The 770,094-nt window shown below is 51.3% G+C and carries 623 protein-coding genes, 17 tRNA genes, 6 rRNA genes, 1 other RNA gene, 1 pseudogene, 1 CRISPR repeat array and 1 riboswitch (1 of these 650 cut by a window edge); of the genes and pseudogenes, 390 read left to right on the top strand and 258 right to left on the bottom strand.

Going from position 1 to position 770,094, the window contains the following annotated elements:
• On the bottom strand, nt 1-283 hold a 283-nt coding region (locus JOD55_RS08960), incomplete at its 3' end, for an inorganic diphosphatase (RefSeq protein ID WP_204399641.1).
• A gap of 205 nt (nt 284-488) precedes the next feature.
• Here JOD55_RS08960 and dacB point away from each other — a divergent pair.
• The 14 genes from dacB to lysS all read left to right on the top strand — a co-directional run bounded on the left by dacB (nt 489) and on the right by lysS (nt 14,748).
• A complete protein-coding gene (gene dacB / locus JOD55_RS08955; protein WP_204399640.1) occupies nt 489-1,847 on the top strand; it encodes a D-alanyl-D-alanine carboxypeptidase/D-alanyl-D-alanine endopeptidase in 1,359 nt (452 codons plus the stop codon).
• A gap of 30 nt (nt 1,848-1,877) precedes the next feature.
• Nucleotides 1,878-2,954, top strand: a complete 1,077-nt coding sequence (tilS, locus tag JOD55_RS08950) for a tRNA lysidine(34) synthetase TilS (RefSeq protein ID WP_204399639.1) — start codon at nt 1,878-1,880, stop codon at nt 2,952-2,954.
• A gap of 23 nt (nt 2,955-2,977) precedes the next feature.
• Entirely contained in the window at nt 2,978-3,532 is a 555-nt protein-coding gene (hpt, locus tag JOD55_RS08945) for a hypoxanthine phosphoribosyltransferase (RefSeq protein ID WP_204399638.1), read from the top strand.
• Entirely contained in the window at nt 3,533-5,749 is a 2,217-nt protein-coding gene (gene ftsH / locus JOD55_RS08940) for an ATP-dependent zinc metalloprotease FtsH (protein ID WP_204399637.1), read from the top strand. It abuts the gene before it with no gap.
• Nucleotides 5,750-6,316, top strand: coding sequence for a GTP cyclohydrolase I FolE (folE, locus tag JOD55_RS08935; protein WP_204399636.1), 567 nt, complete (start codon nt 5,750-5,752; stop codon nt 6,314-6,316).
• 25 nt (nt 6,317-6,341) lie between these two features.
• On the top strand, nt 6,342-7,139 hold the full coding sequence (folP, locus tag JOD55_RS08930) for a dihydropteroate synthase (protein ID WP_239539000.1): 798 nt from the start codon (nt 6,342-6,344) through the stop codon (nt 7,137-7,139).
• A 3-nt stretch (nt 7,140-7,142) separates the two neighbouring features.
• Nucleotides 7,143-7,973, top strand: a complete 831-nt coding sequence (folK, locus tag JOD55_RS08925) for a 2-amino-4-hydroxy-6-hydroxymethyldihydropteridine diphosphokinase (protein ID WP_204399635.1) — start codon at nt 7,143-7,145, stop codon at nt 7,971-7,973.
• The gene (locus tag JOD55_RS08920; RefSeq protein WP_204399634.1) at nt 7,970-8,482 is read left to right on the top strand and encodes a DUF3180 domain-containing protein; all 513 of its coding nucleotides are present in this window, start codon (nt 7,970-7,972) and stop codon (nt 8,480-8,482) included. The genes folK and JOD55_RS08920 overlap by 4 nt, the downstream gene beginning before the upstream one ends.
• A gap of 170 nt (nt 8,483-8,652) precedes the next feature.
• Entirely contained in the window at nt 8,653-9,150 is a 498-nt protein-coding gene (locus JOD55_RS08915; RefSeq protein ID WP_204399633.1) for a PH domain-containing protein, read from the top strand.
• Nucleotides 9,147-10,877: a PH domain-containing protein gene (locus JOD55_RS08910; protein ID WP_204399632.1), complete on the top strand. Its 1,731-nt coding sequence runs from the start codon at nt 9,147-9,149 to the stop codon at nt 10,875-10,877. Before JOD55_RS08915 ends, JOD55_RS08910 begins: the two co-directional genes overlap by 4 nt.
• 27 nt (nt 10,878-10,904) lie before the next feature.
• Nucleotides 10,905-11,804 (top strand): Rossmann-like and DUF2520 domain-containing protein, encoded by a 900-nt coding sequence (locus JOD55_RS08905; RefSeq protein WP_338022246.1) that lies wholly within the window; start codon nt 10,905-10,907, stop codon nt 11,802-11,804.
• A 31-nt stretch (nt 11,805-11,835) separates the two neighbouring features.
• A complete protein-coding gene (panC, locus tag JOD55_RS08900) occupies nt 11,836-12,675 on the top strand; it encodes a pantoate--beta-alanine ligase (RefSeq protein WP_204399631.1) in 840 nt (279 codons plus the stop codon).
• Nucleotides 12,668-13,093 carry an aspartate 1-decarboxylase gene (gene panD / locus JOD55_RS08895; protein WP_275587032.1) on the top strand — a complete coding sequence of 142 codons (426 nt, stop codon included), beginning with the start codon at nt 12,668-12,670 and terminating at the stop codon, nt 13,091-13,093. The genes panC and panD overlap by 8 nt, the downstream gene beginning before the upstream one ends.
• Before the next feature lie 131 nt (nt 13,094-13,224).
• Nucleotides 13,225-14,748, top strand: a complete 1,524-nt coding sequence (gene lysS, locus JOD55_RS08890; protein WP_204399630.1) for a lysine--tRNA ligase — start codon at nt 13,225-13,227, stop codon at nt 14,746-14,748.
• A 199-nt stretch (nt 14,749-14,947) separates the two neighbouring features.
• Here lysS and glpK read toward each other — a convergent pair whose 3' ends face one another.
• The 5 genes from glpK to glpA form a co-directional block, all read right to left on the bottom strand.
• Nucleotides 14,948-16,468, bottom strand: coding sequence for a glycerol kinase GlpK (gene glpK / locus JOD55_RS08885; RefSeq protein WP_204399629.1), 1,521 nt, complete (start codon nt 16,466-16,468; stop codon nt 14,948-14,950).
• 40 nt (nt 16,469-16,508) lie between these two features.
• The gene (locus JOD55_RS08880) at nt 16,509-17,258 is read right to left on the bottom strand and encodes an MIP/aquaporin family protein (protein ID WP_204399628.1); all 750 of its coding nucleotides are present in this window, start codon (nt 17,256-17,258) and stop codon (nt 16,509-16,511) included.
• Between the two features lie 388 nt (nt 17,259-17,646).
• Nucleotides 17,647-18,942 carry an anaerobic glycerol-3-phosphate dehydrogenase subunit C gene (locus JOD55_RS08875; RefSeq protein WP_204399627.1) on the bottom strand — a complete coding sequence of 432 codons (1,296 nt, stop codon included), beginning with the start codon at nt 18,940-18,942 and terminating at the stop codon, nt 17,647-17,649.
• Nucleotides 18,942-20,216: a glycerol-3-phosphate dehydrogenase subunit GlpB gene (gene glpB / locus JOD55_RS08870; protein ID WP_204399626.1), complete on the bottom strand. Its 1,275-nt coding sequence runs from the start codon at nt 20,214-20,216 to the stop codon at nt 18,942-18,944. Before glpB ends, JOD55_RS08875 begins: the two co-directional genes overlap by 1 nt.
• Nucleotide 20,217: 1 nt before the next feature.
• Nucleotides 20,218-21,999 carry an anaerobic glycerol-3-phosphate dehydrogenase subunit GlpA gene (glpA, locus tag JOD55_RS08865; protein WP_204399625.1) on the bottom strand — a complete coding sequence of 594 codons (1,782 nt, stop codon included), beginning with the start codon at nt 21,997-21,999 and terminating at the stop codon, nt 20,218-20,220.
• 222 nt (nt 22,000-22,221) lie between these two features.
• Between glpA and JOD55_RS08860 the strand changes: the two genes are divergently transcribed.
• The gene (locus JOD55_RS08860; protein WP_204399624.1) at nt 22,222-23,205 is read left to right on the top strand and encodes a sugar-binding domain-containing protein; all 984 of its coding nucleotides are present in this window, start codon (nt 22,222-22,224) and stop codon (nt 23,203-23,205) included.
• On the opposite strand, the gene JOD55_RS08855 is transcribed toward JOD55_RS08860, so the two are convergent.
• Nucleotides 23,181-24,353, bottom strand: a complete 1,173-nt coding sequence (locus JOD55_RS08855; protein WP_275587031.1) for an HhH-GPD family protein — start codon at nt 24,351-24,353, stop codon at nt 23,181-23,183. The two genes, JOD55_RS08860 and JOD55_RS08855, sit on opposite strands and share 25 nt — an antisense overlap.
• Before the next feature lie 30 nt (nt 24,354-24,383).
• Between JOD55_RS08855 and JOD55_RS08850 the strand changes: the two genes are divergently transcribed.
• Nucleotides 24,384-25,691 (top strand): hypothetical protein, encoded by a 1,308-nt coding sequence (locus JOD55_RS08850; RefSeq protein ID WP_204399623.1) that lies wholly within the window; start codon nt 24,384-24,386, stop codon nt 25,689-25,691.
• 36 nt (nt 25,692-25,727) lie between these two features.
• Here the strand turns inward: JOD55_RS08850 and radA are convergent, their stop codons facing one another.
• From radA to JOD55_RS08835, 3 genes are all read right to left on the bottom strand, one after another.
• Entirely contained in the window at nt 25,728-27,116 is a 1,389-nt protein-coding gene (gene radA / locus JOD55_RS08845; RefSeq protein ID WP_204399622.1) for a DNA repair protein RadA, read from the bottom strand.
• Nucleotides 27,117-27,124: 8 nt separating this feature from the next.
• Nucleotides 27,125-27,787 carry a potassium channel family protein gene (locus JOD55_RS08840; protein WP_204399621.1) on the bottom strand — a complete coding sequence of 221 codons (663 nt, stop codon included), beginning with the start codon at nt 27,785-27,787 and terminating at the stop codon, nt 27,125-27,127.
• Between the two features lie 82 nt (nt 27,788-27,869).
• On the bottom strand, nt 27,870-29,237 hold the full coding sequence (locus JOD55_RS08835; RefSeq protein ID WP_338022245.1) for a TrkH family potassium uptake protein: 1,368 nt from the start codon (nt 29,235-29,237) through the stop codon (nt 27,870-27,872).
• A gap of 348 nt (nt 29,238-29,585) precedes the next feature.
• On the opposite strand from JOD55_RS08835, the gene JOD55_RS08830 reads away from it, so the two are divergent.
• The 9 genes from JOD55_RS08830 (at nt 29,586) to JOD55_RS08790 (ending at nt 42,665) form a co-directional block, all read left to right on the top strand.
• Nucleotides 29,586-29,801: a helix-turn-helix domain-containing protein gene (locus JOD55_RS08830; RefSeq protein ID WP_204399619.1), complete on the top strand. Its 216-nt coding sequence runs from the start codon at nt 29,586-29,588 to the stop codon at nt 29,799-29,801.
• A 71-nt stretch (nt 29,802-29,872) separates the two neighbouring features.
• Nucleotides 29,873-29,971, top strand: a complete 99-nt coding sequence (locus JOD55_RS08825; RefSeq protein ID WP_005504750.1) for a 30S ribosomal protein bS22 — start codon at nt 29,873-29,875, stop codon at nt 29,969-29,971.
• A gap of 706 nt (nt 29,972-30,677) precedes the next feature.
• Nucleotides 30,678-32,189, top strand: a complete 1,512-nt coding sequence (locus JOD55_RS08820; RefSeq protein WP_338022244.1) for a SpaH/EbpB family LPXTG-anchored major pilin — start codon at nt 30,678-30,680, stop codon at nt 32,187-32,189.
• Nucleotides 32,190-32,277: 88 nt separating this feature from the next.
• Nucleotides 32,278-33,213: a class C sortase gene (locus tag JOD55_RS08815; RefSeq protein WP_204399617.1), complete on the top strand. Its 936-nt coding sequence runs from the start codon at nt 32,278-32,280 to the stop codon at nt 33,211-33,213.
• Nucleotides 33,203-34,468: an isopeptide-forming domain-containing fimbrial protein gene (locus JOD55_RS08810; RefSeq protein ID WP_204399616.1), complete on the top strand. Its 1,266-nt coding sequence runs from the start codon at nt 33,203-33,205 to the stop codon at nt 34,466-34,468. The genes JOD55_RS08815 and JOD55_RS08810 overlap by 11 nt, the downstream gene beginning before the upstream one ends.
• Nucleotides 34,469-34,520: 52 nt before the next feature.
• Nucleotides 34,521-40,319, top strand: coding sequence for a DUF5979 domain-containing protein (locus tag JOD55_RS08805; protein ID WP_204399615.1), 5,799 nt, complete (start codon nt 34,521-34,523; stop codon nt 40,317-40,319).
• A gap of 82 nt (nt 40,320-40,401) precedes the next feature.
• On the top strand, nt 40,402-41,361 hold the full coding sequence (locus JOD55_RS08800) for a class C sortase (RefSeq protein WP_338022243.1): 960 nt from the start codon (nt 40,402-40,404) through the stop codon (nt 41,359-41,361).
• 20 nt (nt 41,362-41,381) lie between these two features.
• Nucleotides 41,382-41,855 (top strand): MarR family winged helix-turn-helix transcriptional regulator, encoded by a 474-nt coding sequence (locus JOD55_RS08795; RefSeq protein WP_204399613.1) that lies wholly within the window; start codon nt 41,382-41,384, stop codon nt 41,853-41,855.
• 135 nt (nt 41,856-41,990) lie between these two features.
• Entirely contained in the window at nt 41,991-42,665 is a 675-nt protein-coding gene (locus JOD55_RS08790; protein WP_204399612.1) for a histidine phosphatase family protein, read from the top strand.
• Here JOD55_RS08790 and JOD55_RS08785 read toward each other — a convergent pair.
• The 4 genes from JOD55_RS08785 to JOD55_RS08770 all read right to left on the bottom strand — a co-directional run bounded on the left by JOD55_RS08785 (nt 42,662) and on the right by JOD55_RS08770 (nt 46,838).
• Nucleotides 42,662-43,087: a PLDc N-terminal domain-containing protein gene (locus tag JOD55_RS08785; RefSeq protein WP_204399611.1), complete on the bottom strand. Its 426-nt coding sequence runs from the start codon at nt 43,085-43,087 to the stop codon at nt 42,662-42,664. The genes JOD55_RS08790 and JOD55_RS08785 overlap by 4 nt on opposite strands.
• Before the next feature lie 237 nt (nt 43,088-43,324).
• The gene (locus JOD55_RS08780) at nt 43,325-44,203 is read right to left on the bottom strand and encodes a 1,4-dihydroxy-2-naphthoate polyprenyltransferase (RefSeq protein ID WP_204399610.1); all 879 of its coding nucleotides are present in this window, start codon (nt 44,201-44,203) and stop codon (nt 43,325-43,327) included.
• A 212-nt stretch (nt 44,204-44,415) separates the two neighbouring features.
• The gene (locus JOD55_RS08775) at nt 44,416-45,858 is read right to left on the bottom strand and encodes an AMP-binding protein (protein ID WP_204399609.1); all 1,443 of its coding nucleotides are present in this window, start codon (nt 45,856-45,858) and stop codon (nt 44,416-44,418) included.
• Entirely contained in the window at nt 45,855-46,838 is a 984-nt protein-coding gene (locus JOD55_RS08770) for a 1,4-dihydroxy-2-naphthoyl-CoA synthase (protein WP_204399608.1), read from the bottom strand. The genes JOD55_RS08775 and JOD55_RS08770 overlap by 4 nt, the downstream gene beginning before the upstream one ends.
• Nucleotides 46,839-47,077: 239 nt before the next feature.
• On the opposite strand from JOD55_RS08770, the gene JOD55_RS08765 reads away from it, so the two are divergent.
• From JOD55_RS08765 to JOD55_RS09370, 3 genes are all read left to right on the top strand, one after another.
• The gene (locus tag JOD55_RS08765) at nt 47,078-48,292 is read left to right on the top strand and encodes an o-succinylbenzoate synthase (protein ID WP_204399607.1); all 1,215 of its coding nucleotides are present in this window, start codon (nt 47,078-47,080) and stop codon (nt 48,290-48,292) included.
• Between the two features lie 137 nt (nt 48,293-48,429).
• Entirely contained in the window at nt 48,430-50,097 is a 1,668-nt protein-coding gene (menD, locus tag JOD55_RS08760; RefSeq protein WP_204399606.1) for a 2-succinyl-5-enolpyruvyl-6-hydroxy-3-cyclohexene-1-carboxylic-acid synthase, read from the top strand.
• 190 nt (nt 50,098-50,287) lie between these two features.
• Nucleotides 50,288-52,075: a S1C family serine protease gene (locus JOD55_RS09370; protein WP_338022242.1), complete on the top strand. Its 1,788-nt coding sequence runs from the start codon at nt 50,288-50,290 to the stop codon at nt 52,073-52,075.
• A 102-nt stretch (nt 52,076-52,177) separates the two neighbouring features.
• Here JOD55_RS09370 and JOD55_RS08750 read toward each other — a convergent pair whose 3' ends face one another.
• Nucleotides 52,178-53,590: a chorismate-binding protein gene (locus JOD55_RS08750; protein WP_204399605.1), complete on the bottom strand. Its 1,413-nt coding sequence runs from the start codon at nt 53,588-53,590 to the stop codon at nt 52,178-52,180.
• 31 nt (nt 53,591-53,621) lie between these two features.
• Between JOD55_RS08750 and JOD55_RS08745 the strand changes: the two genes are divergently transcribed.
• The 18 genes from JOD55_RS08745 (at nt 53,622) to secA (ending at nt 75,844) form a co-directional block, all read left to right on the top strand.
• Nucleotides 53,622-54,326, top strand: coding sequence for a demethylmenaquinone methyltransferase (locus JOD55_RS08745; RefSeq protein ID WP_338022241.1), 705 nt, complete (start codon nt 53,622-53,624; stop codon nt 54,324-54,326).
• 158 nt (nt 54,327-54,484) lie between these two features.
• On the top strand, nt 54,485-55,771 hold the full coding sequence (locus tag JOD55_RS08740; protein ID WP_204399604.1) for an NAD(P)/FAD-dependent oxidoreductase: 1,287 nt from the start codon (nt 54,485-54,487) through the stop codon (nt 55,769-55,771).
• A gap of 103 nt (nt 55,772-55,874) precedes the next feature.
• On the top strand, nt 55,875-56,237 hold the full coding sequence (locus JOD55_RS08735) for an NADH-quinone oxidoreductase subunit A (protein ID WP_131281366.1): 363 nt from the start codon (nt 55,875-55,877) through the stop codon (nt 56,235-56,237).
• A gap of 2 nt (nt 56,238-56,239) precedes the next feature.
• Nucleotides 56,240-56,797, top strand: coding sequence for an NADH-quinone oxidoreductase subunit B (locus JOD55_RS08730; protein WP_204399603.1), 558 nt, complete (start codon nt 56,240-56,242; stop codon nt 56,795-56,797).
• Nucleotides 56,794-57,510 carry an NADH-quinone oxidoreductase subunit C gene (locus tag JOD55_RS08725; RefSeq protein ID WP_204399602.1) on the top strand — a complete coding sequence of 239 codons (717 nt, stop codon included), beginning with the start codon at nt 56,794-56,796 and terminating at the stop codon, nt 57,508-57,510. The genes JOD55_RS08730 and JOD55_RS08725 overlap by 4 nt, the downstream gene beginning before the upstream one ends.
• Nucleotides 57,510-58,856 carry an NADH-quinone oxidoreductase subunit D gene (locus tag JOD55_RS08720; RefSeq protein WP_204399601.1) on the top strand — a complete coding sequence of 449 codons (1,347 nt, stop codon included), beginning with the start codon at nt 57,510-57,512 and terminating at the stop codon, nt 58,854-58,856. The genes JOD55_RS08725 and JOD55_RS08720 overlap by 1 nt, the downstream gene beginning before the upstream one ends.
• Complete coding sequence (gene nuoE / locus JOD55_RS08715) at nt 58,856-59,536, top strand: NADH-quinone oxidoreductase subunit NuoE (RefSeq protein ID WP_204399600.1); 681 nt, start codon at nt 58,856-58,858, stop codon at nt 59,534-59,536. Before JOD55_RS08720 ends, nuoE begins: the two co-directional genes overlap by 1 nt.
• 20 nt (nt 59,537-59,556) lie before the next feature.
• Nucleotides 59,557-60,876 carry an NADH-quinone oxidoreductase subunit NuoF gene (nuoF, locus tag JOD55_RS08710; protein WP_204399778.1) on the top strand — a complete coding sequence of 440 codons (1,320 nt, stop codon included), beginning with the start codon at nt 59,557-59,559 and terminating at the stop codon, nt 60,874-60,876.
• Entirely contained in the window at nt 60,873-63,434 is a 2,562-nt protein-coding gene (locus JOD55_RS08705; protein ID WP_204399599.1) for an NADH-quinone oxidoreductase subunit G, read from the top strand. The genes nuoF and JOD55_RS08705 overlap by 4 nt, the downstream gene beginning before the upstream one ends.
• An 8-nt stretch (nt 63,435-63,442) precedes the next feature.
• Complete coding sequence (nuoH, locus tag JOD55_RS08700; RefSeq protein ID WP_204399598.1) at nt 63,443-64,768, top strand: NADH-quinone oxidoreductase subunit NuoH; 1,326 nt, start codon at nt 63,443-63,445, stop codon at nt 64,766-64,768.
• Between the two features lie 4 nt (nt 64,769-64,772).
• A complete protein-coding gene (gene nuoI / locus JOD55_RS08695; RefSeq protein WP_338022254.1) occupies nt 64,773-65,465 on the top strand; it encodes an NADH-quinone oxidoreductase subunit NuoI in 693 nt (230 codons plus the stop codon).
• Nucleotides 65,462-66,442 carry an NADH-quinone oxidoreductase subunit J gene (locus JOD55_RS08690; protein ID WP_239538998.1) on the top strand — a complete coding sequence of 327 codons (981 nt, stop codon included), beginning with the start codon at nt 65,462-65,464 and terminating at the stop codon, nt 66,440-66,442. The genes nuoI and JOD55_RS08690 overlap by 4 nt, the downstream gene beginning before the upstream one ends.
• The gene (nuoK, locus tag JOD55_RS08685) at nt 66,442-66,741 is read left to right on the top strand and encodes an NADH-quinone oxidoreductase subunit NuoK (RefSeq protein WP_131281382.1); all 300 of its coding nucleotides are present in this window, start codon (nt 66,442-66,444) and stop codon (nt 66,739-66,741) included. Before JOD55_RS08690 ends, nuoK begins: the two co-directional genes overlap by 1 nt.
• A gap of 41 nt (nt 66,742-66,782) precedes the next feature.
• Nucleotides 66,783-68,705: an NADH-quinone oxidoreductase subunit L gene (gene nuoL, locus JOD55_RS08680; protein WP_239538997.1), complete on the top strand. Its 1,923-nt coding sequence runs from the start codon at nt 66,783-66,785 to the stop codon at nt 68,703-68,705.
• A 20-nt stretch (nt 68,706-68,725) separates the two neighbouring features.
• Nucleotides 68,726-70,279 carry an NADH-quinone oxidoreductase subunit M gene (locus JOD55_RS08675; RefSeq protein WP_204399595.1) on the top strand — a complete coding sequence of 518 codons (1,554 nt, stop codon included), beginning with the start codon at nt 68,726-68,728 and terminating at the stop codon, nt 70,277-70,279.
• Entirely contained in the window at nt 70,276-71,886 is a 1,611-nt protein-coding gene (nuoN, locus tag JOD55_RS08670) for an NADH-quinone oxidoreductase subunit NuoN (RefSeq protein WP_204399594.1), read from the top strand. The genes JOD55_RS08675 and nuoN overlap by 4 nt, the downstream gene beginning before the upstream one ends.
• Complete coding sequence (locus tag JOD55_RS08665) at nt 71,883-72,893, top strand: polyprenyl synthetase family protein (protein ID WP_204399593.1); 1,011 nt, start codon at nt 71,883-71,885, stop codon at nt 72,891-72,893. Before nuoN ends, JOD55_RS08665 begins: the two co-directional genes overlap by 4 nt.
• 110 nt (nt 72,894-73,003) lie before the next feature.
• Complete coding sequence (secA, locus tag JOD55_RS08660) at nt 73,004-75,844, top strand: preprotein translocase subunit SecA (RefSeq protein WP_204399592.1); 2,841 nt, start codon at nt 73,004-73,006, stop codon at nt 75,842-75,844.
• Nucleotides 75,845-75,867: 23 nt separating this feature from the next.
• On the opposite strand, the gene JOD55_RS08655 is transcribed toward secA, so the two are convergent.
• Nucleotides 75,868-76,614: an Rv3235 family protein gene (locus JOD55_RS08655; RefSeq protein ID WP_204399591.1), complete on the bottom strand. Its 747-nt coding sequence runs from the start codon at nt 76,612-76,614 to the stop codon at nt 75,868-75,870.
• Between the two features lie 314 nt (nt 76,615-76,928).
• On the opposite strand from JOD55_RS08655, the gene JOD55_RS08650 reads away from it, so the two are divergent.
• Entirely contained in the window at nt 76,929-77,402 is a 474-nt protein-coding gene (locus tag JOD55_RS08650) for a DUF6912 family protein (protein WP_204399590.1), read from the top strand.
• A gap of 62 nt (nt 77,403-77,464) precedes the next feature.
• On the opposite strand, the gene JOD55_RS08645 is transcribed toward JOD55_RS08650, so the two are convergent.
• From JOD55_RS08645 to JOD55_RS08610, 8 genes are all read right to left on the bottom strand, one after another.
• On the bottom strand, nt 77,465-80,584 hold the full coding sequence (locus JOD55_RS08645; protein WP_204399589.1) for an AAA family ATPase: 3,120 nt from the start codon (nt 80,582-80,584) through the stop codon (nt 77,465-77,467).
• Nucleotides 80,581-81,798 carry an exonuclease SbcCD subunit D gene (locus JOD55_RS08640; RefSeq protein WP_204399588.1) on the bottom strand — a complete coding sequence of 406 codons (1,218 nt, stop codon included), beginning with the start codon at nt 81,796-81,798 and terminating at the stop codon, nt 80,581-80,583. The genes JOD55_RS08645 and JOD55_RS08640 overlap by 4 nt, the downstream gene beginning before the upstream one ends.
• Before the next feature lie 22 nt (nt 81,799-81,820).
• On the bottom strand, nt 81,821-82,321 hold the full coding sequence (locus JOD55_RS08635; protein ID WP_204399587.1) for a phosphoribosyltransferase: 501 nt from the start codon (nt 82,319-82,321) through the stop codon (nt 81,821-81,823).
• Nucleotides 82,322-82,331: 10 nt separating this feature from the next.
• On the bottom strand, nt 82,332-83,138 hold the full coding sequence (gene hisN / locus JOD55_RS08630; RefSeq protein WP_204399586.1) for a histidinol-phosphatase: 807 nt from the start codon (nt 83,136-83,138) through the stop codon (nt 82,332-82,334).
• A 9-nt stretch (nt 83,139-83,147) separates the two neighbouring features.
• Nucleotides 83,148-84,185, bottom strand: coding sequence for a ribosome small subunit-dependent GTPase A (gene rsgA, locus JOD55_RS08625; RefSeq protein WP_204399776.1), 1,038 nt, complete (start codon nt 84,183-84,185; stop codon nt 83,148-83,150).
• Nucleotides 84,182-85,486 carry a 3-phosphoshikimate 1-carboxyvinyltransferase gene (gene aroA / locus JOD55_RS08620; RefSeq protein WP_204399585.1) on the bottom strand — a complete coding sequence of 435 codons (1,305 nt, stop codon included), beginning with the start codon at nt 85,484-85,486 and terminating at the stop codon, nt 84,182-84,184. Before aroA ends, rsgA begins: the two co-directional genes overlap by 4 nt.
• The gene (locus JOD55_RS08615) at nt 85,483-85,995 is read right to left on the bottom strand and encodes a DoxX family protein (RefSeq protein ID WP_204399584.1); all 513 of its coding nucleotides are present in this window, start codon (nt 85,993-85,995) and stop codon (nt 85,483-85,485) included. Before JOD55_RS08615 ends, aroA begins: the two co-directional genes overlap by 4 nt.
• A gap of 133 nt (nt 85,996-86,128) precedes the next feature.
• Nucleotides 86,129-86,917 (bottom strand): FadR/GntR family transcriptional regulator, encoded by a 789-nt coding sequence (locus JOD55_RS08610; RefSeq protein ID WP_239538995.1) that lies wholly within the window; start codon nt 86,915-86,917, stop codon nt 86,129-86,131.
• Between the two features lie 54 nt (nt 86,918-86,971).
• On the opposite strand from JOD55_RS08610, the gene JOD55_RS08605 reads away from it, so the two are divergent.
• The 12 genes from JOD55_RS08605 to JOD55_RS09405 all read left to right on the top strand — a co-directional run bounded on the left by JOD55_RS08605 (nt 86,972) and on the right by JOD55_RS09405 (nt 98,388).
• Nucleotides 86,972-88,540, top strand: coding sequence for an ABC transporter substrate-binding protein (locus tag JOD55_RS08605; RefSeq protein ID WP_204399583.1), 1,569 nt, complete (start codon nt 86,972-86,974; stop codon nt 88,538-88,540).
• Nucleotides 88,541-88,657: 117 nt separating this feature from the next.
• Nucleotides 88,658-89,608 (top strand): ABC transporter permease, encoded by a 951-nt coding sequence (locus JOD55_RS08600; protein WP_204399582.1) that lies wholly within the window; start codon nt 88,658-88,660, stop codon nt 89,606-89,608.
• 2 nt (nt 89,609-89,610) lie between these two features.
• On the top strand, nt 89,611-91,662 hold the full coding sequence (locus JOD55_RS08595; RefSeq protein WP_204399774.1) for a dipeptide/oligopeptide/nickel ABC transporter permease/ATP-binding protein: 2,052 nt from the start codon (nt 89,611-89,613) through the stop codon (nt 91,660-91,662).
• Complete coding sequence (locus JOD55_RS08590) at nt 91,659-92,465, top strand: ABC transporter ATP-binding protein (RefSeq protein WP_204399581.1); 807 nt, start codon at nt 91,659-91,661, stop codon at nt 92,463-92,465. The genes JOD55_RS08595 and JOD55_RS08590 overlap by 4 nt, the downstream gene beginning before the upstream one ends.
• Nucleotides 92,466-92,474: 9 nt before the next feature.
• Nucleotides 92,475-93,389, top strand: coding sequence for a dihydrodipicolinate synthase family protein (locus tag JOD55_RS08585; protein ID WP_204399580.1), 915 nt, complete (start codon nt 92,475-92,477; stop codon nt 93,387-93,389).
• Between the two features lie 123 nt (nt 93,390-93,512).
• Nucleotides 93,513-94,496 (top strand): ROK family protein, encoded by a 984-nt coding sequence (locus tag JOD55_RS08580; RefSeq protein ID WP_204399773.1) that lies wholly within the window; start codon nt 93,513-93,515, stop codon nt 94,494-94,496.
• A gap of 36 nt (nt 94,497-94,532) precedes the next feature.
• On the top strand, nt 94,533-95,216 hold the full coding sequence (locus JOD55_RS08575; protein WP_204399579.1) for an N-acetylmannosamine-6-phosphate 2-epimerase: 684 nt from the start codon (nt 94,533-94,535) through the stop codon (nt 95,214-95,216).
• A 65-nt stretch (nt 95,217-95,281) separates the two neighbouring features.
• On the top strand, nt 95,282-96,055 hold the full coding sequence (locus tag JOD55_RS08570) for a glucosamine-6-phosphate deaminase (RefSeq protein ID WP_204399578.1): 774 nt from the start codon (nt 95,282-95,284) through the stop codon (nt 96,053-96,055).
• Nucleotides 96,052-97,245 carry an N-acetylglucosamine-6-phosphate deacetylase gene (locus tag JOD55_RS08565; RefSeq protein ID WP_239538994.1) on the top strand — a complete coding sequence of 398 codons (1,194 nt, stop codon included), beginning with the start codon at nt 96,052-96,054 and terminating at the stop codon, nt 97,243-97,245. The genes JOD55_RS08570 and JOD55_RS08565 overlap by 4 nt, the downstream gene beginning before the upstream one ends.
• A gap of 20 nt (nt 97,246-97,265) precedes the next feature.
• Complete coding sequence (locus JOD55_RS08560) at nt 97,266-97,877, top strand: sigma-70 family RNA polymerase sigma factor (RefSeq protein WP_204399577.1); 612 nt, start codon at nt 97,266-97,268, stop codon at nt 97,875-97,877.
• Complete coding sequence (gene rsrA / locus JOD55_RS08555; RefSeq protein ID WP_204399576.1) at nt 97,877-98,191, top strand: mycothiol system anti-sigma-R factor; 315 nt, start codon at nt 97,877-97,879, stop codon at nt 98,189-98,191. Before JOD55_RS08560 ends, rsrA begins: the two co-directional genes overlap by 1 nt.
• 122 nt (nt 98,192-98,313) lie before the next feature.
• A complete protein-coding gene (locus JOD55_RS09405) occupies nt 98,314-98,388 on the top strand; it encodes a 50S ribosomal protein bL37 (RefSeq protein WP_376988485.1) in 75 nt (24 codons plus the stop codon).
• Nucleotides 98,389-98,466: 78 nt separating this feature from the next.
• Here the strand turns inward: JOD55_RS09405 and JOD55_RS08550 are convergent, their stop codons facing one another.
• Nucleotides 98,467-99,066 (bottom strand): GDSL-type esterase/lipase family protein, encoded by a 600-nt coding sequence (locus JOD55_RS08550; protein ID WP_204399575.1) that lies wholly within the window; start codon nt 99,064-99,066, stop codon nt 98,467-98,469.
• Between the two features lie 129 nt (nt 99,067-99,195).
• The gene (locus JOD55_RS08545) at nt 99,196-102,918 is read right to left on the bottom strand and encodes a multifunctional oxoglutarate decarboxylase/oxoglutarate dehydrogenase thiamine pyrophosphate-binding subunit/dihydrolipoyllysine-residue succinyltransferase subunit (RefSeq protein WP_204399574.1); all 3,723 of its coding nucleotides are present in this window, start codon (nt 102,916-102,918) and stop codon (nt 99,196-99,198) included.
• Between the two features lie 360 nt (nt 102,919-103,278).
• On the opposite strand from JOD55_RS08545, the gene JOD55_RS09255 reads away from it, so the two are divergent.
• From JOD55_RS09255 to JOD55_RS08530, 3 genes are all read left to right on the top strand, one after another.
• Nucleotides 103,279-104,610 (top strand): M23 family metallopeptidase, encoded by a 1,332-nt coding sequence (locus tag JOD55_RS09255; RefSeq protein WP_204399573.1) that lies wholly within the window; start codon nt 103,279-103,281, stop codon nt 104,608-104,610.
• A gap of 166 nt (nt 104,611-104,776) precedes the next feature.
• Nucleotides 104,777-105,589, top strand: coding sequence for a glycerophosphodiester phosphodiesterase family protein (locus tag JOD55_RS08535; protein ID WP_204399572.1), 813 nt, complete (start codon nt 104,777-104,779; stop codon nt 105,587-105,589).
• Nucleotides 105,590-105,804: 215 nt separating this feature from the next.
• A complete protein-coding gene (locus JOD55_RS08530) occupies nt 105,805-106,743 on the top strand; it encodes a D-2-hydroxyacid dehydrogenase (RefSeq protein WP_204399571.1) in 939 nt (312 codons plus the stop codon).
• Nucleotides 106,744-106,765: 22 nt separating this feature from the next.
• Here JOD55_RS08530 and JOD55_RS08525 read toward each other — a convergent pair whose 3' ends face one another.
• Nucleotides 106,766-107,254: a hypothetical protein gene (locus JOD55_RS08525; protein WP_204399570.1), complete on the bottom strand. Its 489-nt coding sequence runs from the start codon at nt 107,252-107,254 to the stop codon at nt 106,766-106,768.
• A gap of 103 nt (nt 107,255-107,357) precedes the next feature.
• A tRNA-Arg gene (locus tag JOD55_RS08520) sits at nt 107,358-107,430 on the bottom strand.
• Between the two features lie 136 nt (nt 107,431-107,566).
• Here JOD55_RS08520 and argS point away from each other — a divergent pair.
• The 23 genes from argS (at nt 107,567) to JOD55_RS08405 (ending at nt 130,025) form a co-directional block, all read left to right on the top strand.
• The gene (gene argS, locus JOD55_RS08515) at nt 107,567-109,240 is read left to right on the top strand and encodes an arginine--tRNA ligase (RefSeq protein ID WP_204399569.1); all 1,674 of its coding nucleotides are present in this window, start codon (nt 107,567-107,569) and stop codon (nt 109,238-109,240) included.
• A gap of 41 nt (nt 109,241-109,281) precedes the next feature.
• Complete coding sequence (gene lysA / locus JOD55_RS08510; RefSeq protein WP_204399568.1) at nt 109,282-110,652, top strand: diaminopimelate decarboxylase; 1,371 nt, start codon at nt 109,282-109,284, stop codon at nt 110,650-110,652.
• A 14-nt stretch (nt 110,653-110,666) separates the two neighbouring features.
• On the top strand, nt 110,667-112,019 hold the full coding sequence (locus JOD55_RS08505) for a homoserine dehydrogenase (RefSeq protein ID WP_204399567.1): 1,353 nt from the start codon (nt 110,667-110,669) through the stop codon (nt 112,017-112,019).
• The gene (gene thrC, locus JOD55_RS08500; RefSeq protein WP_204399566.1) at nt 112,019-113,119 is read left to right on the top strand and encodes a threonine synthase; all 1,101 of its coding nucleotides are present in this window, start codon (nt 112,019-112,021) and stop codon (nt 113,117-113,119) included. Before JOD55_RS08505 ends, thrC begins: the two co-directional genes overlap by 1 nt.
• 30 nt (nt 113,120-113,149) lie before the next feature.
• Nucleotides 113,150-114,055, top strand: coding sequence for a homoserine kinase (thrB, locus tag JOD55_RS08495; protein ID WP_204399565.1), 906 nt, complete (start codon nt 113,150-113,152; stop codon nt 114,053-114,055).
• Nucleotides 114,056-114,379: 324 nt separating this feature from the next.
• The gene (gene rho / locus JOD55_RS08490) at nt 114,380-116,125 is read left to right on the top strand and encodes a transcription termination factor Rho (protein WP_338022240.1); all 1,746 of its coding nucleotides are present in this window, start codon (nt 114,380-114,382) and stop codon (nt 116,123-116,125) included.
• Nucleotides 116,126-116,315: 190 nt separating this feature from the next.
• Nucleotides 116,316-116,528 carry a 50S ribosomal protein L31 gene (rpmE, locus tag JOD55_RS08485; protein WP_204399563.1) on the top strand — a complete coding sequence of 71 codons (213 nt, stop codon included), beginning with the start codon at nt 116,316-116,318 and terminating at the stop codon, nt 116,526-116,528.
• A gap of 113 nt (nt 116,529-116,641) precedes the next feature.
• The gene (gene prfA, locus JOD55_RS08480) at nt 116,642-117,742 is read left to right on the top strand and encodes a peptide chain release factor 1 (protein ID WP_204399562.1); all 1,101 of its coding nucleotides are present in this window, start codon (nt 116,642-116,644) and stop codon (nt 117,740-117,742) included.
• Nucleotides 117,743-117,746: 4 nt separating this feature from the next.
• Nucleotides 117,747-118,682: a N5-glutamine methyltransferase family protein gene (locus JOD55_RS08475; RefSeq protein ID WP_204399561.1), complete on the top strand. Its 936-nt coding sequence runs from the start codon at nt 117,747-117,749 to the stop codon at nt 118,680-118,682.
• A gap of 115 nt (nt 118,683-118,797) precedes the next feature.
• Nucleotides 118,798-119,448 carry an L-threonylcarbamoyladenylate synthase gene (locus JOD55_RS08470; protein WP_204399560.1) on the top strand — a complete coding sequence of 217 codons (651 nt, stop codon included), beginning with the start codon at nt 118,798-118,800 and terminating at the stop codon, nt 119,446-119,448.
• Nucleotides 119,445-120,665, top strand: coding sequence for an MraY family glycosyltransferase (locus JOD55_RS08465; RefSeq protein ID WP_204399559.1), 1,221 nt, complete (start codon nt 119,445-119,447; stop codon nt 120,663-120,665). The genes JOD55_RS08470 and JOD55_RS08465 overlap by 4 nt, the downstream gene beginning before the upstream one ends.
• 9 nt (nt 120,666-120,674) lie before the next feature.
• Nucleotides 120,675-121,172 carry a hypothetical protein gene (locus tag JOD55_RS08460; protein ID WP_204399558.1) on the top strand — a complete coding sequence of 166 codons (498 nt, stop codon included), beginning with the start codon at nt 120,675-120,677 and terminating at the stop codon, nt 121,170-121,172.
• A gap of 139 nt (nt 121,173-121,311) precedes the next feature.
• Nucleotides 121,312-122,133: a F0F1 ATP synthase subunit A gene (gene atpB / locus JOD55_RS08455; RefSeq protein ID WP_204399557.1), complete on the top strand. Its 822-nt coding sequence runs from the start codon at nt 121,312-121,314 to the stop codon at nt 122,131-122,133.
• A 26-nt stretch (nt 122,134-122,159) separates the two neighbouring features.
• The gene (gene atpE / locus JOD55_RS08450) at nt 122,160-122,369 is read left to right on the top strand and encodes an ATP synthase F0 subunit C (RefSeq protein WP_131281461.1); all 210 of its coding nucleotides are present in this window, start codon (nt 122,160-122,162) and stop codon (nt 122,367-122,369) included.
• Nucleotides 122,370-122,374: 5 nt separating this feature from the next.
• Nucleotides 122,375-122,938 (top strand): F0F1 ATP synthase subunit B, encoded by a 564-nt coding sequence (locus JOD55_RS08445; RefSeq protein WP_204399556.1) that lies wholly within the window; start codon nt 122,375-122,377, stop codon nt 122,936-122,938.
• Nucleotides 122,938-123,750: a F0F1 ATP synthase subunit delta gene (locus JOD55_RS08440; protein ID WP_204399555.1), complete on the top strand. Its 813-nt coding sequence runs from the start codon at nt 122,938-122,940 to the stop codon at nt 123,748-123,750. Before JOD55_RS08445 ends, JOD55_RS08440 begins: the two co-directional genes overlap by 1 nt.
• 48 nt (nt 123,751-123,798) lie before the next feature.
• Entirely contained in the window at nt 123,799-125,424 is a 1,626-nt protein-coding gene (atpA, locus tag JOD55_RS08435) for a F0F1 ATP synthase subunit alpha (protein WP_204399554.1), read from the top strand.
• A gap of 2 nt (nt 125,425-125,426) precedes the next feature.
• Nucleotides 125,427-126,320 carry a F0F1 ATP synthase subunit gamma gene (locus tag JOD55_RS08430; RefSeq protein WP_204399553.1) on the top strand — a complete coding sequence of 298 codons (894 nt, stop codon included), beginning with the start codon at nt 125,427-125,429 and terminating at the stop codon, nt 126,318-126,320.
• A gap of 46 nt (nt 126,321-126,366) precedes the next feature.
• Entirely contained in the window at nt 126,367-127,827 is a 1,461-nt protein-coding gene (atpD, locus tag JOD55_RS08425; RefSeq protein WP_204399552.1) for a F0F1 ATP synthase subunit beta, read from the top strand.
• A complete protein-coding gene (atpC, locus tag JOD55_RS08420; protein WP_204399551.1) occupies nt 127,827-128,084 on the top strand; it encodes an ATP synthase F1 subunit epsilon in 258 nt (85 codons plus the stop codon). The genes atpD and atpC overlap by 1 nt, the downstream gene beginning before the upstream one ends.
• A 59-nt stretch (nt 128,085-128,143) precedes the next feature.
• Nucleotides 128,144-128,839, top strand: a complete 696-nt coding sequence (gene nucS / locus JOD55_RS08415; protein ID WP_204399550.1) for an endonuclease NucS — start codon at nt 128,144-128,146, stop codon at nt 128,837-128,839.
• Nucleotides 128,839-129,126, top strand: a complete 288-nt coding sequence (locus tag JOD55_RS08410; protein ID WP_204399549.1) for an ATP/GTP-binding protein — start codon at nt 128,839-128,841, stop codon at nt 129,124-129,126. The genes nucS and JOD55_RS08410 overlap by 1 nt, the downstream gene beginning before the upstream one ends.
• Nucleotides 129,127-129,245: 119 nt before the next feature.
• Nucleotides 129,246-130,025, top strand: a complete 780-nt coding sequence (locus JOD55_RS08405; RefSeq protein WP_204399548.1) for an alpha/beta fold hydrolase — start codon at nt 129,246-129,248, stop codon at nt 130,023-130,025.
• 85 nt (nt 130,026-130,110) lie between these two features.
• Here the strand turns inward: JOD55_RS08405 and JOD55_RS08400 are convergent, their stop codons facing one another.
• Nucleotides 130,111-131,388: a DivIVA domain-containing protein gene (locus JOD55_RS08400; protein ID WP_204399547.1), complete on the bottom strand. Its 1,278-nt coding sequence runs from the start codon at nt 131,386-131,388 to the stop codon at nt 130,111-130,113.
• A 198-nt stretch (nt 131,389-131,586) separates the two neighbouring features.
• On the opposite strand from JOD55_RS08400, the gene JOD55_RS08395 reads away from it, so the two are divergent.
• Genes JOD55_RS08395 through JOD55_RS09365 form a run of 3 tightly spaced genes read left to right on the top strand, consistent with a single transcriptional unit; the run spans nt 131,587 to nt 134,772 of the window.
• The gene (locus tag JOD55_RS08395) at nt 131,587-132,714 is read left to right on the top strand and encodes a hypothetical protein (RefSeq protein WP_204399546.1); all 1,128 of its coding nucleotides are present in this window, start codon (nt 131,587-131,589) and stop codon (nt 132,712-132,714) included.
• Nucleotides 132,707-133,720, top strand: coding sequence for a hypothetical protein (locus JOD55_RS08390; protein ID WP_204399545.1), 1,014 nt, complete (start codon nt 132,707-132,709; stop codon nt 133,718-133,720). The genes JOD55_RS08395 and JOD55_RS08390 overlap by 8 nt, the downstream gene beginning before the upstream one ends.
• 5 nt (nt 133,721-133,725) lie before the next feature.
• Nucleotides 133,726-134,772 (top strand): tetratricopeptide repeat protein, encoded by a 1,047-nt coding sequence (locus JOD55_RS09365; RefSeq protein ID WP_204399544.1) that lies wholly within the window; start codon nt 133,726-133,728, stop codon nt 134,770-134,772.
• A gap of 122 nt (nt 134,773-134,894) precedes the next feature.
• Here JOD55_RS09365 and JOD55_RS08380 read toward each other — a convergent pair whose 3' ends face one another.
• The 9 genes from JOD55_RS08380 to JOD55_RS08340 form a co-directional block, all read right to left on the bottom strand.
• On the bottom strand, nt 134,895-135,905 hold the full coding sequence (locus tag JOD55_RS08380; RefSeq protein ID WP_338022239.1) for a LacI family DNA-binding transcriptional regulator: 1,011 nt from the start codon (nt 135,903-135,905) through the stop codon (nt 134,895-134,897).
• Nucleotides 135,906-138,089 (bottom strand): 1,4-alpha-glucan branching protein GlgB, encoded by a 2,184-nt coding sequence (gene glgB / locus JOD55_RS08375; protein WP_204399543.1) that lies wholly within the window; start codon nt 138,087-138,089, stop codon nt 135,906-135,908. It lies immediately after the preceding gene.
• 26 nt (nt 138,090-138,115) lie between these two features.
• The gene (locus tag JOD55_RS08370) at nt 138,116-139,678 is read right to left on the bottom strand and encodes a phosphotransferase (RefSeq protein WP_204399542.1); all 1,563 of its coding nucleotides are present in this window, start codon (nt 139,676-139,678) and stop codon (nt 138,116-138,118) included.
• A gap of 3 nt (nt 139,679-139,681) precedes the next feature.
• Nucleotides 139,682-141,421 (bottom strand): maltose alpha-D-glucosyltransferase, encoded by a 1,740-nt coding sequence (gene treS, locus JOD55_RS08365; RefSeq protein ID WP_204399541.1) that lies wholly within the window; start codon nt 141,419-141,421, stop codon nt 139,682-139,684.
• 3 nt (nt 141,422-141,424) lie between these two features.
• Nucleotides 141,425-143,476, bottom strand: coding sequence for an alpha-1,4-glucan--maltose-1-phosphate maltosyltransferase (locus JOD55_RS08360; protein ID WP_338022238.1), 2,052 nt, complete (start codon nt 143,474-143,476; stop codon nt 141,425-141,427).
• Nucleotides 143,477-143,555: 79 nt separating this feature from the next.
• Entirely contained in the window at nt 143,556-145,928 is a 2,373-nt protein-coding gene (locus JOD55_RS08355; protein ID WP_204399540.1) for a glycogen/starch/alpha-glucan phosphorylase, read from the bottom strand.
• Between the two features lie 193 nt (nt 145,929-146,121).
• Nucleotides 146,122-147,630: a PTS ascorbate transporter subunit IIC gene (locus tag JOD55_RS08350; protein WP_204399539.1), complete on the bottom strand. Its 1,509-nt coding sequence runs from the start codon at nt 147,628-147,630 to the stop codon at nt 146,122-146,124.
• A 30-nt stretch (nt 147,631-147,660) separates the two neighbouring features.
• Nucleotides 147,661-147,930, bottom strand: a complete 270-nt coding sequence (locus JOD55_RS08345; protein WP_204399538.1) for a PTS sugar transporter subunit IIB — start codon at nt 147,928-147,930, stop codon at nt 147,661-147,663.
• Nucleotides 147,927-148,400, bottom strand: a complete 474-nt coding sequence (locus JOD55_RS08340) for a PTS sugar transporter subunit IIA (protein WP_204399537.1) — start codon at nt 148,398-148,400, stop codon at nt 147,927-147,929. The genes JOD55_RS08345 and JOD55_RS08340 overlap by 4 nt, the downstream gene beginning before the upstream one ends.
• A gap of 194 nt (nt 148,401-148,594) precedes the next feature.
• Here JOD55_RS08340 and JOD55_RS08335 point away from each other — a divergent pair, with 194 nt between their 5' ends.
• A complete protein-coding gene (locus JOD55_RS08335) occupies nt 148,595-149,830 on the top strand; it encodes an ROK family transcriptional regulator (protein ID WP_204399536.1) in 1,236 nt (411 codons plus the stop codon).
• Between the two features lie 92 nt (nt 149,831-149,922).
• Here the strand turns inward: JOD55_RS08335 and trpS are convergent, their stop codons facing one another.
• Nucleotides 149,923-151,029 (bottom strand): tryptophan--tRNA ligase, encoded by a 1,107-nt coding sequence (gene trpS / locus JOD55_RS08330; protein ID WP_204399535.1) that lies wholly within the window; start codon nt 151,027-151,029, stop codon nt 149,923-149,925.
• A 101-nt stretch (nt 151,030-151,130) separates the two neighbouring features.
• A complete protein-coding gene (gene glgX, locus JOD55_RS08325; RefSeq protein ID WP_338022237.1) occupies nt 151,131-153,350 on the bottom strand; it encodes a glycogen debranching protein GlgX in 2,220 nt (739 codons plus the stop codon).
• 89 nt (nt 153,351-153,439) lie between these two features.
• On the opposite strand from glgX (JOD55_RS08325), the gene mnmA reads away from it, so the two are divergent.
• Entirely contained in the window at nt 153,440-154,615 is a 1,176-nt protein-coding gene (gene mnmA, locus JOD55_RS08320; RefSeq protein ID WP_239538993.1) for a tRNA 2-thiouridine(34) synthase MnmA, read from the top strand.
• 189 nt (nt 154,616-154,804) lie between these two features.
• Here mnmA and JOD55_RS08315 read toward each other — a convergent pair whose 3' ends face one another.
• Nucleotides 154,805-155,062 (bottom strand): mycoredoxin, encoded by a 258-nt coding sequence (locus tag JOD55_RS08315; protein ID WP_204399533.1) that lies wholly within the window; start codon nt 155,060-155,062, stop codon nt 154,805-154,807.
• A 265-nt stretch (nt 155,063-155,327) separates the two neighbouring features.
• On the opposite strand from JOD55_RS08315, the gene JOD55_RS08310 reads away from it, so the two are divergent.
• Complete coding sequence (locus JOD55_RS08310; RefSeq protein WP_204399768.1) at nt 155,328-157,340, top strand: UvrD-helicase domain-containing protein; 2,013 nt, start codon at nt 155,328-155,330, stop codon at nt 157,338-157,340.
• On the opposite strand, the gene JOD55_RS08305 is transcribed toward JOD55_RS08310, so the two are convergent.
• Nucleotides 157,264-158,280 carry a hypothetical protein gene (locus JOD55_RS08305; RefSeq protein ID WP_204399532.1) on the bottom strand — a complete coding sequence of 339 codons (1,017 nt, stop codon included), beginning with the start codon at nt 158,278-158,280 and terminating at the stop codon, nt 157,264-157,266. The genes JOD55_RS08310 and JOD55_RS08305 overlap by 77 nt on opposite strands.
• Before the next feature lie 220 nt (nt 158,281-158,500).
• On the bottom strand, nt 158,501-159,922 hold the full coding sequence (locus JOD55_RS08300) for a zinc-dependent metalloprotease (protein WP_204399531.1): 1,422 nt from the start codon (nt 159,920-159,922) through the stop codon (nt 158,501-158,503).
• Nucleotides 159,923-160,066: 144 nt separating this feature from the next.
• Here JOD55_RS08300 and JOD55_RS08295 point away from each other — a divergent pair, with 144 nt between their 5' ends.
• Nucleotides 160,067-161,194, top strand: a complete 1,128-nt coding sequence (locus tag JOD55_RS08295; RefSeq protein WP_204399530.1) for a S16 family serine protease — start codon at nt 160,067-160,069, stop codon at nt 161,192-161,194.
• Nucleotides 161,195-161,328: 134 nt separating this feature from the next.
• Here JOD55_RS08295 and JOD55_RS08290 read toward each other — a convergent pair whose 3' ends face one another.
• Nucleotides 161,329-161,862, bottom strand: a complete 534-nt coding sequence (locus JOD55_RS08290; RefSeq protein ID WP_239538991.1) for a PPA1309 family protein — start codon at nt 161,860-161,862, stop codon at nt 161,329-161,331.
• A 363-nt stretch (nt 161,863-162,225) separates the two neighbouring features.
• Here JOD55_RS08290 and JOD55_RS08285 point away from each other — a divergent pair, with 363 nt between their 5' ends.
• The 6 genes from JOD55_RS08285 (at nt 162,226) to JOD55_RS08260 (ending at nt 172,518) form a co-directional block, all read left to right on the top strand.
• Nucleotides 162,226-165,336, top strand: coding sequence for a UPF0182 family membrane protein (locus tag JOD55_RS08285; protein WP_204399528.1), 3,111 nt, complete (start codon nt 162,226-162,228; stop codon nt 165,334-165,336).
• A gap of 309 nt (nt 165,337-165,645) precedes the next feature.
• Nucleotides 165,646-165,719: transfer RNA gene (locus JOD55_RS08280), tRNA-Met, on the top strand.
• 223 nt (nt 165,720-165,942) lie between these two features.
• Complete coding sequence (locus JOD55_RS08275; protein ID WP_204399527.1) at nt 165,943-168,015, top strand: Dam family site-specific DNA-(adenine-N6)-methyltransferase; 2,073 nt, start codon at nt 165,943-165,945, stop codon at nt 168,013-168,015.
• Between the two features lie 12 nt (nt 168,016-168,027).
• On the top strand, nt 168,028-170,016 hold the full coding sequence (locus tag JOD55_RS08270) for an AlwI family type II restriction endonuclease (RefSeq protein ID WP_204399526.1): 1,989 nt from the start codon (nt 168,028-168,030) through the stop codon (nt 170,014-170,016).
• Nucleotides 170,017-170,815: 799 nt separating this feature from the next.
• Nucleotides 170,816-171,733 carry a DUF4192 family protein gene (locus JOD55_RS08265; RefSeq protein ID WP_204399525.1) on the top strand — a complete coding sequence of 306 codons (918 nt, stop codon included), beginning with the start codon at nt 170,816-170,818 and terminating at the stop codon, nt 171,731-171,733.
• 323 nt (nt 171,734-172,056) lie between these two features.
• Nucleotides 172,057-172,518: a single-stranded DNA-binding protein gene (locus tag JOD55_RS08260; RefSeq protein WP_204399524.1), complete on the top strand. Its 462-nt coding sequence runs from the start codon at nt 172,057-172,059 to the stop codon at nt 172,516-172,518.
• Nucleotides 172,519-173,011: 493 nt separating this feature from the next.
• Here JOD55_RS08260 and JOD55_RS08255 read toward each other — a convergent pair whose 3' ends face one another.
• Nucleotides 173,012-173,311, bottom strand: a complete 300-nt coding sequence (locus JOD55_RS08255) for a hypothetical protein (RefSeq protein WP_204399523.1) — start codon at nt 173,309-173,311, stop codon at nt 173,012-173,014.
• Nucleotides 173,308-174,117 (bottom strand): hypothetical protein, encoded by an 810-nt coding sequence (locus tag JOD55_RS08250; protein WP_204399522.1) that lies wholly within the window; start codon nt 174,115-174,117, stop codon nt 173,308-173,310. Before JOD55_RS08250 ends, JOD55_RS08255 begins: the two co-directional genes overlap by 4 nt.
• A gap of 165 nt (nt 174,118-174,282) precedes the next feature.
• On the opposite strand from JOD55_RS08250, the gene JOD55_RS09360 reads away from it, so the two are divergent.
• The 4 genes and pseudogenes from JOD55_RS09360 to JOD55_RS08225 all read left to right on the top strand — a co-directional run bounded on the left by JOD55_RS09360 (nt 174,283) and on the right by JOD55_RS08225 (nt 179,288).
• A complete protein-coding gene (locus tag JOD55_RS09360; protein WP_204398809.1) occupies nt 174,283-174,675 on the top strand; it encodes a helix-turn-helix domain-containing protein in 393 nt (130 codons plus the stop codon).
• A 74-nt stretch (nt 174,676-174,749) separates the two neighbouring features.
• Nucleotides 174,750-175,490 (top strand): annotated as a pseudogene (locus tag JOD55_RS09175) (IS30 family transposase).
• Nucleotides 175,491-175,796: 306 nt separating this feature from the next.
• Nucleotides 175,797-176,915, top strand: a complete 1,119-nt coding sequence (locus JOD55_RS08230) for a hypothetical protein (RefSeq protein ID WP_204399521.1) — start codon at nt 175,797-175,799, stop codon at nt 176,913-176,915.
• Nucleotides 176,916-177,071: 156 nt separating this feature from the next.
• Nucleotides 177,072-179,288, top strand: coding sequence for a VaFE repeat-containing surface-anchored protein (locus tag JOD55_RS08225; protein WP_204399520.1), 2,217 nt, complete (start codon nt 177,072-177,074; stop codon nt 179,286-179,288).
• A 380-nt stretch (nt 179,289-179,668) separates the two neighbouring features.
• Here the strand turns inward: JOD55_RS08225 and JOD55_RS08220 are convergent, their stop codons facing one another.
• The 4 genes from JOD55_RS08220 to JOD55_RS08205 form a co-directional block, all read right to left on the bottom strand.
• Nucleotides 179,669-179,905, bottom strand: a complete 237-nt coding sequence (locus JOD55_RS08220) for a hypothetical protein (protein ID WP_204399519.1) — start codon at nt 179,903-179,905, stop codon at nt 179,669-179,671.
• A 92-nt stretch (nt 179,906-179,997) separates the two neighbouring features.
• Nucleotides 179,998-181,860 carry an ABC transporter ATP-binding protein gene (locus JOD55_RS09170; protein WP_420827028.1) on the bottom strand — a complete coding sequence of 621 codons (1,863 nt, stop codon included), beginning with the start codon at nt 181,858-181,860 and terminating at the stop codon, nt 179,998-180,000.
• A gap of 1 nt (nt 181,861) precedes the next feature.
• The gene (locus tag JOD55_RS08210) at nt 181,862-183,745 is read right to left on the bottom strand and encodes an ABC transporter ATP-binding protein/permease (protein WP_204399518.1); all 1,884 of its coding nucleotides are present in this window, start codon (nt 183,743-183,745) and stop codon (nt 181,862-181,864) included.
• A 33-nt stretch (nt 183,746-183,778) separates the two neighbouring features.
• The gene (locus JOD55_RS08205; protein WP_204399517.1) at nt 183,779-186,055 is read right to left on the bottom strand and encodes a YcaO-like family protein; all 2,277 of its coding nucleotides are present in this window, start codon (nt 186,053-186,055) and stop codon (nt 183,779-183,781) included.
• Nucleotides 186,056-186,751: 696 nt separating this feature from the next.
• On the opposite strand from JOD55_RS08205, the gene JOD55_RS08200 reads away from it, so the two are divergent.
• From JOD55_RS08200 to JOD55_RS08190, 3 genes are read left to right on the top strand one after another with little or no spacing between them, the layout of a single operon-like run.
• Nucleotides 186,752-187,837 carry a FecCD family ABC transporter permease gene (locus tag JOD55_RS08200; RefSeq protein WP_204399516.1) on the top strand — a complete coding sequence of 362 codons (1,086 nt, stop codon included), beginning with the start codon at nt 186,752-186,754 and terminating at the stop codon, nt 187,835-187,837.
• Between the two features lie 10 nt (nt 187,838-187,847).
• Nucleotides 187,848-188,840: an ABC transporter substrate-binding protein gene (locus JOD55_RS08195; protein WP_338022236.1), complete on the top strand. Its 993-nt coding sequence runs from the start codon at nt 187,848-187,850 to the stop codon at nt 188,838-188,840.
• A 9-nt stretch (nt 188,841-188,849) separates the two neighbouring features.
• Nucleotides 188,850-189,611, top strand: coding sequence for an ABC transporter ATP-binding protein (locus JOD55_RS08190; protein ID WP_204399515.1), 762 nt, complete (start codon nt 188,850-188,852; stop codon nt 189,609-189,611).
• 33 nt (nt 189,612-189,644) lie between these two features.
• On the opposite strand, the gene JOD55_RS08185 is transcribed toward JOD55_RS08190, so the two are convergent.
• Complete coding sequence (locus tag JOD55_RS08185; protein WP_204399514.1) at nt 189,645-190,946, bottom strand: AlbA family DNA-binding domain-containing protein; 1,302 nt, start codon at nt 190,944-190,946, stop codon at nt 189,645-189,647.
• Between the two features lie 335 nt (nt 190,947-191,281).
• On the opposite strand from JOD55_RS08185, the gene JOD55_RS08180 reads away from it, so the two are divergent.
• The 6 genes from JOD55_RS08180 to aspA all read left to right on the top strand — a co-directional run bounded on the left by JOD55_RS08180 (nt 191,282) and on the right by aspA (nt 199,013).
• Nucleotides 191,282-191,929, top strand: coding sequence for a trypsin-like peptidase domain-containing protein (locus JOD55_RS08180; protein ID WP_204399513.1), 648 nt, complete (start codon nt 191,282-191,284; stop codon nt 191,927-191,929).
• A gap of 359 nt (nt 191,930-192,288) precedes the next feature.
• Complete coding sequence (locus JOD55_RS08175) at nt 192,289-193,140, top strand: HNH endonuclease family protein (RefSeq protein WP_204399512.1); 852 nt, start codon at nt 192,289-192,291, stop codon at nt 193,138-193,140.
• Between the two features lie 358 nt (nt 193,141-193,498).
• Nucleotides 193,499-194,866 carry an anaerobic C4-dicarboxylate transporter family protein gene (locus JOD55_RS08170; protein ID WP_338022235.1) on the top strand — a complete coding sequence of 456 codons (1,368 nt, stop codon included), beginning with the start codon at nt 193,499-193,501 and terminating at the stop codon, nt 194,864-194,866.
• A 128-nt stretch (nt 194,867-194,994) separates the two neighbouring features.
• A complete protein-coding gene (locus JOD55_RS08165) occupies nt 194,995-196,482 on the top strand; it encodes an amino acid permease (protein ID WP_204399511.1) in 1,488 nt (495 codons plus the stop codon).
• Between the two features lie 5 nt (nt 196,483-196,487).
• Nucleotides 196,488-197,498: an asparaginase domain-containing protein gene (locus JOD55_RS08160; protein WP_204399510.1), complete on the top strand. Its 1,011-nt coding sequence runs from the start codon at nt 196,488-196,490 to the stop codon at nt 197,496-197,498.
• A 69-nt stretch (nt 197,499-197,567) separates the two neighbouring features.
• Nucleotides 197,568-199,013 carry an aspartate ammonia-lyase gene (gene aspA / locus JOD55_RS08155; protein WP_204399509.1) on the top strand — a complete coding sequence of 482 codons (1,446 nt, stop codon included), beginning with the start codon at nt 197,568-197,570 and terminating at the stop codon, nt 199,011-199,013.
• A gap of 243 nt (nt 199,014-199,256) precedes the next feature.
• On the opposite strand, the gene JOD55_RS08150 is transcribed toward aspA, so the two are convergent.
• From JOD55_RS08150 to JOD55_RS08140, 3 genes are read right to left on the bottom strand one after another with little or no spacing between them, the layout of a single operon-like run.
• A complete protein-coding gene (locus tag JOD55_RS08150; RefSeq protein ID WP_204399508.1) occupies nt 199,257-199,865 on the bottom strand; it encodes a dihydrofolate reductase in 609 nt (202 codons plus the stop codon).
• Nucleotides 199,866-199,873: 8 nt separating this feature from the next.
• On the bottom strand, nt 199,874-200,683 hold the full coding sequence (locus JOD55_RS08145) for a thymidylate synthase (RefSeq protein WP_204399507.1): 810 nt from the start codon (nt 200,681-200,683) through the stop codon (nt 199,874-199,876).
• Between the two features lie 14 nt (nt 200,684-200,697).
• Entirely contained in the window at nt 200,698-201,213 is a 516-nt protein-coding gene (locus tag JOD55_RS08140; protein ID WP_204399506.1) for a DUF2505 domain-containing protein, read from the bottom strand.
• Nucleotides 201,214-201,250: 37 nt separating this feature from the next.
• On the opposite strand from JOD55_RS08140, the gene JOD55_RS08135 reads away from it, so the two are divergent.
• Nucleotides 201,251-202,675, top strand: coding sequence for a histidine kinase N-terminal domain-containing protein (locus tag JOD55_RS08135; RefSeq protein WP_204399505.1), 1,425 nt, complete (start codon nt 201,251-201,253; stop codon nt 202,673-202,675).
• A 97-nt stretch (nt 202,676-202,772) separates the two neighbouring features.
• Here the strand turns inward: JOD55_RS08135 and JOD55_RS08130 are convergent, their stop codons facing one another.
• The 5 genes from JOD55_RS08130 to JOD55_RS08110 form a co-directional block, all read right to left on the bottom strand.
• A complete protein-coding gene (locus tag JOD55_RS08130; RefSeq protein ID WP_204399504.1) occupies nt 202,773-203,021 on the bottom strand; it encodes a WhiB family transcriptional regulator in 249 nt (82 codons plus the stop codon).
• A gap of 154 nt (nt 203,022-203,175) precedes the next feature.
• Nucleotides 203,176-205,605 (bottom strand): ABC transporter permease, encoded by a 2,430-nt coding sequence (locus JOD55_RS08125; RefSeq protein WP_204399503.1) that lies wholly within the window; start codon nt 205,603-205,605, stop codon nt 203,176-203,178.
• A 116-nt stretch (nt 205,606-205,721) separates the two neighbouring features.
• A complete protein-coding gene (locus tag JOD55_RS08120) occupies nt 205,722-206,465 on the bottom strand; it encodes an ABC transporter ATP-binding protein (RefSeq protein WP_204399502.1) in 744 nt (247 codons plus the stop codon).
• Between the two features lie 11 nt (nt 206,466-206,476).
• Nucleotides 206,477-207,181 carry a response regulator transcription factor gene (locus JOD55_RS08115; RefSeq protein WP_239538990.1) on the bottom strand — a complete coding sequence of 235 codons (705 nt, stop codon included), beginning with the start codon at nt 207,179-207,181 and terminating at the stop codon, nt 206,477-206,479.
• Nucleotides 207,174-208,379, bottom strand: coding sequence for a sensor histidine kinase (locus tag JOD55_RS08110; protein WP_204399501.1), 1,206 nt, complete (start codon nt 208,377-208,379; stop codon nt 207,174-207,176). Before JOD55_RS08110 ends, JOD55_RS08115 begins: the two co-directional genes overlap by 8 nt.
• Before the next feature lie 125 nt (nt 208,380-208,504).
• On the opposite strand from JOD55_RS08110, the gene JOD55_RS08105 reads away from it, so the two are divergent.
• Complete coding sequence (locus tag JOD55_RS08105; protein WP_239539198.1) at nt 208,505-211,060, top strand: NAD-dependent DNA ligase LigA; 2,556 nt, start codon at nt 208,505-208,507, stop codon at nt 211,058-211,060.
• 110 nt (nt 211,061-211,170) lie between these two features.
• On the opposite strand, the gene JOD55_RS08100 is transcribed toward JOD55_RS08105, so the two are convergent.
• Complete coding sequence (locus JOD55_RS08100) at nt 211,171-212,433, bottom strand: phospholipase D-like domain-containing protein (RefSeq protein WP_204399499.1); 1,263 nt, start codon at nt 212,431-212,433, stop codon at nt 211,171-211,173.
• A 274-nt stretch (nt 212,434-212,707) separates the two neighbouring features.
• Here JOD55_RS08100 and gatC point away from each other — a divergent pair, with 274 nt between their 5' ends.
• The 4 genes from gatC (at nt 212,708) to JOD55_RS08080 (ending at nt 217,626) form a co-directional block, all read left to right on the top strand.
• Nucleotides 212,708-213,007 carry an Asp-tRNA(Asn)/Glu-tRNA(Gln) amidotransferase subunit GatC gene (gatC, locus tag JOD55_RS08095; RefSeq protein ID WP_204399498.1) on the top strand — a complete coding sequence of 100 codons (300 nt, stop codon included), beginning with the start codon at nt 212,708-212,710 and terminating at the stop codon, nt 213,005-213,007.
• Entirely contained in the window at nt 213,007-214,512 is a 1,506-nt protein-coding gene (gene gatA, locus JOD55_RS08090; RefSeq protein ID WP_204399497.1) for an Asp-tRNA(Asn)/Glu-tRNA(Gln) amidotransferase subunit GatA, read from the top strand. The genes gatC and gatA overlap by 1 nt, the downstream gene beginning before the upstream one ends.
• A complete protein-coding gene (gene gatB / locus JOD55_RS08085) occupies nt 214,512-216,008 on the top strand; it encodes an Asp-tRNA(Asn)/Glu-tRNA(Gln) amidotransferase subunit GatB (RefSeq protein WP_204399496.1) in 1,497 nt (498 codons plus the stop codon). Before gatA ends, gatB begins: the two co-directional genes overlap by 1 nt.
• Nucleotides 216,009-216,222: 214 nt before the next feature.
• Entirely contained in the window at nt 216,223-217,626 is a 1,404-nt protein-coding gene (locus JOD55_RS08080; protein ID WP_204399495.1) for an NAD-dependent malic enzyme, read from the top strand.
• A gap of 328 nt (nt 217,627-217,954) precedes the next feature.
• Here JOD55_RS08080 and JOD55_RS08075 read toward each other — a convergent pair whose 3' ends face one another.
• Nucleotides 217,955-218,122, bottom strand: coding sequence for a hypothetical protein (locus tag JOD55_RS08075; protein ID WP_204399494.1), 168 nt, complete (start codon nt 218,120-218,122; stop codon nt 217,955-217,957).
• Nucleotides 218,123-218,173: 51 nt separating this feature from the next.
• On the opposite strand from JOD55_RS08075, the gene JOD55_RS08070 reads away from it, so the two are divergent.
• The 3 genes from JOD55_RS08070 (at nt 218,174) to rrf (JOD55_RS08060) (ending at nt 223,222) form a co-directional block, all read left to right on the top strand.
• Nucleotides 218,174-219,707 (top strand): 16S ribosomal RNA (locus tag JOD55_RS08070).
• A gap of 219 nt (nt 219,708-219,926) precedes the next feature.
• Nucleotides 219,927-223,018, top strand: a 23S ribosomal RNA gene (locus JOD55_RS08065).
• Nucleotides 223,019-223,105: 87 nt separating this feature from the next.
• Nucleotides 223,106-223,222: ribosomal RNA gene (gene rrf, locus JOD55_RS08060) — 5S ribosomal RNA — on the top strand.
• Nucleotides 223,223-223,512: 290 nt separating this feature from the next.
• Here the strand turns inward: rrf (JOD55_RS08060) and nhaA are convergent.
• Complete coding sequence (gene nhaA, locus JOD55_RS08055) at nt 223,513-224,898, bottom strand: Na+/H+ antiporter NhaA (protein ID WP_204399493.1); 1,386 nt, start codon at nt 224,896-224,898, stop codon at nt 223,513-223,515.
• A 163-nt stretch (nt 224,899-225,061) separates the two neighbouring features.
• On the opposite strand from nhaA, the gene JOD55_RS08050 reads away from it, so the two are divergent.
• From JOD55_RS08050 to JOD55_RS08040, 3 genes are all read left to right on the top strand, one after another.
• Nucleotides 225,062-225,793 (top strand): class I SAM-dependent methyltransferase, encoded by a 732-nt coding sequence (locus JOD55_RS08050; protein ID WP_204399492.1) that lies wholly within the window; start codon nt 225,062-225,064, stop codon nt 225,791-225,793.
• A 243-nt stretch (nt 225,794-226,036) separates the two neighbouring features.
• Nucleotides 226,037-227,827 (top strand): dihydroxy-acid dehydratase, encoded by a 1,791-nt coding sequence (gene ilvD, locus JOD55_RS08045; protein ID WP_239539197.1) that lies wholly within the window; start codon nt 226,037-226,039, stop codon nt 227,825-227,827.
• 158 nt (nt 227,828-227,985) lie between these two features.
• A complete protein-coding gene (locus tag JOD55_RS08040; RefSeq protein ID WP_338022234.1) occupies nt 227,986-229,614 on the top strand; it encodes an aspartate:alanine exchanger family transporter in 1,629 nt (542 codons plus the stop codon).
• Between the two features lie 288 nt (nt 229,615-229,902).
• On the opposite strand, the gene JOD55_RS08035 is transcribed toward JOD55_RS08040, so the two are convergent.
• Nucleotides 229,903-231,249 (bottom strand): threonine/serine exporter family protein, encoded by a 1,347-nt coding sequence (locus tag JOD55_RS08035; RefSeq protein ID WP_338022233.1) that lies wholly within the window; start codon nt 231,247-231,249, stop codon nt 229,903-229,905.
• A gap of 462 nt (nt 231,250-231,711) precedes the next feature.
• On the opposite strand from JOD55_RS08035, the gene JOD55_RS08030 reads away from it, so the two are divergent.
• The 8 genes from JOD55_RS08030 (at nt 231,712) to JOD55_RS08000 (ending at nt 240,191) form a co-directional block, all read left to right on the top strand.
• Nucleotides 231,712-233,511, top strand: a complete 1,800-nt coding sequence (locus JOD55_RS08030; protein WP_420827033.1) for an acetolactate synthase large subunit — start codon at nt 231,712-231,714, stop codon at nt 233,509-233,511.
• 9 nt (nt 233,512-233,520) lie between these two features.
• The gene (gene ilvN / locus JOD55_RS08025; RefSeq protein WP_204399489.1) at nt 233,521-234,054 is read left to right on the top strand and encodes an acetolactate synthase small subunit; all 534 of its coding nucleotides are present in this window, start codon (nt 233,521-233,523) and stop codon (nt 234,052-234,054) included.
• Nucleotides 234,055-234,167: 113 nt separating this feature from the next.
• Nucleotides 234,168-235,196 (top strand): ketol-acid reductoisomerase, encoded by a 1,029-nt coding sequence (gene ilvC / locus JOD55_RS08020; RefSeq protein ID WP_204399488.1) that lies wholly within the window; start codon nt 234,168-234,170, stop codon nt 235,194-235,196.
• Between the two features lie 197 nt (nt 235,197-235,393).
• Entirely contained in the window at nt 235,394-235,522 is a 129-nt protein-coding gene (locus JOD55_RS09245) for a hypothetical protein (RefSeq protein ID WP_275587028.1), read from the top strand.
• Nucleotides 235,523-235,682: 160 nt separating this feature from the next.
• Nucleotides 235,683-237,812: a beta-glucosidase gene (locus JOD55_RS08015; protein ID WP_204399487.1), complete on the top strand. Its 2,130-nt coding sequence runs from the start codon at nt 235,683-235,685 to the stop codon at nt 237,810-237,812.
• 266 nt (nt 237,813-238,078) lie between these two features.
• Complete coding sequence (locus tag JOD55_RS08010) at nt 238,079-239,101, top strand: lipase family alpha/beta hydrolase (protein ID WP_204399486.1); 1,023 nt, start codon at nt 238,079-238,081, stop codon at nt 239,099-239,101.
• Between the two features lie 212 nt (nt 239,102-239,313).
• Nucleotides 239,314-239,871: a type 1 glutamine amidotransferase domain-containing protein gene (locus JOD55_RS08005; RefSeq protein WP_204399485.1), complete on the top strand. Its 558-nt coding sequence runs from the start codon at nt 239,314-239,316 to the stop codon at nt 239,869-239,871.
• 5 nt (nt 239,872-239,876) lie between these two features.
• Nucleotides 239,877-240,191: a hypothetical protein gene (locus JOD55_RS08000; RefSeq protein ID WP_204399484.1), complete on the top strand. Its 315-nt coding sequence runs from the start codon at nt 239,877-239,879 to the stop codon at nt 240,189-240,191.
• 140 nt (nt 240,192-240,331) lie between these two features.
• A CRISPR array of direct repeats spans nt 240,332-245,620; the repeat unit is 36 nt; unit sequence GCTGGGAATCAGTTACCTAACTCCCTGATAGACTTG.
• A gap of 50 nt (nt 245,621-245,670) precedes the next feature.
• On the opposite strand, the gene cas2 is transcribed toward JOD55_RS08000, so the two are convergent.
• The 5 genes from cas2 to JOD55_RS07975 all read right to left on the bottom strand — a co-directional run bounded on the left by cas2 (nt 245,671) and on the right by JOD55_RS07975 (nt 252,246).
• Nucleotides 245,671-245,994, bottom strand: a complete 324-nt coding sequence (gene cas2 / locus JOD55_RS07995; RefSeq protein WP_338022232.1) for a CRISPR-associated endonuclease Cas2 — start codon at nt 245,992-245,994, stop codon at nt 245,671-245,673.
• The gene (gene cas1, locus JOD55_RS07990) at nt 245,981-246,922 is read right to left on the bottom strand and encodes a type II CRISPR-associated endonuclease Cas1 (protein WP_204399483.1); all 942 of its coding nucleotides are present in this window, start codon (nt 246,920-246,922) and stop codon (nt 245,981-245,983) included. Before cas1 ends, cas2 begins: the two co-directional genes overlap by 14 nt.
• The gene (cas9, locus tag JOD55_RS07985) at nt 246,910-250,182 is read right to left on the bottom strand and encodes a type II CRISPR RNA-guided endonuclease Cas9 (protein ID WP_204399482.1); all 3,273 of its coding nucleotides are present in this window, start codon (nt 250,180-250,182) and stop codon (nt 246,910-246,912) included. The genes cas1 and cas9 overlap by 13 nt, the downstream gene beginning before the upstream one ends.
• A gap of 82 nt (nt 250,183-250,264) precedes the next feature.
• Nucleotides 250,265-251,380 carry an IS1249 family transposase gene (locus tag JOD55_RS07980; protein ID WP_204399481.1) on the bottom strand — a complete coding sequence of 372 codons (1,116 nt, stop codon included), beginning with the start codon at nt 251,378-251,380 and terminating at the stop codon, nt 250,265-250,267.
• A gap of 470 nt (nt 251,381-251,850) precedes the next feature.
• Nucleotides 251,851-252,246, bottom strand: a complete 396-nt coding sequence (locus JOD55_RS07975) for a hypothetical protein (RefSeq protein ID WP_204399480.1) — start codon at nt 252,244-252,246, stop codon at nt 251,851-251,853.
• A gap of 286 nt (nt 252,247-252,532) precedes the next feature.
• Here JOD55_RS07975 and JOD55_RS07970 point away from each other — a divergent pair, with 286 nt between their 5' ends.
• From JOD55_RS07970 to pflA, 6 genes are all read left to right on the top strand, one after another.
• Nucleotides 252,533-253,588, top strand: coding sequence for a 3-isopropylmalate dehydrogenase (locus JOD55_RS07970; protein ID WP_204399479.1), 1,056 nt, complete (start codon nt 252,533-252,535; stop codon nt 253,586-253,588).
• 134 nt (nt 253,589-253,722) lie between these two features.
• Entirely contained in the window at nt 253,723-254,862 is a 1,140-nt protein-coding gene (locus JOD55_RS07965; RefSeq protein WP_204399478.1) for a branched-chain amino acid aminotransferase, read from the top strand.
• Nucleotides 254,863-254,977: 115 nt separating this feature from the next.
• The gene (gene cimA, locus JOD55_RS07960; protein WP_204399477.1) at nt 254,978-256,588 is read left to right on the top strand and encodes a citramalate synthase; all 1,611 of its coding nucleotides are present in this window, start codon (nt 254,978-254,980) and stop codon (nt 256,586-256,588) included.
• A 368-nt stretch (nt 256,589-256,956) separates the two neighbouring features.
• Nucleotides 256,957-259,023 carry a formate C-acetyltransferase gene (gene pflB / locus JOD55_RS07955; protein ID WP_204399760.1) on the top strand — a complete coding sequence of 689 codons (2,067 nt, stop codon included), beginning with the start codon at nt 256,957-256,959 and terminating at the stop codon, nt 259,021-259,023.
• A gap of 96 nt (nt 259,024-259,119) precedes the next feature.
• Nucleotides 259,120-259,371 carry an autonomous glycyl radical cofactor GrcA2 gene (gene grcA2, locus JOD55_RS07950; RefSeq protein WP_204399476.1) on the top strand — a complete coding sequence of 84 codons (252 nt, stop codon included), beginning with the start codon at nt 259,120-259,122 and terminating at the stop codon, nt 259,369-259,371.
• A 68-nt stretch (nt 259,372-259,439) separates the two neighbouring features.
• Complete coding sequence (pflA, locus tag JOD55_RS07945; protein WP_204399475.1) at nt 259,440-260,327, top strand: pyruvate formate-lyase-activating protein; 888 nt, start codon at nt 259,440-259,442, stop codon at nt 260,325-260,327.
• 295 nt (nt 260,328-260,622) lie between these two features.
• Here the strand turns inward: pflA and JOD55_RS07940 are convergent, their stop codons facing one another.
• The 5 genes from JOD55_RS07940 to JOD55_RS07920 all read right to left on the bottom strand — a co-directional run bounded on the left by JOD55_RS07940 (nt 260,623) and on the right by JOD55_RS07920 (nt 266,988).
• A complete protein-coding gene (locus tag JOD55_RS07940) occupies nt 260,623-261,348 on the bottom strand; it encodes a YggS family pyridoxal phosphate-dependent enzyme (RefSeq protein ID WP_204399474.1) in 726 nt (241 codons plus the stop codon).
• A gap of 43 nt (nt 261,349-261,391) precedes the next feature.
• On the bottom strand, nt 261,392-264,106 hold the full coding sequence (locus JOD55_RS07935) for a DUF3516 domain-containing protein (RefSeq protein WP_204399473.1): 2,715 nt from the start codon (nt 264,104-264,106) through the stop codon (nt 261,392-261,394).
• 332 nt (nt 264,107-264,438) lie between these two features.
• Nucleotides 264,439-265,554, bottom strand: a complete 1,116-nt coding sequence (locus tag JOD55_RS07930; RefSeq protein WP_204397472.1) for an IS1249 family transposase — start codon at nt 265,552-265,554, stop codon at nt 264,439-264,441.
• Nucleotides 265,555-265,804: 250 nt separating this feature from the next.
• Nucleotides 265,805-265,879, bottom strand: a tRNA-His gene (locus JOD55_RS07925).
• 179 nt (nt 265,880-266,058) lie between these two features.
• Nucleotides 266,059-266,988, bottom strand: coding sequence for an ATP-grasp domain-containing protein (locus JOD55_RS07920; RefSeq protein ID WP_204399472.1), 930 nt, complete (start codon nt 266,986-266,988; stop codon nt 266,059-266,061).
• A gap of 202 nt (nt 266,989-267,190) precedes the next feature.
• Between JOD55_RS07920 and JOD55_RS07915 the strand changes: the two genes are divergently transcribed.
• A tRNA-Lys gene (locus JOD55_RS07915) sits at nt 267,191-267,263 on the top strand.
• Nucleotides 267,264-267,432: 169 nt separating this feature from the next.
• On the opposite strand, the gene JOD55_RS07910 is transcribed toward JOD55_RS07915, so the two are convergent.
• The 3 genes from JOD55_RS07910 to JOD55_RS07900 form a co-directional block, all read right to left on the bottom strand.
• Nucleotides 267,433-268,599: an IS1249 family transposase gene (locus tag JOD55_RS07910; protein ID WP_338022164.1), complete on the bottom strand. Its 1,167-nt coding sequence runs from the start codon at nt 268,597-268,599 to the stop codon at nt 267,433-267,435.
• Nucleotides 268,600-268,888: 289 nt separating this feature from the next.
• Nucleotides 268,889-269,548 (bottom strand): oligoribonuclease, encoded by a 660-nt coding sequence (gene orn / locus JOD55_RS07905; RefSeq protein WP_338022231.1) that lies wholly within the window; start codon nt 269,546-269,548, stop codon nt 268,889-268,891.
• Between the two features lie 86 nt (nt 269,549-269,634).
• Nucleotides 269,635-269,707: transfer RNA gene (locus JOD55_RS07900), tRNA-Arg, on the bottom strand.
• 162 nt (nt 269,708-269,869) lie between these two features.
• Here JOD55_RS07900 and JOD55_RS07895 point away from each other — a divergent pair.
• The 5 genes from JOD55_RS07895 (at nt 269,870) to JOD55_RS07875 (ending at nt 275,837) form a co-directional block, all read left to right on the top strand.
• Nucleotides 269,870-271,426: a GTPase gene (locus JOD55_RS07895; protein WP_204399471.1), complete on the top strand. Its 1,557-nt coding sequence runs from the start codon at nt 269,870-269,872 to the stop codon at nt 271,424-271,426.
• Nucleotides 271,427-271,432: 6 nt separating this feature from the next.
• Nucleotides 271,433-272,953 (top strand): GTP-binding protein, encoded by a 1,521-nt coding sequence (locus JOD55_RS07890; protein WP_204399470.1) that lies wholly within the window; start codon nt 271,433-271,435, stop codon nt 272,951-272,953.
• Between the two features lie 206 nt (nt 272,954-273,159).
• On the top strand, nt 273,160-273,735 hold the full coding sequence (locus JOD55_RS07885) for a single-stranded DNA-binding protein (RefSeq protein WP_204399469.1): 576 nt from the start codon (nt 273,160-273,162) through the stop codon (nt 273,733-273,735).
• A 158-nt stretch (nt 273,736-273,893) separates the two neighbouring features.
• Entirely contained in the window at nt 273,894-275,576 is a 1,683-nt protein-coding gene (ettA, locus tag JOD55_RS07880) for an energy-dependent translational throttle protein EttA (protein ID WP_204399468.1), read from the top strand.
• A gap of 60 nt (nt 275,577-275,636) precedes the next feature.
• Nucleotides 275,637-275,837 carry a hypothetical protein gene (locus JOD55_RS07875; protein ID WP_204399467.1) on the top strand — a complete coding sequence of 67 codons (201 nt, stop codon included), beginning with the start codon at nt 275,637-275,639 and terminating at the stop codon, nt 275,835-275,837.
• Between the two features lie 94 nt (nt 275,838-275,931).
• Here the strand turns inward: JOD55_RS07875 and JOD55_RS07870 are convergent, their stop codons facing one another.
• On the bottom strand, nt 275,932-276,840 hold the full coding sequence (locus JOD55_RS07870) for an acyl-CoA thioesterase (RefSeq protein ID WP_204399466.1): 909 nt from the start codon (nt 276,838-276,840) through the stop codon (nt 275,932-275,934).
• Nucleotides 276,841-277,092: 252 nt separating this feature from the next.
• On the opposite strand from JOD55_RS07870, the gene malQ reads away from it, so the two are divergent.
• Nucleotides 277,093-279,228: a 4-alpha-glucanotransferase gene (malQ, locus tag JOD55_RS07865; RefSeq protein ID WP_204399465.1), complete on the top strand. Its 2,136-nt coding sequence runs from the start codon at nt 277,093-277,095 to the stop codon at nt 279,226-279,228.
• Between the two features lie 26 nt (nt 279,229-279,254).
• Complete coding sequence (locus JOD55_RS07860; RefSeq protein WP_204399464.1) at nt 279,255-279,518, top strand: hypothetical protein; 264 nt, start codon at nt 279,255-279,257, stop codon at nt 279,516-279,518.
• A 200-nt stretch (nt 279,519-279,718) separates the two neighbouring features.
• On the opposite strand, the gene pepN (JOD55_RS07855) is transcribed toward JOD55_RS07860, so the two are convergent.
• Nucleotides 279,719-282,268, bottom strand: a complete 2,550-nt coding sequence (gene pepN, locus JOD55_RS07855) for an aminopeptidase N (protein ID WP_204399463.1) — start codon at nt 282,266-282,268, stop codon at nt 279,719-279,721.
• A gap of 189 nt (nt 282,269-282,457) precedes the next feature.
• Between pepN (JOD55_RS07855) and JOD55_RS07850 the strand changes: the two genes are divergently transcribed.
• A complete protein-coding gene (locus tag JOD55_RS07850; protein ID WP_204399462.1) occupies nt 282,458-283,057 on the top strand; it encodes a mycothiol-dependent nitroreductase Rv2466c family protein in 600 nt (199 codons plus the stop codon).
• Nucleotides 283,058-283,272: 215 nt separating this feature from the next.
• Here the strand turns inward: JOD55_RS07850 and JOD55_RS07845 are convergent, their stop codons facing one another.
• On the bottom strand, nt 283,273-285,273 hold the full coding sequence (locus tag JOD55_RS07845) for a M13 family metallopeptidase (protein WP_204399461.1): 2,001 nt from the start codon (nt 285,271-285,273) through the stop codon (nt 283,273-283,275).
• Between the two features lie 62 nt (nt 285,274-285,335).
• On the opposite strand from JOD55_RS07845, the gene JOD55_RS07840 reads away from it, so the two are divergent.
• Nucleotides 285,336-285,785 (top strand): ribose-5-phosphate isomerase, encoded by a 450-nt coding sequence (locus tag JOD55_RS07840; RefSeq protein WP_204399460.1) that lies wholly within the window; start codon nt 285,336-285,338, stop codon nt 285,783-285,785.
• Nucleotides 285,786-285,933: 148 nt separating this feature from the next.
• On the opposite strand, the gene epsC is transcribed toward JOD55_RS07840, so the two are convergent.
• From epsC to JOD55_RS07825, 3 genes are all read right to left on the bottom strand, one after another.
• Nucleotides 285,934-286,503, bottom strand: coding sequence for a serine O-acetyltransferase EpsC (epsC, locus tag JOD55_RS07835; protein ID WP_204399459.1), 570 nt, complete (start codon nt 286,501-286,503; stop codon nt 285,934-285,936).
• A 9-nt stretch (nt 286,504-286,512) separates the two neighbouring features.
• Nucleotides 286,513-287,445 carry a cysteine synthase A gene (gene cysK / locus JOD55_RS07830; RefSeq protein ID WP_204399458.1) on the bottom strand — a complete coding sequence of 311 codons (933 nt, stop codon included), beginning with the start codon at nt 287,443-287,445 and terminating at the stop codon, nt 286,513-286,515.
• 436 nt (nt 287,446-287,881) lie between these two features.
• Complete coding sequence (locus tag JOD55_RS07825) at nt 287,882-288,526, bottom strand: YigZ family protein (protein WP_204399457.1); 645 nt, start codon at nt 288,524-288,526, stop codon at nt 287,882-287,884.
• A gap of 217 nt (nt 288,527-288,743) precedes the next feature.
• On the opposite strand from JOD55_RS07825, the gene rpmF reads away from it, so the two are divergent.
• The 7 genes from rpmF (at nt 288,744) to JOD55_RS07790 (ending at nt 298,217) form a co-directional block, all read left to right on the top strand.
• On the top strand, nt 288,744-288,905 hold the full coding sequence (rpmF, locus tag JOD55_RS07820; RefSeq protein WP_124055100.1) for a 50S ribosomal protein L32: 162 nt from the start codon (nt 288,744-288,746) through the stop codon (nt 288,903-288,905).
• Nucleotides 288,906-289,151: 246 nt separating this feature from the next.
• On the top strand, nt 289,152-290,711 hold the full coding sequence (putP, locus tag JOD55_RS07815; protein WP_204399456.1) for a sodium/proline symporter PutP: 1,560 nt from the start codon (nt 289,152-289,154) through the stop codon (nt 290,709-290,711).
• A 139-nt stretch (nt 290,712-290,850) separates the two neighbouring features.
• Nucleotides 290,851-294,315: a proline dehydrogenase family protein gene (locus JOD55_RS07810; RefSeq protein ID WP_204399455.1), complete on the top strand. Its 3,465-nt coding sequence runs from the start codon at nt 290,851-290,853 to the stop codon at nt 294,313-294,315.
• A 252-nt stretch (nt 294,316-294,567) separates the two neighbouring features.
• A complete protein-coding gene (locus JOD55_RS07805; protein WP_131281983.1) occupies nt 294,568-295,533 on the top strand; it encodes a metal ABC transporter substrate-binding protein in 966 nt (321 codons plus the stop codon).
• 72 nt (nt 295,534-295,605) lie between these two features.
• On the top strand, nt 295,606-296,364 hold the full coding sequence (locus tag JOD55_RS07800; protein ID WP_204399454.1) for a metal ABC transporter ATP-binding protein: 759 nt from the start codon (nt 295,606-295,608) through the stop codon (nt 296,362-296,364).
• Nucleotides 296,365-296,370: 6 nt separating this feature from the next.
• Nucleotides 296,371-297,306 carry a metal ABC transporter permease gene (locus tag JOD55_RS07795; protein WP_338022230.1) on the top strand — a complete coding sequence of 312 codons (936 nt, stop codon included), beginning with the start codon at nt 296,371-296,373 and terminating at the stop codon, nt 297,304-297,306.
• Nucleotides 297,306-298,217, top strand: coding sequence for a metal ABC transporter permease (locus JOD55_RS07790; RefSeq protein WP_204399453.1), 912 nt, complete (start codon nt 297,306-297,308; stop codon nt 298,215-298,217). Before JOD55_RS07795 ends, JOD55_RS07790 begins: the two co-directional genes overlap by 1 nt.
• A 366-nt stretch (nt 298,218-298,583) precedes the next feature.
• Here the strand turns inward: JOD55_RS07790 and JOD55_RS07785 are convergent.
• Nucleotides 298,584-298,654: transfer RNA gene (locus JOD55_RS07785), tRNA-Gly, on the bottom strand.
• A 215-nt stretch (nt 298,655-298,869) separates the two neighbouring features.
• Here JOD55_RS07785 and JOD55_RS07780 point away from each other — a divergent pair.
• From JOD55_RS07780 to JOD55_RS07755, 6 genes are all read left to right on the top strand, one after another.
• Nucleotides 298,870-298,943 (top strand) — tRNA-Pro (locus tag JOD55_RS07780).
• Between the two features lie 365 nt (nt 298,944-299,308).
• A complete protein-coding gene (gene tig / locus JOD55_RS07775; protein ID WP_204399452.1) occupies nt 299,309-300,853 on the top strand; it encodes a trigger factor in 1,545 nt (514 codons plus the stop codon).
• A gap of 246 nt (nt 300,854-301,099) precedes the next feature.
• Nucleotides 301,100-301,744 (top strand): ATP-dependent Clp protease proteolytic subunit, encoded by a 645-nt coding sequence (locus JOD55_RS07770; protein ID WP_338022229.1) that lies wholly within the window; start codon nt 301,100-301,102, stop codon nt 301,742-301,744.
• A gap of 71 nt (nt 301,745-301,815) precedes the next feature.
• Nucleotides 301,816-302,469 carry an ATP-dependent Clp protease proteolytic subunit gene (locus JOD55_RS07765; protein ID WP_204399757.1) on the top strand — a complete coding sequence of 218 codons (654 nt, stop codon included), beginning with the start codon at nt 301,816-301,818 and terminating at the stop codon, nt 302,467-302,469.
• A 307-nt stretch (nt 302,470-302,776) separates the two neighbouring features.
• On the top strand, nt 302,777-304,084 hold the full coding sequence (gene clpX, locus JOD55_RS07760) for an ATP-dependent Clp protease ATP-binding subunit ClpX (RefSeq protein ID WP_204399450.1): 1,308 nt from the start codon (nt 302,777-302,779) through the stop codon (nt 304,082-304,084).
• Between the two features lie 7 nt (nt 304,085-304,091).
• On the top strand, nt 304,092-304,385 hold the full coding sequence (locus JOD55_RS07755) for a chorismate mutase (RefSeq protein WP_204399449.1): 294 nt from the start codon (nt 304,092-304,094) through the stop codon (nt 304,383-304,385).
• Between the two features lie 69 nt (nt 304,386-304,454).
• Here JOD55_RS07755 and JOD55_RS07750 read toward each other — a convergent pair whose 3' ends face one another.
• Both JOD55_RS07750 and valS read right to left on the bottom strand, forming a co-directional pair.
• Entirely contained in the window at nt 304,455-306,290 is a 1,836-nt protein-coding gene (locus tag JOD55_RS07750; protein ID WP_204399448.1) for an AMP-dependent synthetase/ligase, read from the bottom strand.
• A 74-nt stretch (nt 306,291-306,364) separates the two neighbouring features.
• Nucleotides 306,365-309,025, bottom strand: coding sequence for a valine--tRNA ligase (valS, locus tag JOD55_RS07745; RefSeq protein WP_204399447.1), 2,661 nt, complete (start codon nt 309,023-309,025; stop codon nt 306,365-306,367).
• A gap of 88 nt (nt 309,026-309,113) precedes the next feature.
• Here valS and JOD55_RS07740 point away from each other — a divergent pair, with 88 nt between their 5' ends.
• Together JOD55_RS07740 and JOD55_RS07735 are read left to right on the top strand one after the other, a co-directional pair.
• Nucleotides 309,114-309,644, top strand: coding sequence for a hypothetical protein (locus JOD55_RS07740; protein ID WP_204399446.1), 531 nt, complete (start codon nt 309,114-309,116; stop codon nt 309,642-309,644).
• Nucleotides 309,645-309,737: 93 nt separating this feature from the next.
• Nucleotides 309,738-311,798 (top strand): potassium transporter Kup, encoded by a 2,061-nt coding sequence (locus tag JOD55_RS07735; protein WP_204399445.1) that lies wholly within the window; start codon nt 309,738-309,740, stop codon nt 311,796-311,798.
• Nucleotides 311,799-312,077: 279 nt separating this feature from the next.
• Here the strand turns inward: JOD55_RS07735 and JOD55_RS07730 are convergent, their stop codons facing one another.
• Nucleotides 312,078-312,506, bottom strand: coding sequence for an iron chaperone (locus tag JOD55_RS07730; protein ID WP_204399444.1), 429 nt, complete (start codon nt 312,504-312,506; stop codon nt 312,078-312,080).
• A 345-nt stretch (nt 312,507-312,851) separates the two neighbouring features.
• On the opposite strand from JOD55_RS07730, the gene JOD55_RS07725 reads away from it, so the two are divergent.
• The 6 genes from JOD55_RS07725 to JOD55_RS07700 are packed head-to-tail and all read left to right on the top strand — an operon-like array spanning nt 312,852 to nt 318,141.
• Nucleotides 312,852-313,601, top strand: coding sequence for a hypothetical protein (locus JOD55_RS07725; protein WP_204399443.1), 750 nt, complete (start codon nt 312,852-312,854; stop codon nt 313,599-313,601).
• Between the two features lie 9 nt (nt 313,602-313,610).
• On the top strand, nt 313,611-314,894 hold the full coding sequence (locus tag JOD55_RS07720; RefSeq protein ID WP_204399442.1) for an aminotransferase class III-fold pyridoxal phosphate-dependent enzyme: 1,284 nt from the start codon (nt 313,611-313,613) through the stop codon (nt 314,892-314,894).
• A complete protein-coding gene (locus tag JOD55_RS07715) occupies nt 314,894-315,757 on the top strand; it encodes a transketolase (protein WP_204399441.1) in 864 nt (287 codons plus the stop codon). Before JOD55_RS07720 ends, JOD55_RS07715 begins: the two co-directional genes overlap by 1 nt.
• Nucleotide 315,758: 1 nt before the next feature.
• Entirely contained in the window at nt 315,759-316,769 is a 1,011-nt protein-coding gene (locus tag JOD55_RS07710) for a transketolase family protein (RefSeq protein ID WP_204399440.1), read from the top strand.
• Nucleotides 316,770-316,771: 2 nt separating this feature from the next.
• Nucleotides 316,772-317,590 carry a hypothetical protein gene (locus JOD55_RS07705; RefSeq protein ID WP_204399439.1) on the top strand — a complete coding sequence of 273 codons (819 nt, stop codon included), beginning with the start codon at nt 316,772-316,774 and terminating at the stop codon, nt 317,588-317,590.
• The gene (locus JOD55_RS07700; RefSeq protein WP_204399438.1) at nt 317,587-318,141 is read left to right on the top strand and encodes a VOC family protein; all 555 of its coding nucleotides are present in this window, start codon (nt 317,587-317,589) and stop codon (nt 318,139-318,141) included. Before JOD55_RS07705 ends, JOD55_RS07700 begins: the two co-directional genes overlap by 4 nt.
• Before the next feature lie 237 nt (nt 318,142-318,378).
• On the opposite strand, the gene JOD55_RS07695 is transcribed toward JOD55_RS07700, so the two are convergent.
• From JOD55_RS07695 to proC, 5 genes are all read right to left on the bottom strand, one after another.
• The gene (locus JOD55_RS07695) at nt 318,379-319,494 is read right to left on the bottom strand and encodes a substrate-binding domain-containing protein (protein WP_204399437.1); all 1,116 of its coding nucleotides are present in this window, start codon (nt 319,492-319,494) and stop codon (nt 318,379-318,381) included.
• A gap of 93 nt (nt 319,495-319,587) precedes the next feature.
• Nucleotides 319,588-320,850: a sugar ABC transporter permease gene (locus JOD55_RS07690; RefSeq protein ID WP_204399436.1), complete on the bottom strand. Its 1,263-nt coding sequence runs from the start codon at nt 320,848-320,850 to the stop codon at nt 319,588-319,590.
• Nucleotides 320,851-320,859: 9 nt separating this feature from the next.
• Nucleotides 320,860-322,425, bottom strand: coding sequence for an ATP-binding cassette domain-containing protein (locus JOD55_RS07685; protein ID WP_476693088.1), 1,566 nt, complete (start codon nt 322,423-322,425; stop codon nt 320,860-320,862).
• Between the two features lie 491 nt (nt 322,426-322,916).
• On the bottom strand, nt 322,917-324,032 hold the full coding sequence (ald, locus tag JOD55_RS07680) for an alanine dehydrogenase (protein WP_204399435.1): 1,116 nt from the start codon (nt 324,030-324,032) through the stop codon (nt 322,917-322,919).
• Nucleotides 324,033-324,201: 169 nt separating this feature from the next.
• On the bottom strand, nt 324,202-325,023 hold the full coding sequence (gene proC, locus JOD55_RS07675) for a pyrroline-5-carboxylate reductase (RefSeq protein WP_204399434.1): 822 nt from the start codon (nt 325,021-325,023) through the stop codon (nt 324,202-324,204).
• A 401-nt stretch (nt 325,024-325,424) separates the two neighbouring features.
• Here proC and JOD55_RS07670 point away from each other — a divergent pair, with 401 nt between their 5' ends.
• From JOD55_RS07670 to JOD55_RS07630, 9 genes are all read left to right on the top strand, one after another.
• Nucleotides 325,425-326,165: an SDR family NAD(P)-dependent oxidoreductase gene (locus tag JOD55_RS07670; protein ID WP_204399433.1), complete on the top strand. Its 741-nt coding sequence runs from the start codon at nt 325,425-325,427 to the stop codon at nt 326,163-326,165.
• A 427-nt stretch (nt 326,166-326,592) separates the two neighbouring features.
• Nucleotides 326,593-329,814, top strand: coding sequence for an isoleucine--tRNA ligase (ileS, locus tag JOD55_RS07665; protein WP_204399432.1), 3,222 nt, complete (start codon nt 326,593-326,595; stop codon nt 329,812-329,814).
• Nucleotides 329,815-329,822: 8 nt separating this feature from the next.
• On the top strand, nt 329,823-331,340 hold the full coding sequence (locus tag JOD55_RS07660; RefSeq protein ID WP_204399431.1) for a bifunctional folylpolyglutamate synthase/dihydrofolate synthase: 1,518 nt from the start codon (nt 329,823-329,825) through the stop codon (nt 331,338-331,340).
• A 113-nt stretch (nt 331,341-331,453) separates the two neighbouring features.
• Nucleotides 331,454-331,864 (top strand): nucleoside-diphosphate kinase, encoded by a 411-nt coding sequence (gene ndk / locus JOD55_RS07655; RefSeq protein ID WP_204399430.1) that lies wholly within the window; start codon nt 331,454-331,456, stop codon nt 331,862-331,864.
• Between the two features lie 98 nt (nt 331,865-331,962).
• Nucleotides 331,963-335,526: a chromosome segregation protein SMC gene (gene smc / locus JOD55_RS07650; protein WP_338022228.1), complete on the top strand. Its 3,564-nt coding sequence runs from the start codon at nt 331,963-331,965 to the stop codon at nt 335,524-335,526.
• Between the two features lie 101 nt (nt 335,527-335,627).
• Entirely contained in the window at nt 335,628-336,005 is a 378-nt protein-coding gene (locus JOD55_RS07645; RefSeq protein ID WP_204399429.1) for a hypothetical protein, read from the top strand.
• Between the two features lie 60 nt (nt 336,006-336,065).
• Nucleotides 336,066-337,208, top strand: a complete 1,143-nt coding sequence (gene ftsY / locus JOD55_RS07640) for a signal recognition particle-docking protein FtsY (RefSeq protein WP_204399428.1) — start codon at nt 336,066-336,068, stop codon at nt 337,206-337,208.
• Nucleotides 337,209-337,330: 122 nt separating this feature from the next.
• On the top strand, nt 337,331-338,887 hold the full coding sequence (gene ffh, locus JOD55_RS07635; RefSeq protein WP_204399427.1) for a signal recognition particle protein: 1,557 nt from the start codon (nt 337,331-337,333) through the stop codon (nt 338,885-338,887).
• Nucleotides 338,884-340,011 carry an amidohydrolase family protein gene (locus JOD55_RS07630; RefSeq protein WP_204399426.1) on the top strand — a complete coding sequence of 376 codons (1,128 nt, stop codon included), beginning with the start codon at nt 338,884-338,886 and terminating at the stop codon, nt 340,009-340,011. Before ffh ends, JOD55_RS07630 begins: the two co-directional genes overlap by 4 nt.
• 8 nt (nt 340,012-340,019) lie before the next feature.
• On the opposite strand, the gene JOD55_RS07625 is transcribed toward JOD55_RS07630, so the two are convergent.
• Nucleotides 340,020-340,997, bottom strand: a complete 978-nt coding sequence (locus JOD55_RS07625) for a cation diffusion facilitator family transporter (RefSeq protein WP_204399425.1) — start codon at nt 340,995-340,997, stop codon at nt 340,020-340,022.
• Nucleotides 340,998-341,417: 420 nt separating this feature from the next.
• On the opposite strand from JOD55_RS07625, the gene rpsP reads away from it, so the two are divergent.
• The 12 genes from rpsP (at nt 341,418) to JOD55_RS07565 (ending at nt 351,429) form a co-directional block, all read left to right on the top strand.
• Nucleotides 341,418-341,885 carry a 30S ribosomal protein S16 gene (gene rpsP / locus JOD55_RS07620; RefSeq protein WP_204399424.1) on the top strand — a complete coding sequence of 156 codons (468 nt, stop codon included), beginning with the start codon at nt 341,418-341,420 and terminating at the stop codon, nt 341,883-341,885.
• Nucleotides 341,885-342,121: an RNA-binding protein gene (locus JOD55_RS07615; protein WP_204399423.1), complete on the top strand. Its 237-nt coding sequence runs from the start codon at nt 341,885-341,887 to the stop codon at nt 342,119-342,121. The genes rpsP and JOD55_RS07615 overlap by 1 nt, the downstream gene beginning before the upstream one ends.
• Before the next feature lie 105 nt (nt 342,122-342,226).
• Nucleotides 342,227-342,814, top strand: coding sequence for a ribosome maturation factor RimM (rimM, locus tag JOD55_RS07610; RefSeq protein WP_204399422.1), 588 nt, complete (start codon nt 342,227-342,229; stop codon nt 342,812-342,814).
• A 17-nt stretch (nt 342,815-342,831) separates the two neighbouring features.
• Complete coding sequence (trmD, locus tag JOD55_RS07605) at nt 342,832-344,199, top strand: tRNA (guanosine(37)-N1)-methyltransferase TrmD (RefSeq protein ID WP_204399421.1); 1,368 nt, start codon at nt 342,832-342,834, stop codon at nt 344,197-344,199.
• Nucleotides 344,200-344,360: 161 nt separating this feature from the next.
• On the top strand, nt 344,361-344,714 hold the full coding sequence (rplS, locus tag JOD55_RS07600) for a 50S ribosomal protein L19 (RefSeq protein WP_204399420.1): 354 nt from the start codon (nt 344,361-344,363) through the stop codon (nt 344,712-344,714).
• Between the two features lie 291 nt (nt 344,715-345,005).
• On the top strand, nt 345,006-345,860 hold the full coding sequence (gene lepB, locus JOD55_RS07595) for a signal peptidase I (RefSeq protein ID WP_204399419.1): 855 nt from the start codon (nt 345,006-345,008) through the stop codon (nt 345,858-345,860).
• Nucleotides 345,861-345,901: 41 nt separating this feature from the next.
• On the top strand, nt 345,902-346,639 hold the full coding sequence (locus JOD55_RS07590) for a ribonuclease HII (protein ID WP_204399418.1): 738 nt from the start codon (nt 345,902-345,904) through the stop codon (nt 346,637-346,639).
• On the top strand, nt 346,639-346,956 hold the full coding sequence (locus JOD55_RS07585) for a DUF2469 domain-containing protein (protein ID WP_204399417.1): 318 nt from the start codon (nt 346,639-346,641) through the stop codon (nt 346,954-346,956). The genes JOD55_RS07590 and JOD55_RS07585 overlap by 1 nt, the downstream gene beginning before the upstream one ends.
• Nucleotides 346,957-347,189: 233 nt before the next feature.
• Complete coding sequence (locus JOD55_RS07580; RefSeq protein ID WP_204399416.1) at nt 347,190-347,600, top strand: YraN family protein; 411 nt, start codon at nt 347,190-347,192, stop codon at nt 347,598-347,600.
• Nucleotides 347,597-349,195 carry a YifB family Mg chelatase-like AAA ATPase gene (locus JOD55_RS07575; protein WP_204399415.1) on the top strand — a complete coding sequence of 533 codons (1,599 nt, stop codon included), beginning with the start codon at nt 347,597-347,599 and terminating at the stop codon, nt 349,193-349,195. The genes JOD55_RS07580 and JOD55_RS07575 overlap by 4 nt, the downstream gene beginning before the upstream one ends.
• 1 nt (nt 349,196) lies before the next feature.
• On the top strand, nt 349,197-350,384 hold the full coding sequence (dprA, locus tag JOD55_RS07570; protein ID WP_204399414.1) for a DNA-processing protein DprA: 1,188 nt from the start codon (nt 349,197-349,199) through the stop codon (nt 350,382-350,384).
• Complete coding sequence (locus JOD55_RS07565; RefSeq protein WP_338022227.1) at nt 350,368-351,429, top strand: tyrosine recombinase XerC; 1,062 nt, start codon at nt 350,368-350,370, stop codon at nt 351,427-351,429. Before dprA ends, JOD55_RS07565 begins: the two co-directional genes overlap by 17 nt.
• A 61-nt stretch (nt 351,430-351,490) precedes the next feature.
• Here the strand turns inward: JOD55_RS07565 and JOD55_RS07560 are convergent, their stop codons facing one another.
• Nucleotides 351,491-352,120 carry a M23 family metallopeptidase gene (locus JOD55_RS07560; protein WP_239538988.1) on the bottom strand — a complete coding sequence of 210 codons (630 nt, stop codon included), beginning with the start codon at nt 352,118-352,120 and terminating at the stop codon, nt 351,491-351,493.
• A gap of 396 nt (nt 352,121-352,516) precedes the next feature.
• Between JOD55_RS07560 and rpsB the strand changes: the two genes are divergently transcribed.
• Nucleotides 352,517-353,359, top strand: a complete 843-nt coding sequence (rpsB, locus tag JOD55_RS07555) for a 30S ribosomal protein S2 (protein WP_204399413.1) — start codon at nt 352,517-352,519, stop codon at nt 353,357-353,359.
• 26 nt (nt 353,360-353,385) lie between these two features.
• Nucleotides 353,386-354,237, top strand: coding sequence for a translation elongation factor Ts (gene tsf, locus JOD55_RS07550; protein ID WP_204399412.1), 852 nt, complete (start codon nt 353,386-353,388; stop codon nt 354,235-354,237).
• 582 nt (nt 354,238-354,819) lie between these two features.
• Here the strand turns inward: tsf and JOD55_RS07545 are convergent.
• The 4 genes from JOD55_RS07545 to JOD55_RS07530 form a co-directional block, all read right to left on the bottom strand.
• Complete coding sequence (locus JOD55_RS07545) at nt 354,820-356,454, bottom strand: ATP-binding cassette domain-containing protein (protein ID WP_204399411.1); 1,635 nt, start codon at nt 356,452-356,454, stop codon at nt 354,820-354,822.
• Nucleotide 356,455: 1 nt separating this feature from the next.
• On the bottom strand, nt 356,456-357,181 hold the full coding sequence (locus JOD55_RS07540; protein WP_204399410.1) for an energy-coupling factor transporter transmembrane component T: 726 nt from the start codon (nt 357,179-357,181) through the stop codon (nt 356,456-356,458).
• 4 nt (nt 357,182-357,185) lie between these two features.
• Nucleotides 357,186-357,782, bottom strand: coding sequence for an MptD family putative ECF transporter S component (locus tag JOD55_RS07535; RefSeq protein WP_204399409.1), 597 nt, complete (start codon nt 357,780-357,782; stop codon nt 357,186-357,188).
• Between the two features lie 110 nt (nt 357,783-357,892).
• The gene (locus JOD55_RS07530; protein WP_204399408.1) at nt 357,893-359,536 is read right to left on the bottom strand and encodes an MFS transporter; all 1,644 of its coding nucleotides are present in this window, start codon (nt 359,534-359,536) and stop codon (nt 357,893-357,895) included.
• Nucleotides 359,537-359,775: 239 nt separating this feature from the next.
• Here JOD55_RS07530 and pyrH point away from each other — a divergent pair, with 239 nt between their 5' ends.
• The 10 genes from pyrH to JOD55_RS07480 all read left to right on the top strand — a co-directional run bounded on the left by pyrH (nt 359,776) and on the right by JOD55_RS07480 (nt 370,505).
• Nucleotides 359,776-360,534 carry a UMP kinase gene (gene pyrH / locus JOD55_RS07525; protein WP_204399407.1) on the top strand — a complete coding sequence of 253 codons (759 nt, stop codon included), beginning with the start codon at nt 359,776-359,778 and terminating at the stop codon, nt 360,532-360,534.
• A gap of 9 nt (nt 360,535-360,543) precedes the next feature.
• Nucleotides 360,544-361,101, top strand: a complete 558-nt coding sequence (gene frr / locus JOD55_RS07520; protein ID WP_204399406.1) for a ribosome recycling factor — start codon at nt 360,544-360,546, stop codon at nt 361,099-361,101.
• Nucleotides 361,102-361,126: 25 nt separating this feature from the next.
• Nucleotides 361,127-362,029, top strand: a complete 903-nt coding sequence (locus tag JOD55_RS07515; RefSeq protein WP_204399405.1) for a phosphatidate cytidylyltransferase — start codon at nt 361,127-361,129, stop codon at nt 362,027-362,029.
• A gap of 33 nt (nt 362,030-362,062) precedes the next feature.
• Nucleotides 362,063-363,340, top strand: coding sequence for a dual-specificity RNA methyltransferase RlmN (gene rlmN, locus JOD55_RS07510; protein ID WP_204399404.1), 1,278 nt, complete (start codon nt 362,063-362,065; stop codon nt 363,338-363,340).
• Nucleotides 363,337-363,909, top strand: a complete 573-nt coding sequence (locus JOD55_RS07505) for a DivIVA domain-containing protein (protein WP_204399403.1) — start codon at nt 363,337-363,339, stop codon at nt 363,907-363,909. The genes rlmN and JOD55_RS07505 overlap by 4 nt, the downstream gene beginning before the upstream one ends.
• Before the next feature lie 6 nt (nt 363,910-363,915).
• Nucleotides 363,916-365,130: a 1-deoxy-D-xylulose-5-phosphate reductoisomerase gene (gene dxr, locus JOD55_RS07500; RefSeq protein ID WP_204399402.1), complete on the top strand. Its 1,215-nt coding sequence runs from the start codon at nt 363,916-363,918 to the stop codon at nt 365,128-365,130.
• A gap of 1 nt (nt 365,131) precedes the next feature.
• Entirely contained in the window at nt 365,132-366,403 is a 1,272-nt protein-coding gene (locus JOD55_RS07495) for a site-2 protease family protein (RefSeq protein WP_204399401.1), read from the top strand.
• 42 nt (nt 366,404-366,445) lie between these two features.
• Nucleotides 366,446-367,615, top strand: a complete 1,170-nt coding sequence (ispG, locus tag JOD55_RS07490; protein WP_204399400.1) for a flavodoxin-dependent (E)-4-hydroxy-3-methylbut-2-enyl-diphosphate synthase — start codon at nt 366,446-366,448, stop codon at nt 367,613-367,615.
• A gap of 10 nt (nt 367,616-367,625) precedes the next feature.
• Nucleotides 367,626-368,522 (top strand): GNAT family N-acetyltransferase, encoded by an 897-nt coding sequence (locus tag JOD55_RS07485; RefSeq protein WP_204399399.1) that lies wholly within the window; start codon nt 367,626-367,628, stop codon nt 368,520-368,522.
• A 186-nt stretch (nt 368,523-368,708) separates the two neighbouring features.
• Nucleotides 368,709-370,505: a proline--tRNA ligase gene (locus JOD55_RS07480; protein WP_239538987.1), complete on the top strand. Its 1,797-nt coding sequence runs from the start codon at nt 368,709-368,711 to the stop codon at nt 370,503-370,505.
• Between the two features lie 115 nt (nt 370,506-370,620).
• Here JOD55_RS07480 and JOD55_RS07475 read toward each other — a convergent pair whose 3' ends face one another.
• Complete coding sequence (locus JOD55_RS07475; RefSeq protein WP_204399398.1) at nt 370,621-371,445, bottom strand: hypothetical protein; 825 nt, start codon at nt 371,443-371,445, stop codon at nt 370,621-370,623.
• A 177-nt stretch (nt 371,446-371,622) separates the two neighbouring features.
• Between JOD55_RS07475 and JOD55_RS07470 the strand changes: the two genes are divergently transcribed.
• The 6 genes from JOD55_RS07470 to JOD55_RS07445 all read left to right on the top strand — a co-directional run bounded on the left by JOD55_RS07470 (nt 371,623) and on the right by JOD55_RS07445 (nt 378,281).
• Entirely contained in the window at nt 371,623-372,144 is a 522-nt protein-coding gene (locus JOD55_RS07470) for a ribosome maturation factor RimP (RefSeq protein WP_204399397.1), read from the top strand.
• Nucleotides 372,145-373,131: a transcription termination factor NusA gene (gene nusA / locus JOD55_RS07465; protein ID WP_204399396.1), complete on the top strand. Its 987-nt coding sequence runs from the start codon at nt 372,145-372,147 to the stop codon at nt 373,129-373,131.
• Nucleotides 373,132-373,211: 80 nt separating this feature from the next.
• Nucleotides 373,212-373,550 (top strand): YlxR family protein, encoded by a 339-nt coding sequence (locus tag JOD55_RS09400; protein ID WP_204399395.1) that lies wholly within the window; start codon nt 373,212-373,214, stop codon nt 373,548-373,550.
• A gap of 92 nt (nt 373,551-373,642) precedes the next feature.
• The gene (gene infB / locus JOD55_RS07455; RefSeq protein ID WP_204399394.1) at nt 373,643-376,588 is read left to right on the top strand and encodes a translation initiation factor IF-2; all 2,946 of its coding nucleotides are present in this window, start codon (nt 373,643-373,645) and stop codon (nt 376,586-376,588) included.
• An 84-nt stretch (nt 376,589-376,672) separates the two neighbouring features.
• On the top strand, nt 376,673-377,149 hold the full coding sequence (rbfA, locus tag JOD55_RS07450) for a 30S ribosome-binding factor RbfA (protein ID WP_204399393.1): 477 nt from the start codon (nt 376,673-376,675) through the stop codon (nt 377,147-377,149).
• Between the two features lie 67 nt (nt 377,150-377,216).
• Nucleotides 377,217-378,281: a tRNA pseudouridine synthase B gene (locus JOD55_RS07445; protein WP_204399751.1), complete on the top strand. Its 1,065-nt coding sequence runs from the start codon at nt 377,217-377,219 to the stop codon at nt 378,279-378,281.
• A 61-nt stretch (nt 378,282-378,342) separates the two neighbouring features.
• Here JOD55_RS07445 and JOD55_RS07440 read toward each other — a convergent pair whose 3' ends face one another.
• Nucleotides 378,343-378,936 carry a DUF421 domain-containing protein gene (locus tag JOD55_RS07440; protein WP_204399392.1) on the bottom strand — a complete coding sequence of 198 codons (594 nt, stop codon included), beginning with the start codon at nt 378,934-378,936 and terminating at the stop codon, nt 378,343-378,345.
• Between the two features lie 298 nt (nt 378,937-379,234).
• Here JOD55_RS07440 and JOD55_RS07435 point away from each other — a divergent pair, with 298 nt between their 5' ends.
• From JOD55_RS07435 to dapB, 6 genes are all read left to right on the top strand, one after another.
• Nucleotides 379,235-379,510: a hypothetical protein gene (locus JOD55_RS07435; protein WP_204399391.1), complete on the top strand. Its 276-nt coding sequence runs from the start codon at nt 379,235-379,237 to the stop codon at nt 379,508-379,510.
• Nucleotides 379,511-380,521 carry a bifunctional riboflavin kinase/FAD synthetase gene (locus tag JOD55_RS07430; RefSeq protein WP_204399390.1) on the top strand — a complete coding sequence of 337 codons (1,011 nt, stop codon included), beginning with the start codon at nt 379,511-379,513 and terminating at the stop codon, nt 380,519-380,521.
• 161 nt (nt 380,522-380,682) lie between these two features.
• The gene (gene rpsO / locus JOD55_RS07425) at nt 380,683-380,952 is read left to right on the top strand and encodes a 30S ribosomal protein S15 (RefSeq protein WP_124055031.1); all 270 of its coding nucleotides are present in this window, start codon (nt 380,683-380,685) and stop codon (nt 380,950-380,952) included.
• A gap of 172 nt (nt 380,953-381,124) precedes the next feature.
• Nucleotides 381,125-383,530, top strand: a complete 2,406-nt coding sequence (locus JOD55_RS07420; RefSeq protein ID WP_204399389.1) for a polyribonucleotide nucleotidyltransferase — start codon at nt 381,125-381,127, stop codon at nt 383,528-383,530.
• Nucleotides 383,531-383,706: 176 nt separating this feature from the next.
• Nucleotides 383,707-385,020 (top strand): M16 family metallopeptidase, encoded by a 1,314-nt coding sequence (locus JOD55_RS07415; protein ID WP_204399388.1) that lies wholly within the window; start codon nt 383,707-383,709, stop codon nt 385,018-385,020.
• A gap of 16 nt (nt 385,021-385,036) precedes the next feature.
• Nucleotides 385,037-385,777 (top strand): 4-hydroxy-tetrahydrodipicolinate reductase, encoded by a 741-nt coding sequence (gene dapB, locus JOD55_RS07410; protein ID WP_204399387.1) that lies wholly within the window; start codon nt 385,037-385,039, stop codon nt 385,775-385,777.
• Nucleotides 385,778-385,941: 164 nt separating this feature from the next.
• On the opposite strand, the gene JOD55_RS07405 is transcribed toward dapB, so the two are convergent.
• On the bottom strand, nt 385,942-386,526 hold the full coding sequence (locus tag JOD55_RS07405; protein ID WP_204399386.1) for a GNAT family N-acetyltransferase: 585 nt from the start codon (nt 386,524-386,526) through the stop codon (nt 385,942-385,944).
• Nucleotides 386,527-386,603: 77 nt separating this feature from the next.
• Between JOD55_RS07405 and dapA the strand changes: the two genes are divergently transcribed.
• From dapA to miaA, 12 genes are all read left to right on the top strand, one after another.
• The gene (dapA, locus tag JOD55_RS07400; RefSeq protein ID WP_204399385.1) at nt 386,604-387,512 is read left to right on the top strand and encodes a 4-hydroxy-tetrahydrodipicolinate synthase; all 909 of its coding nucleotides are present in this window, start codon (nt 386,604-386,606) and stop codon (nt 387,510-387,512) included.
• A gap of 150 nt (nt 387,513-387,662) precedes the next feature.
• Entirely contained in the window at nt 387,663-389,339 is a 1,677-nt protein-coding gene (locus JOD55_RS07395) for an RNase J family beta-CASP ribonuclease (protein WP_204399384.1), read from the top strand.
• Nucleotides 389,340-389,365: 26 nt separating this feature from the next.
• Nucleotides 389,366-389,524 carry a hypothetical protein gene (locus tag JOD55_RS07390; protein WP_204399383.1) on the top strand — a complete coding sequence of 53 codons (159 nt, stop codon included), beginning with the start codon at nt 389,366-389,368 and terminating at the stop codon, nt 389,522-389,524.
• 100 nt (nt 389,525-389,624) lie between these two features.
• Complete coding sequence (locus JOD55_RS07385; protein WP_204399382.1) at nt 389,625-392,336, top strand: DNA translocase FtsK 4TM domain-containing protein; 2,712 nt, start codon at nt 389,625-389,627, stop codon at nt 392,334-392,336.
• A gap of 88 nt (nt 392,337-392,424) precedes the next feature.
• Nucleotides 392,425-393,018, top strand: a complete 594-nt coding sequence (pgsA, locus tag JOD55_RS07380) for a CDP-diacylglycerol--glycerol-3-phosphate 3-phosphatidyltransferase (protein ID WP_204399381.1) — start codon at nt 392,425-392,427, stop codon at nt 393,016-393,018.
• 22 nt (nt 393,019-393,040) lie between these two features.
• Complete coding sequence (locus tag JOD55_RS07375) at nt 393,041-393,622, top strand: CinA family protein (RefSeq protein ID WP_204399380.1); 582 nt, start codon at nt 393,041-393,043, stop codon at nt 393,620-393,622.
• Nucleotides 393,623-393,741: 119 nt separating this feature from the next.
• On the top strand, nt 393,742-394,110 hold the full coding sequence (locus tag JOD55_RS07370; RefSeq protein WP_275587026.1) for a helix-turn-helix domain-containing protein: 369 nt from the start codon (nt 393,742-393,744) through the stop codon (nt 394,108-394,110).
• A complete protein-coding gene (locus tag JOD55_RS07365; protein ID WP_204399379.1) occupies nt 394,110-394,352 on the top strand; it encodes a DUF3046 domain-containing protein in 243 nt (80 codons plus the stop codon). The genes JOD55_RS07370 and JOD55_RS07365 overlap by 1 nt, the downstream gene beginning before the upstream one ends.
• Before the next feature lie 374 nt (nt 394,353-394,726).
• On the top strand, nt 394,727-395,761 hold the full coding sequence (gene recA, locus JOD55_RS07360; RefSeq protein WP_204399378.1) for a recombinase RecA: 1,035 nt from the start codon (nt 394,727-394,729) through the stop codon (nt 395,759-395,761).
• Between the two features lie 5 nt (nt 395,762-395,766).
• Nucleotides 395,767-396,363, top strand: a complete 597-nt coding sequence (locus JOD55_RS07355; protein WP_204399377.1) for a regulatory protein RecX — start codon at nt 395,767-395,769, stop codon at nt 396,361-396,363.
• Nucleotides 396,364-396,463: 100 nt separating this feature from the next.
• Nucleotides 396,464-398,014 carry a tRNA (N6-isopentenyl adenosine(37)-C2)-methylthiotransferase MiaB gene (miaB, locus tag JOD55_RS07350; protein ID WP_204399376.1) on the top strand — a complete coding sequence of 517 codons (1,551 nt, stop codon included), beginning with the start codon at nt 396,464-396,466 and terminating at the stop codon, nt 398,012-398,014.
• Nucleotides 398,015-398,029: 15 nt separating this feature from the next.
• Nucleotides 398,030-399,022 (top strand): tRNA (adenosine(37)-N6)-dimethylallyltransferase MiaA, encoded by a 993-nt coding sequence (gene miaA, locus JOD55_RS07345; protein ID WP_204399375.1) that lies wholly within the window; start codon nt 398,030-398,032, stop codon nt 399,020-399,022.
• 112 nt (nt 399,023-399,134) lie between these two features.
• Here miaA and JOD55_RS07340 read toward each other — a convergent pair whose 3' ends face one another.
• Nucleotides 399,135-399,863: a class I SAM-dependent methyltransferase gene (locus tag JOD55_RS07340; RefSeq protein ID WP_338022226.1), complete on the bottom strand. Its 729-nt coding sequence runs from the start codon at nt 399,861-399,863 to the stop codon at nt 399,135-399,137.
• A 194-nt stretch (nt 399,864-400,057) separates the two neighbouring features.
• On the opposite strand from JOD55_RS07340, the gene hflX reads away from it, so the two are divergent.
• Nucleotides 400,058-401,542, top strand: a complete 1,485-nt coding sequence (gene hflX, locus JOD55_RS07335) for a GTPase HflX (protein ID WP_420827032.1) — start codon at nt 400,058-400,060, stop codon at nt 401,540-401,542.
• Between the two features lie 8 nt (nt 401,543-401,550).
• Nucleotides 401,551-403,530, top strand: coding sequence for an ATP-dependent DNA helicase (locus tag JOD55_RS07330; protein ID WP_338022225.1), 1,980 nt, complete (start codon nt 401,551-401,553; stop codon nt 403,528-403,530).
• Between the two features lie 57 nt (nt 403,531-403,587).
• Here the strand turns inward: JOD55_RS07330 and lexA are convergent, their stop codons facing one another.
• Nucleotides 403,588-404,328 carry a transcriptional repressor LexA gene (gene lexA, locus JOD55_RS07325; protein ID WP_204399374.1) on the bottom strand — a complete coding sequence of 247 codons (741 nt, stop codon included), beginning with the start codon at nt 404,326-404,328 and terminating at the stop codon, nt 403,588-403,590.
• A 309-nt stretch (nt 404,329-404,637) separates the two neighbouring features.
• Here lexA and JOD55_RS07320 point away from each other — a divergent pair, with 309 nt between their 5' ends.
• Both JOD55_RS07320 and nrdR read left to right on the top strand, forming a co-directional pair.
• Nucleotides 404,638-405,447 (top strand): hypothetical protein, encoded by an 810-nt coding sequence (locus tag JOD55_RS07320; RefSeq protein ID WP_204399373.1) that lies wholly within the window; start codon nt 404,638-404,640, stop codon nt 405,445-405,447.
• Nucleotides 405,448-405,503: 56 nt separating this feature from the next.
• A complete protein-coding gene (gene nrdR / locus JOD55_RS07315; protein ID WP_204399372.1) occupies nt 405,504-405,959 on the top strand; it encodes a transcriptional regulator NrdR in 456 nt (151 codons plus the stop codon).
• A gap of 44 nt (nt 405,960-406,003) precedes the next feature.
• Here nrdR and JOD55_RS09355 read toward each other — a convergent pair whose 3' ends face one another.
• The 3 genes from JOD55_RS09355 to JOD55_RS07300 form a co-directional block, all read right to left on the bottom strand.
• Complete coding sequence (locus JOD55_RS09355; protein ID WP_204399371.1) at nt 406,004-408,082, bottom strand: AMP-binding protein; 2,079 nt, start codon at nt 408,080-408,082, stop codon at nt 406,004-406,006.
• A gap of 120 nt (nt 408,083-408,202) precedes the next feature.
• Nucleotides 408,203-409,411 (bottom strand): phosphoglycerate dehydrogenase, encoded by a 1,209-nt coding sequence (gene serA, locus JOD55_RS07305; protein ID WP_204399370.1) that lies wholly within the window; start codon nt 409,409-409,411, stop codon nt 408,203-408,205.
• Between the two features lie 119 nt (nt 409,412-409,530).
• Nucleotides 409,531-411,795: a HelD family protein gene (locus JOD55_RS07300; RefSeq protein WP_204399369.1), complete on the bottom strand. Its 2,265-nt coding sequence runs from the start codon at nt 411,793-411,795 to the stop codon at nt 409,531-409,533.
• 204 nt (nt 411,796-411,999) lie between these two features.
• On the opposite strand from JOD55_RS07300, the gene JOD55_RS07295 reads away from it, so the two are divergent.
• Complete coding sequence (locus JOD55_RS07295; protein ID WP_204399368.1) at nt 412,000-413,022, top strand: PAC2 family protein; 1,023 nt, start codon at nt 412,000-412,002, stop codon at nt 413,020-413,022.
• Nucleotides 413,023-413,202: 180 nt separating this feature from the next.
• Here JOD55_RS07295 and JOD55_RS07290 read toward each other — a convergent pair whose 3' ends face one another.
• A complete protein-coding gene (locus JOD55_RS07290; RefSeq protein WP_239538984.1) occupies nt 413,203-414,081 on the bottom strand; it encodes a spermidine synthase in 879 nt (292 codons plus the stop codon).
• 101 nt (nt 414,082-414,182) lie between these two features.
• On the opposite strand from JOD55_RS07290, the gene dinB reads away from it, so the two are divergent.
• Together dinB and JOD55_RS07280 are read left to right on the top strand one after the other, a co-directional pair.
• A complete protein-coding gene (dinB, locus tag JOD55_RS07285; protein WP_204399367.1) occupies nt 414,183-415,430 on the top strand; it encodes a DNA polymerase IV in 1,248 nt (415 codons plus the stop codon).
• Between the two features lie 90 nt (nt 415,431-415,520).
• The gene (locus JOD55_RS07280) at nt 415,521-415,919 is read left to right on the top strand and encodes a DUF3040 domain-containing protein (protein ID WP_204399366.1); all 399 of its coding nucleotides are present in this window, start codon (nt 415,521-415,523) and stop codon (nt 415,917-415,919) included.
• A gap of 3 nt (nt 415,920-415,922) precedes the next feature.
• Here JOD55_RS07280 and JOD55_RS07275 read toward each other — a convergent pair whose 3' ends face one another.
• Nucleotides 415,923-416,165 (bottom strand): hypothetical protein, encoded by a 243-nt coding sequence (locus JOD55_RS07275; protein WP_204399365.1) that lies wholly within the window; start codon nt 416,163-416,165, stop codon nt 415,923-415,925.
• A 67-nt stretch (nt 416,166-416,232) separates the two neighbouring features.
• Between JOD55_RS07275 and mraZ the strand changes: the two genes are divergently transcribed.
• The 21 genes from mraZ to dnaE all read left to right on the top strand — a co-directional run bounded on the left by mraZ (nt 416,233) and on the right by dnaE (nt 440,581).
• A complete protein-coding gene (mraZ, locus tag JOD55_RS07270; RefSeq protein WP_204399745.1) occupies nt 416,233-416,664 on the top strand; it encodes a division/cell wall cluster transcriptional repressor MraZ in 432 nt (143 codons plus the stop codon).
• A gap of 144 nt (nt 416,665-416,808) precedes the next feature.
• On the top strand, nt 416,809-417,846 hold the full coding sequence (gene rsmH / locus JOD55_RS07265) for a 16S rRNA (cytosine(1402)-N(4))-methyltransferase RsmH (protein ID WP_204399364.1): 1,038 nt from the start codon (nt 416,809-416,811) through the stop codon (nt 417,844-417,846).
• The gene (ftsL, locus tag JOD55_RS07260) at nt 417,843-418,238 is read left to right on the top strand and encodes a cell division protein FtsL (RefSeq protein ID WP_204399363.1); all 396 of its coding nucleotides are present in this window, start codon (nt 417,843-417,845) and stop codon (nt 418,236-418,238) included. The genes rsmH and ftsL overlap by 4 nt, the downstream gene beginning before the upstream one ends.
• An 8-nt stretch (nt 418,239-418,246) precedes the next feature.
• Nucleotides 418,247-420,139, top strand: coding sequence for a peptidoglycan D,D-transpeptidase FtsI family protein (locus JOD55_RS07255; RefSeq protein WP_239538982.1), 1,893 nt, complete (start codon nt 418,247-418,249; stop codon nt 420,137-420,139).
• Nucleotides 420,139-421,872: a UDP-N-acetylmuramoyl-L-alanyl-D-glutamate--2,6-diaminopimelate ligase gene (locus JOD55_RS07250; protein WP_239539180.1), complete on the top strand. Its 1,734-nt coding sequence runs from the start codon at nt 420,139-420,141 to the stop codon at nt 421,870-421,872. The genes JOD55_RS07255 and JOD55_RS07250 overlap by 1 nt, the downstream gene beginning before the upstream one ends.
• A gap of 7 nt (nt 421,873-421,879) precedes the next feature.
• A complete protein-coding gene (locus tag JOD55_RS07245) occupies nt 421,880-423,331 on the top strand; it encodes a UDP-N-acetylmuramoyl-tripeptide--D-alanyl-D-alanine ligase (protein WP_204399361.1) in 1,452 nt (483 codons plus the stop codon).
• Nucleotides 423,332-424,417, top strand: a complete 1,086-nt coding sequence (gene mraY, locus JOD55_RS07240) for a phospho-N-acetylmuramoyl-pentapeptide-transferase (RefSeq protein WP_204399360.1) — start codon at nt 423,332-423,334, stop codon at nt 424,415-424,417.
• Entirely contained in the window at nt 424,399-425,904 is a 1,506-nt protein-coding gene (murD, locus tag JOD55_RS07235; protein WP_239538981.1) for a UDP-N-acetylmuramoyl-L-alanine--D-glutamate ligase, read from the top strand. Before mraY ends, murD begins: the two co-directional genes overlap by 19 nt.
• Before the next feature lie 2 nt (nt 425,905-425,906).
• Nucleotides 425,907-427,262, top strand: a complete 1,356-nt coding sequence (locus JOD55_RS07230; RefSeq protein WP_204399359.1) for an FtsW/RodA/SpoVE family cell cycle protein — start codon at nt 425,907-425,909, stop codon at nt 427,260-427,262.
• Entirely contained in the window at nt 427,255-428,379 is a 1,125-nt protein-coding gene (gene murG / locus JOD55_RS07225; RefSeq protein WP_204399358.1) for an undecaprenyldiphospho-muramoylpentapeptide beta-N-acetylglucosaminyltransferase, read from the top strand. Before JOD55_RS07230 ends, murG begins: the two co-directional genes overlap by 8 nt.
• Complete coding sequence (murC, locus tag JOD55_RS07220) at nt 428,376-429,752, top strand: UDP-N-acetylmuramate--L-alanine ligase (RefSeq protein WP_204399357.1); 1,377 nt, start codon at nt 428,376-428,378, stop codon at nt 429,750-429,752. Before murG ends, murC begins: the two co-directional genes overlap by 4 nt.
• Nucleotides 429,749-430,924 (top strand): cell division protein FtsQ/DivIB, encoded by a 1,176-nt coding sequence (locus JOD55_RS07215; protein WP_204399356.1) that lies wholly within the window; start codon nt 429,749-429,751, stop codon nt 430,922-430,924. Before murC ends, JOD55_RS07215 begins: the two co-directional genes overlap by 4 nt.
• A gap of 140 nt (nt 430,925-431,064) precedes the next feature.
• Nucleotides 431,065-432,312: a cell division protein FtsZ gene (gene ftsZ / locus JOD55_RS07210; RefSeq protein ID WP_204399355.1), complete on the top strand. Its 1,248-nt coding sequence runs from the start codon at nt 431,065-431,067 to the stop codon at nt 432,310-432,312.
• A gap of 145 nt (nt 432,313-432,457) precedes the next feature.
• On the top strand, nt 432,458-433,252 hold the full coding sequence (locus tag JOD55_RS07205) for a purine nucleoside phosphorylase YfiH/LACC1 family protein (protein ID WP_204399354.1): 795 nt from the start codon (nt 432,458-432,460) through the stop codon (nt 433,250-433,252).
• Between the two features lie 135 nt (nt 433,253-433,387).
• Complete coding sequence (locus JOD55_RS07200) at nt 433,388-433,807, top strand: cell division protein SepF (RefSeq protein WP_204399353.1); 420 nt, start codon at nt 433,388-433,390, stop codon at nt 433,805-433,807.
• Nucleotides 433,808-433,819: 12 nt separating this feature from the next.
• On the top strand, nt 433,820-434,125 hold the full coding sequence (locus tag JOD55_RS07195; protein WP_338022224.1) for a YggT family protein: 306 nt from the start codon (nt 433,820-433,822) through the stop codon (nt 434,123-434,125).
• 211 nt (nt 434,126-434,336) lie between these two features.
• Nucleotides 434,337-434,933: a DivIVA domain-containing protein gene (locus JOD55_RS07190; RefSeq protein ID WP_204399352.1), complete on the top strand. Its 597-nt coding sequence runs from the start codon at nt 434,337-434,339 to the stop codon at nt 434,931-434,933.
• Between the two features lie 62 nt (nt 434,934-434,995).
• Nucleotides 434,996-435,505, top strand: coding sequence for a signal peptidase II (locus JOD55_RS07185; protein WP_338022223.1), 510 nt, complete (start codon nt 434,996-434,998; stop codon nt 435,503-435,505).
• A 50-nt stretch (nt 435,506-435,555) separates the two neighbouring features.
• A complete protein-coding gene (locus tag JOD55_RS07180) occupies nt 435,556-436,485 on the top strand; it encodes an RluA family pseudouridine synthase (protein WP_204399350.1) in 930 nt (309 codons plus the stop codon).
• Nucleotides 436,485-436,964: a GNAT family N-acetyltransferase gene (locus JOD55_RS07175; protein ID WP_204399349.1), complete on the top strand. Its 480-nt coding sequence runs from the start codon at nt 436,485-436,487 to the stop codon at nt 436,962-436,964. Before JOD55_RS07180 ends, JOD55_RS07175 begins: the two co-directional genes overlap by 1 nt.
• Before the next feature lie 77 nt (nt 436,965-437,041).
• Complete coding sequence (gene dnaE, locus JOD55_RS07170; RefSeq protein ID WP_204399348.1) at nt 437,042-440,581, top strand: DNA polymerase III subunit alpha; 3,540 nt, start codon at nt 437,042-437,044, stop codon at nt 440,579-440,581.
• Between the two features lie 196 nt (nt 440,582-440,777).
• Here dnaE and JOD55_RS07165 read toward each other — a convergent pair whose 3' ends face one another.
• The 5 genes from JOD55_RS07165 to JOD55_RS07145 all read right to left on the bottom strand — a co-directional run bounded on the left by JOD55_RS07165 (nt 440,778) and on the right by JOD55_RS07145 (nt 444,520).
• The gene (locus JOD55_RS07165; RefSeq protein ID WP_204399347.1) at nt 440,778-441,002 is read right to left on the bottom strand and encodes an RNA-binding S4 domain-containing protein; all 225 of its coding nucleotides are present in this window, start codon (nt 441,000-441,002) and stop codon (nt 440,778-440,780) included.
• Between the two features lie 24 nt (nt 441,003-441,026).
• Entirely contained in the window at nt 441,027-441,425 is a 399-nt protein-coding gene (locus JOD55_RS07160) for a Fur family transcriptional regulator (RefSeq protein WP_204399346.1), read from the bottom strand.
• 64 nt (nt 441,426-441,489) lie between these two features.
• The gene (locus JOD55_RS07155; protein ID WP_204399345.1) at nt 441,490-442,452 is read right to left on the bottom strand and encodes a metal ABC transporter permease; all 963 of its coding nucleotides are present in this window, start codon (nt 442,450-442,452) and stop codon (nt 441,490-441,492) included.
• Nucleotides 442,449-443,234 carry a metal ABC transporter ATP-binding protein gene (locus tag JOD55_RS07150; RefSeq protein WP_204399344.1) on the bottom strand — a complete coding sequence of 262 codons (786 nt, stop codon included), beginning with the start codon at nt 443,232-443,234 and terminating at the stop codon, nt 442,449-442,451. The genes JOD55_RS07155 and JOD55_RS07150 overlap by 4 nt, the downstream gene beginning before the upstream one ends.
• Nucleotides 443,235-443,404: 170 nt before the next feature.
• On the bottom strand, nt 443,405-444,520 hold the full coding sequence (locus tag JOD55_RS07145) for a metal ABC transporter substrate-binding protein (protein ID WP_204399343.1): 1,116 nt from the start codon (nt 444,518-444,520) through the stop codon (nt 443,405-443,407).
• A gap of 287 nt (nt 444,521-444,807) precedes the next feature.
• On the opposite strand from JOD55_RS07145, the gene JOD55_RS07140 reads away from it, so the two are divergent.
• From JOD55_RS07140 to dnaG, 5 genes are read left to right on the top strand one after another with little or no spacing between them, the layout of a single operon-like run.
• Nucleotides 444,808-446,202, top strand: a complete 1,395-nt coding sequence (locus tag JOD55_RS07140) for a glycine--tRNA ligase (RefSeq protein WP_204399342.1) — start codon at nt 444,808-444,810, stop codon at nt 446,200-446,202.
• A gap of 14 nt (nt 446,203-446,216) precedes the next feature.
• A complete protein-coding gene (locus JOD55_RS07135; RefSeq protein WP_338022222.1) occupies nt 446,217-447,479 on the top strand; it encodes a YibE/F family protein in 1,263 nt (420 codons plus the stop codon).
• Nucleotides 447,480-447,484: 5 nt separating this feature from the next.
• Entirely contained in the window at nt 447,485-448,687 is a 1,203-nt protein-coding gene (dusB, locus tag JOD55_RS07130; RefSeq protein WP_204399740.1) for a tRNA dihydrouridine synthase DusB, read from the top strand.
• 5 nt (nt 448,688-448,692) lie between these two features.
• Nucleotides 448,693-449,961, top strand: a complete 1,269-nt coding sequence (locus tag JOD55_RS07125; RefSeq protein WP_204399341.1) for a deoxyguanosinetriphosphate triphosphohydrolase — start codon at nt 448,693-448,695, stop codon at nt 449,959-449,961.
• Between the two features lie 51 nt (nt 449,962-450,012).
• Complete coding sequence (dnaG, locus tag JOD55_RS07120) at nt 450,013-452,001, top strand: DNA primase (RefSeq protein ID WP_204399340.1); 1,989 nt, start codon at nt 450,013-450,015, stop codon at nt 451,999-452,001.
• 12 nt (nt 452,002-452,013) lie between these two features.
• Here the strand turns inward: dnaG and JOD55_RS07115 are convergent, their stop codons facing one another.
• From JOD55_RS07115 to JOD55_RS07100, 4 genes are read right to left on the bottom strand one after another with little or no spacing between them, the layout of a single operon-like run.
• The gene (locus JOD55_RS07115) at nt 452,014-452,280 is read right to left on the bottom strand and encodes a DUF6457 domain-containing protein (protein ID WP_204399339.1); all 267 of its coding nucleotides are present in this window, start codon (nt 452,278-452,280) and stop codon (nt 452,014-452,016) included.
• Nucleotides 452,267-453,028, bottom strand: a complete 762-nt coding sequence (gene tatC, locus JOD55_RS07110) for a twin-arginine translocase subunit TatC (RefSeq protein ID WP_204399338.1) — start codon at nt 453,026-453,028, stop codon at nt 452,267-452,269. Before tatC ends, JOD55_RS07115 begins: the two co-directional genes overlap by 14 nt.
• Before the next feature lie 59 nt (nt 453,029-453,087).
• Nucleotides 453,088-453,273: a Sec-independent protein translocase subunit TatA gene (gene tatA / locus JOD55_RS07105; RefSeq protein ID WP_204399337.1), complete on the bottom strand. Its 186-nt coding sequence runs from the start codon at nt 453,271-453,273 to the stop codon at nt 453,088-453,090.
• A 45-nt stretch (nt 453,274-453,318) separates the two neighbouring features.
• On the bottom strand, nt 453,319-453,693 hold the full coding sequence (locus JOD55_RS07100; protein ID WP_204399336.1) for a twin-arginine translocase TatA/TatE family subunit: 375 nt from the start codon (nt 453,691-453,693) through the stop codon (nt 453,319-453,321).
• A 307-nt stretch (nt 453,694-454,000) separates the two neighbouring features.
• Here JOD55_RS07100 and JOD55_RS07095 point away from each other — a divergent pair, with 307 nt between their 5' ends.
• The 8 genes from JOD55_RS07095 (at nt 454,001) to JOD55_RS07060 (ending at nt 458,609) form a co-directional block, all read left to right on the top strand.
• Nucleotides 454,001-454,861, top strand: a complete 861-nt coding sequence (locus JOD55_RS07095) for a 4Fe-4S dicluster domain-containing protein (RefSeq protein ID WP_204399335.1) — start codon at nt 454,001-454,003, stop codon at nt 454,859-454,861.
• A 49-nt stretch (nt 454,862-454,910) separates the two neighbouring features.
• A tRNA-Ile gene (locus JOD55_RS07090) sits at nt 454,911-454,984 on the top strand.
• Nucleotides 454,985-455,442: 458 nt separating this feature from the next.
• The gene (locus JOD55_RS07085; RefSeq protein ID WP_204399334.1) at nt 455,443-455,745 is read left to right on the top strand and encodes a hypothetical protein; all 303 of its coding nucleotides are present in this window, start codon (nt 455,443-455,445) and stop codon (nt 455,743-455,745) included.
• On the top strand, nt 455,708-456,241 hold the full coding sequence (locus JOD55_RS07080; protein ID WP_204399333.1) for a hypothetical protein: 534 nt from the start codon (nt 455,708-455,710) through the stop codon (nt 456,239-456,241). Before JOD55_RS07085 ends, JOD55_RS07080 begins: the two co-directional genes overlap by 38 nt.
• 143 nt (nt 456,242-456,384) lie before the next feature.
• Nucleotides 456,385-456,456: transfer RNA gene (locus tag JOD55_RS07075), tRNA-Asn, on the top strand.
• A 121-nt stretch (nt 456,457-456,577) separates the two neighbouring features.
• A complete protein-coding gene (locus JOD55_RS07070) occupies nt 456,578-457,069 on the top strand; it encodes a peptide deformylase (protein WP_204399332.1) in 492 nt (163 codons plus the stop codon).
• Nucleotides 457,069-458,010: a TIGR01777 family oxidoreductase gene (locus JOD55_RS07065; RefSeq protein ID WP_204399331.1), complete on the top strand. Its 942-nt coding sequence runs from the start codon at nt 457,069-457,071 to the stop codon at nt 458,008-458,010. The genes JOD55_RS07070 and JOD55_RS07065 overlap by 1 nt, the downstream gene beginning before the upstream one ends.
• Nucleotides 458,011-458,102: 92 nt before the next feature.
• A complete protein-coding gene (locus tag JOD55_RS07060) occupies nt 458,103-458,609 on the top strand; it encodes a DUF3145 family protein (RefSeq protein WP_204399330.1) in 507 nt (168 codons plus the stop codon).
• A gap of 28 nt (nt 458,610-458,637) precedes the next feature.
• Here JOD55_RS07060 and JOD55_RS07055 read toward each other — a convergent pair whose 3' ends face one another.
• A complete protein-coding gene (locus tag JOD55_RS07055; protein ID WP_204399329.1) occupies nt 458,638-459,045 on the bottom strand; it encodes a hypothetical protein in 408 nt (135 codons plus the stop codon).
• 214 nt (nt 459,046-459,259) lie between these two features.
• Here JOD55_RS07055 and JOD55_RS07050 point away from each other — a divergent pair, with 214 nt between their 5' ends.
• Complete coding sequence (locus tag JOD55_RS07050) at nt 459,260-459,880, top strand: L-threonylcarbamoyladenylate synthase (protein ID WP_204399328.1); 621 nt, start codon at nt 459,260-459,262, stop codon at nt 459,878-459,880.
• Between the two features lie 123 nt (nt 459,881-460,003).
• Complete coding sequence (locus tag JOD55_RS07045) at nt 460,004-460,720, top strand: HAD hydrolase-like protein (RefSeq protein ID WP_204399327.1); 717 nt, start codon at nt 460,004-460,006, stop codon at nt 460,718-460,720.
• Between the two features lie 62 nt (nt 460,721-460,782).
• On the opposite strand, the gene JOD55_RS07040 is transcribed toward JOD55_RS07045, so the two are convergent.
• The 3 genes from JOD55_RS07040 to aceE all read right to left on the bottom strand — a co-directional run bounded on the left by JOD55_RS07040 (nt 460,783) and on the right by aceE (nt 467,449).
• Nucleotides 460,783-462,576 (bottom strand): ABC transporter ATP-binding protein, encoded by a 1,794-nt coding sequence (locus tag JOD55_RS07040; RefSeq protein ID WP_204399326.1) that lies wholly within the window; start codon nt 462,574-462,576, stop codon nt 460,783-460,785.
• Nucleotides 462,573-464,345, bottom strand: coding sequence for an ABC transporter ATP-binding protein (locus JOD55_RS07035; protein ID WP_204399325.1), 1,773 nt, complete (start codon nt 464,343-464,345; stop codon nt 462,573-462,575). The genes JOD55_RS07040 and JOD55_RS07035 overlap by 4 nt, the downstream gene beginning before the upstream one ends.
• Nucleotides 464,346-464,695: 350 nt before the next feature.
• Nucleotides 464,696-467,449 (bottom strand): pyruvate dehydrogenase (acetyl-transferring), homodimeric type, encoded by a 2,754-nt coding sequence (aceE, locus tag JOD55_RS07030; RefSeq protein ID WP_204399324.1) that lies wholly within the window; start codon nt 467,447-467,449, stop codon nt 464,696-464,698.
• 268 nt (nt 467,450-467,717) lie between these two features.
• On the opposite strand from aceE, the gene JOD55_RS07025 reads away from it, so the two are divergent.
• The 3 genes from JOD55_RS07025 (at nt 467,718) to JOD55_RS07015 (ending at nt 470,451) form a co-directional block, all read left to right on the top strand.
• A complete protein-coding gene (locus tag JOD55_RS07025) occupies nt 467,718-468,128 on the top strand; it encodes a DUF3052 family protein (RefSeq protein ID WP_338022221.1) in 411 nt (136 codons plus the stop codon).
• A 225-nt stretch (nt 468,129-468,353) separates the two neighbouring features.
• Nucleotides 468,354-468,429: transfer RNA gene (locus JOD55_RS07020), tRNA-Val, on the top strand.
• Between the two features lie 543 nt (nt 468,430-468,972).
• Nucleotides 468,973-470,451 carry an alanine/glycine:cation symporter family protein gene (locus JOD55_RS07015; RefSeq protein ID WP_239538980.1) on the top strand — a complete coding sequence of 493 codons (1,479 nt, stop codon included), beginning with the start codon at nt 468,973-468,975 and terminating at the stop codon, nt 470,449-470,451.
• Nucleotides 470,452-470,469: 18 nt separating this feature from the next.
• On the opposite strand, the gene crcB (JOD55_RS07010) is transcribed toward JOD55_RS07015, so the two are convergent.
• Both crcB (JOD55_RS07010) and crcB (JOD55_RS07005) read right to left on the bottom strand, forming a co-directional pair.
• Nucleotides 470,470-470,835, bottom strand: a complete 366-nt coding sequence (gene crcB / locus JOD55_RS07010) for a fluoride efflux transporter CrcB (protein ID WP_204399322.1) — start codon at nt 470,833-470,835, stop codon at nt 470,470-470,472.
• Nucleotides 470,832-471,242 (bottom strand): fluoride efflux transporter CrcB, encoded by a 411-nt coding sequence (gene crcB, locus JOD55_RS07005; RefSeq protein ID WP_204399321.1) that lies wholly within the window; start codon nt 471,240-471,242, stop codon nt 470,832-470,834. Before crcB (JOD55_RS07005) ends, crcB (JOD55_RS07010) begins: the two co-directional genes overlap by 4 nt.
• Nucleotides 471,243-471,291: 49 nt before the next feature.
• Between crcB (JOD55_RS07005) and JOD55_RS07000 the strand changes: the two genes are divergently transcribed.
• The 10 genes from JOD55_RS07000 (at nt 471,292) to JOD55_RS06955 (ending at nt 482,773) form a co-directional block, all read left to right on the top strand.
• Nucleotides 471,292-472,092: a Nif3-like dinuclear metal center hexameric protein gene (locus tag JOD55_RS07000; protein WP_204399320.1), complete on the top strand. Its 801-nt coding sequence runs from the start codon at nt 471,292-471,294 to the stop codon at nt 472,090-472,092.
• A gap of 309 nt (nt 472,093-472,401) precedes the next feature.
• Nucleotides 472,402-473,460 (top strand): LacI family DNA-binding transcriptional regulator, encoded by a 1,059-nt coding sequence (locus JOD55_RS06995; protein ID WP_204399319.1) that lies wholly within the window; start codon nt 472,402-472,404, stop codon nt 473,458-473,460.
• Entirely contained in the window at nt 473,457-474,218 is a 762-nt protein-coding gene (locus JOD55_RS06990; RefSeq protein WP_204399318.1) for a glucose 1-dehydrogenase, read from the top strand. The genes JOD55_RS06995 and JOD55_RS06990 overlap by 4 nt, the downstream gene beginning before the upstream one ends.
• Nucleotides 474,215-475,675 carry a CoA-transferase gene (locus JOD55_RS06985; protein ID WP_204399317.1) on the top strand — a complete coding sequence of 487 codons (1,461 nt, stop codon included), beginning with the start codon at nt 474,215-474,217 and terminating at the stop codon, nt 475,673-475,675. The genes JOD55_RS06990 and JOD55_RS06985 overlap by 4 nt, the downstream gene beginning before the upstream one ends.
• Nucleotides 475,676-475,691: 16 nt before the next feature.
• Nucleotides 475,692-476,867 carry a thiolase family protein gene (locus JOD55_RS06980; protein ID WP_204399316.1) on the top strand — a complete coding sequence of 392 codons (1,176 nt, stop codon included), beginning with the start codon at nt 475,692-475,694 and terminating at the stop codon, nt 476,865-476,867.
• A gap of 15 nt (nt 476,868-476,882) precedes the next feature.
• Nucleotides 476,883-477,767 (top strand): SMP-30/gluconolactonase/LRE family protein, encoded by an 885-nt coding sequence (locus JOD55_RS06975; protein WP_204399315.1) that lies wholly within the window; start codon nt 476,883-476,885, stop codon nt 477,765-477,767.
• Between the two features lie 2 nt (nt 477,768-477,769).
• Nucleotides 477,770-479,095, top strand: a complete 1,326-nt coding sequence (locus tag JOD55_RS06970) for an MFS transporter (protein ID WP_204399314.1) — start codon at nt 477,770-477,772, stop codon at nt 479,093-479,095.
• Between the two features lie 107 nt (nt 479,096-479,202).
• The gene (locus tag JOD55_RS06965) at nt 479,203-480,354 is read left to right on the top strand and encodes a glycerate kinase (protein ID WP_204399313.1); all 1,152 of its coding nucleotides are present in this window, start codon (nt 479,203-479,205) and stop codon (nt 480,352-480,354) included.
• Nucleotides 480,354-481,985 carry a class I adenylate-forming enzyme family protein gene (locus JOD55_RS06960; RefSeq protein WP_204399312.1) on the top strand — a complete coding sequence of 544 codons (1,632 nt, stop codon included), beginning with the start codon at nt 480,354-480,356 and terminating at the stop codon, nt 481,983-481,985. The genes JOD55_RS06965 and JOD55_RS06960 overlap by 1 nt, the downstream gene beginning before the upstream one ends.
• 53 nt (nt 481,986-482,038) lie before the next feature.
• The gene (locus JOD55_RS06955; RefSeq protein WP_204399311.1) at nt 482,039-482,773 is read left to right on the top strand and encodes a zinc ribbon domain-containing protein; all 735 of its coding nucleotides are present in this window, start codon (nt 482,039-482,041) and stop codon (nt 482,771-482,773) included.
• Nucleotides 482,774-482,882: 109 nt separating this feature from the next.
• Here JOD55_RS06955 and JOD55_RS06950 read toward each other — a convergent pair whose 3' ends face one another.
• Nucleotides 482,883-483,662 carry a peroxide stress protein YaaA gene (locus tag JOD55_RS06950; RefSeq protein ID WP_204399310.1) on the bottom strand — a complete coding sequence of 260 codons (780 nt, stop codon included), beginning with the start codon at nt 483,660-483,662 and terminating at the stop codon, nt 482,883-482,885.
• A gap of 99 nt (nt 483,663-483,761) precedes the next feature.
• On the opposite strand from JOD55_RS06950, the gene rnpB reads away from it, so the two are divergent.
• An RNA gene (gene rnpB / locus JOD55_RS06945) (RNase P RNA component class A) lies at nt 483,762-484,110 on the top strand.
• A gap of 79 nt (nt 484,111-484,189) precedes the next feature.
• On the opposite strand, the gene ppgK is transcribed toward rnpB, so the two are convergent.
• The 3 genes from ppgK to panB all read right to left on the bottom strand — a co-directional run bounded on the left by ppgK (nt 484,190) and on the right by panB (nt 486,845).
• Nucleotides 484,190-484,975, bottom strand: coding sequence for a polyphosphate--glucose phosphotransferase (gene ppgK / locus JOD55_RS06940; protein ID WP_204399309.1), 786 nt, complete (start codon nt 484,973-484,975; stop codon nt 484,190-484,192).
• Nucleotides 484,976-485,041: 66 nt separating this feature from the next.
• On the bottom strand, nt 485,042-485,950 hold the full coding sequence (gene map / locus JOD55_RS06935) for a type I methionyl aminopeptidase (RefSeq protein ID WP_204399308.1): 909 nt from the start codon (nt 485,948-485,950) through the stop codon (nt 485,042-485,044).
• A 97-nt stretch (nt 485,951-486,047) separates the two neighbouring features.
• Complete coding sequence (gene panB / locus JOD55_RS06930) at nt 486,048-486,845, bottom strand: 3-methyl-2-oxobutanoate hydroxymethyltransferase (protein WP_204399307.1); 798 nt, start codon at nt 486,843-486,845, stop codon at nt 486,048-486,050.
• A gap of 107 nt (nt 486,846-486,952) precedes the next feature.
• Between panB and glnA (JOD55_RS06925) the strand changes: the two genes are divergently transcribed.
• Together glnA (JOD55_RS06925) and JOD55_RS06920 are read left to right on the top strand one after the other, a co-directional pair.
• Nucleotides 486,953-488,290, top strand: a complete 1,338-nt coding sequence (glnA, locus tag JOD55_RS06925) for a type I glutamate--ammonia ligase (RefSeq protein WP_204399306.1) — start codon at nt 486,953-486,955, stop codon at nt 488,288-488,290.
• Between the two features lie 24 nt (nt 488,291-488,314).
• Nucleotides 488,315-491,353, top strand: coding sequence for a bifunctional [glutamine synthetase] adenylyltransferase/[glutamine synthetase]-adenylyl-L-tyrosine phosphorylase (locus tag JOD55_RS06920; RefSeq protein ID WP_204399305.1), 3,039 nt, complete (start codon nt 488,315-488,317; stop codon nt 491,351-491,353).
• A gap of 101 nt (nt 491,354-491,454) precedes the next feature.
• Here the strand turns inward: JOD55_RS06920 and JOD55_RS06915 are convergent, their stop codons facing one another.
• From JOD55_RS06915 to lpdA, 8 genes are all read right to left on the bottom strand, one after another.
• Nucleotides 491,455-492,237, bottom strand: coding sequence for an amino acid ABC transporter ATP-binding protein (locus JOD55_RS06915; protein WP_275587025.1), 783 nt, complete (start codon nt 492,235-492,237; stop codon nt 491,455-491,457).
• A gap of 9 nt (nt 492,238-492,246) precedes the next feature.
• Nucleotides 492,247-493,230 (bottom strand): amino acid ABC transporter permease, encoded by a 984-nt coding sequence (locus tag JOD55_RS06910; RefSeq protein WP_204399304.1) that lies wholly within the window; start codon nt 493,228-493,230, stop codon nt 492,247-492,249.
• A gap of 19 nt (nt 493,231-493,249) precedes the next feature.
• Nucleotides 493,250-494,152 carry an ABC transporter substrate-binding protein gene (locus JOD55_RS06905; RefSeq protein ID WP_204399303.1) on the bottom strand — a complete coding sequence of 301 codons (903 nt, stop codon included), beginning with the start codon at nt 494,150-494,152 and terminating at the stop codon, nt 493,250-493,252.
• Nucleotides 494,153-494,336: 184 nt separating this feature from the next.
• The gene (gene glnA / locus JOD55_RS06900) at nt 494,337-495,761 is read right to left on the bottom strand and encodes a type I glutamate--ammonia ligase (protein ID WP_204399302.1); all 1,425 of its coding nucleotides are present in this window, start codon (nt 495,759-495,761) and stop codon (nt 494,337-494,339) included.
• A 224-nt stretch (nt 495,762-495,985) separates the two neighbouring features.
• Entirely contained in the window at nt 495,986-496,696 is a 711-nt protein-coding gene (locus JOD55_RS06895) for a DUF4191 domain-containing protein (RefSeq protein WP_204399301.1), read from the bottom strand.
• A 79-nt stretch (nt 496,697-496,775) separates the two neighbouring features.
• Nucleotides 496,776-497,981, bottom strand: a complete 1,206-nt coding sequence (locus tag JOD55_RS06890; RefSeq protein WP_204399300.1) for an MFS transporter — start codon at nt 497,979-497,981, stop codon at nt 496,776-496,778.
• Nucleotides 497,982-498,089: 108 nt separating this feature from the next.
• Nucleotides 498,090-499,838 carry a 2-oxoglutarate dehydrogenase, E2 component, dihydrolipoamide succinyltransferase gene (gene sucB, locus JOD55_RS06885; RefSeq protein ID WP_204399299.1) on the bottom strand — a complete coding sequence of 583 codons (1,749 nt, stop codon included), beginning with the start codon at nt 499,836-499,838 and terminating at the stop codon, nt 498,090-498,092.
• A gap of 28 nt (nt 499,839-499,866) precedes the next feature.
• Complete coding sequence (gene lpdA, locus JOD55_RS06880) at nt 499,867-501,243, bottom strand: dihydrolipoyl dehydrogenase (RefSeq protein ID WP_204399298.1); 1,377 nt, start codon at nt 501,241-501,243, stop codon at nt 499,867-499,869.
• A 245-nt stretch (nt 501,244-501,488) separates the two neighbouring features.
• Between lpdA and JOD55_RS06875 the strand changes: the two genes are divergently transcribed.
• The gene (locus tag JOD55_RS06875; RefSeq protein ID WP_204399297.1) at nt 501,489-501,833 is read left to right on the top strand and encodes an oxidoreductase; all 345 of its coding nucleotides are present in this window, start codon (nt 501,489-501,491) and stop codon (nt 501,831-501,833) included.
• Nucleotides 501,834-502,005: 172 nt separating this feature from the next.
• On the opposite strand, the gene JOD55_RS06870 is transcribed toward JOD55_RS06875, so the two are convergent.
• Together JOD55_RS06870 and JOD55_RS06865 are read right to left on the bottom strand one after the other, a co-directional pair.
• The gene (locus JOD55_RS06870; protein ID WP_204399296.1) at nt 502,006-503,469 is read right to left on the bottom strand and encodes a leucyl aminopeptidase; all 1,464 of its coding nucleotides are present in this window, start codon (nt 503,467-503,469) and stop codon (nt 502,006-502,008) included.
• A gap of 92 nt (nt 503,470-503,561) precedes the next feature.
• The gene (locus JOD55_RS06865; protein ID WP_204399295.1) at nt 503,562-504,245 is read right to left on the bottom strand and encodes a DUF3043 domain-containing protein; all 684 of its coding nucleotides are present in this window, start codon (nt 504,243-504,245) and stop codon (nt 503,562-503,564) included.
• A gap of 126 nt (nt 504,246-504,371) precedes the next feature.
• Here JOD55_RS06865 and JOD55_RS06860 point away from each other — a divergent pair, with 126 nt between their 5' ends.
• The 4 genes from JOD55_RS06860 (at nt 504,372) to JOD55_RS06845 (ending at nt 508,469) form a co-directional block, all read left to right on the top strand.
• Nucleotides 504,372-505,715 (top strand): dipeptidase, encoded by a 1,344-nt coding sequence (locus JOD55_RS06860; protein ID WP_204399294.1) that lies wholly within the window; start codon nt 504,372-504,374, stop codon nt 505,713-505,715.
• A gap of 30 nt (nt 505,716-505,745) precedes the next feature.
• Complete coding sequence (locus tag JOD55_RS06855) at nt 505,746-506,921, top strand: hypothetical protein (protein ID WP_204399293.1); 1,176 nt, start codon at nt 505,746-505,748, stop codon at nt 506,919-506,921.
• A gap of 148 nt (nt 506,922-507,069) precedes the next feature.
• A complete protein-coding gene (erpA, locus tag JOD55_RS06850) occupies nt 507,070-507,420 on the top strand; it encodes an iron-sulfur cluster insertion protein ErpA (protein ID WP_204399292.1) in 351 nt (116 codons plus the stop codon).
• A gap of 101 nt (nt 507,421-507,521) precedes the next feature.
• Complete coding sequence (locus tag JOD55_RS06845; RefSeq protein ID WP_204399291.1) at nt 507,522-508,469, top strand: FKBP-type peptidyl-prolyl cis-trans isomerase; 948 nt, start codon at nt 507,522-507,524, stop codon at nt 508,467-508,469.
• Nucleotides 508,470-508,571: 102 nt separating this feature from the next.
• On the opposite strand, the gene JOD55_RS06840 is transcribed toward JOD55_RS06845, so the two are convergent.
• The 5 genes from JOD55_RS06840 to JOD55_RS06820 form a co-directional block, all read right to left on the bottom strand.
• Nucleotides 508,572-509,219 (bottom strand): LutC/YkgG family protein, encoded by a 648-nt coding sequence (locus tag JOD55_RS06840; RefSeq protein WP_204399290.1) that lies wholly within the window; start codon nt 509,217-509,219, stop codon nt 508,572-508,574.
• Nucleotides 509,216-510,748: a LutB/LldF family L-lactate oxidation iron-sulfur protein gene (locus JOD55_RS06835; RefSeq protein ID WP_204399289.1), complete on the bottom strand. Its 1,533-nt coding sequence runs from the start codon at nt 510,746-510,748 to the stop codon at nt 509,216-509,218. The genes JOD55_RS06840 and JOD55_RS06835 overlap by 4 nt, the downstream gene beginning before the upstream one ends.
• 3 nt (nt 510,749-510,751) lie before the next feature.
• Complete coding sequence (locus JOD55_RS06830) at nt 510,752-511,540, bottom strand: (Fe-S)-binding protein (protein ID WP_204399288.1); 789 nt, start codon at nt 511,538-511,540, stop codon at nt 510,752-510,754.
• 51 nt (nt 511,541-511,591) lie between these two features.
• On the bottom strand, nt 511,592-513,256 hold the full coding sequence (locus tag JOD55_RS06825; protein WP_204399287.1) for an L-lactate permease: 1,665 nt from the start codon (nt 513,254-513,256) through the stop codon (nt 511,592-511,594).
• Nucleotides 513,257-513,654: 398 nt separating this feature from the next.
• Entirely contained in the window at nt 513,655-514,278 is a 624-nt protein-coding gene (locus JOD55_RS06820; protein ID WP_204399286.1) for a superoxide dismutase, read from the bottom strand.
• A 247-nt stretch (nt 514,279-514,525) separates the two neighbouring features.
• Between JOD55_RS06820 and JOD55_RS06815 the strand changes: the two genes are divergently transcribed.
• The 3 genes from JOD55_RS06815 to JOD55_RS06805 all read left to right on the top strand — a co-directional run bounded on the left by JOD55_RS06815 (nt 514,526) and on the right by JOD55_RS06805 (nt 517,876).
• On the top strand, nt 514,526-514,954 hold the full coding sequence (locus tag JOD55_RS06815; protein WP_204399285.1) for a response regulator: 429 nt from the start codon (nt 514,526-514,528) through the stop codon (nt 514,952-514,954).
• Nucleotides 514,955-515,179: 225 nt separating this feature from the next.
• The gene (locus tag JOD55_RS06810; RefSeq protein ID WP_204399284.1) at nt 515,180-516,394 is read left to right on the top strand and encodes a pyrophosphate--fructose-6-phosphate 1-phosphotransferase; all 1,215 of its coding nucleotides are present in this window, start codon (nt 515,180-515,182) and stop codon (nt 516,392-516,394) included.
• A 132-nt stretch (nt 516,395-516,526) separates the two neighbouring features.
• Nucleotides 516,527-517,876 (top strand): class II 3-deoxy-7-phosphoheptulonate synthase, encoded by a 1,350-nt coding sequence (locus tag JOD55_RS06805; protein ID WP_204399283.1) that lies wholly within the window; start codon nt 516,527-516,529, stop codon nt 517,874-517,876.
• Nucleotides 517,877-518,030: 154 nt separating this feature from the next.
• Here JOD55_RS06805 and pknB read toward each other — a convergent pair whose 3' ends face one another.
• A complete protein-coding gene (gene pknB / locus JOD55_RS06800) occupies nt 518,031-520,118 on the bottom strand; it encodes a Stk1 family PASTA domain-containing Ser/Thr kinase (protein ID WP_204399282.1) in 2,088 nt (695 codons plus the stop codon).
• 120 nt (nt 520,119-520,238) lie between these two features.
• Nucleotides 520,239-521,348, bottom strand: coding sequence for a LysM peptidoglycan-binding domain-containing protein (locus tag JOD55_RS06795; RefSeq protein WP_204399281.1), 1,110 nt, complete (start codon nt 521,346-521,348; stop codon nt 520,239-520,241).
• A gap of 151 nt (nt 521,349-521,499) precedes the next feature.
• On the opposite strand from JOD55_RS06795, the gene JOD55_RS06790 reads away from it, so the two are divergent.
• Nucleotides 521,500-521,859, top strand: coding sequence for an Rv2175c family DNA-binding protein (locus JOD55_RS06790; protein WP_204399280.1), 360 nt, complete (start codon nt 521,500-521,502; stop codon nt 521,857-521,859).
• Nucleotides 521,860-521,947: 88 nt separating this feature from the next.
• Here JOD55_RS06790 and JOD55_RS06785 read toward each other — a convergent pair whose 3' ends face one another.
• On the bottom strand, nt 521,948-523,021 hold the full coding sequence (locus JOD55_RS06785; protein WP_204399279.1) for a polyprenyl synthetase family protein: 1,074 nt from the start codon (nt 523,019-523,021) through the stop codon (nt 521,948-521,950).
• Nucleotides 523,022-523,135: 114 nt separating this feature from the next.
• Between JOD55_RS06785 and JOD55_RS06780 the strand changes: the two genes are divergently transcribed.
• The 3 genes from JOD55_RS06780 (at nt 523,136) to JOD55_RS06770 (ending at nt 526,579) form a co-directional block, all read left to right on the top strand.
• Nucleotides 523,136-524,425 (top strand): DUF4192 family protein, encoded by a 1,290-nt coding sequence (locus JOD55_RS06780; RefSeq protein ID WP_204399278.1) that lies wholly within the window; start codon nt 523,136-523,138, stop codon nt 524,423-524,425.
• A 92-nt stretch (nt 524,426-524,517) separates the two neighbouring features.
• Entirely contained in the window at nt 524,518-524,922 is a 405-nt protein-coding gene (locus JOD55_RS06775) for a hypothetical protein (protein WP_204399277.1), read from the top strand.
• Nucleotides 524,923-525,055: 133 nt separating this feature from the next.
• On the top strand, nt 525,056-526,579 hold the full coding sequence (locus tag JOD55_RS06770; RefSeq protein WP_338022220.1) for an RNA polymerase sigma factor: 1,524 nt from the start codon (nt 525,056-525,058) through the stop codon (nt 526,577-526,579).
• An 89-nt stretch (nt 526,580-526,668) separates the two neighbouring features.
• Here JOD55_RS06770 and JOD55_RS06765 read toward each other — a convergent pair whose 3' ends face one another.
• Nucleotides 526,669-527,490 (bottom strand): 3'-5' exonuclease, encoded by an 822-nt coding sequence (locus JOD55_RS06765; RefSeq protein WP_204399276.1) that lies wholly within the window; start codon nt 527,488-527,490, stop codon nt 526,669-526,671.
• A gap of 173 nt (nt 527,491-527,663) precedes the next feature.
• Between JOD55_RS06765 and JOD55_RS06760 the strand changes: the two genes are divergently transcribed.
• From JOD55_RS06760 to JOD55_RS06745, 4 genes are all read left to right on the top strand, one after another.
• On the top strand, nt 527,664-527,873 hold the full coding sequence (locus JOD55_RS06760; protein WP_204399275.1) for a DUF7455 domain-containing protein: 210 nt from the start codon (nt 527,664-527,666) through the stop codon (nt 527,871-527,873).
• Nucleotides 527,874-528,050: 177 nt separating this feature from the next.
• Nucleotides 528,051-530,180, top strand: a complete 2,130-nt coding sequence (locus JOD55_RS06755; RefSeq protein ID WP_204399274.1) for a DNA gyrase subunit B — start codon at nt 528,051-528,053, stop codon at nt 530,178-530,180.
• A 98-nt stretch (nt 530,181-530,278) separates the two neighbouring features.
• On the top strand, nt 530,279-531,334 hold the full coding sequence (locus JOD55_RS06750) for a GNAT family N-acetyltransferase (RefSeq protein ID WP_204399273.1): 1,056 nt from the start codon (nt 530,279-530,281) through the stop codon (nt 531,332-531,334).
• On the top strand, nt 531,331-532,308 hold the full coding sequence (locus JOD55_RS06745) for a GNAT family N-acetyltransferase (protein ID WP_204399272.1): 978 nt from the start codon (nt 531,331-531,333) through the stop codon (nt 532,306-532,308). Before JOD55_RS06750 ends, JOD55_RS06745 begins: the two co-directional genes overlap by 4 nt.
• A 126-nt stretch (nt 532,309-532,434) precedes the next feature.
• On the opposite strand, the gene JOD55_RS06740 is transcribed toward JOD55_RS06745, so the two are convergent.
• Nucleotides 532,435-534,867, bottom strand: coding sequence for a DNA gyrase/topoisomerase IV subunit A (locus tag JOD55_RS06740; RefSeq protein WP_204399271.1), 2,433 nt, complete (start codon nt 534,865-534,867; stop codon nt 532,435-532,437).
• 166 nt (nt 534,868-535,033) lie between these two features.
• On the opposite strand from JOD55_RS06740, the gene JOD55_RS06735 reads away from it, so the two are divergent.
• Both JOD55_RS06735 and JOD55_RS06730 read left to right on the top strand, forming a co-directional pair.
• A complete protein-coding gene (locus tag JOD55_RS06735) occupies nt 535,034-536,176 on the top strand; it encodes an alkaline phosphatase family protein (RefSeq protein ID WP_338022219.1) in 1,143 nt (380 codons plus the stop codon).
• On the top strand, nt 536,176-536,820 hold the full coding sequence (locus JOD55_RS06730) for a thymidine kinase (protein WP_204399270.1): 645 nt from the start codon (nt 536,176-536,178) through the stop codon (nt 536,818-536,820). Before JOD55_RS06735 ends, JOD55_RS06730 begins: the two co-directional genes overlap by 1 nt.
• A gap of 36 nt (nt 536,821-536,856) precedes the next feature.
• On the opposite strand, the gene sepH is transcribed toward JOD55_RS06730, so the two are convergent.
• Nucleotides 536,857-538,020 (bottom strand): septation protein SepH, encoded by a 1,164-nt coding sequence (sepH, locus tag JOD55_RS06725; RefSeq protein ID WP_204399269.1) that lies wholly within the window; start codon nt 538,018-538,020, stop codon nt 536,857-536,859.
• Nucleotides 538,021-538,262: 242 nt separating this feature from the next.
• On the opposite strand from sepH, the gene JOD55_RS06720 reads away from it, so the two are divergent.
• From JOD55_RS06720 to dxs, 6 genes are all read left to right on the top strand, one after another.
• Nucleotides 538,263-538,562, top strand: coding sequence for a DUF4193 domain-containing protein (locus JOD55_RS06720; RefSeq protein ID WP_204399268.1), 300 nt, complete (start codon nt 538,263-538,265; stop codon nt 538,560-538,562).
• Nucleotides 538,563-538,616: 54 nt separating this feature from the next.
• Nucleotides 538,617-539,264, top strand: coding sequence for a DUF3710 domain-containing protein (locus tag JOD55_RS06715; RefSeq protein ID WP_204399267.1), 648 nt, complete (start codon nt 538,617-538,619; stop codon nt 539,262-539,264).
• Between the two features lie 4 nt (nt 539,265-539,268).
• Complete coding sequence (locus tag JOD55_RS06710) at nt 539,269-539,967, top strand: DUF3159 domain-containing protein (protein WP_204399266.1); 699 nt, start codon at nt 539,269-539,271, stop codon at nt 539,965-539,967.
• On the top strand, nt 539,957-541,186 hold the full coding sequence (locus JOD55_RS06705; protein ID WP_204399265.1) for a class I SAM-dependent RNA methyltransferase: 1,230 nt from the start codon (nt 539,957-539,959) through the stop codon (nt 541,184-541,186). The genes JOD55_RS06710 and JOD55_RS06705 overlap by 11 nt, the downstream gene beginning before the upstream one ends.
• A 95-nt stretch (nt 541,187-541,281) precedes the next feature.
• The gene (acnA, locus tag JOD55_RS06700; protein ID WP_204399264.1) at nt 541,282-543,954 is read left to right on the top strand and encodes an aconitate hydratase AcnA; all 2,673 of its coding nucleotides are present in this window, start codon (nt 541,282-541,284) and stop codon (nt 543,952-543,954) included.
• Between the two features lie 201 nt (nt 543,955-544,155).
• Complete coding sequence (dxs, locus tag JOD55_RS06695) at nt 544,156-546,027, top strand: 1-deoxy-D-xylulose-5-phosphate synthase (RefSeq protein ID WP_204399263.1); 1,872 nt, start codon at nt 544,156-544,158, stop codon at nt 546,025-546,027.
• Between the two features lie 107 nt (nt 546,028-546,134).
• On the opposite strand, the gene JOD55_RS06690 is transcribed toward dxs, so the two are convergent.
• The 3 genes from JOD55_RS06690 to mprF all read right to left on the bottom strand — a co-directional run bounded on the left by JOD55_RS06690 (nt 546,135) and on the right by mprF (nt 550,781).
• Nucleotides 546,135-547,337: an HRDC domain-containing protein gene (locus JOD55_RS06690; RefSeq protein ID WP_204399262.1), complete on the bottom strand. Its 1,203-nt coding sequence runs from the start codon at nt 547,335-547,337 to the stop codon at nt 546,135-546,137.
• Nucleotides 547,334-547,921 (bottom strand): DUF3000 domain-containing protein, encoded by a 588-nt coding sequence (locus tag JOD55_RS06685; protein WP_338022218.1) that lies wholly within the window; start codon nt 547,919-547,921, stop codon nt 547,334-547,336. Before JOD55_RS06685 ends, JOD55_RS06690 begins: the two co-directional genes overlap by 4 nt.
• Nucleotides 547,922-548,057: 136 nt before the next feature.
• Entirely contained in the window at nt 548,058-550,781 is a 2,724-nt protein-coding gene (gene mprF, locus JOD55_RS06680) for a bifunctional lysylphosphatidylglycerol flippase/synthetase MprF (protein WP_204399261.1), read from the bottom strand.
• Nucleotides 550,782-550,992: 211 nt separating this feature from the next.
• Here mprF and JOD55_RS06675 point away from each other — a divergent pair, with 211 nt between their 5' ends.
• Nucleotides 550,993-552,444: an alpha/beta hydrolase gene (locus tag JOD55_RS06675; protein WP_204399260.1), complete on the top strand. Its 1,452-nt coding sequence runs from the start codon at nt 550,993-550,995 to the stop codon at nt 552,442-552,444.
• Between the two features lie 12 nt (nt 552,445-552,456).
• On the opposite strand, the gene treZ is transcribed toward JOD55_RS06675, so the two are convergent.
• The 4 genes from treZ to JOD55_RS06655 all read right to left on the bottom strand — a co-directional run bounded on the left by treZ (nt 552,457) and on the right by JOD55_RS06655 (nt 559,212).
• Entirely contained in the window at nt 552,457-554,208 is a 1,752-nt protein-coding gene (treZ, locus tag JOD55_RS06670) for a malto-oligosyltrehalose trehalohydrolase (RefSeq protein WP_204399259.1), read from the bottom strand.
• Nucleotides 554,205-556,766, bottom strand: a complete 2,562-nt coding sequence (gene treY / locus JOD55_RS06665) for a malto-oligosyltrehalose synthase (protein ID WP_204399258.1) — start codon at nt 556,764-556,766, stop codon at nt 554,205-554,207. The genes treZ and treY overlap by 4 nt, the downstream gene beginning before the upstream one ends.
• An 85-nt stretch (nt 556,767-556,851) precedes the next feature.
• Nucleotides 556,852-559,026: a glycogen debranching protein GlgX gene (glgX, locus tag JOD55_RS06660; RefSeq protein WP_204399257.1), complete on the bottom strand. Its 2,175-nt coding sequence runs from the start codon at nt 559,024-559,026 to the stop codon at nt 556,852-556,854.
• Nucleotides 559,027-559,140: 114 nt separating this feature from the next.
• A tRNA-Val gene (locus tag JOD55_RS06655) sits at nt 559,141-559,212 on the bottom strand.
• A gap of 207 nt (nt 559,213-559,419) precedes the next feature.
• On the opposite strand from JOD55_RS06655, the gene JOD55_RS06650 reads away from it, so the two are divergent.
• From JOD55_RS06650 to JOD55_RS06630, 5 genes are all read left to right on the top strand, one after another.
• Nucleotides 559,420-559,492 (top strand) — tRNA-Gly (locus tag JOD55_RS06650).
• A 32-nt stretch (nt 559,493-559,524) separates the two neighbouring features.
• Nucleotides 559,525-559,595: transfer RNA gene (locus JOD55_RS06645), tRNA-Cys, on the top strand.
• A 47-nt stretch (nt 559,596-559,642) separates the two neighbouring features.
• Nucleotides 559,643-559,714, top strand: a tRNA-Val gene (locus tag JOD55_RS06640).
• A gap of 370 nt (nt 559,715-560,084) precedes the next feature.
• Nucleotides 560,085-561,254, top strand: coding sequence for a hypothetical protein (locus JOD55_RS06635; protein ID WP_204399256.1), 1,170 nt, complete (start codon nt 560,085-560,087; stop codon nt 561,252-561,254).
• 16 nt (nt 561,255-561,270) lie between these two features.
• Nucleotides 561,271-562,449 (top strand): hypothetical protein, encoded by a 1,179-nt coding sequence (locus tag JOD55_RS06630; protein ID WP_204399255.1) that lies wholly within the window; start codon nt 561,271-561,273, stop codon nt 562,447-562,449.
• Between the two features lie 119 nt (nt 562,450-562,568).
• Here the strand turns inward: JOD55_RS06630 and carB are convergent, their stop codons facing one another.
• The 3 genes from carB to JOD55_RS06615 all read right to left on the bottom strand — a co-directional run bounded on the left by carB (nt 562,569) and on the right by JOD55_RS06615 (nt 568,516).
• Nucleotides 562,569-565,784 carry a carbamoyl-phosphate synthase large subunit gene (carB, locus tag JOD55_RS06625; RefSeq protein WP_204399254.1) on the bottom strand — a complete coding sequence of 1,072 codons (3,216 nt, stop codon included), beginning with the start codon at nt 565,782-565,784 and terminating at the stop codon, nt 562,569-562,571.
• Between the two features lie 113 nt (nt 565,785-565,897).
• Nucleotides 565,898-567,061, bottom strand: coding sequence for a glutamine-hydrolyzing carbamoyl-phosphate synthase small subunit (gene carA / locus JOD55_RS06620; RefSeq protein WP_204399253.1), 1,164 nt, complete (start codon nt 567,059-567,061; stop codon nt 565,898-565,900).
• Between the two features lie 87 nt (nt 567,062-567,148).
• Complete coding sequence (locus tag JOD55_RS06615; protein ID WP_204399252.1) at nt 567,149-568,516, bottom strand: L-serine ammonia-lyase; 1,368 nt, start codon at nt 568,514-568,516, stop codon at nt 567,149-567,151.
• A 262-nt stretch (nt 568,517-568,778) separates the two neighbouring features.
• Between JOD55_RS06615 and thrS the strand changes: the two genes are divergently transcribed.
• From thrS to JOD55_RS06535, 16 genes are all read left to right on the top strand, one after another.
• Nucleotides 568,779-570,782 carry a threonine--tRNA ligase gene (gene thrS / locus JOD55_RS06610; protein WP_204399251.1) on the top strand — a complete coding sequence of 668 codons (2,004 nt, stop codon included), beginning with the start codon at nt 568,779-568,781 and terminating at the stop codon, nt 570,780-570,782.
• Between the two features lie 78 nt (nt 570,783-570,860).
• Nucleotides 570,861-571,490 (top strand): phosphatidylinositol phosphate synthase, encoded by a 630-nt coding sequence (gene pgsA, locus JOD55_RS06605; RefSeq protein ID WP_204399250.1) that lies wholly within the window; start codon nt 570,861-570,863, stop codon nt 571,488-571,490.
• Nucleotides 571,491-571,503: 13 nt separating this feature from the next.
• Complete coding sequence (locus JOD55_RS06600) at nt 571,504-572,478, top strand: phosphatidylinositol mannoside acyltransferase (RefSeq protein ID WP_204399249.1); 975 nt, start codon at nt 571,504-571,506, stop codon at nt 572,476-572,478.
• 4 nt (nt 572,479-572,482) lie between these two features.
• On the top strand, nt 572,483-573,607 hold the full coding sequence (locus JOD55_RS06595; RefSeq protein WP_204399248.1) for a glycosyltransferase family 4 protein: 1,125 nt from the start codon (nt 572,483-572,485) through the stop codon (nt 573,605-573,607).
• A gap of 12 nt (nt 573,608-573,619) precedes the next feature.
• A complete protein-coding gene (locus JOD55_RS06590; RefSeq protein WP_204399247.1) occupies nt 573,620-574,249 on the top strand; it encodes a hypothetical protein in 630 nt (209 codons plus the stop codon).
• Nucleotides 574,250-574,265: 16 nt separating this feature from the next.
• Nucleotides 574,266-575,417 carry a PrsW family intramembrane metalloprotease gene (locus JOD55_RS06585; RefSeq protein WP_204399246.1) on the top strand — a complete coding sequence of 384 codons (1,152 nt, stop codon included), beginning with the start codon at nt 574,266-574,268 and terminating at the stop codon, nt 575,415-575,417.
• A complete protein-coding gene (locus tag JOD55_RS06580) occupies nt 575,398-576,018 on the top strand; it encodes an NUDIX hydrolase (RefSeq protein WP_338022217.1) in 621 nt (206 codons plus the stop codon). Before JOD55_RS06585 ends, JOD55_RS06580 begins: the two co-directional genes overlap by 20 nt.
• Nucleotides 576,019-576,236: 218 nt before the next feature.
• Nucleotides 576,237-576,998, top strand: a complete 762-nt coding sequence (locus JOD55_RS06575; RefSeq protein WP_204399245.1) for a YebC/PmpR family DNA-binding transcriptional regulator — start codon at nt 576,237-576,239, stop codon at nt 576,996-576,998.
• The gene (ruvC, locus tag JOD55_RS06570; protein WP_204399244.1) at nt 576,999-577,628 is read left to right on the top strand and encodes a crossover junction endodeoxyribonuclease RuvC; all 630 of its coding nucleotides are present in this window, start codon (nt 576,999-577,001) and stop codon (nt 577,626-577,628) included.
• Nucleotides 577,629-577,705: 77 nt separating this feature from the next.
• On the top strand, nt 577,706-578,296 hold the full coding sequence (ruvA, locus tag JOD55_RS06565; protein WP_204399243.1) for a Holliday junction branch migration protein RuvA: 591 nt from the start codon (nt 577,706-577,708) through the stop codon (nt 578,294-578,296).
• 2 nt (nt 578,297-578,298) lie between these two features.
• Nucleotides 578,299-579,315 carry a Holliday junction branch migration DNA helicase RuvB gene (ruvB, locus tag JOD55_RS06560; RefSeq protein ID WP_338022216.1) on the top strand — a complete coding sequence of 339 codons (1,017 nt, stop codon included), beginning with the start codon at nt 578,299-578,301 and terminating at the stop codon, nt 579,313-579,315.
• Between the two features lie 57 nt (nt 579,316-579,372).
• Nucleotides 579,373-579,777 (top strand): preprotein translocase subunit YajC, encoded by a 405-nt coding sequence (yajC, locus tag JOD55_RS06555; protein ID WP_204399242.1) that lies wholly within the window; start codon nt 579,373-579,375, stop codon nt 579,775-579,777.
• Between the two features lie 62 nt (nt 579,778-579,839).
• Complete coding sequence (secD, locus tag JOD55_RS06550) at nt 579,840-581,786, top strand: protein translocase subunit SecD (protein WP_204399241.1); 1,947 nt, start codon at nt 579,840-579,842, stop codon at nt 581,784-581,786.
• Nucleotides 581,786-582,907 carry a protein translocase subunit SecF gene (gene secF, locus JOD55_RS06545; RefSeq protein ID WP_204399240.1) on the top strand — a complete coding sequence of 374 codons (1,122 nt, stop codon included), beginning with the start codon at nt 581,786-581,788 and terminating at the stop codon, nt 582,905-582,907. Before secD ends, secF begins: the two co-directional genes overlap by 1 nt.
• Nucleotides 582,907-583,455 carry an adenine phosphoribosyltransferase gene (locus tag JOD55_RS06540; protein WP_204399732.1) on the top strand — a complete coding sequence of 183 codons (549 nt, stop codon included), beginning with the start codon at nt 582,907-582,909 and terminating at the stop codon, nt 583,453-583,455. Before secF ends, JOD55_RS06540 begins: the two co-directional genes overlap by 1 nt.
• 208 nt (nt 583,456-583,663) lie before the next feature.
• A complete protein-coding gene (locus JOD55_RS06535) occupies nt 583,664-585,955 on the top strand; it encodes a RelA/SpoT family protein (RefSeq protein WP_204399239.1) in 2,292 nt (763 codons plus the stop codon).
• Here the strand turns inward: JOD55_RS06535 and JOD55_RS06530 are convergent.
• On the bottom strand, nt 585,937-586,509 hold the full coding sequence (locus JOD55_RS06530) for a hypothetical protein (protein WP_204399238.1): 573 nt from the start codon (nt 586,507-586,509) through the stop codon (nt 585,937-585,939). The two genes, JOD55_RS06535 and JOD55_RS06530, sit on opposite strands and share 19 nt — an antisense overlap.
• A gap of 92 nt (nt 586,510-586,601) precedes the next feature.
• A complete protein-coding gene (locus JOD55_RS06525; RefSeq protein WP_204399237.1) occupies nt 586,602-587,945 on the bottom strand; it encodes a DUF349 domain-containing protein in 1,344 nt (447 codons plus the stop codon).
• A gap of 124 nt (nt 587,946-588,069) precedes the next feature.
• On the opposite strand from JOD55_RS06525, the gene JOD55_RS06520 reads away from it, so the two are divergent.
• The 4 genes from JOD55_RS06520 to JOD55_RS06505 all read left to right on the top strand — a co-directional run bounded on the left by JOD55_RS06520 (nt 588,070) and on the right by JOD55_RS06505 (nt 593,872).
• Nucleotides 588,070-588,792, top strand: a complete 723-nt coding sequence (locus JOD55_RS06520; RefSeq protein WP_204399236.1) for an MBL fold metallo-hydrolase — start codon at nt 588,070-588,072, stop codon at nt 588,790-588,792.
• 255 nt (nt 588,793-589,047) lie between these two features.
• Nucleotides 589,048-590,385: a histidine--tRNA ligase gene (gene hisS / locus JOD55_RS06515; protein ID WP_204399235.1), complete on the top strand. Its 1,338-nt coding sequence runs from the start codon at nt 589,048-589,050 to the stop codon at nt 590,383-590,385.
• Nucleotides 590,385-592,214: a dynamin family protein gene (locus tag JOD55_RS06510; protein ID WP_204399234.1), complete on the top strand. Its 1,830-nt coding sequence runs from the start codon at nt 590,385-590,387 to the stop codon at nt 592,212-592,214. The genes hisS and JOD55_RS06510 overlap by 1 nt, the downstream gene beginning before the upstream one ends.
• On the top strand, nt 592,211-593,872 hold the full coding sequence (locus JOD55_RS06505) for a GTPase (RefSeq protein WP_204399233.1): 1,662 nt from the start codon (nt 592,211-592,213) through the stop codon (nt 593,870-593,872). The genes JOD55_RS06510 and JOD55_RS06505 overlap by 4 nt, the downstream gene beginning before the upstream one ends.
• Nucleotides 593,873-594,191: 319 nt before the next feature.
• Here the strand turns inward: JOD55_RS06505 and JOD55_RS06500 are convergent, their stop codons facing one another.
• Both JOD55_RS06500 and JOD55_RS06495 read right to left on the bottom strand, forming a co-directional pair.
• Nucleotides 594,192-596,135 carry a DEAD/DEAH box helicase gene (locus JOD55_RS06500; RefSeq protein WP_204399232.1) on the bottom strand — a complete coding sequence of 648 codons (1,944 nt, stop codon included), beginning with the start codon at nt 596,133-596,135 and terminating at the stop codon, nt 594,192-594,194.
• 253 nt (nt 596,136-596,388) lie between these two features.
• Nucleotides 596,389-597,870 carry an MFS transporter gene (locus JOD55_RS06495; RefSeq protein ID WP_338022215.1) on the bottom strand — a complete coding sequence of 494 codons (1,482 nt, stop codon included), beginning with the start codon at nt 597,868-597,870 and terminating at the stop codon, nt 596,389-596,391.
• A gap of 195 nt (nt 597,871-598,065) precedes the next feature.
• On the opposite strand from JOD55_RS06495, the gene aspS reads away from it, so the two are divergent.
• Both aspS and JOD55_RS06485 read left to right on the top strand, forming a co-directional pair.
• Complete coding sequence (gene aspS / locus JOD55_RS06490; protein WP_204399231.1) at nt 598,066-599,859, top strand: aspartate--tRNA ligase; 1,794 nt, start codon at nt 598,066-598,068, stop codon at nt 599,857-599,859.
• Between the two features lie 186 nt (nt 599,860-600,045).
• The gene (locus JOD55_RS06485; RefSeq protein ID WP_204399230.1) at nt 600,046-600,840 is read left to right on the top strand and encodes a GNAT family N-acetyltransferase; all 795 of its coding nucleotides are present in this window, start codon (nt 600,046-600,048) and stop codon (nt 600,838-600,840) included.
• Between the two features lie 61 nt (nt 600,841-600,901).
• Here the strand turns inward: JOD55_RS06485 and JOD55_RS06480 are convergent, their stop codons facing one another.
• On the bottom strand, nt 600,902-603,334 hold the full coding sequence (locus JOD55_RS06480; protein ID WP_204399229.1) for an MMPL family transporter: 2,433 nt from the start codon (nt 603,332-603,334) through the stop codon (nt 600,902-600,904).
• A gap of 150 nt (nt 603,335-603,484) precedes the next feature.
• Here JOD55_RS06480 and JOD55_RS06475 point away from each other — a divergent pair, with 150 nt between their 5' ends.
• The 27 genes from JOD55_RS06475 to hisG all read left to right on the top strand — a co-directional run bounded on the left by JOD55_RS06475 (nt 603,485) and on the right by hisG (nt 629,757).
• Nucleotides 603,485-603,808 carry a PIN domain-containing protein gene (locus JOD55_RS06475; protein ID WP_204399228.1) on the top strand — a complete coding sequence of 108 codons (324 nt, stop codon included), beginning with the start codon at nt 603,485-603,487 and terminating at the stop codon, nt 603,806-603,808.
• A gap of 102 nt (nt 603,809-603,910) precedes the next feature.
• Entirely contained in the window at nt 603,911-605,251 is a 1,341-nt protein-coding gene (locus JOD55_RS06470) for a replication-associated recombination protein A (protein ID WP_338022214.1), read from the top strand.
• 111 nt (nt 605,252-605,362) lie between these two features.
• On the top strand, nt 605,363-605,983 hold the full coding sequence (gene rpsD / locus JOD55_RS06465) for a 30S ribosomal protein S4 (RefSeq protein WP_204399227.1): 621 nt from the start codon (nt 605,363-605,365) through the stop codon (nt 605,981-605,983).
• A gap of 84 nt (nt 605,984-606,067) precedes the next feature.
• The gene (locus tag JOD55_RS06460; protein WP_204399226.1) at nt 606,068-606,514 is read left to right on the top strand and encodes a DUF948 domain-containing protein; all 447 of its coding nucleotides are present in this window, start codon (nt 606,068-606,070) and stop codon (nt 606,512-606,514) included.
• Between the two features lie 53 nt (nt 606,515-606,567).
• On the top strand, nt 606,568-609,240 hold the full coding sequence (gene alaS / locus JOD55_RS06455) for an alanine--tRNA ligase (protein ID WP_204399225.1): 2,673 nt from the start codon (nt 606,568-606,570) through the stop codon (nt 609,238-609,240).
• Nucleotides 609,237-609,728, top strand: a complete 492-nt coding sequence (gene ruvX, locus JOD55_RS06450; protein ID WP_204399224.1) for a Holliday junction resolvase RuvX — start codon at nt 609,237-609,239, stop codon at nt 609,726-609,728. Before alaS ends, ruvX begins: the two co-directional genes overlap by 4 nt.
• 1 nt (nt 609,729) lies before the next feature.
• Complete coding sequence (gene mltG, locus JOD55_RS06445; protein ID WP_204399223.1) at nt 609,730-610,857, top strand: endolytic transglycosylase MltG; 1,128 nt, start codon at nt 609,730-609,732, stop codon at nt 610,855-610,857.
• Between the two features lie 17 nt (nt 610,858-610,874).
• Nucleotides 610,875-611,723, top strand: coding sequence for a shikimate dehydrogenase family protein (locus JOD55_RS06440; protein WP_204399222.1), 849 nt, complete (start codon nt 610,875-610,877; stop codon nt 611,721-611,723).
• Between the two features lie 113 nt (nt 611,724-611,836).
• Nucleotides 611,837-612,466, top strand: a complete 630-nt coding sequence (locus tag JOD55_RS06435) for a hypothetical protein (RefSeq protein WP_204399221.1) — start codon at nt 611,837-611,839, stop codon at nt 612,464-612,466.
• 45 nt (nt 612,467-612,511) lie between these two features.
• Complete coding sequence (gene aroC / locus JOD55_RS06430) at nt 612,512-613,726, top strand: chorismate synthase (RefSeq protein ID WP_204399220.1); 1,215 nt, start codon at nt 612,512-612,514, stop codon at nt 613,724-613,726.
• The gene (aroB, locus tag JOD55_RS06425) at nt 613,726-615,306 is read left to right on the top strand and encodes a 3-dehydroquinate synthase (protein ID WP_204399219.1); all 1,581 of its coding nucleotides are present in this window, start codon (nt 613,726-613,728) and stop codon (nt 615,304-615,306) included. The genes aroC and aroB overlap by 1 nt, the downstream gene beginning before the upstream one ends.
• Entirely contained in the window at nt 615,303-615,866 is a 564-nt protein-coding gene (locus tag JOD55_RS06420; protein WP_204399218.1) for a nucleoside/nucleotide kinase family protein, read from the top strand. The genes aroB and JOD55_RS06420 overlap by 4 nt, the downstream gene beginning before the upstream one ends.
• A gap of 137 nt (nt 615,867-616,003) precedes the next feature.
• On the top strand, nt 616,004-616,561 hold the full coding sequence (efp, locus tag JOD55_RS06415) for an elongation factor P (protein WP_204399217.1): 558 nt from the start codon (nt 616,004-616,006) through the stop codon (nt 616,559-616,561).
• 20 nt (nt 616,562-616,581) lie between these two features.
• A complete protein-coding gene (gene nusB / locus JOD55_RS06410) occupies nt 616,582-617,103 on the top strand; it encodes a transcription antitermination factor NusB (RefSeq protein ID WP_204399216.1) in 522 nt (173 codons plus the stop codon).
• Between the two features lie 198 nt (nt 617,104-617,301).
• Entirely contained in the window at nt 617,302-617,613 is a 312-nt protein-coding gene (gene mihF / locus JOD55_RS06405; RefSeq protein WP_204399215.1) for an integration host factor, actinobacterial type, read from the top strand.
• Between the two features lie 80 nt (nt 617,614-617,693).
• A complete protein-coding gene (gene gmk, locus JOD55_RS06400) occupies nt 617,694-618,260 on the top strand; it encodes a guanylate kinase (RefSeq protein WP_204399214.1) in 567 nt (188 codons plus the stop codon).
• 52 nt (nt 618,261-618,312) lie between these two features.
• Entirely contained in the window at nt 618,313-618,579 is a 267-nt protein-coding gene (gene rpoZ, locus JOD55_RS06395) for a DNA-directed RNA polymerase subunit omega (protein ID WP_204399213.1), read from the top strand.
• A complete protein-coding gene (gene coaBC, locus JOD55_RS06390) occupies nt 618,576-619,913 on the top strand; it encodes a bifunctional phosphopantothenoylcysteine decarboxylase/phosphopantothenate--cysteine ligase CoaBC (protein ID WP_338022213.1) in 1,338 nt (445 codons plus the stop codon). Before rpoZ ends, coaBC begins: the two co-directional genes overlap by 4 nt.
• A 60-nt stretch (nt 619,914-619,973) precedes the next feature.
• Nucleotides 619,974-621,167 carry a methionine adenosyltransferase gene (gene metK / locus JOD55_RS06385; protein WP_204399211.1) on the top strand — a complete coding sequence of 398 codons (1,194 nt, stop codon included), beginning with the start codon at nt 619,974-619,976 and terminating at the stop codon, nt 621,165-621,167.
• A 59-nt stretch (nt 621,168-621,226) separates the two neighbouring features.
• On the top strand, nt 621,227-623,326 hold the full coding sequence (locus JOD55_RS06380; RefSeq protein ID WP_204399210.1) for a primosomal protein N' family DNA-binding protein: 2,100 nt from the start codon (nt 621,227-621,229) through the stop codon (nt 623,324-623,326).
• A 98-nt stretch (nt 623,327-623,424) separates the two neighbouring features.
• A complete protein-coding gene (gene fmt / locus JOD55_RS06375) occupies nt 623,425-624,363 on the top strand; it encodes a methionyl-tRNA formyltransferase (RefSeq protein WP_204399209.1) in 939 nt (312 codons plus the stop codon).
• Entirely contained in the window at nt 624,360-625,802 is a 1,443-nt protein-coding gene (locus JOD55_RS06370) for a transcription antitermination factor NusB (protein ID WP_204399208.1), read from the top strand. Before fmt ends, JOD55_RS06370 begins: the two co-directional genes overlap by 4 nt.
• A gap of 57 nt (nt 625,803-625,859) precedes the next feature.
• On the top strand, nt 625,860-626,525 hold the full coding sequence (gene rpe, locus JOD55_RS06365; protein ID WP_204399207.1) for a ribulose-phosphate 3-epimerase: 666 nt from the start codon (nt 625,860-625,862) through the stop codon (nt 626,523-626,525).
• Nucleotides 626,526-626,618: 93 nt separating this feature from the next.
• Nucleotides 626,619-626,748: riboswitch (FMN riboswitch) on the top strand.
• A gap of 72 nt (nt 626,749-626,820) precedes the next feature.
• Entirely contained in the window at nt 626,821-627,579 is a 759-nt protein-coding gene (locus tag JOD55_RS06360) for an ABC transporter permease (RefSeq protein ID WP_204399206.1), read from the top strand.
• An 8-nt stretch (nt 627,580-627,587) separates the two neighbouring features.
• Entirely contained in the window at nt 627,588-628,595 is a 1,008-nt protein-coding gene (locus JOD55_RS06355; RefSeq protein WP_204399205.1) for an ABC transporter substrate-binding protein, read from the top strand.
• A 34-nt stretch (nt 628,596-628,629) separates the two neighbouring features.
• Nucleotides 628,630-628,893: a phosphoribosyl-ATP diphosphatase gene (locus JOD55_RS06350; protein WP_420827027.1), complete on the top strand. Its 264-nt coding sequence runs from the start codon at nt 628,630-628,632 to the stop codon at nt 628,891-628,893.
• Between the two features lie 18 nt (nt 628,894-628,911).
• Entirely contained in the window at nt 628,912-629,757 is an 846-nt protein-coding gene (gene hisG, locus JOD55_RS06345; protein WP_204399204.1) for an ATP phosphoribosyltransferase, read from the top strand.
• 96 nt (nt 629,758-629,853) lie between these two features.
• Here hisG and JOD55_RS06340 read toward each other — a convergent pair whose 3' ends face one another.
• A complete protein-coding gene (locus JOD55_RS06340; protein WP_338022212.1) occupies nt 629,854-630,951 on the bottom strand; it encodes a DUF3866 family protein in 1,098 nt (365 codons plus the stop codon).
• A gap of 31 nt (nt 630,952-630,982) precedes the next feature.
• Here JOD55_RS06340 and JOD55_RS06335 point away from each other — a divergent pair, with 31 nt between their 5' ends.
• The 6 genes from JOD55_RS06335 to lnt all read left to right on the top strand — a co-directional run bounded on the left by JOD55_RS06335 (nt 630,983) and on the right by lnt (nt 638,891).
• Nucleotides 630,983-632,077: a WYL domain-containing protein gene (locus JOD55_RS06335; protein ID WP_204399203.1), complete on the top strand. Its 1,095-nt coding sequence runs from the start codon at nt 630,983-630,985 to the stop codon at nt 632,075-632,077.
• The gene (locus JOD55_RS06330) at nt 632,077-633,051 is read left to right on the top strand and encodes a helix-turn-helix transcriptional regulator (protein WP_204399202.1); all 975 of its coding nucleotides are present in this window, start codon (nt 632,077-632,079) and stop codon (nt 633,049-633,051) included. The genes JOD55_RS06335 and JOD55_RS06330 overlap by 1 nt, the downstream gene beginning before the upstream one ends.
• Nucleotides 633,048-633,419, top strand: a complete 372-nt coding sequence (locus JOD55_RS06325; RefSeq protein ID WP_204399201.1) for a hypothetical protein — start codon at nt 633,048-633,050, stop codon at nt 633,417-633,419. Before JOD55_RS06330 ends, JOD55_RS06325 begins: the two co-directional genes overlap by 4 nt.
• Nucleotides 633,416-634,327 (top strand): diacylglycerol kinase family protein, encoded by a 912-nt coding sequence (locus JOD55_RS06320; RefSeq protein ID WP_204399200.1) that lies wholly within the window; start codon nt 633,416-633,418, stop codon nt 634,325-634,327. Before JOD55_RS06325 ends, JOD55_RS06320 begins: the two co-directional genes overlap by 4 nt.
• A 7-nt stretch (nt 634,328-634,334) precedes the next feature.
• The gene (locus JOD55_RS06315; RefSeq protein ID WP_204399199.1) at nt 634,335-636,947 is read left to right on the top strand and encodes a DEAD/DEAH box helicase; all 2,613 of its coding nucleotides are present in this window, start codon (nt 634,335-634,337) and stop codon (nt 636,945-636,947) included.
• Nucleotides 636,948-637,352: 405 nt separating this feature from the next.
• Nucleotides 637,353-638,891 (top strand): apolipoprotein N-acyltransferase, encoded by a 1,539-nt coding sequence (gene lnt / locus JOD55_RS06310; protein WP_204399198.1) that lies wholly within the window; start codon nt 637,353-637,355, stop codon nt 638,889-638,891.
• A 185-nt stretch (nt 638,892-639,076) separates the two neighbouring features.
• On the opposite strand, the gene JOD55_RS06305 is transcribed toward lnt, so the two are convergent.
• The 5 genes from JOD55_RS06305 to pepN (JOD55_RS06285) all read right to left on the bottom strand — a co-directional run bounded on the left by JOD55_RS06305 (nt 639,077) and on the right by pepN (JOD55_RS06285) (nt 644,495).
• The gene (locus JOD55_RS06305; RefSeq protein ID WP_204399197.1) at nt 639,077-639,430 is read right to left on the bottom strand and encodes an RNA polymerase-binding protein RbpA; all 354 of its coding nucleotides are present in this window, start codon (nt 639,428-639,430) and stop codon (nt 639,077-639,079) included.
• Nucleotides 639,431-639,886: 456 nt separating this feature from the next.
• Nucleotides 639,887-640,408 (bottom strand): MerR family transcriptional regulator, encoded by a 522-nt coding sequence (locus tag JOD55_RS06300; RefSeq protein WP_204399727.1) that lies wholly within the window; start codon nt 640,406-640,408, stop codon nt 639,887-639,889.
• 240 nt (nt 640,409-640,648) lie between these two features.
• The gene (ftsR, locus tag JOD55_RS06295; protein WP_204399196.1) at nt 640,649-641,398 is read right to left on the bottom strand and encodes a transcriptional regulator FtsR; all 750 of its coding nucleotides are present in this window, start codon (nt 641,396-641,398) and stop codon (nt 640,649-640,651) included.
• Nucleotides 641,395-641,856, bottom strand: a complete 462-nt coding sequence (locus JOD55_RS06290; protein WP_275587023.1) for an FHA domain-containing protein — start codon at nt 641,854-641,856, stop codon at nt 641,395-641,397. The genes ftsR and JOD55_RS06290 overlap by 4 nt, the downstream gene beginning before the upstream one ends.
• Before the next feature lie 107 nt (nt 641,857-641,963).
• Nucleotides 641,964-644,495, bottom strand: a complete 2,532-nt coding sequence (gene pepN, locus JOD55_RS06285) for an aminopeptidase N (RefSeq protein WP_204399195.1) — start codon at nt 644,493-644,495, stop codon at nt 641,964-641,966.
• Nucleotides 644,496-644,616: 121 nt separating this feature from the next.
• On the opposite strand from pepN (JOD55_RS06285), the gene JOD55_RS06280 reads away from it, so the two are divergent.
• Nucleotides 644,617-644,690, top strand: a tRNA-Pro gene (locus JOD55_RS06280).
• Nucleotides 644,691-644,837: 147 nt separating this feature from the next.
• On the opposite strand, the gene JOD55_RS06275 is transcribed toward JOD55_RS06280, so the two are convergent.
• The 9 genes from JOD55_RS06275 to xerD all read right to left on the bottom strand — a co-directional run bounded on the left by JOD55_RS06275 (nt 644,838) and on the right by xerD (nt 652,790).
• A complete protein-coding gene (locus JOD55_RS06275) occupies nt 644,838-645,176 on the bottom strand; it encodes a DMT family transporter (protein WP_204399194.1) in 339 nt (112 codons plus the stop codon).
• Nucleotides 645,176-645,493, bottom strand: a complete 318-nt coding sequence (locus JOD55_RS06270) for a DMT family transporter (protein WP_204399193.1) — start codon at nt 645,491-645,493, stop codon at nt 645,176-645,178. The genes JOD55_RS06275 and JOD55_RS06270 overlap by 1 nt, the downstream gene beginning before the upstream one ends.
• Entirely contained in the window at nt 645,493-646,908 is a 1,416-nt protein-coding gene (gene der, locus JOD55_RS06265) for a ribosome biogenesis GTPase Der (RefSeq protein WP_204399725.1), read from the bottom strand. The genes JOD55_RS06270 and der overlap by 1 nt, the downstream gene beginning before the upstream one ends.
• A 94-nt stretch (nt 646,909-647,002) precedes the next feature.
• On the bottom strand, nt 647,003-648,796 hold the full coding sequence (locus JOD55_RS09350; protein WP_204399192.1) for a prephenate dehydrogenase: 1,794 nt from the start codon (nt 648,794-648,796) through the stop codon (nt 647,003-647,005).
• A complete protein-coding gene (locus JOD55_RS06255) occupies nt 648,796-649,551 on the bottom strand; it encodes a pseudouridine synthase (protein WP_204399191.1) in 756 nt (251 codons plus the stop codon). Before JOD55_RS06255 ends, JOD55_RS09350 begins: the two co-directional genes overlap by 1 nt.
• Nucleotides 649,548-650,114 carry an SMC-Scp complex subunit ScpB gene (gene scpB / locus JOD55_RS06250; protein ID WP_204399190.1) on the bottom strand — a complete coding sequence of 189 codons (567 nt, stop codon included), beginning with the start codon at nt 650,112-650,114 and terminating at the stop codon, nt 649,548-649,550. The genes JOD55_RS06255 and scpB overlap by 4 nt, the downstream gene beginning before the upstream one ends.
• Nucleotides 650,107-650,958 (bottom strand): segregation/condensation protein A, encoded by an 852-nt coding sequence (locus JOD55_RS06245; protein WP_204399189.1) that lies wholly within the window; start codon nt 650,956-650,958, stop codon nt 650,107-650,109. Before JOD55_RS06245 ends, scpB begins: the two co-directional genes overlap by 8 nt.
• On the bottom strand, nt 650,945-651,802 hold the full coding sequence (locus tag JOD55_RS06240; RefSeq protein ID WP_204399188.1) for an AAA family ATPase: 858 nt from the start codon (nt 651,800-651,802) through the stop codon (nt 650,945-650,947). Before JOD55_RS06240 ends, JOD55_RS06245 begins: the two co-directional genes overlap by 14 nt.
• Nucleotides 651,803-651,833: 31 nt before the next feature.
• On the bottom strand, nt 651,834-652,790 hold the full coding sequence (xerD, locus tag JOD55_RS06235) for a site-specific tyrosine recombinase XerD (protein WP_204399187.1): 957 nt from the start codon (nt 652,788-652,790) through the stop codon (nt 651,834-651,836).
• Between the two features lie 131 nt (nt 652,791-652,921).
• On the opposite strand from xerD, the gene tkt reads away from it, so the two are divergent.
• Entirely contained in the window at nt 652,922-654,997 is a 2,076-nt protein-coding gene (gene tkt / locus JOD55_RS06230) for a transketolase (protein WP_204399186.1), read from the top strand.
• A 15-nt stretch (nt 654,998-655,012) separates the two neighbouring features.
• Nucleotides 655,013-656,110: a transaldolase gene (gene tal / locus JOD55_RS06225; RefSeq protein ID WP_204399185.1), complete on the top strand. Its 1,098-nt coding sequence runs from the start codon at nt 655,013-655,015 to the stop codon at nt 656,108-656,110.
• Between the two features lie 117 nt (nt 656,111-656,227).
• On the opposite strand, the gene secG is transcribed toward tal, so the two are convergent.
• The 9 genes from secG to uvrA form a co-directional block, all read right to left on the bottom strand.
• Nucleotides 656,228-656,473 (bottom strand): preprotein translocase subunit SecG, encoded by a 246-nt coding sequence (gene secG, locus JOD55_RS06220; RefSeq protein ID WP_204399184.1) that lies wholly within the window; start codon nt 656,471-656,473, stop codon nt 656,228-656,230.
• Nucleotides 656,474-656,584: 111 nt separating this feature from the next.
• Complete coding sequence (gene tpiA / locus JOD55_RS06215) at nt 656,585-657,361, bottom strand: triose-phosphate isomerase (RefSeq protein WP_204399183.1); 777 nt, start codon at nt 657,359-657,361, stop codon at nt 656,585-656,587.
• Between the two features lies 1 nt (nt 657,362).
• Entirely contained in the window at nt 657,363-658,556 is a 1,194-nt protein-coding gene (locus JOD55_RS06210) for a phosphoglycerate kinase (RefSeq protein ID WP_204399182.1), read from the bottom strand.
• A gap of 88 nt (nt 658,557-658,644) precedes the next feature.
• Nucleotides 658,645-659,649, bottom strand: a complete 1,005-nt coding sequence (gene gap / locus JOD55_RS06205; RefSeq protein ID WP_204399181.1) for a type I glyceraldehyde-3-phosphate dehydrogenase — start codon at nt 659,647-659,649, stop codon at nt 658,645-658,647.
• Nucleotides 659,650-659,994: 345 nt separating this feature from the next.
• Nucleotides 659,995-660,984, bottom strand: coding sequence for a DNA-binding protein WhiA (gene whiA / locus JOD55_RS06200; RefSeq protein WP_204399180.1), 990 nt, complete (start codon nt 660,982-660,984; stop codon nt 659,995-659,997).
• A gap of 95 nt (nt 660,985-661,079) precedes the next feature.
• Nucleotides 661,080-662,039 carry a gluconeogenesis factor YvcK family protein gene (locus JOD55_RS06195; protein WP_204399179.1) on the bottom strand — a complete coding sequence of 320 codons (960 nt, stop codon included), beginning with the start codon at nt 662,037-662,039 and terminating at the stop codon, nt 661,080-661,082.
• Between the two features lie 4 nt (nt 662,040-662,043).
• Entirely contained in the window at nt 662,044-662,988 is a 945-nt protein-coding gene (gene rapZ, locus JOD55_RS06190) for an RNase adapter RapZ (protein WP_204399178.1), read from the bottom strand.
• Nucleotides 662,989-663,042: 54 nt separating this feature from the next.
• Nucleotides 663,043-665,049: an excinuclease ABC subunit UvrC gene (uvrC, locus tag JOD55_RS06185; protein ID WP_204399177.1), complete on the bottom strand. Its 2,007-nt coding sequence runs from the start codon at nt 665,047-665,049 to the stop codon at nt 663,043-663,045.
• 2 nt (nt 665,050-665,051) lie between these two features.
• Nucleotides 665,052-667,931, bottom strand: coding sequence for an excinuclease ABC subunit UvrA (gene uvrA / locus JOD55_RS06180; protein ID WP_204399176.1), 2,880 nt, complete (start codon nt 667,929-667,931; stop codon nt 665,052-665,054).
• Between the two features lie 108 nt (nt 667,932-668,039).
• Between uvrA and JOD55_RS06175 the strand changes: the two genes are divergently transcribed.
• Both JOD55_RS06175 and JOD55_RS06170 read left to right on the top strand, forming a co-directional pair.
• Nucleotides 668,040-668,324 carry a YciI family protein gene (locus JOD55_RS06175; protein WP_204399175.1) on the top strand — a complete coding sequence of 95 codons (285 nt, stop codon included), beginning with the start codon at nt 668,040-668,042 and terminating at the stop codon, nt 668,322-668,324.
• Between the two features lie 76 nt (nt 668,325-668,400).
• Nucleotides 668,401-669,378: a bile acid:sodium symporter family protein gene (locus JOD55_RS06170; RefSeq protein WP_338022211.1), complete on the top strand. Its 978-nt coding sequence runs from the start codon at nt 668,401-668,403 to the stop codon at nt 669,376-669,378.
• On the opposite strand, the gene JOD55_RS06165 is transcribed toward JOD55_RS06170, so the two are convergent.
• From JOD55_RS06165 to rpsA, 6 genes are all read right to left on the bottom strand, one after another.
• A complete protein-coding gene (locus JOD55_RS06165) occupies nt 669,375-670,397 on the bottom strand; it encodes a TerC/Alx family metal homeostasis membrane protein (protein ID WP_204399174.1) in 1,023 nt (340 codons plus the stop codon). The two genes, JOD55_RS06170 and JOD55_RS06165, sit on opposite strands and share 4 nt — an antisense overlap.
• 279 nt (nt 670,398-670,676) lie before the next feature.
• Nucleotides 670,677-672,725, bottom strand: coding sequence for an excinuclease ABC subunit UvrB (gene uvrB / locus JOD55_RS06160; protein WP_204399173.1), 2,049 nt, complete (start codon nt 672,723-672,725; stop codon nt 670,677-670,679).
• Between the two features lie 103 nt (nt 672,726-672,828).
• Nucleotides 672,829-673,707 carry a dephospho-CoA kinase gene (gene coaE / locus JOD55_RS06155; protein WP_204399172.1) on the bottom strand — a complete coding sequence of 293 codons (879 nt, stop codon included), beginning with the start codon at nt 673,705-673,707 and terminating at the stop codon, nt 672,829-672,831.
• A gap of 87 nt (nt 673,708-673,794) precedes the next feature.
• A complete protein-coding gene (locus JOD55_RS06150) occupies nt 673,795-674,388 on the bottom strand; it encodes a pyroglutamyl-peptidase I (protein ID WP_204399171.1) in 594 nt (197 codons plus the stop codon).
• A gap of 29 nt (nt 674,389-674,417) precedes the next feature.
• On the bottom strand, nt 674,418-675,248 hold the full coding sequence (locus tag JOD55_RS06145; protein ID WP_204399170.1) for a siderophore-interacting protein: 831 nt from the start codon (nt 675,246-675,248) through the stop codon (nt 674,418-674,420).
• 145 nt (nt 675,249-675,393) lie between these two features.
• Entirely contained in the window at nt 675,394-676,869 is a 1,476-nt protein-coding gene (gene rpsA, locus JOD55_RS06140) for a 30S ribosomal protein S1 (protein WP_131280125.1), read from the bottom strand.
• A 242-nt stretch (nt 676,870-677,111) separates the two neighbouring features.
• Here rpsA and JOD55_RS06135 point away from each other — a divergent pair, with 242 nt between their 5' ends.
• A complete protein-coding gene (locus JOD55_RS06135; protein WP_204399169.1) occupies nt 677,112-677,921 on the top strand; it encodes a class I SAM-dependent methyltransferase in 810 nt (269 codons plus the stop codon).
• Here the strand turns inward: JOD55_RS06135 and polA are convergent.
• The 14 genes from polA to JOD55_RS06065 all read right to left on the bottom strand — a co-directional run bounded on the left by polA (nt 677,915) and on the right by JOD55_RS06065 (nt 693,210).
• Nucleotides 677,915-680,620, bottom strand: a complete 2,706-nt coding sequence (polA, locus tag JOD55_RS06130) for a DNA polymerase I (protein ID WP_204399168.1) — start codon at nt 680,618-680,620, stop codon at nt 677,915-677,917. The genes JOD55_RS06135 and polA overlap by 7 nt on opposite strands.
• Before the next feature lie 62 nt (nt 680,621-680,682).
• Entirely contained in the window at nt 680,683-681,333 is a 651-nt protein-coding gene (locus JOD55_RS06125) for an ANTAR domain-containing response regulator (protein WP_204399167.1), read from the bottom strand.
• A gap of 88 nt (nt 681,334-681,421) precedes the next feature.
• Nucleotides 681,422-681,504 (bottom strand) — tRNA-Leu (locus JOD55_RS06120).
• An 84-nt stretch (nt 681,505-681,588) separates the two neighbouring features.
• On the bottom strand, nt 681,589-683,016 hold the full coding sequence (pyk, locus tag JOD55_RS06115) for a pyruvate kinase (RefSeq protein WP_204399166.1): 1,428 nt from the start codon (nt 683,014-683,016) through the stop codon (nt 681,589-681,591).
• Nucleotides 683,017-683,080: 64 nt separating this feature from the next.
• Nucleotides 683,081-683,926: a prolipoprotein diacylglyceryl transferase gene (gene lgt / locus JOD55_RS06110; RefSeq protein ID WP_204399165.1), complete on the bottom strand. Its 846-nt coding sequence runs from the start codon at nt 683,924-683,926 to the stop codon at nt 683,081-683,083.
• 98 nt (nt 683,927-684,024) lie between these two features.
• Nucleotides 684,025-684,843, bottom strand: coding sequence for an indole-3-glycerol phosphate synthase TrpC (gene trpC, locus JOD55_RS06105; protein ID WP_204399164.1), 819 nt, complete (start codon nt 684,841-684,843; stop codon nt 684,025-684,027).
• A 144-nt stretch (nt 684,844-684,987) separates the two neighbouring features.
• On the bottom strand, nt 684,988-685,386 hold the full coding sequence (hisI, locus tag JOD55_RS06100; RefSeq protein WP_420827026.1) for a phosphoribosyl-AMP cyclohydrolase: 399 nt from the start codon (nt 685,384-685,386) through the stop codon (nt 684,988-684,990).
• Nucleotides 685,386-686,156, bottom strand: a complete 771-nt coding sequence (gene hisF / locus JOD55_RS06095; RefSeq protein ID WP_204399163.1) for an imidazole glycerol phosphate synthase subunit HisF — start codon at nt 686,154-686,156, stop codon at nt 685,386-685,388. The genes hisI and hisF overlap by 1 nt, the downstream gene beginning before the upstream one ends.
• A 15-nt stretch (nt 686,157-686,171) precedes the next feature.
• Nucleotides 686,172-687,029: an FKBP-type peptidyl-prolyl cis-trans isomerase gene (locus tag JOD55_RS06090; protein WP_204399162.1), complete on the bottom strand. Its 858-nt coding sequence runs from the start codon at nt 687,027-687,029 to the stop codon at nt 686,172-686,174.
• A complete protein-coding gene (gene pafA, locus JOD55_RS06085) occupies nt 687,029-688,411 on the bottom strand; it encodes a Pup--protein ligase (protein WP_204399161.1) in 1,383 nt (460 codons plus the stop codon). Before pafA ends, JOD55_RS06090 begins: the two co-directional genes overlap by 1 nt.
• Entirely contained in the window at nt 688,408-688,590 is a 183-nt protein-coding gene (locus JOD55_RS06080; protein ID WP_204399160.1) for a ubiquitin-like protein Pup, read from the bottom strand. Before JOD55_RS06080 ends, pafA begins: the two co-directional genes overlap by 4 nt.
• 93 nt (nt 688,591-688,683) lie before the next feature.
• Nucleotides 688,684-690,276, bottom strand: coding sequence for a depupylase/deamidase Dop (gene dop, locus JOD55_RS06075; protein WP_204399159.1), 1,593 nt, complete (start codon nt 690,274-690,276; stop codon nt 688,684-688,686).
• Complete coding sequence (gene arc, locus JOD55_RS06070; RefSeq protein ID WP_204399158.1) at nt 690,276-692,066, bottom strand: proteasome ATPase; 1,791 nt, start codon at nt 692,064-692,066, stop codon at nt 690,276-690,278. Before arc ends, dop begins: the two co-directional genes overlap by 1 nt.
• On the bottom strand, nt 692,053-693,210 hold the full coding sequence (locus tag JOD55_RS06065) for a tRNA (adenine-N1)-methyltransferase (RefSeq protein WP_338022210.1): 1,158 nt from the start codon (nt 693,208-693,210) through the stop codon (nt 692,053-692,055). The genes arc and JOD55_RS06065 overlap by 14 nt, the downstream gene beginning before the upstream one ends.
• Nucleotides 693,211-693,269: 59 nt before the next feature.
• Between JOD55_RS06065 and JOD55_RS06060 the strand changes: the two genes are divergently transcribed.
• A complete protein-coding gene (locus tag JOD55_RS06060; RefSeq protein ID WP_204399156.1) occupies nt 693,270-694,097 on the top strand; it encodes a RecB family exonuclease in 828 nt (275 codons plus the stop codon).
• Nucleotides 694,098-694,156: 59 nt separating this feature from the next.
• Here JOD55_RS06060 and JOD55_RS06055 read toward each other — a convergent pair whose 3' ends face one another.
• From JOD55_RS06055 to JOD55_RS06045, 3 genes are read right to left on the bottom strand one after another with little or no spacing between them, the layout of a single operon-like run.
• Complete coding sequence (locus tag JOD55_RS06055; protein WP_204399155.1) at nt 694,157-694,825, bottom strand: HAD-IA family hydrolase; 669 nt, start codon at nt 694,823-694,825, stop codon at nt 694,157-694,159.
• Nucleotides 694,822-696,081 carry a hypothetical protein gene (locus tag JOD55_RS06050; protein ID WP_204399154.1) on the bottom strand — a complete coding sequence of 420 codons (1,260 nt, stop codon included), beginning with the start codon at nt 696,079-696,081 and terminating at the stop codon, nt 694,822-694,824. Before JOD55_RS06050 ends, JOD55_RS06055 begins: the two co-directional genes overlap by 4 nt.
• Nucleotides 696,082-696,924 (bottom strand): undecaprenyl-diphosphate phosphatase, encoded by an 843-nt coding sequence (locus tag JOD55_RS06045; protein ID WP_204399153.1) that lies wholly within the window; start codon nt 696,922-696,924, stop codon nt 696,082-696,084.
• A 51-nt stretch (nt 696,925-696,975) separates the two neighbouring features.
• On the opposite strand from JOD55_RS06045, the gene JOD55_RS06040 reads away from it, so the two are divergent.
• Complete coding sequence (locus tag JOD55_RS06040; protein ID WP_204399152.1) at nt 696,976-697,938, top strand: aldo/keto reductase; 963 nt, start codon at nt 696,976-696,978, stop codon at nt 697,936-697,938.
• Nucleotides 697,939-698,048: 110 nt separating this feature from the next.
• Here JOD55_RS06040 and JOD55_RS06035 read toward each other — a convergent pair whose 3' ends face one another.
• From JOD55_RS06035 to JOD55_RS06020, 4 genes are all read right to left on the bottom strand, one after another.
• Nucleotides 698,049-698,396, bottom strand: a complete 348-nt coding sequence (locus tag JOD55_RS06035) for a hypothetical protein (protein WP_204399151.1) — start codon at nt 698,394-698,396, stop codon at nt 698,049-698,051.
• A 64-nt stretch (nt 698,397-698,460) separates the two neighbouring features.
• Nucleotides 698,461-699,783: a M20/M25/M40 family metallo-hydrolase gene (locus JOD55_RS06030; protein ID WP_204399150.1), complete on the bottom strand. Its 1,323-nt coding sequence runs from the start codon at nt 699,781-699,783 to the stop codon at nt 698,461-698,463.
• Between the two features lie 104 nt (nt 699,784-699,887).
• The gene (locus tag JOD55_RS06025) at nt 699,888-701,081 is read right to left on the bottom strand and encodes a glutamate--cysteine ligase (protein WP_204399149.1); all 1,194 of its coding nucleotides are present in this window, start codon (nt 701,079-701,081) and stop codon (nt 699,888-699,890) included.
• Between the two features lie 242 nt (nt 701,082-701,323).
• Nucleotides 701,324-702,064, bottom strand: a complete 741-nt coding sequence (locus tag JOD55_RS06020; RefSeq protein WP_204399148.1) for a glutamine amidotransferase-related protein — start codon at nt 702,062-702,064, stop codon at nt 701,324-701,326.
• A gap of 29 nt (nt 702,065-702,093) precedes the next feature.
• On the opposite strand from JOD55_RS06020, the gene JOD55_RS06015 reads away from it, so the two are divergent.
• The gene (locus tag JOD55_RS06015) at nt 702,094-702,285 is read left to right on the top strand and encodes a hypothetical protein (protein ID WP_204399147.1); all 192 of its coding nucleotides are present in this window, start codon (nt 702,094-702,096) and stop codon (nt 702,283-702,285) included.
• A gap of 122 nt (nt 702,286-702,407) precedes the next feature.
• Entirely contained in the window at nt 702,408-702,845 is a 438-nt protein-coding gene (locus tag JOD55_RS06010; RefSeq protein WP_204399146.1) for a DUF2871 family protein, read from the top strand.
• 96 nt (nt 702,846-702,941) lie between these two features.
• Here JOD55_RS06010 and JOD55_RS06005 read toward each other — a convergent pair whose 3' ends face one another.
• The 3 genes from JOD55_RS06005 to JOD55_RS05995 all read right to left on the bottom strand — a co-directional run bounded on the left by JOD55_RS06005 (nt 702,942) and on the right by JOD55_RS05995 (nt 706,139).
• Complete coding sequence (locus JOD55_RS06005) at nt 702,942-704,309, bottom strand: LssY C-terminal domain-containing protein (RefSeq protein WP_204399145.1); 1,368 nt, start codon at nt 704,307-704,309, stop codon at nt 702,942-702,944.
• A gap of 265 nt (nt 704,310-704,574) precedes the next feature.
• The gene (locus JOD55_RS06000) at nt 704,575-705,690 is read right to left on the bottom strand and encodes an IS1249 family transposase (RefSeq protein WP_204397647.1); all 1,116 of its coding nucleotides are present in this window, start codon (nt 705,688-705,690) and stop codon (nt 704,575-704,577) included.
• Between the two features lie 364 nt (nt 705,691-706,054).
• Nucleotides 706,055-706,139, bottom strand: a tRNA-Leu gene (locus JOD55_RS05995).
• 192 nt (nt 706,140-706,331) lie between these two features.
• Here JOD55_RS05995 and JOD55_RS05990 point away from each other — a divergent pair.
• Complete coding sequence (locus JOD55_RS05990; protein WP_204399144.1) at nt 706,332-706,820, top strand: pyrophosphohydrolase domain-containing protein; 489 nt, start codon at nt 706,332-706,334, stop codon at nt 706,818-706,820.
• Between the two features lie 51 nt (nt 706,821-706,871).
• Here JOD55_RS05990 and JOD55_RS05985 read toward each other — a convergent pair whose 3' ends face one another.
• From JOD55_RS05985 to JOD55_RS05970, 4 genes are read right to left on the bottom strand one after another with little or no spacing between them, the layout of a single operon-like run.
• Nucleotides 706,872-707,402 (bottom strand): hypothetical protein, encoded by a 531-nt coding sequence (locus JOD55_RS05985; RefSeq protein WP_204399143.1) that lies wholly within the window; start codon nt 707,400-707,402, stop codon nt 706,872-706,874.
• A gap of 23 nt (nt 707,403-707,425) precedes the next feature.
• Nucleotides 707,426-710,701: an error-prone DNA polymerase gene (locus tag JOD55_RS05980; RefSeq protein ID WP_204399142.1), complete on the bottom strand. Its 3,276-nt coding sequence runs from the start codon at nt 710,699-710,701 to the stop codon at nt 707,426-707,428.
• A complete protein-coding gene (locus JOD55_RS05975; RefSeq protein ID WP_204399141.1) occupies nt 710,698-712,284 on the bottom strand; it encodes a Y-family DNA polymerase in 1,587 nt (528 codons plus the stop codon). The genes JOD55_RS05980 and JOD55_RS05975 overlap by 4 nt, the downstream gene beginning before the upstream one ends.
• Nucleotide 712,285: 1 nt before the next feature.
• The gene (locus JOD55_RS05970) at nt 712,286-713,026 is read right to left on the bottom strand and encodes a hypothetical protein (RefSeq protein ID WP_204399140.1); all 741 of its coding nucleotides are present in this window, start codon (nt 713,024-713,026) and stop codon (nt 712,286-712,288) included.
• Between the two features lie 149 nt (nt 713,027-713,175).
• Here JOD55_RS05970 and JOD55_RS05965 point away from each other — a divergent pair, with 149 nt between their 5' ends.
• Entirely contained in the window at nt 713,176-713,652 is a 477-nt protein-coding gene (locus JOD55_RS05965; RefSeq protein ID WP_204399139.1) for a TrmH family RNA methyltransferase, read from the top strand.
• Nucleotides 713,653-713,767: 115 nt separating this feature from the next.
• Nucleotides 713,768-714,091 (top strand): helix-turn-helix domain-containing protein, encoded by a 324-nt coding sequence (locus JOD55_RS05960; protein ID WP_204399138.1) that lies wholly within the window; start codon nt 713,768-713,770, stop codon nt 714,089-714,091.
• 75 nt (nt 714,092-714,166) lie between these two features.
• Here JOD55_RS05960 and JOD55_RS05955 read toward each other — a convergent pair whose 3' ends face one another.
• From JOD55_RS05955 to glgA, 5 genes are all read right to left on the bottom strand, one after another.
• On the bottom strand, nt 714,167-715,012 hold the full coding sequence (locus JOD55_RS05955; protein WP_204399137.1) for a TrmH family RNA methyltransferase: 846 nt from the start codon (nt 715,010-715,012) through the stop codon (nt 714,167-714,169).
• 235 nt (nt 715,013-715,247) lie between these two features.
• The gene (locus tag JOD55_RS05950; RefSeq protein ID WP_204399136.1) at nt 715,248-716,378 is read right to left on the bottom strand and encodes an SPFH domain-containing protein; all 1,131 of its coding nucleotides are present in this window, start codon (nt 716,376-716,378) and stop codon (nt 715,248-715,250) included.
• 33 nt (nt 716,379-716,411) lie between these two features.
• Nucleotides 716,412-716,831, bottom strand: coding sequence for an NfeD family protein (locus JOD55_RS05945; protein WP_204399135.1), 420 nt, complete (start codon nt 716,829-716,831; stop codon nt 716,412-716,414).
• Nucleotides 716,832-716,968: 137 nt separating this feature from the next.
• Nucleotides 716,969-717,748: an ABC transporter ATP-binding protein gene (locus JOD55_RS05940; RefSeq protein ID WP_204399134.1), complete on the bottom strand. Its 780-nt coding sequence runs from the start codon at nt 717,746-717,748 to the stop codon at nt 716,969-716,971.
• 114 nt (nt 717,749-717,862) lie between these two features.
• Nucleotides 717,863-719,092, bottom strand: coding sequence for a glycogen synthase (gene glgA, locus JOD55_RS05935; protein ID WP_204399133.1), 1,230 nt, complete (start codon nt 719,090-719,092; stop codon nt 717,863-717,865).
• Between the two features lie 186 nt (nt 719,093-719,278).
• Between glgA and glgC the strand changes: the two genes are divergently transcribed.
• Both glgC and serB read left to right on the top strand, forming a co-directional pair.
• Nucleotides 719,279-720,523 carry a glucose-1-phosphate adenylyltransferase gene (gene glgC / locus JOD55_RS05930; RefSeq protein ID WP_204399132.1) on the top strand — a complete coding sequence of 415 codons (1,245 nt, stop codon included), beginning with the start codon at nt 719,279-719,281 and terminating at the stop codon, nt 720,521-720,523.
• A 35-nt stretch (nt 720,524-720,558) separates the two neighbouring features.
• Complete coding sequence (gene serB, locus JOD55_RS05925) at nt 720,559-721,485, top strand: phosphoserine phosphatase SerB (RefSeq protein WP_204399131.1); 927 nt, start codon at nt 720,559-720,561, stop codon at nt 721,483-721,485.
• Nucleotides 721,486-721,542: 57 nt separating this feature from the next.
• On the opposite strand, the gene JOD55_RS05920 is transcribed toward serB, so the two are convergent.
• A complete protein-coding gene (locus tag JOD55_RS05920; protein ID WP_204399130.1) occupies nt 721,543-723,156 on the bottom strand; it encodes an ATP-binding cassette domain-containing protein in 1,614 nt (537 codons plus the stop codon).
• Between the two features lie 125 nt (nt 723,157-723,281).
• Here JOD55_RS05920 and ypfJ point away from each other — a divergent pair, with 125 nt between their 5' ends.
• Complete coding sequence (ypfJ, locus tag JOD55_RS05915) at nt 723,282-724,169, top strand: KPN_02809 family neutral zinc metallopeptidase (protein ID WP_204399129.1); 888 nt, start codon at nt 723,282-723,284, stop codon at nt 724,167-724,169.
• Nucleotides 724,170-724,315: 146 nt separating this feature from the next.
• Here the strand turns inward: ypfJ and JOD55_RS05910 are convergent, their stop codons facing one another.
• The 20 genes from JOD55_RS05910 to JOD55_RS05815 all read right to left on the bottom strand — a co-directional run bounded on the left by JOD55_RS05910 (nt 724,316) and on the right by JOD55_RS05815 (nt 744,719).
• A complete protein-coding gene (locus tag JOD55_RS05910) occupies nt 724,316-724,654 on the bottom strand; it encodes a metal-sulfur cluster assembly factor (protein WP_204399128.1) in 339 nt (112 codons plus the stop codon).
• 1 nt (nt 724,655) lies between these two features.
• Nucleotides 724,656-725,117, bottom strand: coding sequence for a Fe-S cluster assembly sulfur transfer protein SufU (sufU, locus tag JOD55_RS05905; RefSeq protein ID WP_204399127.1), 462 nt, complete (start codon nt 725,115-725,117; stop codon nt 724,656-724,658).
• The gene (locus JOD55_RS05900; protein ID WP_239538973.1) at nt 725,114-726,409 is read right to left on the bottom strand and encodes a SufS family cysteine desulfurase; all 1,296 of its coding nucleotides are present in this window, start codon (nt 726,407-726,409) and stop codon (nt 725,114-725,116) included. The genes sufU and JOD55_RS05900 overlap by 4 nt, the downstream gene beginning before the upstream one ends.
• 20 nt (nt 726,410-726,429) lie before the next feature.
• Entirely contained in the window at nt 726,430-727,179 is a 750-nt protein-coding gene (gene sufC / locus JOD55_RS05895; RefSeq protein WP_204399126.1) for a Fe-S cluster assembly ATPase SufC, read from the bottom strand.
• Nucleotides 727,180-727,203: 24 nt separating this feature from the next.
• A complete protein-coding gene (locus JOD55_RS05890; protein WP_204399125.1) occupies nt 727,204-727,536 on the bottom strand; it encodes a Rieske (2Fe-2S) protein in 333 nt (110 codons plus the stop codon).
• Nucleotides 727,529-728,674, bottom strand: coding sequence for a Fe-S cluster assembly protein SufD (gene sufD / locus JOD55_RS05885; RefSeq protein WP_204399124.1), 1,146 nt, complete (start codon nt 728,672-728,674; stop codon nt 727,529-727,531). Before sufD ends, JOD55_RS05890 begins: the two co-directional genes overlap by 8 nt.
• A gap of 1 nt (nt 728,675) precedes the next feature.
• Nucleotides 728,676-730,115 carry a Fe-S cluster assembly protein SufB gene (gene sufB, locus JOD55_RS05880; RefSeq protein ID WP_204399123.1) on the bottom strand — a complete coding sequence of 480 codons (1,440 nt, stop codon included), beginning with the start codon at nt 730,113-730,115 and terminating at the stop codon, nt 728,676-728,678.
• A 33-nt stretch (nt 730,116-730,148) separates the two neighbouring features.
• On the bottom strand, nt 730,149-730,838 hold the full coding sequence (locus JOD55_RS05875) for a winged helix-turn-helix transcriptional regulator (protein WP_204399122.1): 690 nt from the start codon (nt 730,836-730,838) through the stop codon (nt 730,149-730,151).
• Nucleotides 730,839-730,964: 126 nt separating this feature from the next.
• The gene (locus tag JOD55_RS05870) at nt 730,965-731,591 is read right to left on the bottom strand and encodes an NUDIX domain-containing protein (RefSeq protein WP_204399121.1); all 627 of its coding nucleotides are present in this window, start codon (nt 731,589-731,591) and stop codon (nt 730,965-730,967) included.
• A gap of 12 nt (nt 731,592-731,603) precedes the next feature.
• The gene (locus tag JOD55_RS05865; protein ID WP_204399120.1) at nt 731,604-733,295 is read right to left on the bottom strand and encodes a CTP synthase; all 1,692 of its coding nucleotides are present in this window, start codon (nt 733,293-733,295) and stop codon (nt 731,604-731,606) included.
• 97 nt (nt 733,296-733,392) lie between these two features.
• On the bottom strand, nt 733,393-735,039 hold the full coding sequence (gene murJ, locus JOD55_RS05860; RefSeq protein ID WP_204399119.1) for a murein biosynthesis integral membrane protein MurJ: 1,647 nt from the start codon (nt 735,037-735,039) through the stop codon (nt 733,393-733,395).
• On the bottom strand, nt 735,020-735,835 hold the full coding sequence (locus tag JOD55_RS05855) for a hypothetical protein (protein ID WP_204399118.1): 816 nt from the start codon (nt 735,833-735,835) through the stop codon (nt 735,020-735,022). Before JOD55_RS05855 ends, murJ begins: the two co-directional genes overlap by 20 nt.
• 97 nt (nt 735,836-735,932) lie before the next feature.
• Nucleotides 735,933-736,913 carry a copper transporter gene (locus tag JOD55_RS05850; RefSeq protein ID WP_204399117.1) on the bottom strand — a complete coding sequence of 327 codons (981 nt, stop codon included), beginning with the start codon at nt 736,911-736,913 and terminating at the stop codon, nt 735,933-735,935.
• A gap of 9 nt (nt 736,914-736,922) precedes the next feature.
• Entirely contained in the window at nt 736,923-738,104 is a 1,182-nt protein-coding gene (gene steA / locus JOD55_RS05845; RefSeq protein WP_338022209.1) for a putative cytokinetic ring protein SteA, read from the bottom strand.
• A 4-nt stretch (nt 738,105-738,108) separates the two neighbouring features.
• Complete coding sequence (gene recN / locus JOD55_RS05840) at nt 738,109-739,806, bottom strand: DNA repair protein RecN (RefSeq protein WP_204399115.1); 1,698 nt, start codon at nt 739,804-739,806, stop codon at nt 738,109-738,111.
• Nucleotides 739,803-740,645, bottom strand: coding sequence for an NAD kinase (locus tag JOD55_RS05835; protein WP_338022208.1), 843 nt, complete (start codon nt 740,643-740,645; stop codon nt 739,803-739,805). The genes recN and JOD55_RS05835 overlap by 4 nt, the downstream gene beginning before the upstream one ends.
• Nucleotides 740,642-741,481 (bottom strand): TlyA family RNA methyltransferase, encoded by an 840-nt coding sequence (locus JOD55_RS05830; protein ID WP_204399114.1) that lies wholly within the window; start codon nt 741,479-741,481, stop codon nt 740,642-740,644. The genes JOD55_RS05835 and JOD55_RS05830 overlap by 4 nt, the downstream gene beginning before the upstream one ends.
• A complete protein-coding gene (locus JOD55_RS05825; RefSeq protein WP_204399113.1) occupies nt 741,481-741,636 on the bottom strand; it encodes a hypothetical protein in 156 nt (51 codons plus the stop codon). Before JOD55_RS05825 ends, JOD55_RS05830 begins: the two co-directional genes overlap by 1 nt.
• Before the next feature lie 149 nt (nt 741,637-741,785).
• On the bottom strand, nt 741,786-742,796 hold the full coding sequence (locus JOD55_RS05820) for an HAD-IIA family hydrolase (protein ID WP_204399112.1): 1,011 nt from the start codon (nt 742,794-742,796) through the stop codon (nt 741,786-741,788).
• Between the two features lie 57 nt (nt 742,797-742,853).
• On the bottom strand, nt 742,854-744,719 hold the full coding sequence (locus tag JOD55_RS05815) for a tetratricopeptide repeat protein (RefSeq protein ID WP_204399111.1): 1,866 nt from the start codon (nt 744,717-744,719) through the stop codon (nt 742,854-742,856).
• Between the two features lie 332 nt (nt 744,720-745,051).
• On the opposite strand from JOD55_RS05815, the gene JOD55_RS05810 reads away from it, so the two are divergent.
• The 4 genes from JOD55_RS05810 to JOD55_RS05795 are packed head-to-tail and all read left to right on the top strand — an operon-like array spanning nt 745,052 to nt 749,437.
• Nucleotides 745,052-746,098, top strand: coding sequence for a carbohydrate ABC transporter permease (locus JOD55_RS05810; protein WP_239538972.1), 1,047 nt, complete (start codon nt 745,052-745,054; stop codon nt 746,096-746,098).
• Nucleotides 746,099-746,100: 2 nt separating this feature from the next.
• The gene (locus JOD55_RS05805) at nt 746,101-746,994 is read left to right on the top strand and encodes a carbohydrate ABC transporter permease (RefSeq protein WP_204399110.1); all 894 of its coding nucleotides are present in this window, start codon (nt 746,101-746,103) and stop codon (nt 746,992-746,994) included.
• 24 nt (nt 746,995-747,018) lie between these two features.
• Entirely contained in the window at nt 747,019-748,314 is a 1,296-nt protein-coding gene (locus JOD55_RS05800) for an ABC transporter substrate-binding protein (RefSeq protein ID WP_204399109.1), read from the top strand.
• A 28-nt stretch (nt 748,315-748,342) separates the two neighbouring features.
• On the top strand, nt 748,343-749,437 hold the full coding sequence (locus JOD55_RS05795) for an ATP-binding cassette domain-containing protein (RefSeq protein ID WP_204399108.1): 1,095 nt from the start codon (nt 748,343-748,345) through the stop codon (nt 749,435-749,437).
• A gap of 211 nt (nt 749,438-749,648) precedes the next feature.
• On the opposite strand, the gene rrf (JOD55_RS05790) is transcribed toward JOD55_RS05795, so the two are convergent.
• The 3 genes from rrf (JOD55_RS05790) to JOD55_RS05780 all read right to left on the bottom strand — a co-directional run bounded on the left by rrf (JOD55_RS05790) (nt 749,649) and on the right by JOD55_RS05780 (nt 754,695).
• Nucleotides 749,649-749,765: ribosomal RNA gene (gene rrf / locus JOD55_RS05790) — 5S ribosomal RNA — on the bottom strand.
• 87 nt (nt 749,766-749,852) lie between these two features.
• Nucleotides 749,853-752,942 (bottom strand): 23S ribosomal RNA (locus tag JOD55_RS05785).
• A 219-nt stretch (nt 752,943-753,161) separates the two neighbouring features.
• Nucleotides 753,162-754,695: ribosomal RNA gene (locus JOD55_RS05780) — 16S ribosomal RNA — on the bottom strand.
• A 51-nt stretch (nt 754,696-754,746) separates the two neighbouring features.
• Between JOD55_RS05780 and JOD55_RS05775 the strand changes: the two genes are divergently transcribed.
• On the top strand, nt 754,747-754,920 hold the full coding sequence (locus tag JOD55_RS05775) for a hypothetical protein (RefSeq protein WP_204399107.1): 174 nt from the start codon (nt 754,747-754,749) through the stop codon (nt 754,918-754,920).
• Nucleotides 754,921-755,339: 419 nt separating this feature from the next.
• On the opposite strand, the gene tyrS is transcribed toward JOD55_RS05775, so the two are convergent.
• From tyrS to pheT, 9 genes are all read right to left on the bottom strand, one after another.
• Nucleotides 755,340-756,602 carry a tyrosine--tRNA ligase gene (gene tyrS, locus JOD55_RS05770; protein ID WP_204399106.1) on the bottom strand — a complete coding sequence of 421 codons (1,263 nt, stop codon included), beginning with the start codon at nt 756,600-756,602 and terminating at the stop codon, nt 755,340-755,342.
• A gap of 162 nt (nt 756,603-756,764) precedes the next feature.
• Nucleotides 756,765-758,189, bottom strand: coding sequence for an argininosuccinate lyase (argH, locus tag JOD55_RS05765; RefSeq protein WP_204399105.1), 1,425 nt, complete (start codon nt 758,187-758,189; stop codon nt 756,765-756,767).
• A gap of 5 nt (nt 758,190-758,194) precedes the next feature.
• Nucleotides 758,195-758,965 carry a nitroreductase family protein gene (locus JOD55_RS05760; RefSeq protein ID WP_204399104.1) on the bottom strand — a complete coding sequence of 257 codons (771 nt, stop codon included), beginning with the start codon at nt 758,963-758,965 and terminating at the stop codon, nt 758,195-758,197.
• 97 nt (nt 758,966-759,062) lie between these two features.
• Nucleotides 759,063-760,310: an argininosuccinate synthase gene (locus JOD55_RS05755; protein WP_204399103.1), complete on the bottom strand. Its 1,248-nt coding sequence runs from the start codon at nt 760,308-760,310 to the stop codon at nt 759,063-759,065.
• A 122-nt stretch (nt 760,311-760,432) separates the two neighbouring features.
• Nucleotides 760,433-760,936 (bottom strand): arginine repressor, encoded by a 504-nt coding sequence (locus JOD55_RS05750; protein WP_204399102.1) that lies wholly within the window; start codon nt 760,934-760,936, stop codon nt 760,433-760,435.
• Nucleotide 760,937: 1 nt separating this feature from the next.
• Nucleotides 760,938-762,047 (bottom strand): aminotransferase class III-fold pyridoxal phosphate-dependent enzyme, encoded by a 1,110-nt coding sequence (locus JOD55_RS05745; RefSeq protein WP_204399101.1) that lies wholly within the window; start codon nt 762,045-762,047, stop codon nt 760,938-760,940.
• Between the two features lie 292 nt (nt 762,048-762,339).
• Nucleotides 762,340-763,806: a glutamate synthase small subunit gene (locus tag JOD55_RS05740; protein WP_204399100.1), complete on the bottom strand. Its 1,467-nt coding sequence runs from the start codon at nt 763,804-763,806 to the stop codon at nt 762,340-762,342.
• Entirely contained in the window at nt 763,799-768,319 is a 4,521-nt protein-coding gene (gltB, locus tag JOD55_RS05735) for a glutamate synthase large subunit (RefSeq protein WP_204399099.1), read from the bottom strand. The genes JOD55_RS05740 and gltB overlap by 8 nt, the downstream gene beginning before the upstream one ends.
• Before the next feature lie 235 nt (nt 768,320-768,554).
• Nucleotides 768,555-770,094: the 3' portion of a phenylalanine--tRNA ligase subunit beta gene (gene pheT / locus JOD55_RS05730; protein WP_204399098.1), read on the bottom strand. 1,073 nt of this gene lie beyond the right edge of the window; 1,540 of the gene's 2,613 nt are visible here — the last part of the coding sequence; its start codon lies off the right edge, out of view — the gene reads right to left on this strand; its stop codon occupies nt 768,555-768,557.

The following is a 770,094-nucleotide window of genomic DNA, read 5'->3' as shown; positions in this document are numbered from 1 at the left end:
CGCAGAGAACCTTATCGTCTCCGCCGGCTTCATCTGACATGCGGAACATGCCAAGTGCACGGCACCGAATCACACAACCAGGAAAAGTGGCTTCGTCCAAGATTACGAGCGCATCAAGTGGATCGCCGTCTTCACCTAAAGTTCCGTCAATAAAGCCGTAGTCATCTGGATAGCGCGTTGATGTAAACAACATGCGATCCAAACGGATACGGCCCGTTTTATGATCTAATTCGTACTTATTTCGATTGCCCTTGGGGATCTCGATGGTTACATCGAATTCCATGAGTCTCTCCTTCGACGCCGACAGTGCTGCAACGATTCTAACTGTGATTCGCTCCTAATACCCGTTCGTAAGGTGCGATGTTATTCATTTAGCATTGTGATTTCCTCCAAGTTTACTGTGTGGGAAGCCGAAATTGTGGCTAATTAGCCACAATATGTGTGCACGTAAGAACTGATTTCGTCTCGATTTGTGGGAAAATTTGCACGTGAGTAAAAAACGGATTGTGATTTGCAGCGTCGTCGCGTGTTTGTGCACGTATATTTTCGCCGATGCGTGGGATTTAGTCCCTGGTGTATTGACGACGAAACCGCTCGATAACCCACCCGCGCCGTTCCCGCAGGTCGCGGCAACTGAGCAACATCCTGTAGACACCCCAGTACCACAACCAAGTGGCGATTTGCCCACCGCCGCTGCCATTTCCAACATCTTCACCAAACTGCAATCTGATCCACGAATTGGCGGAAACGTATCAGGTATCGTCTCTGATCCGACCACTGGCCAAGTGCTAGGTGAGTATTACGCAGATCGTCCAAGCACCCCAGCTTCCACCACGAAATTACTCACCGCTACTGCTGCTTTGCATGAACTTGGCCCCGAAACTACCCTCGCCACAACCGTCAAACTTGATGGCAGCCACCTGTATCTCATCGGCGGAGGCGATATTCTCCTTGGCGCCGGGTCGGGTAATCCGGCAGCGGACGTCGGTCGCGCCGGTCTAGCAGATCTAGCAGACAAGACGGCACAGGTGCTGAAATCCAAGAACCTCAATTCTGTTCAGCTCATGCTCGACACAAGCCTGTTTTCTGGGCCAACGTATAACGAAACCTGGGATGCCTCCCTCAAGCGCTACGTTATGGAAATATCGCCAATTGCGGTGAACCGAAATTTCGATGCGAACAATAAGGTATCTCCTAATCCGTCCAACGCCGTTACCCAAGCATTTACGCAGGCCTTGAACGCACAGGGGATCGCGGTGACCGGCGTCGTGAATCAAAAAGCTCCAGGCGGCGCCCAAGAAATCGCAGCAGTGAAGTCGGCGCCCGTGCGCGAAATCGTGGCGAGAATGTTGCTCGAATCTGATAATTCTCTCGCCGAAACGCTCGGGCACCTTATTGCCATCCATGCAGGTGAACCGGCTAATTTTGTGGGAGCATCTCGAGCGATTCGCAAGAGTTTGGAAGCCCAAGGCATCGCAATCGCGGGCGTATCTTTGGCCGATTCGAGCGGTTTGTCGGAGCAAAATCGGATTCCGCCGCGCACTTTGGTTGATATTCTCAACCACGTGTGGAGCTGTAATAACTGCAAGCTCAGTGCTATTGGCCCAGGTCTGCCGGTTGCGGGTCTCGATGGCACGCTGCACGATCGTTTTGGGACGACGACGGCCGCGGGTTTCGTGCGCGCCAAAACGGGGTCGCTGTCCGACGTTTCCTCATTAGCAGGATACACTTTTACAGCAGGTGGTAGGCCTTTGAGCTTCGCGGTCATTGTGGACGGCGCTGTGCGAGTGCCGGGAGTGTACGCTAAACCAGCCATCGACGAAGCTATTGCCCAATTGCGGAAGTAGGAATCGAGTAGGAATCGAGTAGGAACCGAAATGGCCGGACCACATCGTCTCGTCTCTTTGACCCGTCAAAAGATCTCTACTGCTTTAGCAGGCCTCCCAGTTGAAGAGCCAATTCTGCTCGCCGTTTCAGGCGGGGCAGATTCTATGACTCTCGCAGCAGCCACCGCTTTCGAGTGCCTAAATAAGAAGCACGCGCGCGGGCGCCGCGTAATTTCGTTGACGGTGGATCACGCAATCCGCCCCGAATCGGCGCAGGAGGCGAGCGTCGTCGTTGAGCGGCTTTGCCGCCTCGGAATTGAGGCGTATTCGCAGCGTGTGGAGTTAGGCAGTGGCTCTGGTCCCGAAGGTGATGCACGCGAGGCCCGTTATCGCGCAATTGCCGATTTTGCCCGAAAGATCACCCCGAGGAAACCGGCGACGGTGCTGCTTGGGCACAACGCCAACGATCAGGCAGAAACGGTGCTCTTGGGGTTGAGTCGCGGGGCAGGGGCGCGGTCGATGGCCGGCATGCCACAGAGCGGCGTGCTTCCTACCTCGGATGACGTTCCTTTTATTCGCCCATTTCTGACCATTAGCGCCGAGGATTTGCGCACTACGTGCCGCGAACTGGGAATTGAGTACGTCAACGATCCGTCTAATGCCTTGGATGGTCCGTGGACGGCAGCTGATGGCACGCCCTTGCGTCGTAGCGCAGTGCGTCACCAGGTTATTCCCGCTTTAGAACAAGCTTTTGGGCGCGACGTCGTTGGGGCACTCGAGCGCACTGGCCGCATGTTGCGCGACGACGACGAAGCTCTAACAGCGATTGCCGCCGCAGTATTTTCCGAGTTGCGTTCTCAAGATTTTTCTCACATCGCAAGACCGGACGCCATGCTCATACTGTCTTGTGAGCAGCTAAAACACCATCCGCGCGCGGTGCGGACCAGGGTGTTAAGGCTCGCATATTCGGCTTGTGGCGGACCTGGTGGTGATCTCGTTTACTGGCATCTTGACGCACTTGATAAGCTGATTGTTGGTCGAGACAATAAAGTTGGCATTGACTTACCCGGGATGAAAGCGTGGCGCGAATACGATACGCTCGCCTTTCTTTCTGCTTTGCACTACTAATTGCACCACAAATGGAGGATCACATGGATTTGAAAGACACCGGCAACGATATTGAAAAGGTGCTTTTTACTGAAGAACAGATAAATCAGCGACTCGTCGAACTCGGTGATGAGATTTCACGTGATTACGAGGGTGAAGATCTTCTTCTTGTTGGTGTGCTCAAAGGTGCCATCATGGTGATGGCTGATCTTTCGCGCAAAATCCACATCCAGACGTCGATGGACTGGATGGCGGTTTCTTCTTATGGTGCCGGTACAAAATCCTCGGGTGTGGTGCGGATTCTCAAAGATCTCAATGAAGATCTCCAAGGGCGAAATGTGCTTATCGTGGAAGATATTCTCGATTCGGGGCTAACTCTGGCATGGTTAAAAGCGAATCTCGAGTCGCGCGGAACGAAGTCGATCAAGATCGCCACGATGTTCCGCAAGCCTGAGGCAGCTAAAGTGCATGTAGATGTTGATTATGTAGGTTTTGATATTCCAAATGAATTTGTGGTGGGGTATGGGCTTGACTACGCGGAGAAATACCGCCATTTGCCATTTGTTGGCACCCTTGCTCCACACGTATACGGAGGTTAAATGACTGTGAACCCACCTTCGACTGAGGGGCAGCGCAATAATACTTTTGCTTCAAACGACGACGAATCCCGGCGTCGTCGTTCAAAGCGCGCCAAGCAACTCGAAGAGTTCAATCGACGCGGGCGTAACCAGAACAAACAGTCGAAAGATCCGCGCAAGTCCGCGCAGCGGCGTCCGGCTCGGCACGGCGAGAACGACAAGCGTGTTCCGCTTCGACGCCGGATCCTCACCGGATTTGCGCTGGTGCTGCTCGGCGGGTTGGCAGTGTTTTGGTACCTCGATTTAGGTGGGTTTACCTCGGTAAAGACTTCTGAAGGAAAAGAAGTCCTCAAAGAACAAAAAGTGGAGCTGGCACAGATCACCGAGGGTGTGCAGCAGGTTCAGGTGTGGCTGAAAGATGACTTCACGCCAACCGATACTGAGGGTGAGAAGCTCACTCCTACCAAGAAGATCCAATTCCAATATGCGAATGCCGAAGCTGGTGAAGTAGCTAAGCTCGTGCAGGATGCGAAACCGGAAAATGGCTACAATTCGCTCGTTCCACAGCAGTCATTCTTGAGCTCGATGGTCACGCTTTTGCTGCCGGCCTTGCTCATTATTGGCGTGTTCATATGGTTGTTGCCGAAGATGCAGTCGGGAATGACGGCGTTTGGCAAGGTCAAGCGCGATGGTATGGATTCTGATCTACCAGATGTAACTTTTGCTGATGTTGCGGGCGTAGACGAAGCTGTCGAAGAGCTACGCGAAATTAAAGAGTTCATTGAAACTCCCGATAAGTTCCACAAGATGGGCGCGAAGATTCCCAAAGGCGTATTGCTCTATGGTCCGCCTGGAACTGGAAAAACTCTCCTTGCAAAGGCTGTAGCTGGCGAAGCGGGCGTGCCGTTCTTCCACATTTCTGCATCGGAATTTGTGGAGATGTTTGTGGGCGTGGGTGCTTCGCGCGTGCGAGACCTCTTTAATAAAGCCAAAAAGACGGCGCCTGCCATTATTTTTGTTGACGAAATCGATGCGGTGGGTCGTAACCGTGGCTCGGGAATCGGCGGCGGAAATGACGAACGTGAACAGACTCTCAACCAGTTACTGGTTGAAATGGACGGATTCGATGAGCACACGAATGTGATCGTGATTGCCGCAACGAACCGCCCGGACGTGCTCGACTCCGCACTGCTTCGCCCTGGCCGCTTTGACCGCCAGATTGCAGTTGATGCTCCTGACCTGCCAGGACGCCGCCAGATTCTCGATGTGCACGCGAAAGGAAAGCCTTTTGCCCAAGACGTCGAGCTGGAAGCGGTGGCGCGTCGTACCCCTGGTTTCTCGGGTGCGGACCTCGCTAACCTGCTCAACGAAGCAGCATTGCTCGCCGCGCGTCGTGAACACGAAGTTATTACGGAAGACGACGTTGACGAGGCAATCGATCGTGTGCTTGCCGGACCACAACGTCGCACTCGTGTGATGAATGCGGAAGAGAAGCGCATGACCGCCTACCATGAGGGCGGTCACGCAGTGGCAGCTGCGGCTTTGAACTACACGGATCCAGTCACCAAGGTGACGATCCTTCCACGCGGGCGCGCGTTGGGTTACACCATGGTGATGCCCACCGAGGACAAGTACTCCACTTCGCGCAATGAGCTTCTTGACCAGCTCGTTTATGCGATGGGTGGGCGTATCGCCGAAGAGATCGTATTCCACGATCCATCCACTGGAGCCTCAAACGATATTCAAAAGGCGACCAATATTGCGCGCAAGATGGTCACTGAATATGGTATGTCGTCCAAGGTTGGCGCAGTGCGTCTGGTGGCCGATGACTCGGATCCAATGACGCGAATGGGCGGCGGAAACTCCCGTGAGTATTCCGAAGAAATGGCGCGAATTGTGGACGACGAAGTGCAAAAGCTTCTCGATACCGCCAACCAAGAAGCCTGGCAGGTGCTCAATGAAAACCGGCACGTGCTAGACAAGCTAGCTGCTCGTTTGCTTGAGAAAGAAACGATTCTTGAAAATGAATTGAAAGAAATTTTCAAGGATATCCGTAAGGCGCCCAAGCGCGTGCAGTGGCTGTCTTCGCCTGACCGCCCGATATCGGACATTCCTCCCGTGCCACTTCCGCAAGAATTGGCTGGCGATGCGCAAAAAGATGAGCATTCACACTCGGAGGGCATTGAAATTGGGCCAGACGCGACGGACGTTCCGCCGGTGACTGAGCAGGAGAGCTAAGTGGCTTACGATGAAGAAGGTGTGCGCAAGGCGATTTACGATCTCCTTGTTGCAGTTGGGGAGGATCCACAGCGAGACGGTTTGCTCGACACGCCGATGCGAATGGCGCGTGCGTATCGAGAGATATTTGCCGGTCTTGAATCGGATCCGAGCGATGTGCTTGAGACTACCTTCGATATTGATCACCAAGAGATGATTTTGGTGCGAGATATCCCGATGTATTCGGTCTGTGAGCACCATCTTCTTCCTTTTCATGGAGTTGCGCATGTGGGATATATTCCCAGCGACGACGGAAAAGTCACGGGGTTGTCCAAACTTGCGCGTCTTGTTGAGGGGTATGCTCGCCGACCCCAAGTCCAAGAGCGAATTACAACCAACGTCGCTGATGCTTTGATGGATCGTTTGCAGGCGCGAGGCGTGATTGTCGTGATCGAAGCTGAGCATATGTGTATGTCTATGCGTGGTGTGCGCAAACCTGGTTCTCGCACGGTGACCTCAACGGTTCGTGGCTGTCTGCGCGAGAGCGCTACTCGTGCGGAAGCAATGAGCCTCATTATGGCCAAGTGAATATGTAAATAAGGAGTGGTTGTTCATGGAAATCATGGGAATTCTCAACGTAACGCCCGATTCTTTTTCCGACGGCGGTAACTGGGTTACTACTGATGCGGCAATTGCCCACGGGCGCGAGATGATTTCGCAGGGAGCAACTGTGCTCGATATTGGTGGTGAATCCACTCGCCCAGGAGCTCAACAGCTCAGCTGGGAAGAAGAGTGGGCTCGTATCGCCGATGTGGTGAGCATTCTTTCGCAAGAGGTGACTGTTTCGGTCGATACGTATCACGCTAAAACGGCACAAAAGGCGGTGGCTGCTGGTGCTCATATCGTCAATGACGTCACTGGTGGCGCTGGCGATCCTGACATGTTTGCGACTGTTGCTGATCTGGACTGTGCCTACATCCTCCAGCATGGTCGGGGCAATAGCCAAACGATGAACGACCTGGTTCATTATGACGGACCGGTGGCGAACGTCGTCGCAAACGAATTAATCGCGAGCCGTGATGCGGCTGTGCGCAGCGGAATCGATTCAGAGCGTATCATTCTTGATCCTGGACTTGGATTTGCCAAAATGGGCGATCAAAACTGGGAACTGCTTGCCGATCTTGGCATATTTTTGGAGCTAGGTCATCCGGTGCTTATCGGGCAATCGCGCAAACGGTTCCTTTCCACCGTCGCCCCTGAAACGGATGCGGCTGGCCGTGATGTGGCTACTGCTACGATTTCAGGCCTGCTCAGCGAAACGGGTGTGTGGGCGGTACGCGTACACAATGTAGCTGCAAGTGCGCAGGCCATCGGCGTGCACTTGAAACTATCGAGTTTAGGCGCATGGTGAATTATGCGCGTCGACACGATTCATCTGCGCGGATTGAGTGCCTATGGCACGCATGGCGTACTGGACTTTGAACACCGTGAGCCGCAAGAGTTCTCGGTTGATATATCGTATTCGGTGGTGACTGAACGCGCTGTTCTAACTGACAACATCGCAGATACGATCTCTTACGCGGATATCGCAGATGCGGTAGTGAAAAGGATTACGGGCGAGCATGTTGATTTGATTGAGGTGCTCGCAGATCGTATCGCGCACGATGTGCTCTTATTCGGGGCGCGCGAGGTGGACGTGACGGTTCACAAACCGAATGCGCCTATTGAGCAAACTTTCGCTGATGTGTGTGTGCAGGCACATCGTAAATCGCCGATTCTCACACCAGCTCGCAGAAAATACGTGATTGCTTTGGGGGCGAATCTCGACAATCCACGCCAGCATGTGTCTGAGGCAATTGAGCAGCTTGCTGAGGTATTTTCGGTGGTCGCCACCTCGGATCTGTACACTACTGCGCCGGTGTTACATCCGGGTCAAGCTGCGCAACCAGATTATGTGAATGCCGTGCTCATCGGATACGCTGCCGCTGCGCCGCTCGATGTGCTGCGCTCCTTACAAGAGATCGAGTGGAAGCATGGGCGAGAGCGGAAAGAGCACTGGGGTGCGCGCACATTGGACCTCGATATTATTGCTGTTGATGGCGTGGCCAGCTCTGATCCTGAACTCATGCTACCGCATCCGCGGGCGGCACTGCGCCGTTTTGTGCTCGAACCATGGCTGAGCATTGAGCCAGATGCGGAGCTCAACGGCGTGGCTTTAACGCAGCTCATCGGAAGTGCACAATGAGTGGCCGCCAGGATTCTCCGGGTTCTTTGCAACCTACGCAGGTGTGGTGGGTGTTGTGCCTGAGCGCAATTTCGCTGGTGCTTTCTTTTTTCGGATTTGATTTGTGGCTCAGGCGCGGATATTCGCCGATTTTGCTACCTCTTTGGGGCTTTGTGCTGCCGTTGCTCATGAGCGTATTCGTGTTGTGGCAGGGGTGGCGAGTGCGCGCATATAAACGCGGGAAAGGCGCTTTAGAAGCGCTCACCGCGGCACGCATTTGGGTGTTGACGCAGGCTACATCGCGTGCTGGGGCAGTGTTAGCCGGTTTTAGTTTCGGTGTTGTTTTCGCATATGCGCATTTGAACTCCACTGCTTTCACGAGCGATCAGATTCGCAATTTTTCGGTGGCAGGTTTAGCTTGGGTTGTGTTGACGGTTGCGGCGTTTTTAGCTGAACGTTGGTGTGTGGTTGATGACGACGCCGACGACGATCGTTCGAGCGGCGGTTCGTTAAACACTGCCACAAGTTGAGGTACTTGTTGAGCTTATTAGTTGAGTTACTAATTGAATCGCAGACTCGGAGAGTGACAATTAGTTAGATACGTTGGTTCGTATTATCACTATGTGGAAGAATGGACGGGCACGTAGTTACACGCCGTCGTACGCAAATGCATTGTGTATGAATCACGAAAAGGGACACTATGAAGAAGCCGTTTGGCGCTGATCTTGATTTCATTCCAGTAGATCCGCAGTATTTCAAAGTTATGCGAATATATGCTCTACTCATTGCATTGGTGACGGTAGTGCCAGCACTCATCTTTGCGATTTCCTTCGGGCGCGAGGGGATCTCAAGCATCGTGTGGTGGAGCATCGTCGGTGTGCTCGCCGTCGTCAGCCTAACCGTTTTGCTCTTTGCACGCAGGCGCGCAAAGGCGATTGGCTATCTCCAGCGCGAGGATGAGCTGATCATCCGGTGTGGAATCATGTTCCACAAAATGACAGTGATTCCTTATGGAAGAATGCAGCAGGTGAACGTTGAAACTGGGCCGATTTTGAGCCGTTTCGGGTTAGCAAAAATCACGCTTGTTACAGCTTCTGCCGAATCTTCGGGTTCTATTCCTGGTATTTCACGTAGTGAAGCCGAGCGTTTGCGTGAAGATCTCACCGCTCTTGGCAATGCGCGGATGGAGGGACTGTGAGCAACGAAGATTACGTCGAAATGCACGGTGAAGCAGGTGGTGCAGCGAATACCGCAGACGCCGCCCAATTGCGTGGCGCGCGCGATGCGCAGCCCGTTTCAGACGCGCAGCCGGATTCTGATGCGCAGCCCGTCACGAACGTGCAGCCAGTTTCAGAAAATTCCATACCAGACGAGACCTGGCGCAAATTCCATAAAATCACGCCTATTTCTCGGCTCGGCGCATTCTGGTTTGTGATCTTCTTTGGAATGTTTTCTATTGCCAAACAGCTGGTTGAAGATCGAAATTTCGAGTCTGCGATCAGCGGTGTTCGCGATCATGCAACGGTTGAGGCCTTGCTGATTCTCCTCGGCGCATTGCTCCTCATCAGCATTGTTGTGATTGGGGTAGGCACTGTGATCTGGAAGAAGATGTCGTATGCGATTGTTCCAAGCGGAATCCACTATCGCAAAGGGATTTTCATCAAGCAGCACAAGCATATTCCGTGGAATCGAATTCAAAGTGTTGAAGTGGAACAGCGCCTTTTCGGGCGTATCTTTGGCTTTGGTTCGGTGAAAGTCGATTCCGCCGGTATGCAAAGCGAAAATATGGATCTTGGCCTGTTGCGACTAGCTGAGTGCTCCTCACTTCGCAAAGAGATTTTGTTCTCGCTCAATTCGGCACGTACAGGAACGCCAGTTGCTACACAAACAGCTCCGCTAGCTACACCAGATTCGCCTGCCATGACAGCGCCGCAAGGCACAATACCTGCTCAGGGGAGTGTAGACGCTGCCGGCACTGCTCTGGCAAATGATTTTAACGCCGTCCCGATTCTCGATGCGGACGACGACGAGCGCGATATTTTGGTCTATAGGCTCGGCACAGCACAGATGCTGATGGCCAATATTTTCGATACTCAGCTACTGATGCTGGTGTTCTTCACGCTTCTTCCGCTCGTCATTACTATTATTGCTGGTGACGTGCAGATTATTGCCATCCTATTCCCAATCTTGGCCGTGGGGTGGACGATTCTCAAGTCGCTGTTTGACGATTATGGCACCAAAATTTACCTTTCGGAAAATGGTTTACGACGCCGAGCCGGGCTTACGAAAGTCATCACGCGTACGATTCCACCGCAGCGTGTGCATGCAATCGGAATCTCACAACCGCTGTTGTGGCGCCGTTTTGACTGGTGGAAGTTGGATTTGACCACGGCGGATAAAGATCTCAAAGAACTCAAGCAACTCTCGCAATCTTTTATCTTGGCTGGTACTCGTGATGAGATTCTCCGTATTCTGTGGACGCTCACGCCATCCTTAGGCTCAGACGATGACCGCGCCTTGCTCGCTGAGGCTCTCGACGGGCAAGGCAGCGGGAAGTATTTCGTGGGCGCACCCCGATCTGCGCGACTGCTTGATCCTATCTCCCTGCCAGGACGTGGTGTCTTTGCTTCTACGCGCACGCTTATTATTCGAAGCGGCAGATGGGCGCGCAAGATTTCGGTAGTATTGCAAGATCACACTCAGTCGACGATGGCCACGGTGGGTCCGATTCAACGCCGGAAGAATCTTGCGTCGCTCAATGTTCACACTGTGTTAGGGAACGTCAACACCAAACTTAAGAACTTCGACCAAGACTATGTGGAGCATCTTTTGATCGCCGAAACGGAACTTGCGCGCCAAGCCCGTAGTATCGGCGTCTCTGAATCTCTACAAGAGTGGAAGACTCGTATAGGTCTTGATCGCTAGCTCAATTTCCTCAGGAAAGGATCCTCGGTGAACAACCACGGCCGGATGAAAATCGGCATCATTTCAGCAGGCAAAGTAGGAGCGGTACTAGGTAGTGCGCTGCGCTCACAAGGGCACACTATTATCGGGGCTTATGCGAGTTCAGAAGCGTCGATTGACCGACTCGAAACCATGCTTGTGGGCGTGCCAGCTCTTGATATCCCGAGCATTGTTGAGGAATCTGAGCTGGTGTTGCTCGCACTTCCTGACGACGAGTTAGAACCTCTCGTGGCAGGCCTAGCTAAGCTAGGACTGTGGAAACCTGGTCAAATCGTGGTTCACACTGCTGGTAGATATGGCGTTTCGGCACTCCAACCGGCTGTAGACGCGGGCGCGCTTGGTCTTGCAATCCACCCGGCTATGACGTTCACCGGCACGTCCTTGGATATTGCGCGTTTGCACGGCTGCCCATTTGCAGTAACTGCACCTGCGGCTATTCAAGCGATTGGGCATGCACTGGTTGCGGAGATGGGTGGGGAATCTTTCGTGATTCCTGAAGAACATCGTGGTACGTACCACGCCGCTTTGAGTCACGGAGCAAACCATATCGTAACGGTAATTGCCCAGTCTATGCAGTTGCTCGCGAGTATTGGCGTTGACGAACCAGGCAATTATTTGCGAGCCTTGGTGCACGCTTCGGTGGAGGGTGCGCTCAGTTCAGGCGATACTTTGCTTACTGGGCCGATTGTGCGTGGCGATGTTAAGACGCTAGCTTCACACTTGGTGACCGTTGATGAGAGTGCGGCTTGTGATCCAGACCTTGCCGATATTCCCCCTGTTTATCGGGCAATAGCCGAGGCGACGACGCTACGGGCGCTTCGTCGTCGGGTGCTATCTGAGGATACGGCGCAACGTATGCGTGACCAGATTCGCGCGAACGAGTTATAGCCTTACCGGCACTGACGGTTAGGATGTGAATGTGCACATTTCACATACAAAATCCGATCTATCCGCTTATCTCAAGGAATCTTCTGGTTCGCGCGCACTCGTTATGACGATGGGTGCTCTTCATGACGGGCATCTTGCTTTGGTGCGCGAAGCTCGTAAAACTGCTGATAACGTAATCGTTTCGATATACGTCAATCCGCTCCAGTTTGGGCCAAATGAGGATTTTGAAGCCTATCCGCGCGATCTTGAAGCCGATCTTGCGCTATTGGAGCCAGCTGGAGTCGACGCTGTTTTTGCTCCCACTGACGATGAGATGTACCCCCGTGACCCGCTAGTACGCATTGAACCGGGCCCGGTGGCTACGATGCTTGAGGGTAAAACGCGACCCGGTCATTTTGCTGGTGTGCTGCAGGTTGTGCATAAGGTTTTCAATCTCGTGCAACCAGATATTGCATATTTTGGGCAAAAAGATGCTCAGCAGCTTGCCTTGATTCGCACGATGGTTGCAGATTTGGATATGTCGGTAGAAATTCGGGCAGTTCCGATTCAGCGTGAAGCTTCGGGCTTGGCGCTTAGCTCACGCAATGCTTATTTGACTGCGGAGGAGCGGGCGAATGCCCTCGCGCTCTCCCAAGCGCTTAAAGACGGCGTTCGGGCAGGTGACGAGCACGGCACGATTCCTGAGGTGATCCGAGCTGCGGTGGCAGATATTTCGGAGAATCCAAAAGTGAAGCTCGATTATTTGACTTTGGTTGATCCGCAGACGTTCATGCCACTCCAGCCTGATTTCACGGGCACTGGTTTGCTGGTTGTAGCGGCGTGGGTTGGATCGACTCGACTGATTGACAATATGGAGGTTTTCATTGGCTGAGCGTATGCGCACAATGATCACTGGAAAGATTCATCGGGCGACTGTGACCGGTGCCGCTTTGAATTATGTTGGCTCGATTACGATCGATTCGGATTTGCTGGCGGCCGCCGACATTTTGCCTGGTGAAAAAGTTGACGTGGTCAATGTAAACAATGGCGCGCGTTTGAGTACCTACACTATTCCCGGAGAGCCGGGAAAGGGTGAAATCATCCTCAACGGCGCTGCTGCTCATCATGTTTCGCCAGGTGATCTTGTTATTATCATGTGTTACTCGGCGATGCCGGACGCGGTAGCGCAGTCATGGCGACCGCGCGTCGTCTTTGTTGATGAACACAATAAGATCGTTGATACCTCCGATCAGCCTGGTCAAGTGCCAGATGGGACGGAAGGGCTGCAGTCATCGGGAATCCCGATGTGAGTAATGGCTCGTCTGGCTTCAAAGGCGGCTTGCCGGCTGAATAACAGCTGATTTTCAGTCCGTTGAGAGCCAAGAAGCCCAAATACCTATAAAATAATATTGTTGTTTTGTAACCTCTAAAGGTGAGTACTATGAATGAAAATCCAGTTCCAGTTGCTGATGACACTCCTGAGCAGATCAAGGTCCGCAAGGAGAAGCGCGCACGACTGATGGAGCAGGGGCGCGATCCGTACCCGGCTGAGCTTCCAATCACTTCGACTATTGGGCTCGTGCGTAAGAAGTACGTTGAGATCGAACCTGGAGAAGAACTTGCTGATGAGGTAGGTATTGCAGGTCGCGTCATGCTGATGCGCCCGTCGGGCAAGATTGCTTTCGTTGCGCTACAGGCGGGCGACGGCGAGCGCTTGCAGGTGATTTTTTCGCTCGCGAACGTTGGAAAAGAAGCACTCGACCAGCTCAAGGCTGATGTAGATCTTGGTGATCACATTTTCGTGCAAGGTCATATTGGTGCATCTAAGCGCGGTGAGCTTTCGGTGTTCGCACACTCCTGGGCAATGGCTTCTAAGGCGATTCGTCCGCTTCCTAAGACCTTTACGAATGCTGAGGGTGAAGAGATGACCCTCAGCGAGGAAATGCGCGTGCGCAAGCGCCATTTGGACCTTATTACTCGCCAGAGCGCACGCGATATGATTCGCATCCGCGCTGCAGTGATGCGTTCGATCCGTAAGACGTTCGAAGAGCGCGAGTACATCGAGATTGAGACCCCTACTTTGCAGAATCTGCACGGTGGTGCGGCGGCTCGCCCATTTACCACGCATATTAATGCTTATGATCAGGATCTTTACTTGCGTATTGCCACTGAGCTTTATCTCAAGAAGGCCGTTGTAGGTGGCGTGGAGCGAATCTACGAGATTGGTAAGAACTTCCGCAATGAGGGTGCCGATTCTTCGCATTCGCCTGAGTTTACAGCTATGGAAGCCTATGAGGCTTACGGCACGTACGATACGATGGCGAAGCTAACGAAAGATCTCATCCAGAACGCCGCGCGCGACGTCTTCGGATCGCTAGTGGTAACGCTTGCTGACGGCACTGAATACGACCTCGGCGGAGAGTGGGACGAAATCTGCCTCTACGACTCGCTGTCGGAGAAATTGGGCGAGGAGATTACGGTAGATACCCCGCGTGAGCGCCTGCTGGAAATCGCTGCTGAGCACGATATTAAGGTCAAGGAATACGCCGTTAATGGCAAGATCGTTGAAGATATCTGGGAAGAACTCGTCGGTAATTTCTTATACAAGCCGACGTTCGTGCGAGATTTCCCAGAGGATACTTCGCCACTCACTCGTTACCACCGCACCAAGCCTGGTTTGACGGAGAAATGGGATCTATACATTCGCGGTATGGAAACTGCCACGGCATACTCTGAACTTGCAGATCCGGTTGTGCAGCGTGACCGCTTGACGCAGCAGTCTTTGGAGGCAGCTAATGGCGATCCAGAGGCGATGCAGCTTGATGAGGACTTCATCGAAGCTATGGAACAAGGCTTCCCTCCTGCCGGCGGTATGGGCATGGGTGTTGATCGCCTGCTTATGGTGCTCACCGGACTCGGAATCCGTGAGACTATCGCATTCCCATTTGTGAAGCTTTCAAACTGATAAGGTAGGGTCTATCAAGCCTGTCTCAACTGATAGAGGAGAGTGGGCTTGAGGGGCTGTGCAGGCATTGGCAAAGCCGACTTGTAGTTTGTGAGTGTGTAACTGAGATCGGGGTGGGTTGAGCAAGGAATTCCTTGCTCAACCCACCCCGATCAGTGTTATCAACGACGAAAAACTCAATCCTCAGTAGGAGTTACGGTCAGCGAACGTCGTCGTCAACCCAGTCGAAGGTGCGGGTAACAGCCTTCTTCCAGAGACGCATCTGGCGATCGCGCTCGGAAGCTTCCATCTTTGGCTCCCAACGCTGGTCTTCTTGCCAGTTGTTGATAACGTCCTGCTCGCCATCCCAGAAGCCAACAGCAATACCGGCAGCGTATGCTGCACCGAGAGCAGTGGTTTCGGCAACCTTTGGCTTCACAACTGGAACGCCGAGGATATCAGCCTGGAACTGCATAAGAGCGCTGTTAGCGGTCATGCCGCCGTCGACGCGAAGCTCAGCGAGATCAACGCCAGAGTCTGCGTTCATAGCTTCGAGCACTTCAGCGGTCTGGAATGCGGTAGCTTCGAGCACAGCGCGAGCGATGTGACCGCGGTTGTTGTAGCGGGTAAGACCCACGATGGCGCCGCGAGCGTCGTCTTTCCAGTATGGAGCAAAGAGACCGGAGAAAGCTGGGACGAAGTAGACGCCGCCGTTGTCCTCGACCGAAGAAGCGAGTGCTTCGATGTCTGGCGCGGTGGAGATCAAGCCGATCTGATCGCGCAGCCACTGGACAAGCGAACCGGTAACAGCGATGGAACCTTCGAGAGCGTATACCGCTTTCTGCTCGCCAATCTTGTAGCACAAGGTGGTGAGGAGGCCGTTCTCGGAAGTCACTGCTTCGTGGCCGGTGTTAATAAGCATGAAGCAACCGGTGCCATAGGTGTTCTTGGCCATGCCCTTTTCGAAACATGCCTGACCGAAGGTTGCAGCTTGCTGATCACCAAGATCGCCCGAAATCGGGGTGTCGATAATGAGCGAGTTCTTTGCGCCGTAGCCGTAAATCTCGGAGGAGGACTTGATCTCAGGCAGCATCGACATTGGAATGCCCATATCGGCACAGATATTTGCGTCCCATTCGAGCTTGCGAACGTCCATGAGCATAGTGCGCGATGCGTTGGTCACGTCAGTGACGTGTACACCGCCGTCGGGACCACCAGTGAGGTTCCAGATTACCCAGGTATCGGTGTTACCAAAGATGAGATCGCCAGCTTCTGCCTTTTCGCGTGCGCCCTCGACGTTGTCAAGGATCCACTTGATCTTTGGTCCAGAGAAGTAGGTTGCGAGTGGAAGACCGCAGACTTCCTTGTACTTGTCTGGGCCTTCGCTACCAGCAAGCTCGCGGACGATCTTATCGGTACGAGTGTCTTGCCAGACGATTGCGTTGTAGATTGGCTCGCCGGTGTTCTTATCCCAGACGACGGCGGTCTCACGCTGGTTGGTGACGCCCACAGCTGCGATTTCGTGGCGGTTAACGTCTGCCTTGGAGAGGGCTTGTCCGATGACCTCGCGAACGTTGTCGCGAATCTCAATCGGATTGTGCTCTACCCAGCCTGCTTTCGGGAAGATCTGCTCGTGCTCAAGCTGACCCACCGAGACGATTTCACCGGAGTGGTTGAAGAGAATGGCGCGGGAGGAGGTTGTGCCCTGGTCGATGGAAAGAATGTACTTCTTCTCGGTCATCTTTGATTTTTCCTTTCAGAAGTTAATTGTTATGGATGGATTACATCATCTGGAAGATGTTGAATGCGCCGGAACCGAATATGAGACCAGCGAGAACACCACCGATGATCGGGCCAACTACTGGAACCCAAGCGTAGCCCCAGTCAGAGCCGCCCTTGCCCTTGATTGGCAGGATTGCGTGAGCGATACGTGGGGAGAGGTCACGAGCTGGGTTGATAGCGTATCCGGTTGGTCCACCGAGGGAGGCACCGATAGAAACGATAACTATTGCAACTGCGAGTGGGCCGAGTGCGGACTTGGTCTGACCATTGACCATAACCCACGAAACGAGTACGAATGTGCCGATGATTTCTGTAAGGACATTCCACAGGCCATTGCGGATAGCTGGGCCGGTTGCGAACGTTCCGAGGATCTCGCCCTGATCCTCATGTGCGTCGTAGTGCTGCTTGAACGTAACCCAAGCGAGTACTGCACCAACAAATGCGCCGAGGAATTGTGCAGCAATGTAGGTGAGAGTTGAGGCTGCAGTGATTGCCACGCCTGGTACGAATTCAGATGCGCCAGAAGCGATAACACCAAGGGTAACTGCTGGGTTCAGATGTCCGCCGGTCTTGTATGCTATGTACACACCAACGAAGACAGCGAAACCCCATCCGAAGTTGATGAGTAGCCAGCCGCCGCCTTGTCCCTTCGAGTGCTTGAGAAGATTTGTGGCTACAACGCCAACACCAAGTAGGAGGAGGAACATTGTTCCAATGAATTCAGATAAAAAGACTTGTGCAAGAGACATCTTGAACCTGTGCTTTCCGAATAATAACTGTGAAAGTTAATGGATGGATATTGTGCTCTGAAATCGATGGCTATTTTCTAGACAATGTGCTTCATTGCATTAATTTCAGGCTAGTAAAACTATGACACAAATTACTCTCTGAGAATACTTGGAATGGCGGTATGCACGAACGTGCAAAATTATTTTTCTTCAAAGGGAGCATGTGCATTATTTAACATCATAAAACTGCAGGATATCGCCAAAAAGTACACAAAATACACTGCGGGGGATGGTTCACTTCAACCGATTGAAGTGAACCATCCCCCGCAGGTGAGAGTCAGTATTGCTAAATCTGAAAACAGGCCGAGTGAGCGAGTTAGTGGCTCAACGTGATCTAGCACTGGCTCAATCAGGACTTTGACTTCTTCTTCATGTCCTCCCACGGCATGCCGCGCAGCTCGCTCGTTCCGGCCAGACCAAGTGCATGGTGGATGAGCTGAACTGGGTGAATTACTTCAGCGCCAGAGCCTTTGCGAATCTGCCAGCGGCAGGTTTCCGTCTCGCACGCAGCAAGTTCAGGGTTCGTGCGCTTAACCATATCGAAAAGCGGTTTGCCGACTTTCTGAGCCACCTCATACTTTTCTTTCTTCAAGCCATAGGTTCCGGCAATACCGCAGCATTGCTCGCCTGATTCAATGACCGTCACGCCAGGAATAGTCTCCATCATGCGAATTGCTGGCTTTCCGATACCCTGCGACTTCACCTGGCATGGCTGGTGGTAAGGAATCGTGAGATCTCTACGGCCAAGCTCCTCAATTGGGAACTCGCCCGCGTCCATCAATTCGAGGAGGAACTCGGAGGTTTCCACCATTCGCGAGCCGACGTCGATCAGTTCCGGATCGTCGATGCCCATGATCTCGTGTGCCTCGTGGCGCAACATGCCAGCGCATGATCCCGACGACGATACAATAGTCAGTTCTTTACCTGCACTACGCAGCTGCGCACAGAGTTTACGCACAGCTTTAGCTGCTTCGTTGAACAAACCATTGGACTGCTGTGCCAATCCACAGCACCCTTGCTTGGGCACTATAACCTCGTACCCAATATGCTCAAGCACTTCAACAGTAGCGATCGACGTCGCAACTTCAAAGTAACCGCCAGCACAACCGTGGAAGAACACGATCGGTCCCTTAGGGAATGGGCCAGTGCGAGTCTTTTCGTGCTTGCGGAACCAGCCCATGAATGTGCGTGACTTCGCCTTAGGCACCGGAGCTTCATGGTGAACGCCCACAACTTTTTCAACGATCTTACGGATTGGCTTGTTAGCCAGCGCTGCATTCGCAATTGGGGCGAACGGCGTCATCAATTTGCCTTCGAGCTCGGTCTGCGTGATCAGACGGTCACGCAATGGCATATGGTCGGCCTTCATCACAGCACGTGCCTGGCCATTCATTTCGGCGATCTTCACTCCCTGCGGGCAAACCGTTGTGCAGATGCCGCAGCCTGAGCAGTAATCGAGAGAGTAATCAACTGAAGTGCCGTGGCGATACCGTTCTGCTTGTGGACCAACGAACTTCGGGCCCGAGAAAAGTGGCGTGGCTTTAGCAACCGGGCACTGAGTTTCGCAGATTGTGCATTTGACGCACGAATCAAGCGAAACACGCGCCATCGAAATTTTGGCATTTTCCATTGGATTTGCGCCCATTAGAGTTCCTCATTTCCCTTCTGGATAGCAGTTGCTGCTGCCCAAGCCGAGCCCAGCGTGATTCCTTCGCCGGATTTTTCTTCCCATGCAAGTGCGCCACCAAGGCAATCGCCGAGGCAGAAAAGATTGGAGTACAGGACTTCTCCGTCAGTGTTGAGTGGATTCATTGACCCATTGACGCGCACGCCGCTGCGGTAAATCGCTTCGGCATGGAAGTCTTTGTCGGTTACTTCAGGAGTGTAAATCGGCAGGTCAAAAACGGACTCTCGGATCACTCCGTAGGAATCGCGCGCAAGATTTCCTGATTCGTAACCGCCGCCAGCATGAATGATGTAGTCAGCCTTAACTTCTGAAACTCGCCCTGCACGCTGGACTTTTACTGCGGAAATAGAATCTCCGGCCGCAATAAAACCAGTGGCTACGGCATTGAGCTGGATATCAATTCGCGCCTGTCGGCAGGCCACGGTGAGAATATCGTTGATACGTCGGCCTGGCACTGACGGCGGCGGAAGTGGAATTTCACCGACTGGTGTCCCAAGCTCTGTTTCAATCTCAGCAAATGTGTGCGGATCAAGTCCAAGTACAGCAGGGACGAGCACGGTTTCCCCTGGTTGGATTTCGTGCTTGATCGCTTCAATCAGAGCTTGGCGCTCGGCTGAGCTCAGGCCTTCGTCCAAAGAGCGGGCATGGGTGGTTCCTGAAGCGTCGTGCTCTTTACCGCCACGCAGCGGCAAATCAATCGTCACGCATCGCGCGGTTACGTTCACATACGGTGAGCGATTGAGATTATCTACGATCAATTGAACTGGGAAATCCTTAAGGCGCGACAGCCCGACGACGAGCAGTTTCTTTCCGTCGTTAAGGACGGTCGCCTGCATGGAATCTGGAACCGCAGCGCTTGGACGTACCGCACCGACCGCCGTCGGCATTAAAACGTTCTTGCTCAAGAAATCAGCCCTGCCCTGAGCCGCGCTGAACAAGTCGATCCTGCTGGTAAGCCACTTGACTCCTGAGAATACGTTCGTGGTGCCGATCGCGGCATAAGGATGTGCTGGATTGTTGGCAATGAATGATTCCAGCGCGTTGGGGAGGTCAATCACTGGCTCAGTGCTTAGCGGGCCATGTTCCCAGCCCAACACGTCAATCGTGCCATTTGATAGCAGCAGGCCGCCGATTCCGCGGCTCACCACAGTGACGGTATGCCCTTGTTCACGCAGCATAAGAGCGCTGGAAAGACCAGCGAGACCAGCGCCAATCACCAAAATCTTGCTCATGTCAGGACTCCTTCGTCGTCGTTGTGTTTGCGGCAGCGCTCATCGCGTCAACAGGCGCTTGATCGAGCACCGCTTCACCGTTTGGCGCGGAAAAAGCAGGTTCTAAGCGAGTTGGGCTCACGCCGTCATGCCTGCCATGCAGCAGCGCCAAATCGCCAGTTGCGCGGCGCGAATCTTCGTTTGGAGCAGGTAGGTGGTCAATATCCAGTGCGCCACTGAGAATCCACTTATCGAGCGCCGCCTCACGCAGCTGCTGGCCATAGAGCAGATTACGAATTCCTTGCGAGCGGTTACCTACGAACAGGCGAAGCATCGTCGACGTGCGATCTGCGAGCTGTTCAGGAGTCATACCGTGGAATACTTCAGAAGTTTCGCTGTTTTGACGTGCGAAATCATGCATGATTCCCGCAGCTCGCAGTGAACAGAACCCACCTTGGCATGGTCCCATGCCCACGCGCAACTTGCGGCGAATATCGTCGAGGTTGGCATCGGGCTGGTTTGCCAATTCTTTTTCAATCATTGAGCGGGTAACCAGCTCACATTCACACACAATCGGATCGTTGAGGCGGTCAGCTTCGCGCTCTTTGAGACGGTCGGTGACTTTGTGGGTCGGGTGGCCTTGCGCACTCGGTACCGCTTCTTGATCCGTGGTGCATTCGCGATGCTCACCGAGTTTCTCACACATAGCATCGACGACGTTCTTCGCCATGAGTCGATAGGTGGTGAGTTTTCCGCCAGCGATGGTGAGCATTCCAGAAATTCCATCGCGCGATTCGTGGTCAATGATCGACATTCCGCGCGACATATGACGAGTATCAGAAGCGCTCACGCGGCGGTCTTTAATAAGTGGGCGTGCACCTGCCCAAACATGCACTGCTCGCGCTTGGCGGAAACCGGGGATAAGCGCCTCACCGGCATCGAGCATCTGCTGTACTTCCGAGTCCTTGATTTCGAGGAAATCGGGGTCTTTTGCGGCTTCATCGGTGGTGCCAATGATACAGACGGTGTGAGCAGGAACGATGATATCGCCGTCTGCGGGGTAAATGCATCGGTTGACGACTGAATTGACGAGTCGGTGGTTCATCGCCACCATAATGCCGCGACCAGGCACAACATCAACTTCTGGAGCGCCGGCCATCTCAGCAATTTGGCCTGCCCAAGGACCGGCGGCGTTGATCACAAAGTGGCAATCAATTCGCACATCTTCGCCTGTTTTCTCGGCGCGGCACAGAACTGCCTGCACGGCGCCGTCTTCTACGACGATTTTGGTGACGCGATGGTAGCTGAGAATCTTAGCTCCGTAAGCCTTTGCCGACTCGGCAGCACCCCAGGTCATTCGCCAGCCGTCTACAGCGCCGTCTTCAACCTCGAAAGCGCGCTTGATGCCCGGGTTGAGACGTGGCTCGCGACGCAGCGCTTCGGCGATTGAGATTTCTGCGGCTGGAACTCGGGTATCGCGAGCAGCTTTGAGGAATTTGTCTGCGTGTTCCTCAGTGTCTTGTGGAGTGACGACGAAGAGTCCGCCCGTTTCCTCCACGGCATCCGAGTGGATGCGCCGGATGATGGCGTTCTCCTCTGCGCACTCAGTGGCTGAGCCGGGATCGGAGACCACGTAGCGTCCTCCGGAATGGAGAAGGCCATGGAAACGACCTGTGGTGCCTTGGGCGAGATCAGCCCGTTCAACTAGCACTGCACGGAATCCGCGCATTGCAAGATCACGTACTGTTCCTGCTCCTGTGGCTCCGCCGCCAATAACAACTACATCAGTTTCGATTCTTCGCATAACCGTCTTCCACTCTGAAGTTGGTTGATAATTACACACTCCCCAAAGTGGTTTGGGAAGTTCTAGATAACTAGATTAAGCGTTTTCGATCCTCACTATTGCCGAATAAGCGGAATCTGGGCAAGATTGGGCAGATGTGCACGGACGGTCAGTAGTGATGGTCGAATGTTCAAGTGTGGTATTTTAGAGGTAGGCAACGAATAATTTAGGGGGACGCTGGGCGTGGATGAACGCTTTAATCTCGCGTATGAAGCTGCAGTAATGCATTTCGTGCAAGGTGAAACGATGGAATCAATCGCACGCCGGCTCGGCGTTTCGCGTTCAACAGTCTCACGGCTGGTTAAAACTGCACGTGAACTCGGTTACGTACAGATCTCGTTACACCCACCTCAAGAGCTGGTTGACACCTTAGGTTCGCGCATTTCCCAAAAATTTGGCGTGCGCACACACGTCGTACCTGTACCTTTCGGCGCAAATGACACCCGTCGTCTCACAGCTGTTGCCACTATGGCAGGAATCCTGATCTCGGAGACGGTGCAACCCAATAATATTGTGGGTGTAGCATGGGGAAATACTCTTTCGGCTGTCACTGATCATCTAGTTCCAAAGCCTGCGTCAGGCTCGATCGTGGTTCAGCTCAATGGCGCGGCCAATCAAATTAGCACTGGAATCCCTTACGCCGGCGAGATTATGGAAGCCTTTGGTCAGGCCTACGGAGCTGCAGTAACGCATTTCCCAGTGCCAGCATTTTTTGACTATCCCGAAACTCGCAATCTCCTGTGGCGCGAGCGCTCTATTGCCTCGGTTCGTAAACTCCAATCACGCGCAGATATCGCGATCTTTGGAATTGGAGCAATGGTGGGCGCTGTGCCTTCCCAAGTCTATTCAGGAGGCTACCTCACACCTGACGAACTCGGTTCTCTCTCTGCCGAGGGAGTCGTTGGAGACGTATGCACTGTGCTTTTACGTGCGGATGGATCATGGGAAGATCTCGAATTGAATCGCCGTGCATCTGGGCCAACGCCCAACGACCTACGAGCGATTCCACGCAGAATCTGTATCGTTTCCGGTGTGGAGAAAGTTGTGCCTTTGCTCGCTGCTTTACGGGCTGGAGTGATCACCGATCTCGTGATCGACGAAGACTCAGCTGCACGATTGCAAGAACTCAGTAAAGTTGCAGATCACGGCAAGGCCGGTAACGAATAGACCTCATCTGTGGCAGTGAGCAGACCGTCGTCTTTAAGCGAAGCGAGCGCTGATTCGAAACGCTCCTGCGAAAGGCCGCTGTGCTCGAATAACTGAGTTTTGCTCACGTGTGAACGACTGCGCAACACAGCCATAATTTTTCCGCGCGCTTCGCGGTGAGTGCCAGTAAATTTCTGAGTGGTGCGCTGATGGGCATAAGAGTCTGCAGGCTTGCCTTCTTGAAACCATAAACACCCATTTTGAACCGGGCAGTTTTTACATCTTGGATCGCGGGCCGTGCACACCAGAGCCCCAAATTCCATAATTGCTGCGTTCCAATGTGCGGCATGGGTTGCGTCCTGAGGAACGAAAACGCAAGCGCGCTCGCGCTCAAATACAGTTTGAGATGGCGGTGGCAAAGCAGCGCCATGCCATCTGGCCAAAACGCGCCTTATATTGGTGTCAAGCACGACCGAGTACTGCTGATATGCGAATGCGAGAACGGCGTCGGCTGTGTATGCGCCGATACCAGGCAGCGCCAAAAGCTCTTGACGAGTGTGCGGGAGTGCGCCGTCGTAATCGCGCACCAGAACCTGTGCACATTCGTGCAGACGTAGGGCGCGACGCGGGTAACCGAGCCGATCCCAAGCGATGAGAACCTCAGCGGGGGAGGCGGCTGCCAGATCGGCAGGAGTTGGCCAGCGTTCCATCCATTGAGCCCATGCAGGTAGCACGCGATTGACCGGCGTTTGTTGACTCATTACTTCGCACACCACAATTGCCCACGGAGTTATCTGTGGGTGACGCCAGGGCAGGTCACGGCCATTTTGCTCATACCAGGGCAGAAGTATCTGTTGGTATTGTTCAGCCGCCCACAGCGCAGGCCGGGAGGTGGCAGATGGTTGATCTGCGCTATTGGAGGAAGATGCCGGTGCCCTACGTGAGGGTGCCCTACGTGCGGAGTTAGACGAGTGTGCCCAAGCAGGATTATTTGTTGCCATCAGGTTAAGTGTGCCAGAAAATCGGCCAAGTTTGCCGCCTGCACGGCTGGGTTTGCCCCGTGTATGGCCAAGTTTGCCGCCTGCACGGCTGGGTTTTGCCTCGTGCAGATCCCATTCTTGATCGTATTTCACACGCAGGCTCGTGCCTATCGGCGTGGAATATGGCATTCTGCCTCCTGTTCACGTTACCTTTAATACGTGGTAGATGATGAAAGAAGGCGTTCGGGCAAGGACTCTTCCAAGGATTCTTCGCGAATCCGCGGCATGTTGCGTTCAGCGCGATCTAAAAAAGCTAGCGATTCTTCTGATGCGCCAGCTGTGCGTGAAATAGGAAGTCAAGGCAAAGCCATGCGGTCAGGAAAGTCATCGCGCAGCTCAGGGACGTCATCGCGCAATGGAAATTCATTGCCATCACGATTGCGCAGCGTCATCGATTCAGAACCGAAAGCAAAAACCACCGGGCGTTCGGCCACAGTAAAACATTCGCGAAGCTCAGAAGCGCAAAATTCTCACCGTACAAGCAGCACTGAAGTGCCACGAGGTGCAGCTGTGCCGAAGAAAATGCGTGCGATGGGTCCAGCTCGTTCAGGCAATCACGGCAACGCATCGCGAGAAAAACAAGCTCAAGCTATTCGGCACGGGCGCTCTTCAGCTGTGAACTCAACTCGTGGCACAACGAATGCCGAACGTGCACGCCGGTTGCCACCGACGTCGTCGCAAGCATCGCGCGGAGGCCCATTGCCACGGTCAATTCGAAACAACCAAGACGCGCACCGCACCGGGATTGCCCGCTATATGCGCAATAAGAAACTGGTGGTAACGGTATCCGTCGTGCTTGTGCTGCTTATTGCTTTACTGGGCACATATATCGTGCTGAAAAACGCGCTCACTAAAATGGACGCACAAAACAGTGCGCCGTCTGAGAGCGCAAATTTTGAACCGGTCAAGTGCACTCCACAGATGTTGGAAGTATCTCTTGCTCGGCAAGGTTCGCGCCCAGGTCAAGCAGTGAATTTCAATATCAGCATCAAAAACGATAAAGGTGAACGCCCATGTTTTGTAGATATTGGGTACAAGCATGCCGGAATTAAAGTATGGAGTGGTGAGCAGCCGGTTTGGGATTCTAAAGCGTGCAGCGTTGGCGACGCGAGCAAGGTCTTGTTACTCGATAAAAATCTGACGAGCACGCAAACTATCACCTGGGACGGAAACGTTTACGGAGCTAATTGCGCCAAGCAGTACCCCTCCAAAGCCGGAACTTATCAGGCGCAATTCGTTATCGACGACGTTGATTTTGGCGCAAAAATTGCGCTGTCTTTAGACCCCAATGGTAAAAATGCGCAGGCAGTCACGCCTGCACCTGCACCTGTGCAAAATCAGCCCACCGTGCAGCCATCGCCTGATCCCAATGTGAAATCTGATGTGGATGGCAACGGATCAGCCGTTGATAAGGCAGACCCCGAGAGCTACAAGAAAGACGCGCCGAGCGACGTCACATCGCGGTGAGTGGCAGCTTCACGAACGTAGGCGAGCACGCCAGTTTCAGGCCCGGCCGAGCGGAAGCACCGAATTCGCTGCGAGTCGAACGTCTGCAACTTCTCGCACATCTAGACCAGACGGAATCTTAACGTCATCGCTCAGTGGCGGCACAATAGCGATCGTGAAACCGAGCCGAGCAGCTTCGTTGAGGCGTTGTTGAATCCCCACAATTGGGCGCAGCTCGCCAGTGAGGGAAACTTCGCCAAGTGCAATAACTCCAGGTGCGAGAGGCATATCGGTTGCGGTTGAGATCAGCGCAAGCGCCATGGCCAGATCAACCGACGGCTCTTGGGCGCGCGCTCCTCCCACAGTGGAGACGAACACATCATTTCGCTCAAAGGCAATTCCAAGGCGGGATTGGATCACAGCGAGCATCATGGCAACGCGTGAATTGTCTACACCGGCAGTGGTGCGACGCGGCGGACCTGAAGCATTCACCGATAGCGCCTGAATTTCCACTGGCATTGGCCGGCGTCCCTCCAAAGTTACCGTCACACACGTGCCGGGAACAGTGAGATTGCGCGCTGAAAGGAAAAGTCCTGAGGGATCGGCAAGACCGCGAATTCCACTATCAATGAGTTCGAAGCAACCTACTTCATCTGTAGCACCATAGCGGTTTTTTACTGCGCGAACCATGCGCAAACGCGAATGGCGATCACCTTCAAACTGGCAGACGACGTCTACCAAATGCTCAAGCACGCGCGGACCGGCGATTGAACCGTCTTTCGTCACGTGCCCTACCACTATCACAGGCAGGCCGGAGGCCTTGGCAATATTGACCAATCCCGCCGTCACTGCCCTCACTTGTGCCACGCCACCAGCTGCGCCGTCCACGGTTGGGTCAACAACGGTTTGCACGGAATCGACAATCAGTAACGATGGCTTACTGCTTTCAATATGACCCAGTATTCGCGAAAGATCGGCTTCGGCAGTGAGATACAGGTGCTTTTGTAAAGCTCCAATTCGCGCAGCCCGGGCACGCACTTGAGCTGCCGATTCTTCACCGGTTACGTACAGGACGGGGTTTCGACCGTTCGTCTCGGATTCTGCCGCAGCTTTTGCGGCGACGTCGAGCAGTAGCGTCGATTTGCCAACGCCAGGTTCACCTGCGAGGAGCACGACGACGCCAGGCACGAGTCCGCCTCCTAGCACGCGATCCAGCTCAGGCACTCCCGTTGGAGTTTTCACGGAAGCTTGAGCTGATACATCCGTAATGGGCTGAGCAGGAGCATGAGGAATCAACACAGGTACATTATTTGATGCAGTTCCTGAGGTGGTGGCTTCAATAACTGTTCCCCAAGCTTGGCATTCGCCACAACGACCTACCCATTTGGCGGCCGTCCATCCGCACTCAGTACAGCGATATCCAGGAGCTTTAGTTTTTGCAGCCACAATGCCTCCTAAAACTTGTTGACGAAAGTTTCAACGGCGTCTGCGGCGCCGGAAATAATGATCACGTCACCTGCGCCAAACTTGAGCTGCGGCGTCGCATACTCGAAAGGCATATCGGGAGGTTTTATGCCGATAACGGTTATGCCATATTTTTGCGGCAGATTGAGCTCTTCGAGCGATTGATTTTGCAGTTGCGCAGGGGCGAACATTTTCACTACAGCGAAGTGGTCTTCGATTTCGATGTAGTCAAGCATTTTTCCTGAAACCATGTGCGCTACTCGTTCACCGGCGTCGTGCTCAGGGTAGACCACGTGATGCGCACCGATTCTGTTGAGAATCGTGCCGTGCGCTACCGACATCGCTTTAGCCCAAACCTGTTCGAGCCCAAGATCAACAAGATTTGCGGTGATCAGGACCGAAGCTTCAACGGACGTTCCCACAGCTACGACGGCGAAAGGAAAGTCTCGTGCGCCGAGTTGTTCGAGAGCCTCAGGCGAGGTTGCATCGGCTTCTATCACGCGGAACCGATGTGACCATTTTTGAACGAGTACGGGATCGGATTCGACTGCAAGGACTTCACGGCCAAGCGCATCGAGCGTAGTGGCGATGGATGAGCCGAATCTACCCAGGCCAATGACGAGTACTGCTTCAGACAGCGCGCGCTTTGCCATATGTTTCGCCTTTCGTATTGCTTGTCTCACTAGTGTAGCGATCTCATTTACGTTCATTCCACTGGTGTGAAGTGCGCGCAGATTAACCCACTAGCGGTTGCTCCTCAGGCATTCGGATCACACGACGCCGGTAGCGTAAAGCGAGTGCGGCCGCCGTCGTCACCGTTCCCACGCGTCCCAGATACATTAAGGCGATAAGTATCGTTTGTGCAGCTGGCGGAAGAATAGGGGTGATACCTGTGCTCAGGCCGGTTGTGGCGAATGCAGAAATCGTTTCAAACAGCACGCGAGATAGGGGAAGATCAGTGATGTGCAAAATTGCCAGCGTGGAAGTTCCAACGAGGACGGCGCCAAGGAATGTGATTGATATGGCGAGTCGGGTGACGGTTGCTGGGATACGGCGTCCATATACCTCGACGTCTTGATCTCCACGAGCTTCGGCAATGATTGCAAGCAAAAGAATCGCGAAAGTGGTGACTTTAATTCCGCCGCCAGTGCCTCCGGAACCTCCGCCGATAAACATGAGGATATCGGTGAAAAACCACGTGGATTCGTGCATTTTGCTGATGTCGAGCGTGCTCAGCCCCGACGAGCGAGGAGTGATGGAATGGAACATCGCTGCCAAAATTCTTTCGTGCAGTTGCAGATTTCCGTAAGTGTGTGCGTTATTCCATTCAAGGGTGAAGATGCCGATAGCGCCGAGAATGAAAAGAGAGATGGAGGTGGTGAGCGTGATTTTTGAGGTGAGCGACCAGCGTTGCGGCTTGCGCCAATTGCGGGAGATGTTGAGAATCACAGGGAAGCCGAGTGCGCCGATAAAAGTTCCGACGATAACTGGGACTGCGAAAATCCAGCTTCCAACGAAACCGGTGATACCGGCGTCGTAAATAACGAAACCTCCGTTGTTGAACACCGAAATGGCCATAAAAATCGACTGCCCTACCGCGGTGCCAAAATTGGATGCAACCGTCAAACTCGATGGTAGGAGAGCCAAGGTAAGTATCGATTCGGCGATAAGAGAGGTGGCGACGACGGTGCGGAGCAGGCCTCCTACTTCGCCCAGGCGGCTTTTGGTCTCGTCAGCTGTAAGAATGCGTTGCGTCAGGCCGATTCGGCGCGAGACGGCCAAACCGAGTAGGGAAGCGAGTGTCATGACTCCGAGAGCGCCGATTTGCATGGAAAATGCGATGACGACGTGCCCGAACGTGGACCAGTAGGTCGCGGTATCGACGACGGTGAGTCCAGTTACGCAGGTGGCCGATGTCGCAGTGAAAAGCGCCGTGAGGAAAGGCGCGCTGGTGTGAGCGCTACGCGCTTGGGGAAGTAGCAGCAGCGATGTGAAAAAGAGAATGATGAGGGCAAATATTCCCAATGCGAGCCGAGCTGGTGAGCGGCGGGCGACGGTGTCGATATGATCTCGCAGGCGAATCAAGAGCCGCAGTTTCGTCACGAAAAACACCTCGCTCTTATTGCTGGTCTGCATGCAGTGGCTTTGCTTGGGGAAAGGGCTTATCCTGCTTTGTTCGTATACACGATATTACGTGTGAACTGGCCGTTTTTGCTATTTATGAGTTGGCGTAGGTGTGGTTGTGAATCTTGTGACGATTGAAGTTTTTGGGAATTGTGTGCATTTTGAAAAAATGCGATAGACTGAGGCAAGAATTTCCGTGCCTGAAATTTAATCTGAGATTCTTTTGAGATTTGTGTGGATTACACCACGCTGTTGACGGTCGGAACTTTCATTCACGCATCGGATTTCCAGGGGTTTGCTCTGGTTTACTTGGTAGGACGGAATAGGATGTCTCAGCTCCCATCTTCTGGTCCGCAGTTTTTCACTGTGGCTGAAGTTGCCGAGATTACGCGCGTATCTCGGATGACTGTGTATCGCATGGTTCATGCTGGCGAACTGCCTGCCGTGCGTGTGGGTAGTTCCTATCGGGTGCCTCGTTCAGCTCTGGATCAGTTGCTTGCTGGAAGTGCTGAGGGTGAGCGTCGCGAAGTTTCGGGAGCCTAGGTTTTAAGGTACTATTCATTTGTTAAACGTAGCGGTTTTGCCGTTCCAACTATTACTTCCGGAGGTAGCCAGTGGGTTCCGTTATTAAGAAGCGTCGTAAGCGCATGTCGAAGAAGAAGCATCGTAAGTTGCTTCGCAAGACGCGCCACCAGCGTCGCAATAAGAAGTGACGTTTTCTATTAGCGTTGAGAAGCCCCCTTTTCTGAGGAAAAGGGGGCTTCTTTTTGTGCGGGGCTTTTGTTTTGGTGGGGCTTTGCGAGTTAAAGGCCAGAATGTGTGTCTGGGTGGGGCGTCTCGTTTTCTTGGTGTTGCTTGATGGGTGGAGTTGATAGTTGGTGGTGTCTCGTTTCCTGAGATGCGATGTGAGGATTGGCATATTGGGAATTCGGGAATGGGTGGCTGTGGATGTTTTCACAAAGTAAATGGCTGCTCATGAATGATTGTGTAGTGAGTTTTGGTTTGTGCCATTTCTGAGAAGACACGTTCTCCTGGGGGAGTTGGTTGAAAGTTGTAAGATATAAGTGCTTTACCTGCAGTTGATTTATTAAAGCATAGTTATGGTTGAGTGGAATGGTGATTTGTGGCGGTTTGGCTGATATTTTGGGTTATCGGGTGAAATATTCAAATTGGTGACGCAACTAACTGCGGTGGTGTTATATCGTGCCGATCAGCACAAGCGTATTTATTGGAACTAACCCTGAAAAATGGCCTTGATTATGTTAGAGTGAACATGAAGTTTTAGAAACTCATATTTCGTGCTAACACCGGGTTAGGGCTTATGTTCGCGGGTTAGCAACGGTCCGAATAAGGCGGGCATTAGGCTGCCTTACCGGCGAATGCGATTGATGAGCTTGACTCATCTGGGCGTTAATCCACATGAAGGAAAATAAAATGAAATCCATGAGAATGAAAGTTGCAGCTGCTATTGCGCTAGTTGCTACTTTTGCAGTAGGAGGAATTCACTCCGCACAGGCTGCAGATGTTGTAGACGTGAATGCTCCCGTCATATTAAATATCCACAAGCTTCTTGGCGATCCAGAACCAGGCAACACTGGTGCACCAACCAAGGGGCAAACTCCACTGAGCGGGATCAGCTTCAAAGTTGAGAAAATTGAAGGCGTTGATCTTACAACTCAAGCTGGTTGGACTGAACTTTCGACGATGACCGCAAGCAACCTCGGTGATAATTCCGTTGGCGCTTCGTGGACCAAGGTTACTGACGGATCTGGATTAGCTTCGTTCACGACCACAGCTGATTCTGGATTTACTGTAGGTGTATATCGTGTAACGGAAATACAAAAAGGCGGCTACACGGTAGCAGCTCCATTCCTTATTACACTTCCTTATTCGGGAGCTAATGGAACGTGGACGTACACACGCGACGTGTATCCGAAGAACCAGACGTTCCAGCCAGATAAGCAGGTTGATGATACCAACGCTACGCTTGGAACAAACCTTTCTTACACTATTAACACGCCAGTGCCAGCAGGGGACCTCTCATTGTTTAAGATTGTTGATCCTCTCGCAACTAACTTGACACTGCAGCAGCCAGCAACCGTCACGTTCACTGGAGTATCAGCACCGACTCTTGCAGCTGGCATTGATTACACCCTTGATTATACGAGCAATACCTTAACTGTTAATTTCACTCAGACAGGTTTGGATGCCCTTAAAGCAGCGCGTCTCACTGATCCAACTCTTGCAGTTCATGTTGCGTTCAAAGCGACTGTGAATTCAATTCCAGCCAATGGTCAGATTACAAACACTGCAACGGTTACATTCCCGACTGGGTCTATGACGACGAACGCGGACATCAATGGAACTTCCACACCGACCTCAACGACTTTCGCGAATTTGACTATTACCAAAACTGGTACTGGTGTAACAGATAATGCGCAGATGAACGGTGCAAAGTTTGAACTCTACCTCTGCGCTGATTCGAATGCAGACGGTAAGTATGAGCTCAATGGTTCTGCACTCAGTGTTGCAACTGCTAATGATGCAACTTCTGTTGGTACCGTAATTACTACGGCTAACGGATCGGGTTCGACTGCCTCAACTGGTCTCGGATACGCAATTCCTGTGAGCTCATTTGCTGGTGGCACTGCGGGTACGCAAGTCAATACATACTGCGTGCTTGAAACACAGGCTCCTGCTGGCTTTGTGCGCAACCCAGAGCCACAGCTTGTAACTTTCACTCCAGATGGAACTGGTGCTACAGCCGGTGCATTCAGCGTTACGGTTAATAATGAGAAGGATTCCTTGCTCGGTCAGCTTCCGGCAACCGGTGCTTTTGGAATCGTCATCATTTTCTTGATCGGCTTGGCACTGCTCGCACGTGGCTTCTACACCAGCCGTCGTGACAGCAAAGTGAACACAGCTGCTTGATAAATAGTGGTGGGTGAGCCACGGTTCACCCACCACACCAAGATTTCATAGTGTCATGGGTTTAACGCGGAAAAGCAAGAGGCAGTCGGTGAGTAGCGCTCCCGCTACTCACCGACGCCGAAACCCGCGTTCCATAATTTACCTGGTACTCGGAATTTTGGTTCTGCTCTCGCCGGTGGTTATCACACATATCAAGAACATTGAACAACACGAGATAGCGCAGCTCTATTCGGAGAACGTCAAAAAAATGGCTCCTGAACAGCGCAAGCAACTCTTCGAAGAAGCCAAAGCTTACAACGCTCAACTTCCGGCCGTGGGTTCTCCAGATCCATGGGTCAATGGGATTGATATCAATTCACCTGCATACCAGAAATATCTAGCTCAACTAAATATAGATTCGGTGATGGGTCGCCTAAAGGTTCCTGCGGTGGGAATCGATTTGCCTATCTACCACGGCACCTCCCAGGCAACCCTGGCGCATGGAATCGGCCACCTGTACGGGACAGCACTCCCAACCGGCGGAATTGGTTTCCATTCAGTGTTGACCGGGCATTCAGGTCTCGCAACTTTGACGATGTTTGACAACCTCTCTCATATCAAAGTTGGTGAAATTTTCATTGTAGAAGTGCTTGGCGAACAGCATGCTTACAAAGTAGATCAAATTAAAAAAGTGCTACCTGAGGAAATTGAAAATATTCGCCCAGAAAGCGGACGCGATCTGATCACCCTCGTCACCTGCACACCTTATGGAATTAACAGCCATCGGTTATTGGTTCGTGGTGAACGAGTCGATATGCCAGCTGAGCCAATTGAACAAGTCTATACAAGCCCTTGGCAACCGTGGATGATCGCGGCAATAGTCATTTCGATTCTGACTTTGCTCTACATCCTATGGTGGCTATTTAGGAAGAAAAATCGCCGCGAAAGCGATGATGAACAACCAAAGTCGCCAGCAACTACTCAACAACACGCGATCCATAATCAACATCAAGAAAGCGCAAAGGAGGAAAGTAATGCACAGTAGCAACAGCACACAGCGTCACGCTATTTTGCCAATCCTAGTCTTTCTTGCGCTCATTTCTTCCCTGCTCCTCGTGCCAGTTGCAGCACAAGCGCAAAGCGACACCGACGTCGTCATCCATAAAACCCAAGGTGAAGGTGACACGCCTGGAATGCCGCTCTCCGGTATCACTTTTGAGGTGCTGCCAGTTATTGGTGCTACCAGCGCAGATACTGAGTCGCTCGTAGCGGAAATGAAAACGAATCCGATGCTAGATGGCCATCAGCTCGGCGCTCCAATCAAGGCCGTGAGCAACTCACAAGGTGATGCACTGTTCCCTGCATTGCCCGATGCTATCTACTTGGTTCGAGAAATCCCTTCGCGAGTTGGCAATGTTGCCTATTCGGTGATCAGCCCATTCTTGATTGGTCTACCACAAATGGCCACAACCCAAGCAAATGGTGCGCAGACCCTCACCGTTTATGCGAAGAACCAGCCCTTAGCAATAAGCATTACCTCAACGCCACAAGATAGTGTTCGTCCTGGCAGCAGCGTTATGTGGCATATTCAGTCGAACGTTCCTGCGCCCGATAGAAACGGCCTTTTACACAATTACGTGCTCGTGAGCCGACTTGACTCCGCCCTGCAATATGAGGGCGTAAACGGGTTGGTCATTACCGATGGAAGCTCAACTCTCACACTCGATCCGAATGCGGACTACACCGTCGCGTTCGATCCGGCCACAAACTCGGTAGTAGTGAAGCTGACCCCCTCGGGGCTGGCGAAGCTAGCCGCGATGCGTTTTAAGGCGCCGCAAACGAACGTTATGCTCGATATTAAGACGACGGTGCGCCCAGATACGCCACAAGGTGCCGTCGTCAAGAACGAAGTTCAACTCTTCCCAGATGGTTGGCCTGTGAATGGAAGCGCTGGAGTCGCAATCGGTGCAGTATCTGACGTTTCGAACGTGACGGTCGTGGCACCGTCGCCGACGCCGTCGCCAGCTACACCACAGTGTCCACCACAGGGCTGTGAGGCTTCGGTCATTTCGGTAATTTTGGCCAAAACGGGCGCGTACTTGAAAGAGATCATTATCGGGGCGGTTGGCTTCCTTGTGGTAGGTTTCGTCCTCTTCTTTATTGCGCGAAAGCGGCGTAAAGACGACGCCGAGCCAGCGGTCGATTCACCGAATACCACAGCAGAAAATGCATTACAGAAATCAAGCGATGAAGTTATTAAAGAACAGAAGATTAATGAAGGAGGCGGGGATGTTCAGTAAAGATTCAATACAGTCACCCGCAAGGAAGCTCTGGGCATCATTCCTGAGCTTTGTGTTTATTGTTGTTCTGTTGCTTCCAGTTTCGCCGTGGAGTCCCGATCGAGACAAAGCCGAAGCGGCTGCTATCACCTATGACCTCGGCGATTGCGCAATGCGTATGGGAACGGGTGCCGCCGCAACGCTTGCTAATAGCTTCTGTTTTATTGATTTTGCTGGCATGATTGGTGCTGCAAATCAAAACGTTCACATCACGCGTCAGATCGGTGATATGACGTTGTCATTCGATCTTATGTGGTTCAATAGCGGTATCGTTGCTCCGCAGGTTAAGGCAGAATCTGCTCAATGGGATTCGGCTGCATCGTATGGTCAGACGATTAATGGTTACCAAACTTTCGTGCCATATTCAGGTGATTTGCAAAGCCCGATAGTCAGGGTCAAACACCTGCCGCCAACGTATTACTTTAACTTCTCTAATATCGTGTTGAAAGACGCAAAAGGCGCTGTAATTCCTAACTTCAAACTCAATGTATTGGATGCCGAGGAATCACCTGGTGGAGAATCTTGGGCGATCAAAGACAACGACACAGCCACCAATAAGACCACATTCAATAAAGTGGTGCAGTCCGGGTTTGCTGATCCTTGCAACGTCAAGACTCAGACGGGTATGGATTTCTACTGCCAGGGCTATGCAACCAGTGAAGCATATAAGGGTATCGCTGTAGCGACCATTGATTCACCTAGTGATTTTCAGATACAGAAGTTTGGAGGCTCTGTAGGCAATGGTGCATTCGCTATTGCCATTTCAATTGGACGGGTAGCGGGCACATATACAGCCAATACCACTTACGAAATGGCAGAAACCGGCCAAGCAACGACTTTTGATCATCGCGTATATACAAAGACCAGCACCACGGAAACGCTGATTCCGGGTACGAACGGTAGTACGTTTACGGTGTACAACCGGCCGTTCTCAAATACGCTTTCGCCAACAGATAAGCAAGTATTTAAGTCAACAGGAAGCGGCACGCAAAGCCAATATGTTTTCGATCGTTATACTCCAGTGTGGACGTGTACGGCGGGAACATCGGCTCCAGTCACCATCAAGGAAGGTCAAGTTCCCACGGGTTATTCGCTTGTGAATGATCGCGCTTCTGCCACATCAACCTTGACCGCAGACAACACTTCGGACGCACCGCTTGAATGTAATGTGGATTGGCAAAGCAAGTTCCAGTCCGCAACGTTTGATTTATCAAAGTTGGTGACCGGAAATGCCGCTAACTTTACTGATATTTCCACGCGTTCATTCGAGCTGAACTACACCTGCACTAATAATGCTTTTGCTACGGCGTATCCAACGATCCCACTCAGCGGAAAAGTTACCCTGCGAGCTGGAGAATCGACGCAGATAAAGAACTTGCCAGCGGGCACATCCTGCACGATTACAGAGTCTTTCCCTGGCGGTGCTCAACCAGCTCCTCCGGGTGTTAATCTCAACCTGACGTGGACAGGTGGAACTTCTGGAAGCGGCACTCTTCCAAACCTCACCACGACGCTCGCACCGACTACGAGCGTTTCCGCAACAAACAACTACACATATCGCTCTGGAAGCATCACTCTGAGCAAAAACTTGCTTGGTGATCCTACGTCAGAATTCATCTATCCGCGTCACTACGACTTCTCATTGACGTGTGTTGGAACAACGGTTCAAAATCGTACCGTGGGATTCGATATCAATCCATCGGGTTCTACCTATTCAGGATCAGTAAATATTACAAATATTCCGGTCGGCCAAGAGTGTCGTTTAACGCCATTAACAGGTTTGTCATCCACCGAAGTCAAGAAATACGATTTTGTTGGGCGTGCTGTAACATTCGACGGTAATCCTGTCACCAAAAACTCTGATGGATCGTACTCGTTTACCCTTGCCGATTACGCGCAAGGAGGCACGCCTACCACCGGCACAATGCATATCGATGCAACGTATGCCTACCAGCTACGCGACGTGAAAGTTATTAAGCAACTGGCTGGACCGGCGTCGAACTCTAAAGACTTGGACGGAAAGACGTTCCCAGTCCAGTACAAGTGCAGCTGGGGATCAAGCGGCCAATTCTCGAAAGTTGGCAGCCTGAATATCACTACAGATACGGCAAATCCAGCTACGATTCCCGGCGTCGCCGTCGATGCGAACTGTATCGTTTATGAAGATACAGTGGCGCAGACACCTAATGTGGTGCTGAGCTCAACGAAAGTTTCCGCAGCTGATGCCAGTGATGTAACCGTCACCAAAACGAACGACGAAGCTAAAACTCAGCCGATTCTGAAAGTCTCCTACGCTACCGATTCCACCCAAAACCGTGTGATCATCACCAATACTTATGATTACAAACTTGGCACGGTAGACATCGCAAAAGTGGTGCAGAAGAACGGATTGACCATTTCCTTGCCGTCTACCTTCTCAATCAACTTCGACTGCGGTACGCGCTCTGTGATTGCAGCAGATGGCAGTACTGTGTCAGTTCCATTAGTAGGAACCGTCTCAATCGGAGATGCTCAGACGAAACGTCTCAAAGCGCAGGTTTCTGATGCGGCTCTCGATCCGAAGATCAACGATCAATCGGGATATATGGGCGTGCCCTACGCAAATACGTGCACTTTCAGCGAAGATGCTCCGCAAATCTCCACCTCGGGCGTGTTGTGGCAGAGTGATGTCGACGCCCAGCGCTTCGTGGTTTCTGCTGATGCGACCACAAAGACGATCACCAACAACTTCACCGCAGCTGGAAATGGACTCACAATTCAGGGACGCGTCGTGGCTGGTCGCGAGATGGCTGCGCCAATCACCTTGAATATTTCTTGTAAAGACTCCGGCGGGACAGCGCTTGTGCTCTCTCCTCAGTACGCGCAAGTAACTTTGAGTAAAACCACGCCATCGGTCACAATTCCGGCATCTCAGGTGCCAGAGGGAAGCTCATGTAGCATCGTCGAACCGACCCCTGATTCGGGTACGCGAACGACGGCCGTGGGAGTGAACTATCCGATTACTCGAAATGCGGGCTTGCACGTTGCTGCAACCGGGACTGATCCTGAGGTCAACCAAAACTATGGTAACCTCGCTCCGATCAACTTGCCCTCGCTCAAGATCGGTTCTTCCACAGTGGCGGAAATAAATCTCTACTACGCCTACGTGACCGCTCCAATCACAGCATCTAAGATTGTGGCTTTCGATCCGGCTACTCAGCAGTACATCTCTGACGCTCGAAAAGACATCAAACGCAACCGCCAGTTTACGGTCACTTTGCAGTGTACGTATCCCGACGGCGTCACCACAGCAAACGCCTCAGGAACTGTTGTGTCAACACAGCCTGAGATAACACTGACCGAAGAAGTGCCCGTGGGATCTAGTTGTACGATTGCAGAAGGTGCTACTACCACTGCGGCTGGTGTTGATGTGAAGCAGGAAGTTGCGGTAAACGGTGGTGCAAACGCAAATGTTTCCACGACTTTCACTGTTAAAGACACATCGAACTCGGCAGTGTTTACTAATACCTACTCACGCCGGCTAGCTCCGGTAGTACTCAATAAACGTGCAGTTCTTCCTGGCTCAATCCGTGATCAGTATGCAGCTGCTGGCCAGAGCATTCCGTTCCATACCCACCAGTTCACGATGGACTGCCACGATCCAGAAACCGGTACTGGGAGCACAGGTGTACTACTTGGAACTTTCAACGGCACGATTACCGGAGAAGGTAGCTACCAGTTCGATAATGTGCCTGTTGGTGTTGATTGCCATATTAAGGGTGACCAATTCGGGCAACTTGATTTGAGTCTTCCAGGTGCGAATGGCGTACAGCTTAAAGCGTATGTGAAGCCTAAACAGGTTAAATGGGTTGTTGATGAAAACGACGGTACCGCCGTCATCGACACTGACTTTCCAGGCGACGTGACCGAATCTGCGTACTTCTCGACGCTAGATGCAGCTGCGGACGGAACCGTCACGAACGTCGTCGACATTGAAAATACCTACGAGTATATTCAAACGAAGATTCAGATGACGAAGAAGGTGGTGGGCGCAGCTGGCGATCTGGCCCTACTTTCGCCTGATCAAACCTATAATTTCAACTTCCAGTGCGAAGGAGTTGGATTCAACACCTCCACAATTGGAACGGGTACCGAAACTTTGAGTAATTCGTTGGTGCTCAATACTTTTGGCACAGCTACCGACAATGGTGATGGCACGGTAACTCGCCTCTATACCTCGCCGCAGGTGACTGTTCCAGCAGGTGCTTGGTGTGACTTCGATGAGAAAGATCCGGTTGGAACGCCCGCTCAACTCGTTCATTCGATGGATCAACAAGTTATCAAGAAGTACGCCGCTCTCAACTCAGATCCGAATCACGTGGAATCTTGGGATTTTGTTAATAGATATACCCATAGAACCGTGCCAGTGCGAGTGTCAACGCTTCACAATGGCTACTTAGAAGGCGCCGTTAAGGATGATTCTGGCAATGGATACACCTATAAGGTGACGTGTAATGATCCGGCAAAGACGAGCTTCTCGCAGACGGTTGCTTTTGCAGATGCGCAAGTGGGATTAGCGGCTTCCGATGCGGCTGCTCCAGATACCGGGCAGATTCTACAGCTCCCAGCTGGTGCTGATTGCACGATTGACTACGCAGGAAGTCCGTCACTTGTAGCGAATTCGCCTATTGAAGTCACTGCCGGAGATCGCGCTCCATTCATGCGCTTTGGTACATGGACGGACGCTGGAGCTGCTGCAACTAACCCGACACAGCAATGGCGAGACATCAAACCAACAGACGTAACGCCTGATATGAAGAAGTACTCGTTTGCCTTCACGCTTGCTCCAACTCTCACCGCGACGACTGACGTTGTCATGACTGTTGGTGCACAGACGATCTACATTCAAGACACGATGGACGTAACTGTAACTAAGCAAGCTTTTGGAACTGCAGGAGCGGGAGCTTCGTTCAGTTTCACGTCGGACTGTTTACCATCTGGCCAGACGGCAACTGTAAAATCTGGTGAATCGTTCACGCTGAAGAATGTAGCTGTAGGCCGCACCTGTTTCATCACAGAAGCAAATAATCCAGACACGCTTCCAGAACTGGGAATTGAATCGCAAGGCGACGGCATCGTTGATGCGTGGGCAACTAACGTTGCGGCCACGGAAACTGAGCCGGCAAGCCGATATATGCAATTCACGACCGCTCCGGTAACCACGCCAACTGATCTGTCGCAATCTGGCGCTTATTGGAACCTCGTGCTGTCGAACCGCTATCCGGCGATTGATATTGAGAAGACTATCGACGGACCGTTAGTGTCGTCTAACGACGGCGTCGTGCTCGCTCCTACAGCAACGTCAATGACAGTCCACTATGTGCTGACGAACAACGGCGGCTTGCCGGCAGACACCTTTGAGCTATCTGATCCATCGCTTGCTGGACGCACAATCACAAACGGCACGCAAACGATTACAGTAGGTGCCGATGGCTCGATTGATCCGTTGTTCTGCGGAATCGACAACAACGCAATGTACACGATGCAACCAGGCGATTCTCTAACCTGTACTTTCACAGTTCAGCTCACTGAGACAGCGCAAACTCCGCTCAATATTAGTGGAGCAGTGACTGTGAAAGCTTTGGCAAACGGCAGGCCGGTGACGGATTCAGATGGATTCAGTGCACAGCGAGTGTGGATGACTCTCCCGCAGGCTGGTGCGATTTCACTTGTTGCCGTGATCGTGACTGGTGTGGGCATCGTCGTCTATGGAATATGGAAAAACCGCAAGGATGAAGACGACCACGAAACGACGCTCCCGCTCGATTCCTAAGTTGCGCACGCTGCGTAAGTCGCGTGAGCTGCGTGAGTCGCGTGAGCTGCGTAGTCCTCGTAACCCGATCCGTGATGTGTGAGTGAGAAATTTGGAGAACAACAGGCCTAGCAAGCAGCGTAAGTCTAGGCGAAAAAGCGGCCTAATATGGATATTGATTGGCTTGCTTATTCTGTTGTATCCAGTATTCGCCACTCTTTACAACGACTACCAGCTGGTCGAGCAAGCGCGCACCTACTCGAACGCGGCCCACAGTATTAAGCCGAAATCGCAAGTGCAAAAGTACATTGATGAAGCACATGCGTATAACGCGAAGCTTGCCGCACAGGGGCATCACGCGCACCCACCAGTGGCGAGCGATTCTGGTTTTGCCGAGTATATGAATACGCTGAAAGTGCCGGAAACAGCCGATGTGATGGCTCGAATTCGTATTCCAGGCAGCCATATCGATCTGCCGGTATTCCACACCACCGCCTCTGACGTGCTCTACCGGGGAGCGGGTCATATGTACGGCTCTGATCTTCCAGTTGGTGGCCCTGGCACTACCTCAGTTATTTCTGCACACACTGGCATGGTGAATGCTTCGATGTTCGATAACTTAGTGTTTATCGATACGGGAGCAGATGTTTTCATCGAAGTGCTCGATCAAACGCTCCATTATAAAGTGCGTTCGCGTAAGGTGGTCGGCCCATCTGATTATCAAGCAGTGACGTACGAACAGGGTGTGGACAAAGTGGTTTTAATCACCTGTACTCCCTACGGTATCAACACAGATCGGCTGTTAGTTGAAGCAATTCGAGTGCCAGACTCTGCCTCCGTTAATGAGAATGTGTGGGTTCCGAGTTTGAGTTGGTGGATGATCCTAGATATCACAGTTGTCTGTCTTGTACTATTGTTTTTGTTGATCCGCGCATTGCGTCGGAAAAAGCGAAAAGACGACGAAAACGAACCCGTCGCTGATCGTTCCGATGAAGGAAAGCATGCCGTTAGCATCAACCACAAAACAGCAGAAGATGCGGCTGGGCAACCGAATCTTCAATGAAATAGTGGAGTTGATTAACCATGAGTGCACCTGAATCTACGAACGTTCGCTGGCTAGACGACGAAGAGCAGATCGCTTGGCGATCCTATCTGCGTGGCACTGCGACCTTGCTTGATCTGATTAATCGCGATATGGAAGAAGACAACGGGTTAGCACTCAGTGAATACGAAGTGCTCGTTCACTTGAGTGAAGCTGAGAATCACGCCCTGCGTATGTCGCAGCTTGCCGATCATCTTGTACATTCGCGCTCGCGACTAACGCACACGGTACGCCGTCTGGAAGACATCGGATATGTGGAACGTTTCCGCTGCGTCGACGACGGCCGGGGCATTAACTGTAGGCTCACCGAAGCTGGTTTCAGCAAATTAAAGGACGCTGCGCCGTCGCACGTCGAATCGGTACGTAGGCATTTAGTAGATTTGCTCAGCCGGGAAGAGATGCTCGAACTCGGCCGGGTTAGCGCCAAAATATTTACAGATTCTGGCGCTAAGTAGCCTCTCGACGCTCGGGTATTCTTGCAGTACAGGCTCGGGTGATTTTCCTGCGTCTGCTTCGAGTGGCTGAGGGAGGATTCCCAGCACTTGGCTCATAATCTGCGCAGCTGGCGATAAGTATGGCAAGCTGGATGTATGGATCTTACAACTGTTCATCTAGTGCGGCATGGGGAAGTTGATAACCCGCAAGGAATTCTCTATGGAAGAAAACCTGGGTTTCACCTCACCGAACTGGGCAGACGCATGGCGCAAGGACTTGGCGAGACGTTTTCCAACGGACACGATGTGCGTCTTGTCGTGACGTCACCTCTCGAGCGCGCCATTGAAACGGGAACGCCGACGGCGGTGGCGTGCGGTTTGCCCGTGGTGCACGATGCGCGCCTCATCGAAGCTGATAATTACTTCGAGGGTCTGGCTGTTAACGACAATCGTTGGATGCTCGCACACCCGCAGTACTGGTCGTGGTACAAAAACCCCTTTGAACCCTCATGGGGAGAGCCGTATACCGAAATCGTGGCACGTATGTCTGCGGTGATCTCGGAAAGTATCGATTTGGCACGTGGCGGGGAAGCAGTGCTGGTTTCGCACCAGCTCCCGATTTGGACTATGCGCCGTTTTGTTGAGCAAAAGTCACTGGCTCATGATCCGCGTAAACGTGAGTGTTCTCTAGCCTCAGTTACCTCATTGACCTTTGCAGATAAGCAGCTCATCTCGTGGAAATATTGGGAACCGGTAGCTGAGTTGATGCGCCGCGCACAAGATATGGTTCCGGGAACTTCTGAGGCGGAAGCGAAGAAACCGCAGAGCTAATTGCCGTAAAGTCCGCGCGACTCGTCGTCGTCTTTCTTTTTTGGGCGCTCGGGGTTCTTTCCCTTTTCGGCGCGCTTTTGTTCGAAAGCACGACGACGGTTTTGCGCTTCCAAGCGGGCGAGAAAGTCTGGATCGTCGTCGGGAGCTACTGGACCAGTGTGCTGACCTGGCCTCGAGTTGCGCGCTTTACCTGGAAAATCGTTGAAATTCTGCCGTGGATGTGACCCGTCCTGTTTGAAAATATACTGGTATTTGAAAAATATCCACAGTACTGGACCCAAAATAGGGACGATTGCAATGAGTATGAGCCACACAGCCTTAGAGATGCGTGCGGGCATACGGTCGCTGTCAGTTCGCGCGCAATCGACGAATGAATAAATCGTGAGCGCTACAAGAAAAAGAACAATAAAGATTCGAGCCACGTCTACAGTCTAATCTATCCGAGTGGGAGGGTATATTTTCTTCGCTTTGAGCTTGTAAAATATGCAAATGATCTTCGATATTGCACGCTTCTTCAAGCGTTTCAATACCTCGCGCTCCGTCAAGGTCTTGTGCCGGTACTTGGAAGGGGATATGGAGGTTGCTTAGAGGGTGCGTGGAGGCTGCTCGGAAGCTACTTGGAGAGGCTTTTGCTATATTTCGCCATTTAGCAGGCGCAACTATGCGGCAAGCAGCAAAGCACCCACTAAAAGCGCATAAGCGAGTTCGAAAAAGCCAGTATTGCGCAGCACGATAATCAAATCGCGACCAGTTTTCCCAGTTCGTACTGGACGGCTCAAGTTAGGCACTACAAACAGTAACAGGCCAGTGACGGCCAAGATCGGGAATGTAAAGAAGCTGGTGAGTGCGGTGAGCAAGGGTGCAAAAGCCACCATCCCCACAAATGTTTTTCTGGCTCGTGTATCTCCGAGCCGTACTGCCAGCGTGCGTTTATTTGCTTTGATATCGGTTGGAATATCGCGAATATTGTTGACCATAAGCAAAGCGCAGGCAATGACGCCAATGCCAGTTGCGACTATCCATGCTACAAGAGGTGCCGTGTTGGATTGGGTATATACGGTGCCTACCGTTGCAACATATCCGAAGAAAACGAGCACGAAAATCTCACCCAAACCAATGTAACCGTATGGGTGTGATCCACCAGTGTAAAACCAGGCAGCGAGGATAGCTAATGCGCCAACAGTCAAAAGCCACCATTGCCCCGAGAGAGCCACCAAAGCTAATCCCATCAGGCCAGCGGCACCAAAGAATGCAAACGCCACGATAAGCACAATTTTCGGTTTGACTTTTCCGCCGCCGGTGAGTCGTGGCGGACCGGAACGAAACTCGTCGGTGCCGCGCACGCCGTCGGAATAATCGTTAGAAAAATTAACTCCCACCTGCAAGAATAATGCCACAGCAGCAGCGAGGAGCGTACGTAACCACGAGAAAGAATCTTCAGTAAAAGCAATGGCTGCACCAGCAATAACTGGTGCCACAGCTGCCGGAAGAGTGCGAATACGCGCTCCCTCGAGCCAGTCAGAGACGGAAGTTGTCAATGTAATAGTTCTCCTCAGATAAAACGCCCACCCAATTGTACTGCCAAGTCAGAAATGGCGCTAGAGAGCAGACTATAGAAAATGAGCCGATAGTGCACGTTTGCAGAGTGCTTGGCGCCCTGCAGAGCATCTGCGATGCCTGATGGAATTTATTGCGTACTCTGTGGCAAAAGCTGGTAGTTAGCTCTGTGTTTCTGGTGTGGGTGCTGATTTCAGCGTTTTTGTTGTGATCCCTGATCAGAGAGGTACCGGATGGCGGCATGACGTATCAGACGCCGATCAATCTTGCCTGATCCTGTGAGTGGCCAGGTAGATGCCGATGCGAGTGATTGAGGCTGCCGTGACGGAGAGGTGTTGCGTAGAGCAGGGGAATTGTGAAGCGGGCTTGGGGATGGGCTGAGCGGGTTGGGGGATGGGTGCTGTGAGCTTTGAGATGAATCACTGTGTGCTGCTGAAAGCACATCTGCTAAGTCAACCATGTGCTTGGGAACCCAGCCACGCTCGAGTCGTTCGCTCAACGCGCGGCGAAGATCATCGTGTGGAAAGTGCGTTTTCAGCACAGCGACCGAGCATTCGCCCCACGTTACGTCAGGAATGCCGAATACCACGGCTTCAACACCAGCAGTATCATAAATGGCGTCTTCGATAACCTGTGGAATCACGGTAAGACCACCGGTGGTGATGGCATCGTCAATACGTCCAAGTACTTGGAGTTTTCCCTCTTTCCAGCAGCCAAAATCGGCGGTTTCGTGGGTGCGAACTGAATTACTCTCAGCAAGCGCCCCATGTTCGGACAAATACCCCAAACCAACTACCGAGCCGGTGAGACTGATGCGTCCGTCGTCGTCAATCGATACGGAGGTATCTCCAATGGCGACGCCGTTATAAACGCAACCTCCGCAGGTTTCAGTCATACCGTAGCTGGTCACGACGTTGAGACCGGCGCTGTGGGCGCGCTTCAAAAGGCTATGCGAACTAGCAGCTCCTCCCACAACTATTGCATCAACGACGCGCAAAAGCGCGGCAAGCATTTGCGCATCATCGAGCACACGAAGCAATTGCGTTGGCACAAGTGAAAGATAGAAACGCTGGCCAGAGCGCTTAAGGTCGTGTAGCTGCGTCCAAATTGGGGGAATTGCGTCGTCTGACCGAGAGCGGATCGGAGCGTACACAGGGGTAAAACCGGCCGCGAGCGAGCGAACAACCGTTTGGAAACCAGCGATATGGTGGAGCGGAAGAGTGTTGATCCAGGTTCCCGCACCGCCTAGAAAATCGTGAGTTGCCTGGCCAGAGCAAAGAAGGCTCTCCCAAGGAAGTGCCACAATTTTCCCCTGGCCAGTGGTCGATCCAGACGTGCGCATTAGAATTCCAGTGTTGGGCGCGATATTCAGGTGCGAGAGCTCGGCATACGCAGCTTGGATATCGGTGTGCTCAGGCACCACAAATAGTGGTTGTGGATTATGAGAACGCTCGCGTTGCTCAAGCGCGGCAGCCACTGCACGCGTTACGCGTTCAAGAGCTGCAGCTCCGTTTCCACCCTCCAAAATCTGGACCGCTGGCCGAGTGGCGCGTGCGCTATTTTCGGCTTGCTCACCGGTGCGATCACGCTCTGGCGCAGGCGTTGCAGAGCGTGTATTTTCAAAAGCCGTACTCATGCGTAGTAGGGGTAACCTGACCAGTCGGGAAGGCGTTTCTCGAGGAAAGCATCGCGGCCCTCTTGGGCTTCCTCCGTCATATACGCCAAGCGGGTCGCCTCACCGGCGAATACTTGCTGACCGGCCAGACCGTCGTCGGCCAAATTAAAAGCAAACTTGAGCATGCGGATTGCCTGTGGGGACTTCGTGGACACAATCCGCGCATACTCTAATGCACGTTCTTCGAGCTCAGCGTGGGGAACTGCCTCATTGACCACGCCCCAACGCTCGGCATCAAGAGCCGAGTATTCGCGCGCGAGGAAGAAAATTTCGCGGGCGCGCTTATCGCCAATCTGGCGAGCGAGAAGAGCCGAACCGTAACCCGCATCGAAGGATCCGACGTTGGCGTCGGTCTGCTTGAATCGGGCGTGTTCGATGGAAGCTAGCGAGAGGTCACAAACCACGTTGAGAGAGTGTCCGCCACCAGCAGCCCAACCGGATATTGCGCCAATGATCACCATTCCCGACGTGCGCATCAACCGCTGAACTTCCAAGATGTGGAGTCGGCCGGCCTGAGCAGGGTCAACCGACTCGCGCGTTTGACGGTTGAGTGAGGGATCGTCGCCCCCGCCGTCGTACATATAGCCATCGCGACCACGGATTCGCTGATCGCCTCCGGAACAAAATCCCCACCCGCCGTCGCGCTCTGATGGTCCGTTACCAGTGAGAATCACACTTCCGACGCTGCCGGTGAGTCGGGCGTGGTCGAGAGCGCGATAGAGCTGGTCAACAGTTTCTGGGCGGAAAGCATTGCGCACATGCGGTCGGTTGAAGGCGATACGCACCACCGGCAGGTCAATTTCGCTGGTGATGGAGCCGTCAGCAGCGAATGTACGTTCAACGCCGCGGTGATAGGTGATGTCAGAATCCGGGAATCCGTCGATTGAACGCCAGCGGCGCGGGTCAAAGATTTCGGAGACTTTAGCAGGCAGAGAGTTCATAGTCTCTATTGTGCCATTGGGTTGGTAGGAAGTTCGATTTGGTTTCGAGTGAATTTTGGTGTGGATTTTGCAAGATCTCGATATATATCGAGATCTTGCAAAATCCACACCAGAACGTTGGGTGGGGCGTGGATGCGGGGTCGTATGTGTGGTGGTTGATGAGTGTGGGCTGCTCGGAGCGCTGGCCGGCGCCGGCATGTGATGTGTGGTGCAGGTCGAGAGCGTAGACGTGGTGGCGGATGGTGGAGGTGGGCGCTGGCTGGTCTGGTGTCGCAGATGGCGCGTGGTGGTTGACGAGGGTATGCGGTTGGTGGGCGTTGGGTGTGGTGGCGGGCGGCCGAGCAGGGCACTATTCTGAATATGTGAATAAGACGTGGCATGCCGCAAACGGCACACCGGCCTTGAACCGGTATTTTTCATCTCTATCGGGGTTGGCGTTAGCCAAAGGCGATATTGAACTGCACGCATATGTGTACAACGTGCCCATCACCAAATTTCGTGGCATCACGCAACGCTCTGGCGTGCTACTTCGTGGAGAGAGCGGCTGGGCAGAGGTCTCGCCCTTTTGGGATTATGACGATAGTTACTCGGCGCGATGGCTGCTTGGCGCCATTGACCATGCGGTGCACGGCTTTCCTGCCGGAATCCGCAAAGAAATCCTGGTAAATGCCACAATTCCGGCAGTCGATCCAGAACAGGCTTATTCGATCGCGCAAACTTCCGGCGCACGCACGGCCAAAGTCAAAGTTGCTGATAAAAAGCCATATACCTCGGCTTCGTACATCGAGAATGACCTTGACCGCTTAGCAGCCGTCAGGCAAGCCATAGGATCCGAGGCGAAAATCAGAATTGATGTGAATGCTCGATGGAGCCGCGAGGAAGCCATTGAGCTCATCCCTCGCTACGATATGGCCGCAGGTGGGCTTGAATATGTCGAGCAGCCAGTTCAAACAGTGGAAGATCTGGCCTATGTGCGTAAAAAGGTCGACGTTCCGATTGCTGCAGATGAATCAATTCGCCGAGCCAGCGATCCATTTCTTGTGAAGAAAATGGGTGCGGCAGACGTCGTCGTGCTAAAGAATCAACCACTTGGGGGAGTGCGTCCTACTCTCGAGCTGGCTGCCGAACTGGACATGCCGGTGGTGGTTTCTTCTGCATTAGAGTCCTCGGTGGGACTTTGTGCTGGTCTTGCCCTCGCTGCTGCTTTGCCACAGCTGCCGTTTGCCTGCGGACTGGCCACGAGTTCCTTGTTGCATGAGGACGTCACATCCGAGCCGTTAGTTGCGCACAACGGGATGATGAGCTTGCGTGACGTCGAGCCTGATCTGATCGAAGAGAATTCCGCGCGCGTTCCTCACGATTTGCGCCAGGACTGGATAGCGCGAGTCAATCGAATGTGGGAAATTCTGCGCTTGCAAGGTTTGGTCAATCAAGGCTCGATCATATGGGCTTAGAATAAGTAAAGTTTGATAAATTTTGCTGCACGCTAGGCATGAATTTGGTAGCTGCGCGTAAAGGATCTGGCATCCGCGCGTTGTCGAATTCGAGCCACTAGTTAGTATTTACTGGCACTGATCGGAAAATCTTGCATATGCTCTCTTCAACTATTGCCGCGCGAGAAACTATTGCGACGCTAGTACGCGCCGGTATTCGCACCTTCGTGTTGTGCCCTGGATCGCGCTCGGCACCGTTGGCCATTGCACTGGCTGAAGCCGAGTCAGCCGGAGCTATCCACTTGCACGTTGAGACTGACGAGCGTGTGGCAGGTTTTGTTGCGTTAGGTTTGGGTACGCAAAATATGCCGACGGCGGTGGTCACTACTTCTGGTTCTGCTGTTGCGAATTTGCACCCTGCTGCTGAAGAAGCTCTCCACAGTGGCGTGCCTATTCTTTTTCTCACGGCGGATCGGCCACACGATATGCGCGGAGTGAGAGCATCACAAACTACGGATCACATCGCGGTGCTCGGTGGCTCTGTGCTTTATAGCGTCGATATTCCTACTGATAATCCCAATCGGAAAGCGCTGCGCAATCAACTACAACGCGCGATTCGAGTGGCGCTGGGTATCGGTTACGCGGGCGGGCGTGGTACTGGCCCAGTTCACATCAATATGGCTTTTCGAGAACCGTTGATGGAAGATTCTCGGTGGGAAAACCTCGAATCCGATTGTGGAGTAGCACCCGAATCTGGAGATTCCCGCCAATTGAGCCACAGTTGCGGAACCAACTACACCCAGGAAAAACGCACGGTTATTATCGCTGGTCCGTCGCGCATTCTCGACTCTGAATCTGCTGCGCAAGATTTTGCCGATCTGTTGGGTCAAATTCCGGTGCTGGCCGAGCCGTCGAGCCAGCTGCGGGCAATCGCACAGGCCGTTACTGCCCACCCCTTACTTTTAGCCTCGAAATTGGGCGACCAGATCGAAAGAGCGGTGGTCATTGGCCACCCAACTTTAACTCGTGAGGTATCGCAGCTGCTCTCACGAGAGACGGTGGAAGTTATTGTGGTTGATGAACCTCCCACCTACACCGACGTGTCTGGCAATAGTGCCCAAGTGATTGATTTTGCCGATCTGCCTGCCTGGTTAGACGTCGATGTGCACTGGTACCAGCAGTGGCAGCGCGCTAGTGTGGCGGCGCGGCGTTTCTTATATTCCGCTCCTCTTGAGCTGGATTTTCCTGCCGTTGCGCGCGCGATCTCGAGTTCTGCTTTCCCAACGGTGTTGGGAGCTTCGTCGATCGTACGCGAGGTGAATCTTTATGCGGATTGCCCTGGCAAGGTTTTCGCTGCTAATCGCGGACTCGCTGGGATCGACGGCACTGTTTCTACTGCGTTGGGGATTGCTTTGGCGCGCCGTGAGCCAGTGCGCGTGGTCGTCGGCGATCTGACTTTCATTCACGATTTGGGTGCTTTAGTGCGCACGTGTGGGCAGCGTCAGTGCGCTGATCTTCAGGTTGTGGTGGTAGACGACGCCGGTGGGTCACTTTTCGCCACCCTCGAATACGGTCAGGGCAACGTAGAAATTTTTGACCGCGTATTTCGCACGGCAAAAGAGCTGGATTTTGCCGCTTTTGCGCGCGCATTGGGACAGGGCGTGAGCTTCCGGCGTGCAAGCGGCGATCCGGCGTCGTTGACCGTCGAAATGGATGCTTTCGCAGGCGGGCTGGAGATTTTCTTGATCGAGCTGGGTCGCGATGAGATGTCCGATATGCGCGAGCAGCGGCTGCTTTGGCGCCAACAGATTTTGGATTTGCTCTGAGCGTAACGTTCCCAGCTAACGTACAGGTACTATCCAAGTAGTCCAAAGCTCAACGTGTTTTGCTTAGAGCATGAGTTCGAACAGAGCTGTGCACGACGCAGCTCACAACAACTCTTTGCCAAGCGCATAGCAACTATTAGTGAAACTTTGTGCTCAGAGGCATTGAGGGAACAAACGGAAAGGATTTACGGTGAACGAGGAGAAAACTCATAGCGACGAGCCTATCGAGGTGAATCCACAGAGCCAGCCGGAAAACGTGCCGGAAGAATCGGCTGTGAGCGCGCAACCAGAATCGTTTGTGAAGCAAGATACAGCGCAAACGCACGAGTCCGCTCCAGTATCTTCCTCAATGCCGACGACGCCGCGTCGCGAGGTCGCACAACGTCCCGTTATTGCCAACTACGGTTCGCACGGTGATACCGAGGGTGCGCACAATTCTGAAACTGCTGGCGATACTTCCAGCGCTCGCGATACTGAGATGACTTCCGCACAAGCGCCGCAAGCTACGTCGGCATCTAGCGCATCGGTGCAGGATAATTCGGTAGCGGAATCTGCTCCAGCTCCTGGAGCGATACCAACGATGCCAACCGAGCCGGTGCCAGCCGTGCCAGCGTCGACTGAGTCTATACCAGTTGTATCCGAGTCATCTGCGCCGACATCTGCTATGGCTGGAACGTCTGCTATATCTGGCGCACCTGCACCGATACCTACGAATCCAACACCTGCATGGCAACCCTCAAATGGGGCAACTGCTGCCGCGCCTCAGTCTTCAAATGAGGCAGCTACTGCGGCTCCTCCACTTGGAACAGCATGGATGCAGGCTCCAGCAACAGATACAACTAAGCCCAACGAAAAGAAGAAGAAAAAATCGCATCCCGGTTGGGCCGCACTTGTTGCAGTAGGTGTTGTGGCTGCTCTCGCAGGCGGTGGGATCGGCGTCGGCGCTATGACCTGGCGATACGATGGATCGCGACCGGTGAGTGTGGCGGAGGGTAAGCCCAACGTTAAACCTGTCGTTGATGCAAAAGGTGATACGCCTGATTGGGGAGCGGTCTCCGAGGCTGTAGGCCCATCGGTGGTAGCGATTAATGCAGACTCTCGACGCGGCGAAGCCGCTGGTTCTGGAGTGATTTTTGACAAGTCGGGTCATATTCTCACCAATAATCACGTGATTGCTGGTGCCGAAAAAATAACGGTAACGCTCACCGATGGCCGAGTTATCGAAGCTAAAGTGGCTGGTACGGATCCTGCTACGGATCTGGCGGTGATCACGCTTGCCTCAATTCCTCAAGACTTGACGGTGGCAGCTTTGGGCGATTCTACGCGCGTGAAAGTGGGCGATCCGGTTGCGGCAATTGGAAATCCGCTCGGTCTTTCTTCCACGATGACGACGGGTATCGTGTCGGCATTAAATCGCCCGGTTCAAACCTCCGGCGCTAATGAACAGACAGGTGAACGCACGCGAGTAGTGACTAATGCAATCCAGATTGATGCGGCGGTGAATCCAGGCAACTCGGGTGGTCCGATTTTTGACGCCCAGGGTCGTGTGATTGGCATTGCGTCGTCAATTGCAACGCTTTCAGGAGGAAGCGGGCAGGCTGGCTCGATTGGTCTTGGGTTTGCGATACCGATTAACCTGGCCGAAGATATTGCGAAACAGCTGGTTGAAAAGGGAGTTGCTGAGCATGCGTTCTTAGGCGTGTCGATTGCCGATGGTGTTGCCCAATACAAGGGCACTTCTAAACTGGGTGCCGAAGTGAAGTCAGTGGAAAACGGCACACCGGCAGCTGCAGCTAAATTGCAGGTCGGCGATGTTATTACTGCTATGAACGGGCATCCGGTAACGTCAGCTGCATCCTTGACTGGCTATACCCGCCAGCATCGCTCGGGGGAGAAAGTGACCTTGACTTTCGAACGTAACGGCGATTTGCAAGAAGTGGACGTCACCTTAGCAACTCGCCAGGACGCACAGAAGTAAGCCATACAGAAGTCGGTTATACAGAAATAAGCCGCACAGGAATTAGGCCGCGTAGAAATGCGCGGGACTAGGCATGGGAGCGTGTTGTGATCACAGGGGTGATCACAACACGCTTTCGCGCAAGGTGGGGCTTTCGTGCAGTGACGGTATATCAAATGCGCCCATAATAGGCTCGAACTTGGCTTCGGTTTCAGCTAGTTCTGACGATGGAATCGAATCTGCCATAATTCCACCACCTGCCCATGCCCGGGCTTGGCGATCCGCATCAATTTTGGTGCAGCGCAAAGCCACACACCATTGTCCGAAATTGCCCGACGATACCCAGCCCACCGGCGCACCGTAGCGGTCGCGATCGGTAGCTTCAATATCTTCGATGAGCTTCAGAGCGGTGTTATTTGGGCAGCCTCCGAGCGCTGCTGTGGGATGAAGCAATCCAGCAACGTCGATGATTGAACGAGAATTATGCAGGTCAGCCACCACATCTGTGGCTAGGTGTAGCACATTAGGCAAAGCCAAGACGAATGTTCCGCTAGTAGTGACGGTACCTACCTCGCTAAGTGTATTGACCACAGATTCGACCGCTACTTGGTGCTCGATCTGGTCTTTTTCCGAAGCCACAAGTATTTTTGACTGCTCATCGTGTTCGCTCGTGGAATTTGCATGCTGAGATACCGAGGTGCCGATACCAGCAATGTTTTCGGTGCGATTCGGCAGCGTTCCTGCTAGAACGCGCGCAAAGACGCGTGGATCTTGGGGTGAGGTGATCTCAGAGTCCTCAATAATCGCAGCAGAAGCAGCAAGCATTTCGGGGCTAGCTCCAATCAGCCCGTCAACTGCAAACACCCAGGTGGAGGGGTAGGCTGCGCAGAGCCGATCGACGAGTAGCCGCTCGTCAATATCTGAGTCGGTACGGATATTGAGGGTGCGAGAAAGCACCACTTTTTCGGCTTCGCCAGCGCGAATTTTATTAGTCACCAGCTCGACTTGTGCTTGCCATTCGAGCGGATCGGGAATTTCGGTTACGGCTTCGACTGCAAATGGAGCGAATGTGCTCGCGCTACCTTTGAGAACTGCGTCAAGTAGGGCTCGAGCTTCGGGGGTAAGGGTTTCAAACACATCGCGGTCGTCGGGTCCAATGATGGTCAGCCATGCTTTTCCGCCGCGGCGTCCCACGAGTACCTGCGGAATGATCAAAGTTGAGGCTGCCGGAGAGTGCGTTGAAAAGCTGAATGAGCCAAATGCAAAGAGTCCAGTGCCGGGAGCGCGTACTTCGTCGCGGATTTCCGCCTGCAGTTCAGTCGCGTTCCACCAGGTGGTGAGGTGGTTGAAGCGGCTCGATGCGCCATCATCTTGTTGGGGAACGTGCGTTTCTTGGGCAGCACTTCCCGCGGCGACGACGCCGTCGTCGCCCCGTATCCAGGCCAGCTGCTTGCGTGGCGAAGTTAGTAGCGATCTGAGATTGGGCAGATCGGGTAATGCAGTCGTTTGCGAACGTAGATGTGGGATCGTCAACACAAATAACGATGTTACGTCGAATGGTGATTAAATGCTTAATATGAAGCGAGCGACACTAGCAAAAAATCCACGCGATATTTCAGAAATGTTCGATGAAGTTGCGCGGAAATATGACATCACTAACACTGTTCTCACCGGTGGTTTGATTCATGTCTGGCGCAAGACCACTACGGAAGCGCTGGATATTTACTCAGGAATGAAGATTTTGGATCTCGCTGCGGGCACGGGAACGTCGTCTGCACACTACGCCGATCGTGGTGCAGACGTGGTCGCATGTGATTTTTCGCGCGGAATGATCGAAGAGGGGCGACGCCGCTATCCACATTTGACGTTCGTCGAAGGCGATGCGATGGACTTGCCTTTTGACGACAACTCTTTCGATGCCACCACGATCTCTTATGGACTACGCAATGTGTCCAAGCCGCAGGTGGCTTTGGAGGAAATGCTCCGGGTGACGAAACCGGGTGGAACTTTGCTGGTATGTGAATTTTCACGTCCGTGCAATCCGATATTTAACTCACTCTACAAGTTCTTTTTGGGCACAGCGATGCCGGTAATTTCGGAGGTCTTTTCCTCTGACGCAGCCGCCTACGATTACCTCGCTGAGTCGATTTTAAGCTGGCCATCCCAGGATGAGCTGGCAAAAGACATATCGGATGCTGGTTGGGAGAAAGTCGAGTTTAAGAATCTCACCAATGGAATTGTGGCGCTCCATCGGGCACGCAAAGCGGTGTAATTCTTAACTAAGGACCAAGTGCCTAATTACGTTACATTTTTCTTTCGTAATTCTGCGATTTCTAGGTGTATTCCCTTTTGAAAACAACGTAGACTTCCTCAGGAAGTATGTTCAAAATGGCGTGCAGAATTTTGCTATCAATTTGGAAGCGGTGAACGATGAGTTTCGCTGAGGAAGCGGACGTTGTGATTGTGGGTGCAGGCCCGGCCGGCTCGGCAGCAGCACACTATCTTGGACAGTATGGACTTCACGTGCTCGTACTAGAAAAATCAACTTTTCCGCGCGATAAAATTTGCGGAGATGGATTGACGCCACGAGCCGTTTCAGAACTTATTCGCATGGGATTTGCCATTCCTGAAAATGAAGGCTGGGTGCGAAATTACGGTGTTCGAGCTTACGGCGGTGGCCACACAATCGAAGTGCCTTGGCCAGATCTAGCCTCGCAACCGAACTACGGTACTGCTCGTGCTCGGAAAGATTTCGATCACAAACTCATCACTTTTGCAACGAAGAACTCAGGCGTTGAATTGCGCCAGGGCGTCACTGTTACAGCGCCCGTCATCGATGAGCGTTCCGGCCGCGTAATCGGGGTGAAAGCGCGGCACACTACCGAAGGTGGGCGAGCCGAGGAGTTTAGCATCGGAGCTCGCTTTGTGATCGACGCCGGTGGTGTTTCTGCACGTATTGCAACCGCCGTCGGCAGAGAAAAAATTATGAACCGCCCAATGGGAGTTGCTGTTCGCACTTATTTTGAATCCCCGCTTGCAAGTACCACCATGATGGAATCCCACCTCGAACTGTGGTCAGGAAAGGCGGGCGAATCTGATCTTCTACCTGGTTATGGTTGGGTATTCGCTGTCGGTGACGGGCTCGTCAACGTGGGATTAGGATCGCTTTCTTCCACTGCAAAACCGACGGGCGTTGACTATAAAAAAGTTTTCCAAATGTGGATGAAGAACGTTCCGCAAGAGTGGGGTTTCACCGAAGAAAATCAGCGCGGACCACTGCGTTCGGCTGCATTGCCGATGGCGTTCAATCGTAAGCCTCACTACGCCAATGGCCTCGCTTTAATTGGCGACGCCGGGGGAATGGTTTCTCCTTTCAATGGTGAAGGTATCGCCTACGCACTCGCATCGGGTCGTATCTTGGCTGAGCATATTGCTCAAGCGCTGGGCCGGGGCAGCTTGCGTCAGCAGGATCGCGTGATGTTGGAATATCCGAAAGAAATTCGTGACGAACTTGGCGGATATTACACCTTGGGTCGCGTTTTCGCGGCGCTTATTGAACGTCCAGAGGTTATGCACATCTGCGTAAAATACGGTCTACCTCGGCCAACGCTCATGAAACTGGTTATGAAGCTGCTGTCTGACACCTACGATCGTCGAGACGGTGATTGGATGGATAAGCTCATCACCGCTTTAACCAAGGTGGTGCCGAAGGCGTGATTTGTGTAGTTATTCAGAATTTTTCCACCCAAAGCGATACGCTTAGAGGTGGTCTAATGCGCACGGATGTGCGTTGTTTGAACAATAGGCAAGTGGAGGCTAAATGAACCCCTATGTTCCACTTTTAGTGATGATTATTGCGTCGGCAGTGATCGCTTTTGGCGGTCTCGCAGCTAGCGCAATTTTAGGTCCAAAGAAGTATAACCGCGTCAAGGTCCTCAACTACGAATGTGGCGTTGAAGCTACGCCAAATGCAGGATCGGCAGGACGTTTCCCCATCAAATACTTCCTCACGGCGATGACCTTTATCATCTTCGATATTGAGGTGGTATTCCTCTATCCATGGGCGGTCAGCCACGAGGAACTTGGGCTCTTTGGTCTCATTGCTATGGCATCATTTGTATTCCTGATCACGGTTCCTTTCATCTATGAATGGCGCCGTGGCGGTTTGGAATGGAGTGAATAAGTATGGGTTTGGAAGAAAAGATTCCACAAGGGATCGGCCTGACCACTATGGAAGCCGTGCTCGGTTGGGCGCGTGCTCGCTCACCGTGGCCGGTTACAATGGGTCTTGCTTGCTGCGCAATTGAGATGATGGCATTCGGTGCCGTTCGCTATGACGCATCGCGAATCGGTATGGAAGTTTTCCGTGCTTCTCCGCGCCACGCGGACGTCATGATCGTCTCAGGGCGTGTGAGCCACAAGATGGCACCAGTCGTGCGCAATATTTACGACGAGCTCATGGAACCTAAGTGGGTCATTTCTATGGGTGCATGTGCATCGTCTGGCGGTATGTTCAACAACTACGCTCTCGTGCAGGGAATCGATCACATCGTTCCAGTAGATATTTATCTGCCTGGTTGCCCGCCGCGCCCAGACATGCTCATTAATGCTGTGTTTGAACTGCGTAATCAGCTGATGGAAAAGGCTCCGATTGGCCAAGACCGTATCGACATGTGCAGGGCTGCTGAGGAAGCTGCTTTGAAAGCAGAGCCAGTCGAATTGAAGAAGGGACTCTTGGCATGACCGAAAATATGGACAGCGCTGTAGTACCTTCGGCTGATGCTCAATCAGTCGGGGCTGAGTTCCTCACTGAACGAAGTGGAATGTGGGGCGTCAAGGGTTCAGGCGACACCACTGGATTCTCCGGTCAGCGCGAAGTTATCGCAATTTCACAGCCAGCAACGCGACCTTACGGCGGTTGGTTTGACGCCGTCGTCGACATCATCATTGAGCTTGCGAAAGCTGATGGCTACGACGAAACCGATGTGATCGAAAAGGTCGTTGTTGAACACGGGCAGCTCGTTATCTTCATCAAGCGTGAGCGTCTCCTCGACGTAGCACGCTACCTGCGTGACGATCAAGATTTGCGCTTTGAAATGACGCTCGGCGTATCTGCTGTGCACTACCCCCAGGACAAAGGGCGTGAACTGCACGGTTATTTCCCATTCTTCTCGATCACGCACAATCGCATGATCGCTTTGGAAGTGACGGCTCCTGAGGCAGATCCGCACATGCCATCAATCGTTCCGGTTTACCCAGGTGACGATTGGCCGGAGCGAGAGGCATTCGACCTTATGGGAATCATCTTCGACGGGCATCCCGGTCTGGCGCGTTCGGCAATGCCAGATGATTGGGTAGGCCACCCACAACGCAAGGACTATCCATTGGGCGGAATTCCTGTTGAATACAAGGGCGCCGTCATTCCACCACCGGACACTCGGAGGGAGTACAACTGATGACTCAATCACCTCGTGCAACCAAGCCGCTTAACGAAGAAGAAGCGGCCAAGTACACCTCATTTGACGCCGTCGGTGGAGACTGGGCTTCAATTGCTCGGCAAGCTGAAGAGCTGGGCGAAGAGCACATCGTAATCAACCTCGGTCCGGTTCATCCAGCTACTCATGGCGTGTTGCGCTGCCAATTTGAAATGGACGGCGAGAACGTTAAGGAAATCCGTGCTGCTACTGGATTCTTGCACACCGGTATCGAGAAGAATATGGAATACCGCACCTGGACTCAGGGCGTGGCATTTTGTACTCGTATGGATTATGTGGCTCCAATTTTCCAAGAAGTCGCCTACTGCTTGGCAGTGGAGAAGCTCTTGGGTGTAACTGATCAGATTCCGGAGCGTGCTAGCGCAATTCGCGTGCTGCTCATGGAATTGGGTCGCATTAACTCCCACCTCGTTGCTATAGGCTCAGGTGGTAACGAACTCGGTGCAACCACCATGCTTACGCTGGGCTTCCGCGGGCGTGAGGACATCTTGCGCATTATGGAAGACATCACCGGTTTGCGTATGAATCACGAGTTCATTCGCCCAGGTGGTGTGCTTGAGGATCTCCCAGAGGGCGGCATTGATTACATCCGCGAATTGCTTCCAAAGATTCGCCTGACGATCTCTGAAATGCAAGATCTCACGATGGCAAATCCGATTTTCAAGATGCGTCACGTGGACGTGGCAGTTTCGCCGCTGTCCTCGCTGATGGCGCTATCAATGACTGGTCCATCCGTTCGCGCTGCTGGCGTGCCTTGGGATTTGCGTAAAACGCAGCCATACTGCGGATACGAAAAGTACGAGTTCGATGTGCCAGTTGCTGATAAGGCCGACGCATACAACCGTGTTCAGGTTCGTTTTGAAGAGTGCTACCAGTCGCTGCGGATCATCTACCAGGTTCTGGATCAGCTCGAAAAAACTGCTGGTCAGCCTGTGATGATTGAGGATAAGAAGATCGCATGGCCGGCTCGACTCTCGATTCAATCTGATGGTCAGGGCCAAACTCCGCAGCACGTGCAGGAGATCATGACCGAATCAATGGAATCCCTCATTCACCACTTCAAGCTGGTAACTGAAGGCTTCCGCGTGCCAGCAGGGCAAGTATTCCAGCTCATCGAGCATCCAAAGGGCGTTATGGGTGTGCATTTGGTTTCCGACGGCGGAACTCGCCCATACCGTGCGCATTTCCGCGATGCCGGATTCAATAACTTGCAATCGCTTGGCGTGATGGCCGAAGGTGGCATGCTTGCTGATACGATCGTCGCCCTCGCAATGATCGATCCTGTTATGGGAGGAGTGGACCGCTAATGACCGAGAAATATACCCCCGAAGTTGAGGCTCGTTTGCGCGACGACGCCGCGAAAATCGTTGCGCGTTATCCGCAGTCTCGTTCGGCTATTATGCCGTTGCTCCACCTTATCCAGTCAGAGGACGGCTTTTGCTCGCCGCGCGGAATCGTATTAGTCGCAGATATTCTCGGACTTTCCCGTGCCCAGGTTTCGGCTGTTGCAACGTTCTACTCCCAGTACCGTCGTCATCCAAACGGTGAGTACAACGTTGGTGTTTGTACGAACGCCCTGTGTGCGGTTATGGGTGGTGACATCATCTGGGAAGAGCTCAGTGATTACCTTGGCGTTGGACACGATGAAACCACGCAAGATGGAAAAATCACTCTTGAGCAGCTCGAATGTAATGCTGGATGCGACTATGCGCCCGTCGTCATGGTTAACTGGGAGTTTTTTGATAACCAGACGCCACAGTCAGCCAAAGAAATTGTTGATGATATTCGCGCCGGCAAGGATATTCACCCGACGCGCGGTGCCGATAAGGTCGCCACGTTTAAGGAAATTTCGCGCGTACTCGCTGGTTTTGAAGACGGCCGAGTCGATGAAGGTCCTGCCGCTGGCAAGGCTTCGTTGCGCGGATTGAAGATCGCTCGTGAAAATAATTGGACTGTTCCGCAGCCTAGTGGAGAGGAAAGCAAGTGACCGCATACTCTGCACCAAGCATGCTCACGCCAGTGCTCACTGATGCATGGGATAAGCAGCGCTCATGGACTTTAGAAACGTACCGAGCAAATGGTGGCTACCAGGCCATTAATAAAGCTTGGCAGATGAAAGCCCAGGATGAATCAGCAATCACCAATCTGATCAAGGAATCGGGTTTGCGTGGACGCGGTGGTGCTGGCTTCCCAACCGGTTTGAAGTGGTCGTTCCTTCCAGCACCTGACGGTGGCCCACGCTACCTCGTGGTCAATGCCGATGAGTCTGAGCCTGGTACCTGTAAGGACATCCCGTTCCTGATGGCTAACCCGCATCTGCTCATTGAGGGTATGGCAATTTGTATGATGGCTATTGGTGGTCATCACGGATTCATCTACCTTCGTGGTGAAGTAGTGCACGTGTATCGTCGTCTGCTCGCTGCGGTGCGCGAGGCGCGGGAAGCTGGAATTCTTGGTAAGGGACTTGGTCCCAATGGCGATTACGATCTCGATATCACCGTTCACGCTGGAGCCGGAGCTTATATCTGTGGTGAAGAAACAGCTTTGCTCGATTCCTTGGAGGGCTTCCGCGGTCAGCCGCGACTCAAGCCGCCATTCCCAGCAGTGGCTGGTCTTTACGCTCGCCCAACAGTGGTCAACAACGTTGAATCGATTGCATCGGTGCCAGGAATCATCAACCACGGTGTTGAGTGGTTTACTGCGATGGGTGCTGACACCAAGAATTCGCGAGGTCACGGCATTTTCTCCATCTCTGGGCATGTGAAGAATCCAGGGCAGTTTGAAGCGCCATTCGGAATTACCATGCGTGAGTTGCTTGAGCTCGCAGGCGGGATTCGCGAGGGGCACGAACTGAAATTCTTCGCTGTGGGAGGATCGTCGGCTCCACTCTTCACCGCCGATCACCTCGATGTGCCGCTTGGATATGAGGAAGTCGTTGAAGCGGGTTCGATGCTCGCAACTCGTGCGATTCAGATTTTCGACGAAACGGTATCCGTGGTACGCGTCGTCTCCCGTTGGACGGACTTCTACCAGCACGAATCGTGTGGAAAGTGCACTCCGTGCCGCGAGGGTACGTTCTGGATGCGCCAGATTATGCACCGACTTGAAGCTGGTCAGGGCAAAGAGGGTGACGTCGATCTGCTCTACGAAATTGCCAATAATATCCAGGGGCGTTCGTTCTGTGCACTCGGTGACGCAGCTGCAACCCCGATCAAGTCTGCAATTGACCTTTTCCGGGACGAATTCGAGCAGGGATACCATACGCCGTGCTCAGAGCTTTACCCAATTGCTAAGTCTGCTCTGTTCAGTGAAGTAGGTGCTAAATGACAACGACTGAAACTCAGGTAGATATGGTTTCGCTGAAGATCGACGGCAAGGATGTTTCGGTTCCACAAGGAACTTTGATCATACGCGCCGCTGAGCAAGTAGGCGTGCATATTCCGCGTTTCTGTGACCATCCGCTGCTTGCACCTGCTGCAGCTTGCCGGCAATGCTTGGTGGAGGTGGCAACGCCGGATCGTGAAGGCGTGGTTCGCAAGATGCCAAAACCTCAGCCTGCCTGCGCAGTTACTGTTTCTCCAAATATGGAGGTCTACAGCGCCAAGAGCTCGGAGGTTGCCGATAAGGCACAGCGTGGCGTGATGGAATTCTTGCTCATCAACCACCCGATGGACTGCCCTGTTTGTGATAAGGGCGGTGAGTGTCCGCTACAGAATCAAGCCATGACCGATGGCCGCACAAAGTCGCGTTTCATCGATGTGAAGCGCACGTATCCGAAGCCGATTTCGGTGTCCTCGCAGATCCTTCTCGATCGCGACCGCTGCATTCTGTGCCAGCGTTGCACCCGCTTCTCAACGCAGATCGCTGGAGATGCATTTATCCAGCTGCAAGGCCGCGGTGGCGGAACTCCTGGTTATGGCATGCATGGTATGCATGGCTCGCAGGTTGGAAATTTTGATGGCAATGTACTCGATTTCGCTGGCGACGACGGTCACCACGATTTCGGAACTGCCAATGAGTACGCAGGACCACAAGGATCTGCAGGAATTGCGGCAGGTTTTGCTGCTGGCCCAGTCGGTGTGGCAGAAGCTGATGTCAATGGACGTCCTTTTGCTTCCTACTTCTCGGGAAATGTGATTCAGATTTGCCCAGTGGGTGCGCTAACCTCAGCTTCTTACCGCTTCCGGGCACGTCCGTTCGATCTCGTTTCGGTGCCGTCGGTAACTGAGCACGATGCTTCTGGATCTGCTATCCGCGTGGACTACCGCCGTGGCACGGTTGTACGCCGACTGGCAGGCGAGGATATGGACGTTAACGAAGAGTGGATCACTGATAAAGATCGTTTTGCTTTCCGTTGGCAAAATGGTGCAGATCGGCTCAAGTTCCCGCGCGTGGCAGGGGTTGGCAATGTTTCCTGGTTTGATGCCATCGAAACAGCTGCTCAAGGTCTTCAGGGTAAGAAAGTTGGCGTGCTGATTGGCGGCCGCTTGCCCATCGAAGACGCTTATGCCTATTCGAAATTTGCACGAGTAGTGCTCAATACGAACGACATTGATTTCCGCACACGTGTGGTCAGTGAGGAAGAAAACGACTTCCTTGCCGCCGTCGTCGCCGGTCGCGGACTTGGCGTGACCTATGAAGCAGTCGAAAAGGCTGCTCACGTACTCACGGTTGGCCTCGAAGCTGAAGATGAATGTGGCACGCTTTTCTTGCGCTTGCGCAAGGGCGCTTTGGCTAAGACGACGTCTGTGTCCGTTATTTCGTCCTACGAAACCCGTGGAACTGCCAAGATGCTGGCTCGGTTCATTCCGGCAGCTGCGGGAAGCGAAGCACAGACTCTCGATGCGATTGTGGCAGGAGCTGGCGATTCACTTGGCGCATTGCACGAGGATTTGTCGAAGCCAGGTGCCGTGATTCTTGTTGGCGAGCGTGCAGCTCTCGTACCAGGAGCATTGAGTGCAGCTGTGCGATTGGCGCAGCGTACGGGTGCAAAGCTTGCGTGGATTCCACGTCGCGCAGGTGATCGCGGTGCGGTAGACGCCGGTGCCATGCCTAATCTTCTTCCAGGTGGGCGCCTCGTGAGCGATTCTGCTGCCCGTATTGACGTCGCGGCAGCATGGGGTGTTGAGAGTATTCCTGGAACGCCTGGCCGCGGAACGGATGCCATTCTTGAGGCAGCTCGCAACGGAGAGCTTGATGCGCTGCTCATTGCTGGTGTAGAACTCAATGATTTGCCTGCACATGCAGCTTCTGCACTCGATAAAGCTTTCGTGGTGCAGCTTGAGGTGCGCGATACCGAAATCGGTGAGTTTGCAGATGTACTCTTGCCGGTAGCTCCACCAGTAGAAAAGGGTGGCAGCTTCGTGAACTGGGAGGGGCGCATGCGACCATTTGGTCAGGTGCTCACCTCAAATCAGTTGCCAGATCGTCGCGTACTGAACGATCTCGCTGCAGAAATGGGTGTTGAACTCGGTCTTGACTCGCTTGAAGCGGTCGTCAATGAATACGCTCAGTTGCGTCTGTGGGATGGAACGCGCGCCAACGTTCCGAACGTTCCGGCCGCTACTGGTGGCTCCGGCGTCGTCCTTTCCACATGGAAGCAGCTGCTCGACGGCGGTGCCCTCCAGTCCTTCGAACCACACCTTGCCAATACCGCTCGCAAGCCTGTTGCTGTAATGTCGCAATCCACAGCACAGCGCGCTGGAATTGCTAAGAAAGTAAACGTAACTGGAGCTAGCGGCACATTGACCTTCGATGTTGCCATTGCGCCAATGCCTGAAAATACCGTATGGCTTCCTCAAAATGCGAAGGGACTTTCCCTTTCTCACTTAGGTAGTGGATACGGCGACGTAGTAACTATCGCTAATTCGGAGGTGGCCGAGTGAATATCCTCATGGCAAGCCCAGCCGTAGCCGATTTTTCACAAGATACTTGGTGGATTTGGGTCATTAAGGCCGTCTTCATCGTGGTTTTCTTGATCTTCTCGGTTATTTTCGCTCTGTGGTTTGAGCGCAGGCTCATTGCTCGCATGCAGAACCGTCTTGGTCCAAACACTGTGGGACCATTCGGATTACTGCAGTCGTTCCCAGACGCAATTAAGCTCCTTTTCAAGGAAGATTTCTTCCTCAAGGGCGCTGATAAAGTTGTGTATTTCATTGCTCCTGCAGTTTCTGCGCTCTGCGCATTTACGCTCATGGCAGTGATTCCAATGGGGCCGGCAGTTTCGATGTTTGGGCACGTAACTCCGTTGCAGTTGGCTGATTCGCCAGTAGCGATGCTCTTCGTGCTCGCGGTTGCCGCGCTTGGAGAATACGGTCTGGTGCTCGGTGGATGGTCTGCGAAATCGACGCTGCCGCTGTACGGCTCCGTTCGTTCCGCGACTCAGATGATCTCCTACGAATTGGCTCAAGGTCTTTCTCTGGTAACCATTTTCGTGGTCAATCAAACGATGGCCACATCAGGAATCATTTCGAGCCAGCAGTCGCTGTGGAATATTTTCATCTTGGCGCCTGCTTTCTTGGTCTACTTTGTGACGATGTTTGGTGAGGCCAACCGACTTCCTTTCGATCTTCCGGAAGCAGAAGGCGAAATCGTGGCCGGCCCACACGTTGAGTATTCTTCGATGAAATTCGGCTGGTACTACCTCTCCGAATACATCAATATGCTCAATCTTTCCATGCTTGCAACCACGCTCTTCTTTGGTGGTTGGCGCGCTGGTCCAATCGTGACCTGGATTTACAGCCTGTGGGGCGGCGATCCAAACGTCGGCTGGATTCCGATGCTTTGGTTCATCTTCAAAGTCTGGATATTCATGGGTGTGTTCGTTTGGGTGCGCGGTACTGCGCTGCGTTTCCGCTACGACCAATTCATGAAGCTCGGTTGGAAAGGTCTCATTCCAAGTGCGCTCATCTGGTTGAGCATCGTCATGATCGTGATCGGCGTCAATATGGTCTATCCGATCAACGTAACGAATGTGTTGATCATCCTCTCCACTGGTTTTGCGCTGATCATGCTGATCTGGGCATTGGGAGACGATTCGGTCAAGCCAACTCAAGCTGAGCTGATTGCTGCGCGCGAACGCGAGGACTTCGACGGCTTCGAAAATGGTTATCCAGTTCCACCGCTGCCAGGGCAGCATTTGCCGCCGTCGCCCCGAGCACAGCGGAAAGTAGCTTACGTTCCTTCACCATCCCAAACTGAGGAGACTGAGAATGTCTGAGCAGATGAATAGTAATACGCCAGCAAAACAGCCGGAGTTCGCTCAGCCGGACAAAGCTCTCTACAGTCCCAATAAGAAGGGGCCATTGGGCAAACTACTCGCTCCGATTGCCGGATTTGGCGTCACTTTCACGACGATTTTCCGGCCAACGGTTACTGAGCAGTACCCATACATCAAAGTGCCGGTGCGTCCGCGCTATCACGGCCTGCATCGCCTGAACCGCTATGCAGACGGTCTCGAAAAGTGCATTGGCTGTGAATTGTGTGCATGGGCTTGCCCGGCAGATGCAATTTATGTTGAAGCGGCAGCCAATACGCCACAAGAGCAGTATTCACCTGGCGAGCGGTATGGTCGGGTCTACCAGATCAACTACTTGCGTTGTATTTTCTGCGGATACTGCATTCAAGCCTGCCCGACTCGCGCATTGACGATGTCGACTGAGTTTGAAATTGCTGGTCAGCACCGCGAAGACATGATCTACGAAAAGCAAGATCTGCTGGTTCCGCTCGCGCAAGGCATGCTCAATACTCCACATCCGATGGTTCAGGGCACCTCTGATGCCGATTATTACAAAGGGCGCATTACTGGCCCAACCGAAACACAAGTGGAATGGGTGCGTTCCGTGCGTCCTGACGACGAATCGCTCGCGAGCGTCGTCGTGACTGGAACTGAACTTGAGGGGGCAGATATTCAATGATGCCGTCAGTTGAAACGCTCGAAATTTCAATGGGAGAGACGATTCTTTTCGCTCTGCTTGCGGTTTCGATGGTCATTGTGGCAATCTTCGGATTGCTCATTACACGCAGGGCGGTCTACACCGTCATCTCCGTGATCTTTGTGATGGTCGGATTCGCATTCCTTTACACGATGCTTGAAGCGCCGTTTATGGGTGTTGCTCAGGTGGTTGTGTACACCGGAGCGATCTTGATGATGTTCCTATTCGTGCTCATGCTCATCGGTGTTGATTCGGCTGATTCGGGGCATGAGACGCTCAAAGCACAGCGTCCAGTTGCATTTTTAGGCAGCTTGGGCATGCTGGCCATTATGATCGCCCTCGTTTTCAAGACCACGTGGCCAGACGCGTTCGGTCTCGAAGCTGCGAATGCGCAAGGTAATCCAGTTGGCGTGGCACGATTGATCTTCTCAAACCACGTGCTCACCCTTCAGCTCACCGGCACGTTGCTTATTGTCGCTGCTCTGGGCGCTATGACGCTGACCCATCGTGATCGAGTTACTGAGCGCCAAACTCAAGAAGCACTTGCTCATCAGAAGATGCGCGACTTCGTTGAAGCGGGCGTTCATCCAGGCCAGCTGCCGAACCCAGGTGTTTATGCTGAGTCGAACTCCTCTACGAACCCATCGCTGACTGCTTATGGCCAGCCTTTGGAGAATTCGGTGAACCGCGTGCTCAAGATTCGCGGCCAGGAACGTCGTGTTGCAGAGATTTCGCCGCAAACTGTTGCTCGTATCACGCAAGGCAATTTGCCATCGGGTCCGAGCACCTACGGCGCGGTTGGCCGGGCGCATACGCCTGGAATGCCAGGAGAAGCTGCTCCTGATCACGACGCCGTATTGAAGCGTTATGAAGGAATCGAAGCAGGTTCTTCGGCTGAATCGCTCGAAACGAAACCGGCTGAGGAACAGCACAACGCGTCGTCAGGGGAGGAGAACTGATGAACCTGATGTTCTATATCGTCTTGGCACTGGTTCTGTTTGTGATCGGTGGAGCGACGGTTCTAACTCGTCGTAATGGCGTGATTGCGCTTTTAGGCGTTGAAATTATGCTCAACTCTTGCAACTTGGCATTCATTACGTTCTCCCGCATGTGGGGCAACTTAGAGGGTCAAGTATTTGCATTCTTCGTGATGGTTGTGGCGGCCGCGGAAGTCGTGGTGGGTCTTGCCATTATCGTGTCCGTATTCCGTACCCGCAGGTCTGCATCGCTTGACGGTGCAAACCTCATGAAAAACTGATGGAAGCAGGTGTGATCCTTTTGACTAGTGGATTCCTTTCCATGTCTGATGTTGCTGTTGTACCAGCAACGGGTGCGGCCGGAATGATCTGGCTCACGGTAGCAATTCCGCTGTTGTCTTGTGCTTTCTTGCTTGTGGCTGGCAAGGCCGCCGATAAGTGGGGGCATTGGTTAGCGGTTCTTGCATCGACGGCGTCTTTTGCGCTCGGTTTGGCAACGTTCCTCCAGCTGTTGTCTTTAGACGCAACGCAACGGGTTGTAGAATCTAAGCTCTACGATTGGGTTGCCGCTCCGGGACTCAGTGTCAGTTTTGGTACACGCGTCGATCCGTTGTCGATTACTTTCGTTCTGTTGGTAACGTTCGTTGGCACACTGATTCACATTTACTCTGTCTCGTATATGGAGCACGACGTCGCTCGTCGTCGTTTCTTTGCCTACCTCAATTTGTTTGTGGCCGCGATGCTTTTGCTCGTGCTCGGCAACTCCTACCTCACCTTGTTCTTTGGTTGGGAAGGCGTTGGTCTGGCCTCCTACCTGCTCATTTCGTTCTGGAACAACGTTCCTGAGTACGCTACCGCAGGTAAGAAAGCATTCGTGATGAACCGCGTGGGTGATCTTGGATTGCTCATTGCGATGATGGCGATGGTTGCGAATTTTGGCGGAGTCGATTTTGTAACGGTCAATAAGGGCGTGGCTTCAGCAAACCAAGCAACGCTCACGTTTATTGGCATTTTCTTGCTGGTCGCCGCATGTGGTAAATCAGCACAGTTCCCACTGCAAGCGTGGCTTGGGGATGCTATGGCTGGTCCAACTCCAGTTTCGGCGCTCATTCACGCAGCAACGATGGTTACGGCTGGCGTCTACCTGATGGTTCGCTCGGGCGCAATCTACGTGGCCGCACCTACTGCAGCCCTGGCCGTCGCAATTATTGGTCTGATCACTTTGGTGTTCGGAGCTATCGTTGGCGCTGCTAAAGACGATATGAAGAAAGTCTTGGCAGCTTCGACGATGTCGCAGATCGGCTATATGATGCTCTCGGCAGGACTCGGCCCAGTTGGAGCAGGGTTCGCGATTTTCCACCTGGTGACGCACGGCTTCTTCAAGGCAAATATGTTCTTGGGTGCGGGAGCTGTGATGCACGGTATGAACGACGAAGTCAATATGCGTGGTTTCGGTGGTCTTGGTAAGCACATGAAGATCACGTTCTACACATTCATGGCAGGTTATCTTGCCATCATCGGTTTCCCATTCCTCTCGGGATTCTATTCAAAAGACAAAATCATTGAAGCTGCATTCACTGGTGAGGGAGCCTTGCCGTGGGTATTTGGAACGATCACGGTGCTTGTAGCTGGACTGACTGCGTTCTACATGTCGCGTATGGTCTTCATGATCTTCTTGGGTGAAGAACGTTGGGATCATGACGGTCCCGATGCGAAGCACCCACACGATCCATCTGCGCTCATGTGGATTCCGATGGCGATTTTGGCACTCGGTTCGCTTGGACTCGGTGCGGCTTTGAATTACCTCGGATTCCTCACCTGGCTTGAACCAGTGATTGGGCATGCAGAGCACGGCGAGCCGGTACTTCCGATTCTCGTGATTTCGGTGGTGACGCTGGTAGTTGTGGCAGTCGGCGTGGCTGTGGCGTGGAAGATGTACGTTGCGGCGGCTACACCAAAGGCTGCTCCGATTGGCTCTGCCCTCACTCGTGCCGCTCGCCAAGATCTTTACCAGGATCTGTTCAATGAATCGGTATTCATGAAGCCTGGTATCGCGCTTATGGATGGAACCTCCGTGGTGGATCGCGTATTGGTTGACGGCGTGGCAGAGGGAACCGGCAAGGCCCTGCCGTGGTTTGGACGCTTCATTGGCAAGCTCCAAAACGGTTATGCTCGCAGTTATGCAAGCTACTTCGTCGTTGGTGTGGTTATCGCACTGACGGTGGCATTGGTATCGGCATTGTGAGTTTGGAAGGAATAAAGGTAATGCAACCAGTTATTGAGGCTACGTTCCCGTGGCTCACCACTCTCGTGCTGCTACCGCTTGTTGGCGCAATTTTGCTCGCGGCCATCAAGCCTTTACGAAAAGCTGGGAAAGGCTTTGCACTTGCGGTATCAGTCCTGGTCCTTGGGCTGTTCCTGGCAGTGCTCATGACGCAGTTCTCCATTCCCAACGCTGAAACGAACCAATTGGTCGAAACGTACCGTTGGATTCCACAAATTGGCGTATCGCTATCGTGGGCACTCAACGGAATTAGCGCCGTGATGATCGCGCTCGCCACTTTCTTGGTGCCAGTAGTTATTCTCGCAGCGTGGAATGATTTCGACGACGATCGCTCCGGTAGCTACATGGCGTGGATTTTGTTCCTCGAAGCGATCATGATTGCGCTCTTTGTCGTGCGCGATGTGTTCGTTTTCTACGTGCTGTTCGAATTGATGATCGTACCGATGTACTTCCTCATTGGAAATTACGGGGGAGCGAATCGTCGTCGGGCTGCAATGAAATTCTTGCTCTATTCCATTTTGGGCGGATTGATCATGCTGGTCGGTGTGATCGCGGTTTACGTCTATGGACCAGGCGGAAAATCAGGCTACATGATCGATACGCTGGCGCAAGGATTCAACGCTTCGCAGTCGACGCAGATGTGGATCTTCCTCTCGTTCTTCATCGCTTTCGCGATCAAGGCGCCAATGTGGCCAGTTCATACTTGGCTGCCTGATACCACTGCAGAAGCACCTGCTGGTACGTCGACGCTCTTGGTCGGCGTGCTGGATAAGCTCGGCACCTACGGTATGATTGCCATCTGTTTACCGCTGTTCCCATCAGCAGCTAATCTGGCAGCTCCAATTATTATCGCGCTGGCAATTATTTCGATCATTTGGGGCGCACTCATGGCGATCAGCTCCGATGATCTCATGCGCCTCATTGCCTACACCTCGGTATCTCACTTTGGTTTTATGGTGATTGGTATTTTCAGCGGATCGCAATTGGCAATGACTGGTGCGATTCTCTACATGGTGGCGCACGGTGTCGGAACTGCTGGTCTGTTCCTCGTGGTGGGATTCCTTGGCAAGCGTGGTGGAAGCTATTCGATTGCCAAATATGGCGGTTGGCAGCGCGTCACTCCAGTGCTTGCGGGAACTTTCCTCATCTCTGGTCTGGCAACTATCGCTCTGCCTGGACTTTCAGGTTTCGTTCCAGAATATATGGTTCTGGTTGGCACGTTCCGCGTTAATCCAGTAGTTGCAGTATTTGCGGTATCTGGAGTCGTGCTCGCAGCGCTGTACATTTTGCTTCCATACCAACGAGTGTTTACTGGACCGCGTCCGGAATTGCTCGCTGAGGATCTTAATGCTCGTGAAAAATTGGTGATGGGATTGCTCATCTGCGCTATGTTAGTGCTGGGCTTCTATCCCAATGCGGTCACTAACTTCGTCAATCCATACTTCAAGAACACGGTGGAGCAGACGATTTCAGCTCCGCAGTTCTTAGATAAGGATGCCAATATTTCTGTTGTTTCCGAAGGAGAAATCAAGTGACTACTACTGTCATTCAATGGGTAGCAGTTCTTCCACTGCTTATCGTTTTGGGAACAGCTGTTTTCTCGACGCTGTTGGAAGCTTTCTTGCCGCGCAACATTCGCCGTGGCACACAAGTTGTGCTCACATTAGTTGCTCTAGCTGCGGCGCTCGTTTCTGTGGTATGGCGTTGGACTGAGATTCACACCGATAATGGTTTGGCCACTAATCCGCTTTCGGCAGTGCAAACTCAGCGTGGGTTCGTGGGAATTTCGCTGGTTGAAGATGGTTTCTCTTTAATCGGCCAAGGAATCATTCTCATCGCCTCGATTCTTGCTTTCTTAGTGATTGCCGATCGCACGCAGACTCGTGAGGGAGCATTTGCTGCTTCGGCGGCTACCCGTCCGGGATCTGCCCAGGAGCGGGAGTCAGCTGCAGCTGGGCGTGAACAGTCGGAAATCTTCCCATTGGCTCTCTTTGCCGTGGGCGGAATGATGGCATTTACGTCGGCATTTGATTTGCTTACGCTGTTCATTGCGCTCGAAGTGCTTTCGCTACCGCTGTACGTGTTGTGCGCAACCGCGCGTCGTCGTCGTTTGCTCTCGCAGGAAGCTGCAATGAAATACTTCCTGCTCGGTGCTTTCTCATCGGCGATCTTCCTCATGGGCGCAGCTTTCATTTACGGCTCAACCGGCACGCTCGTCTTTAATGAAATTTTGCAACTGGCGATTCAAGGTCAGCGTGTGCAGGGCGCTATTTTGGTGATGGGCGTGGCGATGGTCGTGATCGGCCTGCTGTTCAAGGTGGGTGCCGCACCGTTCCACTCCTGGACGCCGGACGTTTACCAGGGTGCGCCTACTCCGATCACCGGTTTCATGGCTGCTGGTACTAAGGCTGCAGCATTTATCGCACTTTTGCGAGTGATGCTCTACGTCGCTGCTACCGCCTCTGCTTCGCTGAATGTGTTTATGTGGATCGTCATTATTGCCACAATTATCGTGGGTACGGTCTTGGGCTTGATCCAATCGGATATTAAGCGCTTGTTGGCGTATTCATCAATTGCGCACGCTGGCTTTATCCTGATTGCCGTCAATGCGATCCGAACCGTGAATATGACTCCGCAGACGTACTCGCAGACGATGTCTTCAGTGCTGTTCTACCTGCTTGCTTATGGCATTGCCACGGTAGGTGCTTTTGCTATCGTCACTCTAGTGCGTGAGCGCGACACCGAGGGCAAGATTCTCGGCGAAGCTACCAAGCTGGAAAAGTGGGCAGGTTTAGGCAAGCGATCGCCGTTCTTAGCAGCTTCCATGCTCATTTTCTTGCTGTCGTTTGCCGGTATTCCACTCACGGGTGGCTTCATTGGAAAATTTGAAGTTTTCCGCGCCGGTATTGCTAGTGGCGAAGTGATTTTGGTGGTTATCGCAGTGCTGGCTTCGGCTGCTACCGCGTTCTTCTACTTCCGACTCGTGCAGTTGATGTTCTTCACTGAACCAGCTGACGACGTGGAGGTTGTACAATCAGAGGGTATGGCGATTATTGCAATCGCTATTGCTGTTGTTTTGACCATCGCACTGGGTCTGCTTCCAGGCTCAGTACTTGATCTTATGCAAGGATCCTTCGCGTGAGTGCATTTTCCGATTTACTCGCCGGCCACGGCGATTTAGGTTCGCGCCTATCGAAACGACTCGATGGGGTTGAAACTGAACTGCAAGATGTGGTGCGCATTGATGACCTCGTTGTTGATGCTGCCACCTCGCATCTTGCCGTGGCCGGCGGTAAACGCTTGCGCCCGCTGCTGTGCCTGTTAACGTCGGAGCTTGGGCCTGATCCGCTCAACCATGAAGTTGTGGACTCTGCGCTTGTTGTAGAGTTGACGCACCTTGCTTCGCTCTATCACGACGACGTTATGGACGAGGCGCCATTGCGGCGCGGAGTTCCATCGGCTCAGTACGTATTTGGCAATTCCTCGGCCATTATGGCTGGTGATGTGCTTTTTGCTCGGGCTTCGGCGATTGTGGCAAAGCTGGGCCCGCAGGCGGTGCTTTTGCACGCTACCACCTTTGAGCGGCTTTGCGTGGGGCAGTTGCATGAGACGGTAGGTCCGCGTGAGGGCGAAGATCCTATCGAGCATTATATTCAAGTCTTGGCCGACAAAACTGGTTCACTGATCGCCGCGTCTGCGCGTTATGGTGTGCTTTCGGCCGGTGGTTCAGCTGAGCTTGCCGAGGCTGTGGCGCGTTTTGGGGAGAAAGTTGGAGTTGCGTTCCAGCTTGCCGACGACGTCATTGATTTAGTTTCGACGCAGGAGGTCACTGGGAAGACGCCGGGTACGGACTTGCTTGAGAACGTTTCTACTATGCCGACGTTGCTGTTGCGCAAATATGCACAAGAAGGCACTCTTGATTCGGAGGGTGTCGAGATTTTGCGTCGTCTGGATTCGGAGTCTCTCAATGAAGATAACCTCGCTGAGGTAGTCGATCGTCTGCGCGATCACGCTGTAGTGGAGCAGACTCGCCAACTGGCGCATGAATGGGTGCAGGGTGCGATAGCTGAACTGGAATCGCTGCCGCATGGCGAGGTGCGCGAGGCTCTGTCTGCTTTCGCTTTTGCGATGGTTGACCGAATGGCCTGATTTTGCCTTTGCCTAGAGTGAAGCGCCCCATACTGAAGTTCTGAAATTACTGTTTACAGCGTAGAATATATTCGGTCGTGCCTAATGGCAGAAGAACGTCAGGAGTAGTTGTGGGCAAGTTTCTCAATAAGATTTTGCGAGCCGGGGAGGGTCGCACTCTCAAGCGGCTTAACAGCATCACCCAACAAGTGAATCTTTTGGAAGATGATTTTAAAGAACTCACCGATGAGGAATTGCGCGCTTTAACTGATGAGTTCCGCAAGCGTTACGTTGATGGGGAAACCCTCGATGATCTGCTTCCGGAAGCTTTTGCTGCTGTGCGTGAAGCATCTGTGCGTACGCTGGGTCAGCGTCATTATGACGTGCAGATTATGGGCGGAGCGGCTCTTCATTTGGGCAATATTGCTGAAATGAAAACTGGTGAAGGTAAAACGCTCGTCGCCACACTCGCCGCTTACCTCAACGCGATTCCTGGTCGCGGCGTCCATATCGTGACGGTGAACGATTACTTGGCGAGCTACCAGTCCGAGCTGATGGGACGCGTATTCCGTTTCTTAGGGATGACGACGGGCTGTATCGTTTCTTCGCTGACGCCGGAACAGCGTCGTCGGGAATACGCTGCTGACATCACCTACGGCACCAATAATGAGTTCGGTTTCGACTATTTGCGCGACAATATGGCGCGCGAAGTTGATGGTCTTGTGCAGCGCGATCATTTCTTCGCTATCGTCGACGAAGTCGATTCTATTTTGATCGACGAGGCGCGTACCCCGTTGATTATTTCGGGTCCTGCTGAGGGCGATGCGAATAAGTGGTATACCGCATTTGCCCAGGCTGTGTTGTCGATGCGGAAAGACGTTGACTATGAAGTTGACGAAAAGAAGCGCACGGTTGGTATTTTGGAGCCGGGCATTGACGCAGTCGAGGATTTGCTAGGTATCGACAACCTCTACGAGTCGGTAAATACGCCGCTGATTGGTTATTTGAATAATGCGATCAAAGCAAAAGAGCTTTTCACGCGCGATAAGGATTATATCGTCGCCGATGGCGAAGTGCTGATCGTTGACGAGCATACTGGCCGTGTACTGCCTGGGCGCCGTTATAACGAGGGTATGCATCAGGCGATTGAAGCTAAGGAAAATGTAGAGATCAAAGAGGAAAACCAAACTCTTGCCACGATCACCTTACAAAACTATTTCCGTTTGTACGACAAACTCTCTGGTATGACCGGTACGGCAGAAACCGAAGCTGAAGAGTTTGCCTCAACCTACAATATCGGCGTGGTGCCGATTCCAACGAACCGGCCGATGATTCGCATCGATCAAACGGATTTGGTATTCCCAACAGCGCGCGGTAAGTTCCACGCAATTGTGGAAGATATCAAACAGCGTTATGAAAAAGGCCAGCCAGTGCTGGTTGGTACTGCTTCAGTTGAAAATTCTGAGATGCTTTCTGAGCTTTTGAAAAAGGCTCATATTCCGCACGAAGTGCTCAACGCTAAGCAGCATGAACGTGAAGCCGCTGTGGTGGCTATGGCTGGTCGTAAGGGAGCCATTACGGTGGCAACCAATATGGCTGGCCGTGGAACGGACATCATGCTCGGTGGTAACGCTGAGCATATCGCAGTGTCTTTGATGGAGAAGCGAGGTCTTGATCCGCAGGAGAACGCTGAAGAGTACGAAAAAGTGTGGCCTGAGGTGCTCGCTCAAGCCAAAGATACCGTGGCCGCAGAGCACGATGAAGTTGTTGAATTGGGCGGTTTGTACGTGCTCGGTTCAGAGCGGCACGAGTCACGCCGTATCGATAACCAGCTGCGTGGACGCTCGGGACGTCAAGGCGATCCGGGCGAGTCGCGTTTCTATCTTTCGCTCGACGACGATCTCATGCGTTTGTTTGCGAACTCGCGGGCAACTGCGCCATTCAAGAACGGGCCAGAAGATGAAGCACTAGACTTCAAGCTGCTGTCTAAGGCTATTGAGCGAGCCCAAACGGCGATCGAAGCGCGCAATGCCGAGATTCGCAAGAACGTGTTGAAGTACGACGACGTTATGTCTGAGCAGCGTACGGTTGTATACGATGAGCGGCGTCGCATTTTGAATGGCGAAGATCTCGAAGCTCAAATTGAATCTTTTGTGGATTTTGCAATTGATGATGTGGTGCGTTCTGAGACTGTTGGTGCTCCTGAGGACTGGGACTTGGACGCGCTATGGACGGCGATGAAGAGTTACTACACGCCATCATTTACAGCCGCCGAGTTTGAAGAGAACTACGGCGATATGAAGAACCTTTCGCGTGAGGATCTCATTGGAGAATTCCACACTGATGCACATGCTATTTACGAAGAGCGTGCCGAAGAATTGGGCGATGAGACGATGCGTCAAATCGAGCGGCAAGTGCTGTTGAATGTGCTTGATCGCAAGTGGCGTGAGCACCTGTATGAGATGGACTATCTCAAAGAGGGCATCGGTTTGCGCGCGATGGCTCAGCGCGATCCGCTCGTTGAATATAAGCAAGAGGGCTACCAGATGTTCCAGTTGATGAACGATTCAATTCGTTCTGAGACTGTGCAGTATCTGTTCAATTTTGAGCTTCCAAGTGAGCGCGATGAGCGCCTTGCTGCTGAGTTGAACCAGGCTCAATCAGTCGATATTGCAGCTGGCGTAGAAACACCGGCAGCATTGGACGCTCAAGGCTCACAGGCAGCCGTTCGGCTTGCGGGATCCTCCCAGCAGACTCAGGCAATGGCTGAGAAGCTGCTGGGCATTAAGAAAGATACTCAAGCACCGAAGATGATGTACACCTCGGCTGCTAAAGATGGTTCTCAAACCTCAGAAACTCGCAATGATCGTGGCGGGCGAATTCAGCAGGGTGCTGCTGATACGCCGGGTCAGCCAACGATGAATCGTGAACAGCGCCGAGCAGCTAAGAAAGCAGCTAAGAAGAATCGCTAAATCTGGCAGTGAGCGATGTTTATTTAGATAATTTCTAGAGCTGTGACATGCCATTTTTGCCGCCGCACTTCGAGCCGAAGTGCGGCGGCTCTGGTTTTTCTGCCGTCATGTATGACGGCAGAAACCTCTGCAATATGAGCATTGATTTGGCAAGTGTGAGTTTTCAAGATGCGAGGAGATAGGGTTTTGGTGGGTTTTCCTTGTATTTTGTTGCCAAGTTCTGCTCTGCGCGCCAGAGAGTCGAATATTGCTGGCGTGAGCCATGTTTGGAGCTGGCGGGCGGGTCTGTGCCCAAGTAGTATCTCAATGACCTGCAATAATATCGAAGCGGCGAAATTTCCTGCCGAGGGGAGATTGTCTGGGATCGGTTCAACGACACTGAGCTGTTGGCGCGGTGTGAAGTATGTGCGCGTATACGGATCGTTGATATGTGAGTGAAAAGCAGTGCGATCGTAGAGGTATTTATCGCTCAGTTCTGACGTATCAGTGGTGAGTTCTTCCGGTTTTAGATCAGAAACTGCCCGTAGCGTGGTCTCTTTATCCTCAGTGTGCGTGGGAAGAATATGCCGTTTTGATCGGGGGAGTTTGGATGTTATTGCTGTTTCTTGATAGACCGGATGGTTGATGGATACCTCAGGAGCGTCGTTGCTCGAAACTAGGGTGAGTTGAGTCGGTGTAGGTGAGAGCCGTGCCGGTGCAGGTGAGAGCTGGATTGGAGCGGTCGGTTCGTCGATCTGAGGTGGTGAGACAAGCGCCAGTTGTGCAGCCATTGCTTCACTTCCTTGTGAGATTATGACCGATATGGAGGATTTGCTACCATGGCCAGATTGAGTAGGGAATCCGCGGACTATTTGGGAAGTACTCCCAAAAATTGTGTTTGTATTGTTACAGTTATAAATAAAAGCGAGAAAGTTGCGTATGAACGGTGTGGAAAACTTGCCACAAGAGTTCATTTGCACTGCTCAAAGCCATTTTTAGCGAATTTTTCCAACGCGCAACCACACCTGATCAACGATTGCCACACCGACGTGGCACACAAACCAGTGGGGCTCAAAGGCGCCGCAAGTAGATGTAAGATTGAGCTATGCGCATCTACATTCCACTCACGCTTGCTGATCTGAGCTCAGAGCCGATCTCAGCTCGACCGATTCACGCAGTAACTGCTGGGCTCGCTCAACACTTCCCCAACGAGGATCAAGAGGGCTTAGAGATGGTCGCCACTTTGGCCGCCGCCGATGACTCACTGCGTTTCATGGATACTCAGACGCGAAACTTCCAAAGAATTGTGGCAGTTGCCGAAGTTGCAGACACCTGCTTGGTTACTCCGCCGTCGGAAGACGACGTACTCGTGACGCAACGCAACCTCATCGACGTCGTCGTCTGGGATCGAGTGGAAGCCATATTGGTTGATGAACCCGGTAGCGAAGCGATAATTCAGCAGGCAATCGCCGGAGATGAGGAAGCTTTCATGGCGTGCGGCGATATTGAACTGATGTGGTACGACGTGATCGAACGCGACGCGGTTCGGGCTATGCTCGAGGCCGGAAGCAGCAATTAGACAGCAAGCAGAAACCGATAATTAGACTCCAGCAATTAAGCCTAACGATCAGGCAGCGGCAATTAGGCGATCACAGTCAATGACGAACCGCCCTGCGGCGCCGGCGTAATACTGATTCGGTTGGGAATCATCTGTTTAAGCTCTTCAACGTGGGAAACGATGCCGACTCTGCGTCCGTGGGATGTTAGCGTGCCCAGCGTCTTCATGACGGTATCGCGAACGTCGTCGGAAAGAGTGCCAAAGCCTTCATCGATAATGAGAGTGTCGATGCGAATCCCGCCGTTTTCTTCCTGCACGACTTCGGCGAGCGCCAAAGCGAGCGAAAGCGAGGTGTAGAACGTCTCGCCACCGGAGAGCGAAGCCGTGGATCGTTCAACATCGCCGTGCGGCGAACCATCGCGATCGATAATGCTCAAACCGAGTCCCGTCTTTTGAATCCGATTACCCTCATTGCTTCTGCGCAGCTCATAGCGCCCGCCCGAAATCCGCGCAAGATGCTCGTTGGCTCGATCAACGACCATCTCAAAACGATTGAGCAATACCCACATGCTCAGCGGGACTCGAGTTTTCGATGAGCGACCTGCTTGCGCAATATCCGCTAAGCGCAGCAGGGGTCCGGCCTGGATGGCTAATGTGTGCCAAGTTTCCGACGCCGTTCGCAGCGGTCGTGCAAGTCGTTGCGTATCACTTGCAAAACGTTGCGTGTGAGCAGAGCGTATATCTGCCTGGGCGCGATCCTCTTTAGCCTTGAGTAATTGGCTTTCATGTGCAGCGAGATCGATGCTCGATTCATCCGGCAGATTGGCAAAGCGTGGCTCTGCGAGCTTGGCTTTGACGGCGCTGAGAGAATCATCGAATTCTTTGATGTTTTTGCGCAGCTCACTTGCGAAATCTTCGGCAAGTACTGCCTGCGTGACCGCCTCAGCTGTGGCAAAAGACGACGCCGCTATGCTCGCGTTTGCCTTGAGCAAATTCGCCCGCAAGGTAGCGGCTGCATTGATGAGAGATTCGAGACAGCCAAGCTGTTTGTGAGTTTGTGTATATTTGGCGTCAAGATCATTGACGCGTTCGTGCACCGATGAAAAGCCGGAGCGAGCGGCGTGTACTCGCGCCCTTTCTTCCGTCAAAGCGGCGTCTTCTAGCTCGCACAAGGTTTGTAATTCGGCGCGTTTTAACTGGGCAGTTGCTAAGTCTTGTGCGAGTTGGGCAGATTTTTGCTGCTGAGCTTCAATCGCAGTGGCTAAACTGCGTGCATCTTTAACAGCTTGCTCGGCGCGGGCGTATTCCTCGTCAATTTCGTGCTGGTTTTGAGTCAATTCAGCGAGTGGAATATTCAGCTCTGCATCGAGAGCTGCCAGCTGAGTTTGTAGTTGCGTGAGCTCAGTATTCGCTGCATCTAAGGAAGCTGTGGCTTGTTCAAGCGCCTCGTGGGCTAAATCGACCTGTTCGCGGGTGGTGTGTTGAGCATTTGGAGTGGCTATATTGGGATGCTCGCACGATCCACACACTGGGCACGGCGCCCCATCGTCGAGTTGCTCAGCCAGATTTGCGGCAGTTGAAGCGATCCACTGTTCGGTGAGCACATCAAAACGCTTTTTCGCCTCGCGATGGATATTGAGTCGATCGCGCACCTTGCTCTGCGCAGATTCTCTGTGCTGAGCAAGTTTGGTTTTGCGCTCAAATAGTTCGAGCTGGTGAGCAATAGCATCGCGCTGGGATTCGAGCGTATCTAACGTGGCTTGAAGTTTTTGAGCTTGGGCGAGTTTGGCAGTGAGTTCGTCGATTACTGCCGGTTGCTGTTGGCAAACTTGAGTCAGTTCTTCGATGCTTGCCGTGGATTCATCCAGCTCAGCCCGTTTGTTTTGGAGGTCAATCTCGCGCTGCTCAATGCGTGATTCGGCTTCGGCAAAGCTTTGTAGTGAACCGATTGTCTCGCTCAAGTGCGTGCGCTGATCTTCCAGTAGGGAAGTTAGCTCTTGGCAGTCAAAATCGGGGATATTTACGCCTGATTCTAGTGTGCCGAGTGCCGAAGTGAACGCAGTATGCGGTGTTTCTAATAAAGCCAGGTGTTCTGGATTGAGAATAGAACAGGCCTGCTCATAGCAAGATTCGAAATTTTGGCGGGCAGCTGCCGCGTGATCGAGCTGCACCGCGAGCAGCTGAGCTTCGTGATGGGCGTCGAGCGCCGACTGTTTAGCATCGCGTTCATTGCGGTGTATTTTGAGTTCTTCGTACTGCTCACAGGCGATTTTGTGCTCGGCTATTGCATCGAGTATTTTTGCTGAATTCTCATATACTGTGCGAGCTTCTTCTTCGGCCTGTTGAGCGATCTGAGCTGCTTTAGCCTGCTGAGCTGCCTGATCAACAAAATCGGCCACCGTGTCTGAAACGAATCCGAGTAAATCGGCGTCGCACTGTGGATCACTAGGGACGTCAAATTCTAGCGCCGCTTCCTGATGTACCTGCAATTGTTGGCGAACCTGCTCAGGAAGATCAGATATTTCGAGCCAGGTATTGAGCGCATTGCGGTAAGATTGCACAGCTTCGCGTAGCTGTTTTTCGTAGTTACTTGCCTCTTTAGCGAGGGTTTCGGCGAAAAGTCGATAGCTGCCAGTATCAAAAATAGTTTCGAGGAGCGGAGCGCGTTCACTCGATTTCAGCCGCAAAAAATCTGCGAACTGCCCTTGTGGCAGTACGACCGTTTGAGCGAATTGTTTTTTGTCCAAGCCAAGGATGGCTCTGAGCTCGATTCCCACTTCACGAGCTTGAGTGCTGATCGGCTCGCCCGCATCCCAAGCCTGCTCGTCAACAGCGCTTTCTGAGAGTTTCCACAGCGTGGCTGATTGATTCACTTTGGTGGTGCCTGCACCGCTCTTCTTTGGGCGCTCCCATTGTGGAGTGCGCCGCACTCGGTACGTTCCAGATGCCACGCTGAACACGAGATCTACCCAGGATTCTTCATGTGGCGGCGTGTGCGTGGAGCGAATACGCTCCTCAGAGCTCTCTTTTCCCGCAACACTTCCGTAGAGAGCAAACACAATCGCATCGATAATAGAGGATTTTCCCGAGCCAGTTGGTCCGTCAAGCAGGAAAATTCCCGATTCGGTGAGCTGGTCAAAATCAATGACGTGCTCGCCGCCAAATGGCCCGATCCCGCAAAATTCAAGACGCCGGATAATCACTTGTCTTCTCCTTTGCCCTGTTCTTCCCAGGTTTTCTGCACGTACGCCAACTCTGGAGGAGTGAGTTTGCGCCCACCCGAACTTTCAAAAAACTCAGTGATTACGCCGATCGGACTTTTTTGAGCCACACGGTCTTGCCGAGAATCGACTTCCACAGCAGTCGTTTCATGGCGCACTTCAACAAGGTGTGGAAAATGCTTACGTAAGCGGGCAATGAGATTCTGGGGGCGTTCGTCGTCGGTAACAAAAATGCGTAAAAAGTGATCCGCGTAGGAACTGTAACGCACACTCGTGAGGTTTTCAAAGGAATCAGTAAGCGTCGCCAGCTTTCGAAACACCGGATTTGGTACCAGTTCGACGCCGGGAACTCCCGTTGCACTATCGGCTTGCGTTGGCGAGGGGGTGGCAGAGAAGTCAAGCAGCACGGAACTCTTATGATGATGCTGTTCAGAGAAAGAAAAAGCGATAGGCGAGCCGGAATAGCGTATAAGAGGCCGCGTATCCGAACCGATTTTCTGCGGGCCGTGCAAATGGCCAAGGGCAATATAATCGAGCGGCTGCACTTGTGCAGGTGGAGCAAAAACTGCTGATGGGACTGAATTAACGCCACCGATATGGAGATCTTGTTCAGAGTCGCTGGGCTCACCACCCGTCACGAATGCATGAGCCATCGCCAGGCGGGGAATCTTCGCACTGTCTGGATGCTGAGCGATATGACTGTAAATGCGGGTCAGTGCGGCTTTCATGACCGCTTCGTGGGAACGCGGAAGCAGCTGTTGTGGATCGTCGCTGAGCCGTCGTCGTTCTACATCCGGATCGAGATAGGGAATCGCATAGACGAAAGCACCAATTTCACCAGCTGAATCATGTAATGCTACGGGCCGTGCGCTCAATTGCGGATCCGTGCAGATCGTCAATCCACGGCACAATAGGGCAGAAGCGAAGCCAAGACGGCGTGGAGAATCGTGATTGCCCGAGGTGATCACTACTTGGGTATGATCGAGCAAGCGCGCCAACGTATCTGAAAGAAGATCGACCATTGCCACTGGAGGAATTCCACGATCGTAGATATCTCCAGATACGAGCAATGCGTCGATCTTCTCAGATTTGGTATAGTCCACCACGTAATCACACCACTGTTCAAAAGCTGGCGTGAGGTCTGCGCCGTGAAAAGTGCGGCCTAAATGCCAGTCAGAGGTGTGAAGAATACGCATAGATTAAGGATACGAAAAAACCTCAGTCTTTGGCGGTGTAATTGGCATCGGCGTTGACCGGATCTTTATCCGACCAAGGGAACGCAATCCACTTATCGGTGGTACGCCAAACGTATTCACACTTGAGAGTTGAGCGTGACTTTTCGTACAGCACTGCCACTCGGGTGTCTAGTGCGCCTGCGCGTTTACAGACGTCAAGTACAAATTCAAGCGTTCGGCCAGAATCTGCCACATCGTCAACGATAAGAACGCGCTTTCCATCCATTGCCCGCACATCGGGAGCTGGTTCGAGCAGACGAGGATCGGGAAGGGTCTGGCCAATTCCAGTGTAGAATTCGACGTTCAGCACCAGCAAGGACTTCAAATCGAGAGCGTATCCAATAGCTCCTGCTGGCAGCAGGCCGCCACGAGCCACACACACCACAATATCGGGGTGGAAACCCGAATCCCATACGTCCTTTGCCAGTTCGCGGGAAGCCGTTCCAAATTCTTCCCAGCCTAGTACTTCGCGTTCCTCAGTCATGTTCACCTTTTCAATTGTTGTCGGATACTGATTGTAGGATGTCAAGTGCTTCTTGATGAAGTAAGCCGTTAGTGGCTAGTGCCGATTTTCCCCACGGGCCGGCATTGCCATCGAGATCGGTAAATGTGCCGCCAGCTTCGGTGAGAATCGGCACGAGTGCTGCCATATCGTAGAGTTCGAGGCTCGGCTCGGTGGCAATATCAACGGCGCCCTCTGCAACAAGCATATAAGACCAAAAATCGCCGTAGGCGCGGGTGCGCCATGAGGCCTGAGCTAACCGCAAAAAGCCGCGCAGTTGGCCGCGGTCTTGCCAGCCGTCAAGCGAAGAATAAGACAGCGAAGCGTCGTCAATGCGATTCACTTGTGAAACGTGAATCTGTTTGGCAGAGGTCCACGATTTTCCGGTGTATGCACCTAAACCTTTTGCTGCCCACCAGCGTCGATTCAATGCCGGTGCTGAGACCATACCGAGCACGATTTCGCCGTCTTCTTCGAGCGCAACGAGAGTTGCCCACACTGGCACTCCACGCACGAAGTTTTTGGTGCCATCGATAGGATCGATGATCCAGCGCCGGTTTGAAAATCCCTTTTGCCCCTGTTCTTCGCCAAACACGGCGTCACGCGAGCGAAACTGCGCCAGCAAATCGCGAATAATTTGTTCGGCTCCACGATCAGCGTCAGTTACCGGTGTGAAATCTGGTTTTGTATCTACACGCAAATCTGTAGCGCGAAAACGCTTAAGCGTGAATTGATCCACTCGATCAATAATGCCTGCGATCACTTGTAGATCATCGGAATGGCGAGAACGTGTATTCATAGTTCTATCTTAAGCCCACTGTGGTTGCGGAATTGAATCCAGTAGCCGCCGAAAGGATTGCACACGCAGTTTAACGCGCTCATCTGCACTAACGTCAAGGGCACAATCTAAGGATCCTGCCGCGTGGCTGCAACCGCGCGGGCAGTCCAATGCGATTTCTTGCAGATCGGGAAAACCGCGCAGGAGCGCATCGGCATCCACATGAGCAAGCCCGAATGTGCGCACCCCGGGGGTATCGATGACGGTGCCGCCGCCGTCGAGATGAAAAGCCATAGCCGACGTCGATGTGTGGCGTCCTCGCCCAGTCACGGCATTCACGTGCCCAGTTTCTCGTGCAGCTTGCGGTACGAGCGCATTGATGAGTGTCGATTTCCCGACGCCGGAATGCCCGATAAGCACCGAAACATGATTAGTCAAGAGCGCACGGATTCTTTGAAGCTGGTGTTGATCGAGCGTCTCTACTTCAGTGAGTGGATCAATCTGCACCAAGCTCGATACGACGATATCGAGATCCACACCGGAATAGTGCTCGATGATGGATCGTGGATCGGCCAGATCTGCCTTTGTGAGCAGCAAGATTGGTTTCATTCCTGCTTCAAATGCCGCCACGAGGCAACGGTCAATCATTCCCGTGCGAGGTTCGGGCTGCGCGAGTGCCGTGACGATCACGAGTTGATCGGCATTAGCCACAATAACGCGTTCATTACCAGCGGCTTCGCCTTCTTCGGCAGTGCGGCGCAAGGCGGTGATGCGTTCATCGACTTGCGCAATTCGAGCAAGTGAATCCTTGCGCCCAGACAGGTCGCCCACCATCGCGCAAATATCACCAACTGCCACCGAGCCGCGGGGGAGCTCGCGCGCTTTTACGGCGACGACGTCCACGCTGTCGTCGAGCATTGACACGTGGTAGCGCCCGCGGTCGATACGAAAAACGCGCCCGCGTCGAGCCTCGGAATAATCGGGGCGCACTTTGGTGCGTGGACGCGATCTTTTGCCGGGTCGAACCTTGACGCGGTAGTCGTCTGTGCCGATGTCACGCCTGCTCAACGCAACATTCCTTCCCATAATTGAACGAAATTTGGCAGAGTTTTGGAAGTTGTTTCAATATTATTGACGCTCACGCCAGGCACTCGCAGGCCAATAATGGCACCAAAGGTCGCCATGCGATGGTCGGCGTAAGATTCGAGGTGAGCAGCATACATAGCTTTATTGTGGCAGCTGGCCGGTTCGATTACTAAATCCTCGCCCGCAATATGAGCATGCGCGCCAAGCTTTGAGATTTCGGTGCTCAGAGCTGCGAGTCGATCTGTTTCGTGCCCGCGTAGCTGTCCAATATCGCGCAATGCCGAGGGCGAATCGGCAAAACAGGCAACCGCGGCAACAGTTGGAACTAGCTCACCGACGTCGTGAAAATTCATGTCGATCCCGCGAATTTTTTCTGGACCTTTTAGCTCAAGCACCCCAAAATCATCCGAATTTTGCTGGTGAAAGCTGCACTGGCCGCCCATCATGTCGAATATGCGCACATACTCACGACCCGGCTGCGTGGTGGACGTTGGCCAAAAGGGGATACGAACGCTACCTTGCGTAATCATGGCCGCCGCAAGGAATGGCCCAGCATTGGACAGGTCTGCTTCAACGGCGACGTCGGCTTGCTGAATCTTTCCTGGTTCTACCCGCCAGTGATTCTGGCTTTCGCTGACGTCAACCCCGGCTTTGCGCAGCAGATCGACGGTCATAGCTATATGCGGTGCCGAGGGGAGTGCTCCGCCGTCGTGATAAATATCGATGCCGCCCTCGAAACGCGCGCCGGCGAGCAATAGCGCCGAAACGAATTGGGACGACGTCGAAGCGTCGATCCGTACGCTACCTCCGTTGCAAATGTGCTCGCCTTGAATACGAAGCGGCAAGGTGTGGTTCTCGCTCGCGACAGGTATATTGAGCTGCCGCAAGGCCTGCACAATCGGAGTCATTGGGCGCAGACGCGCTTGTGGATCGCCGTCGATAACGCTCTCGCCCTCGGCAAGAGCTGCGATAGGTGGAATAAAACGCATCACAGTGCCAGCAAGTCCACATTCGATGCGAGCGCCGTGCAAGGGTCGGGGCGTAACCGTCCACGCTACATGGGTATCGGTAACGTGCTCGGCCACCGAAACTCCAAGATTTTCAAGAGCTTGGCGCATGAGCTGAGTGTCGCGGGCTTGGAGCGGATTCGTGATCGTGACTGGTTTTTCACTCAGCGCGGCGAGCACCAAATAGCGATTTGTGAGTGATTTTGATCCAGGCAGTATCACCTGCGCATCGACAGGTTGTGATTGAGAAAGATGCGGCGCTTGCCAAGCAGTCAAGACTGAGCTCCCAGCTCTTTGACTTTTGTTTCAGCGGCGGAAAAAGTGCTATCAACTGAGGCGACGACGTCGTCTTTCCAGTTGTTCAGACGCCACGCGAGCGAGGGTTTGCCCTCACGGTCTGAGGAAGCGATCAGTGCGCCGCCAATTAGTCCGGCAGCGCTGGCGAGATTGAGCAGGTCTTGACGCTGCTCTTCGCCGTGGTGTTCCCAGAAAGGGTTGTTGGCAAGGGCGAGGGGAACGTGCATTATTCCAAGAAGAGCTGCGCATATGCGCGGTGCGCGAGAGCGCGCCAAGGCGAGGCCACAGGTGGTCATCGCAATTCCGGTTCCACGAGTGAGCGCGTCCGTGAGCTCAGCCGAGGGCGCCTTGAAGCCGAGTTGCTTAGCGAGACTGTAGAGTTTTTCGGCGCGCTCGCGGTGAGGTTCGGGGCGGATAGCTGCGTCAAGTCCGGCAAGAACGAATGGGGCGGCGAGCATTGGGCGGGCTATTTTACGTAAGGCGCTCATGGTGCTTTCTCCTAGTTTTTGGGTGGCCGCTAAACGTGGCATTTACAGCTGAGAAGTGTTCACTCAGTTGTGCCTATTCTACGTTGACGCAAGCTATAAATGTATACATTTCGCAGCGACTTGCGCATTGGAATCAAGCTTGGCGAGCTGCTTCTTCGTTATCTTTAATGATTTGGTCAAGCGGTTGATAGTGCTCGTCAATCGCTTCAAGATAAGACTCGAGATCGCCATTTTCGGCTGCGTCAAGCATTTTTTGATGGGATTTGGCGGTGTGAAGCAGGCTCTGTGCGTCATTTCCCATCAGCTCGGGAATGATTGCTTGGTGCACTAGCCACATTGCTTGCATGAGCTGTTCGATTAAGTTGTTATTGAGGGAACGTAGGAGAGCTGTGTGGAATGCGATGTCCTCATTAGGGAATAGCTCGTTGTGCTGAGCTTTGCGTGTCATTTCTGATACGAGCTCGGCGAGGTGAGGATTGGAAGTGCCTTTCATATTGGTGACGATTTCTTCGGCAACCCCCAAATCGAGGAAGCGGCGAGTGGCTACGATACTGCGTAGTGAACGTGTGCCTTGAGTGTGGTCAAGTGCATTTTTTAGCACGAGAGTTTCAACGAGCGGTTGCATGGACATTTCGCCGACCACCGATCCGCGTCCTTGGCGTACGGAGATGATGTCAAGAGCTTCGAGTTTCCTTAAGGCTTCACGCACGGAGGAGCGGGAGACTCCTAGATCGGCGCAGAGTTTAGCTTCAGTGGGAAGAGGATCGCCTGTGGTGAGTTGGTGTTTCAAAATATATGCTTTGATTGCATCCATCGTTGCGTCGAGCCTGTTCACGACCAACATATTAGGATTTTCATCAGCAGTGAAATTTTGTCGCAAGTAATCTGCTGTCACCACTTGCTTAAATTTGTCAGACATCATACGATAAGTATACCGACCGGACCTACCGGTGTCACTCAAAGGAGAGGACAAATTATGCGTCTTTCAAAACGTTTGGTGAAAGCTTCGGCAATCGTAGGTGCCGCTGCGCTCGCGCTCTCAGCGTGTGGCGGTGGTTCAAGCGACGCCAAGAAAGCTCCAGCAGACTCTGGAAAGCCAAGTGGTCAGATCAACCTCGGTGTTGCATACGAAACCACGAACTACCACCCCTCAACAACGTCGTCAGCTCTTGCCATGGGCACAAACTGGCACGTAGTTGAAGGACTGTACGAATTCGATATGGCCGACTATAAGGTGTACCCAGCTCTTGCAAAGGGTGACCCGAAGAAGGTCTCCGATACCGAATACGAAATCACTCTTCGTGACGGTGCAAAGTTCTCCGATGGTACGCCAGTAAAGGCTGAGGACTTCGTATCCTCCTACGGTCGCACCACCGCTGAAAAGTCGATTTACAAGCAGTTCTTCACTTTCGTGGACTCGGTGAAAGCCAAGGACGAAAAGACTGTTGTTATCAAGCTCAAGTTCCCATTTGGAACGCTTAAAGAGCGTCTCGTCGATGTCAAGGTTGTTCCTACCAAGATGAGCGATGCTGATCTGACGGCAAAGCCAGTTGGATCTGGTCCATTCAAGTACGAGTCCATTTCCAACACTCAGATCGTTGCTGTGCCAAACGAGCACTACAACGGTTCGATGCCAGCTCGTGTTGAGAAGATGCAGTGGAGCGTCCTCAAGGATGATTCTGCACGTCTCGCTGCAGCTGTAGGCGGAACGATCGATATTATGGAGGCAGTTCCAGCTCCATCGGCAGACAAGCTCAAGGCTGCTGGCTGGAAAGTTGAAGAAGTTCAGGGTTACAACAACCCATTCCTCATGTTCAACACCAAGAAGGCTCCTTTCAACGATCCAAAGGTTCGCCAAGCTTTCCACTACGCAATCAACACCGAGAAGCTCATTGATTCAGCTATGAGTGGCAAGGCAAGTCCTGCTCAGTCTTTCTTGCCTGAAACCAATGCGGCATTCAAGAAAGCTAAGGTGCAGTACAAGTACGATCAGGCCAAAGCAAAAGAACTGCTCGCAGCAGCAGGCGTTAACCACCTTGATATGACGCTCGTAACTACCGATCACCCATGGATTGCAAACCTCGCTCCACAGATCAAGTCCGATCTTGAAGCAGTTGGCATCAAGGTGAACATCAAGTCGCAGGCATCGGCTGACGTTTACGCAAACTACGCCGACAATCCAAACTCGAACTACGACGCGATCGTAGCTCCTGGTGATCCATCCGTATTCGGTGTTGACCCTGGCATCATCATCAACTGGTGGTACGGAGACAACGTATGGACCAAGCAGCGTGGCGCATGGCAGACCTCTGCTCCTGAGAAGTTCGCAGCTCTTCAGAAGCTCGCTGCTGAAGCAAGCCAGCTCTCCGGCGATGCTGCTAAAGAGAAGTGGGGCGAAGTTCAGGACATGATTTCTGAAGAAGTACCGCTCTACCCACTCTTCCACCGCGTGATGATCACCGCTTACAACCCGAAGAAGCTCGTGGATGTTAAGCCAATTGGTACCACCGGACTCGAGGTTGTTGGCGTTTCGGCTGCCAAGTAAGCAATCGAGTAAAATCTCCTGCCAGTATTGGCGATTGTGTAATCGTTGAGGAGGGACAGCACGTCCTGTCCCTCCTCAACTGCGCTAAGAAACAGAAAATAGGAAGAATGAGGATCCATGAATAATCTTCTTCGACTCTTAGGACGAAGGCTCATTGCTCTGCCGATTATGGTATTCGGTGTGACCATCCTCGTCTTTTTCATCATGGCACTTTCGCCAATTGACCCTGCGTACACCGCGCTTGGTGAAAATGCTACTCCTGATGCTCTTGAAGCATTCAGGCAAAGCCAAGGTCTTAATGACCCAATCCTAGTTCAGTATTGGCATTACATCGTCAATATGTTCCACGGTGACCTTGGAATCTACGGTGTTGGCGAAACCAACCGGGTGACCGACCTCGTTGGGGCAGCTCTTCCCGTCACACTACAATTGACTTTCTTCGGTCTCTTTTTGGCAGTCATCGTGGCATTCCCACTCGGTATCCTCGCTGCTATTTACCGTGATCGTTGGCCTGATCAGGTAATCCGTGTGCTGTCTGTGATCTGCATTGGAACGCCGTCTTTCTGGCTCGCCGTTCTTCTCGTTTTGGCCTTTGTTGGTACAATCCCTGTATCTGGTGATCTACCTGCAATTTCAGAAGATTTTGCCGGATGGTTTATGAGAATGCTGTTGCCCGCCGTCGCCCTAGCGATCCCGGTCATCGGGCAAATGACGCGCGTCGTACGAACCTCGATGGTTGAAGAACTGGATCGCGATTACGTACGTACCGCACTCGGCGCTGGAATCCCTAAACACGTTGTTATCGGACGTAACGTGCTGCGAAACGCGCTAATCACCCCGGTGACCGTGCTCGGCCTGCGCGTCGGATACCTCATGGGCGGCGCCGTCGTCATTGAAATTATTTTCTCCATCAACGGAATGGGTCAAGTTCTTATTAAAGGCATCCAAAACAACTGGGTGAACTTGGTTCAAGGAGGAGCCCTCGTGGTGGCTATCGCGTTCATTATTGTGAACATTATCGTCGATATGCTCTACCTCCTCATCAATCCACGAATTAGGTCGGTGTAATGATGAGCAAGCACGCGAAGTTAAATAAACTTACCCAACAAGGAGTGCGGTTTAGCCGCATCCGCAATATGAGCCTTGGCGCGAAGATCGCGATGGTTGTGCTCGCACTCGTAGCAGTAATCTCGATCATCGCTCCACTCATTGCGCCGTACAACCCTGAAGAGATTTTTGACCGCTGGGTAGCTCCAAACGGTGAACACATCTTCGGAACTGACCACGTGGGACGCGATATCCTCAGTCGTATTCTCTACGGTGGGCGCTTCTCGCTCATCATCGGCTTGTGCGCCACGTTGATCGCGCTGTTTGTAGGCTCGGTCATTGGTTCAGTAGCTGCGGTTGTGCGCAAATCGCTCTCAGAAGTGATCATGCGAATCCTCGATATTATTATGGCCGTGCCGGGAATCGCGCTCGCTGCGGTAACGGTATTGGTCTTTTCTAAGCGGCTTGAGGCAGACGACACCATTGGTATTCTCACGGTGATCGTATTTTCCATTGCTTTCGTTTATATTCCTCAGCTGGCTCGAATCGTGCGCGCAAATGTTATGAGTGCCTACGGCGAGGATTACGTGCGAGCTGTCATTGTATCGGGTGCACGTGCTCCATGGATTCTCGTTAAGCACGTGATTCGCAACTGTGCAGCGCCAGTGCTGGTGTTTGCTACCGTGCTGGTCGCCGATGCGATTATTCTCGAAGCGTCCTTAACGTTTATCGGTTCTGGATTGCAGTCTTCAATGGTTCCAACCTGGGGCAATGTGCTCTCCGATGCTTCGTCAAATATGTCGGTGATGCTCGGTAACTGGTGGACGGCTCTCTTCCCTGGTATTTTCATCATGGTTACTGTTTTGTGCCTCAATATCCTCTCCGAGGGTATTACCGACGCAATGGTGGCGGCACCGAGCGGTGGAAAGCTTAAGGACGCGCCGTCGTCTGAATCGAAACGCGAAGCGGATAAACTGCTGCTTGACCCACGTCGTGCATACGCTGAGCAGGCCGAATCCTTGCAGGCGCGCATTGATGCACTCAAAGCAGTTGAACTGCAGCGCAACGATCGTTTCGTTGCCGACGACGCTCGCGAGCCTCTCTTAGAAGTGCGTCACCTTTCGATCAAATTCCCACGTCATGGCGACGTTAACGTCGTCGACGACGTCTCCTTCTCGGTGCGTCCGAGCGAGACAATGGGACTTGTGGGCGAGTCTGGTTGTGGAAAATCGATCACCGCGCTGTCGATTATGGGTTTGATTGATCCGCGCGCACAGATCAGTGGTGAAGTTTTCTACGAGGGTAAAGATTTGTTGAAGATGTCCGCCGCGGAGCGTCAAGCTCTGCTCGGGCACGAGATGGCAATGATCTACCAGGATGCGCTGTCGTCCCTCAACCCGGCGATGTTGATTAAGTCTCAGCTCAAGCAGCTTACTTCGCGCGGTGGTACCCGCACGGCAGAAGAACTGCTCGAGCTGGTGGGACTTGATCCGAAGCGCACGCTCGAATCCTACCCGCATGAGCTTTCTGGTGGTCAGCGCCAGCGCGTTCTTATCGCAATGGCTTTGACGCGTGATCCGAAGCTGATTATTGCTGATGAACCTACCACTGCTTTGGACGTGACGGTTCAGAAACAGGTTATTGCGCTGCTCAATGAGCTACGCGAGAAGCTTGGTTTCGCAATGATCTTCGTATCTCACGATTTGGCTTTGGTGGCTGAGGTGGCACACCACATCACGGTGATGTACGCAGGTCAGGTTGTTGAGCATGCGCCGACTTCAGAGCTGCTCACCAATCCGGTTCACGAATACACGCGTGGTCTGCTCGGTGCGGTGCTCTCTATCGAATCTGGTTCAGGGCGTTTGCATCAGGTACCAGGCACAGTGCCGTCTCCAAAGGACTTCCCTCCGGGAGACCGTTTCTCGCCTCGATCCTCGCATCCTGACTACGGTTATGATATCCGGCCGGTGCTCAAGGAAGTATCGCCAGATCACTTCTACGCAGCGCTTCCTCCTCGTGGAGCTCATGCGATTGTTACGCCGGAGCGCTTAGAAACTGCGGAGGAGCAGAAATGACAAGCACACAACCAATCATTGATCTTCAAAATGTTGAAGTGAGCTTCAAAACCCGCACGGGTACGATCTTCAAGCCCAACACTATTAAGGCTGTTCGTGGCGTCAACATGCAGTTATTCCCAGGCGAAACTCTCGGTATCGTGGGTGAATCTGGCTGTGGAAAGTCCACTACTGCAAATGTGATGTGTGGTTTACAAGCCCCTACAGCTGGAAAAGTGTTCTTCAAGGGCATGGAAGTGACCAAGCGCAGCGCTGAGAATCGGCGTCAAATTGGCCGGGTTGTATCGGTAGTATTCCAAGATCCGGCCACTGCGCTCAATCCGCGCATGCTCGTACAAGATCAGCTAGCTGACCCCTTGCGTGTGCATAAGATCGGCACAGAAGCAGATCGTATGAAGCGTGTTGAAGAGCTGATTTCGATGGTGGGCTTGCCTACGTCGGCTCTCGATGCATTGCCTGGGCAACTTTCCGGTGGCCAACGTCAGCGCGTGGCGATTGCTCGCGCGTTAGCGATTCGCCCTGATGCGATTATTGCTGATGAGCCTACCTCGGCTCTTGACGTTTCGGTTCGTGCCCAGATTCTCAATCTTTTGACGGATCTCAAACGCGATTTGGGACTCGCCATGGTGTTCATTTCGCATGACATCCAAACGGTTCGTTACGTTTCGGATCGGATTGCCGTCATGAATGCTGGAAAAGTTGTGGAGGAGGGCCCAGCAGCGCAGCTCCTCAACAATCCTCAAGACCCATACACTCAAAAACTCTTGGGTGCAGCGCCATCATTGCTGCATCCGGTACTCTAAGGAGAAATCATGAACGCACCGTTGCGTGGCGTTGTACCACCGCTTGCGGTTCCTCTGAAAAATCAAGAAATCGACGTTCCTTCGCTTGAGCGCAATCTCAATCGAATGATCGATGCAGGTATTCACGGCATTTTCGTGCTTGGCTCTACAGGCGAAGTTGCATTTTCCACGGCGAAGCGCCGCGGCGAAGTGCTTGAGCACACGATGCGGATCGTCAATGGTCGCATCCCAGTGATCGCTGGTGTGATCGATACTGAGACGAGCCGTGTGATTGAACATATTCGTCAGGCGGAGAGCTATGGAGTAGACGGCGTCGTTGCCACCGCTCCTTTCTATGCGCTACAGGGAATGGCGGAAGTAGAGCGTCATTTCCGGCTTTTGCACGAGGCTACTGACCTGCCAATCTGGGCTTATGACATTCCAGTTTGCGTACACACCAAGCTCCCGCCACAGCTGTTGGTACAGCTTGGCAAGGAGGGTGTGCTGGCAGGTGTGAAGGATTCTTCGGGCGACGACGTTTCCTTCCGTTTCCTTGTGCGCATGAACGAAGAAGCTGGACATCCATTGCAGCTGCTCACTGGGCATGAAGTAGTGGTTGATGGCGCATATCTTTCGGGCGCGGATGGCTCGGTGCCAGGACTGGGCAACGTTGATCCACACGGATACGTGCGCCAATGGGATGCATATCAGCGTGGTGATTGGGAAGCTGTGCGTTCTGAGCAGGATCGTTTGGCTGATCTGATGACTATCGTTATGGTGCAGGGTGTGCAGGGATTTGGCGCTGGCGTTGGAGCTTTCAAGACCGCTCTTATGCTCATGGGGCAGTTTGACAGCAACGAGATGCCAGAGCCAGTGCAGGCATTGACCGGCGAAAATGTTGAGTGGGTGCGGCAAGTGCTCACAAAAACGGGCATGCTGAACTGAGCGAAGATTGTGGTTTTACGTTAGTGGATTGTGGTGGCAGCTAACCGTTTGGCTGGCTGCCACCACAATCCACAACTAGCCGTAACGAATATGCGCGTTGAGTTCATTGGGGCAGGAGAGAATATGGATTCAGTTATCGCCTTGGATATCGGCGGAACGAAAATTGGTTGGGGAATCGTAGAGTTTTCGCGCGATTCGAATGTGCCGGTTTGTGCTGAGCAAACTTTTCTTCCACAGCTCCATATTGTGGAGCGCGGCTCGATTCCAACTGAGGCACATACCGGCGGGCAGGTTGTAGCTGGGCGGATTGTGGAGCTGGTAGCTGAACTTTTCACCTCTCATCCGCAGGTGAGCGGTGTTGCTATTGCGAGTGCGGGTGTGGTTGATCCGCACAGTGGCTCAATTCTTTCTGCAACTAATACGATGCCGGGCTGGGGTGGTACACCACTTGCGGAGTTGATCTCCCAAGCTGTACACCTGCCAGTTCGAGTGCTGAATGATGTGCACGCGCACGGTTTGGGCGAGGCACGTCTTGGCGCAGGTCGCGGCTATAATTCCACACTCTCCGTTGCAGTGGGCACTGGCATTGGCGGTGCTCAGGTGGTCGCTGGGGAAGTGCAGTATGGTGCACACTTCCTCGCCGGGCACGTTGGGCATATTCATCATCATTATGCTGCGGGAATGCAATGCTCGTGTGGGCGGATTGGGCATATTGAGGCAATTTGCTCGGGAAGTGGCATTACCGCCTGGTACAACCAGCGTATATCCACTGTTGAACAAACTGACACAGCGCAGCGTATTCCGGTGGCGAATGGGCGGGAGCTTCAAGATCGCTCTGATCAGGGCGATGAGTTGGCGCAGGCCTGCTTTAGTGAATCCGCTTTTGCTTTGGGAGAAGCGATTGCATCGTTGGCTAATTCGATTGATCCAGCGGTGATTGTGCTCAGTGGTTCGATGACTCGCTCTGGTGACCAATGGTGGGTAGCAGTGCGTGAGGGATTTGCGAACTGCGCAATGGATGCCGTGCAAGGCACTCCAATTCTCTTAGGCGAACTAGGTGCCGACGCTCCACTTCTCGGAGCAGTGATTAATTTTCTCGATCTCTAATTTCTTTGCACACGATACCACGATAGGATTCTTACGATGAATGAAATGATTGAAAGTTTACGCGGCACACTGATTGTCTCTTGCCAGGCTTATCCAGGTGAGCCTATGCGAAATCCGGAAACGATGGCACAGATTGCAGCAGCTGCCGAAATTGGCGGAGCGAGTGCAATTCGCTGCCAGGGTCTTGCTGATATTTCAGCCATTAAGGGTCGTGTAAAAATCCCTATCATCGGTCTGTGGAAAGAAGGCGATCACGGCGTCTACATCACACCCACGTTGCGTCATGCTCGGGCATGTTCGATAGCTGGCGCAGACATCGTGGCGATTGATGCTACGAGCCGTCCTCGTCCCGACGGGCGCACCTACGCCGAAACAGTCGCGGCTTTGAAAGAAGAAGATATTTTAGTGATGGCTGACTGTGGATCATTCGACGATGCTCAGGCTGCGGTCGATGCCGGCTCCGATATTATTTCAACTACTCTGGCTGGATACACTCCAGATCGCCCTAAGACTCATGGCCCAGATTTAGAGCTACTTTCCCAAATTGCCCAGGCTTTTCCGGATGTTCCCCTCATCTGCGAGGGGCGTATCCACACACCTGAGCACGCAGCGCAGGCGATGGAGGCGGGTGCGTTCGCTGTCGTCGTCGGAACTGCGATTACCCATCCCACATCAATCACTGGCTGGTTCAAAGACGCCGTGACTTCAGCAAATAAGTGAATTAAACGCAGGCTGTTTTGCCAAAAGAGTGATCTCAACATATAGACGAGAAGTGAGAAAAGAACATGAAGGTTGGAATTTTTAGCGATCCACAAGCTGTTGGCGTGGAGGCGGCGCGAGTCGTTATCGATGCGATGAATAATGCGCAGGTGCGCAATCTCGGGGTGGCAACTGGATCGACGCCGCTCAATCTCTATGCGCAGCTACGTGAGGCTTTCCAGGCTGGAACGTTCACTCTTGAAGGTGCACGGGCTTTTGCACTCGATGAGTACGTCAATGTGCCGGCCGATCATCCGGAGCGTTACCGCAATGTTTTGCGCACTGAGCTCGTAGGCAGCGATAAGACGGGTCTGGCTGAGGAAAATCTTTTCACTCCAGATGGAAATGACGCCGATCCTGTGGCTGCCGCTGCTCGTTACGATGCCGCAATCAGTGGTCATGGCGGGGTAGAGCTGCAGATTCTCGGCATTGGTTCCAATGGGCATATCGGTTTTAACGAGCCAGGCACTGCGCTCACCTCGCGCACCCACGTTGATGTACTCACGCGTCAAACTCGCGACGATAATGCTCGTTTCTTCGATGGCGATATTGCCAAAGTTCCCACCCATTGCATTACCCAAGGCTTGGGCACGATCATGGAAGCACGTTCAATCCTGCTGATTGCAACGGGTAGTGCTAAGAAAGAAGCGGTGAAAGAGCTGGTTGAGGGAGCTGTATCTAGTTTCTGGCCGGCGACGATCTTGCAGATGCACCAAAATGTGACGGTGCTGGTAGATGAAGCAGCAGCGGAACTTTTGACCCGCAAAGACTTCTATCGCGACCGTTGGGAGACGCTATGATGCGCCTCGAGGGAAAGCTTCTCGATGGCTATGGCCGCCTGGTGGGTTCCGGTATTGTTCTCGACGACGACGGCGTGCTCACCGAGGTATTGCCTGCGCGTGAGGGCGTGAGCGGCTGGATTACACCAGGTTTCCTAGACATTCACAATCACGGTGGGGGCGGTGCATCGTTCCCAGATGATACCGACGACGAGGGGATTGCGGCTGCTATAGCAGCTCACCGCGAGCTGGGTACGTCTGGTTTGCTCGCTTCGCTCGTATCGATGATTGATCCGCTTCCTGCTATTAATGCTTTGGTGCCGTGGTGCGAGCGTGGGGAATTGCTGGGTATTCATCTTGAGGGCCCATATATTTCTCCTCATAAATGCGGTGCGCAGAATCCGGCTGCGGTGCGCGAACCTGATCTCGATGAGCTGCGCAGTTGGCTTGAGGCCGGCAGGGGCTGGATTCGCACAATGACTATTGCGCCGGAAGTAGCTCGAGCTCAGGAAGCTGCTGAGCTGCTGCTCGATTATGGAGCAGTGCCGTCGTGGGGTCATACCTCGGCACTGGGTGCGCAGGCGCTTGAGCGTTTGCGTGATACGGCTGAGTCAGGGCGTGCGCGCGGTTTTGGTCGGCCGCCGCAGACGGCGACGCATTTATTTAATGCTATGCCGCCGTTGGCTCATCGTGAACCTGGTCCGGTGCGCGAGTTCATTCAGGCGGCTCGCCGTGGCGAGTGCGTCGTTGAGCTGGTGGCTGACGGTATTCATCTGCATCCGGATTTGGTTTCGGATGTAACATCCTACGTTGGCGATAGCGACGACGGTGCGCTCGGCGTCGTCTTCGTTACGGACGCTATGGCTGGAGCGGGTATGCCTGATGGTGCTTATGAGCTGGGTGGTTTACCTGTAACGATTGCCGACGGCGTCGCTCGACTTACGCACGGAGGTGCGATTGCGGGTGGTACGGCGCGTATGGCGGAAGAAATCAAACGGATGGTTTCAGGCGATTCAGTGAGCATTGAGCAGGCGGTACGCGCTTGTGTGGCAGCTCCAGCAGCGGCGCTTGGTCTTGATGACTCCTATGCTGGTGTGACGCTCGAGTGGAGAGTCGGGACTAAACCATCGGTGGTTTGTTTCGAGGAAAATTTTGATGTGGTTGATGTTTGGCGTGAAGGCGCTAGGATTGTGTCACATACCCGCAACTAGGATTAGTCGAGGGAGAATACTTGGCCACGAATGATCTCTCACGTGTAGATGCTGATGAGGAGATAGGTGAGCGCGCTGCTCGGTTTGAGCGAGATGCGCTTCCTTATCTCGATCAGCTCTATGGTGCTGCCTTGCGACTTACGCGGAAACCGCAAGATGCAGAAGATTTGGTGCAAGAGACTTTTGCCAAGGCTTTTGCTGCGTTTCATCAATATCAGCCAGGCACAAATCTGAAGGCTTGGCTGTATCGGATTTTAAACAATACGTTCATTTCCAATTATCGCAAGCAACAGCGGCGTCCGACCGAGATTGACGGGGCGGAGGTTGAGGATTGGCACGAATATGAGGCTTCAACGCACGACTCTGTGGGGTTAATGTCTGCTGAAGCAGAGGTTTTGGAGCGTTTGCCCAATACTGATATCCGGGAAGCGCTCGAGCAACTTTCGCCAGAACGGCGTACCGTGGTTTATTTGGCAGATGTTGAAGGTTTCTCTTATCAAGAAATTGCTGATATTACTGGCGTTCCGATCGGTACAGTTATGTCTCGGTTGAATCGTGGGCGTAAACAGCTGCGCGAAATCTTACATGATTATGCAGTTGAACTCGGATATAAGGTAGGAGGGTCGAAGTGATGGATAATCAACACGAGCAAACACAAAAGATTGATGAGCTTGTAGATCAGCTTGCGCAGTGCCAATCGGACCCGAACTGCAGTTGTGGCGATGTAGTAGATAGTTTGTTCGAGCTGCTCGATCACGAAATTCCGGTTGAACGTGCCGAGATTTTATATACGCATGGTCAAGAGTGTGTGAATTGCTCAGAGCAGATTGCTGCCGAAATGCGTATACGGGAGATTGTGCGGCGTTCATGTACGGAGGAGGCGCCGTCTGAACTGCGCATGAAGATTTCGCAGTTTATTGTGCAATATCGGCGTGATCTGGGGTGAGTGAGATGGCCACGTGCGTGTGAGTTGAGTTTCACCTGATATGAAAGTGACGTGCGGGGGCTATATTCGCTAGACTTAGTTGGCGTCTGGCATCTAAAAGATGCGTTACAAAGGAGAATGATATGTCGAAGCGCGGAAACAAGCGTCGCTCCCGTAAGAAGAGCGGTGCAAACCACGGCAAGCGTCCAAACGCTTGAGAATGACTTAATGAGGGGCTCGTTTGAGCCCCTCATTTCATTGCGTTGCGCGAAGATCAGTTTGTAACGCTAAAGGTGCTAGTCGTTAAAGTTGGCAGGATTCACTCCGAGCCACTGATGCCAGCCACGATGAAGCACCAGCCAAGCCATTAAGCCGTAACCAGCCTGGTGTGGTGTATAACCACCGGATACCGACATATCAGTATTCCACTGTTCGTGATTGACCAGCGGCGCAAAGGTCTCTACATAGGGCACGGAACGCCGCGCACACACATCGGCGTAGGCGTGCGATAGTTCTTCTACTCGGCGCACTGGCATATCAGCGCGTGGAGGCGGTCCAACAACAAAAGGTGAGAGTTGCCGGCGTTCTGCATTGTCGAGCAAATTAGCTAAATGAAGCCGTGAGCGTGCGGAGCTGAGTCCTGCATCGAGATCGCGCGAACCTAAACCAATCACGAGGCGGTTGTCTGCTTCACGATCAAGGCGCGGCAGCACTTCGCTTTCCCAACGCTCCGTGAGTTGGCCAGTATTCTCGCCAGGAAATGCAAGGCTAAGAGCAGTCATTGGGGGATCGAGGGGTGTGCGCGCAATAATGCGCCCCACCCAGCCTAAGGCACGAGCATCGCCTTTGCCGGCAACAAGTTCATCGCCAACGAAAAAGACTCGTAATTCTTGCACCCTAGCTCCTTATAACTTCCACTCACAGCAATTTCTACTACGTTTGCATTCCCACTGTGGTTGTTGGCGGCAAACTTTTCGTTTGCCGCCAACAACCAGTTTACATTTTTATCGCTTAGCCTGTTATTTCTATCGATCGAATGCCTGAGCTAAAATCTGGGCATGCTGGGCTTTGTGAATTGCGGTCAGACCGGTAGACGGCGCAGCAGCATGAGGTCGAGATACTCGACGCACAGCCACGTCCATCTGGGAGAACATTTCAAGCGCCAAATGTGGCCACGGGCCTTGGTTCGCTGGCTCATCTTGAACCCACACAATTTCCGCTCCAGGATACTTCTCAAGCTCCCGAGCAAGTTCGGCAACCGGGTTAGGATAGAGCTGCTCTAGGCGAACGATCGCAGTGCGATAATCACCGCGTGCAGCTCGCTCGTCGAGCAAATCATAGTAAATGCGGCCAGAGCACAGCAGTACTCGATCAACATCTTTGATCGCCGTATCCTGTTCACCAATGACCGGCAAGAAACTTCCTCGAGTGAAATCTTCGACTGATGAAGTCACCCCTTTTCGGCGCAAGAGCTGCTTTGGCGAGAACACAATAAGCGGTTTACGAGGGCGAGCAAAAGCTTGCCGGCGCAAAAGATGGAAGTGGTTGGCCGGCGTCGAGGGCTGAACCACGAGCATATTGTCTTCCGCGCAAAGCTGTAAGTAGCGCTCAATTCGCGCCGACGAGTGATCAGGGCCTTGCCCCTCGTAACCATGCGGAAGCAACATCACCAGCGAACTCTTCTGATTCCACTTCTGCTCTGCGGAGGAGATGAATTCATCTATCACCGTCTGCGCGCCATTGGCAAAATCGCCGAACTGTGCTTCCCACAGCACAAGCGCATCAGGGCGTTCCACTGAGTATCCGTACTCAAATGCGAGCACCGAATACTCCGACAGCGAAGAATCGTAAATTGCAAACTCTGCTTGGTCGTTAGTTAGTCCCTCGAGTGGTGTCCACTCTGCACCAGACTTGTAACAGTGAGCCACCGCATGGCGTTGTACGAACGTACCGCGGCGAGAATCTTGCCCGGAAATGCGCACCGGAACGCCGTCGATAAGAAGCGAACCGAAAGCGATGAGCTCGCCAAATCCCCAATCGATTCCGCCTTCGCGAGCCATCTTATTGCGACGCTCGAACAGCTGTTCAATCTTGCGGTGCAATGTGAAACCCTCAGGTGGTGCAGTATGCGCATCTCCAATACGAGCAAGCACAGCAGGGGAGATTGCCGTTTCCCATCCTACTAATGTGGAGTCCTCTTCGGCGCCAGGATTTGGTAGACCAAGAATTTCAGACGCCGATTTTCCAGCTTCTTTTGCAGCGTTTTCTGCTTCGCGCACCTCGGCAAAAGCGCGGTCGAGTTTCTCTTGGAAGTCACGTTCTACTGCTTCAAGCTGCTCAGTAGACAAATCGCCGCGTCCAAGCAGCGCTTCGGTGTACAGCTGGCGTGTGCTGCGCTTGGAGTCAACCAGCGAGTACATGATGGGCTGGGTCATGGACGGATCGTCGCCCTCGTTGTGCCCGCGTTTGCGGTAGCAGGTTATATCGAGCAGCACGTCTTTCTTGAATTCTTCGCGGTATTCATAGGCCATGCGTGCCATACGCACCACGGCTTCTGGATCGTCGCCGTTCACGTGGAAGATCGGCAGCTGCAGGCCTTTCGTGATATCGGTTGCGTAGCGCGAAGAGCGTGCCGACGACGGCGCCGTCGTGAATCCGATCTGGTTGTTTACGATCACGTGGATCGTTCCGCCTGTGCGGTACGCTGGCAGCTGTGAATAGTTCAAAACTTCCGTCACAACGCCTTGACCAGCAAATGCTGAGTCGCCGTGGATAAGAATCGGGAGCACGGCGTAGGCGTCGTCGCCCGTATTCATACGGTCGAGTTTGGCTCGCACTACCCCCTCAAGCACGCCATCTGCTGCTTCCAAATGGGATGGATTTGCAGCGAGGTAGACGCCGACGGTGTCGCCCTCCGGGGAAGTGTACATACCCTCGGTGCCCAAGTGGTATTTCACATCGCCTGAGCCTTGCACGCTTTGTGGATCAATGATGCCATCGAACTCGGTAAAAATCTGTTTGTAGGATTTACCTGCAATATTGGTCAGCACGTTGAGACGCCCGCGATGTGCCATAGCGATAGCTACTTCCGAGAGCCCATCTTCGGCCGCGCCGTGCAAAATAGCGTCAAGAGCAGGGATAAGGGACTCTCCGCCCTCAAGTGAGAACCGTTTTTGCCCCACGTATTTGGTCTGCAAAAATGTTTCGAAAGCTTCGGCTTCGTTGAGCTTTTTTAGGATTTGCAGTCGGGTGGCGCCTGAGGTTGGATCGGCCGGCCGTTCGAGTCGCTTTTGGAACCATTTGCGCTGGGCAGGGTCTTGGATATGCATATATTCGATACCAACTGTGCGGCAGTATGCCTCACGCAGCTGGTCAATAATTTCGCGCAAGGTCAAATGGGAAGTTCCAGCAAATCCGCCGGTTGGGAAGGAGCGATCCAAATCCCACAGCGTCAACCCGTAGGACTGTAATTCGAGGTCGGGGTGACGCCGAATGTGGAACGAGAGCGGGTCGGTGTCCGCGATGAGGTGTCCACGCGAACGATAAGCGTGGATAAGCTCAGCGATACGCGCCGGTTTTCCAAGTTCGCGCTCGGCGTCGTACTCAACATCTTTCTCCCAAATAAAAGGACGATATGGGATGCGCAACGACATATAGACGCGGTCGTAGAAACCGTCTAAACCGAGCAGCTTTTGTTCCATAAGCCGCAAGAATCGGCCGGAGGTGGCACCTTGAATCACCCGGTGATCGTAGGTGGAGGTCAGATGGACTACCTTTGATACACCTAGTCGAGCGAGAGCTTCATCGGCCGTGCCCTGGAATTCTGGCGGGTAGGTCATTGAGCCAACGCCCACGATCAGTCCCTGCCCATTCATAAGGCGAGGAATTGAGTGGACTGTGCCGAGCCCACCAGGATTGGTGAGCGATACGGTGGTGCCTTGGTAATCTTCGAGAGTTAGCTTATTGCCGCGTCCGCGCTCCACAAGGTCTTCATAGGCATTGAAGAATTGGGAGAAAGTCAGTGTTTCTGCGGCTTTGATATTCGGTACGACGAGCGTGCGCGAACCATCAGGTTTCACTACGTCGATAGCGATTCCCAGATTGACGTGAGCGGGCTTGACTAACGTGGGTTTACCGCCGTCGTCCACCTTGTACGAGTAGTTCATCTCAGGCATCTCAGCCAAAGCTTCCACCATTGCATAGGCGATGAGATGTGTGAATGAAACTTTTCCGCCGCGGGTCGTTGCCAGGTATTTGTTGATGACTGCGCGGTTGTCGAACATGATTCGAGCGGGCAGGCCACGCACCGACGTTGCGGTAGGGATACTCAGCGATGAGTCCATGTTTTTGGCCAGGCCGCGATCTGCACTCTTGAGCAGCACGAACTCATCTTCAGCTGCTGTGGAGGGCGACGTTGGGCGCACGTCGTAAGACTTCACGTACGGAGTTAGGGCAGGTTGAGCGGCCGAGCGAGGCTGTGGAGGTAAATCGGATCGGGTGACGTTCGTCGATGGTGTGGTTTCGCGGTCAGCTTCTTGGAGGCCGTGGTGATGATCCTTGCTGCGATCTGCATCGTTTGCACTGTTATCGCTGGTGGTGCCACTTTGTGCGGGACGTCCTGCCGATTCCCAGCGCCGGAACATGTCCAGCCACTGCGGGCCAACGTTTGATCGGTCTTTGAGATAGGCCGCGTAGAGATCTTCGATAAATCCTTGATTTGGTCCGAATTCTTCACTACTTTGTGACATCTGTTTCCGCCCTCAATCTTTTTGGGATGATCCTTTTATTCTATCTTAGTGACTTTAGTCCCGATGCGGTGAATCTTCCGTGAAAATTCATCGAAATCGCCGAGAAGTTCGCGCGAAAATGACTGATTCGTCAAGAAAGCGTATAGACACGTCAAAAGCTTAGTGATGATCGCGTGAAGAATGAGTAGCGACTGCGTGAAACTTGATATGCAGCTCACGTCTGTGTTTTGATTCACTGGTCCAAATGTTATTTTCTGTAGCACTGTTGTTACCAAACCGTTATGATCAGATGTGGATCTACAACGCTGCGTTTTGCCGTGTTTATTTTCGTCCCAACCTCACCGTTATAAGGAGTACGCCTTGACGCTAAACGTCAACGAACAGCGCACGCTTCCTTCGCGCCGAGAGCTACGTTTAGCCGCTCAGCGTGCAGAGCAAGCGGCTGCTTCGCGTGCACTTGGTAACGAAGCTTCTAAGAGCGAAATTGCACGTTCGGCTGGCCAAATGCCACGTACGGTTGATGGTGAAACAGAAAACGCGCTAACGCAACCGGATCGTGTACGCCGCAGCCGGCGTCGTGCCACGATTAACGACGACGATCGCGCGCGTCGTCTTGAAGAAATGCTGCAACGCTCGCAAGAGCTGCAAAAAGCATCAGGCGCTAAGCACCATCTGGCAGCGGGTGAAAAACCACCAGTGCTGGCTTTGGAAGAATCGCAGGCTTTTGTTGAAGCTGCTCAATGCGAAATCGCTCAGGAAGTAGCGCAATTAGAAGCAGAATCGGTTGTGGAGGACGCTTCGCTCGATCAACACACGCAAGCGCTGCCAGTTCTCAAAACGAGTCCATTGAGCAGGCTGCGCGAGCGAATTGCCTTTAACAATAAGTTTGACCGCTCAGATATGACGGTGGCATGGGATCGAATTCGTGCTGCGAGCAAGTCGCCGGTCGTTGCCGGAACGGGGATTCTTTCTGCGGTAGCGCTGATATCGACTGGTGTGCTGCAGATTCAAGACGCGGTGGGTGCGCAGTCCTCTACGGAACAAAAATCAATTCTTACCACGGTAAAAGCTTCTACCGTCCTCGCAACTCCAGATACGCTTCTTGCTAATGATGGTGCAGCTGATGGTGCCAGGCTGAAAGCTGCCGAAGAAGTAGCTCACTCCGCTCAGGCACAGTGCATTCCCCAAACTGGGGCGAACTCCCTCGTGGGATCTTTCGTTTCGGAGGAAAGCGAAGTTTTTATGCCGATGACGTCGGGCACCTACCGAGTGTCCTCAACGTTCGGCTATCGCACGGATCCTTTTGGTCTCGGTGCGAAACTGCACGAGGGGCAAGACTTCTCGGCTCCTGATGGAACGCCTTTTTATGCGGTTGCTGATGGCACCGTACTCCATGCAGGAGAGGGACTTGATGGCGCGGCCTCAAATATGATCGTTGTGCAGCATGAAGTGAATGGTAAGAAGTTCACCTCGTGGTATTTGCATATGTGGTCGGACGGTATCCTCGTCAAAACCGGCGATAAGGTGAAAGCTGGGGAGAAAATCGGTTTGGTAGGTTCGCAAGGCCGATCCACTGGCCCGCATCTTCACTTGGAGATTCACCCTGGTGAAGGTCTGCGTACGGCAGCTGTTGAGCCGATGGGCTTCTTGAAAGAGCTAGGCGCGCGCGATTTAGGCGAGAGCTGTAAGTAAACACCAGCAAAATCTTGGCCGCGTGTATGTAATTTCTGCGGCTTTATGAGGTCTTTGCTGTTGACGATATTTTATAGATGTTGTTGACGATAATTTGTAGGTTTGTTGCGCTGTAATTTTATTGAGATTCCGATAATCTAAGTGAGTTATCGAAAGGAATCCGCTCATGGCAGCTCACCGACCACAGCGTTTGTGGCAATATTGCAAAAAACCTATCGTTATCGCCCATCGTGGCGGCGGCAATGAAGCACCAGAGAATTCGCTGTCTGCATTTGCCAATATGGATTCGAAAAATTTTCGCTATATCGAAACGGATTCGCACGCGACGGCGGACGGCGTCGTCATCCTCATGCATGACGCGAGCCTTGCCCGCACCACGAACGCTACTGGAAAAATATCGTCGTACACCTGGGCACAGATGCTAGAGGTAGCAGATGAATCAGGCAATCATCCAGTGCGGCTGGACGACGCATTGCGCAAATTCCCCAAGCTGGTCTTTAATATTGACGCGAAAGACCAGCATGTGGTGCGTCCACTGATCAAAACGCTACGGCGCTGCGATGCGCTTGAACAGGTATCGTTATCTTCCTTTAACGAAACGCGCTTGAAGTACCTGCGCCGCAAACTTCCAGGTGTGCGTACTTCGCTCGGGCGTGGGGCAATCGCTTGGCTCGTTATCTCAGCCCTGTTACCGCAGCGTATTGGATGGAAAATGGCCAAAGCAGTGCCGGGGGCCAAACATGGGGTGGAGGCGATTCAAGTTCCGATCATTCATCGAGGGATTCCTGTGCTCACCCCGCGTTTTATTGAGTTGTGTCACGCGCGCCAACAAGCTGTGCACGCCTGGACTATCAATGATCCGCAGGATATGAGAGCTTTAGTCCGGCTTGGTGTCGACGCAATTATCACTGATGAGCCAACCTTGGCTCAAGAAGTCATCGATGAGGAATGGGCTGCGCTTGAGAGTCTTCATCATTAGACTCTTCATTACCAGGTGCTTAGTTGCTGGTCGCTTAGTTGCTGGTCGCTTAGTTGCTGGTCGATTAGCGGCTCGAAACTTGGCCGCTGGGCGCTGGGCGCTGAAGTTTTTGCCACCACGCGTCCAACGTGCTTGCCTGTAAATCAGGTCTCGCCCGTAAAACAGATCTTGTTTGCAAATAAAATTCTTGCCCGTAAATCAGGAAAGGAAATTCAATGTATCCAACGAAACTGCTGGTCACAGAGGAATATTTTGCGGATTATTTCGCTGCAGAGGTTGCACACATTCCTGATCTTGACGTGCGTTATGTGGCATCTAGTGATTTGCGTGACGAGGACCTGCATTGGGCCGATTCCTGGCTCGGATTCCGCTTTCCGGTGCGCCCGGAGGAGACGGCGATCCATTGGTTCCACTCAGCTACTGATGGAATTGAACATATGCACGATTACTACCCACAGCTGCGGGCAACTGGTTCGATACTGACTAATACGGTGGCCACTATGCCGCATCGAATGGCTGAATACGTGGTGGCTGGCGTGCTCGGATATGTGCGAGAATTTCCGCAGTATCAGAATCTGCAAAGCGCTGGTAAATGGGAGCGTTTGGGTAACGGCACTGCTCAACACATGAACGTTGTGGTCGTGGGAACTGGGCATATTGGAAGCGTGATTGCAAAGCTCATGCGCCCATTTGTGGCACGGGTGGACGGGTTGTCGCGCTCTGGGCGAGCACGGGCCGAATTCGATTCTGTGCGTGCGTTGAGCGATCCGGGCGACTTGCTGCGGCAGGCCGACGTCGTCGTGACGGTTTTGCCCCACACCGACGAATCAATCAATATCGTTGGGGAAAATGCTTTCGCGCAGATGCGTGACGTTATTTTCGTCAACGTTGGACGCGGTTCAACTGTGGACGACCACGCCCTGCGTAGCGCTCTCGACGACGGTCGGGTACGTCACGCGATTCTCGACGTCTTCCCAAATGAACCGCTAGAGGCGAACGACTGGCATTGGACGCATCCGCAAGTGACCGTAACGCCGCATATTTCTGGGCTCACGCGTCGCGACGATATCGTGGCTGATTTTGTAGCGAATTTGGAAGCTTTGCGCGCTGGCACGGAGCCGCCAAATCTGATCGACCTAGATGGTTGGTACTAAAACAATCCCTTGTTTGGAACGATCATCTGCCGGTTTCGAGCAGTATTTCTTGAGCATATGCTGAGAGCTTGACTGATAATGGCTTTTTGCTCGCAAGTTCCACCAGTTTCATATTTTCAAGGTCAGTAATGCGTGTGCGGATGGTTGCTTTGCTTTTACCGGTTGAGGTATGCAGGGTGTCTAGCATGATTCCCAACTGGGGAGTGAGAATATGCGCTTGAACTAAAATAAAGAGAATATCCTTTGCGAGTTCATCGAGAGCTACCTTTGCCTCGATCTGCGTCAAGGCGTTTTCTAGCACAGTGCGTTTAGGAGCGATATTTGCGATTGTACATTCTTGACCTTCTATGATGCAGTCGAGAAAGACGAGGATAAAATGCGTTGCTTCGGCATGGTTTTTGGGATCCTCAACAATTTTGAACTGCTTATAGTACTGTGACTTGTGGTCGAGAATTACACTTGAAATTGATAAAGCGGCTGGAAGCGAAAGTGCTTCAGATAGGTGGCGCACCAAAAGGTAGCGCCCAGTGCGCCCGCTGCCAACGCAAGTTAAAGGCCGGCTCCGCGTTGTGAATTCACAATCGTAAATCCACAGCTTTGAAACCGGCCTGCTGTGCCCCGAACAGGATTCGAACCTGCGACCTTTCGCTCCGGAGGCGAACGCTCTATCCCCTGAGCTATCGGGGCAACGAATAATGAGTATAGCAGCTCACTATTTCAATCCACGAATTATTGCCGCCCAACTGTTGGCACAAGCACATAATGGCTAAGTTCACCGCTTGCCGAATAGGGTAACAGTCTTTGAACTAGCTACAATTGACTCATGACACCAGAGGAACTTTCTGCATTTATTCGCACATCACTCGTTGAAGCTATTGCCGAGAAGCTCGTTGATCTCCGTGAAGAAGATCTGCCGGCTGAGATTAAAGTTGAGCGCCCTCGCTCTCGTGAGCATGGCGATTGGGCAACTAATATTGCAATGCAGTTAGCAAAGAAAGCGGGCACGAATCCACGCGCCCTTGCTGGTATTTTGACTGAAAAGCTAAATGCGAATCCAGATATCACCAAAACGGATATTGCAGGTCCTGGTTTCATTAATATTACGTTGAATGCTGCCGCTGCCGGTGAACTTGCGCGCACGATCCTCAACGCCGGGGAGGCTTACGGACGCAATAATGCAGGTGAGGGCACGAATGTGAACCTTGAATTCGTCTCGGCGAATCCAACTGGGCCTATCCATGTGGGTGGGGCGCGTTGGGCGGCCGTAGGCGATTCGCTGGCGCGAATCCTCGAGGCAACAGGCGTAAATGTTACGCGCGAATATTACTTCAACGATCATGGTGCACAGATTGATCGCTTCTCTAAGTCACTTTTGGCTCGCGCTCGCGGTCAGGAAGCGCCAGAGGACGGCTACGGCGGTCAGTACATCGAAGATATTGCCAATGAAGTGCTCAGTGCTCACCCTGAGGTTTCACTGTCTGATCTGGACGATGCCTCGGCTCAAGAATTCTTCCGTGAATACGGCGTCAACCTCATGTTCGCCGAGATCAAGAAAGAGCTTGAAGCTTTCCGCGTTAATTTTGACGTGTTCTTCCACGAAGATACGCTGCACAAATCTGGCGCAGTGGATCAGGCGATTGAAACTTTGCGAAGCAAAGGCGTCATTTTTGAGCAAGACGGTGCCACGTGGGTGCGCACCACCGATTTTGGCGATGACAAAGACCGCGTGATTATTAAGTCCGACGGCGATGCGGCTTACTTCGCGGGCGACATTGCCTACTACCTGGACAAACGTAACCGCGGAGCCGATCAGGTCATTTTGATGCTCGGCGCTGACCACCACGGCTACATTGGTCGAATCTATGCAATGACCCGCGCTTTCGGCGATACTGCTGGAAAGGGTGAGAACCACGAAATCCTCATTGGCCAGCTCGTCAATTTGGTGCGCGACGGCGAACCAGTGCGTATGTCGAAACGTGCGGGCACGATCGTCGTCTTGGCAGATTTGGTGGAAGCTGCGGGGGTAGACGCTGCGCGTTACTCGCTCGTGCGCGCCGCTATGGACACAACCTTAGAAATCGACCTCGCTCTGATCTCCTCGCACACCAATGAAAATCCGGTGTACTACGTGCAGTATGCCCATGCGCGCACGAAGTCGGTTGATCGTAACGCTGCTGAACACGGCGTCACTCGCGAGAATTTTGATCCGAGCTTGCTCGATTCCGAAGCGGACAACGAGCTTTTGGCAACGCTTGCGAAGTACCCAGAGATCGTGGCACAAGCAGCTCAGCTGCGTGAACCGCACCGAATTGCTCGGTATGTGGAAGACTTAGCCGGCGCATACCACGCTTGGTATGGTAAATCGAGAGTTACACCACGTGCTGATGAAGCCGTCACTGCGGTTCACCAGGCCCGATTGTGGCTCAACGACGCCACTGGTCAAGTTTTGGCCAATGGCCTTGGTCTATTAGGAGTTAGCGCTCCAGATAAAATGTAGTTCTGCAACCGAGCTCCGTAAGAAATTCCTGGAGGATAAACATGAACATGGAAAAGCTAGAAGCGCCTGTCCCAGATGGAGCACCTCACGGAGTTTGGTCAATGAATACAGAGCGCCAACCCAACGGTGAACTCTGTGTTGCCGGTGTACCAGTTGGGCAGATTGCGCAAGAGTTTTCGACGCCGCGCTACGTTTTAGATGCCGACGACGCTCGCTTCCGGGCACGCGCCTGGAAAGAAGCGATGGATCATGCCTTTGCGGGTTTAGCTGGTGCGCACGTTTATTATGCGGGAAAAGCTTTTCTTTCAAAAGCTTTTGCACGGTGGATGTATGAAGAGGGACTTCATATTGACACAGCGTCTGAAGGAGAGCTGCGCACTGCTCTAGCTGGGGGAGTGCCTGGCAGTGCGTGTGGCTTGCATGGAAACAACAAATCTCGAGCTGAAATTGAACTGGCTCTGCGCGAGCACGTGGCACATATCGTGGTTGATTCGCTGGCTGAGCTGGACTTTGTTAATACTATTGCGCAGGAAAACGGACTCATTGCGCCAATATATTTGCGACTTACTACTGGAGTACATGCTGGGGGTCACGAGTTCATTTCCACGGCTCATGAAGATCAGAAATTCGGGTTATCAGTCTCTACTGGGGTGGCGCGGGAAGCCATGATTCGAGCTGGGGAACTCGAGCACGTCGAACTTATTGGTCTCCACTCGCATATTGGCTCGCAGATTTCGGCAACTGAGGGCTTTGCTCAGGCGGCACAGGTCATTTTTGATGAGCGGGTGTGGGCCTACGAACAGGGTCTTACAATCAAAGAGATAGATTTAGGCGGCGGCTACGGAATTAGGTATACCGCTGCCGATGATATTGCTCCGAGTCCGCGGGAATTTGCGCGGATTCTCGCTCACGTGGTGCGCGAACACGTAGAAAAGACGGGTCTACCGGCACCACTCGTATCAATTGAGCCTGGTCGTTCGATCGTCGCACCCTCAATGCTCACGCTGTATACGGTGGGTACAGTCAAGGACGTTGCGATTGACTCGGGCGTGCGCACATACGTCTCGGTAGACGGGGGAATGTCCGATAACATTCGTCCTGCGCTGTATGAGGCAGATTATACAGCTGCTCTCGCTAATCGAAGTTCCGCTGCACCCGTGCAACGCGCTCGTGTAGTGGGAAAACACTGTGAATCAGGAGATATCGTAGTGCGAAATGTGGCACTACCCTCGGATATTACGGCAGGAGATTTGCTTGCCGTGCCAGCAACGGGTGCGTATGGGCGAGCGATGGCGTCGAACTACAATATGCTCCCGCGTCCGGGCGTGGTAGCTGTGACGGACGGCGTGCTCACAGAGCTCATTCGCAGTGAAAGCATCGAAGATCTTCTCGCCCTCGATCAAGATCAGTAACAAACGGAGTTGTAGTGGAACACGCAGGAAAAACCATCAAAATTGCACTTTTAGGTTGTGGCACGGTTGGCACACAAGTTGCGCGATTACTCGATGAGCAATCTGAATTGTTGGCGGCGCGCGCAGGTGCGCGACTTGAGCTGATCGGAATTGCAGTCAATAATCTCGCAGCTCAGCGCGATCCAGCTATCGATCGTTCCTTACTTACTGACGATCCATCTTCGCTTATTTCACGAGCTGATGTGGTAATTGAGCTGATCGGCGGCATTGAACCTACTCGAACCTTCGTGTGCGAGGCCCTCAACGCCGGCGCGAGCGTCGTCACGGGAAATAAGGCGCTCCTTGCCACTCACGGCCCGGAACTTTATGAACTAGCTGCGCAAAACGACGTCGACCTCTACTATGAAGCAGCCGTCGCAGGAGCTGTCCCGGTGGTTTATGGCCTGCGCGAATCTTTAGCAGGCGATCAGGTCAATACGGTCATGGGCATCATGAACGGCACCACGAACTTCATCCTCGATTCTATGAAGACGCAGGGGATGGACTTCGATTCGGCGCTTAAACTTGCACAGGATCTCGGTTTCGCTGAAGCCGATCCGTCCGCCGATGTGGATGGGTACGACGCCGGGGCGAAGATTGCAATTTTGGCTTCGCTCGCGTTCCACACCCGTGTGAGCTTGGGTGATGTGCATGTTGAGGGCATTCGCAGCGTGAGTGCAGATGATATTGCTTCTGCAGATGCCGCAGGCTACGTGATCAAGCTGATTGCGCGCGCACATCGACACAGCGCTGAGAGTGGTGAAGCGGGAATAGAGATCTCAGTGAGCCCGACTTTGGTGGCAAAAAATCATCCGCTGGCATCGGTTCACGGCTCATTCAACGCGGTTTTAATTGAGGCACAATCGGCTGATCAGCTCATGTTTTACGGGCGCGGCGCGGGAGGTGCGCCCACGGCGTCGGCAGTACTCTCGGATGTTGTGGCAGCTGCTGCTAAGCGAGTGATTGGTGGGCATGCTCCACGCGAGGTGCTTTATGGAAATCTTCCAGTTTTATCTGCGGCAGAGAGCAGCTCACGTTATTATATGAAGCTGGAAGTGACCGACGCAGTTGGCGTTTTAGCTGCTCTTACCCAGCGTTTTGCCGCTGCGGGAATTTCGATTTCTTCGGTGATCCAAAATCGATCTCATACTGGCCTGAGCCAAGTAAAAGGTTCTACACCTGGGGAAATGGAGTCAGTGCAAAACGCTCACATCACCATAATTACGCATTTGGCACGGCAAGCAGCTATTGATGCTGTGATTGAAGAACTGAAAAATTCGACCGATGTGATCGACGTCGTGAGCATCTTGAAGGTGGAGGAAAACTGATGGCACATCAATGGCGAGGACTCATTGAGGAATACCGCGAGCGCCTACCGTTCGAACCGAGCGATCCCGTCGTCACCCTCCTTGAGGGCGGAACGCCGCTCGTGTATGCGCAAGCTTTGAGCGATATGGTATCTGCTGAGGTATTTGTTAAGGTCGAGGGAGCCAATCCAACTGGATCGTTCAAAGATCGCGGGATGACGACGGCGATCTCGCACGTCAAGCAAAGCGATACGCAAATCGTGGCATGCGCTTCCACCGGGAATACCTCGGCGTCTGCCGCGGCCTATGCAGTTGCGGCTGGCTTAGAGTGTGCGGTTATTCTTCCAGCGGGAAAGATTGCGGCAGGAAAGCTCGCGCAAGCAATTGTGCACGGGGCAAAACTGGTAGCGGTTGATGGAAACTTCGACGATTGCCTCAATATCGTTCGAGAATTGACTCAGAATTATCCAGTTGCCCTCGTTAATTCGGTGAATCCGTACCGTTTGCAGGGGCAAAAGACAGCCGCTTTTGAGATCGTGGATGCCTTAGGTGATGCTCCCGATATTCATGTATTACCGGTTGGAAATGCAGGCAATATTTCGGCGTATTGGATGGGATATAACGAATATGCTGGGAAATTGACAGCAGCATCGATTGAGAAATCTGCGCTTGCCCTTGAGCCGATTGCCACTAAAGTTCCACAAATGTGGGGTATTCAGGCCTGGGGAGCTGCGCCTTTTGTGCTTGGACATCCAGTGGCTGAACCAGAAACGATCGCAACTGCAATCCGAATTGGCAACCCGGCGTCGTGGGACTATGCTCAAGCGGCCAAAGAGGACTCTCATGGTTGGATTGATCGAGTTACTGACGAAGAAATCCTCGATGCTCAGGCGATTTTGGCATCACAAGTGGGCGTTTTTGTGGAACCTGCGTCAGCTGCCTCCATCGCCGGACTCATTAAAGCAGGTCAAGCTGGTAAAGTGCCGCAGGGTGCGAGAATCGTGTGTACGGTGACGGGCAATGGATTGAAAGATACAGCGACTGCGCTAGGAAACCGCGAACTTGCATTCGAACCGATTGAGCCTCACGTGCAAGCTGCGGTGAATGCCCTAGGATTGTGAAGACGTTGTTACTGCGAAAGGTTCAGCTCTATGCGTTTGATCAATAGCCATGCACGAGTGCGTGTGCCTGCTACCTCAGGAAATCTTGGTCCAGGTTTTGATTCGATGGGAATGGCTCATGACCTGTGGGATGAGGTAGCGGTAACGCTAACGACTGGGGCTTCGCGGGTGGTGATCCTCGGTGAGGGATCGCAAACGCTTCCGCGCGACGAAAACCACCTCATCGTGCGTGCTATGAAGACGACGTTGGAACGGCTCGGAGCGCCGAGTCCAGGTATCGATCTGGTGTGTAGAAATAAGATCCCGCATGGGCGCGGCTTAGGTTCATCGGCTGCGGCAGTGGTAGCAGCAATAATGCTGGTCAAGGGATTGATTGATCGGCCTGATATGCTTGACGAAGCCACTATGCTCAAGCTTGCTACCGAATTTGAAGGTCATCCAGATAATGCTGCTCCGGCAATATATGGTGGAGCGACGCTCTCTTGGGGTGAGGGCGATGCTTTGGCGACCGCTCAGCTCAATATTGCGCCGAGTGTTAAAACGTCCTTGCTCGTTCCCAACGATGTGCTTCCCACTTCTCAAGCGCGTTCGGTGCTTCCGAGTGCTGTTCCCCATCGGGATGCCGTTTTTAACTCAGCGCGAGCTGGCCTGTTAGTCCACGCTTTGGAACATCGTCCAGAGTTGTTGTTTGCGGCCACAGCCGATAGGCTCCACCAGCATTATCGGGCAGATTCGATGCCTAAGAGCGCTGCTCTGCTAGACGCTTTGAGAGCGGCCAACTGGCCGGCAGTAATATCGGGTGCAGGTCCTACTATTCTCGTCTTTGCGCACATTGATGCTGCAATGGCGAAAATCTTAGGAGAGCAGGGATTTAGAGTTATTAACTCTCGGCAAGTTGCTGGCGCACATTTCGTCGAGGAACCTGGCCAGGCATAAATCTAATAAAATACGCATATAAGACGCCTAAAATCAAGATTCATAGAGCTATCACACAATCTAGAGTCTAAGATTTCGAAAGTGTTTTACTTGCGTGTAGTATGACTATCAGACAGCAGTTGTTTGGTTCAACCAATCGATCATGTGCTGTGTCGCTCGATAAACTCCTCGATAAGCTCGATGGGTCAGCGACTCGGTTTCAAGCATTGCATCTGTGTTATGCATGAACTATTTTTACTGTCTAGTTTTATTATCCTCGTGATTTTCCGAGGACGAATCATCATAAGAACAACGTACCGAAGTGGTACCCGGGGAAGGAACCTCGTGAGCGAAACCTCCACTAAGACCAGCGGTTCACTGGCAAGCAAACTTTTGCCGGAGCTCAAGCAAATTGCAGCTTCAATGGGTATTAAAATGCCTCCTAAATCGCGTAAAGCTGACTATGTAGCGGCAATTTCTCAAGCAGGCGCTGCACCCTCGCAAGAGCGCAAGTCTAAGGCTCAGGCTCCTTCCAAGAAGAGCGAAACGTCTGCTAAACAGAGTGACGAGACGGCAAAGCTAGCTGCCGAAGGCACAGAAAATATCGTAGCGGACCTTCCAAAACGCACTAGGAATCGAAGCCGTCACACTGATCGTGATGGGGTAGAACGGCGTGCGCGGATCAACCGAGAATCAGAAGATCTTTCGGTGGAAGAAAAGCAAGCAGCATTGGAAGCGCTCGGCGAGGCAGCTGAACGTCGGGCTGCGCAACAGCAGCGTGATACTGAGGGCGACGACGATAACCCACGTCGCAACCGCAACCGTCGCGAGCGCACTCGCAACAGTCGCCGTGAAAATCCTCGTAATCGCAATCGTCGTGATGCTCTCGCCACCAATTCTCGCGGTGACGTAGACCAAGTTGAAGAAGAAGTAAGCGACGAAGAAGTGCTGATTCCAGTGGCCGGAATTCTCGATATTTCTGGCACTAATTCCTATCTGCGCACTGGTGGTTACTTGCCTGGTAAGAACGATGCATACGTCTCGCAACAGATCATTAAGAAGTACGGTCTGCGCCGAGGTGATGCAGTTGCTGGTGCTGTACGTTCGGTGACTGAGGGTAATGTGCGCCGTGGTCAGCGCCAACACAAGTACAACCCACTGGTTGAGGTGACGGCGATTAACGGACTTTCACCGGAAGAAAGTGCGAAGCGCCCAGAGTTTAACAAGCTCACGCCGCTATATCCACAAGATATGTTGCGGATGGAAACCACTCAAAATGCGCTTACTACGCGTATCGTTGATTTGGTTGCGCCTATCGGTAAAGGTCAGCGTGGCTTGATCGTATCTCCGCCTAAGGCTGGCAAGACTGTTGTGATGCAGCAGCTAGCTATGGCAATTGCCAAGAATGATCCAAATGTCCATCTTATGGTTGTGCTCGTTGATGAACGCCCAGAAGAAGTGACGGATATGCAGCGTCTGGTCAAGGGCGAAGTGATTGCATCAACCTTTGACCGCCCAGCAACTGACCACACGATTGTGGCTGAACTTGCAGTTGAGCGTGCTAAGCGTCTCGTCGAACTCGGGCAAGACGTCGTCATCCTCCTCGACTCCCTCACTCGCCTTTCGCGTGCCTACAACTTGGCTGCTCCGGCGTCTGGACGCATTCTCTCTGGTGGTGTGGACGCTGCGGCTCTCTATCCACCAAAGAAGTTCTTCGGTGCTGCGCGCAATATCGAAAATGGTGGATCGCTGACGATCATTGCATCGGCTCTGGTAGAAACCGGATCGAAGATGGATGAAGTGATCTTCGAAGAATTCAAAGGCACTGGAAATATGGAGCTGCGTCTGTCTCGTCAATTGGCAGATCGCCGTATTTTCCCTGCTGTTGATGTTAATGCTTCTGGTACCCGCCGTGAAGAACAGCTGTTTAGCAATGAAGAATTGCAGATCGTATGGCATCTTCGCCGCGCATTGGGCACGCTTGACGTGCAGGAAGCTTCGGACTACTTGCTTAACCGTTTGCGCAAGACGGAATCCAACAAGGAATTCTTGGTTTCTATCGTGCGTGGAATGCAGAACAACGCAGAGTGATGCTGAGCGAGGTGCGGATGTGCCCTACAAATGAGCACTTGCTCACGTCGGTGGCGCAACTGCGCTGAAAAGTGTTTTAATATAGCGTCGGCTTCTGGTTCACCACTTCGCAGCTTCGGCAAGCTTGTGCCTGTTCATATTGGCAAAGCGCGCTGTGGACCCAGGGCGTTAAACGATCCAAGGAGTAAAAATGAAGCAGGGAATCCACCCTACATACGAAACCATTCGTGTTAGCTGCACCTGCGGCAACGAATTCGAAACCCGTTCCACCGTTGAGGGCGGGGAGCTGCGCGTTGACGTATGCTCAGCATGCCATCCGTTCTACACCGGTAAGCAGAAGATTCTGGACACCGGCGGACGCGTTGCACGCTTCGAAGCACGTTTCGGCAAGCGCGCCAAGTAGCTAGTCTTTCGAACGCCGGTACTCGTGGGTACCGGCGTTCGCGCTATTTTGGCACAGTAAAATCTGGTATGTGCCCAGCTAAGCACAGTAAATATTGAGGGATGAGAACTATTATGGAGAGATTTCCGGCAGCGGTCGCAATGGTCGCCGAACACAAAGACATCGAAGCGCAGATGTCCTCACCGGAGGTTTTGGCAAACCCAGATAAACTGCGTTCCCTCGGTCGGCGCTATGCGGAGCTTGGGCGAGTAGTAACCCGCTTCAAGAAGTGGGAGCAGGCTGAGCAAGATCTCGAAGAGACTCGTGAGATTGTTGAAATGGGCGGGGAAGACGGCGAATTATTCGCCGCAGAGCTGCCACGCCTCGAAGAAGCAGCTCAGCTGGCCGCCGATGAACTACGCGATGCCCTCATTCCTCGTGATCCAGACGATTTGCGTGATGCAATTTTGGAAGTAAAGGCTGGTGAAGGCGGCGAAGAATCCGCGCTTTTTGCTGGCGATTTATTGAGAATGTATCTTCGCTATGCTGAATCCAAAGGTTGGGCTACTCAAATCCTCTCGGCAACCACCACTGACCTCGGTGGATATAAAGACGTGCAAGTAGCTGTAAAAGCAAAGACCGTTCCAGAAGATCCAGCCGACGGCGTGTGGTCGCATCTCAAATTTGAAGCCGGCGTACATCGAGTACAGCGAGTACCAGTTACAGAAACTCAAGGACGAATTCACACTTCCGCTGCGGGCGTGCTTGTATTTGCCGAGGTGGACGATCCAGGCGAAATCGAAATTAACGATAACGACCTGCGTATTGACGTATTCCGCTCGTCCGGTCCAGGTGGGCAGTCCGTGAACACCACCGACTCTGCGGTGCGCATCACCCATCTTCCCACTGGAATCACCGTTTCGATGCAAGATGAAAAATCGCAGATCAAAAACCGTGAATCTGCCATGCGCGTGCTGCGTGCACGACTACGTCAAAAGCAGCTCGACGAGCAAGCTGCCGCAGAAGCAGATGCGCGACGTTCCCAAGTGCGTACGGTAGACCGTTCCGAGCGCGTACGCACATACAATTTCCCAGAAAACCGCATATCTGATCACCGCACTGGCTATAAAGCGCACAATTTGGACGCTGTGCTCAACGGCGATCTCCAAGCAGTGATCAATTCTTTGCGTGATATGGACGAAGCCGACCGACTTCAAAACGCCACTGAGCAGTGATTTTATGGCCACAACGAGCTGGCACGAAGCACTATCTCGGGCTATCAAACACTTGCGCGACGCCGGCGTGCCAAGTCCCGAATATGACGCGCGCTCTCTAGCCGAGCACTGTTTAGGCCGCGTGCCTCTGGCATCGGAGCCGATACCTGCGCGCATGGAGGTTTTATTCGAAGCCGGGGTTCGACGTCGGGCTAAACGCGAGCCTTTGCAGCATATCCTTGGCAAAATGTGGTTCCGGTACCTCGAACTCGAATCTCGCCCCGGCGTCTTTATCACTCGCCCCGAAACCGAACTCGTGGCACAGGCCGCGATAGACGAAGCAAATCGACTCATTAAAAACGGCGTGGCGAATCCAAGAATTGTGGATTTGTGTACCGGATCGGGCGCGATTGCCATTTCGATTGCGACCGAAGTTCCGCGCAGTCGGGTCACAGCTGTGGAGTTGAGCCCAGAAGCTTTTGAATCTGTGCAGCGCAATAATGCCGCCTATGGCAACAAAGTTGAGCTGATCAATGCCGACGCGCTCAATTTCGGAATCGAAACGAGCCCGGCTGCGTTGCCTGCGTGCGAAAATACTCAAGAATCGCAGTTAGATCTGGGTGAAACTCCGGTTGCTTGCACAGAACATGAGTTCGTCGCAGAATATTTCGACGTCGTGGTGTCTAATCCGCCTTATGTGCCGCGCTATCACAAGCTCGCCCCCGAAGTGCTCGCCGATCCACATATGGCACTGTTTGGGGGTGGCGACGACGGCCTGGAGTTTCCCACAGCTTTGATTGCCCACGCAGCGAAAATTCTCAAGCCGGGGGGCTTGTTGGTCATGGAACACGCTGATGAACAGGGTGCGGCATTGCGGGAAGTGGCTGGGCAGTATTTTGCGCAGGCGCACACGGGCGCTGATTACACTGGGGCGGATCGGTGGTTATGGGCGCGAAAATGAGGGAATATGAACGCGTCACATCTGAGGCAATTTAGCGAAACTGTAGCGGAACGTCGATAAGCAGCTCGACTTTCTGGCTAGAATGTTCATGGGAAAACGCGGAGGCAAAAGCAACATGGAAATCTTTGACTGTACAGACCAGACGGCTTACCAAGAGGGCATTGAAGCGGCATTGCGTATTGTACGTGCTGGTCAAGTAGTGTGTTTGCCTACCGACACGGTTTATGGCATCGGTGCGGATCCTTTTAATGCCGACGCCGTTACAGCACTTCTCGCGGCGAAGTCACGTACGCGTCAGATGCCGCCGCCAGTACTAGTTCATGATGCGCAACAAGCTCAGACGTTAACTGCGTGGGTGAGCGATGAAGCGCTGCGGCTGATGGATGAACTCTGGCCAGGCGCATTGACCATTATTCTGCCTGCGCGGGCAGACATCGGTTGGGATTTGGGAGAAACTAATGGCACGGTAGCTTTGCGAATGCCAGATAACCCCATCGCGCTGGATCTTCTCGATCGCGCTGGACCTTTGGCTGTAACCAGCGCGAATAAAACTGGTCAACCACCTGCCGTCAATATCACGCAAGCCTGCGAACAGCTAGGGGACGCCGTTGGCGTCTATCTCGATGCCGGCGAAGCGGGCGGTGGCGTACCATCTACTATCGTCAAGTTCTCGCCTGATAATCCGCGAGAGGTACAGTTGATACGCGCTGGTGCCATTGACCCAAGCCTTATTGAGTCCATTGCGAATGTGCAGGTGCTGCAGTGAGAGTTTACCTCCTCATTATGGTGATGGCGGCAGTCGTCACCTATTTGCTGGTGCCATTAGTGCTCCACACGGCTCTCGCGACTGGCGCCATCACGAAAATTCGTGGCAGAGACGTACATGAAGTGCCGATCGCTCGCTTGGGCGGTGTGGCAATGTACGTGGGCTTAGTGGTTTCATTCGTACTAGCAGCGCAGATTCCCTATTTGAAAGATGTGTTTAGTGCCAATTCTGGCGCCTGGGGTATCTTGCTCGGTGCGGGTACGATGTGCGTTATTGGCGTGATTGACGATATTTGGGAATTGCGCTGGTATGCGAAACTGGCTGGGGAAATTCTCGCTGCAGGCACGATGGCGTGGTATGGCGTACAACTTATTTCGGTGCCGTTTTTTGGGCTGACGATTGGCTCTCAAAAACTGACGCTCTTTGTGACCATTATCGTGGTGGTGATGGTATCAAATGCGGTGAACTTCATCGATGGTCTTGATGGTTTGGCCGCCGGAGTGGTTGGCATTGCCGCTTTGGCCTTTTTTGGGTACGCCTACTACTTGACTCGCGCCTCGTCTCCCGGTGATTACACCTCCGTTGCTACAGCTGTTGTGGCTGGTCTGGTAGGTATTTGCATCGGCTTTTTGCCTCATAATTTTCATCAGGCACGCATTTTCATGGGAGATTCGGGCGCGCTGACGCTCGGTGCGGTAATCGCTGGTGCAAGTATCTTGGTTACGGGTCAGATTGATCCCTCGTACGTCAATAGCCGCACTGCTATTCCAGCCTATATGCCAATTTTGGTGCCAGCGCTCATTTTGGTTATTCCTCTGGTGGACATGGTCTGGGCGGTATTTAGACGACTCCGCCAAGGAAAATCGCCCTTCGAGGCTGACGCCGGGCACTTGCATCACCGTCTCTTGCGTCGCGGACATTCGCATCGAGCAGCTGTGTTGGTGCTTTATATGTGGACGGCGGTGGCTTCATTTTCCGCCGTCACTTACGTGATATACCCGCACCCAGGTATTCTTCCAGCAGTCTTTTTGGCGATCTGCGTTTGCGTCGTCATCACTGCTCGTCAGCTCACGACGCCGCGCCGTCCCCGACGCGTGCTGTCAAAGAGGTTGCGCAGTCGCCGGTCGAAATCCGTATCTGAGCCGGTCATAGGTCAGCAGCCAGATGCAGAACCTGTAGATGTTGCGCATGTGGACGCGACCCCATCGCGGCAGTGAGGTGAGTGAATGGGACTGCGGATGCGACGTCGTCGGCGTGTTTTTATCGCAGGGGAGCGAAAGAGTGCAGATCAGATTATTGCTGCGGCGATGAAATGGAACTGTGTGGTTCTCGGCGGACTCGTGGTACTTGCGGCGCTTGCGGGACTTTTGCCCTTATTTGGGGTAGCAAAAACTGCGGCTTTCAGCTTTGCGATCTCAATAATCGCGGTAGCTGCGTCGAATCTTTTGTCGTGGGCGTTTTACGTGCATATCGCGCGCCAAGAAATGAAATTTCAAGGAGTGGCCACCACATTCCTATTTCTCATGAAACTACTGGTACTACTTTTGCTAGTATTTGCGGCGAAAAACCTTGAAATCATACAGTTTGGGCATATGCTCACAGGTTTTGCGTGTGGGATTGTGATCTCATTGATAGTGAGTGCAGCGGTGGTTATGGGGCAACCCGGTCCGCCGCTGGAAATGGGGTCGAACGCAGCGAAAGATAGCTTGATCACGAATCGCTAAAACATAGGACTAATTTCCGTACTGCCTTGGAACAATAGTGAAAACTACGGTAAAGTGTTATCGCGAGTTGTTTCGTGTGAAATGCCAATTTCTTGCAGCTTGTGTGCACTAACTTTGTCAAGATAGGAATACCTGGATAGTGAATTTGCTATTAAGTCTTGCCACATTACCGGTATTTGTTGCTTCCAATGATGGTGGCTTTGAACCTCCAACGCTCGACCATGAATTCAATCCGGCGCCATTCCTATTCGTGGGTACACCTTTTGAAATAAACCGTATTCTCATGGTGCGACTTATCGCGGTAGCGTTACTCGCACTGCTGCTCATTCTCTACTCGCGGCGCGCCAAACTAGTGCCAGGGCGTGCACAAGGTGCAATGGAATCTCTGCTCGATTTTTCCCGCGTGCAGATTGGGCATGAGATTTTGGGAGAAGCAGACGCAAAACGTTTCCAGCCGCTCTTGGCTACGCTGTTCTTGGGTATCCTCTTTATGAACCTTACCGGCGTGATTCCAGGGCTGCAGATCGCTGGTACCTCACTCGTAGGTATGCCATTAATTTTTGCTTTAGTGGCTTATATCGGATTTATCGTAGCCGGTGTGCGTGTACAAGGAGCTAAATTCTTTAAGAATCAGCTCATTCCGCCAGGTGTGCCTAAGCCGCTTTACGTCCTGATGGTTCCGCTCGAATTCCTCTCCACTTTTATTCTGCGTCCAGTTACGCTAACTGTTCGTTTGCTTGCGAATATGATCGCAGGCCACTTCATTTTGGTGTTGTGTTTCTTGGGAACGCACTACCTCTACTTCACACTGTCGGGTTCAATGGGAATCGGACTCGGCACTCTCACGCTTCTCGGTGGCGTCATTTTCGTCGTCTTCGAGCTATTCGTCGGCGCGCTACAGGCATATATCTTTGCCATGCTAGCTGCCGTCTACATTTCACTATCGATCTCAGAACACTGAGATTCTGAACAAAAGGAAAGAACCACATGATTGGTAACATCGCCACCATCGGTTATGGTCTTGCAGCGCTAGGCCCAGGAATTGGTATTGGACTCATTGGTGCAAAGAACCAGGAAGCAACGGCACGTCAGCCAGAGCTCAAGGGATACTTGCGCGTTAACATGTTCCTTTCGATCGCATTTGCCGAAGCACTTGGTCTGCTTGGCTTCGTTGCTGGATTCGTTTTTGCTGCGTGATATTTATGCTTGAATCGACGATTATCGCATCAGGGGCAAGCAATCCGCTTGTGCCCGCATTGCCAGACTTGATCTGGGGAACGTTAGCTTTCGTCGTCGTTGCTCTTGCCGTTTACAAATTCGCGTGGCCTTCATTCACCGCTACGCTCGATGAGCGTACTGAAAAGATTGAAAAAGGTCTTCAAGCTGCTGAAATTGCACGTGAAGAAATCGCTGCGGAACGTGTCGGACTTCAGAATGAGGTTGCACAGGCGCATCGTGAAGCTGCCGAAATTCGGGAGCGGGCGCAAGACAACGCCAAATCGATCGTCACAGAAGCACAGGCGAAAGCCAAGCATGAAGCAGCGACGCTGGTGGACTCTGCTCATCAGCGTATTGACGCAGATACTCAGGCAGCATCGCGTGAACTGCAGGCACATGTGGGTGCGCTTGCTACTGAACTCGCAGGTCGAATCATTGGTGAAGCAGTGACGGATTCAGCGTTGGCATCGCGAGTAGTGGATCGTTTTCTCGATGAACTCGAGACCTCACTCCTCGCCCCAGAGCCTACACATCACAAGGAGGCCTAATGCGGTCGAAAAGTGAAGCAGCTCTTGCACGGATTACAGAAGCTTGGGACGCCCTGCTACGAGAGCAACAAACAAGCACTGTGGATTTCGGTGAGGAGATTTTTAACCTAGCCGACGTCATGCAAGAAAATCCTTCGGTGCTGGCTGCACTTGAGGATGCTTCGCGTGATATTGAGGATAGGATCGGGCTTGCTGAGAGACTTTTTCACGGAAAAGTCTCTTCACAAGTACTAGACCTCCTCAAAGGCTTGGTGCGTGAGCGTTGGGCGCAAGACGGCGACCTCCTCCTTGCTTTGGAAAGTATCGGTATTCAAACGCTGCTGGCCAGCGCCGAAAAAGAAGATCTCTTAAGCAAGACGGAAGAAGAGCTCTACCAGTGCCTGCGGACCTTGAAGCAAGAGCGCGAATTGCGACTTACGCTCAATTCAACTCAACATTCGGTTGCGGCGCGTGCGCAGCTGATTCGCAAGGTCTTTGCCCGAGTTAATCCCTATACATTGGCACTGCTCGTCCGTGCGGTGGCTCATACGAAGCAGTTCTCGTTGACCGCAGTGATTGCTCGGTACATTGACCAAGCTTCTGAACGTGGCAAGCACTTGGTAGCGTCGGTGACGGCGGCAATTCCGCTCAGCACTGAACAGGAAGAGCGATTGCGCTCGATCTTGTGCCGCTACTACAACCAAGACGTCAAGTTGCATATCGCACTTGATCCAACGATTGTTGGTGGGTTACGAATCCATATCGGAGACGACCTCATTGACGGTACTTTGGCAAGCCGCATTGCGGATGTCAAAGAAGTTTTCAGTAAATGACGTTTAATAATTCTTGCGGTGAAAACCGCTTCGAGCGAAGGAAGATGAATGGCTGAACTTACCATCCAGCCGGAGGAAATCCGGGCTGCGCTGGATTCCTTTGTGAGCTCATACGAGCCCGCTAAGGCTGCCAGCGAAGAGGTTGGTCATGTAACTCTCACGGCCGATGGCATTGCCCGTGTTGAGGGACTGCCAGGTGCAATGGCAAATGAGCTGTTGAAATTTGAAGATGGAACGCTAGGTTTGGCGATGAACCTAGAAGAGCGCGAAATCGGTGTGGTTGTGCTCGGCGATTTCTCTCAGATTGAAGAGGGAATGGAAGTGCGCCGCACAGGTGAGGTGCTCTCAGTTCCAGTCGGCGAAGGCTACTTGGGTCGCGTGGTTGATCCGCTCGGCGAGCCTATCGACGGACTTGGCGAGATCACTGGTATTGAAGAACGCCGCGCGCTCGAACTGCAGGCACCCGGCGTCATGATGCGTAAATCAGTGCACGAGCCACTCCAAACTGGTATTAAAGCAATCGACGCTATGATTCCAGTTGGTCGTGGCCAGCGCCAGCTCATCATTGGCGATCGTAAGACGGGCAAGACGGCGCTCGCTATCGACACGATCCTCAACCAGAAAGCAAACTGGGATTCTGGCGATCCGAATAAGCAGGTTCGCTGCATTTACGTTGCTATCGGTCAAAAGGGTTCAACAATTGCTTCCGTGCGCGCAACGCTCGAGCGTGCCGGTGCATTGGAGTACACCACCATCGTGGCATCCCCAGCTTCCGATTCAGCTGGTTATAAGTACCTCGCGCCGTACACTGGTTCTGCTATTGGTCAGCATTGGATGTACCAGGGCAAACACGTGCTCATCATCTTTGACGATCTGTCCAAGCAGGCAGAAGCATATCGTGCGGTCTCACTCCTGCTTCGTCGTCCGCCAGGGCGTGAAGCTTATCCAGGCGACGTGTTCTACTTACACTCCCGCTTGCTAGAGCGTTGTGCGAAGCTTTCCGACGAATACGGCGCTGGCTCGATGACCGGCCTACCTATCATCGAAACCAAAGCGAACGACGTTTCGGCCTATATTCCGACCAACGTCATTTCGATCACCGACGGCCAGATCTTCTTGCAGTCTGATCTGTTCAACTCCAATCAGCGTCCAGCGGTGGACGTGGGCATCTCGGTGTCCCGCGTGGGTGGCGACGCGCAGATCAAGGCGATGAAGAAAGTTGCCGGTACGCTCAAGATCACTTTGGCGCAGTACCGTGCTCAGGCCGCATTCGCGATGTTCGCCTCCGATCTGGATGCTGCCACGCAGCGCCAGCTCGCACGTGGTGTGCGTCTGATGGAGCTGCTCAAGCAGCCACAGTACACTCCATATGCAGTGGAAGATCAGGTGGCTTCGGTTTGGGCTGGTACCAACGGTTATCTCGATGAGATTCCGGTGGAGAAAGTTCACGACTTCGAAGCTGGCATGCTGGACTATCTGCGCCGTAACACCACGGTTCTCAATACGATTGCGGAGACTGGCAAGCTCGAAGCGGACACTGAGGACGCGCTGCGTACCGCAGTGGCTGATTTCCAAAAGTCATTCCTGACCACGGTTGACGTTGAGATGCCGGCCGATCTCGATGTGGACGTAGAGAAGTCCCAAGAGCAGATTGTTCGCGCAAAGCGAGGGTAATTGTGGCAGGTACACAGCGTATTTATAAGCAGAAGATCAAGGCTACGGCCACTCTTGAGAAGGTCTTCCGCGCAATGGAGCTTATTGCTGCGTCTCGAATCGGTAAGGCTCGTGATCGCGCATTAGGTCTGGATCCATATACGCGTGCGCTCACGAAGTCTATTGCTACTGTTGCGGCTCACGCTCATGCAGATCATCCACTCGTTTCACAGCGCACCGACACTAATCGGGTGATGGTGTTCGTTGTGACTTCGGATCGCGGTATGGCCGGTGCGTATTCGTCGTCGGTGCTGCGTGAGGCGGACAACCTCATGGCTGAGCTGCGCGCTGAAGGTAAAGAACCTGTGCTTTTTGTGTCTGGAAGGCGTGGCGAGTCCTACTACCGGTTCCGCGATGTGCCTGTGGTACGTGCCTGGACTGGAGAGTCTGATAAGCCGAGCGACGAGCTTTCTGCGGAAATCGCGCAGACGTTCCTCGATCTGTTCTTGGCACCTGCTGACGAGGGCGGTGTGAGCGAGTTGCACCTCGTTTCGACTCAGTTCGTGTCAATGGTTTCTCAAGTGGTTCAGATTCGCCGCATGCTTCCGTTGGAGGTTGTTGATGCCGACGACGACGCGGTGGTTGAGGATCAAGCGCCACTGTACGAGTTCGAACCGTCCGCGCAAGAAGTTTTTGATGGCTTGCTTCCGATGTATGTGACGCAGCGGATCCACTCGGTGATGCTGATGTCCGCTGCGGCGGAACTTGCCGCTCGTCAGCAGGCTATGCACTCTGCAACAGACAACGCTAAAGAACTCATCGAAAAGTACACCCGACTTGCAAATAATGCTCGTCAGGCAGAAATTACAACAGAAATTACTGAGATTATTTCGGGCGCTGACGCGCTGGGTAAGTAGTCCCGTCAATCTAGCCCGGTTGCCGGGAAACAAAAAGGAAGAAACAATGACCGCTGTAGAAGAAACACAGAAAGTCTCCACCGGGCGCGTGGTACAGGTTGTTGGCGCCGTTGTGGACATCGAGTTTCCACCGGATGCATTACCTGAGATCAACAATGCTCTCACCACTGAAATTGACCTAACTGGCCAGGGGGAGTCCGAGTCGAAATACTCGATGACCTTGGAAGTTGCTCAGCATCTTGGCAACAATATCATCCGCGCTATCGCGATGAAGCCAACTGATGGTTTGGTGCGCGGTGCAACAGTGGTAGACACTGGCGCTCCAATCACGGTGCCAGTGGGAGACGTAACCAAAGGTCATGTGTTCAACGTTATTGGTGAGTGTTTGAACCTCGAAGAGGGTGAGAAGCTCGAAGTCACCGAGCGCTGGCCTATTCACCGCAAGGCTCCTCATTTTGATGAACTTGAGCCGGAAACCAAGATGTTCGAGACTGGCATCAAGGTGATCGACCTGCTCACCCCATATGTGCAGGGTGGAAAGATCGGTCTGTTCGGCGGTGCAGGCGTTGGAAAAACGGTGCTGATCCAAGAGATGATTCAGCGAGTTGCTCAAGATCACGGCGGTGTGTCGGTATTTGCTGGCGTGGGTGAGCGCACCCGTGAAGGCAACGATCTTATTCGCGAGATGGAAGATGCAGGCGTGCTCGAGAAAACTGCGCTTGTGTTCGGCCAGATGGACGAACCGCCAGGGGTGCGTTTGCGTATTGCCCTTTCGGGTCTGACGATGGCTGAGTACTTCCGCGACGTGCAGAATCAGGACGTATTGTTGTTCATCGACAATATCTTCCGATTCACGCAGGCTGGTTCTGAAGTATCGACGCTGCTTGGACGTATGCCATCTGCGGTGGGCTACCAGCCGACGCTTGCCGACGAGATGGGCGCCCTCCAAGAGCGCATTACATCCACGCGCGGTCACTCCATTACCTCGCTGCAGGCTATTTACGTTCCGGCGGACGATTACACCGATCCGGCACCAGCGACGACGTTCGCACACTTGGACGCAACCACCGAACTTTCGCGTGATATCGCCTCGCGTGGTCTGTACCCAGCTGTGGATCCGCTCGCGTCGTCTTCACGTATTCTTGATCCACAGTACGTTGGTAAAGACCATTACGAGACGGCAACGCGCGTGAAGCAGATTCTGCAGAAGAACAAGGAACTTCAAGACATCATCTCGATTCTGGGCGTGGACGAACTTTCCGAAGAGGACAAGGTTACCGTGGCGCGCGCTCGTCGTATCGAGCAGTATCTCTCGCAGAACACCTACACAGCAGTGAAGTTTACTGGCGTGGAGGGCTCGACTGTGCCGATCGCCGAAACAGTGGAAGCGTTCCGTCGTATTTGTGACGGCGAGTACGATCACGTTCCTGAGCAGGCATTCTTCAATATCGGCGGCATTGATGATATTGAGAAGGCTTGGCACAAGATTCAGCAGGAAACTCGCTGATGAAACTGCAAGTTGTGGCAAAGTCCGGCGTTCTCTTTGAGGGCGAAGTAACGGACGTTGTGGTTCCGGCAGCGGACGGTGAGTTGGGAATTCTTCCCGGCCACACGCCGTTGCTGGCAGTACTTGAGCCAGGAAGCGTTCGGTTTACTCTCGTTTCGGGTGAGAAGCGCGAACTCTTGACGAGCCGCGGATTCGTGACCGTTGATTCTGACGAGGTCATGGTTGTGGTAGAGTTTCAGCGCAATGCTGACAGCTAGTGTGAACTTAACCTGATCTAGCTGTACTTACTCGAGAGTATTTTCTGAGGTGACGTTGAGTGCGAGTTGTTATCGCCGACTGTTCTGTTGACTACTCTGGGCGCTTGGACGCGCATCTGGAGCCTGCGACGCGCTTGCTTATGATCAAGGCTGATGGCTCGGTACTGATTCACTCCGACGGTGGCTCATATAAACCGCTGAACTGGATGAGTGCGCCGTGTGATCTGACTGTTCGTGAGCCGGATGTGGAGGAATCTGAGCTGGGCGTGGTGGAAGTTTGGGATGTTGAACATCGCAAAACAAGCGACCGCCTGGTGGTGCGATTGTTTGGCATTCACTCTGATCACGAGCAGAATTTTGGCCAAGAACCAGGCTTAGTCAAAGACGGTGTGGAAGCGCATCTGCAGAAGTTATTAGCTGAGCAGGTGACGCTGATTGGTGCGGGTACGCGGCTGGTGCGTCGCGAGTATCCGACGCCGATTGGTCCGGTTGACTTGATGGTGGTTGATTCGCAAGGTACCTACGTTGCGGTTGAAGTGAAGCGTCGCGGCGAGATCGACGGCGTTGAACAGCTCACCCGTTATCTTGAGTATTTGGGGCGCGATTCTACTTTGCAACCGCTGCGCGGCATTTTTGCAGCGCAAGAGATCAAACCACAGGCGCGAGTTTTGGCCGAGGATCGCGGCATCGAATGTTTGGTGCTCGATTATGATGCCATGCGTGGTTTGGACAATCCTGAAGACCGGCTGTTCTGATGCGCCGATCCCGGAAGTACCAGCGTGAAGTAGCGCCTCTCGACACCTATCGTCTGATGGGTTATACGCGCTATGAAACTGGTGCGGACGGCTTGGAGTACAAAGTTCATTCGATTCCGAGCGCTAAGAAACAGTACATTTGCCCTGGATGTAACGGCATTATATCGGTGGGTGTGGCACATGTGGTGGCCTGGACGGAGGAAAGTCTATTTGGGCCGCTTGCGGGGGCGCGCGAGCGTCGTCATTGGCATACTGGGTGCTGGAATGCGCGAGGGCGCCGACGATAACGCAGGTGACGTCGTCGTCGCTCGTTGTCGTTCGTTGTCTTTGTTCGTTCGCAAGGTTGGCGAGGTTCGCTGTCGGGGGAAAAGTCCCGTTTTCGCAAGGGCAGTGGTAGCGTCAAAGTATGACTACTCTTGCATATCGACGTACTGGACAAGCTTCTGACGTACCTTTGTTATTGCTCCATGCTCTGCCACTTGATTCCTCAATGTGGGATGGCGTGCGCGGATATTTGGGTGATCTTGATGTGCTCACGGTCGACGCTCCTGGCTTTGGCAAATCCGTGCAGGGAGAGGAATTGGGAGATGATGAGCCGTCGATTAGGGCGTATTCGCAGGCAATTGCCGATACTCTCGAGGAATTAGGCATCGAGAAGGTAGCACTTGGCGGACTTTCAATGGGAGGCTCAGTAGCAGCAGATTTTGTGGCAGCTTTTCCACACTGTATTGCGGGTTTGGCATTGATGGACACCAATATCACCGCTGATGACGCGCAAAGAAAAGAGTTTCGTGAGCAGGTAGCTCAACGTGCAGAAGCTGGTCACGGCTATGAAACGGTGGAGGAGTGGACTACCACCATGCTCGCTAAAGAAACGCCGCAGGCAGTGCGTGATGATCTCGATGCTCGCTTCCGCGCTTTGCCCGATAAGGCCTTGGCCTGGATTCAGCGGGCGATGGCTAATCGCGAGGATCAGCTGGATGCGGTTTCGCTGGTGGATGGCCCGGTGTATCTAATCCGCGGTTCCCAAGATGCGACGTGTTCCTTGGAATCGCTCATGAATATTGCTTTACGAGCAAAGCAGCCCCGCATTGTGGAAATTGAAGAAGCTGGCCATTTCACGGCTGATGAGAAGCCTGAAGAGCTGGCTCAAGTACTTGCAGAATTCTATAGTTCGCTGGGGTAGAGACTGACGAGATCAAATTTTGGGGCGTTTTTGGCAACATCTGGATATATCCTCCACTAGTTGCCAAAAACGCCCCAAAATTAGCTCAGTTTGCGCTTTCGTCGGTTTGATTTTCCGTATCGGCGGCGTCTGCTTCACCCTCAGCATCGTGGGTATTGCTGTGAGCACTGTTGACGATTTCACCCAAGGCCAGCGAGGAAGTGGATCCTGTGAGCAGGGCACGAATATCGTCAAGGTAGGAAGTGAGGCTATTGCGCTGATCTTCTAGCGACTGCACGTGGTCATCTGCAGATTTGCGCATCTGCTGAGTCTCTTCTTCCACTGCTCGATGAATACGATCTGCTTCTTCTTTGGCCGCTGCAAGAATTGAGCGAGCCTCTTCTTCGGCCTGCGAAACGATCGTCGTGGCTTTTTGTGACGAGGTTTCATTGAGCTGATTGGCGCGCTGCGTAGCTTCAGCAACTCGCTGCTCTGCTTCCCGTGCGGAGAACTCAGCCGATTCCATCATGGTCTGAGCCGATTCGCGCAGACGTGCCTCTTTTTCTGCCAATTTGGCAGCAGATTCTTTGGCGTGCTGGGCGATAGCTTCTTCGGCTTCGGTGCGCATTTGGGAAACCTCGTTTTGCACTTGTGTGCGAAGTTCAGAGATTTCGAGGTCGACGGCGGAGCGTAGCGATGCTGCTTCCGATTCGGCATTTGCTTTTACCTGCGCTGCATAAGTTTGCGCTTCGGTGCGCATCTGCGTGGTTTCACGCTCAGCTTCGGCTCGCAAACGAGCGACTTCGTCTTGAACTTCTGAACGCAATACGGTGGTTTCGTGTTCAGCAGCGGAGCGCGTGTGTGCAGCAGACGCTTCTGATTGCTCACGCATGCGCTCGGATTCGCGGTGTGCTGATGCGAGCATTTCTTCACTTGCCTGCTCGGCATTTTCGGTGCGGGTGCGTGCTTCACTAGCAGCGAGATTGCGAATATCCATAGCTTCTTTCTGAGCGGCAGCGAGCAAAGCTTGGCTTTCTTCTTCCGCAGCCAGACGCAAAGATTCAGCCTTTTTATGTGCAGAATCGATGATGAATTTGGCATCGCGGCGAGCTTGCGTCATGACATCGAGTGCCTGTTCTTCAGTGGAACGCAGTAGGCGTTCGACTCGGCTTCCCAAACCTGCGTAAGAAGGACGATCGTTTTCTTTGAGACTCGCCTGTGCTTGGGAGAGTTCGCCGGAAAGTCGAAGGATTTGCGCATCTAAATTTGCAACGTGTGAGCGAGAATGAGCCAATTTTTCGGTGAGCTGATTGACTTTCTCATCCACTTGTGCGCGGTCATAGCCACGCATCACAATCGGGAACGAGGGTGTTTCTTCGTTCAACGGAACCTCCATAAGTATTGAGTTATGCCTCTAGCGTACCCCGAATTTCTCACTCAAGCTAAGGAAAATTCCTCATATTTCTTCGCTAAAATTGTGAGTAGTATTAAACGCTCGGCTACTTTGTTGCCAAATTGTTATAATTAGATGGAGTAACTACAACTACTGTGCCATCTTGTTTCCTTGCGAATTGAGAATACATTGAACGATATTTCTAAAAGACAACTCGCCGGCTTTTTGCTTGCCGTTATTGGCGTGCTGATCGCCATTGTGGGAGGTAGCGTGAATCTACTTCGGAATTCAGAAAAGAGTGTTTCTCTGAATTCTGAACCGACGCAAGACTCTGCTTTTGTATTCACTTCTTCGGGCGTGTTGAATTTAGTGAATGAAAAGGTCACGATCGACATCAAGGCTGACGCAGACACCGTCGTCTGGGGGATCGGAAATAGCGACGAAGTCAAAGCCTACGTTGGAGATTCTGCCGCGGTAGAAATAGCCGGTTTCGAAAGCTGGGATGAGACGAAGCTCAAGAAGCACGACGGGAAACAAGAAACAATTGCTGGCGATAAAGAACGCGGAGCGAAAGGCGAATTTGATATTTCGCAGTCAGATTTGTGGGTAAAATCCGGCAAAGCTGAAAATAAAGCACAGATCGAATTTAATGCTCCACAGGGTTTGAACCGCTCACTGATAGTGAGCACTCTGAGTGGAAAAGCTCCAGAAGTAACGCTGACTTGGACGCAAACCCAATCAAACAACGCAATTCCGTGGCTGATTATTGGCATTCTAGTTGCTCTCATCGGTGGTTTCCTCCTTTTGGGAGACAACCAAGATCGAGCTCGTCTCAAAGCTATACGAGAGCGGCAAATGCTGCGTCGCGAACAAAAACTCCAGTTTGCACAGGCACAGACATCTGTGATTCCGGCTTTCAAGGGGGATCTGGCAAGCCCAGAAACTGATCGCGAGATTCAGATTAAACACACTGATCACGCCTTGGGTGCAACCATCGTGCCAGGAACTTCTCGTGCGCAGACTTGGCGTTCGCGCGAGCTTCACCCTGATGATCGGATCGTGCTACCAGTTCAAACGCCAGAGTCACACGAAACTGAGCTCGCACTTGATGCGAATGATCAGCACAATAATGCAGATAGCGATGCGCCACCGCTAGAGGATGATGTCACGAAAGCTCACGAATCTGAAAACCGCGAACAAGAAAAAGCGCAAAATAGCGCAGAAGACGACATAGCGAAAAAGAGCGAGTATTGGAAGTCTTTGTGGACCTTTGCCAATGGCTCAGAAAACGAGAAGGGTGGTGCGAATAATGGCTAAGAAACGTTCAATCGCTTTAGTCTTTACAGGTGCACTTTTGCTGTCTGCCTGCACTTCCCAAGCGCAGCCGCCCGCGCCGTCGTCGGTTAAAGTAGCTGAAACGGTGGTTGCAAACGAAACTTTTAACAAGATTGCAGCCGAAGTCAAAAAGAATATTGCCGAAGCCGATGCCGCTACCGATGCCAATAAGCTCGGCGGGCGCGTTAGCGATCCGATCCGCCAGTATCGCGATGCGCACTACCGTCTTAAGCGAGTTCTCGGTGACGCCTACAAGATTCCGCCTATCGTCATTGATGATAAGGCAGTGCCGGTAGCTTCTGGAGCGGCTTTTCCGCGGACGGTTATGACTGTCGCTCCAGCGAATAACGTGCAGAATCTTCCGTCACTCACTATTTGGACGCAGGTCAATGCGCGTGCGCAATACCAGCTCTGGGGTCAAGTGCAGATCTTCCCTGATATCCAAGCTCCGAAGTTGAAAGCGAGCCTGACTAATCAGACCGGAAAACTCACAGACGATCCAAAGAAATACGCCGCAGATCCCAATACGCTCATCAATGCATACGTGGAATACAACAAATCTCGGCAGCTCACGTCGGTTCCATTCTCTGCTGGCGATCCATTATTCTCACAGATCTCCAAGCAACAAGATAAGCTAGCGCAAACTATTGCCGATAATGGCATGGTGCAGACGAATTTTGCTGCCGGTTCGCATGGAATCCAAGCTGTTGCCACGGAAGACGGCGGTCTCCTCGTCGTCAATGAGCTTGCGTACAGCGTGTACGTGAGTAAAACCAAAGCTGGAGCTACTCTCAAGTTGCATAGAGAAATTGGCGCGATGTTCAGTCAGGACGCCAATAATGCAGTCGTTGATGTAGATAAACCGGTAACTGCGCAGTACTCTGTTCTGGTGGCGTTCTACGTTCCACCTCAGAATGCAGAAGATAAAACGGTAAAAGTTCTTGGTGCATCAGTGCCTACACTGCTGGCCGTTTCGAAAGAAGGCTGATTGACGTGCAAGAGGGAATCTCAGCTAGCGCTCTACGTGGAGCTATTGACTTGTCGGCTCTGCGCCCAAATCCTGGGCAAACTAGCGCCAATGGCATTGGTGTGGTGAATCCGGCGCAAGCGAGCGGATCGCATGCAGGAGGGACGCATGCAGGCGGATCAAATACTGCGAACATGAGCGCGGGCGGTGAAGCTGCCATGGCCGGCTCCACTATAGCCGGTCCATTCGTTTTGGATGTGACGGCTGCAAATCTCGAGCAGGTGCTCAAGAACTCGATGAGTTTGCCAGTAGTGCTGGTATTCCATTCTGAGCGTTCGGAGAACTCAAAAACGCTCGTTGATGTGATGACCGAGATTGCTCACAAGAAGCAAGGTACAATCCAGGTTGGCTTGATTTCCACCGATTCGGAACGTGACATAACGGCAATGTTCGGAATCACTGGGGTGCCCGCAGTAGCAGCAGTTTTGCAAGGGCAGCCAATTCCGCTTTTCCAAGGTCTACCGCAACGTTCTGATATCGAAGGAACCATGAGCAAACTTCTCGAAGCTGCGGCGAGCTATGGCCTTACAGGCATCTTGGATGGCGATGCCGAAGCAACTCCAGCTGAGCCTGAGCTGCCACCGTTGCATAAAGAGGGGCAAGAGGCTCTGCAAAATGGCGATCTCGAGGCGGCGCACCTTGCCTTTACAAAGGCATTGAAAGAAAATCCGGGAGACGCCGAAGCACTCACTTCTTTGCGACACGTCGAGTTATTGCAACGTGTAGCGGTGCTCAATCCGCACGGCACCTCTGAGGGTGCACAAGAGGTTCTTGTACAAGCGCAAAATGCTTCGCTAACGCAGATAGCACCCCATCTGGCCGCAGCAGATATAGAAACTGCATATGGGAGGCCGGATGCGGCGTTCGGACGCCTTATCGATGTAATTCGTGAAGTGACTGGAGAAGAACGCGAAGAAGTGCGCAAACGCTTGATCGAATTATTTGATGTGGTTGGCAACAGCACAGAGCTGGTGAAAACTGCGCGCAAAGCCCTGACGAATGCGCTTTTTTAAAGAAATTCTTGGCTGCGTCGTTAATACATGGTAGCTGCCGCGGAAAACGGTAGCTGTGGCGGTAGCAGCGTTGTTAAGGCGGCGGCACCTTTCATGATAGCTGCCACGTCTAGCACTGCTTACTATTTGGCTGGTCCAGTTGAATTACGAACGATCAGTTCTGGAGCGAAACGCACTGATCTGATAGAGCCAGAGCCGTTGTTGATCCGGGTAATTAGCGTGGATACAGCAGCCTCACACATATCTTTTGCTGGTTGGCGGAGGGTGGTCAAAGGCGGATTAGTGAAAGCGACGAATGGTGAATCGTCATATCCGATCACCGACACGTCGCCGGGCACATCGAGACCCCTTGCCTGGCAGTAACGAATCGCGCCGAGTGCCATCACATCCGAAGCACAAATAATTGCGCTGCAGCCTTGGGCTAAGAGCTGCTCAGCTGCCGCATAGCCGCCCTCAAGTGTGAATAAGGTATTGGCTTCACAAATGGGACTATCTGGTAGTAACGCACTCATAGTTGCCGCGAAAGCTTGAGATTTTTCGTAAGCCGGTAAGAAACGTAACTGACCGGTTGCAAGCCCGATGCGCTGATGACCCTGGGAAATGAGATGCCGTATCGCCTGTTTTACTGCGGAGGCGTCGTCGGCAGAAATATCTGGTGCATGTAGCTGCGGATTGAGACCATTGATCGTCACATAAGGAATATTGTGCGAGCTTAACCGGTGATAATGTTCCAAATCTGCATCTCGATCCGCATGCAGAGCCGATACGAAAATAATTCCTGCTACATGCTGATCGAGCATCGCATTAACGTAGCGCTCTTCCAGAGGATCGCTTGCTGCGTATGCCCCTAGCAGTGTGGTGAATCCATGCAAAGACATCGCCGTCTGAAGATGCTGAGCAAATATCGGAAATATCGGATTCGTCAGTTCCGGCAAGATCAGACCAATCGAGCCACCTTTTCGCTCTTGCAAGAAAGGAGGGGCTTCGTAGCCGAGCTCATCAAGCGCAGTTAACACCGATAAACGAGTACTAGAAGCAACCGTATTCTTTCCATTGAGAACTCGAGAAACAGTAGCTGGCGAAACTCCGGCTCGCTCAGCGATATCTGAAAGGCGAATCCGACTTCCCATCATTTAGTTGAGATCCTCAGGTTCGAGATATACCACGCCATAGGGTGGAAGCTGCACTATCGCAGAATATGGGCGTCCATTCCAACCGATTTCTTCCGCTTCGACGCGTCCCATATTGCCGACGCCGGAGCCTCCGAATTCTTGGGCATCGGAGTTAAAGATCTCTTTCCAGCCACCGACTTGTGGAAGCCCAACCCGGTAGTCATTGTGTGGTACACCAGCAAAATTACAGATCACAGCCACGACTTGCGAACCGTCAGCAGACTTGCGCAGATACGACAAAACGTTGTGATCGCCGTCGGAAACGTCGATCCATTCAAAACCGGAGTTCTTGAAATCGTCTGACCACAGCGCCGGATGCGAAACATAAACATCGTTGAGTGCCTTGACACAGCGCATGACTCCATCGTGAGCGGGGTTATCGGTGAGCCACCAATCGAGACCGTGTCCGTCACTCCACTCATCGATTTGGGCAAATTCTTGACCCATAAATAGCAGCTGCTTACCCGGGTGTGACCACTGGTAACCGAAGAGCAGACGCACTCCGGCTAGCTTTTGCCAATGGTCACCAGGCATCTTCGTATAGAGCGAACCTTTGCCATGCACGACTTCATCGTGCGAAATTGGTAAAAGGAACTGCTCAGAGAATGCGTAAACGAGCGAGAACGTCAATTCACCGTGGTGCCAACGCCGGTTAATCGGATTTTCTTGCAAATAGCGCAAAGTGTCGTTCATCCAGCCCATATTCCACTTGAGGCCATAGCCAAGCCCACCATTTTCCGTCAGGCCGGTAACTCCGCCCCAGGAGGTAGATTCTTCGGCGATCATCATAATGCCAGGGTGCGTGCGGTAAGCGGTGGCATTTGCTTCTTGAATGAACGAAATGGCTTCGAGATTCTCACGCCCACCGTAAATATTGGGCTGCCACTTGCCAGCTTCTCGGGAATAATCGAGGTAGAGCATTGAGGCAACGGCGTCAACGCGAATGCCGTCAATATGGAATTCTTCCAGCCAGTATAGAGCGTTTGCTACAAGGAAGTTGCGCACCTCATTACGGCCAAAATTGAATACGTATGTGCCCCAATCTGGGTGTTCGCCACGTAGCGGATTCGGATCTTCGTACAGTGGTGTGCCATCGAAACGCGCCAAAGCCCACGCGTCTTTCGGGAAATGGGCAGGAACCCAATCCATAATCACGCCAATTCCCGCTTTATGCAGTTCGTTGACGAGATAGCGGAAGTCATCAGGGGAGCCGAAACGCGAGGTTGGTGCGTAATAGGACGTCACTTGATAACCCCATGATGGGCCAAAAGGATGCTCGGCAACTGGCATAAATTCCACATGGGTGAAGCCCAAGTATTTCACGTGTCCGATGAGCTGGTCAGCGAGCTCACGGTAGCTGAGTCCGGCACGCCATGAGCCGAGATGAACTTCGTAGATCGAAACTGGTCCGCTGTGGGGATCTGTGGAGCTGCGCTGGGTGATCCAAGCGGAATCTTCCCAGTTAAAAGTGCTTTCAGTAATGATTGAAGCAGTGGAAGGTGGAATCTCGGTTTGGCGAGCCATTGGATCGGCCTTTTGATGCCAGGATCCATCCTGATACTGAATTTCGAACTTGTAATGTGCACCGGCGCTCGCTCCAGGAATAAAGATTTCCCAGACGCCGGTAGAGCCCAAGGCACGCATGGCCGCGCCTACGCCGTTCCATCCGTTGAAATCGCCTACGACTCGCACCGCGCGAGCATTGGGTGCCCAAACGCTGAAACTGGTGCCATGAACCACGCCCATATCTGTGGTGTATGTGCGCACGTGTGAGCCGAGCATTTCCCAAAGTCGTTCGTGACGTCCCTCCATAAAGAGGTATTCGTCCACATCACCGATAGTGGGCAAGAAGCGATAGGCATCATCTGATAACTGTGGTTCTTCACCGTATGTTGCCTGCACACGGTAGTCGGGAATGTCAGAGCTAGGAATCACGCTCACCCACACGCCATTGTGTTCGTGGGTAGCTTCGAATTCTCCCGTCTTGGTGACGATGCTTACTGCATCGGCAAGCGGGCGAATTACTCGGATGGTTACGTTTTCACCGTCGGAATGTGGCCCGAGCACATCGTGCGGAGCGTGGTAGCTACCGCGTGAAACGGCGTGAAGGATGTCAGGTGCGACGATGATTGCATTCGAATTCATATGTCAAGTCTCCCACTTTTTGGTCGCTAACGTGGTGAATTTACGCTGCTGGATATATACGAGTTTAAAATCTCGTGCACTGCGGCGATAGGAATTTGTAGCCAGCGAGGCCGATAACTGGCTTCGTAGGCCACTTCGTAAAGGGATTTTTCCAGTGTCAACGCAGCTAAAAGCCCCTCTTCTTCAGGAGAAATCGCCCCATAACCGGCCAAGAAAAGAGACTTTGCCTCCTGTGCCCAGGCGCGCGTGAACGACGCCGGTTTCCCATTGAGCTCGGCAGCACCGGCCACATAGTCGAAAGAGCGCAACATTCCGGCAACGTCGCGCAGCGCCAGATCAGGTTGCACCCGCTCTGGTAATGGGCGGATTGGCTCACCCTCAAAATCCACAGCTTTCCAGCCTTGATTGGGAACCCGCAAGACTTGACCGAGATGATAGTCGCCATGGATACGCTGCAAGTCTGGCCATTGTGCGTCTGTGGCAGCAGCAAATATTGCCCGCATGTCGTTTATGCGTGCGCCCAGTTCTGGAGCACATTCGATCGCTCGTTGTGCGCGTTCTTCCCATCTTCGCACGATCGATGCCTTTGTGTTTTCGCTTGCAATTTCTAGCGGAAAGAGCTCTCGTAACTGTGCATGGAAGTCGGCCGTGAGCTGGCCTAACGTGCGTAAATCTTGTGGGTTTTGAGGTTTTTGCGTCACTTGTTCGACTTCCTGCACAAAAACCTGCCACGCATCTACAGAACCACTCAAAAACTCCTGCGCTACGAGCATATCTGCGTACCCGGCGTCGGCACTACGCACGAAAGCGGTGACGGAATTCGCCATGCCTTCCGGCGCAATGCCTTCCGGCCTCGCCTCGCCCAGCGCAACCTCGTCTGGCACAACCCTTTCCGTTGCGGTCTTGCCCAGCGCAACCTTGCCCAGCGCAACCCGCGCCGAAGCGTACTGGCGCGCCACCGTGCGCGGCTCGCGAGTGTCGAGCGCTGTTTGCAATTCAACGTCAGGATTATTGCCAATTTGCACAATACGCAGCAACTTCATAATTAATCCGGCCGTTCCAAAAGAGTCGGCCTGTGCGAAATGGTAGACGAGCGATGTATTGGACTGTTCAGCTCGCATTTTTTCGATCGAACTGATCTGAGGGAGCTGATCTAGGCGCGCGTGCAACACTGAAGATCTGATAATTTCCCCAGTGCGAGCGTCGGTGCTTTCCGCTCCAAAACAGCAGCGCAAGAGCGTCAGCTGCCCAAATCTATCATCGGTAGCGTCGATGATTTCCACCAGTTCGTCTGTGGATACATTATTTCCGACGACGCCGATCACCGAGCTTGCAGCCTCGCCTTGCCTCTCGTCTCGCCTCCGCGCCCTCAGCACAACTGGCACGAAATAGCGATTGGTCAAGCTGTCCACAATAAGCAGCTTTACAGCTGCGCGATCCTCAGCAGCTAATAAGAACTCGGCTTGGATTTGTGCCGGTGAGCGATCAGTTTTATTGGCATACCACCGCGTGCCCACCAGCCAAGTATTGAGTTGTGATTGAAAGGATTCACTGGCGCTGAGCTCGAAATTTGCAATACTGTGAAGCATTGTTCAATTCAACTCCTCACGGCCATTGCGATCGATCGTAAGCCAGTAGAACGAGCGCCCTGCCATCGTGAGCGGGTATGCGCCGTCGTCGTTAATCGGAGGAAAACTGTTGCCACCGAAAACATCGCGGACGGAGCAACCAGCGTATTGCGCCAGATTGAGCGTGCACGAAACCGGCGACTGCGCTAAGTTCATCACGCACAAAACGGTTTGTTGCTCATCGGAACGCACGAAACTCAGCACTGACTCGGTATCACAATCGCACAGCTCAAAGTCGCCTTGACCCAAGACCGGATAGGACTTGCGCACTTCGAGCAGGTTCTTAATCCAGTGGAGAAGCGAAGCTGGCTGAGCCAACTGCGATTCGACGTTCACCGCCTGCGGGTTGAACACCAGCGACTGCACCACCGGCAAAGTCAGACGCCCCGGATCCGCAATGGAAAAACCACCATTGCGATCGGGAGTCCACTGCATCGGCGTGCGCACCGAATCGCGGTCGTTGAGCCAGATGTTGTCGCCCATGCCTATTTCGTCGCCGTAGTACAGGCACGGCGATCCAGGTAGTGAGAGTAAGAGCGCGTGGGCGAGTTCGATTTCGGCTCGAGAATTTCCCAGCAGAGGTGCCAGACGACGCCGGATGCCTACGTTGGCGCGCATGCGTGGATCCTCGGCATACCAGCTGTACATGCGCTCACGCTCTTCGGTGGACACCATTTCGAGCGTCAATTCGTCGTGATTGCGCAAGAAAGTTCCCCACTGGGTGCCCGCCGGAATAGCAGGTGTTTCGGTGAGAATATCGCGAATAGCTGTAGCTTTCTGATCGCGCAGCGCGTAGAAAATCCTCGGCATCACTGGGAAGTGGAAACACATATGACATTCAGGCTGCTCGGTTGTGCCATAGTATTGCACCACGTCCTGCGGCCATTGATTCGCTTCGGCGAGCAGGATTCGCCCAGGGAATTCGGTATCAATCATCGCGCGCAATTCGGCTAAGAAAGCGTGGGTTTGCTCCAAATTTTCGCAGTTCGTGCCCTCTTCTTCAAAGAGATACGGCACGGCGTCGAGACGGAATCCGTCGATGCCGAACTTGCACCAGAAGCGCACGACTTCTTTGATCGCTTCGCGCACGGCTGGATTCTCGTAATTGAGATCAGGTTGGTGCGAGAAAAAGCGGTGCCAGAAGTATTGCCGGCGTTGCGCGTCCAAAGTCCAGTTCGATTCTTCAGTATCCACAAAAATCACGCGCGCATCAGGATACCCATCATTGGTGTCACGCCACACGTAGAAGTCGCCATACGGACCGTCTGGATTTTCGCGGGACTCTTTGAACCACGGGTGTTGATCCGAGGTGTGGTTCACGACGAGGTCAATAATAATGCGGATGCCGCGCTGATGAGCCTTGGTTACCAGCTCCGAGAAGTCTGCGAGTGAACCGTATTTGGGGTCGACGTCGGTGTAATCGGAAATATCATAGCCGCCGTCGCGCATAGGAGAGGGGTAGAAGGGCGGAATCCACAAGCAGTCCACTCCGAGCCATTGCAGGTAATCGAGGCGTTCTATCAAACCGCGCATATCGCCAGTTCCCGAACCTGTGGAATCGTTGAAAGACCTCAGGAGGACTTCGTAAAACACAGCAGTGCGGAACCAATCGGGATCGTTACTTAAACCTCCGCCGTCGTTGCCCAGGCGTAAAAAGAGGTTATTTGGAGGAAAACTGGTCGAATTAGCTGCAGAAATAGTCATATATTACAAAACCTTTACGTTGAGAATATGTGCTACACGTCCATGCGGATCAAGTCGAACATAGGGGCGATGATTCCATTCGTAGATCTCACCGCTGAGTTCGTCTGTCACTTCGAGAATTGCACCGGCGTCCCAGCGCGCTTGCGCGCCGAATGCTTCCACATCCAAGTCAATTACTGCTTCGCGAGAGGCATAAGGATCGAGATTGAGCACCACGATCACAGTATCGTTCTTGCCGTTATTTTCTTCCGGACGCACCGCTTTACTAAAGCATAGAATCTTATCGTTCGAGGTGGGATGGATAGTGATGTTGCGCAGGCGTTGTAGCGCAGGATGCTTAGTTCTAATGGCATTCAGTTCACGGAGCAACGTGGCGATGCCATTGTGTTCAGCTGCAGCGAAGTTTCGCTCTTTGAACTCGTATTTCTCGTTGTCGATCTGCTCTTCGGCGCCTGGGCGTGCGATATTCTCCGCGAGCTCATAGCCGGAGTAAATTCCCCAGGTAGGAGAACTTGTTGCGGCTAATATTGCGCGGATATGGAAAGCGGGAATACCTCCACGCTGCATATATGGGGTCAGAATATCGTGTGTGGTGGGCCAGAAAGCCGGGCGAATACGTGCATCAGACTCGCGCGAAACTTCGTGGAGATATTCCTCAATCTCTTCTTTCTCATTTCGCCAGGTGAAGTACGTATAAGACTGATGGAAACCGATCATTCCTAGCGTTTGCATCATTGGAGGTTGCGTGAATGCCTCCGCAAGGAAAATGACCTGTGGATGCTCAATCCTAAATTCATGCAATAAACGCTGCCAGAAATTCAGCGGTTTGGTGTGGGGATTATCCACGCGGAAAATTGTGACGCCATGAGAAACCCACAGTTCAAGGATCCGCTTAATCTCTTGGTAGATACCCTCAGGATCGTTGTCGAAATTGAGTGGATAGATGTCTTGATATTTTTTAGGAGGATTTTCCGCATAAGCAATCGTTCCATCAGCGCGGGTGGTGAACCATTCGGGGTGTTCTTTGACCCACGGGTGATCGGGTGAGCATTGCAGAGCAACGTCCAAAGCGACTTCCATATTAAGTTCACGGGCGCGGGCAACGAATGCGTCAAAGTCCGCAAAAGTTCCCAGTTCTGGATTGATTGCGTCGTGGCCGCCTAACTCGGAGCCGATCGCATAAGGCGAGCCGGGATCGTCAATTTCGGCGGTAAGAGTATTGTTTCGTCCCTTGCGGTTCGTCTTTCCAATAGGATGAATAGGGGTGAGGTAGACGACGTCGAAGCCCATGTCCGCAATTCGGTCCAGTTCCTTTGCGGCAGTTTTCAGCGTACCCGATACCCACTTCTTCGTACGACGATCAAAGAAACAGCCAGTGGTGCGTACAAAGATTTCATACCAAGATCCGATGAGTGCACGTTGCCGATCAACATAAACGGGGTAATGTGCGGATTCGGTGACGAAGTCCCGCACAGGATACTTACCCAGAGCATCGTTAACTTCAGCCGATGTGGCTGCTGCGAATCGCTCTGCTGGGGTGAGTTTGGCATTTTTTATCTTGACCTGCGCATTTGAAAAAATTTGTTGAATCTTTGAATCGCCTTGTGCGCCCGCAATAGCGCGATTCAACCACTGCTGGGCTTCAAGGAATACGAGGTCAATATCAACGCCAGCGTCGATCTTGATCTGTGCAGTGTGTGCCCAAGTGGCAACAGGATCAGACCAGGCTCGAACGAAGAACGAGTGCGCGCCACCTGCGCGGGCGGTCAGCCACCCCTCATAGCGACGCAAGCCAGGAGCGACGTCGCACATCGGGGCGACCTGGACCACGGCGTCGTCGGCATCGAGAAGCACACATTCGGCACCAAAAAGATCGTGCCCCTCCCTGAAAATGGTGGCTTGCACTGGAAAAGCTTCGTCGATACACGCTTTAGCAGCCCAAAGGCCATTTTCAAGAGAGGGGGACACGTTAACAACCGGGATACGTCCGATTTGTGCTTTGTTCGAAATCTTCGTGGATTTGCTTGCAGGTGCTTTGCTCTTCGTACTCTTCACAATATCTAGCTTAATTGAATTGTGTTGAATGCGTCGCAGTTACTCCACGAGCAAACGAATTTGAAGTTCGTCCAATCAATCAGATTGCAACGGGATCAATCTTCCACACTTCCTCAGCGTAGTCATTGATTGTGCGATCTGAAGAGAACCGGCCAGATTCCACAATATTTCTCCAGCACTTAGCGGCCCAACGGCGCCGATCAGCGTAGTAATCGGCTGCCATTGCATCGCGAGTTTCTCGATAGGTGGCAAAGTCACCGAGCACATAGTAGACGTCGGCTGGTTCCCACCCATTGGAATTGAGCAAGGAACCGAGCAGATCGTGGAAAGCTCCCGAGGCGTCGTCGTTGAGCGTGCCGTCGACGAAAGCGTCGAGGACGCGTTTCAAACCAGGCGTATTCTCTGCCACTGCACGCGGATCATACGAAGCGCGCAATTGCGGGAGTTCCTCTTCCAGGGCGCCGAAAATATAGGCGTTTTCGTTGCCAACTGCGTCCACGATTTCAACGTTTGCGCCGTCCATCGTGCCGAGCGTGAGCGCGCCGTTCATCATGAACTTCATATTTGAAGTGCCCGAGGCTTCTTTACCTGCCGTCGAGATCTGCTCGGAGACGTCTGCAGCAGGAATAATGTGCTCAGCAGGTGAAACGTTGTAGTTTTCAACGAAAACTACCTTAATCGTCTTTGAAACCTCTGGATCGTTGTTCACGAGTTTAGCGATTTCATTGATGAGTTTGATGATCGCTTTAGCGCGCACGTATCCAGGGGCTGCCTTGGCGCCAAAGATAAAGACGCGCGGTGGCACGGCCAGCTCAGGATTTTCTTTAATGCGGAAGTACAAATCCAGAATATAGAGCGCGTTCATCAATTGGCGCTTGTACTCGTGCAGACGCTTGATTTGCACGTCGAAAATCGCTTCAGGATTGATCTCGATGCCTTGGCGTTCCTTAATCCAGTGGGCGAAATCTACCTTATTTTGGTATTTGATTTCGTTGAGCTCGTCAAGCACCTCAGGGATATCGGCCAAGGAGCTAAGCTTTTTGAGCTCGTCGAGATTGCGCACCCAAACATCGCTGCCCAAAGCTCGGGTCAAGAGCGCGGCCAGGCGAGGATTGCACTGTTTGAGCCAGCGGCGTGGGGTTACCCCGTTCGTCTTGTTGTTGAACTTGTGCGGCCACACGTCGTACCAATCGTGCAGGGTATCTTTCTTGATGATTTCCGTGTGGATAGCTGCTACGCCATTGATTGAATATGCTGCGTAGCAGGCGATCCATGCCATTCGCACGCGGTTGCCGTCAATCGGTGCCATGTAATCGATTTTTCCAGGGTGGAAGCCCGCTTCGCTCAGCTCGAGACGGAAGCGGCGGTCGATTTCGCGGATAATCTCAAGAATTCGCGGGAAGAGACGCTCGAAGATAGCGATTTCCCAAGTTTCCAGCGCTTCGGCGAGAACTGTGTGGTTCGTGTAAGCGAAAGTCTGCGAAACAATTGCCCAAGCTGCCTCCCAATCCAGGCCATGCTCGTCAAGTAAAATGCGCATAAGCTCAGGAATTGCCAGAACCGGGTGGGTGTCGTTGAGCTGGATTGAATTGAACTTGCCGAAGTCGTTGATGCCACCGCGCTCAGCCAGCTCATTTTCCACAATGGCCTGCAAAGATGCAGAACAGAAGAAGTACTGTTGGCGGACGCGAAGAACCTTGCCCTCGAAAGTGGTGTCGTTCGGATAGAGTACTCGGCAAATATCATTGACGCGCTCGCGTTCAACGATGGCGTCGGTGAACCGCTGGGAATTAAAGGCGTTGTAGTCAAAATCCTCCATCGGTTCGGATTTCCACAAGCGCAGCGTGTTCACGTTGTTAGTGCCATATCCGGTAATTGGCATATCGTAGGGGATTGCTCGCACGGTCAGATCGTTGTAGTGAACGAGCTTTTGTTCTTCTTCACGGCGGATGACGAACGGGTAGCCCTCTTCCATCCAAGCGTCAGGCTTCTCGCCTTGATAGCCGTTTTCGAAGAATTGTTTGAAAAGTCCGTAACGGTAGAGAATTCCATAACCGCGAACTGGTAAATTCAAAGTGGCACAAGAATCGAGGAAACACGCTGCAAGGCGCCCCAATCCTCCGTTGCCGAGCGCTGCGTCGTTTTCCGCCTCGAGCACATCGGTGAGGTTTTGCCCAAAGGAATCAAGCGCTGTTTTGGCCTGCTGCTCTAATCCGAGGTTGTTGAGATTGTTCAACAACGCCCGTCCCATGAGGAATTCTGCAGAAAAATAGTGCTGCATACGCCGTGCGTTGTACGTTTTTTCGCTGCTTTCCCAATGATCGGCGAGCATAGACATCACCGTATTCGAAAGCGCCGTCCAATACTCCATTGATGTTGCTGTGCTGGGGGTTCGCCCTGAAACGGTGCGAACTTGCTGTCCAAGGGACGTAGTGAAATCGACGTCTGTCATGAATCTCCCTATATGTGGTAAAGCGACTAATTCGCTATCGGACACACAACAAGCGTATAACACAATGGCGAAGTCCAAAATTTTAACAGTTGTGGGGCGAGGAATTCTGTTGCGAATCCCCGCCCCACAACCGTTTATTGTTAGAGCTATATGCGCTCGTAAAGCTTAACTCTGCCTACGATAGGCTGCGCATTTACTGCTGAGCTTTAGCTTCACGGGCTGCTTGTGCTGCTACCTTTTCCTGCTCTTTCAGCTCATTGATGAAAGCGGTGTGTGCCGTGGCTGGCTCCCAGCCAGTATCAACGCACTTCGTCTGCCATACGGCAGCCAGCGCAACAAGGGCGATTGCGATAACAAGCACGATCACAATGCCGATCACGCCACCTGCTTTCACGCCGTTGCCGATCAAAATTCCGTACCAGCCGAAGTCAGCATCGCCGAATGTGGTATTGGCGAAACCGAGAGAACCGAGCACCTTGAGCAGCAGAGCTGGCAAGAAAGTGATGAGGACGCCGTTAGCGAACGAACCGAGGATAGCGCCGCGTCGTCCACCTGTTGCGTTTCCGAAGACGCCAGCTGCACCACCAGTGAAGAAGTGTGGAACCATGCCAGGGAGAATCAATGCGAGTCCGAATGCCGGCCCGAAAACCGTGGCTAAGAGCAGCAAGGATGTGATTCCACCGATGAAGGAGAAGACGAATCCAACGAGAACTGCATTAGGTGCGTAAGGGAATACGATCGGGCAGTCGAGAGCTGGAACAGCGCCAGGAACGAACTTCTTCGCAATACCCTGGAACGCTGGAACGATCTCGCCCAAGATGATGCGAACGCCGTAGAGAATGATCGCTACGCCAATGCCGAACTGCAGGCCGTTGGTGAGCGCTTTCATAATGTAGGCACCGGTATCTGCTGCCGGGCTCTTCGGATCAAAAACTGCGAAAGCGGTTTCGTTACCTACCTTGAGCAGGTACCACACTGAGAACACGGCGTAGAACAGCACCATCGACAGCGCCGTTGCAACCATCGAATCGCGCAGGAAGTTGAGTCCCTGTGGAAGCTTGAGATCTTCGGTGGACTTGGACTTCTTGCCAACGGCAGAACCCACAGCTCCTGCCGTGATGTAACCGAGCGTGCCGAAGTGACCGATTGCGACGTTGTTGTTGCCCGTTACTTTCTTCATGTAGGGGTGTGCGAATGCCGGCATGATCACCATGATGACGCCCAGGAGCACTGCACCAACGATCACGACGATCGCTTCGTTCACCTTCGCCGTCGTGAGGACGACGGTGAGCATCGTCGCCATGAAGAATACGTGGTGACCGGTGAGGAAAACGTACTTCAACGGCGTCAGACGCGCCAAAATCAGGGAAATGACGAATCCGAGAATCATCACGTAAGCGGTGGTGCCGCCGAACTGCTCTTGAGCTATCGAAACGATAGCTTCGTTCGTTGGCACTACGCCTTGTGCGTTAGTAGCGCCGAGAATCATCGTGCCCAGTGGCGTCAGGGCAGTGACGACGACGCCCGCACCTGCGGAGAGGATCAAGAAGCCCATAATAGCTTTGAGTGCTCCGCCAAGTACTTGGCCGGAGTTCTTCTTCAGCGCTGCCAGGCCAATTGCAACAATGATACCTACGAGGAACGCAGGAACCGAAAGAATTTGGTTCACCAGAAAGTTTGATATTCCGAGGAGAACGTTCATATTGATCTTTCCTTTTTCTTAAGGCGCGTGCTAAAAGTGCCGTGAAATTGCTGATTTGATCTCGTCGATATCGGTGAAATCGTTGATTATTTCGATGGGAGTTCCGACTTCTCCGAGTTGTTCTACGAGTTCCTCTGAGGTGAGCACGAGGTCTGCTGTGGCAGCTGCGCCACGAGCCGACGAGATGTCGGAGGCTTCGGTATCGGCGTCGATATTGAGTTCAGTAAGTGCTGAGTCGATGTTCATTTTTAGAATGATGGATGTACCAATTCCCATTCCGCATACGGCGAGGATTTTCACTGGGCATTCCTTTCATAGGATTCGATAGCTTCTCGAACAGCGTCTACGCTGGTCAGAGAGCTGAGTTGTGCGAAGCGTGACTTATCCGCGATTAAGCGTGCTAGCTGTGACATCGCAACGATATGTGCGTCGTGATCGAGTGCGGCGAGTCCTACAACAACGTTCACTGGATCGTTGCGCTTTGAGCCGAATTCCACTGGTTGGGCGAGGGTGACCCACGATAGTCCCGTCGTTTTTACTGAGGGGGATGGGCGTGAGTGTGCCAGTGCAAAACCAGGAGCAATGACTATGTAAGGGCCGAGAGTATTGACTGTTTGGATCATTTCGTCGATGTAATCACTAGTGGTGATTCCACCGGCAATTAGACCCTTGCCAGCCGCTTCGATAGCTTCTTGCCACGTGTTGACGTGCACACCGACGCTCATCGCTTGGGCTGGCATCAGTTCTAGCAGGGACGTTGAATCAGGCATTGTTACCTCGAATCTCGACGTTGAGATGGAATGTGATATGAGCAAAAATACGTTTTTCCTCTCACATGCCATACTTTTGTACAGTCCTTTACAAAAGTCAAGTTGATTCACTACTAATTTGTGACGGTAGAATGGGCAAAAGTGAACGCTGTGGTTCGATATTCTTACCCACCCTCTCGGAGAGCAGGTCAAACATGGTCGTTGGTGCAAAAACATCGCCAGTAAGTGCTATTGTTTCTCTTTTGCGGCAGGGTGCGGCAACTCAGGCTGAATTGACCGAAAATACCGGTATGTCGCGAGTGACCGTTCATGAGTGGCTCGGAAGTCTTGAAGACGCCGGTTTGGTGACAGTGGCGCACGAACAACGAGAAACAGGTGGACGCCCGGCGCGTCGATACTGCCTGAATAATTCTTTTGGTCGGATTCTGGTGGCAGATGTAGGCACATCTTTTGTGCGTGCTGGAATCATGAATATGCGCGGTGAGCTGGAGGATAGTTCCGGAACGGAACTCCCAGCTTTTGAATCGCCCACGGAGGCCTGTAGAGAAATCTTCGATATATTTTCACGCTTTCGCTCCAGCTCCAAGACGCCGATTAGAGCCATGGCCGTAGGGCTTCCAGTCCCATTTAATCCCAAAACGGACGAACCATATGTGTCTAATAGGCATAAGCAGTGGGATCACTTCGATGTGCGCAAAGAACTCGGCGGATTTACTAAGGGACCATTCGTCGTCGGACACGACGTGGACTTCATGGGCTTGGCCGAACAGCGCCTCAAGCATCCAGATACTCGTATGCTTATGTTCGTCAAGGTAGGCATGGGTATTGGCTGCTCGGTCGTTTACGACGGCGATCCTTTGCGAGGTGAAGACGGCGGCGCATTCGAAATAGGACATGTGCGGCAAATTGGGGCGCGTGCTCGCGGAGCCGAGCGGCACCCGTGTGTGCGTGGGCACGACGACTGCTTAGAAGCTGTTGCCGGCGGTAGGGCAATCGCGTCCTCGCTTGTCTGGCAAGGAGTCGATGCTCGTTCTTCGGTGGAAATCATGGATCTCGCCGTCGCCGGAAATTCACTTGTGCGCGACGAACTCTACGCTTCAGGTGTGAAAATAGGTTCGGCTATCGCACCCATGATCGCGATGCTCAACCCAGGGGTAGTAGTGGTTGGTGGCAACCTCACTGCGTATTCTGATCTTATTTATCAAGGAATTCGAGATAGCGCGGGAGACGGCGTGCCACGGATGATTCGAAAATCCGTCACTATCACCCCTGCACAGCTCACTAATGAAGGCGGTCTCATTGGCGCCGGAATGAGCGCGCTGGATGCACTTTTTTCCGCAGAAAACTTGGAAAAAATCCTCAGCGATGCCGATGCTGGTGGAGAAAAGCCGCAATCGCGACTAAACGCCACAGCGATCACGCGCAGATAGACACAATGAATCAAGTTTTGGGGCGTTTTTGGCAACATCTCTACGTATATCGAGATGTTGCCAAAAACGCCCCAAAAGTTTAGCTTGCTCGCTCAGTAAACCATATTGATCGCTTCGTGCACTTCACGCAACGTGGCCTGCGCCTGCTCACGAGCACGCGCGATGCCAGCGTGAAGAACCTCAGCCAAATAAGCAGGGTCTTGCGCCAATTCAAGACGTTTTGCGCGGATTGGAGCCAGGTGCTCATTCAATGCTTCAGTGACCACATTCTTCAAAGTGCCGCCGCCGCCATCGCCGATCTCAGCCGCAATCTCATGCGGATCACCATTTGTGGCAAGCGCGGCGAGAAGCAATAGATTCGACACTTCTGGGCGATTGACAGGATCAAAAGTGATGTGGCGGTCCGAATCAGTCACAGCTTTCTTGATGCGCTTGGCAGTTTCATCGGCCGTCATTCCCAATTCAATGGTATTACCACGCGATTTACTCATCTTCGTGCCGTCTAAACCAAGCACACTCTCTGCCTCAGATAGCAGAGCCTGCGGGCGCGGGAACACAGACTTTCCAGAAGACGCCAAGCCGTAGCGCGCCTCGAATCTATCGGCGATAACCCGAGCCTGCTCTAGATGAGGGAGCTGATCTTTACCGACCGGCACAATATTGGCCTTGCAGAACAGAATATCTGCGGCCTGATGCACCGGATAAGTGAGTAACAAACCGGACATGGGCCGGCCGTTGGTGGCATCTAACTCCGCTTTAACCGTTGGATTGCGTCGCAGTTCAGCATCGGTTACCAAAGAGAGGAAAGGCAACATGAGCTCGTTGAGTTCAGGGATCTGAGAATGCGCAAAGAAAGTCGTGCGCTGCGGATCCATACCGATTGCCAAATAATCCGTAAGCAAAGAATACACGCGGTCTTTGATTGGTCCGACGCCGTCGCGGTCAGTGATCACCTGATAGTCGGCTATCAGTAGCCAGGTGTCAACACCTTTTTTCTGCAGCTCAACCCGGTTGCGAAGCGATCCGAAGTAGTGTCCAATATGCAGATTGCCGGTGGGGCGATCTCCAGTGAGTACCCGAAACTCGCTGGGATCCTTGGCAATTGCTTCTTTAATTTTTGCGCTTACTTCCCGTGCGCGTGCTAATGAAGCATCGGAGGTGGCATTTTCTAGGGCATCTTGAACGTTATGTGAAGTCATTTCCTCTTCCTTTTACTCTGAAAATATCCTACCGGGATAAAGCACTAGTGTGAAAATCTGCACCGATAGCGCAAGCCCTGTTGGGGAAGCGGTTCAGTTGTTCAGTTATGTGGCAGTGTGAAATAGAGCCGCATGGAGAGCGAAAGCATCTGCGTTGCCGATTGCGCAGGCATTATGCTGTGGGTCTGTGTTGGATATTCCCAGGTAGAATCCCAGACCAATTCGTAGTCGTGCCCGCGCCGACGTGGTAGAGTAACGCAAACGTCATCGGTGGACCCGTTAATAACGATCAGTGCGTCGACGTCGTCTCCCGCGCCGGAACGCAACATTTGCAGAGTGCGAATGTTTGCGTCAAACCACTTGTAGTCGGCCATCGGCATACCGGTTGCGTCAAACCACTCCAGATCCCGAATCGAATCATTTTCGCTGATCTCACCCGTGTAGAAACTGGTTGGACGCAGCACTTGATGGTCGCGCCGCAAAGAATTGAGATAAGAAACCGTATCGTAGAGATTGCGTGAATCTTGCGTAGATTCCCAGCTCATCCAGGATATGTCTGAGTTTTGGCAGTAAGCATTATTGTTGCCGTATTGGGTGTGCAATACTTCATCGCCTGCGTTGAGCATCGGAGTGCCCGCGCTGAGCAGGAGACTTCCGAGCAGGTTACGGATGGAACGACGTCGGGCGACGGCGATCGGTGACGTTTCCGCAACGCCGTCGTCACCTTCGAAACCGTGATTCCACGAGAGATTATTCGTGGTGCCGTCGCGATTTTCTTCAAGGTTCGCTTCGTTGTGTTTGTCGTTGTAAGACACGAGGTCGCGCGCTGTGAAACCGTCGTGTGCAGTGATGAAATTGATCGAGGAGTGGATACCGCGCCCGCCCGGAATTCTGCCGTGGCCGAAGAGATCAGCTGATCCAGAGAGTCGAGTAGCGATATCGCGCAGGTCGCAGCCGCTGCCGCCAGCTTGGATCGCAGCTGGCTCGCGTAGCCAAAATGACCGTAGCGTATCGCGGAAGCGGTCATTCCAGTCGGCGGTAGGGGAGGGAAAATTCCCCGTCTGCCAGCCGTTGATCCCCAAATCCCAAGGCTCGTTGATCAGTTTGACTGAGCGTAAAACCGGATCAGTTGCCATCGCGACGTACAGGGGGTGGTTGCGGTTGAACGTATCGCCTTCGCGGCTCAGCGTCGCAGCAAGATCGAAACGGAAACCGTCTACGCCGATGCACTCCACCCAATAGCGCAGGGAATCGAGCGTAAGCTGCACAACCGCCTGCCGTCGGAAATCAAATGAATTCCCGCAACCGGTGGTGTCTTTAAACTGGCCAGGTTGACGTGAATCATGGCGATAATAGGCGGTAGAGTCGATGCCTCGCCAGCTCAACGTGGGGCCGGTGATGCCTGCTTCGCAGGTGTGATTGTAGACGACGTCGAGCACGACTTCGATGCCGGCGTCGTGCAGAAGCGAAACCATGCCTTTGACCTCGTTAATCACGCCAGATGGTCCTGCTTGGCGATTCGCTTCGGTCGCGTAGCTTGGTTCAGGTGCAAAATAGGAGAGTGTATTGTAACCCCAATAGTTTTCAAGGCCTTTGAGCGTGAGGAAAGGTTCTGAAAACTTTGCGTGGATGGGTAGTAGCTCGATGGTAGTCACGCCCAGGTTTTTCAGATATGCGATCGTTTCGGGGTGAGCGACGCCGGCATAAGTTCCGCGCAGATGCTCGGGAATATTCGGCAAACGGCGGGTGAGCCCAACTACATGAGCTTCGTAGATGACTGTTTGATCCCAAGGTACGTGCGGGTGGCGAATGGGATGGTACTCGTCTTGCGTGACCATTCCCAAGGCCGCGTAAGGTGCAGAATCTAAGGTATTCGCAGCCTGATTTGGCAATGCTGCCAAGTTTTCATCGACGTCGTGTGCAAAGAGTGCTTCATGGAGTTGTGGATTTTGCGCAAGTGCGCGCGCATAAGGATCAAGCAGGACTTTTGCCGGATTGTGGCGCATTCCAGCTTCGGGGTCCCAGCGGCCATACACTCGAAAACCGTAGGCTTGACCAGCTTCGATACCCGGTACATAGCCTTGCCAATTTCCGTGCAACGTGCGGTGAAGCGTGAAGCGTCTTTCATGTAGATCGTCGCCAACGCGGTTGAAAAAACAGACATCGACCCGATTCGCATGCCCAGCGTGTACGCAAATATCCGCTCCGCCGTCCACAAGCTGCACTCCGAAGTGAGAAACTTGCGCGCGCGGCTTTTCGCTCAGCGGCGCTTCGTAATCGACGAAGTGCGACGCGGACTGGGGAGGAATCGGTGAAGTCACGCATAACATTGTGGCAGTTTTAGGAAATTTTCCGAAATTTTGAGCTCATGGGGAGTGTCACGTTGCAGTTTGTGGAGGCTCGGGACGGCATGAGCAATACGAGTGTGAGCCGATCTGCACCATCATGGACTGTATTGATTGCCTTGAGCCTTTACACTGTGAGGGTGAAGATTCTTGCAGCAATGTCTGGTGGTGTTGATTCGTCCGTGGCGACGGCGCGAATGGTCGAACAAGGGCACGACGTGACGGGCGTGTACCTCGCTTTACACGCAAATCTGGCCTCCGACGTCGTACCAGATGGTCCAATTGCAGGTTGCGGGAATCCGCGCGACCGGCTCGATGCTGCGCGGGTGGCCGATAAGTTAGGCATCGACTTCCAGACGTGGGACTATGCCGAGGTTTTTTCCAAGCTGGTAGTGGACTATTTTCTCGATGCGTACCAGCAGGGACACACTCCGAACCCTTGTGTGCATTGCAATGAGCATGTGAAATTTGTGGTTTTGCATCAGTTCGCTGCTGAGCATGGTTTTGATGGCGTTATTAGTGGCCATTATGCGAGCGTGACGCATGCTGAACAGTCTTCTAGCGGTTTTGCCCAGCTGCATCGAGCACGTTACCGGGCGAAAGATCAGTCGTATGTGCTGTCGGCGGTGGGGCTTGATATGCTGGCGCGGTCATTTTTTCCGCTTGGTGATGCGCTCTCGAAAGAAGCAGTTCGTGAAGAGGCAATTCGCCGCAATTTGGGCACAGGGGAGAAACCGGACTCTTACGATATTTGTTTTATTCCTGATGGCGACACTCGCGGCTTCATCGAAGCTCGCCTCGGGAAGCAAGCTGGGGAAATACGCGATGAACACGGCAATGTGGTCGGGGAGCATTCAGGTATTTATGGCTACACGATTGGCCAGCGTAAAGGCCTGGGGTTAGATCGCTCAATGCAGGGTAAAGAGCCCAAATTTGTGATCGACGTCGACGCGCGCACCAATACCGTGACGATCGGACCGAAAGAGCTCCTTGCGGTGCGTAAAATTACAGGTACGCAGGCGAATTGGCTCGCGCCTGATATTTCCGACGACGCTGTGGAGGCTTTCGTTCAAGTGCGTGCGCACGGTCGCGAGATTCCGGCTCTGATTCGCAGAGACGACGACGTCATGCACATTGACTTGCACGAAGAGGTTCGTGGCTTGCCGCGTGGTCAATCAGTTGTGGTATATCACAATGACCGAGTCTTAGGCAGAGCTTTGGTAGCTCAAACCCACCAGTAGGTGCTAGGCCTGTTAGTAGGTGCTAGACCTGCTAACAGGTGTCGGCGTGGTGCAAGCGCGGTGTTAGTGTGGTGCAAGCGGATTGCCGACCAGCTGGCGTTACTTCCCGTTACCGGCCAGCTGGTGTTACTTCCAGCAAGCGGTGCTCGGCGGGTAAATTGGCACCGCAATAGCGATTCATTCTAGGGCTTAGTTGGCAGAATACTCGCTCAGTTTGGATTCAACCTCTGCGGCACGAGGATTCGTGAGCGTGGTTGAATCCCAAAACTCCACTGTAGGAACGATGCGATCGCCACCATTAACCTCGGCTACGCGATCTGCTGCCTGGGCATCTTCTTCGATATTGACCTCGCGATAGGTGATACCTTTGGCATCGAGCTGCTTTTTGAGGTTTTTGCAGTAACCGCACCACGTGGTGGAATATATTGTAACGAGTTCTTCAGCCATATTGATATGCTAACTGCGATGTGCGTATCTGGCCTTGTTCCAAAGCTGGGAGCGAAATTTTTTCACCTGTTCGATACGCCAAAGATGCTCAATAAGCTCACTGCGCACTAGACTGTGATAGAACTTTGAGAAAAGTGACGCAATGGCATTGTGATTCGACGCAATAGCATTGTGATTACTTGAGTTTGACTTTGAATTCTCGGTCTGTGATACCGATTTCGATGCGATATAGATAAAGAACTGCGAAAATGAGGTGCCTTGATTGGTGGACTATAACGGTGAATTACTGCGCGATCTCGATCCCGAGCAGCGCGCCGTTGCAACCTCACTTCATGGGCCGCTATGCGTGCTGGCTGGCGCTGGAACTGGTAAAACGCGGGCGATTACTTATCGGATCGCGCACGGAGTTCACTCAGGAGTCTACGATCCGCGCAACGTCTTGGCTGTAACATTTACCAGTCGGGCAGCAGGAGAGATGCGGGGGCGTTTGCGAGATTTAGGTGTTCCCCGTGTGGAAGCCCAGACTTTTCATGCAGCTGCACTTTTTCAACTGCGCTTTTTTTGGCCAAATGCAATTGGTGGGCGCTTGCCAGAAATTAGAGAGCAAAAATTGCCCTTTGTTTCGCAAGCTGCCGCCCAGTTGGGCATGCCAACTGATCGAGTGAGCCTAAAAGACCTCACCGAAGAAATTGAGTGGTCGAAGGTTTCTTTGATTGCACCTGAGGATTACGCCGCGCAGGCGATTGCGCAGGGGCGTCTCAATATTGCGGATCAGTCGCCCGAAGATATTGCCCGGCTCATCAGTGTCTATGAAGAGGTCAAGCAGGAACGAAATATCATCGACTTTGAAGATGCAATTTTGATTCTTATCGGTATTATGCGCGACCGTGGCGATATCACGAGTCGGATTCGAAACCGGTTCCGGCATTTTGTGGTGGACGAATATCAGGACGTCTCTCCAATGCAGCATCGGCTTCTCCAATTATGGCTAGGGGATCGTAAAGATTTATGCGTAGTTGGCGATGTTTCACAGACGATCTACTCCTTCACAGGCGCGCGATCGACGTACCTTTCGGAGTTTTCGAAAGAGTTCCCGCAGGCGCAAGTCGTCAAGCTCAATCGCAATTACCGGTCTACTCCGCAGATTGTGGAGTTAGCTAATTCAACTATCTCGAGCGATCAACTTAATGGAGCCGTCTATCTCAACTCCATGCTTCCATCAGGTAGGCCGGTTGATTTCGCAAAATATGACGACGATGCCGACGAAGCTGCTCACGTAGCAGGCAAAATATTGAGTTTGTGCCATGAGGGCCGCGAGCTGAGCGATATTGCTGTGCTTTATCGGACGAATGCTCAATCTGCTGCAATCGAAAATGCGTTGTCGCAAGCAGGAATTTCCTATGCACTAAAAGGCTCGGAACGGTTTTTTAATCGACGTGAAGTTCGAGAGGCAATGGTTGCATTGCGTGCAGCTGCCCGCGTTGAAGAACAATTGCCACTGCCAGAAGTCGTTGGAAGCACCCTCAAGGCTATGGGCTGGCGACCAACAGCACCTGAACAGATGGGAGCTGCACGAGAGCGGTGGGAATCACTCAGAGCATTACTTAATCTAGCTGAAGAAATGTGGAATGCCCGCCAAGCGAAGATTCAAGATTTTGTGCTGGAACTCGAAGAACGATCGCAGTTACAGAACGTTCCTACCGTTAATTCAGTAACTCTATCTTCGCTTCATGCTGCAAAAGGATTAGAGTGGCCAATAGTTTTTCTCATCGGTATGAGCGAAGGATTGATGCCGATCTCTTTAGCGAATTCACCTGAAAAAGTGAGTGAAGAGCGCCGATTACTCTACGTTGGTCTTACTCGCGCCCAAGAAGAATTAAATATTTCTTATGCTCAGGGAAATGGCAACCGCAGTAATCGGAAGATTTCGCGTTTTTTGGAAGACGAATGGCCACAACTTGCCTCTCCGTCAACGACCAAGCGTAAACGGGCAAAAGCTATTCAAGAAAGTTTCGTTCAAGAGCATCCGCAAGATCTTGCGCTCTTTGAAGAACTCAAGCAATGGCGGCAGAAAGTGAGCGAAGCAGCAGGAAAACCGGCCTTTGTGATTTTCCACGATTCAACGCTCATGCACATTGCGGTTCAAAAACCGCGCAACCTTGAAGAGCTTGGCAAAATCAAAGGTATCGGAAATACCAAACTCACGAAGTACGGTTTGGATCTCTTGGCGGTTGTGAATCCTGAGGTGATCGGGCATCGTCGTTCTTTTGAGGGGTGACGCAATCGCAGCTCGGGTGCACTTCTAAGGCTGTGAGCATCGGAGCAGCGGGAGAAGGGCGTACCAGCCAGCGGGCATGGGTGATTGAACAGCCAAATCCGTCGGCGAGATTCAAGATCTCACGCACAGCCAGACTCTGGGCGAGCAGAAAAGAGCTCCATTCTGGGATGACCGGGCGTCCAGCACAGGCCTGGGCAGCGAAGTACGCCCAGTGGGCATCGGCGTCGAGACGTTCAAGATAAACGCAGGTACCACAGGGGCTTTGATGGGGAACCGACACCGGACCAACGAATATATCTACCTCTTCGGTAACTGCTTGAAAGACGGGGATGCCTTGCGCTAAATATTTGCCCACATGCAAAGGATCGACGCAGTGCGAACCAGTCATCACCACCAAATGTGGAGGTTGATCAGTCTGGAGAGTGATGTGGGGATTGATCTCTCTGGCAATTGAGGTAAGGGCCTGAACGCGAGGTAAACCGAAGTATTCGCCGCGAACCTGTGGATAGTCGAATTCGCCCACAGTTTGAGTGTCCGCAGTGGTCAAGGTGCCTATGCCGGCTCGTATTAATTCGATGGCAATTCCGAATCCCAAGGCGTCAAGATTAGGAACGCAAATACGCAAAATCTTTCGGTGTTGGGGAAGTCTGTGATGCAACCTCCACCATGCGTCACCATCAGGGGTAAAAGGACGATCGCTGTCCATTACTCCAGCTCGATCCAAATTAGCCAAAATTTCTTGGGTTCGCTGCGGTGAAATTCCTTTACTCGCAGCAAGTTCCTTGATGTCAGAATCAGTGTGTGGCACAGTGAGTGAATCGACGAACGACAATTCTTTAGGTGTGAGGTTCTTCAATTCGACTCCAATGCGTGGATCCAATCCGATTTGCGCCGATTTTGGCGACCACCAATACACGCCTAATCCATTCGTAATATGCATTGTTTCCATCCTTATGTGGTGAAGAGCGCAGAAGAGGCTATTCACAGATTGAGGAGTTGTTATTTGCCATGATTGCCGCCAACTGTGTGTTGAAAAGGCAGCCATGGCAAATAACAACGTTTGTTAATAAAAGATTAAGCTGAATTGAAAAATGGTGGGGGCGGGTTTCCACAGCTGTGGAAACCCGCCCCCACCAGATTAAGTTTTGCGGTAGTGTAAATTATTTATCCGTTTCGGATTCTCCAAATTTTGGTTCATGAGGAATGTCGGATCCGCCTTGAGCAGAGCCATTGGATTCGCTAAACAAATCAGCTAAGAAAGAATCGAGCTCAGCTTCAATATCAGATGACGTTTGTTCGGTGAAAAACTCCTCCGGATTACTGAGAACCTGCGAAGTGGGAAGCAGATCAGGATGAGACCATAAAGCGTCTCGTTCTTCAGCTCCTAGCTTGGTAAATGCAAGCTGCCAGAACTTTGCAGCGTCGCGAATTTGCCGCGGCACGAGTTGCATACCGAGCTGTGTTTCCCACACGTGTTTCGCAGGATTATTCGTCGCAGAGCGTCGCGTGAACATCTCGCGCAACGGCACTGCGTGAGGCAGATGAGGAGCCACCGCTCGTGCGGAAATTTCCGATACCCAGCCTTCGACTAGCGAAATGAGATGCTCAAGTCGGGAAAGAGCGTCGGCTTGAGAATCAGTAAGATCAAGCGAGAATACTCCGCTGAGGTCAATCTCGTGCATAGCCGAGGGATCTTCCATCGAAATATCGCGCAACTGCTCTTCAATGGCCTCCGTATTGATGGTGATTCCTTGGGCAAATTCAGCAACGGTATCGAGCACTCGCGAACGTAACCATGGAACTCGCGTGTAAAGACGCGCGGCTGCCGCTTCTCGCACCGCCACATAAGCGAGTACTTCTGAATATTCGATATCGAGTTCCTGCGCAAAGCTGAGAATATTGGATGGAACTAGAGCTGCCGAAGAGCCTTCCATCAGCGGTAAGCCGGTGTCGGTCGTGCCAAATGATGCTGTGGCTAATTCGGCAAGAGCTGCACCGTACTGCACTCCGAGCATCGAGGCTAGTACCTTGCCCATAATCTGAGTAGGATCGCCAAACATGCCTTGCATTTCAGGTGGCATATGCTCTACCTGCACCTCAAATGACTCCGAGACTGCACGAACGATATTTTCACCAACTGGATCAAAAAGACGTTTGAATGTTGGCAGCGAATGTGCCACCCAGTCAAGACGCATCCATGCCATATTTGGCCCCACGGTAGGGTCAAGCTCGCAAGCGGCATCCAGCCACAGCGAAGCTGTACGCAAGGCATTGCGCGCGGCGTCGCCCTCAGCGCTCGTCAGTTGATCAAGATGTTTGGCCGCAATCGTTTCGCGGGCAACTTGCTCTGCGATCTTCCAGTTCACAGCGCCGTCGCCGGACGAACCAAGCAAATCTTGAATCTGTTGGCTGATGACCGTGAAATCTTGCCCGTTGAACATCTGTGACATCTGGGCATTGGGGTCGACGCCCTCCTGCTCAAAAGCCCGCACAACCTCTTGAGCTGCTTCATCACCTAAAATGGCGCGCAACATCTGCTCGAAATTGTTTGGATCTTGGGCCTCATTTGGGTCTTGACTCATGAATCCTCCTACATTTACCCCAAGCGTAATCGCTCGGCAGTGTTAGTACCAAGAAATATGGCTCCGCACATGGCGAACGTGACAGTGCCCATTTTGATAGGTATTCCCCAGCAATTTCACAGAAAAGCATGCGATTATATTGGAGTGCCACTGAATAGAATCAACACCCAAAATCCGAAGAAACACGTTCATCTATCCGGAATTGTGTTCACGTTCTTGCTGCTCATTGCAATTACAATGCCCTCTGGATACGTGGTGCAAGGAACGGGCCCTGCACTGGATGTTAATTCTAAAGTTGATGGCAAACCTCTCGTGTCGCTCAGCGGAGTACAAACATTTCCCAGTGATACCAAATTATTCATGACCACTGTGAGCGCGTACGGAAATGCCGACGCCGGAGCGCCGGTCGGGCAAGCAATCACCGCGCTCTTTCGCAAAGACTTACAGCTCCTGCCGCTGCGGGTGATGTTCCCCGAAAACCTCAGCTCCGACGAGGTACAGGAACAAAACAAAATGGCCATGACGTCGTCTCAAGACACTGCGGCACTTGTGGCCTTTGAAATGGCCGGTTATCCAGTGTCAATGACGCTGAAAGTAGCTGGCGTGAATCCTGACTATCCCTCAGGAAAGAAACTGCAGGCAGACGACGTCATCAAAGAAATCAAAGTCGGCGGAGAAAACGAGTTTCACGGCGTCACCAGCTTCAAACAGCTCGCGGCAGTTCTAGAGAAAACTCCTCCTAAAACTGCAGTTACCTTAAGAATTGAGCGCGCTGGGCAACTCCAGGAGGAAACTTTCGAGACGATTCCTTATGAGAAAGACTCCAACGGTTGGCTACATCCAGGCTCACTACTGGGGGTTATTCTCGATGTGAGCGACGTAAAAATGCCTGGGCAGGCAAAGTATCTTGTTGAAGGAATTGGTGGTCCCAGCGCTGGCACGATGTTCACACTAGGGATCTACGACCAACTCACGAAAGATTCGCTCGGCGGCAAAGCTGCAATTGCCGGAACTGGCACCATTGCTTGGAACGGTAGTGTTGGACCGATTGGTGGGATCGTGCACAAACTCCAAGGTGCAAGTGAGCACGGAGCTACGGACTTTATCGCACCTGCGGAAAACTGCCAAGAAACTCTTGGGTATGAGCCACAAAAAATGAACATATGGGCGGTTCGCACCATTGAAGAGGCGCGCGCCGTGGTTGAGGGCGTCAAATCAGGCGATACAAGCAAACTAACCTCGTGCCGTGATTTGGTTGAGAACCACAAATAGCCGCATCGCCAAAGTTAGGCAGTACTAGAGCGAGTAAAACTCCTCAGCAGTTAGAGAAAATACCACAACAGTGACGGAACGCTAGAAAATCCACGCTGCGTGAACGACGTCGCTCTGGTTTCGTCGCTCGAATGTTACTCGAACGTCGTCTTCAGTGCTGCAGTGAGGCCTTCGACGAGGTCACTTCCAGAGAGAACCATGTCGTCGGCGTCGTGCTCTTTCATACGAATCGCGCTCCACGTTTCGCCCGTGCGTAAGACGGCGGCGACCATCCGCACGTCTTGACGATCCGGGTGGTTTTCGAGGATCTTTTGTGCCTCTAAATCGTCGCTTGGGAGATTAGTTTCTGCCGACGGCGGCAATACGATTCGTTCAACAGAGATCGCAGCGCCGTCAACTTCCTCTGGCCACATGATCTGCCCCAGCAGTTCATTCAACGAATCTGCCTGCGGTAACTCCTCTTGTTCTACTGAAAACAGCACGTTGGGATCAGAAATTGAATCGGCTTTGACGTCCGCCGGCAGCTCATCGGCCAAGGCCGGATTCAAATCGAGAGCCGCGCGCGCCTTAACAAGGGCAAAAAGTCGGATTGGGCCATCCCAACCGCCGCGCGCAACGTGTTTTTCAATCTCTAATGTGGCATTTCGAAGAGCGTGAGAAGCAGTCATAGGAATCATTGTTCCATAAGATTCTGAAGAGTGCTTTGAGATTTCCATGAGTATTTGGTTTTTGAGCCGTGCTTGGTGTTGTGTGCTTTGGGTGCTGTGTGCTTTGGGTGCTGTGCGCCGTTGTTATGCTCTTAGAGATTTGAGCTGTGGACGCTGCGCTTGGGTGTTGTGCTCTTAGGCGCCACGCATCTGTTTGAGATTCGCCAAAAGCTTGATCTGCTTGGAAACATCATCCGAAGGGTGAATTACTCCAGTGAATTCTGATACGGTTTTAAGTGATTATATATGCCCAGCATCGTGCAGAAACACAGGTGGGCAGCGCAATAACAACATGATGAGGTCTTTGGATTGTCTACTTCACACATGCCGCCGAATAAGCCTGAGGCGGGAAAGCCGACGACGGCGAAGAAGAAAAGCGGTGCAGGAGGAGCGTTCCTGCCCACGTTAGCCATCTTAGGCGTGCTCGTGGCAGTAACCGTGGTTTTTGCATCATTTTGGACGGAACTGAAATGGTTTGAACAGATTGAAGCTGCGCGGGTGTTTTGGACCCAATACGGCGCATGGCTAGTGTTGGCGGCCGTTGGTGCAGTTGTATTTACGCTGTTCATTGCTTTGAACCTGCGGATTGCTATGGGAGGAAAATTCGGCAAGAAGGCTCTTCCAGCTACGGAACCGCTGCTAGCGCCGGTGTCTGCACAGATGAAACTCAACCGACTTGCAAGAGGTAAGCCGTGGCTATCGCTGGGCGTTGCGCCACTTGTAGTTGGTATTCTCGCAGGTACGACGCTTGGGGCTGATTGGCGCTCGTTCTTGCTCTGGCTCAACTCGACACCGTTCAATCAAAAAGATCCAGAATTCGGGCTCGATATTTCGTTCTACGTGTTCAGCCTGCCAGTATTGCATTTACTTTTGAGCTACTTCTTCATGTTGATCGCAATATCGCTGCTCGCAGCGATGGTTGGATATTGGATCAACTCCGATATTGCCACGATCAAAGGAAAGCTGCGTTTTTCAAAGAAAGCCCAGTTACACGTAGGTATTTTAGCTACTTTAGCAACGCTCGGCGTGGCCGCCGTATTCTGGCTTTCTCGATACGACCTGCTCCTCGGCAATAATGACCGCTTCTCAGGAGCGAGCTTCACAGACATCAATGCTTCGAAACCAGGCCTGACTATCTTGGCGATTTCCGTGTTGCTGGTAGCTGTGCTATTCGCTGTGGCCGCGATGCGACGTACGTGGAAGCTGGCGATCGTTGGAATCGCGTCCACCGTTGCAGCTGGGCTTGTGCTCACTGGCTTGTATCCAGTGCTACTTCAGAACTTCAAGGTTGATCCGAATGCTGCTGAGCTGGAATCGGAATTCATTCAACGCAATATTGATGCAACACTCAAAGCCTATGGACTTGATCAAGTAGAATCGCGCCAATACGCTGCTCGAACAGACGCAACGCCAGGGCAGTTGCGCCAAGATTCGCAGACGGCTGCGCAGATCCGACTTCTCGATCCAAATATTGTTTCGCCATCGTTTAACCAGCTGCAACAGAACCGCCAGTACTACGAGTTCTTGCCACAGCTCTCGGTTGATCGATACCGGATCAATGGAGAAATGCGCGATACCGTGATCTCGGTTCGCGAACTCAACCTTGATGGTCTGGATAACTCGCGGCGTTCGTGGGTTAACGATCACACCGTTTTCACGCACGGTTTCGGCGTCGCTGCTGCCTATGGAAACACGGCGACGACGAAAGGCGACCCTGCGTTCTGGGAAGCGGGCATTCCGTCGTCGGGAGAAATTGGCGACTACGAATCGCGCGTGTACTTTGGCCAGCAATCACCAGAATACTCAATCGTGGGTGCGCCAAAAGGGACGGACCCTTGGGAGCTCGATTATCCAGACGACTCCGCACCGAACGGGCAGGTGAATACCACCTATAAGGGCGACGGTGGGCCGAAGATTTCCAACGCTTTTGAAAAGCTCATGTTCGCTATCCGTTTCCGCTCCACGGAAATGTTTTTCTCGGATCGTGTGACCTCGCAGTCGCAGATCCTCTTTGATCGTGATCCGCGCAAACGAGTAGCGAAAGTAGCGCCATACTTGACGCTTGATTCGAAAGTGATTCCCGCCGTCGTCGACATGGATAATGACCCCAAGACACCGAAAGAGCTTGTGTGGATCATCGACGGTTACACGACTTCGAATAACTATCCTTATTCGGCGCGTGAAACACTCAATGAGCTCACCGCTGATGCGCGAACCAAGCAGAATCAAATTGGTCAAATCCCAGATCAGATCAACTATATTCGCAACTCGGTGAAGGCCGTTGTGAATGCTTATGACGGAAAAGTGACGCTCTACCAGTGGGATCAGAAGGATCCGATTATTAATGCGTGGAAGAATATTTTCCCTGGGCAAGTGACACCGCTTGAGCAGATGCCGGGCGATTTGATCGCGCATGTGCGTTACCCTGAGGATCTGTTCAAAGTGCAGCGCGGTTTGCTGGCGCGTTACCACGTTAAGGACGCGAAGTCGTTCTACTCCGGTGGTGACTTCTGGCAGGTGCCGCGTGAACCAACTGTGGACAACGAGAATAAAACCGCTCCAAACCAGCCACCTTATTACTTGACGCTGCAAATGCCGGGCCAGGAGCAGGCGTCATTCTCGCTGACGACTTCCTACATCCCAGGTGGAAATACGAACCGAAATGTGATGACCGGCTTCTTAGCTGTGGATTCGAATGCTGGGCATGAGACTGGCAAGATTGCTGATTCATATGGCAAATTGCGGCTGCTTGAGGCGCCACGCGATCTGACTGTGTCCGGTCCGGGACAGGCCGAAAATGCGATGTTGACCAGCCCAGATGTGTCGACGGCGCTCAACCTTTTGCGTCGTGGTGGTACCGAGGTGATGGAAGGTAACTTACTATCGCTGCCTATTGGAGGAGGCTTGCTATACGTGCAGCCGATTTACGTACAGGCGGCGACTGGTACGAAGTATCCGACCTTGCAGTATGTGTTGGCGATGTTCGGCGACAAAGTGGGCTTTGCCCCGACGCTTGATGCTGCTCTCGATAAAGTATTCGGTGGAGATTCGGGTGTGAGTGCCGGTGATGCCGCGATTAAGGCAGACAAGACGGCGCCGATGCCAACTCCGGACGGTAAACACGACGCTGGTGCTGGTAGTGCTGGTAGTGCTGGTAGCGAGAAGGCGGATTCTGGAAGTAGCAAGGCTGGAGATAAGGCCGGAGATAAGGGCGCAGCGACGTCACCTGGTGCGGGTGGCGCGGGTGGTGCGGGTGATAGCGCCGGCACGCCGCAGCAGCAGCTGGACGCAGCTTTGAAGAAAGCCGAACAGGCAATTTCGGAAAGTGACACGGCTCGCCGAAATGGTGATTGGGGTGCTTATGGCGCTGCCCAGAACAAGCTCGCTGATGCAATTAAAGAAGCCATGAATGCGCAGAAAGCGATGGGGAAGTAGCTGAGAAGTAGCTGAAGAGAGAGGGGGCTTCTCATAGCCGGCTGGCTAGGTTCGGCTATGGGATTGCTCAGTTTTGGCGGCATTGAGCTTGATGCGCTAGTGCGTGGGAATCTATGCGTTAGCGCAACGGATCGTGAGACGCCTGAGCCTATGAGATTGCAGCGAATATGCCTGCAATTATCTGTAGTCGCCAGCAGCACACCTACCGACGTGAGCCGTTGTGAGCAGCACACCTACACCGACGTGAGCAAAGGCACCCTCTCTCACCTTGATAGTTACAGGGGTGAAAGCCTAAGGTAGAACTACCGACGCGGGGTGGAGCAGTTCGGTAGCTCGCCGGGCTCATAACCCGGAGGTCGCAGGTTCAAATCCTGTCCCCGCAACTAGATAAGCTCCCTACCAGCAGAAATGTTGGTAGGGAGCTTTGTTTTTCACGCCCGAATCTCGAAATGTCGCTTTAGATGTCGCTTTAGCGAGTCGAATTTGTCGTGCAAGGGTGACTGCTTGGCACCCGGAGGCCCTGACTGTTCCATGAACGGGTTGCTCGTTGTGATACTTAGCATCTAGGATGCTAAGTATCACAACGAGCAACGGAGAACCTTTAGTATGACAACCACCACAGCTACCCGGAAGCGCTCCATCGAGTCAGTATTTATGGAGATCGTACAGCGCACCGCTGGCCAATTAGCCAGTGAGCTTGGTGAACAGGCATTAAAGGATATTGAGACGGAACTCATCGCTAATAACGTTCGGGTCTCGCAGATCAATAACCGTCGCTACTTGGGTAACAAACACGGCCTGACCGGATTTATACGAGAGACCGTCGACCAACATTGCCCAGGAGTCGAGTCAGTTATCGACATCTTCTCTGGCACTGGCGCTGTGGCCAACGCCTTCAAGGACAAGGCGCTCATCACAAACGACATTCTCTACTCCAACTATGTCACAAGCTGCTGTTGGTTTTCGCCCACAGACTACCGGCCTCACGTCGTTATCGATGCTATTGCGTGTCTCAACGCCATTGAGACAAGCGAAGACAACTACGTTCGACAAAACTTCGCTGACACTTTCTTCAGCGCCGATGACTGCTCCAAGATCGGCGCCGCCCGTGAACTACTAGAGCAGGTGCGATCTCAAAACCTCATCAATGAACGTGAGTTTGCCATTCTGCTCACGTCAATTCTTTACGGTATGGACCGCATTGCCAACACAGTGGGGCACTACGACGCGTACCGTAAAGGTGCAGAATTCGACAAATCATTAATCTTTCCAGTGGTCTTGCCGTCAGTGGACCTCTCGCCCAACAACACGAGCTACAACGCCGATGCCAACGCATTAATTGAGGACATCTCTGGCGACTTGCTGTACTGCGACCCCCCATACAACTCGCGTCAATATTGTGATGCCTACCATCTGTTAGAGAACATCGCACGGTGGGAAAAACCAGAAGTTCACGGCGTTGCCCGCAAAATGGACCGTAAGGCGTTGAAGAGTGACTACAACACTGTTCGCGCAGCTGAAGCATTTAGGGATCTCGTCGCTAAAGCGAATGTCAAGTACATTGTGTTCTCGTATAACAACATGGCCACGAAGGGGAATGGACGCTCAAACGCGAAAATTACCGACGACGACATCATGGAGATTCTCTCTGAAAAAGGTGACGTCCAAGTTTTTGAGCGGCCCTACAAGGCATTTAGTACCGGCAAGTCTGCCATCGCAGACAACAGTGAGCGACTATTTGTCTGCACGGTCAAACAGTCTGCCAAACCTGCGAGTGCCGTAGTCCTCAGCCCTATCAATTACATCGGTGGCAAGGGCAAGCTCGTGCCGCAGCTACGCCCCCATCTTCCTCGAACAAGCCTCTTTGTTGACCTCTTCGCCGGCGGATGCACGGTCGGTGCCAATGTGGACGCGGACCGGGTGGTCTTTAATGACAACAACCCCAAGCTCATTGAACTAATTCAGTTCCTCGCACATAGTGACCCTGCAGAAACCATCGCTGCCGTGGACGAGATTACAGACCGCTACGGATTCAGTAACACCCATCGGTACTCATACACGCACTACGGTGTGGACAGCTCTTCAGGTTTAGCCTATGTAAACCGTGAACCATTCTTGAGGCTCAGAGAAGCGTACAACGCTGAAGATGTTTCTCGTCGTGACCCGCTACTGCTATATGTCCTGGTGATTCATGGTTTCAACAACCAGCTGAGGTTTAATGCGAAGGGGGAGTTCAACCTTCCTGTCGGGAAGCGTGACTTCAACGCTAAAATGCGCACCAAACTTGTGGATTTCCACAAGCATATTTCGGAGATGGACAGCTCCTTCCGTATCGGAGATTTCCGTGATTTTGAGATCGATGACACGCCTTTAGACACTGTGTTTTATTGCGATCCCCCGTATCTGATTACGCAGGCCACCTATAACGAGAGAGGCGGATGGTCAGAGACCCATGAGCGTGACCTTCTCGCCTTCCTCGAAGACGTCCACAACTCAGGTCGTAGGTTTGCTCTATCAAACGTGATCGAGGCGAAAGGCGCCGTCAATCAGATACTTAGCGACTGGATCAAGAACTCGGATTTCACTCAACACGACCTCACAATGAGTTACCGGAACTCGAACTATCGCAGAATCAACCGTTCTTCAACTACACTTGAGGTGTTGATAACGAACTACTAACAAAGGCGTGCTGTGATCTACGAGAACATAAATTTCCAGAGCTACTGCTGGGTGTTGGGTACAACGAGTTTTCGAGTTGCCCAGATGAACCTACGTATCGAAGAACAACTCATGCACCTTCGCAACTTCTCGCAAACGGTCACAGAAATGGGTGAAGAGTGGAAATGGATCAGCAACAATGATTTGCAGAGCCGCTTCTACTATTACCTACAAAAACACGATGCACTAGCAGGTGATGCTCCCCGGCCCGACAAAGATGCTCGCCAGAAGACATCAGGGCTTCCTACGTTGGGGTTTACCGACAACAACCGAGTAATCACAACCGCTGGCGAAGAACTGCTCAACCATGTGGAAGCAGGCTCCTTTGGTACCGACAACTACTTCATGATCCCCGCTGACAGCTACATTTACTTCAAGCAGATGCTGAAGACATCGCTACAGATTCGAGACGGTGTGCACGTGCGGCCGTACTTCGTACTGGCGCATTTCTTGAACGAGTTCGGATCTTTATCCTTTGACGAACTTACTTACCTTATCCCGCTGGTCGTCGATGAACAGTCATTAAGCATCGTGAAAACAAAGCTCAGTGATGTACGAAACGGAGATGTCTCTTTTGATGAAGTCATCGTTGAGAACTTGATGGCCAAAGAAAACTACAAGCGTGCATACGCACTGTGGATGGAGCATACCGTCGACGAAGAATTGGTCACGACTGTCGGGATGAACCGCAAGAGTCGAAAATACGACAGCCTGTATTTTCCCTTCTACCAATCGCTCAAACGTGTCTTTGTGGACAACCGTCAGTCCGCAGGCGAGGTGTCCGAGCTATACAAGCGCATTAAGAAACTCAAGACCGCCTCATACTGGAAGCAAGCAATCTTCGGGGACAGCCATCCATCGAAGATCAACAAAGAAAGTGCCGCGTCTTTTGCGCCTGATAACCCCTTTGCCTCGGTGTCAGACGAGAATCAGCTCAAGAAGGTCTTCTTCACACTTCTGCATCTGTACAAGGCCCGAGCCAATCTGTCAGATTACTTCGACCTCAACCGCAGATATTTCAAGCTCACTGATACGGTGCTGTTTCGTGAGCGAACGGTGACGTTTGACTCCATCCCGGCAGCGTTTTTCTCGCTCGTGGGTGACCAACTGTTGGTGGACATGTTCACACAGTCAGGAAAACTCGACGAGTCCCTGGCGTTGTCAGACATCTCACCTATGTTTGATATATCAGAAGCCCGGCTGCTCACTGCGCTGTCATCCGAATTTGGTGTGGAGCTAGTCTCGCTGACACAGGCCAAGAGCGTTGTTCAGGATGAGCGCTATGAACGTCTCCACGACCTTCTGGACAATCGCTTTACCAAAGACGTCTTTCTTGAGCTTCTTGACTGCTTCATTACTCGTGATGATGAGCGTGTAAAGGAACTTGTTACCGAGGATGCCACGCCATCTACCATTTTTGAGTACGTGCTCGGACTCATCTGGTATGAGTTCTCCGGTCGGCAAGGCGACGTCCTGCATTTCATGAAACTGTCCTTTGAGGCAGACCTCATGCCGCGAGCGCATGCCCAAGGTGGAGGTGCGGACATCATTTTTGAGTTCGAGAAGTCTGATACCTACCCCGAACATGACATGCTTATCGAGGCCACTCTGGCTGATGGAACGAACGCCCGGCGTATGGAAATGGAACCTGTTTCTCGTCACTTGGGCACCCATGTTCTTGAAACTGGTAATCACAGTGACTACTGCGTTTTTGTCGCACCAGAAATCGATGTCAACGTCGCGAATGACTTTCGCTTCCGCAAACAGTCTGGTTACTGGGGCAAGAATGAAGAATACGCACCACTGAAAATCATCCCTATCGACATTGACCAGGTAAAACAGCTGGTGGAGAAGAACAGTACTTACCCAGACCTCTATGAGCTGTTCGAGATAGCCCACAACTCCGATGAACGTATGCCACTGAAGTGGCGTGAGGAAATCGCAAACTTAATCACCACGTAAGCATCGGCTGGCGCCGAACCTAGTGCTAAAAACACTTGCCGCGCCAAGCTGGGGGAGTGTCGTTAACCTCTTGGCCGTACACCCTGGTCACTCAGTGCGCTGTACCCCGAATAGCGGCTACTGGCGTTGTGGTGTCTGGTCTCCCCGACATACAGAAAGCCGCGTACGGGGTGTACTTCTACTTTCCCGAGAAGATGATCTCTATACCGTCGATGTACCCCAGATGGATTTCGCTGTTATCAACGTCCTCGTGCCGCGCCTCTCACTGCCGGGTACCACAGTCAGCTGACCCGACCGAGGCCAGCAGCCTGTCCAGAGAAGCGGGGGAAATGCCTCCAAGGCGCTCCTGTACTTCCTGTCGGCTCAATGCCCGCAACAGCATGTCGCCGGTGATGTCTACCGTGATGGTCTTCGGCCCGTTGTTAGTCACCTTTTCCACCCTGCCTTCCTGGCGTCGACGCCGACCCCAACGACAGCTCTACCGCTGTCCGAGCGGCGGGGCTGTTCCCAAGTATGAATTGCCCCCATCCAGAACGTTCATGCAAGGAGTTACCGCCATGTCCGCATCCCGTACCGCTACCATTCTTCCTGATAACACCACGCCCGTAGCCAAGGTCTTTGGTGTCTCACGGGCAACCATCTCACGTGCGTTCAAGAAACATCGGTCAGGAGCCTGACCTTAATGACACCGGGCCGGCAGTGACGACCCGGATAGCAGGGGACAGCGGGTACCTAACGACGCAGAGCGTCGTTTTGGACTGATGACTGAACATCCGTCACAGTACGAAAGGTCCTGGTCATGTCTGTACCCGCTCCGCTCCCATCCCCAGCCGCCCTTATCGCCGAAATTCCAGGCATCCTGGGGTTTCACCCCGCCTACTCCGTCGTGTTCATGCTGCTCAAGCGCGTCGATAACAGCACCTGTAGCCTCGGGCCTGTCTTGCGCATGGATGTCGGTGACTCCAATTCCCTGCCTGACATCACAGCTTGCATCAACAGCTTTGGGGCCGACACCGTCTTCGCCGTGGTTGTTGCTGAGTCGTCGAACTACCCGTTCATCAGCGAGGTCGTCACGGCTAGCATCGACAACCTCGACGTTGTGTGGCACTGTCGCGGCATCTCTGAAGACGAGTGCTACACCGCCTTGTGGACTGATCGGCCTGCATCCACCTACCATCCGAGCTTCTTAGCTGGTCTGATCGCCCCCGTTCACGCGGCCGTCAGTACCAAGGAGTTGCTCTCCAAGGGCGATCTCATCGCTCCTGACCGTGACGAGGCTCTGGACCCGCTGCAGTTCGATCCGGCTCGTTCAGAAGAGGGCGAGGCTCTCATGCGTCACGCCGCTGAGCTGCTGGACGAGGTTGGTGCTGTCCATGACTTGATCTTGCCGCTTCGACAGGACCTGACAGCCGGGCGCCGTATTGAAGCACAAGCTCGCCTTGTGGCCGTCATGATGGCTAGTGCTGATGTGCGTGATTTGGCTCTTGGCGAACTGCTCAGCTGGCCTGAGCTGGCTGAAGAGTTGCTCACTGACCTGGCGCAGCAGCTGCTCAACAGCGACCTCGGGCAGGCACACTCAGTATGCTGGACTGCCTGTTACTGGCCGGTGGACACAACACCCGCGCCAGCTTGGTTATCAAGGCTGCTGGCGCCGCGTCTCGCGACCATAGGCTCACGCAGCTGCTTGTGGAGGCATCTATGGTTGGTGTGCGCTTGAGGTGCTGATGCCTGCTTTGAAAGAAGGCGTCAGTATTGGCCGCGTGAAGGTCGATATCCCCGAGCCTGTCTAACCGATTCAAATGGCCCTGATCTGCTCATGTATGCAGGTCAGAGCTGTTTTTTCATATGGCCGGCACTCGCTGTAGCTGAACAGGGCGGCGCTGGCGGCGCTCACGCTGGGCGCAAGCTTCTTGGCGGCGCCGCCAGCACTCCGGGACGAGGGGCCGAGGGATGTGGGGGGGCTCTTCTTTGAGCCAGCAGAGCTGTCTCTCGATTCGGAGACTGAAAGAAAATTCACGTCCTACCTGGAGGTTTCCAACAATGTCTAACCCATGCAACTTTGGCACCATCGTTGGCCATGCTGCATCCGAGCCGCGCTTCTTCGAGAATCGCGCGGGCGGTGCGACGGTCAAGCTGGCTGTCTTTGCTCGCAACAGCTTTGTGAACAAATCGACCGGCGAGGTCGAGTCTGAGATCGTCGAGTTGACGTCCTACTTGCCTGACGCCAACGTTCCGGGTGTGTTCGGTTTCATCGGAACCGGCGACCGCGTTGCGGTGAGCTACTCGCTGCGTACGGATTGCTTCACTGACAAGTCAGGCGTCGAGCGGTTCGAGCTTGTAGCACGGATTGACTCCGTACAGCTCATCGACTCCAAGAGTGAATCCGCTGCTCGTGCGGCCAAGCGCGGCGCCAAGGCTGGAGCCAAGGTACAAGCCAAGACCCAGGCTAAGCAACCAGCTATGGCCGGTGCAAATGCCGTAACGGATAGCCCTCCATTTTAACCTAACTTTTAACGATTCTGCAAGCCCTAGGGGTGAGCAGGGCCGTTGTTTTTTCCGTCGAGCTTGCTCTGTGCTGGCAGGTGGAAAAGACAGGTGATGTCGGGACGAACGCTGGAGAGGACTGTGGAGCGTACGGTGCAGCGAACGCTGTAAGTGACTGTCAGGGGTGCTTTAGGTGCTACTGCCCAACGACTGCTCCACAACACCGTCACGGCGACGTTCCAGCGTACAAATGCCATCTGTACGCTCCAGTGAACGCCTGAGCGTACATTCCAGCCGCGTGCTCCCGTAGGAACGCTGGGGCGTACGCTACAACGAACGTTTGCGACAGGAACGCTGGAGCGTCCTCTGGAGCGTCGATCTGAAACGACGCTGGAGTATAAGCCCGGAAGAACCCTCAGTGGTAGGGCAGGGTGTACAGCCCCGGCGGCTCTCCACAGTGCAACCGGAGGTACGCCTCACAGTACAGCTGATCGTGCTCTCCAGAAGACGATCAGCTGTGCCCTCGCTGCCACAACTGATGATCACCGTCGCCTCTCTGGCGTGCTCGGTGCTCGAGCGACTCCTGGCTACGCTGGCGCTGTCGGTCCAGGAACGCCTTTTCCTCGGCGACCGTGCGGCCATTAGCCACAGGGTTGCCACCAAGGATCGGGCTACTGAACGCGCGTGCCACGTGCAGGTCGTACTCCTGCCGTATCTCTGGCCGCTGGAGCAGCTTGTCCAAGAAATCTGAATCGACAACCAACATATGTTCGCGTGCACGCTTGCCCAGCGTCTTGGCCTGTTCGATCACCTTGTCCAGTTCAGCCTTGGCAACAGTCTTAGCGGAGTCGATGATCTGGCTGCCCGCTCGTGCACCCCTGCTAGCTCTTGCGCTGCCTTGGCACGGTCGGCGGCTGCCGCGTCGCGGATAGCCTTGACTTCGTCTTCTGCGCGTGCATGTGCCTCGCTTAGCTCCTGTGCCGCTTGTACACGGTCGGTGGCCGCAGCCGCGCGATCCTGGGCAGCGTCTTGACGGTCGGCACCTGCCGCCGACTGGTCGCGCTCAGCCTGCTCGCGGGCATCCTTGGCCTGTCGCAGCTCCGATGCGGCGGCGACACGGTCAGAAGCTGCGGCTGACTTCTCTAGCTCGGCCTCTTCAAGCTCCTGTGCAGCCTCGGCCAACGTGTTGTTCGCCTCAGTGAGCTTCTGTGAGGCTTCAACCTCAGCGGCAGCCTTGATCTTCTTGGCCTCATCCTCGGCTTCCTTGCGTGCCTTGCGGCGCGCCTGCTCGACCTGACGTTGGACACTCTCACGTGCTTGCTGTAGCTCCTGCGCGGCGGCTTGACGGTCGGCAGCGGCGGCGTCGCGGTCGGTTTTGGTTTCGTCCATTGCACGGTCAAAACCTTCTTTCCGACCCATGTGGACACCGTCGTCGAAACCTTGACGCGTGGCAAACTCGCGGTCCTCTTGCAGAATTTCCTCGGCCTTAGAGACTGTCTGTTCGCGCTGCTCCAGAAGACGTTTCTGGTCTTCGATCTGTTGAAAACGATCAAGGTTCAACGACTCATCATGCCTCTCACTCACATCCAGCTCCACCGGATAGCCAAGACTACGCATATGTTCGCGCAGACCTTGATGCGCTAACGACATCTTGATTTGATCGGCGATCTGTTGGCCCTTCTTCGGCTCGTCTTGGTAACGAACTTCTGGGTGCGTGTTGTAGGGGTGGTGTCAGATGGTGAGTGCAATGTTTCTTTGTTGGTGAGAAGGGGTGTTGTGTTCATGGTTCGTTCGCATTCGGGTGTGGGTGAGCGGTTGTATGCGTTGGAGTTACTCGAGCGTGGGTATGGGGTTAAAGGAACTGCTCGGATGATGGCTAGGGCTGCTTCGAGTGTTCGTGTATGGGCGAGAATGTCTGGCATGGTTATTGATGTTGATCGCCGCACTCGTAAGAAGCGTGTTGTTGGTTATGTTGATAGTGCTCACCGGTTAAGGCATGGTCATGGTACTCGTCTTGATCTTGGAAATCGTCGTGTGATTAGTGTTTTACGTGCTCAGGGATGGTCTCAGGCTCGTATGGCGTCTTGTCTTGGTGTTCATCCGTTAACGATCTCGCCTGAGTTACGTCGTAATAGTGATCAGGCGGGGTATTTTCCTGCTTATGCCAGCGTTTAACTCATGAGCGTCGAGCGCGTCCGAAACGTTCTAAGCTTGGTCCGGGTATGCCATTGCGTGCTGTGGTTGTGTAGATGTTGAATATGCGTTACTCCCCACGTCAGATACAAAACCGGTTGCGGTTTCTTTATCCGTTAGATGAAGATAAGCACGTGAGTGGTGAAACTATTTATCAGGCTATCTATATTCAAGGTCGGGGAAGTTTGCGTCAGGAGTTAAGGGTTGATAAAGCTTTACGTTCAGGGAGAACGAAAAGGATAGCGGTCTCGAAATTACCTGCTCGTAAGGATCGTCCTTGTCTTGATGGTCACCATATCTCGTCTCGTCCTGCCCAGGCTGGTGATCGGGCTGTTCCTGGTCATTGGGAAGGAGATCTCGTGATCGGTAAGAATCATAAAAGTGCTCTGATCACGCTTGTTGAGCGAACGACTCGGTTCACGATGGTGCAGAAAGTCAAAGGATTTCATGACACGACAACGATTTGAGACCAGCTCATCGATATGATGCGTTCTGTTCCTGAGCAGTTGTGTAAGAGTCTGACCTGGGATCAAGGAGCTGAGATGGCTCAACATGCCCGTTTCACTCTCGCGAGTGGGTGTGAAGTATATTTTTGTGATCCTCATTCTCCCTGGCAGCGTGATAGTAACGAGAACACCAACGGTCTGATACGCGATTTCTATCCTAAAGAAACAGACTTCCGTACCATCTCCGACGAAGACATCGCACACATGCAACACCTACTCAATATCAGACCACGACAAACCCTGAACTGGTACACACCAGCAGAAGCCCTCAACATTACACTCACCACTTGACACCACCATATGTGCAGATGTTGCCAAATCCGCCCCATTTTTTGGACTATTTATCTTTCATTTACCGCTCATCCAAATCGTTTGGGGCGATCTTTTCCTAAGTGCATCGAGTGTGCCATGCGGCCTTACATTTCGAGATTTTGTGGACAACTATTTTCAAACAAGCGCGTGAAGAGCGGCTTTGCAATGCGTTTTTCCAACACGTATTTATTGCTATCGCTTAATTGCACATTTTTCTCCAAAGCTGTGGAAAACTTCTTCACGCGGTTGCGATTTCTGCTAATAATTAGGGAAATATATTGGTTTATGCTCTGGCGGCACGCTAAGGGCATTCGCCAAGACCTGCCCGCTAAATATACAGCTCATACACCTAAGTTAAGAGAAAGCCGACTCACGATGAATAACTTGCGCAAAACGATCACGCAGCGGATCGCCAATAGTTCGAGACCGTTGAAAATACTCATCGCGACCATCACCGCCGTTATTTTGCTCGTTGTGACCGTCACTTACTGGCAAGTGTCCAAGTCACGCGCACGCTCGGCCTATCACGTCTCATATGACGCTTATGAACAGGCAATAACCAACTTAGAGCACAAGCAGGACAAGGCTCGCGCGCAGCAAAAAGAATGTGAAGCCAATTCGGTGTCTGGGCAAAATGAATGTGCCGATCTATTCAGCGTTTTGGAACGCGCCCAGAAAATAGAACGCATAAATGAAATAGACGATGACGATCCGACCAAAAACGAGCTGTATCACCTAGCCGATCACCTTGATGCGTCTGCTGAGCGCGCAAACGATGTGAGTTCGCAGCTTGCACGAGCCTGCGAGGATGCACACCAAAAGCTACTTGCCTCATCGAAGCTGTGGCGTGACGCCAACCTTAAACCGTGGATCGACTGGTCGAAAAATCTGCTCGGGTCTTCGCAGCAATTACTGGGCAGCTCCGATGGCAAAGTGACCGATCCGCAAACGCGAAACACCCTAGCTGACCAGGTGAAAAACCTTGAAGAGCTTGTGAAGAACGCCGAGGACAAATATGAAAGCTCGCTGTATGGCGAGGCGCGCAAGCACCAAGAGGCTTTGGCTCAAGCTCACGCGGCAACTCAAGCTGCGCTCACAGCATTGCAAGCCTCAATGGCAAGTTTCGACGCCGCGCAAGGGCGCAGTGCCCAGGTTTCTTCCCAAAGGCAGACGACGACGAAACCACCAGTTTCGTCCTCACGTGCGGGAGGTGCCAGTGGCGGTGCATCCAAGGGGTCTGGTGGTTCAGTTCCTGGGGTAGCCGGTAATGGTACGACGCCCGGTCCGGCCGGCGGCTCGAGTGGCGGTTCGACTGGTGGGCAGAACGGCTGGGTAGAAACGGGTAGCGAGGATCAATGCTTGAAGTTTGATACACAGGGAAATTCGTGGTCGGTTCCGTGCTGATATTTTTCCGCTTGTGAAAGCGGATGACGTCAAGAAATACGAGAGGTTCTTGGCGCTACTTTCCAAATAAACAATCAATTGGAGATTATGGTGAACTCTCATATAAAAAGAAAGAGGATAGGTCGCACGTTCGCGGTTTTCGCGATGTGCCTAACCATGCTTGGTAGTTATGGGGCTATTTGTGCTCCTGCTGCTCATGCCGCGGTGTCTGCTACTGATCCAAAAGGGTTAGGCCGTATCGGTTATGAGGTTGGTAGCGGTTCACAGATTGTGTGGCTTGGTACCCAAGTATCAGGCACACAGACCGGTGGTCTGGTTGCTTACTGTATTCAGGGTGGTAAGTCTGCTCCGGCGTCTGTTGATCAGGTTATTAGCGTTGCAACGCTCGATACATCAACGCCGCGTGTGACTGGTTTGGAACTCACTACCCCGCAGATGGCTTATTTGTTGGATAAGTATAAGGATTCGAAAGATCCCGCGGTGCAGTCAGCGCTCTCGCTGCTCGTACATGCGAACTTTGAAGAAGACTCTGCCGGTTCAACGGTTTATTCTGATCCATCGGCGCAAAACGTGGTCAATGATATTTTGTCTATTGTGCGGGCTAATGCTCCACAAATCGAGACCCAGGCACAAGCCTATGTAGCGGAAGCTAAAGCCAGTGCAGCAGTAGGTTACCAACCAGGCGGCGTAGTGGGCGATACCTCGCGTAAAGGAAACATCCACTCCATCGGAGTGACTAACCAAGCAGGTACGTATATTGCTGGCATCCCAATGACAGTTACACTCACCGGACCGGCAGTATTTAATACGACAGGTACAGCCACGTGGAGCGGCACCAGCCAATCAACACCCATAACCTTAGACTGGAGCGCCACCGGAAACGGCACAGTCGATGGAATCATTAAATATAGAGGTTCGCGCAAGACATTAACGAAACTGGTAAATGGTACGGTCCAAGATACTGTGACGTACGGCAATCCGGGTGTAGGTGATCCCGAAGAAACTACCATGGCGTTACCGTCGTGGTCGGTGACGTATGATTTCCAGCCGATGGGTGCGTCCCAGCTTGCGAAGATCAGTGACACTGGCTCGTTTACCGATACGTTTGATGCGGTTTCTGACCCATCCTATGGTGGGGGTAAATGGCTCAACCTGGATGGTACTCAAACTCTGGTACCGGTAACCTATAAGGCTACCGCCTATTATATTGGTGATATGCCGCCAGCACAGTCCGGTGCTGTGCCTGCGAGTGCTATCAAGATTGGCAGCGTTGATGTGGTTGCGAAGGGTCCTGGGAAACTGAGCGCTGATTTCAAAGCTACTAAGCCTGGGTTCGCAACCGTGGTGTGGAGCGTTACTAAATCAGCACAGCCAGCAGATGTGCAGCCATATATTCACGCTGATTGGGCAGACGCTTACGGTATACACGCTGAAACAACCTCATATCGCCGTTCCGTTGAAGTTGACTCGACAATGACGATTCGCGAAACCAAGTCCGGAACCTATCTCGTCGATGACCTATTCGTCACCGGCTTCCCAGCTGATCACCCAGATTTCACGGGTGATGGCTACTTCGTAGCAGATCAAAAGGTTATGAAACAGTCACTACTGTTTTTCCCTGAAGGCCAGCCCGCTACCGAAGCTAACAAGGCTAATGCGGAAGTGATTGTGACTGTTGATGTGCCAGCTAAGAATGGCTTCCATGCCAGTATTGGCGCAACAGATTTCAAGGTCAAACAAGACGCGGCAGGAAACATTCCTGGCACGTATGTGTTTGTTACCTCGTTTGCTGGTGACGATCGTGTAAAGCCGTTCACCTCTAGCGTTGAGGATAAGCATGAACAGTTCGCGATTACACGGACAATGCCGAAGCTGCAAACCACAGCCACCGACACGGCAGATGGTGATCAGCAGATTAAGGCTGAACCTAACCAGTCGATTACCGATCGTGTGTGTGATGTAAACAAGACGCTTATTCCTGGCAAAGAATACGAGATCACCACGACCTTGCATCTGCAAGATGGTACGCCATTGCTTGATGAGAATGGTAAGCCTGTGACTGTCACAAGCAAGTTCACCCCGAAAACGGCTGATGAGTGTGCAACCGTGATGATCAGTTTTAACGCGAGCAAGCTTGCTGGTAAGAGCGTCGTCGTCTTTGAAGACGTCAAACGTGACGGTCAAACGATCGCTACCCATCACGACCTTAACGACGTGGCACAAACGGTAAAAGTAGTCGAGAGTCCCAAACCCGTAGCCGCTACGGCACTGGCGATCACCGGCTCATCAATGCCTTTTGTTGGTGCAGCATCCGGTGGTCTTCTCGCCCTAGGCCTTGGCCTACTCAAACTACGCCGCAAACAACTGGCGTAAAGGTGAGCACCGACCAAAAACAATAAATCGGGAAATTTGATTGTTTAAGGCCGGCGCCCGACGGTGGGGGACACAGATAAAGTGTTCAATCTCGAACTGTGTTCCCTACCTCTCTACTACGAAATGATTCTTAGAAAGCATCGTTACGTAATAGAAAATCCTCTATTTTTTGAAGACTACTTGATGATACTTAAAGCTTTCAAGCGGCTAATCTTGCGAGATACTCGACGCGATTTCTTGTTCAGCACGAAGTCGCAGCACATACGAAAAAGCTTCGCGTCGAGGTGAACCGATGGTCAAAAATATCATGAGCACGGCTAACACCCCGAGAATCCCGAGGAGACCGAGGTAAACTTACCAAAGCAGTGGCGACATTTTAGTCAAGAGCAGAGCATTGATTGTGGCAATAAGAGAGACCAAAAAGCTGCTGTTGTGGCATGATTGCCCTGCCTGCGATATGCAAATGAAAACGAATAGACGTAGACACGCTCTTGGGGCGTCAACGTAAAATCTGGAAAGAGATGTTCGCGCCCGTAGGCTTCAACCCGATTGGCAAATGTTCGAATACGTTCTGGCTCGTCTTCAGGACGTGCACTGGCTAGTTTCTCGTTCGTCATTGTGCCTTCATTCACTGTGGTGCCTAAACACTACACTCATAAAAAGTAGAAAATCTTTAGACACTCTGGCACGTCGCACTTGCACGTCTCACCTACGATTCACCCACGATCTGCTCGCTCAAGAGCTGATCTCCCAGCAACGTCCGATAGTGGGCATTTTCAACTAATTCACGATGCGTACCTTGAGCAATAATCTTTCCTTGATCAATAACCACAATATGATCGGCTATTTTGATTGAAGCGAGTCGATGCGCAATAACGATCGTGCTGCGATTTGAGCGAGTTTCTCTCAGTCGCGCTGCAATATTTGCCTCCAAAAATGGGTCAATATTGGCTAATGGTTCATCGAGCAGCAAAAGTTGAGGTTCACGCAAAATTGCTCGCGCAATTCCGATTCGCTGACGTTCTCCGCCGGATAGGGTAGTGCCTCGATCACCGATAGCTGCATCAAGTCCGCCGAGGGATTGCACGAGGGTAGAAATCTGCGCAGATTCTAATGCTTCCCACATCTGAGAATCGGTAGCCTCTGGCTTCGCCAAAGCCAAATTGGTGCGAATCGTTCCAGCAAATATGTGGCAGTCTTGTGGAATAAGTGCCAAATGCTGACGATACTCATCTGGCACGTATTGGCGAAGATCTTTTCCGTCAAAGCTCAACGATCCTGCGTTGGGATCAAGGAATCGCATTACTAGATTCGCGAACGTTGTTTTTCCGGCTCCGGATGCGCCAACGATGGCGACCGACCGGCTTGGTTCGACCTTAAGCGAGAGCTCGTGAAGTACGGGCTGTTCGCCGTAGCTAAACGACACAGTGTCTGCGACCAAAACTCCTCTTTCACGTTCACCCTGTTCGCGTTCGCGCTGTTCACGTTCACCCTGTTCACGTCCACTCCGCTCGTCACGCACCCGTTTCCCAAGCTCATCGCGCCCAAGCTCGTCACGCACCCGTTTCCCAAGCTCATCGCGCGCACAGTCTTGCGGCTCATGAGGTATTGGGTCTTCAGCATCAAGAATCTGGTTAATCCGCTTCGCACAGGCTCCAATTTCACCAATTCGCCCCAACATTCCTACCAGGGAGATCGTAGGATTCATGCTCATTCCAGCTAGCACAACAGCAATAGGCAGCACGCTGCTAGATAGTTTCCCGTCGAGAACCCAACCGGTGAGCACGATGAGCAGCGCAACCGTGCAGATCGAGGTAGAAATTGCCGTATACGCCGTCTCCCATGCCTTTCGCATCGACTGCTTGTTGATAATACGCTGTACGTCGCGCGTGAGCTGGTCAATTATGTCTTGCTGTTGAACCACCATGCCTAGCGATATGAGCTCGCGTTGCCCCTGCACAGCGTTCAACACCGCAATGCGCAATTCAACGAGTGCCTCGCGCAGCGCATATCCTTGCCGCTGTTGAATAGGCAGGAGTAGCAACGGTAAAGCAACCATCGTTATTGCTGGTAAGAACATTATTAGACCGAGCGGGCCGATGAGATAACACAGTCCAGCGATAAATATCGATGGGTTCACTACCGCACAGATTGCCGTTGACGCGGTGTGAGCATAAAACCACTCGAGCTTTTCGGCGTCGTCCATGGCGGCGGACGCAACGTCACCAGTGCGCCGTCCTTGCAAACCGAGCGGAGCGATTCTCCTGATCGCCGCATAAATGTGGCGGCGAAAAGTGTGTAATATCCGGTATGCGACTTCGTGCGACCACCACACTTCGAGCAGCGTCGCCACCCCGTGACTCGCCACGAATCCGAATAACAAAGCGATAATTCCTGAGGTCAGCGCATCTGAATTGGTCAGAAAGCGCGTCGTTATCCACACGGACGTGATGGTCACCGCCACGAGAGCGATCTGCGCCAGCGCGGTCACAACTGTTGCCGCTGCAAATAATGGGAGGCATTCCCTGAGACGACGCATGAGCCGCAGCATATTAACAAGAGTTTCGTTCACGTCAGTTTTCTCCTATCTGTGCCTTGAGCAGCTGTGACCACGTCGATTGCGGGTTGTTGGCGAGTTCTTCCGGGGGGCCGTAACAGCTCTTGCCACCTTGTGAAAGTACGACGACGCCGTCTGCTTTCGCTGCAGTATCGGTACGATGCGTTACCACAAGTAGCGTCAGATCGGGGCGAGCTTGGCGTAAATCCGCAAGTAAACGATGCTCTGTGTACGTGTCGAGCGCTGATGTTGATTCGTCTAAAACGAGTACGGACGTATTGCGAATGAGAGCGCGAGCGATTGCGAGGCGCTGCTTTTGACCGCCGGAAAGATTTTTCGCATGTTCGAGTATGGGCAGGTCGAGCACGCTTTTAGACATTGCCGAATCTGCGGGTGAATTCTGTGTTTGTGCTGGTTCTTGAGCTTCAAATTCGGTGTGCAAAGTGTTGGCATGAGCTATCTTGAGCGCATTGAGCATGTCGGTATCGTTGGCCTGTGGATTCGCAGCAGCGAGAATATCTCGAACGGTCCCAGGGAAAATAATTGGTTCTTGCGGAACGAGCGTGACCGTCTGAGTTATATCTGTTTGTGCAGGTGAGTGGCCAAAGACCGAGATCGTTCCGGCGGTAGGTTGATCGTATCCAATGAGTAAGCCCAAGGCGGTGGACTTTCCCGCGCCGGAAAGTCCGACGAGCGCCGTCGTCTTCCCTTTTTCGATACGGAAGTTGAGATGCTCAAGGGCGGGTTTCTCGCTTCCGATGTAGGTGTAGCTGACGTCGTCGAAAACAATTCCGCTGCGCATGTCCGTGTTGCCGGTGTCTGCGCTGCTCATACCCGCGCCGTTCACGCCTGTATGCTCGCACACCACAGCGCCCTGCTCACGTGCCACGTTACCGCGCTCGCACACCACAGCGCCCTGCTCGCGTGCCACATTACGGCGCTCGCATGCGATGTCAGTAAGAATATGATTCATCGAAGCCAGAGCCGAAATCCCGAAGAAGGCTTCGTGCCAATACGTCGAGAGCAAGGTAAACGGGCGGAACATTTCAACCGAGAGCAACGTGATGAAAAACAAGTGGCCGACGTCTACATTTCCTGCCCGCACCTGCGCAATTGCAATAATGAGCGCCAAAGCCGGGCCAAGCACTTTCATCGTCGTGCTAATACCGGTTTCTCCCAGCGATAACCGCAGTTGGCTGAGAGTGGACGTGAGTAAATCCTGTGATTGTTTATGCAGCTTATCGCCATAAGCTTGGGCAGCTCCGAAAGATTTCAAGGTCGACATTCCCATCATCGCATCGATAAAATCTGCATTGAGAGTTTCGTATGCCTCCCAATGGCTGCGTCCACGTGTGGCGAGCGCTGCGTCCCACAGTCGCGGAGTCGCGACGACGGCAATCCCGCAGGCCAAGAGTACAAAAGCAATCGGAATGCTAATAGTCGCTAAACCGATAGTCAGCGCCAGAGCCGTCACGGCAGTGACCGTCAGTTGGGTAAAATATTTCACGAAGTACGGCTCAATCGCTTCGACGCCGTCGGTGATAACGGATTGCACATTCCCCGAGCGTCCGAGCCCAATTCGCATTGGCCCTTTGCGATCAATTTCTTTGAGCAACGTCCGCCGCAGATTGCTCTTGATCACCAACCCTGCCCGGTTTTGCAGCAGCTGCCCACACACATCTAATAATGGACGCACGAATAGCAGCACTGCGATGATCGCTATTAAAGTGACGATCTTGTGGATATTTCTGCTGCTCAGTAGCTCGGTAAATAGCATCGCATTGAGCATGGCTATCAGCACATAGAGCGCAGACACTGCAATTCCCACTAAAATCGGCGGTATCAGCAGCCAAAATGTTAGACCGCCTGCTTCCATTATTCTGCGCTGTTGTGTGAACATTGTCCTCCTTGAGGGATTAGATGGGAATGGTTTTTAGGCGTGTGGCATTGGGAAATGGTTGATGTTTTCTTCTGGTAGCGGCTTGTCGCGCCAGCCCAGTTTTACTGCTTCAGTGACGACGACGTCGTTACCCAGGTAGGGGAAAGCTGCGGGTGTATTGCCCACGGTTCCTGGAATAATGCTGCGAATGACGCGCATCGCGCAGGCGCTCACGTCCGGAGAGGTGATATCGACCGTGATGAGCCGGTTTCCTCGAGCTTCGATTTTGGCACGATAGGAGCTGAGCGAATTATCGGCCAGCGGTGTTACTGTGCTAGCTAGCCGTGTTGCTTCGCGATCGAGGAGAGGGGCTACATAGTCCACGGCTCGCGGGTCGAGAAATACTTCTTGCTGGACGAGAAGATCGTCTACGTCTTTGAGGTCATCTCGGAAATCGTCAAGATATTTTCGGTCTGCGCGCCAGGCTTTATATGATCGCCCAGGTAGTAGCCCTGATCTGATGGCTGCCCAGTGTGTACCGTGAGGATTCTTGAGGTCATGGGCGCCTTCTTGCAAAGTGAGAGCTTCACTCCAGGCTTTCAAAGCTGCTTCTTCGATACTGGCTCGGCAAGAGAAACCTACATGAACCAATTTCGACGTGTCGTTATGTATCACGCCGGCTGCCACCGGAATGTCGAAAGTGTTGTCAAGATTAATCAATCCGGCGCGCAGAGTTTCTTGGGCGCCGTCAAATAATCTTCGTTGTGCGTCGCTGAGCACAATATGTGGCAGCGCAAAACTATTGAGCCACCAGACCATCGTGGCATGCCGTTCGATCACTTCACTGACGCCAGATAATATTGCCTGCTCAGCAGTGGCACCGGCAGCCACCCCAGCAAAAGCGGGGAAGTTGATCCGTGGTTCATGGCTGTTTTGCCGCGTGTGCCAATTGACGTACACAAGGGAGGCTGGAACGAAAACGGGTGCTTCGTCGTCGGCATACATTCCCTCTACCCAACCGATCTCTAAATCGCGGGAAAAAGGAACAAAAGGGAAACCGGGATGCGCATACTGCCGTTGAGAAAAGAGCACAATTTCGGCAGGGTCAAGAGCCGGGTATCCGCGTTTGCGCAGCTGGTTGTAGCTGGCATAAGTCACGGGCTTGATATCGATCAAATTTGAACAGTAGCGCTCGACGGATTCTCCAATTGCGGCATAAAAATTATTCTCTATGGCTTGAGCCTTTTGCACTGGTGACGCATCAGGTGGAATGATGCTTGAGCCCTGGCAAAAGACCGTGTTTACGTAACCTGAGATTTTAGTGAGGTCGGTAGTGCGAGCCTGAGTGGTGTGGAGAGTCGGCGGCATATACGCGCTGTGTTTGACCTCAGTCAGTTCCCGCACCAGCCCGAAGCGCGTATCGACGACGAAAGTTTGGGGATGCTTGACGCTCTGGTGCGCCGGGGGATTGACGAAGTGACGCGGTAGTACGGGGTGAACGTTGAGCGCGCCGCCGGGATGCAGTTCCCATACCGTATTCACGACGCCGTTGCGCTGAGTATCGACGCTGCGTTCCGTATGTATTTGGGAGATGAGCTGTGCACATTCGTCGAGAAATTGCGGGCAGTTGAGGATGTGTTCGAGGAAATTGCCTCTCATTGCAGGCTGGAGGCTGGCGAGGTAGACCTCGTGATCGATAGCATTTCCTCTTTCGCGCGCCACGCAATCGTGGTAGCTCGCTCCATCGCCGTCGATCACCGCTGGACCAACGAGGAGTGATATTCCTGAATAATCAATGGGAATCCACGAAACGTTGAGCTCATTGAGTGTGGATAGTTCTTCGCAAAAGACTGCCTTGGACTGGTTCGATCTGCACACGATGAGTGTGCCACCGTGAAATGCTTCGTAGGCGCATTCGCGGGGAGTTAGGTCAGAGTATGTGCATTGAACGTCAAGCTTGGCTAGTTTTGTGAGTTTTTGCAGTCGTGCTGCTAATTCTGTGCCAAGGGCGGCATCGCCACAGATCAAAATATTTCCGCAGGTCTGGGACGTTTGGGAGGTTTGTGCAGTGGGAGGACGCTCTACCAGTGGTTGTGCGTGTGGCCTTTGCGCATGCTTATGCGGATCGAGTTTGCGTATTGAATGGTGTTGGGTGAGTTTTTCGAATAGTGGTGCGCCCAAAATTTCTGGTGAGCAGTTGTTTTGTGCCTGGTCGATTACCTGGGCAATATCAGTTGCTTGAGCGTTGAGTATTAGATTTGTGCCGTCGGCGCATGTGAGCAGGGATTTTTCGGATGTGAGTGGTCGAAGCTCAGTGCAGATTGTGAGCATTACATCTCCGCAGGTAGTGGTCGGATGGTTGACAGTTATGTTTGGTTGTGTGATTGGTTGTTTGGCTGGTGGCTCCGCCCATGGAGGCGAGCGGTATCGCGGGTGGTATACGCGACGGGGCGGTGCCTAGATGTGTGGGCAGTGCCTAGATGTGTGGGCAGTGCCGAGGGGAGTCGTTCTCGGCACCGCCGTCACACTTCGTTTTGGACTTTATGCCCAAGCAAAAGTGCTGGTTGTGCGTGCATGATGGCAGTGTGGCACTGTCATCCGATCAGTGCTGGTCTTCTTTACTTCAACAATTTCAAGGTTTTCCATCGTGATCTCCTAGTCACTGAGGTAGTGAGCGCCCAAACTCACCTTTGATATGTTACTTAGGGTAGGCTACCCTAAGTAACATATTTGCAGATAATTTCTGATCTGACAAGAGAGTGAAATTTTGCTTTGACTAGGGGATTTTATGAATTTTTTGGATTCATCTAGCACGATTCATCATAACTATCTAAACATGCGCATGAGAATGTTGGCAGGGCGAAAGTGCTTAGACGAAATATGCACTTATGTTCATCCGCAAGTGCCATTTACCTGTTTTGGTGAAGCTTCAGCCACCCCTCCATGCCTAGCGTGTCTGTACATAGGATTTGGGTTATCTAACTTGGGGAATTATTCCTCACAAGCAGCGCAGGAGTGTGCCGAGTAATGCTCCAAAATCGCTGTGCTCGTGTGTGGTTTATGGTCTGCCTTGGCGCATTACTCCTCGTGGTTAGTATCTTAGGAATCGCTATTGGTGCAAGTAATATCCCTCTCTCAACTGTTGTTTCAGGAACGTGGCAGGCGATAAGCGAAACTTGGCAGGCGATAAGCGGTGCGAATCTGAGTCAAACTGCAACCGGTGTACTTGATGCATCTGGTACGCAAGACGTCGACCTACAGATCATTTCCGAGATTCGCCTACCACGCGTCGTCCTCGGGCTTTTGGTCGGGGCAGGATTGGCAATGTGTGGGCTCATCACTCAATCGCTGCTGAGAAACCCACTCGGCGACCCTTATATTCTGGGTATTTCTTCGGGGGCTTCAACAGGCGCAGCTCTCGTGATCGTTTTGGGAAGCTCGCATGCCTTATTGAGCACGATAGGGGTAACTGCTGGCGCTTTTATCGGCGCATTAACGGCGATTATCTGCGTCGGGTTACTGGCGAACGTCGGTGGGAGAGTCACGCCGGCTCGAATCGTTTTTGCGGGGATGGCTGTAAGTTATATGTTTTCTGCGCTCACCAGTCTAATTACCATTCTTGCCAAGAATGCGGCCGGCACTAAATCAGTTTTGTTCTGGACTTTGGGATCGCTATCTGCGGCGTCGTGGTCTGATGTTCTGATGGCGGCATGTGCCACATGCTTAGCATTTGCGCTTTTCTTTTTGCTAGGGCGGCGAGTCGACGTATTGAATCTTGGCGACGACGCCGCTCGCTCACTTGGTACAAACCCCAAAACTTATCGCAACGTATTGATCGTCATTGTGGCGTTCACCGTCGCGACTTTGGTGTCTTTGAGCGGTTCAATCGGTTTTATAGGGCTGGTTGTGCCGCATCTTGCCAAAGTATTTGTTGGATCGACGATGCGCGCTGCCTTGCCGGTAGCTTTTGTGCTCGGCGGAATTTTGGTAGTCGCTGCTGATATTTGTGCGCGCGTGATTGTTCGCCCTGCTGAATTGCCTATCGGGATCTTGACGGCTCTCGTTGGGACTCCGATGCTCATGATTTTGATTAAGAAACACGCACAAAAATAAGGAGAATACTGTGCCATTAACGAAAAAATTAACGTCAACGATTGCGGTGATTGCTATGGGAGTAACTGCGCTGAGTGCTTGCTCCACGGGCAAAGAAAATACCACAACTGCGCGTGGTGAACGTGCTCATTCATTTACTGTCAAGAACTGTGGCAAGGATCAGGTGTTTGAAAAGACGCCGCAAAAAGTTTTGTCTATGGGCGTCACGGGTCTGGCATTTTTAGTTGCTGCGGGCGCTGAGGAAAAAATTGCTGGTCGTGCTAATGAACTTGGCGAAAAACCGGCGAAGTGGATTGGCGATAAAGCGAAGGACGTCAAGATCCTCGCTGATCAGAATCTTTCTATTGAGAGTCTGGTGTCGTTTAAGCCAGATTTGGTTTATGGGGGTGGATTTGATTCCAATGGTGCCTCGCCCGACGCTGTGCTAGCTAAGAAGATTCCAGCGGTAGTGGATTCACCAGAGTGCCATTATTATTATCCAGATCAGCGCGAAGATGAGTCCTTTCAGGCGATTTTGAAAGAAATTTCTATGTTGGGTCAGCTTCTTGGCACAGCTGAGAAAGCTGAAAAGACTGTTGAGCAATTGCGCGCCAAGATTAAAGAAGTTGAGTCCGAAAAGCCTGGTCGTGGGCGAAAAGTTGCGTATGCATACTATTTTGGTGACGACGACGGTCTCTTTAGTTACGGGACGAAAGGCGTGATGGGCGAGATTTCTAAGACTCTGAATCTCACATCGGCTATCGATCCTAATTACCACCCACATCAAGGCCCGATTGCCCCTGAAGCGTTCGTGAAATCAGATCCGGATCTGATCGTCGTCCTTGTGGGGATGGGCGGCGCTACCAAGGAGAATTCGCTGGCTCGCTTAGAGAAGATTCCGGGTTATCAAAATATGCGAGCTGTAAAGAATAAGCAAATCTTTTTTGCTGACTCAGCAATGGCGTATGCCTCTCCATCTGCGTTGTATGGAGCTTTTGATCTCGCTAAACAAATTCAGAAATAAGGATGCAATATGAGCGATTTTCCCCTCAGTGTCTTTGACGCAACAGTGAGATTTGGTCGATTTACGGCGCTTAACGCTGTGTCTTTCCATGTGAAGCCAGGTCGGATATTGGGTATCGCTGGGCCCAATGGCTCTGGAAAGACCACTTTGCTTCGTTCGCTTTTTGGGGCGCAAAAACTCACTGAGGGGAAAATTGAAATTGGGGGCAAAGCTCTCGATGAATTGCCAGCTGCTGAAGTAGGCAGGCGACTTTCTGTAGTTTCGCAGTTTGAAAGCGATTCGGATCATCTGCGGGTCGGCGAGTTCGTGTTGCTGGGCAGGGTGCCACAACGCCGAGATTTTCAAGGTTACTGTGTGGACGACAAGCTCATCTGCCAGCAAGCTTTAGAAAAAGTGGATATGGGAGGATCGCAGCAGCGATATTTCCAATCGCTTTCTGGTGGTGAAAGGCAGCGAGTGATGATCGCTCGAGCTTTGAGTCAGCAGTGCCCTTGCATGCTCTTTGACGAGCCGACGAATCATCTGGACGTGAAATTTCAGCATCAAATCCTGCAGCTGATTCGGTCGGTGGCAACCACAGCGGTGATTATTTTACACGATCTGAATCTGGTGGCTCGATATTGTGACGACGTGATTATTATGCGTGACGGTGCAATTATCCAGCAAGGAACTCCACAGGATGTGCTCAATGCGCAGCTCATTCGCAGTGTGTACGGAATGGACGCCAAGGTGATTAACGACGCCGGTACGAAACAGTTTATCTTCCGCTAAGAGCTGCGTGATTGCGTAATTCGATAGCAGCGCTCAATGGCATACCTGTGTGAGAATCGAGCAAGTCTCTTCGATTCCTCCTTGGTTGAGAAGGTCGTGGGCAAGGCAGGTAAGGGTATCTAGTTCGTTATCCGCAGTTCCTAAAGGGTTGAGTATGGCATGTGCCGCTCGGGACTGGTGAATGAGGCGATTTGATTTCGTGCCAGACATCGACAGCTCAACGCCTTTGACGGCGCGATGAATCATATATGGTCCCGCTTCAGGAGTCGAGATTCCGGCGCGAATGGAATACTCGCAAGGGAAAAGGTTCTGTTGCAGGTTAACCACTAAAGAATATCCAACGGTCAGAGCCGTTTCGAGCAGATACTGGGAGACGTGGGCAGGTTGGCCGACGGCATAGTATTTTGCAAAATCTGGAGAAACTGGCCATCCTCCGAGCCGCAGCGTGACTTCTACTGTACCGTCGTCGTCGATTTGATAACGAAAGAAGCGTCCGTCAATCGAATGTTCGCTTTGCGCAACCCAGGAATGATAGTTTCGCTCCAGCGGGACGCAAGTGGGACTGCGCAACCCACAAAAGCGCGGTTGTATAAGAAATTTTTTCGCCGTCTGTTGAATATCGACGATTTGTTTTTCAGCGTCTTCTCTGCTCAAGGTGATAGGAAGACGCCGGGATGGGTGCGCTACGAGGACGAGCGAGAGTCCTTCGTAGGCCTGAGCGCATTTTGTCGCTGTTTCATAGCGGGAGCGTTCGGCCGATTCTCGTTCGTGACGAGTTTGGAATGCTTGTTTATACAGAGCGCGTATTTCATGTTCGGTGAGCCCAACATTCTTTCCGTCTCGTCGGATTGGCGCCAAAAATCCTGCTAGACCCGATGCGTTTTTGCAGGCTACGAGGTGTGGAGTTGAATCGGAGGCGAACACTTCGATGATGTAAACCAGCTGTTCTTCGTCGTTTTCGGCCGTGTGAATATCAATGTGGGTAACGGGAGGGTGGATGAGTGAGTATGCGGCTTTGCGGATGTGGTACTCAATCTGATCACTGTGGCTGTAGGGAAGAATCGACGTTGCCGCGTTGTCATTTCCCTGTGTGGTGATGCCGCAAACGATCCATCCTCCGCCAGAGTTTGTCATGGCACATAGTTCGTGAGCGAGGGCAAGATGTGCTTCGTGATCGCAGGATTCTTCGCGGAAGAATCCAAGGTCTTGTTTGCTGGGGAGCTTTTCTTCCACGATTTTTTCGATTGCATCGTAGGTTAGTGGTTTGTTGAGAGGAATGCCAAGCTCACGATGGATTGGAGTTAGCTTTTGCGGAAGAAGATGTGAATTTTTCATAGTGCACGTTTTTCAGTAAGTGGTGTTAACAGGGTTTGTTTCACAGCAAAACATGTATAAATATGCAAAGCAATTGACTCATTGTCTTGATGTTAAACATCCTACACCTGTGTGTTTATTGGTGGTAGGAAAATTTGAGTGAATATTATTTCTGTCTTACTGGATATTTATTGCGTGGGATGCTTGGCGTATTTTAGCAGACTCGCCAGTTTCTCAACTGTGGTGTGGGTTACAAATTTTTGAGCCGATTCGGGACTCAGAATGGAAGTGCCTCAGGGCGGGGCAAGATTCTCGATTCGTGATGAGAGTCTGTTATTTCCTATAAGGAGAGAGACATGAAAACGGGAATTCGTAGGTTAGCACTAGGAATGATTGCCGCTTTTGCGGTTGCAACACCAACAACTGCTATGGCAGCGACGTCGATGCCAGAATTTAGTTCCGCGCCACCTGCAGTTGTTCGCACAGAGGCGAGCGTTCAAGTAGAGCAGGGGCAAAAGATCTTCAGTGCTTCTGGGGGTACTTGTAGTATTACGGTTATTGACTCGAGCACGGCTTACACTGCTCAGCACTGTGGAGACGGGAAGTGGACGGTTGGATCGAACGTCATGGATCTCGGGCGCCATGTGATCGGCACGGTGGCATATATTCCGCCACAAAAGGGCATGGACTATATCAAGATTAAGCTTTCGGACGGCGTTCGCATCGATAAAACCTGGACTAAGCGAGCCACCTCAACCCTCGTTCCTGGCGAGCCGTTGTATGTGCGAGGCCTGGGAGAGCGCACCCAAGTTGGACACCTGGTGGATCTGACGCATCAGTGGTGGATTGGTACGAACGATCAGACTCTCTACATTACTCCGCACATCACCCGTGCTGGAATGTCTGGCGGTGCCGTCCTTGATATGCAAGGCAATGTTGTGGGCATCAATGTTGGCTACTCAGGTGGAAACACTGTATTTATGCCGTGGGATCGTATGCAGTGAGTGGTGAGAATGGAAGAGCTTTTGCTCGTGAACTGAAACTGGGCAATGGCACTTCCTAAGGGTCGCTTGGGATGCGGAGCTGTGCCCGCACCCCAAGCGATTTGCTCCAGTGTTGGGATGAGTCCCATTTATGAAGAATTAGCGCTATTTCATGGGCGAATGTGCGCTTTGAGATAGTGTGTTGATGTGATGAGAGCTTTCAGCGTTGAGGCGGTGGCAAGGGTGCCGCCCGGGCTCCATCATGAGCACAACAAGGAGGTTGATTATTTCATTAGTGAACGCGGGGTGCCGTAATTGCTGTAATTGCTGCAATTACGGCATTTAACTAAACAAACATGTATTAAGTAAAGGGGATAAAAATGACTATTTTGCGAGGTAAATCTCGTGGAACTAAATACACGGTTCGCAGCCTTGGTGGTTTGGCAGCTGTGTGTGCACTGCTGAGTTTCTCATCAGTTGACCCAGTGTCAGCTGCCGAAACTCGTGCTACAGACTTGGGCTCGCAAAGCGTCGTCGGGACTGTTGAAAAATCTGCAGAACTCGATGCGGCAGCCGCACTCGATCAATTGCCAGTTAAAGGGCGCGCTCCAAAAACCGGATATAAGCGCACCGAATTTGGACGGGCTTGGACCGACGTCGATCATAACGGTTGCGATACTCGCAACGACATCTTGAAGCGCGATTTGACGCAGGTTGCATTCAAGAGTGGGCGCGGTGGCGAATGTATCGTTCAGTCTGGAACGCTCATTAGCCCATATAGCGGCGAGGTTATTAATTTCGCAAGGGGAGCTGGTACGTCAGAGCTTGTCCCGATTGATCATGTGGTCGCGCTGTCTGACGCTTGGCAAACTGGTGCACAACAGATTTCAGTTGAATCTCGCACTGCTTTGGCAAATGACCCGTTGAACCTTATTGCAGTAGATCGGGCTTCGAACACAAAGAAGAGCGATTCCAATGCTGCAAGTTGGCTGCCCTCGTATAAGCCATTCCGGTGCGAATATGTTGCACGTCAAATCGCAGTGAAAACAAAGTACAAGCTGTGGGTAACGGATGGTGAGAAGAAAGCGATGAAGCAAGTGCTATCAAGTTGCCCAGGGCAGAAATTGCCCTCGCAACCTCCATATCGAATCGAAACAGTGATAAAAGAGCACGCTGCGCAGGTGCGTGATCATGTGGTATCAGATGGAACTGAATATGCGAAAGCCGCATAAGTCTGAGGCGATCGAGATAATTGCACAGTGATGTAATTGTGCATTGACTAATCATATTGGGGGCTAAGCGTGCTCGCGCTTAGCCCCCAGCCAAGCTCTATTAACCCCTATTTTGCTTGTCCGGAAAATACATGGGGTCTCAGCGGGCTAGAGCGCGAGGGGTGTCGCAATGCTTGAGAATTTAAAAATTGCTATTTCAACTACCGATTCGTTAAATTCATTAAACATTTTAGTCGTAAATACTGCGAATTCATGACTGTTCCGTGGCGAGTGTCCGAAATGTCGATATGTTGAACATGTGCTCATTGATTCGTCAATATTTTGACGTGTCGCAAAAATGCCACAGCTGAATCTCTTTGTGAGCTACGTTTTTGTGCAGGCAAACGTCACAGCAAAGGAGCGATTTATGCTTTGGTTCCATTTAATTTTGTTGATCATCTTTGTGGTGATTGGTTCAAAGATTGGAGGAATTGGCATTGGTCTGACAGGTGGAGCCGGTGTGCTCGCTCTTGCCGCCACTGGATTGCACACGGATGTAACTAAAGATGTGCCGTGGGGTGTGATTGGAATTATCATGCCCGTGATCTGCGCAATTGCTGCATTGCAAGTTGCTGGAGGCATGGATTATCTTGTGCATTTAACTGAGATCCTCTTGCGTAAACACCCGCGGCAGATTAACTACCTCGCTCCTTTCGTTACTTTCATGCTCACGGTCTTGTGTGGCACCGGGCATACGGCATATTCTGTACTGCCAGTTATCGTCGATGTCTCGAAAGAAAATGGAATTCGCCCTTCGCGCCCGCTGTCGATTGCGGTGGTTGCTTCGCAATTGGCGATTGTGGCATCGCCAATTTCGGCTGCCACTGTGGCGATGGTGGCGATTTTATCGCCGTTAAATGTTGGGTATCTGCAAATTCTGGCCGTCACCATTCCAACAGTGTTTATTGGATGTATGGTTGGAGCTTTAGTGGCCGCTCGTCAGGGTAAAGAGCTCGCAGACGACCCTGTCTATCAAGATCGTTTAGCGCGTGGACTCGTGGCGAAAAGCGCTGCTACCCACAGTGGATATAAGCCAAAGGCCAGTGCGATTCCAAGCTTGATCGTATTTATGATCGCTCTGCTCTTGGCGGTTGTATATGCCACCGCGGCGTCGAAACAGATTGGGCTTATTAGCAATCCGCCAATGGAAGCATCGGCGGCAATTATGGTTATTATGCTCAGCTGCGCAGCGATTATTTGCTTCGTTGCAAAGATTCCGGCGCAGTCGATTCCAGATCAATCGACGTTTAAGGCAGGAATGACGGCTTCTATCTGTATTCTTGGTGTTGCGTGGCTTGGAAACATGTTTGTGAACAATTATATGGACGCCATTAAGGGGGCAGGAGCAGATGTTTTGCAACAATCCCCGTGGTTGCTCGCCGTTATTCTCTATTTTGCTTCGCCACTTCTGTTCTCTCACGCGGCGACGACGGTGGCCTTTATGCCGGTAGCGGTCAAGTTGGGACTGTCCGCAGTCACGCTTTTGGCTTGTTACCCTGCAGTTTCAAACTACTATTTATTGCCTAATTATCCAACCACGGTTGCTGCAATGGAGATGGACGATACGGGATCGACGCGATTGGGGAGAACTGTGTTCAGTCATTCGTTCGTTCTTCCTGGTACGGTTGCGATTGTCGTCGCCGTATTGCTGAATTTTGTGTGGGCGCCAATCGTTGTGGGAGTATAACTAATCGTTTTTGGTGCGCAAAAGCTATTTTGAGACCTAATGGTTGGCGAGCAAAGAACAATATCGGTGTAAGATTCTCGCGTTTGGTAAAAACTACTCAATTCGGATAAGTGAGATGAAATTCGTAAATGAACCTCAAACAACACTCTGATTCACCAAATGCCGGAAATCCTGCGCATGTACACGATAAAGCCGATGAGGGCTACTCGAAAGGGCTGAAAAATCGCCATATCCAAATGATTGCCATTGGAGGGTCAATTGGAACTGGCCTGTTCTTGGGTGCAGGTGGGCGACTTTCTCAAGGCGGACCAGCTTTGGCAATCTCCTACGCGTTGTGCGGATTAATTGCATTCATCATGGTTCGTGCTCTCGGCGAGTTGTCGATACGCCGTCCATCCTCAGGTGCATTCGTATCCTATGCTCGCGAGTTCATGGGGGAGAAAGGTGCATACGTCACTGGATGGTTATTCTTCCTCGACTGGTCTACCACAGTTATGGCAGATATTACAGCGGTGGCTCTGTACCTGCACTACTGGCCCAGTTTTCAAGTAATTCCGCAGTGGGTATTGGCCACTCTCGCCCTCTTGCTGGTACTCGTTTTGAATATTCTTTCCGTCAAAGCGTTCGGCGAATTCGAATTTTGGTTGGCTCTCATCAAAGTTAGCGCCATTTTGATTTTCATGGCGATTGCAATCTGGGCTATCGTCACAGGTCAAAGTGTCGGAACGCACACGGCAGGATTCCATAACCTCACCAATGCAGGCGGCTTCTTCCCCTTGGGTGTGCTTCCGCTCTTCACGCTCTCGCTCGGCGTCGTCTTTGCTTTTGGCGGCACCGAAATGGTAGGCGTGGCTGCAGGAGAAGCAGAAAATGCGAAAACCATTTTGCCTAAAGCTATCAACTCGATGATTTGGCGTATTGCATTTTTCTATGTGGGCGCCGTCGTACTCATGACGCTCGTATTGCCCTGGACTGCCTACAGCGATCAAGAATCGCCTTTCGTCACATTCTTCACCGGAATCGGAATTCCGCACGCGGGCACAATCATGCAAATCGTGGTACTCACTGCGGCGCTGTCCTCACTCAACGCCGGATTGTACGCCACGGGTCGTACCCTGCGTTCCCTCGCAGTTGCTGGCGAAGCTCCAAAAATGGCGGCGAAGCTGAACAAAAACTACGTTCCGATGAACGCCATCATCATTACGGCAATCTTAGGTCTAGTAGGCGTGCTCATCAATTATGCATATCCGAGCAAAGCCTTTGAAATCGTGATGAATCTAGCGGCCATCGGCATTGCCGGAACGTGGATTTCCATTCTCCTGACTCACTGGATCTACGTCAGAAAAACGCAGCGTAGTGGTCAGGCTCGCCCCGAATACCGGCTACGTTTTTATCCGTACAGTAATGCGATCGCCATTGCATTCCTCGTGATTGTTATCGTGTCGATGTGGTTTGATGTTGAAGTAGGGCGCCCTACGATCTACATGTTCATGGGTATCATCGCTATGCTCATTATTGGTTGGTATGCTGTGCGCAATCGGATACGTGGAGACCTGATGGATCATGTGCTCGATGAACAGCCAGCGCAAACGGCGCTAGACATTCAAGGTGAGTGATAGACGTGCGAATTAACGTAATCTATTCGGGCGGGACGATCGGGATGATCGAAACTGATACTGGCTTGGCGCCCGGTGCCGATTTGCGAGGTTGGTTGAATGATCTCGTTTCCAGGCGCCCAGAAATCGGTGATGTCACACTCACCGAGTTTCCTACGCTTATCGACTCCTCAAATGCCACGCCAGCCGATTGGCAAGCCTTGATTGACGCGCTGTGGGCAGCCCGAGCGGAAGCCGATGGATTCGTTATTTTGCATGGAACAGACACGTTGGCATACGCTGCGGCGGCATTATCCTTCGCTCTTGCGGATTTTGGTAAGCCGGTGGTGCTCACTGGCTCGCAACTGCCTATCGGGGCGCTCGATACTGATGCGCATGCCAATGTGGTGGACTCGCTCAAGGCGGTGGCGAGCGGGCGTATCGATTCGGTTGCGCTCGTCTTTGGCCGTTCGGTCTTTGCGGGGAGCTGTGCATCGAAATGGTCATCATGGAGTTTTGAGGGATTTTCGTCGCCCAATGCGCCACTCTTGGCCACCACCGGCGCTCCGTGGCAATGGAACGACGTCGAGCGTCGTCGTAACAATGCGTTTGCACAGGCAAAGCCGTATGTAGCGCACGACGTCGTGGTATTGGATCTCGTGCCCGGAATCAGTGCGCAACGTGTTGATTCCGTATTGCATCCGCGACCAGCCGCCGTCATCCTTCGCGCCTACGGCACCGGAAATATTCCTGCGCGAGAGCAAGGATTGGTCGAGGCTTTGGCACATGCGGTCGACGACGGTGTGGAGGTCATCGTCTCCTCACAATGTACGCAAGCGCAAGTGAGTCTGGGGTATTACGAGGCAGGCTTTGCGCTTGCGCAGCTAGGCGCGGTCAGTGCCCAGAATATGACGTTCGAGGCATGCTATGCCAAAACGGTCTTTTTATTGTCACAAGGGATGCGAGGTGAAAAATTTAAGTACTGGATGGAAGAATCGCTCAGCGGAGAAATTACCAATACGCTGCGTAGCAGATAAATTCGTGGAAGAATAAAAACACAGCAAGTGCGTTAATGATGACGCATGATTTATTACGGAGGAAAGCACATGCCTACCACACGAATTGAAGAAGATCTTCTGGGAGCTCGTGAGATTCCGAATGACGCCTACTACGGTGTTCACACCCTCAGAGCAATAGAAAACTTCAAGATTTCAGGTGTCACAGTAAATCACGTTCCCGAGTTCATTCGCGGAATGGTTCAAGTCAAAAAAGCAGAGGCACTGGCAAACCGAGATGCGCGGGTGCTATCTGCTGATGTTTCGCGCGCTATCGTCAAAGCCTGTGACCTGGTTCTTGACGAAGGACGCTGCATGGATCAATTCCCGGTAGACGTGTTCCAAGGTGGCGCGGGAACCTCGGTAAATATGAATACCAATGAGGTTATCGCGAATCTAGCTCTGGAAACGATGGGACTCGAAAAAGGCACCTATTCGGTAGTCAACCCAAATGACCACGTAAACAAATCGCAGTCAACCAACGACGCATACCCAACCGGCTTCCGCATCGCCGTCTACCGCATGGTGATTGGCCTGGTTAACGAAGTGCAGAATCTCGGTGATTCCTTTGGCGTGCTGGCGAAGAAAAATGAGCGCGTGCTCAAAATGGGGCGTACCCAGCTGCAAGATGCCGTACCTATGACCGTTGGCCAGGAGTTTGATGCGTTCCGGGTCCTGATGGAAGAGGAAGTAAAACACCTCATTCGTGAGGTCGAGTTGTTGCTTGAGGTCAACTTAGGGGCGACGGCGATCGGTACAGGCCTCAATACGCCAGACGGATTCCAGGAGATAGTCGTCAAACGACTTGCCGAAGTTACTGGTCTGGACGTTAAACCTGCACCTAATCTGATCGAAGCAACATCAGATACGGGAGCGTACGTATCGCTCTCGGGTGCTTTGAAGCGTTTTGCTTCGAAGCTGTCGATGATTTGTAACGATCTTCGCTTGCTTTCCTCTGGTCCGCGCGCTGGTCTCAATGAGATCAACCTGCCTGAAATGCAGGCAGGATCGTCGATTATGCCAGCGAAAGTCAATCCAGTAATTCCAGAAGTCGTCAACCAAGTCTGTTTCAAGGTGATTGGAAATGATATGACCGTCACGATGGCTTCAGAAGCAGGGCAGTTACAGCTCAATGTGATGGAACCAGTGATCGGGCAAGCTCTCTTTGAGTCGATTTCACTGCTCCAAAATGCCTGCATCACTTTGCGCGAGCGCTGTGTAGCGGGCATAACGGTGAACGAAGATATTTGCGCACAATTCGTGATGAATTCAATCGGTATCGTCACCTATCTCAACGATATTATTGGGCATCATGAAGGAGATCTGATTGGTAAAGAGTGCGCTCTCACAGGGAAATCTGTGCGTGAAGTGGTCCTTGAACGTGGTCTCATGACGCAAGCTGAGCTCGATCGGGCTCTCTCAGTAGAGAACCTCATGCATCCGAAGTACATGGGCGAAGTATTTCCTGATGATCCAGAGCGCGAGATTGTGCAATAAGCACGACGCGCAATATGCACGAAAATGCTTCGATAGGAGCTGTTTAATGCTGTTAGGGGTGTGGGTGTGCCAAATGCGCACCCACACCCCTAAGCACATCTTCGCATCAGGAACTGTACATCGGCTGATGAGCAACGCACCGCCTTATTAACTGCGCAGCGCTTTATCTGTAGTTACGGCGCCTTATGAGCCGTACATCGCTTTATCAGCAGTACATCGCTGTATGTGCCGCGCGTTGCCTCATCAAGAAAATATACGAAGTGGATCAGCGTTGCCGTAAAAAGCCCTTTGCTCTACCGGAATAACTCGTTGCTGAAAAGAATCAGCGTGTGACTTCGAATCCTGCGCGGCACAAATCTTGCGTTGAAGAGCTGAAAAACGGTAGTCAATGCCAGACTTTGAGTGCAACCAGCCCCGATTCGGCTCAGCCTGCACCAATTCCCAATCGTCACCGATTTCCGGCGCGAAAGCATCAGCTTCTGAAACGCGCAGATCGACGTCTGTAATAACTAATGCATCTGCCTGTGCGAGCATCGCTGCATAAATCTGTGCTCCGCCAATCACCCATACAAACTTCGTAGGGTTCAATGCATCTGTGCGGCCAAGAGCTTCCTCAATGCTCGTGCACACGAGTGCGCCCGCGGTGTCAAAATTTGGATCCGATGTGAGCACAACGTTGAGGCGATTGGGCAGTGGCCTGAATCGCTCGGGGAGCGAATCCCAGGTGCGTCGCCCCATAATCACTGGATTTCCAGAAGTCACGCGCTTAAACATCGCCAAATCTTCAGGAATATGCCAAGCTAGCGTGCCCTGTGCGCCGATTGCGCGATCATGCCCTTGTGCCCAGATCATTCCCAGCATTATACGGCCACCGGAGCTTTGATCACGGGGTGGTGCTGGTATCCGTTTGAGGCAGCAATATCGTCCATTTCGTAGTCAAAAATTGACGGTGCTTTTTTGAGCTCGAGCGTCGGGAACGGATATGGCTCGCGTGAAATCTGCTCTTTGACCTGCTCAATGTGGTTGGAGTAGATGTGGCAATCGCCGCCCGTCCACACGAAATCGCCCACTTCCAGATCGCATTGCTGCGCGATCATATGAGTTAGCAAGGAATAGGAGGCAATATTGAAAGGTACTCCCAAAAAGAGATCAGCAGAGCGCTGGTAAAGCTGGCACGAGAGCTTCCCATCTGCCACGTAGAATTGGAAGAACGCATGGCAAGGCATCAGCGCCATATCGTCAAGATCGGCCACGTTCCACGCCGAAACAATCATTCGGCGCGAATCTGGATTGTGCTTAATCGTCTCCACAACCTGCTGAATTTGGTCAATATGACGACCATCTGGAGCTGGCCACGAACGCCACTGATAGCCGTAAACAGGGCCGAGCTCGCCGTCGTCGTTAGCCCATTCATCCCAAATGGTGATTCCGCGCTCTTGCAGCCATTTTACGTTTGTATCGCCGCGCAAGAACCACAGCAGCTCACCTTTTACGGCCTTCATTGCCACAAATTTCGTGGTTATGCGCGGAAAACCCTCGTTGGCAAGATCGTAGCGAAGCTGGCGTCCGAACACCGAAAGTGTGCCGGTGCCCGTACGGTCACTTTTATGGGCGCCATTTTCGAGAACGTCGGCCAAAAGATCTTCATATTGTCTGTTCACAGCAACCATAATTTCAGTCTAATTCAGTTGGCCTTGAATGTCTTTACCGTGTCTTCGATGATCCGCGCGTCGCGTTCAAAGATTTTTGGCAGTTGGGCGAGCACTTTCTTTTCAATTCCGGCGCCTAAAAATGGCACGTTGACCTTGACATCACCCACGTGAGTAACGGAGGTGCCGGCGTCGTCGTTGAGAATTTTTGCAACGATTTCAACCTGTACGGGCGCGCCTTTGATCACGACGTCGTAGTGCACAGTAGCGCTTGTACCTGCAGGAACTTGGTGCGCAGCGATCGTAACGTCGAGGCCACTCGGAAGGAGCGTGCGCATTTGGGGCGCGAACTTTGCCGGCGAGATAGTGGCATGCAGATTGCTCGATACCTCATCACAGTGCGGCCTCGCAGAAGCCTCGAGCGAATTTGTAAAAGTGAACTGCTCGAGGCCGAGCTGCTGAGCGCGCGCATTCGCAAGCTCAACAGAGGGCAAAACGTCGAGTACGCGAGAAATATCTGCATCAATATGTGTAACAACCGAGAATTTCATATAACCATTCAACACGAAAAACGCATATTGTGGAACTGTGCCAACATTGACAAAAATTTTAGAGCGCACTGAGCGCTTCACTGAAGATGAGAGAAAATGGTTTCACCAGCTCGCCGGAGACTGGCAAACCATTGCCGATATTTCCTTTGCAGATTTGCTGTTGTACGTCCCAACCGACGATGGCTTCATCACTGCAGCTCATGCGCGACCCGCCACTGCAGCTACGCTGATCGAAACCGATATCGTTGGCGAAAAAGTTGATGGCGATAGCGTTGAGCACGTCTATGCGGTGTTCAATTTAGGCGAAATGATTGTGTCTGAGGACTCAAGTGTTTCAAATACTTTCATTCCCGTTCGCCACTGCGGCAAGATCATTGGCGTGGTGCGAGTCATATCTGCACTGCTCCAAGACAGAGTCCCTTCGCAGGCTCAACAAAATTACGAAGAAATTGCCCAGGATCTCTTTGAGATGATCGCTTCAGGAGACTTTCCGCTCGAGGGAATGCCGGCCGGTTTCCGGCACGGAACTCCGCGTGTTTCTGATGGCGTGATTCAGCTCGACGACGACGGTGAAGTCCTGTACGCGAGTCCCAATTCGGTGTCGCATTTCCGCAGACTCGGTGTGGACGAACCGTTGATCGGCAATATTCTTGCTGAAACAGTCACCGATATTTTCGATGATTTTTCGATCCCGGAGGAGTCGCTTCCCTTAGTGCTGCTTGGTAAAGCGGCGTGGGTGGCAGAAATTGATGCGCACGGCGTGATCGTTTCGCTGCGGGCGCTGCCATTGATACGCAAAGGAGAGCGCGTTGGTGCCTTGCTGATGACTCGAGAAATTACGGAATTGCGCCGGCAAGAACGGGAGTTGCTCACGAAAGATGCCACTATTCGCGAGATTAACCATCGGGTGAAGAACAATTTGCAAACTGTTTCTGCGCTACTGCGACTGCAGGCACGCCGAGCGGTCAATGACGAGACTAGAGTGGCACTTGGTCAAGCGCAGCGACGCGTGGGCATGATTGCGCTAGTCCACGAGGGGCTTTCCCAAACGATTGATGAAGTTGTTGAATTTGACTCAGTCTTTGGATCATTGCTGAAAATGGTTCGAGATATTGCCGTCACAGAGTCAGCTGTTGATATTTCGCTCAACGGCTCATTTGGGAAAGTACGTGCTGAGCAGGCGACTTCGCTCGCTGTGGTGCTTAATGAGGTCATTTCGAATGCTATCGAGCACGGCTTGGTTAAAGGCGGCAAAGTTGAAGTCAATGCTGAGCGACTCGGTGAACGACTGTTTGTGCAGGTGCGTGATAATGGCTCGGGTATTTCCGAGCAAGGACCTGGTGGAGGTTTAGGCACCCAGATCGTGAAAACACTGGTCAATGGAGAGCTTAACGGCACTATTGAATGGTCGAATAATCCCGACGGCGGTACGTTAGTGAGCTTGGAACTCAAGTTGCGATAAACGATATTTTCGTTGGGTGTGCAGGCGAATAATAAGGCAGAGGAATGAAAATGTGGTGGTTGAAATTTTCAACCACCACATTTTCATTAAGAAACTCTCAGATTGGACGGCGGGTACGTGCAGTACGACGACGAAGGGTGCGGCGCTCGTCTTCTGACATTCCGCCCCATACTCCCGCATCTTGATTGGTTTCAATAGCCCACTTTAGGCACACTTCAAGCACCGAACAGGTGCGGCAAACCCGCTTTGCCTGCTCCGTCTGAGCCATAGCTGGACCTGAGCTTCCAATAGGGAAGAAGAGCTCGGGATCTTCATTAAGACAAGCAGCCTCGTGACGCCAATCCATGTGTTGTCTCCTTGGAACGTGCTTGCAGTGCCGAGTAATTCTCGAAAAGTGCACGTTACTTAGTCGTGTATTTGTTGTAATACTTAACTTTTGCAGTTTTCGCCCGCAGAGTAAAGAGTAAAAACTGTGATCCTTAGCGTGTTTATTTTATGGATCAACCATAATGACCGCTCAATGAGGGAATCATAGTTTGAATTCGAGTCCAAATTCCGGCTAATAACGCACTAATCAGCGTCAATACAAGCACGGAGGACCACGGTATAGAAAAGAATTGCCGCCACGTGAGTGTGCCTACATACACCGTTGCCAGGTATGTGCCGCTCGTCACTCCTGCTAATCCGCCAACGAATACGGATAATGTAGTGCGCCCGATCGCTGATACAACCAAGCTGGTGGAATTGATATGTTGCGAAACACCTAAGCCTGATAACACCCGAGTCTCAGATAGTTGCGCTTGTTGAGAAAGATACAACGAGTTACACACTGCGAGCACACACAGGATCAAAGTAAGGGTCAGTAACCCTAAGGTTATGAACGACGCCGGGGCGTTTTTGCTTTGGTCACCGGGTGGATCAGTGGCCAAAACGACGTCAGGGCAAACGATCGCATTACTTTGTATTGCAGCTATCGTAGCTTGGTAGCTAGCGGCTTTGTCCGCAAGTCCGTCTGTGGAAAACCTGATCCAGGTTTCGGTGGTTTGCCTAGAAGAAAAGAAGTGCTTGAGGTCTGTCGAGGTGATAATGCTCCACGGTACGTTTTCATATCGAGCCTGGAGAGTCAATGGCTCTGCACTGCTGTTTTGCACGCTCAATGTGACGCTCTTGGGCGATTCTTCGCGTGGTATGCCGAGTAAATCTCTAGGGATAATGATCGTACCTGGTTTCAGACTACGCAAAAACTTCGTATCCGAGGTGAAATATTCACGCGCAGCGTCCGGATCCATGCTGTAGACGTAAAAATTCTCAAGAGGTGATGCGTCTGCGTAACGCAAAGTCCCAGTTACAGTACGCACTGGCAAAATACGATCGATCAATGGATCTTGTGAGAGATTCGCCATTGTGTGTTGACTGATGCCCTCAGCATCTGTGCCAAGACTCGCAGTGTCGACGACTTTGGCAGCTGCATCAAAGGGAAGCAATTTCGCATCGGACTCTTGGTGCGCCGTCGTCTTAATAGAGCTCATCGTGGTTAAACCTAGGATACAAGCCGCAGTGCAAATGATAAACAGCGTTCCGATTCGCGACAGCGTATCTGCATAGTGTTGCGTGGCGGCCAGACGGAAGCTGTTGACAGATCGGCTCAGCCGCACTTTTCGTATGAGTGTAGAGACGACGAAACGCAAGAGGAAGAATGCCGCAAACGCCGCAAAGAGCAGCAATGCAATCATTGCCATCAAGCGAAGTGACTGGTAGTTGTTGCCGGTTTGAACGATAAAAAGAAGATCTTCGGGAACCACGATAGAGAAGAACAAGGCCACAGTTCCCAAGCCAAGGATAATTAAACTGAAGATAACCGTGAGAAGAAAGTTGTTTTTTCGCGGTTTATCCTGAGCGTAAATATGTGAAGCAGGGACAAAGCTATACGTCATAATGCTCGGTATTGAGGCGAGGAATGCCACCCCCATGGAGCCGAGTGTGGCCAAGAGGTAGTCGCTGGGTTCCACACTGAAATTTTGTGGAATGAATGCTCCGCCGCTGCCAGATTTCATGGTTTCAATGAGCACTTGAACGAGCGCTCGGCCAATGGCATGACCGATAGCTGTGCTCAGGAGAGCGATTATGAGAATTTCGCTAATGTTTAACCCAAAGATATACCAGCGGGTTGCTCCAAGTACGCGCAGTTGAGCGATGGCACGGCTACGATTCTTCACCAGCGAGCGAGTCGAAGCTGCAATCACGAAACCAGAGATGAGCATTGGTAATGCCAAGAGCCACCCCAGAATACTTTGGAAATATCCAATGCTTCGCGCCTGCTCATCGGCAATTGAATCGCGGAGTTCTTCTGCAGAGGTAATAGTTCCATGCGTGATGTTCTCGATTTTTTCCCGCAGAAGCGATCGAGAAGCATGTGGCTTTGCGGTGACGAGCACGCTGTCGCTATTGCTCATTTTTTGTTTGCTGATCGCAATGCCAGTTGCCTCATCGGGGGAATTCACAAGTAGCTCGTTGTGGAGTGCAGCATTAGAAAATGGGCTGCGTGAAAAAATACCGCTAACTGTGAGTTTGTGTGGAGAAAGCGCGAAAGAACTCTCACTGTAGATAGTTATTTCTTCTCCGATTTGTATATCCAGAGCTTGAGCGGTTGTCTCAGAAATGAGCGTTTGCTTGTTATTGGCAGGATATGCGCCGGAAGTTACTTCAATGCTGGTCCATCTGTCTGGGGGAGTGTTGTTGATGTTCGCATCGATGGCATGGGATTCGAACATGACTATCGCAGGCAGGTTAATGGACTTATAGACGCTCTCTACTTCGGGCAGGGCTTTGACGTCATTAGCGAGCTTTTCCGCTGAATATTCTGGGTCAGTTACTGAAAAAGCTACTTGCCCGGCGGTTTTCGTCACTGAATGCTCGAGTGCTTCACTCAAAAAAGGATTGAGCAAAATCTCGAGAAAAATAAAGATTGACGCTACAACCAGCGCTAATGATGGGAGTAAATGCGATCTCCAGTTGAGCGAGAGTGTCCTGAATACGTGGGTTAACATCACTCTTCGCCGTATCCAAACGAATTCATAGCCAATAAAATCGATTGCAGCGAGGGCGAATCTATTCGTCCAATAACTTCGCCATCAGAGAGCAAGTAAACGCGATCGGCAAAGGCTGCAGCGGCTGGATCTTCAGTCGTGATCAGCACAGAAACTCCGTATTCTCGCACGCACACTCGCAATAGCGACAGGATCTCCCGAGCCGCTTTGCGTGCCATGCCATGCACTGGATCGTCACAAATGAGCATTCCGGCTTGCGAGAGCAGAGCGCGAGCAATCGCCGTGCGCTGCTGAACTGCAAGGGTTGTGTTGTGCGGACTGAGGTGGAGATATTGATGCAATCCAAAATCGTGAACTATCTGTTCAAATTCATTTTCATCAATATCGCGCTTGGAAAAACTGCTTGGTAGACGCAGATTTTGCTCAATTGTTAACGAAGGAAGCAAATTATCGGATTCAAAAATGACGCCTAACTTGTTCTTACGCAGGTCAACGATTTCTTCGTCGCTCAATTGCACGATATTAGTATCGCCCAATTCAATAAGCCCGGAGTCGGCTTTTTCAATTCCGGCGATCAAGGAAATGAGGGTGGACTTTCCAGCACCCGATGGCCCGAGAAGCGCAGTGAACTGCCCTGCGGGGATATCAAACGTCACTTTGTCCAGCACGGGAAGTGGCCTGCCGGCATCGAGAATGTATTTGCTGACGTCTGCAATGGTCGCCGAGAGCGGGATTCGATCCATTCTCCGCCCTTTCAGTCAATTTCTCCGGGTTTGACCAACCCGGCCTGGTATGCCATCACTACTGCTTGCACTCGATCACGAGCGCCAAGCTTTGCAAAAATTCGTCCAACATGCGTTTTGATTGTGGCTTCGGCCAGGAACAATATCTCGGCGATTTCGCCATTGCTCAGGCCGCGTGCTGCATGATAAAGCACTTCGCGTTCACGATCAGACAGAACGTCAAGCAACTCTGGGACGATCGCTTTCGTGTAGGAAGCTTCCGTTGCCAGATGCGCAACGAGACGTTTTGTAGACGACGGCGCGATAACGGCGTCTCCCCGATACACAGTACGAATCGCCGATAGCATTTCATTTGGTGGTGCATCTTTAAGGAGAAAACCAGAAGCTCCTACCTCTATGGCGCGCATGACGTATTCATCAACGTCGAAGGTGGTGAGAATGATGATCTTTGGTTCGACTCCGTGTGCGAAGTGTGACTTGACTATTTGTTCGGTAGCGTCGAGTCCGTTCATTGTGGGCATGCGCACGTCCATGAGGATGACGTCGGCGGGAACCAAAGCTATCCGATCAACGATTTGATCGCCGTCGTTCGCTTCCAATACCACCGACATGTCTGGTTGTGAATCGATGACCATCGCAAAACCAGAACGAACGAGGTTCTGGTCGTCAACAAGTGCCACTCGTATCATCTGTTCGGATGTATCTTGTTCAGTCATTTGTTATTCCTCTCGAGGTGGTCACAGGGATGAGCGCGCGAACTTTGAATCCACCTTCGGGTCGTGGACCTGCATCAACAGTACCGCCGAATACGGCTGCGCGTTCGCGCATACCAATAACGCCGTGTCCTTTGCCGTCATCGGGTGCAGCAGCTCCGCGCCCGTCGTCTAAAATTTCAAGTGTAATTGCCACGCGAGTCCATTTGAGAACTACAGTTATTTTGGCGTGTGGACCTGCGTGTTTAAGGGAATTCGTGAGCGCTTCTTGGCAGATTCGATACAGGGCATTTCCTAAACCAACTGGCAATGGGAATGCTTTTCCTAGGCGAAGATAAGAAATATCGGCACCGGACTCTCGCACATTTTGAACGAGCTGTTCGAGGTCGTCACCCACTGGTTGCGGCTTGAGTGGCGAGTGACTTTCGTTCGGATCACGAAGCACGCCAATAATGGAGCGAATATCTCCCAAAGCGGCGCGTGACATTTCGGCGATTGTTTCCAGTGCACGTTGCGCTGCCTGCGGATTGGCTTCGGCAGCATAACGACCGCCATCGGCTTGAGCGATCACTACCGAAAGAGTATGCGCAACAATATCGTGCATTTCGCGTGCAATTCGCGTGCGTTCTTCAATGACTGCCATTTCTGACTCTCGCTCGCTCTCACGCAAAATCTCGGCATTGCGATTGAGCATTTCTTGGTAACGCTGTAGCTGCAGGTATCGCAGGAGAGCAAGTGAGAAAGTGGCAATCACAACGGATTCTACGAGCAGAAAATACAGCATCGATTCGAGTGATGGCGTTGCAGCAACCACTGGAAACGTCAGGAGGAAGCCATAAAAAAGTGCTCCTAACAGAGCGGCAATTCGTGCTTTTCGTTCGCCGTAGACGGTGATAGCGAAGAGCGAAAAGAGGATCACGACGTCGAACGGAATGACGAGCGTGGGCAGCAACAAGAAGCGAGCCAAAAAAGAAAAATAGACTAAAGAGGCACTGAGAAGTGGCTTTGTGCGCCGAAAACCCGTGGCTATACACGCGATCGTCACCACCGTGTAGAGGCTTACGATTTCATTTCCCGCCAGATCAGCTTTGGAATCCACAAAGAGCGCAGAATAGGCGAATAGAGCAGCAGCAATGAGCGCAAGAGCTATATCAACTGGTGAAATCTTGCGAGAAGCGATGAAAATCTGCTGGACTGCCATAAGTTAAGAATACTTCGCGAGCGCTGAGGATTCCGAATAAAAACTCATACCCAGGGTGGAAAATTTGCCAGTATTGGTGCAGAAGTAAAATTAACTAGCCAGACGCGGGAAAAATGCGAAAGAATATGAAGGTGTCTCAAGAATTATCTTTTGAATCTGCCCAAACTCGCTGGAATGAACTCGCTGCACTGTTGAGCGCCGCGCAAGTGGCATATCATTCTACGTCCGAGCCGATCATGGTTGATGCGCAATACGATGCGCTCATTCACGAACTGCGTACTATCGAAGATCGCTTCCCGCAGTTGTGGAGTCCAGATTCGCCCACAATGAAGGTGGGATCGAAAGTAACGGGAGCCACGACGCCGTCGTTAAAACACCGTGAACGGATGTACTCTTTGCAAGATGTCTTTTCTAAAGACGAATTGAAAGCGTGGTACACCTCGCTGATGGACGACGTTCCCGCAGGGTCGCGGGTTACGGCTGAGGTGAAAATTGACGGACTTGCACTGAATCTCACGTATCGCAACGGCACCTTGGAGAGCGCTGCAACGCGAGGAGACGGCGTCGAAGGCGAAGACGTTACGCGCAATGCTTTCGCAATTTCGGCGATTCCAGTGCAGCTGGTTGGCGATAATATTCCTGAACTTGTTGAGGTTCGTGGTGAGGTTTATTTCCCGGTTCAGGCATTTGAAGAGTTCAACAGCCTAGTTGAGCAGCGCAATGCGCTTATAGAGGAGCGCAACGCCCAGATTTCCAAAAAGAACGCCGAGATACGCAAGGAAAATGCGCGGATTAAGCAAGAGAATCTCAATCGTATGCCCGCTGAGCAACAGCCGTTGATCCCGCTCAAACGCCGCGAAAACAAACTCAAAACATTCGTCAATCCACGCAATGCTGCCGCAGGATCGTTGCGCCAAGACGATAATTCGGGATTCGCAATCCGATCCCTAGCTTTTATCGCGCATGGAATAGGCGCTCTTGAGGGAGAGAATGTTGACTTAGCAACCGCGGTGCAGACGCAAGAAGGCGTCTATGACGTGTTCAAATCCTGGGGATTGCCGATTTCGCAGCAGACGGAAATTTTGAGTTCATTTGCAGAGATTGAGCGTTTTCTCGATAAATATGAGGGGAAGCGAAATTCTCTCGAACACGAATTTGACGGCGTTGTGATCAAGCTGGAAGACCGTCGTCTGCAGCAAGAACTCGGTTTCACAACGCGCGTGCCCAAGTGGGCAGTTGCTTTCAAGTACCCGCCGATGGAAGTGCAAACGCGCCTGCTCGATATTCGTGTGCAGGTGGGGAGGACTGGTCGAGTAACTCCGTTCGCAGTGATGGAACCAGTAGAAGTGGCTGGCTCAACGGTTTCCCAAGCCACTTTGCACAATCCCACCGAGGTGAAGCGCAAAGGCGTGCTGATCGGCGATATGGTGGTGATTCGCAAGGCAGGCGATATTATCCCTGAGGTGCTTGGTCCGATCCTTAGCGCTCGCGATGGCTCGGAGCGAGAATTTGTGATGCCAACTACCTGCCCAGATTGCGGCGGTCCGGTGCGGGCAAGTAAAGAAGACGACGTTGATCTGCGCTGTCAAAATACCCGCTCGTGTCCTGCACAATTGACGCAGCGGATCGTGCATATCGCTTCGCGTGGCGCTCTCGATATCGAAGCATTGGGCGAGGAGACTGCCCGCTGGCTCGCTTATCCAGACAGTGCGCGCGAGGACGCCCTATTGGCACTTGCTACTGGGCATACTGTGGATTTCCGTGATTTTAACGGCGGTGCCAAGGCGCTTTGTTTGAGTTTTGCACAGCGAAAAGAATTAGGAATTATCGACGACGACGGCGCGGTGCTTGACCCCGAGTACACGGTTGCGCAGCAGGTACTGCAGGAGCTTAACTTTCCACCTGCGCAAATACCGGTGGTGGATTCAGAGGCGGGTTTGTTTGACTTAACTGCTGAAGATCTCCGCGATGTTTGGCAGTGGCAAGAAGTTCGCCGCGGTGGGAAAGCAACGGGTGATTTCAAGTATGTTCGGGCGGCGTGGACTAAACCCCGGGTGAAGAAACACTCACCATCTGAGGATTTTCCTCTTGGTCAGAGCGTGTTAGTTTCTGAGCCATCTAAGACTATCGTTAAGGCACTTGCAGAAATTGAGGTGGCAAAATCGAAAGAGCTGTGGCGCAAGCTAGTGGCACTCAATATTCGGCACGTTGGCCCAGTAGCATCGAAAGCTCTAGCACAGCATTTTGGTTCTTTGGATGCGATACTGGACGCCGGTTTGGAACAGATTTCGCAGATTGAGGGAGTGGGCGAGGTAATCGGCCAGTCTTTGCTGCAGTGGTTCGAAGTTGACTGGCATCGTGAGATTATCGATCGGTGGACGAGTGCCGGAGTGAGTTTTGCTGATGAAACTGCGGCTAATGAGACAGAAGCTGCGCAGACTTTGGCGGGACTGACGATCGTCGCCACGGGATCTTTGCAGAATTTCACCCGCGATTCGATCAATGAAGCTATCGAACGGCATGGAGGGAAAGCGGCTGGTTCGGTGTCGAAACGTACCTCGCTCGTCGTCGTCGGTGAAAATGCCGGATCGAAAGCGACGAAAGCGCAGGCCTTGGGAATTCCTATCTACACTGAGGAACAGTTTGAAGAGCTTATTCGCAGTGGAGAGCTGCGGCAGTAGCGGCCAAGCGTGAGAAGAGCCGTCGGTGTGATTGGCGATCGATACAGCGAAGTCGCGTTATAGTGACGTCGTCTCGCATTATAGCGACACCGTTTTACAGCGATTTGGCGTTACAACAGCGGGCCGAGTGGGCCAAGAATGCGCTCGCCGAGTTTTGAGAGCTTCCCGCGGCTTTCCCACTGCTCGAGCAACAGTTCAGACGTGTTCGTCAGATCGAGTCGGAAAATCTGTTCCATGGAAGCTGCGATTTCTTGAGAATAAATTTCCACGTTTACTTCGAAGTTTCCTGCCATTGAGAGCCGGTCGATATTGGTGGTTCCCACAGTGGACCAGATTCCGTCGACGGTCATTGTTTTTGCATGCACCATTGCCTGTTTGTAACGGAAAATCCGCACGCCACCTTTGAGTAGTTCGGTATAGTGCGGGCGTCCCACCCAGTCTGCCACGATGTGGTTGGAGTATTCGGGGAGGAGAATCCGCACGTCAACGCCGCGTTTTGCAGCTTGCAGTAGGGCAAATTTGAGGCCTTGGTCGGGGATAAAATATCCCATCGTGATCCAGATATTTTTCGAAGCACGGTCGATTGCTTCGAGGTATAGGGCGCGTACTGGAAAAGAATTGAAAGCGGGCGTATTGGTTACGGCTCGCAGGTGAGGAGCCCAGACTCCTGCGCCCATATCTGGCAGTTCGGGTTGGGTCTTGTGGTAGCGGTAAAGATTCCACATATCGACGAAAGCATTTTCGAGTTCCCAAACTTGTGGACCACACACGCGAATGTGTGTATCGCGCCAATGGTGGGCGTAGAGGTCGCCAATATTGTATCCGCCGACGAATCCCACATGAGAATCGACGCAGATAATCTTGCGGTGATCACGCCCTTTTTTGCGTGCTTGACCAGTGATAATGCCTGGTCTTACGAGAGGGAAGAGAATCACGTGAATATTGGGATGCTTCGGGTATCTGCGAAAACTGCGTGGTTGATTGAGGTTTCCCCAAGTGTCGAGAATGATATATACGGACACGCCGCGATGAGCTGCCTCAATAAGCTCATTTTTGAAGATATTTCCGATGCGATCATCTTTCATTATGAAGTTCTCGAAATAGATATGATGCTTTGCTTGCCGAATAGCGTGCAATTGGGCATCGTAGAGGTCTTCACCGTAGGTGTAGATCGTTACATCGTGATCTGAAAGTTTGTTGGTGATCGGGTCAAGGTGAGGAAAATTGCCGTGCTGAGGGTTGCGCCGCTTGCGGTGTGCGTCGATAGCGCTAACGGTTGCGATGGCAGCTGCTTGGGCTGTAAACAGGCCGCCGACGCCCCATTTGACAATCTTTTTGAGCGTCTCTTTTTGCTGCTTCCTCGTCCTAAACATAGGATCATCTTAGCTTATTGCAGTTAAACGAATAGGATTTGGTGGGGAAATACTCTTTTGTGATTTCATGGCTGCGTTTATAAAGGTATTTGTGCAGGCGGACGCGCAGACGAACGTTCAGCCGTTGGTACAGCCGTATACACAGCCGTTTGCACGGCCGTTTGCGCGGCCGTATACACAGCCGTTTGCGCAGGAGGACGTGAATGCCGATAAGAGTTAACACAAAACTGATACGAGTTCGCACAAAGCGGGGCAAAAAACATAGAATGACAGTATGTCGTCATTTTCGAAAGAAGAGGTTGCTCGCGTAGCAGACCTCGCACGTATTGCCCTAACAGATGAGGAAATCGCACAGTTTGCCAATGAGCTTGCTGTTATTTCCGATGCTGTTGCGAAAGTATCAGAGGTTGCATCGGCTGATGTGCCGGCAACTTCGCATCCTATTCCGCTCTCGAACGTGTGGCGTGAGGACGTCGTCGGTAGCGCGGGTGTGGACATCGACGAAGTGCTTGCGATGGCACCAGCGCACGAGGATGGGAAATTCGCCGTTCCACAGATTTTGGGGGAGGAATAATGAACGAAATTCTCAAGAAATCTGCGCTTGAGTTGGCTCAGATGCTGCGCAATCGCGAAATCACTTCGGTTGAGCTAACGCAGCTATGTTTGGATGCGATTGAGCGTTTGGATTCGCGTCTGCACGCTTTCCTTTATGTTGACCGCGAGGGTGCATTGCAGCAGGCACAGGAGGTCGACGACGATCGTGCGGCCGGTCGCGAGCTGCCACAGTTCGCGGGTGTCCCAGTCGCTGTGAAAGACAATATGTGCCAGCGGGGCATTCCAACGACGTGTGGTTCATTGATGCTTGAGGGCTGGAAGCCGCCTTATGACGCTACTGTGATCACTAAGCTGAAGCAGGCCCGTTTGCCGATTATTGGGCACACGAATATGGACGAATTCGCTATGGGTTCTTCCACTGAACATTCGGCTTTTGGATCAACGCGCAACCCTTGGGATATTGAGCGTATTCCTGGTGGTTCTGGCGGCGGTTCTGCCGCAGCTGTTGCTGCCTATTTGGTGCCGTGGGCTTTGGGATCTGATACTGGTGGCTCGATTCGTCAGCCTGGTGCAGTGACTGGAACTGTGGGCGCGAAGCCTACTTATGGTGCCGTTTCACGTTATGGTCTGGTAGCGATGGCCTCGTCTTTGGATCAAATCGGTCCGGTGACTCGCACGGTTGAAGATGCTGCCGCATTACAAGACATCATCGACGGCTACGATCCGCATGATTCGACGTCATTGCCGGATTCTTCGGTCGATTTATTGGAAGCTGCTCGCGAGTTGAACGATGCGCAGGATTTGAGCGGTTTGCGAATTGGCTTGGTTGAGCAGATGCAAGGCGAGGGTTACTCGCAGGGTGTGCTTGACGTCTTTAATGCCACTGTGGAGCATTTGCGCGAACACGGTGCACAGATCGTCACAGTTTCGTGCCCGTCTTTTGAGTATTCGCTTGGTGCATACTACCTGATCATGCCAGCGGAAGTTTCTTCGAATCTGGCGCGCTTCGACGGCGTGCGCTACGGCAATCGCGTTGAGCCGAAAGAAGGGCCTGTGACTGCCGAGACGATGATGAGCGCTACTCGTGGCGCAAAATTCGGCACGGAAGTGAAGCGGCGTGTCATTTTGGGAACGCACGCTCTTTCTGCAGGCTATTTTGATGCCTACTATGGCTCGGCGCAAAGAGTGCGCACTTTGGTGCAACGCGATCTTGATGCAGCGTTTGCACAGTGTGACGTGTTGATTTCTCCTACTTCGCCTACTGTTGCTTTCCGCTTTGGTGAGAAGTCCAATGATCCTATGGCGATGTACATGAACGATATTGCTACTATCCCGGCAAATTTGGCCGGTGTGCCGGCGATGTCGGTTCCAGCAGGTCTTTCGGAAGGGCTCCCCGTGGGAGTGCAGGTCATCGCGCCTGCTCATGAGGACGCTCGGATGTACAAATTCGCAGCTGTTATTGAATCGCTTGCGACTGACGACGCTACACAATGCCCAGTTGAGGCACTGGAGGAGGCTCTGTAATGGATGAATTGATGGATTTCGACAGCGTTGTGGCGAATTTTGATCCAGTTTTGGGTATCGAAGTTCACGTGGAATTAGGTACCACCACCAAGATGTTCGATGCTGCTCCTAACGCATTCGGCGGGGAACCGAACACTTTCACCACTCCGGTTTCGCTCGGAATGCCTGGTGCATTGCCGGTTGTGAACAAGAAAGCTATCGAGTACGCGATTCGTCTTGGTCTGGCATTGAACTGCAAGATCGCCGAATCATGCCGATTTGCACGCAAGAATTACTTCTATCCTGATTTGTGTAAGAATTTCCAGACGTCCCAATCTGATGAGCCTCTGGCTTTTGATGGATATTTGGACGTTGAGCTGGACGACGGCGCAGTGTTCCGCGTCAATATTGAGCGCGCTCATGTTGAGGAAGACGCCGGAAAGAACACTCACGTTGGAGGCGAGGGTCGTATTCAGGGCGCTAGCTATTCGTTGGTTGACTACAACCGTGCAGGTGTGCCGCTTGTCGAGATTGTGACTCGGCCGATTGAAGGTTGTGGAGCGCGCGCCCCGGAAGTTGCTGCGAAGTATGTGCAGACGATTCGTGATATTGCTCGGGCAATCGGCGTTTCGGAAGCGCGAATGGAGCGCGGAAATGTGCGAGCAGATATTAACGTCTCCTTGCGTAAGACGCCGCAGTCTCCACTTGGTACGCGTACTGAGACGAAGAATGTGAACTCTTTCCGAGCCATTGAACGCGCTGTGCAGTACGAAATGTGCCGTCAGGCGGCGGTCTTGGATTCCGGGGCAGAGGTGTTACAAGAGACTCGCCACTGGCAAGAAGCCGATTCGTCTACGTTGTCTGGTCGTGTGAAGTCGGATGCGGATGATTATCGCTATTTCCCAGAACCGGATTTGGTGCCTTTGCAGCCGAGCCGAGAGTGGGTTGAGGAGATTCGAGCCTCGCTTCCTGAGCTACCGGCAGCAAAACGTCGTCGTCTCATTGAAGAATGGTCAGTTTCCGATCTGGAAATGCGCGATATGGTGAATTTGGGCGTTCTGGATCTGATTTCTGATTCTGTCGAAGCCGGCGCAACACCTGCAGGTGCACGCAAGTGGTGGATGGGCGAGTTGGCTCGCTATGCCAAAGAAAATGAGATTGAAATCGACGACGTTCCAGTCACCGCTGCTCAGGTGGCTGAACTTGACCAGCTCGTAGAATCTGGCAAACTCACCGATAAGCTTGCACGTCAGGCTCTTGAGGGCGTGTTGGCCGGCGAAGGCGATCCGGCTGAGGTTGTTAAAGCTCGTGGGCTTGAGGTGGTCTCTGACGATGGCGCACTCAATACCGCAGTTGACGAAGCTTTAGCTGCAAATCCAGATGTGGTTGAGAAGATTCGCAGCGGAAAAGTTCAAGCTGCAGGAGCAATCGTCGGTGCCGTCATGAAAGCTACTGGCGGTAAGGCAGACGCTGCTCGCGTACGAGAAATCATCATGGAGCGTGTACAAGCTCAGTGATTTTGCTTGCGCCAAGTGGTCATAACAATCCACTTGCGTGATCCCACACTGTGTTAGCGGGGGGGGGGCGGGAGATTTTATCAAATCTCCCGCCCCCCCCACGAAACAAGTGCATCCATATATGGGATGGTCTGCCCAATGTGCGAAAAATGTGCAATCCTTAATCTCGGTGACTATTTTGGTCAGTCACAGATTCTTCGAGGAGTAGATTGACATGAGTTTAACAATTCCTACATATACAGCAACGATGCGCTGTGAGATTGCCACGGATCCTCATTCGATCCCGCGTCTCGTACAAACCGTGGCCGATTGTGGAGCGATGGTTTACGGTATCGACGTTGTGAAATCTGATGACGACAAAATCCTTGTAGACATCACGATGAACTGTACTGACTATGAGCATGCCATCGAAATCCGCGAAGCATTTGAAGATATCGACGACGTCGTCGTACATGGCATCCACGACGCCACTATCCAAGCTCATCTTGGTGGCAAAGTGGAAGTGGCATTGAAGCGTCCATTGAAAACGCGACAGGACCTATCGCGAATCTACACCCCCGGCGTCGCACGCGTATGCGAACTGATCGCCGAAAATAAATCGGAAGCTCGTCGTCTTACTATCAAACGAAATACGGTTGCCGTTATCTCGGACGGAACTGCTGTGCTTGGTTTAGGGGATATCGGTCCTGAAGCTGCGATGCCTGTCATGGAGGGTAAAGCGGCTCTGTTTAAGAATTTTGCGAGTGTTGATGCCTGGCCGATTTGTTTGGACACGAAAGACAGCGAAGAGATCATTGCAATCGTCAAAGCGATAGCGCCCGGATTTGGAGGGATTAACCTCGAAGATATCTCTGCTCCGCGCTGTTTTGAAATTGAGCGCAGACTGCGTCAAGAGCTCGATATTCCCGTATTCCATGACGATCAGCATGGCACGGCAGCGGTGACGTTGGCTGCGTTGATTAACGCATTGAAAGTAGTGCACAAAAAGATTGAAGATGTGCGTATCGTCGTCTCAGGCGTAGGTGCAGCTGGTAATGCGATTATTCGGCTTTTGCTTCGCGAAGGTGCAAAGGATGTGATTGGCTGTGGTCGCGCAGGGTCTTTGGGAAGATTCCGAGAGGAAGCAGATCCTGATCGGCAGTGGCTCGCTCAACACACTAATCCGCGCAATGTTGATGGTTCTTTGAAAGAAGTTCTGAAGGGCGCAGACGTGTTCATTGGCGTATCGTCGGGAAATATTTTGGAAGGTAGCGATATTGCCACAATGGCTGATGATGCAATCGTATTTGCGATGGCGAACCCAACTCCTGAGGTAGACCCGATTGCGGCTGGGGAATACGCCAAAATTGTGGCAACTGGCAGATCCGATTTTCCGAATCAGATTAATAACGTGCTGGTATTTCCTGGGTTGTTCCGCGGACTGCTCGATATTCGCGCACGAGAGATTACCGACGAGATGCTTTCGGTGACTGCTCGAGCATTGGCAGAGGTTGTTGAACCAAAAGAATTGAATCCAAGCTTTATTATTCCTGGTGTGTTCCACCCCGATATTGCTGAGCGAGTGGCGAATGCGATCAGATTAGAGTTTGAAAAGAGTGGGGCAGGGATTAAGAAATAAGCAGTGCAAATACCGTGCGTATTGCGCGTGAGGTATGTGCGTATCGCATGTGAGGCACGAATGCGGTTGGAAGCTCGAAAACGTTGATAATTCGCCAAAAAAGCGTTATGTGATCAGCGACACCGCTCGTGGAATTGACGTGGAGAGTGAAACTTCTATAAAGTAAATATCCGTTGCGGCGGCGCGGAAAACGATGAAAATCGAAAGCGTCGGGCAACGAATCTTCAAGTTAATTGAAGTTGCTTCCCTGGTGGATGGCTCCTCTTTTTGTGGGGTTGTTTGTTGGGTGTGGGTTTGTTGTTTGGGATCTCAATAGTGTGTCAGCTTTTTATGATATGTTTTGTTGTCTGGCTGGTTGGGGCTGCTGTTTGGTGGTTTTGGCTGGTTGGGTGATGTTTTTTGGCTGGCTGGGTGCTTTTGCTGCTGCTTGTTTGTGGTGGTGGGGGTGTTTGGTTGGCTTTTTTGTTTTTTGTTGAGTCTGTTTTGGGCTTTTCATGTATGGATTGGATGCTTCTGCTGCTGTTGTGGTGGTGGGGGTGTTTGGTTTTTTGTGGAGAGTTTGATCCTGGCTCAGGACGAACGCTGGCGGCGTGCTTAACACATGCAAGTCGAACGATGAAGCTTCTCGCTTGCGGGGGGTGGATTAGTGGCGAACGGGTGAGTAATACGTGAGTAACCTGCCCCTGTCTTTGGGATAAGCCTTGGAAACGGGGTCTAATACTGGATATTCTGCTGTTCTCGCATGGGGATGGTTGGAAAGATTTTTTGGATGGGGATGGGCTCACGGCCTATCAGCTTGTTGGTGGGGTGATGGCCTACCAAGGCTTCGACGGGTAGCCGGCCTGAGAGGGTGACCGGCCACATTGGGACTGAGATACGGCCCAGACTCCTACGGGAGGCAGCAGTGGGGAATATTGCACAATGGACGCAAGTCTGATGCAGCGACGCCGCGTGGGGGATGAAGGCTTTCGGGTTGTAAACTCCTTTTAGCACTGAACAAGGCTTTTTTGGGTTGAGGGTAGGTGTTGAATAAGCGCCGGCTAACTACGTGCCAGCAGCCGCGGTAATACGTAGGGCGCGAGCGTTGTCCGGAATTATTGGGCGTAAAGAGCTCGTAGGCGGTTTGTTGCGTCTGCTGTGAAAGACCGGGGCTTAACTCCGGGGCTGCAGTGGGTACGGGCAGACTAGAGTGCGGTAGGGGTAACTGGAATTCCTGGTGTAGCGGTGGAATGCGCAGATATCAGGAGGAACACCGATGGCGAAGGCAGGTTACTGGGCTGTTACTGACGCTGAGGAGCGAAAGCATGGGGAGCGAACAGGATTAGATACCCTGGTAGTCCATGCCGTAAACGTTGGGCACTAGGTGTGGGGCCTTATCCACAGGTTCTGTGCCGTAGCTAACGCATTAAGTGCCCCGCCTGGGGAGTACGGCCGCAAGGTTAAAACTCAAAGGAATTGACGGGGGCCCGCACAAGCGGCGGAGCATGCGGATTAATTCGATGCAACGCGAAGAACCTTACCAAGGCTTGACATGCACTGCGATGTTCTAGAGATAGGGCAGCCTTCGGGGTGGTGTACAGGTGGTGCATGGTTGTCGTCAGCTCGTGTCGTGAGATGTTGGGTTAAGTCCCGCAACGAGCGCAACCCTTGTCTTGTGTTGCCAGCACGTTATGGTGGGGACTCACGAGAGACTGCCGGGGTTAACTCGGAGGAAGGTGGGGATGACGTCAAATCATCATGCCCCTTATGTCTTGGGCTTCACGCATGCTACAATGGCTGGTACAGAGGGTTGCGATACTGTGAGGTGGAGCGAATCCCTTAAAGCCAGTCTCAGTTCGGATTGGGGTCTGCAACTCGACCCCATGAAGTCGGAGTCGCTAGTAATCGCAGATCAGCAACGCTGCGGTGAATACGTTCTCGGGCCTTGTACACACCGCCCGTCACGTCACGAAAGTTGGTAACACCCGAAGCTCATGGCCTAACCGCGTTTGTGGGGGGAGTGGTCGAAGGTGGGATTAGCGATTGGGACGAAGTCGTAACAAGGTAGCCGTACCGGAAGGTGCGGCTGGATCACCTCCTTTCTAGGGAGCCCTGTTTTTGTGGTGGCCACTGTTGTTGTGGTGGTTGCTTTTTGTTTTGGGGTTTTCTGTGGGTTGTTGTGGGAAGTTGGCATGCTGTTGGGGTTCGGGATAATTGGTTCCGTGCTGCCTGTGTCTGGATATCGCTGTTGTGTGGTGTTTGGGTGTGGTGTTGGTGTGGTGGTTGAGAATTGTATAGTGGACGCGAGCATCTTTGGTTTTTTGTAAGTGTTTAAGAGCGTTCGGTGGATGCCTTGGCATGTAGAGCCGATGAAGGACGTTGTAGCCTGCGATAAGCCTCGGGGAGTTGGCAAACGAGCTGTGATCCGAGGGTGTCCGAATGGGGAAACCTGGCCAGAGTTATGTCTGGTTACCTGCGTCTGAATGTATAGGGCGTGTGGGGGGTAACGTCGGGAAGTGAAACATCTTAGTACCGGCAGGAAAAGATATTCTGTGAGTAGTGGCGAGCGAAAGCGGATGAGGCTAAACCGGGTGTGTGTGATAGGTATCAGCTGTTGCATGTCCGGGGTTGTGGGATGCGTTTGTGGGTCTTCTGATAGGGGCCCGGGGAGTGAGAAAGTTGTGGTGTAGGTGAATAGGTTGGGAAGCCTGACCGTAGAGGGTGATAGTCCCGTAGGTGAAACATTGCAGCCTCCCTAGAGTGTGTTCCCGAGTAGCACGGGACTCGTGAAATTTCGTGTGAATCTGCACAGACCACTGTGTAAGCCTAAATACTCTGCGTGACCGATAGTGGATAGTACCGTGAGGGAATGGTGAAAAGTACCCCGGGAGGGGAGTGAAATAGTTCCTGAAACCGGACGCTTACAATCCGTCAGAGCCTTCTTGGTGGGGGGTGATGGCGTGCCTTTTGAAGAATGAGCCTGCGAGTTAGTGGCATGTAGCGAGGTTAACCTGTGTGGGGTAGCCGTAGCGAAAGCGAGTTTTAAAATGCGTTGTAGTTGCATGTTCTAGACCCGAAGCGGGGTGATCTACCCATGGGCAGTGTGAAGCACGTGTAAGAGCGTGTGGAGGCGCGAACCCACTTCAGTTGAAAATGGAGGGGATGACCTGTGGGTAGGGGTGAAAGGCCAATCAAACTCCGTGATAGCTGGTTCTCCCCGAAATGCATTTAGGTGCAGCGTTGCGTGTGCTTTGTGGAGGTAGAGCGACTGGATGGCCGATGGCCCTGACCGGGGTACTGACGTCAGCCAAACTCCGAATGCCATAAAGTTGAGCGTGGCAGTGAGACTGCGGGGGATAAGCTCCGTAGTCGAGAGGGAAACAGCCCAGACCATCGGTTAAGGCCCCTAAGCGTGTGCTAAGTGGGAAAGGATGTGGAGTTGCTGTGACAACCAGGAGGTTGGCTTAGAAGCAGCCATCCTTGAAAGAGTGCGTAATAGCTCACTGGTCAAGTGATTCTGCGCCGACAATGTAGCGGGGCTAAGTACACCGCCGAAACCGTGGCAGCAAGAATATTTTTTGTTGGGTAGGGGAGCGTCGTGCGTGAGGTGAAGCAGCCGTGTGAATTGCTGTGGATTTCGTACGAGTGAGAATGCAGGCATGAGTAACGAATGATGGGTGAGAATCCCGTCCGCCGAATGACTAAGGGTTCCAGGGCCAGGTTCTTCCGCCCTGGGTTAGTCGGGTCCTAAGGCGAGGCCGACAGGCGTAGTCGATGGGCAACCAGTTGTTATTCTGGTACCGGTGAAAGACCGATCAATGTTGAAGCTTGTGATACTAACCATCCTTGATGCTGTGTGATCCTTTCGGGGGTTGTGTGGTTGATGGCGTGGGATCTGAACTTGTGTGTAGGCAAGCGTGTTAACAGGGGTGACGCACAGTGGTAGCTTCCGCGTGGCTAATGGCTTGCCACGTTTAACAGCGCAGCCCGTTCCTTAGGTAAATCCGGGGGACATGGAGGGTGAGGCTGGATGATGACCCAATTTTTTGGGGAAGTAGGGTGATCCTGTGGTGCCTAGAAAAACCTCGACGCGAGGTCTGAGCCGCCCGTACCCTAAACCGACACAGGTGGTCGAGTAGAGTATACTAAGGCGTTCGAGTGAATCGTGGTTAAGGAACTCGGCAAAATGCCCCCGTAACTTTGGAAGAAGGGGGGCCTGATCCTTGAAGATCTTTACGGTCTAGGGGTGATGGCCGCAGAAACCAGGGAGAAGCGACTGTTTATCAAAAACATAGGTCCGTGCGAACACGTAAGTGGATGTATACGGACTGACGCCTGCCCGGTGCTGGAAGGTTAAGAGGAACGGTTAAAACCCTTTGTGGGTTTGAAGCTGTGAATTTAAGCCCCAGTAAACGGCGGTGGTAACTATAACCATCCTAAGGTAGCGAAATTCCTTGTCGGGTAAGTTCCGACCTGCACGAATGGCGTAACGACTTCTCCACTGTCTCAACCGCGAACTCGGTGAAATTGCATTACGAGTAAAGATGCTCGTTACGCGCAGAAGGACGGAAAGACCCCGGGACCTTTACTATAGCTTGGTATTGGTGTTTGGTACGGTTTGTGTAGGATAGGTGGGAGACTGTGAAGCATGCACGCCAGTGTGTGTGGAGTCATTGTTGAAATACCACTCTGATCGTGCTGGATGTCTAACCTTGGACCATGATCTGGTTCAGGGACAGTGCCTGGTGGGTAGTTTAACTGGGGCGGTTGCCTCCTAAAAAGTAACGGAGGCGCTCAAAGGTTCCCTCAGCCTGGTTGGTAATCAGGTGGCGAGTGCAAGTGTACAAGGGAGCTTGACTGTGAGACTGACAGGTCGAGCAGGTGCGAAAGCAGGAACTAGTGATCCGGCGGTGGCTTGTGGAAGCGCCGTCGCTCAACGGATAAAAGGTACCCCGGGGATAACAGGCTGATCCTGCCCAAGAGTTCATATCGACGGCATGGTTTGGCACCTCGATGTCGGCTCGTCGCATCCTGGGGCTGGAGTAGGTCCCAAGGGTTGGGCTGTTCGCCCATTAAAGCGGCACGCGAGCTGGGTTCAGAACGTCGTGAGACAGTTCGGTCCCTATCCTCTGCGCGCGTTGGAAACTTGAAAAGGGCTGTCCCTAGTACGAGAGGACCGGGACGGACGAACCTCTGGTGTGCCAGTTGTACCGCCAGGTGCATGGCTGGTTAGCTACGTTCGGAAAGGATAACCGCTGAAAGCATCTAAGTGGGAAGCCTGCTTTAAGATAAGGTTTCCATACAACCTTTGGGTTGTGTGAGGCCCCCTATAGACCATGGGGTTGATAGGCCAGACGTGGAAGCCCGGTAACGGGTGAAGCTGACTGGTACTAATGGCCGATCACTTACAACAAAACAAGTTTCAAAGACTGTTTCGCGTCCTCTATACAATTCCCGACCACCAAACCATGAAGCATGGTGTTGATTGTCCAACCGTTTTGACGGTGGTCATAGCGGCAGGGAAACGCCCGGTCCCATTCCGAACCCGGAAGCTAAGCCTGCCAGCGCCGATGGTACTGCACCCGCGAGGGCGTGGGAGAGTAGGACACCGCCGTCACCCAAACCACTGGCCCTGGAAACACAATGTTTCCAGGGCCAAAAAACACCCAAAACAAAAACACACACAAACAACACCCAAAACAAAAACACACACTCGTGTACTGAAACCACACACACCAGCCCGGCCATAATTCAGCAAATCAACGAACACCCAACCCAAACCTGATCATAAAAAACAAGTGGTGCCCCACAACCCACAAGCCACAGGACACCACACATCAAACCCTGGCCATCAAGCTATTTTCTGAATGTTTGGGTATGGCTCAAGATCAAGATCTCGCAGCATTATTACGATACGTCCGGATTATAAGGCTGAGCGTCGAAGTTATCGGGTACGGAGTCGTGATCCGAATCGCGAGTATCTCCTGCTGAAATAGCGCGGTAGCGCACATTGCGGGGAATTAATATGATCGATGCGAGCAATGCTGCCGTCAGTGATGCGAGCAGTACTCCAACTTTGGCAGCGTCGTTGTGCGCAGTACCGAGGGTAAAGCTGAGTTCGCCCACGAGTAACGACACAGTAAAACCGATCCCTGCCAATGCACCTACGCCCACCAAGTCAACCCAACGAATTTGTGTGTCGAGGGAGGCTTTCGTCAATTTCGTTACGATATACGTGGAGACGACGATTCCCAAAGGCTTACCAATGCAAAGACCTGCCAAAATGCCGAGCGTTAAAGGCGAAACCAGCGCATCGCTGAGGCCGGTCCATCCGCCGAAATTCACTCCTGCCGAGAAAAAGGCGAAAACCGGTACTGCGATACCACTAGACAGTGGACGAAAACGGTGCTCGAGCGTCGTCGACAAACTCTTAGTACTGGGGGACTGTTGCACCGGCGTCGTGGCAGTTCTCTCAGGAATACGCGCATTAGCTATACGCGCAGGAACTGCGAGTCCGAGAATAACTCCGCTGATCGTGGCATGAACTCCCGATTCGTGCAACAAGATCCAGGCCAAAACTGCGAGCGGCAAGAGAATCAACCAATTTGCCCACACATGGTGTGCGAAGAACTGTGGAAATTTTTGCACGGCAAAAGCGAACAACAGCACTGGAATAGCGAACAGCGCTAATGCGAGGTAGTTGATGCTCTGCGTGAAGAAAAGGGCGATAATTGTGATGGCGATGAGGTCGTCGACAACAGCGAGTGTGAGTAGAAAAATGCGCAAAGGCGAGGGTAAATGCGATCCGATAATCGCTAGCACGGCGACGGCGAATGCGATGTCAGTGGCGGTAGGAATCGCCCAACCCGAGATTGTTGCAGGATTGGATATGTTCACCAGTAAAAAGATTCCTGCGGGTATCAAGACGCCGCCAAAAGCTGCCACAACTGGCACAAGTGCTTTGCGAGGACTGCGCAGGTCTCCTGCCACGAGCTCGTGTTTCAACTCGAGGCCGACGAGAAAGAAAAACACAGCTAACAGACCGTCTGCTGCCCATTTGCCCACTGATAAGTCAAGATGGAACCATCCTGTTGAAAAACCGAGTTTCGTATCGCGCAGTGCAAAATACGCATCAGAATATGGAGAATTCGCCCAAATAATTGCGATTATTGATGCGATAATAAGGGCGATTCCGCCGGTAGTTTCTTTGCGTAAAATCTGGCCGATTCGTTGAAATTCCGAATACGATCCAGGGGAGAATACGGTACTTGCACGTTTTGCGAGCTGCGTCATGGTTTCCTTCGACAGTTAGGTACATGTAGTGTCGACCAGACTTCCCGACGCGCCCTCTCAATACCCTATCGAAGCAGATTTTATCGAAGCAAGTTATTAGGATAGAACACACTTTTCGTACCGTGAATTGGATTTTGTAGCGCATTTGTGGCATGAATAGCGTATGCTCAACCCTTACGCTCAGCTCAATGGGCCAGCACATACCTATGTAGATGTGCGGCCATCATACCCGCAGCAGATTCTTGATGTGCTGGCGCTGGATTCCACCATGAAAGTAGCTGACATCGGCGCCGGGACGGGAAAACTGACGCAGACATTATGTAGTAGTGGTGCGCAGGTCTGGGCGATTGAACCAGCACCTGATATGCGTGCGGCATTCACAACTGCGCTCGGTGATTTCCCAACAGAACGACTACGCGAGGCGAGCGCTGAGGATACCGGCCTGCCGGCGTCGTCGTTTGATCTGCTCACCTATGGACAATGCTGGCACTGGCTCGATGCTGGCCTCGCCCAGCGTGAAGCCTTGCGAATCCTCACTCCAACTGGGAGGATCGCGATTATCAATAATCAACTTGACGTGTCGATCCCGTGGGTACATCGGCTGACTCGGATTATGCGCTCAGGAGACGTGCATCGTTTTGATCGTCCGCCTGAGCTGAGCGCGGCTTTTACAACGCCACAGTTTTTCTCGTGTGCTTGGGAAGATCATTTGACGGTCGAACAGGTTTTTGAACTTGGCACCACGCGCGCATCGTGGATTCGGTCGACGGAGGAAAATCGTCGCAAGATGCGTTCGAACCTCGCCTGGTATTTGCGTGAGCATTTAGGGTACGACGACGATACACCAGTTGTCTTGCCGTATCACACCTATGTATGGACGGCGCAACGTCGCTGAGGTTCATGGCGGTGAATTATTGGGCGGGTGGTGCATCGGTAAACGCGGCGAGAACTGTGCACGGGCTGTTCAGGGCGTAGGGGCTGCTCGGAGCGAGAGAGTCTGCTTAAAGCAAAGGGACTGCTCAAAGAATGAACGTCGCCCGAACTTTTCTTCGCAGGTGCTTTAGGATAGTGGAAACAGTTGAGCGAAGGAGAGAAAATGCCGCAATTGCGTTCAAAAACGTCCACTTCGGGGCGAAATATGGCGGGTGCGCGAGCACTGTGGCGCGCAACAGGCATGCGAACCGAAGATTTTGGCAAGCCAATCATTGCGGTAGCAAACTCTTTCACTCAATTCGTGCCTGGTCATGTGCATTTGAAAGACATGGGTCAGCTGGTTATCAAGGCTATTGAAGAAGCTGGCGGAATCGGCAAAGAATTCAATACGATCGCGGTCGACGATGGCATTGCCATGGGCCACGGCGGTATGCTCTACTCTTTGCCATCGCGCGAGTTGATAGCTGATTCAGTGGAGTATATGGTCAATGCGCACTGTGCAGATGCGTTAGTGTGTATTTCGAACTGCGATAAGATCACGCCCGGAATGCTTATGGCTGCGCTGCGGCTCAACATTCCCGTTATTTTCGTGTCCGGTGGGCCAATGGAGGCAGGAAAATCGGTGGCAGGGGTGGTCGAGCATAAGCTCGACTTAGTTGATGCCATTGCGAAATCCGCCGATGACTCCATATCTGACGATGAGCTCGCTCAAATTGAGCACAATGCTTGCCCGACCTGCGGTTCTTGCTCTGGAATGTTCACAGCTAATTCGATGAACTGTTTAACTGAAGCATTGGGGCTTTCGCTGCCTGGTAATGGATCAACGTTAGCCACTGCACGCAGGCGTAAGGAGCTGTTTATAGAGGCTGGGCACCGCATCGTTGAGCTGTGCGAACGTTATTATACGAATGACGACGACTCCGTGCTCCCACGCAATATTGCCACTCGAGCTGCATTTTTGAACGCGATGGCAATGGATATTGCGATGGGAGGATCAACGAACACGATTTTGCACACCCTGGCTGCGGCTCAAGAAGGGCAGATCGATTTTACGCTCGCTGATATTGACGGTCTTTCACGGAAAGTGCCGTGTTTGGCGAAAGTAGCGCCTAATTCGACGCGCTACCATATGGAAGATTTTCACCGTGCTGGTGGTATTCCAGCTCTGCTAGGGGAATTGAGGCGAGCAGATCTTCTCAACACTGAGGTGCATTCGGTTCATTCTCCTGATTTAGATTCGTGGCTCACCCAGTGGGATATTCGATCTGCTGATCCGCGCCCTGAGGCTTTAGAACTTTTCTCAGTCGCGCCGGGCGGTGTGCGCACAACCCAACCTTTTTCGCAAGATAATCGATGGGCATCGCTCGATAATGATGCGGAAAAAGGGTGTATTCGCAGTGTAGAGAATGCATACACTGCTGATGGTGGCCTGTGTGTGCTGTATGGAAATTTGGCGCAAGACGGCGCAGTTATCAAAACTGCGGGAATTGATGAAGAACTGTTTAATTTTACTGGCCCGGCGCGGGTGGTCGATTCTCAAGAGCAGGCCATTGATCTGATTCTGAGCAAGAAAGTTCAGCCAGGTGACGTGGTAGTGATTCGGTATGAAGGACCGCGAGGCGGGCCAGGAATGCAAGAGATGCTCTATCCGACGTCGTTCTTGAAAGGCTTGGGACTCGGCAAGAGCTGTGCGCTGATCACTGATGGGCGATTCTCGGGCGGAACATCAGGTTTGAGCATCGGACATATTTCTCCCGAGGCTGCAGCAGGAGGTTTGATTGGTTTGGTTCACGACGGCGACGCCATCGTGATCGATATTCCCCGGCGTCGTTTGGTACTTGACGTGGACGACGACGAGCTGGAACGTCGTCGTATTGCACAAGGGGCGACTCCTTGGAAAGGGAAGCGGGATCGAGTAGTATCAAAGGCACTCGAAGCCTACGCAGCTATGGCTACCAGCGCAGATAAAGGGGCAGTGAGAGTTATTCAAGGTTGATTAAAATGATAATTGGGCAGCTAGGACTAGAAATTTATGCGCGATAGATTTCTAGTTCCTTGTGTTACTCAGGGACTGTTGCCCTATAAAATACAAAATTGGCCGTAGATAATTGAATCGTCCACAAAATGTTGGGTCGAAGTAGCGAAGGGGCTATTGTGACAATACTTTTGCAGTATCTTGCCGATCATCATGTGCTTTTTACTTTCCTCCTTGTTGGGGTTGGCATGTTCCTCGGTGAGATTAAGGTCAAAGGCGTCAGTTTGGGAGCTGCCGCAGTACTATTTCTTGCGATTGCTATTTCCGCATGGGGCGTTTCTGCTGGTGTTGCAGCTAAATCCTCGCCTGGTCATGGCGGAATGATTATCGGAGCGGATGTGGGAGTTATTGGGCTCGCACTCTTCGCTTTCGCAATTGGAAATAGCTCAGGAAAGAACTTTTTTGCGGCATTAAAGCGCGCAACAGGACCAATCCTTGGCATGGTTGCGGTGTTGTCTTTTGCGGCAACAACCGCGTATTTTGTTGGACGTTTCGTCTTTGATATGGATGCAGCTCTGATCGCTGGTACATTCGCCGGTGGTATCACCAATACACCTGCGCTCGCGGCTGCTGGTGAAGCTTCTGGTAATGAAGCGTTGGCAACTGTTGGATACGCTGTAGCATACCTATTTGGCGTGCTTGGCATGATTCTTGCAGCTGGTTTAGCTTTGCGTTCTGGAAAATATGACACTGACGCACCTGCAAAAGTAACGCATATGAACGTGCGCGTCGAGCGTGAAGATCTTCCGACGATCAAGACTGTGATTGCCCATATGAATGGGACTATTGAGATTTCGCGTATGCGCCAAGGCGAGACCGGAAAAATTTGGATTCCTGCTGAAGACGACGTTATCCATAAAGACGACCTGCTCACGGTAGTTGGAAGCCTCGATGCGGTGAATGTGGCAGTGGAGTATTTGGGTCACGAGTCGAGTCACTCACTGCGTTCTGATCGGCGAATGCTCGATTTCCGGCGTATTATCGTCTCCAATCATTCCTTGGCTGGGCGCACTGTGGCTGAACTGGACGCAATGCTGGAAGAAAAATGGGGCGCGAAGATTTCGCGTGTGCGCCGTGGAGATACGGATTTCTTAGCAATCCCAAATCTGCAAGTAGAACTGGGTGACCGCATTCGCGTGGTTGGTCCAACCTACAAACTCAAAGAAATTTCTAAGTGGTTTGGCGACTCTGCACGCGGCCTTTCTGATATCAACCCAGTTGCGCTGGGATTGGGATTGGCGTTGGGCTATTTCATTGGCGAAATCGAGATTCCTATCCCAGGTGGTGGACACTTTGCCATTGGATACGCTGCCGGCATTTTGATCATCGCACTTTTGATGGGTTACTTTGGCAGAATTGGCAAGCTTGTGACGGCACTACCTTTCTCAACGAACCAGGTTATCGCTGAAATTGGCTTGCTGATGTTCCTCGCCAGAGCAGGTACAAATGCCGGACCGCAGATTGGAAACGCTTTTACCGGTGGCGATTGGTGGAAGATCCTCATTCTTGGCGTTGTTATTACGACGACGGTTGGTATCGGTTTGCATCTCGTGCAGCGAGGTATTTTTAAGATGGGCGGAACCCAACTCTCTGGATTCATGGGTGGTACGCAAACTCAACCTGCAGTATTGGGTTTTGCAAATGCCAGAACTGCAGCCGATCCGCGCGTGGCAGTTGGGTACGCTCTTGCATACCCCGTTGCCATGATCGTCAAGATCTTGCTGGCGCATATTTTGGGCGCACTATAGTCTTGCAGAGCTGGTATAACGGTAAACGCAGTGGCAAGTTTACCGCAAAGCTCAAGATATGCTCAGTGGAAAACTGGGGCATAGGCCAAATGTAAGACCGAAATTGGAAAAGGTCAGAAACTGGTAAAAATCAGAAACTGGTAAGTCCAACTGAATAGGGAAGAGGAGGTAGCCGCGGCTACCTCCTCTTCTGTCAACTGCTCAATCTCTCAGCTGCTGAGCTTCTTAATGTTTCAGCTTTTCAGCAATGACAGTTTCGAGATCTGTTAATTAAGATCTTGAGCTAGCTTAGGCAGTGAAGTTGTTTATGTTTGTGCTGTCCAGATACCCGAGCGTTGGAACTGTAGGGATCTTTTCGATACGCCAATTCCGGTCGGTGAGGATGCGCGCTGTGGCAAGACCGAATCCGATACTTGTGATGATAAACAGCAGCGTGAGCATTGAATCAAGCGCATTTGAAATATCTTGACCGTTCGTCATTGCCGACATCGCTCGATAGAGAGGAACACCTGGAATCATCACAACTACGGCTGGTACCGAGAGCGTTACTCGGGAGTAGTGCGACTTGCGTGATATCACATGCGCAATCAATCCGGCAATGAGCGCAGCAAGACCCACAGCAGCGATAGGGTTCATCCCAAGGTCTTTAACGGTGAGTCGAGCAACGTTGATGAAAGCGCCATTGCACGCAGCTAATAGGCAAGCCAACGGTGGCGCGTTAAACAACATTGCAAAGCCATAGGCAGCAATAAAGGTTGCAATTGCGCGGCCAACCAGCAACCAAGCGAACGAGAGCGAATATCCGGCGTGAACGTCCATAATTCCCCAGTCGGCGATTTCAGAAAAGGCCCACACCGCCGTCGCCGTCGAAATCAAGAGCATGACGACGTAAGCGCCGCGGGAAATACCTGCGCTAAAATCTTGGCGAATCAAGTCGAGGATCGAGGTTACGAGTGGGAATCCTGGAACGAGGAAGAGTACGGCACATACCATGCCCGCCTGATGAGAATCAATAAGATTAGCGGCGTGAAGTAGTACGACGATCCCGGTGTAGACGCCTGATGCCACGAACCCACAAACCATCCAGACGAAGAAATGGTTGTAGTGCTTAGCGAGGAGCTTCTTTCTTGAGTACTGGCCGATCATAGCGGCGAAGAATACACTCAGACATTCTACAATTCCACCAAGGTTCAAGAATGTGAACCCTGCACAAGCAAAGCCGGAGGCGAGAGCCGAGATCACATTCGTGTAGAGCAATTTGCTTGAATGGATCTTTTCGATCTCCGCTTCTGCATCTTCAACCATGAGACCCGATGGTGGAAGACCTTGAATGTAGGCGTTGAAACGATCAATTTTATCTGCGTTCACGCCATGATTACGCTGTTCAACAACCTCTGAACGGAAAGTTCCGTTCGCCCAGGCTGTGGCAGTGATAGAGGTGTAATTTACTTGAACGTGGAGTTTTTCAATGCCCACAGCGCGCGCGAGTCTTTGCATTCCGTCTTGCACGCGGTAAGCAGAAGCTCCCACGGCGAGCATATATTGCCCAAGTCGCAAAACCACATGGGTTTGGTGAGCAAGGCGGCTGTGTGCCGCTACTGATGCTGTGTATTCATTCTGATCGTCTTTATTCACGGTTGGAACTCTAGTTCCTCAGTTATGAGATCAAAAGGATTAATGACCTAAAGGAGGTCAGTTTAACTGTGTTGTTCGAAACACAGCCGTTTTACCTTGGAAAATATTTCCGTTTTGTGGCGAATGTGAAGCTTAACAGTGCTGTGTTATTGCCAACGCTTTGGTCGTCTCGGCGTAACGCGCGGCTGCTTCAGCGTAATTTGAGATAATTTACCACATAATGAGATAAGTCGGAATGGATTTTGTGCCACTTGCTCAGTTGCATAGTATGAAAACATGAACAAACAACAGTCGCTTATTATTCAGCGCACCAGCAGGTGAGCTGAATGCGGCTGGTGCGCTCCCCTCGAAACTCTCGAGGGGTTTTTCTTACCCACGCAAGGCCGAGCGGCCAAAAAATCTACATCTAGCAAAGGTTAGGGATGCGAAATGACGCAGACGCCCGATCAGCCACAGGCGCTGATGGAATTTCCTGAGTCAATGCGCGATGCTATGGCACGAACGCCGATTCGCGAAGAGTCGACCGGAGCGCGCTCCATTGTGCGCTCGCTTGAAGAGTTGGGCGTCCAAGACGTATTCGGGCTGCCAGGTGGCTCAATTTTACCCACTTATGACCCACTATTTGATTCGCGCAAGTTGCGTCACATCTTGGTGCGGCATGAACAAGGTGCTGGTCACGCCGCTGAAGGCTACGCCGTCGCTACAGGAAAAGTTGGAGTGTGTTTCGCGACGTCGGGACCAGGCGCCACGAACGTCGTCACCGCATTGCTAGATGCCAACTTGGATTCAGTTCCGATCGTTGTGATCACCGGGCAAGTGGGAGCTAGCGCGATCGGTACGGACGCTTTCCAAGAAGCGGATATTGTTGGAGCTTCGCTTCCGATCACGAAACATTCCTTCCTTATTACTGATGCGAAAGAAATTCCTCAGCGGATTGCTGAAGCTTTCTATTTGGCACAGTCGGGGCGTCCAGGTCCAGTGCTGGTGGATATTACGAAGTCAGCTCAAAACCAGGTGTGCGATTTCGTGTGGCCACCTCCCGTTAGCTTGCCCGGTTACCATCCGGTGTCCGTTCCGAAACAGCAGGCGATAGACGACGCCGCGGAGGCTATGTGCGCAGCACGTCGCCCAGTGTTTTACGTCGGTGGGGGAATGGTGCGCTCGGGTGGGGCTGCACTGCTCAAAGAGCTTGTTGCCAAAACTGATTTTCCAGTTGTGACGACGCTCAACGCGCGTGGTGCATTTCCTGATAGCGATCCGCACTGCTTGGGAATGCCTGGTATGCACGGAACTGTGCCCGCCGTCGTCGCCATGCAAAAAGCTGATTTGTTGATCGTGCTCGGCGCCCGATTCGACGACCGTGTTACCGGGCACCTCGAATCCTTTGCCCCACACGCGAAAGTGATTCACGCAGACATCGACCCAGCGGAAATTTCGAAAAACAGAGTGGCTGATATTGCGCTTTTAGGTGATTTGAGCTGCACTCTTGAGAAGTTGAATACCGCTGTATTGGCGGCGCGCGAACAGTTCGGGCAACCCGATGTTCGATCCTGGTGGACGTTCCTCAACTCGTTGAAAGAGACTTATCCGGTGGGCTATCAAGAGACGTCGGATGGTTTGATGAGTCCGCAATATGTGATTGAACGCTTGGGCAAGCTCGCTCCGCAGGCGATATTCACAACAGGGGTTGGGCAGCACCAGATGTGGGCACAACAGTACATAGATTTTGAATTCCCTCGGCAGCTCATTACTTCGTGCGGAGCCGGCACAATGGGCTTTGGCGTGCCTGCGGCGATGGGCGCGCAAGTTGGCATGCCTGATACAACCGTGTGGTGCATCGATGGTGACGGCTCGTTCCAAATGACGAATCAAGAGCTGGCAACATGCCGGATTAACGATATTCCGATCAAAATTGCTCTGATCAACAATTCATCTTTGGGGATGGTACGACAGTGGCAAAACTTGTTTTACCAGCAAAGATATTCGCATACCGAATTGAATACTGGCCACGGTTCGCGGCGAATTCCTGATTTTAGCAAGCTGGCTGATGCCTATGATTGTGCGGCAATTCGTGTGGAGCGCGCTGAGGATGTTGATGATGCAATCAAGGCAGCCATGGCGATCAATGATCGCCCAGTTGTGGTGGAATTCGTAGTCTCGCCTGATGCCATGATATGGCCGATGGTGCCTGCGGGACTGTCAAACGACGAGATTCAATACGCGCGTGACGTGCGTCCGGACTTTAGCGGACTGGATGAGTGAGGCAAGACAATGAGTAACCATACGCTATCAGTGTTAGTTGAGAATAAGCCAGGTGTGCTTGCTCGCGTAGCTGGGCTATTTGCCCGGCGGGCGTTCAATATTCATTCGCTGGCAGTAGGCCCAACCGAAGATCCCTCGCTATCGCGAATTACTTTGGTGGTGGTAGCCGATGAGCATCCTTTGGAACAGATTCAAAAGCAGCTCAACAAGCTCGTTAACGTAATTCATATTGAAGAATTGCACAACGAAACCGCAGTTGAACGGCGTCTTATCTTGGTGAAAGTAGGTGCTGATGACTCGAACCGAACGAATGTGTTGCAAATCGTGGAGATGTTCCGTGGTCGGGTTGTGGACGTGGTGCCACAAGCACTCACTGTGGAAGCAACTGGTTCTGAAGCCAAGGTTAATGCACTGCTCACAGCGCTTAGTCCTTATGGTGTGAAAGAAATTGTGCAAACTGGTACGGTGGCGATTGGGCGTGGTGCTCGCTCCATTTCTGAGCAGGTGATTAGCGAACTACAGATCTCGCGATCAATCGAATAAGCAGCTGAAATTCTATTTCAAACACATCAATTTCTTAAGCACGTATTAACTCATTACGAACATATCAACGAAACGACCCAATTTATCAAAAACAAACCCACAAGGGAGAAAAAATGGCAGAAATATTCTACGATGCAGACGCAGATCTTTCGTTAATTCAATCAAAAAAAGTTGCAGTCATTGGCTACGGTTCACAAGGACACGCTCACGCGTTAAACCTGCGTGATTCAGGCGTAAGTGTGGTTGTGGGACTGCGTGAGGGATCGGCGTCGATCGCTAAAGCGCAAGAACAAGGTTTGGAAGTTGCAACGGTAGCCGACGCCGTTTCCCAGGCTGACGTCGTCATGGTGCTTGCGCCTGACCAGCATCAGCGCCGTCTCTATCGCGAAGACATCGAACCGAACCTCAAATCTGATGCGGCACTTTTCTTCGCTCATGGATTTAATATTCGCTTTGGTTACATCAAACCGGACGCGAGCCATGACGTGTGCATGGTTGCACCTAAAGGGCCGGGTCACACCGTGCGTCGCCAATTTGAAGAAGGACGTGGCGTTCCGGATATCGTGGCAGTTGAGCAAGATGCTTCTGGTCAGGCGTGGGAATTGGCGCTTTCGTACGCCAAAGCGATCGGTGGCACACGGGCAGGTGCGATTAAGACGACGTTCACCGAGGAAACGGAGACGGATCTTTTTGGTGAGCAGGCAGTTTTGTGTGGTGGCGTTTCGCAGCTCATTCAATATGGCTTTGAGACGCTGACCGAGGCAGGCTACCAGCCCGAGATTGCGTATTTTGAAGTTCTGCACGAGCTGAAACTCATTGTTGACCTCATCAATGAGGGCGGATTGGCAAAGCAGCGGTGGTCGATTTCTGATACAGCCGAGTTCGGTGATTACGTTTCCGGGCCGCGGGTTATCACGCCTGAGGTGAAGGAGAATATGAAGCAGGTGCTGGCCGATATTCAGTCGGGTGCATTTGCGCAGCGTTTCATTGATGATCAAGACGCCGGTGCGCCTGAGTTTAACGAGCTGCGTACGCGCGGGCAGGAGCACCCGATTGAAAAAGTTGGTGTTGAGCTTCGCAAAATGTTTGCTTGGGAGTCCAAGGACGCCGATTATACAGATGGATCAGCAGCGCGGAACTAGCTCGAGATTCTCGCGCTTCACGCGCGAGTGTTGAGGGTTTGACGATGGGTGAGAAATTGCAGTGTTTTTCTAGATAGACGCTGTGGTTTCTCACCCATGCTCCGTGTTAGAGTCAAGACCGTTGCGCATGGAAGTCCAAGCGTTTGAGCCTTGGCGAGAACGTGAACGCTTTACAGATTAGTGAGAAAGAGTGAGAGATGACGTCGCCTAAAGATGAATGGAAGCCAAGAAAGCCAAGTGCCGCCCGCAAGGTTGTTGCGCTTGTGGTGATTTTTGCGATGCTGAGTTCAGGTGCGGCGGCAGCTATCGCTTTGGTTTTGCAATAAGCTGATTTGATATTTTCTGTTTTCCTCTAGCCTGCGAAAACGTTTCAATTTGGGCAAAATGCCCACGATTCGACTTTGACTTGAGTCACATATCCGATATATATGTACCGTACGGTTTTAGGTATCAACGATGATCCTGATTCAAGTGAGGAGCGAATCTATGAAGAATCGACTACTTGTGAAAATTTCGGCGGCTGTGGGAGCTGTATCGGTTCTCGCGGTTCCTGCCGTTGCCTCGGCTCAGCAGGATATGCCGTGGCTAGACGCCACAAAGACGCCCGAGAGTCGAGCCGAGTTGCTTGTTGATACGATGAATGAGGATCAGCTCATTCATATGTTGCATGGGCAAGGCATGCTCACCGGCGGGCAGGCGCCGCAAGGTGGGCCGCGTTTTATCGGCTATATTCCGCCAATTCCTGAACTGAAAGTTCCGGCTTTTGTGATGTCTGATGGACCATCTGGTTTGCGCAATGGTGAACCTGCTACGCAAATGCCTGCGCCGATTGCCCAAGCCTCTACGTGGGATGTGAATGCTGCACATGACTATGGGCAGGCAATTGGTGCTGATGCAAAAGATCGTGGGCAAGATCTTTTGTTTGGACCGGGATTTAATTTGGCGCGCAACCCATTGGGTGGGCGCGTATTCGAATATTTTGGCGAGGATCCATTGCTCGCGGGACGTATAGCGAGTGCAAATGTGCAGGGCATGCAGGGTGTAGGGGTTATGTCTACGCTCAAGCATTACGTGGCCAATAACCAGGATTTGAACCGCACATTGGCCAGTATGGATATTGACGAGCGCACGCTGCATGAAATTTACGAAAAGCCTTTCCGAATCGCTATTCACAATGCGCAGCCAGCAGCTGTGATGTGTGCATATAACAAGGTTAATGGGGATACCGCGTGTGGTTCTGAATCCACTTTGAAGAAAGATCTGCGTGGTGTGCATGGGTTTGGCGGGCTAGTGCTCACCGATTACCCTGCGGCGTGGTCGCCAACAGATATCCGGGATGGGCTCAATATTGAGCTTCCATGGTCGTTTTGGACGAGTCCATCCCAAATTCGCAACGCAATCAATAATGGTGAAATGAGCTGGGACGACGTCCGCTTACGAGTGAAAGAAACGCTTGTGCAGATGTTCCGTTTCGGCCTTTTTGACCACGAGTGGGATGCGACGCGTGGTGACCGCGCTCGCGAGATGAAGGAGATTCCCGCGAACCGGGGAGACGCCGTCGCCCTGAAAGTTGCGCAAGAGGGTTCCATTCTTATGAAGAACGACGGCGTGTTGCCACTTAAGCAGGACGTAAAGCGTGTTCTTGTTGTGGGTGAGTCGGCCAAAACGCAGATGAGTGGAGGTGGCTCGTCTAATACGGAAGCCTTGCAGTCGGTATCTACACTTGACGCGATTAAGAAGCGCTTGCCGGGAAGCGACGTCTCTTGGGTTTCTGAGTGGAATCCGGTTGGGATCGCGGTCGGGGCAAAGAATGCTGATGTGGTGATTGTGGTTCCCTCGCAGCAGTCCTCTGAGCTGCTTGATCGCTTGAATTTGGACTTCATGCCGCATGAGAACAATGCGGTGAAGCTTGCGGCTGCGAATAATAAGAACACCGTGGTAGTAATGCAGGTAGGTGGCCCAGTCCTGATGCCGTGGGTTGATGATGTGCGGGCAGTGCTCAACGTTTGGTACCCAGGGCAAGCCGGTGGTGAAGCGACGGCGAGCTTGCTGTTTGGTGAAGTGAATCCGTCGGGGCGTTTGCCATTGACGTTCCCTGCTGCTGGGCAGAAAGCGCTCGAAACGTCGGAACAATATCCAGGGGCGAATGCTGGGTTCAATATGAAGTACACCGAGGGCGTGTTCATGGGCTATCGCTGGTTTGATCAGCGCAATGTGAAGCCGGCGTTCAGTTTTGGCTCGGGGCTTTCCTACACGAATTTCGCCTATAGTGATGCGGTACTTTCCAAGGTTGAAGGCACACAATCTGATTCCTTTGACGTGAGTGTAAAAGTCACTAACACCGGTTCGCGGGCTGGGGCAGTGACTCCACAGTTCTACGTTGGTAAGCCGGGGACGGCGAGTGTGCCAACTCCGCCTAAAGAACTTGTTGGGTTCGACAAGGTCATGCTCGCACCTGGTGAAAGTAAGACTGTGACCGTGAAGGTAGGGGCAGAAGAATTGAGCGTGTGGGATGTGGATACACATTCGTATGGCGTGCTCAAAGGAACCTACAAGGTTTATGTTGCCGATTCGGTTGACGATGTCAAGGCGCAGCTGGACTACCTAGTTAAGTAGGAAGTTTGAGAAGGTGATCTTAGTTGACTGTTGGGGTGTTGGTAGGAGTAGCTGTGTGCTGTGCTCTGCTAACACCCCGACGTCTTGACTGAAAAGCCATTCAAAATCCGCTCGCATCTCGCATGTCGGACATATGGCAATGTGAATAAGTGCAGTATGTGGGCGATGTTCGATATTTACCAAACTGTGACTATGCGACCTAGGTAATCTCAATTAGACTGAAAGTGCTCGAAGCCACAGCAATTTCGAGTGACAAGGAGAAAACGATGAAGTTTCATGCAAAAATTTGCGCCGCCGTTTCAGCTCTAGCCTTGAGCTTCACTGTTGGAACTGCTGCTTATGCCGCAGAACCAACGCCAGCGAATCCAGGGGGAGTTGAGGCACTCACCAGCCCAGGTGGCGTACCAGCTAATGGTTATGGTCCTGACCGTCACACCTTTGTTGGTGCACAAATGATTTCGAAGCAGACGCCGGGTCTCAATCCGCTGGGTGCCAACGATTTCACGTGTAAGCCAACTCCAGGTACCAACCCGGTTTTGTTGATCCCAGGAACGGGAAATGACGCATACACGGCTTGGGCATTTTTCTCACCGCGTCTGAAGCAGGCAGGATATTGCGTCTACACTTTCAACTACAATCCTTCAACGAACCCGCAAAATGACGTGGCCTCGTTTATGGGCGATATTAAACAAAGTGCTGCTTTCATGGCGGGATTCATTGATCGTGTATTAGCTTCTACTGGATCTGAGAAGATCGATATTATCGGACATTCTCAAGGTGGTGGCGCACTTCCACGCGCTTACATCAAGTGGTATGGAGGCGATAAGAAGGTGGACAAGCTCATCGGGCTTGTACCGTCTAATACCGGCACAACCATGATGGGTATGGATGCACTTATTTTGCAGCTGTTGGAGTGGTTCCCGAATATTGAAACCAAGATGCTCAACGAACACAATTCGCAGGCATTGCTACAGCAGCTGATTGGGTCAAAGTTTATGACTGAACTCAACGCTGGTCAGATGACTTATCCGGACGTGAAATACACGGTGATTTCAACAGTGTTTGACACGATGATTACACCGCATACACGCTCTTATCTGCCGGCAGCACCAAACGTCACCAATATGAATGTTCAAGATGTGTGCCCACTCGATCTGCACGGTCATCCGAATATGCCATATGACGAGGTCGCTCTACAGTTGAGTCTCAATGCACTCAACCCAGCGGCAGCTAAACCGATCAACTGCGCATGGATTCCCAACTATCTCACCGCAGATGATCTCAAATAGTGCACAATAACCGATTTAGGTTTGGGTTAATTTGAACCGGTGGGGGCGGCATCAACATGCCGCCCCCACCGGCGTCGTCGGGCTGTGTTCGCAGCGAGAAAAAATGACTTCGCCGTGGCGTGGCAATCACTAGAGTGACAAGAAAGAACGTGTATTCGTTAACGGCGTCGTCGATGCGGCGTTTGTGCCGTTAGCTGGAGGAAGGGGAGAAAATGCCCGGATTGAAAGGTCGCAAGATCGCGTTTTTAGCTAAGCGTGGCTTTGAGCAGGACGAGCTCACCGAGCCTTGGAAAGCCGTTGAAGAAGCGGGCGGCGTTCCAGTTTTGGTCTCTGAAGAAGCAGGCACGATTATCGGCTTGGTTGGCGACTGGGATCGTGGCATCGAATTTCCGGTAGATCTCACGCTTGACGAGGCTGATCCGCGCGACTATTTGGGGCTTGTGTTGCCAGGTGGAACGCTGAATTCTGACAAAATTCGCACCAACGAAAAAGCGCAGGCATTTGTGAAAGCGTTTATGGACGAGGGCAAGCCAGTGGCGCCTATCTGCCATGGAGCTTGGATTCTTATCGAGACGGGGACTCTAGCTGGGCGCACGCTCACGTCCACTACACGTATTCGCACCGATTTAATTAACGCTGGTGCGTATTGGGTGGACTCGGAGTTTCATCGCGACGGAAATCTGTTGAGTTCACGCAGCCCGCGCGATATCGAAGCTTTCAATCGTGGCATTATTGCTGTGTTTGAGGAAGCTGCAGCTCAAGAGGAGTGAGTGACGTGAACGAAAAGGAATTTCCGAGAGAGCCAGACGGCGAAAAGGCGGCTTGGAGCTGGGAAGGTGAGAGATTTACGGCCAGTTACGAGCGACGTCTGGAGACCATTTTTGAGGCGGTGCGCGCTTGCGGGTGGGAGCCGGTGATCGGGCATCAAGGCACGGAAGACGGCGAAGCAGTGCTCGCGTCTCGCGGTGGCGAAGAATCTGACTTGACGTACTTATTCCAGATTGAGAATCCGGCTGTGCAAGATGAGGTTGATGCAGCAATTGCCGATGGTTCTTTGGAGACGTATATTCGGTATTTGCTCAGTGAATGAGTGAGATGGGGTAGAAGTAAGGGGCTGAACGAACGGGGAATTCTGGCTGTTTTGGTGGTGTCGAGTGGTTGGGTAGCCGGGTAATTGGTTGCTTGACTTCCTGATAGGCTTTAATGGTGAAAAATCCCGGGTTTGAGAAAGCTGGGAATCAGTTACCTAACTCCCTGATAGACTTGCGGTTTTTTAAGACCGATGTTTTGCCATTGCTGGGAATCAGTTACCTAACTCCCTGATAGACTTGTAAAGACTCGACAAAATCAGCTTTAGTGGCTGGGAATCAGTTACCTAACTCCCTGATAGACTTGATGTTTCTTGACTGTTCTAAGTCTGATGGCTGGGAATCAGTTACCTAACTCCCTGATAGACTTGCCCCTCGCAGGTTCCTGGCCCAGATCTGGCTGGGAATCAGTTACCTAACTCCCTGATAGACTTGAAACGGCAAAAGGGTAATCGGAGCGGATGCTGGGAATCAGTTACCTAACTCCCTGATAGACTTGAAACGGCAAAAGGGTAATCGGAGCGGATGCTGGGAATCAGTTACCTAACTCCCTGATAGACTTGTGCTGCAAAAGTTGCAGAATCCGTCGAAGCTGGGAATCAGTTACCTAACTCCCTGATAGACTTGCACGAACAACCTCAATAACTTTCGAAGCGCTGGGAATCAGTTACCTAACTCCCTGATAGACTTGGCAAGATTAACTACCTCACGCAGCCGCGCGCTGGGAATCAGTTACCTAACTCCCTGATAGACTTGACGAGCTTGCCGATCTCGAGCTGCTGCAGCTGGGAATCAGTTACCTAACTCCCTGATAGACTTGCATGTGACGTACACTGCTGAGATTGCTTGCTGGGAATCAGTTACCTAACTCCCTGATAGACTTGGCCAATTATTTGCGGTGACGATTTAGATGCTGGGAATCAGTTACCTAACTCCCTGATAGACTTGGTACACGGCCGAGCGCCCGGAGAGCAGGGCTGGGAATCAGTTACCTAACTCCCTGATAGACTTGGAATGCCCTGCAGAGCTTTCTGCTGTGAGCTGGGAATCAGTTACCTAACTCCCTGATAGACTTGAAGGTACTGATGCTCAGCGCAAGAATGCGCTGGGAATCAGTTACCTAACTCCCTGATAGACTTGAATCCAGCTGATTCGACATGGAGAATACGCTGGGAATCAGTTACCTAACTCCCTGATAGACTTGGGCATATTCAGCAGTATCAAGCGCGCCAGCTGGGAATCAGTTACCTAACTCCCTGATAGACTTGTGTCTTAGAAGCACGATTAAGCTTATCTGCTGGGAATCAGTTACCTAACTCCCTGATAGACTTGTCTTAGCTGTGTGCGCGTACAAACGTAGGCTGGGAATCAGTTACCTAACTCCCTGATAGACTTGTCTTAGCTGTGTGCGCGTACAAACGTAGGCTGGGAATCAGTTACCTAACTCCCTGATAGACTTGTGAGTGTCCGGTCTTGGTCTCGATCTTGGCTGGGAATCAGTTACCTAACTCCCTGATAGACTTGAACCAGCTTTAATTTACGGCCAACATACGCTGGGAATCAGTTACCTAACTCCCTGATAGACTTGGCTTCTTTTTCCTAGCGTTGAAAAACAGGCTGGGAATCAGTTACCTAACTCCCTGATAGACTTGAGAGCAATTTTCTGAACATTTAGGTAAGGCTGGGAATCAGTTACCTAACTCCCTGATAGACTTGGATCAAGCCGATACACGAAAATCGGATAGCTGGGAATCAGTTACCTAACTCCCTGATAGACTTGTTGCACGTATGCCAACCAATTTGTAACCGCTGGGAATCAGTTACCTAACTCCCTGATAGACTTGCCGCGTCACCGCCTCCGCGAACACGCTGGCTGGGAATCAGTTACCTAACTCCCTGATAGACTTGGTGTGATTCGACCTCCGAGCCGTACTGGGCTGGGAATCAGTTACCTAACTCCCTGATAGACTTGCGGATACGGCACCGATGGCAAACGGCGTGCTGGGAATCAGTTACCTAACTCCCTGATAGACTTGTGGCGAGTTCATGCGATGCCTCCAATCCTGCTGGGAATCAGTTACCTAACTCCCTGATAGACTTGGAATCTTGGCAAAAGCCCCTTTCACTCCGCTGGGAATCAGTTACCTAACTCCCTGATAGACTTGCTCCAGCCTGCATGGCCGCATCGCGCAGGCTGGGAATCAGTTACCTAACTCCCTGATAGACTTGAGGAACGCTTGATACCTATAAACGGCTTTGCTGGGAATCAGTTACCTAACTCCCTGATAGACTTGCTGACTTCCGATAGGAGACAAAATGGAAGCTGGGAATCAGTTACCTAACTCCCTGATAGACTTGCCATTCAGCGGCAGCCTCAGCGGTTATGGCTGGGAATCAGTTACCTAACTCCCTGATAGACTTGCTCGCCGGCCACCACGCAACGCTACGTAGCTGGGAATCAGTTACCTAACTCCCTGATAGACTTGCGGTGTGCTTGCTGCCGCTCTTCGAGCGGCTGGGAATCAGTTACCTAACTCCCTGATAGACTTGGGAATCCACGCGCGAGTGAGTCCATGAGGCTGGGAATCAGTTACCTAACTCCCTGATAGACTTGAACCGGTGTGAGGATCGCAGCAGATCATGCTGGGAATCAGTTACCTAACTCCCTGATAGACTTGCAAATAGTGAGCTTAAGTTATCGAAACTGCTGGGAATCAGTTACCTAACTCCCTGATAGACTTGACGTTTCCCTTCCAAGGTCTCGAATAACGCTGGGAATCAGTTACCTAACTCCCTGATAGACTTGAGAACAGCGGCGCGAAAGTCACCGCGAAGGCTGGGAATCAGTTACCTAACTCCCTGATAGACTTGATCGAGTACTTCACCAATCCGACACAACGCTGGGAATCAGTTACCTAACTCCCTGATAGACTTGAACGTTTTAGACCCCCATCTTTTCGGCAGCTGGGAATCAGTTACCTAACTCCCTGATAGACTTGGATGAGCTCGACGAGTTCTTGATGATGTGCTGGGAATCAGTTACCTAACTCCCTGATAGACTTGGCCGCCGAAAAACATTGCTAGCGCGAGCGCTGGGAATCAGTTACCTAACTCCCTGATAGACTTGTGGGGCGGACGCACGGTCTTTAAAATTGGCTGGGAATCAGTTACCTAACTCCCTGATAGACTTGTACACCACATAGATATGGATAGACTTTAGCTGGGAATCAGTTACCTAACTCCCTGATAGACTTGGGCGGCGAGTGTGAGAGAGCCGTTTGCGGCTGGGAATCAGTTACCTAACTCCCTGATAGACTTGGCCTTTCAAAGCTTTAGCAGTGAGGTCAGCTGGGAATCAGTTACCTAACTCCCTGATAGACTTGATCTGCCGCTTCTGGCAGCTTCCAGACCGCTGGGAATCAGTTACCTAACTCCCTGATAGACTTGCGTTCATGGCATACCCGTATTTAAGCCAGCTGGGAATCAGTTACCTAACTCCCTGATAGACTTGAATTGCCGCATGCACTTTCTTACCAGTAGCTGGGAATCAGTTACCTAACTCCCTGATAGACTTGGTCACTTTGGTGTGTACGAGTGTTGATTGCTGGGAATCAGTTACCTAACTCCCTGATAGACTTGAAAACCCACCAGCATTCATGTTGGTGGGGCTGGGAATCAGTTACCTAACTCCCTGATAGACTTGCGAATCTACCGGTAGAGCAGGATTACGTGCTGGGAATCAGTTACCTAACTCCCTGATAGACTTGTGCTGTTTCGTCACCTACGCGTGATACTGCTGGGAATCAGTTACCTAACTCCCTGATAGACTTGAGCACATTGGAGCGTCGTCGTCAATCAGGCTGGGAATCAGTTACCTAACTCCCTGATAGACTTGTAGCCGGATACGCCAATCAGTCGCTGCGGCTGGGAATCAGTTACCTAACTCCCTGATAGACTTGTACCAAGGATATCAGAGCGGTTCAGGAGGCTGGGAATCAGTTACCTAACTCCCTGATAGACTTGCCAGGCCGCGGCCACCGCGACAAACAGCGCTGGGAATCAGTTACCTAACTCCCTGATAGACTTGGGCGGGAACAGCAGCCGTCGCCTTTGGTGCTGGGAATCAGTTACCTAACTCCCTGATAGACTTGTATGGCGTGCTCGCACCGTCGTGGCGGGGCTGGGAATCAGTTACCTAACTCCCTGATAGACTTGAGCTCCACCAGCCATGCAGGAAGATAATGCTGGGAATCAGTTACCTAACTCCCTGATAGACTTGTTTTTGGCGCTTTGTGCTTAAAAGTCCAGCTGGGAATCAGTTACCTAACTCCCTGATAGACTTGATCATCGAGAGCTTTAGAATGCTCAGCGGCTGGGAATCAGTTACCTAACTCCCTGATAGACTTGAGCAATGGCAGAGGTCGGCAGACTATTAGCTGGGAATCAGTTACCTAACTCCCTGATAGACTTGTACCAGAATTTGGCGTAAACCACGGCCGGCTGGGAATCAGTTACCTAACTCCCTGATAGACTTGGAAGACACGTGACAGCTAGCTCGACCATGCTGGGAATCAGTTACCTAACTCCCTGATAGACTTGCGTCCTTATCGATAAGAATCACACGAGGGCTGGGAATCAGTTACCTAACTCCCTGATAGACTTGTGTTTAGTGTACGCGATATCTGTGGTGAGCTGGGAATCAGTTACCTAACTCCCTGATAGACTTGCGATTCCAAGACAAACATTGACAATGAAGCTGGGAATCAGTTACCTAACTCCCTGATAGACTTGACCTACATATCCTATGCTTAGGTAAGGGGCTGGGAATCAGTTACCTAACTCCCTGATAGACTTGAGAAATCAATAGCGTCGCGGAGAACGTGGCTGGGAATCAGTTACCTAACTCCCTGATAGACTTGTCGAAGCCGCTGTAGGCTTCAAAGAAACGCTGGGAATCAGTTACCTAACTCCCTGATAGACTTGGGAGTTCCTGCAGGGTGTTCCGGATCTAGCTGGGAATCAGTTACCTAACTCCCTGATAGACTTGCAAGCCTTTTTCGCCAAGCTGCAAGTTTGCTGGGAATCAGTTACCTAACTCCCTGATAGACTTGCCGCTGCAAGTCTGACTCCTACTCTTATGCTGGGAATCAGTTACCTAACTCCCTGATAGACTTGGGTTGAGGATACTCAAAAAGATAGTGATGCTGGGAATCAGTTACCTAACTCCCTGATAGACTTGTCTGTTCTTGATTCCCCGCGCGAGCTAGGCTGGGAATCAGTTACCTAACTCCCTGATAGACTTGACGCTAACCAAAATATCAATGAAGCTCGGCTGGGAATCAGTTACCTAACTCCCTGATAGACTTGGCTTATCCAGCTCACCAATAGCAGCAGTGCTGGGAATCAGTTACCTAACTCCCTGATAGACTTGAGGAGAGTTAGAAAACGGCGTCAGAAAGCCACTTTCTGACGCCGTTTTGATTAAAAAATCATCAATTGTTCGGGCTCTGGATCGGGTAGTTCTTCATGATGATTGGAAAAACGAATAGCTTTTGCCCACTGTTTATCCGTCAAGTGATAGATACGCACTTCGCCACCAATGGGTAGGTTTGCTTTGATTGCTTTTACAAGTCGAGTGCCAATGAGTCCGGTGGGGGAATAGTGAGCATACACGCTGTATTGAATCCTGGAGAAACCTATGTCTAGCAGGGAATTTCTAAAACGTGAGTACTCGCGTTTGTCTTGCGCTGTTTTGGTCGGAAGGTCAAACATGACAACGCACCACATTGGTTCACTCGCCATCATAAATTCCTAGTGCAAGTGTGGGATTCCACACGTTAACTATAAGTTTATTAATATCGCCTTCCAAGTATTGCCCGTAATGTTGGGCAAGATTCACTAATTCGGACGGGATTGAATTGCCGGTTTCACCGAAGCAATCACCTGCAACTTGGACCAGTTCTTTGCGTGCGTCATGAGAATCAATTGACTCATTACATAACGTGGACGCTACGCATGCGTCGATTGCCGGGCGGAATGGCTCTATCAGATCATCGGCAAGGTTAAAATTATTCGATCTTCCACGATGAAACATTCCTAGTGCTGGCGTGAGTCCGGCCGAAAGCACGGCTCTCATTGCATGACCGCGCAAAACTGTGTATCCATAATCCAGCAATGCATTAGGCGTATACACTTCATCTCTAATGCCAGGCTGCCGGCGGAATCCTTCGTCACCCCACAGTGAGTTCCAATAGATCCGTGCTGCTTGGCCTTCGTTATTCGATGTATCACCTGATCGCAGATCCTTTGCAAGTTTACGAAGTAAACCGGCGTTTGGTCTCCTGCAGTACTCCAAAACATTAGCTTGCCCAAGAATCTTAGCTTTGACTACGCTCGTCCAAGCAGATTTGCGGCGTGGGAGTGAACTTTCCATCTGCGCAATTTGCCTAGCGCCAACCCTGCTGTGCTCGCTCCACGCATATGCGCCGCCAATCGGTACGCCTTTCCAGTCACAGAAAATGACCGAAACATCGTCTCCAAATAACCGATGAAGTGAGCCAGCAGAAAACCTAGTATTAACACCGATAAAGACAATCCCGACATCCGCAGTGGGGACTTTCACGGACTCGCCGCCGTCAGGCGTCACACGGAGGGCGCCTCGATCCGCTGAAACTTTCCCTTGAAAGCCAGAGAAATCGAGGACCCTCCATTGCTCAGCATTTAGGCGTGCCATGATTCTGGTAGACCATGTTTCGAATGCGTTCGTGGAACACCAAGCGCACTTCTCCTAATGATCTTAGGATTCCCGTATTGGAAAATGACATTGACAGATGGTAACCATCCTCCCGCATGTATGATCTTATGCGAACTATCCGAATGTTCATCTTTCAGCCCTTCAGACGAGAGAATCGATGGGCGTAATCTGATGCGCTTCGGGTCCATAAACCCAGCCACCCTAAACCTGTTCTGACCTGGGAAATCATCCAGCATTTCCTTTATCTGTCCTGAAATAAGTTTCGGATTGCTAATATCAATAACCATCTCATCGCCAGCCACAAGCCAACCGAGATATTCAGCTGTGCCGTCCACGAGTGCTTTTCGAATCTTCGGTTCAGCCGCACGCATTGAGATACTTTGTGGCTTGAGCTCCACATTGAAGAGATCTTCACCGCGATGCGAAATCAAATCGCACATGAACACACGAACCATGGCAAAAACTGGCTTCTTTCCATTGATGCGATAAATACGCGCATGATGAATAGTGTTGCCAATTTCTGCATAGCCACCACGAACAGCAATTGCCGCTGCACTGGTTCCGAAAATGCCCACTTTATCTTTCGCTGTAAAGAATTCGTTCTTTACCCGAATTTGCCGGGTGTCGTCTTCCGGTAAACCAGTCTTCTCATCAAAATCGTCGCAGCGAGTTAGCGCACACCACAGCGCCTCACTAGATGCACGGTCGATCTCAGTGATACTCCAGGCAGATCCGACTTCCTTGTACGTGAGCTCTCGGATTCTGTCGTCATGTGCTTTGCCATTTCCAAGACCGAGCCGTAGATTCTCCATCACTGGAATAGAATCCGTCGCCAGCGCATCATTAAACAAGAACGACAGCCGATCCATCTTATTGAGCCAGTCACCGAAACTAATCTGAGCGCCTTGCGAACGCCCGCGATATTCTTTCCATGTTTCAGCCTTGCGAAGCATGCGCTCAGTATCTCGAAGGTTAATGCGCTCAGCAAGTGTTTTCGATATACCAGGAGACATCAACGCGATGGTAGCCGCATCCATTGCATGATGACGGCGATCCAAGCGGGTCTTTCCACCGCCACCGATCATCTCAACACGATCTTCAAAACCTGAGGCCTTACGAGCTTGGGCAGTAATCTTTCCTTGATATACTCCTACTTTTGAATCAGGATTCTCTTGCTTGAGGAAATACTCAATACGGTGCCGAAGTTCATTCGCCATCCACGCAACCGACTCCATCGACCGATTATCCAATTCAGGATCTTCGGTGGTGCGAGTGAGTCGATCAATAACGTCTTTCTTGAAGTTATTCCACTGCTTAGTACTTAATCCTTCTTCATAATCCCAATGCATAACTCGATCAATTGCTTTATCGAGCGAAATTTCCGGATTAGGATTTTGTTGCGCCCATACACGGAATGGAATGTTTCCCTTTGATCGGTTGCAGGAAATGCAGACTGCCACAAGATTGTTGCGCGTATTGGTCGACCCCACGCCTTTGCGTGGAACAATATGATCCATTTCGCAGTCGCTCATAGAAATTTGGGTGCCACAGTATGCACATTGGCAATGTTGGCGTTTTACCGCAAGGTATCGGGTAATGTCAGAATTTCGCACGCGCCCTGAACCTTGATCAGCATGAATCTGTTCAACGATGCTACGGTTTCGTTCAGCTCTCTTACCGTTTTCACGTTCATATTCGCGTGCCATTTTTTCCGATACAAAGCCGTCACGCATGTGCTCAATATTGACGACACTTGGGTAGCCGAATTCTTTGATAGCACTTGTCAGCCATCGGTTGACAATCTTCAATACACGATCAACACCAGGGTTGCCCACTGGCAAACCGATCGGATCGGCGGATGGCTTCCACGAATCATCAACGCCGAATTCAGCCTTGCGTGCCTCATGAAGATCTATACCGTCATCAAGCATACGATTCGTCAAGCGTGTCAACGAGTCTACGGAGTATGCCGCACGACCTGCAGGTAAATCTACCCCGCTGAGCTCTTCTAATTCTTTATCGGATAACCCTGCTAGGAAATCCTGCGCGGCTTGAGCTCCGTCTGCGTCGTCTTCAAGAATTTCTGCGTTGGACATCAACGCAATTAATGCTGCACGCTCGTCTTCTGAAGCTTCTTTCCACCACATCGAGAGAGCTTTAGGCTTTGCTTTAATAATCCTCTGGTTTGTGACGTTGACTGGAGGTTTCGCGTAAGGGCGTTCGCCGTCGGGTCCTTCTTTCGCGGTACCTTCCAAATGATCGCGGACGACGCCGAGCAGGCCCGCTACGTCTGTCCAGGTCACAGCGTCGTCAGTTGAGGCTTCCATAAGGAAATCCACTACTTTAAGACGTTCATCTTTGGTGAGTGCGCGTGAAGTGCCGTCGTCATCACGAATACGCAAGTTCGCGACGACGGAAACAATGCGATACTTTTGGAAAGCTGGGTGCGCTTTTTCTGCGCGGGGGAGATGATGTTGGCCTGGTAGTTCATCTTTTCCTGTGCGAGACGCTGCACTACCCACTGGTGATTTTGCATCGAATACTACATCGATGATGTCATTGATGTCTTCTGTTGATATGCCCTGTTTTGCGGCAATCTTCCGTAGTTCATTTGCGTTGTCAGATTGACGGAGTTTGCCTCCGAGAATGCCGCCCTCGCCACGTACTTTCGTATAGTCCGCAATCATATCGGCGATGATTTCGGCTGGAGTGGCATCTTCGTCAGGCATAACGCCGTTGTATTCAGTAAGTCGTTCCTTTAATTTCTTGAACTCTTCAGAATCCGCAGCGGGCAAATGCAGTGACTTCACACTTGCGTACGGGCTGCGCCATCCACGGTGCCTTGCCATATGGCGAAGTGCGATAGAAAGCGCTGAAGGGAATTCATCAGCAGGCAGCTCTTCACGAGCAAGTTTGGCGCGAATATGCCAAGGAGCGTGAGGGTCAGCGATTTCTTCGAGATTTATGATTGGGTATCCCTTTGCTGTAAGGAAATCGTCCAATGCGCGAAGTCTCTGCTTACGACGCCGATACAGACGTCGCGTACGTCGCGCAACACCGCTTGTTGCGAGCCTTGTGATTGCTTTCTTGCGTTGCTCTGGATCTACACCTGAGTCATGTACGTAAACAACAGAGTTAAGGATTCGTGAGGGAAGACCATCCTCCCCGATTTCAAGTGCGCAAAGGCCGACCGAGTTAGTGCCAACGTCTACACCGACGTTATAGTTTATCTTTTTCATACAACTATTATTCACAATATCTTATGCAAATGTGTGAATTTCGAAGAAAAAAATGGGTTATAGGACAAATCGTGTTGGTTTTTTATACCGGTCCTTGCCATTGGCCGTTGTGGTGGAAATCGGTCCAGTTCGCTGCTGTTCCCCATCGCTGGATTTCTTCTTGGGCATGGTGGTGACTGGCTCGGGTGAACATGGCTTCGATTTGGCTATCCGTGTAGGTAGTTTCCAGTAACTGCGCTGGCGTGTTAGGAAACTCCGTGTGTTGATAACACCACCATAAAATCGTCTTGACCTGGTGATCGATCGGCATTCCACGATGCGATCTCAACACATGTCGTAAACGCGAGTTCAGGGATTCAATCAGGTTAGACGTTGCAGGAATCGGGTCATCATCAATACTCAGACTCGGATCAAGATAGGTAAATAACGTTCCATGACGTACCAGAGTATTAAGCGAATTTTTAGCACGAATAAGCCGTGCATGAGTGGGAACAATCTGACCGTTCGCAAGGCGAGTTTTCTCAGCAAGGAACGCCTTCCATGCCGTATTCCACACCGCTAACTGACCCATCCATGCAAGCGCTTCCTCACGCGTGTGGATGTGTAATAAGTCTTTCGCAAGACCATAAAGCTCAACACCAGCACGAGTACGTGGCCGGCTCGTGGTATAGCGCTTGACAGTGCTAAAAGCGTGAAAGACACAGCGTTGAATACGGGTAGTGGGCCATGAAATTTTCACAGCCGAAGCAATTCCTGGACCACCATCACATACAACAACATCTGGTGGTGCAATACGTGAAAACAATGCTTGCCACGCAGCCGTTGTCTCACGACGTGCTACATACCAGCCAAGAACATGTGTTTTCGTACAAGCGATCAGCACAACAAGTTTGCGTGACAGATATATCCCATCCACAAAAACCACGTGATGAACCTCCTCAACAACTGGACTCACTGGCCATAACTGCCAAAACTGGTGGAATCGACGCCGAGCATTTCGCCCCTGACCAGGCAGATCCCGATAACGCAGATCCGAGGTCACGAAATTGAGAAAAGCTGCGAAATAACGAGCAGTGACATCATTAGAACGACTTTGACTCGCCCGGCACGACGGACAACGGAATCGGGGCCGACCAGAACCACTCTTGCCCCACTTTTGGGTAACTGAACCACACAATGAACAACGAGGATTTCCCATACCCTCAAGTCAACCGAGTTCAAACCCTACTTTCACCCGCAATACCAACAAAAAACCAGGCCAAAACCAACACGAAATGTCCAACCAAAAACTCGAGCCAAACCGACTTCAAACCCGACTATTGCTTACCACACCAACAAAAACACACCCAAAAACCAACACGATTTGTCCTATAGCCCAAAAAAATTGACGAATTTTAAAATCAAAAAAGTCGGGCGCCAGAAGCGCCCGACTAAGCAATAAATGCCTTTAGCATTCGACTACACAAACTTGGTGTAGCTTACTGAGAATCAGTTATGGATCAATCATAAGTTCGAATACTTTGAATTGTCAACTGTTTTCTGTATTGATTTGTGAAATATTAAATCGCGAGGCCAGCATGGTTAAACCGCCAACGCCCGGCGTCTGGCCGCGCCTCCGATTACGACCACAACCCCGCCACCAAAGACCGACATAAGACCAAGTACTGCCTACGCATTGATATTCGCCCCTCCAGTGCTTGCCAACTTCGAAGCTGGCGCGCTCGCACTGGAGTCATCATCGAGAACGGGTGTTGGCGGCGTCGGCCCCGCAGTTGTCGACCCAGCAGTTGTCGGCTCCGCAGGCGCAGGTACTACAACAGTGCTCGGATCTAAACAAGCTGAACTGGACGAGCTCACCGTCGGCGTGCCGTTTGCCGTCCAGGTAACCTTTGCAGTATTGAACAGTCCCTGCCCAGCAGTGGGCGTTGTTGCGCACTTGCTAAGCTCGTCAATAGACCCAGTGAGCTGGTATTTAACAAAGATAGTGTAGCGATCTGTGCCTCCTGCCGCGATCGTACGCGTAGTTGCACCCAGCTTAAACGCAGTGGCAGCACCCAGATCCACGTGCGCAGTCGTTCCATCGGCAGCCCGGAGTTTGCGCGGCAAATGCGGTGCTATTTGTAGATAGGCCGACTATTAAACTGGGCACCGTCAGAAGGACTGTAAGAATTGCGCGGGATTTTTCCTATTGTGACGAGTGCTCATTCAAATGCCTATTCTTATCGTATTTGTATTATTAACATAATCAAACCATAGATTGTGATGAAAACAAAAAATGAATAAATTCCCCCTGCTTCTCGTATTTTGAAATGTCAGTATCAAATTGTGGTCGGTGTTTTAGGCTTTCGTTATGGAGCAAAGTATTGATTTAGCAGTAATTCCCGGTGATGGGATCGGTCCGGAAGTTGTGAATGAGGGCCTGCGGGTGCTTCGTTTCGTAACTGATCGCGCCGGCGTCGTGCTCAACGAAACGACTTACGATCTAGGCGCAAAGCGTTGGCAGCGCACGGGTGATGTACTTCCCGACGACGAACTAGCGAGTATCAAGCGCAAAGATGCGATTTTGCTTGGTGCGGTGGGCGACCCATCCACGCCGTCGGGACTCCTCGAGCGTGGATTACTGCTCAAACTCCGCTTTGAGCTGGATCATTACGTCAATCTTCGTCCCTCGCGTTATTACGACGGCGTGGCGAGCCCGTTGGCGAACCCGCAAGGTGTGGATTTCGTCGTCGTGCGTGAAGGAACCGAGGGCTTGTACTGCGGAAACGGCGGAGCGATTCGCGTCGGAACTGCTCAGGAAATCGCCACTGAGGTATCGGTCAATACGGCGTTTGGTGTTGAACGCTTGGTTCGTTTTGCCTTTGAACAGGCTGTAAAAAGGAGAAACAAACTCACACTCGTGCATAAACACAATGTGCTGGTGCATGCTGGGCATCTGTGGCGCCGCACGGTGGAGCGAATTGGGCGTGAGTACCCGAACGTCGTCACTGATTATATTCACGTCGACGCGGCAACAATTTACCTGGTCACAGAACCGCAACGTTTCGATGTGATCGTGACCGACAATCTCTTTGGCGATATTCTCACTGACGAAGCTGGGGCAATAACCGGAGGAATTGGTCTTGCTGCCTCGGGAAACATTAATCCTAGCCGAGAGTATCCGTCGATGTTTGAACCTGTTCACGGCTCTGCTCCAGACATCGCTGGCACCGGAAAAGCCGATCCGACTGCGACGATACTCTCTGTGGCAATGATGCTCGATTTTTTGGGATACCCAGAGCTTGCAGGCGCGGTTAATGTTGCTGTTGAAAATGATATGAGACGACGAGCACAAGCTGGCGCAGCAGGAAAAAGGCTTGTACGCAGCACCAGCCAGATCGGGCGCGATATTTTGAATCTGCTCTAAAGCAAATGGTCACGATTTTTGGCCCGAGCGTCGCAGTAGAATAAATAACGTATCGAAAAAGTGCGCATGATCGCGACTACTAGTGGGCGGATTCCTAATATATGGACTCCCTAAATGTGGAGAGGTGAAACAATATGGCACATAAAGAGACCGAGCTTGAGGTTCAGGCGGCTCGTAAGTTGCCTGCGGCAGATCAGCTAGCGGGTCGGTTTGTGCTACAAAAACACGACCATCTCAAATCTGATGACGAGTATGCGCAGGTCATGAACCATTTAGGTTTTGGAGTCGATTTTTCAGATTATATGGCGCGTGCTACGTGGACTGCTGAATCCGGTTGGCACAACAAGGTGATCGAACCGTATGGGGCAATTTCGCTCGATCCCGGTGCGTCGGTTCTGCATTATGGCCAGGAAATTTTTGAAGGCCTCAAAGTGTATAGGCACGACGACGGAACTATCTGGACTTTCCGCCCGAGCTATAACGGTGCACGGCTCAATTATTCTGGTGCGCGCTTGGCTATTCCGGAGCTACCAATTGAGGATTTTATTGCTTCGATAGTCGATCTGGTGCGCGCTGATCAACGATGGGTGCCTAATGGTGAGGGCGCATCGTTATATTTGCGTCCATTTATTTTCGCTTCGGAATCTTTCCTTGGGGTACGGGCCGCGACTCGCTACGAATACGTGGTCATTGCGTCGCCGTCGGGGCCATATTTCCCTAACGGATTTAAGCCGATCGCCGTCTGGGTTGATCAAAAGTATCATCGTGCTGGTCCGGGAGGAATGGGAGATGCAAAGACCGGCGGTAACTATGCGGCTTCCTTGCTTCCTAAGATTGATGCTCATCATCGCGGTTTTGACGAGGTACTCTTCCTTGATGGAGCCACAAACTCGAATCTCGATGAACTCGGTGGAATGAATGTTTTTGTGGTGTTAAAAGACGGAAGCGTCAAAACTCCACAACTGACCGGCAATATCTTGCCTGGCGCCACACGCTCGTCGATTATACGCTTCTTGGAAGAAGAGGGGACTGCCGTTGAGGAATGTACGATCAGCTTATCGTCGCTCCTTGAGGGGATTGAATCGGGCGATGTACAAGAAATGTTCGCATGTGGAACGGCTGCGGTAGTTACGTCAATTGGCAGAATTGCGGGTGAAAATTTTGATCTCACTCTTCCCAGCAGCGTGATAACCCGGCGTATATACGATGAACTGACGTCGATTCAGCTTGGTACCAGAGAAGATTCATATGGGTGGCTGTATCAGATCGCTTGATGCGGGCACGCAGGTAGGGTAGCTGATCGCAGATCAGGTTCAGGCGCATCGCGCTGTGCGTCCGCAACCGTGCGGGTAAACGGCGCAGGTAAATAGGGTGTAATTGGGGTAGAACATGGCAGAAAAAGTATTCGTTTACGATACGACTTTGCGTGACGGCGCGCAGCAAGAGGGCATGAATCTGTCGGTTGCTGATAAAGTGGCGCTGCTTCCAATTATTGAGGCAATGGGAGCGGACTATATCGAAGGTGGCTGGCCGGGTGCGATTCCGCGAGATACGGCGTTTTTCGAGCAGCTAAAAGAGAAAAATCCACTGAGTCAGGCACGGTTAGTTGCTTTTGGGGCTACGTGCAAGGTCGGTTTAACTCCCCAGGAGGATCCGCAGATCGCAGCGCTGGTTGATTCGCAAGCTCCAATCCTGTGTCTGGTGGCAAAGTCTGATATACGTCACGTTGATCAGGCGCTGCGTACCACAGGTGAAGAAAACTTGCGCATGATTTCTGATTCCGTGCGGTATCTGCGTCAGATGAATCGTGAAGTGATGATCGATCTTGAACATTTCTTTGATGGATTCTCCTTTGATCCGCAGTACGCCACTTTGGCAGCGGCTACGGCCTTTGCTGCTGGTGCTAGCTGGGTGATCTTGTGTGATACCAACGGCGGTACGCTGCCCTCTTCGATCAGTGCTACCATTTACGATCTTCGACTAAGATTGCTTGAACATGGTATGCAAGCTCCGCAACTGGGCATTCATGCTCATGATGATGGCGGCTGTGCAGTGGCAAATACGATTACCGCTGTAGATGCAGGGTGTCGGCAAATTCAGGGCACGATAAATGGGTATGGCGAACGCACTGGAAACGCTAATCTCATTACTTGTGTTGCGGATCTTCAGATCAAAACACCTTATGAGTTGGTCACCGAGCACCAGCTGAGCAACTTATCGAAAGTTGCCTACGCCGTCTCCGAGATTACTAATATTTCTCCTGCTCGGCGCCAGCCGTATATCGGTGTTTGCGCTTTTGCGCATAAAGCAGGACTCCATGCTTCAGCAATACGTGTCAATCCTGATCTTTATCAGCATATCGATCCGATGATCGTCGGTAACGATATGCGTATGCTCGTTTCTGATATGGCTGGTCGCGCCTCGGTGGAACTCAAGGCTCGGGAATTTGGAATTGACTTGAGCCAGAATAAAAATGCCTTGGCGCAAATTACGGATCGTGTGAAAACCGCAGAAGCCCAAGGATATACCTACGATGCGGCTGATGCCTCTTTCGAGTTGCTTATTAGAGAAATCGTATTCGGGGAACGTCCACGCTATTTTGAGATCGAATCATGGTCTACTCATGTGGCAACTCAAGCGCACAATGTATCGCAGACCTATTCTGAGGCGAATGTGAAGATTCATGCGGGCGGTCGGCGGATTATGCGCATTGGTGAAGGAGTTGGGCCGGTAGATGCCCTCGATTCTGCGCTTCGAACGGCTTTGAAGAATGTGTACCCGCTGCTATCGACGTTCGAATTGATAGATTTTAAGGTTCGTATTCTCGATTCTGCACGAGGGACGGGTGCTATTACGCGCGTTTTAATTACATTGAAAGATAATGCCGGACACTGGACCACAGTTGGGGTAGGGGTCGACGTCATCGAAGCTTCATGGGAGGCCTTGATCGATGGCTATGTTTGTGGCTTGATGCGCAATGGAATTGCACCTGATTGCTGAGCTTAACAAGTCAGATACCGCGCAGTTATTTGGATTGAGGGTGTTAAGTTTTTATGTTGACCCATATCACAATAAGTCCTAGATGGCGTTCTTTGCTAGTAAATCACTAGAAAGCGTCGATTTTATGCGGAAAAATCGCCTTGGTTGTGACGAGCCTCAAGCAACCAAAGGGTCATAAGTCCTGTTGAGAGTAAATGTAAAATTTCTACATGTCGGAAATGTCGCAAATGTACCAAAATGAGAATGTGATTTGCGTCTGAGCTTTAGTAACTTCACTGACCGCTTCTTAGTATGGAAGTACAGATAAAACTTTATCTAAGGAGAGAAGCGCTGTGAGCGTGAACGCAGGTCAAACATCGGTAGATGAAATGCAATTTGCTGGTTGGGAAGGTTTCGCTGGAGAAACTTGGAAATCAGAAATTAACGTCCGTGATTTTATTCAAGAAAACTACACTCCATATGAGGGTGACGATTCTTTCTTGGCTGGTCCAACTGAGAAAACCCTCAACCTTTGGAAGACTCTTGATGAGAAGTACCTTTCGGTTGAGCGCGAAAAGCGTATTTACGACGTCGACGTAGACACCCCAGCAGATGTTGACGCATTTGGTCCGGGATATATTTCGGAAGACGACGACGTTATCGTCGGCTTGCAAACGGACGTCCCGCTCAAGCGCGCGATGATGCCAAATGGTGGCTGGCGCATGGTTGAAGCCGCTATTAACGAAGCTGGCAAGGAAATCAATCCACGCGTCAAAGAGATCTTCACCAAGTACCGCAAGACTCATAACGAGGGCGTATTCGATATCTACACCCCGCGTATCCGCGCTGCCCGTTCATCGCATATTATTACCGGTTTGCCTGACGCATACGGCCGTGGCCGCATCATTGGTGACTACCGTCGCGTAGCTCTCTACGGTGTGGATTACCTTATCAATGAGAAGATTGAAGCTCGTGATTCAGTGGCAGACCAGCCATTCTCTGAGCACTGGGCACGCTACCGTGAAGAGCACTCGGAGCAGATCAAGGCTCTCAAGAAGCTCAAGCACATGGCTGAGGGCTATGGCTTTGATATTTCTAAGCCTGCAACCACCGCCAAGGAAGCTGTGCAGTGGACCTACTTTGGCTATTTGGCTTCGGTGAAGTCCCAAGACGGCGCTGCTATGAGCTTTGGTCGTCTGTCTGGATTCTTCGATATCTACTTTGAGCGTGATTTCCAGCGTGGAATTCTCACCGAATCCGAAGCTCAGGAAATCATTGATGCCCTGGTCATCAAGCTGCGCATCGTTCGTTTCTTGCGCACTGAAGCTTATGATCAGATCTTCTCCGGCGATCCGTACTGGGCTACCTGGTCAGACGGCGGTTTCTCGGATGATGGCCGTACGCTCGTAACCAAGACTTCGTTCCGTTTGCTGCAAACACTAATGAACCTTGGCCCAGCTCCTGAACCAAATATCACGATTTTCTGGTCCGAGAAGCTTCCGGTTGGCTACAAAAACTTCTGTGCGCGCGTTTCCATTGAGACGTCGTCGATCCAGTATGAAGCTGACGAGCAGATTCGTTGCCACTGGGGCGACGACGCTGCTATCGCATGCTGTGTATCGCCAATGCGTGTGGGTAAGCAAATGCAATTCTTCGGCGCTCGTGTTAACGCCGCGAAGGCTCTCTTGTACGCAATGAACGGCGGACGTGATGAGATGTCTGGCAAGAAGATCGTTGAGGGTTACTCGCCAATCGAAGGTGACGAAGCGCTCGATTTCGATGAAGTGTGGGCAAAGTACGAAGATATGCTCGATTGGGTAGTGGGCACCTATGTTGAGGCGCTCAATATCATCCACTACAGCCACGATAAGTATGCCTATGAAGCTATGGAAATGGCTCTGCACGATTCTGATATCGTTCGCACTATGGGCTGCGGTATTGCTGGTCTTTCCATCGTGGCAGATTCGCTCTCGGCTATTAAGTACGCCAAGGTCACCCCGATTCGTGATGAGACAGGTCTGATCGTTGATTACAAGACGGAAGGCGACTTCCCACGCTATGGCAACGACGATGATCGTGCAGACGACATCGCTGCGACCATCGTTCACACTGTCATGAGCAAGATCAAGGCAATTCCGATGTATCGCGATGCAATTCCAACGCAGTCGGTACTGACGATCACTTCTAACGTGGTTTACGGCAAGGCAACTGGTAACTTCCCATCGGGTCACCGTGCGGGAACTCCGTTTGCTCCTGGTGCAAACCCTGAGAATGGCGCTGATACCCACGGCATGCTCGCGTCAATGCTTTCAGTCGGAAAGCTCGATTACGACGACGCTCTGGACGGTATCTCGTTGACCAACACTATCGTTCCATCTTCGCTGGGTCGCACTCAGCAAGAGCAGATCGAAAACCTAGTTGGCATCATGGATGCTGGCTTCATCAAGCAAGACTGAGTCCGAAAACACGTTGTTTGGCAGCAAAAATATGCTGCCAAACAACTAAAATCGGTTATGGGAAAACATATTAAATAAACCGTTTAGGAGAATCTCATGGCAACAAAAACATACGCAGAGCGTGAAGCCTCAATGAAGGCAAGCCGTGAAGCCAAAGGTGGCATTCAGGGGCTTTACCATGCAAATATCAACGTGCTCAACCGCGATACCCTTGAGGACGCAATGGAGCACCCAGAGAAGTACCCACAGCTTACTGTGCGTGTTTCTGGCTACGCAGTGAACTTTGTTCGCCTTACCCGCGAGCAGCAGTTGGACGTTATCTCACGTACTTTCCACCAGGGAATGTGAGAATCTGATACGCCATTAACTCGATGGCGTATTGAAAATTGATAAATAACTTCAAGGATCGGGGCGGTATGACCACGTTAAAAACTCGGGCAACTGAGGGCTCAACAGGGGAGTACCGCCCCGAGCCACTTGAGATTGAAGTTCCGCGCCTCGGTGGTGCTGGGCTTTCTGGAGTTACTTTTGCTGGGCATATGAGCCACACGGAGCAGATGATGGCAGTCCGTGCTGGTGAAGTAGGATCTGTTCACTCTTGGGAACTAGTTACTGCGGTTGATGGTCCAGGTACACGCATGACGACGTTCTTCGCTGGATGTCCGCTGCGCTGCTTATACTGCCATAACCCCGATACGATGAAGATGCGAGATGGTACCGCAGTGCGTACCGAGGACTTACTAGCACGTATTTCTCGCTATCGTTCCGTATTTAGAGCAACAGGTGGTGGCGTCACTTTCTCTGGTGGCGAGCCGCTGTTCCAGCCAGCGTTTTTGGCTAAATTATTACGTGGATGCAAAGAAATGGGCATCCATACCGCAATCGATACCTCTGGTTTCCTCGGTACTGCATTGACGAATGAGATGATGAACGACGTTGACCTCGTACTTCTCGATGTCAAGAGCGGTATTCCTGAGGTGTACAAGAAGACGACGGGTCGTAATCTTGAACCTACTCTTCGTTTTGGGCAACGGCTTTCGGAAGCCGGAAAGCCGATTTGGATTCGTTTTGTGCTCGTCCCAACTTTGACGGATTCTCCAGAGAATATTAACGCCGTGGCAGATATTGTGAGCCAGTGGAATTCAGTCGAGCGCGTTGAAGTGCTTCCATTCCACCAGATGGGACGCGACAAATGGGAGACGCTCGGTATGGAGTACGAGCTTGACGACGTCGTCCCTCCTTCAAACGAGGAAACTGAAGCTGTACGTGACGTTTTCCGTGCGCGCGGACTCACTGTACACTGATCTTCAAACGCTTAACTGTATCTCAGCATATGATGCCTGCTCAATGATTGAGCATTGAAATACAGTCAATTGAAAATCGCACCATTTCTCAAAACTGGTTTTGGATTTGTGATCCAGGTAATGTCTGGCTACTCTGAATTGTGTAGAGACACTGCCCGGACAACGGAGTCCGGGCCCTCTTAAATGGCGATTTAAATGCAGATTGTTTACGCGTTGGCTTGTCTGTGTATTGCGGCTCGTTTACATATTGCGTATGTAGTGGCTCATTCACATGTTGCGGCTTGCCGATAAGTTCTTATACGTTGCGCGCTCCAAAGATAGCAGTTCCAACGCGCACTAAAGTAGAACCATGTGCTATCGCAAGCTCGAGATCGCTGGTCATTCCCATCGAAAGTTCCCGCGCATTTTCGAGTCCCTCTATCTCGTTCATCGCGATCAAAAGGCTGCGCGTCGTAGCGAAACTCGTGGCTACGGCGTCGGGATCCGTGGAATTGGCACCGATAGTCATCAGCCCCTGCACCGTTACGTAGGGGAGAGCGGCCACGCTTCGTGCCAGATCAAGCAGCGCATTTGGCTCACAACCGAACTGGGTAGGAGCTGCGGAAGAATTAACTTGGAGGAGCACTGGGTAAGGCTGCGTTGCTTCTCCAGCTGCGCAGCGTGCTTCTTGACGTCGATTGATGCGCTGCGCATATTTTAGCGAGTCTACGGTGTCTATACGCTGCGCATAGGTCATCGCTAAGCTGAGCTTGTTGGATTGGACGTGACCGATCACGGTAGTGGTATGCGACGGCGCTTCGAGAGTCTGTAACTCACGTTCAGAGTCTTGAAGTTGATGTACTAGATTGTGCCCGAGCAGGGTTTCTCCACAATGCATCGCCCGTATCAGGTTCTCAACGGGTTGATACTTAGCAGCGAGCATGAGTTTGATTTCGCCAGGCTCACGTCCAGCGGCGAGTGCGGCCTCGCGAATGCGGTCGCGAACTGCGCGAATATTTCCTTCTATATCGATTTTGCTCATCAGCTTTGCTCTCCTTCAATGCATTGGCTTGGTGACCAGGAGCTTAGCGTGGTCCTACGTTGATGATTTTCAGCGCAAGAGAATCGTGTGCATCAGATTCATCGAGGTCAATAATCGCCCAGATTGCCCAAGCGCGATCGTCGTTACCGTCGTCTATAATTTGAATCGCTAGCCAAAGGCGCCCAGGTTGGTGAGTTTCGAGAATATCGCTTGCAAAGTCCGCATCTGCGCCAGCTTGCAATAAATCAGCCAGAGACGGATCTTCAAGTATTTGGAAGAACTGCTCAGAGCGGGCATTCGTATCTGTGCCTACGTAATCATATTCGTCGAAATATGCGTCGGCAGCGTCGGCCCATCTCTCATAATTCCAGCCTGATGCGGCATCGAGATGGTCAAGCAATTCAAAATCTTCGCGGTCTAGAGCATCGATGCGTGCGAACATGGCATTGCGAACGGCAGTACGAAGTGCATGCTTATTGCGACTAAATAATACGTGACCATTTTCGTCTGCGCCGAACGCTCCCTCTTCGCCGTCGCTCGAATCGTTAGCCTCAAGCATCGCCAACTCTTGGGTAGTGATGCGGCCATCGGCGAGGGCTTCCCACTCGTCGAGCAAAGAAGAATCGATGGAACGCACCAAACGCCCGAGCCAGGAGATGATTTCTGCAAGCTCATCGGTGCGAGCGTCGAGAGGGATGATCTGACGCATAGCGCGGTAGGTATCGGTGAGATACCGGAGTAATACCCCCTCTGATCTGGATAAATCATAGCGGGAGACGAATTCTGAGAACGTCATCGCGTCCTCAATCATCGCTCGCACAATAGACTTCGGACTCAGATCATGACTCTTTACCCAAGGATTGGTCTGTGCGTAAATCTCCAGCGCCGGTTGTAGTAAATCCGCTAACGGCATCGGCCACGTGACTTCATCGGCGAGCTGCATACGCTCGTTATACTCCACTCCTTGTGCTTTGAGCTTGCCAATTAATTCGCCTTTCAATACCTTTTTCTGGGCAATGAGCACGGCTGTAGGTTCTTCTTGGACGGCCTCAATCACCGAGACGACGTCGAGTGCGTAAGTTGGCGAAAGAGGGTCAAGGAGATCTAAGGCGCTCAGCGCAAAAGGAGATAAAGGTGCATTGAGTGCGAAATCGGAAGGAACTTCTTTCGCAAAGCGCAGTGCTGGTTCGTCTGGATGAGCGGCCCGCCACTGCCGATTTTCGTGCACGATTACGCCTGCGAGCCGCAAGGAGCTGTAAATCTCTATTGCCTGACGAATGAGCTGGTTATGCGCGGTTTTCGGCTCGTGATTGGCGGTGAGCAGGTGAGTTGCTGCGGCCACTGGATCAGGGCGTTGCATGAGGTTGAGGATTGTTGCATGGTTGATGCGTAGTTGTGAACGCAGTGTTTCAGGTTTTTTCTCACGCAACTGTTCGAATGTTTTCTCTGACCACTGGAGCTTACCTTCTTCGGGTTTAACTCTCTGTACGCGTTTTTGCTTGAGTGGATCGTCTCCGGCTTTGCGCAGCCTGCGGGCATTTTCGATCTCGTGTTCTGGTGCTTGCACCACCACGTAACCGACGGTGTCGAAACCTGCGCGGCCAGCACGACCAGCAATTTGATGGAATTCGCGGGCAGTGAGGTGTCGCATTTTATTGCCGTCAAATTTTGCCAGCGAGGTGATGAGTACCGTGCGAATAGGCACGTTGATACCGACGCCGAGAGTATCAGTTCCACACACTACGCTCAGTAAACCTTGCTGCGTGAGTTTTTCAACAAGGCGGCGGTATCGTGGCAAAAGCCCTGCATGGTGAACTCCTATGCCGGAGCGGAGAAGTTTAGAAAGTACCTGGCCAAAGCCTGCACCAAATTTGAAATTTCCTAAGGCTTGGGCAATATTGGCTTTTTGCTCCTTGGAGATGAGCGACATCGGTAGCAAAGATTGAGCTTGCGCGACTGCCTCTCGTTGCGAAAAATGCACAACGTACACTGGTGCCATATGTGTAGCCACCAGATCTTGAATAACTTCGTGGATCGGATCTACAGACCACGTGAAATGCAATGGAACTGGGCGTACGGCGTCGTCGATGATGCTGACGGAGCGTTTTGTGCGCTTCTCGAGATCTTCGACGAGAAAACTGGTATCGCCGAGCGTTGCAGAGAGTAAAACGTGTTGCGCCTGGGGTAGCTCCAAGAGAGGTACCTGCCATGCCCACCCGCGCTGGGGATCGGCGTAGAAGTGGAATTCGTCCATGACGACGATACCTACATCTGCTCTTTCTCCCTCACGGAGCGCGATATTTGCCAGGATTTCAGCAGTAGCGCAGATAATCGGCGCATCGGGGTTGATAGCGGAGTCTCCGGTGACCATTCCAACATTCTGAGCACCGAAAAGATGGATGAGATCGAAAAACTTTTCTGAAACAAGGGCTTTCAGTGGCGCTGTGTAGTAGGCAGTGCGCCCTGTGGCGAGAGCGGTGAATAGAGCCTGCATCGCGATCAGGGATTTTCCTGAACCGGTAGGCGTTGCAACGATCACATGATCTGAGCTGACGATCGCAAGGAGTGCTTCGTCTTGATGGGGGTACATCGTTTTTCCAGTCGAATTTACCCATGAAGTAAAAGCCTCATGGATAGCTTCAGGGTGTGGACTAGTGCCGTATTTGTCTTCGAGCACGTCGAGAATCACGTTGAGTGCTGCGTCCGAGGATACGGCATGATTTGTGAGAGGATCTGGGTCTTTGGAATAACTAGCCACAGAGCAAGTTTACCTGTTTTCCGCGATGTTTTCGGAGGGAATGTTTGAGGGAGGTGACGATTTTTGGGGCGTTTTGGCAACATCTCGATATATATCGAGATGTTGCCAGGAAAGCACCAAAATCCGTAGCGTGCGTGTTGTGCAGGGGTGTGCTGTAGGGGTTTGCGGAGGTTTTAGGGGTTTGTGGGTTCTAGGTGCGCGGTTGTGTGTTGCAGGTGCCTGTAGGTTCGAGGTGCGCGGTTGTGTGTCACGTATGCTTGCCTGTTAGGCGTACTCGCGGTTCAGCGTACGCCTGTGCTTAACAGGGTTATAGGACAAATCGTGTTGGTTTTTTATACCGGTCCTTGCCATTGGCCGTTGTGGTGGAAATCGGTCCAGTTCGCTGCTGTTCCCCATCGCTGGATTTCTTCTTGGGCATGGTGGTGACTGGCTCGGGTGAACATGGCTTCGATTTGGCTATCCGTGTAGGTAGTTTCCAGTAACTGCGCTGGCGTGTTAGGAAACTCCGTGTGTTGATAACACCACCATAAAATCGTCTTGACCTGGTGATCGATCGGCATTCCACGATGCGATCTCAACACATGTCGTAAACGCGAGTTCAGGGATTCAATCAGGTTAGACGTTGCAGGAATCGGGTCATCATCAATACTCAGACTCGGATCAAGATAGGTAAATAACGTTCCATGACGTACCAGAGTATTAAGCGAATTTTTAGCACGAATAAGCCGTGCATGAGTGGGAACAATCTGACCGTTCGCAAGGCGAGTTTTCTCAGCAAGGAACGCCTTCCATGCCGTATTCCACACCGCTAACTGACCCATCCATGCAAGCGCTTCCTCACGCGTGTGGATGTGTAATAAGTCTTTCGCAAGACCATAAAGCTCAACACCAGCACGAGTACGTGGCCGGCTCGTGGTATAGCGCTTGACAGTGCTAAAAGCGTGAAAGACACAGCGTTGAATACGGGTAGTGGGCCATGAAATTTTCACAGCCGAAGCAATTCCTGGACCACCATCACATACAACAACATCTGGTGGTGCAATACGTGAAAACAATGCTTGCCACGCAGCCGTTGTCTCACGACGTGCTACATACCAGCCAAGAACATGTGTTTTCGTACAAGCGATCAGCACAACAAGTTTGCGTGACAGATATATCCCATCCACAAAAACCACGTGATGAACCTCCTCAACAACTGGACTCACTGGCCATAACTGCCAAAACTGGTGGAATCGACGCCGAGCATTTCGCCCCTGACCAGGCAGATCCCGATAACGCAGATCCGAGGTCACGAAATTGAGAAAAGCTGCGAAATAACGAGCAGTGACATCATTAGAACGACTTTGACTCGCCCGGCACGACAGACAACGGAATCGGGGCCGACCAGAACCACTCTTGCCCCACTTTTGGGTAACTGAACCACACAATGAACAACGAGGATTTCCCATACCCTCAAGTCAACCGAGTTCAAACCCTACTTTCACCCGCAATACCAACAAAAAACCAGGCCAAAACCAACACGAAATGTCCAACCAAAAACTCGAGCCAAACCGACTTCAAACCCGACTATTGCTTACCACACCAACAAAAACACACCCAAAAACCAACACGATTTGTCCTATAGCCCGCTTAACACGCCCGTTGTGTTATGCACACAATCAAAAACACCAGCATTTCTAAGAAATGCTGGTGTTTTATTGGGGTGGCTAACGGGGATTGAACCCGCGACCCCCTGGACCACAACCAGGTGCTCTACCGCTGAGCTATAGCCACCATGTATTGCTTTCGCAACGAATAAAAACTATATCAAGTATTTGCGTGCAGGGAATAATTTCAGCTCCGTGATCAGTGTCACCACTGTATGTTGGTGCTGAATTTTTTTGTGGGGTGGCTGCGCACATCTGCTCAATCGTGCGCAGCCACCCCACACGGGTTTTAGTCGGTTGTGCGCCTCACCATGAGATGCGGGTTTGAATTGCATCAGCAAAACGGCCCACAAGATCGTCGTCGGAACCTAAGTAAAGCGAGCCGTCGATCAGCGAAACTTCCATCACGTAGAACTCAGAATCGGATTGTTCGTCGCCACGCACGATGTCAACGCGATTGAAAAGTAGCAGCTCATCGCGTCCAGTTACGTCTTTGATGTATCCGTGCAAAGCCTTGCGAATCTCTTCGCCCCAACGCCAGGTTTCTTCAGAAGCGTCAGCGAGATGAGCAACTTCATCAACCACATGTGAGTCCTTGGCGGAGCGGAAGCGAGGGTGAAGCATCGGCTCTTTTTCTACCTGGTACGATGCCAAGCCGTTGAGGTAAATAAGCGAAGTCTCGCCCTGGCGGTCGATGACGTCCAAGTAGCGCTGCACCATAACCGAGCGCCCCTCAGATAGCTCATACATTGCATGTTCAATGGCTTCTGAGCGGGAAGCTGCGTCCGTAGAGGTGTACCGGCCAGTTCCGCGGCCACCAGAAGAAACGGTTGGTTTCACAACAAAATCACCTGACGCGGGGAAGCGAGAGTGAATCTGCTGCTTGCTTAGGTTTTGTTCAGGCTCGAGCCAGATGGTTGGGATAGTGGGTAAGCCGCGTTTTGCAAGGCTCTGCAGGTAGTGCTTATCTGTATTCCAGGCCATGGTCTCGGCGGAGTTGAGGATGCGTGGTACCGATCGTGCCCAATCTATGAATTTCTGCCGGTTGAGGGCATAGTCGCGCACTGAACGCACGACAACGACGCCGGCGTCGTTCCAGTCGACGCTTGGGTCGTCCCAGACAGCGATGCGTGGTTCGATTCCACGCTCGCGTAGAGCGTCGGGCAAACCTTGCTCGTCAGGGTCAAGATTAGGGAACTGTGAGCTCGTAGCGAGCGTAACGATAGGTGTAGACACGCTTTTCCTCTTCAAGATAGCTTTTGAATGTGGAATTCGACTTTAGTTTATCGGTCTGAGATATAAAATGCGATGTGACGCTGAGAATTGGGAAAATGGTAATTCGCCTTGCACGAGAGTTGCTGTGCGTGAGGTCACAGGCGAAGTTTGTGCAGTCAGCTTGCATAATTTCGATTCGGTTCGCTAAGCTATAACTCGTTGCGCACCGCTAGCTCAACTGGCAGAGCATCTGACTCTTAATCAGAGGGTTCTGGGTTCGAGTCCCAGGCGGTGTACGAAAGAAGAGGCTCGCTCCACGGCGAGCCTCTTCGCTATGTCAAGACCTTTGTGCCGGTGCTGCTATTATCGCTGTCGCGACATAGCTAAAGAATGGTTGCACAGCAGCTAAATGTGGCGACATATGGGGGTTAAGCGCCAAAATGCGTTGCTTTTGACGGCGTGTTGTTAGCGTCCGGCCCAGCTTTTTCGGATGTGGAGGCTGTCTTCCCATGGTTGTTCGTGGTTGATGGTGGTGTCGATTTCGACGGGTCCGGGTTGTTCTTCTTGGACTGGTTGCTTTGGGGGTTGCGTGATGTTGTCGATGAAGCTTTCTAAGGGTTTGGGGTCGATACTGTTGGTGTATAGCCAGTAATTGATTGCGGTGAGCATGTGTTCTTCTGACCAGCCTCGGTGAGCGTGAAGGAAAGCTTTCAGGGGCGAGTTGATCCCACCTTCAAGCTTATTAGTCGTCGAGGCAAGGACAGTGGTTGTGTCTAGGTCGTCTCTGAGGTAGGTAAACAAGACCTGGTCTTTGACGTATCGGTCGAGAGATTTTATGATGCGTCTGGTCTGGTAGTGTGTGTACCACCATTTCTTATTATTTCTTGCGAAAGTGGGAATATCACTGATGGACACATCGGTGCGGTATGTTTTCTCTTCCAACCAGTCATCGTAGAGCTGGTGGAACGCTGCTAACGCTTTGACCCAAGTGATAGCGTGCTCTGCTGTGTTTATGCGGGTCAGGTCGCGTCCGAGTTGGTGTAGAGCCTTGTGTTGATCGGTTTTCGGGTTGATGGTTGTCACGCGTCGAATATTGCGTTGGATATGGACAAGGCAGCGTTGAATACGTGCTTCTGGCCAGCATTGTCTAATCGCCCCTAGTGCTCCTTTATCCCCATCAGTGACTACCACGATTGGAGCGGGGATACGTGAAAGTAGAGCCGTATAGGAGGCTTTGTTTTCACGTTGGCATACCTGATAAGTGATCACGCCCTTAGTGGTGGATGCGATCAAGATGCACCAACCATAGGGAATATAGGTCCCGTCAATAAAGACCTGGTCATATACCTCGCCTGTCACCTGCCATGCGGGTCTGGTGTGCCAGCACCAGGCATGCGTACGGTCCCAGGTGCGTAACGAGGATCCTTGGACGCGCCTGGGCGCGGTGTCCGTGACATAGGCAAGGAACTGGCGAAACTGACGCTGACGTTGTTGACGGTAATCGCGCGATGTTGAACTGTAGCGACAATCAGGGCAATACCAGCGTTGAGTACCGGACTTGTTCTTCCCGTTTTTCTTCATCATGCTTTGACATAAAGGACACCGTCGGGCTCGAATACTACGTTTTCTCACCCAAAGTACATAACCCAAGCCATGTCAAGGAACCTACCGTATAGAGCTCCTATACCTCAATAACACCGACTTTCCATTACCATGCCAGTGAAAAGTCGGATCTTAAGCAACGCTTTTTGGCGCTTAGCCCACATATGGCGATATCGCTGCCATGATACCGCGTCGCCGCCACATTGCCCGCCGCTATGTCACCACGCCATCCAAAACTATGAAGCCGCCGAATTCAACGCTACCGAGGGCGGTAGACAGTCGGTAGGCAAGCTAGACAGTCAGTAGGCGAGTAGCAGTCTCAGCGATTCAGTGCTTCATGTGCCCGTTTAGCGCGGTCAACGGTGAGATCGTCGGTGATCGAAGCTGCTAGTTCACGTGCTTCATCTGAAGTTGGACCTTCGCCTGCAGGGAATAAAACGGACCGGTAGTAGCGCATCTCATCGATCGAATCGTAGATATCGCCCAAAGCTCGATGATTACCCGTCTTTTCTGGTGCAGCAAAGTATGTGCGTGGGAACCAGCGTTTTGCCAGTTCTTTGACCGAGGAGACGTCAATAACTCGATAATGCAAGTGCTCTACTAGCTCAGGCATATCGCGCACCAAGAACGTGCGGTCGGTTCCTACTGAGTTTCCACCTAGTGGTGCTTTTCCAGCATCTGGCACAAAACGCTTAATATAGGCAAGGGTCTGTGCCTGGGCTTCTTCCATACTCAAGCCGGCGTCCCACTCATCAATCAAACCAGTAGTTGTGTGCATATTGCGAACAAAAGGATTCATTTGTTCAACTGCCGCTTTAGATGGCTTGATTACAAGGTCAAGCCCCGTATCAAGAGGATTTAGTTCAGCATCCGTCACAACGACGGCGATTTCAACTAGAGCATCAACGTCAAGGTTGAGCCCCGTCATTTCACAGTCAATCCAAACAATAGGTGTATTTTGCGCAGAAAAATTACTCACTGAATAAGCCTACCAAATGAACAAGCCGACCAAATCGGCAAATGAAAATCTCCCACCGAAAAGCGACGTTTCGGTGGGAGAATAAGCGCCCCCAGCGGGACTCGAACCCACAACCTACAGATTAGAAGTCTGGTGCTCTATCCATTGAGCTATGGAGGCCAGCACGAAATCAACAACCAATTTACCTTTTTTGTAGCGAAACTGCTAACCAGGTTCTAAGTTGTGCACCGTGAACTAATTCATCGCTCTGTCTGACGATGCACAATCTGGAGATACACAATGAGAAACATATTTTGCCGAAAATGCGGTACAAATAGAAGAGTGAGTAACGTTCCTTTCAATCGTGTTGAATTAGCAAATCTTGTGCGCCGAACTCTGCAGATCTTGCGCGCTACGGATTTGCCACTTGATTTGCCTGGAACTGACGAGATTAAGGCTGCGCAGCTGAAGCTAATGACGCAGCTCGAGGCCCGTATTTTACCTCATCTTGAGTCGTCCGATTTGCCGGCGATTATTGTGTTGGGTGGCTCCTCAGGCGCTGGAAAATCAACGATTGTAAATTCTTTGGTGGGTGCTGAGGTCACGGAAGCGTCAGTGTTGCGGCCGACGACGCGAGTGCCGGTGGCACTAATTCACCCTGCTGATGCAGCTGCTATGGATAGACACGTGCTAAAAACGATTAGCACTTATAAGGTGAGCGAACACGCATTGCCTGGGATCGTCGTCATCGATGCACCAGACCTAGATTCTATCGAAGACGCCAACCGGGAACTGTCGAACCGGCTGCTCGATTCTGCGGATTTATGGTTATTTGTGACGACGGCTGCCCGCTATGGCGATGCGCTCGCCTGGGCGATTCTCGATATGGCACACAGTCGAGGCCTCACGTGCGCAGTTGCTCTTAACCGTGTGTCAGAACGCGCTCTGAAGCCGGTGCGGGCCGATCTCACGCGACGCATGACGGAATTGGGACTTGAAGATAGTCCACTTTTCGTAATTCCAGATCAAGGCCCTATGACGGGCACATTGCCTCCATCTACTGTGGCAGAACTCCGATCATGGCTGGTAGCCATCGCCAAATCGCGCATGGGAAATACGCTCGTCGATCGCACAACGGCCGCCACATTGCCTACGCTGCGTGCCGATTTGCTCAATCTCGCGGACGTGGTGGAGATGCAAGAAAACGCCATCGTCGATTTGAAAGATAAGGCAGTTGAAGGTGCGCAAGCGCCGATTGAGAAACTGGCAACCAATATCTCGGCAGGTCGGTTCGGCCAAGGCGCGCCGACTACTGCGTGGTTGTCGTTGGCTTCCACAGGAGGGCCGTTATCGCCTCTTGTGCTGGGCAAAAAACCTGGACTTTTCCACAAACGCACGGATTCACGCGATAACGCAGCTACAACGCTCTTCGATTCGGTGTTAACCTCTGCACAGGTCGCTTTGACTCAAGGGCTTGTGGCCTCAGAAAATGCCATCAACGATGCGTGGCGTAACGACGTCGTTGACACGCGTCGCTTTCTGGAAAAGGCGCAAGAAAACCTCGATCGAGACGCGATCGTGCGTCGTGCCCTGACCGAGTGGAAAGCACAACTAGCTGCGCTGGGCAAAACTGCACCACAAAATGCCTGGTTTGGGCCTGCTGGCAATGCGGCAATTATCGGTTCGGCCGCAGGTGGTATTGTGGGTGCGATGAAGGTCGCGGCCTCGCTCGGATTAGAAAAGAGTGCTTGGGAAGCTCGTGCAGCGTTGGCGAAAGTGGTGCGCGAAGCGATGGAAGCACTTGTGGCGGTTTATGTTTCTCCGCTCAATGAGCTCAATTCTGGAAATAGTGCTGTGTTGCGCCTGCGTGCCAGCGAGTTAGTGAATTACGTGAAGTGAGGGCAAATGCGTGAGGCAAATATTCCAACGAAAGACGTGCAAACGGCGTCTATCCCCACGCAAGGCGTGAAACCGGCGTCGGCTGATGCGCTGCCCGACGACGCAACTGTGGCGCGTCGCGTTGTAGCACTCACGAAGGCACTGGATGCCTGTGCGCAGTACCTTAACCCGGCGGTTATTGGCCGGGCGCGTCAAGACCTCGAGCAGGTGCGTGAGCGCACCGAATTTGGCTCTGGCACGACGGTTGCTGCCTTGGTTGGAGGAACCGGATCTGGAAAGTCGACGCTTTTTAATGCGATCACGGGTTTCGAATTTGCTGATGCGGGGGAATTGCGTCCCACCACAGAACGCGCAACAGCGTGTACCTGGGGAATCGATGCCACAAAGTTGCTCGATTACCTCGATGTGGAAGAGAGTCGACGAATCAATCACAGTTCGGTGCTTGTTGACGATTCGGAGTTGAATGGCCTCGTGCTCCTGGATTTGCCTGATCACGATTCGATTCGGGTGGCTCATTCGATGTTGGTGGGGAAGTTGATCCCCATGATTGATCTGCTGGTGTGGGTACTTGATCCGCAAAAATATGCAGATCAGATCTTGCATCAGCAATACCTGGAGAATTTGCGCCAACGCAGTGGGTCGATGATCGTGGTGCTCAACCATATTGACACTGTGCCAAGTGAACATATTGAGCGATTATTGCAGGATTTGCGCGGTTTATTAGAGCGTGATGGTCTTGGGAATGTGCCAGTTTATCCAGTTTCGGCCTTGAAACGTTTGGGTCTTGATCCGGTGCGGCAGGAACTGGAAAAGGCAGTGCAGGCAAGTTCTCTCGCTGCTCAGACGGCTCTTGCTGAGTTGGAGGCGATAAGCACCCGGGTGAAAAGGCATCTAGCTGAGCGGGAGCCTGATCTTGAGGGTGAGGACTTCGATGAGATGGTTGATCGCGTTGTGCGCGCCTCGGGCGTGCCGGCCGTCGTTGCGTCGATTGCCGACGCCGGTGGGAAATTTGCGAATACAGCTCACGTTTACCCAGATCAGCCGTCGCATACGATGATGGTTGCGATTCGAGATGCGTGGACGAACCACGTTAGTGAGAATATGCCCCAGGACTGGCGGGCGGCGCTAGTTGCTGGTGTTTCTGGACCTGATAGGTTGCGTCGTGCGGTGGGTAATGCGCTGAAAAGTGTGGCTCTGCCGCGGCTTTCTAAGTTTTCGCTGTGGATGACGCTGTTGCTTGCTTTACTGATTGTTACCGGTGGTGGCGTAGCAGCGGTGTTGAGTTTTCCCAGCGATGCAGTGGGAGTGAGAGTGGCGACGGCGCTCGGTAGCGTGGTACTTGCACTGTGCGTTTTGTGGTTGGCGCGAGTGTGGCATCGGCGTTCAGCGCGGCGTCTTTCCCAGCAATACGCACGAGCAGTATCGTTGGCAGTTTCTCAAGTTCTTGAAGAACACCTGGTAGCTGGACCAAAAGTGGTTGTTACTGACCATCAGTGCGCTCGCGAGGTGCTGATGGAGCTGGCATAGTATCGTTGCTTTTGAGACATCTGCTTTGATGTAGCGGTCTTTGATGTAGCTGCCGTGATGTAGTCGCCTTTGATGTAGCTAACATAACGTAGTTGTCCACAAGTGCTTGTTTTGACTACCTTATCCACAGATTTTTTGAGCTAGCTGAATCGAAACTCTATTTCGTTGAGACTTGACGTGTCAGTTCCATTTTCTAAGGAGACGATATGTCGAACGAAACAACAATAACAGTGCGTGGATGGGCCGGAAACGATCCGATCATCTATTCGAATTCAGATTCAGCCGATGGAAACCAAACTAGGATTTCTACGGTCGTGGTCAACGTTGGGGTCACGGCGCGCATCTTCAGCCGCAAATCGGGTCAGTTTGAAGACGGCAATACCACATGGTACTCAGTGCGGTGTTACGGTTCATTGGCGCGGAATGTATCAATGTGCGTGCACCGAGGAACTCCACTGCTCGTGCGCGGGCGGTTAGTGACGCGATCATACGTAGATAAAGAGGGCGTAACGCGAACTTCGAATATCATCATGGCAGATTCAGTGGGCATCGATCTGAATAATGGTATTGCTTCGTTCGTGAAGTCCTCACAAGCGGCATTGCCTCAAATTGATGGTGAAGCCAATAAATGGGAAGTTGGTCGAGAGCAAAACGAGGCAGATGCGCGTTCAATATTGCAGCCTGTAGCCGATTCTGAAGAATCGCATGATCCACTTTCCGACGGCGATAAGCAAGACGACGGCGGTTTGGATCCAGCAGGTTTACTCGTTGGAGTGAGCTAACTATCGGCTTGCTATAGAACATTGGATCTGAGCCCATAAGCGAAAAGCAGCGGTGTTGCCTTTCGTATTATGGGCTTTGATTCAAGACTCGTTTTCGCTAGGCTTGACTATGGAAAACTCTGCAATATGCATGACACGTCAAGAGATGATGAGGAAACGTGGCTGAATATATTTACTCCATGGTTCGGGCTCGTAAGACCGTTGGTGACAAGGTAATCCTGAACGATGTAACGATGGCCTTTTTGCCTGGTGCCAAGATCGGTATGGTTGGTCCAAACGGCGCAGGAAAGTCGACCATTCTAAAGATCATGGCGGGTCTCGATGAGCCGTCAAATGGTGAAGCGCGACTTTCGCCTGGTTATTCGGTAGGTATCTTGATGCAAGAGCCGCCGCTCAACGAATCCAAAACGGTGCTTGAGAACGTTCAAGAAGCTGCTGGCGAAATGTTTGCCAAGGTTGAGCGTTTTAACCAAATCGGTTTAGAAATGGCGGAGCCTGATGCCGATTTTGATGCGTTGATGGAAGAGATGGGCAAACTCCAGACCGAGATCGATGCAGCAAATGCATGGGATCTTGACGCTCAACTTGCCCAAGCTATGGATGCACTTCGCTGTCCGGCACCAGATACTCCTGTTAACGTGCTTTCTGGTGGTGAACGCCGTCGTGTGGCTCTGTGTAAGCTTCTCTTGGAAGCTCCTGATCTGTTGCTGCTCGACGAGCCCACTAACCATCTCGATGCAGAATCGGTGGAGTGGCTCGAACAGCATTTGGCAAAATATCCAGGTGCAGTTATTGCAGTGACGCACGATCGTTACTTCCTTGATCATGTGGCACAGTGGATTGCTGAAGTTGATCGTGGTCAGCTTTACCCGTATGAGGGCAATTACTCAACGTACCTGGAAAAGAAGCAAGATCGACTGCAAGTCCAGGGCAAGAAAGATGCCAAGCTGCAAAAACGTCTCAAAGAAGAACTAGAGTGGGTGCGTTCATCTGCCAAAGGACGCCAAGCGAAGTCGAAAGCCCGTTTGGCACGCTACGAAGAAATGGCTGCTGAAGCTGAGCGCACACGCAAACTTGACTTCGAAGAGATTCAGATTCCGCCAGGCCCACGCCTTGGAAATGTGGTGATTGAAGCCAAAGACTTGCTTAAAGGTTTCGGCGATCGCACCCTCATTAAGGATCTTTCTTTCTCTTTGCCGCGTAACGGTATCGTGGGAATCATCGGACCAAATGGCGTTGGCAAGACTACGCTGTTCAAGACGATTGTTGGTCTCGAACCACTCGATGGTGGCGACCTCAAGATCGGTGAAACTGTGAAGATTTCTTATGTTGATCAGAACCGTGCAGGTATTGATCCAAATAAGAATCTTTGGGAAGTGGTTTCTGACGGCCTTGATTTCATCAAGGTTGGAAACGTTGAGATGCCTTCGCGTGCATATGTGTCCGCTTTTGGTTTCAAGGGTGCAGACCAGCAGAAACTCGCAGGAGTTCTCTCTGGTGGTGAGCGCAACCGACTCAATTTGGCGCTCACTCTCAAGCAGGGCGGAAACCTGATCTTGCTCGACGAACCTACTAACGATCTCGACGTCGAAACGCTGGGATCTTTGGAAAATGCGCTTCTTGAATTCCCAGGTTGCGCGGTCGTTATTACCCACGATCGCTGGTTCCTTGATCGCGTTGCTACCCATATTCTCGCTTGGGAAGGCACTGAGGAAGAGCCACACAACTGGTATTGGTTTGAAGGAAACTTTGAATCGTATGAGAAGAACAAGATCGAGCGCCTCGGTCCTGACGCTGCCCGCCCAAGTTCAATGGCTTACCGAAAGCTCACACGTGACTGAGTAATGCTGAGCTTGTAGGCTATAACCGAAGCTTGAAAGTGAGAATAGGCAAGTAAAATCATGGTACTTCTCTACAATGTGACGTCTTCGATATTCATCGCCGGCGCAGTGATATTCGCGCTGGCTATGATCGTGGCGATTGTATATATGATCAGGAACTGGAATTCTGATCAGGTGCAAGACCTCGATGCGCCAGTTCGCACTTACCTCGAAGAATCGCCCGAAGATTCAGCCGAACGCTTTGCGCTGGGAAATCAGTAAGAGCGCTATATTGCACTAATCAATGCGATACGGTGTGGGGACAGTTCAGAATGATGAACTGTCCCCACACCACTATCACGGCAAGCTGTCATTGTTACTGTGGCAAATTGGGAAGATTCCGCGTACGAACCATGCCCTCTTGCGCCATGGTGGCAACATGCTGGCCATTTTGGAAGAATTTTGCAATCGATAACCCGCGTCCTCCTTGAGCAGAGGGAGAACTGAGTTCGGCAAGTACCCAGGCGGACATGTCGATGTCGCGATGCCACCAAATCGCATGGTCAAGGGTGGCGAGAGAAAGATCTGGGTGCAGCCACGACATCCCGTGCATGCGCAAGATCGGTTCGAGCATGAATTGATCTGTTGCATAAGCCAATATCGCACGATGTAGCAGCTGATTTGATTCGCTGGGCATCGGATTTCGAAGCTTGAACCACAAAAGGGTAGTATCCGATGGATTCTTTTGTGGTCGAGTCCAGATCGCGCCGTCGACATGGCGCATATCGATAGCGTTCGTCGAACTCATAAAACGGGCAATAGGCAGGTCAAGCGAAGCGAAATATGCAACTGAAGATTCTAGTTCTTCTGGTGGAGGGGCGCTCGGCATAACGGATTGATGTTCAACACCGGGCTGCTGTTCTTGAAAAGAGGCGCGGGCACTAAAGATTGTTTGGCCGAATTGAGATGCGTAAATACGCCGCGTTGAGAATGACCGCCCATCAAGCACATCTTCGACGTCAAAGGTGATGGGTTCATCAATCTGACCTGGGCGTAAGAATGCCGCCGTAATGGAGTGAATATTACGAGAGGGCATGCCTGCTTCACTTAGGCTGGATGCGGCGGCAATGACCGCCTGCGCAAAGACTTGGCCACCATATACTCGACCCGAAAATTGCGGCAGGTTACTCCCCTCAAAGCAGTTGCTCTCTTTAATTCTCATACGAAGAGTGTTGAGCACAGATGCTAAAGGCTCATCATTTGAGGTTGGAATGGAAATCCTCATTATCTTCTCCTCCTGCTGGTATACCTATACTTTATCCACTTCTTGGCGCAGGTTAAAACACCTGAAGAGCCGATAACGTGTAGACAATCTAACGAAAACTACTACCGCTTATGTGCACAGCAGAAAATGTGTTTCTAACTAGGTTTAAACAAATGGATTGAGTAAAGTTATTGACAGTTGTAGTTAGGCCGTTATGGCGTACCTGCGTGTTATTTGATCCGGAGATTTCGCCAGTGCAGCGAGGGAGCTTTGATGGTTTCATTCATTCATAACCGTGAATTATTGGTTCAGCTGGCACATGCCTACGGCGTTGCTACCGAGTTTTGGGGATACGACGGTAACTTGCGCCACGTTGCGGACCACACCCTCATTGCAGTGTTGGAATCTATGGGAGTTCACAATCTTGGCGATACCACTATCGAAACGGAACTCGAGCGGCGTCGGAACCGAGAGTGGTACACCGTTTTGCCTGCATGTAGCGTAGTGAGGAATGATCGAAGCACACCGATTCACGTCCATATTCCGCACGGTTCTCAGGTGCGCTTAGAGTTGGCGCTGGAAGACGGCGGTCGTCTCGCTCTCAATCAAGGGGAGGACTTCACGCCACCACGGGAAATCAACGGCGTCCTCACTGGTCAAGCCACATTTTATGTGCCAGAGGGAACTCAACTTGGCTACCACAGACTATTGGCTTTCGTGGAGTCTGGCGGCGGGGAAGCATCAGAATATGAAGCGAGTTTGATAGTTACGCCTAATCGTTTGCCGGACGGCAAGCGAGCGTGGGGGCGTTCCTGGGGCATGATGGCGCAGCTCTATTCCGTGCGTTCACGGCGTTCATGGGGTATTGGTGACCTTGATGATCTTGCTGAAATGAGCTCCACTTTCGGTGATCTGGGTGCGGATTTTTTGCTGATTAACCCGTTGCATGCCGCTGAAGTCGTCGGAGATATGTCTCCTTCGCCTTATCTGCCAGCTACAAGGCGTTTTTTCAATCCGATCTACATTCGACCCGAAAATATTGCGGAAGTCGCTTATATGAGCGCGCCGCAGCGATCACTCATCACCTGGGCTGGGGAAGAGATCAAAAAATCTTCGCTTGAAAATGAGCTTATCGATCGAAATAAGGTGTGGGAGGCCAAGCGCGAAGCTTTAGAAGTGATTTTCCAGGTAGAACGTTCTGAAGCTCGCCAGCGTTCCTTTGAACGTTTTCGCCAGCTCGAGGGTGAAGGGCTTGAGAATTTTGCGCTCTGGTGTGCCATTAACGAAGCCTACGACGGAGTGATTCCCGAGCGGCTGCGCGATATTTCTTCACCTTTTGTGGCGCAGGAGCGCTTGCGATTGAGTGAACGCGTAGACTTTTGGGCTTGGCTGCAGTGGATCATGGATGAGCAGCTTCGCGCTGCCCAATTCACAGCGAAGTCCGCTGGCATGGAATATGGCATCTGTCATGATTTAGCAGTGGGCGTACACCCCATGGGTGCAGATACTTGGACCATCCCGCACGCATTTGCAAAAAATGTGGGTGTTGGCGCCCCGCCTGATATGTACAATCAGCAGGGGCAAAACTGGCATCAGCCACCGTGGCAACCTACCGAGCTCGAAGCGATGGAATATGCCCCGCTGCGAGACATGATCCGAACGGTGCTGCGTCATGCTGGGGCTTTGCGTATCGACCACATAATGGGTCTTTTCCGTCTGTGGTGGATACCTGCGGGAAACTCGCCAGTAGATGGCACCTATGTGCAGTTCGATCATGAAGCAATGGTGGGCATTTTGCTGCTTGAAGCATATCGCAGCGGGGCCATTATTATTGGCGAAGACCTTGGCACAGTCGAGCCGTGGGTGCGCGATTACCTCACAGAACGCGGTATTTTGGGCACGTCTGTTTTCTGGTTTGAAAAGCAAGACGACGGTTATCCAAAGCAGGCTAGTGACTACCGTCGCGATGTGCTTGTGACCGTCAATACTCATGATTTACCTCCAGCAGCGGGCTATTTGGCAGAAGAACATGTAGATTTGCGTGCGCGTTTGGGGCTTTTGGAAGAATCTGAGGAGCTAACGCGTCAAGAAGCGCGCCGCGAACGCGCCCAAGTGCTCAATCTGCTCCAGGACTACCAACTGCTTAATGTCGATGGATCTGAGCGTGAAATAGTCGAAGCCTTGCACGGTTATATTGCGCAAACTCCTGCCGTTTTGCTAGGTATTTCTTTGACCGACGCCGTAGGGGAGCGTCGCGCTCAGAACCAACCTGGCACGGATCGCGAGTATCCAAACTGGAAAATTCCACTCGCTGATGGAACTGAAAAAGTCGTGCTTGTGGAGGAGCTATCGACCAATCCACGCTTGATTTCCTTAGTGCAGAGCTTTAAGAATAATCTTGGGCACTAAAATGAGGCGACGTATAGGTGACGGTGATGGCACAAACGCATGAGGAAGTGACTGCTCGCGGCATTATTGGCGCGTGCGGAGGGATAGATAACCTCGTGAAAGTTGATGGCGCAATCAGCCGGATCGAAGTTTGGGTTCACGATACTACAGTGCTCGACACTGTGCGCTTGCGGGCCATGACACTCAGCCTTGTGGTGCAGAAAAACAAAGTTCAACTCATTGTTGGTGCGCAAGCACAAGTATTGCTGCAAGAATTGGCGCTGATCGTCAACACTGAGCCTGACGATTAATTCTTTCCTCGTTTAACACAAGCCTGTTTATGTGACGTTCCCTCGAGTTTTGCCTGTTGGGAGCGCTCAGATGTGCAAGTATGGAGAATTATTGATAGCGACATAAGCTCGTGGGGTCGATTCTCGTAGCAGAATCGACCCCACACTATTTCAGGCCAGCGTATTGAAAACGAAGCTCAAATATTTCGAGCAAAGCGGTCTTAACGCTGAGCATCACATTCTTGGGCATTGCGTGCACGCCGAGCACCATCGAGTGCTTCGGATACGAGTCGCAGCATTGCCGGAGCCGAGCTCTTGTGCTCCTCAAGCCAAATGGTGCCGTACTCGATGATGTCGATGCCGAGATCGGTGCGTCCAGCGAGCTTGGTCGGGAACGAATAAGAGATCATATTTGATGCGATCTCCTTAGTGCGCTCTGCCCACTGCTGCTCAACACTAGCGAAGTATTTCTCTACGAAAGGAACGAGGAGCGCCCCATCTCCACCTGAGAAGCCCAATGCCAATCCGCGTTGGACGGAATTAGGCACCTCACCACCAGTGAGATCGTTCCATGCGCGCAGCTTAGCTGCTGGATCAGCGATAGCTGCGCGAGCTCGAGCTGCAGCAACTGCTCCCGACGCCGTGTTGTCACGTTCGGTACGCTCGCGTTCGACGTCGTCTTCCGACACGCGACCCGCAGCGGCGAGACGCTGGATGACAGCCCAACGCATGGCGTTGTCCATCACCAGACCTGATGGAACATCTACGCCGTCTAGCCAGCCAGCGATAGCGTCAAGCTGAGCATCTGTGTGTGCCAAGGCCACTGCAGACGTTGTGATCTGCAGCTGTCGATCTGAACCAGGCTCAGTGGCGGCGGCGATCTCCGCCAAATGCGTTGCCACCTCAAGCTGGAGTTCAGTACGAGAATCAGGAGCAGAATACAGATTTGTGGCGGTGGCGAGCTGATTGAGAATAGTGCGCAGCACAGTGCCGTGATCTTCGGTTTCCAAAGCCGTCAAGATCAGGCGAGCGAAGTCAGTGGCGGGCATTTCGCCGTCGCGGCACATATCCCACGCTGAGAAAAGCACGAGCGTGCGGGTGAGGCGGTCGGTGAACAAATCGATGTTCTGCACAGCATTTCGTAGCGATACTTCATCAAGCCGAACCTTGGCATACGCGAAATCGCCGTCGTTGATAAGGATTAGTTCAGGGCGCTCAATGCCTGCAAATTCCTTAACCTCAGTGAGTTCACCAGCGATGTCTAGTTCAGCGTGCGCAACCTTCTGGTAACGTCCGTCAACAATGTTGTATCCTCCCACGCAAATTCGGTGGGGACGTAGCGAGGACCTGCCATCGGATTCTTGTCGGATTGAGAACGAAACGAGCTTACCGCCGTCGTCCACAATTTCTGGTTTGAGAATATTGATACCTGATTCTTCGAGCCAGAGTCGGGACCATTCGTGTAGATCGCGGCCGGACGCAGCCTCAAGTTCTACGAGCAAATCGTTGAGCGTGGCATTTCCCCACGCCTTCTTGGCGAGGTATTTCTGAACACCGGTGATAAAACCATCCCAGCCAACGTATGCGACGAGCTGCTGGAATACCGATGCGCCCTTGCCGTAAGTGATTCCGTCAAAGTTGACCATCACATCTTCAAGATCGCGAATATCGGCGGCGATAGGATGCGTCGAGGGGAGCTGGTCTTGAGCCTGCGCCCAGGATTTTTCAGAGGAATTGAAGGTGACCCAAGCGTCTGTCCAGCGGGTGGTCTGCGCCGTCGCCACATGACTCATGTACTCAGCAAAAGATTCATTGAGCCACAGATCATCCCACCACTTCATGGTGACGAGATCGCCGAACCACATGTGTGCCAGCTCGTGCAATACCGTGATCGCGCGGCGCTCCACAATCGCTTCCGAGGGGCGGGAACGAAATACATAATCGTCCAAGATAGTGACGCAGCCTGGGTGTTCCATGGCACCTGCATTGTATTCAGGCACGAAGATTTGATCGTATTTACGGAACGGGTACGGCTGTGCGAATGCTTCTTCGAAGAATGGCATACCCGCTTTGGTGATGTCGATAATTTCTTCACCATCGAGGTATTCAAACAAGGATTCGCGCACGTAAACGCCCATAGGGATTGTGCGTCCATCGACTGACGTGTATTGACCCTCCACGCCCTTGTATGGGCCAGCAACGATACAGGTCAGGTAGGACGAAATTGTCTCGGTTGGGGTAAATTCCCACGTAGCTGTGCCATCACCGTTCGATTGAGGTGCCGGCGTTGGAGATACTGAGAACACGTTCCACTGCTCAGGTGCAGTGACGACGAACGTGAAATTAGCTTTCAAATCCGGCTGCTCAAAAACTGCGAACATGCGGCGTGAATCAGGCACCTCGAACTGGGAATAGAGATATGCCTGGCCATCAGCAGGGTCAATTGCACGATGCAAGCCCTCACCAGTATGAGAGTATTTGCAGGTAGCAGCGATGACGAGTTCATTTTCTTCGGCGAGATCAGCCAGCGCAATGCGTGAATCTGCATAATATTCCACAGGCACATCCACGCCGTTCAATGTGATACTCTCAACCGATTCAGCGATGAGATCAACAAAGGTTGAGCATCCAGCGGTGGCGCTAAAGTTGATCGTGGATCGGGAGGTGAAAGTATCACTTTCGGTTAGATTGAGCTCAACTCGATAGGAATGAGTCTGAATTAGTTCGGCACGCTCAGCTGCTTCGACGCGGGTTAGATTCTCTCCGGGCACGGGGTTCCTCTCGTTACTGGATCACATTTCACTCTTAAGATTAGCTCACTGGCGTTATTCGACGAAGTTAAAGCGAGTATTGCTGGGTGCTTGTGCGATACTAAAGTCAACATCGGCGATCGTTTCTCGGCAGTCGCTCAGCGTCCCACCCGAGCTGCTCGCCAACACAGACACAAGAATCGAGGAAATATGGCTGAACGCGTAGAATTCTGGTTTGATCCTGCCTGCCCATGGACGTGGATTACATCGCGATGGCTCGTGGAGGTTTCACAACTGCGCAATCTGGACGTCGTTTGGAACCCATTCCGGCTCTGGCACCTCAACGAGGGCAAAGATATTTCGGCCGAATACCGGCAACATCTAGCAGAAGTGAAACTTGCTGCACAGGTTAGCGCAGGAGTTCATCACCTATTCCCGCATCAGCTCGGTGAATTCTATACAGCTCTTGGCCAGAAGTTTTTCAATTCTGGCGCACCGAAAAATGAGGCGACTATTCTCGAAGCCCTCGCCGAGTGCGGTTTGGAATCGGGCATCGTTGAACGTGCTAAGCAAGGCGAATTCGATACGCACGGAGACGAATCAACAGATCGGGCAATTGCCCTGGTGGGACAAGACGTCGGCGTGCCGATTATCGCGGTAGGAGACGTCGCGTTCTTTGGCCCAGTTCTTTCTCCTGCACCTCATGGCGACGACGCCGTCCAGCTCTGGGACGGAACACTCGCCTTAGCTCGAATCCCAGGTTTCTTCGAGTTGAAGCGCACGAGAACCTCGGGCCCTGATTTTAGCTAGTTTACGCGTTGAAGCATGTGCGCTTGAGCTGGCATATGGGCATGCATCGTTCGCATATTTGCGCATAAGTTTGCATTTTGGCAGCTCAAGAGTGGCTAATATTGAGAACTTAAGCGTAGCTAATAACGAGAATCTCCGTGATTGCGTGGTGGGGTGGTGCTGTACACTTGCGACAGCACCACCCCACCACGCTTAAAAGCACAGAATCGAAAGAATTACCAGATTCGAACTCGATCCTCAGGTGCAAGATAGAGAGCATCACCTTCGCGAACATCGAACTGTTCAGCGAAAGCGTCCACATTCTTAATCACTCCATTGCAGCGGAACTCTGCAGGGGAGTGAGGATCAGTGGCCACACTCTGAACCATCGCTTCATCGCGGCGCTTATCTTGCCAGATTCGCGCAAACGCCAGCAATACGCGTTGGATGCCGTTGTAGCCCTCGATTTGTGGCGCCTGAGCTGAGGAAGCGTATCCTGCGCGTTTCATTGCAATATTGTAGGCCTTGAGTGCAATACTCAGTCCGCCAAGATCGCCAATATTCTCACCGAGCGTCAATTCACCTTGCACATGGAATGGCGAATCTGGCGCGAACTGAGCTGGAACATAGGCTTCGTATTGATCAACCAGCGCCTTCGTACGCTTTTCAAACTCTTCGCGATCGCGTTCAGTCCACCAATTGTTAAGTTTGCCTTCGCCGTCGTACTTCGAACCCTGATCGTCAAAACCGTGCCCGATTTCGTGACCGATCACGGCGCCAATTCCACCGTAGTTCCAAGCTGAGTCAGCTTCTGGATTGAAGAACGGTGGTTGCAAAATAGCAGCTGGGAACACGATTTCGTTCGCCACCGGATTGTAATAGGCATTGACGGTCTGCGGATTCATATGCCATTCTTCGCGGTCAACTGGAGTGCCAAGTTTGCCAAGTTCATGCCAGTGCAAGAACTGTGCAGCATTGCGCATATTGCCCACAAGATCATCAGCAGTGATAACGAGTTTTGAATAATCGCGCCACTTATTCGGGTAGCCAATCTTGGTTACGAATGTGGAAAGCTTAGCCAAGGCTTTTTCTTTCGTTTCCTCGGTCATCCAGTCCAAATCCGTAATGGATTCGCGATATGCGGCGAGGAGATCGTCAACTAGCTGCTCCATCTGTGCCTTGTACTCCGGCGGGAAATGACGAGCCACGAATTCTTTACCAACGGCCTCACCAAGCACGGAGTCCACAACTCGCACACCGCGCTTCCAGCGCTCGCGGATTTCTTCTTGGCCACTGAGAATAAGGCCATAGAAGCTAAAATTGGCCTGCACGATCGCGTCCGATAGGTATGGAGCGCGCGCACGGATCACAAGCCAACGTAAGTACTCGCGCAAGTCCTCCAGATCGGCGTCGTTCCACATCTGTGCGAAACCAGTTAACGCGCGCGGAGTGTATATCAGCAGCTTGGGTGCTTGCTGCTCAGTTAAACCAAGCACGTCAAATACCGCGCTCCAATCAAAACCAGGAGCCGAAGCAATAAACTCCTCGCGGCTCATGATGTTATTGGTTTTTTCTGCGTCACGAGCTTCAACAGCGGTGAAATGAGATGACGCTATTTTCGTTTCAATCTCCACAATGTGCTCGGCTGCCTGTTTTGCCTGCTCAGCGTCTTGTTCTAAAGCAAGAGAGTAGAGGGTTGGCACAAATTCCTTATACGCGTTGAGTAGCTCAGCGTATTCGGGTGAGCGATAGAAAGATTCGTCTGGAAGCCCGATTCCAGATTGGAAAATCCACGCGATATATTCTGAAGGGTTATTTCGATCAGCGTCGACGGTGATTCCAAATGGCATATCGACGCCGCTCACGCCCAGTTGCGCAGCAGCAACCGCAAGCTCGGCCTTATTTTCGGCACTCGAAATAAGCTCAAGATCTTCGAGTAACGGGCCTGCGCCGAGGCCTTCGATGCGGGCTTCATCCATAAACGAGTTGTATAGGTCGGCGATTTTCCGCGCGTCGTCATCTTTTGCATTTTGTGCAAAATCTTCAATGATGGCTTTCACTCGTGCCTCAGAAATATTTTGCAGGTTAATGAATGTGCCAGTTGATGGCTGATCGGCAGGGATCTCGGTAGAGTCCAGCCAAGCGCCGTTGACGTGGCGGTATAGATCGTCTTGCGGGCGAATATTTTTCTGCAGCGAAGCTATAACTTCGCTGGTTACGGTATCAATTTGAGTCATATTTAGATTGTAGCGGGTAGATTCATTCGAATCTTCCCCCTTTTCTTAGTTATGCTGAGAGCATGCGAGTACATATAGCAACCGACCATGCAGGTTTTGAACTGAAAAATCATTTAGTTGAGCATCTTGGCGCCCTCGGGCATGAGGTGATCGACCACGGATACCATGTCTATGACAAGCTTGATGCCTATCCACCAGTTTGTTTTGAGTGCGCTCAAGCTGTTGTAGACGACGCCGGTTCCCTCGGTATCGTCATCGGCGGATCTGGTAATGGCGAACAGATTGCAGCTAACAAAGTTCCAGGAGTGCGTGCCGCGCTTGCGTGGAATGAATCCACAGCTCAGTTAGCTCGTGAGCACAATAACGCAAATGTGATTTCTCTGGGTGCGCGTCAGCACACGATTGAAGAAGCAACTCGGCTCGTCGAGATTTTCCTCAATACTGGCTACGACGTCGAATCGCGCCATCAATCCCGGATAGACATGATTGCCGACTTTGAAAATCAGCGTTGATCAGCAACTTATGCAAGTGGTTGGCGCGAAGCCGAACATCAGGTGAGCGATCACGTAATCGAAGTAAACCGATAATAAATATGCGTCTGGGCTAGTACATTGCAACTGGCCCAGACGTATATTCGTTTATTCTTTTCACATCAGCTTCTCAGATATAAATTGCTGGATCGATATTGAGTTCGTGCTTCGAAGCAGTTCGGTTTTGAGCTGGTATGCCCACAGCTACCATGCCAGCAGGAACATCCTTAACCACTACGGCATTCGCACCGATCTGAACGTCGTCTCCCACTGTGATCGGGCCAAGAACTTTCGCTCCCGATCCGATAGTGACGCGATTGCCAACTGTGGGGTGTCGTTTGCCTTTTTTCATGGATGTGCCACCCAGTGTGGTGCCATGAAAAATCGTGACGTCCTCACCAACTTCAGCAGTCTCGCCGATCACCACACCCATCCCGTGGTCGATAAACAGGCGTCTGCCAAGTTTAGCCGCAGGATGAATCTCAATTCCGGTTACTGCCCGTGCAATCTGCGAAAGCAAACGAGCAGGTAATCGAAGCAACAGGCTCTTTTTCCACATGAGATGGGCTAGGCGGTGCACCCACAGTGCATGCACGCCGGGGTAGACGAGCGCCACCTCAAGGGTGCTTCGAGCTGCAGGATCGTGATTCACTGCCGCTTGGAGATCTTCAATTAATTGATCTTTGAAACTGATATGCATCACATTTGCCTATTCTGCAAGACCTGCGAAAAGAGCTGTAGACACATAGCGCTCTCCAAAATCTGGAATGACCGTCACGATAGTTTTGTTTGCGTTCTCTGGGAGCTGGGCTAACTGGATAGCTGCCCACAGCGCGGCGCCGCCAGAGAAACCGGCTAGAATTCCTTCTTCGTGTGCTGCCCGGCGAGCAGTGTTGAGCGCGTCGTCGAAACTGACTGCTATGACGTCGTCGTACACAGACCGATCCAGCACCTCAGGCACGAAATTGGCCCCAATTCCCTGAATCTTGTGAGGTCCTGCGTGACCTTCGGAAAGCAGGGGAGAATCGCTTGGCTCAACGGCAATTATCTTCACGTTTGGATTTTGCTCACGTAAGTAATGCCCGGTTCCGGTGAGCGTGCCACCAGTTCCTACACCAGCCACGAAGATATCAACGTCTCCGTCCGTGTCACTCCAAATCTCCGGGCCAGTTGTGCGCTCATGAATGAGCGGATTGGCACTATTGGCGAACTGAGAGGCAAGGATAGCTTGCGGATTTTCAGCCACAATTTCCTGGGCGCGCTCAACTGCGCCCTGCATACCTTTGGCGGGTTCGGTAAGCACGAGTTCGGCGCCATAACCGCGCAGCAATGCTCTGCGCTCTTGCGACATCGACGCCGGCATCGTGAGGATCACCTTGTATCCGCGCGCAGCTCCCACCCAGGCCAGGGCAATTCCCGTATTGCCTGAGGTGGCTTCAACTATCGTTCCGCCTGGTTTGAGCGCACCGGATTTCTCGGCGGCCTCAACGATTGCTACTCCAATCCGGTCTTTGACGGAGTTGGCGGGATTGTAGAATTCGAGCTTGGCAAGCACGCGCGCCTGTGTGTGCGACGCTAGGCGGTTGATTCGCACGAGTGGGGTTTTGCCGGTCAGTTCGGTCATTGAATTAAAAATAGTCATTGAAAAGAGCTTTCTACTGTTACATATATTTCGAAAAAGAGCTAAGGCACAAGCGTGCCAGTACAAAGAGCGAGCGACAGGCATGCAAATGAGGTGCACAACTAAAGCCTGGCGCTCTAGCGACAGGTACAAAAACAGGCGTGGCACGGCAAAGGCAGGATACGAGGGATAGTCTGCATCGTTCGCCCCTTTCGCCTTGTGAGGTAATCAGCCAATGCTGGGCTACCAACCCAGCGGCCACGACGCATTTTGCGCGTGACCAAATACATTCCAAATGCGTTGCCGCTCGGGAAAACCGTTTTAGGGCAAGCCCGTTCACAATTGAAAATCCGACAACTACTTTTTCAATATACTCCCAAACTTCCAATAGAGCGTAGCAGTGTCTGCCGAGGGCTAAATATTGTTGAATATTTAATATTCTGGGGAGGTGAAACTTTCACAAGCGCCGCGAAAACTGCTCGCATATCACGACTCCAGCGCCTTGTGCGGTTGCGCTTCCGGAGCTGATCTCGGCAAGGTCTCGGAAGAAATCGTCTACGGTTGTGGTGGCGATACGCAATGTCACATTTGCGTTGTGGTAGTCGATTCCGACGACGTCGTAGCCGCGAGCGCGCAGCTCAGCTTCTGTTTTCCCGGCGGTAGCATGGGAGAGTGTGACGTCGAAACACTCCATTTGCATTTGCGTCACGACTTCTGCGCCGCTTAAGCACTCGCGCACTGAATCTGAGTAAGCGCGAACCAGGCCGCCAGTGCCTAGGAGTATTCCGCCAAAATAACGAACGACCACTACCGCGGTATCGGTGAGGCCAAATCCGGTGAGCACATCGAGCATTGGGCGTCCAGCGGTACCGGAAGGTTCGCCGTCGTCGGAAGAATTTAAGACGTCGTGTGCGCCGTGAACAGAGACGGCAAAGGCGCTGCAGTGGTGACGTGCATCGGGAAAGCGGTCTTTGATGTGCGTAACAAAGGCTCTGGCATCGTCAACGCAATCGACTCGTTGGGCAAAAGTGTAAAACCGCGATTTCTTAATTTCGATTTCGTTGGTCAGTGGTGTGTAAGAGGCCAGACGCAGTGCGGACATAGCACTATTATGACAGTTATTGTGAGTTGCGGGAGAGTGATGGTGGTTCACTTGAGAAAATGTGTGGTGTTCCTCAGCACAAAGTCAGGCTGCGAACTAGATTATTGTATGCAAACTGAGCTAAAGTAGACGTTTGTCTGCTCAAGTAAATTTTATTGAGCCTCAAGTCTGTACCGGGTTTGATATGAACCCGCTAAGTTAGGAAGGAGCGGTTGGAATGGCAGTTCCAAAGCGCAAGATGTCTCGCAGCAACACCCGCTCTCGCCGCTCCCAGTGGAAAGCTGAGCTTACTGAGCTTCAGACTGTTCGCTTTGGTGGTCGCGAGGTGCGAATCCCACGCCGTTTGGCTAAGGCTGCACAGAAGGGTCTGCTCGACTGAGCGAACTTTTTCGTAAACTTTTCTGGCTCCGCATTGTGCGGAGCCAGATTTTTATCTAACGCATAAGGGGATTCCCGTTTTTGGCTACTTTGAGCCAATAAATAGATGTTTAGCATATAAGCTGAAGCTCATTAGATCTATCTCAATATGAGATATTTTTCCAAATCGCTTGTGACTAAGGGCCTATACGTACTATTGTTCCGAGAAATGGCATTTGTTTGTGCCGCACTCGGAGAGGAGTTTGCTTTGGATCAAGTAACTGGTCAAGCAATAGCGATGATTATCTACTTCGTAGCGATGGTCATCATTGGAATTTGGGCATATACCCGCACAAAAAATGTGGACGATTATATGCTCGGTGGGCGTGATCTTAACCCAACGGTTGCAGCTCTATCCGCAGGAGCTTCGGATATGTCTGGATGGCTGCTGATGGGTCTACCAGGCGCGCTGTATATCAGTGGTCTTGTTGAAGCATGGATTGCCGTCGGTCTTACTGTGGGAGCTTGGGTAAACTGGAAAGTCGTAGCACCGCGGCTACGTTCCTACACTCAAGTGGCAGGCAATTCGATTACGGTTCCCTCATTCCTTGGTAATCGTTTGCGCGATTCAAGCCGTTCTGTCCGGATTGTGGCAGGACTTATTATCTTCGTGTTCTTTACGTTCTACGTCTCGTCTGGCATGGTTGCTGGCGGCGTATTCTTTGAGTCTGCCTTTGGTATGGATTACCACCTTGGCATGACTTTGGTGGCTGGAGTGGTAGTTCTCTACACACTCGTTGGCGGCTTCTTGGCTGTTTCGTGGACCGATATGGTGCAGGGTCTGATGATGCTGGCCGCTCTCGTTGCTGTTCCGATTGCAGGTGTTATTGCGCTTGGTGGCTTCGGAAATCTCGCTGATGGGATCATGGCCGAAAATCCGCATTTCGTATCGCCTTTTGGAGGCGCGACTGTAATCGGCGTAATCTCGGCTCTGGCCTGGGGCTTGGGATACTTTGGGCAGCCGCATATCATCGTTCGCTTCATGGCTCTACGCAGTCCATCTGAAGCGAAGCAAGCTCGCCGAATTGGAATCGGCTGGATGTTGCTCTCAGTTATCGGTGCTGGTGGCACGGCCATGGTTGGAATCGCCGCACATAATGTTGGCCTTTTTAAAGTTGGGAAAGAAAAGGCAGAATCTGTCTTTATTATTGCTGGTCAGAGCATGTTCCCGTCGATTATTGCTGGATTTATGCTCGCAGCTATTCTCGCCGCAATCATGTCGACCATTTCCTCACAGCTTTTGGTGACGTCTTCGGCGGTTGTGGAGGACATCTTCAATGCCAAGGGCAATCGTAAGGCTGATGCTTCTTATGGCTTGACTATCAGCCGACTGACTGTTTTGGCTGTATCGGTTCTAGCTGCTGTTTTTGCCTGGTATAAGACGGATTCGATTCTTAACTTGGTCGCTTTTGCTTGGGCTGGGTTCGGCGCGGCGTTTGGCCCGATCGTCGTCTTGGCTCTGTACTGGCGTAAGCTCACATGGCAAGGTGCTTTAGCTGGAATGGTAACCGGAGCTGTGACTGTAGGTATCTGGGGTGCATTCAAGATTTTCGGTCTGTATGAGATTCTGCCCGGATTCCTATTTGCAACACTTGTGGCGTATGCGGTGTCTTTGCTTACGTACAAATTCAATCCTGAGATTGATGCTGAGTTCACCGCCGCAGTTAGGCTTTCGCGTGCTACTGGTGCTGAGATAGACGCCGAATACGGCGCCGGTTCAGCCTATGAAGCGCTGAAGTTCAATCCAGATGGACAGGTTATTCGTTAACTTGTCTTTTGCGTCGATCGCAAATGCCCCGTTTTGTCCGAAAGGGTAGGACGGGGTATTTGGCGCGTAAAGCAATATTTTCATTAAATCACAACAAAAGCGCACTGTTGCTAGTGCATTCTCAGTGAAAAGGTATTTCATGATGAACTTTGAAGAAATTGGTCGCCGCGCTGAAACGCGTGCTCAGCATTGGCTGGCAGATTCCAAAAATTACCCCAACGATCGCGCTGCACTACTCCTTGCAAAGACGCTCCAAGACCCCAAGGGACTAGACTTCACAGTCGAGTTCGTCGACGGTGTTATTCGCCCTGAAGATAAGAAAGTTGCAGCTCAAACGATTGCGAAATTAGCTTCACAGGGGCCTAGCTTCTTGCCAAGCTACCTGCGCGCCCCGTTGAAACTCGGTGGCGTGGTGGCGCCAATGTTCCCCGGCGTCGTCGTACCTGCTGCAACGAAAGTATTTCAGCAGCTCGTGGGCGACCTCGTACTTGACGCCAAAGGAAAAGGGCTCACGGATTCTATCGCGCGACTCAAAGCAAAAGGTGCGCGTCTGAACATGAACCTCTTGGGTGAAGCTGTGCTTGGCAATAAAGAAGCAGCTAAACGCATGGAAGACACGATCAAGCTTCTCGAGCGCGACGACGTTGATTACGTCTCGATGAAGGTTTCGGCGGTCATTGGCCCTCATAATCCGTGGGCATATGAGGAAGCAGTTGAGAACGCCGTCGATGCGCTACTTCCTCTCTATACGCGGGCAAATTCGTACTCGCCAAAGAAATTCGTGAATTTGGATATGGAAGAATACCACGACCTTCATATGACGATCGATGTGTTCAAACGAATTCTTGAGCGTCCGGAATTCCACGAACTGCGCGCCGGAATCGTGCTTCAAGCCTATTTGCCCGATGCCCTACCAGCAATGGAAGACCTGCAAAAATGGGCAGCGGCTCGCGTTGCCAATGGCGGCGCTCCGATCAAGGTGCGTGTGGTCAAGGGTGCTAACCTCTCGATGGAACGTGTGGCTGCGGCGGTGCACGGCTGGGAGCTGGTGACACAGCCGAGCAAAGAGCACACAGATGCGAACTATATCCGTGTTCTCGAGTATGCGCTGCGTCCAGAGCATATTAAGAACGTCAATATTGGCGTGGCAGGAATGAACCTTTTCACTGCTGCTTTCGCGTTTGAACTCGCCAAAGACCGCGGTATTTTGAATGGTAACGATGTGGAGTTTGAGATGCTTTCGGGTATGGCGGCTCCGCAAGCTGCGGCGATGACGAAAGATGTGGGGCATTTGCTCTACTACGTTCCGGTCGTGAACCCTGAAGAGTACGACGTTGCAATTGCCTACCTGGTGCGACGTCTCGAAGAGAACGCTTTGCCTGCGAACTTTATGTCGTCTATCTTCGAGATTGCCGACGACGAAAGTTTGCTTGCGCGCGAGCGGGGACGTTTCAATGCGGCGCTTTCGCACGCATTTTCCGACGCCGTTGGGCCGCGTCGTCTACAGGATCGCACTGCTGAGAGCGAAGACGTGCTGCGTTCTTACCTCGTTGATGAAAACGGGGAGTGGACGTTCCAAAACACCCCAGACTCGGATCCGTCCTTGCCTGCCAACCAGAAGTGGGCACGCGAAATTGCTGGTCGTATGAAGGATTCCACGCTCGGTGCCAAAGTACTGAAGGATGCGCGTGTTGACGACGTTGAGGCTCTCAACAAAATTGTGGGCGAAGCGGCGGAAGCAGGCGCTGCATGGGCAGCTAAATCTGGGGCTGAACGCGCTGAAGTCATTCATCGAGTGGGTATCGAGCTGGCTAAGCGCCGTGCTGAGCTCATCGAAGTTGCTGGATCAGAAGCTGGAAAAGCGCTCGATCAAGGTGACGTAGAAGTTTCTGAGGCAGTGGATTTCGCCCATTACTATGCTGAGCAGGCTAAACTGTTGGATAACCTACCTGGAGCGATTTACGAGCCGTCACGCGTCGTCGTCGTAACTCCGCCGTGGAACTTCCCGATGGCGATCCCGGCAGGCGGAGTGCTAGCTGCACTTGCGGCAGGATCTGGCGTGGTATTTAAGCCGTCTTCGGAAGCAGCGCGTACGGGCGCAGTATTGGCTCAGATTATGTGGGACGCAGGCGTGCCGCGCGAACTGCTCAAGTTTGTGGATCTTTCTGAGCGTGAGCTGGGCAAGGAGCTTATTACTCATCCGCTGGTTGATCGGGTGATCTTGACAGGCTCCATCGACACGGCAAAGTTGTTCAAGTCTTGGCGTCCTGACCTGGGTCTACTTGCCGAAACTTCGGGTAAAGATTCGATTATCGTCACTCCACATGCTGATCTTGATCTTGCGGTCAAGGACGTGATTACCTCGGCATTCGGACACGCGGGGCAGAAGTGTTCAGCTTGTTCGACGGTTATTTTGGTTGGGTCTGTGGCTCGATCCGAGCGTTTCCGCAGGCAGTTGCTTGATGGCGTGAAGTCTTTGCGCGTGGGCTGGCCGTGGGATCTTGAAACGCAGATGGGTCCACTTGTTATGCCAGCTGCAGGTAAATTGCTGCGTGGATTGACTACGCTTGGTGAGGGGGAGAGCTGGGCAATCAAACCTCAGCAGCTTGACGATTCGGGCAAGTTGTGGAGTCCGGGTGTGCGGGCTGGGGTTAAGCCTGGTTCTGAGTACCATCTCACGGAGTACTTCGGTCCGATTTTGGGCATTATGACTGCCCAGACGCTTGAGGAAGCAATCGAACTTCAAAATGCCACCGATTTTGGCCTCACCGCTGGTATCCATTCGCTCGATCCTGATGAGATTAATTACTGGTTGGAGAACGTTAAAGCAGGTAATGCTTATGTGAACCGCGGTATTACAGGTGCGATTGTGCGCCGTCAGCCGTTCGGAGGATGGAAGCGTTCCGCGGTTGGTGCTGGTACTAAAGCTGGTGGGCCGTCCTATCTCTTTGGGCTTGGTAGCTTCAAGCGCGATGAAAGTGTGGCGAATGTGCCCGAGGGAACCTTGAGTATGCCGGTGCTTGTCAAAGCCAACGAACTAGGGAATGGCGAAGATCAAGTTTTCTTGAGCACCTTACTGCACTCTGCCGATGTGGAAATTGGCCGTGAGTTCGGGGTTGGTCATGATCCATCTGATCTGGGAGTGGAGCGCAATGTGCTCCGTTATCGCCCTGCGGCGGTGACTATCCGGTTGAGCGAGGGAGAGGCGCACTGGCAACTCGCGGCGCTTGCGGGTGCCGCATTGGCCGTAGGAGCTAAGCTTGACGTTTCGGCGCCTACTGATCTACCTGAGCAGGTTCAGTCTTTCCTCACGGCTCACGGTGTGTCGTTGCGCTTGGAGAGCGACGCCGATTTCCGGGCTTCGGTAGCGGCCTGGGCGAAACACGCTGGTTTTGATGCGCGAATTCGTCTGATTGGCGGCGATGCCTCGGCATTGATGGCGGAGCTTCCGGCAGAGTCGGTTGCTGATGTGGCCGTGTGGAGTGGTCCGGTAACGCTCAATGCGCGAGTGGAACTCATTCCATTTGTGCAAGAGCAGGCGGTTTCCTTTACGAATCACCGCTTTGGCAATCCAACGCGATTGAGCGATGAGGTTATTATCTGAGCAAGTGCTGAGAAGATGAGTTGATCGAATGCGAGTGTGGGTGGGAATACTTTTCCCACCCACACTCGCATTGATGCACCAACTGGCCACAGTACCTCTTCGTAGCGATAGTTATTTCCAAAAGTGATAGTGTGCAATAGGGCACTAAGTGGACGAATAGGATAAAAGTCATTCTCTAAAGCCGTCAGTAAGGATAGGCTAACCTAAGTAGTTTTTCTTGACTACTGTTCTCATACTATCGGAAGGATATCTATGCGCCGCAAATTTAAGCGTTCCCTCGCATTGATTACAGCATCGCTTATGGCACTTGCAGTGAGTGCGTGTTCAACAGGTGAAAAATCTAAAGATTCCATGAATTCCGGTGCTAAAGAAAGCTCCTTGCGGGTATTTGCCACCACCGGATATTTGGCAGACGCCGTTAGTAATATCGCACCGGGAGCCAAGGTGTACACCATGGTCAAGCCAGGAGGTGACCCTCATACCTACCAGCCCAGCACCAAAGACATTGAAGAGCTCAACGCGGCCGACGCCGTCGTCTGGAATGGACTCCACCTGGAAGCGCTGATGACGAAACAGCTACAAGGAATGGGAAAGAAGCAGATCGCCGTCGGTGATCAATTGCCCAAAGACAAACTGCTTCCATGGCCCGAAAAAGACGACGCGGGTCATGAGCTGCACGATCCACACATCTGGAACTCACCAGAAAACTGGCAGCTCGTAGTAGAAGAAGTCGCCAAGCATCTAGGTAAACTCGATCCAAAGAATGCCGATCAATACCTACAAAATGCCAAGTCCTACAATAAGAAGATCGATGAAGCTGACGCTCAAGCGAAAAAAGTTCTATCGAGTATTCCGGCCGATCAGCGAAATCTCGTGACGGGTCACGATGCCTTCAACTACCTTGGCAAACGTTATAACCTCCAGATTTTCGCAACAGATTTCGTGACGTCCGAAGCTGAAAAATCTGCAAGTGAACTCAACGATCTCGCCCAAATGATCGCCACCAAGAAAATCAAGACGATCTTTGTAGATAATCTCCAAAATCCACAGGCAGTTAAATCACTTCAAGAAAATGTGAAGTCAAAAGGATGGGACGTCAAGATATCTGACGAAGAACTCTTCGCTGATTCCTTGGGAGACAAAGAACCAGTAAACACCTACCTTGGCGTGCTAAAACACAACACTGAGGCGATTGCCAAGGGACTAGGAAACAAGTAAGAGCAGTGCATAGAAGAGATACGTCTGCATGACGTTCCGTAGCATATGCCGTTTTATTTGGAGGAAAGTGTGATGACACCGGTATTGAGCGTGACTGATATGTGTGTTGCTTACCGAGAAGAGTTAGTGCTTGATCGGGTGAGCTTTGAGCTTCCTGCAGGAGAAATTATGGGGATAGTTGGCCCTAATGGAGCAGGAAAATCGACACTCATGCGAGCTATGCTCGATTTGGTTCCCACACTTGCGGGCGAAGCAGCGTTTTTCGGGAAACAACTTCGCCACGTGCGTAAACGCATAGGATATATGCCGCAGCAGTCCGACGTGGACTGGGATTTTCCTGCTACCGTTTACGACGTCGTGATGATGGGAACCTATGGCTCCCTCGGATGGCTGCGACGCCCGCGCTCCGAACAAAAAGATGCCGTATGGCGAACGCTTGAACAAGTAGGTATATCTCATCTAGCTGAACGGCAAATCGGACAATTATCTGGCGGGCAAAAACAGCGCACATTTTTAGCGCGCACGCTTGTGGCAGATCCTGATTTGATCTTGATGGACGAACCGTTTGCCGGAGTGGATGCTGCCTCGGAAAAGGCAATAGTCAAGGCGCTCATTGATTTGCGCGCGAAAGGAAAAACCATCGTGCTTGTGCACCACGATCTGTCCACGTTAGCGAATTTTTGCTCCTGGGTGCTGTTACTCAATAAATGTGTAACTGCTGCTGGTCCGATCCACGATGTGTTCCACCCACATATGGTCGAAAAAACTTACGGCGTTGCTCACCACATCGAAGTGCCGCTGTTGATGCAGCCGAAGACGCCGGTGAGGTAACTGCTCGTGGATTTGATCGCTTTTCTTTCTACTCACTCTTATCGAATCATCTCGATCGGCACATTCATGATTGGGCTGGTATGCGGGGTGCTCGGTTGTTTTCTGTACGTAAGACGCCAGTCTTTGCTATCAGACGTGATTGGTCATGCCTCCACCCTCGGTGTGATGGGCGCGTTCATCGTGGCATCGGCGGTATTTGGCGTTGATGGACGCTCTTTGATTGTGCTCGTGATTGGATCCGTTTTAGCTGCTCTTGTGGCAGTGTTGCTCTCTGATTGGATTGCGCGCACGACGCCTCTTGGCGACGACACCACGATGGCTGTTATGCTCGCCCTCTTCTACGGAGGAGGCCTCGTGCTGCTACGAGTTATCATTCACGGGAGCTTCCCTGGTAAAGGAGGGATTTCCTCGGCTTTGCTTGGATCGGCGACGTCGTTGACGATTTCTGATGTATTAACGATTGCCGTTTTGGGTGCGATGTGTTTGGTGATCGTCGTCCTGTTCAGAAAAGAATTCTCCGCATTTTGTTTCGATCCGCAATTCGTGAGTGTGCAAGGATTTTCGCCCAAATTTCTCACGCCATTATTGCTTGGTCCTACAGTAGTAGCTGTTGTGCTTGGAGTGAAAGCAGTGGGTCTAATCCTGATGGTGGCCTTTGCGATTATTCCGCCCGCTGCAGCTCGTCAATGGGCTAATCGGCTCTTGCCAATGGCGATTATTGCAGGACTAGTAGGAGGTCTATCCTCGGTGCTCGGCACCTGGCTATCAGTCTCGCTTGGTTCAGTGCCCACCGGGCCTGTGATCGTGCTGATACTTACATTTACACTGCTATTTTCACTCGTATGCTCGCCACGACGATCCTTGGTGATGCAAAAAATACGGCGGGTGCGGCGTCGTCGTGAACTACAGCGGCGAATCGCGCAAGAGATCGGAGCGCACTGATGAGTGTGGCAATTTCGGTACTGATGCTGGCGATAATTACCTCGATTACGTGCGCCGTTGCTGGGGTGTTTTTGGTGGTGCGCAAACAGTCGATGTTTGCAGACGCTATGAGCCACGGCATGCTGCCAGGGATCGTCTTGGCAGCGTGGATCATTGGCTCAATCGATTCGCCGGGACTCATTATAGGCGCAGCGTTCATGGGAATGATCATCGTATTTGCTTCTGAAGCCTTGCGTCTCACTGGCCTCGTCAATGCTGACGCGACGATCGGCGTGTTCTTCCCGGCGCTGTTCTCGCTGGGCGTGGTGATGCTTTCGACTGTATTTTCGAAGATTCACCTGCATGAAGATGCGGTTTTGGAAGGCGATTTAAATATTGCATCGATAACGCATCTTGTGATTGGCGACGTCGATTTTGGGCCGGTGCACTTTTGGGTCATGCTGGGAGTGTTGATATTTGACGCATTGTGTTTTGTGATATTGTGGCGCGCTTTGATCGTCACGACCTTTGATCCGCAGCTGGCCAAGCTGCACGGTTATCCGGTGCGGGCGGTTAATTATGCACTGATGTTCGTTGTGTCTATTACTATCACTGCTGCGTTTAAGGTGGCAGGGGCGGTTTTGGTTGTGGCGTTGCTGATCGTTCCAGCTGCTACAGCGCGGCTTTTAACTCGCAAAATGACTTCGATGATGGCAATGACTGTGCTGATTTCCATCATTGTGGCTGTGGTGGGATTTGGGATTTCATATCAGTTTGATCTAGCGACATCAGCGATGATGGCAACTGTTGAAGGTGTTACGTTTTTGCTGGTCTTTTTCGCGATGCGTATTGTGTGGCGTCAGCGCCGGCGCAGCGAATACCGGCGACGCCGCCGCGAATCACTGACGGACGGTGCGTATGTAGCCGTTTAATGCTTGTGTAATCGCTGAGGTCAGCAAGGATTTGTGTAGAGAATTCGTATAGAGAAAAGGGAAGGGCTCTATGCGAGAGAATCGCGCCGCGCATTGAGGATTGGGATGTGTGGCGCGATTCGTTTTTTGGGGAGTGATCATAAACGGCAAAATATGCGAGTTTTGGTGCGCTTTTGGCAACATCTCGATATATATCGACTAGTTGCAAAAAGCGCACCAAAAAGGACTCGCGGGGCGCCCGCTCTGATAAAAACTCAGGACGCCCGCTCTGATAAAACGCGGGGGCCCCGCTTTCATGCGGGTTCGATTCCCACCCCATGGCAGCACAAAAAATGCAGCCAAGAAAACTTGGCTGCATAAAATTCGAGCGAGTGACGGGAATCGAACCCGCGTCATCTGCTTGGAAGGCAGAGGCTTTACCATTAAGCTACACTCGCGTTGCCAGCTGAGCCGACTGTAAGAGTTTAGCAAGAAAATGCACGTAACGAAAATTGCTGGCAGTGACGGGTGGGTCACACTCTGTCCTCGCTTGATTGCCGTGTTCACGTGGCTCTCACATTCGCTGGTGAGGTGGTGGTCGAGGTGATGTTTATGTCACACAATTGCATGTGATTGGTCAAAACAAAATTCATTGTCTAATATTTATTGAGCACGGGGTATGGCGCAGTTTGGTAGCGCGTCCGCTTTGGGAGCGGAAGGCCGTGGGTTCAAATCCCGCTACCCCGACGGTGCGAAAGCCCGAGAAATCAAAGAAAAAGATTTCTCGGGTTTTTCTTTTCCCCGCTCGCATCATGCGATCGTAGATTGTCGAAACTTGTGTTTACTCTCATGGAGGATAATTAGGTCTAAACCGCCGATTCTGTTTTATTATGGAACAGTATGCGTGTACTCCTCGATACAGCTAATCTTCGTCTCAGTTTTGACTTCGTCATATGAGCTGGTGCGGCGATTCGTTTGTTTCGAGCCGAACAGCGCCTTGGAAACGTCACCGCCCTAGGCTCGCTTCGTATGTATCTCATATGAATCCGCAGGTAGGTGAGAAAAACTGGGTGGGGAACCGCCCTCTAGATCTTATGAGTGGAGTAATCTCTGTGAAGAATTCCGTCGAGTACCTCAGCGAGACCCGCGTTCAGTTGGACGTCGCAGTTTCAGCTGAAGAGTTCAAGCCAGCCTATGAGAAGGCGGCGAAGTCCCTCGCTAAGCAGGTAAATATTCCTGGTTTCCGCCCAGGTAAGGCGCCACGCCGCGTTCTCGAAGCTAATATTGGCAAGGGCTACATTATCGAGCAGGCCATCAACGACAACCTCGACGCTTACTACCAGCAGGCAGTCGTGGAAGCTGATGTGCGTCCGATGTCACGTCCAGAAGTTGCTATCAATGAAGTTCCGGAAATGTCTGGAAATGGCGATAAGACCGAACTTAAGTTTACGGTTGAAGTTGATATTCGTCCTGAGATTTCGCTTCCAAATCCAGCGGACATCACCGTTGAAGTTCCGTCCACTGAAGTTAGCGACGACGACGTAGCTGCAGCTCTCGTAGATCTGCAGGAGCGTTTTGCCACCCTCACTGATGTGAACCGCAAGGCCAAGAAAGGCGATTACGTCAATATCGATCTAGTTGCCAAGATTGGTGACGAAGAGGTGGACGACGTCGCTGGCGTTTCTTACCGCATTGGTGACGGCAACATGCTCGAGGGACAAGATAAGGCTCTGACGGGTGCTAAGGCGGGCGACGTCGTCGAATTTACCGCTAAGCTCGCTGGTGGTGACCACGAGGGCGAAGAGGCGAACGTTTCCGTGACCGTTCACTCCGTGAAAGAGTCGGTTCTTCCAGAAGCCGACGACGAGTTCGCTCAGATGGCTTCGGAATTCGACACGATTGATGAGCTTAAGGCTGATCTTCGTGAGACCGCTGCAAAATCGAAGGCAGATGCTCAGCTCATGGGTGCAGAGCAGAAGCTCATCGAAGAACTCGAGAAGCTTGCACAGTTCCCACTTCCACAGTCTGTGATTGAAGAAGAAGTAGCAAATCACCTGCACAATGAGGGCAAGGATGCAGATGATGAGCACGGCAAAGAAATTCGTGCTGAAATCGAGAAGCAGCTCAAGTTGCAGCTGCTGCTTGATGAGTACGCCGAAGGCTTTGGCGTAGACGTCGCTCAAGATGAACTGCTCAACTTCCTACTGCAGCAAGCTCAGATGTACGGAATGGATCCGAACCAGTTCATTCAGGCAGCTGCTCAGGCTAACCAGCTCAACGCTTTTGCTGGCGAGCTTGCCCGCAATAAGGCAGTCATTGCGGCTATGCGGTTGGCTAAGGTCGTGGACGACAAGGGCAAGACCGTCGACGTCACTGCTGTTTTGGGTGAAGCTCCTGAAAATGAGAAGACTCCTGAGTTTAACAAGAAGCCGACCCGTAAGGTGACCAAGAAGGCGTCTGCAAAGAAGGCTGAAAAAGCTGAAGAAGCTGCTGAGCCAGCCAAGGAAGCAAGCGATTCTGTAGAAGCAACTGGCGAAGCTCCTGCGAAGTCCGCATTGAAAGCCGACTGGATTGCATACCGCGTATCTACTGGTGAACTCAGCGAAGCTGAAGCCAAGAAGCTTACCAAAGATGAACTGATCAATTTTGGAGCCTGAAAATCGTTCATTGAGGATCAACGATAATCCTTAATTAACGACTTCGACTGTGCGGAGGGAAGAGAAATCCATTTCTCTTCCCTCCGCTTCGTCTCTGCGCGCCCCCGCTCGTTTTCCTGCGCCATCAGCGAAAGCTGCCTATGAAACTAAGAATTCAGCCGAAAAAGGGCTAACCTGTATATGGAAATACGTTCTTCGCCGTTTATTCGTACCGCGAAGAGTGCTTTGAATTTAGAAGGAGTTTACGTGACCAACGTGCCACAGCTTGCTGGAGAGGGTCAACAAGGTTTTGGCCTTGGAGACTCAATATATAATCGCTTGCTCAAGGAACGAATCATTTGGCTCGGCGATCAGGTTCGCGATGAGAATGCCAATATGATTTGTGCTCAGCTGCTATTACTCGCTGCGGAAGATCCAGATAAAGATATTTATCTTTACATTAACTCGCCAGGTGGTTCGGTGACTGCTGGCATGGCCATTTTTGACACTATGGAATACATCAAGCCGGATGTGGCAACTGTTGGCATGGGACTTGCTGCTTCGATGGGTCAGTTCTTGCTCTCAGCTGGCGCTAAGGGTAAGCGCTACATTACTCCGCACACGCGCGTGCTGATGCATCAGCCTTTAGGTGGAGCTGGCGGTACCGCAACGGAGATTCGCATTAATGCAGATCTTATTCTGCAGATGAAACAAGAACTCTCTGAACTCAATGCCAAGCATACGGGCAAGACTGTGGAGCAGATTCTCGAAGATTCAGATCGTGACCACTGGTTTACCGCAACCGAAGCGGTCGAATACGGCTTCGCAGATCACATCATCACGAATTCGTCCTCGGTAATTGGCGGAGGCGGCGTCGATCGCACAATTCCAGTTAATGAAGAAGCAAACTAAAGGAGGCTACAACCATGAATAACTTCTTTCCTCATGCCTCCGTGCAGGCGCAAAATATGCCAAATGCTGGTATGAATCCTGTGCCATTTGGTACGGCACCTGCAATGCCTACTAATCGTTATATTCTTCCAAATTTCGAAGAGCGCACACCTTATGGTTACAAGCGTCAAGATCCGTATGCGAAGCTCTTTGAAGATCGTATTGTGTTCTTAGGCGTGCAAGTTGATGATGCTTCGGCAGACGATATTATGGCGCAATTGTTGGTCTTGGAATCGATTGATCCAGAATCGCCGATTACCATGTACATCAACTCTCCGGGTGGATCGTTCACTGCACTTACAGCGATTTACGACACTATGCAGTACGTCAAGCCACAGATTCAAACCGTATGCCTTGGGCAGGCTGCTTCTGCTGCCGCAATTTTGTTGGCCGCTGGTTCGCCAGGACGCCGACTCGCATTGCCCAATGCGCGCATCTTGATTCACCAGCCGGCTATGGAGGGTGTACAAGGTCAAGCATCGGATATCGCAATCGTCGCCGATGAGATCGATCGTATGAACCGTTGGTTGATCGATACCCTCGCCAAGCATTCTGGTACTTCTGCTGAGCAGATTGAAAAGGACATCGCTCGCGATAAAATCCTCACTGCTGAGCAGGCAAAGGAATACGGTTTGGTCGATCAAGTGCTCACATCACGTAAAGCTGATCCAAAAACACAAGCTTAATCGCGCGTCTATTCTCACGTAGGTGAACTTCTCGGCGCTGAGGTGACCTCTTTTGGCATCGGGAGAATTATTTTGACTCTGCGGTCAAGTGCTCCCCAGAAGTTAGGCTCGTTCATTCGGTTCTTTCTTCTGGGGAGTGCTTCTACGTTGAGTAGCTTCTACGCTGAGCAATGTGCAGATTTTGAGCGAATCGCATATCAATTCACACAGTGGTGTTCCCGATATTCAGGTGTGGCGAAGTGGAAGATATGCTGTTAATAGTGTGGAATAAGATTGAAGAAGCTCGTTTTGAGAGGTGTGATGAGGAATGAAACCAACTGCTGACGCTGCAGATATTTTGAAGTGCTCTTTTTGCCAGAAGAGCCAGCGTCAGGTGCGCAAACTCATCACAGGTTCTGGTGTTTATATTTGTAATGAGTGCATAGAGCTTTGTAACGAGATCATCGAAGAGGAGTTCGGCCAAGAAGCTGCGTCTACACACATTGATTCCGCTTTGCCAAAACCGCAAGAAATATATGATTTCCTCGATGAATATGTGGTGGGTCAGTCTGATGCAAAGCGCACTCTTGCAGTGGCGGTTTACAATCATTACAAGCGGATTCGGGCTCAAGAAACTCTGTCAGATTCAGCGAAGAAATCTGCAAAAGACGAAGCTGATACGGTTGAAATTGGCAAATCGAATATCTTGCTTATGGGACCGACTGGAACTGGCAAAACTTATCTTGCACAGTCTTTAGCAAGAATGCTCAATGTGCCTTTTGCCATCGCCGATGCTACTGCTCTCACCGAAGCTGGTTATGTGGGCGAGGACGTCGAAAATATCTTGCTCAAGCTCATTCAGGCAGCTGATGATGATATTCCGCGCGCACAAAAAGGCATTATCTACATTGATGAGATCGACAAGATCTCGCGTAAATCTGAAAATCCGTCAATCACGAGAGATGTTTCGGGCGAGGGCGTGCAGCAGGCGCTCTTGAAGATTATCGAGGGTACTGTAGCATCTGTTCCTCCGACGGGCGGTCGCAAGCACCCTCAGCAAGAGTTCTTGCAGATTGATACCTCGAATGTGCTCTTCATTTTGGCTGGTGCTTTCGCGGGCATGGAAGATATTGTCTCCACGCGCGCTGGTCGCCGCGGTATCGGTTTTGGTGCTAAGTTGCATGATTCCGACGCCGGTGCCGACGTTTTCAAAGAGGTCACGCCTGACGATTTGCACAAGTTTGGTCTGATTCCTGAACTGGTAGGACGCTTGCCAATTATCGCATCAGTGGAGGCACTTACTGAGGACGATCTGGTACGTATTTTGACTGAACCAAAAAACGCCTTGCTGAAGCAGTATCAAAAGATGTTTGAATTAGATGGCGTTAAGCTCGAGATGACCGATGAAGCGCTGCGTAAAATCGCACAAGAGGCTATTTCTCGTGGCACTGGTGCACGCGGCCTGCGGTCAATTTTGGAAAACATTTTGCGTGAACTGATGTTTGAAATTCCGTCTCGAACTGATGTGGATAAAATTGTGATCACCGGTGACGTAGTTGACGGTAGTGCAGCTCCTACGTTGGTATTATCGGGGAAAATCGCGCAAGCAGTAGGTCAAAATCCTGGTAAAAAGTGAGGCTAAGATGGTAAAAGTCCCACCTGAGCTGGAAGCTTATCGAAAGACGATCGACAACTTAGACGCTGCCCTTGTGCATATTCTGGCCGAGCGGTTTCGTTGCACGAAACAAGTCGGCTTACTGAAAGCGCAGTATTCTTTACCTGCATCTGATACAGATCGTGAAGCCGAGCAAATAGCACAATTGCGGAATTTAGCACAAGAGGCGGGACTTGATCCGGTATTTGCCGAAAAATTCCTCAAGTTCGTTGTGGCTGAAGTGATTCAGCACCACGAGGACATTGCCGGAAACTTTTCTTAAATGGCGTTGTAATGTGTGGGGAGGCATGGTGCACGCCTTGCCTCCCCACACATTACAGCCGACTAACTGCTAATTCTTCGAACCGTATAGCTCTTCGATAGTGTCGGCAAAATCTTCGAGAACTTGATTGCGACGCACTTTCAACGATGGAGTAAGATATCCATTTTCAACGGTGAAGTCGCTTGGAAGTATCACAAATTTTCGAATCGATTCAGCTCGCGAGACGTGGTTATTAGCGCGTTTAACAGCACGGTCAATGGACGCCAGGATCTGTGGGTCATTGATCGCCTGTGAGAGCGGAATTGGCTCAAGGTTGTGATTGCTCAACCATTGGGGGAGCGCGTCTGCGTCGAGAGTAATGAGAGCGCCAATAAATGGTCTCTTGTCACCTACCACGACCACTTGAGAGATGAGTGGGTGTCCGCGTAGCCGATCCTCAAGCTCGGCAGGGGCAACGTTCTTTCCACCGGCGGTCACAATCAGCTCTTTCTTGCGTCCCGTGATCCACACGTACTCTTCGTCGTCGATACGTCCAATATCTCCGGTGCGGAACCAGCCGTCGTCTGTAAATGCTTCGGCAGTGGCCTTGGGGTTGTTGTAGTACCGCTTAAAGACGTGGTCACCTTTGACGAGGATTTCGCCGTCGTCGGCAACTTTGACGTAGCACCCAGGATATGCTGCTCCAACAGAACCGATCTTGATCTTGTCTAAACGGTTTACTGTGGTAGGAGCACTGGTTTCGGTCAAACCATAGCCCTCAAACACCGTGATACCCATACCACGGAAGAAGTGGCCGAGTCGCTCACCGAGTGGAGCGCCACCGGAGATGGCGTATTTCAGGCGACCACCCATGAGCTCGCGAATGGTTGAATAAACGAGCTTATCGCCCAACTGGCGTTGGAGCGAAAGCGCTTTTGAAGGACCTTCGGGAGTGTCGAGAGCTCGCGAATAATTGATGGCAACCTTTGCAAAACTGCGGAATGTGCGGAGCTTGAGTCCGCTACCTGCTTTAGCATCGGCAGCATTGTAAATCTTTTCAAAGACTCGTGGAACGGCCAGCACGAACGTAGGCTTGAACGTCTGCATATCCGACACCAGGTTGCGCGTATCAGGAATATACCCGATCACGCTACCGCCAAAGAACACAACCAGATTAATGAATCTAGCGAATACATGCGCCATTGGTAAGAAGAGAACAGTGCGTGATCCCTTACTCGACAGTATCTTAATGAGTCCGCTGTGGGTAGGGCCGTTCATGACGACGTGGAGCACGTTGCGTTGGGTGAGCTCTACTCCCTTGGGGCGTCCAGTTGTGCCCGACGTGTAGATGATCGTCCATAAATCGTCAGCGCGCACGGCATCGATGCGTTTGTCGATTTCGGCGTCGTCGATATTAGCGCCAAGCTGCGTGAGCTTGCCTTGGGCATCATCTGAAAGCATCCAGATGGTGTCAAAGCCCTTAATTTTGCCAAGAAGTGGTTCGAGCACGTTTTTGAGATTGGCGTTTTCTACCACAGCGGCGCGAATACCAGCATCGGAGATAATCCACTTGGCCTGATCCGTCGACGATGTTTCGTAGATTGGGATGGCATGTGCGCCAGCAAACTGAATAGCAAAATCAAATAGCGACCATTCATAGGACGTATGCGCCATGATCGCGATTTTATCGCCCGGCTTGATACCAGAAGCGATTAGTCCTCGAGCTACTTCCCGGATTTCGTTGATGAATTGCCCGAAAGTAACTGAAACCCACTGGTTGGAGAACGTCGATTTGCGTTCGATCACTGTGCGCTTGGGGGCTTCTTCACCGAGACGCCGTAGCAATGCAGGTACAGACATCGATTCTGTGACTTGGATTTTTCCAGGCGTAAAAGAGATGCCTTCTTCTTCCAAAAATTCACTCATATTAGTCCTCTCCGTTTTACGAGCGTCCCGATGAAGCCCTCTATTTATTCATAATTAAATAACAGCACGGCTGTTTATTCCAGTTCAAACGCCGAAACGAGAACTGCATCTCCGTCTGTATTTTCGCATGTTATAGTGAATTTCCCGTGGATATGAGCTGAATTTGTCAGATCTTCACGGGCAGCTTCAACTGAATGAATCAGCTGCTCGGGCACCTGCAAGGTGACGGCGGCATAAGGTGTGCGCTGGCTGACCTTTTGTTCTGTTTTCACCTTGCGTAGCGCAGATAGAGCTGCACCAGCAGCATGCAAAACCGCTGCTTGGGCGTCGTTATTCTCCACTACCGCAAGTTCTGAAACCTCTGGCCATGCAGCTCGATGCACAGAACCGGTGCGATACCATGACCACACCTCTTCAGTTGCGTAGGGGAGGAACGGCGCGAGGAGACGAACGAAAGTATCCACCGCAATATTGAGCGTCACGCGAGCCGAACGTACCTCAGCTTCGCGCCCCGCAGCTGCATAAACGCCGTCGCGGTCATTAGCTCGCTCTTTGACTAATTCAATATAGTCATCGCAGAACGTCCAGAAGCACGTTTCCGTCACTTCAAGCGCCTTGGTATGATCGAAGTTCTCCATTGCCGCAGTGGCCTGCTCAACCACAGTGGCGAGCTCGGCAAGTAGGGACTTATCAAGTTCGCACACCACGGCATTCAGATCGAGATCAACGGCCGTGCCAACACCAGAGGCTTGCATTGCAAACTTCGAAGCATTGAGCACTTTCATCGCCAGACGACGGCCGATCTTCATCTGCTGTTCGTCGAATGCCGCATCGGTGCCGAGGCGAGCCGATGCTGCCCAGTACCGAACGGCGTCGGAACCGTGCTTTTCGAGCAAGCCCATCGGCGTGACCACATTGCCCTTGGACTTAGACATCTTCTTGCGATCCGGATCGAGAATCCATCCCGAGATCGCTGCATGCTTCCACGGAACCTCGCCAAATTCAAGATGAGCACGCACAATGGTCGAGAAGAGCCAGGTGCGAATAATATCTTGACCCTGTGGACGCACGTCCATCGGGTAAACCTTGCTGAACAAATCCTCATCCGTCAACCAGCCACCAGCAATCTGCGGGGTGAGCGACGAAGTTGCCCATGTGTCCATAATGTCAATTTCAGCAGCAAATCCACCGGGAGCATTGCGCTGCGCCTCGTCAAAACCAGGAGGGCAATCTGAGGATGGGTCAACAGGCAGCTGTTCAAAAGATGGAACGAGCACGTCGTCGTAATTGACGTCACCTGATTCGGTGATGCGATACCACAGTGGAATAGGCACACCGAAGAAACGCTGGCGAGAAATTAGCCAGTCAGTGTTCAAGCCCTGCACCCAGTTCTCATAGCGAACCCTCATGAAATCAGGATGGAAATCAACTTCTTTCCCGCGGAACAGGAGGTTTTCGCGCAGCTCATTACCGTTTGCCTCGGTGTGTGACTGGCCACCATTGCGAATGTACCACTGACGCGAGGTCACAATCTCGAGCGGCTTATCGCCCTTTTCAAAGAAGTTAGTCTTGCGAGTGGTCGGCTTTTCATCGCCGATCATTTCGCCTGTTTCCTTGAGCTTTTCAACGAGTGCTTTGCGGGCAGAGAAAGTCGTTTTCCCTGCCATTTCTTCATACATCGTCACGCCAGCAGGATCGGTGATCCACTCGGGGGTTTCCCGAATGAGGCGTCCATCTTTGCCGAGCACAGAACGCATTGGCAAAGAAAGCTCGCGCCACCATTGCACGTCGGTGAGATCACCAAAGGTACAGCACATAGCAATGCCTGCACCCTTGTCCATCTCGGCGGCTGGGTGGGCGAGCACAGGAAGCTCCACATTAAACACTGGCGAGGTCACTGTGGTGCCAAAAAGATGCTGGTAGCGTTCGTCGTCGGGATGAGCGATGAGCGCAACGCACGCAGGGAGTAACTCTGGTCGCGTCGTTTCAATGACGACGTCGTCTCCCGACGCAGCGTGGAAAGCAAGGGCGTGGTAAGCGCCGGGGTAGTCGCGCGCTTCAAGTTCTGCTTGGGCGACGGCGGTCTGGAACGTCACGTCCCACAGGCCAGGAGCCTGAGCTTGATAAGCTTCGCCACGTTCAAGGTTCTTCAAGAAAGCAGCCTGGGCAACTTTCTGTGCTTTGGCGCCAATCGTCTGGTAATTTTGCTCCCAGTCAACGGAGAGTCCGAGGTGACGCCAGAGATTTTCGAATTGTTTTTCATCTTCGGCGGTGAGCTTCCAACATAATTCGATGAAATTGCGGCGGGAAATCGGTACTTGATCAGCGTATTTGATGGACTTGCCATCACCGCCGTCGTGTGGAGGAACGAAATTCTCCTCGTAAGGCAGCGACGGATCGCAGCGCACGCCGTAGTAGTTTTGTACGCGGCGCTCGGTGGGCAGACCGTTGTCGTCCCAGCCCATCGGGTAGAAAACGTTCATGCCCTGCATACGCTTATACCGTGCGATAACGTCGGTATGGGTATAGCTAAAAACGTGGCCAACGTGGAGTGAACCAGAAACTGTTGGAGGTGGGGTGTCCACCGAAAAAACCTGATCACGACTGGTGTCGCGATTGAATGAATAGGTGCCAGTTTCGGCCCATGTTTTGCCCCAGCGGTCTTCAAGACCTTCAAGAGCGGCCCTTTCCGGAACCTCGGTGTGATCGAGCAATGCGGAGTTGTTTTCAGTCATGCCTCTATTCTCCCACGAATGCCAAGAATTCCGAATTTGCTCATCGCTGAGGTGGTGTGCTTCACCCTCTCTCGTTATGATCGTGATGATGAATAAGGTTATAGATGGTCAAGACTTTATATGCGTGCCGGTGCCGGGACTTGCGCAGATAACGAGTTCAGATGATCTGGGAGCAGTCCTTTCGCGCGCGCTGGCGCAGGTGCGGTGGGCAGATGGCAGCCGCGGTTTGCGCGGGACGGATATCGTCGTCGTCGCCGGAAAAATTGTGGCGAAAGCGCAAGGGAAGTGGTTTCGCCTGGGCGACCACCAAGGAGGTTTCCAGAGTAGAGCTGGTATTCCAGCAGGTCTTGATCTTGATCCAGTTGAGGATGGCGACGCCGCAGCGGCCGGGTTGCGGCGTGGGCTCGCGGCGCGTTTTGGTGGGCGGCCTGGTGTTGTGATCACTTCTCATGGCGAGGTGACGGGCATCGCCGGCTTTGAAAGCGGTACGGATACTGCTCAGCGGCTTTTAACGCACCTCATTGCAGCTCATGAGCAAGCGATTGCTGAGGATGCCACCTATGCCGTTTCGATAATTCGAGGATTAAACGGCGTGCTCATGTGGGAAGATATGCCGTAAAAACTTCGTTAAGCCACAATTCGTAACGAAGATAATACTGTACAATTCGCGATCGATATAGGGATTTAGGATTTCCAGTGTTAGGCTGTCCGCATGCAGTATGCATTCGATGAATTAGATGATCAGCCAGAATCGGACGAGAAATCTGAAGATCGTGCACAAGACGTTGAAGCGAATGATGTTGCGCAGGACGCAACCCAAACTCCGGCGTCGGAAGCAACTGTAACTGATCCCACGCAAACTGGAGAGATTAATACCCACGGCATACCTCACACGAAATCGAGTCAAGCAGCGTTGATGCTTGCTGCCCTTGGAGTGATTTTCGGTGACATCGGTACTTCCCCTCTCTACGCGATGCACGCGGTTTTCAATCTTGATCACGGACTCATCCCGGTGAACCAAGAGAGTATTTACGGAATTATTTCTCTGGTATTTTGGTCAATCACACTGGTTGTGACGTACAAATACCTATTCTTGGTCATGCGAGCTGGCAACGACGGCGAAGGCGGAATCCTCGCGTTAACAGCGCTTTTACGCAAGGCGACCAAAGGACGGCGACTATTTGGGATCTTCACATTTTTAGGGATCCTTGGAGCATCGCTCTTTTATGGTGATTCCATTATCACTCCGGCAATTTCTGTGATGTCGGCTGTGGAAGGTCTGGAGCTCATCTCGCCTGCGGCGACTAAGGCCGTAGTGCCAATTTCGCTGATCATCCTGATTGCTTTGTTCTCAATCCAAAAATTTGGAACGGGTAAGGTGGGCAGGCTTTTTGGTCCAGTGATGGTGGGCTGGTTCATCACGCTGGCACTGCTAGGCGTGCCACATATTATTGCGCATCCGGGAATTATTGGTGCGATGTCGCCGCATCACGCGTTGGCGTTTGCTATTGCTCATCCGTTCATGGGCTTTGTGGCGCTTGGTGCATCAGTGCTGGCCATTACCGGTGCCGAGACGCTATATGCCGATATGGGGCATTTTGGCCGCAAGCCGATCGTCACTGCGTGGCTGCTGCTCGTATTCCCATGCTTGACCATCAATTATTTAGGTCAAGGTGCACTACTGATTAACGAACCCTCGGCCGTATCGAATCCATTCTTCAATTTGGTGCCTGAATCCTTGTTGTGGCCGGTCGTTATTCTGGCGACGACGGCTACCGTTATCGCTTCGCAAGCAGTGATTTCTGGTGCTTTCTCGGTGACCCAACAGGCATTGAACCTCGGCTTGGTGCCGCGAATGCGCATTATGCACACTTCGAAGTCGGAAGGTGGCCAGATTTATATTCCTGGAATCAACAGCATGCTCATGGTTGGTGTTGCTGCCTTGATTCTTGGCTTTAGATCCTCTGGGGCGCTTTCGAACGCTTATGGCTTGGCAGTTACTGGCACGGAGATGCTCACACTGGCACTGTTCTGCGCCTACGCCCATATCGTGTGGAAGTGGTCGATTATTCGGCTTCTTCCAGTGCTCACGATTGTTGGAATTCTCGAGACGTTCTACTTCGCGGCCAACGTGATGAAGATTCCAACCGGTGGTTGGTTGCCGATTGCAATTGCTTTCAGCGTGATCATTATTATGACGACGTGGATGTGGGGATCGTATACCGTTCACAAGGTGCGTGGCGAGATTGAAATGCCGCTCGATGAGTGGCTCACGAAGATTAGAGCACTCAATCTGCCGCGAATTCCTGGCCAAGCTATTTACCTGCATCAAAGCACTGGCACTGTGCCGCTTGCGCTCAAGGAAAATGTGCGTTTTAACCATACGCTTCATGAGCAGATCGTATTTGTGCGCGTATTGGTGAGAAATATTCCGCATGTGCGACACGTGGATCGTGTCAGTATTGAACGCCTTGGTGAGCCAGAAGATGGCATTATGAGTATGACCATCCAGCTGGGCTTTAACGACAATCAAAATATTCCACACAATTTGAAGTGGAGCTCAGGTAAAGATCCTGATTTTGTTTACGCTAATGACGAGGCTCGATACTTCCTATCTGTGATGGATTTCCGCCCGAGTGACGAAATTCCTTGGTATTTGCGCTGGCGGCGTTCGCTCTACATGTTCCTCAGCCGCAATGCTGGATCGCGAATGGAAGCATTCCGCCTGCCGCGCCATCGCACTGTAATTATCGGTGGGTCGATTTACCTATAAGGTTTCCTACTTGGCCAACAAAAACTGATGTTTGCGTTGGTAACTCAATGGGCAGTACCAGAAATCTGGTACTGCCCATTGTTGTATTGCTGGCTCTATGCCGGCTTAGCTTGTGATCGGCTCAGTGTTCGGCTGATCCATGCGCTTGTTTGCATTCGGTTTGGCCGTAGCAAGCGTTTGATCTGAGCACTTGGGGGATTGGTGGGACGTGCACTCGTGCGTTCCTTTGCACTCGTTGGCGCTCCTTTGGCCGTAGCAAGCGTGCGCTAATGACGGCCTTTAGCAATCGTCGTCGCGCTTATCATGCCGCCAGAATGTGGTGACTTCTGCTTTATCTTTCATATTGAATTCAATGATCTCTTGGATGAGAGCGAAAGGAACCTCGCCTGCCCACGGAATTCTGATCAGCATCTTGGAGTAGTCCATGCCGAGTTTATCGAGCTTAGGCGCAAATTCGACCATGCCCTTGTACTCGGGGCTGATCGAGAAATGAGCTTTTGCAAACGACATCCCCAAGATGAACGTGCCGTGATCAGTAAACATTGGCTGATTCCATGCAATACGCAGTTTTAGCTGCGGATACGTTTTGAGAATTCGTGCAATTAGCTCGAGAGTAGCTTTCTTATTATCTGGGTTAGGAATTTTATTCAGGATTGGACTGAGGAATTCTTCTAGATTTTCCCCGCTTTTCATTTCAACTGTTGCCATGAAAATATACTTTCATTTTCTGACCCGGTGGCAGAACTCGTGAGGCATAAGTGGTCGCTTGTTTTGCTCAGGGCGCATTTTCCCCGCGAAATTGGGGTTTAGAGCAGTTGCTTTATCGATAAGAGTGTGATTCATGTGGTGTGGTCTGCTCAAGCTGCCTATTTGAATCGAGATTGAACTTATCGATGACGGAACTACCAGCTTCGGTTCGGACGAAAGTCCCGAAATGGATCCGCATCTCAGGTGGCAAATGTTTTCGCTCTGTTGAAAACTTTTATAAAACGCACGAAATTTATCCGAACTGACGGTACTATTATCTTAAAGCTCAACGAGGAGGCGACCTATATGGATAATGCAACATTAAGTCGAGTCAATCTTTTTGGTGTGCTGCGCACACTTGAGACTTTGGTTCAGCTCGACGATAAAGCTGCGCAAGTCATCGCTCATGCCGATGAAACAATCCAATTCACCAGCCCAAAGGGCACCATGAGGTTGGTAATCAAAAACGGTACTATCAAGCATCTGTCTGGCGCAGGGCCCAACACCATGAACCTGGCATTTCCTGCTCCGGTGATGGTCAACAAGATGTTTGCGGGAACGGGTGCACCTATTCCAGTGCGAGGCATTCGGAGAATCAAATTCTTGACCGGACCTTTCACTAACCTCACAAATATTTTGACTGAATATCTCATGCCTACGCCTGAGAAACTCCAAGACGCCGAATTCCGGCGTCGCAATACGATCCTCACATTGCATATTGCGGCGTATGCTCTGGCGGAAATCGCAAATCATGATGTTGCAGGCAAGGAAGCCGCTAGCAGAATGAGAGACGGCGATCTACAACTTGCAGTCGTTGGAGGTCCGGCACTGATTATTCGCATCAAAGATCACAAGCTCCGCGTAGTCGAAGGGCTATCTGATAAGCCGAGTGCAAAGATGGTTTTCGCGGATCTGGATGTAGCTGGCGGCGTGCTACGTGGTGAAATACCTAGCTTCGAAGCAGTCGGTAAAGATCAGATCCAGCTCGGAGGGTTCGTACCAATCCTTGACAACTTCAACAAGCTACTCGGCCTCGTGCCCCACTACCTTGGATAGGAAGAAACAATGGAAACTTACACATACCCAAAGAGTTCAGAACTTTTCTTACGCGCAACAAAAGTTATCCCAGGCGGTGTATATGGGCATTTAGGACCAGCTGAAGGTTGCTTTATGCCGGTGAGTAACTATCCGCTCTATCTCGAACGCGCCAAAGGCTCGTACTTCTGGGATCTGGATGGAAACCGATTCATCGACTACATGTGCGCTTATGGCCCCAATATCCTCGGATACAACGATCCGGAGGTCAATGCGGCTGCCGCCGAGCAATATAAAAAAGGTGACTGCACGATTTTGCCAACGGAACGTATGGTAGAACTAGCAGAACTTCTCACCGACACAATCTCGAGTGCAGACTGGGCATTTTTCGCAAAGAACGGTGGCGACGTCACCAGTTTGGCGGTGATGACGGCGAAAGCTGCAACGAATCGCGACAAAATCTTGATGCATTACGGCGGTTATCACGGTGTTGCGCCGTGGACGCAGCATGCGGATCACCCTGGTATCACCCAGGCAGACGTGTCGAATAATATCTATACGCCATTTGGTGACTTCTCTGCATTGAAGAAGGCAGTCTTTGCAAATCGTGGTCAGATTGCTGCGATCATCGCGACTCCGTACCACCATCCAATTGTTGAAGACAACCGTCTCGCTCCAGATGGATATTGGACCAAAGTTCGCGATCTGTGCACCAAGGAAGGAATCCTTCTGATTATCGACGACGTTCGGTGTGGTTTCCGTCTTGACGTGCGCGGATCAGATGTTCATTACGGATTCGAAGCAGATCTGGCCTGCTACTGTAAGGCTCTTGCAAACGGTTACAACATCTCGGCACTGGTTGGAAAGAAAGAGTACATGGACGCGGTTTCTTCCGTGTTCTATACCGGATCATACTGGCTTTCCGCTGCGCCAATGGCAGCCGCAATCGCATGTATTAACAAGATGCGTGAGATAGACGTTGCAAAGGTCTGCACCGAGAAAGGCAAGAAACTCACTGCTGGTTTGAGCGATGTGGCATCAGCAAACGGATTTGATTTAGTCATCTCTGGGGAACCGTCCATGTGGTTTATGCGTACCGCCGGTTACCGGGGTGAAGCTGATCCTAATAACTTTATTCACCAAGCGTTTGTGGGCGAGTGCGTGCGGCGTGGAGTATTCTTCTCCAGTCATCACAACTTGTTCATTAACGCTTCGCTAACAGATGAGGACATTCAGCATACTCTCGACGTCGCAGACGAAGCCTACCGCGTCGTCAGTAAGAATGTGAAGCAACTTCTTGGAAAGGTTATGTAATGGCAATCGATGCAAAAACATGGCGACGCCTTGAAGACAAGGCTCATGACTTACGCTCATTGACACTTGATACAGTCGTTTGGGCAGGAGGAGGGCATATTGGTGGTTCGCTATCTGCCGTCGATATTCTCACCGTTTTGTACCACGAAGTGATGAACTTCGATCCCTCGAAACTCGACGATCCAGATCGTGACCGTTTCGTCCTTTCAAAAGGGCATATCGGTGTTGGATACGCGCCAGTTTTGGCTGATTTGGGCTGCTTTCCAAAAGAATGGCTTAAAAATTTCAATCACACTGGATCACCGCTTGGTATGCACCCCGACGGATCGAAAGTGCCTGGTGTCGAAATTGCAACTGGCTCCTTAGGACACGGTTTGTCGATCGCCGTCGGAATGGCGGCTGCATCGCGGCTATCTGGTCGAAACTTTAATACCTACTGTCTTTTAGGTGACGGCGAGTGTAACGAGGGCTCCGTATGGGAGGCGGCGATGTCGGCGTCGCACTTCAAACTCGGTGGACTTATCGGCATCGTCGATCGAAACAAAGCGATGATTGACGGCATGACTGAAGACGTTATGGCTCTCGAACCGTTCGCGGATAAATGGAGAGCATTTGGCTGGGAAGTATTCGATATCGATGGCCACAATATTCCTGAATTGGTCGAAACATTCCGAGCCGCGCATGAGATCAAAGATAAGCCAGTGATGGTTATTGCCAACACTATTAAGGGTGAAGGCATTGACTCTATTGCTGGTGACTACAAGTGGCATTATGGCTCGTTTGGTGGCGATCAGGCTGTTGAAGGGCATAAGGCACTCGAAGAATACCATGCAAAGCGCGTAGCAAAGATTAAGGAGAAGTGAGATGGCTGGAGGACTTACCTACACAATGCTCGACGGTGCCGAGATGGCTACTGCCGAAGTTTATGGGCGCACCCTCGTTGAACTCGCAAAAGAGCATCCAGAGATCGTTGGCTTTTCAGGTGATCTTGCGAAGTCCACAAAGATCGGGTTGCTGGCAGACGCTTTTCCTGAGCGATTCTTCAACGTAGGAATTGCGGAGCAGAACATGTTCGGCATGGCAGCAGGTATGGCGAAATGCGGATACGTGCCATTCGTATCGACTTTCGCTTCCTTTGCAACGCTCCGAGCTCTCGAACAGTTGCGCACGGATATTTGCTACGGCAACGCGAACGTCAAAGTGATTGCTACGCACTCTGGACTGTCCTTTGGGCAGGCAGGGTCGACGCATCAGAGCCCGGAAGACTTCGGCATTTTGCGTTCAATTTCGAATCTTGTGACGCTGTGCCCGGCCGACGGTATGGCTACTGCACAGGCGGTAGAAGCGGTATTTGAGCATGTTGGCCCAGCTTATGTGCGTGTGAACCGAGGCTTTGATCAGAAAGTTTACAATGAGCCAATTCCGGATTTCCGAATTGGTGGATCGCATACGCTCATGGATGGTTCGGATATCACCATTATGGCTTCGGGTGCGCCGGTCTGGCGCGCACTTCAAGCTGCGGAGCGGCTGCGCTCTGAGGACGGACTTTCGGTACGAGTTATTGACCTGTACTCGATTAAGCCGCTCGACGAGGAAACGATCAAGGCTGCAGTGGCAGAAACCCGCCGCGTCATCACCGTTGAAGATGCCAATATCGCACACGGATTGGGTTCAGCGGTGGCCGATATCGCTGCTCGTACTGGAAAGGGCTTCGCTTTCCGCAAGCTCGGTATCCCAGACAAGTGGTCAATGATCGGCCAGCCAGAAGATCTCTTTGCACACTATGGCTACGACGAAAACGGCATTCTCGAAACCGCTCGCGAGCTGATGCGCATTGAAATCGAGGAAGACGACGATTGGGATGATGAGGTCTGATCATGGCTGAGGAAAAGACTGCGGACGACGTCCGGTATCAGAGCATCGTATTCCTTAATGCAGTCGTTCCCGTACTTAAGCCGATTATTGCCCAGACGCCGGCGCTGCAGAAAGCATTTCGTGGAAAGAATGGCGTAGTGCAAATTTCGGCGCTGACGGGGGAGAATGCCGACGACGGTAAACCGGGAAAGATTGCAACGCACCTTATTGTGGAAGACGGCGAGGTCACTGTTCAGCTCGGTGAGCACGTGGCTCCGAATGTCGAACTTGAGTTTGCCTCTCGAGAAGATCTCAATACGTTCTTCACTGGTGGGACGAAGCTTCCAAAGATGAAAGGGGCATTGTCAAATCTCGGCTTGCTCGTTGCGACTATCCGTTCACTGTTGAGAATGTCGAAGTTGCTTGGAGCAACTGAGCCACCTGAGGATCCTGATGAGCAGGCACTCCTAGTCAAGTGCATGTTCTACCTCCTCACGAGTGGTATTTCTCAATTGAATAAGGCTAAGCATCCCTTGTTCAGAGATTGGGCAAATCGCCAGCCAGACCGCGTATATCAACTCACGGTGATGGGACGCGAGGATCTTGATGCGTATGTGCGTGTGAAAGGTGGCCGTTCAAAGGCGGTGCGTGGATCGTATACTCGCTCCAAGCCGTTCTTCGCAATGGCATTTGATTCCACACGTAGCGCGCTGGGAATTCTCCTTGATGTTGACGATATGATCGAGGCAACTGTGTCACAGAAGATCGTTATGCAAGGAGCGCCTGAGTATGGTGCTGAGCTCGGTGAACTAATGCAAACTGTTGGAGGTTACGCCAAATGAATAACGTATTAAAGTCAGTCAAGTTATTCTTGACGCGCGGTCGCAATCATGGGCTGAACCACGTAGGCGTCACCGTTTCTGATTTTGAGGCGGCTGTTAAGTGGTACAACGAAATGTTTGGTTTCCACTTAGTCAATGAGCTTCATATTGAGGGTGAAACTGCTGATAAATTAGCAAGTTTGTACGGTGAAACTGGGCTTTCGATTCGACTTGGATTCCTGGGTACGAAGAGTAATGCGATGCTTGAAATCTTCGAGTTTACGCCTAAGATTCCAGGCCAGGCGACTAACTGGCAGAAGAATGGTTACTCCCACGCGGCTATTTCGGTGTCGAATGTGCCGGCATGGAAGCGCAAACTAGAAGCTAGGGGAGTCGAATTCGTTACCGGTGTGCAGTACAACAACGGTACTCATTGGGCTTTTATGAAAGATCCTGATGGAAACCTAATCGAATTGATCGATTATCATGCAAATCGACTAATTCTTGGTTGTGCATCGAATATCGTCGGTAGAGTCATGAAGAAAGCTCAGTTTGGCTCCTACTATATGTAATCTTCTCTTTTATCTCCTATGAAAGATGACTGGGGTGGCAAGAATCGTTCTTGCCACCCCAGTGCTTTGTCCTATAACCCACATCATGTATTGCGTAAGTTCTTGAATGGTACGTTGCACTGTTTACCTAGCGCCGTAGTGCCGCACAGTTTGCCCAGCGCGGTTCGCACACTCCAGAAGCATAAAAAGCGGGTCGCAGCGGTAGCTGCGACCCACGATTAAGTACTCTCTACGAGATTACTTTGTTACGCTCTTGACGGCCTCTAGCTTCTTCGGCTCGTCCTTGTAAATCTCAGCAGCGTTATCCTTGGTTGCAACCTTTGGCTCAAGGAGGAATGCCGGAACATCCTTTACCTTGTTGTTGTACTGCTTGGCGTCAACCTTGATTCCGTTGAGTTCCTTGAGATCCTTCTTGCCTGAGATGAGTTCCTTAGCAAGGGATATGACGTTCTCAACGAGTGGCTTGGTCGGCTTCGAGATCGTGGAGTACTGCTTGCCTTCCATGATCCACTTCAGCGACTCAAGCTCGGAATCCTGGCCAGTCACAACTGGAAGTGGCGACTTGCCTGCCTGCTGTACCGAAGTAAGAGCAGCGCGTGCGAGGGTATCGTTCGGGGAGAGGATACCATCTGGAACTGCTGAACCTGGGTAGTGCTGGGTGAGGATTGCGTCCATACGGCTCTGTGCATTCTCTGGCTTCCAACCTTGGGTTGCAGCCTTATCCTGCGTGTTCTGACCCGATACAACTTTTACCTTGCCAGCTTCGATCTGTGGCTTGAGAACGGACATTGCGCCATCGAAGAACTTTGCGGAGTTCGAATCATCGTTCGAACCTGCGATAAGCTCGATGTTCCATGGGCCGCCAGCCTTCTTAGCCTCAAGACCCTTGAGCAGTGCCTCGCCCTGCTTCACACCAACACCGAAGTTGTCGTATGCAACGTAGTAGTCGATGTTCTTGGTCTCAAGAAGAAGACGATCGTATGCGATCACTGGAATCTTGGCATCTGCAGCTTTCTGGAGCTGAGTACCGAGGGAAGTTCCGTCAACTGCGCCGATGATGAGAACCTTAACGCCGTTGGTGATCATTGCATCGAGCTGCTGCTGCTGCTGTGGAACGCCGTCGTTGGCGAACTGTACATCACACTTGAGATTCGATGCTTCACACAGTTCCTTGAAGTAGTTTTCTGCTTCAACCCAGTTCTCTGAGGTCTTCTGTGGAAGGGAAACGCCGATATCTGCTGCGCCAGACTTCTCTGCCGTGCTATCGGACTTGTCACCAGCGTTGCCGGAGCAAGCTGATAATGATAGGGCTGCAACTGCACCAATTGCAGCGATCTTTTTGATCATTCGCATTTTTTACCTCACTTGTTGTTTAGTCCTGGTGCCCCAGGTTAGAGCGACATCGCTCTACGGCCGAAGCCGCAGTCTGTGGTTTGCGCTTTTGCGCTAGGCCTGAGCTGGATTTGGCGGCTCAAGTGTGCCTTTTTCTTTCTTAAATGACTTGGTCAATGCGCCGATGATTGATGGCCGGCCTTGCATCTTTGAGATGACGTCGAATGCAACGGCTGCCAGTAGCACGAGTCCCTTAACCATCGAGGTGACGTGTGCTCCCGCGCCGAGCAGCTGGAGACCGTTGTTCAAGAATGCCATCACCATAGCGCCAACCATCGTGCCACCAAGTGTACCGATACCACCCCAAACTGAGGCTCCGCCAATGAACACGGAAGCAATGGCATCGAGTTCCCAGTTCTGCCCGTCGAATGGGGTAGAAGCGTTGGAGCGTCCGACGAAGACGACTGCTGCAATTGCTGCTAGAACTGCAGAGTTGAACATAACGAAGAAGTTGATCCGACGCACGGAAATTCCGGTCAGTGCTGCTGCCGTACGGTTTCCACCGACGGCGTAGACGCCGCGTCCGAGCGGAGTATTGCGAGCCAGGAAGTTGTAGATCAAGAAGAGAGCTACCACAATCAGGCCGGAAACAGGGAAAGATGTTCCTGGACGTCCGGTTGCAAATACCCAACCGAGGCTGAGGATAGCCACTGCGATGAATACTAGCTGTGCAATAAACACCCACGACGGATTAACTTCGGCGCCAGCCTTAGTTAGGCGCACGCGACGGCGAAGTTTGAGCAGTGTGGTTACCACCGTTGCAACAATTGCGAGAATGATTGTTTCCGTATTGACGATCCAGTTGCCAAAGCTCAGAGGCGGAAGCCAGTTCATGTAGCCAGAACCGAGGAACTTGATTTGTTCTGGTACTGGAATTGAGGTGGATTTTCCAATCCACTGGTTCAAACCGCGGAAGAAGAGCATGCCGGCAAGCGTTACCACGAAGGCTGGCACGCCGATCATCGACACCCAGAAACCATTCCAGATACCAGCGAGAACACCGCAACCGATGGCAATAAGCAAGCCGACGTACCACGGCATGCCATTGACCGTCGTCGTGATTGCAAGCACGATGCCCACGACGGCGGCGACGGAACCGACCGAAAGATCGATGTGTCCAGCGATAATAACGAGTACCATGCCCATAGCCAAGATCAGCACGTAAGCGTTTCCGGAGATAACGTTCTGCAAGTTCTGAGCAGAGATTACAGTGCCGCCCGTTTGCCAATTGAAGAAAAGAATTTCCAGAACAAGAACCATAACCATGGTTAGCTGGCGTAGATTACCACCCAGCAATTGTTTAATTGAACTCATCATCTTTGGTAACTACTTTCTTGGATTGGATTTAGACGACGTGGGGTTCATGAGGCGCATCAAGGTTTCTTGATCGGCCTCGCTGGTTGGAACCGAGCCGGTGATGGAGCCTTCAAATATGGTGTAGACGCGGTCGGTGATACCGAGAAGTTCAGGGAGCTCAGAGGAAATCACGATCACGGCCATACCTGCTTGCGCGAGTTTGGCGATGAGCGTGTAGATTTCGAATTTTGCCCCGACGTCGATACCACGAGTTGGTTCGTCCAAGATCAGGACGCGTGGGTCGGTGTACATCCATTTTCCGAGCACCACTTTTTGCATATTTCCACCCGAAAGTGTGGAAACTCCGGTATCGATTGACGGCGTCTTGATGCGCAGATCGCGGCGATATTCTTCGGTGATTTGGCGAACGTGCTGCCAGTCAATCGACATCCCGCCATGGGTGGCTTTCTTGTACTTGGCAGATACCGTTTGGCCTTTAATATCGTCTAGCAAGTTAAGACCTTGTACTTTACGGTCTTCGGGCAAATACGCCAGACCAGCCGCGATTGCCTGCGGCACCGATTTGATTGTCACTTCCTTGCCATCGATAAATACTTGGCCACTTTCGAAAATTCCGTAGGAACGTCCGAAGATGGAGCGTGCCAATTCGGTACGGCCAGCTCCCATGAGACCTGCGAGTCCCACAACTTCACCAGCGCGAACGTGGAAGGACTCGTTCTTGCAGATGTAGCGTTCGGTGTTGACAGGGTGGCGTACGTTCCAATTGCGCACTTCAAAGACGACGTCGCCAATCTTTGGTTCGCGGTCAGGGAAGCGGTTGTCTAGCGGACGTCCAACCATCGAGCGGATAATGCGGTCTTCGTCTACGTCGCCGTCTTCGATGGACATCGTCTCAATAGTTTTGCCGTCACGGATGACTGTGATGTGGTCCGAAACAGCGGCAATCTCATTGAGTTTGTGGGAAATCATGATCTGGGAGACGCCGCGCTCGCGCTGCTTAATCATAAGATCAAGGAGGTGGGCGGATTCTTCTTCATTGAGCGCTGAGGTGGGCTCATCGAGAATGAGAAGTTTGACGTTCTTCGATAGCGCTTTCGCGATTTCTACAAGCTGTTGCTTGCCAACGCCAAGCTCTTTAACTGGCGTATCGGGATCGTCGTCGAGACCAACTTCGGCTAAAAGCAGACGAGCGCGACGACGGGTTTCCACCCAGTCGATGCTCATTCCGTTTTTGATTTCCGAGCCGAGGAAAATATTTTCGGCAATGGAAAGCTCGGGGATGAGAGCGAGCTCTTGATGGATGATGACGATTCCGCGTGATTCTGAGTCGCGGATGTTCTTAAACTGGCACACTTCGCCTTCGTAGACGATATCTCCGGAGTACGTGCCGTAGGGCCATACACCAGAGAGCACTTTCATCAACGTTGACTTTCCCGCACCGTTTTCGCCGCACAGGGAGTGGATACTTCCCTTTGTGACTTGGAACGTTACGTGGTCAAGTGCACGAACCCCCGGAAACTCTTTTGAGATGCCGCGCATCTCTAGAATGATGGGATTCTCGGCAGTCGAATTCACTGTGTCCTCCAATGACATCTTTGTCGTTATCTGCCCAGATAACGGCTTTATCTTTACACACGCTCGGCATGCCGTCAATTTGATTTAGGGGTAGAAAACAGGCAATTGTCTGAGCAGGATTTTTGTTGATATTGCAAGATATGTACGTCTTTGAAAATTGTTGCAGGTATATTTCCTTGAAAATAACCGAAAATAAATATGTGGTTGAAACATTGTGCAACAAGATTTCGTGGAATGTGTATGAAAAAGTGTGCTAATTCTGTCAAATTTGAAAACTAATAAATTATTCAAAAGGATCCGTGTTTGGGTACTTGGGACTAGAAAGTGCAAAAAGACGGGTGGCGTATTGAGAACGGAAGAAGTCTCGTTCTCAATACGCCACCCGTCATCTGGCTTCTACTGTGAAGCTAGCCGAACGCGAATAGATTCAACTGATGTTCAGTTAATCAGCCGCGGCTAAAAGCTGTGAAGAGCTTGCAATGCCCGACACGTTATTTAATAGCTTCAACTGGGTCTTTGGAGCCCATATCGAAAGCCAAAGCGACGCTCTCACAATACAATTCACCGTTGTGGGTGGTCAGGCCGCGCAGCAGATCAGTGTGATCATTGAGTGCCTTCTTCCAGCCTTTATCGGCAAGAAGGAGAGCATATCTCATCGTCGCATTGGTCAGGGCGTACGTGGAAGTGCGTGGCATTACTCCAGGCATATTTGCCACGCAGTAGAACGTCGAATTGTGCACGGTGAACGTCGGATCGGCGTGCGTGGTGGGGTGTGAATCTTCAAAGCATCCACCTTGGTCAATGGCAATATCGACGAGTACTGAACCGGGTTTCATCGTGGCAACCATTTCGTTGGTGACGAGGCGTGGCGTGCGTGCTCCTGGGATGAGCACAGAACCAATGACTACGTCTGCATCTTTAATTGCTTCGGCCACGGCGAGGGGAGTGGAGTAGGCGGTGTCGATCTCATCGCGATTGACGTCTTCTAGATACATTAGGCGTTCAATATTGACGTCGAATACGGTCACTCGAGAACCCATTCCTGCCGCCACTTTTGCTGCTTCGTAACCGGCGGTTCCTCCACCGAGCACAATCGTCTTGGCTCGGGCAGTTCCTGCCGTTCCGCCCATCAAGATTCCGCGTCCACCTGCGGATTTCATGAGAAGATTTGCAGCTACCTGAGCCGAGAGTCTGCCAGCAACTTCCGACATCGGTGACAGTAGAGGTAGGCCTCCCTTGTCGGTTTGAACCGTCTCATAGGCAATTGAGGTAACTTTCTTTTCAAGTAGTTTTTCAGTGAGCGGGCGGTCTGCTGCGAGGTGGAGGTATGTGAAAAGTATTTGCCCTTCGCGCATCAGCTCATATTCAGGTTCGATCGGCTCTTTGACTTTCATAATCATATCCGCGTCAGCCCAGACTGCTTCGGCGCTTGGAAGGAGCTGCGCGCCTGCGGCGATGTATTCGTCGTCGGAAATAGACGAGCCTATTCCAGCACCTGCCTGAATATAGACGGTATGGCCATGTTTAACCAGAGCGTCGACTCCCTGTGGGGTGAGTGCTACGCGGAATTCGTTGTTTTTGATTTCTTTGGGTACACCAATGATCATGTTTTCAACTCCTTTGTAGAATTCTTTGGTGACTTACATTCCCAATATAGAACGTTTGAGTCCACTTTCGAAGCAATTTTGAAAAACTGATACTAGAAGTTTTAGCAATTCGCATATTGTGCGAATTTTGCCGGGCAGAAATCCTCGTTCAACAACGAATTATTGCTCGCTATTTCTCCTGTGAAATCTGTATATCGCGCTCGATTGCGGCTTCGACTCCACTTATCACGGACTGGCTAAAACCAGCTTTTTCCATCGCAATGAGTCCAGCGATTGTGGTGCCCCCAGGTGAGGTGACCGTGTCGACTAAAGCTTGCGGACGCACGTCGTCGAGATTCTTGAGCACCAGCTGCGCAGCCCCGACGACGGCTTGGGCAGCGATCCGCAGCGACTCATCTTTTCGCAGTCCAGCGGCTAGTCCAGCGCGTGAAAGCGCGTCGATATAGGTGAACGTCCAGGCAGGGGAGCAGCCTGCGAGGGCGGAGAAAGCCGAGAAATCTTTTTCGTCAATGGTGACGATATCTCCAACTGATTCAAAAATCTGTAGCACCTGATCCAGTTCTGCCAGTGAAACGTGCGAATTGGGGCAAATCGCCGTCATTCCTGCGGCAATGGAGGAGGCGACGTTAGGCATGGTGCGCACGATCTTTTGATCTGTACCAGCGGCTTGTGCGAGAGCTGCAAGAGTAGTTCCGGCGGCTACAGATACGAGTATATTGCCGTTATTGCGAGTGGCTGGGGCGATTTCTTCGAGAACTTCGGCGATCTGATAAGGCTTCACTGCCAAGATGATGACGCCGTTCTTGCCAACTTTTTCGACGAGTTCCCGGTTTGATGCGGCGTAAGTGACCCCGAGTTCATCGCATAGCTGCTGAGCTTTATTTTCGTCTTTTCGAGTGATGACGACGTCCGGTGCGTTAACGATTCCAGCTGCAAGAATGCCACGTAAAATAGCACCGCCCATCGAGCCGACTCCAATAAAACCGAGCATTTTTCCTCCTGATTGTTCTGTTGGGAACCCTGATTGTTCTGTGTGGAACAACGGCGATTAATACGGTCGAAGCTTCACCTCACTTTACTCATTTTCAGCGGCTAGGTGAAAGCCTTGAGCTAAGGGAAGAACTGGACGCACTATAATGGCATGTAGATGAGGAGTTGCCTCTCCAACGCGGTGGGAATCGTGACGGAAGCGCGATGCTTGAAGGAATGTTGCAAGTTTGTTGAGCAATTTTGCTGAACAAGTTTGTTAAGCGATGTACAGGTAAGTGTTAAGCGGTGTGCATGTAGGGCAAGCTGAGCGGGCGTGGCAAAACCGTATACCGCGATAATCGAGGCGGCAGCTAGAGTTAAGAGGCGGAAAGAATCGCATTTGCGCTGATAGAAAGGAAGCATATGGCTAAGCGGGCATTGGTTACGGGAGCGTCAACAGGGATCGGGGCTGCTATCGTTCGGTCGTTGTGTGCTGCGGGGTACGACGTCGTTGCCACGGCGCGTCGAGAGGATCGTTTGCGTGAGCTTACTGATCGTTGCGGAGCAAGCTATGTTAGTGCTGATTTCACCACCGATGAGGGTATCGCGAAAATATCTGATTTCATCGATGAAAATGGCGCCATTGATGTGCTGGTTAACTGTGCGGGTGGAGCAATTGGCATGGATCCAGTTTCAGCTGGAAGCGTGGCTGATTGGCAGCGCATGTATGAAATTAACGTGCTCGGCACGTTGAGGATCACGCAGCTGGTGCTACCGCATATGCGAGAAAATGGTGGGGATATCGTCTTTATCTCCTCGACTGCTGGTCATGGCACGTATCCTGGCGGTGCTGGTTATGTGGCAGCCAAGCATGCCGAGCGCCAAATTCCGGCCACGCTGCGACTTGAGCTCGTCGGAGAACCAGTTCGAATTATTGATATTGCGCCGGGGATGGTGAAAACAGAAGAATTTTCACTCAACCGTTTGCGTGGCGATGCCCAAGCAGCCGAGAAAGTATACGAGGGGGTTGAGAACCCGCTCGTAGCTCAAGATGTGGCCGAGGCCGTGCGCTGGACACTTTCCTTGCCCGCTCACGTCAATATTGATTCGATGATCGTGCGTCCAGTTGCGCAGGCTTCTAATACGCTCGTGGCGAGGAAGTAGAATTGGCAATCACAGCATACAGAACGATCCATTGGAGTGTTTATGCCGGCTTTAAGCTGTTCGATGGCCGAAATTTCTATGAAATATAAAGAGTGCTAATATAATATCGAGATGCTTGCGTGTCCATCGCAAGCTAAACTACATGATAGATACAGCGTTGATCCGGCAATCACCGGGGAGCTTCCGGAAGAACAGTATTCTCAGTAATGTGGCGCCTGGCTGGCCTAAGTTTGATTGGGTTAAACCCGCGAACCGTCTGCCACCGCACGCACGATGAGAAAACCTATTAGAACCGGACGGTTGGACTCGTCATAGTCTCCAAAGAGCGGCACCGCAGTTCATCTGTGGTGCAAGCGAGGTGGTACCGCGGCAACGAGCATAGCTCGGAGTCGTCCTCGCCGTAGACGAACACTTAGGAGACACAAGTATGAGCGAGCGTAAGCATTACCCGCTGCACCGAGATGGCGACGTCGTAGCCTCTCCAAATCTTCCCCAGCTTGAGCAGGACGTTCTCGCTTATTGGGAGCAGGACAAAACTTTCCAGGCTTCGATCGACAATCGCGATTCGGGTAGTGAGGGTTCGAATGAATTCGTGTTTTACGATGGCCCTCCATTCGCCAACGGTCTGCCTCACTACGGGCACCTGCTCACCGGATACGTCAAAGATCTCGTGGCGCGCTTCCAAACTCAACTTGGACACAAAGTTGATCGAGATTTCGGTTGGGACACTCACGGTCTGCCTGCTGAGCTAGAAGCAGAGAAGATCCTGGGTATTGACGATAAATCGGAAATCGAAAAAATTGGCATCGAAAAATTCAACGATGCCTGCCGCTCCTCGGTGATGACTTATGCCAATGAGTGGAAAGAATACGTTACGCGCCAAGCTCGTTGGGTGAATTTCGACGGCGGCTACAAGACTCTCGATCCTACATTTATGGAGTCCGTGATTTGGGCGTTTAAGCAGCTGTGGGATAAGGGTCTCGTCTACGAGGGATACCGCGTACTCCCGTACTGCTGGAATGACGAAACACCTTTGTCTAACCACGAGTTGAAGATGGACGACGACGTCTACCAGGATCGTCAGGATCAGACCGTCACCGTGGGCTTGCGGCTTGAATCGGGCGAATTGGCGCTAATCTGGACCACGACACCTTGGACCTTACCGTCGAACTTGGCGATCGCCGTCGGCCCGGACATCGACTACGTGACTGTGGAACCACTGGAAGGTCCGCTGGCCGGTGAGAAAGTCATCGTTGCGCAGGCGCGCCTTGGCGCATACGCGAAAGAGCTAGGGGAGGAACCAAAGGTTCTCGCTACTGTAAAAGGCAGCGATCTAGCTGGTAAACGTTACTATCCGATCTTTGACTACTACAGCCGAGATTCCGAAGAGCCAGGTGCGAACGCTTGGCAGATTTGCGTTGCCGACTACGTATCTACCGAGGATGGCACCGGCTTAGTCCATATTGCTCCTTATGGTGAAGACGATATGTTTGTGCTGGCTGGCGCAGGCATCAAGGTGATTGAAACCGTTGATGAGGGCGCCAAGTTCTACAATGTGGTCTCAGATTACGCGCAAATGCACGTTTTTGATGCAAACCGCCCAATTATTAACGATCTGCGCGACGGCACTGGCGCATTGGCTCGACGCCCTGATGCCGAGCGTGCCGTACTTGTGCGTGAGCAGTCCTACGTTCACTCCTACCCGCACTGCTGGCGTTGCCGCAAACCCCTCATTTATAAGCCAGTGACGTCGTGGTTTGTTGCCGTTACGCAGTTCCGTGACCGTATGGTTGAACTGAATCAAGAGATCACCTGGCAGCCTGAACACATCAAAGACGGAATTTTCGGCAATTGGCTTGCCGGCGCTCGCGATTGGTCGATTTCGCGAAATCGCTACTGGGGCACTCCGATCCCGGTGTGGAAATCAGATAATCCTGAATATCCGCGTATTGATGTATACGGCTCTTTTGCCGAACTTGAGCGCGATTTTGGACGTTTGCCGCTCGATAAGGAGGGGCAACCCAACCTGCACAGGCCATATATTGATGAATTGACCCGCCCGAATCCCGATGATCCGACTGGTCAATCCACGATGCGCCGCATTCCAGATATTCTCGATGTGTGGTTTGATTCTGGCTCGATGCCTTACGCACAGAAGCACTATCCGTTTGAGAACGAAGAGTGGTTCGACAGCCACTTCCCAGGCGATTTCATTGTGGAATACATTGGCCAAACCCGTGGCTGGTTCTATACTATGCACGTGCTGTCCACGGCGCTCTTTGACCGGCCGGCGTTTACGTCCTGTATTTCGCATGGAATTATCCTCGGCAATGACGGCCGTAAAGCCTCGAAGTCGCTGCGCAACTATCCAGATCCGATGGAGATGTTTAACCAATACGGTTCGGACGCTGTGCGTTGGATGCTCATGAGCTCACCAGTGCTGCGTGGCGGTAACCTTGTGGTTGCAGAAGAAGGCATTCGAGAGGCAGTAAGACACGTTATTTTGCCAGTATGGAATAGCTATTACTTCTTCACGCTCTATGCGGGAGCTTGTAACAATGGTGAGGGATACGTCGCTTCGGCGATTGACTTTGACGATCCTGGAGCGGTGAACGCACTTGACGTCATGGATCGCTACCTGCTGGCGCGCACTGGAAAACTGGCTGATACAGTACGTGATTACTTCGTCAATCTCGATATTCCGTCGGCTACCGGCGTCGTGCGAGACTACTTGGATCTGCTCACGAACTGGTACGTGCGTACGCAGCGTGACCGATTCTGGAGCGAAGACAAGCGAGCCTTTGACACCCTCTACACGGCTTTGGAAACCCTCATGCGAGTTATCGCGCCGCTTGCGCCAATGGTTGCCGAGGAAGTTTGGCGTGGCCTGACTGGAAAACGGTCTGTCCATATCGAAGACTGGCCGAAGTTGCCAAGCGATATTGCTGGTGACGAGCTTGTTTCGGTCATGGACGAAGTTCGCGATGTGGTGTCCAACGCACATGCTCTGCGCAAAGCAAATAGACTGCGCGTTCGCCAGCCGCTACGTTCGCTCTCGGTAGTTACAGATCAAAAATTGGCACCATTCGCAGAGCTCATCGGCTCTGAGGTGAACGTCAAAGAGGTCAAGATTATGACGGCGCGCGAGTCCGGTTTGGCGGTATCGCAAGAGCTTGCCGTATTGCCACGCGAACTGGCTCCACAGATGCGCAAGCAGACTTCAGCGCTGTTCAAGGCAGCCAAGGCGGGGCAATGGACGCTCGTCGACGGCGGTGTGCAGATGCACGTAGAACCTCCAGTTGTCTTGGAGCCGCATCAGTTTGAATTGACGACGATCGTTTCAGCAGAAGAGGGGTCCGTTGCTGCAGTGCTCAATTCTGGTGCATTCGTGGTGCTCGATACGGTTTTGACGGCTGAACTTGAGGCTGAGGGCTACGCTCGTGATGTTATTCGCGCCGTTCAAGATAAGCGTAAGGCCGAAGATCTGCACGTAGCTGACCGCATTCGACTCACGCTTGCGGTGCCACAAGAGCATGTTGCAGCTGTGGAAACGCACTTAGAGATGATCAAGTCTGAAACTCTTTCGCTCGAAGCTACGATCAATGGTGGCGCACATGAGCTTGAGATTACTGTGGAGAAGATTGCCTAGGCAAGCATATGAGTGAAAACGAAGAAAACTTTGCAAAGGATGGCAATGATCTGGACGGTGCGGCTTTAGAAGCGCTGCTCAGTTCCGGGTTGATTGTGGGGCCTGACCCCTCGATTATCGAGGAGATTAAAGCTCAACCAGATCCGACGTACCAACTTGCGCATGATTATGCCTTGGAAAACCGGGTTAGCGAGATTTATGAAGAGATCATCTCGCGCGCCCCTGAGCATAAGATACAGCCCTCGCTAGATCGGGTGCGAGACTGCTTGGATTTGCTTGGTAACCCGCAAAATTCCTATCGTTGTATTCACATCACCGGCACGAACGGGAAAACCTCTACTGCGCGTATGATCGAGGCGCTATTGCGCGAACGAGGATTGCGGACGGGGCGCTTTACTTCGCCTCATCTATCGTCGGTGCGCGAGCGCATAACGATTGATGGGTGCGCAATTTCTGCTGCTGATTTCATCGATACCTGGGAAGATGTAAAACCTTTCATTGAACTCATCGATGAGCGTTCGGTGGCACAAGGCGGACCGCGGATGTCCTTCTTCGAGGTGTTCACAGTGATGGCGTACTCGGCTTTCGCAATGGCGCCTGTGGACGTCGCCGTGATTGAAGTCGGCATGGGAGGCCGTTGGGATGCCACTAACGTGATCGATGCCGACGTCGCAGTGCTGATGCCGGTTGCCGCCGACCACGAGAAGTGGCTGGGTTCGACCCTCACGCAGATCGCGACTGAGAAATTAGGTATCCTCAAGCCGGGAAAGACGCTCGTTTGCGCAGCTCAAGTACCTCAAGTGCTCGACGTCGTGGCTCAGAGCTTGCGTGAGAACTCCGCTACTGTGCTGTTGGCCGATAAAGATTTTGGCGTAATCGAACGCGAGCGTGCTGTTGGCGGGCAAATGATGACGATCAAGACGCCGGCCGCCACCTATGTGGACATTCCGCTCGCTATGCTTGGTGCTTATCAAGCGGATAACGCTGCAGTAGCCTTGACTGCGGTGGAGGCGTTTTTTGGCGGTGGCGCGTTGAATGGTGAAGTCGTTGAGCATGCTTTGATGGCGACGACGTCTCCAGGGCGTCTCGAAGTCGTTAAGGGTTCACCAGCGATTATCGTCGATGCAGCGCATAATCCTGCGGGTGCGATTGCGACTGTTGAGGCTTTGGAAGAGTATTTCCCAGGCCCGCGAGTTGCCGTGTTTGCCGCGATGGCTGATAAAGACGTCGAGGGCATCTTGGGCAATATTGAGCCGGCCTTTTCCTCGATCGTGATCACCGATTTGGGTGGAGCACGTGCGATGGATATCGACGAACTGGCTGGTATCGCTGTCGATATCTTCGGAGATGATCGGGTGGTGGTTGAGCCTGATCTGGGCAACGCCATCACGTCCGCTGCTGATATTGCTGAAACGGTGGATCCGGATGCCACATCTCCTGCCTGCGTGGTGGTTATGGGGTCGATTATGCTGGCGGCTCAGGCGCGTGAGCTGCTCGGTGCGCGAAAGCCAGACAGCTTGGCCTAACTCGTCTAACTCGTCTAGCTGGCCTAGTTTGGCTTCAACCCACGTTGCAGTCCAGACGCAGTCAGTATGGATCGGTTATCCAGCAATTACTTGAAAAGGAGTAGAATATCGGCATGACTGAACAAACTCTCATTCTTGTTAAGCCTGATGGTGTGCAGCGTGGACTCATAGGTGAAATCTTGCGCCGCATCGAGGCAAAAGGTTATTCAATCAAGGCGATGCGCATGCTAGAAGCCACTGAGGAGCTGCTTGCTAAGCACTATCACGAGCATGTTGATAAGCCTTTCTATCCAAGCATGGTGGAATATATGACGTCCGCACCGGTCGTTGCCGCCGTTGTGGAGGGGGAGCGCGTGGTGGAAGGAGTGCGTGCACTGGCTGGGGCAACGGACCCAACCAAAGCTGCTCCGGGCACAATTCGCGGTGATTTGGGTCGTTCGTGGCCAGGAGATTCAATTCTTAACCTCATTCACTCCTCTGATGGAGTGGAATCGGCGCAGTACGAAATATCGGTGTGGTTCTGATTTTCTACACCCCTTGCTTAAAATCAACGACGTGGCTTGTTGTGCTAAATTTCGGCAGAACAAGCCACGTTTCCACAATCTTGTAATACACTAAGACGGTGCACTTAAAGACTTTGACTCTGCGTGGATTTAAGTCCTTTGCTTCATCCACGACAATGCGATTTGAACCAGGGATCAATTGCGTGGTCGGACCAAATGGTTCGGGAAAATCCAATGTGGTTGATGCCTTGGCTTGGGTCATGGGTGAGCAGGGTGCAAAGAATCTGCGCGGTGGCAATATGGCGGACGTTATCTTCGCCGGAACTTCCAAACGTCTAGCTCTTGGGCGCGCTGAAGTCTCGCTCACCATCGATAATACCGACGGTGCGCTTCCCATTGAATTTTCCGAGGTCACTATCACCCGCACACTGTTCCGATCGGGTGGATCAGAGTATGCAATTAACGGCACTGCCTGCCGTTTGCTTGATATCCAAGAACTGCTCTCTGATACGGGCATGGGTAAAGAAATGCACGTGATCATTGGCCAGGGAAGACTCGATCAGGTATTAACAGCTACCCCAGAAGAACGCAGAAATTTCGTTGAAGAAGCTGCGGGGGTACTCAAGCACCGGCGTCGTAAAGAAAAAGCTTTGCGAAAACTTGAATCTATGCACGCGAACCTGGTGCGAATTGAGGATCTTGCATCGGAACTGCGCCGGCAACTTGGACCATTGGCGCGCCAAGCTGAGACCGCGCGTCGTGCTCAGGTAATTCAGCGTGACGTTTTCGATGCGCGAGCACGGCTTCTCGCCGACGACGCAGCCCAAGCACAAGCCCGTTTAACTGCGCAAACTTCCGACGACGGTATCCTTGAACAGCAAAAACAAGAACTCGCCGAGAAACTGCTCGCGTGCAAAAAAGATATTTCCCGACTCCAGCAGGCAGCAGATGAAGCCAATCCTCATATTGCTGGATTGACTGAGCAATGGCAACGGCTCAATTCTCTTGTGGAGCGTTTTCGATCGTTGTCGCAGCTAGCGAATGAACGTCATCGTTCGCTCAGCACCCCATCGGCTCAGATTAACCGGGGAGAATCTCCCGAGCATATCCGCGAACGAGCTGCTCAAGCCCGTGAGCAGGAAGAAGAATTCACGAAGGAAGTTAGTAAGGCCGAAGAGTCCTTGCGGGAAGCCATTTCACAGCGGGAAAAAGCAGAGCATTTTGAACGGGGCATCGATGCTGAGCTGCTCCACATAAATCGCACTTTAGCAGATCGCCGAGAGAACGCGGCGCGGCTCAGCGGGCAGCTATCTACTGCGCAGTCGCGGGTCGAGGCTCTAACTAATGAACGTCAGCGAGTTCAGGCTGCGATTCAAGCTGCTCAGAAGCGTTCCGACGACGCGCTGGCGCAAGTTTCCTTATTGGAACAAGATATTGTTGCGCATACCGATGGCGACGATACTCTCTCGATTGCGCACGAGGAAGTCGCTCGTGAGCTGCAAGAAGCCGATGATGCAGTCGAGGCAGCCCGCCTGGCTCTCAACGAGGCAAAATCTTTGGCTGTGGAGTGGAAAACTAAAGCGGCCACGCTCGCACTTTCATTGGCGCCCGAAGACGCGACTGCGTGGGCGCACGATACCTACCGAAACGGCATACGCGGCTTAGTGCGCGATAAGGTGCGCATATTGGCAGGTTGGGAAGCCGCAGTGGAGGCAGCGTTGGCGGGAGTGGCCGGAGGCGCGGTAGTCGATTCCATTGCAGACGCCGTTGACGCTCTGCGTGCGGCACGCGAAGCCCAGGCTGGTCACTTAGAACTGCTCATCACCCACACTGCGCCCTTGACCACAGACGCCGAACATATTGCTGAACGAGCTTTGAAAGACTCTGGATTTGCCCAGGATACGGCGTGTTTGGCCACATCTGTGATCGACCCGAATTCTCCCGTGGCCGACGTCGTGACCGGCATACTCGCTGGTACCGTACTGTGCGTCGATTTGGTGACGGCGAAAGCTTTGCTTGAACTAGGTGCGCCGCGTGTGGCCACTCTGCTCGGTGATGTATTGACTGCTCAGCATGCTTGGGGAGGGGAAGTAAACCAAGGTGCGATTCTCGCTCGGCAAGCTACGTACGACGACGCCGTCGCCCAAGCAGCGAAAGCGAACGAAGAGTTGCAGCGTGCGCAAGAGCGTCTCGATAAGAGTCTGACCGCTCATGTGCGTGCAAAAGAGGAATTCGATTCGGTGAGTTCGCAGCTCAATGCGCGAGATTCTCAGCTCGCCGCTGTTACTGCGCAATTGGGTGTATTGCGCCAATCGTTGAAAGCCGCGCAAGACGAAGTTGAGCGCAACGTGGCGCGAGACACCAAAATTGGTGTTGAGCTCGAAGCGCGCAACGAGGAGTGTGAGCGGATCCGCAAACAACAAGAATTAGTTGGCGCCGAACCAACTGATATTGAAGCGCGAGTTCAGGAGCTAAATTCTCAACGTACTGAAGCGCATACTCAAACAGTGAGCGCGCGTGCTACCGAGACCGAAGCGCGATTGATGTTGCGCACACGCGAGGAACGGCTACGCGCAATTGCCGGTAAATCCGAGGCTTTAGAAAATTCTGCGCAAGCTGTAGAAGCGAGGATCGCGCAAGAAGAACGTGCTGCCGTGCGCCGTCAACAGCTGGCTAAGATTGCACAGAAGGTGGGCGACCATTCACTTTCTGCTCTGCAGCGCAGCCAAGAGCTCCTAGAAAAAGTTACGGCACAGCGTCAAGAAGCGGAAGCTTCCCGTTCGGAGCGGGACTCGGAGCTGAGCGCCGCGCGCCGTCGTCTGGACGATCTTCAAGCTCAAGAGCGCCAACTCAACGATCTACAGCACCGTCAAGATATGGTAATTGCTGAGCTCACCTTGAAATTTGAACAGTTGGCTGCCAAGGCGATTGACGATTTAGGAATGGAAGTTCGCGTCCTCATTGAGGAATTTGGCCCGCACCTAATGTGGAAAGATTCCGACGGCGTAGACCAACCTTTTGTGCGTGAGCAGCAAGAAAAACGTTTGGCGCGCGCCGAGCGGGATCTGGCTCGTTTGGGCAAGATCAACCCTTTGGCTTTAGAAGAACATGCGGCTCTCGAAGAGCGGCAAAAATATCTCACTGAGCAGCTCCAAGATCTGCGCAAATCTCGCGATGATCTCTTGAAGATCGTGCGCGATATTGATGCTCGCGTTGATGAGGTTATGACCGCCGCTTTTGCCGATGTAGAACGCGAGTTTTCCTCCACATTTGCGCGGCTTTTTCCAGGTGGCGAGGGCAGGCTTGTGCTCACTGATCCACAATCGGTTTTGACGACGGGCATCGAAATTGAAGCGCGCCCGCCTGGTAAGCGAGTTAAGCGGCTGTCGCTTCTTTCCGGAGGAGAGCGTTCGCTCACCGCTGTTGCTTTCTTGGTGGCAATTTTTAAGGCTCGTCCATCGCCGTTTTATGTGATGGATGAAGTCGAGGCTGCACTGGACGATGTAAATCTCTCGCGGTTGCTCGATATATTCAAAGAGCTGCAAGAAAGTTCTCAGCTTTTGGTGATCACTCATCAAAAACGGACGATGGAAATTGCTGATGCTTTATACGGCGTCGCTATGAAAGAGCAGGGTGTTACTACAGTGATTTCACAGCGCCTGAAGGATGTTGTGCCACAATAGCGGCTTTCACTTATTGGAAGTGAGACGAGAACGCCTATATTGTGACCAACACTGTGCTGCTCATAGTGGATTTTTGAAACTGTAATCGATAGAAATATAGTGTGTTGATTACTGCTTTGCTCTTCGCTGTTGCTGCATGCATTTCTGTGCTGTTCGTCATGTACCTGCTTGGATTTGGCCGCAAAAATCTCAATGCGCGCAAAATTCTTGAGGACTCTGTGACGGATTGGCGAAATGACGAGCTTGATCTCGATGCTTTTGACGTAAAGACGCAAGAGACGTCGATTAGCGAAGTATTTTCAACATTTAAAGAAGCTGAGGGAGATGGCTACGTCAGCTTCGATCAGCTCAACGAACGAGTTCTAGGTATCGCTGAATCGGAAACCGTTCAGTCGATAATCTCGGGATCAGAAAAAGCGCTTGATAAAGGACGCAAAGTGTTTTCAAGTGTTTCCTCCTCTGATGCTCCCTCAAAGTAATTAGTTCTTTTCATTAGTTCTTTTCTTGCCTTTTCAAGAGCAAAGCGACACACTAGAAGTGTGACTTTAGAACTGATCATTTATATTCTTATTGGCCTTGTAGCAGTTGGCGGTGCCAGCGCTGTACTCATCAAGAAATCTCGTTCATCGCAAATAAGTGGCGAGAAAACGGAACTTCCTTGGGAGAAAGCTAAGACCCTCGAAGACTCGGCGATTGAAGACGCCGAGGTTATTGAAGATATTCCTCCGCTTTCGGTGGAAAAACCTGAGTCAGTACCTTCGCGAATGGAGCGTTTGCGCTCCCGGCTTGCACGCTCAGGTGGGCTTGGCCAAGCTTTGCTGGCTGTGTTGTCGCGTTCAGATCTGTCTGCTTCTGACTGGGAAGAAATCGAAGAAACACTGCTCATGGCTGATGTTGGTCTCGAATCAACAACGTATTTGATCGAGAAACTCAAGCAAGAAGCTAAGATTCGTAACACTTCAGATCCGGTCGTTATTAAAGACGTACTGCGAGCTGAGTTAATTAATCTCGTATCGATAGAGAAATCTCGCGAGCTCGACATCACCCCACAAACGGATGCTGATGGGAAGAAGATTCCAGCGTCCATCCTCATGGTGGGCGTGAATGGAACTGGAAAGACCACAACCACTGGAAAGCTCGCTCGACTGCTCGTAGCTCAAGATTATTCCGTCGTGCTCGGTGCAGCAGATACATTCCGCGCTGCCGCTGCCGATCAGTTACAAACGTGGGGTGATCGGATTGGTGTGGACGTTGTGCGTTCAGAACAAGTTGGTGCTGACCCGGCGTCTGTGGCATTCGAAGCGGTACGCGAGGGCGTAAACTGCGGCAGCGACGTCGTCATTGTAGATACCGCTGGACGTTTGCAAAACAAAGCTGGTCTGATGGACGAGCTGGGCAAAATCAAGCGCGTGATGGAAAAGAACGCTCCGGTTCGCGAAGTACTGCTGGTTCTTGACGCGACCACCGGGCAGAACGGACTGCGTCAAGCACAGGTATTTGCTGAAGTGACAGGCATTACTGGAATTGTGCTGTCGAAACTTGATGGCACGGCCAAAGGTGGAATCGTCATTTCGGTGCAACGAGAACTGGGAGTGCCGGTGAAGTTTATTGGCCTTGGCGAGGGTGCGGACGATCTTGCACCTTTCGATGCCCAAGCCTTTGTGGATTCTTTGCTTTCGTGACGTATAGTGCAGATTTGCTTGATCACTACGAGATCAATTTTGCGCTATCAGATTCGTTTCTGACCCAGCGGTGACATAGAATGACAGACAGTTCATTGCAGATTTCAGACCAAGGTATGTGAATGCTTAATTCTCTTTCAGATCGTATAACTGGCTCACTTCGTAACCTGCGAAAGCACGGCAAGCTTACTGAGCAAGACGTCGAGAACGTCATTGGCGATATTCGGCGTGCCTTGCTTGATGCGGACGTCGCATTGCCAGTGGTTCGCTCTTTTACTGCTGCGGTGCGCGAAAAAGCAACAGGAGCAGCGGTTTCACAGGCTCTGAATCCGGCTCAGCAGGTAGTCAAGATCGTCAATGACGAGCTCATTGAAGTCTTGGGCGGGGAGAGCCGCGATCTTAACTGGGCAAGCGCAGGGCCGACGATCATTATGCTGGCAGGTCTGCAGGGTGCTGGAAAGACCACCTTGGCTGGAAAGCTTGGACGTTGGTTGCGTGAAAACGGTAAGAAACCACTTCTCGTAGCTTCGGATCTACAGCGTCCAAATGCAGTTAATCAGCTGCAAGTAGTAGGTGAACGCGCAGGTGTGAGCGTCTATGCTCCTGAACCAGGAAACGGCGTTGGCGATCCAGTCAAAGTTGCGCGCGATTCGCTGCGGTATGCTCAAGAGAATAACTTCAACGTGATCGTGGTTGATACCGCTGGTCGTCTCGGTATCGACGAAGAGATGATGCAGCAAGCTCGCGATATTCGCGATGCCGTCAATCCGCATGAAATCCTCTTCGTGCTTGATGCAATGATTGGTCAAGACGCCGTCAATACCTCTATTGCTTTCCGCGACGGCGTGGGCTTCACAGGCGTGGTATTGTCCAAGCTCGACGGCGATGCCCGCGGTGGTGCGGCGCTCTCGGTGCGTGGCGTGACCGGTATGCCAGTGCTTTTTGCTTCAACGGGTGAAAAGCTCGATGCCTTTGAACGCTTCCACGCAGATCGAATGGCTTCGCGCATCCTCGATATGGGTGATTTGCTCACGCTCATTGAGCAGGCTGAGCGTACGTGGTCAGAGCGCCAAGCTGAAGATTTGGCAGCGAAAATGGCTCAAGGATCTTTCACTCTTGACGATTTCATCGAGCAGCTTGAGCAGATGCGCAAACTAGGCTCAATGAAGAAGATCATGGGCATGTTACCAGGCATGAATCAGTATCGTGATGCGCTCGATAACCTCGATGAACGCGATATTGATCGGCAGGTTGCAATCGTTCGTTCCATGACTAAAGCCGAGCGTAACGATCCAAAGATTCTCAATGGTTCGCGGCGTCAGCGTATCGCAAAAGGCTCAGGCACAAGCGTGCAAGAAGTCAATTCGCTGATGGATCGCTTCGAGCAGGCGAAGAAGATGATGCAGGCGATGTCGCGCGGTGGTGGTATGCCTGGGATGCCAAGTATTCCTGGTATGCCCGGTTTCGGTGGTGGTTACACCAAGAAGCAGCGTAAGAAGAATACCGGTAAGTCCTCTGGCAATAAGAAGGGTCGTTCGGGAAATCCAGCAAAACGGCGTCAGCAGGAGCTTGAAGCACAAAAACAGGTTGCCAGCCCGGCAAAAGGTAGCGCATTTGGTGCTGCCGCTGGCTCAGCACAAGATGTGGATATGGAAGCTTTGTCGAAGTTCTTGCGATGACTAATTACCAGCTCACTACCCCTGATCGTGAAACCCGTGACTGTGGCGTCATACGCCTGAGCGGGCAACTGCGCGGCTTCACGACGGACCAAATTTGGGTGGTGGATGGAAAAATCTCTCATACTCCGCCGGCCGCGGGTTCTAGCAAAGAGATCACCGGGTTCATTTATCCAGGTCTCGTTGATGCCCACACGCATCCGGGGCTTTCGTACACTCCTGAGCTTCTTGACGACGCCGAAGTGCACCGTCGTCTTCGAGCTTGCGTAGCGTTAGGTGTAACGGCGATACGCGACTGTGGGGGTCAGTGCGACGCCGGACAGATTCGCACCGAGGCCGAGCCGCGAGTTATCTACTGTGGCCAGCACATTGCGCGATTTAAGCGCTATATTCGCAATGCCGGGATTGATACTGAACCGCACGATCTTGTGCGCCAAGTTCGTCAGCAGTGCGAAAAAGCCAATGGCTGGATAAAAATTGTGGGCGATTGGATCAACCGAGACAAAGGCGAGTTTTCAGATCTTGAACCGCTGTGGCCGCGCGAGACGATAATTGCTGCTGTGCGCGCAGCTCATGACCTCAATACTAAAGTCACCGTGCACACTTTCGCACATGAGACGATTGATGATTTACTCGATGCTGGTGTTGATGGTATTGAGCACGGCACTGGCATGGATTGGGATCAATTAGTGCGAGCACGTGAGCAGGGTGTGCTTATCACGCCAACCGTAAATCAAATCAGCAGATTCCCTGAGTTTGCGGCAGATGCTGGAAAATATCCTGTGTATGCTCGGCGTATGTTGGATATGGACGCGCGGCGTCGTGAGCACTTGGCGATGATGGTTCAGGCGCAAACGCATTTCCTCATGGGTTCGGATACATCCGCTGACGTTGATCGACGTGGACTCCCTACTGAGCTGTGCGACGCCGTTCGCAACGGAATTCCAGCACATGTAGTTATGGACGCAGCGAGTTACGGTGGGCGTCGTCGTCTGGGATTAACTTCGTGGGAGGACGGCGCTGTGGCCGATTTTGTGGTCTATGACCGAGACCCAGAGCAGGATATCAGTGCCGTTTTATCACCGAGCTACGTGCTCATCGGCGGGCGCATCGTGGCCCATCGCTAAGTAGCGTCTCACTGCTGAAACGTGATCGGCTTACCTGTTTCAAGATTGACGGGCACGAAGCCGTCCTCGCCATCAAGTGGAACGAAGCCTTGCGGAATATCATTGTACGAAGCCGGATCTTCAATCGGCTCCACGTGTATCGTCACTGATGCATCGGAGAGTTTTTCTTCGATCTTTGCTTCGATTTGATGAGCGAAGTCGTGCCCCTCGCGCACCGTCCAGATACCGGGCACTTGCACATCAACTCGGATAAAACGCAGTCTTCCGGCTTGACGAGTTTGTAACCCGTGGAAACTTACGGTGTCGGATTGAAAAGATTTCAAGATTTCTACGATTGCGTGATTTTCTTCCGCCGGGAGAGTGGCATCGAGGAGGCCAGCCAAAGAGGTGCGAATCAATCCGATACCGATCCAGATGATGTTGAAGCCAACGACGATTGCCACGATTGGATCGAGGATTTCTAGACCAGTAATTTTGACGAGGAACACGCCAAAAATCACGCCAATGGTGGTGATGACGTCGGTGAGGAGGTGCTTTCCATCTGCGATAAGGGTAGGTGAGGAGTATTTTTTCCCTGACTGTAAGATGTAGTAGCCAACAAATCCGTTGATGGCAGTCGTCAATACCGAAACTACAAGGCCGATTCCGAGGTTCTCGAGAGGTACTGGGGTGAGAATTCGCTGTACTGAAACGAAAAGTATCAGCGCCGCTGCTCCAAAAATCATGGCACCTTCGATGGCTGCAGAAAAGTATTCCGCTTTTGATCTACCGAATGTATAGCGGGAATCTGCTGGTTTTGCAGCCAGTTTTAAGGCGTAGAGAGCCACGATTGCGGCCACGAGGTTGACCACCGATTCCATTGCGTCCGAGAGCAGCGATACCGATTCGGTAAGCATATATGCTGCAACTTTCATTGCGATGGTCACTATTGCAGCGGCAATTGAGAGCCATGCAAATTTAGCTAGATTAATGGTTTCAGTGTTCATAACTTTTATTGTGCGCTAGTGCAAAGTGAAATAACTATGTGGGAAGCCAATTAGTTTTGACTGTTTACCCACAGTTCAGATGGCCGAAAACACGATATTCGCCAGCGTGAACACGGGTTTGGGTAAAAAATTTGGGTAAAAGTAAAAATTTGGATGAAAGTGAACGCGGGTTTGGATGAATAAATGCGGTTTGGGGTATTGGATCTGAACGGATAATTCCGCGTGAGCGGTACCACCGAGAAGAATGAGATTCTAACTGTTATCTTCGCGCAATTTCTGGCAGAATATAACGTTGTACTCAGAGGACGTTAAGCCCCTCTCATCTTAACGGAATCTCAGTTCGGAGAGTTACGAAATGCGTGTTCCCACCGCTGAGTAGTGATAATCCAATGAAACAAAGAAACAGGAGTGACCGCACAAGTGGCAGTCAAAATTCGTTTAAAGCGCATGGGCAAGATCCGTGAAGCTATGTACCGTGTTGTTGTTGTTGATTCTCGCAAGAAGCGCGATGGTCGCGTTATTGAAGAGATCGGCTTCTACAATCCGAATACACAGCCATCTACCATTGACATCAACTCTGAGCGTGCTCAGTACTGGATTTCGGTTGGCGCACAGCCTTCAGAGCCAGTTCTTGCTCAGCTGAAGATCACTGGTGACTGGCAGGCCGCCAAGGGTCTCGAGGGTAAGTCAACCTTGAAGACTGTTGAAAAGGTCGACGCTGAAAAGGCTCGTGAAGAAGCTGTTAAGGCAGTTCAGAACGATGCTGAGAAGATTCGTGCAGCTAAGGCAGAAGCTCGTGCTAAGGCAGAAGCTGAAGCAAAAGCAGCTGCAGAAGCCGAAGAAGCACCAGCTGAAGAAGCTGGCGCTGAAGAGTCTGAGGAAGCCTGATGCTCGCACAAGCCTTGGAACATTTGGTCCGTGGAATCGTGGATAATCCCGATGACGTTGAAGTTACAACTCGTAATAACCGTCGTGGTGAATTGCTTGAAGTCCGTGTGAATCCTGAGGATCTGGGACGCGTTATTGGACGCAACGGTCGTACTGCAAAGGCTCTACGTTCCGTCGTTAACGCGCTTTCTACCAATGGCGCTGTTCGAGTAGATGTGATCGAAACTGATCGCTGAAATACTTTCTTAAGGGAAAACCCGCGCATCAAGCGCGGGTTTTCCCTTATCAGGTATATTTTATACAGCACAAAGATATCTCATTAACTATTGCTAGGGGTCGTAGTGAAGCTCATTGTAGCTATTATTGGAGCCGCTCATGGGCTCAAAGGCGAAGTCAAACTGGACGTGCGCACCGATAGCCCGCAACGTCGTCTTCATACTGGTGCTGCCCTCGAAACGGAACCTGCCGACGTCGGCCCACTCACTGTGTTAAAAACTCGCGAATACAAGGGAATGACTTTTGCGCGTTTTGAAGGGATCAACGATCGCACTACGGCTGAATCTCTGCGAGGAGTTCAACTAGTTATCGAAACAGATGAAGATGACGTTGAAGAAGATGCGTGGTACTCCCACGAACTCGTTGGCTTAGAAGCGCTTGATCCAGATGGCTACGAGCTGGGAATTGTAGTGGGATTGCAGCCGATGCCGGCTCAAGATTTGCTCCTTGTGCGCGAACCTGACGGACGCATTGCGCAAGTTCCATTTGTGCATGAGATCGTCACGGAAGTTGATATCGACGACCATTGCGTGATTATTGACGCGCCTGCGGGCCTGTTTTCTGACGATGAGCTTGCGGACGACGCATGGCACCTAGACGAAGCCGGGCACCTCAATGACGCCGACGAGACTCGCAACCTCGAGGGCGAGTGACAGCCGGAGCGTTCTTCATGCATTTTGACATCATCTCAGCATTTCCAGAATTTTTTGACGTGCTGCAAATTTCTTTGGTTGGCAAAGCTCAACAGCGCGGAATCATTTCGGTATCGATTCATGACATCAGGAACTGGACGCACGATATTCATCGCACGGTAGACGACACCCCCTTTGGCGGCGGTGCGGGTATGGTGATGAAACCCGATGTGTGGGCACAAGCAATTGACGCGACAGTTGCGAAAACTACCGCGCCTACCGTGCTCGCGATCCCGACGCCGTCGGGCATTCCACTTACCCAACGCAAGTGCGAAGAGCTGGCGAAAAAGCAGCATATTATTTTGGCGTGTGGGCGTTATGAGGGAATCGACTCGCGTATCGCGCAGTATTACTCTGATCAAGCCGGTGTAGAAGTATTCGAGTTTTCCCTTGGCGATTACGTGCTCAACGGGGGAGAAGTTGCGAGCGTCGCCTTAGTTGAGGCGGTATCGCGGCTGGTGCCAGGCATGGTGGGAAATCCGCAGTCGCTCGCCGAAGAATCCCATTCCGAAGCTGGACTGCTGGAATATCCGGTGTATACGCGACCTGCTGATTTTCGCGGAATTGCGGTGCCTGAGGTTTTGACGTCGGGCAACCACCAGGCGGTGCATCGTTGGCGTCGTAACCGTTCGCTTGAACGAACCGCGCAGCGTCGCCCCGATATGATTGCGCAGCTCAAAGCAACTCAGCTCGATAAGGGTGACCTTGAGGAATTGGCCCGGTTCGGGTGGTTTTGTGCCCAGGATGGCGAGCGTCTCGAGCGGTTGAGTTTTCGCCAAGCGATAGCAGACGACGCCGTAGCGCTGGCACAGTTTGCGCAGCTCACCTTTGTGGATGCGTGCCCAGCGGGAATGTCGGAAGCGGATATGACGGCTTTTATCGAGGAGAATCTGAGCGCGGAAAAATTTTCTCATTTCATTCACGATTCAGAGTTGTACTCGGTGTTCGTAGCGTGTGATTGCGCTGGTCACATTGTTGGGTACGCGCTCTATGAACACGGAAATGACCAAGCCCAAATCGCTGCCGGTGCCCCAAAGAGCTGTGCAAATAGCTTGACGGAGGAAGCGGTGAAGCTGGTCTATATGTCTAAGGCTTATGTTGGCCAGCGGTGGCGAGGCAGATACGTTTTCTCCGCATTATTTGATTACTCGGTTCAGGTTCTGCAAGACAAGCTCGGTACGCAGTCGAATTGGACTATTTGGCTCGGTACGCATGAAAGTAATCGGCGTGCGCAAAAGGCGTATAAGAACTTGGGCTTCTCTCGGGCGGGAAAGCGACAATTCCGCGTAGGTGATACGATCAACAGTGATGTGACTATGGTTCGCCCATTAAATGTGGCAAAATAGTTGAGTTGCTTATCGAAATGAGCGCAGTGCCTGCCGCAGGGGGTTTGCGTTCTGATAAGAAAATATCCGCTCGGCTTTGGGACTCCAATTGGTGTTTCATTTGGTGTTTCAAAGCCCTGAACCCACTCTGACCTGCGCGCAGGGTGAGAAATGATCGAATCATGGAGATTCCACAGTCAATTGCACAGTCCCAGATGGTTGAGCGTCCAGACTTCCGTCCAGGCGATACCGTTAAGGTGAACGTGAAGGTTGTTGAAGGTAACCGTCACCGTATCCAGGTATTCCAAGGCGTCGTTATCGCTCGCAAGGGTGGCAAGGGTGTAGGTGCAACCTTCACCGTTCGTAAGGTGTCTTTCGGCGTCGGAGTTGAGCGTAAGTTCCCACTTCACTCTCCGAATGTTGAATCCATCGAAGTTGTTACTCGTGGTGATGTGCGTCGTGCAAAGCTTTACTACCTGCGTGACCTTCACGGCAAGGCTGCAAAGATCAAGGAAAAGCGTACCGATAACAAGTGACTTTCTTAAAAATGGGCTCTATCTACGGATAGGGCTCATTTTTCATGTGATTTTGATTGTGGTGTGTATTGCGCGGTGGTTCGTGGTATCGCACAGCTAATATGCACTGCTCCATGTAGAATTCTGTTCGGAACAATTGATGCTCACACACGATTGGCAAATGAAGCGTGCGCCGCAGGAAAAACAGCTTGCTTTGTGGCGGCGGAGTTTCGCTCAAATTTTACCAATCGTGACGATGTTAGAATTGCCAAATAAATAGACAGAATATGATTCAAACAGCTGGGAGAACGCATGGATCAAGAGTCGGATGTCAGGCGTTTGACGCAAGACGACGAGACGATGCCGCCGTCGTTTCCCCCTGATCCTGGGGCGAAACGCGCAGTTTCGCATCCGGCGCAACCTGACCAGGCATCGACTGACGCTGAGCCACATAGTGATGAAGTGCCAGCGAAATCTCTTGGCCAGCGGATAATATCTTCTGTTGTCGAATTTGGTGTGGTGGTAGTTGTTGCTCTGCTTTGCGCAGTTTTGCTGAAAACTTTTCTGGTGCAGCCCTTTGAGATCCCCTCAGAGTCGATGATGAACACATTGGTTCCTGGTGATCGAATCATGGTGAATAAGCTGGCAGATTCGGAACAGGATTTGCAGCGTGGCGACGTCGTCGTCTTTGTTGATCCTGGCGACTGGCTCAGCGACGCACCAGTTCCACAGGCGGATGGAATCCGAGGTACGCTGCGGGATTTTGGCCAGCTTATCGGTTTGCTGCCGCAAAATGCTGGTACACATTTGGTGAAGAGAATTATTGGTATGCCTGGCGATCACATTAGTTGTGCTGGTCAAGGTGCTAAAATCCTCGTTAATGGCAAAGCTATTGACGAATCTTATGTGCGTGAAGGCGCCCAGCCGTCTATGGATGCGTTCGACGTCGTGGTTCCACAAGGGCATATCTGGGTTATGGGTGATAACCGTTCAAATTCGAAAGATTCGCGGTTCCATCAGCGCGCTCGCGGCTTTGGCTTTGTGCCCATTGCTAATATTGAGGGGCGTGCATGGTTAAAGATTTATCCGTTGAGTCGTTTCGGTAAGATTCCAGATGCTTCTCACGTTTTCGACGGCGTTCCGGCACCGAGCGCGCCTGCAAAATAGTGGATTCTTTCCTGCTTTAGATCAAGATTGAATCGTGCGATATGGCTTCAGAGGTAAAAACTAAGCGCAGCGTGAGTCGAATATTTCCTGATCGGCTCATTGAAAAAGAGTTGCTTGATCAGTTGCGTATTCGACACGAAAACCCTGTTCTTGCTGGTGTGGATGAAGTTGGGCGCGGCTCGTTAGCAGGCCCGGCATCGGTTGGAATTGCGCTGATTGATTCGAATACTTCTGACGCCTTTCCACAAAAATTGCGAGATTCGAAGCTGTTGTCTGCGCAAGTTCGGCAGGATTTGGTGGCACCCACTGAACAGTGGGTGTTAGCTGCTGCAGTGGGTCATTCGACGGTTGAAGAAATTAACACCTGGGGTATCGTTGCTGGCTTACGAGCCGCAGCGCGACGCGCCGTAGATGAGCTGTATCAGCGTGGGTTTCATTTTGATGCTGTGTTACTCGACGGCTCACATGACTGGTGGAGTGCCGATCAAACGGGAGTTCTATTCGATGAAAGACCTCAGTTACCGGATGTGCCTGTGCATACAGTTGTTAAAGGCGATGCGCGATGCGCAGTCGTTGCCGGTGCTTCTGTTTTAGCTAAGGTTTCGCGAGACTCGCTGATGGAATCTTTAGCGCAGGAGTTTCCGCATTACGATTGGGATAACAATAAAGGGTATTCTTCTGCGAAACACGTGGCCGCATTGAAAGAATTTGGCGCTAGCATTTATCACCGAACGGCATGGAAATTGCCAGGTATTTCTAGCTCAGGGAAAGGACGATAATGAGCGAACTCGAGAATTATGAGGCAGAGCGCGAATTGGCGTTATATCGCGAATATCGCGATGTAATTAATCTTTTCCGATACGTGGTAGAAACCGAGCGCCGTTTTTATCTTGCAAATGATGTGAATGTGAATGTGCGTGGTTCTAGTTCCGGCGATATTTTCTTTGAGGTAATACTGACTGATGCCTGGGTTTGGGATATTTATCGTTCTTCTCGTTTTATTCGTAGCGCGCGGGTAGTGACGTTCAAAGACGTAAATGTCGAGGAACTTAATAAACCAGATATATCGCGCGAATTGGATTTTGAGCGAGAGTAGAAGAAAAGAACCTCTGCGCGAGAGCGATTTGGCATATCCTAAGCTCCTGACTACTCGTAGCTCCTGACTACGGATCAGGAGGTTGGGGCGAGTGCGAGAGTTAAGGTACTTGTGATGATGAGAAGGAAACGCTTGATTCGAAATAGTTTCCCACAGCACCTCTAAACGTTTATACAGTCCACAACAAAAGTTCGTCAGCAAATATCAGTCGATATTTCTGGTGAAATCAGAGCATGCTGAATGAAACTTTTTATGTTGAAACTCCACTCGTTGCAGAGTTGCTTCATTGCTCGCGTCAGGATCTCGGGAGATGGGGCGAATCCTGCGCTCGTCGTTATCTTGAAGAATGTGACTTCGTGGTGCACGAGACGAACTGGCGCACTCGTGGCGGCGAGCTTGATATTATCGCCTTCGACCCAGCGCGTGGGGCAATCGTTGCTATAGAAGTAAAAACTCGACGGCAAACTGCTACCGGGCAACCAGAAGAAGCAATTACTCCAACGAAGTTGCGCCGCATACGTGCACTCCTCGTGGAATGGGTAGTTAAAACGGCGATACATCCAAACCGATTAGCTATCGATAGTATTGGTGTGCGTGTTCAGATGCAAGGCTACACCTTGAGCCACGTCAAGGATATAGCATGAATACGGCACAAGTAGGAAGATCGCATACCATCAGTTTGCTTGGCTTGAATGGAACTAGCGTGCTGATTGAAGCTGCGTTATTGAGTGGACTGCCTAATTTTATGATCGTCGGCCTGCCGGATGCGGCCGTTAATGAAGCTAAAGAAAGGTTGCGAGCTGCTTTTCAAAATGTCGGTCTGCAATGGCCGAATATGCGTATCGTGGTCAATCTTTCGCCAGCAGATCGCGCGAAATCTGGTACAAGCTTCGATTTGGGGATTGCTGCGGCGATATTAAGTGCCCAAGGTTTTCGAGAGCTGCCCAAGAAAACAATGATATTTGGTGAGCTAGGCCTTGATGGAACAATCAGGGCTGTGCGCGGGATTTTGCCGGCCGTACTGGCAGCTCAGCAGGAAGGCTTCGACTGTGTGATTGTGCCGCATGAAAACTGTGCTGAAGCACAGTTAGTTTCTGGCATAGAAGTTACCGGAGTGTCGCACATTGCTGATTTCGCCGCAATGCTAGGGGCAAAAACTGGGGATAAAATAGCTAAATCACCTGTTAGTGGAGCTGTCAACCAAGCTAAACAATCCTTTGATGAAACAGGCGGATCTGGGAATATCGATCCAGAAAACAATAAAACTTTGCTTGATGTTGCCGATGTCTGCGGGCAAGATGAAGCAATCCATGGACTTGAAGTGGCAGCATGTGGTGGGCATCATGTGCTTTTGATAGGCCCACCCGGCGTCGGGAAAAGCATGCTCTCTGAACGTTTCGTTGGATTTTTGCCTGATCTTAGCCCTGAACATGCCGTTGAAGTGGCCGCAATTCAATCCGTTTTTGGGAAGTCCGTGCGAGCTTTGCCTTCGCGACCGCCGTATGCAGCTCCTCACCACACTGCGAGTACTGCTGCGCTCATCGGTGGGGGCAATGGAATACCGCGACCAGGGGCAATAACCCGAGCCCACCACGGTGTGTTATTTTGCGATGAATTTCCAGAATTTTCTACGTCGGCGATTCAAGCGCTTCGCCAACCTTTGGAATCGGGGCATATTGAGCTGTATCGTGCACGTGCTCGCGTAAGCTATCCAGCTCGATTCCAATTAATAGCTGCAGCGAATCCGTGCCGTTGTGGATACTTACTCGACGCAAACGGACGGTGTACATGCACGCCGCGCGAGCGATCGTCGTACCGAATAAATTTAGGTGGGCCAGTTCGTGACCGTATCGATATGCGATTACTTTTGCGGCGCCCCACAAAAGCACAGCTCAAGATCGGCGGACAGCACTCAACTGCGGCGATCTTAGACAGGGTGAGTACCGCGCGTGAGCGTCAACAACGACGAAATTCTGAGATCCAATTGGAGGGAAGAGCAGCAGTCATTCCCAACAATGCGCAGTTGCCAGGGAATTGGCTTCGTAAGAACACACTCAGTGATTCGCAAGTCTCGCGCATGCTCGAGAATCAGATTTATGAGGGAAAACTCTCGATGCGAGCTTTTGATCGCATACTGCGCATTTCTTGGAGTCTTGCTGATTTGAATGGGCATGACAAACCGAGCGATGAGGATCTGAGTCAGGCTTTCATTCTCCGTGGTGAAGAAATTGAGGTGTGAAATGATGGTTAATAGCGTTAATGGTGGGCAACGTCGTCTTGATGAGGAGCATGCGGCTGCCATCGTATGGACGCAGATCACCGAAGGTGGTGATAAACAAGCCAATAATTGGATAGAAAAATTTGGTTATGCCCAGGGGCTGAGTCGCATACGGAACAGTCACAATAGCCAAAATATGACTGGATATGGTTCAGCTGAGGTCGTGTCCAGTGTGAAGCGATGGAAAATGAGACTCGAGAGTCTTGCGCCATTTGATACGTCAGTGTTAGCTAAACTAGGAATCTCAATAGTTATTCCGGGTGATGAATACTGGCCTGAGCAGCTCGAGGATTTAGGTTCAAGTAAGCCAATTGCCCTGTGGGTGCGTGGAAATCCGGGTATTTTGCGAGCGCCGATGGTATCGATTGTGGGATCGCGAGATGCGAGCAGCTTAGGTATGCGAACCACCTTAGAATTCGCACATGATCTAGCCAAAGACTTTGTTGTGGTTTCTGGGGGCGCATTTGGAATCGATGCCTGGGCGCATAAAGGTGCGCTCTCGGGTGGAGGAAAAACGATTGTCGTTTCCGCCGGCGGGGTTGATCGTTCCTACCCGAAAGCAAATCACGAACTTTTTACGCAGGTTTTGAAAGAAGACGGAGCTATCATTTCGGAGTCGCCGCTGGCAGCAGCTCCGCAACGATATCGCTTTTTAGCTCGTAATAGGATCATCGCTGCGTTAGGCAGTGGCACTATCGTTGTAGAGGCATCGTTTCGATCTGGTGCGCTCAACACTGCTCGGCATGCGTTAGCAATTGGCAGGGAAGTTGGAGCTATTCCTGGATCGGTTGAATCTCATTTTTCGGCTGGCTGCAATGAACTTATTCGCAATGGTGGTACCTTGCTCATGAATCCAAGTCATGCACGAGAAATGCTCGGAAGTATCGGACAACTGAATATTTTCAGTGAAGCTGGGAATATTGATTGTTTTGCTGGAGCGGGAGCCGATGATGGCTACGACGCAGATACTGAGCGCGTCTTTGATGCGGTTCCTCTTCGTAAAGGTGCTTCAACGGAAAGCATCGCACGTTTGGCTGGAGTGAATGTTGAAGCAGTTCGTTCAATCTTGGGTAAACTGTTACTTGCGAGAAGAGTTGAACACAATCTTGGTCTATGGGTAAAGCGAGGTGCTGGTGGCAAAAACGAATGATCACAACAGTTTTGTGGCGCTGCCAGCGTCTATTAGCAAGATTGTTGACGAATATGCCACTTTTTTGAGTGTAGGCCGGGGATATTCGCCGCACACGGTGCGTGCATACGTCAACGAAGCGGAATCTTTTTTGGAGTTTTTGTTCAAACAAACTGATTTTGCTGTTGCTGCAGAACTCGATAGTGCAGGATCAGGCAGTGCAAAGCCAGGCAAAATAGAACTAGATGGTGCAGAACCAAGTAGTGAAGAACTACCAGGTAGTGAAGAAGTAGACGACGCCGTCGCCCTACTCAAACATATCGATGTGACCGATATGCGCAGCTGGCTTGCTGAAAAATCAGCTGCGGGACACGCTCGTGCTTCTTTGGCTAGGCATTGTGCATCCCTAAAAACTTTTTCACATTGGCTCTTTAAATCAGGAATTGCTGATGCTGATGCCGGATTGCGGATACAAGCGCCACGAGCAGCAAATGAACTTCCGACTGTGCTCTCGCGTACTCAAATGGATACATTTCTCGATTATCTTAAGCAGCGTGCAGAATCTGGTGAGCCATTTTGCGTCCGTGACTGGGCGATATTTGAACTTATTTATGCAACAGGTATTCGCGTTAGTGAATGTGTAGGCCTTGATCTGGGAGATTTGCTTGATGATGGCACACTTCGCGTAGTAGGTAAAGGTAATAAAGAGCGTATCGTGCCAGTTGGGGCGCCCGCTTGGAATGCTTTGGAGATTTGGCTTGCGAGCCGCCAGGAGGTGCTAAAAGGGAATACGAATGCCGTCTTTTTGGGGCAACGCGGTGGTCGCATCGATCAGCGCGCAGTGCGTGAACAGTTACATAGGCTCACTGCACAAGCCAATGTTCCAGATATAAGTCCACACGACTTGCGTCACTGTGCGGCCACCCATCTGCTCGACGGCGGTTCAGATTTGCGCATTGTGCAAGAGATTCTCGGCCATTCATCTCTTGGTACAACACAAAGGTATACGCACGTCTCTACAGATCGTTTGCGGAAAGCCTTTGGATTAGCTCATCCGCGTGCCTGAGTAAACGCGCTCGATAACGGCGCCGTGTAGATCATATTGGAGTCTGCCGTTGGTCGCGTGCCTATTTGATCAGCCTTACAACATAAGGTTCTAGGAGATTCAGTGGATTAATATACGTATTGGCATCTGTTTTTGCTCCCCAATGCAGGCAAATGCCATGTGAGCAGTGGCCGGGAATTACTAGGCCGATCAGATCAGAACGCCGCACATGTGTTCCAACACTAAGCTCACTGGTAACAGGCTCGTAGGTGGTGCGGATCCCTGATTCGTGGGTAATGGATATTACCGGACGAGAATCGATCACTCCTACAAAGCTCACCACGCCGTCTGCAGGAGCGAATACTCTCGGATCCGCATCGGCTTTAAGATCAACTCCGCGGTGCCCGGGCTCCCAATTGTGCTCGCCGATTTCGAAAGCACGAATTACCGTACAATCCTGGGAAAGTGGACAACGATAGGGAGTAGTTGGCATCGGATTGAGAACTGAATCGATGTAGTCATTCCATTGCACAGCCGGATCTTTGATTCGGTCTGGAGGAGTATTGCGTATCTTCTCCGGCGCGTATGAAGAATGTTGGAACTGAGCCAAATCTTGAGCGAAGCGAGAGGCGAGGTTACTGCCATAGTTGCAGCTCAGGGTATTAAAACTGAGCATCAATACGAGGATATGTGGTGTTAGAAAAGTAATCATGCGCCTATCATCTCGCTTTGCAATGCGCGATTGAGAGCAAGCGGAACGGGCTGTGGAAGAGCTGCGCAGAAAACGAGAATGTGGACAAGTGAAAGGCTTGCATGTGCGAAAGTTCTGCCGGGTGTATTCGAATATGTCCGCCAACACACCTATTTGCGTCGATCTAACTAGCATTTTCGCGTTGCTCTTGAGTAAAATGAAAAGGCTGTAGAGTGGCAATATTGTGAACAATGTATTGCTCTCCAGACTTCGCGTATGCCTTGCCTGCGGGGTTACTTATCTTCGGTGCGAAACTCGTTTCGCGTAGGTAGGTAAATGCATACCAGGGTCTGAAAACAATCCCGTTTTCAGATATCAACCGATAATCGCGGTTCGCCGCACTAAGAAAGGACGACCATGGCAGTCGTTACAATGCGCCAGCTGCTTGAAGCTGGTGTCCACTTCGGTCATCAGACCCGTCGCTGGAACCCAAAGATGAAGCGCTTCATTCTCAATGATCGCAATGGCATCTACATTATTGATCTTCAAAAGACGGTTGACGATATCAACCGCACCTATGACTTCGTTAAGGAAACCGTGGCACACGGTGGAAATATCCTTTTCGTCGGCACCAAGCGTCAGGCTCAGCAGCCGATTCGCGAGCAGGCCGAGCGCGTTGGTATGCCATACATTAACGAGCGCTGGCTCGGTGGTATGCTCACCAACTTCCAAACCGTTCACGCACGTATTCAGCGTCTGAAGGAACTCGAACTCATCGATTTCGATGACGTCGCAGGCTCAGGTCGCACCAAGAAAGAACTTCTCATGATGCGTCGTGAGAAGGAGAAGCTTGACCGCACTCTCGGTGGTATCCGCGATATGGCCAAGACGCCTTCGGCTATCTGGATTGTTGACACCAACAAAGAGCATTTGGCAGTTGCCGAAGCTAAGAAGCTCAACATCCCAGTTGTTGCTGTGCTCGATACCAACTGTGATCCAGACGAAGTTGATTACGCTATTCCAGGTAACGACGACGCCATCCGCTCGATCGAAATTCTCACCCGCGTCGTCGCTGACGCTGTAGCCGAGGGTCTTCTTGCCCGCGGTGGCGCAAAGGGCAACGTGGAGCAGGTTGAAGAAGAGCCTATGCCAGAGTGGGAGCGTGAAGTTCTTGCTGGTGAGGGTGAGGCTGCTCCTGCTGCTGAAGAAGCCGCTACTGAAGAAGTAGCCGCAGAGAAGACCGAAGAACCACAGGCCTGAAAACCTAAATTTCCGGAGGGAAAATAATGGCAAATTACACTGCCGCAGACATCAAGGCGCTTCGCGATAAGACCGGCGCTGGCATGCTCGACGTAAAGAACGCTCTTCAGGAAGCTGAGGGAGACGTTGCTAAGGCTGAAGAAATTCTTCGCCTCAAGGGACTCAAGACTGCTGCAAAGCGCGAAGGTCGTACCGCATCGGACGGTCTCGTTCTTTCCAAGATTGTTGACGCAGAAGACGGCCAGATTGGTTACATCGTTGAAGTTAACTCTGAAACGGACTTCGTGGCTAAGAACGAGAAGTTCATTGCTTTTGCTGAGGAAATTCTCGAAGCAGCCGTTTCTGTTGGTGCAACATCCGTTGAAGAAGTTCTCGCAGCTCCTCACGCTGATGGCACCATCGCAGACCGCGTAAACAACTTCATCGGCGTTATTGGCGAGAAACTCGCAGTTGGTCGCGTTGAGGTTATCAAGGGTGCACACCTTGAGTCTTATATGCACCGTACCGCTACCGATCTTCCACCACAGGTGGCAGTTATCGTAGCAACAGACGACGCCGCAGCATCAGTTGCACACGACGTCGCTGTACACATTGCTGCGCTCAGTCCAGAGTACTTGACCAGCGAAGACGTTCCAGCAGAAGTTGTTGAGAACGAGCGTCGTATCGCAACCGAGCTCACTCTTGCTGAAGGAAAGCCAGAAAAGGCTGTGCCAATGATCGTTGAAGGTCGTCTCAAGGGCTTCTTCAAGCAGATCGTGCTGGTAGAGCAGGCATTTGCTCGCGATCCAAAGCTCACGGTTGGCCAAGTTATCGCCTCCTCTGGTGGTAACGTCACTGGCTTCGTGCGCGTTCGCGTTGGAGAATCTGCTGCTGAATAATCAGCATAATTAGCGTATATTCTTTCATATTTTGTGGGTGGCAAACAGTATTCACTGTTTGCCACCCACACCACATTCTCAGTTGAGATATATCGCGCCAGATCACTGTCTTCTTGCATCAAAGTTAGATAACTCTTAGATTCACAGTGCTATAAAGTGAGACTTGTTGAGAATTAACTTAAGCTGAGCTTGGTGAAGTCTCCTATATGTGAAGTCTCCTGTATAAGAAGTCTCCTGTGTAAATTGTGCTGTTGAGAAAGGTATTATTATGTGCAGTAAAGTGACGTGTTCAGCGTGTGGAAAGGCAACCTGGACTGGCTGCGGTCAACACATTGAAACGGCTTTGGCAGGTGTGCCACAGTCAGAGCGTTGCACGTGCGAAAAGGCTAATAACGCCGGGATTTTTGGTCGGATTTTTGGCCGCTAAACGTTAAAACGCTAAAAGTTAATTACTTTGCGCAATAGCAGCCACCAACTGCGGGTAACCGTTTCACGTTTTTGCTATGTTTCGCTGAGTCGTTGCTGATGTCTCGCTGCATGTCACCGTTTTGGCCGTCTCACCCCGTGTAAACCAGTGTTTAATTACACTAGCTCGTAGTAGAGGTCAGCGCAGGCATTCATGAGCTCGGTGTCATGCGTGACGAGAATGACTACCTTGCCTCGTTGGGCAAGCTTTTTCAAAGCAGTTGCAACGGACTGGAGATGCTTCCAATCGAGACCCGAAGTTGGTTCGTCAAAAACGTAAATATCTCTGTCCATCATCGTGGCAGTGGCAACGACGAGCCGCTGTTTTTGCCCACCAGAAAGCGCCAGTGGGTGGTAGTGGCGCACAGCGTCGAGATTAAACAAATCAAGCGCATCGTCGAGTTGCGAATTATCGCCACAGTGCGTTGTGGAACGCTGGCCGATAGTGAGTTCAGCCTCCACGGAATCAGAAAATAATTGACGGTTGACGTCTTGCATCACGAAATACGAGCGCGCGAGCCGGGAGCGCTGAGTTAGCTCTTCGCCATCGAGCAGTATCTTTCCACTGCGTAATTTATGAAGTCCGACGAGCGTCCTGTTGAGAGTGGTTTTTCCAATGCCGTTCTTGCCCCCAACAGCACTCACTTTTCCGCGCGGGAAATGCAGATTCGGCAATTTCATAATTTTTCTGCGATTGTGGAGCGCGATTCTCACTTCGTGCAGGCGCAAGCCGGTTGTGTTGTTGCCGTCAGCGGAGTCCGACGACGAAACTCCGCTTCGCGCACCAACTCCGCTTCGCGCACCTACCTCACGTTGTGTTTCAACCGCGTTCTGGGTACCGGTATCGCTTGGCATACGAGCGTCGCTAAGTGCGTAAACATCCGCATTAGCGATATTTTCGGGGCATGAGTCAGATGCTGTATCGCTAACTTTCAGGGGGAAAGTTGGAAAATGTGTCGAAACTGTTGGTCTACGCAACTGCCGCAAACCGAAACGAATGCGGGCGTCGTCGTCCATAGAAAAGAACTCGCTAGCAGGCATATCGGCCCTAAGGCTGCCGTCGATAACGATTGCGCGGTCAATAATTCCTTCTAAGAAGTAAAAACGATGCTCAGCAATCACGATGGTGGCACCACTTTGTTTGATTTTTTCCAATGACGAGCGGAATGTTTCAATACTTGCCGCATCGAGACTCGACGTGGGCTCATCGAAAACGAAGATCTCAGGACGTTGAATAAATGCAGCTGTGGTGGCTATGGCCTGCCTCTCGCCGCCAGAGAGAGCAAATAGCGAGCGATCGAGCAGATGAGTCGCATGTAAATCAGCTGCACCTTGCTCAATTTCTCGTCTGATCTGCGCCGGATGCACAGCGCGATTTTCCAAGGAAAAAGCTAATTCAGAATACACATTCGTGGTAAAGAACTGCGTATTGGGATTTTGAAATACGTTTGCTACGTGCCCTCCGGTGTGCCACAGCGGCTGTATGCTAGGGCAGAACGTGCCTTGCCGGCTATGGATATTTACCGTGCCGTGTAAATCGCCGCCATTGTAGTGGGGAATTAGTCCGTTGATAAGTTTGAGCAAAGTGGATTTTCCGCCGCCGGATGGGCCAGTCACGAGTACGCATTGGCCGCGAGGAATTCGCAGGTCTAAGGCAATAATTGGCTCGTTGGGTTCAGTCGCACTTGACTCCTCATTGCCATAGGAAAAGCGAAGCGCATCGAATTCAATGTGAAATGCATTCGTCGTCATCTCAGAGCGCTCCTTTTACCGCAGCCACAAAAACACCCAAAAAGCACAATAATGCAGCATGAGCGCATACATCACGCCATGTTATGCCGATTGCTACTACCGAAGTTGCTCGATTGGGCGCGCCAAGACCTCGCGTCATTGCTGATGCGGAAATATCGTCAGCGATTTGTAACGTGCTGCCAAGGAGTGGAACTACCAGGTATTCGGCGGTGCGAATCGGATGAATGAGAAAATGCCACGACGAAGAGAATAGACCGCGCAGGCGCATCGCATCCCAAATTGCGCTCGCTTCGTTCAACACCGCTGGAAAGAAGCGAAACATGATCGCAATAGGAATTGTAAAAGAGCGTGGCAGGCGCCACCGTTCAAGAGCCGCGAGCAAGGCAGCCGGTTGTGTGCTGGCCAGCAGCCAGGCGTTGACTGTGAAAATGATGCTTAAGCGAGTTCCGTATTCGCCGATAACCAAGCAGATGTCTGAGAAAAACGACTCGGTGTACAGGCCGCAGGCAAGCACAACAGCAAATATCGCCAGTATTGAAGCACAGAGGAGCAAAAGCTTCCACAGCTGATCCATAAGAATCACGGCTGTGGTGAGCGCCAGAGCAAAGAGCGTTACTGGAAGTTTGACGACGCTGATTGTGCACAGGCTGATGACGACGGCGAACACAATTTTCGTGCGTGGGTCAAGGTGCGTTGTGGTTGCGTTCGGAAAGTATGAGCTAGGCATGTGTCTAAGCAATTCCGGCTTTCTTAAAATGCTTTGTGAGCATCTTTTGCCCAATGGCCGAACCGACGATGGAAAATATGAAGATTCCTAAAGCGATCAACGCGATGAACATTGGGTTGAGTGAAAGATCTATGACGTCCTGGGCGTACTGCAGTGATTTTTCACGCGAGTTGACGAGCATATTTCGATATTCTTCCGCGTTGAGCCAGATAGGGATAATCGGCCCGAGCGCCCAGAGCTGAAATACGGGATATGCCCAGAAATTTACGTGTTTTGATCGGTATTTTCCTAAGCCAATAATGACTTCGGTAATGACTGCGCAGATCACCACAAGTGCCAGTGATGGCCAGCCGTGAATCATCGATATGAACACGCCGAAAATAATACCGAAAAGAAAAATCATTCCGCCGTGTTTTACCCGCGACAAGAAGAGCTGAAAAACTATGCCGCCCAAGGGTGCTGAAATGACGAGCGCTAGATAGATCCACACTGGTCCGGCAGCTGCCAGGGCATTGAGAGACATCGCGATGAAATAAAGAACCAAAAATACGCCGATATTGATCAGATCTTTTGGCGACATCGAAAAAGTCATTTCTGGCATTTTTCCATTCTTCGGTTCGAAATTTTAGTGACATCATATAAAGCTAATGCGTAAATTATATGAGAAAAACTCTAAGCTTGCTCAAGAAGCTCCAACTATTTCGAGACTTGCTACTTTGATCGCCTTTTGCGCAAAACACGAGTGCGGGAAAATGTTGGTGCGTGCGCTAAACGCTTGTGTTCAATAGCATGGCGATCATGATAGCCATCGCGCCAGAATATAAACGACAGAACCAAGGCTGCGATAAATATCATGGCGATAACTACATAAGCTGTAGCAATGCCGAAGTACCAATTGATATTGGCCGGCGTGCCGCGAGTTGCAAAGAATATCGCAGTGACGAGTGCGGTTCCGATTGCCGTTGCCATGCGCTGAGCTGTTTGGATTACTCCGCCGGCGGTACCGCCATAGCTCGCTGGCACGTCGATCATAGCTTGTGTTTGGTTTGCCGAGCCCATGGCGCCTCCGCCAAATCCAGTAAAGACAAGGGGGAGTGCAAACCACCAAAACGATGCGCCGTGGTGTACGCTCCACACCACAATGACCATCCCGAGAGCTCCAAATAAAATCAAAGCAATGGCAATAGCTTGAATTCCGCGCCCGTGATCATAAGAGCGTTTCCCAGCCCACATGGCTGCGTACGCTGAAATCAATGCGTTGGGAAGCGTCACCAGCCCCGAGGCGAGGGCAGATACGCCGAGTCCGTCTTGTAAAAAGATTGCCAAAACCACGAACATTGATGGAGCGCCAAGAAATTGCAAGGCAGAAATGCCGGTCGAATAGGAAAAAGACTTAATCCGGAAGAGATCAAGATCCACCATCGGCAAATTTCCGCGTTTCTTGTAATAGTGCTCCCAAGCTGACCACAATCCAAGAAGAGCGAATCCAGCGACGATAATGAACCATTTCCAGCCGGGTGCTTTGACCATAAATGGCAACATGATGGCGAGCACGGCGATTCCCAGTAAGCACATTCCCACCGGGTCAAGATCGATTTTGTTGCGATGCTTTGTGCTTTCATGTGTAGATTTTGCTGGTTGTTCAGGAATGGCTTTCTCATTGCCCTTAGGCGAGCGCTGCGGGGTTTTCGACTTGCGGCTAAAGAGCTTTCTTTCGGTCTTAAAAGGAAGCCAATAAAGAGCTAAGAGTAGCCCAATAATCCCGAGCGGGGCATTGAATGCGAATGAGAGCCGCCAGCCCATATCGGCGCCGAAAAATGCGATAAAAAGGCCAGAAAGCACTGGTCCAGCAGCTACAGACATCGAGACGACGAGTCCGAAGTACGCAAAGGCTTTGGCTCTGCTCCGACCATTAAAATACTGGATGATCAAACCGGTGATTTGAGGTGAAAAAATACCTGAAGCGAGTCCTTGTACAAAGCGCAAAAGATTGAGTTCTACAGCTGAGTTGGCAAAACCTAATGCCAAAGACGAAACCGTAAAGATTGCCAAACCCAGCGAAAACATGAAGGAGCGGCCGAGCATGTCACCGAGCCGGCCGGCTGGCACGAGGGTAATTCCTATCGCCAAGGTGTAGCCAGATAGCACCCACTGCAACTGTGAGTCAGTAGCTTTGAGAGACTCTTGCATTGCTGCGAGAGCTGTATTTACCGACGAAACTTGGAGCAGCGACATCATGAGCGAGACCAGCAGCACGATCAGGATTCTATTGCGGTCGTATACGCGCTTTGAACCGTCGACTTTTATGTATCGAGAGTTTTTAAGGCGATCGTTGGGTGTACTCGCATCAGGCATAAAACAGTTTCGCAATCCTTCTATTAATCTCGGAACACAATTGGTACGCAATCGGAACGCAATCGGAACATAAAAAAGAAACGCCGGAAAACGGCGTCGTAGGAAAATACTATCGAATTAAAGCGAGTTAATGAATGTTGAATAGTGTGACGTTGGGAGTGAAACTAGTTGGAGATCGCGGTGATTTGGTCCTTGCTAGGGTAGACTTTTCATGAGTGATTTTGCTGAAAGGAATGCTAATGCAATCGGAGCATTGTGCTGGAGATTGGAATAAAGACCACCAGCGTCGAGTATTGTTGAAACTTTCTGGAGAACTATTTGGCGGTGGAGCTGTTGGCCTCGATACGGCCGTACTCACCCGAATAAGTCAAGAGATTGCGGCTGCTGTCAACGATGGCGTGCAGGTTGGAGTCGTAGTTGGTGGAGGTAATTTCTTCCGCGGGGTGGAACTGCAAGAGAACGGAATGGACCGTGCACGTGCAGACTACATGGGCATGCTCGGCACAGTGATCAACGCCGTAGCATTGCAAGATTTCCTCGAGAAAGCGGGGGTGCCGACGCGCGTGCAAACAGCTATCACAATGGCGCAGGTAGCAGAGGCATATATTCCGCTTCGTGCGATTCGACATCTGGAAAAAGGTCGCGTCGTTATTTTTGGTGCGGGTGCGGGAATGCCATTCTTCTCCACCGATACCGTCTCGGCGCAGCGTGCCCTTGAACTGCGTTGCGATGAACTATTAGTTGGGAAAAACGGTGTGGACGGCGTTTACACAGCTGATCCTCGCACTAATCCCGAAGCTGTTAAACTTGACACAGTAACGTACGACGAAGCACTGCGGGAAGGACTGCGAGTGGTTGACGCTGCAGCATTCTCGCTGTGCCAAGATAATGGTTTGACGATGCGGGTATTTGGTATGGGCACGCCCGGTAACGTGACGCGTGCGCTCCGCGGAGAAAAAATCGGTACTCTTGTAACTAATCAGGACTTGCAGGATTAAGGAATTGCCATGATTGATGAAGTAATGCTCGAAGCAGAAGAAAAGATGGATAAGGTCATTGAAGTTGCTCAAAATGACTTTTCGAAGATCCGTTCCGGACGTGCAAACCCGGAGCTGTTCACATCGCTCATGGTGGAGTACTACGGTGCGCCGACGCCGCTCCAGCAGCTTGCAACAGTGTCGATTCCTGAAGCACGCACAGTGATTATCTCGCCTTATGACCGTTCGGCGATGCGCGATATTGAGCGGGCGATCAGCGAGTCTGATCTCGGTCTTAATCCTACCGACGACGGTCAAGTGCTCCGTATTAATATGCCAGTACTGACCGAAGAACGACGCCGCGATTACGTCAAGTTAGCAAAGGCAAAGGCTGAAGAAGCTCGCGTCTCGGCTCGTTCAGTGCGACGCAAGGCCAAGGACGCTTTAGACCGTATTAAGAAAGACGGCGAAGCTGGCGAAGATGAAGTCGATCGCGCTGAAAAAGAACTTGAAGCGCTCACGAAGAAATACGTCGATCGTATTGACTCAATGCTCGAAGGTAAAGAAAAAGAACTCATGGAGATGTGATTCTTTTTTGCATTGAGGATAAAGAATGAGTCAGTTTTATGATGCGGGGCAAACCTCGACCATATGGTCGAGGTTTGCCCCGCATCCACCGAAGCCACCAGTTGAGTCACATTCGCGTGCTGGGAGAAATTTGCCGGCTGCGATAGCAACAGCTGTTATACTGTTGAGTCTTGTTGCGCTGTCGTTAGTATTTCGGCTTGAGCTATTCCTTGTGCTGGTGATCGTGTTCCTCACGATAGGAATGTGGGAAATCACTGGAGCTTTTATGGCGCGCAATATTCGTATTCCGCTTATTGCGCTCTCGATTGGCCAGTTAGTGACGCTGCTAGGAACGTGGTTCTTCGGAATTGGCGTCGGTCTGTTGCTGTTCTTGTTTGCCACAGGTATAGCGATGCTTTGGGGACTAGGCCAGGCCAACGGCGTCGACCGCAATTTTAAAGATGCTATTGCCGGATCCTTTGCGCTCGCTTGGATTGGATTGTCGGGGTGCTTTGCAGTTGGGCTGGCAGATTTTCCCCATGCGCGTGCGCTGCTCATTTCCTTAATCTTGCTCCCGGTGGCCAATGATACTGGAGGTTGGCTTGCGGGAATTCTCTTTGGCAAGCACCCAATCGCTCCTAAGATTTCACCCAAAAAATCTTGGGAGGGATTTATTGGGTCGCTGCTCCTGAGCTTATTGGTAGCGTGGCTAACAGTGGGAATTGGGGCAGGTCTATCAGCTGGTTGGGTCGTTGCTTTCGGCGTGATTACCCCGATCATTGCAACCGCGGGTGACTTCTCCGAATCGATGTTGAAACGCGATTTAGGCATCAAAGATATGGGTTCTATTTTCCCTGGTCATGGGGGAATGTTGGATCGCCTTGATTCCTTGTTATTTTGTGCACCAACCTTTTATTTTCTCTTCTCGATTGGTTTAGGGACGCTGTAGGCTTGATGAGCATTTATTACGGATTGGTGTGAGATGAAAAAACAGGTTCTTCCAAAAGTGGAGCAAGGTCCACGCCCCTCGTTGAGTTTTACCGAGAAGCGCTTCGGTAAAGCTCCACAGCATCTCGCTGATCTAGATCGAGCCACTCGCCGCGCCGTGGTGGAGGATTTCGGTTACCGTGGGTTTAGAGCAGATCAACTTTCGAACCACTATTTTGAGCATTTGACTGTTGATGCAGCTGATATGACTGATTTACCAGCCGATCAACGTGCTGATTTATGCGAGAAAATGTTCCCACAGCTCGTGACGAAGATTCACGATCAAATTGCCGATCAAGGCAAAACCATCAAAACTTTGTGGAGGTTATTTGACGGTGCTGTAGTTGAATCTGTTTTGATGAAATACGCTGATCGCGCTACGTTGTGCATATCCTCGCAGGCTGGTTGTGGAATGGCATGTCCTTTCTGCGCTACCGGGCAAGCGGGTTTGCAGCGAAATCTCAGCACAGCGGAGATTATCGAACAGCTTCGTATGAATATGGTAACTGCGCACTCGGGAGTATTTGGCGAACCAGTGCGTATATCCAATATCGTATTTATGGGTATGGGGGAGCCATTAGCTAACTACAAGTCTGTGATCGGCGCATTGCATCGGATGATCGAACCCTCTCCACACGGATTTGGCATTTCTGCGCGCAATATTACCGTTTCGACGGTCGGGATGGTTCCTGCGATTGACCGGCTTGCAGACGAAGGATTCCCCGTTACATTAGCAGTGTCTTTGCATGCGCCAGATGATTCGCTGCGAGACGATCTCATTCCAATCAATTCCCGTTTCAAAGTGAAAGAATTATTGGATGCGGCGCGGCGATATTTCCTCAAAACTGGTCGGCGTGTGTCGATTGAGTACGCGCTCATTAAAGATATGAATGACCATCAGTGGCGCGCTGAGCTTCTCGCACACGAGCTCAACGCACGTGGCAAGGGCTGGGTGCACGTCAATCCCATCCCATTGAATCCCACTCCGGGAAGTATTTGGACTGCCGCCACAAAATCTGCTGAAAAGAAATTCGTTGATACACTATTGAAGGCAGGTATTGCCACAACTGTTCGCGATACTCGCGGTTCAGATATTGACGGTGCCTGCGGGCAACTAGCTGCTGAAGTCGTGGATCCTGATCATGTGGCCAAGCGAGCTGCTAAAGCACAACAAGCGGTAGAAGCTCGGATTGCTGAACACAGAAAAGCTCCCGATAATTTACAACAGATTCTCAGCGAGCCAATAATAAACGAAGAAGAGGATGAATCATGAGCAGTACTTTTGAACGTGTGGGTCGGCTTCACTCTGGATACGACTGCGAAGAAGTAGATAGCTTTTTGCGTGAGGCAAAAGCGGCTTATGCCAATTTCTCTCATGAAGGCGCTGAACAGAGCGCGGATACTCCTGCCATTGATGAGACGACGGTTCGCAATGCTTCGTTCTCGTGGAGCCGAAATGGCTATAATCCAGTGCAGGTAGATGCGGCTCTTGACCGTTTAGAAGCAGCGTTCATTCAACGGCGCCGAGCTGGCGTTATGTATACCGCTGGAGAGCAAGCATGGCTCGAACAGACTTATAATTCAGCAACTACGTTGTATCCGCGCATGCTGCGCCCAGAGGGGGAACGCTTTGCTGATGCTGATGGGCGTGGATATGCCAAATCGGAAGTTGATGAATTCTTGGACCGAATTGCAGCCTATTTTGATGGAAAAGCTAACCTGGCTTCGAAAGAAGTTCGCCGCACTCATTTTCATTCGGCTTCTGGTGCCGATGCTTATGACGAATCGGTAGTAGATGTTTATCTTGATCGTGTTGTATCAGTTCTCATGGCAGTTGAATAATCGCAGATGAAACACGTCATTATTCTGGGATCCACAGGTTCAATCGGAACGCAGGCGCTCGACGTCGTACGCGAACATCCACACACCTACCAGATAGATGGACTCGGTGCTGGTGGGCAGAACCTCACATTGCTCGCGCAGCAGGCTTATGAATTCGATGTTCCGTACGTCGCGATCGCACAGCTTGGGAAAATACCGGCATTTCTTGAGGTTTTTGCGCAAATCACGCCTAAAAAGCAACAGCCGGAAGTTTTTGAGGGCGACGACGCGATGGCTCAGCTCGCGCGAAGTGCAAGGTGTGAGGGCGTCGTCCTCAATGGAATAACTGGATCGGTGGGTTTGAAGCCGACTCTCGCCGCCTTGGAAAGCGGTGCTACACTTGCGTTGGCAAATAAGGAATCCCTGGTTGCTGGTGGCGGCCTCATCAGCGGGGCAATGCGTCGTCCAGGGCAAATTGTGCCGGTAGATTCCGAGCACTCAGCCCTAGCTCAAGCACTCAGCTCTGGAGTTCATAACCGCGGGCTCACGAGCCTGAACCTCGACGGCGAATCGAATGTGCGTCGTCTGATTTTGACCGCTTCCGGCGGGCCTTTCCGCGGGAAGAAACGTGCCGATCTAGCTGCTGTTTCTCCAGAACAAGCCTTAAATCATCCCACTTGGGCGATGGGGCCAGTAGTGACGATAAATTCCTCGACGCTGATGAACAAAGCGCTCGAACTCATTGAAGCCGCATATTTATTTGATATCGCGCCACAAGATATTGTGCCCGTTGTGCACCCGCAGTCGATAGTGCATTCAATGGTGGAATTCCACGATGGGTCGACTATCGCGCAGGCTTCACCTCCGGATATGAAACTTCCAATTGCGCTAGGACTCTCATGGCCACAGCGTTTAGAGGCGGTGGCTCAACCGTGTGCATGGGATGGAGCACAAACGTGGACTTTTGAGCCATTGGATCACGAGACTTTCCCTGCAATTGAGATAGCGCGCATGGCGGTGGCGCAGTCCTCGCTGCACCCTGCAGTGATGAATGCCGCTAATGAAGAGTGCGTGGCGGCATTTTTAGCAGGCGCTTTGCCATATTTGGACATCGTCGATGTGGTGCGCGAAGTGCTCGACTCTTTTGAAGCACAGGAGCATGTGAGCTTGGAGATTGTAGGGCAAACAGAGCGATGGGCGCGCACACAAGCCCGTGAACTGATTGCACGTCGAGGTAAATAGCGTGGTTCTTGGAATTCTGATTTTTATTTTTGGCTTGCTGGTAACAGTTGGTTTGCATGAATTGGGTCATCTTTGGCCAGCGAAAAAATTTGGTGTAAAAGTACCGCAATATTTTATTGGTTTTGGGCCGACTTTGTGGTCACGGCGGGTCAATGGAACCGAATACGGAATAAAAGCAATCTTGCTTGGCGGTTACGTCTCGTTAGCTGGAATGCTCGCACCGGCCAAGGCTGGCACGAAAATTCATAATAAGGACGGAAGCTTAACTCTAGCGGAGGAGGCTCGGCGAGAATCGGCTGCTGAGCTCGAACCTGGTGAAGAACACCGAGCGTTTTGGAAATTGCCTGCTCGCAAAAAACTTGTGGTGATGTTTGGTGGGCCATTCGTCAACCTCGTTTTGGCTGTTATCTGCCTTGGCACCGTGTTTTCGGTTATTGGAACGCCGGTTCCGTCCACGACGATTTCCCAGGTGGCCAAGTGCGTCACTGGGGAGAGCAGTTGTGAAACCTCTGAGCAAAGTCCAGCTTTCCGCGCCGGACTACAATCAGGGGATACGGTGTTGACCTGGGGAGACACTCCGGTTGAGAATTGGGCGGAACTCTATGAGGCGATTGGGCAAAGCGATTTACGTCCGTACGACGTCGGCGTCGTGCGTGACGGACGTAAGCTCACGTTGAGCGTTACTCCAGTTGAAAAGCCTCAAACCTCTGGAAAACAGACGAAAGCAGGTAGGCAGGAGAAAAATTCGCGACCGTACGTCGGAATTTCTCCGCTGATCGTCAAAGAGCGTCGATCTTTGACGGAGCTGCCAGGACGCACAGTTGATTTGGCCTGGCAAACCACCAAAATAGTGGTGGCATTGCCAGTTAAGCTTTGGGAAACTGGGCAAAGTCTGTTCACCGGGCAAGCGCGTGATCCACAAGGCGTGGTCGGGATCGTTGGAATCGCTGATCTGGCTGGTTCTATTACCGCAACCAAGGCAGAAAGTTACAGTTTCGTCGATCGACTTGGCGATATGCTGCTGCTCATGGGCTCATTGAATATGTCGTTGTTCATTTTCAATATGCTTCCGCTGTTACCACTTGATGGAGGGCACATTCTTGGCGCCATAATCGAGGGAATTCGCCGCCACAGTGCTCGCTTGCGTGGCAAACCCGATCAGGGTGCTTTCGATACTGCACGTTTGCTGCCACTGAGTAATGTGGTGATCGCATTTTTCTTGGGAATGACGCTGCTTCTTGTAGTGGCAGATATCGTAAATCCGATCCGATAAGTGGCATGCCTTAAGCTGTAGTAGAGAAGAAGAGGTGTAATAATGGTGGATGTGAATAATGTTGTTTCTTTGGGGATGCCGTCTGTGGCGGACGAGCCGATGCTCATTGCCCCACGTAAAAAGACTCGCCAGATTAAGGTCGGTGATGTGCTCGTTGGCGGTGGTGCGCCGGTGAGCGTGCAGTCGATGACCACCACCAAAACTCACGATATCGGTGCCACACTGCAGCAGATAGCTGAATTGACTGCCGCAGGGTGCGATATTGTGCGCGTTGCGTGCCCAACAGATAAAGACGCCGATGCGCTGCCAATTATTACCCAACAGTCGAATATTCCTGTGGTAGCCGATATTCATTTCCAGCCGCGCTATGTTTTTGCAGCGATTGAAGCTGGGTGTGGCGTGCGCGTGAATCCAGGAAACATCAAGAAATTCGACGATAAAATCCCAGAAATCGCAGCTGCAGCGCGCGCTAATGGCACTGCGATGCGCATTGGCATCAATGCAGGATCTCTAGATCCTCGGCTCTTGAAAAAGTATGGCAAAGCGACGCCGGAAGCACTCGTAGAATCTGCTATTTCCGAGGCGCGCCTTTTCGAAGAAGCCGGTTTTTATGACTTCGCAATTTCCGTTAAGCATCACGATCCTGTGGTGATGGTGCGTGCCTATCAATTGCTGTCCGAAGCCGGGGATTGGCCACTTCATTTGGGTGTTACTGAGGCCGGTCCAGCGTTCCAGGGCACGATTAAATCCTCTGTGGCTTTTGGCGCGCTGCTTTCTCAAGGAATTGGCGATACTATCAGGGTTTCGCTTTCGGCTCCGCCGGTTGAGGAAGTCAAGGTTGGCGAGCAGATTTTGCGTTCGCTGAACTTGCGCCCCAAGCAGCTTGAGATCGTCTCGTGCCCGTCGTGTGGGCGTGCGCAGGTGAACGTCTATGAGCTGGCTAATAAGGTGACCGAGGGCTTGAAAGATGTGAAGTTCCCACTGCGTGTTGCCGTGATGGGCTGCGTCGTGAATGGACCAGGTGAGGCTCGTGAAGCTGATCTGGGTGTAGCCTCGGGGAACGGCAAAGGGCAGATTTTTGTGCGTGGCCAGGTAGTCGATACTGTGCCAGAGGAAGATATCGTCGATACGCTCATTGCTCGCGCTCGCGTCGTCGCTGAAGAAATGGGATTGGAATCTACTCCGGATTCTTCACCCGAAGTGATCGTGTAACGTTGCGCTAATGCGTCTATGGCATCGTGCGCGCAACGGGCAGATTGCCCGCCTTTCTCGGCATTTTTATAGTCAAGCTGCTGCGATATTGGAGCGCGATCCGGTGTCGAGTATTTTTCTTCGGTCGGCTTGGGAGGAGCGCTCTTTTCGAAACGGTCACTTTTTGGCATATCGCGACGACGCCGGAGCCCTGAGCTCCCTGTGTTGGCAGGGAGCTAATCTTGCTCCGTGGGGCTTTGATAGCAACGGCCTTGATCAGCTGGCGAAATATTTGAGCAAGGAGACGATTTTTGCTAATTCGATCGTTGGTCCAGCAGATCAAGTGATGGGGTTATGGGAGAAGATTAAGTGGCGATTTCCTACTCCACGCGATGTGCGACCACACCAGTTGTCGATGGTTTTTCAAGGCGTTGACTCGCGTTTTGCGATTGGAGCAGGATCGTCATGGTCTGTGAAGAATTCTTCCAAAGCAACAGTACGACGAGCACAGATCACGGACTTCGACATTGTGTATCCTGCTTCGGTTGCGATGTTTATCGAAGAGGTTGGCTATGATCCATCTACTGCAGGCGATGTTTATCCTCAGCGTGTGAAGCAGTTGCTGCGGCAAGGGCGAACTTTCGTGCAGATCGGGCGAGATCCTTTTGGCTTGCCACGCGTTGAATTCAAAGCTGACATCGGTATTTTGGCTGGTGGGGTAGCGCAATTACAGGGGGTCTGGACGGCGCCAGACCTGCGAGGTTGTGGTATTGCAACTTCAGCATTGACACAGGTGCTTGGCATGATCGGCCAGGATATGGCCTCGACTATCTCTCTTTACGTCAACGACTACAATCTCGGAGCAATTCGCGTTTACGAAAAAATTGGTTTTGCTACCGTGGGCGAATTTGCCACTGTGTTGTTGTGAATTCACAGTATTATCACCTAGCTGTGCCGTGCGCGTAGCAGCAAATTATATAGGTTTTCGAGCTATACATTGGTATGTGTTCCTATTGCCGCGAGCGAGGAAAAATTCGCTGGTAGCACCTGAGCGTCTCATTTTTTGTGCACTCTGGGCTTGAACTTCACTTGTTTTGCTTGAGGAATGTAAGCTATGACTGTGTTAAAAATGTCTGAACTGTTTGTCCGCACTCTGCGCGAAGATCCCGCAGATGCGGAAGTTGATTCCCATAAGTTGCTCGTTCGCGCTGGTTATGTGCGCCGCGTTTCGCCAGGTATCTACACCTGGCTTCCGCTCGGTTTGAAGGTTTTGCGCAAGGTAGAGCGCATTGTTCGTGAAGAAATGGACGCTGCAGGTGCTCAAGAAGTGCTTCTTCCTGCCCTTTTGCCGCGTGAGCCGTATGAGGCTACAAATCGTTGGGAAGAATACGGCGCTAACCTTTTCCGGTTACGCGATCGCCGCGATAACGACTACTTGCTCGCGCCAACCCATGAGGAAATGTTCACCTTGGCTGTCAAGGACATGTATTCCTCATACAAAGATTTGCCAGTGACGCTGTATCAAATTCAGACGAAGTATCGCGACGAAGCTCGTCCGCGTGCAGGTATTATCCGCACTCGCGAGTTCCTCATGAAAGATGCTTATTCTTTCGATATCGACGACGCCGGTTTGAATCGCTCCTATGAAATCATGCGTAGCGCCTACCAAAAGATTTTCACGCGGTTAGGGCTGCCATTTGTGATCTGTTCGGCGACGTCGGGTGCGATGGGTGGTTCACGCTCAGAGGAGTTCCTCTTCCCATGCGCCATTGGTGAGGACACTTTCGTTTCCTCACCAGGTGGATATGCCGCAAATACCGAAGCAGTGACGACGCCGCCGCTACAGGACGTCGATTTCTCTACTACTCCGGAATCGGTTGTTCATGCTACCCCTGCTGCGACCACGATTGAGGCCTTAGTGGCGGTTGCCAATGATCTCGTCAAACGCGCAGATCGCCCTTGGGAAGCTGCTGATACCTTGAAGAACGTGGTTTTGGCTGCAACGCATCCTGATGGAACTCGCGAGGTATTCGTCGTCGGCGTTCCTGGAGATCGCGAGGTTGACCTCAAGCGTGTGGAGGCTAATATGGCTCCTGCTGAGATTGAAATGGCAACCCCAGAGGATCTCAAGGCGCATCCGGAGCTGGTTCCTGGATATATTGGCCCGGACGTCTTGGGGCCAAATTCTCCTGCTCGCAAGGTGAACGACGACGGTTCGCTCACTGGTTCGGTGCGCTATTTGCTCGATCCGCATGTAGCGCGTGGTTCTGCTTGGATTACCGGTGCTAATGCTGTAGAGAAGCACGTGTTCTACAGCGTGTACGGCCGTGATTTTGAAGCTGATGGTTTTATTGAGGCGGTTGAAGTTCGAGCTGGCGATCTCGCTCCTGATGGCAGTGGTGAGCTGTCGATCGAACGTGGCATCGAAATTGGGCATATCTTCCAGCTGGGACGCAAATATGCCAAGGCTTTGGATCTGAAAGTTCTCGATCAGAACGGAAAGACTGAAGTCGTGACGATGGGCTCGTATGGTATTGGAGTCTCGCGTGTGCTCGCTTCGCTCGTTGAGCTGTACCACGACGAGCGTGGCATGATGTGGCCCGCGGCTCTTGCCCCTGCTCAGGTGCAGGTAATCGCGACTGGAAAGGGAGACGATCTCTTTGCGGCAGCCGCCGATATAGCGCAGAATTTGGCTGATCAAGGCCACGATGTGCTGTATGACGATCGGCAGAAAGTCTCGGCCGGTGTGAAGTTTGCCGATTATGAGTTGATCGGTGTGCCTTACGCGGTCGTCATAGGACGCGGCTTTAAGGATGGCAAGGCGGAGATTCGCAATCGCAGAACCGGTGATGCCATTGAGGTTGAGCTGGGCGATGTCTATTCCGAGCTCGCCAAAGTGATGCAAAGCTAAATAAGTCAGCGTGCTATAAGACTCGCGCTTCATTTCGCAGTGCTCCCAAGATCATGGGGCTGTACAACAGCCCTGCACATCTCGGGAGCACTGCGTTAAAGTGGTACTAATGAGTTCAACGAGTGGCGATATAGCCAGGCGTACTCGGAGTTTCAGCGCTGGTTATTGCGTAAATATACGCGATCGTTAAACTGAGCGCCTGACGCTGTTCCAGGTTCGCATTTGCGCTCATCGAGATGAATTCCTTGGCAAGGAGTTCTGCTGCTTCGGTATTGGCGGCAGGCAAGGTCAAAGCCGGGCGTGAATCGGGAACTCCGCGGTCAATCGCGAGCGAAATTACTTGATCGAGAAATGCGATAACTTCTGGCAAGCTACCGCGGGCAGGCGCCGGGGTTTGCGCCGTCTTTAATTCGATCCATTGCCGCGCCATTTCGATCCTCTTCAAACTTTCCGCATCGGGAACTAGCTGGGAGATCGTCGTCGGGATCGGGGTAGAGATACTCAATGGAACGCCTGTATTGGCAGCTAGGCGCGCTGCTAGGATCTGTGTGCTGGCGCTTATTGACGTGGTGAGCTGTGCTTGTGCGCCGTCGTCGCCTATTTTATGAACATCGAGTGAAAACTTGTTTAGCTCGTTCACGAGCGATTGGGCATCGTGAGCGGTAGCGGCGGTGTCAATAACGGGATTTTCTTGACCCTGCGGAACTTCTTCTTTCCAAGGAATCCAAATTCCTCCGAGCAGCTCTTGCCACGTTGAGGCAAGGGGAGTAAGGCTCTGGAACTGCGGGTTTGCTTGAGCAGCACTCATTAAACGCCCAGTCTCTATGGCCAATTCCTGGCGAGAAACTTCTGCAGCATCTGGTGTAGGAGCTGTGGGTGAAGCGTTTTCCCACCGAGTTTCCATGACAAAAAGACCCAAGGCAAACAGGGCAATTGCCACAACGAGACTCAACACAAATTTGAGTCGAGAGACAAAGGATGAGGTTGATTTTGAGCCAGTCTCGTTCATCTACTTCTTTCGTTGTTCAAAATCGCTATATGTGAATATCTTAATCATATTTGCCAAAGTTACTGATCCGGCTGTGACACTAGGGCAAGACAAAGGTAATCTAGATATATGGCAGAAATGAATCAATCAAACGCTGATACTATCGCAGATATGCTCCGGCCGGTGGTATCTAGCTTTGACCTCTATCTTGAAGATGTGAAAGTGATCCGCGCTGGAAAACACACGGTTGTGCGTGTGATCGTTGACCTCGAGACTGGTACTGGCGGCGTCGACTCTGCACTGCTAGCTGATGTATCGCGTGAAGTTTCTGCTGTTCTCGATGAGGCAGATCCTATTGCTGGAGCTTATAGCCTTGAAGTTTCCACTCCGGGCACTGATCGTCCGCTGGTAGAATTGCGCCATTACGAGCGTGTGATCGGACGCTTAATCAACTTCCGTCTCGAGGACGGAACCGAGATCACTGCTCGACTTAAAGAAATTGATGGTGCACAACTTAGAGTGATTCCACAGGTAAAGAAGAACAAACAAGTTGTGGACGGAGTCGAATGCGAAATAGCGTTCGATCACATTCAGCGAGCTCAGGTTGTTGTTGAGCTTAAGAAAATTGAAGCTGGGGAAGAGGAGCTGTAAATGGATATCTCGATGAGTGAGCTTCGGATTGTTGAATCTGAACTCGGTATTGATTTGGGCGTGCTGATCGAAGCGATTGAGGACGCACTTCTTCATGCATACCAGCGTGTGCCAGGAGCTATTCGCGGATCGCGAGTGGAATTGAACCGTACCACTGGTCAAGTTACTGTTTTTGCTCCGGAGCTTGACGAAAATAACAACGTAGTTGGCGAATTCGACGATACCCCAAACGATTTTGGGCGCATTGCCACTGCTACCGCACGTTCGATCATCGCTCAGCGTTTGCGTGACGCAGAAAGCGCCCGTATTTTGGGCAGCTTCCAGGGCAAACAAGGGCAGATCGTGTCGGGTGTCGTCGAGGGAAGCGTCGGCGGTGAAGAATCGCGTGATATTTTCGTTGAGCTTGGTGAAAATCGTGGAATCTTGCGTGCTGAGGAGCAAGTGCCATCGGAACGCTACCGGCATGGTGATTTGATACGCGCGCTCGTGCTTGATATTTCCGTTGGCCCGCGTGGAGCTTCGATTCGTCTTTCGCGTTCGCATCCTGATTTTGTGCGTCAGCTTTTCGAGACAGAAGTTCCAGAAATCGCAAAAGGCACGGTTGAAATCGTGGCATTGGCTCGTGAGGCCGGGCATCGTTCGAAAGTGGCGGTGTGGTCTGCGGATCCGAACGTTGCCGCAAAAGGTGCTGCGATTGGGCACAATGCGCAGCGCGTGCGCGCCGTGACCCAGGAATTGAATGGCGAGAAGATCGACGTCGTGGAGTACGACGACGATCCGGCAGCTTTCATTGCAGCGGCACTTTCTCCTGCGAAAGTGATTCGCGTTGATATTCTGAACAAGGATATGCGACAGGCGTTGGCGATTGTTCCAGATGATCAGGCGTCCTTGGCGATTGGCAAGGAAGCACAGAATGTACGTCTGGCTGCGAAGCTCACTTCTTGGTCTATTGATATCCGGAAAGAATCAGAAGATCCACGTCGATAAGAGGTAGTGAGCGTATTCACCCTCTGTTTTTGGGCATTGTGTGAAGGAATTATCCCAAATATCGGGTAGTCTAATACTGTATGTCTAAATTTCTGAGCGCTACGCGAGCGGTTGAGGTGGGGAACTCGAGAGTTTCCCAAGCAGTGCGCACGTGTATCGGGTGCAGGAAGAAAGACGTATCGTCACAAATGCTTCGTTTGAAAGCGGTTCAATCTGGTGCGCAGTTGTGCATACGGATTGATCATCATTCGCAAATTGCCGGGCGTGGCGCGTGGATCCACAATAATTTGGAGTGTTTCACGCAGGCTTCGAAACGCCGAGCATTCTCGGCTGCTTTTCGTGCGTCGTCGGGAATAGATATTTGCGAGCTTACGAACGTATTTAACTGTCAGATTTCAACGAACAATGAAAGCGGGTAGAAAGCCGATGGGCACCCGATGAGTACCCAGCGATGAGCTGCCAACTAACAATGGTCTGACGCTTGCAGCGCGGACCAAACCGAAGGAGAACTGTGGCCAAGGTCCGCGTCCATGAACTCGCTAAAGAACTGGGAATTACCAGCAAGAAGTTGCTTGAAACTCTCAAAGAAAATGGCGAATTCGTCAAATCGGCGTCTTCAACAATTGAAGCGCCAGTCGTGCGTCGTGCACGTGAATATTTTGAAAAACACCCTGAAGAATTGCCCGCAACTGCTAAGGGCTCAACTTCCGGGGCAACTGATACTGCAAAGAGCGATTCTGCAAAGAAACCAGCTGCTAAGCCCGGTGCAGCTAAGAAAGCTGTAGCTGCTGAACAGCCAGATGCTCGTGCACAGAGTGCTGCGCCAAAACCGGCAGCAAAGAAACCATCTGCAGCAAAACCAGGGGCGGATATCGCCAAGCCTGGTACAAAGCCCGGTGAAGTAAAAGCTGAGACAAAAGCTGTTGAAAAAGAAGTAAAACCGAAGCCCGCCTCAACTGATTCAGGTGAGAAAACTGCTAAAGCTGCTTCGGATGCTGAGCAAAAAGCTGCAACGCCTGCAGCTCCGAAGCCACCGCGCCCACAGCGTACTATGGCCACTCCTGGTGAGGCCAAGCGCAGCGCAGACGTGGCACGCGAATCGGCTCCACCACGCCCACAAGCGCGTGGTGGAAAGAAAGGCATGCCTCGTCCAGGCAATTCGCCATTCTCTTCGCGTCAAGGAATGGGGCGCAATGGTGGGCAGCAGGGCGGCGGTCAAGGACGTGGCCCACGTCCAGGCAATTCGCCTTTCGCTAACCAGCAAGGTATGAATCGTCGCGCTGAAAACGCAGAATCGCGTCCAAATAACCGCGGTGGAGCTGGTGGCTCGCGCAAGAATGATTCGGCGCGTCCAACTCGTTCTGCAGCGCGTCCATCACCAAATATGATGCCAGACCAGATCCAGCCACCTACTGAAAGCCGCGGTGGCCGCGGCGGTCGTGGTGGTCAGGGCGGTTTCCGTGGCGGGCAGAATGGTCCAGCTCGCGGAGGCGGTTTCACCCGTTCGGGTGGTAAAGCTCGTGGTGGATCGACTGCAGGTGCGTTCGGACGTCAAGGTGGCGGCAATCGCAAATCGCGTCGCTCCAAGCGCAATGAGTTCGAAGAGCAGCAGTCTCCAATGCTCGCTGGCGTACAGGTACCACGCGGTGACGGTTCTACCGTTGTGCGCGTGCGTGCAGGTGCATCCTTGGCTGATTTTGCTGAGAAGATTGGTGCTGATCCAGCAGCTCTCGTTACCGTTTTGTTCCGAATGGGCGAAATGGCGACGGCGAACCAGTCACTTGACGAAGACACGTTCCAGCTGCTCGGTTCTGAACTCGGCTATGACATCAAGATCATGAGTGCTGAGGACGAAGATCGCGAGATCCTCGAAGCATTCGACATCGATATCGCTGCTGAGCGTGCCGGTGAGTCCGATGAGGATCGCACCCCGCGCCCACCCGTCGTCACCGTTATGGGACACGTTGACCACGGTAAGACGAAACTTCTTGACGCGATTCGCAACGCGGACGTCGTCGAAGGAGAAGCTGGTGGCATCACGCAGAATATCGGCGCCTACCAGACTCGTTTAACTATTGATGGCGACGAGCGCCGTATCACCTTTATTGATACCCCTGGTCACGAGGCCTTCACACAGATGCGTGCTCGTGGTGCGGACGTTACCGACGTCGCTGTGCTGGTTGTTGCTGCAAATGACGGCGTTATGCCTCAGACTGTAGAAGCAATCAACCACGTCAAAGCCGCTGGCGTTCCAATCGTTGTGGCAGTCAATAAGATTGACGTCGAGGGTGCTAACCCTGGTAAAGTGCGTGCTCAGCTCACTGAATACGGTCTTGTTGCTGAAGAGTACGGCGGCGACGTTGCCTTTGTTGATATTTCGGCAAAACAGCGTATCAATATCGCCGAATTGCTCGAAACAATCGTGGCGACGTCCGATATCTTGGTTGCTCCATCCGCTAATGCTGATAAAGCTGCACGTGGTGTGGCGATTGAAGCGAAGCTCGATCAAGGGCGCGGTTCCGTTATTACCGCATTGATCCAAGATGGCACCCTGCGCATCGGTGACTCAATCGTGGTAGGAACGGCTTATGGTCGCGTCCGCGCTATGGTTGATGAACACGGTGAGCGTGTGGAATCAGCTGGTCCATCGCGGCCTGTACAGGTACTGGGTCTGACCTCAGTTCCAGGTGCAGGTGACCAGCTCATCGTAGCTGAAGATGATCGTACGGCTCGTCAGATTGCAGAGCGTCGTGAAGCTGCCAAGCGCGCCGCTACGCTCGCTAAACGCCGCAAGCGTATCTCGCTCGAAGATCTCACTGCCGCAATTGAAGAGGGTAAGGTTGAAAATCTTAACCTCATCATCAAGGGTGACTCTTCAGGTTCAGTTGAAGCACTCGAATCGTCGTTGCTCGAGATCGAGGTTGGCGGCGATGAGGTACAGCTCAACGTTATTCATCGTGGCGTTGGTGCTATTACGCAATCCGATGTTGACCTCGCAACCGTGGATAACGCCGTCATTATCGGCTACAACGTGCGACCAGCAGAACGAGTCTCCGAACTCGCTGATCGTGAAGGCGTAGAGATGAAGTTCTACTCAGTGATCTACGACGCGATCAACGATGTTGAAGATGCTCTCAAGGGCAAGCTCAAGCCGATTTACGAAGAGGTGGAGCTTGGAACTGCAGAGATTCGCCAGGTATTCAAGTCTGGAAAGTTTGGCAATATCGCTGGTTCGATTGTTCGCTCTGGCACGATCAAGCGTCACACGAAGGCACGCCTCGTGCGTGACGGCTCGGTGGTCGCTCCTGATCTGGAGATTATCTCCTTGCGACGTGAAAAGGACGATGTGACCGAGGTTCGTGAAGGCTACGAATGTGGTATCACGCTCGGCCACAAGGACATTCGCGAGGGCGATATTATTGAAACATGGGAGATGCGCGAAAAACCTCGCGACTAATCATCTTCTAGCTGCAGCGGGGTGTCCAATATTGCGGGCACCCCGCCGCCATAAAAGAACTAATTTTTAAGGGGAGTTAGCGAAATGGCTAATCCACGAGCAGCTCGGGTAGCTGACCAAATTAAACAAATCGTGGCGCGCATGATCGATGGGAAACTCAAAGATCCGCGCCTGGGCATGGTCACGATTACTGACGTGCGTGTTAGCGGAGATTTGCAGCATGCAACGGTTTTCTATACGGTTTATGGTTCGGATACGGATCGCCGTAAATCTGCTTCTGCTTTGGAGTCCGCGAAAGGAATGATTCGTTCTACAGTCGGTGGGCAGCTTGGACTTCGTTTGACGCCGAGCATCGAATTCGTACTTGACGCTTTGCCTGAGACTGCACGCTCAATTGAAGACGCGCTTGTGGCGGCAAAATTCCACGATGAGCAGGTTCGTAAGCTTGCCGAGGGAGCTACGCCAGTTGCCGGTGAGGATCCGTATCGCAAGCCGAAAGAGATAGATGAAGACGACGCCGCTGTAGTTGCGTCCGATTCTGAAGACGACGATGAGCTCTAGTTCGCACAGCCGCTCACGCAACTCAAAAAAAACAAATGAGGGGCGTGAACAACGCGAAAAGCGGCAAATGCCCTGGGGAGATCTGCCCCAGGGAATTTCGCCTGCGCCGGATGGAATTGTGCTCATCGACAAAGACCAGAATGTTACATCACACGATGTAGTTGGAGCGATGCGCCGGCTTGCTAAAACTCGCAAGGTGGGTCATGCTGGAACTCTCGATCCAATGGCAACTGGACTGCTGACCATTGGAATTGGTAAAGCTACGCGTTTTCTGAACTATTTGTCGGGCTGCGATAAGACGTACCGCACCACGATTTGCCTCGGAGTATCCACGTCAACGGAAGATGCACAAGGTGTGCCACGAACAGATCGTGGGCCAGAATTTGTGCAAAAATTTGGCAAAACTATTGAGACGCTCCAAACGCACACGCGCATGGCAGGCAGCGATGGATGCGCGGGCGCCGTCGTCGAATCTGATGAAAAAAATGGTGTGTTAGATGCAACTGTGCAGGTCGAACTTGATCGAGCACGAATAGCGCTCACCGGTAAGATCAAACAGGTTCCATCCGCTGTTTCGGCAATAAAAATCAATGGAAAGCGCGCACATGAGTTGGTGCGTGCAGGAGTCGACGTTGAAATTCCTGCTCGAGATGTTACCGTTTACAACTTTGATTTTACTTCGCCGCTCCGATTAGGAAAAAGGCTGCGCGTAGAGGGTGTCGAAGTGCAAACACTCGAAATTGATGCGGTGGTGAAGTGTTCGGCTGGAACCTATATTCGGGCATTAGCTCGTGATTTTGGTGTTCAGCTGGGAGTCGATGCTCATATCACCATGTTGCGCCGCACTCGGGTGGGCGATTTTGAGGTGTCGGAGGCCAATCCGGTGCGGCAGATAGCTGCTGGAATTGATACTGGACGAAACGTGCCAGTCATTCCGTTGGCGCAAGCGGCGAAGAATATGCCGTGGATAGAGATTACGCCGCAGCAGCGTTCGGCGCTGACCTACGGGCAATTTATTGAAACGCCTGCAACCGAATATCCTGTGGCTCTGATCTGCGGCGATGAATTGGTAGCTATTGGCGTTAAACACGGGAAAAAGACGCGACCTGCAGTGGTATTTGCCGAACAGTAAGCTGTGCCTGTGCCTGTGCCTGTGCCTGTGCCTGTGCCTGTGCCTGTGCCTGTGCTAATGCTCAGCTAACTTGCGGCGATGATATTTCTGAGCTGAGATCAAGAAATTCGCGCGGAATGAGATGCGCATCGCGCACTCCCTCGAGCAAACTCGATGTGATCAAGTGCGAGCGAGTTAAAATCGACAGTCGCCCGGACGGTTCGAGTATGACGGCAGCGACGAGTGCAGGGGAGTGGATTCCGTGTTCACGTAGTTGTGAGAAGAGTTCTGATCGAGTGGTGTGGGTGCTCTTAAGATTTGATTCAAGAATGTTTTCACCGGCCATAAGTACGATTGCTGGCCGGTTAATCATGCGATCTCCATACTGGTAGTTGGCGAGTCGGCCCACCGAATAGTGGAGAAGTAAAAGCGTGGAAAAAGTGATCATGCCTGTGGTGAGCGTAGGCACGGGTCCTAGCGCAGTACGCGCCACTATGGATCCGAAAAGCAGAACCATCAGAGTGTCGAATGTGGTCAATCCAGCAAGTAGTCGCTGGCCGAGAATGCGGATCACAATGAGGAAGACGGCGTATATCACCACCGTAGATACGATTGCGGCAAAGGCTCCTTCCCAAGTGATTCCAAGCCAAGCGTCTAATCCGTGTGGATATGACATTCTTCTCCTCTCCTCTGCGGATCTCTTTGTGGCAATGCAGCGTTAGTGCGGTGTTAATGCATCGAATGTTGCTTTGTGCCAAAGTATTCATTCGCTCCAAAGTATCTCTTTGTGCCAGTCGATTATAACAATGACATGTGCGAGCAGTGCCTATGGTTTTGTGACGCGAAACAGATTGAGAGCAGGCGTGCAATCGAAGCCGGCCGGCTGGCGATCTTTGAGCGATTTTGATAGAACTCTCAACTTTTGCGGGACTTTCAGCAAGAATTAGGCCGCCTAGCGGCTTAAACTAGTAGCTATGGACAATACACAAGAAGTTAAGCATGGCTGTGGCTGTGGTGGACACGGACATGCACAGAATGCAGTGCAAAAAGAACAATCTGCTCAGGAAGCGCACGGCGGTGCTCACGGGCACGGTGGTCATGGACACGGCGGTCACGGTGGCTGTGGCGGCGGCCGATGTGGTTGCGGTGGCAAAGGCAAACGCGCTGGTATGCATACTGAAGCTACACCGGCAAATGCGCCTGCAGATATTTCCGGTGGACGTACGCAGCTAGGGCTGCGTGGCAAGTAGATGGAAGTTTGGAAAAGCCCTGCTGACGTACCTCAAGAGCTGAACAATACCGTAGTTACGATCGGGATTTTCGACGGCGTGCACCGCGGGCATCATGCGGTACTTGCTAAGACTGTGGAAGTGGCACAGAAAAATGGGGCGATTTCTATCGCTTTGACTTTTGATCCGCATCCGCGGCTGGTACACAATCCGCAGTCAGATCTCAATTTGGTGACGTCCCTTGAAGATCGGCTACAGCGTTTAGAATCAGCCGGCATTGATGCAGTGTATGTGCAGCATTATGATCTCGACTATGCGGCGCTCACACCACGTGATTTTATCGAAAAGCAGCTGGTTGGGCAGTTACATGCAGGTAGCGTTGTGGTAGGGGAAGACGTGCGGTTCGGTCTGCACAACAGCGGCGACGGCGCGTTCTTGCGGGAGGTCGGTGAGGAGTTAGGTTTCGCCGTATATCTTCTCGACGATTTGTGTGACGACGACGGGCGGCGTTGGTCCTCGACGTGGGTGCGTGAGCTGCTGAGCAAAGGTGATGTGGCTGGTGCAGCGAAAGTTTTGGGGCGTCCTCATCGTATTCGGGGAGTCGTTCAGCACGGTTTTAAGCGCGGGCGTGAACTTGGTTTTCCAACGGCTAATTTAACTGGAAATCAGTTAGGTGAAGTGCCTGCTGAGGGTGTTTATGCCGGTTGGCTCGTGCGCACTGTTCCTGGTACTGCTGCAACGGTGCATTTACCTGCTGCTATATCGATTGGAAACAATCCGCAGTTCAATGGACAGCAGCGCACTGTTGAAGCTCATGTGCTCGGGCGTAGCGACCTTGATCTCTACGGTGAAGAAATTGCGATTGATTTTATTCAGTGGCTGCGGCCTATGGTGCGTTGTGAGTCAGTTGATGAGCTTCTTGAGCAGATGGATGAAGATCTGCGGCGCAGTGCAGAAGTTTTAGGAGTGCCGGTGGCACGCCGGGTGGATCCGTCGTCGGTGAAAGCTGGTATTGAAGCTGAGCGATTCTAGCGGGAGATGAGTTTGTAGATGAGTTTGAGGTCACCGATTTTAAACTCGAAGCTCATTTGCTTCGCATGGTAGAGTAGTGAAGCCGTTAGATCGGCCACGGAACGTCATCGCTCAGGAGAATATGCCCTGAGCTCTGTGCAACGAGAAAGAAGGAGAATCGTATGGCTCTCTCTAAAGAGATCAAAGATGAAATCATCAAGGAATACGCAACACACGAGGGCGACACTGGTTCCCCTGAAGTTCAAGTTGCACTGCTTTCAGCTCGTATCAAGGAGCTGACTGAGCACTTCCGCACTCACAAGCATGATCATCACTCCCGTCGCGGTTTGATGCTTCTCATTGGTAAGCGCAAGCGTCTGCTCGCTTACCTCGCTGCTGAGGATATTGAGCGTTACCGCTCCCTGATTTCACGTCTCGGCCTTCGCCGCTGACGTCAGATCGGCCCGGGCTTTGGTCCGGGCCGATTGTCATAACATCAAAAGTAAATAGAAGAAGACCTTCGCCTTTGGATTCGGTCTTCGGTTGTGGTGAGCGGTTTCTCGATGTTACCGAGCATGATAATCGACGGCCGTATCGGGCGGGGCAAATGAAAGAGGAGGTCCCATGGAGGGTCCTGATGTTAAATTTGCCGAAGCAACCATTGACAATGGTAAGTTCGGTACCCGTACTATTCGTTTTGAAACTGGGTTGCTTGCACGTCAAGCTTCCGGTTGTGCACTTGCATACCTTGACGGCGAAACCGTGGTGCTTTCGGCAACTGCTGTTTCAGCTCAGCCAAAAGAACACTTCGATTTCTTCCCATTGACGGTGGACGTTGAAGAGCGTTCGTATGCAGCTGGCCGCATTCCAGGATCGTTCTTCCGCCGTGAAGGTCGTCCAGGTACGGAAGCTATTCTTGCTGCACGTTTGATTGATCGTCCTTTGCGTCCAGCATTTGTTAAAGGTCTGCGTAACGAAGTACAAGTTGTGGCAACTGTACTTGCGATTCATCCAGACGACGCCTACGACGTCGTGGCAATCAACGCTGCGTCGATGTCTACACAGCTGTCTGGCTTGCCATTCTCTGGCCCAATCGGTGGCGTGCGCATCTCGCTCATTGACGGCCAATGGGTTGCTTTCCCACGTTATTCTGAGGAGCCTAAGGCTACATTCACTATGGTAGTGGCTGGTCGTATCGTTGAAGACGACATCGCGATTATGATGGTGGAAGCAGAAGGTGGCGAGAACGTCGTTGCGAATATCGCTAAGGGCGGCACTGTGCCAACCGAAGAAGTAGTAGCGGAAGGCCTCGAGGCTGCGAAGAAATTCATCCGCGTGCTGTGTGAAGCACAGGCTGATTTGGCACGTCAAGCAGCCAAGGAGACTCAAGAGTACCCACTGTTCCCATCCTATGAAGATGAGGAATACGAGGCTGTTGGGGCACAGATCGGCGATCGTTTTGCGCCATTGCACGGCATTATTGACAAGCACGAGCGTGACGATAAGCTCAACGAAGTTACTGAAGCTATCGTTGCTGAGCTAGCAGAGCAATTCCCAGAGCGTGAGCAGCCACTTGCTTTGGCTGTTAATGCGCATTGGAAGAAAGAGATGCGCAATCGGGTTCTCACTGAGGGAATTCGTATGGATGGCCGTACTCCAGTGGAAATCCGTACAATCACGGCAGAAGCAGGAATTCTTCCACGTGTGCACGGTTCGGCTTTGTTCCAGCGCGGTGAAACCCAGATTATGGGTGTGACTACGCTGAACATGCTCAAGATGGAGCAGCAGCTCGACAACCTCTCCCCAGTGACGGCTAAGCGTTACATCCACCATTACAACTTCCCGCCATACTCGACTGGCGAAGTTGGTCGCGTGGGTTCGCCAAAGCGCCGCGAAATTGGCCACGGTATGCTCGCTGAGCGTGCACTCGTGCCAGTGCTCCCAGCTCGCGAAGATTTTCCATACGCAATCCGTCAAGTTTCAGAAGCGCTCGGATCAAATGGTTCGACGTCGATGGGTTCGGTATGTGCATCAACGCTCTCGCTTCTCAATGCTGGTGTGCCATTGATTGCTCCAGTGGCAGGAATCGCGATGGGTCTGATCTCAGGTGAGATCGACGGCGAACAGCGTTTCGTTGCCTTGACCGATATCCTCGGTGCTGAAGACGCACTCGGAGATATGGACTTCAAGGTTGCAGGAACGCGCGAATTTGTGACGGCACTTCAGCTTGATACCAAGCTCGATGGAATCCCAGCTCAGGTACTTGCTGCGGCGCTTTCCCAAGCGCGTGACGCTCGTTTCGCAATTCTCGATCTCATTGAGGAAGCAGTTCCTGAGGTTGAAGAAATGGCAGAGACCGCGCCACGTATCATCACTGTGAAGATCCCGGTAGACAAGATTGGTGAAGTCATTGGGCCAAAAGGCAAGATGATCAACCAGATCCAAGAAGATACGGGTGCCGATATCTCCATTGAGGATGACGGCACAGTATTTATTGGTGCAACGAATGGTAGTGCTGCTGAAGCTGCACGCCAGACGATTAACTCGATTGCCAATCCACAGATGCCAGAAGTGGGCGAGCGCTTCGTAGGAACCGTTGTTAAGACGGCGACTTTCGGTGCTTTCATTTCGCTTTCGCCAGGTAAGGACGGCTTGCTGCACATTTCGCAGATTCGCCGTCTCATCGGTGGAAAACGCGTCGAAAACGTTGAGGACGTTCTCAATGTGGGCGATAAGGTGGAAGTCGAACTCGCTGAAATCGATCCACGTGGAAAGCTCTCCTTGCACGCTGTTCTTACTGAAGAGCAGCTTGAGGCCGAGAAAGCTGCTGAGGAAGAGAACAAAGAGCGCCGTGGCAACCGTGAGCGTTCTGACCGTGGTGAGCGCGGCGAGCGCAGTGAACGTGGTGAGCGTGGTGAGCGTCGGGAACGCCGCCCACGCGAACGTCGTCGTACTCGCTCTTCTGAGCAGGGCGAAAGCGCACAATCCAATGACGATTCAGCGCAGGAAACCACTTCTGAAGATGAGTGAGTGCTAATCTTGCATTAATTGTGCAGGTTATAAGCCTAAATTTCGCTCCCTATGGTTCTACTGAAGAGTAGAACCATAGGGAGCGATTTTGCTTGATATAGTTATGATTTGTTGCTTGGGTGAAGTCCCTCAACCGTATTACGAAAAGTTCTGTTTTCCACGAAAAGGATGTGGTGATGGCGTACGCGCGAATAGATTTGCCGCTCGATAAGTGTGCTTCGGTCGTCTTTGAAGAGGATGGAATTTTGGGGCAACGGTCGATTTTGCCGGGAGGAATCCGAGTATTAACCGAAAAGATTCCTGGTCAGCGGTCAGTTTCGCTATCTTTTTGGATCGGTGCAGGATCGCGCGATGAACTGAGCGGCCGCGAGGGGTCGACTCATTTTCTTGAACACATGCTTTTTAAGGGCACCTCAACGCGCAGTTCCCTGGAAATCTCGCAAATGTCTGATTTTCTTGGTGGAGCTATTAATGCGGCAACATCGCGTCAATACACCTGTTATTATGGGCGCGTTTTTGCAGCTGATATGCCACAATTGCTCGAGTTGCTGGTGGATATGGTTACGGATTCAGTGCTCGATCCTGAACAGATGGAGACTGAACGAGGAGTTATTCTCGAAGAGCTCGCTGCTGCGGAAGACGACGTTAGCGACGTTGCGCAGACGGCGCTACTTCCAATGGTGTTTGGTGAGCATCCACTTGCCCGACCGGTTGGAGGAACGCGCGAGACTGTCTTGGCATTAGATCACTCTCATATGCTTGAGCATTATCGGGAGTACTACAATTCTCGCGAGCTTGTGGTGACGGCTGCTGGGGACGTCAATCACGAAGAACTGTGTGCGATGGTCTTGGCCTTGCTCGACTCACGCGGTTGGAATCTCGATGCGGATGTTCTTCCTAGCGGGCGCAGGCGTGCGGGAGACGTCGTGTATGGCTCCTCGGGCACTTCATTTATCGCTCACCCAAGTCACCAAAGTGCTGTTGTGGTGGGTATGCCTGGTCTCTACGCTGGCCATGACGAAGAAATTACGCTTATGGCACTTGATTCGATTTTGGGTGGAGGCACGTCCTCGCGTTTGTTCCAAGAAGTACGTGAGCAGCGCGGGCTGGCATATTCGACTTATTCGTGGTGTTTGAATTGGCAAGAAGGGGGAGTATTTGCGCTTGAAGCAGCTTGTTCACCGGAACACACCAGCACTGTGGCCAGCATTATGCAAAATTGCCTCGAGCAGATAGCCAATGATGGGGTATCTCAACAAGAAGTAGATACTGCCTATAACCAACGCCGCGCCCAACTGGTATTTTCTGCCGAAACCAACGGTTTTCGTAAGAATAGACTCGGTCAGGCAGAGCTTGTGCGAGGTGAGATTTGGTCGATTGAAGAATCCTTGCGCCGCTCACGTGAGGTGACTGCTGACGATATCCAAGCATTGGCGCAAAAATTATGTGGCGGTCCACGATCTGTCGTAATCTGCGGATCAGATTCCTAAGAGTTAGGCTCGTGTCATGAAAGTTGCAGTAGTTGGAGCACGCGGACGGATGGGCGCCACCGTGGTGCAGGCAGTTGAAAATGCCCCTGATCTTGAACTTGTGGCACAGCTCGATGCCGCAGACACAATAAGCGCGCAGACTCTCAATGGAGCGGAGGTAGCAGTAGAATTTACTGTTCCATCCCAAACAGACGATAACGTCCATGCGCTTCTAGACGCTGGCGTACACGTAGTGGTAGGAACCACTGGCTGGACTCCGGAACGCCTGGCGCACGTTGATGAACACGCTCAGCGCCTTGGAAAAGGCGTATTGATAGCGCCCAATTTTTCGATCTCGGCTGTTTTGGTGATGCATTTTTCGAAGCAGGCGGCAGCGCTTTTCGAATCGGTAGAGATTATCGAACTACATCATCCAAACAAGGTGGATGCACCCTCTGGTACGGCTATGTCTACCGCTGCTGGTATTGCTCAGGCGAGAGCAGCAGCGCAACTTCCGCCTTGCCCGGATGCAACAGAAGATGATGCGCTCGGTGCGCGGGGCGCCGTCGTCGATGGAATAAACGTTCATGCAGTTCGCTTACGTGGCCTGAACGCACATGAAGAAGTCATTTTTGGTAATCCAGGTGAGCAACTTGTCTTGCGGCAAGACTCTTTTGATCGTGAGTCATTTATGCCGGGCGTACTGTTAGCAGTGCGCAAGGTTGGCAATGAGGCGGGTCTGACCTTTGGACTTGAATCTTATCTCAATTTGAAATGAGTGCAGATGTGCGAAGCTCCAAGGCTCGTCGTGCGGCGTTAATATTGTGAGACTGATACTGTAGCGCCGACTCTGCAACACTGATAGGTCGCATCGTTGATACGTCGCAGCATCGACGGATTGAGAGCGATCATTGCGAATGTATCGAGAGTGAATACTGCTAGTTAGAGCGTAGTCCACCACAAATGTTGTGTTACCTCTTTGGCATCCACCTCGAAATTGCGGCGCAAACCGCGCGGTGCGAAACCTGCGCCATCAAGCATTCGGGTGAGGGTGTCGTCGGTAGGAAATACCCATAAATAGATCTCATTACCCTGCGAGTTTGCCACAATATCGGTGACGGCGGCGAGGAGGCGAGCACCATGATCGGGGTCATTTGCACCTGAGTCGACATCGAAGTTGAGAATTTCATAGGCGCTGCGTTCGCGATCAAAAAACTCTGCATCGGGAGCGAAACGCTGGTCATCGGGCAAATCGATGGGCTCGGTGGGAGCGAATGCGGCAAATCCGCACACGTCCTCGCCATCTGTTGCGACGACCACATGATGCTGTGGTGAAGGCAGATTTTGGATGCTGTTCAACCATGCTTGCGCGAAAGCCTGCGAATCGAACTGCGCGGTGGTAGCCACAGTGAGCGGACCTTCGAGTGCGCGCACCAGCGACTCGTGCATGGACTGTGCTTGGATACGTCCAATTTCGGCCACATCGCTTTCGTGCGCTGGACGAACAGATTTTAAGGTGTCATTCACATATCCATTCTCGCAGAAGGCGTCCCACATATCGAAAGATCATCGCAATTGTGGTTTACGCCCGTTAAAGTGATGATATGGAACACAATTCTTTGCCTCAGCGGCCTTTCGGTTCAGTTTCCGTTGCGATGGTTACGCCGTTTCACGACGACGGTTCGATCGATGTAGTTTCTGCGCAAAAACTTGCGGTGAAGTTGGTCGACGACGGTTGTGATGCGCTCGTTCTCTCCGGAACTACTGGTGAATCACCAACTACTCATCAGCCAGAAAAGGACGTCCTGGTACGGGAAGTCAAAGACGCCGTTGGGGATCGTGCCATGATCATATGCGGGGCAGGCTCTAACGACACTGCTCATGCGGTACGTATTGCCCAAGGTGCGGCAAAATCGGGGGCAGATGGCTTACTCGTTGTGGCGCCATACTACAATCGTCCCTCACAAGAGGGTGTTTACCAGCACATCCTGAGCGTTACACAAGCTACACAATTGCCGGTGATGCTCTACGACATACCGGGGCGAACTGGGGTGAAGATCGACAACGACACCCTTCTGCGCTTGGCTCAGCACGAACAGGTGCTGGCAGTGAAAGATGCGACGGGCGATGTAGCTGCCGGATTTAAGAAAATGGCCGAAACTGGTTTGGCCTACTATTCAGGAGACGATTCGCTCAATTTTGCTTGGCTTGCGCACGGAGCTTCTGGTGTGGTTTCGGTTGCTGGGCATATCATTGCACGTAGTTTGCGAGCGCTGGTGAGTGAAGTAGATTCTGGTGATCTTCCAGCAGCTCGGGCGGAATTCACAAAGCATATGCCGCTTGTCGATGCCATCATGGGAGCCGGGCAAGGAGCCGTGATGGCTAAAGAGGCAATGGCAATGCTCGGCGTTATTGAGAGTCCAAGCTTGCGATTGCCTTTGGTGCGGGCTTCAGAGCAGCAACGCCAGGAACTTCGCCGGGCTCTGGTGACTGCCGGTCTGCTCAGTGACTAGATATCTCAGCTGCTCTTGACGCCTCGGCTGCTCTTGGGTAGAGGTATTTCTTAGATAGAGATATTTCTTCGGTAGAGGATCGGTTAGTGTGTTGCCGATTTTCTTCTGCCTGAGCTATGTGTGCAATCGGCATTGTGAGATAATAAAAAGGTGAGTAAACAAAATACGCCTCCAGAAATTAAGCCGGATACAGTACGAATCGTCCCTTTAGGTGGGCTGGGAGATATCGGTCGCAACATGACCGTATTCGAATGTAACGGACGCCTACTCATTGTTGATTGTGGAGTGCTTTTTCCTGAGGAGAACCAGCCAGGAGTGGATCTGATTCTTCCAGATTTTGAGTACATCGAAGATCGATTAGACGACGTCGATGGTATTATTTTGACTCACGGTCATGAGGATCATATCGGTGCAGTGCCGTATTTACTGCGTTTGCGCAAAGATATTCCGATTATTGGCTCGCAGCTGACGATTGCTTTAGTCGAAGCAAAATTAGCTGAGCATCGCATTACGCCTTTTTCGATGGTGGTTAAAGAAGGCGATATTGAGCAAATTGGCGCATTTGAATGTGAGTTCATTGCGGTGAATCACTCGATTCCGGACGCCTTAGCAGTGTTTATGCGTTCTGCAGGTGGCAATATTTTGATTACGGGCGATTTCAAAATGGATCAATTGCCGCTTGATGGGCGTATCACCGATTTGCGAGCTTTTGCGCGTGCAGGTGAAGAGGGCGTGGATCTTTTCATGGTGGACTCTACGAATGCGGAAGTCCCAGGGTTTGTGCGCTCTGAAGGAGAAATTGGACCAGTTCTGGAGTCGGTGTTTGCGCAGGCTACTGGGCAGATTGTGGTTGCATCTTTCGCTTCGCATGTGCACCGGGTTCAGCAGGTGCTTGACGCGGCTGCGAAGTATCATCGCAAAGTCTGCTTTGTGGGTCGTTCCATGGTTCGAAATATGGGTATTGCAGCTGAGCTTGGCTACCTCACCGTGCCGCCGCAAACCTTGATCGATATGAAAGATATCGAATCTGTTCCTGATCATCAGCGAGTTTTTATGTCCACTGGATCGCAAGGCGAACCGATGGCTGTTTTGGCGCGTATTGCCTCTGGAACGCACAAGCGTATCGGCGTCGGCCCAGGCGATACGGTGATTTTCGCGTCGTCGCTCATTCCAGGAAACGAAAACTCTGTGTTCCGGCTGATTAATGGCTTGACGAAACTCGGTGCGCGAGTGGTTCATCAAGGTAATGCTGCTGTGCATGTATCGGGTCACTCGGCGCAGGGGGAGTTGCTTTACGCCTATAATATCGTCGAACCGGTTAACGTCATGCCGATTCATGGTGAGGCGCGCCATCTGGTAGCAAACGGGTCTTTGGCGGTGAAGACCGGAGTTCCGGCTGAGAACGTACTATTGTGTGAGGACGGTAGCGTCATTGATCTTCACGACGGCGTAGCGCACGTTGTGGGCAAAGTTCCGTGTGGTTATGTGTTTGTGGACGGTTCTTCGGTGGGCGAAATTGGCGAAGCCGAGCTCACTGATCGTCGCACGCTCGGCCAGGAGGGTTTTATTGCGATTTTCGCTGTCGTTGACGCGCAAGAGCGAACGGTGATTACCGGTCCGCATATTCAGGCGCGCGGTATGGCTGAGGACGACTCGGTATTTGATGAGATCTTACCTGATGTTAAAGATGCGCTTGAGAAGGCCGTTCAAAACGAGAGTGCAGATGCTTATCAGATGCAGCAGGCGATGCGCCGAGTAATTGGCCGGTGGGCTGCGCGGAAACTGCGGCGCTCTCCAATGATTATTCCAACTGTCATTGAAGCCTGAACGCTTTGAATTTGGGGTGATTTGGTGTGCCTGCTGCAATGCTTGTGCAGGCGGCTATTGACGACCCATCTGAGCAGGCTAAATCTGCTCCGTACACTCATGGTTGGGCAGATTGGCTCGCGATGAGACGAACTCTCAATCGGCTGCGGACTCATTTAACTAAATGTGAAATCGTCCGATCTTGAGCGTTTCGGCGTGGTGATCCGGCAAGGATTTTTGGCAGGACTTAGGCTGTAGAGTAGTTATGCCCATACCGGATAGCAGCATTTACACAAGGAGTTAAACTTGGCTCGGCAACGCAATAAGGGGCAATCCCACGAGAACGACGGCGGACGCAAGCGTAACAACGCAGCGTCTGCAGCGGCGTCGTCCAGCGCATCAAAGCAAACGGAGCTGGATTTTGACTCGCCGCGTTCTCACGATGGACTGGCAATAGTTCTTATTGGTCTGGCTATTGTTATTGCCTTGCGCGAATGGTTTGCGCTTGACGGTCTACTGCTCGATGTATTGCATCATGTGGTGGCTGGTTTACTGGGAGTTTTAGCCGTCTTTATTCCGATTATTTTGGTAGGCATGGCCGTCAAGCTTTTTAGACGCGCTACATCGCGAAATAATCGGCGGTTCTCCTTGGCCTTGACGCTTATCGTGGTGGCGATTTCAGGTATTTTGCATATCGCATTTGACTGCCCTGATCCTACAGCGTCCTTTGCAGCTATCGAGGGTGGCGGTGGTCTCCTCGGATGGGTTGTGGGCGGTGGCCTGGCCGTTCTGGTCTCGATTTGGGGCGCAGTGCCGATTCTCGTTCTTCTGGCTTTGTACTCGATGCTTTATGCCACTGAAACCTCGGTGCGAGACTTGATTGATTGGGCAAAAGCTAAGAAGCCAGAATCACAATCTTCAGCTAGTGAAGCGGAAGAGCCTGCAGATCAACCTGCTGATGAGGCTGTCTCTGAGCAGCCACGACGCCCGCGGCGCGGTCGGCGGGCGCAGGTTGAACTTGAGAATCAAGACGCACCTGCGGACGACGACGCTGCAGCTACTGTCGTTCAAACTCCAGAGCCGACCGTAGTCGCTACATCTATTCCGCAAGCGAGCGCTCCGGTGCCAACGCGGGTAGCGGCGTCGCCAGTAAAGAAAGAATTGCGCGCACCGAAACCTGAACCAGTTCCAGCTCCAGCTGAGCAAATGGAACTGTCTTCAAATATCACTTACACTCTTCCATCATTAGACATGCTGGTTGAAGGACCGCCACATCTTGAGCGGTCGAAAGTGAATGACGATGTGGTTGACGCCTTGACGCGCGTTTTTTCGGAATTCAACGTTGATGCGCAAGTGGTTGGATTCTCGCGTGGACCAACGGTGACTCAATATGAAGTTGAGCTTGGGCCAGGCGTGAAAGTTGATCGTATTACACAGCTGTCGAAGAATATTGCTTATTCGGTAGCTTCTGCTGACGTGCGAATACTTTCGCCTATTCCAGGAAAATCAGCTATCGGTATTGAGATTCCAAACGCTGACCGAGAAACTGTGATGATTGGCGACGTACTGCGTTCGCCGGCGGCTAGAAAACAGACGCACCCGCTCGTCGTCGGAATTGGAAAGAACGTCGGCGGCCAATACGTGGTGGCGAATCTTGCCAAGATGCCACATTTGCTGGTTGCCGGCGCTACAGGTGCAGGTAAATCCTCATTCATCAACTCGATGATCACGTCGATTATGATGCGATCTACACCGGATCAAGTTCGAATGATCTTAGTTGATCCAAAACGCGTTGAATTGACCATATATGCTGGAATTCCGCATCTCATTACGCCTATTATCACGAACCCAAAGAAGGCCGCTGAAGCGCTCGAATGGGTTGTGCGTGAGATGGATGCGCGTTATGACGACTTAGCCTCGTATGGGTACAAGAATATTAGTGACTTTAACCAGGCGATTCGCGATGGAAAAGTGACGTCTAAAGAGGGATCTGAACGCAAACTTACGCCATATCCGTACCTCCTTGTGGTGATTGACGAGTTGGCGGATATGATGATGGTTGCTCCGCGCGATGTGGAGTCCTCAATTCAACGATTGACGCAGCTGGCGCGTGCTGCTGGAATCCATCTCGTTATTGCTACCCAGCGGCCGTCGGTGGACGTCGTCACAGGATTGATCAAAGCCAATATTCCGTCTCGTCTTGCCTTTATGACTTCGTCGTTGGCCGATTCACGAGTTATTTTGGACGCTTCGGGAGCTGAAAAGCTCATTGGCATGGGTGATGCATTGTTCATGCCAATGGGCACTTCGAAGCCGATTCGTGTGCAGGGTGCTTGGGTGAATGAAGATGAGATCGAAGCGGTGGTAACTCACGTTAAAGCACAGATGCAGCCGGTATATCGAGATGACGTCATTCCGAAAGCGGAAAAGAAGAAGATTGATGAAGAGATCGGCGACGATCTCGAAACGCTGCTGCAAGCTGCGGAAATTGTTGTTAACACCCAGTTTGGATCAACTTCGATGCTTCAGCGCAAATTGCGCATCGGCTTTGCGAAAGCTGGCCGTATGATGGATCTGCTCGAATCACGTGAGATTGTTGGCCCTTCTGAAGGGTCTAAGGCGCGTGATGTGCTGGTGACTCCGGAGCAATTACCAGATGTATTGGCGCTGATTAAAGGCGAAGATGTTCAACTGCACGGTGAAGCGACCGCTGCAGACTCCGAAGACCGGTACGCAGATGCCGACTTTGGAGATGTTGATGTGGCGCGCGAAGCCGATGCGGAGGTCAAACCATTCAGTGCTGGCCATGCAGGCATTGACGTGGCGCAAGACCTTGCCTCGGGGGAAGAGGACTGGGATTCAGAAGAATCGCGCACGGTGGTTTATCAAACTGATGATCGCTACGCTCACGATCCATTGGCTGAGAATGAAAAGACAATCGTTGCAAATTATTATGACGACGACGATCCTGAAGGCGAATCTGGGGAAGATGCTTGGCAACTTACTGGCCGTAGCTAGACTCCTTGATAGCTGTGATCTTGGAAGTTATAAAATTTTTGCCTGTGCCTATGTGACGTTACGCAATAATTAGACTAACCTTATAGATGTGGTAAAGAAGCAAAACAATAATGTTCCGGTGGTGAATCTTGCAAATGCACTGACTGTGATCAGGTTGGTGTTAGTGCCGGTGTTCATTTTTGTGTTTTGGCAAGATTCCACGTCTGATAGGTGGATCGCATATGTAGTTTTTGCTATTGCGGCGATTACCGACAAACTTGATGGTTACTATGCGCGCTCGCGTAATCTCATTACTGATTTTGGGAAGCTCGCTGATTCTATCGCGGATAAAGCGCTGATTATTTCGGCGTTGATCCTGCTGTCTTGGCACGGTTATTTGTGGTGGTGGGTCACGATTGTTTTCATCGTGCGTGAGCTAGGCATTACTTTGATGCGCATGATGATGCGCAAGATTAAAGTGATGGCTGCAGGGCAGGGCGGAAAAATTAAGATGGTCGCGCAGTCGTTTGGGATTGCAGGTCTACTGATTCCGTGGCAAAGTATCGGGCCGATTGAGGGGCCGATTGCCCAGACTCTCATTTATGTGAGCTATGGACTGCTAGCTATCGCTATGGTCTTTGCGATTACGTCGGCAGTTGAATATATTCGAGAAGCAATGCGGCTTTCGCGGCTGAGCAAGTGACTTTGTGGCTTAGTAAGTGATGATGAGCGACGATCGTATTTTTCTCCCCGAAATAGATGCTTTGCTCTGTGCGGAGAAAGGCGTATGCGAAGCGGGCTTTGACGTGCGCGAACAGTCTCGGAGTCTTGCGCAGCAGGTACTTGTGCAAGCGCAGCGTTTCGGCGTCTCGATTGCTTGCGCAGAATCGCTGACGGGCGGGCGTCTTGCCGATGCTTTTGTGAGTGTGCCGGGAGCATCGGCAGTTTTTCGCGGATCTGCTGTGACCTATGCGAGTGAGGCAAAAGCACAGATTTTAGGTGTAGATTCGGATCTTTTGAAAAGTCGTGGCGCTGTTGACGCAGTGGTTGCGATGCAAATGGCCGCAGGTGCGAGTCGGATTTATTGCGCTGATTTTTCGATTGCGACGACGGGTGTTGCGGGACCGGGACCAGCAGAAGGGAAACCTGCTGGAACGGTTTTTATCGGCATTAAAACACCTGATCGGAGGGCATACTGGCAAGGAAGCATTTCAGGAAATCGAAAATATGTGAGAGATGTCACAGTTTGGGTGGGACTTAAGGCTTTATCGGCTGAATTTCAAGGAAATGGTAAATTTTTCTCTTGAAATTTTTCTCATTCACAGACAATTTACAGCTTAGAGTGGGAATATAACTCATGTCAGAACGTTATAGAAAGTGTGAAGCGAGATCTTCTCGCGTAGCGGATCTAGGAAGAGTGAACGAAATGACAATGAATTCGGAAATGCGTAACGAGTCAGCACTGCTTCGTCGTGAGCTGGGTGATGTATTGCGCGAGTATCGTCAGCGTCAAGGTCGCACCCTTCGTGAGGTATCTTCCGATGCACGTGTATCGCTCGGATATCTTTCTGAGGTTGAGCGTGGGCAAAAAGAGGCTTCGTCGGAATTGTTGGATTCGATCTGCCATGCGCTTAACGTTCCTCTGAGCCATGTGCTTCGACTGGTTGCTGACCGAGTAGATCGGGTAGAGGGTCGCATTCCTCCAATTATGCGTCGCCCGCAACCAGCTGTTCAGATTCCAGACTCGGTTCCAGAATCGTTGGTTGCAGCTGAACTCGCTGCTATGCGGGGCTAATGAAACATACTGAATTTTGGGCAGTTCTGGATCGTGCCTTTCCGGATGGGCGTGGACGTTCCCTCGTTCAAGACTTGGTTTTGGTCGATCTTGGTAATGTGACTGCCCAAGAAGCGCTAGCTGCTGGTGTTAGTCCATTGAAGATTTGGAAAGCAATAGTTCTTGCGATGGATCTGCCAGAATCGTTCGTTTATCTGCATAGGATCGATCCTAAAGATGAACGTAATGTCAGAGCTAAGTAGCTCTATTCCTTGATAGAACGAAAAGGTGTGGAGAGTGTTGAAATGCTCTCCATACCTTTTTCGCATGAACATACGGGAGTTCTTTGTGGCAGAAAATGTGGGCGTGCTTTGCGTAAGAAAATGGGGGTCTTTGTGAAATTGTGGGAGTGTTTGGTGGCTAGTTGATATTTTGAGCGTGTCGAATTTTATTCGAACGAATGTTCGGATACGCTTTTCCTGTACTTCGGAAATCGTCAACGTTTTCCACAAATGGAATCGGCAACGATTTTTGGCAGGAGGTCGGGCTTAACGTAGTACATGGAAAGTCGTTCGGAGAGAGCGAGCTCCATCAAGACCTGTTCTATCCGCTCAGTATGCCTAGTAAAAGGAAAATCATGGTTGCAAAGAAAACTGAAGATCGCTCTAAAGCTCTAGAAGTCGCTTTAGGGCAAATTGACCGTCAATTCGGCAAAGGTTCAGCGATGCGGTTAGGTGACACGCCGCCACAGCAAGTAAAAGTTATTCCTACCGGTTCTCTTGCACTTGATATAGCTTTAGGCATTGGCGGATTGCCGCGTGGTCGCATTATTGAGATTTACGGTCCTGAATCCTCTGGAAAAACTACTGTTGCACTTCATGCCGTGGCAAGTGCACAACGCGAGGGCGGAATTGCTGCTTTTATCGACGCAGAGCATGCGCTTGATCCAGAATATGCCAAGAAACTTGGAGTAGATACTGATGCCCTAGTTGTGGCGCAGCCTGATACTGGCGAGCAGGCTCTCGAAATTGCCGATATGCTGATCCGCTCAGGTGCGCTCGATATTATTGTGATCGACTCAGTGGCAGCCTTGGTTCCCAAAGCAGAAATTGAGGGTGAAATGGGAGATTCGCACGTTGGCTTGCAAGCTCGTTTGATGTCGCAGGCGCTTCGTAAGATCACCGGAGCACTCTCAGCCTCAGGAACTACGGCGATCTTTATTAATCAGCTGCGAGAGAAGATTGGCGTTTTTTATGGCAATCCTGAAACAACCACTGGTGGTAAAGCGCTGAAGTTCTATTCCTCTGTTCGTCTAGACGTGCGCCGAGTGGAGACACTCAAAGAGGGTTCTAATCCCGTGGGTAACCGCACTCGAGTTAAGGTCGTCAAAAATAAGATGGCTCCGCCTTTTAAGCAGGCAGAATTTGATATTCTCTACGGCCAAGGTATCTCTATCGAAGGTGGAATCATCGATATGGCTGTAGATACCGGCGTCGTTAACCGTTCTGGAGCTTGGTATACCTATGAGGGAGACCAACTTGGGCAGGGTAAAGAAAAAGCCCGCCAGTTCCTCAGAGACAATCCAGAAATCGCTGAAGAAATTGAAGCTAAGGTCAAAACTAAGCTCGGTTTGGGAGCGGAAGCTGATTCGGCATCAGAAGCTGCTGAATAAACACTATGGTTAATTATGCTGAAGAAGCAGATTTCCTGCGGGGAAAGCGCCGTAAAAAGCGGCTTTCCCCGCAGGAAGCCCAGGAGCGGCGTCGTGCGAGAAATGAAGCTCGCACAGAAGAAGAGTGGCATTCTTTGGCCAGAGATATCGTGTATCGGCAACTTGGAATGGCAGACCGCTCAGAAAAGCAGCTTCGAGACGCCTTAGCGAGGCGAGATGTGCCAGCTGAAGTTATCGATACTACGATTGCCCGATTTTTGGAAGCTGATCTGATCAACGATTCGAAATATGCACAGTCATTTGTGCGTTTACGTTTTGCTGAGAAGAGTACGTCGCGGCGGAAGCTTCGTGAAGAGTTAAGAAATCGTGGAATAACTGGCGATTTAGCTGAACAAGCACTGACCCAAGTGTCGGATTCGGATGAATACCACAGCGCTGTGCAATTTGTGCGCAAAAAAATGCGTGCAAATGCGCGACTTGATCAAGAAGTAGCACGGCGGCGTATTTATGGTGCGCTTGCGCGGCGCGGATTTTCTCCTGACGTCATTGGAAAAGCGATGGATTCTGTCAACCATACGGATGAAGATGGTGCTTCCTGGTAGACGAATATATCGATAACTCGATAAGCGGCGTGAGTAATGCGCTGTATATCTCGTGCTAAGAATCGCTATCTTTGTTAAGTCTGCATTAGAATTTACCGCGATGAGTGAACAGATGATCGAACAACAACTTCCTAAAACTTATGCACTTCGTACGCTGGGTTGCCAGATGAACGTGCATGATTCAGAGCGCCTAGCTGGACTTTTGGATCAAGCTGGATATGTGCCGGTGGAGCTAGTGCCGCAAAAGGCCGAACGCGCTACCGAAGCGGGCGATCAGGGTGCTGACGTATTGGTGATCAACACCTGTTCAGTACGTGAAAATGCTGCTACAAAGCTATTTGGTAATCTCGGGCAACTTGCAGAGGTGAAACGTGAGCGGCCAGATATGCAGATTGCAGTGGCGGGGTGTTTGGCACAACAGTTGCGCGACGGCATCGTTGAAAAAGCTCCTTGGGTTGATGTTGTGCTGGGAACTCATAACCTTGACGTGCTTCCGGTGCTCTTAGAACGTGCGCGTCATAACAAAGAGGCTGCCGTCGAAATTGAAGAGTCGTTGAAAGTATTTCCCTCCACTCTTCCTACTCGTCGTGAGTCTACTTCGGCTGCTTGGGTCTCGATCTCTGTTGGCTGTAATAACACCTGCACTTTCTGCATCGTTCCGCACCTGCGTGGAAAAGAAAACGATCGACGTCCGGGTGAGGTTTTGGCCGAAATTGAGGCAGTGGTGGCCGAAGGAGCCATCGAAGTCACCCTTTTAGGTCAAAACGTAAACTCATACGGAGTGAGCTTTGGCGATCGTGGCGCATTTGCCAAATTATTGCGCGCAACAGGTGATATTGAGGGCTTACAACGAGTGCGTTTTACCTCGCCACATCCTGCCGCCTTCACTGATGACGTTATTGACGCTATGGCTCAGACTCACAATGTAATGCCATCTTTACATATGCCGTTACAATCAGGTTCAGATCGTATTCTTCGACTTATGAGAAGATCTTACAGATCTACAAAATTCCTTGGCATTCTAGAACGAGTCCGCGAGCAGATTCCGCACGCTGCGATCACTACGGATATTATCGTGGGATTCCCTGGAGAGACTGAAGAAGATTTTCAAGCAACTCTCGATGTGGTTGAAGCATCACGATTCAGTTCGGCTTTTACTTTCTTGTATTCGCCAAGACCAGGAACTCCTGCAGCAGATATGGATGATCAAGTTCCAGCTGAGGTTGCTAATGAGCGATTCCAGCGTCTCCTTGACCTTCAAAAGCGTATTTCTACCGAGGAAAATCAGAAACTGGAAGGCAGCACTGTAAAAGTGCTCGTATCAAGCGGTGAGGGACGTAAAGACGAAGAAACCGCGCGAATTACGGGTCGAGCAGAAGACAATCGCTTAGTGCATGTGGCTTTGCCATCACATCTTTCGTTACAACCGCGCCCTGGTGACATCGTGACTGCAACGGTTACCCACGGTGCGCCATTCCACCTTGTTGCCGACTCTGCCTTGAATGGTGGTCTATTTGAGGTCACAAGAACTCGTGCGGGAGATGCGTGGGAGCGTTCTGAGCAGCGAAAAGAAGAGTTACTTCGCGAAGCGGCAGGCCAAGCACCAGTCAAGCTTGGTATTCCTACTATCGGATTACGTCCGCTCAGCTGAGAGCTCGAGGCGAACGTGGGCTTCGACGTCGTAGCACAAGAAATCCCAATCATTGCGGTGGTTGGTGCCACAGCCAGTGGAAAAACATTTCTTTCGCTTGAAATCGCGGCTAACCTCGGCGGTAGCGAATATGCTGAAATTATCTCGGCAGATGCTATGCAATTGTATCGAGGAATGGATATTGGCACAGCGAAAATTTCTCCCGAAGAACGACGCGGTATTGCGCATCATCAGCTGGATGTGCTGGATATTAGCGAAGAAGCTTCGGTAGCCGCGTACCAACGATACGCTCGTCGTGATTTGGACGGTATACGACGGCGGGGAAAGATCCCGATCGTCGTCGGCGGATCAGGACTATATGTGTCTGGGTTGTTAGATGAACTCAATTTTCCAGGCACGAATCCTGAAATTCGACGTGAGCTCGAACAGAGGGCTCAGAATGAGGGACTTGGATCGCTGATTGCTGAACTCTCGCAGCGTGATCCAAAAACTGCCCAGATCATTGACTTGGCCAATCCCCGCAGGGTAATTCGGGCGCTCGAAGTAGTACTAATCACTGGCAAATCCTACACTCCTGAATTTCCTCGCCACACTCGACACTTTCCGCAAACGCATTTTTTCGGAATCGACGTTCCAAAAGCGATTCTCGATCAGCGCATCGAAGATCGCGTTCAAGATATGTTTGCAAATGGATTAGTTGCCGAAACAGAAAAATTGATGGAGTGCGGACTCGAGGAATCACCAACCGCAGGTAAAGCTACCGGCTATGCGCAGACCATTGATTTTCTGCGCGGACGAGTGAGCAAAGAAGAAGCAATATCCAATATTGCATTTGGCACGCGTCGTCTTGCCAAAAAACAGCGCACCTGGTTCGGAGCGGATGCGCGTATTACGTGGCAAAGTGTTGACGCGCAGAATGCAGTTGAAGCAAAAAAGCAGCTCAGCGAGCTTGGAAAGAATATTGCTCATCAAACGATTGAAAGATCGTCAAGGGCTCGAGGTTTATAGCCTCAAACTTGAGAGCTTAACTTTTAGCGTTTCTCAACCGCGAATTTCATATCGACATGTTTACATGTGGCAATGCTCGAATATCGATCGGCATGTTTACATGTCGGCGTGCTTACAAATCAGCATGCGCGATCTTGAATACGCGAAATCCCTTGGATGATCCGACTTTTTGAACGGAAAAGCCTTGCCCTGAGATCCAACTTGCCAGCGAATCAGCACCAAGATTTTTTTGAACCACAATAAAAGCTGCTCCTTGCGGGCTGAGCAGGGAAAACCAGTCCATCAATAGGTTGTGCAATTCTGCTTTTCCGATCCGTATTGGGGGATTAGACCATAATAGATCAATGGTTTTTCCCTCAGCGCGCAGCCTTGCCAGTGCGGCCGTGGACTCTTCAATGGTTACGTTGTTGAGTTGGGCTGAAGCTGCATTTTCACGGGCGAGTTCGAGGGAGCGTTCATTTATGTCGACTCCCAGCACACAAGATGCCGGCGCCTCTGCCGCCAACGCGAGGGTGATTGGCCCCCAGCCACAGCCGAAGTCAACAGCCAAGGAATTGGGTGGCAAATCGGGCTGAGGAACTTTTGAAAGAAAAACAGCACTGCCTTTATCTAACCCGTGCGTTGAGAACACACCATCTTGAGTATGAACTTGAAATACTTGCCCGCGGATATTGACCTCGAATCGGTGATCCGTAGCGATCTTTTGCGGCTGCGCAGAAAAATAATGGTCGTTCACTCCATCAGGATACCGTGCGCCTTGACCGCGCGGCACAAAAGAGGGCATTAGAGACGTCACAGTCCATTGCGAGACGTCTGTTGTCCACGAGCTAAAGTTGCCCACAAGTTCTCGCAACCCACAAGCTGTCGCTACTCACAAACGAAACCAGCCTACGAACGAAACCAACCCGCAAGCTAAAGCAACCGCTCGGCGTCGTGCCATAAAGACGTCGGAATTCACGCCACTAAAACCGGACGTTGCGGTGCCAAAACAGAGCCGAGCATGAGAGAATAAAGGAAAGAGAATGGAGCTTCATCATTAACACGAATCCTAGCGAAAACACTGGTCGTTCCCTAGAACTAGACACTCATAAAGGCACTGCTTTGCAAGCTGATCCGGCGTATGACGGTTCGTGGGCAGGAGACGATTTTGAGCGTGGTGTAAGGAGTTCTCTTAAGCGAGTAGTCGATGTTGCCTCAGAGCGTGAAGAACTCGTTGATATCGAATATCGGCAGCTTCGTCTGGAAAAGGTTGTGTTAGCTGGACTGTGGTTAGATGGAACTCTCGAAGCAGCGGAGGATTCGCTGCGAGAACTTGCAGCTTTAGCTGAAACTGCTGGCTCGCAAGTTATGGATGGTCTCATCCAGCACCGGCAGCTGCCAGACCCTGCAACGTTCCTTGGTTCAGGTAAAGCAAAAGAGCTGGGAGAAATCGTGGCCAATACTGGCGCCGATACTGTAATCGTCGATTCTGAGCTGGCTCCCTCTCAACGACGCGCCCTCGAAGACATCGTGAAAGTTAAGGTCATTGATCGTACCGCTTTGATTCTTGATATCTTCGCTCAACATGCCAAATCCCGCGAAGGAAAGGCGCAAGTCGAATTAGCTCAGCTCGAATACTTGTTGCCGCGCTTGCGTGGTTGGGGTGAGTCGATGTCCCGTCAGGCAGGTGGACGAGTTGCAGGCGGTGCAGGTATCGGTTCGAGAGGTCCAGGAGAAACCAAAATCGAACTTGATCGTCGCCGAATTCGCACCCGCATGGCGAAACTGCGCAAAGATATTGCAAATATGCGTCCGGGGCGAGAAACACGCCGAAGCACCCGGCGTCGTAATAAAGTTCCAGCAGTTGTGGTTGTGGGATACACCAATGCGGGAAAATCTTCGCTGATGAACGTTTTGACCGATGCAAGGGTGCTCGTCGAAAATGCGCTGTTTGCGACTTTGGATCCCACTGTTCGACGCACCCAAACGAGCGACGGCCGCGAATATACGTTGACTGATACGGTCGGCTTCGTGCGTTCGTTGCCAACCCAGCTCGTTGAAGCATTCCGCTCCACCTTGGAAGAGGTCGCGCAAGCCGACCTCATTCTTCACGTCGTTGATGCTTCGCATGCGGATCCGCGTGGTCAAGTCCAGGCGGTTCATGACGTCTTGCGCGACGTCGAGGGGGCGCTTGATTTGCCGGAGTTGATCGTTTTGTCTAAATGCGATCTAGCCGACGACGTCGCTATCGCCGCGTTGCGTTCACAGTTCCCGCAGTCGGTGGCAATTAGCTCGGTGACGGGTGAAGGAATTGAAGCGCTCAAAACTCGAATCGAGGAGATGCTGCCACGGCCAGCAATTCACATTGACGCAGTCATTCCATATACCCGCGGAGATTTGGTATCCCAGATTCACGCCGATGGTGAGATTCTCGATGAAGAATTCACCGCCGAGGGAACTCGGATTGTGGCTCGAATTACCAATGAAATTGCTGCTCACATGCAAGAGGCTGGCATCGAGTTGAAGCGAGCGTCGAACTAGTGACCCCAGTGAAGAGTTTTTCTCCTATAGACGACGGTAATGAAGTTGACGCTGAAACGGTACTGCACGCCGTCGTCAAGAAAATTGGTGGGCATCCACGCGCCGGACAGATCAATATGGTTGAAGAAGTTTCGCATGCGCTGGAGCAAAGTGAGCATCTTATGGTGCAGGCAGGAACGGGCACTGGGAAGTCATTCGGTTACCTCATCCCGGCATTCATGCAGGCAGTTAATGCGCAAGAGAAGACGATTATCTCCACCGCGACTCTTGCACTGCAACGTCAGATTATCCGCCATGATGCGCCGCTTATCTCTGATGTTGTACATGAACTCACAGGTGTGCGCCCTAAGGTGGCGCTCCTGAAAGGGTGGAACAACTATGTGTGTTTGAGAAAAGCTGCTGGCGGATACCCGGAGGAGGGCGCATTACTTTCGCGTGCGGAGGGAGAGTATGGTGCTAGTGCTACCGGTGAAGAAGTTGTGCGCGCTCGAGAATGGGCGATGGTCACGGAATCCGGCGATCGCGATGACTTAGTGCCAGGTGTGAGTGACCGGGCATGGGCACAGGTGTCGTTGCCCAAGCGGGAGTGCATTGGGGAATCTTGTCCGGTGCGTGGCTCATGTTTTGCAAATATTGCCCGCAACGAAGCCGAAGATGCAGACATCGTGGTGACGAATCATGCGATGCTCGGAGTGCAGGCGAGCCAAACGCCTGTATTGCCACCTGCAGATGCCTATATTATCGACGAGGCTCACGACCTGGTAGAGCGGGTAACCTCACAGCTTACAAGTACTCTGTCGAGATTTGATATGAGTTCTTTGGCACGACTGATGCGGCAAAATGGCCTTGACGACGCCGACCTTGACGCCAGTGCAGAAGAATTTGATGAAGCGCTATCGGACATACCACAAGGGCGGATTCTTGAACTGCCGCAGGATTTTTCAGATGCCGTTGCTCGCTTGCTTGGAAAAATCCAGGTTGCTGGCGAGAATGTTTCGGAGCTGAGCTCCAAAAATGAGGAACAAGCTACTGCAAAGCAGATATTGAGGGCGCGTTTGCAGGAGCTTTCGGATATTGCGCAAAGTATTCTTGGTGATGCCATCTCGGTTGGAACGCTTGTGGCCTGGAAGTCTGAATTTGGTGAAGGGCGAAGTGCTTTTCATTTAGCGCCGCTCGACGTGTCGCGTTCGATTGCTAGCTCTCTATTTGATGAAAATCCAGTGGTGCTGACGTCTGCTACATTGAAATTGGGTACCTCTTTTGATGCGATGGCCAATCGGGTTGGGTTTTCTTTAGGTGGAAGCGAATCGTGGCGCGGAGTCGACGTCGGAAGCCCATTTTCGCCGCAAACACAGGGTGTATTGTACGTCGCTTCGCATTTGCCTATCCCAGGAAAACAAGGTTACGGCGAGGAACATCTCGCAGAAATCTTGGAGCTGATTGAGGCTTCACATGGGGGAGCGCTGGGGCTATTTACGTCGCGTGCGGCGGCTGAACGCGCAGCTCAATATGTTCGTGAGCGCACTGATCTTCCAATTCTTTGCCAAGGCGACGATCAGCTATCAACATTGGTGGAAATATTTGCAGCTGACGACTCAGCTTCGTTATTCGGCACGATGTCGCTTTGGCAGGGCGTTGATATTCCGGGGCATACGAGTCGCCTTGTGATCATTGATCGAATTCCATTTCCGCGCCCTGATGATCCACTCGCGCAGGCGCGATCTGAAGCCATTTCGAGCAGTGGCAGAAATGGTTTTATGGCAGTTGCTGCTACGCAGGCCGCTTTGCTCCTGGCGCAAGGCGCAGGCAGATTGTTGCGCAGAATAGATGATCGCGGTGTGGTGGCTGTGTTAGATCCGCGATTAAAAACTGCGCGCTACGCTGGATTCTTACTTGAATCTATGCCGCAGATGTGGCGTACTTTGGATAGGGAAGTCGTGCGTGGCGTCTTACAGCGCAATGCCTACGAGTCTAGCGACGATAACTGATCAACGAAGTTTTCGGAATTTGCACAATTGTGGCATGCTCGCCAGCTGGTGTTGTACTCACAAAGCGCGCAGAACGCTGACGACTTTTCCAACGATTTGAGCATCATCACCTGGAATTGGGGCATAATCGGCATTCCGTGGCAAGAGCCATATGTGGCCGTCACGCTTTTGGAATACTTTCACCGTGGCTTCGCCGTCTATGACAGCTGCGACGATTTCGCCGTTTTCGGCAACTGGCTGACGACGCACCACAACCCAATCGCCGTCGCAAATTGCTGCATCGATCATCGAATCTCCGCTGACGAGGAGCATGAAGAGATCTCCTGTGCCGGTGAGCTGCCGGGGGAGCGGAAATACTTCTTCAACATGTTGCTCAGCCAAAATTGGCGCGCCCGCCGCGATCCTGCCAACAAGTGGGACCTGAACGGCGGAATCGACGTCGTAGCTCGAGTCGGTATCTGAGCTGGGCTTGAGGACGGTTACCTTAGCTGCATCGTCGTTGGCGAGATTGGGATCCGCCGGTTCGTCGCTACCTTCATCAAGGCTGCGAATTTGCCGAATGTAGGAGTCGCCGAGCTCGGTGATCTCGATTGTTCTGGAACGACGCGGGTCGCGTGCGATGAGGCCTTGTTTTTCGATGAGGTCGAGTTGATATTTTACTGACGACGTCGATGCCAGACCCACCGCGTCGCACAGCTCACGCACCGTGGGCGGGTAGCCGTGAGAGTTGATCCCGTCCCAGATATTTTCAAAAATGTCACGTTGACGCTCGGTTAGATAGACATGTGAGTTGCTCATTATCTCTCCTCTTCGTAACTAGCCCTATTGATTAGTAGTTCTATTTACTACTAGCTCTCGGATTAGCATCGCGACATTCGTATTGGACGCCCGCAAGCGGCGGGTAGTAGTTCGTTTTAGCTGGTGACACAACCGGCAACGATTTTTGGCAGGAGGTGTTTGTTAGCTTCTAGATACAAGGGTAATTGAAAGAGAACTATATATCAAACATTTGTTCGGAAAATTCGAACGCGTGTTCTGGACATCTTGATATGAATGTATTATTGTTTAGAACAGATGTTCGACGAACGTTTGTTCGAGGAGGAAAATATGTCTACAGTGAAAGCATTTTCGATGGTTGGCGATCAAGCGCACGCATCTCAAGGAAAGCGTCTTGTACGTGCTGTTTCCGCGGATCGTGGTGCTGGGTCTACAGGTGCGGTGCGCGAAATGCGCAGCAGTTCACTGGGCATAAACCCTCGTGCAAAATCCCGACCAAAACTTTCAGTTGTGCCGACTTCTGATATTGAGGGTAATCCTGATGTGCAGTCCACAAAGTCTCGGACAGCGGCGGCACGGGGTGTGGGATATGCCCAAAATCCTGCGGTAAGCAGTTCGATTGTTCGCCCTGATCGTCCGCGTTCTTCAGGTGGCGTTCACGTATATGCTGTTCCGACTCCTTACTCAGCTGCAGAATTGGGCGAAGAGTCGGAAACTTGGGTAGAAGTGCAGCCGAAGAAAAAGCAGGCGTTTCCACAGCGGAGAAATGGACAAGCCCGAGCTCGCAAGATGGCTTCTCATCGTTTGTCAGTGGCAATAGGGCAACACGAGGGTGCGGCGCAACAAAGTGCGCAGTTCAGAAGTACGCGGATTGCACGAACAGGTGCGTATGCGGCTGCTTCAAGCGCGTCAGAGCGGTTAATCAGCGGCTCTGCCGTTTATGGTGAGAATCTTTTGAAGATCTTCGCATTCTTCGTACTATTTTTCGGTGTATTCACTGCAACGATCCTTGGAATAGGAGTGGCAAACGGAAGTCTATTTGCTCAAACTGGGGAAAATGTGACTTCCTATGCGGCTGGCTATTCAGCTGATTATGCGCCGGGAAGCCTATCTGCGGGAATCGGAAATTCACTGAACTAGGCTTATTGAGTTTCATCTAACTTGCCTTTACAGCTGAATGGCACTATTTTGGGCGTATGCATTGCCCATTTTGTCGCCACCCCGACTCTCGCGTTATTGATACTCGTACCAGCGATGATGGATTTACCATTCGCCGTAGGCGGGAGTGTCTCGAATGTAAACGCCGGTTTTCTACAACTGAGACTGCATCACTGACGGTCATTAAGCGTTCTGGTGCGAGCGAGCCGTTTAGTCGAGAAAAAATTATGTCGGGAGTTGGAAAGGCTTGCCAAGGGCGACCAGTTACTGAAGATCAACTTGCTGTGCTCGCACAGCAAGTTGAAGAGACGGTTCGCTTGAATGGCGTTTCACAGATAGAAGCGCACGATATCGGACTCGCAATTTTGGAACCATTGCGCGAACTTGATCAAATCGCCTACTTGCGATTTGCTTCGGTGTATTCGAGTTTTGACACACTTGAAGATTTCGAGCATGCCATCAGCGAATTGCGTCAAGAATCAGCCGCGCAATAGTTTCACTAGTTCCACTAAGTCAATTCGATAATTGAGCAGCTCGACTACTTGGTCTCGCCGTCTTTTTCGTCGCTTTCGATCTTTTCAGTCTTTTCGGCTGTTTGATCAGCTTCGGCTTTTTCGTCGCTTTCGTCCGCGGGTGAATCGACATCGTCTGCAGACTTAGCCGCAGTGAACTGAGCGATCCAAGTCTTGAAATTGTCGACTGTGATGCCATTGCTCTCTGCAAAAGAACGTATTTCTTCCGTCGTCGGCGTATGGTCATTCACCCATGTTTTAATTCGATCAAGCTGGGCACTATTGGCTTCACTCCAAGCCTTAAGCTGGTCTTGGGTGGCGCCACTTAAGGAATGAATCGACTGCAAATAGGTTTCAAAGCGTGCACTGGCTGCTGACGAAGCATCAGAGAGTTTCTGACGCCATTGCCCGGAGGAAAGTTCGAATTGCTGAAGTTGTTCTTTGACGCTCTTACGCATGACCTTACCAAGCTGTGAACGTGGCAAATCATCGAGAATCGCGATGGATTTTGGCATGGCGTAATGGGAAAGTTTCCCTTCGGTCCAACGCCGTACTGATTCTAAATCCACCTTCGCGCCAGGTTCGAGCACTAATGCAGCAACAACTGATTCGCCGAAAGAATCAGCAGGCATGCCAATAACAGCTACATCTACGACGCCGGGCATGTCGCGTACTGCTGACTCAACCTCGGAGGGGTAGACGTTAAAGCCACCATTGATGATTAATTCTTTCTTACGATCAGCCATGACGAGGAAGCCGTCGTCCCAACGAGCCAGATCTCCGGTACGAAGCCAGCCATTCCACAGCACATTGGCTGTTTCTTCAGGATTGTTGTGGTAGCCAACAAACACCTGTGGTCCACGTACGAGAATTTCGCCCACCTCACCAACTGGCATCTCAGAATCCGGGTCATCTGGATTGACGATGATGACTTCGGTGGACGGGAAAGGCAGCCCTAAGGTTGACGGGCGGCGCTGATTCGAATATGGCGATCCGGCAATCACTGGGCTGGCTTCGCTCATGCCATAGCCCTCAATCATGAATCCGCCGGTAGCTTCTTCCCAGCGAGTGGCAAGCTCAGGAGCTAGCGGCATGGCGCCACTAACCGAGAACCGAATCGACTTAAGATCTGCTTCCGGTCTGTTTTCAATCGCTTTGAGGATTTTGTCGAACATTGGTGGTACGCCACCAAAGAATGTGATCGGATGGCGAGAATGTGCAGCCAACAAGATATCCACATCAAAACTTGGCGTCATTACTTGGGTGGCAGCCATACTTACGCACACAGACAACGAAAGCTGGAGACCGAAAGCGTGGAAGAAAGGCAATACAGCAGCTACGGTTTCCGCGCCGCGCTCGAAATCCGTGATCCAATACTCTACTTGTCGAGCATTGGAAACGATATTGCGGTGAGTTAGCTGTACAGCTTTTGGACTGCCGGTGGTTCCGCCCGTTTGAATAAGGACGGCGACGTCGTCTAAGGCTGGACCATTGAGCGAGGCGAGGTTCATCGGCGCTGCATGAGCTACCTGGTTGTCCCAAGAGTGCACTCCTGGAGGTACTTTGCCTCGCAGTTTCGCCCTCTGCGTACGAGCTGCTTTGAGCGGGAGTTTGAGTAGAATTTGCGATTTGTGAGGAAGAGCCCGCGTAATATCTACTGCTAGATACGTAAAACCGTGCAGGGAAGAATCAGCGGTGATCTTTTCAACTGTCTGTTCCCAGGCGATGACGATTCGCGCGCCGTTGGATTTTAACTGCTCAAGAAGCTGAGCTGGGGGAGCCAAAGGATTGTGCTCAGAAACGGTAGCTCCCAGGTAGGTTGCTGCATAGAATGCGACGTAGTGCTGAGGGCAGTTTGGCAAAATAAGTGAGACGACGTCGCCTCGCCGAACCCCGCACATCGTGAGTACAGTTGCGGCGCGTTTTACTTGGTCGAGAATATCTGAATAGGTGTATTCACGGCCGAGAAAATCAACGGCTACGCGGTCAGGAAAATCTGCTACCGCTGCATCGAGCGCTTTCTCGAGAGTGTCTGTGACAGGTTCAATATTTCGTTGAACACCGTCACTGTAGTGCGAAAAAGCTTGTTCTTGAGCTGAGTTCACGATGGCATCTCCATCCTGGTATTACGGACATTGCCGTAATTGTAATCAAATATCATTAAATCGTCCACTGCATGAATGCCGTGAAGTACGCGATGTTTATTCTATTCGCTATGGAATAGGCTATCCTTTTCGCAAGACTCGGAGACGAACATGCATCGGCGATTGCTGAAGCTCTTCTAAGACTAGTTCAGGAATGTCGGTAGTTGAGTCAGTGACCATGTAACCATACTCACCTTCAGTAGCGAGGGACTGATAAGTGATATTTGCACCTGCGTTTGCGAACAGCTGATTTACCCGTGCCAATGCGCCCGGTGTATTGCGATGTACCCAAGCTACCCTGTAAAGAGCATCCTCAGCAGGCGAAGAAGCCAGATTAGGTAGATTCACAGACATGTCTGTTTCGCCTTTATGCAGGTAATTCACAAGTTTCGTCGATACGAACTGTCCGATCGATTCCTGCGCTTCAAGCGTCGATCCGCCAATATGCGGAGTGAGAATCACATTGGGGAACTCTGCCAAGCAGGACTCAAAATGGTCACCATTGGCATTTGGTTCTTCTGGGAAGACGTCGATACCAGCGCCTGCGATCGTGCCGTCGATAAGCTTTTCACGTAGAGCTTCAAGATCGACGATATGACCGCGGGAAAGATTGATGAATACGGAACCTCGCTTCATTTTGTCGAACATTGCGCGCGAGAAGAAATTCGTATTTGATGCGCGCCCGTCGATATGCAGGCTCACCACGTCCGACTGAGCTAAGAGGGCATCGAGCGTGGGAGTGCGCTGTGCATTTCCGAGCGCAAGTTTTTCAGCAATATCGTAAAAGACGACGTTCATTCCTATTGCTTCGGCAACCACAGAAAGCTGAGATCCAATTGACCCATAGCCAATAATTCCGAGTGTTTTACCGCGAACTTCGTGAGAGCCATCGGCAGATTTTTCCCATATTCCTCGATGAAGTGCGTCATTGCGCTGCGGAATCTGCCGAGTTAAGGCAATGAGTTCGCCGATAACCATCTCGACTACTGATCGAGTATTCGAATATGGAGCGTTGAATACGGCAATGCCATGTTCACTTGCTGCATGAAGATCTATTTGGTTGGTGCCGATGCAAAATGCTCCGATTGCAGTCAGCGATGGCGCAGACTCGATTACTCGTTGAGTAACGAAAGTTTTTGAACGCAGTCCGAGCACGTCAACGCAGTCTAGAGCAGCAATAAGTTCATCTTCGTCGAGCGCGCCGGAAATTCTACGAATTTCGTAACCGCGTTTATGAAAAATCTCGTCGGCAGAAGTGTGAGGGTTCTCAAGCAGCAGTATCTTAGTCACATCTCTACTGTGTGGCGAATCTACTTATTTTTCAAGCAAGTACCATGATGCGAAATGATTTTGAGCCAAACGTTCCGTCAAAAATTAAATGGAGAACGAACTAGTCAATAACAATCCAATTACGAACGCTGCGGTTGAATTGAGACCAGTGCGGCTGTTGCACGCGTCATGGCAACGTATAAATCGCCTGGTCCATCGGCCAAAATTTCGTCTGGCGCAACGAGAATAACGACGTCGTACTCAAGACCTTTCGCCATTCTCGCGTCCACAATCTGCACGCGACGCGCCAATCCAGTGCCTTCGGTATCGATTGTATTGGCTGGAATTTCCTCTGAGTTAAGTAAAATCTCGGCAATCGATTGGCGTTGGGAAAGTGAGGTGATCACAGCGATAGTTCCCAGGCCATTGCCATACTTATCGTCAAGTATTTTCGACTGCTCCATGACTGTGTCTACAAGGAAACCCGGCAGATCGTCGTCGGGAAGGGAAAACGACGTATAAGCATTGGGAAGATCGCGAGCAGCGCGAATCGTCCGTACTGGATAACCGGCTTCATCCATGGCGCGCGTGGCGTGGCCGAGAATAGTTGCCGGCGTTCGATAACTGATAGTGAGCATCGCGACGCGGTGATTCTCGGCGAGTTTCCCTAAAGCGGCAGGCCATCCGCCTTCTGGCGCACCTGATGGACGTTGATCAAGATCGCCAACAATAGTCATCGACCGGCTCGGGTTGCGCCGCGCCAGCATTCGCCACTGCATCGGCGATAACTCCTGAGCTTCATCGACGACGATATGGCCGTACGTCCACGAACGATCATGAGCTGCCCGATCTGCTAGCGTATCTGCCGAATCTGAGTGACTCCATCGCTCAGTCATGTGCCCGGCATTGACGATTCCTGAACCGAGATTGAGGGTGGACATCGTTTGTTCTACATACTGGGAGAGCATCTGATTTTGCGCTGCAACATCCGCTTGTTGCTTGCGTTGTTCGTCAGTTAAGAATTCGCCAAGATGCTCGGCAAATTCGTCCAATATTGCAATATCGGCTCTAGTGAATCCCGATCCTGGCGCACGGTGCAAAAGTGCGCGTTCGGAAGGCGTGAGCTCAGGTGCGATTTCTTCAAGCAGCTGTGGCCACTTCAATATATGCTCAAAAATCCACTGCGGGGAAGCTGGTAGCCAGTGCAAGTTGATTTCGCGGCGCACATCAGGATCCGAAGCCACATCAGCGATGAGCCAATCGCTGTCCGTCAAAGTGGTGTGCTGCGCCGCAGCTAGTTGCTCAGCAAGCACATTGACGAGGTATTTTGCGTAAGTCTCTCGGGCCTCGTTATGCGGTTTGCCACTGCGGTGAGCTTTTTGTTGAGCATTGTGCACGTCTTTTGGAGTGAGATGAAGCTTTTTGCCCGAGACGACGAACACTTTCGGTTGCGAAAGCGGCCGTTGTAAAATCTGGCGCACTGCCCGTTTGACGATCTCGGACCAGATGAGTCTTCCTTTTAGGTGGGCAGCTTCTTCACTTTCTTCAATCGTGGCATGAACAAAGGGGAGGAGATCATCGAGAGTTGTTGACACGACGTCGGATTCTCCCAGCGAGGGAAGAACTTGATCGATGTATCTCAAAAAAGAGTGAGAAGGTCCAACGATCAGCACGCCCGAATGGCTGAACTGCTCGCGGTGGGTGTACAGCAGATATGCGGCGCGATGCAGAGCCACCGCCGTCTTTCCCGTGCCGGGGCCACCTTGTACGACGAGCACGCCTTTTGCGGGGGATCGAATGATTTCGTCCTGCTCAGCTTGAATCGTCGCTACAATATCGCCCATTTTTCCATCGCGTGCCTTGCTCATTGCTGCGAAAAGGGCGCCTTCGCCGGTGAGGTTGAGCTCCGAGTCTTGCTGTGAATCGGCAATGAGGAGCTCATCTTCAACATTCGTCACTTCTCGTAAACGCAATTGAATATGACGACGGCGCACGACGTCGCCCGGTTCTGCTGCGGTTGCCTGGTAAAACGGTTCAGATTGAGGGGCGCGCCAATCGGTGAGCAAGATGTGTTGATTTTCGTCGCGCAAAGTGAGCCGGCCAATATGGGTCACTTTTTGAGATTTAGAATCGAGCCTGCCTAGAACTAGTCTGTTTTCAACATTGCGCAACCTGGTGAGGTTTTCTTCGTAATGAGCTGCGAAAGAGTCGCGTTCACTGCGTGCGCTGGGAGTGCCAGTTCCACCTTGAGAGCGAACTTTTTTTAATTGCTGCGTGTAATAATCGCGCTGCTCGTCGAGGGCGGCGTATGCGAGGTTAGCGAATCGCTGTTCTTGCGCAATCGCGCGTGCGAGTGCGTTATCTTCTGAACTCTTTGAGTTCGCAGAGTTCGATTCGGCTGCCATGAATACTCCTTGCACGAAAAATGTAGCCAAACAATTATCCACTATTTAGATATGCAGCGCCATCTGGAGGTGATCAATCCTACGCAACCAGACGATGATAGTGTGCGTTGAATATGGCAAAGTTGAATTAACTACTAGCTGTTGAGAGTGTTGCTCAAACACAATTGTTCACCAGTGCCATCCATCAACTAAGTGAGGAAGTAGATGTCGGAACTCATTGAGTACAAGCTAACTCGCCCCGATCTTCGCGTGCCTTATTTGGTTATGAACCTTATCGATCCACTCGTGGATGCAGGCGATATTTCGCAAGCTATTGATGCAACGATTTCGGATTTAGACGCAGTTAATATTGCAACTTTTGATTCAGATTTGCTCTATGACTATCGCGCACAGCGGCCAATCGTGAGCTACCTTGACGGAAAACTCAATGAGCTCGCTTTTCCGCAAATGCAGCTCAATTTGGTCACTGATATTGCGGGTAAGAATTTTCTTTATCTGTGTGGGCAAGAACCAGATTTTCGTTGGAATACGATCACTCAAGACATTATCGATATCGTAAAGAAATTTGGCGTTGAACAGGTTCTTACTTACGCCGCAATGCCGGCTACAGTTCCGCATACTCGGCCAGCTGACATGCTCATTCGCACCACTCAGCCTGCGCAAGATGGTCAATATGTGCAAGGACGAGCCGAACACTTCAGTGCGCTTGCCGATTTTTTCGAGTATTTTGCTGGTAAAGCGGATATTTGCGTGACGAATTTACGAGTGCGAGTACCTTTTTATATGGCTCGAGGTCCGCATCCTTTCGTGCAAGGTGCGCTCGCGGCGGTTAAGATGACTGCCACAATCGGCGGACCAAAGCTTCCACTTGGCGATCTTGAGCAGCTCGAAGACCGCCAGAAAGAAGAAATCGCCAGTTTCCAGGTTGAAGGTGCTGAGTTCGAAGAACTTTTGCAAAAGCTTGAATTTGAATATGATGCGACTTCCGTAGAAGCTGGCTTCGCAAAGACGGATGAAGCCCTGCCAGAAATCCCCAGTTCAGAGGAAATCGGGAAAGCTGCTGAAGAGTTTCTTGCGATGCAAGATGAGGATTTGCGAGGTAAAGTGCGGCCTACTCACGATCGTGAACGGGCGCCGTCTAAGTCAAAGTCTGGCGATCATTCCGATGCGGACAACGAAGGAAGCGGAAAATCCTGGTGGGCGTGGCGTCGTCGGGGTCGGCAGTAAAAGCGAAATGTTTGCTCATGCGCGCTTGCTGATGCACTCTTGTGTACTGCGCGTTGACGCGGTGGTCGCTCGCGTATCGTGCGTTGACTCGCCGGTCGCCTATGTATTGCGCGCGTGCTTATCGACTGCTCCCGTATAGCATGCTCACTCATGGCTCGCTAGGCTTCATAGACCGCGCAGTTATTCTCCGCTTAAGTCTGATGAGCTGGTGTTATTTGCCGTGCCGCTGCGTGGTGACGGTAGCCAACCAATATCCGCGTCCGTGAGTGCTTTTGCGCTTTGTGCGCCGCGATCCAAAACTGCTTCGGTGATGACCGAGGTAGGAAGCGGGAGTTTACGCACTTGCCGGGAAATTTCGTCTGTGTCTATCTCCCGGTTGCTGGCTAAAAGCACGATATTGCCAAATCTCCGATTTTTAAAGATCGCTGGATCAGAAATTGCGGCGAGGTGTTTGAAACTTTGCGCAACAGCTTGAACCTCTTCGAAAAACTGGGCAAGACCCTTGCTTCCCGCAATATTTAAGCAGTACAGACCGTCGTCTCCGAGCATGGATTGCGCTCGTTGATGCGCTTCTACAGTCCGCAGCGGATCGGGAACTTGGCCTTGGGAAAACGCATCGCGAATGATCACATCCCAGCGTCCTTGGTTCGTGTCGAGTGTGATTCTTGCGTCTTGGCTGCGGATTCGCAAGGACGGGGAGCGTGGGAGATCGAACCAAAGCCGTGCGAATTCAGCTAGTTGTGGATCGATCTCGATCGCTAGCTGGCGAGACTTGGGTCGGTCAGCGTGGAGTGCGCGAGCTAATGCGCATCCGCCGCCTCCAAGGTGGAGAACTTTTAGAGGTGCACACTGGGCATACATCGAATCTATGGCGATTCGGATGTGTTCCATGTATTCAAATTCTAAGAAATGCGCATCAGATAATTTGATCGCCGAAGATTCAACGCCATCGACCCACAAAGTGAGCAAATCTGGATTGCCGGGCTGAGATCGAACTTCCAAATTCGACATCTCGGTTTGTATCGACTGCGGAAATATTTGCTGGTTGCGCTGTGCCATGGAGAAATTCTAGCTGAAGTTCTGGATAGACTGAGCGTGAGAAGAAATATAAACCCGTTCAAGCAAGCTCTTGCGGATGAGCAAATAACAGTGAGGTGACTATGTCTCGCGCACCAAGAAATGCGTCTTTGCGGCGTGACTGGGGTGATGACGACTCATGCACGCCGATTCTGCATGTCGATATGGACGCATTTTTCGTCTCGGTCGAGCTGTTTGATAAGCCGCATCTGCGCGGTAAGCCGATTGCTGTGGGCGGACTTGAGCGCGGCGTTATTTCTGCTGCTTCTTACGAGGCTCGACGCTTTGGAGTTAATTCTGCAATGCCCGTGGCAATGGCAAAACGCAAATGCCCTGAGTTGATTATTCTTCCGGTAAATATGGAGCGTTATCGCGCTGTTTCTGCTGAAATCATGCAGATTTTGCGCGATATTACCCCGCAAGTGGAGCAAGTTTCAGTCGATGAAGCTTTTCTTGATGTGCGTGGGGCGCGTCGACTTTTTGGCTCGCCGAAGCAGATTGGGCAGCTCATCAGGGAGAGAATCCATGCACAGGTCGGAGTGGGGGCTTCAGTTGGGATTGCTTCGACTAAACATTTGGCGAAGATAGCTTCTGCGCATGCGAAACCCGATGGTCTGTTATTGATTCCCGACGAGCATTCACTAGAGTTTCTTCATTCCTTGCCGGTCGGAGCGCTCTGGGGCGTTGGCGAGAAAACGCGCGAAAAATTGGCGAGCCGGGGCGTGGAGGACGTCATCGACGTCGTACGCCTCGGAGAAGAACGCATGGTCAAGATGCTGGGGCAGGCGGCAGGACAACGGCTATATGCTTTGGCGATGAATGAGGATGCTCGGCCGGTTTCCATCGAGTCTGTTGATAAGTCAATTAGTAAGGAGCAGACGTTTTTTGATGTTTTGCATGATCCGCAAGAGATTTTGCAGGTGATGCTCGGGCAGTCGTATGCGGTTGCGCGCAGGTTGCGGCGTCATCGGTATCTCGCAAGTACCGTATCTATCAAAGTGCGTTCTGGTGACTTTGTGACTCTCAATCGTTCGCATAAATTGGGCTCTGCTACGGACGTGGGTGCGGAGATTTTTGATACAGTGAAGATGCTGATGAGCAAACTTGAGCTTCCGACGTCGGGAGTTCGGCTCGTTGGGGTGCGCGCTGAGCAGTTTGTGCAGGCGAGTGAGGGGATACAGATCGCTTTGGACGACGACGGTAGGCGCGCGCAAGCTGAAAATGCGATGGACGCTGTGCAAGAGAAATATGGAGATTCGGCGCTTTTACCTGCGTCTTTGATGCGGAGTGTGCAACGAAAAACTGCCAACAACACGCAATCTCAGCCCTGACATATAGGTAGTGAAGTTTAGGTGTTGACTACCTTTCGAGCGTTCATTCCGATAGGCTGGAATATTGAGAGTACGAACTGCTAGGAGAGTATGATGGCGCTTTCTGATTATGAACGGCGAATGCTAGAGGAGCTGGAAAACCAACTCAGTGGGGATGATCCAAAATTCGCGCAGACTTTGGCATCAGATGAAGGTACCGTGAAGCGGCTGTCGATTTCTCCAAAAAACTTGGTTGGGGGCCTGATTATTGCAGTTCTCGGTTTAGGCGTTGTACTGCTCGGTGTTTCAATGGAGATCGTAGCTCTGGGCGTGCTTGGGGTAGTGATTGTATTTGGTGGGTTGTGGTACCTCACAAATGGGACCACCCAACGGCAGGTAAAAATTTCCTCCACTTCGCTCCACGGTTCATCGTCAACGCGCAATTCTATGAATTTTATGGAGAAGCAGGCGCAGGAATGGTTGCGCCGGCGCAATGGTGATCAACAGTAGACATTAAATAGTCTTATTTTGAATAGAGGCGATGCTTAGCGTCGCCTCTATATTTTTTGGGGTGATTTTTTGGGGTGATTGGCGCAACTTCTCGATATATATGCAGAAGTTGCGCCAATCGCCCCAAAATTTTTCCGCCACCGCCGAGCCACTCGGATTTTGTTCTCCATCGCAGGCCAATACCTCAAAAATCCCTCCACCGAATTTTCGTTGATATATCTTGAAAAGATTTCCGTAAAATACCAAAATGAACTTGAATGTGGTTGGAAATGGAGTAAAGTGGAGTCGTGAACCTATAGAAGGGAGGCTGATGGTGTTTCTCGGAACGTACGAACCGCGTTTGGACGACAAGGGACGCCTGATTCTCCCTGCTAAATTTCGTGATCAACTTGCTGGAGGGCTAGTCATTACCCGCGGTCAAGAGCACTGTTTGTATGTGTTCCCGATGGCGAATTTTGAACAGCACCTGGAAAAACTCCAGCAAGCGCCAATCACGTCGAAAGAAGCACGCACATACACGCGCGTTTTTCTTTCAGGTGCAAACGATCAAATTCCAGATAAGCAGGGGCGTATCAACATTCCTGTGAATCTGCGTGAATACGCCAGTCTAAATCGCGAACTAGCTGTGATCGGATCGGGCAGTCACGTCGAAATCTGGGATCTGGAGTCGTGGAACTCCTATTTGGAGGGAAGCGAGTCTGAATTTGCTGATCGTGAAGATGAACTAATCCCAGGAGTCTTCTGAGTTTAGGTGGCTTCCTACCGCAGTCTTGAGGTAATTCCCCAACTTCAAGCCGGCGGTGGGGAACCAAATGAACTCAGTTGTGTCACGTATCGCTAAACAGTGTCACGTATCTCTCAAGAAACGCAGTAGCAGAAAGGAGCCGGTGTGAATACGCACACAGCAGATGCCCACGCATTGAATGCTGAAAATAATGCGCTTCACCTCCCGGTTCTTTTGCGCACCTGCATAGATCTCATGGCTCCTGCTCTTCACAGCGAGCAGAGCGTCGTCATCGATTGCACTCTTGGCATGGGCGGTCACACCGAAGCGATCCTCACTGAGTTTCCGTCCGTGACGGTAGTGGGAATAGATCGCGACCCTCAAGCGATTGAACTTGCCTCCCAGCGCCTACAACGCTTTGGTGAGCGATTCCAAGCAGTTCATACAACGTACGACGACGTCGACCGCGTTGCTGCGAAGTACGGCCATGATGGCAAAGTCGATGCGATTTTGATGGATCTTGGAGTTTCCTCACTTCAACTTGATGCGGTTGAACGTGGTTTTTCTTATGCGCATGAAGCGCCCCTTGATATGCGGATGAACCCAACGCAAGGAACTTCGGCGAAAGACCTGCTCAACACTGCCGATACAGCCGAATTGACCCGCATTTTGCGCGTCTATGGCGAAGAAAAATTTGCGCCAAAGATCGCGAAGGAAATCGTTCGTCGTCGGGAAATTAAAGCTTTAGAGACCACGACGGAACTGGTTGATATCGTGCGTGACTCGCTACCAGCGGCAGCAAAGCGAACGGGCGGAAATCCGGCGAAGCGTACTTTCCAGGCAATTCGTATCGCTGTAAATGCGGAACTCTCAGTGCTTGAACAGGCAGTGCCACGTGCCATTGAGTCGCTTCGAATCGGTGGTCGGCTCGTGGTTGAATCCTATCAATCGCTCGAAGATCGCATCGTCAAAGATGCCTTCAAACAAGGTCTACAAGCCACAACTCCCGCTGGGTTGCCGATGGAACTCGAAGACCACAAGCCATTTCTCAAAGCGATTGTGCGTGGGGCGATGAAAGCCGACGACGACGAACTGGCACGCAACTCGCGAGCCGCTTCTGTCCGATTGCGTGCAGTGGAACGCTTGCGATCTACACCAGACCACCTTTTTAATTCCGAACACTATCGAGGGGACACCTTATGAGCGCTGCTAACTACGCGGTATCACGCCGGGCTGTATCACCACACTCACGTCCAGTAATTGCTGCTCCTGGGCTTAAAGTCGTCCCCAGTCCAGCCCCAGCGCGCGGATTGTTCACCACAGTAATCACCTGCTTACTAATCTTTGTTGCTTCAATCACGCTCGCTTTTTACCTCAACACGCGCATGGTTCAAGGTGCATACGAACTAAAGACGATTAAAGTTGAACTAAGTAAAGTAGAAGCGCGTATGGACACCCTGCAAGGGGACGTTGTTGGGCTTTCCACTCCTGACCGATTGCGTGAGAACGCGACGAAGTTAGGAATGGTGCCGGCCACGGAATGGCGCCATATAGACGTAGCTTCGGGAGCGATCGCAGGCAACAATAAAAAGTAGGGATTGGTATGACGGAACGTGAGAATCTTCGTTCACGCCTCTCACACTCCGGCGTAAAATCTCAGCGGGAAAACCACGGTACTGTGCCTGAGATCGATTCGGTGCGCTATGCCCGCGTCACCACGAATCGACGCTTGCGTGCCATTATGGCCATCATTTTGGCGATGGCAGTTTTACTTTCTGGGCGTTTGGTGTTTTTGCAGGTAATTCAGGCAGATAAGCTTTCTTCGTTGGCTCGCGAATTCCGTACCCGGTCGTACACCCAGGAAGCGCTGCGTGGAGATATCCTCGACTCCAATGGCGACGTGCTCGCCACGTCGGTTCCTCGCTACAACGTGCGAGTCGATCAAGTCGCGATTGCTAATTACAAGCGTTATAACGACGACGGTGACCTCATTGGCACTGGAGCCACAGCTGCGGCAGCTGAGCTGGCACCTGTGATTAACGAAGATCAAGCTTCGCTGGGTGGGCGATTGCTAGGTGGCGAGAAAAAATCCCATTGGGGACTCGTCAAATCTGGACTCACGCCTGATCAGTGGCGCAAGATCAGCGAACTGAATATTCACGGAATATTTCCAGAGCGGTATATGCAGCGAGTTTATCCAAATGGAACGGTCGCGGGCTCAATACTCGGGTACGTGGGGCAAACTGAACAAGATCCGCATCCGCAAGGCCGGGCGGGAGTTGAACAGTCGCTCAATGACGTTCTTAAAGGTACCGATGGACAGCTCACAGTGGAAGTTGGGCCCGATGGCACGATCTTCCCGCAAGGAGAGATCGTCGATACACCGGCCAAAGATGGGCGCGACGTTAAGCTGACGATCAACAGAGACCTGCAAAAAGTTGCCCAAGACGCGGTAGACAAGTCGGTATCGCGCTTTGGAGCAAAGTGGGGTAGCGCCGTCGTCGTGGAAATCGGTACGGGACGCGTGCTCGCCTTGGCAGACAGTGCCAGCCCAAACCCAGGTAAGCTCAACGAAACCGATCCGAAAAACTGGGGATCACGCGCAGTGAGCAGTATTGTTGAGCCTGGTTCAACGGGAAAAATCATCACGTATTCAGCGGCGATCAACGAAGGAAAGATTTCTCCACTCAGCGTGTTCTCCGTTCCCTCGCAGTACAAGACATCGACAGGCGAGGTTATTAACGACGTCGAAAATCACGCCACCGCACGCATGACGGCCGCGGGAATCATCGCGCTGTCTTATAACACTGGTTTGGTGCAAATCGGCCAGCTCCTTGATGATAAAAAGCGTTTTGATTATATGAAGGCATTTGGCATTGGTGCCAAAACTGGCATCGAATTGCCCGCTGAAGAGCCTGGTTTGCTCGATGACTACACCAAATGGGATCGTCGATCGCGTTTTACTACGATGTTTGGCCAGGCTTATGCGGTGACTCCTGTGCAGTTGGTGCAGATTGCGTCGATTGTGGGAAGTAAAGGTGTGAAGAATCCGATCCATATTGTGGATGGAACATTCGACGAGAACGGAAAATACCAGCCAACGGTAGTTAAAGAACCGCAGCGAGTGATCTCAGAGCAGACGTCGGACACCATCTTGAAAATGATGCAGGGCGTGACTCAAAAGGGTTCAACGGGTCAGCTTGCAGCGGTTGCTGGCTACAATGTTGCTGGTAAGACCGGTACCGCGCAAGTTATCAACTCAGCTGGCAAGACTACAGCTCTCGTGGGCACATTTACCGGTCTAATTCCGGCTGAAAACCCGAAGATTGCGGTGGCTGTGGTGATTTACACTGGGCATGAGCCGGGATTTGGTGGTGTTATCGCTGCTCCTGTGTTTGCCGATATTGGAGAATTTGCGATGCGACAGATGAAAGTTCCACCTTCAAGCGTGCCTTTGTACAAGTATCCGTGGTACGAATCCGAAATGGGGAAGTGATGATACGACCCGTAGAAAGTCCACAAGAAACTCTTGCTGGCATCGTTGATTTTCTTCTCGAACAGCAGATGCTTGAAGAAATTTATGTTCAAGCTCGCCCGCTCGGAATAGAGCGTGTGATAAGTGAGGCGCATGCGCCACAAACGCAGCAATCGCCACATGCACAGCGCACGCAGCAAGCAGCGCGTGCGCCACAATCGCAGCAAGCAGCAAATGCCCAGCGCGTCACCCACAAACAAGAACTACTGGCAGACTCGGAATTTGCCCAGATTGATGTGCACGGCCTAGCTATAGGCAGTAAAGACATTATCTGTGGCGACGTCTTTCTCGCTGTGCCAGGAGAGCGCGTACATGGAGCAAAATTTGCTACTGATGCCCAGGCGGTAGGGGCTGTAGCCGTAATTACCGATCGCGCAGGTTGGGAGCTCATCAACAGTCATGGCACAGTGACGATCCCGGTGCTGGTGGTGGCGAATATCGTTGATATACAAGGTCTTTTGGCTGCCCACGTGTTTGGAAACCCCAGTAGTGCCACTGTTTCTTATGGAATTACGGGCACGAATGGCAAGACGACCACCAGTTATATTCTCGACTCTCTGCTCTCGGCACTTGGGCATACGGTGGGACTGGTAGGCACCGTCGTCGTGAAAGTAGGCGACCAAGAGATTCCCGCTTCGATGACGACTCCGCAGGCAGTCGAATTACAATCGATGCTTGCGAATATGCGCGAACGCGGTATGGACTCTTTGGTTATGGAAGTGTCGTCTCACGCGCTCGCCCAAAAACGCACAAAGCCAATTTGTTTTGACGTCGCTGGATTTACAAACCTCACCCAAGACCATCTTGATTTTCACAAGACGTTCGAGGATTATTACGCAGCGAAAAAAGAACTGTTTGAACCTCAGAACTCGCGTTTTTGCGTGATCTCGACAGACGATGAATTTGGCCGCAGGCTCTATGAAGAAACTCAAAGTCAGCGAGCCGAGTCCTGCGTTGCGCTGGCTGTGAAGTCAGATCTTGATGGCAGAATTGGCTGGCACGTGGAGGATATCTCCTTGAACGCGGACGGTTCATATTTCGATCTGTACTCACCGCAAGGGGAGAAAATCTCTGTTCATTTGGGTATGCCCGGAGAGTTCAATGTGTATAACGCCGCCTTGGCAATCGCGATGCTCGTCCACTCGGGAATTAGTTGTGCGCAGATTTCGCAGGTCCTGTATGAACAAGGTGGGCTGTTCCCGAGAGTTCCAGGACGGATGGAACTTATTTCGAGCCAGCCGCGCGTCATCGTAGATTTTGCACATAATCCAGATGCATTAGCCAAAGCGATCAGCACTCTTCGCCCTACTACTGCGGGAAAGTTGGTGGTTCTCACGGGTTCTGCGGGAGACCGCGACAGAGCGAAGCGCCCGCTTATGGGTGAGATCGTCTCTGCGCTGGCAGATTTTACGGTGATCACCGATGACGATCCACATTCAGAGGATCCAGCTCAGATTCGTGAGGAAATTATCGCTGGGATTAAACCAGGCGCTGATTTCGAAGAAATCGCTGACCGCTCACAGGCAATTGCTAGCGTGATCGCCCGGGCGCAAAGCGCTGATACCATTTTCATCGCTGGTCGTGGGCACGAATTGTGGCAAGATTGCGACGGTGTGATGATCGAGCTTGACGATCGGGTAGTTGCCCGGCAGGCGCTCGAAGCTCGGGAGAAGAATTCAGTTAAGGAACGCTGATAGACAGATGTTTGATGCCACGTTTGAGAAAGTCTTGCACGCATGCGAAGGGACACTGCTTGATTCGCTCGCGCCCAATATATCCGATATTAAGGACGCCGCTATTACAGCTGTAGTTACTGATAATCGGGCAGTTGTAGGTGGCGAATTATTCGTTGCTATCAAAGGTGAGCGTTCGAATGGCAACAGTTTTGGTGCAGATGCGTTAAATCGTGGGGCAGTGGCGGTGCTTTCGGATGATCCGGATACGGCGCTTGCCGCAGGAGTAGCTCCTGAGCGGTTAATATGCGTCAACGATGTAGTGAAAGCCTTGGGAATGTTGGCGCGCGAATCGCTGCGGCAGTTGCGCCACAACGGAAACCCGGACTTGAAAGTGGTTGGTATTACTGGCTCAGTGGGAAAGACAACCACTAAAGACCTGCTTGCCCAGATGCTGGCATATCGCGGTGCAATTGTGGCACCACCCAATTCTTTCAATAACGAGATTGGCGTGCCACTGACAGTACTTCGTGCTGATAAACAAACTGCGACTCTCGTTTTGGAAATGGGCGCAGATCATATTGGCAACATCGAGTATTTAACATCAATTGCTTCTCCTGATATTTCGGCTGTATTGGCCGTGGCACGGGCGCATTTGGGCGAGTTTGGTGGAATTGAGAATGTGGCGCGGGCAAAGTCAGAGCTAGTGACTGGTACGCAGGCAGATGGCCAAGTCGTTTTGAATGCCGACGACGGTCGCGTCGTCGCGATGGAAGAATTGAGTTCGGTGCCCGTTACGTTCTTTTCTGCCACCGGGGCAAAGACCATCACGAATTCCAAGGCTGACGTGCTGGTCTACGCTTCGGATATTACTAATTGCGAGGGCCACGCCCAGTTCGTGCTTCATATTGGTGAGCAGCAGGAGCGCGTACGGATGGCACTTGCTGGCTTGCATCATGTTAATAATGCGTTAGCTGCCGGAGCAGTTGCCCACCTGCTCAACGTGCCGATCGAGCATATTGCTCAAGTGCTACAGCAGGCTAATGCGGCGAGCCCACACCGTATGGATGTGCGCCGCATTGGCGAAATCACGGTGATTGACGATTCTTATAATGCCAATCCGGATTCGATGCGTGCGGGTTTGCGTGCATTAGCGGATTTGGGTGCGAATAGGCGAAAAATTGCGGTGCTTGGCACAATGCTAGAGTTGGGTGCTGAATCTGACACCGAACACCGCCACATTGGCGAATATCTTGCTCAATTAGGGGTTGACGTGGCATTTTGCATTGGAGAAGGCACATCCAAGCTGGCGCAAGCAGCCGAATTGGGTGGAGTGAACGTGCGCCAATTCAGTACTGTTGACTCTGCGCAAGAGTTTCTTCGCTCAGAATTGCGCGCTGGTGACGTAGTCTTATTAAAGGGCTCGAACGGTTCGGGGGTTTGGAAGATCGCCGATGAACTCTTGACAGAAGGGGAGTAAATGCTTTCGATTTTGGTCGCAGGTGCGATAGCGCTTGCTATTTCCCTGTTTTGCACTCCTCTTCTTATTAAGCTGCTTGAGCGGCGTTCGTATGGGCAGTTCATTCGTGAGGACGGCCCGACGACGCACCTAACGAAGCGCGGTACTCCAACTATGGGTGGCATCATCATTATTTTGGCTACTGTGCTTGGATACTTGGCAAGTAATATTGCGACGTCGCGAACCCCTAACGCCTCAGGCATCTTACTGCTCTTCCTCATGATCGGACTGGGCTTCATCGGCTTCCTTGACGACTTCATCAAAGTGCGCAAAGAGCGCTCGCTGGGCTTGACTCCGATGGCAAAAATGATCGGGCAGGGCGCCATTGGAATCACTTTCTCCATACTCGCGCTTCAATTTCGCAATGAACTCAATCGTTCGCCTGCGTCGACGCATATTTCTATTGTGCGTGATACCAGGCTTGACCTGGCCTTTGGTATAACTGTACTGGGCATTATTTTGTTCGTGCTGTGGGCAAATTTCCTTATTACAGCTTGGTCGAATGCCGTAAATCTCACTGATGGACTCGATGGCTTAGCAGCGGGCGCTTCAGCTATTGCTTTCGGCGCCTACGTAGTGGTCACGCTGTGGCAGTCGTACCAGCCGTGTTTATCGGTGGTCAATCCAGAAAATGGTTGTTATGACGTGCGCGATCCTCGTGATTTGGCCATGATCGCGGCAGCTATCGTGGGAGCTTGTTTAGGATTTTTGTGGCATAACACTTCGCCGGCTCGCATTTTTATGGGAGATACCGGCTCGCTCGCACTCGGTGGAGCTTTTGCTGGTATCTCGATTCTTACGCAGACCCAAGTGCTGGCAGTTTTTTTGGGCGGACTGTTCGTTATCATCGTTATTTCAGATGTTATCCAGATCGGATTCTTCAAAACGACTGGTAAACGTGTGTTCAGAATGGCACCGCTTCATCATCACTTTGAGCTTAAAGGCTGGAAAGAAGTCACTATCGTAGTGAGATTCTGGCTCATCCAATTCCTACTGGCTGCTTTAGGTATCGGACTATTCTATGCGGAATGGCTTTCACAACAATGAGTTATTCGATCCCTACTGTCAAGGATTTTGATGCTCGGAGAATCGCCGTATTGGGATTAGGAGTGTCTGGCCGTGCATGTGTGGACGCACTGGTCACAAAGACGCGGGCCGTCGTAGGCGTTTGGGATTCTCAGCCTGAAGCGGTAGCAACATATAGTGCTGATTCGCGCATATCCTATGCTTTTAGCGACTCAGCCGCGCAAAAAATGCTCGACTCGCTCGTAACTTGGCAGCCCGACGTCGTCGTTATTTCACCGGGCTTTCCTGAAACTGGAATCGAATGGACAACGCTACGCGAACGCAATATTGAGATTTGGTCCGAGATCGAGCTCGCATGGCGACTGCGTGCGTGCGACGAAGCCGGTGTATTCGCACCGTGGCTGTGCGTGACGGGAACGAATGGAAAGACGACGACGGTCTCCATGCTCGCCTCCATTTTGCAACATTCGCACTTCAAAGGTGTGGCGGTGGGGAATATTGGCACACCGGCCGTGCAGGAGGTTAGTCGCACCGATGCCAATGCTCCGCGGGCATTTGCCGTTGAGCTTTCTTCGTTTCAACTCAAAGCCACACATTCCATGGCGCCAGCAGCGGCCTTATGCCTCAATATTGACGATGACCATTTGGAATGGCATGGCACTCGGCAAGCCTATTGGCAAGCAAAAGCTTCGATATATGAACGCACTCAGCTGGCCTGTGTGTATCCAGTTGGCGATTCGCAAGTGCAGAGTATGGTTGACGAAGCTGATGTGCAAGAAGGAGCGCGTGCTATTGGGGTATCACTGGGAATTCCTGCGCTTGGGCAAATCGGCTTGGTCGAGGACGTGGCCGTTGATCGAGCATTTGGTGCACATTACCGCCGCGAAGCCACTGAACTATTTGAATTAGGAGATCTGAAGGGTCTCGGGCTGGAACAGCTCCCGGCGCACTTGGTGAAAGATGCTTTGGCTGCCGCTGCGCTCGCCCGATCGATCGGTGTGGATGCTGAGCAAGTTCGGGCAGGTCTTGCTGCCTATCGGCTCGGAGCGCATCGCATTGAGACTGTGGCGTGTGTGGACGGCGTAGAATGGATCGACGATTCGAAAGCGACGAATGCGCATGCTGCAAAAGCTTCGCTGTGCGGACGCCCTGAAAAATCTGTGGTTTGGATCGTTGGCGGCCTTGCAAAGGGGGCACGATTCGAACAGCTAGTGAGTGAAGTTGAAAGTGTGCTCGGTGCGGTTATCGTTATTGGGCGTGATCAAGAGCCATGGCGCAGCGCGTTGAGTTCGCTTAACGTGCCAGTGCACTACGTCGATACGGACGCCACAAATCCGATGGAATTGGCGGTGGAAGCTGCGCAGCGCCATATTACTTCACAGACTCGATCTGTGTTGCTCGCTCCAGCAAGCGCGTCGATGGATCAGTTCACCTCTTATGCACATCGTGGTCAAGCTTTTTCACAAGCAGTATCGCACAAGATTGCGCAAGTTCAGGAGGGCAGTTAAAAATGGGGCAGTCAATGCATTCCGGCGCTGTCAACTACAGCAGCGCAGTGAATCGCGGTGGCGCTATGAATCGCAGCAGCGCCATGAATCCTACGCCAGTGCTCTTTGCTGAACCTATTGATCCACCGGTAGGCCAAACGCGAGAATTGACGCAAAATCAACGTGAACGGCGTGACGCCGTGCAAAGATCGGTTATCACGCTGCTGGTTGCGTCCACCATTTTGCTGATCATTGGAATTTTTATGGTGTTTTCGGCAACGTCTGCATCGTCAATTCGCGCAGTTGATCGCTACGGCGAGGGCGTTGGCTTGTTTTCCGTTGCGATCAGGCAGGTGTTTTGGGCAGTACTTGGCGTCATCGGCGCAGTGGTGCTGGCGATCCTTCCCTATCGCTTGATTGAGCGAATGTGCTATGTGATTTTCGCTGGCGCTTGCATTATGCAGCTTGCAGTGGTCTTTTTTGGAAAAGAAGTGGCCGGTAATACGAACTGGTTAAAAATTGGCGGTTTACAGCTTCAACCATCGGAGTTCTTAAAACTAGCAGTAATCGTGTGGCTGGCTCATGTGATTGGCAGGTTGCGGGTGCCGCAAATGGCAGATCTCCACGCTCTTGCCCTGCCTGTGGGCGGACTCACTATTGCCACCGGACTGGTTTTGCTGCCAGGAGACATGGGCACATCAATCGTGTATGTGCTCATTGGTTTAGGAATGCTGTGGCTGGCCGGTTTGCCTTTGAAATATCTCGGTATTGTTTTTGGCGCGGGAATAGTTGGCGCAGGTGCACTGATCGCCATTCAACCGTCGCGTCTAAGCCGAGTAACTAGTTATTTCAATAATCTCTTCTCCACGCCTGGCCTTAAAGAACCTAGCCAAGCGGATTTTGCCCAATTCGCTTTTGGCACCGGAGGCTGGTCTGGACTGGGAATTGGCGCTGGCAAGGAAAAATGGCGAGATCTGAAGGAAGCCCATACTGACTTCATTTTCGCTGTTATTGGCGAAGAGCTAGGTTTGTTCGGCTCAATCATCATCGTAGTGCTGTTTTTGGTGCTTGCGTGGGCATTTTTGCGCTTGATTGTGAATCATCCTTTCAGATACGGTCAGCTTTTATCTGCCGGTGCTGGATTGTGGATTTGCGGGCAGGCATTCCTCAATATGTGCGTCGTTACTGGCCTGCTTCCTGTTTTTGGCGTGCCACTGCCATTTCTCTCACAAGGCGGCTCAGCTTTGATGGCTACACTGTTTATGATTGGGATAGTGATTTCATGCGCGATGAGCGTGCCAGGTGTAAAAGAGAGCCTGCGGATTCGCTCAACGTTGGTGCACCGTGCACGCGCAGTATTGAGGAGGAAAGATGCCTGATCGGCACATTTCGGTGGTTCTCGCTGGCGGAGGAACTGCCGGCCACGTAAATCCGTTGTTATCAACTGCGGATGCCTTAAAGAAGCTGGATTCAAACGTGGAGATTACGGTGGTGGGTACCGATCAGGGACTCGAAACGGAGCTGGTACCAGCCGCAGGCTATCACCTCGTCACGATTGATCGTGTGCCATTCCCGCGCCGCATCAACAAAGATGCGATTACATTCCTGCCGCGTTTTGGTAAATCTATCAAAGCTGCCAAAGAGGTACTTCGCCAGGCAAAGGCTGATGTAGTCGTTGGATTTGGTGGCTACGTCTCTACTCCGGTGTACATGGCAGCAAAGTCATTGAATATTCCGGTGATCGTGCATGAAGGCAATGCTCGTCCTGGTTTGGCCAATAAACTTGGAGCGCGTTTTGCTCATTTTGTGGCGCTCACTTTTGCCTCTACTGCATTGAAAGCGCGTCATGGAAGCACACAAGTTATAGGTTTGCCGATGCGTGCAAGTATTTCGGATTTAGCAGATCACGAGCGGTTACGCCAAGATTTGCGCGCCCAGATGCTCGCTGCGTACAACTTCGATGCTAATAAGCCAGTAGTTGTAGTTACGGGAGGTTCGCTAGGTGCGCTGCACCTGAACGAGGTTCTTGTGCAGTGCGCCCAAGAAATGATCGACGCCGGAATCCAGGTTCTCCACATTACTGGCAAGGGAAAAGATACCCAGGTGCGAGAACAGACTGCTCATTTGCACAGCTGCGGTTATCAAGTCATTGACTATCTCATGGGCATGGAGAAAGCCTACGCTCTGGCAGATTTGGTGATCACTCGTGCAGGCGCAGGGATGGTAGCTGAAGTTTCAGGCTTGGGTATTCCAGCGGTTTTCGTGCCGTTGCCTATCGGCAATGGCGAACAAGCTCTCAATGCCCAAGACGTCGTAGAGGCTGGTGGCGCCCTCATGGTTGCCGATAGTGAATTCACGCCGCAGTGGCTGCGAGCCAATGTATTGCCTTTATTTGAAAACAACGTATTGAGCGAAATGTCTACAAAAGCCCGTGCGGTATCTGCTCTCGATGGGGCACAGGTGCTAGCTCAGAAAACCTTGGAGATTGCCTCGTGAAGTTTCATCTCATTGGTATTGGCGGAGCTGGAATGTCTGTGGTGGCAGACTTACTCTTAGCCCAAGGCCATAGCGTGCATGGATCGGATCGTGCGGATTCGCAAAACGTGCGGCGGCTGCGTGACGCTGGTGCCGTCGTCGCTGTGGGACATGCGCAAGAGAATATGGATGACGACGCGATCGTCGTCGTTTCGTCAGCTATAAAGCCCGAGAACCCGGAGCTGCACATCGCCCGTGCGCGAGGTCAAAAAATAATGCACCGCTCGCAAGCACTAGCTTTTGCGGCGCAGAATAAAGATTTCGTGGCGGTGGCGGGTGCGCACGGTAAAACCTCGACCACAGGAATGCTGGCTGTGGCTTTAGCAGAGCTTGGGCTCGATCCTTCGCGAGCTATCGGCGGTTCACTGGCCGGTGGACTCTCGGGCGGATATTTGGGTAGCGGCCAAATTCTTGTTGCTGAAGCCGATGAATCAGATCAATCTTTTTTGAACTATGCCCCGCGCGTTGCGTTGGTACTCAATATTGAAGCCGACCATCTTGACCACTACGGAACGCTGGAAAAGTTTGAGCAGGCCTTTGTTGATTTTTCACAGCGTATTGTGCCTGGCGGTCTTTTGGTCTGCTGTGCGGATAATGATGGCTCGCGCGCACTTGCTGAGCAAGCTGTGCAAGCTGGAGCGCGGGTGTGGACCTATGGACGTACCGAATGTAGTATCGGTCAAGCTCATGCGCTGCTGCGTGATCCAGATGCAGACGCAGATCCAGATGCAGATGCGCAATGCGCCCGTATCGTGTTTGGCGCTCAAAATTATGAACTGAAGATGGCAGTTCCAGGTGAGCATATGCTACTCAACGCGGTAGGCGCCTGGTTAGTTGGCGTTGAGCTTGGCATCTCTGGCCAAGATATGGCTCGTGCGCTGCAGGCATTCCGCGGGACAGGACGGCGATTTGAACTGCGCGGGGAGCAGCGCGGTATCAAAGTTATCGACGATTATGCCCATCATCCAACTGAGGTTGAAGCTACCCTGCGAACTGCGAAGTCGCTATTTTCTGGCAAAGTTCGAGTGCTGTTTCAACCGCACTTATATTCCCGCACCAAAAATTTTGCCCAGCGTTTCGCCCAGGCGCTGTCGCTTGCCGACGACGTCGTCGTGACCAGTGTTTATGCTGCTCGCGAGGTTCCGAGCGACGGCGTTGAAGGCGATGCAATCACTGCGTTTTTACCTACTGCCGATTACATTCCCGATCGGATTCAAGCTGCCCATGAGATTGCCCGCCGTGCCGAACCAGGGGATGCGATTCTCACCGTTGGCGCTGGTGACGTGACTGAACTCGGAGCTGTAATTTTGGAGGAACTGGAGAAGAACTCATGAGAGCACCTCGCCAACCTCGTAAACTGCGAAGTATTTCGCCGGCCGATCACACTCAGCAGCAAGCCAGTGATTCCCGTAGTCGAGATCTCCCAGCAGGGCAAGGGGCAACTACAGCGGATTCTGTAGAGACTGCAGCCTATGCTCACAGCGCTCCTGCTGCTGAAACTGCTCCAGTCGCGACATACGACAGCGCCGAGTTGGACTTCGATAAGGATGAGATCGCGCATGCTGAAGCTGAGCAGCGCTCGCGTTTTCGAGGTTTGACTGCGCCTTTTGCGCGCGTCAAAGAGCGCCTTGAGCAAAGGGCGAGCCTTGTGGATGCCGATTCGGAATCTGAGCAACATTCTGAATATCACGAGTGGCGTCAGAAGCTGGCAGCGGCTATGCCTGCTAAACGCGAAGTGGGAAAGAGCGGCGGCGCAAAAAAGAAGAGCTCTAATGTGCTGTCGTTGAACGATCGCTTGACCGAGCAACGGCATGAGGTGCGCAAAGTGCGCATCAAAAAGCTCGCTATTGCGCTGGCATTGGCAGGTTTTTTGGCCTTTACTACGTGGCTGCTGCTGTTTTCTCCGCTTTTGCGCATTAGCGCTTCGAATATCTCAGTCAATTATGATGGGCCAACCAATACTGCCGGTGAAACGCAGGTCAATTCGGTATTGAGCCAATACGAGGGCGAGCAGTTGCTGCGTATTAATCGCGGTGAGCTTGAAGAAGCTTTGGAAGCAATTCCTGAAGTCGCACAGGCCGATGTGAGCGCATCGCCATTTTCAGGGCTGGTAGTGGAAATTAAGCCACAGTACCCGGTGGTGTGCGTGAACAAGAACAATGCCTGCGTGCCTCTATCGGCCAAAGGTGAGGAACTGCACCTGCCTGCTGAGATGACGCAGAATTTGCCGGTGCTCGAAAATATTCCTGATGGCATGGATGCTCAGCGTGCATTGAAAGATATCAACCAGTTATTTGGGTATCTCAACACGGATCTAGCTGCGCAGGTGGCGCGAGTCAAGGTTTCTTCTGGGTATCAGATGACTTTTGTGTTCAAAGATGGGCGTGAGGTTTTTTGGGGGATTTCGAAAGACGGCGATGCGAAGGCTCGCGTTTTGCGTTCAATTTTGGCTGAACCAAAGTCGAAGATCGACGTTTCTGTTCCAGGTGCGCCGGTTGCAAAGTGATGAAGGTGTGCGTTAACGGAAGCTAATTGTGCAACACACCGGTTATATCGTTGCTTAATTGATTCATTGACATTATTTTTTCCGCGAGGTTGAAGTCGTAAAACTTCAAGTAATACTTGAGGTTTCGGAAGGAATAGGCAATGTTGTCAATGAATAATGCAGCCGACATCAAAGTTGTTGGTGTAGGCGGCGGTGGCGTAAACGCTATTGACCGAATGATTCAAGACGGACTAGCTGGTGTTGACTTTATTGCTGTCAATACCGATGCACAGTCGCTGGCAAAATCAGAAGCGGAAACTAAGCTAGATATCGGCATGAACGTCTCACAAGGACTCGGCGCTGGCGCTGATCCGACTGTGGGTAAGCGCGCTGCTGAAGAGAACATTGAGACAGTGCGTAACGCTCTTGATGGAGCCGATATGGTCTTTGTTACCGCTGGTGAAGGCGGCGGAACCGGAACGGGAGCTGCTCCGATCGTCGCTTCGGTGGCTCGTGAGCTCGGCGCTTTGACGGTTGGAGTTGTGACTCGGCCATTTGGTTTTGAAGGGCAACAGCGCACTCGTAACGCAAATGCAGGTATTGCTGCACTGCGCGAAGCGGTAGACACACTTATCGTCATTCCAAACGATCGACTTCTCGAGATTTCAGAGAAGAACATCGGCATTATTGAAGCTTTCCGTATGGCAGACGAAGTGCTCAACTCAGGCGTGAAAGGCATTTCTGACCTCATCACTAAAGCTGGTGAGATCAACCTCGACTTTGCTGATGTGAAAGCAATTATGAAAGACGCCGGAACCGCACTGATGGGTATCGGCAGTGCTTCTGGTGCCGATCGTGCCTTGCGTGCAACAGAAAATGCTATCTCTTCTCCGCTTCTTGAAGCACGTATTGACGGCGCGCATGGCGTGCTCTTGGCTTTCACCGCCTCAACCGATTTGGGCTTGACCGAATACTCTGAGGCTTCGAACCTGGTCAAGGAAGCTGTTGATCCAAATGCGAACATCATTATTGGTTTGATGATCGACGAGTCACTTGGCGATGAACTGCGCGTTACCGTCATCGCTGCGGGATTCGATGAGACTGAGGACTACCTTGCTCCAGTAGAGAAGACTATGGCTCAGCCAACTATTCCTGCTGCGCCAGAGCAAGGTGCTGCTAAGCATCGCGAAATTCCAAGCGCAGACGAGCGGGTAGCGCAGCGTCCAGCGGTGAGCGGCAATGTTGCTTCACCTGCGATGCCACATGCCAATCACGACAACGATCTGCCGCCGCTCACGACGCAAAGTGCCGCACCGACGTCGCTCGATGTGCCACCGATTTTGGAGGACGAATCGACCCGGCGTCGTCCTGATCTTGATATTCCGCCGTTCCTTTTCGGCGAGGAATAATATCTGGATCAGATAGGATAACTTCAACCTGTGGCCTTTGATAATTGCCTATCAAAGGCCACATTTTTATCGCTGTTGCGCATCAAATGACTATCAGTCGGATCATTAATCGATAAGGTTCTATGAGGAAAACGTGGAGGTATCTATGCGCTCGGAATTGCCACCTTATGAGGCCATTGATCTGCCATGGTTGGCTAAGGCAGGTGTGCGCTGTGGTTTCACAACTCGTTACGGTGGCGTATCGCCTGAGCCGTACGCTTCGTTGAATCTCGCTTTTCACGTTGGCGACGACGCTCAGCTCGTGCGTCAAAATCGCGCGATTCTCGAACACGGCCTTGATGCTCATTTGGTGTGGATGGATCAAGTGCATGGCAGTGAGGTCAAAGATGCGCAATCGGCGCAATTAGTGGGTGATTCTTGGAGTGTTGGAGACGCCGATGCGATCATTGTGGAGCGAAGTTCAATACGCCCGGGCAGTTCTCAAGGCGCAGCGGTGATGGTTGCAGACTGCGTTCCGTTGATCTTGGTGGATCAGACTGGAGCGCGAACGGCTGTGGTTCATGTGGGTAGAGCTGGTTTTGAGCAAGGGATCGCCGGAAAAGTTGTGGGTGAGATGTGCAAGCGAGGGACGCAGCGCGCGCAGTTACACGCTTTTATTGGGCCGAGTATTTGTGGTAACTGCTATGAATTACCGGCGCAGATGGTAGAAGTTTTTGAGCGCACAGCGCCCTGGGCAGTAAGCATAACGAGCTGGGGTACTCCTGCACTGGATATTCCGGCAGGCCTTGAGCACCAGCTTCGAGCTTTGGAATTAGCGCAGGTGGTTCGTCATGGGGCGTGCACATTGGAATCGCACAAATATTTCTCGCATCGCCGAGCTGGCAAAGCGGGCACGTCTACTGGGCGCTTTGCTGGATATGCAGTTTTGAGCCGAGAGTGATGGTTGCGAGACGATTGAAAGACGGTTGCGAGAAGAGACTAAAATAGGGGAGTTTGCAGACACACCGGCTGAGATCTTCCCTTTCAGATTCATCTTTTATAGTTTTGTATCAGCATGCTTTATTAAGGAGAGAACATGGGTTTTCTAGATCGGATCAACCAAAAGGCCGCAGTGGGCGATGAAGATTTTGGCTACGAAGACGGCGATTTTGTTGACTACGCAGATGAGGAATACTTCGAGTCTGACGACGCGCAGGTTACGCCTATCCGTTCGGTTGCCAATGTTGATATTGCAAGGATCGTTACGGTGTGGGTGTCGTCCTACAAAGACATCAAAGATTTCGCTGTAGAGTTCCGCAACGGCTTGCCTGTGATTTTGAACCTCAGTGAAGCTGCAGATGGCGAGCGTGCCCGTATCGTCGATTTTGCGCTCGGCCTTTGCTTTGGCTTGGAGGGTGTGTTCTCTCGTATTTCAGACGACGTATTCCTACTTACCCCACATTCGGTAAGTATCGATTCGCGCGGATCTGAAACAGAACATGACTTTGCCCGCTGAGGATTTTAACAAGTGATCACAACAATTTTGAATTTTCTTTATTGGGCTTGTGAAGCTTATATTCTCATCTTGATTGGGCGAGTTATTTTGGATTTTGCCCAAATCTTTGCGCGAGATTGGCAGCCGCAAGGCGTTTTGCTCGTGGTGGCGAATTGGATTTACCGACTAACTGATCCGCCACTGCGATACATTGGTCGCTATGTTCCGCCGCTACGGTTTGGTGGCATTGCGATAGACATTGGATTCTTAGTCCTGTATTTTTCGATTAAACTTCTTATGTTCCTCATCACCAGAATTGCAGTTTTGCTTTTACTGTAATTGGCGTGAATTCAACAGTTTTACCAATATCTGATAATAGAGAATTAAATTATTTTGCGATTTAATGGCAGCGTTCTGTTGGAATGTGATAAGAAATACCTGTAACTTTGAAAAAGAGCAAATAGGCATTTCGAGTAAATTTTCACATTCGTGGAAACAAATGGAATACAATATTTGCTGATAAACAAATACTTAGACACGAGGTACAAACATGGCAATGCTGACGGAAAACGATGTCGTCAACATGCGCTTCAAAGAACCCAAGCGCGTTGAAGATGGCTACGATCAGGATGAAGTCGATTTTTTCCTAGACGAAGTTGCTGAGACTATCGCTCAACTGACCAAGGAAAAGGCAGAACTTGAGGCACAACTGAAGTCGGCACAGGCTCGTGTTACCGAGCTCGAAACCGCTGCTGGTATGGCAACGCCTCAGCAGGCGGAGCCACAGCCTACCCAGGCAGACTCTACTGCGTCCTTCGCGCAGCCTGTAACTGATGAAGCGGCAACCGCAACCGGCGTGCTTTCACTTGCTCAGCGTCTCCACGATGAGTATGTAGCCAACGGTAAGGCAGAGTCCGAGCGTATTATTTCTGAGGCAGAGGCTGAGCGTACTCGCATCATCACCGATGCCGAGGACAACTACAACCGCACGCTTACGAAGCTCGAAGAAGAGCGCTCATTGCTTGAACGCAAGATTTCAGAGTTGCGTGAATTTGAGCGTGACTACCGCACTCGTTTAAAGAGCTACCTTGAGTCGCTCCTCAGTAATGTTGAGAACAACGGTTCTGGCCAAAGTGGTCAAATCTGATAACAACACGTGAAGGGGAGGGCATCGTGAGATGCCCTCCTTTTTGTTGGTAGGCTATGAGGGTGAAGAAACGCATTAGCTTTTGGGTATTACCGCTGCTCGTATTTGCAGTGATCGTGGTGCTAGATCAGATATCGAAGATTTGGGCTGTTGATCAACTCGCCGATGGGCGTGAGATCAAGATTCTTGGATCGTGGCTCTCGTTGAAACTCACGTACAATTCTGGAGCTGCTTTTTCTTTAGGTAATGGTGCTACCTGGGTGTTCACCCTCTTTGCGGCGCTTGTTGCGCTGGCGATGCCTTTCATTTTGCGAAAGTTTCCCCGTCGCAGCCAAGTGATTATTTTGAGTTCGATCTGGGCTGGTGCAGTTGGCAACCTTATCGATCGATTAATTCGCGAACCCGCATTTGGGCGGGGACACGTTGTGGACTTCATCAACTACAACAACTGGTTTATCGGAAATATCGCTGATATTGCGCTCGTGTGTGGCGTCATTGCCTTTATCGCGATTGAGGCTATTGATCCAATCCAAAGCATTCCCGATCGCGATCAAAGCCGTGAGCGAAACTGATTCGCCGTCGTCGTTAACTATTTCGCCGTCGTCAATACTGAGGAAAAACTGTGAGTCTTAAAACCTATCCTGTGTTCCCAGAATTTAGTGGAGAACGCCTCGACGCTGCGCTTTCGCGCTTTACAGGTATTTCGCGGGCAAAATGTCTCGATCTTATTTTGGATGGGAAAGTTTGGGTAGACGGCATTACCACAGCTAAAGGCTCTTTTAAGATTCTTGAGGGCATGGTGATTGAGGTTGATATTCCTGCGCCACCCTCCTTGGAGCCTGTGCCCACCCCGGTGCCAGGGATGAATACTTTGTTTGAAGACGACGATATCATCGTGGTCGATAAACCCGTTGGGGTAGCGGCACACGCATCTTTGAATTTCGAAGGTCCGGATGTGCTTGGTGCGCTTTTGGCTATGGGAGTGCGTTTGACCACGTCTGGTCCACCAGAGCGCAAGGGAATCGTGCATCGGCTCGACGTCGGTACCACTGGCGCCATGGTCGTTGCGAAGTCGGAACTCGCTTATACACTGTTGAAACGAGCTTTTCGTGACCGCACTGTAACGAAGATCTATCACGCTTTGGTGCAAGGTCATCCAGAACCGACGGTCGGTACGATCGAGGCACCAATTGGCCGCGATTATCGCCACCAATGGAAAATGGGTGTGCGCCAGGACGGTAAATTTGCTGTGACGCACTATGACACTCTCGAAGCGATGTCTGGCGGCACTTTGCTCGAAGTCCACCTCGAAACGGGACGTACCCATCAAATCCGCGTGCATATGGCAGCAACTCGCCATCCGTGCGTCGGCGACGATATGTACGGCGCAGATCCGGTGCTCTCGGCAAAACTTGGACTAGAACGCCAATGGCTACATGCTGTTAAGCTCGGTTTTGATCATCCGCGCACGAACGAATATGTGGAATTCCATTCGCCATATCCTGCCGATTTGCACCATGCTCTCGAGCTTATGCGTCAGGGCGTGATGTGATGATTTCCGTGCGTGAGGTGCAAACTGAAGAAGAATTGCAGCGTTGTTTTGCGATTCGCAAGGAAGTGTTTGTTCAAGAGCAAAAGGTGCCTTTGGCTGAGGAGCTTGACGCTTTAGATCGCGATCCTACGACTGTGCATATCCTCATGTGCGATGGCGATATCGATCTGGGAACTGCGCGGATTTTGCCTGATGGTGCAGGTCTTGTGCATATTGGACGGGTTGCGGTTCGCGCTATTGGCCGTGGGCGCGGGTGGGGCAGAATCCTTATGGAGGCTGCGCATCGAGTGGCAGCGCAGCGATTTTCTGTAGACGGCGCTCGCGTGCGTTGCGTGCTCTCGGCACAGTTGCAGGCGGTTCCTTTTTATGAAGCGCTTGGATACGCCAATGTCGATGATCGTATTTATCTCGATGCCCAAATTGAGCATAGAGATATGGCCTGTGAAATCGATGTGCGCGATCGTGACGCAATTCATTGAGGTAGTTTTTAGCGTGAAATAGAGCTTGAGCTGATTTGAATGTCCACTGCCGGACGCAAGCTCTGTAAACTGTGACTATGGCTCAACAAGATTTTGCTCATCTTCACGTTCACACCGATTATTCAATGCTTGACGGCGCGGCCAAAATCAGCAAGCTAGTTAATGAGGTCGTGGCGCAGGAGCAGTCTGCGGTGGCGATCACCGATCATGGCTATCTTTTTGGAGCTTTTGAATTTTGGAAAGCCGCGAAACAAGCTGGTGTGAAGCCGATTATTGGCATCGAAGCATATATGACGCCAGGCACTTCTAGGTTTGATACCACCCGAGTGAAATGGGGTACGCCTGCGCAATCTGCAGACGACGTTTCAGCGCGTGGTGCGTATACGCACATGACTTTGCTCAGTGAAAACAACACTGGTATGCACAATCTGTTTAGGATGGGGTCTTTAGCCTCCTTAGAAGGGCAGATGGGCAAATGGCCGCGCATGGATCGGGATCTTTTAGAGACTTATCATGAGGGGTTGATCGGTACCGCAGGGTGTCCGTCGGGTGAAGTGCAAACGCGCCTGCGGTTGGGGCAATACGATGAGGCGCTTCGGGCTGCAGGCGAGCTTCAAGATATTTTTGGGAAAGAGAATTTTTTCGTTGAAGTGATGGATCACGGCATCGAAATTGAGCGAAAAGTACAAAAGGAGCTCATTGCACTTGCTCATCAAATTGGCGCACCAATTATTGCGACGAATGATTCACACTATGTGAAGAAATCCGATGCCAAGATTCAAGATGCGATGTTGTGTATCAACTCTGGTTCAACTTTGATGGATCCGGATCGTTTTCGTTTCGACGGCGAAGGCTACTATCTGCGTTCTACCCAAGAGATGCAGCAATTATTTGCTGATATTCCGCAGGCTTGCTCCAATACTTTGCTCATCGCCGAGCGGTGCAACGTCAATTTTGAAACTACTGCGGACGGTGCGAACTATATGCCGAAGTTCCCTGTGCCACCTGGTGAAGACGAAACATCGTGGTTTATACGAGAAGTTGAAAATGGCCTGCATGAACGCTTTGGCGAGACGATACCGGATCACGTGCGCCAACGTGCAAATTATGAGGTAGAAGTTATCGTCAATATGGGATTCCCAGGCTACTTCTTAGTGGTTTCGGACTATATTAAGTGGGCGCGGAATGAAGGAATTCGCGTAGGCCCTGGCCGTGGTTCTGGTGCAGGCTCTATGGTTGCTTATGCACTTGGTATTACCCAACTTGATCCGATTCGCCACGATCTGCTCTTCGAGAGATTCTTGAACCCAGAACGCGTTTCAATGCCTGATCTTGATATCGACTTTGACGACCGTCGTCGTGGGGAAGTGATTGAATACGTCGAGAAGAAATATGGCAAAGACAAAGTCTCCCAGGTAGTTACGTTCGGTACTATCAAGTCGAAACAAGCGCTTAAAGATTCAGCGCGCGTACTCGGCTATCCTTTTGAGATGGGCGATCGACTCACTAAAGCCATGCCGCCCTCGGTGATGGGTAAGGATATTCCAGTCAATCAGATCTACAACAAGGAACATCCACGCTTTGCCGAAGCTAGTGAGTTTCGCGCTGTGGTGGATAACGATCCTGATGCGAAAAAAGTCTTTGATTTGGCATTGGGATTGGAAGGCTTGGTGCGGCAAACAGGCATGCACGCCTGTGCGGTGATTATGTCCTCGGCTCCGCTCACGGATGTCATCCCAATTATGAAGAACGCCAAGGATGGTGCCATTCTTACTCAGTTCGAATATCCGCAATGCGAAGAGCTGGGTTTGATCAAGATGGATTTCTTGGGGCTTTCTAACCTCACGATGATCAACGACGCTTTGCGTAACGCTGCAGAAAACGATAAGAATCCACCTAATATCGACGAAATTGAGCTCGACGATAAAAAGACCTATGAGTTGCTAGCACGAGCTGAAACGCTCGGAATTTTCCAGCTTGATGGTGGCGGCATGCGCAGCCTGCTCAAGCAGATGAAAATGGACAATTTTGCCGATATTTCTGCTGTTTCTGCACTTTATCGACCTGGACCAATGGGAGCGAACTCCCATATTAACTACGCCTTGCGCAAGAACGGATTGCAGAATAAAACTCCGATTCATCCCGAACTTGAAGAATCACTTGAGGAGATTCTTGGACAGACTCATGGATTGATCGTTTACCAAGAGCAAGTTATGCGTATTGCTCAAAAACTTGCTGGCTTTACGCTCGGACAAGCAGATATTTTGCGTAAAGCTATGGGTAAGAAGAAAGCAGAAGTTCTGCAGCAACAGTTCGAGGGATTTTCGGCGGGTATGCGTGCCAACGGTTATTCGCAACAGTCTATCGATACTCTGTGGGAAATCCTCGTTCCATTCTCGTCCTATGCCTTTAATAAATCGCATTCTGAAGCCTACGCTTTGGTCTCGTATCAAACGGCATTTTTGAAGGCGCATTTCCCGGCAGAATTTATGGCTGCTCTGCTCACTTCCAATACTGGTAAGAAAGATAAAGTGGCCACTTATTTGGCTGAATGTCGTCGAATGGGGATCGCAGTTCTCGTTCCAGACGTCAACGAATCGCGGGCAGATTACTGGGCTGTTGGTGAGGAAATCCGCGTGGGACTGTCTGCGGTGCGAAACGTGGGTTCGAACGTCGTCGATGGAATCATTTCGGCGCGCGAAGAAAAGGGCGCATTCACATCTTTCCAAGATTTCTTGGATAAAGTTCCACTTCAGGTATGTAATAAGCGGGCTTTGGAATGTCTGATTAAAGCGGGTGCTTTTGACAGCATGGGCTACACGCGGCGTTCACTACTGGGAATTATTGAAGAAGCAGTTGACTCGGTCGTTTCCGTCAAACGCAATGAGGCCGCAGGACAGTTTGACCTCTTTGGCGACTTAGGCGCAGATAATTCTTCTGGCTTCGAGGTGTCGGTACCAGATATTCCAGAATGGGATAAGAAACAAAAACTCAATTTTGAACGCGATATGCTCGGACTTTATGTTTCAGATCACCCATTGTCTGGTTTGGAACCATTCTTGAATCGCAACTCTGATACCACAGTTGTTGAGCTGTTGGATAATGAGTCTTTAAGTGATGGCGCATCCGTGGTGGTAGCGGGCATTATCAGCTCGGTACAGACGCGCATTTCGAAGAAGAATGGCAAAGCGTGGGCAACGGCAATCGTGGAAGACCTTACCGGATCAGTGGAAGTGAATTTCTTCCCCGCGACGTACCAAACTGTTTCATCAATGCTTTTGCAAGACTCGGTGGTGTCGGTGACGGCGCGCGTCTCGATTCGTGATGGTGCAATTTCGCTTAACGCTCGTGAAATGAGTATGCCTCCAACTGATATCGATGCCGATTTGCCGATCGATATTCATATTGCCGAACGGATGTGCACATCCGAGTTGATGGAGCGTTTCAAACAATTACTTGCGCAGTATCCGGGTACTGCACCGGTGAGAATGCATATCAAACAGGCCAAAAAGACGACGATTGTGCAGCTTGATGCGCGGTATAGTGTGTCTGCGAGCCCAAGTTTGTATGGTGACTTGAAAGTATTGCTGGGGCGTGACTGTATCATGGGACACTAAATTCGCGCACAGGGCACTAAAATCGCGCTTCGGGCAGTGCCCTGAACTGGTTCAGTTTACCCTGGTGGCACGGCTAAAAAGCGGGCACGAGTTAGGCGTGTTCCGGTAGCAAAGCCGTACTGATCATAATTGCACATAGTGGGGGGGAAGCATATTTTATGCTTCCCCCCACTAGCTAAGGATCTTTCAATGAAGATTATTCACTGACTACTCGAATAGCTGTGCCATTGCCGAATCTATCTTCAACTCGCACTTCATCGCCATCTGAGAGTTGATGGGTACGGCGCATTTCCAGCTCACCATTGACGTATACGTACCCCTCAGTAATCAAACTGCGAGCTTCAGCGCCGTGTTCAGCGAGCGACGCCAGCTTGAGAAATTGCCCGAGTTTGATGGGGAGACGTACCGGAAATTCTTCCATACCACATTCACCTTATGAGTTCGTTTAGTTTTTTGCTTTTTCGCCGCATGCAGCGCATTCTCCGTAGAGTTCTACGGAATGAGTGACGCTTGTGAAGTTGTGATCATCGGCGATAGCAGCTGCCCATTTTTCAACTGCATCACCTTGAATATCTATTGTTTTACCGCAGGTTCGGCACACAAGGTGATGGTGGTGCTTTTCTTCTGAACAGTAGCGGAAGAGCTGTACATCCGAGCCTTCTTGGCGCACTACGTCAACAGAACGAATTTGAGCAAGGGCTTGCAAATTGCGGTATACAGTGGCCAAACCGATATTGTGTCCACTTTGCCGGAGTAGATCGTGAAGATCTTGTGCCGACAAAAAGTTGCTTTGAGAGCGTAGCAGCTGCATGATTGCGGCGCGCTGCTTGGTCATTCTCTGCATGTTTCCTCCTATGAAGAACTGATAACGCCTAATGTTCTTCGTTAAGAAGGATATTAGCGCAAATTCACTCACCAGTGGTCAGTAGTTCTGTATTTTGGCACGCTGAGGGCGAATTCGTCGCCTCTTTGTGCGCCACAACAACATCAGAATCGAGCAGTTGGTGAGGTTCTGCTACGCGGTTCTGATGGAGCACAGAAACGATTGTAGGCCTGATAATAGCTACTATCAAGTAAAGTCCGACGGCGATGAGGATGATCGTCGCGCCCGGGGACCACGGTTTGACGTAAGTGATTGTGAGTCCAATCACGCTGACTGTAACTCCAATAGCCATAGCAATAGTCATGGTGGCTCGGAAAGACCGGGTGATCATCTGGGAAATTGCTACTGGAACGATCATTAGAGCTGAAACCAACAGAGCGCCAACCACCCGCATCGCAACCGAAACGGTGAGTGCAGCCGTCACTGAAATCAAAACCGACAGCAAGGCAACCGGAAGTCCTGAGGCACGTGCGAATTCGGCGTCGTGACACAGAGTAAAAAGCGCTGGTTTCAAGCCAATTCCCACCGCAATAATAAAAAGCGTCAAGCCTACCGTGAGCCACATATCCAGTTGCGTAACTGTAGAGATTGACCCGAAAAGATACCCGTTGAGATTTGTTGTGGTACCGCCGGCAATACCAATGAGCAATACGCCTCCGGCAATGCCTCCGTAGAAAAGCAAAGCGAGAGCCACATCGCCTGAGGAGTTGGCTCTGCTGCGCATCCATTCGATGAGCAGTGCGCCGATCACCGAAGCCATAATCGCGCCAGGTACAGCCCAAGCGTCGCGGTTTGCTGCTTGAGCTGCGCCAGCACCGATCCATCCCAGGGCGACGCCGGTCAGTGCGACGTGTCCGATGCCGTCGCCAAGCAGTGTGAGCTTGCGTTGCACGAGATAGGTTCCGACGATTGGGGCAGCCAGACCCACAAGTACAGCAACAATCAGTGCTCGCTGCATCAAAGTAGAGGAAAGCATATCGATAATCATGGCAGTTGCCCTCCTAACTCGGGAGCGCGAAAGGATGGCTTATTATTCTCGTGAGGATGCTGGTGGTCGTGTGCTGGGTGGCCGTGTTCTGCGCGTCCTACAAACGTTTCAGGTACGCCTTGAGCAACGATGCGACCGTGTTCAAGCATAATTGACTCATCGATGAGGTCTTCTAGCCCATAGAGCTCATGCAGCACCAGAACGAGCGTGACGCCGTCGTCTTTGAGCTGGTAAAGCGTAGAAATAATACTTTCGCGGGACTCTTTGTCGATTCCAGCAAAAGGCTCATCAAGAAAAAGTATCTTCGGGTTTTTCACGAGAGCCCGGGCGATGAGAACTCGTTGTTGCTGCCCACCGGAAAAAGTTTGTACCGATTCTTTGGCGCGTTGTGCCAGTCCGACTAGCTCGAGCGCCGCCAGAGCGCGCGCTTTGGAATCTTTGGGTAACCGCAGCGAACCGCCATAAACGAGACCACTTTCCACGGTTTCTAAAGCAGTAGCTGGTACGCCTGCAGCTGCGGTGATTCTTTGCGGTGCGTAACCAATATCTTTCCACGACACCTTGCGGCTGCGGCCAAGATCTGCGCCGATAAGCCTGATGTTGCCTTGTGAATGTGGAATTGCGTTAACAAGCGCTCTAACGAGGGTTGATTTGCCTGATCCGTTTGGTCCGAGGATGGCAAGTGTTGTTCCGTTGTCAACATCAAAATTTATCCCGCGCAGGATGTGTGCGGCGCCCAAGGTGACGTGGAGGTCACGCACTTCAATAATCGAGTTGGTCATGGGTCTCCTTCGTGTGTTATCCCACGAGTCGTTGCTGCTTGGCAGGTGTTGCAGCTGAAAATCGGCATACCGCATATTTCGCACTAGCTGCGAAATATTGAGATACCAATGATGCGCTGGTTACTGATAAATCGTATCAGTAACCAGCGCATCATCGACGGTTATGATTTTTACTTGCAGCTCATGGAATCAGAAAGCAGCTTGAAGTTCTGCTTCATAACATCCATGTAGTCCTTGTTCTTGTCACGCTTCGTGGCAGCTGGATCGAGAACCTGAACCTTGGCCCCAGTTTCATTTGCAACTGAATTTGCCGTCTTCATCTCCTGATCCGAGGTGGTGAAGATCGTGTTGACGTGATCGCGGGCAACGATTTCTTTAATTTGCGCGATACGTGCCGGTGATGGTTCGAGGTCAGGATCGAAGGAGGCAATGCCGATTTGCTTGAGATTGTTCTCTTTTGCCAAGTATCCGAATGCGAGGTGTGTGACGACGAATGAGCGAGTTCGACACTGTTCTTTAGCTAGCGTTGCTTTGAAATCTGCTGCGAGTTTGTTGAGCTCATCAGCGATCTTCTTAGCATTGTCTTTGAACTTATTGGCATTCTTTGAATCGAGCTTTGCAAGTTCGTCTGCAATCACTGGCGCTGCCTTAGCAAGGCGGCTTGGGTCAGTCCAGAAGTGCGGATCGTTCACGCCGTGATCGTGACCATGTTCGTCGTGACCATGTTCGTCGTGGCCTTCGCCGTCGTGGTCATCGTGACCAGCTTCATGATCGTTGTCGTCGTGACCCTTGGCGTCGTCTTTGTGCTCGTCTTTGTGGTCGGCGTCGTGGTCATCGTGACCAGCTTCATGATCGTGATTGTCGACTTTCGCCTTTGGATCGACGTTTGGCAACTGCTCAGAAACAGCAGCAATTTCGGTACGTGGCAGGAGCGAGACGGATTGTCCAATCTCTACCGACTTTTTGATCTTTGCGGTCTTGATCGCTTCGTCAATTGACGGAGACATCGTTGCAAGGTAGATCACTAGATCGGATTTTTCCATGGCTGAGATCTCTGCTGGAGAAAGTTCGGCACCGTGGGCATCAGATCCAGGAGGTGTGAGGTCGTTGACCTTTACGGCATCGCCGCCGATTTTTTCAACAAGGTAGGTGATTGGGTAGAATGACGTGCTCACATTGAGCTTTGTGGAATCTTTGGAAGTTTCGCTAGATCCGGAACATCCGGCGAGAGCGAGGGCTGCAGCGCCAAAGATCGCTGCAAATTTTAATGATAATTTTTCCTTCATGCAAACTATTCTCATTAATTATATGGGGAGAGTCAAGCGGAAAGTGTGTGAGATTGCACCATTCTTTGGAAATATCATGTGCTAGTTTCGCAGCCCAATCAGCAGTTCCGTACAATCGAAAGCAGTAGCGCATAGTTCGCTCGCGTAAGTTTCTCATGTGTAACAGCATTGGCTAAGATACTGCGCAAATACGTTCGGCAACCGGATTCGGTGCTTGGACACTGCCACAGCCAGTGGTAGAAAATCACCGCATCATCCAGATGTGGACTCAACAAGGAGTGTATTTCATGGCAAAACCAGCGCCATCACGGTTGGATAACGTAATTTCTCTAGCAAAGCGCCGCGGATTCGTCTTTCCTGCGGGCGAAATTTACGGCGGAACTCGCTCCGCGTGGGACTACGGCCCACTCGGCGTCGAACTGAAAGAAAACATCAAGCGCCAGTGGTGGAAAGCTAATGTCACTGCGCGTGAGGACGTCGTCGGCCTTGATTCGTCCATCATCTTGCCACGTGAGGTGTGGGTCGCATCTGGGCATGTTGCAACTTTCTCGGATCCGCTCGTTGAGTGTACGAGCTGCCACAAGCGCCTGCGTGAAGATCAATTGATCGAAGAGTACGCAGCTAAGAAAGGTATTTCGGAAGACGAAGTGTCGATGGCTGATGTTCCATGCCCCAATTGTGGCAACCGAGGGACGTGGACCGAATCGAAGCCTTTCTCGGGCTTGCTCAAGACCTTCCTCGGGCCGGTTGACGATGAGTCTGGTCTGCATTATCTTCGCCCAGAAACAGCACAGGGCATTTTCGTCAATTTCAACAACGTGCTCACAACTGCCCGTCGCAAGCCACCATTCGGTATCGGCCAAGTTGGAAAGTCTTTCCGCAACGAGATCACGCCAGGAAACTTCATTTTCCGCACCCGTGAATTTGAGCAGATGGAGCTGGAGTTCTTCGTCAAGCCAGGGGAGGACGAGGAGTGGCACCAGTCCTGGATCGACGCTCGTCTCGAATGGTACAAGGACCTAGGCGTGAATCCAGAAAATCTGCGTCTCTACGAGCACCCGCAGGCTAAGCTCTCTCATTACTCGAAGCGCACGGTAGACATTGAGTACCGCTTTGGCTTCCAAGGTAGTGAGTGGGGCGAACTCGAGGGTATCGCCAACCGTACAGATTTTGATCTCTCGTCCCATTCTGAAGCTTCGGGCAAGAAACTCGAATACTTTGATCAAGCGACGGGTGAACGCTACACGCCGTATGTGATTGAGCCTTCAGCTGGTTTGACCCGCTCGATGATGGCGTTCTTGGTGGAGGCCTACACCGAAGATGAGGCACCAAATACCAAGGGTGGTGTGGACAAGCGCATCGTTTTGAAGCTCGATCCGCGCCTGGCGCCAGTCAAGGCTGCGGTTTTGCCGCTCTCGCGTTCCGAGCAGCTTTCGCCGTTAGCGCGTGAGATTGCTGCGAAGTTGCGTCGTCACTGGAATATTGATTTCGACGACGCCGGTGCGGTTGGTCGTCGTTACCGTCGCCAAGACGAAATCGGAACTCCGTACTGCATCACGGTTGATTTCGACTCGCTAGAAGACGACGCCGTCACCGTGCGTGATCGCGATACGATGGCACAAATTCGTATTCCGATCGCCGAAGTTGAGCAGTTCCTTGCCGGAAAGCTCATCGGCGCCTGAGGCAAGGACAATTTGTGAAGTTCTTCAAGAATGCGGAGGGCGCGGACGGTAACGAGCGCGCCCTCTCGCGTCCTGCTGTGCAAGCTGGAGATGTTCATGCTGCTCGTAGCCATTCACATTCGCACTCCCACTCGGCGCCACTCGATCTCGATCCGAAAGCGCGGAAGAAGATTGTGCGGCTACTCAGTGCAATCATTATCCCCATGGCGATTATCACTGTTATCGCCATGGTTGCATTATGGCCCTCAGCTGGTGAATCACGAGTCGGTACGCATCCGCTAAACGCTCCAGGCACATCGAAAGTAGTGGGAGAGATTTCGGCTATTGGCGCAACGGACCAAAACGGCCAAACGCCAGTAAAAATGAAAGTGGAAGGGGTAGAGGTACCCGTTAGCGTCCCACTTGAAATTGTTAACAACGGTTTGCGAGTTGGCGATGAGGTGCAAGCCCTTTTCACGCCAGACTCTATTAGTACTGGCACTGCCTACGTTTTTGTTGATTTTCACCGCAGCACGCCGCTCATTTTGATCGTTGTTATCTACGTATTAGTGGTGGCGCTGGTAGCACGTGGTAAAGGTCTAGCTGCTTTGGTGGGTCTTGCGGCTTCGCTCGCCGTCGTCGTTTTGTTCCTCCTGCCAGCACTGATGGCTGGTAAGCCAGCATTTTTAGTGGTTGCAGTGGGATCTGCCGCCATGATGTTCGCATCGATCTATTTCGCACACGGTATTTCGATTCGCACGACGACGGCGGTGCTCGGCACTTTCGCGGGCCTCATGATCACTGCTGTGGCAGCGGTTATCTCGATTGGAACTACCAAACTCACCGGTACATATAGTGATGCCGCAATATCACTCACTGGTTATTTGCCTGATGTGTCGATGCAGCAGATTTTGTTGGCAGGAATGGTGCTTGCGGGTTTGGGTGCGCTGAACGACGTTACCATCACGCAAGTTTCTACAGTATGGGAACTGCACGCTGCCAATCCGGCTGCAAGCCGTCAACAGCTTGTGCGGCAAGGCATGATCGTTGGCCGTGACCATATCGCATCCACTGTGTACACTCTAGCATTCGCCTATGTAGGAACAGCACTTCCGCTGCTCATGGCCGCAGCATTGATCGATCGCGGCTTCCTCGATTTCTTTGTAATTGGCGAGGTTGCAGAAGAAATTGTTCGCACGCTTGTCGCTTCAATTGGACTCGTGCTCGCCATTCCGATGACCACAGCTATTGCAGCCATTCTTGCTCCTGTTTCCCCAAGTAAAGTGGCAAAATCGTGATCAATATCGGGGAAGTAACATTAGGAACGCCGATGATGCTCTCGCCGATGGCGGGAGTGACGAATCCACCTTTTCGGCAAATCTGCCGAGAATTTGGGCAGAGAGGTGCCCAAAGTGCGGGTTATCAGGCAAGCGGTGGCAGAACCACTGGAGATATGGCTCCCGCAGGCTTGTATATCTGCGAAATGATCACCACAAGGGCACTGGTCGAGCGGATTCCAGAAACGCTCAATATGGTCAAACCTGATCAGGAAGACCCCGTCCGTTCAGTGCAACTCTACGGAGTACAACCGGCTACTACTGCTGCAGCTGTAAAAATACTCGTTGAAGAAGATCTAGCAGATCATATTGATCTCAATTTTGGTTGCCCAGTGCCTAAAGTGACTCGTAAGGGCGGTGGGTCAGCGCTGCCGTGGAAGCACGACCTTTATGAAGACGTCGTTAAATCGGCTGTGCGAGCTGCACAAACGGCCTCGCGTGGACGAGCACACGAAGTTCCAGTAACTGCAAAATTCCGCGTTGGTATCGACGCTGATCACGAAACCTTTCGCGATGTGGCGCGCATTTCTCGCAGTGCTGGTATTAGTGCACTGACCTTGCATGCCCGAACAACCGAACAGCACTATTCCGGCCAGGCCGATTGGGAGAAGATCGCCATCCTTAAGGAGATTTCCGATTTGCCAGTTTTCGGTAATGGTGATGTCTTTGAAGCACCCGATGCGCAACGCATGATGAACGAAACTGGCTGTGACGGCGTCGTTGTCGGTCGTGGGTGTCAAGGTAGACCGTGGATCTTCTTCGATCTTGCAGCGCATTTGCACGGTGCTAATCAGCAGTATCGCCCCGATTTGCGCGAAGTTGCCCAAGTGATCTTGCGGCATGCCCAGCTGTCGGTCGAGCATTTTCATGACGAACACCGAGCGCTGCGCGAAATGAGAAAGCATATGAGCTGGTATATGCGCGGTTTTTCGGTTGGCGGCGAAATTCGCCATCAACTTGGCTTAGTTTCTACACTGGTTGAACTCGAAGAACGACTCAATTCCTTAGACCTGGATCAGGAGTATCCGCAGGCCGCCAGTGGGCAGCGTGGCCGAGCAGGGAATCCAAAACGGCCACACTTGCCTGAATTTTGGCTTGAAAGTCACACGCTCAACAGTGCACAACAAGCTAAAATTCATGAAGCAGAGATTGGAATTTCTGGAGGCTGAGGGACTTGCAAACGCAGTACGAATCTTTTGACGTGGAACGGTGGGTGCCTGAGCCGCCTAAAAGCAATACTCGCACCGATTTTGAACGCGATCGTGCCCGAGTTTTACACTCTTCGGCATTGCGGAGATTAGGTGCGAAAACCCAGGTGCTCGGGCCGGAATCTGACGATTTTATCCGCACGCGACTCACGCATTCCCTCGAAGTTGCTCAAGTGGGCAGATCACTAGCGAAAATTCTCGGTTGCGATCCCGATATCGTGGAAACCGCTTGTTTATGCCACGATATCGGGCATCCTCCATTTGGACACAATGGCGAGCGTGCCCTCGATGAGATGCTCGCCGATATTGGTGGATTTGAGGGCAACGCGCAGACGCTGCGAGTGTTGAGCCGCCTCGAACCGAAACGTTTTCACCGCGATGGACGATCTGCTGGCTTGAACCTCACGCGCGCAACTATCGACGCCACGATCAAATACCCGTGGGCGCAAGGTGAGGGACCGGCGTCGAAATCCAATAAATTCGGCGCATACACCGACGACCTCAACGTCTTTCATTGGGCGCATGGGCAGCACGGACACCAAAGGTGTGTGGAAGCGCAGGTGATGGATCTTTCTGATGATATCGCCTACTCAGTGCACGATTTGGAAGACGCCGTAGTCCACAGTGCCATCACTAACTCGCGGTTTGCTAGGCCGCCGCTGGTCTTGGCTAATATGATGGCTGAACGTGAAGAGATCTTTGATTCAACAGTGAATTGGTATGGTCACAGTTCCTCAGTTGAAGAGCTCACGCAGGCCTTTGAACGGTTGTCACAGATGGATTCATGGCCGCGCGAATTTAATGGGACTTTGCGTGATCTAGCCATGCTCAAAGATCTCACCTCGGACCTCATCGGGCGTTTCGTGCGCGAGGTAGCCCGGGCCACGCTCGCCGAATATGGGACTGATCCGCTTATTCGCTACAATGCAAATATTGTGGTGCCTGAAGCAACGAAAGCTGAGATATTGCTGCTCAAAGGAATGGCGGTTCATTACGTCATGCAGCCGCGTGAACAAGAACCGGTATATTACACCCAGCGCACAATCCTCTTTGACCTCATGGACGCCATCAGTGAAAATCCCCGCGAACGCTTGGAGCCGATGTTTTTAGGGTTTTGGGATGAAGCTGGCAATGATGCTGAGCGCAGGCGCGTTATTGCAGATCAAATCGCCTCGTTGACGGATCAATCAGCGCGCCAGTGGCACGCGCACCTATGTGGGATGCTGCGCAATTAAGCCCGTGATTATGGCGCAACTAAGGCCGGCAATTATGGATAGAATACGATCATGGCAGGATTGATCAAGCGCGATATTATCGACGAAGTGCGTGAGCGCACGCGTATCGAGGATGTTATCTCAGAATATATCACGCTCAAATCTGCTGGAACTGGTTCTCTCAAAGGGCTATGCCCATTTCATGACGAAAAGACGCCGTCGTTCAACGTGCGCCCACACGTGGGGCGTTGGCATTGTTTCGGTTGCGGCGAAGGCGGAGACGCGATCTCTTTCGTGGAGCGGATTGAGCATATTTCTTTTGTCGAAGCGGTTGAAATGTTGGCTCGCAAGGCTGGTATTCATATCGAGTACGAAGAAGACTCGGCTCAAAATAACCGCAGTCGCCGCGGGGAACCGACGCGCTCGCGACTCGTTGATGCTCACCGTATTGCGCAAGAGTTTTATATGCGTCAGTTGCTAACTCCTGAGGGAAAAGCCGCGAAAGAAATGCTTTATGAGCGCGGTTTCGACGACGCTGTGATCGCTTCGTATCAGATCGGCTATTCTCCCAATACGTGGGATTCGCTTTTGAAAGAACTGCGCAAACGTGGTTTTACTGAGAAAGAAATTCTCGCTTCGGGGTTAGCGACGCAAGGCACGCGCGGTATCTATGATCGCTTTCGTGGCCGGGTAATGTGGCCGATTCATTCGATCACCGGTGATCCGATTGGTTTTGGCGCCCGCAAAATGAATAACGACGACGAAGGCCCGAAATACCTCAATACGCCAGAGACGAGCATCTACAAGAAATCGCAGGTGCTTTACGGTCTTGATCGGGCGAAAAAGGCGATTTCTAGCGATCGAAAAATTGTGGTGGTTGAGGGCTATACGGATGTGATGGCCGCACATCTGGCCGGAATCCCGCATGCTGTTGCCACTTGTGGTACCGCTTTTGGACACGAACATGTGAAAATTGCGCGGCGTTTATTGCGTGATACGCAAGGTCCGAGTTCCGGAGTTATTCTCCACACCGGTCAGAGCATGGGCGGGGAAGTTATCTTCACTTTCGACGGCGATGCTGCTGGGCAAAAGGCTGCGATTCGCGCTTTCCAAGAGGATCAGAATTTTGGGGCGCAAACATTTGTGGCGATTTCACCCGGTGGGCTTGATCCCTGCGATGTGCGGATGAAGTATGGCGACGCCGCAGTGCGCGAGATTATCGCATCGCGTGAGCCTCTTTTTGCTTTCGTTATTCGCTCTTTACTCAAAGACGTTTCCTTGCACACTGCAGAGGGTAGAGCTGCGGGTTTGCGCGCAGCAGCTCCGATAGTTGCATCGATTAAGGATCGGGTACTGCGCAGTGAGTACACTCGCGAACTCTCGGGTTGGCTGGGCATGGATGAAAATTCAGTGCGCATGTCGGTGGACGAAGCTCATAAATTATTGCGTGGCGCAACTGCTGCGATCAGTCAGTTTGCTTCCAATGATTCGCACGACGACGCCGTCGTAACACAAAGCCCCGCGCTCAAAGAAAAATCGCAGATCGTTGATCCTGTTGAGAAAGTAGAACGCGCTGCGCTTGAAATCGCAGTGCAACTGCCACGGATGGCGATGGAAGCGAATATTCAAAGTTTGCCGAGTCAGTCATTTATCGTTCCTGTGCATCGCGCTATTTTTGACAGAATAAGTGCCGTTGGCTCGGTGGGCAGGTATCAAGAGTATTTAGAACAGCTCATTGCACAGGGAATTGATCCTAATGTGGCAGAGAGTCGCGCCTGCTCATGGTATGTGAATCTGCTTATGGAAGATGCCAGTTCTGAGGTGCGACGTGCCATTGCGCAGCTGTCAGTTGAGCCGATCGCCGAAGATAGACCCTCCGATATGTGGCGTTATGTGCGCGGGGTGATGATGTCGCTGGTACGGCATGGCTTTATGCGGCAAATTGCTGAGGTGCGCGGTGAAATGCAGCGATGTGACGATCCAGCCCAGCAGGCAGCATTATTTGAGCGCCTCATCGAACTTGAAAAGCAGCGCCGACTCTTTGACGAAACGGATACGTAAAATCTTGCGTTATTAGCTTTCGTATTTCTCGGCAAGTTTGCGAATTGAATCGATGATCTCGAGCGGATTTTTATCTGGCTGTGAACCAGCGAGATAGCCGATTAAATAGGCCGTGAGCGGGGCACCTGGACGCGAGGGACCGTGCGCAACTGTGGAGATGAGCTTGAGCAGATCTTTTTGAACTGGAGCAAGAGTACCCACGCAACCGAGTTCGTTTTCAACTTCAGCGATCCAAAGGCGGAGGTTTTCCATCTTTTGTGGATCATCATGATGTGCCATTTGAGTTTGTCCTTTCAACAGTTTGGTTAGTTGTCTTGCGTTTAGCAATGCTGCGTTCATGCAGAGCTGAGATACCGATGGCCAGAAGATAAAGCACAATAAGTACTGCAGCTTGAATAGTCATCGGCCACGGAGAGGGGAGCGGATTTGCGATTGCGGCGAAGGTAAAAGCTATCACCACTGCCCAACGCCAGGCTTTGAGCATATTTCGGGAACTGAGCAGCCCGAGGAAGTTGAGCACCACCAGGATTTCTGGAATGAGGAATGAGAATCCAAAAGCGAGCACTAATCGGGTGTAGAACGATATATACGAATCTGCCCGCAGCAAGGTTAGAGCTTCAGGAGGGGTAAAAGACGCGAGAATTTCCACTGCGCGTGGGATCATTATGATCGCACTTGCAGCACCAGCAGCAAATAGAATCACCCCAACGAAACCGAACGCAACAAGATTTCGGCGTTCTTTTTTGCGTAATCCCGGTGAAATGAATGCAAAGATCTGGTAGACCCACCACGGGCTTGCCAAAATTGTGCCAATCCAAAACGACATCCGCAGTTTGAGGTCAAAAGCGGCACCGATCGTCTGGAAGTTGAGGCGAGCGCTATCGGCGTCAATCTCCTTGAGCGGAGCTTGAATCCACACTAAAACTGGATCGTACAAATACCAGCCTGCGATTGATGCCAGAGAAATACCAGCAATAGAGAGCAAGAGGCGTTTGCGTAACTCCTGAAAATGTTCGCGAATTGGCATAACACCTTCAGGATTTGAACGTTTTCGCACGGTCACCATACGAGATGAGCTGAACGAGTTCAGTTGTTGTTCTCGGTGGTGTTTTGGCTAGGTGGGTTTGGCTTGTCGTCCTCGGTGAGTTCTTTCATCTCTTTTTTGAGGATCTTGGCTGACTGACCGATTGAGCGAGCAATATCTGGCAACTTGGCAGCGCCAAAAACGATGATAATGACGAGAAGCAAAATGACGATGTGTAGTGGCTTCATTTTCTTTTCCTTCGATATTAGGGGATGGACTGAGTTCGAAAATCTTTATTCGGAGGTATTTTCAGTTTTCCAAGGTGGAGTTATCTTCCGATCGCTTTCACTGGTAGGCGTTGTAATGCTCGGACCTGGCTGATTCATCGGATTTGCTTGTTTCATCCATGCCTGCATTTCTTCTTGAACAGCGTCGCGGATGATTTGGCGTGGATCGAGTCCGCGCACGTCAAACTCCGAGAGATCAATTGATGGAACATAATTTTCTGCCCGCGATTCTTCGCGTAGACGAGCAGAAAACTGTTTCGCTTTCGTAACTCCATTTTTGAATACATGGAGGAATTGAGCGATAGACTTCGGCCCAAGTACGAGCAGTGCCACAAGTAGGATCACCACAAATTCTGTGCCTGAAATGCCGAAAAACTCCATAGCGTGAGTCTACCGCACGCTAATGTTGTTAAGTAAAACGAAAGTGAATATGTGACGTTCGTGTTCGCATTTTGTGATGTTTGTGTTCGCGTTTGCTGTCTGCGCGCCATAGGATACATACTCAGAGCGCAGGGCAGGTGGTAGCAGGATTCAGAGGCGACTTTAAAGTGCTTGTGTAGGTAATAGTGGAGTTGCCCACGATGCAGACGGAATCAGGGCACCCACGATGCAGATGGAATAACGCGGCGCTGTACAGGTGATAAATCGAGAATGGAACATAGCTAGGCAGTTGGAGGAGGGAGTAACCTTGAGCGATTCAGATCTGGTTCGACCGTTATTGCGATGGTTGTTCGCGCATGATTTACCGCAGACGGTAATTTTGACCTGCGCGCACTCCCATCTCGCGCGCAGTCCGAGAACAGTGCAAATCGTGCAGTGGAACGAGTGCATAGCCAGTGCGCCACTTGGTTTACCGGCTCAACTTCTTGCATTAGGTATTCAACACGTAAGCGTAGAGCAGTGCGAGCATGCAACTGCTGGTTCTGCCGAAAAAATTCAGCAGTGGATGGGACTCACTCCGGGGATGGTATCGCCGTTTCAGGGTTTTGGACGTTTCATGCGTCGCGGTGAGCAGGTACTTCGCTGCGGGAAGATTCCGCTTCCACGCCGAGTTCTATTGGGGCTTTCTGTTGCGGAAAAAACTCCATATTCTTTTGTTGGCGACGACGTAGATCGCACTGTGCGTTCGATTGAGTTACTCCGCGAGCAGGGGCGTCTGTCATCTCAGTCCACCCTCAGTGCTTCGCTAGGAGGGCATCGTCTCGGTATCACCACTTGTACTGGATGTGGAGTTTGCGCTCGTGCTTGCCCTAACGGTGCATTAGAAATCGTCCAACTGGACACTGCTAGTACAGTGATTCAACATCGAGATTTGTGCCGAGGTGATGAGCGGTGCGTGAGTTTATGCCCGGAGCAAGGAATATGGGTTGAGGGCGAGGTGGATTTGCGCGACCTTCTCGAAGACAACAGTGTTGAGCTATTTCAGGTCGCAACGTCTGCTTGTGAAAAATGTGGAGCTAGGCATCCACTTCATGAGGGTAATCTGTGTAAAATTTGCCAGTTTAAAGCGCGTTCACCTTTTGGATCTGTCACACTTGGGCACAATTGAGATAGTCAGTTGGCAATCGGGTTTAATTTCGATATAACCTAGGGGAGATGCCCCTGTAGCTCAGACGGTTAGAGCAGGGAACTCATAATTCCAGGGTCGCGGGTTCAAGTCCTGCCGGGGGCACGCTCGTCGGGTATGCATGCGCATACCCGACTTTTTATTTTCGGTTGGTGCCCGGGGGGGGGGGAGAGAGACCATGCCGATTTTGGTGCTCTTTTTGCAACATCTCGATATATATCGACTAGTTGCCAAAACAGCACCAAAAATTCATGTGTATATATTCAATCAAAACTGAGAAATTTCACAATCACAGTGATAGTCTTAATTGTGACGGAATGCATTGGAGATGAGACCGTGAAATGGTGTACGACCGAACGCTGTTTCTAGTTCTTTGAGGCATGGCGAAGGAACTCAAGATTTGTCTCATTCTCTTAATGTGTTCCGTCCTTTTATTTTGCGCCGATGCGAGTTTGTGGGATTGGTGGCGAATGTGGATCCGGTGCTGCGCACTTTGGCTGTGGCATAGTTGCTTTGAGGTCGATAGGCTTGGCCTAGCGTCTAACATCTTTTGAATGGAATGAGTGAAATTTATGACTGAAGCGGATAACGCTGAAAATAACGCCAATTCTCGAGCTGAAAATAGTGGCGTAACTGCCGAATCTCCATCTTCGGTTGGAAAGCTTTCTGCTCAAGATATGCAGAAGTTGAAAAAAGCTCAACGGAGGAATTTCATTTTCGCTCTAGTGCTTGGGCTGATATTGCTCGTTTGTGGATACTTTGCCGGCCAAAAATTCAGAGAAAGTAGCTCACATTCATCTAGCCCTGCCATAAGTGTAACCTTTGAGAATGACCAAAACGAGGTGGGTAACGGTGCTGGGATTTAATAAAGGTATGGATCGTGAAGCAACAGAATTGTGCAAAGCGGCTGGAATCCGGCCGTCTGCCGCATGTGAGGTTGTGCGTGACGGCGGACGGCGATGGCTAGCGATTTCGCCTGCAGCCTTAGCCATTCTCGGTCCTGGAGAACAGGCGCAGCTTATTGAATGGTCAGATTTTGCGCATGCTGCCTGGGAGGATTCGCAGCGTCTTTTGACGTTGACGTTTATTGATCCAGCTTTGCCGCAGATGCGTTTTGAGTTGGTGGAAAACTATAGCGAGAATTTTGTTACCGCAGTTCGTGAACGGATTGATCGCTCAGTTGTGTATCAGCAGTTCGTTGAACTCACCTCGGGCGTGATCGCACGCGGTCAGGTGCGGAGAAACTCTGATGAAACTCTCTTTACTCAGATTCTTGTTGACGGTGAAATTCACGATAAAGATCGAGATGAAGAACTTTTGCGCGAATTGGAGACTGAGCTCCGGGAAGCTGTAGGTCTCTGACCTCGCAGATATAGGAGCAGATATTAGCTAGAACACAGGGTATTTGCAGGTGATGACCGTCACACTGGCGAAAATAAGCCGAAAAATGGTGGTCGTGGAATTCGCTTTCGCTCAAAAATTTGCTAAAGTAATTCAAGTCGCGATCCCGCGTAGCTCAATGGCAGAGCATTCGACTGTTAATCGAACGGTTGTTGGTTCGAGTCCAACCGCGGGAGCTTGAGAGGCCTCTGATAGTAATATTGGAGGCCTTTAATTATTAGTTGTGGAATGTCCAACCTGCCTGTGACAATAGTAGGTGGAAAACAACTTATCAATCTCATGTGAGGATAATGAGCAATGACTTACCGTGACATTCGAATCGTTGGCGATCCTGTTTTGCGTACAGTTTGCGCCCCGATCACTGAAATAACTCCAGGTATTCGTCAGCTCGTTGATGATTTGATGGAAAACGTGAATGAGCCTGGGCGAGCAGGCCTGGCGGCAAATCAGATCGGTCAATCGTTCCGGGCGTTCTCGTGGAATATCGATGGGAAACGTGGCTATATCCTCAACCCGGTGATTGTTGAGCTCTCTGAGGACGAGTATCAAGACGGCGACGAGGGTTGCTTATCCGTTCCTGAGCTTTGGTATCCATGCAAGCGTGCATGGTATGCAAAAGCCGAAGGTGTCGATCTTGATGGCAATAAGGTTGTTGTTGAGGGTGAAGAGATTTGGGGTCGACTCATTCAACACGAGGTTGATCATCTCGATGGGCACTTGTACATCGACCGTCTTGAGCGAGCCGAACGTAAAAAGGCACTGAGAGAAATCCGCGAAAAAGGTTTCTGATGTCGGATAAGAGCGTTCTTCTCGTTGCGGGATCATCTGGTTTTATCGGTTCCGCTTTCGTCAAGAGCGCTCTTTGCCGTTATTCGCAGGTCAGATGCCTTACTCGAAACAGTCAAGGCCACGTCCCACAGGAAGGTTCTCGGCTTCCTGTTCGGTGGGATCCTGGGCAGGGAATGATCGACCCGCAGGCGATAGCAGGTGCCAATGTGGCTGTGTGCCTCAATGGTGCGCACATTAACCGGATGTGGACCAAAAAATATCGTGAAACGCTGTGGCAATCGCGTATATCATCGGTTCGGACTCTCGTTGATGGGATTGCAAAAGTCCCGGAGCAACAGCGTCCGCGAGTGCTGTTGTCTGGATCTGCCGTCGGATATTACGGTTACGACGCCGATCAGCCCGTTTCCGAAGACACTCCAGTAGGTAATGGCTTCCTGTCCGAGTTATGCCAAGCGTGGGAATACGAAGCGAATCGTGCACGAGAATACGGAGTGCGTGTGGTTAATATTCGCACTGGTCTTGTGATGCATCCTAGTGGTGGGCTTTTAAAGGCAATGACGGCGCTATTTAAGCTCGGCTTGGGAGCAAAAATAGGTTCAGGTGCTGCTTGGATGCCCGTTATTTCGCTTCAAGACTACATTAGGGCGATACATTTTTGCATTGAGCATAGCCAGATCTTCGGACCGGTAAACTTTTGCGCACCTCATCCGGTGCGCAACGCACAGTGGACTGAGCATATGGCTGATTTTGTGCGCCGACCAGCAATCTTAACAGTTCCAAAGTCGATAATTCGCTGTGGTCTTGGCCAGATGGGACGAGAGACGATTTTGGCATCGCAGCAAGTTGTGCCAGATGTTTTGCTGAAGAATGGGTTTGTGTTTGAGTCTACGAATTCAATGGAAATATTTTCCTCCTTTCAGGAGAAACACTCCGAAAAGTGACAGTGCGTTAAACAAATAGCTAGAATGAAGTCATCACAGGATCCTCAAGGTGGGTGTTACGGGGAATTTCACCCAAGATGAGGAGGATCGCGGTGAGTTCAAAATACACCACACGAGGTGTCATATTTATTCATTCGGTAACTCCGGCTGTTCAACCACACGTTGAATGGGCGGTTACAAGTGTGCTCGGATACCCTGTGCATATTGAATGGACGAAACAGCCGGCACAGCCACAAATGAACCGAGGAGAAGTCGCCTGGACTGGCGAAATCGGAACTGGTGCGATGCTCGCCTCGGCGCTGGGCGGCTGGGAGCATCTGCGCTTTGAAATTACTGAAGAAAATACACCAGTTTCAGAGGGTGGTCGTTGGTCGTGCACCCCTGGTCTTGGCATTTTCTACGCTCAAACAGATCTGGTAGGGAACGTCGTCATTCCTGAAAACCGAATCCGTGCAGCTCTTGAACAGTCTGCTGGCGACGCCGATGAGTTGCGCCGCTTGATGGACGTTGCGCTCGGTCAGGCGTGGGACGATGAGCTTGAAGTGTTCCGTTATGCAGGAGCAGGAGCACCGGTACGTTGGCTACATCGCGTCGGATAACGCAACCGGGTAGATTTGGGCGAATGCTCTAATCGTTACCAAATAACGCACGTAGATCAGCGGCACTAGCGAGTTGGCTTTCCTCCTCAAGCTGGCTCAGCTGTGCAGCGTCGCGCGTCTTAGAATCTTGAAAATCAGCCTCGGAGCGGATTTGCGATTTGGGATCGAGATCTGCTGGTACCGGCGTCTTAATCGCTTCACAAAGCTGTGCAACTGTTGTCGCTGCGCAGACGTCGTCGTCGAGGATATTAATTTTTGCCAAGCGCTCGAGCTGCGTGGCAATTGCCCAGATTGAAACGGTGTCTAAGCCGAGCTCATCGCGCAAATTAGAGGTATAGTCGGCCTCAGTCGCGGGAATTTCTGGAGCCACATCAGCCAGGGCAACTCTAAAGCGTGCGAGGGCAAGCTGTTGTTCGTCGTCTAAAGAAATACTCATTTTCGCCACTCCTGCATACTCGCAACTCTTACCCCGGCGTCGTACATGAATGTACTCGGTATTTGCCGATTCGCCGGCGCTAGTTCACGGTTTGATTCCACTGTCTATCCTAAGCAATTTGGGCAAACATGTAATAATATTCAGCAACTGTGCCTGCCTGATGAGCTTCTCGCGGCTCCGATTGACTATAATAAGCATAGAACGAGGAGAGCTCATGGCACACTATGTTGATTTACATCCAGATAACCCACAGCAACGCATCGTTGATCGAGTCGTGGAACGTTTGCGTCAAGGAGACATCGCGGCAATTCCCACGGATTCGGGCTATGCGATAGCGTGCCGGTTAGGCAACAAAGATGGATTGGAACGCATCCGCGCAATTCGTCGCGTGGATTCCAAGCATCACTTTACGTTGTTGTGTCACGATTTTGGGCAGCTCGGCAAGCTCGTGATCATCGATAACGCCAATTTTCGATTGATAAAGAGCAAGACGCCCGGTCCATTCACATTCATTTTAAAGGCCACTAAAGAGGTGCCACGAATGATGCTCAACCCGAAAAAGTCCACCGTGGGCGTGCGCATTCCCGATCACAAGATCACACAGGCGATCCTAGAGACTATGGACGAGCCTTTGCTGTGCTCAACGCTGATTTTACCAGGGGAAACTGAACCACAGCGGGAGGGATGGCAGATTAACGATGAGCTTGGGCATGTGCTCGATATCGTCGTTGAGGGGCCAATCGGGGCAGAGGGGCCGACGACCGTCGTCGATCTTTCCTCGGGCAGCATAGAAATTCTTCGTGAGGGCGCAGGACGCCTCGATACTCTGGCTTAATGGACGTCTCACAACAGAGCAAACCAGAAATACCAACCGGGACGAGCAATTTCTCCAAAACGAGCAATTTCTCTAATCGGAAATATCAACGTTCAACGCAAAATAAGGTGAACTGGCAACCCAATGAATGAACTAAAAGCAGTACTTTTCGATCTTGACGGCACGCTCACGGATTCTGCACCGCTTATCTGCAATGCTTTGCATGAGACGATGCTTGAGAAAGCGGGGGTGGATATGCCGCCGGCATCGTTCATGCCCTGTGTTGGGCCGCCCTTACATCAGTCGTTTGCGCGTATGGGTGTGGCGCAAGATCAGATTGAGGACTACATCGCCGACTACCGGCATCGATACCTGCAAGTGATGGATCAAACTCCACTGTTTCCCGGCATGGGTCGTACGCTGCGAGTAATAAAAGAAGAGCTTGGCGTACCGCTTTTGGTTGCCACGTCAAAATTGACTCATTTAGCGCAAGAAGTGTGTGACAACCTCGATATCTCTTCCGTATTTTCGCGCATATGTGGAGCTCACACGGATACGATGCACAGTTCGAAAACTCTCGTTGTGGCCGATGCTCTGCAGTATTTGTACGACGCCGGTGTGCTTGCGCAGGCACCTGACGTTGCGGCGCGTCCACACGTACCTGACAACGGCGAAGCCATGCGCACTGACGTCGTGATGGTTGGTGACCGCATTTTCGATATCGAAGGCGCGGGCGCACACAATATTCGCACTGTGTTAGTGCAATGGGGAGGCGCACCACAAAGTGAGCATGACTTAGCCTGGGCGAGTGTGAAATCACAAGAAGAGCTGATAAGGGTGCTTTGTTCTCTCAAAGGCTGAGAGAACAAAACCAGAGCACAAAGCACCCGGCTTAGTCAGTACCGCCGATGCGGCAGTACTGACTAATTGTTGGCATTGAACTGCGATTGGTAAAGATCGTAGTAGTAACCGCGTTTATCCATCAGCGACTGATGCGTGCCTTGCTCAACAACATCACCGGCAACCATCACAATGATTACGTCCGCTTCTCTAATGGTAGAGAGTCGATGAGCAATCACAAATGATGTTCGTCCTGTTCGCAAATGGTTCATCGCTCTTTGCACGAGCATTTCTGTGCGAGTGTCAACCGAGGAGGTTGCCTCATCGAGAATCAGAATCTCAGGATCGGCGATATACGCGCGTGCAATAGTGAGGAGCTGCTTTTCGCCAACCGAAAGACCGCCGTCTTCGTCGTCAACCACCGTATCGTAGCCCTCGGGGAGCTGGCGGATTAACCGATCCACACCAATCGCTTTAGCTGCAGCGATAATCTCATCGCGGGTTGCACCGACTCGGCCGTAACCAATGTTTTCTGCAATCGTGCCCTCAAATAGCCAGGTATCTTGCAAAACCATTCCGATTTTTGAACGCAAAGAGTCCTTGGAGAAATCAGTGATTGAAGCTCCGTCGATTTTGATACTTCCTGAGCTCACGTCATAGAAGCGCATCAGCAAATTGACGAGCGTCGTCTTGCCTGCGCCGGTTGGTCCTACAATGGCCACTTGTTGTCCGCGTTCAACCGTGAGGTTGAGGTGAGAAATCACGGTCGTATCAGGCGTGTAACCGAATGACACGTTCTCAAAACTCAATGTGCCTGAGCTATGAGCAGCACTAGGAGGCAAATCAGCAGTTGCATCGGGAGTCATCTGCTCAGAATCAAGGAAATCAAAAACTCGTTCCGCAGAAGCTGCCCCAGACTGAATCAGATTGGCTGTGGAAGCCAGCGTACCGACCGGATGATTAAGTTGGCGCGAATACTGGATAAATGCTTGAATTGCACCGATTGTCAAAGCCCCGCTGAGCACCTGTAATGCGCCAGCAACCGCAACGACTACGAAGGAAATATTAGCCACAAAAGCCATGATTGGCTGCATCATCTGCGAATAGAATTGCCCTTTGAAACCCGCAGTGAAGAGTTCGTCATTGGCACGATCAAAGGAATTCGTACGCATATCTTGCATATTGTACAAAGCCACGATCTCGTGACCTGTAAAGGATTCTTCAACAATAGACGACACTTCGCCCGTCTTTTGCCACTGCGCTTTAAATTGTGGCTTGGACAGTTTCAGAATCTTGACCATGGCCAGCATGCCGAGTGGAAATGCCAACACCGAGAGCAGCGCGAGCCACCACGAAATCCAGATCATCATGGCAATAATCCCAATAACCATGTACAGAGAGGAAATAACCTGGTTAAACGTCTGCATCAACGTCTGATTGAGATTGTCGATGTCGTTCGTGACGCGTGAGAGCAAATCGCCACGTTGATGTTGGTCAACATACGACAACGGCAGCTTATCGATCTTCTCCTGTGCAGTTTTGCGCAGGTTGAAGCCAAGATCTTGCACCACGACTCGGATAATGAAACCAGCGATGAACGAAGCTACGGCGTAAATGAGGTATAGGGCGACGACGAATAACAACACACGTGATAGACGTCCAAAGTCAACGCCGCTACCTGCCATACCCGCAACGATGACGTTCGTTGCATCACCGAGGAATTTCGGCGCTGCTACCGAAGCTGCGGTAGCGAGCAAGGTCAAGAGCATAATAAAGACGATCTGCCAACGGGCAGGTTTCAAGAGACGAGCGAGCCGTTTCAATGACCCTTTCGTATCGCGAGAGGTGGCAGTTGGATCTACACCGGGACCGTTCATTTTGCCTCCTCCGCAGTGAGCTGTGATTGGACGATTTCTTGGTAGGTAGTGCAGGACTCGAAGAGTTCAGCATGCGTGCCACGACCGACGATCAAGCCATTATCCAGCACACAAATCTCATCCGCATTGCGAATAGTAGCTACACGCTGGGCAACAATTAATACCGCAACATTAGTTAACGTTGATTTCAAGGCAGCTCTCAGGCGTGCATCGGTAGCATAATCTAAGGCTGAAAACGAGTCGTCGAAAATCAGCAGATCGGCGTCGTGATGCCCTAAAGTATCAGGTAAACAGCGGTAAAGTGCTCGAGCTATAGTGAGGCGTTGGCGTTGGCCACCAGAAAAATTCTTTCCACCCGATTCAACTTTCGCTTCGATCTGGCCGTCGAGAGTTGAAACGAATTCCCAAGCTTGGGCGAGCTCTAAAGCTTGCTTGACGCGGGCGACGTCGTAAGAAACATCTGAACCCACCGTGCCGGCGACGTTTTCGCCGATAGTGCCCGAAAAGAGAAAGGCACGCTGGGCGACGATTGCAATTTTCGAGCGAAGCTCATGCAGATCAAGCTCATTAACAGGCACTCCACCAGCGGTGATGCTGCCACTGCTCACATCAATTAAACGAGGAAATAGCCGGATTAGGGAGGTTTTTCCCGAGCCGGTCGAACCGATGAGGGCGACGGTCCTGCCCTGCTCCAACGTCATATTGATACCGCTGAGTACTGGCTCTTCGGCGCCAGGGAAGCGCAAGGAAGCGTCCTTTAGCTCGAATAGTAGGGGAGATGCAGGAAGCTCGCGAGGATTAGCCGGGTTGACGATCGTCGATTCCTGATTGCGCACTTGCGCGATACGCTTTGCAGAGATCTCGCCACGTGGGTAGAACATCGCCATCATGCCAGACATCATCACCGACATCAGAATCATCATCAGATAGTTGATATAGGCGGTAAGTGCACCGATATTGAGATCGCCAATGCTCACCCGTTGCCCGCCAAACCAGATCACTGCGCACGAGGAAAGCCCTACGATCAAGAATGCTGTAGGGAGCATAAAGGCCCAGAGCCAGCCGATTTGAAGCCACACAGAGCGCAATTCTTCGTTGGCAACATCGAACTTCTCAGCCTCTGTCTTTTGACGCACGAAAGCTCGGATGACTCGCACGCCGGCGAGTTGTTCGCACAAAAGCGTATTGATTCGATCCACTCGCGCCTGTTGTATCTGATAACGCGGAGTGAGCAGAGCCATCGTTACCCCGATCAGCAGGGCTAGTGCAGGAACAATAATAAGAAGCAGCTTGGATAAGCCCGCATCCTGCTCAAGCGCCATGATGATTCCACCGATACCCATAATTGGCGCCGTGATCATGATCGTGAAAGTCAAAAGCACCACCATTTGCATTTGGGTGATGTCGTTTGTGACGCGGGTGATGAGTGTGGGCGCGCCGAATTTATGCTGATCTACGGCCGAAAAGTTTTGGACGTGTCGGAAAGTGGTTGCGCGCAGGTCCCGCCCAAATTCCATAGCCAGCTTTGAACCGAAGTAGATTGCCAGAACCATAAAAGATATTTGCACCAGAGAAATGCCGAGCATCAGCATTCCGCGCGTATAGATAATGTGGCGATCGTTTGCCAAAATACCATGATCGATGATCTGCGCATTGAGAGAGGGAAGCCAGAGCGAGAGGATCACTTGGCCCAGTTGAAAGACGATCAACGCCACAAGATAGCGCTTTTTGGAGCGCAGAAATTCCCACGCAGTTCGAAATAGTTCCATATTGCCTCAAATATTCTCACGTAAGTTCATAACTTATTTAACTAATAACTATTGACACAGCCTACGCTTGTTCCAAAATCGACATTGGCAAACTAGCTTGCTTTGTAAGAAAGGCAATATAAAGGTGTGGGTTGGGATAATTAGGATTATCCCAACCCACACCGCTTTAGTCGCTATCGTGCACGGAGTTGAACCGAGCAAACCAAAGTTGAATCGAGTTAAACGCAGTTCGTATCAGTTGAACCAAGTTCGCTGGAGTTGAACCAAGCTAACCGCAATCGAACCAAGCTAACCGCAATCGAACGGAGTTTTCAGCAGCTAGACTCTGCGCACAGACCTCATCTGAGAACTTAGGCAACTTCGTTTGGATCAGATATACCTGATTCTCCAGCGTTTGGATTGAACAGATCGTACTTATCGATTGCTTGTTTCACAAGTGAACGATCAATCTTACCTTGATCCGCAAGAGCTTGCAGTGCACGAACTACCATCGACGCTGCGTCGATCTTGAAGTGACGACGTGCAGCTGCACGAGTATCCGAAACACCGAAGCCGTTAGCACCGAGCACGTAGTAGTCACCTGGAATCCACGGACGGATTGCATCTTGGTTCTGCTTTTCAAAATCGGAGGTTGCAATGAATGGTCCCTCTTCATTCTTCAAACGGCTCGTGAGCCAAGCTTCGCGCGGTTCTTCTTCAGGATGCAAGAAGTTGTATTCATCGGTCGCAAGACCGTCTTTACGCAGCTCATACCATGAGGTGACCGACCAAACAGCCGCAGAAATGCCCCAGTCATTGCGCAACATTTCACGAGCTTCGCGAGCCCAAGGAACTCCCACACCCGAAGCGAGCAGTTGAACCTTGTGTCCGTCACCTTCGGCTGCATCCACTTGGTAAATACCCTTGATAATGCCGTCCACGTCCACGTTCTCAGGCTCTGCTGGCTGCAAGATTGGCTCATTGTAAACGGTCAGATAGTACATAACGTCCTGATCGCGGCCGTCTGAACCATCGCCGTACATGCGTACGATACCGTCGCGTACGATATGGCGAATTTCGTATGCATACGCTGGATCGTATTGAACGATGGCCGGATTCGTTGAAGCGAGCACATGGGAGTGACCATCGAGGTGCTGCAAGCCTTCGCCCGTGAGGGTAGTGCGGCCAGCAGTTGCACCCATGATGAATCCGCGTGCCATTTGATCAGCGGCATGCCAGAACTGATCGCCAGTGCGCTGGAATCCAAACATCGAGTAGAAGATGTAGATTGGCACCATCGGTACGCCGTGCGTAGCGTATGAAGTTCCCACAGCAGTAAATGCCGCGTTTGAACCTGCTTCGGTAATGCCAGTGTGGAGGATCTGACCCTTTTCTGATTCCTTATAAGAAAGCAGAAGATCTGAGTCCACCGCAGTGTAATGCTGGCCGTGAACGTTAAAGATCTTTGCAGTGGGGAAGAGGGCATCCAAACCGAATGTGCGCGCTTCGTCTGGAATGATCGGCACAATGCGATGACCAAATTCTTTGTCGCGGATGAGATCCTTCATCAAGCGTACAAAGCCCATGGTGGTGGCCACTTTTTGCTTACCAGAACCGCCCTTGAGGACGTCGTATACCTTGTCGTTTGGCAGGCTAATGCCTTGCTCAACGACGCGGCGTTCGGGCAAGTATCCTCCGAGCTCACGACGACGGTCGAGCATGTACTCAAGCGCAGGAGCGTTTGGCTCTGGCTTGAAGTACGGAGCGTTGTAAGGATCTTCGAGCTGCTCATCAGTGAAATCAAGATGTAAGGTATCGCGGAGCAACTTCAGATCGTCCGAATTGAGTTTCTTCATCTGATGGGTGGAGTTGCGGCCTGCGAAATTCGAGCCGAGCGAGTATCCCTTGACCGTGTGTGCCAAGATGACGGTTGGTTGGTCTTTGTGATCAACTGCAGCTTTGTAAGCCGCGTAAACCTTGCGGTAATCGTGACCGCCGCGCTTCATGGCGAAGATCTTTTCATCGGACCAATCAGCCACCATAGCTTTGGTGCGTGGATCGCGACCGAAGAAGTGCTCGCGGATGTAACCGCCGTCGTTAGCCTTGAACGTCTGGTAATCGCCGTCCAAAGTGTTGTTCATAATATTGACGAGCGCACGGTCTTTATCAGCGTGGAGGAGTTCGTCCCATTCGCGTCCCCAGATAACCTTAATGACGTTCCAGCCAGCGCCACGGAACGAGGCTTCAAGCTCCTGAATGATCTGGCCGTTACCACGGACAGGGCCGTCGAGACGCTGCAGGTTACAGTTGATCACAAAGGTGAGGTTGTCAAGGTTCTGACCTGCGGCGAGGTGGAGAAGACCGCGGGACTCGACTTCGTCCATCTCGCCGTCGCCCATGAAAGCCCACACGTGCTGCTGAGAGGTATCTTTCAGACCGCGGTCGTGCAGATAACGGTTATACCACGCCTGGTAGATCGCCGAAATTGGGCCAAGTCCGAGCGAAACGGTTGGGAATTCCCAAAAATCTGGGAGTTGGCGAGGGTGCGGATACGAAGGCAATCCCTTGCCACCAGATTTGCGTGATACCTGCTGGCGGAAAGAATCGAGATCGGCTTCCGTCAGACGTCCTTCGAGATATGCTCGGGCGTAGTTTCCTGGTGAGGAGTGGCCTTGGAAGAATACCTGATCTCCGCCACCGGGGGAGTTCTTGCCACGGAAGAACCAGTTGTGTCCCACTTCGTAGAGAGTTGCTTGGGCAGCAAAAGAGGAAATATGCCCACCTACCGCGATGCCAGAACGCTGTGCGCGGGTTACTTGAACTGCTGCATTCCAACGAACCCAACGACGGAATTCACGCTCGAGTTTCTCGTCGCCTGGATAGAACGGCTCGTCGTCGATACCGATCGTATTAACGTAAGGTGTTACGAGGTTGCCTGGTAAACGAACCCCACGCTCACGGGCGCGTCGTTCCATTGCCATCAATAGATAACGAGCGCGGGCATCGCCTTGAGCGTCAATGAGACCGTCAATGGACTCTAGCCACTCTTGGGTTTCTTCTCGATCAACATCCGGAACCTGGCTGAGCAAACCATTGATCAGCGGACGAATAGGAACTTGACTCACGTTGTCTCCCTTAAATTTGCTAATTCTTGGGAGGTTTAAGGAAGCCTAGGTGTCTTAAGGCGTTCTTTAACCTCTCCTTAGACATAAATGTACCGGATTTGGGTCAAAAGCCCTACATTCTTGGCGGAATTTTCAATGGGAGACGACTCACTTTTTTGAAATTGAAGAAATCTTCCTTTTAAGGTGCTGAGAAAACAACGAGACTTTACAATATTTCGTGATGTACCTTATAAGGGTTACACATAGCGTCTTGAAAGGACGGTTACGAGTGTCCGGCACAACTACCGGTGAAAAATTAGGCTTTAAGCTAGGCGATGTCGTCCAAGAGTTCGGATATGACGACGACGTTGACTTTGACTTGCGCGATTCCATTGAGAATATCACCGGGCAACAACTTGAAGATGAGGACTATCGCGGCGCTGCCGATTCAGTATTGGCATGGTGGCGTTCGGACGACGGAAACGTCGATGATCTTACGGATTACCTCGTAGATTGTGCCGCATCTCTCGATTCGGGAGCGGGTGCCATTTGGTGTCTTGTTCCGGTTGTTTCATCAGAATTCCATGTGGCGACGGCGGATGTGGCAGAGGCGGCGAAGACTGCGGGGTTGTCGGTACCCAGTTCTGTTGCTTTAGGTGGAGACTGGACGGCATATCGGATCGTCTCGCGCGGGCACTGAGCTTAGGCTCCGATGCTAATTTAGGTGTGCGTGTGGGTGCGTTGAGTGCTTACTTGCTGTGCGCAGAGTTGACACGCGTTTAACACGTGCGGATATGAGTATCTGAGGGTTTGTAGCGTAAATTTCGTGAGAGCGGCGCATTTCGGCTGGTTGTCGAAATGCGCCGCTCGTCACGTTTTGGGAATGAATTTGGAATTTAGCAGGATTTGTGGATATGCTTCTAACGGACTCTTAGCTCAGTTGGTAGAGCACCTGGTTTACACCCAGGTTGTCATCGGTTCGAGTCCGGTAGGGTCCACCAACAAAACTCCCTCTCGAAATCTTCGAGAGGGAGTTTTGTTTTTGATGCCATTCTGGGCACGTAAGGGAGGCTTATGGGCGGGTCGTGTTGGGTTTTGGTGTGTTTTTGTAAACATCTCGATATATATCAAGATGTTTACAAAAACACACCAAAAAAGAGGTGATAAGGCGACATACATGCCCCAAATGCTTGTCTGAGGCGTGTGCGTGGAGGAGGCTAGGGGTCGTGTCCGGTGTGGAATGTGCATCAGCGAGGCATGTGTGACTGGAACCAACGTGTGTCGCGGAGCGTTTGAAGTTTTGCGCGTTTGAAGTTTTGCGCGGTTGGAGCTGTGTGCGGGGCAGGGCGTGTAGCAGGACGGGCCGTATGTCGTCAGGCTAGTGTGTGTAGCAGGCCCTGTACCAGGACATGCTGTATACCAGGGTAGGGCGTGTGGCCGGAGCGAAGAAACAGGGACGGCCAGCGCTCCCACCATGGCAAGATTGCCAAAGTTTACTTTTTCTTTGTAATATCTTTGAGTCATCAAAAGATATCTCGGTGTAAATGTTGAATATTTCTGAGATTGGTCGATGGGAAGATTTTATGGCTGACGCGATTGCAGCGTATTTTGGTTCAATTTCGGACTTCATATACACGTACATCCTCATTGCTCTGCTGATTAGCGCTGGAATTTACTTCACGGTACGCACCCGAGCTGTGCAATTTAGCAATTTTGGGAAAATGGTCAAGATCGTCTTTTCATCACGTGAATCCCGTGATGGCGGTATTTCCTCATTCCAAGCATTTGCGATTGGACTAGCTTCACGAGTAGGTACGGGCAATATCGCTGGCGTGGCAATCGCACTCGTCTTGGGTGGGCCAGGAGCGGTTTTCTGGATGTGGGTAGTGGCTGTGCTCGGCATGGCTACAGCTTTTGTTGAAGCTACGATGGCACAGCTGTTCAAAGTGCGTTGGCATGATGGAACATTCCGTGGCGGTCCTGCTTTCTATATTCAACGCGGCCTAGGATCGCGCAAATGGGGTTTTGTTTTTGCAATATTCTTGGTGTTCTCCTTTGGCATTTCCTATGAAATGGTGCAGGCCAATACGATTGCCGCTACCTTAAAAGATCATTACAGCGTGAGTCCTTGGGTTACTGCCAGTGTGTTATTCGTGCTCACTGGAATGGTTGTGTTTGGAGGTCTCAAGCGAGTTGCAAAAGTCACTGAGTGGATGGCTCCTCTCATGGCAATTGCGTATATTCTCATCGCTGCTGCAGTGATCGTGATGAACCTTGAAAATATCATTCCGATTGTGAAGCTGATTTTTGCTTCGGCTTTTGGTCTCGAGCAAGGACTGGCTGGAACAACAGGTAGCGTGGTAGCGGCAATGCTCAATGGTACGCGCCGCGGCCTGTTCTCTAATGAAGCGGGCGAGGGTTCGGCTCCCAACGCGGCTTCCACCGCCCAGGTCTCACATCCTGTTAAACAAGGCTTCATTCAGGCGATGGGCGTTTTCGTCGACACTATTTTGGTGTGTTCTGCCACCGCGTTCATCATTCTCAATTCGCTTGGCCACGTGTACAAACCGGGCGAAGCAACTGATCTAGACGGCGCATCGCTCACGATTGCCGCTGCTACTTACGAGCTGGGCGAGTGGATTGTTCCCGTCATGGTCGTGCTCATCCTTGTGTTCTGCTATTCGTCAATTATCGGCAATTTCGCCTATGCAGAAATCAATATTGACTTCATGACCAGAGGAAAAGCCTGGGGATCGAAGGTGCTTGGCGTCGTCGTCGTAATCTCTGTGGCAATCGGCTCGTTGTCTTCACTCAATGCCGTATGGAATTTCGCCGACATCACGATGGCGGGAATGGCCTTGATTAACCTGGTAGCGATTGTGTTACTTGGTAAGTGGGTATTTGGCGCCTTGCGTGATTTCCAGGCTGATCCCAATAAGCCGTTTGTGGCAACGAATAATCCACACATGCCAGGAGAGCTGCCCTCTGATATTTGGGTAGAGCGTGAAAACGCCCAAGCTTAGGATTGGCAATGGCGCAGGTCATTTCGTGAGGGTAAAACCTAATAAGATCGAAATATAAGCGGTAATCAGGCAAAGGATTAGCATACTCCAAGCGTAAAGGTGTGCTTTCTTTGCCTGGTTATCTTTTAGCATGGTGTAGGTTTCTAACGACGCCGTACTGAACGTTGTGAAGCCGCCTGCGAATCCGGTGCCCAGGATCGCGAGCGTGGATTGTGAAATACCAGATCCGAGGTACATTCCGGTGAAAAATCCTAAAATGGCAGATCCAATGAGGTTAATGGTAAATGTGCCAGTGGGAAACTTATCCTTGGACATCACGGAATCGATTAAGAAACGCATAACTACCCCAAATCCGCCGGCGCAGGCGATCAATAGAGTGGTCATGCCTGCGCCTCTTTGTCTGCTTGGGGAGCGCGCGGCAAAACCAAACGGGCGCCAAGGGCAACGGATGCCACGCCGAGCACAATCGAGAATATGGGATAGATAAGTGCCAATGTGGTTTGCCCCTTTGCTAGAAGCAGATTTGAATCAACGACGATAGCGCTGTATGTGGTAAAACCGCCGAGAAATCCGGTACAGGCAAGGAGCCTGATGTGCTTTTTTATGTGGTTCTTCAAAGAACTATGCGCGATTTTCTGTGAGATATAACCGAGCAGGAAACATCCCAACATATTGATCGTCAGAATACCCAGGGGTAACGAGGCGTTGGTCGGGAATGTGCTAGCGAGGATATAGCGCGCACTTACGCCTAAAAATCCGCCGCAGAATACCGAAATTATTGATAGAACCACGTCGATATTCTAGGTCTAAGTAGTTCTGTATGCTTGCTAGAATTGCGGTATGTCTGTAACTGTTGAGAATGTTGTGGCTGCGATGAACCGGCATTACCCAGCTTCCTTGGCTGAGGATTGGGATCGTGTTGGTTTGGTAGTTGGGGATGTGAATGCTCCAGTAAAACTGGTGGGCTTTGCGGTTGATCCGTGTGAATCCACCATAAATGAAGCTATTGAACGCGGCGCCGATATGTTGATTACGCACCACCCGCTGTATTTGCGTGGTACGTCGAGCGTTGCAACGGACAGTGCAAAAGGTTCTTGGGTGCATAAATTGATCAAGCATGACTGCGCTTTGCTCGCTGCGCATACGAATGCAGATTCAGCCGCAGATGGCACTGCGGCCGCTTTTGCTGATCTGCTTGGTCTAGAGCAGCAACGTCCGCTTCAGCCGCATAGTGAGAATAAAGAGCTGGGCATTGGAAGAATTGGCACGTTGCCGATGACGATGAGCGTGCTCGAATTGGCTCATCGTATTAAGGCGATCATTCCTCAGGTTCCGGCTGGTATCACCATTGGAGGCGACCCGCAGCGAATCGTTAAAACGGTTGCAGTTTCGCCTGGTTCAGGAGATTCATTTTTGAAAGCAGTAGACGACGCCGGGGCAGACGTCTATATCACAGCTGATTTGCGTCATCATCCGGCTACCGATCATTTATGGGCGGGAGGGTGTGCGCTTATTGGAACTACTCATTTCGCTTCTGAATGGCCCGTTTTGCCAAATTTGCAGCGCAGGATAGCAAGTGAATGTGGTGTGGCAACCTATATTTCAACTATTGTGACTGACCCGTGGAGTATGCGGATCTGAGCAAATTAATCCGAGCTACTCACAGGGAGTTAACCTAAGGACTTAATTCTCTCCTTGGTTAATTTCTTTGGCGAGAAACTTAGTTAAATAATCCCGTCTGTTAAGTGAAAACTTAACAGACGGGATTATTTTGTATCTGCTGGTAAACGCATTATGGCGGGGTCTTTGTCGGATTCGTCGCTAAAGTTGGTCAGCGATAGTTGATAACTTAACGTTGCTTAACTCACAACTGGGTTGAGAGTCTAGTCACAAGTCGATGTGGACGCATGCAAATGCGAACGCTATCGGTACACAAGGGAGTGAATCGTTTTGGATCGCGAAAATCGGATTATTAAACCTTCACAAGAAGGAAGTGCAGCAGATATTGCTCGGATACTCGGTGTATCTCGAGCAGCGGTGTCGTATGCGCTTAATGGTAAACCTGGTGTTTCAGCGCGCACCCGTCAAATGATCCTCTCATTGGCTGAAAAGAAGGGAATGGAAATCCCACAAAAAGCCCTGAACTGGAAAACTACAAAACCACTCGTTGGGCTTATCTTGGCTGACCTGAGCAATCCGTTCTATCAAGAGCTGGGAGTCGCGGTTTCAAATCACGCACGCTGGCACGGATACGACGCCTACCTCTCTCATACTGGTGACGATCCACTTGAACTGCTCACAACAGTTCGAGCCATGGCAAGTCATCGCGTGGACGGGATCATTCTCACCGCAACTCAGGACGGTGACGCCGCCGTCGTCCAAGAATTGCGCAAATGGAATATCCCATATGTTCAGGTTTCGCGAAAAATCCCAACTGTGAATGGCGCTTTTGTGGGCATAGATAACAAAGCTGCCTCGAAAGATATTGCTTTGCACATGGCCTCCCATGGCTTCGAAAAAATCGCACTCGTTGTAGGGCCACGGCGCTCTTCTGCTTCCAATGATCGCTATGCCGGATATTTGGACGGCCTTGTAGAAAGCGGAATTTTCGTTCCGCAACAGTGGATTGTTCGCACATCCCTCGGCGTCGATGGCGGTATGAAAGCAGCTCAATATCTACGCAGTTTAGATCGTGGACTTCCAGAAGCGATTATCTGCGGTTCAGATGCCATCGCCCTTGGCATTATGCAAGATTTCACAGCGCAAGGCATCAATATTCCAGCAGATATAGCTATCTGTGGTTTCGACGGTGTGATAAGTCATCGGTCGCCCGATTTCTCACTCACAACCGTTGTACAACCTGTTGATGACATGGCAGAAAACGCAGTTATCTACCTCGATGACCTCATCAGAAATAAGTCAATCACTCCTCATGAAGTGATTTGTCAATACTCACTACGCATTGGTAATTCGTGCCGGTGCCAACTAGGAAAGGAGCACGTCTCATGACATGCACCCCATTGGAGAACAAAGTCGCAATCGTAACAGGAGCCTCCCAAGGAATTGGGCGTGGGATCGCGCTCAAACTTGCACAGCGTGGTGCCACCGTCGTCGTCATCGACATTAACGGCGACGCTGCCCGCGCAACGGCGGAACTGTGCGGCGGTAAATCAGTTGGTATCGCGCTTGACGTGTCTAATCGTGAGGCAGTCGACGCCACTGTGGATCAGGTGATTGCCGACTTTGGCAAAATTGACATCCTCGTCAACAACGCCGGAATCAACCGCGACGGCATGCTGCACAAAATGACCGACGAAATGTGGGACACAGTAATTGCTGTTGACCTCTCGGCCGTCTTCTACTTCTGCCGCAAAGTTGGAACTCATATGCGCGAAAACGGCTATGGTCGCATCTGCAACGTGGCATCAGCATCGTGGATGGGCAATATCGGACAGACAAACTACGCTGCAGCCAAGGGCGGCGTCGTATCGCTGACCCGATCGATTTCGAAAGAACTCGCATTCAAAGGTATTACCGCCAACGCCATCTGCCCAGGCTTTATCGAGACATCGATGACGACGGCGCTGCGCGAGGTTCCATCTCGCGCAGGGTTCGACAACCTCTACGATGAGCAAGTTGCGAAAGTGCCACTCAAGCGCGCTGGCCAGCCTGAAGACGTGGCAAATCTCGTAGCTTTTCTCGTTTCGGACGACGCCTCTTACCTCACCGGTGAAGTAATCAATATCGGCGGAGGTTACAAGCTATGAGCTTCAAGCAGGTAGAACCACACGAAGTGGCGGGCTTGATCCCCAACGGCGCGACCGTCGTCGGAAACGGCTTCACGATGATGGGCGTGGCAGACGAAATTTACTTTGAAATTGAGAAATCATTTTTGAGTAAAGGTGTGCCTAACCAGCTCACATTCGTGCATGCTGCAGGTCAATCCAACCGTATTGACGGCCTGGCACGCCTGGCACATCCAGGATTGCTCAAACGCGTTATCGGCCCACATTGGGGACTCAACCCACCGATGGCCAACGTGCTTGGCGCCGACGAAGTAGAAGCAATCTGCTTGCCGCAGGGCCAGATTTCGACGTTGTACCGCACCATTGCGGCACACCGACCAGGGCAACTATCCACCGTCGGTTTGGGCACGTTCATTGATCCGCGCCACGACGGCGGCCGTATCAACGACTCGGCCAAGGCTGCAACTGCTCCGGACGAATACGTCTCGCTTATGGAACTTGACGGGAAAGAGTACTTATTCTACAAGTCCTTCCCGCTAGATGTAGCTATCATTCGTGGCTCACGAATCGATCCTGACGGGAATATGTCGCAAGAAGACGATGTGACGATTCTTGATAACTTGGCAATCGCCCAAGCGGTACACAACAACGGTGGAATCGTGATTGCACAGGTCAAGGAAATTGTTGAGCGCGGCGATATTCCAGCTCGCGAAGTTGAAGTGCCAGGTGTCTTGGTGGACTACGTGATGGTCACCTCCGATCCAGCCAAATACCATCGGCAGACGAATGCTTCGATCGAAGTGAACTGGGATCTTCTGACCGGTTACGCATCGCCTGAAGAACTTGGAGAAGCTTTACTCTCACACGAACTCGAGCCAACCCGTATTGCGATCGGTGAACGTGGAGCGAAGCTTGTGCGTGATGGCGACATTATCAACCTCGGCACCGGCTTGCCTGGCGACTCAATTGGTCGCGCCCTGGCTGTGAGCGGGCAAATTGCCAATATTACGCTCACTGTTGAGTCCGGAACTTACGGCGGTGTGCCACTCGGCGTCGTCGACTTTGGTTGCGCTTTGCATCCAGCAGCCATTATTGGCCACCCACAACAGTTTGACTTCTACAACGGTGGTGGCGTGGACATCACGTTCATGGGTGTCGGGCAAGTTGACGGCGAGGGCAATATCAACGTCTCCGCATTTGCCGGCAAAGCAATTGGCTGTGGCGGGTTCATGGACATCGTTGATGGTGCCAAGAGAATTTGCTTCCTCATGGTCGCTGATTCGAGACACCCCAAGTGGGTGCCTGAGGTTGATCAGCTCACTTTCTATGGAAAAGCTGCGTTGGACAAGGGCCAAGAAGTCTATTTGGCAACAGAACACTATCTCGTTCAGCTCACCGAAGACGGATGGAAAGTGCTCGAAGTAGATGACAACGATGCTGCGCGAGCTGCGGCGTCTCAAGTAATTACGAAGAAGTAAAAGAAAGAGGAGAACAATGGAAAAGATCGTAGTAGTTGAAGGCGCTCGTACAGCTGTAGGTGGATACGCCGGATCGCTTTCGGGAACGCCAAATCACGTGATGGGTGCAACTGCGATGAAAGCTGCTGTTGAGCGGGCTGGAGTTTCGGTCGAGGCCATCGACGAAGTCGTGGTCGGCTGCGTTGGGCAAGTTGGCGGCGACGCTTTCTTGGCACGCCGAATCGCGCTGGCTGCGGGCGTGCGTGAAGATTCGAACGCATTTACGGTCAACCGCCTTTGCGGATCGGGATTGCAGGCAGTGCAATCGGCGGCTTTTGAACTGCAATCTGGCGATTCGAAGTTCGTGGTAGCCGGCGGCTCTGAGAATATGTCGCGCCAGCCATTCATGGATTTTGATGCGCGCAATGGCTGGAAGATGGGTCACCACACTCTCATCGATGGAACGCTTTCTTTGGTGACTGATCCTTTCGGCAACTACCCGATGGGCGTGACGGCTGAGAACGTTGCAGAAAAGCACGCAATTTCTCGCGAAGACCAAGACGAGTTCGCCGCGCTGTCCCAAGAGCGTGCAGCTGCTGCTCAGGAAGCTGGACTGTTTGCTCCTGAAATCGTGGGCGTCACCGTTAAGGAGAAGAAGTCTGAGCGAGTTTTCGACGTCGATGAGCATTTGCGTCCTGGCACCACCGTTGAGAAATTGGCAAAGTTGCGTCCTGCTTTCCGCGACGGCGGTTCAGTGACGGCAGGTAATTCCTCAGGAATTAACGATGCAGCGGCGATGTTGGTACTCACGACTGAGTCGGTGGCAAAGGCTGAGGGCTTGAAGCCAATTGGAGAGTTCGTGAGCTTCGCAAAAGCTGGCGTCTCGCCTGAGGTGATGGGCTTCGCTCCAGCTCTTGCTATTCCACGCGCATTGGAGAAGGCAGGATTGACGCTCGCAGATATCGATTGGATCGAGCTCAATGAAGCATTTGCGGCTCAAGCTCTTTCGGTTATCCGCGATCAGAATCTTGATATGGAAAAGACCAACCCACTTGGTGGAGCAATCGCATTGGGCCACCCAGTTGGAGCTACTGGCACAATTCTTTCGTTGCGCACCCTATACAACCTGCGCCGAACAGGTAAAGAATTCGGTTTGGTATCCATGTGCATCGGCGGCGGCCAAGGCGTTGCTGCTGTGTACAAGGCATTGTGAGTGAGGAGGCTGACAATGAAAATTAGTAAGATCATTGACCTGAAACCTAATTTGGGTGAAGGGCCAATATGGGATAGCGCATCAAACACACTGTGGTGGATTGATTCTCAAGACGGACGCGTTTTCAATCATGAGCAAGATGGCTCAAACCTCAAAGTGTGGGATGTGCGTGAGAAGATTGGCTCGATGGCACTCTATGCCGACGGCAAATCTGCACTTTTGGCGCTACAAACTGGTTTGTACAAGTACGATCTTGAAACCGATCAGGCCACTTTGCTGGTCGATCCAGAGCCGGAGTTTGAGTACAATCGCCTCAACGACGGCAAGGTTGATCAGCGCGGACGCTTCGTCTTTGGTTCGATGGACACACAGGAAGAAAATGCTTCCGGGCGACTCTACTCCTATGAAGAGGGCAAAGGCCTGACCGTCTTGGACGAAGGCATTATTTGCTCCAATGGACCGTGCTGGAGCCCAGATGGTTCTATCTTCTACTTCGCCGATACCTGGACTGGCGATATCTGGGCATACGACTACGATCTAGAAACTGGGCAAGTTTCAAACCGTCGCGTTTTCGCAACAGTAGATCAGTCTGATGGTGGTGCTTGCGACGGTATGACCGTCGATGCTGAAGGTTTCGTCTGGCAGGCCCATGTTTATGGTGGAAAGATGAACCGTTACGATCCAGATGGCAAGCTTGAACGCCAAATTGAGATGCCGGTTTTGAAAGTGACGTGCCCTGTTTTTGGCGGTCCAGATTTGGATCGTATGTTCGTCACAACCATGGCTCGCCCGCCATTGCCACGTTTCCCTGAGGATGGACGTGAGCGCGGTTCTCTCTATGTAATTGATGACTTGGACGTATGCGGCTATGAAACCCCACGTTTTGGTAAGGAGATCTAATCATGGCACATGAGAAACTTCAGCGCGGCGCTGCGCCATTGTCGAAAGTTCCTCGCGCTTCCTGGATAGCTTTGGCAGTTACCTGGGGAATTTGGGCGATTAACGCTTTTGACCGAGAGGTGATTTTGCGCCTCGGCCCAGCGATTACTGATCATTTTGATCTTTCCCCTGAAGCTTGGGGTGGCATTATCTCTATAGTGATGCTCTCCCTGGCAGTTCTGCCGATTTACGTCTCACGCATGAGTGATAATCACGGAACTGGTTGGAAGCGTGCAATCTTCCAGGTGCCATTGGTCATTGGGTATAACTTGATCTCCGCTATCACAGGTATCAAGGCTGTTGCCCATAACTTGGTTCTCTTCATCGCATTGCGCATTGGTGTGAACCTCGGTGCTGGTGCTGGAGAACCAATTGGTATTTCCAATACCACCGAGTGGTGGCCAAAGGAGCGTCGCGGTTTTGCACTTGGTGTCCATCACACGGGTTACCCAGTAGGTGCTCTGCTCTCGGGCCTCGTTGTAGCAGCGATCTTGAGCATCTTCGGTGACGAAAACTGGATGCTTGTATTCGTCGTCGGACTCATCGTGGCAATCCCGCTCATGCTTTTCTGGTGGAAGTACTCCACGAAAGAGCGTCAAGAGCGCACTTACGCACAGATCGCGGCAGCCGGAATGACCGTTCCACTCGACGAGAGTGCGGATGGTCAGGCCGATACCGCTGGCGCTGTTGGAAAGTGCTTGCGCAATAAGGTCGTTATGATCACCTCGGGCACGACTTTGCTCACGCAGATTGTGTACATGGGTATTAACTACGTGCTGCCGCTCTACCTCGCAAATATCGTGGGCTTGGATTACTCCGAAGCCGCTGCGTACTCCGTGGTATTCACCATCACGGGTATCATCGGACAGATTTTCTGGCCAACGCTTTCTGATTACCTCGGACGCCGTACTACCATCGTCGTCTGTGGCGTTTGGATGGCAGTTGGAGTCGCCGCGTTCTATTTCGCGACGTCGGTGCCAATTTACATTGCACTGCAGCTCTTCTTTGGTCTCGTTGCCAACGCAGTGTGGCCGGTGTACTACGCTGCCGCAACCGATAACGCACCTGATGGCGCACACGGCACGGCAAATGGCTTCGTGACTACCGCAATGTTCATTGGTGGCGGTCTTGCTCCAGTTCTCATGGGCTGGCTCATCGGACTCGGTGGCGGTTGGAAGTCCGGTGCAGGATATGTCTACACATTCTTCTTCATGGCACTGTGTGCACTCCTTGGAGTTGCCATCCAGTTCTTCGTCAAAAAGAGCGAGATTGAGGCACATCACGAGTGAACTGTGAGATGAGTGTTTCACTGTACAACTAACAGATAGTCTTGTGAGGTGACGGTCAAAGGTCACCTCACAAGACGGATCTGTTCGTTAATCTATGCGGAGTCAAGATGAAAATAGTTATTGCACCAGATTCTTTCAAAGAGACGATGACGGCAAAGACAGTCGCAAAAACGATGGCGAGTGCTGTTAAAGAGGTGTGGCCAGACGCGCAGTGCGTTGAAGTCCCAATGGCAGATGGTGGCGAAGGCACTACCGAATCACTGGTAGACGCTCTCGATGGTGAGCTTCGTGAAGTAGCCGTCGTTGATGCGCTCGGCCGGGCACGAACTGCTCATTTTGGATGGATTGCCCAGCAGCGTCTCGCAGTATTAGAAGTGGCACAAGCTATTGGTATCGAACATATCCGCCCCGAAGAGCGTGATCCAAAGTGCTCGGGAACTGCTGGCGTGGGTATGATACTCAATCACATTCTTGACTTGGCTCCGCGCAAGATCATCGTTGGACTTGGCGGCTCTGCAACCAACGATGGCGGCTGGGGAATGTGCTATGAGCTTGGTATTCGTGCAACTTCCAGCGACGGAAACTCAGTTGGCCCATTTGAGCCTTTGAATCTGAGCGATGCCGCTCATATCGATGTTTCGAATCTTGATTCTCGTTGGAAAGACGTCGAAGTGATCTTAGCTTGCGACGTCACTAATCCGCTGCTTGGTGAGTCTGGTGCAACAGCGGTATTTGGCCCGCAAAAAGGGGTCAAACCTGAGGAAATCGCCCTGTTTGACGGTGCGCTCGCGGTATGGGGTCATTTGATGGACGATCACTGTGCTTCACCGGTTGCTCATCGCGCTGGTGCAGGCGCTGCAGGTGGCTTGGGTGCTGCCTTTATGGCGTTCCTTGGAGCCGAAAATAAATCGGGGGTCGACGTCGTCATCGACACCGTAGGTTTGGAAAATATTGTTCAAGATGCTGATCTGGTGCTCACTGGTGAGGGAGGCATCGATTTCCAAACCAAATTTGGGAAAACTCCGTGGGGTGTTATGCGCACAGCCAGAAAATACGGAGTGCCCACGGTAGCATTCGCAGGAAAACTTGGCGAGGGGATCGACAGTCTTTACGACGACGGTTTTGCGGCAATCGTCCCAACCGTCCGCGAAGTTTCCGATCTTGCAACCGCTCTGGCAAAGGCACAGCCGAGCCTATTCGAATCCGTGAAAATGATGTGCCGCATTCTCAACGTTACATGCAATATGTGGAGCAAATAATGCTAATTGGTGAAGAGTTATGGGACGACGCCGTCGTTGAGGGACTTGTTAATTTTCACGTTTATGGGCGTGAAGTGCGCAGCTACTGCAACGCGGCGTCGTCGCTATATGAAACGTTGTGCGATACTGCCCAAAGGTTGCCCGATAAAGTGGCGATTTACACCGAGGACGGAAAGACTTTCACGTTTGCCCAGGTGAAAAAGTACGTCGATGATTTTGCGTTCTATCTTTCCCATGAACAGGCTATCGGGCATCATGATCGCGTGGGAGTTTTGCTCGATAACGGCATCGATTTCATTACTACGTTCTATGCGCTGAACAGGCTCGGAGCGATTATCGTGCCTTTGCCTGGAAAGTTTAGGCGCGCCGAAATTATGGCTTTGGTTGAGCGTGCAGATTTGAAAATTGTGGTGTGCCAAGATGAGCAAGCTCCGTGGTTCACCGACACTCCAACCGTGGTTACTAGCTCGCAAACCTGCGCTTTTGGGCTTCCGCTTGCCGCAACCGAGGATGAAGAAATTGCGCGCGCCCGCGCAGAATTTTGCACTCAAAAGCCACAGCTCTCTGTGGAAGACGACGCGATTTTGCTCTACACCTCGGGCACCACATCCCAGAGTAAGGGAGTGCTGCTCACAAATATGAACGCAGTCCATGCGGTGTGTTCATACCAGCGAGTTCTTGATTTGCATGAGGATGATTCAACGATCATTGCCGTGCCGATTTATCACGTGACCGGCATGATTGCGATCATTGCGCTGTTTATCTATTTGGGCGGTTCGATCCACGTGCAAAAGCGCATGTCTGGACGGCCATTCGTGCGCGAGATTTTCGCATCGAACATCACTTTTATTCATGCTTCACCCACGGTGTTCGCGCTGATGCTCGAAGAGCAGGAGCGATTCCCGCAGTTGCCTAGCGTGCAAAAAATTGGTTGTGGAGCTGCGCATATGCCAATTTCTCGCATCCAGGCACTTCACGCGTGGATGCCGCAGATGGAGTTTCGCACGATCTACGGTTTGACCGAGTCGTGTTCACCGGGTTTCGTTTTTCCCGACGACGCCGCTACCTCACCTCATCTTGGCAGCTCGGGCAAGCCTATTCCCGGTTTGGACGTCAAGATTTGTAATGAAAATGGCCAAGAGCTCGGTTTTGATGAGATTGGTGAAATCGTGATCCGCGGCGCTAATATTGCACGTCGCTACGACAAAATCGCCAGTGAGAGTTTTTCCCCCGATGGCTGGTTAGCTACTGGTGACGTTGGACGAATGACGTCAGACGGATACGTATACGTTCTTGATCGCAAAAAAGATTTGATCAATCGTGGTGGCGAAAAAATCTGGTGCATCGATATTGAAGAAGAACTACGCCTACTTCCGCAGATCGCTGACGCTGCGCTAGTAGGGGTGCCAGATTCGATTTATGGCGAAGTGCCGGCGGCAGCGGTTGTATTGGCTGAAGGTGCGGTATTCGACGAAGAGGCAATTCGGCAAACTCTCAATAAGAGAGTGGCCAGATACCGGGTACCTGTCTATTTTGCTGTGGTCGATGCGCTTCCATTAACTGCAGGATCGAAGATTGATAAGAAAGCAATCAGAGAGCTATTTACTGGATCAGATACTGAGGCATCTTAATCAGGTTTTCCCGTATAGTAAGAGCAAGAACGTCAATGATAAGCGAGGCAATCATGACTCAAGCTCCTAGGGAAGACCAACTCCAGCTACTCGAAGTGGCGCGTCTCGACGCCCAATTGGCAAAGACTCGCTCGCAAATGCGCAACCATCATTTGCGGGGCGAGATTGCCACTGCGGTAGAAGAATTAGCGCATTTCAATGAAGAAGTTGAGCGCAAACACGCTGAGCTTTCACAGTTGAACGAAGCCGTTGATTCGGCACAAGAGCAGCTCACGGAGTTAGAAGCTAAATTGAAGCTAAAAGATAAGCGGCTCAATGCCGGAATCGGTATGGACTCGCGCGAACTCTTGACCTTACAATCCGAAATCGAAACTGGACGTGAGCAGGTTTCTCAGCTCGAAGATTCTCAATTCGATCTTTTAGAATCGTGTGAATTGCTTGAAAAACAGCTTGCTCACCTCGAGAAAGAGATTGTTCAAAAAGTTGAGCACAGGACTGCTTTGGAGAAGCAGCTGGAACAGGATTTGGCTGAGCTGGAATCTGAGCATGCGCGTATCAATGAGCAGCGGACACAGCTTTTTGCTCCGTTGGCGCCGGCATTACAGCAAGCCTATGAGCGTGCGCGGGTCAGTGGTGGACTTGCCGTTATAGGTCTGCATCGCAATGGAGAATCAACTGGGGGAGTCGCACTCTCGCCGATTGAAGTAGCTGCGGTCAACGCCCATGATCCCAACGATATCTACATCTCAGAAGACTACGATTGCGTGGTCGTTTTGCTCGATGCCTAGTTCGCGTTGCTCGATGCCTAAGCTGCATTGCGCTTGGCACACCGAATGTCTTGCGTTTTGTATGACTAAACGTGCCTTGCACGTCTAAGTGCATTGTGCCTAGCGTCTGTTAGCTTTCGCCACCGTATTGCACCAGCGTTAATTTGTACTTGTTGTGTGAATCGACGGTGAGTTCGACGTCGTCGACGATGCCGTCAGTGACCATAACGCGCGCGTATTCTTCGAGCTCGCGTGCGGTGCGTAACGTCGTCTGGGAAGAGAGTAAGTACTTGCCGAGCATTCCACGAAAACGCTTGGCGTCATGGGAGATCACCTGCCGGTGTTCTCCACTTTGCCGAACAGCTTGAATGGTGACGTAATCGGCGTCGTGCTTAGGATTCCACACCTGATAGTTCGCCGAACGGCAGTCAATCACTAGCTCGTGGGCACCCGGCTTAAAATCGTGTAGCGCTTTGCGCCATACAGTTTTTGTATTGCCAATGCCAGGCAGCGCGGTGCCCATAGAAAGCCGATAATGAGGAATCAGATCTTCTGGGCGGAGAACGCCAAAAAGGCCAGAGAAAATGAGCACGTGTTCTTGTGCGAAAAGACGACGTTCGCTTGGCATATCGAGCCAGTCAAGTGCGCTATACAAAACTCCGGTATACACAGATCTCGCGGGTGCACAGGGCAATTGCCCAAGCTGTTTTTGATTTGAAACCACGTCTGCTACCGAAGCGCCAACTTTCAAAATCTCAAGTGCATCAGCCTGGCGGCTAACTTTGGTCAGCGCCGTTGCTATTTTCCTGCGTAGCAGATTGAGCTGTGGGTAACTGAGGCGTGCAAAATCGAGCGGTTTGCCAGAAGTCGGGGCTGTTTTGCCCTCAGAAGGAGGTAGTAGTATGAGCACAAAACAATTTTAGCAAAGTCGCATTTGAGCGAAGTGTGTGCAGGGCAGTTTGCGATCTTGGTGTTCATTGAAGATCATAGGTAGACTAAAGCACGCGAATGAGTCAGCCAGGCAGTCGCGAGCGCTCAGGCGCCCGAGGAACGTCCGGGCTCCGCAGGGAACAGTGGTGGGTAACACCCACTCGGGGCGACCCGCAGGAAAGTGCCACAGAAAAGAAACCGCCAGCAATGGTAAGGGTGAAAAGGCGAGGTAAGAGCTCACCGCGTACTTGGTGACAGGTACGGCACGGTAAACCCCACTGGGAGCAAGACCAAGCAGTGCACGTTGAGGCGTCCCGTTGAGTGCACGGGTAGGTTGCTTGAGCTCAACGGTAACGTTGAGTCTAGATGGATGGCTGCCGCTGGCCACTTGGCCAGCACAGAACCCGGCGTATCGGCTGACTCATTCGCCCAGTTGAGGCGGGCACATTTGATCGAGTACGAACAGTGATGCCTATCTAACTGGGCGAACTGAGCAAGCCTGATTGCTTACTTCTTTTTACCAGCCTTTTTATCGTCTTGGTAGGCCATGAGTGCAGCTCCCACGATCCCTGCTCCGTTTCGTAGCTCTGCTGGAATTATTGGAGCGTTGGTATCGATCATCGGCACATATTTTTTGTACTTTTTCGAGATTCCGCCACCGATAATAAATAAATCAGGAGAGAAGAGCTTTTCAAGATAGGTAAAGACTTCCTGAAGGCGTTGTGCCCATTCTTCAAAACTGAGGTCTTCACGTTCAAAAACGCCCGATGACGCGTATTTCTCTGCTTCAATTCCCCGTGGCAGGATAATATGGCCGAGCTCGGTATTGGGCACGAGCACACCAGCGGAGACGAGCGCCGAGCCGATTCCCGTTCCAAGCGTGAGTACCAAAATGGTTCCTGGATTTGCGTGCGCAGCACCGTAATGGACTTCGGCATAACCTGCGGCATCGGCGTCGTTCAAAACGGTAACCGGGCGCTTGAGCTTCTTGAAGAAAAGCTCATTAGCGTGAACTCCAGCCCACTGCTGAGACAGGTTCGCAATTGTTGGGACGGTTCCACACAAGATCGGTGCGGGGAAAGAGATCCCCACTGGAACGTCGTCGGGAAGATCAAAAGAATCGACGATTTCTTTGACGATATCAGCGATAGCATCCGGGGAGGCATCTGGTGGTGTGGCAATTCGAATGCGATCTTCAATAAACATTCCTGATTTCAGGTCTACCGGTGCTCCCTTAATACCTGAACCGCCAATATCGATACCTATAGCAATTCGGCGGAACTTCTTTTTCATCGTGTCCCTCTTCTCAGAGTTCTTAGACTTCTCAAACTTCTCTAACGTGCCAGATTTTCTGACGCGTCAAACCTGTGGCATAGCTTCAGATTTTTGCCCTTGCGACGGCAATGTGAGAATTTCGAAGCCGTCCTCAGTCACCACAATTGTATGCTCCCATTGGGCGCTTCGCCCGCGATCTTTGGTGAGGACGGTCCAATCGTCGTCCCACTGCTCCCACGCAATCTCACCCATTGTGAGCATTGGTTCGATTGTGAAGACCATGCCTGGCACAATGAGCTCGTTGTGCAGGGGAGCGGTGTCGTAATGGGGAACGATCAATCCCGAATGAAAGGCTTCGCCGACGCCGTGACCAGTGAAATCTTCCACAACTCCGTAATCGAAGCGCTTGGCATAGGACTCGATGACGCGCCCAATGATATTGATTTCGCGCCCAGGCTTGGCAGCTTTGATTCCGCGCATCATCGCTGTATACGTGCGCTCACACAGCAAGCGCGATTCTTCGTCAACCTCGCCCACATAAAACATCGCATTCGTGTCTCCATGCACGCCGTCAATATAAGCGGTGACGTCGAGATTCACGATATCGCCCTCTTCAAGTGGACGGTCATCGGGGATACCGTGGCAAATGACTTCATTGACTGATGTGCAGATCGACTTTTTGAATCCCATATATCCCAAACATGATGGATAAGCTCCATGATCACACATATATTCATGCGCGATCCGATCTAATTCATCAGTTGTGACTCCTGGTGCGATTGCTTCAGCTGCGGTGTAGAGTGCATCAGCTGCGATTGTTCCCGCTACCCGGATCTTGTCGATTATTTCCGGCGTTTTCACATCGGAGGCGGTGACGACTTCTGGTCCGTCGTGGAACATATACTCGGGACGCTCAATATGCTGAGGTACAGCACGAAGTGGGCCGATTTTCCCTGGTTTGAGAGTTCCAAGTGGTGCGCGCTTAGGATCCATTATTGTGAAACTTCTTTTCTGTGTTGTGCCACTGTAGTGATCAGGTGGGCACTGCTTTGATAACGGGTTCTGAGAATGGCTTTGACTGCAATCGGCGCTATTCGAGGAATGTGTGCTTTTCTTCAGGGAACGTACGCGAACGCACAGCTTCGTTATAAGTGAGCACCGCATCGGTGAGCGCACTTCCAATCTCGCCAAAAACTTTGACGAACTTTGGTTGCCAATCGCTCATACCGGCCATATCAGTCCACACAAGCACTTGACCATCACAATCAACACCGGCGCCAATTCCGATCGTTGGAATCTCCAGTTCGGCAGTGATGTCTTTGGCAACTGGTGCGGGCACCATTTCGAGCACTACCGCAATCGCACCGGCGTCTTGGACAGCGAGCGCATCTGCCTTGACCTGCTCAGCAGCACTGCCACGACCCTGAACACGCGGCCCACCCAGACTGTTTTCAGCTTGCGGCGTGAAGCCCACGTGCCCAACTACTGGAATACCGGCATCAGTGATAGCGCGAATCGCGTCAGCTCGCCGTTCGCCGCCCTCAAGTTTTACCGCAGCAGCTCCTGCCTTAATCAACTTAATCGCAGACTGAACTGCTTGGGAAGTGCTCTCCTCGTAGGAACCAAAAGGCAGATCGGCAACTACAAACGTACGTGATACTGCCCGAGCAACGGCGCGAGTGGCAACCAGCATTTCATCGAGGCTCACCGGAATAGTCGAATCGTAGCCCAGCATAGTATTGCCGTAACTATCTCCCACAAGAAGCATATCGGTACCTGCGGCGTCGAAAATACGTGCGGTAACGGCGTCGTAGGCTGTGAGCATCGTGATGGGTGTACGCTCCTTCTTGAACTGTTGCAGATGGTGAGCGCGCACTCGCTTAATCATTATTTCCTCCAAGGTGTACGAATACAGTTTGTATATATTCTACTCGTTAGTTCCCCAAAGTTCGCCTTGCTCAGGCACAATAGATATAAGAAACACGAGGAGGGCACATGGATCGCCAACAAGAACACGTTTTGCGCGTTATCGAGGAACGAGAAGTTCGGTTTATCCGACTGTGGTTTACCGACGTCTCAGGCACCTTGAAATCGGTAGCGATTGCGCCAGCGGAGCTAGAAAACGCTTTCGTTGAGGGAATTGGTTTTGACGGCTCGGCTGTGCAGGGTTTAACGCGCGTGCACGAGGCCGATATGGTGATGCGTCCCGATGCGTCCACGTTCCAAATTTTGCCGTGGTACGACGACGGCGAAGTAGTCGGGCGTATGTTCTGCGATATCTATACTCCCGACGGCGAACCTGCACGTTCTGACCCGCGTGCAGTTCTCAAACGCGCCCTCGCTCGAGCCGCTGAGCTCGGTTTCACGTTCCACGTGCATCCGGAAATTGAGTTTTATCTCATGCACCCGGAAACTGATCCTAATGTTGAGCCCAAACCTATCGACAACGGCTCATATTTTGACAACGTCTCGCGTTCTCTGGCTCGCCACTTCCGTTCCGATGCGGTAAAAACGCTTGAAGACCTCGGCATCTCAGTGGAGTTTTCTCATCACGAAGCAGGCCCTGGGCAAAACGAAATCGATCTGCGCGTGGCAGATGCTCTCACAATGGCCGATGACATCATGACGTTCCGTGTGGTCATCGATCAGATTGCCTTGCAACAGCATGTACAAGCCTCGTTCATGCCAAAGCCGCTGATTGAGCAACCTGGAAATGGCATGCACACGCATTTTTCACTTTTTGAAGGGGAACGAAACGCCTTCTTTGATCCAACAGGTGAATTCCAACTCTCCAAGACGGCTCGGAAGTTCATTGCAGGGCTCTTGCATCACGCTCGCGAGATCACAGCGATTACCAACCAGCACGTGAACTCTTATAAGCGACTCTGGGAAGGTTTCGAAGCCCCGGCGCATATTGCGTGGGGAAAGAATAACCAATCGGCACTGATTCGAATCCCGACGCTGCGTGTCGATAAACCCAAATCTGCTCGCATCGAATATCGCGCCTTGGATTCGGCAGTCAATCCGTACCTCGCATTCGCAGTGATCCTCAATGCAGGACTGGCTGGAATCGAAAACGACTACGAAATACCAGAAGCAGTAGACACCGACGTCTCGGTGCTTTCCGCACGCGAGCGGCGAGCCTTGGGGATTGAGGAATTGCCGACGTCGCTCTCCGACGCTTTGCGCGAAATGGAACTTTCCGAACTTGTGGCCTGGACGCTCGGGGAGGACGCTTTCGACTATTTCTTGCGAAACAAGCGCAAGGAATGGGAAAAGTATCGGCGGCAAGTCACTCCTTTTGAGCGAGCGAGTTTTCTTCCAGGACTCTAAGCATAGTAGTGATGGAGATCGGTGATGAACCGTATTGAATCTCAGCATGCTCAGCTTATTCGCGCTGGCTTTATGGATACCGATAAAGCTCAGCGCCTTTTGGCCGATCCCATTTTGAGCGATGTGGATCAGTCGTGGTTGATTCAGCGTGCAGGCGAAACCGCTGATCCAGACCTTGCTCTGTTGGCATATCTGCGTCTGCTTGAGTCGGCGCGGATTCATGGCAAAGAAGCTATGGATGCCTTGTACGTAACGTGCGAAGAAGAAGCTGCGTGCCGCCGTCTTTTTGCAGTCTTGGGGATGTCGAGTGCTTTGGGTGACTACCTTATTGCACACCCAGTGAACGTCCACATCGTGCAAGATTATAAGATCGGTTCGCACCCTTTAGAAACGTCTCTGGAAGCAGAGCAAGAAGCGGCACTTGCAGCTGTGCATGGGGTAGCCAATCACAGGGGCGATGCCGTATCCACGCTTTCGTGCGAGGAGGCCATATCCGCTGTGCGTGCGCACTACTGGTATCGAATGATTCAGTTGGCGGCAGTTGATCTCACTGAACCACATGCTGGCACGACGATGCCGCAGGTAGCGAAGTGTATCTCCGATGTGATCGGTGGAGTGTTCGAGGCTGGTCTCGCAGTAGCGCGAGCGCATATTTCACGCGCGCAAGACATCGGTTTCACCGTGATTGCTATGGGGAAAACCGGCGCTCGCGAAGTGAACTATATTTCTGATGTGGACGTCATCTACGTGGCGCGGGCAATCGTTGCGGAATTGGACGATGCCAGCATGCTCGATATTGCCACACAGATTGCAAATTTCTTGCAAAAACTCGTATCGAAGCCAACTCGTGAGCCTGCGCTATGGGAGATTGATCCAAATCTTCGACCCGAAGGTAAAGACGGGCCGCTGGTACGCACTCTCGATTCTCATATTGCTTACTACAAACGTTGGGCTCAAGATTGGGAATTTCAGGCATTGCTCAAAGCCCGGCCAATCGCAGGGGATAGGGAACTGGGCGAGAGCTATATCGCTGCCTTAGAACCAATGGTGTGGCAGGCATCTGAGCGCCCAAATTTTGTGGAAGACTCACGGGCGATGCGCCGACGTGTTGAGGATTTAGTGCCTAAAAAAGATGCCGAGAACGAACTGAAGTTAGGTCGGGGTGGATTGCGTGATGTGGAATTCACTGTGCAATTACTACAGCTCGTGCACGGCAGACCCGATGAAACTTTGCGAGTTCGCCCAACTCTTGATGCGTTATGTGCCTTGAGCGAGGGCGGCTATGTTTCGCGCAAATCTGCACAGGAACTGTCTAATTCCTATAAGTTCTTGCGCGCTCTTGAGCACCGGATTCAGTTGCAAAGATTCAAGCGCAGCCACGTGGTGCCAAGTTCTGAAAGTGAGTTGCGCCGGATCGCTCGGTCTTTGCATGGCTATGAGCTTGCCACTGCCGAAGATCTCAAGCACTATTTTCACAAAGTCCAGCGCCGCGTGCGGGAATTGCATTTAGAAATTTACTATCGGCCGCTTCTGCCGCAAGTGGCGAAGCTTTCGGCGGAGGATATTTCTCTCGATTCTCAAGCTGCTCAGGCGCGACTTGCTGCTATTGGCTACCGCGATCCAGTTGGGGCGCTCAATCATATTCGGGCACTAACGAGCGGAATTTCGCGTACGGTGATGATCCAGCGCCAATTGTTACCTGTGATGATCGGCTGGTTTGCTGAGGGAGCCGAACCTGACCAAGGTCTGCGCTCATTTCGGATAATTTCTGAACAAATGGGTTCTACCTCGTGGTATATGCGTACTTTGCGTGACTCAGCGCTGTGTGCAGAACGTCTAGCGCGTCTCTTGGCTTCTTCGCGTTATATCACCCAAGCTTTGCCTTCGCTTCCGGAGTCAATCACTTGGTTGGATGGCGAGTCCCAACTGGTAGCGCGAAGTTTTTCGGAGCTTGAACGAGAGCTAGAATCTTTGCTCTCGCGCAGAGAGAGTCCACAAGATGTGACGCTTGCTGGTCGCTACCTGCGTCGAAAAGAGTTGTTGAGAATCGCGATGGCACAGGCATTGGGTCTTGCGGATGGAGATACGACTCGGCGAGCCATTTCCTGCACGGCAGATATTGCTATTGATGCCGCATTGCGAGGAGCAATCATCAAGACGACGGACGAGCTAGGTACCGATGTGCCAATTGTTTTTACCGTGATAGCGATGGGGCGTTTTGGCGGCCAGGAACTAAGCTACGCTTCAGACGCCGATGTGATATTTATTCACGAAGCCTTGCCTGGCGTGGAACAAGAAACTGCTGATGTCTTTGCCAATTCTTTGGCGCGAAACCTCATTGCACTTCTCAATTTCACGGCTCAAGAACCAGTACTTCCAGTCGATGCTGATCTGCGGCCGGAGGGGAAAAATGGGCCGCTCTCGCGCAGCATTTCTAGTTGCCAAGCCTATTATGACCGCTGGGTCGATACCTGGGAGAAGCAGGCGCTTTTGCGGGCACGCTACTGCGTGGGATCTCATGAGTTGGCGCAAAAGTTCTTCGCCATGATTGATCCTTTGCGGTATCCAGAAGATGGTCTCGACGCCGCACAATTGCGAGAAATTCGCATGCTCAAGGCGCGTATGGAACGCGAACGTATGCCGCGCGGCGTCGATCCTACTCGCCAGGTGAAACTCGGCCGTGGGGGACTTTCTGATGTGGAGTGGTGTGCCCAGCTGCTACAACTCAACCATGCACACCAATTCCCGCAGTTGCACAGCACAGACACGATCAGCGTCTTGAAAGAGGCTGCGTCGCAGCAGCTTTTGGAGCACGACGACGCTCGAAAGCTCATCTGCGCATGGGAACTTGCTTCGCAGTTGCGTGACCTCAACGTGCTCGGAACTGGCCGTACGCAAGGTGCCAAAATCGACGTCGTCCCTCATGAAAGCACCGAACTTGGCATCATAGCCGCGCTTTTGGGCTATCCGCTCGACAAACGCCACGATGTGGCAGAGGACTATTTGCGTGCGGCGCGGCAGGCGCGAAAAGTGTGTGAGCGGGTCTTCTACGGGGAGGATTGAGCTCGCACTCCGGCGTCGTGCTAAAACGTGAGATAGGCGAGGTCGGAAGCATACCGACGTCGCCCATCCTCAACGCAAATTGTGGTCATTGTGACTAAACTTCACAGAACCTTGGACAGGAAGTCCTTGGTACGTGGGTTTTGGGGATTATCGAAAAGCTGGGTTGGTGTACCGGCCTCTACGATATAGCCCTCGTCCATCAGAATTACCTGGTCAGAGACTTCTTTGGCGAAGCCAATTTCGTGAGTCACCACGATCATCGTCATGCCGCGCTGTGCCAAATCTTTCATGACGCTCAGAACTTCGCCTACAAGTTCTGGATCGAGCGCCGAGGTTGGCTCATCAAAGAGCATCAAATCGGGTTTCATCGCCAGTGCGCGGGCGATGGCGACGCGCTGTTGCTGACCGCCAGAGAGCTCAGAGGGGTAGTAGTTGACGCGATCGCTCAAACCCACCTGATCTAGCAGTTCGAGGGCGGTGGCTCTAGCCTTGTCTTTGCTCTCCTTGAGCACGTGTACCGGTGCTTCCATCACATTTTCCAAAGCCGTCATGTGTGGGAAGAGATTGAAGCGCTGGAATACCATTCCGATGCTCGCCCGTTGCTTGGCAATCTGTTTGTGGTCGAGCTCGTGGAGCACTCCATTTTTCTCGGCGTAGCCCATGAGCTCTCCGTCTACAAAAATACGTCCAGCTTGAATCGATTCAAGCTGATTGATGCAGCGCAAAATGGTGGATTTTCCAGAGCCGGAAGGGCCGAGAATCGTGCATACGCTACCAGCGGGAACTTCAAAGGATACACCCTTGAGAACGTGCAAATCTGAAAAGAACTTGTGCACATTTTGCACTGAAACCATATTCTGTGTGGCGCTAAATTGATTTGCCATGATTTCTTCCTAAGGGGTGTACTCGATAAAAGGATCGTCGGTGGTGGTGGCAGCGGCGTTTATTGCCTGCTGCCGCGATGAGCGTTGCTTTTTCTTCGCCCGGCGCGATTGCGTGGAAGCTGAGGTACTTTGGCTACCGCGCCCGAAGTATTGCTCGAGATAATGCTGGCCTACCATCAATATTGACGTGATAACTAGGTACCAGATTGCCGAGACAAGGAGGTAGGGGATCGGCTTGAAGCTCGATTGCCCGATGGCGTTCGTCACGTAGGTGAGTTCGAGTGTGAACGGGACGGCGGTGACGAGAGACGTCGTCTTGAGCATGGAAATCGTCTCGTTTCCGGTGGGAGGGACGATCACACGCATAGCTTGGGGAAGCACAATGCGCCGAAGGATTTGGGAATTAGACATGCCCAGTGCCTTGGCAGCTTCTTCTTGGCCGCGATCAACGGAGTTGAGTCCAGAGCGCACGATCTCAGACAAGTAAGCACCTTCGTTGAGGCCGAGTCCGAGCAATGCGCAGACGAACATTGTGGTGTCCATCGAGCTAAACACTTCGTAGGGCTTGAAACTGAAGAAGGTTATATCGGTGAACGGGATACCAATAGATATCTGTTCGTAGAGCACACCGATAAGACCCCAGAAAATGAGCTGTGTGTAGATCGGAGTGCCGCGGAAAAACCAAATGTAGACGGTGGCGACCCAGCGCAGCACGGGATTTTCGGAGCGGCGCATGATCGCCATGGTCACTGCCATGATGATTCCCAATGCCATTGAGCCTACCGTGAGGAGCAAAGTCCAGCCAATGGCTCTGAATATTTCAGGTTTGAATAGGGCAGCGAAAACTACGTTCCATTCGTATTTGGGGTTAGTGATCAGTGTGTTGAGGATAAGAGCAGCAATAACGGCAACTATGACCGCTGAGATCCAGCGGCCATAGTGTCGCACCGGTATTGCGCTGATAACTTCAGGCTTATCGGTGACTTTATTCATTTGAAATTCCTGAATCTACTCAGTTTGCAGGGTTTAGCTCAGCTTTTTGTACTACGCCCTCAGAGATGCCCCAGGTCTTGAAAATTGACTTGAGGTGTCCTTTGTCAATGAGATATTGTAGCGCCGCTTGGAGAGCTTTGGTCAGTTCTGCATCTTGTTTGCCGACGACGATGCCCACGCCAGCTACGTTCTCCGGCTCGCCTGCGACTGCGGTTGCGCCGTCGGTGATCTTGGCTGCGTACTCAGCAACTGAGGAATCGGTGTACATTGCCACGAGCTTTCCGCCAGCGAGGGCTGTTGTTACAGCGGATTGTTCGTTGTAACGCTGGATTTGGATCTTCTTATCGGCTGGGCAGGTTGCGTTGAGCTTGTCGATATCCTCGTCTTGCACAGTGCCGGTTTGTACGCCAACAATCGCTCCACAAGGGCTCTTGGGGTCAAATTTCTTCGGATTTCCCTTGGCGGTGGACCACGAAGAACCGACCTTGAAGTATTCGATCATATTTACTGTGGCGATACGCTCTGGGTTGATTGAGAAATTCGCGATTCCCGCTTCATATTTAGATCCAATTGCTGGAATGATAGCGGCGAATTCGGCTTGCTGAATATCTGCTTTGAGTCCGAGCACTTTGGCCAGGGCATTGGTGAGGTCAATATCGTAGCCCTGGGCTGTTTTGCCATCAGCTGCATAGAATTCCGCAGGTGCGTAGTAGATGTTGTTGCCAACGGTGAGAGTGCCATCTTTCTTGACTGCCTCAGGTACCATTGCGGCAATTTCGTCTACTTTTTCGATTTTGCTTAAATCTGTAGCGGTAACGTCACTTCGGGATTCGCCGGAACCGGCTTTGGAATCCGCTGATCCGCAAGCGGACAATGCGAGTGCAATGGATACACACAGGACTGCAAATGGTTTCCGACGCATGATAACTCCTAAGTTGTTTGTGATCGTACTAAATAATATACGCACCTATGCATAGATATGTAAAGTTGAATTGCTGTGTGTTGAATCTCGTCTCAAAATATAGAATGCAGATATAGCGAGGTGGGGCGCTTGCGCGGCTTTTGCGCAAACGCCCCACCCCAATGAGCAATTGTATAAAGTTGTTTTACAGATCGTAGTAGAGCGCGAACTCATATGGGTGAGGGCGCTGGCGAAGTGGATCAATCTCTTTTTCGCGCTTGTAAGCGATCCAGGTCTCGATCAAATCTTCGGTGAACACGTCTCCCTCAGTGAGGTAATCGTGATCTGCCTCAAGTGCACGCAGGGCATCCTCAAGTGACTCAGGAAGCTGAGCGATCTGTGCATGCTCCTCAGGTGGCAACTCGTAAAGATCCTTGTCGATTGGATCGGCTGGTTCAATGCGGTTCTTAATTCCGTCAAGACCAGCCATGATCTGTGCGGCAAATGCCAAGTATGGGTTGGCCGATGGATCGGGCACGCGGTATTCAACGCGCTTTGCCTTAGGGGAGCTACCAGTCACTGGAATTCGGATACATGCCGAACGGTTACGAGCGGAGTAAACCAGGTTTACTGGAGCTTCGAAACCAGGAACGAGACGGTGGAACGAGTTGATCGATGGGTTGGTGAACGCCAAGAGCGACGGTGCGTGGTGAAGCAAACCGCCCACAAACCAGCGCGCCATATCGGATAGCCCGCCGTAGCCTTTCTCGTCGTAGAAGAGTGGTTCGCCGTCTTTCCATAGAGAAAGGTGGCAGTGCATGCCAGAGCCGTTATCTCCAAAGAGTGGCTTAGGCATGAACGTTGCCGTCTTGCCGTTTTGGAAAGCAACGTTCTTGATAACGTACTTGAATTTCATCATGTCGTCTGCTGCTGCGAGCAAGGTGTCAAAAGTGTAGTTGATTTCTTGCTGGCCGCCGGTGCCGACTTCGTGATGTGCGCGTTCAATGCGCAAACCAACCTGCTGGCACACCGCCGTCATTTCATCGCGCAGATCGGCCATCTGATCATTTGGAGAAACTGGGAAATAGCCTCCCTTGATGCGGGTCTTGTAACCCAAGTTTCCGCCGTCTTCCTCACGACCGGTATTCCACCATGCCTCTTTTGAATCGAGGCGGTAGAAGGATCCGCGTGGCTCGTCCCCGAAACGAATATCATCGAAAATATAGAACTCAGCTTCGGCACCTATGTATGCGGTGTCGGCAATTCCTGTCGAGCGCAAATATTCCTCAGCGCGACGTGCGATATTTCGAGGATCGCGGCGGTATGTTTCGCCAGTAAAAGGATCAATGACGGAGAAATTCATAACCAGCGTTTTGTGCTCGCGGAATGGATCAATAAAAGCTGTGCCCAGATCCGGGATGAGCTTCATATCAGACTCGTGAATTTGGGTAAATCCGCGGATCGACGAACCGTCGAACATGAGTCCGTCGGTGAGATTATCCTCGCTGAATGCATCAATTGGGACAGTGAAATGCTGCATGACGCCAGGAAGGTCGCAGAACCGAATATCAACAAATTCAATCTTCTCATCCGAAATGAATTTGATTGCTTCTTCAACGCTAGAAAACACGTTTACTCCTCACTGAAAGGGATCGAGAGATCCACATAAAAACCACAATAAGTGGCCATGCGAATAAGTCTAGGAAACAACGGGCAGAAAATGCTAATGTGGCGGGTCAATTTTGAATATCGACCCGCCACATCTCATTATGTAAGAAAGAAGCCTGTAAAAGTGGGTAAAAGTATGATTCGCATCATAGATAGCGTGCGCGTGACTTTTAAACCCCTTTGCGCTTAACCGCGCATGGCGCGGCGGTTAGCGCGAACTTTCGTAGGATCAATGCCTTTCGGAATTGGCAAAGCGGAAGGCTTTACTGCATCGAGACGTACAGCTAGCGCAGAAATCTCTTGGTTACTAATTGCTTTAGGAAGACGACGCATCGCACCTTGCAATTTCTCTAAGGAAACCTGACCTTCCTCATTGCCAGCCTTAATAACGTGGACAGGAGCGCCAGGAGCTACTCGCTTGATCCACTGGCGTTCTTCGGAAAGTAGTTTCTGCACGCGGTGGCTTGGGCCTTCTGAAATAAGGACGACGCCGGGACGGCCGATTGCGCGAAAGACCATATCTTGAGTGCGAGGATTGAATCGCACTGGTTCACTCGACACAGTCCAACCACGCTTGACCTGATCAAGCACAGCAGCAACGGCACCTGGAACGCCGTCGATCTGCATATAGGAAGCTTTCTTAACGAGTTGTGTGAGCACGAGAAGTGCCACAGTAGCGCCTAGGAGGATTCCGATAATCGACCACATAATTAAGCGATCAGTCAAAACTCCCACAAACACTGAAATTGCAATAATGCCGATCAATGATCCAAATACGGCATAAGGAGTCCATGAAAAAGTCTTGGCCGAAACTTTATAAGCGTCTGCTAGGTATGAATACCAGCGCTTTTTCTTGACTTTTTTAGGCTTTGCTGTGTTGTCTTCGCGTTTGGTCATGGATCTTCCTTCACTAAAGTTCTTGTGTTCAAATTCTAATTGATTTGAATAATGCCGCCAAATAGAGGGTCCATGCAGATCAGCTGCGGATTTCCGCTCGTGCCATCAACAGGGTCACGAAGGTCATCAGAAGTGCCGAACCTGTAGCGACATAGAACCCATACGGCAGATAAATCTCGAGCAAGGTACCAGCCAAAGTTGAAGAGAGCGATACTCCAATCACATTCATCGATCCTAATGCAGTTACTGCAACAGCGCCGCCACCCGGGGGAGCAAGTCTGCCAGCGAGGGTGAAAATTGCCACCGAAGCTGGACCAATAGCGAGTCCGTTGATAAACATCAGCGTGGCGAGACTCCAGTCAGACGTTGCGAAGGAACAGAGGAATGCGCCTAGCGCAATGGCAATTCCAGCAATAATAATGCGCTTTGCTTGGGAAATTCTTTCTGGAATGACGACGGCGCCGAGCGCAGTGATCGCCGAACCAAGGCCGAGAGCGGCGTAAATAATGCCGCCCTTTCCGGGTTGCCCTACAGCATTTGCGTATCCGGTCACCGAGGTTTGCATGGCTCCAAAGAACATGCCTAGTGTCGCCATCGCGCCGAGTGATACGGCCACGCGCCGCATCACGAAAGCCATTTTGGGCGAGTTAGCTATCTCATCAGTGCTCGATGCGCCCACGCTGTACTTCGATAGCGCGAATGGCACAACGCAGGTGACGACGATGCACGCGGTAACGATGAGTGGTATAGCAGGATGAATGAGTGCAGCTAGTAGGCCTACTGCTGCGGGCCCTAGTACGAATGACATCTCGTCTATCGTGGATTCCCATGATAAAGCAGCTGCTAACTGAGGAGGGGTCTTTGATAACTCATACCAGCGAATACGGGCAAGCGCGCCGATTGGAGAAGTGGTTAAGCCGATAAGCGCACAGAGCAGGGCGAGAGTCCATAGGGGAGCTCCATAAATAGCCGCCGTCACAAATGAAAGCAGTGAGATAACACTTACAGGTGCAATGTAGAGCAAAGGACGGCGTTGACCGTATTTATCGGTCAGGCGGCCGATGATTGGATTTCCAATTCCAGTCGCGATGGCTTGTGCGGCGGATACAACCGCTCCGCTGGCTACTGAACCGGTAGTCACTGTGACAAGAGTTAGCACGCCTATCACATTCATGGACGTTGGAAGGCGTCCAATGAAAGAAATAAGCAAATACAACGCGCTCGTTAGGCGGGGAAGATCGCGATAACCACCCAGCTTAGAACCAAGGTCTATTTTTCGTTTCACAATGTCCTTACTCTGTTATTCGTCAAACTATCTCACTATAGCGAATAAAACGGGCTTGGTGTTGAAAGGAGAACCTTGCAACACCAAGCCCGCGAGAGATTAGCTAGATCAGAGTCCGATCTCTGCTCCGAAATCGCCCTCTTCGAGGCGATCCTTCACGTCACGCAAGAAGCGCGATGCATCTGCACCGTCCACAATACGGTGATCGTACGAGATGGAGAGGTAGCACTTAGAACGGATTGCAATGACTTCATTGCCGTCCTGATCCTTGACAACGCCAGGTGCCTTGAAGATCGCGCCTGTACCCATAATAGCAACGTTAGGCTGGTTGATAATCGGAGTGTCGAAGATAGCTCCAATTGAGCCGGTGTTGGTGATGGTGAAGGTCGAGCCTGCCATCTCATCGGCGCCAATCTTTCCATCACGAGTACGTGCAGCGAGATCGCCCACGGCCTTCGAAATACCAGCAATGTTGAGATCGCCTGCATTCTTAATAACCGGTACGAAGAGTCCCTTTTCGGTATCAACCGCAATACCAACGTGCTCAACATTGTGGTAGACGATTTCGCTACCTTCTACTGAGCTATTGATGATTGGGTGAGCCTTGAGAGCTTCTGTTGCTGCCTTAATGAAGAACGGCAGGTAAGTGAGCTTGACGCCTTCACGAGCAGTGAAAGCATCCTTTGCCTTTGCACGCAGTGCCACGATGCGAGTCACATCAACTTCCATCACCGTGGTGAGCTGCGCTGATGTTTCGAGCGATTCAATCATGCGCTTGGCAATCGTCTTGCGCAAACCGCTCATCTTCTGGCGCGTGCCACGCTTGCTCGATGCTTGAGCGGCCTTCTGTGCAACCTGAGCCTTGACAGATCCAGTAGCTGCAGTTGCAGGAGCGCTGGCTGCTGCAGGAGCTGAAGCAACTGGAGCAGCTGCATTTGCAGCAGCCTTCGCAGTTTCAGCAGCAGCTTCAATATCCTGACGACGCACGCGTCCGCCCACGCCGGTACCCTTGACCGAGTTCAGGTCGACGTCGAGTTCTTTCGCGAGCTTGCGAACGATTGGCGTGACGTATGCCGATTCGGACGAAACGGTGTCGGCTGGAGCTTCTTGAGCAGCGCTGACTGCTGGAGCGCTTGCAGGCGATGCCTGAGCTGCTGGTTCAGCCTTTGGCTCGGAATTCTCTTCTGAGCTGGATTCGGCTGGGGCCTCAGCAGCTTTTGGAGCTTCTTCAGCTGGAGCGGAATCCTCAGATTCTCCGCCGATGATCGCCAATACCGTGCCAACTTCAACCGTCTCATCTTCATTAACGATGATCTTGGTAATCACGCCGGCAGCAGGAGCTGGAACTTCGGTGTCTACCTTATCGGTGGAAACTTCGAGGATCGGCTCGTCTTCTTCAACGGTATCGCCAACTTCTTTGAGCCAGGTAGTAACGGTTCCTTCAGTGACGGACTCGCCAAGTGCTGGCATCTTAACTTCAACGGCATCTGCAGAATTGCCCGAATTGCTCTCTGGCTTCGCAGCAGGCTCGTCATTGCCCTTATCCGAGTCTTGTGCGGACTCTTCGCTTGGCTTCGCTTCTTCATTAGCGCCAGAATCGTTCGAATCGGCTGTGCCAGAGCCATCGCCGATGTAGCCAAGAACGGTGCCTACGTCGACCGTCTCATCTTCATTGACGATGATTTTCTCAAGTACGCCAGCAGCTGGGGCTGGGACTTCGGTGTCTACCTTGTCGGTAGAAACTTCGAGAATAGGTTCGTCAGCTTCAACGGTGTCGCCAACTTCTTTGAGCCACGTAGTGACGGTTCCTTCGGTTACGGATTCGCCCAAAGCGGGCATTTTAATGGGTTCAGACATGATACTGATTTCTCCCTAATTTCTATTCTCAGTTGTGGGTGTGAAGTGGCTTGCCGGCAAGAGCCAGAATTGCTTCTCCAACGGATTCGTTCTGAGTTGGGTGAGCATGGATCATGCCTTCGAAGTCCTCTGGGAACGCTTCCCACGTTACCATGAGCTGGCCTTCTCCGACCTGTTCACCCATGCGGGCGCCGATAGCGCTGAAACCAACGATTGGGCCGTTCTTCTCGCGGATAAGCTTGACGAAACCGGAGGTCTTGAGCATTTGCGACTTTCCGTTGCCAGCCAAGTTGAATTCAACGGTCTCGACGTTCTCTTTACCGTATTTTTCTTCGGCTTTCTTCTGTGACAGACCAACGGAAGCAATTTCCGGATTGCAGAACGTGACCTTAGGAATATTGTTCTCGTCGATGACCTTTGGATTGAGTCCAGCAATCTCTTCAGCTACGAAGATTCCTTGCAAGAATCCACGATGTGCGAGCTGTACGCCCGGTACGATGTCGCCAACTGCGTAGATATTTCCGACGCCGGTGTGCAGGCGCTCGTTTGTGATAACGAAACCGCGATCGAGGGTAATACCTTGTTCTTCGTATCCAAGGTTTGCCGTGGATGGACCGCGGCCAATAGCGATAAGCAAGTATTCGGCGTCGTACTGCTTTCCATCTTGGGTAAAGACGTGTACGCCGTTCTCATCTTCTTCAACGCGGTCAAACATCGTCTTGGTCTTAAAGGCGATCTTGCGCTTGCGGAATGCGCGCTCAAGGTGCTTGGAGATAGCTTCGTCTTCATTTGGGACGAGGTGATCAAGACCTTCAATAATGGTCACTTCAGCGCCATAAGATGCCCAAACGGAAGCGAACTCCACGCCAATCACGCCTCCACCGAGCACGATGACCGAATTTGGCACGGTCTTCATCTCAAGAGCTTGTTCAGAGGTGATGACCCGATTCGTGATCTTTTGGCCGATGGTCTTGGAGTACGATCCTGAGGCTAAAATGATGTTCTTGCCTTTGAGGAGCTGGCCGTTTACTTCAACAGTATCTTGAGCAACGAGGCGACCCCAACCTTGGATGGTCTCGATGCCACGTGAGCCTATGAGACCGGTGAGTCCTTTATAAAGACCTTCAATAACTCCTGCTTTGTAGCTATTGAGGGCTTCCATGTCGATGCCGTCGAATGTGCCTTTCACGCCAATGCTTGCACCCTCGCGCATTTCATCGGCAACCTCAGCTGCGTGTAGCAGTGCTTTAGTTGGAATACATCCACGATGGAGACAGGTTCCTCCTACCTTGTCTCCTTCGACCAGAGCAACACTCAAACCGAGCTGACCTGCGCGCATTGCTGCTGCATAGCCACCCGACCCAGCGCCGAGGATCACTACATCGTATTCTTTCGTGTCTGCCACGTACCTCTCCCTCGAGTATCGGATCCGTGATTGGATCAACAAGTACCTTCGTCCTAATTCAACCACTTTTAGAAGGATTTTGCGCCCTAAATCGCCTATCAGAAAGGTAAGAAAGCTAACTACTTTTCGGTTTTTCGCCTATTTAGAAGAAAAGCTAAATGTGATTTATCGCATTTGTGTGTCTAAAATGAACAAAAATACAATCGAAGCGCACTGAATCTGAGCACACTGAAAAGGATTTTTATATGGGACTGTTTTCTCGCTGGACTCGATCAAAATCGGCTGCAGTAGATCTTGGTGCAGCACCAACGCGTTCCCAGATTCACAGTGCTCAAGAGTACTTTGCTGATTTTGTGGCCACTAGAAAGTCCGTAGAAGCTTATTTCGAGCAAGCGACGCCGCGCGAAAGTGCTGCGCTCGTACTGGTGGCAGCTGACGGAGAGTGGACCAGGCGAAAAGTGACCGATGCGTCGTCGGCCAGAAAAATCACGCAAAAACTGGACATTGCGCTGTACGACGTTGCCGAACGCGGTTATCCGCCTCAGATGCGCGAATGGAATAAGAAAAATCCGGGTTCGACCCGTCGTTAGTGCGAACAGATCGTCCCGGACTTTTCTGCGAAACTTAACTACTTAATTCCAGTTAATTTGCGCTGTCGATTTCCTTTTGCCGTGATGTTCTTAGCGCCGTTGTGCGCGCATGTTTCATCCATGGCTTAAGCAGCACTGCTGCGCTTTGTGGCTCAACGTCAGTTTCCAAGTGTCAGTTCTCAAGCGCCTTTTCTTCGAGGTAGTTCACCAGTGTGCGCATCATCGTGCCAGTTGCACCTTTTGGCGTGTATCCGTACGCACCCTCGCGGTTGAACGATGGACCAGCGATATCGATATGTGCCCACGGCGTGTCGGCAACGAATCGCTGCAAGAAAAGCCCTGCTGTGAGCATGCCGCCGTAACGTGAGCCAGTGTTCTTCATATCGGCGATATCGGATTTCAGGCTCGACTTCAGATGCTCGGGAAGTGGCATTCCCCATGCCAACTCACCAGCGTTTTGTGCAGCGGCGAGGACTTCTTCGCGAGTCGCATCGGTACCCATGATTCCGGTGTAGCGTTCGCCCAGTGCAACCATTTGCGCACCGGTCAAAGTAGCAACATCAATAACCGCATCTGGTTGCTCATCAGTGGCCATGATCAGTCCATCAGCGAGCACAAGACGGCCTTCAGCGTCCGTATTGTTGATCTCAACTGAAATTCCATTGCGGTAGGTGATGACGTCGTCTGGTCGCGTTGCAGTTCCAGAAATCATATTCTCTGCCAAACACATCCAGCCCACGACTTTAGTGGGAAGCTCAAGGCGAGCGGCAGTGATGACGGCGTGCAAAATAGTTGCGGCGCCGCCCATATCTGTTTTCATTTCTGTGATAGCAGTCGATGGCTTCAAAGAGTATCCGCCGGTGTCAAACATGATTCCCTTGCCAACTAGAGCGGTAAATCCATGTGCGTTGCCAGGATTCCATTCGATTCGCACGAGTTTAGGCTCGTTAGCAGAACCTTTTCCAACGGCAATAAGACCAGCGAGATTTTCCTTGTAAAGCTGTGCCAAATCGTACACATGCACGCTGCAGCCAGCAGCTTGAGCTTCAGTGAGAGCGTACTGTGCGAAGGATTCGGTATTGAGGTCATTAGCTGGGGTATTGACCAAATCACGCACTGCGTTAACGTTTTGCGCGATGATGGAAGAGCGCTCAATGATGCTTTCCACATCCGAAAGTGTGGAATGGATGTTGATCATTTTTACCGGCTGATCGGCATCTTTGCGATAACGAGTGAAATCGTAGGCACCGAGGAGGGCGCCTTCTGCGATTGCTTCAAGTTCGGCGTTAGTCGAATGGGGAAGAGCCACTGTGACGCCGTCAAGTCCAGCGCCAGCGCGAACGCCTGCACCGGCGATCTGGCGAAGATCATCGAGGTCTGGATCGGTACCGAGTCCCACAGCAAACACCAAGAGGTCACGCTGCGAGGGGACGGTTAATGTGGTTACTGATGCTGTCGTATCGCTGGCACGTAGTGTTTTTAGCGCGTTTTCGCACTCAGTAACAAACTCCGGTGAGGTCAGCGACGACGCGAGTTTAACGGCGTCGTCGTTCTTAGAAAAACCGACGATAACACCTGCAGTGGTGATTTCGGCGGTATCAATTCCTGCGGCTTTATGTAGCTTAATTTCAGTCATCTGTATTCCTTTAATATTGCGTGATTCAAATCCTGAGGTATTTTGAGGAGGCATCGCCAGTGATTCTTATGCCTCCTAGAGCTTCCCAATTGTTATGCAGCCTTAGCAGCTTGCTTTGCCGCCTTGAGATCTTCTTTGCTCGATCCCGGTGGGAATTCGCCGCGCTTAACTTGAGCAGCAGGTAGACGCCAGCGGCGGACGTAAAACGCACGACCGAGCATTTGCATCGTAAAACCACGAGGAACTTGGTCAAATCCATAGCGATAACCAGCAAGAACCTTGGCGCGGCGCACAATAATCACCGCGTGGACAAGCATGGCGAAGAACACCACATACAATGCGATCGCCACAAAATTAACTATTTGCGGAAAACGAAGCTGCACAATCATCAGTGGGATCAAAGCAATTGCGATAGGCATGAACCAACCAGAAATCGGACCAGAAGCATCGACGTAATTTCGGGCCCATTTGCGCAGCTTGCCGCGGTGCTGCACTGGCATGTTGTTTTCGTCGCCAGTGCGCATTGCTTGCTGTTGCTTGTAGTAAAGCTCGTTCGAACGACGGCGATTTTCTGCACGCTGTGCTTTCTTAGCTTCCTTTGACAGCTTTGTGCGGTCAGCTACGATAGGGCGGCGGTTAGCCGCTTCAACTGCCTTGCGCTTAGGCGTCGGTACGCCTTTCTTGGGAGTGTAGCCCTTTGGAGTGCTCTCGTGGCCGTCTTGTAGCTGGGTAGCTGTTGCATCGTGAGCCGAAGTATCTTTTTTCGAACCAAACACGTGTACTCGTCCTTGTCATGCAGAGATATTTTTAACCTGTACAAGTCTATCTGAAAAATGCATTATCTTACGCACGCAATCGCACACGCACATTGCTTTCACAGCAATGGGCGATAGGATTGGGTTATGAATATTGAATCGATCGTTTCGCGTGTGAATAGTATTTTTGACCAAACCAAGGCAGATTTGGTTGATCTGGTGGCGATTCCGTCGGTCTCGGCGTCGTCTTTTGATCAAACTGAACTAGATCGCTCTGCTGAGTGGATTGCCGATAAAGCACGAGCTCTAGGGCTTGAAACTCAAGTCATCAAAATCGAGACCGAGAGTGGTTTAGTAGGCCGGCCTGCGATTTTAGCAACGCGTCCGGCGCAGCCGGGCAAGCCGACTGTCTTGCTTTATGCACACCACGATGTACAGCCACCAGGAAAGAGCGAATTGTGGGATTCTGAGCCTTTTGTGGCACAAGAACGCGATGGCCGTCTTTACGGGCGCGGTGCAGCAGACGATAAAGCCGGTGTGCTGCTCCATTTGGCGGCTATTGAAGCTGCTGATCCTGGTGTTGGAATCACGTTGTTCATTGAAGGCGAAGAAGAAGTAGGTTCACCAACGTTCGTCGATTTCCTCAATACCTATAAAGAGACTCTGAAATCAGACGTGATCGTGGTAGCCGATTCCAACAACTGGAAGGTTGGTGTGCCGTCGTTGACCACTTCCTTGCGTGGAGTGTGCCAGCTCGATGTGAATATTTCAGTGTTGGATCACGCCCTGCATTCGGGAATGTACTCAGGTCCAACGCTCGATGCAGTGACGATCGCTGCGCGTTTGATTTCAACGTTGCATAACGACGCCGGAGAGGTCGTGGTAGAGGGGCTTGAACAGCGCGACGATACCTCAGTTGATTACCCCGAGGCTGATTTGCGCAAGGATATGGGTCTGCTTGACGGTATTGAGCTAGCTGGCACAGGTTCGCTCACCTCACGCTTGTGGACTAAACCGACCATCACTGTGATTGGTATGGATGTGACCCCAACGGACGTGGCTTCCAATACGCTGATCCCATCGGTAAAAATGACGCTATCGATGCGCGTTGCCCCTGGGCAAGATTCGCGCGAAGCAGCTGAGGCTCTTGAAAAGCACCTGTTAAGTCACGTGCCATTTAATGCGCATATCGACGTGCATTTGAACGAAGCAGGCCCTTCGTTCCAAGCTAAAACTGCTTCTGCCGCTACTGATTTGGCGAAGTGGGCACTGCGCACCGCATGGGACGTGGAACCGGTGGATATCGGCGTCGGCGGATCAATTCCGTTTATCTCGGATTTGGCTGAAGTTTTCCCAGAAGCGGAAATTTTGGTTACCGGCGTGGAAGATCCTGATACGCGGGCACATTCGGAGAATGAGTCACTCCATCTGGGAGATTGGAAGAAAGCGATTATTGCCGAGTCGCTTATGCTTTCGCGTCTTGGTGAGTAATTTGTGCGTGTATTAAGTGTTAGCTCAGGTATGAGCGGTCTTGAGCCCAGTCGTGTTTCGGATGTTTTTCTGCGCGGCTGGGCTCAGGTACGCCCAGATGACGAGCACGTATGCCTAAAATCCTGCGAAGGGGAGGTCATCGGATACCGCTCCACGGGACTCATTGATTTTTATGAAGATACGTGGAACGTCGTGCCACACAGTCTTTCTGACCAGGTTGATGTGTATATTGCGCAACGTGAGTTGAGAGATACAAAACGTCTGGTGCGACGCGGGCTTATCGATATCGCGGCCACGTGTTCGTGGTCTGACTGCTCGAAATTACCTACTGGATCCTCTCGTTTTGTAGCAGACGCCGTGTGCGAAGCGCTCAGAGCAGGTATCGATGAATTGCATATTCATCTGCCGCGTTTTTCTGTTGCGAGCGACCTCGGGCTTGGTTTTTTGGGTGCCTTTTCGCATCGTGAATTGAGATTTGACGACGACGTTGACGCCCCGCAGCTGGCAGCGGCCATAGACGACGCGCGGGCAGCTCTCGCTAATGTGCGCCTGATTGTGACCTATAGTGCTGAGCAGGGTTTATTGGGCATTTCGGGGATGGCTAAAGCCTGGGCGGATCGTGCAGTTGCAGGTGCGCAGAGTCAAGACTTTGAACGTCATGCGGGGGCTTGGATACACGGATTGAAAAGCTCTTACCGCGCTGAAACTGCTCAAGCTAGTGCAGCGCCGCTGTCAAATTCCGGGCTAAATATCGGGCAATTTGATGTGAAATCTATTGCTAATAATAAACCATTCGCAGGAGTTGGCGGGGGATTGGGGTTGATATTTGACCTGCTTGGCGCGCAAATATGGCCCATTTCCGAATTTGCACTGCGTTCGGGATCAGGCGGAGAGTTTGATCTTTTCACTGAACTTGGCAGATGTGACATTGCGTTATATCTCACTGGCGTTATCGGCGAATCGATTCCGCGTGGGCTAACTCTCGTATCTGAACAAGCTCAAGAACACGGTGTTCCCTTGGTATTGATTGCGCAATCTGCCGGACTGCGGCGAGGAGATTTGCCACGTTTTGGACTTGCAGGAGCTTATGAGGTAGTAGCAGGTGAGGATTGGATCAAATCTGGTAGTTTCGATGCTGTTGCCAAGGTTGAGCCTAACGACGTCGAGATGCTTGTTGGACGAATTGCTCACACGTGGGGTTGGTGAAAATTCACCGCGACATGAGGATAAATCACGAGCATAAGAACAACTGTGATTCGCTCGTTGAAAAATTGGTAGCTGTGCGTTGGAGAGCTGCGCGAATTCGGATTAGGCTGTATACACGACAGATAATGACTGCGATGGAGGTCAAATAATGAGCGAAAAGCTCGAGGCTGCAACACACGGTGTTATGCTCACCGAGGTTGCTGCACAAAAAGTGAAGTCACTGCTTGAGCAGGAAGGTCGCGATGATCTTCGGCTGCGTGTAGCGGTGCAGCCAGGCGGTTGCTCTGGTTTGATGTACCAGTTGTACTTTGACGAGCGTTTCCTAGACGGTGATGCCATTGCAGAGTTTGATGGTGTTGAAGTGATTGTTGATCGTATGTCAGTTCCATACTTGGACGGTGCAACTATCGATTTCGCTGACTCCATTGAGCGTCAGGGATTCACAATTGATAATCCATCAGCTAAGGGCACCTGTGCTTGTGGAGAGTCGTTCCACTGAGTTGTAAAATTCCCCGGTGAGGCATCGGGGAATTTTACTTATGGCATCGGCATTGCTTGGCATTGCCTTATGCCTTGTCTCAGTATCGAGTAGGAGTGTACGTGAAACGTCAACTAATCGCGGGTATTGCGGCTGCAGCTGTGATGTTTGGTCTTGCAGCCTGTGGAAATAGCGACTCTGCGTCTGGTGGTTCTTCGGCGTCGTCGTCCCAAAAGGAATGGGATGGAACGATGCCGACGGTTGAACAAAAAGGTGAGCAAACCAAGCTGGTCTTTCCAAAGACCGGGGCTCCAAAGGAGCTCAAGATCCAAGTGGTCGAAGAAGGTAAAGGTGCGACAGTTGAAAAAACTGACACCGTGATTGCCAATTATGTAGGGCAAGTGTGGGGCAAAGAAGAAGCCTTTGACTCTTCATTCAAACGTGGTGCTCCCACCGGTTTCTTGCTCGAAAAGGTGATCGCAGGCTGGACTGAGGGTCTCGCTGGCCAAAAAGTTGGGTCAAAAGTAATTTTGGTGGTTCCACCAGACAAGGGCTATGGAGCCTCAGGTGGGAATGCGGCAGCTGGAATTGGTGCGGACGATGTGATTGCGTTCTACGTCGAGATTAAAGATGCTTTGGGCAAAGACAAGGGAGGCGATCCGCAAGCCAAACCTGAGACTGCATTAGATCAGCTCCCGGTCAACATCCAAGGTAATCTAGGTGGGCCAGTGTCTGTTAAGGTCAAGGACGGCGCACCGCAACCGACCGAGCGAAAGATGACTGTGATCGCGCGTGGTTCAGGAGAACCTGTTAAGGAATCTGGAACCACTGTGTATTTGCAGTATGCGATGTCGTTATGGGATAACTCGACAGGTGAGACCACTTATGGAGTCACGGGTCCGCAGGCTATTCCGGTGACGGCGGGTTCGCCATTTGCGCTGCTCAAGGATATTCCAGTGGGCTCGCGCGTGCTTATTACTCAACCGGGATCTGAGGGAACTTCCTCGCCAAAGAGTCCAGCATTTGCTGTGGTAGTTGATATTGTTGGGCAGCTCCCAACAGGTAAATAACTGCTCAGATAAATAACTACTGATAGATTTGTGGGGAGATCTCCGAAGTTGGAGATCTCCCCACAAATCTGTGCTGGAGATATATCCAGCGAGACTCTTTCGTTAAGATTCGACGATCACAACGCGCAGGTTGCGTGGCCCGTGCACTCCATCAACTCGAACGAGTTCGATATCGGATGTGGCCGATGGGCCGGCAATCCAGGTAAACGGACGCGTTGGATTTTTGCCGAGTATTTCAACAGCTTGTGCCACTGTTGGGTACACATCTTTGGCATTGAGCACGATAACGTGAGTATCCGGGATGAGCGTGATCGCGCGTCGTCCTTGGTTTGGCTCGCCATCGAGGATGATCGTACCCGACATCGAAATCGCCACAGCGGAAGCTGTTACGACGGCATCGATTTGATTTAGCTCGTCGTTGCTCAACGGCTGCGCCAATGAGTCTTCGTGAAGCTGGCGCGAATTGCGTTGCGCAGCATCTTTCCACTCTGGAGCGAGATTCTTTGGCACTACGACGCTGGACGTATCTGCGAGGAATGAGTCGATTGCATCGGCAATTCCATCGGCTTTACACCTCACTACCTGAGCTGTGTAGTCTTCCAGTTTCTCGATGAGATCGGCAATAACGGGTTCGCTACCAGGAGCTTCATCGGATGACCTGCGATAATTGCGTACAGGCTCAGGCGCAGGTACTTCCTGGGTCGACAGTGCCTGACGGACTGCTTGAAGAATGTCTTCACGTGCGCTCATCGTGCTTCGCCTTTCTGCTGTGCTTCGTTGTACCAGTCACGGAAAGATTGTGCTGGCGGCGCAGGAATGTCCTTATTGCGCGTCCATGCGCTTACTGGCCATGGGAGGGACGAAATCTTTTCGTCCTTTCCAGCGATTGGCCGCCCAAGTTTAGCCATGCGAGCAGCCCTGCCAAAACGTTTGCCGTCGGACATAACTCGAGACGATGCCTTCATCGCCACGTCCCAACCATTGGGGATACCGCCACGGTTTGCTTCGGTATACCGGTGGCGCAGATGTACGAGTGCTCCAGGAATATCAATCTTTACCGGGCAAACATCGCCACATGCTCCACAGAGGGTTGATGCGAAAGGCAAGCTCGCTGCAGGATCGTGATGATCCGTTGCTTCAAGCAACTGTGGAGTGAGGATTGCTCCAATCGGACCTGGATAGATCGAATTGTAGGCGTGCCCGCCAACATGTTCGTAAACTGGGCAAACATTGAGGCATGCAGCACAGCGAATGCAATGCAAGGCTTGCCGTCCGACTTCATCCGCCAAGGCCTTGGAGCGTCCGTTGTCCAATAAAATGAGATGGAACTCTTGCGGTCCGTCACCTGGGGTTACGCCGGTCCAGAAAGAGGTGTAGGGGTTCATCCGCTCACCTGTGGCAGAACGTGGCAAGAGCTGCGAGAACACTTCGGCGTCTTGGAATCGTGGCACCATTTTTTCGATGCCGACGACGGAGATCAGCGTTTCAGGCAGCGTCAGGCACATACGCCCGTTTCCCTCTGATTCGTAGACAGAAAGTGTTCCAGTTTCGGCGATCATCATATTGGAACCGGAGATAGCTACTTTGGATTTAAGGAATAAGGTGCGCAAATGGGCGCGTGCAGCCATTGCCAGCTCTCGGGGATCTGCGGTGAGTCCCTCAGGGGCATCATCCATTTCGCGCTGGAAAATTTCACGAATTTCAGAGCGATTGCGATGGATTGCAGGAACGACGAGGTGCGATGGCATATCCTTGCCGAGCTGCACGATCATCTCTGCAAGGTCGGTTTCCCAGGCTTTGATGCCGTGTGAATCGAGGAATTCGTTGAGATTGATCTCTTGAGTTACCATCGATTTTACTTTGACGACTTCTTCCACCTGCTTTTCCCGCAAGATGGAGAGGATGATGTCGTTGGCTTCGGCAGCGTCGCGTGCCCAATGTACGATTCCGCCACGTTTGGTGACGTTTTCTTCCATCTGAATGAGCAGCTCAGGGAGATTAGACATCGTCTGGTGCTTGATCGCGGCAGCGGATTCGCGCAAATCCTCCCAATCGGGCATTTCAGCTACGCGCAGATTACGCTTGTTCCGGATAGTGCGAGTGGCGTGCCCAAGATTTTTCCGCATTTGGCTATTGCGTAGCGTTGTTGCTGCACCTTTGGGAAATGCTGATCCCCAACGGAGGGTATCTTCAGGTAGCGGCTGACCAACTTCCCACTGCCCGGAGTGTTCAGGCTTGCGTCCAGCGATGAATTTTGGAATTCCTAAGAAAGTAGCCATGTCTTATACGCCTGCCTTTACGGTGTTCGATGGAGCAACCCACGGCTGGTCTTGCGTGCCAGCCAGTACTTCTGCAAGATGCATTGCACGCACGCCTGCACGGTTGCGGGCAAGTCCGCCAGCGATGTGCATGAGGCACGAGTAATCGCCAGCTACAAGCACCTCTGCTCCAGTGGACTTAATATTCGTCATTTTGTCGGCCAACATGGACGCAGATGTCTCTGCATTCTTCAACGAGAATGTGCCACCGAATCCACAGCATGATTCAGCTTCGGGAAGATCAACGAGATCAATACCTTGAACTTCGCGCAGTAACTGGTATGGGCGGTCGCCAACGCGAGCTACTCGCAAGGAATGGCACGTTGGGTGATAAGTTACGCGATGGGGGAAATAAGCTCCCACATCGGTTTTACCGAGCACGTCCACAAGGAATTCGGAGAGTTCATAGGTTTTGGCAGCGATATCCGCCGCTGTGCGAGCTAGACCATCGAAACCTTCTGCTTTCGCAACCATCTCTTGCTGGTGACGGATCGATCCCGTGCATGAACCTGAGGGGACGACGATCGCGTCCCATTCGCCGTCGAGAACGGGGGAGAAGGTATCAACATGGTTTTTGATAAGCGGCATTGCTTCTGGATAGTAACCGGTGTTGATATGCATCTGACCGCAACAAGCCTGAGACTGGGGGAAGTCGACTGTGATGCCGAGACGCTCAAGCAGACGCATAGTTGCTTGAGGTGCCTGTGGGAACATCGAGTCGGCTATGCATGTTGCAAAAAGTGCGACTTTCATGAAACCTCTTTCTGATAGTGGATTGGTTTAACGACTTGGAGTTGGTGTTCTTTATAACGTAGGGATAATTCCTTGGGTGGCAAGGAATACGACCGTGCACAGGTAAATGAGCAGGCCGATAGACCACGGTGCCACTTTGCGGAGAATTTCTGGTTCGGATCCGACTTTTCCAACTGCGGTGGAAGCGATAGCCAAGTTTTGTGGCGAGACGATCTTGCCGATGCCGCCGCCTATCGAGTTGGCCGAAAGGAGAATTCCTGGATCCAACGAAGCGCCATGAGCCGCGGTTGCTTGCAGGTTGGCGAAGAGGGCATTGGAGGAGGTAGCTGAGCCGGTCACGGCGGTGCCGATCCATCCAAGAATAGGTGAAAGGAACGCGAAGGCAGAACCGGTTGCGGCCAAAGCAGCACCGATGGCCACTGTCTGCCCGGAGAAGTTCATCACGTATGCCAAGGACATCACTAGCGCGATCGTCAAAAGTGAGAGTTTGAGGGTCACGACGGTGTCTACTAGCGTGCGAATTCCGCGGCCAAAGGAGTATTCGAAGAGCTTATTTGAGGAGTTCTTTCCGTAGACGAAAGATACGATCAAAGCAGTGAGAACGATCATCGTGCCTGGCGAGGATAGCGTTTGAAGATTGTAGATCGGCGAGCTGGAGACTTCGCCGGCGGGCGTGAGGAGTTGACCGTATAGACCAGGCCATTCGATCTTTTTGTCGGTTGATGCCAAGAGCTGTGGAATGTCGATTCCAAAGCGCCATAGTTTAGCGATCGCGAAAATGATGACGACGAGCCAGTACGGCATGAGCGCGAGGGTGATGCGTCCGGCGTCGAGCTTGCCAGTGTTCGATGTCTCATTGAGACCGTGTGAGCGGAATTCCGCTGGAGTCTGGGGCGTAATCTTGGTGAGAATTGCTGCAGTGACGCCAAATCCGAGTAGTGAAGCGAATACTGCAGTGAGCTCATAGGAAATGTAATTTGCAGCGACGATGTGTCCGATCGACGTCACTACTCCTTGTACAAGTGCTACCAGCCAAAGTTCTTTGAGTCCTCGTTTGCCGTCGAGAATTGCGAGTAAGAGAAGCGGTACGAAAGTTGCGATCCAGGGGGTGATGGACGACGCCGTTGCGCCAACTTCCGTACCAGCCACGCCTCCCAGACGTCCTGCGGTCGTCATAGGAATTGCCATTGCTCCAAATCCAACGTTGATGGCGTTTCCAACCATTGTGGTGACGGCTGCTTTGAGAGGCGAGAGCCCAAGTGTTACGAGCATAGCTGCCACAATTGCTACTGGTGCTCCAAAACCAGCAAGGCCTTCGAGTAGGCCGCAGAACGAAAACGCTACGAGGAGTGCCTGAATACGGATATCTCCCTTTCCTACAGCAGAAAATACTAGGCGCACATCTTCGGCTCGACCGGAGGTGACTGTGAGGTTATAGAGCCAGACTGCCGCGATCACGATATAAATGATTGGGGCAATGCCGAATGCTGCTCCTTGTAAAATGGACAATCCAGCTAGGGATACTGGCATTGAGAATCCTACGACTGCTGAAATGAATGCAACGATGAGTGATCCGAGTGCGCACCAGTGAGTGGCCAGCTTGAATACGCCGAGCATCACGAAGAATACGATGAGTGGAAAAATTCCTAAGAGAGCGGAGAGCGCAACGGAGTCGCCGATTGCACTTGTAGACGGAGTGAATGTTGTTAGGAGCATCTGAACTAATTGACCTCGTTGAAAATTGTTAAATGAAATGCACTCTTAAACATATTCCAAGGTAAAGCGCTGTGTAGGTATCAGATTGGGGAATAGTTTCAAAATTAAGACACACTTAATTTTCGTAATTTAGAAAACAGGACTAAAGACCTATTTTGGGAAATTTTTAGGCTCGTTCTTTTTCCCAGTCAGGCGAACATAAAATTCAAAAATTGGCAAAATTGATGGTGGGGGCGCGGACGAAAGTCCGCGCCCCCACCAGGCCGAGTAGCCGCTGCTTGTTAAGCGCTTATCAGTAGAAGCGTCTAAGCTGTTTCAGCTCAATAAGCATGAGCATTTATTGGCTAGCTATTTATTCACACGCAGGCATGACCGTTGCGTGAATACTCGCCTTTAAGTCAGCGCACGATCAGGGAGTTTGCCTTTGCTGCAGCGTTAACGAGGCGCTCGTTCACATCTACCCAGTTGACGATATTCCAAATTGCTTTCACGTAATCAGCCTTGACGTTGAGGTAGTCCAGGTAGAAAGCGTGCTCCCACATATCGAGCATAAAAAGAGGAATAGTTCCTACTGGCACGTTTGCTTGCTGATCAAAGAGCTGGAAAATATTGAGCTTTCCAGAAATTGAATCGTATGCCAGTACCGCCCAGCCAGAGCCCTGGATGCCTGTAGCAGCTGCTGTGAAGTGCTTTTGGAAGTTCTCAAAGCTACCGAAAGAATCCTTGATTGCCTCTGCAATCTCGCCTTCTGGTTCGCCGCCGCCTTGCGGAGAAAGGTTCTTCCAGAAGATTGAATGGTTGGTATGCCCACCTAGATTGAATGCGAGATCCTTGGAAAACTGGTTGATCTTCGATAGATCGCCAGCTTCCCGTGCCTGAGCAAGATTCTCAAGTGCCGCATTGGCACCAGTTACGTAAGCAGCGTGGTGCTTCGAGTGGTGGAGCTCCATGATCTTGGCCGAGATATGTGGCTCAAGAGCTGCGTAATCATAGTCAAGTTCGGGAAGGGTGTATACAGTCATTTTTCCTCCAATGAAATAGAACGCCGCAATTGCGAGCAAAAGTGAACAAACTCAATTGCGATCTATATTCAATGATAGGGGCTAAAGACCCACGATCCTTTAAATTTCACTATGTGCGCAATAATGGCACTACACGATGTACGATTATTTTGTATTCGTACATCGATTGAGAAAATCGGTACACTATGTTGTGGTTGTGCCTTGATTATGGTTTCGTGCCATAGAATAGTATTGGGAGGAATTTCCTATGTCCGTTAATGAATCTGCAATTGCACCTGCTGAAAACGATGCAATTAATATTCTCGTTTACTCAGACAACAGGGATATTCGTGCAGATGTTATGAACGCGGTAGGGAATCGGCTTGGAAAAGACCTCCCTACAATTAACTGGACTGAATCGGCTACTTGGCAGGCTGCCGAAATGAAAATCCAAGAGGGTAATTTCTCACTTCTCATTCTCGATGCAGAAACTCCGAAGCTTGGCGGCATTGGACTGGGCAAGAAAGTGCGGGATGAAATCGATCCCGATATGGACTACATCGTGCTCATCGCGCGCCCGCAAGACGAATGGTTGGCTCGTGTTTCGAAGCCAAATGCCATTGTGCAGTATCCAATTGATCCACGTGAGCTCTCTACGGTAGTTGCGCGCGTGCTAAAGGAGAAAAACGCTCGTTAGTTGAGCGTGTTGCCACGAGCTAGTTGGCGTGTTGTTACGGTCTAATCGGCGTCTCATTGGCTTCTTACCAAGCACTAATTGAGCCTTTATGCCCGAGACGATCAAACGAGACATCCAGACGTGGGATTTTTGGACTAGGAAATATTCTCAGAGCCGGTAGAATCATAGTAGTGCCACAACGGCCGGTGAATATCACGTTCATTGAAATTCTAAGGAAGGAAACGGATGACTATCCGTCGCGTCGCCCTGCTCACCGCAGGTGGTTTTGCACCTTGTTTGTCCACTGCGGTTGGTGAACTAATCGAGCGTTATAATGCTGTAGATCCAAACATCGAAATTATTGGCTATCAGTATGGCTATCACGGCCTCCTGACGGGCAACTACGTAGTATTTGACGAAGCTGCTCGCGAGAATGCGGCAATTTTGAAAAAGTTCGGTGGCTCACCAATCGGAAACTCGCGTGTGAAGCTTACCAACAACCAAAATCTTGTCGACCGTGGCCTGATCAAACCTGGTCAAAATGCCCTGGAAGTCGCTGCTGAGAATTTGCGTCGCGACGGCGTAGACGTTCTCCACACCATCGGTGGCGACGACACCAACACTACCGCTGCTGACCTCGCTGCATACTTGCACGAAAACAACTACGAGCTGATCGTCGTCGGCCTTCCAAAAACGATCGACAACGATATCGTTCCCATCCGGCAGTCGCTGGGAGCTTGGACGGCTGCTGAGCAAGCGTCGATTTTTGCGCAAAATATTATCGGTGAGCACCGTTCTAATCCGCGAATGTTGATCATCCACGAAGTCATGGGACGCAACTGTGGATACCTCACTGCGCAAGCTGCTCACGATTACCACCAGTGGGTTAAGGAACAAGAATACGTTCCATCAGCTGGCCTTTCACAGGAGCGTTGGGATATTCACGCTGTGTACGTTCCAGAGATTTCTTTTGATCTCGACGTCGAAGCCTCGCGTTTGCGCAAGATCATGGACGAACATGGCAATGTGAACATCTTCTTGTCCGAAGGCGCAGGCGTACAGGAAATTATTGCAGAACTGCTTGAAGACGGCATTGAAGTTGAGCGCGATCCTTTCGGTCACGTAAAACTTGACACGATCAATCCTGGTCAGTGGTTTGCTAAGCAATTTGCTCAGGCTATTGGCGCTGAGAAAGTCATGGTTCAAAAGTCGGGATACTTCTCCCGTTCTGCGCGATCCAACGAACGCGATCTTGAGCTGATCGCAACCATGGCAGCATTTGCTGTCGAGTGCGCGCTCCAAGGCGATCCTGGCGTTGTAGGACACGACGAAGAGCACAACGATGAATTGCGCTCGATCGAATTCTCCCGCATTGCTGGCGCAAAGCCATTCGATGTACACCAGGATTGGTTCGCTCAGCTCATGGCAGAGATCGGCCAAGAATGGGAAGCAAAAGCCTGATAATTCGGCTTCATTGAGCGCGGTGCTGTGCAGCTGTGCTCAATGATAATAGCGCCTTGCAAGTGCCTCGCTCACAAAGTGGTATAACTACGCACAAAGTGAGCGAGGCACTTTAGGATATATTGTGTGAACATGGAAGCAAATAATCAATTAGAAGAACTCTACGCAGCATGGTCGGCCAAACGAGCTTTACATCAGCCACAATATCCTGATGCACAAGCTCTTAACGATGCTGTTGATTATTTGCGTTCAATGCCGCCCTTAGTTTTTGCTGGTGAAGCAGACAAACTCACGGAATTAATGGCTCGCGCATCCACCGGTAAGGCATTCGTCTTGCAAGGAGGGGACTGCGCCGAGACTTTCGAAAGCTCAAGCGCTGAACGGATTCGTGCCAAGATTCGTACGATCTTGCAGATGGCAGTGGTGCTCACCTATAGTGCTTCAGTTCCGGTGATCAAACTTGGACGGATGGCTGGTCAGTACGCAAAACCGCGGTCGAATGCAACGGAAGTGCGTGGGGGAGTTGAACTCCCCTCGTACATGGGCGACGCCGTCAATGATTTTGAATTCACGGTTGAGTCTCGCACGCCAGATCCACGTCGTCTTATTGAAACATATCAGCGTTCGGCCACAACGTTGAATTTGATCCGCGCATTTACTGCGGGAGGATTTGCCGATCTTTCTAAAGTGCATGAGTGGAACAGGGGATTTGCCTCCAACCCGGCTTATAAACGTTACAACCAGCTAGCTGGCGAAATCGATAAAGCGATGAAGTTCATGGCAGCTGCAGGTGCCAATTCCGAATCACTTCGCACAGTCGATTTTTACTCCTCACACGAAGCGCTCTTACTCAATTACGAGCACGCGATGACTCGTGTAGATTCGCGAACAGGAAAGCTGTACAACACCGGTGCGCATTTCCTGTGGATCGGTGAGCGCACGCGCGGGATTAATGACGCACATGTTGAACTGCTCTCACGTATTGAAAACCCAATTGGCGTGAAGCTGGGGCCAAATGTTGAACCTCAAGAAGTTGTGGCGCTTATCGATAAGTTAAATCCAGCTGGTGTACCGGGGCGCTTGACCTTAATCACCCGTATGGGCGCAGATATTATCACTGAAAAGCTACCTCCGATTGTTGAAGCTGTTCAGCGCGATGGACGTGCCGTTACGTGGATTTCGGATCCGATGCATGGCAATACTATTGCTGCGTCAAATGGCTATAAGACGCGCCGTATGAGCGACGTCGTCAAAGAAATCAGCGGCTTCTTTTCTGTGCATTCGGCTATGGGAAGTTGCCCAGGAGGAGTCCATATTGAATTGACGGGCGACGACGTCACCGAAGTTCTCGGGGGCGCGGAAGAGATATTTGAAGATACGCTAGCGACCCGTTATGAAACGCTCGTCGATCCGCGACTCAATCATCAGCAGTCCCTAGAAACGGCTTTTTTGGTGTCCGAGATTTTGCGTGAAAATGCCTAAATTTTGAGTAGTTGCGCAGAAAGTTCCTCATTCTCGCATACCTCGCGTAGTCACCTGAAAATTCTGGCGTGTACGCAGCTACGGGGAATGTGGAAAACAGACGACGTTCACGGCAGCGCAAGCAGTGGGCACGGCACATAACGCTACGGCTGTGTTAGACCACCTTAAGTTTGATCGTTGAGCCGGGAAGTACCATTTCACCTGCGCCTGGATTTTGGGCACGGACGGTGCCAAAGACGCCGAAAAGAATCCGTTCAACTTCAACCTGGAAGCCAGCATTTTTCAATATTGTGATGGCTTCTTTTTCTTGCTTTCCAAACACATCTGGCACTTGAACAAGCTGCGGACCTTTTGAGATCACGAGCTTAACCGTATCGTTTCGATATAAACTTGTGCCCTCGTTCGGGTCTTGGCTGATCACTTGCCCTTTTGGAACGGTGTTGGAGTATTCTTCGGAGGCACTTGCTTTCAAGCCAGCTTTTGCCAGTAGATCTTGAGCTTGTGCAGAGTCTTTACCAACCACATTAGGAACTTTCACAGGTTCACGTCCCTGTGAAATTGCAATTTTCACTTCCGAGTCGTGTGGAACTGAATCTCCCGCTGCCGGTTCCTGGGAGACGACCTTTCCTTTTTCGACCGTGTCTGACCAAGCGTGGGTCACTTTTGGTGCAAAACGAGCGTTTCTCAGTGCTTCTTCTGCCTGTGCTTGAGGTTGAGCGACGACGTTTGGCACGGTGAGCATTTCGATGCCATCGGAAATAAGCAAAGTTACTGCAGTAGACGGATGGATCTTCGCTCCGGCCTTTGGATCGGTGGCAATGGTCGTTCCTTTCGGAACTGTATCTGAGAAAGCATGAGTTGTTTTAACTGAAAACCCTGCTTTTTTGAGATTATCAATAGCCGTTTGTTCAGGTTGCCCGGTCACATTGATGACTTCAACGCGAAGTCCTGGGCCTGAGCTGAACCACCAATGTACGCCGAATCCTAAACAGCTGGCGAGGAGAACGAAAAGTCCAAGAAAAATTGGCCACCGGCGTCGGCGCTTCTTAGGCGAAGATGGCGGAGCGGCGGCTACCTCGACCGAATTAGCGACCGAATGGGCACTTGCGCCAGCATCAACGCTCACATCAGCACCAAGGCTTGCGCTAGCGCCGACGCTTGGCGCGAACTCGGCAGGGAGCAGCCCGGTAGCTGCGAGAGGCTCGTGTTGTGCTAAACTCTTGGCACCGGCGTCTGGAGATACAACTTGAGTTGCATCAAAAAGGGCCGTGCGTGCTGAGGTTGGCGCCTGTGGTTCGTCATTAGCTGCGTCTTTTGGTACCGGAAAAATGGGAATTCGCCGGATAAGCAGCTCTTGTGGGATAGATTCGTAGACGTCCGTTAGCGCGTCAAGCGCAGCCTGCCCGGTTTGGGGGCGTTTGTGTGGATCTTTAGCTGTAAATAAAGAGATGAGTGAATCAACTGTGATGGGAATCCACTCCGCATGCTCATTCAAGCGCGGTACTGGATCGTTAACGTGCGAGTACGCAATTGACAGTGGGGAAGTTCCCGTAAAAGGCAAATGCCCAGCTATCAGCTCGTAGAGCATGATACCAACGGAATAAATATCCGAGGCCGGGCCAATTTTTCCGTGTGAGACGATCTCAGGAGCGACATAACCCACCGTTCCCAGCATTGACGTAGTGTGTGCGCTGCTAGAATCAGTAACGGCTTTCGCTAAGCCAAAATCTCCAACTTTTGCTGTGACTGTGTTTGTACCGAGTGACTGGGCGTGGTCAAAGGAATCACTGAGCAAGATATTTTCTGGCTTCACATCGCGGTGGATAATCCCTTTTCCATGAGCGACGCTGAGTGCTACCAGGATCTGCTTGGCGATATCGAAAGCTTGACCGAGGGTAAAAGATCCCAATTCATTAAATTGCCTGCGCAGGTTCGGGCCAGGTACGAGTTCCATCACCAGATATGCGCGCGCACCATCGGGAAGATTAGCTACACCTTGGTCGTAGACCGCAACGATGTGCGGCGAATACAGGCTTGCTGCTGAGCGCGCTTCTTTGATGAAACGCTGGGTCAGCGCATCTTGTTCAGCAAGGTGGGGATGAATGAATTTGATGGCAACATCTCGGCCAAGTCGTGAATCGGTGGCGCGATAGACGCTCGCCATGCCGCCGCGGGCGAGGCGTGCTTGAATCACGTAGCGGTCTTCTATGACCATACCGAGTATTGGATCAGGAACATTCACAAGATTAAGCCTATCTAACGAAGCCGGTCGCATAATCGCGACCGGCTCGTGTGTCGAAATTGCTAGTGTAAGTGTAGCAATGATTCGCAGAGTAACTTAGCAGCCCGCAATGTAATGCTATTAGAAGCGCCCCATCGCGGACTTGATTTTAGCTACGTAGCGCACGGTATCTGGGCGCATGCCGTATTTGCGCACGCCACCGAGTCCTTGGTAGTAGCCTGCAACTCCTTGTTCGAAAGAGCTCGCGTTGCGCTGTAGCCAGCGAATGATGGCGACGCCGGCAACGATGTTATCTTGTGGATCAAGGAGGTTGAGTGGTCGGCCAACGAGCTGAGATGCCCATTGCCCGGCGCTGGGGATCACCTGCATAGTACCAACTGCATTAGCAGGGGATACTGCGCGGGCATCAAATCCAGACTCAACATATGCGTGTGCTAATGCCAGACGTGGATCGACGCCCATTTCGCGCGCCGTCTGGATTACCATCTGCTGGATTTGTGCTTTGCTCGGCACGTTTGAGTTGACAAGCAGATTCTTGTTCGCATTTGCCGCAGCTACGGTAGCGTTGGAATAGGTGTAGCCTGGGAAGTTGTTGGTGACCAGCTGTTTCTGCGCAGGAGCTGGAGTAGCAGGTGCGACGGCGCGCAGTGCTGGTACCGATGATGGCGCAGGGGCTGCTTGTGCTTGCGTAGCTCCTGGAATGCGAAGCTGCTGACCAACATAAATTCTAGATGGATTCGAGATCCGGTTCAGCGAGGCCAATGCACTGACGGAGCTGCCATGACGCTTTGCGATAGCCGAAAGGGTATCGCCGCGCTGGACTGTGTAGCTACCTGCAGCAGCCTGAACTTGTGTGCTCTGATTTGCTGCAGGCGCCACTGACTGGGTTGGTGCCTGGGCAGAGGGCACCATCAAACGCTGACCTGGATAAATTGCTCCATTTGCGCTGAGTCCATTTGCGCTAATAATGGCTTGCATGGATGTGTTGAATTTTTTCGCTATTCGCCACACGGAATCTCCGCGTTGCACTTGGTAAGTGGCGGTTTGCGGAGTGGATTGTGGTTGTACTGATGGTTTTGCAGGGCGCAAAGCTACATTGCCATAAACAAGTGAGGAATTCTCAAATGTTGCTGCTTGAGCAGGGCTGGTTGTAGCAGTTGGCAGCACGAGTCCCATGACTGTTGCGGCTGCAAGCGCTGTTCCCGTTGCCTTTGTAGGTTTTTTCGTCACCGGTTTACCTCCGAGAAAATTACTCAAGAGCATTGATATGGTACTGATGTTACAAATGAGCAATTTGTAGATTGATGTTACAGATGTGATGATAGTTGAACATGTGCGTGTCTTCAACTTATTGTGTTTTGTTGGAGGTAAAATAGAAGCGATGAATAATACTCACGATCCACAATGGCTCTCAATTCCTGAGGTTGCTGACCTCCTATCTGTTCGCCAGCGAGATGTTCGTTCACTGCTGGCAGAGAAAAAGCTTTTAGCTGTGCGGCGCGGATCAAACAATGCGCTAGCGATCCACCCAGATCAGATTGTTATTAACGAAGGCATTGCTCAGCCGCTGAAATCCTTGCGCGGAACGTTAATTTCCTTAGCTGATGCTGGTTTTTCTGACGATGAAGCGATGGATTGGTTACTGAGAGTCGAACCGGAACTGGAAAAGACGCCTCTTGAATGTTTACGCAGCGGTAATGTGCATGCAGTTCGCCGCGTGATTACTGGTCTCGTCTTTTAACTTTTCCGAGAATACTGACAACTCGTCCAAAAGTACTGACGCGTTAGCGGCGTCTTAAGCATGCGGCGTCTTAAATCAAGACTGCGGCTTAGGCGATCCGATTCGCGAGTTCTTCGAGAAGAGCAACAAGCAGGTGGCTGTGTAAACCTGTACGTTCCAGCTCTTCATATGCCAAGTTTTCACGCTCACGGATAAGCTCATCGTGCTGGGCAAACGCGCCGGATTCAGTGATAATTTGACGCACAGTATCCACCTGCTCTGAATCCATATCCTGCCCAATCAAGGATTGTAAGGTCTGTAATTGAATCGGGTTGGCGCGTTGTAGCGTTAAACCGAGCAAAACTGTGCGCTTTCCTTCAATCAAATCTCCACCTGATGGCTTTCCAGTCACACGCGAGTCACCAAAAACACCGAGTACGTCGTCGCGAAGCTGGAAAGCCTGCCCCAATGGTCGCCCAATCGCCGATAAAACAGAGCGGTGTGCGTCGTCGCCACCTGCTAAAGTAGCTCCAATCAACAGGGGGACCTCAACTGAATAGCGTGCAGATTTGTGAAGCAATACGGCGAAAGCCTCGTTGACATGCGCTTGCGGATCAGAAGAAAGAGGAGTGTACTGGGCACGGTTGTCAAGGAATTGCCCAAAGGCGACTTCGGCCGTCATCGCGTGGAACAGTGCACGAGCTTGAGCATGGGCTTCAGGGGAAACTGCTTCAGCTTTCTCGAAGGTGTGCGAACTGATCGATGCGAGAAAATCGCCGAGCAAAATGCCTGAGCTGATCCCATAATGGGTGGAATTACCAGTGAAAGATTCGGTTTGGTGGCGTTTGGCGAAACTAATATGAATAGCGTCAAAGCCGCGCCTCGATACCGCGTTATCGATAATATCGTCGTGAACCAAGGCTGCTGCTTGGAAAAACTCTACGGCACTACCTGCGAGAATGGGTAGAGATTCGCCTTGACATGAGGGGTGTAGCGTTTCCCATCCCGCAGCGAGAAAAGCGGCGCGGGTGCGCTTACCCGAGGAAATAAAATCTCGTAATGGGGCAGTGAACTGGGCGTATTGCTCGGAAGAACCATCCGTCGTCGGCCATAATACTGTGTTGAGTTCGTTTTCCATACACAGCGTCACATCATGACGCAAACCCTTGAGATCAAACTGCATAGTACTAGCCTAACTGATGGAAGCAGATGTCCACACTCTCACGAAACGTCAGTGCTTTCCACAGAGTCGCATCATGTGCACGACAGCGTCGAGAATTCTCGGCAGTCTTTAGATATGGAAACTACACTTCATCTTGATACATTAGCGCAATCGCTACTTTTCATTCCCTACGCGCTCGGACGCCGTCCGCGCAATTGTCTTGTGATCTGCTGTTTAACCTCGCATACGGACGTTGTTGAAACGAACCGTGGAGGAGAACAAGCACGTATCGACTCGTTTGGAGACGCTAACCATCTGAGTGATAGCGGCAGTCCGTTAGGGCCAATGCTTGTTCTAAAAATAGTTGAAGAGACTCTCAACGATTCCGTGCGCGCTGAAGCACTTGAATTAATAACTGAATACCGATCCGATGCTGTGGCCGTGTGTTGGTTTGGTGAAGATCTGGAAACGATGGTCAAAGATACGCGTGCAACAGCGTATATGATGGCACTGGCGTGCAGTATTCGTGAGCAGTTCGAATACGACGGCGTGGACGGTAGCGTTGGAACATTCCTCACCGACTATCAGAATTGGGTTGACTGCGAAGAAATAGCAGTCTCCAATTTTGATCCTTGCTGTGATGAGCTAAATGAGCTCAATGCCACCAACTCTTTACACTCATATGAGGATTTCAATGATTCGCAATTGAGTGCTGAATTGATTTATTACGGTTGCATGCTTGGCACTGAGCTGGGAGAGATGAGCGACTGTTGCGGTGACGCGGGCGAGATTGCCGATTCTACTGGGTGCGGTGGGTTGGGTGTGACGCATCAGCACATTAGTCGTGCAGTAAAAGAGCAACTAGATTCCAGGCATCACGGCAGTAAATTAGATAAAGATGGCTACGATGAAGAATGCGAAGAGGATTGCGACGAAGCAAACGATAGCAGCTGTAGTATCGACGAGCTCTGGTCACAGGTGTTGTCTGAGGTATTGAATAGCGATCGCCAAATAGCACAGCTCCCACAATTTCTAAAACCGCATATTCTTGCGCAATTAATAGCTTCGCTGCGTCATATTCCAATCAGGGATCGCCTTATTATCTTTGCGGTAGACGCACAGCACCGCTCATTTTCGCAGGTTAATGGTGAGCAGCTGCCAGATTTGCTCAGTAGCGCAGTGCAATCGAGGCCAGTTCCTGCTCGCGTGTATAGAATCATCGATTTGCTCAAATTCCTTGATTCAATTTCTCCTGCCGACGACGTGGCAGCGCTCGCAGTGATGTCTTATTTACACTGGTGGATGGGAAATGGCTCTTCGGCCTATATCACTTCATATACGGCATTATTGCGCGACCCTTCGTATTCCCTCGCGCAGCTTGTGGACTATGCGATGAAAGTGAGGCTTCCTCCGCCCTGGGTCTGAGCATATTAGGTATTTGACCTGTATGAAATGGTAGCCTTTTGTTAAACGGCGATATTGATGTGTATTACGTACTCACAAAGAGAGGCTGGAAAATGACTGTATTGGTACCTGTCCGTGCTTCACATATCGAGTGTGAAGCGGTCAATTCTGGAATCGAGTACTCCTGTACACATGAGCAGCAGTTACATGTTTTCTTAGATTTTTCGGCTTTAAGTTGCGACGAGGAATACATCGGAGCCAAGACTGAAGAATTGACGCAAAAATTACGCGCGTCGGGCGTCGATTTTTATATAGAATCGGTGCTCAACGATTCTGACGTTGTAGAAAAAATGGCGAGTGTCGTTGAAAACTCGGGCACCGACGTCGTCATCGTGAATCTAAAGTCGAAAGCATCACAAGAGAAAGTACAGCTCGGATCGCAGATTCAGCGCATCCTCTTGGAAGTTCCATGTTCTATACTGGTACTTCGCCCATCAGATAACAATCGGCGCGAATGATAGTAACGATATCGGAATAAAAATAGCAATGTGATTGTTATACAGGTGTGGCTCAGTTAGGACGCCGCACAATTTGCACGTTATAATAGTGCAGCTGGATTCTCAGCAATAGATCAAGTTCGAAAGGTCACACGTGGCTGCTTCCACTTCAAAGTCCAAGGCGAAAACTACGGCAAAATCAGTAAAATCTGAGCACATTGAGATGCCACCTGAGTCGGCTCTCAAAGCTGCATGGGTGGAGTACCGGGTAAACCGAGGTGACCTCTCGGAAAAAGAAGCTAAGGCACTGACCAAAAAAGAGCTAATCGCTTTTTCTGGGAGCGAAACGGCTACGCCTGCTGCGCCAACGACTAAAAAGTCCGCTAAAAAGACGGCCAAAAAGTCTGCTCAAGCGGAACAAGAAACAACTGTTGAAGAAGCTGACGCAAACGCCGAGCTTGATAGTGATTTAGACGATCCCGATCTCGATTCAGCTGCGACTCCAGAAGAGCCAGACACTTTAGAAGACGCCGAGATCGTTGACGACGAAGACATTGACGTTGAGGATCTTGAAGATGACGACGACGAGGACCTTGACGAAGACATTGACGATGAGGATCTTGACGCAGACGCAAGTGCAAGCTCTGCCGATGATATCGACGACGACGGTGAAGTAGAGAAAAAGGCCAAGGCAAGTACTTCTGGCGCTTTCGTTATGAAAGATTCAGATGATACAGACGAGCCGCAGCAACGCGTCCATGTAGCTGGTGCTACCGCCGATTCAGTCAAAGATTACCTCAAGCAAATCGGTAAAGTAGCGCTCCTCAATGCTGAACAAGAAGTTGAACTTGCGAAGCGCATCGAAGCTGGTCTTTATGCGCGCCATATCCTTGATAGCACGGAAATCGAGGACGCTCGTCATCGGCGTGAGCTGGTGTTGATCGCTCGCGATGGGCAAAACGCCAAGAACCACCTTTTGGAAGCGAACTTGCGTCTCGTCGTCTCCCTTGCTAAACGCTATACAGGCCGTGGCATGCTGTTTTTGGATCTGATCCAAGAGGGAAACCTTGGCCTAGTGCGCGCAGTGGAAAAATTTGATTATGCCAAGGGCTACAAGTTCTCCACCTACGCCACCTGGTGGATTCGTCAAGCGATTACGCGCGCGATGGCTGATCAGGCGCGCACGATTCGTATTCCTGTTCACATGGTTGAGGTTATTAATAAACTCGCTCGTGTGCAGCGCCAGATGCTGCAAGATTTGGGGCGCGAACCCACGGTTGAAGAGCTCGCCAAAGAGCTCGATATGAGTGAAGATAAAGTCATTGAAGTGCAAAAGTATGGACGTGAGCCAATTTCTTTGCACACGCCACTTGGTGAAGACGGCGACTCAGAGTTTGGCGATCTCATTGAAGATTCCGAGGCTGTTGTGCCTGCTGACGCAGTAGGTTTCACCCTTTTGCAAGAGCAACTTCACCAAGTTTTGGATACACTTTCAGAACGTGAAGCTGGAGTTGTTGCAATGCGCTTTGGTCTCACTGACGGTCAGCCAAAGACTCTCGATGAGATTGGAAAAGTCTATGGCGTTACGCGCGAGCGTATCCGACAGATCGAATCGAAGACTATGTCTAAGCTGCGCCATCCATCGCGCTCACAGGTACTTCGCGACTACTTAGACTAAATACTCAGACTAAGATCGTCAGTAAAACGGAGTTTCGCTCAGAGTTTTGTACAGCGATTTTCATGCGCGATTTTACTGAGCACTCTTACTCAGGATTTTGCCCACGCCGTGGCGTGAAGCCACTGCGCGGGCAAGATTGTATTTCCATTGCGATCTTTTGCTTGATTATTGCAACGTAGACTCTGCGCTTCATGGGTTACAAAAATTTTGAATAATTCCAGGCAGGCCTGAGCATCTGGCATCGCACGGTGCTGATTGGTATAGCCGGTAATCCCGTGAAAGGCCACCAATTTGACCAAGGAATGGTGCTCACTTTGAGAATAAATTCGTGATTGATTCATGGTGCACACCGTCATATCAGGCGTGATGGTGGGGATTGATGTTGCTATGCTTTTGACTTGGTCCGTGTATTGAACCGCATCATTATTGTTGGTTACTTGGCTTGGGTCGCTCGTGGGGCACGAATCTGCCAATTGGACTGGGTCGCTCGGGCGGCACGAATTTGTCGATCGGCTTGAGCACCTCGACTGGCACGAGCGGATTAACTGAGCCCTATTAAACTCGGCATTGAGAAAAGCGCAATCAAAGGTTGCATTGTGTGAAACTAATACTCGGTTGTACAAAAGCGAGAAAATCTTGCCGGAGAGATCATGAAAATACGGCTCAAAACGAACGTCTTGATCGTCAAGACCATGGATTTCGGTACCGGTAACTGGTTGTTGCGGATTGATCAGTGAACTCCAACGGCACTCTTCCTTCAAAGATTCATCCACCTGAATAATTGCAATTTCTATAATTCGATCAGTGAGCGGATCGAGTCCGGTTGTTTCGAGATCAATAATTGCAAATTTTTTAGAACTATCACATGTGACCACTAGAACCACGAATCTTTCAGGCTGCTTTTCACACATTTAGCTTAATGCGGCGAGCATGGTAAAGCGAGCTGCATCATGAGAACGCCCACAGCAACGCATGCTGGGCGAAAGGAAACTATGAACAATCGCATTGAACATGTGTTTTCGTCAAACGTGAAATCGCGGCAACCTACCTTGAGTTCGCCGTCGTGACGTGCAATTATCAAAATGTGAATACAGTACTAGAACCAGTAGTAGAAGACGAAAAGCAACTAACAGCGCTAGACCGTTGCGACGCTTGCGGCGCACAGGCTTATGTGGTGGTTACTATGCCTTTTGGTGAGCTTATGTTTTGCGCGCACCATGCACGCAAGCACCGCGCCAAGATTGATGAAGTCGCTACTCGGGTGCTTGACCAAACTGATCAGATCAAGAAGTAATTTCAAACGTTCGCACCTAGCTGTGACTACTACGCCCCTAACTGCTCCTTATATGCAGCTCTAAGTCGTACGCTCAAACTGCGATCCGTAGCTGCTAATAGCATGATTTTAGCTACTTTCTAGCACTTTACGTGTGGTGATAAGCGTTCGCTCTCAAAATCTCGATAATATTTGCATGTGCCAAATACTGTGAAATCACAAGAATACACTGCGCGTCACCTCTCCGTCCTGGAGGGCCTGGAGGCCGTGCGCAAGCGTCCCGGTATGTACATCGGTTCCACGGATTCGCGTGGCCTTATGCATTGCGCCTGGGAGATCATTGACAACGCTGTAGACGAGGCCTTGGAAGGTCACGCGAAGAACATCAGCGTAGTTATTTACGACGACGGTTCTATTGAAGTTAGCGACGACGGTCGCGGAATTCCCGTCGACGAGGTTCCAGGTACCGGCGCTTCGGGTGTGGAAGTTGTTTATACAAAACTTCATGCCGGTGGAAAATTTGGCGGGGGATCGTATTCCTCCTCTGGCGGTCTGCATGGCGTTGGAGCTTCGGTAGTTAATGCACTGTCAGAACGACTTGACGTCCACGTAAATCGTGACGGGAAAACTTGGGCTATGTCATTTCGGCGTGGCGAACCAGGTGTGTTCAAAGATCGCGCTGGTGTTGCGCGTCCCGATGCGCAATTTGAGCCTTTTGTAGACGCTTCTGAACTGCGCGTCGTCGGGAAAGTTGCCAAAAAGGTGACCGGTACGAAAGTGCGCTATTGGGCGGATCCGGAAATTTTTCCAAAATCAGCACAGTTCAAATTTGATGAACTCATTGAGCGAGTGCGTGAAAAGGCATTTCTAGTGCCCGGTTTGCGCATCACCGTTCGTGATGAACGCATTCTCAACGATCAGCAAAGTACTCCGCGCACCGAGGAGTTTTGCTTCGAAGGTGGAGTTATTGATTTCGTCGATTACTTGGCGATTGATCCGCCTGTGACCGATATTTTCCATATTCAAGGTTCTGGGCACTTTAAAGAGAGCGTGCAGATGCTCGATAAAGCCTCGGGTCATTTGCGGGCACAAGATGTAGAACGTGAGTGCAAGGTCGATATCGCGATGCGGTGGGGAACTGGTTATGACACCACCGAAGAGTCTTTCGTCAATATCATTGCCACTCCTAAAGGTGGAACTCATATTCAAGGGTATGAGGCAGGATTGCTCAAAGCTGTGCGTGCACAGATTGAAGCTAAAGCTCGTCAGCTCAAGGTCACTGCACGCGATCCGAAAATTGAGAAAGACGACGTCTTAGCTGGCCTTACGGCTGTGGTTACGGTGAGCTTTCCTGAACCTCAGTTTGAAGGCCAAACGAAAGAAATTCTTGGTACTGGTCCAATTCGGGCGATCGTTTCGAAGATCGTGGAAAAAGAAATGTCGAAGATTTTGAATTCCACGAAGCGTGATCAAAAGACCGAAAATCAGCGTTTATTGGAAAAGATTATTGCGGAAATGCGCGCTCGAGTGGCTGCACGTACGCAAAAGGAAATTTCTCGGCGTAAAAATGCGCTTGAAACCTCCACATTGCCTGCTAAATTGGCTGATTGCCGAACGGAAGATGTCGCTCGCACGGAGCTATTCATCGTTGAGGGCGATTCTGCACTTGGCACTGCAAAGCTTGCTCGTTCTTCAGATTTTCAAGCTCTGCTGCCGATCCGAGGAAAGATTCTCAATGTGCAAAAGGCTTCGCCGGCCGATATTTTGAAGAATCAAGAGGTTTCTTCAATTATCCAGGTAGTTGGTGCAGGGTCGGGTCGTACTTTCGACGTTGACGCAGCTCGCTATGGAAAAGTCATTTTTATGACCGATGCTGATGTTGATGGTGCACATATCCGCACATTGCTTTTGACCTTGTTTTTCAGATATATGCGTCCGCTTGTGGAAGCAGGCCGAGTGTTTGCTGCAGTTCCGCCTTTGCACCGGGTTGAAGTTATCCATGCCGGGGCGAAGAAAAATGAGTTTATCTATACCTACTCTGATGCTGAATTGCGTGCTGTATTGCAAAAACTTGAGCGAGATGGGAAACGCTATAAAGAGCCCATTCAACGCTACAAAGGACTTGGTGAAATGGACGCAGATCAGCTGGCAGAGACGACGATGGATCCCGCTCGTCGTACGTTGAGGCGTATCTCGATGGAAGATGAAGCCGCTTTGAAAGATGCCGAGAGCACTTTTGAACTGCTCATGGGAAGCGAAGTGGCACCTCGTAAAGATTTTATCGTCGATGGTGCTCATGCCATTTCTCGAGATCAAATAGATGCCTGAGAAACTCGGATTTTTGCTCTTAAAATGTACTTTTGGGCATTTAATCGAGACTCGGGCTGTGTTGGCGACGTTACGTTGATATTCGGTAAGATAGGACTATGACCATCACTTCACAAACAACGATTGAGGATACTTCTGGAGCGCAATCGCTTTTTAGACGACTCAATCCTCCGCAGAATGCAGCCCATCCCGGTGCTCATTTGGGTTTGTCTTGGCGAGCAATTTCTGCAGCGGATATTGCCGATGTTGTGGAGCTAATGAAAGAGTCGGCGGGCGAATCGCTCACCGGAGATCGCGTGAGTTCACGAACGGCGCACAGTGAATTGGATTTTGTTATTAAGCATCCTAACAGCGCCGATACCTTAGGTGGCTGGAATTCCAAGGGCGAATTGAAAGCCTTTGCGATGGTCGAAGTTAATCCAGATGCTTTGACGGAAATTCAGGCTGATGCATTCGCCGTCGTCAGTGGAGAGTGGCGAGGTCGTGGCATTGGACGTCAATTGCTGGAATGGCAAGATGCCAGGGCGCGTCAGTTGATTGCGCTGGATGGGCGTGATTTGCCGGTCTCGATTCGCTCAATGGTGAATTCGGGAAATCTCGATCGCCGGCGGCTTCTTGCTGCGGGTGGTTTTTCGCCTTATATCAAGAAGAATCTATTGTGCAAAGAGATCCTTGCCTCGGATTTAGCTCGCGGAGACGACGCTTTGGCGCGACTCACTTCCCAAGGCTTTGATCTTGTACCTTTTACTCCTCAATACTGTGAAGAGTTGCGCAGGCTCCACAATCGCTTGAGCTTGTCAAAAGAGCGTCTGCAGCCATATTCGCCAGAGAATTGGTTGAAACTATCGCAGAGCTTTGATTATGACAACTCTTACCTGCTACTTGATCATTCGAATATCATTGGATACACGGTGGCAGTGGTCACCGACGATCCATCAGAACGACTAATTCGCCATTATGGGGTTGAGCGCGGACTTCGGAATCGTGGAATCGGTACCGATATTATCGTCGCATATATGAGCTCGAAATTAGGCGCCGTCGGAAATGTTATTGTGGTGCCTGTTATTGCCGATGCTGATCCACACAAGAGATTCCTTGCCGACTATGGATTCTCAGAGCGGGCAGCCCAGATTCTTTACACGATCGACCTATGACCACTACACATGATTCCTGGGCATGGAAAGATCTGACGGTATCGGACGTCACCGCCGTCGGAAATCTGATCAGTCTTATCGAAGAGGCTGATCATGCCTCTATTCGTACAACTCGCCAAGAAGTCGAATCCTACTTCAGTGAAAACCAAGTGTGGCGTGCCGAAGGTGCATGGGTTGGGGATAAACTCGTAGCCTTTAGTTTCATTCGCGCTTCGCGTATCGACGACGGTTTGTCGCTCACCGTTTCAGGTGGAGTGCATACGCAGTGGCGGGCGCGTGGTTTAGGTGCGGAACTCCTTGAACGCCAACAGGATGCTGCTCGCGAACTGATGGCGAATCTGGGTTATACTCGAGCACGTTTGAGTATGTATATGGACTCAGATCAAGCCGACTTGGCAAACTTGGCGAATTTGTACGATTTCACTGAAACAGAACGCTATTTTCAGTTTCGCCGTTCGCTGGTTCCTCTCCCTGAAGTGCCACAATTGGGGCGTTATCTGGAGATTGTGCCGCTTACGAAAGAATTTGAGCCTTTGGTGTGGAATGCGCACCAAGAGTTTATGAGTGAACACGTTTTTGGCACAGTAGAGAATTTCGAACAGTGGCAAGAACTGCGTGGCTCAATGGTTGACCAGTGGTGCTTCGTGGCGCTGGATACTTTTGGTGATCGACCAGATCTTGCAGGTTACGTGCTGTGTTCAAAATTTAGGTCTTTCACCACCGATGATCGTGAAGACGAAGGCTACATTGAGGAAATTGCGGTATTGCCCAAGTGGAAAGACCGAAATCTCGTTGAAAACTTGGTGTCCACCTGTATGCAGGCATTCTATAAAGACCAGATGGATTACATCGGCATCGATTTGGAAAGCGAAATCGACGATGCGGTGAATCCAACTGCTCGAATGCTGCGGAACTACGACTTCGAGCTTGTGGCTAAGATGATCGTCGTTGAACGCGAACTAAATCTCAATTAGCAGGCCAATGCTGAGCCAGTGAGCTAATTAAACTCAGTGAGCTAAGCTAGGCAAACTTAGCCCAGCGTGCTGAGCTAGGCGAACTGATTATACCCAGTTAGCTAAGCCCAGTGCTGGTGGCAGCGCTTATCCAATAGCGGCAATAATTCCTTGGGCAGGCGTGCCAGAGCCATCACGACGTTCGTCTACTTCAGGCAGTCCCACTGGCTGACCCGTCTTAGTATTGGCTCGCGCTGGCAGTTCGCCTACCCAAGCAAAGGAAAGTCGATCCTCGCCACGCAAGAAGCGGTGTGTGCGCACTCCGCCAGTGGCACGTCCTTTGGCTGGATAACGATCTAATGGCGTGACTTTGATGCTGCCTGGTTCTGTACCGGGCAGAGCCGTCGACGACGAAGCAATGGTGATAACTCCTTGTATACCAAGATCATGAGCTGGTGCAACGCCCATCGTCAATACTTGAGCGCCGTCGTTCAAACGAATTCCAGCCACTCCTTGTCCGCTGCGTCCTTGCGGACGTACCACTTGCGCTTCGAAACGCAATAGCTGAGCGTCGTCGGTGACCAAAACGATCACATCACCATCTTCGGCTGGCTTGGCCGCAATGACCTCATCACCATCGGCCAAACCGATAGCTTCAAATGGTGTTTTGTTAGGGAAATTGGGATTGAGACGCTTGATTTTGCCCTGTGCAGTAGCAATGGCAAGTGGGGTGGAATCTTCAGCCAAGGAGAACATCGCGATTGGTCGCTCATCTTTGCCGAGCATCGCGAGTTCAGCGAGTGGAGAGCCAGCTCCCAAACCAGGTGCCGCATCTGTTACTGGAATAGCTGGAACGTCGAGCACAGAGAGTTTATGTACCATACCAGCGCTTGTAAGCACTCCGATATGGGAATGGTTTGATGTTTTGACCAGTGACGTTATTGCGTCATGGGAGGCTCTGGCTCCAGATCGCGACGGCGGTTCCTCATCAACGATACGAGCTGCAAGTCCCGTACCGCTTAAGGCTACCCAGCAGGGATCGTCTTCAATCTTGAGGTTCATTTTCTTGACGGCTGACGCGCTCGTCGTAGTATCACTTTCGAGCAAAACAGTGCGCCGTTCAGTGCCGTACTGCCGAGCAACTTCTTCCATCTCAGCTGCGACGAGATCTTTGAGGGCTTCGTCAGATGCCAAAATTGCTTCCAACTGAGCTATCTGTTTGAGCAGCTCATCGCGTTCTGCTTCCAATTCGATCTGCGAGAACTTCGTCAAACGGCGCAGGCGCAGCTCGAGAATGTACTCAGCCTGCTGTTCGGACAGATCAAACACTGCCATAAGCCTGCTCAATGCGGCCTGTGAATCGTCCGATGAGCGAATCACGGCGATCACTTCGTCGATATCGAGTATTGCGATGAGCAAGCCTTCAACCAGATGTAGGCGATTTTGTGCTTTAGTAAGCCGGAATTGTGAACGTCGTCGCGTCACTGACAGTCGATGATCAATATAGACCTTGAGCAGGTCAATGAGACCTAAAGTGCGCGGCTGGCCGTCAACGAGTGCCACGTTATTGATTCCAAAAGATTCTTCCAGCGGTGTGTTCTGATACAGCGACGCCAACACTGCTTCGGGGTTGAAAGAGTTCTTGACCTCAACAACGAGTCTCATACCGTGGTGGCGATCAGTGAGGTTTTGAACTCCTGAAATGCCTTGTAGCTTTTTGGATTGCACTCCGTCTTTGATCTTCTCGATCACTTTTTCAGCGCCCGTGAGATATGGAAGCTCAGTAAAGACGATCCCTTTCTTACGCGCTGAAATGCTCTCAATATGGGCGGTGGCACGAGTTTTGAAAATGCCACGGCCAGTTTCATAAGCTTGGCGAATACCGTCAAGACCAACTATTTTTCCGCCTTCAGGCAAGTCGGGGCCAGGGATAAAACGCATGATTTCGTCTAAGCTCGCGTCAGGATGGCGCAATAGATGCGTCGCGCCCGCAATCACTTCCACGAGGTTGTGTGGAGCCATATTCGTAGCCATTCCGACGGCGATTCCAGACGATCCATTGACCAGCAAGTTTGGGATTGCTGCCGGCAAAACTTCTGGTTGCATGAGCGTGTTGTCGTAATTTGGAACCATGTCCACGACGTCTTCATGTAAGGAAGCCGTCATTGCCAGAGCAGCATCGGCCATGCGTACCTCGGTATATCGAGGAGCTGCTGGACCGTCGTCGAGAGAGCCAAAGTTTCCGTGACCATCAACCATCGGCAAGCGCAAAGTGAATGGCTGGGCTAGGCGCACCATAGCGTCATAGATAGCGGTGTCGCCGTGCGGATGGAGACGTCCCATCACATCGCCAACAACGCGCGAAGATTTCACATGACCTTTGTCGGGGCGAAGTCCCATTTGGTCCATCTGGAAAAGAATACGTCGCTGTACCGGTTTCAAGCCATCGCGCGCATCGGGAAGTGCGCGCGCGTAAATCACCGAATAGGAATACTCTAAAAATGAGTTCCGCATTTCTTCCGACACGTCAATATCGACGATATGTTCGGTTGCATTTGCTTGAGTTGGTACTTTTGCCATTCTTCAATTATCCGTGAAATCCCGCATCTGGCGCAGATTGGCGCGCGAGAATCTGCGTGATTTTAACGACGTGAATGCCGTGGTGTACGTGTGAGTGAGGGTATCATGGAAGAATAAGAATGCCCGAGGGCGTAGGTCAAGTCACGAGTTCTAGAATGAGAAAATAGTGTTGGATTATCTTCATGGCGCAGTGTTGCCCGCTGACCAGGGTCTTCCTGCGGTGCTTTCTGGTGCAATGGACGCTGTGGGTTTAGGAATTCACAAGCACGGCGTTGATAGTTCTCGAGATCGTGCGGCGTTAGGGCTGCCATCGGTACAGCGAGTGTGCGTGATTTTGGTCGATGGTTTAGGCTCACAACAGCTCGTTGCACGCCGTGGTCACGCCAAAAATCTTCGATCTTTAGATATTGAACGGCATATTACCTCGGTAGTTCCGGCCACTACAGCTGCAGGTATTACGAGCCTGGGTACGGCCAAACTTCCTGGTAGAACTGGTATGGCAGGATATTCGCTAAAATCTCCTGTTGATGACCGCGTATTTAGCCTCATCAGCTGGAACGACACTGTACACGAGCCACAAGACTGGCAACGTGAGCCGACTCTATTTGAATTATTGGAAGAGCGCGCAGACCAAACGGTATTAGTACAACCGGCTAAATTCATTGGATCAGGTCTGACTTTGGCCGCTTTACGTGGAGCGCAGGCACTGAGTGCTGAAACTCTTCCACAACGAGTTGATGCCGCTGCCCAGGCCTTGCGTGGTGGTAAAAAGCTGTGTTACCTCTATTGGGGAGACTTAGATTCCGTGGGGCATAAATACGGCTGGCAATCGGAGCTATGGATTCATGAACTAGAACTCTTCGACGCTGAGTTCGGGCGTCTGCTGCGCTTGCTTCCAGCCGATACGATGGTGATCTTAACAGCTGATCACGGCATGGTTGACGCGAGCGATAAAATCGATATCTGCACGCATCCGGTACTAAACCAGGGGATCGACGTCGTCGCTGGCGAGGAACGAGCCTTTCAGATTTACACAGCTGAACCGCACGAGGTCGCTGCCCGATGGCGAGACGAAGTGGGCGAACATGCGTGGATTTTGTGTAAAGACGAACTGATTGAGGCCGGGCTTATTGGCTCTGTTTGTGATTTGACCAAACGAGCCATTGGTGATGTGATTGCCTTTTCGAAAGACGGAACTGGTTTCGTTGATTCGCGGGTGCACTCTGCTAGCGCTATTAGTATGGTGGGAGTTCACGGTTCGCTCACTGAAGCGGAGATGTATGTGCCCTTAGTTGTGGAGGTTGTTTAGTGGCTGAGCTGGTCTTTTTCTCGGGAACGATGGATTGCGGCAAATCGACATTAGCACTTCAAACTGCCTACAACTACCGGCAGCGCGGATTGAACGGAATAATTTTTTCGATGAATGATCGCGCCGGTGATGGAAAACTCTCTTCGCGGCTCGGCTTGATCACTGACGCGCTTGAGGTGCATCCAGACACCAATTTTTGGGTGGAGGTAAACTCCCAAAGAATGCGTGGTCGAGTTGATTATATTATCTGCGATGAGGTGCAGTTTTATTCTCGAGAGCAAGTAGATCAATTGGCTCGGATTGTCGATGAGATCGAGATCAACGTCTACGGCTTTGGGATCACGTCCGATTTTTTGACTAATCTATTTCCCGGTTCGGCTCGAATGCTCGAATTGGCCGATAGAGTTGAGCGATTGCAGGTTGAAGCACTGTGCTGGTGTGGTTCACGCGCCACGCACAATGCGCGTACCGTCAACGGAGTGATGGTACGTGAGGGCGAACAGGTTGTGGTTGGCGATACTGATGGGAACGCCGTCGTCGCATATGAAGTCTTGTGTAGAAAACATCATATGCAAGGAATGACTGCCCAATATGCGCATGCAGCAGAACTTTCGCCACACACTTTGCTTGAGAGCGAAGAGTAAGAAGCAAAAATCAGAAGAAATAGGTTCGCTTTAGAATTAGTCGTCTTTTGAATATCCGAACACGATTTCATCCCAAGACGGCATAGCCGGACGATCGCGTCGAGTCTTTTTCTTGGCAGTGGCGTTGCTCTTTTGAGCGTCGGAAAGCTCAGATTCACTAGTGCTCAGACCAGGCAATGAATCTGAATCTGCCGAATCAATGGGGAAGTCGTCCACATCGACCGGCAAGACGAGCTCATCATCGGAATCAGATGCCTCGGTATTGCGAGTAGGCAACTGCAGCACAGTGGCATCTTGTGCAAGATACGGCTCAGAATCGGCAGGATGAGCGCCGGTGAACTCTTCCTCGTCAAAATCCACAGGCATCGGGCGTGAAACTCCGCGTTGCGAATCAAGCGAAGCGAGAACGTCGTCGATATTTATCGAAGAAGAAGCGGGTGATTCATCTGTTTCTTCGTGTGCGTTATCGAATGGGAGCGTGGAAACGTTCTTGAGATCAACAGCAGCCGCTGGGTCAGAATGCGGCGCTTGTGCAGCCGTATCGGAAGAAATAGGAGCGGCGGAGTTGCCCTGTTGCTGGGTGAACGTGCCCTCAGCAGGAATCCTAGGCGTATTTAGCGGACGCCACGGTGCGTGCGGAGCGGGAATTTGTGTTTCAGTGAGCCACGAAGCTTCATCGTTGAGCGCAACTACCGTTTGGGACTTCATATTGAGCGTCCAGCGTGCTTCGTAATTATTTGAAGCAATGGTGTAGCGAGCAATCAGCGCCCACGGCTCGCCTGATTCGCGCACGGCATCCCATTCAATGGCAGCGCCATTCAGACCGCGATCAACAAGGCGAGAAACGACCAATTCTTCGAGAGTCATTCCGCCATTGTCTTGGCTGAGTCGGAACGCCCGTGCAAGGCTGGCATTGTATTGACGCTCAACTTTTATTGGATGCTCGAGACTTGAAAGCTGCGATGGAGGAACTGAAGTGAGTTCTGAAACCTCTGAAATGGTTTTACCAGCACGGAAATACGCTTGAATTTCGCGCGGGGAAAGTGGCTTGAGCTCAGCTTGCGCAGGAGCGGGAAGATCGCGTCTGAGCGCAGCGCGCAACTCGTCTGAAATGGGTAGAGAGTACCGGTTGCCTTCGACGTCGTTCAACGATAGATGTGCGCCGTCGGCATCTAGTCCCAAGAGTTCAAGCTCAATCATTCTTCCTCCTAAAGTAATAGACTGCCATTTCCAAGCCGTAAATTGTGATTATGCGGCAGGTGTGTTCAAAAATTTCACGATCTTCGGCTAGAAACCTGCAGTTAGATGGGAATTTATTTTTCTTCTTGCTTATTTCGTCAACCTTTGATACAAAGACTGGGACAAGTGCACAGAATCAATCGAGATTCTTCGTCTCATTTTGAGGCGGCGAACCTGCGATGAATTATTGAAATGGAACAGTAATGGCAACAGATTACGATGCCCCACGCAAGCAAGATGAGGAGCTGAAAGCTGATTCTTTAGATGAGCTCAAAGCTCGACGCTCGGATCACCAGTCCAATTCCGTTGATATTGACGAGGCAGAAGCTGCCGATGGTTTTGAACTTCCCGGTGCTGATCTGTCTAATGTTGAACTGTCGGTAGCCGTTATCCCTGCGCAAGACGACGAATTTACCTGTTCATCATGTTTCCTCGTGCACCATCGTTCACAGCTCGCTTATGAAGAAAATGGTCAGCCAGTGTGTGCGGAGTGCGCATCCTGAGGTGAATTCTCTATAATCGCAGGTAGAGTTGGTTATACGGACTGAGGAGTGAAGATGGGACTGTTTTCGCGTGCGAAGAATACAGAAGATGTTGAAGTGAATGCGCAAGTTGAGGAGGTTACCTCAACAGATGCGCCCGAATCAACACATGCGCCCGAATCGCACCGAAATTCTGGTCCTTTTGATATCAGCGAGTACGGCGGCGTTGATGATTTGATCGACGCAGGTGCGCTGAAAATTCCAGCGGTATCTGGTGCTACGCTCCAGTTCACAACCGACCCGACCCAGGAACATGTGCTGGGTGTGGTGTATATGAAAGACGATTCTGTGCTCCAGCTACAAGTCTTTGCTGCACCGAAAACACGGGGTTTATGGGATGAAATTCGGCTCGATATGCGCACGTCAATTGCTGCGCAGGGCGGATCGTCGCAGGAGATAGATTCGCCGCTTGGAAAGGGCTTGCTGGCGCAAATGCCGGTGGCAAATTCCAAAGAGTTTGCGCCGCACCTGTTTTTAGGAGTGGACGGGCCGCGTTGGTTTATGCGAGTGACTTTGTACGGACGAGCCGGTTTTGATTCCAATGCCGCCGTTCAGATGTTAAGTATTTTGGAAGACGTCGTCGTTGAACGTGGCGCTGAACCGCATCCGCCGCGTGAGTTGCTCACCTTGAAGATTCCGCATCTTGACCGTCATGGGGAATGACGCTGTGACGCTCCAACACAATGATGATCACACGGCAGGTGCGTCAGTAGCAGGTGGTATTGGCGCTATTGCTGGCGAAAAATTCGATGTGATGACGGCGGTCGGTGGTGTACGCGGTATCGTCGAGTCGGTAGCGCCAACATTTGCTTTTCTCGTGCTTTTTATTATTTTGGGTGATTTTGGAACCCCTGCCCTTATAGCGCTTTTGATTTGTGTGCTGTTTGTAGGGGGAAGGCTAATTCAGAAGATTCCTGTTACTCCTGCGCTCAGCGGTCTGGCGGCCATGCTGATTTCGGTAGTTCTCGCCTGGAAGACTGGCCAGGCCTCTCATATTTTTGTGTGGGGCATTTTGACCAATGCGGCATATTTTTTTGTGTTGCTCGTATCGCTCGTGGTTCGTTGGCCACTGTTCGGTGTGGTTATTTCGTTGATTATGGGGCATGACCAGGAATGGCGTAACGATCGGGCGCGGTGTGGGCTACGGCGTGCTTATACGACTGTGACGTGGCTGTGGCTGGGGCTTTTCGCTATCCGGCTCGCTGTGACCATTCCGCTGTTCTATTTGGATCAAACTGAAGCTCTCGGGATTGCGAAAATTGTGCTGGGTTTGCCGCTTTTTGCGCTTTTCGCCTGGTATTCGTGGGCATATCTCAAGCCTTTTTTGGATAGTGAAAAGGCACGGAGGGCAAGTCTTGGGAAATAAATACGATGAACGCTTCACGTTACGAATCACAGACGTCGCTCATGGTGGTTTGAGCGTCGGACGCTTTGAAGATCGCGTGGTTTTTGTGCGTGGGGCGATTCCCGGCGAGCTTGTGAGCGTCGAATTGACGCAGGCGCGGGCAAAGTTTTTGCGTGGCGTGGTAGTTGATGTGATTGAACCATCTGAGAAACGCGTTGAGCATCCGTGGCCAGCGGGTGCAGCGGGAATTAGCGGTGCAGCCGATTTTGGTCATATTGATTTGGCCTGGCAAAGAGAGCTAAAAACGCAGGTTTTGCGCGGCCAGATTCGCCGTATCGGGGGAGAGCCTTTAGCTGAGCATCTCGCCAATTGTGATGTGCGAGTTCGCCCGATTGACGACGGCGATGGGTGGCATTGGCGCACACGTCTGGACCTTGTAAAAATGTCGACAGGTTTTGGCATGTATCACGAGCGCAGCCACGATCTCGTGCCAATTGATGCTATGCCATTAGGGGTTTGGGATTTTGATGATCTGGATCTTTTCGGGGCGCGTTGGGATAGCGCAATAAAAACTGGCGATAAGGTGCGCGTGGTGTCACCAAGTACTGGTGAGAATGTGTTGTGTAATGGCAATGCCGTTTTTTGTGCCCCAGGTGTGCGTACTGCAGCCACGGTTGAACAAATCGTTGGCGACGATGCAACTATGCATCATTATGATGTACATGCGAATGGATTTTGGCAGATGCATTTGCGTGCACCCAAGGTGTTATTGAGTTCCGTTCTTGAGGCATTAGATGTCCAAGAAAGCATGAAAATTGTCGATCTTTTTGCAGGTGCGGGTCTATTTTCCGTTCCTATTGCCAAGCGTGTTGGTGAAAGTGGTCGAGTTCTTGCAGTTGAAGGGTCAAAGACGGCGTGTGTAGATGCTGCCGGGAATCTCGAGGGGATGGACTGGGCGCAGGTAAGCAATCGGCGAATTGATTCGGCTTTTATTTCAAGGTGTGTAGCTGATGCTGATTGTGTGATTGCTGATCCACCGCGTGCAGGTTTGGGCGTAGAAAGTGCGCGAGTTCTTGCGAATTCTCCAGCGCAACGCATCGCTTTAATCTCTTGCGATCCAGCGTCGATGGCACGGGACGCCGCTGCGATGGTCGCAGCTGGACGGCACGTGAAGTCGATTGAGGGCTTTGATATCTTCCCCAACACTCATCATTTTGAGGTAGTGACCATCTTTGAATAATCACCTTTAGATAATAACGTGCGCTAAATTGTATCTTGACATCGAGATAAGTGGTATTGTGGACACTGGTACGAATACAAAGTTGAAGGAGTGCCATGAGCGTCAACACTTTTCAAGCGAAATCAAATCTCACAGTAGGTAACAAGGAATACCAAATCTATCGATTGAACGCTGTTCCTGGGCTGGAAAAACTTCCATACAGCTTGAAGATACTTGCAGAAAATCTCCTGCGCACCGAAGATGGTGCGAACGTAACTGCTAAGCATATCGAAGCTCTCGCTCACTGGGATGCCAGCGCGGTGCCGAGCGAAGAGATTCAATTTACTCCTGCTCGCGTGGTTATGCAGGACTTTACCGGTGTGCCGTGTGTGGTAGATCTGGCCACGATGCGCGAGGCGGTAGCAGATTTAGGTGGAAATCCAGATAAGATCAATCCTCTAAATCCAGCTGAAATGGTGATTGACCATTCGGTGCAAATCGACGTTTTCGGTACCAACGATGCCTTAGAGCGCAATATGGACATCGAATACGAGCGCAATGGCGAGCGCTACCAATTCCTTCGTTGGGGGCAAACTGCCTTTGATAATTTCAAAGTTGTTCCACCAGGTACTGGAATCGTTCACCAAGTCAATATCGAATACCTCGCTCGCGTTACGATGACGCGGGAGTGCGACGGCGTCGTCGAAGCATACCCCGACACGTGCGTAGGTACGGATTCACACACCACAATGGTCAATGGCCTTGGCGTGCTCGGTTGGGGAGTAGGTGGCATCGAAGCTGAAGCGGCGATGCTCGGGCAGCCAGTTTCGATGCTCATTCCGCGGGTTGTAGGTTTCAAACTCACTGGCGAGATTCCAACTGGTGCCACGGCGACCGACGTCGTACTGACGATCACTCAAAAACTGCGCGAGCACGGCGTCGTCGGGAAATTTGTGGAGTTCTACGGCGAGGGTGTGGCGCAAGTGCCGCTCGCAAATCGCGCAACAATTGGCAATATGAGCCCAGAATTTGGTTCCACTGCTGCTATCTTCCCGATCGACGATGTGACGCTCGATTACCTGCGTTTGACGGGTCGTAATGAGGAGCAGATCGCGCTAGTGGAAGCGTATGCCAAAGAGCAGGGGCTGTGGCTCGATCCGAATGCGCAGATTCAGTACTCTGAGTATCTTGAGCTTGATCTTTCTACCGTCGTGCCGTCGATTGCCGGCCCGAAGCGTCCACAAGATCGCATTGAACTCAGCTCAGCCAAAGAATCTTTCGAACAAGCCTTGCCTTCGTACCTGGGAGAAAGTGCGGCGAACCAGGCAGTGGATATTACTCTCGACGACGGCGTGCAGACGAGTGTCACGCACGGGGACGTCGTCATCGCATCCATTACGTCCTGTACTAACACCTCGAACCCATCCGTGATGCTCGCAGCTGCGCTTTTAGCAAAGAAAGCTGTTGCGAAAGGCTTGAAATCCAAGCCTTGGGTGAAAACTTCGATGGCTCCTGGCTCGAAAGTTGTGACTGACTACTACGAAAAAGCTGGTCTTTGGCCAAGTCTTGAAGCGCTAGGTTTCAACCTCGTGGGCTATGGCTGCGCCACGTGCATTGGAAACTCTGGCCCACTGCCAGCCCAAGTATCGCAGGCGGTGAACGATAACGATCTGACCGTCGTCTCGGTGCTTTCAGGAAATCGCAACTTTGAGGGGCGAATCAATCCAGATGTGAAGATGAATTATCTCGCTTCACCTCCGCTGGTGATTGCATATGCGCTGGCAGGAACGATGGATTTTGATTTCGACAAGGAGCCGCTCGGCACCGATCACGAGGGAAATGACGTATTCCTAGCCGATATTTGGCCAACTCCTCAAGAAGTACAAGAGACGATCGAGCAAACCATCGATTCAAATATGTTTGCACGCAATTACGCCTCTGTATTCGATGGCGACGCGCGGTGGAAGTCGATTAGCACTCCAGAAGGCGAGACGTTCGCCTGGGATCCACAATCGACGTATGTGCGCAAAGCTCCTTATTTTGAGGGCTTGACGATGGAGCTCAGCCCTGTTGAAGATATTGTGGGTGCGCGTGTGCTTGCCAAGCTAGGTGATTCGGTGACCACCGATCACATCTCGCCGGCAGGTGCCATCAAAGCCGACTCTCCGGCAGGGCGTTATCTTGCAGAGCACGGCGTCGAACGGCGCGATTTCAACTCTTATGGCTCGCGGCGCGGCAACCACGAAGTGATGATTCGTGGTACTTTCGCCAATATTCGCTTGCGCAATCAGCTTCTGGATGGAGTTGAGGGAGGATACACCAAGAATTTCCTCTCTGGTGCCCAAGAGGCTATTTTCGATGCAGCGCAAGACTACGCGAAACACAATATTCCACTGGTGGTATTGGGTGGGAAAGAATACGGCTCAGGTTCGTCGCGAGATTGGGCCGCTAAGGGCACGTCCTTGCTCGGTGTTAAAGCAGTCATTGCGCAGTCTTTTGAGCGCATTCACCGCTCTAATTTGATTGGAATGGGCGTGCTTCCTTTGCAATTCCCAGCTGGGGAGAGCGCCGATTCCTTGGGTCTGAGCGGAGAAGAAGTATTCGATATTATTGGTATCGAAGAGCTCAATTCGGGTACGACGCCGCAAACCGTGCGTGTTCGAGCTGCCGCCGATAATGGCCAGACCATCGAATTCGATGCAGTTGTGCGGATTGACACACCCGGAGAAGCGGACTATTTCCGCCACGGTGGAATCTTGCAATACGTGCTCAGGCAGCTTGCTGCCTAAAGTGCTCACGAAATCCACCCTTTGCGAACTGCGGAAATAACAGAAATTGCGGGGGTGTTCGAGAGATTGTGAACGCGGGCGCTGTGCGATGAGGACGACGAATTTCGTCCTCATCGCACAGCGCTTTTCCGAGTAGAATGTCTGTTGCGCAAGTGGCTGCTAACATAGATTCTTGTTGCAAATAAGTTGAAAGGAGATGCGATGAGCTTACTGGATAACATCCATGAACCGAGTGATCTTCGTAGGCTCAACGGTGTTCAACTCAATACCTTAGCTGCTGAAATTCGGCAATTCTTGGTCGAAAATGTGGCGCGCACAGGCGGGCATCTTGGCCCGAATCTCGGTGTGGTGGAATTGACCATCGCGATTCACCGAGTTTTTTCCTCACCAGCAGATGCAATTGTGTTTGATACTGGTCATCAAGCCTATGTGCATAAAATCCTTACCGGGCGCAAAGATTTTAGCCTATTGCGTCAGGAAGGCGGAATCTCTGGCTATCCATCGCGCGCAGAATCGGATCATGATGTGGTGGAAAACTCCCATGCCACCACCGCGCTTTCGTGGGCAGACGGTATCGCACGTGGATTTCAACTTTCAGGCAGAAAAAACCACGCTGTCGCAGTGATTGGCGACGGCGCAATGACTGGCGGTATGGCTTGGGAAGCTTTGAATAATATCGCTGAAGATCCACAGCGTCCAGTGGTGATTGTGCTTAACGATAACGGCCGGTCTTATGCGCCAACAGTAGGCGGTATCGTGCGCCGACTCGAACCAGTGCGGCGCCTCGATGCGATGCGAGTGCATCGAAATTATGAGAAGTTCTTGGGTTGGGGAAAGCGCACACTACAACGCGCTGGAACGCCAGGTCAGCTCGCCTACGAGACGCTGCATGGCATCAAGCGGGGAATGAAAGACGTTCTTTTTGATTCGGGAATCTTCGACTCGCTCGGATTGAAATACATTGGCCCGGTCAACGGACACGACATCCAAGAACTGGATGAGGCGATGCGGATGGCGAAAAACTTCGGTGGCCCCGTCGTCGTCCATGTGATTACCGAAAAAGGGCGCGGTTATCGGCCTGCTGAACAGAACAAAGATGATCACTTCCACGCGGTGGGAAAGATTCATCCAGAAACGGGACTCCCGATTGAGCCATCTCGATTCGGTTGGACTTCAGTGTTTGCTGAAGAAATAACTGAATTAGCGCGTCAAGACGAACGGATTGTCGGGGTTACGGCCGCCATGCTTCTCCCAGTTGGTCTAGGACCTTTGCGAGAAGAATTCCCTGAGCGCGTGATTGACGTAGGTATTGCTGAACAGCATGCTATGACGATGTGCGCGGGGCTAGCACACGCCGGTTTTCATCCAGTGCTGGCGCTCTATGCCACGTTTATGAACCGCGCCTTCGATCAATTGATTATGGACGTCGCTCTACACGGTGAGCCGGTGACGATCTGCCTCGATCGCGCTGGTATCACGGGCGACGACGGCGCTTCGCACAACGGTATGTGGGATCTGGCGATCAGTGCAATGGTTCCCGGTCTCACGGTTGGTATTCCGCGCGACGGCGATCGCTTGCGTGAGCTTTTGCGCCAATCGGTGCAGTTAGATGGGCCAAGTTTGATTCGCTACCCGAAAGGTTCGCTGCCTCCAGCTTTGCCTGCGGTGCGCCAAGAGGGTGACGTTGATGTCCTTTTCGAGCGCAAAGAACAAGGCCAGCAGCCTATTGTGGCGATTGGTTTTGGTCCTTTCGCACACGAGGTTGTGGAAGCTGCGCGAGAATTTTCTGGCGACGTCGTTGTGGTTGACCCGCGTTGGGCGTTGCCCGTGTCGCCAGCGCTCGTCGATATGGCGCGTGAGGCAAGGGCAGTATTTGTGGTGGAAGATGGACTGGTGAATGGTGGCATTGGTGCAGAAATTCGAACGGTACTGGAGCGAGAGGGTATAGACACGCCGGTAGTCTCGCACGGGATTGGTAAGAATTTCATTTCTCATGCCGCGCGCAAAAAAATTGTGCAATCACAGCATCTAGATGCACAAAGCTTATTGGAAAGCCTGAAAGCAATCAGCTGAAAACGGTGCTTGCTGCGCGGTGGTTACTGCCTAAGGGGAACGCTCGGTTACTGCAGAGCATTGTGTGGCAGTTACTGTGTGTTTGTTGCTGCCAAGGTAATGCGTGGTTACTGCACAGCGGTGAAAATAACCGGTGCAGCTTGCGCGATTTGCCAAGGGCGCGCGCCTTGTGCGGCGAGCAGATCGTGTAATTCGCTTGCACTAGCCCAGCCTTGCCATGCAACGAACTTTTGAATTGCAGGTTTGAGAAGCATATCTTGGCGAATGCCGAGCTCATCGGCGTGCGTGAGGATCGCCGAGCGTAAGCGGTTCCAACGCTGAGCTGCTTGCGGATCCAAATTCTCCCAACGTTTCACCGGAGGAAATGGGTCTTTATTTTCCTGAAAATGGCGCTCGGGCAATTGCGAATCTTTCAAATGCCATGCGCGATCAATCGCTTCCCACCAATGCACGGCATCTTTGCTGCGGATACGTGAACGCAACAAGGTGGAGTTGAGCACATCAGCGCGCGAACGCGGTTTTCGTGAAGCGAGCTCGGCGAGTATTTTAGATGGCAACACTTTGCTTGGAGAAACGTCTCGGTGGCGTCCAAGTTCATCGCGAGTATTCCAGAGCTGCTCTACCATTGCGAGTGCACGCCGATCGCGAATTCCTGCTTGACGAGCAGCTTTGCGCCAAGGCTGTTGCTTGGGAGCAGCCGGCGGACGAGTTCGAACAGCTTCACATTCTTGTTCGTGCCATTCAAGGCGTCCGGAATTTTCTAAGAGCGGGATCAAGTGATCTTTGAGCTCGTGCAGCACATCGACGTCTAGCGCTGCATATGCGCGCATTTCTGCTGATAGCGGGCGCTGTGACCAATCGGCGCTGGAATGTTCTTTCGCAAGAGCCACATTGAGCAGTTCGGCTACCATCGCCTGGAGCGATACTCGCTCGAATCCGAGTAATAATCCCGCAATTTCCGTGTCGAATACTTTTGCAGGGCGCAAATTTAGTTCAGCAAGGCACGGAAGATCTTGGTCGGCGGCGTGTAAAATCCATTCGTCGTTGAGTAACTCAGTGAGCTTGATAAGTTGATCTTCAACACCGATTGGGTCGATGAGGAATATAGGTGTGTTTTCGCGCTTTATCTGCACCAAATAAGCACGGTTGGAATATCTAATTCCCATCGCCCGTTCGGTATCGATAGCGAATGCGCCGCGGCCTTGTGAGAGCGATCGGAGCGCATCGTCAATCGAATTATGTGTGATTTCAGGTGTGCCACCGCGTGGCTCTAAGAGTGGGATTGCTTCTCGGTTATCAGAGGGGGTCAAATTCGATCAACTTTTCTTGGAAGAGCTTGCACATTTTCATATTCAGGGGGCAGACCAGACAGCTGAGCGCCGAAATGAGCCCAAGCCAATAGGTGTTCGGTCAAGTATGGAGTCTCGGGCGTCCAGGAGGCGCGTACTTCGAGTTCAATACGGGAGCTGTTGAGATACAAGCCGCCAAAAGTTTCATTGAATACGCGCGTTACTGTGCCGTTGAGGTTGTGGAATGAGGCACGGGCATCATTAATCGAATCGTGCAGCCATGACCACGCTACTTCACCTAGTAGCGGGTCGTCGCCAATTTCGGAATCCATAGGCGCTTGCGCATGTACAACGATTCGGAATTGTCCATCCCAAGCTGCCTGACCAGCAGGATCGTAGAGAACCACGAATTTGGTTGATCCGCGGTAGAATTCTGGATCCTGATCGGGTGAATCGTTCATTTCAGCCTGTAAAGCCACTGCCCACGGCGCAATTTTTGTGGGAGCAGGAATTTGTGTGACGTGAAATTCGGGTCGAAAATGCTGACCCTTGAGGCTCTCAAGTGCCGTAACAAAATCATTCGGGGGCATAGCTGAACCGGTCACGGTAAAACTGTAACTATGTACTGACTTTAAATGAGTAAAGGCGCGCCGGTAGAGGATAAGTTTTTGGCTCTGAATCACATTCAGAGCCAAAAACTGAGCAATAGTTAGCCACTGTAAAAGTTACATTCGGCAATCCTTAGGAGCTTGTAACGTCCGAATTTTCGCGTTTCTTAGGAGCGTTCTTCGGACGAGTTGATCCTTTTGGGGCCTTTGCTGCATCTCCTTGCTGAGCAACATGAGAAGCTGTTTCGTCTTCGCGGAAAGATTCAGCTTGGGGCGCACGCAGTTCCGCTACATATTCACGGCAGGATTGCGTCTCGTGGCTCTCCACGTATTTAGCAGGCCGGTTGATCACTTCGAGGAGCGCCAGCAAAGCAGAAGGCAAAGAGCGGTTCGAGGAGTACACCAAGTAGCGAGAATCCCAGCGCGGTTTAAACTTCTCTTTATAAGCGCGTAAGCCGTGGAAGTTATAGACGCGTGAGCCGAAATCATGCACGTAACGCATGAGCTTTTCAGCACCGTGAGAATGAATCTTCCGTCCCACATTCGACAGCGGTGCCATACCAAGATTGATCTCTTTGAATCCTGCCTCTTTCGCCCATTCGATCAGCGAGACCATAATTCCATCCATCGTTCCACCGGGGGAATCGGGACGGAAGCGCATGAGGTCAAAGGTCACGGCGTCGTCGTTCAAAAAGACGACGTTGGCGAAACCTTCGATACGATCCGCACTGCGTACGACGGCGATCGGTCCGCTCGAGAGGTAAGCCTCGTCGAAGAATCCAAGCGAAAATGCCATTTCTTCGCGGTTGCCTAGCCAGGAATCAGAAACTCGGCGTAGCTCAGCAAATGTCTCTTCATCGTAAGGTGGATAGAGCATTTGGAACTCGGTACCGTTTTGAGACATACGGTTGCGCATGCGGCGGAAAATCTTTCCAGAGTTGCCGATATTTGAATAAGTATCGAGCTCAAGAGATGCGTCTTCGCCGATCTTAACGAAACGAAGTCCCTGCTCGACCAAGTTTTCCAAGAACTTTCCAGAGATTTCGTAGAAAGCGACGTTCATATCGTGGGAGTGTGCGAACTCCAAGAACTCATCGAGAGCTTCGTCAAAACGATCTGTTTCTCCAATCGGATCGCCCAGCACGAGAAGATTTCCTTTATGAGGGCGGTAGAGCAGAGCAACTGATTCATCTTCAGTATAAAACACCTGCTTATCGCCCAAAGCGAAGAGATAGGAATAAGAGTTTCCGCTGTGCTTGAGCAAGAAATCGTGGAATCGATTTACGTCCTGTTCGTTAGGCGCTTGGAAAGTGAGCTTCTTCGAACGGGAGAACATCAAGATAAAGACGATTGCGAGCACGAAAGCGGTATAGAAAGCGAACTGTAACAATGGGTGGCTTGGGTTGATAATGCGCAAATACAAAGACTTTGAGTGGAATACGTGATGGCGCATTTCAATGACCAAGAACGGAATGCCAATGATCGCGATTGCCGACAAAATCAACTTGAGCGGCGTCGGCTGCATCGGCTCGGCGTCGTAGTTATTGCGGTCAAGGTAAAGCATGACGGCGAATGTGAGCAGCAGCGCAGCTTCTTCGTAGTCAAGACCTTTCACAATCGAACCGATAGCGCCTGCAACCAGCAAGATGAGAGCTGCCCAGTAGATGCGGCGAATGCGTGCGCGCAGGCCAATTGAGAGCACGATCAAGGCGATGCCGATGAGGAGAGTCGTTAAAGACGAGGCGCCACGAATGCTGTATGGGATGATCTGCGCGATTTTCCAAGCTCGCAGCAGGTTGTCGGGCGTCAGCGTTGAAATAACGAGAACCACACCGCACAGCGCAGTGCCAATCCAGATCACCGAATTGATAAATCCACCCTTGCGATACTCAGCGCGCAAGCTGCGACGCGTATCGGCAAATTCATTCACGGAGAGCAACAGCGCGAGGATCCAAGGCACCACGTAATAAGCAATGCGGAAGAGCACAACGCCAAGAAGCAGTTTGGTGGTATCGATATTTGCCGCTGTGAAGAGCGTGATGACCGTCAGATCGAAAGTGCCAATTCCAGCTGGAAGCATCGATGCAAGACCAATGATTGTTGCAGTGGAATAAACAAATAGTGTGAAGCCCAGACCCGCATGTGGAGCAAAAAGGCGAATACACAACCAGAAAAATACTGCAGCGGCGAGCCAATCAGCAACCGATGCGATGAGCATTTCGAATTTTTGCTTGTAGTTTTGGCGAGCTAGGAATGTATTTCCTAGACGCAGCTTCCCGATGTTGATGTGCTGGCCAAAGAAATAAAATGGAAGGTAAAGGCAGCCGAGCAGCGGGACGAGCATGAATGTGCCCTCCCATTGATAAGCAATGGGAGCAGTAGCCAAGATAATCGCAAAGAGTCCAAGCAGATTCGCAGCCCACACAGCAAAAGTGATGTTGAGTGCGGTGCGGCTCTCAATACCATTGGTGGTGTAGTGCTTCGTTCGAAGGGTGCCACCAGTGAGTCCGCCTAGACCTGCAAAATTGTTGAATGCTTGCGCAATCCAACCGATTCGTAGCGCACGACGCCGGGGAACGTCAATACCAAAGTGCTTTACTCCGTAGAAGTCGTAGATTCCCGTTGCGGTGAAAGCCAAAACGCCGAGCAGAATAATGCCAATGATGACGCTTGGCCGCTGCTGCGCAAAGAGCTCACGCATTTCTTCACCCGAGATTGACGAGAGCTCACGCTTAGCGACAATCACAACAGCAATGGTCATCACGACGTAGAATATACGCGTGAGTGCGACCTTATGCGCGCGGGCAAAATCTTTGATCTTCCCGAAAGTGGACACAGTGTTCCTAGAATCTTCCATACTTCTAATCTAAGGGCTAAAGTTAAAAATCTTGTACATCTTAGGTGTTGTTTTCGTTATATCAGCGTCATACTATGGTATGACACCCCAATGAAATCGCGATTTTTCCGCTAATGCGCGGCGAATGAGGTATTTGTCTAATGCCCAATTACCGTTTATAAATTTCTTAGATAGATTATTCTAATAGAGGCTCTCAAACACGGAGAGTTTAATGAGCTCGATATTTAATCTTTGGCTCACTGGAAGATACGGCTGGTATATGAGACCAAATTCTCTAATTGTTGTACTTTGTGCGTGGATTATTTTTCTTGCGCTCGTAATATTTGCCACTCGGATGCTTAAACAGCAAAAGATTATTAAGTTTTCGCTGTTGAGCGCAAGCGGATCGTTGATGCTGTGCCTGGCATTATTGGCGCAGATCAACTTCCACGGCGGCTATATGAAATCCTGGAGCGAAGTAAAAGAATTTGTCAGTGGCTCGGGCACTGTTCAAGCTAAGCCAGTAGCATTACCACCATTACCAGGAAACTTTGAGTCAGACGTTTACAAGGCGAATTTCACTGAAATTACCGATCCCACACTAAAAGGAAATAATTTTTCGGGATCCTTCATGGAAACCACTTGGCGCGGTCCACAGTCTAAGGTAGAACAAAAAATCAGAGTTTGGGCTCCCGAAGGCTGGCAGAAAATGCGGGACATGAATGTGATCGTGATGCTGCATGGATTCCCTTCAAATCCGCATTTGATGTCAGCAAACCTGCAGATTCCAAGTACATTGCCAGCCTTAATGAAAAACTCAGTCACCGGCCCCACGATTGTCGTTATGCCTGAGCTTCGTCCGGATTCACGTGAACCTGACTGTGTTGATCTGGAAGGACGACCAGCTGTCGGAACGTGGGTTACGCGCGACATCGTCGGTATGATAAATCGCAATTTCCCTGTGAGCCATGATCGCACAAAGTGGTCATTGGGTGGTATCTCTGCTGGTGGTTACTGTGCAGGTGTGCTGGGAGCACACTCTCCAGAAGTATTTGGCAATCTGCTGTTGCTCTCGGGATACGACGACCCAATGTTTGGCGGCTTGAAGAAACTGCCACCTAACAAGCGCTCGGATTTTGTGATTTCGAAAATTCTTCCCAAAGTTGAGCTTCCGATGCGAGTCTTGGCATCGTCGTCGGGAAACGATGTTGACGCGATAAAACTGCTCGGGCGGCTAGCAAAAATCAAAGCGCCGCAGGTTCAATTCGAACTTGACTACGGCTCGCACGGCGGACATAACTGGGCAGCATGGTCGGAGAATTTCAAAGATTCGATCTACTGGTTAGAGCACAAAAAGGCACCAAACGCTAGTTTGAAGACTGCCGCTGCCGAACCTAAGTCCAAGTACGGAATTGTGCCGGTTTACCTTACCTTTGCTGCATATTCATTGCTTATTGTTCTTGCCGTGGTGCTATTCCAACGCCGACAACGAAAACAGAATGGCGAAGGCCTCGCTCCAAGTAAAGCTCGCAATCTAGGCGTATGGGTACTGTGTCTTGCTTTGGCGCTCGGAGCTGCGGTTATGGGAACTCTGTGGCTGGGGTCTGCAATAAACCTCAAGATGGAAACAGTGCAGTCCTTCGATGATTTCGCACCTTTGGGCAGGCTAATCGGCATCTTGTGAGCACTGCTCACTTCATGCCGACGCCTCGGTGGTAAACACAGCCACGCCCGCCACATCGAACGTCACGACGTTGCTATCAGTGGTAACGCTGTCCCATGTAGCGAGGGTTTCGTGTACGTCAGCCGGAAGTACGACGTCGGTGGCACCGTCACGACTGAACGCAAGGATTACGTCGTTCCTACGCATCCAACCGCTGCGCGCACCGATGTCGAGCGTCGTCTTGCTCCTATCGCCGCTGGCGATGCTGGCGTTGCTCTTGCGAAGTTGTATCAAGCGCTGTACAAATTCGAAGAAACGGGCGTGTTCTGGAAGTTCAAGATCGCTCCAATTGAGCTTGGCTGATCGGAACGTCAGTTCCTCTTGTGGTGGCGGCATGAGCGGGGGATTCTCACCATAAACAGAGTTTAGATCCCAGGTAGAAAACTCATTCATGCGACCCTCAAGAATGTGCGGGCCAATCTCATCGCCGTGATCAGTGAAGAAAGGAAAAGGCGTTTTTGCTGCCCATTCCTCGCCCATAAATAGCAATGGAGTGAAGTGTGAAAGCAAGATGAGAGCACGCGATATTGCCAAATCAGCGTAGTTCAATGAATAACTTGGACGATCACCAATGAGACGATTTCCTACTTGGTCATGATTTTCGTCAAATACGATTAATGCGTGCCCGTTGAGATCTTCGGGTACTGCACAGCCGCGAATCTTCTTGTCAAAATTCGTCCAGATACCATCGTGGTAGAAGCCTTGGCGAAGAACTTTAGGTAACGTACCCGTAGCCGTGTATTCACTGTAATAAGCATTACTTTCGCCCGTGAGCCACACGTGCAAGGCGTGGTGAACGTCGTCTGCCCATTGCATATCAGCGCCGCGGCCTCCGTTTTGCGTGGGAGTGACGGTACGGGCATTATTCGCATCAGATTCGAACGTAACGGTAAGGTGCTTGCCCATAGATTCACCCAGCTCATGCACTGTATCGCTGAGTTCGGCCAAGAAATGATAGGAAGAGTCGTCGATCAAAAAATCTGTGGCATCTACTCGAAAAACATCAATATGGAAATCGCGTGCCCATTGGCAAATGTTGTCCAGGAAGTATTTGCGCACGTGCGAGCAGTGATCGCCGTCGAGATTGACGGCGTTACCCCACGGCGTATGGTGTTTATCGGTTAGATAAGGGCCAGCGAAGCCGAGGTAGTTTCCATCGGGCCCGAAGTGATTGTAAACAACATCTAGGCAGGCATGAATCCCGCGAGCGTGGAGTTCATCAATCAGATGGGCAAAGTCCTGCGGAGAACCATATTCTTCGTACGTTGCCATGATTGACACGCCGTCGTAACCCCAGCCGCGCCTACCAGGAATAGGATTGACGGGCATGATCTCAACAACGTCTATACCCAGTTCAACAAGATGATCGAGCTTTGAAATAGCCGCTTCGAACGTGCCTTCTGGCGTGAAAGTGCCTATGTGGAGTTCGTAGAACACCCCGCCACGCACATCGCGTGAAACCCAGTTTTGATCGGTCCACGTAAACTGACCAGGGTCAATGATCTCAGTAGGGCCGTGAACCCCGAGCGGTTGGCGGCGAGAGCGCGGATCGGGAACAGGTAAACCGCCGTCGAAAACCACGAAATAGCGTGTGCCAGCTGGAAAATCGTGCTCGCTGCGCCACACGTCGTCTTCGCCGCGCACGAGTGCAATCAGTTCTTCATTCGGGTGCAGCTTGATCTGTACTTCAGAGGCATGAGGTGCCCAGATTTCGATATTACTCATGGCATCCTTTCGAGTACTGCGGCGGGAAAAGCTTTGAGCAGATCAGCAAGCAAAATGGCGCCACCCTCGATTTTCTGACCAGTGAAAACATTGCGCCACACGCCGTCGGGAATAACTACGGTGTGCTGGGCAAATCCGCCGGAGCGCTCCAATGTGCTCACGTGGCGGGCAAAAACGCCGAGCACGGCGTCGTCGTCCTTGATACGCGCAAAAGCAAAAGCATGCGCAGTGGTCACGGGGAGCGGTTGATACTCGTAATCGGCGCTGGCAAGGCGTGGCTTGCTCTGGCGCAATCGCGCCATGCGCGAGGTGATCCACATTTTTTCGGTGTCGAGATCGGGATTTGAACCAAGACCATGGGCGTCGAGCTCATCGAGCAAATCGGCCAGACGTGGGTAGTCAACATTGCGGCGATTATCAGGGTCAACCAAAGAATTTTGGGTGATCTCTTGGCCTTGATACAGATCGGCAACGCCTACGATAAGCATTTGCAGAGCTTTCTGTGTCAAAATATTTGCCCGAGTTGAGGCGCCTAAAGCGTGGTGCACACTTTCGAGGATATTCACAACTGTTTCGTCGCTGATCACTGCATGTGCAAACTCGAGCAAGTTTTGTTCTGCGGCCGTATTTTGTTCAGTCCAGGTGGTCCATTTCTTTTGTTCGCGGGCAGCTTTGAGTAGATACTGATCAAGACGTTCAGTTTCAATTGGCCCCTTGGGCGTCCACGTGCCAATCAGCGTTTGCCACAGCAAATTTTCAATCTGGACATCGAGATCTAAGGGGCGAATTTCTTCCGTATGAGAACGCAGCAGCGTGAGGTTATCGCGCCACAAATCGGCATGTTCAGATAGTGCCGCGATCTGTGCGCGAGTGTCCTCACCTCGCTTAGTATCGTGCGTGGTAAGGGTGGTGAGGGAGGTTGGCCATTGCCGCTGGGTTTGGCTTTGCCAGGCGTGGAATTCATCGGCTGAGCAGGTGGGATAATGCGGTCCGCCGCCCACTTCATTCATCGACAACAGTGCTGTGTAGCGATAGAAAGTAGTATCTTCAACGCCCTTGGCCATAACCGGACCACACAGTTGCTGGAAGCGAATAATAGCTTCGTGGCGAGCGTCGTCGTGCGTTCTTCCTGCTGAACCGATTTCGTTGCCGAGCAAGAGTTCGACGACGGCGTCAAGGGTGTCGTAGTCTTCTTCGTCAAGATTTCGGTGCGCTTGCGAATGAGCTGCGCGAAGCACGGATTCGTCCTCCGCAGAGGGCTTTTCACCAGGGACGACGTAGGCGCGATAGCGATCCATGTGCACGACTAATTCCACAAGCGTACGACGGATCGCGCGGAAAGTATGGTCGCGTAGTCGCACATCTGCGTGGAAAACAGATGCCACAAGCTGGGCTAGACGATCGACTTCTGCGAAAAGAGATTGATCCACAATCTGCCGTTTAGCTGCAATTTCAGTTACTTGCACGCCGTCGAAAGAGCCCGAAATTTCAGTGTACAGACTGGTGAGGTCAGGTATACCTTGGGGGTCGGTGAAAAGGCCTTGGATTCGGCGCAGTGCGTCATATCCTGTGGTACCAGCGCACGGCCAATCGCCAGGTAGTGATTCCTCACCCTCGAGAATCTTTTCTACAACAACCCAGGCGCCATCAGTTTCAGCTTTGAGCTGGCGCAGATACTGGCGCGGATCAGCCAACCCGTCAGGGTGATCGATTCGGAATCCGTCGATATCGCCCGCATGATAAAGCTCAATGAGCAGGCGATGCGATTCTTTGAATACGTCTTCGTCCTCGACGCGAATTGCTGCCAGTGTATCGACGTCGAAAAAGCGGCGGTAGTTCAGTTCTTCATTGGCAACTCGCCAGTAGGAGAGCCGATAAAACTGGCTGTCTACTAGCTCAGCAATCGGGAGGTATTCTGTGCCACGTCTGACTGGGAAAATGTGATCGTAATAGCGCAAAACGAAAGTTTCGCCGTCGTCTTCATACCCTGGCACAACCATCTGTTCAACAGTGAGTTCACCTGCGGCGAGCACTGTGCCGATACGCTTGCCAAGGATCGGCATCAAAATGCCATCGCCAGATTCTTGGAGATCAATGTCGAACCAGTGGGCATAGGGAGAATCTTTGCCATCGCGCAGCACAGACCACAGCGCACGGTTGTGGAAGAGCGGTGTGGGCACAGCCATATGATTGGGCACCACATCCACCACAACTCTCATTCCCGCCTCGTGAATAGTTGCAGAGAGTTTCTTAAATCCTGCTAGGCCGCCCATTTCCGCAGAGACGGCGTGGTGATTCACGACGTCGTAGCCATGCGTTGATTGGGGAGCGGCTTGCAAAATAGGGGAGAGGTAGACGTCCGTGATACCGAGTTTGCACAGGTAAGGGACTATTTTTTCGGCGTCGTTGAAGGTGAATTGTGGTCCCATTTGCAGGCGGTAGGTGGTAACCGGCGTGGGAGTGGTCCCTCGCTTTTCTCGCACAGATGAGGCGTCGTTTGTGGCAAGCGTGTGCGCACGATCTGCGTGAATTTGAGTAAAGCTTTGGGGAGGGATCATTATTCTTCCTGTTCGGTGGGATCGTTTCTTCAGGTTTGCCGCTGTTTGGATCGGGTTGCGCTGCCGGTTTGATCGGGTTTTGCCGTTACAGCGCTTGAGAATTGCTTCCTGATACGAGCGAACCTAAGGCGCGAGTTTCCTTTTGCGCGCTCATCTGCGCGCGTTGGAATACCCACGAGGATCGTGCAGTGGCGGTGAATGACTCTCCTGGTGACAGCGTGAGATTAGGGTTTGCTTGGGAGTCAGAAGAGAGGATGAGCTGCCAAGAATTTGGGTTGTCGGATTGCGGCAACGTGAATTCGATGTCCGTATCTGAAGCATTAAAGACGATGGTGAAATCGTCGTCAATGATTGGCATGCCACGCATATCTGGCTCGCCGATCTTTTCTCCGTTGAGGAACACCATCACTGACCGTGCATAAGACGTAGACCAGTCAGAATCTTCCATGTAGGAAGCATCGTTTCTGAACCACTCGATATCGCCGTTGGACGAACTTCCTCCGCGAGAGGATTCGCCTTTGAAAAAGCGACGCCGCTTAAACACAGGGTGTTCTTTGCGAAGTTTGATGAGAGCCTGAGTGAAGCGGAAAATATCGGTTTCTTCATCGCCAAGTTGCCAGTTCACCCACGAAATTTCGTTATCTTGGCAGTAGCTGTTGTTATTTCCTTGCTGAGTTCTGCCAATCTCATCGCCGTGCGACAGCATCGGTACACCTTGCGAGACTAGGAGAGTGGTGAGGAAATTCTTAATTTGCCTCACTCGCAGGGCGTTGATGGCTGCGTCGTCGGTTGGGCCCTCGGCGCCGCAATTCCATGACCTGTTGTGCGATTCGCCGTCTTGGGAGTTCTCCCCGTTAGCTTCGTTGTGTTTTTCGTTGTAAGACACGAGGTCACGCATCGTAAAGCCATCGTGTGCGGTCACAAAATTGATCGATGCCATCGGGCGGCGGCCAGAGTGCTCATACAAATCAGAAGAACCGGATATGCGCGAAGCAAATTCGTCGAGGGTAGAAGGCTCGCCGCGCCAAAAATCGCGAATGGTATCGCGGTACTTTCCGTTCCATTCCGTCCACAATGGAGGGAATTCGCCAACGTTATAACCACCCTCACCGATATCCCAGGGTTCAGCAATAAGTTTGACCTGGGAAATTATTGGGTCTTGCTGAATGATATCGAAGAACGACGAAAGCTTGTCGACGGCGTATAGCTCACGTGCGAGCGTGGAAGCGAGATCAAAGCGGAAGCCATCCACGTGCATTTCTGTGATCCAAAACCGCAGCGAGTCCATAATTAGCTGCAAGGTGTGTGGCGACCGCATATTGAGCGAGTTTCCAGTGCCAGTGGTGTCGAAATAATGGGCACGATCATCAGGAACCAAGCGGTAGTAGGCTTCGTTGTCGAGGCCACGGAAAGAAAGTGTTGGACCAAGATGGTTTCCCTCTGCCGTGTGGTTGTAAACGACGTCGAGAATCACTTCGATTCCAGCTTCGTGAAAAGCTTTCACCATTGACTTGAATTCATCAACTTGCTCACCCAATTCGCCGGTGGCCGCGTAAGTATTTTGAGGTGCGAAAAAGCCGATGGTGTTGTAGCCCCAATAATTTGACAGCCCTTTTTCAATGAGCGATGGATCGTTGACGAACTGGTGGACTGGCATAAGCTCAACTGCTGTAACTCCCAGCTCTTGGAGGTATTTGATCATCGTTGGGTGCGACATCCCCATGTATGTGCCCCGCAACTCTTCAGGGATTTCAACGCTTTGTTGAGTCATACCTTTGACGTGTGCTTCGTAAATGATCGTATCGTGGTATTCGTGTTGAGGCGGACGATCGTGCCCCCAGTCGAAGTATGGATTGATGACGACGGAGAGCATCGTGTGGTGGAGCGAATCAAGTTCTGAGCGTTCTTCGCGGTTGGAGAAGCTGTAGGAAAAATTTGCTTGATGATTCTCTACTTGCCCGGTAATCGCTTTAGCGTAAGGGTCCAAAAGAATTTTCGAGGGGTCAAAACGTTGGCCGTTTTCTGGGTCAAAATCGCCGTGCGCACGAAATCCGTAACGCTGGCCAGGGCGAACGCCTGGAATGTAGCAGTGCCACACGTGTGCATCAACTTCGCGTAACTCAATGAGAGTCTCATTGAGTTCTTCATCAAGGAGAGCGAGTTCAAGTTTTGTGGCGCTTGACGAGAATACGGCGAAATTGGTGCCGACGCCGTCATAAGTAGCGCCAAGTGGGTACGGGTTTCCTGGCCAAATTTCCATACTCTAAGAATCTCATGAAAATGCTACTAACATGCACACATATCGCGATTGGAGGAAAGATTTGAAGAAGGATTAGTCAAAGATAGGAGAGGATTGGGAGAAAGGTATAAAAAGTGGGCGATACTGGGTTCGAACCAGTGACCTCTTCCGTGTGAAGGAAGCGCGCTACCACTGCGCTAATCGCCCTTGCATCACAAACTTGCGTGTTTGATGATTGCGTAACAAATGGTATCGAGAAGGTGTCAAATAAGCAAACACGAACATGGTGGTGCAGGTCATGTTTTTGTGATTGGACATGTGGGGTGAAAGTTCGTTATATTTATCTGCGTCGCCAAAACGACGAAAACCGATTCGGTGAGTATTTGCTGATAAGGGATTCGCTGAGGCGAGAATGCGGATGTAGCTCAGTTGGTAGAGCACAACCTTGCCAAGGTTGGGGTCGCGGGTCCGAGTCCCGTCATCCGCTCGATGGCCAAGCAGATAACTGCTCAACCACCTGGTGGGTTGGCCGAGAGGCGAGGCAGCGGCCTGCAAAGCCGTATACACGGGTTCGAATCCCGTACCCACCTCATTTTTAAGACACTCAGTCTTTGGCTGGGTGGCTTATTCGTTCTTAGGGCGATTGGCGCAGTGGTAGCGCGCTTCCTTGACACGGAAGAGGTCACTGGTTCGAACCCAGTATCGCCCACTCATTTGTTTCGGCAAAGTTAATTTCTTCTGCGACAAAGCCATTTTTCGTGGTGTTGATTCCTCGTGGCTAATGCTATCCGTTACTCATGTTTAGTGGATTATTCGCGCTGATCGGCTCTGAGGTTTACTATTGGTCTGCAAGGCGCGTTTTCTTCATCTTTCTTCATCAAGACGACGCCAGTGTGCACGTGTTTCGTTGTAATAATTCTTTCTTCATCCAAATAATTAAAAAGTAAATTATCAAATTATTTTCTTTTGTTGTTGGAGTTGTGCTAATACTGATCTTGATATTTTGTTGTCGATGTTGATGACTCGCAAGCCGAATTGTTGGCAACTGGGTCGCGGAGATGATCTGAATTATGGGTGTGGTGTTGTCGTTTGATGCTGGGGTGCGTTTGGCTCGGGTGTGTATCCGGTTGGTGCTGCGCCACTCTTTCCAGCTACAGAGAGGGGCAAGATATGCCCCGTCGTTAGTCCATAGTGGTTATGATGCCGACTCGTTTGAACATTTGCTGCGTTTAGCGAGTGACGCTATTGAGGATCGTGATTTTCTTGGTGCTCGGGATTATATTGCTGCTGGTTTAGATGTGTTGTTGGAAGAAGAGAAGCAGCCGCAGCATCTTGTGGCATCCCTTGAGGATTTAATGGTGTTTCTTGAGGGTTTGGCTCAAGGACATGTTGATGCTGATCGTGGGTTGGCGGCGTGGTTCAGGGAAACACATTGGTGGAGGTCTAAGAATTCTTTGGGCGTGCCCTATGGCTCTGGTGTGGAGAAGTTTATCTGGGTTCATTGGATCGGATCAGTCATTATGTTTGGGATCGGGGTTATTGTTCCGGTGGCTATGATGGGCTGGAATGCTTTCTTCCCTGCATTAGGATTATTTCTGTTGTATGCTGCGGTATTTGCATCAGTTGGTTTTGCGAGAGTTACGTTTATTCGTGTGTGTGTGTTGCTGTGCGAGTTGGGAATGCTGTGGTGGATGTGGGGCATGTTTTCTGGTGAGGGTCAGTATTACCGGTTGAGTATGTGCTTCGGTATGGGTGTTGGCGGTTTAGCGTGTGCAGGTATCTTGTATGCGAAGGTGTTTCGTAATTCGAATAGTTTTGGCACGATGGGGCGGATTTGGGTTCGTCAAATTGAACGTAAGAAGCTTTTTGAGGTGGTTGTGGAAAATGAGTTTTTTGAGGTTGTTGATCGGTTTACGATAACGAAATTTAAAGCATTTTTCGAACCGATAATTTCTTTTACTTTGACTTCTGATCTAACCATTGAGACGGTGATGAATGGTGATTTGTGTGATGATTCGTGGTTTCAGGTGTATCCGGCGTTGATTGCTAATCGTGTGAGGAGTTGGGGGAGGAATCTTGTTCCCAAGGATTGGAAAGATTCTTATGAGACGTCCCAAGGTATCGATAAAGTTGATTTTGAGAAGTATTTTTCGACCTTGGATGTGTCGTTGATTCCACCGGGTGTGGAGTCAAGCCCACGTCAGGCTTACTCTGCTTATGTGGAAGATCCTAAGCCTAAGCGCAAGTAGTAGATGGTAGTAAATCATGGGTGTGGTGTTGTCGTTTGATGCTGGGGTGCGTTTGGCTCGGGTGTGTATGCGGTTGGTGTTGCGGCAGTCGTTTCAGGTGCAGCGTTCGGGGCGGTATGCGCCGTATATCATGCATAGTGGTTATGATGTGGAGCGGTTTGAGTCGTTGTTGCGGTTAGCGTCTGATGCTGTTGAGGTTCAGGATTTTCTTGGTGCTCGGGGTTATGTTGGTGCTGGTTTAGATGTGTTGTTGGAAGAAGAGAAGCAGCCGAGGCATCTTGTGGCTTCTCTTGAGGATTTGGTGGTGTTTCTTGAGGGTTTGGCTCAAGGGCATGTTGATGCTGATCGTGGGTTGGCGGCGTGGTTTAAGTTAACTCATTGGTGGCGGGCTAAGAATTCTTTGGGTGCTCCGATGGGATCGGGTGTTGAGAAGTTTACGTGGGGACATGCTGCTTTCTGTATGTTGTTTATCGGTATCAATGTGGTTGGTGCGATAATCGCGTACGGCACCAGATCTGTTTTTCCAGTGTTGGGGCTGTTTAGTCTGTATTTTGTTATTTTTGCGAGTGCCGCTTATTTGTCGACGTATGTTAAGCGTTATCTTTTATGGGGGGCATCAGGTATTCTGGGGTATTTTATTTGGTCGGCTATTCCGCAAGAGATGTCTGGGATTCGGTACACGATGTGCGCCGGCGCGTTTGTTGGTGGCCTAGCTTGTTTCGGTATTGTTTATGAGCGAGTGTTTCGTAATTCGAATAGTTTTGGTGCGATGGGGCGGATTTGGGTTCGTCAGGTGAGTAAGAAGCGTTTTGATGTGGTTGTGGAGAATGAGTTTTTTGAGGTTACTGGTCGGTTTACGATAACGAAGTTTAAAGCTTTTTTTGAACCGATCATGGCTTTCAGTTTAACCGCCGACTTGGACACTGTTACTTGTATGAATGGTGATTTGTGTGATGATTCGTGGTTTCAGGTGTATCCGGCGTTGATTGCTAATCGTGTGAGGGGTTGGGGGAGGAATCTTGTTCCCAAGGATTGGAAGGATTCTTATGAGACGTCCCAGGGTATTGGGGAGGTTGATTTTGAGAAGTATTTTTCTTCGTTGGATGTGTCGTTGATTCCACCGGGTGTGGAGTCAAACCCACGCCAGGCTTACTCTGCTTATGTGGAAGACCCTAAGCCTAAGCGCAAGCACTGAATCGCTGGAAGCGAAACATTTGCTACAGGGGAACAGCTGGCCGCGAGACCACAACTCTGAGACCACAAGCCCACCTTTCTTCGCGGCAAATCATGTTGTGAGCCGAGCACGAGCACTCGTTAGTTGATCTCGTGTAACTCCACCACGGCGTCGTCTTCACTATGAGCAATCGCTGAAGTGATTGCTTTGCCTCCAGCGATCGTGGTGTAGATCGGGATTCGCATAGCTAATGCTTTCTGGCGGATTTTCGCGCCGTCTGCCACCACTTGCCCTTCAGAGTTTCCAGTATTAACCACCAAGGAGATCTCTCCGTTGGTCATGGCATCAATGATATGTGGACGCGCCTCGGTGCGGCGGTTCATGATTTGAACATGCACGCCGTGTTTGGCAAGATATTGCGCAGTTCCTTGCGTGGCACATAGCCCAAAACCTAATACCTGCAATCTGCGCGCAATATCCACGATTCCAGGTTTGTCCTTATCTTGAACGGACAAGAAGGCCTTACCAACCCTTGGCACACTCCCACCAGTTCCGATTTGAGCTTTGTAATATGCCTGCGCAAACGACGCGCCACTGGCCATCACCTCACCAGTAGAGCGCATTTCTGGACCAAGAATAGTATCCACACCAGGAAATTTAGTAAAAGGAAATACTGGCGCTTTCACCGACCACACCTTCGGCGTGGCTTCTCCGGTGTTATTGAGCTCGGAGAGTGTTTTGCCTACCATCACCAGCGCCGCAATCTTTGCTATTTGCCTGCCGGTAGCTTTGGAAACGAAAGGTACAGTGCGCGAAGCACGCGGATTAACTTCCAGCACGTAAATCTCGCCATCTTGCACAGCGAACTGCACGTTCATCAGGCCAATAACGCCAAGTTCCTGAGCGAGCTTTGCAGTTTGAAGCCGGATTTCTTCCTGTATCGCCTGTGAAAGTGAGTGTGGGGGCAGCGAGCAGGTGGAGTCCCCGGAATGGACGCCGGCTTGCTCCACGTGCTCCATAATCCCCGCAATCATCACATCGCTACCGTCGCTTATACAATCAACGTCCACCTCAATCGCGTGCGACAAAAACGAATCGAGGAGCACCGGATTTTGAGGTGAGACGTCCACAGCTTTGCCCATATAGCGCCGGAGCTGATCGTCGTCGTAAACCACCTGCATAGCGCGTCCGCCCAACACGTAGGAGGGACGCACCATAAGCGGGTAGCCGACGTCGTGTGCCATCGTTATCGCTTCGCCTACCGAGCGAGCGATGCGATTTTCTGGTTGGAGAAGCCCGCATTTCGCCACAATTTTTTGGAAACGTTCGCGATCCTCGGCAATATCGATGGCTTCGGCGGAGGTTCCCACGATCCTTACGCCGTGTTCTTCCAGCGCACGAGCCAATTTGAGCGGAGTTTGCCCGCCATAGTGAACTATCACGCCATCGGGTTGCTCAACGTCCACAATATCGAGCACTTTTTCCAGCGTAAGTGGCTCGAAATAGAGCTTATCGGAGGTGTCGTAATCGGTTGAGACGGTTTCAGGATTGCAATTGACCATGATCGTCTCATAACCCGCTTGGCGCAAAGCAAGAGAGGCGTGCACGCAGCAATAATCGAATTCGATGCCCTGGCCGATCCGGTTTGGTCCGCCACCCAAAATCATTATTTTGCGCTGCTGCGTGGGATCAGCTTCGCATTCTTCCTCGTAGGTGGAGTAAAGATAGGCGGTTTCGCTCGCAAATTCGCCCGCGCAGGTATCGACGCGTTTGAATACAGGCGTTACGTTCAATTCCTGACGACGCCGGCGCACGTCGTCGGGAGAAACCGCAAGTAGCGCCGCGAGCCGAGTATCCGAAAAGCCTTTCTGCTTGGCAGTAAATAGGGTATCGGGCGTTAATTGCTCCAAACTGAGTGTGCTGAGCTGGTTTTCTATTGCGACGATTTCCGCGATCTGGGCGAGGAACCACGGATCAATGGATGTGAGAGCATGGATTTCTTCAATGCTCATTCCGGCTCGGTAGGCGTCTGCGATAAAAAGTATGCGCTCAGCTTTTGGAACAGAGAGTTCTTGTTTGATCAGGTTCACCTGCGTGCTCGTCGACGAGCCATGTGTGGTTTGGGGATCGAATCCGCTCAATCCCACTTCCAAACCGCATAGCGCCTTTTGAAGCGACTCTTGGAAAGTTCTGCCGATTGCCATCACTTCACCTACTGATTTCATCTGCGTGGTGAGATGAGGATCCGCGGCGGGGAATTTTTCAAAGGCGAATCGCGGTACTTTTGTAACCACGTAATCGAGGGCCGGCTCGAATGAGATTGGCGTGCTGCCTCCGGTGATATCGTTTTGCAGCTCATCGAGCGTATATCCCACGGCGAGTTTGGCAGCGACTTTAGCGATCGGAAAACCGGTGGCCTTTGAAGCTAAAGCAGATGAGCGGCTCACCCGCGGATTCATCTCGATCACAATGATTTCACCAGTGCTAGGGTGAACGGCGAACTGAACATTCGAGCCGCCGGTATCTACACCAATTTCTTGAAGTACGGCAATCGAAGCATTGCGTAAGAGCTGGTACTCCTTATCGGTGAGCGTTTGAGCTGGAGCTACAGTGATTGAATCGCCGGTGTGAATGCCGCAAGGATCGAAATTCTCGATTGAGCACACGATAATGCAGTTATCCATGCGATCTCGCACCACCTCCATCTCAAACTCTTTCCAACCCAAAATGGATTGTTCAATGAGCAGTTCGTGAGTGGGGGACTCTTCGAATCCGCGCAGACAAATATCGGTGAATTCATCTCGGTTATAGGCAATGCCACCTCCTGATCCGCCCATCGTGAACGATGGGCGGATCAGGGTGGGGAAACCAACAGCTTGCTGTGCTTGCATGGCTTCATCAAGGGTGTGGCAAACAAAAGATTTCGGCGTATTTAAGCCGATATTTCGCATTGCCTCCTTGAATTTGCCGCGATCCTCTGCTTTGGCAATAGCTTCTTCACTCGCACCAATTAATTCCACGTTATACCTGGCTAAGATTCCGCGTTGTGCCAGTTCAAGAGCGCAATTAAGTGCGGTTTGACCGCCCATGGTGGGCAAAATTGCATCCGGGCGTTCACGAGCTATCACTTTTTCAAGCGTGCGCCACTCGATCGGCTCAATATAGGTGGCATCGGCTACGTCGGGGTCGGTCATGATCGTTGCCGGATTGGAATTGACGAGCACAATCCGGTACCCCTCCTCGCGCAGGGCTTTGCAGGCCTGTGCGCCAGAATAGTCAAATTCGCAGGCTTGGCCGATCACAATTGGACCTGCACCAATAAGCAATATAGTTTTAAGATCTGCTCGCCGTGGCATGTGCAGTTATTTCCTTTCGATAGCAGTGGGAGGTACACGTAGTGTCATAAATTTGTCGGTGAGCATCCTTTGCTCAGCATCTACTTGTGCTCAGTACCTACTGGGGTTCAGTTTCAACTATTGCTCTGCTCATATACTTCGCGTGTACGCCTGATATCGTCGTGAATAAGCTCAATGAAGTGGTCAAAAAGAAAGCCCAAGTCGTGTGGACCTGGGCTAGCTTCGGGATGACCTTGAAACGAAAAAGCTGGTTGATCGTCCATTTCGAGACCTTGAAGAGAATCATCAAACAGCGATATGTGCGTTACTTCCGCATTACTAGGCAACGAGGCCGGGTCAACACAGAATCCGTGGTTTTGACTCGTAATAAACACCCGATCGGATCGCAAGTCTTTGACCGGATGATTCGCACCGTGGTGTCCAAATACCATTTTTTGAGTGGCGGCGCCAAGTGCCAAAGCTAGTAATTGATGCCCTAAACAGATTCCAAAAATCGGAATACGTTCTTTCAGGATCTCTCGAATAGCCTCCACCGCATAAGTGCACGGTTCGGGATCACCAGGCCCGTTGGAGAGAAATACGCCGTGCGGTTTGAGCGCCAGTACTTCGCTTGCTGGCGTGGTAGCGGGAACGATATACACTTCGCAGCCACGATCGGCGAGCATACGGGCGATATTCGTTTTCATGCCAAAGTCATAAGCTACAACACGCCACGGCAGGGCATTGGGTTCGTCGAACTTACCATTAGGATTCCACGTACCTTCGCGATGTATGCGCAGGTGACCGCACGTTACTTCGCGTGCCAAATCTTTCCCCGTCATCGTGCCAAAAGCTTGGGCGAGCTTTTGGCCGTACTCAACCGCGGCGTCGTCTCCGGTAAGAATCGCACCAGCTTGGCTACCTTTTTCGCGCAGTACGCGAGTAAGACGCCGCGTGTCGATTCCTGCAATTGCTACCGTTCCGTGTTCGCTGAGATAGCTCGGAAGATCGTTTTCCGCGCGGTAATTGGATACAAAAAACGGGACATCTCTTACGATCAGTCCCGAAGCAAATATTTGTGAACTTTCTATGTCTTGCGAATTGGTTCCCGTATTTCCTATATGAGGATAAGTGAGGGTGACGAGCTGTTGATAATATGATGGATCGGTAAGAATCTCTTGGTATCCAGTCATTGATGTATTAAAAACAACTTCGCCAACGGCTGTTCCTGCCGCTCCTACGCTGTAACCCTGAAAAGAGGTTCCATCAGCTAAGACTAACAGTGCTCTAGTTGTCATGGTTTCCATAGTAGGGCGAAAGTCCATGATCGCCAAGCGGATTTATATGTGAGTCCAGATACTAAAACGAATTTTTGCGACAGTGGTTCAACATTCGATCACATTGACGGCAAGGCCGCCGAGCGACGTCTCCTTGTATTTCGACTGCATATCCAAGCCAGTATCGCGCATCGTCTTGATCACTGAATCGAGCGAAACGATATGCTTACCATTGCCACGCAAGGCAGTGCGAGCAGCGGCAATAGCTTTTACAGAAGCAATAGCATTGCGTTCGATACATGGAACTTGCACCAAACCGCCCACTGGATCGCAGGTGAGCCCAAGATTGTGTTCCATACCAATCTCAGCAGCATTTTCAACTTGCTCTGGCGAACCGCCGAGCACCGCTGCCATACCACCTGCGGCCATCGAACACGCAGATCCCACTTCGCCTTGACAGCCAACTTCAGCACCGGAGATAGAGGCCGTCGTTTTGAAAATAATGCCAATCGCACCTGCAGTGAGCAGGAAACGCACCACGGCGTCGTCGCACGCTCCTGGAACAAAATCCAAGTAGTAGCGCAAAACTGCCGGAATAATGCCCGCTGCGCCGTTGGTAGGAGCGGTGACTACGCGCCCGCCAGCAGCATTTTCTTCATTGACCGCGAGCGCATAGAACGTAATCCAATCCATGCCACGCAAAGGATCATTCGTGGCGCCCTCGGAGGTGAGTTTTTGGTACAAACCCGGCGCGCGTCGCAATACCCGCAGAGAGCCAGGGAGCACGCCCTCAGTTTCGCTACCGTTGCGGATACACTCGTTCATCACGTCCCAGATATGAAGCAGGCCTTCGCGCACTTCGCTTTCTGAGCGCCAAACTTTTTCATTTTCCATCGCCACTTTTGCGATAGAAAAACCTGTACGCTGGCAAATTTCAAGGAGATCAGCTGCGGTTTTATACGGGTAGGGGATCGCCGTCTCGTCAGGAACAATCGGTTCAGATGGCGAGACCTCGCCACTGACCACGAAACCGCCGCCCACCGAATAATAAGTGCTGTGCTGCAGGCTCTGCCCCTTGGCATCGAAAGCTTCGAGAACCATACCGTTCGGATGGGCAGGAAGTTCGGTACCGCCGTCGAAAATAATATCGGATGCAGGAGAAAAACTGATGGAATGTGTGCCACCGAGCGCAAGTTGGTGCGTTTTTTCGACATCGTGAACAGTAGGCATTACGCTGCGCGGGTCGACCGTTTCAGGGACTTCACCAAGTAAGCCCAGCATAACTGCTACGTCGGTAGCGTGCCCTTTGCCAGTGGAGCCTAGTGAACCATAGAGCGTGCAGCGGATACGGTGAACCTCGCCGAGTTGCGTTCCAAGTTCCGCCAAAAACATATGTGCGGCTCGCATTGGGCCAACGGTGTGGGACGACGACGGGCCAATACCAACTGAGAACAGGTCAAAAACGCTTAATGCCATGGCGTAACGGTATCTTAAATTTTAATTTTGTGCACTTTCTTTGTGGGGATTTTTGTTTTTTCTTTTAGAGCGACGGTTTGCGATGAGAGGTTTCGGTTGTTTTGCGCCGTTTGCTAGTTTTGTGGGAAAGCGATTTTCTAGTTAGTTTCCGCACGTCGTCGCCACACTTAGGGATTCTTCGGCAACTGCGCGTAAACTACATAGTGATCAAAGAAATAGCTGGGTGCCCTTGTAACGCAGCCAGCCAAGCCAGGAGGCAAATGTGAAACTGAGCATTGACGGAGAAAATGTAGTAATTGACGAGCCGATTAATGGAATCGATTATTTTGCTGCCAACCGTTCGATTGTTGCATTAAAAGTAAACGGCGAGCTAAAGGATCTTTCCACTGAGCTCACATCTCTTCCCGAAGATGCCCAGATTGAAACAGTGACGATTGATTCCCCAGATGGACTCAATATTTTGCGTCACTCCACCACGCATGTGCTGGCTCAGGCAGTACAGAACAAATTCCCAGACGTGAATCTCGGCATCGGTCCATTCATCACCGATGGTTTTTACTACGACTTCGGCAATATCGATTCTGTTACGCCTGAGCTGCTCAAAGAACTCGAAAAAGATATGAAGCGGATCGTCAAAGAGGGGCAGCGCTTTGTGCGCCGCGAACTCACTGAGGAACAGGCACGCGAACTTCTTGCCGATCAGCCTTATAAATTGGAACTTGTGGACGCTAAGAGCGCTCAGGGAGAAGACATCGCTGACGGTGCCTCCATTGAGGTGGGCGGCGAAACGCTTACATACTATGAGAATGTGCGCCGCAATGGGGAAGTGGCTTGGGGCGATCTTTGCCGCGGCCCGCACCTTCCCAATACCAAGTTGATTGGTAACGGTTTTTCCCTCACTCGTGCATCGGCAGCATACTGGCGTGGAGATCAGAGCAAGGATTCGCTACAGCGAATTTACGGCACAGCCTGGGCTTCTAAAGAGGATCTGCTTGCTTACCAGGAGCGTATCGCTGAGGCTGAACGCCGCGATCACCGCAAGCTTGGCAGCGAACTCGACCTCTTCTCATTCCCAGACGAAATTGGTTCTGGACTTGCTGTATTCCACCCTAAGGGCGGAATTATCCGTATGGAGATGGAAAATTATTCACGCGAAAAGCACCTCAAAGGTGGTTACGAGTTCGTCAACACTCCGCATATTACGAAGTCGAACCTGTATGAGCTTTCTGGACATCTCGATTTCTACGCTGAGGGAATGTATCCACCCATGCAGATGGACGAGGAACGCGACGCCGATGGGAACATCACCAAACAGGGCGCCGACTACTACCTCAAGCCAATGAACTGCCCGATGCACAATCTTATTTATCGTGCCCGTGGGCGTTCTTACCGTGAGTTGCCACTGCGTCTCTTTGAGTTTGGCACGGTATATCGAAACGAGAAATCTGGTGTTATTCACGGCTTGACGCGCGCTCGAGGCTTCACGCAAGACGACGCGCATATCTACTGCACCCGCGAGCAGATGAAAGATGAGCTTTCCGAGCTGCTCACATTCGTGCTCGACCTGCTCAAAGATTATGGTCTTGACGATTTCTACCTCGAACTTTCCACCAAAGATCCAAAGAAGTTCGTTGGTGACGACGATATCTGGGATGAAGCTACGCGCACCCTTGAAGAAGTGGCACATGAATCGGGCTTGGAACTCGTGCCAGATCCAGAGGGAGCGGCATTCTACGGGCCAAAGATTTCTGTGCAGGCGAAAGACGCACTTGGACGCACCTGGCAGATGTCTACTATCCAGCTCGACTTTAACCTCCCACAGCGTTTCAACCTCGAATACACTGCGTCTGATGGCTCGCGTCAGCAGCCAGTGATGATTCATCGTGCACTCTTTGGCTCGATCGAGCGTTTCTTTGGTGTGCTAACAGAGCACTATGCGGGTTCATTCCCTGCTTGGTTGGCTCCTGTTCAGGTGCGGTGTGTTCCAGTGGCGGATGCCTTTGATTCATATCTAGACGACGTCGCTGCCAAGCTTCGCGAGCACGGCGTGCGTGTCGAAGTGGACAAATCGGATGACCGATTCCCGAAGAAGATTCGCAACGCATCTAAAGACAAGATTCCATTCACGTTGATCGCTGGTGGAGAGGACGTGGAAGCAGGAGCTGTGTCGTTCCGCATGCGTGACGGTTCCCAAGATAACGGCGTTCCGGTAGAGGAAGCCATCACACGCATTGTTGAACAGATCAAAAATCACGTAAACCAGTAAAGTATTTTGTGCTGGCACGCGTCGAACGTGCCAGCACAAAAACACAATTAAGTGAATTGATTCTTGCAGGGAGGATAGATGCTCAGTCGATCAGGTCGCCCATTGGCTCACATCTTTTTTGGGCCAATCGCACGAGCATGCGTCAAACTCGGGATCGGTGCCAATACGATCACCGTGGTAGGAACGGTGCTGACTATTGCGTCGTCGCTGTATTTTTTCCCAAGAAATCAATTACTCATTGGCACTCTGGTAGTTACAATTCTCGTTATTTTCGACAATCTGGACGGGCAAGTAGCTCGCCTGACGAACACCGCGAGCACCTGGGGTGCTTTTCTTGATTCAACGATGGATAGATTCGCCGATGCTGCGATATTTGCCAGCTTCGTTGCATGGGGATACACCTCTGCCAGCGAGCCTACGCGGAATTGGGTGATGACCGGAGCTTTGGCTGCTCTCATTTTTGGTTCTATCGTTCCCTATGCGCGCGCCCGCGCTGAAGGTGTGGGAATGAGCGCCAGCGTAGGGATAGCTGAACGGGCAGATCGTTTAGTTTTCGCCGGAGTTTGTGTGCTCTTGGTAGGTTTTGGTTTGAGCCATTGGATTATGGCGGTAGGAATGTGGATACTTGCCTTGCTCTCATTTATTACCGTGATTCAACGTATGCACGTGGTGTATCAGCAGTGCAAACTTGCGCCAAATAACCAGTAATTGGGCAGGTCATATGGATATTCTCAGGCTCTTTTCCTTATGCGATCGTTTCGTTGCGAAGGTTCCCGACGGCGTTTCGCGACGTGTGTTTGAAACGGTGGGCTTCGTCGTCGGCCTGAGTAATATACGCGGCGTGCGCCAACTTCGCAAGAATCAGCAAAGAATAGCGCCCCTCGATTCCACGATCGCCCAGCGTTGGCGAAGTGCGCAGGCAATGCGTTCCTATATGCGTTACTATCAGGAAGTTTTTCGACTCAAATACCTCTCACCGGCGCAAATTCGCGCGCGTGTGAGCGGCGAAAACCTCGATGTGCTGTGCAACCACTTGGCTCATAATTCTTGCTCAGGAGCCCTCCTGCATATGGGAAACTGGGATTTGGCAGGCGCATGGGCAACGCTTGATCTAGCGCCAGTTCACACGATTGCTGAAAAACTCGAACCGCCTGAGCTGGCACAACAATTCCTGGATTTTCGTCAGTCGCTTGGAATGACGATTTATCAAGCGGTGCGTGGCAGTAATTCGATAGGCAAGTTAGCTGCGGATATGGATACTGCTCTTTGTTTTACGCCGCTCTTGTGCGACCGTGATTTGAGTGCTCGCGGTGTTGAGGTGGAGTTAGGTGGTCACCGTGCGCGAGTGGCGCCAGGGGCAGCGATTCTTTCGGTTCGAACCAATCGTCCGATGATTCCGGTGATGGTGGTGTGCGATTACTTTGGCAAGGATCGTGCGCGAGTACGGCGAGCAGGATCGTCGTGGGGTATCAAACTGATTATCGGCCAACCAATATTGCCACCTCGCCATATACCGGTGGGGGAATCTATTCCTGCCGAGGTTCTTATTGAGATGAACCAACAGTGGATGGATCAGATTCTGCCTGTTTTGCGAGCACATTTGACTGATTGGCATATGCTGCAGAAGTTATTCGTTGAGGATTTAGATTTGGCTCGATTGCAACGCGCGCTCGATGCTGAACCACGAGGTAGGTGAGGCCATGAAAATTGGAATTGCGTGCGGATATTCTTGGGACGTTGCCGGCGGGGTGCAGGTGCATATACGCGATCTTGCGGAAGAATTTATTGCCCGCGGGCACGAGGTGACGGTCATTGCGCCGTCGGAAAAAACTGACGGACTCGAACCTTACGTGGTGCCGGTTGGGGCAGCTGTGCCAATTCGTTACAACGGTTCAGTGGCGCGTTTAGCTTTTGGCCCGAAAGTTAACCGTCAGGTTCGCGCCTGGTTGCGTGAGGAAAATCTGGACGTTTTGCACGTTCATGAACCTTTTACGCCGTCGGTATCGATGTTGGCGCTGATGAGCGCGCATTGCCCGATTGTTTCTACATTTCATACCGCTATGGATCGATCGCGTGCGATGACGCTCTCAGCTCCGATCTTGGTGCCGATGCTCGATAAGATTCAGGCGCGAATTGCCGTATCAGAAGAGGCGAGAAGGACGGCGGTACAGCACCTGGGCGGGGACGCGTGGGTGATCCCCAACGGTGTTAAAGTCTCACAGATGCAGATTAAGGAGCGTGATGAGCGATTTACCGGCACGCCGCAGCGGCCGACGCTGGCGTTTTTGGGTCGGCTCGACGAACCGCGTAAAGGCCTTCACCTGGTAGCTGAGGCAATGCCGCAGATTTTACGAGAGTATCCCCAGGCGCGCCTATTCGTGGCAGGGCGTGGAGACATTGACAAAGCTCGAGCGATGTTTGGCGACACCGCATCTAACGTTGAGTTTTTAGGGGGAGTTTCGGATGCCGACAAGGCTGCCTTGCTCGGCTCGGCTGACGTTTACATCGCGCCCAATACCGGCGGAGAGTCATTCGGCATTATTTTGGTTGAAGCAATGAGCGCACAGGCGTGTATTGTGGCTTCCGATATTCCCGCTTTCCGGGCAGTATTGGAAAACGGCGGTTGTGGATTCCATTTTGAGAACGAAAACTCTCAAGATTTAGCGCGCGTTGTGCTCGCAGCGCTAGGCGATCCTCAATTGCGTGCGCAAAAGGCACAGGCAGGAGCGGTTTCTGCGTGGAAATATGACTGGGGAACTGTAGCGTCGCAAATCTTTGCTGTGTATGAAACGGCGATTAAAATGCAAAATGCCAGAATCGAATGACGGGAACCGTATATGCCATCACTGTTCATTTGGCTCGCACTCGCACTAGCGGTCGTAGTCGCACTCGTTGTTATTGCTGGAGTGATCACAGCTCGTAAACTCAATGCGTTACACGTTAACGCTGTTAAATCACGCCGACTTCTAGAAAATGCGCTGTACTCACGCGCGCAACACGCTCAGGAATTTGCAGATCGGGGCGTACTTGATATTGCCTCTGCAGTCTTGCTTAAATCTGCTGCTCAAGAAGCTGCTCATGCGGTGGACAGCCCACTGGTGAACGATGGCTTAGATCTCTTGGCGTCTGCTGGCCATGTATCAATCGACGCCGCAGAATGTGAAGACATCGTAGACTATGCCAATGAGCGCTCAGCTAAGAATGCCGCTGATCGTTTGAGCGTTGAATCCGAATTAAGCAGGGTATTGCAGCTCACGGTTGATGAACTTGATCGCGATGAGCTCGATCAAGACACACAAATTTTGTTGAATAAGCTCGAACGCGATCGTCGAGATGTGCGCATGACGCGGCGTTTTCACAATATTCACGTCTCACAGGCGCGGCGAGTGCGGCGCAGCCGCTTTACGCGTTCACTTCGTTTGGCTGGTCGCGCACCGATGCCACAGACAGTTGATTTAGTGGACTGATCTAGGAATGATCAATATGAAAAGACGGCGGGCATCAGCTTTTATTGTTGCAATCATCATGACGATGATTGGTGTATTTGGTTTTTGGGCAATTCTGCCTGAGCTTTCCCGGCCGCAAGGAATATCAGGCTTATTTGGAGCTGCGCTCTATGCGATCATTCCAGTCGTCGCAATTGGTTTCTTCGTGTGGCTTATCGACAGTTGGGAACCAGAGCCACTGTGGATGTATGCGGCCGCATTCGCATGGGGAGCTGGTTCTTCTATCGTATTGGCGGTAGTTCTCAACGATTATGCAGGGCAGTATATTGCCCATAGCTCTATTATTGGTTCTGGTTCACAGCCGGAAGTGAAATATTATCTGAGTGCCTATGTAGCGCCTTTGACGGAAGAATTCAGCAAGGGATTGGGCGTAATCCTCATTTATAAGCTGTTACGCTCGTATTTTAACGGTCCAGTCGATGGAATCGTCTACGGCGCTTTGGTGGGATCAGGCTTTGCTTTCACGGAAAATATTTTGTATTTTGTGCGCAATTATGATGTGATCGAGCAGGTCTTTAAAGTGCGTTTCTTAGATGGCCCGCTCAATCATGAAGCCTGGACTGCCGCTTTCGGATTTTTTCTCGGATTCGCCGTATTTACCAAAGGTCGATTCACTCGCTCACTGTGGTTGATACCTGCCACAATCAGCGCTGTTGCTGGTCATTGGTTTAATAATGCCGCACTGAGTTTTCCGGGAATGACGTACGAAAGTTACGTGATATGGAGTAACGTGCCAATCGCCATTATTATGACCGGCTTCGCGATTTATGCGCGGTGGCAACAAAAGCGATTTGTTGTACAAGGCCTGCAAGACTATGTGGATGCCGGCTGGCTATTGCCATCGGATATTGACATGATTTTGTCGCTCGCACGGCGAATGTCTGCGCAGAATTGGTCCGAAACGCGCATGCTTCGGCGTGGTCTGCCCAAAGGTCGGGGTGCTGAAACAATGAAAGATTATCAAAACGCACTCATTGAGCTGGGATATTTTCGAACTACTGCACTGCGAATAGGGCAGGTACAGACGGCGGAAAACCGAGAGCGAGAACGCAATCTGCTCAACGAGATCGTCCGGTTGCGCACGTTATTTGCAGGAAATGAGGTGACAAGTGACGCAATTTCACGCTGAGTCTCGCAGTCAAGGCGAGGCTGAGAACAAAAATAACACTGCTCAAGAAATCTCTGATCAGATCGAGCAAGAGTGGCCACTTGATGCACAGGGTTTCCCGCATCGTTGTGCTGCTCGGGTAGTGATTTTCGATGCACAAGGTGAGGTTTACCTGATCAAAGGCCACGATTTTGCCGATATTCACCATGCTTGGTGGTTCACGGTAGGCGGCGGCAAAATGGATGGTGAAACTGATAGGGAAGCAGCAGCCCGGGAACTGACCGAAGAAACTGGGCTCAGAGTCGATCAAAATCGCCTGGTAGGCCCAGTACTTTACCGCGAATCGATATTTCGTTTTGTGGATCGTACCTCAAAGCAAGATGAGCATTTCTTCTTACTGCATATTTCGGACGAAGAAAAAGCGCTGATCGATGCCGGAGAGCATCGCTCGCTCACCGAGCTTGAAAAAGAAGTCCTTGACGAGCATCGGTGGTGGAACTTAGCGCAATTGGCTCAGGCGGTCGCTGACGGCGAAACCGTATATCCGCTCGGTTTTGTGCCGATGGCGCAGGATTGGGCGCGCGGCTGGAACGGCGTAATGCTGACGGCGATTGAGGACTGAACGCCGGCGTCATCGGCCTCTCGTTTTGCAAGAATGACGACGCCGTTCGCGTTCCGTTTCGCGGCGAACGCACTTCCTGGCGACGTACGCTGATGGCGTACAGCCGCATGTGTGCTCGTTGTGGCAGCGTGAGCGCACTCGCAATAGAAAATGTGAGTGTTTTTTGCTTCGCAATGTAGAATTGCTTCGTTAAAGGTTTCAAAGAATAAGGAGATCTAGTGTCCGGACACTCTAAGTGGGCAACCACAAAGCATAAGAAAGCTGCGATTGATGCTAAGCGCGGCAAGCTTTTTGCGCGTCTGATCAAGAATATTGAAGTAGCTGCGCGTACTGGTGGACCTGATCCCGATGGAAATCCAACCCTTTTTGATGCGATTCAGAAAGCAAAGAAGAATTCGGTTCCTTCCGATAATATCGATCGCGCTCTCAAGCGAGCTTCTGGTGAGGGTCAAGACGGCGTCACCTACGAGTCGATTATGTACGAGGGTTATGCCTCGGGCGGCGTGGCAGTTTTGATCGAATGTTTGACCGACAACCGCAATCGCGCTGCGTCTGAAGTTCGTGTTGCACTTACCCGTAACGGCGGAACACTGGCAGATCCAGGTTCGGTTGCGTACATGTTCGCACGTAAAGGTGTTATCGAGGTGCCAAAGGCCGACGGCGTAGACGAAGACTCGCTGCTCATGGCAGTGCTGGATGCTGGCGCTGAAGAAGTTTCCGATGAAGGCGACGTTTTCGAAGTGCTTTCGGAGCCGAACGACGTCGTCGCGGTACGTACTGCACTGCAGGAAAACGGAATCGACTATAACTCCGCTGAAGTGCAGTTTGTGCCATCGATGAAAGTAGCCGTCGATAAAGAAGGTGCTTTGAAAGTTCTCAAAGTGCTCGATGCGCTTGACGATCTCGACGATATCCAAAATGTTTACTCCAATGTGGATATCCCAGATGAAGTTATGGCTGAAATTGAGGCAGAAGGCTAATTGCGTATTTTAGGTGTGGATCCGGGCCTGACTCGATGTGGCTTAGGCGTTATTGATAGTCGCGGCGGTCGGCAAGTCAAACTTGTTGACGTTGATGTGGCCCGATCCGCACCTGAATTACCTCCTCACCAGCGTTTACTCATTATTTCGAACAAGCTCGAAGAAACGCTGGCGATCTTTCGCCCCAACGTCGTCGCTATTGAACGCGTTTTCGCACAAGAAAACGTGAGGTCAGTGACGAGTACGGCGCAGGTAGCGGGCATCGTTATGCTCGCAGCGGCGCGCAGAGGGCTACCGATAGCATTTCACACACCGTCTGAGGTGAAAGCCGCTGTTACCGGCAGCGGTCGGGCTGAAAAAGCGCAGGTGCAGATGATGGTGCAAAGAATATTGCGGCTCGATGAGCTTCCACGGCCAAAAGATGCTGCCGATGCCTTAGCGATTGCAATTTGTCACGCATGGCGTGGCGGAGCAATGGATTTTCAAGATACAGATCGCGCTCAACACGGCGGTGCTGGAATGTTGCCGCGTGCCGAGGGTGCTGATCTCACACCTGCTCAAAAAATGTGGGCACAAGCAGAGCGTTTACGAGCGCGACATGGTGCGGTTGCTCCAAAAGATTCGCAATAACTTGGGCGGTTTGGGCCGCCTATTTTCGCAACGATACGGTACTCTGTTTATGAAACGTTTGTTCGAAAGGTGAAAAAGTGATTGCTTCTTTGCGTGGCACTGTGCTCTCCATGACCATCTCCAGCGCAGTTATTGACGTTGGTGGGGTAGGAATGCTTGTTCATGCCACGCCACGTACGCTTTCTACGTTGCGTATTGGCTCGGAAACGACTCTTTTTACGACGCTTATCGTCAAGGAAGATTCCTTAACTTTGTTCGGTTTTTTGGACGACGACGAGCGCGCGGTTTTCGAAGTGCTCAACGGCGTTTCGGGGATAGGGCCGCGGACGGCGCTCGCTGTGTTGAGCGTGCACAGTCCAGATGATTTGCGTCGAGCGGTACAGAACAAAGATGAAGCTGCACTAACCAAGGTTTCTGGCATTGGTAAAAAAGGTGCCCAACGGATGATCCTTGAAATTGGCAATAAGCTCGGGCCGAGCACTGGTGCCACACCTAGCTCGGGAGGGGCGACGGATTCCTCACCAGACGTGCTACAAGCCTTGGTCAATTTGGGTTGGCAAGAAAAGGATGCTGGCAGTGCAATTGAGGAAGCGAAAGCACTCAATCCTGATGCAACGGTGGCTCAGTTACTGCGCAGTGCATTACAAATTTTGGGAAGTCGGCGATAACAGTGAGTCAGTGGGATATTACCAATTCGGATGCATCCGATACTGAGCGCGCACAAGAAGCGGCGCTGCGCCCAAAACGGCTGGTGGAATTCGTCGGGCAAGAAGTTGTGCGCAATCAGCTTTCGCTCGTTTTAGATGCAGCTATTGCGCGCGGAAATGCCCCTGATCACGTGCTATTGTCTGGTCCTCCTGGGTTAGGAAAGACCACGTTAGCAATGATTATTGCGGCGGAAGTGAATGGCTCATTGCGTTTGACGTCTGGTCCAGCGATCCAGCATCCAGGGGATTTAGCTGCAGTGCTCTCCTCGCTGCAAGAGGGTGATGTGCTCTTTATTGATGAGATTCATCGTTTGGCACGCACTGCCGAAGAAATGCTCTATTTGGCGATGGAAGATTTTCGGGTAGACGTGATGGTAGGTAAGGGGCCGGGTGCGACGTCGATTCCGCTGCCGTTGCCATCGTTTACCGTTGTGGGCGCGACGACGCGTGCTGGCTTGCTGCCTGCTCCTTTACGTGATCGCTTCGGTTTTACCGCTCATCTCGACTATTACGAAAATTCTGAATTAGCGCAGATCGTCTCAGCTAATGCGATTAAACTTGATGCGGTATTAAACGACGACGCAGCTCAAGAGATTGCTTCACGCTCGCGTGGCACTCCGCGTATTGCGAATCGACTCTTGCGACGCGTCCAAGATTGGGCGCAAGTGCGTGGCAGTGGGATTCTTGATTTGGATGCGGCGCGTGCTGCGCTTGAGGTATTTGAGGTTGATAGCTGCGGGCTTGATCGTTTGGATCGATCTGTATTGGAGGCCGTGTGCTTGCGCTTTAATGGCGGACCAGTGGGTTTGACTACTCTCGCAGTATCAGTTGGAGAAGAGCCAGAAACGGTGGAAACTGTGGCTGAACCTTATCTCGTGCGAGAGGGCTTTTTGGTGCGCACACCTCGTGGCCGAATGGCCACATCGTTGGCTTGGAAACATTTAGGGCTTAATCCGCCAGAAGAAACACTTTTTAGTTGATGGAAAAAACTAGTAAAGTGGGCACTGGTAATTTTTAACATTCTACGGAGAATATCTATGCCAGGAATTGAAATCTTAGTGTTGCTAGTGGTCATGGTCGGATTCATCTGGTTCATGAACGCTGGAGCCAAGAAAGCACAACGCGCACAGTTAGAACAGCGTGAAAAAGCTATCGCGGTAGGCAACAATGTTGTGACCACATCGGGATTCTTTGGGCGCATCGTCGATATCGATGGCGACGCCGTTACGCTTGAGTCGCCCAGCGGAGACGAAACTGTGTGGCTCAAGACGTCAATTATGGCTGAAATGAATATTCCGGTAGCTGAGATAAGCGAAGAAGAAGCGGCGCTTATTGATGGTTCAACGCAGGATCTATCTGGTGACGAATCGCCGGTTGCTCAGGAGCCTGAGGATGAGCCGTTTGCGAATCCAGCTGACAACAAACCAACTGAGAATCGCTAATTGATTTCCATCAGAAAAATCTGAAGAAGAGAAAAGACAATTTCGTGTCGAAAAAAAGAGTAATGGAGAGGCAATCGTCGCGTAATAAGCGACTAGTTGTGCTTTTCGTGTTGATGATAGCCCTAGTTGGCTCACTTTTTGCTGGTACCCTAAAAGGTTCGCAGTCGCGGTTCGCGCCGTCATTAGCGCTTGACCTTGAAGGTGGAACGCAGATCATTCTGACCCCAGTAGCAACTGACGGATCTGAGATTACCGAATCTGACGTCTCGCAAGCTATTGAGATTATTAGGCAGCGTGTTGATGCTTCGGGTGTGGCAGAAGCTGAGATCAGCGCACAGGGTGGAAAGAATATCGTTGTTGCCCTGCCGGGAAACCCGAGTAAGGAAACTCTGGATCTCGTTCGTACCTCTGCTGTTTTGCGTTTGCGACCAGTGCTTTCGGTAATGGCACCTAAGGCATTGACGGCCGATGATATCGCCAAGATGAAGAACGCTCAGGCTAATAAAGGTACAGATCCCAATGCTCAGCCGGCACCTGTCCAAGAAGCTCCTGCGCCTAATCTGACTCCAGAGCAGCTTGAAAAAGAGATCGTAGCTTTGGCGGATTCGGATAAAGACGGAAAGATTTCTGATACTCCACATGGCACACCAAAAGATTATTCCGATGACCTTTGGGTGACTGAAAAAGCCCTCTATGATGCTTTTAAGCTTGAATGTGGCTCGGAAGATGCGCGTTTGCGGGCAACTGCTGACGATCCTAAGAAAGCTTCGGTTGCCTGTTCGTCTACCGGTGAGCAAAAGTACATTCTTGGCCCGGCAGAAATTGAAGGTACCAACTTGACGAAGGCATCGTCGTCGTTGGCTACGGATCAAAAGGGCACTCCTACTGGTGGATGGGCTGTGAATATGCAGTTTGACTCGGCAGGAGCTAAGGCTTTCGCCGATGTGACTGGCCGTATCTATCAGATGCAGTCGCCAAAGAATCAATTTGCGATTGTGCTTGACGGGCAAGTGCTCTCCGCTCCAGTTCCAAATGGCCCTATCGCAGGTGGACAGGCTCAAATTACGGGGCATTTCAAAGCTGAAGAAGCAGCAGCATTGGCCAATCAGCTCAACTTCGGTTCGCTCCCACTCAATTTTGAGGTTCAATCCGAAGAGCAAATTTCTGCAACGCTCGGCTCAGAGCAACTCCAAGCAGGCTTGATTGCTGGATTTATCGGATTAGTGCTCATCGTGTTGTACATGCTGTGGCAGTACCACGGTCTTGGCATCATTGCGATTGCATCGATTGTACTGTCTACCGGACTTTCGTACTTGGTCATTTGCGGATTGTCGTGGGTGATGGGATACCGGCTCTCGATGGCTGGCGTGCTGGGTATGATTATTTCGATCGGCGTTACTGCCGACTCGTTTATCGTCTACTTCGAGCGTATTCGTGATGAGATTCGTGATGGTCGCAATGTGCATTCTGCAATCGAATACGGCTGGGATCGAGCAAAACGCACGATTATCATTTCGGACTGCGTAAACCTGCTCGCCTCGATAGTTCTGTACGTCCTCACTGTTGGATCGGTACGCGGCTTCGCTTTCACGCTCGGAATTACGACGCTCCTCGATTTGATCGTCGTCATGATGTTCACTTATCCGCTCATGTTGATCGTGATTCGTACCGCGTTCTTCGGAAAGGGCAAGCGATTCTCTGGTCTCGATGTGGAAAGCCTGCGCCGCACGCCGCTGTATCGAGGACGCGGCAATATCGGTGGATCAGCTAAAACTGGCGTGGATGCCGGCAATGCTGTCGCTGCACAAGAAGCTGAAGAGCGAACCGCTGACGATACTGAGGAGGCGTCGTCTGTGGCTGAAACCAAAGCAACATCTGGCGTCAAGGCGAGTGGCAAGCCTGGCGAATCCTTGGCCGAGCGTCGGGCGCGAGAACGCCGCGAAAAGAAGAAAGCGCAGGCTCAAGAAATGAGCGTTGCCGAAAACGTAATTGAAGGGGAGGAGAACTGATGTCTGTTTACTCCATTGGTAATGACCTTTACTCCGGTCGCAAGTCCTTCAACGTTATTGGTTTGCGCAAAGTTTGGTTCGGTATTGCGCTGTTTGCGATTATCGCTTCAGTTCTATCGGTGTTCGTCAAAGATCCAAACCTCGGGATCGAATTCCGCGGTGGATCCCAGTTCACGGTGTCGAATACGAAAATTGACTCACACGACGGCGCTTACAAGGTAATCGCCGAAGTTGGGAAAGATGACGCGCCGCGCGTTTCTTCGGTGGGCGCTCACGCGATTCGTGTACAGACAACTTCTTTGGACGATCAGTCCACTCAGAAAGTTAAAGAAGCTCTAGCTAAGACCTATGAGGTTCCTGAGAAAGACGTAACCTCGACCTTCATCGGCCCGTCGTGGGGTAAAGACATCATGGCCAAGGCTATTCGAGCCATGATTGTATTCCTGGTTGCGGTATCTATTGTGCTCATTGCATACTTCCGGTCCTGGACTATCGCGGTTGGTGCAATTGGTGCTCTGCTCCATGACTTTGTGGTCACTTTGGGAATCTATTGGATACTTGGGCTGGAAATCACTCCGGCCACGATCATCGGTATTCTGACCATTTTGGGTTACTCTCTGTACGATACCGTGGTGGTGTTTGACAAGGTTCGAGAAAATACGCTTGAGCTGCGCAAACAGCGAAAAGTTACCTACGAGGAATCGGCTAACCTGGCAATCAACCAGACGCTGATCCGTTCACTCAACACTTCTATTACTGGTCTGTTGCCGGTTATGGCCGTGTTGTTTATCGGTGTTGGGATTTTCGGCGCAGATACACTGCGTGATCTGGCACTTGTGATGTTCGTTGGAATGTTGCTCTCCACTCTATCCTCGATTTTCATTGCTGCTCCATTAGCTGTGGCTTTGGCTTTGCGCAATGATGATATTGCCTCACATACCCGCAGCGTTTTGGCTTCGCGAGGTGAGCTTGGACATGAATCTGCTAAGGATATGGAATTAGTAGACGCAGTATCGCATGAATCGGATATGATTACTGGTGCACATTTGGACGACCGCATCGCCGGGCGGCACCAAGGCAATTCTGCTCAGCCAAAAAAGCGAAAGAAGAGGAATAAATGATGGGTCAAAACCCGATTTTTCCGAAGGATACCGTTGAACTCGTTGAATCTCATGTTCGTGAGGTCAGTGATTTCCCAGCTCCTGGTGTTCTTTTCCGAGATATTACTCCTCTGATTGCCGATGCTCACGCATTCGGGCAGCTTATCGAGATTCTTGCCGATCGTTACCGTGGCAAAGTTGACGCAGTTGCAGGTCTGGAATCGCGTGGCTTCATCCTCGGCGCGCCGTTGGCGGTGGCTATGGGCGTTGGCATGTTGACTATTCGCAAGGCAGGGCGTCTTCCTGGTCCAGTCGTTGGCGTGGACTACGATCTCGAGTACGGTTCAGCACGGATGGAACTTCAGCCTTTCACAGTTGAAGACGGAATGCGCGTGCTCGTTATCGACGACGTTCTAGCGACTGGCGGTACAGCCGGCGCTGCTTTTGATCTCATTGAGCAAGCAGGTGGTGTGCCAGCAGCGTTGTGTGTATTGCTCGAGTTGAAAGACTTGGGTGGCCGCGAGCGTCTGGGAGAGCATATCCCAATCGAATCAGTACTTAGCTATTAAAAAAGTGGAGAGCACGGGCAGTAGTTGCCCGTGCTCTCCACTTTAGTGGGTAGGCTGGAGTCTCAATGGGCAAGCATCGACTAGATCGTCTTATAATCCTCAGCTTATGGATTTCAGATTTCGTGGTGATCCAGATGAGCGATTTGTTGAGTCTGAGATTTCATTCGGGGAAAATTTGCCGTAAAATCACAGCATGGTAGGTGGAAATATGTCGGAAAGTCACAGTGGTTCGAGATTTCGATCCAAGTATTCGTGGTTGAGTAAACGCGAATCGATCGTTATTCCTGATGCGCTTTCAGACATTTTTGAATCTATCGCAGATCGTTCATTGAACTCTGAACGAATTATTCACGCCTACGAAGTTGCGAAGCGATGCCATGAAGGGCAGAAGCGCAAATCGGGCGAGCCATATATCACTCATCCGATTGCGGTTTGCGAGATCCTGGCCGAGTTAGGCATGGATGAAGACACTCTCGTCGCCGCGCTGCTTCACGACACAGTCGAAGATACGGGCTATACGCTCAAAGAAGTAACGAAAGAATTTGGCGAAACCGTAGCACTGCTCGTTGATGGAGTCACTAAACTCGACAAGGTTGAATTCGGTGAAGCAGCCCAAGCTGAAACTGTGCGCAAAATGGTCGTTGCCATGGCCAAAGATATTCGAGTTCTGCTCATTAAGCTCGGAGATCGTCTCCATAATGCCCGCACGTGGGGTTATGTTGAGTCTGCTTCTGCGGCAAAGAAAGCGCGTGAAACTCTCGAGATTTATGCCCCACTTGCGCATCGACTCGGAATGAACTCGATTAAGTGGGAACTTGAGGATCTTTCTTTTAAGACGCTTTATCCAGCCGTATATTCGGAAATTGAGCGAATGGTGGTTGATCGAAGCCCAGAGCGAGTTGCGTATATTGAAAGCATTAAAAAAGCGCTTGAGCGAGAATTAGTCCGTGCAAAAGTAGATTGTACGATTTCGGGCAGGCCGAAGCATTACTATTCGATTTACCAGAAAATGATTTTGCGTGGGCGCGATTTTGAGGATATTTATGACCTCATTGGTGTGCGTGTGCTGGTTAATGAAGTGCAGGATTGTTATACAGCTTTGGGTGTTGCCAATTCTATTTTCACTCCGATCCAAGGCCGTATCAAAGACTATATTGCTAGCCCTAAATTCAATTTCTACCAGTCAATCCACACCTCAGTAATTGGTCCAGATGGAAAGACGGTAGAAATCCAAATCCGCACATACGAGATGCACCGGCGGGCCGAATTCGGAGTTGCAGCTCATTGGCGCTACAAAGAGAACCCTAATAAGAAAAACGGCACTGTTGAGACGAGCGCTGAAGATACTCAACTAGAATGGCTGCGCCAATTAGTGGACTGGCAGCGCGACACTGCAGATCCAGCGGAATTCCTCGACTCGCTCCGCTATGAGATGTCTGGGCACCAAGTCTACGTCTTCACGCCTAAGGGTGAAGTGATGGAGTTAGCGGCGGGTGCGACGCCGGTTGACTTTGCTTATGCTGTTCACACTGAGGTAGGGCATAAAACAGTTGGTGCGAAAGTCAACGACCGTCTAGTAACTCTCGATCATCGCCTCGAATCGGGGGATACCGTAGAGATTATTACGGCAAAGTCCGATGATGCTGGTCCATCGCAAGGCTGGATGGATTTTGTGGCCACCCCGCGAGCACGAGCCAAGATTAAATCCTGGTTCACGCGAAATCGACGCGATGAAGCAATTGAAATTGGTAAGGAAAAGCTCGCCAAGACGATTCGGCGCAAGAATGAGCCAGTTCAGCGGTTGATGTCGCATGAGACGCTGAAAGCTGTGGCACAAGACTTTTCTCGAACTGATGTTTCGGATTTGTATTCGGCGATTGGTGAGGGCTCAATTTCGGCCGAAACCGTGGTGCGTCGAATCATTTCTTCGCAAGGCGGGCAGGCCGGCGTCGAAGAGACGATGTCTGAGGCAGTAACCCCAACTCGTATCCAGCATCGGCGAGAGGGGAATGCGTCGTCTGCCGTCGTCGTCTCTAATTTGGACGACGTCGATGTGCTTGTGAAACTCGCAAAGTGCTGTACGCCTGTGCCACCGGATAAAATTGTGGGGTTTGTGACGCGCGGAAAAGGGATTTCTGTACACCGTGCGGACTGCCCGAATGTAGAGTCGCTGCGCAGAGAACCGGATCGCTTCATCGATATTGCTTGGGATGGAACTCCCGAGGGTATTTTCCTGGTTCAAGTGCAGATTGAGGCACTGGATCGCAAGGGGCTGTTGGCAGATATTACGCGCGCCCTCAGTGAGCATGATATTAATATGATTTCGGGTTCTATTAACACGTCGAGTGAGAGGCTTGCTCGTTCTAATTTCATTTTTGAAATTTCTGATCCGCGTCATCTCGATCAGGTCTTGAAAGAACTGCGCAAGATCGAAGGCGTGTACGACGCCTACCGGGTTACGGCCTCGAAGAAAGAAGCTCATCAACGCGTTTTCCCGTGAGCATTTCTCATACTAGCGAGTTGGTTAAATCGAAAAATGTCGCGGGGGAGTTGGGCAAGAACTTCTTGCACACGCTTCTTTCCAGCAACTGCATGAATATGGTTTAAGCACTCCATGATCGCCTCATAACGCGCACCGGAACGCAGCAAGATAGGCAGGAAGCTGATTCCGGCTTCCAAGTCTTCGAGGAGTAGATCTACAGCCGTTCGAGCACAGTTTGTAACGAGAACATTGCCATATTTGTGGATATCTTCGGAGCGAATCGTGCGCCTTTTACTCGTGGAACGATACTTTGAGTCCCTGCGCACGGTATATGGTCCACGGATCAGCTGGATTGGCGCATACCCAGTGTGAATCCATAAGGCAGACCATGAGCACAAAATATCACCATCGTGCGTGATCGACTGGTAAGCATAAGCACGAAGCAGTGGGTTTATACAGTAATTTGTGTCTGCAAATATCCCCGGCAGTAGCTCTAGATACCGATCGTCTAAAAATCGATACTGATTGAGATCGGCTAAACTTTTGGCTTCGATAAGCGGAAAATTGATCATGTTCTACATGTATCAAAATCCGCAACTGTTTTGGGGGTTGTTTCCACAGCTGTGGAAACAACCCCCAAAACCGGCCATCGCATTAGTTGCGATTAGTCATCAAGCACTGCTTTGAGCCAGGCCTTGCGAGCGGCCAATGCTTCTTCGTACTCTTTGATTTTCTTGGCATTGCTGTCAGCTTGAGCTTGAGCCAACTGGGCTTCCAGCTCTGTAATAAGCTGCTGGAGCTGCTGTGCCATTCCTGAGGTGCGCTCTTCTTTATCAGGATCGGTCTTGGCCCACTGCTCATTTTCGGCATCGCGAATGATCCGCTCAATTTCGCGAAGTCGCCCTTCAGTGCGGGCAACATCGGCACGCGGCACGCGGCCAATAGCATCCCACTGCTCACCGATTGCTCGCAGCTGCTCTTTCGCAGCAGCAATATCTTCGATCGGCAAGATGCGCTCTGCTTGTTCGAGCAAAGCCAGTTTCTTTTCAAGATTGGAACCGAATTCCTCATCAAGAGCTGCGTTAAAGGAGCTTCGCGCATCAAAGAATACCTGTTGAGCGGAACGGAACTGCTCCCACAACCGGTCGTCATCCTTGCGGGTAGAACGCCCTGCTCGCTTCCACTGATCCATGAGATTGCGGTACTGCGCTGCGGTATCGTTCCAATCGGTGGACGTTTGAAGCGCTTGAGCCTGCGCAATGAGCGCCTCTTTCGTGCGGATAGTCTCCTTATGCTGAGCTTCTAAATCGGAGAAATATTGACGACGGTGGCGGTCAAACTGGGTACGAGCTGCGGAAAAACGCTTCCACAGTCCATCTTCAGTCGTGCGATCGAGGCGTGCACCGTGCCTTTGTGCGTTCTTCCACTGATCAAGAAGCTTGGTCAACTCATCACGAGAATTGCGCCAATGCGTTTTCCCTGGATCTTGAGCCGCAATTTCCTCAACGCGTTCCACAATCGCAGTGCGATCAGCTAAAGCCTTAGCCTTAGCTTCTTCGCGCTCAATTGCCACTTGCGCAGCGCGCTCTTCAATCTTTGCCTCCAGTGCCTGCACGCGGTTGCGCAGCTCTTCTACATCGCCAACCACTGCAGGTTCAACGAGTTGTTCCTTAAGCGACTTGAGCGATTTGCGAGCTTCTTCAGGAGAGATTTTGGCAACTCGTGATTCGAGCAGAACAACCTGAGCCTTAATATCAAGGTATCGACGCACGTAGAGACCGAGTGCATCAGTTTCGGTACCGCCCGCAGCGTACTGTCCGACGACGCGCTCTGGTTCCGAACCTGCCGAACGTAACCAAACGTTCCCGTCGTCGTCGACGCGTCCCCACTTGGCAGCTGCGGCAGCATCGGCGTCGTCAATATGAGGCACCGGAACTGCGATTTTAGCTTCAGCGCGCGGAAGCGGAACTGGGATCTTTGGACGGGCATTTTCTGTGGAATCGGTCATCTTTGATGCTCCTTTGAAGACGGGGTAGGCGGGTGCCACACCGTGCGCGTAATATTCATATAATATTGTACGCAGATTTTCGTGTAAATGCAGTCAACCACGCATTTCAGGTACGGTTATATTTATGATTATCTTGCGTTATAGCCAAACTTTCCTCGAAGCCAATACCTACATTGTGGCCGACGAGCACCAAAAAGTTGCATTAGTGGTGGATACAGGGGCAGGCTCGTGCCAATGGATCAAAGAAACACTCGCTGAGCACGGCCTGAGCTTAGGCGCCGTTTTACTCACGCACGGGCATGCAGATCACGTGTGGGACGTGAGCGGTGTGGTTGACGATGAGCCAGTATATATTCCTGAACCAGACTTATATCGCCTGGACAATCCGCTAGAGCATCTCGGCATGCCGCAATTTGCTATCGCCTTTGGCCGCATGGGCATTGACACGTGGAGTGTGCCGAGCAACCTTCAAACTCTGCCCGCGCAATTCTATGAAGAATCAGTTGAGATCGTGCCAGGCGTCGTCTTGCGTGCGATTGCGACGCCGGGGCACACGGAAGGCTCCTCAGTCTTTCTTTTCGCAGGGCGCGCCATTGCTGCCGGGCCGCATAGCATTGGTGACACTGGCAGAAATGAGCAGTTTATGCTTTCGGGTGACGTAATTTTCAACAATGGGATTGGTCGCACCGATTTGCCTGGTGGCGATGATCAAAAGATGGCTGCATCGTTGCGATTCCTGGTGCAGGTTATTAAGCCAGAGACTGTTATTTTCCCTGGTCATGGTCCGCAGACGACGATGTTTCACGAGACTCGACACTCGCAGTACCTCCATGCCGCGATGAGTTAAGTAAATGCGCTAGGTAAATGCGCTAAGTAGACGATCTAATCGATGAGCTGGGCAAAAGGTGAGGTCGAAAAACTCGGCCGTGACCAATGCCAGCTCAGCTGGGCAATGACCATCGGTTTTGCTTCGTTGAGTTGATCATCGAGGCTGCACGCCGACCGTAAAAATAGGCTCTTAGGTGTGCGGATACGTATAATACATAAGCACAACAAAAGGGCAAATTCTACGAATCGTATTGAGAAGTGAAATAATAGAATCATGGCTAAGATTGCACCGTTATCAGGTTTCCCAGAATGGCTCCCGGCAGGACGTATCGTTGAGCAGGAAGTTCTCGACACACTGCGTTCAACATTTGAATTGCACGGTTTTTCAGGGATTGAAACTCGCGCTGTTGAACCCGTTTCGCAGCTATTGAGCAAAGGCGAAACCTCGAAAGAGATCTATCTTCTCAATCGTTTACAGGCTGCTGGCGACGAGAAGAACGATCGCGACGCACAGTTGGGCTTGCACTTTGATCTGACAGTGCCGCTATCACGTTACGTACTCGAGCACGCCGGACACCTCGATTTCCCATTTCGCCGCTACCAGATTCAAAAAGTGTGGCGAGGGGAGCGGCCACAAGACGGGCGCTTTCGCGAATTCGTGCAAGCTGATGTCGATGTAGTTGGTCAAGATACGCTCGCTTTCCACCATGAAGTTGAACTTCCATTGGTGATGGTGGACGCTTTGAGCAAATTACCGATTCCGCGCGTGATTATCAAAGCTTCGAACCGCAAACTCGCGCAAGGATTTTATGAGGCTATTGGGATCGCAGATGTGGAAGAGACTCTGCGCATTCTCGACAAACTCGATAAAGTTGGCCCGGACGTTGTGATTGAACTGCTCGCTGCACGCGTTGGTGCTTCAGAGCAACAGGCGAAACTCGCACTCAAATTGGCAGATATTCGCGGCGCGGACGGCCGGTTTGCTGATGAGGTTCTGGCGCTCGGACACACGAGTGCCCTGTTAGAGCAGGGACTTGAAGAGCTTGTGAACTTGGTTGACGGGGCTAATGAGCTGATGCCAGGAGCAATCGAAGCTGATTTGAAGATCGCACGCGGCCTTGACTATTACACAGGTTCGGTCTACGAATCAGTGCTGGTGGGTCACGAAGACTTGGGCTCTGTGTGTTCCGGTGGACGCTATGACTCCTTGGCCAGCGACGGAAAGCGTGTTTTCCCCGGTGTGGGACTTTCTATTGGTGTTTCGCGCATTTTGGCGCGCGTCATTGGACGTGACGTTGTGGTTCCTACTCGCAAGGTTCCTACCGCGGTACTGATCGCAGTCAACGACGAGACCGAACGGCGTCATGCTGAAAAGACGGCGATGATGTTGCGTTCTCGCGGAATTTCCACTGAAGTTTCGCCAAATTCAGCGAAGTTCGGAAAGCAGATTAAATACGCCGACAAGCGTGGCATTCCTTTTGTTTGGTTCACTACCGACGACGGTGAGCAAGTTAAGGACATTCGCTCCGGCGAGCAAGTTGGTGCGGATCCACAGGTATGGATGCCATCTGCTGAGGATCTTCGCCCGAGATTGGTCAATCCGGAGAACTGATGGTGAGTTTAGCTGTGCCAGATAATACCGATCAATCGGTTCCGAGTGTGTTGCACAAAATGCGCAATACACTCGGTCTGGTGCATTTTCCGATTCGACTTCCACATAGCGACTCAGCGCACGAGGCGCTAGGGGATCTTTGCAATCAGCTCGACGATTACGTTTTGCCGCGCTTTGCGGCTCTCGATGCGCCGCTACTTGCAGTGGTGGGCGGTTCAACGGGCGCTGGGAAATCAACTTTTGTGAATTCGTTGGTGGGTGAGAACCTCACCTATGCATCTGCTTTGCGTCCAACGACGCGCATCCCGACTCTGATCTGTCACCCACAAGACCTCGATTGGTTTGAAAGTAGCAATATTCTTCCGAGTTTGGCGCGTGTTACCTCGGATAATAGGGCAGATGATGGCATCACTTTGGCGAAAGAGGCAAAAGAAAATGGTGTGGCTCGGACCGCGACCGCTCACGACGCAAAGCTACAAGGCAGTGCACAACTTGCACAATCTCAAATTGCGCTCAAAACATCTGCACATATGCCGCCCGGATTAGCGTTGATCGATTCACCAGATATCGATTCTTTGGTGAAAGAAAATCGAGTGTTGGCAGCGCAACTCATGGCAGCAGCGGATTTGTGGATTTTCGTTACTACTGCGCATCGGTACGCTGATGCGATTCCTTGGGCGATGCTTGATGATGCAGCGCGTCGCAATCTTGTGATTGGTGTTTTGCTTAATCGCGTGCCGGTGGGAGTCGGTGTGGAAGTGCGCCGCGATCTTGTGCAGAAGCTCGAAGAACACGGTTTAGAGCACGCCCCTTTGTTTGTGGTTTCGGAGACGGATTTAGGCGAAGATGCCCGTTTACCGAACGCAGATGTGGACGCTATCCGCGGCTGGATGCGCGGAATTGCTCGCGATGCCACGAGCCGCGCTCTCGTGGTCAAACAAACGCTGCTAGGTGTAGTTAGCGCGATGCCTGAACGACTGGCGGAGATTGAAGCGGGCTATGACGAGCAAGTTCTTTACTGTAATGAGCGCAGAGTCGAGGCGATAGAGCTATTCGATGCGGCTCACCATACGATTTCAGCTCAGCTTTCCGATGGCAGCTTGCTCAAAGGCGAGGTCTTGCGCAGCTGGCAAGACCTTATCGGCACTAGTCAGTGGGCACGCAAACTCGAATCTCAAGTTTCCATGCTTCGTGATCGCATTACCAGCTTTTTCGCCGCCAAAAAGCCGTCTGTGAAGAATGTTGAAGAAGTAGTTAGTGAAATTACCTTGAAAATGATCGTGGCTCATTCTCAACTGGTGATTGCCAAAATGCTCCAGTCTTGGCAGCAACGCGAAGAGTTAACTGATGCGCTGAAGCTGGTCAAATCCGAATTGCGTAGCGATAAGCAGCGTGAACAAGCTGCTCAAGAGCTAGTTCGGCAGTGGCACCAGGCTTTGATAGCGATGATTCGCAAGCAAAGTGATTCCAAGAAAGCAATGGCACGGATCGCTGCATTGGGAATTAACGCGGTGGGCGTATCGCTTATCATTTTGGTCTTTGCTTCTACAGGAGGCCTGGTTGGAGGCGAAATTGCCGTTGCAGGGGGAACTGCCCTTGTTGCGCAGCGCGTTTTAGAAGCAATTTTTGGCGACGACGCCGTGCGCCGCATGGCTAAAGAAGCTCGCCTTGATTTTGACGAGCGTTTGGAGAGATTCCTCGGTGTTGACCGTGATGTTTTTCTTCGAAATCTTGATTCACTGCAGGTCAATGAGCAAATTTTGGATGAGTTGCAGATAAGGGTGCAAGAGTTACAGGCAGTTGCGGGAGCTGGGTGCACACAGCGATGAGCATTTCATTTGCAGAGGCAGTTACGAATCTCGAACAGATTCTTCGGTTGGCACGAGGAAAAATAGATCCGGCATCGCTCCACGAGGCCGAAGACTTTTTAGCATATAGCTCACAGCGTCGGCAGCGAGGAATTGAACATAGCGTGATCGCATTTGCTGGTGGCACTGGAGCAGGAAAATCTTCGCTCTTAAATTCGGTGCTTGGTTTCGACGTCGCCCCGGTTGCCCCAACGCGTCCTACGACTTCTGAGCCTCAAGCGGTGTGCAGTTCGCCTGCACCAGAGTTACTCGACTGGTTGGATGTGCGGCGTCGGCATATTGAACCTACCTTGGCGAAAACCTTGGGTGTTGACTCGAATGCGAGCGCGTCGTCGGTGATTATGCTCGATCTTCCTGATATTGATTCGACTAATAACCACAATAGGGAGATTGCGCGGCGTCTTTCGCAGAAAGTTGATGTGCTTATCTGGGTGCTTGACCCGCAAAAATATGCCGATGCGATTATTCATGATGACTATCTCGCGCATATGCGTCACCATGCTGAGGTGACTATCGTCGTGCTCAACCAGGCCGATACATTGGCGGAGCGTATTCAAGCAGACGTGGTGGCAGATGCGCAACGAATTTTGCATTCACACGGCATTGATGTGCCAGTATTGGCAACCTCAACTCGCATTGGACTTGGTATTGTTGAACTGCGTGAACGCATCGCGCAGATCGTACAAGAACGAAATGTGGCATATGCGCATTTGTGTGCGCAGTTGAAGAATATTTCTGATGTATTGGAAGCATCCGCTGCTGATGGAATTTGGCAGTTTTTAGATCAATTACCGGATCGCCAAAGTGTCTTAGTAGATCCTTTACTGGGGGCAATTGGTGGAAAGCAGCTGGAGAAGATTCTCTACGAATCGTGTGTATATCGCGGCAACAGTTCCACGACCAGCATATTTACAAGATGGCTGTGGCGTGCCAAAGTGGATCCGCTCAAAAGATTTCGGCTGGTTAAAGATAACGTTGATGGCGCCGACGTTTGGCCAGATGAATCCGTCACTGTAGAAGCGATAACTGAATTGATTGGTGTTGATCGCTCGTATCAAGCGCGTTATGAAATGAGCGTGGATGAGTTTATCACACAAGTTGTTGAGAAAATGCCACGGTTATGGGCACATAGCATTATGCAAAGTCATCATCGGCGCGCAATGGCTGTGCTTGAAACTGCCGGAGATGTGCTGCAACGAGTGTCGTTTCCACTGCGTAAAGTACCGCTTTGGTGGCGGTTAGGAAATATCGCTCAGTGGTTTTTGGGCGTGGGAGCAGTCGTTGGTGCTTTGTGGTTGATTTTACTGAATTTTGGCCATCTGATTCAGATTCAGTTGATTGATCCACCAGCTGTGGATTTTGGGGGAGTAGTAAGGATTGGACTTCCGCTGCTTGTGATGGTTGGTGCAGCGCTGGCTTCGATTTTGGTTTCCTTGCTCAGTGGAGTTGCTCATCGTTGGCGTGCACGGCGCATGCAAAAACGGATAATGCGAGACGTAAAACAACGCATGAACGAAAAACTTAGCGTTGAACTTATGGAACCATTGAAAGCTGATTTACAACGCTACCTCGATTACGTTGAGCTCGTAGAATCACTGCGCAGCGTGAAAGTTAAATGATTTGTGCTAGCCGCTGCGCCCACTCTCCGACGTACTTTTGGGGCGTTTTTGGCAACATCTCCACATATATCGAGATCATGCAAAATCCACACCAAATCTCGACGGCCACGCCGCGATATGACCCTGACACGCGTCCCCAGACACGCCTAATCCCTCACACGCGCCCCCGGACACGCCTAATCCCTGACATGCCCACCCCTGACACGCGTCCCCAGACACGATCTGGCCTTTAAACCGACCTTTAACCCGCATATAAGCAAGAGCGCAGTACTAGTGAAAGTACTGCGCTCGAGCGAAGAATTGCCTGCTAGCTTAAGATTTACCAGCGGTCGCTGTCTCGGGAGGGACGGCGCGCGCCGCGATCTGCGAAGCGATCATTGAAGCGTCCGCCGCGTCGTTCGGAGCGCCCACCAAAGCCGCGATCATCGTGGCGGAAGCCGCGGCTGGCGCGGCGATCAGAGCTGTGATCTCCACGCGCGGAGGACTTAAACTTGCGGCGATCATCGCCGAATTTGCGATCAGCGCGGTACTTGCGGAACTCTGGATCGTCGTCATTAAATCCGCCGGCAGGGCGATGGCCTGGGCCACGATCTTCGGAAATATTGAGCGTTCGACCAGCAACTCGTGCTCGGCCGATCCGTCGGCGAGTACTCTCGTCTAGCTCATGCTGCAACTCGACCAGCGAGAAAGATGGGAAGATATCAATTTTGCCCAATTGGGAGCCGGCAATTCCGCCCTCGCCCGTGATTGCACCCACGATATGACCAGGCGAAACGCCGTCACGACGGCCAACTTCGATGCGATAGGTTGTGCCACTTCCTTCAAAGGTGGGTTTGCGTGATTCACGACGTCGTTCGCCACGCTCACGACCGGTACGAGACGAACGCTCGCGTCCGCTGTCGTCGAACTTCGCGGTGAGGAACTCGGGCTCGTCATTGGCTTGTGGACCTGGATCGCGCACAGCCAGGGCAAGGAGTGCCAAAATCAAGTCCTCGGTGGAAAGCGGTGATTCGGACTCGCTTTGTGCTTCTTTAAAAGCTGCGAGAACTTCATCGTAAACATGCAGACGCCCAACGCCGAAACGTTCAATAGCCTGATCAATCACTCGCTGTGCACGCAGTGATGAAACTTGTGCTGGGGTAGGAAGTTCAACTTCACTCATCCGTGCGCCGGTAACTTTTTCGATGCGGCGCAAACGGGTGCGCTCTTTTGGAGTGACGAAAGTTAGCGCAGTACCTTCGCGGCCAGCGCGACCAGTGCGTCCGATGCGGTGAACGTAGGTGTCAATTTCACGTGGTACGTCAAAATTGACCACGAGTCCGATGCGTTCAACATCCAAGCCGCGCGCTGCGACGTCGGTAGCTACGAGCACGTCGATTGTGCCAGAGCGCAAACGCTCAACGAGTTTTTCGCGGTCTTTTTGTTGCACGTCGCCCGAAAGCGCAGCAGTCATGACACCGCGCGCAGTGAGCTCGAGAGAAAGCTCTTCAGCAGTAGCGCGGGTGCGCACAAAGACGAGCGCTGCATCGGCGTCGGTGGTTGCCAAAACGCGTGCTAGAGCTCCGATCTTGTGTCGCATTGGTACGACCGCGAAAGTTTGAGTGATGGTGTCCACTGTTGATGCTTGGCGTGAAACAGTCACTTCAACAGGATCTTTGAGATGTGTTTGAGCAACGTTGCGAATCGATGCCGGCATGGTTGCGGAGAACAACGCAGAAATGCGCTCGTCTGGCAGGCCAGCGGCGATAGTCTCCACATCTTCGGCAAAGCCCATACGCAGCATTTCGTCTGCTTCATCCAGCACGAAGTAACGCACCGTTTCGAGTTTGAGTGCGCCACGTTCGATGAGATCCATGACGCGACCTGGCGTACCGACGACGACCTGCGCGCCGTTTTTTAGAGCGCCGAGCTGCGGCCCATAAGAAGTGCCACCGTAAACGGCCACGATATCTAGACCGCCTGTTTTGGAAGCAAAAGTTTCAATTGCCTCTGCGCCCTGCATTGCCAATTCACGAGTTGGTGCAAGCACAAGAGCTTGTACTTCGCGCACCTCGGGATCGACGTGGCCGAGCATTGGAAGGGCGAATGCAGCAGTCTTTCCGGTACCGGTTTGCGCCACGCCGACGACGTCGCGCCCTTGTACGAGGTGCGGAATGGCTTGCTGCTGGATCGCTGTTGGGACTTCATATCCCATTTCGGTGATGGCCTGCAAGATAGTTTCAGGCAAATTGAGGTCAGCAAAAGTTACGGAGTTATCCGACATTAAACTACGTCCAAACGTTGTTGATTCTTCGAGCCTTGGCGGAATTGAGGTCCAAACTCTCCGCCTTGCCGAAAAATACACACATATACACACGCAGTCGGCAAAAGGCCAAGCGTCACTTCTTGACGCCCTACAAGCATATAGGGTTCAGATCTCGATTCGCGATAAACGCCGCGGTGAGATGGGGCACGTTGTTTTATAACTATGAGTTATTGCTTCCTATCTCAATGCCGATGATCTGCGATAACGCGTATTAATACGTCGAATCGGCACGCAAATTCTCTCCAGCAGTGATGCGCCTTACCAACCACAACGCCACTATGAGAATTGCACACGAGAAGCAAATAACCCAGGTGAATGAATGATGCTCAAAACTTCGCGTCAGTGAGAACAAAATGCCAGCATAAGCAATGAGAATTGCCGATCCGAGCGTATCGGAAATCTGCAGTGCGGACGAGGTTTTGCCGTGCAGTTTTTGTTCGGTGAGCGCGAGGGCATGCACGGTCATGGCAGGATAAGAAATTCCCAATCCGGTGCTTGCGATCAGCCAGCCGATGAACACGATTTCGCCAGGAAGATTGGGGAAGACGCCGAGCACCGTCAGTAGCATTCCGCCTAACTGCATCAGAGTTCCAACTAGTGGGAAAAGTGTGCGCGTTTTAGGATTGGTGACGCGCCCTTGCCACCACGATCCGGCAGCCCAGGTTATTGAGCCAACCGTCATCACAAAGCCAGCAGACGTAGGGGAGAAAGCGTGAACTTCTTTGAGGAGTAATGGTAGAAATAGCTCCACAGTGATATATGTGCCGTTAATGAGGCCGCGGAAAAATATCGACGCTGGTAAGCCACGTTTTCCACTCAGTGTGCCGGCTGGGAGCAAAGGACGGATGAATGCGAAACACGCAATAGAGCTGAGCACGATAAATACGTACGTCCACGGTGAAAACTGGCCTTTTTGAGTGCCGGAGAGGATTTGCAAACAAGCTACGGACACGCCGGATGCCAACGCGAAAAACACGATTCGATGAATGCGGCCAACTTTCACTGGCTCGGCCAACATTGGGAACTGCTTTATCTTCGAATAGCCGAATGGAGCTGCCAGGATAATGAGCACTGGAGTGATGCCAAATACCCACCGCCAGTGAATGTAATCAACGAAAATACCTGCGATAACGGGCCCAATAAGCGATGGGAGCACCCAAGCTGCTGCGAAAGAAGCGAAAACAGCAGGTTGCTTTTGTTTCGGTATATATCCGCCTACCATCACATATAGGGGAACGATCAGCAAACCAGAACCGAAACCTTGGATAGCACGGCCAATGACGAGCACTACCGTGTTTGTAGCGATGGTTGCAACGATCAAGCCTGTTACAAAAAGTACGACGCCGGTGTAAAGCACTTTCTTAGGACCGCGTGCGTCACACCAGACTCCCGCCACCGCCGTCGTCACAACTTGTGAAGCCAAAGCGATGCCAGAGGCGAGTGCGTAGTAACGAATTCCGCCAAGATCTGCTACAACGTAAGGCATCGCCGTCGCAACAGCAATGACCTCAAAAGCGACGAGTGAGATCAAAGCAACCGAAATAAAACGCAACCAGAATTCGAGATTTTCAGTCAACGGTGTTGTGTTTCGCCGGCGCCGGTTCATACGACGACGCCGTGGACGCGTTACGAAGTGCTCGCTGTGCAGGTTCTGTGCTTGCGATTCGCGCTCAGAGGATTGAAAATTCGTCACACTACCATTGTCTTTGGACTGAGGAACGAATCGCAAAAGTAGAAGCTGTGACTTATGGCTCGGCTTATTCGAGGCATTGAATTTTTGCCCATTGTGGGTGCGCGGTAGAATCGAGAGCGTGCACGTTTCCCGTCTCGTTACGTGCTGTAACCCGCTCGTCTCGCGGGTGATTCCAACAACTGAAAAGAGGTCGCTGTGCTACGCACACGAATGGCAGGTTCTCTGCGCAAAGAAGATATTGGCTCCACCGTTACGCTCACAGGTTGGGTAGATCGTCGTCGTGATCACGGCGGAATTGCTTTCATTGATCTACGCGACGCTTCGGGAATTGCACAAATTACGATTCGTGCTGACGTTGCACACGAACTGCGTTCTGAATACGTTATTAAAGTTGTTGGCGTTGTGAATGAGCGACCTGAAGGAAATTCCAACGCTGCGCTTCCAACTGGTGACGTTGAAGTGGAAGCAACAGAGATTGAAGTTTTGAACACTGCTGCTCCGTTGCCATTCCAAATCTCCGATCATGCTGAAGATGCAGGCTCGGTAAACGAAGAAACGCGTCTGAAGTACCGCTATCTCGATTTGCGTCGTTCGTACGAACAAAACGCCATTCGTCTGCGCGCCAAGGTTTCCCAAGCTGCGCGTCGTGTACTCGATGGTCACGATTTTGTGGAAATTGAAACTCCAACTCTCATCCGCTCCACGCCAGAGGGCGCGCGTGATTTTATTGTGCCGGCACGTCTTGCTCCTGGCTCGTGGTACGCTTTGCCGCAGTCACCACAGCTATTCAAGCAGCTCTTGATGGTTGCAGGAATGGAACGCTACTACCAGATCGCTCGCTGCTATCGTGACGAGGATTTCCGTGCTGATCGTCAGCCGGAATTCACGCAGCTCGATGTGGAAATGTCATTTGTGGATCAAGACGACGTCATGGCAATCGCCGAGGACGTTTTGAAAAATATTTGGTCGCTAATTGGTGTTGAGCTCACAACTCCTATTCCGCGGATGCCGTTCCGTGAAGCGATGGAGCGATTCGGTTCAGACAAGCCGGATCTACGTTTTGGTTATGAGCTGGTCGATCTTACCGAGTATTTTGCAAACACTCCTTTTAGAGTGTTCCAAAATCCTTACGTGGGTGCTGTGGTCATGCCTGGTGGCGGTTCGCAACCGCGCCGCACATTCGATAAGTGGCAAGAATGGGCAAAGGCTCGCGGAGCCAAGGGCTTGGCTTATGTGACCATTGCTGAAGATGGTACTTTGGGTGGTCCAGTCTCGAAGAATATTTCCGAAGAAGAACGCGCTGGCTTGGCCGAAGCAACTGGTGCCAAGCCTGGTGACTGCATTTTCTTTGCAGCCGGTGAACCAACTGCGTCCCGCGAACTGCTCGGTGCTGCACGACTTGAAATCGGAAAGCGATGCAACCTCATCGATCCAGATGCATGGGCATTTGTGTGGGTTGTCGATGCTCCGCTGTTCAAGCCTACGAAAGACGCAGAAGCTGAAGGCGACGTTGCAGTTGCCGGTGGCGCATGGACGGCCGTACACCATGCATTCACCTCTCCGAAGCCTGAATGGCTTGATAACTTTGATACTGATCCAGGAAATGCACTTGCCTATGCCTACGATATCGTGTGCAACGGCAATGAAATCGGAGGTGGATCGATCCGTATCCACCGCCGCGACGTGCAAGAACGCGTCTTCAAGGTGATGGGCTTGGATCAGGAAGCTGCACAAGAGAAATTCGGCTTCTTGCTTGATGCATTCAAGTACGGTGCTCCACCACACGGCGGAATCGCTTTTGGGTGGGATCGTATCGTTGCTCTGCTCACCAAGGCTCCGTCGATTCGTGACGTTATCGCTTTCCCGAAGATTGGAAACGGTTGGGATCCGATGACCGATGCGCCTGCACCTATTACTGCTCTGCAGCGCAAAGAAGCAGGAATTGACGCAAAGCCCAAGCAAAAAGCTGCTGAGCCAACGGCGAACTAGATTCACCATCTGATGAACTGATTTTGTAGGGCTTTCTGGTTTTCGTGTGCACATTGCACGTGTTTGCTAAGCCAGAAAGCCCTACAGATTAGTGTGACGTGCATGCTGCATAAGAAATAAAAGCTGCGCGAGAAACAAAAGTTGCACGAGAAAGACGTGCAAGCTGCGTGAGAAAATCGAGGAATAATGGACGTACTAGGTGGCATTTCGAGCTTCTTTTGGCAACATGAGATCGCGCCGTGGCTCGAGACGCAAAAAGAACAGATCATCTTTTATGAGGGTGATAATCAAGGCGTAGTTGCTATCGTCCGTTCGTCCGATCCACAAAATTCAGGCATCGTCTTTGAAGGTAAAGCATTTGGGCATCCCAAGCGTGTGATAGAGCTGCTGGAGAGTCTTGACGATGAAGTTCTTGGTAAATCTGAGATTATGATGAATCGTGAGGTCTACGAAAATATGCCCCATGATCTGTGTGAACGCTGTGGAGCGCATTGGGGTCACGAGTGGGAGTTTTTCTTTGCCACGCAAGCGGTTCCGTCCGTTGCGGGCGACGACGCCGTCGTCGTTATTCCAACCGGTTCCGAAGAATTTCTCAAGCGTCGCGCTGAAATATTAGCGGTGCTGCAAAAAGCTAATCCAATATCGGAAGCTGTAGACGATATCGATCGCCTTGATTGGTTCGTGATTCCGGGCGACGACGGAAAACTGGCTTGCGTTATGGGGGCCAGCGAACACGGCGGAAAGATCCATTTTGCAGGTCTGGCCACGGATCCTCACTATCGCGGTCGCGGTTTTGCCAGTGCCGTGATGGTTGCAACTGTGAATTATTGGCTGTTACAGGGCAAGACGATCTACTTCGGTATGTGGGCATGGAACCACAAAGCGCGAAAGCTCTATCTGCGACTTGGTCTCACACCCGGTCCGCGACTCATTTTCTGTGGGCCGCAGCCCTTTGAAGACTTCTCACAGTACGCGCTCTAATTACTTGAGGTATAGCTGCTCAGGGAGCTAATAACGCGCTCGTGAGTGAGAGATCATGAGCTTAATGAGTGATCTTGAATTTCTCGTAGAAAGAGCGCAAGAAGCGTGGTGCCCACCAATTCCACCGGCCCATGAGCGTCATGAACGCAGGCACGAGTAGCATACGAACTAATGTGGCATCTACAAGCACGATAATTGCCAGCGCAACGCCGATTTGGCGAATCGGAAGCAACTCGCCAAAAATGAAGCCAACAAAAACAGCAATAATGATGACGGCTGCGGCTGTAATGATGCGGCCAGACCGCTGCAAACCGCGCTCAACTGCGAGGTCGTTATCATGTATAGAATCCCAGTATTCTTTTATTCGGGCGAGCAGGAATACTTCGTAATCCATTGCGAGTCCGAAGCCGAAAGCTACCGCACACGCCACCACGAAAGTCTCTAGTCCTGCCGTTTTTGGTAATCCGAAGAGTCCATAGTGGAACACCAGCACTGTGAGTCCGAGCCCGGCAATGAGCGACAATGAGTTGATGATTAATGCTTTGAGTGCCGCCACAACGGATCCTGTCATGAGGAATAGCAACAACAGCACTGCCACAACAATAACGAGTGCGGCGTAGGGTGCTCCAGCCATTATCGAACGGTTGAAATCGTATTGGAGAGCGGCGCTACCACCAACTTTGAAATCAAAATCCGTATTAAGCTCACGAACTGTTTTAACTACTTGAGTTGCTTCGTGTCCAACTTGATCCCCGGTATCGACGTGGAAAGTGATCAGAGTTTGGTGATCATTGAGTTTTTGAGCAGGGGAGACGTTATCGACTCCAGCAATCGCCGCAATATCGGAGCGCAGCTGCTTCACGCCAGCTTCATCAGTATCGGCAAGAACCGTTCCAGTGGGAGCTCGTAATGCAGGATAAGTACTATTGATTTCGTCTAATGCATATTTCGCGCTGGTGTGTGCCGGTACGTAATCAGTGAAATTTGAGCGCATTTCGAAATCTTGCAAAGGTAAAGTTGAAACCACCAAGAGCGAGGCAACACTGACTAATACTGGCCATGGATGGCGGTGTACCCACTCGGCGAGTCGTGAGAATATGCCACTTTCCGTGGTTGCGTCACCAAAGCGTTTGACCAATCTGTCGAAGAATGTGAAACGGGTGAGAACAGAGGGCTTGAGCATCCGCACACCGAGTACTTTGATCAGTGCAGGTACGAACGTTACAGCAGTAAGAACGGCGAGTAAGGTGACGATCATGCCACCCATTGCAATCATTTTGAGCATCGGTGCTTTCATCACGAGCAAACCTGCAATCGACACAGCGATAGTGAGAGCTGAGAAGAAAACGGTTCGCCCCGCCGTCTTAACAATGAGTGTGACTGATGAGTTGATCAGCTCGCGGATATCATCGGGTAAACGCGATCCATCGGCAGGGTATCCGAGTTCCTGTAGCCGCCGGCCAATTTCTTCGCGATAGCGAGATACCACGAGCAAGCCGTAATCAATCGAGAGTGCAAGCCCAATGATGGTCAAAATATTTAATATGAACGAATCAACATTGGTGAAGAAAGTGACGAACCACGTCAAACCAGAGGCAATACCAATTGATACGAGGGCTGCCGAGAGCGGTAAACCAGCTGCAATAACTCCACCAAAAACAATCACGAGAAACAACAGTGCCATTGGCAAACCAATAGTTTCTCCGCGCACCAAATCTTTGGCAACTTGATTGAGAATGAGATCTTTGGCGATATTGTGAGAAATGGAATCGACTCTCACATTAGGATGCGAAGAGGTGATTGCCGTTTCAAATTCCGTTATGGCTGAGTCGATACGGGAGTGAACGTCGTCGCTCACATCCTCTTCAACTTCTGTGACAACCGCGAAACCGCTAGCAGAAGTCAATGCTGTCTCGGGGGCGGGAAGTTGTGCGAATCGGGCGTCGATCTCTTGGGAGACCTTATTTCGAATTTGGGTTTCAATTTCTTTGCGGATTTCCGCTGCTATTTGCTGTTCGGCTTGGGAACGCCGTGTAGGTGGTAGTGTCGCCAACTGCTCATTTTGAGCCGCCAATGCAGCTGCCGTGGACTGGCTAATCTGGGACTGTGCATGTGAAATCGCATCTTGAACAGCAGATTCTTTTTGCTGGGCTAGTTCTTTTTGACTCTTTTCGCGAACTGAGAGCGGATCGTTGACGATGCGCACACTCTCGATCGCGTTGAGCTTATCGTGTAAAACACCCAACTCACTTGAAATATCTTCGGCTTTGACTCCAGTGACTATCGATGTGATAGCTTCACCTTCGCCAGCAGCATTTACCGCTTCCATGACGAGGTCTGACTCAGAACCAGGCACCATTGACCTGCTAGATTCCATTCGAGAAAACAGAGTTCCCTGGCCAAACCCTGTTATGGCAGCGCTAAAGCCGAGTCCAAACAGAATGAGCCATACGATGATGACCAGCCGTGGACGCTCGGAAATTGATTTACCCAAAGCCGTGAACATATTTTATTGTCTCAAATTATGGAGGTCGTTGCGTAGCAATAAGCTAAAAGCTCACCTACTAATTCAGTATTTGCGTAAGAATTTACTAGCAGCGAGACGGATTTCGAAATTTCGCCTACGTTAACCCCTTGTTTTGAAGTGAGATACACCTTAACTATCTATGAAATTGAAGTAGGAATAGTGCAGGTAGGCCGGAAAGATCATCCTCAGGCAGAAATCTTGCGAGACTGGTTGGAAAACCATCTCCTTACAGCTTTTGAAAATCGCATATTGCCAATGGATATTGCAGTGGCACGTGCTGCGGCCAATCTCCAAAAAAGCAGAACTTTGCCATACCGTGACTGTATTATCGGAGCGACCGCATTAGTTAAAGGCTTAACCATGGTTACGCGTAATACGGCAGACTTTGAAACGATGCCGATTCCGCTGGTAAATCCATGGAATACCAGATCAGCTGAGTAAGATAGATTTTCAGGTAGCAATGCCGATTTGGTGAACCGACGCCATCTACGAAACAGCCATTTCCAAAGTACCTAAACATCTCATGCCCGCTACTATGGAAGAGTGGATCTATTTTCGCAGATTTCAAAAGAGGCCAATGGTACGCCGGTTGACGTTCATGCTCCGCTTGCTGTGCGGATGCGTCCGCGTGCGATAGACGAAGTCTTAGGGCAAGACCATCTACTCAAACCAGGCCAGCCACTGCGGCGACTCATCGAAGCAAACTCAAAGGGTGCGCCGTCGTCGATATTCTTGTGGGGGCCACCGGGAATCGGGAAGACGACGTTAGCTTACTTGTGTGCGGGGGCTTCAGGACGCGCGTTTACTGAGGTCTCGGCGGTGTCGGCGGGAGTCAAGGAGTTGCGTGGCGTCATCGACGAGGCCAAACATCGCCTTTTTATGGACGGACAAGAAACGATTCTTTTTGTTGACGAGGTTCATCGATTCTCCAAGACCCAACAGGACGCCTTGCTGCCCGCCGTCGAAAATCGATGGGTGATTTTGGTAGCTGCTACCACTGAAAATCCGTCATTTTCGGTGATTTCTCCACTGTTATCGAGATCATTGCTGCTTACGTTGCGTCCGCTCTCGCCGCAGAATATCGAAACCTTAATTAAACGGGCGTTACAAGATGAACGTGGATTGAAAGGCGCCTTGACGATTTCAGATGATGCGCTCGATGCAATCGTTCGATTTGCAGGACAAGATGCGCGCAGGTCATTGACGATTCTTGAAGCTGCGGCTGCTCGTGCAGATCAAGAGATTAGTTTGGCAGACGTCGAAGCCTCAGTTGACTCCTACGCTGTACGTTACGATCGTGACGGAGACCAGCATTACGACGTGATCTCCGCGTTTATTAAATCTATTCGTGGCTCGGACGTGGACGCGGCAATTCATTATTTGGCTCGTATGCTCGAAGCTGGGGAAGACCCTCGTTTTGTTGCGCGCCGGCTGATGATTTCCGCTGCGGAAGACGTCGGAATGGCCGATCCTTCTGCCTTGCAGACGGCGACGGCGGCCGCGCAATCGGTTGCGCTCGTGGGAATGCCCGAGGCTCGAATCATTCTTGCCGAAGCGGTGGTTCACCTTGCCACTGCGCCTAAATCAAACCGTGCTTATAACGCGATAAACAGCGCAATTGCAGATGTTCGCGAAGGTAAGATCGGCCCAGTTCCGATGCATTTGCGTGATAAGTCGGTCAAAGCCTCGCGTATTGCTGCTCAGCAGAGCGGTAAAGATCGCGATTATATTTACGCACATGACGAACCTGGAGCAATTGCGCGCCAGACCTATCTTCCCGAAGAGTTATTGGGCACTGTCTATTACGAACCCAGCGATCGAGGATATGAGGCAAACGTCACCGCCCGACTTGAGCGAATCAATAGAGCTCTAGGTAAAGAATAGTGCTAAACTATCTGAGTTGCTCTTTGTTAAGAGGAGTAACGGACCTGGGATCTTAGCCACAAGGTTGATCCCGCAGCTCAATGCTGCGCCACATGTCGACAGGAGATAAAAATGGCTGGAAATCGTTCCCGCAAGGCTGTTCGTCAGTCACGTGCGCTGGGCATTGCTCTCACCCCTAAGGCTGAGAAGTACATGCAGCGTCGCCCATACCGTCCAGGTGAGCATGGCCGTGGCCGTGTTAAGGAATCCGATTACTCGGTACGTTTGAAGGAAAAGCAGCGTCTTCGCGCTCAGTACGGTATTCGTGAAGCTCAGATGCGTAAGGTCTGGGAAGAAGCTCGTCGCGCTGAAGGTATGTCCGGTGAGAACCTCATCGAGCTGCTTGAAATGCGTCTTGATGCGCTCGTTCTTCGTGCAGGTTTTGCTCGTACGATCGCGCAGGCTCGTCAGGTTGTAGTACACCGCCACATTCTGGTGGATGGACAGCTTGTTGACCGTCCATCGTTCCGTGTAAAGCCTGGTCAGATCGTTCAGATTAAGCCTCGTTCGCAGGCTTCACCGCAGTTCATGGTTGCTGCTCAAGGTCAGCATGCTGATGTTCTGCCAATCGTTCCTGACTACCTCAAGGTTGAGCTTGAGAAGCTTCGCTTCGAGCTCGTGCGTCGCCCGAAGCGTGCTGAAGTGCCAGTAACGTGTGACGTTCAGATGGTCGTCGAGCACTACTCGCGATAATATCTTCTTTGCAGCGCGCTACGGAGTCGCCGTAGCGCGCTGTTTCATATCTGGAAGAGAGATAAGAAGAGATAAGATAGGTTTATGGAACCGATTACGCTTGGTCAGATTGCAGGAACTGTTGCGGCACTAGCTTTTCTCGTGCTGGTATATTTTTCGATTCGCCCACTAATGAAACTTGGGCGAGTGCTTGATCGCATGGCCGAATCCTTGCGTGAACTGACTGAGCATACCTTGCCGGCCATTGACGAGGCAGCAAAAACGGTTGCAGAAGCCAATTATCAGGTGAAAAAACTTGATGCGATCACCGATGCCGCGGCGCGCACTTCCGAAGATATTTCGGCAATGACCACTCTTGTGACCTCGACTGTTGGAGCGCCATTTCTCGCCGTGCGTCGAGGAGCTGAGAAAGTTAAAGGCGCTTTCGGCAAGACGTCTCCCACTTCCACTTCGGCAGATAAGCCCTATCAGGGAGAAAAACCACATAACGCGCCTGATACTAACGAAACGTCTGGATCGTCGTCGTACTAGTATTAATTTGGATTTTGGCAAACTTGTAGACTTTAGGAAATTTGAGGATAGATATGCGCAGTGCAGAAATTCGTGATCGCTGGTTGGAGTACTTCCGCAAACACGACCATGAGATAGTCGATAGCGTTCCTTTGGTATCGCCAGATCCATCGATTTTGTTTACGATTGCCGGAATGGTGCCGTTTATCCCTTACATTATCGGCACCGAGCCAGCACCATTTCCACGTGCAGCCTCAGTTCAGAAGTGTATTCGTACGAATGATATCGACAACGTCGGCCGCACAACTCGCCACGGCACATTCTTCCAAATGTGTGGAAATTTCTCTTTCGGTGATTACTTCAAAGAGGGCGCTATTGACCTCGCATTCGGTCTGCTTACCACACCCGTTTCTGAAGGTGGCTACGGTCTTGACGGCGATCGGCTCTGGGTCACGATTTGGGAAGAGGACAAAGTCTCCTACGATGCATTGACGAAGACGATTGGCATGGATCCTAAGCACATCGTCAAGCTCAAGCGCGAAGAGATTTTCTGGTCCACCGGGCAACCTGGCCCAGCAGGCCCATGCGCAGAGATTCATTATGATCGCGGTCCAGAATTTGGTCCAGAAGCAGTGGGAGGAACGGTTGACCCAGGTGGCGACCGCTACCTTGAGATTTGGAACCTAGTTTTCGACGAATTCCTGCGTGGCGAGGGAGAGGGCAAGAACTTCCCATTGCTTGGAAACCTCGATCAAACAGCTATCGATACTGGAGCTGGTCTTGAGCGAATCGCATATTTGCTGCAAGGTAAGCGAAATATGTACGAGACGGATCAGGTCTATCCAGTCATCGCTGCTACAGAAGAGATGACCGGTAAGAAGTATGGCGCAAATGAGGAAGACGACGTGCGGATGCGTATTATCGCTGATCACGTGCGTTCTTCGCTCATGCTGATTGGCGACGGCGTTCGCCCAGGCAACGATGGACGCGGTTACGTTTTGCGTCGTCTTATTCGCCGCGCGGTACGCTCGGTGCGCCTCTTAGGTGTGGATGAGGTTGCTCTGCCGTCGTTGCTTCCTGCGTCAATGAACGCAATGAAAGAAAGCTATCCTGAAGTTGGAACTGATTTTGATCGGATCTCGCAGATCGCCTATGCCGAAGAGGAAGCTTTCCGCCGTACGCTCAGCTCAGGCACTCAGATTTTTGATGTAGCAGTAGACAAAGCCAAGAGCGCAGGCATTAGCTTGCCAGGCTCGGATGCTTTCACACTCCACGATACTTATGGCTTCCCAATTGATCTGACCCTAGAAATGGCTGCTGAAAAAGGCATTAAAGTCGATGAACAGGGATTCCGGGCGCTTATGCAGGAGCAGAAAGATCGCGCTCGTGCCGACGCCCAGGCCAAGAAGAGCGGGCATGTTGATGCCACGGTCTATCATGAGATTCAAGAAAAATCCGGCGGCGATACAGAGTTCCTTGGATATAGCGAATCCGCAGCTGAAGCTCGTGTATTGGGCATTTTGCAGGATGGAAAACCAGTGCCTGCAGTCGAAGCACCCGCTGAAATTGATATCGTGCTCGATCGTACTCCATTTTGGGCAGAACAGGGCGGGCAGCTTGCTGATCGTGGAGAAATCTCGATCTCTGGTGGCGGTTTGATGAGTGTTGACGATGTACAAATGCCTGTGAAAGGTTTGCATGTACATCGCGGCACCCTTACCGAAGGCAAAATTGCCTTGGACGATACCGTCTATGCACAGATCGACACTGATCGACGCGGGCAAATTGCTCGTGCCCATACGGCAACGCATATGATCCACAAAGCGCTTCATGAACACCTCGGTGAGCAGGCCACACAGGCAGGTTCTGAGAATGCGCCATCTCGTTTGCGCTTTGATTTCCGTCATGGTTCGCAGATCCCAGCTGATGTGATGGGTTCAATCGAAGCGCGTGTTAATTCGCAGCTGCAAAACAATCTCGAAGTGACCGATGAAGAGATGGAAATTGAAAAGGCTCGCGAACTGGGTGCTATGGCACTATTTGGCGAGAAATACGGAAAAGTGGTGCGTGTCGTTTCGATCGGCGGAGACTGGTCGCGCGAACTTTGTGCTGGTACGCATGTTAAGAGCAGCGGCGAAATTGGATTAGTCACCGTATTGGGCGAGTCGTCAATCGGTTCAGGAGTTCGACGAATCGAAGCCCTAGTCGGACGCGAAGCTTATGCTAGTGGTGCCAAGGAACGTGCGTTGTTATCGCAGCTCAGCTCGCTTTCGCATGTGCGTTCGGAAGAATTGCCGGAACATCTCGATTCGCTGTTGAATAAATTAAAGGCTGCTGAAAAGCAGATTGCCAGCTTACGTAAGGCGCAGATCACGAGCACTTACCAGAGCATTCTCAACAATCTTGCAACATTTGCAGACATCAAACTGGCCAGCTACAACTTTGGTGAGCTGTCTTCGGTTGATGAAATCCGAGGTGCTGCTACGGATTTGCGCAATCAATTGAACTCGCAAAAAGCAGTAGTCGCACTTTTCGGCGTTGTGAAAGATCGGCCTCTTGTGGTGGTAGCAGCCACCCCGAGTGCTATTGCTTCCGGAGTGAAAGCAGGTGCGCTTGTTTCACTCGTCGCTAAGATTCTTGGCGGCGGAGGCGGCGGAAAGGACGATCTCGCTCAAGGAGGCGGTGCTGATTCTTCTATGATCGCCCAAGCAATGGCTGCGATTGAGGAAAGATTGGCACATTCGTGATCGAGGACTTTCACGAGGTTCCACGCGTCGCACTCCGTCAAGGAGTGCGGATTGCAGTTGACGTTGGAGGAGCGCGCGTTGGCGTAGCTAAGACAGATTCTGCCGGGATTTTGGCGACGCCGGTGGGAACGTTTCAGCGTGGACGCAACGATCTGAACGCCGTCGTCGATCTCGTGAAAACTCATCAGGTGCTAGAAGTTTACGTTGGACTGCCAAAAAATATGGACGGTACCGAGGGGAAGACTGCTCTCGATGCGCGCAAATGGGCGCAGCGGATTTCGCGCCGGATTGCGCCGGTTGACGTACGTCTTGTTGACGAACGGCTCACTACCGTGAGTGCGCATCGACAGCTTCATGAGGCAGGCAAACGTGAAAAAAGCCATCGTGCTGTTGTAGATCAAGTTTCAGCGGTTATTATTTTGGAAAATGCAATGGATTTTGAGCGCAATACCGGCAAAACTCCCGGAATAGCTCTGAACGGAGAGTGACATGACTGATTTCTTTGCTGGTCACGATAACGAAATGGAAGATAAGAGTCGCATTGCGAATAAGAAAAAGCGCACTAGACGGCGTCGAGTGTGTTCCGCTGCTTTTCTTGCATTAACGACAGGTCTTGTTGTTTTCGCAGGAGTTGTCTCGTGGCCGTATGTCAGTGCGATGTTCTCCAGTTCATCTGAAGAAGATTTTACTGGTTCTGGCACGGAGTCAGTGGTAATCACCATTCCAAAGGGAGCCTCTGGTACGGCAATCGGCAAGATTCTCAAGGATAAAGGCGTTGTTGCTTCTGAAACGGCTTTTGTGGAGGCATTTAATGCGAATCCACGCTCGGGTTCAATTCAGCCAGGAAGCTATGCGCTCAAAAAGAAGATGTCTGGCGCGGATGCAGTTGCTGCATTACTCGATCCGGCTAGTAAAGCCGAAATTAAAGTGACTATTCCAGAGGGTTTCACTGTCAAACAGATGAAAGACCGCCTGGTCAATGTGCTTGGAGTTGAGAAAGCAGACGTCGATAAAGCGGTTGCGGATGCAGCAGGAATAGGCCTGCCTGCCGAAGCACAGGGCAACCTTGAAGGCTGGATCTCTCCATTAACCTACACTTTCGCTCCAGGTACGAGCGCACATGATGCTATTAAACAGATGGTTGCCAAGCGCGTGAAAGAACTTGAGGACTTAGGAATTCCTCGGCAGCAATGGCAGCGCCAAATTATCATTGCGTCAATTATTGAACGTGAAGTGAACTGGTCGGATCATTACGCACAAGTTGCTCGAGTGGTAGAGAACCGTCTTAACGACAAGTCCCAAGTACATGGGTATCTGCAGATGGATTCTACTGTGATGTATGGCGTTGGTAAGACTTCGGGTATCCCAACGAACGCGGATATTCAAAACGATAATCCGTATAACACATACAAGCATCCTGGTCTGCCAGCTGGACCAATCTCTATTCCTTCTATTGATGCCATTAAGGCTACGGTGAATCCACCGGCAGGAAATTGGTTGTACTTCGTGACCGTCAATCTTGATACAGGTGAGACGAAATTTTCTTCTACGCTTGAAGAACACAACAAAAACGTTCAAGAATTCCGGCAGTGGTATGCCGAGCATAAGAAGAAGTAAAAGAATCGATTGGTGCCATGGCAAGCGAACTTAAACACGCAGGTGTAGTTGGCGATCCTATCAATCATTCGATGTCTCCAATCTTGCATAATGCCGGTGGAGAATATGCAAGTTTTGAACGGTATCGCGTCCAAAAAGGGCAATTGCGGAGCTTTTTGGAGAATTTGGATACTTCATGGGCTGGATTGGCCGTGACTATGCCCCTCAAACAGGAGGCTCTTGCTGTTTGCGACGTCGTAGACGGTTTGGCCAAAGGCGTAGGATCAGTTAATACGCTGGTGATTCAACCTACTGGTAGCAGTTCGCTGTGCGTTGGCTTTAATACTGATGTGGCTGGGATCGTGCGAGCCGTTCGCGAATGTGCAGCTGAGCGCGGCGTTTTTTCTAAGGTGCTCATTTTAGGTTCGGGAGCGACGGCGAGTTCGGCGCTAGCAGCCGCAATCGAACTAGGTGCGCAGCGCGTGCGAGTATGCGCGCGACGCCAGGCTGGCTCCGGCGTCTTTATGGCTGCTCACAGGCTCAATATTGACTTGGAAACAGGATCAATCGCGCAAGCTGCACAGGAAATACAGCAAGCAGATTTAGTGATTTCTACGTTACCTGCTCATGTGGCTGATCCGATCGCTGATGAGCTAACGCAGTGTGCCGCTGTGATCAATGCGGCCGTCTTAGACGTTGCTTATGATCCGTATCCGAGCAGGTTATCGAGTGCTGTGGAAAAACTTGGTGGAACCGTGGTGCCAGGTTGGCTCATGCTTTTACACCAGGCTATTGATCAAATTCGGCTATTTAATGGGGATTTGGCCAAGGAAGAAGCGATGCGTGAGGCACTTGCCGAACAGTTGCGGTGGCGCGCAATTGGATAACGTTATTAGTACGATCTTTTGGAGCTTGTCCACACTTAGGTGAAACGTAAGGCTTTTCCCCAGGCGCTGCGCTGATGAGAACTCTGCACCCGGTATTTGCATAGCGTTAAAGTATGAAAAATCATACTGTATCTAGCGCGACGCTGGGAGTTTTTAGACCCGAAATATTGGCACTCTTTTGCGCTGCGTCCTATTTGCTGTGTCTTGGTATTGGCATGTACGGGGGATGGACGTTCCTTGAAGCCAGTATTCTTGGAGCTGTATTTGTGCCACTATTTGTTAATGCTGTTGTGGATTTTTGTACTTTTCGCCTCGTAGTGGCGTGGTCGCAGCTTGCTCTAGCTATCACATGTATCTGGATTTCATATCAGGTATATGTCGGCCTACAGGTAAAGAACCTGGCTGTGTCGATGTTTTTAGGTTTTGCGTCCGTGATCTTGGTGTGCTTGCCAGCCTTGCTTCAAAGGAACGGATTGCACCGTGGATCGGAATTTTTCTTAGGCAGTGGAGATATACGATTACTGCTCTTACTGGCTGTGCTCATGGCATCTGAGCAGCAATTGTGGATACTCCCAGTGATTTTCTTTTCGTCGCTATGTGCGCTAGTAGTGTTTGGAGTAAATCGATTTTGCGAAGCTCGAATCCCAGGAGTGAATGGATTTCGCCTTGCTTTTGGTCCGATCATCATTCTTTGTGCGTGGATCGTTATGTACATCGCGGTACCGATAACGCGTCTCACGTAACGATTGAAAACGAATTGTGTCGGTGAGCATGGCACAATATTTACTATGATGCGTTGGAGTACTGCAGGTGAATCACATGGGCCGGCTTTAATTGCCCTTTTCGAAGGCATGCCAGCGGGTGTGCACGTTTCGTCGAGCGACGTCGAAAGCGCACTGGCTCGTCGTCGTCATGGCTATGGGCGAGGAACGAGACAGAAATTTGAACAGGACTCGCTGCAGATTCTCTCCGGTGTGCGCCATGGAGTTACGCTCGGCTCTCCAATTGCTCTTCAAATCGGAAATTCTGAGTGGCCTAAATGGCAAACTGTAATGAGCGCAGACCCGGTAGATCCAAGCGATCTTCTCATTGACGCTGGGACGGGCGATGAACGAGAAGTTGCTCGGAATAAAAAACTCACCAAGCCACGCCCTGGGCATGCAGACCTTATTGGTATGAACAAGTATGGTTTCGACGACGCTCGAAACGTACTCGAACGCGCTTCAGCACGCGAAACAGCGGCACGAGTGGCTTTGGGCTGCCTGGCATCGCGTTACCTAGCACAAGTTGCAGATATTGGGATCGTCTCACATGTGGTGCAAATCGGGTCACAAAAAGCTGAACGTGGTGAGTATGTACCGCAATTGGGCGATCGAGAAGCGCTTGATCAATCAGATGTGCGCACATTAAATCCTGATCTTGCCACAAAATTCCGACGTGAGATCGATGAAGCTCAAGCTGCAGGAGATACGCTCGGAGGAGTGGTTGAAGTCATCGCCTATGGCGTGCCGCAAGCTTTGGGTACTTACTGTGTTGATGAACAGCGGTTGGACGCACAAATTGCTGCCGCAATGATGTCGATTCAATCTGTGAAAGGTGTTGAAATCGGCGATGGCTTCGAGTCTGCTGGCAGGCGCGGTAGTTGCGCTCATGATGAGATAACTCGCGGTGAGACACGGCTTTTGCGGCTTTCAAACAGGGCCGGGGGTATTGAGGGCGGAATGTCTAATGGTGAGCCAATCGTGGTGCGTGTGGCATTAAAGCCTATTTCGACTGTGCCGCACGCCTTGCGCACAATCGACACTTGCACCGGAGAAGCGACGCGCGCGCTACATCAGCGATCGGATACAACTGCGGTAGTCCCAGCGGCAACTATCGCTGAAGCAATGCTGGCATTAGTGCTCGCTCAGGCACTCAACGACAAGTTTGGTGGCGATAGTGTTACAGAGACGCAGCGCAACCTTTCAGCATGGCAAGCAGCAATTCCGGAGGTGCGGAGATAGTGACACCTCGTGCAGTGCTTATTGGAATGCCTGGAGCCGGAAAGTCTACGGTAGGGCGGCTACTTGCAGAACGCTTGCGAGTTCCTTTCGTCGATTCAGATGCACTCATACGCCAGAAAACTAAGCGTAATATCAGTGATATCTTTCTTGAAGATGGCGAGGTAGTTTTTCGGCGCATTGAGGCAGATATTATTCAACGTGCATTACGAGAGTTCACTGGTGTGCTTTCGCTTGGTGGTGGTGCGGTTTTGGACGAAAGCACTCGTTTAGCTCTCAAAGCTTCACCAGTGTTTTTTATCGATGCCTCTGACGAAATTCTGATCCAGCGAATCACTCATTCACGCACCGTGCGCCCACTCCTGCAGAGCGATCCTGCAACAGGCATAAAACGCCTGCGTGCCGAGCGCTTGGATATCTACCAGAATCTGGCAACTCACACATTTTTTTCTGATACTAAGCCTGTTTCGCACGTCGTCAACGATGTTTACCAAGCCCTCACAAGTGCAGAACGCACAGTTGAGGTGCAGGGGAGCGAGCCATATTCGGTCTACATTGGCTCGCATCTCTTGCCGCGTCTAATTAGCCAGGTAAATCGTTTTAAGTCGGCGATGATCGTATGTGCACCAGATGTCATTGAGCTTGGGGCGCGAGTCCATACAATGCTTCGTGATATGGGGATGCCTGCGTATTTATACGAAGTTCCACGCGCTGAAGAAGCCAAAGATGTAGGAGTGGTGGCGCGAGCGTGGGAGATCGCAGGCGAAAATCGTATCGGGCGTGACGGCGTCGTGATCGGAATTGGCGGTGGTGCAACCACTGATTTGGCTGGTTTTATTGCCGCGACGTGGTTGCGAGGTATCGCAGTTATTCAGATGCCGACGACCCTGCTCGGAATGGTGGACGCGGCAGTTGGTGGTAAAACTGGAATCAATACGCGCCACGGGAAGAATCTGGTGGGTGCCTTTTATCCACCTCATTCGGTTTTATGCGACGTCGAGAGTTTAAAAACGCTTCCTTATGAGGATTTATTGGCTGGATTTGGCGAAATTATCAAATGCGGATTTATCGCTGATATCGACATCCTCAATACGATCGCCCAGTATGGAAAGACGGCGGTGGACGCTCGGCATCCGGCTTTGATTGAGCTTATCGAGATGGCAGTGGCGGTCAAAGCGCGAGTTGTTGGTCAAGATTTGAAAGAGTCTGGTCTGCGCGAAATTCTCAATTATGGGCATACTCTCGCGCACGCGATTGAACTCGCGCAAGATTATAACTATCGGCACGGTTATGCGGTGGCGATTGGATGCGTTTTTGCTGCGGCTTTGGCTGAGGCAGAGGGGATTGCCACGCCAGGATTTGCTGACTTCCATCGAAATGCTTTCGCGAGTGTGGGCTTGCCGGTGGAATATTGTGATGCTGATGCCAAAGCTTTGGTTGCATCGATGTACTCGGATAAGAAAGTGCGTGCTCACCAGCTGCGCTTTGTAGTGCTTGCCGATATTGCACAGCCGCAGATCCTCACGGAACCCGCGCAAGAGTCCTTAGAATTTGCATTTTCCATGATTGGGATTGACGCATGAGTGTGGTGTTTCTTGTTGGCTCTCCAGGAACTGGGAAAAGCGTTGTTGCAGCTGAATTAGGTGAACGCGGTTGGCTCATTGCAGATATTGACGCAATTTTAGAGAGCGCACAGCGTCCATCGCAGGAATTCATTTTGAGCGGTGAGCTTTCTGAGTTGCGTAGTTATTATCGAAATATTTTTGACACTCTTGTGCGCGATATCAGGAATTTCCCGCGAGACGATTACGTCGTCGTTTTGCCTGCACAACTGCTCTATGACGACGACGGCGTGGCGGCCGATTCGCATGTGAGGCAAACGCTAGCCGATTTGCGAAAGGAATCGAGGCTGGAACTGGGCGTTTACGTAGTTGGTCTCACTGCAAGTATTTCAAAACTCATGCTCAGAAATGGGATGCTTGGAAATCGGGGGATAAATCCGGTGCTACCTCGCAAAAATTTGCGCGAGCTCAATGGCAGGTTTGAAGCTGTTGTGAAAGAACTAGCCACGCTGATTATTGATACATCGAGTGTATCTGTTGTTGATGTGGCGGACGAGATTGAAAAGTTTTGCCGCAATTGAGTGCGCTAGTTTTCTCTCGATCTAGACGTTATTCGGCACTCATTTTCAGGTCTTTATGCCACATTTGGCAGGGAAACAGGTATTCTAGAAAAGGAATTTTTCAGCTTGCGCTCATGCGCATAATAGTTAGGAATCACATGGCTACAACCAATGATCTCAAGAATGGCATGGTGCTCAAGATCGACAATCAGCTCTGGCAGGTCGTCGAATTCCAGCATGTGAAGCCAGGAAAAGGTCCGGCATTTGTGCGCACAAAGCTCAAGAATGTGCTTTCGGGAAAGAATGTCGATAAGACTTTCAACGCTGGCGTAAAAGTGGAAACTGCAACTGTTGATCGTCGCGATATGCAGTACCTCTACAATGACGGTTCAGACTACATTTTTATGGATCTTGAATCCTACGAGCAGCTTCCGATCTCAGCTGAGATCGTTGGCGATGCTAAGAACTTCATGCTGGAAAATCAGAGTGTTGTTGTGGCAACTAACGAGGGCGTTGTGCTGTTCATTGAATTGCCGTCGTCGGTGATCTTGGAAGTGGCACACACCGAGCCTGGCTTGCAAGGAGATCGTTCGAACGCTGGCACCAAGCCTGCAACTTTGGAAACGGGTTACGAGATTCAGGTTCCGCTCTTCGTCGAAGAGGGCGTGAAGATTAAAGTTGACACCCGCAGCGGTGAATACATCAACCGCGCCTGAGCTCGGGAAGTTGACTTCAAGTGAGTAAAAAACATGTGAATCCAAAGCGCAAAGGGCGATCTTTGCAGCGGCAACGAGCACTTGACGTCCTCTTTGAGGCTGATACGCGTTCGGTCGCGGTTTCGGATTTGGCACAGTTGCTTGCTGAGCGCAAAGTCGTTTCGACAGCTCAACAACCGATCGGCGACTATGGCGTGACGCTTGTAGAGACGTATATCGAGTGGTCGGAAGAAATCGATTCAATTATCGATGCCGCTTCGCCGGCGTGGGCATTGGATCGAATGAGTGGCGTTGATCGAAACCTTTTGCGTCTTGGCGCTGCTGAAATTATGTATCTGGATGTTGATGTTCCAGTTGTGGTACATGAGATGACGGCTCTGGCGCGAGATTTCTCAACCGATAAAGCAGTTGGTTTTATTATGGGCGTGCTCAACCGAGTGGCTGAGATTTATCAGCTTGAGCGTTCGGGCTTAGCCTCCAATAAAGCTGACATTTCGGACGAAAGTGTTGAAAACTCGGCTCAGAATCCGGAATTTGCCTAGAAATCATGAAAAAACACTGAAAATAACGCACCTCTGAGCAGGGCTTGTGCAATAATAAAGTTGCACAAGCCCTGTTAGTACTTACAGTGTTAGAAACTGGTAGGTATTGATAGGGCGACCGCAAGTACGATTTCTATTCGAATGTAATGGTTAGAAATCGGACCGATAATTAGTTAATGCACTATCAAGGAGGTAGTGATGGCCCTTCCAACCCTTACTGCAGAGCAGCGCAAGGTAGCACTCGAAAAGGCGGCTGTCGTTCGCCAGAAGCGCGCTGAACTTAAGAAGAATCTTAAGGACGGCTCGGTGAAGCTTTCTGACGTAATCAAGAAAGCAAAGTCAGATGATATCGCTGGCAAGCTCAAGGTTTCTGCTCTGCTTATGTCGATGCCAGGCATTGGTCAAGCAAAGGCTAAGGCAATCATGGATCAGATCGGCATCTCTGAGTCTCGTCGTGTGGCAGGTCTTGGACCACACCAAGCAGAAGCTCTCATCGAACTCTTCAAGTGATGTGAATCCCATCTAATTAAGTCAAGCTCAGAAAATATTTCTGAGCTTGACTTATTTTCATTCCAAGCGAAAATTGAAACATGACTAAAAATCAAGGATCAGCGTACGTCGTATGCGGGCCTACCGCAGTTGGTAAAGGTACGGTACTCAAAGAGGTTTTTCGCAAAGGAGCTAATCTTTGGTATTCGGTCTCCGCTACCACGCGTCCGGCGCGTCCGGGCGAGATTGACGGCAAAGATTATTTTTTCGTCAGTAATCAAGAATTTGATGAGCTAGTGAATTCGGGCGAAATGCTTGAATGGGCGGTGGTGCATAAGATCCACCGTTATGGAACGCCGCGTAAGCCGGTTGAAAAGGCAATCGCAGAGGGAAAAATAGTAATACTCGAAGTGGATTTAGACGGCGCACGTCAAATTCGCAAAACGATGCCCGAAGTCAAGCAAATCTTCATCGCCCCGCCGTCGTGGGAAGAACTCAAAGCGAGACTGATTGGTCGTGCAACAGAGTGTGAAGAGGAACAGTCCCGTCGGCTAGAAACGGCGAAAATCGAGCTGGAAGCACAAGGTGAGTTTGACGTCGTCGTCGTGAACGAATCAGTGGCAGATGCCACCGAAAAAATTCTGCATATTTTAGGAATTTCAGAGTAGAATGAGGCAGTGCACATTCTGTGCCTGAAATATGATTGTATGAGAGGTCTACATGTTCGGAACTAAGCCAAATCCCGAGGGAATCACCAAGCCAGCGATCGATGATTTGTTGAGCAAGGTGGACTCGAAGTACACTCTCGCGGTATTTGGAGCTTTGCGCGCCCGCCAGATTAACTCATATCGTCAGGAAATGAAGTCTGGCGATGGAAATATTACTCAGGTAGGTCCGCTTGTACCATCAGCTCCTGAAGATAAGCCGCTGTCTTTGGCGCTTGAAGAAATTGCAGAAGATAAGCTAAACCTCACGTACGGCGAATGATGAAGAATCTTTCACAGGCCTCTCATAGCGACATGAGGGGCCTGCGCCATACCAACAGTAAAAATATTGTTGTTGGTGTGACGGGAGGAATTGCGGCCTATAAATCGGCGCAACTGGTGCGGCTGCTCAAAAAAGCTGGGCATAATGTGCATGTTGTGCCTACTCATGCCGCCCTCAAAATGGTTGGCAAAACGACTTTCGAAGCTTTGAGTGGCAATTCGGTTTATGTTGACGTCGAAGAGCATGCTTACGACGTCGTGCACGTCAATACCGGCCAACAGGCAGATTTGGTGGTTATTGCGCCAGCTACGGCTCATACCTTGGCAAAACTGGCAACGGGTTTAGCGGATAATTTATTGACCGCTACAGTCCTTGTGGCAACGTGCCCGATAGTGGTAGCGCCTGCAATGCACACCGAAATGTGGAATAACGCCGCTACCCAAAAGAATATATCGGTGCTGGCTGAGCGTGGATTTCATTTCGTTGGCCCAGTGGAAGGGGCTTTGACTGGTCCGGATTCGGGTATCGGACGCATGAGCGAACCCGAAGATATTTTCCATGCTTGCGAACAGCTTCTTGAAGATATGAGTGACAATCGGGCGGAATTCAAGCAAGGGGAGTTGCCTAATTCGCAGGTAGAAACCGTGCAGCGCCTTTCACTACGTGGAAAAACTGTAGTTATTAGCGGTGGCGGCACGCGTGAGCCGATTGATTCGGTGCGCTATATTTCGAATAAGTCATCCGGTGCAATGGCGGTGGCCATAGCAAATGCAGCAGCCGATGCTGGGGCTAAGGTCGAATTGGTGGCAGCCAATATCGAAGCGTCCAGATTGCTCGCTCTTGCTCCCTCGGTTGCAGTGCGAAATGTTACGACTGCTCGTGAACTTGCCACACAGATGCAGGACTTGGCGCTGAGCGCCGATGTGTTAGTGATGGCAGCTGCGGTGAGCGACTATCGTGTGGAGAATCCGAGCAGCTCGAAAATTAAACGACACAGCGATACTATCACGCTCAATTTGGTGAAGAATCCAGACATCTTGGCTGACCTCGCACACAACCGGCGTCGCAAGGATCAAATAATCGTGGGATTTGCTGCGGAAACGGGCAATTCAGACGCGAGTTATTTGGAACTGGGAATTGAGAAAGCGCGGCGCAAGAATGCTGACCTGCTCGCAATAAACCTTGTGGGAGACGAACACGGCTTTGGCGATGTCGATACCAAGCTCACCGTCGTCGACCGTCATGGAAATGTGCAAGGCGAGTTTATGGGCGATAAACGGCACGTTGCTCGCGATTTAATCGTGGTCATTACCTCATTAGTCAATGGCGAATAATCGCTCGTTACCACGTAAAATTAACATCAGAAGTATTGATTAGATAGAACAGAGATTGCTGTGGTGTACCAACCTTTTACCTCGGAGTCAGTAACAGAAGGTCATCCTGATAAGGTTTGTGATCGTATTTCAGATACGATTTTGGATGCGATTTTGCAACAGGATCCCCATGCGCGTGTGGCGGTCGAGACTGCTGTTACCACGGGATTAGTACACGTTCTGGGTGAGGTTACGACTCATGCGTACGTCGAAATTCCACAGCTTGTTCGCGATACTTTGAAAGATATTGGCTACACGTCGTCCCGGATTGGATTTGATGCCGATTCTTGCGGCATTTCGATTTCAATCGGCTCGCAGTCTCCTGATATTGCTGACTCGGTGGACACCTCGTTGGAAGTTCGCACCTCGAAAGACGCGGACCCACTAGATCGACAGGGAGCTGGTGACCAGGGACTTATGTTCGGTTACGCTTCCAATGAGACGGATGTGTTCATGCCACTTCCGATCCATTTATCACATCGCCTTGCGGAGCGTTTGGCTTTTGTGCGCAAGAATGGTCTTGTGGAAGGCTTGCGACCGGACGGCAAGACGCAAGTTACAATCAATTACGACGATGCCGGAGTGCCGGTTGGCATTGATACCGTAGTGGTCTCTTCGCAGCATGACGAAGATATTGACCAGGCAGATTTGCATAACCTAGTGACTGATCACGTTATTGCCCCAGTTCTTAAGGCAGAGGCCGGAGAACTGTTCACTGGCGATACGAGGGTGTTAGTTAATCCATCAGGACGGTTCGTGGTGGGCGGCCCGATGGGCGATGCTGGCTTGACTGGACGAAAGATTATTGTGGATACCTATGGTGGGGTAGCACGTCACGGAGGCGGCGCTTTTTCCGGCAAGGATCCATCAAAAGTTGATCGTTCGGCTGCCTATGCAGCTCGGTGGGTGGCCAAGAATGTTGTGGCTGCTGGGTTAGCTGATCGCTGTGAGCTTCAGGTCGCTTATGCAATCGGACAGGCACATCCAGTTTCGGTTCGGCTTGAAACATTTGGCACTGAGCAGACGGATGTGCAAGCGATTACTCGAGCTGTGAAGAAAGTATTTGATTTGCGTCCAGCTGCTATTATTCGTGACCTCAATCTACTTCGACCGATTTATTCTGCAACTGCTGCTTATGGTCATTTTGGTAGGGAACTTGAGGAATTTAGGTGGGAAAAGACGGATAGAGTTTCTGATCTTCTCGCTGCTTTTTAGCTCACATCGCGTTGCACTGGCTATGTTTTTTGGCAGGAGCAATGTGGTTCAATTAGCTTATGGGAAAAGAGCAAGGTGATTTTGGAGATGGGCAGCTGTTAGGGCTGTCTGAACTTGGGCATCAAGAGGCTCTTTTGTCCATTTCTCCGGAATCGAAGCTGCTAAAAAGCGATTTTGAAAATCCGGTAGCACAAGTAGTTTTAGACGTGCCGGTTTTGCATATGGATCGCGTTTTTGACTATGAAATTCCGCAGAAGTTTTCAGATGTGAATGTGGGCGCGCGTGTTGTGGTCGATATTGGAGCACGCAAAGTTGATGGTTTTGTGGTTGGACGTAGCCAGTACACAACACATATGAATAAATTGCGGCCAATTCACCGCGTGGTATCTAATACCGCAGTTCTTCAACCGCAGATTCTAGATTTGGCTCGGCATATCGCCAATTCGCATCTATCTTCGCTCAATGACGTATTGCGTCTGGCGATCCCACAGCGGCATGCGCGAGCTGAACGAGATTTTTTTGAGCGCGGTGACGTGCCATTTCCTACGTGGGAATGTCCTGAATTACCTGCGGCGTTGACGCACTATGAGCACTATGAGCAGCTGTTGAAGCTTGGTAATATGCGGGTAGTTTCCTTAATGCACTTATTGGCAACTCATCGTGAGATTGATGTGCTTGAGTACGCCATCAAGGCGATACTCAGTAAAAATAAGAGTGTTTTGCTCATCGTGCCCACGCCGCGGCAAGCTCATGATCTCGCATTTAAGATTTCGCAAGTGTGTGCAGGCGAACCGGTAGCTGTTTCGACGTCTGAAGATGCACAAGAGCTCAGATATAAACACTTTCTTGCTGCGTTGTATGGGAAAACGCGTATTTTTATCGGCACGAGAAGTGCGGCGTGGGTTCCATTGCAAGATCTCGGCTTGATGGTTCTCATGGACGATTATCACGCGGCATATGTGGAAAAACGCAGTCCATACGTGCACGTCCGAGATGTTTTATTGCGGCGAAGTGAGCAAGAGAGTTCTTCTCTGTTGGTGCTTAATCATGGTCCCAGCTTAGCGATGAGGGTTGGGACTAAAAGCGCTGGCTATGCTATGTCTGGAACGCTTCAAGCACGACGCCGTTTTGGCCCGCAAATTATTGCAGCGAACCAGTTTGCTTACGAGGGTGCGCAATGGTCACGTATGCCTGATTCTGTCTTTAAAGTGATACGTGAGGGATTAGAAACAGGGCCTGTGCTCGTCGTCGTGCCACAAGCTGGGTATATGCCGATGCTTGCTTGCGCACGCTGCGCAGAGATTCCCAGATGCCCTGAATGTGAGGGAAACCTGGAAATTCCTGCTCCAGATGCGCGATTGAAGTGCCAACGATGCGCAAAAGAATATCCATCATTCAAATGTGAATCGTGCAATTTTACTAAAGTAAAGCCAATTAGGATTGGCTCACATCGTACGGCGCAGGAAATAGGAAAAGCTTTTCCAAGAGTGTCGATAAATCTCATTGGCATTCAAAACTATTCGCAAACGATTTCTGCTTCGTCGAAAATAGTTGTGTGCACTCCTGGGTATGAGCCGGTAGCGCAGGAGGGTTTTGCTGCTGCAGTGGTTTTAGACAGTGGATATTTGTTGCGCTCACGCAAACTGGAATCTGAATCTTATTTTTTACGTACACTGGCACGAATTGCGACGCGGGTAAAAACGCGCTCATCTGGCGGAAAGATGCTCATCGTTGGGGACGTCGATAGTACTTTGATTGACACTATCGGAAAATGGGATTTCGAGCAGTGGGAAAATCAAACGTTAACGGAAAGAGAACAACTTCGGCTTCCGCCGTCGCATTCGTGGATAGAAATCCGTGGGGGATGGGAAGAGATTAGGGTATTTTTGTCGCTGCTTCGCTCCTGGCAGCGAAAAGAGCAAGATGAAGAGAGTTTTCCTCCACTTGATTCGATTCTGTTGGGAGGTGTCACTGATCTCATTCCTGGCATCGCGATACTCGGACCAAACAAGATTGATAAAACTACGTCGCAAGTCTTTTTGCGAATTGAGAAGTCTCGCGAGGAAAATACATTCGCAGTAATGCGAACTGTGCTGAGGGAAGGTTCGATCAATGGAACAATTAAAGGACTTCAGATCATCACGCATCCACAATTATAAGAAATGGTCGCAGTCATAGACGCCACGTGAGCGGCGATAGTGATGTAAAAATCCTCAACGCCTTTGGCTAATAATAGAGAAAGAAATAGACTATTACTGTGCGTATATTATTTGCGGGAACACCAGATACGGCAGTTCCATCCCTTGTGAAGCTTCATGAAGAACACGAGGTACTCGCGGTCTTGACGCGGGCGCCTGCAAAAGTTGGACGAAAGCGTGAACTGCGCAATTCTCCAGTTCATGAAACTGCGCAAGAGCTCGGAATACCGGTACACACGCCCTCATCGTTGAAGGGGGCAGAAATCGAAGAATTGCTTGCTTCGTATGAGCCAGATGCTATTGCCGTGGTTGCCTATGGACTCCTTATTCCAAAGAATCTGCTTGAGTTGCCAAAACTGGGTTGGTTTAATTTGCATTTTTCGTTGTTGCCGCGCTGGCGTGGCGCTTCACCAGTGCAAGCTGCACTAGTAGCAGGGGACTCCACTACTGGAACTACTATTTTCAAAATTGATGCTGGCTTGGATACCGGCCCGATTGTGTCCAGTAAAGAGCGAGATATTCCGAGCGGTATTCACGCTGGCCACTTGCTGGAAATCTTGGCCTGCGAGGGGGCACAACATTTGAGTGAAGTTTTTGCTCAGTTGGCTGAAAATAATGTGGTATTGCACGAACAAGTGGGAGAAGCTACTTATGCAGGCTTACTACGTGCTCGTGACGGCGAAATTAACTGGCATCGTCCAGCTCACGATATTCTTAACCAAATCCGGGGTCTGAATCCTGAACCGGGTACTTGGTGCATGTTCAATGGGCAGCGGATTAAAATTCTGGGTGCAACGGTGTCTGAATCCCTTATCGAACCTGGAGTGATCGTTGCTGGAAAAGCAGTATTAATTGGCACTACCACGCAGGCTTTGGCATTGGATATGGTTGCACCGGCCGGTAAACGACCAATGGAAGCACAGGCGTGGGCGAGAGGGCTCAAAGGAGATCATCTCGTATTCGATACCTACTCAATGAACGAAGAACGAGATAAATGAGTAATTCACAACCGAAGAATTGGCGTCCTGGTAGGAGCTCATCAGATCCGGCTCGCGAAGTCGTCTTTGAAACGCTGCTAGCGGTTGCGCAAGATGATGCGTATGCAAACTTGGAACTCCCAAAAGCTATTAGGCGTGCACGGCTCAACAAGCAAGATGCAGCCTATGCCACTAATCTGTGCTACGGGACGCTGCGTTTTCAAGGAAGATGGGATGCGATCATCGCCCATGGCACGGCAGGGCGCAATTTAGATACTTTGGATTTGCCGGTCTTGGTGCTCCTGAGAATGGGCACACATCAACTATTAGGATTCGAGACTCCTGCGCATGCTGCTATTTATGAAACAGTGAAATTAGCGCGCAATCTCCTCGGTTCGGGAGCCTCTGGTTTTATTAACGCTGTGCTCCGTCGCGTATCTGAACGCACGCTCGCTCAATGGCAAGCGGTTCTTCATCAAGATTTTGGTGGGAAGACGTCGTCACTCGGATTTATCGCCACGTGGTTTTCACACCCTGAATGGATCGTGCGAGTCATCGCGAAGTCTTTGCTCGCAAATGGTCGTACCAATAAAGATGTGATAAGTGTGCTTAAAGCAGATAATGAGCCGGCAGATGTGTCGCTTGTGGCACGCGAAATCTCGATTGCTGATCTCACTCGTGACATCGAGCGCGGACACATGCACTGCTCCGCAGGAAAACTTGTGGATTCCGCCGTATTGCTGCGGGGCGGCGATCCGCATCGGGTTTTTGCGGTACAAGACTTGAAAGCCGGAGTTCAAGATGAAGGCTCGCAGTTGGTTGCGCGCACTTTTGCCCGAGCACCGATTGCAGGAAAAGATGAGCTTTGGCTCGATATGTGTGCAGGACCAGGAGGAAAAACTGCCACTCTTGCGGCTATTGCTGCTCAACGCGGGGTGAAGGTACACGCTAATGAACCTCATGAACACCGACTCGATCTTGTTCACAATGCGGTAGAGCCGTGGGACGATATTGTAGCTTTGCGTCTTGGTGACGGTCGAGATATCGGCGAGCTTGAGCCATTGGCCTATGATCGTGTGCTCGTCGACGCGCCGTGTACGGGGATTGGCGCGCTGCGGCGTCGTCCGGAAGCACGCTGGCGAAAAGCAGCAGGTGACGCAGTTGATTTAACTCATCTGCAGCTGGAACTCCTCGAATCTGCATGGAAAGCTGTGCGCGCGGGTGGAATTGTCGCTTATTCAACGTGTTCTCCTCATGTGGCAGAAACACACGATGTGATCGAAGCCTTTTTAGCAGCTCATGCTGATGCTGATCTGCTAGATGCTCCCGCTATTGCTGCAGCTGAAGCGAAGATAGGAAATTTGGGGCAGAACCGGCAGATTCAATTGTGGCCAGATCTGCATTTTTCGGATGCAATGTATATGGCGATCATTCACAAGAGTGAAGCCTCGGAATCGTGAAACCGTAGAATAGTGAAACTGCGGAATAAAGTACTCTAAACACGTTAGGATATGACTGTGGAAACGAGAATTAGCCCCTCCATTTTGAATTGCGATTTTTCAGATCTTAGGGGTGAGCTGAACAAGATTCGCAACGCGGATTGGGTGCACGTTGATGTGATGGACAATCACTTCGTGCCAAATCTTTCGCTTGGTTTACCTGTGGTGGAGTCCATTGTAGGGGTTTCGCCTATCCCAGTTGATTGCCATTTGATGATCGAAAATCCTGATGTGTGGGCGCCAAAATATGCTGAGGCTGGTGCGCAATCAGTGACGTTCCATGCTGAGGCGGCGAGTGCTCCACTTCGCCTGGCACGTGAATTGCGCAAACTCGATGTGCGGGCTGGGATTGCCTTGCGTCCTTCAACGCCTATTGAGCCTTATCTCGATATTCTCGATGAATTCGACATGATCCTGATTATGACGGTAGAACCGGGATTTGGCGGTCAGAAATTTATTGCATCGATGATGAATAAGTTGCGCAAAACACGCGAAGCTGTTGATAAAACGGGTCTCGATGTGTGGATTCAGGTCGACGGCGGTATCTCACGGCAAACGATAGAAATTGCCGCACAGGCCGGCGCAGATACGTTTGTGGCGGGTTCGGCTGTATATGCTGCGGAAGATGCTTATGAAGAAGTTGAACAGCTCCGGATTTTAGCTCAACAGCATCGCCACGCTTAAGTTCACAGTCGACTTAGAATCTACAGAGAATTTCTGCTTGTAGCTTGGTATTTCTTTTTCCTAACTTTTTGTGATATTAGTTGAAACTGTACAGAAGTGCTCCAGGGTCAGTGAAAGTCTGAACCGGCGGTGATAGTCCGCGACCCGCTTATCAGTTCGATTTGCGGTTGAAAAGGTGAAATTCCTTTACCGACGGTTAAAGTCCGGATGGGAGGCGCACGATATTGGCGAAGTTACTTCGCTTTTTTGTGGTCTGTTCCTGGTGCTCTATGGAAAATTGAGAAATGGAACTGCAATGCGCAAATATCGGTGGATCGCACCAATCATTTTTGGTCTCGTGCTGCTGGTATTGTGGACTTTCTTCACATCGACCAATGTGATTGGCGAATACGTTTTGCCAAGTCCACAGTCAATCCTTGCGCGATTGCTATCAGGATTAAATGAGGGATACCTCGTTAACTCCTTGTCACAAACGCTGATGGAGGCCGCATTAGGTTGCTTAATTGCAGCGCTTATCGGCATTCCACTAGGTTTTGCTATTGCTCATTTTGCCGTTTTCGGTGCCACCGTAGAGCCCTATTTGGCAGCGTCACAAGCTATTCCCGCTGTGGCAGTTGCTCCGTTGTTAGTTTCTTGGATTGGTTATGGCAGTGCCCCGATTATCGCTTTATGCGCGATTATGGTGGTGTTCCCGATTATCGTCAATACGGCGGTCGGTGTGCGGTCGCTGAACCAAGATCTTATTGGAGCTGCTCGTCTCGATGGTTGTAGCGGTTGGAATCTCGTATTAAAAATCGAGCTTCCATTGGCAGCACCAAGTATTATGGCAGGACTTCGTACCGGGTTCACACTTGCAATGACAGGCGCAGTAGTAGGCGAGATGGTTATCGGTGGTCAACGCGGACTCGGAATAGAGCTCGTTACCGCTCAGCATTTGAATGATACTCCGGCGATGTTCGCCACGATTGCCTTGTTATCGATTGTGGCTGTGGGCTTGTACTTAACTCTAAGAGCTGCCGAAATACGCGTTGTGCGGGCAGTCGCTGAAAGATAGGATCAGTCATGAAAAAACTAGGATCAATTCTCGCCGCACTCATGCTTGTCGTTGCGGGTTGTTCACAAACATCACAAGATACCACGCAAACGAGCCAGGATTCCCAATCGGCAACATTCACCTTAGGTTTAACCTATATTCCAGACGTTCAGTTTGCACCGGTGTATGTTGCGGAGAAAAAAGGTTATTTTAAAGAAGCTGGGTTGAACGTTACTTTGCGTCATCACGGAGCGCAGGAGAACCTTTTTGGCGCTTTGCAATCGGGCGATGAAGACATCGTCTTTGCTGGTGGTGATGAGATGATGCAAGCTCGTTCAACGGGAATCGACGTCGTGAACTGGGCAACAATGTATCAAAAGTACCCCGTGGTGGTGATCTCGCCAAAGGAATCCAGGATTGGCAAATGGTCTGATTTAGCAGGAAAGACGATCGGCTTGCCTGGACCTTATGGGGAAAACTACTTCGCTCTTTTGGCTGGTCTTGAACAACATGGTTTGAAAGGCAAAGTCAAGACAGAGTTTATTGGCTATACGCAAGCTGCAGCGTTGAAAGAAAAGAAAGTCGACGCCGTCGTGGGATTTGCGAATAACGATACTGTTTCACTGCAAAACGCAGGTATCGACGTTACTATGTTCGCCGTCGTCGACGCCGGGGAGCCTCCGCTGGTTGGGGTGGGATTCGGTTCGCTTGCGGAAAATATTCGCGCTGATGAGTACGCAAAGTTCCTCGCCGCTGTGCAGCGTGGTGTGGCCTATGCAGGAGCAAATCCACAAGAGACGCTCGATATCGTCACTGGGTATGTGCCATCTTTGAAAGATACACATCAGCGTGCTTTGGCGCAAAAAGTGCTTCAAGAGACGATAAAACTCTATGGAGACGGACAAAATTTTGGTGCGCAAAATCCACAAACCTGGACGGCTATGTCGGCATTTATGCAATCAACTGGGATTATCAAGAAATCGGTAGATGCAAAAGACGCTTATACCGAGACGGTTCTTAAGAAACGAAACAAGTAGTTCAAAAGTTTATATGCGGAGTAGGGTAATACTCGTGAAGAATTTTGATGATCTCTATGCAGAGTTAAAAGCAAAAGCTGAAGCGGCTGACCCAAATTCGAGAACTGTGAAAGAGCTCGAATCGGGCATACATTTCATTGGTAAAAAGATTGCTGAAGAGGCAGGCGAAGTTTGGATCGCTGCTGAATATCAGTCAGATGACGAGCTTGCAGAAGAAATTTCGCAGCTGATTTACCATGCACAAGTGATGATGATTGCTCGTGGTTTAACTCCAGACGATATTTATCGGTATCTCTAAAGAAAGAAGTTCAGCATAATGTTGCGTATTGCAGTGCCGAATAAAGGCGCGTTATCTGAGCCAGCATCACAGATGCTGAGGGAGGCTGGTTACCGCCAGCGTCGAGAGTCACGTGAGCTAGTGTTGTTTGACGAAGAGAATGATGTAGAGTTCTTTTTCATTCGGCCACGTGATGTTGCTGTTTACGTTGGCGCAGGGACGGTCGACGTCGGTATCACCGGTCGTGATTTGCTCCTCGACTCGGGTGCGAATGCGATTGAGCATCGTTCATTGGGCTTTGCGCGTTCAACTTTCCGATTTGCCGCTCCTGGGGGCGAGACTATGCAAATTGGCGATTTGGCCGGTAAAAGGATCGCCACGTCTTATGATTTCTTGCTAAAAGCTTATTTGAGCGAGCATGGGATCCAAGCTGATGTGGTGCATCTTGATGGGGCAGTGGAATCTTCGGTGCGGCTCGGTATTGCCGATGCGATCGCGGATGTAGTCGAAACCGGTTCGACGCTTCGCGCCGCTGGCCTGCACGTATTTGGTGAGCCTTTGTTGCGTTCAGAAGCAGTACTCATTCGCAATGCCAATGCAGAAATTTCACGTGAACTGCGGATTCTTGACGGTCGTCTCGAGGGCGTCATTGTGGCGCGTGGCTACGTGCTTATTGATTACGATTGCAAAGAGGAAATTTTAAGTCAGGCGGTGAAGCTCACGCCAGGTTTCCAATCTCCGACGATTTCGCCTTTGCACGACGACGGGTGGATCGCGGTGCGATCAATGGTTCCGAAAAAAGACATGAACCGCGTCATGGATGAACTCTATGCTGCTGGCGCACGTGGAATCATCGTCACGCCGCTGCTAACATCGCGAATTTAGAGTTTTGAAGCACGGAGCTGAACAAGGTGATCGGCTCACGATGGCTCAACTTAGTGTGGGGGTGGCCTATAGCATTATAGGCCACCCCCACAGCGGTTATTTCATAAGCTCGTTTCCGACGTATCGGCCGGCGGCTGCAGCAGCCAAGAAGTTGATTGTGTCTTGAGTGAGATCTCTGCCCATGGTTCGTAATGAGTAGGGCAGATCGTGAAGCATTTCCAGTAAACCTTGCGAGTTAATTTCCTCGATGCGAAGGTGTGAGTAAGAACTTAGTTCAGCTAGCTGTGAGCTGATGAGGGTACCAAGTTCGGTTCCCATAAAGCTTGTGCCAAGTTTTGGCGTTGGAACTATACACGGGCGCGTCACCACATCTTCCAAAATGCGCATACTGTGATGAGAAATGCCAAAATGGCGTTCGCGTTGATCTGCCTCAGACATACGCAGGGCAGCCACGGGAATACCACCAAGAATACCTGCGGCGTTAAGCGCTTCACCGATAGAGGTACCGGAAAATCCCCATCGTGTGCCAGTACCGAGATTGCCTGGACCTTGTGCAACCACAGCAACATCGGCATTCCATACGTGCTTTGCAGCGAGTAAACCGGTATAGATATTGACGGCTTCTAAATCTCCACCGAAAGCTTGCCCGCACGATATCGTTCCTAAAATATCGCCTTGTTCTCTCATCCGATACGCAAGTTGGGAAAACCACGCAGGGAGGGCACCGCCGTCGCCCATCACATAAGCGATACGCGCTTGGGGAGCTACCTCTTTAATTCCGCCCACAATAGCCGGAAGCGCCGAGTGTAAATCTGCTGCGATGACGTGCATCGCATCAATATCTTTCGCATCGGCGAGTATATCGTGATAGTCAGATTCCTGTTCGTCAACGCCTTGCACCATAAATTGAGTGGGGGTATACCGATTTTTCACAATATGCCCTGGTTGCGGCGGCGGGTCAGCAGGCAGGCGATCTGGCATCGCCACAATGAACATGTAGCCGCCGGTACCGAGTCCGCGTTTGACAGCGGCGGTGGAGAGTAATACTGTATCGCCAACCTCTGGCTTACCCACCATCGGATAGTATGCGAGAGCTTTGCCAGTGGTGCCATCGTCGAGCGCTACTTGGTATTCGCCTGCATCTGCCCAGGACTGTTGAAATTGAATAATTTTGCCTTGCCGCCAAATAATCACATATTCAGTTTAGTGCACTAAAATAAGATTCATGGCGAATAACGGAGAGAATCGCACAGGAGAGCGCAGAATCACGCTCGCGTTCTACCTGATGGAACGGCGAGCTTCGTTGTCACATATTCGTGCGCTGCCTGTGTATAGTGAGCTTTTTCAAGACAAATCATTTGAGACTTTTCGCGATATAGTCGAAAAAGATATAAGAGTTTTGCGCAGTTCTGGTTATCGCGTTGAGCAGGCAATGAATCAGCTTGGCGAATATACCTATTGGATTAATAATTCTGCTGGTATCAAAGTCGACGCTAAAGATGCGGATTTGAGTGTGCTCTACGGGGTGCTTGGGCATAAAGGACGCAACGATGCGGAGCAATTCGTGCAAATGGGAGTACATAAACTCCTTGCAGACGTTCCGAGCTCGGAATATGCACATACTTTTCGCACCAATGTACCGCGCGGTGATTACATCGTGGATATCGCAAATGCCTTGCAAAACGAACAGCTGATCGAATTTCGCTACCAGTCGGGTGCGAAGAATACTGAAGCTCTTTATGTTGTTCGACCACACCGTATACACGTGCATTTTGACTCGTTCTATTTCTCCGGCTGGGAAGTTAGCGTCAACGGCGTCGATACGGGGGCGCGTCGTATCTATAAGGTTTCGCGAATAATCGCGGCTCCGAAGTTCTTAAAGAAAAACGCTCACAATCTCGTGCAAATCAGTGCGCCTGGTTCCTTAACCGCTGGTTTTGCAACAGCTAGCGCTTCAACCAATGATCCCTCAATTAACGGTTCGTCAACTAATGATTCCTCTACTGATGAATCTGCGAAGAAAAGGCGTGAGAGTTCAGATGCGAATTCAGATTCTGACGCATTTGCGCCGGTAGAAGCGACGATTCGAGTTCGAACTGGTACATGCACCCCGTTGGTGGCAATGGCGAATTCTATGGAAGAAATTTCGTCTGATTTCCAGCGCGCCATTTTTATTGGCATCGACAAACACGAATTATTCGATTACCTCATCTTTTATGGAACTGATGCCTATCTTGAATCCCCAAAGGAACTGCGGCAAGAATTCATCGTTCGGTTGAGCCATATTATGGCATTGTGTGACAGAGAGTGGGAGAGCTAATGATCGATCTGTCTCTGGCCCTAAAAATTTCTGTGCTCTCTTATCTGCAAACCCATGGACCGATGCCTTTGGGTGAATTAGCTGCGCATTTTCATCAATCCGTGAAAGATATGCACAAGGAATTAAGAGAACTTTTTGTGGTTGAGCTCGTCGATGGAGAAGGCGGGTACTCCTCATCGGTTCCCATCTCGATGGAGTTGGAACCCGATGCTGCCGGGATTGTTTCAGTGTCGCAAATAGAGCCAGTGGCGCCTGCACTGTTTACTTTGGCTGAAATCATCGGATTGCTGGGAGCGATTGATTTTTTGCTCAGTGCTGCCCAAGAATCACAGCGGTCTTCGCTGCTTCACTTGCGCAATACACTCGTCAGTGCAGCTCAACAAGCTGGTTTTGGGTCTGTATTGTGGTCTGCTCCAAGCATCAGGTACGCCCATGATGTCACTGCAATGCTCGATCATGCGATTTCGCAGCGCCGAAAGACCACATTTCACTATTGGAAATCTAACGCTAATGCCCGTGCAGAATCTGTAGAGGTAAGCGGATACCCGATCGCGATTGACTCCGGTTACCATCCGCTGGTGGACGTTTTAGACGAGCAGGAAAATATTCGATCCTATCGGTTGGATCGCATTGCCAATGTCTCGATTTCCGACGACGCCATCTCGGCTAAGTCTTTTCAGCATGCGCAACGAATGGCCAAGAACGAACCGATGGAATTTGTGGGGGAGCAGGTGATACTGCGCTGCGATCCAAGTGCACGTTGGGTGGTAGAATCCGTGCCTAACACACAGTTCGTCACTGATGACGGTGAGCTTGTGATCACTTTGTCTGTTGTTAATCGGGGATGGTTGCGCTCTTTGCTGGTGCGACTCGGCTCAGCAGTACACAGCATTGAACCGCGGTCTTTTCTCGCCGAAGATCTTGATCATATCCGGCATATACGAGAACAGTATGAGAGTATAGACGAGCAATGATTATATTTTGGATTTTATTTATTGGGCTTGTGTGCCTCACTGCATATCTGGTTTTCTTGCTGTTTGGCTTATGGAAATCTGTACGTGCACTTTTTGGCGCAGGAAGCGGATTTGCACAAGCCTTTTCAGTGCATGCACTTCCACATTTGCGTCAGTACGTGAAGTCACGTTCGGTATTCGAATGTCCAGATCGTCGTACTCAAGCTGCACTCAAGCACCGACAACTTGTTGAACAACGCCAAGAAATACGAGCTCAAAAGCTTTCTCGTGCTGTCCAGCGATGGGACGATGCCGAAGATTTTGAAACGAGATTTAGTTCTGAGCGGCGTGAAGAAGCTCGAAGAATTCGGGAGGAAAACCGAAAGTGATTATTGGAATCGCGTTGAATCCTGAGTCGGGAGCAGGTCGCGCTGAAAAATATCGCACACAACTACTGAAAGTGGTAGAGGAATACCCAATCGACGTCGTCTGGCTTACTGCGCAGGACGCAACGCAGGCACTGTCTGTTATGCGAGAAGCGGTTAATAACGGCGAAATTGATGCGCTCGTCGTCGTCGGAGGGGATGGAATGATTCACCTCGGAGTCGAAGCCGTTGGCGATAGCGGAATTCCTTTGGGAATTGTGGCCGTTGGCTCTGGAAACGATATTGCACGCGAATTTAAGCTGCCCATACACAATATGGAAGATTCTCTCCACCAAGTGATCACCTCGTTGTTTGCACGCAGATATTACAAAGTCGATGCTATTGAGATTGAGTCGGCGGAGGGAATCAAACGGGCGATGGCGATCGTGAGCCTTGGCCTTGATGCTGACGTCAACGAGCGCACCAATCGCATGAAATGGCCACGCGGCAATATGCGATATGTGCGAGCAATCGGGCAAAGCATACGCAATTATCGGCCTTATGGTGTAAAGATTTCTGCAAATGGGCATACCGGAGCTGGGTCAATGACGCTGCTATGCGTGGCCAATACTCGCTATGCCGGTGGAGGATTCGCTCTTGCTCCCGCTGCTAAACCGAATGATGGCTTGCTCGACGTGGTGATTGCGCGAGGACTGTCATTAGCGGAGTTCGGTTCGCTCCTGCCTCGACTGGCGATGGCTAAACACACAGCTGACGAGCGCGTTCACCATTTTAGAACTACTGAAATCACTGTTGAAGCCGATACTCGTTTTGGTGATCATCCGCCGGCAGTGATGGCCGACGGCGAGTACATCTGTTCATTGCCAGCAACAATTCGCGTCCGGCCGCGAGTTATCAAACTAGCACTGTAAGGACATAATGCGCGATCTCATTACTGAAAATTTTCTTGATGCGTATCGAAGTCGTGGCATTGAACTCGATGACTTTCAAAAGGACGCAATCGCTGCACTGGCATCGGGTTCTGATGTGCTGGTATGTGCACCGACTGGCTCCGGAAAGACGGTTATTGCCCAGTATGCGATTGAATTGGCGCTTGCAAAGGGAGTCCGCTGCATCTATACGGCTCCGATAAAAGCGCTGTCGAATCAGAAATATCGCGAATTCGCCCAACTCTTGGGTGAAGAAACGGTAGGACTGCTCACTGGCGACACGGTTGTAAACCGCGATGCGCAAATACTTGTTGTAACCACAGAAGTTTTGCGCAATATGCTGTTCCAGCGCGATAAAGGAATTCAAGATATTGGTTATGTAGTGCTCGATGAGGTGCACTATCTTTCTGATAAAGTGCGCGGTCCTGTGTGGGAAGAGATCATACTTCAGCTTCCGAGCCATGTACGCCTGGTGTCACTTTCTGCGACGATTGCCAATATTGATGAGTTTTCGCATTGGTTGCGTTCGGTGCGAGGCAAAACGACGACGATCACGAGTTTTCATCGGCCGGTTCCGCTGCAGCAGTCCTTGCTTCACAAGGCGAAGATCACGCCGATTCTCAATAATCAGGGCGATCTCAATGATGAAGCAGTAGCAGTGATATCGGCACTTAACCATCGCGGCGCGTACAGTGACGGCCGACGCCGGGCACGTAAGGTATCCCTTGCGCAGCGTAAACGAGTGATAGCGGCGCTGGACGAACGCGATTATTTGCCGGCAATTGAGTTCATTTTTTCGCGTAAAGGCTGCGATAATGCCGTTAAGGATCTCTTAGATGCAGATATCGTTTTAACGACTGCTGAGCAGCAGAAAGTGATTCGCGCTCAGGTCAAAGAATTGCGAGAAACGCTTTCAGACGATGACGCTCGAGCCGTTCGCTTTGCGCTGTGGTCAAAGGCTTTGGTGCGCGGATTCAGTGCGCATCATGCCGGTATGTTTCCGGCGATTAAAGAGCTGACGGAGCGTTTGATGGTGCAAGGCCTGCTCAAGCTCGTCTACGCTACTGGTACGCTTTCACTTGGCATTGATATGCCCGTGCGCGCCGTCGTCGTCGAAGATCTTCATAAATGGAACGGAAGCGGTTTTTCGGACTTAACGGCTACGGAATATACGCAACTCATAGGGCGCGCTGGTAGGCGTGGAAAAGACGAACGTGGTTACGCATTTGTGTTGGCGTCGGCGGATATTGATCTTGGCACACTGGAGCGGCTTGCCATTGGTGCGATGGAACCACTCGAATCGGCATTTTATCCCTCATACAATACCGTAGTTAGTCTATTGGCGATTCACGGACGTGACGAGGCTCGCGCAATTATGGGAACATCCTTTGCGCAGTTTCAAAAGAATGCCGATTTAGGGCAGATTCAAGGGCGTATCCAGCGAATTCAGCGGCGAATTAGCGAACTTGAGGGCGAATTAGAAGACCGTTATCCCGGCATGGATGTGGTGCAGTACTTGCAACTTCGGCAGCAGTCTGGGCGGGCATCTAAAGCTCAGCGTAAAGCGGCGAAAGAAGAGTATCGTCGCGTTGTGGAACAGAGTTGGCGCAATGCAAAGACAGGGCACTTATACGCTTATGCGCGCGATGGTGAACTTGAATATGGAGTTGCGTTATCTGTATCGAAAACGAAGATTCGGTTAGTGAATATATTTGCCGAGATGGTGTGGCTGCACTCCAATGAACTCTCTTCTGAGCTGCGTGATTTGGGCACAATCAAGATGCCATTTGGTATATCGCCAAAAGATCTTGAAGTGCGCGAAGATATTGCTCAATCTATTTTGGACGCGATAGATGAACGTTCTGAGCTCGGCACTGATCGTGATTTGGTGGATTCATGGGATCGTTTTGCGGTGCGTGAGAACTCTGATCTTGTGGCGCACCCGGTGCACCGGCACAGTAAACATAAAGCTATTCTCAGTGACGCGACTGAGTATTTGTCGTTAGAGGCGCGTTTGTCTGAATTGAGCGCGCTTGCGGAGAGTTTTGAAGATTCTGTGGCAAAAGAATTTGATGCCACTGCCGATATCCTCAACTATCTTGGGTACTTGCAGGATTATTCGCTTGCTGGAGGAGCACATCTGCTGCGCGGAATTCATAACGAATCCGATTTGCTGATTTCGATGTGTCTGAACGAACCGAGTATTGCTGAGCTAACTGCTAGCGAATTTGCGGGTATTTGCTCGGCGTTTTTAGGGGATCGGCGATTGGGCAAGGGGTTCCCTCGCAAGGCAAAGCTGCGTGCAGCATGGGCTGCGGTTGAGCGCAATTATGACTATATTTTCGATATTGAGCAGCGCTTTGGGATTCAAAGAACGATCGAGCCTGATCCGGGTGGAGTTGAAGCCTTTGCGGATTGGGCAAATGGTGAAAAACTTGACGTTGTATTAACAAAATCTCATATTGATGTGGGTGATTTCATCAGTGCATCGCGGCGTCTTCTCGATCTATTAGGCCAGCTTAAAGTGGTTGGATCTGATTTTTGGTTGGGGGATTTGGCGGCGCAAGCTATCGCGAAAATCAGGCGTTGGGAGTGGTTATAAAGTAGATCTGACTTGCGCCTAGCTGGGGAGTTCTTTAGCGTATATGTCTAGACGCAGATATGAAAATGTGTTTGCAAGCTCCGATGTATTCCGATAGAAAACGCGTATGCGGTCCGAGGGGATACATGGGAGCTTGTGCTTTTTGAGGGTTTGGAGAGTCAGGGCATCGGTGACAGGCCAGGCGGCTCTTGCGATTGTGCCGGACGTCGGTGACAAAACAGGACGCCGGTAATAACACAAGACATATGTGAGAACAAGGTGGCTTCGCGAGAACCAAAAACATATGTAAGAACACAGGCGGCTTCACGTTTTGGTGCGGTTTTTGCAACATCTCTATATATGTTGAGATGTTGCAAAAACCGCCCACGTATTTTGATTCACCACACTAAACGTTAGAATTTTGGAGTGAACTTTCCCCGTGTATCGAGTTGGGCTCCATCTGCATTACTCAGTGTTATTGCAGGTGTGGCCTTATATTGCGCTGCTCAGCCACTAAATTGGTGGCCGTTGGCATTCGTGGGCGTGGCAAGTTTGTGGTTCTTGAGTAATGGCGGGCTTCTTTCACGGTTTTGTTGGGGAACGTTTGCGGGTTTTGTGTACTTTTATCTTCTTTGTGACTGGGCAGCTTTGGCTGCTCGCACAGAACTCGCGAGGTTCGCACTTGCATTAAGTCAGGGATGTTTTGTTGGCATTCTTTTAATGACCTGGGCTTATGTCCATCGTGGATATAAAACGGTTCTCGCACAAAGACCTCTAATATCTCTTTATCTCGTTGCAGCTATTGATGCCTTGCTGTGGGTGGTGGCTGAACAATGTCGCGCTACCGTTCCTTTTGGCGGAATGCCGTGGGGAAGCCTTGGGTTTTCCTTAGTCGATTCGCCCTTAGTCAATCTCAGCCCGTGGGGGTCGGTTCAACTCGTTGAATTTATTGCGGTATTTTCTTCCATACTTGCTGCAAGCGTGCTGTGTTCCTTACGCGAGCGGGCGTTGTTTTCTGCGATTGCAGGGCTATCGACGTCACTTGTTTTGATCATTGCGCCAAGTTTTATAGGTTTTTCGGTTCCAGGATCGGCGAGTATCCGCATTGGCGTGGTACAAGGCAACGTGCCAGATGAAGACACGCTGAAACCGGATGAGTCGCGGGCACTCATCGTGACGCAAAACCACGCACAGGCAACTCGGAAAATTTTAGCTCAACACCCTGACCTCATTCTTTGGCCAGAATCCGCATCAGATCGCGATATTCGCCAAGATCAAGAGGCCAATAACATTTTGAATTCGCTCATGAAAGAATCAAGGGGAGTGCCCTTGATGTTGGGTACGCAGCAATACGCAGGCAATACGCGAACTAACGACTATATTGCTGTGACGGGCGACGGCGTTGTGGGAACGTATTCCAAGCAGCATCCGGTTCCGTTCGGGGAATACCTTCCATTTCGTTCGTTCATTGAACGGATCGTCCCCGAAGCTAAGAAAATTTCAGTTGATATGATACCGGGCGATAGTCGAGCTCAGCTAAGTGTTACGGCAGGTGGGCATAATATCGTTGCTGCAGTTCCGATTTGTTTTGAAATTGCTTATTCGCAGATCGTGGCAGACGGCGCAGATGGGGCAAATCTGCTGGTAGTGCCAACGAATAATGCATCGTTTGGCAGATCTGGAGAGCCTTTGCAGCAGCTTGCAATGACTCGTTTTCGGGCGATTGAGCATGGAAAATCTGCGATTCAAGTTTCCACATCGGGCACATCAGCAGTGGTTTCAGCAAGGGGAGTGGTGCGCTACCAAACCGACCTATTTGAGCAATCTGCTGTGGTACTAGACGTTCCTTTAATTTCGTCGCAAACTTTTGCCACGAAAACAGCGAATGTGCGCCAATATTTATGTTTTGCACTGGGGATCTTGTGTTTAGCTGGGGCAACTTATCGTTTAGTGCGTCAGCGATGACTTAAGTAGCTGAGTTAGTGTAATAAAGCAGCGTAAATGCCAGCCGGTAAAGTTGCGGCAGTTTCTTGGATTAATTTTGCTGAGTTTGGCGAAAAAATATGCCCAGCTGCTGTGCTGGTTAAACCTGTGGGGATGACCTCAAATAAGGCCATCCCCACAGGGTCAAATTTATATTGCGGTAATTATCAGCGCATACGTTTATACAGTTTTCCCTCTCGAAGAAGCGCTAAACGCTCGTCAAGAAGCTCTTGTAGTTCTTTGGTAGAACGACGCTCAAGCAGCATATCCCAGTGAGTACGCACTGGTTTTTGATTCTTTTCTTCTTCGTCGACCTGAGCACCGATTAGTCGTGCTTCAGAACCGCACCGGCATTCCCATACCGTTGGAGCTTCAGCATCTGCAGCAAGGGTGACGACGAAGCGCTGTTTGTTATCAAGGCATTCGTAGGTAACCTCACGGCGATCAACAAGCGCGACGCCGATATCCGACTCCAAGGAATTCGCGCCAATTTTCATGCCACGTAGTGAGCGTTCCACCATAAGTATATTTTTCTTTCTCTACAAAATATTTAGCCTAATGCGACTCTACGTAAATTAGAACGCACATTATGCTGAAATTATTTCTCAGATTTCATCACAGGTTGATGCCAGCTAAGCACAAGCTTGTACTACACGTACAGCCGACGCATCGGCTTTCGTTCGAAGTTTTCTTTGAGAAACTCTTCGTGTTGAGCTTTGCCTAACGGCTCTAAGTCTACCGTATTTAGCGATACTCGAAAAATGTGCACGCAGCTGGTTGGCATAACACACAAATGAGCAAAGCGCCGATAATACATATTATGTCAAATTTCCTTTTACTTGCATTACGGCATCGGATATGGGCCCATGCGCTTCACTGCCCTATTGACGTATTTAATGCCTATCCCTCATTGAAGTGAGCTATATATGCGGGTGGTGGCGACTTTTTGAAGTCGCCACCACCCGCAAAAACTATTTTCACATTGCATTGCGTGCAGCACGTCGAGCTGCGAGTTCATCAACAATGCCCGAATGATCGCCACTGTTGAGTCGCTCAGTTGGAAGTTCTGAGAGCGATCCTTCAACTTCACGCCATACTCGGCTCAGTGCAATACCAAATACGCCTTGTCCAACGTTGATAAGATCAATAACCTCATCGTTTGACGTGCATAAATACACGGAAGCGCCGTCAGACATTAACGTTATTCCTGCTAGATCATCTACTCCGTGTGTTGACAGCTGTTCTACGGCTGTGCGGATCTGCTGAAGTGATACTCCAGTGTCTAGCAGACGCTTTACCACTTTGAGAACTAAGATATCGCGGAATGAATAAAGCCGCTGCGAGCCTGAACCTTGTGCTGAACGGATCGTTGGTTCTACTAGACCAGTGCGATCCCAATAATCAAGCTGGCGATAAGTGATGCCAACAGCGCGGCAAACAGCCGGGCCTCGATACCCTGTTTCCATATCGAGATCTGGTAATTCGTCTCCGAACAGCATTTGCTGTGCACGCTGCGGATGGACGCCATGCGCGGTTGCGTCACTATTCACGTCAGCCCTCCTTGTTTTCTACTAGCTTTAAGGTTAGACCGGAATTGCGACGATTTCAACGCTGACACTCTAAATATGTTTGGCGTGTCGCGCCGGCATGTCTCAAGTTGTACTTGAAGAAGCAGTTCGGTCAGATTGCGAGCCAATAGGGTTTAACTGTTCTTCGCAATGTGCTTCATATGAGTTCAACTATCGCAGCTCAACGTCAATACTCTCGAGTAATAGTGCTCGATAATAGTTCGTGAGCATCGTGCTTAACTCCCCTGTTTCCACGATCACGCGCTCTTTTGCTACAGAATTCTTCTTTGCGCGCTCATTAGCGAGTAAATTTACGAGGTTCACAGCATGGGCATGAGCCGATGTGCGCACTGATTTCAAGCTACGAATATCCACGCCGACTTCGGTTAGCATGAGCGCATAGCGCACAATATCAACCGCTTGAGCCGTGAGCCTACCTCGCGAATCTTGAGTAAGCAGACCAGCGGCGATGAATCCTTCAATCTCAGTGGTGGAAGCACCTGTAAGAGCTGCCAGTTCGTCTTTATGAAGACGCGTGCCTGGACGTGGAGTGTGAACGTCATTTTCGCGCACAACTCGCATTTTCCCTGGATGCTCAGAGTGTACTTCGCCAGAATCTAGCTGCTTGAGCATTTCTTTAATCTGCGGCAATCGAGTATAACGATCGCGCTGCTCAACTAAAATGAAGCGAAGTCGCTCAATATCGGCATACGAAAACATGCGCTGATTTGAGTCGGTACGATGAGGTTGGATGAGCTCCAACGACTCGTAGTATCGAATTTTAGATGCCGCTAAAAAAGGAAATTCGCTGTTCAACGCCGCGAGGACTTCCCCAATTTTCAGAGTTGGTTCGTGTGAGACATCCTGTGGCCACGTCAGCCGTTCCTCGTGAAATAGTTCAGCTTTGACTTCAGGAGTCATTGAGCCACCTTAGGGGAAGCAAAAAATGTGAGCTGATATTTCCCAATACGCACTTCATCACCGTTGGTCAATAATGCTTCTTCCACAAGCTCCTGATTCACATAGGTGCCGTTCAAAGAGTGCGCATCGCGGACGTAGAACTGATTGCCTTGCCGCACAAAATGCGCATGACGACGCGAGACGGTGACGTCATCAAGGAAAATATCCGACTTGGGGTGACGCCCCGCCACTGTCTCGTCAGAATTGAGCAAAAACCGAGCTCCATAATTCGGCCCGCGTCGCACGATAAGAAGTGCCGACGACGCAGGCAAAGCTTCTATCGCAGCGCGATCATCGGCGTCGAGACCTTTCACCTCACCAAGTGAGCTATGGAAACTTCCCATGATAGTGAAACGCGACGTAGACGAAGGATCTTGCGAACTAGCTGACATGTGTACGTTGAGTTCTTCGTTCGACATTTCACTCCCCTAGCCTTGGTAATTATCTAATCTTATCTTAGATTGTGCACTCTTAGTAATGCATCTTCGGACTTGAACTGATCGTGATTGAGCTGTGTTTCAATTCCTTAAGCCCGAGCCTGCGCTCTTAACTTTCGCTGATAGTCATCGCGGCAGTCTAGGATGATCTTGCGTAAAGCTGCAGGAGTTCCTGGCTTATCAAGCCATGCAGTCGCATCAGCGAGATCAGATTCAGATTTGCCTGAATCGAGGTCAGGTGCAGGATACAGGCCGTAAATGATACGTTCTGCAATCTCTTGGGAGTAGCGCTGCCAAATGCTCTCGATATGGTCAAAATAGTGCGGGAACGCCGATCTTGCCTCATCGCTATGGCATGAATGAGTAAAGCCGTCAACCAAAGCCTGCACATGAGTATTGGACAGCGTATTAGCGTTATTGAGCAACAAATCAATAGTTTGAAGCCGGGTATTAGGCATGCTTGCAACCGCTTGACGATACGCTACTTCATCTGAAGCACTGGCACTTCGAGCGAGCTCAGTATCGAGGTCCTCAAGCGAAACTTGAGAATGTGCGGCAAGTGCAATCAGGATTTGCCAGCGTAAATCTTGATCTTCAAGCTCATTGAGCTGATGCTTCAAAATCTCGCAGGTATGTGGCAAGAGACTTCCGGTCGCCGCGAGCGTGCGCATCCAAATAAGCGTCTGGTCTCGCTTCAAATCGCTATAATCGGACACTTGTCGATGCGCTAGCGCGAATAATTCCTTGAGAAGATCGTTACGTGTGCAACCTGGCTCAAAATTTTTAGCTGCAAATAGCATCGTCTGCGTGCGCTGGGAAAGTAATGCGGAATCGGCAAGTTGAGGCGTTGTCGAAATATATGCCAAGTACTGCCGCGGAGTAATTACCGCATCGCGAACCGCTTGCCACAAAGCCGTATTTATTACCGAACGTGAGAGATCGTCGTCGACGTCCATTGAAAGAAAAGCCGCAAGCGAGCGAGAGTCGAAACCAATCTTTGCATAGGTTAAAGATTCGTCGTTTGGAAGAATCGCATCGGCGTCGTCTCCCCCGAGCTTGGACCACGGGATAAACGTCTCGGATGTAACTTCGACGTCTGCCATACCAATTCTCTGCAGGCGATTTTCAAAAGCTTTCCACGCAGATACTCTAATCCGATGCGGGCGCGTGATCTTCTCTCCGGTCAGAGGCTCAATTCCCTCTTGACGAATCATTACGCCGTCTTCCTGTCGCTCAACGGTCAGCGTTGAAACGCCTGCCGTTTGCAACCACTGCTGTGCCCACAAGCGCACGTCTTTACCTGAGGATTCTTCGAGTGCGATCAATAGATCATCGAGAGTGGCGTTGGAAAAAGGATGAGCGGCGAAATATGCACGTGCGCCTGCAAAAAACGCTTCCTCGCCTACCCACGCCACAAGCTGGCGCAATACAGCTGCACCCTTGGCGTAGGTAATGCCATCAAACACCTGATCAGCGGCCTCAAGATCCGGGACGTCGGCCACAATCGGATGTGTCGTCGGGTACTGATCGTTTTGAAGAGCCCAAGCCAAGCGTCTGCCTGCAAAACTCTGCCACGCTTCGGTGTATTGAGTTGCCTGTGCGCATCCCCACGCGCCCATAAACTCGGCAAATGATTCTTTTAGCCATAAATCGTCCCACCACTGTGGCGTTGTGTAATCACCAAACCACATGTGCGACATTTCGTGAAGAATTGTATTTGCTCGTCCCTCGCGTTGTGCGCGAGTTGATTGACCACGATGAATATATGCTGCTTCATTGAATGTCACGCAGCCCGGATTTTCCATGGCACCGAGGTTGTATTCAGGTACGAACACCGAATCGTACTTCCCCCACGGATAAGGCACTCCATATGCCTGCGGGAAGAGGTTGAGACCTTGCTTTGTAACGGTCGAGATATCTTCAAAATCAAAGTGCTCAGCAAGAGTTGCTCGGCAATAAAAGCCCAGCTTAATTGTCTGCAAAGCTAGCACTGCTTCATCGTTGAAAGCCACATATGGCCCGGCAATGAATGCTGTGAGATAAGTCGACATGCGCTGCGTAGTGGAAAAATGCCTGGTTGTACACAACTCCCCTAGTGAATTCTCAGGGGAACTTTCGCATGATTTTTCTTCCCCATTAGACAAAACGGTCCATGACTCAGGAGCGCAGATCGATATATCGAATGTAGCTTTCAAATCAGGCTGCTCAAAGTTCGCAAATACGCGCCGTGCGTCGGCTGGTTCGAACTGGGTGTATAGGTATGTTTGCCCATCTAGCGGGTCTTTGAAGCGGTGCAGACCTTCTCCGGAGGTTGAATATACGCCTGTAGCGTGGATCTCGATAGTATGTTTACCCTGGTTGAGCTGGCCAAAGGTGATGCGTGCGCCGTCGTACTGAAAATCTCTTTCTGTTCCGTCGATTTGGACGTTTTGTACCGAATCGCCGATAAAATCAACGAAGACGTCGCCCTCGTTGAGTTGCGTTAGCGTAATGCGCGAGCTTGTGCGAAAGGTGTTAGTGGCACTAGGCGCTTCTGAAACGTCAAGCTTGATCTGGTAGGAGTCAATAACAAGCGAAGAGCTGCGCAATTGTGCTTCTGTGCGGGAAAGATTTTCAGACATGCATTAATTGAATAATGTTTTTCTTCCTGGGGCAAATTCCGCAGTCGATTAACATGGATCGGGCAATATAGGCTATTATCGTTGAGTCGAAAGATGAAGCTATGAGTTTCACGAACGACGACGGGCTATGGCGCAGTTTGGTAGCGCACTTGACTGGGGGTCAAGGGGTCGTGGGTTCAAATCCCGCTAGCCCGACTCAGCAAAACCGCGAAAATGTGCGGGAAAATAACGTGACGGCTTTGCGAAAAATAGGGCAACTCCCCCATTAGTCCCCCACATGATATTCTTCTTGGCTGTCATTTTGACCTCATCACTAACGAGGTCTTGGCACATTACTGGCGTTTATTGCGATGAATTATCCTTACGAGATGACTCAATCTTCAAACCAATTACGGCAACGATTATTCCTGCCAGTAACAGCGCTCTTATTCCAGTAAATGTGTCTGTACCCGTGGTAAACGCTATTGCTGCCGTAAGAACTGCTCCTATTCCAACCCAGACCGAATATGCCACCGAAATAGGGATCGTCTTAGTTGCGAAACCTAAACCGAGCATAGACACGCACAATCCAATGAAAAAGATGACGCTTGGAAAGAGCACAGTTAAGCCTTGTGAATGCGCCAGAGCCGTTGCCCAAACTGCCTCACACACTGCACTTCCAATGAGAATTAGCCATGCCATCAGTCGAGCACCTTCAACCCAACAATGCATGAAATAAGCAGCAGAAGTAGCAATAGTTTAGCCAAGGTGAACTTCTCTTGCTTGCGAGCAAGAGAAACAATCGCGGTAATCGATGCTCCAATTCCCGTCCAAACGGCATACGCCGTTGCCGTGGGGATATACTTCATCGCATAGCCTAAACCGAGCATAGACAAAACTAAGAACCCGAAAAATATTCCGGTAGGCACTCGCTTTTTGAAGCCTTGAGACTCCGCTAATGCTACAGCCCAGGCGGCTTCTGCAATACCCGCTAAAAGGAGCACAAGCCAAGCAAACATTACTTGCGTTTTCTCTTTTCGCGCACTCGCACCGAAATCTGAACTGGGCTTCCCTCGAATCCGAACTCTTCGCGCAAACGCCGCTCCAAGAACCTGCGGTAGCCGTGTTCGATAAAACCTGAGGCGAACAGTACAAATTTTGGTGGGCGGTTCGCTACCTGCGTGCCGAACAAGATGCGCGGCTGCTTACCACCACGCACTGGATGTGGATTAGCCGCCGCAATCTCGCCGAGGAAAGAATTGAGTTTACCGGTGGAAACGCGTTTGTCCCACGATTCAAGTGCGGTGTGCATGGCACGGGTGAGACGGTTTGTATGCCAACCGGTTGCAGCCGAAAGATTCACTCGCTCAACCCACGGCATCTGCACAAGTTCGCGTTCAATCTCACGGTCGAGCATGAGCCGACGCTCTTCATCAACCAGATCCCACTTATTGCACACCACGACCATCGCGCGACCCGAGTCGATCACCTGCTGCATCACACGGATATCTTGCTCAGTCAGCTCTTGGGAAGCGTCAATCAGCACAAGTCCGAGTTCGGCCTTTTCAAGTGCACCCTGTGTGCGCAATGAAGCGTAGTAGTCGGCACCATGAGTCAAATGCACCCGACGCCGAATACCTGCGGTATCGACGAATAACCACTGCTCATCATCAAGCTCGATAATTTCATCCACTGGATCGCGAGTAGTACCTGCTAAGGGGTCAACTACCACGCGGTTCTCCCCTGCTAGCCGGTTGAGCAGTGAGGACTTTCCAACGTTCGGACGCCCAATCAGCGCGATACGGCGTGGACCGTGTTGGGGACGCAACTTCGCAGTGGCAGATACATCAGGGAGAACGTCGAGCACGGCGTCGAGAATATCTCCAGTGCCACGCCCATGAAGTGCTGAAATTGGATACGGCTCGCCAAGTCCCAAGGACCATAGATAGGCGGCGTCAGCCTCTTGGTTTGGAGCATCAACCTTGTTAGCAGCAAGAATGACTGGTTTGCCGCTACGGCGCAACAAGCGCACAATTTGCTCGTCAGTATCAGTAGCACCAACGGTCGCATCGACGACGAAAAGCACCGCATCTGCCTGCTCAATCGCGTACTCGGACTGTTGAGCTACTGATTTATCAATACCAGCTACGTCAACTTCCCAACCGCCGGTATCCACAAGCGTGAAAGTGCGTCCATTCCACTGCGCGTCATAGCGCACGCGATCGCGAGTCACACCTGGTTCGTCCTGCACAACCGCCACTCGCTTGCCCACAATGCGATTGACGAGCGTCGATTTACCCACGTTTGGACGTCCCACTACAGCAAGTACTGGATAACCAGGGTTTTCATCTTGTGAGGAAAACTCGAAGTTTTCTTCTAGATATGTGAGGTCTTCGTCGTCGAGCTCGTAATCAGCGAGAAATGACCGCATCATTTCGGCGCGTTGAAGATCGCCGTCATATTCGAACTCCTTGCCCGAATCGTCGATATGCGTTTGCGCTGGGAAGTTATCTTCAGAAAAATCGTGTTCAGCCACGGCAAACCTCCGTCGTTAGCGTCTCTATTGCGTTCACTACCTGCTCGATCGTCAACTCAGACGAATCGATGGTGGTAACGCCGTCTTGTGCAGTCATAAATTCAGATACTGTCGAGTCGTCGCGGTCCCGTCGCAAGACTTCGTCACGCGTCGCTGCAAGTGTGGTTGCGTCGTCGCTCCCTCGCACTTCTAAAGCACGACGCCGCAACCTCGCCTCCTCAGAAGCTGTCAGTAGCACACGCACGTGCGCATCTGGGGCGACGACGGTCGTAATATCGCGCCCTTCAGCCACGATGCCGCGACCGTGGGAGAAACTATCGGGTTTTTGCGCCTGGGCAATAATCTCGCGCTGGCGTGCTTTCATATTTGCACGCACGTCAAGATTCGTTGCAACCTTGGAAACCACTTTAGACAATTCCGACGTGCGTATCTCGGCAGATACGTCGTGACCTGCACAAATGAAGCGCGGATTTTCTGGATCGAGACTGATTTCTAGTGGCATCGACAGCGTAGCCTGATATACGGCCTCTTGGTCATCAAGATCAATGCCCTGGTGCAGAGCCCACCAAGTCGCGGCACGGTACATTGCACCGGTGTCAAGATACGCCAAACGCATCTTTTTTGCGAACATTCGTGACACAGTCGATTTTCCAGACCCTGACGGCCCATCAATAGCTACGACGAGAGGCATGGCACCCTTTCTTGACGTATTAATTATCTGCCAGCCTCGTTGTTCGAGACCAACTTCAAGTTCGTGAGCATTTGCTGGCAGTACCGATAACATTGCGCGACCAGCAGGTTGCTGAGGAGAATGTTCCAAGCTGAAGTCTTCGATATTGATTCCAATCTCGCCTACTTCTGAGAAGAGTCTGCCGAGCTCTGCGGGTTTATCTGGCACTAATACGATAACTTCAGCGTAGCGCGTCGGGGCGCCGCCGTGTTTTCCAGGGATACGTGCTACACCGTCATTTCCATCTGCAATGACGTGCGAGATGACGTCAAGACCAGACTCCGAATCAATTGCGCTGATAAGCGCGTAAAGATCACGAGAAATATTCTTCAATACGCGAGAAATCTCTACTCGATTCTCAGAAATAATCGAGGTCCACAACAGCGGATCGGACTGTGCAATACGAGTTACGTCGCGTAAGCCTTGCCCAGCAAGTTCGAGGGACGTCGTCTGTTCCTCCAGCAACGAAGTAGCCACGAGTGAACTCATGATCTGTGGCACATGCGAAACCACGGCGACGGCACGGTCATGATCAGCAGCGTCCATAGTGATGAGCGCGCCGCCCATATCAACGGCCAAATCGCGTATGACCCCTACTGCTACTGCCGAAGATTGCTCGCCCGGCACAACGACCCAAGGACGTCCAATGAAGAGATCGGCATCTGCGGCAATAGCACCCGAGCGTTCTTTACCAGCCATAGGGTGTGAGCCAACCCAGCGAGATGCTTGCGGATGAGACTGCAGGCCACATGCAATTTTTGACTTCACCGACGACACATCCGTGACGATTGCGTGAGGATACTGATCGAGTGCTTGAGAAATAACGGGTATCGTGACGTCTGGTGGAACTGCAACTACCACAACACTTGGATCGGTTACTGGCGCAGTGGTACCCGCACCGAGGTCTTGAGCTAGATTTGCAGCAACAGGCGAAGTGTCTTGAAGATGAACTTCCACGCCTAAAGCTCGTAGTCGAAGACCAATGGAGGTGCCCAAAAGACCGGTGCCAATAATAAGCACCGGAGAATTTGTGAGCGCCGGGGAAACGAAATCCATCACAGATCGACCAGATTCATCAATGCGCTGAGCTCGGATCCGCCAATTACACGTGTTTGACCAGGCTTAAGACGCCCAATCGTAATATTTCCAAACCGGGTGCGCACTAGCTCCATAACCGGATGCCCAACTTCTTCCATCATGCGACGCACAATGCGGTTTCGCCCAGAATGAAGAGTCACTTCAATAATTGAGTTTTTACGTGCCGATTCGCGTAATACGAACTCGTCAACTTTAACTGGACCGTCCTCGAGCGTAATTCCCTTTTCAAGAACTTTACCTAGACCGCGGGTAACAGTACCCTCCACTCGTGCGATGTACGTCTTTGGTACTTCAAATGAGGGGTGAGTCAGACGGTGCGTCAGCTCGCCGTCGTTCGAGAGCAAAATCAAACCCTCGGTATCGACGTCGAGGCGCCCAACGTGAAAGAGACGCTCAGCTCGATCTTGTACAAAGTCCTGCAAGGTCTTTCTGCCTTGATCGTCCTGCATAGTAGAGACGACGCCCGGTGGCTTGTACAGCGCAACTGTAAGTTTCGATTCATCAACTTGTATACGGTTTCCATCAACATGAATGGCAACTCGAGCTGGGTCAACGCGAATTCCCAGTTGCGTTACGATATGGCCGTCAACGCTCACGCGCCCTTCTTCGATAAGTTCTTCGCAGGCGCGCCGGGAGCCAACTCCTGCATGTGCGAGAATCTTTTGGAGACGCTCTCCTTGGGGATCGTGTAAATCTTGCGTAATTCGGCTCATCGTATTTCCTTTTCGACGTCTTCTAAGTCTTCGTTCTCGGGCAAATAAGGTGCGAGAGGTGCCAATTCTGCCAAAGAATTCATACCCATTCGTTCCAAAAAGTAATCAGTAGTTCCATACAGGCTGGCACCAGTTGCAGCTGTTGTGCCAACTTGCTCAACAAGCCCGCGAGTTTGCAATGTTCGAACTACCGAATCTACCTCAACTCCGCGAATTGCCGCAATCTGTGCACGCGTTACCGGTTGCCGATAAGCGATGACTGCAAGGGTTTCCAATGCCTGTACTGAAAGTTTATTGGATTGCCCCGCGGTTACAAAGTTTCCAACAATATCGGCGTATCGAGGGTGCGAATAGTAACGCCAACCGCCACCAACTTCACGCAAGACAAAGCCACGCACAGTCGTTGAATCAGATTCGTATTCGTGAGCAAGTGCACGAAGAAAAGCGTCAGTTTCTGATTCTGATATGCCCAATGCGTGTGCCAGAGCGTGAGTGCTGATCGGCTCTTGCGCAACCATCAAAATCGCTTCGAGTGCACCTTTGAGAAAAGTTTCGTCATTCATCGGTGTGGCCAGCCTCCCTCGAATTCGCTGAGTGATTCTCGTTCTTCTCACTAGCGCTACCGTCATGAGAAGAATTAATACGTCGTATTACTAAAGGTCCAAGTGGAGTTTCTTGCTCAATTGCCAGTTCGCCTGAACGCGCTAGCTCTAAAACTGCAAGAAAGCGCGAAACCACAGTTGGTATATTTCGAGCATCAGCGCAAACTTGGGTGAATGAAATCCTATCGCCAATAATTAACCGTTCGCGCAGCAAAATTATTTGGGAATCCACCGGAACCAATGGATCGTGGAGATGATCTATCGCCACGGCTGAAGATTTTCGCGATAATGCCTGAGCTGCATATATAGCTAAGTCTGTTGCATCAACGTTGAACTCGAGTTCTGGAAGCATCTTCTTGAAATGCGGTTCAAGTTCCACATTTCGCGCAAAAGACAGACCTTGCTGTTGCAAGCGAACAGCAATATCAACCGCCACTTCTTTAAAAGCCCGATATTGAAGCAACTTGGCAAAAAGCAGATCGCGCGCTTCGAGTAGCTCGATGGTTTCGGCGTCGTCCTCTTCGTGCGGAAGGAGACGTGCAGCTTTCAGATCAAGCAAAGTCGCAGCAACCACCACAAATTCTGAAGCCTGCGACAAATCTAGCTCACGCTGCTTGGACACAAAGGCGAGAAATTCGTCAGTCACTTGGGCAAGCGCAACTTCAGTAACGTCGAGACGATGCCGAGCAATGAGCGAAAGGAGCACTTCAAAAGGCCCCTGAAATACATCAAGATCGACGGCGAAAGTAGCTTTGGAATCAGCAAAGAGATCGTCTTGATCCGGTTCAGGTTTATGCGCTGGCACCACGAGCAATCAGCTCTCGTGCAAGGCGCTTGTATGCCAATGATCCTGCATGTGACGGCGCGAAAGTCGTGATTGGCTCTGCTGCGATTGTGGCATCTGGGAATTTGACAGTGCGTGCAATCTTGGTGTCGAACACCAAATCACCAAAGCGCTCTTCAACCAGTTGAATCACTTCACGAGCGTGAATGGTGCGCGTGTCAACCATGGTGAGCAAAACGCCGTCAATCTTCAATTTCGGATTGAGACGGTCTTGTACGCGTTCAATTTGATCGACCAGCAAAGCCACACCGCGCATGGCAAAAAACTCCGCTTCAAGAGGAATAAGAACTCCGTGTGCTGCGGTAAGAGCATTGACTGTGAGCAGGCCAAGCGAGGGCTGGCAATCGACGATGATCACGTCGTATTCGTCTAGTACCGGGCGTAATACGCGCGCGAGTGACTGTTCACGTGCGACTTCGTTAATAAGCTGAATTTCCGCTGCTGAGAGCTCGATATTGGCCGGAACAATATCGAGGTTCGGCACTGAGGTATGGCAAATTACCTCACGCACATCGGGCTTTGCAGCGATCATTTCGTTGTAGATAGTGCGCTCAAGTGCATTCGCGTTGATACCTAAACCAGCAGACGCAGCGCCTTGCGGGTCGAAGTCAACGAGGAGCACACGGCGGCCATATCCAGCCAAAGCAGCAGCTAGGTTAATCGATGTGGTGGTCTTGCCCACTCCGCCTTTTTGGTTGCACATGGCAATGATACGAGCCGGGCCATGTTCGTTAATATCAGGCGGCAACGGGAAATCCCGCTCCTGATTAATCTCGTCAAGAAATGAAGTCTGTTCTGCAGTCACAGTAATAATCTACCCGAAATTTTTCGAATCCTCATTTATACCGAGCACGCGGATGAGTATTGGCATAAACTTCTTGGACGGTTTCAAGAGTCACTTTGGTATAAATTTGCGTGGTAGTTACTGAAGAGTGACCGAGCATTTCTTGTACTGCTCGCACATCTGCTCCGCCCTGAAGTAAGTGCGTTGCGAATGAGTGACGAAATGTGTGAGGCGAAATTCCCGCAATCTGTGCTCGCTGTGCCACCTCTTGAATAATTCCCCATGCGGATTGCCTAGAGAGGGCTTGGCCACGTTTATTGAGGAAGACGACGTGCGCTCCCCTGCCGTTTTGCGTTCCCTTTTGCGCCAAAGCGGGTCGCGATCTGGTCAAATACGCTTTGGTGGCTTCGATGGCATAGGAACCTAAAGGAAGAATGCGTTCATTTCTTCCTTTGCCAAATAACCTGATCGACGCTTCATCGAAATCAATATCGTCAATGCTTAAAGAGGTGATTTCTGAAATGCGCGCCCCGGTTCCATACAGCAGCTCGAAAAGTGCGCGATCACGCAAAGCGATGACGTCGTCGGAGGACGTCGTTGCCTCGATCAACCTGTGCATCTGTGCCACAGAAATCGCCTTGGGTAACCGACTCGGCATTTTGGGCGGGCGTACGTCTTTGGCGGGGTTGTGCGTCGATAAGCCCTCAAGAATCAGAAATTTGTGGAGGTTTCTTATGGAGGCCAGCATGCGATTGACGCTGCTCGCAGATAGTTTTTTGCCTAAGTTGCCGGTTTGCAGATCTTGAAGAAAATGTTCCACATCTTTTTCAGTAACATCAGCAAAATCTGAAATTTTGCGGGCTTGAATGAAATTTATGTAGTGGTCAATGTCTGCTGAATATGCGGCAATAGTGTGTTGAGAGAGTGCTCTTTCAACCCTAAGGTGCGCCAAATACTGGGCGACCTGACGATTCAGCTTCGCCGGAGAAGTTACGTCAAGTTTGACCATCAGACACACCTTTTCAAAATACTTAAAGTCCCACACATATTTATTTCAAAGACTATATCCTTAAACGTGGAAGACATTCATTATAAGCCAACCTAACCTGCGTCTTCGCATGGTTGTCAGGAGCCACATAAATGGAAAAGCTAAACTGGTCCGAACTAGATCAACGTGCAGTTGAAACTGGACGCGCATTGGCAGCAGATGCCGTACAGAAAGTAGGAAATGGTCACCCAGGTACGGCGATCTCGCTCTCTCCACTGGCATACATGCTGTTTCAAAAAGTAATGCGTCACGATCCTGCCGACGCCGAATGGTTGGGTCGCGATCGTTTCGTCCTGTCTGCAGGACACTCGTCGTTAACCCTATACAACCAGCTCTATTTTGCTGGCTACGGTTTGGAACTTGAAGATCTTGAAGCGCTGCGCACCGAAGGTTCGCTCACGCCTGGTCACCCAGAGTACAAGCACACTAAAGGCGTGGAAATGACTACCGGACCGCTCGGACAGGGTCTCGCCTCCGCCGTCGGCATGGCAATGGCAGCGCGCAGAGAACGCGGCTTACTCGATCCAGATGCGCCAGCAGGCGAAAGCCCATTCGACCATTTCGTTTATGTGATCTCTGGCGAAGGATGCCTCCAAGAGGGTGTTACTTCTGAAGCGTCGTCGCTGGCAGGAACGCAGAATCTTGGAAACCTGATCCTCATTTTTGACGAGAACCAGATTTCGATCGAAGATGACACTAAGATCGCATTTTCTGAAGACGTGTTGAAGCGCTACGAGGCCTATGGTTGGCATACTCAAGCAGTGAATTGGCGCAAAGACGGAGGCTATGAAGAGGATCTTGACGCTCTGTATGCAGCGATTAAACAGGCTCAGGCAGTGACGGATAAGCCCTCTATTATCAAGCTTTCGACTATTATTGGTTGGCCTGCTCCTACCAAGCAAAATACGGCAAGCGCACATGGTAATGCTCTTGGTGATGAGGAAATCCGCGCTCTCAAGGAGATCATTGGTCTTGATCCTGACGTCGCTTTTGGGGTTGCTCCTGAAGTAGTTGCGCACACTCGCGCGCAGGCTGCTCAGAATGCTGCGGCTGCTCGAGACGCTTGGGAAGCAAAATTCAACTCGTGGAAGTCGGCGCATCCGCAGCGCGCTGAACTTTTGGAGCGTATGCTCAAGCGCGAACTGCCTCAAGGCTGGGAAGCCAAACTTCCAGTATTTGAAGCTGGTAAGTCGATTGCTACGCGCGCTGCCTCTGGAGAAGTTCTCACTGCTATTAAGGATGTGCTCCCTGAACTCTGGGGTGGTTCAGCTGATCTTGCAGGCTCGAACAATACCACGATGAAAGGTGAGCCGTCGTTCTTGCCAGTGGAGCGCTCGTCGTCGGCATTCTCTGGCAACGAATACGGACGCACCCTGCACTTCGGTATTCGTGAGCACGCGATGGGTTCGATCCTCAACGGAATCACACTGCATGGCTTAACCCGCGTCTATGGCGGTACGTTCTTTGTATTCGCCGATTATTTGCGTCCGGCAGTACGCCTTGCAGCGATCATGAACGTTCCATCGATTTTCGTGTGGACGCATGATTCAATCGGCGTGGGCGAAGATGGTCCAACGCATCAGCCAATTGAACATTTGTGGGCATACCGGGCAATACCCAATTTTGATGTGGTGCGTCCAGCGGACGCTAATGAGACGGCTTACGCGTGGCGTGGGATTTTGGAGCGTACCGACCGCCCGGCCGGACTCGTGCTTACTCGCCAAAATCTTCCAGTTATTGAGCGCGGAGAAGGCGCCTTTGCTTCGGCCGAGGGAACGTTGCGTGGTGGTTATGTGCTCGCTGACGGTTCGGACGTCGTGCTGATCGCAACTGGTTCTGAAGTGTCTGTTGCCCTTGAAGCTCGTGAACAGCTCGCGAATGAGGGGATTTCCGCGCGGGTGGTTTCAATGCCATCGCTTGAATGGTTCATGGAAGAATCTGTTCAATACCGAGAGCAAGTCATTCCAGCAGCGATGAAAGCTCGGGTCTCGGTAGAAGCCGGTTCCACGTTCGGTTGGGCTGGAATCGTGGGCGACGCCGGTTGCAGCATTGGCGTGAATCATTTCGGTGAATCAGCAGCTGGTAACCGCCTATTTGAAAAGTACGGAATTACTGCGCAGGCAGTTGTGGAAGCTGCGAAGAATTCGCTTGCAACCGTCAATAGCTGAGCATAGGGGTACAACATGGGAAAGATTGACGAACTTCGCCGCGAGGGCGTATCAGTTTGGCTTGATGACCTCTCTCGAGAGCGTTTGAATACTGGAAATCTGCAGCATCTTGTGGATACTGCTGGGGTTGTTGGAGTGACCACGAATCCAGCTATTTTCCAGGCAGCAATTTCTGCCGGTCTTGGATACAGTGACGCGATTGCGCAGCTGGCTTCGCAAGGAAAGAACGTCGAGGAAGTAATCTTACAGCTTACTACCGACGACGTGCGTCAGGCTTGCGATGTATTCGCCCAGATTTATGCCGAGTCAGGAGGGGTGGATGGCCGAGTATCGATCGAGGTCGATCCGCGTTTGGCTCGTAAAGGCGAGCAAACCTTTATCCAAGCTCAGAAATTATGGCAGATTGTGGATCGACCGAATCTTATGATCAAGATTCCGGCCACGAAAGAGGGCTTGCCTGCTATTACACGGGCAATCGCACACGGTATTTCAGTTAATGTGACGCTCATATTCTCAGAGCGCCGCTACCGCGAGGTGGCTCATGCCTATATCGCTGGTCTAAAACAGGCACATGAAGCAGGCTTGGATCTATCGAAGATCCATTCCGTAGCATCGTTCTTCATTTCGCGTGTCGATTCAGAGATTGACGCACAGCTTGAAGCGATGGGATCGCCAGATGCGCTAGCCATGCGTGGGCGTGCTGGTCTTGCTAATGCGCGAGTGGCATATGGTGCTTTTATGGAGATATTTGAAGAATCTGAAGAATTCCGTGAGCTTCGTGAACTTGGCGCAAATGTGCAGCGGCCTTTGTGGGCATCAACTGGGGTCAAGAATCCAAATTACTCCCCCACGCTCTATGTAGATCAGCTTGTATCGACGAATGTGGTCAATACGATGCCTGAAGCCACGTTGCATGCCACTATCGAAGAAGCCAATATCACTGGCGACACCATTCGAGATTCAATTTATTCTGCTCAACGTACGATTGAAAAGATCATCCGACTCGGTGTTGATTTTGATCAAGCCATGATCAAGTTGAAGAACGACGGCGTGGAGAAATTCGAGATCGCATGGAATGAGCTTATTGAAACGGTTGAAAAAGCGATGAGATAGACTGAGATAGCTTTGAGAAGCTACAACTGTGGGGCGGTTCCTAACGCTCGAATGCGTGTTAGGAACCGCCCCACAACTGTAAAGTCGATATTGCGTTTGAGCCGGTATTGTGAAAATTTAGCTTCCGAATTTAGTAATCAAGCCAATCAATGCGATCACAATAAACCAGGTAATTGCTACGCCCACCGTAATGCGATTGAGATTGCGTTCGGCTACACCAGAAGAACGCATCGAGGTGGAGAGTCCACCGCCAAACATATCTGAAATACCGCCGCCACGGCCTTTATGCAAAAGCACAGTTGCAATGAGCAAAAGGCTGGTGATTACGAGAAGAACCGAGCAAATGATCAAAATGGTTTTCAACAGTCCACTACTTTCAGATTATTGTGTATGCGCTGTCTGGTGGCGCTAGCCATATCTTACAAGATGTTTGTGGGTTACGAAAATCAATTCGTAACCCACAAACCAGAAAAATTACCCTTGGTAGGTAACGATCTTCGCAAATTCGTCAGCTTGCAAGGATGCGCCGCCAACGAGTGCACCGTCTACGTCAGGCTGAGCCATAATCTCTTGCACATTCGAGGACTTCACTGAGCCGCCGTACTGAATGCGAACAGCTTCAGAGGTAGGAGCATCGAAAAGTTCAGCAATCTTGGAACGAATGGCGCCACAAACTTCCTGTGCGTTCTCCGGAGTGGCTACTTCGCCAGTACCAATTGCCCAGATTGGCTCGTAAGCAATAACTGACTTAGCAACTTCCTCAGCCGAAAGCGGAGCGAGCATTTCCTCAATTTGGCCAAGCACGTATTCAACGTGAGTGCCCTCTTTGCGAATCTCGAGAGCTTCACCGCAGCACATGATCGGAATAATGCCTGCGTCGAGAGCTTTCTTTGCCTTTTGGCCAACCAATGCGCTGGTTTCACCGTGGTATTCGCGACGCTCCGAGTGACCAACCACCACGTAAGAAACGCCGAGCTTGGTGAGCATAGCGGTGGAAATTTCGCCGGTGTAAGCACCTGCGTCGTGCACGGAAACGTCCTGAGCACCGTACTTGATCTCGAATTCATCGGCTTCGATAAGCGTCTGAACAGAACGAATATCGGTAAATGGAACGATCACAGCAGCTTCAACTGCAGAGAAATCGTGCTTGAGATCTTTAAGCGTCCAAGCGAGCTTCTGCACTAGTGCGGTAGCTTCGAGATGATCGAGGTTCATCTTCCAGTTGCCGGCCATCAATGGTGTACGTGTCATTTCAGTCCTCCAAAACCGAGATGCCTGGCAGGATCTTACCCTCGAGGTATTCGAGTGAAGCGCCGCCGCCAGTTGAAATATGGTTAAACTTTGATTCGTCGAAGCCAAGGGTGCGAACTGCAGCTGCAGAGTCGCCACCGCCAACGATTGTGAATCCAGCTGCGTCCTGCATTGCCTGTGCTACTGCGCGCGTACCAGCTGAGAAGTTCTCAAATTCGAATACGCCCATCGGGCCATTCCATACGATCGTCTTCGAATCAGACACTGCTTGTGCGTAGAGCTCAGCAGACTTTGGACCAATATCAAGACCCATTTCATCGGCAGGCATCGACTCAGAGTCATGCACCGATGGTGTTGCATCTGCCTTGAACTCTTTAGCAGTTACGTTATCGACCGGAAGAAGAAGCTCAACGCCGTTAGCAGCTGCTTTCTCGATGTACTCTTTGGCAGTAGCTACCTGATCTTCTTCTAGCAACGAAGTGCCAACCTCGTACCCCTTGGCTTTGAGGAAGGTGTATGCCATGCCGCCACCGACGAGGAGTCGGTCAGCTTTCTCGATGAGGTTATCGATGACGCCGAGTTTATCCGAAACTTTCGACCCACCAAGCACCACGGTGTATGGACGCTCAGGATTGTCGGTCGCTTTCGAGAGGGAATCAATTTCCTTGAATACGAGCTCTCCAGCAGCAGATGGCAGCTCTTTAGCAATGTCATAAACCGAAGCTTGCTTGCGGTGTACAACGCCGAAACCATCGGAAACGAATACGTCTGCCAGCGAAGCGTACTCCTTGGCGAGAGCCTCGCGCTCGGCGTCGTCTTTCGAGGTTTCGCGCTTGTCGAAACGTACGTTTTCAAGAAGTACGACGTCGCCTGGTTTCATTTCGGACACGAGCTTGTGTGCGCTTTCGCCAACGGTATCTTGTGCGAGTTTGACGTCAATTCCCAAAAGTTCCGAAAGACGGCCAACAACCGGAGCTAGCGAGTACTCTGGGTTGACTTCGCCCTTGGGACGTCCAAGGTGGGCAGCCACCACAACCTTTGCCTGAGCAGCGAGCAGCTTGTTAAGTGTAGGAAGAGCAGCGCGAATACGACCGTCGTCGGTAATATTCTTCTGCGCATCGAGTGGAACGTTGAAATCTGAGCGTACAAACACAGTTTTGCCGGCGAGATCGCCGAGTGTATCGATAGTGCGCATAAAAAATCCTTAATAGGTTGTAGCTTGAGATGGCGAGTGCCCGCACAAGGATGCACGGGCACTCAACCAACTATCATGACACGTTAGATCAGAGCTTCGAAGCAACGAGCGACGTGAGATCAACGAGGCGGTTGGAGTAACCCCATTCGTTGTCGTACCAAGAAACAACCTTGACCTGGTTGCCAATCACCTTGGTGAGGCCAGCATCGAAGATTGAGGAGTGTGGATCGGTTTCGATGTCCTTCGAAACAATTGGATCCTCGGTGTAAGCCAAGATTCCCTTGAGCTCGCCTTCTGCAGCCTTCTTCACAGCAGCGTTGACTTCTTCAACGGTCACTTCACGTGCAGCCTCGAAGGTGAGGTCGGTTGCGGAACCGGTTGGTGTTGGAACGCGCAGTGCGTAACCATCGAACTTGCCCTTGAGTTCTGGAAGCACGAGAGCAACAGCCTGAGCAGCACCGGTCTTGGTAGGAACGATGTTGAGGGCTGCAGCGCGGGAACGGCGAAGATCCGAGTGAGGACCATCCTGCAGGTTCTGATCAGCGGTGTAAGCGTGAACGGTGGTCATGAGACCCTTCACAATGCCGAACTCTTCGTGAAGAACCTTAGCCAAAGGTGCAAGGCAGTTGGTGGTGCAGGAAGCGTTCGAAATGATGTTGTGCTTCTCAGGATCGTAATCGTTGTGGTTTACACCAAGAACGAACGTAGCATCTTCGTTCTTTGCAGGAGCGGAGATGATAACTTTCTTAGCTCCAGCTGCGATGTGTGCCTTTGCATCTTCAGCGTTGGTGAAACGGCCGGTGGACTCGATAACGATGTCTACGCCAAGCTCGCCCCAAGGAAGATCGGCTGGGTTGCGCTCAGCAAGAGCCTTGATTTCCTTGCCACCGATGGAGATGGAATCATCAGTGTAGGTTACCTCTTCGTCAAGCTTGCCGAGGATTGAGTCGTACTTGAGCAAGTGTGCAAGAGTCTTGTTGTCAGTGAGATCGTTTACAGCTACGATCTCGAAATCTGCACCTGCAGCCAATGCTGCACGGGTGAAGTTGCGGCCAATGCGGCCAAATCCGTTGATTCCAACGCGAATAGTCACTCTTAATCCTCCTTGTACACAGTTGTGTACGTAGTATGAGATAGCATCGCGGATTGATTCCGCGATCTCACGAAAACTCTCGAAGTTTTAGAGACTAGACTCAGTGGCTTCAAGCGTTCTCGATCCGTCCATAATACTACCGTGATCTTCAACTATTTCACAGGACCAAAGGGAAAATTTTTACCGAACTTTCACCGAAAGCATATTAAATTTGCACTCGCTGAGAACCTGAGCCTGAAAACTTTCCCTTTTGAGACGATCTGCGGCAAATTTCACTACTGAGCCACGTCAAAAACTCGCAGCAGAACCGTGCCCGTGTGCCAGCTTATTTGGTGCAGATCAAACTCAATCGAGGTACGTATTAGCGCCGGATTCTGCTACCACATCAAGAGTGGTTGGAATTCCAAGTTCCGTGGCGCGTTTATCCGCCATTGTATTAAGACGACGCAAACGCCCAGCCACTGCATCTTTCGTTGCTGGTGGGTTGAGTCTTTCACCGAGTAGATTCAAGGAATCCTCAGGGTACTTAATGCGGTACTCCCCTGCTTCACGCAAGTTAGCAGGCACGTCGTCGCCCAAAATTTCGAAGGCGCGTTTGACGCGAATTACAGCGACGACGGCGGCATCTGCACTGCGACGCATATTGGCGTCGTCGAAGTTCGCCAAACGGTTTGCATTGCCATTGACTTCGCGTTCTGTGCGCAGTTCTTCCCAGCGCAAAACCGCGTCGCTTGCTCCCATACGAGCGAGCATCGCCGAAATGGCATCACCTTCGCGAATATCAACGCGATGCGCTCCGCGCGATTCTCGTGCTCGGTATGGAATGTCGAGCCGGCGAGCGAGACCGCCAATTGCATAGGCTGCTTCGAGAGATGGACACGTCACTTCCAAAGCAGCGTTCCTGCCAGGTTCTAAGAGCGTGCCACGAGCCAAAAATGCACCTCGCCATGCCGCAGCAGCATCAGCTTTGGAACCTCCAACTATCTGCGGCGGCAATCCGCGCACAGGACGCCCTTTGGGATCAAGCAAGCCTAATCTGCGGGCGATGCGTTCGCCATTTTGAGAAATTCTCAAAATATAGTGATTGCCGTTTTTCATCGAGTTTTTTACTGCAATGAGCTCAGCTTCGAGACGATAAATCTTATGAATGAGTTCCCACAGATGCCGAGCTGCACCTGGATGGGTGAGTTCCGCTTGTAAGGTTACGAGTCCGGAATTGATATGCAAGCCACCCGCAAAACGAAACATGGTCGAAATTTCAGCCACCATCGACGATGCAAGCTGAGGATACACACCTGCGATTTCGTCCTTGACAGGTTGAGTTAATGCTGGCATGATTCCTAACTTTCCCTACAACTTCCCCTATAACCAACTCGATTTGATCACCGAGCGGTCGATAAGTCTTTAAATTGCAAAATACTTTATGTAGATTAGTCACTCGAACTGAAATCTACAAACAGTTGCCGATAGGCAGCTGCCAAATTGAGATGGTCGTGGCAACCCCTACGCTTCGGATCAGCCACGTGGTGAGCAATTACTTTGGCGCCGCACAGCGCCGCAGCATTTTCGAGTTCCTCCCAATTGCAATCTGCACTGCTGTCCATCATAACAGCATCGAGTCTTAAGTCTGGTGCGTGATCGTGAAAACTGCGCACGTGATCCGCAGGAGTCATCGTGACCGTTTCTGCATCAGCTACTAAGTTGATGACCAGTGCCTTTCTTGCACGAGTTTCAATGAGAGCGCGATGAAGATCGGGCACCATCAGATGTGGAATCACTGAGGTATACCACGAGCCGGGTCCAAATATGATCCAATCTGCTGCCGAAATCGCCTCTAGAGCTTCATTCACTGCCGGTGGATCTGCTGGCGAAATACGAATCGCTTCAATGTCTGCATGAGAACGCGCTATCGATACCTGACCGTATATCGTCTCAAGCCCGGCATTTGTGCGAATATCTGCTTCGATATCAATGGGTACGGCAGCCATTGGCACTACTCGCCCCTTAACATCGAGCAATCGCCCTACCCAATCCAATCCTGCCATTGAATCGTCTAAAAGCTCCCACAGGCCGGTAATCAAGAGATTTCCCAGTGAGTGCCCATTGAGAGGACCTTGCGAAGAAAAGCGGTGTTGTAACACATCGCGCCAGGTCTGACCCCATTCACCGTCGTCGCACAACGCGGAAAGCGCCATACGCAAGTCTCCCGGAGGTAGTACGCCAAGCTCTTCACGCAGTCGGCCGGACGATCCGCCGTCGTCGGCAACAGTGACGACGGCTGTGATATTGCGTGTCAAAATTTTTAGCGCCGAGAGCGAAGCATATAAACCGTGCCCACCGCCGAGTGCCACAACTTTTTGCCCGCGCGAACCAATATGGGATTCAGGCATGTAACTACTCCCGACCCAAGTCGCGATGCACTATTCGCACAGGTAAACCACGCGAACTGAACTGTGCGGAGATTTCTTCCGCCATGGCTACCGAACGGTGTTTACCTCCCGTGCACCCCACCGCAATAGTCACATAAGGTTTAAGTTCGCGTTCGTAACCATTCACAATATCTGCAAGTAGGTCCACGTATCGATCAGCAAAATTCTGTGCGCCATCGATAGAAAGCACGAAATTGCGCACAGGCTCGTCTTTTCCGGTCAAATGCCGCAGTTCCGTCACCCAGTAAGGATTTGGTAAAAACCGTACGTCCGCAACGTGATCGGCATCAACAGGCAGACCGTATTTGAATCCGAACGACATCACCGTCAGGTGCACGCGCGCCTCTTGCTCTGTACTGACGAGTTCGCGCACTTTACGGGCAAGATCGTGCACAGACAGCGTCGTCGTATCAATGACGACGTCGGAGCGCAAGCGTAAGCCTTCGATCACGTTGCGTTCGTGAATAATGCCGTCCAATAAACGCCCTCGGCCTTGCAAAGGATGCGGACGCCGCACAGATTCATATCGACGCACCAATTCTTCATTACTCGCATCCAAAAAGAGGATGCGATAGTTGGTGTTTGTGTTGTCAAGCTCTTGTAATACTCCCATGAGCTCTTGAAAAAACTCGCGCGTACGCACGTCAACGACACACGCAAGCTTCTTCACGCCACTTTGTGCCGTGACCAAGCCTGCCATTGCAGGTAGCAGCCGTGGAGGAAGATTATCGATGACGTACCAATCCAGATCTTCCAAGGTAGCGCCAGCACGCGTGCGGCCTGCACCAGACATACCGGTGATTATCATGATCTCCGGAACATCAGCTGTGGGTAATTCCGATTGTAAATCGAGTTTTGCAATGCCCACAGGGATCCTGCCGGTGTCGTTGATGTCGAATACTTCGCTCATACTCTAATGTTGCCATGTATGCTGCGATTTTGCCTAGGCAAATATGCGCTCGGCTCACGGCGCAACTGGAGATTCGCCGTCGTCGCTCGGTGCGAGAGCATCGTGAATAACCTGCGCAAATGCTTTCCCAATGCCTGGAACCTCACAAAGATCAGCAATCGACGCAGCGCGGATTTTTGCCACAGAACCAAAATGTTTGAGAAGTGCTTTCTGCCGACTCGGGCCAAGCCCCGGAATATCATCAAGAATAGATCGAGTCATCGCCTTTGACCGTTTCTTGCGATGAAAAGTAATTGCAAAGCGATGCGATTCGTCTCGCAGATACTGCAATAAGCGCAAAGCTGGTGACGTGCGCGGCAAAATCAGCGGGAAATCTTGGCCAGGAATCCACACCTCTTCGAGGCGTTTTGCCAACCCAATCACGGTAACGTCCGCATTCATTTCATCAACAACCCGCTGAGCGGCATTTACCTGTGGCAAACCGCCGTCAACAACGATCAGATCTGGTCGATAGGCAAATTTTCGCACGCGCGGTGAATCCTCAGCTTCTGGCCCCGAAACTGGTTCGTCGTCCGACGCGTCGTCTGCATCTGCTCCCTGAGCTAAGCGCAGAAGACGACGCCGTAGCACTTCGTCCATCGCTGCAGTGTCATCGCGCGCACCGGAGCCATGAGGACCGCGCACAATAAAATGCCGATAGTCCTGTTTCTTCGCCAAGCCGTCTTCGAATACCACCATTGACGCTACTTGGTGTGTGCCCTGGGTGTGGGAAACGTCGTAACACTCGATCCGCAATGGAGCGCGCTCAAGGCTCAATCCTGAACGCAATTCTTCAAGGGCTTGCGAGCGTTCGGTAATATCGCCTGACCGGTGCAGCTTATGGCGTTGGAGAGCCTGTACTGCATTGAGATGTACCGTGCGCATGAGATTCGCTTTAAGGCCTTTTTGCGGACTTTTAATATGCACATTTGCGCCTCTAAGGGCGGCTAACCAATCCCGTAACGTATGGTAATCTGCGGGAATTTTTGGCAGCCATATCTCACGGGGAATTGCTGTTGTCGCTGTGTGCATGACGTCGTCGACTGATTTGGCATCTTCCTTAATACTGTGTGCAGTATTCGTAGGTGCATAGGCACCATAAACTTGCAGTAAGAGATCTGAAAGGAGTTCGTCAGCGCCCACACCAGCTGTTTCAGTGACCCAACCACGTTGGCCGCGGATTCGCCCACCTCGCACATAAAAGACTTGGACGCTTGCCTCGATCTCGTCGAATTCAAGACCAAAGATGTCGGCATCCACATTGGAATCTAGCACGACAGTGTTTTTCTCAGAAATTGTTTGTAGCGCTTGAACTTGGTCGCGCAGTTTTGCAGCGAGTTCAAAGTCTAGCTGCCCTGCTGCGGCTTTCATCTGCTCAGTTTTAAGCTTGATTAAATCGTCGCCTGTACCATCTAAAAATTTCACCACAGAGTTGATAAGTTCACGATGGTCAGCAGCAGAGATTTTGCCGATACACGGTGCACTACAGCGATCGATATACCCGTTCAAGCATGGGCGTCCTGCTCGCTGCGCGTTATTGAACACTCCTTTGGTGCACGAACGCACTGGAAAAACGCGCAGTAGCAGATCGAGAGATTCACGCACAGCCCACGTCTGCGTATAAGGACCGTAATATCGGTTTCCTTTTTTGTGAGCATCGCGGGTCACCATAACGCGCGGATATTCTTCACTTACCGTGACGGCGAGGTAAGGATAAGATTTATCGTCGCGATACATCACGTTAAAACGCGGATTGTATTCTTTGATCCAGGCGTACTCCAAAGTTAGAGCTTCAAGCTCTGATTGAACAACTACCCAAACGACGTGAACCGCGGTGAATACCATCTGGCGCGTGCGCGGATGAAGCACCACTGGATCTCGGAAATAAGACAGTAACCGTTTGCGAAGATTTTTCGCTTTTCCTACGTAAATGACCCGACCGTCGTCGTCAATAAAACGATAGACTCCCGGATTTTCTGGTATGTCTTGGGTGCGCGGTCGGTAGGACTGTGGATCAGCCATTGTTAGCGCGCTTTCGTTCCTAAGGTACCTGCCTTTTCAAGCATCGGCTTAAGATAAGCGCCAGTGAAAGATTCCTCCACCTTGGCTACCTGCTCTGGAGTCCCCTGTGCAACAACCAGTCCGCCGCCTTTACCGCCCTCAGGGCCAAGATCGATCACCCAGTCCGCAGTTTTAATAACGTCGAGATTGTGTTCAATCACGATCACCGTATTGCCTTTATTGGTAAGACCTTGCAAAACCTGGAGTAGTTTGCGCACGTCCTCAAAGTGGAGACCAGTGGTTGGTTCGTCAAGCAAATATACCGTCTTACCCGTGGAGCGTTTGTGCAGCTCAGAAGCTAATTTGACGCGCTGCGCTTCACCGCCAGAAAGCGTGGGAGCGGGCTGACCAAGGCGAATGTATCCCAATCCCACAGATTCGAGTAATTCGAGGTATTTCGTGATTCGCGGTACGGAATTGAAAAACTCTTTGGCATCGGAAATCGTCATATTCAACACTTCGGCAACATTCTTGCCTTTGTATTGCACTTCCAAAGTTTCGCGATTATACCGCGCCCCATGGCACACTTCGCACGGAACGTAGACGTCGGGCAAAAAGTTCATTTCGATCTTCAGTGTGCCGTCGCCGTGGCAGGCTTCGCACCGTCCACCCTTAACATTGAATGAAAAACGGCCAGGGCCATAACCTCGAATCTTGGCGTCCGGCGTCTGCGCAAAGAGAGTGCGGATTTGATCCCACATGCCGGTGTAAGTCGCAGCATTCGATCGTGGTGTGCGACCAATAGGCGACTGATCAACGTGTACGATCTTATCTAGCTCATCGAGACCCGTTACTCGCCGATGTTTGCCCGGCAGATGGCGCGCCTTATTGAGCTTGTTCGCCAGCACCTGGTAAAGAATTGAATTGACGAGCGAGGACTTGCCGGATCCAGACACACCGGTCACCGCCGTAAAAACACCGATAGGGAACTGTACCGTAACATTGCGGAGATTGTTTTCTTCGGCACCTTCGACGGTAATTTGACGCTTTTTGTCAATTTTTCGGCGTTTTTTAGGTACACTGATTTCCCGTTTTCCGCTCAAGTACGCGCCTGTAATCGAGCGTGGCGCATCGACAATTCCGGCCGGTGGTCCAGAGTAGACTACCTCACCGCCGTGTTCACCTGCATAGGGGCCGATGTCGAGCAGCCAGTCTGAACGCCTAATTGTGTCTTCATCATGTTCGACGACGACGAGTGTGTTGCCAAGATCACGCAGGCGGAATAAAGCCTCGAGAAGTTTGTCGTTATCACGTTGGTGCAAACCAATTGACGGCTCGTCGAGTACGTAGAGCACGCCCACTAAGCCAGAGCCAATCTGTGTTGCCAGACGAATGCGCTGTGCTTCTCCACCAGAGAGACTTCCTGCAGAACGTGCCAAAGTTAAATATCCAAGACCAACTGTGACCAAGAAATTCAAACGTTCGAGAATTTCACGCAGAATTTGCTCAGCGATTTTGTGTTCGCGCTGCCCTAACTCGAGATTGCGCACGTAGTCGAGAGATTCCGAAATCGGCATATTAGTCAATTCCGAGATATTGGCGCTGCCCACTCGTACTGCTAATACCTCGGCTTTCAGGCGTGCTCCCCCACAAGTTTTGCATGGAATATCGCGCATGAAACCTGCATAGCGTTCTTTAGCGTAGTCAGAGTCCGTCTCGGTGAATTTTCTTTCAACGAAATGTAAAACTCCCTCGAAACCAGAGGAATACGTTTTCTCTCTCCCCCAGCGATTTCGGTATTTCATCTTTACTTTGAAGTCATGACCATGCAAAATAGCGTGGCGTGCCTCTTGTGGAATATCTTGCCAGGGCGTTTTGAGATCGAATCCAAGATCCTCGCCCAAGGATTCAAGCTGGCGCATATGATACTCGCGAGCCGATGCTGAGGCGGTGACAGTCCAGGGGACGATTGCACCGTCTGTGATCGACAATTGCGGGTCTTGGATCACAAGGTCTTCTGATACTTGCGATTTATAGCCGATACCCTCACAATCAGGGCAGGCACCATATGGAGCATTGAACGAAAAAGTACGCGGTTCAATCTCATCTAATTCGAGAGTGTGATCGTTGGGGCAGGCGCGTTTTTCTGAAAAACGCAGGTACCGCGCGGGGTCGTCGTCGTCTTTATCGACGAGTTCCACCACCGCAATTCCACTCGACAAATGCAAAGTCGTTTCAATTGAATCGGTCAGTCGCGAACGAATACCGTCTTTCATAGCGATTCGATCCACCACAACGTCGATAGAATGTTTCTTTGTTTTGGCGAGTTTAGGCACGTCGCTCAGCCGCATCGGTTCGCCGTCAATAACAACGCGCGAGTAACCGTCTTTAATCAACTCCGCAAGAGCATCAGCATGTTCGCCTTTTTGCCCGCGGATAACCGGAGCAAGTATCTGAAACTTTGTGCCTGCGGGCAATTTTTCTAAACGGTTAACGATCTGCTCAGCAGACTGAGCTTCGATTTTTTCGTCACAAACCGGGCAATACTGTGTACCTGCGCGCGCGTATAACAAACGCAGGTAATCGTAGATTTCCGTAATTGTGCCTACTGTTGAACGAGGGTTGCGGTTTGTCGATTTCTGGTCGATCGAAACCGCAGGCGATAGTCCCTCGATGAAATCGACGTCGGGTTTATCCATCTGCCCAAGAAACTGGCGCGCATAAGAACTTAGCGATTCAACGTATCGCCGCTGCCCTTCAGCAAAGATTGTGTCAAAAGCGATAGATGACTTTCCCGAGCCAGAAAGTCCAGTAAACACAACGAGCTTATCGCGCGGAATATCAACCGTAATATTCTTTAGGTTGTTTTCGCGGGCACCTTGAATATGGATGGAATCATGCACAACACTGAGCATAATCTGCTCATGCTATACAAACAAACGTTCGAGAGCGATACTGCCGATTTCACATTTAGCCTTTCCCCTCGGTGGCAAAACAACTAAAATAGCAGTATGACTACTAATATCGCAGCAGTGTTTTATACCTACGATCCAGCACGCGCCGAGGATCTGACGCATGCACGTCCAGCGCATCGTGAATTTTTGCGCGGTTTGCTCAACAACGGCGAGCTCCTCGCCTCGGGTCCTTTTCTCGACGGCGGTGCGCTTTTGATCGTTCGCGCCGAGGATGCCGATGCTGCCCTCGCGCTGCTTGAGAATGATCCGCTCAATATTGAGGGCATTATTACCGAACGCAAGGCTCTCATGTGGGATCCAGTTTTGGGTCCGTGGGCGTAAAATAGCGAAACCTAAGTTTTAACCCTCAAGCCTTTGTGACGTGAAGTGACCTGATGTACACAAAGGCAAGTGTTTTGTGACCTGTGAAATCTACGTGAAAGTTAAACCTGATTTTCTTATAACCGGTATTATCGCTGCGTTCATTATTGGAATTTTGTTTCCGGTAAGCGCGCATTATGAAGCGCTCGTGTCTGCCATTGGAGACGCCGCAGTTGCACTTGTATTCCTCTTTTACGGTATGCGTTTACACTCTGCGGAAGTGTTACGCGGTTTGCGCGATCTTAAGCTGCAACTTTCGGTGTTGGCCAGTACATACGTCGTCTTCCCTCTCAGCGGCATGACGGCGTATTGGTTACTTTCCCCAATTATTGGCGAAAGTTTCGCGCTCGGAATTTTCTTTTTGAGTCTGCTTCCCTCTACGGTGCAGTCCTCTGTTACATTCGTTTCGATCGCCCGTGGCGACGTCGCAGGCGCGGTTTGCGCTGCTACCATCTCGAATATTTTAGGAATATTCCTAACCCCATTCTTGGTGTTTGTATTCATGGGTGCGCAGACTCAGAGCACGCAAGGATTTTCTTCTGTGCTGCTCAAATTGTTATTGCCTTTTGCAATCGGTCAGGTACTACAGCCGTTCTTTGGCGATTTTATGCGCAAGCATCGGTCATTGACGAAATTCACCGACAATCTTGCCATTATTATTGTGGTGTTTTCAGCAGTCACCAGCGCAAGTAATGAAGGCGTGTGGAATTCAATTTCGATCACGCAGTTGGTTTACCTCGTAGCTATTCTCGGCATCATACTCGCGCTAATGCTGCTCTTAACATGGTTTGGTGGAAAAGATTTGAACTTTGCTTACCCACAACGAGTCGTGTTGCTCATGTGTGGATCGAAAAAATCTCTTGCGAGTGGGCTTCCGATTGCAAAGGCTCTTTTCACTGGCTCAGCAGTCGCAACGCTGGTGATGCCAGTGATTCTTTTCCACCAAATCCAGTTATTTGTGTGCGCAATTATCGCTAGGCGTTTATCCCGACACGAGGACGTGTCGAAAGACTAATCCTCGTTTTGCGCTCCGTTGGTAGGCGTAGTATTTGAGCGCGCTTCGATACGTTTCGCTCCAAGTACAGACACAATCACCGTGATCAAAATCGATACAACGATAAATGCCACTGAGAAAATAATCGATGGTTCTGGAATAGCTTCGAAATATCCATAACCGTGCGAGGCGTGAAGCACCAACTTCAATGCAATAAAGCCCAGAATCGCCGCAAGTCCAAAATGCAGGTAAATGAGCTTTTCGAGCAAACCGTCGATAAGGAAGAACATTTGGCGCAGACCCAATAGTGCAAAAGAGTTAGCAGCAAAAACGATAAATGGTTCTTTAGTAAGACCATAAATTGCCGGAATTGAATCAAGCGCAAACATCAAATCAACTGAGCCAATAGATACAATGCACAACAACAAAGGCGTGATCATCGTCTTGCCTGAACGCCGTGTAACGAGACGATCACCGACGTAACCATCCGTCGTCGGAACATATTTCGAGATGAGACGAGTGGTGAAATTTGGCTCGTATTCATCGGATAGCTCATGGTTTGAATCGCGTTCGCGAATCTCTTGAACGCCGTCAATAACTTGCTTGATTGCGGTATAAAGCATCCATGCACCAAAGATGAAAAACACCCAGATATAGCGTTCTACCAGTGCAGCTCCAAGCAAAATAAACACAAAACGCAGCGTAAGTGCAATGACGATTCCATACATCAACACTTTTTGCTGATATATGCGAGGTACTTTAAATGCCGCAATGATAATAATAAAGACGAAGATGTTGTCTAATGACAGCGAATATTCGGTGATGTAACCAGCAAAATATTCGGTTGCAAACTGTGAGCCGTGGCGCAGAAGCAACGAAATACCAAATGCCACGGCCAAAGAGATATATATTCCACTCCAGATTGCCGCTTCTTTAATCGTCGGTTCGTGAGCTTTGCGCACATGACCAAATAGGTCAAACAAAATTAAGACTAATACTACTGCGCCTAACACGAACCATTCCCAGAGGTAAACAGTCATGCCAGTGCCTGTTATTGACGTATTGAACAGTGATTGGTGAACATCTACAGATGCGGTGTGAGCTAACAACGATTGCGCCACAATTGCCCTTTCCGGTACTGGTAAACAAATACCGGAGGTCTCTTCCCGCCAAGCGAGGGCCTCGACCCGGATGACACTGATCATCGTATTGACGAGCCGATATTTCGTGGGAATACTCCCCTCCGAGGAAGATTCTACCGCGAGCCGCCCTTCACTTCTTAATCATCTACAATGACAAATACCACGGATACGAACGCGTCAGTTTGAACGAATTTTTCGAAGTTCTTTCTTGACGTCGTTTATTTCGTCGCGAAGTCGTGCCGCCAGCTCGAATTGGAGGTGCTCTGCGGCTTCGTGCATTTGTGCAGTCAGTTCGGCAAGTAGCTCGACAATCTCATCGCCATCACCTGCAACTGTAGAAGTCTTTGCTTTTTCTTTGCGATAACCGCCCTCAAGCAGGTCTTTCGTGTCTATATCTTCGCGAGCCAGCATATCCGTGACGTCGGCAATTTTCTTTCGCAGTGGTTGCGGATCGATGCCGCGCTCTTCGTTATAGGCAATTTGTTTTTCCCGACGACGGTTTGTCTCATCGATAGCTTCTCGCATATTCGGTGTGATTGTGTCCGCATACATATGAACCTGACCCGAAACGTTACGAGCGGCACGGCCAATCGTCTGAATGAGTGACGTGGTAGAACGCAAGAAGCCCTGCTTATCAGCGTCGAGAATTGCAACGAGCGAAACTTCAGGCAAATCGAGACCTTCTCGGAGCAAGTTAATGCCAACGAGCACATCAAATTTGCCCAGACGAAGCTCGCGCAACAGCTCAACGCGCCGCAAGGTATCGACGTCGGAATGAAGGTATTCCACCTTAACGCCACGTTCTGCGAGGTATTCGGTGAGATCTTCTGCCATTTTCTTCGTTAGCGTAGTTACGAGTACGCGCTCGTCACGCTCTACACGCAAGCGCACCTCTTCGAGCAGATCGTCGATCTGGCCTTTTGTTGGCTTGACCAAAATTTCGGGATCTACCAGACCAGTTGGGCGAATAATTTGCTCAACGAAACCGTCTGACTGTTCCAGCTCATACTTGCCAGGGGTAGCTGAAAGATACACGGTTTGCCCAATGCGCTCCAAGAACTCGGTCCATTTGAGCGGACGGTTATCCATAGCCGAGGGCAGACGGAAGCCATAATCAACAAGCGTGCGTTTGCGTGACATGTCCCCTTCATACATGGCACCGATTTGTGGCACAGTCACATGGGATTCGTCGATAATAAGCACGAAATCTTCGGGGAAATAATCGAGAAGCGTATTTGGAGGCGTTCCTTTTGCACGGCCGTCAATATGCCGTGAGTAGTTCTCGATGCCGGCGCAGGTGCCTAAGTTTCGCATCATTTCGATGTCGTATGTTGTGCGCATTTCTAGGCGCTGCGCTTCGAGAAGTTTATTGTCTTCACGAAGCTGTTCTAAGCGGGCGTGGAGTTCTTCTTCAATAGTGCCAATTGCGCGCGCCATACGTTCGGGACCAGCTACGTAATGCGAGGCTGGGAAAATATGGGCATGATCAGTATTTTCAATCACATTGCCAGTCAGCGGGTGCAGATAGGATAGCGAATCGATTTCGTCACCAAAAAACTCGATACGCACTGCCAGTTCTTCATAGACGGGAATGATTTCAACGGTATCGCCGCGCACGCGGAATGTGCCGCGAGTAAAAGCGAGATCATTGCGCGTATATTGCATTGTGACGAATTTTTTAAGTAGCTCATCGCGCTCGAGTTCTTGCCCAACTTCGAGACGAACCATCCGATCGACGTACTCTTGCGGGGTACCCAAACCGTAAATACACGACACAGAGGCAACCACCACAGTGTCGCGCCGAGTAAGCAGCGAGTTAGTAGCCGAATGTCGCAAACGCTCTACTTCGTCGTTAATCGACGAATCTTTCTCAATAAATGTGTCAGTTTGTGGTACGTAGGCTTCTGGCTGGTAGTAGTCGTAATACGACACGAAGTATTCAACGGCGTTATTTGGCAGCAGCTCGCGGAATTCTGCGGCCATCTGCGCGGCGAGAGTTTTATTCGGTTCTAAGATCAAAGTTGGCCGTTGTATCTGCTCGATAAGCCAGGCTGTGGTAGCAGACTTTCCAGTGCCTGTGGCTCCGAGAAGTACGATATCTTTCTCACCAGCATTAATCCGCTCAGTTAGCTCTTTAATTGCCTGTGGCTGATCACCAGAGGGCGTGTATTGCGAAACTACTTCAAACTTCGCATTTTGCCGAACAATATCGGAAACTGGTCTCATCGCTCATCTACTCTCTCGCAGTCAAAACCGCACACCTGCAACTGGCTTACTCACTTACTGGTGTTCCAGGAAAGCTGCACGCTCATCGCTGCATAAACTTCTTCTAGTTGCTATTTAACCAAATACTCACAGGATTAGCTGGGTTGGCGATTTCGAAATGCTCACCAACTGGCACAAATCCTGCTGTGTGTAGCCGATCGACGCAATCGCTCGGTATCGGAGGAACCAGCTGTAGAGCAAAATTGCGGTTCGCCACTGCTTTGCATCGCATGCCAAGTTTGTTCAATTTATGCTGTATATGGGTAAAATTGGTAGATAGCGTAATAGGATCGGGACGAGCAGCCGGAGCGTATCGACGCTTTTCTTGGTGAGCGAGATTTTTAGCAAACGGATTGATCCAATGATCCCACAGCCAAGAAACGAGCGCGTCGGTGTTTTGAGTCTGCGTATTATCAACGATTACATCGGCATTAGCGCGCAACTCGGATGCTGGAACTTGCCGTCGAATACGTGAGCGCGCGTCGTCGTCGCTCATTGAACGCTCATGGATCATACGTGCAACGCGAGTTTCTTCGTGCGCGTCGATAACGATAATCCCGTGTGCGCGCATTTCAACGTCGCTTCCTTTGAGAAGTGGAATATCGTGTACGACGACGCCGTTCGGCTTGCGTTCGTATGCCGCTCGATCCGCTTCACAGGCTAGTTTACTGATATGTGGATGGGTGATCGCGTTGAGCTTTGACAAATCGTCGGGTGAGGAAAATACGATTTGTGCGAGGCGCTGCCGGTTGAGCGTGCCATTGGGAGAAAGTGCGTCGCTCCCCCACGTCTCAATAATCTGATCTAGTGCAGGCGAACCGGGTTCTACCGCGCGTCTGGACAAAACGTCATAGTCGATGATTTGCGCGCCGCGGCTTGCGAACGCGCGGGCAAAATGAGATTTCCCAGCAGCTATACCGCCAGTCAAAGCCAGTACTAACATCGAACACCTCCCCAAGTACGGTAGCATAGTAATAGGCAAAACGGCGTTAGTGCGCGTATGAGACGCTGGTTTAGCTCAAGACACAGTTCAGAAAATTTCGCTCAGCAGCTTGCGCACGATCCACCGGATGAAATCGAGATTAGTTTCTAGCGATGAATATTCTTGCGGCGGGATATGGATAAATACTGCGGAGCGTGATACCTGCAAAGCGGTGTAATACACCGTATTGCACACATAAAGTCCAGCGGATAGCGACTGCGCAACGTCAAAACCAGCTTCGCGTGCTGACTCAACTAAAGCAGGCACATCGAATGAGGTTTCGAGTGCGAGCGGGCCGTCGCCGATAGCTTCATTACGCGCAATTTGCCCGCTCATATCGGCGGTCCGAGAATCTTGCTTATTGATGGCAAAACGTTCAACTGTGATTTTGGTGCGATCAGCGGCTAGACCAAGTGCTATGTGGAGATCGTAGGCTCCTAGCTGCTCGAGTCGTGCCCGAGCGCCTTGATACTCCACGGGTAAAACCTCGGCATCAATTGCACACGGCCTTGTGCGCGCGACATCGTCGACACCCAAAACAAGTGCCGGATCGTTCATTTCAGAAATGCTCGCAACAAGAGTTTCGGTAGGGTTCTCTGTATTGTTAGCAAATACTCCAAAGCCGGTAATCAGAACGCGCATGTCATCATCTTACTTGACTCGTTGTGGATTTATCCGAGTTCTGGTTCATTTGGATCGATCGGATCGTGATGTGAACGCCCAGCTACGCCGTGCTTCCAATAGCCGTCGATTTTCATATTTTCTTTTGGAATCCCAGATTCGTTGCGCAGCCACTTGCGTGCTGGTATCAACGTGCTTGCTTCCCCGGCTAACCACACGTACTGATCGGCTTCTAATGGCAACGATTTTATTAGGTCTAACAAGGTTTCACCACTGTAGTCCGGCTCAATGATATGGAACGTTACGTTGCTGCGGGTCCAGTGTTTGTGGAAGTAGCGCTGTACGCCGTCCCACGTAGTGATGAGCACGACGTCAATGTGGGCGTTGTCGTCAAGATGATCGAGCCAGCGGGTCAAGGCCGGAAATGCGCTATGATCAACAGCTATCAGTATCTGTTCAACAGGCGGTAAAACAATTGAACTTTTGGGGCCAAGAAGTAGCACGTGTGCCGAGTGCGCAAAATCTTTGTTATCACTATCTGAAGAAAAGCGCGTCAACCACTGCGCAAGTTCTCCATCTGCGTGCTTGGCGATATCTATCTCGATACCGGTAGGTAGGACCTTCATTGCAGTGAGGTCGCGTGAAATTTCTTGAGAGCCAAGTTTACAAGTATGTGGATCGTATTCAATCTGTTCACGATCTTTATGAGGTAGGACGAGCTTGAAATGATCGGATGGGCCTTGTACTGGCAAATCTGCCAGTTCGTCTCCCTCAATTCGGACTCTTACGAAGGCATCGTCAATGTGCTCGATATGCGTCACTACTCCGTACCGAGCTTTTAAGCCGTGCTTTTTCTTCGTCTTTCCAAAAATCTCAACCATATTTTCAGCTTAGCAATACTTAGGCATACCTAACTAATTCTATATAAAGCTGATGGCGAAATGACTTTCAACCCAATAATAGCCACTAAACGAAGTGTGGGGGCGAGATCAAACGATCTCGCCCCCACACTAAAGCCTAAACTGCTCAGTTACCAGTTAGCTTCTCGCGCAATGCAGCAAGTGCTTCGTCCGAAGCGAGTGTGCCCGATGCATCGTTACCGGAAGAGTAAGATGCTGGTGCTGGCTCTTCTTCAGCAGCAGGTGCTGGAGCTTCAGCTGCTGCGTTTGCATCAGCTTCAAGTGCCTTAGCAACCTGCGACTTATGAGCCTGCCAGCGAGCTTCTGCCTGTGCGTACTCATTCTCCCAAGCAGCTTGGTTGGCTTCGTAGCCTTCCATCCACTCGTTGGTTTCTGGATCGAAACCTTCTGGGTACTTGTAGTTGCCCTCTTCGTCGTACTCAGCAGCCATGCCGTACAGCGATGGATCGAAGTCCTCAGAAGTTGGATCCACACCCTCGTTAGCCTGCTTGAGCGAGAGCGAGATGCGACGACGCTCGAGGTCGATGTCGATAACCTTGACGAATGCGTCGTCGTTTACCTTCACAACCTGCTCTGGCAACTCGACGTGACGCTGAGCAAGCTCTGAGATGTGAACGAGACCCTCGATACCATCTTCAACGCGCACAAAAGCACCGAATGGAACGAGCTTCGTAACCTTGCCTGGCACAACCTGGCCAATAGCATGGGTACGAGCAAAGGTCTGCCAAGGATCTTCCTGGGTAGCCTTGAGCGAAAGTGAAACGCGCTCACGATCGAAGTCAACGTCGAGAACCTCAACGGTAACTGGCGTACCAACTTCAACAACCTCTGATGGGTGATCGATGTGCTTCCAAGAGAGCTCGGAAACGTGGACGAGACCGTCAACACCACCAAGATCAACGAATGCACCGAAGTTGACGATCGAGGAGATAACGCCCTCGCGAACTTGACCCTTCTGTAGGGTGTTGAGGAAGTGCGAACGAACTTCAGACTGGGTGTGCTCAAGGAATGCACGGCGCGAAAGAACAACGTTGTTGCGGTTCTTATCGAGCTCAATGATCTTAGCTTCGATCTGCTTACCAATGTAAGGCTGCAGATCGCGCACGCGACGCATTTCCACGAGCGAAGCTGGAAGGAAGCCACGAAGACCGATGTCAAGAATGAGACCACCCTTAACAACTTCGATAACAGTGCCGGTAACAACGCCGTCTGCTTCCTTAACACCCTCGATCTCGGTCCAAGCACGCTCGTACTGTGCGCGCTTCTTCGAAAGCATCAGGCGACCTTCTTTGTCTTCCTTCTGCGTTACGAGTGCTTCTACCTTGTCACCAACTTTGACGACGTCCTCTGGATCGATGTCATGCTTGATGGAAAGTTCCTTCGAAGGGATAACGCCTTCGGTCTTGTAGCCGATATCGAGAAGAACTTCGTCTCGATCGACCTTGACTACGGTACCCTCGACGATGTCCCCGTCGTTGAAGTACTTGATTGTTTCGTCAACAGCGGCGATAAGATCTTCTTTGGTGCCGATGTCGTTGATAGCTACCTCCGGGAACGTGGAGGATGAAATATTAGCGGTCATAGAGTTGGTGACTCCGTTACGGATAAAACTAGATTTGAATTCGGACAATAGTGTGTGGATATAACTCCGGCACACCAATATACAAGTTTAGGGCGAAAATATACCGAAAAGCAAGCTTAGATTGCTAGTGTAGTGATCAATGCGCCACATCTGTGCCTCGAAGTAATTGCGTCAACGCCAAGGAACGACGACGATCCCCCACGCACAGGTGGGCATCCACAGTTAACGACGGAAGAGAGACGATGTTTTCAGCAGGACGTATGCCGTTAAGCCACGACGACGATCCCGTCACTTCTAATCAGACGTGGTGGGACGCCAACGCGACACAATACCTCGATGAGCATGGCGAAATACTCGGTGACACCGATTTTATTTGGGGACCAGAGGGCATCCGCGAAGCTGATCTCAATTTGCTCGGCACAGCAGCCGAACTCAAAAAGGCAAAGATACTCGAAATCGGCGCAGGTGCTGCGCAGTGCTCCCGCTATCTTCATGCTTTGGGCTGCGACGTCACCGCCACCGATATCTCCGATGAGATGATCAAACACGCTGCACGAATCAACGAACGCTTCGGATACAGTTTCCCGCTACTCCAGGCTGATGCGCGCAGTTTACCTTTCGACGCCAACGTATTCGATGTCGTCTTTACCTCTTTTGGAGTGATCCCTTTCGTCGAAAATCTCGAAGCCGTACACAACGAAGTAAAACGCGTGCTCAAGCCGCACGGGAAATGGATTTATTCCGCAATGCATCCGATTCGTTGGATGTTTCCAGACGATCCCACGCGACGAGGCATGGCGGCGACGTCGTCTTACTTCGGAACAGAGCCGTACCTTGAGCGAAACTCCCGTGGCGAACTAGAGTACGCCGAATTCCACCACACTTTCGCTGAGCACATAAACTCCCTCACTGCCTGTGGTTTTAGCATCACCGAGGTGATCGAGCCGCAGTGGCCGCTGGGAAGAAATGTGGTGTGGGGCGGATGGGGTCCTGAGCGCTCTGCCTACATACCTGGCACGTTAATTGTGTGTGCCGTCAAAGGCGCTCAGTGAGCTGCAAAGCGCCAGTTCTTTCCGATTCCAACTCCCACTGAAAGAGGCACCGAAAGATCTTCAGCAGCCCCCATCTTTTCTCGTACGATCTGTTCGACCTGTTCACGCTCAGTATCGAGGATCTCCAGTACAAGTTCGTCATGAACCTGTAGCAAAATGCGCGATTTGAGCCCGGCATCATTCAATGCACGTTCGACATCAAGCATAGCGACTTTGATCAAATCAGCAGCAGATCCCTGAATTGGAGCATTGAGTGCCATTCTTTCGGCAGCCTCGCGTAACTTCCGGTTGCTTGAGGTAAGTTCTGGGAGGTAACGACGTCGGCCACGGATAGTTTCTGTGTAGCCCAACTTGCGAGCCGACTCGACGACCGTATCGAGATATTCCTTAACCTTGCCGAACCTGCTGAAATATCCGTCCATCAGGCGCGTTGCTTCTGGCACGGACACACCTAGTTGCGCAGACAACCCATAAGCCGACAATCCATAGACCAAACCGTAACTCATGGCTTTAATCTTCGAACGCTGCTGTGCGCTCACGGCGTCTTCGGGCACATTAAACACGCGACTTGCCACGTAACTGTGCAAATCCGCTCCCTCATTAAAAGCTTCGATCAACGAAGCGTCCTTAGACAAGTGAGCCATCAAGCGCATTTCAATTTGCGAATAATCCGCGGTCATGAGCGAGTCAAAACCCTCGCCCGGCACAAAGACTTCGCGAATCTGCAAGCCTTCATCTGTGCGGGCATGGATATTTTGCAAATTGGGTTCGGTTGACGACAATCTGCCTGTTGCAGCCACCGTTTGCTGATATGTGGTGTGGATACGCCCGTCGTTTTGTAGAGACTTTTGCAAGCCCTCCACTGACTGCAAGAGTTTGATCGCGTCTCGATGCTCAAGCAGGGCCGCGAGAAAAGCCGTGCCCATGAGGGCGTCGTCGTCTTCTCGGCCGGCAATCTTGACCAGCAATTCCGCTAGAGAATCAGCGTTAGTGGTATAACCAGATTTCGTCTTTTTTGTTTTAGGTAAATTGAGGCGGTCAAAAAGTAGCGCTTGGAGCTGTTTTGGACTCGATAGATTCACGTCAAAATCGCCCACAGCCATATGTGCACGTTCGGCAGCGTCCTCTACGCGGTGTGTAAACTCATCAATGAGTTGTTCTAGCCGCTGTTGCTCAACGCAAATTCCCCGATTCTCCATCGCAAATAGTACGCGTGATACCTCAAGTTCGAGATCTAATAGCTCACTACTCATTCCTTGCTTCGCGATAGCGTCGGTGAATACCTCGGCAAGATCCAAGACAGCTGCCGCATACTGAATGAGGTTATCGTTGGCGAGCATTCCATCCATGGTAATTCCCAGCGAATCGTCACTGTCACTTTCAAGATCAATGGAAAGATAGCGCTGGACTAGCTCGGCAAAATCATATTTCCGCTGGTCAGGGTGAAGTAAATAGGCCTGCAACTCGGTGTCGATCTCGATACCAGCGAAAGAATAGCCGGCACCCAACCACGCATGAGCTGCTGCTTTGCCGCCGTGAATAATTTTCTTCACCTGCTCATCGGCAAGCCATTTACGCAGGGCAATCGCATCTTTATCCGCAAGACCAGAAAGCTCGCACGATATCGCTACGCCGTCAATTCGTGTTAAGGCGAATTTGTGAACTGTGCCTTGCCCGGGAGAAAAACTGCCCTCTACATGCATGCCGATTGGAGACGCTCCGGCAGCGAGGAAATCGGCCAAACCGCCGTCGAAAGCTGTTGCTGTGCGCTTATTACGCACCGAGGTCTGCTCGAATTCAGTGTCTTGCTCAGCACTAGCACGACTAGGGAACTCGCTCAAAACACGATCGCGCACCGAAGAGAAATCGAGTGCATCGCACAACTCATGGAAACTGCGTCGATCCACTCCTTTCGGCATAAAATCGTCAAAGTTCTCGCCAATAGGCAAATCGCGCACAAGCTCATTCAATTTGCGATTCAAGCGAACTTGGTCGATATGAGCGCGTAGCGACTCCCCTACCTTGCCTTTAATCTCATCAGCATGATCGAGAATCCCCTCTAAATCGCCGTATTGCTCCAACCATTTCACCGCAGTCTTTGGGCCAACGCCGGGTACGCCAGGGATATTATCCGCTCCTTCCCCGACTAACGCGGCGAGATCAGAATAACGCTGTGGCGAAACATTGGTGCGCTCTTGAACCACTTGCGGAGTCATGACCAGCATCTGCGATCGTGGCATCGGATACAGCACCGAGATATCGTCGTTGACAAGCTGATAAGAGTCTTTATCGCCAGAAGCAATAAAGACTTTCATACCGCGCTGCGCACCAATAGTTGCAAGCGTGGCCACGATATCATCAGCTTCGTAGTCCTCAACTGTGAGCCAGGAGATGCCGACTGTATCGAGGAGCTCTTGAATGATCGAAATCTGCCCTTTGAACTCTTCCGGCGTCGCTTTGCGTCCACCTTTGTAGTCAGCGAAATCACGAGTACGAAAGGTTCCGCCAGGTAAATCGAAAGCGACGACGATATGGCTCGGATCGTAATCTTTCATGAGTCGCAACAGAGTATTGACGAATCCGTGTACTGAGTTCGTGTAGGTTCCAGAAGCTGTGCGGAAAGACTCAGCAGGGAGCGCATAAAAGGATCGAAACGCCATAGAATGGCCGTCAATGAGGAGCAAATTATTCGAGTTCACGATATGAGTCTATCGAAAAATCCGCCCAAATCCGATGCTGGAGCCAGCATTGGAAAAATCTCTCAGTCGCCTACCTGCTCAATAACCGCGTCTGCAACTTCACGCATAGTCAGACGGCGATCCATGGACGTCTTTTGAATCCAACGGAACGCTTCTGGCTCGGTCAGACCCATCTTGTCTTGCAAGAGACCCTTAGCGCGATCAACCCGCTTGCGAGTTTCAAATTGCTCTGTGAGCGATGCGACCTCAGATTCTAGCGCCGCTATTTCTTGACTGCGCGAGATTGCGATTTCCACTGCTGGAAGTAGATCCGCCGGCGTAAAAGGCTTGACGACGTACGCCATAGCCCCTGCGTCGCGCGCACGGTCAACAAGATCCTTTTGTGAGAATGCGGTGAGCATGACGACGGCGCAGTGCCGTTCCGACAGAATGCGTTCAGCTGCTGTGATGCCATCAGTTCCTGGCATCTTGACGTCCATAACGATCAGTTCAGGTTCTAGTTCGGCAGCGAGTTTAATGGCTTCATCGCCATTGGTACCTTCGCCAACGATGTTATATCCGGCATCAGATAGCGTCTCAACAATATCGAGCCGGATTAAGGTTTCGTCTTCCACCACGAGGACGCGAACTGACGGGCGATCCGTCGAATCGTCAATTTTCTCGAATTCTGCACCAGAAATGGCGTCTTGTGCTTCGCTATTTTCAACTGCCATCGTTTGCCTCCTTCGGCATCTGGTTTATGTACGGTGAAAAGTAAATCCGGATATCGAACGGGCAATCCGTTGATATCCGGATATACAGTGCTCCCGGCGGGACTCGAACCCGCACGCTTTGTGGGCGCTGCATTTTGAGTGCAGTGTGTCTACCAATTCCACCACAGGAGCATGACTGGACAATCAAAGTTTATAGATCTAATCGCCCAGCTTCAATTTCATTTGACCAGTGTTTTCGTCACAAATCTCACAAAGTCAGTTAAGATTCGTGAAAGTCTCACCCATCTTATGAATTCGAATGGTGTTTGTGGAACCAACTTGCCCAGGTGGCATACCACAAATGATCACCACACGATCGCCGTCAACCGCTAGTCCAAGTTCACGAAGCGAATGATCTACTTGATCTACCATATCATCTGTATGCTTCACAGGTGGAACAAGGACTGACTGTACGCCCCAAGTCAACGCGAGCTGCTGGCGAATATCTTCGTTAGGCGTGAATACCAACAGTGGTATACGTGCACGTAGTCGAGCCATACGGCGTGCAGTTTGCCCCGAGGAAGTAAATACTGAAAGGTACTTAACACCTAAGGCTTCACCAATATCCATCGCTGAGCGAGTCATAACGCCATTACGTGTGCGGTGAAGATTACCGATCTTCGGAATCGACTCAAGGCCGTGCTCTTCCGTGAATTCAATAATCGAAGCCATGGTTTCAACACAGCGAATCGGGTATTTACCTACCGAAGTTTCACCAGAAAGCATCACAGCATCCGCACCGTCAAGGATTGCATTTGCGCAGTCAGACGTTTCTGCACGCGTAGGAGTTGGTGCGTTAATCATCGATTCGAGCACCTGCGTGGCCACGATAACTGGCTTTGCATGGCGACGTGCGATAGCAATTGCTCGCTTCTGAACGATTGGAACTTGCTGGAGCGGAAGTTCCACACCCAAATCGCCACGAGCAATCATGAAGCCGTCAAATACTTGGACGAGATCTTCTAGAACGGTCACTGCCTGTGGTTTTTCAATTTTGGCAATAACAGGAACTCGACGTCCAACCTTATCCATAACGGCGTGTACATCCGCAGCATCCTCTGGAGAACGCACGAAAGAAAGAGCTACGAGATCGCAGCCATATTCAAGACCCCACTCCAAATCGAGCTTGTCTTTTTCTGACAGTGCAGGCACAGACACCGCAACACCAGGGAGATTAACGCCCTTGTGATCCGAAACGGTACCGCCAACCACAACTTCAGTGCGTACGCGCGGACCATCTACCTCGACCACACGAACTTGGACTTTACCGTCGTCGATCAAAATAGTATCGCCAGGATGGCAATCGCCCGGAAGCCCCTTGTGGGTGGTGGAAACTAAATCTTTGTCGCCTGGAACGTCTTCAGTGGTGATAGTGAAGATATCTCCATTTTGAAGAAGGACAGGACCTTCAGCAAAATTTCCCAACCGGATTTTCGGGCCTTGAAGATCCACCAGCACGGCTACCGGAGTGTCTAGCTCAGCCGCAGCCTCACGAACCCAATTGATTCGTTCTTCGTGCTCAGCGTGGGAACCGTGTGAGGCGTTGATACGCGCAACATTCATTCCTGCTTTAACGAGTTCTACAATTCGCTCTTTACTGCCAACGGCAGGGCCTAAAGTACATACAATCTTTGCTCTTCGCATATCTACATTCTACCCGATCAATTTGGTTTTCTTATGACGTTTATCGTATTAGCTTGGTAATAACTTAATCAGCATCAGTTACAGGACGAAGATGAATATCGTCTATATGTGGATTCGCACGTACTCTCCGCGTGACGATAACGTAAACCACCACGGCGCCAAGAAATACGAAGATGGACGTCCACACGTTGAGCCGAAGTCCTGCAATAATCTCGGCTTCATCAATGCGCAGATTTTCGATCCATACGCGGCCGAGCGTATAGAGCGCAACGTACAACACAATGACTTGCCCGCCGTGCAGATGCATGCGTTTTTCGAGCACAATAATTATCGCTGCTGCAGCTAGACACCACAGTGCTTCATAGAGGAACGTTGGGTGAAAGGTGGTTCCGGGCGGATAACCACCTACAATATGCTCTGGAGATATTTCTAAAGCCCACGGTAAATCTGTAGGACGCCCATACAGTTCTTGATTAAACCAATTTCCTAATCGCCCAATTGCTTGCGCAACGAGTAATCCAGGTGCCAATGCGTCGGCAAAAGGAGCAAAACGCAGTCCACGCCGATGTAAAGCAATATAGATGCCTAGGCCACCTGCAGCAACGGCGCCCCAAATCCCCAAGCCGCCTTCCCAGACGCGAAATATTTTCGTCAGATCGCCGTTCTCACCAAAGTAAGGCTGCGGCGTCGTAAAAATATGGTACAAACGTGCACCCACGATACCGAAGATCACTGCCCATACACCGACGTCGATGGAGACTTCACTAGGACCGCCCTTTTTCGTGTACCGCTTTTCAAGGATATAAACGGCGACGATGATTCCCGTAATAATCGCAAAAGCATAGGCGCGAATTGGCAGCGGGCCTAGATACCATACGCTCACCGGTGGCGACGGAATTGATGCAAACAAAATTGCTCCTTAAGTATTGCTGACTATGCCTATTTTAGCGTTATTGAGCTCGCTCAGCGCGTTTCGACACCTCCGTTGAAGGTGCAACGCTGTTCGTTTCATCGTTTCATAGCAGTTAGAGATGGATGCTCGCCAATCGCAACCATATCGCGGATTGTCTGGAGTGGATTTGCACTGGTCACAAGAGCTTCTCCAACCAGAACTGCATCGGCACCACTTCGCGCATAATTCAAAACATCTTGTGGCGTGCGTACGCCTGATTCAGCGATTCGCAACGCATCGCGTGGCAGCACATCGACAACTCGGTCAAATATTTTCAGATCCACATCGAAAGTGTTCATATTCCGCGCGTTGACACCGATAACGATCGCGCCGGCATCAACGGCGCGCAATGCCTCTTCCTGATTGTGGGCTTCCACCAAAGCTGTCATACCCAAGGAGTGGACGCGCTCGACAAAAGACTCAAGGACGATTTGCTCAAGAGCTGCGACGACGAGCAGCACCATATCAGCGCCATGTGCACGAGCTTCCCAAATCTGATACGGACTGACGATGAAGTCCTTGCTCAACACCGGAATCTCGATACTGCGACGCACTGCGTCGAGATCATCAAGGCACCCACCAAAATACTTATGCTCGGTAAATACGGATACGGCTGCGCTGCCGCCGTCCTCATAAATCTGTGCCAATTTCGCTGGATCTTCGATACCAGCAAGGTGTCCGCGAGACGGACTCTTTCGCTTAATCTCCGAAATGATTCGCACGGCCCGGTGATCGTCAGTTTTCAATATTCCATAAGCGTTTTTGGCAGGCGGAATTTTCATTGCACGTACTTTGAGGTTATCGAGTGATACATGCGCTTCTCGAATCGCTACATCAGCACGAACATCAGCAACGATATCTTCCAAGACGGTCATGTGTCCTCCAATCACCCGCTTCCAATCCTAACGTGATTTATGCAATACTCCGAAATGGATTGCGGCTCGAAGCGGTGATAGGCACAAAGACTTTCATAGAATCAGACAGTGCCTCAGTATCTCAGCGCTGCAGTGTTTCGGGCTTCATGAATCCGAATCGATAATATTGCGCACGGCCAGTTCGCCACCTGCCAAGAAACACGTCCGCTCACCGGTATGGCACGCACTACCCACCTGATCAACAAGCACCAGCAAGGAATCGCCGTCGCAATCTATCGACACGCTCCTCACCAGCTGAATATGACCAGAAGTATCGCCCTTGCGCCAATATTCTTGCCGAGAGCGTGACCAAAACCAGACGCGCCCAGTGGAAAGCGTACGAGCTAGCGCTACCCTATTCATCCACGCCACCATGAGCACATCTTTATTGCGGCAATCTTGGATTACAGCCAGCACAAGCCCTTGTTCGTTGAATTTGATTCGTTGCTCATATTCAGGATCGAGCACATCGTGGGCAGTGTCTGCCAGGTTCGTCATCTTCATCACCGCACTTCAATTCCGGCATCGCACAATGCAGCTTTGACGTCGGAAATCGTCAATACACCAAAATGAAATACGCTCGCCGCCAGCACAGCATCGGCACCTGCGCGTACTGCTTCAACGAAATGCGAAGCCTTACCAGCTCCTCCTGAAGCGATGATCGGCACTGAAATTTCAGAACGAAAATCTTTAATCATTTGCCTATCAAAACCAGAATTCGTGCCATCTGCATCCATCGAATTGAGCAGAATTTCTCCTGCGCCGAGTTCAGCAGCTTTCACCGCCCATTGCAAGGCATCAATTCCCGTTCCGCGCCGTCCGCCGTGAGTAGTGATTTCATATCCAGAATCAGTGCTCACACCGTCACGAACTCGACGCGCATCGATCGAAAGCGTAATCACCTGGTTGCCAAACTGGTCAGCAATCTCGCTGATCAGCTCTGGTCTTTGCACCGCAGCGGTATTGATTCCGACTTTGTCGGCACCGGCGTGAAGAAGTTGTGCAACGTCAGCCACAGATCGCACGCCTCCCCCAACTGTGAGTGGGATAAAAACCTGATTCGCGGTATTGCTGACCACGTCGAGCAGCGTTGAGCGGTCTTCGACGGACGCCGACACATCGAGAAACGTGAGTTCATCACAGCCCATTGCTCCGTAGGCACGCGCCAGCTCTACAGGATCTCCCGCATCACGCAAATTCTCAAAATTGACGCCTTTCACCACGCGTCCATGCGAAACGTCAAGACATGGGATAACACGTACTGCAACTGCCATGGATAGTTCCCTTACCTAATCTTCTGCCTTATTAGCAATAGCCAGAATATCGACGACGGCGTAGAGATCGTGATTGCCTTGTGCCTCTTGAGCAGGTATTGCCAAAGCAACTCGCGAACCAATACGTTGGTCTACTAGACCAGCTCTCATGCCAGAAAATACTTTACTAATCTCAATATACGCCGGCTGTGGATTATTCCACGTATCTTCAACCACAGTTCCATTCGCATCAACGAGCACATAGTTGGCGAAGATCGCATCGTGTTGGGTGATTTGGGCACCTTTTCCGGCGATGAGTTCGCTTACCGATAAGGACGCAACAGGTTGCCCGATTGCCCCGAGTGCCGGTTTGTTATTTTCCCCCGCTGTTATACCTGGAAAAGGCACAGTTCCTGAATAAGGTTTCATTTGACCTTGAATTGTGGTCGAGAGGATATCTATGACCACAATTTCCGCACTGGTTAAGGAACTATCGGGATTGACGACGGCGATGCGCGAACCTTCCGTTTTACCAACGACGGCGTCCGAAATGCTTCCCAGACCCTTTTTATCGGCCTTACCCGCATAAAATTGATCGCGATTATTATTGACGAGTTTTCCATTGGAATCGTAAGAATACGACGATGCTTGATACAGCAGTTGCGTACCATCTGCCACTACTCGACCATTGCCTTTGACCAGCTCTTTATATCCTTTATCACGCGCATGGATAGATCCGGTCACCGATATCGACGCCGGGGATCCAACTTCCCCATGCGAAACGATCGTTAGCGCAGTGTCAGATTTTGAATGCGTCGTGTGGATCATGCCAACGCCCATGCCCACAATCAGCGCCACAACAAAACCAATAATGAAATGACTTCTTCTCAGCATCAACATTCCAGTTCTTCCATAAGCGCATCAACTCGTTCATCAACGCTAACAAAAGGATCTTTGAGCAGCACAGTGGACGATCCCTCCGGTGTGATCAGACGTAAATTCGTCCAGTCAGCCATGAAATCGCGATGCGAGTCCATAGCTGCGGCAACGAAATCGCCACGCAACTTGGCACGCGTCGTCTGCGGAGGAATCGCCGTCGCCGTCGTAATTTCGTCATCAGAAACCAGTTTTTTAAGTCCTCCGGAATTTTCTAATGCAGAACGCAAACCGCTGGAAGTGATATCGTGCCACGCTAAATCAAGACGAGCGATTCGTGGATCGTCAAGTCCAACTGCCAATCGATCCTGATACCGCTCAAGCAAACGCTTTTTTGCCAACCAATCAATCTCAGTTGCAAGGGAATCGATATTTCCCGATTCAAACCCTTCCAGAGCGCGTTTCCACAAATCAAAAACGTAGCGGCGCATTGGATCCAGCTCGGCAAACCATCCTGCCGCCTCATAATGGGCAATCACTTGCTCATATATCGATGTCTGAATATTGAGAGCGCTGATTTTGGCACCATTGGACTGCGTGACCATCGCACGTGCCGAAGTATCTTGAGATATTTCGCGAATTGCTTGCATCGGATCGGCCAATTCGCACTGGCGAAAACGCAGACCATCCTCTAAGCAATTGAGCACAGCTTCAGTCATGCCGATCTTCAAAGCCGAGGTAGAATCGGAAATATTTGAATCTCCCACAATCACATGCATGCGGCGATATAACTCGGCATCTCCATGTGGCTCATCACGGGTATTGATCATTGGCCGAGCGCGCGTCGAGGCAGATGATACAGCATCCCACATGTGGTGGGCACGCTGAGAGATCTCGTAACGTGCTCCGGCGTCGTCTTTTGCAATAAACCCAGCCCCAACGAGAATTTGCCGGCTTACGAAAAACGGAACGAGCGATTCGATTCGCGCCCGATAGTCACGACGACGCCGCACTAGGTAGTTTTCGTGGCACCCGTACGAATTTCCCTGCGAATCGACATTATTTTTGAAAAGATGCACCTTGCCAGGAATGTTTTTTTGGGCAAGATCAGTATTCAGGACGTCTGCCATTCCAGAAAAAATAGCATCACCAGCGCGATCATTACAGACGATGTCGTGCACTGAGTCGCATTCTGCACTGGCATATTCGGGATGTGCACCGACGTCGAGATAGAGTCGCGCACCATTGGCAAGGAAAGTATTTGTGGAACGGTTTGTTGCTAATACTTGCGCAAATAGGCGCTGAGCAGCGTCTTCAGGATCGAGCGGAGGGACGCCGCCATTGAGTGAAGCGCACATCAAACCGTATTCGGTTTCAATGCCGAAGATTCTGCGTTTCACTGGCCGCCCTTTTGCACGAAGCCCTGGACGAACGACGTCGCATTGGACTCCAAGATGGAATCAATATCATCCAGCAGCGAGTCCACGTCAAAATTCTCGCCCTGAGGTTGAGTGAATTCAACGTCGTCTGTTTGGACTTCGGCACGCTTGCGTGGTTGAGCAAATTCTTGTTGCGACATCGTTTCTCGTTTCCCTTTCCACTTTTGCTTACTCAGTTTAGACCTCTCATCAGGCAAACACTAGAATCGTCTCGTGGTAAATGCCACGATTGATTATTGATCGCCCAGATACTGCATAAATTCTTCGATGCTGTGGGATTCTTCCAAAATCTTTCCAAGCAGTTCACTGCTCGCCCGCTGCGGGTGCATAAGCGGAATCCGCAAGAGGTTTTCCCGACAAGGTAAATCGATCGTGATCCCATTCCAGCTTGCAGCTGCAACGTGTTGCGGGAATTTTCTAATCAGACCACCGCGAAGAAAAGCCCTGGTAGAAAGAGGTGCGTTTCCTACAGCCCACTCGATTTGCTCCGGAGTGAAAATTCGGGCAATTCGATGAGCCTCATCAAGCTTTCCAACGATTGAATGTGATGAGCGCAAGTCGTGCCACTGCAAATCAAGTGCGCGAAGTTTGTCAGCATCCCACGCTAAGCCACCGCGTTCACGTAGCGAGGAGAGCATCTGATATTTAGCAACCCATTCAACGCGCGATGCTGCTAAGAAAATATCTTTACGCAAAGCGTCGAGCACAAACTGCCATTCAACGAGTATCTCTTGGGTGTCTAAATCTATCTCGCCGTGACGTTCGAGGGCTTGGCGGATCACATCAAGGTATATCTGCTGAATATCCAGCGCCGTTTTCCGCGTTCCATCGTGCATATCGACAGCAATATTCAGATGAGGATCATGAGAGATTTCCCAGGTAGCGCGTACTGGCTCGTACATCACCAGTGAATCCAGTGCTAGAGGCACCTCATCTTGTTCAAGTAGCCATAAGAGCAGCGAAGTTGTGCCAATTTTGAGCAGATTTGAATAATCGAATTGATTGGCATCGCCACCGATTACATGCAGACGCCGGTACAAGCTCGCGTCCGCATGTGGTTCGTCGCGAGTATTAATAATTGGCCGGTTAAACGTCGTTTCAAGACCCACGTCATTTTCAACATAATCGGCACGCTGCGAAATCTGGAATCCAGGTTGCTCCGAATGTGGCCCAATTCCCACTCGACCTGCACCACAGATAATCGGACGAGTGACGAAAAATGGAGTGAGATAGCGAATTATTTCATTAAAATCGACGTCTCGGCGCACAAGATAATTCTCGTGCGTGCCATAAGCTGCACCTTTTCCATCAACGTTATTTTTGTACAGCACAATGTGGCGCTCATCGGTGCTTGCCAGAGCCATCGCTTCTCGAGCAATATATTCGCCAGCGCGATCCCAAAGTACCGCTTCTCGTGGATTAATGACTTCCGGTGCCGAATATTCGGGGTGGGCATGATCCACATAGAGTCTTGCACCGTTTTTCAACACCGCATTTGCCGCTCGTGGCAGCGCTAGTTCAGCCTCACTTGGCCGGCGTACCTGGAAAAATGAAGTATCGTCACCGGAGGGCGCTAAAGATTGCGGGTCGTCTGTGAGAAGCGAAGGATGTGCCGCAGCGCGATCAATACGATAGCCGCGGGCATCGTTAAGCGGGTCTTCGCCGTCGTAATCCCATCTGATTGCCCCAAAGGGCGTAGAGGACGAACCGTGCTCGCCATAGGCATCAACGATATTCGTCGAGAGCACAATCGGATTTGCGCTCATATTCTGTGCATCAATAATGCCAAATTCAGTTTCTAATCCAATACTTCGGCGAACGCTCATTAGATAAGTCCTTTGTGGATTGCCCTGTCAATTACCTCTTCGTCGCGTTGATGCGCGATTTTATGCACGACGTTCTGATCCCGTGCATCTAACGTTGCCACGGATTCATCGACTTGCTCGGTAGTTTGCGCCGGTGGCGTTGAGAAAATCTGCTCTTCGGAGTCAAACTCCGACTCGGACCCCGGCTTATACATCGACCCTGCACTGGCGTTATTCGCCTCATGATTCACAAGAGAGCGAATATCGAGAATCTTCTTTCCGCGCGCATGCCCATTTACCCGCGCCCATTCATGTGGATCTGCGATATTAGAAAAGTCTTCGTTCTCGCGTATCTCTTGCGCCAAAGCAAGCAGCATATGGCGAGTGGAGATACCTTCGTCGCCACTAGCCATATAATCCTTAATTGCCAATTTTTTAGCGCGATCAACAATTGCTGCCAACATTGAACCGGAGACGAGATCGCTAACGTACATCTTTTCACGTGAACCGTCAGCAAACGTTATTTCGAGCAGTTCACTGGCTTCATTTTTAGCAAAAAGCTCATTGACAGTCGCTTCAGCCATAGCTTCAACTGCTTCTTGCACAGACGTATTGCGCAACTCACTGGCGTGAATAGGCAAAGTCGGCAGCAGGTACTTCAAGAGAATCTCTTTGGCACCGCTGCGATCTGGGCGATCGATACGAATTTTGATGTCGAGCCGTCCGGGTCGCAAGATTGCCGGATCGATCATATCTTCGCGATTCGAAGCGCCAATAACGATCACATTATTGAGCTTTTCTACGCCGTCGATTTCGGCCAGTAGCTGCGGGACTACTGTTGTTTCGACGTCGGAAGAAATTCCTGAGCCACGTGTGCGGAATAGCGCCTCCATTTCGTCAAAAAAAATCACCACAGGAATGCCGTGAGCAGCGCGATCGCGCGCACGCGAGAAAATATCGCGTATTTGGCGTTCGGTCTCGCCCACATATTTATCTAAAAGCTGCGGGCCTTTGATATTGAGGAAGTAGGCACGCTGGTTACCTCCCTCATCGCGCGCAAGAATTTTCTGCGCAAGTGAAGTGGCTACAGCCTTAGCAATGAGCGTTTTTCCATTTCCAGGCGGACCATACAGCAGTACGCCTTTAGGTGGGGTCAGTCCATAGTCACGATACAATTGCGGCTGCTCAAAGGGCAGTTCAACCGTGTCGCGGATCTGTTCAATCTGTGAACTCAAACCACCAATCGCCGAGTAATCCACATCCGGAATTTCTTCCAGGAGCAGGTGCTCAACATCAGGCCGCTCCACTTTTTCGAGAGCGAACCCAATTCGCAAATCCGCGAGAAGTAAATCCCCTACTCGAATATCTTGCGTTCGCAATTTGCCACCGAGCCACACGATCCGCTCTTCGTCTTGATGCACTTTGACGAGCGCGCGGTCAATACCTAAGACCAGCGAAACAGTGACGATCTCACCAGTTCTGGCATAATTCGCCACACCAATAACGACCATCTGAGCGTTCAATAACAACTCTTGACCAGGCTCAATCCTGCCAAGTTCCACAGTTTGTGCCACACTGAGCAACATCTTTCTATTCCCGACCAAGGCGATAACGGTGTGGTCAGTGTGATTCGCCGACAAAAACGTTGCGTACGACGACGGAGGCTGCGATAGACGCTCTAGCTGCTCGGATAACTCTTGAATCCGGTTTCTCGCATCCTGGAGACCCTTAGCCAGCCGATTGTTCTTTTCCTCTAATGAGCCAGCGATTTGCCGAAGTCCGAAATTTTCTCCTGATTCAGGATTCGTCATTACTCTCGTCCCTATCTGTAGCGAATTCGGTTGTGGAATCGGTTGCGTCATTCATTCGAGCACGACGACGTTCTTCGTACCGTTCTTGGACGCGAAGCTGAGCTTCTGCACCCAGTTTGGCTGCCATTTCAGCACTGTGTTCACCATGCGCCGATGTGCCAGTTTGCTCAACATCGGCCCGATGAGCGATATCGCGGCGCACTTTTCGCAATTTTTTCTCCGAGATACGCCTCTCGGCCAGCTCTTCAGTTTCCCAAGCTAGTGGCTCGGAATGAGCTGCAGGTGCTGGACGGCGCTTAGGAATGAGAGGTGTTGATTCTCTGCCAATGCGTCGGGCAACTACTAAAAAGCCCGTATGGGCAACCATGCGGTGATCAGGTCGCACGGATAATCCGTCTAAATGCCAGGTTCTAATAAGCGTTTCGGAAGATTCCGGTTCAGCAAATGCGAAGGAATCTCGCAAATCTTCTACGAATCGTGACATTTGAGTTGTGGTTGCCACGTAAGCGAGGATAACTCCGCCCGAACGCAGCGCATATGCTGCGGCGTCAATATTTTCCCAAGGCGCGAGCATATCGAGGATCACATGATCGATTGAGCCTTCGTCAAGCGAATACAGCACACTATCTAAATCGCCAATTTTTACCGTCCACGGTGGCATATGTTCGCCATACCAAGAACGCACATTACCTTGTGCTATCTCGGCAAACTCAGGCCGACGTTCGACGGACGTAAGATGACCGTCGTCGCCAATCGCCGCAAGCAACGAAAGTGCCAACGCACCTGAACCGAGACCAGCCTCCACCACGCGCGCCCCAGGAAAAACGTCAGCTTGCTGTACGATTTGGCCAGCATCTTTTGGGTAGACGACGGTCGCGCCGCGTGGCATCGATAGCACGTAGTCTGTCACGAGCGGACGCAAAGCTTGCAAACGATGACCAGACTGCGTCTCAAGAACTGTGCCTTCTTCTTTGCCTATGAGTTCGCTGTGCCGAAAACTTCCCCGTTGCGACTGGAAAAAACCGTCCTCAGTGAGCATAACGGTATACTTGCGGTTTTTAGTGTCTGTGAGCTGAACGCGCTCGCCGGCTCGAAATGGCCCACGGCGGCGCTGCGCTCCTTGCGGATGAAGATTTTGTTTCACAATGAATATCATACTGGTAGCACACACAACTAGCGGGATCCACAAGGTACCGTAGGACTATGAACACAAGTCAAGCAGCAATTTCGCCCTCACGAGCCAATGATTTCAAGCAATGCCCGCTCAAATTCCGATATCGGGTGATTGACGCGATTCCTGAACCGCCGTCAAAGGAAGCGCTGCGTGGTACGCTTGTGCATTCAGTTCTCGAACACCTTTATGAAGTTGATGCCTTGGCACGAACGGAAAATTTTGCACAGAGTTTACTTATCCCTCGCTGGGAAGCACATTTGCGCAAAAATCCTAAAGCTATGGATCTTTTTGAGACTCAAGCCGAATGCGAGTCTTGGCTCGAATCGGCGCGGCCGCTGATCTCGCACTACTTCGCCTTGGAAAATCCACAATTTTTGGAACCCAAGGCACGCGAAAGTTTTGTTAATGCCGAGCTTCCACAAGGGTTGGCAATTCGCGGGATTATCGACCGTATCGATGAAGCGCCCGATGGGGCTTTGCGCGTTGTAGATTATAAAACCGGCAAATCGCCGCAACCGCGTTATCAAGATAGCGCCATATTTCAGATGCGATTTTATGCAACTGCCTTGTATTTTGAACAAAAGAGGTTGCCTGCCCGCACCCAGCTCATATATTTAGGCGATGGCAGAATCCTCACGTATGATCCGAGCATGGCCGATGTCGCTTTCATAGAATCTTCCTTGATGAACTTGTGGTCTGCCATTTCGGAACGTCTTGATACGAAAGACTTCGAGCCTAAACAAGGGCCTCTGTGCGGATGGTGCTATTTCAAAGATCTCTGCCCAGCATTCGGTGGTCAAATGCCTGAAATCAACGAAAGCGGCATCGAAAAATTGCGCACTGCATTCCGAAAGTGACGTGCGTCGATACGTGGTAAATTATGTGGCTTCTATTGAGGAGCCGCGATATTTAGCATTTATGCATCGTGGCGCGACGCCATCTGCTGGCGCAAAAATTGCTCATCTACATCGACCAACGACTCAATAAATACTGAACCTTCAAATTTGGGAAGTTCCACCTGAAAGGGTATTCCGACCGTCATCGCACCTGAGCGATATGCTGAGGTCAGACCAGGTATTGAGTCTTCGAATGCCATGCATTTGTTGATGTCGACGCCGAGCTCATCTGCTGCCATCAAATACGGCAAGGGATGTGGTTTGCCTTGCGAAACGCGATCTCCGGTGACGGCGACGTGCAGCGATCCTGCTGGTGCGCGATCTAGTGCATACTGAGCAAAAGAAAGAAAAGAGGAGGTAACGAGCGCTGTTGGGATACCGAGCGTCACGGTGAGTTCAAGCAGCTCATAAGCACCTGGACGCCAAGGCAATCCATCGCGTGCAGCTACGGTTGTGACTTTTTCTAGCAAGCGATCTTGAATTTCGCGCGCCGATATTTCTCCCCCAGCTATCTGTGCAAGATACTCAGTAGAATCAACAATCGACATACCGATAACATTTTTCGCCATGTCCATATCAAAGTCTTTGCCAAGATCTTCGAATAGCTCTGTTTCTGCCCTAAACCAGATCTGTTCGCTATCTGTTAGAGTCCCATCCATATCGAAAAGGATTGCTGCTGGTAAAGTCACAGTTTTACTCCCAATAATGCGTCGATCGTATCAATTACTAGTCGTTGATCAGTCGCCGATTGCCAGCTAGTCAAGTGCGTCAAACAATCGTCAACTGCCGCAAGAGCTGCAGGGGTATCAAGATCAAAAGCAAGTTTTTCGCGCATCGTGCGCAATAGCTCGATGCCATAGGCAGGTGCCGCAGCATCGTAAGGCTGGTCAAAGGCAGCCAACCAGCTCGCCAAGCGCTCATTTGCACCGTGCAACACGTCGTCGGTGTATTCCCAATCCTCACGATAGTGGTGAGAAAGAATAGCTAATCGAATCGCTCGTGGATCGACGCCGTCTTTAATCAAATGAGATACAAGCACGAGGTTGCCCAAAGATTTAGACATCTTCGTGCCTTGAAAGCCCACCATTCCTGAATGGACATGAAAAGCTACAGCTGCTCGCTCTTGCGTGCCATCAGTTGAAGCGATATCGCGAAGATGCAATTCACTCATTTCGTGATGCGGAAATACCAAATCGGAGCCACCGCCTTGCACATCAACAATGCCTAATTCATCGTGCGCAATAGCAGCACATTCAATATGCCAACCTGGCCGCCACTGCCCTGCATTCGCTGCTGGCGGACGATAATCCTCACCGCACACGCCTTTCCAAACCAAAGGGTCAAGGCGATTTTTCTTGCCCTCGCGCTGAGACTCTCCGCCGTGCCCATCAAACTGGGAACACACATCAACCGTGGAGAAATAGGGAGAGCTTAAAAACTGTGGATCGCGAGAACTATCGACGTAGATATCGGCCGAACCGTCGTCGTTCATCAACCTGTAGGTGATGTCAGCTTCTTCCCACTGCCGCACCAGTTTCTCTAGGTCGTCCAGCTTTTCCGAAACAGATACCCACACATGCGGTGGGATAACGCGCAGCTGGCGCATATCTTGACGAAATAGTTCCGTCTGTTCGTGGGCAAGTTTCTTCCAGTCGACGCCGGTATCTTGCGCACGTTCAAAGAGCGGATCGTCTATATCGGTGAGATTTTGTGCGTACTTTGCGTCCCGACCGCCGTCAAGCCACGTACGTAAGAGCACATCAAAAAATATATAGGTATTGGCATGCCCAAGATGAGTGGCGTCATAAGGGGTAATGCCACACACCCAGAGATTCAACTCCTCACGATCGTGAGGACGTACAGTTTCACTGAGCGAATCGCGCAGCTGGAGAGCGGGTGCCGATCCGGGAAGAACCGGCACTCGTGGACGTTCCCAAGTTTCCACTCAGTAAACCCCCAAAATCCCCTTCAGCAGCATAAATACCACTAAAGTCGCAAGTACCAATCGGTAGATCACGAACGGACGATAGGATTTGGTTTCAACAAGCTTCAAGAACCACACAATCACTGCATATCCAACGGCAAATGCGGTAATAGTTGCAATCAATAGCGGCATGGCACCAATGTGAGCATCGTTGCCGCCGTCGGAAAATAGCCTGTAAAAACCTGATCCCATCACAGCTGGAATTGCCAACAAGAACGAAACTCGAGCGGCTGCAGCGCGCGTGTATCCGAGCAGCAAACCGACCGTGATTGTTCCACCAGATCGAGAAACTCCTGGTATAAGCGCCATTGACTGGGCAAATCCGAGAATGACGCCATCGCGTACACTCATCTTTTCAAGTGGAATGCTGCGTTTGCCAAAACGATCAGCAAGTCCTAAGAATACAGCGAAAAGCGCAAGCATAAGAGCTGTGATGTAGAGGTTTCTGAATACTGAATCGATGGCGTTTTCCAGTAATAAGCCCAGGATCACAATCGGGAAAGTACCGATAATAACGATCCATCCCATCCGAGCGTCAGGATCAGAACTCGGCACTTGCTTCTTCCACGGGCCTATTGGAAGAGCTTGGAACCACTTCTTGATGATACGAACGATGTCTTTCCAAAAATACAGCACAACGGCAGTCTCAGTACCGATTTGTGTAACAGCTGTAAAAGTTACGCCTGGATCACCCAAATTGGGAAAGAGATCTCCCACAATACGCAAATGCGCCGACGATGAAATAGGCAAGAATTCTGTGAGTCCTTGCACGAGACCTAAAATGATTGCTTCAAATATGCTCACGCGCCAAGCATATTTCATAAAGTAAAGCGGGTATGCGTTAGGCTCGGTTATGTGAAACACACCAAGTTAGGAAAATCAGGACTCACAGTCGGCGCAATTGGCCTTGGAACTTTAACCTGGGGTCGCGATACCGAGATCCACGATGCACAGCGCATGCTCACGGCCTTACTAGACGCTGGCGGGAATTTGATTGATGTTTCGCCCATCTATGCCCAAGGTAACGCTGAAAACACAATCGGCGAGCTATTTACCGCAGGTTTTCATCGTGAAGATTTTGTCATCATGGCACACGTGGGTGAACGCCCTACCCCTGGCGGAATAATGAGAAATAATGGCCGTAGCTCACTGATTTCTTCGCTTCATCGCACGCTTACAACTCTGCACACCGATTACGTCGACGTCGTTATGCTCGCCTGCCCCGATTGGTCAACTCCCTTTGAAGAGACTATAGGTACGCTCGCTCAATTCGTTATTGATGGAAAAGCACGTTACCTAGGATTTGCCCATTGCCCTGCATGGTATGTGGCCAAGGCGGCTCAGTACTTGCAGGATTTACACCTGCCTGTTCCTATTGCCCTTGGAACTCAGTATTCTTTGCTTGAGCGGCAGGCCGAGTTTGAACTCTTCCCGATGGCTGAGGACTGTGGACTTGGAATTGCAGCTTATGCGCCACTTGCCGCTGGCGCGCTCACCGGAAAATATCGCAACACCATTCCTCCGACGTCGCGAGCTGCTACAACGCATTTATCTGCCACAGTCGAACCCTATCTCGACGACGCACCGCGCCGTATCACTGAAGCTATTATTAAAGCTGCCGATGGTCTTGGCCGCACACCAGCTGATATTGCCTTAACCTGGGCACTTCAACACAATGTAGTTGCCGCGGCGCTCTGTGGGGCGCGCACTGCAAGTCAAGCTGACCAACTTTTTGCCATGGATATGAGCGATCTTCCGCAGCAAGTCATTGACGTATTGAATGAGATTTCAGCATTGGAATTAACTTATCCGCAATAAGGCGAACAAACTAATAAGCGAATAAGAGTCAGGTGACATCCAATTCACCTGACTCTTATTTCTAAGTTCAGCAAAAATTCTAAGCGAATACCGCCGCGCAAAAGCGCACTTTAGTGCTCGTCTGCGTCCTCGTCGTCGGAATCTTCTTCGTCGTCAAAATCGAGAACCTCGAGATCGTCGTCGTCCACCAGCTCATCGTCATCAAGCTCATCGAAATCATCGTCAAACTCGTCGTCATCAAATTCTTCGAAGTCATCTTCTGCGTAGGTATCAAACGGAGCTTCAATGCCGTACTGAGTGAACAGCGCGTCGTCGTAGACGGTATAAGCATCGGCTAGTAAATCAGCCGCACGCAAAACTGCCGGCGCATCAGCGTCTGCAAACTGGGTCACTGCGCTGTGGAAATCGTCAAGCGCGCTCGCGAGGCGAGCATATGCGGTATTAGGATCAATAGCCATACCTACAGATTAGCTTAGAAAAGCCGTGCTCACCAATAGCAGTGCCTTGTTGAGGCAATCCACTTTAGGCATTTTGCAAAAAACGCCACAGCACGCGCGAGCCAAAATACAGCGAATCCACTGGAATTCGCTCATTTGCAGCATGGAACATTGCTGGGAAATCGAATCCTGGTGGCAGCTGAACCGGTGCGAAACCGTAGCCTTGAATTCCCAAACGAGCCAGCGCTTTGTTGTCAGTGCCTGCTGAAAGCATATATGGCAAAACTACGGCCTGTGGATCTTCTGCCTCCAAAGCTCGTACCATCGCTTCAACAGTCTCACCAGCAAAAGGAAACTCGATGCCGGCGTCGTCATGAATTTTCTCAAGCTCTACGTCACCAGCCAGCTGCGCAATACGACGCGCAACCTCAGCTTCAGTACCTGGGATTGGGCGCACATCGACGCCGCCCTCAGCCGTCTGCGGAATGACGTTCACCTTGTAGCCACCCTGCAGCTGAGTGGGATTGGCGCCGGTGCGAAGCGTCGCCCCGACGAAAGTTTTGGCCGAGCCGAGGGCATCAATAAGTCGATCAATCGTCTCTGGATCTTCGGGATCAAAAGGCAAACCTGTGAGTTCAGAAACTCCTGCAAGCAGTTCACGTACCGTATCAGTGAGTTGAAGTTGCCATTTTTCACTGCCAATTGCCGCAAGTGCCTGAGCCAGTTTCGTCACTGCATTATCTTCGTTCACTTGAGAACCATGACCCGCCTTACCGCGTGCAAGGAGCTTGTACCAGGTCAAACCTTTTTCGGCCGTCTGTAGCAAATAGACACGCTTGCCATTGACATACGTGTTGTAACCGCCGACTTCTGAGATAGCATGCGTTGCACCTGCGAAGAGCTCAGGTTTATGCTCAACGAGCCAATGAGCACCAACTTTGCCTCCGGCTTCTTCGTCGGCAAACATCGCAACAATCAAATCGCGTTCAGGCACGTAATTCGTGCGCGCCATATGCCGGAGCACTGAAATTATCATTGCGTCCATATTCTTCATATCGACGGCGCCCCTGCCCCACAAAACGCCGTCGATAATCTCACCGGAGAACGGATCAACATCCCAATCCTGCGCAACAGCAGGAACGACGTCGAGATGCCCGTGTATCACAAGCCCGCCGCGCTCGCGGTTCTTTCCTGGTACGCGTAAGACGACGCTCGGTCGCCCTTTCACGGGTTCGATCCACTGTGGTTCGTAGCCGACTTCCTGTAAAAGTTCCATGACGTAGTGTGCAGCCTGCGTTTCCACATCGGCTTCGATAACGCCGTGATTACTAGTGTCTATGCGGATGAGCTGCTGTGCAATCTCTACTACGTCGGAAAAATCGCCACTGCTGGGTTGAAAGGAAGTCATTTTTGCTTAACACTCCGCAAATAGTCGTTGATAAAAATTGGTTATTTGTATTATGCACCCAACTTTATTGTGCATTCATATTACGAAGCTGTTGCACAGTAATATTACGAGATTTCGTGGGTGTGCAGGCTTTGTAGATCGTCACCTAGATCCACAGTTTGCGGATCTAGCGCCGTACCCGCTTTCATCTCTGCGCACATGAATGCCACAATCGCCTCGCGCGATTTATTATGCAATTGAGCGACGCGAAGTTGGCGCTGATATGGCGCTCCGAGCCGCAAAACTTCATGCAGGTACGCGAGTTCTTGTGCGCAACCGAGGTCTCGAGCGATCGGGCTGAGTTCTTCGTACATGTGAATGAGCGTGTCAGTCACGAGTTCTTCGTTACCGGCGTCGTCAAGAATCAAAATAGCGTCCATACCGTAACGCGCGGCGCGCCATTTATTCTCATCCACAAACCACGCAGGCAACGATGGAAGCTGCTCCCCGGCGTCGTACTTGCGCGAATAGAACTCAACCAAACATTGGCACAGGGCGGCTACCATTGAAACTTCTGCAATATTCGAGGCTGCATCGCACATGCGCATCTCAAGGGTGCCGTATTTTGGCGAAGGGCGAATATCCCATCGAACTTCGTCAAAGTGATCAATGATGCCAGTTTTCAACATACCATTGGTGTAACATTCCAGCTCATCCCAGGCGTCAAACTGATGTGGGGTGCCCGCGGTAGGGAGTTGTTGGAACACCATAGCTCGATTATCGGCATACCCAGTATTGGCCCCATTCCAAAATGGCGAGGCCGCCGTAAGTGCTTGAAAATGAGCAAATCGAGTGAGCATAGCACGCAAAATCGGCAATACTTTGGCTCGATCCTCAATGCCCACATGCACATGGGTGCCAAAAAGTAGCATTTGCCTGCCCCAATACTGAGTGCGATTGACGAGTTCAGCGTAGCGGTTGGAATCCGTCACATGCTGGTAAGCAGGATCTGCAAAGGGGTGAGTGCCCGACGACGCCACAGTGATTCGCAAAGGCTCCAAAATCGGCTGTAAAAGTGAGAGTGCATACTGTAGATCAGCAGCACATTCTTTAACAGTTTCATGTGGATGCGAGACCAATTCAACCGTGTTTAAGAGCATTTCACGCTGAATAATCGACGTATCTGCTGGTAGCGCACGTAAGGAATCGATGATTGCATTTGCGCTTTGCCGCAAATCATATGAATCGACATCAAGCAGTTGCAATTCCCATTCGATTCCTAGAGTTGACCGAGGCGATTGCGCAAATTCCATAGCCATACGTTACACACTTTCGTTATTGTTTGGCCCGCTGCAGGATTGCTGTGGCCGCACTGTTTTGGCCACCGCGATCTCGCTTCGACCGCCCCAGTGACTTTGGCAGATATTCTGTATTCTTCCACGTAGAACCGCTATATGCACGAGGAATAATCTGCTTATGGCGTAGCGGTTTTCGTGTTCAGTGCCGCGCTTTGTGTGGCGCCGAGAGCTTCACGCAGGCCACGCGACGGTGTATGGGATGCTCAACACGAATAAGCGCGTACAAAAGCTTTGAGAATTTCCCCGCCAGCTCGCACATCGGCGCGCTTAGCTGCATGCAAAATGCGTTCCCCGTCTCCTGCTGCGTAGTATTTTCCTGAGTATAACGACACTCGCAGCTCGATTCCTTGCCAGTCGATTTCCGGGTGAAACTGCACTCCATAGATATTTTCTTTCCAACGTACGGCTTGCACAGGGCAAGTTTCCGAAGAAGCGAGGACGACGGCGTCGCGCTTTGTGTTAGGATCAAGCGCTTCAGCATGCCCGGTGTAGCATTGAAATTCTTTGCCTAAGTCTTGGAGCTGAGAAAATACGGGATCGCGTTGCCCTGCAGGTGTTAGTGAAATACGCGGCGCAGAAATTTCTTCGCGATAGCTGTTCACAAGCTGTTCATTTTGATACAACGCCATAGCTTCTAGCCCAAAGCAGATTCCAAGAAATGGTAGATCGTTTGCGAAAACTAGTTCGTTGAGCGATTCGAGAAAACTCTCTATTCGCAGCTGTTGAGCGGATTTTTCTTCTTTAGCGAGAGTTAGATCAAATGGCGAACCGCCGACAATAAACCCTGCATATCTCGATGGTTCAAACTCTGCAAAATCGATGGAGTCCATTCGCACTCGCTCGAGCATATGAGCCGGTAGCTGGCTAAGGGCGAGAAATGAGCGGTATTCGTCGTCGCCGATTGGCGAGTTTGGGCGCGCAACAAGAAAAGCGAATGGTTTCATTGCGCCAGAATATCAATTAAATTTTGCGCATGCGTAACGATGCACAATATGAAACCGCTTTATATGAAACGGCTTTATATGAAACGGTGGCACCACCGAACGCTAACGAGGCGCTTTTACCAGGGGCTTTCACCAAGGTGCTTAATAGCCGCGCTTTTACTGGTGTGCAAAGCATTAGTTCTACGTTTTCGACGATTATGCTGGTAGCGCACCTAGCATAAGCATTAATCTAGCGATGCGTGCATCGTATACAGCTCTTATTACTAGTTGTTTATTGCTGGGTGTTTTTATTGGCTCTCTCAGTAATTTAACTCTTTCGTTTATCTAAAAGTAAGGCATAAATATGGAATCTCGTTTGGTTCACTCGGCGTTTATTTGGACTATCTTAGGGCTTACATCGGGTCTGATGTACCGCGAATTTACTCGTCAAACTGGCTATACCGGTTTTACACAATTGGCACTGGCCCATACGCACGCTCTCACGCTCGGCACGTTAGTTTTGCTAGTGGTATTGATTCTTACGCGCGTGTTTCATCTCGAATTAGACCGGCGCTTCCGTTTCTTTCCAAATTTTTGGGACGGCGGACTTGTACTAACGTTCTTCATGCTTACGATTAAAGGAACGGCTCAAGTTCTCGGGCTTCCTTGGGCGAATTCAAAAGCTCTCGCTGGAATTGCCGGGCTTGGACATATCACGCTCACCGCAACTTTTATTTTGCTGTTCGTTGTGCTTTTAAGGGCTGTAAAAACAGGTAAGCCTCAGTCAGCTATTGCTGAGTAAAATCAAATATCACTAAGCTTCCTCACCGCTACGCTTTCCCCACCACTCCGCGCGCAAATTGCATCGCAATTGCACAATATATGCCTGATATGAGTGTTATCGAACGGTGCTAATGTATCTATCTTTTCGGCCCTTGCTCACCCACAGTCGCACTGAAGTGCCAGACAGAGCAAATACCAGCAGCACGGGAAAGCTCGACTGCATGAGCCTGCCTGGTTCTTCCGAAAGTGCAAGGACGAGCAGTAAAATAGCGGCCAAACTTTGAAGCGCCAACATCACAACCCAAGCCCACCGCTGACGAAGTCTGATGAGTGTGAGCATCACTAAGTTGAACGCGGTGGGTGCCATGATCTCGAGTATCGACGCGTCAGTGAGCGCAAAATTGCTCACTCCGTTCATGATCACCAGAAGTCCCGCAAACCAAAACAGAGTCGGAGGTAGTTCTTTTACATCAGAAGCTGAGATTATTGACGACGTCGGCGCCGAATGCGTTTGAGTTGTTGAATCACTATGCAGAGGCTGAACAGCTGGTAAAACAGCGTTTGCAAGCTCAGCTACCTTTTCCGATTCGTGTATATCTTCATATACATCGCGGACACAAAGAACCGGGAGGTCACCATCAGTTTTTATGGTGTCCCCACCGCCGTTACGCGAATGGTAGGCGTTAAAGTAACGTTCAATCACTTTTACGTCAACGTTTGGCACGCCATAAAGAACAGTCGCGATAAGGTAGTCTCGCTCTGCATCGATATGAGCATCGATTTTATGTGTAATCTGACCCGTGAAAAGCGACAGGCCAACGGATCGATCATAAGTGGCAGCTGCTACCCAATCCACGGTAATACCGCCAGGAAGAGTCCATCCATCAGGAGTTTTCCAAAAACGTACGTGATGGCGACGCGCCGGATTGCCTTGTACTTCCCGTTCGTAAGCAAAATCTTCTTGTCGTCCAAAAAGGTACAAATGCGAAACAGGTGCCGCAGCATAGGACTTGCGCAAGACCGAAGCTACCACGATCTTCCACGCTGATCGGGCCGTAAGCGGGTCAGCTTGAACCCAGCCTGCTTGTTGCAACGCCACATGTATTTGTGCTTCGCTGCCGTTAAATGCGAGGTTAACAGGATCTCCGAGGATGCCATCGGCTGTGCGGGTGCGGCCAATGAAGTAGTTTGGCACGTAGATTGTGGATACGATCTGATGCAGTCGCGGAAATGCCAGATATGCGATCACCGCCCAGAAAACTATTAAGTTGAGAAGCCAAAACGACTCCCCCGGCACTCCGTTGTCGAGTACTAGCAAGCTGAACCAGAACACCAACATCAGAGCAACGGCAGCGAAAAAAGACGCCACGACATCGTAAATCTGCCATTGACGAGTTTTTGTGTTTTGCGTGTGATGTACATATTGCGGCTCAGTTTCAGGCACGCTCCATCGGATACCAGCTGGCTGGGGCAAGATCTCCATGTTCTCTCAGTTCTGATGATCGGCAAAACGGACTGAAGACATTATACCGTGCATATATGCTGCAATGTGCCAAAATGCGTATCTCACAATAATTGGCCTAAATCGCGTTTTGCAAGGTAAATCGGGTTAGTTTCCATGAGTAGCCATTCACACTCAAGCGCATGCGGCCACAAAAGTGGGCGTTTTTGGCAACTAGTCGACATATATCGAGATGTTGCAAAAACCGCCCCAAAACTCGGGTTATAGGACAAATCGTGTTGGTTTTTTATACCGGTCCTTGCCATTGGCCGTTGTGGTGGAAATCGGTCCAGTTCACTGCTGTTCCCCATCGCTGGATTTCTTCTTGGGCATGGTGGTGACTGGCTCGGGTGAACATGGCTTCGATTTGGCTATCCGTGTAGGTAGTTTCCAGTAACTGCGCTGGCGTGTTAGGAAACTCCGTGTGTTGATAACACCACCATAAAATCGTCTTGACCTGGTGATCGATCGGCATTCCACGATGCGATCTCAACACATGTCGTAAACGCGAGTTCAGGGATTCAATCAGGTTAGACGTTGCAGGAATCGGGTCATCATCAATACTCAGACTCGGATCAAGATAGGTAAATAACGTTCCATGACGTACCAGAGTATTAAGCGAATTTTTAGCACGAATAAGCCGTGCATGAGTGGGAACAATCTGACCGTTCGCAAGGCGAGTTTTCTCAGCAAGGAACGCCTTCCATGCCGTATTCCACACCGCTAACTGACCCATCCATGCAAGCGCTTCCTCACGCGTGTGGATGTGTAATAAGTCTTTCGCAAGACCATAAAGCTCAACACCAGCACGAGTACGTGGCCGGCTCGTGGTATAGCGCTTGACAGTGCTAAAAGCGTGAAAGACACAGCGTTGAATACGGGTAGTGGGCCATGAAATTTTCACAGCCGAAGCAATTCCTGGACCACCATCACATACAACAACATCTGGTGGTGCAATACGTGAAAACAATGCTTGCCACGCAGCCGTTGTCTCACGACGTGCTACATACCAGCCAAGAACATGTGTTTTCGTACAAGCGATCAGCACAACAAGTTTGCGTGACAGATATATCCCATCCACAAAAACCACGTGATGAACCTCCTCAACAACTGGACTCACTGGCCATAACTGCCAAAACTGGTGGAATCGACGCCGAGCATTTCGCCCCTGACCAGGCAGATCCCGATAACGCAGATCCGAGGTCACGAAATTGAGAAAAGCTGCGAAATAACGAGCAGTGACATCATTAGAACGACTTTGACTCGCCCGGCACGACAGACAACGGAATCGGGGCCGACCAGAACCACTCTTGCCCCACTTTTGGGTAACTGAACCACACAATGAACAACGAGGATTTCCCATACCCTCAAGTCAACCGAGTTCAAACCCTACTTTCACCCGCAATACCAACAAAAAACCAGGCCAAAACCAACACGAAATGTCCAACCAAAAACTCGAGCCAAACCGACTTCAAACCCGACTATTGCTTACCACACCAACAAAAACACACCCAAAAACCAACACGATTTGTCCTATAGCCCCAAAACTCTTCACTTTTTTGCCCACACCTTGCCCACAATTTTGATGTGACGAGGGGTTCCCCAGCGTACAGGAATGCACAAAAATGTACATTAGGTTTAAGATCTGCTTATGAACACACAGCTCAGAAACGGTGAAACCCCTGCATACAGCCTTAACTGCAATACAGGGGTTCCTTAACCTACTGTGCGCGGAGGGGGACTTGAACCCCCACCCACTATACGTGGACTAGCACCTCAAGCTAGCGCGTCTGCCTATTCCGCCACCCGCGCAGGTGTCGTTTGACAACGAATAAAAATGTATCACTATTATGTCTTTCATGACAATTCACGACGGCATATTTTTGTGTGATCTGGAACAACATTCGATCTTTCCTAAGCAAACACTAATAAGTTACCGATTTATCTCCTCCATGATGATCAACTAAGATAGGAGGGTATTAACGACGATCCCGAGGTAAAGCCATGTCACACGAAGTAAATGAAGTACCGAATACCACTGCAACTCTCGACGGATCGAAACCCGAAGAGCTGGTGCGCACTTTTCACACCACCTACGGTCTACCCATCGTCGGCGACGCTCCCAACGTTGATCGCGAACGTGTACACATGCGCATGTCGTTAATTGCAGAAGAATTTGCCGAGTTAGTCGGAGCCGTCTATGGGCAAACAGCCCGTAGTACTATTGAGTCTGCTTTCAAGACCGCTGTTAGTGAAGACGACGAAACTCGCGACACTGTTGAAACCGCAGATGCACTGGGTGATCTTGTCTACGTCATTTACGGTATGGCACTCGAAATGGGCATTCCTATGAACGCGGTTCTCAAAGAAATTCAAGCCTCTAATTTGTCCAAACTCGGCGAGGACGGTAAACCAATCTACCGTGAAGACGGAAAAGTCCTCAAAGGCCCAAATTTCTTTTCGCCTGACATCGCCAAGGTGCTTGGCCTTTAGCTTTGGCGTTTAAATAAGGTTCTGGCGCTTTCCCTCCACAGGTTAATAGGTTTAGTTCTGCTTATCAGGGTCTACCACTTCTGCATCTTCGATATCGTCGTCGATAGTTGCAGCCAGAATTTGTGCAGAAAGCCTGTCGATCTTAGTCTGAACTTTCTTTACTTCTTGTTTTTTCGCATCGCTACCCATGACGTCGAGCAATGGCAAAGCTTTTTCGAGTTGATCAATTTCTAAGCGCCAAACTCGTGCCTTTTCGGCCATCTTCGGAGTATTGGCAGATGCATAAAGATAAGTAGTTTGCTCTCGCAGTACGTTGAGCCGTTCTTGGTCACCTTTTATACCTTTAGCATTGGTTTTAGTTCCTGCTATTTTGCCAACACGACCTTTAATCTGTGCAAATAGCTCAGGATTTTCTCTCATCAAAGTGCGAAGTTGCGGACCATAAATTTTTACTACCTTGAGAATTGCTGGCCCAGCAATAGTAGCTATTTTGACCAGTCCACCAAATTTCCCCATTATGATCCTTTCCTTTTGACGTACATCAATACTATCTGTTGACAAACCACTAAGCTTAATTTTCATTGAAAGAACAGATATTATTCCTATCAGCGGAAATCTCGAGAGGACACTTTCACTCCAAGTTGGATTTCGCTAAACCCATCAGCAATGAGGTTGACTACGTCATCGCCTTTTTCTACTTTTCCTCGCACGAGCAATCCCTGCTTATACCGCACTAGAGAACGATATTTCATCCACAATGCTTCTGAACAGACCACATTAAGTAGCCCAGTTTCGTCTTCTAGAGAGATAAAAGTGATTCCTCCCGCGGTGTGTGGTCGTTGACGATGCGTCACAATACCGGCAACCCACACTCTTTTATCAGCTTCAGTTTCCCTTATTTGCGCGACCGTCTGTACGTCGTCTTTACTTAAACGCGGGCGAAGAACTTCCATGAGATGTTTATGCGGAGAAATCGACGTACTGTGCAAGTCTGCATAAATTTTTTCTTCTTCGGTCATGTCAGGGATTGCAGGTGCACGAACTCCAACTTCTGTTCCTAAGATCACCGGTTGAAAATAATTCCCCTGTTTAACATCTGTATAGGAGAGCGCTTGGGCTGCCCAGATCCCCTCACGTCTTGTCACTTGCAAACTTTCCAGCGCGCCACTTGCAGCTAAACTTTTTAATTCTTCAGCGCTCAACTTTGCCCGGTGTGCGAGATCAGCTACTGACTCGAATTGTTTTATTGCCCTCGCTGCAAGAATTTTATCAATCGATTTTCTGCAAGCTTTTATATTTGAAAGCCCTAACCGTATCCCTAAATCTGCGTGAGCATCTACTAAAGGGTGCTTTTCGATATCACGCTGTGGAGTGCGTTCAACCTTTGTATGTTCATCTGAATAGCACACGTCCACTGGCAAAATGTAGACTCCATGCCGGCGAGCATCAGCAATTAGCGTCTGAGGAGAATAAAATCCCATCGGTTGTGCAGCTAGTATGCCCGCATAGAAAAACTCGGGGTAATATACTTTCAACCATGCGCTTGCATACACTAAATACGCAAACGAAAAAGAATGCGACTCTGGGAACCCAAACTCAGCAAATGCGTGAAGTTTGCGGAAAATTATTTCACACGTTTCATCGCCTACTCCGCGTTCTTTCATTCCTGCTACCATTTCGATTCGCAGCTCTTCCATCCTTTCATGACTGCGCTTACTCCCCATAGCTTTTCGCAGCCTATCCGCTTGAGCTGGAGTAAAACCAGCCACATCAATTGCCATTTGCATAAGCTGCTCTTGGAAAATCGGCACTCCAAGAGTCTTTTTGAGGGATTTTTCCAAAAGCGGGTGCAAATAAGTTACTGCCTCTCTACCACGGCGCCGATTGAGATAAGGATTAACAGAATCACCTTGTATTGGGCCTGGTCTAATGAGGGCTACTTCAATCACAATATCGTAAAAAGTGCGTGGCTTGAGTCTAGGCAAAGTTGCCATCTGCGCCCGAGACTCAACTTGAAAAACTCCAACCGTATCCGCTGCACACAGCAAATCAAAAATTCTCTCATCTTCTTGATCTAAGTTATACAAATGCAGCTCAGCCCCGTCACTTGCGCGCACCCCGAAATCTTTTAACGCCGCGAAAGAAAGCCTCAATGCCGTGAGCATACCTAACCCAAGTAGATCGAATTTTACTAGCCCAGCCTCAGCACAATCGTCTTTATCCCATTGCAGTACTGTTCGGTTCTCCTTATGCGCCCACCCAACTGGACACACCTCCACAACTGGGCGGTCACAAATCACCATCCCTCCCGAATGGATCCCTAAATGGCGCGGTAAATTTTGAATCTTTGAAACAAAGTATTTAACATTCGATGGTACTCTCGAGTAGTTTTTATCGATTTTTCTCGCTTTTTCCTCGCCAACTAGGCTGCTCACCGGGCTACTCCAGCGCTCAGTTTCCTTTGCCCAAGCTTCTGAAATACCGTCGTTATACCCAAAAGCGCGCGCTACATCCCGAATGGCTGATCGACGTCGATAGGTTATTACATTCGCAACCTGAGCAGCATGTTTCCTACCGTAGCGTTCATATACGTGCTGGATAACCTCTTCGCGCAACCGCGCCTCAATGTCTAAATCAATATCGGGAGGCCCCAAACGCCCAGGAGAAATAAATCGTTCGAAAAGCATTTTATGTTTAACAGCATCAACTGCCGTAATGCCTAAGGCGAAGCAGACTGCAGAATTGGCAGCCGAGCCTCTCCCTTGGCACCAAATTCCCCGCGTTTTACAAAACTCTACAATTTCGTGAACGATCAGAAAATATCCAGAAAAGCCTAATTTCACAATAATGTCGAGCTCATGGTCGATTTGTTGCCAAGCTGTACTATTCTCATGGCGTTTGCCGTATCTGCGCTCCCCTTGTTTTTCAACCAATTCAACTAGCCATGTAGCTTCAGTGTGGCCAACTGGGACTGGAAAAGGTGGCAAATTTGGTGCCACAAGAGTTAAATCAAAAGCGCACTCTCTACCAATTTCCGCAGCTGCGTCAACCGCCTCAAGATGGTCATAGTGAATAGCTTCCATATCGTTACCAGAGCGCAAATAGCTACCCCATCTGGGCAAGGAAGAAGCGACTTCTTCTACTGTTTTACCGGCACTAATCGCAGCTAAAACATCACTCAATGGCACGTCTTTAAATCGCGCACTGTGAACGTTATTCGTAGCTACCACTCGGGTTCTTGTTTTCTGTGCAAGTTCCACAAGAACGTCGTTTCTTTCACGGTCAAGAGGTTGGCTCCAGTTGGTTATTTCTACAGCTACTGAGTCCCGTCCAAAAAGCTGAATCAGTTGATCCAACTGAGCATAAGCTTTATCAAAAGCCCAAATTCCTTTCTCTTGCTCGAGGGCAGAACGCACATATCCCTTTCGACAACCAGTGAGTATTTGCCAATGCCCTTTTCCAGATTCAGACAGCATCTCCAAATCAATACACGATTTACCTTTTTCGCCCGATTTGAGCATCCCCTCACTGAGCGTTCGCGAAAGACGCCGGTACCCATCAGTATCACGTGTCAAAACGATGAGATGTTTTGCTTGCGGATTACTTTTCCCAGCTCTCGTATTTAGTTCATCTGAACTTTCCTTTTGGGCAATAGACATCTCAGATTCCACAATAGAAATCTCAGAACCAATAACAGTTGGTAACCCTACTGAACGTGCTGCTGTAGACAGCTGTACCACCCCAGGTAAACCGCCATGATCTGTTAGAGCAAGACCTTCGAGTTCCAACTCCACAGCACGTCGTACAAGCTCTTCAGGTGTCGATGCCCCATCTAGAAAACTGTAGGCAGAGTGCACGTGAAGCTCAGCATAAGATCTCATACGTACTCACCCACTAAATGCCATGCGGAAGATTCCCAGCGGCACAGAAAAGCATGTAGATAGTCCACCACGATTTCACACCACACACGATCTATTTCTTTTTCTTTTTTCAGCGTCCACCACTGCGCACGATGTAACCAGGGAGAAGAATAGCTCGTTATTTTTCCCGCATACCTTTTACTGATAAAAGAGCTAGGTTCAATAAAACCGCAACCTTGTATGCAATAAAATCGTCCTAATGAATTGACAGCACAAATATGCCCTCTTGGATCAACAATTGTGATCGTTTCATAAGTCTGCAATATTCTCCCTGGCCAAGGTCTAGGTATTGCGCCTGGCCACTCGCCTATTTCACTTTTTCTATCAGCACTGTTTTTGTACTCCCATGGCTCAAGTTCATATGCCGAGCTTGGGTCTAGCTGACTTTTTAAAATAGGAGTCACCACTTTCTCTAGCCCAACTAGAGCTTGTAAACGGTTAATTGCCTTATGGGCGAGCTGTGAGTGCTTTTCCTCTCTTCCCCATAACACGCCCTGTGTAAAGCCAGCAGGAAAAAGATTTTGAGCTCTCAATTCAAGATAGGTGATGTTTTGATTTTCACCATACGAGTCATTATCGACTAATTCTGATAACCATACTTTGAGTTGCCAACGGCAGCGATCTACAATAACCGGAACATCTACTGCATCTAAATGCCATGTTCGCTCCATTTCGGCTGCTGCCGAGGTGCGTATAAATAAAGAAAGCTCTTTTGCAAAATACCCTTCATATTCTAATAGCCGAACGAGTTCCGTCCCCAGTTCTCGTACAAGAAAAGCAAAGCTTTCACTGTTTGTCACAGGTGGGTCGAGATGGCGTTCAACCACAATACCTGTGCAGGAGTTTTCGCTCAGCTCAGGGAAAAGAAAATCTAATTCAAGCAAGGACACCGCAAGCCGCGCAACCATCCCAAACCTGCTATAGAGCAGCGCTCTATCAAGATTGCGAAGTTCCAACACCGTATTAATGCCTAGCAAGTGCAAATCCGCAATGAAAGACTTCATCTGCGCGCGGCGTTCTGTAGAGAAACACGCATATTCAAGCTTGTCGATTGGTAACGGATCGAGGTAGGCTCGAGCATTTTCTATAAACTGATCATTATATGCAGCCAGTATCGCGCATAAAGTTCCTTCACCAAGACCAACATGCGCTTCATAACCGGTATCTTCCACTATTTTCTCGATAACGTTCTCTGCTAACGTCTCTTGCGAACCGAACATTCTGATTGGTCCACGTGCATGAAAAATCAACATTCCTGGCCGTAAAACTGTGAGAGTGGAAACGCACTTTTCACAAGCTCTTATTACCTTTTCAAAATTGAGAGCTTCTAAATCAAAGCGACGCCGCACTAATTCGATCTCAGGAGCTAAAGCTTTGGCATAACGTTTTTTCATTCCATAGTAAATACCCTGTTGAGCTGCTTTGCTATCGAAGCTGATGACGCCGTCTTGATCGTAAACTGCAACGCCATCTCGTGCCTTAACGAGGCCGTAAGCACGCAACGCTTCTATTGGCCACAGAGGAATCCACACTACTGCATGCATGTTATTTCACCACCTCGAGTTTGGGACTAGCCGATGTGAACATTGCATTATTAGGCAATTTTTGGTGATTTTTGCCGTAGCTAGTTTGAATCTTTGCGTCGAAATTCCATCCATTTATTCCAAAGTCCACACACGCCGCACCATAACGCGATGTGAACTGATAAGAGATATCCCGAATATGCCCACGTCCACGCGAAAGACCTTTTATCTCTTGCACAGCACAGTGCACTTGAAACAGATCAGCATTCCAGTTGTTAGAAATAAGCAGCGCATTTTTCAGCCTGGCTCGTTTAGCGATAAGCATCTCTTCACGCGCTCGAAACTTTACTCCGTCCAAAAGCACAACATCGAAGCCGTCTAAAGCAGCAAAAAGAATTTGTGAAGTGAGGGTTTCAATAGCAGGTACGTACACAAAGCGTTCTAATTTCACTCCACTTTTTAAAAAGAAATCCCACCCCACATCAGCTGCTCCTAAAAGTACAACCCAAGCTCCCTGCTGTGAAGCAATTCCAGCAATCAAAGCCGAAGCTGCTACAGACCCTTGTGCCTTGATGACTTCTGCTTTAGGAATCCCATAAGGAAAAACCGTACGGAGCACATCCGGAACCATAAAAGCTTTTTGAGCTGCATGTTCAAAAAAATTATCTTTTTCTGACGCGGGTAGCACATCAACTGCGCGCATTCCAGTACGCAGCTGCGCTTGAGCGAGCACGCGTCTCGCAACGCTCAATCGATCATTCATACCCATCCCCTAATTTCGAACGCCTGTTCGATAAAATATTAAAGTACACCTCCTACCAAAAACAATGTCCACCCACAAAAAAATGAGGTGTTCGAAGCAAAATTACTCAAAATACCAGCAAAAAAGTAAAAGTGAGTTAATCTAGTTTCGTGCTTCATATCGTTTTTCACGAACCAAAAATTCCTGGCAACACAGGCAATGCAATCCGACTTTCTGCTTGCACAGGGGCTCGCCTCCACCTCATAGAGCCACTTGCCTTCAACTTTTCGGACACCCATTTAAAACGGGCCGGCCTTGACTACCACGACCTGGCCGACGTCGTCATCCACAAGAACTGGGCGGCAGCCAAAGAACATTTCGGAGAGGAGTGTAGAATTTTTGCTTTCACTTCACACACCGAGAACAACTATGCGCACGAATCTTACCACGACGGCGACGTCCTACTTTTCGGCACCGAACCAACAGGCCTGCCCGACGACGTACTCAACGACCCTCGAGTCACGAAATGGTTGCGTATCCCCATGCTCCCCTCGCGACGATCTCTCAACCTCGCCAACTCTGCTTCAATCGCTATCTACGAAGCCTGGCGCCAGCTAGACTTCCCGGGAGCTTCTAATTTTTCGTGAATAACTTCTAATTTTCGCAAACAAACGACAAGCACAGCAGCAATTATCACCTATTCTCATTAAGACCGTTTTTACCCGGTTGATAATCCTATGGTTTAAACTGGAAAATTTAAAAATGCAAAATTCATCAGCAGCAGAACGCGTCTTAGCATCGGCACTTGCTAAAACAATTCGAAACCGCCGCACAGCTCTTGGCATGACCCAAGAGCAAGTTGCTGCAGAGGCTGATATTGATAGAAACCACTATCAACTCATGGAATCTGCTCGTTCAAATCGAAAAAACAACTCAGCCTTAAATCCGCGCCTGCACACGCTCATTCGCCTTTCACGAGTACTTGAATGTACCGTATCGGATCTTATTGACGATGCAATTAACGAGTACAATCAAGTAGACGAGTTCTATGGCGCCATCGTGCAGTATAAGATTCCTCCTAAGTAGTCTTGTCCTCAACAATTTCGCAATCTTCTCGAAGCGCTATTACATAAGTTGAGCTTGTTATCGACTACTGTAACTCTAGCTGCGTACTCGCAACTCCCATGCGGCCAGCGCACCTGCCGAAGCCACATTGAGAGAGTCGACGTTCTTTGCCATCGGGATCACAACGCTGTGTTTGCTGCTAGCAATGGTACGAGAGCTCAAGCCATCACCCTCCGTGCCAAGAACTATTGCGATCTTTGAATGAGGGCCACAAACCTCCGGAAGTTGCGCGAAATCAGAAAGCGTTTTCGCGTCCTTACGCAAAGCCAACGACGCCGTAATCCAACCTTTGTCGTGTAGAGCTTCGATTGACTGTGGCCAATTATTTATACGAGTCCACGGAATTTGGAAAACATTGCCCATTGAAACTTTCACAGAACGGCGATATAAAGGGTCTGCACACGACTGGGTAACCAAAATTCCATCAACTCCAAGTGCCGCAGCAGAGCGGAAAATTGCCCCAACATTGGTATGATCAACTAAATTTTCTAAAACAAAAATTCGGGCAGGACCTTGCCCAATATTTGCCAGAAAAGTATTAACATCAAGAAGTTCAGGCCGGTTCATCGAAGCCATTGCTCCACGATGAATACGGTATCCAGTTATTTGCTCTAAATCTTCAATTGAAGTCACGAAAATCGGAACATCAGCTACGCATTCACCAACGCGTTCTAGCATAGCTTGAATATCCTCAAGCCAGCGTGGCGCCGCTAAAATGGCACGCGGACGATGCCCTGCTTGCAAACTGCGTTCGATGACTTTCATTCCTTCAGCTAAATAAAGCCCCCGCTCAGTTTCGAGCTTTTTACGCAGCGCAACGTCAGTAAGTCTAACGAAATCGTCAAGACGCGAATCGTTCAAATCGTTCAATTCAATAATCACGTGTACAGAATGCCACGATTGCGGCGAAAAAATAAATTCGACACTTACTCCCCCTCCTTCGCCTCAGCCCACATCTCACTCGCCTCAGCCCCCTCCCTCGCCTTTGCTCAAACCCAAAACCTCATTCACTGCACAGCACCCAGCAAAACCGCAATAAGCAGTGGAGGGTGCGAACTCTTCGCACCCTCCACCAATTAGCCCCTATAAAGAGCCGTTCACTCTCTAAAATCGCATATCAGAGCTTATCTTGCTCGGGATCTGTAGCTTCACCCATCTGTGGTAGATCCGTCTCCGAAGCATGATCTAGCTTCTTACCAGGCAGCGTTGAGTCTTCTACCTCGCTACTTGCCTTTGAAACTTCACCACGAGCAGAAGCAAGTGCCTCATCCACATCCTCAAGATTCGTTGCAGCAAGCGCATCGGAAATATTAGCTTGACCATCAAAATCAACCGCTACTGATTCTTCAGATTCTGCTCCGGCTCCCGAAAAACCTTTAGTTACTGCATCTAGAGCTGCGGTAAGTTCAGTAGGAACAATCCACAGCTTCGAAGAAGCGGAATTTGCAATCAACGGCAGAGTCTTAATGTACTCGTAGGAAAGGAGTTTAGGATCAGCATTTCCACGATGTACTGCGTCAAAGACCTGCAAAATTGCTCGCGATTCGCCTTGCGCTTTCAAAATCGTAGACTGTGCTTGACCCTCAGCTCGAAGAATCGCCGACTGCTTCTCACCCTCAGCAGTGAGAATAGCCGATTGCTTCACACCCTCTGCAGTCAAAATAGCTGCACGGCGATCACGTTCTGCCTTCATCTGCTGCTCCATCGCAGACTGAACCGTGGCTGGTGGATCAATGGCTTTCAATTCAACTCGGGATACGCGGATTCCCCAACGACCAGTTGCTTCATCCAATACGCCACGGAGCTGACCGTTGATCTGATCGCGGCCGGTCAGCGCCTGTTCCATATCCATTGCACCGATAATATTTCGCAAAGTGGTTACTGCGAGCTGCTCAATTGCCGACATCGGATCCGCAATTTCATACGTGGCAGCTTCCGGTTGCGTCACTTGATAATAGATGACGGTATCGATATTGACCACGATATTATCCGAGGTAATCACCGGTTGCGGTGGGAAAGGAACAACCTGTTCACGCATATCAATGCGCTGTCGAACCGAATCGATAAATGGAACTAGGAAGTGCAAGCCCGGAGTTAGCGTCTTATGATACTTACCCAAGCGTTCAACAATCACCGTGTAGCCTTGATGAACTTGCAAAACTGAACGGATCAGCGCAACAACAATCAACAGGACAAACACGACCAGTACAACTGTGAGGACTGTGCCTCCTATAGCTGCAGCGTTCATGCGAACCTCTTTTCTTTTTATGAGTGCTGTAGGTTATTTTGGCGCAACAATTACAGTCACACCTTGGATTTCTTTCACGACGACGTCGATACCGGGGCCGATCTCCCCCGCTTCAGTTGCTGCACTCCACACGTCGCCACCGATTTTCACTCGTCCGGAAGAGTGGTTAACTGCAGTAAGAGTTACTGCATCTTTTCCAGCTAGCGCATACACATTCGAACTTCCTTTAGAGGAATCATTAACGTGATTACGAGCCCAAGGACGGATAAACACCAGCAGCAGAACGGAAACGACTGAGAATACGACGATCTGCACTACAAGCGAACTTGTTGCTAATGCCGTCAGCATCGCAGCAAGAGCGCCGCCAGCCAGCATCAAAAAAGTGAAATCCACAGTGAGCGTTTCGAGAATCAGCAAAACGATTGCGATAATCGCCCAAATTCCCCAAGTCATCTGAACACCTGCTTCAATTAAGGTTTTTTCTATTCTGGTTGTTATTTTACCTGAGGAAATCTCACAAGGCATTCATACTACAGTCTGATTTTTTGCCATAGATTCTGAATGAAAGAGACTTTGTGTTGGCTAAAAACTCACGAAAGCACAGTGAAACGCCCATTTTTCTGCTCAACTGTAACATTGACGTCGAAAATCTCGCTAATATTCGCAGAAGTCACCACATCGTCAATGGCACCAGCGGCAAAAACTTTTCCTGATTTTAGTAAAAGTGCATGCGTAAACCCGCGCGGAATCTCTTCCACGTGATGGGTTACCAGGACGATCACAGGAGCTGCCATCTCACCAGACAAATCCGAAAGCGAATTCAGTAGTTTTTCCCGTCCGCCCAAATCGAGTCCTGAGGCGGGTTCATCCAGCACTAGTATTTCCGGATTCGGCATCAGCGCACGCGCAATACCAACACGCTTCTTCTCTCCAGAAGAAAGTGTTCCAAACTTGCGCTCGCTCAAATTCTCGACTCCAAGCGCACCAAGAACGCTACGTGCGCGAGCGTCGTCTTCAGCTTCGTAAGACTCATTCCACGTGGCAGTCATACCGTAAGCGGCGGTGCGTACCACATCAAGAACTCGCTGCGAAGCTGGGATCTTTGCATCCAAAGCAGATGAAAGTAGACCAACTAACGGGCGAAGTTCAGAAAGATCAACCTTTCCAAGCTCTTCCCCAATAATCGAAACCTTGCCTTCTGTGGGATGCATTCGACCCGAGATAAGCTGAATCAAAGTAGTTTTCCCAGCGCCGTTTGCACCGAGCACTACCCAACGCTCAGTCTCATTAATAGACCACTGCACGTGATCCAAGATCGTATTCCCACCACGACGCACACTCGCATCGACGACTTCTAGTACATCACCCATAGCTTAAGCCTAATCTAAAATCAATGCGGGGATTAAGTCCTACACGCACTCTTTTGGCGCTCATCTGTAAAACCGTGCACTTCGATTATGTACAGCTACTACTGGTTTTCGATTTCACACTGCACTGTGATCAAGTATGTGCTGGTAGAAGTCCATAGTCTTGTGCGCAATCGACTCCCAGGAGAAATGTTCTTCAACCCGGCGTCGTCCAGCCTTGCCCATCTGTGCTGCCCGCTGCGGATCGGCACACATATCAGTAAGGGCCTGGGCGAGATCAGCTTCAAATTTCTCAGGTTCAATGGGCGTACCGGTGCCGTCGTCGAGCTGTTCGATGGGAACCAAAGTTCCGGTCACGCCGTCGTCAATACAGTCTGGAATACCACCCGTATTTGTGCCGACGACGGGCAAACCTACCGCCATAGCCTCCAAGTTCACGATTCCAAGCGGCTCGTAAACCGAGGGAGTAACAAAAACCGTTGCACACGCTTCGAGCTGAACAATTTTACTGTGTGGCAGATGATCTTCAATCCACACCACACCATCGCGCTCTGCTTGGAGTTTTTCCACAAGTTCTTTAGTTTCAGCGGCAATTTCTGGGGTGTCCGGTGCGCCGGCACACAGAATAACCTGCACTTCTTTCGGCACACGACGAAGTGCTCGCAAGAGACCAGGAACTCCCTTTTGGCGTGTAATACGGCCTACGAAAATAATCGTGGGAACGTCAGGATCAAGACCGTAAGACGCAAAGTACGTCCGAGCTTTGTCCCACTCCTCATCAGTGCTCGGAGCACGCCACGAATCAAGATCAATTCCATTGTGGATTACGTGCACTTTGTTAGGATCAATCGCAGGATAGCAGCGCAGGATATCGTCTTTCATCGCCCTCGACACGGCAACAATACCCGCAGCATTTTCGTACGCTGTTTTCTCCACCCAAGACGAAAGCTCATAGCCACCACCGAGCTGCTCTCGTTTCCAAGGACGTAACGGCTCCAAGGAATGTGCAGAAATGACATGCGGTTTTCCATGCAGCATAGACCCTATATGACCTGCCATATTGGCATACCAGGTATGGGAATGGAGAATATCCGCTTCTCCAAGATTTGCCGCCATCTGCAGATCAACACCGAGTGTTCGTAGAGCAGCATTCGCATCTTTTAACTGCTCAGGGTAGTCGTATCCCTTAACTGTTATTCCGTCGAATTCCTCGGCGCGGTCACCATCGAAAGTATGCACATGCACCTGAGCGTGTGCTTTCAACACCTTTGCCAGCTCCGTGACATGAACACCTGCCCCTCCATATACAAAAGGTGGAAATTCACGAGTGAGGAGGTGCACCTGCATTATTCATTCCTTTCAGACCTCACTTGAACCGGCATCGCGGTCAAGAAACACATCTGTTTTACATTGTAGGTGCATTTTGCGCAGTTTTGCGTAAACAACGTAAACATTTACGTAAGCAACGTAAACAGCAGGAAAACATCTTCGGAAAAACCTCCATATTCGAGCGATTCACGATAAAGTTAGATTATGAGATCAAAACCACGTGTACTTGCAATAGTCCTGGCAGGCGGTGAGGGCAAGCGGTTAATGCCGCTCACCCAAGACCGAGCAAAGCCTGCTGTTCCTTTTGGCGGAATTTATAGATTAATCGATTTTTCACTGTCGAACATCGTTAACTCTGGTTATCTAAAAGTCGTGGTACTTACCCAGTACAAATCCCACTCCCTCGACCGTCACATCTCGCAGACGTGGCGAATGTCCACGCTTCTTGATAACTATGTAGCTCCGGTACCTGCTCAGCAGCGAGTCGGAAAGAACTGGTTCCTCGGGTCTGCCGATGCCGTGTATCAGTCCCTCAATATTCTCGACGACGAACGACCCGATATCGTGCTGATCACTGGCGCAGATAACATCTACCGGATGGACTTCTCGCAGATGGTCGAACAGCACATTGACTCGGGAGTGGGACTCACCATCGCTGGAATCAGGCAGCCCAAGGATCTTGCTTCATCCTTCGGCGTTATCGACACTGATCCTGCCAACCAGCAAAAAGTTCGTGAGTTTTTGGAAAAGCCAGCCGAGTGTGAGGGGCTACCGGATTCGCCGAACGAAATACTCGCCTCGATGGGAAACTACGTATTTTCCACCGAAGCCCTGGTCGAAGCCCTCTACGAGGATGCCGCAGACGAATCTTCGGCACATGACATGGGTGGAAGCATCGTTCCAAAGTTCGTTTCTAAAAACGACTGTGGCGTCTATGATTTCACATTTAATGAGATCCCTGGTTCGACTGAACGCGATCGCACATACTGGCGCGACGTCGGTACCATTGACGCATTCTACGAAGCGAATATGGATCTGATCTCCGTCTACCCTATTTTCAACCTGTACAACGATAAATGGCCGCTACTCACTGGCTACACGGGACTTCCCCCAGCCAAGTTCGTCTATGGTCATCACGAGCGTCTTGGTCACGCTCTGGATTCGGTCATTTCTCCAGGAGTTATCGTCTCTGGTGGCGAAGTCATCGGCTCAGTTCTTTCACCGCATGTGCGCGTGAACTCGTGGTCCTCGGTGCGCGATTCAGTTATTTTCGACGGCGTGAATATCGGCCGAAATGCGACTGTTGTGCGCGCTATTATCGACAAATACGCCAAAATTGAAGAGGGCGCACAAGTGGGAATTGATCATGAGCACGACCTGGCACGCGGTCTGCACGTCTCAGAAAGCGGAATCGTGGTAGTGCCAAAGGGCAAAATCGTGACCAAATGATGAACATTTAATCTTCCTTAACTATTCTTGACAATATGGAAGACTACGAAGCTCGCGAGGGAGAAACACCGTTTCGTTTCTCCCTCGCGTCTTATTTGCCAATATCTGATGAGCTGATCGACGACGTGTGCGCGCAGCTCAGTGCCTTAGACCCACGCCTTGCGTATCGCCACGTTTTCATTCCCGATTACGACGTCGTCACATTCAGTGGCGTTATGCGGCAATCGTATTCTTCACCCGATTTAGAAAAAATCAAGATACGGCTCCAAGAACTGAGTACGAGCATCGACGCCGATTGCGCATTTTTAATGGGTGAACTCGCGCTAACCGGACCACGGCTCATCGTCAGCGACGTAGACTCAACTTTTATCCAACAAGAAGTGATCGAACTTATCGCTGATTATGCAGGCACGACAGTGCAAGTAGCACGCATTACCGCCGCGGCGATGCGTGGTGAACTAGATTTTGCCGATTCCTTAGCTCGCCGCGTATCCACACTAGCTGGCCTTCCCAGCAGTATCTTGGACGACGTCGTCGCGAATATCAGTCTTAGCCCCGGAGCACAGCGCCTGGTAGATATCGCACACCGATATGGTGCAAAGATTGGGCTAGTGTCTGGCGGCTTCGTCGAAGTCCTTAAGCCACTTGCCCAAAAATGCAATATTGATATGTACGCAGCTAACCGGTTTGAAATACGAAACGGAACCCTAACGGGACGCACGTTGGGCGCCGTCGTCGATGCTGAAACAAAACTAAAAATGACGCAGCTATGGCAGCGCCAACTGAACATCCGCACTGATCGCATCGTCTGCGTGGGCGACGGTGCAAACGACTTAAAAATGATCAATTATGCAGCACACGGCTTCGCATATCGAGCCAAGCCTATTCTGGCCGCGGCTGCGGATTCCACTATCAATCACCCTCGCCTCGATATCCTTGCGAGTATGTTTGGTTGGGAATAATGCAAGCAGTCTTGAGTGATTGCCTCTCTTACCAAGCCACTTCCAGCAACTTGCAATTTAGGCAATAGAAATCAGCTCGAGATAATCATCGGACCACAAGTCCTCATCGCCATCAGGAAGCAGCAAAACACGATCAGGATTCAATGCCTCAACAGCTCCTTCATCGTGAGTCACAAGAATAACAGCGCCCTCATATTGGCTGAGCGCTTTGAGTATCTCTTCTCGCGAAGCAGGATCTAAGTTGTTCGTAGGCTCATCGAGAAGTAGCACATTTGCGGCAGAAACCACCAGCATCGCCAAAGCAAGTCGGGTCTTTTCCCCACCAGAAAGCACTCGAGCCGGCTTATCAGCGTCCTCACCGGAGAACAAGAAACTGCCTAAAATATTGCGCAATCCAGTGTTATCAAGTTCAGGAGCAACCACCATTAAATTCTCGACCACAGAAAGCTCATCATTGATCGTCTCATGCTGTTGCGCATAGTAGCCAAGCTTTAGGCCGTGACCAGCAATAACTTCGCCCGTATCAGAATCTTCCACACCGGCAAGAATGCGAAGTAGCGTAGTTTTACCAGCGCCGTTATAGCCCAAAATTACTACTCGTGATCCGCGATCAATGGCCAGATCAAGCCCGGTAAAAATCTCCAAAGACCCATAGGATTTTGACAGATCATGGGCTTCAAGAGGAGTCTTTCCACACGGCGCAGGCTTAGGAAAGCGCAAATGAGCGACTTTCTCTTGCTGACGTTCGCTCTCGACGCTTGCAAGCAGCTCCTTAGCTCGTTTCTCCATGTTCTGAGCAGCAACTGCTTTCGTCGCCTTGTATCGCATTTTATCGGCTTGCGCCAAAAGCGTTGCGGCTTTCTTTTCCGCATTTTGCCGTTCACGACGACGCCGTTTTTCATCGCTTTCCCGCTGCTTAAGGTAGGCATCCCAGCCCATTGCGTAGGTGTCGATCGTCGCCCGATTAGCATCCAAATACCACACCCGGTTGACCGTATGTTTCAAAAGCTCAACTGAGTGCGAAATGATGATGCAGCCGCCGCTGTAAGCGCAAATCCAATCCCGGAGCCAAATGATCGAATCGTGATCGAGATGGTTTGTTGGCTCATCTAAAAGCAATGTTTGGGCATCGGAAAACAACACTCGAGCGAGTTCGACTCGTCGTCGTTGACCTCCAGAAAGAGTCTCTAGCGGTTGTTCAAGCACTCGTTCAGGTAGACCTAGCGCTGCGGTGATTTTCGCGGCCTCCGAATGAGCAGACCAGCCACCGGCATTGGTGAATGCCGCATCTAAACGCACATAACGCTCCATCGCTTTTTGTTGACGAGCACCAGTGAAAGTGGACATCTCATGCTCGGCTTTGCGAATCTGCCGAAGAGTTTGCTCAATGCCACGCACTGAAAGTACTCGATCACGAGCAATTTGTTGAGGATCTCCCGTACGCGGGTCCTGTGGCAGGTAACCGATCGTACCGCGGCGTGCGATCGTACCAGTGTGTTCAACGATTTCCGACGTCGTTCCCTCACCTGCTAAAAGACGTAACAGAGTGGTCTTTCCGGCACCGTTTCTTCCCACTAATCCAACACAGTGCCCCTTATCAACGTGCAAGCTGGTATTTTTGAGAAGCTCTCGACTTCCTATGCGCATGTTGAGATCTTGAAAAGTAATCACGCACTAATCCTAAACGCTCCATTGCACGAACAAATATTCCCAGGGCGAAAAGAAAGCGATATCGCACCAAGAAACTCTATTACTCTCGGTATGATCGAAGTACCTCTCGCAAGAAAGTAGACGTTATGAGCTTTAACGACGATATTACAATCGATACATCCGGTGTAAATCGTGGACGACGCGGCGCCGCAATTGGCGGCGGAGTGGGCGGTTTAGGCCTACTTGGCGTCCTGCTGATGTATTTATTCACCGGGCAAGTTCCTGACTTAGGGGCTTTTACCTCATCTGAGCAACAAAGTAACCCTGGTTCGGCGCAGTCTATCGCACGAGAGTGCAAAACCGGTGCCGATGCCAACACTAAAGATGAATGTCGCATGGCAGCAGGTAAGAATTCACTCGACGAGTTTTGGAATACTCAGTTGAGCAAAGAAACAAAGGTTCAATACCACCCTGCTGTTCTTACACTTTATCGCGGCTCAGTTGGAACAGCTTGCGGTACTGGAAGCTCACAAACTGGCCCATTCTATTGCCCGTCCGATGGCAGCGTCTATATCGATACAACATTCTTTAACCAGCTCAAACAGTATGGCGCAGAGAATACTTCCCTTGCACAGCTCTATATTCTTGCCCATGAGTGGGGTCATCACATTCAAAATCATCTTGGCATTCTCAATAAAATTGACCACCAGTCGAGCGGGATGTCCTCATCGATGGTCAGATCAGAATTGCAAGCCGACTGTTTAGCAGGCGTGTGGATTAACAATGCCTCTCGCACGATTGATCCCGATACAGGCATTCCATTCCTCAAGCAGCCGACGCAGCAGCAACTTCGGTCTGCTCTCGATGCAGCTTCTGCGGTAGGCGATGATCGAATTATGGAAAACGCCGGAATGCGTGCAAACCCAGACCGCTTTTCGCACGGATCTTCACAAAAGCGTATGGAATGGCTGACCCGTGGTATCCAAGGCGGAACTATTGCTTCGTGTGATACCTGGTCTGTACGCCAACCATAAGCACACCTGGTATAAAGCTCGAGCCTGCAAGTACTCAATCTAGACACGCAGACACTAAACCGATTTGGGGAGCACTTCAACTTAGTTGAAGTGCTCCCCAAACTTGACAACCATATAGCTCGCTAAAAGTCGTGAAAAGAACAGAATTAGACGTTGAATCCTAGCGCACGCAACTGGTCGCGACCGTCGTCGGTAATTCGATCTGGCCCCCACGGCGGAAGCCAAACCCAATTGATCCGAAAGTCATCAACCAAACCAGACACAGCCATCGTGGCCTGCTCTTCGATCATATCGGTCAGCGGGCAGGCAGCTGAGGTGAGCGTCATATCTGCAATCGCAGTATTGCCATCAAGCGTAATCCCATACAGCAGACCCAAATCCACAATATTAATACCCAGTTCAGGATCGATCACATCACGCAAAGCCTCCTCAATATCAGCAATGGTGATCGGATTCGGTGCTCCAGATTCGGTATTTTCAGCCATTTTAATTCTCCTTATTTTCTAGAGCGTTGTCTGTCGCTTCACGCCAAGCCATCCACCCAAGCAAAGCACATTTAATGCGAGCCGGGAACTTCGATACACCTTGAAAAGCAGAGGCATCTTCAAGCAAATCCGCAGTATCATCAGATATTTCGGCGCCACGCCCGTCCATCATATTTCGAAACTCGCGAAAAAGCTCATCAGCTTCAGCGAGGCTCTTGCCTTCGAGCATCTGCGTCATGATCGAGATCGAAGCCTGCGAAATAGAGCAGCCGTGTCCATCCCACGCAATATGGGAGATGCGCGAACCGTCCTCGGATAGCTCCACCTGCATCGTGACTTGATCACCGCAGGTAGGATTCACCTGAAAGGACTCCCCGTCCGGGTTGTCCAATGCACCTTCACCGTAGCGTTCACGCGAAGCATCCAAAATAATCGCTTGATACAACTGTTCTAAATCACTCATGCCTGTTCCACTTCCAAACCAAAAAACGCCCTCACAGTCTTTAGCGTCTCGATAAAAGCGTCAATATCTGCACGTGTATTGTACGGTGCAACCGATACCCTACTTGATGCCCACACGCCAAAGTGCTGGTGAATTGGCTGGGCACAGTGGTGCCCAACTCGCACGGCGATTCCCTTTTCGTCAAGAATCTGCCCGACGTCGTGCGGATGCACCCCTTCAACCTCGAATGCTACAACGCCTAGCCTCTCCTCAGCTTGAGCAGGTCCCAAAATACGCACATGCTCAATTTCTGCCATATTTTCGAGCAAGTATCGAGTTAAACCCGCTTCATATTCTTCGACGGCCTGCATACCCACAGCCGATAGATATTCCACCGCCGCACCAAGCCCGGCAATCTGTGCTACTGCCTGCGTTCCAGCTTCAAAACGAGCTGGAGGCTTCGCGTACGTTGTTTTTTCCATCGTAACGATCTCGACCATCGAACCGCCGAATAAGAAAGGAGGAAGCTCTTTGAGCAACTGTGCCTTTCCATACAAGACGCCGATTCCAGTAGGCGCCATCATTTTATGTCCGGAAAAGACGGCGAAATCGACATCCAGTTCAGAGAAATCCACCGGTATATGCGGCACAGACTGGCAAGCATCCAAGACGACGAGCGCCCCCATCGCATGTGCGCGTTCCACAAGCTGCGCTACCGGTGCTATCGCACCAGTGACATTCGAAGCATGGGCGAAAGCGACAACTCGGGTATTGTCATCGATAACATCAGCTGTGGCCAAATCCAAGCGACCGTCGTCGTCGAGATCAAGCCAGCGCAGCTGCGCGCCAGTGCGTATACACAGCTCTTGCCACGGAATGAGATTGGCATGATGCTCAGCACGAGTGACTACAATATTGTGGTGTGGCTCGATAGCAAAACGTTCAAAGGACTTTTTGCTACCTCTACCCCGGGTCACATTATCGAAAGCATATGCTAAGAGATTGAGCGATTCCGTGGAGTTTTTCGTCCACACAATTTCTTCCGGACGTACTCCCACAAACTGAGCCACTGCCGAGCGCGCATCTTCCACAATCTCGGTTGCTTGCGCTGCTAGCTCGTGTGATCCTCGATTAACTGCGCCATTAGCCTGCAATTCCACATGAACTTCAGCATCCACCACGACCTGAGGCTTTTGAGAAGTTGCTCCAGAATCCAGGTACACCAAACTCTGCCCATTGCGCATCTTGCGATCAAGAATGGGGAAATCTTCTCGCGCAAGCAAAGGCGTATTCATGGATTCTGGAGCAGTCATCAGTCTCTCGAGTTTCTCATTCAGTTTTCGTAAGAAGCGTAGCCTTCAGCTTCAAGTTTGTCTGCCAGCTCTGGACCGCCAGATTCAGCAACCTTGCCGTCAACAAATACGTGTACGAACTCTGGCTTGATATAGCGCAAGATTCGCGTGTAGTGCGTGATAAGCAAAATGCCGTTGCCGTTGGCAGCATGTGCGCGATTAACACCCTCGGAGACCAAACGCAGTGCGTCAACGTCCAAGCCGGAATCAGTTTCGTCGAGCACTGCAAACTTTGGCTTGAGTACTTCGAGCTGCATAATTTCAAGGCGTTTCTTTTCGCCACCGGAGAAGCCGAGGTTCACATCGCGCTGCGCAAAATCAGGATCAATTTTCAAATCCGACATTACGTTCTTCAAGGTCTTCACCCATTCGCGCAGCTTAGGAGCTTCACCGTCGATTGCCGTCTTGGCAGAACGAAGAAAATTCGTCACAGATACGCCTGCAACCTCGACTGGGTACTGCATCGCCAAGAACAGTCCCTTACGGGCGCGTTCATCAGCAGACAGTGGAACCATATCTTCACCGTCAAGCAAGATCTCACCCTCAGTAATCGTGTACTTCGGATGTCCAGCAATTGCGTAGGCAAGAGTGGACTTACCCGAACCATTTGGCCCCATGATCGCATGAATCTCGCCGTCGTTGATCTTAAGATTAACGCCGCGCAGGATTGGTTTGTCTCCTTCAGGTGTTTCGACCGAAACGTGGAGGTTCTTGATTTCTAGATTGGTCACGTTATTTCTTTTCTCTTCGTGGGATCAGTTAGATGCTATAGATACGTAGACGGCATCGCCTGCTAGGCGTACCGGGAAGGTCTGTATCGGAATGGAAGCAGGTGGGTTGAGCGGATTTCCCGTCTCTAAATCGAAAGCGGAACCGTGGCGCGTGCACTCGATACAGTTGCCATCGACGTCGCCCTCCGACAGTTTAAAACGTCCGTGTGAACAACGATCAATAACAGCAAACCAGCGGTCATTTTCGGTATGGACGACGGCGATATTCACCGTTTCGCCATCAGCTTTCGTAACAGTGAAAGGCGCCACGTCACCGGGAGCGACGGCGGCAGTCTCACATACGAGGTGCTCAGTCATTCTCGCGTCCCATCGTGAGTGAGAGCTCATCCTCGATAGCGTTCATAAGCTTGTTTTGCACAGACTCCACACCAATCTTATTGATCAGTTCTGCGAAGAATCCGCGCACAACCAAGCGCCGCGCTTCGTCTTCTGGAATACCGCGAGATTTCAGGTAGAACAACTGTTCGTCGTCAAAACGTCCAGTAGCTGAAGCGTGTCCAGCACCCTCAATTTCTCCTGTTTCGATCTCGAGATTAGGCACTGAATCTGCCCGAGCACCGTCGGTGAGCACAAGGTTGCGGTTGAGCTCATAGGTATCCGTTCCCTCAGCTTCTGGACGAATAAGCACATCTCCAACCCAAACTGAATGTGCTCCATCGCCTTGCAAAGCGCCTTTATACGTCACGTTGGAACGGCAGTTTGGCTGATTGTGGTCAACAAAAAGTCGGTGCTCAAGATGCTGCTTTTCATCCACAAAATATGCCCCGAGCAAATCTACACTTCCACCAGGAGCTGCGTATTCAACTGCTGTGGTTACTCGAACGATATCGCCACCGAGCGTAACAACGATATGGCGAAGCGTGCCATCACGATCAATACGGATGCGGTTAGACAGAGCGTGGGCGGCGTCGTCATCCCAATCTTGGATCGAGACGAGCGTCAGATGCGCACCAGCGCCAACTGATACTTCCACGCCTTCTGTGAGACGAGCGGAACCCACGTGATTGATCACCACAGTTCCCTCTGAAAAACGCTCAGCGTTAATGAGCAGATGTGCTCCTGACACCTGATCGCAATTCTCCCCCGAAACGGTGAGCACTGATTCGCCTGCATATTGCCGATCCGCTTCTAACGTCACGACATGTGCCAGCTCGAATGCGTTCCAAGCTAAGGCGCCTGTGCGATCTTCTGGAGCTTGCACTTTGCCCAGGCGAGCATCAGTTCGATCGACCTGTTCGTAGCTTGCCTCGCCAGTGAACTGCACTGATGGCGCAGTACCAGATACTGATGGAGCGAAAAAATCTTCGATTCTTTCAATCGGCGTAAAACGCCATTCTTCCTCATTACCTTGCGGAACAGTGAAGTCTTCGACCTCATACGACAGCGGCCGATCTGCGCGCGAGGAAATTTGAGTGCGTGTTGATTCCTGTGCCATATCAGCCAACAGATCCTTCCATTTGAAGTTCGATGAGACGATTAAGTTCTAGGGCGTATTCCATCGGAAGCTCGCGCGCGATTGGTTCAACGAAGCCACGCACGATCATCGCCATTGCCTCGGTCTCCTCTAGTCCACGGCTCATGAGGTAGAAAAGCTGATCCTCCGAAACTTTCGAGACCGTAGCTTCGTGACCCATTTCGACGTCGTCCACTCGCACATCCACATAAGGATACGTATCTGAACGCGAAATTTGATCTACCAAAAGAGCGTCACACAAGACGTTCGACTTCGAATGAACTGCGTTTTCGTTCACTTGAACGAGGCCACGGTAAGACGAACGCCCGCCTCCGCGCGCCACAGATTTCGACACGATCGACGACGACGTATTGGGAGCCATGTGCACCATCTTCGATCCGGTGTCTTGATGTTGCCCGGCGCCGGCGAATGCGATCGACAGCGTCTCGCCCTTGGCGTGCTCACCCATGAGATATACTGCCGGGTATTTCATGGTCACTTTCGAACCGATATTGCCATCGATCCATTCCATCGTGCCGCCTTCTTCCACAATTGCTCGTTTGGTCACGAGGTTGTAGACGTTGTTCGACCAGTTCTGGATCGTGGTGTAGCGAACGCGCGCACCTTTTTTGACGAAAATTTCGACCACAGCCGAGTGGAGCGAGTCCGATTTGTAAATAGGCGCTGTACATCCTTCTACGTAATGCACGTATGAATCTTCATCAGCAATGATGAGTGTGCGCTCGAACTGTCCCATATTCTCAGTGTTGATGCGGAAATAAGCCTGCAATGGGATCTCCACATGCACGCCTTTTGGCACGTAAACAAACGAACCGCCAGACCACACCGCTGAGTTCAACGAAGCAAATTTATTATCACCAAGTGGGATTGCCTTGCCGAAAAACTCTTGGAAGACTTCCGGATGTTCCCGCAAGCCTGAATCGGTATCGAGGAAGATAACGCCCTGAGATTCGAGATCTTCGCGGATCTGGTGATAAACCACTTCAGACTCGTATTGAGCTGCCACACCAGCCACCAAACGGGCTTTTTCAGCTTCAGGAATACCGAGGCGATCGTAGGTGACCTTGATGTCCTCAGGAAGATCTTCCCATGAAGTAGCCACGTTTTCGGTAGATTTCACATAGTACTTGATGGAATCAAAATCGATCTCCGAAAGGTCTGGTCCCCACGTAGGCATTGGGCGGCGACCAAATAATTTAAGCGCTTTCAAACGCTTTTCTAGCATCCACTCCGGCTCGTTTTTACGAGTCGAGATGTCTCGAACGACTTCTTCGTTCAGACCGCGACGCGCTTTTTCTCCTGCATCATCAGAATCATGCCAACCATAGGCATAATTTCCAATCGAGGCGATTGTCTCTTCTTGGGTTAAAGTTTCCTTTGCGCCCAATTCGGATTGAGTCATCGATTTCCTTCCAAACCTCACGTATATGAGATTTTATCTTTGCGAACCCTGTTGAGTCCGGCGCATTTGTGGCATCCCGATTGGGATATTTGTAGTGCATACATGCTCACCACCAGCCAAAGTAGCAAGCCGCTGAATTGGAATACCAAGTAGCCGTGCAAAAGCTTTGGTTTCCGCTTCGCAAAGTTCTGGGAACGCCTCAGCCACATCCTGAACTGGGCAGTGTCCTTGGCATAGTTGCAAGGCAATACCGTTCGGGCCACCTCGCCGCAGCGTCGTCATGTATCCATCTTTATCGAGCACAGTTGCAAGTGCAACGATCTTATCCATTGGCGATTCACCAGCGGATTCAATAACGTGACCGTAGCGTTCTTCGAGCGCTTCAATTCGCCGGTTGACGAAATCAGACACTCCCTCTTCGCCAAGATTCTCACGCAAAAACTCCAATGCTTGTGTTGCAAGATCGGAATACGCTTCACTCAGCTGTGACTGCCCTGCGGCAGTGGCAACATACCGACGCGATGGGCGTCCTCGGCGCGATGGAGCAGTGCTTGGAGCTGTGTACTCTTGGATGTATTCATCGTCAATCAGTGTTGATATGTGACGCCGTACCGCCGCCGGTGTGAGGACTAGCAATTTCGCTAGTTCTCCGGATGTAATTGGCCCACGCTCAATCACTAGGCGAAGAATTTGTTCACAAGTGCCAAGATCATTTCTATCCACAGTTTTCACCTCCCAGCGCACACCATTCTTTAGGAAACATTGTCCTTGCTAAAATAGAATTTCGCAACTCGAATGTTCTTAAATACCTAACCGACAAAGCCGCTAATTCGCACCTAAAAAGCGTGTTCAAGCTTTATCGAGAGACTCGAGTCCTTGAATAAGCAAGGATTTCACCGCGAGAATACCAAGGACCAAAGTCGGGCTTTGTAAATCGCTTCGCAAAATTGCGTCATGAACATCACGCAGAGCGAACCACTGCGTCACAATTTCTCGCTCCTCAGCCTCCGCATGGAAAGCCTGTTCAACATCAGCTTCCACGGGATCCACAGCTACAAAAATCTCCAAATTTTCGTCCGAACACCCAGGCGAAGTGTAAAACGAGACCAGCTTTCTCCAGTCCGACGCCGCTAAGCCCGTTTCCTCCTTCAACTCACGTTGTGCACATTTCAGTGGCGATTCACCATCAACGTCGCGCAAGCCAGCAGGAATCTCCCAAAAGATACGTCGCGGCGCATGCCTGTATTGACGTATCAGTAGCACTTCCCAATCGTTTTCGCGACGTCGAATCGGAACGATCGCCACGGCGTCGTCGTGCTTCATATACTGACGCTGCACCACATCGCCTGAATTAAACCGAATACGGTCGTCGCTGATATCGAAAATACCACCGCGATACTCAACACTCGCAGAAATGACGTCCACATGCTCAGGAGCTGCCTCATCGCGAAGTTTGTAGCTGTATTCCCGGTTCATGGCTAAAGTTCCTCATTTAGCGCGAGCTGCGCGATGCCGATCCAATGCTGCGTTGATAAGACCGATAAACAACGGATGTGCATTTGTTGGTCGAGACTTAAACTCGGGATGAGCTTGCGTCGAAATATAATAAGGATGCAGGTCACGATCAAGTTCGACGAATTCCACCAAAGTTCCATCCGGCGAAGTTCCACTAATATGCAAACCGACGCTCTCAAGTCGATCACGGTAAGCACTATTCACTTCGTAACGATGGCGATGGCGCTCCGAGACGTCCGTGGCACCGTAAACCTCTGCCGCAAGAGAACCCTCAGCCAATACTGCCGGATAGGCACCCAGTCGCATCGTCCCACCCATATCACCATCACCAGCAACAACGCTTTGTTGTTCGGCCATTGTGGCAATAACGGGTTCTGTAGTCTCTGGATCAAACTCAGTAGAAGAAGCCTGTGGGAGACCGAGCAAATTGCGCGCTGCTTCGATAACCATCGATTGCAGACCCAAACAAATACCCAAGGTAGGGATCTTGTTTTCTCGCGCAAATTTCAATGCCCCGATCTTGCCGTCGAGTCCGCGCACCCCGAATCCGCCTGGCACAAGAATCGCATCGACCTTAGCTAGGTGCGACTGCGCACCAGTTTCGCTTGCACACTCGTCGGCCGGAATCCATTTAATATTCACTTTCACCTGATGGTGAATACCGCCCGCGTGCAAAGCCTCCGCCACGGAAAGATAGGCATCGTGCAAATCGATGTACTTGCCCACTAATCCAACAGTGACTTCGTCGTGTGGGTATGCAACGCGCTCGATCACGCGATCCCAATCGGACCACTCAACATCTCTAAAAGCTAATCCAAGATGCTGCACTACCTGCGCATCGAGTCCTTGCGCGTGCAAAACCTTTGGAATCTCGTAAATCGATGACCGATCTTCACACTGAATCACGCCTTGATCAGGAACATCGCACATTAGCGCAATCTTCGACTTCACCGAAATTGGCAGATCGCGATCACAGCGCAACACAATAGCATCAGGCTGAATACCGATAGATCGCAAGGCAGCCACAGAATGCTGAGCCGGTTTAGTTTTCAATTCGCCCCCGGCCGCCAGGTACGGAACCAAAGCAACGTGCAAGAAGAAACAGTTATTTCGCCCGATGAGTTGGCGAACTTGGCGAGCAGCTTCCAAGAATGGCTGCGATTCGATGTCGCCTACTGTGCCACCAATTTCGGTGATGATGACGTCGGGTGCCTCTTCGCCGTCGTCGGCAACGGCTTGTGCGCGCATTCGTTCGATAATCTCATTAGTGATGTGCGGGATTACCTGCACACATTCGCCGAGATATTCACCTGCGCGCTCTTTTGACAGAACGTTCAGATACACCTGGCCAGTAGTAGAATTTGCTTTTCCAGAAAGATTCACATCGAGGAAACGCTCATAATGCCCAATATCCAGATCGGTTTCAGCGCCGTCTTCCGTTACGAAAACTTCGCCGTGCTGGAAAGGATTCATCGTGCCTGGATCAACGTTGATGTATGGATCGAGCTTCTGCATCACTACTTTGAGTCCGCGTGAGCGAAGCAACCGACCGAGCGACGAAGCCGTCAATCCCTTGCCTAAAGAGCTTGCCACACCGCCTGTTACAAAAACTTGACGTGTAACTTTTTGCTGTTTCCCAGGTATCCCTGAATTTGTATCTACCATGGAATTTCATTCTACAGCCTCACAGACCAATATCACTACATCAGTTGTGGTATCAAGAATCACAGCAGACGCAATGGCGCGTTGACCACCAGAAATTTTATTTTCGCAACGCCGAAAATGCGCGCCGATCCGCCAAGAAAATGCCTAGCATTCCTCCTGCTAAAACGATTATCCCCACAACAACCGCGGTGCCAAACGCCGCCATAATCGAATAATTGCCCAGTTGCAGTAACCAGCCAGTGAGAAGTTTCGTCACAAAGGCCAGTGGGCTCAAAATTATGAGCAAGAGCAAAATAGTGCGGGCAAAACGATGAACCGCACCAGCTCCAAGTTCAACCTTGATTGCGCGTATCATCAGCAAAGTCCCCACACACATTCCCAAGGTGAGCGCTCCTCCTACCAATACCAGCGTAGGAGTTCTCCCGTGAACGTGGGCAACGATGCCAGCAAACAGCGTTAAACAAACCGCACCCCAAGCGCAGGTGTTGACGAAAATAACTCGCTTACCGGCGTCGAGAGCGTATAACACGCGCGCACCGTGATAGAGCACCGAATACCCCACCAAAGCAGCTGCCATCGCCTCCATAGCAATTTCGAGTCCGGCGATATCGCGCCCCAAATCAATCACGATTTTTGCCGGCTCGGCAAGCACTGCAAGAAGCACAGCCGCGACCATTCCCAGGCCAATCACTAACCGAGTGCTCGTAGAAACTAATGCGACTAGTTTCTCCTTGCCCTGCTGGGAGTCGTGTGCATCAGTTGCGTGGTTGACGCTCTCAACAGCAGCAGAAATTCGAGGAAAGACGGCAGTCGCCACCGGAACTGCTAAGACTGCATAGGGCACCATGAAAATCGAGAAGGCGTAGTTAAAGGCATTATAAGTGCCAATATTTCCTTGCGAATTTGAGGCGTACATGATTGCAAGAATAGCAATCTGTTGAGCAGCTAGCGCCCCAAAGCCAGCACTGGCCAGACGCACGGTGTGACGAGCCACTCCCGGTGGAAAGCGAAGCGTGAAGCGCAATCGCACCAGTTTCATCACCGGAATAAGCTGTGGCAGCGAAAAGACGAGCACTCCGGCAGTAGTTCCCCATCCAAGCAACGCAATGGCAGACCACGGCACAGCCTGGGGTGCAGTCCCAAATTCGACCACCTTGGAGTAACTAAGAAATACCACAATCACCACGAGTGAGGAAAGAAACGGTGAAAGCGCAGGTAAAACGAAATGTTTATGAGCTTGCAAAATTCCGGTAAACACCACCGACAAGCCGTAAAAAGGAATCTGCAAAGCAAACATGCCAAGCAATGTGGCTGCAAGATGGATAACTTCCGGATCTGACCCGCTACCAAAGAGAGCCGTCACGATGAAATGCGAAAATACTGCCACTAGTCCTGAAATCGGCACGCCAATGACCAAGAGCCACGTCACAAGCGCAGAAGCAGTGCGATCAAGTTTATCTTTCTCACCACGCACCAAAAACTTCGAAATGAGCGGTATGACTGCACCAGCGAGAGCACCACCAGCCGCGACCTCAAAAAGCACATTTGGCACAGTATTGGCAGTGTCATAAGCAGTTGCAACTGCCCCATCAGACATCGCCCATGACTGCGCCAATTTGCGCAGTAACCCAGCGATTCGGGATAGCAATGTGAGAACCGCGATAACTCCTGCGGCACCTACTACTCCGCCTACTACCCCGCTGAGCGCACGTTTTCTCACGCGTTTACTTTCTTCCGAGCCCATCAAGGTATGACAAAACGCTGTTATTGTCGATCACCTCTGAAAATGAAATCTTCTCAGATGCGAGTGTAAGACCAGAGATCGTTCCAAGGACGAGCAGTTTCACAGGCAAAGATTTCGTCGTGGTCAGTACCGTGCCGACGACGCCGCCCAAAGCGTTCGCGCCCATGTCACCGAGCATCGTGTGACCGGAAAGGTCTGTTGGCAGGTTCGCCACCGACGTCGTCAAAATAACTGCGCTGAGTGTGCGCGCATCGCCCTTGCACAAAAGCCCAGGCAATGCTGTTAAACTCGCAACTTTCAGAGCGCGACCGGGCCGCAAATCCAAAAGGTTAACGAAGTTGGCAGATCCGGCCAAAATGAGCGAATCCGCACCGATATGCGCCAATTGACTCGTAAACTTGCGATATTTCGCCTTTGCTGTAGCTGTTAACGCAGTTTGCGAAGAAGCAGGGGTTTGCGCAATTAATGCCGCTAATGTAGCACCTGCGCCAATAGTCGCTATTTTGAGCAGTCCTGAAGTTACTTTTCCTTGTTTGAGTGCGCCAAGATGCCCACGAAATCCTTTTCCACGCGCTGGAAATTTGTGTTCCATGTGGTCATCAATCCAACCAGCAATCGCTCCAGCCGAGGAAATAACGAGCGCACTTGAACTACTGCGCTGTGGCAGCGTTGCAGCTAATCCGGTGGTCAATGCAGAAACTGTGGTCAGGCCACCCGTTAAAGATACGGTATTCCCGCTGTGGGATATGCGATCCCATGCCTGTGTATCAATTTTTTTGAGAACTTGTTTTCCCAAAAAATATCCTCCACAAGCTCCTAAAACACCAGTTAGCGTGCGTAACCGCATTTCTACCTCTACCTGTTTAATCGCCGATACGAGTTAATCTTCAAGACTAGGAAGCAGGCGTTGCTGCTGGCTGTGGAGCCGGAACAACGATTCGATCACCTAGTACTTTCGAAGCAGTTTCCCCAAAGCCGTATTGAACGGTCTTATTGCTCAACTCCGCTGCGATAGCCAGTGGAATATTGATAAGACCCGTTGCTGAATCAACAGAATCAACAGTTGAAACATCAGTTCCAGCAGTGCGGACAACCACGACTATGTCGTTTTTCGCATTTGCCGATCCGGCAACCACAGTTGGAGTTTTACCACTCAAGATTCCAGCAAGAGAGGCAAAGGTCTTAACGTCGTAATCTGCTTGGGCTTCCGACTCTGCATCGGTTTTTTTAGATTTCGAATCGGTTGTTTCGCTGTTTGGCGCCAAAACCACGATTGCCTGGGCAGGTTTGTCGACGCCGGATGCCACAGTGATCATTGGTTGCTCACTTGCGCTCATCAAATCGAACAGAGTCTTATTCGACTCGTGAGCCGAGCCATTACGCAAGATCTGATTGAGCGCAAGTGCCAAAATCGTGTTGATATCGGTCGTGCCCTCAGCATCTTTGACGTAGCTCTTGATCTGCTCAGCGAAAGCGGATCTGAACGAGGTTTGCTTTGCCTCAGTCCACACTTTGTTGATGGACACGACTCCTGAAACCTTCGCTCCCGATTCGCCAATCATCTCTGAAACGCTGTCTACAACTTCTTTGGGCGTTCCCGGTAGCACTACCACTGCCACATTTGATCCAGAGAGTGTGCCACCGATAATCAAGTTAGACGCGTCGAGCAAAGCGACCTCTTGGTGCTCTTTTGCCTTTTTGAGCGCTTCATTATCGGCTTTGAGTTTCATATTGGTGTCGCGCAAAGAGCTAACTTCGCCAGACAACGCTTCACCGATTGAATTCTGCAACGGACCTGCGCCCAAAATAATTCCAACCGATAGCGCTAAGAACACAGCCACCAGCGAGACTAAGTGATATCGAAAATCAACCATTTTTCCTACCTAAAAGAAACTCTTTATCCAATGCACGAAATCAGACCACCAAACAGAGGCCAAACCCAAGGTGATTTGCCCAGCCGAAGTTGCAAACATAGCAGCAGTGATTGCCGCCATTCCGGCAAGCAAAAGAAACACAATCTGCCAGTTCGAAATCCGAGTTCGGTACAGTTGCGAAACACCTTTTGCGTCGATGAGCTTCGAACCGATTTGCAGGCGGGTTAAAAATGTCGATGCCATTCCCCGCCGGCCTTTATCTAAAAATTCAATGAGCGTGGAGTGCGTTCCCAGAGCAACAATGAGTTCTGCACCTTTGGCATCAGCGAGCAACATCGCGATATCTTCCGAAGTTCCAGTGGCAGGGAATACTACGTGTTCAACGCCAAGATCTTCCACTCGCTTTTGCCCTGGCGCTCGTCCATCTCGGTATGCGTGGACGACGATTTCTGCTCCAGATTTCAAGGCGCGATCCGATACCGAATCCATGTCGCCAACAATCATATCGAGCCCATAACCGGCGTCTAACACGGCGTCAGCGCCACCATCCACACCAATAATGATTGGCTTATATTCACGGATATAGTGGCTCAATGCGTCAAGATCTTCTTTGTACCGGTAGCCGCGCACAACGATGAGCGCATGCTTGCCTTCAAAGTGTGTTGAAATATTAGGAACTCCAACGCCATCAAGAATGAGATCTTGCTCTTTCTCAACGTATTCCATGGTATTGGTAGCAAATGCCTTGAGCTGTACAGTCATTCCCTGTCGTGCCTGCGTGAGATTTTCGGCATTCGTCTCGTGAGTTTGTACAACTCCCTCACTGATCAATTTTCCATCGCAGTAGACGGCGCCGTTGTCGTCAATCCGCACGTATTCACCCTCATGGATGTCCATAACGGACGATCCGAGGTCGTCGATCAACGGTATACCTGCATCGAGCAAGATTCCCGGGCCAAGGTTCGGATAGCGGCCAGACGTCGATTTGGCAGCGTTGAGCACTGCTAACGGCTTACATTCAACCAGAGCTTCCGCCGAAACACGATCAATATCCTCATGGTCAATGATTGCAATTTCACCGTGCTGTAATCTCTTAGTTAAATTTTTGGTACGCGAATCTACGCGGGCCACCGCTTGTACGATGCCCGACTGCCCCTCAGCGACTAATTTCCGACGTTTATTAAATACCACAGTTTTATGTTGCCATAGTTGAGGCGCGAAGTAGCTCAGCTGCGTGTGTGCGTGCCGCCTCAGAATCTTCATGCCCAGAGAGCATTCTTGCCAATTCTCGTTCACGTTCTTCTGCGTCCATCACACGCACTTGAGTAATAGTGGAACTCTGTTCAGTTTGTTTATCAACAACCACGTGGGCAGCGGCATAGGCGGCAACCTGCGCCAAATGAGTAACTACCAACACTTGGGATTTTTGGCTCAATTTCGCCAATCTTTCCCCGATCGACAGCGCCGTCTTACCACCGATACCAGCATCAACTTCATCAAAAATGAACGTATGATCTGCGTCACTAACCCCTTGGGAAAGCGTCACTTCCAACGCGAGCATCACACGCGAAAGCTCTCCACCGGATGCAGTGGCAGCTAGTTTTCCTGGTTTTGCGCCTTTATGAGGTGTGAGGAGAAACTCTATCGTCTCAAGACCCTCTTTAGACGCTTTATCCAAATGCACAATATCGACGCTAAAAATCGCGTCCTTCATAGCCAAATTATGAAGTTCCGAAGTGACCATTGCAGATAAATTCTTGGCAGCCTCGGCGCGCCGAGCAGAAATTTTTGCACCCAAATCCATCAGTTCAGCTGATGCTTCTTCACATTGACGCTCAAGTTGTTCGATATGCGCCTGCGGATCCTCCAATGCAACCAACTGAGCGCGCGCCTCATCTCGCCGAGCCAACAAAGTTGGAATATCCATAGACAATTCTCGTTGGATTGCGCGCAGCTGAGCACGCCGCTCATGGATTTCATTGAGCCGCTGTGGATCAGCATCGACCGACTCTGCGATCATTCCTAGTTGATTAACCACTTCAGAAGCAATCTGCGAAGCGTGTAAAAGTTCTTGCGCCAAGTTTTTCAGTTCAGAATCATCAGATTTTTCCAACAAATGAGCGGAAGAGTCGATAAGATCCAATGCACCTTGTTGCGAATCATCGCCTGAAAGTGCCCATAGTGACTGTGCAATAGCGCGTCTGAGACTCTCGACGTTCTCTAGGCGAAGTGATTCATTTTTAAGTGCTTCATCTTCACCGATTTCTGGTTCGGTGGCATCGATACGTTGAATCAATGCTTCGAGCGCTAAGCGCTCAGTACCAGCCGATTCAGCGCGTTCCTTTGCATGAGCTACCTCTTTAAGCAGCTGATTATATCTATCCCACTGAGCCACATATGCCTTTTCGATTTCCGAATTGGTGATACCCGCATAAGCGTCAAGAGCAATGCGGTGCTGTGTGGGAGAAACTAGATGCAGTTGATCGGACTGACCATGTACGGTCACTAAATGCTGCGCCACATCTTGTAGTACGCTCACCGGCACTGAAGCACCGCCGAGGAATGCGCGCGACCGCCCTTTACTCAAAACGTGACGCGAAACGATAATAGCGACGCCGGCGTCGTCGTTTTCTACGCGCCCACCCGCTTCTTCCACAATCGCGATTGCAGGCGAATTCTCAGCAACCCGAAACACACCCTCAACCACAGCGCGTTCCGCGCCAAGACGCACTTTATTCGCATCAGCTTTCCCGCCCATAAGCAGGTCTAAGGACGTCAATGCCATAGTTTTTCCAGCACCGGTTTCACCAGTTATTGCCGTCATACCCGAACCAAGAAAAAGATGAGCCTCTTGGATCACACCGAGGTCGTGAATATTGAGTTCTTCAATCATGGGAGATCTTCCCGTCGGTTTCGCCAGCCTTGAACTGGCAGATCAAATTTTGCAACTAATCGACCGGAGAAAGGAGTGTCGTGAATTCGAGCCAGGCGCACTGATTTCTCACCCCTACGCACGCTAATCACAGTTCCTGCCGGAGCTTCAATGCACCTGCGCCCATCGCACCACACCAAGGCGTCGTCCGAACGGATTTGCACATCGAGCTCAGATGCCGGCCCAACAACCATGGGCCGGGTGAACAGAGCGTGTGCAGCGATAGGCACTAACAAAATCGCCTCAACATTGGGCCAAACAATCGGTCCGCCTGCGGAGAAATTATATGCAGTGGAACCAGTTGGAGTAGACATCAGCACTGCGTCAGCCTTAAAGGAAGATACGCCTCTGCCATCAACAGCAAGATCGGTTTCAATCATCCGTGAGCGGGCATCTTTTTCAATAGACGTCTCGTTCAATGCCCAGCTACGCTCTTGGCTGCCATCTGGCCGTCGCACAGTTACGTCAATAGTCATACGCTGATCAACCGTCCAGCGGCGCGCGCTGATTGCCTGCACGAGGTCTGAGAGCGAATTTGGTTCAGCTTCTGCCAAAAAGCCTACATGTCCGTAGTTAATGCCAATAACTGGGATATCGAAAGCACGCGTTTCCTCAACTGCCCGTAAGATCGTACCATCGCCGCCAAACACCACTACGAGCTCAGCATGCGAAAAATCTGCACCTGAATCGATATCGATAACCTCGAAACCCGCAGCATTCATTTCAGTTTCGAAAGCATCGACCGACTCGAGAATATCGGCGCGCGAAGCGTGTTTGACTAATGCTACCTGCCTTGTCACAGTGTTTTGCCCTTCTCTTGACCCACCGGACCGCGTTCAACAGCAACTGTGATCATCTCGTTGATCGCTTCCATCTCAACAGTACCTTTGGTCTTGCTCATATAAAGGAAGTATTCAACATTCCCAGCTGGACCAGGCAATGGAGATGGTGCCACATCAATAATCTGCAACGATGCATCAATCGCAGCTTGAGCAACGCTCATAACCGATTCAATATGAAGTTGTGGATCACGCACAACTCCCCCAGCACCGAGGCGCTCTTTGCCAACTTCAAACTGAGGTTTCACCATGAGCAGGAACTCGGCGTCATCAGAGCTAACTCGAACTAAAGCGGGAATCACCAAAGTTAAAGAGATAAACGACAAGTCACTAACTACCAGCGTAGGTGCAGGAGCGACCAACTCGGGTTCGAGTGTGCGCACATTTGTACGTTCAAGCACCTCAACACGCTTATCTTCCCGCAATCTCCACAGCAATTGCCCGTAGCCCACGTCAACAGCGACGACGCTTTGGGCACCGCGCCGCAATAATACATCAGTAAAACCACCTGTTGAAGCCCCTGCATCGAGCACCCGCCTACCCGCGATACGAGGCGCTCGATCACCTAAATATTCCAGTGCCCCAAGCAGCTTGTATGCACCCCTTGAGGCGTAGTTATCGGGATCGATAGCTTTGACGACGACGGCCTGCGCGGGGTCAATCTGACGTGCAGGTTTAGTCACTTCAGCACCGTCAACCCACACATTTCCTGCTTGGATAAGTTGGGTTGCTTCAGCGCGAGATTTTGCCAAACCTCTGCGCACCAATTCAGCATCAATCCGGATCAACTTAGCCATTATGCTTGAGCCCGATTCAATTGCATGGTCAATTCCTGGTGGACTTTCTCAAGTGCTTCTATTTGTGCATTCACGTCCAACTCATCTAGGCCATCGAGAATTATTTGAGGGTCGATCCGTGGCGTAGGCGTGCTCGGTTTTTGATCTTGATTCACGAGCTTCCTTTCTTATCGATCCTCATACGTCCAATCCCCATATCATGATATTAGCTTATGAATATCTGAATTCTCGAGCGTCCACAAACTTGTGGATAAACTTGACGCCACCTAGTTCTGTGGACATCTAGCCCGATTCTGGGCCTAGCTCAACTTTCAACATAAAACTTTGGCAAAGTCACCAACTGTTGCCCATTTTCAGCGCTATCAGCCATCGCCCACAGCAAGTGCGCTAACGCGCGATAAGCCTGCGATGAAATAGCAATTTCCGTGTCGGCTGTAATATCAGCGTACTCAACGCCTGCGATGACAATCGTATTTCCGGAGACGGAAACGGTGGTTTCTGCGCAAGTAGCTGCACCGCCGTCGTGAGTAACTCCTGCGCCGACTTCCACCTCAGGATACGGTTTAAGCAAATCTCGCAAATCGACGGCCAAGTATCGTGGGCGCTCTGCCGGTTTCGCATACATGACGTCTCGTGCATCAGCAACCCCCGTCAATACGTGCATTGACGCAATGGAACTCGTATTTGCTCCCTTAATATCGGTATCGAGTCGATCGCCAATCGCTAAGGGTTTGCCAGCATTACACATCTCTTGAGCAGCCTGGTAAATAAAAGGTTCTGGCTTTCCTGAACTCACAGCAGGCATACCCGTGGCATTGCACACCGCTGCCACAAACGAGCCATTTCCTATCGTTTCACCGCGTTCGGTGGGCAAAGTTGCATCAAGATTGGTAGCAAAATGTAAAGCACCTTTTTTGATCGCCAGCACAGCTTCTGAGAGTTGTTTCCAGCCAATAGTGCTCGCCCAGCCTTGCACGACGGCGACCGGATCGTCGTCGGCAGATTCAACCACGTTCAGGCCTTCGTCACGCAAGGCAGTAAACACACCCTCGCCGCCAAGCGCCAACACATCCGACGACGCCGCAAACTGCTTGCGCACTCGGCGTGCGGTAGCTTGTGCAGACGTTAGCACCTGATCAGGTGACGTAGGCAGTCCAAGTGAATTCAACTGATGAGCAACTGAATCAGGCACGCGCGAGGAATTATTCGTGATGTAGATCAACTGCTTTTCATCAGCTTGCAAACAATTGAGTGTTTCAATCGCGTGTGGAACCGGCTGTGCACCTAAATAGCACACCCCGTCCAAATCCAACATGAGACAGTCAAAATCGTTTACTAACCGCTGTTGAGAGTTATCGTGCATAGCCAATTTTCACTTGTTGTTTGGATTCTCATCCTCATTGAGCGCAGAGTCTATCGCTTGATCATCATGAGCATCGAGTTCATCATCGTCATCGTCTAGATCAAGGTCATCGAAGTCGACGTCGTCGAAATCATCGAGCTCGTCAAGATCGTCACGGTCGGCGTCGGCATTGTCCGAGTCGCGCGATTCATCCGAATCTTGCGAATCGAAAAGCTCATCGAAACTTTCCTCAAATTCTTCGTCAGCTTCTTCATCGAACTGCTCATCAGCATCTGCATTCATATCCGCATCAAAGTCGTCGATGTCGTCCAATTCTGGTTCAATGATGGCGTCATCGAGCACATCGTTGAGATCGAAAACCATAGCGACGTCTTGCGTATTTCCCTCAAAGATCGGGGCCCACTGAGCGCGAATCTCCTGAGCTTCCTCAATTCTACCCAGCTCCTCAAGCCGCTCTGCTTTTACCAGCTCAACTCGAGCGCCAAGCTCGCTTTGTAGATTTTTCACGATAATCTTGTTCAAAACTGCAAGTCCAGCTTCGCTATCGCCCATATCCGCTTTTGCACCGGAAGCAACGATAGCTAGTTCAATTTTTGCATCTGCATCTAGACGAGCCAACGGGATACCCTCGATAAAACGCAGTGCTTTTTCAGATCGTCCAAGGCCTCGCTCAGCATCTGCTTCAATCGCTACATGCGAAAAGTCATCGCTCATTCGACGGTAGGTGCGCAACTCAGAAAGCGCCTCCGCGTAGCGCTCGGTAACGTATGCGGTCAGTCCCAACGCTTCGCGCACCACATCGATTCGAGCAGCTCGTGAGAATGCCGCTTTGGCATGTTGATAGGCAACTTCTGGGTCGATGTCCATCATTTCCCCTGCATATGCAAGGTGACGTGCCACAACTTCACTATTTTCTTTATTCAGGTTGCGCAAGTGCTGACGCGTTGAAGCGTCCAAAGACTCGGCTGTAATCGATTCCGGAATATCGTACTGCAAGCGATGCAGCTGAGTGCGCTCTGACACTTCGTAGTTGTTATCTCGTGATTTTTCACGGTCATCAAAGCGCTTGTTACGATCTTGCCTGCGGTCATCGTCACGACGACGGTCACCACCGAAACCGCGATCGTTACGGAAGCCGCGGTCGTCACGGCGGTCATGACGACGCTCGTCGCGGAAACCGCCACGGTTATCGCGGCTATCACGACGGCGATCATCACCAAAACCACGCTCATTACGGTCATTACGGAAACCGCCACGGCGATCGTCGTCGCGACGCGGACGCGAATCCCGATCTTCCCAACGACGCCCACCACGATCATCATTCCAACGATCACTACCACGGGACTCGAAACGATCATTACGACGACGGTCACCACCGAAACCGCGATCGTTACGGAAGCCGCGGTCGTCACGGCGGTCATGACGACGCTCGTCGCGGAAACCGCCACGGTTATCGCGGCTATCACGACGGCGATCATCACCAAAACCACGCTCGTTACGGTCATTACGGAAACCGCCACGGCGATCGTCGTCGCGACGCGGACGCGAATCCCGATCTTCCCAACGACGCCCACCCCGATCATCATTCCAACGATCACTACCACGGCGATCATCACCAAAACCACGCTCATTACGGTCATTACGGAAACCGCCACGGCGATCGTCGTCGCGACGCGGACGCGAATCCCGATCTTCCCAACGACGCCCACCACGATCATCATTCCAACGATCATTACCGCGGGTATCGCGCCCGCCACGACGATCATCGAATCGATTGTTACGCCCTTGATTGCGGCGTTCTGATGCGGACTGCCAACCGGAGGAAGGTCGTTCGCGACCAGTGGACTTGTCATTATGTGTATTGTGTTCGGACATATATTCCTCGCGGTTCGTAGTGAGCGCAGCGCGCCTATTCAGATTTTGAAAAAACTAATTATGGATACTAATTCCACAGTACCGCCTCATGGCAAATATGTCCCACAGGCTTGGCCGAAAATGACCAATATCATCACCGGACGCGGGCAGATTTATTTGCTTCGTGCGTTTCAGGCCGGTTTTACATGTATCTATTGTGGTTACTTCGTCAATCTTCATCCAGTACCCAGCAAGGCACATTTACCCAGTACCGAGCGAGGTTCAACGAATAATGACCATGTTCACCAAAATATTGCGCAACAATAACCATGCCGTTACCACTACGCAACTATATGTTTAATTTTTCATATCATCATTGGCTTATGCCGACGACGATCTCCCAGCAGACGCCTGCTCCGATACCAGTATCCAGCACAAATTCAGAGCAAGCACAATCTGCAGTTTCAATTGAATCTAGTGAAAAGCCAAAGTTGCACCGACGGCCTGCGTTACTGAAAAGTCTCAAACGCTATGACAAAAAAGAAATTGCGCTTGCGCTGCTCTTTTTGATTCCAAACCTGGTATTTCTCGGGGTGTTTACCTATCGTCCGCTCGTCGACAATATTCGCTTGTCATTCATGGACTGGAATATTTCAGCACCAGAAGCCACTTTTGTTGGCTGGAATAACTATATTGAGTGGTTCACAGCAGATTCTACTGTGAAAGTTCTGAGCAATACGCTTATCTTCACTGCATGCACTGTAATTGGCTCGATGCTCCTAGGACTTTTTCTCGCGCTTATTCTCGATCAGAAGCTATTGGGGCGTAACGCTGTGCGATCAGTCGTTTTTGCACCATATATCATTTCGGGAGCTGCGATTGGTATCGCGTTTCAATTTGTTTTCGATCCCAGTGTTGGTTTGATTTCGGACTTGCTACGACGCTTCGGCATCAGCAGTCCCGATTTTTATCAAGTGCCAGGATGGGCGTTATTTATGGTCACGGCTACGTATATTTGGAAAAATCTCGGATACACATTCGTGATCTACCTCGCCGCCTTGCAGGCGCGCCGTCGTGATCTTGACGAAGCAGCAGAAATTGATGGTGCCAGCACCACACGTCGCCTGTTCAAAGTGCTACTTCCGCAACTCAGACCCACGTCATTCTTCTTGTCAATCACTGTGCTTTTGAATTCGATGCAAGTTTTTGACCTCATCAACGTTATGACTCGCGGTGGTCCACAAGGAAACGGAACGACGACGATCGTCTACCAGATCTATCAAGAAACGTTCGTCAATACTCGCGCTGGCTATGGCGCGACGGTGGCAACCATCCTTTTCGTTATTCTGCTGGCAGTCACATTGCTCCAGGTGCGAATCATGGAGAAAGGTAATAAGTAGTGATGCGCGCGTTCAATCTAAGTCGCAAAAATACACCGAGCAAGCACGCAGATGAATCAGTGAATTTTGTTGGCCAATCTCGCACATTCACCATTCTTGGATATGTAGTGATGGTTGTCGTGGTTTTTGCCATTATGATTCCAATTTACTGGATAGTTCTGGCGAGTGTGAAAACTCAGGGCGATATTTACACAGCTCCTGCTACATATTTTCCGAATCCTTTCACTACCGAAAATTATAAGACCGTCACAACCGATATTCCTTTATGGCAGTATCTGCGAAATTCCATCATATTGACTACCGTTCTTTCTGCCTTGAAAATCTTGCTTGGCGTATTTTCAGCATATGCTCTGGCTCTCTTGCGTTTCCCTGGCCGAAATTTACTCTTCCTCGTGGTCATTTCAGCATTGATGGTCCCCAACCAGATCACTTTGATCTCAAACTATGCGCTGATTTCTCAACTCGAATTGCGCAACACATTTTTGGGAATAATCTTGCCGCTGGCTGGAACGGCTTTTGGCACGTTTTTGATGCGTAATCATTTTCTTTCGCTTCCGAAAGAAGTCATTGAAGCTGCTCGTATGGACGGAGCTGGCCCATTCAAACTGCTCTGGCGAGTAGTACTTCCGATGTCTTGGCCGACATTATCCGCATTTGCGCTGATCACAATCGTGAATGATTGGAACGAATACTTGTGGCCATTCTTAATGTCCGAAGACGAACGCACTGCACCTATCCAAATCGGCCTGACGTTCTTACAGAACAATGAAGGAATTACGAATTGGGGACCAGTCATGGCAGGTACCGTGCTGGCAGTCATTCCGGTTTTGATCGTCTTTTTGATCCTTCAAAAGAATCTGATCAAAGGTCTAACTTCCGGGGCAGTCAAAGGCTGATCCGGGTCATTAAAAGGAGAATAAATGAAACTGAAGAAAATCGCCGTCATCGCGTCGGCAATTTCCCTCTCTTTGACACTTTCCGCTTGTTCTGGAACGGGTTCAAGCAAAGATAATGCACAAAACGACCCAGATAAGGAAGTCACCCTTGACTTCTGGTCCAATCACCCAGGCAATTCCAAGCCCATCGAAGAAGAAATGATCAAGGCTTTCGAAGCGAAGAATCCTAAGATCAAAATCAAGCTCACCGATGCTGGCAAGAATTACGAAGAAGTTGCACAGAAATTCAACGCGGCACTCTCGGGCGGTCAGGTTCCTGATCTCGTGGTCGCGTCGGATGTGAACTGGTACAATTTTGCGTTGAACGGCAATTTTGCCAAAATTGATGACCTCCTTAAGAAAGCTGATGCCAAGGCAGACGATTACGTAGAAAGCCTCTACAATGAGTACACGATCAACGATGCTCATTTCGCAGTGCCTTATGCTCGCTCAACACCGCTTTTCTACTTCAACAAGGACCTATTCAAGAAAGCTGGTCTACCAGATAAAGGCCCTGCAACCTGGCAGGAGTGGAATGACAACTACGCACCGAAGCTCAAGGCACTTGGTGTGATTCCTCTTTCGATTCCAGACGGCGCAAACTACATGGATTGGTACTTCCAGGGCATGATTTGGTCGATGGACGGCGCCTACTCTAAGGATCTCGAGGTCACCGTTGCAGACGACGCCGGTGTGAAAGCTGCGTCGTTCCTCCAGTCTCAGTTCAAGAACGGTTTCTTCCAAGCTGCCAAGGATTCGGTTGTTCCATTCTCAACCGGTCAAGCAGCAGCCATGCTTCAGTCCACAGGCTCACTGCGCGGCGTTGAAAAGGACGGCAAGTTCACTGTTGGAACCGCATTCTTGCCTGCTCCAGAAGGCAAATCGGGTGTATCCACAGGTGGAGCTGGAATCGCAATTCCAGCTAAGTCTAAGAATCAAGAAGCTGCTGCAAAGTTCCTCGCTTTCCTAACGAATACGGAAAACACTATCAAGTTCAGCCAAGCAACTGGTTATATGCCGGTACGTACCTCAGCATTGAGCGATGAAAAGACGAAAGCCTACATCGCACAGCACCCGAATTTCGAAACTGCTATTAAGCAGCTTCCTCACACCAAGGCTCAAGATGCCGCACGCGCCTATGTGAGCGGCGGCGGTATGAAGATTGGTGCTGCGCTAGACAAGATTGCGCAGGGCGCAGATGTGAAGGAAACGCTCACAGCTTTGCAGGACGATCTTCAGAAACAAATCGATACTCAGATCAAGCCAAAGCTCAAGAAGTAATTTAACGCAATTGGAGAAGGGACTTTCCGTGGCCAGTGTAACGCTCAATCAGGCAACACGTATCTATTCTGGGGCTAGTAAGCCCGCCGTCGATCACCTTGACCTTCATATCGACGACGGTGAGTGTGTTGTTTTCGTCGGCCCATCTGGCTGCGGAAAGTCCACTTCTTTAAGAATGGTTGCTGGTCTCGAACCACTTGACTCAGGTCAAGTACTCATAGGTGACCGTGATATTACCAACCTGCGCCCCAAAGCCCGCGACGTAGCGATGGTATTCCAAAGCTATGCTCTATATCCGAATATGACAGTAGCGCAGAACCTCGCCTTCGCTCTCGAAAATCAAAAGGTTCCTAAGCCTCAGATTAAAGAACGGATCGAATGGGCGGCGCGATTGCTTGAAATACACGATCTGTTAGACCGTAAACCCGGCGCTTTATCAGGTGGACAGCGCCAACGCGTTGCCATGGGACGAGCTATCGTGCGCAAGCCTACAGTATTTTGTATGGATGAGCCGCTTTCGAACCTCGATGCAAAGCTTCGCGTAACGATGCGCGCTGAGATTGCTTCATTGCAGCGAGAATTAGGCGTCACCACGATATACGTAACCCATGATCAGGTTGAGGCGATGACTATGGGGCACCGCGTTGCAGTTCTCGCCGATGGTCATCTTCAGCAGATTGATACACCTACGAACCTGTATAAGCATCCAGCGAATATGTTTGTTGCTGGTTTCATCGGTTCACCAGCAATATCGTTCTTCACACTTCCCATCGTCGACGATGGAACAGTGTATTTGGGGAATTTCCCTATCCGTCTACCTCGCACTGTGCTCACGCAAGTCGATAAAGAGATTACTATCGGTATCAGACCTGAATCATGGTTACCAGCCAATGAGAGCGATCCACACGTCGTCGTAAAGACGACGATCGTTGAGCAGCTCGGAAACCAGGCATTTTTGTACGGCGGTGTGCACACTGCGGACGAAACTGACGATGGTAAACGAGTAGCAATACTGCTCCCCCGAAATGTACTTGTAGCGCCAAATGTCGACTACTGTGTTTATCCCATTGTCGATGAGCTGTACTATTTCGATTCGCGCTCAGGTGCAGCTGTGTGGGTATAAGTATCTAGCTCTAAAACTTGATGTGTGGTGTCCTGTGGCTTGTGGGTTGTGGGGCACCACTTGTTTTTTATGATCAGGTTTGGGTTGGGTGTTCGTTGATTTACTGAATTATGGCCGGGCTGGTGTGTGTGGTTTCAGTACACGTGTGTGTTTTTGTTTTGGGTGTTTTTTGGCCCTGGAAACATTGTGTTTCCAGGGCCAGTGGTTTGGGTGACGGCGGTGTCCTACTCTCCCACGCCCTCGCGGGTGCAGTACCATCGGCGCTGGCAGGCTTAGCTTCCGGGTTCGGAATGGGACCGGGCGTTTCCCTGCCGCTATGACCACCGTCAAAACGGTTGGACAATCAACACCATGCTTCATGGTTTGGTGGTCGGGAATTGTATAGAGGACGCGAAACAGTCTTTGAAACTTGTTTTGTTGTAAGTGATCGGCCATTAGTACCAGTCAGCTTCACCCGTTACCGGGCTTCCACGTCTGGCCTATCAACCCCATGGTCTATAGGGGGCCTCACACAACCCAAAGGTTGTATGGAAACCTTATCTTAAAGCAGGCTTCCCACTTAGATGCTTTCAGCGGTTATCCTTTCCGAACGTAGCTAACCAGCCATGCACCTGGCGGTACAACTGGCACACCAGAGGTTCGTCCGTCCCGGTCCTCTCGTACTAGGGACAGCCCTTTTCAAGTTTCCAACGCGCGCAGAGGATAGGGACCGAACTGTCTCACGACGTTCTGAACCCAGCTCGCGTGCCGCTTTAATGGGCGAACAGCCCAACCCTTGGGACCTACTCCAGCCCCAGGATGCGACGAGCCGACATCGAGGTGCCAAACCATGCCGTCGATATGAACTCTTGGGCAGGATCAGCCTGTTATCCCCGGGGTACCTTTTATCCGTTGAGCGACGGCGCTTCCACAAGCCACCGCCGGATCACTAGTTCCTGCTTTCGCACCTGCTCGACCTGTCAGTCTCACAGTCAAGCTCCCTTGTACACTTGCACTCGCCACCTGATTACCAACCAGGCTGAGGGAACCTTTGAGCGCCTCCGTTACTTTTTAGGAGGCAACCGCCCCAGTTAAACTACCCACCAGGCACTGTCCCTGAACCAGATCATGGTCCAAGGTTAGACATCCAGCACGATCAGAGTGGTATTTCAACAATGACTCCACACACACTGGCGTGCATGCTTCACAGTCTCCCACCTATCCTACACAAACCGTACCAAACACCAATACCAAGCTATAGTAAAGGTCCCGGGGTCTTTCCGTCCTTCTGCGCGTAACGAGCATCTTTACTCGTAATGCAATTTCACCGAGTTCGCGGTTGAGACAGTGGAGAAGTCGTTACGCCATTCGTGCAGGTCGGAACTTACCCGACAAGGAATTTCGCTACCTTAGGATGGTTATAGTTACCACCGCCGTTTACTGGGGCTTAAATTCACAGCTTCAAACCCACAAAGGGTTTTAACCGTTCCTCTTAACCTTCCAGCACCGGGCAGGCGTCAGTCCGTATACATCCACTTACGTGTTCGCACGGACCTATGTTTTTGATAAACAGTCGCTTCTCCCTGGTTTCTGCGGCCATCACCCCTAGACCGTAAAGATCTTCAAGGATCAGGCCCCCCTTCTTCCAAAGTTACGGGGGCATTTTGCCGAGTTCCTTAACCACGATTCACTCGAACGCCTTAGTATACTCTACTCGACCACCTGTGTCGGTTTAGGGTACGGGCGGCTCAGACCTCGCGTCGAGGTTTTTCTAGGCACCACAGGATCACCCTACTTCCCCAAAAAATTGGGTCATCATCCAGCCTCACCCTCCATGTCCCCCGGATTTACCTAAGGAACGGGCTGCGCTGTTAAACGTGGCAAGCCATTAGCCACGCGGAAGCTACCACTGTGCGTCACCCCTGTTAACACGCTTGCCTACACACAAGTTCAGATCCCACGCCATCAACCACACAACCCCCGAAAGGATCACACAGCATCAAGGATGGTTAGTATCACAAGCTTCAACATTGATCGGTCTTTCACCGGTACCAGAATAACAACTGGTTGCCCATCGACTACGCCTGTCGGCCTCGCCTTAGGACCCGACTAACCCAGGGCGGAAGAACCTGGCCCTGGAACCCTTAGTCATTCGGCGGACGGGATTCTCACCCATCATTCGTTACTCATGCCTGCATTCTCACTCGTACGAAATCCACAGCAATTCACACGGCTGCTTCACCTCACGCACGACGCTCCCCTACCCAACAAAAAATATTCTTGCTGCCACGGTTTCGGCGGTGTACTTAGCCCCGCTACATTGTCGGCGCAGAATCACTTGACCAGTGAGCTATTACGCACTCTTTCAAGGATGGCTGCTTCTAAGCCAACCTCCTGGTTGTCACAGCAACTCCACATCCTTTCCCACTTAGCACACGCTTAGGGGCCTTAACCGATGGTCTGGGCTGTTTCCCTCTCGACTACGGAGCTTATCCCCCGCAGTCTCACTGCCACGCTCAACTTTATGGCATTCGGAGTTTGGCTGACGTCAGTACCCCGGTCAGGGCCATCGGCCATCCAGTCGCTCTACCTCCACAAAGCACACGCAACGCTGCACCTAAATGCATTTCGGGGAGAACCAGCTATCACGGAGTTTGATTGGCCTTTCACCCCTACCCACAGGTCATCCCCTCCATTTTCAACTGAAGTGGGTTCGCGCCTCCACACGCTCTTACACGTGCTTCACACTGCCCATGGGTAGATCACCCCGCTTCGGGTCTAGAACATGCAACTACAACGCATTTTAAAACTCGCTTTCGCTACGGCTACCCCACACAGGTTAACCTCGCTACATGCCACTAACTCGCAGGCTCATTCTTCAAAAGGCACGCCATCACCCCCACCAAGAAGGCTCTGACGGATTGTAAGCGTCCGGTTTCAGGAACTATTTCACTCCCCTCCCGGGGTACTTTTCACCATTCCCTCACGGTACTATCCACTATCGGTCACGCAGAGTATTTAGGCTTACACAGTGGTCTGTGCAGATTCACACGAAATTTCACGAGTCCCGTGCTACTCGGGAACACACTCTAGGGAGGCTGCAATGTTTCACCTACGGGACTATCACCCTCTACGGTCAGGCTTCCCAACCTATTCACCTACACCACAACTTTCTCACTCCCCGGGCCCCTATCAGAAGACCCACAAACGCATCCCACAACCCCGGACATGCAACAGCTGATACCTATCACACACACCCGGTTTAGCCTCATCCGCTTTCGCTCGCCACTACTCACAGAATATCTTTTCCTGCCGGTACTAAGATGTTTCACTTCCCGACGTTACCCCCACACGCCCTATACATTCAGACGCAGGTAACCAGACATAACTCTGGCCAGGTTTCCCCATTCGGACACCCTCGGATCACAGCTCGTTTGCCAACTCCCCGAGGCTTATCGCAGGCTACAACGTCCTTCATCGGCTCTACATGCCAAGGCATCCACCGAACGCTCTTAAACACTTACAAAAAACCAAAGATGCTCGCGTCCACTATACAATTCTCAACCACCACACCAACACCACACCCAAACACCACACAACAGCGATATCCAGACACAGGCAGCACGGAACCAATTATCCCGAACCCCAACAGCATGCCAACTTCCCACAACAACCCACAGAAAACCCCAAAACAAAAAGCAACCACCACAACAACAGTGGCCACCACAAAAACAGGGCTCCCTAGAAAGGAGGTGATCCAGCCGCACCTTCCGGTACGGCTACCTTGTTACGACTTCGTCCCAATCGCTAATCCCACCTTCGACCACTCCCCCCACAAACGCGGTTAGGCCATGAGCTTCGGGTGTTACCAACTTTCGTGACGTGACGGGCGGTGTGTACAAGGCCCGAGAACGTATTCACCGCAGCGTTGCTGATCTGCGATTACTAGCGACTCCGACTTCATGGGGTCGAGTTGCAGACCCCAATCCGAACTGAGACTGGCTTTAAGGGATTCGCTCCACCTCACAGTATCGCAACCCTCTGTACCAGCCATTGTAGCATGCGTGAAGCCCAAGACATAAGGGGCATGATGATTTGACGTCATCCCCACCTTCCTCCGAGTTAACCCCGGCAGTCTCTCGTGAGTCCCCACCATAACGTGCTGGCAACACAAGACAAGGGTTGCGCTCGTTGCGGGACTTAACCCAACATCTCACGACACGAGCTGACGACAACCATGCACCACCTGTACACCACCCCGAAGGCTGCCCTATCTCTAGAACATCGCAGTGCATGTCAAGCCTTGGTAAGGTTCTTCGCGTTGCATCGAATTAATCCGCATGCTCCGCCGCTTGTGCGGGCCCCCGTCAATTCCTTTGAGTTTTAACCTTGCGGCCGTACTCCCCAGGCGGGGCACTTAATGCGTTAGCTACGGCACAGAACCTGTGGATAAGGCCCCACACCTAGTGCCCAACGTTTACGGCATGGACTACCAGGGTATCTAATCCTGTTCGCTCCCCATGCTTTCGCTCCTCAGCGTCAGTAACAGCCCAGTAACCTGCCTTCGCCATCGGTGTTCCTCCTGATATCTGCGCATTCCACCGCTACACCAGGAATTCCAGTTACCCCTACCGCACTCTAGTCTGCCCGTACCCACTGCAGCCCCGGAGTTAAGCCCCGGTCTTTCACAGCAGACGCAACAAACCGCCTACGAGCTCTTTACGCCCAATAATTCCGGACAACGCTCGCGCCCTACGTATTACCGCGGCTGCTGGCACGTAGTTAGCCGGCGCTTATTCAACACCTACCCTCAACCCAAAAAAGCCTTGTTCAGTGCTAAAAGGAGTTTACAACCCGAAAGCCTTCATCCCCCACGCGGCGTCGCTGCATCAGACTTGCGTCCATTGTGCAATATTCCCCACTGCTGCCTCCCGTAGGAGTCTGGGCCGTATCTCAGTCCCAATGTGGCCGGTCACCCTCTCAGGCCGGCTACCCGTCGAAGCCTTGGTAGGCCATCACCCCACCAACAAGCTGATAGGCCGTGAGCCCATCCCCATCCAAAAAATCTTTCCAACCATCCCCATGCGAGAACAGCAGAATATCCAGTATTAGACCCCGTTTCCAAGGCTTATCCCAAAGACAGGGGCAGGTTACTCACGTATTACTCACCCGTTCGCCACTAATCCACCCCCCGCAAGCGAGAAGCTTCATCGTTCGACTTGCATGTGTTAAGCACGCCGCCAGCGTTCGTCCTGAGCCAGGATCAAACTCTCCACAAAAAACCAAACACCCCCACCACCACAACAGCAGCAGAAGCATCCAATCCATACATGAAAAGCCCAAAACAGACTCAACAAAAACAAAAAAGCCAACCAAACACCCCCACCAAACAGCAGAAGCACCCAGCCAGCCAAAAAACATCACCCAACCAGCCAAAACCACCAAACAGCAGCCCCAACCAGCCAGACAACAAAACATATCATAAAAAGCTGACACACTATTGAGATCCCAAACAACAAACCCACACCCAACAAACAACCCCACAAAAAGAGGATTCCTTGCCAAAGAGGTAATGACCAATTTAAGGCCGATCGCCAGTGAATGTCAAGACCTAATAAGCGCAGATTTCTCCGAACAAATTAATTCGTGGACATTCAAGATTCGTAAGACAGCTACAAACTTCCGAATTTCATTCAGATCAGTTTGCGTCAATCGCTTCTCACTCGCTCTTGGCGACGGATAAAACTTTACAAACTTAGACGAACTTAGGTCAAACTATCACGCGGTGTCGCTACTCACACGCACATATGAGTTGGGGTTTCGCCTTTATTTAGGCGAAACCCCAACTCACCGATCAAAGATCACATCAATCTAATTTGACCGTTTAACTAAGCATCCTTTAGTCACAAAATTTGCGACGCTCTCAGTTCCGGATACGAAGAACATTGAGATTCTTACGGCCTTTGCGCACCAGCACTACCCCACCGGCAAGCACATCGGCCTCAGCGATCACTCGCTCTTCATCAAGAACTTTTTCGTTATTAATGTAAACGCCGCCTGAGGAAATAGTCCGCCGCGCTGCGCCCTTGCCTTTTTCGAGTCCAAGGTCAACCAGCACATCAGTGAGTGCCTGGCCAAGGCTCACATCGGCACTTGGCAATTCGGCAACCGCATCAGCAAGAGTTTGTTCATCAAGAATCGCTGGATCAGCCTGTCCGAACAACACAGCCGATGCCTGCTTGACCCGCTCAGTAGCTTCAGCGCCATGCACCCAAGTCGTAACGTCCTGCGCCAATACCTTTTGTGCCTCACGGGCATGAGGACGTTCCTGCACCGCCGTCGCAAGCTCTTCGATCTCCTCGCGACTGCGGAACGTAAACACCTTGAGCATCGTGACCACGTCGTCGTCGGCAGTATTGAGCCAGAACTGATAGAACTTGTACGGACTCAACATCTGCGGATTGAGCCAAACAGCCCCGCCCTCAGTCTTTCCAAACTTCGTTCCGTCACTCTTTGTGATCAGCGGATTCGTGAGCACATGCACCGAAGCACCCTCGACCTTATGAATCAAATCCATTCCGCCAACAAGATTCCCCCACTGGTCATTTCCACCAATTTCGAGCGTACAACCATAGCGACGGTACAGCTCAAGGTAGTCATTAGCTTGAAGAATTTGGTAGGAGAATTCGGTGTAAGAGATTCCCTCGTCGGAATTGAGACGCCGCGCCACGATGTCCTTGGAAAGCATCGTGCCCATTCGGAAATGCTTACCGAGGTCACGCAGGAAGTCGATAGCCGACATCTCCTCAGTCCAGTCGAAGTTATTGACAGTGCGCGCAGCATTGTCACCCTCAAAATCGAGCAGCGATTCCAATTGCGCACGCAGCGACTCTACCCACTGCGCGACTGTCTCACGTTCGTTGAGAGTGCGCTCACCCTTAGCCCGCGGATCACCCACGAGACCAGTAGCTCCACCAACCAAAACCAGTGGCTTGTGCCCTGCCATCTGCAAGTGTCGCATAACCTTCACCGCCACTAAATGCCCATGATGTAAAGACGGCCCGGTTGGATCAAAACCACAATAGAACGTGATCGGTCCAGAGTTTAACGCCTCCGAGAGTGCGTCAATATCGGTATGTTGGGCGATAAGCCCACGCCAACGAAGCTCTTCAAGAACGTCCGTCACTTTGAACCCTTTCCATTGTAGTTATTCATACGTAATGCTATTTTGCCTTACGAAACGTAAGAACACGAATTTCTTTCCGACGACGTCGCCTTACGACGCCGCAGCCTCACCCGAGCTAGTTACTCGCCTTTTATTGCTACTTGCCCGAGCCTACCTGCCGCATCAGCCTACCGATGGCACCGACGTCGTAAATTTTCGCAGCTCTTCGTATTGGACTTTCGCTTCAGCAAGCTGCTCGCGCACCCGCTCAGGAGCCGTGCCACCTCGACCATTGCGCGCTGCAACCGAACCCTGAGCCGAAAGCACTTCGTGTACCTGTGGCCTTAGACGCGAATCAATACGCGCCAAATCCTCATCGTTCAAATCCCATAGTTCGATACCCCGACGCTCACATTCAGCCACACACGCACCCGAAATCTCATGCGCATGACGGAACGGAACACCCTCTTTGACCAGCCATTCAGCAATATCCGTCGCCAATGAAAAACCTTGCGGAGCGAGCTGTTCCATCCGCTCATAATTGAGCTGCATCGTTTCGATCATGCCCGAAACTGCTGGCAGTAGCACGTCTAAGGTGTCGATTTGGTCGAACACAGGTTCTTTGTCTTCTTGCAGGTCACGGTCATACGCAAGCGGCAAAGCTTTGAGCATCGCGAGCAAGGACATAAGATCGCCGATTAACCGCCCAGCTTTACCACGTGCCAATTCAGCCACATCGGGATTTTTCTTTTGCGGCATGATCGACGAACCGGTTGAAAATGCGTCATCAAGGAGCACAAAAGAAAATTCTTTCGTATTCCAAATAATGATTTCTTCGCTGACGCGCGATAAATCCACACCTATTTGCGCCATCACAAATGCGAATTCGGCTACCAAATCGCGCGCAGCAGTTCCGTCGATAGAATTCCAGACGGCGGAATCGAAACCGAGTTCTAAAGCTACCTTTTCAGGATCCAAACCCAGCGTATTACCTGCTAAAGCACCTGATCCATAGGGACTAATGGCAAGTCGCTTATCCAAATCCACGAGCCTTTGCACATCGCGCAACATTGGCCACACGTGTGCGAGTAGATGGTGGGCAAGCAAAACCGGCTGAGCGTGCTGCATATGCGTCCGACCAGGCATGATGACGTCCCCAGCGCGTTCGGCTTGACCGATAAGCGCCACGACGACGTCCAAAAGCTTTGCGCCTACGTTCCGGCTTTGGTCACGCAAGTACATACGAATCAAAGTTGCGATCTGATCGTTGCGCGAGCGTCCAGCGCGCAATTTTCCGCCCAGCTCACCGCCCGCTTTCGCCAGTAGACCGCGCTCCAAGGCGGTGTGTACATCTTCGTCGTCAGGCAAAGCAGTAAAGACCCCAGCAGCTACGTCCGCATCAAGCGAATCTAAAGCGGCAAGCATAGCAGCCAACTCGGCGTCGTCAAGAAGATTTGCACGGTGCAAAGCACGCGCGTGGGCACGGGAACCAGCGATGTCATAACGAGCGAGTCGCCAGTCGAAATGCGTAGAACGCGACAGTTCAGTGAGCGCATCAGCAGGCGCACCTGAAAAGCGTCCGCCCCACAGAGCAATATGTTCAGTCATAACTTTTATCCCTTATTGGATTCTTCGGAAATCGCAGTGAGAAATCCTTGTGCTGCAATATCGGCGATCACTTGAGCGCGCTTGCGCCGCACACCAGCAAGAGCACGTGAGACCTGATCAGTAAAAGAATCGACATGCCGGCTAGCGTCGCGTAAGTCGTAGTAGGTTTGGAGCTCCTGATCGTAATCAGCCAAGCTCTCGAGCCACGATTCACGATCCTCATAACTGTTTTCCATAAATCGAAATTCGGAGCTCATTCGGGGTTTGAGCTGCGGGCTTTGATTGGGCACACCGAAGGTCAATCCCACCACCGGGAATGTGTAGTGAGGAAGTTGCAGCACATCAATAACCGCTGTTGGATCATTGAGCACATTTCCAAGCAAATTTGCTCCCAACCCCAAAGACTCCGCAGCATTAACCACATTTTGCGCCATCAAGCATGCATCGGTAAAAGCCTCAACAAAGACGTCCATTGTGCGTGCGCCGTCAATATTCTCACCGCGTTCTTGCAAAATACGAATATTGCGGTGCACGTCCACAATGAACAACCAGTACTCAGGGGCGCGGGCAACATAAGGTTGCTGTCCGATCTCGGCTAATTTCAGGCGCAGTTGCGGATCGGTTACGCGAATCACCGACGCCTGTTGAAGACCGCGCGACGTGGCCGTACGAATTGCAATATTTTTTAAATCTGCAAGCAGACCAGGGCTAATCGCTTCATCAGTGAATTCACGAATTGTGCGATGCTCTAACTGGGTCTGGATTGTCTCGTTCACAGGTTCATTCTTTCACGTATTGGAATGGTTACCGCCGCGCGGCGATCCGAATGAGTTTGAGCCTTACCGGCTCGATCCGCTAAGGCTCAATTCTCAATCATGAGAGGTTGAGCTTGGGCATTGCTTCGCCTTTGCCGAATTTCACGTCGCGAGCAGCGGCCAGTTTGGACGTCAAGCCCGTGATCTCGATGAAGCCCTTCGCATAGCTTTGATCGAAAGAATCGCCCTCGTCATACGTTGCCAGATTGAAGTCATACAGAGAGGTCTCCGACTTTCTACCAGTCACAACTGCTCGCCCACCGTGCATCACCATGCGAATATCGCCCGTGACGTACTCTTGAGTGTCGCGAATAAAAGCATCAAGCGAACGCTTGAGCGGAGAGAACCACTGCCCTTCATAAACCAGTTCAGACCAACGCAGAGCCACACGCTGCTTGTAACGAGCCTGTTCACGATCCATCGTCACGCGCTCAAGCTCTTTATGAGCTTCGATCAACGCCATCGCACCAGGAGCTTCGTAAATCTCACGCGATTTGATTCCAACCATGCGATCTTCGACGATGTCGATTCGGCCAATTCCCTGCGCACCTGCACGGCGATTCATCTCCACAATCGCTTCCAGAGGCGTCACTTTCACCCCGTCAATCGCAACTGGAATACCTTTTTCAAAGGAAATAACAACCTCATCTGGCAGCGGCGGATACGTTGGATCATCTGTGTAGTTGTATACGTCCTTGGTCGGAGCATTCCATAGATCCTCTAAGAATCCAGTTTCAATGGCGCGTCCCCACACATTTTGATCAATTGAGAATGGGTTGTGGTGGGTGGTTTCGATAGGAAGATTGTGCTTATTTGCGTAGTCGATAGCGAACTCTCGCGTCAAAGCGAGGTCACGAACTGGCGAAAGGCACGTCACATCAGGCGCTAGTGAAGTAATGCCATTTTCGAATCGAACCTGGTCATTGCCCTTACCAGTACAGCCGTGAGCTACCACATTTGCGTCAAACTGGCGTGCCGCCGTCACCAGATGCTTCACGATCAAAGGACGCGATAGCGCTGATACAAGCGGATATGCATCCATATACAGGCCGTTGGCCTGCAAATCGAGCATGCAGTAATCTTGTGCGAATTCATCTTTAGCGTCCGCGATATAGGCCTCAACCGCACCACAGTCGAGCGCACGCTGGCGGATCACTTCAAGGTCCTCGCCACCTTGGCCACAATCGACCGAAACAGTGACAACCTCTGCACCTGTTTGCTCGGCAATCCAGCCGATAGCTACCGATGTGTCAAGCCCACCTGAATAGGCAAGCACTACGCGATCATTAACAGACTTAACAGACATTTTCTCTCCTTTGAAAACGTTTGAGTAAAGCTCAAGGATTTATTTGGCGTCAAATGCTGATGAACGCCTTAGGTTGTGTACAAATTTGCTACGTATGGCTTGATAAACTGAATCGCAGCCAGCTAGTCATTTCGCGGGCCGCGCGCTAGTTTCATTATTTCGGTTACGAAACGCTTCGCGACGTCCTCCGACGCCGTTACCACGAGTACCGTATCGTCACCGGCGATACAGCCCAAGACACCGTCAAACACCGCACGATCAATTGCCGAAGCTAATAATTGAGCAGCTCCTGGCGGGGTGCGCACGACCACTTGATTGAGTACGCTCTGAGCGCTGGTCACCACTTCACGCGCCCATCGTTCAAGCTGCGCCCGTGCACCGTATTCAGATTCAGCAAGCTCAACGATATCTGGAATCCGATACACGCGTTTGCCGTCTGCTGCATATTCTTTGAAGGCATGCAGCTCCTCTAAATCACGTGAAAGCGTAGCTTGCGTAACCCGAATGCCCTCTTTAGCGAGGAAATCACGCAATTCACCCTGGGAAGCAATCCCGTGCTGTTCAACAAGGGTGACGATTTTGGCGTGCCGGGCCGCACGCGTCGTCGGGATATTTATACTAACCATGTCAGTGTACAAGTCCCTTCATTTGATCAATAAATATACGTAAATCTTCAATGGAAATATTGAGTGGTGGAGATAGCACAATACGATCATTTGCCAACGTTTCCACAACGAAACCGCGGTCTTGGAGATACTGCTGCGCAGATATGGCGTCTCCAACGCGCACACCCAGCAAAAGCCCACTGCCGTTGACCTCAAAGCCAAGGCCGATAAGCTCATCTTTAAGCCATTTCCCGATCTCTTTGACATGCATCAACAGCGCCCGGATTTCTTCAATAACGAGCATCGAAATATCAAAGGCAAAGGGATTACCTGCCGGAATCAAGGACGAAAGCCTATCGGAATCCTGTTTTGCCCGCCGTGAGAGAAGCAAGGTAGCTCCCAAAGGAACTCCGCCACCCAAGCCGCGCCCCAGCGTGATGATATCGGCTTTGACGTAGGGAGCATGCGCGAACCAGTCGCCCGTGCGCCCCAATCCGATATGTGTTTCGTCCATAATCAAGAGCGCTTTAAAACGTTCACATAGCGCGCTCGAACGCTGGAAAATCTCCTCGTTCAATGCTCCATTGGGCATATTCAGAGTAAAAGGGCTGAAGATGATCGCAGCGGTATTTTCGTCTACCACTGATTCTAGGGCTTGAGTGCTCGGTGGAATAGCAATGATACGGGTGGCATTTGCCGACGACGCACCAACAGATTCCGTTTTCGTGAGAGTTTCGCTTGTGTGCACTGGCGCCACCACACCGTACAGTTCCGAATCGGAATGAACCGGCAAGAATGTGACGATATTGCCGCGCGGCTTGAACTGGAGCGCTATCTCGAGTGCAGCGCGATTCGCTTCGTGCCCTGACCTCGTGAAACGCACCCGTGAACTCGCACCCACATATCCAGATTCGGTCAAACAACTTTGAATCGCGTTCGCGAGCCCGATCTGCTCTTCAGTTGCGAGAAATTGTGGAGCTTCGAAGAGTTTATGCGCGTTGTTTGCCACGTAATCTTTAATTTTGGGGTGGTTATAGCCCAGCGTATTTGCACCGCCACCAGCTGTCAGATCGAGCAGCTGCACTCCATCGCTGTTCCATATGAATGAGGAATCGGCACGTTCCACGAGCATACGCGGTGCGTATATCGATTGACAAAGCGCATGTTCATATCTACCACGCCACATGTATTACTCGTTCCGTCCTCAACGTCTCAAAACAGCGAGCTGGATTATCAAAGCGCATGCAATTAATCCCCCAACCAACTCTGGTAAGCATAACTATACTCGTCAACGCATGATATTGCATTAAAATGCAGCGTGCGTTCAAACACGTTTAACAGAGCCGACACACACTTATTAGCCGTTTACCAGTATCGATGCCGAGAAACCAACACAGACTCAGATTCTTGGAGCAAACTACCAATCACAGCATAAGCTGGCGCAATTGCGGAGAAATCGGACGTGGAAGTTTAGACGTGCCGCTCAAGAACTGATCCACTCCATGTGCACACGAACGCCCCTCCGCAATGGCCCACACAATCAGCGACTGCCCACGACCGGCGTCGCCACAGGCAAAGACGCCTGGCACGCTCGTGACGTAGTCTTCGTTGCGCACAATGTTTCCGCGCGCATCGAGCTCAAGACCGAGTTCATCGATAATCCCCGATTTTTGTGGTCCTAAAAATCCCATTGCGAGCAGCACAAGCTCGGCTTCCAGATGCCGTTCCGTGCCAGGAACCGGCACAAACTGTCCACCTTGGAACTCGACTTCCACAATGTCTAAACCAGAAACTGCGCCAGTACCGTCATCAGTAAAAGCAACCGTATTGACTGCATACACGCGATCTCCGCCCTCTTCGTGAGCAGAAGCCACTTTGAAAGTCATCGGATACGTTGGCCATGGCTGATGAGCTGGACGCTCGGTACTCGGCATCGGCATAATTTCCAGCTGAGTAATCGATGCAGCACCCTGGCGAATAGCTGTACCTAAACAGTCAGCACCGGTGTCTCCGCCGCCAATAATGACGACGTTCTTACCAGCAGCACTGATCTGATCTGGCACTTCCACACCGCGCGCAGCCTTATTAGCTTGCGGCAAATATTCCATCGCCTGATGAATTCCCCGCAAATTGGCACCAGGAACATCCATTCCACGCGGGATGGTTGCGCCGATAGCGAGCACCACGGCTTCGTACATATCCCGCAATTCCTCGATGGTAATATCGACACCGATCTCAACGTTCGTCTTAAACTGCGTACCTTCCAACACCATTTGCTTCAGACGCCGGTCAAGCACCGATTTCTCCAGCTTGAACTCCGGGATTCCGTAGCGCAGCAAGCCTCCGATTTCGTCGGCACGTTCATAAACGACGACGGTGTGGCCGGCGCGGGTAAGCTGCTGTGCTACTGCCAAGCCTGCCGGACCGGAACCGACCACTGCAACAGTTTTCGACGTGTGCCATTCTGGTTGCTGCGGTACAACGCGCAGATCGTCCCAGGCTTTATCAATAATGGCTACTTCAACGTTTTTAATGGTCACCGGATCACGGCTGATCCCCACCACACAAGAAGTTTCACAAGGAGCTGGGCACAGTCTTCCCGTCAGTTCTGGGAAGTTATTCGTCGCATGCAGGCGCTCAAGTGCCTCTTGCCATTTGCCTCGCCACACCAAATCGTTCCATTCCGGAATGAGGTTTCCAAGCGGGCAACCGTTATTGCAGAACGGAATTCCGCAGTCCATGCACCGGCTCGCCTGCTTCTCGATAATTGGAAGCACAGCTCTGCCTACAGTACCGGGATAAACTTCGTTCCAGTCGTTAATGCGCTCAGCAATCGCTCTGCGCTGCGGAACTTCCCGTGCCGTCGTAATAAATCCACGCGGATCAGCCACGAGCCACCTCCATCATCAGGTCAGTTGTTTCACGTTCACTTAGATTGCGTTCTTTTGCTTCTTGAGCTGCCGCCATAATTTTGGCGTACACGCGAGGCGAAATCTTCTTAAAGCGTTGGTTCAGTTCAGTATCCGTTGCACCACGAAGTTCTTGCGCAATATCAGATCCAGTCTCGATCTCATGGCGTTCAAGCAACTCGCGAATTCGAGAAATATCTGCAGCTTCAAGGCTCACTACATCAACCAGTTCGGTATTGACTCTCGCAGGATCGAGGTCAAGCACCCAAGCCACGCCACCGCTCATGCCCGCAGCAAAATTGCGGCCAACTGAGCCAAGAATCAGCACTTCGCCACCAGTCATGTATTCACATCCGTGATCACCAACGCCTTCAACTACGGCAGTGGCACCCGAATTTCGCACACAGAAGCGTTCGCCCACTGTACCGCGTAGGAAGATTTCACCTGACGTCGCACCATAGCCAATCACGTTTCCAGCGATGATTTCCTTACGAGGATCGAAACGCACATTTGATGGCGGCGTCACGATAATACGACCACCAGAAAGGCCTTTACCCACGTAATCGTTAGAATCGCCGATCAATCGCAACGTGACTCCGCGTGGCAAAAATGCGCCAAAGCTCTGGCCTCCGGTGCCATTCATGGTGAACTCAATGGCTCCCTCAGGCAATCCGCGCCCTTCGGTTGCACGCGTTACCGCATTGCCGAGTTGTGTTCCCACAGTGCGATTGATGTTGCGCACCTGCACAGATTCCCGCACTAGTTCGCCGCGTTCCAGTGCAGGACGCGCCAATTCGATCAGCTTTCGATCTAGCGCTTCATCAAGACCGTGGTCTTGAACGCTCGTGCAACGCCGAGCCACATCTTGCGGTAATTCAGCGCCAGCGAGAACTGCCGAAAGATCAATTCCTTGCGTCTTCCAATGCCCAACAGCTGCATCGGTACGCAGCAAGTCCACTCGACCCACAGCTTCGTCAATGCTCCGCAGGCCAAGGCTCGCCAAAAGTTCCCGCACTTCCTGAGCAATAAACTTGAAGAAATTGATCACGTGCTGCGGATCGCCCGTGAACTTCTCTCGAAGCTCAGGGTTTTGGGTTGCAATACCTACCGGGCAAGTGTCTTTGTGGCACACTCGCATCATCACACAACCGGAGACGACGAGCGGCGCCGTTGCGAAACCGTATTCTTCAGCACCCAAAAGAGCAGCAATGACGACATCGCGTCCCGTTTTCATCTGACCGTCAGCTTGCACCACGATGCGGTCACGTAGTCCATTGAGCAGCAGCGTCTGCTGCGTTTCTGCCAAACCGAGCTCCCACGGCGCTCCCGCATGCTTAACCGAGGTCAACGGCGCAGCTCCGGTACCGCCGTCGTGCCCTGAAATGAGCACCACATCAGCCTTAGCTTTCGATACACCTGTAGCAATCGTACCTACGCCCACTTCGGAAACGAGCTTCACGTGCACGCGCGCCTGCGGATTTGCAGATTTTAGATCGTGAATGAGCTGCTTGAGGTCCTCAATAGAATAAATATCGTGGTGTGGCGGAGGAGAAATGAGGCCAACGCCGGTGGTTGAATGGCGAGTTTTCGCCACCCACGGGTAAACCTTAGGGCCTGGCAATTGACCACCCTCACCAGGTTTAGCGCCTTGAGCCATCTTGATTTGGATGTCGTCAGCGTAAGTGAGGTACTCAGACGTCACACCAAAACGACCCGAAGCCACCTGCTTAATCGCAGATCGACGTGCTGGATCGTGCAGTCGCTCAGAATCTTCGCCGCCTTCTCCAGTATTCGATTTGCCACCCAAACGATTCATTGCAATGGCAAGAGTCTGATGCGCCTCTTCGGAAATTGAGCCATAGCTCATTGCGCCAGTTGAGAATCGCTTAACAATCGACTCCACTGGCTCAACGTCAGATATGTCAATGGGCTGCACGTCCTTGAATTTCAGCATCGAACGCAGTGTCATTACGCGCTCTGAATTGCTATTGACGAGTGCCGTGTAGCGCTTGAACTGTTCGTAATCGCCACTCTTTGTCGATTGCTGGAGCCGGAATACTGTTTCGGGATCGAGCAGGTGATGCTCCTCCTCCCGGCGCCACTGATATTCACCACCAGTGCGCAGGTCACGGTGGGCAAGCGGAATGCCATCGGCCGGATAAGCTACTAAGTGCCGCATGTGAACTTCTTTGGCAATTTCATCAAGTGCCACACCGCCGATTCGCGCTGCTGTACCTGTGAAGTAAGTATCGACCAAACCAGAATCAAGGCCAATCGCTTCGAAGAGCTGAGCACCTGTGTACGAAGCTACCGTAGAAACGCCCATCTTGCTCATGATCTTCAAAACGCCTTTAGAAAGCGCTTTGGCGATATTTGCAATGGCTTTGCGCGGTTCAACATCAACATAGAGCTCGCGTCGAGCGAGATCTTCTGCCGTTTCGAAAACCAAATATGGATTCACAGCTGCTGCACCATACGCGAGCAAAAGGGCAATATGGTGAACTTCGCGCACGTCTCCGGCTTCCACCACGAGACCAACCTGCGTACGAGTCTTTTCTCGAACAAGATGATGATGAATTGCCGAAGTGAGCAGCAAAGATGGAATCGGGGCAAATTCCGCATTCGAATGGCGATCCGAAACCACAATTACCCGTGCTCCCCCGCGAATCGCGGCCGAAGCTTCTTGGCAGATCTCGTCTATCTTCGCTTCAAGCGCGCGCCGTCCACCAGCGACCCGATACACGCCTTTAACCACGTGCGAAGAGTACCCAACCACGTTTCCCTCGCGTAAGCGCACGATTTTGGCGAGCTGCTCAGAGTCAAGAATCGGATTGCGCATCACAATTTGGCGCGCCGATTCCGGCGTTGGAGTCAACAGATTTCTTTCTGCACCAATTTTGGTGGTTAGCGAAGTGACGAGCTCTTCTCGAATTGCGTCCAACGGCGGGTTCGTCACCTGCGCAAAAATCTGCGTGAAGTAATCGAATATCAGGCGTGGACGCTCTGACAACACCGCGATAGGAGTGTCAGTTCCCATCGAACCGATTGCCTCAGCACCTGTGTTTGCCATCGGAGCAATAATGAGGCGAAGCTCTTCTTCGGTATAACCAAATACCTGTTGACGGCGTGTAACTGACGAATGAGAATGTACGATATGTGCACGAGTAGGCAATTTGTCTAGCTCGATCTTGTTCTTGTCGAGCCACTCACCATACGGATGCTCAGCTGCCAAAGAATTCTTAACTTCTTCGTCAGAGAGCACTTTGTGCGAATCAAGATCTACGAGGAACATACGACCTGGTTGCAGGCGGCCTTTCTTGACGATTGTCGTCTGATCAATGTCAAGTACACCGGCTTCTGAGGCAAAAACTACCAGTCCGTCGTCAGTAACCCAGTAGCGTCCGGGACGCAAACCGTTGCGATCAAGCGTTCCGCCAATAATCGAACCATCAGTGAAAGTGATAGACGCAGGGCCGTCCCACGGTTCCATAATGAGTGAATGGTACTCATAGAAGTTTCGCCGCAAGGCATCCATGTCTTGATTGCCTTCCCATGCCTCGGGCACCATCATCATCACTGCATGTGGCAACGAACGTCCACCCAAATGCAGGAGTTCAAGCACTTCATCAAAAGAGGCCGAGTCCGAGCCACCCGGAGTGCAGATCGGGAATAGCTTTTCCATATTTCCTGGGAATTTATCGGATGTAAGCATTGCTTCGCGGGCACGCATCCAATTTCGATTTCCCATCACCGTGTTGATCTCGCCGTTGTGCGCAATCAACCGGAACGGGTGGGCAAGCTCCCACGAAGGGAAAGTATTCGTTGAAAAACGCGAATGCACGAGCGCCAACGCTGAAGCCAACTTCGGATCGTGAAGCTCTGGAAACACTTCTTCCAATTGGCTGGTGGTGAGCATACCCTTGTATACCAAGGTGCGCGCAGACAACGAAGCAAAATAAAGATCCGTTTCGTTCTGGATACGCTTACGCAGCACAAAGGCATAGCGATCGAGATCGATTCCACTTTGACCAGCGCGACCAGTAACGAAAAGAAACTCGAAATGCGGCATTGCTTCGATCGAAATTGGCGATAGCGTCTGGGTGCTTACCGCAATCTCGCGCCATCCAAGCAGCTCAAGATCAGTTTCTTCGATCAGTTGAGCAATACGCTGTTTCGCTGCGATACGTTCGTTTTTGTCGGTGGGAAGAAAAGCCATTCCGACGGCGTATTCACCTTTTTCGGGTAGGCGGAAGTCCACCGTGGAACGGAAGTATTCGTCCGGCACCTGAATGAGGATTCCAGCTCCATCGCCTGCAGCTTCGTCTGCGCCGGTGGCACCGCGGTGATCGAGATTTCGAAGCGCTTCAAGCGCTTTTTCCACGATATCGTGTCGCGGTTTTCCATCGAGGTGTGCAACAAAGGCAACGCCACAGGCATCGTGTTCAAAATTCGGTTGGTACAAACCCATTTGATCACGGCGTTTGAATACAGACATAGAGCGGCCTCCCCTTACATTATTGGTTGGTCATTAAGTCAAAAGTATTTGTTCACTAGTCGAGGCGGTAAGACGTCTCATGATTTGGTCATAAATTCGTAAAGAAACGCTTTCTTAAAAATTAAAATATTTCACTTGCACAAGATAACTCAGATCGAGCGCACATCAAAATGGGTGGAAGCAGATTCGCGTTCTGCTTCCACCCAAAGCGGCTATCACAGCACGTCAGCTGCGATCAGCCCCGAAGCTCAGCATTGAACGCTTTCTTCAATTGCTTAACAATTCGCTTTCGCAGTGCTGCAGTTTCCTCAGCCGTGAGAGTATGATCGAGACCACGCAGACGCAAGGCAAAAGCCAAAGATTTCTTGCCCTCACCAATCTGATCTCCCCGATATACGTCGAAAAGACGCACGTCTTCGAGGATTTCACCGCCCACCTGCTTCATCACTTTCTCAACTTCCTGAGCCGGTAAATCCTCGTCTACCACGATGGCAATATCCTCTTTAGCCATTGGGAACGTCGATACTGGCGCTACTTGGATCGGCGCATTTCCACGAGCAGCAAAGAGGGCATCCAAATCTGCTTCAAAAGCGATGGCGCGTTGAGGCAAGTCAAAAGCCTTGCACACCTGTGGAGCCAGTTCTCCAGCATAGCCAATGACGGTTTCACCAACGCAGATTTGCGCGCAGCGACCAGGGTGGAACGGCGCATATTGTGCCTGCTTAACTTGCAATTCTACACCAATAGTGCGGCCGAGCGTCTTAACAGCTTCAATGGCATCTCGCCAATCCCACGTGATTGCAGCTAAATCAGCAGCAGGTTCAGTTGCTCGAGCAGTAGCTACACCCGCAATATGCCGCGGCTGCGTCGGGATGGCATCATCGAGCGCGCCAAGTTCGGCATCCGATGGCCGCTTTCCAACTCCTGGATTTACCGCTGGCACAATGCCTTGGGCATGCGTCACCAGGCCAGTTTCAAAGACCGCAACAGTGCTATGCCCACGCGCCACATTCAGCTTCGCAGTTTCAAGCAGCGAGTCGAGAATAGACGTCCGCATATACGGTGCAGATTCTTGCAAGGGGTTTTGCAAACGAATAGCGAGGCGGCGCGCGTCGTCGTCCACAATACCTTGCTGATCGAAAACCTGCCCTGACACGAACGGATAGCTCAGTACCTGCACCCAGCCTTGCTCGGCGAGCGCACGTGCCACGTCGCGTGCCTGACGTTGAGCTACACCCAAGCCATGCCCTGCTGGAGCATATGGAACGACCGAAGCAATTTCATCGAATCCCACCAGTCGCGCGATTTCTTCAACAAAGTGTGCAGCGCCTACCAAGTCTGGTCGCCAAGCTGGCGGCGTGACCGAAAGTTCAGTATCGCCCTCGCCACTTTCGCCGGCAATTGATGGAATTTCTTCCACTTCACAACCAATTGCTTGCAGCACAGCGATCTGTTTCTTCGCTGAAATTTCCAGACCAGTCAGACGCCGTGTTTCGCGAGTATTGAATGCTAGCGCTGGAATTGGCGCAATATTATTCACTTCAAAATTAGCCTGATCAGCAGTGCCACCGCCGTACTCAACCAGCAAATCCACTACCGCCTGCGCAGCGATCGGCGGCAACTGCGGATCAACGCCACGCTCGAAACGCTTTGAGGCCTCCGATGGAAGTCGGTGATTGCGCGCCATACGTGCCACCGATACCGAATCAAAATGTGCCGCTTCAATTAGCACATCAGTAGTTTGATCTGAAATTTCGGTGCTTGCACCACCCATC

Origin of the sequence: Arcanobacterium pluranimalium (genome assembly GCF_016907845.1) — a bacterium.
Lineage (GTDB): Bacteria > Actinomycetota > Actinomycetes > Actinomycetales > Actinomycetaceae > Arcanobacterium_A > Arcanobacterium_A pluranimalium.
This window is presented reverse-complemented; position numbering and strand designations above follow the sequence as displayed.

Excerpts from the sequence above, each read along its gene's own strand:
- tilS (WP_204399639.1), top strand. The coding sequence starts at position 1,878 with ATGGCCGGACCACATCGTCTCGTCTCTTTGACCCGTCAAAAGATCTCT.
- hpt (WP_204399638.1), top strand. The coding sequence starts at position 2,978 with ATGGATTTGAAAGACACCGGCAACGATATTGAAAAGGTGCTTTTTACT.
- ftsH (WP_204399637.1), top strand. The coding sequence starts at position 3,533 with ATGACTGTGAACCCACCTTCGACTGAGGGGCAGCGCAATAATACTTTT.
- folP (WP_239539000.1), top strand. The coding sequence starts at position 6,342 with ATGGAAATCATGGGAATTCTCAACGTAACGCCCGATTCTTTTTCCGAC.
- folK (WP_204399635.1), top strand. The coding sequence starts at position 7,143 with ATGCGCGTCGACACGATTCATCTGCGCGGATTGAGTGCCTATGGCACG.
- JOD55_RS08920 (WP_204399634.1), top strand. The coding sequence starts at position 7,970 with ATGAGTGGCCGCCAGGATTCTCCGGGTTCTTTGCAACCTACGCAGGTG.
- JOD55_RS08915 (WP_204399633.1), top strand. The coding sequence starts at position 8,653 with ATGAAGAAGCCGTTTGGCGCTGATCTTGATTTCATTCCAGTAGATCCG.
- lysS (WP_204399630.1), top strand. The coding sequence starts at position 13,225 with ATGAATGAAAATCCAGTTCCAGTTGCTGATGACACTCCTGAGCAGATC.
- glpK (WP_204399629.1), bottom strand. The coding sequence starts at position 16,468 with ATGACCGAGAAGAAGTACATTCTTTCCATCGACCAGGGCACAACCTCC.
- JOD55_RS08880 (WP_204399628.1), bottom strand. The coding sequence starts at position 17,258 with ATGTCTCTTGCACAAGTCTTTTTATCTGAATTCATTGGAACAATGTTC.
- JOD55_RS08875 (WP_204399627.1), bottom strand. The coding sequence starts at position 18,942 with ATGGGCGCAAATCCAATGGAAAATGCCAAAATTTCGATGGCGCGTGTT.
- glpB (WP_204399626.1), bottom strand. The coding sequence starts at position 20,216 with ATGAGCAAGATTTTGGTGATTGGCGCTGGTCTCGCTGGTCTTTCCAGC.
- glpA (WP_204399625.1), bottom strand. The coding sequence starts at position 21,999 with ATGCGAAGAATCGAAACTGATGTAGTTGTTATTGGCGGCGGAGCCACA.
- JOD55_RS08855 (WP_275587031.1), bottom strand. The coding sequence starts at position 24,353 with ATGCCATATTCCACGCCGATAGGCACGAGCCTGCGTGTGAAATACGAT.
- JOD55_RS08840 (WP_204399621.1), bottom strand. The coding sequence starts at position 27,787 with ATGGCAAAGCGCGCGCTGTCTGAAGCAGTACTCGTCATTGGCCTGGGT.
- JOD55_RS08830 (WP_204399619.1), top strand. The coding sequence starts at position 29,586 with ATGTCTCAGCTCCCATCTTCTGGTCCGCAGTTTTTCACTGTGGCTGAA.
- JOD55_RS08820 (WP_338022244.1), top strand. The coding sequence starts at position 30,678 with ATGAAGGAAAATAAAATGAAATCCATGAGAATGAAAGTTGCAGCTGCT.
- JOD55_RS08810 (WP_204399616.1), top strand. The coding sequence starts at position 33,203 with ATGCACAGTAGCAACAGCACACAGCGTCACGCTATTTTGCCAATCCTA.
- JOD55_RS08795 (WP_204399613.1), top strand. The coding sequence starts at position 41,382 with ATGAGTGCACCTGAATCTACGAACGTTCGCTGGCTAGACGACGAAGAG.
- JOD55_RS08790 (WP_204399612.1), top strand. The coding sequence starts at position 41,991 with ATGGATCTTACAACTGTTCATCTAGTGCGGCATGGGGAAGTTGATAAC.
- JOD55_RS08775 (WP_204399609.1), bottom strand. The coding sequence starts at position 45,858 with ATGAGTACGGCTTTTGAAAATACACGCTCTGCAACGCCTGCGCCAGAG.
- JOD55_RS08770 (WP_204399608.1), bottom strand. The coding sequence starts at position 46,838 with ATGAACTCTCTGCCTGCTAAAGTCTCCGAAATCTTTGACCCGCGCCGC.
- JOD55_RS08765 (WP_204399607.1), top strand. The coding sequence starts at position 47,078 with ATGGTGGAGGTGGGCGCTGGCTGGTCTGGTGTCGCAGATGGCGCGTGG.
- menD (WP_204399606.1), top strand. The coding sequence starts at position 48,430 with ATGCTCTCTTCAACTATTGCCGCGCGAGAAACTATTGCGACGCTAGTA.
- JOD55_RS08745 (WP_338022241.1), top strand. The coding sequence starts at position 53,622 with ATGCTTAATATGAAGCGAGCGACACTAGCAAAAAATCCACGCGATATT.
- JOD55_RS08740 (WP_204399604.1), top strand. The coding sequence starts at position 54,485 with ATGAGTTTCGCTGAGGAAGCGGACGTTGTGATTGTGGGTGCAGGCCCG.
- JOD55_RS08735 (WP_131281366.1), top strand. The coding sequence starts at position 55,875 with ATGAACCCCTATGTTCCACTTTTAGTGATGATTATTGCGTCGGCAGTG.
- JOD55_RS08730 (WP_204399603.1), top strand. The coding sequence starts at position 56,240 with ATGGGTTTGGAAGAAAAGATTCCACAAGGGATCGGCCTGACCACTATG.
- JOD55_RS08725 (WP_204399602.1), top strand. The coding sequence starts at position 56,794 with ATGACCGAAAATATGGACAGCGCTGTAGTACCTTCGGCTGATGCTCAA.
- JOD55_RS08720 (WP_204399601.1), top strand. The coding sequence starts at position 57,510 with ATGACTCAATCACCTCGTGCAACCAAGCCGCTTAACGAAGAAGAAGCG.
- nuoE (WP_204399600.1), top strand. The coding sequence starts at position 58,856 with ATGACCGAGAAATATACCCCCGAAGTTGAGGCTCGTTTGCGCGACGAC.
- nuoF (WP_204399778.1), top strand. The coding sequence starts at position 59,557 with ATGCTCACGCCAGTGCTCACTGATGCATGGGATAAGCAGCGCTCATGG.
- JOD55_RS08705 (WP_204399599.1), top strand. The coding sequence starts at position 60,873 with ATGACAACGACTGAAACTCAGGTAGATATGGTTTCGCTGAAGATCGAC.
- nuoH (WP_204399598.1), top strand. The coding sequence starts at position 63,443 with ATGGCAAGCCCAGCCGTAGCCGATTTTTCACAAGATACTTGGTGGATT.
- nuoI (WP_338022254.1), top strand. The coding sequence starts at position 64,773 with ATGAATAGTAATACGCCAGCAAAACAGCCGGAGTTCGCTCAGCCGGAC.
- JOD55_RS08690 (WP_239538998.1), top strand. The coding sequence starts at position 65,462 with ATGATGCCGTCAGTTGAAACGCTCGAAATTTCAATGGGAGAGACGATT.
- nuoK (WP_131281382.1), top strand. The coding sequence starts at position 66,442 with ATGAACCTGATGTTCTATATCGTCTTGGCACTGGTTCTGTTTGTGATC.
- nuoL (WP_239538997.1), top strand. The coding sequence starts at position 66,783 with ATGTCTGATGTTGCTGTTGTACCAGCAACGGGTGCGGCCGGAATGATC.
- JOD55_RS08675 (WP_204399595.1), top strand. The coding sequence starts at position 68,726 with ATGCAACCAGTTATTGAGGCTACGTTCCCGTGGCTCACCACTCTCGTG.
- JOD55_RS08655 (WP_204399591.1), bottom strand. The coding sequence starts at position 76,614 with ATGGCTGCACAACTGGCGCTTGTCTCACCACCTCAGATCGACGAACCG.
- JOD55_RS08650 (WP_204399590.1), top strand. The coding sequence starts at position 76,929 with ATGCGCATCTACATTCCACTCACGCTTGCTGATCTGAGCTCAGAGCCG.
- JOD55_RS08640 (WP_204399588.1), bottom strand. The coding sequence starts at position 81,798 with ATGCGTATTCTTCACACCTCTGACTGGCATTTAGGCCGCACTTTTCAC.
- JOD55_RS08635 (WP_204399587.1), bottom strand. The coding sequence starts at position 82,321 with ATGACTGAGGAACGCGAAGTACTAGGCTGGGAAGAATTTGGAACGGCT.
- hisN (WP_204399586.1), bottom strand. The coding sequence starts at position 83,138 with ATGAATACACGTTCTCGCCATTCCGATGATCTACAAGTGATCGCAGGC.
- JOD55_RS08615 (WP_204399584.1), bottom strand. The coding sequence starts at position 85,995 with ATGAGCGCCTTACGTAAAATAGCCCGCCCAATGCTCGCCGCCCCATTC.
- JOD55_RS08610 (WP_239538995.1), bottom strand. The coding sequence starts at position 86,917 with ATGATGTCTGACAAATTTAAGCAAGTGGTGACAGCAGATTACTTGCGA.
- JOD55_RS08605 (WP_204399583.1), top strand. The coding sequence starts at position 86,972 with ATGCGTCTTTCAAAACGTTTGGTGAAAGCTTCGGCAATCGTAGGTGCC.
- JOD55_RS08600 (WP_204399582.1), top strand. The coding sequence starts at position 88,658 with ATGAATAATCTTCTTCGACTCTTAGGACGAAGGCTCATTGCTCTGCCG.
- JOD55_RS08595 (WP_204399774.1), top strand. The coding sequence starts at position 89,611 with ATGAGCAAGCACGCGAAGTTAAATAAACTTACCCAACAAGGAGTGCGG.
- JOD55_RS08590 (WP_204399581.1), top strand. The coding sequence starts at position 91,659 with ATGACAAGCACACAACCAATCATTGATCTTCAAAATGTTGAAGTGAGC.
- JOD55_RS08585 (WP_204399580.1), top strand. The coding sequence starts at position 92,475 with ATGAACGCACCGTTGCGTGGCGTTGTACCACCGCTTGCGGTTCCTCTG.
- JOD55_RS08580 (WP_204399773.1), top strand. The coding sequence starts at position 93,513 with ATGGATTCAGTTATCGCCTTGGATATCGGCGGAACGAAAATTGGTTGG.
- JOD55_RS08575 (WP_204399579.1), top strand. The coding sequence starts at position 94,533 with ATGAATGAAATGATTGAAAGTTTACGCGGCACACTGATTGTCTCTTGC.
- JOD55_RS08570 (WP_204399578.1), top strand. The coding sequence starts at position 95,282 with ATGAAGGTTGGAATTTTTAGCGATCCACAAGCTGTTGGCGTGGAGGCG.
- JOD55_RS08565 (WP_239538994.1), top strand. The coding sequence starts at position 96,052 with ATGATGCGCCTCGAGGGAAAGCTTCTCGATGGCTATGGCCGCCTGGTG.
- rsrA (WP_204399576.1), top strand. The coding sequence starts at position 97,877 with ATGGATAATCAACACGAGCAAACACAAAAGATTGATGAGCTTGTAGAT.
- JOD55_RS08545 (WP_204399574.1), bottom strand. The coding sequence starts at position 102,918 with ATGTCACAAAGTAGTGAAGAATTCGGACCAAATCAAGGATTTATCGAA.
- JOD55_RS08535 (WP_204399572.1), top strand. The coding sequence starts at position 104,777 with ATGGCAGCTCACCGACCACAGCGTTTGTGGCAATATTGCAAAAAACCT.
- JOD55_RS08530 (WP_204399571.1), top strand. The coding sequence starts at position 105,805 with ATGTATCCAACGAAACTGCTGGTCACAGAGGAATATTTTGCGGATTAT.
- argS (WP_204399569.1), top strand. The coding sequence starts at position 107,567 with ATGACACCAGAGGAACTTTCTGCATTTATTCGCACATCACTCGTTGAA.
- lysA (WP_204399568.1), top strand. The coding sequence starts at position 109,282 with ATGAACATGGAAAAGCTAGAAGCGCCTGTCCCAGATGGAGCACCTCAC.
- thrC (WP_204399566.1), top strand. The coding sequence starts at position 112,019 with ATGGCACATCAATGGCGAGGACTCATTGAGGAATACCGCGAGCGCCTA.
- thrB (WP_204399565.1), top strand. The coding sequence starts at position 113,150 with ATGCGTTTGATCAATAGCCATGCACGAGTGCGTGTGCCTGCTACCTCA.
- rpmE (WP_204399563.1), top strand. The coding sequence starts at position 116,316 with ATGAAGCAGGGAATCCACCCTACATACGAAACCATTCGTGTTAGCTGC.
- prfA (WP_204399562.1), top strand. The coding sequence starts at position 116,642 with ATGGAGAGATTTCCGGCAGCGGTCGCAATGGTCGCCGAACACAAAGAC.
- JOD55_RS08475 (WP_204399561.1), top strand. The coding sequence starts at position 117,747 with ATGGCCACAACGAGCTGGCACGAAGCACTATCTCGGGCTATCAAACAC.
- JOD55_RS08470 (WP_204399560.1), top strand. The coding sequence starts at position 118,798 with ATGGAAATCTTTGACTGTACAGACCAGACGGCTTACCAAGAGGGCATT.
- JOD55_RS08460 (WP_204399558.1), top strand. The coding sequence starts at position 120,675 with ATGGGACTGCGGATGCGACGTCGTCGGCGTGTTTTTATCGCAGGGGAG.
- atpE (WP_131281461.1), top strand. The coding sequence starts at position 122,160 with ATGATTGGTAACATCGCCACCATCGGTTATGGTCTTGCAGCGCTAGGC.
- JOD55_RS08445 (WP_204399556.1), top strand. The coding sequence starts at position 122,375 with ATGCTTGAATCGACGATTATCGCATCAGGGGCAAGCAATCCGCTTGTG.
- JOD55_RS08440 (WP_204399555.1), top strand. The coding sequence starts at position 122,938 with ATGCGGTCGAAAAGTGAAGCAGCTCTTGCACGGATTACAGAAGCTTGG.
- atpA (WP_204399554.1), top strand. The coding sequence starts at position 123,799 with ATGGCTGAACTTACCATCCAGCCGGAGGAAATCCGGGCTGCGCTGGAT.
- atpD (WP_204399552.1), top strand. The coding sequence starts at position 126,367 with ATGACCGCTGTAGAAGAAACACAGAAAGTCTCCACCGGGCGCGTGGTA.
- atpC (WP_204399551.1), top strand. The coding sequence starts at position 127,827 with ATGAAACTGCAAGTTGTGGCAAAGTCCGGCGTTCTCTTTGAGGGCGAA.
- JOD55_RS08410 (WP_204399549.1), top strand. The coding sequence starts at position 128,839 with ATGCGCCGATCCCGGAAGTACCAGCGTGAAGTAGCGCCTCTCGACACC.
- JOD55_RS08405 (WP_204399548.1), top strand. The coding sequence starts at position 129,246 with ATGACTACTCTTGCATATCGACGTACTGGACAAGCTTCTGACGTACCT.
- JOD55_RS08390 (WP_204399545.1), top strand. The coding sequence starts at position 132,707 with ATGGCTAAGAAACGTTCAATCGCTTTAGTCTTTACAGGTGCACTTTTG.
- JOD55_RS08380 (WP_338022239.1), bottom strand. The coding sequence starts at position 135,905 with ATGATGGGAAGTCGGATTCGCCTTTCAGATATCGCTGAGCGAGCCGGA.
- glgB (WP_204399543.1), bottom strand. The coding sequence starts at position 138,089 with ATGAATTCGAATGCAATCATCGTCGCACCTGACATCCTTCACGCCGTT.
- JOD55_RS08370 (WP_204399542.1), bottom strand. The coding sequence starts at position 139,678 with ATGCTTCACAGTATTGCAAATTTCGAGCTCAGCGCCAGTGAATCCTTT.
- treS (WP_204399541.1), bottom strand. The coding sequence starts at position 141,421 with ATGACTATTTCTGCAGCTAATTCGACCAGTTTTCCTCCAAATAACCTC.
- JOD55_RS08355 (WP_204399540.1), bottom strand. The coding sequence starts at position 145,928 with ATGACAGACGTCGATTTCACTACGTCCCTTGGACAGCAAGTTCGCACC.
- JOD55_RS08350 (WP_204399539.1), bottom strand. The coding sequence starts at position 147,630 with ATGAACGTTCTCCTCGGAATATCAAACTTTCTGGTGAACCAAATTCTT.
- JOD55_RS08340 (WP_204399537.1), bottom strand. The coding sequence starts at position 148,400 with ATGCCTGATTCAACGTCCCTGCTAGAACTGATGCCAGCCCAAGCGATG.
- JOD55_RS08335 (WP_204399536.1), top strand. The coding sequence starts at position 148,595 with ATGGTCGTTGGTGCAAAAACATCGCCAGTAAGTGCTATTGTTTCTCTT.
- trpS (WP_204399535.1), bottom strand. The coding sequence starts at position 151,029 with ATGACTTCACATAACGTTCAAGATGCCCTAGAAAATGCCACCTCCGAT.
- mnmA (WP_239538993.1), top strand. The coding sequence starts at position 153,440 with ATGAGCAATACGAGTGTGAGCCGATCTGCACCATCATGGACTGTATTG.
- JOD55_RS08315 (WP_204399533.1), bottom strand. The coding sequence starts at position 155,062 with ATGGCTGAAGAACTCGTTACAATATATTCCACCACGTGGTGCGGTTAC.
- JOD55_RS08305 (WP_204399532.1), bottom strand. The coding sequence starts at position 158,280 with ATGCATATTACGAATGGATTAGGCGTGTATTGGTGGTCGCCAAAATCG.
- JOD55_RS08300 (WP_204399531.1), bottom strand. The coding sequence starts at position 159,922 with ATGAGTCAAGACCCAAATGAGGCCCAAGATCCAAACAATTTCGAGCAG.
- JOD55_RS08290 (WP_239538991.1), bottom strand. The coding sequence starts at position 161,862 with ATGACTGCTTCTCACGCTCTTCGAAATGCCACATTAGAGATTGAAAAA.
- JOD55_RS08285 (WP_204399528.1), top strand. The coding sequence starts at position 162,226 with ATGCCGCCGAATAAGCCTGAGGCGGGAAAGCCGACGACGGCGAAGAAG.
- JOD55_RS08275 (WP_204399527.1), top strand. The coding sequence starts at position 165,943 with ATGACAACCACCACAGCTACCCGGAAGCGCTCCATCGAGTCAGTATTT.
- JOD55_RS08265 (WP_204399525.1), top strand. The coding sequence starts at position 170,816 with ATGTCTGTACCCGCTCCGCTCCCATCCCCAGCCGCCCTTATCGCCGAA.
- JOD55_RS08260 (WP_204399524.1), top strand. The coding sequence starts at position 172,057 with ATGTCTAACCCATGCAACTTTGGCACCATCGTTGGCCATGCTGCATCC.
- JOD55_RS08250 (WP_204399522.1), bottom strand. The coding sequence starts at position 174,117 with ATGCGTAGTCTTGGCTATCCGGTGGAGCTGGATGTGAGTGAGAGGCAT.
- JOD55_RS09360 (WP_204398809.1), top strand. The coding sequence starts at position 174,283 with ATGGTTCGTTCGCATTCGGGTGTGGGTGAGCGGTTGTATGCGTTGGAG.
- JOD55_RS08230 (WP_204399521.1), top strand. The coding sequence starts at position 175,797 with ATGCTCTGGCGGCACGCTAAGGGCATTCGCCAAGACCTGCCCGCTAAA.
- JOD55_RS08225 (WP_204399520.1), top strand. The coding sequence starts at position 177,072 with ATGCTTGGTAGTTATGGGGCTATTTGTGCTCCTGCTGCTCATGCCGCG.
- JOD55_RS08220 (WP_204399519.1), bottom strand. The coding sequence starts at position 179,905 with ATGACGAACGAGAAACTAGCCAGTGCACGTCCTGAAGACGAGCCAGAA.
- JOD55_RS08210 (WP_204399518.1), bottom strand. The coding sequence starts at position 183,745 with ATGTTCACACAACAGCGCAGAATAATGGAAGCAGGCGGTCTAACATTT.
- JOD55_RS08205 (WP_204399517.1), bottom strand. The coding sequence starts at position 186,055 with ATGCTCACAATCTGCACTGAGCTTCGACCACTCACATCCGAAAAATCC.
- JOD55_RS08200 (WP_204399516.1), top strand. The coding sequence starts at position 186,752 with ATGCTCCAAAATCGCTGTGCTCGTGTGTGGTTTATGGTCTGCCTTGGC.
- JOD55_RS08190 (WP_204399515.1), top strand. The coding sequence starts at position 188,850 with ATGAGCGATTTTCCCCTCAGTGTCTTTGACGCAACAGTGAGATTTGGT.
- JOD55_RS08185 (WP_204399514.1), bottom strand. The coding sequence starts at position 190,946 with ATGAAAAATTCACATCTTCTTCCGCAAAAGCTAACTCCAATCCATCGT.
- JOD55_RS08180 (WP_204399513.1), top strand. The coding sequence starts at position 191,282 with ATGAAAACGGGAATTCGTAGGTTAGCACTAGGAATGATTGCCGCTTTT.
- JOD55_RS08175 (WP_204399512.1), top strand. The coding sequence starts at position 192,289 with ATGACTATTTTGCGAGGTAAATCTCGTGGAACTAAATACACGGTTCGC.
- JOD55_RS08165 (WP_204399511.1), top strand. The coding sequence starts at position 194,995 with ATGAACCTCAAACAACACTCTGATTCACCAAATGCCGGAAATCCTGCG.
- aspA (WP_204399509.1), top strand. The coding sequence starts at position 197,568 with ATGCCTACCACACGAATTGAAGAAGATCTTCTGGGAGCTCGTGAGATT.
- JOD55_RS08150 (WP_204399508.1), bottom strand. The coding sequence starts at position 199,865 with ATGATCTGGGCACAAGGGCATGATCGCGCAATCGGCGCACAGGGCACG.
- JOD55_RS08145 (WP_204399507.1), bottom strand. The coding sequence starts at position 200,683 with ATGGTTGCTGTGAACAGACAATATGAAGATCTTTTGGCCGACGTTCTC.
- JOD55_RS08140 (WP_204399506.1), bottom strand. The coding sequence starts at position 201,213 with ATGAAATTCTCGGTTGTTACACATATTGATGCAGATATTTCTCGCGTA.
- JOD55_RS08130 (WP_204399504.1), bottom strand. The coding sequence starts at position 203,021 with ATGGATTGGCGTCACGAGGCTGCTTGTCTTAATGAAGATCCCGAGCTC.
- JOD55_RS08120 (WP_204399502.1), bottom strand. The coding sequence starts at position 206,465 with ATGGATCGAATCCCGCTCTCGGCGACCATTGCAGACGTCAGCAAATAC.
- JOD55_RS08115 (WP_239538990.1), bottom strand. The coding sequence starts at position 207,181 with ATGACTGAACAAGATACATCCGAACAGATGATACGAGTGGCACTTGTT.
- JOD55_RS08110 (WP_204399501.1), bottom strand. The coding sequence starts at position 208,379 with ATGGCAGTCCAGCAGATTTTCATCGCTTCTCGCAAGATTTCACCAGTT.
- JOD55_RS08105 (WP_239539198.1), top strand. The coding sequence starts at position 208,505 with ATGAAGGTGTCTCAAGAATTATCTTTTGAATCTGCCCAAACTCGCTGG.
- JOD55_RS08100 (WP_204399499.1), bottom strand. The coding sequence starts at position 212,433 with ATGTTTAGGACGAGGAAGCAGCAAAAAGAGACGCTCAAAAAGATTGTC.
- gatC (WP_204399498.1), top strand. The coding sequence starts at position 212,708 with ATGTCGTCATTTTCGAAAGAAGAGGTTGCTCGCGTAGCAGACCTCGCA.
- gatA (WP_204399497.1), top strand. The coding sequence starts at position 213,007 with ATGAACGAAATTCTCAAGAAATCTGCGCTTGAGTTGGCTCAGATGCTG.
- gatB (WP_204399496.1), top strand. The coding sequence starts at position 214,512 with ATGGATGAATTGATGGATTTCGACAGCGTTGTGGCGAATTTTGATCCA.
- JOD55_RS08080 (WP_204399495.1), top strand. The coding sequence starts at position 216,223 with ATGAGTTTAACAATTCCTACATATACAGCAACGATGCGCTGTGAGATT.
- JOD55_RS08075 (WP_204399494.1), bottom strand. The coding sequence starts at position 218,122 with ATGAAAAGCCCAAAACAGACTCAACAAAAAACAAAAAAGCCAACCAAA.
- nhaA (WP_204399493.1), bottom strand. The coding sequence starts at position 224,898 with ATGACGCAGCTCGCAAAACGTGCAAGTACCGTATTCTCCCCTGGATCG.
- JOD55_RS08050 (WP_204399492.1), top strand. The coding sequence starts at position 225,062 with ATGCTCAACCCTTACGCTCAGCTCAATGGGCCAGCACATACCTATGTA.
- ilvD (WP_239539197.1), top strand. The coding sequence starts at position 226,037 with ATGGCGGGTGCGCGAGCACTGTGGCGCGCAACAGGCATGCGAACCGAA.
- JOD55_RS08030 (WP_420827033.1), top strand. The coding sequence starts at position 231,712 with ATGGAATTTCCTGAGTCAATGCGCGATGCTATGGCACGAACGCCGATT.
- ilvN (WP_204399489.1), top strand. The coding sequence starts at position 233,521 with ATGAGTAACCATACGCTATCAGTGTTAGTTGAGAATAAGCCAGGTGTG.
- ilvC (WP_204399488.1), top strand. The coding sequence starts at position 234,168 with ATGGCAGAAATATTCTACGATGCAGACGCAGATCTTTCGTTAATTCAA.
- JOD55_RS09245 (WP_275587028.1), top strand. The coding sequence starts at position 235,394 with ATGACGTCGCCTAAAGATGAATGGAAGCCAAGAAAGCCAAGTGCCGCC.
- JOD55_RS08015 (WP_204399487.1), top strand. The coding sequence starts at position 235,683 with ATGAAGAATCGACTACTTGTGAAAATTTCGGCGGCTGTGGGAGCTGTA.
- JOD55_RS08010 (WP_204399486.1), top strand. The coding sequence starts at position 238,079 with ATGAAGTTTCATGCAAAAATTTGCGCCGCCGTTTCAGCTCTAGCCTTG.
- JOD55_RS08005 (WP_204399485.1), top strand. The coding sequence starts at position 239,314 with ATGCCCGGATTGAAAGGTCGCAAGATCGCGTTTTTAGCTAAGCGTGGC.
- cas2 (WP_338022232.1), bottom strand. The coding sequence starts at position 245,994 with ATGATGGCGAGTGAACCAATGTGGTGCGTTGTCATGTTTGACCTTCCG.
- cas1 (WP_204399483.1), bottom strand. The coding sequence starts at position 246,922 with ATGGCACGCCTAAATGCTGAGCAATGGAGGGTCCTCGATTTCTCTGGC.
- cas9 (WP_204399482.1), bottom strand. The coding sequence starts at position 250,182 with ATGAAAAAGATAAACTATAACGTCGGTGTAGACGTTGGCACTAACTCG.
- JOD55_RS07980 (WP_204399481.1), bottom strand. The coding sequence starts at position 251,380 with ATGGGAAATCCTCGTTGTTCATTGTGTGGTTCAGTTACCCAAAAGTGG.
- JOD55_RS07970 (WP_204399479.1), top strand. The coding sequence starts at position 252,533 with ATGGAGCAAAGTATTGATTTAGCAGTAATTCCCGGTGATGGGATCGGT.
- JOD55_RS07965 (WP_204399478.1), top strand. The coding sequence starts at position 253,723 with ATGGCACATAAAGAGACCGAGCTTGAGGTTCAGGCGGCTCGTAAGTTG.
- cimA (WP_204399477.1), top strand. The coding sequence starts at position 254,978 with ATGGCAGAAAAAGTATTCGTTTACGATACGACTTTGCGTGACGGCGCG.
- pflB (WP_204399760.1), top strand. The coding sequence starts at position 256,957 with ATGCAATTTGCTGGTTGGGAAGGTTTCGCTGGAGAAACTTGGAAATCA.
- grcA2 (WP_204399476.1), top strand. The coding sequence starts at position 259,120 with ATGGCAACAAAAACATACGCAGAGCGTGAAGCCTCAATGAAGGCAAGC.
- pflA (WP_204399475.1), top strand. The coding sequence starts at position 259,440 with ATGACCACGTTAAAAACTCGGGCAACTGAGGGCTCAACAGGGGAGTAC.
- JOD55_RS07940 (WP_204399474.1), bottom strand. The coding sequence starts at position 261,348 with ATGAGCAAAATCGATATAGAAGGAAATATTCGCGCAGTTCGCGACCGC.
- JOD55_RS07930 (WP_204397472.1), bottom strand. The coding sequence starts at position 265,554 with ATGGGAAATCCTCGTTGTTCATTGTGTGGTTCAGTTACCCAAAAGTGG.
- JOD55_RS07890 (WP_204399470.1), top strand. The coding sequence starts at position 271,433 with ATGCGTGAGGCAAATATTCCAACGAAAGACGTGCAAACGGCGTCTATC.
- JOD55_RS07885 (WP_204399469.1), top strand. The coding sequence starts at position 273,160 with ATGTCGAACGAAACAACAATAACAGTGCGTGGATGGGCCGGAAACGAT.
- JOD55_RS07875 (WP_204399467.1), top strand. The coding sequence starts at position 275,637 with ATGGTACTTCTCTACAATGTGACGTCTTCGATATTCATCGCCGGCGCA.
- JOD55_RS07870 (WP_204399466.1), bottom strand. The coding sequence starts at position 276,840 with ATGAGGATTTCCATTCCAACCTCAAATGATGAGCCTTTAGCATCTGTG.
- malQ (WP_204399465.1), top strand. The coding sequence starts at position 277,093 with ATGGTTTCATTCATTCATAACCGTGAATTATTGGTTCAGCTGGCACAT.
- JOD55_RS07860 (WP_204399464.1), top strand. The coding sequence starts at position 279,255 with ATGGCACAAACGCATGAGGAAGTGACTGCTCGCGGCATTATTGGCGCG.
- JOD55_RS07850 (WP_204399462.1), top strand. The coding sequence starts at position 282,458 with ATGGCTGAACGCGTAGAATTCTGGTTTGATCCTGCCTGCCCATGGACG.
- JOD55_RS07845 (WP_204399461.1), bottom strand. The coding sequence starts at position 285,273 with ATGACTCAAATTGATACCGTAACCAGCGAAGTTATAGCTTCGCTGCAG.
- JOD55_RS07840 (WP_204399460.1), top strand. The coding sequence starts at position 285,336 with ATGCGAGTACATATAGCAACCGACCATGCAGGTTTTGAACTGAAAAAT.
- epsC (WP_204399459.1), bottom strand. The coding sequence starts at position 286,503 with ATGCATATCAGTTTCAAAGATCAATTAATTGAAGATCTCCAAGCGGCA.
- cysK (WP_204399458.1), bottom strand. The coding sequence starts at position 287,445 with ATGACTATTTTTAATTCAATGACCGAACTGACCGGCAAAACCCCACTC.
- JOD55_RS07825 (WP_204399457.1), bottom strand. The coding sequence starts at position 288,526 with ATGTCCGCACTGCGTCTGGCCTCTTACACACCACTGACCAACGAAATC.
- rpmF (WP_124055100.1), top strand. The coding sequence starts at position 288,744 with ATGGCAGTTCCAAAGCGCAAGATGTCTCGCAGCAACACCCGCTCTCGC.
- JOD55_RS07810 (WP_204399455.1), top strand. The coding sequence starts at position 290,851 with ATGATGAACTTTGAAGAAATTGGTCGCCGCGCTGAAACGCGTGCTCAG.
- JOD55_RS07805 (WP_131281983.1), top strand. The coding sequence starts at position 294,568 with ATGCGCCGCAAATTTAAGCGTTCCCTCGCATTGATTACAGCATCGCTT.
- JOD55_RS07800 (WP_204399454.1), top strand. The coding sequence starts at position 295,606 with ATGACACCGGTATTGAGCGTGACTGATATGTGTGTTGCTTACCGAGAA.
- JOD55_RS07790 (WP_204399453.1), top strand. The coding sequence starts at position 297,306 with ATGAGTGTGGCAATTTCGGTACTGATGCTGGCGATAATTACCTCGATT.
- JOD55_RS07765 (WP_204399757.1), top strand. The coding sequence starts at position 301,816 with ATGAATCCTGTGCCATTTGGTACGGCACCTGCAATGCCTACTAATCGT.
- clpX (WP_204399450.1), top strand. The coding sequence starts at position 302,777 with ATGAAACCAACTGCTGACGCTGCAGATATTTTGAAGTGCTCTTTTTGC.
- JOD55_RS07755 (WP_204399449.1), top strand. The coding sequence starts at position 304,092 with ATGGTAAAAGTCCCACCTGAGCTGGAAGCTTATCGAAAGACGATCGAC.
- JOD55_RS07750 (WP_204399448.1), bottom strand. The coding sequence starts at position 306,290 with ATGAGTGAATTTTTGGAAGAAGAAGGCATCTCTTTTACGCCTGGAAAA.
- valS (WP_204399447.1), bottom strand. The coding sequence starts at position 309,025 with ATGACTGAAAACAACTCCGCATTGCTCGATCACACCGAGGTTCCGGAA.
- JOD55_RS07740 (WP_204399446.1), top strand. The coding sequence starts at position 309,114 with ATGAATAAGGTTATAGATGGTCAAGACTTTATATGCGTGCCGGTGCCG.
- JOD55_RS07735 (WP_204399445.1), top strand. The coding sequence starts at position 309,738 with ATGCAGTATGCATTCGATGAATTAGATGATCAGCCAGAATCGGACGAG.
- JOD55_RS07730 (WP_204399444.1), bottom strand. The coding sequence starts at position 312,506 with ATGGCAACAGTTGAAATGAAAAGCGGGGAAAATCTAGAAGAATTCCTC.
- JOD55_RS07725 (WP_204399443.1), top strand. The coding sequence starts at position 312,852 with ATGGATAATGCAACATTAAGTCGAGTCAATCTTTTTGGTGTGCTGCGC.
- JOD55_RS07720 (WP_204399442.1), top strand. The coding sequence starts at position 313,611 with ATGGAAACTTACACATACCCAAAGAGTTCAGAACTTTTCTTACGCGCA.
- JOD55_RS07715 (WP_204399441.1), top strand. The coding sequence starts at position 314,894 with ATGGCAATCGATGCAAAAACATGGCGACGCCTTGAAGACAAGGCTCAT.
- JOD55_RS07710 (WP_204399440.1), top strand. The coding sequence starts at position 315,759 with ATGGCTGGAGGACTTACCTACACAATGCTCGACGGTGCCGAGATGGCT.
- JOD55_RS07705 (WP_204399439.1), top strand. The coding sequence starts at position 316,772 with ATGGCTGAGGAAAAGACTGCGGACGACGTCCGGTATCAGAGCATCGTA.
- JOD55_RS07700 (WP_204399438.1), top strand. The coding sequence starts at position 317,587 with ATGAATAACGTATTAAAGTCAGTCAAGTTATTCTTGACGCGCGGTCGC.
- JOD55_RS07695 (WP_204399437.1), bottom strand. The coding sequence starts at position 319,494 with ATGCGAATGATCAAAAAGATCGCTGCAATTGGTGCAGTTGCAGCCCTA.
- JOD55_RS07690 (WP_204399436.1), bottom strand. The coding sequence starts at position 320,850 with ATGATGAGTTCAATTAAACAATTGCTGGGTGGTAATCTACGCCAGCTA.
- ald (WP_204399435.1), bottom strand. The coding sequence starts at position 324,032 with ATGATCATTGGTGTACCCAAAGAAATCAAAAACAACGAATTCCGCGTA.
- proC (WP_204399434.1), bottom strand. The coding sequence starts at position 325,023 with ATGCTCGGTTTTATTGGAGTCGGCTCGATGGGCGGTGCTATTTTACGT.
- JOD55_RS07670 (WP_204399433.1), top strand. The coding sequence starts at position 325,425 with ATGGCTAAGCGGGCATTGGTTACGGGAGCGTCAACAGGGATCGGGGCT.
- ileS (WP_204399432.1), top strand. The coding sequence starts at position 326,593 with ATGAGCGAGCGTAAGCATTACCCGCTGCACCGAGATGGCGACGTCGTA.
- JOD55_RS07660 (WP_204399431.1), top strand. The coding sequence starts at position 329,823 with ATGAGTGAAAACGAAGAAAACTTTGCAAAGGATGGCAATGATCTGGAC.
- ndk (WP_204399430.1), top strand. The coding sequence starts at position 331,454 with ATGACTGAACAAACTCTCATTCTTGTTAAGCCTGATGGTGTGCAGCGT.
- ffh (WP_204399427.1), top strand. The coding sequence starts at position 337,331 with ATGCTTAATTCTCTTTCAGATCGTATAACTGGCTCACTTCGTAACCTG.
- JOD55_RS07630 (WP_204399426.1), top strand. The coding sequence starts at position 338,884 with ATGACTAATTACCAGCTCACTACCCCTGATCGTGAAACCCGTGACTGT.
- JOD55_RS07625 (WP_204399425.1), bottom strand. The coding sequence starts at position 340,997 with ATGAACACTGAAACCATTAATCTAGCTAAATTTGCATGGCTCTCAATT.
- JOD55_RS07615 (WP_204399423.1), top strand. The coding sequence starts at position 341,885 with ATGCTCGCACAAGCCTTGGAACATTTGGTCCGTGGAATCGTGGATAAT.
- trmD (WP_204399421.1), top strand. The coding sequence starts at position 342,832 with ATGCATTTTGACATCATCTCAGCATTTCCAGAATTTTTTGACGTGCTG.
- rplS (WP_204399420.1), top strand. The coding sequence starts at position 344,361 with ATGGAGATTCCACAGTCAATTGCACAGTCCCAGATGGTTGAGCGTCCA.
- lepB (WP_204399419.1), top strand. The coding sequence starts at position 345,006 with ATGGATCAAGAGTCGGATGTCAGGCGTTTGACGCAAGACGACGAGACG.
- JOD55_RS07590 (WP_204399418.1), top strand. The coding sequence starts at position 345,902 with ATGGCTTCAGAGGTAAAAACTAAGCGCAGCGTGAGTCGAATATTTCCT.
- JOD55_RS07585 (WP_204399417.1), top strand. The coding sequence starts at position 346,639 with ATGAGCGAACTCGAGAATTATGAGGCAGAGCGCGAATTGGCGTTATAT.
- JOD55_RS07580 (WP_204399416.1), top strand. The coding sequence starts at position 347,190 with ATGCTGAATGAAACTTTTTATGTTGAAACTCCACTCGTTGCAGAGTTG.
- JOD55_RS07575 (WP_204399415.1), top strand. The coding sequence starts at position 347,597 with ATGAATACGGCACAAGTAGGAAGATCGCATACCATCAGTTTGCTTGGC.
- dprA (WP_204399414.1), top strand. The coding sequence starts at position 349,197 with ATGATGGTTAATAGCGTTAATGGTGGGCAACGTCGTCTTGATGAGGAG.
- JOD55_RS07560 (WP_239538988.1), bottom strand. The coding sequence starts at position 352,120 with ATGATTACTTTTCTAACACCACATATCCTCGTATTGATGCTCAGTTTT.
- rpsB (WP_204399413.1), top strand. The coding sequence starts at position 352,517 with ATGGCAGTCGTTACAATGCGCCAGCTGCTTGAAGCTGGTGTCCACTTC.
- tsf (WP_204399412.1), top strand. The coding sequence starts at position 353,386 with ATGGCAAATTACACTGCCGCAGACATCAAGGCGCTTCGCGATAAGACC.
- JOD55_RS07545 (WP_204399411.1), bottom strand. The coding sequence starts at position 356,454 with ATGACGACGAATGCATTTCACATTGAATTCGATGCGCTTCGCTTTTCC.
- JOD55_RS07540 (WP_204399410.1), bottom strand. The coding sequence starts at position 357,181 with ATGCCTAGCTCATACTTTCCGAACGCAACCACAACGCACCTTGACCCA.
- JOD55_RS07535 (WP_204399409.1), bottom strand. The coding sequence starts at position 357,782 with ATGCCAGAAATGACTTTTTCGATGTCGCCAAAAGATCTGATCAATATC.
- JOD55_RS07530 (WP_204399408.1), bottom strand. The coding sequence starts at position 359,536 with ATGCCTGATGCGAGTACACCCAACGATCGCCTTAAAAACTCTCGATAC.
- pyrH (WP_204399407.1), top strand. The coding sequence starts at position 359,776 with ATGCAATCGGAGCATTGTGCTGGAGATTGGAATAAAGACCACCAGCGT.
- frr (WP_204399406.1), top strand. The coding sequence starts at position 360,544 with ATGATTGATGAAGTAATGCTCGAAGCAGAAGAAAAGATGGATAAGGTC.
- JOD55_RS07515 (WP_204399405.1), top strand. The coding sequence starts at position 361,127 with ATGAGTCAGTTTTATGATGCGGGGCAAACCTCGACCATATGGTCGAGG.
- rlmN (WP_204399404.1), top strand. The coding sequence starts at position 362,063 with ATGAAAAAACAGGTTCTTCCAAAAGTGGAGCAAGGTCCACGCCCCTCG.
- JOD55_RS07505 (WP_204399403.1), top strand. The coding sequence starts at position 363,337 with ATGAGCAGTACTTTTGAACGTGTGGGTCGGCTTCACTCTGGATACGAC.
- dxr (WP_204399402.1), top strand. The coding sequence starts at position 363,916 with ATGAAACACGTCATTATTCTGGGATCCACAGGTTCAATCGGAACGCAG.
- ispG (WP_204399400.1), top strand. The coding sequence starts at position 366,446 with ATGGTGGATGTGAATAATGTTGTTTCTTTGGGGATGCCGTCTGTGGCG.
- JOD55_RS07485 (WP_204399399.1), top strand. The coding sequence starts at position 367,626 with ATGCGTCTATGGCATCGTGCGCGCAACGGGCAGATTGCCCGCCTTTCT.
- JOD55_RS07480 (WP_239538987.1), top strand. The coding sequence starts at position 368,709 with ATGACTGTGTTAAAAATGTCTGAACTGTTTGTCCGCACTCTGCGCGAA.
- JOD55_RS07470 (WP_204399397.1), top strand. The coding sequence starts at position 371,623 with ATGGCAGAAATGAATCAATCAAACGCTGATACTATCGCAGATATGCTC.
- nusA (WP_204399396.1), top strand. The coding sequence starts at position 372,145 with ATGGATATCTCGATGAGTGAGCTTCGGATTGTTGAATCTGAACTCGGT.
- JOD55_RS09400 (WP_204399395.1), top strand. The coding sequence starts at position 373,212 with ATGTCTAAATTTCTGAGCGCTACGCGAGCGGTTGAGGTGGGGAACTCG.
- rbfA (WP_204399393.1), top strand. The coding sequence starts at position 376,673 with ATGGCTAATCCACGAGCAGCTCGGGTAGCTGACCAAATTAAACAAATC.
- JOD55_RS07445 (WP_204399751.1), top strand. The coding sequence starts at position 377,217 with ATGCCCTGGGGAGATCTGCCCCAGGGAATTTCGCCTGCGCCGGATGGA.
- JOD55_RS07440 (WP_204399392.1), bottom strand. The coding sequence starts at position 378,936 with ATGTCATATCCACACGGATTAGACGCTTGGCTTGGAATCACTTGGGAA.
- JOD55_RS07435 (WP_204399391.1), top strand. The coding sequence starts at position 379,235 with ATGGACAATACACAAGAAGTTAAGCATGGCTGTGGCTGTGGTGGACAC.
- JOD55_RS07430 (WP_204399390.1), top strand. The coding sequence starts at position 379,511 with ATGGAAGTTTGGAAAAGCCCTGCTGACGTACCTCAAGAGCTGAACAAT.
- rpsO (WP_124055031.1), top strand. The coding sequence starts at position 380,683 with ATGGCTCTCTCTAAAGAGATCAAAGATGAAATCATCAAGGAATACGCA.
- JOD55_RS07420 (WP_204399389.1), top strand. The coding sequence starts at position 381,125 with ATGGAGGGTCCTGATGTTAAATTTGCCGAAGCAACCATTGACAATGGT.
- JOD55_RS07415 (WP_204399388.1), top strand. The coding sequence starts at position 383,707 with ATGGCGTACGCGCGAATAGATTTGCCGCTCGATAAGTGTGCTTCGGTC.
- dapB (WP_204399387.1), top strand. The coding sequence starts at position 385,037 with ATGAAAGTTGCAGTAGTTGGAGCACGCGGACGGATGGGCGCCACCGTG.
- dapA (WP_204399385.1), top strand. The coding sequence starts at position 386,604 with ATGGAACACAATTCTTTGCCTCAGCGGCCTTTCGGTTCAGTTTCCGTT.
- JOD55_RS07375 (WP_204399380.1), top strand. The coding sequence starts at position 393,041 with ATGAGCGACGATCGTATTTTTCTCCCCGAAATAGATGCTTTGCTCTGT.
- JOD55_RS07370 (WP_275587026.1), top strand. The coding sequence starts at position 393,742 with ATGACAATGAATTCGGAAATGCGTAACGAGTCAGCACTGCTTCGTCGT.
- JOD55_RS07365 (WP_204399379.1), top strand. The coding sequence starts at position 394,110 with ATGAAACATACTGAATTTTGGGCAGTTCTGGATCGTGCCTTTCCGGAT.
- recA (WP_204399378.1), top strand. The coding sequence starts at position 394,727 with ATGGTTGCAAAGAAAACTGAAGATCGCTCTAAAGCTCTAGAAGTCGCT.
- JOD55_RS07355 (WP_204399377.1), top strand. The coding sequence starts at position 395,767 with ATGGTTAATTATGCTGAAGAAGCAGATTTCCTGCGGGGAAAGCGCCGT.
- miaB (WP_204399376.1), top strand. The coding sequence starts at position 396,464 with ATGAGTGAACAGATGATCGAACAACAACTTCCTAAAACTTATGCACTT.
- lexA (WP_204399374.1), bottom strand. The coding sequence starts at position 404,328 with ATGAGCAACTCACATGTCTATCTAACCGAGCGTCAACGTGACATTTTT.
- JOD55_RS07320 (WP_204399373.1), top strand. The coding sequence starts at position 404,638 with ATGTCTACAGTGAAAGCATTTTCGATGGTTGGCGATCAAGCGCACGCA.
- nrdR (WP_204399372.1), top strand. The coding sequence starts at position 405,504 with ATGCATTGCCCATTTTGTCGCCACCCCGACTCTCGCGTTATTGATACT.
- JOD55_RS07300 (WP_204399369.1), bottom strand. The coding sequence starts at position 411,795 with ATGGCAGCCGAATCGAACTCTGCGAACTCAAAGAGTTCAGAAGATAAC.
- JOD55_RS07295 (WP_204399368.1), top strand. The coding sequence starts at position 412,000 with ATGTCGGAACTCATTGAGTACAAGCTAACTCGCCCCGATCTTCGCGTG.
- JOD55_RS07290 (WP_239538984.1), bottom strand. The coding sequence starts at position 414,081 with ATGGCACAGCGCAACCAGCAAATATTTCCGCAGTCGATACAAACCGAG.
- dinB (WP_204399367.1), top strand. The coding sequence starts at position 414,183 with ATGTCTCGCGCACCAAGAAATGCGTCTTTGCGGCGTGACTGGGGTGAT.
- JOD55_RS07280 (WP_204399366.1), top strand. The coding sequence starts at position 415,521 with ATGATGGCGCTTTCTGATTATGAACGGCGAATGCTAGAGGAGCTGGAA.
- ftsL (WP_204399363.1), top strand. The coding sequence starts at position 417,843 with ATGAGCGCTGCTAACTACGCGGTATCACGCCGGGCTGTATCACCACAC.
- JOD55_RS07255 (WP_239538982.1), top strand. The coding sequence starts at position 418,247 with ATGACGGAACGTGAGAATCTTCGTTCACGCCTCTCACACTCCGGCGTA.
- JOD55_RS07250 (WP_239539180.1), top strand. The coding sequence starts at position 420,139 with ATGATACGACCCGTAGAAAGTCCACAAGAAACTCTTGCTGGCATCGTT.
- JOD55_RS07245 (WP_204399361.1), top strand. The coding sequence starts at position 421,880 with ATGTTTGATGCCACGTTTGAGAAAGTCTTGCACGCATGCGAAGGGACA.
- mraY (WP_204399360.1), top strand. The coding sequence starts at position 423,332 with ATGCTTTCGATTTTGGTCGCAGGTGCGATAGCGCTTGCTATTTCCCTG.
- murD (WP_239538981.1), top strand. The coding sequence starts at position 424,399 with ATGGCTTTCACAACAATGAGTTATTCGATCCCTACTGTCAAGGATTTT.
- JOD55_RS07230 (WP_204399359.1), top strand. The coding sequence starts at position 425,907 with ATGGGGCAGTCAATGCATTCCGGCGCTGTCAACTACAGCAGCGCAGTG.
- murG (WP_204399358.1), top strand. The coding sequence starts at position 427,255 with ATGCCTGATCGGCACATTTCGGTGGTTCTCGCTGGCGGAGGAACTGCC.
- JOD55_RS07215 (WP_204399356.1), top strand. The coding sequence starts at position 429,749 with ATGAGAGCACCTCGCCAACCTCGTAAACTGCGAAGTATTTCGCCGGCC.
- ftsZ (WP_204399355.1), top strand. The coding sequence starts at position 431,065 with ATGTTGTCAATGAATAATGCAGCCGACATCAAAGTTGTTGGTGTAGGC.
- JOD55_RS07205 (WP_204399354.1), top strand. The coding sequence starts at position 432,458 with ATGCGCTCGGAATTGCCACCTTATGAGGCCATTGATCTGCCATGGTTG.
- JOD55_RS07200 (WP_204399353.1), top strand. The coding sequence starts at position 433,388 with ATGGGTTTTCTAGATCGGATCAACCAAAAGGCCGCAGTGGGCGATGAA.
- JOD55_RS07190 (WP_204399352.1), top strand. The coding sequence starts at position 434,337 with ATGGCAATGCTGACGGAAAACGATGTCGTCAACATGCGCTTCAAAGAA.
- JOD55_RS07175 (WP_204399349.1), top strand. The coding sequence starts at position 436,485 with ATGATTTCCGTGCGTGAGGTGCAAACTGAAGAAGAATTGCAGCGTTGT.
- dnaE (WP_204399348.1), top strand. The coding sequence starts at position 437,042 with ATGGCTCAACAAGATTTTGCTCATCTTCACGTTCACACCGATTATTCA.
- JOD55_RS07165 (WP_204399347.1), bottom strand. The coding sequence starts at position 441,002 with ATGGAAGAATTTCCGGTACGTCTCCCCATCAAACTCGGGCAATTTCTC.
- JOD55_RS07160 (WP_204399346.1), bottom strand. The coding sequence starts at position 441,425 with ATGCAGAGAATGACCAAGCAGCGCGCCGCAATCATGCAGCTGCTACGC.
- JOD55_RS07155 (WP_204399345.1), bottom strand. The coding sequence starts at position 442,452 with ATGATTATCGATATGCTTTCCTCTACTTTGATGCAGCGAGCACTGATT.
- JOD55_RS07150 (WP_204399344.1), bottom strand. The coding sequence starts at position 443,234 with ATGACCAACTCGATTATTGAAGTGCGTGACCTCCACGTCACCTTGGGC.
- JOD55_RS07145 (WP_204399343.1), bottom strand. The coding sequence starts at position 444,520 with ATGAAGGAAAAATTATCATTAAAATTTGCAGCGATCTTTGGCGCTGCA.
- JOD55_RS07140 (WP_204399342.1), top strand. The coding sequence starts at position 444,808 with ATGGCAAAACCAGCGCCATCACGGTTGGATAACGTAATTTCTCTAGCA.
- dnaG (WP_204399340.1), top strand. The coding sequence starts at position 450,013 with ATGGCAGGATTGATCAAGCGCGATATTATCGACGAAGTGCGTGAGCGC.
- JOD55_RS07115 (WP_204399339.1), bottom strand. The coding sequence starts at position 452,280 with ATGGCACATCATGATGATCCACAAAAGATGGAAAACCTCCGCCTTTGG.
- tatC (WP_204399338.1), bottom strand. The coding sequence starts at position 453,028 with ATGCCAATTCGCGAACATTTTCAGGAGTTACGCAAACGCCTCTTGCTC.
- tatA (WP_204399337.1), bottom strand. The coding sequence starts at position 453,273 with ATGAAGCCACTACACATCGTCATTTTGCTTCTCGTCATTATCATCGTT.
- JOD55_RS07100 (WP_204399336.1), bottom strand. The coding sequence starts at position 453,693 with ATGGAGTTTTTCGGCATTTCAGGCACAGAATTTGTGGTGATCCTACTT.
- JOD55_RS07080 (WP_204399333.1), top strand. The coding sequence starts at position 455,708 with ATGACCAAAACGAGGTGGGTAACGGTGCTGGGATTTAATAAAGGTATG.
- JOD55_RS07070 (WP_204399332.1), top strand. The coding sequence starts at position 456,578 with ATGACTTACCGTGACATTCGAATCGTTGGCGATCCTGTTTTGCGTACA.
- JOD55_RS07065 (WP_204399331.1), top strand. The coding sequence starts at position 457,069 with ATGTCGGATAAGAGCGTTCTTCTCGTTGCGGGATCATCTGGTTTTATC.
- JOD55_RS07055 (WP_204399329.1), bottom strand. The coding sequence starts at position 459,045 with ATGAGTATTTCTTTAGACGACGAACAACAGCTTGCCCTCGCACGCTTT.
- JOD55_RS07050 (WP_204399328.1), top strand. The coding sequence starts at position 459,260 with ATGGCACACTATGTTGATTTACATCCAGATAACCCACAGCAACGCATC.
- JOD55_RS07045 (WP_204399327.1), top strand. The coding sequence starts at position 460,004 with ATGAATGAACTAAAAGCAGTACTTTTCGATCTTGACGGCACGCTCACG.
- JOD55_RS07040 (WP_204399326.1), bottom strand. The coding sequence starts at position 462,576 with ATGAACGGTCCCGGTGTAGATCCAACTGCCACCTCTCGCGATACGAAA.
- JOD55_RS07035 (WP_204399325.1), bottom strand. The coding sequence starts at position 464,345 with ATGGAACTATTTCGAACTGCGTGGGAATTTCTGCGCTCCAAAAAGCGC.
- JOD55_RS07015 (WP_239538980.1), top strand. The coding sequence starts at position 468,973 with ATGTTGAATATTTCTGAGATTGGTCGATGGGAAGATTTTATGGCTGAC.
- crcB (WP_204399322.1), bottom strand. The coding sequence starts at position 470,835 with ATGACCACTCTATTGATCGCCTGCGCCGGCGGATTTGGGGTAGTTATG.
- JOD55_RS07000 (WP_204399320.1), top strand. The coding sequence starts at position 471,292 with ATGTCTGTAACTGTTGAGAATGTTGTGGCTGCGATGAACCGGCATTAC.
- JOD55_RS06990 (WP_204399318.1), top strand. The coding sequence starts at position 473,457 with ATGACATGCACCCCATTGGAGAACAAAGTCGCAATCGTAACAGGAGCC.
- JOD55_RS06985 (WP_204399317.1), top strand. The coding sequence starts at position 474,215 with ATGAGCTTCAAGCAGGTAGAACCACACGAAGTGGCGGGCTTGATCCCC.
- JOD55_RS06980 (WP_204399316.1), top strand. The coding sequence starts at position 475,692 with ATGGAAAAGATCGTAGTAGTTGAAGGCGCTCGTACAGCTGTAGGTGGA.
- JOD55_RS06975 (WP_204399315.1), top strand. The coding sequence starts at position 476,883 with ATGAAAATTAGTAAGATCATTGACCTGAAACCTAATTTGGGTGAAGGG.
- JOD55_RS06970 (WP_204399314.1), top strand. The coding sequence starts at position 477,770 with ATGGCACATGAGAAACTTCAGCGCGGCGCTGCGCCATTGTCGAAAGTT.
- JOD55_RS06965 (WP_204399313.1), top strand. The coding sequence starts at position 479,203 with ATGAAAATAGTTATTGCACCAGATTCTTTCAAAGAGACGATGACGGCA.
- JOD55_RS06960 (WP_204399312.1), top strand. The coding sequence starts at position 480,354 with ATGCTAATTGGTGAAGAGTTATGGGACGACGCCGTCGTTGAGGGACTT.
- JOD55_RS06955 (WP_204399311.1), top strand. The coding sequence starts at position 482,039 with ATGACTCAAGCTCCTAGGGAAGACCAACTCCAGCTACTCGAAGTGGCG.
- ppgK (WP_204399309.1), bottom strand. The coding sequence starts at position 484,975 with ATGAAAAAGAAGTTCCGCCGAATTGCTATAGGTATCGATATTGGCGGT.
- map (WP_204399308.1), bottom strand. The coding sequence starts at position 485,950 with ATGGATCCTAAGCGCGCACCACTTGGAACTCTCAAACCAGGGAAAATC.
- panB (WP_204399307.1), bottom strand. The coding sequence starts at position 486,845 with ATGATTAAGCGAGTGCGCGCTCACCATCTGCAACAGTTCAAGAAGGAG.
- glnA (WP_204399306.1), top strand. The coding sequence starts at position 486,953 with ATGGATCGCCAACAAGAACACGTTTTGCGCGTTATCGAGGAACGAGAA.
- JOD55_RS06920 (WP_204399305.1), top strand. The coding sequence starts at position 488,315 with ATGAACCGTATTGAATCTCAGCATGCTCAGCTTATTCGCGCTGGCTTT.
- JOD55_RS06915 (WP_275587025.1), bottom strand. The coding sequence starts at position 492,237 with ATGGCAAATCAATTTAGCGCCACACAGAATATGGTTTCAGTGCAAAAT.
- JOD55_RS06910 (WP_204399304.1), bottom strand. The coding sequence starts at position 493,230 with ATGAATAAAGTCACCGATAAGCCTGAAGTTATCAGCGCAATACCGGTG.
- JOD55_RS06905 (WP_204399303.1), bottom strand. The coding sequence starts at position 494,152 with ATGCGTCGGAAACCATTTGCAGTCCTGTGTGTATCCATTGCACTCGCA.
- JOD55_RS06895 (WP_204399301.1), bottom strand. The coding sequence starts at position 496,696 with ATGACCAAACGCGAAGACAACACAGCAAAGCCTAAAAAAGTCAAGAAA.
- sucB (WP_204399299.1), bottom strand. The coding sequence starts at position 499,838 with ATGTCTGAACCCATTAAAATGCCCGCTTTGGGCGAATCCGTAACCGAA.
- JOD55_RS06875 (WP_204399297.1), top strand. The coding sequence starts at position 501,489 with ATGGGACTGTTTTCTCGCTGGACTCGATCAAAATCGGCTGCAGTAGAT.
- JOD55_RS06870 (WP_204399296.1), bottom strand. The coding sequence starts at position 503,469 with ATGACTGAAATTAAGCTACATAAAGCCGCAGGAATTGATACCGCCGAA.
- JOD55_RS06860 (WP_204399294.1), top strand. The coding sequence starts at position 504,372 with ATGAATATTGAATCGATCGTTTCGCGTGTGAATAGTATTTTTGACCAA.
- JOD55_RS06855 (WP_204399293.1), top strand. The coding sequence starts at position 505,746 with ATGAGCGGTCTTGAGCCCAGTCGTGTTTCGGATGTTTTTCTGCGCGGC.
- erpA (WP_204399292.1), top strand. The coding sequence starts at position 507,070 with ATGAGCGAAAAGCTCGAGGCTGCAACACACGGTGTTATGCTCACCGAG.
- JOD55_RS06840 (WP_204399290.1), bottom strand. The coding sequence starts at position 509,219 with ATGAGCGCACGTGAAGACATTCTTCAAGCAGTCCGTCAGGCACTGTCG.
- JOD55_RS06835 (WP_204399289.1), bottom strand. The coding sequence starts at position 510,748 with ATGGCTACTTTCTTAGGAATTCCAAAATTCATCGCTGGACGCAAGCCT.
- JOD55_RS06830 (WP_204399288.1), bottom strand. The coding sequence starts at position 511,540 with ATGAAAGTCGCACTTTTTGCAACATGCATAGCCGACTCGATGTTCCCA.
- JOD55_RS06825 (WP_204399287.1), bottom strand. The coding sequence starts at position 513,256 with ATGCTCCTAACAACATTCACTCCGTCTACAAGTGCAATCGGCGACTCC.
- JOD55_RS06820 (WP_204399286.1), bottom strand. The coding sequence starts at position 514,278 with ATGACTGTATACACCCTTCCCGAACTTGACTATGATTACGCAGCTCTT.
- JOD55_RS06815 (WP_204399285.1), top strand. The coding sequence starts at position 514,526 with ATGTCCGTTAATGAATCTGCAATTGCACCTGCTGAAAACGATGCAATT.
- JOD55_RS06810 (WP_204399284.1), top strand. The coding sequence starts at position 515,180 with ATGACTATCCGTCGCGTCGCCCTGCTCACCGCAGGTGGTTTTGCACCT.
- JOD55_RS06805 (WP_204399283.1), top strand. The coding sequence starts at position 516,527 with ATGGAAGCAAATAATCAATTAGAAGAACTCTACGCAGCATGGTCGGCC.
- JOD55_RS06790 (WP_204399280.1), top strand. The coding sequence starts at position 521,500 with ATGAATAATACTCACGATCCACAATGGCTCTCAATTCCTGAGGTTGCT.
- JOD55_RS06785 (WP_204399279.1), bottom strand. The coding sequence starts at position 523,021 with ATGCAGTTTGATCTCAAGGGTTTGCGTCATGATGTGACGCTGTGTATG.
- JOD55_RS06780 (WP_204399278.1), top strand. The coding sequence starts at position 523,136 with ATGGAAACTACACTTCATCTTGATACATTAGCGCAATCGCTACTTTTC.
- JOD55_RS06775 (WP_204399277.1), top strand. The coding sequence starts at position 524,518 with ATGACTGTATTGGTACCTGTCCGTGCTTCACATATCGAGTGTGAAGCG.
- JOD55_RS06765 (WP_204399276.1), bottom strand. The coding sequence starts at position 527,490 with ATGTGTGAAAAGCAGCCTGAAAGATTCGTGGTTCTAGTGGTCACATGT.
- JOD55_RS06750 (WP_204399273.1), top strand. The coding sequence starts at position 530,279 with ATGACCATCACTTCACAAACAACGATTGAGGATACTTCTGGAGCGCAA.
- JOD55_RS06745 (WP_204399272.1), top strand. The coding sequence starts at position 531,331 with ATGACCACTACACATGATTCCTGGGCATGGAAAGATCTGACGGTATCG.
- JOD55_RS06740 (WP_204399271.1), bottom strand. The coding sequence starts at position 534,867 with ATGGCAAAAGTACCAACTCAAGCAAATGCAACCGAACATATCGTCGAT.
- sepH (WP_204399269.1), bottom strand. The coding sequence starts at position 538,020 with ATGATTGAGCTTGAACTCTTGGGACTAGATGCCGACGGCGCACATCTA.
- JOD55_RS06720 (WP_204399268.1), top strand. The coding sequence starts at position 538,263 with ATGGCAACAGATTACGATGCCCCACGCAAGCAAGATGAGGAGCTGAAA.
- JOD55_RS06715 (WP_204399267.1), top strand. The coding sequence starts at position 538,617 with ATGGGACTGTTTTCGCGTGCGAAGAATACAGAAGATGTTGAAGTGAAT.
- acnA (WP_204399264.1), top strand. The coding sequence starts at position 541,282 with ATGAGCGTCAACACTTTTCAAGCGAAATCAAATCTCACAGTAGGTAAC.
- dxs (WP_204399263.1), top strand. The coding sequence starts at position 544,156 with ATGAGCTTACTGGATAACATCCATGAACCGAGTGATCTTCGTAGGCTC.
- mprF (WP_204399261.1), bottom strand. The coding sequence starts at position 550,781 with ATGGAAGATTCTAGGAACACTGTGTCCACTTTCGGGAAGATCAAAGAT.
- JOD55_RS06675 (WP_204399260.1), top strand. The coding sequence starts at position 550,993 with ATGAGCTCGATATTTAATCTTTGGCTCACTGGAAGATACGGCTGGTAT.
- treZ (WP_204399259.1), bottom strand. The coding sequence starts at position 554,208 with ATGAGTAATATCGAAATCTGGGCACCTCATGCCTCTGAAGTACAGATC.
- treY (WP_204399258.1), bottom strand. The coding sequence starts at position 556,766 with ATGATCCCTCCCCAAAGCTTTACTCAAATTCACGCAGATCGTGCGCAC.
- glgX (WP_204399257.1), bottom strand. The coding sequence starts at position 559,026 with ATGGAAATTTGGCCAGGAAACCCGTACCCACTTGGCGCTACTTATGAC.
- JOD55_RS06630 (WP_204399255.1), top strand. The coding sequence starts at position 561,271 with ATGGGTGTGGTGTTGTCGTTTGATGCTGGGGTGCGTTTGGCTCGGGTG.
- carB (WP_204399254.1), bottom strand. The coding sequence starts at position 565,784 with ATGCCACGGCGAGCAGATCTTAAAACTATATTGCTTATTGGTGCAGGT.
- carA (WP_204399253.1), bottom strand. The coding sequence starts at position 567,061 with ATGACAACTAGAGCACTGTTAGTCTTAGCTGATGGAACCTCTTTTCAG.
- JOD55_RS06615 (WP_204399252.1), bottom strand. The coding sequence starts at position 568,516 with ATGGCATTAAGCGTTTTTGACCTGTTCTCAGTTGGTATTGGCCCGTCG.
- pgsA (WP_204399250.1), top strand. The coding sequence starts at position 570,861 with ATGCTCAGTCGATCAGGTCGCCCATTGGCTCACATCTTTTTTGGGCCA.
- JOD55_RS06600 (WP_204399249.1), top strand. The coding sequence starts at position 571,504 with ATGGATATTCTCAGGCTCTTTTCCTTATGCGATCGTTTCGTTGCGAAG.
- JOD55_RS06595 (WP_204399248.1), top strand. The coding sequence starts at position 572,483 with ATGAAAATTGGAATTGCGTGCGGATATTCTTGGGACGTTGCCGGCGGG.
- JOD55_RS06590 (WP_204399247.1), top strand. The coding sequence starts at position 573,620 with ATGCCATCACTGTTCATTTGGCTCGCACTCGCACTAGCGGTCGTAGTC.
- JOD55_RS06585 (WP_204399246.1), top strand. The coding sequence starts at position 574,266 with ATGAAAAGACGGCGGGCATCAGCTTTTATTGTTGCAATCATCATGACG.
- yajC (WP_204399242.1), top strand. The coding sequence starts at position 579,373 with ATGCCAGGAATTGAAATCTTAGTGTTGCTAGTGGTCATGGTCGGATTC.
- secD (WP_204399241.1), top strand. The coding sequence starts at position 579,840 with ATGGAGAGGCAATCGTCGCGTAATAAGCGACTAGTTGTGCTTTTCGTG.
- secF (WP_204399240.1), top strand. The coding sequence starts at position 581,786 with ATGTCTGTTTACTCCATTGGTAATGACCTTTACTCCGGTCGCAAGTCC.
- JOD55_RS06540 (WP_204399732.1), top strand. The coding sequence starts at position 582,907 with ATGGGTCAAAACCCGATTTTTCCGAAGGATACCGTTGAACTCGTTGAA.
- JOD55_RS06535 (WP_204399239.1), top strand. The coding sequence starts at position 583,664 with ATGTCGGAAAGTCACAGTGGTTCGAGATTTCGATCCAAGTATTCGTGG.
- JOD55_RS06530 (WP_204399238.1), bottom strand. The coding sequence starts at position 586,509 with ATGATCAATTTTCCGCTTATCGAAGCCAAAAGTTTAGCCGATCTCAAT.
- JOD55_RS06525 (WP_204399237.1), bottom strand. The coding sequence starts at position 587,945 with ATGACCGATTCCACAGAAAATGCCCGTCCAAAGATCCCAGTTCCGCTT.
- JOD55_RS06520 (WP_204399236.1), top strand. The coding sequence starts at position 588,070 with ATGATTATCTTGCGTTATAGCCAAACTTTCCTCGAAGCCAATACCTAC.
- hisS (WP_204399235.1), top strand. The coding sequence starts at position 589,048 with ATGGCTAAGATTGCACCGTTATCAGGTTTCCCAGAATGGCTCCCGGCA.
- JOD55_RS06510 (WP_204399234.1), top strand. The coding sequence starts at position 590,385 with ATGGTGAGTTTAGCTGTGCCAGATAATACCGATCAATCGGTTCCGAGT.
- JOD55_RS06505 (WP_204399233.1), top strand. The coding sequence starts at position 592,211 with ATGAGCATTTCATTTGCAGAGGCAGTTACGAATCTCGAACAGATTCTT.
- JOD55_RS06500 (WP_204399232.1), bottom strand. The coding sequence starts at position 596,135 with ATGTCGGATAACTCCGTAACTTTTGCTGACCTCAATTTGCCTGAAACT.
- JOD55_RS06485 (WP_204399230.1), top strand. The coding sequence starts at position 600,046 with ATGGACGTACTAGGTGGCATTTCGAGCTTCTTTTGGCAACATGAGATC.
- rpsD (WP_204399227.1), top strand. The coding sequence starts at position 605,363 with ATGGCTGGAAATCGTTCCCGCAAGGCTGTTCGTCAGTCACGTGCGCTG.
- JOD55_RS06460 (WP_204399226.1), top strand. The coding sequence starts at position 606,068 with ATGGAACCGATTACGCTTGGTCAGATTGCAGGAACTGTTGCGGCACTA.
- alaS (WP_204399225.1), top strand. The coding sequence starts at position 606,568 with ATGCGCAGTGCAGAAATTCGTGATCGCTGGTTGGAGTACTTCCGCAAA.
- mltG (WP_204399223.1), top strand. The coding sequence starts at position 609,730 with ATGACTGATTTCTTTGCTGGTCACGATAACGAAATGGAAGATAAGAGT.
- JOD55_RS06440 (WP_204399222.1), top strand. The coding sequence starts at position 610,875 with ATGGCAAGCGAACTTAAACACGCAGGTGTAGTTGGCGATCCTATCAAT.
- JOD55_RS06435 (WP_204399221.1), top strand. The coding sequence starts at position 611,837 with ATGAAAAATCATACTGTATCTAGCGCGACGCTGGGAGTTTTTAGACCC.
- aroC (WP_204399220.1), top strand. The coding sequence starts at position 612,512 with ATGATGCGTTGGAGTACTGCAGGTGAATCACATGGGCCGGCTTTAATT.
- JOD55_RS06420 (WP_204399218.1), top strand. The coding sequence starts at position 615,303 with ATGAGTGTGGTGTTTCTTGTTGGCTCTCCAGGAACTGGGAAAAGCGTT.
- efp (WP_204399217.1), top strand. The coding sequence starts at position 616,004 with ATGGCTACAACCAATGATCTCAAGAATGGCATGGTGCTCAAGATCGAC.
- mihF (WP_204399215.1), top strand. The coding sequence starts at position 617,302 with ATGGCCCTTCCAACCCTTACTGCAGAGCAGCGCAAGGTAGCACTCGAA.
- gmk (WP_204399214.1), top strand. The coding sequence starts at position 617,694 with ATGACTAAAAATCAAGGATCAGCGTACGTCGTATGCGGGCCTACCGCA.
- rpoZ (WP_204399213.1), top strand. The coding sequence starts at position 618,313 with ATGTTCGGAACTAAGCCAAATCCCGAGGGAATCACCAAGCCAGCGATC.
- coaBC (WP_338022213.1), top strand. The coding sequence starts at position 618,576 with ATGATGAAGAATCTTTCACAGGCCTCTCATAGCGACATGAGGGGCCTG.
- JOD55_RS06380 (WP_204399210.1), top strand. The coding sequence starts at position 621,227 with ATGGGAAAAGAGCAAGGTGATTTTGGAGATGGGCAGCTGTTAGGGCTG.
- JOD55_RS06370 (WP_204399208.1), top strand. The coding sequence starts at position 624,360 with ATGAGTAATTCACAACCGAAGAATTGGCGTCCTGGTAGGAGCTCATCA.
- JOD55_RS06360 (WP_204399206.1), top strand. The coding sequence starts at position 626,821 with ATGCGCAAATATCGGTGGATCGCACCAATCATTTTTGGTCTCGTGCTG.
- JOD55_RS06355 (WP_204399205.1), top strand. The coding sequence starts at position 627,588 with ATGAAAAAACTAGGATCAATTCTCGCCGCACTCATGCTTGTCGTTGCG.
- hisG (WP_204399204.1), top strand. The coding sequence starts at position 628,912 with ATGTTGCGTATTGCAGTGCCGAATAAAGGCGCGTTATCTGAGCCAGCA.
- JOD55_RS06335 (WP_204399203.1), top strand. The coding sequence starts at position 630,983 with ATGGCGAATAACGGAGAGAATCGCACAGGAGAGCGCAGAATCACGCTC.
- JOD55_RS06330 (WP_204399202.1), top strand. The coding sequence starts at position 632,077 with ATGATCGATCTGTCTCTGGCCCTAAAAATTTCTGTGCTCTCTTATCTG.
- JOD55_RS06325 (WP_204399201.1), top strand. The coding sequence starts at position 633,048 with ATGATTATATTTTGGATTTTATTTATTGGGCTTGTGTGCCTCACTGCA.
- JOD55_RS06315 (WP_204399199.1), top strand. The coding sequence starts at position 634,335 with ATGCGCGATCTCATTACTGAAAATTTTCTTGATGCGTATCGAAGTCGT.
- JOD55_RS06305 (WP_204399197.1), bottom strand. The coding sequence starts at position 639,430 with ATGGTGGAACGCTCACTACGTGGCATGAAAATTGGCGCGAATTCCTTG.
- JOD55_RS06300 (WP_204399727.1), bottom strand. The coding sequence starts at position 640,408 with ATGCTGTTCGGAGACGAATTACCAGATCTCGATATGGAAACAGGGTAT.
- ftsR (WP_204399196.1), bottom strand. The coding sequence starts at position 641,398 with ATGACTCCTGAAGTCAAAGCTGAACTATTTCACGAGGAACGGCTGACG.
- JOD55_RS06290 (WP_275587023.1), bottom strand. The coding sequence starts at position 641,856 with ATGTCGAACGAAGAACTCAACGTACACATGTCAGCTAGTTCGCAAGAT.
- pepN (WP_204399195.1), bottom strand. The coding sequence starts at position 644,495 with ATGTCTGAAAATCTTTCCCGCACAGAAGCACAATTGCGCAGCTCTTCG.
- JOD55_RS06275 (WP_204399194.1), bottom strand. The coding sequence starts at position 645,176 with ATGGCATGGCTAATTCTCATTGGAAGTGCAGTGTGTGAGGCAGTTTGG.
- JOD55_RS06270 (WP_204399193.1), bottom strand. The coding sequence starts at position 645,493 with ATGTTTGCTTGGCTTGTGCTCCTTTTAGCGGGTATTGCAGAAGCCGCC.
- der (WP_204399725.1), bottom strand. The coding sequence starts at position 646,908 with ATGATGCGGTCATTTCTCGCTGATTACGAGCTCGACGACGAAGACCTC.
- JOD55_RS09350 (WP_204399192.1), bottom strand. The coding sequence starts at position 648,796 with ATGGATTTCGTTTCCCCGGCGCTCACAAATTCTCCGGTGCTTATTATT.
- JOD55_RS06255 (WP_204399191.1), bottom strand. The coding sequence starts at position 649,551 with ATGAGCCGAATTACGCAAGATTTACACGATCCCCAAGGAGAGCGTCTC.
- scpB (WP_204399190.1), bottom strand. The coding sequence starts at position 650,114 with ATGAATGACGAAACTTTTCTCAAAGGTGCACTCGAAGCGATTTTGATG.
- xerD (WP_204399187.1), bottom strand. The coding sequence starts at position 652,790 with ATGGTCAAACTTGACGTAACTTCTCCGGCGAAGCTGAATCGTCAGGTC.
- tkt (WP_204399186.1), top strand. The coding sequence starts at position 652,922 with ATGGAAAAGCTAAACTGGTCCGAACTAGATCAACGTGCAGTTGAAACT.
- tal (WP_204399185.1), top strand. The coding sequence starts at position 655,013 with ATGGGAAAGATTGACGAACTTCGCCGCGAGGGCGTATCAGTTTGGCTT.
- tpiA (WP_204399183.1), bottom strand. The coding sequence starts at position 657,361 with ATGACACGTACACCATTGATGGCCGGCAACTGGAAGATGAACCTCGAT.
- JOD55_RS06210 (WP_204399182.1), bottom strand. The coding sequence starts at position 658,556 with ATGCGCACTATCGATACACTCGGCGATCTCGCCGGCAAAACTGTGTTT.
- whiA (WP_204399180.1), bottom strand. The coding sequence starts at position 660,984 with ATGCCAGCATTAACTCAACCTGTCAAGGACGAAATCGCAGGTGTGTAT.
- JOD55_RS06195 (WP_204399179.1), bottom strand. The coding sequence starts at position 662,039 with ATGCCTGAATCCCATATTGGTTCGCGCGGGCAAAAAGTTGTGGCACTC.
- rapZ (WP_204399178.1), bottom strand. The coding sequence starts at position 662,988 with ATGAGCGAAGTATTCGACATCAACGACACCGGCAGGATCCCTGTGGGC.
- uvrC (WP_204399177.1), bottom strand. The coding sequence starts at position 665,049 with ATGGCTGATCCACAGTCCTACCGACCGCGCACCCAAGACATACCAGAA.
- JOD55_RS06175 (WP_204399175.1), top strand. The coding sequence starts at position 668,040 with ATGACTACTAATATCGCAGCAGTGTTTTATACCTACGATCCAGCACGC.
- JOD55_RS06165 (WP_204399174.1), bottom strand. The coding sequence starts at position 670,397 with ATGACTGTTTACCTCTGGGAATGGTTCGTGTTAGGCGCAGTAGTATTA.
- uvrB (WP_204399173.1), bottom strand. The coding sequence starts at position 672,725 with ATGAGACCAGTTTCCGATATTGTTCGGCAAAATGCGAAGTTTGAAGTA.
- coaE (WP_204399172.1), bottom strand. The coding sequence starts at position 673,707 with ATGTTAGTACTGGCTTTGACTGGCGGTATAGCTGCTGGGAAATCTCAT.
- JOD55_RS06150 (WP_204399171.1), bottom strand. The coding sequence starts at position 674,388 with ATGCGCGTTCTGATTACCGGCTTTGGAGTATTTGCTAACAATACAGAG.
- JOD55_RS06145 (WP_204399170.1), bottom strand. The coding sequence starts at position 675,248 with ATGGTTGAGATTTTTGGAAAGACGAAGAAAAAGCACGGCTTAAAAGCT.
- rpsA (WP_131280125.1), bottom strand. The coding sequence starts at position 676,869 with ATGACCGCTAATATTTCATCCTCCACGTTCCCGGAGGTAGCTATCAAC.
- JOD55_RS06135 (WP_204399169.1), top strand. The coding sequence starts at position 677,112 with ATGTTTTCAGCAGGACGTATGCCGTTAAGCCACGACGACGATCCCGTC.
- JOD55_RS06125 (WP_204399167.1), bottom strand. The coding sequence starts at position 681,333 with ATGGCAGTTGAAAATAGCGAAGCACAAGACGCCATTTCTGGTGCAGAA.
- pyk (WP_204399166.1), bottom strand. The coding sequence starts at position 683,016 with ATGCGAAGAGCAAAGATTGTATGTACTTTAGGCCCTGCCGTTGGCAGT.
- trpC (WP_204399164.1), bottom strand. The coding sequence starts at position 684,843 with ATGACCGTCTTGGAAGATATCGTTGCTGATGTTCGTGCTGATGTAGCG.
- hisI (WP_420827026.1), bottom strand. The coding sequence starts at position 685,386 with ATGAAGATGACGAACCTGGCAGACACTGCCCACGATGTGCTCGATCCT.
- hisF (WP_204399163.1), bottom strand. The coding sequence starts at position 686,156 with ATGGCAGTTGCAGTACGTGTTATCCCATGTCTTGACGTTTCGCATGGA.
- JOD55_RS06090 (WP_204399162.1), bottom strand. The coding sequence starts at position 687,029 with ATGCTGAGAAGAAGTCATTTCATTATTGGTTTTGTTGTGGCGCTGATT.
- JOD55_RS06080 (WP_204399160.1), bottom strand. The coding sequence starts at position 688,590 with ATGTCGCAACAAGAATTTGCTCAACCACGCAAGCGTGCCGAAGTCCAA.
- dop (WP_204399159.1), bottom strand. The coding sequence starts at position 690,276 with ATGAGCGTTCGCCGAAGTATTGGATTAGAAACTGAATTTGGCATTATT.
- arc (WP_204399158.1), bottom strand. The coding sequence starts at position 692,066 with ATGACGAATCCTGAATCAGGAGAAAATTTCGGACTTCGGCAAATCGCT.
- JOD55_RS06060 (WP_204399156.1), top strand. The coding sequence starts at position 693,270 with ATGAACACAAGTCAAGCAGCAATTTCGCCCTCACGAGCCAATGATTTC.
- JOD55_RS06035 (WP_204399151.1), bottom strand. The coding sequence starts at position 698,396 with ATGGCTATTGATCCTAATACCGCATATGCTCGCCTCGCGAGCGCGCTT.
- JOD55_RS06030 (WP_204399150.1), bottom strand. The coding sequence starts at position 699,783 with ATGACTTCCTTTCAACCCAGCAGTGGCGATTTTTCCGACGTAGTAGAG.
- JOD55_RS06025 (WP_204399149.1), bottom strand. The coding sequence starts at position 701,081 with ATGGCTATGGAATTTGCGCAATCGCCTCGGTCAACTCTAGGAATCGAA.
- JOD55_RS06020 (WP_204399148.1), bottom strand. The coding sequence starts at position 702,064 with ATGAAACCATTCGCTTTTCTTGTTGCGCGCCCAAACTCGCCAATCGGC.
- JOD55_RS06015 (WP_204399147.1), top strand. The coding sequence starts at position 702,094 with ATGCGTAACGATGCACAATATGAAACCGCTTTATATGAAACGGCTTTA.
- JOD55_RS06010 (WP_204399146.1), top strand. The coding sequence starts at position 702,408 with ATGGAATCTCGTTTGGTTCACTCGGCGTTTATTTGGACTATCTTAGGG.
- JOD55_RS06005 (WP_204399145.1), bottom strand. The coding sequence starts at position 704,309 with ATGGAGATCTTGCCCCAGCCAGCTGGTATCCGATGGAGCGTGCCTGAA.
- JOD55_RS06000 (WP_204397647.1), bottom strand. The coding sequence starts at position 705,690 with ATGGGAAATCCTCGTTGTTCATTGTGTGGTTCAGTTACCCAAAAGTGG.
- JOD55_RS05990 (WP_204399144.1), top strand. The coding sequence starts at position 706,332 with ATGTCACACGAAGTAAATGAAGTACCGAATACCACTGCAACTCTCGAC.
- JOD55_RS05985 (WP_204399143.1), bottom strand. The coding sequence starts at position 707,402 with ATGAAAATTAAGCTTAGTGGTTTGTCAACAGATAGTATTGATGTACGT.
- JOD55_RS05980 (WP_204399142.1), bottom strand. The coding sequence starts at position 710,701 with ATGAGATCTTATGCTGAGCTTCACGTGCACTCTGCCTACAGTTTTCTA.
- JOD55_RS05975 (WP_204399141.1), bottom strand. The coding sequence starts at position 712,284 with ATGCATGCAGTAGTGTGGATTCCTCTGTGGCCAATAGAAGCGTTGCGT.
- JOD55_RS05970 (WP_204399140.1), bottom strand. The coding sequence starts at position 713,026 with ATGAATGATCGATTGAGCGTTGCGAGACGCGTGCTCGCTCAAGCGCAG.
- JOD55_RS05960 (WP_204399138.1), top strand. The coding sequence starts at position 713,768 with ATGCAAAATTCATCAGCAGCAGAACGCGTCTTAGCATCGGCACTTGCT.
- JOD55_RS05950 (WP_204399136.1), bottom strand. The coding sequence starts at position 716,378 with ATGAACGCTGCAGCTATAGGAGGCACAGTCCTCACAGTTGTACTGGTC.
- JOD55_RS05945 (WP_204399135.1), bottom strand. The coding sequence starts at position 716,831 with ATGACTTGGGGAATTTGGGCGATTATCGCAATCGTTTTGCTGATTCTC.
- JOD55_RS05940 (WP_204399134.1), bottom strand. The coding sequence starts at position 717,748 with ATGGGTGATGTACTAGAAGTCGTCGATGCGAGTGTGCGTCGTGGTGGG.
- glgA (WP_204399133.1), bottom strand. The coding sequence starts at position 719,092 with ATGCAGGTGCACCTCCTCACTCGTGAATTTCCACCTTTTGTATATGGA.
- glgC (WP_204399132.1), top strand. The coding sequence starts at position 719,279 with ATGAGATCAAAACCACGTGTACTTGCAATAGTCCTGGCAGGCGGTGAG.
- serB (WP_204399131.1), top strand. The coding sequence starts at position 720,559 with ATGGAAGACTACGAAGCTCGCGAGGGAGAAACACCGTTTCGTTTCTCC.
- ypfJ (WP_204399129.1), top strand. The coding sequence starts at position 723,282 with ATGAGCTTTAACGACGATATTACAATCGATACATCCGGTGTAAATCGT.
- JOD55_RS05910 (WP_204399128.1), bottom strand. The coding sequence starts at position 724,654 with ATGGCTGAAAATACCGAATCTGGAGCACCGAATCCGATCACCATTGCT.
- sufU (WP_204399127.1), bottom strand. The coding sequence starts at position 725,117 with ATGAGTGATTTAGAACAGTTGTATCAAGCGATTATTTTGGATGCTTCG.
- JOD55_RS05900 (WP_239538973.1), bottom strand. The coding sequence starts at position 726,409 with ATGACTGCTCCAGAATCCATGAATACGCCTTTGCTTGCGCGAGAAGAT.
- JOD55_RS05890 (WP_204399125.1), bottom strand. The coding sequence starts at position 727,536 with ATGACTGAGCACCTCGTATGTGAGACTGCCGCCGTCGCTCCCGGTGAC.
- sufD (WP_204399124.1), bottom strand. The coding sequence starts at position 728,674 with ATGGCACAGGAATCAACACGCACTCAAATTTCCTCGCGCGCAGATCGG.
- sufB (WP_204399123.1), bottom strand. The coding sequence starts at position 730,115 with ATGACTCAATCCGAATTGGGCGCAAAGGAAACTTTAACCCAAGAAGAG.
- JOD55_RS05870 (WP_204399121.1), bottom strand. The coding sequence starts at position 731,591 with ATGAACCGGGAATACAGCTACAAACTTCGCGATGAGGCAGCTCCTGAG.
- JOD55_RS05865 (WP_204399120.1), bottom strand. The coding sequence starts at position 733,295 with ATGGTAGATACAAATTCAGGGATACCTGGGAAACAGCAAAAAGTTACA.
- murJ (WP_204399119.1), bottom strand. The coding sequence starts at position 735,039 with ATGGGCTCGGAAGAAAGTAAACGCGTGAGAAAACGTGCGCTCAGCGGG.
- JOD55_RS05850 (WP_204399117.1), bottom strand. The coding sequence starts at position 736,913 with ATGGTTGATTTTCGATATCACTTAGTCTCGCTGGTGGCTGTGTTCTTA.
- recN (WP_204399115.1), bottom strand. The coding sequence starts at position 739,806 with ATGATTGAAGAACTCAATATTCACGACCTCGGTGTGATCCAAGAGGCT.
- JOD55_RS05830 (WP_204399114.1), bottom strand. The coding sequence starts at position 741,481 with ATGGCTAAGTTGATCCGGATTGATGCTGAATTGGTGCGCAGAGGTTTG.
- JOD55_RS05820 (WP_204399112.1), bottom strand. The coding sequence starts at position 742,796 with ATGTTGGATTTGGACGGGGTGTGCTATTTAGGTGCACAGCCGGTTCCA.
- JOD55_RS05815 (WP_204399111.1), bottom strand. The coding sequence starts at position 744,719 with ATGTCCGAACACAATACACATAATGACAAGTCCACTGGTCGCGAACGA.
- JOD55_RS05810 (WP_239538972.1), top strand. The coding sequence starts at position 745,052 with ATGTTTAATTTTTCATATCATCATTGGCTTATGCCGACGACGATCTCC.
- JOD55_RS05805 (WP_204399110.1), top strand. The coding sequence starts at position 746,101 with ATGCGCGCGTTCAATCTAAGTCGCAAAAATACACCGAGCAAGCACGCA.
- JOD55_RS05800 (WP_204399109.1), top strand. The coding sequence starts at position 747,019 with ATGAAACTGAAGAAAATCGCCGTCATCGCGTCGGCAATTTCCCTCTCT.
- JOD55_RS05775 (WP_204399107.1), top strand. The coding sequence starts at position 754,747 with ATGAAAAGCCCAAAACAGACTCAACAAAAACAAAAAAGCCAACCAAAC.
- argH (WP_204399105.1), bottom strand. The coding sequence starts at position 758,189 with ATGACTGAACATATTGCTCTGTGGGGCGGACGCTTTTCAGGTGCGCCT.
- JOD55_RS05755 (WP_204399103.1), bottom strand. The coding sequence starts at position 760,310 with ATGTCTGTTAAGTCTGTTAATGATCGCGTAGTGCTTGCCTATTCAGGT.
- JOD55_RS05750 (WP_204399102.1), bottom strand. The coding sequence starts at position 760,936 with ATGGTTAGTATAAATATCCCGACGACGCGTGCGGCCCGGCACGCCAAA.
- JOD55_RS05745 (WP_204399101.1), bottom strand. The coding sequence starts at position 762,047 with ATGCTCGTGGAACGTGCCGATTCCTCATTCATATGGAACAGCGATGGA.
- gltB (WP_204399099.1), bottom strand. The coding sequence starts at position 768,319 with ATGTCTGTATTCAAACGCCGTGATCAAATGGGTTTGTACCAACCGAAT.